This is a genomic window from Bacillus sp. SIMBA_031 (assembly GCF_046535225.1).
GTDB lineage: Bacteria > Bacillota > Bacilli > Bacillales > Bacillaceae > Bacillus > Bacillus velezensis.
The window spans coordinates 454,355-1,377,100 of the sequence record NZ_JAWRXC010000001.1 but is presented as its reverse complement, the minus strand read 5'-3'; the positions used below and the strand labels follow the sequence as shown (position 1 = coordinate 1,377,100).

Here is a 922,746-nt window from a genome sequence, read left to right as displayed (position 1 = left end):
TGAATCATTTTTTTTTATCTGAATGGCTGGCCGTTCCGGTCGGGCTTTTGGCCGGCATGTTTGTCGGCATGCTGGCCGCCGCGCTTACAGAAGTGCTGAATGTGCTTCCCATTCTTGCCAAACGGATCGGCTTCGGCAGCAAAATCATCATATTGCTGATGGCCATTGTGTTCGGCAAAATAGCCGGCTCTTTATTTCATTGGCTGTATTTTATCCATCATTCATAAGGAGGAAACGACGTGACAAACTTAAAAGAAAATTACAAAACAAAAGTGAAAGACTATCAGCCGAAACCGCCATATGTTTGGAATTGCGTCAAAGCCTTTCTGATCGGCGGTTTGATCTGTCTGATCGGGCAGGCTCTTCAAGACTTTTACATCCACTTTTTTAATTTCAATGAAAAAACAGCGGGCAACCCGACGTCCGCCACTCTTATTTTAATTTCCGCCCTTTTGACCGGATTCGGTATTTATGACAGACTCGGGCAGTTTGCCGGAGCGGGTTCAGCCGTGCCGGTGACGGGTTTTGCAAACAGTATGACAAGCGCCGCTCTGGAACACAGAAGTGAAGGACTCGTGCTCGGGGTAGCGACAAACATGTTTAAATTGGCGGGAAACGTCATTGTATTCGGCGTCGTGGCAGCCTATATCGTAGGTCTGATACGGTTTGCTTGTGAAAAACTGTTTTCGTAGGAGGAGAAAAAATGAAATTGACCGGAAAGCAAACCTGGGTATTTGAAAACCCGTTATTTGTAAATTCGGCGGGGACGGCCGCCGGACCGAAAGAAAAAGACGGCCCGCTCGGTTCGCTGTTTGATAAGACATACGATGAAATGCACTGCAATCAGAAAAACTGGGAAATGGCGGAACGTCAGTTAATGGAAGATGCCATCAACTCCGCTTTGCAAAAACAGAATTTGAAAAAGAGCGATATTGATTTGTTACTCGCGGGGGATCTTTTAAATCAAAATGTGACCGCCAACTACGTCGCCAGACATCTGAAAATTCCGTTCCTCTGTCTGTTCGGCGCCTGTTCGACTTCAATGGAAACGATTGCCGTCGCATCCGCGCTCATTGACGGCGGTTTTGCGAACCGGGCGATCGCAGCCACGAGCAGCCATAACGCGACGGCAGAACGGCAATTCCGCAATCCGACGGAGTATGGCGGGCAAAAACCGGATACCGCCACTTCAACGGTCACGGGGGGCGGGGCGGTCATCATCAGCCAAAACCCTTCTGATATCAAGATTACAAGCGCAACAGTGGGAAAAGTAAGCGACCTCGGAATAACAGATCCGTTCGATATGGGATCCGCCATGGCGCCCGCTGCCGCCGACACAATCAAACAGCACCTGCAGGACTTGAACCGTACGGCGGATGATTATGATCTGATTTTAACGGGTGACCTTTCAGGCGTCGGCTCGCCGATCGTGAAAGATTTGCTCAAAGAAGAAGGCTATCCTGTGGGAACGAAACACGATGACTGCGGTCTTCTCATCTATACGCCGGACCAGCAGGTGTTTGCGGGCGGAAGCGGCTGCGCCTGCTCTGCGCTTGTTACGTACACACATATTTTTAATCAATTAAAAGCAGGGACCCTAAACAGGGTACTCGTTGTCGCGACAGGAGCGCTTTTAAGTCCGACAATGATCCAGCAGAAGGAAACCATTCCGACCATCGCGCACGGTGTGGTATTTGAGCGGGCGGGAGGTGCATCATAAATGGAATATCTGTTGGCTTTTGTTTGCGGGGGAATCATCTGCATTATCGGTCAGCTGCTGCTTGACATTTTTAAACTGACACCCGCCCATGTGATGACAACTTTTGTCGTCATCGGCGCCTTGTTAGATGGGTTCGGAATATATGACAAATTTATCGAATTCGCGGGTGCGGGCGCGACGGTTCCCATCGTCAGCTTCGGTCACAGCTTATTGCACGGCGCCATGCATCAAGCTCACGAGCATGGATTTATCGGGATCGCCATGGGGATTTTTGAACTTACTTCCGCCGGTATATCTTCAGCGATTTTATTCGCATTTCTTGTAGCCGTTATTTTTAAACCGAAAGGATAATGCCTGATGACGAAACGGAAGGTCATTCTTGTGACAGACGGGGACGTATACGCCGCCAAAACAATTGAATATGCCGCGGAAAAAGCAGGCGGACGGTGTATTTCCCAATCAAAGGGCAATCCGTCAACGAGAAGCGGGCCCGAACTTGTTCAGCTGATTAAAGCCGCGCCGAATGACCCGGTGTTTGTCATGTTTGACGATTCAGGCCTGCAAGGGGAAGGGCCGGGCGAAACGGCGCTGAAATATGTTGCCTCACATCAGGACGTTGAAGTGCTGGGGGTGATTGCGGTCGCTTCTAAGACCCATCAGGCTGAATGGACGAAAGTCGATGTCTCCATTGACCGTGATGGAGAAGTGACGGAGTTTGGCGTCGATAAAACCGGAATGAGAGAAATGGACGAGCACAGAATGAACGGAGATACGGTGTATTGTCTGGATAAATTGGACGTTCCCCTCATTGTGGGCATCGGCGACATAGGAAAGATGGGGAGAAAAGATGACATATCTAAAGGCTCGCCGATCACGATGAAGGCGGTCGAATTCATTTTAGAAAGGAGCGAAAGCCATGCCGGAAAAACCGGAAAACATGATCAAGGTGTACCGGGATCCTAGAAAAAATGAACAATTTTTTAAAGACCGCGTCGGTATGGGAACGAGCTATGATGTCGGCGTCCGCAAAGTTCGAGTATTAGACCGGGAAGTCCAGATTTACTTTGTCAACGGATTAACCGATACTTTGTTTATCGTTCATTTAATGGAACAGCTCGTCGACATCAATAATTATGACGAGAATGCGGATGAAGCGATTGACGTTGTTGAAAACAGGCTTGTCAATCAGCAGGTCCAAAAAGTCAAAACGCTCGACGAAGCAACGGATCAGGTGCTTTCCGGACTTGTCGCCGTTATCGTTGAAGACGCGGGCTTCGCCTTTATCGTTGACGTCAGAAGTTACCCCGGACGCACACCAGAAGAACCGGATACGGAAAAGGTCGTCCGCGGAGCAAGAGACGGTTTTATCGAAAATATCGTCATTAATACAGCATTGATCAGAAGACGAATCAGGGACGAAAGGCTCCGCGTCAAAATTACGAAAGTCGGCGAGCGCTCTAAGACCGATCTTGCGATTGTGTATATAGAGGACATCGCGGATCCGGACCTTGTCAGCATCGTCGAAAACGAAGTGAATGCGATTGACATTGACGGATTGACGATGGCTGATAAAACGGTGGAAGAATTCATCGTCAAACAGGGCTACAACCCGTTTCCGATGGTCAGATACACAGAGCGGCCGGATGTGGCCGCCAATCACATTTTGGAAGGGCACGTCATCATCGTCGTTGATACGTCACCGAGCGTGATCATAACGCCGACAACGATTTTTCACCATGTTCAGCATGCGGAAGAATACAGGCAGGCGCCTTCAGTGGGAACATTTTTAAGATGGATCAGGTTCTTTGGTATTATCGCTTCAACGGTCCTGCTTCCGATCTGGTTCCTCTTTGTTCTTGAACCGTCTCTTCTGCCTGAAAGATTGGATTTTATCGGTTTAAATAAAAATACGCACATCCCGATCATTCTGCAAATCTTTTTGGCCGATTTGGGGATTGAGTTTCTCAGGATGGCCGCGATCCATACGCCGACCGCTTTATCCACCGCCATGGGTCTGATTGCGGCGGTGCTGATCGGTCAAATCGCCATAGCGGTGGGGCTGTTTTCAGCAGAAGTGATTCTGTACGTATCGATCGCTGCCATCGGATCATTTACCACGCCGAGCTATGAGCTCAGCCTCGCCAATAAAATGATACGCCTCATCTTAATGGTGCTCGTGGCCATTTTCCAAGTGAAAGGCTTTGTGATAGGCTTTACATTGCTGCTGATCATAATGGCGAATATCCGCTCGTTTCACACGCCGTATTTATGGCCGTTTTTACCGTTTAACGGCAAGGCGCTGTGGCAGGTGCTCGTCCGGACGACAGTGCCGGGAGCCAAAGTCAGGCCGAGCATTGTTCACCCGAAAGACCGTCAAAGACAGCCAAGCGGTTCATAATCGCATTGAAACCGACAGAAGATTATGATATTGTATGTCTTAACTTATACGGGACTTGTATAAGGACAGCTCAAAAGAAGCTGTCCTTTTCACCCATATGCGGATCAGAAAGAGGGAATGAGCATTGTTCTTACATGGCACAAGCAGACAAAACAAACTAGGTCATTTGGAAATCGGAGGTGTGGACGCGCTGTATTTAGCGGAGCATTACGGCACGCCTCTTTATGTTTACGATGTGGCTTTAATACGTGAGCGCGCTAAAAGCTTTAAACAGGCATTCATTGACGCGGAATTAAAGGCACAGGTCGCGTACGCGAGCAAGGCGTTTTCTTCCGTTGCGATGATACAGCTCGCTGAGCAGGAGGGGCTCTCATTGGACGTTGTATCCGGCGGAGAGCTGTTTACGGCGGTTGCGGCTGGTTTTCCGGCTGACAGGATTCACTTTCACGGCAATAACAAAAGCAAAGAAGAGTTGAAAATGGCGCTCGATCATCAAATCGGCTGCATCGTCGTTGATAATTTTCATGAAATATCCTTACTTGCGGAACTGTGCCGCAAATCAGGGCGCACAATGGATGTGCTTCTGCGCATCACTCCGGGGGTAGAGGCGCATACGCATGATTATATTACGACGGGACAGGAAGATTCCAAATTCGGTTTTGATCTGCATAACGGGCAAATAGAAAAGGCGATTGAACAAGTATTACAGTCAGACCATATCCGCCTCCTCGGCGTTCACTGCCACATCGGATCACAAATTTTTGATACGGCGGGCTTTGTGCTGGCCGCAGAAAAAATCTTCACAAAACTGAATGAATGGAGAGAATCATTCGGCTTTGTCTCTGAAGTGCTGAATTTAGGGGGCGGCTTTGGCATCCGCTACACGGAGGAAGATGAACCCCTGCATCCCGCCGTTTATGTGGAAAAAATTATCGAAGCGGTAAAAGAAAACGCAGCGCTGCACGCTTTTGACATTCCGGAGATCTGGATTGAACCGGGACGCTCGCTTGTCGGAGACGCCGGAACGACGCTTTATACCATCGGTTCGCAAAAAGAAGTGCCCGGCACCCGTAAATATGCAGCGGTTGACGGGGGCATGAGCGATAATATCCGTCCTGCGCTATATCAGGCGAAATATGAAGCCGTATCGGCAAACAGAATCGGAGAACACCACGACAAAACGGTATCCATCGCGGGTAAGTGCTGTGAAAGCGGTGATATGCTCATTTGGGATATAGATCTTCCGGAAGTGAAAGAAGGCGATCTTCTCGCCGTTTTCTGCACGGGAGCGTACGGATACAGCATGGCTAACAACTACAACCGCATTCCGCGTCCCGCCGTCGTTTTTGTGGAAGACGGCGAAGCGCATCTTGTCATTAGAAGGGAAACTTATGAAGACATTGTAAAACTGGATCTGCCGTTTAAGGCGGGGGTCAAACAATAAATAAAAAAGAGACCGGAACAATGGCGTCCGGTCTCTTTTTGCATTCAGCTGTTAGAACTTGATCCGCTGTCTCCTGTGAATACAGACACGATCGCATTCCAAATCGAAGCGAAGAAATCAATGACTTTTTGAACAAAGCTTTTGCCTTCATCGGATTGAATGAACTTCGTGATTTTGTCTTTTGCCTTATCGAGCTGGCTGCCGACTTGGCCCCAATCAATCTTGGCATTTTTCATTTTATTAAACAATGAAACGAGCTGGTCTTTTTGAGCGTCAGTCAGTGTAATGTTAAGGGTTGAAGCCGCATCATCGACCTTTTTCTCGATTCCTTCTTTTGTATCGGGCACACCGTTTTTCGCGAAATCATCTTTAATGTTTGCGATGAGCGCGGAGGCGTTTTTATCCCCGATTTTATCCCCGAGATCTGATGTCGTAACAAGCTCTTGGTTGGCGACCTGTTTTACATCTTCTGAAATCGCTTTGTCTGATGAGACTTCATATGCCTTGATGATTCCCGTTAATGCTGCGGTGCCTGATACCTCAAACGGCGCCGTCACGTATACTTTCGCATCTTTCACTCCTGCTGTCATCAGGGCGTTTAAGTACATTTCATCCGTGATGGAATCGATATTATGGGTCTTAACGTCAAGACCGGACCCTTTCTTTGCCACCGTGATGGATGATGAAGAGATGGCTCTTGTGCCGATTTGGGCATTCGATATATATTTTCCCAGATATTCATGTTCTTCTTTATTCGTGACCGTCACTTTTGTCGCGTTATCAGGGACATTTAATTCGTCAAGCACTTTCTGACGGTTTTCGTTTGACAGATCCGCCCCCAGTGTGACGATGACATCTCCGACTGCGGCATCGGCCAGGCTGATTTTCGGTATTGTGCACAATACAACGGCCGCCGCCAGCAATCCAATCCACATTTTTTTCAAAGCGGTTAACCTCCTTCTTTTCACAAATGCCGTTTTGAAGCGGTTTGTGAGGGCCTGCGTGAAGCAGTTCCGATACATAGACGGCTGTGAAGCTGTTCTGGTTTCATTTTCTTTCTGCGGAAGCGGGGAGATTCGTTTTCCGGCTGAAGGTGTGGTATAATAGCCGCGAAAAGAAGAGCAGAGGCCTCTTCCTTCAAAAGAATATCAAAAAGAAAGCCGGCTTACAATTGAAATTCATATTGAAGAAGGCTTTGACAAAAAACAATACGGAAGTAGGAATGAGAATGAAAACTGGTTACATCGAAATGGAAAACGGCAGCAGAATCGAATTTGAACTTTATCCGAATGAAGCGCCTAATACAGTCGCTAACTTTGAAAACCTGGCGAATACGGGCTTTTATGACGGCGTTATTTTTCACCGCGTGATTCCGGGCTTTGTCAGCCAAGGCGGAGATCCGACTGGGACAGGCATGGGCGGAAGCGGAAAAACGATCAAATGTGAAACAGAAGGCAATCCGCATAAGCACGAAGCCGGTTCTTTATCAATGGCGCATGCCGGTAAAGACACGGGTTCAAGCCAATTCTTCATCGTACATGAGCCGCAGCCGCATTTAAACGGCGTTCATACTGTATTCGGAAAAGTGACAAGCGGTTTAGAGCATGCGAAAAACATGTCTAACGGAGACAAAATGAAAGAAATCCGTGTAGAAGGATAATGACGGAAAACCCGCCTTTTTCAGGCGGGTTTTTTTATGTATATGAAAATTCTCATGTGTAAATCATGAAAAAATACATATATGAACGATAGCAGTTCCTCTGGTATAGTGATAAAGACCGATTACAACAATGAAAAGAGGTAGAAACGTTGGTTCAATTGGCAACCGTTTTATTTGTCATTAGTATTCTCGCACTTATTATTTGGTTCAGGGTGAAAAAGGGGAACAGGCCGATTAAAGGCGGCGGCTTCGGCATCATTCTCCCGCTTTTAATTATCGCCGTCATTTTTACATTCAGCATCAGCCAGCTCATGAATATCCCGGGAAAGCCGTTTCATTTTCCCGCTCTTTGGGAGCTCGCCATCGCCGGACTGTTAGGCGCGGTATTCGGCGTCATCATGCTGTCGCAAACCGCCTATGAAATCCGGGAAGACGGCTTTGTCTACTCCAAGCGGAATAAAAACTTTAAATATGTCATTATCGCGATTATTGCGATCCGTATCGTGCTCAGCCAATATTTCAAAAACATTGACGCTGCGGAATTCGCCGTTTTAACGATGGAACTTGCTTTTGTGTATTTGTGCATTTGGCGGATCGGAAGCTTTGTGAAATACCGTAAAATCAGCAGATCCGGCTTATAAAATGAAAAAAAATGGGATGAGGTGCGGGGCTTATTTGCCCTCTGTGCAGGGATTCATGGTAAAATAAAAACGACCATGGCTAATGGGAGGAAATCACTTGAAATCAGAAAAAGAAAAAACTTCTAAAAAAAGCGCCGTACTTGATTGGGCGAAAGCCATTATCATCGCTGTCGTTCTGGCACTGCTCATCCGAAACTTTTTATTTGCCCCTTATCTCGTTGATGGAAGATCAATGGATCCGACGCTGCATGACCGCGAGAGAATCTTTGTCAATATGACGGTCAAATACATAAGCGACTTCAAACGCGGCCAGATCGTCGTTCTGAACGGAGAAAACGAGCACTATGTCAAACGGATTATCGGACTCCCAGGCGACACGGTGCAAATGAAAAACGATCAGCTGTACATCAACGGCAAAAAAGTGTCCGAACCGTATTTAGCGGCAAACAAGCACAAGGCGAAGCAAGACGGCTATGACCGGCTGACAGAAGACTTCGGCCCGGTGAAGGTGCCGGACGACAAATATTTCGTCATGGGTGATAACCGCAGAGAATCTATGGACAGCCGCAACGGCCTCGGTCTTTTTACGAAAAAACAAATAGCGGGTACTTCAAAATTCGTCTTCTTCCCGTTTAACGAAATTCGCAAGACGAAATAAACCGTACAGGCAGTTTTCTTATAAGAAAACTGCTTTTTTATATAAATTTATCTTTCCACCCTCAAAAACAGAACATAAATTCGTATATCTATTTAATAGATAGAAAGTTTTACAGATACATGAAACATCTTCCCTTTATGAAACGTTATATGAATAACTCACGCAGGGAAGAACGGTTTTCTATTCATGAAAAAAAGGAATATGACATAGTAATGAATAGATTGATACGGGCTGGAGGTAGAAAAAATGGGAAGAATTAAAACAAAAGCAGCCATTTTACTTGTACTGCTGCTGTTATTGGCGGGCGGTTATATGGTCATAAATGATATTGAACTGAAAGACGTGCCGACTGCAATCGGACAAACCCTGTCCCAGGAAAAAGAAGAATATACAGTCAAAACATATAAAATTACGAAAATCGAAGGAACTGAGTACCACGGTACGGCAGATAACGGCACAAAAATTATTTTTAACGGCGATAAGCTGAAGCAGGATCTCTCCGATATGAAAAAGGGAGATAAGATTAAAGCGTATTTCAGCAAATCAAACCGGATTGACGGCTTATTGAAGGTCGTCAAAGTGAACGAATAAATAAAGGCGCCCTTTTATGAGAAAAGGGCGCTTTTTATTTTTCTGAATAATTAGGTGCAAATTCATTGCGCCTGCCGCAAAGGATGTTATAATAGCGGATAAGGACAAAAAAATATTGATTGTATCCTTCGGGGCTGGGTGAAAATCCCGACCGGCGGTAATAAGGCGTTTTGCGCTTTACAGCCCGTGACCCGTATGCATCTGTATACGGTGGATTCAGTGAAAAGCTGAAGCCGACAGTGAAAGTCTGGATGGGAGAAGGATGAGAGAAGCTATGCAAAAAATAAACTTACTGTATAGTCTTATTTCCTATGGATTAAAACTGGCAAAGCCCCGAATTGTGTAAACATTCGGGGCTTTTTTGACGCCAAATTGCGTGGAAGAAGGGAGGGATAACGATGGAAGAATATTATATGAATACGGCAATAGAACTTGCCAGACGCGGTGAAGGACAGACACAGTCCAATCCTCTTGTCGGCGCTGTCGTCGTCAAAAACGGACAGATCGTCGGAATGGGCGCCCATTTGCAATACGGAGAAGCGCATGCCGAGGTTCACGCGATTAATATGGCCGGCAGACACGCAAAAGGCGCCGATTTGTATGTGACGCTGGAGCCTTGCAGCCATTACGGAAAAACACCGCCATGCGCCGAACTGATAATAAAGTCGGGGATAAAAAGGGTGTTCATCGCGGTGAAAGATCCGAATCCGCTTGTAGCCGGAAAAGGCATCGGAATGCTGGAAGCAGCGGGCATCGAAGTGAAAACCGGACTTCTCAGGCAGCAGGCAGAAGAGCTGAATAAAATGTTTCTTCACTTCATGCGGACCGGACTTCCGTATGTCACCTTGAAAGCGGCCGCGAGCCTTGACGGGAAAACAGCGACTGAAACCGGTGACAGCAAATGGATTACATCAGAGGCGGCAAGGCTTGATGCCCAGCAATACAGGAAATCGCATCAAAGCATTCTTGTCGGAGCAGGCACAGTCAAAGCCGATAATCCGAGCCTGACCTGCAGGCTTCCTGATGCGGTGAAGCAGCCGGTCAGAGTGATTCTCGATACAAAGCTGACCATTCCTGAAACGGCAAATGTGCTCACTGACGGCGCTGCGCCGACATGGATATTTACGGCCAAAGGTGCAGACGTGCAAAAGAAAGACCGGCTGACCGCACTCGGAATAAAAGTTATTCCGCTGGAAACAGACCGCATTCACGTCCCTGAGGTGCTCAGCATTCTTGCTGAAAAGGGCATAATGTCCGTTTATGTGGAAGGCGGAGCATCCGTACACGGAAGTTTTGTCAAGGAAGGCTGTTTCCAAGAGCTTCATTTCTATTTCGCCCCTAAATTAATCGGAGGAACGCTTGCTCCCAGCTTGATCTCCGGTGAAGGTTTTCAATCAATGAAAGATGTCTCCCATTTACAATTCACACAAATCACCCAAATCGGGCCGGATATAAAACTGACGGCCATACCTAAAGATGGAAAGGATGGTGACGATGTTTACAGGAATCGTTGAAGAAACAGGCACGATCCAAGCAATCAAAAAGACAGGCCTTTCCATGGCATTAACCATCGCCGCTTCAAAAGTGACAAGTGATGTGAAGCTTGGCGACAGCATTGCGGTAAACGGCATCTGCCTGACCGTAACCGGATTTTCTGACAATCAATTTACGGTTGATGTCATGCCGGAAACAGTGAAAGCCACTTCGCTGAACGGCTTGTCAAAAGGCAGTAAAGTAAACCTGGAAAGAGCGATGTCCGCCAACGGACGGTTCGGCGGCCACTTTGTATCAGGGCATGTGGACGGAACGGCGGAAATTACGCGGATCGAGAAAAAAAGCAACGCGGTCTATTACGATTTAAAACTTTCGCCGGAATTGACAAAAACGCTCGTATTGAAAGGTTCAATTACGGTAGACGGCGTGAGCCTGACGATTTTCGGTTTATCAGACGAAAGCGTAACGGTATCCATCATTCCGCATACCATCTCAGAAACGATTTTTCAGACGAAAACAGTCGGATCGACCGTAAATATTGAGTGTGACATGATCGGCAAATACTTATACCGCTTTTTGCACAAAACAGAACAAACGAAAAGTAATCAAACTATCACGGAAGCCTTTTTAAGCGAGAACGGCTTTTAGAAAGGAAGATCGATATGTTTCATCCGATAGAAGAGGCGTTAGAGGCGCTGAAAAAAGGTGAAGTCATCATTGTTGTCGATGATGAAGACAGAGAAAACGAAGGAGATTTCGTAGCGCTGGCTGAGCATGCCACGCCGGAAGTGGTTAATTTTATGGCGACCCATGGGAGAGGCCTGATCTGCACGCCGCTGTCTGAAGACATCGCCGGCCGGCTGGATCTTCACCCGATGGTCGATCATAATACGGACTCACATGAGACCGCGTTTACGGTCAGTATTGACCACAGGCTGACAAAAACGGGCATCAGCGCGCAGGAACGATCCTTTACCATTCAGGCGCTGTTGAACGAAGAATCTGTGTCTGACGATTTTCAGCGTCCGGGCCACATTTTCCCCTTAATCGCAAAAAAAGGAGGCGTCCTGAAGCGGGCCGGCCATACGGAAGCAGCCGTTGATCTTGCAAAAGCCTGCGGATTTCAGGGGGCGGGCGTCATTTGTGAAATTATGAATGAAGACGGCACAATGGCCAGAGTGCCGGAGTTAGCCGAAATCGCCGAACGCCACCAGCTGAAAATGATTACGATAAAAGACTTAATAGAGTACCGTTACAACATTACGACACTTGTGAACAGAGAAGTTGATATTACGCTGCCGACTGACTTCGGCACGTTTAGGGTTTACGGATATACAAACGAGGTTGACGGAAAAGAACATCTCGCCTTTGTCATGGGGGATGTCCCGTTTAACAGCGAACCCGTTCTTGTCAGAGTGCACTCAGAATGCCTGACGGGCGATGTGTTTGCATCCCATCGCTGTGATTGCGGACCTCAGCTTCATGCCGCGCTTGCGCAAATTGCTGAAGAAGGCCGCGGCGTTCTATTGTATTTGCGCCAGGAAGGCAGAGGAATCGGTTTAATCAATAAGCTGAAGGCGTACCGATTGCAGGAACAAGGGTATGACACGGTTGAAGCGAACGAAGCGCTCGGCTTTCTGCCTGATCTGCGCAACTACGGCATCGGCGCCCAGATTCTCCGCGACTTAGGGGTTCAGCATATGAAACTTTTAACCAATAACCCCCGGAAAATCGCCGGCCTCGAAGGATACGGTCTCAGCATTTCAGAACGGGTGCCGCTTCAAATGGAAGCGAGTGAGCATAACAAGCAATATTTACAGACCAAAATGAAAAAACTTGGACATCTGCTTCATTTCTAAAAACAAATCTCACAAAAAAGGATGGATAACATATGAATATCATACAAGGAAACCTAGTAGGAACAGGTCTTAAAATCGGAATCGTCGTCGGCAGATTTAATGAATTTATAACGAGCAAGCTGTTAAGCGGAGCGGAAGACACGTTGCTTCGCCACGGTGTAGAATCAAACGACATTGACGTCGCTTGGGTGCCGGGAGCGTTTGAAATCCCGTTTGCGGCAAAGAAAATGGCGGAAACGAAAAAATACGATGCCGTCATTACGCTCGGCACGGTTATCAGAGGAGCGACAACGCATTATGACTATGTCTGCAATGAAGCGGCAAAAGGCATTGCCCAGGCGGGAACGGCGACGGGCGTCCCGGTTATCTTCGGCATCGTGACGACTGAAACCATTGAGCAGGCCATCGAACGAGCCGGAACAAAAGCCGGAAATAAGGGAGCGGATTGCGCAGTATCTGCCATTGAAATGGCAAACTTAAACGTTCATTTGAATAATTTGTTGAAAAGCGTTTAAAACAGCGGCGAAAATGATATAATGTGAGGAAACGGATCGCCTTTATGTATCCGTTTGATAGGACATGAATGGACATTTTGGATATAGAGGGGTTTTTATGTTAATTCGTTATAAAAAATCGTTTGAAAAGATTGCGATGGGTCTTCTGTCATTTATGCCGAATGAAAAAGATCTCAAGCAGCTTCAGCAGACAATAAAGGACTATGAAACGGATACTGGCCGCCAGCTCTTTCTTTGGAAAGAGGATGAAGATATCGTCGGAGCGATCGGAGTCGAAAAAAAGGACTCAGAAGTTGAAATCCGGCATATCAGCGTGAATCCTTCTCACCGCCATCAAGGAATCGGAAAGCAAATGATGGACGCCTTAAAACGTCTGTTCAAAACGGAGGCACTCGTTCCGAATGAATTAACGCAAAGCTTTTTTGAACGCTGTCAACATCAAAAAGATCAGGATATCTCATATAATAACTGACAAATGCTCCCGGAATCTTCACGGTTTCGGGAGCTGTTTTGATATAGAAAAAGCAGGGCTGACCGTCAGCCTCTGCTTTTTTTTCTTCTCTCAATTTCCCGTTCGCGTTCCTTAATGACATCCGTCCTGTCCCGCAGGCGGTGTTTATGAATAAGAAAGGTATCTGATACGCCGTCTTGCCCCCATGTATAGCCCTTTCGGCGGCATTCGGCAAGACATGCTTCTTTCAGGGCTTCATCTGTAATCGGCAGCATAACACTTTTATAAGGCAGGCCCGCTTCTATATCGTCTGCCAGCGTTTCTATCAGCTCAATCAGCTTCGGATGGCTGAGACCGAGAGAACAGACCGCCTGCTTTTCAGACCGGAGAATACGTAAGCTGTTGGCAATCAGCCGTTTCGCCCCGGCTTCATTTCCCCTGCGCTGGTGATACAGAGCGACGGCAAGCTGAATCAGGCCGACCCAATGAATGCTCCGCTTTTCAGCCGGGCTTTCTTTCCAATATTCCTCTAACAGTTCATGACACTCAAAATAATCTCTTGATGCGTGAAATTCGGCCAAAAAGCCGATATAAGCTTTAGGATACAAGCCGCTTCCTCCTTTTATGCTAAAACCAGTGTACCACAGCGCTATGAAAAGGAAAAAAGAGCGGCTTGGTGCCTGAAGCCTGATGAACTAGCAGATGTAAGATGCTCCTACGACAACGAGCAAAATAAACAGAACGACAATTAATGCAAAACCTCCGCCGAAACAAGCTCCGCTCATGTGAAATCAGCCTCCCTTTGTTTCAAGTTTACACGGCTATCATATGTGCATCCGCCTTTAAAGGTATAGGCGTATATCTTCTTTTTCAGTATTTTCTAAATAACGGAGGACGTGTATAAAAGTATTGGACGAGAGCATTTCGGTGGATTATACTAAAGGGTAGCCAGTTTTTCCGGCAATGAGAGTGATATTGAAAATGGTGAGATAATGGTAGAATATCAAGTGAAAATTGATACGTTTGAAGGCCCATTGGACCTGCTGCTTCATCTGATTAACCGTCTTGAAATCGACATATACGACATACCCGTGGCAACCATTACTGAACAATATTTATTATATGTACATACAATGCAAGAGCTTGAACTTGATGTCGCCAGTGAATATCTGGTCATGGCGGCGACGCTTCTCAGCATTAAAAGCAGAATGCTGCTTCCGAAACAAGAGGAAGAGCTGTTTGAAGACGAAATGCTTGAAGAAGAAGACCCTCGGGACGAGCTGATTGAAAAGCTGATTGAGTATAGAAAGTATAAAACCGCTGCGAAGGATTTAAAAGAGCGGGAAGAAGAAAGACAAAAGTCATTTACAAAGCCGCCGAGTGATTTAAGTGAGTATGCAAAAGAAATCAAACAGACCGAGCAGAAACTGTCGGTGACCGTTTATGACATGATCGGCGCGTTTCAAAAGGTGCTTCAGCGTAAAAAAATCACGCGGCCGAAAGAAACGACCATTACAAGACAGGAAATACCGATTGAAGACAGAATGAACGAAATCGTAAAAAGCTTAAAAACGGCGGGGAGAAGAATAAACTTCACGGAGCTTTTTCCTTCTCGGCAAAAGGACCATCTCGTCGTGACGTTTTTAGCAGTCCTGGAACTGATGAAAAATCAGCAGATTATCATTGAACAGGAAGAAAACTTTTCAGATATATACATTACGGGGAGTGAATCCATTCATGGCGCTTGATATCGTGAATTGGAAAGCGATTGTGGAAGCCTTGCTGTATGCGGCGGGTGATGAAGGGCTGACCAAAAAGCAATTGGTGACGGTGCTTGAAATAGAAGAAGCGGAACTGGCCGGAATCATGGAAGAAGTGGCCGCTCAGTACAAGGAAGACGACAGAGGCATCGAGCTTACCGAATATGCGGATACGTATATGCTTGGAACGAAAAAAGAATTCGTGCCTTATTTGAAAAAACTAATCGAAGTGCCGTCAAAAGGGCTGTCACAGGCTTCTTTGGAAGTGCTGGCGATCGTCTCGTACAAGCAGCCGATCACACGGGCGGAAATTGAAGATATCCGGGGCGTGAAGTCTGAACGGATTCTGCACAGCCTCGTGTCAAAAGCGCTGCTGTGTGAGGTGGGCCGCGCCGACGGTCCCGGCCGGGCGATTTTATACGGCACGACACCGGTATTTCTTGAACAATTCGGCTTAAAAACATTGGAGGAGCTCCCGCCGCTTCCTGAAAATGCGGAGGAAGACGTTCTCCAGGAGGAAGCCGATTTATTCTTTGAAAACTTCAACCAAACTTTTGAGGATATTAAATAATAATCGTTTTTCATCATACGATAGTAGGGAAAGGCCATTGATGAATGACGCAAATGACGACGTACAAGAGAGGAAGGAAACGGACGGAAATGGGAAATTCGATTGTGAGGGCCCATACTGAAGAAACTGGTGAATTTTTAGCCGAGGTTGTCACGATGGTCAGCAGCTATTTAAATCATACAACATTGCCGGAGATGCGGGCTCAAGGAGAGGCGGATGAGGCATACTGCCGCGACGTGCTCAGTGTGCTGAGGAGGATGACCGTCTTTTGCGAAGGCGCCCAGGAAGCCTGCAGGCGGCTTTTAATGCAGGAGCCGTTTCATGAGGTGAGAGCGGAAAAAACGCTGTATAAAGTGTATCATCAGTGCGTGGAAGAGTTTTTCATGCCGAAAAAGGATACATGGTACGAAAACAGCCGCGCCGCTTATACAGGCCAAAGCGCGATTGAATTCTACCAGCAAGTGCCGGATTCGCTGCGGAGCCTTCTGCTTTCGCTCAGCAGTGAATTTCTGCGCATGCGGGAAGAATTGGCGCAATATGAAGCATCAGGCTCAAATATGGCATCAGTCAGATAAAAACTCTTCCTTTTGGGAGAGTTTTTTTATGTGAAAGTGATGCAATTGGTATTCATAAGTCATGGACATGCGCATAAACTTGTACAAACCCACAACAAGGACGTGAGCATTCATGCGCTTTCTCAAAAAAGCTGCCGTATTTCTTTTGACTTTTGTTATTCTTTTTTTCATTACAGACGGCAATACGGCACATGCCCAAATACATGTCAGCGCAAAAAGCGCGATTATAATCGACGGAGCATCTGGCAGGGTGTTATTCGCCAAGGATGAACATCATAAGCGGCGGATTGCAAGCATTACGAAAATCATGACGGCGGTGCTGGCGATTGAATCAGGGAAGATGGAAGAGACCGTGACGGTTTCCCCGAATGCCGTAAAAACGGAAGGCTCAGCCATTTATCTTCAGCCGGGACAAAAAGTGAAGCTGAAAGATCTCGTATACGGGCTTATGCTGAGATCAGGAAATGACGCCGCTGCAGCAATAGCTGAATATGTCGGCGGAAGCCTTGACGGTTTTGTATTTATGATGAACAAAAAAGCCGAGCAAATCGGGATGGAAAATACAAAATTTCAAAATCCGCACGGACTGGACGACCATGAAAATTTATATTCAACGGCGTATGACATGGCGCTTTTGACTAAATACGCGATGAAAATCAAGGAATACCGGACCGTTTCAGGCACAAAAGTGTATAAGGCGGAAACGATGGACCGGGTATGGAAAAATAAAAACAAGCTTCTCACAGGGCTCTACCGTTACAGCACAGGCGGAAAAACAGGTTACACAAAAATCGCGAAACGGACGCTCGTCTCGACGGCCTCAAAAGACGGTACGGATCTCATCGCGGTCACTATAAATGATCCGGATGATTGGGATGATCATATGAATATGTTTAATTATGTCTTTGATCACTATAAAACCTATGTCGTCGCCAAAAAAGGCGGCATCCCGAAGCTGAAAAAGACGTTTTACGGAAAGCGCGCTTTTATTGCCCGGGATGTCAAATATTTGTTAAAAGAGGATGAAATCGACGATGTGAAAATCCGCACAACCTTAATAAAACCGAAAAAAACCTGGAAAAAGGACGCCTCTCTCATTCCTGATGTCGTCGGCCGAATGACTGTTATGCATGATGGGAAAGTGATCGCCAAGATCCCCGTCTATTATGAAAACGAGCGCCATAAAAAACCGAAAAAGCATTTCATTGAGACGTTTACGAGCCTGTTTATGAGCGCGGCGGGCGGTTCGTCATGGTCAATTTAATCTGGGTATGTCTGACGGTAATCGGACTTGTCTTTGCGATGTTTAACGGTACCTTGCAGGATGTGAATGAAGCCGTTTTTAAAGGAGCGAAAGAAGCGGTTACGATCTCGTTCGGATTAATGAGCGTTCTCGTGTTCTGGCTCGGCCTGATGAAAATAGCCGAGCAGTCCGGCCTTTTGGATATATTCAGCAGAATGTGCCGCCCGTTTATTTCTAAGCTGTTTCCCGATATTCCCCCTGATCATCCGGCGATGGGATACATCTTATCAAATCTCATGGCAAACTTTTTCGGACTGGGAAATGCGGCGACACCGCTCGGCATTAAAGCCATGGAGCAGATGAAAAAGCTGAATGGAGGTAAGTCTGAGGCCAGCCGTTCCATGATTACCTTTTTGGCGGTAAATACTTCGAGTATTACATTGATACCGACAACCGTCATTGCCGTGCGCATGGCTTACTCGGCGAAATCACCGACCGATATCGTCGGGCCGACCATCTTAGCGACTTTAATTTCGGGAATCGGCGCGATTTTCATTGACCGCTACTTCTGGTACCGCCGCAAAAGAAAAGGGAGGTAAGCGAATGGAAATGGTGAATTGGCTGTCTTTAGCCATGATTCCGATTATTATCGCCGGTATATTGATATACGGCACGATCAAAAAAGTGCCGACGTATGAATCATTCGTTGAAGGCGGAAAAGAAGGAATTGAGATTGCGTTTTCCATCATTCCCTATTTGGTTGGGATGCTGGTGGCGATTACCGTATTCCGGGCCTCGGGCGCGCTGGATTTTGTCATGGGGCTGTGCAAGCCTTTCTTTACAGCGCTCGGCATTCCCGCAGAAGTCGTGCCGCTTGCTCTGATCCGCCCGATTTCGGGGACGGCGGCGCTCGGCATGACGACAGATCTGATCGCCGTGTACGGGCCTGATTCATTTATCGGCAGGCTGGCTTCGGTCATGCAGGGATCGACTGACACGACGCTGTATGTCCTGACGGTGTATTTCGGGGCGGTCGGCATCAAAAAAATGGGGGATGCTTTAAAGGTTGGTCTTCTTGCTGATTTGATCGGGGTGGTTGCATCAATCATCATAGTTACGTTATTATTTGGAAGCGCCTGAAATCAGGCGCTTTTTATATATCAGAATAACTCGTCCTTGAAAAAGCTTGTTTGTTCAGGGGGAAAAAAGTAAGATTATACTTGAGGTGAACGACATGGAAAGACTGCAAAAAGTTATTGCTCATGCCGGCGTGGCATCACGCAGAAAGGCGGAAGAGCTGATAAAAGAAGGAAAAGTAAAGGTGAATGGAAAAGTAATAACAGAGCTCGGCGTAAAAGTGACCGGTTCTGATCAGATTGAAGTAAACGGATTAAAGGTGGAGCGGGAAGAACCCGTGTACTTTCTGCTTTATAAACCGAGAGGAGTGATCTCAGCAGCTGATGACGACAAAGGGCGGAAAGTGGTGACCGACTTCTTCAAAGAAGTGCCGCAGCGCATTTATCCGATCGGCAGGCTTGATTATGATACGAGCGGACTTTTATTGCTGACAAATGACGGCGAGTTTGCCAACAAACTCATGCATCCGAAATACGAAATTGATAAGACGTACGTCGCCAAAGTGAAGGGGATTCCTTCCAAGGAACTTCTGAGAAAGCTTGAGCGCGGCATTCAGCTTGAAGAAGGCAAGACGGCGCCGGCCAGAGCGAAAATGCTTTCCCTGGACAAAAGAAAGCAGACGAGCATCATTCAGCTGACGATTCATGAAGGACGGAACAGACAGGTCCGCCGCATGTTCGAGGCGATCGGTCATGACGTGCTGAAACTAAAACGTGAAGAATACGCATTTTTAGATTTAAGAGGCCTGCGCACAGGAGACGCAAGAGAATTGTCGCCGCATGAGGTGAAAAGGCTGCGGGCTTTAGCTGAACACGGTAAAAACGCTTTCTAATTTTCACATAACCTTCAAAAATTACAAAACGTGTTGATGATATAATTGAATGGATTTGCAGGCAGGGGAGGGGAGCAGTGTACAATGAACAAAAAACGGCGGCGTTTATTCATTCGGACCGGCATCCTTCTCATCTTACTCTGCGCGCTCGGATATACCATCTATAATGCCGTATACACAAACGGCGAGCGTATATCTGAGGGGTCCAAAGCCCCGAATTTCGCGCTGAAAGATACAGAGGGCAGACTCATAGAACTGAGTCAGTTAAAAGGAAAAGGCGTTTTTCTGAATTTCTGGGGAACGTGGTGTGAGCCGTGCAAGCAGGAATTTCCCTACATGGAGAATCAATACAAGCATTTTAAAGACCTCGGTGTCGAGGTGGTTGCGGTAAATGTCGGCGAATCAAAGATTGCAGTACATAATTTTATGAAAACATACGGCGTCAATTTCCCGGTTGCGCTCGATACTGACCGGCAAGTGCTGGACGCGTACGGCGTATCACCTATTCCGACGACATTTTTGATCAATCCCGACGGAAAAGTCGTGAAAGTGGTGACCGGCACGATGACAGAACGCATGGTTCATGACTATATGAATTTAATTAAGCCGGAGGCGTCTTCATGAAAAAGGTCAAATGTGAATGCGGGCACGTGAATCCAGCCGGGACGGTTTTATGCGAGTCGTGCGGGAAGCCGCTTGATGATCAAAAATCGCTGCTTGCGGATATGCGGTACGACGGCAGCGCAAGGCGTTCGCAAACATATAACAAAACAATCGTAGATAAGGTATGGAACTTCTTTTCTTCCGTAAAAGTCGGAATATGGCTGATCGTCATTACTCTGGCGGCGTCTGCTTTCGGCACGGTTTTTCCGCAGGAAGCTTATCTGCCGCCGGGCGCCCAGCCGGATACATATTATGAACAGCAGTATGGCATAATCGGTCAACTGTACTATCTGCTGGGATTTCATCACCTGTACGGCTCATGGTGGTATATGCTCCTGATCGCATCCATTGGCATATCACTGGTCATCTGCAGCCTGGATCGGGTGATTCCTTTGTACAGAGCGCTGAAAAATCAAGGAGTTCGGCGGAATCCGATCTTTTTGAAGAGGCAGCGTCTATACAGCCGGACAGAAACCGAGCTGAACGGGGATGCGGCTGATGGCATCAGAACACGATTGAAAAAAAAGCATTATAGAGTGCGAGAACAAGAGGGAAGCATTCTGGCGGAAAAAGGCCGTTTTTCAAGGTGGGGGCCCTACGTCAATCATATCGGTCTGATCATTTTTCTGATCGGAGCCATGCTGAGATTTGTACCCGGTATGTATGTCGATGAAACGCTCTGGGTCCGTGAAGGCGAAACCGCTCAGATCCCCGGCACTGATGGCAAGTATTACTTAAAAAACAACCGGTTCACGATGCAGACATATAACAAAGACACTGAGAAAAAAGTATTCGCCGACGCCATTGACAGAGCCGGAAACGGCAAAGTCGCCAAATCCTTCACAACGGACGCGGTTTTGTACAAGAGGGAAGGCGACATTGTATTCGGCGAAAAGCCGAAGCTTAAAAGAGTCAAAGAAAACAATATCCGCGTCAATGAACCGCTGCGTTTTGACTCCTATTCTGTGTATCAGGTGGACTATAAAGAAAACCAGCTCGATCAGATGGTATTTCAGCTGATCGACCAAAAAACAAAACAGTCATTCGGCAAACTGAAGATCAATCTTCTTGATCCCGACACGGACTATGATCTTGGTAACGGTTACAAAGTGCAGATCGCCAGTTATCTTCCTGATTTTTATTTTAAAAGGGACGGAGAACCGAGCACGAAAACGAAGGTTCCTAACAATCCGGCTTTTGTCTTTAAAATCACGGCTCCTGACAAGCCGAAAGGGGAGAAAAGTTTTGTTGCGATTCAGCAGACTGTTGAAGGTTCCGAAAGTAACAAGTACAAATTAAAATTCGACCATGTGGAAACGAAAAACATTACAGGACTCACCGTCAGAAAAGACTTAACCTTGTGGGTGCTTGCCGTCGGCGGCGCGATCTTTATGATCGGCGTCATTCAAGGAATGTACTGGCAGCACAGAAGGATCTGGATCAAAACAGGTGATCATGAAGTGCTTGTGGCGGGACATACGAACAAAAACTGGTTCGGTCTGAAAAAGGATATCGAATTTGTTCTTAGCGGGACCGGGATTCAAGAGCCGGCCGATCAAAAAGAATTGGCCAAAAATCAGGCCTAGTGAAAAAGGAGTGGTGTCATGGCGGAGCTGAGCGCAAATTTTCTTTATGCTGCCTTTTTGATTTATTTAATTGCCGTCCCGGTTTTCGGCGGCGCCATCCGGGGAACAAAAGGTGCTAAGGACGGTAAGGGCCGCTGGTCGGCTATCGGAATCACGTTAACCATTTTCGGATTTCTTTGTCATCTCGGCTACTTCATTGCGAGATGGTCGGCAAGCGGACATGCGCCTGTCAGCAATATGTTTGAATTTACGACGTCATTCGGCATGATGCTTGTTCTCGCTTTTATTATTATTTACTTTATTTACAGACTGCCTTCATTAGGCATGTTCACATTGTCTATCGCGCTTTTGCTTATCGCATATGCAAGCATGTTTCCGACAGACATCACGCCGCTTATTCCGTCACTGCAGAGCAATTGGCTGTACATTCACGTCACGACGGCGGCGCTCGGGCAGGCGATTCTTGCGATCAGTTTTGTAGCCGGCGTCATTTTCCTGTTAAAGCATGTCGACCAATCCAGACCGGGCAAAAAAACGTTCTGGCTTGAAGTCATCATGTTTATACTCGTGACGACCGTGGCATTTATCGCCGTCACGTCGGCATTCCGGCTGGCGGACTACAAAGCTGAATTTAATTGGGTGGATAAAAAAGAAGCCAAAAGCGTCATGATATATGATATGCCTGCGCTTGTCGGCCCGCATGAGGGAGAACTGCTTACGGAAGGCGCAATGAAGCCGCTTATTGAGCTTCCGGCCATTTTTTCAGGCAGAAAGGTCAATACGGTGATCTGGTCGTTTGGCGCAGGTCTCGTTTTATACGGTGCGCTCAGGCTGATATTCAGAAAGAGAATCAGCGCTCTTATCAGCCCGCTCGTCAAAAATGTGAATCTGGACTTGGTCGATGAAGTCGGCTACCGCGCTGTTTCCATCGGTTTTCCGGTATTCACACTCGGCGCGCTTGTGTTTGCGATGATTTGGGCGCAGCTTGCATGGACGCGTTTTTGGGGCTGGGACCCGAAGGAAGTATGGGCGCTGATCACCTTTTTATTTTACGCAGCGTATTTGCACTTGCGGCTGTCAAGAGGCTGGCATGGCGAAAAGTCCGCGTGGCTTGCCGTCATCGGCTTCGCCATTATTATGTTTAACTTGATTTTTGTGAATCTCGTGCTTGCCGGACTTCATTCGTACGCATAGATGCAAAAAGCCGATACAGTTCTCAAGCTGCCGCACAGTTTGTTAAAATGAAAGTAACAGAAGGAAAGCAGGGGGAAAACGATGGATCAAACAAATGAAACTAAAATATTAGTAGTAGATGATGAAGCCAGAATTCGACGCCTTTTAAGAATGTACCTTGAACGGGAAAACTATGTGATTGAAGAGGCGGAAAACGGCGACGAGGCCATTAAAATGGGGCTGGCATCAGATTATGATCTGGTGCTCTTGGATTTAATGATGCCGGGAACGGACGGAATCGAAGTATGCCGGCAGCTCAGAGAAAAAAAAGCGACGCCGATTATCATGCTGACGGCAAAAGGGGAAGAAGCCAACCGCGTCCAGGGGTTTGAAGCGGGTACGGACGATTATATCGTCAAGCCTTTCAGCCCGAGAGAAGTGGTGCTTCGGGTAAAGGCGCTTTTAAGAAGGGCTTCCCAAACATCTTATCTGACAGCCAATACCCCGACAAAAAATGTGCTCGTCTTTTCGCATCTATCCATTGATCACGATGCTCACAGGGTGACTGCGGACGGCACGGAGGTGAGCCTGACGCCGAAGGAATATGAACTGCTGTACTTCCTGGCGAAAACACCGGACAAAGTGTACGACAGGGAAAAGCTTTTAAAAGAAGTGTGGCAGTATGAATTTTTCGGAGACCTCAGAACGGTGGACACCCATGTCAAACGGCTCCGTGAAAAATTAAATAAAGTATCCCCGGGAGCGGCGAAAAAAATCGTCACCGTATGGGGAGTCGGATACAAATTTGAGGTAGGCGCTGAATGAAGTTTTGGAAAAGCGTAGTAGGAAAGCTTTGGTTTACCATTCTTTCACTCGTGTTAATTGTTTTATTTATTTTAACGGTGCTGCTTCTGGAATTTATAGAAAATTACCACGTTGAAGAAGCGGAAAAAGATTTAACGCAGCTTGCCGATAAAATTGCGGTCATAATAGAAAATCATGAAGACCAGCCGCTTGCCAGATCCATCACGTGGGAACTGGCGGACAATTTAACGAGCATCGCGATCATTCAGGATGATAAACATGTCTGGTATTCGCCCAATGACGATAATCATTTATCCTCTATTACATTAGAGCAGATCAAACATGACCGGGATCTGCACAAGGCGCTGACAGACCGCAAAAAAGTAAGCAAACGCGCGGTGCCCAACAATGCCGGTTCGGATAACGAACGGCTGATCGTCGGAGTGCCGTATGAAAAAGACGGCAAAAAAGGCATGGTCTTTTTATCCCAATCGCTGCTTGCCGTCAAAGATACGACGAAACATACAACACGCTATATTTTTCTTGCGGCGGGCATTGCCATCGTCTTGACAACGTTTTTCGCGTTCTTTTTATCCAGCAGGGTGACATATCCCCTTCGGAAAATGCGGGAAGGCGCCCAAGACTTGGCGAAAGGAAAGTTTGATACAAAAATTCCGATTCTGACCCAAGATGAAATCGGGGAACTGGCCATTGCCTTTAATCAGATGGGACGGCAGCTCAATTTTCATATTAACGCGCTGAATCAGGAAAAAGAACAGCTGTCCAATATTTTAAGCAGTATGGCAGACGGAGTCATCACCATAAATATTGACGGCACCATTTTGGTGACCAACCCGCCGGCCGAACGTTTTCTGCAGGCATGGTATTATGAGCAGAACATGAACATTAAAGAAGGAGACAACCTTCCCCCTGAAGCAAAAGAGCTATTTCAAAATGCAGTGAACACAGAAAAAGAGCAAATGATTGAAATGACGCTTCAAGGAAGGTCATGGGTTTTATTGATGTCGCCTCTTTATGCGGAATCACACGTCCGCGGCGCCGTGGCCGTGCTCCGTGATATGACCGAAGAGCGCAGGCTCGATAAATTGCGTGAAGACTTCATTGCCAATGTCAGTCATGAGCTCAGAACCCCGATTTCTATGCTGCAGGGATACAGTGAAGCAATAGTGGACGACATTGCAAGCACCGAAGAGGAGAAAAAAGAAATCGCGCAGATCATTTATGATGAATCTCTTCGCATGGGCCGGCTCGTCAATGATTTGCTGGATTTGGCCAGAATGGAATCCGGACATACGGGCCTGCACTATGAAACGGTAAACCTGCATGAATTTCTGGAGAAGATCTCCCGCAAATTTTCCGGGGTAGCGAAGGAAAAAGGCGTTTCGCTCACAGAAGACATCTCGGTGTCTCAGCCGGAGTGTGTCTTTGACGAAGATAAAATGGAACAGGTGTTTACCAACCTTATAGATAATGCGCTGCGCCACACGGAGTCAGGCGGAAGCGTTCATATCGCGGCTCAGACCGTAAAAGACGGACTGAAAATCGATATCAAAGATTCCGGCTCTGGAATACCGGAAGAAGACCTGCCTTTTATTTTTGAACGTTTTTATAAAGCGGACAAAGCAAGAACAAGAGGCAGGGCGGGGACCGGACTCGGACTCGCCATCGTAAAAAATATCGTGGAAGCCCACGGCGGCTCAATTGCGGTTCACAGCAGCATCGACAAAGGGACGACGTTTACATTTTATATTCCGACAAAAGTGCAGGATGCCGTCTGAAATTGACGAACAATCTTGTTCCATACGAAACACCCGCATGTTCTGCGGGTGTTTTTTATTTGTTTCTCCTTTAAAAATTTAAGAATATGTTAATATAAATTCCCTTCCAAATTCCAGTTTCTCGTAATATAGTTGTAATGTAACTTTTCAACGCATTTTTACGACAAAAAAGTGAACGGAGGGGTTTCCCATGGAAGAAACCTTTCAGATATTATATGATGCATACCATCAAGATTTATATCAATTTTTATTTTATATGGTAAAAGATAAGTCGCAGGCTGAAGATTTGACGCAGGAAGTGTATATCCGCGTCTTGAATTCCTATCATACATTTGAAGGAAGAAGCAGTGAAAAAACATGGCTGTTATCCATCGCACGCCATGTGGCGATTGACTGGTTCCGCAAGCAGCAGACGATCAGACAGCGTATTATGGGTACGTTTGATTGGGATACACAAGATGTCAGAGATCAGCATTTGCTTCCGGACGAACTCGCCGTACAGCATGAAAACGTCCGGGAAATTTATACCGCGCTTGATCATTGCACCATTGATCAAAGAGCTGTTATTATCTTGAGATTTATTCAGGGATATTCCATTCAGGAAACAGCCGCCGCTCTCCGCTTCTCGGAAAGCAAAGTCAAAACGACCCAACACAGAGGGCTCAAAATACTTCGGAAACAGATGGAGCTTTTGAGGGAGGAGCTAATGGATGATGAAGTCATATTGGAACGAAGAAAGAGTAGAGGAGTTGTTAAGACAACTTCCGGCGGTTAGAGATCATCGTTCACCCGAGGCCATTTACCGGAATATTGAAACAGGTAAACCGTACAGGAAAAAACCGGCCCGAAGCTGGATCGGCCCCGCCGCAGCCGGCGTCTGCGCATTGTGCATCGCTCTGATTATATCTCCTCACCTGATGACAAACAAATCTTCCGGTGATCTTACCGCTGACAGCCGCCAGACTGAAAAAGCCAGTCAGTCAGCTTCTGTCAAGCCGCCGGATCAGAAGACGTTCGTCGTCTCAAACCAAAACAAAAACAATTACATTACCTTGGCATTTGCCGATTCAGAAACATCTGCCGTCATTCCGGTCAGTTTTGAAAAAAAGAAGCCGGATGAATCGGTTTCAGAGGCTTTATCCGAAGCGGAAAACCTAGAAGTGCCCGAATCCTTCCTGTCTGTGCCGAACCTTTTGGACGGTGTGCAGGTAACGGCGGATAAGAAGGACTTGCTTGTGCAGGTAAACGGACGGTTCTCTATCGAATCAGTTGCCGATGCTGACTTATTGAAAAAGATGCTGAAAGAGACTTTGACATGGAGTCCTTACGAGCGGATTAAATTGAAAAAGGTTCAAAACGGAGCCGGACAGGATTTTTATAAATCTTACGGCATTTCCGCTGAGATGTCCGTACATAAACAGACAAACCGGGCGTATTTTTCTTACAGCGACAGTCTGGGACAAGAGTATCTCATCCCGTCTGAACAAACCTATTATTCAGTATATCAGGCTATTGACGGGATGAAGACAACAGACGGAGGCTCACAGACCGCGAGCATTATAGAAGCAGATGCGATTGCATCGGTATCGGAAAGGGAAGACGGTGAGCAGCTGCGGATTCAATTGTCCGAAAAACATACGGTTGAAGATTCGCTGGAAGGGATTTTAATGATCGAAGGGCTTCTGTTAACTGCGAAGGAATTCGGTTATTCTGAGGTGCTGTTCACACATGCGCATACAAAGAAAATCGGTAATTATGATGTGACAAAACCTATCGCTGTGCCTGCCGCGCCTAATCCGCTTCCAAGCCATTAAACGTAAAAAAACCCAAAACATATGAATGTTTTGGGTTTTTTGTTGGTTACGGAAGGTCAATCAGTTTAACGGAAACAATATCCTGAATTGAAGTCAGCTCATTGACGACTTTATCATCTAAATGTTTATCAAAAGAAAGCATCATAATGGCTTCTCCGCCTTTTTCTTTACGGCCTACCTGCATGGTAGCGATATTGATATCGTTATCGCCGAGGATGCGTCCGACGCGTCCGATTACACCAGTCGTATCCTGGTGCTGGATATAAACGAGGTGGCCGGCAGGATTTAAGTCAATATTAAAGCCGTTCAGTTCAACGATTCGTTCACCGAAGTGAGGGATATACGTAGCCGTTAACGTAAATGTGCTCCGGTCTCCGGTTACTTTTACGCTGATGCAGTTATCATATCCTGATTCATTGGAGGAAATCTTCTCGCTGAAGCTGATTCCGCGTTCTTTTGCTACACCGCCGGCGTTCACTTCATTGACCGTTGAGTCTACACGCGGTTTTAAGAAACCGGACAGCAGGCTTTTTGTAATAAATGATGTTTCAAGTTTGGCGATGGTGCCTTCATATTGAATCGCAACATCTTTGACGGGTTCCTTCATACATTGTGATACGAGACTTCCGATTTTATCAGCAATTTGGTGATAAGGCTGGATTTTTTTGAATTCATCTTTTGTCATCGCAGGGAGGTTGATCGCTGACATGACAGGCAGACCTTTTGCAAACTGCAGCACTTCTTCAGAAACCTGTGCCGCGACATTCAGCTGTGCTTCTTTCGTTGAAGCGCCTAAGTGAGGTGTGGCGATCACCAGCGGATGGTCGGGAAGCTTTGATTCAACTGGCGGTTCCACTTCAAACACGTCAAGGGCAGCGCCTGCGACATGGCCGCTTTCCAGCGCTTCCAAAAGCGCCGCTTCATCAATAATACCGCCTCTTGCGCAGTTGATAAGACGGACGCCTTTTTTCGTTTTGGCAATGGTTTCTCTGTTAAGCAGTCCTTTTGTTTCCTTTGTTAAAGGCGTGTGGACGGTAATGATATCCGCGCTTTCAAGCACTTCTTCGAATGTCCGGCTGTTTACGCCGATTTTGCCGGCTCTCTCTTCGGTTAAGAAAGGATCGAATACATGAACCGTCATACCGAACGCTCTGGCGCGCTGGGCAATCTCGCTTCCGATCCGGCCCAGACCGACAATGCCTAAAGTCTTTCCGTAGAGCTCCGCCCCGACAAAAGCCGTCCGGTTCCATTCTCTAGATTTTACTGAGATATTGGCTTGCGGAATGTGTCTCATTAATGAAGAAATCATCGCGAATGTATGCTCTGCCGTTGAAATGGTGTTTCCATTCGGCGCGTTTATCACGATAACCCCATGTTTTGTGGCCTCATCAATGTCGATGTTGTCTACGCCGACACCGGCTCTGCCGACGATTTTTAAAGAGGTCATTTTTTTAAACAATTCTTCGGTTACTTTCGTGGCACTGCGGACTAACAGGGCATCAAAAGTATGTAATTCATCTTCTGCATCCGCGACGTTTTTTTGAACAATTTCTATAAAGTCTGATTCCATCAGCGGCTTTAAGCCGTCATTGCTCATCTTATCTGAGACCAAAACTCGAAACATTGTTAGATTTCCTCCTAGTTTAGCTGACTAAATATCTGATAATTTATCATATTCTCAATAGAGTGTCAATGTGTATTGACGCAGTAAAGGAGAAAAGGAAACCGTTGAATCAGCTTAAATTGGGCTTCCCCAATATTTTATTTAAATTTGAGCAGTTCTCTATACAATTGCAATTTGATCATATATAATGTGAATAAATTCATAAGATCAATCTTCGGGGCAGGGTGAAATTCCCTACCGGCGGTGATGAGCATCATGCTCTAAGCCCGCGAGCTGCTTCGGCGGCAGGATCCGGTGAGATTCCGGAGCCGACAGTATAGTCTGGATGGGAGAAGATGGAGGTTCAGCAGACGTTTTGATGCTTATATCAAACGCTTCTTTGCCAAGCCTTAGTAAGCTCCCGCTTTTTAACAAAAGCGGTTTTTTTATTGGGGCGCAAAAGAACCTTTCCTCTTTTCGAGAGATTTGATCGAAAAGGAGAGAGCATTGTGAAAGTAAAAAAATTAGTTGTCATCAGTATGCTTAGCAGTATTGCTTTTGTGCTTATGCTGTTAAATTTCCCGTTTCCGGGTCTGCCGGATTATTTGAAAATTGATTTCAGTGACGTTCCTGCAATTATCGCCATTTTGGTTTACGGGCCTGCGGCGGGGATTGCGGTTGAAGCGATTAAAAATATTCTGCAGTATATCATTCAAGGAAGCATGGCAGGCGTACCTGTCGGGCAGGCAGCCAATTTTATCGCGGGAACGCTGTTTATTCTGCCGACGGCGTTTATGTTTAAAAAGCTCAATTCTGCAAAAGGTCTTGCGGTGAGCCTGCTGGCCGGAACCGCGGCGATGACCGTGTTGATGAGTATTTTGAACTATATTCTTATCCTGCCCGCGTATACTTGGTTTTTACATTCACCGGCACTGTCAAACAGCCAGTTAAAAACGGCGGTTGTCGCAGGAATTCTGCCGTTTAACATTGTAAAAGGCATTATCATCACCATCGTCTTTACGTTCATCTTTACGAAGCTGAAACCTTGGATTGAACAAAAACGCAGCATCCAAACACAATAAAGATTGAAAGCGTCCGCTCTGTGAAAACAGCCGGACGCTTTTTTGTTTGTGCTGATCGGCAAAAAATAAGACTCCGGCCGATAACAGCCGGAGTCTTATTCAGGACGAAAAAGCTCCTCTCACGGGGAGGGCTTTTTTATTCGTATTTCAGCGGGTCGCCTTCGAACGGTTCATCCGCAACTTTGATTGAATCAGTAGGGCATCCTTCAAATGCGTCAATCATATCTTCTTCCAGAACTTCCGGAACTTCGACGACGCCTTTATTTTCGTCAAGCGTAACGAACGCAATGCCTTCATCATCATAATCATAAATGTCTGGTGCCGCAGCTCCGCAGGCGCCGCATGCAATACACGTATCTTTATCTACAATTGTGTACTTTGCCATGAATAAAACCTCCCAGATTGTTCGTGTTGGAACAAATGGTTTACCTTATATATTTTTAAATATAACACCTATTCCTCTTACTTATTGTAATGATGTTAGTGTCAAATTTCAACAGAAAAATGATTGAGAATGCTTATCACATAAGGGATTCTCTTTAGCACTTCCCCCTAAAAGATGACTTTAAACGTCAAATTCATATGAAAATCTGTTAAAATAAAAAGAACCAAAAAACGAAACTTGTCACAGAAGAAATGTAGGTGTGTTTAGATTGGCGATAAACTACTTTGATACCGTGGTTCTCGACTGTCTGGACAAAATAGACGGCGAACGGACTCCGAGTGCTGTGTTTCATTTATTAAAAGGAAAAAAGTCGTCTCAAACCATTCAGGATGCCGGCTTATTTCAGATCGCTAAATTTTTCGGCATGGCTTCACAGTGTGAACGCGGCGATATTGCGGCTTCTTTGCATAAACTCACCGAGAGCTCATACATCACAGCCGGAAAAGAAGAGGGAACGTGGAAAGTGACTGCGCGCGGCGTTCAAAGGCTTGAACGGGCGTTTGCCGAGCGACCTTGGCCGAAGCACTGCCACGGCGCGAATTATCAAACGCCTGCCGTCACCCTGTGGAGGCGGCTTTCCCTGCTCATTCAAGTCCTGTCAAACAAAGAGCATCAATGCAGTCAATATATCCCGGTTACCAACGATGTACAGACGCTGAGATGGGTCAAACGGTTCATGCGGAAAAACAGAGATGCTAAAGAGCTTTCCGTCCAAATGCATGACGCGCTGTTTCAGCTTCTGCAAGGCGTAAGTGAACGGCAGGCGCTTATTTTTGTCTATTCTTTAACTTCATTCAACAGAATCGGCAAAACGAATAAGCAGCTCGCTCTCCAGCTGAACGAAGATGAATGGTATGTGTCCGTCCAGTTTTGGGGAGCGGTACATTATGTTATTCAATCGCTTCCGCAATGTGCATATCCCGCTCTGCGCGAGCTGTTGTCCGATCTGCAGGCGGAAAGTGCGCTGACACAGTCTGCCAGAAAAACCTTTGAGCTGTTGGAAAAAGGGTTTCCGATTGAACGGATCGCCGCGGTCAGAAATTTAAAAACCGCCACAATCGAAGATCATATCGTAGAAATATCATTGCATCAGCCTGCATTTTTTATAGAACAGTATCTTTCTGAAGAGGAACAGCGTATGATAACGGCATTTGCAAAACAGCATCAAACGAATAAAATTAAACGGATTCGCGAAGGAATGCAGATGCGCTTCAGCTATTTTCAGATCAGGCTGGCGCTGGCAAAGACGGTGAATCAGCATGACTGAGCTGCATAAAGCTTTATCCAGGTATTTTGGTTTGCATTCCTTTAAAAAGGGGCAGGAAGAGATTATGACTAGCGTGCTCCAAAAAAAAGATACGATCGCCATGCTTCCGACCGGCGGGGGAAAATCATTATGCTATCAGCTCCCGGGTTACATGATGGACGGGCTGGTGCTGATTATTTCGCCGCTTCTATCATTAATGGAAGATCAGGTGCAGCAGCTGAAAGCGAAAGGAGAAAAGCGGGTTGCTGCATTAAACAGCATGCTGAATTCCGCAGAGCGGCATTTTATTCTCAGCAACATCAGCAGGTATAAATTTCTCTATATGTCTCCTGAAGCCCTTTCTTCACCTTATGTACTGAACCGTTTGAAAAACGTTCCGGTCAGTTTATTTGTTATTGATGAGGCTCATTGCATATCAGAATGGGGACATGATTTCAGGCCTGATTACTCGAAGCTTGGGCCTTTCAGGCAGGCACTCGGAAAGCCGCCTGTATTGGCGCTGACCGCGACAGCGACAAAAGAAACACTCAGAGACGTGACGGATGTGCTCGGACTTGAGCATGCGGTGCGTCATCTTTATTCAGTCAACCGGCCGAATATTCTCCTGGCGGCAGAACATTTGGCGGATAATGCCGAGAAAATAAGCAGGCTCACGGAGCTTGCCGAAAAGCTTGAAGGCCCGGGTATCATATATTGTCCGACCAGGAAATGGGCGGAAGAGCTTGCGGCTGAGCTGAATGAAAAAACGGGAAAGCGGACGGATTATTATCACGGCGGAATGGATACAGGGGACAGAATCTTGATCCAGCAGCAATTTATCCATAACCAGCTTGATTGCATCTGCTGTACCAATGCGTTCGGCATGGGTGTGGATAAGTCAGATATCCGCTTTGTCATTCACTTTTATCCTCCCCAAACGGCTGAGGCCTTTATGCAGGAAATCGGCAGAGCGGGACGCGACGGCAGCCCGAGTGTCAGTATTTTGCTGAGGACGCCCGGCGATACCGAGCTTCAGCAGCAGATTATTCAGACAGAAAGCCTGTCTGATTATGACCTGGAAGGCATTCTGGCCGTCATACGGGATGCCGGTACGGGTGATGAGCGAAAGCTTCGGGACGTTCTGATCAACAAGGGCGTCCAGGAAACACAGGCGAGAACGGCCGTCCATCTGTATCTGCAAGGAAAAACAACAAAAGAGCAGCTGCAGGAAGAACTGACATACCGCGTGGAAAAGAAGCTGCGTAAAATGAATCGTTTTTCGGCGTTATTAGAGCGGAAAGAATGTATAAGAGAAGCGCTGCTGTCTTATTTTGATGAATCGTATGAGCCTGAAGGTCAAACCGGACAATGCTGCAGCAGCTGCGGACTTGATCTGGCTCCGTACGAGCAAAAAGGAGAACGTAAAAACATGGAACGGTTTGAAGATTGGAAGTTGGAATTAGGCCGGATTTTCGGTTCAGAGTCTGCGGGTGAGTTCAGCTGAGACGGCAAAGCGAATTGATCCGGCAGCTCTCAGACCGGGAGATTGTGATGCAGCTGTATGCCACCCAATTGCTCATATTGGCGGTTTCAGCTGTTATCGGCTTTTTCTTTTTTACCGACATTCACGATTTTTTAAAGCTGTGGCATATACGTGACGATAATATCATATGGTACGGTGTAACTCTTGCTGTCCTTGTCATTATTGCCGATCTTGCGGTGATGAAATGGTGTCCTTCGCATTTATATGATGACGGCGGCATTAATGTATTGCTTTTTAAGAACAGGCCGGTTTTACACATTTTGTTTTTGACGCTTCTCATTTCGTTCAGCGAAGAGATTTTGTTCAGAGGCGTTCTGCAGACACATATCGGCTTATGGGCCGCCAGCTTCATTTTTACCGTGCTTCATTTCAGATACTTGGCGAAGTGGCTTCTGTTTATGATGGTTGCGGGCATCAGTCTTTTGCTGGGGCTTATCTATGAATGGACCGGCAATTTATTCGTTCCGGTTACAGCGCATTTTATTATTGATGCGGTATTTGCCTGTCAGATCCGTTTTCAATATGTTAGGAGGGGTTTGCATGACGGAAATGTCAAGAGTTGAAAGAAGAAAAGCTCAGCTGCGTGCCGAGCAGCAGGTTGACGCGGCCGCGGATGAACAAATTGAATATCTTGAAGACAGCCTCCCGACAAGACAATCTGTAAAAGAGGAGCGTAAAAAAAAGGAAGAGCAGGTGAAGGAAAAAACCAAAACAAAAACGCCGCTGTTCACTTTTCTGACCGTCCTGTTCATTATCGTAACAATCGGTGTCTTTTTCGGTCTTCTTTATATGACGAACAGCAGCAGATTTGACCCGAAGGACTATGAAGATGTCTTCATAGACCACAGTGAAAGCGCGCCTGCCGTTATTCCGAAAGGCGCTCAGAAAGAAACGTCAGAAACCGCTCTTTTAGAACAACCGAAAAAAAAGTCTGACGACAAAGATAAGAAAGAAGCGGCTGCACCTGAAAAAACGAAAGAAAAACCAAGTGAAAAAACACCTGAAAAAACGGAAACGCCCTCAGAAAAACAAGTAAAGCCGACAGACACCGAATACGCGGAGACAAAACAGCAGTCTCCGCCGGCTGTCCGTGAAAAAGCGGCTCCGGCTGCCGCGAGTGATCAAGCCGGGACTGTCCCGAAAAATGTGCGGACCGTACAGCATACTGTACAGCCGAAAGAAACACTTTACCGCATTTCAATGAAATATTATAAAAGCCGGGCGGGCGAAGAAAAAATCCGCAGCTACAACGGATTAAACGGAAACGACGTGTACACCGGCCAGGTTCTGAACATTCCGCTGTCTGATTAAAATAAATGCATGTTTTCACCGCGTTTTTCATATAGTGTACCAATGAAAACGGACAAGGTGTGAAGCGCATGGATTCTTTATGGAAGCAATTAGACCGATTTGCTGACGGACCGACGAAACAAATGCTTCAGGCGCTGGTGAAACGGAAATTAAAATACGAAAATTATGCCGCACAATGCCGAAGATGGCAGTGGGCGTCCCTCGTTTGTTTTTCCCTGATGTGCATACTGCTGATGTTTAAAAGCTTTAATGCCCCCCAAGCCTCTCCGCAGCTGATTCTGCAGGAAATATTAGGCCATACGGTTTACTTGTGCTGGATTATGGCTTCCGCTTTTGCGTATTGCACTTCTTATTATTTTAAAAAAAAGGAAGAAAAAGCTGAGGGTGAATTTCATAAACTGAGATGTGAAATTATCCAAAAAAGCACGGATTTATGGCCCCAGCCTGAAAAATGGAGGGCGAGAGAATCTGTTTTTCACTTGATGAAACATCGATATGATATCAATCTTTATTTTGAAAGCAAATAAAATGAGGCGTTTTCCGGAAAGGATAGAAACGTCTTTTTTTGTTTGTCCGTCTAATGTAAGACAATGACAGAATGGAGAGTGCGTTTATGAAGCTTACAGCGGGAATTCTCGGCTCATTGGTGGGAGCGGCTGCGGTTATGGCGGCCGTTATGTACAAAACGGCAAACGGCAGCCATCTGAAAACACATACATTTACGCTTGATAAAATGAAGGGGATGAAGCCGCTCACCATCTTTTTTATATCTGACGTGCACCGCCGTTTAATTGATGAAAAGCTTCTCCGCGAAGCGGCAGGTTATAAGCCGGATGCCGTTTTGCTCGGCGGTGATTTGGCGGAGGGCGGAGTTCCTTACGCCAGAATTGAAGAAAACATCAAACGTCTGACGGCTCTCGCGCCTGTCATGTATGTGTGGGGAAATAATGATTACGAGGTCAGCCAGCAAAAACTGCTCTCACTTTTACGGGCATATAAAATGATCCCGCTGAGAAATGAATCGGTTCAGTTTGCTTATAAAGGGGAAACCGTTACGATCTGCGGCGTGGATGATATCAGGATGATGATGGATGATTACGATTCTGCAATCAGATATACGGATGCTGACAAAGTAAACCTCCTGCTTTGCCATAACCCCGACATCCATGAGCAGATGAGGGAGTCAGACGGGATTGACGCTGTGTTCAGCGGCCATACGCATGGCGGCCAAATCCGTTTCGGCCGGTTCGGGCCGTACGAATTGGGCGGGACGGGAACGGTAAAAAAAGCGCATTACCTGATCAGCAACGGCTACGGGACGACAAAAGTTCCGCTGAGGCTCGGGGCGAAACCGGAGACGCATATGATTACGCTGTGCGGACCGGATGAGCCGTCTTCCTGAAACAAACCCGGCCGCGGTGATAAAAAACGGCATTCTGCTTGTCTTCCCGCTGTACACGGTGTAAACTGATAACAAATTAAGAACCTATGACTCATTTATTCATATACTGTGTTATATGATTTGTGTGCAAGAAGAGGCAGGAGGGAACATTATGCGGCTTGAGCGTCTGAACTATAATAAGATTAAAATCTTTTTAACCCTCGACGATCTGACTGATCGGGGACTGACAAAAGAAGACCTCTGGAAGGACTCGTTTAAAGTCCACCAGTTATTTAAAGATATGATGAATGAAGCAAATACAGAGCTCGGCTTTGAAGCGAATGGTCCGATCGCGGTGGAAGTATATTCTCTTCAGGCACAAGGCATGGTTGTGATTGTAACGAAAAATCATGACGCGGACGCAGAAGATGACGAATATGACGATGATTATATCGAGATGCAGGTCAAACTTGACGAAAGCCCGGATATTATTTATCAGTTTCATTCGTTTGAAGATATCATTCAGCTTGCCGGAAGCCTTCACCGAATCGGGATTACCGGCGGCACCGTCTACCACTATGAGAACCAATACTATGTAAGCCTTGAAGACCTCGGCTCCCGTTCCGCCGAAGGCGTCATCGCGGTGCTGGCTGAATACGGACACCCGGCGACGATTACGATTTACAGGCTCCATGAGTACGGAAAACTCATCATGGACGGCAATGCTGTGGAGACCATCCAGAAACATTTTTCATAAAAAAGATTTGAAACGGCAGCTGTTTTCAGCGGCCGTCTTTTTTTAAGCGAAATAATGGAAAAATCATTGTCTTTCTTCTATGCACGGAGATATTGAAGGTGTATACTAGTCACTGAAAGGGAGCATGAGAGAAACAGAAGATTTTAGGAGGTTAACTCAAATGGCAGCCGATCGATTCACCGGTCATAATGAAGAAGACAAACATGATGTATTAAAATCAACCCAAACCGTAATACATAAAGCTCTGGAAAAATTGGGGTATCCAGAAGAAGTGTATGAACTGCTGAAAGAGCCGCTCAGATTATTAACGGTTAAAATTCCTGTTCGGATGGATGACGGGTCTGTGAAAATATTTACAGGCTATCGTGCGCAGCACAATGATTCCGTAGGTCCGACAAAAGGCGGTATTCGTTTTCACCCGAATGTAACTGAAAAAGAGGTGAAAGCACTTTCCATCTGGATGAGTTTAAAATGCGGAATTATTGATCTTCCTTATGGCGGTGGTAAAGGCGGAATTGTTTGTGATCCGAGAAATATGTCATTCAGAGAGCTTGAAAGGCTGAGCAGGGGATATGTCAGAGCAATCAGTCAGATTGTCGGACCGACTAAAGACGTCCCGGCACCTGACGTATTTACAAACTCACAGATTATGGCTTGGATGATGGATGAATATTCAAGAATTGATGAATTTAACTCACCCGGCTTTATTACGGGAAAACCGCTTGTACTCGGCGGGTCCCACGGCAGGGAATCAGCGACGGCAAAAGGCGTCACCATCTGCATAAAAGAAGCGGCCAAGAAAAAAGGTCTCGATATTCAGAACGCGCGCGTCGTCGTACAAGGTTTCGGAAATGCGGGCAGCTATCTGGCCAAGTTTATGCATGACGCCGGCGCGAAAGTTGTCGGAATTTCTGACGCGTACGGAGGCCTTTACGATCCGGACGGTCTTGATATTGATTATCTGCTTGACCGCAGAGACAGCTTTGGAACGGTGACGAAACTTTTCAATGACACCATTACGAATCAGGAGCTGCTTGAGCTGGACTGTGATATACTTGTCCCGGCGGCGATCGAAAACCAAATTACAGAAGAAAACGCTGACCGCATCAAAGCGAAAATCGTTGTAGAAGCGGCAAACGGACCGACGACACTGGAAGGAACGAAAATCCTGACAGACAAAGGAACGCTGCTGGTTCCCGATGTTCTGGCGAGCGCCGGCGGTGTAACGGTTTCTTATTTCGAATGGGTTCAAAACAACCAGGGCTTCTACTGGAGTGAAGAAGAAGTCGAGGAAAAACTGGAAAATATGATGATAAAATCGTTTAATAATATTTATGAAATGTCCCAAAACCGCCGGATTGACATGAGGCTTGCGGCTTACATGGTCGGCGTGCGGAAAATGGCTGAGGCTTCGCGTTTCAGAGGCTGGATATAAACCAATCGTTTGCATAAACAAAAAAAATCTCCTATGATAATATAGGAGATTTTTTATATGAGTGGAAACTTATGATGGAAATGCCAATCGCAGGAGTTGAAGGACATGACAGAAGAAAAAGCAATTATAATAGGCGGAGGTCCTTGCGGATTATCGGCGGCTATACATCTGAAGCAAATTGGCGTGAACGCGCTTGTGATCGAAAAAGGGAATGTCGTAAACAGCATTTATAACTATCCGACCCATCAAACTTTTTTCAGTTCAAGTGAAAAATTGGAGATCGGCGATGTCGCCTTTATTACGGAAAACAGAAAACCGGTCCGAATACAGGCTCTCTCTTACTACAGAGAGGTTGTCAGAAGAAAAGAGCTGCGCGTAAACGCCTTTGAAACAGTGGAGCGCGTAACGAAACAGGAAGACGGCCGTTTTCTTGTAGAAACATCAAAAGACCGCTACCTCACTCCGTTTTGTATCATTGCGACAGGATATTATGATCATCCGAATTATATGAACATACCGGGTGAAGGGCTTCCTAAGGTATTTCATTACTTTAAAGAAGGCCATCCTTATTTTGATAAAGATGTTGCTGTGATCGGCGGGAAAAACTCAAGTGTGGACGCGGCTTTGGAACTCGTGAAGTCCGGGGCGCGCGTCACGGTGCTCTACAGAGGACATGAGTACTCCCCGAGCATCAAGCCGTGGATTCTGCCTGAGTTTGAGGCCCTCGTCAGAAACGGCACAATCCGGATGGAATTCGGCGCTTGTCTTGAAGAAGTGACGGAAGATGAAATCATTTTCCGCTCCGGCCGAAATGAGACGGTCCGGCTGAAAAACGATTTCGTATTTGCCATGACGGGATACCATCCCGATCACGGTTTCCTCGAAAAAATCGGTGTGCGGATTGATGCGGAATCAGGCCGGCCGTTTTTCCGGGAAGAAACGATGGAAACAAATGTTGACGGTGTTTTTATCGCCGGAGTCATTGCGGCTGGAAATAACGCCAACGAAATTTTTATCGAGAACGGCCGTTTTCACGGCGGCTTGATTGCAAACGAAATATCAAAACGGCTGGGTAGAGAGAGCATATGATCATTCATATGCTCTTTTTTTAAAAAATTGAAAGATGTAAAAATATGAACAACATGGTACGATAGATATAGGAATATAAAGGAAAGAGGTTGCCTGATGTTTGCAATCATCTCTGCAGGAATTGCTCCCGGCATTGCGCTGTTAAGCTATTTTTATTTAAAAGATCAGTATGACAATGAACCCGTACATATGGTGCTGAGGTCTTTTTTTCTCGGGGTTGTCCTTGTGTTTCCGACCATGTTTATCCAATATGTTCTTGAAAAAGAGCATGTGGGGGGAGGAAGCTTTTTCGTTTCGTTTTTGTCTTCGGGATTTTTGGAAGAATCGGTGAAATGGTTCGTTCTGATGATCAGTGTGTATCCGCATGCTCATTTTGATGAGCATTATGATGGAATCGTTTACGGGGCCAGTGTGTCTTTAGGATTTGCCACGCTTGAAAATATTCTGTATCTATTCGGTCACGGCGTTGAGCATGCTTTCATAAGGGCGCTTCTGCCGGTCTCCTGCCACGCGCTGATCGGAGTGATTATGGGATTTTATCTCGGAAAAGCCCGCTTTTCGCAGAAAAAAGCCCGTGTCAAATGGCTTGTGATTTCGCTGGCTGTGCCTTCATGTCTGCACGGTTCTTACGATTTTATTCTTACCGCCCTCAATCATTGGGTATATTATATGCTGCCGTTTATGCTGTTTTTATGGTGGTTCGGGCTGCGAAAGGCAAAAAAAGCACGCTCCGTCAATATGATCCAAGTGTGAAGAAACCGCGCGTCGCGTGCGGTTTCTTTTTTATGCCTTGACAGGGGATAAGAAGGAAACGTGCATAAAAATAACCTCGTGACAGACAATACGGGTACACTTTAAATTTTGCAGTAGGAGGCTTGAAGAGATGAAGTGCAAAGGAGCCTTTATGGCATGTCTCATTCTATTTTCTTTCGCCGCCGCTTTATTCGATCATCATGAAACGGTTCATGCGTTTTCAAATCAAGTGATTCAAAGAGGCGCGACGGGTGATGATGTTATAGAATTGCAGGCCCGTCTTCAATATAACGGATTTTATAACGGGAAAATCGATGGTGTTTACGGCTGGACCACATACTGGGCCGTGAGGAATTTTCAGGAGAAATTCGGCATGAAGCCGGTTGACGGCCTCGTCGGCGCGAAAACCAAACAGGTGCTGATTTCTAAATCAAAATATTATCGTGAATATGTAATGGAGCAGATCCAAAAAGGGAATACGTTCACTCATTATGGCAACGTCCCATTGGAAAACCAAACAAAACCGAGAGCCGGAAAGCAGAAACCGGCGGGAACGAATAAGCCTGCTCAAAAGCCGCAAAACAATACAGGCGGTCAGTCAAATCAAAAGCAAAATACGACAGCGGCCAATATGCCTGGCGGTTTTTCAAACAACGACATCAATCTTTTGGCGCAGGCTGTGTACGGGGAAGCACGCGGTGAGCCGTTTGAAGGACAGGTTGCCATCGCCGCGGTTATTTTAAACCGTATTAAAAGCCCGTTATTTCCGAATACGGTGGCCGGCGTCATTTTCGAACCGCTCGCGTTTACCGCCGTTGCTGACGGCCAAATATACATGCAGCCGAATGAAAGAGCAAAAGAAGCGGTTCTTGATGCGATCAACGGCTGGGATCCTTCTGAAAACGCGATTTATTATTTCAATCCTGATACGGCGACAAGCAAATGGATTTGGGGACGTCCGCAGATAAAAAGAATCGGAAAACACATTTTCTGTGAGTAAAAGTACGCAAAATGAGGTGTTAACATGATTAGAGGAATTATTATCGCTGTTCTCGGTGTCGTGATCGCCGCAACCGGATATTGGGGATATAAAGAGCATCAGGAAAAAGATGCGGTCCTTCTGCATGCGGAAAATAATTATCAGAGGGCTTTTCATGAATTGACGTACCATGTAGATCAGCTTCACGACAAAATCGGGACGACGCTTGCGATGAACAGTAAAAAATCTCTGTCTCCGGCGCTCATTGATGTATGGAGAATAACATCTGAAGCTCATAACAATGTGAGCCAGCTGCCGCTGACTCTCATGCCTTTTAATAAGACGGAGGAGTTTTTATCCAACATAGGAGATTTCAGCTATAAAACATCCGTCCGGGATTTAGATCAAAAACCGCTTGATAAGAAAGAATATACAACACTGAACAGCCTGTACAAACAGGCGGAGAACATTCAAAACCAGCTCCGCAGCGTTCAGCATCTCGTCATGAGCAAAAATTTACGGTGGATGGATGTTGAGATGGCGCTCGCCTCTGACAAAAAACAAAGCGATAATACGATCGTCGACAGCTTTAAAACAGTCGAAAAAAATGTAGGCGCTTTTTCTGAAGACAGTACCAGCCCTACGTTTACAAGCGCAAATACAGAACGAAAAGGTTTTACGCATCTGAAAGGAAAACAAATTACGGAAAAAGAAGCGGTCAAAATCGCGCAACGGTTTGCGCCTGATCATAATTATTCAATTAAAGTGGTCAAAAGCGGCAGGAAGACGAATCGGGACGTATACAGCATCCGCATGAAAGACGCCGACAACAAGTCTTTTATCTATATGGATATTACCCAAAAAGGCGGACATCCGGTTTATTTGATTCAAAAACGGGCCGTGAAGAAACAAAAGATCAGCCTCAATGAAGCATCTAACCGGGCCGTCGCGTTTTTAAAGAAAAATGGATATGAAACAAAAGGCCTCGAAATTGATGAAAGCGCGCAATATAATAACATCGGCGTCTTTTCTTTTATCCCCGTGGAGAAAAATGTCCGCATTTATCCGGAAGCCATCCGAATGAAAGTGGCGCTGGATGATGGTGAAGTCGTCGGTTTTTCCGCGCGTGATTACCTGGCGGCGCACCGCACGAGAACGATTCCGGCTCCCGCTTTGTCAGCTGATGAAGCGAAAGCGAAGCTGAATAAAAATGTTGAAGTCCGGGAGACGCGGCAGGCGCTGATCACGAATGAGCTCGGTCAGGAAGTGCTTTGCTACGAAATGCTCGGGACGATCGGGAAAGACACGTATCAAATGTTCATTAATGCGGACGACGGAAAAGAGGAAAAAATAGAAAAGTTAAAAAGTGCAGAACCTATATATAAAGACCTATAAAAATAAAGGAGGAAAGGACTAAAAGTCTTTTCCTTTTTTTCGTTACATGCTTTAATAAAAACATAAATAATGAAAGAGTGAAGGCCCATGATAGCTGTCGGAGATTATATTTGGATTGAATACATAGAGAACAATGAACCCAAAAAAGCGAGGAGCAAAGCAGTAAGCGTTGAAAACGGCGAACTGCACATCTCATATCCCGTCGATCTGGATTCGGGACGGACGGTCTTTTTGCATAAAGGATTGGAAATAACAGCGGAATTTATGGGGAATGGCCAAGTGCCGTATCAATTTAAAAGCATAATCAAAGGAAAGAAAAAAGACCCCATCCCGATGATCGGATTGGACATCCCCCCTCAGGAAGAAATGAAGCGGATTCAAAGACGCCGATACGTCCGTGCAGACGCAGTATTGGGTGTATCCGTCAAAATGGAAGCGAAAAAAACCGCTTTCCAAACGGTTTCCTCTAATATCAGCGCCGGCGGAATCGCTGTTGTGATGCCTGAGCATATTTCCGCGGAACCAGGTGAAAAGCTGTATGTCTCATTTTCTCTTCCCGGCAAGGAAAATACGGCGGATATTACTGCTGAGGCTCTTACCCAGCGGATTTTTTATGATGAAAAGGCGGATAAACAAAAAATGACGCTTGAATTTACAGAAATCGGCCCCGCAGCGCAGCAGCTTTTACTCCAATATTGCATGCGCGCGCAGCTGCAGCAGAGAAGAAACAGTCTGTCGGAATAAACAGCAGCGCACTTTTCCATACTAATCCTAATGGAGGTGCGCGTGTATGAAAACGTTTGAACGTCTGCTGGTCAAATTGGTCTGCATTCAGCTTATCATTTTGGGCGCGGTGCAATTTTTGCTTCATTATCAGCCTATTGAACCTTATATTTCGAAAGCTGTGAAATATGAGGGAGTTGATAAAATGGAGAAAAAAGAATGGATTGAAACGGTAAAGCGGTAAATCAGCTCAATTTTTTCGCCCCTTTTCCGGCAGTTCATGATACAATCCATAGAGGAGTAAAGAGCAAGGAGAGAGATTATGGACAAGAAATTATCAATTGCGATCGACGGGCCGGCCGCTGCCGGAAAAAGCACCGTTGCTAAAATAGTGGCTGAGAGAAAATCATATGTGTACATTGATACAGGAGCGATGTATCGTGCCATTACATATACGGCGCTCAAGCAGAATGCCGATTTAACTGATGAAGCCGCGCTTACAGAGCTGCTGAAGCGTACGGAAATTGAGCTTGTATCCGCTCCGGAAGGACAAATCGTTCTGGTAAACGGAGAAGATGTGACAGAAGAAATCCGAAAAGACGAAGTCAGCAACCAAGTATCAATCGCCGCCAAGCATAAAGGCGTCAGAGAAGAAATGGTCAAAAGACAGCAGCAGCTCGGACAAAAAGGCGGTGTCGTCATGGACGGCCGTGATATCGGTACTCACGTGCTGCCTGATGCCGAAGTGAAAATTTTTCTGCTCGCGTCCGTAGAGGAAAGAGCGAAGCGCCGATATGAAGAGAATAAGAAAAAAGGCTATGACGTGAATTACGAGACGCTCATTGAAGAAATTGCCAGACGCGACAAACTCGATTCAGAGAGGGAAGTTTCCCCGCTGCGCAAAGCGGAAGACGCGATTGAAATCGATACGACGTCACTCAGCATTGCCGAAGTCGCAGGAAAAATTCTGGAGATCGTCGAACAGAAATCACGTTAACTTCGGGCGGAGCGCTTTATAATTTTTTTCGAAAGACAAGATGTTATTGCTTGACAAACCAGTCCATTTATTAGAAGTTAATACTAATAAAACTTTTTATTGATCATTCAAAATCTTTTTTGGATGATTCTTTAATACATATTCGGCTGAAAAGCGGACATTCACATGTTCAGCTTTCAAACCGTATTAATTAAGCTGTGTAGGTTTGGACCAAGGAGGTTATTCAAATGACAGAGGAAATGAATCAAATTGATGTTCAAGTGCCAGAGGTTGGAGATGTAGTAAAAGGGATTGTGACAAAGGTAGAGGACAAGCATGTAGATGTCGAAATTGTCAATGTCAAACAGTCCGGAATCATTCCAATCAGTGAATTATCAAGTCTTCATGTAGAGAAAGCATCGGATGTCGTAAAAGTTGACGACGAGCTTGACCTGAAAGTAACAAAAGTGGAAGACGATGCTTTGATTTTATCTAAACGTGCCGTTGATGCTGACCGCGCTTGGGAAGACCTTGAAAAAAAATTCGACACAAAAGATGTGTTTGAAGCTGAAGTGAAAGATGTGGTGAAAGGCGGTCTCGTCGTTGATATCGGCGTTCGCGGCTTCATTCCCGCATCACTTGTCGAAGCTCATTTCGTCGAGGATTTCACTGACTATAAAGGGAAAAACCTCTCTCTTATCGTCGTTGAACTCGACCGTGATAAAAACCGGGTGATTCTGTCACACCGGGCTGTAGTGGAAAAAGAACAGACAGCCAAAAAGCATGATTTTCTCCAAACGCTTGAGGTTGGAAGCGTGCTTGAAGGAAAAGTGCAGCGTCTGACTGATTTCGGCGCATTTGTCGACATCGGCGGAATTGACGGGCTTGTTCATATTTCTCAGCTGTCTCATTCACACGTCGAAAAACCGTCTGACGTGGTGGAAGAAGGTCAGGACGTAAAAGTGAAAGTACTGTCCGTAGACCGCGATAACGAGCGTATTTCTTTATCTATTAAAGAAACGCTGCCGGGACCTTGGAGCCAGGTCGGCGAAAAGGTAAAGCAGGGAGATGTGCTTGAAGGAAAAGTGCAGCGCCTTGTAAGCTTCGGCGCCTTCGTTGAAATTCTTCCGGGCGTGGAAGGACTTGTGCACATTTCGCAAATTTCCAATAAACATATCGGAACGCCGCATGAAGTGCTTGAAGAAGGACAGACTGTTAAAGTGAAAGTGCTTGACGTGAACGAAAGCGAAGAGCGCATTTCCTTAAGCATGCGTGAGCTTGAAGAAGCGCCGAAAGCCGATCAGGAGGACTTCCGCCAATACCAGGCGAAAGAAGAGCCGAGCACTGGCTTCCAGCTTGGCGATTTAATCGGAGACAAGCTTAATAAATTAAAATAAATTGGTGATAAAACGTGACACGAGCAGAACGAAAAAGAGAACATATAAATCATGCGCTGTCTACCGGCCAAAACCGGGAAACGGGGCTTGATGATATTACGTTTGTTCATGTCAGCCTACCGAACCTAGCATTGGAAAAAGTGGATATATCAACGAAAATCGGCGGACTCACAAGCAGTTCGCCGATTTTTATCAATGCGATGACAGGCGGCGGCGGACAGCTTACATACGAAATTAACAGATCGCTGGCAAGAGCCGCGCGCAAAGCCGGCATGCCGCTGGCTGTCGGTTCGCAAATGTCAGCTTTAAAAGCTCCCTCCGAACGGTGTTCTTACGAGATCGTCAGAAAAGAGAATCCGGACGGGCTGATATTTGCCAATTTAGGCAGCGAGGCGGATGCCGAGCAGGCGAAAAGGGCAGTTGATATGATTCAAGCAGATGCCCTCCAGATTCATTTAAATGTGATTCAGGAGATCGTCATGCCAGAGGGTGACAGAAGCTTTACTGGCGCTCTCGGCCGTATTGAGCGGATTGCGGCGGAAGCGGGAGTGCCCGTTTTTGTCAAAGAAGTCGGCTTCGGAATGAGCAAGGAATCGGCACGGCAGTTATTTGATGCTGGCGCAGCAGCAGTTGATGCCGGCGGATACGGCGGTACAAATTTCTCTAAGATCGAAAATATGCGCAGAGAGAAGGCGCTTCAATTTTTTAATACGTGGGGAATTTCCACTGCCGCAAGCTTAGCGGAAATCCACTCGCTCTCCGCTGATCAATCAATTATCGCATCCGGCGGGCTGCAAAGCGCCCTGGATGTCGCCAAATCGATTGCCCTCGGCGCTTCCAGCGCGGGAATGGCGGGCACTTTCCTGAAAGCTCTCACCTCTAAAGGAGAAGAGGGCCTGTTTGACGAGATGATGGCGCTTTTGCAAGAGCTGAAAATGATTATGACCGTCCTCGGATGCCAATCGGTTGCCCAATTGCAAAAGGCGCCTTTGGTCATAAAAGGTGACACACATCACTGGCTTTCTGAACGGGGGATTGACACGTCCCGTTTCAGCAGACGTTAAAAGGCATGCGGACCCGCATGCCTTTTTCTGTTTTTTAAGATTTTCTTTTTCGGAATTCCCCGTTTTGCTCAAGGCTTGTCGCTCCTTTATGGTGAATCGAATCATCACGATCAGATTCCACCCGGCGGGAGGCTTTCAGTTTTTTCTCCTGTCTGTCTTTTCCCATCCTTATCCGCTCCTTTCAGGTATAATTGGTTTAAAAAATGCGTTCCCGCTCCATACTGATCAGAGGAGGAGCGATTATGGAACCGTTTTATTATTACTGGTCAATGTGGTTTTTATGGATACTTGCGACTTTTATTTTTGCTAAAACAAAAAGCCGTTTTTACGTATCAGTCTTTATTTTGACTAATATGATGGCAAGCATACATCAGATTACGGCTTATTTTACGCTGAACGCGGCATATGTCATGTTTTTTGCTGCGGCATTTGTTTATGCGGGAAGCCTCGGCATGCATAAACGGCTCCGTAATATTGTGATTCATCTGACGGCGGCTGCGGCGTACAGCTTTATTTTTCTTTTTGCATTATATGATCCTGTTTGGTTTATCATAAAACCTGAATGGGCGGCGGTTATACTGCTTACCGTTATTACGCTTTCCGTTGAGGGGCGGTTCCCTGAGAGGCTTTGTCTTTTTGTTCTCGGCATGTGCCAGGGGGAGCTATTGTATGCTGCGGTCATCCGCAATATTGCGGGTGCGGCAGCCGTCGGGGATTATAAATGGCTTTCAGGCTGTTCGGCGGGAGTGATTCTTCTCGTCGGGCTGACTACATATGAACAGCTTGCGGCGCACATCAGCCAAAAAAGCAAAAAGCAGGGCAAAGGAGCGACAAAAATGTCTTGAAAACAGACGGAGACTGTTACATGAATGCGAAACATTTTGAAGAATACATTGTGATCTCAGTGAAAACTGATATAATAAATGAGTTAAGCCCTTCTGTTTGAAGGGTTCTTTTCATAGCGAAGATGATTTTTAATAACCGGTTGAACAATTTTTTGTGAAAATGTAAGCGGCTGGATTGAAAGGAAGGGTACTATGGGTAAACCTGTCGTAGCCATTGTCGGAAGACCGAATGTGGGAAAATCCACAATCTTTAACCGGATTGCGGGTGAAAGAATTTCAATAGTAGAAGATACCCCCGGAGTGACGCGGGACCGGATATACAGTTCGGCGGAATGGCTGAATTATGATTTTAACCTGATTGATACGGGCGGAATTGATATCGGAGACGAACCGTTTCTGACACAGATCCGCCAGCAGGCTGAAATCGCCATGGACGAGGCTGATGTGATCATCTTTATGGTGAACGGCCGCGAAGGTGTGACGTCTGCGGATGAAGAAGTGGCAAAAATACTGTACCGGACGAAAAAACCGGTCGTATTAGCCGTTAATAAATTAGATAATACCGAAATGAGAGCGAACATCTATGACTTTTATGCGCTCGGCTTTGGAGAACCGTATCCGATTTCGGGCACACACGGTTTAGGATTGGGAGATTTGCTCGATGCTTGTGCCGAGCATTTTAAAAACATTCCGGAGACGAAGTACAGTGATGATGTCGTTCAATTCTGCCTGATCGGCCGCCCGAATGTCGGAAAATCATCCCTTGTCAATGCGATGCTCGGCGAAGAGCGGGTTATCGTGAGCAACGTAGCCGGAACGACTAGAGACGCTGTGGATACGGCGTTCACCTACAATCAGCAGGAATTTGTAATCGTTGACACGGCGGGAATGAGAAAAAAGGGTAAAGTATATGAAACAACAGAAAAATACAGTGTGCTGCGGGCGTTAAAAGCCATTGACCGCTCAGACGTCGTCGGCGTTGTGCTGAATGCAGAAGAAGGCATCCTTGAGCAGGACAAGCGGATCGCCGGATACGCCCATGAAGCCGGGAAAGCCGTCGTCATTATCGTAAACAAATGGGATGCTGTTGATAAAGACGAGCGCACGATGAAAGAATTTGAACAGAATATTCGGGAACATTTCCAATTTCTCGATTATGCGCCGGTGCTGTTTATGTCGGCACTGACGACAAAGCGGATTCATACACTCATGCCTGCGATTATTAAAGCAAGTGAAAACCACTCTCTCCGCGTGCAGACAAATGTCTTAAATGATGTCATCATGGATGCGGTCGCCATGAATCCGACTCCGACGCACAACGGCTCCCGTCTGAAAATTTACTATGCGACTCAAGTCGCTGTTAAGCCGCCGAGCTTCGTTGTTTTTGTCAACGATCCGGAACTGATGCATTTTTCTTATGAACGCTTTTTAGAAAACCGAATCCGGGACGCTTTCGGATTTGAAGGTACGCCAATTAAAATATTTGCAAGAGCAAGAAAATAAAAAGGTGTGATACAGAGATGAAAAAAGTGGCAATGCTTGGAGCGGGAAGCTGGGGCACTGCACTTTCTTTAGTGCTGGCTGATAACGGACATCAAGTCATGATGTGGGGACACCGTGCCGAATTGATCGATCAAATCAACGAACTGCATGAAAACAAAGATTATCTGCCGGGGGTGGAGCTATCAAGTTCTATCATCGGTACAGCTGATTTAAGCGAGGCTTTAAAAGGAGCTGACTTCATCATTGTGGCAGTCCCGACAAAAGCCATTCGGGAAGTGCTGAAAAAGGCTCTGCCGTACATCCCGAAACAATCGATTTTTGTTCATGTCAGCAAGGGAATTGAGCCGGATTCGCTTCTCCGCATTTCAGAATTAATGGAAGAGGAGCTGCCTGAGGAGTACAGAAAAGACATCGTCGTGCTTTCAGGGCCGAGCCACGCTGAGGAAGTCGGATTAAGACACCCGACGACTGTTACATCATCTTCAAAAAATATCAAGGCTGCAGAAGCGGTTCAGGATTTATTCATGAACCAGCATTTCCGCGTCTATACCAATCCGGATATGATCGGTGTTGAAATAGGGGGAGCGTTAAAGAATATCATCGCTCTTGCAGCGGGGATTACAGACGGATTGGGATACGGAGATAATGCAAAAGCGGCCTTAATCACCCGAGGTCTTGCTGAAATCGCCAGACTCGGCACAAAGATGGGCGGAAATCCGCTCACCTTTTCCGGCCTGACCGGCGTAGGCGATTTAATCGTGACGTGTACAAGCGTTCATTCCCGAAACTGGCGCGCCGGCAACCTGCTCGGCAAAGGATACAAGCTGGAAGCTGTCCTGGATAAGATGGGGATGGTTGTTGAAGGCGTGCGGACGACGAAAGCTGCGTATCAGCTTTCTCAAAAATACCAAGTGAAAATGCCGATTACAGAGGCGCTTCACCAAGTATTATTTAACGGGCAGAAGGTAGAAACAGCCGTAGAATCCTTAATGGCCAGAGTGAAAACCCATGAGATGGAAGACTTGGTCAACACATTCGAAAACCGGGTGAAGTGACAATACCATGCCGTCAGCATATTCTGAAGTGACGAAAGTCCAAAACGCAGAACTCTCCGGCTGAAATCGCTTAAAACATTTGCTGATTTAGGCAGAAGAGGATGCAGACGTACGCATCTACGCATACTATAGCATCGAAGTCCAAGAGAGTGTATCTCAGACGTACAGGTGAATATAGTCAACTTGACTGAAGCAAAGTCCCCCTCTTTGCTTCAGTTTTTTTTGTTTTTTTCAATAGATGGAAAACCTGTTGATCTTTTCAACATTTGTATATTAAAATGAAATATAACGCTTACAATGATGGGACGGGGGGCACGTACATGAGTGTGGCATTGATGAAAATGTGGTTTGCGCTTGGTGCTATGGGATTAATGTTTGTTGCGGTGGCCTCTATTTATGTCAGCAGGTACAAAGTGAAAAACAAACTGATAAAAGCAGCGGTTTCTTCACTCGCTTATGCCTGCATGGTCATCTCGGGATTGATCGTGTTAATGGTCGTTTTCAGCGGGCCTGTCAATGAATAAAGCCGAAAGGGGGCGCGGAATGCATAAGTTAAAAATGGCCGTCATAACGGCAATGGCGGTGCTTCTGCTGTCCGGCTGTCTGTACCCTGAAGCGGAAAAAACTGAAAATAAAGTATCTTACAAACATCAGCTTCAGCAGGTGCAAGCGGCAGTGGATGAATTTAAAAAGGCGAACGGCGGACTTCTGCCGATTCAGACAAAAGATATGAAAACACCGCTCTATCAAAAATATCCGATAGATTTTAAGCGGCTCGCGCCCAGATACATAGAGGAGCCGCCGGCCTCAGCTTATGAAAGCGGAGGAATGTACCAATACGTGCTTGTTGATGTGGAACATAAGCCGACCGTCAAGCTGGTCGATCTCCAAATGGCGGAAGCAATCCGCGACATGAAGCTGCGTGTCAAAATGTATCAGGAAAAGCATACATATCCTCCCTATGAGGACGCCGTTTCAAAAGGGCTGTTCACTTTAAATAAAAAAAAGCTCGGCATGAAAGACTCTCCTTCAGTCAAAAGTCCGGTTTCAGGCACGTCTCTGCCGCTTTTAATCGGCGCTGACGGAGAAATCTATGCCGACTATCGCGTCGATCTCGCCCGCTGCCTGAAGGAAAACAAAAAGAAAATCAAATCGGGCGCGGAAATTCAGGATATTTTATGGAAAGAGACTCCTTTCGTCCCGGCCTTTTCAGTCACATACACCGTAAATGAAAAACAGGAACCCGTTTTTTTAGAAAGTCAAACGAAACAGGAATGAACCTTTTTCCCGCGCATACAAATAGGGAGAAAGGTTTTTTTGATTTTGATAGAAAAGACTGCCTGAAAATTTTCTAAAGATGTCATATTGAAATAGGACAACGTCATACACATATAGTGTCCTGTATTTGATTGGAGAATGGTGAATGAAAAATGATAAGGATAGGAAGTCCGGGAGGGGATCACTTGGAAAAGGTCGATATTTTCAAGGATATCGCTGAACGAACAGGGGGCGATATATACTTAGGAGTCGTTGGCGCTGTCCGTACAGGGAAATCTACATTCATTAAAAAATTTATGGAGCTCGTGGTGCTCCCGAATATCAGCAATGAGGCCGATCGAGCGCGGGCGCAGGATGAGCTTCCGCAAAGCGCAGCAGGAAAAACGATAATGACCACAGAACCAAAATTTGTCCCGAATCAAGCCATGTCCGTTCATGTCGCGGAAGGACTTGATGTCAACATCCGTCTTGTGGATTGTGTGGGATATACGGTTCCCGGGGCGAAGGGATATGAGGATGAAAACGGCCCGAGAATGATCAATACACCTTGGTACGAAGAACCGATTCCCTTTCATGAGGCAGCGGAAATCGGTACGAGAAAAGTCATCCAGGAACACTCCACAATCGGGGTCGTCATTACGACAGACGGCTCAATCGGCGATATTGCGCGGGGCGATTACGTGGAAGCGGAAGAAAGAGTCATCGACGAGCTGAAGGAAGTCGGCAAACCGTTTATTATGGTCATCAACTCGGTAAAACCGTACCACCCGGAAACAGAAGCGCTCAGAGCTGAATTAAGCGCGAAATATGATATTCCCGTCCTCGCCATGAGTGTTGAAAGCATGCGGGAAACAGATGTGTTAAGCGTCCTCAGAGAAGCGCTTTACGAGTTCCCTGTGCTGGAAGTCAATGTCAACCTTCCGAGCTGGGTCATGGTGCTGAAAGAAAATCACTGGCTCAGAGAGAGCTACCAGGAATCAGTGAAAGAAACCGTAAAAGATATTAAACGCCTGCGCGATGTCGACCGGGTTGTCGGCCACTTCAGTGAATTTGAGTTTATTGAAAGCGCCGGTCTGGCCGGAATCGAACTTGGCCAGGGTGTCGCAGAAATTGATTTGTATGCGCCGGATCATTTATATGACCAGATTTTAAAAGAAGTAGTCGGTGTTGAAATCCGCGGGAAAGACCACCTGCTTGAATTAATGCAGGACTTCGCCCACGCGAAAAAAGAATATGATCAGGTATCAGATGCGCTGAAAATGGTGAAACAGACCGGCTACGGCATTGCCGCCCCGGCCTTAGCCGATATGAGCCTTGATGAACCGGAAATCATCAGACAGGGATCAAGGTTCGGAGTAAGGCTCAAAGCGGTCGCTCCGTCCATTCATATGATCAAAGTGGATGTGGAAAGTGAATTCGCGCCGATCATCGGGACGGAAAAACAAAGTGAAGAGCTTGTCCGCTACTTAATGCAGGATTTTGAAGATGATCCGCTTTCTATCTGGAACTCCGATATTTTCGGCAGATCATTGAGCTCTATCGTAAGAGAAGGAATCTCCGCAAAACTGTCACTCATGCCGGAAAATGCGAGATATAAACTGAAAGAAACGCTGGAGAGAATTATTAACGAAGGCTCAGGCGGCCTGATCGCCATTATTTTGTAAGCTGAAGGACCTCTTCCTGAAACGGGGGGTCTTTTTTTATTCTTTTTAGATACTGGAAATCAATCAAGGATTAGGAGGAAAAAAGCAAAAAAAGGAATATTTGTTCGGTAAAACACGTGAAAACCTTGACGAGCAAGGGATTGAGGCTTTAAAATGCTTGATATGGCTTTTTATATGTGTTACTCTACATACAGAAAATCTTCACTTTGTTGGACAAACATTCCTCAAAGTGTCTGTTTTCTTTTGAAAAGCCGTTTACTTGTCTGTTCTTCCCTGCTTTGATTTTTTATCAGACAGGTTTAGAATCAGGCTGAACTGTGAAGAAATGATAATAAACTGCTGATTTGATACCCTTTTGGGAGGAGGTGAAAGGCATGAACAAGACAGAACTAATCAATGCGGTTGCTGAAGCAAGCGAATTGTCTAAAAAAGACGCTACAAAAGCAGTTGATTCTGTTTTTGATACGATTTTAGATGCACTTAAAAACGGTGATAAAATCCAACTGATCGGTTTCGGTAACTTTGAGGTGCGCGAGCGCTCTGCACGTAAAGGACGTAACCCGCAAACAGGTGAAGAAATCGAAATCCCTGCAAGCAAGGTACCTGCTTTCAAACCAGGTAAAGCTCTTAAAGACGCTGTTGCAGGAAAATAATTGTGAATATAGATCGTGTATGCATCTGATACATACACTTTGTTTCTTCACAGAAAAGCCCCTTGATAAAGGGGCTTTTCATATTTAAGCAGCCTCGGTCACCGGGCAGGACTTTCGTTTTGCTTTTGGCGCGGCAAATGTGCTAGAATCGAAATTAAATGTATTCAATGGTGGAGGACACAGACAATGAAAGAAGTTAATAAAGAACAGATTGAACAGGCGGTTCGCCAGATTTTAGAGGCGATTGGAGAAGACCCGGACCGGGAAGGGCTTTTAGATACGCCGAAACGCGTGGCAAAAATGTACGCGGAAGTATTCTCGGGATTAAATGAAGACCCGAAAGAACACTTTAAAACCGTTTTCGGAGAAGACCATGAGGAGCTTGTTCTTGTAAAAGATATCGCGTTTCATTCCATGTGTGAACATCACCTTGTTCCTTTTTACGGAAAAGCGCATATTGCCTACATTCCGCGGGGCGGCAAAGTGACGGGCCTGAGTAAATTGGCGCGGGCGGTGGAAGCCGTCTCAAAACGCCCGCAGCTGCAGGAGCGCATCACTTCAACGATTGCAGAAAGCATCGTAGAGACCTTAGATCCCCACGGCGTCATGGTTGTCGTCGAAGCTGAGCATATGTGCATGACGATGAGGGGCGTAAGAAAGCCGGGTGCAAAAACAGTGACTTCCGCTGTAAGAGGTATTTTTAAAGATGACGCAGCGGCGCGTTCCGAAGTGTTAGAACATATTAAACGTGCGGATTAATAATGATAGAGGGTGCAGATATGAATTCAAAGCATTCAAGTGATTTTGTCGTCATTAAAGCGGTCGAGGACGGCGTGAACGTCATCGGTTTAACGAGAGGAACGGATACGAAATTTCACCATTCCGAAAAACTGGACAAAGGCGAAGTGATTATCGCTCAGTTTACTGAGCATACCTCTGCCATCAAAGTGAGAGGCAACGCCCTCATCCAGACCGCTTACGGAGAAATGAACAGCGAAAAAAAATAAGCCGGCTGTTTCCCGCTTTTGCCAAATGCCCGCAAACGGCGGGAGAATACAGCCAATTTCTTTTTTTTATGCTATAATGATACCTGCGTATAATAATGACGAGTAAATCTCATACATATTAGAATAAATGTGAATTTGGGGACAAGGGTGATATTTTTGCAAGACATCTACGGAACTTTAGCGAATCTAAATACGAAATTAAAACAAAAGCTGTCTCATCCTTATTTAGCGAAACATATTTCTGCGCCTAAAATCGATGAGGATAAGCTTCTTCTTTTTCACGCTTTGTTTGAAGAGGCGGACATTAAGAACAACGACAGAGAAAATTACATAGTAACTGCGATGCTTGTCCAAAGCGCCCTTGATACCCACGATGAAGTGACAACAGCCAGAGCGTTAAAGCGAGACGAAAATAAAAACCGGCAGCTCACCGTGCTTGCCGGCGACTATTTCAGCGGACTGTATTATTCGCTTTTGTCTGAAATGAAGGATATCTATATGATTCGGACGCTCGCTACGGCAATTAAAGAAATCAATGAGCATAAAATCCGTCTGTACGATCGGTCTGTCAATGACTTGAATCAATTGATCGAAAGCATGGCGATTGTGGAAGCGGCCCTGTTTCACAGAGTGTCAGACCACTTTAATCTTCCGCGCTGGAAAGAGCTGGCGAGTGATTTTTTTGTATATAAGCGGCTGATGAACGGCAATGCTATATTTCTCGATGTCATCGGCAATATTGTAAAGTCAGGGAAATCAAAGGCTGACATAATGGAAGATAGCTTCCGAAAGGCAAAGCAAAGCATTGAAACGCTGCTGCCGCTCAATTCACCAATCCAAAACCTCATGCTGAACCGGCTTAAAGCGATCAGCCAGGACAAAACATATCATCAGAAAGTGGAAGAAGGGTAATCAACATGCAGGAGTCAAAAGAACAGCGCGTACACGGCGTGTTTGAAAAAATCTATAAAAATTATGACCAAATGAACTCTGTTATCAGTTTTCAGCAGCATAAAAAGTGGCGCGATAAAACGATGCAGATCATGAATGTAAAAGAAGGCGCAAAAGCGCTTGATGTCTGCTGCGGAACGGCTGACTGGACGATTGCCCTCGCAGAAGCGGCCGGAAAAAGCGGCGAAATCAAAGGACTGGATTTCAGCAAAAATATGCTGAGCATCGGTGAGAAAAAAGTGAAAGAGGGCGGTTACAGCCAAATTGAGCTTTTGCACGGAAATGCGATGGAGCTTCCTTTCGCTGATGATTCTTTTGATTTTGTCACCATCGGCTTCGGGCTGCGAAACGTTCCCGACTATCTGACCGTGCTGAAAGAAATGCGGCGGGTCGTCAAACCGGGCGGGCAGGTCGTATGTCTGGAAACATCCCAGCCGGAAATGTTCGGATTCAGACAGGCATATTTTCTTTATTTTAAATACATCATGCCTTTCTTCGGAAAAATGTTTGCGAAGAGCTATAAAGAATATTCTTGGCTTCAAGAATCGGCAAGAGAATTTCCCGGTATGAAAGAACTTGCGCGTCTGTTTGAAGAAGCGGGCCTGACGAATGTCAAATACCATTCGTTTACCGGCGGAGTGGCCGCTACGCATATCGGTTGGAAATGATGAATATACAGATGTTTGGGTGAATGATATGAAATTTAAAATGGCCTATTCTTTTTTAAATGACGATATTGATGTGATCGAAAGGGAGCTTGAGCAAACGGTGCGGTCAGACTATCCCTTGCTGAGTGAAGCCGGGCTCCACCTGCTCCAGGCGGGCGGCAAGCGGATCCGCCCTGTTTTCGTATTGCTATCCGGCATGTTCGGCGACTATGACATTAATAAAATAAAATATGTTGCGGTGACGCTGGAAATGATTCATATGGCGTCCCTCGTGCATGACGACGTCATTGATGACGCCGAGCTGCGGAGGGGAAAACCGACCATCAAAGCCAAGTGGGACAACCGCATCGCCATGTATACCGGTGATTATATGCTTGCGGGCTCACTTGAGATGATGACGAGATTGGATGAGCCGAAAGCCCACCGGATCCTGTCCAAAACCATCGTAGAAGTATGCCTCGGAGAAATTGAACAGATCAGAGATAAATACAATATGGAGCAAAACCTCAGAACCTATTTGCGCCGCATCAAACGGAAAACGGCTCTTCTCATTGCCGTCAGCTGTCAGCTCGGCGCCATCGCTTCGGGAGCTGATGAGAAGATTCACAAAGCATTATATTGGTTCGGTTATTACGTGGGCATGTCCTATCAGATTATTGACGACATTCTTGATTTCACTTCAACGGAAGAGGAACTGGGAAAACCGGTCGGAGGGGATCTGCTGCAAGGAAATGTCACTCTGCCCGTTTTGTACGCGCTACGTCAGCCTGAATTGAAAAATCAGCTGAAATTAATTAACAGTGAAACAACACAGGAGCAGCTCGCCCCCATTATTGAAAATATTAAACGCACAGACGCGATTGAAAAATCAATGGCCGTCAGTGACAGGTACTTAAAAAAAGCGTTTGAAAAACTGAACACACTGCCGAGAGGACGTGCGCGCTCATCATTGGCCGCCATCGCCAAATATATCGGCAAACGGAAATTTTAAATTCCTTTTACGAACAAGATGTGAACATTCTCCGCCCTGGATTGATTAATTGTCAGAAAGATGTTACGATTTCGGTGTGCAACTTGAAAGCCTATACATAATGATGGGGTGGAGAATCTTATGGAAAAAACTTTTATCATGGTAAAACCGGACGGCGTACAGCGCCAGCTGATCGGAGAGATTTTATCCAGATTTGAGCGTAAGGGCTTACAATTGGCAGGAGCCAAGCTAATGCAAGTTTCAGAACAGATGGCTGAAAACCATTATGCTGAACATAAAGGGAAGCCGTTTTTCGGCGAGCTTGTGGAATTCATTACATCAGGACCCGTATTTGCAATGGTATGGGAAGGGGAAAATGTAGTAGAGATCACAAGACAGCTGATCGGAAAAACGAACCCGAAAGATGCACTGCCGGGCACAATCCGCGGTGACTACGGCATGTTTGTCGGCAAAAATATCATTCACGGTTCAGACTCCTTAGAAAGCGCTGAGAGGGAAATTCACATTTTCTTTAAACAGGAAGAGCTTGTACCGTATCAAAAATTAATGGCCGACTGGGTGTACTAAACCGTCAGCCTTTCTTTTTCTCGTATTATGAAAAGGTTTACATCATTTAAAAAAGACAGAGGCTGCGTTGCCCTGTCTTTTCGTTTCTCACAAATCAGCCCGCGGGCTGATTTTTTTATTGAAATCGTACAATTTCGACAGAAAACAGGCTATACTAGGACAAAAGACAGCGAGATTGGGAGAGAAGCAATGGAGCCTTACGAAATTTTTATCACCAAGTGGAAACAAATAACCGGCGTTGATTTATCTTTATACAAAGAAGCACAGATGAAAAGGCGGCTGACGTCCCTTTATGAAAAGAAGGGGTTCAGAGATTTTCAGGAATTTGCCGCCGCTTTGGAAAAGGACAAGCTTTTATTAAACGAAACATTGGACAGAATGACGATCAATGTTTCTGAATTTTACCGAAATTATAAACGGTGGGAAGTTCTTGAAACCTCAATTCTTCCGTTAATAAAGCATAACAAACCGTTAAAAATATGGAGTGCGGCCTGTTCAACGGGAGAGGAGCCCTATACTTTGGCTATGATTCTCAATCAGCAGACGGGACTGGCCGGATTTGATATATTGGCGACAGATATTGATGAAAAGGCGCTAAGCAAAGCCAAGCGGGGCATCTATCAGGAACGCTCGCTGCAAGAGGTGCCGGCTTCCGTGAAAAGCCGTTATTTCACCAAGCAGGCTGACAACAGTTATCAAGTAAAACAAGAGATTCAGAACAACATCCGGTTTAAGCGGCACAACCTGCTTGCCGACAGCTATGAACAGGATTTTGATCTGATCGTCTGCCGCAACGTCTTTATTTATTTTACTGAAAAAGCAAAAGAAGAGCTGTATGTGAAAATGGCGGGCAGTCTGAAAAAGAACGGAATTCTGTTTGTCGGCAGTACAGAACAAATTTTCAGCCCGGAAAAATTCGGCCTTGAGAGCACTGATACATTTTTTTATCAAAAAAGATAGAAGACATTTAATGAAAACTTGTGGTATAGTTTTACTTAAAAGCGTTAATGCGATGAAGGGAGAAGAAAGAAATGAGATACTTAACAGCCGGAGAATCACACGGTCCGCAGCTGACGACAATTATAGAAGGTGTGCCTGCGGGGCTTTATATAACTGAAGAAGACATTAATTTTGAGCTTGCCAGACGTCAAAAAGGGCACGGCCGCGGACGCCGCATGCAGATTGAAACGGACAGAGCGAAGATCACAAGCGGCGTGCGGCATGCCCGGACACTCGGTTCGCCCATCGCGCTCGTTGTAGAAAATAAAGATTGGACTCACTGGACAAAAATCATGGGCGCCGCACCGATTACAGAAGAAGAAGAAAGTGAAATGAAACGCCAGATTTCAAGACCGAGACCCGGACACGCAGATTTGAACGGTGCTATTAAGTATAATCACCGTGATATGAGAAATGTGTTAGAACGATCTTCCGCGCGTGAGACAACGGTTCGCGTGGCTGCCGGAGCCGTCGCTAAAAAGATTTTAGCGGAGCTTGGCATTAAAGTCGCCGGGCATGTCCTGCAAATCGGCAGCGTAAAAGCAGAGAAAACCGATTACACATCCATTGAGGATCTCAAACGGGTAACGGAAGAATCACCGGTCAGATGCTACGATGAAGAAGCAGGCCGTCAAATGATGGCAGCCATTGATGAAGCGAAGGCAAACGGCGACTCGATCGGCGGAATCGTTGAAGTGATCGTCGAAGGTATGCCGGTCGGTGTCGGAAGCTATGTCCACTATGACCGTAAGCTGGACAGCAAGCTCGCTGCTGCCGTTCTGTCGATTAACGCGTTTAAAGGCGTAGAGTTCGGCATCGGTTTTGAAGCGGCCGGCAAAAACGGCAGTGAAGTTCATGATGAAATCGTATGGGATGAAGAGAAAGGCTATACACGCGCCACAAACAGGCTCGGAGGATTAGAAGGCGGTATGACGACGGGAATGCCGATTGTCGTCCGCGGCGTTATGAAACCGATCCCTACTTTGTACAAGCCGCTGAAAAGCGTCGACATTGAAACGAAAGAACCGTTTACAGCGAGCATTGAACGTTCAGACAGCTGCGCGGTTCCGGCAGCAAGTGTAGTGGCTGAAGCAGCAGTGGCCTGGGAAATCGCAAATGCCGTCGTAGAACAATTCGGGCTTGACCAGATCGACCGCATTAAAGAAAATGTTGAAAACATGAAAAAACTATCGAGGGAATTCTGATGAAAGAGCTTGAGGTTCGGACAGCTTCCTCCGCATATCCCGTGTATATCGGTGAAGGCATAAGGAAACAGGCCGCTGCCCTTTTGTCTTCACTGAACAGGCCGCTGACAAAGATCCTTCTCATCATCGATGCTGAAGTTGACCGGCTTTACGGTGATGAGATGTTCCGGCTTTTAAACGAAACATGGCCCGTGAAAAAAGTGATCGTTCCAAGCGGAGAAGAAGCGAAGTCTCTAAAAGAGTATGAACGGATTCAAACGGAAGCGATCGCTTTCCATATGGACCGCTCCTCATGTATGATCGCCTTCGGAGGCGGCGTGACGGGTGATTTGGCCGGCTTTTGCGCAGCAACTTTTATGCGCGGAATTGATTTCATTCAAATGCCGACGACACTGCTTGCCCATGACAGCGCGGTCGGCGGCAAGGTGGCCGTCAACCATAAACTCGGAAAGAACTTAATCGGCGCGTTTTATCAGCCGAAAGCGGTGATTTACGATACGGAGCTTCTGAAAACCCTGCCGGAACAAGAGCTGAGATCGGGCATGGCTGAAGTGATCAAACACGCGTTTATCGCCGATCATGCTTTTTTAGAAAAACTTCTCACGTTTGACACGTTGCAAGGACTGACAAGCGCTGAGCTGAATGAAATGATTTATAAAGGAATTTCAATCAAATCGGCCGTCGTGCGTGAGGACGAAAAGGAAGAGGGGATAAGAGCTTTTCTGAATTTCGGCCATACGCTCGGCCATGCCGTTGAGGCGGAATATGGCTACGGCCGGATTACACATGGAGATGCGGTCGCCCTCGGCATGCAGTTTGCCCTTTACGTGAGTGAACAGGTTGCGGGTTGCATGATGAACAGGAAAGAACTCACACAATGGCTGATTGGGCTCGGCTACCCGGGAAGCATCAGACAAGATATTGAAACGCCGGTTCTCTCCGCTCGGATGATGAATGATAAAAAAACGCGCGGAGGCATGACACAGTTCATCGTGTTAAAAGAATTAGGCGAAGCGCGGGACTGCATGCTTTCAAAAGATGAGCTCGAAAATTTGCTGAACAAATGGCGAATGGAGGAAACAGCATGATGATACGCGGCATTCGCGGAGCAACAACGGTGGAACAAGACACCGAACAAGAAATTTTAGAAAAAACACAGCAGCTGCTTGAAAAAATCATTGAACAAAATGGATGCAAGCCGGAAGACGTTGTACAGATCCTGTTATCCGCCACGCCTGATATCCATTCCGTATTTCCGGCAAAAGCGGTCCGCCGCCTTTCCGGGTGGCAGTACGTCCCGGTGACGTGCATGCAGGAAATGGATGTCACCGGCGCTCTGCAAAAGTGTATCCGTGTCCTGATGACGGTTCAGACGGATACGCCTCAGGATGAAATCAAGCATGTCTATTTAGAAAAAGCCGTTGTGTTAAGGCCGGATTTATCATTGACAAAAAATACTGACATGTAATACGATAAACAAAGCTTAGAAATACACAAGAGTGTGTATAGAGCTGGTAAGTAAGATATTGAACAGTTGAGTTTAGAATAGGGTAGCAGAGAATGAGTTTAGCTGAGCTGAGATAAACACGTTTTTATTCTGCCCAAAAGAAGCCTTTCTTTTGGGTTTATTTCTTATACGCAAGACTCCTCTCACTCTTCATCTCATTCTCCTTACCGTAAGGAGGAGAATCATGAATTTACAATCGGATGTTTCTTTATTTTTAAAGGACAGTCTGACACACCGCACCATTCCAATCGCAGAGACTTTTACGGTCGACACGATCACACCCATTCAGATGGTTGAAAAACTGGACAGAAACATTACGTATCTTTTAGAAAGCAAGGATGAGTCGTCAAGCTGGTCGAGATACTCTTTTATCGGCCTCGATCCTTTTATCACGATTAAAGAGAGTCATAACACATTCACTGCCGCTGATCCAAACGGGCATACGCTGTTTGAAGCCGGAGAATTAAAAGCCGTGCTTGACTGGATGAATGAGAGCTTCCGCATTAAAACACCAGAGCTTGATATCCCATTTGCGGGAGGAGCGGTCGGTTATCTGAGCTATGACATGATTCCTTTGATTGAGCCTTCCGTGCCAAGCCACGCGAAAGTAACAGATTTCGAAAAATGCATGCTGTTTGTCTGCCGGAAAATCATCGCGTACGACCACGAAACGAAACAAGTGCATTTCATTCAATATGCGGAGCTTAACGGCCGGGAGACGGAGGAAGAAAAGCGGGCCGTTTTCAAAGAGAATTGCGCGGAGCTTCGTAAGCTTATCGGTATTTTGACAGAATCGAAAGATATGAAAGAGCCGTTTTTTTCCAAAGAAACGTTTGACACGCCAAGTTTTGCCGATGTGACATCCAATTATACGAAAGAAGAGTTTATGGCCGGTGTTAATAAACTGAAAGAATATATAAAAGCGGGAGACATTTTTCAAGGGGTGCTTTCGCAAAAGTTTGACATTCCGGTATCCAGACATTCATTTGAGCTGTACAGGGTGCTCCGCATCGTCAATCCTTCACCCTATATGTACTATATCAAACTGCCTGACAGAGACATTGTCGGGAGTTCGCCTGAACGTCTGATCCGCGTGCATGACAGGCACCTGGAAATTCATCCGATTGCCGGAACGAGAAGAAGGGGCGCCGGAAAAGAAGAGGACGAACGCCTGAAAAAAGAGCTGATGAATGACGAAAAAGAAAAAGCTGAACATTACATGCTCGTCGATCTTGCGCGCAATGACATCGGCAGAGTTGCGGAGTACGGTTCCGTAGCCGTTCCGGAATTCACAAAGGTCGTTTCTTTTTCACATGTGATGCACATCATCTCTGTTGTAACCGGCCGTTTAAAGCAGGGCGTCCATCCCGTTGACGCGCTGATGTCGGCATTCCCGGCAGGAACACTCACGGGCGCTCCGAAAATCCGCGCGATGCAGCTTTTAAATGAATTAGAACCGACTTCCAGAGAAACCTACGGCGGATGTATCGCTTATATCGGATTTGACGGGTCAATTGATTCGTGTATTACCATCCGCACCATGAGTGTCAAAAACGGTACGGCATCGGTGCAGGCGGGCGCGGGAATAGTCGCCGATTCCGTCCCGGAAGCCGAATATGAAGAGAGCTGTAACAAAGCGGGGGCGCTTTTAAAAACGATTCAAATCGCAGAAGACATCTTTTCTGGCGGGGAGGAGAAGACGGATGAACAAATTTCTGCAATCGTGCGTTAATGGCCGTACGCTGAAAACCGGAGAAGCCGAAAAGCTGATGGAGATGATGATAAACGGGGACATGTCGCAGTCTGAGATCGGCGGGATTTTATCGGTATTAGCCCACCGAGGTGAAACGGCGGAGGAGCTTGCCGGATTTGTAAAAGTGATGCGGGCGCGGGCACAGACATCAGGTGGCTTGACGGATGTCGTTGATACGTGCGGAACAGGCGGAGACGGGGTTTCTACGTTTAACATATCCACGGCAGCGGCAATTACAGCTTCTGCCGCCGGAGCTAAAGTTGCCAAGCACGGAAATCGCTCCGTTTCGTCTAAAAGCGGCAGTGCGGATGTGCTGGAAAAGCTGGGGGTTTCTATTCAAGCCACTCCAGACAGCGTTAAACGCAGCATTGAAATGAAACAAATGGGGTTTTTGTTTGCGCCGCTGTTTCATTCGTCAATGAAGCACGTCGCCGCCGCAAGAAAAGAGCTTGGCTTCCGAACCGTATTTAATCTGCTGGGCCCGCTCAGCAACCCGCTGCAGGTGAAGCGGCAGGTGATCGGCGTCTATTCATTTGATAAAGCGCGCCTGATGGCAAGCGCTCTGGAACAATTTGATGTCAGACACGTCATGCTTGTGTCGGCCCGTGACGGATTAGATGAACTGTCCATCTCAGCACCGACCGATATCGTTGAACTGAAAAACGGTGAACGTCTGGAATATTCCGTTTCACCTGAACAATTCGGTTTTACAGAAGGTTCACTAAAGGATATTCAAGTGAGTTCATCGGAAGAAAGCGCGCTCCTCATTCAGAATATTTTTGCAAATAGAGCTCCGTCATCCGCTCTGCATATTACCGCCTTAAATGCGGGCGCGGCCATTTATACGGCAGGCCTTGCAAGCGATCTGAAAGAAGGAACGAAAACCGCCTTAGAAGCGATTCAAAACGGAGATGCCAAAAGGCAGCTCGAACGTCTGAAACAGAAAGAGGAAGAAATGTATGCTTGATCAAATCATTCAGCAGAAAAAAGAAGAAATCAAATCCATCGTGCTGCCGGAAACCTGTCAAATTGAACGGAGATCTTTTAAAAAAGCGCTCCTGGACCCGAACCGTTTTATCGGGCTGATTGCCGAAGTGAAAAAAGCTTCGCCGTCTAAAGGATTGATTAAAGAGCATTTTGTTCCGGAAACGATTGCGGCGGATTATGAAGCGGCTAAAGCCGACGCCCTTTCGGTTCTCACGGATACCCGTTTTTTTCAGGGGAGAAATCAATTTCTGACAGATGTTAAACAAACCGTGTCTCTTCCCGTGCTGAGAAAAGATTTTATTATTGATTCCCTTCAGGTGGAGGAATCGTTCAGGATCGGCGCCGATGCCATTTTGCTGATCGGGGAAGCGCTGGAACCTTCAGAGCTTCATGAGCTTTATCTGGAAGCCCGCGAGAAGGGCATGGACGTTCTCGTTGAAGTCCATGATGAAACTGTGCTTGAACGGATTTTACAAGTGTTTCAGCCGGACATTCTCGGCATAAACAACCGGGACTTAAAAACGTTCCGTACTTCTGTTTCGCAAACGGAAAAAATAGCGCAGCTTGTACCGGATGGCTGCTTGCTGGTCAGCGAAAGCGGCATCGGTTCTTTGGCTGACCTGCAATTCGTCAACAAGCACGGGGCGCAGGCTGTATTGGTCGGAGAATCCTTAATAAGAGAGGATTCGCAGAAAAAGGCGATCCGCGGACTGTTCGGGGAGTGACGATATGAAAAAGCCTGAGTTAAAGTACTGCGGAATACGATCGAAGCGTGATTACGAACTTGCGGCAGCTTCAGAAGCGGACTATCTGGGATTTATTTTTGCCGCAAGCAAACGGAGAGTAACGCCGGATGAGGTCCGGAAATGGAAAGAGCAGGTTCGGACAGACAAGAAACATGTCGGAGTATTTGTAAATGAAACGATAGAAAACATTGCGCAAATCGCCTCTGATCTGGCACTTGACGCCATCCAGCTTCACGGTGATGAATCGCCTGAGGATGCCCGCCGCCTCCGCCCGCTTGTGCGCTCGGAGATATGGAAAGCGCTCCATCACGGGGAAGGGACGCTTCGTCAGATGACTCAATTTGCACCTGCTGTCGACGGCTATGTCATTGATTCTTCAGTAAAAGGAATGAGAGGCGGCACGGGAATCGCGTTTTCATGGGCCCGTGTCCCCTTGTACCGAAAGCAGGCTCAAAATGCAAACAAGCGCTGTTTTATCGCGGGCGGCGTTAATCCTGGAACGATTACAGGCTTACTGAGATCGCGACCGTGCGGTATAGATCTTGCCAGCGGAATTGAAAAAAACGGACAAAAGGATCAAACACTGATCCGGCTTTTAGAAGAAAGGATGAACCACTATGTATCCATATCCAAATGAAATCGGAAGATACGGCGAATTCGGCGGCAAATTTGTCCCTGAAACATTGATGCGGCCCCTTGAGGAAATCGAAACGGCTTTCACAGAATTAAAGAATGATCCCGTTTTTCATGCCGAATATAAAAAACTATTGTTTGATTACTCCGGAAGACCGACCGCATTAACGTTCGCAGACAGGGTGTCAGAGTATTTGGGAGGGGCGAAAATCTATCTGAAAAGAGAAGATTTAAACCATACCGGCTCCCATAAAATTAACAACGCGTTAGGCCAGATTCTGCTTGCCAAAAAGATGGGCAAAACGAAAATCATCGCCGAAACCGGTGCGGGACAGCACGGTGTGGCTGCCGCGACAGCCGCCGCAAAATTCGGTTTTAAGTGTACAGTTTTTATGGGTGAAGAAGACGTTGCGCGCCAGTCGCTGAACGTATTCCGGATGAAACTGCTCGGCGCGGAAGTGGTGCCGGTCACAAGCGGAAACGGCACGCTGAAAGATGCGACGAATGAGGCAATCAGGTATTGGGTCCAGCATTGTGAAGATCATTTCTATCTTATCGGTTCTGTAGTGGGTCCGCACCCATATCCGTATATCGTTCGCGAATTTCAGAAAATCATCGGCGAGGAAGCGAAAGAACAGCTTCGCCGGGTTGAAGGAACGCTCCCGGATAAGGTTGTTGCATGTGTCGGCGGCGGAAGCAATGCGATGGGCATTTTTCAGGCCTTTTTAGACGAAGATACTGAGCTGATCGGCGCCGAGGCTGCCGGAAAAGGAATTGATACACCGCTGCATGCGGCAACGATCGCAAAAGGGACGCTCGGGGTGATTCACGGTTCAATGACCTATTTAATACAAGATGAATACGGGCAGATTATCGAACCGTATTCCATTTCAGCAGGCCTTGATTACCCGGGGATCGGCCCTGAGCACGCCTATCTGCATAAAAGCGGCCGTGTAACGTACGAAAGCGTGACAGACGATGAAGCGATTGCCGCGTTACGTCTGCTTTCTGAAACAGAAGGTATTCTTCCGGCTATTGAATCTGCCCACGCTCTGGCAAAAGCGTTTGAAATGGCAAAAGACATGGATAAAGACAAAATCATTCTCGTCAGTTTGTCGGGAAGAGGAGATAAAGATGTTCATACGCTGATGAATGTTTTGGAAAACGGGGTGGAGACACATGTTTAATCTGCGAGATTCTGAAAAATTATTTATCCCTTTTATTACAGCTGGCGATCCGCTTCCTGACATTTCTGTTGAGCTGGCAATATCATTGCAGAATGCAGGCGCTTCTGCCCTTGAAATCGGCGTTCCTTACACAGATCCGCTTGCGGACGGACCCGTCATACAACGGGCTTCAAAACGGGCTCTGGAAAACGGAATGAATATCGTAAAAGCAATTGAACTTGGCGGCAAAATGAAAAAAAACGGCGTTCATATTCCAATTATCCTCTTTACGTATTATAATCCTGTGTTACAATTAGAAAAAGAATACTTTTTCGCTTTACTGCGGGAAAACGACATAGACGGTCTGCTTGTACCCGACCTTCCATTAGAGGAAAGCGCCCTTTTGCAAATGACATGCAAAAAGGAGAACATCGCTTATATCTCACTGGTTGCGCCGACAAGTGAAGACCGTTTGAAAATAATTACTGAACAGGCCTGCGGCTTTGTGTATTGTGTATCCTCTTTAGGAGTGACGGGCGTACGCAGCGAATTCGATCCGTCTGTATACTCTTTCATACGTAAGGTGAAAGAATTCAGCTCTGTTCCGGTGGCGGTCGGTTTTGGCATTTCAAACCGCAAACAGGTTGACGGGATGAATGAAATATCTGACGGTGTCGTTGTCGGCAGCGCGCTTGTCAAAAAAGTTGAAGAGCTTAAAACAAAGCTTGTGAATCCCGGAACAAGAGCTGATGCGCTTCTTGAATTTGAAGAATACGCAAAGACGTTCGGACGACTGTACAGTGTAAAATGAGGTGACTGGATTTGCAGATTAATGAACAGCTGCGGCAGCTGAAACCGTATCAGCCGGGCAAACCAATAGAAGAAGTGAAAATGGAATACGGGCTTGAGAAAGTAGTAAAACTCGCTTCTAACGAAAATCCGTTCGGCTGTTCACAGGCCGCTAAAGATGCGCTGCATCAGGAGATTGAGCAGCTTGCGCTGTATCCCGACGGTTACAGTGCCGCTTTGAGAACGCGGCTCAGCGAGCATCTGCAGGTCAGTGAATCTTCTATCATTTTCGGCAACGGCTCTGATGAGCTTGTGCAGATTATCTGCCGTTCTTTATTAAATGATCAGGCAAACACGATTACCGCCGCCCTGACTTTCCCGCAATACAGACACAATGCGGTGATTGAAGGCGCTGAGGTGCGCGAGGTACCGCTCCGCAGTGACGGCGCTCATGATTTGGACCGGATGCTGGAAGCAATTGACGGCAAGACGAAAGTCATATGGGTATGCAACCCCAATAATCCGACGGGGACATATACTTCTGAGCAAGAGCTAATCGCCTTTTTAAACAGAGTTCCCGAGCATATACTCGTTGTACTTGATGAAGCGTACTACGAGTATGTCACGGCGGAAGATTACCCAGAAAGCATTCCGCTTTTAAAGCAATATGCGAATGTCATGATCCTCCGCACCTTCTCTAAAGCGTACGGACTTGCCGCGCTGCGCGTCGGATACGGCATTGCGGACGAAGCGCTGATCCGCCAGATTGAACCGGCGAGAGAGCCGTTCAATACGAGCAGAATCGGTCAGGCTTCGGCACTGGCAGCGCTTGATGACCAGACATTTATTCAGGAATGTGTCGAGAAAAATCAAGCAGGCCTTAAGCAGTATTATGATTTTGCAGAAACTCACGGATTAACTTGTTATCCTTCACAAACCAACTTTGTGCTCATTGATTTTAACCGCCCGGCGGATGAACTGTTCCAAGCCCTGTTGGAAAAAGGATATATCGTCCGCTCAGGACAGGCGCTCGGATTTCCGACAGCGTTAAGGATTACGGTCGGTACGAAAGAGCAGAATGAGGAAATTCTCACAATTTTAGCTGAAATATTATAAGAGGTGATCAAGCATCACCTCTTTGCTCTATTAAAATAGTTGAAAAAGGAAATGAGTGAAATGAAGGATACTATATTGCTTGCGGGGATCGGGCTGATCGGCGGATCGATCGCATTGGCCATCAAAAAGGAGCATCCGCATAAACGGATTATCGGTGTGGATATTTCGGAAGAACAGCTCACTGCCGCGCTGAAGCTCGGAATTATTGACGAGCGGGCCGGTTCATTTACGGAAGGGGCGCAGCAAGCGTCTGTTGTCATTATCGCCACGCCTGTCGCCCAAACGCTGAAAATGCTCGATGTGCTGGCCGCATCAGACATCACCCATGAACTCCTGATTACGGATGTGGGCAGCACGAAACAGAAAGTCGTCAGCTACGCCGACAAAGTGCTTCCGGCTCACTATCAATTTGTCGGCGGCCATCCGATGGCGGGATCTCATAAATCCGGGGCCGCTGCCGCGAAAGAATTTTTATTCGAAAATGCGTTTTACATTTTAACACCCGGAAAATCAACTTCTAAAGAGTCAGTAATGCATCTGAAGGAACTCTTGAAAGCGGCAAACGCCCACTTTGTGGAGATGACCCCCGAGGAGCATGACGGCGTAACGAGCGTCATCAGCCATTTCCCTCATATCGTTGCTGCAAGCCTCGTACATCAGGCTCATCATGCTGAAGAAGATTATCCGTATTTGAAACGTTTCGCAGCCGGCGGTTTTCGGGACATCACCAGGATCGCCTCAAGCAGTCCGGCGATGTGGAGGGACATACTTCTTCATAACAAAGATAAACTGCTTGACCGCTTCAAAGAATGGAAACGGGAGATTGACACGATCGAATCTTATGTAGAAAATGAAGATGCGGACAGCCTGTTCGGATATTTTAAAAAAGCGAAAGATTATCGCGACGGTCTGCCGCTCCGTCAAAAAGGAGCGATCCCGTCCTTTTATGACCTTTATGTCGATGTTCCCGATCATCCGGGGGTCATTTCGGAAATTACGGCGATATTGGCAGAAGAAAAAATCAGTATCACCAACATCCGCATTATCGAAACAAGAGAAGATATTAACGGAATTCTCAGAATCAGTTTCCAGACTGATGATGACCGGAAGCGCGCGGAAACCTGCATTCAATCCCGCGCCAAATATGACACATTTTACGCTGACTGAGGTGGAAAACATTGAAAAGAGAAAAAGTGACGTCTTTAAACGGTGAAATTCATATTCCGGGGGATAAATCCATCTCCCACCGTTCTGTTATGTTCGGAGCGCTTGCGGAAGGAACGACAACAGTAAAAAACTTTTTGCCCGGAGCCGATTGTCTGAGCACCATTGCCTGCTTCAGAAAAATGGGTGTCTCCATTGAACAAAACGGAAGTGATGTAACGATATACGGGAAGGGCATTGACGCACTTTGTGAGCCTGACAGCCTTCTTGATGTCGGGAATTCCGGCACGACCATCCGCCTGATGCTCGGCATTTTAGCCGGACGCCCATTTCACAGTACGGTAGCGGGCGACGAAAGTATTGCAAAGCGCCCGATGAAGAGGGTGACGGAGCCTTTAAAACAGATGGGAGCCGCGATTGACGGAAGAGCGGACGGAGGATTTACGCCTTTATCCGTAAGAGGCGGACAATTGAAAGGCATTGATTACGTCTCCCCTGTTGCAAGCGCGCAGATCAAATCCGCCGTGCTGCTTGCCGGATTGCAGGCTGAAGGGACGACGACCGTCACTGAGCCTCATAAATCAAGAGACCATACGGAACGGATGCTGAACGCTTTTGGCGCCGAGCTTGCGGAAACGGAGACGAGCGCTTCCGTAACGGGCGGTCAGAAGCTTCGGGGAGCTGATATTTTCGTGCCCGGCGATATTTCTTCAGCGGCCTTTTTCCTCGCCGCGGGCGCTGTCGTTCCCGGAAGCCGGATTGTGCTGAAAAATGTCGGCCTGAATCCGACACGCACGGGAATGATTGATGTCTTAAAGCAAATGGGGGCTTCACTTGAAGTGATTCCTTCAGAAGCGGACAGCGCGGAGCCTTACGGAGACCTGGTTATTGAGTCTTCAGATCTGAAAGCGGCAGAAATCGGCGGAGAAATCATTCCCCGTTTAATTGACGAGATCCCGATTATCGCCCTTTTGGCAACGCAGGCTGAAGGTACAACTGTCATTAAAGACGCTGCGGAGCTGAAGGTGAAGGAAACGAACCGGATCGACACCGTCGTATCAGAGCTCCGGAAAATCGGTGCAGACATTGAACCGACTGAAGACGGCATGAAAATACACGGCAAAAAAACGCTTGCGGGCGGAGCCGATGTGTCAAGCCACGGCGACCACCGCATCGGCATGATGCTCGGTATCGCTTCATGCCTGACAGAAGAGCCGATTGACATCCGTGATACTGAGGCGATCCATGTCTCATATCCGTCATTTTTTGAGCATTTAGATCAATTAGCCAAAAAAGCCTGAAGACGATTCTTCGGGCTTTTTTCTTCATGTGTCATAAAATCTTGGGCTTTGACATAGCTTGTCTTAAACAGAAAAATAAAAGAAAGGGGGAATGCGTTTTCGTTACAGATACAGCCGGAACAAATTGTGCTGTCTGCGTATAAAGATGCCGTCCCCTTTTTTGCCGTTTTCCTCTTAACTATTTTCTGATAAACTATAATGCCGGGTGAAGCATCTTATTTGCGGGCAGGCTCTGTCTGAATTATGATAAGAATAACCCGAAAAAAACCCTTTTCATTGGTTGATGAGGTATAGGAAAAGAAAGGACCGGTCTGATTTGAATACATTGATTCAAGAAGCCATAAAATTAGTTGAAGCAGGTGAAACCGAAAAGGGACTCAAAGCGCTTTCAAAAGCTGAAACAGAGCTTCAAGACGAAGACAAAGCCATTGCAGCCCAGCTCTACTATGAATGGGGAAACGCCGAAAAAGCGTTAGCGCTGATCAGTGATCTGCATGACCTTTATCCGGATGAGTCTGAGCTGACGAATTTTTACGCCGAATTGTTAATAGATATTGATGAAGAAGAAAAAGCTCTTGAGGTGCTGGAGACGATTTCTCCGGAAGACCCGTCTTACGCGGAAAGCCTTCTTTTAATGGCTGATCTGTATCAGATGCAGGGCTTATTTGAAGTAAGTGAGCAAAAGCTGTTACAGGCGAAAGCGATGTTACAAGATGAACCTGTTATTGATTTCGCTCTGGGGGAATTATACTTCACTCAGGGGTCATACGCAAAAGCCGTTCCTTACTATGAAGAGACGGCAAAAGAACGGCACGAAATCGGCGGCGTAAATGTTCATCAGAGGCTGGCTGAGTCATTGAGCGCGGCGGGTGAATTTGAGGAAGCGATTTCATGGTATGAAAAAGCGGCGGCAGAACATACAGAACCGAATACGATTTTCGGGTACGGGTTCACAGCCTATCAGGCGGGAATGGTCAAAACAGCCATCAAGCAGCTGTCTGATTTAAAAGGGCTTGATCCTTCCTATTCATCGCTTTATATGCCGCTTGCAAAAAGCTACGAGGCAGAAGGCATGTATGAAGATGCATTAAAAACCGCTAAAGAAGGCATTACTTACGATGAATACAATAAAGAGCTCTTTCTCTATGCGGCGAAAATGGCGTTAAAGCTCGGCAACGCAGAAGAAGGCAAAAAGCTTCTTCAGGAAGCGCTGGCGCTCGATCCGGGTTACGTGGAAGCGCTCCATACGCTTTTAGCCGTCTATCATAAAGAAGAAAGCTTTGAAGAGATTATTGATCTGATTCAGGAAGTCCGCGGCTACGGAGAAGAAGATCCGAAATACAATTGGTATTTGGCGGGTGCTTATACAGGCCTTGAGCAATACGCTGAAGCGAAAAAAAGCTTCGAAGCTGCGTATCTCCATTATCAGGATGATCGGGATTTCTTATATGAATACGCTCACTTCTTATTGGAAGAGGGTCTCCAGAAAGAAGCGCTGCCGCTTTTAAAACAAGTGCTTTCAATGGATGGAACAAACGAAGAGCTTGAAGAAACAATCTTACGGATAGAGGATGAATTTTTAAGATAAGCAGGATTTTGGACCATGCTTGCTGAATGTATAAGTGATGTCAGATTATACGATCGATAGAGGAGGGAATTACATGCAGACCCCTGTTTCTGTCAATGAAAAAAAGGATTTTATCCGTTGGTTTTTAAATCATTATCAGCTTAAACGCCGGGAGTGCGTCTGGATTTTAAATTATTTAATGAGTCATGATTCATTAATGGAAAAAGTCCATTTTGTAGAACAAGCCGAATTTTGCCCGAGAGGCATTATCATGTCTACTCATTGCGTTGATGAGGTGCCGTTTAGGTTTTACAAAGAAAATGTCATGACCACGGACGCGGAAAAATCTTTTCACGACATCCGGTTAAATAAACAGCAGGATTTATTTATCCAGCTGAATTTCCGTTCGGCCTACAGCTCGCCGGAATATGCCGCTGTTCTTGAATCAAATCCGCATCTGCCGAAAGACCTGTTTGAAAATAAACAGGATCAGGGGATGGCCGAAAAAATATTAGAACATGCCATTTCCACTTTCCAGCGGGAAAAGCTGCTTAAAGATATCGACGAGGCGCTGGACCGCCACGACAAAGAAACATTTGAAAAGCTTTCCCGCCAATTGAATCAGCTCACATAAATGACAGCCTTGCAGAATATGCAAGGCTTGTTGCGTAAAGAGGAGGAACGAGACATGAGATGGAGGGCCGCTGATGCCGATGCCTATTTACAATCTGCGGATTACATTGATACCGCTGTCATTCCGTTAATTTCCATAACATCTTCAGGAGGCTTAAAAGAGGCCGTTGAACAGGGGGAAAGCACCCAATTGCTTTCTGAAGAGCTTGAGCGCCAATTGAAGGGACGGGTATATTTATTCCCCTCTTATACATATGTTGATATAGATCAATCACAAATCGCCCTGCTTCAAAAACTCAAAGAAGAGGTGATGACCAACTTCCGGCACGCCTTGTTCCTGACGGCAGACGAAAAATGGAAGGATTCTGAAATAGGGTCTGATGTCATATACATTCCTGCCGTTCCGTTTGAACATATGAAAGACTCTTTAAAGAGAAAAATAGCGGATGACAAGTGCGGAGAAATTTTGAACGTTTTGTTACAGAAGTGGAACAATTCTTAAAAACTCCATACATCCCGCAAAACACCCGTTTTGCCTCTGTTGACCTTGCTGAAAGATTCATATATTATGAGGGTGTCAAATCTCTGAATTATTTTCTATTTTAGTTAATTTTTGGTCAATCTTTAGGGGGGGGGAAGAGATGGGCGGAAAACAAGATATATCAAGAAGACAATTTTTAAACTATGCGCTCACCGGCGTGGGGGGATTTATGGCCGCCAGTGCGCTTATGCCCATGGTCCGTTTTGCGCTGGACCCGGTATTAAAACCGACGGGAGATCAAAAAATGGTGCAGGTTGTCAGTGTGGATGAGCTAACGAAGGAGCCGAAGCGGTTTGACTTTAAAATTCATCAAGTCGACGCCTGGTACGAATCGGAAGAATCCAGGTCAGCCTGGGTTTACAAGCATGGGGATGAAATTATAGCGCTTTCTCCGATCTGTAAACATTTGGGCTGCACCGTAAACTGGAACAATGATCCTAAAAATCCGAACAAATTCTTTTGTCCCTGCCATTACGGGCTGTATGAAAAAGACGGCACGAACGTTCCGGGCACGCCGCCGCTCGCGCCTCTTGACCGTTATGAGCAAAAAGTAAAGGACGGCTTTTTGTATCTTGGAAAAGCAAAGCCTAGGGGGGAAGGGTGACATGCTGAATAAAATTTATGACTGGGTGGATGAACGTCTCGATATTACGCCGATGTGGCGGGATATCGCCGACCATGAAGTGCCGGAACATGTAAATCCCGCTCACCATTTCTCGGCTTTTGTCTATTGTTTCGGCGGTTTGACGTTTTTTGTAACCGTTATCCAAGTACTGTCCGGGATGTTTTTAACGATGTATTATGTGCCGGATATAAAAAACGCGTGGGAATCTGTGTATTATTTGCAGAATGAAGTCGCTTTCGGGCAGATTGTAAGGGGTATGCACCATTGGGGCGCAAGTTTAGTCATTGTGATGATGTTTTTACATACGCTGCGGGTTTTCTTTCAGGGAGCTTATAAAAAGCCTCGGGAATTGAACTGGATCGTCGGTGTTCTGATCTTTTTTGTGATGCTCGGTCTCGGTTTTACAGGGTATCTGCTTCCATGGGATATGAAGGCGCTGTTTGCGACAAAGGTAGGTCTTCAGATTGCGGAGGCGACGCCATTGATCGGAGCGCAGGTGAAAACTCTTCTTGCCGGCCACCACGATATTGTCGGCGCCCAAACGCTGACGAGATTTTTTGCGATTCACGTATTTTTTCTCCCTGCCGCTTTGTTTGCGCTCATGGGCGCCCACTTTGTCATGATCCGCAAGCAGGGAATTTCAGGACCGCTTTAATACAAATCTGATATAAAAGGGAGGGGATGACATGCACCGGGGGAAAGGAATGAAGTTTGTAGGAGATTCAAGGATACCGGCTGAAAAAAAACCGAATATACCGAAAGACTATTCAGAGTATCCTGGAAAGACAGAGGCGTTTTGGCCGAACTTCCTGCTGAAAGAATGGATGGTCGGGGCCGTTTTCCTCGTCGGATTTCTCGTTTTAACGATTGTGCACGAGCCGCCTTTGGAACGGGTGGCGGACCCGACGGATACAGGGTATATTCCGCTGCCGGATTGGTATTTTCTATTTTTATACCAGCTATTAAAATATGAATATGCCGCAGGGAGCTACACCGTTATCGGCGCGATGATTATACCGGGTCTTGCCTTCGGGTCGCTGCTTTTGGCTCCGTTTCTCGACAGGGGGTCTGAAAGAAGGCCGTGGAAGCGTCCGGTCGCGGTCGGGATGATGCTTTTGGCGCTTTGCGCTACGGTCTTTTTAACGTGGCAGTCAGTCGCGACGCATGACTGGGCGAAGGCGGAGGAGCAAGGGAAAATCAAAAAAGAAGCCGCCATTGATACTGAATCAGACGGTTATAAGGTATTTAAAGAACAAGGCTGTATTTCCTGTCACGGGGATAATCTTCAAGGCGGAAGCGCCGGACCGTCCCTGGTCGATAACGGGCTGAGCCCGGAAGAAATTAAAAAAATCGCCGTCAAAGGGAAAGGGCAGATGCCAGCCGGTATTTTTAAAGGAAATGACAAACAGCTTGATCAGCTGGCGAAGTTCATTTCTGAAACGACAGCGAAATAACGTATTGTGAAGTAGACAATAGCAGGATATACTTTTATGAAAAGAGCTGACCGGATGTCAGCTTTTTTTGCATGATACATACTTTTTACGGACTGAGAGTTGATGGTATGAGGTGGATTTCTTATCTTTTAGGGTTGCGCGGCATGCTTCTGCTTGTTCTTGCCGTTAATTTTATCGGTACGGTGTACGGCTATTATTGGTATGTGCCGCAGCTTGCGGACACGCCGTTCCGATTTCTGATATTTGTGCCTGACAGCCCGACGGCGACGTTTTTTTTCCTGTTCGTGCTTCTGGCATTTCTCATGGGAAGAAACGCGCCGCTGTTTGAAGCGCTGGCTCTTGTAACCCTTGTAAAATACGGGCTGTGGGCGGTCGGAATGAATGTCTTTGTGCTGGTCAAAATGGGGCAGATGCCTTGGGAAGGGTACATGCTGATTGCTTCACATTTTGCCATGGCCGTTCAAGGCGTTTTATACAGCCCGTATTTTCGGTTCCGGTTATGGCATCTTGCCGTTGCCGCTGTTTGGACGCTTCATAATGATGTCATTGATTATCTTTTCGGCATGATGCCCCGCTACTCAATGCTCAATGACTATATGCAAGTAATCGGCTATGCTACATTCTGGCTGAGCATATTTTCACTCGGCCTTGCATACTATTTGGTGATTTCCAAAAGACGGATAAAGCTTGACTTACACTGATAGAATCTTGGTCTAACCTTGTCCCGCTCCTCATATTCTGTAAAGAGAAGGAGTGGGAGGGACCTCTATGAAACGAAAGCTGACGATCTGTCTTTTACTTGCTCTTATGTGTTTCATCACAACTGCCAAAGCTGAAGATGAGGGCGGTCTCAAGGAACTGAACGACCTTTCGGATACCGTTTTCCAAATGACGCGGCATTCGCAGTATGATGAGGCTCTGCAAGTGCTTGGCTACTTTAAGAAAAAAATGACACACGTAAACTCACTGAGCGGCGCCGAAGTCAGGCAGGTGACTCTGGGTTTCAATGATTTAGTGCGCGTTCTGAAACAGGCAGACGCCTCAGATACCGAAAAAATCCGGGCAGCCGCCCAGTTCAGGTTGGTAATGGATGCGATGGAAGACCACTCCGATCCGCTGTGGGGTTCGCTTGAAAGACCGATTATGGCGACATTCAGCGCCTTAAAAGAAGATGTCAGCGGAAACGGAAGTGAAAATTTCAATGAAAAGTGGAATGAATTTATATCATTATATGATTTAATTTATCCCAGCCTGACAATGGATGTGTCGGCCGGCCAGCTTGATACGGTGGCGAAACATATCGAGGTGATTGAGCAGGACGGGTTTCAGCAGATGACAAAAGGAACAAAGCTTGAGCGTCTGACGCTCCTGCAGCAGGATTTAAAGCGGGTTTTTGACAAGGTGGAGCGGGATGACGCTGACCCTTCGCTGCTCTGGGTCATTCTGACAACAGGCGGTATCATTATTACTGCGCTGACATATGTCGGCTACCGAAAATACAGAGCGGAAAAAAAGAAAGAGAAAAAGCGTGAGTATCCTAAGTCTAAATAAACAGAAATTGCTGTAAAGGAGCTAAGTCAGTGAAAAAACTCATCCAGCAATTGGCTTCAAAACACCTCCCGCAGCCGATCAGAGGCAGAAAAGGGGCGACTGACGAAGGACCGCGAAACCTCGCACGTGACTTTCAGAATCCTGACATGCTCGTTCCGCCCTCAACGGATGCAGGAACGGTTCAAAACTTGAAATTCTCATTTTCTGATACGCATATGAGGCTTGAAGACGGCGGATGGTCCAGAGAGGTGACGGTCAGGGAACTGCCGGTATCAAAAAACATCGCGGCGGTGAACATGAGACTGAAACCGGGAGCTGTGCGGGAGCTTCATTGGCATAAAGAAGCCGAATGGGGATATGTGATTAACGGAGAAGTCCGTTTAACTGCGGTTGATCAAAATGGGCGGAATTTTATTGATAACGTAAGTGAAGGGGATCTGTGGTATTTTCCTTCCGGCATTCCTCATTCCATTCAAGGGATGGAACGGGGAAGTGAGTTTTTGCTTGTCTTTGATGACGGCTCTTTTTCAGAAAACAGCACCTTTTCAGTAACGGACTGGTTTGCCCACACCCCGCGCAGCGTGCTGGAGGCGAACTTCGGTGTTCCCGGATATGACTTGGCCTACATTCACAAGAAAGAGCGTTACATGTTCCAGCTGGAACCGCCTCCCCCGATTGAACAGGCAGCAGTTTCTTCCCCGGAAGGCACCGTTTTGGAGCCGTTCAGCTACAAGCTTTCCCGGCAGGAGCCTCTTGTTACCAGCGGGGGAAGAGTAAAGATTGTCGATTCAAAAACGTTTAAGGTGTCAAAAACGATTGCCGCAGCTCTTGTGGAGGTCGAACCCGGAGGCATGAGAGAATTGCATTGGCATCCGAATACGGACGAGTGGCAGTATTATCTTTCAGGAGAAGCGAAAATGACGGTGTTTGCGGCGGAGGGAAGAGCGCGGACATTTAACTATCAAGCGGGTGACGTAGGATATGTTCCTTTTGCAATGGGACATTATGTTCAGAATACCGGTGACACCGTGCTTCGCTTTCTGGAAATCTTCAAAAGCGACCGTTTCGAAGACGTCTCTTTAAACCAATGGCTGGCACTGACACCGCAGCGCTTCGTCGAGCAGACGCTCAATGTCAGTCCGGCATTCGTCCGCCGATTGAAAAAGAAAAAATCACCGGTTGTCAAATGGAAACACGAACAGTAAAGGCGGCAAAAGCCGCCTTTTTATTATCGTCTGATCGGATTTTTATTTTCATCAAGCGTAAATCCTTCGCCGAGCACATCATGGACGTCGCTTACTGCAACAAAGGCGTGCGGGTCAACGGAAGTGATGACGCTTTTCAAAAGCACAATTTCGTTTTTCGGAACGACGCAGTAAAGAACGTCCCTGTCTTCTTTTGTATATGATCCCTGTCCTTTTAAAACGGTGACGCCGCGCTCCATCTCTTCAATGATTTTTTGCTGGATCAAATCGTTTTTCGAAGAAATAATCGTTGCCCCTTTTGCGGCATAGCCGCCTTCCTGGATAAAATCAATCAATCTCGCAGCGACAAAAACGGCTACAAGCGTGTACATCGCTTCCTTGTAAGAAAGATACGTAAACAAAGAAAGCAAAATGACACAGGCGTCAAAGGCAAACATCGTCCGGCCCATCGGGATTCCGAAAAATTTGTTGATCAGCCTGGCGATGATATCGACCCCGCCCGTCGTGCCGCCGTATTTAAAAATAATGCCGAGACCCGCGCCGATAAATACACCGGCGAATAAGGCAGCCAGCGCTAAATCATGGGACAGCGGCATATGAATTTCGTAGCGCTGAAAAACACTCAGAAAAACAGAAAGAGAGACGGTGCCGATCAGGGTATAGACAAACATCGTCCGGCCGAGCATACGCCAGCCGATGAAAAAGATAGGAATGTTCAATACCAGGTTGGAAATAGAAGGGCTGATGTGGAATAACGCATATAAAAGCAGCGTAATGCCGGTAAATCCGCCTTCCGCCAAATTGTTCTGCATATTAAAGTGAACCAGTCCGAATGAAAAAACAGCGGCGCCGATTAAAATAAAGCAAATGTTTTTGATTCTGATTTCTCCAAGCATTGCATCAAACCCCTTTTCCTTCCATAAGATTGCGTAAATATTATAGTGGATACAAAAGAAAACAGCAAACTGCCGTTTTTAACATTTGTCAAATGTACTTGAATTAGCTAACATGGAAGAGATGACAGGAGGTATTCGCACAGTGAGTGACAAAACGATGAAAGACTTACAAGCTGAGGTCGATGAATATATCGGCCAATTCAAAGAAGGCTATTTCAGCCCGCTTGCCATGATGGCCCGTCTCACGGAAGAACTGGGCGAACTTGCAAGAGAAGTCAACCATTATTATGGGGAAAAGCCGAAGAAAACGACGGAAAATGAGAAAAGCATGGAAGAGGAAATGGGCGATGTGCTGTTCGTCCTGATTTGCCTCGCCAACTCCCTTGATATTTCATTGGAGGAAGCTCATAACCGCGTCATGCATAAATTTAATACACGTGATAAAGACCGCTGGACTAGAAAAGAAGAAGGAAAGTAGGAGAAACCATGTCAAATGAAACCATTAAAGTCGTCATCGCCGGACCGAGAGGCAGAATGGGCCAGGAGGCCGTAAAACTTGCCGTCCGCACGCCTCATTTTGAGCTTGTCGGCGCTATTGACCATACATACGATCAGCAAACATTGCGGGAAGTGATGTCAGCTGATTCAGACGCTCTTATTTATACGGATATCCGCGCATGTTTCCAAGAAACAAAACCGGATGTGCTGATCGATTTGACAACGCCTGAAATCGGCAAAAAACATACGAAAGCCGCTCTTGAACACGGCGTCCGCCCCGTTGTGGGAACGACCGGATTTTCTGAAGCCGATTTAGAGGAACTTCAAGGCTTGACTGAAGAGAAAGGAATCGGCGCCATCATCGCTCCGAACTTTGCATTGGGCGCGGTGCTGATGATGAAGTTCTCACAAATGGCCGCCAACTATTTTGAAGATGTAGAAATCATTGAGCTTCATCATGATCAAAAGCTGGATGCCCCGAGCGGAACGGCGCTGAAAACAGCGGAAATGATCTCAAGCGTCCGTACAGAAAAGCAGCAGGGCCATCCTGATGAAAAAGAAATTCTGCCGGGCGCCCGCGGTGCTGAATTAAACGGCATCCGCCTTCACAGCGTGCGTCTTCCGGGTCTTATCGCCCACCAGGAAGTCATGTTCGGCATGGACGGCCAGACGCTGAAACTGCGCCATGACTCCTATAACCGGGCTTCCTTTATGTCAGGAGTGAAGCTGTCAGTGGAGCAAGTGATGAAAATCGACCAGCTTGTATACGGACTCGAAAATATTATCGACTGAATCGGCAAGGGGGAGAACATCAAATGAAAATCGCTTTGATTGCTCACGATAAAAAAAAGCAGGATATGGTTCAGTTTACGACCGCATATAAAGATATACTGAGCCATCATGAGTTATACGCGACAGGTACGACAGGCCTGAAAATCCAGGAAGCGACCGGATTGTCCGTTGAACGTTTTCAATCCGGCCCGCTCGGCGGAGATCAGCAAATCGGCGCATTGATTGCAGCAAATGCCCTGGATCTCGTCATTTTTCTGCGCGATCCATTAACTGCGCAGCCTCACGAACCGGATGTCTCGGCGCTGATCCGGCTGTGTGACGTATACGCGATCCCGCTTGCCACAAATATGGGAACAGCGGAAATCCTCGTCCGGACACTGGACGGCGGGGCATTTGATTTCCGCAATCTTGTGCGCGGAGGAGAGCCGAATGTCTGAACACGTTGATATTCTGGCGTTCGGCGCCCATAGTGATGATGTCGAGATCGGTATGGGCGGCACGATCGCAAAATTTACGGCTCAAGGAAAAACCGCGGTGATATGCGATTTGACCGAGGCCGAACTATCATCCAACGGAACGGTAGGGATAAGAAAAGAAGAAGCGGCAGAGGCGGCACGAATTCTCGGCGTAAAAGAGAGAATCCAGCTTACGCTTCCCGACCGCGGGCTTTTGAAAAGTGAGGACGGCATCCGCCGGATTGTCAGTGTCATCAGAGCCTGCCGGCCGAAAACCGTTTTCATGCCTTATCCGAAAGACCGCCATCCTGACCACGGCAATGCGGCGGCTTTGGTCGAAGAGGCGGTGTTCTCGGCGGGAATTCATAAATACAGAGATCATCAGGAACTGCCGGCTCATAAGGCTCAGCGCGTATACTATTATATGATCAACGGGTTTCACCGTCCGGACTTTGTAATCGACATAACGGAAACCATCGATCTGAAAAAAGAAAGTCTGCACGCCTATCAAAGCCAGTTTATTCCTACGGCGCAGTCAGTGAACACACCGCTGACCAACGGTTATATCGAAATGGTGGAAGCGCGGGAAAGACTGTATGGCAAAGAAGCCGGGACGGGGTATGCTGAAGGCTTCTTTTCAAAACAGCTTCCCGTTTTGAATGATGATGTTTTTGGGGGCGGACAATGAGACCATTAAAAATAGGGATTACATGCTACCCGAGTGTCGGAGGCTCGGGTATTATTGCGACGGAACTCGGCAAGCTGCTTGCGGAAAAAGGGCACCAGGTTCATTTCATCACATCAAGCATCCCGTTCAGATTAAATACATATCATCCGAATATTCATTTTCATGAGGTGGAAGTCAACCAATACGCGGTATTTAAATATCCGCCTTATGACCTTACGCTGGCGAGCAAAATCGCCGAGGTTGCCGCAAGGGAAAATCTTGATATCATCCACGCGCATTATGCGCTGCCGCATGCGGTATGCGCTTATCTTGCCAAGCAGATGCTCAAGCGCGACATCGGCATCGTGACGACGCTTCACGGTACGGACATCACCGTTTTAGGATATGATCCGTCATTAAAAGATTTAATCCGTTTTGCCATCGAAGCGTCCGACAGAGTGACGGCGGTATCAACCGCGCTTGCCGGAGAAACATATGACTTAATCAAGCCGGATAAAAAAATTGAGACCATCTACAACTTTATTGATGAACGTGTTTATCTTAAGAAAAATACAGAGAGTATAAAAGAGAAACATGGCATTTTGCCGGATGAAAAAGTCGTCATCCATGTTTCGAACTTCAGAAAAGTAAAACGTGTTAAAGATGTCATCCGCGTTTTCCGTAATATCGCAGCCAAAACAAAGGCGAAGCTCCTGCTTGTCGGCGACGGGCCGGAAAAGTGCGTCGCTTGGCAGCTTGTCGAAAAATACGGACTGCAGGATCAAGTGCTGCTCCTCGGAAATCAGGACAGGGTGGAAGAGCTGTATTCCATCAGCGACCTTAAGCTTCTTCTGTCTGAAAAAGAAAGTTTCGGACTCGTCCTCCTTGAGGCGATGGCCTGCGGCGTGCCGTGCATCGGAACAAATATCGGCGGAATCCCGGAAGTGATTAAAGATCAAGTAAGCGGTTTTCTGGTGGAAGTCGGCGATATTCAGGCGGCATCTGAAAAAGCGCTTGCCGTTTTAGAAGATAAACAGCTCAGCAAACGATTGACTGATCATGCGCTGAAAATGGCGGAGACCGCCTTTTCTTCGCAAAGAATCGTCAGTCAGTATGAACGGATTTATGACGAATTGGCAGGACCGGAGTGATCTTATGGAACAGGAATTTGTCAAAGCCCTCCCCATCCTTCATCATCTGATGAAGGCGGGCCATCAGGCGTACTTTGTCGGGGGAGCCGTCAGAGACAGCTATATGAAACGAAAAATAGGTGATGTGGACATCGCAACCAGCGCTTCGCCGAATGAGGTGGAGCGTCTCTTTAAGCGGACTGTCGATGTAGGAAAAGAGCACGGCACCGTCATCGTCCTGTGGGAAGATGAAACCTATGAAGTCACCACTTTTCGTGCCGAATCAGAATATAAGGATTACCGGCGCCCTGAAGCTGTGCGGTTCATTACTTCTTTATCAGAAGACTTAAAGCGGAGAGACTTAACGATTAATGCGATGGCGATGTCTGCCGAAGGAGAGCTGCTTGATTATTTCGGAGGCGCACATGATATCGGACAAAAGCTGATCCGTACGGTGGGTAACCCTGAAGACCGCTTTCGGGAAGACGCTCTGCGGATGATGAGAGCCGTCCGCTTTATGAGTCAGCTCGGCTTTCTGTTAGAAAAAGAAACAAGAGAGGCCATCATGAAAGACAGGGAGCTTTTGGCACATGTATCAGTAGAACGAAAGACCGTCGAGTTTGAAAAGCTGCTGCAGGGCGTTTCCTCACAAGAAGCGATTCAAACGATGGTGCAAACAGGTCTGATACAAGAGCTGCCCGGCCTTTCCGGTTATGAGCAGCAAATGCTTGAAGCAAGCGGCTTTCCGTTTTCTTCTTTAGATGCACGCGAAGAACGCTGGGCAGCGCTGTTATTGCTTCTCGGTCTTTGCCCGAAAATCGCCGAGGCGTTTTTAAAACAATGGAAACTGCCGGGAAAAGTCATAAAAAAAGCGGTGCAAATCATAAGCGTTTATCCGGTGCAGCTGGAAGCGGAAGCGATGTACCGGGCGGGAGAGGCGCTGTTTTCAGCCGTTAAAATCGGGATGCTGAAAAAGCATAAGACGATTGATGAACAAAAGCTGAAAGAGGTTCAGAGCCTGTATGAGCAGCTGCCGATCAAAAGCCTTCGAGACCTCGACATTTCAGGCGCTGATCTGATGGAGCTCAGAAACCGCCGCGCGGGTAAATGGGTGGCCGAAGAACTTCGCCGGATCGAAGAAGCGGTATTGGCAGGGAAGCTCCCTAACCGAAAACATGACATAAAGGAGTGGCTCGCATCATGGGATCAACATTAAGAACCCGATTAATTGATTTATTTTCTGAGGCGGGTGACGGCTTTATCTCCGGGCAGAAAATAAGTGACGCGCTCGGCTGCTCGAGAACCGCCGTTTGGAAACATATAGAGGAGCTCCGCAAAGAGGGCTATGAGGTTGAGGCGGTCAGAAGAAAAGGGTACAGGCTCATTAAAAAACCGGGGAAACTCAGTGAATCCGAAATCCGTTTCGGGCTGAAAACAGAGGTTTTGGGCAAACAGCTTCATTACCGGGACGTCCTGCCGTCCACCCAAAAAACCGCTCATGAACTTGCCAATGACGGCGCGCCGGAAGGAACGCTCGTAGTCGCCGATAAACAAACGGCTGGCAGAGGAAGAATGGCCAGAGTATGGCATTCACAGGAGGGAAACGGGATTTGGATGAGCCTCATTCTGAGACCCGACGTTCCTTTGCAAAAAACGCCGCAGCTCACCCTGTTATCCGCCGTTGCGGTCGTACAGGCCATCGAGGCTTTTACAGGCGTACAGCCCGCCATTAAATGGCCGAATGATTTAATGATTCACGGCAAAAAAGCCGTCGGGATTTTAACTGAGCTGCAGGCGGAAGAAGACCGTGTCCGTTCGGTTATTCTCGGGATCGGCATCAACGTGAACCAGCAGGAAACCGATTTTCCCGGCGAGCTTCAGGACATTGCGACGAGCCTGAGCATGGAAGCCGGCGAAAAAATTGACAGAGCGGGTCTGATACAAGAGATTCTGCTGACTTTTGAAAAACGCTATCAGGATTACTTGAACCACGGCTTTACACCGATCAAGCTGCTATGGGAAAGCTATGCGGTCGGACTGGGGAATGAGCTCAGAGCGAGAACGCTGCAAGGGACGTTTTACGGGAAATCGCTCGGCATTGATGATGAGGGAGTTCTTCTCTTGGAAACGAAAGACGGCATAAAGAAGATATATTCTGCCGATATTGAGCTCAATTAATCTTAGTTGGTACAAGCCTCGTGAATTTGGTATACTTCCTATGGGCAGTATCATAATGAACTGCACCTGATCAGCAGAACAGAGATTACGAAAAGTCTGCCTTGATCCAAAAAAGGACTGGGACAGAGGGATGACATTCGCCGAACGTTAAACAAGTGGGATCCTTCTTATTTTACAGAAGGCTTTTTTGCTTGCGAAGAATTGGCGGCTCATCTCCTCACCGTTTAGAGGAGGAGAAACAGAATGAAAACAAAACTGGATTTCATGAAAATGAAGGAAAACGGAGAGCCGATCGTGATGCTGACCGCTTACGATTATCCGCAGGCAAAGCTTGCGGAACAGGCGGGAGTCGACATGATTTTAGTCGGGGATTCGCTCGGAATGGTCGTGCTCGGACTCGATTCAACAGTCGGCGTAACGGTCAGTGACATGATTCACCATACAAAAGCGGTAAAACGCGGTGCGAAAAATACGTTTATCGTAACTGACATGCCGTTTATGTCTTACCACCTTTCAAAAGAAGATACAATGAAAAACGCCGCGGCCATTATTCAGGAAAGCGGCGCGGACGCGTTAAAGCTGGAAGGCGGAGACGGCGTTTTCGAATCCATCCGCGCGCTGACTCTCGGCGGAATTCCCGTCGTCAGCCATTTAGGCCTCACACCGCAGTCTGTCGGCGTATTAGGCGGATATAAAGTGCAGGGAAAAGATGAGCAAAGCGCGAAAAAGCTCATTGAAGACAGCATCAAATGCGAGCAGGCGGGAGCGATGATGCTCGTGCTTGAATGCGTGCCTGCTGAACTGACTGCTAAAATAAAAGAAGAAGTATCCATTCCTGTCATCGGAATCGGAGCCGGTTCAAAAGCGGACGGCCAAGTCCTTGTCTATCATGACGTCGTCGGCCACGGCGTGGACAGAACACCGAAGTTCGTGAAGCAATACGCCAAAATCGACGGCACGATTGAGTCGGCCCTCAGCGATTACGTCCGTGATGTGAAAGAACGGGTTTTCCCGGAAGAAAAGCATTCCTTTCAGATAAACCAAACTGTGCTGCAAGGCTTGTACGGAGGAAAGTAAGCGATGAAACAACTGACAGAAACTCAACAGCTGAAAGAATTGATTGCACAATACCGCTCAGAAGGCCGGACGATCGGATTCGTCCCGACAATGGGTTTTCTTCATGAAGGACATCTGACGCTGGTTGAAAAAGCAAGCAAAGAAAACGATATTGTCGTGATGAGCATCTTTGTCAATCCGACTCAATTCGGACCGGGCGAGGATTACGAGGCATATCCGCGGGATTTAAAGCGCGATGCCCGGCTTGCAGAACAGGCGGGGGCAGATGTTTTGTTTACGCCGTCTCCAAGTGATATGTATAAAGGCGAGCAAAATGTTGCCGTGCAAGTGAAAAGGAGAACTGACGTGTTGTGCGGCGCCTCCCGCGTCGGCCATTTTGACGGAGTGGCCACTGTGCTGACGAAGTTTTTCAATCTCGTTAAACCGACCCGCGCCTACTTCGGCCTGAAAGATGCCCAGCAGGCAGCGGTTGTGGACGGATTGATTGAGGATTTCTTTATGGATATCGAATTGGTTGCAGTGGACACGGTCAGAGAAGAAGACGGACTTGCCAAAAGCTCTCGCAACGTCTATCTGACAGAGCAGGAACGCAAAGAAGCGCCGATGATCTATAAAGCATTGCAGCAAGGTGCCGAACTGATCAGAGACGGTGAAAGAAATCCGGAAACCGTTATAAAAACCGTCACCGATATCATCGAAAACACAAGCGGCGTCATTGATTATGCCGAACTGTACGCTTATCCGGAGCTGACTCCGCTTAAAACATTAAACGGCAAGGTCATTCTGGCCTGCGCCGTCCAATTTTCTAAAGCCAGACTGATTGATAATATCATTATTGATATTGATGAATGGGAGAGATCATAATATGTACCGCACTATGATGGCCGGAAAACTGCACCGCGCTACCGTGACGGAAGCCAATTTAAACTATGTCGGCAGCATTACGATTGATGAAGATCTTTTAGATGCCGTCGGAATGCTCGCTAATGAAAAAGTTCAGATTGTGAATAATAATAACGGAGCGAGACTTGAAACGTATATTATTCCCGGTAAGCGGGGGAGCGGCGTCATCTGTTTAAACGGAGCAGCCGCCCGTCTCGTCCAAGAAGGAGATAAAGTCATTATTATTTCTTATCAAATGATGTCTGATCAGGAAGCAAAAAGCCATCAGCCGAAGGTGGCCGTTCTGGATGATCAGAATAAAATCGAGCAGATGCTGGGCCAGGAGCCGGCACACACGATTTTGTAAAAGAGCCCCCTTCATGGGGGTTTTCTTTTAAGATTTAGGGGCAAAAGCTGTTTTTTGGCTCCATTTCTCAACAAAACGTGTTACACTTTTCTCGTATGCAAGAATTGAGGTGTCCATTTTAATGAACAAACAACGGTTCGTTGTCATAGATGTCGAAACAACAGGAAATTCGCCGAAAAAGGGCGATAAAATCATTCAAATCGCAGCGGTTGTCATTGAAAATGGACAAATAACTGAGCGGTTTTCAAAATATATCAATCCGAATCAGGTCATCCCGCCGTTTATTGAACAGCTGACGGGAATTTCGTCCGGAATGGTTGAAAATGAACTGCCGTTTGAAGCGGTCGCAGAGGAGATTTTTCATCTGCTTGACGGCGCGTATTTTGTTGCCCACAATATTCATTTCGACCTCGGATTTGTCCGGCATGAACTGAGCGAAGTGGGCTATGAGCTGCCGGATTGTGAAGTGCTTGATACGGTTGAGCTTTCGCGTATTGTTTTCCCGGAGTTTGAAGGATATAAGCTCGGTGAGTTGTGCGCGGAGCTGAATATTGTTCATGACCGCCCTCACCGCGCAGACAGCGATGCGGAGGTTACGGGACTGGTCTTTTTAGACATTTTACATAAACTGAAACATTTGCCTTTACCGACGTTAAAGCAGCTTAGAAGGCTTTCACAGCATTTTATCAGCGATTTGACGCTGCTTTTGGATTCTTTTATACATGAAAGCAGGCCGGCGGAAGAAAAGAGCTGCATTCCATACGCCTCTTTTTCAATTAAAGAGCCCGATCATATTCCGGTTTCCCGTCCGGTGAATGCGGCCATTGACCTTGAAAAGTGGAACGAAGAAAAAGAACAGATCTTATCCGATATCATCCCCCGCTATGAAAAGCGGAAAGGGCAGCTTTCGATGATGGATGAAGTGCTTGGCGCCTTCCGCAATCGGGAGCATGCGCTGATTGAAGCGGCGCCCGGCATCGGAAAAACGATCGGTTATCTCGTTCCGGCTGTTTTATTTGCCAAAGCGGAGCAGACTCCCGTGATTATCAGCACGTACTCTACTCTTTTGCAGCAGCAGATCATGTCTAAAGATCTCCCGCTTTTGGAGCGTATGTTTCCTTGGCCGGTCAAAGCTGCTATTTTAAAAGGGAAATCACATTATCTGTGCCTGCCTAAGTTTGAACATATTCTGCATGAGGAAGATGACAACTATGATGCGGTTTTGACGAAAGCGCAGCTTCTCGTCTGGCTGACGGAGACTGAAACGGGCGACGCCGCTGAGCTGAATCTTCCATCAGGCGGCAGATTGCTGTGGGAGCGCATGGCTTACGATGAGAATTCTTTTTTTAAAAAAGGGAAGGACTCGGCTGCCGGGTTTTATGAACGGGCTAAAGAAAAAGCGCAGGCCGCAGATCTGATTATCACAAACCATGCTTTGCTGTTTTCAGATCAAAGCAGTGAAACGAAAAAACTGCCTGCAAGCGGAACAATCATCATTGATGAAGCGCATCATTTCGAACGCGCTGCCAGCGAGCACCTGGGGAAGAGAGCTTCATACATCGGACTGCACACAAAGCTCAGCCGAATCGGCACCTTAAAGGAACACGGACTGTTAAAGCGGATGAGAAAACTGTTTTATACGTATGAACTGCCGGCGGAAAGTTTTTTTGACGCCGATGAGTGGATGAAGCATATTCAATCGGAAAGCAACGCATTTTTCAGTTCAGTGCATTCTTTTGTCAAACGAAGAAAACCTAAAGACGATCTGAACCGTCTCGTCTATAGTCTCAATCATAAAAGCCAGGATAAAGGGTTTCACATGATAACGGACGGAGCGGAGCGGCTTTGCGCGATGCTGGATCAGCTGCTTGACATGTTTTCAGTACAGGAGAAACTGTTACATCAAAAGCTTGAACAGATGAAAAGCGGAGCGGCTTTTTTAGCGGCCGAATATGTAAAGTGTATCAGGGGGCTGAAAGAATATCGTGATACGTTCAGCAGGCTGCTGTTTGAAAATGATGAGAAAGAAGCCGTTTGGGTTGAAATTGATGCGAAGGGCGCAAAAAATGCCGTCAGCATCTATGCGCAGCCTTTGGAGCCCGGTGAAATGCTGGCAGACCAGTTTTTCGCCCGCAAAAAAAGCGTTGTGCTCACATCAGCGACCTTAATGGTGGAGCAGTCTTTTCAATTTATGATTGAAAGGCTCGGACTTGCGGATTTTTATCCGCGCACCAAAAGCATCCCGTCTCCTTTTTCTTACGATGATCAGATGAACGTCATCATTCCGAAAGAGATGAAATCCGTTAAATATGACGGAGAGCGGGAAGTCATTGAGCATATTGCCAAGTATGCAGAAATCATGTCAAAGGGAAAACAGCCGAAGATCCTTGTCCTGTTTACGTCTCATGATATGCTGAAAAAAGTGTATCAGGAACTGAAACTCAGTATGGAGATATCAGGCATTCAGCTTCTCGCCCAAGGTATTTCGGGCGGGAGTCCCGGTAAATTAATGAAAACCTTTAAAACGGCAAGCCGGGCGATTTTGCTTGGGACGAATCATTTCTGGGAAGGCGTTGATTTTCCGGGGGATGAATTGTCAACCGTCATGATCGCAAGACTTCCTTTCAGGGCGCCTGACAATCCGCTTCATGCCGCAAAATGCGAATTTGCCAAGAAACAGGGGAAAAATCCGTTTCAGACGATTTCCCTGCCTGAGGCCGTGTTAACGTTCAGACAGGGGATCGGGCGCCTGCTCCGTACGGCGGGAGACAAGGGAACAATCGTTCTTTTAGATCAGCGTGTAAAAACGGCGGGATACGGACAGCTGTTTCTTGAAGCGCTCCCGACTTCATCTCTTTTGGAACTGACGGATGCCGAAATGGCGGCTTATGTCAGCCAAACGGAATAAAAGCCGCATAAACGCGGCTTTCGTGGTGTGGGATGAGGAATTGTTTTTATAGTAAAAGCGGGTTCATGCCGCCTTGTGATTTTATTATGCCGCGGGCGCATCCCGTTATGACTAACAAAATTTGTTCGACCGATGGAGGGTATAAAAATGGAAAGCAAAATTGAAATTCTGTCAACGATTAATGTGGAGCATTCAGATGATTTATATAAAATCGTCGATACATTAAACCGGACTTTGAAACGGGACAATCTGATGTTCGGCCTTGCGCTAGACGAAGAAAATCAAAATGAAGCGGTCTTCACCATTTATCGCACATAGGTGAAAAAGATGAGAAAAAAAGCATTAATATTTACAGCCGTATTTGGTATTATTTTTTTAGCAGTTCTTTTATTTTCGGCCAGCATTTTTAAATCTGCAATGGCTCAAAAAGAAGAAGGCCACGAAACAGCTGCCGCAGCCGCTAAAGAAAAAACGCAGCTGACAGATGCTGAGAAAGTGGAGACCTTTGTCGGCAAACAGAAATATTATGTTGTTACCGGAACGGATAAACATGGAAAAGATATGTATGTATGGGTTCCGGCCGACAAAAAAGCAAAAATTCTCTCAAAAAAAGCCAGTGACGGCATTTCAAGCGGCAAGGCTGCCAAGATCGTTCGGGACGAAGGGCTTGTTTCCAAGCTGAATGGCGTTCACCCGGCGAGAGAAAACAATGTTCCGTTATGGGAAGTGACCTATATCAACAAAAGCGGGCAATATAGCTTCAGCTATGTGGACTTTACAAGCGGCAAGATTCTCAAAAACATCACACCGTGAGACGTATTAGGGGGAGTTCAAGTTGAAATTGGCAAAAAGAGTATCCGCATTAACACCGTCTGCAACACTAGCAATTACTGCAAAAGCGAAAGAGCTGAAAGCAGAAGGCCATGATGTCATCGGCCTCGGAGCAGGAGAACCGGATTTTAATACGCCTCAGCACATTATAGATGCCGCGGTGCGTTCCATGAATGAAGGCCATACGAAATATACGCCTTCAGGCGGTCTGCCGGCGCTGAAAGACAGTATCGCAAAAAAATTCAAAAACGACCAGGGGATTGAATATAAGCCGTCAGAAATCATTGTCTGCACCGGAGCGAAACACGCTCTGTATACATTATTTCAGGTCATTCTCGATGAAGGGGACGAAGTGATTATACCGACTCCTTACTGGGTCAGCTACCCTGAGCAGGTGAAACTGGCAGGGGGGTGTCCCGTCTATGCAGAAGGGCTGGAATCCAATCAGTTTAAAATTTCACCGGAGCAGCTGAAGCAGGCTATCACCGAGAAAACAAAAGCGCTCATTATCAATTCACCGAGCAACCCGACAGGTGTTATGTATACGAAAGAAGAGCTTGCGGAACTCGGAAAAGTGTGTCTGGAGCACGGCATTCTGATCGTTTCTGACGAGATTTATGAGAAGCTTACATACGGAGGAAAAAAACACGTCTCAATCGCACAGCTTTCAGATGAATTGAAAGAGCAGACGATCATCATTAACGGCGTGTCGAAATCTCACAGCATGACGGGCTGGAGGATCGGCTATGCGGCGGGTTCGGAGACGATTATTAAAGCGATGACGAGCCTTGCGAGCCACAGCACATCAAATCCGACGTCTATCGCTCAATACGGCGCCATTGCGGCCTATAACGGTCCGGCTGAGCCGCTGGAAGAGATGAGACAGGCATTTGAGCACAGACTGAACACCATTTACGCTCAGCTCAGTGAGATTCCCGGATTCACCTGTGTCAAGCCTGAAGGGGCGTTTTACTTGTTCCCTAACGCCAAAGCGGCCGCAGAAAACTGCGGATTCAAAGATGTCGATGAATACGTCAAGGCGCTTCTGGAAGAAGAAAAAGTCGCCATCGTGCCGGGCTCGGGTTTCGGTTCACCGGACAACGTCCGCTTATCTTACGCAACGTCACTCGATCTTTTAGAAGAAGCGGTCGAAAGAATCCGCCGCTTCACGGAAAAACACAGCTGATTCTGAAAAAGCGGCTTTTAAAGCCGCTTTTCACTTGCATTGACCCCGTTAGAGTAGAACGGGTATAATAAAGTGATGAAAAAAGAGATTCAGGCAGATTCCTGAATGTCTTTCTTGTTCTGGAGGGAAAGAGTTTGAAAACAACAATCAACCAAGTGTATAAACACACAGGCGAGGAAGTAACGATTGGAGCTTGGGTCGCTAATAAACGCTCAAGCGGTAAAATCGCATTTTTACAGCTGAGAGACGGTACAGGCTTCATTCAGGGAGTTGTCGTTAAAGCTGAAGTAGAAGAAGACATCTTCCAAATCGCGAAATCAGTGACGCAGGAAACGTCACTTTATGTAAAAGGAATTGTGAAAGAGGACGAGCGTTCACCGCTCGGCTATGAGCTTGCTGTTACATCCATTGAAGTCATTCATGAAGCGACTGATTATCCGATTACGCCTAAAGAGCACGGTACGGAATTCTTAATGGATCACAGACATTTATGGCTCCGTTCGAAACGCCAGCACGCAATTATGAAAATCCGCAACGAAATCATTCGTGCGACTTATGAATTTTTCAACAAAGAAGGCTTCGTGAAAGTTGATCCGCCGATTTTGACGGGAAGCGCTCCCGAAGGCACGACTGAGCTGTTCGCGACGAAATATTTTGATGAAGACGCCTTCTTGTCTCAAAGCGGCCAGCTGTATATGGAAGCAGCTGCAATGGCGCTCGGAAAAGTATTCTCTTTCGGACCGACGTTCAGAGCGGAAAAATCGAAAACGAAACGCCATCTCATCGAATTCTGGATGATTGAGCCTGAAATGGCATTTGTTGAATTTGAAGAAAACCTTGAAGTTCAGGAGAATTATGTTGCATACATTGTACAAAGTGTGCTGGAACATTGTAAGATCGAGCTGAACACATTAGGAAGAGACACATCGAAGCTTGAACAAATCAAAGCGCCATTCCCGCGCATTACGTACGATAAAGCGATTGAATTCCTGAAAGAAAAAGGCTTTGACGATATTGAGTGGGGAGATGACTTCGGTGCGCCGCATGAAACAGCGATCGCAGAAAGCTATGACAAACCGGTGTTTATCACTCATTACCCGACGTCATTAAAACCGTTTTATATGCAGCCTGCCAAAGATCGTGACGATGTCGTGTTATGTGCCGACTTAATTGCTCCGGAAGGCTACGGGGAAATCATCGGCGGTTCAGAACGCGTTCATGATATGGATTTATTGGAAGAAAGATTAAAAGAACACGGTCTGGATTCAGATGCTTACAAATGGTATGCTGAACTCAGACAATACGGTTCTGTTCCGCACTCCGGCTTCGGCCTTGGACTTGAGCGGACAGTGGCTTGGATCAGCGGAGCGCCTCACGTGCGTGAAACGATTCCGTTCCCGAGACTTCTGAACCGTCTGTATCCGTAATAGTTTTAAAAAACGAAGTCTCCTGCAAGGGAGACTTTTTCTAAGTAAAGGGGAAAGCTCCCGGAGATAACCTTTTACAGTAAGAGGTGTAAGGATGAAAAAACAGCAATTTATAGATATGCAGGAACTCGGCATTTCAAGCATTCCCAACCTGCTGCTGACACATTACCGGCAGCTCGGGCTGAATGAAACCGAATTGATTCTGCTTTTGAAGATTAAAATGCATTTGGAAAAGGGCTCTTATTTTCCGACGCCGTTTGAACTTCAATCAGGCATGTCCATCTCTGCTGAAGAATGTACAAGCTGTCTGAGAATGTTTATTCAAAAAGGTTTTCTGTTTATTGAAGAATGTGAAGACCATAACGGCATAAAGTTTGAAAAATATTCTCTGCAGCCGTTATGGGCGAAGCTGTATGATTACATGCAGCATTCTCAAAATGAAACGCAGGAAAGAACGTCAGAAAGAGAACAAAAAAGCCTGTATACCATCTTTGAAGAAGAGTTCGGAAGACCGCTGTCGCCCCTTGAATGCGAGACGCTGGCCATATGGCAGGATCAGGATCAGCATGATGCGATTCTGATTAAACACGCCTTAAAAGAAGCTGTTTTATCGGGGAAACTCAGTTTTCGCTATATTGACCGGATTTTATTTGAATGGAAAAAGAACGGCTTCAAAACGGTTGAGCAGGCGAAGGCGCACAGCCAAAAATTCCGGCGTGTTCAAACGAAACAAAATGATCCGCAAAAAGAGTATACGAGGCAGGTGCCTTTTTACAATTGGCTGGAACAATAACATGAGAAGGGGAGAAACGTGTTAAATTTAAAGCAGATTGAATATTGTCTTGAAAAAATCGGCGATATGTTTCCGCACGCAGAATGTGAACTTGTCCATTCAAATCCTTTCGAATTGGTTGTGGCAGTCGCATTATCCGCGCAATGTACGGATGCTCTCGTCAACAGAGTGACAAAAACGCTATTTCAAAAATATAAACGGCCCGAAGATTATCTTGCCGTATCGCTGGAAGAACTCCAGCAGGATATTAAATCAATCGGCCTGTACCGTAATAAAGCCAAAAATATTCAAAAGCTGAGCAAAATGATCATCGAAGAGTACGGCGGAGAAGTGCCGAAAGACCGGGATGAGCTTGTGAATCTGCCGGGTGTCGGACGGAAAACGGCAAATGTAGTCGTGTCTGTTGCTTTCGGCGTACCTGCGATTGCAGTAGACACTCATGTGGAGCGGGTCTCTAAACGGCTCGGTATCTGCCGCTGGAAGGACTCTGTTTTGGAGGTAGAGAAAACATTAATGAAAAAAGTGCCGAAAGAGGATTGGTCTGTTACGCATCACAGATTAATATTTTTCGGCAGGTATCATTGTAAAGCGCAATCTCCCCGCTGTGCGGAATGTCCTTTGCTTCCGCTATGCAGAGAAGGGCAGAAGCGTGACAAAAAAGGGCTGGTGAAACGGTGACGGCGATTGACATTCTGGCAGGCTATGAAACATACCTGCGCAGCCTTACGGATTTGGAAAGCCTTGAGATCAAAACGGCGCTGCGCCGCCATCCGCTGTATATGGATTTCAGCGGTCAGCCAACCGTGCAGCCCTGGAGGGAAAGGGGCGAATATGTCCCGTTTCTATTTCAGATTTGGAACGAAACGAAAGAAACGCTGCTTCCCGTTTTTCAAACAAGAAAATCGAGATGTGATCAAAATGACATGCTGAAGGGAATTACCTGTCTGATTGCCGCTTTTCACTGGACGGCAGGGGAGCGGGTCACATCACTCGATTGGTCTGTGCTTGAAACAAAGCATTTTCCCGCCGAACCGATCAATTGGGCGGAGCGAATGGCGTTTATTTTAACAAAACCAACTCAATATCACTCGTTTATTCAGCTTGATGGATTGATGACGGAGATGAAGAAACAATATCATAAATATGAAGCCATGAACAAATGTTAAAAACCTCCTTTTCTCATAAGGAGGTTTTTTTGTATGAAAAAAATCCTTCACCTGTTTGAGGTGAAGGATTTCTTCCGCTAATGAGCGGGGTTTGACTGGATGGTTGACGAATTGGACTGCCCATTGATATTTGAAGATGAGTCTTTGTTTTTGTCCGTTTGACCGCTGTCAGGTTTATTTGAGCCTTCTGAACCGGAATCGGAATCATTATCAGAGCCGTTATCTTGCTGTCCGTTGTTATCCGTCCCGTTACCGGGCTGATTCTGATTGTTGTTATCTGTTTGATCCTTATCGGATTGATCCTGATTTTTATCCGGGTCATCAGTTGGTGTTTGATCCGATCCGTCAGGCGTATCTGTCTGATTGTCATCTGTGTTTGAATCATCAGTTTGCGTCTTGTCTTTGTCTTTATCTTCATCAGACTTCTGTTCATCGTCAGTCGCTTTATCTTTATCTGCATCGTCTTCTTCATCTTTCGGGACTTTGAAAGAAGCTGATGCCGTATCGCTTTTTCCGTCATCGTTTTCCGCTGTCACCTGGAAGCTGTATGTGGAGCCTGGTGTGACATCTGAGACGACGGCTTCTTTTGCCGAACTGTTTTGAATGTCACTGTAGCTTCCGCCGTCAACGGATTGTTTGACATTGAATGTTGCATCACCGTCATAATTCCAGCTTAAAGTTAATGATTTTTTATCTTTGTCGTATTTCATTTGCAATCCTGTCGGTTTATCGGCTTTTTCTTTCGTGTACGTTTTAGAAACGGCAGTTGGCTGCGTTCCTTTCACGAAGTACTCCGTCACTTTTTTATCATCCGGTGTATTTGGTCCGGCTAAAGCGGCAGGATTCGAGCCTTTCTCAACTGTTTCTTTTACGACGCTGTCAGGCTGCTTAAAGCTTCCTTTACCGTCATCAACGTATGAGATCAGCTTTTGAAAAATCCGTTTTGCGACTTGCTGGTCAGCAGAAGACAGTGATTTCTTACCTGCTTTGTTGCCAGACTCAACTCCGGTCCAAACCGCCGCTGTATATTGAGGGGTATAGCCGACAAACCATGAGTCTGGGACTCCGCCTTGAGCAATATTATATTTTTGAATATCCTCTTTAGTAAAGTTGGTCGTACCCGTTTTACCGGCCACTTCCACGTTCGGTACTTGGGCCAGTTTACCTGTTCCAGATTCGACAGCTGATTTGAGCATATCTGTAACCATGAACGCCGTGTAGTCGCTCATAGCACTTTTCGGTTTCGGTGTTAAATCAAGCTTAGTACCGTCATTAAATTCAATCGATGTGACCGCGTGCGGTTCGTTGTACGTTCCATTATTTCCGAAAGCACTGTAGGCGCCTGCCATGGTCATAGTAGATACACCGCGGTTACCCTCACCAAATCCCCCGATAGAATAGGGTTCATATACTTGATCTTTGTTTAATCCCAATCCTAAGTCGTTTGCGAAGTCGACGGCATTATCTTTTCCTGCTGCTTGGTATGCTTTTAAAGCAGGAATATTACGTGAGTCTGCGAGGGCCTCTCGCATAGATATCTGACCTCTGTATTTATTGTCCCAATCATGAATCGGTGTGCCGTCAGAGTACGTATAAGCCGAATCGTCAATCTGCTCGTAAGTCGACCATTTTTTATTTTCAATGACTGGCCCGTAATCAAGAATCGGTTTTATCGTTGAACCGGGCTGGGTTTTACCTTGCGTTGCATAATTGAATCCCCCGACAGTTCTGTTGCGTCCCGGTCCGATGGCGCGGATTTCCCCGTTTGTCGTATCAAGGAGGGTGACGCCGCCCTGCATGCCTTCCGAAAAGCCGACCGTGTCTCCGTTCATCAATTGATCAAGATAATCTTGTGCTTTCGTATCAAGAGTCGTATAAATTTTTAGACCGTCAGTTGAAATATCGACGTCTTTCTTTTCTTTTGTCTCGATTTCTTTCATAACTTCTTCGACAAAAGCGCTGTATTTATTTGTGTCCTTTTTATCGTATTCTTTTTGGCTGACGACGCCTTCATCTTTCATGGACACTTTCTTCGCTTTTTGGTATTCAGAATTTGAAATGAATCCTTGTTTTTCCATTAAGCTGAGAACAATGTTCCGGCGTTTTTCTGAAGCCTTCGGGTTTTTAACCGGGTTATATCCGGTCGGGCTTTGCGGCATTCCGGCAAGCGTCGCCGCCTGTTCAACCGTAAGCTTGCTCAAGTCTTTTACACCGAAGAATTCTTCAGCCGCTTTACCGACGCCATAGGCGCGCGGTGAGAAATAAATTCTGTTTAAATACATTTCTAAGATTTCATCTTTAGAATAATGGCGCTCCAGCTGCAGTGAAAGCCACACTTCCTGTGCTTTCCGTTTAATCGTTTTCTGATGGGTCAAAAGCGAGTTTTTCACAACCTGCTGGGTGATTGTGCTTCCTCCCTCTGAACCGAATCCATCCGTAAAGTTGGCGACCAAGGCGCCTCCGATCCGGATCGGGTCTATACCGTGGTGCTTATAAAAACGGGCGTCTTCAGTTGCGATAAATGCTTCTTTCACAACATCGGGTATATCCTTAATCGGGACGTAGGTTCGTTTTTCACCGCCCACTTCCGCGATTTCTTTGCCGTTTTTATCGTAAATCGTTGAAGAGTAAGGCGTTTTCAGCTTGGCTTCGTCCAAAGACGGCGCGCCGGAAACCAAAACGGCAAATGCCGCCGCTCCGCCGACTATGCCAAGGACAAACAGAATAACCAAGGACAGCACAATCTTTTTGAATAAACCGCCTTTACGCTGTTTCTTGCCTTTTTTCGGTGAAGAGGGCTTAGTGCTTTTCGTCTGCCTTGCCTTACGGCGTTCTTCACGACTCGTAAATTGATCTGACATAACATCTCAACCTTTCGTTTATCAACCTTTCGCTCAGTCTACTGTTCCTGCGAAAAATAAAGCTGTTCAATAATACTAATATAATCAATTCTCGGTGAGTATCCAAGGGAAATCGGAAAGGAAGCATCTTCTAATTCGTCTTTGCGAATTGATTTTCTGCCATTGTTCTCCTTTCTGTCCCAAAAGACAAACAGCTTGTCGGCTTCGAGGAAATAAACCTTTCCGAAAGCGGATATAATAACAAAACAAATGCCGTCTTGCCTGACCACCTGCTTCATATGCTCAATCTGATGATCATGAAAATTCTGCAGGGGAAATGCCGTTTTGTTTTTTGTTTCTTTTGCCTCAAAATCAATGTAGCGTCCTTTATAAATGCCGTTGTAGTCGGTTGTGGAAGACTGTTTAAAATAAGCTTCCTTAATGACTGCGGCGCTTCTTTTCGGATAGTGGACGTTTACAATCTGGACGGGTGTCGGCTTTTTGTGAATGACAGCAATTTGGTTAGCCAGATAATACTTATTCGTTTCATTCAGGTCGTCTTCGAGGGTCATGCCGCGATTACTGTATGAATGAGACCGTTTCTGGCTGTTTTGGGATGAAACCGTTTTGTTCGGCTGAAAAGTTTTTCCATTCGGGTACCGAATCACTTTTTCCATCCTCCTTATCAAACTAATAGTGACGGAAGTGAATGAACGTGCATAAACGACAGACCGTAACCGCCATTCTTCGCCTGATCGAAAAAGAGACGAAAATAAAAAATGCCGATAATATTTCCCGGACGAATGCCTATAAAGCATATTATGACCGCCATCCTGAGATCAAGTGGCCGCTTTTGGCATCCTTTGTGTCCCGTAATGCGGGCTGGTCGATGACTGATTTAAGAGGCGTCCTTTATCAGGAGGGCCTTGACAGCAGTCAGAAAAACTGGTTTTTCCTTTCGTATGAAAGGGCAAATTGGCTGATTTTTTCTGATGCCTATCCTCAGCTTCTGGTCTACCAGTGGTCAAAACAAATCGGCGAACCTCTATTCCGTCATCTTCCTTATTTCCGCGTCTCGGCTTTTATGCAGGAAGAATGGTTCCGCTTTTGGCGTGACGGAGATACGGAACGGCTCATGTATGCTCTTATTATAAATGAACAAAACACTATCCAAGCACCTATTATACAAAATCCTTCGTTTAAAAAGAATGTTTTTGGCACGATTCCTTTTTATTTAAGTGATTGGTTTCACTTTAATACGGTGATATTCCCTTCATTTGACGGACATTTATACGGAATTTCCGTCAAACGGTTTTCGAAAACCGAAGAGAGAATTACGCTCGGAAAACAGCTGGCCCGCCTTCTGTTCAGCCCTGACCTTCACGCTTCTTTTTACCGTTTTCTTGATACCGTTCCTCATACCGGTTCGCGCTTTGATATGGAGAAAATGATCGGCATCAAAAAAAGAACATCACCGATGCTGAGGACAACCTATCCCATTGTTGCCCACCCATTAGACGGCGAAAGGGAGGATTGGTTTCAAAAAAGGTTAAGAAAAGGGGCTTTCTTACAGGAGAAAATGCCGAAACAGCTTGAACTGACGGACTGGTACTTCCAGAAAAGACGGGAACTCCATGCGCTCTTCGCAGTTAAAGAGTGGCTGAAGAAATGAAAAAGCCCGAAACCGTTCGCTGGGGTTTCGGGCTGCTGATGTGTTACGTGGAAGGGCGGTTTGGGCCGCCTAATTTTTTATCAAGCGTATCAGTCGTTTTTGCTTCGGTTTTTTGCTGTTTACCTGCATTTTTCGGTCTCGTTTTCATACGGCACCTCCTCAACTGTATCGTTTGCATTAACGTGCCGGTTCATACAAAGTTTGCGGCACTTTTTTGTCGAAAGGCACGCCTTTTAGGATAATCTCTGTTTGTTTGCCGAACTGCTTCTAGTTTTGTCATGTGCAGAGGAGAGCGGTATGAAAACGAGAATTATATTCTAAAGAGACGCAAGTGATAAAAGGGAGGAACATGAATGTCTGTTTACACGAGCAAGGCTGATATTCTCCGTCTGCTTTCTGATATCGAAATCCGGATTTCTGCTGCTGAAAAAACGCTTACCCAAGCAGTCAGATCCTGTCAGGCGGAAGCTGAAGAAATCAGGCAGGAGAAACTTTCCCGCCTTGAGGAAGAGGCGCGGGAGCTTCATGTTTGTATTGATGACCTGTTTTTGGCTGACCGGCGTAAAAAGGATTTGCCGAGAGCCTGCCGGATCAGCTGATTTTATGCAAAAACTTTGGTACCATATGTACTGAGGTGAGTCCGTTTGCAGACACAGTCGTTATTGGAGCTGACAGAACAAATGATAGATGCGGTTCTGGAAGCCGAAAAAAGGTATCAGGATGGAAAAGAGTCAGGCCGTTCATATGATTTTTTTGAGATTATTAAACCCGATGTTGAAAAAAGAGACCGGCTTTGCGCGCTTTGGACAGAAGCAGCGCTTGCGTTTATTCAGGAAAACCGTCCGAAATACGTTCATCACGCACAAATTCAGGCCGTTACAGAAAATTTCGGAGAACTGATGCTCCAATCATATGTTCATCATATTCATAAAAAAAGATACAGGGATTTAACTGAATCTGTTTTATATACGCTTCGTATATTAAGGGATGAAATTGAAAAAGAAGGCAGCTGAAAACGGCTGCCTTCTTTTATATAAAGGGGTCGGGTATGTTATTCATACGCCGGGTTTTCTGCTCCACTTGCTTCGAGAACCTTCATACTGTTTCGAAATTCGGTTGCGGTGAGATGGCCTTGAATATAGAGGAATTTTGCAAAGTCCATCAGTTTATCTGCACAATCTGTTTCATATTTTTTCACTTCAGCAAAACGCTTTCTTAAGTATGATACGTTCATAATGGTGCATCCCCTCTCATGTATGTTGAGATTATGGTAACATAACGATTCGACTTTTTTCTGTTTTTAAAAAATTAAGACTTTCGACAGCATTTGACAAAGATCAGAATCTCCGAAAGCACATAACCAAGGCGGAATTCATACATATATAGCAGAAACTTAGTGAGAGACAAGGGGGAATGTCATATGCAATGGAGAGCGCAGCCATATCAAAATATGTACCAGCAGCCGGCGGGATATTTCTACCCGCAGCAGATACAGCCATTACAGCAGCCGAGTCCGCAGCAGATACAGTCATTACAGCAGCCGTATCCGCAGCAGATACAGCCATTGCAGCCGCCGCCATATCAACAGCAAGGGCAGTACCCGCAGCAATTTTATCCGAATCAGGAATACGGTCATATGCAGCAGCCGTTTGCTCCCCCTCCTCCTCAGGCAGGCATGCCCGGGGGACAGCCGGGGTTTGTGAATCCTTACCCCGTTCCCAGACCGAATCAGCAGCAGTCTTCCCAATTCTCAGGCATACTCTCCCAGTTTAAAAAAACGAACGGACAGTTTGACTTTAATAAAATGATGGATACAACGGGGCAGATGGTAAGCGCCGTAAATCAGGTCGGATCGCTGGTGAAAGGCCTCACCAGTATCTTCAAATAAAAAGCATGAATGATATCCATCATTCATGCTTATTTTTTAGGGAAAAAGAGGGTAAGCGTTTGTTCATTCCAGGATGTTTCCATATCTTCTTCACTCACCTTATACGGGAGGACAACGGTTCTTGTCATGCTTGAAGACACATGGGATGAATGAGCCTGTTTATGATCGTAGCGGATTGTAACGTGAAGGTAGCACCCTTTCGTTTCCACCAGCATATCCCCGTCACGGAACGTCTCGGGAACGCCGATATCAACCGCGAGGCCCGTCGGCTCTTCTCTGACGTCAATCGTCACTTGCGCTTCAGTAAAAGCCGAATTGACAAGGTGCTGAAAACCCTGCATCAATTCTGCGAAGGGACCTGAGTGAAAAAATTGGTCCATCGCATGGCTGATGATGTCCTCATTTCTTTGCGGATCAAGTTTATCGTTTTGTGATTGATCCATATGACCACCGCCTTTTTACAAACAGACTATGCGATGTTATGCCGTATGGTTAAGAATTGAAGGAAAAAAGAAAGTATGGTTAAATAGTGGAGAATAAACTGGTAACGGATTCACATTTAGGAAGGGGAGCACAACACATTGCTGAAAAAATTATTCGGATTGGGAGACAGCCGGAAAAAGCCGGCCGAGGAAGTGATTTTTTCTCCGGCTGACGGAGCGGTGATGGATTTGGCTTCAGTGCCGGATCCCGTATTTTCACAAAAAATGATGGGGGACGGGATCGCCGTCGAGCCTGCAAACGGAGACATTGTTTCACCGGTTGAGGGAGAAGTGATTCAGCTGTTCCATACAAAACATGCTGTCGGCATCCGCACCCTTTCCGGAGCGGAACTTTTGATACATGTCGGTTTGGATACCGTCAATATGAACGGTGAAGGCTTTGAGGCGCATGTAAAAGAAGGAGACAAAGTGAAAACAGGCGATCTGCTTTTAACGTGCCGGCTGGATTTAATAAAAGAAAAAGCAAGCAGCACCGTCATCCCTATGGTGATTATGAATGGCGATGCCGCAGAACCTTTGCAATTTGCAGGCGCAATTGAAGCGAAAAAAGGACAAACAGAGCTTTTTACGATAAAAATGAAGTAGGCAGGGGCTGATTCCCTGCTTTTTTTCTTGTGCAGGATTTTCATCTAGCCAGGCAAACAAATATTCGGTAAACTGTACCTCATAAAGAGGTGTGAACGATGAAGAAAAAATCACTGAGCGAACTGATTCAGGAATTAAAAAATCATGAAAATATTGTGCATTGGCATGAAGAGGAACCGCGGGAGGCGAAAACCATGCCGATGCCGGAGCAAGTAGATCCGAACATTCGGACGGCTCTCGAAAAAAGGGGGATCGAGCGGCTCTTTACACATCAATACTCCGCTTTTCAGACGGTTCAAAACGGAGAAAGCATTGTGGCCGTCACACCGACGGCCTCCGGAAAAACACTGTGCTATAATCTTCCGGTTCTTCAGTCTATCGCGGAAGATGCCTCAAGCCGCGCGCTTTATTTATTTCCGACAAAGGCGCTCGCGCAGGATCAAAAAAGCGAGCTGAACGAAATCATAGACGAGACGGGCATGGACATTAAAAGCTTCACCTATGACGGAGATACGTCTCCGGCCATCAGGCAGAAAGTCAGAAAGGCCGGGCATATTGTGATCACAAACCCTGATATGCTTCATTCAGCCATTCTTCCCCACCATACAAAATGGGTGAGTCTGTTTGAAAACCTGAAATATATCGTCATTGATGAATTACATACGTACCGCGGCGTATTCGGCAGCCATGTGGCGAACGTCATCCGCCGTTTAATGAGAATCTGCGCTTTTTACGGAAGCGAGCCGTCATTTATCTGCACATCCGCCACAATCGCCAATCCAAGGGAATTGGCGGAGCAGCTGACGGGAAAATCTGTGCGCCTGATTGACGACAACGGCGCCCCGGCCGGAAGAAAGCACTTTGCTTTTTACAATCCTCCGATTGTAAATAAACCGCTGCATATTCGAAAAAGCGCCACCGTGGAAGTGAACGAACTTGCCAAAACTTTTTTAAAAAATAAGATTCAGACGATTGTTTTTGCCAGAAGCCGTGTCCGGGTTGAAATTATTTTAAGCCACATTCAGGAGATCGTAAAAAAAGAAATCGGGTCGAAGTCTGTCAGAGGCTATCGCGGCGGATATCTTCCGAAAGAACGAAGAGAAATAGAGCGGGGGTTAAGAGACGGCAGCATTCTCGGCGTTGTCAGCACAAACGCGCTGGAGCTCGGCGTTGATATCGGCCAGCTTCAGGTCTGCGTGATGACGGGGTACCCGGGCAGTGTCGCGAGCGCATGGCAGCAGGCGGGCCGGGCCGGACGGCGGCAGGGAGAGGCGCTTATCGTGATGGTGGCGAACTCTGATCCGATTGACCAATATATTGTGCGCCATCCTGATTATTTCTTTAAACGCTCGCCTGAATCTGCAAGGATTAATCCCGATAATCTCATTATACTGGTCGATCACCTGAAATGCGCCGCGTATGAGCTGCCTTTCAGAGCCGATGAAACATTCGGAGAAAATGATGCAAGAGACATTCTTGAGTATTTAGAGGAAGAAGGGGTGCTTCACGAAAATCGCGAACGCTACCACTGGGCGAGCGAATCTTTTCCCGCCTCCAACATCAGTCTCCGTTCGGCGTCACAGGAAAACGTGGTCATCGTTGACCGGTCAGAGACGGCTGATGTAAAAATCATCGGAGAAATGGACCGCTTCAGCGCGATGACGCTTCTTCATGATGAAGCGATTTATCTTCATGAAGGGGTGCAGTATCAGGTTGAAAAGCTTGATTGGGATCATAAAAAAGCCTACGTGCGAAAGGTCGATGTCGAATATTATACAGATGCCAATTTAGCGGTGCAGCTGAAAGTGCTGGACATTGACAGAACGGACAGCAGAAAGAAAACGGCCTTACATTTCGGCGATGTAACCGTGAACGCACTTCCGACAATATTTAAAAAAATTAAAATGACGACATTTGAAAATATAGGATCAGGGCCGATTCACCTTCCAGAAGAAGAACTGCATACCAGTGCTGCCTGGCTTGAATTGAAAGAGACGGATTCAGAGATCGGCGAAAAAACGCTTGAACAGCTGCTTTTAGGCATTGCCCACGTCCTGCAGCATATCGTGCCTGTATACGTCATGTGCGACCGAAATGACGTGCATGTCGTGCCGCAAATCAAAGCCGCACATACCGGACTTCCGACAATCTTTCTGTATGATCATTATCCGGGCGGAATCGGACTTGCTGATGAAGTATATAAGCGATTTGATGAAATCAATGAAGGGGCTGAGCGCCTGATCAGACAATGTCCATGTCAAGACGGATGTCCTTCCTGCATCGGTTCCGAAATAGAAGGAATAGATGCAAAGAAAGCGATACTCCGGCTCTTGAATTACGTGTAAAAGAAAAGGGGGACGAAAGATGTCCTTGAAAAATAAATTAAAGCGGATGAAAAACCACCTGAATGTGCCGGAAGCTGAAAAAAAGCCGGCAGCTTCACAACTTTCGGTCCCGGATATTCAAGTCCCATTTAGAGAAGAATGGGAGGCATTCGGAGTGAAGCCTTTCTTTTTTGAGGATGAATACTGTCTTATCCGCGAAACCGTCTATCCGCTTTCGCACCGTCACGGACGGTACAGCTTCAGTGAACTTGATGACGTCATGGCATTATGGAATAAAGGCGGTTTGACACATACTTTATCAGCAGAAGGATACGAAAAAAGCCAGCTGTTCTTCTTTGATACTGAAACGACCGGCCTCGGCGGCGGGGCCGGCAATATGATCTTTTTGCTCGGTCATGCAAGAGTGTATGAAGACCGTGTCGCGGTTAAACAGCATCTGCTTCCTAAACCGGGAAACGAGACGGCTCTTTACAAAAGCTTTTTAAGTGAGGTTGACATTACGTCCCTTGTTACGTATAACGGAAAAGCCTTTGACTGGCCTCAGGTAAAAACTAGGCATACATTGCTGCGGGACAGGCTTCCGAAACTTCCTGACTTCGGTCACTTTGATCTTCTGCACGGGGCGAGACGGCTTTGGAAACATAAATTAGAGCGTGTATCGCTTTCAGCGGTTGAAAATGAAGAGCTTGCTTTTAAAAGGGACGAAGACACACCTGGTTATTTGGCGCCGATGCTGTATTTTCAATTTTTAAAGGCGGAGGACCCGGCTCTTTTAAAGGGAGTGCTCTCACATAATGAACAAGATGTGCTTTCCCTCATCGCTCTTTACATCCATATGTCAAAAAAGATTTTTGCATCTTCTGATCAAACGTCAGAACGTCAGGAAGCATACGCCATGGCGAAATGGTTTATCGCTCATAAAGAAACCGATCGGGCTGTTTCACAGCTGGAAGCGCTGCAAGGCAAAGCCTTTGAAGATTCGGATCGGGCCCTTTTTGACTTAGCAATGCTTTATAAAAAACAAAACCGCAGGCAAGACGCCGTGCCCCTTTGGGAGAAACTGACGGGCTCTGCTCTTCACATATGCAGACACCAATCAGCGGTAGAGCTGGCGATCTATTTTGAGCATCACGCAAAAGATTACAAAAAAGCGCTGCAGGTCGTGCAGCAGGCGGCAGAAGACGGGGAAATATCGGAAAAAGAAGCCGAGAAGCTCCATGTGAGAATTGCCCGGCTCAAGAGGAAATACTCCTCTTGAAATATTGCCCGGGAAAGCGCAAAAGCCGAGCTGTTTCGCCAAAAATATTTTTTTCTGAATCCGCATCGATTTTGTTGTAGAATGGTGCCGCATCTTGTAAAATAGCGTTAGTTATTTATAGGGGAGAGTTGGTATGTATAAAGGTGTTTTTTACTTGTTCTTTGTCGTGGTTTTTTTGATTGCGTTTGTATTTTCGAATTTTAAAGACAGTTTGCTGACGCACTTTTAAATTGGGTGATTGAATTAGAACATGTACCCTCTTTTCTTCATAACCTAACAGTGTAATAAAAGTTAATGGAGAGGGGATTTAGCATGTTTCATCATCATTGTTGCAGACCAAACGTGATGCCGCCGATTGTCCATCCGACTCATTGCTGTGAACACCATTGCTTTTCTAACACGGTTGTGCCGCATATTCATCCGCAACATACAACTAACGTAAATCACCACAACTTTGAGCACGTTCATTACTATCCGCACACTTTTTCAAATGTTGACCCGACAACTCACCAGCATTTTCAGTGCGGAAGCCCTTGCTGCGATCATTAGTATTGAACGCTTAAGCAAGATCGGTTAGGATATCAGCAAATCAAAATGGGGCCCGATGGGGAGCCCCATTTTTTAAGCAGGTGATCAATTGAAAGTATTAGCCGTAACAGGATACAAGCCGTTTGAACTCGGGATTTTTAAACAGGATGACCGGGCGCTTGTTTATATAAAAAAGGCGATAGAAACGAGACTCAGAAGCTTTATTGACGAAGGCTTGGAATGGATTCTCATATCCGGACAGCTGGGGACTGAGCTTTGGGCGGCAGAAACGGCGTACGATCTCAGAGAAGAGTATCCGGAATTAAAGGTTGCCGTTATCACGCCTTTCTACGGCCAGGAGGAAAAGTGGAAGGATCCGAATAAAGAAATGTATGAAGCGGTGCTTGCTCAGGCAGATTATGAGGAGAGCCTGACGCATCGGCCGTACGAAAGTCCGCTCCAATTCCGGCAGAAAAACGCGTTCTTTATTGAAAAGTCAGATGCGCTTTTGCTTTTATATGATCCTGAAATGGAAGGATCGCCGAAATATATGCTGCAGCAGGCAGAAAAACGCCGTGAAACAGACGGATATCCGATTTATTCGATTACGATGGATGATCTCCGTGCCGCCGTTGAAGAAGAAGATTTCTTTACATAACACGTCAGAGAATATTTGACAACGGGACGTGTTTCTGAATAAAATATAACATGATGATTCACGATATGAGGTGAAAAAGATGCTTGCTGATAAAGTAAAGCTTTCTGCGAAAGACATTTTGGAAAAAGAATTTAAAACAGGCGTTAGAGGTTACAGACAAGAAGACGTTGACAAATTTTTAGATATGATTATTAAGGATTATGAAACCTTTCATCAAGAAATTGAAGAACTGCAGCAAGAAAATCTGCAGCTGAAAAAACAGCTTGAAGAAGCAAGCAAAAAACAGCCGGTGCAGTCCAATACAACCAACTTTGACATTCTGAAAAGGCTGTCCAACCTTGAGAAACATGTATTCGGCAGCAAACTTTATGACGAATAAGGCAGAAGCACTTGTCAAATGAGACAAGTTGCTTTATAATGAACAAGTGTTCTTAACGTTCGGGTAATCGCTGCAGATCTTTGAATCTGTAGAGGAAAGTCCATGCTCGCACGGTGCTGAGATGCCCGTAGTGTTCGTGCCTAGCGAAGAAATAAGCTAGGGCAGCCTTGATAGGCTGACGGCAGGAAAAAAGCCTACGTCTCCGGATATGGCTGAGTATCCTTGAAAGTGCCACAGTGACGAAGTCTCATCAGAAATGGTGAGAGTGGAACGCGGTAAACCCCTCGAGCGAGAAACCCAAATTTTGGTAGGGGAACCTTCTTGAAGGAATTGAACAGATAGAAGGACAGAATGCTTTCTGTAGATAGATGATTGCCGCCTGAGTACGAGGTGATGAGCCGATTGCAGTACGACGGAACAAAACATGGCTTACAGAACGTTAAACATTATTGATATGACAAATTAGAGCTCTCCTTTAAAGGGGAGCTTTTATCTTGAATGAAACGAAAGCTTAAAAAGAGACAGGGTGATACGATGAAGAAGTACACACTAATAGCGACGGCGCCGATGGGAATCGAAGCGATCGTCGCCAAAGAAGTGCGTGATTTAGGTTATGAATGCAAAGTAGACAACGGAAAAGTCATTTTTGAAGGAGATGCGCTTGCGATCTGCCGGGCTAACTTATGGCTGCGGACGGCTGACCGCATTAAAGTACAGGTCGCCGAGTTTCAGGCGAAAACGTTTGATGAGCTGTTTGAAAAAACAAAAGCGATTGACTGGCGCGCGTACATTCCGGAAAACGCCAAGTTCCCCGTTATCGGAAAGTCTGTGAAATCAGTGCTTGCCAGTGTTCCTGACTGCCAGCGGATCGTCAAAAAGGCGATAGCGGAAAAGCTGAAACTTCAATCAGGAAAACAAAATGAATGGATTGAAGAAACGGGACCCGAGTACAAGGTGGAGATTTCCTTTTTAAAAGATAAAGCCGTACTTACACTGGATTCATCAGGAACAGGCCTTCACAAAAGAGGATACAGGGTTGATCAGGGAGGAGCTCCGATTAAAGAGACGCTCGCTGCCGCGTTAATTCAGTTAACCAACTGGACGCCCGACCGTCCGTTCGTCGATCCGTTCTGCGGTTCCGGCACGATCGCCATTGAAGCCGCTTTAATCGGACAAAACATTGCTCCCGGTTTTAACCGTGATTTTGTTTCAGAAGACTGGGAATGGATCGGAAAAGAACTGTGGGACAAGGCGCGTCTTGAAGTGGAAGAAAAGGCGAACTATGATCAGCCGCTGCAGATCTTTGCCAGTGACGTGGATCACCGGATGGTAAACATCGCCAAAGAAAACGCAGAAGAAGCGGGACTTGGTGACCTGATCGAATGCAAGCAAATGCGGGTGCAGGATTTTACGACAAAACTCGAATTCGGCGTAATCGTCGGAAACCCTCCGTACGGCGAACGTCTCGGCGAAAAAAGAGAAGTCGAGCAGATGTATAAAGAAATGGGCCGGGCATTTGAATCTCTTGATACATGGTCTGTCTACATGTTAACGTCAAATGAACAATTTGAAGAGGCCTACGGGAGAAAAGCAACCAAAAAACGGAAGCTCTTTAACGGTTTTATCAAAACGGATTATTATCAGTACTGGGCTAAAGTGCGGCCGCAGCGGAAAAAGCCGCAACAAAGAGAAGACGCCTGAAACAGCGTCTTCTCCGGCATCTTTACGTTTTATTCTGCCATTACCAGCGGTGCGCTTTTGCGTTGCTCCGTAAAATAATGTTGGTCTGGGACATTTCGGTGTGGCCGTTCACTTGCGATTTAGAGCGTTTCGGCCGCGTCCAATTGTGATGAAACAATTCAGAATGCTGATCTAATCGATCTTTATAACTCATGTAACCATCACTCCCGGATAGAATAATTTTGTGAAGATGGATATTCGATCGAATATCTGTTGTAGTTTGTGCAGGTCAGGTGCGGATCATTCAGAATGGCATGTATAGAAAGTGAAGCATCGGCATAGAATGATGATTATTTCTATTTGAGAGGTGATCTATTTTATGCTGAACAGCGAGCACTTCAGTAAAATACAAAAGGCGTTAGACGCAACTGCTTTCCGGCTGGAGGAAGCCGGAGCGGAGTTCGGTCCTTCCGCCATGACACACGCACAGGAAGAACTTGAAAATGCGGTAAAACATACACATTCAACAGACCATCCGTTCCTATGTACACATATCATTAACCGGAAATGATAATGGCAAAAACTTGGCGAGGCCAAGTTTTTTTGTTGTATTGAAAAGGGTTAAATGATATTATAGATGGTCTGAATGCCGAATAGTTAGGGGTTGGAGTTGGGTGACAACATCACGTTTGCCGTTTGCTTTAACAAAAGAAAAGAATTTTTACGAAGAATTGAACAATTGGATTGGTGACGTGTTTTACGATATCCTTCCCGAGAAAGGCTTTGACCTTCGGGATGAGCAGGTATTTATGGCGTTTCAGCTTGAACGGGCATTTAAAGAAAAAAAGGTCATGTTCGCTGAGGCAGGAGTCGGTACGGGGAAAACGCTGGTGTATCTGCTGTTTGCCATCAGCTATGCCAGATATACGGGTAAACCGGCCATTATCGCATGCGCCGATGAAACGTTAATTGAACAGCTTGTCAAAAAAGAAGGCGACATTTCCAAGCTGACAGAACATTTGGATCTGCAGATTGATACACGGCTGTCCAAATCCCATGAGCAGTATCTGTGTCTGAAAAAGCTGGAGAAAACGATGCAGCGTTCTGATGATGAGAAGTGGCTGGATCTTTATGAGTCGCTGCCTTCATTCGTACACGAATCACAAGCGATGCAGCGCTTTTATCCGTACGGCGACCGCAAACAGTACGCTGATTTGACGAATGAAGAGTGGGCAGGCGTCAGCTATGATTCCTTCCAAGATTGTTTAACATGTGATATGAGACATAGATGCGGTTTAACACTTTCAAGAGATCATTACAGAAAATCAACGGATCTGATTGTTTGCTCCCATGATTTCTACATGGAACATGTATGGACGGAAGAATCACGCAAAAGGGAAGGACAGCTGCCGCTTTTGCCGGATCACAGCGCCGTCGTGTTTGATGAAGGACATTTGCTGGAATTCGCCGCGCAAAAAGCGTTAACCTATCGCGTGAAGCAGTCGACGCTCGAGCTGTTTTTAGAGCGCCTGCTTCAAAATGACATCAGAGAGGAATTCGCCGAACTGATTGAAGATGCCCTTGCCGCAAACGATGAGTTTTTCTATGTGCTGTCAGAGGAATCGAAGGAAATCGCCGGCTCTCACCGATTGGACATCCAAAACGATCAGCGTGTTAAGCTTGCGGCTGACGAATTGTGCCGTCTGCTCGATAAAATCGGCGAGGCGCTCGTATTTGAATCGGAAATGTATACGATCGATAAGTACGAGCTGTCAGTCGTAGAAGAATACGTCGAACAAATGGCATATTCGCTGTCGCTGTATCAAAAGGATGCCATCAGCTGGCTTGAAACGCGGGATACAGACTCAACGTTTGTCGTTATGCCGAGAACAGTAGCCGAAGTGCTGGGAGAAAAGGTCTTTTCTAAAAGGATCCCTTATATTTTCTCATCGGCCACTCTTTCTGAGGGCGGTTCATTTGATTATATCGCTGACAGCCTCGGAATCCGTGATCCTTTATCATTCACCGTTGAATCTCCGTACGATTACGAGGAGCAAATGTCTGTTGCGCTTCACGGTGACATGACGTCTGAGCAGAAAACAGCCGAAACGATTGAAACCATTAAGAAGAATGAAGGACGCACCCTCGTTCTTTTCCCTTCCTTTGAAGACATGAAGGAATTTAAAGAACAGGCTGCCGCGTGGGAGCTGCCGTATCCGATATACTACGAAGGTGATGAAGAGATCAGCAGTCTGGTCGAAAAATTCCAGCGGGATGAAGAATCCGTGCTTTGTTCCGTCCACTTATGGGAAGGTCTTGACATTCCCGGTGACTCACTCCGGAATGTGACCATTTGGGCGTTGCCGTATCCGCCTCATGATCCCGTGTTTACCGCAAAGCGGAACGGATCGAAAAAAGATCCGTTTGAGGAAGTTGATCTGCCGTACATGCTCTTGAGAGTCCGGCAGGGAATCGGCCGCCTCATCCGTTCTAATCAGGACAGCGGAACCATATCCATTTATGCGGGCGGAGAAAGTGAACGGGTATTGGCCGAAGTCAAAAAGATATTGCCTGTTACACCGAAAATCGTATAAAAACAAAAGCTGCAGGATTCTCTCCTGCGGCTTTTTTAAGTCCGGGAAGTTGACTTTGTCACGGCGTTCCATTAGCCTGTAATTGATAGTGAAAAGGGAGGGGAATGGATATGGATTTACATACATATGAAAAAGAGTTTTTTGATCTGTTAAAAAGAGTGTCCCACTATGAAGAAGCCATTGCGCTTATGCACTGGGACTTAAGAACGGGAGCCCCGAAAAAAGGCTCTGATGACCGGGCGGAAAGCATCGGACAGCTGTCGGCTGACGTTTTTCAAATCCAGACATCCGACCGGATGAAAGAACTGATCGACATCCTTCTCGCGCATGCCGAAGAGCTCTCTGAAGATACAGTGAAAGCGGCGGAACTTGCGAAAAAAGATTATGATCATAATAAAAAAATTCCTGAAGATGAGTATAAAGAATATGTCATTTTAACATCGAAAGCTGAAACGGCTTGGGAGGATGCAAAGGCGGCCTCTGATTTCTCTATGTTTGCTCCGTACCTTGAGAAGCTGATTAATTTTAATAAGCGGTTTATTTCGTATTGGGGCTATGAAGATCATCCATACAATGCATTGCTCGATATTTTCGAACCGGGTGTTACGGTAAAGGTGCTGGATCAGCTGTTTTCTGAATTGAAGGAAGCGATCATTCCGCTTATCAAAAAAGTGACGGCATCCGGCAATAAACCGGACACAGCCTTTATCACAAAAACATTTCCGAAAGAACAACAAAGAGACCTCTCCTTGTATTTCTTAAAAGAGTTCGGGTATGATTTTGACGGCGGCCGCCTGGACGAGACGGTGCATCCGTTTGCGACGACAATCAACCGGGGCGATGTACGGGTGACGACCAGATATGACGAAAACGATTTCCGCACGGCAATTTTCGGAACGATTCATGAATGCGGGCATGCGATCTACGAGCAGAATATTGACGAAGCGCTGAGCGGAACGAACTTATCTGACGGTGCATCAATGGGAATTCATGAATCCCAATCGTTATTTTATGAAAACTTTATCGCCAGAAATCAACATTTCTGGACCGCCTATTATGAAAAAATGGTTGAGGCTTCACCTGATCAATTTCAAGATGTGAAAAGAGAGGACTTTGTACGCGCCGTAAATGAGGCGAAACCGACCTTTATCCGAATTGAAGCCGATGAGCTGACATATCCGCTTCACATTATTATCCGTTATGAAATTGAAAAAGCGATTTTCAGCAATGAAGTGACAGTGGAAGAACTGCCTGCATTGTGGAATCAAAAATATCATGATTATTTAGGCATTACGCCGCCATCTGACGCAAAAGGCATTTTGCAGGACGTACATTGGGCGGGCGGCGATTTCGGCTATTTCCCTTCCTATGCGCTCGGATATATGTATGCGGCACAGCTGAAGCATACCATGCTTGACGATCTGCCTGAATTTGACCAATTAATAGAACGGGGCGATTTTGAGCCGATTAAACAATGGCTGACAGAAAAGGTTCATCAGCACGGAAGACGCAAAATGCCGCTTGACATCATAAAAGATGCAACGGGAGAAGAGCTGAACGTTCAATATCTCATTGAGTATCTCGTCGGCAAATATTCAAATTTATATTTATAAACGAAACGCCCGGCATACACCGGGCGTTTTTCTAAAAATTCCAAAAACACGAATAATCGAAACCGATTCTTTGTAAAAGTTCGGAAATATTCAAATTTCACTATGCAAAAGAAGTGTATCTTGTTATAATTTGATTAATATCATACGAACACTCATATAATCGCGTGGATATGGCACGCAAGTTTCTACCGGTCACCGTAAATGTCCGACTATGAGTGAGCAATGGAACGGCTTTATTCGGCCGTTGCGTGTAGATCATTCGGCATTGCTTGCTCTTTTTTTGGAGAGCGGGCAATGCTTTTTTTTTATTTTTTATAAGCGGGGGTAATCATTGTGGAAGCATTAAAACGAAAAATAGCAGAAGACGGAATCGTTCTTTCTGATCAAGTGCTGAAAGTGGATTCTTTTTTAAACCATCAAATTGATCCGGTTCTCATGCAGCAGATCGGCCGGGAATTTGCGCGCCGTTTTGAAAAAGACGAGATAACCAAAATCGTCACAATTGAATCTTCGGGTATTGCCCCTGCGGTGATGGCTGGCCTTGAACTCGGCGTTCCCGTCATCTTTGCGAGAAAAAGGAAGTCTCTCACATTAACGGATGATCTGCTGACGGCATCCGTCTATTCTTTCACGAAAAAAACAGAAAGTCAGATTGCCGTCTCCGGAAATCATCTGTCGAAAGATGACCGCGTGTTAATCATTGACGACTTTTTAGCGAACGGACAGGCGGCAGAAGGACTTTTATCCATCGTAAAACAAGCAGGCGCAGCGGTTTGCGGGATCGGAATCGTCATTGAAAAGTCATTTCAGCCGGGAAGAGATGAGCTGGTGAAAAAAGGATGCCGGGTCGAATCACTGGCGAGAATTCAATCGCTTGAAGATGGAAAAGTGACATTTGTACAGGAGGTCCGTTCATGAAAAACGGCTATGCCAAAACACTTTCCCTCGGTATCCAGCACGTGCTTGCCATGTATGCCGGCGCCGTCGTTGTTCCTTTAATTGTAGGAGCGGCATTGGGACTGAACGCAGAACAGCTGACATATCTCGTATCAATTGATATTTTTATGTGCGGGGCGGCTACGCTGCTTCAAGTATGGAGGAATAAATTTTTCGGCATCGGCTTGCCCGTTGTGCTCGGCTGTACGTTCACCGCGGTAGCGCCGATTATTTCGATCGGTAAGGAGTATGGGATTTCAGCCATTTACGGAAGCATTTTGGCATCGGGTCTGCTTGTCATTCTGCTGTCGTTTTTCTTTGGTAAGCTCGTATCCTTTTTCCCGCCTGTCGTAACCGGATCTGTCGTGACGATTATCGGGATGACCTTAATGCCGGTCGCGATGAATCATATTGCCGGCGGGGAAGGCAGCAAGGATTTCGGTGATCCGGCTAACCTTGCTCTCGGATTTACGGTGCTCGTCATCATCGTGCTGCTTTATCGGTTTACAAAAGGATTTTTGAAATCCATTTCGATTTTAATCGGCATTGTCATCGGGACGGCCATCGCATATTTTATGGGAAAAGTGCAATTTGACAATGTGGCGAATGCTGATGCCATTCAAATGATTAAACCGTTTTACTTCGGGACGCCGACATTTCATGCGGCACCGATTATTACGATGTCCATCGTTGCCATTGTCAGCCTTGTTGAGTCAACCGGCGTCTATTTCGCTCTCGGTGACCTGACAAACCGGCGCCTGTCTGAACGTGATTTAGCAAAAGGCTACCGCGCGGAGGGCCTGGCGGTATTCATCAGCGGCATTTTCAATGCTTTTCCGTATACGGCCTATTCCCAAAACGTCGGCCTCGTGCAGCTGACAGGAATTAAGAAAAACGCGGTTATCGGTGTCACGGGCGCACTTTTAATGCTCTTCGGCCTTTTTCCGAAAATCGCAGCCTTCACGACCATCATCCCGTCTTCGGTACTGGGAGGCGCGATGGTGGCCATGTTCGGCATGGTCATTTCCTACGGCATTAAAATGCTCAGTCAAATTGACTTTAAAAAGCAGGAAAACCTTCTGATCGTCGCGTGTTCGGTCGGATTGGGACTCGGTGTAACCGTCGTTCCCGATATGTTTAAGCACCTGCCGTCTTACTTAAATCTGCTGACCACAAACGGAATCGTCGCCGGAAGCTTTACCGCCGTCCTTTTGAATATTATTTATAATATGATTCCTAAAACGAAAAAAACCCTTGATGTGACAAGGGTTCAACAGGGTTAGATATCTGTTTTCTTTAAAATAACATCTTATTTTATCCAGATCGAGGATGCTTCCGAAAGTTTGCTGAACTTTTTGTGAGGCATCTTCTTTTTTTATTAGTTTCATTGTTTGAAAAGAAACAAATTGAGTGATGCGGCATCCGTCTTATTTCGCCGAAAAACCGTCCCGGACTATATGTACGTGCACGAGTATCTTGTGCACGAATTCTTACAAAAAAGAGTAAAAGAAGGGAAAGCCCCTTCTTTTAATTAATCCATCCTTCAAAAGTTGCGCGATAGAACCCTTCGATTATCTCTACTTTCTTAAGGTAATATGTAACACCATTCTTAACAGTTGTATTTGGAATATCCCATCTATGAAGGTAATCCATTGTAAAAGAATCTTTGGTCGCTTGTGTCGAAATTTTTGTTTGAGTTGAGTCGATATTTGTATTACCAGGGCTAGATGCAAAAGCAGGGGCAGCGGAAACGAGTAAAGTGAGAGACAAGGCAGAACCAGTTAAAACTTTTTTCAATTTCATTTTAAACACTCCTTTGTTTTTTTGATACATTTGTATTATTACATGCAATACAAAAATAACCAAGGATTTTATTGTTAATATTTTGTGAGCGTGAATTTAGTTAGGGGCAATCCTTTCATTCACTGTTGTGGCTTATGTCAGGATATTGATAAGTATATAGAGAAAAAGAGTTGAATATTGCTGGCCTCTGGTGAACTTTAGATATTTCAATGCTTTTCCAACGGGGAAGATGTGATAGTAATTTAATCAATTGTACAAAAGTAAAAACTTTATTTAAAATGTTATAAATACGAAATTTAATATAGGAGGTTATCTGATGGCAGAAAAGAAAAAAGCTTTAATCATTGTGGATGTACAAAAAGCCTTTGATGATAAAAAGTGGGGAGAACGAAATAACGTAAAGGCGGAAGAAAATATCAGCAAAATACTGAAATTATGGAGAGAAAAAGGATGGACAGTCATATACATACAACATACTTCTGATAAACCTGGTTCTTTATTTTATCCAAAAAATGAGGGGGTTGCTATAAAGGAAATCGTTAAACCTATGGAAAAAGAAGTCATTATAACCAAAAAAGTAAACAGCAGCTTTATTGGGACTAATCTAGAAGAGCTTTTAAAAGCAAATGATATAACAACTGTCGTAATCACTGGCTTGACTACGCCGCACTGTGTTTCAACAACCACAAGGATGAGCGGTAATTTAGGATTTGATACATACCTGATTTCAGATGCAACAGCAGCCTTCGGAATGAGAGATCAAAATGATACATATTATGATGCAGAGACTATTCACAATATATCTCTGGCCACGTTGCATGATGAATTTGCCACAATATTAACGACTGATCAATTAATCAATGATTTTATAAAAACAAACTGACTAACATTATGGCTAAGGGCGGCGGTGGATATAGGCGGCTGAAAAGCATATTCAGGCGCATACAAGGACCTCTCGAAAAATACGGGGATTACCGACTCTTTTCATCGTCGCAATATCGATTGAAAAAGGCATCTGCTTCAGATGCTTTTTTTGTTTCTTGTAAACCGGTTTTGATCGGCGGTTAACGGTCTGATTCGGCATCGGTTTTGAATAACAAAAGGCTTTACTAATCGAATTATTCAAGATTTGGCTTGTGCTGAGTCTGGTGTTTTTTGATTTCCTCGAATATATTGGCTTGATCATCTTTTTGAGGCTGAGGCTCTTTGTTAAGACATTTTGGATCGATCACATTTTTAAGATCCTTGATGGTTAAAGGCTTACAGTCATCTATTAATTCGTAGCCTAATTGTCCATTAGCTTCTAAAGTGGCATATTTAATTGTGTTTATATTTGAAATGCCAAGAAGTCTTAAACGCATTTCGAGTTGATCTGCTGTCAGTCTCAGCTTCTTTAAGTTTCTATATTGAGTTGGCCGTCTTCTATAACGAATTTAGATTTTCCGGTTAAAAAAGATTCAATCCAGTTTACTTTTACTTGAAACCACTCCATCAAAATCAAAGCGCTAAAAAGGATAGACGCAGCGATTAATGTTTTCAATAAACTGGTTTCTAAAATGGGGTGAACGATAATCGTACCGATTGAAATCATCACCATTGTCTGTGCGATGGTCATTTGTGCAATGGATTTTCTCCCTGAAATTCTCAGTAAAATCATTCCGAATGCAATTATAATTAATTCTTCCCAAGCAAATCTCATGTTATCACCCTGGATTGTGTTTTATCAAAAATAAAAGAGCAAGTAAGAGGTTTTATGGGGTACTTGCTCACGAAGAATTATTGCCCTTACATTTAATTTTATTCATTTTAGGTGTTTTCCTAACTGGAGAAACTATTCTGCGAGAGTGAATTCATTTCGGAATCTCCAATACAAGAGGCGGCGGTGAATATTGGTGGCTGAAAAGCACACCAAGGAGTATAAGGAGTGCGTAAGGCATGAAATAGAAGAACCTTGCCCAGAAATACGAGTGAGTTGTCAATTAATACAATTAAGTCATAGGAAAAGCGGCATGGTTGGGAACAAAAAAGGATGCATACTGAGACACCCTGCTAAAATGCATTGAGGAACAACGGTCTGCTGCTGAGACAGAGCTTGAAATACGGTTGCTTGGGATCGCCGCACAACGCTCTTCGTTGATCATGGTTTTTAGGAGGTTAGTAGGGAAAACAACTATGAAAAAAGGGATGAGAGAAAAATCTCTTATCCCTTAGATAATCTTAAAACCAACCTTGGTATTCACCAGTCCATGTGCCATCACTGTTCTGCTTGGCATCTTTTAAATAGTATTTAACTCCAGCAAATACTGTTACATTAAGAAGTTCTCCACGTGTATTAGCATTGATGTATATAGTTTTTAACACTGCCTGAGGAGCTGCAGTTTTATGACTCCCGCCATCTGCAGTCGGGCTTGCTGCAAAAGCAGGAGCAGCAGAAACAAGTAAAGCAAGTGATAGAGCTGAACCGGTTAAAACTTTTTTAATTTTCATTTAAAACACTCCCTTTTTTTATTTGATACAACTGTATTATATAACTGTATGTAAAATTTGTCCATATAAACTTATGTTAACTTTTTGTGAATATAAGAAAGTATTTTCCCCCATGAGTTTTATTAACTCGTACCATCTTATTTTAAGCCTCCAGAGTAAGGCATCATCATATGACCTCAAAACTGTTGTATGATACTAGGGAAATCATTTTTAGTCGAAATGAGGAGTTGCATGACATTTACGGAACGGGTGGTAGCCATTATCAAACAGATTCCTGAAGGAAAAGTGATGACGTATGGTCAAATTGCCGATCTTGCGGGAAGTCCGCGGGGAGCGAGGCAGGTTGTGAGGATTCTTCACTCCATGAGTAAAAAGCATCGTCTTCCTTGGCACAGGGTCATCAATGCAAAGGGCGAAATCGGATTGAGAGACGAAGAGATGTTTTCTGTACAGAAGCTGTCTCTTGAAGCTGAGGGGGTAGCGGTCACGTCAGACGGACGGATCGATCTCAATTTATACGTCCATGATCCGAATATGTAAAAAAACCTGCCGTATATCGGCAGGTTTTTCAGTTATATGCTGCGAGCCGGCCAGAAAGGTTTTGCCGGATATAAGGCCATTCCTCCCGAAGGATGGAGTAGTAGGCGGTATCTCTGAGGCCGCCGTCGACAGCCGGAATGTGTGCGCGGCGGATTCCTTCAAATTGGGCTCCGATCCGCAAAATCGCAGTACGTGAGCGCTGGTTGCGAACGTCGGTTTTCAGCGTCACTCTGACAGTTTGCCACACGTCAAACGCATGAGTCAGCATCAGAAGTTTACATTCCGTATTGACACCGGTCCGCTGCACGGCAGAGGCATACCATGTGCTGCCGATCTCACACACTTCCGGAGCTGCGTCTGTCGGCCGCGTAAACACTTCCGCCTCCATAAACCGCGTGCTTCCGACGATTCGGTCTGTTTCAAGACTCCGTACTGCAAATGGCAATGCAAGTCCTTTTTCATAATCGGAAAGCGCGCGCTCAATATAACGCTTTGTTTCTTCGATTCCGTCAGGAACATGGGTGTAAGCGTAAGTCGTCCTATTTTCTGAAGCAGCTTCACAAAGTGCCTGAGTGTGATCAATCGTCATCGGCTCTAACTGAACGAGTGACCCTTTAAGAAGGACGGGCTTCAGCATTCTTATCACAACCTTTTTTTATGAATGGATCAAGTATAGTCGAACGGTTTATCATTCAAAAGAGCCAATTTCCTATTAAAATGGCATGTCAGTGAAATCCTCGATTCACACTTATGCATACATTCAGGAAAAAGCGGAAACCTTTATGTGAAGAGGTGATGGGCATGGCATATGTGTTATCGGTCGGAACCAGCATTCCGGAATATCATGTCTCGCAAGAAACGGCGGCAGATTTTGCGAGAGGGATGTTTGCCGATTCATTTAAGGATATTGACCGGCTGTTAAAAGCCTTTCAAAACGGCGAAATTGAATCAAGGCAGTTTGTCCGGCCGATTGAATGGTATAAAACGGCACGGGGTTTTTCAGAAAAAAACCGGCTGTATACGGAAGAAACCGTAAAGCATAGCGCGCATGCGGCACTTGATTGTTTAACAAACCCGGATTGTTTAACAAATCCCTTTCCATATGAAAAAGTGGATGCGATCTTTTTTATTTCCAGCACCGGGCTTTCGACACCCAGCATTGAAGCGAAAGTGATGAATCAGCTTCCGTTTTCTGCGAAAACAAAACGGATACCGATCTGGGGCTTAGGATGCGCGGGCGGAGCGGCCGGCCTGTCCAGGGCGTACGAATACTGCCGCGCGTATCCTGAAGCATACGTGCTTGTCATCGCGGCTGAACTCTGCAGTTTAACGTTTCAGCCGAACGACAAGTCAAAAAGCAACTTAATCGGAACTTCCCTGTTTGCGGACGGAATTGCCGCAGTACTAATCGGAGGAGAAAAGGCGAACCGAAACGACGTCAAACAGCCGCTTCTTCCGCGGATATTCGCCACTCAATCGGTGATGATGCCGGATGCGGAAGATGTGATGGGCTGGGAATTCACCGACAGCGGTTTTCAAGTCATTTTTTCAAGAGACATTCCCACCCTGGTTTCACAGTGGCTGAAGGACAATGTTGATGAATTTTTATTTGAATATGGCGTCAGTCCTCACGACATTAAAACCTTTCTTGCCCATCCCGGCGGGAAAAAGGTCATTGACGCCTATTTAACGAGTCTTTCAATGGGCACCGGGCAGCTTGCGGCATCTCGGAAGGTGCTGCAAAAACACGGGAACATGTCTTCCGCAACTATTTTTCATGTGATAAAAGAACAGTTGCTCCACGGACGGCAGAAAGAAAACGAAAAAGGACTGATCGGCGCTCTCGGGCCGGGATTTTCGTCTGAGCTTTTGCTGTTCAGCTGGGAAAAGGGGGCTTCTTAATGTTTTGGCTGTTTATCATGCTGCTTGCGGCCCAGCGGATTGCGGAGATGATTGTGGCCCGGCGCAATGAGCAAAAGGTGAAAAAGCAAGGCGCAGTCGAATACGGAGAAGGACATTATCCCTTTCTCGTCCTGATGCACGTGCTCTTTTTTGTCTCTCTTACAGCTGAGGTGGCGGCGTTTCAAAAAACGCCTTCTCCAAGGTGGGCCGCCATTATATGTATTATTTTATTTGTACAGGGGATCAGGTATTGGGCGCTATTATCATTAGGGCGGTATTGGAATACGAAAATCCTTGTCGTGCCTGATGCGGAGCTTGTCAGAAAGGGGCCGTACAAGTGGATGAAGCACCCGAACTACGCGGTCGTCATCTTAGAATTTATTTTTCTGCCGCTGGTATACGGAGCGTATTGGACACTGTTTCTCTTTTCGATTCTCAATGCCTGCATGCTCACTGTGAGGATTCGTGCCGAAGAGAAAGCGCTAGAAGAAAACACCGCAAAATAGAGATTGAAAATCATTCTCACTCATGATAAGATGTAAATATGAAAATGATTCTCATTCAAGGTGGTGCCGAAAATGACAATGTTATTTTTATTTGCAGCCGTTTGTACATACAGTGTTTTAATTGGTTTCGTATTGAAAAAAGTTTCGAATAAATCGATGTCTTCTTAAACATCTGCGGTTTTTCCTGCCGCGGGTGTTTTTTCTTTATCAGCTGCCGATATCGGCGGCTTTTTTGCGTTTCCTGAAGAAAAGTGAGCCATTCTTGTGTAAAATGGGGGAGAGGTTTTTTTCAGAGCTTTCTAAAAATGAAAAACGTCATTTGATGCGACAGACACAAAGGGGTAAAGACACATGACAGAAGAAGAACGCCATAACAGGGAGATTTTCAGCAGAACGGGTGCCTTATACGCACAATTTTTGGATCATCAGGATAAAAAACGGGCCGATCAGCTCGCGGCCATTATGAAAAAAGCGGCTGATGAAGAGGTTTATATCGCGTTTACCGGGCATTATTCGGCCGGAAAGTCCTCTTTATTAAACACATTGCTCGGTGAAGACATACTGCCGACAAGCCCGATTCCTACAAGCGCCAACCTCGTTGTCATCCGGCACGGTGAAGATAAAGTCGTGCTTCATACGACGGACGGGGCTTATGCAGAAATTAAAGGAAGTTACGATAAAGAACAAGTGCAGCAATTCTGTAAAGATGGTGAGCAAATTGAGACGGTGGAAGTCTATGCCGGCTTTAAGGAGTCAGAGCCTTATGCGGCCTACATCGACACACCGGGAATTGATTCGACGGACGAAGCGCATTTTTTATCTGCGGCTTCGGTTCTCCATCAGGCTGACGCTTTATTTTACGTCGTTCATTATAATCACGTTCATTCAGAAGAAAATATGCTGTTTCTCAGCTCCATCAAAGACCGTATTCCGAATTTGTTTCTGATCGTCAACCAAATTGACAGACATGATGAAACTGAAACGAAGTTTGAAGAGTACCGCAGGCAGGTGGAAGATATGCTTGAAGGCGCGGGAATACCGAAAGAATCGCTTTTCTTTACGTCTGTCACTGAGCCTGACCATCCTTTAAACGGCTTGGAACAGCTGAAAAAACATCTGCAGAAGCTGAAACAGCAGGCAAAAACAAATTTATGGTCCTTAACGGAGAGAAAAGTTGCACACTTAGTCAAAGAGCATACAGAGATGCTCGTAAAAGATGATAAAAACGGCAGCGGAGAGCAGTTTGACAAACAAGAAGCACTTGTCCGTTCTGTTGAAGATGAGCTTAAAAAAGCCGTTCAACAGGCTGAAACAGCAGAGAAAGACATCAGAAAAGACGTGCAGAACATATTGCAAAACGCTAATCTGACACCCTTTGAGATGAGGGAGCTTGCATCTGCTTATATTGAATCACAGCAGCCCTCATTTAAAACCGGATTATTCTTTTCAAAAGCGAAAACTGCTTCGGAAAAAGAAAGAAGGCGTGCTGAATTTTTTGCCGATATTAAAAAAAGAACGGAAGGGGAAGCGGATTGGCATATTATCGACACATTTACGAAAGCGGCCAAGCGGTATGAAGCGGATTCGGACGAACTGATCAAGAAAATCCAGGCGTACCGCACACCGCTTTCTGACGATATCACCGCTCAGGCCCTTAAGCAGGGAGCGGCTTTTTCATCTGAATACGTATTAACTTATACGAAAGACCTTGCTGAAATGATCAGAAGGGAAGCCAAAAGACAGACAGCGGAACTCATTGAAGAGCTGACCGCTTATGTTCAGACAAAAAACGGACCGCTCATTGAGAACTTGAAAAACCGGCTCGAAAAAGAAAAGAAAATAAGGGATGAGCTCGCGCAATCGGCAAAAGAAGAACGCAATGCCTTGGAAAAAGCAGCCCGAGTCCGCGCTTTGTGGGAAGAAGAATTGACCTGTGATACGGGAAGCGGCGACTGGTATACGCGAAAAAAACGCCTTGCAAAAGCGCCCGTCCAAAAGAAACCAAAAGAGGCTGTACAGCATAAAGTAAGCAAGTCCGAAAAAAATGCGATGAAGGAACTTCCTATAAAAGAGCAGACTGATCGGTTCTATGAGCTTGCCGGGATTCTTGAATCCTCGAGCATATTAGGAAAACAGGCAGAAGCCTTTCGAAGCAGGATTGAGCGGCTTGAAAACCGCCAGTTTACCTTGGCGTTATTCGGCGGATTCAGTTCCGGTAAATCATCATTTGCAAATGCGCTTGTCGGTGAATACGTGCTTCCGTCATCACCGACGCCCACAACGGCTACGATCAACAAAATAACGAAACCGCAAGACGGCAAACCGCATAAATCTGCGGAGATCGTTTTTAAAACGGAGGAGGAGCTGGACGCTGAAATGCTTCAGCTGACTGAGCTGAAAGATGCTGAAGTAAAAGGGCGTTCACTGAAAGAGAGATGGAATTATGCCATTAAAAAGGGAAAAGTACCGGATGAACTTATCCCGGTGATTCAAACGATGCTGCAGGCGTTTGATACGTACGAAGAACAGATCCGTCAAAGGCTGACACTGACGGTGCCGGTTGAAGATTTAAAACCGTACGCAGCCGAAGAAAAAACGGCCTGCTGCGTAAAAGAAGTCACCGTGTATTATGATTCGCCTCTCACGCAAAAAGGCATCACCATTGTTGATACGCCGGGAGCAAGCAGTATAAACAAGCGCCATACGGAGCTTGCCTTTCAATATATAAAAGATGCTGACGCGTTCTTTTATATGACGTACTATCAGCATTCTTTTTCAAAAGGAGACAGGTCTTTTCTGAAGAAACTCGGCCTCGTCAAAGAATCATTCGGCATGGATAAAATGTTTTTTGTCATTAACGCCGCCGATCTGGCCAAAACCGAAAGCGAGCTGGAAACCGTCAAAGACTATGTCCGCTCAGAACTCTCAAAAGAGGGAATTAACCGGCCGAAATTATATCATGTCTCAAGTAAAGAAGAGCTTGCGGGTAAAAAAGAAGCTTTTTATAACAGGTTCTCTGATGTAAGAACCGGGCTTGAGCACTTTATTGAGGAAGATGTAATGAGGGCCAGCTGCGCCCAGCTGAAAACAGAGGCGGACAAATTGTGCGATATGGTGGAACAGCTTCACGTATCTCTTCACCAGTCGGCAGAAGAAAAAGAGAAAAAGAAACAGCGTCTGGAGTCTTCCTATGAAAAAGCTCTCGCTGACATTTCAAAGCGCCGTACGTCTGAGGTCATCATTCGAAAAGTGATGAAAGATACGGAAGAACAGCTCTATCACATTAAACATCGCCTGACGTTTTATGCGAATGATATGCTGAAAACCGCCTTCCATCCAGGCCTTCAAAACGGCGATTGGAAACAAAATATATCAGCGGCGCTGAATGAAGCGCTCAAGGAATTCCGTTTTGAATATATTCAAGAGCTGAAAACGCTCGATATCCGGATGACCGGTTTTATTGAGCACCATATGACTGAGGAATGGATGGAAAACTGTCAGAAGAAGCTTATGGAAGACGGAGATTTCTCCATTTATGTCAGCGGTGAAAACGAATTTGCCGTTCAGCTGAAAGAGGTCGCTCCGGTCATTGACGTCTCGGCATTCTCACATCACGTAAAGGAAATTAAATCACCGAAGCAGTTTTTTGAACAGAACGGAAAAGCAGCGTTTGTAGAAGGGCTCAGGCTCAGCCTGCAAAAAGTGACAGAAAAGTGGCTTGAACAGGAGAAAGAAAGCCTTTCAGAGCGATATGCTGAGCAGGTGCGCCGTCTGCAAGAAGACATGGCGGATAAAAGCCTGTCCCAGATCCGCGAGCAGCGGGACACTTATTTACAAGGTCTTGCGGAAAATACGAGTGCAAGGGAAATTGAACACCTTTACGAAGCCGAAAAAGCATGGAAAAAGAAAGATGAAATGCTGAAAATTTAAAAATCCGGTTGGCGGGCAGATAACAGTCGTGGTAGACTAAAATGAAAAAAAGCGAGATGAAACCTTTTATGTCAGAAGTCCATAAAGCAATTTCAGCACATTCCGCAAAACAGCATCAGCATGTCAAAACATTTGTACAGCTTGATTATGAGCGTGAACAGGCCATTGAAGAAGCCATTGTAAAATGCAGACAGAATCAACCGTTCACGACAGATGCCATCAATGGCATCACCGCAAAAATGAACCAGCTGGCGAAAAAGGGCATCGTGCCGCAAAGACGATTCGTAAGTGAAGAGATGGTGAAAGAATTCGTCAGCAGACAGTAATGGATGAACCTGCCGCGTGTGTCATCAGCGCTTGCTGTACATACTATCCGTATCTTCTCTAAAGGGGGATATGACCATGGGCAGAACAAAACTGGGAAACAGAAATGCTCAGCAGAATAACAATGCCAAAAAGAAAAACGGCTTCGGACAGAAATTTGATTCTTATGCCGGCCGTGAAGCTGAAAAGCTGATGGCAAGCAATAAAAGACACGGTGAGTAAACGTGACGGCAGCATCTTCCAAATGGGGGGATGCTGTTTTTTTACCGCCTTCTTTGGTAAAATAGGAACATTGAATAAAAAGGAGTATCGATATATGAATAATAAATTACTGCTCGTTGACGGTATGGCGCTTTTGTTCCGCTCATTTTTCGCGACGGCCGTTCATCGCAATTTTATGATAAATGAAAACGGAATTCCCACAAACGGAGTCAACGGTTTTTTAAAGCATCTTATTACAGCGGTTGATACGTTTCAGCCCACACATGTCGTCTGCTGCTGGGATATGGGAAGCAAAACGTACCGTAATGATTTGTTTCAAGATTATAAAGCCAACAGAAGCGAACCGCCGCTAGAGCTGATTCCGCAATTTGATCTAGCGAAAGAAGCAGCGCGAGAGCTCGGTTTTTTAAACATCGGCATAAAAGGCTATGAGGCGGATGACTGTATCGGTACGCTTTCTGCTCTATTTTCCGGGGAAGCGGAAATTACGATTGTAACGGGTGATAAAGATCTGCTTCAATTGCTGAATCATCAAGTTCAAGTAGCGCTGCTGCAAAAGGGTATCGGCAATTATAAGGTATATACAGATGAGATATTCAGAGAAGAAACGGGAGTTCCGCCAAAAGCGCTGATTGACATTAAGGCGCTGATGGGAGACACGAGCGATAACTATCCCGGCGTTAAAGGGATCGGGGAAAAAACGGCGTACAAGCTGATCCGTGAATATCAAAACATAGACCGCTTATTAGAAAGCCTTGCTCTCTTGCCGAAGGGCCAGCAAACGAAAATTCAGCAAAGCTTGAAAGAATTGGAGCTGTCAAGGCAGCTTGCTGAAATACATTGCGAGGTGCCGTTAGTCTGTACGCTTGAAGAAGCGCTTTTTTCATTGAAGATGGAAGAGGCGGCATTCATGCTCAGACGTCATCAGATAAAAGGAATTGAAAGGATGCTCGAAAAGCTGAACGCCAGAGAGATCAGCTGATCCCTCTAGCGTTTTGTATTGCTTTTTTTTGCGTTGTTTTCAAGGGCTGATTTCGGGTCTTTATGCGCATTTCCTTCCAAATTTCCCTGAGGATTCACGCCCCCGGTCAGCCTGCCTTTATTTTCTTTTCTCATAGCTGTTCACCTCATTTGTAGGATGAACAGAGAGACGCAATTTCATTCCGGTTATTTATTCAGCCGAATCGCTTTTTTTGCGAGCTGATCGGCTGTTTGGTTTTGTCTGCCGGGAATCCACTTAATGAAAAACAATGGAAACCCGGCCTTTAAGCGGGTGATTTCGTCAACAAACGGCTGGAAAGCCTTGTTTTTAACCGCTTCAAGATCTGCGGCCCGCTCCACGATATCCGAATCCGTCCGGAATGACACGGACTCAAATCCGCGGGCGGCACACAGCTTCATTCCTTCAATTAAAGCGAGAAATTCAGCTTCCTGATTTGAATGGTCGCCGATCGGAATTGAGAAAGATTCTGTTTTCCCGTCATGTTTAATAAAAATACCGATACCGGACGGGCCCGGGTTTCCGGCGCTTGCACCGTCTACATAAATTTCAGCGGGCATCATCCGTCACTCTCCATTCGGTGTCATTCGTTTTGCCGCATACGCATAAGGGACAGAAATGAGTGATACCGCAAATTTAATCAGGTAAGTTGAAATGAAGATGCTGAACCATACGCCCGCGGAATAAACGCCGATAAAGGCCACGGCAGTGAAGATAAATGTATCCAGCAGCTGGCTGAGCGCCGTGCTTCCGCTGTTTCTGAGCCAGAGAAGCCTGTCTGAAGGAAAGATTCTCCGAATGGCTGAATATACATAAACATCTATCGTTTGGCTGAAAATAAAAGCCAAGAGGCTTCCGAGCGCAACACGCGGCAGAAAACCGAAAATCGTCTCAAGGGCAGGCTGTGCGATATCTGACGCAGCCGGTTTATATAAAAGAGCCCCCTGCATGGCGCATGTCAAAGCGAGCAGAGTGGAAAACCCGAGCCACACGGCTTTGCGCGCTTCCCTGGGACCGTATTTTTCATTCAGCACATCCGTTGCGAAGAAAACGGTGCCGTACATGATATTTCCCAGTGTCGCCGTAAGCCCGAACAGCTCGACTGTTTTGACAACCTGCAAGTTGGCGCACACCGTGGCGAAACCGATCCATACGAATAGGCCCGTTTTGCCAAATCCTTTATAAAACAGAAGAACAATGATAAAATGAATGACCGCAAATAAGATCCATAACACATCGTTAAACAAAACCTGCTGACTTCCTTTCAATTTGAGAATGGTTTGATTATAGCACACGCCCGTCAACTAATGAATGGTAAGGTGATTTCAATGAATCTTAAGCCGTATATCGAAATAGAAGCAAAAGGAACAGGCCCTGTCGCGTTTTTTTCCGAAGATTGGCTGACCGTTCCGAAAGCGCGCATGCTTGCAAGAGAAGTCAGCCGCTTTCCTTATATAAAAGACATTTATTTTGAGGATGAAAAAGGCGCGAGCTGGACGCTTAAAGAATTAGAAAAGCTTACTGAAGAGCTTGCGCACGAACCTGACGACATTACAGTGTATTTCGACGGCGGCTTTGACAAAACAAGCGGACGCGCCGGACTGGGAATTGTCGTGTATTATTCTCTCGGCGGCAAGCGGCACCGCATACGGAAAAACAAAAGCTTAACGCTTCAGACGAACAATGAGGCGGAATATGCCGCTTTGTACGAAGCCCTTAAGGAAGTGCAGGAACTTGGCGCAAGCAGAAATTCAATCACGATAAGAGGGGATTCCCTCGTCGTTTTGCATCAGCTTGACGGCAGCTGGCCGTGTTATGATGAAACGCAAAACGAATGGCTGGATAAAATTGAAGCGCTGCTCGAATCCTTAAAGCTGACACCGACATATGAAGCCGTAAACCGAAAGGAAAATCAAGAAGCGGATGACCTTGCCAGAAAAATTCTCTCGGACCGGCAGATTGAAAGCCGCATAACATTAGAAGGTAACGGAGATGACTGATATTGGATAAAAAAAGCATTTATAAAGAATTGACTGAGCTTCAGGATGAATATTGCAAAGACTGTTTCGTAAAAAAGCATTTCCGCAAAGAGTTTGGAAAAACGCACGCTCATTCTTTCTGCATCAACCAATGCACGGTGGGGGAGAAGCTGAAAGCCTACGGCAAGGTGCTGACAAATCAATAAAAAATAAAACCGCAGTTTCTGCGGTTTTATTTTTCGAATTCATCGAGCTGATGCTGGCAATCGTCGAGAAGCATTCGCTGCTTTTGCAGAAAATCCTGGTCGAGAGCTTGCAGTTCACTGGATTGTGACATCGTTCTGGCATCCTGAATCGCCTGGTAAGCAGATTCCACCAAAGTTGAATTTTGGCCCCGGGTAGCCGCTCCCGTTGTTTTCTGGGCCGTTTCTACCGCTAATTCAAGCTGGCGTTTATCCGTCAGTCCGTTTGGAAAAAATTCAGAGTCCATTAAAAAACACCTCCGCAAATAGTTTGGAGATTTTTTTTTAGAAATATGTACGGAAAATAGAAAAAATATATAAAATGAGCCGATATAACTATTGAACCTGATTAATTAGGGCTTAATCACTATTATTCAGGGTATCTTGGGAGAGAAGGGAAAAACCAGCCGTGAATGATAATGATTTAAAAACAATCCTTCAGCAGACATTTAAAGAAATATACGGTGATTTGGGAAGTTTAGCGGAAATGGCGAAAAAAGGAATGCCGTCAATGGAGAAACAAATTGAAGAAATCGAGCAGCGCTGCAAGCAGAATCTTGTCGCAATTGAGATTCAGACGGCAATCAAATAGGAGAGGCATACGCCTCTCCTCTATTTGTGTCATCTGATCAACATGTATTGAGTTTAGAGTTTTACAACATTAGAAGCTTGAGGTCCACGATTACCTTCGACAATTTCAAAAGAAACTTCTTGTCCTTCTTCTAATGATTTGTATCCGTCTCCTTCGATAGCAGTGAAGTGAACAAATACGTCGTCTCCGCCTTCAACTTCGATGAAGCCGAATCCTTTTTCGTTATTGAACCATTTTACTTTACCGTTTTGCATATTGCTTAATTCCTCCTAGTACTGTAGCACCTTCGTGCTAAAAAAAATTTTGTCATCATTCAACCGTACGTATGTTTACGTTGTTAAATGATGGTTCAACTATACACCATATGGGAGCGGGCGTCAAGCGGCCGCTCTCTATTTTTCATCTTTATTTTTCCAGTGACAAAGCTTATCCGGAAAAAAACAAAAAGCACACGAATCGTCCGTGTGCTTTTCTCTTACGATAATGCCATATCCGCCTTTTCGGCCATCAGTTCAGATTCTTTTATAATGTCCTGCAAAATGACTTCAGAGGAGTTAGGGAGGTGAAGGCTTTTAATATTGTCCTTCATCCGGTTCAGCTTCTCCTCATCCGCAAGAAGGGAGGTGACAGACTCTAAAATTTCTTCGTGGCGGTTGACCACGACAGCCGCACCGCGATCTTCAAAGAAAATGGCGTTTTCCTTTTCCTGTCCGGGAACCGGTTTGTACAAAATAACGGGTACTCCGATCGCCGTCGCTTCCGTCAGTGTGATGCCGCCCGGTTTCGTAATCATGCAGTCCGTAATACGGAACAGCTCGTCAATTCTTTCTACATAGCCCAGCACTTTCAGCCGGTCGGCATTGTCACCTTCCAAGCTGCTGAGGGATTCTTTCAGCGAGCTGTTTTTGCCGCATACCACCACAACCTGCACCTGATCGTCATGAACGAGATTTTCGCACAGTTCTTTTACGTTTTTCAGCACACCATGCGCTCCCGCCATAATAAGAAGAACTTTTTTGTCGGGAGAGAGATTGTATTTTTTATAAATCGGCTCTTTCGGCATCGATTCCTCGAATTGAGGCCTGATGGGAATGCCCGTGATCTTTACGTTGTTCGGGTGAGTGCCGATTTCAATCAGTTTTTCCTTCACGTAATCTGTGGCGACATAATATTTATCAACATTTTCATGAACCCAGATTTTGTGAAGGCAGAAATCGGTCATAACGTTGAACGTCGGGATCACTTTTCCGGTTCTCCGTCTGTATTCCGGTACGACAATCATCGGAAATGTATTGATAATAATGTCCGGCTTATGCTCTTCGACGAGCTGGCCTAAACGTTTATTTCCCATTTTAAAATAAATATTGAATTTGCGTTTATTATAGATTTTGTCAACTCCGTAATAAAACAAACGATAAAACTGTTTCCCGATTGAGAAGCTTTTTAAATAAAGGTATTGAGTAACCTCTGAAACAATCGGATTTGACTCTTGATACAAATTGGAAACCGTCACATCTAAGCCGAGACGCAGACACTGTTCGTAGAGCGTTTTGGCCACTTGAACATGCCCGTTTCCGTAATTTGCAGTCAAAATTAATACTTTTTTATTGGTATTCAAGTAAATTCACCTCAATGTAATCAACAACAAGCAAGCTTCATGCATCGTAAGGAGTTATTGTCTATAGATAAACATAACACAAGTGCATCATTTTATAATAAGCGCGGCAACATATTTAAACTAAATTTAATTGATATGTTCCATTATTTTAAAGTTTTGTTATACGCATACTGAATCAAGAGTATTTTATCATATTTTTGTCACCGTATCACTCAAAACAAAAATTAATCCCATTCATACGGGGTTTCCTGATATACGTAATAATTCAGCCAATTCATAAACAATAACGTTGCATGAGCTTTCCAGCGGTTAACAGGTTCTTTCCCGCCGGGTGCAAAATAGTGCCTAGGAGCTTCTACGTTTGAAAGATTTCTCTCTATGTCTCTCTCATACTCCTGAAGTAGCGTATCGGTATCATATTCCGGATGACCCGTTAAGAAAATCTGTTTTTCGTCTTTTGAAACGATTAAACAGACCCCCGCTTCCTCTGAAACGCTGAGCACATCCAGATCCGAAGCCGATTGCAGCTGCTCCGTATTAATATCTGTATGCCGTGAGTGGGGCACATAGTATAGCTCGTCAAATCCTCTTACCAATCTCTCATGTTTTTTAAGAACGGTATGCTCAAACACACCGAAGATTTTTTTCGGCAGCTCCACTTTCTCAATGCCGTAATGATAGTATAAACCGGCTTGAGCGCCCCAGCAGATATGGAGGGTTGAAGTGACATTCGTTTTGCTCCATTCCATGATTTCCTTCAATTCTTCCCAGTAAGAAACATCTTCAAACGGCAGGTGCTCAATCGGAGCTCCGGTAATAATCATTCCGTCAAACCGTTTGTGGCGGATGCTGGAAAAATCCGTATAAAATTCATCCAGATGCTGCCTTGCCGTATTTTTTGGAGTATGTGTGCTCGGAATTAAGAACGTAAAGTGAACTTGTAAAGGTGAATTCCCAAGCATCCTGAGGAGCTGGGTTTCCGTTTGGATTTTTTTCGGCATCAGATTTAAAATCACGATCTTCTGCGGCCGGATATCCTGATGAAAAGCCCGGCTTTCATCCATTACAAAGATGTGTTCACTTTCAAGCACCTGCTTAGCAGGCAGGTGATTTGGTATATTAATAGGCAACATGCCACCTCCGTTATTCCCCGTTAATTTTCTTCATTATAGAAATTTTTAAGCCATTTTTCAATCCATCCCGGCGTAATAAACCGCATTTAACGCATAATGACAGGGATAAAAGCGGCAAATGGGCATAAATTCGGAGCGGCTCTTTATTATGACGGGTAAAGAGCCGTTTGGTTCCTCGTAAAAAACGTTTTCCGTTAAATGGAAGGAAAAAGCGGTTTCCGTTTGTTTTGCAGTGTAAAACAGGTAAAATAAATGAAGAATGTAAAAAGGAGGGCCGCAGATGACAATTTACGATATAAACGTACGGACCATAACAGGCGAAGACATGACACTATCGGCTTACAGAGGTAAGGTGATGATCATTGTGAATACAGCAAGCAAATGCGGGTTCACATCCCAGCTCAAGCAGCTTCAGGAGCTCTATGATACATATCGGGAGGAAGGTCTTGAAATATTGGGATTTCCCTGCAACCAATTCATGAACCAAGAACCTGGAAACGAAGCGGAAATTCAAGAGTTCTGTGTGAAAAACTACGGAGTCACATTCCCGATGTTTGCGAAAGTTGATGTCAATGGAGCAGACGCTCATCCTCTCTTCACATATCTGACGGAAAAGGCGAAGGGGATGCTCGGCACAAAAGCGGTCAAATGGAATTTCACTAAGTTTATCGTGGACCGAAACGGTGAAGTCACCGGGCGTTTTTCACCGAACGTCAACCCAAAAGAGCTTGAAGATACGGTGCAGAGGCTTTTGGCCCAATAAGAGGTGATACGGTGAACGAAAAAGAGCAGCTGGAAAGCGTCAGGAATTGGGTCAGAGAAAAGCTTATCAATGAACGAACGGGCCATGACTGGCTTCATATTTCCCGGGTCGCAACACTTTCTGTTTATATGGCAAAAGAAGAAGGCGCCGACTTATTTATCACTGAGACGGCCGCGCTGGTTCATGATCTGATTGACGCCAAGCTCGAAAAAAGCGAAAGGCTGACGGCAGGCGAAGTGACAGAACGGCTGGCTGCTTTCAACATCGCGGATGGCTCCATTCAGGAGATCGCGGATATTATCACGAGAATGTCATTCAGACACAGGGAACTGCTGAAAAAGCGGCCGCTTTCATTGGAGGGGAAAGTTGTTCAGGATGCAGACATGCTTGATGCGATCGGCGCAGCGGGCATCGGCAGGGCTTTTATGTTTGCCGGCGCGAAGGGTCATCCGATGTACGGAACTCAAACAAGTGTGCTGGCCCATATAGAGGATAAATTAATCAAGCTTAAAGGCTTAATGAATACAAAAGCGGGGGCCGGTTTAGCAGAGGAGCGGCATCAATTTCTTTTGCAGTTCGCCGCCCGTATCCAAAAAGAGGCCGGCATTTGCAAAAGCTGAGCGGCGCAATAGAACGCTTGTGCCGACTATGTTAGAATAAGTGTCAGATTGCGCATAGGAGGACCAATATGAAGATTAAATCAATAGAACCGACGCCGAGTCCGAACACGATGAAAGTGATTTTGACTGAAGAGCTTCCGGCAGGGAAAAGCAACAATTACAAGCCCGATCAGGCAGATGATGCTCCGGCTGTCGTACGTGATATTTTAAACATTGAAGGAGTAAAGGGCGTTTATCACGTTGCCGATTTCCTGGCTGTGGAGAGAAACGCCCGTTTTGACTGGAAGGAAATTCTGCCTCAGGTCCGTTCCGCCTTCGGAATGGAACATACGGAGCAGTCTGAGAGCCGTTCTGAACAGGAATCGTTCGGTGAAGTGAAGGTTTTCGTACAAATGTTCAGCGGAATCCCGATGCAGGTCAAATTGACGGACGGCGAACGTGAAGAGCGCTTCGGCCTTCCGGAACGTTTCCAAGAAGCCATTTTAAAGCTGCGTTCCGAAGCTTCAAATGTTGTATTTGAGCGGGCTTGGAAAGAACAAGGCGTGCGCTTCGGGGATTTTACCGAAATCGGACACGATGTCACAGAAGAGCTTCAGGCCGCCTACAGTGATGAGCGGCTCAAACGTCTGACAGAAGCAGCCGCACAGCAAAAGGGTGAGGCCAAACCGGCAGTGCAGCGGAAAGCTTATAAAGTGACATTGGAGATGCTTGATGATGAAGACTGGAAACAGCGCTATGCCCATCTTGAGCAAATGGATCCGGATGAAGACGATTTACCAGTATTGGAAAAGGCGCTGCATGATCCGAAGACTTCGATCAGAAGACAAGCCGTCGTTTATTTGGGAATGATCGAAAAACCGTCTGTGCTTCCGCTGTTATACAAAGCGCTTGAAGACAAAACGGTGACGGTCAGAAGGACGGCGGGTGACTGTCTGTCGGATCTCGGCGATGCGAGCGCCATCCCGGCCATGATGAAATCGCTCAGTGACTCAAGTAAGCTTGTGCGCTGGCGCGCGGCCATGTTTTTATATGAAGTCGGCGATGAAAGCGCGCTGGAAGCATTAAAAGCGGCGGAAGACGATCCTGAATTCGAAGTAAGCCTGCAAGTCAAAATGGCGATTGAACGGATTGAGCACGGAGAAGAGGCGAAAGGTTCAGTCTGGAAACAGATGACTGAAAGCAGAAAAAAAGAACAGTTATAACAAAAAGGTGCGCCATGCACCTTTTTTATTTGAATTCACTTTTTATAAAAATTATTTAGAATATTGTTGAAAAATGATTCAAAACTCTATATAGTAAGTACAATATTAATTGTTGGAGGGTTTTTATCGAAATACAGAAAGAATAGAAAAGCGAGACAGGGCAAAGACACTGTAAAATTTGCAGAACACGCCCTAGAATAAACTGAAAATTTTAAAAATAATGTACAGTCTAAAAACAGTAGGGGGATCACCATGGCAGAATTACGCAGCAACATGATCACACAGGGAATTGACAGAGCGCCGCACCGCAGCCTTCTTCGCGCTGCCGGCGTAAAAGAAGAAGACTTCGGCAAACCGTTTATCGCGGTCTGTAATTCATACATCGATATCGTTCCCGGGCATGTTCACCTGCAGGAATTTGGAAAAATCGTAAAAGAAGCAATCAGGGAAGCGGGCGGTGTGCCTTTTGAATTTAACACGATCGGAGTAGATGACGGAATCGCGATGGGGCATATCGGCATGAGATATTCGCTGCCGAGCCGCGAAATCATTGCCGATTCAGTTGAAACGGTTGTCTCGGCTCACTGGTTTGACGGAATGGTCTGCATTCCGAACTGCGACAAAATTACGCCGGGAATGCTGATGGCGGCTATGCGGATTAATATTCCGACCATTTTTGTCAGCGGGGGGCCGATGGCAGCCGGCCGCACAAGCGACGGCCGCAAAATTTCGCTTTCTTCAGTATTTGAAGGCGTCGGCGCATATCAAGCCGGGAAAATCGGTGAAAGCGACCTGCAGGAGCTGGAACAGTTCGGCTGCCCGACGTGCGGATCTTGTTCGGGCATGTTTACGGCAAACTCCATGAACTGTCTGTCTGAAGCGCTCGGTCTGGCGCTTCCGGGCAACGGAACAATTCTAGCAACTTCACCGGAAAGAAGAGAGTTTGTGAGAAAATCAGCGGCCCAATTGATGGAGACCATCAAAAAAGACATTAAGCCGCGCGATATCGTCACCGAAAAAGCGATTGACAACGCATTTGCGTTAGACATGGCTCTCGGCGGCTCAACCAACACAGTGCTACATACGCTTGCGCTTGCCAATGAAGCTGGGGTTGAGTACTCTTTAGAACGCATTAACGAAGTGGCTGAACGAGTGCCTCACTTATCGAAATTGGCGCCGGCCTCGGACGTCTTCATTGAGGATCTGCACGAAGCGGGCGGAGTCTCGGCGGCCCTTAATGAATTGGCGAAAAAAGAAGGAGCGCTTCATCTTGACGCGCTGACTGTAACAGGCCGCACACTCGGAGAAACAATTGCGGGTCATGAAGTAAAGGATTATGACGTGATTCATCCGATTGACAATCCGTTTACCGAAAAAGGCGGTTTGGCCGTCCTATTTGGGAATCTGGCTCCGGACGGCGCCATTATCAAAACAGGCGGCGTACAGGACGGGATTACAAGACATGAAGGGCCCGCTGTCGTCTTTGATTCCCAGGAAGCCGCGCTTGAAGGCATTATAAACCGCAAAGTAAAAGAAGGAGATGTTGTCATTATCCGTTATGAAGGGCCAAAGGGCGGCCCGGGCATGCCGGAGATGCTTGCTCCGACGTCTCAGATTGTCGGAATGGGGCTTGGACCGAAAGTGGCGCTTATTACAGACGGGCGTTTTTCAGGAGCGTCCCGGGGCCTTTCAATCGGGCACGTATCGCCTGAAGCGGCTGAAGGCGGCCCGCTCGCATTCGTAGAAAACGGCGACCATGTCATCGTTGACATAGAAAAACGGATTTTGGACATACAAGTGGCTGAAGAAGAATGGGAAAAACGCAAGGCCGAATGGAAAGGCTTCGAGCCGAAAGTAAAAACAGGATATCTAGCCCGGTATTCCAAACTCGTAACAAGCGCCAATACAGGCGGAATCATGAAAATATAAAACAGAGGCCTGAACAATTGAATTCCGGCCCCCTCTATAGTATCCTTGACTTCATATAAGGATTTTAGAGGGGGCTTTTTTATGTCAATGGCTTATGAAGAATATATGCGCCAGCTGGTCGTGCCGATGCGCCGTGAGCTGACGGGTGCGGGTTTTCAGGAATTAACGACTGCTGAAGAAGTAGAAAGCTTTATGGAACAGGCAGAGGGCACGACATTGGTCGTTGTCAACTCCGTGTGCGGCTGTGCAGCCGGTCTTGCCCGTCCGGCTGCGACTCAGGCTGTTTTACAGCATGAAAAAGCGCCTGATCATACGGTTACCGTATTTGCCGGTCAAGATAAAGACGCAACTGCAAAAATGCGTGAATATTTTACGGGGCAGGAACCTTCCTCGCCTTCAATGGCGCTGTTAAAAGGGAAAGAGGTCGTTCATTTTATTCCCCGCCACGAAATCGAAGGGCATGACATGGAGGAAATTATGAAAAATCTGACGGATGCCTTCGATGCGCACTGCTGAAATGCCCGAATTCCGGGCATTTTCTTTTTGGAGAAAAGATGATCACAACGAGTTACAGACCAAGCGAATATACGATACACACAGCGCAGTCGCTCAGTGTCAAGCTGGGTGACACTTACTGCAGCCGCAATAAACAGCCCATTGAAAAAATGCTGGAACGAGCGGCTGGCGATCTTTTAGTCATCGGAAAGGAACGGTTCGAACTTTACACGAAGCAAGGGGAGAAGTTCTTTTTTCACCCGAATACAGCGATGTTCCGCGCAAAGCGGTTTTTGAGAGGTGAAGCCGAGCCGTTGTTAAAAGCAGCCGGATTACGCGAAGGGGATTCCTTTTTAGATTGTACGCTCGGCCTGGCATCCGATGCGATTTTGGCAAGCCTGGCAGTCGGAAAAAGCGGACAAGTCATCGGCCTGGAGAAAAACAAGCTTGTCTCATTGCTTGTAGAAACAGGGCTTCAAACGTGGGAAACCGGAATGGAGCAGCTCCAAACCGCCATGAAACGCATTCAGGTCAAACATGCCGACTGCGCCGATTATTTGCGGGAGCTTCCTGATTCATCGGTAGATGTCATTTATTTTGACCCGATGTTTCACGAACCTGTTGAAACGTCAGACGGCATTGCACCGCTCCGCGCGTTGGCAGAAGAGGGTTTTAACGAAGAGTGCATCACGCAAGCCGTCCGGGCGGCGAAAAAATGCGTAGTGCTTAAAGACCATTGGAAAAGCCCGCGGTTTGAACGATACGGCTTCAAGGTGCTGAAAAGAAAGACGGCGCTTTTCCACTTTGGTGTCATCCATGTGAGCTCATGATATCATGGGCTTCTTTTTCGTTAATCAGTGATTTCCATAACGACAAAATAAAGCAGCGTGAGAAGTGATACAGTCGCAAATAAAGCGTTAATCATCTCATCCCCTCCTTTTTCTCCTTCTTATTGTAAGCGGTTTATCCGCTCGGTCACAGTTACCAATTTCCCATATTGCATGATAATACGCTGCCGGACATGACGCCGCGCTTTCATCTATGCTAAAATAAAGGAAAAGAGGACAATAAAACAGAGGGGAACAATCTGTCATGAAATTGTGGATGAAAAAGACCCTTGTGGTTCTGTTTACCATTGTAACGTTCGGACTCGTGTCTCCTCCGGCTGCTTTGATGACAGACAAGCCTTCAGGACAGTCGAGCAGTCTTGAGCAGAATGATTACACCGCTTTTTATGATGAACACGCCCTGCCGGGAGAAGAGAAGGCAGGGCGGGAGCCTGAATTACTGTTTCAATCGTATCAGCAGCAGCTTCTCGGTGATGCTGAAAATCAATCATTTTTAAAATTCGGCAGCAAAATCTCTCCGGTCATTGAAGATGATTACAGAAGTGAAATTCTGCCGAAAATCGAAGATGTGATCACAGGACATTTGGCCAAGTTTCAAGATGATGAAGCGTATCAGGATGTGGTTATTTCCAGCAAACCGTCGGCCGGAAAAACTGAAAAAATTTTTCATGTGTATAACAGGCTGACGGGTGAAGATCTTTTAAGGTTCCACGTCCGCCGGGATCATCCTCCGCAAGACGGCTACTGGTTTAATTTTCATTACCATACCGCTGAAGACGGATTTCAATCACATCATGAGCTCGGCAGCATTTACTGGGACCGCAATACGCCGCCTGACTGGATGAGCGTGTAATAGCGAGAAGAAATAAAAAAATCATTTCTGAGAAATTTTGCAGAAATGATTTTTTATTGTGTTACACTACTAAAAGACTACTTTAAAAGGATGAAAAAAATGAAACAATATAAAGATTTGTGCCGTCATGTGTTAGAAAACGGAGAAAAAAAAGGAGACCGTACGGGAACGGGTACGATCAGCACGTTCGGCTACCAAATGCGGTTTAACCTTCAGGAAGGTTTCCCGATGCTTACGACGAAAAAGCTCCATTTTAAGTCCATCGCGCATGAGCTGCTTTGGTTTTTAAAAGGAGATACGAATGTCCGCTACCTTCAGGAAAACGGAGTCCGCATCTGGAACGAATGGGCGGATGAAAACGGAGAACTCGGACCGGTTTACGGTTCTCAATGGCGTTCATGGCGCGGAGCGGACGGCGAGACCATTGATCAAATCTCCCGGCTGATTCACGACATCAAGACAAACCCGAATTCCAGACGTTTAATCGTCAGCGCCTGGAATGTCGGCGAAATTGATCATATGGCGCTTCCGCCTTGCCACTGCCTGTTTCAGTTTTATGTCGCGGACGGAAAACTGTCGTGCCAGCTTTATCAGCGCTCAGCGGATGTCTTTCTCGGCGTGCCGTTTAATATTGCGTCTTATGCGCTTTTAACAATGATGATCGCGCATGTGACGGGGCTTGAACCGGGTGAGTTTGTTCATACATTCGGAGACGTCCACATTTACCAAAACCATATGGAGCAGGTGAATTTGCAGCTGACAAGGGATGTCCGTCCGCTACCGAAACTGCGGTTTGCGCGAAATGTTGATTCTATTTTTGATTTTACGTTTGAAGACTTTATCATTGAGGATTATGACCCGCATCCGCACATAAAAGGAGCTGTCAGCGTATGATTTCGTTTATTTTTGCGATGGATGAAAACCGGCTGATCGGAAAAGATAACGATCTGCCTTGGCACCTTCCCGATGATCTCGCATATTTCAAAAAAGTGACGACGGGTCACACCATTGTAATGGGGCGGAAAACGTTTGAATCAATCGGACGCCCGCTTCCGAACCGGCGTAACATCGTTGTAACCTCACGGGACGAATCTTTATTCCCGGGCTGTATTACTGCCGACTCGGCTGAGGAAGTGCTCAAGCTGATCCCGGCGGATGAAGAATGCTTTGTGATCGGCGGCGCCCAGCTGTACAGTGCGCTCTTTCCTTATGCGGACAGACTCTACATGACAAAAATTCACCATGTCTTTCAAGGAGACCGTTTTTTTCCGGAATTTAATGAAGCTGAATGGGAATTGACATCCCGCAAACAGGGAGTAAAAGATGAAAAAAACCCTTACGATTATGAGTACCTTGTATACGAGAAAAAGAATTGATTTAAGCAGGGGGACAAGAATTGATTCGTTACGGCTGCCTTGTGATGTACGTTGTATTTATGTTCATGAAAAATATTCAGGAATATATCAATCAAAAAGAGCTTGACCCGCGGCTTTCTTTTCAAAAACAGATGAGGCTGGTGTATGAGAGGCCGAAAGCCTTTATGAGAGGCTGCATTGACGTATCGGGATCGGCAATCGGCATTCATCATGATCAGCCGATACCGGACGGCCCCGTATTGTATGTGCATCCCAGATTGCGCCCGGCTGATCTTCTTCTGCTTGCGGGACATCTTGAAGAGCCGGCTGGTTTTATCGCTGGCGAGAAAGCTTTCCGGATGCCGTTTCTCGGAAATTGGCTGCGGCTGATGGGTGTGATTTGTGACGGAGACAGCCGGGACGCCGTGTTTCAGGAGGTGGAAGTCCGTCTGCAAAAAGGGCAAAGTCTGATTCTGTCTGAAGACGGCAAAATCAATCCGGAGGAAATGGCACTTCGTTTCGATCTCCCGATTGTGCCCGTCAGCACTTCGGGAACAGACCGGCTGCTGCGGGGCAGATTACTGAAACGGCTGAAACCGGCTGACATTGAATTACATATAAAGCCCGCTTATTATCCGGCCGGTCAGAAACGGCTCCGTGCATAAAAAAAGCACAGTCTCTATAGAGAGGCTGTGCTTTTTTATTTCAGATAAAGGGAACTTTGACGCAATAAAACAAAATACAGAAAAACATCGAGGCGCTGCCGCCTAAAACAAAACTGTGCCAAATGGCGTGATGATACGGAACCTTTCTCCAAATATAAAATATTGTGCCGGCGGAATACAATAAGCCGCCGAAAAGAAGAAGGCCGAAACCGGGGCCTGACAGCGAAGCGTACAACGGTTTAATGGCGACGATGATCAGCCAGCCCATCAATAAATAGACAAGCGTTGAAAAAATGATAAACCGCTTCACGAAAAAGATTTTAAACACGATGCCTCCGATGGCAAGCGACCAAACAATAATTAAAAGGGTCAGACCGAGCGCCCCTTTAAGGGGTCCTAATAAAAATGGCGTATATGTTCCGGCTATTAATACGTATATCGCGGAATGATCCACAATTTCAAGAATGTCTTTCGTTTTTTTATGCTGAATGCTGTGCAAAAGAGTCGAGCTGAGATACAGCAGCAGCATTGAAGCGCCGAAGATTGAAAAGCTGACGATGTCTGTCGGCGAGCCGTATTTCACCGCGAAGATAATGAGAAAAATAAGCGCCGGAATCGACAGCAATACACCGATTCCGTGTGTGACGGCATTTGCGATTTCTTCTTTTATTGTGAACAATCAAATGTCCTCCTTTTTAAAGGATTTGTTTTTGCAGTGACTGCAAAAAGCTCAACCCTTCTAATGTAATTTTTGTTCCTGCGCGTCCTCGGCCTTTTGTCACATAGTTCATCTTTTCTAAGTAATCAAGCCTGTTTCTGACCTGCTGGGGCGATAATGTCATTGTGCTGTTTTCGCTTAATTCGGATATGCTCCGTCTGCTGGCGGGTTCGCCTTTTGTATTTAAGTCTTTAATTGATTCCAAAATAAACAAAAACTCTTCTTTCTCCATCAATGTCAGCCGTTTTTCTTTTTTCTTAGCTGTTTTCGCTTTCTGGCTGTTTTTGATATACAGCGGGACATCATCGGGATAAATCGTGCTGCCGGATGCTGCCGCGGCCATATAGCACGCCGCATTTTGAAGTTCTCTGATGTTGCCGTTAAAGGTGTGCCGCACAAACAGCGGATAAACGGACGGATCGATATGAACATGCTGTCCCGTGGCTGTCAGCATATGCTGCAAAAGAAGCGGTATATCGCTTTTTCGTTCAGATAAAGCAGGGAGCGGAAGGCATAACACGTGAAGCCTGTAAAATAAATCTTGGCTGAACGTATTTTCTGCGCCGGTATCGCCAAGATCCGCCGTGCTGCTTGCAATGATGCGGGCGGAAATTCCGGCGTCCAGCTCGGAAAGAAGGCGGGTCTGTACCGAGAGCGGCATGTCTCCGATTTCATATAAGAATAATGTTCCGCGGCGGGCCCTGTTTAATGCACCTTCAGCGCTGAACAGTTCATATTCGAGCCGCTCTTCGTTTTGGCTGCAGTGAACGGTAATAAATAGTTCGCTGTTTCTGCAGGATTTATGATGGATCGCTCTGGCCATTTGTTTTTTTCCGGTTCCGACTTCACCTGTTATGAAGACCGGCAAATCAGATAAGGCAAATTGCGAGGCCAACCGTTTCGCTTCTAAAAAGGTTTGATGTTCGCCGGCCAGCTGATAAAAAGGATCAGTTTGTTCAATTACACTCATAAATTGGCTCCTTTTGGTTCTAATTGGTTTAAGTATAACACGTTTGTGCGATCGAAAATATCTTTTTCTCTTGTATCGGTTCATTTATTTTTATTTACAAAATTAAAATAATTATCTTATTATTTGAATATTCATGTTATAATGGCATATTAAATAGGGATTTAAATAAGAAAGGACTCTGTAAATGAAACCGTTGCTTAAAGAAGACTCTCTCATCCAGGTAAAAGACATTTTAAAAGCGCACCAAAATGTAAAGGACGTTGTGATACATACGCCTTTGCAGAGGAATGACAGACTTTCTGAGAGGTATGGCTGCAATATCTATTTGAAAAGGGAAGACCTGCAGGTGGTCAGATCATTTAAGCTCAGAGGGGCTTATAATAAAATGAGGCAGCTCTCAAAAGAGCAGACTGAAAACGGAATTGTATGCGCAAGTGCGGGAAACCATGCGCAGGGGGTTGCGTTTTCATGCAAACACCTCGGCATTCACGGCAAGATTTTTATGCCGTCAACCACACCGAGACAGAAAGTATCCCAAGTGGAACTGTTCGGAAAAGAATTTGTTGAAATCATATTGACGGGTGACACTTTCGATGATGCGTATAAGAGTTCTGCGGAATGCTGTGAAAAAGAAAACCGCACGTTTATTCATCCGTTTGACGATCCCGATGTCATGGCCGGACAGGGAACGGCTGCCATCGAAATTTTAAATGACATTGACGTTGAACCGCATTTTCTTTTTGCAAGCGTAGGGGGAGGAGGACTCCTGTCCGGGCTCGGCATGTACATGAAAAACATCTCGCCGGATACAAAAATCATAGCGGTAGAGCCGAAGGGCGCAGCCTCCTATTTTGAATCGAAAAAAGCCGGACAAGTGGTTGAACTTGAGAAAATTGATAAATTTGTCGATGGGGCTGCCGTAAAAAAAATCGGCGCCGAAACCTTTCAAACGCTCGAAACCGTCGTCGATGACGTTGTGCTTGTCCCGGAAGGAAAAGTGTGCAGCACGATTCTCGAATTATATAATCAATGCGCCATCGTAGCGGAGCCGGCGGGTGCATTGTCCGTGTCAGCACTTGATCTGTACAAGGAAGAGATTAAAGGGAAAAACGTCATCTGCATGGTCAGCGGAGGGAATAATGACATCGGCAGAATGCAGGAGATGAAGGAACGCTCCATGATTTACGAGGGGCTGCAGCATTATTTTATCGTTAATTTCCCGCAAAGGGCGGGAGCGCTTCGCGAATACCTTGATGAAGTGCTCGGGCCTGATGATGACATCACCCGGTTTGAATACACGAAAAAAAATAACAAAAGCAGCGGCCCCGCATTGGTCGGCATTGAGCTCAAGCATCGGGAAGATTACGGCGCACTCATTGCCCGGATGAATCAAAAAGGATTTCATTACGTAGAGGTGAATAAAGATCAGGATCTGTTCCACCTGTTAATCTGACTTTTTTTAGAACGGCCGCGCAAAATGACAGACACGCTTTCTCAGATTGTATATAATAAAAAGAAAACAATCGAAAAAGAAGGATTGATATCTTGTTACTCAAAAGCCTAGAGTTCAAACGACAGGACGGGATTCAGGTAAAAGTGACAGAAATACCGGTTGTCACGGAAGGTGAACATTATTTTTTTCAAATTCATCAGCACCTTGAGCTTTATTTGAGAGAGGTTTTTGCTTCACAAAGTGTGAGAACAGTGTATTCATTCCGACAATATGTCAAGCGCCGTATGAAGTGGAAAGATTACGAGGCCGTTTTCAACCAAGAGATTTTAAAACATAACGCATAACGGTGCATATTCCTTAGCGCCTTCCTTTTGATAAGGGAGGGTGCGGGAATTTTTTTATGATGAATGCTGTAAGCGTTTTATCCATGGGGGGAATGGAAATGAAAAAAATGAAAATCTTCGCTGCCGTCTTTTGTTTGCTGCTCTTGTGCGCCTGCGGGGGGAAAACGATAAAAGACCCGCTGAACTATCAGATTGAACCGTTTTCATATCAAAACCAAGACGGAAAAACAGTGTCACTGAAAAGCCTGAAGGGGCATGTCTGGATTGCCGACTTTATGTTTACAAATTGTAATACGGTCTGTCCGCCGATGACGGCTCACATGACCGAACTGCAAAAAAAACTGAAGGCTGAGAACCTGGACGTGCGGATTGTGTCGTTCAGTGTAGATCCTGAAAATGATAAGCCGAAACAGCTGAAAGCATTTGCTTCCAAATATCCGCTTTCGCTTCGCAACTGGGATTTTCTGACCGGTTACAGCCAAAAGGACATTGAAGATTTTGCGCTGAACAGCTTTAAAGCAATCGTCAAAAAGCCGGAGGGAGAGGACCAGGTCATACATCAAACTTCTTTTTATTTAGTCGGACCTGACGGCAAGGTGCTTAAAGATTATGACGGTGTGCAGAAGGTTCCGTATGATGATATCTTCTCAGATGTCAAAGCGGCTGAGGAGCTCAAGTAAACTGGCAGATTAGACATTTTCAAAACTGAAAAAACATGTTACACTTTCCACTAGTAGACGGGGAAGGAGCAACCAGATTGAAGCTGCGAATGTTCTCATTGATCGCCGGACTGGCTTTGCTTTTATCAGCATGTTCTGTCCAGCGCACCGGTTCTGACGCTGAAGAACCGAAAACGAAAGATCATATTGTCATAGCTGCGGTCGGTGATTCATTGACTGAAGGAGTAGGAGATCCTGACGGTTCAGGATACGTCGGCAGGGCAGCGGAGTCTCTTAAGAAAAAGGGACATGTGAAAACGGTAGATATTAAAAATTATGCGGTGCAGGGCGACAAAACGTCGGACCTGCTGGAAAAGCTTGATAATAAAAAAGTGCAGAAATCATTAAAGAGCGCCGACTATATCTTTTTTACCATCGGCGGCAATGACTTAATGAAGGTGCTCCGCCAGAATATGATGCAGCTGACGGTTCAGCCGTTCCAAAAGGAAGAGAAACCTTTTGAAAAACGATTCAAGGCGATCGTTTCAAAAATCCGCAAATATAATGAAAACGCAGAGCTGGTGTATGTCAGCATGTATAATCCATTCACGTTTACGCTGCCTGAATTAAAAGAAATTAATGGGGTTGTGACGGATTGGAACAAGATCGCCGCAAAAGAGCTGAAAAAAGATCCCCACGCCGCTGCGGTGAATGTTGAAGACTTGTTCAGTCAAAAAAGCGGCAGCAGACGGATTTCTAAGGATGATGATTTTCATCCGAACGCAAAAGGGTATGCACTCATCGCCGATCGATTATACGGCATCATTGAAAAACAAGGGTTACCAGCAGAATAGGGTGAAATGATGAAAAAGTGGAAATCGCTGTTTTTTGTTCTTCTCGCACTCAATGTGATTGCCGCCGCGGTAATTGTGACATTATTGGTTATGCCGGGAGAGCAGGCGAAAATACAAGATCAGACAAAAAGTGAGTACGGCTTTCATATCACAAGCTCTAAAGAATCTCTTGCCAGGTTTGTGAATGCGTACTTAAAAGAGAAGGCATCGAATCAGCTTGACTACAAAGTGGACATCAATAACGATGTGCACGTGGCAGGTAAAATCAAAGCATTCTCAACCTCCATTAACGCGGTCGTCACATTTGAACCGTCCGTACAGGAGAACGGAGATGTGATTTTGAAAGTGACGAAGTTTTCATTAGGCGAATTAAGCCTGCCGATCAGCTTTGTGCTGAATTATATGGACAGCTTTTATGAACTCCCGTCATTTGTGCACGTTCATTCCGGGGATAAAAGCATCGAGATTCGTCTGTCAGAAATGCCTTTAGACAACGGCATGTATGTAAAAGCGGATAAAATCAATCTTGACACGGATGAAATTGAATTTTCCTATTATCATCCGAAACAATAAGTTTTCATAAAAAAAAACACAGATCCTTTCAGGGATTTGTGTTTTTTCGCGTCAGCGTTTTTTGTCTAGCTTGCTGAACAGTTTGATTAACGTTGCAAGCTCTTCATCAGAGTAGCAGTCAAACCGTTTAAAAAAGTATTCTGTTTTTTTTTGGTTGAAATGATCGACAATTTTCTCCCCGGCTTCCGTAATATGGATTCTGATAATTCGCCTGTCCTCTTTAGAACGGATGCGGGTGATCCATTCCTTTTCTACTAAAGCGTCGGTCACTGCGGTAATGTGGCTTGCGGAGACCTCAAGAATAGGGGCGAATTCCGTTACTTTTTTAGGCCCTTGTTCACTGAGAATCCGCAAAATGGTGAATTCGTTCCTGGACAGCTCTTTATCTAGAATTTCATTAACTTCATTTCTGATTTGTTTAAACACTTTTCGAAGCAAAGCTTCCATATCATACATCATTTGTGTCCTTACTTTCAAATCATGAACCTCCAATATGTAGTCAGCGTGGCATTCGTTTAGCTTCCCCTGAAAGCAGAATTATTTTTATTCTGTTTATACATGCTATAATATAATAATACCACGTATGAACAAAGGAGGGCACCCGTATGTCAGAAAAAAAAGAAATCGCCACATTTGCAGGCGGCTGTTTTTGGTGCATGGTGAAGCCGTTTGACGAACAGCCCGGAATTGAAAAGGTGGTGTCCGGCTATACAGGAGGCCATACTGAGAATCCGACTTACGAAGAAGTGTGCAGTGAAACGACCGGACACAGAGAAGCCGTTCAAATCACATTTCAACCTGACATTTATCCGTATGAAAAGCTTGTCGAGCTGTTTTGGCAGCAGATCGACCCGACTGATGCAGGCGGCCAGTTTGCAGACCGCGGAAGTTCATATCGGGCGGCGATATATTACCATAATGATGAACAAAAACATATCGCTGAAGCCTCAAAAAAACAGCTTGAAGAAAGCGGCATATTTAAAAAGCCGATCGTGACAGACATTTTAAAGGCTGAGCCTTTTTATGAAGCGGAAGGCTATCATCAGCACTTTTATAAGAAAAATCCTGATCACTACGGGCGCTACCGTGTAGGTTCCGGACGTCAAGGCTTTCTGGATGAGCATTGGAGGGACAGATAAGATGGCTTTTAATAAAGAAGAAAAAATCAAATCATTAAACCGCATGCAATATGAAGTCACACAAAATAACGGAACGGAGCCGCCGTTTCAAAATGAATTCTGGGATCACAAAGAAGAGGGGCTGTATGTTGATATCGTATCGGGAAAGCCCTTGTTTACTTCTCTGGATAAATTCGATTCTCATTGCGGCTGGCCCAGTTTTACAAAACCGATTGAGGAAGAAGAGGTTGACGAAAAACTGGACACAAGCCACGGGATGATCCGGACGGAAGTGAGAAGCAAAACAGCGGATTCCCACTTAGGCCACGTATTTAATGACGGCCCGGGGCCAAGCGGTCTCCGTTATTGCATTAACTCTGCGGCACTCCGGTTTATTCCGAAAGACAAGCTGAAGGAAGAGGGCTATGAAGCCTGCCTGCATTTATTTGAAAAATAGAGCTCAGCAATGAGGCCTGCCTATCAGACAGGCCTTTTTTCTATGTTTTTTTTTCTTCATGTAATCGTTCAATAATCTTTACGATTGTGTCTTTTGTGATGAGCGGCGCCTGATCGGATTGATATCTGGGGAGATTGACCTTCCGAAATTCCGGATGTTTGGCGGGGTCGGGCAATATCGCGTAAAGATTGCCCCATTCATATAAAGATTCCGTCTCATGAGGAGAGGTCAGTTCTTCATGAAGCTTCTCACCGGGACGTTTTCCCACTTCAACAGCGGCTGGCCGTGGCAGTCCATGCCGGAACGCATATTCCTCAAACCCGTGAAGCAGTTCTTCAAGCCTTAGGGACTCCATTTTAAAAATAAACGTTTCTCCGCCCTTTGTAATCGCCGCAGATTGCAGGGTGAGCGTTGCGGCATCATCAATCGACATAAAAAACCTTGTCATGTTTTTATCCGTAATGGTGAGCGGACCGCCTGCCATCAATTGCTCAAATAAAATAGGAATAACGGAACCGCGTGAACCTAGCACATTGCCGAAGCGGACCGAACAAAATACCGTACCGCGGTTTTGAACATGATGATTCGCCTGATGAAACAGCTTCTCGGACAACAGCTTCGTAGCTCCCATTGTGTTTACCGGGGAAACGGCTTTATCGGTTTTTTAAGATATTTACTGCATTTTGAGGGACTATCAGTGACGGTGAGGTCGAAAACGAAAAATTAAACCTCAGGATAGGGGTGATTTCAAACTGAGCCGGAATTGGCCCTTTTCTTTTTTGTGTCATCGTAACGATAACTTCTTTGAAGACCATTCTTAATAGCGCGTTCTTTTTCTCTGTGCTTGTTTCAATGTGATATTGATCAATTATCTTATTTATGTTGTTTATGACTGTATTACTGTCTATTTCTGATTGCGCTTCTTGGGTTCCATTGAGCTCATGCTTGGCAATTTGGAGTTCTTTAAATGCTTCATCTAAAACAGCTTTTCTTTTCAAAAAAAGTTCATCAGTGTAAATGCCGCTCTCATATTTCTCAAAGATAAAATTCTCTTTGTTTTTTAACTCTTGTTCTTTTTGTGAAAGATGTTCAGACATTTGCTTTTTTGTTTTCACATTACTATTTACGTCTTCGTATTTAGAAATCATTGAAATGATATGTTTTGTTAAAGTCTTATTATCTAAGTTGCTTAAAGAAGAGAGGTAATCCAGAATGGCATTTTCAACATCGTTATATCTCACATAAGTGCATTTATTCTTTTTGCAAGTGAGTGATTTAACGTGATACACACTTTTCGTGCCGTTTTTGTTTTCTCGCGTTCGCCTAGTTTCGTATTTAGATAATGGTTCACCGCACTTAGAACAAGTGCATACGCCTGCCAATTCACTTAATTCCAATGCATTTTTATTAGGCAGCAGGGGGACTTTGTTTGCAATTTTCTCTTGTGATTGTTGAAATTGTTCTTGATCTATTATAGGGGCATGTGCATCCGATACTACAATTTGTTCCTTTTCAGGTCTAATTGTTCGTTTACCGTCTTTTGTTTTTTCTCTAACCTTATATTTAACAGTTCCGATATACGCTTCGTTTTGCAGAATTGCTTTAATTGTGTATTGATTCCAGCGCTTTTTTCCTGATGGAGTCGGTATTTGTAATTTTGTTAAGTGAGAAGCAATCGCTGTATAACTATAATCTTTTCCATTCAACCCATTTAAAAAGATGTTAAAGATGAATTGAACGACTTTTGCTTTTTCTTCGACTGGGACTAGTTTGGATGTTTTTTTGTTTAACCGGTATCCATAAGGCGCTAGCCCGGAAATCCATTTCCCTTGTGCCGCATATGTGTATTTAGCGCCTGTCATACGCTCTCTGGTCATTTCAAATTCTTCTCTGGCCATAAACAATTCAAAACGAATCTGACGCATGTCTGCAGGATTTCGAGGGTCATAAACTTTATATGGTGTAATGATAATCAATCGCTTGCTTTGAAGAAGTGTAACAATTTGTCCCGCATCACTGTAGCTCCCGCGGCTGAGTCTTGTTATTTCTTTAACAGCAATTGCCTGGTACTTGCCTTTCTCGAGGTCTTTAAGACATTCTTTAAAAACAGGGCGACCCTCAATGCTTTCTCCTGACCCGATTTCCATTTTTAATTCATAGGGGATTTCAATCGACTTCAGTATTTTATTCATGAGTTCATTTTGTTCTGTTAGCGTATCTTCGCCTGTTCTTTTTTCCCGCTCCATATCCTGACGAGAGCGTCTAAGATAACCCAAAATATTTGTAATGTTGTAAGAATGAACGATGTTTTTTAACTCCAAAAAATCAGCACCTCCTCTTTATTGTATTTACTGTAAAAAGAGAAGTATTCGTACAATATTCTGTCTGACATTGAATACGAAAACAACCTAATATATTGTAAGGATTGTATTGTTTGAATATTGATCTATTCTAATCGGATTCATTTTTTAATTAAACGCCGATTGTAATTAACAGGGTTTTTATTTTGTTCATTTAATCCTCATATGGCAGCGCTTATGAGCAACTATAACTTGAACACTAAATAAAATAATGGTTTTATCCATAAACAAAGAACTTAAAACGGTGGGGGAAATACCAAAGGAACTTAATATCCCAGACTGGGGTATTCTGAATCTATTTAAGGCAAAAAAAGTGGACAAGCTTTCTTACTCTGAATTGTCAAAGAGGAGGAGAGCAAAAGACTTTGATCTGCTATACGATCTGCATTTCAACAAAATAATGAGCCTAAAAGAAATTGGCCGGAAATATAATTATTCGCCTCCCTACATCCGTCAAGTTTTTAAGGATCAAGGAATTGAGCACTTGGCGTTTAAAAATCAGAATAAGAATTAAAGAAATTAACGGATACGTTAATTCTAAAAACATCTAAGACTGTTTTTGAGAACAGTCTTTTTTATGTAGTAAAAATATCTTAAATTGTGAATGAATATTTGATCACCGTAGCGATTTCTGAACAGTTTCAAATGTAGGACTGCCTTACCTTTTTTTAACTAATTTAATGAAAACAGGAAAAATATTAGTATTTTATGGTATTTTGGTCAATGTGTTGAACAATAAAATTAGGGATAAAGGAGAGTTCAAATTGAAAAGTCTATCTGCTAAAATTCTTTTGATGTTGCTTGCAGCCGTTATAGCCATCCCTACTGTTGGAGCTTCGGCCTCAGAAGTGCAAAAAGCAAGTGTTTCTAAACAGGACGTGCAATTTACTTATAATCCTACCGAGCTTCAAAAACTAGCTAAAGAATACTCAGTCCCACCAGTTAAAGAAAAAGGCATTTTAAATGCTGCTGAAGAATTAAAAGGTCTCGAAAATGGTAACTCACAAGATCAAATGAGTACTATGGGAGCTAAAAGCGCCGCAGCTAAAGAAGCGATTAAGGTTATTAGAGGACTAGCGAATAATGCTTGGGCAAAAGACATTTTAGGTACAATGTTTGGAAAGTCCACGGTAAACAAGATTATTAAAAACACAAACAAAATTTGTAAGGTTCTCGAAGATATAACCGGGGCTCCTAAAGAGGTTGCTGCTATGGCAAGAAAACAAATTCCACCAGCTATTAAAGGTGCAGTTGGCGCAGGAGTTGCTGAAACAATTGGCATGGCAGTAGAATATATCATCCTTGCTGCAGATTATCTTGTTCTTTAAATACTAAAATTAAAGGTGATAACATGACTGGAAATCGTTTTGTAGACTGGTGTAACGAAAATAACCTAAATTCTGAAGACGAAACTTTTCTCGTCCAGTTGTCAGGTGCATTTTGTAATTATGAAAATGATAAAGCGAAAGAAATGAATAAACAACTATTCATTAACCGATACGGTGAAGAGCTTGGAATTAGCTCCATTAAAGGAGATAATCGATCAGAATATGAAGAAATTATTCGTACTTATGAAAAGAATAATTACAAGCAGAACGAAATTAATATAGATGAACTGCTGCAGGCATTATTTGAGACAGAGATGATGTTATCTTTAAAAGAAAAGTTTTGATAAAATCCTAATTGATGTATCATAGGGGTTTAATCAGCCACTATAGGCCACAGAGTCCCTCACACGCTCTGTGGTTTTTTTGTTTAGATTGAATGTATCCAAATAAAAAAAGAAGCCCCAGAGGACTTCAAAATAATTAATTCTTCTCACATGCAAAGTTGTCATTATCCCGATCCATTTTAGATGTATAAGCAGGGTGAGTGCTTGGTACACCATGCGGATATTTCTTTCTCAGCTCTGTGCAGTTTGCAAAGTGTTCTGTTTCTCCAGCAGAAGGGGAGGCTTGTGCAGAGTTAGAAGAGCTGCTTGATGCTGAACTGCTTGAGTTCGATTTATGTGTCTCGGATTGGTGTGTTGTAACTGACTTTTGAGCCGGCTTAGATACACTTACTGATTTCTTCGGTTTCGTTACGCAGCCATTAAATCCTTTATCAGTCGCATATCCATTCTTACTCCAAATCTTCAAGTCTTTATCTTTCGCAGCTTGCTCATCTTTCTTATACGTGTCTAAATACTTCGTGTTTGGCTCATATACATAAGCTACTCGTGCTAATCCTTCTTTAAGCAGTGTTTCTTGTACTGATTTGCCATCTGCATAAACGTAAGCCAGCATTCTGCCATACTTGTCTGTACGATCTCCTTTATCAAACTCCAGTTGAAGTTTTCCCTTGTTAACCAGCTGTTTGTTTCTTGCTGAAGCATCCTCACCATATGGTTGTACGCAAGAGTTTGGGCTCTTAGTTTTAGGCGTGTCAACAAGTAAATAACGAACAGTTTTGACTTCGCCTTTATAGTTAACTTTAATCGTATTCCCATCAACTGTTCTGTTAAGTGTTACATCGACCAGCTTTTTCTTTTTGTCAGAAGCCTTTTTATCCGACGAATCCTTCTTTGAAGCATTTTCGGCTTTTTCATTTTTGTCATTTGATTGAGTGTCTGCCTTTGTCTCTTTTGCATCCTTTTCTTCTTGCTGCGTTGTTTTAGCTTTATCTGAATCTGTTTTATCTGTAGAAGCAGAATCAGATCCACACGCAGCCAAAGAAAAGCTTAGAGATAATGCGCCAATACCTAACAGCCATTTCTTCAATGTAATTCCCCCAATTTGTTTGTTCTGTCTCTATATCGGACAAACCTTCCTAATTATAAATATAAAACCAAAGATTGTAAATTCTGTTTTGGCATTTTAGGACACTCAAATATAGTTATGTGGTAAAATTTAGTGACCTAAACACCTTAGAGGAGGGAAATTTAAATGGAAGAAGGAAAGTTAATTCGCATGACTCTTGACGGGATAAAGGAAGCTGTTTCTAAATACGGAACTTTTCCTATGCTCCAACATGGAGGGCATGTCATGGAAGATGCTGCTTTTCAATTCAGAGACCCAGCAAGTCCTCAAGAAGTTAGCAGTTTAGAAAAAAAGCTTGGGATAACTTTGCCTAATGATTATAAAGAGTTCCTATTCAATCACAATGGTTTGGAAATGTTTAATGGTATTGAGCTTCTTAGTATAGAAGGGATAATTGAATTTAATGAAGTTCAAGACTTCCCTAAGGGATATGTCCTAATTGGGTACCATTATGATGGCAGGTATGTTATTGATGTAAACAAATCAAATAAAGGGTTGGGATATATGTTGCATCTGGATTCAATTGATAATATTGAAGATGCGGTATATTTAGACTCTAACTTTGAGATATGGTTTGACATGTTGGTGTCATCAAACGGAACTAAATACTGGGAAGTAAAGCCTAAAATTAAAGAATATTATAAATATGTTTCAGAATAAAAAGTTTAGATAAGATCAAGTGGAAAGGAGACGTAAATGAAGGTATTTGAAGCAAGTACGTTAATCTCAGCCGCGGAAAAGCGGGTAAAACAATACGATCAGATTAGAGAACAATTTATCAATCTCAGAAAAGCGTTTCAGGGAATGGCTGACTTAGACGACAGTGAGTTTTCAGGCAAAGGCGCAGACAACATTAAAGCATTCTTTCAAGATCACGCTGGTGTCACAGACAGTTGGCTTGATCTGATGGATATGAAGATTGCGTTTCTTAACAGTATTTCAGGAAAAGTAGCTGATGCCGGATTAGCCGATTCGTTTGTGGAGAGTCATTTTTAGAACACGAGCTGATTCATGCGAATAATAAATCAAAAGCCATCATGCAGGAGCAACGGAATGAAATGAGGGATATCCTTAATGAGATAAGCGATATCATTCATCTTGATGTTTTCTCTACAGAAGATGTCGATCAAAAGCTGGATTCAGCAGACAAAAAACGGGATAAGACCATACATAAACTCGGAAAGCTTGATCACGATCTAACGAAAGAATACGCAGAAACCGAGGCAAATGAACATTTCATCCAAGCTGACTTTCAACAGCTTCAAAATGCCACGGGTAAGGGAAAAAATGCAACACCACTTCACTATAACGCCAAGGCGTACAGAGAAAGTGACATACATAAGAAAAAAGGCGAGATTGCAAGACATTCGGATGCTTATTTGACGATTAAAAAGGAAGAAGCGAAAGAGCGGGAAATCAAGGATCTGAAAAAAAAGCTCGCTGATGGAGTAACTGATCCTGATGAATACTTGGAGATTGCCAAGAAGATCGGTTACGAGAATCTTGAACCTTCCCAGCAGCAATATGTGATCCAGCTTGAACAAGCAAAACAGCTGGAAGAAGCCGGAGAGGTGACTTGGGATATTTTAAAAGGAGCCGGCGTTGGTTTATATGATGTCGGGAAAGACACGGTAACCGGTTTATGGGACTTCATAACCGATCCGGGAGAAACGCTGTCAGCACTGGGGAATGCAGTACTTCATCCTGTTAAAACATATGATGCTGTTTCAGCAGCAATCGAGGAATCGTATCAAAAAGATATGGTAAATGGAGATGCGTATTCCCGATCAAGATGGGTGACATATGCGGTCGGTTCAGTGGCTATGGCTGTCGTCGGAACGAAAGGCGCAGGAGCCGTTAACAAAGCTGATGCGGCGGGGAAGGTCATAAACAAGGCAGGACAGGCAGGGAAGAAAATTAAAGACGTTAAACTTCCAGAACTGCTTCCTTATAACTCTAAATATGATCTTGCTCTGGCGGGTGACGTACCATACAATGTGGTTGACAGCCAAAACCTTAAGAAAGAACTTTTGACTAATGCAAAGAAATTGGATGAAAGCAGAAAGTCATTTACTGGTCAGAAAGTAAATGTCCCTTGGTTAAATAAAGAGAAGTATGAGGCCTATGAAATAGACGGCAAGGTAAAAGTTAAAGGAGAGCCTAGAGATGTAAGCCGTAGAGTATACACAATGAAAGATATTGACCTTAAACAAAAAAATCGTAAAGGCTTTACGAATCTTCAACTGATGAAAAATGGTAATGCTCCGTTTGCTAAAGATGGCACGCAAATAAATTTACATCACTTAATTCAAGAAGAACCTGGTAGTATGCTGGAGATACCTGAAAGCTGGCATAATAAGTACAGTGATGTTTTGCATGGATTAAAAGGGAATGGACAGAGTTTTAGAAATGACCCAGTACTTGATAAACAATATAAAAGTTTCAGAAGAAGGTATTGGAGATGGAGAGCTCAGCAATTTGAGAACCAAGAATAAGAGGTGAAAGTTCAATGGATTATTTGAAAATAAAAACTTTCTTTGATGAAAATAAAGAAAATTCTATTCTCACGGGAGGAGTCACTGAGGAGCGGATTAGAGAAATAGAAGAGGATCTCAATGTAACCCTTCCAGACAGCTATAAGTGGTTTTTAACTGAGTATGGTTCAGGGGGAGCATACGGGACTATGATACTCGGTTATGACTCTCACGGTGCTGAAGTTGTCGAACAGACCAATGAATATAAAAAGTATTATAACCTTTCTGATGGTCTCGTAGTTATCGAATATGTAGATGAATTTTCTTATTGTCTTGATACTAACAAGATGAAAAATGGTGAATGCCCCGTCATTCTTTGGGATAACCAAGAGGGATATGGTAAACAAGTTAGTAGCACATTTCTAGAGTTTTTAATAGAGGAACTAGAAGAAGCGAAAGACGACTGGATTGAGGATGAAGACTGGGACGCTTAAGCAAAAGTATTACACTTGTGTGATCTATAAAAAATGGTTTTATCCAATAAATAAATTTTTGTAAATAATTCAATGGTTTCATTTAATCTGTTATAATCAAACTGTAAAATATAAACTGGTTATAGTGTATTTCTTTAATAAGAAATGCATAAAATAAAAAGAGTATGGTGTTGATCACACCCCGTCAAAAGGCTTACTCGATGCGTTTTCTTAGTAGACCTATCCCTTCAGGTTTTGAGGCTTAAGGGAGGTCTATTTTTTATTTATATATGTCAACAGGGCGATTATAAACGACCCGAATGCAAGCATTAACATTAATGCCTGAAATGGTGACATAAGCATCACCCCCCTTTCTATAGGGAGTGAGCAAGACTCCCTTAAGTGAGCATACTTAATGTACAGGAATCATTTATATGTGGTTAAAAACCCATTCAGTTACTAAAATGAAAAGAACCATGTTAGAATCAGGTTCTTTTTTTGTATTTAAGTTAAATACCTCGCTGGAATTACCGATAAATAACATGTGAAATAATACCAAACAGAAGAAATTTGTTATACAAAGGTGAAGCAAACATATACAAATATGATGCTATACTTGGGCAAAACAGGATAGTGATAGGATGGGACAAATATATTGAAATTCCACTGAATGAACTTCCTTCAAATGAGATTCAAGTTGAAGGACTTGGGAAAAACATGAAAATCATTTACAGCAACGTTGTAAAATTTGAGAGAGGGTGAATGTTATGGAAGGCCTTAATAACTCTTACAACATTACGAAAGACCCTAAGTTTTTAGCATTTTGCAGTTTAGCGACAGAAGGCGCAGGAAGTAATTCGAATCAGCAATGTTCAATTAATTTTGATGAATTTAAAGATGCGCTCGAGAACGGAAAAGTGGTTGATAATCAAAACCTTAAAAGCACTTCAGAATTAAATCACCAGTTCGATTACTGGAAATCCAGAATAACGGGTGGACGAGCTGTAACTGAAACAGATAATCAAGTGCTGGATATCATCAAACAAGCATACAATCTTGGAATGGTGACGAAAGATAATATGCTTTTGAGAAATCAAGCCATTAACGCGTATAAAACATCTATTTAATTTAAAATTAAAGCCCCTTATTCAGGAAGGGGCTTTTGCTTTGCAACTTATTCTTTATGTTTAATCTAAAACCATAAAGTCCTGCACTTTTGTTTCTTCTTCAGGCAAATCAAATTCATTAAGTTTCTTTTTAGTACGGATATCAAAAATCCCCATATAGCCACCAATGCCTTTTTTGTTTTCCTCTTGTGAAATCACATAAAGTTTTTGATCTTTAAACTTTGCATTCATATACGGAAATTTTAAATCGAATTTTTCAAAAGAAAAATCTTTATCGTACTCAAGTAAGCAGGCGTATCCGGATTTATTAATATATGTAACGTAAAATTTACCGCTTTTTTTGTCGTAATACACAGCGTCCGCTTGTTCGAGATCATCAGGATATTTTATGAATTTTGATTTCCATGATCCTTTTTCGATTACAGTTAGTTCATGTTCTGAGCTAGCCACAACATATTTTTCAGAGTGATCAAATACATCTCCATAGGAAGCTAATCCAATCGTTTTAATAATCTCTTCTGTTTTTCTATCAATGACGTACAAAGACATTCCTTGAATGACTTAAATATACTTATCATCGCTTTCTCCCATGGTACTAGGGAGGGCAAAGTCAGGCTATATTTTTTATTGAACTTTTTATCATTTACTTTCAGTTCATTTCCATTGGTGTCGACATTATAGGCTTTTACAGAAATATCTTCTCCTTGATACCAAAAAGCAAATGGATTGGATAATTTATGTTCTTTAATGGTGTTGTTTTTTAATGTGTAATAATATGGTTCATGTTCAGCTAACAAGACGATATCGTCTGAAGAGGGGGTTTTTTTCTGGATATATGGTATATCCGGTACCTTAAAGTATCGTTTATTGAATTTTTCTCCTTGTGATGTGGATATGAGTACGCTTTTCTTGATGAGTGGATTTGAATAGATAAAAAAGATTTTATCCTCGGTTGGATTAATTTTAGAAGTACTTACAGAGTGTTCACCTTTATTTATAAAGAATGCATTGATCTACAATATAACTATTGCACCAATTAGAACTCCTGAAATCCCATATAAAACATAAGACTTTTTCATATAACGCTCCTTATCTTTTACATAAAATAAAAAGACACTTGCAGAATAAATCTGCAAAGCAAATGATTAGTAGCAGACAGTTTTTAATGAGCGGTCAATATCTGCAGGTGTGACCCATTACTGTCTAGGTCGGTTCCTATTGTATTTTTGTATGATTGCCACACAAGTTTAGAGCAATAATATTTTTTTGTATTTTTTTGGTTGCAGCTACTGAATAAGGCTTACCTGTTTTACTACTAGCATATCTCTGAGCCTTTACCTTATCATAGATATCTGCGCCCTTAACATACTGTTTCTTTTTGCTTTTGAATCGCTTACTCCAGTTGTTCTGATAATTCCTTACCCCTTTTCCGGCCCATGCTTCCAAAATTTTGTTATGGACGGGATAAGAAATAAATACGGCGGATCTAAAGCGATCTTACGAGCTGTTTCTTATACATCTGAGAGGCACAGCATTACATAGAGCAGGTTTGACGGGTGGTCACAAATCATAAAATAAAAAGCCCACTCATATGAGTAAGGCTAAATTAATTAATTTTTTAACCTCCGACGGGCCTTTCAGCTATCTGGATGTTAGATGGTGAATCTGTACTCAATTGCGTTAAAGCTACCCCACTTAAAATTACAGTTAAAATAGATACGCAAAGCACAATTTTTTTCATAAGATTCCCTCCACCTGATTCATTTTCTGTTCAGCCCAAATTTTTTCATTGAAAAAGCTTGTTGCTTCTTCAAAAGCACCTATTGATTCAAACCTTTTTGCAGCTATGTAGGACAATTCATCTACACTTTCAAGGTCATTTTGTTGTTTTAAAAACTCAATGTAACGGATGCAATTATTGAAGTTGTTTTTTAATTCACCACAATATAGGTTGTATAGGATGCTAATTTTGGCTTCGTATACCTTATTCTCCATTAATATGAGTCTTTCCTGTGCTTTATTGTAAAAATTAATGGCTTTCATTTTTTCGTCAATTTTAAATAGCTCCTTAATCATCATGAATAAAGAATTTATATAATAATTTGAATTCATCCAAGATTCATTTCCAATAGCTTTTTCGAGAGATTTAATGCACTTATCAGGTTTGTCCCAATCAGAATACACGATACTAAGGTTGTGATATAACTGAGCTTCCAAATATTCATCCTTTGTTTCTTGCGCAATGTCTATTGCTTCTAAATAATATGTTTCTGACTCTTCAAACCGTTTCATATCGGAATAGTTTGCAGCCGCAATCATTGTTGAAGTTGCCAGTTTGCATTTATAGTCAGGGTGTCGCTTATATATTGCAATTGCATTCTTGATATAGTGTTGTGCCACAATGCTTTGTTTAACAAGAGTGTATAAGTAGGAGACCTTGGAGTAGAATTCAGCTGCTTCAATTTCATCCGGAATTTCTGCAAGCTTTTTCTCAGCTAATCCATATAAGTTAATTGCTCGATCATAATTTTTGTTGTATGCCTCGTACATTGCTTCGAATAAATAAAAGTTATATTCCAATTTATCGTTCGTTCTTTTTATGAAATTTTCATTCTCTTCAGTGAAATAAGTGTGCTTTTGTAAAGGCTCTCCGCGTGAAGAGTGCAACAACATTTTGTGTCTTTCTTCTAATAAACTGTAATATGCAAGAACTTCTTGATCCTCTTCCATATCATCGAACAGGCTTTTAATCTCTGAGTAATATTTTATTGACTCATGTACCTTTTGTTTCTTTATAGCAATGTACCAATCATTCAGTGTAGTAGCAACAACTTCTGAAGCGATCTTGCTCATCCAAACCCCTCTTTCTGAAAATTTCAAAAATCCTTTGGGGATAATCATAACATAGTCATTGAAAAAATTGTAAAAGGATGTAGAGATTTTGGGATTTTCTAATTTGAAAAAACGAAAAAAATACCCTCCTCGTTAGAGAAGGATACGTGTTCAGTTTGCTGTTGCTTTTAGTAAGGCAAGCCATTCAAAAGTGATGAATATTCAAGGCGGGAGTAAGGGAAATTAACAAAAAAATGTGAGGGAATGTAGATGAAACGATTTATCTTGGTTATACCTTTATTGGCTGCTGTTATTGTCTCTCCAACTCAAATGAAAGCAAGTCCAATGCCTTGTAGTGCAGTACTCGAACCGGTAAATCAAAAACTGAAAAATGCGAAGGGTGCGGCACTAATCTATAAAGTGCAGTTATACCCGCCAAGTGCTGCGAGAACGAATATGAGTATTCTTGCTGTCCACCTTCCTCAACCATCTTCTTATGGAAGCTACGACGGTTATGAAGGATTTGCCTCCAAAACAGGGAAGATCAGTTGGCGATTTAAACTATATCCGACTCCCGAGGGAGAGAGTCCTAATTGGGCTGGAAGGATTGATTCTATATCAGCTGAAATGACAAATGTTAAAGTGCAAGTACGCCTTTCAAATTCTAAGACACAAAAGTTGGGGCCGAGTGTATTAACAAACAATATCCAATCTTGCTATTAGAAATGTAGAGCTCTTATCAAAGAGAGTAGTGCGCTGGATCTTTTGTAAATTGTCAAAAAGGTAATTGATCGAGAAATTCTGGTAAAAAATGATGAAGAGTCCATTAAGGTGGAATGTCTGAAGTCAATTCATCATTTGACAGAAGAGAGCCGGCAAAAGTCGATATTGCGTTTGATTTTGTACATAGAAAGACGGCATAAAAAGAAATGGTTAGCTAAAAAAAGGCAAAGAGTCAACGCTCTTTACCATCAGGTGTTTTCCTTAAGCGGTCTGCAATATGCTTAATTAAATTCAGCGCAGCAGTCACTAATCCAATAACTAAAACAATTTCAAGTAAGAGGATAAATCCAAAATTTAAACCGCGGCTTTCAAAGTAATCATCGGTAAAAAAGAGCAATTGATAAATCCCAAGCATTAGCACAATAAAGGAAGCGCCTATAATCGCCAGAGACTTTTTAGAGAACTCCTTAGTATGGTTAAAATTATAAACCAATAAGAACAAAAATAGACAAGCCATGGCGATCTTATGAGTCAATGAATCACTTGCTGAGAACCCTTGCACAAGTAAGGAGATAATTAATCCGGTCATTCCGATTATTTTATTCATGATTTCACCTTCATTAGATAAGTATGATCTGGTGTCAGCTTACCAATTAAGGTGATATTCTCAACATAATGCAGTTTAAAGTTAACTTAAAATCGTAATTTTAAGAACAAATTTAGAGTGGATCATGACATGCTGTTTATTATGCTGTAAACAAACGCAACAATAAATAATGGATAAGAGATAACAGCAATTAGTTTTGAAGATTTGCTCTTTTTTTCAAATGTGTATATTAGTGCAAATCCTAAAAAGAATATTGTGACAAACCAAGAAGAATAGGATGGGTACAATGCAATAAGTAAGACAATAAGAGTGGATAACGCAAAAGAAGAGTCAAGTGTTATTTTCTGATCGTTTTTCAAATAAACCGCCTTCTTACACATATTCCCCCATATAAAAACACTTAAACATTATATTAAGTCAGCATGATTAAATGATAAACATTTTAAGTAAAGAACAAGATAAAGCAATCCGGCATTTCAAGGACAAGCTGAACATATCCTTAGTTAATTTAAACTGCTTAGAGATAAGCAAAATGATTTTGCGGAAAGGCTGTATAGACTTAGAAGTCAGACCTTACCTAAACATTAGATCGCTTAAAGAAGGTGATGTGGTTGATCAGCCAATTGAATATTTCATGATGCATTGTGCGGTTCTATAATGGTGAAGACCTCGCCGTGTTCCATTTGTCTAGGGGGAATTTGTTTAAATTCATAAACATGAGGCGTTTTAGTCTGTCATTTCCTAAAACAGTGTTTTACTCTTGTCACAAATATGCAAGAAGGGCGGTTTGAACTTGTATAGAGTGTTTATAATGCTGTTAGTTTTGTTATGTATAACATTAGGGTGTCAAAACCAACATAGCAAAAATTTTATGGAAAATGAGCAAACCATGATCGGCTATGTCATTTTAAAAAGAGAGAATCAAGCAATTCTCATACCTAATGAAAAAGTGATGTTAAAGACTATGAAAATCTTAGTGAAAAAGAGATTATTGAAAAGTATAGATCGGATATAGTTTTACTGGGACTTAGTCAACTTAACAATAAAGATGACTTGAGCAAAGGACAAAAAATTCGTATTTGGTATAAAAAATTAAATGAATCTTCACCTCCAAAAACAAACATCTCAAAGTTTGAAAGTATTTAGTACATCTCTTTAATTCCTAGGAATACCGCTGCAAAACTGAAGCGGCATTTTAAACAGAAATAATGTCTTCAAACCTCATCTCATTCTTCATTCGCGGTGGCTTATTCCTGCCCCGAGATTTATTTGACGATTGTTGACTCAGGTGCAGAGAAGGCATATGTCAAGAACACATTTTGAATTACTGGGCACCTTGAATAAAGCCAGCATTCCCATATTTATATGCGAAGAGATCGGTACTGAACGCTGGATAAAGAAAAAAGTTAACCGTACATTTGAACAAGCTTGCGAGGCTTTGATAAAGAAAGAACAGTCAAGAGACGAACCATTACATACATATAATACTCCTGTGAAAGCGGGGGTGTAGTTTTGGAACCTTACCAACGTTATGAGGAATTAAAGAAGAAAACAATAAAGGTTGTCCATAAAGATAATTACAGTATCCGCTATATAGATCAGGATGAAGCGAGTAATGACTTAGATGAATTTTATAAACAATTTGCTCAGTATTTATTGGAGGCTGCTTTGGAAAGGAGTGCAGAGTAAGCTTCTTTTTTTGATTTATTTGTGGTAAGTATCTTAATAAACGGCTTTATCGGTACTGATGTTAATCACATGCGTTACTTCTTGCAGCAAAGCGGCTTCTGCGACATTTTGTCCGCCGATAAGGTTGGTTTGAATGGCTTCAAAGGGATTATCCTCACATGTCGGAACCTGCTTCAGCGCAGCTGTGTGAAAGACAATATCAACACCTTTCATCACTTGGTTGACTCTTCTGTAGTCACGAACATCGCCGAGCACAAACGACAGTCTTTGTTCATCCGCGTATTTTTGTTTCATCACATATTGTTTGCTGTCATCTTTGCTGAACACAATGATTTCTTTAGGGGTTAAGAGCAAAAGGCGTTTTACAATTTGACTTCCGATTGATCCTGTTCCGCCTGTGACGAGAACAGTTTTATCGTGAAAAAACGGTTGTAGCTCTACTGCTTGCTGTTTAGGCATGGCTTATCCTCCAACTCTCGTTTCTCTACCATGCATCATATGTTGAACAATTTCAGCGAGTTAATGAAAGAAACCAATAAATCAAAAATTAGAGAAAAACATTAATCTGATGCGCTTTCATATCGCTTTACCCGATTAATAGAATAGAAATAACAAATAAAACATTGTACTAAATATTCATTTTGAATATTTGTCCACGTCAATTTTTTCTCTCCATAAATCCTCACATGCGGACAATCTTCACAAAAACTTAACACTGAACTTCCTGTATGTATTTTACAATTAAAGTACATTTTCATAAAAGGAGGAAGGAAAATGAATCATTCAAAAACACTTTTGTTAACCGCGGCAGCCGGATTAATGCTCACGTGCGGTGCGGTTTCTTCCCAGGCCAAGCATAAGCTGTCTGATCCTTATCACTTTACCGTGAATGCGGCGGCGGAAACGGAGCCGGTTGATACAGCCGGTGATGCAGCTGATGATCCTGCGATTTGGCTGGACTCCAAGAATCCTCAGAACAGCAAATTGATCACAACCAATAAAAAATCAGGCTTAGTCGTGTACAGCCTAGAGGGAAAGATGCTTCATTCCTATCCTACCGGGAAGCTGAACAATGTTGATATCCGCTATGATTTTCCGTTGAACGGAAAAAAAGTCGATATTGCGGCGGCATCCAATCGGTCTGAAGGAAAGAATACCATTGAGATTTATGCCATTGACGGGAAAAACGGCACATTACAAAGCATTACGGACCCAGACCGCCCGATTGCCTCAGCAATTGATGAAGTATACGGTTTCAGCTTGTACCACAGTCAAAAAACAGGAAAATATTACGCGATGGTGACAGGGAAAGAAGGCGAATTTGAACAATACGAATTAAATGCGGATAAAAATGGATACATATCCGGCAAAAAGGTAAGGGCGTTTAAAATGAATTCTCAGACAGAAGGGATGGCAGCAGATGACGAATACGGCAGTCTTTATATCGCAGAAGAAGATGAGGCCATCTGGAAGTTCAGCGCTGAGCCGGACGGCGGCAGTAACGGAACGGTGATCGATCGTGCCGACGGCAGGCATTTAACCCCTGATATTGAAGGACTGACGATTTACTACGCTGCTGACGGGAAAGGTTATCTGTTTGCATCAAGCCAGGGTAACAGCAGCTACGCGATTTATGAAAGACAGGGACAGAACAAATATGTTGCGGACTTTCAGATAACAGACGGGCCTGAAACAGACGGCACAAGCGATACAGACGGAATTGACGTTCTGGGTTTCGGGCTGGGGCCTGAATATCCGTTCGGCCTTTTTATCGCACAGGACGGAGAAAATATAGATCACGGCCAAAAGGCCAATCAAAATTTTAAAATGGTGCCATGGGAAAGAATCGCTGATAAAATCGGCTTTCACCCGCAGGTCAATAAACAGGTTGACCCGAGAAAACTGACTGACAGAAGCGGAAAATAAACATAAAAAAAGCAGCTTATCCAAGCTGCTTTTTGATGTGAAGAGCGTTTCATGAGAAAGTCTTGGAACGGATAGCCGAAAGCACAGCCGGCAGCCGGTCATACGTGTACGCTGGTACTGTCTCTTGGTAATTAAGCGCCGCGATTTGTTTACGTTCACCCGGGTTTGTCATATAAAATTGGATCTTATCCGCAAAATCTGCAAACCCGCTGTAAGAAACAAATGATGAAAACGGGGGCGCGGGAGAAAGGTCTGTCAGCTGAAAGGCCTGACAAGCCGCAATGTCTAAGCTTCTTGTATTTAAACTGATATTTTCGATGCCGCGTCCGTTCTGATTGAGCGCAAACCGATAAGAACGGTGAGGGTTTAAGACCACGTCTGCGCTGTTGTAATATAATGCGGCACGTTCGGGTGCAATCCATTCATCCATTACGAGCACATTTTGCTGCCTGGCGATTTTTTTAGGCAGATGTCTGCGCCATCCCTTCCCGATAATACGAAGCGTATACGGAAGCTTCGCCGCTGCTTTCACCAGTTCAACGCGATTCGGATACGGGTATCCGATCAGAAGGAGATTTGTGTGAAGAGAAGCTTCAGCAGGTTGTTTCTTAAAAAGCCGCTGATTAACGGGGATCGGGACATAATATACGTGCTGTAAGCTCATTTGCCGGTAAGCATCAAGCGCGTTTTGTTCTATCGTCAAAACGGCATCGGCGAAAGGGGCGATTGTCATGCTCACATCGAAATAAAAAGGATCCTCCGTCATCCATAGATAAACGGGAATCTGTTCTGTCTTCAGCCATTGAAGCCATTCAGACGGAATACGGTCTCCCGTCATCATCAGACTGATGTCTGGTTTGAATGCCCGTATACTGCGGATGGTATCTTCCTCAAACTCAGAAACAGAAAAAAAGCGGACGGAAGACTGTAAAAAGCCTTCCTCGATCCAGCGGTCAAAATACGTGTATATGCCTTTATATCCTGAACGGATATATAAAACGTTCATATGCTGTTACGAAGTGAACGTGACACTTTCAACTTTGTCGACGTCAAGCAATGTTGTAGCAGAGCCTGCCGGTGTAACGGAATTTTCCTGCGTAACAAAAACGATTCCGTGAATTTCGTCAAAGGCAACAAATTGAACCGGGCCGATCATGTCTCCTGAATCCATCACAATGCTGATGACAGTGCCGGGCTGAATTCTTGCAAAAATCCATCTCGCTGCTAATGAAATACCGCTTCCCAATACAGATTGTGCGCTGAGACTGTCTTTCGCCGCTGCTTCATCTATTTTTGCATCAATTGCCGATTCCAATAAATCTTTTACTTTGTTTTCCACATTATCTCCTCCATCTGTGCCGCCAGATAAAGCGCTGTTGTCAAATACAGGGGCTAAAAGAGTTTTCAATAACTCCTTTTTAAGCTCCAAACGATCCTCGCTCATGCGGACATACACCTCCTTTAACAATTTTAACCTCACGTTTATTCATATTCCTGATTGAAGAGATTGGTATAAGTCGAATGCCGTTTTGCTTGTGTTTTTTTCAATATTTAATCAAACAGCTGAATTTTCGAATCAGGCTTTGTTTGCCTATGCGGATTGTAAGAGTATGACATACGTTGTATAGATTAAAAAATGAAGGAGAGGAATACTTTGGATTCAGAAGAAACTGTAAAACACGGGGGTTTTGAGGAGGAATTTCAGCTCGTACTGCTTCTTCTTCTTTTGTTATCCCGTCAGCCGTCCGGAGATCATTCAGATTTGCGGCGTCAGCTTGTAATGGCAAAAGAGCTTGGAATTCCTGTATCACGCGTCAATCTGATTAACGGCAGCACACTGCAAAACGTAATTGTCAAAGAAGTACTGTCAGATTTGGCCGTTTTTCAAAATCCGCTCAATAATACGAGATCAAACGTCGCGATTTCAAGCATCGTCAGCTGGGGTGCTTTTTAATAACGGATATCAGGCTCTGTCTCTTTCGGAGCCGTTTTTTACGTTTTACAGAAGGGGTGATGGGATGGAAAAGAAGATCTCAATTATCTTAACGAGTTACAACAAACCGGATCTTGTGAAACAGGCGATTGAAAGTGTTTTGCATCAGACCTACAGCAATTGGGAGCTGTTTGTGATGGATGATCATTCAAATGAAGAAACCTCGGCTGCCATCAGTACGTATATAAAAGATCCTCGCATATATTATGACAACAGTTTTATCAATCCTGCCGAACGGCTGAAGTCGACCCGGTATGCCGTTTTGATTAATGATGCGCTTTCACGGGCTAAAGGCGAATACATCACTTATTTGACAGACGACACCGTATTTCATCCGGATAGGCTCAGCCGCATGGCGGAAGCGCTTAATCAATACAGCGATTTTGATGCCGTCTATTCCAGCCAGAAGGTGATACATGTAAACGGGCGCGGAACAGAACAATTCCACTTCTATCGTTTTGCTGAAGAGGTGCTTGATCAGGCCGCTTTTCTCGTTGATCACTGTTCAGTGATGCACCGGAGATCATTGCTTGAGCGTGTGAAAGAGAAGTTCGGCAGCTTTTGGGACGAAGATGTTATGCATTGGAATCACGGAGACTCTGTTTTTTGGAGCAGGCTCAACACATTTACATCATTTCTGCCGATAAAAGAAGTGTTGGATACGACCTATAAAACACCTCACTCATTTCAGAACACGTATCAATCGCTTCCGTCTGTCCTGATCGATGGGTCTTTTGTAAAAGGGACGGACCAGAAAGTATATCAGCTTGACCGAAATAAAAGGAAGCCTGTAAACGAGCGCTGGCATACGTTATATGAAGGGCGAACTGTCGTCATTCCGGATCCGTTTTTATTTCAATATGAGGAAGAGAACTCCGTCAGTATTCCGAATTTTCAGCTCGTCAGGGATCAGTTTCATGTTTATTTTATAGAAGACGGGGAGAAAAGGCTGGTTGATCATAGCGCATTTCGCTTTTACCGATTTAAACGGCATGACATCCCGGCTTTAGAACGGGGCGAAATACAAGCGCTTCCGGACGGTCCGCCGATCAGCAGGGGGACATCGGGCTGTATTCAACATCTGCCCGGGAGAATGCTGTTTCGCATTGAACGGGAATTTTATGTTTATTTGAGAGGGGTTCTCCATCCGATCAGTCATGACGTAGCGAAACGCTTTTTTGCGAATCAGAAGGCGATACCCATTTCCTTTCAGCAAATTAAACAATTACCAATTGGAATGCCGTTCTATCCGGTGTACGATGAAATTATGAGAAATCTCAATATAACAAAAGGTTGAGAGATGCAGTTGGATGTGTAAGGAAAAGGAGAGCTTTTATGACCGATCAATTTGATAAAACCGAGAAGCAGTATATAGAGCTTACTTCCGGCATTCAGAGGTTCGAGCATTTCAGTGTATATACGGACCCTTTTTTGCCGCAGATTTTTTCGCATAACTTTGTTCAGCTGCACCGGACATTTCCGTTAGACAAACTCCTGCCGTTTTTTTCGTCCGTTCCGGGCATGCTTCAAGCCAATTATATTCATGTGAAAGCGGCTCCGGAGCACGCGTTTCCGCTTCTTCTGAAACAAACTCTGGTAAAGCAGGGCTGCGTAGTGGAAGATGAGCTGTTTTTTGCAAGGAAACTGGAAAATGGGGACCTGCAGCCTGGACACCCGCTCACTGCTTGGGGAACGGAAAAAAGCCTCGCCGACGGGTCGTCTATTATGAACATCTATGATGCCCTTTACATTGGCGAGGCGGCGGCCGAACAAAAGCTTGAGCGGAAATATCCTTTGTATAAGGACGGAACGGTTATGCTTGTCGTGTGCTACAGCGACGCCTCGCAAACGATTCCGATCGGCTGCGGAGAGCTTTTCATCAACAAAGCAGATAAAACCGCAAAAATAGAAGAAGTCGCAATTCTGGATCAATTCCAACGAAAAGGCTACGGATCGATATTGATGAATGAGCTGATGGCGGCGGCAAAGCTGAACGGCATGGAAACTGTATACCTTGTGACGTCCGGGATGGACGGTGTAAACCGCTTTTATGAAAAACTCGGCTTCAAAAGATTTCGGCGTGTGCATACAATTTTTCATTATTTTCTTACATAGTTGGGCATTCGCATAAACCAATTGGGAGTTGGCCCGCATACAATGCCGTATATCGTAAGAAGAAAGGATGATTTGCGCATGTACGGATACGGATATGGCTACGGTTGCGGCAGTTTTGGCTATGGTTACGGGCACGGCGGCTGCGGAGGCGGAACCAGCACTTTTGTGCTGATTGTGGTATTGTTTATTTTATTAATCATCGTCGGTGCGGCTTTTATTTGTTAGACTGAAAAAAATCCTATAATGAAAATCAGCCTGCAGAGAACATCACTTTCTGCAGGCTTTTTGTTATTTCCATGCTGAAAAATCAGCTTGAAAAAACATTTTAATACATATTACCTTCTGGAGAAGGGGGCGAAAATGTGACATAACGATTGAAGAATTACCTGAATCAAGAATTGCTTATTTCCGAAACATCGGAGAGTACGGCGGAAAGCAAAACAAAGAACTGATGGAGTCATTTAAAAACTGGGCGCAATTGAATGTTCTGCTTGATCATTCTGTCATTTTAGGAATTCCGCAAGACCATCCGAATCGTACTCCTAAAGAGAAATGCCGTTATGATGTTTGTCTTGTTATCAATCAAGACCATGTGCCTGAACCAGCCCGGATCGGTACATTTTCCGGAGGGAAGTACGCTGTCTTCTTGCTTGATCACACAAAAGAGGCAGTCAGTGGATTTTGGAATACTGTTTTTTCTGAGATCGAAAAAAATAATTTATCAATCAGAGAACAGCCCATTATCGAAAGGTATACTTTACAAAAGGTGAATCATCATTTGTGTGAAATAATGATTCCCATACAGTAAAGAAGACGGGAATTTTCCGCCTTCTGCTTATACTGATTCAGATCAAAAATGATGTGATGATGAGCTGAGCAAAGAATAAAATCAACAATAGGAATAGAATTTCCAGAACGCTCTTCAGGCTGTCGGGACATCTCCGGCAGCCTGTTTTACAGAAAGGTATTTTCTGCAAAAAACTTTCTGAAGGATAAGAATGCGGTTATTCATCTGTTCATACAATGAAGCAAATGGGTTTTCGAGGTGGAAAGATATGGGGAGCTATTTAATCAAACCGGAGCTTGACGCAAATTATCCGTCAGTCAGTCATGGAAAGGGATCATATGTGTATGATCAGGAGGGGAACAAGTATCTTGACGGAGCATCGGGGGCGGTCACTTGCAATATCGGCCACGGCACGGAGGATATTATACAAGCTTTAAAAGAGCAGCTTGATTCCGTTTCGTTTGTGTACCGCTCGCAATTCACCAGTACTCCGGCAGAAGAACTGGCTTTATTTCTGGCCGATCATCTGCCGGGCGGGCTGAATTGGTCATTTTTTGTAAACAGCGGCTCAGAGGCAGTCGAAACAGCGATGAAAATGGCCGTTCAATATTGGCAGGAAAAAGGGCAATACCAAAAATCCGTCTTCCTATCAAGATGGGGCAGTTACCACGGCATTACTTTGGGAGCGCTTTCATTATCGGGGTTCTACGAACGGAGATATCGCTTCACCCAGCTGCTCGAACGGTTTCCGGCCGTTTCAGCACCTAATATGTATCGTTCTGAGCTGCAGGGAGAGGAATTTGTGAAAGCTGCGGCGGCTGAACTGGAAACGGCTGTTCAACGGATCGGTTCCTCATTTATCGCGGGATTTGTTGCAGAGCCGATTGTCGGAGCAGCCGGGGCGGCCATCACTCCGCCGGCAGGTTATTATGAAGCGCTTGAGGAGGTCTGCCGCCGGCACGGTATTTTGTTTATCGCGGATGAAGTCATGACGGGGCTCGGGAGAACAGGGCGGATGCTTGCTTCTGAGCATTGGGGGATCGCACCTGATATCGCGGTGCTCGGAAAAGGGTTAGGCGCCGGTTACGCTCCGATAGCGGCAGCCGTTGCGTCTGATGACATCATTGAAACGATCAAGCGGGGCTCCGGGGTCATTATGAGTGGACATACGTACAGTGCCAACCCATACTGTGCAAGAGCGGCGCTTGAAGTGCTTCGCTATGTTAAGAAACACGAGCTGCTCCGGCAGTCAGAGGAAAAAGGCGTAATGCTGAAGCGGAAATTAGAAGAAATCAAAGAGCGCAGCGGGGTGATCGGGGATGTCCGCGGTAAAGGCCTCCTGATCGGGGTTGAATTCGTTAAGGATAAAACGACGAAGGACATTTTTTCGAAAAAACAGGGCTTCACCGAAAAAATCATTAAAGCGGCAAAAAAACGGGGCCTGCTTATCTACCCTGCAAAGCCCGGCATTGACAGCGGAGAAGGAGACGCCGTCATCATTGCCCCGCCGTTCACGATTTCATATGCCGAGCTGGATGAGCTGTCAGATCTATTTTCCCAGGCCGCAGAAGAAGTTGAAAAAATGATGAAGAAGGATTGAGCTGATATGTCTATTTTTCATAAAAAAATCGATATTCATGAAGCAATTGCCGATGTCAAGGACGAATCTGTCATTATGTTCGGCGGTTTTGGGGGAGTGGGTTCACCTCCGTCATTAATCGAAGCGATTTTGGAAAGCGGCGTTAAAGAGCTGACTGTCATCTGCAATGATGCCGGATTTCCGGAAATCGGCATCGGCCCGCTTATCGTTCATAAGCGGGTGAAAAGGCTGATTGCTTCCCATATCGGCTCAAATCCTGTCGCGGGCAGACAAATGACTGACGGAGCGCTTGAGGTGGAATTTTCGCCGCAAGGGACGCTTGCTGAACGGATTCGCGCAGGCGGAGCGGGGCTAGGCGGTATTTTAACTGATATCGGCATTGATAACGCAACCGTTTGTGAAAACAAAGAAACCGTAACGATTGACCGAAAGTCCTATTTAGTTGAAAAAGCGCTGACGGCTGATTTCGCTTTTGTGTCCGCACATACTGCTGATGAATTCGGGAATCTGACGTTTGACAAAACGGCGCGCAACATGAACCCTCTGATGGCTGCGGCGGCCGAAAGAACATTTGCTGAGGCGGCAGAGATTGTGCCTGCCGGCGAACTTGACAGCGAGCATATTGTAACGCCGGGCGTTTTCGTGGAGGGTGTCGTGCAAAGTGAAGGAGTGAAGTGGAGATGGGCTTGGGAATAGCGGAAAGAGAGAGTATCGCGAGGCGGGCCGCCAGTGAAATTACCTCAGGTATGATTGTCAACCTGGGGATCGGCATTCCTTCTTTAGTGCCGAACTTTCTGCCGGCCGGCATGGAGGTAATGCTGCAGGCGGAAAACGGCGTCCTTGGGATCGGCGGCAGTCCGGAGCGCGGAGAGGAGGATGAGCTTTTATGCAATGCGGCCGGGTTTCCTGTCAGTACAGTTAAGGGTGCTTCCTATTTTGATTCAGCTCTGTCTTTTGCCATGATCAGAAAAGGGCTGATAGATATTACCATTTTAGGCGCGCTCCAAGTCAGCAGGACAGGTGATCTCGCCAATTGGCTCGTGCCGGGAAAAAAAGTGCCCGGAATGGGCGGGGCGATGGAGCTTGCCCAAGGCGCGAAAAAAGTGGTTGTCGTCATGAGCCACACCGATCAGAAAGGCCGGCCGAAGCTGGTCGAAAGCTGTTCATTGCCGCTTACAGCAGCGGGCTGTGCAGATCTCATCATTACAGAGAAAGCCGTCATCAGCATAGATGATGGGGCTTTTGTTCTTGAGGAACTGCTGAATGGCACGACCATAGACGATGTCATTCAAACAACGGATGCCGAAATCAGATTGGGAGAATGTTTTCTTAAAAGGGGGCCTGTCCATGGATCAATTAGAAAAGAAAGTCACTGAGTGGGCGGAAGAAAACACAGAAAAAGCGGTAAGCCTGCTGAAACGGCTGATCGGGGAAAAAAGCACGTTCGGCCATGAATTTAACGCACAGGCAGTCGTTTTAGAAAAACTGAGACAGTTTGACATGGATATTGATGTGTGGGAGCCGAGTGTCAAACATTTGAAAGAGCATGCTTATTTTGTATCGGAACGTGAAGACTTCCATGAAAGCCCGAATATCACAGCCGTAAAGAAAGGGGCCGGGGGCGGAAGATCACTGATACTGAACGGACATATCGATGTTGTCCCGGAAGGAAATCCCGCCGCATGGACGTATGAACCGTTTAACGCTGTTGAAAAGGACGGCAAAGTTTACGGCCGCGGTTCAACGGATATGAAAGGCGGCAATACAGCCCTCTTGTTTGCGTTAGAAGCGCTTGAAGCCTGCGGGATTACATTAAAAGGAGATGTTCTGTTTCAAAGTGTCGTAGATGAAGAGTGCGGCGGCGCGGGAACACTGGCGGCTGTTATGAGGGGCTACAAGGCTGACGGGGCGCTTATTCCCGAACCGACTAATTTAAAGCTGTTTGTTAAGCAGCAAGGGTCTATGTGGTTCCGCATTACGGTAAGGGGATTGTCCGCACACGGCGGCACCCGCTATGAAGGGGTGAGCGCCATTGAAAAAAGCCTGCATGTCATCACAGCCCTTAAAGAGCTTGAACACGTCCGCAACGCCCGTATCACAGACCCGCTTTATCGGGACGTTCCGATTCCGGTTCCCATTAATATCGGCATCGTCCAAGGGGGAACGTGGCCATCATCGGTAGCTGACCGTGTGGTGATAGAAGGCAGGTGCGGAATAGCTCCGGATGAAACGCCCGAAGCAGTAAAAGAAGAGCTGGCAAGCTGGCTGAAAGATTTGGAGTACCGGGATGAATGGTTTAAACACCACCCGGCGGAAATAGAATGGTTTGGGGCTCAGTGGCTTCCGAATGATCTCCCGGATGAGCATCCGCTGATTTCCGCTCTGGAATCTTCTTTTGAGAAAATGAAAGGGGCAAAACCGGTTCGAGAAGCGTCCCCGTGGGGAACGGACGGAGGGCTTTTGCAGCACGCGGGACAGACGCCGGTCATCGTCTTCGGCCCGGGAGAAGTCAAGGCGGCGCATCAGGCGAATGAATACATTGAAATCCGGGCGTTAATCGATGCCGTCAAAATCATTTCTCTTTTTATCATGGAATGGTGCGGGGTGGCAGATGGGGGTGACGGAGCTGATAAAGGAACTGAGGGCTGAAAAGGGAGCGGCCGAGATTGATGCAGACCGTTTCAATGAGCGGCTCAGAGTCATTCGTTATGACGGACAGATCACGGCGCTTATTCCTGCCGTTTTGGCAGAAGCAAAGCAAAAAGGAGCTCAAAAGGTAATTTTCTTTGCCAAGCGCGGCGATGAGCCGGAATTTGTCAAGCATCTTTTTATTGTTGAGGGTGTCATAGACGGGTATTACAACGGGGATGAGGCTGTTGTGATGGTGCGATATTTAGCAGAGGAACGGAGACGGTCAGATTCATATGTATCAGAAGATTCGACTGTTGACCGTTTATATGAGACACCGCGGCGGGGACTGACTCAGACAGAAAGCACGCTGATGTTCAGAAAAGCGGACGAAGATGATGCAGACCGTTTAACGCACTTATATAAACATGTTTTTCTTACCTATCCGACTCCTGTCTTTAATCCCCTATATATTAAAAAAACAATGAGAGAAAACACCATCTATTATGCCGCATTCGATCAGGATCGTCTCATTGGGGCGGCAAGCGCAGATATCAATCCGGTATTGGGGCACGCTGAAATGACCGATTGTGCGGTTCTGTCAGATTACAGGGGGAACTCCGTAACGGCACACTTGTTTAAAGCGTTGGAGCAGGAACTCGCGGGCCGGGGAATCATCCATCTTTTTTCCTTGGCCCGTGCAGCGTCTTACGGGATGAATGCCGTTTTGTACCATGCGGGATACGGCTACAGAGGCAGGCTTGTGAACAACTGCCGCATTTCAGAAGGGCTCGAAAATATGAATATATGGTGTAAGACTTTACGTTTGGCCATTCATAAGGAGGAATTCGTTTGACAAACAAATGGTTTCAGCCGAAGCGTCATTGGAAGGAGATTGAATTGTGGAAAGATGTGCCGGAAGACAAGTGGAATGATTGGCTGTGGCAGCTCACCCATACTGTAAGAACCGTCGATGACCTGAAAAAAGTCATTCATTTGACCGAAGAGGAAGAAGAAGGCGTCAGGATGTCTGTAAAGACCATTCCCCTGAACATTACGCCTTATTATGCTTCTTTAATGGATCCCGATAACCCGAGATGTCCGATCCGCATGCAGTCCGTGCCGCTGTCAGAAGAAATGCACAAAACGAAATATGACCTTGAAGATCCGTTGTTTGAAGATGAAGATTCACCGGTTCCCGGTCTTACGCACCGCTATCCCGACCGCGTTCTTTTTCTGGTGACAAATCAATGCTCGATGTATTGCCGATATTGCACCAGAAGGCGTTTTTCCGGACAGATCGGAATGGGGGTGCCGAAAAAACAGCTTGATGCGGCCATCGCTTACATCCGGGAAACGCCGGAAATCCGTGACTGCCTGATTTCCGGCGGAGACGGGCTTTTAATTAACGATCAGATTCTGGAATATATTTTGAAAAACTTGCGTGACATTCCCCACCTTGAAATTATCCGGATCGGAACGAGAGCGCCCGTCGTATTTCCGCAGCGGATAACGGATAACCTTTGTGAGATTTTGAAAAAATATCATCCGGTCTGGCTGAACACTCATTTTAATACGAGCATCGAACTGACGGAAGAATCGGTTGTGGCGTGTGAAAAGCTCGTTAACGCAGGTGTTCCGGTCGGTAACCAGGCCGTTATTTTAGCAGGCATTAACGATTCGGTGCCGATTATGAAAAAACTCATGCATGATTTAGTGAAAATCCGCGTGCGTCCGTATTATATTTATCAATGTGATTTGTCAGAGGGAATCGGTCATTTCAGAGCGCCTGTGTCAAAAGGGCTGGAAATCATTGAAGGACTGAGGGGCCACACAACGGGCTTTGCCGTGCCGACCTTTGTCGTCGACGCCCCGGGCGGAGGCGGTAAAATCGCCCTGCAGCCGAACTACTTGCTCTCCCAAAGTCCGGAGAAAGTTGTGATCAGAAACTTCGAAGGGGTGATTACATCTTATCCCGAGCCGGAAAACTATATTCCGAATCAAGCCGACGACTATTTTGAATCTGTTTTTCCGGGAACGATGGCCAAACACGAGCCGGTCGGACTGAGCGCCATTTTCGCGGACAAAGAGGTTTCGTTCACACCGGAAAATGTATCGAGGATCGACAGGAGGAAAACGTTTACATCGAACCCTGATCATGAAACGCTGAAAGACCGCAGGGAAAAGAGAGATGAATTGAAAGAAAAGAAATTTATTGCACAGCAAAAGAAAGAGCAAAAAGCAGGATCGGAAGTCGGAGGTGAGTCGCCGTGAAGCCATGCGAGTGGTGCGGCAATCAGAAGGCGTCAGCTAGTCAGGCGGCTGTGTACTGGGAGCTTCCTGACGGTACGAGGGCCATAGAAATTACAGAAACACCCGCATTCGCCTGTTCCTCCTGCGGCATGACTTATCAGGAGGAAGCGGTCATAGCGGAAATCGAAAATCAGCTTTTTTTAGTCGATGCAAAAAAATTACCGGAAACACTCACATATCAAGAGCTGATGGAGACAGAACGGATCTTGAAACGAAATTATTTTGACTTCTCCTAGTCTTCTTTTGTTGTAATTTCACACTTGAATTGTATAATAGTACAACAAAAGACAGTCATCAGGAGGGGAAACCCATGAAATCCTTTTATCACTATTTGATGAAATACAGGCATCCCAAGCCGCAGGACGCAATCAGCCAGTTTGCGAATCAGGCATACGAAGATCACGGCTTTCCGAAAACGTCAAGCGATTATCACGAGCTCAGTTCTTATTTAGAACTGAGCGCCGACTATTTAGAAACGATGGCGACATTTGATGAAGCTTGGGAAAAATATGAGACCGAGGTGCATCACGCCTGACGAAAAACCGCACATTGTGCGGTTTTTTTCTGTTGATATCACTCGCTTATGAGGTGCCGTATGATCAAATCCCGCAACGCCGTCCGTTTTGATCAGCACGTAAACAAATCTTCCTGACGGCACGTATCATAAGGCAGTAGAATGTATAGCTGCAGAGTTCACCGGATCAGCCTGCTGCCGGCGGGTCCCGGGTAAGGAGCCTCTTTTCACGGAGAAATAATCAAACATTTAAATGAAGTGAGGGGAATCAAATGATCCATTAGGTAAGACTGATGAGGCAATGACGTTTGGAAAAGGGGATTTTATGTGACAAGGTTGAAGCGGATTGAAGTTGTGCCTTCATTGAAAGCCGAAGCAAATCTTGAACATTACGGCGGTGATATTGTCAACATGCCTTCGGGCCGGGTATTTACCTTTGCGTCATACAAAAACTCATAAAAATAGAAGCTTTTTGTCTCAGCATTGTTACTGCTCAGTCGATCGAGAGCGGAATGTCATCAGACGCTTCTGTTACAGTAAGTGAAAAAACGCATAAGCATATTGCGGTTTTTGACATTTTGAACAGGTGCAGAAATAGATATTTCCTGTGGTTTTCATGCCCATGCGAAATTATGGCGGCCGGCATACGATAGCGTATGACAGTCCGCGGCAAGGGGGAGACAGCATGAAGCCAGATAAACCGAAATTTCAAGTGGGAGACATCGTGGTCGTCGTGATGTACGGAACCGTCGGCACCATTACGAAGGTTCATCAAATTGATAAACATTATCTTTACGAAGTCAATCATAATGAAGTGCTTTATTTTGAATCGTCCATCCAGCTTTATAAAGATTATGAGGGCGTGATCGTCGATATGGAGAAATTGGATATTGAATATGAATTTCTGATCGGCGACGTCGTATATGTAAAGGACTACGGAAAGGAATTATTCCGTGTCATCGGTCACAGAACTGAAATATGGAGATATTTAGAGGATGGCTGGGAGGATATTATTTATGAGCTGACTCGGCTGAAAGACGGAGAGTGGCTTGAAACGGAGGAAGAGGATCTCACGCTGGTTCTGAGAAAATATGAAATGGATCAGTTTGTGCATCAGCTGCTGTTTGTCCACTATGTTGGGGAAGCATCTCATGAGATCGGCGAGGATACCGTCGCGTCTGCTCTTCTTCAGTTTGAAGGCGATGCTGATGATCCCGATGCCCTGCATGTGCTGGCGGTATCGATTGTAGATGAGCTGCTTGATATTTATAACGATTATAAGATTCTTTATCATTTGTTCGGTGACGAAGAATATAAAGATATGATGAATTTTGTGCTGGAAAGCCTGCGGGAGCATTTCAGCTAGCCGGCAAAAAAACGGACGGTGACATATAAAAACCAGGGCAGACAGCCGGCAAAGATTACAAACGACATTCCTTTCAGCACTTTTTCCAATACGATATCAAATCCATCTCCGTCCAATAAAGCCATCATTTTCGTCACCATCTTTTCTCCCTCCGGGGCTTGTTTTTTAAAAGTATATGAGCGGACAAAACGTTTAGAACTTTCGGGTATAATTTGAACGGTTTTTTCATAAAACATAAAAAAGGAGGCGGTGTTTGCATGAAAGAAATAGATCTTGTGATTGACACAGAAGAAATAGCTGATTATTTTTACAGTCAGCTTGCTATGCGCGGGTACATACCGAGTGAAGAGGAAATCTTCGAAATAGCCGACATCACCTTTGATTATTTATTAGAAAAATGTATGATAGACGAAGAGCTTGATGAAGACTGAAACTGCGGAACCGAAGTGAAAAAGCTTCGGTTTTTTCAATCAGCTCGGGAGAATGAAACATGGGGGGAAAACGTTGTACAAGCCAGCAAGTCTTTTCGCATTGTTTATTCTGCTCGCAGCAGCGATCCGGATAGAAGCCGTCCGGGTTTTTGATGAGCGTGTGATAGAAGCGGCTGTCAGGATCAGGGCTGCCTGGCTGAATGAATTGATGTTATGGATAACGGAGCTCGGCACGACCGCGGTGCTTTTGCCGCTTCTTCTTTTGACAGGCGCGGCTCTGTATATGTACAAAAAAACGCCGGATGTTGTTTTTTTGCCGCTTCTCTTTCTCATTGAACGGATTGTAAACATAAAAATAAAAGAATTGATTGAAAGAGCCAGACCCGCTTTTGAACCGCTCGTCCATGAAACCTCATACAGTTTTCCGAGCGGCCACTCCATGAATTCGGCAGTGGTGTATCCCGTCATCGCTTACTTTTTGATCAAGCATGTTCCGTTTTTTACGAAAAGAAAGCGGGCTGTCACCGTCTTTACCGGAGTTCTCGTCATTCTGATCGGACTCAGCAGAATTTATTTGGGCGCGCATTTTCCGACGGATGTCCTTGCCGGATTCAGTCTCGGACTTTGCCTCGTTTCGATTTTTGCGCTCTTTGACGAAAAGTATCATCCGTTTCGACAAAAATAGAGACAGGAGAAATGAGAAAAAACGCTAATACTATTAAGAAATAAGAGGGAGGGATCTTGATGCTGTTATCGCTGCCCGTGTTTAAAAAAAAGACTTGTGCCTATGATGTGACGATTTTTCAAACACCCCGCTACGGCGAGAAAAAGGGATACAGGGTCGTCTATCGGACAGAGTTGGCCGCTGACAATCATCAAGACGCACTGGAAAGGGCATTTTCTGTTTTTAATGTGCCTGATACGGTCCCAAACGACTATCAAGCCAGATTCATAGCGACCGGAGATGTCATACTCATAGACGAAGGAAGAAAAGGAAAGACCTATTACAGGCTTAACCCTGCGGGATGGAGCAAAATTAACCGGCTGCTCGTCCAGCCGAGGTAAGACGGGGCCGGCTGAATCTTCAGCCGGCTTCCGTATTGTCTGGGAAAGACAGTGTTAAGGCTTCCGTTTAGCGGCGGAATGCTCTTTTCCATGCGCTTCATCAGCTGCAATGACGTCTGAAACGGGCACGTGATTGTTCTTTTTCTGGCCGGTCACCCGGTTGCGCTGTTTTTTGCCCATTATGTTCACTCCTTTTTCTTTAGGCTTGTCATCCCGCATATTCTGCCCAAGATCGCCCTGATCATGCTGATGATTGTCTCTTACCGTTATTCAGTGTACAATGGGTGGGAGTTTGAATAGGCAGGAGGAAAAGGAAATGAGTGTACATATAAACGCAGAAAAAGGCCAAATTGCGGATACAGTGCTTTTGCCGGGAGATCCGCTCCGAGCGAAATTTATTGCGGAAACTTATCTTGAAAATGTGGAATGCTATAATGAAGTCAGAGGAATGTACGGATTTACGGGTACATATAACGGCAAAAAAGTATCAGTCCAAGGCACAGGCATGGGTGTTCCGTCTATCTCTATTTATGTGAATGAACTGATTCAAAGCTATGATGTTCAAAACTTAATCAGAGTCGGCTCATGCGGAGCCATCCGTAATGACGTGAAGGTGCGTGACGTGATTTTGGCTATGACGTCTTCAACGGATTCACAGATGAACCGTGTCGCCTTCGGCAGTGTAGATTATGCTCCTTGCGCAGACTTCGAACTGCTTCATAAAGCGTACCAGGAAGCGCAAAAAAACAATCTTCCCGTAGCGGTCGGAAGCGTATTCACCGCCGATCAGTTTTACAATGAAGACTCCCAAATCGAAAAGCTTGCCAGATACGGCGTTCTCGGCGTAGAGATGGAAACGACTGCTTTATATACGCTTGCCGCTAAATACGGAAAAAAAGCGCTGTCTATCCTGACTGTAAGCGATCACGTATTAACGGGAGAAGAAACAACGGCAGAAGAGCGTCAAACGACTTTTCATGATATGATTAAACTGGCGCTGCATACTGTATCGTAAACTTGAGATGAGGGTTATGCTGATTAAAGCAGCCCTCTTCTTTATGCATCGCCCTGATTCAAAAAAAGAAAGGTAAGTGTAAAATGAAGAAATCCACTAAATGGTTTTCGCTCGCTGCCGCTCTCAGCGTAACCGCAATCGTGGGAACCGGCTGCAGCATTTCAGGCGGCGACAGCCACAAGGACACAAAAACAGCAGCTGAAACAAAACAATCAGATGACACATCAAGCAAAAAAACAACGAAGGCAGAAAACAGCGATTTTGTATTGGAGAGCAAATATTTTAATGATATTAAAGAAGTGAACGGGCTTGAGACCATTCAAAACCCGACAAATACACTTGCGCTCGTGAATAAGACATACACGCTGCCGGGAGATTATAAACCGAATGATCTCGTGATCCCGAAAGTCGAATTTTCTTTTACTGAGAAAATCGAGAAACGATATATCCGCAAACCTGCAGCCGATGCTTTGGCGGAACTATTCAGCGCCGGGAAAAAAGAAGGTTATGACCTGGTTGCCGTTTCAGGATACCGCTCTTATGACAGACAGAAAGTTATTTTCGATAATGAAGTCAGTCTGAAAGGTGAAAAAAAGGCGAAAGAAGCCGTCGCATATCCAGGACAAAGCGAACACCAGACGGGGCTGGCCATGGACATTTCCAGCAAAAGCAACGGATATGAGCTGAATGAAGCGTTCGGAAACACGGCAGACGGCAAATGGGTGAAAGACCATGCGTATGAATACGGCTTTATCATCCGCTATCCTAAAGGCAAAGAAAATGTCACCAAGTATGAGTATGAACCATGGCATTTACGCTATGTAGGCAAAAAAGCGGCAAAAGCCATCCATGACCATCAATTAACGCTTGAAGAATATTTTAATGAAGTAAAGAAAGTGTAATAAGAAGAAGCCCGCTTGAAAAATAGAAAGCGGGCTTTCTTTATTACCAGAAGAGTAAACCTCCAAGCGCAAATCCGGTAATGAAACCAAGGCCGATACCGTAGGCTGCTCCCCAGCCTCCCCAGCCTCCCCAATAGCCGAACCCGTATCCTCTGTGACGGCCGCCGACAGGGGCGATATACACTTTGCTGTTAGTCACCCGTACGATTCTTCCGACGTGGACTCTGCCGTTTCGTTCTGTAATTCTTGCTACTTTTCCCTGGTGCTGCCGGCAAAGATGATAATAGTTTTGCATCTTTTCTCCTCCTATCCAACCTATCTTTCTATGTCAGCTTATGATAGAGTGCGGTAAAAAGGTTGGACGAAAACAGGAGGACAATCGCCGTTTTACTTGTAAGCGACAAAAGCGCAGTGTCCCATATATTCACGGTACGTCTGCATAAGCTCGTAATGAGCCGTCAGCGTATCGTAGTGAACCGGCTGAATAACGGGCGATAAATCCATTTCTGTAGTCGGCTCCTGCGCATTGTTTTCATAGACAGCGGGAATGAAATCCGCTTTCTGAAAGCCTTGCTGAAGCAATCTCTGTTTCCATGCCGTTTCATCCTGCAATACGGTAAAACCGTAGAAGTCTTTTATCTGCGTGATGGCGTTTTCCGGCATGGGCTTTTGTAAAGCAGCTTCAATGCCGATCAGCATACCCCCGGGTTTAAGGACCCGCAGGATTTCAGACAGCGATGAATCAAGATTTGAAAAGGTGAGAACTGATTCGGAAAGAACGGCGGAAAATTGATTTTCAGCAAACGGAAGCCGCTCAAGCTCCGCCAAATAGCCCGGAATGGTTAAGCCTTCAGCGGCAAATCGTTTTGCTGCTTTTTCAAGCATAAGGGGATCCTTATCAACACAGGTGACGGGGTACAGAAGGTGGCCGAGATAAGCGGCCGTCTGTCCCGTTCCGCAGCCGGCGTCAAGAATCGGTTCGCCAGGAGGAGGAGCCGCTTTTGTGAGAACGGCTTTGGAAAAAGCGAGCCCGCCGGGGTGAGCCCCTCCGACTCCGAATAAGGACAGCATTTCTAAATATTTGCTCAAAGGCCGAATCCTCCTTTTTTCCTCAGCATATGTTGAGAGAAAAGCATAGGTTTGGGTAAACGGGAAAGAAGGGCGCCTCACGTTTGAAGTTGACGAATGAGCGTTCGTCTATGATAATAATGTAAGAATAAAAAGGTGGTGTTTTCTTGAAGCGGCAATTTAAACTGTTTTTTATTATATTGATCACTGCGGTCGCAGCCTCGGCGCTTACGCTGTTTATCACGGGCAATACGACCATTTTCGGACAAGGCTCGGCTGCTTTGACGAACAGCAAATTTGAGAAATTCAATAAAGCCTACGAGCAGATTAAAAGTGATTACTATCAAAAAACAGATGACAGCAAATTAGTAGACGGAGCGATAAAAGGCATGATCAGTTCCCTGGATGATCCATATTCTTCTTATATGGACCCGCAGGAAGGAAAGTCTTTTGAAGAAACAATTTCCGCTTCGTTTGAAGGCATCGGCGCACAAGTGGAAGAAAAGGACGGAAGCATCCTGATCGTATCGCCGATTAAAGGGTCACCCGCAGAAAAAGCGGGGGTTAAACCGAATGACCAGATCTTGAAGGTCAACGGCAAAAGCGTTAAAGGCCTTAATGTAAACGAAGCCGTCGCATTAATCCGCGGCAAAAAGGGAACAAACGTCAAGCTTGTGCTGCACAGAGCGGGTGTCGGCGATCTGAACCTGTCGATCAAACGTGACACCATCCCGGTTGAAACGGTGTACTCTGAAATGAAAAAAGGAGACATCGGCGAAATCCAAATCACATCCTTCTCCGAATCGACGGCAAAAGAGCTGAATTCAGCCATTGACAGCCTCGAAAAACAAGGAGCGAAAGGATACATTCTCGATTTAAGGGGCAACCCGGGCGGACTGATGGATGAAGCCATCAAAATGAGCAACATGTTTATCGATAAAGGGAAAAATATCATGCAGGTCGAATACAAAGACGGCACGAAAGAGGTCATGAAAGCGACGAAAGAGCGCAAAGTGACAAAACCGACAGTCGTCCTCGTCAATGACGGCACCGCGAGCGCCGCGGAAATCATGTCGGCTGCGCTGCATGAATCATCGGGCATTCCGCTGATCGGCGAGAAAACGTTCGGAAAAGGAACCGTGCAGACGGCAAAAGATTACAGCGACGGTTCTACCGTTAAACTGACAATCGCTAAATGGCTGACAGCGGACGGAGAGTGGATTCATAAAAAAGGCATCAAACCGCAATATCAGGTTAAGCTTCCTGAATATGCGAACCTGCCATATTTAGATGCGAAAAAAACATACAAATACGGGGATTCCGGAACCACCGTCACCAATGCGCAAAAAATGCTGAAAGCGCTGGGATACAGCGTGAAAGTAAACGGCACGTATGATAAAGCATTTGAACAAGCCGTTAAACAATTCCAAGCAAAAGAGAAACTGAAACAAACAGGCATTGTAACGGGAGACACAACGGCAAAATTGATGACGGATCTGCAAAAACAGCTTGCGGACAACGATACACAAATGAAAAAAGCCGTTGAAACATTAAATAAGAATATGAAATAGTAAAAAACACCCGATGCGCCGCTCACGCATTGGGTGTTTTCTGTTTGCGAAAAGCCCGTCTTATGTCGTTTCCTGTTCAAAAAGGTGGCTGTTCGCCTGAATGAAAAACTGTGATTGCTCATAGTGATAGGTGACTTTAGAGTAGTCAAACGGCTGGCCGTTGGTTAAATGAAAAATCGTTTCAACGCAAAGCTTAGGCGCTCCTGTAAACAGACCTAAGTACTCCGCTTCTTCCTCATTTAACATCCCCGCGTACAGATATAAATCTGAAAAACCGCGCTTTAACCCGAGACCTTCTCGAATATAATCAAATATTGATTCTGCCACGATCTCTTTATTCAAATACGTAATAATCGATTTGTTATAAAATGACTCTTCGATACACAATGTCAGCCCGTCAATATATCGGATTCGCTTGACATAATACACGTCGCCGTCAGGCGGCATATTCAGATTTTGGGCAGCCTCAGGCGTGGGTTTTCTCACTTCCAGCGCTAATAATTTGGAAGTGACATTAAAATCTTCAAGTGATTCTTTAAATCCCTGATTAGAAAGCAGACTGATATACCCTTTTCTTTTATTCCGTCTGACAAAAATGCCGCTTCCCCTCACTTGAAACACAATCCCCTTTTTTTCTAATAAATCTAAGGACTTGGTGATCGTGCTTTTGCTCACGTTAAACCGGGTCATTAAGGTTTGCAGCACAGGCAGTTTATCCCCTTGCTGCAGCTGATGTTCTTCTATGTATTTTTCAATATCTATCGCGATTTGCTGGTATTTTAACATATACATTCCTCATTCATTTATTGTCCCGCTTCTTTCAGAATTATAGCATAATCGTTTTTAAAAGCCATTTCGTAAATTAACTATAATTGTTTATGTATTGATAAATTATACCGGTACAATTATAATATAAACGTATAATATGAAAATAAAGGCAGGATTTCTTCTACACTTGCGAAGCGGATGCTTGAAGCGGCTGCAGTGCATTTATTCGGCATGCAAGCGGCAATCAAATAAAGGAGGATATAAACGATGGGGACATTGCCAAAAGACTTTTTATGGGGAGGCGCTCTGGCCGCCCACCAATTTGAAGGGGGATGGAATAAAGGCGGCAAGGGGCCGAGTGTAGTGGACGTCATGACGGCAGGGGCGCATGGTGTGCCCCGGAAAATAACAGATACAATTGAAGAGCGGGAATTTTATCCGAATCATGAAGCGATCGATTTTTATCATCGTTATAAAGAAGACATCGCGTTATTCAGCGAACTGGGCCTGAAATGTTTAAGAACGTCCATCGGCTGGAGCAGAATTTTTCCTAAAGGTGATGAAGCCGAGCCCAATGAGGAAGGATTGGCTTTTTACGACCGGGTGTTTGATGAATTGCTGAAACATGGGATTGAACCGGTAATCACGCTGTCACATTTTGAGATGCCGCTGCATTTGGCGAGGGAATACGGCGGTTTCAGAAACAGAAAAACAGTCGGATTTTTTGTGAAATTCGCTGAAGTGTGTTTTGAACGCTATAAACATAAGGTGAAGTATTGGATGACGTTTAACGAAATTAATAATAAGATGGATGTGAAAAATCCGATCTTTTTATGGACGAACTCAGGCGTCGCCGTCAAAGAAAACGAAAACGCAAAAGAAGTCATGTATCAGGCCGGCCATCACGAACTGCTGGCAAGCGCATTGGCTGTTTCGAAGGGAAGGAAAATCAATCCCGAGTTCAGGATCGGCGCGATGGTATCACATGTTCCGATTTACCCGTACTCATCTCACCCCGATGATGTGATGCTGGCTGAAGAAACGATGAGACAGCGTTTTTTCTTCCCGGACGTGCAGGTTCGCGGATATTATCCAAGCTATGCGTTAAAAGAGTTTGAAAGAGAAGGCTATCAGATACACTTTGAAGACGGTGATGAAGAGATTTTGAAAAACGGCCGAGTGGACTACCTCGGATTCAGCTATTACATGTCTACAACCGTAAAAAGTGATGTATCAAACGATAATACCGGAGATGTCGTGAACGGAGGATTGCCAAACGGCGTGGACAATCCTTATATTACAGCGAGTGATTGGGGCTGGGCGATTGACCCGACCGGTTTACGGTACACATTAAACCGCTTATACGACCGCTATCAGATTCCATTATTTATCGTGGAAAACGGATTCGGCGCCATCGACACATTAGAAGAGGACGGTTCAATTCATGACACTTCAAGAATTGAATATTTATCGTCACATATAAAAGCTTTGAAAAAAGCAATCACATATGATGGTGTGGATGTAATGGGCTATACACCATGGGGAATTATTGATATCGTGTCATTTACAACCGGAGAAATGAAAAAACGCTACGGCATGATTTATGTTGATCGGGATAATGAAGGCAACGGTTCAATGAGGCGGCTTAAGAAAGACTCATTTGAATGGTATAAAAAAGTGATTGAAACAAACGGTTCATATGTATCCTAAAGGTGTAAAAAGGGAAGGCTTCACCGTCGTGTGAAGCCTGCTTTTTATCAGTAATTTTGAAAGCGTATTCATTCAAGCGGGAAGGAGGTGACTGTCCGGCTTTTCATTTAGAATCGCTTATAAAAATAAGGAAAGGGATGGTGGTTCATGTTTTTTAAAAAAGGTCTGCACATGACGCTGGTTTTTCTTATGTTTTTCTTTTTCATATCAAGCAGCATGGAAACCGAAGTGTATGCGGCTGATCGGAAGGCTTCAGACAAAAACAAAGTAAGGGTGTGGTTCAGTTCTGAAAAAGATCCGGCTTCCCGTACGTGGTATGACGGGCCGCTGGAAGTGAAATACGCCTTAGACGAACAAACACCGCTTACATTGACAAAAAAGAAGGCTTCTGACTCCGCCGCTGTGTATATTGATCCGTCGCGCCGCTATCAAAGTGTGTTAGGCGTAGGATCGTCTCTGGAAGAATCCACAATCCATAATTTATCAAAAATGACACCCGCAAAAAGAAAGGAAGTGCTGAAAAAACTGGTTGATCCCAAAGATGGTATCGGCATGGACGTTATGCGCATAACGATCGGGACATCTGATTTTACGGCACAGGAATTTTATACGTATGACGATATGCCTGAAGGCCAAACAGATCCTAAGCTCCGTCATTTCTCGATCCAAAAGGATATTGATTTACACATTACAGCAACCATCAAGGAAGCGCTGGCGATAAATCCGGAACTGAAAATCATTGCCTCGCCGTGGAGCCCGCCGGCTTGGATGAAAACGAATGAAAACCTCAAGCGGGGAAAGCTGAAAGATAAATATATCGGCGCACTGGCCGTTTACTTCCGCAAATTTATTGAGGCGTACGAAAAGCAAGGAATTCCGATTTATGCCATGACCCTTCAAAATGAACCTTTGCTGGAAATCGACTATCCGAGCATGTATATGCCGCCGTCTCAGCAGCGCAAACTGGCACTGGCCTTAAAAAAAGAAATGAAAAAACACGTAATTGACACGAAAATTTGGATTTATGATCACAATGCGAGCGGGGCGTGGAACTATATTCCGCCGATTTTAGATGATAAAAAAGGAAACCGGGCGGCAGACGGCATCGCTTTTCACGATTATGACGGTGACCTTTCCGTCATGTCGGAAATCGGAAAGAGATATCCTGATCAATCTATTCACTTAACGGAGCGGTCTGTCTGGGGGACGGCAGGGGCGGACCGGATCGCGCAGTATTTCCGCAACGGCGCGTCGAGCTACAATGCGTGGGTGACGATGCTCGACAGTCAAATCAAGACGCATCATTGGATAGGCACCCCAGACCCGACGCTGTTTATTCAGGATGCTAAAAACCCTGACCGCTATTGGAATATCCCGATCTTTCATATGACAGGCAACTTTTCAAAATTTATCGACCGGGGAGCAAAGCGGATAGAAAGTAATTACGGCTCCAAAAACACAGTCTCGAATGTATCGTTCCTTAATCCTGATCAATCCATTGTGACAGTCGTAATCAACCAGACATCCGCCGATCAAAAATTCCATGTCGTTTCAGAAAATCGGCAGTTTGAAGCTGTCACCCCGGCTAAAACTGTGGCTACCTACAAATGGAAGTGAAAAAAGTAAAAAACCGGCACATTTACGTGCCGGCTTCTTTCTGTTAAGCGCCTTTTTGGTTCAGTTGATCAGAAGGCGCTTTATTGAATAAACCGTCTTTGACGGCGTTTGAAGCCGCATTTTTTACAAAAAACGGGTTAAGGATAATAACGGCTGCCATGTTAGCGGTCAAACCCCAAAAGCCTTCATATATACCGTGGGCGGATTGGGTGATATTTACCGTGAATGTCACGATAAGACCGACGAGAAGACCGATAATTGTCGCTTCTTTCGTTTGATTCTTCCAAAACAGACTGACGGCGATAGCCGGAAAGATCTGAACCATGCCGGAAACACCGAGAAGCTGAAGGGTAACGAGCGCAGTCGGGAACAGCATGCCGAATAAAAGCGCGAGTCCGATGACGACAAATACCATTGAACGGGTGATCATCGTCAGCTTGCTTGGTGACACATTCGGGTGAATCAAATCCCGATATAAGTTATTCGCAAATAAGTTTGATGCCCCGATGGCCATGATAGAGCAGGGAATCAATGACGCAAGGGCAATCGTGGAGTAAGCAAAGCCCTGCGCGACTCCGCCGTAAGACGTTTGAATCAGCTTCAATAAAGCGAGCCGCGGATTGGTATCTTCCGGCAGGACAAGAAACGCGATAAAGCCGAGAAAAATAACAAGAATCAAAACAATATTATAAAGCGGCAGAAACATGCTGTTTTTGCGGACGGCATCTGCGCTTTTTGCCGTAAATACGCCGGTTGCCGCATGCGCCCACATAAAGAGCGCCAGCGCAGATACGATGGAAGCTGTGATAAACCAAGGAATTCCTTTCGGCCCCGAATCCGGGATCGTCAGCATTTGCGGCGCTTTTTCAGCCAGAGTGTGAATCATCGGCGTCCAGCCGTGAAAATGGATCAGCGGGAGTGAGACGACCATAAACAGCATAATCACCCACACCAGAATGTCTTTAATAATCGCCGTAAAGGTCGGCCCTTTAATTCCGCTGAAAAAAGTATACAGCGCTACAAGAATAAAAGAGATGATGACGACCATATTGACATTAATGACACCCGTTCCGGCCACCTGAAGCGTATCTTGAATTCCGCTCAGCTGGAGACAAATATAAGGAATGAGCATAAGAACGCCGACAATGGCGACAAGACTGGCCAAAAGTTTACTGTCAAAACGCTCACGGGCATAATCGGCAAGCGTCGTTAATTTGTGTATTTTTGCCACTTTCCATAGCTTCGGCAGAAAGAAATAAGCGATAAAATACGCCAAAACAGAATACGGGATTGCAAAAAAAGCAACGCTTCCCCCTGTGTAGGCTGTGCTTGTTAAGCCTAAAAACGTATAAGCCGTATAAAGATCCGCGCCGACTAAAAACCAGACGAGGAGCCCCCCGAACCGTCTGCCGCCGACAGACCATTCCTCAACAGAAGTGCGAGATGATTTGTCTCTCCCGGCTATAAAGCCGATGCAGACAACGGTTAAAACGATGATGGCTGTAATGATCAATGCTGTTATATTTGCGGGCATCAGTCCAGTCCTCCTTGTTTCTTCTGCAGCCTATAAATAAGAAACGAACATAATGGAGTGACTGCGATCCATAAAAGCAGCCAGAAATGAAAAAAAGGCAGCCCGATAATGATCGGATGAACCCGATTAGCGGCTGACAGCAGGGCCAGCTGGCTGAAAGGGATTAAGATGAGAACGAAAATTAGTGCTTTTCTGACCATTTACTTTCCTCCTGAAACTTGATAATGCTCCTTATCATAGCAGGTGTCAGATAAGATCACAAGATATTTTTCAGAAAAAAAAGAATTCTATTACTTTTTTAACTGAAACACTTTAGTTGCATCTTCATTCATATTAAATTAGAATGATTAATATCTCGAAATCAAGATATTTAGGAGTGAATACGTTGGATACACAAGGATTGCACCATGTTACCGCATTTGCAAAAGATCCTGCTGAAAATCTTCGGTTTTATACTGAAGTGCTGGGTTTGCGGCTCGTTAAAAAAACCGTTAATTTTGACGACCCGGCCACTTATCACTTTTATTTCGGCAACCAAAACGGAGAGCCGGGCACGATTATTACATTTTTTCCTTTTCAGGGAAGCCGCCCGGGAACCGTGGGAAAAGGGCAGGCCGGAAGAATTTATTTCTCCGTGCCGAAAGGAGCACTCGCGTTTTGGAAGCGCCGGCTTGAAGAAAACGGCTTGTCTGTAAAAAAACAGATCATGCTGTCTGAACAAGTGCTTCTCTTTAATGATACAGAAGACCTGCCGCTTGCCATAATGGAAGATGAAAGAAGCGGACAGAGTGAATGGACTCCTCCGGGCATTACTGAAAAAGAAGCGATCACAGGCATGAGAGGTGTTCTTCTGTACTCGTACCGTCCTGAAGCAACCATTCAATTTCTCATAGAACGCTTCGGTTATTCAAAGACAGGAGAAGAACATCAGATTGTCAGGCTGCAATCGGAGGCGCGGATCGGACATATTATAGATGTTGACCTTGCGCCGAAAGAAACAGGTACCGGCGGTTACGGGACAGTTCATCATGTCGCTTTCCGCACTAGCGAAAAAGAGCAGGCGGAATGGAAGGATATTCTTGCTAATTCTCATCTTGCTTCATCTGACATTCTTGACAGGTCTTACTTCACATCAATTTATTTCAGGGAAAGCGGCGGCATTTTATTTGAAATGGCAACCGATGAACCGGGCTTTATGACGGATGAATCCTTTGAAAATCTCGGAACAGAGCTGAAGCTTCCGGAATGGCTGGAAGAGCATCGCAGCCAGATTACAGCTGTTCTGCCCAAAATGGAGAAAGGAGAATGATGATGAAACATGTGTTTGAACAGGGAACGTCAGAAAATGTTCTGCTGCTTTTGCACGGAACGGGAGGAAATGAACATGATCTTCTGTCGCTCGGACGTTTTATCGATCCGAAAGCAAGTCTGCTCGGGGTCAGAGGATCAGTGTCGGAAAACGGCATGCCCCGTTTTTTTAAGCGGCTGAAAGAAGGCGTATTTGACGAGAAAGATTTAATTGAACGGACGGAAGAATTAAAGAATTTTATTGATGAAGCGGCGCAAATGTACGGATTCAGCAGAGAAAACGTGATTGCTGCCGGCTATTCAAACGGCGCCAATATTGCAGCAAGTCTTTTGTTTCATTATAAAGATGTACTGAAAGGAGCGGTTCTGCATCATCCGATGGTGCCGATACGCGGAGTGAAGCTGCCTGATATGGAAGGTCTGCCTGTGTTTATCGGTGCGGGAAAACGCGATCCCCTATGTACAAAAGAAGAATCGGAGGAGCTTTATCAGTATCTGACAGCTGCTCATGCATCCGTTGCTCTTGAATGGCAGGAGGGCGGTCACCAGCTCACACAGCAGGAAGCAGAGCAGGCACGAACCTGGTACAGTGAGCGATTCCTATAAAAAACCCTTAGTCTGCTTAAGCGGACTAAGGGTTTCTTTCATCTTACAGCCAAGTTGACACTTTAGATACAGGCAGCCGGTTGCTTTTATGCGCTGGCTTAACGGCTTTACCGATTGAAATCAGCATGACGGGCACGAAACGCTCGCTCACGTCGAATTCTTTAACGAATTGCCCTTTATTGAATCCGCCGATCGCGCAAGTGTCGTAGCCTTTTGCTTTAGCGGCAAGCATCAGCTGCATCGCTGCTAAAGAAGCGTTTAAAAATGCTGAATCACGGGCAAACTGATCATTTTGGTATGCACCGTTAATCTGGCCTAAAAGCGTTTGTTTAATCTCTTCTGTGATATTGCCTTGCTCAGCCAGTTCAGCATAAACGTCTTCACCATTTTCATTTGCTTTTAAGTCGCCTAATACGGCAATAACTGCTGATGAATCAATAATCTGTTTTTGATTAAAAGCAACCGGAAGCAGGGCAGCTTTTGCTTCATCACTGTGAAAGACTTGAAAATGCCAATGCTGAAGGTTCCAGGCGGAAGGCGCTTGCGTTGTGATTTCAAGGAGTTCTGTTAACTCCTCTTTTGTAATGACCGCGTCTTTATCGTATTCTTTAACAGATGCGCGTTCTTTTAAAACGTCTAATACGGATGTCATCATGTTTCCTCCTTCGGATAAACGTGTTATCATAATAGAAAAGTTAGAAGCTTACTAAATGTAACTCGGAAACTAATTTTAATGGATCACAAAAAACTTGTCAATTCATAGATGAAGGGATGAACTCACGTGGGATATACAATGTGTCCTAAAATGGAATCCGCTTTTTCCCTTTTGGGAAAGCGCTGGAACGGCCTCATTATCCATGTACTGATGGACGGGCCGAAACGATTTAAAGATATGACCGAAACGATACCGACAATCAGCCAAAAAATGCTCGCGGAGCGGCTCAAAGAGCTGGAACAAAATGAAATCGTCGAGCGTCAGGTGCTGCCTGAAACACCTGTCAAAGTCATTTATAAACTGACTGATAAAGGCTTGGCCCTGCAAGCCGTTTTTCAGGAAATGCAAAAATGGGCAGACAGTTTTTGCGAGCCCGGAGGATCTGCCAACGACACATGTGATGAATAACATAGGCTGCCCAAGGCAGCCTTTTCTTAATGATGATGTTTACTCGTCATAAAAACCATTAATATCAAAATTGTTCAGATTGAGATTCAAGCCTTTTAATTGCTTTAATAAAGCATCAAATGTAAGGAAATAATCATTTTTACATTCCGCCGGGACATCATTTGGAGAAAATAGTTTCATTCCTCCCTCAATCCACTGTTTCCGGTATAACTGAAATGCTGCTTCAATTAAATGATCAGGCGTTACAATAAACCCTAGGCTTACGTCATGGTCTTCGCTGTAACCGAATTCAAACCCGCAGCAGGGGCAAATATCAAATGTTTTTTGATATTCGCCGTTATAAACGGGTCTTGTCTCTAATCCTTTAAATCCGCATATCAAACAAGGGTACAACTCACTAACCAACATACATCCCTCTTTTATTCAGTTTGCGATCATTCAGAACAAGCGGGGAGGCCTTTTACAGTTTCCCGGTTAAAAACTGAGCCTCACCAAGCCCGAAGCTCCAATCGGCGTTCCCGTTTTCTGTAATGGAAATCATGACGTCCTCGGGTGATATGCCGCATTCTGTTTTAAGCTGATCAGCCATCAGTTGATATAATGTTTCTTTTTGATGTTCGGTGCGCGCTTTGCTGACAATGCTGATGATGACAAGATCTTTGCTTCTTTTGAAACCGAGCCCGGTATCTTCAATGATAAGCTCATGAGGCCGATGCTGGTGAACGATCTGATAACGGTCCGTTACAGGGACATCAAAAGCTTTAACAATGGCGTAATGGGCGGTATCCAGTAATTTTTTTAATGCTGCGTCATCCCGGCCTTCAATAACGTCAAAACGAAGTAATGGCATATTTTATTCCCCCTGATGGTTTTATATAATGTCGCAACTTGTAAAAAAGTATAACAGTTAATCAAAATGTAATCAAATTATAACCAAAATATTTATACATTAATGCAATATCAGAGAGAGACACATGTTGTTACAATCGCCCAATCAATTTCCTCATTTTATGAATACGCTTAAGAATAGGCAGACATAAAGGAGGAAAAACATGTACCCTCGTCATGCATTGTATCGCGGGAATTTCGGTCCTGCCGGATTTCCGGCGAGAAGTCCTTTTTTGTTCGGCGCTCCTTTATTCGGCGGATTTTTAGGCGGTCTTCTCGGAGGCGTGATTGCCACAGGTTTTACAAGACCCCGCTATCCGTACGGGTTCGCCGGTTACGGATACGGAGGCGTCCCATACGGCGGTTTCGGGCCGGGAGCCGGCGGTTATCCGCCATTTTATTAAAGAAAAAACGGCCTGCATCGCGCGGGCCGTTTTTTTATCTTAAAATCTCCACTTCCGATAGATTGTAGTCTTCCTGTTTTGAAAACATAACTTCAATCATCCCGTCTTTATAGACTGCTTTTGTTCCTTTTCGTTTGACGAGGCTCGGAAGGACGATTTCTTTTTTTCCTTCTCCCAGACTGCTGTTCTCTACAACGAGGCTGTGTGACGTATGCTTAATCCTGATACGGTCGAGTTCTTCTTGTTCGGCGGGAATTTTCGCAAAAACATGATCGGATGTTTCAAAAAGGTCAATTTCCGGCTTGGGCGGTTCCGCTTCGACCGGCTCGGCATTTTTGGACATGGGATCGCGAAAAGGGAACTGTCCGGCATAACCGGCGCCGAATACGCTTTCCATCACTCGGTTGACATATGTCTCGACATCTTTCGGATCAGCATTTTTAAACGTTTCTTTAGAGAACTGATTTTGGAAGGGAAAATATTTGTTCCAATCAAACACGGCATCTCACCCTTTCTTAACGGACAACATAGTATATGCCCGCCGGAAGCTTCCCGTGATATAATATAATCTGTTTACAGAAAGGAAGGGGAAGGCCGTGCAAGGGAATAACGCAAGAAAAGGAATCATTTATACCGCTTGTTCTTTCGCCATGTGGGGGCTGTTTCCGGTCTATTGGAAACTTCTTGAACAAATACCCGCATTGGACATTTTAGCTCACCGGATTTTATGGTCATTTGTTTTCATGTGTGTGCTTTTAACTGTGCTTAAGAAGTGGAAAACCGGATGGCGTGAACTGCGTCTTTTGAAATCGGAAGGGGGCCTGCTGGCGCTTTTTTTCGCTTCCGTTTTAATTTCCGTTAATTGGTTTGTGTACATATGGGCCGTTAATCACGGCTTTTTGCTTGAAGCAAGTCTCGGGTATTACATTAATCCGCTCGTTTCCGTTCTTTTGGGCATCCTATTCTTAAAAGAAAAGCTTAACAAGGTGCAAACAGCAGCCGTTTCTATTGCCGGGGCGGCCGTGATCATATCTGCGTTTCAATATGGCGCGGTTCCTTATATCGCATTGCTGCTTGCATTCAGCTTCGGCCTGTACGGCTTATGCAAAAAAAGAACCCGCATGTCCAGCACGATGGGACTGACGCTGGAGACGCTTTTGATTACCCCGGCTGCACTTATTTATTTAGGATATACAGCTGACGGGAGCACTTCCGGGTCCTTGGGGGCAGGAACATGGGCGCTCCTATTTTTCGCAGGCGTATTTACGGCCCTGCCGCTGTTGCTGTTTGCAGAGGGGGCAAAGCGTCTGCCGCTGTATCAAGTCGGCATTTTGCAATATATAGCGCCGACTATTACCCTTATGCTCGGCGTATTTGTGTATCATGAACCGTTTTCCGGGCAAAAAGCGTTTACCTTCATTTGTATATGGGCAGCATTGCTTTTGTTTACCTTTTCACAGATAAAATGGAAGCGGCCGATAAAAAGCCGCTAAGCCTTTCGCTTTCCAGCGATAGCTTAAATTATGTATAATCATTACGAGTATGTAAAGGAGCTGTACAATGGGCACTGATAAAGACATAGCAAAAGCCTATCAGGCACTGTGGAATAACCGCACTCTCCCGGCTTCAACCCTTGAAGAAGCGGAGAAGGCAATTGATCTTGAACTGCTTGATCAAAGAACACATCCGAGGCTCCGGAAGACACCCGAGGAAAAGTTTGCTCTGGCGGTGCAGCGAATTGTAGATTCCCGGCTGCGGCCGATTGAGAAATATGAATTGGTTGAACTACATACGAAGCGTTTGCAATTTTTAAAAGAAGAAAGAGGGGAGCAGCTATGAAAGCGATCATAAAAGAAGATGTGCAAACTTCTTTAGAGCGATATGCCGATCGTCCTGTATATATCCATTTGGAAACAACGACCGGTTCTTATTCAGCGCATCTGAATGAGAAAAACATGACGGTTGTAGCCTATATACGCAATGCAAAAGTGACGTACCATCAGGCGAAAATCAAAGGAAACGGCCCGTACCGCGTCGGTTTGAAAACAGAAGAGGGCTGGATTTACGCAGAAGGTTTAACTGAGTATACAGTAGATGACGAAGACCGCTTGTTAATGGCAGGGCATCTGCCGGGCGGAAAATTGGCGATTTCGCTTCAAATCAGCGAAAAGCCGTTTACAGTTTAAAGAAAAGGGTGAAAATCATGAAAGAACATGTACTCGTCATCCTGCCTCACCCTGATGATGAATCATACGGAGTGGCAGGGCTGATTGCTTTACACAGACAAAAAGATATTCCCGTTACGTATGCATGCGCAACGCTTGGCGAAATGGGCCGGAACATGGGAGATCCTTTTTTCGCGAACCGTGAAACACTGCCGCTGTTAAGAAAACAAGAGCTGATCGACGCATGCAAAGCAATGGACGTTACTGACCTGAGAATGCTCGGGCTTCGTGATAAAACACTTGAATTTGAAGATGACGAGTGGCTCGCGGATATGATGGAAGAGATTATCGACGATGTAAAACCGAGTCTGATTGTTACATTCTATCCGGAGCACGGCGTCCATCCGGATCATGATGCATGCGGCGAAGCGGTTATCAGAGCGCTTTACAGAAAGAAAAAAGAGGACCGCCCGCGCACGCTTTGCATGGCAATCACCCGCAACAGGGAGGAAGCCGTCGGCAAGCCTGATGTCATTCTTGATATTAAAGAGGTTGCCGATATTAAAATGAATGCATTAAAAGCGCACCGCACCCAAACGGAAGGCATGCTGAGAGAGCTGGAAGAAAAAATAAAAAATAACGAGCCGGTTCTTCAGACATGGTTTGAAGAAGAAGTGTATTGGACATATCCGTGGAAAGACTGATAAAAAAAGGGATAAGGCTGAAATGCCTTATCCCTTTTTTTGTGTCAGATCGGAGGCGATCGCTTCCGCAAGCGAAGACCGTATTGATAAATTTGAAAAACTCAGTCCGAGCTGCACCGCGGTTTGGGCGATTTCAGGACGAATTCCGGATAATGTCGCTTTCACGCCGAGCATTCCGAGTGATTCAATTAAGGTGAAAAGCTGTTGGGCAACCATCGTATCAATCATGGCTACGCCCGATAAATCAATGTACAGCTGCGTGATGCGCTTCTCTGAACACTGATGCAGCGTATTCTCCAAAATCATTTTGGCTCTTGCCGTGTCAATATCCCCGATCAGCGGCAGCAGTCCGACATTATCAAAAAGCACAATTACCGGCGAGCTCAGCTCGGTGATCAATTCTTTTTGCGCTTCAAGCTGAATGTTTGTGTTTTTATACATTTCCTCTATGAAAATATGAATCACCACATCAAACGATTTAATCAGCGTATGGAATATATCTTCGGCATCTTCTTCTGTCAAGGTGTCTGAATGAAGTCTGGTAAACTGCTTGACATGGCCGACATACAAATCACGAACTCTGATAAACTCGCGAATAATATAATGGATGGGAGTTTTTAAATGTTCTTCATCCCGTGCGGCTTCAAACGCCCACTTTTCCAATGCCGCTGTATATACTTCCTTCTCTTCAGAAAAAATCCGATTGAGCTGATAATTAAACGCCAGATTTTGTTTTTTCAGATTCGTGAGTACAGCCGGGTCAGTAGAAGCATAAACAGAATCAGGATCCGTATCATGAAGGGTATCAAACCATGTCTGACTGATGTCCTCCGCCCGTTCAGTTAAATAATCGTACAGCAGTTTATGTTTTGGCATTGCTGCTCCTCCTTTATGAAATCATCATTTTTTTCACATAATGCTTTTGCAGTTTCATCAGTCTGAAGAATAAACCGACAGCTCCTGCAGCAAGTCCTGCAATTAACCCGATCCAATAGCCGTATGCCCCGAGGCCCGTATAAGTGCCGACTGCGTAACCGACCGGAAGCCCGATAATCCAATACGACACAAAAGCCGCGCCGAGTGTATAGTTGACATCCTTATATCCTCTCAGAGCGCCTTGTATCGGAGCTGCTACGGCATCAGAAAGCTGGAAAAACAGCGCATAGATTAAAAAGTGCTGCGTCAACATGAGCACCGCCGGATCTGATGTATACATTCCGGCGATTTGCGGTCTGAACAGTAAAATGAAAGCCGCCGTGCATAAAGAAAAACTAAGCGCCATCACGATCCCGATATAGCTGTATGAGCGGGCATCTCTATAGCGATTTGCGCCTGCTTCAAAGCCGACCAAAATGGTCATGGCCATGGATACGCTGAGCGGCAGCATATACAAGAGAGAAGCAAAATTCATTGCCGCCTGGTGAGCTGCAATCGTCACCGTCTGAAAATGGCTCATAAGCAGTGTGACAGCCGCAAAAATGCTCGTTTCAAAAAAAACGGCAAAACCGATAGGCAAACCGATTTTCAAAAGCTTTCTGCATTCAGACGGAGAAAAACGGTACAGTTTCCGAAATACAGAGTACCCGGCAAACGGCCCAAATCTGCAGACGATAAAAAAGCTGATGGCGCAAATACACCAATAAGTCAGGGCGGAAGCGAGCCCCGCACCGACTCCGCCCAATGCCGGCATGTTGAATTTCCCGAAAATAAATACATAATTTAAAACAAAATTAATAGGCAATGAGCAAAGCGTAATAAGCATTGTGACTCGCGTTTTGCCGAGTGCATCAATAAACGAGCGCAAAACGGTGTACACAAACAAAGGAAAAATACCGAGGGATAAAAAGCCTGAAAAGTGTTTGGCGATCGTCCGGACACGAGGTTCCAGCCCCAAATGTCCCAAGATCATATCAACGGTGAAAAAGCCGATCAGGATAACCGCCGCACTGAGAACGGCCGCTACATAAACGGCCTGGATGACGGAAAACGGCACTTCCTTTTGTCTGCCGGCTCCAAACAGCTGCGAAACAACGGGCGTAACGGCCATTAATATTCCTGCAAGGCCCGTATAAACCGGCGTCCACAGGCTTGAACCGATTGCAACCCCGGCTAAATCGGCAGCGCTCACTTTCCCTGACATCACCGTATCCAAAAAGGTGATCAGGGAAAGGCCCGCCTGTGTGATTAAAATCGGAATGAAGATATGTAACAGCTGTCTGACCTTTTGGCCGATCGTGTTCGTTTCTCTCAAGTTAGGTTCCCCGTTTCTTTATTTTAACGAGAGAAATTATAACATTTTATGTATAAAAAGCAATGAAAGCCGGCCTACTCTTTTTTATCCGGTTTCGGCTTTTTAAACATCTTGGCATAAATGAATGAAAGTGAAATGACCCCTAAAAAGGTGCAGATATATTGCATCAGCCGTGCGAATTCCATATGATGTGCGCCTCCTTTCATGATTATGGTGCACACAGCGGCGCATATCCATGCGCGCGATGCAGAAAATAAGGGAAAGGAGCTGATGTGACATGCGCCACACTCAAATGACGGAAAGCGCGTTTACCGCTGCCGTTCAAACGTATTTGAAACAAATTACAGAGGATGCCGGAATGATACTGCGGACATTGGATGAAAAAGACCAATGCCTTCTTTGTGAATTAGATGAACTGGGACATACGTTTCAGGAAATGCAGGCTGTCGCTTCGTCGTTTTACCTGCAGACATATATCGAACATTTTACGCCTTCCTATACAGAGCTGGCGAGGGCCGTGCAGCATCTGGCGGAAGAAAAGCACGGAGCGCTGATTGTGATTGAACGTGCAGATCCGCTGGACGGAATAATACAAAAAGGGACCAGCCTGCATGCCGAGATCAGTGCGGCTTTAATTGAGAGTATTTTTTATCCCGGCAATCCGCTTCACGACGGAGCCGTATTGGTCAGAGAAAACCGGGTTGTATCAGCAGCCAATGTGCTTCCGCTCACAACAAAACATGTCGATCTCAAATACGGGACGCGCCACAGGGCCGCGATGGGACTTTCGGCCGTGACTGATGCACTCGTGCTCGTTGTTTCAGAAGAAACGGGAAAAATGTCCTTTGCTAAAGACGGCGGACTGTATCCGCTTGTTTCTCCGCGGGCGCTTCATGCGAAATAATAAGAAAATGGGAATATTGTACCCATTTAATATTAATAAGGTGAACATCTTTACCTTTTTCTGTATTGATGTTATCGTTTAAATATACATAAAATTTAAAAGAATAGGGAGTGGAAAGATGGCAAATGTATTGATGATCGGCTTTCCGGGAGAAGGCCATATCAATCCGTCTTTAGGCGTCGTAAAAGAACTGAAGGCAAAAGGGGAACATGTCGTATATTACGGCGTGAAGGAATATGAGAACAAAATCGCGTCAAGCGGAGCGGAATTCCGTGAATATGAAGATTTCCGAAAAGATGAATTCGGAAAAAACGCAACGGGTGATGAACAGCGGGACGCTACCGAGTTTTTGCTATTAATGATTGAGACTTCCAAAAAAGCCGCACTCCGTATTCTTGAGGAAGTAAAAGATGAATCCTACGACTACATCCTGTATGATCATCATTTTCTGGCAGGAAGGCTCGTGAGAAACCAGCTGAAATTGCCGGCATATTCACTTTGTACGACATTTGCAATGAATGAAGCATTTATTAAAGAAGTGTTTTCAAATACAAACCTTGTATCAGAGGAATCATCTCATTATCCGGCTTATACCGAAGCGGTCAGCCGGCTCAATGAAGAATTCAGCGCAGACATTAAAACGCCGTATGATATTTTCTCAAATGACGGCAGAAAAACCATCGTGTTTACTTCAAGAGCGTTTCAGCCGAAAGAAGAAGAGTTTGGCGATTCTTATCTCTTTGTCGGCCCGTCCATTACCGAAAGGGCGGCGGCTCAAGATTTCCCGTTTGAACAGCTTGAAGGAGAAAACGTCCTGTTTATTTCCATGGGCACGATTTTTAACAATCAGAAGGAATTGTTTAATAAATGCTTAAAAGCGGTCAGAAACTTTAACGGAAAAGCCGTCATGTCAATCGGCAAACATCTTGATCCGGCGGAGCTTGATGAAATTCCTGAGAATGTCATTGTAAAGCCTTATGTTCCGCAGCTTGAGATCCTGAAGAGAGCGGACTTATTTATCACTCACGGCGGAATGAACAGTACGAGCGAAGGGCTTTACTACAAAACCCCGATGATCGTCATTCCGATGGGCGCAGATCAGTTCGCCGTCGGAAGCCAAGTGGAAAACACGGGCGCGGGCAAGATGTTTAAAAAAGAAGATGTAACAGCGGAACTGCTCACTGAAGCAATAAAAGAATTGAGCGAAAATCCTGAATATCAGACAAAAGCTTCTGAAATCGGAGAATCCCTGAAAGCGGCCGGCGGAGCACAGCGTGCAGCGGAATTGATAGCAGAAGACGTGAAAACAGCCGAGACCCGGGTTCTGTAATCAGCCGTCACCCGCTTCCTAAAGGAAGCGGGCTTTTTTTGATTGTTTTTCGGGAGGATTTTTCACGCCGTAAAGAGAATTGTATGAAAAACAGACAAGAAAGGTGGAATGTCGCGGAAAAAAGCCATGTTATGAAAATGATTCCAAAGTCTTTTGTGAAATTTTCTCAATTTATGTAAAATGTGTGGCATTGGTGATGATCTAAGGCCAAATGAATCGGAATTAATGTCGACTTCTGAATGAATCCTGCATAACAGGCGGCGTCCAAAGAAAAGGAACGTCCCTTTCAGCAATGATAAATAGGAGGTTTTTCGTTATATGAAGAAAAAAATCGCAGCCGGTCTGGCTGTATCTGCAGTAATGACTTCAACCTTTGCCGTGCATCCCGCTGAAGCAAAAACCATTCAAGTAAAAAGCGGCGACTCTCTTTGGAAGCTTTCCCGGCAATATCATACAAGTATTTCAGCCCTGCAGGCGGAAAATAAACTCAAATCAACGATACTCCACCCAGGACAGCGGCTGCACATTCCTGACGGCAGCGGCAAAACCGGACAAAAGGGAAAACGAAGCACGGGTGCTTACACAGTTACATACGGAGACTCATTATGGGTGATCGCAAAAAAATACAAAATGAGCGTTTCTGAGCTGAGAAGCCTCAACCGTTTGAGTTCAGATGTCATCTACCCGGGCCAAAAACTGAAAATTAAAGGGTCTGCCGGCGGCACGGACGGAGGCGGCAGACAGACAAAGCCTGATAAAGGCGCATCAGGGACTTACACTGTGAAGCCGGGTGACTCGCTGTGGAAAATTGCCAATCAAACCGGCATCACCATCGCCGAACTGAAAAAGCTGAATCAATTAACATCAGACATGCTGTATCCGAATCAAGTGTTAAAGATTAAAGGTTCTTCACATAACGGAAACAGCGGCAAAACACCGCCATCTCATTCAAACCCTTCTGAGAAGCCATCCACTTACAAAGTAAAAGCAGGCGATTCCCTCTGGAAAATTGCTAATCGGTTCGGCATCACCGCTCAGCTCATCAGAGAAAAAAATAAATTGACAACTGATGTGCTTCAAATCGGACAGGTTCTGGTGATTAACGGAACGGGAAAAACAGAAGATCCTGTGCGGCAGCCGGATAACAAACCGGCAAAGCCAAACAAGCCGAATACTCCCGAACCTCCGGTGACAGGGTCAAAGATTGACAGAATGATAGGCGAGGCGAAAAAACATGTCGGCGTTCCTTACCGCTGGGGAGGCAATACGCCTGCGGGCTTCGATTGCAGCGGTTACATCTATTACCTTTTAAATAAGGTAAGCTCTGTTTCCCGTCTGAGCACGGCCGGATATTGGAATACGATGAAACATATCAGCCAGCCGTCAGCAGGCGACTTTGTCTTCTTTACGACATATAAAGCGGGTCCTTCTCATATGGGAATGTATTTGGGCGGAGGAAATTTTATTCACGCAAGCTCCTCCGGGGTTGAAATTTCAAACTTAAGCAATCCATATTGGAAAAAAGCGTATTTAGGAGCGCGCAGTTATTTTTAAAAAAAGCCTTTCGGGGCTTTTTTTGTTTACCATTTTCACGTTTTGACAAGACTGATAGGTAAAAAATAAGGGGGAGGAAGCATGAATCGTCTCTTGCTTTTTCTCATGCTCGCATCAATTACGCTTTGCGGCTGCGGGGAGAGACCCGTTCCTGTTCCGCCCAAAAAACATGGGGAAAGCCGCGCATTGGAAGCATCTGCATACCGTGAGCATGCCGTACTCATCAATCAAAACGGAAAAACGATCGGATATATTGAAGTGAGGGAATCTGATGATGAAGGGTCAGACATTCATATATCAGCGGGGCATCTGCCGCCCGGCACTTCTCTCGGATTTCATATTTATGAAAAAGGGACTTGTCAGGCACCTGATTTCGAATCAGCCGGGGGACCGTTCAACCCTTTGAACAAAGAACACGGCTTCAACAATCCGATGGGTCATCACGCCGGGGATCTCCCCAATCTTGAAGTGGGGGCCGACGGTAAAGTGGATGTCATTATGAACGCGCCGCAAACTTCATTAAAAGAAGGGAGCAGACTCAGCCTGCTCGACCGGGACGGAAGCGCGTTCGTCATTCATGAACATACGGACGATTATTTAACAAACCCGAGCGGAAATTCCGGAGCCAGACTCGCCTGCGCTCCCCTGACAAAAAGCGCCCGCAGGGAATGAGCCCTTTTGTATTGAGTATACAAGGGCTTTTTTAGTATACTCGGTTATGGAATACAAATGGAAAGGAAACATCACCTATGACTTCAGAATTACAGCACCTATCACTTCCGGAAGATATACAAAACAAACTGCAGGCTTATCAAAATCATCCCGTTTCCCAAGAATTTCAGGATTTAATCGGATCATCAGGCTATGAAGCCGAAGATAAAGCGATTGTATTCGATGCCGTCATCGCTTTGACAATGGGAAAAAATATCTTATTAAAAGGACCGACGGGTTCAGGAAAAACAAAATTGGCGGAAACGCTTTCGAACTATTTTCATAAACCGATGCACAGCGTCAACTGCTCCGTAGACCTCGATGCAGAAGCGCTTGTCGGCTATAAAACGATTGAAAATGAACAGGGACAGGCGACAATTGAATTCGTTCCCGGACCTGTAACAACCGCAATGAACGAAGGACATTTTTTATACATTGACGAAATCAATATGGCAAAGCCTGAAACCCTTCCGATTCTAAACGGCGTGCTTGATTACAGAAAAATGATGACAAATCCCTTTACAGGAGAAGTGATTAAGGCAAGCGAAGGATTCGGTGTTATCGCCGCGATTAATGAAGGCTACGTCGGCACCGTTCCGCTGAACGAAGCCCTTAAAAACCGTTTTGTCATCATTGATGTTCCGTATATTAAAGGAAGCCTCCTGAAACAGGTGCTGACCTCTCAGTCTGTCTTAAAAGATGAGAAATTAATTGAACGCTTTATGACGCTGTCTTCTGATTTAATCGCACAAGCGCATAACGGACAAGTGTCAGAAGAAGCGGCGTCCATCAGGGCTCTCATTGATACGTGCGACTTGGCTGCGTACATCCCGCCGAAACGGGCGATTGAAAGAGGCATCGTGGAAAAACTTGACGACGACAGGGAAAAAGCCGCTGTCAGAAATATTGCAGAAACGCTGTTCGAATGAGGGACATACAATGAAGTTTATCAAATTTAATGACAGCACGATTGATTCGTTTTTGTTCATGATGCTGACTGACCTGGCCAAAACACTGACCAGAAGCAGTGAAGTTGAAGTGGAATATGGCGTGCAGTCTTACTACAATCCCTTTGAAAAGAAGATTTACATGAGCCACTTTTGGAAAGACCGATCAGCCGGGGATATGGAAGCCGGCCTGAAAAGCGATGTCTATTTGCGCGCTGTCGGAACACGCAGCAGCTCATTTCGGGAATTTGCGGGGTTTTTAAATGACGTTCACCGGCACTTCACCCGCCAAAGCTTTGCCAAGCAGCTGTTTATGCTGCTCGAGGATATCAGAATTGAAGAGCTGATCAAAAAAGAACGGCCGGGAACGAAACGTGTTTTTCAGAAGCGGAGGGAGATGTACAGGAAATATTTCACGACGCAGCTGACATTGAATTTAGAACGGAGCATTTTCACCGACGCTTTGTATTGCGCGATGTTTGTCAAGCTGACGGCTGAGTCTCCGCTTGAAGGCATTCCTTCCATGCATGAACATATTGACATGATGATACCGTATATTGAACGTCAGCTCATCCGGATGTATGAGGCGGATTCTACGGAACAAATTGCAAGAATAACGGAAGACCTCATGGAAGGCCTTGATGAAGTGCTTGAGAAAGATATGCTGAACACGTACTTTTTTCTGCCGGAACTTGATTACGAAAAAGCGGCTGAAGAGCCTTTATTCGAAAGCGTAAAAAAAGCGCCTTCGTTAAGTGACGATCTCACGCTCCCTGAGTCTTCCGACGGAGATGAAGAAATCCTTGAAGAGAAAATGAATACGTGGCACCGGGAAACCGAAGCGCCGGCAAAAAGTTTCCTTCAATTTGATATTGAGCACGGCGCGAAATCAGATCTTGGGAAAGACGCGGCCAGAGAAGGCGATGACGGTGACCAGGCGCTCGGCTCCGTTCAAGGTTCCGCACGTCAGACGAAAAGAGAGGATTACTCCAAACTGGAAGCGCTTGAATCCATTCAGGATGAACATGAGGGCGCGGGGCTGGCTGACGGAAAAGAAAACAAATTTGCCTTCCCGGTTTATCAAACGCCTCATAAAGCGTCTCCTGAAGAGGAGCAGTCTTATAAAGAACAGGCAAAAACGATAGAATCATATCAAAAACGCCTGAAGCAGATGATACAAAAAACACTTGAGCACAAAAAAACGCTCCCGCGGACCGACCTTCACGCAGGCCGGCTGAATCGCAAACTGATCCGCTATTTTACGGAGCGGAACCCGCGCCTTTTCTATAAAAAGCAGGATCCGTCCTCAGACATTGACGCCGTTTTTACATTGCTTGTCGATTGTTCGGCCAGCATGTTCGACAAAATGGATGAAACAAAAAGAGGGATCGTTCTTTTTCATGAAGCCTTGAAATCAGTGTCCGTACCGCACCAGATCGTCGGGTTTTGGGAGGATACGAACGAAGCGACTGAAACGAGCCAGCCGAATTTCTTCAATACCGTCATTCCGTTTGAAGAGTCGCTGCTGCAGGCGGCGGGTCCGCTGATCATGCAGCTTGCGCCTGAAGAAGATAACAGAGACGGATACGCCATCAGACAAATGACGAAACAGCTGATGCGGCGGAGTGAGGCGCAAAAATTTTTAATCGTGTTTTCAGACGGAGAGCCGGCAGCATTCGGATACGAACAAAACGGCATCGTCGATACGAGCGAGGCTGTCATCGAAGCGAGAAAAAAAGGGATAGAAGTCATAAATGTTTTTCTGTCCAATACTGCGATAGAAGAATCACAGATGAAAACCATTCAGGATATGTACGGAAAGTACAGTATTTTTGTTCCGGATGTCGATCAGCTGCCCGATGTGCTGTATCCGCTCTTGAAAAAACTGCTTCATAAAAGCATAGGATAGGCTTTTTCCTATGCTTTTTCGCTTTTTATTTTAAAATGATTTAATTTTTTCGGTATTGATCTGTTTTTTTTACTATTTTGTGAACAATCAAGGTAGAATCCAAACGCAATCAGTGGTAAAATATCCTTGGAAGCGTTTTTATTACATAATTTTGGGCACAGCGTTCAAAAGTTATTTCAAGATAGTGAATTGATCACTTGATTATCTAGGTTGGGGGTAATATTCAAATGTTTCAAAATAATATGAAACAAAGAATGAATTGGGAAGATTTTTACGGACCGAACCTCGGCTATGCACTGGAGCTGTACGACCAATATGCTGAAGATCCAGACAGCATTGATCCGGATCTGAAAGACATGTTTGACGAACTCGGCGCTCCGCCAAGCCAAATAAAAGAGGCATCGGGAACAAAGGAACAGGGACGCGTCACCGCAGATCTGATTCAAAAGATCGCAGCAGCAGTTAAACTTGCAGAAGATATTCGAACCTATGGCCATCTGAACGCTTCCGTCAATCCGCTCAGAAAGGATCCGAAAAAGAGCGAGCTCTTTCCGTTATCCGAGTATGGGCTTACAGAAGAAGAAATGAAAGCAATACCCGCGTCTGTCATCTGTAAAGACGCACCTGCCAATATAACAAACGGCTTAGAAGCCATCCAGCATTTACGCAATACCTATAAAAGAACCATCTCCTTCGAGTTTGACCATGTGCATGATTTCGAAGAGCGCGCATGGATTACAAAAATGGTCGAATCCGGAGAACTGTTCCGGAAAAATTCACCGGAAAAACTGTCAGCCGTTTTAGAAAGACTGACGGAAGTAGAAGGATTTGAACAATTTTTACACCGGACATTCGTCGGTCAGAAGCGTTTCTCAATTGAGGGGTTAGACGCGCTTGTGCCGGTTCTTGACGACATTATCGCCCAGTCTGTGAAAGCGGGCACAACCAATGTCAATATCGGGATGGCGCACAGAGGCCGTTTAAATGTGCTTGCGCATGTGCTCGGCAAACCGTATGAGATTATTTTCTCAGAATTCCAGCACGCGCCGAATAAAGACCTTGTGCCGTCTGAAGGATCGACCGGCATCAGCTACGGCTGGACGGGCGATGTAAAATACCACCTCGGTGCAGACAGACAGCTTCAGGATGCTGAAACCAAAAGTGCGCGGATTACGCTTGCAAATAACCCGAGCCATTTGGAATTCATCAATCCGATTGTTGAAGGAAGCACGCGGGCGGCACAGGAAACAAGAACGCAAAAGGGGTACCCGGTTCAAGACGAAACAAAATCGCTCGCCATTTTAATTCACGGTGACGCAGCGTTTCCGGGAGAAGGCATTGTCGCCGAGACGCTGAACTTAAGCTCTCTGAAAGGCTATCAGGTCGGCGGGGCCATTCATATCATCGCCAATAATATGATCGGCTTTACAACTGAAAGCGATGAATCACGATCCACGAAATATGCCAGTGATTTGGCGAAGGGCTATGAAATTCCGATCGTTCACGTCAACGCGGATGATCCGGAAGCATGCCTGTCAGCCGTTAAATTTGCGGTTGAATACCGGAAGCGGTTCAATAAAGATTTCTTAATCGATTTAATCGGGTACAGACGGTACGGCCACAATGAAATGGATGAGCCGTCAACGACACAGCCGATGCTGTATGACGCCGTCAGAAAACACCCGACTGTCAAGCGGATCTTTGCGGAAAAACTCGTAAGTGAAGGTCTGATCAGCGAGGAAAAAGCGCAAAACATCGAAACGGCAGTGACAAAACGAATTGAAGACGCCTATAAAAAGGTGCCCGCCAAAAAAGAAGACGCTGTACGGGAAATTGAATTGCCGGAACCGGTGTCCAACGGTTTTCCAGACGTTGACACAGCCATCGACTTTGATGTTCTCCGCAAGCTGAACGGCGAACTTATCAACTGGCCGGAATCTTTTAACGTGTTCGGCAAGCTGAAAAGAATCCTGGAAAGACGTGCAAAAGCGTTTGATGATGATCGTAAAGTTGAATGGTCATTGGCTGAATCGCTTGCGTTTGCTTCCATTTTGAAAGACGGCACGCCGATCCGGCTGACCGGACAGGATTCAGAGCGCGGAACGTTCGCTCAAAGAAACCTTGTGCTGCATGACAGCGAAACAGGAGAAGAATTTGTTGCCCTCCATCACTTAGACGACTGCGCTGCTTCATTTACGGTGCATAACAGCCCGCTCTCTGAAGGATCGGTTCTCGGCTTTGAATATGGATACAACGTGTATTCGCCTGAAACGCTTGTGATGTGGGAGGCGCAGTACGGGGACTTTGCCAATGCGGCTCAAGTCTATTTTGATCAATTCATATCTGCAGGACGGGCAAAATGGGGACAAAAATCAGGACTGGTCATGCTGCTGCCTCACGGTTACGAAGGGCAGGGCCCTGAACACTCCAGCGGCCGCGTCGAGCGGTTCCTGCAGCTGGCGGCGGAAAACAACTGGACGGTGGCCAACCTGACAAGTGCGGCTCAGTATTTCCACATTTTAAGAAGACAAGCGAAAATGCTGCTTCGTGAGGAAATCCGCCCGCTTGTGATCATGACGCCGAAGAGCCTGCTGCGCAACCCGAATACGGTATCTGAAGTGCAGGAACTGAGCGAAAGCCGATTCAAGCCTGTCTATGAGCAGTCCGGTCTTTCCCATGCTTACGAAAAAGTGACTCGCGTCGTATTATCAAGCGGAAAAGTGTCAATTGATATCAGCGATCACTTCAACAAAATGGAAGGCGATAAGGATTGGCTTCATATTGCCAGAATCGAACAGCTGTATCCGTTCCCGGCAAAAGATACGAAGGAGCTTTTCGCCAAACTGCCGAACCTGCAAGAGATCGTTTGGGTTCAGGAAGAGCCGCAGAACATGGGGGCATGGAGTTATATCAGCCCGTATCTGACGGAAATCGCGCCAAAAGGAGTAAATGTCCAATACATCGGCCGAAGAAGACGATCCAGTCCTGCAGAAGGAGATCCGACAGTCCACAAAAAAGAACAGGAACGCATTGTATCTGATAGCTTGACTCGCAAAAACTAAGGGGGAAATGAAAAAATGGCGGAAATTAAGGTACCTGAATTAGCAGAATCAATCTCAGAAGGAACGATAGCCCAATGGTTAAAGCAGCCCGGTGATTATGTAGAACAGGGTGAGTACTTGCTTGAACTGGAGACGGACAAAGTAAATGTTGAATTGACAGCAGAAGAATCGGGTGTTCTAAAAGAGGTATTGAAAGATTCGGGTGATACCGTCCAAGTAGGAGAAATTATCGGTACCATTACAGAAGGCGCTGGCGAAAGTTCTGCACCCGCCCCTTCAGAAAGTGCTCCAGCCAATGAACAAACGAAAGAGGAAGCAAAAGCTGAACCTGCTGCACAAGAAGTCAGCCAGGAAGCACAATCAGAAGCGAAATCCAGAACGGTAGCGTCTCCGGCTGCACGCAAGCTGGCAAGGGAAAAAGGGATTGATCTATCACAAATTCCGACGGGAGACCCGCTCGGCCGCGTGCGCAAACAAGATGTGGAAGCTTATGAAAAACCGGCTTCAAAACCTGCGGCACAGCCGAAACAGCAGGCTCAAAAAACACAGCAAAGCTTTGACAAACCTGTCGAAGTGCAAAAAATGTCCCGCCGCAGACAGACGATCGCGAAACGATTGGTTGAAGTGCAGCAGACTTCTGCGATGCTGACTACATTTAACGAAGTTGACATGACGGCTGTTATGAATCTAAGAAAACGCCGCAAAGACCAATTCCTTGAGCAAAACGATGTAAAACTCGGTTTCATGTCGTTCTTTACAAAAGCCGTCGTGGCTGCATTGAAAAAATTCCCGCTCCTTAACGCTGAAATTCAAGGCGATGAGCTGATCGTGAAAAAATTCTATGACATCGGTATCGCTGTCGCGGCTGAAGAAGGGCTTGTCGTCCCAGTCGTGCGTGACGCTGACCGCCTGACGTTTGCCGGCATTGAAAGAGAGATCGGCGAACTTGCGAAAAAAGCGCGAAACAATAAATTAACCTTAGGTGAGCTGCAAGGAGGCTCCTTCACGATTACAAACGGAGGTACATTCGGATCGCTTATGTCAACACCGATCCTAAACAGCCCTCAGGTTGGGATCTTAGGTATGCACAAAATTCAGCTGCGCCCAGTAGCGATTGATGCGGAGCGCTCTGAAAACCGTCCGATGATGTACATCGCTTTATCATACGATCACAGAATCGTAGATGGTAAAGAAGCGGTCGGATTCCTTGTCACCATTAAAAACCTGCTTGAAGATCCGGAACAGCTGTTGCTGGAAGGATAATTTGAGACAGACAAAAAGTACACTGCCCTTACAAGCAGTGTACTTTTTTTATTGAGAGAAGGGGAGAATTTATATGAAAAGCTGTTATCCGCTTGAGATCGAATTTGAATATAATGAAGAATTGCATTCTATCACTCCGGTTCTTCTGCAAGACGAACATGACACGATATTAATAGACTGCGGATATCCCGGTTTTACAAACCATCTTCAACATGCTGCTGCCCGGCATGGAATGTCGCTTCATTCATTGACAAAAATCATTGTAACGCATCACGACATAGACCATATCGGCTCACTCGCTGCATTATACCGTTTGCATCCGGATGTCAGCGTGACAGTACATGAGCGTGAAGCGCCGTATATTGACGGCTCTAAAAAATCTTTACGGCTTGAGCAGGCTGAATCAACGTTTTGTTCATTGCCGGAGGATGCAAAGCCTTATGCAAAACAGTTCATCCGCTCGCTTCAATCAGTCGAATCGGCTCCAGTTCACCGGACAGTTACTGACGGCGAGCTGCTGCCTTGGTGCGGAGGCATTCGCGTTGTAGCCACGCCGGGTCATACACCCGGCCATATCAGTCTTTATCTGCCTGCTGAAAAAACAATGGTCACAGGTGATGCGGTCGTCATTGAAGACGGAAAGCTGAACCTTGCTAATCCCGGCTATACGTTACATATGGATGATGCGGTCCGTTCTGTGCAGCGGCTGCTCGATTACGATATCCGTCAATTGATTTGTTATCATGGAGGTTTATTTCAGGGGGATGTAAAAAAAGCGCTTTTGCGTCTGTTTCGTGATCTGCAGAATAAACAAGGATAGGAGCGGCAGCATCCTATCCTATCCTTGTTCAGTTATGAAAACGGAATCTTTGCCGTTTCTTCTTCTTTTTCGGCGCTGTTTTTCTCTTTTTTCTTAGACCAGTAGGTGGCAAGAACAGACCCCGACAGATTGTGCCATATGCTGAAAATTGCGCTCGGCACGGCTGACAAAGGGGAGAAATGCGCTGACGCAAGCGCTGCGCCCAGTCCGGAGTTTTGCATTCCGACTTCGATCGCAATCGCTTTTTGTGAAGCATAATCCATTTTGAACAGCTTTGCAGTCAGGAATCCTAACAAATATCCGATTCCGTTATGTAAGATGACGACAGACACAATCAGCAGTCCTGATTGAAGCAAATGCTCACGATTTACGCTGACGACAGAGGATACAATCGCTACGATGCCGATTACCGACACGAGAGGAAGCGCGTGCACGGCTTGTCCGACCTGTTTTTTGAAGAACAGCTTCACAATCACCCCGAGAACGATCGGCAAAAGCACGGCTTGCATTATGGAAACAAACAGTGAACCGAAAGAAACGGGGAGCCACTCTTTCGCAAACAGCATAATAAGTGCCGGCGTTACAATAGGAGCAAGCAATGTTGAGATCGTGGTGACCGCAACAGAAAGCGCCGTATTGCCTTTCGCCAAAAACGTCATGACGTTTGATGCTGTACCGCCCGGACAGCATCCGACCAGAATGACGCCCGCGGCGATTTCTGCGGGGAGGCGGAGCCCGATTGATAAACAGAAAGCCGTAAGCGGCATAATCGTAAACTGGCAAGCGACTCCGATCACGACATGCCAAGGCTTTCTGATTAATTCTTTAAAATCGTCTGCTTGAAGAGTTAGCCCCATCCCAAACATAATAATACCAAGGAAAATCGTCATATAAGAACTGATCCAAGAAAACAAATCAGGGTAGGCGAATCCTAAACCGGCAAAGACGATAACCCACAAGCCAAAGGTTTGGCCCGCAAACCCGCTTATTTTTTTCAGCCATTCCATAAACACAGCTCCTTTTACATTCAATCAATCAGTCAGAAAATATGACTGACTTTTCTGTATTCCATTATAAATAATTTTCTGAATAATTCAATATTAAATATAAGTTTTCAATAAAATTATTATGTAAACTAACATCTTCTTGACTATTCAGACATATATTCTTACAATTGATTTTTATACTGAAATGAATTGGGAGTGCTGAAGTGAAAGAAGCTAATCAATGGTCATCTAAGCTGGGATTTATTTTAGCTACGGCCGGCTCTGCAATCGGGCTCGGCGCAATATGGAAGTTCCCTTACGTAGCGGGAACCAGCGGAGGCGGCGCTTTTCTGCTTGTTTTTATTTTATTTACTGTTTTAATCGGACTGCCGCTTTTGCTTGCTGAATTTATTATCGGCAGAAAAACACAAAAAAACGCCGTTGAATCCTATAAGGCGCTCGCGCCGGGGAAAAAGTGGCACTGGATCGGATATCTCGGAATCATTACGTGTTTTATTCTATTATCCTTCTACAGCGTAGTGGGGGGATGGATATTAATCTACATTATAAAAGGCTTTACAGGCGGCTTATCGCTTTCTTCGGGATTTGATACGTTATTTATCGATACCATTTCAAATCCTTATGCAGCCGTTTTCGGCCAGCTGCTGTTTATCGTGCTGACGATTTTAGTTGTGGCAAAAGGGGTGAGCAGCGGAATCGAAAAGGTAAGCCAGGTGCTGATGCCGGCTCTGTTTATTCTGTTTATTCTTTTAATGATCCGCTCCGTTACGCTGCATGATGCAGCAAAAGGATTAAAATTCTTTTTTATGCCTGATTTTGGCGCGATGGATGCCAATACCATTTTATATGCGATGGGACAATCATTTTTCTCGTTAAGCGTCGGAGTGTCCGTAATGGTTACATACAGCGCATATTTAGAAAAAGAAGAAAATATTGTTCAATCCGCCGTATCGGTGACGGTATTAAATGTCCTTGTTGCTGTGATGGCGGGAGTGGCGATTTTTCCGGCGGTGTTTGCATTCGGCCTCAAGCCGGATCAAGGCCCGCAGCTGTTATTTAACGTGCTGCCGACCGTCTTTAACCAAATGCCGTTGGGCATCGTGTTTTTACTCGCCTTTTTGCTGCTGTTTTTATTTGCGACGCTGACATCGGCTTTTTCAATGCTTGAAATTTTAGTTGCTGTTTTGTCAAAAGGCGATTCAGCAAAACGGAAGCGGTATGCATGGATCGGGGGACTTGCTATATTTATTGTCGGGGTCCCTTCGGCGCTGTCGTACGGAATTTTGAGTGATGTTTCTATTTTTCACCGCAGTATTTTTGACGCTGCGGATTTTCTGGTCAGCAATGTCTTAATGCCGCTGGGCGCGCTTTTAATTGCCGTTTTCGTACCGCTGAAAATTCCGAAACAGATGCTGTTTGACGAACTGAAAAGCGGTTCCGGTATAAAACGAAAATGGTTTGCAGTCTGGCTCCTATTAATCCGTTATGTGGCTCCTGTAGCCATTATTATCGTTTTTCTGCACGTGCTTGGTATTTTTTAAACCAAAAGAAGCAGGCCCCCGTTCAAGACGGGGGCTTTTTTAATAAAGCGGCCATATCACGCGGTGCGCTTGTTCGAACCGTTTCTCCGCCTCCCGCCAATCAACGACATTCCACCATTGATCCACGTAAGCCGCGCGGTCGTTTTTATATTGTAAATAATAAGCGTGTTCCCACACATCCAGCGGAAGCAAAGGAATGACGTCCCACTGGCTGTAGAGCTGATGCTTCTCAGCGGCCAAAATCTCCAGCCGCCCGGCGCGCGGCGCCCAGACTAGGATAGCCCAGCCGACTCCTTCGACTTTTTTCGCCGCTTGAGAAAATTGCTCTTTAAAAGCGGAATAGCTTCCGAATGACACATCAATCATTTGAAAGAGCGCACCCGTCGGCCGTCTTTTTCCGTTTGGATTCATCGAAAACCAGAAAATACTGTGCAAATAATGGCCCGCGCCGTGAAACGCCAATTGCCGCTCCCAATGCGCCACTAAGTCGTACTGTTTCGTCTGTCTCGCTTTTTTGAGCTCCAGTTCTGCTTTATTCAGACCGTCAACATAGCTCTGATGGTGTTTGGTATGGTGGAGTTTCATAATCTCTCTTGAAATATACGGTTCCAGTGCGGAATAACTGTAAGGCAGTTTAGGGAGGACATGCTTGCCGATCGGCACATAAGCTCTGCGCTCATCCGGCTCTTCGGGTTCAGTAATGTCCCGGTAAAGTGCCGATGCCTGTTCATACCATTCCGCCTCCGTTAATCCATCATCCTGAAGGGTGTGAAAAATCCGGTCGATTTGTGCCGCGAAGCGATCGAACCGACCTTGCTGAATGACTTGTTCCTTCAAGGTTTCACACCAATTCAGCATCTCGGTTTGATAAGCGTGCCGTTTCATTTTTCTTCCTCCTTTTCACTCACTTTCATAAAAGTGCTGAGCGCAAGCAAAGAAAACACATACGGGTAGCTGTGATACCTGATGTAAAACTGCTTCGGCAGGCCGATTCCGGTCGGATAGCTGAAAGCGGCGCCTTCGTAATGCCGGTTTTCAATAAGAAAAGATATGCCTTTTGTGACGGCTTGATGATGAGTTTTTTCGTATTGCAGCAAAGCTTCGGCCGCCCAAGCCGTCTGTACAAGCGTCCCGTAAGAAAGCGGAACATAAGTTTTGACTTCTGCGCTTTTACAGGATTCCCCCCAGCTTCCGTCCTCGTTTTGAATGGATTTCAGCCAGCGGATCGCTTTTTTCACGGCCGGGTGGTTTTGGCTCACCCCGCAAGCCTTCATCCCTGTCAGCGCCGCCCATGTGCCGTAAATATAGCAGACACCCCATCTGCCGTACCACGATCCGTCCTCTTCTTGATGGCGGATCAGCCATTGGACGGCTTTTTCAATCTGAGGGTGATCAGAAGAAAGCCCCGCTTCTCCTAAACAGTGCAGCACCCGTCCGGTTAAGTCGCTTGTTGAAGGGTCGATGGCAGCTTCCTCAGCCGATTCCAGCGGCAGCAGGCGGACCAGCGGATGATTGACATTTTTCTCAAAAGCAGAGAAGCCGCCGTCACTGTTTTGCATGGACAAAAGCCAGCTCAGTCCGCGTTCCCATGAGGCGGGATAAAGTTTTCGCGGAATGGCTTTGAGCACTGCGGCTGTGTCATCACAATCAGGATTATTCGTATTAATGTTTGAAAAACCCCATCCTCCCGGTTCAGCATGCGGGTTGTGAACGGCCCAATCAGCGACTTTCGTCTGCTGCCGTTCACGCAGAAACCGGGCGGCGCAGGTTATCATCTGATCGTTATCTGAGATGCCGCTTTTCATAAGCGCATAGTTGAGAAGCGCCGTATCCCAAACGGTCGACGTTGAATTTTCCAGATACGGTATATTGCTGCACGACGTGAGCAAAGCTTTCGTGCCGGCAAGCGCTTTTCTGATAACGGGGGAGTGGCGCGATACACCGAGAGCGAGCAGGCCGTACACCATAAAAATAGTGGCACTCGCATAGCTGTATAATGTGCCGTCTTCTTCAATCCGGTCAAGCATATACGTTTTGGCCGTACGCAGACCGAGCTGGTGAAAAGCGGCAGGAATCTGCAAAAGCCGCTTCCAGTGCGCGAAAAGAGAAGAGAGGTCTCTGTTCTCATCCTGATCGGAACGAAGCCATGTAAACGGATTTTTAGTCATATGCCGATCTAAATGCGCGAGAGACGGAACATTGGGATTTTTCAGCGAAAATCTTTTGTTAAGCGTCACGGCCATCGGTACAAAATGAATACGGGCGTATGTACTGAACTGGTAAAAATGCAGCGGAAAGGATGGGGGAATGACTAAGAAAGATAATGGCAGATGCAGCGCGGGCCATGGATAAAGGCCGTTTGCCGCAAGCATCCACTTTGTCATGAAGTGTACGTTGCGCAAGCCGCCATTTGAGATGATAAAGCGTTCGGCCTGAATCATATGCGCCTCAGAACGGCTATATAAACCGGAAGCCAGCAAGCCGGCATAGCCCTGTACAGTAGCGGTCACATTTCCTTTCAGGTCATCAGGATAGTTGGCAAAAGTTCCGTCCGGGCGCTGTTTAGCGCGAATGCCTTCTGCAAGCTCAGCGATCAGTTCTTTATCATTGTCTCCAAGAGAAGTGAGGAGGAGGATCAGAAAGGCGTTTGTCAAAATCGGTCCTTCAAAACAAAATGACCATGAGCCGTCCGCATTTTGCGTTTCTCTTAATAGGGAGATGGTTTTCTTTTGGCGGCTTCTGACGTTTTCATGAATTGTGCTCACACTCGCTCAACTCCTTCAGAAGCATATATATTCATATGTAAAAGGCGGCATGACAAAAGAAAGAAACTGCTGACAGGCAGCAGTTTCTTGTTTGATTTAGTCTTCCAGATTGATCCAGACGCTTTTCACTTCTGTATAATTATTCAGCGCGTAAGAGCCCATTTCCCGCCCGAGGCCGGATTGCTTATAGCCGCCGAAAGGAGATGCAGCATCGAAAACATTGTAGCAGTTGACCCAAATGGTGCCGGCTTGGAGACGGTCAGCAATGTAATGGGCGTTTTTCACATTCTCAGTCCAAAGTCCGGCTGCAAGGCCGTATTCCGAGCGGTTCGCCCGCTCAATGACTTCATCTACCGTATCATACGGAATGGCTGCTAAAACAGGGCCGAAAATTTCTTCTTTTGCGATGGTCATGCTGTCATCCACATCCGCAAATACAGTCGGGGAGACAAAATACCCTTCTTCAAACGGGCAGCTGCCGCCCGCGACAGCTTTGGCTCCTTCCGCTTTTCCTTTTTCAATATATGAAAGCACGCGCTCATGCTGTTCCTGACTAACGAGCGGGCCGATTTGTGTATCTTGGTGAAGGCCGGCGCCTTGCTGAAGCGATTTCGCATATGAAACCATTTCACTGACGACCTCATCATATTTGTCTTTGTGAATGAAGACACGGGAGCCTGCGCAGCATACCTGCCCCTGATTAAACATGACCCCGTTTAAAGCGCCGGGAATCGCTTTCTTCAAATTGGCGTCAGGCAAAATGATGTTAGGTGACTTTCCGCCAAGTTCCAGTGTCACGCGTTTAATTTTTTTTGCGGCTTTTTCCATGATTTTTTTGCCGATTTCTGTAGAACCGGTAAAAGCGAGTTTATCGACATCGTCATGGTTGGTCAGCGCTTCTCCGGCCGTCTCGCCGAACCCTGGGACAATATTGATGACGCCGTCAGGGAAGCCCGCCTGATCTATTAATTCCGCTAAATAGAGGGCGGTCAGCGGTGTCTGTTCCGCCGGTTTCAAAACGATTGTGCAGCCTGTAGCAAGGGCGGCGCCCATTTTCCACATCGCCATAAGGAGCGGGAAGTTCCAAGGGATGATCTGTCCCACGACGCCGACAGGCTCATGGCGGGTGTAATTAAAATATGAGCCGGCGACCGGAATTGTTTGTCCGGTTATCTTTGTAGACCACCCGGCATAATAACGCATATGCTCAATTGCGAGCGGGATATCCCCATTTGTTGTTTCATTAATCGGTTTTCCGTTATCAAGTGTTTCAAGCTGCGCGAGTTCCGTTTTGTGCTCTTCCATTAAATCGGCAAGCTTATACATCAGCCTGCTTCTGGAAGCGGCCGGCATAGTGCGCCATTCGCCGTGATCAAAGGCTTTGCGTGCCGCTTTCACTGCACTGTCAATGTCTTCTGACTGTGCCTCGTAAAGCGTCATCAGCGTTTCTCCGGTTGCCGGATTCGGTGTGACAAATGTTGATCCTGAAGCGCTCGGAACAAATTTTCCGTCAATATAAAGTTTCTTCGTACCCTGTAAAAATGTTTCCAGCCTTTTTGTGATCTGCATCGTTAAAGAACTCATTCGTAACAAACCTCCCGAAATTTTTTTATGGTCTGTTTTGAGCATCTTGATGTCCGCGCGAAGTAAGCGCATACAGTCATTTTATAATAACATCTCCGGTAAAATCAATCGATAACCGTTATTGCAATTCACAAGAAAAAACGGCTACAATAAGTTTATCGATTAAGAAAAGGAGTTTTATAAATGATTCATAATAATTGGCAGACAAAAGAAAGCGCCAAAAAGGTCAAATGCGTACATACAGATGCGAAAAAATACATTGTCAAAAATGTGCTGACGCCGGGTAAAGAGTATGAAGTCAAAAATGAAACAGAAGAATTCATTTTTGTTGTAGACAATACAAACAAAGTCGGAGGCTTCTACAAAGAGTATTTTGAAGAAGTTTAAAGCTGAATGAATTTATTTTGCCTGAGCCATACTAAAAAAGACTACATATAAAGGGTGGCTGCAAAATGAAAAAAACAGAGCAAGACAAACAAAATAAAACATCAGATCAGCTTCAGCAAGTGCAACCTGAAGAAGGCACCGACACGACGATGGAACAAATTTCTGATACCTATAAAGAAGGAACAATTGAAGATACGGATCGTTGATGTTTTTGTTAAAACCGCGGCATTGGAGAAGCCGCGGTTTTTTATGGCGAAAATAAAAAACTGACTTTTCGAAAAAAATACCGTTTTCTTGAAACCTTTTCTTTCGCTGAACCGTACTACTTCATAACAGCGGCACCTTTCGCGAAGGGCTTTTTTGATGAACGTTCTAAAAATGTAATCTGTTCGTAATGGTTTAAATGCCGTCTATGTCGTATTCTTATATAGGGATAAAGAACTTATTTTTTTATGATTGTAATAAAACAATAGTATAGAAGCAGAAAGTGGGGTTCTTCATTGGGAATTTTTTCTGTCAGCAGATCAACCGACACAAAAAAGCTGGAGGCTTTGCTCGTTGAGGGAGAACGGATCGAAACGATTTATAAACTGCGGGTTGACCAAATATGCTTTACGAATAAACGAGTGATTTTCTTTGATAATAAAATGTTCTCCAAAAAGAAAGTGCGCGTATTTCTTCCATATAAAACAATTGAAAGCTTCGCCATTCAAGAAGCGGGGATGTTTGATCCCGATACCGGGCTTGTATTAATGACAAGGGGAAAAACTTTCGAATTGGAATTTGCAAAAGAAACGGACTTGACTGAGGTTCAAGCCATCTTAACAAAATACTTATGCAGTTAAATATCACATAAAAGCCATCCGAATGCATGCGGATGGCCTTTTTATTATATAATGCTTGTTTTTCCGGAGTTCGAATCAATGAGATCCGGATCAGCAATAGAACTGATGGGGATATAAATCGGCGCCAAATCACCATTTTCTTCACCGAATCCGTAGTTGATCTTATTGGATAAAAAATAATCGATTTGCTGATACGGGCCGATCGTAATGGAAGAACCGCGGTCGACTGCATTTACTTTAAAGCCTCCTACATTTACCAAAACCGGCGAAAACATCATAATGGGCCTCCTTTTCCGGCAGGGATTTTATCGCATGCAGACTCAAAGGTAGATGGAGAATCAATTTGATCCCGGTCATCCACTTTGCCGTTCGTGCCGATGAAGCCGCTTGCATCTCCGAAGTTCTGTCCGTATCCCTGATTCTTTTTATCAGAATTCTGCCATTCCGCCAGTAAATTTTGTCCGACATTAACCGCTGAAGCATTTTCAAAGGAATTAATTTTCAACATGAAAATATTAATATTGATATATGGAGTTGGTTGAACCACAGGCAAACCTCCTTTAATACAGGTGTATGCCGGCTGTTATGACCGTATGCTTAGATAGGGGGCGATAAAAATGGATTTCGATAAGATGAAGCAGTGGATGGAAATGGCGCAAAACATGTCCGGCGGCGACTTTTGGAAAAACGTTTTTGATGATGAACAACTGAAATCATTTCAAAACGGCCATTCTCATTTTCCCTTTCAACAGGGAGATGGGCAAATGAGAAGAAATGAGGATGCTTTTCCTCTTATAGATATTGTGGAAACCCATGATGAGCTCCAATTTTTACTGTATCTGCCCGGCTACCGGAAACAAGATGTTCAGCTGCTGTCCTACGGAGAATATATCGTCGTAAAAGGCACGAGAAAATCCTTTTTTAATGAACAGGATTTTAAACAGAAGACCGGAAAATACGGCGATTTTGAAAAAAAACTCGACCTACCGCATTCCGCTCAGGGGACGAAGGGAATGCAGGCGGTATTCAAAGACGGGATTTTATATATATCGATTGCTAAACATCTGGGGGATGCAAGCCAGATCATTATCGAAGGCTGATCTTGTTCGCGGTGCCATCTATCAGATCTGAATCATCGATACTCATGATAGGGATGACGACAACGGTGCAATCACCGTTTTGTTCACCGTACCCTTCATTTCTTTTATTGGCTGCTGTGTTTCTCACCATAACGGAAGAGCCGGCGTTAAAAGCTGCTCCGCCGCTGATTCCGTTCATTTTTATATACTCAAAGTTGATAACGGATGGAAAAAACATCATGATTCGCCTCCTTTTTGTATATCATGTTTATATATTCGCAATGCGGGACGCATAGAACTTTCCAAGAGTGACGGGGAAAGAAGTGATTTTCTTTGAAAAAAATAATGAAAGAGATTTTCAAAAAAGTGTGTGAAGAAGAATTAGACCGGCTTAAGAAAGTGGAACAACAGCTTGATGAGCTTCAGGATAAGTGTCATTTTGAGCCGCAAACGGTTGAAGGGGAAAAAACATATGTCCATATTGAGCACGTCAAAGTGGACAAGGTTGAATACAATATTGATTTTGAACAGCTGAGTATAGAAGAGCTGAGCGGTATGCTGAATATCGGCGCCACTTACCATACACCGGAGCACAGGCTCAAACAAGCCTGCGCTGAAGAATTTCGGGACAACCGGCAAAATGATGCTGCGAAAGAAAAAAGACAGACAAAGCAGCAGACACCCAATGTCACCATCAGGGGGAGAAAGCATTGACCTCCATTGTTTCATCCTCCTTTTTCGAGGGTATGTATTAACAGATGCAGCGAAGAATACAGACGAAAAAGGAGATGATGAATATGTCATTATCAAAAGAACAGCAGGACAGCCTTTACCATAAATTAATCGATTTAAAGGAAAGTCTTCAGGGAGAATCAAAAGAAAATCATTCAATGAGCGAAGACACAGGAGAACTATCGAACGGAGTAGATAATCACTTAGCTGATCACGGAAGCATTTATTTGGACAGGGTCACGAATCAGACGCTGGACGGTGTCGATCAGAATCTTTTAGATGAGGTGAACGCCGCGCTTGAACGAATGGAAAAAGGAACATACGGGATTTGCGAGAAAACGGGAAAAGAAATTCCTTATGAAAGACTTGAAGCCGTACCGTATGCAAGAATGACCGTCGAAGCGCAGCGAGAAACAGAAGGGGATGTGAAAACAGACGCTCCGTCATATGAAAGGGAATTTCACGAGCAGGTGAAAGACCTCTCAAATAAAGAAACCGTTGATCAAAAAAGCTCACAAACTTACGAAATCCTGGATCGCGAGCAGGATTCACAATAATAGCAGCAGGTACATTCATATGTACCTGTTTTTTTATTCCATAAAAAATCTCAGAATCGAAATAAAATCATTGACTTTATATAAAAAAGAAAGTAACATACTATTTGTAAGTAAATATTAAAAGATTACCGGGAGGAATTTAGAATGTCTCAAGTATTATTTGTAAAATCAAGTGATCGTACGGCTGAAGAAGGCGTATCCGTAAAATTATACGAAGCGTTTCTGGCTGCTTATAAAGAAAACAATCCGAATGATGAAGTGATCGAACTTGATCTTCATAAAGAAAACCTTCCTTACCTCGGAAGAGATATGATTAACGGAACATTCAAAGCTTCAAAAGGAATTGAAATGACAGACGAAGAGAAAAAACAAGCGTCAACTGCTGACATTTACTTAAATCAATTTGTCAAAGCTGACAAAGTCGTGTTTGCATTCCCGCTTTGGAACTTCACAGTGCCTGCTGTGCTTCATACTTATGTTGATTACCTGTCTCGCGCAGGAGTTACTTTCACATACACGCCTGAAGGACCAAAAGGTCTGATGGGAGATAAAAAAGTAGCGCTCTTAAACGCACGCGGCGGCGTATATTCTGAAGGACCGATGGCATCTCTTGAAATGTCATTAAACTTCATGAAAACCGTTCTCGGTTTCTGGGGTGTCCAAGATCTTCACACTGTTGTCGTTGAAGGCCATAATGCTGCACCGGATAACGCTCAAGCGATCATTGAAAAAGGACTGCAAGAAGCGAAAGATCTGGCTGCAAAATTCTAATTTCCATTAACTCTTGCGCCCCTATAGGGTGTGAGAGTTTTTTCTATTATAGAAGAAACTGGCGGCAGCTTTCGATCTGATCTTATATTGATATATTGATATTTTGTCGAAAAAACAATTTTTATGTAGAATAAAGCATTTTTCACAAAGAAAAAAGGTTTTCTGTAAAAGAATTAACCCTCTTGCCAAAATACGACTGATGGTGTAGGATATAAGAGAAGCTACATTGTTCGTATTGTTAATTAAGTTTTAACCTTTAAGCTGTAATAGGGAGTTTTATATCGAAGCCGGAATGTCATGCCTCCATTGCAGAGGACGACAGGAACGCTTCTGCAAACACCCACTTTGAGGAGTGGTGGTTTAAAACTTTCTTACTTGCGTACGGCATACGTAGCGAAAGCCATTTCCCTTGTGGAGATGGCTTTTTATTTTGCATTGCCCTTGAGCAGCGTACTTTATCAGTATGATAAAATAAAAGAATCAAAGACAAAGTGAGGTTTTACAACATATGCTGGATAAAGCCCAATCCCTTCTGGCGCATTATTTTGGCTACGACAGTCTTCGCGCGGGCCAAAAGCAGGCGATACAATCAGTTGCAGAGGAGAGAAAAAACACGGTCTGCATTATGCCGACGGGGGGCGGAAAATCAATCTGCTATCAGATTCCCGCACTGCTGTTTGAAGGAACCACAATCGTTATTTCCCCTCTTATTTCCTTAATGAAAGATCAAGTCGACGCGCTTGAAGAAGCGGGTATCGCGGCAGCTTATATTAACAGCACCCAGACAAGCCGTGACATTCATGAGCGCCTGACCGGTTTGAAACAAGGGGCTTACCGGCTCTTTTACATCACACCGGAGCGTTTGACTTCTTCTGAATTCATTCACATCCTGCAGAATATTACGGTTCCTCTTGTCGCCATTGACGAAGCTCACTGTATATCGCAATGGGGACATGATTTCAGGCCGAGTTACCGGAATATCGAAATCCTTTTTAATGAATTAAAAGAACCGCCCGTCATCATCGCATTAACGGCGACGGCTACGCCTGAGGTTCATGATGACATCTGCAAGCAGCTTCATATTAAGAAAGAACAAACTGTATATACCGGTTTTGCCAGAGAGAATTTAACGTTTAAAGTAGTAAAGGGCGAAAACAAAGACCGGTTTATCGAGCGGTATCTGGAAAAAAATAAACACGAAGCCGGCATTATATATACAGCGACAAGAAAAGAAACCGACCGTTTATATGAGAAATTAAAACGCAGCGGCATCAATGCCGGCCGTTATCACGGCGGATTGGCGGATGATGACAGAAAAGATCAGCAGGAGCGGTTTCTTAACGATCAGATACAAGTGATGGTAGCTACGTCCGCTTTCGGAATGGGAATCGATAAGAGCAACATCAGATTCGTTTTACACGCGCAGATTCCGAAAGATATGGAGAGCTATTACCAGGAAGCCGGACGGGCCGGGCGCGATGGTCTTAACAGCGAGTGTGTGCTCTTGTTTTCGCCGCAGGATATTATGGTGCAGCGTTTTTTAATAGACCAATCGGCCGCCGGAGAAGAAAAACAAAAGCAGGATCTCAAAAAACTGAGACAGATGGTGGATTACTGTCATACGGAAGATTGCCTGCAGCGGTTTATTCTGAAGTATTTCGGCGAGAATGAGGCGGCAGCTTGCGGAGCATGCGGCAATTGCACTGATACAAGGACCGCCCATGACGTCACAAAAGAAGCGCAGATGGTATTTTCATGCATTATCAGAATGAATGAGCGCTTCGGAAAAACGATGGTGGCGCAGGTGCTTAGCGGGTCTAAAAATAAAAAAGTGCTGGAAAACGGCTTCAGCAGCCTGTCCACTTACGGCATTATGAAGCATCAATCCGCAGCGGAAATCAGTGATTTTATCGAATTTCTTATTTCAGATGAATATATCAGAATGGCGGACGGCACATTTCCGACGCTTATGGTCACCCAAAAAGGCAGGGACGTTTTGCTTGGAAAAAGCGCAGTCGCGAGAAAAGAAGCCTTACAGGCCGCCGCCGTTACTGAAAATGATGAATTATTTGAGCTTCTCCGGCGTCTCCGCAAAGAGATTGCAGCTGAACAGGGTGTGCCTCCATTTGTCGTGTTCTCAGATCAGACGTTAAAAGAAATGTCGGCGAAACTTCCGAAAACGGATCAGGATCTTCTTTCCGTAAAAGGGGTCGGGGAACAAAAAAGATTGAAATACGGAGCGGTTTTTTTAGAAGAAATCCGAAATTATGTAAGAGAAACAGAGTGAAAAAAAGTTTTTTTAGAAATTTGCACATTGTGTTTTTCATTGGCGCCGGAAAAATCAGAAGCTTGAAAACCCTTGCTGTATCAAGGTTTCAGCAAGACTTACCAAGCGAGAGAAATGTTTCATGTAAAGGAACTGTAATCTAATTCAAATCGTTTTGTTATTGAACTGACATTTTCATATGTTACGATATCACCTGTTAGCCGCCAATAAAAAGCTAACAAGGGAGGATTTACTTATGAAGAAGACGATTATGTCCTTTGTCGCAGTTGCAGCAATTTCAACAACTGCATTTGGAGCTCACGCTTCTGCTAAAGAAATCACGGTGCAAAAGGGTGACACGCTCTGGGGGATCTCGCAAAAAAACGGAGTGAACCTAAAGGACTTAAAAGAATGGAATCAGTTATCTTCTGATTTAATCATTGAAGGAGAGAAACTGACTATTTCTTCAGTAGAAACAACCACATCTGGGCAGTACACAGTGAAGCAGGGCGACAGCCTCTGGAAAATTGCTCAGAAATTCGGAACATCAGTCGGCAATCTGAAAAGCTTGAATAACTTGCAATCAGATATAATTTACGCAGGCACAACGTTAAATGTGAAAGGTCAGGCTCAGGCTGCACAGTCGGCTCAAGAAGCCAGCCAGCCGCAAACTGAACAAAAACCAGCTGCCGAGACAGAACAGCCGAAACAAGAAGCTGTCAAAAACGAGCAGCCGAAACAAGAACCTGTTCAAGAACAACAACCTAAACAAGAAGCGAAGGCTGTCGAAGCAAAACAGCAGCCTGTTCAATCAAATACAAACCAACAAGAGCCTAAAAAGCAGCTGACAATGACTGCAACTGCTTACTCTGCTAACGACGGCGGCATTTCCGGTGTAACGGCAACCGGTGTTGACTTAAACAAAAACCCTGATGCAAAAGTCATCGCGGTAGACCCTAGTGTCATTCCGCTTGGCTCTAAGGTTTATGTTGAAGGTTACGGAGTGGCAACAGCAGCAGATACAGGCGGCGCAATTAAAGGAAATAAAATTGACGTATTTGTTGCAAAGAAAAGTGACGCTAACAACTGGGGCGTCAGAACAGTAAATGTTAAAGTATTAGACTAGTTTCATATAGAGATGAAGAACACAAGGCGAAATGCTTTGTGTTCTTTTTTTCTTCCCTTTTTTGACTGTATATAATCGTTATATGCGGAAAAAGAAAAAGCGTTTCTCTAATATAATAAGGAATGGATGTGAAAACGGAATCTGAAGGGGTGTATGAAACTGATGGAGCCGGAATTTATATGTTTATGGAATGCCTTCACAGAATCACCGGTGTTTCAAGCAGGTATATGCACCGCTTTCGCCATTGTGCTCGTTATCGGACTGTCTATGCCTGCTGTCAGGCTGTTTCAGGCGCTTGACAGAGGAAGAGGAAGGCCAGCCGTTATTGAAAAGGTGAGACGTACTGGCGTGATGAAGAATGGCAGGCACGAGCTTGTGCTTATTTTAAACGTAAAAAACCAAGACGGAACGCATGATAAACGTGAACTGACACACGCCGTATATAATGAAGAGATCAGCCGTTTTTATGAAGGAGCTTCCGTATGGGTGACGGCAGCGGCTGGCGGACGAATGATGATCGCTCCGCGCACGCCGCGGCATAAGGCGTCAAAATAAAAAGACGGGGCGGTTTTCCCGTCTTTATGTATTAATGCCGATCGATCCATATCCGTCCGCCTTCTGAGCCGGCTTCTATCCTGCATGTTCCTCCGATCGGGAATGTCATCAAAGGGGAGGTATGGCCGAAATCAGCATTTGCGATAACAGGCATGGATGACAGTTCTTCTTTTGTACGGATGACGGCACGCAGAGCCTCCTCAGACACATTTGAAGCATGCTGGAAACGTCCGATGACAATTCCCTTCACGGCTGAAAAAGCGGGTAGATGGATGAGTGACTGCAAATCCCGGTCAAACATATGAATGTCCGACATATGATCATCTTCTATAAACAGAATCACTTGTTCCATCTCCGGAAAGTATTCGGTGCCCTGCAGAAGATTCAGCGTGCATAGATTTCCTCCGATCAGTGTTCCTTCCGCATATCCGGGTTGAATAACGAGCGGTCCCGGATTCCGATAAAAACGTCTGTCCTCCTGGTTCAAATACCATTTATCATCACTCCACTCGGATGAAGGCTTTACCTCATACGGGTTGTCAGAAGCACAGCAGGCCAGGAAAGAGTTAATTGTATAGTCCAGCCCTTTTTTCATGGCAAATGAAGAAAAATGGGGACCGGAATATGTAATAAGGCCGGTTTTTTGATATATGGCATGGCCGAGAGCGGTAATATCTGAATAGCCGCAAAGGATTTTCGGATGCCGCTTGATGTTTTCATAATCAAGATAGCGGAGCAGCTGATTTGATTGGAACCCGCCGAGTGTCGTCAAAATCGCTTTGATGTCAGGATCAGCGAAAGCCTCGTGCAGATCCCGTACACGCGATTCAATGGATGATGAATCAAATTCATTTATTTCTTTCGCATTCTCTGAAAAAGAGACACAAAAGCCCAGCTCCTCCAATTTTGTCTTCGCGGCATTTATATTTTCATCTGACATAACGGACATGCTTGTGGCCGGAGACACAATACGAATGCCGTCACCTTTTTTCAATTTTTCCGGATACAAAAAAAACCCTCCTTAAATGGTTTAATCTATTACACCATATTAACGAGGGTTTATCTATCATTTTTTACAGGTCGACCCATTTAATGCCGCCTGATTGCGTATCATTGTCAATCCAGACATCAAAGTGATGCTTTTCATAAAAATGAATGAGTCTGTCGACATGATCCCAATCACGCTTAGCGATGTCGCCCGTCACTTTCGGGATATTCTGCTCTCTGGCGATATGTTTTAAAAATTTCATGCAGATCGAGCCGTAGCCGTGGTTCGGCGGGCCTTTAATGTCCCCGATATGAATGGCATTGTCATAATAAGAGGCGATCAGTGAAAAACAGCCTCTTCCCCGGTAGGCTGACTCACAGTCAGTCAGCATAATCTTACATGTTTGGCCATCATCAATCGAGGAAACAATGATCCAATCGTCATTGTTCGATTGATCAATACCAAGCACTCGCGCGTCTTTTGATACATCTATCAGATTTTCCCGCATTCTGAAAATCTGAAATTCAAGTTTATGAAGCTCTTTTTCCAGCTCTTTCTGATCTCTTTCTTCTGCAGTAAACAAAATCATACTCCTTTCACAGCGTAAAAGTCTTAGTCAAACACAAGTATCCATTGTAGTAAATGATGTCTTGGTTTGTAAATAGGTTTTGCAAAAACTTTTTTAGAAAAGTCTGCCGTTTATATGTGGATTAACGTTTTTAAGGCGGTGCGGATAGGGAAAGGAACAGTGAGCAGCGGAAAAAGGAGGAATCTATAATGGCAATTGACTCACTCATCGGCAAATTGAAGTACGTAATGACGGAATCTCCTGATAAAATGCTTTCCTTATATGTAAATACGGATATGAGAAATCCGGATCAGCAGGGGGGAGAGTGGAAAATCGCCTTGAAAACCGGTTTTCGGAGATTAAAAGAGTATCTGTCTGTAAGTGATCCGGAAGAAGAAAAATCTCTCGTCCACATCATGGAACGTGTCTATCAATATATCGATGGGCTTGGTAAAGAGATGCCGCGCAGTCTCGTATTTTTTGCATCGGGAGAAGGCGGTATCTGGGAGACGATTGAATTGCAGGTGCCTGTCGAAACACGATTTTATTGGGAAGAAACGGCTGTCCTTGATCAATTAGAACTTCTCCGTGAACAATTTCCGAGCACGGCTTTTATTCTCACCCAGCAGAATGAAGTGAAGATCATAGAAACCGTACTCGGAAAAATTGAAGGGGTGGAGCATTATCAATACGACGTCATCAATGAATCGTGGAAACCGCAGGATGTAAGCGGAAACTCCGCATCGATGGACGAGGACGCGGCCAAAGCCCACGTCGAAGAAAACCAAAACAGGCTGTATAAACGATTGGCTTCGAACCTTGATCAGAAGGCCGCTTCACACCAATGGGAGCGTCTCGTAATCGCAGGGGACAAAGAAACAGCCGATATTCTCGATCAGCACATGAATAAACCGATTGATCGGATCATTCCAAAAAATCTGTTGAATGAAAACGAACATAAGGTGATAGAAGAACTGTTGAAGGAAGCATGATATGACGAAAGGCCGGGTCTCAAACACCCGGTCTTTTTAGGGCTTAAGTTTGTCTAATTTCTGACGAAGCGGGCGAAACCGTTGACATCAAAGCTGAATTCTCATACCATTTGGATAGTCAGTAAAATTGAGAGAGGTCATAAGATGAATCAGACAGAAAACAAACCTAAAAGTTATACCGGTATCGTGCTGACATTGACCGTTCTGATCAACGGGTTAATTGCGGTGCTGTTTTTTATGCCGAAGTCGGGACAGGTCAGCATTGCCAATATTCATATTCTGCCGATGTTAAATGCCATTTTTAACAGCTTTACTTTTATCTTTTTGCTGGCAGCGCTCTTTATGATTAAGCAAAAAAATATTCAAGCGCATAAACGCTTTATTTTGGCGGCGTTTACGACGACTTTGCTGTTTTTGATCTGCTATGTCGTGTACCACTCGATAGCTGAGAATACTTTATTCGGCGGTCACGGCATCATGCGCGGGATTTACTTCTTTATTTTAATTACGCATATTTGCCTTTCCTTCATCATCGTGCCGCTTGCGCTGTTTACGCTGATCAGAGGATTCAGTATGCAGGTGGAGCGCCACAAAAAAATCGCGAGATGGACGATGCCTCTCTGGCTGTATGTCAGTCTGACGGGTGTCATTGTATACTTAATGATCTCGCCGTATTATTAAAAAAAGCCGTGCTCTGCGCGGCTTTTTTTCTGTTGATTGAAAAAAGGCGCCTCATACAGGGCGCCTTTTACTCTTCAAGCGTTTCAAGTGTTGTTACATTTAAGGATTGTTCAACGGTTTTTGTTTTTGCTTTTACTTTTTCTGCGTACGTGTAATCACCATAGCAGTAGGGATAACGGAAATTGTCTTTGTTCCCTCCGCAAGTGTAAAGTTTCGGATTCTTTTTGACCTGCTGCTCGGAGTATTGTTTTGCCAGTTCCTCAGTATGTGATCCTCCATGTTCAGCCACAAAATCAATATAGCCGGCTCCCATGTTGTAGCTTTGTATAATCGTATCCAAGTCTACGCCTTTTTTCTTGCCTGTTTGGTACATGAGAGTGAATTGTTTGATTCCCTGTTTGATACTGGTTTGAGGGCTTTTAATCTCATTTCGCTTTAAACCCAGAGATTCTGAAGACTGCATGGGATCATTTCCTCTTCCTTTTGACTCTTGATATATCATGCCGAGTACAAGCGATGTATATTTGGTGAGTCCTTTTTCATCCAGCTCGTCTTCAACAAGCGGTTTGTAATCTGTCAGCCGTTCAAGCACGATCGGCTTGACATCAAACGGAAGACTTTTGAGCCATTCATTATTTGAAAATAACAGAATGAGGAAGAAGGAAACCATGACAAAAACACATATCATCATAAGACCCGCGGCAGCGAAACAGCCTTTTTTCTTTTTCTCCACTGTGTTTCACCCTCAATTTCAGGAGCATTATGACTTTTTCATTATGACACAGATGAATGGGCGAAACCAAGCGGAAACCCGTATTTGAAACATAAATTTAAAATAACGGTTCTTTTGTCAGGCGCAGGATGTATCTGCATCAATTGACATTTGGTATAATTGGGCTACTTGAGAAAAGAAGGGTGAGGTATATGACTGAATTTCACGAATCCGGAAACACAAATGACCCCGCTGTCGATTTAGATGAGGAAACTTTATTTTTGGTTGCCCAGACTTTTAAGGCGCTGTCTGATCCGACCAGAATCAGAATTCTCCACTTGCTGTCACAGGGTGAGCACGCGGTAAATGATATCGCAGAAAAGCTGAATTTGCTGCAGTCTACTGTTTCTCATCAGCTGCGTTTTCTTAAAAATCTGCGCCTCGTCAAATCACGCAGAGAAGGAACATCCATCTATTATTCTCCTGAGGATGAACATGTGTTAGATGTGCTTCAGCAAATGATTCACCATACGCGGCACGATTAAAAAACATCCCTGCTTTTGAGACAGGGATGTCAGCCGTACTGACTGTTATTGGTTTGGTCTCTGCTCGTTTTTAAAACATAAAAAGAGAAGCCGCTGTAATAAACTGCGATGAAATAAAAAATACTGATGGTCAGCGGATCGGCCCCGACCGTTTGGCTGTATGCCTCCGGATGGGTAAAGTCCGCTGTGACCCGGTAAATTTCAATAACGCGATAAACAAATCTCGATAGGAATAACGTTAATAGAATAAGTTCAATCCACAGGTGAGTGCGAAAATACATTTTTCCGCGGCGTTCTTCAAAAGAAATGTTCCGTTTAGCAAACACGACCAGGAGCCAGCCGCAAAAAGTGCCGAATATAAGATGGCCGTATAAAGCCGGGTGTGTGATGCTGAAAAACGCCAGAGCTGCGGCCAGCAATGAAAACAAAATCATTCTTGTATAAAGCCAGCGGGGTTTCAAAGGCTGAAAGCCGACGGACCGTTTCACCTTTTTATACAGAAAAAAGGCAATCATTAAGACAGGGCAGATGCTTTGAAGTGTGATATGCATGGTGTGGAACTCCCCCTCCGTTGAGTAGTGTATGCTTATCCGGCTGGTTTTAGTAGTGTGATTTATTCGCAGGCTGAAAGCATCTTTTATCACATTATGCACGTTTCTTTTTTTGGCATAAGAGAATCGCCCGCGCCTTTTTTAGGATTTAAACATAAAACTCTTGAAAAACTAACGGTATTAGTTATAATAAAACTAATGATATTAGTTTTAGGGGGATGTTGATGAGAATCTTACAATACGGAACCGTTTGGCAGCTGACTTTTTTTCCCGCGCTTTTCCCGGTGAATTGTTATTTGGTTGAAGAAGAAGAAGGAGTAACCCTGATTGACGCCGGACTGCCTAACAGTCATAAAGGAATCAAACAAGCATTGCGGCAGCTTGGGAAGCCGCTGAATGACATATTACTCACCCACGCGCACGGGGATCACATCGGTTCGCTTGACTCATTAGCTGCGGAATTTCCGGATGCTTCCGTCTGTATTTCTGAGCGGGATTCTTTCTTGCTGAAAGGTGACACTTCATTATTTGAGCATGAAGCACAAACGCCGATAAAGGGGGGAGTGCCGAAAAATGTTCAGACCGAACCTGATCGCCTGCTGAAAGGCGGCGAGCAGATCGGATCTTTACTTGTAATTCCCGCTCCCGGTCATACGCCGGGAAGCCTTGCTTTTAAAGATATGAGAAATGATATGCTGATCGTCGGAGATGCCTTTCAAGTACGGGGCGGCCTTGCTGTTTCAGGGAAGCTGAAATGGAAATTTCCGTTTCCGGCTTTTGCTACGTGGAATAAAGAAGAAGCTGTAAAAACAGCAAGAACGCTTATCGCTCATCAACCAAGCAGTCTGGCCGCCGGACATGGAAATGTTCTCTGCAATCCCGTTGAAATGATGGCTGAGGCTGCTGAGGAAGCCGAACGAAGCCTGCCGGGAGGCCGATCATAATGTCACCGAGAGTCGGAATGAGTCTTGACATGATATTGAGAGCCGCAGCAGGCATCGCTGACGAAAAAGGGCTGAACGAAGTGACGCTTGCGGCTGTTGCAAAGTCCTTAAACGTAAAACCGCCTTCCCTTTACAATTTTGTCAATGGCCTTCAAGGAATTAAAACAGAGCTGGCTGTCTCCGGTTTAACTATGTTATATGAAAAAATGGCGGCCTCTGCAGAAGGACTGACGGGTGAAACGGCTTTGCTCAGTCTTGCCGATGCCTATATCACTTTCGCCGAAGCCAATCCCGGATTATATGACGCAACATTTCAAAAGATAAAAGACGGCCGGATTGAGAATCTGTCAAGCCTGCTTGTAGAGCTTGTTGTCAGGCAGCTGACAGCTAACGGTTATGCACAGTCTGACACTGCGATTCATGCTGCGAGAGGACTGAGGAGCCTTCTTCACGGATTTGCCGTGTTGAGAAAACAGAGTGCATTTGAATTAACCGAATCAATTAAGGAAAGCCGGAAGTTTGCAGTTGTTGCTTTCCTAAGAGGTTTGCAGATTAGGGGTCAATAATATTATTATGTAAACTAAATAAAAGACGCATCATGTAAAAAGGAGGGACAAATGGATTCATTACAACATATCATTTGTGAGCGGCGCACCTATTCACATATTTTTGATTCTCATGCACACACATACTGCCAAATGCTCTTTCCGCTCGAAGGACAGCTGGACTTGGAGACAGAAAGACGTAAAATCAGATTAAAACCTGATCAAATGCTGTATATTCCGCCCGGGCATGAACATCGGTTCCGTTCTTTGGAGCGAAATGAATGTCTCGTTCTCGACATACCGGCATATTTTTTCAAAAGTTCCTTTGACCCCGGCGTTCTGAATAAGCTTGATCCTTTTTGGACATCGATTCGGTTTCTGCTGACAGAAGAGACAAAGCAGCAGTCGGCTCATTCATTGAGTCTGCTTGCAGAATATATTGCTGAAAAGATACAAGAAAACCGTACGAATGATTCAATTGCGTATATCCGCCGAAATCTATCAAAGACTTTTACAATTAAAGAGCTTGCCGCAATGGAACATTACCACCCGGCGTATTATTCCGACTGGTTTAAAAAGCAGACGGGGAAAAGCCCGCAAGCTTATATTGCTGAGCTCCGTATGAAGAAAGCGGAACAAATGCTTATTGAAACAAAATGCCGGCTGACAGACATCAGCCAGGAGGTCGGCTTTCAAAATTTGTCTTCCTTTACCAGATGGTTTGTCAGACATAAGGGAATAACGCCGCGCGTCTTCCGAAACACCTTTCAATCTGATAAATAATTCTGAAAATCGGTTAAATAAACTGCTTCTTTTTTTGGTATGATGAGTGTAAAAAAGGAGTTTTTGATATGGCAGTCATCGAAGATTTTATTAAGCTTGATCTCAGAATAGGAACGGTCGTAAAAGCGGAAGTATTCCCGGAAGCAAAGGTGCCGGCTATTAAGATGACAATAGATTTCGGCGAAGAGATCGGCATAAAACAATCAAGCGCCCAGATTACAAAACGGTACGAACCGGGTGATCTGACGGGCAGACAGGTTACCGCTATTGTCAACTTTCCGCCGCGGCGGATCGCCGGATTTAAGTCAGAAGTTCTCGTTCTCGGCGGCATCCCGGAAAAAGGAGACGTTGTCCTGCTTACGCCAGAGCAGACAGTACCGAACGGAACGAAAATCGGATAATAAAAAAAGACGTTTGCAGAAGCAAACGTCTTTTGCGTATTGAGGCGATACACCACACGCCACATTCGTGTGTGCCGCAAGGGCATGTGCATCGACTTACACAATTCAGCTCATCGCTATATCAATATAGCATGGTGGGTGCGGAAATGCAAGAGATTTTTTAATATATGTTATATCTGGCTTTGTTTTGCCGATCCCCGATCTTTCGTGTAAGGTTTTGTTTGAAATTTTATGATCTTGAATAAAGCAGTTCGACAAATGCAAAGAAAATCCCGGATGGAACGAGAAAGCCGTTTACTGGTCAAGAAATAAACCTTCCTTGGTTAAATAAAGAAAAGTATGGTGCCTTTGAGGTTAAGGGCAAGGTAAAAACAAAGTGAAAAGTTAAAGACATAAGCCGCAGAGTGTATACTATGAAAGATATTGATATGAACCAAAAAACAGAATTTGGCGTAACAAATCTTCAGCTTATGAAAAACGGTAATGCTCCTTATGCAAAAGATGGCACACAGATTAATTTACATCACTTGATTCAAGAAGAACCTGGCCCAATGCTTGAAATCCCAAACAGTTTACATACAAAATATAGTGATGTTATTCATAAGCTTAAGACTGATGGTGAAAGTTTTAGAAATGATAAGGTTTTAAAAGCACAATATGAAAGCTTTCGAAAGAGATATTGGGAGTGGAGAGCGAAACAATTTGAGAATGAGAATTGAGGTGTTTAAATTAAATGATTTATTCAAAGGTTGAAAACTTTATTAATGAAAACAAGCAAAATGCTATATTCACAGAGGGTGCAAGCCATGAAAACATAACTCGCATTGAAGAAATCCTCCAATGCGAACTTCCTATTAGCTATAAATGGTTCTTAGAAAAATACGGTGCTGGTGGTTTATTCGGGGTTTTGGTTTTAGGCTATAACTTCGATCATGCGTCAGTTGCAGATAAAACTAAAGAATATAAACAACATTATGGACTTGCTGATGGTTTTGTTGTCATAGAAGATGTTGATTTCTTTGCTTACTGTCTAGATACTAATAAAATGATAGACGGAGAATGCCCTGTAGTGGAATGGGATAGGATAATTGGCTATCAAGATATCGTTGCAGAAAGCTTTATCGAATTTTTTTATAATAAGATTCAGGAAGCGAAAGATGACTGGGAAGAAGATGAAGACTGGGACGATTAATAAAAGAAAGCTCTCTTTTAGAGAGCTTTTTTCAGATTTTCAATTTTTAACAGGCTTTATAATGAGCAAACAGGCATTACTCAAAATACTCGCCGCGCCTATCCAAAGCAGCCATTGTGTTGCGGTCAGCCATGAGGCAGTTAGGATAAAGAGTCCAATGGCAATTGATATATAATTGCCGGCTTGGTCCAATTTACGTTTGCGATGAATTTTATATTTGGCATGAGAAATAAATTGATCAATTTTATCTTTCAGCTCATAGCATTTTTCCTTCATTTTATCCTCTGTTTCTTTTACTTTTCGATAAAGCATATTATTCATCGTCTGCACTCCCATATCGCCGTTTTGAAAATTCAGCCATGATTTTTTCTTCATAGTCATCTAAGATGAATTGTGCCTGATCTTCAACTTTCAAATGTGCTTTTTCTTCAAAACCATCCTGTTCTTCACCATCAAAACGATAAAGTTTTTGCAATAGCCTCCAGAATGTTTCAATTTCATCAGTTGTGAAGTCATGAAACATATCCGCTAAAAAATAGGTGGATTTTTCTGAACAGGAAATTAACGCTTTTTTTCCTTCAGCGGTAATCTCAATATTGATTGCACGTTTATCCAGTTTGCTTGGCACGGTGTGAACATATCCTTTTTTCGCGAGGCTTGAAATTAATTTGTTAGCGGTTTGTTTTGTTGTGCCCAGCTTTTTAGCGATATTCATAAGTGTGGTATCTTCCGTCGGTAAATGGGCAATAGCAATAAGAGTCATGTGCTGTCGGGAAGTTAGAATTTCTAAGTATTCATCCCCCCGAGTCTGCACTTTATTGACAACCGAAAATAATGATGCGTAACTTTGCTGCATAACATGCAGTTCCTTCATTAATAATTTAATATCCATAAGTTATCTCCCATCTGAATTGTCACCATGTTGACAGTTACAATATACATCAGAAAGGGAAATAAGTCAACATGGTGACTAATAGGGACGGGTACAGGCAGTCGGAGTGTTTACAGAAGGGGAAATAAGTATAATAAATGCGAAAAGGGCATTAATCTAAAGTGGGAAGGTGTTTGACATGCAGAAAGTGAACTGGTCAGAACAGTATGAATGGTTCAATAAACAAGATGAAAAAGACGGGCGTTTAATGGCGCTCCTTCGTCATGAGCTTACATATGAGGAAGTCATACGGTTATATATGAAAGGGTTTTATTTGCAATCTAAAGAAGGGGATGTTTCGTTACGTAAGAACGATATCTGTCGTATGTTTGGGGTTGAAGAGAGGCAGGGCGGCAAATCTTAATGAACGGGAAGAGAAAAACTCTTCCCGCTTTTCATGGCAGCTGTTATTGTTTTTCCAGCATAGAAGTCAACATTCTCTTAATGCCGTCTTCTGCACATACCGCTTTCCGTTTCTCGTGATATGCGGAATGTCAGAGGTGTCAGGCACGATTTGTTTCGCTTCTTCCTTGGTTACTCCTAAATAATAACCAATATAATAGTGTAAATCTTTTTCTTTAATGTGAATGTGGTCAGTGTGTTCATGAGGATCAGGTGAGTTAAAGTTTTCAATCCGTCTCCGATGAAATATCCGGCTAAAGCGATTCCAATGCCGGTAATATATCCAAACCTCCAATAAACGTTATCATTTTTTATATGGTGAAGCCGGCCGAAGGATTCAGCCTTCAGCAAAACCGCCGGGCGTTTATTGCGGACGGTTTTGATTGCTGAGCTTTTCCACCTGCACCTTTCCGGAGAAGAAAACAGCGCCTCCGCCCATATCCGCCAGCCGATCGGGCGTGAGCGAATTGACGAGCTGTTTTTTATCATCCATATCGGCCCAAAGACCTTGGCTGACTGCAACGCCGGGAAGCACCTGTTCGCCGACCGAAGCTGTTAATTCACACTCGCCGCGGTGATTCCAAACTCTAACGGTTTCCCCGTCTTCGATGTTCCGGCGTACAGCATCCTCTGTATGAATAAAAAGCTTTGGCGCTTTTTCCAGTTTTACGTGTTTTTCATTATTCGAAAATGTTGAATTTAAAAAATTATGATTCGGTCCCGGGACAAATAAAAGAGGAAAATCGTCATCGCTCTCAAGAGGGATATGTGTCGGCAGCGCGGGATAACCGTCCTGTTTCATCTTTTCCGAATATAATTCAATTCTTCCGCTCGGTGTCTTGAGCTTTCCCGGAAAAAGCGGTTTTTTCCGTTTGGCTTTCATGAAGGAATGGCGTGAGAGCGCTTCGTAATCAATATCCTCGATATACGGATTGTCGGGAAAGTCCAGCGCCTGTCTGATCAATTCTTCATCGGAATCCTGAAGCTCCTGCTCGGTAAATCCCATTGCCCCGGCAAGCAAACGGAACACTTCCGTATTCGATTTGCTGTCCCCGTAGGGCTCGATCACCGGTTTTTGCAGCTGAATAAAATGATGCCAGTAAGACGTGTAAAAATCCGTGTTTTCAAAAGCGGATGCAGCAGGGAGCACGATATCCGCATATTTGGCAGTTTCAGTTAAAAACAGATCGTGAACGACTGTAAATAAATCCTCCCGCAGCAGGCCTTTTCTGACTTTATTCGCTTCCGGCGCAACCACTGCGGGATTCGTACCGTAAATAAACAGGGAGCGCACGGGCGGTTTTGTTTCTAAAAGAACGCTTCCGAGCCTGTTCATATTAAATGATCGTGGCTTCCTGCCGTAAAGCAGATCAGGCCGCTGGAGCGCTTGTCTGTTATAGTTTAATACCGCGCTGTTGTGCTTGATTGCGCCTCCTCCGGTGTTGAGCCACTGTCCTGTAACAGCCGGAAGGCAGGCGACGGTGCGGACGATCATTCCGCCATTGTCATGGTGCTGAATGCCGTTTCCGATCCTGATAAGGGAAGGGGAGGTTTCCCCGTACATTCTCGCAAGGCGTCTGATATCGTCGGCTTTAACGCCTGTAATAGCAGAAACTGTTTCCGGATCATAGTGTTTAACATGCGCTTTTAATTCGTCACTGCCTTCGGTGTATTCTGTGAGAAATGCTTCATCGTGAAGGTTTTCGTCGAATAAGACATGCATGATACCGAGAGCGAGTGCGGCATCTGTGCCGGGGCGAATGGGAATAAACCAATCGGCAAGGCGGCCGGTTTGGTTCTTATGTACATCGATAACGACAATTTTAGCTCCTTTTTTCCGGGCTTTTTGAGCAATCATGACTTGGTGCATATTCGTGCTGACGGCATTGATTCCCCAAAAAATAAAGAGCTTTGCATGTATGGTCTCCTCCGGATCAGTACCCGCTCCTTCACCCATTGTATAGTTATAGCCTTCAGAACCGGCTTTGCTGCAAATCGTCCGTTCGAGATGACTCGCTCCGAGACGATGGAAAAAACGGCGGTCCATTCCCTCTGCCGCCAGTTTTCCCATATTGCCGTAAAAGCTGTACGGAAGAATGCTTTCCGCTCCTTCTTCGGCAATAAGCTCTTTCCAGCGCGCACTGATCGTATTGATCGCTTCCTCCCAGGAAATAGGCGCAAACGCGGCTTCACCTTTTTTACCGATCCGTTTTAACGGAACGGTTACGCGCTTCTCATCATAAATACGCTCAGCCATGTGTCTGACTTTGTTGCAAATATTCCCTGATGTGACCGGGTGATCGGGGTCTCCCTGAATGTTAACGATTTTTCCGTCTTTTTTTGTCACAAGCAAGCCGCATTGATCGGGACAGTCTAGTGAGCATACCGACTTAAAGACCCCGTTCGGCTGTGTTGCAGCAGAATTCATAGCCCATTTCTCCTCTTTGTTTATATTGTAAGCATTATAACATTTCAAAATCGAACGTCAATTCAGAAAAAAGTGTTGACATCACGGAAAGACTTTTCTATGATGAGTTTATTCTTTTAAACAGCCTGACAATTTCATCATTTTATTTTCTATCCAGAGAGGTGGAGGGACTGGCCCTACGAAACCTCGGCAACATTTATTGTGCCAATTCCAGCAAGCGTATGCTTGAAAGATAGGAAAGAATGATCTATACATATTTGTGCGCTTCAAGCGGATAAAGACGGTATATGAATCTCTTTCCTTCTTTGGGGAAAGAGATTTTTTTTATGAAAAAATAAATGTGAAAAGGATGTTTTGCACCATGACGGTTTTAATTACCGCGCCATATCACGACGAGGGGCTGAAGGAGCTGACTGAGCTGTTCGGCCGAACTGTGCACCGGCCGTGGAAGAAGCACGGCCGGGCCTATCGGGAAGATGAATTAATCCGAATGATTCAAGAGACAAACGCGTCGGGGCTTATTACTGAACTTGATGAGGTGTCTGAGCGTGTTATTGACATATTGCCGGATTCCGCTTTTATCGGTGTCTGCAGAGGAATGCCGTCTAATGTGGATATTGCGGCGGCGACTAAGAGAAAAATCCCCGTTTTCTTTACACCGGCCCGCAATGCCCAGGCCGTTGCTGAAATGTTTATCGGAAATGTGATTTCATTTTTGCGTCATATGTATTCTTCCCATCAGTGGCTGAAGGACGGGAAGTGGAATGGTGATTATTTGCAGGCTTACGTCAAATTCAGAGGAAATGAGCTGACGGGGAAAACAGTCGGCCTTATCGGTTTCGGAGCTGTCGGACAGAGAATCGCCCGGCTATTGGCCGCTTTTGACTGCAAGGTGCTTTACTATGACCCATTTGTCCGTCATGAAAACCAGGAGTATGAAAAAACGACGATTGAACGGGTATTTTCTGAAAGTGATATTGTTTCCGTTCACTTGCCGCGCACAGAAGAAACCATCGGCCTTATCGGCGCCCGGCACTTTCAATTGATGAAACAGGAAGCTGTTTTTGTCAATACGTCAAGAGCGGCGGTTACAGACAGGGAAGAGCTGCTGCGGGTGCTGAAAGAACGGCGGATTAAGGGAGCGATCATTGACGTGTTTTATCACGAACCGCCTGAATCTTCTGATTATGAATTGATCTCTTTGCCGAATGTGTTAGCGACTCCCCATTTAGCGGGCGCAACATTTGAAGTGGAAGATCATCATGTGAAGATTTTAAATGAAGCGCTTTTCAAATGGAAACAAGATCAAACCTGTTCAATACGTGAACTTTATAACAAAAGAGAACTTGAAACGGAAGGAGGAGGCTGTAATGGCTGAACAAAAAGGCTACCTTGTATTTGACATCGGAACGGGGAATGCGCGAGTCGCGGTCGTGACTGCCGGCGGCGAAGTGACCGCGCTTGAAAGGGAAGACATTGAATATGTGACGGATCCGCTTTATCCGGACGGACGATATTTCTCACCGGAAGGGTTATGGAAGCAAATCAGCGCTATGGCAAGGAAGGTTATTGGCAAAAGCCCTCATATTACATTAATCGGAATCACCTCAACAAGCCAGAGGCAGGGAATTGTTCTGATCAATAAAGATAAAAAGGCATTTCTCGGTCTGCCCAACATTGATAACAGAGGGCGTGAATGGGAAGACGGGATTGAGGCAAAAGAAGAAGTGCATCAGCAAACCGGACGTCTTCCGAGCGCTTTATTTTCCGCCATGAAACTTGTCGGATTAAAAGCTAGACAGCCGTCTTTATGGAAAGAAGTGAAGTACATCACAAGCATCAGTGACTGGGTGACATTTGAGCTGAGCGGTATTTTAAGCTATGAACCGTCACAGGCTGCTGAAACACTGCTGTTTGACGTAAGGAAAAAGGCGTGGTCAGAGACATTATGCAACATCTTCGGTGTGCCTTCTGCCATTCTTCCTTCACTCGTCCGATCTGGGACGGTTGTCGGAATGTTAACGTTTAAGAAAACGGCGGTTCTCGGTCTTTCTGAAAGAGTGCCTGTGATTGCAGGCGGGGGAGACACACAGCTTGCCATCAAAAGTGCAGATGCAAAGCCGGGAGATATCGTCATCGTATCCGGCACGACGACGCCGATTATAAAGATAACAGCTGAGACCGGAACCGAAAGTTTAAAGAATGCATGGCTGAATTGCCATACAGAAGAAGGTCAATGGCTCCTTGAAACGAATCCGGGTGTAACAGGACTCAATTATCAAAAATTAAAATCCATTTTTTATCCGAATGAATCCTACGGCGTCATGGAACGGGAAATCGCAAGTCTGCCGAAACATGATCATGCTTGTATTTCTGCGTTAGGCTCCTATTTATCGCCAGAGAAAAACGCACTGGCAAAAGGCGGATTTATTTTTGACGCCCCGCTGTCCCAAAACTTAAGCAGAGCCCATTTTGTCAAAGCCGCACTGCTGGAAATCGCTTTTTCAATCAAATGGAACTATGAGGCGTTAACAGAGGTGGCTTCCTTTTCACAAGATTATGTGAAGGTGTGCGGCGGCGGTTTCCAAAGTGATGCTTTGACGCAGTTTCTTGCTAACCTTCTCCAAAAGAAAATCTATAAGAGAGAGGGGTTCAGCCAGGCATCCGCAATGGGAGCGGCGATGATTTGCAACGAAGCTCTCGGTGTGAAAGCAGAGCTTTCGAGCCGCACAAAGGTAATTGAGCCGGAAGCGGATCAGACGGATCTCTTCCTATATGAAGAATGGAAATATACGCAAAAATTATTTACTCATTTTCAGCCGGCGGTGAAAGCCTGACTTGGGGATGAGATGACAACATGAAAGATTGCTGAGGAGGAACAAAAATGCTTAATAAGATAGGGATTCCGAAACAGCTCGCCTGGGGATTTTTAGGGGTCGTGCTGTTTATGATGGGGGACGGCCTTGAACAAGGCTGGCTCAGCCCGTTTTTAGTTGAAAACGGCTTGACGGTACAGCAATCAGCATCCCTGTTTACGGTTTACGGTATTTCTCTCGCTGTGGCGTCTTGGTTTTCAGGGGTCTGCCTCGAAGCCTTCGGCGCAAAGCGGACGATGTTTATGGGGCTGTTGTTTTACGTTATCGGAACAGCCGCGTTTATCGCATACGGATTTGAAAATCTTAATTTGCCGGTGATGTATGTCACGTATTTTATTAAAGGGCTGGGTTATCCGCTGTTTGCCTATTCATTTTTGACATGGGTGATTTACCGGTCGCCGAAAAACAGGCTCAGTACGGCGGTCGGCTGGTTCTGGATTGCATATTGCTGCGGGATGTTTGTATTCGGTGCTTGGTATTCAAGCTGGGCCATCAAATCCTTCGGCTATTTGAATACACTGTGGAGTTCAATTTTCTGGGTCTGCCTCGGCGCGTTTTTTGCTTTGATTTTAAATAGGGACCGCTTTGAAAAGAAAAAGGCAGATAAGCGGGAAAAGGCGCAGGAATTAATGAAGGGAATCACCATCCTTGCTGAAAATCCGCGCGTGCTCTCTGGGGGGATCATTCGGATCATTAACAGCATTGGTACATACGGATTTCCGGTATTTCTTCCGATGCATATGGCGCAGCACGGCATTTCTACAAATGTATGGCTTCAAATTTGGGGAACGATCTTTCTCGGAAATATCGTTTTTAACTTAATCTTCGGCGCAGTCGGTGATGCCTTCGGCTGGAAAAAGACTGTCATGTGGTTCGGAGGAGTAGGCTGCGGCATTTTTACTCTTTTATTATATTATGCTCCTGTTGTATCACATGGGAACTTGCTTTTCGTCAGCATTGTCGGTTTTATATGGGGAGGGCTCCTCGCCGGGTTCGTTCCGATCGGGGCTATCGTGCCGACGGCGGCCGGCAGCGATAAAGGTGCTGCCATGTCTGTGTTAAATCTGGCTGCGGGCCTGTCGGCATTTGTCGGCCCCGCGCTTGCCTGGGCGTTCATCGGGCTTGTCGGCGCACAAGGCGTTGTATGGATTTTCGCAGCGCTCTATTTCGTAAGTGCAATCTTGACAAATCAAATCAAAATACCTGAAGAGAAAACGGCAAAACACAATAAAGCATTGCCTGAATACGCTTCTTAACAGCAGCGCCCCGAAAATTCGGGGCGTTTTTTTACAGCTGCTGAAGAAACCCGGCAAAGCGCTGAATTTGTTCACGGAACGATTGTTTGTTTTCGTGAAATTGTTTGAAACGATGTCCGTTTGCTCCGGACGGATGCGGGAAACCTTCCAGAATGACCGCATGACTCATTCTGCCGTTCTTCTTCAGCATGCGGCAGGCTGATTCTGCTGCTTTGCCGAGAGGGATAAGCAGAATGTCCTTTTCCATCATTTCTATTTCATCCGGAAAGCATTTCAGCGCGTAACGGCTGAGAAGAGCTGACCTGCTGATTGCCGGCCGATGTCCCGTATAGTTTTTCTGTTTATAAAAAACAGGGTGTTTGATAACGGACGTTGTATGAAGAAGCTCTCGTTTTGAATCAAATAACCGGGATGAATCCTCAACGTGAAGCGCGGCCGGCAGACCGCATTCATTAAGCATTTCGATGATGTTCTGTCTCATTGAACCGGAAAGTCCGGCCGCTTTTTTTGTTTCATACGCTATCGTTTCAAGCGTTTCGCCATCTTTTAAAAGCTGTGCCGCTTTTTTGTAAGCCAGCTGCATTTGAAAAAAACCGGGTGTGATTCCGGAAATGGCAACGACTGCATAAGGGTTAATATATTCATTATGAGGTGAATAATACAAATCCAGATCTCCGTCCTTGGCTAAATGGAAAGCCGGAGTCAGCAAATCCGATTTTGTAAACCCTCCCGAATATGATAGTGCTTTAAGCTGCTGCAAAAAATGCGCAAGCCGCTCACGATCGCAAATCATGTTATGCCTCCTTGAATCCGCCAGTTTCTCTTAGTGTCATCAAAAACGTCGGATGACATGCAGGCTCATACATCACTTTTACCGGCGTTCCAGAGCATCTTCAGGACGTGAGGCGTTCCTTTAACTTCAGCCGCCGTCGTTTGCACGGCTGTTTTTTTGGTGAGAAAATCTTCCTGCAGTTCTTTCTGCTTTTGCGATAACAGAACGGTTTCTGTTTTGATTTCATCAACGGCTGTCTGCATGGACGCTGTCGCGGCGTTAATCTTCTTTATATCAGGCGCTGTGTTTCTTTTAAAACGCACGGCGGATACGGCTGCATAAATTAATGCGGCAGCCGCAACGGCAGCACTGATATACAAAATGATGATCATCTGCTTTTCACTCCTTTTTTTCAGTTGATACCCTTTACGGATCGTGTTGAATCATTTTATTTGCTAATTGTTTTTTTTCTGCTTATAATGTGAAATCGTACATAAGGACATTCAGAAAGGGTGAAAGACGTGGAAAGCTTACAAAACAAAACGGCTCTTATCACGGGTGCGGGCAGAGGAATCGGCCGCGCCGCCGCTATCGCTTTAGCCAAAGAAGGAGTCAATATCGGTTTAATCGGCCGCACAGAAGCAAATGTCGAAAAGGTTGCGGAAGAAGTGAAAGCCCTTGGTGTAAAGGCATCATTCGCTGCTGCCGATGTAAAAAACCAAAAAGAGGTTGAGCAAGCCGTCTCCTCTATTAAAGAAGAACTCGGTGAGATTGACATCTTGATTAACAATGCCGGAATCAGCAAATTCGGCGGATTTTTGGATCTTACGCCTGAAGAGTGGGAAGACATCATTCAAGTGAATGTAATGGGTGTATACCACGTGACACGCGCCGTTCTTCCTGAAATGATTGAGAGAAAATCAGGAGATATCATTAATATTTCTTCTACGGCGGGCCAAAGAGGCGCCGCGACGACAAGTGCGTACAGCGCTTCTAAATTTGCCGTTCTCGGTCTGACTGAATCTCTCATGCAGGAAGTCAGAAAACACAACATCCGTGTCAGCGCAATGACTCCGAGCACGGTTGCCAGCGACATGTCTATTGAATTAAATCTGACAGACGGCAATCCGGAAAAAGTCATGCAGCCTGAGGATCTTGCAGAATATATGGTTGCTCAATTGAAATTACATCCGCGCATTTTCATCAAAACTGCCGGTTTGTGGTCAACGAATCCTTAAACAAGAGGGGACCTGTCTTCACGACGGGTCTTTTTTGTTTCCGCAAACCCGAATAAATAGGCATAAAAATCCGTTTTTACAGAAAAAAGAGTGAAAAAGAAACCGATATCAGCTATAATTAAACTAAATAAACTATGTACCAAATGTTCATTAAAATTATTTTTCCCCGCCTCCCAAAAAACAAATCTATACAAACCAAACTGTCCGAACGATAAAAGGGAAAACGGAATATAAAGAGAATATCTAGTGCATGGAATAATTTGTTAGAAGGAAGGGTGTGCACATAATGAAAGAAGAAAAAAGAAGTTCAACCGGTTTTTTAGTGAAACAAAGAGCTTTTTTAAAGCTTTACATGATTACAATGACAGAGCAGGAACGGCTTTACGGACTGAAGCTTCTCGAGGTGCTGCGTTCGGAATTTAAACCCATCGGTTTTAAGCCGAACCATACCGAGGTGTACCGTTCGCTTCACGAACTTTTGGATGACGGGATTTTAAAGCAAGTAAAAGTGAAAAAAGAGGGAGCCAAACTCCAGGAAGTCGTTCTCTATCAATTTAAAGACTATGAAGCTGCGAAGCTTTACAAAAAACAGCTGAAGACAGAGCTTGACCGCTGCAAAAAGCTGGTTGAAAAAGCCATTTCAGATAATTTTTAAATCCGGCCGGAACGCACCCGGCCTCCCGGCCTCAAAAGGTTTGTAAGGTATGTTCTGTGATTCATTATACATAATAGCAGGCTCGGAACAATACATATCAATAGAACCTTCAAACTTGACATCGACTCTTGAAGTGGTAACATAAAAAACGTGTGAAAAATACGAACAAAATACGAACAAGGGAGATGTTACCGATCTTAGATCAAAAGAAAGTTGCTTTTATCGGAGCAGGATCAATGGCTGAAGGAATGATATCAGGCATGGTCCGCGCAAAAAAAATTCCCAACCAAAACATCTGCGTGACAAACCGCCGCAATACAGAGCGACTCGCTGAATTGGAACATCAATACGGAATTCAGGGCATTGCTTTTGACAGCATGAAAACCGAAGATATTGATGTCTTTATTTTAGCCATGAAGCCGAAGGATGCCGAAATCGCTCTGGCTACGCTGAAACGGCGTATTCAACCTCATCAAATTATCCTGTCTGTTCTGGCAGGCATAACAACCTCATTTATACAACAATCATTACATGATCGTCAGCCTGTTGTAAGAGTGATGCCGAACACATCCAGCATGATCGGCGAATCGGCAACAGCTGCGGCTTTCGGAGACCATGTCTCTTACGGTTCAGCAAAAACCGCGGTATCCCTTTTGGAATGCCTCGGGGAAGTGTACGTGATCAAGGAAGATCAGATGGACATTTTCACCGGCATCGCAGGCAGCGGACCGGCGTACTTTTATTATTTAATGGAGTTTATTGAAAAAGCAGGTGAAGAAGCCGGCTTAGACAAACGGCTGTCCCGCAAAATCGGCGCGCAAACGTTATTGGGCGCAGCTAAAATGCTGATGGAAACGGGTGAAAAACCGGATGTGCTTCGGGAAAACATCACCTCTCCAAACGGCACGACGGAAGCCGGCCTCGATGCGCTCAGGTCAGAAGGCGGCGGAGAAGCCATTGCCAAAGCCATTAAACACGCGACCGAACGTTCTATTGAGATCAGCAAAACAATTGAAAAAACGGCAGCACTATAATCGTTAAAAAACAGGAGTGATACAGTGACGTCTCGGACGAAGATCAAAAGAGTCGCGGTGAAAATCGGCAGCAGCTCACTGACGAGCCTGCACGGGGAAATCAGCAGAAGAAAGCTGGAAGCATTGGTGGATCAAATCGCACAGCTGAAAGACAGCGGCTATGAAGTGATTTTAGTATCTTCCGGCGCAGTGGCGGCAGGTTATCGGAAGCTCGGATTTATTCAGAAACCGGAAAGCCTCCCTGAAAAACAGGCTTCCGCTTCCATCGGGCAGGGATTATTAATGGAGGCTTATTCAAAGCTGTTTTTAGCGCACGGTTATGTCGCATCACAAATTTTAATTACAAGAAGCGACTTTTCCGATGAATACCGCTACCATAATGTGCGCAATACGATGAACGTCCTTTTGGAACGGGGCATTATTCCGATTATTAATGAAAATGACACGGTCACAGTCAATCGGCTGAAATTCGGAGATAATGATACACTCGCAGCGAAGGTGGCAGGTTTAATTGATGCCGACATGCTTGTGATTTTATCAGACATTGACGGTTTATATGATGATAATCCGCGCAGCAACCCGAAAGCGAAAAGAATCAGACATGTAAGTGACATCACTCCGGAAATAGAAGCAAGCGCGGGAGATGCCGGGAGTGAAATGGGAACCGGCGGAATGCGTTCGAAACTGGATGCTTTTAAAATTGTGATGGCCTCCGGTATTAAAGGCTTTCTCGGGCAGGCTAACATTCCGGACATTCTGCTTCAAGCGGTAGATGAGGCGGCTGAAGGAACTTATTTTGAAGCGGAAGGAACCCTGCCGTTAAACCACAAAGAACAATGGCTTGCATTTAATTCCGGCCCCGAAGGCGAAATTGTGATGGAAAAAGAAAGCAGCCGCGAGGTCGCGAACGGAAATATGGAGCTGTCACCGCAGGACATCGAGCAGATTAAGGGCAGATTTAGCAGCGGAGCGGTTGTCAGGCTGCTTGATCAGCAGGGAGAAGAGCTCGGACTCGGCATCGTCAACTATTCCTCAGCCCAGCTGAAGACTTTTAAAGAAACGCCGCCCAAACAGACCGATCAATCAGTCATTGATCCGGAAGCGTTTGTCTGCCACGTTGAACTATCCATTCCGATCGGCTGAGAAAGATCTATAAAAATATGAAAAAGCCCGAGGCTTCGTTTTGAAGCTCGGGTTTGTTTTTTATTGATATTGTTCAAGTTTGGAGAAAAATTGAATGACAAAATGATAGAAATCATTTGCAGACGGAGCCAGTTCCCTTCCTTTTGGTTTAATAATGCCTACGGTACGCTTCACTTGAGGAAATTCAATCGGAATTTTGACCGTGAACCGGGGTGTGGTTTCTGCAAAGGTGCTTTCAGGTAATAAAGTAACTCCCATCCCCGCAGAGACTAGTCCTTTAATGGCATCTAAATCCTCGCCTTCCGTCGATACAAGCGGCGCAAAGCCGGCCTGTCTGCAAGCGTCAATCGCCATGTTACGGAGAATAAACCCTTCAGGAAATAAAACAAATTGGTCGCCGCGCAGATCAATTAAATGAATATTTTTCTGTTTGGCAAGCGGATGGTGCAATGGAACAAGCGCGTAAATCTTTTCCGTGAATAAGATATTGCCTGTTATGTCGGGGAATTCCGTCGGGACGGGGCCGAGCAGCGCCGCATCTATATCCCTGTTTCTTACCGCTTCGATTAAAAACTTATAAGACCCCTGGCGGAGCAAAAACTCAACGTTCGGGTATTCCTCTTTAAATGCCGAAATCACCGTCGGCAAAAGCTGGCTTGCAAGGCTCGTCGGAAATCCTATTTTGACGGTTCCGCGATTCGGATCAAGATATTCATCAATTTGTTCCTTCGCGTAATCAATTGCTTTCATCGCCGTTTTAACATGTTCTAAAAATTGTTTGCCGATCGGCGTTAATTTAATATTTCTGCCTTCCCGTTCAAATAAAGTGACTTTCAGCTCTTCTTCAAGATTTGCAATCTGCCTGCTGATAGCGGATTGTGCGACATGCAGATGATCAGCCGCTTCTGACACATGTTCCCGTTCTGCTACCTCCATAAAATACCGAAGCTGGCGTAATTCCATTGCGTTCACACCTATCTATCTCATTTTGAGATGTATTTGATCTAAATTATATATTGTTTATATTGTTTTGAAAACTTACAATTAATTTAAAGTTGTCAGATTTTATGACCGATAATTAACGGAAACTGATCGGGGGAGAGGAATTATGACTTACAATCAAATGCCGAAAGCACAAGGTCTCTACCGTCCGGAATTTGAGCACGATGCATGCGGAATCGGCTTGTATGCCCATTTAAAAGGGAAACCTTCACATGACATTGTCAAAAAAGGACTGAAGATGCTTTGCCAGCTGGATCACAGAGGAGGACAGGGCAGTGATCCGAATACGGGTGACGGCGCCGGCCTGATGGTTCAGATCCCTGATGCTTTTTTTAAGAAAGAGTGCGGAGAAATGAGACTGCCGGAAAAAGGCCGTTACGGGGTAGGAATGGTCTTTTTCTCGCAAAATGAAGAGGAAAGAAAAAAGATCGAAAAACAGGTGAATGCATTCATTGAGCAGGAAGGACAGATCGTTCTCGGCTGGAGAACCGTCCCTGTAAATGTCGGAAAAATCGGAACAGTGGCACAAAGCACTTGCCCGTATGTGCGTCAAGTATTCATCGGCGCCGCAAACGATTTGAAAGACAGCCTTGCTTTTGAACGCAAACTGTATGTCATCCGGAAGCAGGCGGAAAATTGGGGCGTTCAAGAACAGCTTGATTTTTACTTCGCAAGCTTGTCAAGCCAGACTATTGTTTATAAAGGGTTGTTAACGCCTGAGCAGGTTGACGCTTTTTATTTGGATTTGCAGGATGAAACCTTCGTATCTGCATTTTCACTCGTGCATTCAAGATTCAGCACAAATACCTTTCCTACTTGGGAACGTGCCCATCCGAACCGCTATCTGATTCATAACGGAGAAATCAATACGCTCCGGGGCAACATCAATTGGATGAGAGCGAGGGAGCAGCAGTTTGTTTCAGAAAGCTTCGGAGACGATCTTCACAAAGTGCTGCCGATTTTAAATGCTGAGGGCAGTGACTCATCCATTCTTGATAATGCGTTTGAATTTTTCGTGATGGCAGGACGGAAACCGGCACATACGGCAATGATGCTGATTCCGGAACCATGGACAGAAAACACTCACATGTCTAAAGCGAAACGGGCTTTTTATGAATATCACAGCTCTTTAATGGAGCCGTGGGACGGGCCGACCGCCATTTCGTTTACGGACGGAAAACAAATCGGCGCCATCCTTGACCGTAACGGTCTGCGTCCGGCACGTTACTATGTGACAAAAGATGACCATATTATTTTCTCATCTGAGGTCGGCGTTATTGAAGTAGAGCAGGAGAACATTCTTCATAAAAAACGTCTGGAGCCCGGAAAAATGCTGCTCATTGACTTAGAGGAAGGCCGGATTATTTCAGATGAAGAAGTAAAAACAGAAATCGCCAATGAATTCCCGTATCAAAAATGGCTTGAAGAAGAATTGGTTCAAGTGAATCCTGACCCGGAAATCCGGGAAGAGGAACAATTCGATGATCTTCTCGTCCGTCAAAAAGCGTTTGGCTATACGTATGAAGATATCCAGAAGTATTTAATTCCTGTTATTAAAGAAGGCAAGGACCCGCTCGGCTCTATGGGAAATGATTCGCCGCTCGCCGTTTTATCCGATCGCGCCCAATCACTGTTTCATTACTTTAAACAGCTGTTTGCGCAAGTTACAAACCCGCCGATTGACGCGATCCGCGAGCAGCTTGTGACCTCCACGGTGACATGGCTCGGAGCTGAAGGCGATCTGCTGCATCCGAGTGAAAGAAATGCCCGCCGCATTAAACTGTATACTCCTGTATTATCAAACGAACAGTTTTATGCGCTGAAAACACTTGTGCACCCTGACATTAAGAGCCAGAACATCCGCGCGCTGTTTTCCGATGACCTAGAAAAAGGCCTGAAGGATTTGTTTCAGCAGGCGGAAAAAGCGATCAAGGAAGGCGTATCTCTGTTAATTTTATCTGACAGGGCAATGAGTAAGGAATTGACGCCGATTTCGCCGCTCTTGGCCGTCAGTGCGCTGCATCAGCATTTGATCCGCCAAGGCCTGCGAACAAAAGCAAGCATTATCGTTGAATCCGGGGAAGCGCGTGAAGTTCATCACTTTGCGGCTCTCATCGGGTATGGTGCCGATGCTGTCAATCCGTATTTGACTTACGCTACGTATAAGCAGGAAATCGATGAAGGCCGGCTTGATATTCCGTATGAAGAAGCTGTCAGCAAATACGGAAAGAGCGTAACAGAAGGCGTCGTGAAAGTGATGTCAAAAATGGGGATTTCAACTGTGCAAAGTTACAGGGGCGCCCAAATTTTTGAAGCGGTCGGCATCGGTGAAGACGTTATCGCCAAATACTTTACCGGTACTGCATCTCAGCTTGGCGGAATCGATATCGAAACGATTGCGCAAGAAGCGAAACAGCGCCATCAAGCTGCGTACAAGGATGATTACAGCCAAACTCTTGATCCGGGAAGTGATTTCCAATGGCGGAACGGGGGAGAGCACCACGCTTTCAATCCGAAAACCATCCATACCCTGCAATGGGCGTGCCGCAAGAATGATTACAGCCTGTTTAAGCAGTATTCTCATGCAGCGGATGAAGAACGAATCGGATTTTTACGCAATCTGTTCGCCTTCAAAGAAGACCGCAAGCCTTTAAAATTAGAGGAAGTTGAATCAGCTGCGTCCATCGTGAAACGTTTTAAAACAGGAGCGATGTCATTCGGTTCATTAAGCAAGGAAGCCCATGAGGCTTTAGCGATAGCGATGAACAGGCTTGGCGGAAAAAGCAACAGCGGAGAAGGCGGCGAGGACCCGAAACGTTTCGTTCCGGATGAAAATGGCGACGACAGAAGAAGTGCGATTAAACAGATCGCTTCCGGCCGTTTCGGCGTAAAGAGCCATTATCTCGTCAATGCGGATGAATTGCAGATCAAAATGGCGCAAGGGGCGAAGCCGGGAGAAGGCGGTCAGCTTCCGGGCAACAAAGTATATCCTTGGGTCGCGGATGTCCGCGGTTCTACACCAGGTGTAGGGCTGATCTCACCGCCTCCTCACCATGATATTTATTCCATTGAAGACTTGGCGCAGCTGATTCATGATTTGAAAAATGCAAATCGAAGCGCGCGAATCAGCGTCAAGCTCGTGTCAAAAGCCGGTGTCGGCACGATTGCGGCCGGTGTGGCAAAAGGCACTGCAGATGTCATCGTCATCAGCGGCTACGATGGCGGAACGGGCGCGTCGCCGAAAACAAGTATTAAACATACGGGTCTTCCGTGGGAGCTTGGTCTTGCAGAAGCTCACCAAACGCTGATGCTGAACGGTTTACGGGATCGCGTGGTATTGGAAACGGACGGTAAGCTGATGACAGGCCGAGATGTCGTAATGGCCGCCTTGCTCGGTGCGGAGGAATTCGGCTTTGCTACAGCGCCGCTTGTCGTTCTCGGCTGCGTCATGATGCGCGCCTGCCATTTAGATACATGTCCTGTAGGTGTCGCGACGCAAAACCCGGAGCTCCGCAAAAAATTCATGGGCGACCCTGACCATATCGTAAATTACATGCTGTTTGTCGCAGAAGAAGTGCGTGAATATATGGCGCAGTTAGGCTTTAAGACGCTTGATGAAATGATCGGACGGACAGACGTTCTTCATGTCAGTGAACGTGCGAAAGCGCATTGGAAAGCGGGCCAGCTTGATTTATCCACACTGCTGTACCAGCCTGAAGGCGTACGCACTTTCCGTACGGCGCAAAACCATAAAATCGACGAGTCGCTTGATATGACGGTAATTCTTCCGGCGGTGCAGGCTGCAATTGAAGCCGGTCAGGAAGCGGAAGCTGAAATCAAGATCAATAATACAAATCGCGTAGCCGGAACCGTGACGGGAAGTGAAATTTCTAAACGCTACGGAGCGGAAGGCCTGCCGGATGATACGATCAGACTTCATTTTACCGGATCAGCCGGACAGAGTTTCGGAGCATTTGTTCCTAAGGGGATGACGCTTCATTTGAACGGGGATTCAAATGACTACGTAGGCAAAGGGCTTTCAGGCGGAAAAATCATCGTGAAAGCGCCTGATGACTTCAATTGTGAAACTCACGATAACGTTATTATCGGGAACGTCGCATTTTACGGAGCAACAAGCGGGGAAGCGTACATTAATGGGCGCGCCGGTGAACGTTTTGCAGTCCGTAACAGCGGAGTCAATGTCGTTGTAGAAGGTATCGGAGACCACGGCTGTGAATATATGACAGGAGGCCGGGTTGTCGTCCTCGGCGAAGTCGGCAAAAACTTCGGGGCGGGAATGTCAGGCGGTATCGCATACGTCCTGAGTGATGATGCTAAAGCATTTAAACGCAAATGCAACATGGAAATGATTTTATTTGAAAAGCTGACGGATGAGGCGGAGATCAAAGAAGTGCAAGAAATGGTCAAACGGCATGCGGCGCTGACAAACAGCAAAAAAGCCGCAGCTCTCCTGGACAATTGGGAAAAAGCCGCAGAAACCTTTATCAAAGTCATTCCGAAAAACTATAAACAAATGCTCCTCAGCATCGAAGAACAAAAAGCGGCGGGTTTATCAGAAGAAGACGCAATTATGTATGCTTTTGAAGCCAATACAAAGGTCCTCCAAACGCCTGCCAAAGATCAAAAACAAGCGGTAGTACAGTAAGAAAGGGGAGAGGAACATGGGGAAACCAACTGGATTCATGGAAGAAAAACGAGAAAAACCGGCTGAGCGGGACCCTCTCACTCGCTTAAAGGATTGGAAAGAGTATTCGGCTCCATTTTCAGATGAAGCGTCAAAGCGGCAGGGGGCGCGGTGTATGGATTGCGGCACACCGTTTTGCCAAATCGGCGCTGATATCAACGGTTTTACGTCCGGCTGCCCGATTTATAATCTGATACCGGAGTGGAATGACCTCGTCTATCGGGGGCGCTGGAAAGAAGCCTTGGAGCGTCTTCTGAAAACGAATAACTTTCCTGAATTCACAGGGCGGGTCTGTCCCGCTCCTTGTGAAGGGTCTTGTACGCTGGCCATTTCAGATCCGGCTGTTTCAATTAAAAACATCGAGCGGACGATCATTGATAAAGGGTTTGAAAACGGATGGATTCAGCCGAGAATTCCAGCGAAACGCACAGGTAAAAAAGTCGCTGTCGTCGGTTCAGGCCCGGCAGGTTTGGCAAGCGCTGATCAGCTGAATCAAGCCGGTCATTCCGTAACAGTCTATGAACGTGCCGACAGAGCCGGCGGCCTGCTGATGTACGGCATTCCGAGCATGAAGCTTGAGAAAAATGTCGTCGAACGCCGTATAAAGCTTTTGACGCAGGAAGGTATAGATTTTGTGACAAATACCGAAATCGGCGTTGACATAACAGCAGATGAGCTGAAAGAACAATTTGATGCCGTCATTTTGTGCACAGGCGCCCAAAAGCAGCGCAATCTGCTGATTGAAGGCCGGGAAGCAAAAGGCGTCCATTATGCGATGGACTATTTAACACTGGCGACGAAAAGCTATTTAGATTCCAACTTCAAAGACAAACAATTTATAGACGCTAAAGGGAAAGACGTCATCGTAATCGGCGGAGGAGACACAGGAGCTGATTGCGTGGCAACCGCGCTGCGTCAAAAAGCGCGCAGCGTGCATCAGTTCGGGAAACATCCTAAACTTCCTCAGACGCGCACGAACGACAATATGTGGCCTGAACAGCCGCACGTCTTTACCCTTGAATACGCCTATGAAGAAGCGCAGGCAAAGTTCGGCAAAGACCCGAGAGAATATTCAATTCAGACAACAAAAATGGTGGCCGATAAGCAGGGCCGCTTACAAGAGATTCACACCATTCAAATGGAAAAAGTCAGAAACGAATTCGGAAAGTATGAATTTCATGAACTGCCCGGTACAGAAAAAGTATGGCCTGCTCAGCTGGTGTTCATCGCCATCGGTTTTGAAGGGACAGAACAGCCATTATTGAAACAGTTCGGTGTCGATTCGGCAAATCATAAAATTCAGGCGGCATATGGGGATTATAAAACGAATGTTGACGGTGTTTTCGCCGCAGGGGATGCGAGAAGGGGCCAAAGCCTGATTGTATGGGCGATTAATGAAGGCCGGGAAGCAGCGCGCGAAGTCGACAGTTATTTAATGGGGAGCACTGTTTTACCGTAAATAAAGGGGTTTATTTATAAAACCGGCTGGGATCAGCCGGTTTTTCGTATTGAAATGAAACCTCCTTCTTCCTTTATTGGTCATATAAGGGTAACGTGGAGATAACATATGGATTTTTGTTTTACAGAGTGGAGAGATTGTTTTCTTCCGCAAACTGAGACGATTTGCAAGCCTTGAGCCGTTTATTAAGACGCCTTCAAAAACGTGACGGGCTCTGTGTGTCTGCAGTCGATTTGCGGGCAGATTTTAATTGATGAAGAAAAACATATTGAATTTCAAGCGGAAACGCTTATAAACAAATAAGGAAACGGACGGGTCCGCTCCTCCTTTTTTAGACATCTATACGAAAGCCGATATTGCCGAACTGCCGTCCTTCCCGCATTCTGTTAAAAGCGGCAGCTGCTTCACTGAGAGGGTACATGCGGTCGATAATGGGACGGATGCCGCAGCGGTTTATCAATTCCAGCATATCCGCAAATTCCTCATTGCTTCCCATTGATGTACCGAGAATATGAATCTGCGGAAAAAACAGCGAGCGAATAGGAAATCCGAGCTGATCGCCTGAACTGGCGCCGAATGTTACGATCCGGCCATTCGGTTTAATAATGTCAAGATAGTGTTGAAACAAGGCGGGGCCTACACCGTCAAGTATGATATCTGCTTTTTCGCCATTCAGTGACTCATTCCAATCACCGTAGCTGTCAATCGCCCGGTCTGCACCGTATGACAGTGCGGTTTGTTTTTTATTTTCACTGCGGGAGGTGACGCTGACTGTCGCTCCGATAGCTTTTGCCATTAATAAGGCGTAAGTTGCCACGCCGCTTCCGATGCCCGGAAGGATAAGGTGTTCGCCTTTTTTTAATTGTCCTTTTGTAAATAAGGCGCGATAAGCGGTTAATGCTGATAACGGCAGCACGCCCGCTTCCTCCCAAGTCAGGTGTTCGGGTTTTAAAACGGCGTTTTCCGCAGGAACGATGACATAAGGTGAAAATGTTCCGTCGCTCGGACCGCCTAAAATATCAGGGACGGCTGGTACGTCCTCAACAGTCTTCCAATTCAGCACCGGGTTGATGATGACTTCTGCATGCAGTAAATGAGACCGGACGCCGTGTCCTATTTCGGTTACGATCCCCGCGCCGTCTGAACCGAGAGTAAATTCATGGTTTCCGGTTTCGTGGTTTTTCATTAAAAACAAATCACGATGGTTTAATCCGGCTGTTTTCAGCTTTATTTTTACTTCGCCGTTTCCCGGCCTTTTGTCAGGTGCCTGCCTGAAATCAAAGCCATTTTCGTGTATGATAAGTGCATTCATCATTCTTCTCTCCTTTATGATTGATGAGAAAGATTTTACAGGCTGTGTCAGCTGCAGTAAATAAATGAAAATTGATAGCCGGCTATCAATAAAAATCATAGCAAGAAGGTGCCCTTACATGGAAAGCGGAGACTTAAAGATTTTTCAGGCTGTCGCCCGCAAAGGAAGTATTTCAAAGGCGGCAGAAAGCCTGCATTATGTTCAATCAAATGTGACAAACCGGATTCAGCAGCTGGAACGGCAATTGCAAACACAGCTTTTTTACCGCACAAATCGGGGGATGACGCTGACGCCCGCAGGTGAAAACTTATTGAAAGACGCTGACAGAATCCTTCAATTGCTGCATGAGGCGCAAAAAACGGCGCAAGAGGCAGGCGATCCGAACGGCCCGCTTCGAATCGGTTCTCTTGAAACGGCGGCAGCCGTCCATCTCCCTCAATTTTTCACAGAGTATTACAGCCGTTACCCGAAAGTACAGCTGTCTCTGTCAACGGGTGATACACATACCTTAGTGCAGCGCGTCTTACACTATGAGCTGGACGGCGCTTTTGTTTATGGTCCGGTCGAATACGAAGATCTTGAGCAAGTCGCTGTATTTCAAGAAGAATTGGTCTTGGTTTCAAATAAGCGGGAAGGCAGTTTGCAAGACTTGTTGCGAGATCCGATTCTGTATTTTGCCGCGGGCTGTTCGCACCGCCGCAAAATAAAAAACATACTGAAAGAAGAGGCAGTGCCCGCACATAAAATCATTGAATTCGGTACGTTGGAAGCCATTATTGGGGCGGTGCAGGCGGGGATGGGGGTTTCCTTTCTGCCTGCATCAGCCGTCCGTTATTTTCAAAACAGGAAAAATCTTTTTCTTCATGAGCTTCCTGAACAGTTTCGGGGTATGAATATATCATTCATCTACCGGAGTGATTTATTTTTGACATCGGCGTTTGAAGAACTGCTGAATGGATTAAAAGCATTACCGAACGGATGATGAGAAAACAGGACAGCTGTGTACGCCAATTTTTTTCGTTCTGGTTTTTCTTAAAAAAACTTTCTTTTTCGGAAAATTTATGTATAATAAAAGAAAGTTTTTCAGATAAAGTATCTGCAATGATAAGGACATGAGACATTTTAACCGGCCATACAGAGAGGGAAGGCACGGCTGAGACCTTCCCGGCACGAAGAATGAGCTTACCGCCTTTTGAGCTGTATTGGTGAACGAAAGCAGCCGATACCGTATAGCCGCGTTACGGCAAAAATGAGCCGTCACTTGAAGTGGCGGGAATTTGGGTGGAACCGCGGGTCTGACACACACTCGTCCCTTCTTTTGGGATGAGTGTGTTTTTATGTTTATATAAGAAAAATGGCAATGATAAGGACATGAGACATTTTAACCGGCCATACAGAGAGGGAGGGCGCGGCTGAGACCTTCCCGGCACGAAGAATGAGCTTACCGCCTTTTGAGCTGTATCGGTGAACGAAAGCAGCCGATACCGTATAGCCGCGTTACGGCAAAAATGAGCCGTCACTTGAAGTGGCGGGAATTTGGGTGGAACCGCGGGTCTGACACACACTCGTCCCTTGCTTTGGGATGAGTGTGTTTTTTATTTTATTAAAAATAAAGGAGAGATCAGACCGTGAAGAAGCCACACATTGTGATTACTTTTCCTGATGGAAAACAAAAAAAATACCGGAAAGGCGTTACGTTAGAAGAGATCGCTCAATCAATCAGTCCGAGTCTGAAAAAGACGTCTGCCGCCGGAAAGGTAAACGGATCGTTATATGCCCTTAGAAGAAGCATTCATAAGGATGCGGCGATTGAACTGTGCAGTTTTCAGTCTGAAGCGGGACTGGAAGTGATGAGACACACAGCAGCACACGTATTGGCGCAAGCGGTAAAACGTCTGTATCCGAAGGTTTGTTTAGGGCTCGGACCCGTTATTGACAATGGCTTTTATTATGATTTTGATATGGATGAAACAATTACTGAAAAAGACCTGGCCGTCATTGAAAAAGAGATGAACCGAATCATTTCGGAAAATCCGGAAATTATCAGAGAAGAAATCTCCAGAGAAGAGGCAGAGCAGCTGTTTGCTCATGAACCGCTGAAGCTTGAGCTCTTAGCGGGTATTTCGCAGACTGATACAATCAGTATATACCGCCAGAGCGAATTCATTGATTTATGCCGGGGTCCGCACTTGGCGTCTGCCGGACAGATAAAAGCTTTTTCGCTCACTCATGTATCAGGGTCTTATTGGCGCGGCGACAGCAACCAAAAAATGCTCCAGCGCATCTATGGAAAAGCATTTTCCTCAGAAAAGGAGCTGAACAGACATTTTCAGGTGTTGAAAGAGGCGGAGATGAGAAATCATCGGAAATTGGGAGCGGAGTTACAACTTTTTATGTTTTCGGAAGAAGCGCCGGGTATGCCTTTTTATCTGCCGAACGGTCAGTTTATCCGAAACACGCTTGAATCATTTCTGCGTTCAAAGCAGGATGACTATCATTATCAGGAAGTGCGCACCCCTATGATGATGAACCAGCGTCTTTGGGAGCAATCCGGCCACTGGGATCATTATAAAGCGAATATGTATTTCTCAGAAGCTGATCATCAGCGCTTCGCGTTAAAGCCGATGAACTGCCCCGGCCACATGCTCATATTTAAAGAAAAGCTTCGTTCTTATCGTGATCTTCCGATTCGGATGGCTGAGTTCGGTCAGGTGCACCGTCACGAATTCAGCGGGGCGCTTAATGGCCTGCTCCGCGTCAGATCTTTTTGCCAGGATGACGCACACATTTTTGTAACGCAGGATCAGATCGAGAGTGAGATCGCTTCGGCGCTGCAGCTGATTCACGAGGTGTACACCGCATTTGGTTTTTCCTATGATATTGAGCTGTCAACAAGACCGGAAGATTACATGGGAAGCGAACACTTGTGGGACAGGGCTGAGAGCGCATTAGAAAAAGTATTAAAAGAACAGGGATATCGTTTTCGGTTTAATCGGGGAGATGGTGCATTTTATGGACCGAAAATTGATATTCATATAAAAGATGCGCTGAACCGGAGCCATCAATGCGCCACTGTCCAACTGGATTTTCAAATGCCGGAGAAATTTGATTTAACATATATTGATGAAAAAAACCAAAAAGTCCGTCCTGTTGTCATTCACCGGGCGGTATTCGGATCTCTCGATAGATTTCTCGGAATCATTACAGAACATTTCGGGGGAGCGTTCCCTTTATGGCTTGCACCGGTACAGGCAAAAATCATCCCAGTATCAAACACTGCACACCGGGACTGCGCAGAACAGGTGCACCTGCAAATGAAGAAAGCGGGTATCCGGGCTGAGCTCGATCAGCGCGATGAAAAACTCGGCTATAAAATCAGAGAAGCACAAATGAAAAAAATACCGTATATTGCGGTTGTGGGGGATCAAGAGTGCCGCCATCAATCTGTACATGTACGGCAATACGGGCGGGAAGACACATTTGAAGAGAATGTGAGTGATTTTATTTCCCGGATCATAAGAGAGGCAAAACAAAAAATAGAGATTTAATAAAAACAACATTGACATATCGTAAAATCACGATATAATAAAGCGTATGAAACCTATTGATGTTTTTAAAGCGTTGTCTAATGAGTCACGGCTTGAGATTTTACAATGGCTGAAAGAGCCGGACCGTCACTTCGCACCGCATGATGGCATTGATATGAATGAGATCGGAGTGTGTGTCAGCCAGATCACCGATAAGCTTCAGATGACACAGTCAACGGCGTCTCAATATCTTTCCATCCTTCAGCGGGCGGGCCTTATCCAAACAAAACGGATTGGCAAATACACCTATTATAAAAGAGATGAAGACGCGATAAAGGCGATGGCCGATTATTTTCAGCGCGAAATGTAGGGCTGAATCCTTTAGAAGAGGGATTCAGTTTCTTTTTCCGACTACACATCGACATATTGCGATTTGTTTCTGTTTTTTTAACTCTTTATATCGATATATCACAATATATCTTTATATAAATCATCAATGAAGGAGTGTGTCAGGTGCAAAATACCTGGAAGATTTACATTTTGGCAATTATCAGTTTTTTAGTGGGGACGTCTGAATATGTGATATCAGGGATGCTTGATAAAATTGCAGGTTCCTTGGGAGTTACTGTGGCAGCGGCAGGGCAGCTGATTACGATTTTTTCGCTTGTTTATGCAATCGGAACGCCTGTCATGATGGCCCTTACAGCAAAACTGGACAGAAGGAAGCTCATGATCTATGCTCTGGGGCTGTTTGTTATCGGGAATATCATTTCTTTCCTTGTGCAGGGATTCGGCTTATTTGCGGGAGCGCGGGTGATCATGGCGCTTGGAGCAGGAACCGTGGTGGTCACCGCGCTTACGATCGCAGCAAAAATCGCTCCCCCGGGAAAACAGGCAAGTTCTCTCGCAACCGTCATTATGGGGTTTACGGCGGCGCTCATTATCGGTGTTCCGATCGGAAGAACCGTGTCTGAAGCTTTCGGCTGGAAAGTGGTTTTCGCCGGAATTGCGGCAATTGGAATCATTGCTATGCTTATTATACGTTTCGCGTTGCCTGAGATAAAAGGAGATAAACCGGTGCCGCTCATTCAGCAATTTTCTCTTTTGAAGAAACGAAAGGTGGCTGTCGGGCTGGCCATTACGTTTTTTTGGCTCGGAGGCTATTCGGTTGCGTATACGTACCTTTCTCCGTATTTACTGAACGTCACTCATATCGGCAGCGGAATACTGAGTACATTGCTGCTTATTTTCGGTGTTGCAAGTCTTGCCGGTTCTAAAGCAGGCGGTTTCAGCGCAGACAAATGGGGGGCGCGTATGACATTAACCGGCGGAATGGCGCTTCATGCTATCATGCTCATGTTATTGCCGTTTGTGACACATTCTGCTTTCGGAGCGGCGGCAGTGCTTATTTTTTGGTCCTTCGCCGCCTGGTCATCTGGGCCTGCTCAGCAGTATCATTTGGCAACGATGGAGCCTGAATCATCGGGTGTATTACTTGGCCTCAACCAGTCTGTGATGCAGCTGGCTATGGCGGCCGGGGCGGGCATCGGGGGCATTGTTGTCACTCATCTGTCTCTTGCGTCAGTGACATGGATCGGATCAGCGGGTGTTGTCATCGCGATGTGCGGCGTGCTTTCGCTTGCGTCATTAACGTCTGAAAAAACCTCAACTGAATACAGTGCAGAATAAACAAAAGCCTCATTTCTCAGCTTGAGAAACGAGGCTTTTTGTCTTGTTATTTTTTATAATTTTTCAAGTTTACGCCGATTGCGGCTCCGTTTCGGCTTGAGTCGGCGACTCCGGTGAAGGTGCCGTTTTCACGGTCGATCAGGATGCTTTGCACATTCCCGATATCAACCGGGCTGCTGCCGAATTTATGCCCCATTTCGTTCAGTTTTGTGCGGGCTTCTTCCGGCACTCCTTTTTCATATCGATAGGATGTCATGCTGTTTGTGTAAATTCTCGGCTCTTCGACCGCCGCTTTCAGATCCATGCCGTACTCAACTTTGTTCAGGATCGTTTGCAGGACGGAAGAAATAATCGTTGCTCCGCCGGGGGAGCCGACAGTCAGGACGGGTTCGTTATTTTTGAATAAAATAGTCGGAGTCATGCTGCTGAGCGGACGTTTATTCGGCTGCACTTCATTTGCGCCGCCAGGCACCGCATCGAAGTCTGTTAACTCATTATTCAACACAACGCCGTATCCGGGAACCATAATGCCGGAACCGAACAGCTGTTCAATTGTTGTCGTATAAGATACGACATTGCCGAAGCGATCAGTTACCGTGAAGTGAGTCGTTTGGCCTTCTTGTTTGTCAGTCGGCTGCTCCACTTGTTTATAGTTTGCAGAACCTTCCTGATAGGCCCAAGGATCGCCGGCTTTCGGTTTTTTATTGACTTTATCAATATCTATCAGCTGTCTGCGGGCATTGATATAATCTGGATTCAAGAGACCTTTGAGAGGGACGTTGACGAATTCTGGGTCCCCGGCAAATGCGGCGCGGTCAGCATAAGCCAAATGCATCGTTTCTGCGAGAAGCTGATATTTTTGCCAAGAACGGATATCATATTGAGAAAGCTTAAAATCATCCAAGAGGTTCAGCATTTGCAACAGGAAAACACCGCCCGAGCTTGGAGGAGGAGCAGTTGCGATATGATAGCCCTGGTAATCTCCCCAGATCGGTTCGTCAATCGTCACATTGAAGTTTTTAATGTCTTTTTCTGTCATTGAGCCGCCGAATTTCTGCACTGTTTCCGCTAGCTTTTTGGAGAATGCACCGTCATAGAATGCTTTTGTGCCTTTGTACTTAATAGCTGTAAATGTTTTGGCTAAGTCTTTTTGGACGAGTGTGTCTCCTTCTTTCAGAGGTTCTCCGTCCGGAAGAAACACGTCTTTTGCAGCAGTGTGTGATAATTTGTCTTTATAATCTGAGATGGCATCAGCTAAAACCGAATCGATCGGAAAGCCTTTTGAGGCAAGTTTAATGGAAGGGGTGATGAGTTGTTTCATGGAGCGTGTGCCCCATTTGTCGAGCGCTTTTTCAAGTCCTTTTAATGTTCCCGGAACACCGACTGCAGTCCCTTTAGTAACACGTTCGGAGAAAGGGATGGCTTTGCCGTTTTCGTCAAGGAACATATCCGGTGTTGCGCCTGCCGGTGCGCGTTCCCGGCTGTCGATAATGGTGGTGTCTTTCGTCTTCGCGTCATAAACCATCATAAATCCGCCGCCGCCGATTCCCGACATCATAGGTTCAGTTACGTTTAATGCGAATTGAATGGCAACCGCGGCGTCAACTGCATTGCCGCCTTTTTTCAGCACGTCGGCACCGATTTGTGAAGCGAGAGGATGGGCGGTGGCAACCATGCCGTCTTTGCCGACATCTACCTGTTTGTAGTCGTCATAGGAAAACGGGTGTTTCTTAGCCTGAGCGTGATAAGGGATGCTTCCGGCCGCGAGCAAAGTACTGAGCAGAACGATAAAACAGAGATTCATAAACTTTTTCTTTTTCATAGTCTGCCTCCTTTGTTTTCCGCTTACAATTATAGAGTAAGTAAAATGTGCTGTTTTCACAAGTGACAAACGGAATAGTCCGGTGTGCAAAAAGTTGGGGTTTCTGTGTGAATGTAATCAGTCGCAAATAGGCTAAATGGGAAACCGGACTGAAAAAGCTGTGAAACAAGCATAAAGACAAAAAATAAGCTACAATAAACAAAACAGAATTCACTCACATGACATATGAAAGGAACGTGAGCCATGTATTTAACGATCAAAGAGACAGCTGAGTTTACCAGTCTTCCTGAAGAATATGTGCACAATCTTGTTTTGACGAATAAAATAAGGGCCGTCCATGACGGACAGCAATATTTAATCAACAAGGAACAATTTCAAACCCATCTCGAGCAGCTGGAAAAATATAAGGAAATGATTCAAGAATTTTTACATGAGCCGCTTCCTGAAGACATTGATGTAAAAGATGAAGACTAGGACACAATTTCATATTGTGTCTTTTTTTTTCATTTTTTTCGGTTGCTCACAAAAAAACGGATGCTCAGATTTCATTTTAAGGCCGTTGTTTTCATTTTTTAATACCTTAAGTATCAATTTGTTTAAAAGCTTGTCATCGGGCTGAAAATGATGTTTTTGAGGAATTTGTTGAAACTGCGTATCTGATTCCCCTTATGTAACACTATGTATATTATGTTACATAAGACCCTTTACCCTTTATCATTCAACAGGTTTCGGCTATAATAGTAACATAATACTCAATATGTTACTTTACCAATTATAAGGGGTTTTTTGATGCATATCGTACAGCCGATCCGAAGTTTGGAGAAGATCCAGGAAGTCAAACAGTATTTAATGAAAAAAAGTGATCGTGATTATTTTTTATTTATTTTCGGCATGAACAGCGCACTGCGGATTTCTGATGTTCTGCCGCTTCGCGTGAGGGATGTAAGGAACAAAGACCATGTGTGGGCAACCGAAAGCAAAACGAGAAAGAAAAGAAAAATTCTGATACTGGAGTCTTTAAAGGCCGACATATACGCTTATACAAAAGACATGAAAGAAGATGACTATTTGTTTAAATCGAAACGGACGAATAAGCCTATATCCCGGATTCAGGCATACAGAATATTAAAGGAAGCGGCTGCCGCTTGCGGGTTGGAGGAAATCGGGACGCATACGCTTAGAAAGACGTTCGGTTATCATTTTTATCAGAGGACAAAAGACATTGCTGAACTGCAGAGGATTTTGAATCATTCTTCTCCGTCTATTACAATGCGTTATATCGGAATAGATGAAGATACGACGAGAGCCGCCTATAAAGTGTTCGGAGGGCTGTAGACTTGAAAAAAACGGCCGCCAGCGTTACTATAATAGAAGCAGGCTCTAGTAGCACAGCGGATAGTGCAGCAGTTTCCTAAACTGCAGGTCGGGAGTTCGAATCTCTCCTAGAGCGTTTTTTGTATGAGATAGGCGCAGATTAATAATGTCGGCAAACAAAAAACCCCTTGTTATACAAGGGGTTTTTGAGTTGAATATTTTGTGAGAACCTGGTGGAAATGGTGTGAAAAAAGCCCGCTGTAAGCAAGCGGGCTTTTTCTTATATGACAGCATCAAATTGATTGACCTTCCAAATGTTGTTTTCTTTTACGAATGTTACATCACGTTTTGCTGACGGAGAACCGTCAAGAGTCGGTACAGTGAAGCGGTATGTTTGGATGCTTCCTTTTTTAGAAAGAAGAGTCATTTTTGCTTTTTTCCAATTCAGGAGGTTATCTCCGTCGCCGACCGGAACAGCCAATTTGCCGTCTTTTACAGTGAAGTGGTAATCTTTGAACCCTTTGTCAATCGCTTGCTTTGTAAAAGCGGGTGTCAGATATTTTACGGCTTTCGCTTTTGTTCCGAGGTCTTTGCACATAAATACATATTGCAGATTTTGATATTCAAACGGTTCAGATGTGCAATTTGCGTTTGATTTAAGCGCACCGCCGCTCATTGTGTTCCAGAAATGTTCTCTCGCTGACAGAGCCAGCTGAAGTGCTTGTTTTTGTGTAAGGTCATTAGGTGCATTTTTTGCGGTCGCCGCAGTGCCCAATGACAGAATCAATGTAATAGTAGTGAGGAATAATAGCCATTTTTTCATGATATAATCTCTCCTTCAATCAATCTCTTTCTCTTATGTTACAAATGTTACAATAATTACGGTAAGATTACAATACCTTTTCAGAAATATTTTCCGGACTTTTTATTTTTATGGTTTATTTCCATGTAAGACGTGAGAAAAAGATAAAGAGTTTCATTGAACAAAAGGTTTTTACAAGCTGTCTGCTGAATAATAAAATGGAAGAAAATCAAAAAAGGAGTCCTACATATGGAAGTACAAGATCATTTAGAAACAGCGGAAGGCCGCGGCCAGTCTGTCTGGCGATCGATGTCACTGTTTTTAGTGCCGCTGCTTTTAAGCAATGTATTGCAATCTGTCGGCCAATTGGTCGGAATGGTATTTGTCGGAAGGTGGCTCGGAGTCGATGCGCTTGCCGCCGTATCGTCTTTTTTTCCGCTGTTTTTTCTGCTGATCTCCTTTACGATCGGAATCGGTTCGGGAAGTTCCATTCTGATCGGGCAGGCTTACGGCGCGAAAAACGAAGAGAGGATGAAGGCGATTGTCGGCACTACACTGACTTTTACCTTTATGATCGGTGTTGTTCTGGCAGTTGTCGGCAGTGTGTTTACGCTTGATATTCTGCGGCTGATGGGAACGCCGGAAAACGTAATAGATGTCAGTGTCCGATATGCGCGCATTTTGTTTTGCGCAATGCCGCTGATGTTTTTATATTTTGCGTATACGACATTTTTACGTGGAACGGGAGATTCAAAGACTCCGTTTTATACGTTAATCGTCAGTACAGTCATAAACATCGGGCTTTTGCCCTTATTGATTCTCGGGCTTTTCGGACTTCCGAAGTTCGGCATTTACGGTTCGGCGTATGCAACCGTGATTTCAAACATCGTGACATTTATCGTACTCATGGTTTATTTGCGGAAAAGGAAACATCCATTGGCATTTGACCGGACTGCGCTCCGTTCTCTTAAAATGGACAAAAAGCTGCTCGCGCTTTTACTCCGTCTCGGTATTCCGTCGAGCATCAATATGATTCTCGTGTCACTTTCTGAAATTGCGGTCATTTCATTTGTCAATCAATACGGATCTAACGCGACGGCTGCTTACGGGGTCGTCAACCAAGTGGCGAGTTATGTGCAGATGCCGGCGGTAAGCCTCGGTATCGCCGTTTCAATTTTTGCCGCCCAATCCATTGGCGCCAATCAATTCGGCCGGCTGAAGCAGGTCATCAAAGTCGGCATCGGCCTGAATTATTTGATCGGCGGGGTTTTGATTGTGCTGATTTATACCTTCTCCCGGCAGATACTGGCTTTGTTTTTAACCGATCAGGATACACTCCACATTGCCCGCAATCTGATTATGATTACTCTTTGGAGCTATCTGATTTTCGGTCACGCTCAGATTGTTTCAGCAACAATGCGGGCGAGCGGTACGGTGTTATGGCCGACGATTATCAGTATATTTGCGATTTGGGGAATTGAAGTGCCTGTGGCCTTTATTCTTTCTCATTATACGAATCTCGGCATTCTCGGCATTTGGGTCGGTTATCCGGCGGCTTTTGTCGTCAGCCTGCTGCTGCAATACGGATATTACCGGTTTGTATGGAAGAAAAAACAGATTACCCGGCTGATTCAATAAGGTTTTACCGCACATCGCTCAGTTCATACGGGCGATGTTTTTTTTAGAGAAGGAAAATGAGTTTAGAAAATGGAATTCCTATACATGCTAGAAAACAAGGAAAGGGCAGGTGCTTATGACGATTGAACATACGACTTATTTAGGGGTTTCAGCCATTAAAGCGGAGACTGATCAGGCTGAATGCATCATTGTGCCGGAGTGGGGATCAAATGTCATATCGCTTCGGGATAAAAGAACCGGTATGCGGCTTCTTAGAGAACCGGAAACTGCGGAGCAATTCCGCAAAAAACCGATGCTGTACGGCATTCCCGTTTTATTCCCGCCGAACCGGATTACGGACGGGACGTTTCGTTTTGACGGCCGCGCGTATCAATTTGAGATAAACGAAGAGGATAAACATAATCATATTCACGGCTTTCTTCACAATCAGCATTGGAAAGCGGCGGCAGCGAAAGAAGAGGGGGATGGAATGACAGTCGAAACAGAAATTGATCTTTCAAAGATTCCCCGTGTTCATAAACAATTTCCGCACGATGTCATTGTCCGGATGACCTATACATTAAAAGACAATGTGTTTACGCAGCGGGCGCTGATTATCAACAAGGGAACGGAGGCTTTTCCTTGGGGGCTCGGCTATCATTCAACTTTTGTTTTCAATGAAGAGCGTTCCCGTCTATTTTTGACGGCTGACCGCATGTGGGAATTAAATGAACGTTTCGTGCCGACGGGCCGTTTATTGGATGTGCCTGATAAAGAAGCGTTCCGTCAGGGGATGTCTTTGAAAAATAAACAGTTTGACGATGTTTTTCTTTCTTCCGGACGGAATGGCGGCAATAACGAAGCTGTTATTTATCATCCGGATGAGAAATTATCCGTTTTGTATCAAGCAGACACGTCTTTCAAGCATTGGGTGGTGTATAACGGTGACGGAAAGCAGGGGTTTGTCAGTCTTGAGCCTTATACTTCCGTTACAGATGCATTTAATCTGAATCAGCCTGCATCACTGACAGGGCTTCAGATTCTGAAACCGGGCGAAGAAGCGGCTGCCTCATCCAGGATCACCATTTTGCATGACGAAGAATAGGAAAGAGGCGGGATAACATTGAAAACATATGTGAAACGCTTGAGCGCGGTGATTCTGCTTTTGATCATTGCCGCAGTTCCTTATATTGATGATGCGGCTAAGGCGGCTGAACAAAAAAATACTTTGCAAAAAGAGCTGGAACACATTCTGGATGAAGAACCTGCTTTAAAGGGAGCTTCAGCGAGCGTCAGTGTCCGGTCAGCAAAAACAGGGGAGGTGCTGTTCGGCAGCCGGGAAGATATGCGGCTGAGGCCTGCATCACTGATGAAGCTGCTGACGGCATCTACTGCGCTTTCCGTTCTCGGAGAAGATTACACCTTTAAGACAGAAGTACGGGCAGACGGCGCCGCAAAAGGAAAACAGCTGCGTGGAAACCTTTATCTTAGGGGAAAAGGCGATCCGACCCTATTGGCTTCTGATTTTGAGAAGATGGCTAAACAGGTCAAAGCCAGAGGCATCCATGTCATTAAAGGAGATCTGGTCGGGGACGACTCGTGGTATGACGCTACCAGGTATTCAGTTGATCTTCCGTGGAGCGATGAAGGCCAATATTATGGCGCGCAAGTATCAGCTCTTACCGCTTCACCAAATGAGGATTATGATACCGGAACGGTGATTGCGGAAATCAGCCCGGCGAAACAGCCCGGTAAAAAGCCGCGCATTTCGATTTCTCCCCATACGGACGTCGTTCGTGTGAAAAATGAAGTGAAAACCGTCGCTTCTGATGAAAAGAAAGAATTGACGGTTGAACGGGAGCACGGTGGCAATGTGATTACGATAAAGGGAACCATACCTGCCGGCTCGTCAAAGGCTAGAGAATGGGCGGCAGTATGGGATCCGTCGTCCTATGCTTTAGATTTATGGAAACAAGCGCTTACTAAACAGGGTATAACTGTAAAAGGGAAAATCAGAACAGGGCGAATGCCGCACCGCACCCAGCTTGTCACATCACGGACATCCATGCCTCTTTCAGAATTATTGATCCCGTTTATGAAACTGAGCAACAACGGGCACGCCGAAATTCTGATCAAGGAAATGGGAAAAGTGAAAAAAGGGGAGGGCAGCTGGGAAAAGGGCTTGGACGTGATGAAATCGGAGCTCAAATCGTTCGGGCTGAATCCGGATGAATTGATTGCAAGAGACGGATCCGGCGTTTCTCATATTAACGGCGTATCCGCCGGCCAAATCGGAGAGCTTTTGTATGCGGTTCAGAAAGAAAAGTGGTACCCGGCTTTCCTTCGTTCGCTCCCTGTCGCCGGCGCAAGCGACAGAATGACGGGAGGAACCCTTCGGAACCGGCTGAAGAATACTCCAGCAGAAGGCAAAATTAAAGCGAAAACCGGGTCACTAACATCAGTCAGTTCGATTGCCGGCTATGTAGACACAAAAACAGGAGATACGCTTATTTTTTCCGTACTTCAAAACGGGCTGCTTGACGAAGATGACGGAAAAGACATTGAAGACAAAATCGCAGTCGTTCTGGCAAATCAATAAGAAGAGCCGAATCCTTAGAGGATTCGGCTTTTTTTGATGTCTGTAAAACATTATATTGCGATTATGAATCAATCTTTTCAAAAAGTAATATCGGCAATATACTTCCTTTTTTTACATTATACTTTCTTACTCGTTCACCAATTTTTCCATTTTCTAACGTAAAACTTCTTTTCAGGAGGCAAAACCTTTTTAAAAGCGCAATTAATTATACATTTTATTCCTTATTATAGTATTTAAGAACCAGTTTACAGTGTGCATACATACCGTTTTACATGGTATAAAGATTATAGAAATGAAGAAATGAAGTGAGGAATATATACTATATTCTAAAAAATGTTAGAGAAAATTTAATTTTTTATTGTGATTTCTAAAATATGTTTTAAAATAATGCTTATATGGATGATTTAGTCATATGCTGTCGAAATTTAATTGTAATTATTTCACTTTCTTATCCTCTTAAATTGAAATGGAGGGATTCCATTGAAGAACACTGTTTATTCTTTAACTCACGCCCAAAGAAGAGTCTGGTTTACGGAGCTGCTCGAACCGGGCACAAGTATCTGCAATCTCGCGGCATGCGTCAAATTCAGGGGGGACATCGATTTTGACGTACTGCGCCATGCTTTAGATTTTTCTATCTCGCAAAATGATTCGCTCAGGTTTCAACTGACAGAAGGGGACGGATCAGAACCCCAGCTGTATCTGGCGGGGCATCGGCCGATTTCTCTAGAGACTGTTGATTTTACTCATACTGATCAGGCAGAGCGGGACGCATGGATTGACACGCAGACTCGTGTTCCGTTCAAGCTGTTTCATTCACCTCTGTATCACTTTACTCTGCTTGTCATGTCAGACGAAGAAGTTTGGCTTTATTCAAAATTTCACCATATTATCATGGACGGCATCTCGCTCAACCTGCTCGGCAACCAGCTCATTGATATCTACCAAAAGATCATGCGGGGCGAGGATTTAGCTGAACATCACAGGCCTTCCTATCTCAGCTACATGGAAAAAGAACAGCAATACTTACAGTCTTCCCGTTTTCAAAAAGACCGTTCATTTTGGACTGAAACATACCGAACCGTTCCGGAACACCTTTCACTGGCGGAACGAACCTCTCATCTTAGACAAAGCACTGCGGCTTCCAGAGATACTATCACTCTTTCTCACTCCTTAGAACAATCTATCCGGCGTTTTTGCAAAGATCATAATATCAGCATCATCTCTCTGTTTATGGCTTCGTTATACATATGCATCAGCCGTCTGACGGCTAAAAAGGATATTGCCATCGGTACTTATTACGGAAACCGCGGTTCCAAGCTCGAAAAGGATATGCTCGGCATGTTTGTCAGCACGCTGCCGATCAGAATGACGGCAGATCCGGATGCGGAGTTCCTTTCTTTTGTCCGCAGTGTAGGAAAACAGCAGCTGTCTGTTATGCGGCACCAGAAATATCCTTACAATCTTTTTGTCAATGAATTAAGGCAGATTCATCACGACCTGCAAAATATCATCGGGATTTCGATGCAATACCAGCCTCTCGCGTGGCGTCAGGCAGAAGGTTTCGATTATGAAACGGCGATGTTTTTCAGCGGGCATACGGCAAATGAGCTGTCCATTTTAATTAAGGAGCGGACAGATACGGGATTGATTGAGCTGAATTTTGATTACCAATCCGCTTTATTTACTAAAACATCGATTAAACGAATTCAAACTCATTTGCTGACGATCGTTGAAAATGCCGTTAGAAATCCAAACCAGCTGATTCGGCATATTGATATGGCGGATGAAAAAGAAAAGAAACGGGTGTTAACTGCGTTTAACCGTACAGAAACGGCTGAACCGCCGGCCCCGACGCTTCACGGGCTGTTTACCCGACGTGCCGCGCTTTCGCCGCATCGTCCGGCGCTCCGTTTTCCGGGCGGCATGCTGACGTACGCTGAGCTCGACCAGTACACAGACAGGCTCGCTGTTCGGCTCCGCCAAAAAGGCATCCGCAAAGAAAGCATGGTCGGCGTACTCGCCGAACGCTCGCCGGAGATGGTGGTTTCTGTGCTTGCCGTGTTAAAAGCGGGCGGCGCCTATGTGCCGCTTGACCCGGAGTATCCTGAGGACAGGCTGCGCTATATGCTCGACGACTGCGGCGCCTGTCTCCTGCTTGCACAGCCGGGATTATCCGTTCCCGGTTTTTCCGGAGAAACGCTAGAAGCGTCTCTTTCTTCTCTGACAAGTGAGGCGGAGACAGGGGCTGTCTCTGAAGAAGCGGATGCTGATTCGCTCGCTTATATCATTTATACGTCCGGTTCGACGGGAACACCGAAGGGAGTGGCTGTTGAACACCGTCAGGTCGCCGCCTTTTTATCAGGGATGCAAGGGCAGTTTCCGTTGACGGAAGAGGATGTTATCGTGCTGAAATCATCCTTTTCTTTCGACGCTTCCATCTGGCAATTGTTTTGGTGGACGATGTCAGGCGCCTCCGTGTATCTGCTTCCTGCCGGATGGGAGAAAGATCCTGTGCGGATGATTGAAGCGTTTGCCTCAGAAAAGGTGACGACCGCGCATTTTATTCCGGCAATGGTCAACAGCTTTTTAGACGCGCTGGAAACGGAGCCTGAGGAAACAAGAACACGCCTCGGCAGAACACTGACACGCGTGTTTGCCGGAGGTGAAGCTCTTTCACCGCTTACGGCTGCCCGGTTTGCCGATCTGTTGCCGGAGACGATGCTTATTCACGGCTATGGACCGACGGAAGCGACGGTTGATGCGGCGTTTTACGTCTGTGACCGAAAACGGGACAGCGGACGGACAAGGCTTCCGATCGGAAAACCCGTTCCGGGTGCCCGTCTCTATGTATTAGATAGCGGAGGAACCATCCAGCCTGCGGGCGTGGCAGGAGAGCTGTACATCGCGGGGACAGGGGTGGCCCGGGGCTATCTGAACCGGCCTGAGCTGACGGAGGAGCGCTTTCTCAATGATCCGTTTTATCCGGGAGAACGCATGTATCAGACGGGTGATATCGCACGCTGGACAGAAGACGGCCTAGTCGAATGGCTCGGCCGTTCAGACGGACAGGTGAAAGTCCGCGGCTACCGGATTGAACCGGGAGAAATCGAAGCGGCGATCCGGCGCATCGACGGCATTCGTGAGGCGGCGGTCACCGCCCGGAACGAACACGGCGAAACCGCGCTTTACGCCTATATCGAAGGACGGGAAAGCGATGACGTGCGGGCGGAGCTTGCGACACGCCTTCCGGCTTACATGATGCCGGCTCAGTTTATAGAGATGACCGAGTGGCCGGTCACGCCGAGCGGAAAGCTTGACCGCCGCGCGCTGCCGGCTCCCGGCGGAGCGGCAGACAGACGGGCGTACACCGCCCCGCGGAACGTCACGGAAATGAAGCTTTGCGCCCTTTGGGAAGAGGTGCTGAAAAACGGCCCCGTCGGCATCCGGGATCACTTTTTTGAGCGGGGCGGCCATTCGTTAAAAGCGACGGCTCTCGTCTCTCGCATTGCCAAAGAGTTCGGTGTTCAAGTGCCGTTACAGGACATCTTCGCCCGGCCGACGGTGGAAGAGCTCGCTTCGGTCATTCAGGACTTGGAAGAGAGCCCGTATGAAGCGATTCAGCCTGCGCAAAAACAGGACACCTACCCGGTGTCTTCGGCGCAGAAACGGATGTATGTGCTCCAACAGCTTGAAGACGGCGGTGTCGGCTACAATATGCCGGCTGTGCTGGAACTGACGGGCCCGCTTGACCGCAGCCGGCTGGAGGAGACGTTCCGGCAGCTTGTGGAGCGGCATGAGTCGCTCAGAACGTCCTTTGAAACGGGGTCTGACGGCGAACCGGTGCAGCGCATCCATGACAGCGTACCGTTTCAACTCGATGAGGCCGAGTCAGCTGACGCATTCGTCCGGCCGTTTTGTCTGGAGGAAGCGCCGCTCTTCCGTGCGGCCCTCGTAAAAGAATCAGACGAACACCATCTTTTATTAACGGATATGCATCATATTATTTCTGACGGTGTGTCCGTCAACACCTTGATAAAAGAATTCGGCGAGCTGTACGCAGGCCGTTCGCTTGCGCCGATGCGCCTTCAATATAAAGACTATGCCGTCTGGCAGCGGACGTTTCAGGAGAAAGAAGGGTACCAGAAGCAGGAAGCGTATTGGCTGAAGCGGCTTGAAGGAGAGCTTCCGGTGCTTGAGCTTCCGGCTGACAAGCCCCGTCCGGCGGTCAGAAGCTTTGCGGGCGGCAGCGTATCGTGCACGCTTGACGCTGAAACGTCATCCGGCCTTCACCGCATCGCCCGGGATCACGGCTCCACTTTGTATATGGTGCTTCTCGCCGCATACAATACGTTACTCGCGCGATTGAGCGGGCAGGAAGACATCATCGTCGGCTCGCCGATTGCCGGGCGTCCGCACAAAGACCTTGAACCGATTCTCGGCATGTTCGTCAACACGCTGGCCATCAGAACGGAGCCGAAAGGGGGCAAACGGTTTACCGATTACTTGGCGGAAGTCCGACAGGCGGCGCTTGAGGCGTATGAGCATCAGGACTATCCGTTTGAGGAGCTTGTGGAACGGCTCGGTGTGCAGCGGGACATGAGCCGCAATCCGCTGTTTGACGCGATGTTTATTCTTCAGAATATGGAGCGAGAAGAGATAAATCTGGCCGGTCTGAAGGCGTCACGAACAGAACATACCGAACATGATGTATCAAGTTTTGACCTGACCTTATCAGCGGCTGAATCCGATGGAAACATCCGCTTTGAAATGGAATTCAGCACCGAGCTTTTTATGAAAGAAACGATTGAACGCTGGATGGGCCACTTACTGAATCTCTTGCGCCATGTTGCCGCCGAACCGGAAGTCACACTATCAAAAGCTGACATTTTGGATAAAGAAGAAAAACAAAAGTTACTGATTGAGTTTAATAACACACAAACCGAATTCATGGAAAAACACAAACTGTTTCACCAGCTGTTTGAAGAGAAAGCAGAAGAAACGCCTCATCAGACCGCTGTTATTGAAGGAGCACAACAGATCAGCTATTCGCAGCTTAATGAGCGGGCAAATCGGCTTGCGCGAACATTACACAAAAATGGATTCGGTCCGGGAAAAAGAGCAGCTATATTGGCAAACCGTTCGATTGAAGCGATCGTCAGTGTTCTTGCGGTCATGAAATCGGGAGGGGCGTATATACCGGTTGACTCCCATTATCCTGAGGAACGGATTCGCTATTTATTAAAAGACAGCGCGGCATCCGTCTTGATGGTGCAGTCAGAATACAAAGAACTTGCTTCACAGCTGACGGATCACAATTTATTTCTCATTCAGCTCGATCATGAAGATCAATACGATATTTGTGCAAAGAATATTCAGCCGGCAGCGTCTCCGGATGATACTGCATATATCATATATACTTCGGGAACAACGGGAACGCCGAAGGGAGTCGAAGTCAGAAATCTCAGCTTTACGCATGCAGCACTTGCATGGCGGAAAATTTATGAGCTTGATCGTAAACCAGTCCGAGTGCTGCAGATGGCGAGTTTCTCATTTGATGTATTTTCAGGGGATCTTGCACGCGCCCTGCTAAACGGGGGAACGCTTGTCATTTGTCCGGATGACGTCCGGCTTGAGCCACAACAGCTTTATCAGCTCATTGATCAGCACCGTATCACGTTTATGGAGTCGACACCCGCGCTGATTGTTCCGTTTATGGAATATATATATCGCCGGAAGCTCGCGCTGCAAAGTGTAAAAATACTTGTACTGGGTTCGGATATGATCAAGTCGCAGGATTTTTATACGCTTCAAGAACGCTTCGGAAAAGAAATGCGGATCATTAACAGCTACGGTGTAACAGAAGCGACAATTGATTCTTCGTATTATGAAGCTAAAATGAGCGAAGAGCCGCGGGAAGATGATGTGCCGATCGGTGTTCCGCTTCCGAATGTGCAAATGTACGTCTTAAACAAAGACAAACAGGTCCAGCCGATCGGCGTTTTCGGAGAGCTGTATATCGGGGGCGCCGGCGTCGCCAAAGGATATTGGGGACAGCCTGAGCTGACAGAGGGCGCATTCAGTGACCCGTTACAAACTGGAGAAACGCTTTACAGAACTGGAGATCAGGCTTGCTGGCTACCGGATGGAACTCTTCGTTTTAAAGGGCGGATCGATAAGCAGGTGAAGATCAGAGGCTACAGAATTGAGACGGGAGAAATAGAAAGTGTGCTTTTGAAACACGATCAAGTCAAAGAAGCGGCTGTTACCGTGATGAAAGATGCCGAAGGACAAGCCCGATTAGCGGCATACATCGTTCCTAAAGAGGCTGATATCTCATCACTCCGCCAGTCTCTTATGCAGGAGCTCCCGGCTTATATGATGCCGTCTCATATTATCGGTTTAGACAGCATGCCCCTGACACTGAACGGCAAACTTGATAAATCGGCATTACCGGCAGAAGAGATACATTCAACACAGGCATTTGTCGCGCCCAGCGATGAAAAACAGGCGATGTTATGCCGGATTTGGGAAGATGTGCTTCATATTCAGAAAGCGGGAATTCATCACTCTTTCTTTGAGCTTGGGGGAGATTCCATTAAGGCGCTTCAAGTGTCAGCCCGACTCGCCGGAGAAGGCTGGAACATGTCGATCCGCGATTTGTTTCAGTTCCCGACGATTGCAGAACTCGCGAAGCACCTCACGCCGGCTGTTGCAACGGCTGATCAGGGGCCGATAGAAGGAAGCGCTCCGCTGACACCGATCCAGCAGAGATTTTTTGAGGAGCCGGGTGCGTTTGAGCTTCATTATAACCAATCAGTCATGCTGTGCACTGAAGACAGCCTCGAAATAGATGCGCTGTACCAGGCGGTTTGCGCGCTGACAGAACATCATGATGCGCTGCGAATGACTTTCACTGAAAATGAGCATGGGGAAGCCGTTCAATATAATCGCGGAATCACAAAGCAGCATGAAGAAATATTTACGCTTAACGTCATAGATATTTCAGAAGAAACGCAGCCCGAAAAACGGATAGCCGCTGAGGAAAAAGAAATACAGCAGGCTATGCGTCTTGATCAAGGGCCTCTGCTTCATCTCGGAGTGTTCCGGCAGAAGGAAGCCGACCATCTTCTTATAACGATTCATCATCTTATCGTGGACGGCGTGTCATGGAGGATATTGCTTGAAGATCTGCAGACAGCTTATCAGCAGGCATTGGACGGCAAACAAATCGAACTGCCGCCGAAAAGCGATTCTTATATAAAGTATGCCGAAGAGCTTTTTGACATTTCCAAGAGCAAAGCATTGCTGGAGGAAGCCGCATACTGGGACAGCGTGATGTCTAGTGAAACAGCGCCGCTGCCGAAAATAACTGATGAAAACGCCGGACGATTGCAGGAAAACGCCCGCACTGCATCGTGGATATTAAGCAGCGAAGTCACGAAACAGCTGCTGTTGGAAACACAGCAGGCATACGGAACGGATGTTCATGAATTGCTTTTAACGGCGCTTGGAATGGCGCTTCATGAGTGGACGGGTTCTGAACAGATGCTTATCAGCACTGAGGGGCACGGGCGCCAGGGGCATATTCCTGACATTGATATGTCAAGAACGGCAGGATGGTTTACATCTGTTTACCCGGTGCTTTTGGATATGAGAGTGCCGGGCGGCTCAGGCGAAAAAACCGCTCACCGCATAAAGACGGTAAAAGACATGATGCGACGGGTTCCTCACCACGGAACCGGCTACGGGCTGCTGAGATATTCGCGAAACATTCTTTATAAAGACCCAGAAATAAGCTTTAACTATCTCGGTGCGTTTGACGGTCTTGAAGGAACGCTGAAGATGTCACCGTTCAAGCCGCAGCATGATATAGCGACCGGGCGCATCCGCGAGTTTGATCTGGATATTAACGCGATGGTGGCGTCCGGGCAACTGGAGGTAAAAGCCGTTTATACAGATGTATTTGCACCGGGGGCGATCGAGTTCTTCATGAATCTTTTCCATACTCACCTCGAGGACATCATCGCCCACTGTTCCGGCAAGAAAGAGCGGGAAAAAACATTAACGGATTACAGCCATACAGAATTGACCGATCAAGCACTATCGAGCATTGAAGATCTCGTAAAAGGACTTTAATTTCATAAAAAGGTGTGTGGCATTCGTGACACAAGCGACAGAAATTCAAGATATTTACCCTTTATCATATATGCAGGAAGGCATGCTGTTTCATTCGCTTCTGGATTCCGGATCAAACGCATATGTCGAGCAGATTTCGTTTACAGTCAGCGGGGATTTATGCATTGATACATTCCAAAAAAGTCTGGATACGCTTGTCAGCCGCTATGATATTTTCAGAACGATTTTCATAAAAGAAGTGCCTGACCTTGAAGGTCCGCAGCAGGTTGTCCTTTCACGCCGTGACACAGCCGTACAGACTGAGAACATTTCAGACTATTCGGAAGAACGGCAGCAAAGCATCATTGACAAATTCAAGGAAACCGACCGGCATAAGGGGTTCGATCTGCAAAAAGGCCCCTTAATGCGCCTGACTCTTTTTCAAACGGGAGAAAACCGCCATACATGCGTTTGGACTCATCATCACATTATGATGGACGGCTGGAGCTTGGGTATTGTACTGAAAGATTTCTTCAGCATGTATTATGCGATCCGAAACGGGCGGCCTGTAAACCTCGGCAGTCCGGCTCCTTACAGCTCTTATATCAAATGGCTCCGAAGCCGGAATAAAGAAGAAACGTCAGCGTTCTGGTCGCGCTGTTTGGAAGATTACGGAGAAGTCGTTTCCGTTCCGCAAACGAAGAATAAGCCGGCGCAAAACGGTTATGCATCTGAGCATTTTCAATTTTCCCTTGAGTCTGAAACCGTGCAAAAACTGACAGACATTGCCCGAAGCACCGGGGTCACGCTGAATACTTTATTTACGGGCATTTGGGGGCTGCTTCTCCATCGTTACAACGGCACTGAAGATGCGGTCTTCGGTTCGGTTGTTTCCGGCAGGCCGTCTGCTATCAGCGGCATTGAATCCATGGCCGGACTGTTTATCAATACCGTGCCGGTAAGGGTGCGCGCGGCTGGGAATATGACTTTTTCTTCTCTTCTCAAAAAGGTGCAAAAAGAGTCACTCGCTGCGGAAGAGCACAGCTATTATCCGCTTTATGACATTCAAAACGAGAGCGGTCTGCAAAAAGATCTCTTGAACCACATCCTGGTTTTTGAGAATTATCCGGTTCAGATGCAGGCTGCGGTAAACGGCTGGCAGCAAATGGAAAGCAGTGCGCTCTCACTTGAAAACTTTTCGATGGCGGAGGAAACCAATTACGATCTTAACGTCGTCATCGTTCCGGGAGAAGAGTTTTATGTGAAATTCAGCTACAATGCGGGCATCTACGATCGGGAAGACATGAAACGGATCAAAGGGCATATTCTGGAGGTCATCTCCTGTGTAACGGAAGATCCGGACAGGCTTTTATCAAGCATCAGTCTCGTGCCTCCGGAGGAAGAAGCCTTGATTCATTCGTTTAACGAAACGAACCGTCCGTACCATGAGACAACCGTTCATGGGCTGTTTGAAGAACAGGCGGCAAAAACGCCTGACCAAGAGGCGTTGAGATATAACGGGGTAAGCTGGAGCTACAAGAAATTAAATCAGCGGGCGAATCAGCTTGCACATGCGTTAAGGGAAAAAGGCGCACGCCCCGATCAGATCACCGCTGTTATGCTGCGCCGATCAATGAGTACGGTTGCCGCTCTGCTCGGAATTTGGAAGTCGGGCAGCGCCTATATGCCGATTGATGCGGAATTTCCGCCTGAACGGATTTCATTTTTACTGAGAGACAGTGAAGCCTCACTGCTCGTGACTGAAAAAGACCTGCTCCCCCTCATTCCGCCGCATTTCAAGGGCAGCGTCGTCATCATGGAGGAAACGGTTTCCCAGCAGACCGCACCGCTTCCGCCGGTATCTGACAGCGGAAATTGGGCGTATGTCATTTACACCTCCGGAACGACAGGCCGGCCGAAAGGGGTGCTTGTACAACACAAAGCGATCAGCAATACATTGCAATGGCGGCGTGAAGAATACGGGATGACAGAAGGGGACATAGCGCTTCATCTTTTTTCATACGTATTTGACGGGTCATTAACGAGTCTTTTCACTCCGCTTCTGTCGGGCGCCTGTGTATTGTTAACTGATGAAGATGATGCGAAAGACGTCCTTTCAATAAAACAGAAAATCACCCGCCACGGAGTGAGCCATCTTCTGATCGTTCCGTCTCTGTATCGCGTTCTGCTTGATTCGCTGACGAAAAAGGATGCGCAGACGCTTCGGGCGGTGACATTTGCCGGGGAAGCGGCCACTCCTGATATCGTGGAAGCGAGCCGCAACATATGCCCGAATGCCGAGCTGCTGAATGAATACGGCCCGACGGAAAACAGTGTGGCCACGACAATTCTGCGCAACCTGCAAAAAAGCAGCCGGATTACGATCGGGCGCCCGATTGCCAACACTTCTGTCTATATGATGCACGGAGATCGGCTGCAGCCGGTCGGAGCCGTCGGTGAACTGTGTATTTCCGGAAAAGGTCTGGCGGACGGATATTTTCAGCAAAAAGAGCTGACGGACAAAGTCTTTACCGCTCATCCGTTTTGTGAAGGTGAACGGCTGTACAGAACGGGAGATGCAGCCCGATTTTTACCGGACGGAACGATTGAATATATGGGACGCTTTGACGATCAGGTGAAGATTAGAGGTTACAGAATTGAATTGGGAGAAATCGAAACGGCACTCAGAAGTCTGTCCGGGGTAAAAGAGGCGGCAGTCACCGTGCGCAAAATGGCGGACGGGGAACAGGAGCTTGCAGCTTATGTCGTACTGCAAAACGCGGGTGTGACATTTGACCCTCATGCCGAATTGGCCGGGAGATTACCTGCTTATATGATACCGGGAAGCTTTACGAAATTGACGGAAATGCCGCTGTCTGTGAGCGGAAAACTTGATCGGGCCGCACTTCCTGAGCCGAAAGAAGCTGAGAGAACCGGTGATTATCAAGCTCCGCGCACAATGCTTGAGACCGAGCTGCTGTCTATTTGGCAAGAAGTGCTGAAACGGGAACACATCAGTATGAGAGATGATTTCTTCCAAATCGGCGGACAGTCGCTGAAAGCCGCGTCGCTTGTTTCAAACATACATAAACGGCTCCAAATTGAACTTGCCGTCCGCCATGTTTTTGAACATCCGACCATCGAGAGCATGGCCCGCTTCCTCGAACAGAGGAAAAGAGGAGAATATGCAGAAATCACGCCTGCTGTGGCAAAGGACTTGTACCCGCTATCTTTTGCGCAAAAAAGGCTCTATGCCCTTCATCAGCTTGCAGCGGACAGTACAGGCTATCATATGCCCGCTTGTCTGGAACTGAGCGGCAGACTCAACCGGGATCGGCTGCACGAAGCCTTTTCAGCGCTGTTACAAAGGCATGAAGCGTTACGCACTTCATTTGTTTTACGAAACGGGGAGCCGATGCAGCACATACATTCATATGTCGATCTTGACCTCACAGAGATTCACATGCCATCCGGGAACCTTCTTCAAGAGGTGATGGAAACTTTCGTCAAACCGTTTGACGTGGAAAAAGCGCCGCTTTTGAGAGTGACTTTAGCCAAAGTCACTGAAGAACGTCATTTTCTGCTGCTTGATATGCATCATCTTATCGCAGACGGTGTGTCAATGAGCGTTCTGATTCAAGAATTGACGGATTTATACAGAGGAAAGGAGTTGCAGCCGTTAAAACTCCAGTACAAAGATTTTTCCGTCTGGCAGCATGAGCGGTTTGCCGCTGAAGAATTCAAAAGACATGAGCGTTATTGGCTGGAGACGATCGGGGAAAACATTCCCGTACTTGATCTGCCGCTCGATAAAAAGCGCCCGCAGCTTCCTGATTTCAGCGGGTCCGTTGTTCGAACGCGCCTTCAAAAGGAATCGGCGGAGAATTTGCGCCGGCTCATGGATGAGACAGGTTCGACGCTGTATATGATTCTTTTGGCAAGCTACTCCTTGTTCCTTTCTAAATTGAGCGGGCAGGAAGACATTGTCGTCGGTTCACCTGCGGCCGGCAGAAGCCGCGCTGAGCTTGACGGGGTCATCGGCATGTTTGTAAATACCGTGGCAATGAGAAGCAGGCCGAAAGGGGATAAGACATTCCGCGCTTATTTAGAAGAGGTGAAAATGCTCGCCCTCGGCGCGGCCGAACATCAGGACTTCCCGTTTGAAGAACTTGCCCAAAAGCTTGATACACACCGGGAAGTCAATCGCAATCCGCTGTTTGATGCCATGCTCGTTTTGCAAAACAGTGATGATTTCGAAGTGAACCTTCCGGGCTTATCCGTTTCTTCACATGCAGTGAAGCATGACATTTCAAAATTCGACTTGACGCTTCATGCCGAGGAACGGCCGGATGGCTCACTGGATTTTCATTTTGAATACAGTACCGCCTTGTTTGAAAAGGATACGATCGAACGGTGGGCCGGTCATTTTAAAGAGCTTTTAGGACAAATCGCATCGGATGATGAGCGGAAGCTGTCTGACATTCATTTGCTGGACACAAACGAGCGGCAGATGCTTCTTCAAGCGGGAAATCAAACGGCGGAGTATCCGAGGCATGAAACGATCGTCAGTTTATTTGAAGCACAGGCGGAAAAAATGCCGGATCAAATTGCAGCCGTCATGTCTGATGAGCGTCTCACCTACCGCGAGCTCAATGAAAAGGCGGATCGAATCGCCGATATGCTGTCGGAAAACGGCATCCGCTCCGGACAGATTGTCGGAATTATGACCGAACGATCTCCGGATATGCTGATTGGGATTCTCGGTATTTTAAAAGCGGGAGGAGCTTATCTGCCGATTGATCCTGACTATCCTGACGAGCGGATTTCATTTATGCTGACTGACAGCGGCGCGCGTGTTCTGTTGACGCAATCGGGCCTTGGGATATCCGGAATGGACGGGCTGCCGGTTTTATACATCGATAAGCCTGAATCCGTTTCAGCAGACAGAACGAAAGAAATGATAACGCCTGAACAGCCGGCTTACGTGATTTACACATCGGGCACAACCGGAAAACCGAAAGGCGTTATGACGGAACACCGCAATGTCATCAGCCTTATCACACATAAAGGACTGCCGTTTGATTTCGGCTCTGGAGACGTCTGGACGCTGTTCCACTCCTATTGCTTTGATTTTTCTGTATGGGAAATATTCGGCGCGCTCTTATACGGCGCAAAGGTAGTTATCGTGCCGAAAGAAACTGCCCGTGATCCGCATTTGTACCGGCAGCTGCTGCAAAGTGAAGGCGTAACGGTGCTGAACCAAACACCGACGGCTTTTTCCGGACTCATTCATGAAGAGGCCGGGCATACGGACAGGCTACAGCTTCGATATGTCATTTTCGGCGGAGAGGCGCTTCAGCCCGGCATGCTGAAAAGCTGGAAAGAGAAGTACCCGGAGACGGAGCTTGTTAATATGTACGGTATTACGGAAACCACGGTTCACGTCACATGCAAAAAACTGAATATGGATGATATTGAGAGAAACAAAAGCAATATCGGCAGACCGCTGGAAACCCTCCATGCTTTTGTCATGGATATCTATATGAATCCGCAGCCGATCGGAGTTCCCGGTGAGCTTTATATCGGCGGGGAAGGTGTCGCGAGGGGATATGTAAACAGGGATGATTTAACCGCCTCCCGTTTCATCACGAATCCGCATGTTTCCGGCATGCGGCTCTACCGGACGGGCGATATCGCCAAAAGGCTCTCAAATGGCGAGCTGGAATATGTCGGGCGTAAAGATGCGCAAGTAAAAGTCAGAGGCCACAGAATTGAGCTGGGAGAAATTAAATCAGCGCTGCAAGAGCTTTCCTCTGTGAAAGAGGCCGCCGTGATCACACGTGCTGATCAGCATGGTCAGCACTCCATTTACGCATACGCGGTCTTACACGGAAACGAAAAGATAAAAGAAGCAGAGATTCAGGCCTCTCTCAGAGCTTTTCTGCCGGAATATATGATTCCCGCCCGCTTGATAGAGCTTGATGAACTGCCTTTGACGGCGAATGGGAAGCTGGACGAGAAGGCGCTCCCGCAGCCTGAATTAAATGATAGCCTTGGAGATGATATCAGCCTGAGAAATGAAACTGAAGAAATGATGGCTGACATCTGGGAAGAACTCTTAGGTGTTGAAGGACTCGGCCCCAATGCTCATTTCTTCCATCTCGGCGGGGATTCGATTAAAGCGCTGCAAGTATGTGCGAGGCTGAAACAGCAGGGCTATGAAACGACCGTTCGCGAGCTGTTCGAGCATCAGACACTGGGAGAAGTATCGATGCGGCTCCGGAAAGTCCGCCGCGTGATTGATCAGGCTCCCGTCACGGGAGACGTGCCGCTGACGCCGATCCAGCATTGGTTCTTGTCGCAATCATTGCCGCATGATCATTTTAATCAGTCCGTAATGCTCCGCAGTGCGGACAGAATCAATGAATCTGCTATGAGAAAAGCGCTGGCACAGCTCGCGGTTCATCATGACGCATTACGGATCGTATGCGGCACGCAAAACGGATCGGTGACTCAATACAACAGAGCGGAAAACCTTCCTGAAGAAGAACTCTTTACGTTTGAAACGCATGACGTGAGAGGGAAAGGGTCATTACAAGAGGAGCACGCCGCAATTGAACAGGCGGCCGCCCGTATTCAAACTTCTATTCGGCTGGAGACGGGTCCGCTCGTAGCTGTCGGATTATTTCACACTAATGATGGCGATCATCTGCTGCTTTCCATTCATCACCTTGTCATTGATGGGGTGTCATGGCGGATTTTATTTGAAGATCTCACCGCATGCTACAGGCAGGCGCTCGAAGGAAAAGAAACCGCGCTTCCGGCAAAAACCGATTCCTATCAGACCTACGCGAAGCAAATCTCTGATTATGCAAAAAGCCGCCGGCTGTTACAGGAAGCAGACTACTGGTCCGAAAGAGAAAAAGCGGCGGTCAAACCGCTTCCGAAAGATGCCCGCATCTCTTCCAATCTTCTGAAAGATACAGATGTGATGACCGTTACATTGACAAAACAGGAGACTGAGCAGCTGTTAACGGAAGCGAACAGAGCATACACAACAGAGACGGCTGAATTATTGCTTGCCGCGTTAAGCCTTGCGCTGAACAGATGGACCGGAAACGAGACATTCAAAATCAGCATGGAAGGCCACGGAAGGGAAGAGCATCTGGAGCATCTTGATATCAGCAGAACCATCGGCTGGTTTACGTCAATTTATCCGGTATTGGTTGACGCAAGTTTTCAAGATCAGACTGATGACGGCGAGCGGCTCGGCTATCACATTAAGCGGACAAAAGACATGATGCGCCGCATTCCGCATAAAGGAGCGGGATACGGGGTGCTGAAATATATAAGCAAACTCTGGGAAGAGACTGAATCTGATGCTCCTGAAATCAGTTTTAACTATCTGGGGCAGTTCGACAGGGAGATCCGTTCCAGCGGCTTCGGTGTTTCTCCCGTAAAAGCGGGAAATGAAGTCAGCCCGGACTGGGAACGTCCGTACACACTTGATATCAGCGGCTCCGTATCGTCGGAATGTCTCAACATGCATGTCGTGTACAACCGTTTTCAGTATCAAAAAGAAACGATTGAAGTTTTGACGGGACATTTTCATGCCTTTCTCAAGCAGATCATCACGCATTGCACAGGCAAAGAGGAGCGTGAATGGAGCGCCGCTGATTTCAGTGACGAGGAGTTAACGCTGGAAGATCTGAGTGACATTATGGGAGCCGTCAACAAACTATAGAAAAGGAGTGGCGCAATGGGGCAGCAACCGGAAATACAAGATATATATCCTTTATCTTTTATGCAGGAGGGCATGCTTTTTCATTCTCTGTTGGATCATGACTCAAGAGCCTACTTCGAACAAGCGGTGTTTACGATCAGCGGACAGCTTGACCGGGAACGATTCCAAAAAAGTATAGATGCTGTTTTTGAACGATACGATATTTTCCGTACGACATTTATTCATAAGAATGTGGCGAAGCCCCGCCAAGTCGTGTTGAAAAACAGGCCGAGCCGCGTTCAGTTCCATGATATTTCTCATTTGGACGAGAAGGCACAAGACAAATATGCCGACCGGTTCAGAAAAGAAGATAAAGATAAAGGCTTTGATTTGCAATCAGACCCTCTCATGAGAGTCTCCATTTTGAAAAAAGCGTCCGAACGCTATGTTTGTATCTGGAGCCATCATCATATCGTCATGGACGGCTGGTGCTTCGGAATTGTCATGAAGGAATTTCTGATGATCTATCAATCTCTCGGAGACGGACGGCTCCCGTCTCTCGAGCCTGTTCAGCCATATGGAAAGTATATTAAATGGCTCATGAAGCAGGATCGTAATGAAGCCGAGATTTTTTGGAAAACGAGACTTGCCGACCTTGAGCAATCGGCGTCTCTTCCGAAAAAATCTGCAGAACCAAATGGCGAACTTGAGCAGGCGGTTTTCACCATTTCGGAAGAGCAGACAAATGAGCTGAAGAACATTGCGGCAAGGGCGGGAGCAACGCTGAATACAGTGTTCCAGGCACTGTGGGGCATGTTGCTGCAGCGTGTCAGCCGCTGTGATGACGCCGTTTTCGGTTCTGTCGTTTCCGGCCGGCCGTCGGATCTCGCAGGCGTGGAAAAAATGGTGGGACTGTTTATCAATACGATTCCCGTGCGGGTGAAAAGCGGTTCATTTTCTTTTCTGGAGCTCGTCAGGCATTTGCAGCAGGAGACGCTGCAAGCAGAAGCGTACAGCTATTATCCGCTGTATGACATTCAGGCGCAAAGCCCTCTGAAGCAAGCGCTGTTTGACCACATTATCGTGTTTGAAAATGTGCCGGCCCAGCGTGAAATTGAAAATGTGAGTCAGGCCGGTTCATTTGATTTTGCGGTAGAGGATTTCACGATGGAGGAAGTCACAAACTACGGATGCAGCATAAAGGTGATTCCGGGAAATTCTCTTTATATCCGCTTAAACTTTGATACCGGTATATACGATCGTGTTTTTATGAAGAATATTGAAACATTTTTACGGCATATGATGAAGTCAGTCATTTCCGACCCTGAAATGAGCGCCTCCGAGATCGCATTGCTGGATGCGTGTGAAGCCAGAAATATGCTGGATGCGTTTAACCGTACAGAAACGGTTGAACCGCCGGCTCCGACGCTTCACGGACTGTTTGCCCGCCGTGCCGCGCTTTCGCCGCATCGTCCGGCGCTCCGTTTTCCGGGCGGCATGCTGACGTACGCCGAGCTCGATCAGTACACGGACAGGCTCGCCTTTCGGCTCCGCCAAAAAGGCATCCGCAAAGAAAGCATGGTCGGCATACTCGCTGAACGCTCGCCGGAGATGGTGGTTTCTGTGCTTGCCGTGTTAAAAGCGGGCGGCGCCTACGTGCCGCTTGACCCGGAGTATCCTGAGGACAGGCTGCGCTATATGCTCGATGACTGCGGCGCTTGTCTTCTGCTCGCACAGCCGGGATTATCCGTTTCCGGTTTTTCCGGAGAAACGCTAGAAGTGTCTCTTTCTGCTCTGACAGGCGAGGCGGAGACAGGGGCTGTCTCTGAAGAAGCGGATGCTGATTCGCTCGCTTATATCATTTATACGTCCGGTTCGACGGGAACACCGAAGGGAGTGGCTGTTGAACACCGTCAGGCCGCCGCCTTTTTATCAGGGATGCAAGGGCAGTTTCCGTTAACGGAAGAGGATATTATCGTGCTGAAATCATCCTTTTCTTTCGATGCTTCCATCTGGCAATTGTTTTGGTGGACGATGTCAGGCGCCTCCGTGTATCTGCTTCCTGCCGGATGGGAGAAAGATCCTGTGCGGATGATTGAAGCGTTTGCCTCAGAAAAGGTGACGACCGCGCATTTTATTCCGGCAATGGTCAACAGCTTTTTAGACGCGCTGGAAACAGAGCCTGAGGAAACAAGAACACGCCTCGGCAGAACACTGACACGCGTGTTTGCCGGAGGCGAAGCTCTTTCCCCGCTTACGGCTGCCCGGTTTGCAGATCTGTTGCCGGAGACCATGCTTATTCACGGCTATGGACCGACAGAAGCGACGGTTGATGCGGCGTTTTACGTCTGTGACCGAAAACGGGACAGCGGACGGACAAGGCTTCCGATCGGAAAACCCGTTCCGGGTGCCCGTCTGTATGTATTAGATAGCGGAGGAACCATCCAGCCTGCGGGCGTGGCAGGAGAGCTGTACATCGCGGGGACCGGCGTGGCCCGGGGCTATCTGAACCGGCCTGAGCTGACGGAGGAGCGCTTTCTCAATGATCCGTTTTATCCGGGAGAACGCATGTATCAGACAGGCGATATCGCACGCTGGACAGAAGACGGCCTTGTTGAATGGCTCGGCCGTTCAGACGGACAAGTGAAAGTCCGCGGCTACCGGATTGAACCGGGGGAAATCGAAGCGGCGATCCGGCGCATCGACGGCATTCGTGAGGCGGCGGTCACCGCCCGGACCGAACACGGCGAAACCGCGCTTTACGCCTATATCGAAGGACGGGAAAGCGATGACGTGCGGGCGGAGCTTGCGACACGCCTTCCGGCTTACATGATGCCGGCTCAGTTCATAAAGATGACCGAATGGCCGGTCACGCCGAGCGGAAAGCTTGACCGCCGCGCGCTGCCGGCTCCCGGCGGAGCGGCAGACAGACAGGCGTACACCGCTCCGCGGAACGTCACGGAAATGAAGCTTTGCGCCCTTTGGGAAGAGGTGCTGAAAAACGGCCCCGTCGGCATCCGGGATCACTTTTTTGAGCGGGGCGGCCATTCGTTAAAAGCGACGGCTCTCGTCTCCCGCATCGCCAAAGAGTTCGGTGTTCAGGTGCCGTTACAGGACATCTTTGCCCGGCCGACGGTGGAAGAGCTCGCTTCGGTTATTCAGGACTTGGAAGAGAGCCCGTATGAAGCGATTCAGCCTGCGAAAAAACAGGACACCTATCCGGTGTCTTCGGCGCAGAAACGGATGTATGTGCTCCAACAGCTTGAAGACGGCGGTGTCGGCTACAATATGCCGGCTGTGCTGGAACTGACGGGCCCGCTTGACCGCGGCCGACTGGAGGAGACGTTCCGGCAGCTTGTGGAGCGGCATGAGTCGCTCAGAACGTCCTTTGAAACGGGGCCTGACGGCGAACCGGTGCAGCGCATCCATGACAGCGTACCGTTTCAGCTGGATGAGGCCGAGTCAGCTGACGCATTCGTCCGGCCGTTTTGTCTGGAGGAAGCGCCGCTCTTCCGTGCGGCTCTCGTGAAAGAATCCGACGAACGTCATCTTTTATTAACGGATATGCATCATATTATTTCTGACGGTGTGTCCGTCAACACCTTGATAAAAGAATTCGGCGAGCTGTACGCAGGCCGTTCGCTTGCGCCGATGCGCCTTCAATATAAAGACTATGCCGTCTGGCAGCGGTCATTTCAGGAGAAAGAAGGATATCAGAAGCAGGAAGCGTATTGGCTGAAGCGGCTAGAAGGAGAGCTCCCGGTGCTTGAGCTCCCGGCTGACAAGCCCCGTCCGGCTGTCAGAAGCTTTGCGGGCGGCAGCGTATCGTGCACGCTTGACGCTGAAACGGCATCCGGCCTTCACCGCATCGCCCGGGATCACGGCTCCACTTTGTATATGGTGCTTCTCGCCGCGTACAATACGTTACTCGCGAGATTGAGCGGGCAGGAAGACATCATCGTCGGATCGCCGATTGCCGGGCGTCCGCACAAAGACCTTGAACCGATTCTCGGCATGTTCGTCAACACGCTGGCCATCAGAACGGAGCCGAAAGGAGACAAACGGTTTACCGATTACTTGGCGGAAGTCCGCCAGGCGGCGCTTGAGGCATATGAGCATCAGGACTATCCGTTTGAAGAGCTGGTGGAACGGCTCGGGGTGCAGCGGGACATGAGCCGAAATCCGCTGTTTGACGTTATGTTTGTGCTCCAAAATATGGAGCGTGAATCCCTGGTGTTAAATAAGCTGCATTTGGCTCAAGCTGCGGATACAAGTCATAAAACCGCAAAGTTTGATGCCACGCTTTACGCGTCAGAAGGGTCTGACGGTTCCATCCGCTTTGATTTTGAATTCAATACAGATATCTATCAAAAACAGACAATTGAAAAATGGCTATCTTATTTTACCCGTATTCTTACAAAAGTAATTGAAAACCAAGCGATACCGCTTGGTGACATTCACGTACTGGATAATGCTGAAACAAATCGCGTCATTTATCAGTTTAATCAGACGAAAAGCGATTACCCAAGATACGAAACCATCAGCCGTTTATTTGAGCGGCAGGCAAAAGAAACTCCCGATGCCCGGGCAGTTGTTTATGATGGACAAATTTTGACATACCGTGAGCTGAACGAACGGGCTAACAGAATAGCGGCGGCTCTCCGATCAAATGGCGTCGGTCCGGAAAGTGTTGTCGCCTTATTAACCGGCCGCACAACAGAGCTTGCTTCCGGAATCCTCGGAATATTAAAAGCGGGGGGCGCCTACTTGCCTATCGGTGACGATGTGCCGCGGGAACGGGCTGAATGGATGCTTAAAGACTGTAAAGCTGATATTCTTCTCCAATCTGATAAACTTGACGGTCTGCCGCTTTCAGGAAAACGTTTATTCATAGAGGATATTCAAACAAAGGCCGGATTGAGTTCGGAAAATCCCGAACCGCTCGGCGGACCTGAATCGTTGGCCTACATGATTTATACGTCCGGGTCAACAGGTGCGCCAAAAGGCGTCATGATTGAACAGCGAAGCGTGATCCGCCTTGTGAAAAACAGCAATTATATTGATTTTACGCCGGAAGATAGACTGTTGTTTACTTCATCATTAGGATTTGACGTTACGACATTTGAAATATTCGGTCCGCTTTTAAACGGCGCTTCTTTATATGTAAGTGACCAGGAAACCTATCTCGATTCTGATGTTCTGGAAACATTTATACAGCAAAACGGCATTACGACACTGTGGCTGACATCGTCTCTGTTCAACCATTTATCAGAACAAAATGAACACGTGTTTTCCGGATTATCCCGATTGATTATCGGCGGGGAAGCACTGTCCCCGAGCCATGTAAACCGGGTTCGGAATGCGCTGCCGCATCTCTCAGTATGGAATGGATACGGACCGACTGAAAACACGACGTTCTCGACTTGCTTTTTGATTGAACAATCATACGATCATTCAATCCCGATCGGGCGCCCAGTCGGAAATTCAACCGCATATATCATAAACAGCAGGGGAACACCGCAGCCGATCGGCGTCATCGGCGAATTATGCACTGGAGGAGACGGTGTGGCAAGAGGATACTTCGGCCGCCCTGAGCTGACGGAAGAAAAATTTGTCCCTAATCCTTTTGTTCCCGGAGAACGGATGTACCGCACCGGAGATTTAGCCCGCTGGCTGCCGGACGGAACGATCGAATATGCCGGGCGGATGGATGATCAAGTGAAAATCCGCGGTTATCGGGTCGAGCTGGGAGAGATTGAAGCCGCACTGAGGAGCCTGGACGGCGTGAAAGAAGCTGCCGTGTCAGTCAGAACCGGGCAGTCCGGCAATAAAGAACTGATCGCATATATGAGTCTGCAGGCGGGCATGGATACAGAAAAAGTGCGTTCTTCACTGTCTAAGCAACTGCCGAATTACATGGTTCCGGCCTATATGATGGAACTTGAGAAGCTGCCGCTTACGCCGAACGGTAAATTGGATCGGAAAAATCTGCCCGAACCGGAGCTCGCGCTTCAAACCGCGTATACAGCTCCCCGCAATGAGCTTGAAGAACAGCTTTCCGTGATCTGGCAGGAAGTGCTCGGCGCAAAACAAGTCGGGATTGAGGACTCATTTTTTGAGTTGGGCGGCGATTCAATCAAAGCGCTGCAAGTTTCCGCACGGCTCGGACGCTATGGGTGGAAAATGACGGCAAGCGACTTATTCCGGCACCCGTCCATTAAGGAACTCGCGCCTCTTATCCGGAAAGCGGAAAGAGTCATCGATCAGCGGCCGGTGGAAGGAGACATACCTTGGACACCCGTTCAGCACTGGTTTTTATCACAGCGGATGAAAAACAGAAATCATTTCAATCAGTCCGTCATGATGTTCAGCTCTGACGCATTGCATAAACAGCCGCTCAAAGAAGCCTTGGAGCATCTTGTCATTCATCATGATGCACTCCGGATCACCGTCAGTGCAGAAAACGAAAGTTTCAGACAAATCAATCACGGTATTCAAAAAGCTGAACTGTACAGCTTGGACATTTGGGATCTGTCTGAGACAGATACTTGGGAAAGAGAAATAGAAACTGAAGTGGCTGCGCTCCAACAGCGGATGGATATTGAAAAAGGGCCGTTATTAAAAGCCGGCTGGTTCAAAACCCGGTCCGGGGATTATTTATTCATCACCGTACATCACCTGGCGGTTGACGGAGTGTCATGGCGTATTCTGCTGGAGGATTTATCTGCCGCTTACACTCAAGCCGTAAAAGGTCAGCCGGTCCAGCTTCCGCCAAAGACCGATTCGTTTAAGCAATACGCCGTAAGGCTTTCAGAATACGCAAAAAGCAGCAAGCTGATGCGTGAAGAAGAATATTGGCGTTTTATTGAAGAAGAAACAGCCGCCGAACTTCCTTATGAAAAACCGCAGCATCAGACGGGAGCCGACAGCATTCGGCGAACGGTAAGCTTTACGCTTACAAAAGAAGAAACGTCCGTTTTGCTTCAGCAGGTCAACCGGGCCTACCATACCGATACGCAAGATATTCTTCTGACTGCCGCAGCTTTGGCTTTACGGGACTGGACAGGGGGCGGCAGACTGCGCATCGCGATGGAAGGGCACGGGAGAGAGCACATCATGCCGGAGCTCGACATCAGCCGCACCGTAGGCTGGTTTACCTCCATGTACCCGGTGCTCATTGACTTGAACACAGCAGGCGCTGAGCTTGGAACGGCTGTAAAAACGGTCAAAGACACACTCGGAAGAATACCGGATAAAGGAATAGGCTACGGCATTTTAAAATACATGACACCGCCTGAACAAAAAACAATCCGCTTCAGACAAGCGCCTGAAATCAGCTTTAACTATTTAGGGCAATTCAATGATACAGAAGATCAGCACACGTTCAGTCTGTCCGGTCTTGCAAGCGGGCACGACATCACGCCGACATGGCAGCGGGAACAAGCGGTGGAAATGAGCGCGATGGCCGCACAAAACAAACTTCACTTCAGTTTGAGCTATCCGCCGAGCCGCTTCCGCAAAGAAACGATGGAACAGCTGCTGCAAACCTTACAGCAATATTTGCGTGATATTATGGCGCACTGCACAGGGAAAGAGGAAGCAGAAAAAACCGTTAGTGATTTTAGCAGCAAAACGTTAACATCTGATGATTTGGACAGCATAGCGAGTTTTGTCGAGGAACTGTAGAAAAAGGCGACGGGGAGATTATAACATGACAAAAAAGAATGCAATTCAGGATATTTATCCGCTGTCTTATATGCAGGAAGGAATGCTTTTTCATTCCCTCCTGCAAAAGGAATCACAGGCTTACGCCGAGCAGGCCTCCTTTTCAATAACGGGGAAGGTTGACACCCGCGTGTTTGAAGAGAGCGTTCATGCCCTTTTCGAAAGACATGATATTTTCAGAACGATCTTTATCAGCCAGAACGTGTCAGTGCCGCAGCAGGTCGTATTAAAAGAGCGGAACGTCAGCATCATTGAGGAAAATCTCACTAATTTAAACAAGGCTGATCAAATCAAGCATATTGAAGAAGCCAAACGAAGAGACCGTAAGAAAGGATTTCATCTGCAAAAAGACATGCTGATGCGGGTGACGCTGCTTCAAACCGGTGAATGTGATTATACGTGTATATGGAGTTTCCATCACATCATTATGGATGGCTGGTGTCTCGGAATCGTGCTGAAAGAGTTCTTCCAGATATACGCCTCGCGGCTCCGCCGGACACCGTTAACGCTTGAGCCCGCTGTGCCGTACGGGACCTACATCAAGTGGCTGATGGAGCAAGATAAAGAAAAAGCCGCTTCGTACTGGGAGCGATACCTTGAAGGCTTTGAGCAGCAGACTGTTCTGCCGAAGCAGAAAAAAGCCGGCGAAAGCAGACAAGAGGAAGTGACGTTTTCCTTTTCAAAAGAGGACACAGCTAAGCTGAAAGAGCTGGCCGTAAAAGAAGAGGTCACGCTGAGCACCATTTTCCACACGCTCTGGGGCATTTTGCTTCAGGCGTATAACCAGACAGAAGATGCGGTTTTTGGTTCTGTTATTTCCGGAAGGCCGTCTGAAATCGAAGGCATCGAGCGAATGATCGGCCTGTTCATTAATACCGTGCCTGTCCGGATCAGCGGGGCGGACATCCCGTTTCAAAAGCTGATCAAAAACGTGCAAAAGGACGCTTTGAAAGGACAGGCTTACAGCTATCATCCGCTTTATGACATACAGGCGAATTCACAGGTAAAACAAGGCTTAATTGACCACATTCTTGTCTTTGAGAATTATCCGGTTGAACAGGAGCTTGATGTGCTGAACAGCAAGGGGGACACGAAAGACCTTTTTCACATCCATGATTTCAGCATGGAAGACGAAACCAACTACAGTTTTTACCTGATGGTGGCGCCGGGTGACGAGATTCATTTGAAAATGAGATACGATTCAAGCGTGTATGACCGCCAATTTATCGAAAATATCAAAGGCCATTTGGCACACATCGTCTCCCAGGTTCTCGACAAACCGGACATCACGCCGGACAAGCTTGAAATCATCACTCCAGGGGAAAAAGCGCAGCTGCTTGCGCCGATTTCTGAAGAGACCGAAAAACCTGAATACGACACGGTTCATGCGATGTTTGAACGGCAGGCCGCAAAAACGCCGAATCAAATCGCGATTCGGTATGAAGGTGAGTCAGTGACGTACAAAGAGCTGAACGAATCGGCTAATAAGCTGGCCCGCCTGCTGCAAAAGCGCGGATTAAAGCGGGAGGAACCGGTAGGCGTCATGCTCGGCCGTTCCCCTTCTTTAGCGGCGGCCGTTCTCGGTATTTTAAAAGCGGGCGGCGCCTTTGTCCCGATAGATCCGGGCAGTCCGAAGGAGCGTATCCGATATGTTATTGAAAACAGCGGCTGCGTCCATGTTGTAACAGAGCGGCATCAGTCAGTCCCCGCGGAACAAGCGCTGCAAGTTACATACATAGAAGAGGCCGGGACGGAAGCGGACGGAAGCAATGTGCAATCCATTAATACGGCGGACGACCTTCTTTATATGATTTATACATCCGGTACGACAGGGAAACCGAAGGGTGTGCTGCTCGAACATAAAAATATGGCCAACCTGCTTTCTGACCAATTGACGAACACAGACATTGATTTTTGCACAAATGTGCTGCAGTACGCATCTTTGGCGTTTGACGTCTGCTATCAGGAGTTATTTTCAGTACTCTTGAGCGGCGGCACCCTCTGTATCGTGCCCGAATCAATCAAACGGGATGTGTCTCAGCTGTTTTCGTTTATTGATCAGCACAACACGGAAGTTGTGTTTTTCCCGACTGCGTTTGTCAAAATGCTTTTCAATGAAGAAGGTTATGCACAGTCTTTTCCCCGCTGTGTGAAGCATGTCATTACGGCCGGGGAGCAGCTGACCGTTTCGCGTTTGTTCAGGCAGACGCTCCGTTCACACGGTATGCATCTGCATAATCATTACGGCCCGTCAGAAACCCATGTGGTTTCAACGTATACGATTTCTGCGGGAGATGACATACCTGAACATCCGCCGATCGGGAAACCGATCCATCATAACAAGATGTATATTCTCAGCAAAAATAGGCAGCTTCAGCCTCTCGGAATTGCGGGAGAATTGTATATTTCCGGGGCGAATACAGGAAGAGGCTATGTGAACAATCCGGCGCTGACCAAAGAGAAATTTTTGCCCGATCCGTTCAGAACGGACGCCGTCATGTACCGGACCGGAGATTTGGCAAGACTGCGTGCGGACGGCCAAATTGAATACATCGGCCGGACAGATGATCAAGTGAAGATCAGAGGGTACCGGATTGAACCGAAGGAAATTGAAACCGTCCTGGCAAATCATCATGCCGTGAAGGAAGCTGCCGTTCTGATTCAAACGAATGAGTCGGGCGAAAATGAATTATGCGCTTACTGCAGCGTCTCACAAGCGACTGATCCTTCTCAGCTGCGGAGAGATTTGGCTAAAGAGCTGCCTGAGTATATGATTCCGGTCAAATGGGCTTTTGTTGACTCAATTCCGCTCACTGCGAACGGAAAAGTCGATCAGCAGGCCCTTCCGGAAGCTTCGGCGTACGCAGCGGGCCGTCGGTATACAGCTCCCCGGAATGTGACCGAGCTGAAGCTTACCCGCATATGGGAAGAAGTGCTTCAAACCGGCCCGATCGGCGTTCACGATCACTTTTTCGAGCTTGGCGGCCATTCATTAAAGGCGACGGCACTCGTTGCAAAAATAGCTAAAGAGTGCAGTGTGCAAATCCCGCTGAGCGATGTCTTCAGCCATCCGACTGTAGAAGAACTCGCCAAAATCATCAGTGAAGCAGAAGAGAACCCGTTCGCATCCATAGAAAAGACAGAAATGAAAGAAACATATCCTGTCTCATCCGCCCAAAAACGGATGTACGTCCTTCACCAGCTTGAAAATGGCGGTGTCAGCTATAACATTCCAGCCGTTTTAGAGGTGAGGGGGCCGTTTGACCGAGATAGGATGGAAGCCGTGTTCAAGGAACTGATCCGGCGGCATGAACCGCTCAGAACGTCCTTTGAAGAAAAAAACGGCCTGCCCGTGCAGAGGATTCATGACGACGTGCCGTTTGCATTTACAAAAGAACAATCAGCCGAAGCGTTTATCCGGCCGTTCGATCTCGGCAAAGCGCCCCTTTTCCGGGCGGGATTTGTCCAAATAGAAAAAGACCGGCATCTGCTTTTAGCTGACATGCATCATATTATTTCAGACGGCGTATCCGTCAATCTTTTGATACGTGAATTCAGTGAGCTGTATGCTGAGAGAAGTCTGCCGCCGTTACGGATTCAATACAAAGATTATGCCGTCTGGCAGCAATCATTTATGGCGGGCGCCGCATATCGGAAACAAGAGGAGTACTGGCTGAACCGGCTTGCCGGTGAGATTCCCGTGCTTGAATTGCCGGCTGATAAGCCGCGTCCCCCGGTGCGGAGCTTTTCCGGTGACCGGGTGTCATTTGTCATCAATGAAAAACATACAGCTCAGTTGAAAAAGCTGGCGAAAGAAAACAAATGCACACTGTATATGACGCTGCTTGGTGTGTACACAGTTCTGTTAGCCCGTTTAAGCGGACAGGAAGATATGATTGTCGGGTCTCCGATTGCAGGAAGGCCTCATGCCGACCTTGACGCCGTTCTGGGCATGTTTGTCAATACGCTTGCTTTCAGGACGCGTCCCGACGGAAGCATGACATTCAAAGAATATTTAAAGGAAATTCGCCAAACAGCGCTTGAGGCTTACGAACATCAGGATCACCCGTTAGAAGAGCTCGTCGATAAGCTCGGTGTGCCGCGGGACATGTCCCGAAATCCGCTGTTTGACACAACATTTGCGCTGCAAAATATGGAACAGCAGAAGCTTAGAGCGGCCGGACTTGAACTGCAGCCGGCAGACGTCAGCCTGCCGATTTCTAAATTTGACTTATCGCTGTACATCTCTGAAAACGCCGGTGAATTGTACTGCCAGTTTGAATTCAGCACCGATTTGTTTAAGAGAGAAACGATTCAAAAATGGGCGGGATTTTTTACGACACTTGCCGAAAACGCCGCGGCTGATCCGGGCTTGGAATTAGACGATATTTCTGTTTTGACAGAAAAAGAAGAAGTGTCTCTGCTTCAAGATTTCAGCCCCTTTCAGAAAACAGCGTTTCCGCTTCATCAGTCTCTTCATGATCTGCTGGAACAGCAGGCGGAAAAAACGCCGGACCGTCCTGCGATTTTAACTGATGACATTTCGATTACGTATCAGGAACTGAACGAAAGGGCAAACGAGCTTGCGCATCAGCTAATCAAGCGGGGGATAAGGCTGGAGGATAAAACTGCCATTATGGGCCGGCGTTCTCCTGACATGCTGATCGGCATTTACGCTGTCTTAAAAGCAGGCGGTGCATATCTGCCGATTGATCCGGATTACCCGGAAGAGCGGATTCGCTTTTTACTGAAAGACAGCGGCGTGAAATTCTTACTGGCAGAACCAGAACTTTTCGCACCAGATCTTTTTGAGGGAGAAATGATCTCTCTGAAAAGCGGACAAACAGGAAACCCTGAAGCTGCGGCCAACCCTAACGTTCGGGTAAAACCTGATTCATTGGCTTATATCATCTATACATCCGGTTCTACGGGACGCCCAAAAGGCGTGCAGGTTGAACATCGGTCAGCCGTAAACTTTTTATACTCACTGCAAACGCGTTATGGATTAAGTGATTCTGACATCATTTTGCATAAAACATCATACTCTTTCGACGCTTCGATTTGGGAGCTGTTTTGGTGGCCGATCGCGGGAGCTTCTGTTTTCCTCCTTCCGCAAAGCGGCGAGAAAGACCCTGAAATGATACTGAACGCATTGGAGAATAACCGCATAACGGCGGCTCATTTTGTGCCATCCATGCTTCATGCTTTCTTGGAATATATAAATTCCAGAAAACAGCCGATCAAAAAGACCTGCTTAAAAAGGGTTTTTGCCGGCGGTGAACAATTGGGCCCGCACCTGGTTTCCCGTTTTTATGACCTTCTGCCGGGAACGGAATTGACAAATTCCTACGGTCCGACGGAAGCGACGGTAGAAGCGGCGTACTTTGATTTACCGCAAGGACAAGAATTTCACAATGTTCCGATCGGCATTTCCGGGCATAACATGCGGCTGTATATTTTAAATCAAAAGAAACAGCTTCTGCCGCCGGGCTGTATCGGAGAGCTGTACATCGCTGGGACAGGGGTGGCCCGCGGCTATCTGAACCGGCCTGAGCTGACAGAGGAGCGTTTTCTCGATGATCCGTTTTATCCGGGAGAACGCATGTATCAGACGGGTGATATCGCACGCTGGACAGAAGACGGCCTAGTTGAATGGCTCGGCCGTTCAGACGGACAAGTGAAAGTCCGCGGCTACCGGATTGAACCGGGGGAAATCGAAGCGGCGATCCGGCGCATCGACGGCATTCGTGAGGCGGCGGTCACCGCCCGGACCGAACACGGCGAAACCGCGCTTTACGCCTATATTGAAGGACGGGAAAGCGATGACGTGCGGGCGGAGCTTGCGGCACGCCTTCCGGCCTACATGATGCCGGCTCAGTTCATAAAGATGACCGAATGGCCGGTCACGCCGAGCGGAAAGCTTGACCGCCGCGCGCTGCCGGCTCCCGGCGGAGCGGCAGACAGACAGGCGTACACCGCCCCGCGGAACGTCACGGAAATGAAGCTTTGCGCCCTTTGGGAAGAGGTGTTGAAAAACGGCCCCGTCGGCATCCGGGATCACTTTTTTGAGCGGGGCGGCCATTCGTTAAAAGCGACGGCTCTCGTCTCCCGCATCGCCAAAGAGTTCGGTGTTCAGGTGCCGTTACAGGACATCTTCACCCGGCCGACGGTGGAAGAGCTCGCTTCGGTTATTCAGGACTTGGAAGAGAGCCCGTATGAAGCGATTCAGTCTGCGAAAACACAAGATACCTATCCGGTGTCTTCGGCGCAGAAACGGATGTATGTGCTCCAACAGCTTGAAGACGGCGGTGTCGGCTACAATATGCCGGCTGTGCTGGAACTGACGGGCCCGCTTGACCGCGACCGGCTGGAGAAGACGTTCCGGCAGCTTGTGGAGCGGCATGAGTCGCTCAGAACGTCCTTTGAAACGGGGCCTGACGGCGAACCGGTACAGCGCATCCATGACAGCGTACCGTTTCAGCTGGATGAGGCCGAGTCAGCTGACGCATTCGTCCGGCCGTTTTGTCTGGAGGAAGCGCCGCTCTTCCGTGCGGCCCTCGTGAAAGAATCAGACGAACGCCATCTTTTATTAACGGATATGCATCATATTATTTCTGACGGTGTGTCCGTCAACACCTTGATAAAAGAATTCAGCGAGCTGTACGCAGGCCGTTCGCTTGCGCCGATGCGCCTTCAATATAAAGACTATGCTGTCTGGCAGCGGTCATTTCAGGAGAAAGAAGGGTACCAGAAGCAGGAAGCGTATTGGCTGAAGCGGCTTGAAGGAGAGCTTCCGGTGCTTGAGCTTCCGGCTGACAAGCCCCGTCCGGCGGTCAGAAGCTTTGCGGGCGGCAGCGTATCGTGCACGCTTGACGCTGAAACGGCATCCGGCCTTCACCGCATCGCCCGGGATCACGGCTCCACTTTGTATATGGTGCTTCTCGCCGCGTACAATACGTTACTCGCGCGATTGAGCGGGCAGGAAGACATCATCGTCGGATCGCCGATTGCCGGGCGTCCGCACAAAGACCTTGAACCGATTCTCGGCATGTTCGTCAACACGCTGGCCATCAGAACGGAGCCGAAAGGGGGCAAACGGTTCACCGATTATTTGGCGGAAGTCCGCCAGGCGGCGCTTGAGGCGTATGAGCATCAGGACTACCCGTTTGAAGAGCTGGTGGAACGGCTCGGCGTACAGCGGGACACAAGCCGCAATCCGCTGTTTGACGCCATGCTTGTCGTCCAGAATATAGAGCATGAGGAACTGCTGTTGGACGGTTTGCATATTCAGCCTGCGGATGTGTCCCGTCCGGTTTCCAAATTTGATGTCACTTTACAGGCTTCTGAAGGCGGGGGACAGATTCATTTTCTGTTTGAATATGCGGCGTCTTTATTCCGGAGAGAAACAATGCAGCGCTGGGCTTCCCACTTTATGACGATGCTTGAACACATTGTCCGTGAACCGGAAACTTCTTTACAAGCGATCAGCATGCTGACTGCTCCGGAACGGAACCGGATTCTTTCGGACTTTAACGGCTTGATGGATCAACAGCTGCCTGAAAAAACAGTTCATGAACTGTTCATCACCCAGGCGCGAAAAACACCTGATGCCGCGGCCCTTATCAGCGGGGAAACATTGATCACATACAAAGAATTAGATGACTGGTCGAATAAAATCGCCAGAGCTCTGCAAAAACGGCAGATCGCACCTGATGCAGCCGTCGGCATTGTGATACCAAGATCGCCGGAACAAGTAGCGGCAGTCTTCGGGGTTTGGAAAGCCGGAGGAGCCTACGTCCCGATAGATCCTGAATATCCGGAGGAACGCAAGCAATATATCATCTCAGACAGCGGCACAGCGCTTCTCCTTACCGCACACGGTGCGATAGAACAAGTGCCTGATCGTTTTAACGGTGAAGTGCTCGCACTGGAGGATATCCAAGAACAGGATGCTTCGCCGGTCCAGTCATTATCAGCACCGGAAAATTTGGCTTACATCATTTATACATCGGGAACGACAGGCAGGCCGAAAGGGGTTATGGTCGAACATCGATCCGTCAGCCAAACCCTTCAATGGCGGAGCGGATTTTATGATCTGAATGAGAAAGATACGGTTCTTCAGCTCTTTTCATTTTCCTTTGACGGTTTTGTAACAAGTATGTTCACACCGCTGATTTCAGGTGCGAAGGCGGCCGTTTTAGCCGAAGATGAAGCAAGAGATATTCTTGCTATTAAACACTATCTTGCATCTTACCGCATCACTCACATGATCATTGTTCCCGTACTGTACCGTACACTGCTTGACGTACTGGAGCCGGAGGATGCAGAGTCTCTCAGAATTGTCACATTAGCCGGAGAAGCTGTCGACCAAAACATTATCAGCCGCAGTTTATCAGTTTGTCCACACACTGAGCTTGCCAATGAGTACGGACCGACGGAAAACAGCGTCGCCACTACCGCGGCAAGACATATAGAACAAAGTGAGAACATCACGATCGGCCGTCCGATTGAGCATTCACACGTTTATATTTTAAACGGGGATCACCCGCAGCCGATCGGTGTAACGGGAGAACTTTGCATCTCGGGTTCCGGCCTTGCAAGAGGGTACCGCAATCTTCCTCAGCAAACGGCCCAAGCCTTTGTCCAAGACCCGTTCCGGAAGAACCGGCGCATGTACCGCACGGGCGACCTGGCAAAATGGCTGCCGGACGGCACGCTGCAATATATCGGCCGAATGGACGAGCAAGTCAAAATCAGAGGCTACCGGGTGGAACTGAAAGAAATTGAATCCGCCTTAACAGGCATAAAAGGTGTCAAAGAAGCAGCTGTCACCGCTCATACCGCATCAGCAGGCCAAACGGAACTATGCGCTTATATCGTGACAGAAGAAGGAACAGAAAGTGAAACCGTGCAGCAGGCACTCAGAAATGAAATGCCCGCTTATATGGTGCCGGCGTTCTTTGAAACACTTGAAGCCCTGCCTGTCACACCGAACGGGAAGCTTGACCGCCGCGCGCTTCCTGAGCCGCGGAAAAAAGCGCACACCGGACGGGCATTTACCGAGCCTGAAAGCGACATGGAAAAAGAGCTGTCCGCGATTTGGAGCGAAGTCCTCGGAACTGAAAACATTGCCGCGGATCAATCATTTTTTGAACTGGGCGGCGATTCCATCAAAGCCCTGCAAGTATCAGCCCGATTACATCAGGCTGGAAAACAGATCGCCGTAAAAGATATTTTCAGCCGGCCGACAATTAGGGAGCTGGCGCCTTATGTCCGTACAGAGCGGCAGCCGGTCAGCCAAGCTCCTGAAGAAGGAGAAGTGAAGTGGTCGCCGGTTCACAAATGGTTCTTCACACAAGACATGAAGGAAGCAAATCATTTTAACCAGTCCGTCATGCTGACGAGAACAAATTCAATAGATGAAGAGATCCTGAGGAAAACGTTAAAAGCCATTACCGTTCATCATGATGCCTTGCGCCTTGTCTGCAAAAAAGACGAAGAGAAAGGTCTTCTCCTTTTCAACAGACCGGCTGACCTCCTAGATGAGCAGCTTTACAGCCTGACCATTTTAGAAACGGAAGGCGATGAGCATGAGAAGGAACGTTTTGTAAAACGCCGCGTCGCAGAGCTTCAGAGAAACATGGATTTGGAGAACGGGCCGCTGGTACAGGCAGGGCTGTTCCGCTCTGAAGCAGAAGATTACTTGTTTCTGACGGTCCATCATCTCGCTGTCGACGGGATATCATGGCGGATTTTATTGGAAGACTTGGCTTCTGCTTATGAGCAGGCCGTCTCTGGACAGGAAATCAAACTCCCTCCGAAAACCATGTCATTCAAAACATATACGGAGCAGCTGGCCGATTATGCCGAAAGTAAACAGCTGCTTCAGCAGGCGGAGTATTGGCGGGAGATTGAACACTATCAAACAGAAAGTCTTCCTTACGAGCAGGCAGATTTATCTCAAACTTCTGCAAAAAACCGGAACACGGTATCCTTCACTCTGACAGAAAGTGAAACGGACGCCCTGTTGAAAGATGTGCACAGCGCCTACAATACGGATACGCAAGATGTGCTTTTGGCTTCCGCCGTGCTCGCTGTTCAGAAATGGTCGCCGCGGCACGCTTTGAAAATCGCCCTTGAAGGACACGGACGCCAATCGGAGCAGGCAGGTGCGGACATCAGCAGGACGGTCGGGTGGTTCACTTCCATTTACCCGGTGCTTTTCCGGAGCGGAGTTTATGAACCTCATGAAGAATATGAAATTCGCACATTGAAAACCGTCAAAGACACATTGCGGCGCATTCCGGATAAAGGGAACGGATACGGCGTCCTCAAATATTTAACACCGCCGAAGCTTGCCGGGATGACTTTCGGGAAAGCACCGGAGATCAGCTTTAACTATCTCGGACAATTCGATGCGCCCGGCGGGAATCCGGCAGAAACGGAACAGCCAGACGCGTTTCAGTTTTCTCCTTTGGGAGGCGGAGATGATGTGACAGATACATGGAAACGGGAGCAGTCACTTGAAATCAGCGCGATTGCGGCAAAAGGCCGGATGACCGTCAGCATTTCCTATGAAACGGAGCGCTTCCGGCAAGATACGATCGAACGGCTGTCCGAAAGCTGCCGGTATTATCTCCTGAAACTGTCGGAACACTGCCTCAGCAAAACCGATACGGAGAAGACCGTCAGTGACTTTGATGATCGGGAGCTGACTGAGGAAGCCTTGCAGGATATTGCCGACTTACTCAGCTTCCACTAAAATCGAGCGGGAGGAACACATGGACAAAACGAAAAATATCCAAAACATTTATCCCCTCAGCCGAATGCAGGAAGGAATGCTTTTTCATTCCTTTCTGCAAAAGGAGGGGGCTGCATATATCGAGCAATCCGTCTTCACCATAAAAGGCCGGCTTCGTCCGGAATTGTTTGAGCAAAGCGTACAGTCTGTCATCAGCCGCCACGATATTTTCAGAACGGTTTTTTTACCTCATGTCGCTCAGCTGAACGGCCCCCGCCAAGTTGTGCTGCGTGAGCGGGAATTCCGGCTGCACCGCGAAGATCTTACACATTTGGACGAAGAGGAACAGAGCATCTATTTACAGCGATTTAAGGAACGTGACCGCTTAAAAGGCTTTGACTTGCAAAAGGATATGCTGATGCGTGTTTCTTTGTTTAAAACGGGTGACGAAAAATATGTATGCGTCTGGAGCCACCATCACATTCTTATGGACGGCTGGTGCCTCGGCATCGTCCTCCAGGAATTCATGCATATGTACCGGGCGCTTGCATCAGGCTCACCCGTCACACTGGCACCCGCAAAGCCTTACAGCACTTATATTACATGGCTGACTGATCAGGACAAAGATGCGGCTTCTGAATATTGGAAAGGATATTTAGCAGGCTGCGAGACACCCACAGGACTCCCGAAAATATCGGCCCGTCCCCAGGAAAAAGGATACCGCAAGGAAGAGCTGCTGTTTTCTTTAGATCAAAACCTGACGGACAGGCTGAAAACCATCGCCAAAGAAGAGGGCGCTACGCTCGCGGTTCTTATGCAGACTGTATGGGGCCTGATGCTGCAGCGCTACAACCGGACGGACGATGCCGTATTCGGCGCCGTCGTATCAGGGCGGCCTTCCGTCATTGACGGCGTGGAAAGCATGATCGGGCTGTTTATCAATACCGTGCCGGTACGCATTAAAACGGGTGACGAAAGCTTTAGAGAACTGCTGGGGCGCTTGCAGAAAGAAATGCTTGATTCAGAGGCGTTCAGCTATCATCCGCTTGCTGACATCCAATCGCAGACTGAGCTGAAACAGGATTTAATCGACCATATCATCGTGTTTGAAAATTATCCGATTCAGCAGCAGATGAAAGACGCGGAAAAGGAATCGGATGCACCATTCCGGATCGGGAATGTCAACGTGTCGGAACAATCGGGCTACGATTTTAACCTCATCATAGCGCCCGGCGATGAGCTGCTCATCAAATTCAGCTACAATGCGAACGTTTATGACGAAGTATGGATAGAGAGCGTAAAAGGACACTTGGAAGAAGCTCTGCGCGGCGCCGCCTTCAATCCCGATGTTCCCGCTGATCGGCTTCCGATGCTCGGACAAAAGGAAAAATCAAGAATAATCGGCGAATTTAATGACACGAAAACAACTTATGAAAGAGATAAAAGCATCATCAGCCTGTTCAGCCGACAGGTGAAGAAAACCCCGGATCATCAGGCGCTTCACGCCGGCGGGCTGACGATGACGTACCGGGAGCTCGATGAACGGTCAACTGCATTCGCCCGCACCCTGCTGGAAAACGGTCTGCCGCCAAAGGGAATTGCCGGGATTCTGGCCGAACGCTCACCGGAATTTATCATCGCTGTTCTCGCTGTATTGAAAGCGGGAGGGACGTACCTTCCCCTTGATGCAGAACTGCCATCCGACAGGATCGCCGATATGCTCACTGAGAGCGGAGCACAGCTGTTAACGGTGCAAAAAGGGATTGAGACTGACTTTGACTTTTCTCACATCATCTCTATCCCGGCTGCAGCTGAAAAACAAACAGCTGATGCGGGAAAGCTGAATACCGATACAGCACCTGATGACCTTGCCTATATTATGTATACATCCGGTTCAACAGGAAAACCGAAGGGCGTGATGATTTCCAACCGAAACGTCGTATCGCTCGTGTCAAACAGCAATTACACGTCGGCCGGTGTGACGGATCGTCTCATTCTGACAGGGTCCATCGGTTTTGATGCAGTGACGTTTGAAATCTTCGGAGCGCTTTTGAACGGAGCATGTCTTCATGTGGTTGACCGCTCGACAATGCTTGCCCCTGAGAGGTTCGGCAATTATCTTTCTTCCAACCGGATTACGATTCTGTTTTTGACGACGGCGCTCTTTAACCAGTTTGCTCAGGCAGATCCGGAGATGTTTTCTGGGTTGCACACCTTATATGTCGGCGGAGAAGCATTGTCCCCGGCGCTCATCAATAAGGTCAGACACCGCTGTCCGAATCTCAGCCTTTATAACATATACGGACCGACGGAAAATACGACATTTTCCACCTTTTACGAAATCAGGCATGACTTTTCTCAGCCGATCCCAATCGGAAAACCGATCAGCAATTCAACCGCGTATATCATTGATAAAAATGGCGGACTTGCGCCGATCGGCGTGCCCGGTGAGCTTTGTGTCGGCGGTGACGGGGTTGCCAAAGGCTATTTAAACAGGCCTGACTTAACAAGTGAAGCATTTGTCAGCCATCCGGTTCATCCTGAAGAAAAGATCTACAAAACAGGCGACTTGGCACACTGGATGCCTGATGGAAGCATCGGTTACATCAGCCGTATCGACCGCCAATTCAAGATTCGCGGGAAGCGGATTGAGCCGGCCGAAATTGAAGCACGCTTGACTGAAATAGATGGAATCAGGGAATCGGCAGTCATCGCAGCAAAAGAAGGACAAGAAGCAATCCTTTGTGCGTATTATACAGGCGCACATGCTGAAGAAAGAGCCATTCGATCCCTGTTGGCCAGGTCGCTTCCCGACTATATGATTCCGCAGTATGTGATTAAGCTTGACCGTATGCCGCTTACCGCAAACGGCAAAGTGGACCGCCGCGGGCTGCCTGCGCCGGAACGGAAAAAAACGTCATCAAAAGCCGTTCCGCCACGAAACTGGGTGGAGCATGAGCTGATCGACATTTGGACGCCGATCCTCGGCTGCGGGGAGCTGGGCATACAGGATGACTTCTTTGAGCTGGGCGGCCATTCTTTGAAAGCATTGCAAGTGATTCATCAGCTGAAGACCAGGCAGCAGATGGATGTGCCGATTGAAATGATATTTGAATATCCGACAATTGAACAATTGGCTGAAAAGCTGTATTCCAGCACACTGTCGGAAGCTGCCGAACAGCATATCAGCAGACTGAATCAGCCGAAAGGCCGCAACCTATTCTGTTTTCCGCCTATCTCAGGTTTCGGGATTTTCTTTAAAGATCTGGCGGCGGCATTAAACGGACGGGCTGCTGTGTACGGTTTTAACTTTATTGAAGAAGACAGCAGAATGGAACAATACATTGATAAAATGCTGGAAATCCAGCCGGAAGGCCCTTATATCCTCTTCGGATATTCAGCGGGCGGCAATACGGCATTCGAGGCGGCAAAAGCGATGGAAAAGCGCGGCTTAGAAATCAGCGACGTCATTATCGCAGACGCGTACAGAAAGCTTGACGCACTGCCGCCGCAGCCAACAAACGCAACAGCCGAAAATGTCCCGGAAGCCGTCAGGGAAGCGGTCATCAGAAAAACAGAGCGCTATCAAACGTACTGGGCGGAACTGATAAATGACGGCCAAATTGCGGCAAACCTCCATTTTATCGAAGCCGGCATAAAGGAAGAGCACAGTGATAAGACCGAGCCGATGAAGTGGGAAGGCGCCACAACGGGACTCTATCAGGAATATCAAGGCGGGGGCGCCCATAAAGATATGTTTGAACCCGCCTTTGCACAGCAAAATGCTGAGGTCATACTGGACATCATTGCAAACAGCGGAAGACGCTTGGCGCGGAATCTGTAACATCCGGCAGAATGGCTGAAGAAGACAAAGGGCAAGATAGGGGAATCAAACTCAGTTTTTTTGGAGGCTTTGACATGACGAACCTATCTTGGCTTACGTATGTAATGATCATTCTTGCCAGCTACCGGCTGACCCATTTGATCGTATTTGATAAGATTACGGAATTCATAAGAAAACCCTTTATAAAGCAAGAAAAAACCGTCGATCAAAACGGGCGCGCCGTCCAAAAAAAAGTCCCTTCCTCCGCATTCGGTTATATGCTGCAATGTTATTGGTGTGCGGGCGTCTGGTGCGCCATATTGATCGGTATCTGCTACTTGGTCTGGCCCCGCTATGCACATCCGGTTATTTTCATTTTATCCATCGCCGGAGCGCAGGCCATTCTTGAAACATGTGTCGGCGTCGGAACGAAGGTCATTGACGTGCTCGCCGCCATAAAACATAAAAAGTCCTAAAGCGTTTTATTCGCTTTAGGACTTTTTTCTTTCCCTTTTAGGCTGAGAGGAGCAAAGCAGGCTTTCTGATTCACCGCCCGGAATGCTTCGGAATACCGTAAAGCAGAGAGGGGGAAAAACATGAAAAGCTGCCGTTTTAGCATGATATGGTTTTTGGCCGTTGTACTGACAGCCGGTATCTTTACATTCTCAGCATCCGCACAAGCAAGCGGCACTCAGCCGGAGAGAGAAATGAGAGCCGTATGGATCGCGTCTGTCACCAATATCGACTGGCCCTCTAAAAAAGGGCTGTCACCGGAAGAGCAAAAAAGAGAATACAGCAAGCTGCTGGATGACGTTCAGGAGATGGGAATGAACGCCGTTATCGTCCAAATTAAGCCTGCGGCTGATGCTTTTTATCCATCAGATTACGGGCCTTGGTCAGAGTATCTGACAGGAACACAAGGCAAAAATCCCGGCTACGATCCGCTTGCTTTTTTAGTTGAAGAGACACATAAACGGAATCTTGAATTTCACGCTTGGTTCAATCCTTACCGGATCACGATGAATCACACAAATTTGAATGCGCTTTCAGATGATCATCCCGCGCGTTCCCATCCGGACTGGGTCGCTGCATACGGAAAACAGCTGTACTATAATCCGGGCATTCCGGAAGTAAGACAATTTATAACGGATGGAATCAAAGAAGTGGTCAGCCGTTATGACATTGATGCGGTTCATATGGATGATTATTTTTATCCTTATAAAATTGCCGGACAGGAGTTCCCCGATCAGGCGGAATACGAACGGTACGGAAAAGCTCACTTTGCATCAGTTGATGACTGGCGCAGGGATAACGTCAACCGGCTTGTAAAAGAAATCAACCAAACCATCAAACGAGAAAAACCTTATGTCAAATTCGGAATCAGCCCGTTCGGCGTATGGAGAAATGCCGCAGATGACCCGACAGGCTCCGAAACGGCCGCAGGGGTACGGAACTACGATGATTTATACGCTGATACGAGAGAATGGATCCAAAAAGGATACATTGATTACATCGCACCGCAAATTTACTGGAGCATCGGATTTAAAGCGGCGGCATATGACGTCTTAGCGGATTGGTGGGGAAAAGAAGTGAACAATCGGCCGGTGCATTTATATATCGGGCAGGCAGCTTATAAAATCAACAACAATGCTGACCCGGCCTGGGCCGACCCGGGGGAATACGGAAGACAGATTACTCTAAACAGGGGATCAGCTTGGATTAAAGGAAGCATGCATTTCAGTTTAAAGGATTTAAACCGTAATCCGCTCGATGTGAAAAACCGTTTGATCAAAGACATGTACAGCCGGCCCGCATTAATTCCCGAGATGCCTTGGCTCGGACATTCCGCTTTAAAAAAACCGGCTGTCAAACGGGCGGAGAAGAATGCTTCAGGCCATACACTCTATATTGAAGATGCGAAATCCAACGGTAAAAAAACGGCTTATTACGCCATTTACCGCGCAGAAAAGGGAAAGCAGCCTTATTTAGTGGATACAGTCAGAAAAACATCGTCACGGACGCAGACATTTTCAGATACTGATACTCGGGCGAAAGGAGTCTGCACCTATATCGTTACTTCCGTTGACAGGCTTCACCATGAGAGCCATCCCTCCGCAAAACGGACGGTTAAATAGCATTATTAATAAAACTGACAGTTGCGGCGCTGTCAGTTTTTTTGTAGCGGATGAGTCCGAATGTTCAGACTTCATTTGGATGGAATGAATAAAGACCCCCATTAATAAAATGTAGAAAGCAGCAGAAGGAGGAAGGTTAATGAATTTTCAACTGACAAAAGAACAGCAGATGGTGCGCGAAATGGTCAGAGATTTCGCCAAAAATGAAATTGCCCCGAAAGCCCATGAGGTTGATCAATCAGCCGTCTTCCCGATAGACACATTTAAAAAAATAGGCGAACTCGGGCTGCTCGGAATTCCGTTTCCGGAAGAATACGGCGGGGCGGGCGGTGACACCATTTCATATGCAGCAGCGGTCGAAGAAATCGGAAAAGCCTGCGGCAGCACGGGGCTGAGCTACGCGGCAGCCGTGTCACTCGGCGCAAGCCCATTATACTATTTCGGTACTGAACAGCAAAAGCAAGAACATCTTATTCCGCTTGCTTCGGGAAAAGCGCTCGGATCTTTCGGACTGACAGAGCCGAATGCCGGTTCAGATGCCGGCGGAACCCAGACAAAAGCCGAGAAAAAGGGCGATGACTATGTGATAAACGGAGAGAAATGCTGGATCACAAACGCAAATTACGCCCGCACTGTCATTGTCACCGCCGTTACGGGAAAGAACTCCGCCGGAAAACCGATCATTTCAGCTCTCATCGTCCCGACAGACACACCGGGATTTACGATTACAAATCCGTACGACAAGATGGGTGTGAGAGGGTCGGATACGGCCGAGCTTGTGCTGGAGGATGTCAGGGTGCCTGCCGATAACCTGCTCGGTGATCCTGAAAAGGGTTTTAAACAATTTTTATATACATTAGACGGCGGGCGGATCTCGATTGCGGCACTGGCTGTCGGTATCGCTCAAGGCGCACTGGAGGCGTCGCTGTCATATGCGAAGGAACGCAAGCAGTTCGGCAGTCCGATATCGTCATTTCAAGCCATTCAATTTAAGCTGGCCGATATGGCGATGGAAATTGACCTTGCCAGACAGATGGTGCTTAAAGCGGCATGGCTGAAGGATCAAAACCTGCCATTTACGAAAGAAGCGGCATTCGCCAAGCTTTATGCTTCAGAAATGGCCGTCAGAGCATGCCTTCAGGCCATCCAAATTCATGGCGGTTCCGGTTATATGAAGGAATGCGGTGTCGAACGTATGCTTCGTGACGCAAAGCTGATGGAGATTGGCGAAGGAACGTCAGAAATTCAAAGAATGGTCATCGCAAGACAGCTTTTGAAGTGAAATGAAAACGTTTACTAAGACAGGGATGGAAAGGGGCAGGTCATATGGCTGAACTTATCCATTTAACAGCCGGAAAGCTGCTTGAGCAGACCGCGGAGCTTTTTCCGGATCGTGAAGCGGTTGTTTACCCTGAGCGCGGCCTTCGTTATACGTATGCCGAGTTTGACCGGTTATGCCGGCAAACCGCAAAAGGGCTGATGAAGCTGGGAGTTGAAAAAGGAGATCATGTGGCCATATGGGCATCCAACATTCCGGAATGGCTCGCGGCGCAATTTGCAACGGCGAAAATCGGCGCCGTTCTGGTCACCATTAATACCAATTTTCAAATCGCAGAGCTCGATTACCTGCTGGCACATTCAGACGTCTCGGCCCTGATAATCATGGATTCCTACCGGCAGACATCTTATGTTGAGATAGTGAATAAGCTGATTCCGGAGCTGAAAACGTGTGAGCGCGGCAGGCTGCGTTCGAAACGTTATCCCTTTTTACGGACGGTGTTATTTATCGGTGATAAAAGCCCGCCCGGGATGCACCGTTGGGATTCTTTGCTGAAGGATGCTGAGTCTGTAACGGATGCAGAGCTTGACGGAAGGATGGACAGCCTGAAAAAGGATGATTGCATTCATATGCAATATACATCAGGTACGACCGGATTTCCGAAAGGCGTCATGCTCTCACATTTTAATATCGTAAATAACGCGGCCAATATCGCAGAATGCATGAAGCTTACTTCAAGTGACCGTTTATGTATTCCCGTGCCGTTTTTCCACTGCTTTGGGTGTGTGCTCGGCGTGCTGGCATGTGTTTCCGCGGGTGCGGCGATGATTCCGATCGAACAGTTTTCTCCGCCGGCCGTTCTGAAAACGGTGGAGCAAGAAGCCTGCACGGCTCTGCACGGTGTACCGACGATGTTTATCGCCCTCCTTCATGACAGCCGTTTTTCTGAATATGATCTTTCTCACGTCCGAACCGGTATTATGGCAGGCTCGCCATGCCCGGCGGAAGTCATGAGAGAAGTGATCGGCAAAATGGGGATGACTGACATTACAATTGCCTACGGACAGACCGAAGCATCACCTGTCATTACGCAGACAAGAACGGATGATTCATTTGAAAGAAGAGTGGAAACAGCGGGGCGCGCGCTTCCCCATATCGAAGTCAGAATCGTTCGGCCCGGAACATCCCAAGAAGCCGACCGGGGCGAACAAGGAGAGCTCTGCACCCGCGGATATCATGTCATGAAAGGCTATTATAAAAATCAAGAAGCGACCGAAGAAGCGATAGACAAAGACGGCTGGCTGCATACCGGTGATTTGGCGGTCATGGACGAGGACGGATACTGCAAAATCACGGGCCGTCTGAAAGACATGCTGATCAGGGGCGGCGAAAATATCTATCCGCGCGAGATTGAGGAAATGTTATATCGGCATCCCGCGGTAGCAGACGTTCAGGTCGTCGGCGTGCCTGATCCGAAATACGGAGAAGAGGCCGCGGCATGGGTCAGGCTCAAAGACGGACAAACCGCTTCCGCAGAAGACATCAGAACCTTTTGCAAAGAACATATCGCCCGCTATAAAGTCCCCAGGTACGTTTTGTTTACAGATGAATATCCAATGACAGCCTCAGGAAAAATTCAGAAATTCAAGCTGCGGGAAAAAACGATTGAAGAGCTCAAGTTAACTTAATGAAAAAGGAGTGCTTCACATTTGTTTAAAAAAGTCCTGATTGCCAACAGAGGAGAAATCGCCTTAAGAATTATCCGCACCTGCAAACGTCTCGGCATCCCCTCGTCAGCTGTCTATTCAGAAGCCGACCGGGACGCGCTGCACGTAAAAGCGGCTGATGAGGCCTATCCGATCGGAAAATCGAGAGTAAATGAAAGCTATTTACATATCGACAGAATCATAGAAGCCGCCAAATCCGCCGGAGCGGACGCCATTCATCCGGGCTACGGGCTTCTGTCAGAAAACAGCCTGTTCGCTGAACGCTGCCGGAAGGAACAAATCACATTTATCGGTCCGCCCGGTGATATCATAGCCAAGATGGGCAGCAAGATAGAAGCCCGAAAAACGATGCAAATAGCAAAGGTCCCGATCGTTCCCGGTGTTTCAGAGCCATTGCCCGATGTTCACTCCGCCTTAGCCGAAGCCCGTGCCATCGGTTTTCCGGTCATGCTGAAAGCGTCCGCAGGAGGAGGCGGAATCGGCATGCAGATCGTACATTCAGAAGAAGAGCTGGCCAAAGCGTTTGAAGGAAATCAAAAGCGGGCCGCGTCCTTTTTTGGAGACGGCGCAATGTACATGGAAAAGGTCATTGAAAATGCCCGTCATATTGAAATTCAGATACTCGCAGATTCTTTCGGCAACACCGTTCATCTGTTTGAACGTGACTGTTCAGTACAAAGGCGCCACCAAAAAGTGATAGAAGAAGCGCCGTCGCCGTTTGTTGACGATGAATTAAGACAAAGACTCGGTGAAACCGCCGTTAAAGCCGCTAAATCGATCGGCTACCAAAATGCAGGCACAATAGAATTTCTCGTCGACCAAAAGAAACAAATCTATTTTTTAGAGATGAACACAAGACTGCAGGTGGAGCATCCGGTGACAGAAGAAATTACAGGACTGGATCTTGTGGAAGAACAGCTGAAAATTGCCGCTGGGCAGGCGCTGACTTTCTCGCAGAAAGATATCAACCACCGCGGTCATGCGATTGAAGTGCGGATCTATGCGGAAGATCCGGTCACCTTTTACCCGTCACCCGGTACCATCTCGTCTTTTTCCGTTTTACAACATCCGTCAGTGCGACACGAATGCGCCGTCGAAAAGGGAAGCGTCATTTCTCCGTTTTACGATCCGATGATTGCCAAAATGATCGTCACGGCGAATACGAGAAAACAAGCCATTGAACAACTGAAAACCGCCCTTGGCGAATATCATGTAGAAGGGATTAAAACCAACATTCCGCTGCTGACAAAAATTGCTCATTCAGAAGTGTTTGAAAAGGGCGAGGCAACAACCGGTTTTTTACAAACAATGAACGAGGGGGCGTCATAATGCGCGTCATAAAAATTCAGATGGCGGGAAACCTGTGGAAAATTCATGTGAAGCCGGGTGATGTCATTGAAGAAGGACAGGAAGTGGCCATCTTGGAATCTATGAAAATGGAAATTCCGATTATCGCTGATGCAGCGGGTACGGTGAAAGAAGTGAAAAAATCAGAAGGTGATTTCACTGATGAAGGAGAGGTCCTGATTGAACTTCAATAAAACGGGAGGTGCAGCATGAACTGTCCGAAACATGTCCGCATCAATGAAGTAGGACCGCGTGACGGCTTGCAGAATGAATCGGCGTGGGTGGATACAGAAGATAAGATTGAGTGGATCAATATGCTGTCAAAAACAGGCCTTCCCTATATCGAAGTGACATCATTCGTGCATCCGAAATGGATTCCGGCTCTTCGTGACAGCCTGGACGTCGCAAAAGGCATTGCCAGATCTGAACATACGGTCTACGCGGCTCTCGTTCCGAACCTCATCGGACTGGAGCATGCGGCAGAAGGCGGAATCGATCAGGCATGTGTATTTTTATCTGCAAGCGAAACCCATAACCAAAAAAACGTAAACAAACCGATTGACCGGACCGTTCAAGAGCTCAGGCGGGTTATTACTGAAGCAAAAGCTGAAAAAATGGCGACGAGAGCTTATCTGTCCACTGTGTTCGGCTGTCCGTACGAACAGAACGTGCCGGTCGAACAAGTCATCCGCCTGTCAGACACCCTGCTCGAAATGGGTGTTGATGAAATATCGCTCGGCGACACGATCGGCGCGGCAAACCCCTTGCAGGTCATAGCCGTGCTTGAAGCCCTTTTGCCGAGAATTCCCGCCTCAAAAATCGCACTCCATTTCCATGATACAAGAGGAACGGCTCTAGCGAATATCATTCCCGCTCTTGATATGGGCATCACATCCTTTGATACTTCCTCAGGCGGGCTTGGCGGCTGCCCGTACGCCCCTGGATCAGCAGGCAACGCTGCCACAGAAGACGTCATTTATATGCTCGAACAAATGGGGATTGATACCGGGACGGACATGAATAAACTTCTTTATGCCGCCGGTTGGATCGCGGATAAAATAGGCAAAAACCTGCCAAGCAGAAACCTGCAGGCATTCAGAACGAAATGAGAAAGGAGAAGCCATGGAAGATTGCGTCTTGTATTCCGTCTGTCAAGAAACGATCGGTCTGATCACGCTGAACCGCCCGCATGCGGCCAACTCGCTGTCTTCAGAAATGATTGATCATTTACAGCGTGTGATTGAAGACATCAAAAACTCGCCATCCATTCGTTGTGTCATTCTCACCGGCAACGGGAACACATTTTGCGCCGGTGCTGATTTAAAAGAAAGAGCGGGGATGAATCATGAACAAGTCAGACAAAGCGTCAGGCGTATCGGTGAAACGGCCGCATCCATTGAAGCTCTCCCGCAGCCAGTCATTGCAGCGCTGAACGGAACCGCTGTCGGAGGAGGCCTTGAACTCGCCCTCGCCTGCGATATCAGAACAGCCGTCAGCCGGGCGGGCCTCAGCCTTCCTGAAACAGGGCTTGCGATTATTCCCGGGGCGGGCGGAACACAGAGACTGCCCCGGCTTATCGGCCCTGGCGCGGCAAAAGAATTGATCTATACCGGCCGAAGACTTTCTGCAGAAGAGGGAAAAGACATGAAGCTGATCGAGCATGTTTATGAAGCCGATGAACTTATGGAAAAAGCAAAAGCACTGGCCGGCCGAATCGCCGCTAATGGGCCGATCGCCGTCAGACAAGCAAAATCCGCGATAAACAAGGGTCTGGAGACAGATCTCAATACAGGACTCGAAATCGAACGAAAAGCATATGAACAAGTCATCCCCACACTTGACAGAGAAGAGGGCCTGCGCGCTTTTAAAGAAAAAAGACCCCCTGAATACAAAGGAAAATAAAACATGGAGGGACTCGGATGGATTACGAAAAAGAACGGCAGACACGCAGCAAAACGATTGAAAAGGGAGGAGCCGCGAAATATCACGCAAGCAACGAAAAGAAGGGAAAACTTTTTGTAAGAGACAGGCTGAAGCTTTTATTCGATGACGGCATATCCGTTGAAGACGCTTTTTTCGCCGAGTGCATGTCAGACGGACTTCCGGCAGACGGGGTCGTTACCGGGATCGGCACCATCGGCGGCAGAACCGTTTGTGTGATGGCAAACGACTCAACCGTAAAGGCGGGCTCGTGGGGCGCGAAAACGGTGGAAAAAATCATCCGCATTCAGGAGACGGCGGAAAAGCTTCAGTGTCCGCTCTTGTACTTAGTCGATTCCGCAGGTGCGAGAATTACGGATCAGGTCGACATGTTCCCGGGCAGAAGGGGAGCCGGCCGCATCTTTTATAATCAAGTAAAGCTGTCGGGCCGCATTCCGCAAATCTGTTTATTGTTCGGCCCTTCCGCTGCGGGCGGCGCTTACATTCCGGCCTTTTGCGACATTGTCATTATGGTCGAAGGCAATGCATCCATGTACTTAGGTTCCCCGCGTATGGCAGAAATGGTGATTGGCGAGAAAGTATCGCTTGAAGAAATGGGCGGCGCCCGTATGCATTGTTCCGTATCAGGCTGCGGTGATCTCCTCGCCCAGACGGAACAGGAAGCAATCATGATGGCGCAGACATACCTCAGCTATTTTCCGTCAAATTATACTGACAAAGCGCCCGTCAATAAATCTAAGAACCCGAAAGCTTTTGAAAAACCGCTCTCAGATGTCATCCCGGCACATCAAAACGCACCGTTCAACATGATGGATTTAATTGAACGTGTCATCGATGAAGACTCATTTTTTGAGATTAAACCGTTATTTGCGCAGGAATTAATAACGGGGCTTGCGCGGATTCACGGACAGCCGGTCGGCATTATCGCCAATCAGCCGCGTGTCAAAGGGGGGGTTTTATTTCTCGATTCGGCGGATAAAGCCGCAAAATTTATCGCTTTGTGCGACGCATTCCATATTCCGCTTCTGTTTTTAGCAGACATTCCCGGATTCATGATCGGAACGAAGGTTGAGCAGGCGGGCATCATCAGGCATGGCGCAAAAATGATCTCCGCAATGGCGGAAGCGACTGTTCCGAAGCTTTCCGTTATCGTCAGAAAAGCCTACGGTGCCGGATTATACGCGATGGCGGGGCCTGCTTTTGAACCGGACTGCTGTTTAGCGCTTCCGACTGCGCAAATTGCCGTAATGGGTCCTGAAGCAGCGGTGAATGCGGTCTACGCAAACAAAATCAGCGAGCTCACACCTGAAGAAAGGCCAGCTTTTATTCAAGAAAAGCGTGATGAATATAAGGAAGACATTAACCTTTACCGGCTTGCCTCTGAAATGGTGATTGACGGCATTGTTCCTGCTGATTCCTTGCGGGAAGAACTCAATAAACGCCTCACTGCTTACATGTCCAAACAACTGACATTCACACACCGGAAACACCCCGTATACCCGGTATAAATAAAAAAAAGACTGCATAGATCCGGCTCGCAGCCGTTCTTATGCAGTCTTTTTTCACAGTCTTGATCTCATTTTCTTCACAACAAAATAAACAACAATAAATACGAGAGCCAATATAATGATCGGAGTTGTATACATTCCGGCATAGCTGTCTACGTCTTTCCACTGTCCCCCGAGCTGATACCCGAGATAAACGAAAATGACAGACCACGGAATAATGGCGAGTGTCGTCAATATGACAAACTTGGAAAGAGGCATTTTCGCAAGGCCGGCCGGGATGGAGATCGCATGTCTGACGACCGGGATAAACCGCGCCGAGAACACAACGCCGGCGCCGTAACGGCGAAACCAGTTTTCCGCAACATCAACATGATGCTTTTTCAGAAGTAAGTACTTGCCGTACTTGTCCAAAAACGGCCGTCCCCCATAACGGGCGATCCAGTAAATAAAGCACTGCGCGATCGTTCCCCCGATCACACCGGCGACAATGGCGCCGATAAAGCTGATCGTGCCTTCTGACACCATATAGCCTCCGTAAGCCAGAACGATTTCACTCGGAATGATTTCGATCATTAATCCGAGCGCAATCCCTAAATAGCCCATACTTGTCAGCCAGGATAATATTTCACTAATAAAATTGCCCACACTGTTCACAACCTCTTTATCTTTTTACCCAATTATATGACTGATTGACAAGCAAAATGGTTACAAATTATTTTTTAACGCACGATTTCTTCAGATTCTCTTTTTAACACCTCTTCTAAATAAGCTAAAAGTTTCGGTCTCATTTCTTCCCGCAGAAGCCCTATCTCCGTGCCGGCCTTAAAACAGCCGAACTTATCTCCTATATCAAACCGGCTTCCTTCAAGCTCCCGCGCGTAAATGCTTCGGGTGCGGCACACTTCGCGCAGCGCGTCTGTCAATTGGATTTCGTTGCCCGCGCCTCTTCCGATCGTCTTCAGCGCTTTAAAAATGGCAGGGGTTAATATGTAGCGGCCCATCACGGCAATATGAGAGGGCGCCTTTTCAACAGCCGGTTTCTCAATCAGATCCTCAACCTGGTACACATGACCGCTCTGCCGCCCCGTCTGTATAATACCATATTTGCTGACATCAGCAGGATCGACGGGCTGTACGCCGATCGTTTCTGTGCCGTGTTGGTTATAGACGTCTATGAGCTGTGAAAGAGCAGGAGTATCAGATACCATAATATCATCACCTAATAGAACGGCAAAAGGCTCATCTCCGATAAAATGCTCCGCACACAGCACCGCATGTCCTAATCCGAGCGGTTCTTTCTGACGGATGTAATGAATATTGGCCAAATCGGCAATCCGCTGCATTTCCTTCAGCGCCTCCGTCTTGCCTTTTTCCTCAAGATTGAATTCCAATTCCGCCGACCGGTCAAAATGATCTTCAATCGAGCGTTTGTTTCTCCCTGTAATAATCAATATATCTTCAATTCCTGCCGCTGCGGCCTCTTCGACAATATATTGGATGGCCGGTTTGTCGACAATCGGCAGCATTTCTTTAGGCTGCGCCTTTGTCGCCGGCAGAAATCTCGTTCCTAAACCTGCTGCGGGAATGACCGCTTTTCTCACTTTTTTTCTCATTCATCTTCACTCCTGATCCTGTATGTTTTTCAGCGAATCTCCAAATACCCAGATTCGGTTTCCGATAAAATTCATCATCATTCCGCCGATAGTGGCGGCGAACTTACTCACCAATAGCGAACAGCCGCCTTTTTGAAACGCGTAAAGCAGCAAAAAGGTGATTCCCGACGCGGCAAGATTAATCATGACAAATCGCATGATCTCTTTCTCGTCAGCCTTGCGTTTTACACGAAACGTCCACTTCCGGTTCCATACATAGCTGTTGATGATCCCTGCCGAATAGGAGCAGATCTGCGCCGGAAGATAGGGGACATGACAAGCGGCGAGAAGAAAGAAGACACCAAAATCGATCAGCGTATTGCCGACGCCTACAGTGCAAAAACGGCCTGCTGTCTTTACTTTTTCTTTCAGCATAACGGTGACCTCCCCTCATAATAAGATGCGGTTCGCTGTCCTATTTGTTGATATGGATTACTTTAGCGGACAGTGTTGAATAAACAATTACTAAAATATGAACAAAACATGAAAACGTAGTGGGGCTTTGCAAAACTCATTAATTTAACAGTTTGATAGTTTAGGTTGACATATTCCGTGGAGGGCACTAATATTCTGTATAAGTGTTAACCTTTTATTATTTTGGTTAACATTAAATTTCAAAGTGAAAGAAAGGAGGGAGATTTAATGCAGGAAGAGACCTATTACAGCGTCAGAATGAGAGCTTCCCGAAACGCCACCCATGAGCAGGGCGGAAAACACATTTCCGGCGGAGAACGGCTCATCACTTACGGCGGTTTACAGGAAGCGGTAGATGGCTTATTACATAAAGGCTTCTCGCACTCAAGAGGGATACCTGATTTTATGCAGATTCAGCTTGAAAGCATTAATGAACCGATCGAAACGATCCGCCCTTTGCCGGTTGCTTTCCATCAAACAGACACGCCGGAAAAAGGACAAGCAATCGCCCGCAAGCTTCTGCAAAAGACGGGGATTCCCCCGCACATGATAGAGAAAGCGTACGAAAACATTGCGGAATATGCAGAAGCAAGAGGAGCGGTTCTGTTTGATATCCGGGCAGGAGAACGCATTGACGGCAGAGGAAATAGAGGTGTGCGGGTATCCCGAGTGGATTGGCCGTCACATGATTTTCAAAAATGGGCTTTTACGCACAACCTGCCGGAAAATTCACGAATAAAAGAAGCACATGCCATCGCGGCAAAAGTTTGCGCATATCCAAGGATTATTGCTGAATTGTGCTGGTCGGATGACCCTGATTACATAACAGGCTACGTTGCCGCAAAAAAGCTGGGATATCAGCGGATTGCCAAGATGAAAAATGCCGGAGATGAAAGCGGCTGCCGGATTTTCTTTACAGATGGCTTCATAGATACGGAGAGCTGTATCCATTTTTTAGAGAAGCAGCCTGTATTCATTCAGCGGGAGGAGAAATGATGAAACAATCAATGATTGAAAAAAGCAAAAAGCATCTTTGGCTGCCTTTCACACAAATGAAAGATTACGATGAAGATCCGTTAATCATTGAAAGCGGAAACGGGATCATGCTGAAAGACATCAGCGGCAAAGAATATTATGACGGCTTCTCTTCAGTATGGCTCAATGTACACGGCCACCGAAAAAAAGAAATGGATGAAGCGATTCAAAAACAGCTTAAAAAAATCGCTCATTCGACCTTGCTGGGTATGACGAACGTTCCCGCAACAGAACTTGCCGAGATGCTGACAGGCATCGCACCGGAAAAGCTGACACGCGTTTTTTACTCCGACAGCGGAGCGGAAGCAATGGAAATCGCTCTGAAAATGGCCTTTCAATACTGGAAAAACATAGGGAGACCCGAGAAACAGACATTTATTTCTATGCAGAACGGCTATCACGGCGATACGATCGGAGCCGTCAGCGTCGGCTCCATTGAACTCTTCCACCATGTGTACGGCCCGCTGATGTTTGAAAGCTACAAAGCCCCGATTCCGTATGTATACAGATCTGAAAGCGGCGACCCCGTACAGTGCCGGGATGAATGCCTTCACGCGCTCGAACAGCTGCTTGCAAAGCATCACGAAGAGATTGCCGCACTTACGATTGAATCGATGGTGCAAGGCGCATCCGGGATGATCGTCATGCCTGAAGGCTTTCTGGCAGGCGTACGAAAGCTGTGTACGGCATATGATGTGTTAATGATCATTGACGAAGTGGCAACGGGGTTCGGCCGCACCGGAAAAATGTTTGCCTGTGAGCATGAAAATGTCCAGCCGGACTTGATGGCGGCAGGGAAAGGCATTACGGGAGGCTATTTGCCGATCGCTGTGACGTTTGCCACAGAAGCCATTTATGAAGCCTTCTACGATGACTACGACAAAATGAAAACATTTTTCCACGGCCATTCCTATACAGGGAATCAGCTTGGCTGTGCCGCGGCAATTGAAAATCTGCGTTTATTCGAATCAGAGCGCATCGTTGAACAAGTCGCCGAAAAATCAAAAACGGCAGCGAAATTTCTTCATAATCTGAAGCAGCTTCCCCATGTCGGCGATGTCCGCCAGCTCGGTTTCATGTGCGGCATAGAGCTTGTGCAGGATAAGGGGACAAAACAGCCTTATCCGCCTGAAAAGCGGATGGGATACAAGGTGTCCTTGAAAATGAGAGAGCTTGGTATGCTGACACGGCCGCTCGGAGACGTCATCGCCTTTCTGCCGCCGCTTGCCAGCACAACCGATCAGTTACAAGCCATGATCTCCATTATGAAAGAAGCGATAGCCGAGGTGACCGGCCGTGGATTTTGACGGATGGCTCCTCGGAAGGCTCGCTGCGGTGAAAAGAGACGGGCTGTATCGGACGCTGCGAACACAGGAAACCGCTCTCAAAACCAAAGGGCAAAAGCGGCAGACCTGGGCGTCCAATGACTATTTAGGCCTGTCAAAAGATGAGCGGCTGATCACAGCCGCGCAAACGGCGCTGAGCCGGTTCGGAGCGGGAAGCGGCGGCTCACGGTTAACGACAGGAAATACTGTGTGGCACGAAAAACTTGAACAAACAATCGCGGACTTTAAACAGACGGAAGCGGCTTTATTGTTTTCAAACGGTTACTTGGCAAATATCGGCGTGCTTGCCTCACTGCCTCAAAAAGGCGATGTCATTTTAAGCGATCAACTGAACCATGCGAGCATTGTTGACGGCTGCCGTTTATCAAAAGCGGAAACCATCGTGTACCGCCATATTGATATGGCTGATCTTGAGAAAAAACTTGCCTCCGTCCAGGCTCGGAACCGCCGCTTTATCGTCACAGACGGCGTCTTCAGCATGGACGGCACCATCGCGCCTCTTGACCGCATAATGGCGCTTGCAAAGCAGTACCAGGCATTTGTGATAGCAGATGACGCGCATGCGACCGGTGTACTTGGGGAAAACGGCGGGGGAACCAGTGACTATTTCGGTGTTTGTCCGGATGTTGTCATCGGCACATTAAGCAAAGCTGTAGGAACGGAAGGCGGTTTTGCCGCGGGATCAAACATTTTCATTGATTTTTTGCTAAATCAGGCGCGGACGTTTATTTTTCAGACGGCCCTCCCGCCGTCAATTTGTGCGGCTTCACATACGGCATTTGACATCATATCAGATATGCACGATACGCGCCGTGAGCTGCAATCATCTGTCAAAACGATAAAAACGCGGCTGACCGATATGGGCTTTACCGTAAGAGGCGGAGATACACCGATTATCCCCGTTATCATCGGTGATGCAAAAACAGCGGTTTCAGCCGCTGCGCTGCTGGAGAAAAAGGGAATCTGCGCCCCGGCCATCCGCCCGCCCGCCGTTCCGGAAGGCGAAAGCAGAATCAGGCTGACCGTTACGGCGGATCGCAGCTTACAGGACATAGACGAACTGACAGAAGCATTTGATTCCATCAGAAAAGAGCTGAATATAAACAAATGAGAAGTTTTTTTGTTACAGGAACAGATACCGGCGTCGGAAAAACCATCGTTTCTTGCGGACTTGCTGCGGCATTCCGGCAGAAACAGGCGGATATCGGAGTGTTTAAGCCGTTTTTAAGCGGTGTGCCGCGGACTCATCCGGAAAGTGACACCTCGCTCTTGAAAGACATGTCACAAACCGCACTGTCTCATGAAGAAATTACGCCATTTGAATGGAAAGAGCCGCTTGCGCCATACACGGCCGCCATGCTTGAGGGGAAATCCGTGAGCATGGCGGATGTCATGGCCCACTGGAGTAAGATCAAAAATCGTCATGAGTGTTTCATCGTCGAGGGGGCAGGCGGCATTTCCGTCCCGCTTGGTGAAAATTACTTAGTCAGTGATCTGATAAAAGCCATGGAATTGCCGGCAGTGATTGTCACCAGGCCTGATCTCGGAACCATCAACCACACATATTTAACCGTTGAATATGCGAAAAACATGGGAATTGAGGTTCTCGGCATTATTATCAACGGCGTAAAGAGCAACCCGGGGCTGGACGAAAAGACAAACCCGAGTATGATTGAAACATTATGCAAAGTTCCGATTTTGGGAATCACACCGAAGCTGGATCACGTTTCACCGGAAAACATTCAACACATGATTGAGAAACATATAGATGTTACCTCTTTCATGAATCTGACACAAATGGGGAGATAAACATGAATCAATGGATGGATCTTGCAGAGAGAGTGCTGAACGGGGCGGAAGTAACGAATCAAGAAGCGCTGGCCATTTTAAATTGTCCTGATGAGGATCTTTTATTGCTGATGCATGCCGCTTTTCATATCAGAAAACGATTTTACGGAAAAAAAGTAAAGCTGAATATGATTATGAATGCAAAATCAGGCCTGTGTCCGGAAAATTGCGGGTACTGTTCACAATCTTCAATATCAAAAGCGCCGATCGAGTCTTATCGGATGGTGGATAAGCATATATTGCTAAAGGGGGCAAAACGCGCCCACGACCTGAATATAGGGACATACTGTATCGTCGCCAGCGGGCGGGGACCGTCAAACAGAGAAGTAGATCAAGTTGTTGATGCTGTCAAAGAAATTAAAGAAACGTACGGTTTAAAAATCTGCGCATGCCTCGGTCTGCTGAAGCCGGAACAGGCAGAGCGGCTGAAACAGGCAGGAGTAGACCGGTACAATCATAACATCAATACATCACAAAGGAATCACTCAAACATTACGACCTCCCACACGTATGACGACAGGGTCAATACAGTGGAAACGGCGAAACAATCGGGGATGTCACCTTGTTCTGGTGTCATCGTCGGCATGAAAGAGACGAAACAGGACGTCATTGATATGGCGAACAGCTTAAAAGCGCTTGACGCCGACAGCATCCCGGTTAATTTTCTGCATGCGATTGACGGAACTCCGTTAGAAGGGGTAAGCGAATTACATCCGGTGTATTGCCTGAAAGTGCTCGCCTTGTTCCGTTTTATCAATCCGTCAAAAGAAATCCGTATCTCAGGAGGCCGGGAAGTCAACCTTCGTTCGCTGCAGCCGCTGGGACTTTATGCCGCAAATTCGATTTTCGTCGGAGATTACTTAACGACAGCAGGGCAGCATGAAACAGAGGATCATCAAATGCTCCATGATTTAGGTTTTGAAGTCGAATCCGTTGAAGAAATGAAAGCCGGCCTGCAATCCGCCTGCAATACGGAGGTATAAGATGACGGCAGGCCAATTGATTGCACATCCATCTCTCCATGCGGATTCGGATTTTTGGAATGACCCTTACCCGTTTTATGACAAACTGCGATCCATTGATCCTGTTTATAAAGGAACATTATTAAAATATCCGGGCTGGTATGTCACCGGGTACAAAGAAGCGGCAGCGATTCTGAAAGACACCCGATTTAAAAACCGCATTCCTCTTCCGGAAGCTTCAACGAAATATCAAAATCTATCGCATATCCAGCACGATATGCTGTTATTTAAAAATCAATCAGACCATAAGCGGATGCGGATGCTTATCGGTAAAGAATTTACCGCAAAGACGGCGGAATCTCTTCGCCCTTGTATAAAAGAAACGGTTCATGACTTGTTGGATCAAGTCCAAATCAAAAAAACCGCGGACCTTGTTTCAGAGTTTGCCTTTCCATTGGCAAGCCTTATCATTGCGGAAATACTCGGAGTGCCGAAAGAGGAGAGATATCAATTCAGACAATGGACGGCAGACGTCATTCAGGCCATTGATCTTACCCGATCAAGAAAGACGTTAGTCAGAGCAAGCGACACCGCAGGCAGGCTCACGTCATATTTCAGAGATTTGATTCACAAGCGGAAAGCTCACCCTCAGCAAGACTTGATCAGCAGGTTTATTATGGAGGAACAGCTTTCAAAAGAGGAAGTGCTCGCGACATGTATCTTACTTGTCATAGCCGGACACGAGACGACGGTAAACCTCATGAGCAACGGTGTGTTTACTTTATTGAAACACCCTGAACAGCTTAGCGCACTGAGAGAAAACCCCTCGCTTATTGAAACTGCAGTTGAGGAGTGTCTGCGCTACGACAGCCCCGCGCAGCTGACGGCACGCACCGCCTCAGAAGACTGCGAAATAAATGGGAAGACCATAAAAAAAGGAGAGCAGGTATATATCCTTTTAGGGGCAGCCAATCGCGATCCAAGCATATTCGATCAGCCTCACAAAATGGATATCCAAAGAAAACCGAATCCGCATCTTGCATTCGGAAAGAACGCCCATTTTTGCATAGGCTCCTCATTAGCGCGAATCGAAGCACAAATTGCAATTCTCACACTGTTTGAGCGGATGCCTAAACTTTGGCTGGCCGCACACCGCCTTGAATACCGCAAGCTCATTGGTTTTAGGTCGCTCAAAGAGCTTCCGGTTGTCATTGGCTGAATGACCATGCAGGAGGGCCGGATTTTATCGGTTCCTCTTGCAGGAAATAAATGAAAGAAAAAAGAATACATATTTATAAAGCAAAAATCCTCTCTGGTCCATCTCACTATCCCTAAAAAAACTCACTGCTCAGCCAATCAATATAATGCAGCAAGGGTCTCCTTTTCTTTTGCCAAAACGGAGAATTCACCATGATGCACATTTTTTCAGCCTCAAAAACTGTGCAAAACCGGCATGTTTTTTGCTTTATTTTCTCGATTTTTGTAAGCGCTTACTAACATTGAGCAGAAAAGAGGGGGATTTGTGGACATTGTTATTATTTTATTGGCATTAGGCATGCTGATGTTTGCGGCTTACCGGGGCTTTTCAGTCATTTTATTCGCTCCGATTTGCGCGCTGTTTGCTGTGCTCCTGACAGATCCAAGCTTCGTACTTCCTTTCTTCTCGAATATATTTATGGAGAAGATGGTAGGATTTATTAAGCTGTATTTTCCCGTATTTCTTTTAGGAGCCGTTTTTGGCAAGGTTGTTGAAATATCAGGGCTCGCTGAGTCGATTGCAAAAACAATCGTCAAGCTTGTAGGAGCAAAAAGAGCCATTCTCGCCATCGTCTTAATGGGTGCGATTTTAACGTACAGCGGCGTCAGTCTCTTCGTAGCGGTGTTTGCCATTTATCCGTTTGCTAAAAACCTATTTATTAAAGCTGATATTCCCAAGCGTCTGATACCCGGTACGATTGCATTGGGCGCCTTTACATTTACAATGGATGCGCTTCCCGGCACACCGCAAATTCAAAATGTCATTCCGACAGCATTTTTTAAAACAAACATTTATGCCGCTCCCTGGCTCGGACTGATTGGTGCAGCATTTGTGCTTACGGCCGGAATGATTTATTTAGAATCCCGGCGCAAAAAAGCGGCCAATGCCGGAGAAGGCTATGCTGGATTTCAATCTGAAGTTTCCGCTGCAGAGGAATCCTCAGGTCTGGCTAATGAAAAACATACGCCTGTTTTACCGCAGGAGGCAGAACCCAGCCCCGCGCGGCAAGTGCTCGCCTTTGTTCCGCTTATCCTTGTGGGAGTCATGAACAAATGCTTCACGATGTGGCTCCCGCATTGGTACCCTGACGGATTTGATTTTGCGCCGCTCGGTTTAGAAGCGTTCGGGAAGGTTGACCTTTCCTCCGTCACTGCGATCTGGTCAGTAGAACTCGCACTGTTCATCGGAATCATGACAACGATTTTGTTCGATTGGAAAAAAGTCCTCTTCAATTTGAAAGAAGGACTGAATGAGGGCATCGGGGGCGCCTTGCTGGCGTCGATGAATACAGGAGCCGAATACGGATTTGGCGGCATCATTGCGGCGCTTCCCGGCTTTAAATTGGTCAGCAGCGGCATATCGCAGACGTTTACTGATCCGCTCGTCAACGGAGCGGTGACGACCACTGCGCTTGCCGGGATTACAGGATCGGCATCAGGAGGAATGGGCATCGCTTTAAGCACGATGTCAGCAGCGTATACAGAAGCAATCAATACATTCCACATCCCGCCGGAGGTCATGCACCGGGTAATTTCGATGGCCTCCGGCGGGATGGACACTCTTCCGCATAATGGCGCCGTCATTACGCTGCTCGCGGTCACCGGGTTGACCCACCGCCAATCTTACAGGGATATCTTTGCCATTACCGTCATTAAAACAGCCGCTGTGTTTGTCATCATCGCCATTTTCAGTCTGACGGGCCTTGTGTAGCCAAAACAGAAAGGGGAAACGAATATGGGAAAAGGAAAAGTGATGGACTCTTATCAAGATACTGCTGCACTGATCAAGGACGGAGACACCCTCATCGCAGGAGGCTTCGGCCTGTGCGGCATTCCGGAACAATTAATTCTCGCGATCAGGGACAGCGGCGTAAAAAACTTGACCGTTGTCAGTAATAACTGCGGTGTTGATGATTGGGGGTTAGGCCTCTTGCTTGCAAACCGGCAGATCAAAAAAATGGTCGCATCCTATGTGGGAGAAAACAAAACCTTTGAACGGCAGTTTTTAAGCGGAGAGCTGGAAGTCGAATTGGTGCCCCAAGGAACGCTCGCAGAAAGAATTCGCGCGGGAGGGGCGGGCATTCCGGCGTTTTATACACCTGCAGGCGTCGGAACATCAGTAGCCGAGGGAAAAGAACATAAGACATTTGACGGACGCACCTATCTTCTGGAGAAAGGGATTACAGGGAACGCCGCCATCGTAAAGGCCTGGAAAGCCGATCCTCTGGGCAACCTGATGTTCAGAAAGACGGCGAGAAATTTCAATCCGCTCGCTGCAATGGCAGGCAAAGTGACGATTGCAGAGGCTGAAGAAATCGTCGATGCCGGAGAGCTTGATCCGGATCAAATTCATACGCCGGGTATTTTTGTGCAGCACGTGCTGCCCGGCGGGATTCATGAAAAACGGATTGAACGCCGCACCGTCCGGCAAGCATGATAAAGGAGGCTGACAGAATGAGAGATAGCAGAAAACGAATGATCAAACGGGCTGTAAAGGAAATAAAGGACGGAATGAATGTGAACTTGGGGATAGGGATGCCGACGCTTGTAGCCAATGAGATACCGAATGATTATAACGTCCTGCTTCAGTCTGAAAACGGCTTGCTCGGGATCGGGCCTTATCCGGCGGAAGGAACGGAGGACCCCGATCTGATCAATGCGGGAAAAGAAACCATTACTGAGGTAAAGGGAGCCTCGTATTTTGACAGTGCCGAATCCTTTGCCATGATTCGCGGCGGCCACATTGATGTAGCGATCCTCGGCGGGATGGAAGTTTCCGAACGGGGAGATTTGGCGAACTGGATGATCCCCGGCAAAATGATCAAAGGAATGGGCGGCGCCATGGACTTGGTCCACGGAGCAAAACGGATTATTGTCATCATGGAGCACGTTAATAAATATGGGGAATCTAAAGTGAGAACAGAATGTACGCTTCCTTTAACCGGCAGGCAGGTGGTCGATCGGCTGATCACAGATTTGGCTGTATTCGATTTTCATGATGGCCGTATGACGCTCACCGAACTGCAGGAAGGTGTAACAATGGAGGAGGTCTTTGAGAAAACAGAAGGTCATTTTACTGTCAGCCAGTCGTTAAAAAACGGGGTCAGACCAAAATGAGGAGGTGCCGTCATGCATTCATTGCTTATTGAAAAAACAGCCGTTGTAACAGGAGCAGCCGGAGGAATCGGGCTTGAAATCGCAAAAGAATTCGCCCGTGAAGGAGCAGCCGTCATCATCTCTGATGTAAACGAACAAGCGGGGAAAGAAGCGGCGGCAAGACTGACAGATGAAGGCTGTGAAGCAGTCAGCATCACATGCGATGTAACAAATGAAAAGCAAGTGGCCGACATGCTGCAGACGGTCGAGAAACAATTCGGACGTCTCGATATCCTTGTGAATAATGCCGGCATTCAGCATGTCGCGCCCATCGAGGAATTTCCCACCGAACAGTTTGAACGGCTCATTCGTCTCATGCTGACCGCGCCATTTATCGCAATGAAGCATGCATTTCCCATTATGAAAAAACAGCAATTCGGTCGAATCATTAATATGGCGTCTGTCAACGGACTGATCGGTTTTCACGGGAAAGCGGCATATAACAGCGCCAAGCACGGCGTCATCGGTTTAACGAAAGTCGGCGCACTTGAAGGCGCGGCTGACGGTATTACCGTCAATGCGCTTTGTCCGGGATATGTGGACACTCAGCTTGTCCGCAATCAGTTAAAGGACATTTCCGCAACAAGGAATGTACCGTACGAGCGGGTGCTTGAGGACGTCATCTTTCCGCTCGTTCCCCAAAAACGGCTGCTGTCAGTGAAGGAAATCGCTGATTATGCCGTATTTTTGGCCAGCGACAAAGCAAAAGGGGTCACAGGTCAGGCCGTAGTCATGGATGGCGGGTATACCGCTCAATAGTTCTTATACTTTTTAAAAAACAGCCGCTCTGAACGGCTGTTTTTTTATGCCTGAAAACCTTGTTCACTCAATAGGCCGATTACTGCGTCAATCGGTATCCAGTCTGGGTCATTCACATGTTCTGCGGCGTATTTCGCCCTTGCGGATTTTCCCCATCCAGATCCATCTCTTGCGCCGCATTTATAATCAAGCGCAATCAGTTTACAATCCTTCACAGATATACAAATGAATTTTTACAATAAACAAAAAATATGTAATTTCTGACACAATAATGCCAATAGCCCTAAAACATATGAAACATGAAGAGCGCGTTCTAAGTGAAGAAGAGCCGGTAACAGGCTCCACGCCGGCTTTCATCATCTCTCTTTAAGACTGATTTTCGGTGAACCCCCCATGTTTTATTTTATGAATAAATATATCTAATTCGTTTGTGAAAACGAACAATAACTCCTCCGAAAGTATTCTATACACATTTGTTATAATCATGCTAGGATGTTAGATAAAGGGATATTTTGTAGGATATTGTATCCCCTGTTCAATATGATCGGAGGAATCTCATGAACAATCTTGCCTTTTTATTTCCTGGACAAGGGTCTCAATTTGTAGGAATGGGCAAACAATTTTGGAATGATTTTGTGCTCGCAAAGAGATTGTTTGAAGAAGCGAGCGATGCGATCTCCTTGGATGTAAAAAAACTGTGTTTTAACGGAGATATGAATGAATTGACAAAGACAATGAACGCGCAGCCCGCTATTTTAACGGTCAGTGTTATTGCTTTTCAAGTGTATATGCAGGAAATAGGGGTGAAGCCCCGCTTCCTGGCAGGCCATAGCTTAGGCGAATATTCAGCGCTTGTCTGTGCCGGCGCCCTTTCTTTTCAGGATGCCGTTACACTTGTAAGGGAGCGGGGAATTCTTATGCAAAATGCGGATCCTCAGCAGCAGGGGGCGATGGCCGCCGTGACTCACCTCTCTCTTCAAACCTTGCAAGAAATATGTTCGAAAGTGTCGACGGAGGACTTTCCGGCAGGTGTAGCCTGCATGAATTCAGAACAGCAGCATGTGATTTCCGGACACCGGCAAGCTGTGGAACGTGTCATCAAGATGGCGGAGAAAAAGGGTGCGGCATACACTTATTTGAATGTCAGTGCGCCTTTTCACAGTTCGATGATACGATCAGCCTCCGAACAATTCCAGACTGTATTACACCAGTATTCCTTCAGGGATGCCGCGTGGCCGATCATTTCAAATGTCACCGCACGCCCTTACAGCAGCGGAAATTCGATCAGCGAACATCTCAAGCAGCACATGACGATGCCGGTTAGATGGACAGAATCGATGCATTACTTGCTTTTACATGGAGTCACAGAAGTCATCGAAATGGGTCCGAACAATGTCTTAGCCGGTCTGCTGAGAAAAACAACGAATCACATTGTACCTTATCCCTTAGGACAGACATCTGATGTTCCCCCGCTTTCCAATTCAGCGGAAAGAAAGAAACATATTGTCCATTTACACAAAAAACAACTGAATAAATTGATGATTCAATCCGTCATTGCGCGAAATTACAACAAGGATTCAGCGGCTTATTCCAATATGACGACGCCATTATTTACGCAAATCCAAGAGCTGAAAGAGAGAATGAAAAGGCATGAAGACGTGCTTTCAGAACAAGAACTCGAACATTCGATCCATTTATGCAAATTAATTTGTGAAGCTAAACAGCTTCCGGCTTGGGAAGAATTGCGGATTTTAAAATAAAGCGCCCAGGAGGGGACCTATGTATACCAGTCAATTCCAAACCTTAGTAGAAGTCATTCGGGAAAGAAGCAATATCTCTGATCGCGGGATCCGTTTTATCGAATCCGATAAAAACGAGACGGTTGTCTCTTATCGCCAATTGTTTGAAGAGGCGCAAGGGTATCTTGGCTATTTACAGCATCTCGGCATTAAGCCGAAGCAGGAAATTGTATTTCAAATCCAAGAAAACAAATCATTTGTCGTTGCTTTTTGGGCTTGTATATTAGGAGGAATGATCCCGGTGCCGGTCAGTATCGGAGAAGATGATGACCATAAGCTGAAGGTCTGGCGCATTTGGAATATATTAAATCATCCGTTTCTGATTGCCTCTGAAAAAGTATTGGACAAAATAAAGAAATACGCTGCAGAACACGATTTACAGGATTTTCATCATCAATTAAACGAAAAATCTGACATCATTCAAGATCAAACCTACGATTACCCCGCTTCATTTTATGAACCTGATGCGGCTGAACTCGCCTTTATCCAATTTTCTTCCGGATCGACAGGAGATCCAAAAGGAGTCATGTTAACGCATCACAACTTAATACATAACACGTGCGCCATTGGGACTGCCCTACACGTTCATTCGAAAGACTCTTTCTTATCATGGATGCCTTTAACGCATGATATGGGGCTCATCGCCTGCCACCTTGTTCCCTTCATAACCGGAATCAATCAAAATCTAATGCCTACAGAGTTATTTATTCGCAGACCTATTCTTTGGATGAAAAAAGCTCATGAACATAAAGCCAGTATTCTATCATCTCCTAATTTCGGGTACAACTACTTCCTTAAATTTCTGAAAAACGAACCAGACTGGGATTTATCCCACATCAAGGTCATCGCAAACGGTGCAGAACCGATATTGCCGGAGCTGTGTGACGAATTTTTGAAAAGATGCGCAGCATTCAATCTGAAAAGATCCGCTATTTTGAATGTTTACGGTTTAGCGGAAGCTTCGGTTGGCGCAGCGTTTTCTAAAATAGGTAAAGAATTCGTTCCCGTTTATTTGCATCGTGACTATTTAAATCTTGGTGAAAGAGCTGTAAAAGTCAGCAAAGAGGATCAAAATTGCGCTTCATTCGTCGAGGTGGGACAACCTATTGACTATTGTCAGCTTCGGATCTCCGATGAAACAAATGAAAGAGTAGAAGACGGAATCATCGGCCATATCCACATCAAAGGAGACAATGTGACGCAAGGGTATTATAACAACCCAGAGAGTACGGAAAAAGCGCTGACTTCTGACGGCTGGGTAAAAACGGGAGACCTCGGATTCATTAGTGAAAGTGGTAACTTAGTCGTAACCGGAAGAGAAAAGGACATCATTTTCGTGAACGGAAAAAATATCTATCCGCACGATATTGAACGGGTCGCGATTGAAATGGAAGAGGTTGACTTAGGAAGGGTTGCCGCCTGCGGTGTATATGATCAAAAGACGCAAAGCGGAGAAATTGTGCTCTTTGTTGTTTACAAAAAATCACCTGAAAAATTCGCACCGCTTGTCAAAGAGATAAAAAAACATTTGTACAAGCGGGGCGGCTGGAGCATAAAAGAAGTCCTTCCGATCCGAAAACTCCCTAAAACAACCAGCGGAAAGGTTAAACGCTACGAACTTGCCAGACAGTATGAGGCAGGGAATTTTTCAACAGAGTCTGCCGCTATCAATGAATGTTTGGAGAGCAGCCCGGAAACATCCGGACAGACACCCATTCATGAGATAGAAACGGAATTGCTGTCTATCTTTTCCGAAGTACTCGATGGGAAAAAGGTTCACCTTGCTGACAGTTATTTTGATATGGGAGCAAATTCATTACAGTTATCGCAGATTGCCGAGCGCATAGAACAGAAATTCGGACGCGAGCTTGCCGTTTCAGATCTCTTTACGTATCCTTCTATCACTGATTTAGCGGTATATCTGTCTGAAAGCCGGGCTGAAATCAAGCAGGACGCAGCAGCGAAACCAAGCCATGTGACACCGAAAGATATCGCCATTATCGGGATGTCGCTCAATGTTCCGGGAGCGTCAACAAAAAGTGATTTTTGGAATCTGCTTAAAAAAGGTGAGCACAGCATTCGAGAATACCCCGAATCCCGGCTGAAAGATGCGGCGGATTATTTAAAGTCCATCCAAAGCGAGTTCAATGAGAGTCAGTTTGTGAAGGGCGGCTATTTAGATGAAATCGACCGCTTTGATTATTCGTTCTTCGGTTTAGCTCCTAAAGCGGCTCAGTTTATGGACCCTAACCAAAGACTGTTTTTGCAGTCTGCATGGCATGCGATTGAAGATGCGGGCTATGCCGGCGGCAGCATGAACGGGAGCCGTGTCGGGGTATATGCGGGGTACTCGAAGGTGGGCTACGATTATGAACGTCTTCTTTCTGCGAATTATCCGGAGGAACTTCATCAATATATCGTGGGCAATCTCCCTTCCGTACTAGCCAGCCGAATCGCTTATTTCTTAAATTTAAAAGGGCCGGCGGTCACAGTGGATACGGCATGCTCCTCATCGCTTGCCGCCGTTCATATGGCATGTAAATCTTTAATGTCCGGCGATTGTGAAATGGCTCTTGCCGGCGGTATCCGGACATCGCTCTTGCCGATCTGTATCGGACTTGATATGGAATCTTCGGACGGGTACACGAAAACGTTCAGCAAAGATTCAGACGGCACGGGCACAGGTGAAGGCGCGGCCGCAGTCCTGCTAAAACCTTTGCAGGATGCTGTTCGCGACGGAGACCATATTTACGGCGTAATCAAGGGAAGCGCGCTGAATCAAGACGGAACAACCGCCGGGATTACAGCACCGAATCCGACAGCTCAGACTGAGGTCATTGAGACGGCTTGGAAAGACGCGGGCATTGCTCCTGAAACACTGTCTTTCATCGAAGCGCATGGCACCGGAACGAAGCTCGGCGATCCGGTTGAATTTAACGGGCTTTGTAAAGCGTTTGAAAAGTATACGGCAAAAAAACAATTTTGTGCGATTGGTTCTGTTAAATCGAACATCGGCCATTTGTTTGAAGCGGCAGGCATCGTCGGGCTGATCAAATCTGTCCTCATGCTGAATCACAAGAAAAATCCGCCGTTAGCGCACTTTAATGAACCTAATCCGCTCATTCATTTTCACTCTTCACCATTTTATGTGAATCAGGAAGTTTCGGAGTTCACATCCGGTGATGAGCCGCTGCGAGGCGGAGTCAGCTCATTTGGCTTTAGCGGAACAAACGCTCATGTGGTATTGGAAGAATATATTTCTAAAAGTGAGTATGCGCCCGAGGATGAACATGGGCCGCACCTATTTGTTTTATCCGCTCATACTGAAAAATCACTCTATGAACTCGCACAGCAGTACCGGCAATATGTATCGGATGACAGCCAAGCTTCATTAAAGTCCATTTGCTATACAACCAGTACGGGCAGGGCTCATTTGGATCATGGCATTGCCATGATTGTATCCGGTAAGCAAGAATTATCGGATAAGCTGACCCGCCTGATTCAGGGAGACAGAAACCTTCCCGGTGTATACATCGGTTACAAGAATATGAAGGAAATGCTGCCTGCTCATAAAGAAGAGCTGAATCAACAAGCAGCCGCTCTGATTAAGCAGCGTTTACGTACGCAAGATGAACGGATCACATGGCTGCATCGCGCAGCCGAATTATTTGTGCAAGGAGCCGTTATCGATTGGCACGCGCTTTATTCCGGTGAAACTGTACAAAAGACGCCATTGCCCCTGTATCCGTTTGAACGGAGCCGATGCTGGGCTGAAGCTGACCAATTGCGCTTAAACGAGGACGAAAAGAGAGGAGAAGCGGCATTGAATATCAATCAATCGAAGGCGCATATTGAATCCTTCCTGAAAACTGTAATCAGCAATGCTTCGGGGATCAGGGGAGAGGAACTCGATCTGAATGCTCATTTTATCGGGCTCGGAATGGATTCTATCATGCTGTCACAGGTCAAAAAAGCCATCGCGGACGAATTTGGGGTAGATATCCCGATGGATCGTTTTTTTGATACGTTGACCAACCTTCAAAGTGTCATAGATTACTTGGCTGATACCGTTCCATCGTCCTTTGCATCCGCTCCGCCTCAAGAGAATGTTCCGGCGCAGGAAAAACAGGTCATTTCAGAAGCGCAGCCTGAATCGGATCGCAGAGATGGTCATCAAGAGCATACGCTCGAAAAAATAATCACATCTCAAAATCAATTAATTCAGGATGCCTTGCAAGCTCAATTAAATAGCTTTAATTTGCTGAGAAACAGCGGACATCATTCCGACGAGAAAGAATACGCTAAAGCGCAAGAGAAATCAATTCCTTCTGTCAAGCAGGGGCCTCCGACCGTCACTGCAGAACAGAAAGCGGCTCAAGAAGCGAAACCCTATGTTCCTTTCCAGCCTCAGAACCTGAATGATCAGGGACACTATACCGCACGGCAAAACCAATACTTAGAAGACTTCATCAAGAAATACGCAGATAAAACGAAAGGTTCCAAACAATATACGGACAACACCCGATTTGCTCATGCAAACAACCGCAATTTGTCCAGCTTCCGTTCGTATTGGAAGGAAATCGTATACCCGATTATCGCCGAACGTTCTGACGGTTCTAAAATGTGGGATATTGACGGAAATGAATATATCGATATCACCATGGGATTCGGGGTTAACCTTTTCGGGCATCATCCTTCCTTTATTACACAGGTTATCGATGATTCAACCCGTTCATCATTGCCTCCGCTCGGCCCGATGTCAGATGTCGCCGGTGAAGTTGCCGACCGGATCCGCACATGTACCGGAGTGGAAAGGGTCGCTTTCTATAATTCCGGAACAGAGGCCGTCATGGTTGCCCTGCGTTTGGCGCGGGCGGCAACAGGAAGAAAGAAAGTCGTGGCGTTCTCAGGATCTTATCACGGGACGTTTGACGGCGTATTAGGGGTTGCCGGCACAAAAGGCGGGGCTGCGTCTGCGAATCCGCTGGCTCCGGGCATATTGCAGAGCTTTATGGATGATTTGATTATTTTACATTACAACAATCCCGATTCGCTGGATGTGATCCGCAGTCTTGGTGATGAATTGGCAGCCGTACTGGTGGAACCGGTACAAAGCCGCAGACCGGATTTGCAGCCGCAGGCATTTTTGAAAGAATTACGGGCAATCACGCAGCAATCCGGAACAGCTCTGATTATGGATGAAATTATTACCGGATTTCGGATCGGTCTTGGCGGCGCACAGGAATGGTTCGGCATTCAGGCTGATTTAGTGACCTACGGAAAAATCATCGGCGGCGGACAGCCATTAGGGGTAGTTGCCGGAAAAGCTGAGTTCATGAATGCGATCGACGGGGGTACCTGGCAGTATGGGGACGATTCCTACCCGCAAGACGAGGCGAAACGCACGTTTGTGGCCGGCACCTTCAATACTCACCCGCTTACCATGAGGATGTCATTAGCCGTCCTTCGCCATTTACAAACCGAAGGAGAACATCTGTATGAGCAGCTTAATCAAAAAACAGCCTACCTGGTCGATGAGCTGAATCGCTGCTTCGAACAAGCGCAAGTGCCTATCCGCATGGTTCGATTCGGTTCTTTATTCCGGTTTGTCTCATCGCTTGATAATGACTTGTTCTTTTACCATCTCAACTATAAAGGGGTCTATGTATGGGAGGGACGCAACTGCTTCTTGTCTGCGGCGCATACCGCGGATGATATCGAAAATATTATTCAAGCGGTGAAAGACACGGTGGAGGATCTTCGCCGAGGCGGATTTATTCCGGAAGGCCCGGATTCCCCTGATGGCGGAGGCCGTAAAAAGTCCGGGACGCGCGAGCTTTCACCTGAACAAAAGCAGTTGGTTATGGCATCCCATTACGGGAATGAAGCTTCCTCCGCTTTAAACCAGTCCATTATGCTGAAAGTGAAGGGCGAACTGCAACATACACCATTAAAACAAGCCGTACGGCATATCGTTGACCGTCATGAAGCTTTACGTACGGTGATTCATCCCGATGACGAGGTACAGCAAGTGCAGGAACGGATGAATATAGAAATACCTGTCATTGATTTTACCGGTCTCCCGCATGAACATCGGGAGCCGGAAATCCAAAAATGGCTGACAGAAGATGCCAAGCGGCCGTTTCATTTCCATGAACAAAAGCCTTTGTTTAGAATCCATGTACTTACATCGGCTCACAATGAACATCTGATTGTGCTCACGTTCCATCATATCATTGCCGATGGATGGTCAATCGCCGTTTTTGTTCAAGAACTGGAGAGCAACTACGCGGCTATAGTACAAGGAAAACCGATTTCACCGAAAGAGGCAGATGTTTCGTTTCGCCAATACTTAGACTGGCAGCAGGCACAGATTGACAGCGGCCATTATGAAGAAGGGGTCCGTTATTGGCGGCGTCATTTCTCTGAACCGATACAGCAGCCAATTCTGCCAAGCACAGCTTCTGTCCGTTATCCGAACGGGTATGAGGGAGACCGGTGTACCGTCAGGCTTGGACGGCCATTGAGCGAGGCTTTAAGGTCATTAAGCATTCAGATGAAAAATAGCGTATTTGTGACGATGCTGGGCGCACTTCATCTTTTTCTGCACCGGCTTACCAAACAGTCAGGCCTTGTGATCGGGATCCCCGCAGCAGGTCAATCGCATATGAAACAGCATGCTCTGATTGGAAATTGCGTCAATATGATTCCGGTGAAGAACACGTCTTCTTCAGAAAGCACTTTATCCGGTTATCTTGGCAGTATGAAAGAAAGCGTGAATCTTGCAATGCGGCACCAAGCCGTCCCGATGACATTGGTGGCCAGAGAGCTTCCGCACGATCAAGTGCCGGATATGCGTATTATCTTTAATTTAGACAGACCTTTTCGAAAGCTGCATTTCGGAAAGGCGGAAGCGGAGCCCGTTGCATACCCGGTAAAATGCACCCTGTACGATTTATTTCTGAACATAACAGATGCGCATCAAGAATATGTTCTTGATTTCGACTTTAATACGAACGTCATCAGTCCGGAAATCATGAAAAAGTGGGGAGCGGGTTTTACAAAATTGCTGCAAAAAATGGTTGAGGGAGATTCAATCCCTCTTGACGCCATGATGATGTTTTCCGATGAAGAACAGCATGATTTACAAGCACTTTACGCCGAACACCAGAAGCGGGTCTCTTCAATAGGAAGCAATACGGCAAATTTTACTGAAGCCTACGAGGCGCCGGTAAATGAAACGGAGCGGCAGCTGGCGCGGATTTGGGAGGAACTTTTCGGCCTTGAACGGGTCGGCAGATCAGACCGCTTCCTGGCTCTGGGGGGAAACTCACTCCAGGCGACGCTTATGCTTTCCAAAGTTCAGAAGACATTTCATCAAAAGGTTTCCATCGGACAATTTTTCAATCACCAGACTGTTAAGGAATTAGCACGTTTCATTCAGAACGAAACGAAAGTCGTACACCTCCCGATGAAGACTGCTGAGAAAAAAGCGTATTACCCGACATCGCCGGCGCAGCAAAGAGTATATTTCCTGCACCAGCTGGAACCGGATCAGCTGGCGCAAAATATGTTCGGCCACATATCAATAACAGGGAAGTACGATGAGCAAGCCCTGATCTCATCTCTTCAACAAGTGATGCAGCGGCACGAAGCGTTTCGCACGTATTTCGACATTATAGATGGCGATATCGTTCAGAAACTTGAAAACGAAGTTGATTTTAACATTCATGTCCGGACAATGAGCCGGGATGAATTTGATGCCTATTCAGACCGGTTTGTAAAACCGTTCCGCCTGGACCAAGCTCCGTTAGTTCGTGCGGAGCTGATCAAGATTGAAAACGAGCAGGCCGAACTGCTCATCGATATGCATCATATCATTTCGGACGGTTATTCCGTCAACATCCTTACAAATGAATTGCTGGCTTTATATCATCAGAAACCATTACCGGACATTGAATTTGAATATAAAGATTTCGCAGAATGGCAAAACCAACGGATGAATGACGATGCCATGAAGCGGCAGGAGACATATTGGCTGGAACAATTTCAAGACGAAATTCCCATCCTTGACCTGCCGACAGACGGTTCAAAAGCGGCAGAACGGTCTTCTGAGGGACAGCGTGTGACATGCTCCTTACAGCCGGATGTCATCCGTTCGCTTCAAGACTTGGCACAAAAGGCGGAAACCACTCTCTATACGGTGCTTCTGGCCGCCTATAATGTGCTGCTTCATAAATATACGGGACAAGAAGACATTGTCGTTGGCACGCCTGCATCAGGAAGAAATCATCCGGATATCGAAAAGATCATCGGTATTTTCATACAAACCATTGGAATCCGGACGAAGCCGCACGCCAATAGAACGTTTACGGATTATCTGGAAGAAGTAAAGCGGCAGACGCTTGACGCTTTCGAAAACCAAGACTATCCATTCGACCGGCTTGTGGAGAAATTAAATGTACAGCGGGAAACAACCGGAAAGTCTCTGTTTAACACGATGTTTGTGTTTCAAAACATTGAATTTCATGAAATCCGGCACAATGAATGTACATTTAAAGTGAAAGAACGAAATCCAGGGGTCTCTTTATATGATTTGATGCTCACGATCGAAGATGCCGGTCAACAGATAGAGATGCATTTTGATTATAGACCGGGACGATTCACAAAAGACACCATTGAACAGATCACCAGACACTATACCGCCATTTTAAACAGCCTTGCTGAGCAGCCGGAGATGACATTGTCTTCTGTTCCTATGCTGTCTGAAACCGAACGTCATCAACTGCTGACGGAGTGTAATGGCACAAAGACGCCGTATCCGCATAAGGAAACGGTATATCGGTGGTTTGAAATGCAGGCGGAACAGAGTCCCGATCATGAAGCCGTTATTTTTGGCAATGAGCGTTATACGTACAGACAGCTCAATGAACGGGCGAACCGATTGGCGCGGACGTTACGGACAAAAGGCGTACTAGCGGATCAATTCGTTGCCATCATCAGCCCGCATCGGATCGAGCTGATTGTCGGAATTTTGGCTGTTCTGAAAGCCGGCGGCGCATACGTGCCCATTGATCCTGAATATCCGGAAGATCGGATCCAATATATGCTGAGAGATTCAAGAGCGGAGGTTGTGTTGACACAGCGCAGCCTGCTGGATCAATTACCGTATGATGGTGACATTGTGCTTTTGGATGAGGAAAACTCATACCATGAGGATCACTCGAATCTTGAATCGGAGAGCGATGCGCATGATTTGGCCTACATGATCTATACGTCAGGTTCCACGGGAAATCCAAAAGGTGTACTCATTGAGCATCAGGGGCTGGCCAATTATATTTGGTGGGCGAAAGAGGTTTATGTAAGAGGTGAGAAAACCAACTTCCCATTATACTCTTCCATCTCTTTCGATCTGACTGTGACCTCGATATTTACACCGCTGGTTACGGGAAATACCATCATTGTCTTTGCCGGCGAAGATAAAAGCGCTGTGCTTTCTGAGATTATGCGGGACTCAAGAATAGACATAATCAAATTGACCCCGGCACATCTGCACGTTATCAAGGAGATGAACATCGCTGGCGGCACCGCAATACGGAAAATGATTGTCGGCGGAGAAAATTTAAGCACCAGTCTGGCCAAAAGTGTCAGCGAGCAGTTTAAAGGCCGGCTGGACATTTTCAATGAATACGGACCGACGGAAGCTGTCGTCGGATGTATGATTTATCACTTCGACGCAGAACGGGACAAGCGGGAATTTGTACCGATCGGCACTCCGGCTGCCAACACGGATATTTATGTGGCCGATGCAAGCAGAAACCTGGTTCCGATCGGGGTAATCGGCGAAATATATATCAGCGGACCGGGTGTTGCCAGAGGGTATTGGAACCGCCCGGATTTAACGGCAGAGAAATTTGTTGAAAACCCGTATGTCCCGGGAGCGAAGATGTACAAATCAGGGGATTTGGCTAAGCGATTGAAGGACGGAAATCTTGTATATATTGGGCGCGTTGATGAACAAGTCAAAATCAGGGGACACCGAATCGAGCTTGGTGAAATTGAAGCAGCAATGCATAACGCGGAAGCGGTGCAAAAAGCCGCGGTTACAGTGAAAGAAGAAGAAGACGGCTTAAAACAATTATGCGCGTATTACGTAAGCGACAAGCCTATAGCGGCTGCGCAGCTTAGGGAACAATTGTCATCGCAGCTTCCGGACTACATGGTTCCGTCCTATTTTGTCCATCTGGAGCATATGCCGTTAACATCCAACGGGAAAATAAACCGTAAGGCACTGCCTGCACCGAAAGCGAGTCTGCAGCAGACAGCTGAATATGTTCCGCCGGGTAATGAGACGGAGTCCAAACTGACAGATTTATGGAAGGAAGTGCTCGGAATAAGCCATGCGGGGATCAAACATAATTTCTTTGATCTCGGAGGCAACTCCATCCGAGCGGCTGCCTTAGCCGCCAGAATTCACAAAGAGCTGGATGTGAATCTGTCTCTCAAAGACATATTCAAGTTTCCTACCATTGAACAATTGGCTGACAAGGCGTTACACATGGACAAAAATCGATATGTACCGATTCCGGTTGCAAAGGAAATGCCATATTATCCGGTTTCTTCAGCTCAGAGGCGGATGTATTTGTTAAGTCACACAGAAGGCGGCGAGCTGACTTACAATATGACGGGTGCCATGAATGTGGAGGGGACGATCGATCCCGAACGGTTAAACGCCGCTTTCCGAAAATTAATCGCGCGTCATGAAGCGTTGCGGACCAGCTTTGATTTATATGAAGGCGAGCCGGCACAGCGTATTCATCAGAACGTCGACTTTACGATAGAACGAATTCAAGCAAGCGAAGAAGAAGCGGAAGACCGTGTGCTTGATTTCATCAAAGCGTTTGACTTAGCCAAACCGCCGCTGATGCGGGCCGGACTGATTGAAATTGAACCTGCGCGGCACGTGCTTGTGGTTGATATGCATCATATCATTTCTGACGGCGTGTCCGTCAATATTCTGATGAAAGATTTAAGCCGAATCTACGAGGGGAACGAACCGGACCCGCTCTCTATTCAATATAAAGACTTTGCAGTTTGGCAGCAATCGGACATTCAGAAACGGAACATCAAGAGCCAGGAAGCGTATTGGCTGGATCAGTTTCACGGTGATATTCCTGTACTGGATATGCCTGCGGATTATGAGAGACCTGCCATACGCGATTACGAAGGCGAATCATTTGAATTTCTTATACCCGAACACTTGAAACAGCGTTTAAGCCAAATGGAAGAAGACACAGGAGCAACACTGTATATGATTTTATTGGCAGCCTATACGATTCTTTTATCCAAATACAGCGGACAAGAAGATATTATCGTAGGAACGCCATCTGCCGGGCGGACTCATTTGGATGTAGAGCCGGTCGTGGGAATGTTCGTCAATACGTTAGTCATTCGCAATCACCCGGCGGGCCGTAAAACATTTGATGCCTACTTAAACGAAGTAAAAGAAAACATGCTGAACGCCTATAAAAATCAAGACTATCCATTGGAAGAATTAATTCAGCATCTGCATCTTCCAAAAGATTCAAGCCGTAATCCTTTATTCGATACGATGTTTGTGCTGCAAAATCTTGATCATGCTGAATTGACTTTCGATTCCCTTCAAATCAAGCCGTATCCATTTCATCATCCGGTTGCCAAATTCGATTTGACCTTGTCGATTCAGGCGGACCGCGACAACTATCACGGACTGTTTGAATATTCGAAAAAACTGTTTAAGAAAAGCAGAATCGAGGTTTTATCAAACGACTACTTACACATCCTATCGGCGATTTTGGAACAGCCAAGCATTCTAATCGAACATATCGGATTGAGCGGCAGCAATGAGGAAGAAGAGAACGCGCTTGATTCTATTCAATTGAACTTTTAGGGAAAAGCATTATTTCTTTAAAATATATAAAATGAGGTGCTCCAATGTCGGTATTTAAAACTCAAGAAACGTACTGGGAAAACCTGTTTGATGAAGAAGACGGCCTAAGCGCATTCCCTTACTTTAAAGCAGCGGATAAAGCATCGTTGGCCCGTACCGGCTACCAGGAAAAATGCATCTGCCGCTCCTTATCTCCAGAAGTATCTCAAAGAATCATGACAATAGCGAATCATTCCGATATGGCGGCCTATCTGATTTTATTGGCGGGTATTGAATGCTTGTTATATAAATATACGGATCGAACGAGCCTGATTCTTGGCATTCCAACGGTATCGAAGCAAAAAGCCGGCCAGTCAGCCGTTAACAACATTGTCCTCTTAAAAAATACGCTTTCAAATGAGAGCACATTTAAAACCGTATTCGGGCAGCTGAAAGAAGCCGTTAATGATTCTCTGAAAAATCAAAACCTGCCGTTTAGAAAAATGGTCCGGCATCTGAGCGTGCAATACAATGACGAGCATATGCCTTTGATTCATACCGTCGTTTCGCTTAACGAAATTCATTCCTTGCAATTTAAAGAAGATACTGCAACCGATACGCTGTTTCACTTTGACTTGGAGAACAACGGGATTCATTTGAAGCTTTTTTATAACGGCAATCTGTACGATGAGCGCTATATTAATCAAATTGTATCCCATTTGGATCAGCTGCTGTCTGTGATCCTGTTTCAGCCTCAAGCCGCGATCCATACGGCAGAGATCTTACCGGAAGCGGAAAAACAGAAGCTATTGTTTGATTTTAACGACACCGTCAGAGATTTCTCCGGGAGCAGAACAGTCTATCAATTATTTGAAGAGCAGGCAGAAAGAACGCCTGAGCATGCGGCCGTCAAGTTTAAAAACGACCATTTGACGTACAGGGAACTGAATGAGAAGGCGAACCGTTTGGCAAGAACATTGCGTAATTGCGGGGTTCAACCCGATACGTTAGTCGCCATTCTCGCTGATCGTTCATTAGAGATGATCGTATCCATTATAGCCGTTTGGAAGGCAGGGGGCGCTTATGTGCCCCTGGATCCTGAATATCCAAAAGAGCGGCTTCAATATTTGCTTCATGATGCGGATGCAGACGTTCTCCTTGTTCAGCGTCATTTAAAAAACAGTCTCGCATTTGACGGCCCGGTGATTGATTTGAATGATGAAACATCATACCATGCCGATAGCTCATTGTTATCACCAGTAGCGGGACACAGCCATTTAGCCTATGTCATTTATACGTCGGGTACAACAGGAAAACCGAAAGGAGTCATGGTTGAACACGGCGGCATTGTGAACTCGCTTCAGTGGAAGAAGTCGTTTTTCAAGCATTCTCCGGCGGATCGCGTGCTTGTCTTGTACCCGTATGTTTTTGATGCGTTCATTTTAAACTTCTTCGGCCCGCTCATCTCGGGGGCAACTTTGCACCTTTTGCCTAATGAAGAGAATAAAGAAACATTCGCCATTCAAAATGCCATAAAACAAGAAAGAATTACCCATTTCTCAACATCTCCCCGTCTTCTGAAAACGATGATCGAACAGATGAACAGAGAGGATTTCATCCATGTTCAGCATGTTGTTGTAGGCGGTGAGCAGCTGGAAACAGCTACAGTTGAGAAGCTGCATTCTCTGCAGCCTCGCATTCGGATCAATAATGAATACGGACCGACAGAAAACAGCGTGGTATCTACATTTCACCCTGTTCAGTCCGCTGATGAACAGATCACAATCGGCAGCCCGGTGGCCAACCATCAAGCTTATATTTTAGGAGCGCACCATCAAATCCAGCCGATCGGCGTACCGGGAGAGCTGTATGTCGGAGGAGCGGGAGTGGCCCGCGGCTACCTCAATCGGCCTGAATTGACGGAGGAAAAATTTGTGGAGCATCTGCATGTCCCTGGTCAAAAGATGTATAAGACGGGGGATCTCGCCAGATGGATGCCAGATGGACGGATTGAATATTTAGGGCGGATTGATCATCAAGTAAAAATTCGCGGCTACCGGATTGAGATCGGCGAGGTAGAGGCAGCCATGTTCAATCTGGAAAACGTTCGTGAAGCCGCAGTCGTCGCGCAGGAAGACGCAGACGGGGCCAAACAATTGTATGCCTATTATGTCGGCGAGCCTTCTTTGACCGCTGCGCAGTTCAGAGAAGACTTATCCCGGGAACTGCCGAATTATATGATTCCCTCCCGCTTTATCCCTTTGGAACGCATTCCGCTCACTTCCAATGGGAAGATTGATCTGAAAGCTTTGCCTGCTGCTGACGAAAATACGCGGGCGGAATACGAATACATAGCCCCGCGGAACACAATAGAAGAACTGCTGGCGTCCATCTGGCAAGACGTATTAGGAGCAGAACGTATAGGAATTCTGGATAATTTCTTTGATTTTGGCGGAGATTCGATTAAATCAATTCAGGTGTCATCCAGATTGTATCAAGCCGGATACAAGGTTGATATGAAGCATTTGTTTAAACACCCCTCGATTGCTGAACTTAGTCAGTTTGTAGCGCCGGTCAGCAGGGTGGCTGATCAAGGAGAAGTGAATGGCGGAACCAAGCTGACCCCGATACAGCATTGGTTTTTTGAGCAAAAAATGCCGCATGCACACCATTACAATCAGGCCGTCATGTTATATTCGGCGGAAGGCTTTAAAGAGGGCCCGCTTCGCCGGACGATGGAACGGATCGCGTCGCATCACGATGCCTTGAGGATGATTTTTGAAAAAACGCCGGATGGATATGCTCCGCGAATTACAGGAACAGATGAAAGTGAACTATACCATCTGGAAGTGATGAATTATAAAAGGGAAACCGATCCGGCTCAAGCGATTGCCGATAAAGCGAATGAGATTCAAAGCAGCATGGTATTAGACAAAGGGCCATTGATGAAGCTCGGTTTGTTCCAATGTCCGGACGGAGATCATTTGCTGATTGCAATTCATCATTTGCTGATTGACGGAGTATCCTGGCGTATTTTACTCGAAGATTTTGCAAGCGGATATGAGCAGGCAGAACGCGGACAAACGATCCAGCTCCCGCAAAAAACAGACTCGTTTCCATTCTGGGCCGATCAATTGTCCAAATATGCGGCGGAAACCGATATGGAAGAGGAGATTGAGTATTGGACTGAGCTTTCAAGTATAAAGCCTCAGCCATTGCCTAAGGACACTATCAGCGAAGGATCGTTATTAAGAGACAGCGAAGAAGTGACGATTCAATGGACAAAAAAGGAAACGGAGCAATTATTAAAACATGCGAACCGCGCCTACAACACGGATATCAACGATCTGCTGCTGACTTCGTTAGGGCTGGCTGTTCACAAGTGGACAGGCACGGAAGACATTGTCGTGAATTTGGAAGGCCATGGGAGAGAACCGATTATTCCGGATGCTGACATTTCCCGCACGATAGGATGGTTCACAAGCCAGTACCCTGTCGTCCTGAGGATGGAAGCCGGAAAAAACCTGTCGCAGCGGATCAAGATCGTGAAAGAAGGGCTGCGCCGCATCCCTGAAAAAGGAATGAATTACAGCATCATCAAATATATATCCGGACATCCGGAAGCCGACAGCCTGCAGCTGAATCCGGAGATATCGTTTAACTATTTGGGACAATTTGACCAAGACCTGAAGCACCAGGCTTTGCGCATCTCGCCTTTTTCCACAGGGTTATCAATGAACGAAAACCAAGAGAGAACGGCCGTGCTTGATTTGAACGGTATGATTGCCGAAGGGACATTATCACTGACACTGAGCTACAGCAGCAAACAATACGAAAAATCTACTATGACGCAATTTGCCCGGGGGTTGAAAGAAAGTCTGCAAGAAGTCATTGCGCATTGCGTGAGCCGGCAGCAGACTTCTCTCACACCAAGTGACATCCTGTTAAAAGACATCTCAATCGACGAACTGGAACAGCTTTTGGAGCAGACGCGTGAATTAGGCGAAGCGGAAAATATTTATCCATTAACGCCGATGCAGAAGGGCATGCTGTTTCACAGCTTATTTGATCCGAATTCAGGTGCTTATTTTCAGCAAACGATGTTTGATCTGCATGGAGACCTGGAGATTGATTCATTTTCAAAAATCTTGGACGGCTTATCGCAAAAATATGATATTTTCCGCACGAATTTTTACAGAGGCTGGAAGGATCAGCCGCTCCAAATCATATTCAAAACCAAAAAAATCGGTTTTCAATTCAATGACATACGAGAGATGAAGGAATCACAAAAAGAAGCGATGATTCAGGAATATGCCAGAGAAGATAAGATGCGGGGGTTCGACTTAGAAAAAGGCGCGTTAATGCGGTTATTCATCCTTCGTACGGATGAAAAGACATACCGTTTTATCTGGAGTTTCCACCATATTTTGATGGACGGCTGGTGCCTGCCGCTTATTACAAAAGAAATATTCGAGAATTACTTTGCCTTGCTTCAGCAAAAGCAGCCTGAACAATCATCAATTACTCCATACAGTCAATATATTGAATGGCTCGGCCGGCAAGATGCGAAAGAGGCCGCGGCTTATTGGGATCAGTACTTGGAGGGATATGAGGAGCAAACCGGCCTTCCTAAAGATCACCATGCAGCGGAAGACGGACGATACGTTCCTGAAAAAGTGACGTGTGACATAAGCTCCGATCTCACTTCGAAAATGAAGCGGACGGCAGGCAAGCATCATGTCACGCTGAACACGCTGCTGCAGACGGCATGGGCGGTTTTGCTGCAGAAATATAACCGTAGCCGGGACGTTGTGTTTGGAAGTGTTGTATCCGGAAGACCTGCTGGAATTCCAAACGTGGAAACCATGATCGGCTTATTCATTAACACCATTCCCGTCCGGTTCCGATGTGAAGCCGGGACAACGTTTGCTGAGCTTATGAAAGAGGCGCAGGAAAGGGCTGTAGCGTCTCAACAATTTGAGACGCACCCGCTGTACGATATTCAAGCGCGTACAACGCAAAAGCAAGATTTAATTACACATTTAATGATATTCGAAAATTATCCGGTTGATCAGTATATGGAAAGTATTGGCCGTCAGAACGGAACATCCATCAAAATTTCCAACGTACAAATGGAAGAACAGACCAACTACGATTTTAATTTGACCGTTATACCGGGCGACGAGATGAACATCTCTTTTGAATACAATGCAAATGTGTATGATCGGGCAAGCATAGAGCGGGTTCGGGAACATTTCATGCAAATCCTGCATCAAGTCGTGACAAATGCGGATATCCGGGTGGATCAAGCGGAATTGTTAACGGAAGGCGAAAGAAGAACCCTTCTGCAGACGCTGAATGACACGGCCGCGCCGTTCCCGCAGACGCCGGTTCATCAATTATTTGAAGAGCAATCGCAGCGTACGCCCGATCAAGCAGCCGTCATTGATAAGGACAGGCAGCTCACGTACGGAGAGCTCAATAAGCGGGCCAACCGACTGGCGCGAACGTTAAGAGCGAAAGGAGTGCAGACGGATCAGCCTGTAGCCATCATCACAAGAAACAGCATCGAATCGGTGGTCGGAATCCTTGCCGTTTTAAAATCAGGCGGAGCCTATGTCCCTATAGATCCGGAATATCCGCAAGACCGCATCCGGTATATGCTGGATGACTCCCAAGCCGGAATCGTTTTAATGCAGCGGGATGTCAGGAAACAGCTTGCCTATGAAGGCGCCACGGTTTTACTGGATGATGAAAGTTCTTATCACCAAGATGACTCTGACCTTGCTCCGATAAATGATGTGAGCCATTTGGCATATGTCATTTATACGTCAGGTTCCACAGGCCGACCAAAAGGCGTACTAATCGAGCACGGAGGCTTGACCAATTATATTTGGTGGGCGAAAGAAGTTTATGTAAAAGGCGAGAAAGCCAACTTCCCATTGTATTCGTCCATTTCTTTTGATCTGACGGTGACTTCTATTTTCACGCCGCTTGTCACAGGCAATGCAATCATCGTCTATGACGGAGAGGATAAAACAGCTCTGCTTGAATCGATTGTGCGGGACCCGAGGGTGGATATCATTAAATTGACCCCGGCCCATTTGCAGGTTTTGAAAGAAATGAACATTGCCGATCAAACGGCTGTCCGAAGAATGATTGTGGGCGGGGAAAACTTAAGCACCCGGTTAGCCCGCAGCATTCATGAACAGTTCGAAGGCCGGATTGAAATATGCAATGAGTACGGACCGACGGAAACCGTTGTCGGCTGCATGATTTACCGTTACGATGCCGCAAAGGACAGACGGGAATCGGTACCGATCGGAACCGCTGCGGCAAACACGAGCATTTACGTTCTTGATGAGAATATGAAACCCGCACCGATCGGTGTCCCGGGAGAAATCTATATCAGCGGCGCCGGTGTGGCAAGAGGATATTTGAACCGTCCCGAATTAACGGCAGAGAAATTTGTCGATGACCCGTTTGAGCCCGGAGCCAAGATGTATAAGACCGGAGATTTGGCGAAGTGGCTGGCGGACGGAAACATTGAATATGCGGGCAGAATAGATGAACAAGTGAAAATCAGAGGCTATCGTATCGAATTAGGCGAGATCGAGGCGGCACTGCTTCAAGAAGAAGCGATCAAGGAAGCTGTCGTTACAGCCAGAGAGGATGTCCACGGATTTAAACAATTGTGTGCATATTACGTGAGCGGCGGACAAACAACGGCAGCCCGGCTCCGGAAACAATTGTCTCAAACCCTTGCAAGTTATATGGTTCCGGCTTATTTTATCGAGCTTGATGAAATGCCTTTAACTTCTAACGGAAAAATAAACAAAAAAGGGCTGCCGGCTCCGGATTACGAACTGCAGGACAGAGCAGAGTTTAAAGCTCCCCGAACAAAAGCTGAAGAAATATTAGTTTCTGCCTGGGAATCGGTATTAGGCGCTGAAAACGTCAGTATTCTTGATAATTTCTTTGACCTTGGCGGAGATTCTATTAAATCCATTCAAGTATCCTCCAGATTAAATCAGCAAGGATACAAAATGGAAATCAAAGACTTGTTTCAATATGCAACAGTTGCTGAATTGAGTCCGCATATCAAGCAGAATCTGCGTATAGCCGATCAAGGTGAGGTCAAAGGAAAAGTCAGCCTGACTCCTATTCAGCATTGGTTTTTCGAACAAACAACAACAGATCAGCATTATTATAATCAAGCCGTCATGCTGCATGCGCCGGAAGGTTTTCAGGAAACGCAGCTTCGTCAAACCCTGCAAAAGCTTGCTGAACATCACGATGCGCTCCGCATGACGTTCCGGACTACGGAAAATGGCTGCGAGGCACAGAATGAAGAAATCGCCCAAAGCGGACTGTACCGCTTAGAAGTCCTGAATCTGAAAGAAGATCCCGATCCGGGGCGTACAATTGAAGCCAAGGCTGATGAGATACAAAGCAGTATGCGTTTAAGTGATGGGCCGTTAATGAAAGCCGGGTTGTTTCAATGCGCAAATGGAGATCATCTGCTCATTGCCATCCATCATTTGATTATAGACGGGATTTCATGGCGCATTTTACTGGAAGATATCGTTAGCGGCTACAAGCAAGCCGAGAACGGGCGAGTGATTCAACTGCCGCAAAAAACAGACTCTTTCCAATTATGGGCTAAGAGACTGTCAGAATACGCGCAAAGTGAAACCATAAAACAAGAACAGGAATATTGGACAAAGATCGAACAAACCGAAGTCAAACCGCTGCCTAAAGATTTTCATGAAACCCATACAACTGCAAAAGACAGTGAAACAGCAACTGTGGAATGGACGAAAGAGGAAACGGATCTGCTATTAAAACAAGCGAATCGCGCTTATAACACGGAAATAAACGATTTGCTTTTAACTTCTCTCGGTCTTTCCATATCGCATTGGTCAGGACTGGAACAAATTCCGATTCATTTAGAGGGACACGGCAGAGAACAGATTATACAAGATATAGATATCTCCCGCACGGTCGGGTGGTTTACAAGTCTGTATCCGGTTGTGCTGCACGCGCAGCCGGGCAAAGAAATCTCTGATTATATCAAGACGACCAAAGAAGGATTGCGCCAAATTCCGCATAAAGGGATCGGATATGGAATAGCAAGGTACTTAAGCGGCGGAATGCCATCGAAACTCAATCCTGAGATCAGCTTTAACTACCTGGGACAGTTTGACCAAGATTTACAGCAGCATGGGGTTCAATTATCTTCTTATTCTTGCGGTTCAGACTCAAGCGGAAATCAAGAAAGACCGTATGTATTGAATATAAACGGAATGATCACCGAGGGCCGGCTGAAGCTTACGATCAGCTTCAGCAGCAAACAGTACGCAAAAGAAACGATCATGCGGTTATCGGAAACGATTCAAAGCCGCCTGCGGACCATCATTACGCATTGCGTTCATAAAGAACAATCGGAACTGACGCCAAGCGATATTTTGTTAAAGGGCATGTCCATTGACGAATTGGATCAGCTCCTCATTCAACTGCCGCATGCAGGTGAGGTTGAAAACGTGTATCCGCTCACTCCGATGCAGAAAGGAATGCTCTTCCACAGCCTGCTGGACGAGGCCTCAAGTTCTTATTTTGAACAAGCATCGTTTGATTTGCAGGGAGAGTTAAAGATTGATTGGTTTAAAGCAAGCCTTGAACGATTATTTGAAACATACGCCGTGCTCAGAACCCGTTTTTACAGCGGCTGGAACGATACTCCTTTACAAATTGTCTATAAAACGCAAACACCGCAAATTCATTTTACAGATTTGCGTGACATAGAGGAGCACCTGCGAGAGGATGTAACCGCAGCCTATCAAAGAGAAGACAAGGCAAAAGGATTTGACTTGGCTCGGGATCCGTTGATGCGCATAGCGATTTTCCGGATGGAAGACCGCAAATATCATTTGATTTGGAGCTTCCATCATATTGTGATGGATGGCTGGTGCCTGTCTCTTATCACGAAGGAAGTGTTTGATCATTATCGCGCCTTACAGGAAGGCAGGGAACCAGAACCGCCATCGGCAGCTCCTTACAGCGACTATATCGAATGGCTTGACCGCCAAGATCAGGGAGCGGCAAAGGGGTACTGGAGCGGGTATCTTGAAGGATATAAAGGTGAAACCACGCTTCTTCATAAAATAGCGCAGCATGAACAAAAAGAATACGCTTATGCCAATGTGATCTGCCAATTTAATCACGAACAGACAAAACAATTACAGCAGATCGCAAATCAGCATCAGGTTACATTAAATACGTTGATCCAAACGTTATGGGGAGTATTATTACAGAAATACAGCGGGTCCGCAGACGTTGTCTTCGGTAGTGTCGTGTCGGGAAGGCCGGCGGAAATTCCTGATGTGGAACAGATGATCGGCCTGTTCATCAATACGATTCCGGTTCGCATCCGCTGCGATGAGGACAGCACTTTTGCTGATACGATGCAAATGGTTCAACAAAACGCGCTGGCTTCCCAATCGTACGATACCTATCCTTTATACGAAATTCAGGCCCAAACGGAACAAAAGCAAAACTTAATTGATCATATCATGATCTTTGAAAATTATCCGATAGAGCAGCAAGTCGAAGAGGGCCATGATGCTGCGGATTTAAATATCGTGAATTTCCATATAGAAGAACATACCCATTACGATTTTAATGTAGTTGTCATCCCTGGCGAACAACTCACCGTTCATTTTAGTTTTAACCGAAATGAATATGAACAATCAGAGGCAGAGCGGATTCGCGGACATTTTGAACAGCTTATGCAGCAAGTACTGCAGCTGCCGTCTGTCAAAATAGAAGAAATGGAACTTCTGACGCAGCAAGAAAAAGAACAGCTGCACAGCCGTTTTCAGTCTAACGAAATGCATTACCCACGTGAACAAACGATTCATCAGCTGTTCGAGGAACAAGCACTCCGGACGCCGGACCATGAGGCGGTTATATTCGAGGAGCAGCGTATGACATACCTTGAGTTAAATGAACGGGCCAATCAACTAGCACGCACTTTACGAGCTGAAGGCCTACAGGCCGACCAGCTTGTTGCGATCATGGCTGAGCGTTCTCTAGAAATGATGGTCGGGATTTATGCAATTCTGAAAGCGGGAGGCGCTTATGTGCCTATCGACCCGGATTACCCGGAGGAACGCATCCGCTACATCCTTGAAGATTCAGGAGCGACCCTGTTGCTGTCACAGCGTCACGTGAAAGAACGGGTTGCTTTTGCAGGAACGGTCATCGATCTCGATGATACTTCCGTTTACGATGATGATGTTTCTAACTTGGAGCCGCTGTCCGGTGCGGGCGATAGGGCATATGTAATCTACACGTCCGGATCGACCGGCAAGCCCAAGGGGGTTATGGTTGAACATCGTCCGGTTATAAACCGGTTGATGTGGATGCAAAAGGCTTATCCGATCGGCAGCGGCGATACGATTTTACAAAAGACAGCGATCACCTTCGACGTCTCGGTATGGGAGCTGTTCTGGTGGGCTTTGACCGGTGCGAAGGTGTGCCTGCTTCCGCTCGGCGGAGAGAAAGACCCTGAAGTGATTTGGAACACAATAGAAGAGCAAAGTATCACGACAATGCATTTCGTCCCGGCGATGCTGCACGCCTTCCTGAAGTTTGCGGAAACACAGACGGCGAGCGGACAGACAAGCAAGCTGCGTACATTGCGGCAAGTGTTTGCAAGCGGCGAGGCATTAATGCCGGCACATACGTCAAGATTTCATCGGCTTATTACGCCTGTGAACGGCGCCCAACTGATCAACCTGTACGGCCCGACGGAAGCAACGGTCGATGTGTCGTACTTCAACTGCGAAGCGAACCAAGCGTATGCATCAGTACCGATCGGCAAGCCGATCTCGAATATACAGCTGTATATGATGGCACCGGGATCAATGCGTCTACAGCCAGTCGGAGTACCGGGAGAGCTTTGTATCGCAGGCGACGGACTGGCGAGGGGGTACCTGAACCGTCCTGAGCTGACTGCGGAGAAGTTCGCGGATCATCCGTTCGAACCCGGCAAACGGATGTACCGGACGGGCGATCTGGCGAGATGGCTGCCGGACGGTAACATCGAATATTTGGGCCGGATCGATCATCAGGTGAAAATTCGAGGATACAGGATCGAACTCGGCGAGGTGGAAGCTCAGCTCTTAAAGATAGAGTCGGTACAGGAAGCAGTAGTCACCGCTCTTGAAGACGGAGACGGAGAAAAGCAGCTATGCGCATACTTTTCAGCGAACACCGAGCTGATGGTGAGCGAGCTGCGAATAGCGCTGTCGCAGGAACTGCCGGGGTATATGATCCCGTCGTACTTTATCCAACTGGAGCGTTTGCCGTTAACGGCAAACGGAAAAGTCGACCGCAAAGCATTGCCAGCACCAGAAGGAGGCGTGCAAACAGGGATCGAATACGCTGCTCCCCGTACAGCGGCGGAAGCGCAGCTGGCGCATATCTGGCAAGAGGTGCTCGGACTTCCGCGTATCGGCGTGAAAGACAATTTCTTCGACATCGGCGGTCACTCGCTGCGGGCAACGACTCTGACGGCGAAGCTGCACAAAGAGATGGGGGTCAGCCTGCCGCTGCGGGAAGTGTTCCGGTCGCCAACAATTGAAGAAATGGCAGAAACGATTACCGGAATGAAACACACGGCATATACATCTATCCCGACCGTTGAAGCAAAAGAATACTATGCCGTCTCCTCGGCGCAGAAACGGCTGTACATTTTGAATCAGCTGAAAGGCGGAGAGCTGAGCTACAACATGCCGAGTGTCATGAGAGCCGATGGAGCTCTGGATCGGGAACTTGTCGAGAAGGCGATCCGCAAGCTGATTCAGCGCCATGAAACGCTGCGTACCGGCTTTGAACTAATAGATGGAGAACCGGTGCAGCGGATTTATGACGACGTCCAATTTGCAGTGGAATTCACTCAGGCGAAAGAAGAACAGGCGGAAGCCCTCGTTCATGGATTTGTGCGGGCATTTGACTTGGAGAAAGCGCCGCTGCTGCGGGTAGGACTGATCGAGCTTGCAAAAGACCGCCATTTGCTGCTGTTTGACATGCATCATATCATTTCAGACGGCGTATCTATCAAGAATTTGATTGAAGAGTTCGTTTCATTATATGAAGGAAAAGAATTGCCGCCATTAAGAGTTCAGTATAAAGATTATGCGGCGTGGCAGCTGTCGGATATGCAAAGCGAACGGATGAAGAAACAGGAAGCGTACTGGCTGGATGTGTTCAGCGGAGAGGTTCCGGTGCTGGATATGCCAACCGACTACGGAAGACCGGCTGCGCGGAGCTTTGAAGGAGGACAAATCGAGTTTGTCATCGGGCCGGAGTTGACGGAACAGCTGAAAGGCTTGGCGGTGAAGAGCGAAAGCACGCTGTACATGGTGCTGCTGGCTGCTTATACGACCATGCTTGCCAAATACAGCGGGCAAGAAGACATCGTAGTAGGCAGTCCGATTGCCGGAAGAACCCATTCGGATTTGGAAAACTTAATCGGCATGTTCGTGGGCACGCTGGCGATACGAACGAATCCGGTCGGGGAAAAAACATTCCGGGAATACGTGCAGGAAGTCAAAGAGCATACATTAAAAGCGTATGAAAACCAGGAGTATCCATTCGACGAACTGGTGGACAAGCTGAATGTGTCCCGGGATTTCAGCCGCCATCCGCTGTTTGACACGATGTTCATATGGCAAAACACAGAACGGGGAGAATTGAGCCTCGATGATGTGCGTTTTACCCCTTATCCGGACAACCATGCGATGGCGAAGTTCGACCTGACGTTCCAAGCGGCAGAAAACGAAGACGGAATTACAGGTATGATCAGTTACGCGTCAGCGCTGTACAAGCAGGAAACTGCGGAACGCATGGCAAAGCACTTCATCCAATTGATCGAGGAGATTGCGAATGACCCGCAGGCGCCGCTTTCATCGCTGGAGATGATCACCGCGAAGGAGAAAGAGCAGATTGTGGAGAGATGGGGCCAACCGGCGATAGACTGCCCAAGGGACAAAACAATTCACCAATTGTTCGAGGAGCAGGCGGAGCGCACGCCGGAACATACGGCCGCAGTTTACGAGAAAAGCCGATTCACATACCGTGAGCTGAATGAGCGGGCCAACCGCCTGGCGCGGATTTTAAGAAGCGAAGGCGTGCAGCCTGACCAGCCTGTGGGTATTCTGACAGAACGTTCTCTGGAAATGATCGTGGGGATTATGGCGATCCTGAAAGCCGGGGGCGCGTATGTGCCGATGGATCCGGACAGCCCGCAGGAACGCATCCGCTATATTCTGGAGGATTCAGGAGCAAAGGTTCTGCTGGCACAGCCCCATTTACAAGATCGTGTATCGTTTGCCGGAGAGATTTTACTGCTGAATGACGAACGAATGAACAGCGGGGACGGCTCGAATCTGGTGACGGCAGCCGGACCGGATCACTTGGCGTATGTGATTTACACATCAGGCACAACCGGCAAGCCAAAAGGCACGCTGATTGAGCATCGCCAGGTCCTTCATTTGATGGAGGGGCTCCGCGGACAAGTGTACGGTGCTTATGATTTGGGATTGCGTGTGTCTCTGTTGGCACCGTACTATTTCGACGCATCGGTCAAGCAAATTTTCGCGGCACTGTTAGGGGGACATGCACTGTATATCGTCCCTAAAGCATCAGTATCAGACGGTTATGCCTTGTCAAACTATTATCGCACCCACCGCATTGACGTAACAGACGGAACACCTTCACATTTGCAATTGCTTATCGCTGCAGACAGCCTTCATGGGGTAACGATCCGGCACATGCTTATTGGAGGAGAGGCGCTCCCGCAGGCGACGGTGGCGCAATTGCTTGAATTGTTCGCATCGAACGGGTCATCAATGCCGCTCATAACCAATGTATACGGTCCGACGGAAACCTGTGTGGATGCATCGGTCTTTCATATCATACCGGGGACATTGGCATCCGCTGACGACGGCGGTTACGTGCCGATCGGCAAACCGCTGGGCAACAACCGTGTGTATATTGTTGATTCCCATGATCGGATGCTGCCTATAGGTGTAAAGGGTGAGCTGTGCATCGCCGGAGACGGAGTAGGACGAGGGTATCTGAACTTGCCTGAATTAACGGGTGAAAAGTTTGTGGCCGATCCGTTTGTAATCGGAGAGCGGATGTATAAAACAGGCGACCTTGCCCGTTACCTGCCGGATGGAAACATTGAATATGCCGGAAGAAAGGATCATCAGGTTAAAATTCGCGGTTACCGGATCGAACTTGGCGAGGTGGAAGCCGCTCTTCTCAACATCGATCATGTACAAGAAGCGGTGATCCTGGCCAGAGAAAATGCAGAGGGGCAAAGCGATTTGTATGCCTATTTTACAGGGGAGAAGTCACTGCCGATCAATCAGCTTAAAGAAAAACTCTCCGATCAAATACCAGGCTACATGGTTCCTCCATACCTGATGCAACTGGAGCAAATGCCGTTAACCTCCAATGGAAAAGTGAATCGCAGCGCGTTACCGCTGCCTGAAGCAGGCTTGCAGACCGGGATTGACTATGTTGCTCCAAGGACAAAGCCGGAAGAGCAGCTGGTTCACATCTGGAAAGAAGTATTGAAGGTAGAACAAGTCAGCGTCAAAGATAACTTTTTCGATCTCGGCGGGCATTCGTTACGGGGGATGACGCTCGTTACCAAGATCCATAAGCAATTCGACAAAAGCATTTCATTGAGAGAAGTGTTTCAATACCCGACGATTGAAGAAATGGCGAGGGTCATTGCAGGTGCGGAAACCAGCGGACCGGATGAAATCCCTGTTGCAGAAGCCAAAGATGTTTATCCTGTATCTTCTGTGCAAAAGATGGTTTACCTGTCTACACAAATTGAAGGCGGAGAACTAAGTTACAACATGCCGGGGATTTTGACATTGGAAGGCAGGATGGACATGAATCGTTTACAATCTGCGTTCCAAAGTCTGATCCAGCGCCATGAATCGCTACGAACCGGATTTGAAATGATCCGCGGAGAGCTGGTGCAGGTAATCAAGCCGCAGACGGATTTCTCTATAGAAAGGTACAAAGCAGCTGATGAAGAGGTCGAGGAGCTGTTCCGCAATTTCGTGCGGCCTTTCGATCTCAGTCAGGCTCCATTGCTTCGGGCCGGACTCATCGAATTAGAACAGGACAGATATGTTTTCATGTTTGACATGCATCATATCGTTTCAGACGGCGCTTCTATGAATATTTTTGTTGAAGAACTGATTCAATTGTATGACGGCAAAGAATTAACCCCGCTCCGGATTCAATACAAAGATTACACTGTATGGCAGCAGCAGGCGGAGCAGAGGGAACGCATCAAGAGGCAGGAGAACTATTGGCTGAACGTATTTCATGAGGAACTCCCGCCATTTGAGCTGCCGAAAGATTTTGCCAGACCGCGAATTCGAAGCTTTGAAGGCAAGCGATACAATTTCGCTCTCGATGAGAACGTGGTCCAGGGTATAAAACAGATGGAAGAATTGACCGGATCGACCGCTTACATGATCTTGCTGTCAGCCTATAACATACTGCTGGCCAAATACAGCGGTCAGGAAGATATCGTCGTCGGTACGCCTATTGCGGGAAGAATGCATGAAGATTTACAGCATATTATCGGGATGTTTGTGAATACGCTGGCCATCCGTACGGCCCCGGCTGGAGAAAAGACCTTTATGGACTATGTAACGGAAACAAAAGAAACGATGCTGAAAGCTTATGAAAATCAAGAATATCCTTTTGAAGAATTAGTTGAGAAATTGGGAGTGAAACGGGACTTAAGCCGTAATCCGTTATTCGATACGATGTTTGTTCTGCAAAATACGGAACAAACGGATATCGAATTGGACTCTCTCGCGGTCAGACCATATGAACAAACAAATACGGCGGCCAAATTTGATTTACAGCTGACCTTCGTGATGAATCCGTACGAGATACAAGGAAGCTTTGAGTACTGCACGAAGCTGTTCAAACAGAAAACCATCGCTACGCTGAGCAAGGATTACGCCATGATTCTGTCGGCGATCATAAAAGACCCATCGATTCCTTTAAAAGAAATTCAATTAAGTGAGAAAGTAAACAAAAGTGAACACTTTGCAAGCGAAATCGAATTGAATTTCTAAAAACGGCCGGTACCGGCTGTCCCCGGCATGGTGTTTTTACGGGGACAGCGGTCAGCCGGCTAAAACTTACTGGAGGGATATTAATGTCAGAATTTAAGCAACAGGAGTTGTTCTGGAGCAGCATGTTCGATGCGGAAGATCGTCCCAGTGCAATCCCTTCGTTTCAAATGTCGGACTCAGCAATAGAGCATGATGCGCCGAGTGCACCCAACCGTATTCACAGTTCATTGAGCCCCGATGTATCCCTGCGCATCATGAAGATGACGAATAAATCGCCAATGGCCGTTTATATGGTTCTCCTGGTTGGAATCGAGTGTCTTTTGTACAAATATACGGGGGAAGAGGGCGTTATTGTAGGTGTACCGACCTTTGAAGACGAAACCGATGAAGACCTTCGTTTAGACCAAGTCATGTTAATCAAACAAAACGTAAATGCGGACAGCACGTTTAAATCCATATTTAATGAATTCAAACATAAGCTGAACGGAGCCATCTTACATCAGCACGTTCCTTTCGATAAAATGGCCGGTCCATTAAATCTGAACTACGATTCAAATCATTTGCCAATGATCCATACGATCGTATCACTAGATCAGCTGCACCCCATTCGTTTTATAGAAACGGCTGCTGCTGATACATTATTTCAGTTTTCCATAGAAAATGATTCGATTCATTTAAAGTTAACTTATAATGAACAAGCTTATGATCGCCAGTATATGATGCAAGTGATCGAACATGTAAACCGGATTTTTTCGATTTTGTTATTCCAACCCGACCTTATGATCCGCCAGCTTAATATTCTGTCAGACTCAGAGACAAATCAATTCATCGCCTATAATCAAACGGCTGCAGAGTATCCAAGAGAAAAAACGATTCATCAATTTTTGGAGGAACAAGCGGAACGTACCCCTGATCAAACGGCTGTTGTCTACGAGGATAGCCGTCTGACGTACCGTGAATTGAATGAAAGGGCGAATCAACTCGCTCGGACACTGCAATCTGAAGGCGTGCAGCCGGATCAGCCGGTCGGGATTATGGCCGAACGCTCCCTGGATATGATTGTAGGGATCTTCGGGATCTTGAAAGCCGGCGGGGCGTATGTACCGATTGACCCGGGCTATCCCGAGGAACGGGTTCGATACATATTGGAGGATTCGGATACGAAGTTGTTACTCGTGCAGAATCAATCGCAAGAGAGAGTACCTTTTACGGGAAAAGTGCTGGATATGAAAGATCCGCAAAACTTTTGTGAAGACGGGTCGAATGTAGAGCCGGCTGCTGGTCCGGATCATCTGGCCTATGTTATTTATACATCGGGTTCAACGGGCAAGCCGAAAGGGGTTATGGTTGAGCACCGGTCGGTCATCAATCGGCTGGTGTGGATGCAGGAAAAATACCCTCTCGATGAGCGGGATGCGATTCTGCAAAAAACTGCGATCACCTTTGATGTATCAGTGTGGGAACTGTTCTGGTGGACGATATCAGGTTCCAGATTGGTTCTGCTGCCAAACGGAGGAGAAAAGAATCCCGAGCTGATTTTAGATACAATTGCACAAAAAGGCGTCAGCACAATGCATTTTGTACCGGCGATGCTGCATGCCTTCCTGGAATCCATGGATCAGAAGCCAAGCGGGATGTTGAAACAAAAATTAGCGTCATTAAGACATGTGTTTGCAAGCGGGGAGGCTTTGAAGCCTGTACATGTCGCAGGCTTCAAACGCATCATCACGTCGGTGAGCCAGGCTCGAATCATCAACTTGTACGGACCGACTGAGGCAACAATTGATGTATCATACTTTGATTGCCAGACGGAAGAAACATATGCATCGATTCCGATAGGCAAACCGATTTCCAACATTCAATTGTATATATTACATGCTGATTTGGAACATATGCAGCCGATCGGTGTGGCGGGAGAACTGTGCATAGCGGGCGATGGGCTTGCAAGGGGCTACTTGAATCGTCCCGAACTGACGGCCGAGAAGTTTATAAACCATCCGATTGCATCAGGAGAACGGATATACCGGACGGGAGACTTGGCAAGATGGCTGCCGGACGGCAATATCGAGTATTTGGGCCGGATTGATCACCAGGTGAAAATCCGCGGTTACCGCATTGAAATCGGCGAAGTCGAAGGCGCTTTTTTTCAGCTGCCGGGGATCAAAGAAGCCATCGTTATCGCCCGGGAAATCGATGGGGAAACATCTTTGTGCGCCTATTATACCGCACAACATGCTTTAACTGCAGGCGAGCTCCGTGAAGAGCTGTCCCGGCAGCTTCCATCCTATATGATACCTGCGTATTTCGTTCAGCTGGAAGAGATGCCGCTTACTTTCAACGGGAAAATAGACCGTAAATCCCTTCCTTCTCCAAGAGAGAATCTTACAGGCATGAACTATGAAGCTCCTCAAACAGAACTGGAAAAAATACTGGCCGCGGTGTGGGAGTCGGTCTTAGGCTTAGAACGGGTCGGAATCTCAGATCATTTCTTCGAATTGGGGGGCGATTCCATTAAGTCGATTCAAGTGTCCTCAAGATTATACCAAGCCGGGTATAAGTTTGAAATCAAACACTTGTTTAAATACCCAACGATCTCCGAGCTTGTTCCATACGTAGAGCCGGTAACCCGAATCGCAGAACAAGGAGAAATTAAAGGCCGGGCGCTGCTGACACCGATTCAGCATTGGTTTTTTGACCAGGAATACCCGGAATTACACCATTACAATCAAGCGGTTATGCTTTATTGGAAAGAGGGACTGAATGAATCAAAGCTTCGGGACGTCATGAAGAAGATCACAGAGCATCACGATGCTTTGCGCATGGTCTATGTTCCGACAGAAGATGGATATGAAGCCCGAAATCGGGGGATCGATGAAGGTGATCTGTTCAGCCTTGAAGTGATCTCATTACGCGAAGAAAAAAATGTGTCCAAAACGATAGAAACCATTTCCAATGAGATTCAGCAATCCATTCATTTAGCTGAAGGACCGCTCATCAAACTGGGATTGTTCCGGTGTCAAGAGGGAGATCATTTGCTGATTGCAGTTCATCATCTGGTCATCGACGGCGTATCGTGGAGGATTTTACTTGAGGATATAGCGGCAGCTTATGAGCAGCTTCAAAACGGCGAAGCGATCCGGCTTCCGATGAAAACGGACTCTTACCTGTTATGGGCTGAACAGTTGAATCGTTATGCAGAAAGTCAGGAATTCGAAGCGGAAAATCAATACTGGTTCAGACAGAAACATAATCCGCAGCATACATTGCCAAAGGACAATGAACAGGAGACCGGTCTGGCCAAAGACCGGGAAACGGTCATCGTTCAATGGACCGTTGAGGAAACCGAACGTTTATTAAAAAACGCTCACCGGGCTTATTCGACCGATATGAACGATTTATTACTGACCGGTCTGGGAATTGCTATTCATCGTTGGACCGGATATGAAGACATTCTCATTGATCTTGAAGGACACGGCAGAGAGTCTATCATTCCGGATCTCGATATTTCGCGTACAGTGGGATGGTTCACAGGCCTATATCCGGTTTCGCTTCAAATCAAAGCTGATCAGGATATCACCGGGCGGATTAAAACAGTGAAAGAAATTTTGCGTCAGATCCCCCAAAAAGGAATAAGTTACGGCCTGATCAAATATTTATCCGATCACCCGAAGGCACATGAATGGACCGGACATCCGGAAATACGTTTCAATTATTTGGGTCAATTTGATCAAGATGTCCGGAACGGCAAGATAGAGGTATCCCCTTACTCAAGCGGGAAAACAGCCAGTGACAATCGTCCCTTGACCTATACACTTGATATCAACGGCATGATTTCAGACGGCCGATTGTCGCTGGCCATCAGCTATTGCGGTAAACAATATCAAAGAGAAACAATGGAAGCCTGTGCCGATCTCTTAAAAAGCAGCCTGCAGCAAGTCATCGCACATTGTGATGCTCAAGATCAAATTCACCTGACGCCAAGCGATATTTCGTTAAAAGATATAACGATCGGTGAACTGGATCAATTTGTGCAGCAAACGAGTCATCTCGGTGACATTGAAAATATATACCCATTAACCCCGATGCAGAAAGGAATGTTGTTCCACAGCTTGATCGATTCGGCTTCCGAAGCTTACTTTGAACAAGCCGCTTTTGATCTGAAAGGTTTCTTGGATATCGATGCATTCAGGATGAGTTTGGCGCATCTGGCCGAAAAATATGACATTCTTCGGACTCTTTTTTATACAGAATGGAAAGATCAGCCTTTGCAGATTGTATTCCGGCAAAAGCCGATTGAAACGGCCGTTGAAGATATTCGCAGCATGAACAGTCATCAGCGCAGCGAGTTTATTGCCGATTTTGCAAGAAGAGATAAGGCGCGGGGATTCAATCTCACCCGGGATGCTTTAATGCGCGTATCGATCCTGCGGACAGAGGAAGACCAAGCGCGGTTGATATGGAGCTTTCATCATATTTTAATGGATGGCTGGTGTTTGCCTCTTGTTACGAAAGAAGTGTTTGAAACCTATTATGCGATACTTGAGCAAAGGCAGCCGAAGCGGGGAGCCGTCACCCCATACAGCCGATATATCGAATGGCTGGATCAACAAGATCACAAGCAGGCGTCAGCCTATTGGCGCAACTATTTAGAAGGTTATGAAGGGCAGACTGTTTTGTTACAAGAACAACCTTCCGGCCAGGCGAAAGGATACGAAAAAGGTGAGCATGAGTTTCGTTTAGGAAAGCGGCTCACAGACGAAATCAAACGGGCCGCAAGCCGCCAGCAAGTCACCGTCAATACATGGATACAAACCGCATGGGGCTTATTGCTGCAAAGATACAACGGGAGTCAGGATGTCGTCTTCGGCACGGTCGTATCCGGCAGACCGGCAGAAATTCCGGGAATTGAAACCATGGTCGGTTTATTTATCAATACCATTCCCGTACGTATTCATACGCAGTCTGAAATGACAGCTGCACAAGTATTGAAAATGAACCAGGAGCGAGCACTGGCTTCTCAAAAATATGATACATTTCCGTTGTATGACATTCAGGCTCAAACTGAGCAAAAGCAGCAGTTGATCAATCATATTATGGTATTTGAGAATTACCCGGTTGAGAAACAAATAGAACATATGAAGCAGGATGACAACGCATTAGACATTCTCGATTTTCATATGGAAGAACATACTCATTACGATTTTACTTTTATCGTGATGCCGGATGGAGAAATTGACATTCGTTTTGTATACAATCGCGATGTTTATGACCAAGCAAGTGTCGAACGGATGCAGACGCATTTCATGCAAATCATGAAGCAAATGGCGGACGATCAGGAAATTCGCGTTCAAGACCTCGATATCGTAACAGCGGATGAGCGATCGCTCCTGATAGATAAGTTCAACGATACGGCGGCTGAGTATCCAAAGGAAAAGACGATTCATCAATTGTTTGAAGAACAAGCGGAGCGAACGCCGGAGCAAGCGGCGATTGTTTTTGGAGATAAGAAGCTGACGTATCGGGTAGTAAATGAACGCGCCAATCAGCTGGCCCGAACCTTGGTTGCCAAGGGACTTCAGGCCGAGGAGCTTGTCGGCATTATGGCGGAACGTTCACCGGAGATGGTGATAGGCATCCTTGCTATTTTGAAAGCCGGGGGCGTTTACGTACCGATCGATCCGGATTATCCGAAAGAACGCATCCATTATATGCTTGAGGATTCTAACGTCTCTATCTTATTATTGCAGCATCATCTTCTGGAAGGTACCGATTATCAAAGTCATACTGTCTTCCTTGACGATCCGTCATCATACGGCGCCGAAGCATCTAATCTCAATCTGAACGTGATGCCAAATCAATTAGCCTACGTTATTTATACATCAGGAACAACGGGGAATCCGAAAGGCACGCTCATTGAACATAAAAACGTGGTTCGTCTGTTATTTAACAACAAAAATGTTTTTGATTTTAATGCATCGGACACTTGGACTTTGTTTCATTCCTTCTGCTTTGATTTTTCAGTATGGGAAATGTACGGAGCGCTGCTGTATGGGGGCAAATTAGTGATTGTTCCGAAACAAATAGCAAAAAATCCGGAAAGGTATTTGCAATTGTTAAAATCGGAAGCTGTGACCATTTTAAATCAAACGCCAAGTTATTTCTACCAACTGATGCAGGAGGAGAGAGCAGATCCCGAATCCAATTTAAACATCCGAAAAATCATATTTGGCGGAGAGGCGTTAAATCCATCCTTCTTGAAAGACTGGAAGCTTAAATATCCTTTAACCCAATTAATCAATATGTACGGCATCACCGAAACCACCGTTCATGTCACATATAAAGAAATCACGGAACGGGAAATCGACGAGGGCAGAAGCAACATCGGACAACCTATTCCTACTCTGCAAGCGTATATTTTGGACGGATATCAGCACATTCAGGTAATGGGCATACCGGGCGAACTCTATGTGGCAGGAGAGGGACTGGCCAGAGGATATTTGAACCGCCCGGAATTAACGGCTGAGAAATTTGTTGAACACCCGTTTGCCGCAGGCGAAAAAATGTACAAAACGGGAGATGTCGCCCGGTGGCTGCCTGACGGCAATATCGAGTATTTGGGAAGAATTGATCATCAGGTGAAAATCCGGGGCTACCGGATTGAAATTGGCGAGGTCGAAGCGGCTTTATTGCAATCGGAATCTGTCAAAGAAGCGGTCGTCATCGCAATTGAAGAAGAGGGCTCAAAGCAGCTGTGCGCCTACTTGTCAGGAGACGATTCATTAAATACGGCGCAGCTGAAGAGCCATTTGCTGAACAAACTGCCCGCTTATATGATACCGGCTTACTTTGTCCAAATGGAGAAGATGCCGATAACCGCAAATGGAAAAATCGATCGAAAAGCTTTGCCGGCTCCTGAGGGAAATAGGCTCACCGGAACCGAATACGAAGCGCCCGGAACGTTAATTGAAAAGCAGCTGGCCGAGATATGGAAGAACATTTTAGCTCTCAGCGACCCGGGAATTAAAGATAACTTCTTTGATGTTGGCGGTCATTCGCTCAAAGTATTGCAAGTTATTCATCAAATCAACGACCGTATGGGAATCAAAATGCATTATCAAGCCGTATACGATTTTCCTACCATCGAAACAATGGCACGCGCCATTCAAGCGGCAGTTTTCGAGTCCAAGACGGATAACGTATTCGTCAAGATGAATCAGAACGGTTCAATCCCTGTGTTCTGTTTCCCGCCTTTAATCGGATACGGGCTGGTCTATAATGAAATGGCGAAAAGACTTGACGGCCGCTGCACCGTCTATGCCGCTGATTTCCTAGAAGAGCCGTCTTACGAGCAAGAGATCGTTGACCGGTATGCAGAAAGCATGATAGGCATTCAGGAACAAGAGCCCTTTGTTTTACTTGGTTACTCCTCGGGGTCGAATTTGGCTTTTGAGGTTGCCAAAGCCTTGGAGAAGCGCGGACGCATCGTATCGGACATTATGATGCTTGATTCTAAAAGAGCCGTTTCGGTGAATTATTTTTCGGAAGAGGAAACCGAAGAGATCATTCATCGGAATCTGGATATCATTCCGGATTATTATAGAGAATTATTAACCATTCCTTCCATTAAGGATAAAATCAGAAGCTATCTCACATATCACAATAAACTGATCAATTCCGGCGCGGTGAACGCCAACATTCATCATTTTCTATGCGGCGAGTTGACCGATAGAGGATGGAAGCAATCAACCGCACAGCATTACCTTGAGTACAAATTAAAAGGAGACCATGTGACGATCTTTGACCCTCACAATATTGAAGAAAATACGGATACAATTCGATCTATTATCAAAAGGATTGAAGAACGGCATCATCACGGACTTGTTCTTGAAGAACAACTGTCAATGGGATCGTTTGCGGGAGACGCAAAGTTTGACAAAATGTAAATGATCAAGTGTAAAACGCCGCTGGCCTGGTACTCAGCGGCGTTTTTATTAAAAAGGCGAGAGTCATACTCCTGTGTTCGCAAGGCTTACTCCAGAGCCGTTCTCCATGCCCAGTTGTCATCAAATGGTAAAAAAAATCATCATACATTTTAAGGAAAAAGGAGGATGTCAAGTTATTAGAAAAAAGTGTAGCGTATGTTTATAGGTACTAGCTCTATTATTGAGTTGCTTAACTGCGGAGTCTGCTTTTTACTGCCGGTACTGCAATTTGTTCTCAGGTGGTAAAAGCTCCCTAAATTTAAAGAAAAAGGAGGATCGTTAAGTTATGTGTAAAAAATGTTGGGTATGCCTATGGGTCCTTGCTTTATTATTGAGTTGCTTCACTGGGAAGTCTGCGTATGCTGCCAGCACTCCAATTGCAAAACATGTTGGGAATTCAAATCCGCTTATAGACCATCATTTGGGAGCAGATCCGTTTGCGCTGACCTATAACGGAAGAGTCTACATCTATATGTCAAGCGATGACTATGAATATAACAGCGACGGAACGATTAAGGATAATTCATTTGCCAATTTGAATAAAATATCCGTCATATCTTCAGCGGATATGGTGAACTGGACAGATCACGGAGCGATTCCCGCAGCGGGTGCCAATGGGGCGAATGGCGGCCGGGGGATTGCCAAATGGGCAGGAGCATCATGGGCCCCGTCAGCCGCGGTGAAAAAGATCAATGGTAAGGATAAATTTTTCCTTTATTTCGCAAACGGCGGCGGAGGTATCGGGGTTCTCACTGCAGACAGCCCGACCGGCCCATGGACAGATCCGATCGGAAAAGCGCTGGTAACGCCAAATACGCCAGGAATGTCCGGTGTTGTATGGCTTTTTGATCCGGCAGTATTCATAGATGATGACGGTACCGGTTACCTATATGCCGGCGGAGGCGTTCCGGGCGGTTCAAATCCAACGCAGGGGCAATGGGCCAATCCTAAAACAGCAAGAGTCATGAAATTAGGTCCTGATATGACCAGTGTTGCTGGAAGTGCATCGACCATTGATGCGCCATTTATGTTTGAAGACTCAGGGATGCATAAGTATAACGGAAAATATTACTATTCCTATTGTATCAATTTCGGGGGCGCGCACCCCGCCGATAAACCTCCAGGTGAGATTGGCTATATGACCAGCTCAAGTCCTATGGATTCTTTTTCGTATAGAGGGCACTTTCTGAAAAATCCGGGAGCATTTTTCGGAGGCGGCGGGAACAATCACCATGCTGTTTTCAATTTTAAAAACGAGTGGTATGTGGTGTATCATACTCAAACTGTCAGCTCCGCTCTTTACGGGGCCGGCAAAGGATACCGTTCTCCCCATATTAATAAGCTTGTGCATAATCCAGATGGCTCCCTGCAAGAGGTAGCGGCAAATTTTGCAGGTGTCAAACAGCTATCCAACTTGAATCCATATCACCGGGTAGAAGCGGAAACGTTTGCCTGGAACGGACGGATTTTGACAGAGGCATCCTCAGCACCCGGCGGGCCGGTCAATAATCAACATGTCACAAACATTCATAACGGAGACTGGATTGCTGTTGGAAATGCAGACTTCGGCTCAGGCGGCGCCAAGACGTTTAAAGCAAATGTAGCGTCCGCTCTTGGCGGGAAAATAGAAGTGCGGCTAGACAGTGCAAACGGTAAGCTTGTCGGAACCTTGAATGTCCCTTCGACAGGCGGAACGCAATCCTGGAGAGAAATAGAAACTGCGGTAAGCGGCGCATCCGGTGTTCACAACGTATTCTTTGTATTTACGGGAACTGGTACAGGAAACTTGTTTAATGTTGATTACTGGCAGTTTACACAAAGATAAGCAAAGGGTGACAAAGGTACGTTTTCTTTGTCCATAAACGACATATGAAGGAGAGGGAAAAATGATGTCGAGCGTAAAAAAAACAATTTGTGCATTATTGGTATGTTTCACAATGCTGTCCGTCATGCTCTTAGGACCGGGAGTTACTGAAGTTTCAGCAGCGAGTGATGCAACAGTTAATATATCTGCAGATAGACAAGTGATTCGCGGTTTTGGAGGAATGAACCACCCGGCTTGGATTGGAGACTTGACTGCAGCCCAACGGGAGACCGCTTTTGGCAATGGACAGAATCAGTTAGGTTTTTCGGTCTTAAGAATTCATGTAGATGAAAATAGAAACAATTGGTACAAGGAAGTGGAGACTGCAAAGAGTGCGATCAAACATGGAGCAATCGTTTTTGCTTCCCCTTGGAATCCGCCAAACGATATGGTTGAGACTTTCAATCATAATGGTGACACATCAGCTAAGCGGCTGAGATACGATAAGTACGCCGCATACGCGCAGCATCTTAACGATTTCGTTAATTTCATGAAGAGTAATGGTGTGAATCTGTATGCGATTTCTATGCAAAACGAGCCTGATTACGCTCACGAATGGACATGGTGGACGCCCCAAGAAATCCTGCGTTTCATGAGAGAGAATGCCGGTTCCATTAATGCCCGCGTGATTGCGCCGGAATCATTTCAATACCTGAAAAATATATCGGACCCCATTTTGAACGATCCGCAGGCGCTTAGGAATATGGATATCCTCGGAACCCACCTGTACGGCACTCAGGTCAGTCAGTTTCCTTATCCTCTTTTCAAACAAAAAGGAGGAGGGAAAGAGCTATGGATGACGGAGGTATACTATCCGAATAGTGACAACAATTCAGCGGATCGCTGGCCTGAGGCTTTAGGTGTTTCAGAGCATATTCACCATTCAATGGTAGAGGGAGATTTTCAAGCTTATGTGTGGTGGTACATCCGCAGATCATACGGCCCTATGAAAGAAGATGGAATGATCAGCAAACGCGGATACAATATGGCTCATTTCTCAAAATTTGTGCGCCCTGGCTATGTAAGGATTGATGCAACGAAAAATCCTGAACCGAATGTGTACGTGTCAGCCTATAAAGGAGACAATAAAGTCGTGATTGTTGCCATTAATAAAAATAACACAGGGGTCAACCAAAACTTTGTGTTGCAGAATGGAACTGCTTCGCAAGTATCCAGATGGGTCACGAGCAGCAGCAGCAATCTTCAGCCTGGAACCGATCTCAAAGTAACGGACAATCATTTTTGGGCCCATCTTCCGGCTCAAAGCGTGACAACATTTGTTGTAAAGCGTTAAAAACATCAGCATCGCAATAAGCCAATTTTCTTACTTGAAAAAGAAAATTGGCTTATTTTCTGTGGGATAGAAGTGTTGATTTTTTTAACGATACACAGACATTGGGTATAATAATGACAATGACTTCAAGGAGTGATCAATATATGTCACGGCTTCACAGCAAAGTATTAATCATAGACGACGAAAAAGAAATTTTGGAACTGATCAAAACCGTATTAATAAGAGAAGGCATTGATCGCGTGATCACCGCTTCGACTGCCAGTGACGGATTGGCTCAATTTCATCAAGAAAATCCCGATCTTGTGATATTGGATATCATGCTGCCAGACGGTGAAGGCTATGATATCTGCAAGCAAATAAGAGACATTTCACACGTTCCTATTATCTTTTTGTCTGCAAAGGGGGAGGAAACGGATAAAATTGTAGGACTTGCCATCGGCGGGGACGACTACATTACAAAACCCTTCAGCCCTAAGGAAGTTGCATACCGGGTCAAAGCGCAGCTGAGACGGGTCTCTTACTTACAGCCTTCTCAAACCGGAACCGTGATAAAAAAAGGGCCATTTGAATTAAACCAACAACAAGCCGAGCTCACCAAAAATGAAGCGGCTATTGAGTTAACACCTAAAGAACTTATGCTTATGACCTATTTTCTGCAGCATCCCAATCGGGTGATCAGTAAAGAAACACTCTATCAAGCTGTATGGGGAGAAGATTTCTTCGGTTCTGACAACACGGTGATGGTTCATATACGCAGGCTCCGTGAGAAAATAGAAAACACCCCATCAAAACCAGACTTTCTCGTCACTGTGAAAGGGTTAGGCTACAAATTTGTTGTAAAGGATGCGTAAGGATGAATTGGCGATTAACAGGCAGGTATATGGTCTCTGTCATTATCGTGACCATCATTACAGTCTTCATTAATTTATTTATTTTTATGTTTTGGCTCGTTTTCCAGGCGAACAGCCAACATGACGAAGAAAGTACACCGGAAACTTTCACAAGATCATTCCGACAATATGTCACGTTATCGAACAATGGTATCACAGTAAACAAAGAGGGCCAAAAAGCTTTAAAAGAGCAGAATGCATGGATTCAAATATTAGATGAAAACGGACAGGATGTTTATCATGATAGAGAACCTAAAGGACTGAAGAAAAAATATACGCCTATTGAAATTGTAAATTTACATAAATATAAGGATGAACGATTATTATCAACCATTTACGCCGGCGGAAAAAAAGTAAACGGCAAGGAGTACAGTTACTTTATAGGGTTTAAAAATCCCTCTCTCGGAAAGTATGTCCTCTCATATGATACCAAGGAATTTGTGACGAAGTTCAATGCAGGGACCATCATATTATTATCAATAGATGCATTGATCGCGTTACTCATTGGCTATCTATTCAGCCGGCAGCTCACAAAACCGCTCGGCCGTGTCATTCAAGGAATCCAGCGGTTAGCTAATGGAGATTATACGATCAAAATGAAATCCAAAGGCATTTATAAAGATGTCTTCTATAATGTCAATCACTTATCGGAACAACTATCTTCAAGCAAAAAAGAAAAAGATAAATTAGAGCAAATGCGTGAAGAGTGGATCAGTCATATTTCTCATGACATTAAAACACCATTAGCATCTATTCAGGGCTATGCAGAAATCATCCAAGATCCAAATTACCATCTCACAGTCGAACAGATCAGAGAGTACGCCCAGATCATTGAGAGTAAATCCCTCTATATGAAAGATGTGATGGAAGATTTAAATTTAACGACAAGGCTGAAAAACAACGATGTGATGTTACATACAGAGCAGGTAAACCTTGTATCGCTGCTGCGGGAAACGTTAATTGATATGTTAAACGATTCTAGATATGCGGATAAGTCCATTGAACTTCAAACGAACCTGGAAAAGCTGATGCTGAACCTTGATGCGATATTGATTCGGAGAGCGGTCACGAATCTCATTTTAAATGCCCTCGTTCACAATGATCCTGATGTGAAGATCGTTGTACAGCTTGAACAAAAAGAACGGACTCATGTGACAATTAAGGACAACGGCAAAGGGATAGAAGAAGAGGAGCTGGAAAAAGTGTTTGATCGCTATTACAGGGGCACAAATACAGGAACGACGCATGCAGGCTCTGGTCTTGGAATGGCCATAGCAAAGGATATTATCCAAAAGCACGGAGGGGACATCACCATTCAAAGCACCGCGGGAGAAGGGACAACGATAGATATACAATTATCATAATGGCTATACAAAAAAACGGTTCTGTTGATTAATTACAGAACCGTTTTTTCCTATTGTTCCGAAAACACTTTGATTCCTTTGACAATGTTCCAAATGAAAAAGTAGATCGCCACAAGGAATGTAACAGCATACGTCGCAAGCAGGAAAGGCCCGGCGTGCCTGATGTCATTCATACCAAGTAAACCTGAAGCGATGATGCCAATTACAAAAATCAAATAAGGAATCAGATGCGTCCATAAAGATTTTTTCGCATGATATTTCACATCGTCCTGACCTAAGAAATAGACGATAATCGGAAACAGAAACGGCGCAAAAAATATACTGAAGTAACATAATGAAGACAAAATTTTATTTTCTCTCAAACCTTTTCACCTCTATGATTTATTGAAGGGGGAATTCTTCTGGCTGAATCCCTCACTGAAGTACAATCTTATTGTACAACTCCAACCTTAACCCGTATTAATCCGAACCTTACATCAACCTTACATTAACAAGGACGGGCAAGGGCTCGTCTTCTTACAGCAATCATAAGATTCAATGCCATATTGAGACTCATCACATTCAGCGTGTCTACGTTGGAAATACATTTAATTTTTCGATTCGATTGAAAAATGACGTGTAAAGTCCCGATTCAGTCCGATTTTCTTTGTACTATATGTGTCAAGTGTGTCTTATTCAATAGAGATAGAGCAAATTGACAGGCTTTTACACCTCCTAAAAACAAGAAATTAGGTTGATAGACAATCATGAGAAAGATTTTTACAATGAGTTCGAGCTCATAAGAAAGAGCCAAAATGATGCGAAGGAGGAAAAGATCAGATATGAAACGGTCAATTTCTATTTTTATTACGTGTTTATTGATTACGGTATTGACAATGAGCGGCTTGCCAGCTTCACCGGCATCAGCAGCAGGGACAAAAACGCCAGTAGCCAAGAATGGTCAGCTTAGCATAAAAGGTACACAGCTCGTAAACCGAGACGGCAAAGCGGTACAGCTGAAAGGGATCAGCTCACACGGATTGCAATGGTATGGCGATTTCGTCAATAAAGACAGCTTAAAATGGCTGAGAGACGATTGGGGCATCACCGTTTTCCGCGCGGCAATGTATACGGCAGACGGCGGTTATATTGACAACCCGTCTGTGAAAAACAAAGTGAAAGAAGCAGTTGAAACAGCAAAAGAACTTGGGATATATGTCATCATTGACTGGCATATCTTAAATGACGGCAATCCAAACCAAAATAAAGAGAAGGCAAAAGAATTTTTCAAGGAGATGTCAAGTCTTTACGGAAACACGCCAAACGTCATTTATGAAATTGCAAATGAACCAAACGGTGACGTGAACTGGAAGCGTGATATTAAACCGTATGCGGAAGAAGTGATTTCCGTTATCCGCAAAAATGACCCCGACAATCCCATCATTGTCGGAACCGGTACATGGAGCCAGGATGTGAATGATGCTGCCGATGACCAGCTAAAAGATGCAAACGTCATGTACGCGCTTCATTTTTATGCCGGCACACACGGCCAATCTTTACGGGATAAAGCAAACTATGCACTCAGTAAAGGAGCGCCTATTTTCGTGACGGAATGGGGAACAAGCGACGCGTCTGGAAATGGCGGTGTATTCCTTGACCAGTCGCGGGAATGGCTGAATTATCTCGACAGCAAGAAAATCAGCTGGGTGAACTGGAATCTTTCTGATAAGCAGGAATCATCCTCAGCGTTAAAGCCTGGAGCATCTAAAACAGGCGGCTGGCCGCTGTCAGATTTAACTGCTTCAGGAACCTTCGTAAGAGAAAACATTCGCGGCAACAAAGATTCAACGAAGGACGGCCCTGAAACGCCAGCACAAGATAATCCCACACAGGAAAAAGGCGTTCCTGTACAATACAAAGCAGGGGATGGGAGTGTGAACAGCAATCAAATCCGCATGCAGCTTCACATAAAAAATAACGGGAATACCAAGGTTGATTTAAAAGGTGTCACTGCCCGTTACTGGTATAACGCGAAAAACAAAGGCCAAAACTTTGACTGTGACTACGCGCAGATTGGATGCGGTAATCTGACCCACAAATTTGTGACGCTGCATAAACCTAAGCAAGGTGCAGATACCTATCTGGAACTGGGGTTTAAAACAGGAACACTGTCACCGGGAGCAAGCACAGGGAATATTCAGCTTCGTCTTCACAATGATGACTGGAGCAATTATGCACAAAGCGGCGATTATTCCTTTTTCCAATCAAATACATTTAAAACAACGAAAAAAATCACATTATATCATCAAGGAAAACTGATTTGGGGTACAGAACCCAATTAGTTAAGCTTTAGGCGGACATCATAACGATGTCCGCTTTTATCATCTTAAACAGCAATACAAGGAGGTTTACGTGGCGGATGAAACTCTGAAACAGTATATGAGCCTGTACAAATGTTGTTAGCAATCTCAAGAAAGCCAAGGAGTAGATATGATTCACTGAACATATGATGTAATGAAAAGCGTTTGTAGCGCAATGTGTGTATTTCACATCCGCCACTTTTATTACTTAAGGGGGAACAAGAGAATGAAAAAGTATGACGCATTTCCAGAGCCAATTGGCGGCTATACTGTCGGCCGAACCCAGATGGATTTTGAGTACACGGCATCAGATCATGCAAAAAGAGAACTGACGGCGTTTGTGTACTATCCGTCCGACAGCAGCGAAGGGAAGACTACATCAGCGTACATGTTTCCTGAAGTCTGCGAAATGCTTGATGAGCAGACGCTTCTCACTGCGTTGAAGGATGCTTACTCTATAGATATCAAGACCCAATGTTACGACGGCCTTGCTCTCTCCGGGATGGAAAAACGCTATCCAGTGTTATTTTATGTTTGCGGCGGGGGCGGTTCTCCAGAATGGGGTACAGTGATCTGTACAGACTTGGCAAGCATGGGATATGTTGTGGTAAGCATCGGCCATCAGAATAGCACGATGTATAAGCGTAAAGATGGGCGCCTGTTTAATATATCAAAGGATTTTTCGGATGTTATTATGGCGTTTTCTGAAGATCCGGAGATGATGGCGTTGGCTGGTAAGATGGAGATGCGTCCTGACGACGAAACTGCCATTGAGATGTGCCAAAACGTGCTTACACTGCCGATACTTTACAAGTTAACAAAGTATAGTGAATTACAGGCAGAAGATGTAAGGTATGCAGCCGATTATCTTGTCAAATTGGACTCTGGAGAGCTGAATTCCATCTTTAAGGGCAGATTGTTGCTTGACATCGGTATTGGCATAGTCGGACATTCTTATGGAGGGGCTACGACGGCGATTGTTTGCCGGGACGACGACCGGTTCGCCTGCGGGATTGGCTTGGACAGCGGTGCGTTCGGCCTTCAGGGCAGCGACATCAAGAAACCCTTCTTGCTGCTGTTTTCTGAACCGAACTATAACATGAATGCGATCATTGGCGCTAACAATAGCATGGATACCTATTATTTCTCTGTTGATCGTGCTGCGCATTTAGATTACTGCGACATCGTGTTTACCAGTGTGAATGAGGAACTTAGAGGCGAACGGGATGCCATGGAGATGCGAAATCTTGTTACAGACTATACGAAGAACTTTTTTGATCATTACATACTGCAGAAGGCTGCAAGTGTGGAAAGTCTGGCATACGATGGCGTGGACTTGATCAAGAAGACCAGCAACAAGTGACATAACCGATTAAAATACTCAAACTAAAACCTTTATGACCAATTTAATTTATTAAGGACGTAGAGGTTTTTTAATATTACACTACAATAAGGGAATGCTGTTAGAATAGATCTACTTTTATATTCTCTTCACAATTCCTAGTTTACATAATATATATTCTAGGAAGTTAAATCTTTAATGAAAATTCTGTCTCGTTATCTTAAGTATACTTAGTTGATGAGACAGAATTAAAAAATAGGATGTATTACGATTTGTATTTATTTCTCACTGCTTTACATAGACCCAGATCAATCCCGGAAGAGTTTCTGCTTTTGCTGGCGACACAGAAACCAATAATGCTCCAGCAATTACAGCCGCACCGGCTATTTTTTTAATTTTACTTTTAAACATTAATATTGCCCCCTTATGATTTTTATAATGAATTTTATCCGAATAAGATCTCTTCTTTTTTGAAAGCGTACACAAAAATAAAATCATGTCTAGTAATACTCCGACGATTTTTTCGCATCGGCTCCCCACATATGAGCTGAGCAAGTATGACAGCCGCCAGCCCGAGCACTGCCGCGAAATAAAATCCGGCTCTGAGCCCCAGCCAATCATTAAAAAATCCCTCGGCCAAAGGTCCTCCGAAAATACCGAGTGCATAAAGCGCCTGGTATGCCCCCATCGATGTTGCTCTCATGTCTTCCGGAACAGACTCAATCGACATTCCAAGCAGCAAAGCCAAAATAATGCCGAGTGAAAAACCTATTAAAACCTGAACCACATAAAGCGCCAGCGGGCTGACGGTAAAAGGAATGATAAAAATAAAAAGGCTGCGAGTAAATAAAACAGCTTTAATGTTACCCGTTTCCGCACCTGCGAACTAATGTTCCTATCACTAGCGGAGTCAGTGCGTGCAGAGTCATAAACGAAAAGACAACAAGCTGATTTCTTTCTCACTGACACCTATACGCAGCGCATATGCCGTTGTGAAGCCAAACATTTTCGTAAAAATCATGTCATGGGCTAAAATGGATAAAAACGAGATTTTCAGCAAGGACATATGCCCGGCTGCCTTCACCATACCGCTCAATGTAACAGGTATCTTTGCGGTCGTTTTCATTTCGCGAATCATGAAAGACAGGCAAAGACTGGCAAGACCGAGGCTGCGTCCCATCCTCATTCACTGACAACATAACCGCTCATGCCCCTCCCTGACAGCTGGGCTAACACGAGAATAAATGAGATCCAGCGCATGAATCCTTTCGTGTCATCCGCCGCAAAATAGCTCGCAAATAAAATGGTGAATATAACCCATGTAGATGAGAAAAAGCCGCCTGATGAACAGACGGCTCTGCAGCTTGTTATTTGCTTCGGTTACCTGCGGAAGCATGAGTGATCCGATAATGCACAGTTAAAAATTTCAGTCCGAACAGCCACATATGATGAACGGCCTTCAGGCTGGTTTCGCTCTGGGCTGAAATAAGAAATGTCTCTGCCAGCGGAAGATGACACGCCCCCCATTTCGTCTGCAGATAAATCCCTTCATCACCCGCTCCGCTTTTTCGCCGTCTGCTTGTCAAAACAAGATTCTGCTTACGCGCATAAGGTTTTAAAATGCCCGTCATTTGGCCGTACGGCAGCGGGAGAGAGATATTCATGTATCCTTCCCCTTTTGCCCTGTACGCTGAATACAGCGCAGTAAAAACGGTTTTCTGCTTTTCATTTGTTCTGATCCACGCACGGACATTTTTTCTGCCGTCTTTGTCAGAGTCAACGCCTATGATATCACTGTGCATAATATACCAATCCGGATTCATGGACAGGTGAATCTGCCCCGCTCTTCTGCTGAACGGCTCGTACACGCGCGCGAACGGACGAAACCATCTGCTCCACGTCACTTTTGCCATGATGTCATAATCAATTGTCTCTTCATAAAAGGAAATAACGGCCGGCGCCAGTTTTTCAATTGAAAAGTCTTCAGAATGCAGTTCTCTCATCTGATTCAGAAGGCCGGTATAATGGATGTCATTTGCTGCATGAATATCAGTCAAAAATTCTTTGCCTATCGTTCTCTTCCCGTAAATACGGCTGAACGTTCTATCACTGCCCTCATCAAACGGTCTCGGATTTTCCAACCTCCACCCCGCCAAAGCCGGCAGGATAACGCCGAATGCATTGACGGCCCCGTGAATCCAAATCATCTGGCTGATCGTGAGCGTTGCCTCCTCGCGGTAGACACCGTACGAATATATCAAAGAAAAAGCAATTGTGATCATTAACACAGCCGAAGAACTCCTGATCAAGATCCTGCCTGTTTTCGTAACAAACGGCGCCTTAAAGACGAGATATGCATTTACATACAGACCCGCCAGATACAGAGCGACAGCAATCACATCAAGTGTCTTTGAAAATGTAATCCCCAAGGCAATAAGGATCGGCGAAATCAAAATAATGACCGTGCTCCACTGGTAAAGTTCGCGTTTCTCCCGTATGATCCTGCCAAGCAATCCGTTAAAGATCGGAATGAGGAAAGCGGAATAGTGAAAGTGCACCGCCGTCAGCAGAACGATAAGCGGGCCGAAATTCATGACGGGAATCTCAAGGACATATGCGAAGAACCAGAATCCGCCCCCGGCCAAATAAATGAAACCCGCCATAACAGACATCTCTTCTGTTCTGTGAATATTTGTTTTCATCAGCCGCCGGACAGCATACAGTGCCAGCCCAAGCGTATAAATGAGCCACACAAAGGCAAAAAAACTGAAGTCTGTGACAAGCGCAAGCACCGCACATAAAGCGGCAACAGGATAACTCCGTAATAACACATTCTCTAAGGTCTTTGACGGCCGAAAAGCAAAATCGAATACAGCGGGAACGAAAAAAAGTACAGAAAATAAAACAAACGTCTCAGCAGCTGATATATGCGGAGCTTCAGCCGCCGCAAATCCCAAAAAGCAAATCACGCTTACCATGAGATAACGCTTCAGCATGTTTCTCCCTCTGTTTCCCGGAAAGTCCCCCGGTAAGAGAAAAGCGTGCCGAGTATCCGGTTTTTCACATGAACCTTTATGCTGAAGCAATTCATTTCCTCATCATAAGCCTCATAAACGGTTGAACTGCCGCACAGCCATGCCGGAAGCGGGATTTTCTTTCCGCCTATCAGGAGCCACTGCCTTCCGGATGTAATAACAAGCCCTCCGTCTGAAGACGCTTCTAAATGCAGTTCAGACAGTAGGATGTGAGGTTTGCCGAAGTAATCAAGAATTCTGTTTTCCCGCTCATCATATTCCATGACCGCATCAAAAAAACGCGTTTTGCCTTTAAAGAAAAAGGTACGATTCCATTCTACGCCATTTTGCCTGTTTTTGTTTTCGATAGTGAAAGGGATATCGTTTCCCCTCTCTGAGAAAAAACATCTGAAAAAAACACCTGTCTTTAAAAGCATTCTGACAAGAAAAGAACCTCCCTTTATTTCTGACATAACGCCTTCTCCGCAAAACGTGCGTGATCCGTCAAATCTGTACCGTTTCTGCAGCATCGGGTGCAGTGATTGATAATGAGTAATCGCTTTTTCATACATTGAATCCGTCATTTCACTTCTCTCTTTCGTTTTGTATGCCAGGCGCTCGGCAGCTTGAGCTTAAGAATCATGCCGGCTATTGTAAGTACTCCTAATGAGATCACGAATCCGCCGTCGGAATATAGCAGTGCCGTTACACAAAAGAAGACTGACTGCCCGGTGTGAATCAGCCACTTTCTCCGCATGGGAAGCAGCCATAATACCCCTAACCCTGTCTCCAGCGCTCCCCTCACGATCTCTGCATCGGCACAGCCATCATGAAAGCCTTGAAAAAACCAATACAGACTGAATACGAGACACATAAAGACATAGACAAATCCGAAACGGACTGATATCTTCGGATGTCTGTTTTGTTCTATCCAAAGCCGCAACGCATCAAAGCTCCATGCGGTAGCCCAGCTTAGCAGAGGACGAAATAAAAAACGGTCTATCCAACTTCCCGGCAGACCGCGGGCCGTTTCATATTGATATTGAGTCAAAAATGCGGTTTGTCCGTCATCCCGCTCTATATACTTCCAGTAGCCCCTGCCTTCTTTTATAAGTGACAGCGGATGAGCAGAGGCAAAAGCGAGTGAAGACACTCTTTCTGACGAGCGAGACCTTATGTCACCTATTGATTCGCCCGTGCCGGATACCTTCAGCCCAAAACCGATTCGTGTTTCATATAGAAATCTCTGCGGTTCATCTGGCAGCCTATGAAGATATGTAATGTCAGAAAAACGCAGATCCCATTCCTTATGAAGATGCGGGTTTTGCGTATATTCCCAAAGCGTTTCTATATCAGATGCAATATTGATTTCGACATATATCGGCTTCTGTTTCATGCCCCCTCCTCTTCCCTTCTTTTGTAAACAATTCCTATATTATCATAGGAACAGATCAAGCGGCAGAACGAAAAGGCCATCCCGTTATCGGCAGGACAGCCTCAGTGGCTTTGATGACTTATGAATAAGGTATCGTGTCTTTTTTATCTTCAGAAGCGGGTTGAATGATAATCGGACGCACGAAACGGATTACCGCAGCCGAGGCCAAAACGGCTAATCCGCCTGCAAGCAAAAACGCCCCCGAGAATGATCCGCTTTTATCCGCGATAAAGCCGGTTAAAGCAGGCCCGATAATACCGGCCGTGTTTGCAAGAAAATGCATAAAGCCGCCGACTGACCCGACATTCCTTTGATCAACCACATCATGAATGACCGCCCAATAGATAGAGCCCGTTATATATAAAAAGAAGACTGATAAAGCAACGAGAATAACGGCACTTACGGTAGTGGTAACAAGTCCGGCAAATCCGATCAGTACAGCGGAGGCGAACAGACAAGTGACAAGAATGACTTTCCGTGAGAACAAAACCCCTTTTCCGGCGGTTTTTTTGAATACATAATCAGAAATCATTCCGCCTGCCGCCAAACCGATAAATCCAAGAATCCAGGGAATAACAGTCACCACGCTCATAAATTCAACACTTAAACCGCGTTCCTTCACCAGATAGCTCGGAAACCATGTTAAGAAGAAAAATAAAATGTAATTGTAGGCGAAAAAGGCAAAAGCCGTGAAGAGAACCGTTTTTTGTTTCAAATAAAAGGTCATCGGGATATGCTGCTCATGCGACTGAATCTTCGCTTTCATTGCCGGGGCGTCTTCCGTCGGCGCCGGCCGTTCTTTTACAAATTTAAACCAGATGACCACCCAGACTAAACCGATGATCATGATCAGGACAAAGGAAACCTTCCAGCTGAACGCCACAGCAATCATCCCGACAATCGGGCCGGAGATCGCTCCGCCGAGCGGCGTGCCGCTGTTTGTCAGGCCGATGACCGTGGCGCGCTGAGACGGAGGAAACCAATTGTTGACCATTTTGCTTATGGCAGCCGACAGCGGCCCCTCCCCCATACCGAATAAAACACGGATAATCAAAAGACTTACAAATCCGAAAGCAAGCGCAACCGCTCCGCTGAAAAGAGACCAAACGATCATCGCCGTACACAATGTCAATTTAGCCCCGTACCGGTCAGATGCAACACCGCCTAGAAAGTTAAACACAGCGTATCCGACAGAAAAACTGCTGAAAATCAGCCCCATTTGGGTTGCCGACAATGTGAGATCCTGCTGTATGAACGGCGCTGCAATAGACAGCGCTGAGCGGTCTAAATAGTTAATCACCCCGGCTGAAAATAAAAGAAGAATAATAGGGAATCTATCCTTTGAGAACATAAAATCCCCCTCTCATCATTTCATAATATTCAGACATTTGAATTGCCGGAGTAAAACGGTTTATGCAATGAAACCGGTTATCCGGATTGTCTTGCGAGCAGCGCCGGTTTATAGCGGTGAATCCGTTTTTCACCGCCATCTTTTTCTTGTACCTGGCGAAGAAGAAGGCTTCCCGCTTTTCGCGCCATTTCTGCCGCAGGCTGAACGATCGTCGTAATCGGAGGAGTAAAAAAACCCGCAAAAGGAACTTCATCAATCCCGATGACGGCAGCCTTATCCGGAATTGTCATATCATGCTCCTTCATATACTTCAGCACCTCAACAAGAACGATATCGTTTGCCGCCAATATCGCTTTCGGAGGCTCCTCAAGTGAGAACAGCTCTGACAAAACATTGGAAATATCAGCCGCATCGGCTGTTTTGATATATTCGTTCCGCACCATCATTCCGTGGCGGTCAAGCGCCTTCTTATACCCTTCAATCCTTTCTACCCTCGGACTGATTTCCCGAATAATGGACGTCGTAATAATCGCGATTCTCTTAATGCCGCTTTCGATAAACCGGTCAACGGCAAGACCGGCTGCATGATGGTTATCAAGCATCACTGTCGGAATCCCGAGTTCTTCAATGGTTCTGTCCATAAACACGACCGGAAACGTATCGCGTTTCATCTTTTCATATAAAGAGAGATTTTCGCCCGTCGGAAAAATAATAATTCCGTCCACCTGCTTGGCCCTGAGCATTTCAATATATTTCTTTTCTTTTTCCGGTTCATCATCCGCATTGCAGACAATAATATGAAATCCTTGTTCATGAAAATAGTCTTCAACCGCCCTGATGACCTGAGTGGAAAAAGTGTGAAGAATATTAGCCACCACCACACCTACTGTAAATGTTGATTTCTGTTTTAAGCTGCGGGCGACGAAATTCGGCTGATAGTTCAGCTCTTGTATGGCCGCTTCTATTTTTTGTTTCGTTTTCTCGCTCATATAGTCATAGCGCTGATTTAAAAATTGAGATACGGTGCTTTTAGATACGTTTGCATATTTCGCCACATCAGAAATTGTAATGGTTTTCATAGACTCATCCCCGTCTGTCTTCATTTTTCACTAGTATAAGTCAGAAGTAAATGGTTTACAATCTGACAGGGACATGGATTCTGTCACACTCCGGAATAAGCCATAAAACCTCCGTCGACGGGAACGGTGACCCCGGTGACAAAGCCTGAGCATGAATCATCCGAAAGCCACAGAAGCGTTCCCAGAAGGTCTTCCGGTTTCCCGAAACGTTTCATCGGTGTATGTGCCATAATCTTATTGGATCGGTCTGTCAGACTTTCATCTTCCTGTAATAACAACTCACGGTTTTGCGCTGTCAAAAAGAAACCCGGAGCGATGGCATTCACCCGCAGCCCTTTTTTTGCGAAATGAACAGCCATCCACATCGTAAAATTCTGAACCGCCGCCTTGGCCGCGCTGTAGGCGGGCACCTTTGTCATCGGTGTATACGCACTCATAGAAGAAATATTAATAATCGCGGGACATTCCGCCTTCAAAAGGTCTTTTCCAAACACTTGCGATGCCAGAAATGCACCGGTAAAGTTGGTTGAAAATACGCTGGAAAACCCCGTTTCGTCCATATCAAAAAAGGATGTGCCCTGCTCATCCTCTTCATACGTCTCGCTGGCAGTGATCGCATCAGGGTGGTTTCCCCCGGCTCCGTTAATTAAAAGATTGACAGAACCGAACCGGCTGATAATCTCGTCTTTTGCCTTTTCGAGCGAATCACGGGCTGAAACATCAGCCGGTACAGAAACCGCGGTTCCTCCAGCGTCAGCAATCTCGCCCGCCGCACGCTCTGCTTTATCAGCATTCCGGCTGACGATCGCAATTTTCATCCCCTGCCGTGAAAGCTCCTTTGCCATTGCTGAACAGAGAACACCGCTCCCGCCTGTTATGACAGCGGTTCTTCCTGATAAACGTTCATGAATCGGTCTCATCTCTTCACCCCTTTCTCATGAAACGAGAACGCATCCCACAGTCCGTTCAAGTACATAATTCCTAAGGCACGATCATATAAACCATAACCCGGCCGGCATTGTTCGCCCCAGATATGACGGCCGTGATCAGGCCGTATATATCCTTTATAGCCTTGGCCGTGCAATTCTTTTACCACACCGGTAATATCAATGGACCCATCACTGGTAAGATGCGAAGTTTCCTTAAAATCACCGTTATCGCAGATTTTCACATTTCGTATATGGGCAAACGGCGCAGCTCCCGCATAGTGTTTGGCGATCTTAACCATATCATTGGCGGGATCCGCTCCCATCGAACCCGTGCATAACGTAATACAGTTGGCGGGTGAATCCGAAATCTCTCGCAGCTTTTCATAACTTTTCTCACCGGTGATAATACGGGGCAGGCCAAAAATTGACCAGGGCGGATCATCCGGATGAATGGCCATTTGAATGCCGTGTTCCTCTGCTACAGGAAGGATTTCATGTAAAAAGAACTCAAGATTGGCCCAAAGCTGTTTTTCACCGACCGTTTGATAGGCCTCAAACAGTTCCTTGATCCGGGCCATTTTCTCCGACTCCCACCCGGGAAGCGTCAAATCAGAAGATTCTTCAACCGTGCGGATCAGTTCCTCCGGAGGGAGACTTTCCACTTTCGATTTTTCAAAAAACAAAGCGGTTGACCCATCCTCCAGGGCGCGGAACATATCGGTACGCGTCCAGTCAAATATCGGCATGAAATTGTAACAGATGACTTTCACGCCGAATTCGGACAGATTGCGAATGGTCTGTTTATAGTGCTCAATATATTGTCCGCGTTCTTCATGACCGAGTTTAATGGCTTCATGAACATTCACGCTTTCCACGACCTCTGCATGAAACCCATAGGATTGAATGAATCTGACTTCCGCTTCAATGTCCTCCTTTTCCCATACATCGCCCGCGGGCTTCTGGTGAAGAGCCCAGACGATGCCTTTGACCCCGGGAATTTGTCTGACATGTTCAAGAGTCACCGTATCATTACCTTGGCCGTACCAGCGAAACGTGATATTCATGTTACACCCCTGTATATTCGTTTTTTCGGCAGACGTATTCTTTGCTGAGGGATACGGCAGCTTCATAGCCGCCCTTTTGATATGCTTTTGTCAAGTCGCTTCCCACACCGACCGCGACCGCTCCGGCAGAGAGCCAGTCATTCATGCTGTTTAATGAGATACCCCCGGTCGGCATAATGCGGACATTCGGCAGAGGGCCGTTGACCGACTTGATAAATGAAGGGTCAAACGAATTAGCGGGGAACAGCTTTACCACATCACATCCGGCTTCGAGCGCCAAAGCCATATCAGACACGCTCATGCATCCCGGAAGATACGGTACGCTGTACTGGTTGCATAGAGATGCTATCTCTTTTACAAAATGAGAGCTGACGATAAATGAGGCGCCTGATAAAATGGCGTGTCTCGCCGTTTCTGTATCCATTACAGAACCGGCTCCAAGAAGAATATCTTGATGCCGGAGTTCCTTAAAGACATCTTCCACTTCAGGAGTTGTGTATGTAAGCTCAATGGCGCTGATACCTCCTGAAATGGCCGCTTTTGAAACTTCAAGCGCCTCTTGACTGTTTTGTCCCCTTATGACAGCCACCACTTGTGCATGTAGAAGTTTTTCGTAAATGGCGTACTTAGGCAGCATTCTCGCTCCTCCTTTAATCAAACGTAATGATTGCTTTTCCCACCTTGCCCGGGTGCTGTTCGATCAACTGAAATGCTTGATGGACGTCATCTGCTGAAAATGTATGTGTAATAAGACCGCCGTGCGTTAACAGGCCTTTATTCAGTAAGTCTGTAATGTACGGAAACTGATTCGTCTGCAATCTTGAACCGGTTATCGTGACTTCCTTTTTTGTGATCGGAAGCTGAGAAATGCCGGCAGTCCTCTCATCAAAACCAAGCACAACCACATGACCGGCCGGAGACACCGCGTCAATGGACGTTTCAAACGTTGAGGGGAGACAGACGGCATCAATGACAACATTGGCGCCTTCATTTTCTGTCCATTCGTTCACTCGCAAAACGGGATCTTCTTTTTGCGCGTTGACGGTAACGTCCGCACCGTTTTTTTCAGCGAATGCCAAGCGTTCATCATTCAAGTCGGTTATCATGACTGAAGCGCCTTTGAACTTTGCCATTTTTAATATGCAGATTCCGATCGGTCCCGCTCCCTGAATCAAAACGGTATCTTCCTTCTCGACACGGCCTCTCCAAACGGCCTGGGCGCCGATCGTATATGGTTCTGCCATGACCGCTTCCTCCCAGGGCAGATCGGGGGAAACGGCATGCAGCTGCTTTTCCGGAACCACGATATATTCCCGCATCCCGCCATCTTCATGAACGCCGAACACCGAAAGCGCTTTGCAGACGTTCGGACGTCCTTTCCGGCAGGCATAGCATGTTCCGCAATAAGATATCGGTTCAACTACTACGCGGTCACCCGGCTTGAAACGCCGGACATGAGAACCGATCTTTGCGACTTCCCCTGTGACTTCATGTCCGATTACTCTCGGCAGGGACGCTAACGGATTTGTCCCATGATAAATATGCAAATCTGATCCGCAAATTCCGACCCGCTTCACCTTGACAAGAACATCATCCGCGCGGACAACAGACGGTTTCTCACATTCCGTCACCACCAGATCAAATGCTTTCCGTACTAGAACCGCTTTCATTTTCTCACCCGCTTTTTAAGTTGTGCTTGCTACCGTTCAATCACAGTCTCTTTGTTTACAAATGACAGAACCTCTTCAAGATAGGGGAGCCCTTCATTGTCACCGGAAACTGTGGTGACGAGCGCACCGACCGCATTGGCAAACTCCAGACGCTTTTCCGGTTCAAAACCATGCAGATAACTGTACAGGTAGCCGGCATTAAAGCCGTCACCCGCTCCTACCGTGTCAACAGGCGCAACCGGGAAAGCCTCTTTGTGAACCCACTTATGATCATGATACAGCGCAGAACCTGCTTCACCGTCTTTTATGACAAGCTGACTGATTGAATAGGTCTCTGCAAACCGGGCTAATGCTTCATTTTCCCCTGTGCCTGTCAGCAGTTTCATTTCCTCCCGGCCTGCCAGAAGAATATCAGTATGCGGAAAGATTTGATGAAATGCCGCACGCGCCTCCTCAATCGTCCACAGCTTCAGCCTGATATTCGGATCAAAAGATACGGGAATCTTTCTTGCTTTGGCGATGGAAAGCACCCTTTCAGCAATTTCAAGATTTTTCTTATCAAGCGCGAGGAACACACCGGTAAGATGAACGATGTGAATACCGTCAAACATATTCTCTGTTATATCTTCCGGTGCAAGAGTCAGAATTGGTGAATTGAAACGGTAATAAAACGTCTTGCCTGAACCGTCATTTCTGATCTCTTTGACATTTAAAGATGTAGGAAAGCCTTCAACATAGGAGACGTCAGTCACATCAATTCCTTCTCCTCTGGCAAACTGATAAATCACTCTGCCGAACTCATCCTTCCCCAGTCTGCTGACCCACTTTGAGTGCAGATTCAACCTGGCGCATGCAATCGCAAAATTCAGTTCAGCTCCTCCTGCTTTTCGTTCAAAATGGGTAACAAAACGCAAAGGCCCTGTGCTTGCGGGATTTAAGGTGATCATCGCATCACCGATCGTAAAAATGCCATAATCAGAAGCCACATCAATACTCCTTTCTTTTAAGACTAAATCGGTTTGGTAAACCGGTTTAGTAAAACTTTATATGAAAACCCTTACATATACAAGAGTAAAATACAATAAATTCAAAAAAATCTGTTTTCAGTAAAAATAACCTGGTTTTTCACATAAAAAAACCCCTCACAGCAAAATGTAAGGGGTTTTTGAAAATTATATGCATGTTTCCTTAGTTAGCAGTCTTATGTTCGGGGCTTGTACCTTCTTCTTCCGCCCATGTTTCAATATGCTTGAGCTCCGGGGTATTCTCCGCTTTGAATACAGGATCAAGACCTTTTTTGCGCTGAGCGGCATAATCCTTATAGATCTTGTAGGCTACATTACTCAGCAGTAAGATTGCCACTAAGTTAATGAGAGCCAAGAGTCCCATAAACAAGTTTGCCATGTCCCAGACGATCTGGAAGTCAGCCAAACATCCGTATACCACCATTACGACAACGAATACGCGATAAATATTAAGCCATGTTTTGCTTGTTTTAATAAATTCAATATTCGTTTCACCATAGTAATAGTTGCCGACAACTGAACTGAATGCGAATAAAAACATCGCAATCGCAATAAATGTCGATGCCCAGCCGCCGAGGTGGTGCTGCAGTGCGGCTTGCGTCACTTGGATGCCGTCGCCTTTAGGCGTAAAGCTGTACAATAAAATGATAAAGGCAGTCGATGTACAAACGATAAATGTATCAAAAAACACGCCGAGCGTCTGAATTAATCCCTGCTTAGCCGGATGCGTCACATGTGCAGCCGCTGCGGCATTCGGCGCGCTCCCCATACCCGCTTCGTTTGAAAACAGGCCGCGCTGCGCTCCGATAATAATGATGCTTCCTAAGCTTCCGCCGACGATCTGCTCAAGACCGAACGCATTTTTCACAATCGCAGCAAACAGCTCAGGTACCGCCGTAATATTTACAATCACGACATACAGCGCAAGCAGAATATACAGTCCCGCCATAACCGGAACGATTAATTGCGAGACGGAAACAACACGTTTCAGACCGCCGAATATAATGAAAGCCGTTAATACAGCTAAAATGATTGCGATAACTGTTTTATTCACATGGAATGCTTCGTCAAACGCGACAGAAATCGTATTTGACTGCACAGCGTTAAAGATAAGTCCGAAAGAAACGGTAATCAATACGGCGAATAAAATACCGAGCCAGCGGGCGCCCAGTCCCTTTGCCATGTAATATGCCGGACCGCCGCGGAATTCGTCACCGGAACGCACTTTATACAGCTGCGCCAAGGTGCTTTCCACAAAGCTGGAAGCCATACCGACAATCGCTACGATCCACATCCAAAATACTGCGCCGGGACCGCCTGTTGCAATCGCCAGCGCGACGCCGGTCAAGTTTCCGGTTCCGACACGAGAAGCGGCCGAGATAAAGAATGCCTGCATTGAAGACACTCCTTTATTTCCTTGCGGCTTCTCCCCGACAATTCTGAACATTTCAATAAAGTATTGGAATTGAATAAAGCGAAAACGGAACGTAAAGTACAATCCGATCCCGACTAAAATATAAACAAGATACTTCCAAATAAAATCATTTGGAACATTTATGATTTCACTGATGAAAGCCTCCATGTTTAACCTCCCTTTTACATATCTTTTACTGTCATTTTTGCTGCATATGTTAGATCTTTTAACATAACGAGTATTATTATATCACAACAACAGTGGTTGAGAAGTTTTTTTAAGAAAATGTTTCGGTTTCTTCATCACGTCTTTTGCTGTCATGCCCCGTTTTTTATCTTACAGCCCGAAAAATGTTGTCACGTCATAAGGAATGCGTGCATATCATAACAAATAGGTCTTTAAGAAAAAAGAGATGAAAAGATGGATGGAATGGTATATACTTAACCAGGATAATAATTTTTTAAATTTAATAAATATGTTTACTTTACATTTAAATTAGGGTATTATAATAAAAATATTCAGACTTATGAAGGGGGGAGAACATTTGAAAAAAATCTTGTTTTTAAAAGCTTCTATTTTATTTTTAGCGATTGCAAGCTTTCATTTGCTCTCCATTCCCCATGCGTTTGATACTGCTCATCATTTTAAAGCGGTAGCCGACCAGCAGGAAATGCACGAAATGAAGGCCGGCCAAAATGCTGATGATGAGAAAAAATCGCTGACGGGCTCATATATCTTGACGGCGCTTTTTGCCGCTTCTGTCTCACTGATCGTGATATCAGACAGGAGACGCCCCGCTTCCCGGAGAAGACAGCGAAAGAAAAGCTTTTTAATCGCTAAATTTTATCAGTCCTCGTATTTCGATGAGCTTCATGTTCAACATCGCCTATCTATGTAACATAAAATGAGGAGGTTGTTAAACATGTTGTTTATCTTACGAATGGTGATTTTAGGGTTGTTTTCATTCACCGCATTGAATTTATTTGTATGGCAGGGAATCGAAGTCATTCACGCTATCACTGACTTATTCGGCAACCATGAAAGCTAAATAGTAAAACCTCCGCTCAATGAGCGGAGGTTTTTTTTATTTTATTTTTACTCTTAAACATCAGACGCGGGGATACGCCATACATCTGTTACCGGCCCTGTCTCATCTTCATCGGTAAAGAAGGAACCGTTGCTGTATCGGTCATTCGCCCGCAAGGACTTCACGGCGATTTCGATTCTCTCGCCTTTTTCTGTTTCCGCAGCGATCATGTCGGCCAAAGCGCATGCGAATACGCCGACAACACGATGCGGGTTCTTTTTAAGCTCACGCAGCATGATGACACCGCGCTTCGCTCTGGATGTTTTTTCGAATTCAGATAGGTTCATCCGCTTGATTGCTCCCCGCTGTGTGACAAGGACAAGCGAATCTGTCTCATGCAGGATTTGTCCTGATACGACGGTATCACCGTCTTTTAAATTTATGCCCTTTACGCCGGCCGCACGGGCACCGACTACATTTACTTCATCTTCACCGAACCATAAACCGTACCCGAGGCGGGTGGCGATAAACAGCTGGCTGCCGCCGTCTGTGACATGAACATCAATCATCTCGTCGTCCCCTTTAAGGTTAAGGGCAACAAGCGCTTTCGAGTAACGCTGCGCTTTGTAATGCGTCATTTCAGTTCTTTTCACCATGCCGTTTTTCGTCATAAACAATAAATATGAAGATGGATCAAATTCTTTTACCGGTATAGCTTTCACGATGGTTTCATCACGGTCAATCGTGATGATGTTCGTTACGTGCTGCCCCATGTCTTTCCACCTGATATCAGGAAGCTGGTGAACCGGACAATAAACATAGCTTCCCTTATTGGTAAAGAGCAGGAGAACATCCGTTGTATTCATTTCAAATTGGTGAATCAGCCTGTCAGTATCCTTCATACCGAAATCCTGGCCGTTAGAAGCGGCAAATGACCGCTGGCTTGTTCGTTTTACATAGCCGTCTTTTGTGACTGTCACATATACGTCCTCAGAGGCAACCATGACTTCAAGATTGATTTTAATTTCCTCAATCTTTTCTTCAATGACAGACCGTCTGCTGTCAGCATAGGTCTTTTTCAATTTTTTCAGGCTGCTTGTAATGACTTTTAACAGCTTTTTATCATGACTTAAAATGGCTTCGAGCTCCTGAATTTTCTTACTGAGCTCTTCCGCTTCCTCTTTTAACGCCGTAATATCCGTGTTTGTCAGACGATACAGCTGCAAGGATACGATCGCTTCGGCCTGCGGCTCCGTAAATGCGAATTTAGACATTAAGTTTTGTTTCGCATCTTTCTTGTCGCTGCTTGCCCGGATGACGGCTATGACCTCATCTAACACAGACAGTGCCTTCATCAGTCCTTCAACGATATGGTGCCGCTCTTTTGCTTTTTGCAATTCAAAGACGGAGCGGTTTGTCACCACTTCCTTCTGATGGGAAATATACGCATCCAGGATGGCCGTAAGACTCATCAGCATCGGCCGGCGGTTATGTATGGCGACCATATTAAAGTTATATGTTGTCTGCAGATCAGTGTTTTTATATAAGAAATTCAGGATGCCTTTTGCATCGGCTTCTTTCTTTAACTCAACGACCACCCGAAGCCCCGTGCGGTCAGTTTCATCCCGGACTTCAGAAATACCTTCGACTTTTTTGTCTATGCGGTATTCGTCCATTTTCTTTACGAGATTGGCTTTGTTTACTTCAAACGGAATTTCTGTAATGACGATCTGCTCCCGTCCGCCTCTTACGGATTCCACTTCAGCCTTGCCGCGGATAATAATTTTGCCTTTACCGGTTTCATAAGCCTTCCGAATGCCGTCGACTCCTTGAATAATGCCTCCTGTCGGAAAGTCAGGCCCTTTAATCACCTGCATCAAGTCATCGACGGTGCAATCCGGAGATTCAATCCGTTTAATGACGGCATCAATGACCTCACCCAGATGATGAGGGGGAATATCAGTCGCATAGCCTGCCGAAATCCCGGTTGATCCGTTGACAAGCAAGTTAGGGAACATGGCGGGCAAAACAACCGGTTCTTTACTAGTGTCATCAAAGTTCGGAACGAATTCAACCGTATTTTTATCAATATCACGCAAAAGCTCTGACGCGATAGAAGATAATCTCGCTTCCGTATAACGCATGGCAGCCGGCGGATCACCGTCAATGCTTCCATTGTTGCCGTGCATCTCAATCAGCACATTCCGCACTTTCCAATCCTGGCTCATCCGCACCATCGCTTCGTAAACGGAACTGTCACCGTGCGGATGATAATTACCGATAACGTTTCCGACCGTTTTCGCCGCTTTACGGAAATTTTTATCGAATGTATTTCCGTCTGCGTGCATGGCGTATAAAATTCTCCGCTGCACCGGCTTTAAACCGTCACGAGCGTCGGGCAGCGCCCTGTCTTGAATAATGTATTTACTGTAGCGTCCGAAACGGTCGCCGATTACTTCTTCTAACGGTAAATCATGAAATAATTCTGGCTGTGCCACTATTAAACCTCCTCAGCGACCGACAAGTTTTCATTTTCTAAAATATTGCTTTCCTCATCTAATCCGAAGGCAACATTCTTTTCAATCCATTTTCTTCTCGGTTCTACTTTGTCTCCCATTAATGTCGTTACGCGGCGCTCTACCCGTGCCGCATCGTCGATCTTGACTCTGACGAGCGTTCGCGATTCGGGATTCATCGTCGTTTCCCAGAGCTGGTCTGCGTTCATTTCTCCCAGACCTTTATAGCGCTGGATGGTATACCCTTTGCCGACTTTCTTTAAAACGCCGTCCATTTCTTCGTCGGACCAAGCATATTCAATAATCTCTTTCTTACCGCTTCCTTTGCTCACTTTGTAAAGAGGCGGAAGGGCGATGAAGACTTTTCCGTGCTCGATTAAAGGTTTCATATAGCGGTAGAAAAACGTTAACAGCAAGACTTGAATGTGTGCGCCGTCGGTATCCGCGTCCGTCATGATGATGATCTTGTCATAGTTGATGTCGTCTATCTCAAAATCTGCGCCGACACCGCCGCCGATCGCATGAATAATCGTATTGATTTCTTCATTTTTGAAGATGTCTGCAAGCTTTGCTTTCTCTGTGTTGATGACCTTTCCGCGAAGGGGCAGCACGGCTTGGAATTTCCGGTCTCTTCCCTGTTTTGCAGAACCTCCCGCAGAGTCTCCCTCCACCAGATACAATTCATTCTTCGCCGGATTTCTGGAACCGGCCGGTGTGAGTTTTCCGCTCAGCGTCGCTTCTGATTTTTTGCGCTTTTTGCCGCTTCTCGCTTCTTCTCTCGCTTTACGGGCCGCTTCACGGGCCTGGCTTGCTTTAATCGCTTTTTTGACAAGCAGGGTCGCCGTATCGCGGTTTTCTTCCAAGAAATAAGCAAGATTCTCGGAAATGACGGCATCCGCGGCGGATCTCGCCTCACTTGTGCCAAGCTTCCCTTTCGTCTGGCCTTCAAATTGCAGCAGTTCCTCCGGGATACGCACGGAAATGATTGCGGACAAACCTTCCCTGATATCGGTGCCTTCAAGGTTCTTGTCTTTCTCTTTTAAAAGGGCGACCTTTCGCGCATACTCGTTAAACGCTCTTGTCATTGCCGTTTTGGCTCCTGATTCGTGGGTGCCGCCGTCCTTTGTTCTGACGTTATTAACGAATGACAGCATATTTTCTGAATACCCGTCATTAAACTGAAACGCGAAATCGACTTCAATGTCATGATGCTCGCCTTCAAAGGAAACCACTTCGCATAAAGCGTCTTTTTCCTCGTTTAAATAAGCGACAAATGCTTCAATTCCGTTCTCATAATAAAATACTTCTTGTACGCCGTTCCGTTCATCAATTAATTCTATTTTCAAACCTTTTAACAAGAAAGCCGATTCGCGCAGACGTTCTGACAGCGTGTCAAAATTATAAACCGTTGCGCTGAACATTGACGGATCAGGTTTAAAATGGGTAAGCGTTCCCGTTTTTTTGGTCGTTCCGATTTTTTCAAGTGAAGTCACGGGCTTGCCGCCGTTTTCAAACCGCTGTTTATAAACATATCCGTCACGCTCAATAGTAACTGTCAGCCACTCCGATAATGCGTTTACGACAGATGCGCCGACACCATGCAGACCGCCGCTTGTTTTATAGCCGCCCTGTCCGAATTTCCCCCCGGCATGCAGCACGGTGAAAATAACTTCCGGCGTCGGCTTTCCGAGCTTATGCATCCCGGTCGGCATTCCGCGTCCTCTGTCCTGTACAGAGATGCTGTTGTCCTTATGTATCGTTACGATAATATGATCTCCGTAGCCGGCAAGAACTTCATCGACGGAATTGTCGACGATCTCATATACCAGATGGTGCAGGCCGCGTGCGTCCGTCGAACCGATGTACATTCCCGGTCGTTTTCTGACGGCTTCCAGGCCTTCAAGCACCTGTATGGCATCTTCGTTGTAATCAAATTGCTGTTTTCTAGCCAAACGTACAAACCCCTTTCAAAAAACCTGCTCTTAATCATTCTCTTTTTTAAATGTTTTCATGTCTTTGTTTTTCAGTATGCGCAAGCTTCGGTCCAATTCTCCTCGGACTCACAATTATAACCAATATGCTTGATTTCGCAACATATTTAAGCGAATGGCTCGTTTTTTAGGCCGCAAGACATACATTCGAACGGCTTTTCATCTTTTTGGTGCCCTTTTCGGCGGATAGGAACATGAGTTCGCTTTCTATTATATAGCTTTATGCGGGCCATCGCAAACAGACTGTAAACCCCTGTATAAAGGGGTTTCTAAAAAAGCTGTTCATGCTTTATTGTATCTGTTTCATCATCATACGCAAAGAGTATTCTTTCAATAAAAAAGCAAAAACCCCTGATTCGCCAAGGATTTTTGCCTTTTTTGTTCCTATTTTATAACAGCGCGGGCGACTTTTATACATAAATCCATAACAGCCGTCCGTCCTTTGTCTGTAATCATGCGATACGCTTCTTCATTTGCAAGACCCTGCTGCGCCCAAAAAACGGGAGCGTCCGTCTGTAAAAATTCTTCAGCGACGCCGGGAAGCTGCTCAGAGCGTCTGAACACATTCACGATATCAATCGGTCCTTCCACGTCTTTTAATGAAGCGACGGCTTTAACGCCAAGCGCCTCATCAATCGTTGGATTGACGGGAATAATTTCATACCCTTCATCCTGCATCGCTTTGGAAACCATGTAAGAAGTCCGGTCGGGACGGTCTGACAGCCCGACGACTGCGATCCGTTTGCTCCGGTCCAGAATTTCTTTAATCTCTGACTTTGAAGGATTTTGCATCTTTACCATCTCCTTTTGATATATTGTACATGACCGCTTCGCCGGAATCAAAAAAAGCGCTTTGTCAGCTTAATTCTCAAAAAACTTGTCATCAGACGGTAACAACTCGTGTTAAAATAGAGTGAAGGGACATTGAAAAGGAGAAATGTAGATGTTGATTGCTTTATTGATTATTTTGGCCTATGTAATAGGCAGCATCCCGTCAGGTTTAATCGTAGGCAAACTTGCGAAAGGGATCGATATTAGAGAACACGGAAGCGGCAATTTGGGCGCTACAAATGCTTTTCGCACGCTTGGCGTTAAAGCGGGATCTGTCGTCGTCGCAGCCGATATTTTAAAAGGCACCCTGGCCGCGGCGCTCCCATATTTACTGCACGTCCCCATTCATCCTCTTCTCGCAGGGGTGGCAGCAGTAATCGGCCATGTATTCCCCGTGTTCGCAAAGTTTAAGGGAGGCAAAGCCGTAGCCACATCAGGGGGCGTCCTGCTGTTTTATGCTCCGCTGTTATTCGTTACGATGGTTGCAGTATTTTTCGTATTTTTATTCCTTACGAAATTTGTTTCTCTGTCTTCAATGTTAACAGGGATTTATACGATTATTTACTGTCTGTTTGTAAAAGACCCTTATTTATTAATCGTAGTGACGCTTTTGACCGCGTTTGTTATCTACAGACACAGGGCAAACATCAAACGGATTATAAACAAAACAGAACCGAAGATCAAATGGTTTTGATGAAACTTCAATTTTGACATCAAAATGCCATATGCGTTTATAATAGAGATAATTTCTTTATATGAGAAACAAAAAGGGAGTGTTCCGGATGAACATGAAAGTAACGAAAGGCGCGCTGGATTGGTACAAAGAAGAGCTCGATCTGGAAACAGGCGACCATGTCCGTTTCTTTGTCCGTTACGGGGGATGCAGCAACGTTCAGAAAGGCTTTTCTCTCGGCATTTTAAAAGACCGGCCGATGAACATCGGCACCAGCACGGAAGTTGAAGGCATTACCTTTTTTATTGAAGAAAGCGACTTATGGTACTTTGATAATCACGATTTGTCAGTCACATATTCAGATCAGGCGGAAGAGCCGGTATTTGATTATGTGTAAAAAAAGAACGCAGCGGATGCGTTCTTTTTTTTACAGCCTGAACCTTTTGAGATGATCAGTCAGATGTTCTTTTTCTAATATGCTTCTTTGCGTATCACCGAGCAGGTCAAAGTGGGGAAATTCATTTTTATGGTGAATCCACTCCGGCTTCAGCCCGTACTCCGCTCCCCATCTGATCAGTTTATTGAGATCGCTTGAACCGGCCTTCGTCACGGTCTTAGCCTCCGGAAAGCGGTCGTCCAGCCAGTAATGCGTTAAAAAAGCGATTTTCCCTTCCGATACATCCCGCTTCCACCTTTCCAGTTCCTTACGCGTAATTCCAAATGCCATAACTGCAGCCGCTCCTTATTTTTTTGCCTTTTCGTAAGCGGCATGCCAATCAGGAAAAGCCTTGCGAAACTGAATCGGTTTGAAGCTCTCTTTATCAACGCATATATGAGAGGATGTCGCTTTGATGGCAAGTTCTTGATCCGGATTATAGATGTGGTAGCCGTAAACGGTTTTAAATCCGTTATATTCTTCAATCCAAGTATGTACGACAGCCGTTTCTCCGTAGCGGAGCGGCTTTTTATAAGAAATGCTGATATCCAATACAGGGGACAGCACTCCTCTATCTTCCATATCCTTGTAAAGGAATCCGAGTTCCTTAATCAGCGCCGTTCTGCCGACCTCCATCCAGACTAAGTAATTGGCATGATAGACGATGCCCATTTGATCTGTTTCCGCATAACGCACTTCTATTTCTTTTTTTGACACATGCAACGTTCTCTGCTCCCTTATTATCAGATTAGCCCCATTTTATCATAACGAGCCGGAAAGAGAAAAAAACCAGGTTTCCCTGGTTTTTATTATGATTGATAGCCGTTTTCTCTTGCAGCCGATTCATCCTGGATTTCACTGCGGAAAGATTCAATGCTTTCATTGCGTCTGGCATTCTTCTCTTGAATGCGCTGTTTTTCCTCATCTGTCGCAAATTCCATTGATTCTTTGGCTTCTTCTATATTTTCAATTGTATTCTGCACCATATCCTGCAGCTTTTCAACGTTATCGGAGCGGTCATCCGGATTCGGTTTTTGATAATTGTTTGTCATAATGTCTGCTCTCCTTTGATGGTGTTATTCGCCTTTCGTCTGCATGACAATCGGATGTCCGTTTGACTTGTCATGAAACTTTTCCCCTTTGTTGCGTTTATATTTAACGGGTTTTGTCCCTAAGTGGCTCGGAGCGTATTGCGGCTGGCCGTCTTTCTTGTTTATGCCCATGTTCATCCCTCCTTAAGAGTATATTTTGCAAAAGGAGGTGCAAACATGACTGCAAATTAAAGGTTATTTTTGTTTGAACCGCTGCTCCAGCTTTTCTTCAAGCTGATTCAAATATTCCGTATTGGTCATCAGCTCACGTTTATTTTCCATAACCAATTCATGAAAAGAACGTTTTCGCATTTTTTTCAATCTTCTCACCTCCGTGTTTTCATTCATTTTTTCCAATTTTTCAAAACCTAAGCCCTTCACAATAAAAAAACTGAACCTCTATTTGAGATCCAGTTTTTCTTTCATTTCTTTTTTTGTCATCGTGCCTACGCGAATGTGCTGAATGGTTCCTTTTTCGTCTAATACGTATGTTGTCGGATAAGAAAGCACGTTGAAATCTCCGTTAATTCCGCTTTTGTCAATCAGAATAGGAAATGTCAGCTGATAATGATCAGCAAATGATTTCACAGCCTGTATATTTTTTTCAGAGGACGTAAAATTAACGGCTGCTACCGCAATATCAGGATATTCTTTCTGCAGCTCCTGCATATCGGGCATTTCCATTCGGCACGGCTTGCACCACGTCGCCCAGAAATTGAGGAGCACTTTTTTTCCTTTATAATCAGAAAGGGAGATACTTTTTCCTGACAATGTATCAAGTGTAAAGTCAGGGGCTTTCATCCCTTCTTCTGTCCCTTCTTTCGGACTTTTTTGTACAGAATAAATGTTCCAGCCCGCATACACTAACAACCCGATAAGTAACATTCCGCCCAGCCATTTCGCAAGCATCTCAAGGCCTCCCGCATAAAAAGAGAGAAAGCAGACTGCTTTCTCTCCTTTGTTCACTCTGCTACTGTTTCATTTTATCGCGAAGCACCATTTGTAAAATGCCGCCGTGGCGATAGTAATCAATTTCCACTTCACTGTCAAAACGGACAACAACTTCAAATGTTTTTACCGTACCGTCTTCACTGATTGCTCTGACAGTCAGCAAGTCACGCGGACGTACAGATTCATCAACATCCACCTCGATGACTTCCTTACCGGTTAAGCCGAGTGTATCCGCGTTTTCACCCTGTTTGAACTGGAGCGGCAGCACACCCATAAAGACGAGGTTGCTTCTGTGAATTCTTTCAAAGCTTTCGGCAATGACTGTTCTAATGCCGAGCAGGTTTGTTCCTTTTGCAGCCCAGTCACGTGAAGAGCCCATTCCGTAATCTTTTCCGGCCAGGACGACAAGGCCCGTTTTATCTTCTTTATACCGCATGCAGGCATCATAAATAGATGTCACTTTCCCGGTAGGCCAATGTGTTGTGTATCCGCCTTCTGTACCCGGTGCGATTTGGTTTTTAATGCGGATATTGGCGAATGTTCCTCTCATCATGACTTCATGGTTTCCGCGGCGTGAGCCGTAAGAGTTAAAGTCACGAGGAGAAACGCCTTTTTCCTGCAGGTATTTGCCCGCCGGTGTGTCTTTTCCGATCGCTCCGGCCGGAGAAATGTGGTCAGTCGTCACGGAATCGCCGAATTTGCCGACAACGCGAAGTCCTCTTAAAGGCTCAACTTTTCCCGGCTCTACAGACATTTCCTCAAAGAACGGCGGGTTTTGAATGTAAGTGGAATCCTGATCCCACTTGTACAGCGCTTCATCCGTCGTTTCGATTTCGTTCCAGCGTTGGTTGTCGTCAAATACCGTTTCATACTCTTTGCGGAATAATTCCGGCGTAACAGTCTGTTTGACGAGAGAATTGATTTCATCCATGGACGGCCAGATGTCATCGAAATAAACATTTTGTCCGTCATTTCCGACACCGATCGGATCCGTTTTCAGGTTGATATTCACAGTGCCTGCTAATGCGTATGCGACAACAAGCGGAGGTGACGCAAGGTAGTTTCCTTTGACAAGCGGATGGATCCGTCCTTCAAAGTTTCTGTTACCCGACAAGACAGAAGTGATCAAGAGATCATTTTTAGCAACCGCTTCTTCAATCTCTGGAGAAAGCGGGCCGGAGTTCCCGATACATGTTGTACAGCCATACCCTACGAGGTTAAAGCCGAGCTCCTTCATGTAAGGAAGCAGTCCTGAGTTGACTAAGTATCCAGTAACAACCTTAGACCCCGGTGCAAGTGATGTTTTAACATAATTCGGCACTTTCAAGCCTAATTCTACCGCTTTTTTGGCTACCAATCCGGCGCCGATTAATACATAAGGGTTTGATGTATTCGTACAGCTTGTAATAGCGGCGATTGCAATCGCCCCTGTTTTCATAACCGCATCTTCGCCGCTGTTAAGTTTAAATGAAATTTCTTTGTTCTCTTCTGCAGCATCCGCTCCGAATCCTTGGTTGCCGGCCGGGCTGACAAGATGTTTTTTAAACGTTTCCTGCATAACGGAAAGCGGGATTAAATCCTGCGGACGTTTCGGTCCTGAAAGGTTCGCTTCGATTTTTGACAGATCAATTTCCACAACGTCTGTAAAAATCGGCTCTTCCGCGTCAGGCGTATAGAATAAACCGTTGTTGCGGCAGTATGCTTCCACAATATCGATCTGCTCTTCTTCACGGCCGGTCAGACGCAGGTAAGAAAGTGCTTCCTCGTCAACCGGGAAGAATCCGCAAGTCGCTCCGTATTCCGGCGCCATATTGGCAATAGTCGCACGATCCGCAAGCGGAAGCTCAGCAACACCAGGACCGAAGAATTCAACAAATTTATTGACTACGCCTTTTTCGCGCAGCACTTGAGTGACTTTGAGCGCCAAGTCAGTCGCCGTCGTTCCGTTAGGCAATTTTCCGACAAGTTTCGCGCCGATGACCTCAGGAACAGGGAAATATGAAGGCTGGCCGAGCATTCCCGCTTCCGCCTCAATGCCGCCGACACCCCAGCCGAGGACGCCGATTCCGTTAATCATTGTTGTATGGGAATCTGTTCCCACCAGAGTATCAGGATATGTCACAAGTTCTCCGTCTTCCTCTTTCGTATGAACGACACTTGCCAAAAACTCAAGGTTCACCTGGTGAACGATACCTGTTGCAGGCGGAACGGCCTGATAATTGTTAAACGCTTTCTTTGCCCAGCTTAAAAATTTATAACGTTCTGCATTTCTTTCGAATTCTAAGTCCATATTAATGGCTAACGCGTCTTCCGTACCGGCTTTGTCGACTTGTACGGAGTGGTCAATGACCAGGTCAACCGGAATTTCAGGATTGATTTTATCAGGGTCTCCGCCGACAGAGGCCATGGCTTTTCTTAAAGATGCCAGGTCAACTACGGCCGGAACGCCGGTAAAGTCCTGTAGAATAACCCGTGACGGTTTAAACGGCACATCGATATCTTTTAATTCAGCAGTACCCCATCTTGCTAAATTTTCAACATGTTCTTTTGTAATGACACGTCCGTCTACCTGACGCAAAACAGATTCCAAAAGAACCTTAATAGAATAAGGAAGTTTTGAAACATTGCCGACCCCTGCGTCTTCCAATGCTTTTAATGAATAGTAGTTGTATGTTTTCCCATTTGAAGAAAATGTTTTTCTAGCTTGGAAAACGTCTTGTGTTGCGACTTTTTGCTGATTTGTCATTCTCCAAAATCCCCCTTCAATGATCAAGATCGTTCTTTAGATGAATGTTCACATTCCATCACAATTTTCTCACAATTTCATCTTAGTATAAAATCATACATAAGTAAATAACAATGTTTTTATTAAATACAATAAGATCGTCTTATCAGCATGATTTTCGGTAAATTTTGTCCGATTTTCCGCCTCATACAACGGGCTGTAAAGAGCCATATTAATGTTGAGGTGATGATCATGGTAAAACGGAAAGCCAATCATGTAATGAACGGCATGAATGATGCGAAAAGCCAAGGCAAAGGCGCGGGCTATATAGAAAATGACCAGCTCGTCCTGACGGAAGAAGAACGGCAGAACAATAAAAAAAGAAAAACAAACCAATAGCCGGAACACCTTAAAAAAGGAGGCTTTAACATGACAAATAAAAATACGAGTAAAGATATGCATAAAAATGCTCCGAAGGGCCATAACCCCGGCCAGCCGGAACCGCTGAGCGGAAGCAAAAAAGTAAAAAACCGCAACCATACAAGACAAAAACATAATACAAGCCACGATATGTAAAACAGACCCCGGTGTCTGTTTTTTTTGTGCCATTCACCCATTCAAAGCTTCTGCATACGTTATAGCAAGGCTTTTTAATATGGAGGGATGCTTCCATGAATCACTCAAAAAACGCTGAAGAATTTGATGATACGGAAGAATGGCTGCGGCAGTTTTACGAGGACCCGTATGCTTGGTATGACGAGACGCTGCCGATCGATCTATATGAAACAAGCCGTCAATATATCATTGAAGCCGACCTAACGGCGCTGAAGCAGGTGCAAGCGATAACCGTCACTCTTTCGGGAAATGAGTTTATGCTCTCTGTTAAAACGCTTGAACGGACGTTAAACAAACAAATGATGCTTCCTTTTTATCTGAATGACAAACATATTTTCACTGATTTCACCAACCATATTCTGACCGTCTCCATGAACAAGGAGCCAAATGAGACTCCTGCCTCTTTTTCCTTTCAATTTCCTCTATAACATAAAAAAGCCGCTTTCATCCCTCAATGGAAGCGGCTTTTTTGTCCGGTCATATCAGTCATATACCCTCAAAGTGAATCTCCCATGGCCAAATAGCAGAATCACTATACGATAGAATATGTTCTAGCAACCGGAATGACTGGACATCTATCATTTTTTCTATTCTTTTTTTCATGTGTTCTTCTATTCTGTCTTCGTTTACAATATGGTTAAAGTAAGGAGGAGATAGAACAATGCTGGAAGGCTGGTTTATGTGGTTTATTTTATTTTGGGTCATCGTGATGATCGGATTGCTGTCTATCGGCGGGTTTTTTATGTTTCGAAAATTTTTAAAACGCTTACCGAAAGAAGACGGCCGGTCAGAACTGGATTGGCAGGACTATTATATTGAAAAAAGCAGGCACTTATGGAATGAGGGTGACAAGGCGTTTTTGGATGAATTGGTCGCCCCCGTGCCGGAGCTCTTTCGGGATGTAGCCAAAGCGAAAATTGCCGGAAAAATCGGTGAACTTTCCTTAGCGGAGGAAGCTGAACAAATAAACCGTGATTTAATCATCAGGGGTTACATACTGGCCACTCCTAAGCGTGATCATCAATTTTTAAAAAAGCATCTCCGTGAAAAACAGATTGATCTTACTCCTTATCAAGCCCTGCTCAAATAAAAAACCTTTCCGGCGGACGGAAAGGTTTTAATTCATCTGAATATCAGCGGTCTTCAGTTCATTCGAAAGTTTGCGGTAAGACAAAAACATCGCGATGCGCCACGGGACAATCATTCCGAAAGCAAGAATCCAAAACATTCCGCTTAAAGCTCCGTAATCAATCGTCGTGCTCAAAATGGATTTCATAGCGATTCTGATAACCAGCAAACCAATCAGGATAAACACAAACGCTTTTGACCGTTTTAAGTAGATTTCATTATTTTTAATCTCAAATTTAGATGTTTTAATCAGAAAAATAGAGAAGATCACGCCCAGCGTAATGGCCTCCAAAAATTCTTCGCCCGTAACTCTGAAAATCGGAAAAAGGAACATAAGCGCTCCCGTACTCATGAAAATCGGCGGGAGAATTATTTTTTTAGGTGAAGCGGGCTTGTCGGAGGATTTAATCCTGACGATCATCACGGAAATTGCCATGGCCGCTGCAATAACGGATGAAATTATAATCATCATCTTTATCATTCCTTTGCTTGCACGGAGTTTGATACTATATACTATACTCCAAAAACATAAAAAAAACCAATTTGAAAAGAGAACACGTTTACGTTCCCGTTACCCGGCCTACGGCCTCCAGCACTTTAGATGCTTCAAACGGTTTAACGATAAAGTCTTTAGCGCCTAATTCAATCGCTTCCAGAACAATCCGCTGCTGCCGCATGGCGGTGCACATGATGATCCGGGCTTTCGGGTCAAAAGCTAAAATATCCTGCAGCGCCTGTATACCGTTTTTGACCGGCATGGTAATATCCATAGTCACCAGGTCGGGACGGATTTTTTGATATACTGCCAGAGCTTCCTCACCGTCAGCCGCTTCCCCGGCCACTGTGTAATTCGCCGATTCCAGAATCTCTCTGATTTTCACCCTCATGAACTTGGCGTCATCTACAACTAAAACTCGTGTCATATTCCCCTCCACATATTTAACATTAACTAGTCTTATTGTACCAAAAACAAAAGGGTATATAATAGTTCAAAAGTTATTAATCCGTTACAGACCCGTAAATCCTCCGAAAAGATTTGACAGAACGATCAGAATGTAGCTCATCCAGTTAAAAAACAGCATAACTCCGATCAGAATCATAAGAATGCCGCCGATTTTCATGATAAGCAGCTGATGCTTGCGAATCCAATTCATTCTGGTAATAAAAAATGAAAGAACAAGAAAAGGAATCGCAAATCCGAGAACATATAAAAACATATACGGCACTGCTGAAGAAGGATTTGTATTGGCCAGCGAAAACACGGCTCCTAAAATGGGCCCGCTGCACGGCGACCAGCCGGCTGCAAACGCAAGACCGATCAGAACCGAACCGATAAACCCCTCCGGACGGCGCTTAAAGTGAATGCGCCGCTCTTTCATCATGAATTTCGGCTGAAACACACCGGCAGTAACCAGCCCGAAAAGAATCAGCATGATAGCGCCAAACTGGCGGATCGCTTCATGATATTGGGTAAAAAAACTGCCGATAAACGAAGTTCCATATCCCAATGCGATAAAAATCACGGAGAAACCTAGCAAAAAACAAAGTGTATGCACGAGGCCGCGCTTTTGCAGCATCACCTTTTCTGTTTTCACCTCGTCCATACTGACACCAGTTATGTAAGACAAAAAAGCGGGATACAACGGCAGACAGCATGGGGAAATGAAAGACAGAAATCCGGCCCCAAACGTCAGAAAGTAATTAAAACTCACGATGACACACTCCCTTCGAGTTATGACAAAATCATTTCATTTTTTTAACACTTTCCCGAGAAGGATTACTTTTTATAGAAAAAGCTTATATAATTTAATTTGACATCGAGATATTATACTCCTTCTTATTTGAAAAACAGTATAAATGTGGATATAATAATAGCGACTCAGGTGAAAGATTTATGTATGAAAGGATATATCCCTGTGATTAGAGAGCATCTATTAAATGAAATTGAAAAAAAACGGGCAGAGCTGCTTAAAATCGTCATGACAAACGGAATGACATCAAACATTACGATAGAACTCAGCCAGGAGCTTGACCACCTTCTCATACAATACCAAAAAGAACTGCACACCGGCAGTTGGGGTGAAACATGACGCCAAAATAAAAAACCCTCTCCGGGTTTTTTATTTTTATAACCATGTATCTCTATATCATAATCTGTACGTATTATTTCGCTTGATTATTCATGGCTTTCATCATTTGATTAATTTTCTTTTGAGAAGGTTTCATTCCCATTTGCATCATCATCATGCGTAACATTTGTTCATTAATAGGCGGATTCTTTTTCAAATAGCTCATCATATATTTACGAGCAATAAAAAACCCGAGTGCAACACCTATGAGCAATGCGACAACGCCCACTAGGATGCCAACCCATAAAGTCATTTTATTTCCTCCTTCATGTTGTCTAGTTTAAAGTGTACTAAACCAAAGGCTATTATACAACATTTACATCTCTTTTTCCTCGTTTTTAGACAAAATTTCTTTCTCTGACCGGATTTAACCACCCGTAGCGCCGTGTCTTGAAATCCATTGCAAGAAAACAGGGGCTGATTTTACGCAGAATCTCAAAGAAAATCGTTTCCGCCTCATAATCTCCCGAAGCTGCAATCTCAATTAAACTGTCTTTCATCATGAAGGTGGCGCGGCCCTTTTCTCCGGGCAGTGTAAGCCGGTAAATGGAATCTAAACGGCTGTAACTCATTCGGTTTAAATGCAGCTGGAGACGCTGATGCATATGTATCACCGGAATCGGTTCCGTTATATATTGAACTTGCTTTTCTGTCATTTGATATTCCTGGGGTGTCAGGTCTGTCCAATGATAGTCTCGAAACAACTCAAACATAGCCGTTTCCCGCCCGAAGTAGTGGTTCGCAAACTCATCCTTTATCAGGTGCGTATAGTAATGACGTTCCATTTCCTCATCCCCTTTTACAGCGCTTCGTTATTGCTTTCTATTATACAAAAGGAGAAAAGAAAGAATTGTCTATTACTGTTACGCCGCCCCTTCTATTTTTGTCGCATAAACAGGAAAAAGAGGATGATTTGACTCATCCTCTTTTGTCTCGTTATTTGTTTAAAAGTTTTTTCACACGGTCAACCACGTTTTCTGCAGTAAACCCGTATTCTTTCATAATTGTTTCTCCCGGAGCTGAAGCACCGAAACGGTCAATTGCGAGAACGTCTCCTTCAAGACCGGTAAATTTACCCCATCCGAAGCTTGAACCCATTTCGATCGCAAGACGTTTCGTCACATTCGGAGGAAGCACGCTGTTTTTGTACTCGGCCGATTGTTTTTCAAAGCGGTCCCAGCTCGGCATGCTGACTACAGATACGTGAATGTTTTCTTCAGCCAGTTTCGCTTGAGCTTCGATCGCAAGTCCGACTTCAGAACCTGTCGCTAAAAGAAGAGCGGCCGGTGATTCCGTTTGGGCTTTGGAAACGATATAAGCCCCTTTTTCCACGCCCGCATACGCTTCTTCAGCCTGCTGATCAATCGTCGGCAGGTTTTGGCGTGTCAATACAAGAGCTGTCGGATGATCTTGGCTTTGAACGGCAACCTTCCATGCAGCTGCGGTTTCATTTCCGTCAGCAGGTCTGATCACAGAAAGGTTAGGAAGTGCGCGTAAAGAAGCAAGCTGCTCAATCGGTTCGTGAGTCGGCCCGTCCTCTCCTACGGCAATACTGTCATGTGTGAATACATAAGTGACGGGAAGACCCATCAATGACGCCAGACGAATGGCAGGTCTTAAATAATCAGAGAACACAAAGAATGTGCCGCCGAATACGCGAAGGCCGCCGTGAAGCGCCATTCCGTTTAATGCAGCGCCCATCGCAAATTCACGGACACCGAACCAGAAGTTTTTCCCGGCGTAGTCTTTGGCCGTGAAGTCTCCTCCATTTTTGATTGTCGTTTTATTTGAACCCGCAAGGTCAGCAGATCCCCCGACAAAGAAAGGAATTTTCTTAGCGATCCCGTTCAGCACCTCACCTGAAGATGTGCGGGAAGCAAGGCTGCTGCCTTTTTCATAAACGGGAACTTCCTGATCCCAGTCTTTAGGAAGCTCGCCTTTCATGCCGAGTGACAGCTGTTCAGCAAGCTCAGGATATTTTTCTTTATAAGCCGCGAACAGTTCATTCCATTCCTGTTCTTTTTTCGAGCCGGCTTCTTTTACCGCTTTATTGAAATGCCCGTATACTTCTTCCGGAACATAAAAATCTTCTTCAAACGTCCAAGCATACGCTTCTTTTGTCAGCTTGCTCTCTTCTAGTCCTAACGGAGCGCCGTGAACGCCGGATGTGCCCGCACGGTTTGGAGAACCGAAACCGATCGTGGTTTTCACTTCAATCAAAGTCGGTTTTTTATCATTCTGGCGCGCTTTTTCAATTGCAGCCGTCAATTCAGCGATGTTGTTTCCGTCCTCAACATAAAGAACTTCCCAGTTCATTGCTTCAAAACGCTGCTTTACATTTTCAGAGAAAGAACGGTCTAAATCGCCGTCTAAAGAAATGTCATTAGAATCGTATAATACGATCAGGCGGCCTAATTCAAGATGGCCTGCAAGAGAAGCGGCTTCGGAAGAAATGCCTTCCATTAAATCGCCGTCTCCGCAAATACTGTATGTATAATGATCAACTACGTTGAAAGAATCACGGTTATATGTCTCAGCCAGATGGCGTTCTGCAATTGCCATTCCCACTGCCATTGCAATACCCTGTCCAAGCGGCCCGGTCGTTGCGTCTACTCCGGCTGTGTGCCCGAACTCCGGATGTCCCGGTGTTTTGCTTCCCCATTGACGGAACTGTTTCAAGTCTTCAATGCTGAGGTCATATCCGCTTAAATGCAGCATGCTGTATAAAAGCATTGAACCGTGGCCTGCTGATAAAACAAAGCGGTCGCGGTTAAACCAGCCCGGATTCTGCGGATTTACATTCATAAATTTCGTCCACAGCGTGTATGCCATCGGAGCAGCTCCCATCGGCATGCCCGGATGTCCGGAATTTGCTTTTTCAATTGCGTCTATAGATAGTGTACGAATGGTGGCAACTGATTTCTTTTCAATTGTATCCATTATAATCCCCTTCCATATTGTTGTACCTTTTCATCATAAAGCGATGCTGACTTTTTCTCAACTCTTTCAGCTTAAATTTGAGATAAACTTGTTGAAAATTGTCGTAAAGCACATCCTGATATTAGTATATACGAAAAAAGAATACGTATTGCCGTATTCTTTCTGTTTAATGAAGATTATTTTTCTGTTGTTCTCTTTTTAATTTTTCAGGGGTGACATCGTTGCCTTCCGGATCAATCACTTTTACGCTCTTTAACGTATTTTTCATTGAGGAGCGGAATCCTTTCAAATACTCCTGGCGAAGCTTTTGCTGTTCAGCTTTTTCCTCATCCGTTATCGTGTTTGATTTAGCTTTTTGAGCCAATTCGTTAATTCTTGCGATTTTTTCTTTAGAAATCATAATAAGCTCCTTTGGTGCGTGTTGATTATATACTACTAAAACGCAGTCTTTTTTACAACTGATGCGCGTCAGCTGCCTTCTGTGTCTGCGATATATTCCTGAAACCGCCGGTGAACCGTGGCTTTGGACACATCGTAGCCGAAGCCCCTTAAGGTCGCTGCGATTTCTGCAAAGGTAAGCTTGTTGGCTCTCAGCCTGATAATTTCCGAAACCGGAACCTCTTTTTTTTCTTTTCCGCTGTTTTCATGCCTGTTTTTCAGATTCCGTTCAGGTTTGTAGCCGTTTTTCACGGCTCTTTTCATTCCCCGCCGGATTTTCATATTGTGAATTTTCCTTTGATATTCCTCAACAATACTGACGATTTCGAGTACCATCGAATCAGCTTCAGAAAGCTCCAGTTCACCTTTATGAGCCGTCGTATATATTTTCACATTCTCCCTGTAAATACAATGCAAAAGCGCAATCTTGGCGTTTCCTCTTCCCAATCTCGTTTCGTCCTGCACCAATATCGCGTCAATATGTGATTTTTTAATTTCATCAAGCATTTCAAATACTCCGTCGCGGTCCATTTCGTAACCGCTGGCTTTCTCAGAAATGACTTTCACGACTTCCATGCCGTTTGCAGCAGCGATCTCACTGAGCTCCTCTTCCTGTCTTTTTAATGATGTTTGCTGCTGTTCTTTGTTTGTGCTTACGCGGGCATAAATGAGCGCCTTCATTTCTCTCTTTCCTCTCTAATTGACAATGGCCAGCTGATATACGGCCGGATGCTTTTTCTTAACCGGAAGAATAAGCTCGTCTCCGGGCTTTATATCAGCAGTTTGGAGATGATTATTCTCCGTCACCCACTCAATGAAATCTTCTTTATTAATGTGTTTCTTTTCTGCTACATGATCCGCAAGTGACCAGAGTGTATCGCCGTCCTGAACCTTTATTTTAACATATTGGCTGAGGGACTGATCATTTCCCGCACATGAGACAAGTAAAATAGCGGCACTTAAAATTGCAGTAAACAGCCCGACAAATATAATAGATTCTTTCGCCATGTAAACAACCTCCGATAAGAATGTTTGTTCGCTTTTTATACCTTTCAGTATATACGAACAAATGTTTCTGTCAATCGTTTTTTTCGAACCTATGTTTGTACTGTCAGGAAAATCATGCTATAATCTACTTAAAATCGACGTTTTGAGGTGCGAAATATGACGAAGCTATCAAAAAGGCAGCTTGATATCCTGCGTTTTATTAAAGAAGAGGTAAAAACGAAAGGATATCCGCCTTCTGTAAGAGAGATAGGAGAAGCAGTAGGACTGGCTTCCAGTTCAACCGTGCACGGCCATTTGGCGCGGCTGGAGACAAAAGGCCTGATCAGACGGGACCCTACTAAACCGAGGGCGATTGAGGTATTGGATGAAGAAGAAGTCCAAATTCCGAAAAGCCAGGTCGTAAACGTTCCGGTCATCGGGAAAGTGACGGCGGGTATTCCGATTACGGCTGTTGAAAATATCGACGAGTATTTTCCGCTTCCTGACCGGATGGTTCCTCCGGGCGAACATGTCTTTATGTTAGAAATCATGGGAGAAAGTATGATCGACGCCGGCATTTTTGACAAAGATTACGTCATTGTCAAACAGCAGAACACGGCCAATAACGGAGAAATCGTCGTAGCTATGACCGAAGATGATGAAGCGACGGTCAAGCGCTTCTATAAAGAAGACAATTATGTGCGGCTGCAGCCGGAAAATCCGACGATGGAGCCGATTATCCTGCAAAACGTAAGCATTTTGGGAAAAGTTATCGGCGTATTCAGAGCCGTACATTAATTCTATTAAACTTCATTTATCGTAAAAAACCCCTCTGTAAGGGGTTTTTTTGCATAAAAAAAGCAGATTCGCCCTGGCTTAAGAAACGAATCTGCTAAGGAGGAAAAACTTACATTCTTATTATCCGACATCACACTTTTGGAGTCAACTAATAATGTTTCCCTCAAGAAACTTTTCATCCATTTTTCAACTTTGTATATTTGTGCGTGATGAAATTGCTTTTGTTTATCTTTTCTTTGGGCGGGTGCATTAAAATTTACATATGAATATTTAGTACATAGTACGATAAGTTATATCTGGATATAAAAAAACCCGCTGCCTTTAGCGAGTATCTATTTTCAATCAAAATGATAATATTCTACACCGTATAACCCTTTAATATAGACGGGGCCACAGACGTTTGAAGAACTTTCAACCAGAATCCTGTATTTGTGATACGGATCAATTGATTTTTTATCCTGGGCACTGAGGTTTAACCAGCTGCCGCTGTAGGTTTTAGAACTTAATGTATAAAAATTTCCGTTCAGCGCCATCCGTTGGAGTTTCATGCTTAAACCGCACGAAGAGTTGTTCATTATGGTGAACTTATATCCTAAAAAGTAATCGTCGGCAGCTACAGCCCCCGGATTTTCAATATGAAACTCTTTTGCATTTCCCTCCAAAGTGAAGCTTGTTTTTGATCCGAATTCAGTGGTAGCCGCTTTAGCTGAGTGTATTCCGCTAAAACATAATAAAAAAACAGCAATACATATCCAGTATTTTTTCATTTGCATCCCCCTTTTTACATATTTTAACTTGTGAATCCTGTGATGTCTATTCACATTTTATTAAAACGTATCCTTTATAACCACTATATACCAGTTTAAAAATTTGCGGATTGCTTACAATGAAGACTAAACGAAATAACGAAGGTGGTTCAAATGAAACACGTAATTGCTTTCGCTTCTAAAACGGCGCTCACACTTGCTTTACTGTACATTGTTCTGGATCTTATGTACCAAGTAACCTTTTTAAACGTTCTGTTTATTACAGTGATCTTAAGTTTAATCACTTATTTTGCGGGTGATTGCATGATTCTGCCGAGAACAAGCAATTTCACAGCCGTTGCAGCTGATTTCGGAATTTCATTCATTATATTATGGATATTCCTTATGAACATTGGCGGATTTAATGTCTCGCCTGCCGCGGCATCGGTTATCTCTGCACTTTGCATTTCTGTTTTTGAGGCATTTTTTCACCGGTATTTGCAGCAATATGTACTTCCCGAAGATTATCAGGACACAACAGAGACGGATAGCACGCTATGGAGCTATCAAACCGAGGCGTCTGAAGAATTAGTGCCGGAAAAAGACCCACAGGAAAAAACATAAAAAGGAGGCAATCGCCTCCTTCTCTTTTTATTTTTGCTTCTGATCGTCCAGCGGCAGCTGCAGCAGTGAGTCTGTGCCTGTCGCTTTCGGCGTTTTTCCGTCCCATTTTTCAATCCATTTATATTTGATCATTTCATCTGACATTGATTTCTTTATGATTTGGTTGTAATCAGCGATCCCTTCCGCTTCAATTTTTTTCTTTTTCGCTTCGGCTTCGGCTATTTTAATTTCAGTTTGTGTCCGTTCAAGTTCCTGTGAAGACTTCACCCTTGCATCGATAGCTTCCTGTGTGGCTTTATCCGGCTTCGGTACGCCAAGCGTCAGATCATCAATTAAAAATCCAAGACTCTTCATATCATCAGCAAATCGCTTTTGAACATCGGCAGCGGCTTCTGCAGATTTTTGCCCGTATGTGTCAATAACCGAGTATTTGCTGATTGATTTTCGCGCCGCATCCCACAGCCTTGTTTTTAAATATGTATTTTCAATCGTTTCAACGTCTACCGCGCCGAATTTGTTAAACAGATCGACTACTTTATCAGGCTGCACGACATAGTTGTAAGCGATATCCATTTCTATATTTTTACCGTCTGAGGTTGCCACTTTTATATTTTCATTATTCACTGTCTGCATACGCACCGGATATTCCGTTACTTTATTAAATAATCCGACTAAGTGCCAGCCTTGGTCCAATGTGTCGGATTTTACCCCGCCATTCGGTGAGTATACAACCCCGACATAACCGTTCGGTATTTTTTCAATGAATAGTGACGCTGTAACGCCCGCAATTAAAAGGGCTGCACCTATAATCACACCGCCGATAATTTTTTTTGTGTTTCCGCGCTTATTTTCGCTCATGCTGATCTTCTTCCTCCCATGACTTTTTGAATTTTTTGGCTCCGCTTCCCACTTGTTTAAAGATTGGACTAAGCATCAGCCATAAACCGAATCCGATGATGACAAGAAGAACGATAGACCCGATCATCACTTTCATTTGCCCACCTCTTTTCTTTCATCCTGTCAATTATGTATACGATCTTAAGAACTTAAAGTTTCATAAATTTCAAAAGAAAAAGCCCCGCCGGCAAAATAGGCGTGCTTATTAATAATTGTCACTGATAAAATCAGAAATCGTTTTTGTAAATTGATAAAAGGTCCCATTTTGTGTGGATGCTCTGCTTTTCAGCGTAAAAGTGTCAAATAGTGATTTTCTGAAGCCGGTGCTCATTTCGATTTGAATACTCAATCCGGATGAAGATTGATTGGCAAGGTTGTTCGGACTGACGCCTGCATATTTATCATTTATGCCAAGAAGAACGGCAGGATACCCGTGTCGTTTCAGCACATCGGTCAAAAGTTCGGCCCGTTCTCTGTCTGTACCGCCGATTTTTATCTTTTTATCGTCACTGCCGTAACCGTGCAATGAAATGACATTAGAGTGCTCTTTCACCATTTGCATGGCCTTCGGTTCATCGAAATGCGAACTTGTCAAATGCAGAGCCGCATTACCGGCTGGTTTTAACCCTTCAAATAAATATAAACTCCGGTTTTCGGCAATTTCTCTAGATAACTCACTGGTCCCCGGCTCTATGCCTCCGCCGTGTATAGCTAATATGAGGACAGAAGGGTCATGCTCTCGCGTTGAAATGGAAAAATCAGAAGGATCTTCATTCAGCTTTAATTCCTCGAAACCGCCGTAAATATCTGAAGCGGCATTAGCCTGAAAGAACGGCAGGAGCAAAAACGGTAAAATTAAAACTGAAATTCCTTTTTTGGTTATTGATGGCATTTGTGTGTTTATGTTACAATACAAATGCTTCAGCCTTTGAAGCGAACGGCAGAACAGGGTGACTTTGGACGGTTTCTTCTGCTCTGCCTCTTTGCCAGCTGCTTTACGCTCTACTCTTCTAACCCTTTTTGCCATAACATCATCCTTTCTTTTGTTTACACTTTTGTCACAATATTATATACGTTGGACAAAACCTCCGTTCATCTTGGAGAATAAAAACATCAAAACAACCTCTATCCTTTAACTTAAAAAAGTCTTTCTGTCAAAGAGACGGAAAGCTTAAATGATAAAAATGAAACCCTTCTCCTTAGTTTTGGAGGAGAGTGAAGACTGCTGGGAAATCATTTTATCAATATGCTGAGCTGTGCTGGCGTCCGGCTCAAATATTTGCTCCCGGCATAAACGGTTACGGAGTGGCCGAATTTCGAAGTCAATTTTGAACATGACGTATGATTTCCCAATTCAAGAATCACCGAAACAAATTGAATGTAACTGCTGTTTCCATAAAAAAAAGACTGCTGTTAAGCAGTCTTTTTTCGTTTTATTTCGTGCCTGTTGATCCCAGTCCGCCGCGGTCATTGTTCCCGAGCTTGTCTACTTCGATCAGCTCCACTTCAGGCATTTTCTTCATGATTCTGAATTGGCAGATCCGCTCCCCCTTGGAAATGTCGGTATCCCGAAGCGCGAATGCAGGAAAAAACCAGAAGTCATTGTCGCCTTTATAAGATTCATCAATGACTCCCATTGAATTTGTCTGAATGATACCGAAATGCTTATATGTACTTGAACGCGGAACGACATGGGCCTCATATCCTTCCGGCAGTTCCATCGCAACTCCAAGCGGGATAAGTTTGAATTCACCTTTTTTGATTGTTATATCTTCAGCTGCCCGCAGATCAATCCAATCGCCCTGTTCAATTTTACTGATTCTCGTTTGCGTATCATCTGAATATTTAATTTTGATTTGTAAAGTCATTTTCGCTGCTCCTTTTGGTTCCCTATTTCAGTCGTATTGATGACCAATCCGTGCCCCATTATACCATTTAACTGATAAGAATGTTGATTTTGGTGTATATGCAGCCGAAGGAGAAGCACTGCGAAGTCAATGAGAATAAACCTAAAATGAGGACCCCTCCTATCAGTTTTTTCCTCCATTTTCACATGACAGCTTTAATTACAATAATGCAAAGCTTTATATCCGTTGTTTCAACAGAGCTTTTTTTAAATTTCACCTTGGTTTCAAAAGGAATTTCGTTCTGAATAAAGAATTTGAAGAATAAGCGCTTAAAGGGCACGCGACTCTTTTCTGTCCCCTGCCTCAGGCGCTTATATCAAAAGAAAGAGGTGTCTTTAGAATGGTTCAATTTAAAAACTTTCCTGATCCGTCTTTAAACGCCCCATTGCAGTCTCGCCCTGCACAGCCCTCTGAATTGGAGCATCTCAAAGCAAGGATGCAGAATTTTATTAAGCATTCCGCAACGGATGATAATCTTGAGATCGCAGATGCCCGGGTGACGGCGGAAGGAATGGTCACCTCACTTTTAAAAGAACGGCTTGATACAGAATACGAAATGCTTAAGAATAAAATCACCCGGGAAGTGAATGTGGAGGACTACGGAGCGATCCCTGACGGCCGGGACAATACGGAAGCCTTTCGGAGAGCGATCGGGAACGGCCGGGTCAAAGTAAATGTTCCCGCAGGAGAATTTTTGGTTCAAGGGATAAAACTCCCCTCATGGACCACCATTTCCGGTGAGGGACAAGGGATTACCGTGCTAAAGCTTCATGAGGACACTCCCGCATACGAATGGGTCATTACTAACGATGATTACGAAAATGGAAACCGTAATATTTTTGTCCAGAACATGACTTTAGACTGGAATCCTGATCGTCAATGCGGGGTCAGGAACCCCGGAGGACAGTTTTCCAGCTGTTTAACGTTTGCTAATGTGCAATACGGCTGGATTAAGAATGTTGAAACGGTTAACGCGGGTCTCCATGGTATTGATATTACATCTCCGACTTACGATCATTTGCCTGAAACAGAATGGACGAAAGACGGCTGCCGATATATATGGATTGATAACTGTGTGGCATACGGTGCCGGAGACGACGGCATTACCACCCATTACAGCGAGTATATTTTCATTTCCAACTGCCATTCCGGAAACCCCCGCGGCACAGAGCATGCTGAGGGCAGCGCAAACTCGAACGGCATTGAAATTGACGACGGCTCTAAACATGTATGGCTTTTAAATAACTATACGAGCGGAAATATCCGTGGGATTGAGGTAAAGGCGCACAGCCTGTGGCCGGCTTCTCAAAATGTTCATATTATCGGTCATGTTTCGTATCGTGATGTACGTTCATTTGATATTCGTCATATCGGCCATCATCAGGCCTCAGACCCCGAAAGCAAGACGGCTTATGATGTTACTTTAACCGATTGCACCGCGATTGAACCGGTATTCAATGCTCTCTATGACGGTGTGACCCCGAGGGCGCTGGTCATCTCTGCCTATAAAAACGTTAATGTAAACGGATTCACAGCTATTGGTGATCCCTCATACGACTATGGCGGGAATCCAGTCGTGGCTCTTCAATACCGCAGTCAAAATATTACGATTAACGGCATTAAAATACGCGGCTTTACACAAGCCGGTGTTGACATCAATATATCCGGCGGATCAAATAAAACCGATTATGTTAAAATTTTAAATTTTGATATATACAAGTCTTCTCCTAAAGGCATCTCCATCGGCGGAGGCCAATATAACGTAAATATTATGAACGGTACGATGATCGGAGACGGCGGTTCCGTCGGAATTACGTCCCCTAACAGTCAGGCCGTCATTCTCGGGGTGCAAGCGGAAGGTTACAGCGCGGCTGCATCTATAAAAGGACAGACTTATGAGCAGATCCCCGTCAATTTAAAGGGAGGCGCACAGCTCGCGACCAGCTCCGGTTTTGCATTCAACCCGACAAGCGCTGTTATTGCGGGAACAGGCGATATTACGGCCAGAGGTGACAGAAATGCGATCATCAGCTCTTCCGGAGGTTCAAGTTCTGAAGGTTCAAGGGCATTTATCGCCGCTTCAAACAATGTCCATATTACGGGCAGCAAAGTCTCCAGAACGATTCTGTCATCAGAAAGCATTACATTGGAAGAACCATACACGGTTGCCGGAGGGCATCAGTCCATCAAATGGAAACTGGATTCAGCGGGCGGCCACGGTACGTTCGCCGGAGCTGTCACCTCTTCCCTGTCAGGGTACGGAGAATATTTTGAAAGTGTAACCGGCCAGACAATTCCCGCCGGGACGATCGTCACAGTGAAAGGCGAAAAAATTCAACCGGCTCACGTCGGTGATTACATGCTCGGCGTCATTTCAGAAACAGCCGCTTTTATCTCAGGAGCCGCAAGCTTCGGATGGCAAAGCCGCTTTTTGACAAATGAGTTCGGCGGTTTCATATACGAAAATGTGACTGACGAAGAAACAGGAGAAACGGTACGCGTGCCGAAACAAAATCCGGACTGCAGTCCGGCTCTTGAAGCTGACTATGAAGCACGCGCGGCCAGAGACGAATGGCACATTGTCGGACTCAACGGCCGGCATTACGTACGGGTCGACAGTACGGTCAGCCCGGGAGATTATATCACAGCCCATAACGGAATCGGGACTAAAGCCGCGGAAGGCTGGAAGGTATTGAAACTGACAGCCTTATACAGTTCTGAAAAAGGGTACGGCATTGCAATTGCGGTTATCAAATAGGGTCTCAATATCAGGATCATCTTCTCTCTTTTCTATCGGGCGGGTATGATCCTGTTTTTTATACCGAATGAGTTGCCTCTTTTTCAGCATACCGTTTCATTTGTCCAAGCCATCCATGCTTTCTGTCATAGAATACTACCGTCAGATGAAAAAAGGAGGAATATGAGTATGGATATGGGTATGGAAATGGATATGGACATGGACATGGATATGAACGGACATTATGATCACCACCCAAAGCAGCCTAAACAAAAAAAGAAGAAACAAGATAAAAAGCATCTTGATTATGATTACATCGTTGTTTATAAAAGAAAATGCAAAAAATGTAAAAAATGCTGCTAACTTGACATATCAACACTTTTTACACCCGGTAAACTCCGGGTGTTTTTCTTATTATGGCGTTTCTCCGGGCTATTTTCACCCAAAATCCGGTCATCCTATCACAATACATAAAAAGACTCTATTATTTTCTTCCCTTTTCGCCTAATTAAAAGTATTTCATTTACAGAAAACAACACAAATAGAATGACATGACTTTTGAGAAAATCTACTCTTTGCTTGGTCAATTTTTCTGCGATACCATGAATTTGCAACAATTTTTAAAAATTTCCTCAGGAGGTCATAGCCATGAAAATCGCCAGAACGGTAGTCGGATCATGCTTAGCTTTATCTCTAACAATTCCTTTCACAGCCAGTGCCTCAGCAGCCAGTCAGTCTGAACATGCAAACGCGCCTCACGTTTCACCCGTTGCAAATCCGTTAGAAAGTAAATTATCCCAAACAGCAGACCAAAAAGTAAAAGCAGCAGGTGTTGATGCCGGGCTGAACGTAAACGTAGATGTTCTCGGAATCTCAGATCGCATTGCTGAAGCGGTTAAGTCAGATCAAAACCGAACCGGCTGGGTAAAAAATGTTATGGAAACAACATTTTACGCATCAGGACAGAAGTACAACGTCATGGTGTTCAATTTAAATCAAGAATATGAAGACCACTTTAACGGCGTTCAGTTTTACGGATCAGCCGTTTATGACGGTATTACTTACGGAATCTGGGTCTTCGAAGACGGGTCCTTCGATAACAAAGGAGACGGGGGCTGGATCAATTGGGCTTTCAGAGGGTGGTTCGATCGTGATAATCAGCATATTGAATTTCACAGACCTTAATACGGAGAAAACTTGCGGGAGCGCCCGCAAGTTTTTTTTAACTGGACTGCACATTTTTCACCGTTATAACGACTATACTTGAAGTGCGGGCTCCGAACGCAGCCCCGGTAAAGTCTTTCAAAGTGAGGGTATGCCATGTCAAAGTCTTTAAAAATAATGTTGTGGAGCATATTGGTGTTCATCATCTTGTTAGTGATTATCGGAATCGTTTCTTACAATCAAACTCCGTCTGCAGAAAGCGCAGCAAAAAAATGCTTTATGGCTTCTAATCAATTTTAAAGTTCTGCAATAAGTCTTCACCGGCTTTTTAAACCACAGAACACCTGACAAAACGACGAATTTTTAATTTATTCGTTAACGATCTCATTCAGTATAGAATATACACGTGTATCATGGGGCAGTCCGTTTTGATACATATATCTTCTCAAAATTCCTTCAGATTGAAACCCCGCCTTTATCAGTAATTGATGAGACGCTGCATTCTCAATGAAAACAACAGCGCCTATACGATGCAGCCCAAGCTTTTCAAACCCAAAAGAAAGAACATTCTCCAACGCTTCAAAAGCATAGCCATTCCTCCAATAATTCGGATGAATCTCATAACCGACCTCCGCCCGCTTATGCTTGGGCACCCAAGAGTTAAAACCAATAGTTCCGATTATTCCCTTCGCATCTTTCCTCTCGATTCCCCATCGCATTCCCTTTTTATCATGATATTGATCTTTAAACCAGCCAATCATTTTTTCAGCCTGTTCCATTGAATCAAAAGGTTCCAAACCATAATAGCGTGTTACATTTGCATTTGAAAAACAAGCAAATATTTGCTTTGCATCTTCCTTTTCAACTTCTCTAAGAATAAGTCTGTCCGTTTCTATTACAGGAAGCATTTACGGTCCCCCTTTAAAAGAAATGTGAGAAGAAAATATATGCAGACTAAAAACCTTTTTTCAAAAAGTAAACTAGCATCCCTATCAAACTTTACATTTCGGCATAATATGTATTAATCCTCTTTAGGAGGTGAGATTATATGGGATTCTCAGGTGGTTATGGTAGCTCCTTTGCGTTAATCGTGGTGCTATTCATTTTATTAATCATCGTTGGGGCTTCTTTCCTCGGCGGTTATTAAGAATCCTCTTACCTCCGCATCCATGTCAGCAGCACCTCCATGATCGTACGGCGCCATAAATGAAATGTTTATGGCGCTCTGCTGTTTTTCCCCTTTTCATGCACTCATTAAAACTAAAAAGATCGGCCGATGTATCAACATGCAGCCGATCAGTAATTCATAGATTATTGTGTAAGGTTTACATCGATGACGTTATAGAAGGCATTGGAAGTATCCGCAACGTCCCATACCCCTAAAATGACATGATACCCGCTTCGATCAGTCGGCACAAAAATCTTATGAGTCAGATTCGTATCTGCCTTGGAACCGTCGTGGTTTACCGTTCCGATTAATTCGAATTCATCTCTTGACAAAGGTTTATTCGGGTTCCAGTTTTTCTTGGTGATATAATAGTGCCACTTTGATGTCGCATGAGGGGCCGTGTAGTACCAAGTAAAGGTGTTAAAACCGCCGCGGATGTTTTGTTTTACCCAATAATCTGCAGTCTGCTTGTCTAAACCGAAGTCAATTTGTCCCGATCCTCCATTTGCAGACGCAATTCTTCCATCCGGCGGACCTGCAGCCGGAAATCCTTTCGGCCCTTCTACAGACTGAGGATTATCAATGACGGAGCCATATTTCTGCGCAGCGGCCGTCCAGCCCAATGTTTGTTTCTCTAATGCTCCCATGTACGCTCTGCTGACGGGCTCTTTTATATACCCGTGCGCAGATGCATCACTTGAATAGAATGCGCCTCCAATACCAAGAGTAACAGTTAAAACTGCAGCTTTGACTAAACCCTTCATTACTGCATCATCCTCCCTCTTTTGTTAATAAAAACCTTTCAGTGTATACACTTCACGATGGAGGATGAAATGACCTTCCTTTTCTTGATAGGAAAAAGCAATGAGGTTCGCGCTTTCCCCTTTGTTTTTTATAATCATAAAGAAAAAGCCGGGCCGATTCTGTTGTCGAATCCGCGATTGACCGGCCCGCCCCTTTTGCTCAGAACTTCATTCGCTGGATTTGCCGGTTTCTTTTCGGATAACCGGTGCTACTTCCGCTGCTAATCGTTCGATGTTTTCCGCGGCTTTTTTAAACGGCATACCTCCTATATCGATTTGCGCGAGAAATCGCTGATGTCCGAATAACTCGTATTGATGCATGATTTTTTCAATGATCTGCTGTGAGCTTCCCACAAATAAAGCTGTTTCTTTTCCGGACGCCCGCTCAAAATCTTCCTTCGTTAAAGGCTCATCGATCCCGTGATATGAATGAACGTGAGACCAGTAATTTGAATGATACGGATAAAATTCTTGTATTGCCTGTTCATTCGTTTTTGAAATGAACATATGTCCGGTTACGGCAACCTTCACATTTTCCGGAGGATGACCGGCTTTAGAAGCCGCTTCCCGGTATTTGTCAACAAGCGGCTTAGATGACATCGGATCACCGCTCAGTACAGCTAATGCCAAACCCGCGCCTGCACGCCCGGCCCGTTCTGCGCTTTCCGAAGTCCCCGAAACACCTAACCATAGCGGAATGCTTCCGCGAAAAGGCCGAGGAGAAATTTCTGCCTCGCGCAGCGGCGGCCGGTAACGTCCTTTCCAGGTAACCGATTCTTCCCCGGAATTTAATTTTAAAAAGAGGTCAATGTGTTCTTCAAACAGTTCTTTATAATGGCCTACGTCATAACCGAAAAGAGGAAACGAGTCTAAAAACGCGCCCCGTCCCGCAATAATTTCCGCCCGGCCGTCTGAAATCAGATCAAGCGTTGCAAAATCCTCAAATAAACGGACGGGATCTGCGGTGGATAATACAGTCGTGGCACTGGTCAGCTTAATATTTTCAGTGATCTGTGAAATCGCTGATAAGATGGCCGGCGGCGAAGATACCGCATAATCAAGACGATGATGCTCGCCTACACCGAATACATCAAGCCCTGCGTCGTCAGCCAGTTTCGCCAGCTTCATCAATTCATCTATCCGCTGCTTTGCGCTGACTGTTTTCCCTGTCAGAGGATCGGGATATAATTCTGCAAATGAATAAATTCCAATTTCCATACAATCACGGTGTTCAGCCCTCACATTTCTCTCCTCCTGCACTGTGTAAAAAAGCTTTTATGTTATTCTATTCAGCCATTTTACAAATAGGAATTCGTTCAAAATAAATACAGAAGCTTAACATGCAGAAGGTCGGTATGAGAGGAAAAAAAGTTTCTGGCGCCCTTCAATTCTGCCCATTACACTCATGCAGCCCGACTAAGCAAGAAAAAAGCCGGCACAAGCGGATTCGAATTCATGTGTGCATTTTCAGTCCAATTCAATCCAATCATGATATTGATCATAAAGCTTTCGTATTCTTCCGGCATCAAGAGCAATGACTTCACCCCCTCTGTCATCATACAGAAAGAAAATAATATCTTTTGTCATATTCACAAAAAAAACATCAGGATACCCAACGGAACAGCCCCCGAACCTTGGCTTCAGCGGAAAATCTTCGTGGACGGCTGCCTTAAGTAATTGGGGGATACGCAGATGTTTCCGTTTACATAATAAAGAAAACTGCTGCATTTCATATTCTTCTTCGACCGGGCATGGACAGGTCTTCACTTGAATCCGATATAAATCATCCTTACACTTCAGAAACGGCTGATAAACCTTTAATTTTCTCGCGTGATTACCTTGAGATTTGTGCTTATACACGTTGGCAACAAGGAACATGTCATCGCTATGTTCAAACAGCTCATTGAAAAGTGCGGCAGTTTGATGATGAACAAGCTGAAAATACTCAAGATTCAAAGCACCGCTTTCATTAAATTGATACATATTGCCGCCGAGAGAAAAATGAATTCCCACGTCCCATTGATGATAAATGCCGGGCACTAATTTTAAAGTCGGGAACCTTTCCTTCAGATAATCATTTATTTTCATTCAAACATCTCACTTTCCTTTTCCCGCTCCAGAAGCAGAAGAAGCCGAAAACATTCCGCTTATTTCTTTTTCACCCTTGTAATATTATTCCGATTGGAATACAATGAAATGGAACACTGTGAACCCCATTGATCAGGGTGGATGCTGGTCACATTCATCCTGATCCTTTCTTTTACACAAGATCGCCCCAACTTTGAACCCCCCCGTTTCCAACCTTATTCATTGATATTACATATATTTCAATGGTATTATTTTTTTATACATAAGCATCAAGAGGTGTCAGCTTTGAACAAGATCAGAAGATTAAGAGAATATTTCCGCTCTCACCGAAAAATAAGTCTGGTTGCAGACTTGCTTACGGCTGTATTGCTTATCTCATTATCCATTCTTTTTTACGGACGCCAGCCGGGAGCTTTTTATGGTTTCTTTATGTATATTTTAGTAAGTAATTTTATCGGCTCCAATGCCTCTTTTATCGACTTCAGCACATCGAGGAAAAACAGACAAAAATAAAGGCTTTGCGTCAAAAAGAGGATTATACCGCCCTCTTTTTATTCTTTCAGTCATACCAATGCGTTCTTTTCAGGTTGAATTTTTCTGAATAGGACTCATGATCGGTTTTCCATTCTGCTTCAACAGTGATTTCATGACCGATCACTTCATTTTCCGGCATATATTCAAACGTTTGAATATGGTCTTCTCCCGTTCCGCCGCCTTCTAATTTCTCTCCGGTGTATTCTGAAAGATGATAGTCTTTATCTTCACCATATTTCCGGCCGTCAACAAATAATGTTAATCTCTTAATCACCGTGTTCTTTTCATTCACTTTATTACCTCTGTAATACAAATTCAAGAAATAGTTAGGGCCGATAGAGGTCTTGCCTGATTTTTCGATTGACGCTTCCCACGTCTTGCTTTGGCTATAGCCGATATATTTAACTTTTTCTCCTGAAATTAAAGAAAACAGTGCAAATCCGGCTGCTATTATGAGAACAGTGATAATAACCAGCAATGTTTTAATGACTTTACGTTTTTTCATGACATCCCGCCTTTATCATTTAGAACGTATGAATATTAGAATTGTTACATTTAATTTGAAAGAATAATAAAAAGGGATTCTAATCCAAGGAATAAAAAAATACTAAGAAGATCATATTCCCCTTAGCTTCACATCCCAGATTGCCATGCAATAATGATAAAAGTCGTCCAAAAAGTTGTGACTAAAATAAGCATAACGGTTACAATCATTAAAATGAGACAACTTATTGTTAGAATTGAGTCTTTGTTTTTGTTAAGAATCAGAGTAACCATTGATCCTGCAGCAAATAGATACGACAAAACCGCACCGACCCAATACCACAGCATAGAGTCATTGCTCCAGTAAGCCATTGACTGCATATAAATACTGAATATAAATCCTGACAATGCTAATAGAAACGAAACTAAATTTGATTTCAAGTTAGCGTTCCTTTCTTCATAAGCTTTATTTTCAGGAACGGTCATACATCTGATAACACCTTTTATGCGATATGCTTCGCCGCTTTGTCTGCATATTTTAATTCCTATTTCGTTTTTAAATATGTTTACTAAAACAGAAATGATATAAAGTTTACCTGAAACGCCGATTTAAAATTAAGATGTTTTATAAGCGTTAATTGCTTGATTTCTCAAAAGCGCTAAAAACTTCGGACTTTCGTGATATTGTAAGAGTTATTTAGGATTTTCATCGCATTCACCCTCTCTCGAATTTTACAACGTTATAAATGATTTTCACTGCTTTGCCAAAGCTGAATCTCATTTGATCGTTCTAAACTAAGCATTTTTTCAATTCCACAATCCACTGGTAATATCGGTAATTTTATTGAAGAATTCAACTCAAATGCAAAAAACCCGCCCCCGGCCAGGTTTTTTCCGTGTTTAAGCAACTTTATATGGTTTTGAACGAAACATAAGAAGTGTGAAAACAGCCTCCTGGACAAAAAGTTGCTGTCTCGTTATTCAGCTAAAGATTTTTTCATACTCTTAGGAGAAAACGAAAGATTATCTCCCCACAAATTCTATTAACTATGTTTTTGTTTTAACCATTCTTTCTTTAGCAATGCGTATTGGTAAGTGTTTTCATATTTAGGTGTTCCATCCTCGTGTGCAGTAAATGAAATAAATTCAAGAAAATAACCTTCTTTACGCATTCCTAATCTTTCACATAGTTTTTGTGACCTGTAGTTATCATCTTCAACATATGCATAAAGCCTTCTTGCTTCTTTTTGCATAAAGAGATACTCAAAGAAAGCCTTCGCACTTTCACTTGCGTATCCCTTCCCTTCAAAACGGGCATTGAAATTCCAACAAACGGAATAGGTATCTGGCTCTTCTTTTAAATAGAATAGTTCTCCGACTAGATCATTACTGTCTTTTAAACAAACTGCAATATAAGAGTCATCTCGGCTTCTTTTTTGAACGTTTACGGCAGCTTCTTCTAACGTAGACATTCTGTCATCAAGAAAGCAATTCACTCTCGGATGTGCCGAATATTCCAACAGACCTTGCGAATCTCTCTCGGTGAAATTTCTTAAAATTAAGCGATGGGTTTCAATTTTTTGCATTTGCAGTCTCCTGTTTCATTGTTATCGATCATTGAAAAGATCTTCTTCGTTTGTTGAAGAACTTATCTCAATCTATTTTTACTATAATGATAGACGTTATCATCTTTGTCAAAAACAGTAATCATTCATTTGCCGCCCGCGATGTAAAGTACTGAACAATTTTCGTGAAAAACCCTCAGTATCGAATATAGAAACGAGCAATAGTAATTAAAACAAAGTTAAGCCATTAAAAGCTTATTGAGTATTTTTTCAAACTTATTCACTTTCATCATCTCATGAGTGAGAAATGTCCCGTTATAAAACACGCTGAAAGTCGTCCAAACTGCCGGGGTTTTTTGCGCCATATCTTTTGACGTTATTCGCCGGGCCTGAAAATGAAGTCCTTTCTTTTCAATCAGTTCCTTAAAATCCTTTAACAATCCGACTGCAAACGGGCATTGAGCTGTATAAAATATTGTGATTCCCTCATCATTAACGGAATTACTTTTCACCTGTTTTTTAAATACAGGAGGATGTGCATGTTCATTCCACGTCAGTGACACCAACTGAAAATAGGGTTCTGCTTCATCTTGCACAGCAAATCCCATATGTTCAAAGAAATGCTTATCACTTAAATAAGGGAGTTTTTTCTTCCCCACTATATGAACTATCCCATCCATACCGCGGGATTTTGCATCTGACACACATTTTTCTAACAAGTGTTTCGCATGCCCGTTATTCTTATATTTACCTGAGACCCAAAGACAATTAATAAACATAAAATGAGGTGCGCTTACCGGAACCCACGCTTCTTCTGCAGGTAAATATTCAATAAAAACTTTTGCCCGTTCATTTAGGCGATAGAACACCAAGCCATCAATCATTCGATCTTTGAGCCAGCTCTTCTTTTCATTTACCGCATCCTCATATTGTTTCGTACCTAATGCACAGCAAATATGATTGTCATCAATATTGTCCCTAGTCAACTCAATGTATTCCATTTTTCCCTCACCCGCTTTCTTTTGGAAACATCAGCTTTACTTGCAGTGAACATTGTAATTTCTCAGAAATATAGAGTCCCAGAACCAATATATGAACGCAGCAACAAAGCTCATTATGTAATAAATGAAACTTCTGAAAACTGTGAAATCAATTGACGGATTGCCTATGTGCCAGAACAAGAACACGGCTAAAAAAGCGACTGCTGTATAAATGAAAAGATGAACCAAACTAAACTTTTTAGGCTTCTTTCTTAGCCATAGTTGCACAGGAACAGCAAACAAAAAGTAAGTAATAAATGCATAAAAAGCAATGATAACCACAGTAACCAATGCAAATGGCACAAAACCCGAGTATACAAACATATATAGCCCGAAGATCAAACCATACGACAAACTTGAAAAAGCCAATGTGTAAGTATAGCTTTGACTTTTGCTCCAAGTCGCCGCTCCCATATATTTCACCTGCTTTTTATAAAAATACATTTCTCATTTTTTTCCTATTGTTTAAAATCAGTATATATCCATCACTTTAAAAGATCTATGTTTTTTTGGCAGATCATCAATTCACTATCTTAATATCCAGAAATTTTAATTACCATTAAAAAAGGTCAAGGAAATACCTTGACTGTGTACGGCTCACCAATCTACATCCGGCTCATCGTGTTCGAATCCGTAAAAGCCTTTAATCCACACATCTCCGCAGCCGGCTCCTTTTGTGATCAATAAGTAATGATTTCTGTTTGCATCACCATTCACCTTATCAGCCGCTCTCAAGTTCAAATGATTACCCCTGAAATTCTTTTCACTAAGGGTAAAATCATATCCTGCCAGTGTAATTCTCTGCAGTGCAAGTCAAATATCGACAGAATGATTACGACCACAAATTCAAAGCAAGAAACGACAGCCCCCATGCAGATAGGCCGAACATTACAAAGAACCTAAGCAAAGCTTCGAATTTTGTAAGTCTTCGCTCCCTTTTCGTTTTACCCAATTTCCAATAAACGGCGTAGCAGGAAAACACCAAAATGAGTTGTCCAAATCGCGACACAGATTCTAAGAATTCTATACCATTCATTGATTTTCACCTCGTTTATTTAAACAGAGAGTCTTTCTTACAGCGTTTATCCAAAGCACTAATTTCTTCGGTTATAAAAACCGCTTGAGGAATTTGTTTGTAAAATGGTTTGCGTGCCGCTTGATAAAAACAGCCCATCCTTACTCCCCCATGTATCAATCAAGATGAATTTTATTATCTCAGATGGAAAGACCATTTCCAACAGTTATGTAAAAATAAGTAACTTCACTATGCTAATTGTATAAGAAAAGTTGTCTTATCCAGCAGAACCATGAGCGCTGAACTTCTACGTTAAAGCGTTAAAGACGGATTATAAAAGAGCCGCTTTTAGGCTCATTCGCGAAGCATCATCATTTTATTTTTATGATTGTATCCTCCTGTCAATCCTATTGGGATAAAATTTGAGGGAAGGTCAGTTTTAATCCGCCGCCCTGCTCACCTTCGACCCTTCTTGCAGCTTCCCCACAAATATCCGATGAACAGCTTTTAACTCTTCCCTTTGCGAATCCCTGACCGAAATCTGACTCTCAAAACTTATCTGACCTTGCATCGTGGGGCGCCAATTCTCATGCATTAATTTAATTTAGGATATTCGCATTTTGCTTTTCGTTAGCTGAATAACGCTTTATAAGAAGGGGGAAATTCTTGATTTACGCGCTGCACTTCCCGTGCAAATTCACGTTCCTCTTCTGTCACTCTTCTGAGTCTGTCAGCTTTTTCTTGTGTGTCTATGTCGGCACCGGGAGGAACGAACCGATTTGGTGCAATTTGTACACCATTTGTGATAACAGCATTGTATGAAACAAATGATCCTTTTCCTATAATTGCATTGTACACGATTGCCTTAAAACCGATGAACGTGTGATTTCCAAGATAACAAGGGCCATGAATGAGAGCGTCATGCCCGACACTTACATTATTTCCGATATAAATGGAATATGCCTTATCTTTGACTGTGACAAATTGCTTTAACAAACCATGTAAAATGACTCCGTCTTGAAGATTTGTATTTGAACCAATATAAAAGGGTGTTCCTTCATCTGCACGAATAGCAGCATTTGGCGCTACATAAACATTGTCCTTTATTCTCACGTCTCCTATCACGCTGGAAAACGGACTTATGAACGACGTTTTATCGATTTTAGGATATCTTTGAACCGGATTAAATGATGTAACAGGGTTAGGGCTGATAAAGGGCGCAAACTTAGTGAGCCGATTATCGAATTTATCTTCCGTCAGCTTTCTATCGCTCAAAAAAAGACCTCCTTTGAAAACGTGTCTATTTATGTATACTATGTAAATTCTGTGCATTTGGAGACGACAATCCCCCATTTAAACACCATTCGGATGACAAATCATCCAAAGGATCTTTCCTGCATAGCTCCCTCAATTTTTGCAGAAACACTTGTCCGCAAGAAAATGTAAGGGTTTTCAAAATAAGATCAGTGTGCTAAATTGTAAGATAAGTAAAAATTTTCTGCTAATATCTGAAAGGGGTGTATGATTTGAAAGCAGTAGTAGCAACAAAAGACAAAAGTATAGCGATTGTACAAAAAGAATTACGTCCTTTGCGACATGGTGAAGCTAAAGTTAAGATGGAATTCTGCGGTGTATGTCATACTGACTTGCATGTTAAAAATGCTGATTTCGGGGATGTTACAGGCATCACATTAGGTCATGAGGGAATAGGCATTGTAACTGAGATTGGTGAAGGCGTAACAAGTCTGAAAAAGGGAGACCGCGTCTCTATTGCCTGGATGTTTGAAAGCTGCGGCTGCTGTGAATATTGCTTAACTGGCCGTGAAACCTTGTGCCGGGATGTAAAAAATGCCGGCTATACAGTTGACGGCGCAATGGCTGAAGAAGCAATCGTAGCGGTTGATTATGCAATAAAGGTGCCGGAAAATTTAGACCCTGCAGCAGCAAGCAGCATTACTTGTGCAGGTGTAACAACTTATAAAGCCGTTAAAGTCAGTGAAATTAAGCCAGGTCAATGGATCGGTGTATTTGGAGTCGGCGGTTTAGGCAACTTGGCTGTTCAATATGCAAAAAATGTCTTTAACGCTAAAGTAATTGCTTTCGACATTAGCGATGAAAAATTGAATTTTGCTAAGAGCTTAGGCGCTGATGCGGTTGTAAACAGTTTAAACGAAGACCCCGTCGCTAAAGCAAAAGAAGTGACTAACGATTTAGGGCTTGATGCTGTGGTCATCACGGCTGTCTCTAAAACCCCTTTCAATCAAGCGATTGATGTTGTAAAAGCAGGAGCTCGCGTAGTCGCCGTCGGTTTACCGGTGGACAAAATGGATTTAGATATTCCCCGTCTCGTGTTAGATGGAATTCAGGTAGTAGGTTCATTAGTAGGTACCAGAGAAGACCTGAAGGAAGCTTTTCAATTTGCTGCAGACGGTAAAGTTGTACCTAAAGTGACAAAACGCCCGATTGAAGATGTGAATGATATTTTTGAAGAAATGGAGCAAGGCAAAGTGACCGGCCGTATGGTTATCGATTTTACTTCCTAATCATTAAGGCTGCCGGGAATGATACGGCAGCCTTTGAGCTCTATTCTTGCACAGCGCCCTCACCTTTGTCATTTTAGTTCTGACCAATCGGCGGGCATTTTGCAAGTACTGAACTAATCCTGATACCAATATAATACAAGGTCATTCATTGCTGAAGCGTAACCCTGCTGTCTTAACATAGTTGTTATGCTGCCCCGATGATAAGTGCCATGATTGGCAATATGGAATAAAATTTCTGAGTAAGCAGTTTCTCTGGAACCTAACCAAGGATTAGGTAAGTTCATTTTTTGTTCTACATCTGTTGGCTATTCATCCATTCTTCAAACTGTGAAGCCAGTTCATCATAAGACGCCGCAAATTCATCTGCAGAATATAAATGAGCCCTTTCTGCATAAGCCGCAGAACCTTCCACTGCTTCCTGCATGTCTATCCCTTTAAGCACTTGCAACCACATAACATCCACCGCGCAGATGTGACTGAACGTAATTTGAGGCCTTTTTCGAACTTCTCTAATTTAATCTACATAATAGTTCACTGAATCTCTCAACAATTTTAGATAAAAATCTTCTTTTTATGGAGATGTTCGTTCTATCGACATTCTTGTGATAAATATGGTAAAATTCATAAAAACAAGGGAGTGTTGTTACATATGAGTCTTATCATTTTAGCATCCATGCTTTTATGGGGTGCAGTGATCCACGAGCTAAACAAACCTTCAAAAAAGCAAAGTAAACGAAAAATGATCCCTTTGGTATCCCTCAGTTCTTTATCTACTTTAATCATCACAATTTCGCTTTTTTCTAATTTAATTGGTTGATATTTGTTATGAGGAAACCCGCCAGAGGTTCCTCATAACACTAAAAACCTACTCACTGCACTTTTTACAGCAGACCTTATCAGAGTGTTTGCTTAACACTTTGTCCATTCTCCCCACAGGCATCTTCTTCTCACTCGGAAGTGTAAGATAAGCTGTTATCTCATCCCCTGATTTTAATGTTTTTCCGCAGATAGAGCATTTTAACTCAGTATTAAAGAAATTTTTTAATCCCATTCAGAAGCCTCCTTATTTACCTTTATAAAGTAATACGTTAATGCTTTATAAAAGTTTCACGTAAAAGAAATACTCTTGCCTGGGAATATACTTCGTTTCAGTTGATCCGCAGCCGCCCCGGTCATCGTTGTCTACAAATATACCCCACCCAATAGGCCGCTTTTTCATTTTAAGTGAAATCATCTTCATGCTTTGACCAGTTTACTGCAGTGTATAGATTGTAAATTTGTGACATTTATTTGTCCTCTTTTAATTTTTTCTCCTTCTCTCAATTTGAAAAAGAAGGAATTATTTTATAAATATTGTAAATTTATAACTGTATCACATTCACTATTAAGAGGAGGAATACGAATGAAAAAGAAAATTATTGCCGGCGCTCTTGCTTTTGGGTTAATTCCACTAATGGGGACTGCAGATGTTTCTGCAAAACCTTTGCCAAATCCAGATAAAGTTATGAAACCTGCTGGTTGGTCATGTGACGCTCCGTATATCGCGTGTCAGCCTTTTTCTGGCGGTACCGGTAAGGTTTCATTCAACTATCAAGGCAGCTCTCCAGGAAAAATCAGAGTTTTTGTTGCGAATGACGGCAGCAAATCTTTCAAATTCACCATTAATTATCCTAATGGGAATACACTCTTATCCTCTACGACATTAAATGCGGGGAAAACGTTCATTCAAGAATTCAGCGTTAACCAAAAAGGAGAATACATCCTGAAATATGATAGCGGCACCGGTGATAGTGTCGATGGTTTCTTTAGATCTGTTGAGATTTAAATTCCGTTAGGAAAGTCGGCAGTTTTGCCGACTTTCTTTTACAAGCCTTCTGCAGGAATAAACGTAAAATTTCGAATAAACATATGACCTTTTTGAAACGGAAACTTTATCGGCATCACAAACCCGCAAGCAGCCTCCTTGTATCGTACCTTCCGTCCCTTTGTGATTTGTTTTGATTTGTCGTATACTGCGCTTGCCCGGGAAATGATGAATATTTTCGTTAACTATAATTTCCCTGTACCTCTTCGTATGTGGCTCTGCATGATGAAGTAACTTCATGGCTCACCACTTTCATACACAGTTTTATTGCATGTTTAGCCATATCCCTCCTCTTTAAACAGCAAACCGTCCAATCCATTTCTCTCTTTCAGTTAACTTTCCATTATTTTATATTCTTAGAAGCTCTTCATTTTAGACATAACATCCATTTTTTCTTATTTAGACTTAAATCTATGTCGAAATTTATCGTCCGGCATATTATGTACTATCCTAACAACAGGAGGTGGCAATAATATGGGGAACTACGGTGGAAATTACGGTGGAAGCTCTTTCGTATTGATCGTTGTGCTGTTCATTTTGTTAATCATTGTAGGTGCTGCATTCCTTTTCTAGCACATTGACGATTTATATTCGTCTCCCAAACATTGCATCCCTTAGTTCGGACAGACGCCATAAGAAGTTTTATGGCGTTTTTACTTTTTAAAAAAATCCATCTAAGATAACCATTTTTTATTTTCACTCTGGTAAGCGGGAGCGTTTCCTCCCCTGCCTGCGCCAATATTGCCGCTATGAAGAATAAGGCGAACAATCCAATTCGGAATAAAAACTTGTTCATGAACAAAACTCCTAAATAGTTGTTAAAAAACTAAGGCGTTTTTAATTCATCAGGATTACAGATGTTGTGAACTTAAAAAGGATATTACTCACCCTTATAAAATTGTCATTCGTTAGATTTAGTCACTGAATCTTATTTGTTTGGTATCTTAGCGGCCTTCCACACTCATTTAAAAAGGGTCCGCCCACAAAATACGGTGTTCACACATTAAGTCATTTTCACATAAAAAAAACCAGATTCCTCCTTTATGAGGTTCCGGTCTTTTTTAGTTAAAATGCGGGAATTATCTGGTGACATGCTGCACACCCCCGCTATTATAATATTTCAATAGAGCCTTCTGTTCCATGTACGCGTATTCGCTGCCCATCTTTTATCAATTGGGTTGCATTTTCAACTCCGACAACTGCAGGTAAGCCGTATTCACGCGCGATAACCGCTCCATGGGTCATCAGTCCGCCAACTTCAGTGACCAGGCCTTTTATGGATACAAACAATGGTGTCCAGCTGGGATCAGTATAAGGGGTAACTAATATATCCCCATCTTCCAAATCGGCATCTTCCATGTTTAAAATAACCCGTGCCCGCCCCTCTATGACTCCCGAGGAAACGGGGAGCCCTGCAATCGCTCGGGCCGGGAGATTTTCTCGTTTGTACTCGCCTGTAACGATTTCACCGTCAGATGTGATAACACGCGGCGGAGATAGTTTTTCATATACTTTATACTCGCCTTTTCGTGTGCTGATGATTTGGTAATCCAATTTATTTGTGCGTACGACTTCCTGAAGTTCTTCAAAAGTGAGATAGTATATGTCTTCTTTTTCATGAATAACGCCCGCTTCTGCGAGTTGTTCGGCTTCTTTCAGTAAAGCCTGCTTATAAACGAAGTAGCGGCTGATCATGCCGTATTTTGGATATTCTCTGAACCCGCTGAAGTTCCGGATGATGCGGATCATTCGTTTGGTTTCTTTGGCTTTTTGTTCACCATCCGGTAATTGCTTCAATCGGTCTAATAACTCTTGTTCTTTCTTCAACGCCTCCTGCCGCCCTTGCTCAAATTTCCGCTGGCTGGCATTTGGCTCAAAGTTTTTGAGATTATTAAGAATCATAGGGACAAGTGCAGTTGGTTTTTCGCTCCATCGAGTTCTTGTCATATCAATTTCTCCGGCACATCGCATTCCGTACTTGCTGAGATAAGCATAGATAGCGTCACGGGTTTCCCGCCCGCCTTCAAACGTCACCAGCCCATCCAAAAAGTGATCATCTTTTACATTCTCTAAATAGGCAATTACTTCTGGATAAGGGCGGATCACATCAGCGACGTCTAATAGCGCAAGCCCCATTTCTGAGGTAATATTATGGGATACAGATTGAGAAAGCGTGTCTGCTGCGTTTTTTTCACCTAACCACTCGTTCATTTTTTCGTTAATCCATGATGAAGCATCCATTGCAGTTCGAATCAACACCGAACTTTTTGGGTTAAATAAAATCTTCTTTAATTCCTGGATATCTTCCAAAATAAAACGAAATAAATCAGATCCTGATTTCGCCTGGATGTTTTGTTTTAACTCTTCTATCGATGCTTGACTGCTCTTAATCAAATCAGAAACAATTGCCGGATCGTTTTCAGCTTGTTCCGGCATATCTGCATTGCCTTTGCCGGGAATCGGTGCCGTTTTATCAGGTATCGGCTTAATGAAATCATCTCGCTCTATTATGGTCATAAGTGCGTCTTTTAAGAGCGGATCGTGCTGCCCCATGCCTTTTAAGAAAACTTCTCTGACATTAGGAGATGCCAGCTGATGTGTGACATCAACGAATAGCCTTCCGCCGGCTTTACGCATGGGTGCAGCAGTCGTCAACAGAAAAAAAGACAATCCAAGGGGTTTTATGGGATCCGTCATCATTTGCTGATGACCAACAGAGATATAGACGTGATTTTCTTGATCGTTCGCTTCAGGAACGGGGTATAACGTTGTGATCGGACGACTTTGGACAATATAAAAAGTATCGCGGTCCAAACACCATTCGATATCTTGCGGCTGGCCGAAATGAGCTTCGATCTGTCTCCCGATACGTGCCAGCTGTAAAATTTGTTCATCAGTCAGTGTTTGAAGCTTTTGCTGATCAAGAGCGATCTCCTGTGTTTCTGTTCCGCCTTCTTTTCGTCCATAGATAGCCAATTTTTTAGTTTCTATTCTCTTATCGACGATTTGCCCGTCCTGTACTTTATAACAATCGGCAGAGACTAAGCCGGAGACAAGTGCTTCACCAAGTCCAAAACCGGCATCGATGGACAGCAGCTTTCGGTTTCCGGTCATCGGATCAGCGGTAAATAAAATTCCCGAAGCCTGAGGGAACACCATCCTTTGGATGATAACGGATAAATAAACTTGGCTGTGATCAAACCCATTTTGCATACGGTAAATGACCGCGCGATCCGTAAATAGGGACGCCCAACATTTACTGATATGCTGCAAGATCGCATCGACGCCGGTAATATTTAAATAGGTGTCTTGTTGACCGGCAAAAGAAGCATGCGGTAAATCCTCAGCTGTCGCACTGGAACGTACGGCATAGGCATGTTCTTCGCCGAACCGGGAGAGATGGCAAGCAACTGCTTTGACTACATCTGAAGGAATTTCTGCTTCCATAATGGTTTGCCGGATCTTTTTGCTGACTTCACCAATTTGATCGCGATTCTCCGCTTTCAGCATGGTCAGTTGATCCAACAGCGCTTGTAACGTTTCGTTTTGTTCAATGGCTTTTTGATATCCTGCGGTTGTGACACAAAATCCTTCCGGTACTTGTATTCCTTGAATTTTTGATAATTCCCCTAAATGTAACCCTTTTCCTCCAACGAGCAAAGGCTGTGTTTTTTCAATTTCGTGAATGCCGAGAACCAAAGAACTCATTCTATATCTCCCCTTCAAAAAAATTTGACAAGAGCTTTTCAGCATGATATAATCATAATATAAGATGGATAACTATGAATTTTCACACAGAAAGCGCGCGTGTTCTGATTATATCACCGTGTCTGTTTTTGTGCAATATAAAAAGAACCTCGCCAAATTGGCGAGGTTCTTTCTTCATTTTTGTCGAAAGCTCTTTAAAGCTGTATTGAGATCTTTTGTGTGAACGTAAATGTTCTTATACAACTCGAATAGTGTTTTATATTTTTGAACATTTTGTTCTTTTGGATAAAATGCAGCTGCTTCATGAATGAACTGCTCTGCGCATTCTTCAAGAGAGTCAAACCACCCGCTTCCGAAGGCAGCTAACATCGCAGCCCCCATGGCGGGACCTTGTTCATTTTCTAACTTAACCACCCTCGTATTGAAAATATCAGCCTGCATTTGAAGCCACGTTTCATTTTTAGCTCCCCCGCCAATAGAGACAACCGTATCAACTGATTTTCCCGCTTCACGGAATAGTTCAATTGATTCATATAAAGAGAATGTGATGCCTTCCATTATCGCCCTCAAAAAGTGCTCTCTTTTATGGGCTCCGTCCATTCCGATCAAGCTTCCCCGAATAGATGAATCAGCATGCGGCGTTCTTTCACCGACCAAGTAAGGAGTGTACAGTAGTCCATTTGCTCCTATCGGAACAGATTCCACCCCCCGTAATAATTGTTCAAACGATTCGTTTGGCGCAAACGTTCTTTTAAACCAGTCCAAGCTGTACCCTGCAGCGAGCGTGACCCCCATCGTATAAAAAGAATCCTTTTTTCCATGATTAAAAAAGTGCACTTTCCCTTTAAAATCTCTTTCTTTGTCTTCTTCACAGGAAAGTATGACTCCTGACGTCCCAATGCTGCATAACGTTTTTCCGGAAGAAAGAATACCGGCTCCGACAGCACCACAAGCATTATCTGCTCCCCCAGCGTACACTTTTGTTTTTTCCATCAGCCCTGTCTTCGCCGCAACGCTCGGAAGCAGCGATCCTACACAGTCATGGGATTCAACAAGCGGAGGACAAATTTCCGCTGAAATACCAAATTGATTGCAAATCTCATCGCTCCACTCTTTGCGGGTCATATGTAAAAGTAACGTTCCCGCCGCATCGGAGTATTCCGTGTGAATGGCGCCAGTCATGCGGAATCTCACATAGTCTTTCGGAAGCAAAAAAACAGCGGTTTTGTTAAAAAGTTCAGGCTCATGTTCCTTCACCCATAACATTTTAGGTAATGTAAACCCTTCAAGAACACGGTTTTTTGTGATATCAAGCAGATGATCGCCAAATGTCTCGGTTATCCTGCTACATTGAGGCGTCGTTCTGGTATCATTCCAAAGAATCGCATGACGCAGCACCCGCCGATCTTGGTCAAGCAGTACTAACCCATGCATTTGTCCTGAATAGCTAATCCCGTCAATATCCCCGGCTTGAACGTTGGATATCGAAATCAATTCAGCCAATGCTTCAATTGTTTGCTGCACCCAGTCTTCAGGATTTTGCTCACTATATCCCGCCTTCTCTTGGATGAGCGGGTAACTTTTGGACGTTTCTGCACAAACCTTGCCGTTTTGATTGACTAAAATGGTTTTAACGGCACTCGTTCCAAGATCTATTCCAATGACATACTTCATTTTTTCACTCCTTCCTCTCTAAATAGATCCCCATTGAAATGACCCGCCATAACAGTAACTTCATGACGGGCCATTCCGGGAACTTGGCTGCCTGCATCTTTTTACAGCGGGATCTGGAGCTTCTTTTTTCATTATACCTGTAAAATGTATTGGTTTAATACCGCTTTTAACCGCTCCTGTCTCCCTGATTCGTTTTTAATTGGCTGATTGTTCAGCGCATATTGCTCAAGTGTCTTAAAATCAGCTCTTCCTTCTGCAATTTCAAGACCAATCCCTTCAGTAAAACTGCGGTAACGGTGTTGAATCACATCTTCAAACACACGATCTTCGATTAATTTGTGGGCGGCTTTCAACCCTCTTGCAAATGTATCCATCCCTGCAACATGGGCATATAGTAAATCATCAGGCTCAAAAGAAGATCTTCTGACCTTTGCGTCAAAGTTTAATCCGCCGCTTCCAAGACCGCCATTTTGCAGGATTTCGTACATTGCTAATGTCGCAGAATATAAATCTGTCGGAAATTCATCTGTGTCCCAGCCTAAAAGGGGATCACCCTGATTCGCGTCAACAGAGCCAAGCAGACCATGCACTCTCGCCATGCGTAATTCATGTTCGAATGTATGCCCGGCTAATGTGGCATGATTGGCTTCGAGATTTAATTTAAAATGATTGTCTAAGCCATATTGCTTTAAAAAGGCAATGGTTGTTGCTGCGTCCGTATCATATTGATGGGTGGTCGGCTCTTTTGGTTTTGGTTCAATCAAAAACTGCCCTGTATACCCGATTTCCTTCGCATAATCCACTGCCATATGCATAAATCTGGCCATATTATCAAGCTCAAATTTTAAATCGGTATTTAACAAAGTTTCGTACCCTTCACGTCCGCCCCAAAATACATAGTTCTCGGCGCCAAGCTCTTTTGCGGTTTCTAATCCTTTTTTTACTTGGGCTGCGGCATACGCAAATACATCTGCATTACAAGAAGTCGCCGCACCATGGACGAAACGGGGATTCGTAAACATGTTTGCAGTATTCCATAATAACTTAACGCCGCTGGTTCTCATGTAGTCTTTTATCATGTCCACGATTATATCCAGATTTTGATTTGTCTCTTTTAACGTACTTCCTTCCGGTGCGATATCCCGGTCATGAAAAGCAAAAAATGGCGCATCCAGTTTTTCAAACAGCTCAAACGCTGCATCTACCCTCGCTCTCGCCAGATCCATGCCTTTATAGTGATCCCACGGTCTCTGCATCGTAGCTGCGCCAAAAATGTCTGTGCCGTCAGCGGTAAATGTATGCCAATAGGCAATAGAAAATCGCAAATGCTCTTTCATCGTTCTTCCGCCAATCACTTCTTGAGAATTATAGTATTTAAATGCTAAAGGATTCGTGGATTCTTTCCCTTCGTAAATCACTTTGTTTACGCTTTCAAAATAGTTGACTGAACCGGAATGAGAGTGAGCCATGTGTGATTTCCCCCTTAAAAATAAATTCTAAACATGATCATTCAAATACAAATGCTTTTATGACATGTTATATATTAGTTTGTTGCCTAAACAAACTAACTTATTTTCATCTTATATAACCTCATCAGTATTTTCAATATTTTTTTTAGTTTTTTACGAACACATTAGATATAATAAAGGTTGGATTCGCTATGTACTGCGTTTCGCACGATAACACAGAACGTTCAACTTAATTTAAAGATTATACAAATGGAGTGGATGAAGTGGATATCGCTGATCAAGCCTTTGTCAAAAAAGTTAACCAAAAGTTATTACTAAACGAAATACTTAAGAATTCTCCTATTTCAAGAGCAAAATTATCTGAAATGACCGGATTAAATAAATCAACTGTTTCGTCACAGGTAAACACTTTAATGAAAGAAAACCTCGTATTTGAAATAGGTCAGGGACAATCCAGCGGCGGCAGAAGACCTGTCATGCTTGTTTTTAATAAAAAAGCAGGATACTCCGTAGGAATAGATGTTGGCGTGGATTATGTTAATGGCATTTTAACAGATCTTGAAGGGACGATCGTCCTTGATCAACACCATCATTTGGAATGCAATTCTCCAGAAATCACTAAAGATATTTTAATTGAGATGATTCATCACTTTATTGCAAATATGCCGCAATCTCCATACGGTCTTATTGGTATAGGGATATGCGCGCCCGGGCTGATTGACAAAAATCAAAAAATTGTTTTTGCTCCGAACTCCAACTGGAGAGATATTGACTTAAAATCTTTCATCCGAGAGAAGTTCAATGTGCCCGTTTTTATTGAAAATGAGGCAAATGCCGGCGCATATGGAGAAAAAGTATTTGGTGCGGCAAAAAATCACGATAACATGATTTATGCAAGTATCGGTACAGGAATAGGAATCGGCGTTATAATCAACAATCATTTATATAGAGGGGTTGGCGGATTTTCTGGAGAAATGGGACATATGACAATAGACTTTAAGGGTCCTAAATGCAGCTGCGGAAACCGAGGCTGCTGGGAATTGTATGCTTCAGAGAAGGCTTTATTAACATCTCTTCAGACGAAAGAGAAAAAAGTGTCCAGCCAAGATATCATAGACCTCGCCCATCTGAATGATGTTGGAACTTTACAGGCATTACAAAATTTTGGTTTCTATTTAGGAATAGGCCTGACCAATATTTTAAATACATTTAATCCGCAAGCCGTCATTTTAAGAAACAGCATCATTGAATCGCATCCTATGGTTTTACATTCAATTAAAGGTGAAGTGTCATCCAGGGTTTATTCCCAACTAGACAATAGCTATGAATTATTACCATCTATCTTAGGAAAAAATGCCCCTGCTCTAGGAATGTCCTCAATTGTGATTGATCATTTTCTCGACATGGTTCATAACTGAAATGTACATACTTCTATGTTTACGCTCATCTTTAAAGATGGGTTTTTTTATTCTATGAGTATTTCTGAATCAATACTGACATAGGACACTTTCTTATATGAAAAAGGAGTTCTAAAATAGAAATCTCCTTTTTCATGTGCTAATTATTTTTCTTTATAACGAAAATATCTGAAGTCGGCCGGAATATGATGACCGCTCGTATCTTGGCATTGCATCCCTACAAAAGCTCCTGTAAAGAATCCCCCTCCGCGGATGTAATCATCTGATAATTTTTTCGATTCCAATGCAATGTCAATTTTGTGCCAATCTTCTTTGTTAAATGAATACAAATAATAATATTTTTCGTTTTCAATATTCACTTTTAAATAGACATACTTGACTTCACGAGGAATCACAATTTTATTTTTTAATGGCTGTGAAAAAGAAAAGTTATCACATATCGTTAATTCAAGAATACGGCCAAGTTCTTCATCATACGTGACTTGAAGAGCCGTCCAATTCTCTGTATTGTAATAGTTCACCAAACCAGCGGCTTGCTGAAAATTTTCCGGATAAAACGCAACAGCCGTTTCCGCTTCAAAATGGAGACTTTGCCAGCGTCTGGCTGCAAATGCCTGAGTAAATGTCGAAGTTAAGGATTCATGGCCGTATAATCGTAAATGATTTGGCACTTGAGTTAATGATCCTAATTTCTCCGTAAACGGAATTCTTAACGTTTGAAAATTAATATTTAATGTTGCATCCTCAAATTCATCAACTTCCGGATACGTGTCTTCAAACATTGTTTCTGGTATAGAAGGTGCATCCACTTCCAAGCTCCCTTCTTTTCCGCCTTCTACATAAGGCCAGCCATCTTTCCAATAGAGCTTTTGAATAGCTGTTTCTCTGCCTAGAGGACAATATCCTCTCTGTTGAAAAATTGAATCATCGTCCGGATGAATGGGACGTCCCGTTAAATGGGCTAAATACCACTCATCTGTATGTGTTTGTACAATGGATGCATGTCCGCATTTTTGCAGCGGATTTTCCGGCGCATGCCATGACGTTAAGATAGGATTATCAGGATGAACTTCATATGGACCCTCAATATTTGCAGAACGGGCAATTGTAGCAGCGTGTTCGAACCGCGTTCCTCCTTCTGCGGTTAATAAATAATAATAGTTCCCGATACGGTAAAGGTGCGGCGCTTCTGTCAGCTTTCTTTCAGTTCCTTTAAAAATCACTTTCGGTTTGCCGATTAGTTTTTGCTCCTTATCAGAATATTCCTGCATGACAATGCCTCCAAAGGAGTGCCGATCAATACGCTGATCCCATAACATATTTAATAAATATTTTTTCCCATCCATATCATGGAACAAAGAAGCATCAAATCCCGAGCTGTTTAATGTGATCGGCTCCCTCCAATCACCATTAATCGTGTCACAAGTCACTAAATAATTGTGACAATCTTTCCAGGCGCCATCTACGACCTTAACATCCGTATAGATCAGCCAAAACTTTCCGTCGCTGTAACTTAAACATGGCGCCCAGACCCCGCCTGAATTAGGATTTCCTTTCATGTCTAATTGCGAAACTCTCTGTAATGGATGTGCAACTAAGTGCCAATTGACTAAATCTTTTGAGTGGTGTATCTGGACTCCCGGAAACCACTCAAATGTAGATACAGCGATATAATAATCCTCTCCAACCCTGCAAATACTCGGATCGGGGTTGAATCCTTTAAGTACTGGATTGATAATCTTCATTTTGAACTCCTCCTCAGCTATTTTCTGTTGACTCATCATGTTTTAAGCTTTGAAATCGTCAATATGATCCAAATAAACTTTGTCTCTATTCTCTAATTCTCGAACCATGCTTTTATATTTTTTCTCATCTAAGTTATAGAAATTAATATCAATCATGGCCAGAACCAGTAAGAACACGGGAATAATGGTTGTTGTAATTAAAATTCCCGTCAATGCCTCCGGCGTTTGCACCTGATTTGCCACATATCCAAACTGATCTAGAACCAAACCCGGTACAACCCCTCCCAAGGCCATGCCGAATTTAAAGAAAAATCCGATAATAGCGTATATGAGACCGCCCATTCTTTTCCCGGTCTTATACTCTCCATATTCTATTGTTTCAGGAATAAGCGCCCACATATATCCCCCGGCAGTGAGACTTCCTGCAGCGGCCAGCAATCGAAAGAAAAGTATGAGGAATACATTACTTGACGGAACGAACAGTAAAGCTAAGAGGCCGATCATATTTAGTAATAATGCATAGTTTAGTAATTTCTTCTTCCCTAATAATTGATGAAGCTTTGGAATAAACGGTAAAATGACTAAAGCAGGCAAACTTCCCAACAAACCGTACCACTTCACTAAATCTGCTCTTTCTAAATTATACGTTACGTAATAGATGCCAACCGAATTACTGATTGAATTCACTCCAAAAATAATAATAAAGAAAATACTTAATACAACTAGAGGCCGATTAACACGAAATTGCTCAAATATATCCGAAAATTTAATTTTTTCTTCAGATTTTTGAAGCGTGACACGCTCTTTTGTGCTTTTAAAACAAAAGATTAAAAGGCACCCGCCTATAACTCCCATAATACCCATGGTTAGCTGCCAGCCAAGAGATTCGCTGCCGGAATTATCGCTTAAATAAGCAGCCAGTAAGGGAACAAAAAATGCAACGACAAGTCCTCCAAGATTCGCAAATAACATACGGACAGACGTTATACTAACAACTTCTTGATTATTTCTGGTCATTGCAGATGTTAACGCGCCATATGGCACGTTTATCATGGTGTATGTAAGCGATAAGCCGACATAGGTGATATAGGCATATATTAATTTCCCCATATCCGAAAAATCCGGGGTTGTAAAACAGAGTATTGCCAATATGACAAAGGGAAAAGCTCCGAATAAAAGATACGGTCTGAAGCGGCCAAACCTGCTATTTGTTCTGTCAACTATTGTTCCGATAAAAGGATCAGCGAGAGCGTCGATGATTCTAACCACTAAAAACATCGTACCGGCTGTTGCTGCCGATAAACCAAAAACATCTGTATAGAAGAACAAAAGATACGTAGACACTGTTGCATAAATTAAATTACAAGCAAAATCTCCAGACGCATATCCAACTTTTTCAACCATGCTGATCTTCTTTACATTTTCACTGAGCATGATTTCTCCCCTTTTCGATCCTTTACATAAGGAACATGATGAATGGTATAACATTTCTTTAAAATTATCAGCCAGTGAGCGGTATATAAAAGCGCTTTCAAAAAACGACAGCGGTTCACTTTCACAGAGTATTTTCATCATCCAAATGGTGATCAGATAGCAGTGAACAGGATAAAAGCTTGGCTTTCGCTTTTTATACACCTCCAATTAAATCGAGCCTCTTATCCCCCTCCCATTTAAGACCTTTACATGATGGACAATTAAAGTGGTTTTATTAGTTTGTTGATCGAACAAACTAACTTGATTTCATATTATAAAATCTTTTCTGCTTTTTCAACTCTTTTTTCAGAGAATTTAAAACCGACCAAAGGACATACCATGTTGTAATTGCCGACTGCTTCGACAGACGTTAAGTAAAAACCCCCTGTGTCACCTGACTGACTTATTAAATGATAAGCACTTCCATCATCTTTTGTTTAGAAAAAACTTATTAAGAAACATGCACTAGAAAAAATGCGAATCATATATAAGTGATATCCCGTTTAATTGGTTGAGGAGGATATGATGAAACCTATGCTGCCTTTTGAAAAATATTTTGGGGATTTAGAACTGGTTTATGCATTTTATGGAGCTATGCCTACCGGTGTTACTGTTTCAGAAACTGGTCGTATTTTCATTTGTTTTCCGAAATGGGGAGACGATGTTAAATTTACGGTGGCGGAGATAATTGGGGATAAATTGCAGCCTTATCCTGATTTACAAACTAATTTGGTTAACCCTAAGAATATCAAAATGACTTTCATCAGTGTCCAAAGTGTAGTTACTGATGGAAGAGGAACGCTTTGGGTACTAGATACGGCGGCACCCAATTTTTCTGAACCAATTAAAGGCGGGGCAAAATTAGTCGCTGTTGATTTAAAAACGAATACAATCAGAAGAGTTTATACCTTTACAGAAGATGTTGTCCTTCCAACAACATACCTGAATGATGTCCGATTTGATTTTCGTGTTGGAACTGCAGGTTATGCCTATATAACGGATTCTTCTGCCAAAGGACCAGGAGCTATTATCGTCGTTGATTTAGAAACCGGAAACGCATTTAGACGGTTAAATGGAGCAAATCCAACTTCACCGGATTCCTATTTTATACCGAAAATAGAAGGCGAAATTTTGATGAATCGTAACAGGGATGGTTCAACTTCCCCGTTTAGGCTGGCATCCGACGGTATTGCGATTTCTCCTGACGGAAAGGTATTATTTTTTTGTCCACTGACCAGCCGTCATCTGTACTCGATCTCAACAGAACCCCTGAGAGATAGAGATATACCGGACATGGATTTACTTTATCATGTGGCGTATTGGGGAGAAAAAGGCGCGTCTGATGGAATGATTACAGATGCAAAAGGAGCCATATATGCCGGAGATTACGAGAACAATAGTATTCGAAAAATACTGCCGAATGGCACAATGCAAACCATCGCACATGATCCGAGAATTTTATGGCCGGATACTTTTTCGATTGGTCCGGATGAATACTTATATGTCATCGTGAACCAATTACATCGGCAGGCTAGATTTCATTATGGAAAGGACTTACGACTGAAACCTTATAGTTTACTTCGTATCAAAATTGATGAATTTCCTGCTCCTGCTTTTTGAAAATAAAAATGGCCGGTTCAATTTTAGAGCATAATTGGCTTCATTTAGCCTTCATCCTAAAAGAAATCAAATTTCAAATAAAAATGAAGGAAATCATATAATATCCTCATTTAAATATAAAGGGTTTATTCGAGCCGTTTATAACGCACTGTTGACGTATATAAGAAAAAAACAGACCTCCCTTGAACCTCAGAACCTGAAGGAATAGGTCTATCATGAATATCAGATGAGCAAGCCCTTTGATGGGCAGCTTTTATTACAGAGCCAGGGTGATACCCCGGTCTTTTTATTAAGGGAAAAACACTGTAACCCGTCTGTATTTTACAGTTTGTCACGCTTTTCTTCTTTTTGAATCTGGGACAACAATGAAATTTACCCAGGGAATACTTGGACATAAAAAAATAACCATCACCTCCGACATGTACTCCCATATCTCAGAGAAACTTGAAAATTCGTCAGTTGATTGTTATGAAGAATATATAGTCCCCTGTTTTGTCGGGAATTTGTCGCTTATTTTTCGTTTTAACCCAAATAAAATAAACAAAAAAGAGCAGACCGAAGTCTGCTCCCTTCAAAAGTTTATGATTTGTCATTATCAGATAGCCTTAGAACCGTAATACTCAATAATATTAAGCCTATAAACGTGCCGTATTTTCCGGTATCTATATCTGTGAGTGGAGCTACAATATATTCAATCAGGAATATAATAATAGCTATTGAGACTAATATACGATTCATTTGACATTACCACCTTAATAATTAACCATTTCTCCAAGGTACAACAACAGGGGTACCAATTATCCAATTATAAGAAATTCCGTACTTTCCATTATCGGATACTTTTTTTATGGCATACTTACCAGCAAACATTGCCCCTGCAATTGCTCCAGCATATACTGAAATCCCAGGTATTTTTTTTATCAATGCTGCTATCCCGGCGATAGCCCCTGCTATACCGTCAGCATCCTCAACAATATCTAAGAATTTTTTAATTACACACGAATTCATGCTCACCTTGACTATAGGAATTGCTACCGAAACACCTTGTTTCCCTCTACATTTTGCTAGAGTTGACATCTCACTTGATTCATCAGAAATATTAACTGTAGCAGAATCGACTAGTGTTCGATGGCCATCAGTTAACAAATATTGATCAACTTTAATCGACTCTTTAGAGGTTCCTTTATCTAGAGTTTTTTGATCAATAAAATACTGTTTTCCGCCATATTCGATTGTATAAGATGCTTCACCTTCAGACTGACTTATAACATTCATTCCAGAAACATTGGTTTTTACCTTTTCATTCATCGATGTCTTAGCATAAGAAGGAAGTGCAAATCCGCAGACTAAACTCAATACTAGAAGCAAGCTTACTATTTTTGTTTTCAAATTATTATCCCTCCTTTAAGGAGACTAACATAGTCATAATGAAAAATACACCATATAACGTTAAAATAGGAAATCTCACCTACACAACTGCTTACTACAAAAAAGCACTCAGATTATTCCGAGTGCTGTAGCAATGCGTAAAATGGCACGCTGTTTCATAATAGGTGTCCTTCTTCATGCCGAGTTCCATATAAATATGAATGTCTTTCGTTTGGCTGGCTGCTAAGTATTTTTTCTCAAGGATCATGCGTTCTTCATCGTCCAGGCTGTTTTCTAACGCCCTTTCCATCTGCTTAACCTTCAGTTCATTTAATATGAAAGAATCTCTGATTGAAGGAAACGGGCTGATACCAGCGTCAACCGATTCCTTCAAAAATTTAAAGAAAAGTCTAAGCGTGGTTTTTCCACAAAAAAGAGGTTCAATTGGCTGTAGCTGAAAAAGAAAAACGAATGGATCATCAAAACAAATAAAAAACGAGAATACAATATGGAGTTTATCAATAGCGATGACATACCTTTTTTTACGTGTAGCATATGAATGAGGATTATATCTCCACAATTATGGAGTAATTTTTTATTGTTTTTTTGTGGGTGTTTTGTGGGTGATACTTGATTTATATTAAGTTATTAAACTTGTTAAGAAACCAAAAAATCCCCTGACACCAAGAGTGCCAAGGGATTGAGAGATTAATACTGAGACATGTATTGTTCGCGCTCCCACGGATGAACCTGTGTGCGGAACATATCCCATTCGATTTCTTTTGCTTCGATGAAGTGTTCGAACAGGTGCTCGCCGAGCGCTGCAACCATGACTTCGTTTGATTTGAATTCGTCGAGAGCTTCCGCCAGTGTCGCCGGAAGATCTACGATGCCGTTTTCCATGCGCTCTTCTTTGCTCATGACGTAGATGTTGCGGTCAATCGGAGCCGGTGCTTCAAGTTTGTTTTTGATTCCGTCAAGGCCTGCTGCAAGCAATACGCTTAACGCCAGGTACGGGTTTGCCGCCGGGTCTACGCTGCGGACTTCAACACGCGTGCTGATGCCGCGGGAAGCCGGGATACGGATCAGCGGGCTTCTGTTTTGCGCGCTCCATGCCACGTAGCAAGGTGCTTCATAGCCCGGAACAAGGCGTTTGTAAGAGTTCACTGTCGGGTTTGTGACAGCCGTAAAGCTTGTCGCGTGTTTTACGATACCGGCAATGAAATGTTTTGCTGTTTCACTCAGCTGAAGGTCAGCGTCTTTATCAAAGAATGCGTTAACGCTATCTTTAAAGAGTGATAGGTTGCAGTGCATACCGGAACCGTTTACGCCGAACAGCGGTTTTGGCATGAATGTCGCATGCAGACCGTGTTTGCGGGCGATCGTTTTGACAACCAGTTTGAAAGTTTGGATGTCGTCACAAGAACGGATGGCACCGGCATATTTAAAATCGATTTCGTGCTGACCCGGAGCAACTTCATGGTGAGATGCTTCGATTTCAAAGCCCATTTCTTCAAGCTCAAGCACGATATCGCGGCGGCAGTTTTCTCCCAAGTCAGTCGGAGCCAGGTCGAAGTATCCGCCTTTATCGTTCAATTCAAGCGTCGGTTCGCCTTTTTCATCTAATTTAAACAGGAAGAATTCAGGCTCAGGTCCAAGATTGAAATCGCTGAAACCGAGTTCTTTCATTTCTTTCAGAATCCGTTTGAGGTTGTTACGCGGGTCACCTTCGAACGGCGTGCCGTCCGGATTGTAAATGTCACAGATGAAGCGTGCTACTTTACCTTTTTCAGCCGTCCATGGGAAGATTACAAATGTGTTCAGATCAGGATATAAGTACATATCAGACTCTTCGATACGGACGAAACCTTCGATGGAAGAACCGTCAAACATGCATTTATTATCAAGTGCTTTTTCAAGCTGGCTCACAGGAATTTCCACGTTTTTAATCGTTCCGAGAATGTCTGTGAATTGAAGGCGGATATACTTTACGTTTTCCTCATTTACTAATTTTACGATGTCTTCTCTTGTGTACTTTGCCATTTCGTAAAACTCCTCCTCTAAAAGGTAAATGTATATAGCAAAACAGTTGCTAACGGATTAATGAAAGAATCGGGACATGTCACCTTGGCGGAAAGTATTTCCCCGCTGAAAACGGCCTGCCTGCATCAGTTCGTTTTTCAGAAGCTTTCTGAGTTCGTCATCAGACAGATCGTGCTTCATCGGTTTGGCGGTTTTTTCGGATTTTTCTTCCGGTTCGGCAGATGCCTTATCCAGAATTTGTTTGATCCCCGCCATATTAACGCCTTGTTCAATCAGATTTTTGATTTCTAACAGTTTATCTACATCATGGAATGAAAATAATCGTCTATTTCCTTCGCTTCTCGCTGGAAATATCAATCCATTTTCCTCATAATATCGAATTTGCCGGGCAGAAAGTTCTGTTAACTGCATGACAATCCCAATTGGAAATAAAGGCATTGAGCGGCGAATGTTATCACTCATCTCAATTTCCTCCTTTTCTTATCTTAGTCTCATTATAGGTGATGTTATATTTTGTGTCAACACAATGTAAGGAATCTTAACATCGAATTCTTTGAAAATTGCAAACGGCCTAGATCAGCTCTTTTTCCATTAAAGCATTTACGGCGCTGCAAATCGCATTTTTCACGTGCGCGTAGGTTAATCCTCCTTGGACATACGCGACATAAGGCGGTCTGATAGGTCCATCTGCTGATAATTCAATGCTTGCCCCCTGTACGAAAGTGCCCGCTGCCATAATGACATCGTCTTCATATCCCGGCATATAGCTCGGATAAGGCGTCACATGCGCATTAATCGGTGAAGCATATTGTATCGCCTGGCAAAAAGCGATCATCTTATCAGGGTCCTGAAACTCAACTGATTGAATCAGATCCGTTCTCGGCGCATTCCATGCAGGGTTTGACGTAAAGCCGAGCTTTTCAAGAAAACGGGCGGTAAATACCGCTCCCTTCAAGCTTTGCGCCACTACATGCGGAGCGAGAAAGAAACCTTGATACATTTCCTGCAGTGAATAAAGCGAAGCCCCGGCTTCACTTCCGATTCCCGGGGAGGTCATCCGGTAAGAGCAGGCCTCAATCCACTTGGCTTTCCCTACAAGATAGCCGCCCGTTTTAGCAAGGCCGCCGCCCGGGTTTTTAATCAGGGAGCCGGCCATAAGATCCGCTCCGACGTGGCAGGGTTCCCGCTCTTCTACAAATTCTCCGTAGCAATTGTCCACAAAAACAATGACATCTTCTTTGATTTCCTTTACGAAACGAATCATCTCTTCAATTTCATTTATTCTGAAAGACGGACGATTCGCATATCCTTTTGAACGCTGGATGCCGATCACTTTTGTATTCGGCCGGATTGCAGCCCGGACCGCTTCAAAGTCCACTCTGCCTTCTGATGTTAAATCGACTGCATTGTATCCGATTTGAAATTCCTTAAGCGAGCCTGAATACTCCCCGCCTCTTACTCCGACGATTTCCTCGAGTGTATCGTAAGGCTTGCCTGTTATATAAAGCAATTCGTCCCCGGGTCTCAGCACACCGAAGAGCGCGATTGAAATCGCATGCGTTCCGGAAATGATTTGCGGCCGCACGAGTCCCGCCTCTCCTCCGAACACATCAGCATAGATCTTCTCCAGTGTATCTCGTCCGATATCGTCATAACCGTATCCGGTTGAAGGCGTAAAATGCGTATCGCTTACTTTATGTTTTCTGTAGCTTTGCAGGACTCTCCATTCATTCCGTTCACTGATTTCTTCTATTCTTTTATGAACGGCGGAGATTTCCGCTTCTGTTTCTTCGGCGGTTTTTTGTAAAAGAGCGCCATGGGTCAGTGTGTCAAACATGTTGTGTATACCTTCCTTACATGAATTTCTTCAGTTCTCCGAGTATGCTTTGTTCTTCCTGTACATAACCTGAGACTTCGTAGCGTTCATTTTCTTCATTAAAATAAAGGCTGTCGATCATGGTCTCTGATTTGATGCGCGACATCAATTTGCCTTCGGCGGCAGGCACATGAACTTCATACGGCGTCATCAGCTCCCGTCGCAAATAAGCTTCGATTTCCGCTTTTAGTTTTGCTTCATCCCCGGCGATTCTGGCGCTGATCATGATGTGGCCTTCTCCCGCTGTCGGGATGAAGTCAGGAAGTGTCTCATCACGTTTGTTATAAGCGGTCAGCACCGGAATATCATCTGCCTCAAGCTCTTTTAACAGACCGAGGACAGTCTGTTCATGTCCGGCATAATCTTCATTGGATGAATCAATGACATGAATGATCAAGTCTGCTTCCTTCACTTCCTCAAGCGTTGAGCGGAAAGCGGCAATCAGCGTCGTCGGCAGATCCTGAATAAAGCCGACCGTATCAGACAAAAGGACGCTGTAGCCGCTTGGGAGCGCCATCTTTCTCGTCATCGGATCAAGTGTTGCAAACAGCAGATCTTCTTCATAGCTGTCTGAGCTCGTTAATTGATTGAACCATGTTGATTTTCCGGCATTGGTATACCCGACGAGTGCAGCCTGAAGCACGCCGTTCTTTTTTCGTCTCTCCCGATAACGGCTTCTGTGGCGGATAACCGTTGAAAGCTGCACGTTAATTTCGTGTATGCGGTTTCTAATGTGGCGCCGGTCTGTTTCAAGCTTTGTCTCACCGGGCCCTCTCGTCCCGATTCCGCCGCCTTGTCTTGAGAGATTGATTCCTTGTCCGCTCAGACGCGGCAGCGCGTATTGAAGCTGGGCCAATTCGATCTGAAGCTTTCCTTCTCTCGTCTTCGCCCTTTTTGCGAAAATATCCAAAATAAGCTGCGTGCGGTCGATGATCTTCGCTTCAATTGCAGTGGCGAGTGATTTAAGCTGGCTCGGTGACAGTTCATCATTAAAAATGACCAGATCCGCTTCAAGCTCTTCACACAGCGCCTTCAGCTCGTCTACTTTCCCCTTGCCTATATATGTAGCGGCATCCGCTCTGTTCCGTTTTTGCGTAATCCGGGTCAGCACCGTTCCGTCAGCCGTTTTTGTCAATGAAGCAAGCTCTTCCATGGAATGTTCAAAGTGCTCATCTGTCATGTGCGGAAGCTGGCAGCCGACCAAAATGACCGTTTCTTTTTTTCCTTCCTGTTCGTTCAAATGGATGTTCCTTTCTGTGTCGTATTGGGCAGTAGTACTATCATACCAAACCCGCAGGGCGTATACCACACATCCGGCGGGTTTTAAAGAGAGAAATAAAAAAGAGACCCCTCAGACCGGCTGAGAGGTCTATTCGTGAGCTGCCGCCTCATCTTTTATAAGTAAATCCTGGCTCTTGATCGTCATTAAATCGTTTTTTAAGTATTGGTCTCCCATTAAAAGTCTCATAGCCTGAGCGCGGATCGATTTTTCAATCACGTTTCTGACAAAGCGCCCGTTGCTGAATTTAATGGGGCTTGTCGTGCTTTTCACTGTCATTAAATAATCTTTTAACTTCCACTCGGCTTCCTGGCTTAATTGATACTCCCGCTCTGCTATCATGCGTTTTGCGATGTCCATCAGCTGAGTGACAGAGTAATCCGGAAAGTCGATGCTGATAGGGAAACGCGATTGCAGACCGGGATTTAATGACAGGAAATGTGTCATTTCTCTGGAGTACCCTGCCAGGATCAGAATAAATTCATGCTGTTTGTCTTCCATATGCTTGACAAGCGTATCAATCGCCTCTTTACCGAAATCCTTTTCTCCGCCCCTTGCAAGTGAGTATGCTTCATCAATGAATAAAATGCCCCCGAGCGATTTTTTAATCAGATCTCTCGTTTTTTGCGCCGTGTGTCCGATGTATTCACCGACCAGATCGGCACGTTCCGCTTCGATCAGATGTCCTTTGGAAAGCACGTTCATTTCGAAGAAAAGTTTGCCGATCAGTCTCGCGACGGTGGTTTTCCCGGTGCCGGGGTTCCCTTTGAACATCATATGAAGAGCTTGTTTTCCGACTTTCAGCCCTTGTTCGGCCCGTTTTTGGTTGACGAATATCCACGCGTAAATTTCTTTAATATTGCGTTTCATTTCTTCCATACCCACTAATGTGTTCATTTCTTTTTCAATTTCTTTCAGAATGCTGTGTTTGGCTTCATTTTTTTGCAGGGCGGCCTGATATTCCGCCTCAGCTTCTGCATTTGTCAGCACTTGCTTTTGGCCATTAAGAATGATGTTAATTTGTCCGTTATTTTTATAGGTTACAGCGCGCTCCAACATGCTCACCTCTCTGTTCTCTCTTTATCTTACTCATGATGAAGCGGTTCCGTGACATCCGCCTATCATCATGAGACCCGTTTTCCTCTTTATCTGTCACTTTTTCCGTTCTCTTCGGGAATAATGTTGAATCCTGCGCTTTCCCAAGAAATATTTTTCATTTCTTATTGTATTCAACAGAAACGGGAGGACAAACCATTTATTTTTATTTTCCGGGAAATGTTGGGTGTATTTCTCATTTTTTTCATGAATGACAGCCGTACAAGCACCTTTTGAATATCATCATATGCTGTAATGAGGTGATGGAGAATGGTTAAAATTTTTATAGACCCCGGTCATGGCGGAACTGATTCTGGTGCAACCGGAAACGGACTTCAGGAAAAAGCGGTCACGCTGGAGATCGCGCTGGCTTTGCGCACGATTCTGACGAATGAGTATGAAGGAGTTTCTGTCACGATGAGCAGGACAAGCGATAAGACGGTCAGCCTGACGGAAAGAACGGATGCCGCCAACAGCTGGGGCGCAGATTATTTTTTATCCATTCATATTAACTCAGGAGGCGGAACCGGATTCGAAAGCTATATTTACCCCGGTGTCGGAGCGCCGACCTCGACTTACCAATCAGCCGTCCACACGCAAGTGATTCAAGCATCAGGTTTTAATGACCGAGGAAAAAAAACAGCCAACTTCCATGTGCTGCGGGAGACAAGTATGCCGGCGATTTTGACGGAGAATGGTTTTGTTGATACGTCAGCTGATGCAAACAAACTGAAAACAGCCAGTTTTATTGAAAGCCTTGCAAGAGGACATGCCAAGGGCTTGGAGCAAGCTTTCGGTCTAAAAAAAAAGGCTGACTTATATAAAGTGCAAATCGGTGCATTCAAAGTGAAAGCAAATGCTGATGCGCTTGCCGCCGATGCGGAGTCTAAAGGTTTTGACGCGATTGTGCTTCCAAAAGGCGGCTTATTTAAAGTGCAGATCGGTGCATTCTCTTCCAGAGATTATGCTGAAGCGTTGGCAGCGCGGGCCGAAAAAGCCGGATTTGATGCCTTCATTGTGCAAGACTAAATGAAAAAACCCCTGCTTTCCCTTTTTTGGGACGAACAGGGGTTTTTTGTTATTGAAGTATATCGGCGACAAACTTAGACCAAGCTTCAAGACGCTGATACACATTTTCCTCTTTCAGTTCGCTCAGTTTCATCCAGCGCCCGGCGATTTGATCTTTTTCTTTCACTTCGACTTGTGCCGCAGACGCTAACTGGAGCGCAGAAAGGATGCCGATATGCACCTTCCCTACATCGTTTTCATCATCATTGATCAGGCCGAGTGTGACAATGTTTTGTTTGTCCTCCTCGCGAATGTACAGTTCTTCCGCCAGCTCCCGGTCGGTATTCTGTTTCAGCACTTCCGAAAATGAAGCCGCCCCTTCCATAGGGTTCATGTGTCCGCCGAAGCCGAGAGAAAGCTTATTATGGAGGCGCGATTCCCCTCCGCCCGCAAGCCGTTCATACACAAACACCTCATCATCGCGGCGGATGACGACATACGGAATCGGCTGTTTAAATCGCGGGTCCTCTTCCGCGTCGCCTCTTCTGATTTCAAAAAAATGTGCCTCAATTTGAGCCATAATTTTTACGATATGTTCATCCTCGCTGTTGACTCCCTGAAATGTCAGCATTTCGTTTTGAAAAACGTCACTCCGCGGTGCAGCCAAGATGATTTCATCCATTTTATTCATGCCCGTTCCTCCTGTCTTACCTCTCCATTCAAGCCAAAAGAGCAGATATTATATCTGCTCTTCTTCTTGGCCAAAGTAAAAATCTTCGTCCTTAATCGGTTCTACCGTCGCCTTTTTGTAGCCGTTCCCTTTCATGGAGAAGAAATCATGTGATTTTGTTTTGGTGTTTAATCCGTTTAATACGATCGGATTAATATCCTCTTCTTCAAAGTAAGGATCGAACCCTAAGTTCATCAAAGCTTTATTGGCGTTATAGCGGATGAATTTCTTTACATCGTGTGAGAGTCCGACTTGATCGTACAAGTCCTCTGTATATTCAAGCTCATTTTCATATAACTGATTCAGAAGGTCAATCGCAAATTCGCGAAGCTCTGCTTTTTTCTCTTCTGTCTGTTTATTATAAATTTCCTGAGCAAGGAGACCGACATACACGCCGTGAATCGCTTCGTCACGAAGGATCAGGTTAATGATCTCACCGCTTTGCATCAGTTTTCCTTGTCCGTAGAAATATAACGGATAATAGAAACCGCTGTAGAAAAGGAAGCTTTCCAGATAGACGGAAGCAACCATCGCTTTGAACAGTGAAATTTCATCATCTTTTTGAATGGCTTTGTAAAGCCCGACAATCATTTGCGCTTTTTTCTGCAAATATTTATTTTGTTTAACCCATTCAAATACTTCATTAATCGTTTCAGTCGGAGCAAGCGTCATAAAAATATTTGAATATGATTTTGCATGCACCGCGTTTTCCATCATCGCCATGAAATTAAGAACCGCTTTTCGCTGATGGCCCTCGACGTGCTCGGCCACAATCGGCATGCCCGTGTTCCCCTGCTCTGTATCAAGCAGTGTCAGGCCGGCGAGCACCTTCATGTACGTATCCTGCTCATTTTTACCCAAATACTTCCAAGTAAGAAGATCGCCGTTTAATGCGATCTCTTCCGGAAGCCAAAACTGCTTTACATTTTGGTTGTAAAACATTTGGGTGAAATCATCTTCATGCTTTGACCAGTTTGCTGCGTCATAAATTTTTGTCACTGTAAACTCTCCTTTAATCAAACGACACAAGAAAGACAGCTGTCCTGCCCTGTATCTTTCGTTCTTGCATAGTAAATGGTTTTGATGCCTCTATGGTGGGCATACAGATCAATACGGTTCAGATCACGAGTTGTCATCGTATCTTTCAAAAACAGGGTAAAGCTGATTCCCTGATCGATATGCTGCTGGATTGTCGCGATCATATCCACCACTTTGAACATGTCCATATCATAAGCTTCTTTGTAGAAGAACCAGTTATTAGACGCTAACCCCGGCATCGGGTAATACGTTTTTGAATTTCCGTATGTTCTTTCTTCGATCCGTTCCATGATCGGCATAACGGACGCCGTGCTGGATTGGACGTAAGAAATGGAGCCTGTCGGCGCGATGCACAGTCTGTAGCTGTGGTACATGCCGTTTTCAGCGACAAACGCCTTCAGCTCTTTCCAGTCTTCGATTGTCGGAATGTGCATGCCTTCAAAGAGCGCAGCGATTTTTTCGTATGCCGGTGAGAACTCTTTTTCGATGTATTTATTGAAATATTCTCCCGTTGCATAAGTGGAGCCTTCATAATGCTCAAACGTTTCGCCTTTTTCTTTCGCAAGCTCAGCTGAACGCTGGATGGAATAAAAGTTCACCATCATAAAGAACGTATTCGCGAAATCTCTTGCTTCCGGGCTTTCATACGCGATGCCGTTTTGGGCCAGGTAACCGTGAAGGTTCATGGCGCCTAAACCGATGGACTTCATCGCTTTGTTCGCGCGTCTGACTGCCGGCGCGTTGCGGATATCCGTCGTCTCAGATACATGAGTCAGGGAATCCGTCGCGAGTTTCACCGTGCGCTCAATCGATTTATGTTTCATGACATTCAAAATATTTAATGAACCAAGGTTGCAGGAAATGTCCAAGCCGATTTCGTCTTCCTCGTCATAATCTGTGTAAGCCGAAACCTGTGAGGCCTGAAGCACTTCAGAGCAAAGGTTCGAGAATTTCACTTTTGATACGTGGTTATTCGCGTGCTCTTTGTTTACGTTATCCTGGAACATAATGTACGGATAACCTGACTCAGAACGGAGAACGGCAAGCTTTTCAAGCAGTTTGCGCGCATTCACTTTTTCTTTTTTGACACGCGGGTTGTCGACAAGCTCCTCATACATCGCCGTCATGTCCATTTCGTCCATATGCTGGCCGTATTCTTTATAAATCGTATGCGGATAGAATACATAAGCCGCTTTATCCTCACGTGCAAGCTCAACGAACTTATCCGGAATGACGACACCGATAGAAAGCGTTTTGACGCGCACATCTTCATCCGCAGAAATCTTTTTCGTATCGAGAAAATCATTGATATCGCGGTGGAAAATATTTAAATACGCCGCGCCTGAGCCTTGTCTTTGGCCCATTTGGTCAGCGTAACGGAACGCATTATCAAGAAGCTTCATGACGCCTACAACACCTTTTGTGGCGTTTTCAACATCTTTAATCGCTTCACCTTTCGCGCGAAGCTTGGACAGATTAAGAGAAACCCCGCCGCCCAATTTAGACAGCTGCATGGAAATATCGATCGCCCGTGAAATATCGTTTAAGGAATCGTTGACTTCGAGCAAGAAGCAGCTCACCAGTTCTCCGCGGCGTTTTCTGCCGGCATTCAAAAATGTCGGTGTACTCGGCTGATATTCCTGATTGATCATCAGGTTTACATATTCTTTTGCTTTCTCAGTGTCGCCGTTTGCGAAGAACAGCGCAACGATTGAGATTCGGTCCTCATAACGCTCGAGGATTCTTTTCTTGTCATTCGTTTTCAAAGCATAGTCATTATAAAATTTAAACGCACTCATGAAGGAAGGAAAACGAAACTTCTTTGCGTAAGCTGTCTTAAACACTTCTTTAATGTCTTCAAAAGAGTAAAGGCTTAAGAATTCCTCTTCGTAGTATTGGTTTTCAATCAAATAATCCAGCTTCTCTTTTAAATCGTGAAAGTAAACTGTGTTTTGATTGATATAGTCAACAAAATAGCTATGTACAGCCTCTTTATCTTTATCAAACTGGAATTTTCCATCTTGTTGGATCATGATTTCGTTATTTAACTGGATCCATTTTGGCACTTGATTTTGTGACAACTCTTTCTACCTCCTGAGTAAACAATTCAACGTCTTTAGATGTGCCGCTGAGTTCAAATTTGTGCAAGATCGGCACCTGATATTGTCTTGAAATGGTATCGGCGCTTTTTGCAAAGTTATCGCCCCATACTTTGTTGCCGCTCGCAGCGACTCCTAATAAGAGATGGGCGTATTTTTCGAGAAATGATTGTGTTGATGCCGGTACCTGGCCGAAGTTTGTCGTGTAGGTGACCAAAACAAACGGAGTGTCCACGTGGTCCGTTTCGTCCACCTTGCGGATCAGCTGGAAGTCTGTTTTATTCACAAAACGCTGAACATTCCCTGTCTTTGAATCAAATATGATTTGAACCATCCTTATCACGACCTATCAAAAATAATGAATCTCTTAACACTATATATAGTATACTAACCTCTCAGAAAAACACAACATATTGAGATCGATTTATAAAAAATTCATATTTTTGAAAGAGCGGACTTTGGCTCTGGCCCGATTAACGCCCAAAAAAGAGAGCAGAACGAGAATCATCTCTCATCCTACTCAAGGTGTCATGTGTAAGCCGATGTCTATCATAACATGAAAAAAAACTGCTTAGTAGTCTAGACTTTTATTCTTATTTTTTGTAAGAATCACATTTTTTTTCGCTTTCAACGGTTTCTTCAATCTCCACATCAGCACCGATTTCTTTCAGTACGGCTTTCAGAGCGCTTGTGATGGAAGCCTCTCTGATCAGTTCTTTGCCGTCAACGATGATGCTGGTTCCATATTCATAGCAGGAATCATCTTCACAAGTTTCTTCCCAATGGTTGATTATCACCTTGTGTTTCAATCGTCTCACCCTCTGCATGATCAATGTCAGTACTTAGTGTAGCTTGTGCGGCCCGCTTTGTAAATTCGAACGCTTGTGAAATTTATTCAAGCTCATCCAGCGCCGTTTCTTTTTTCAGTTCGATTTTATTCGTTTTTTCATCATAGCGGTATATTTTTAAGTAACCGTCCTCAACGATGCCGAAACGATTATGTTCCAGCTGCACCATGCCTTCTGTCTGCGGTTCGGTATCCGTTGAACCGCCGTCATCATCCGTCACCACCGTCTCATGATTGCTGCAAGCTCCAAACAGCAAAAAAACAGCGATCCAAACGAGCGTAATCCTGATTCTTCTCAGTTCATTTTCACTTTCGAACACGATTTTCCGAACCCCCTTTTATGTTTCCGATATACAGCCTGCAATATACAGATGCGCATAGAAAAAGACCATTGTTCATGGTCTTTTTCAAAAAGTCTATTCAAGCTCAAGCTGGACGTTTTTTTGCGGGGCGAACGTGGAGATGGCATGTTTATAAATAAGCTGCTGCTTCCCCTCCGTTTCGAGCAAAACGGTAAAGTTGTCAAAGCCTTTTACCTGGCCGCGAAGCTGGAAGCCGTTGAGTAAAAACACCGTGACGAACGTATTGTCTTTTCGGATTTGATTCAAAAACTGATCTTGAATATTAATCGGTTTCATGTTTCGTCCTCCTTGGTTCTCAATACAATACTGTTTCGATTAAATTTCCAGTTTTCCTGCTATGCACTCGAAAATTTCCTTTTTTTTCTGCTCAATATCAACAGGCGGCGTCATATCTGTCCATGAAACGGGCATTTTATTGCGAAACCAGGTCAGCTGGCGTTTCGCATATCGCCTAGAATTTTGTTTTAATTGCTCCACAGCCTGAGGGAGCGGCACTTTTCCATCAAGATATTCATACAGCTCTTTATAACCGATCGCCTGAATCGATTGGCTGTCCCGGATATTCATATCATACAGCCGCTTTACTTCGTCAAGAAGGCCGGTTTCCAGCATCAGGTCAACGCGCTCATTAATCCGGCCGTACAGCACTTCTCTGTCCATTGTAAGACCGATAAGAACCGCATTGTAAAGCAGCTCCCGTTTTTGAGTTTTAAGATGCTCTGACATTGTTTTTCCCGATACATGCAGAATTTCGAGCGCGCGGATGACTCTTCGCGTATTGTTTTGATGAATGGCTGCCGCCGCTTCCGGGTCGGCTGCCGCAAGCTTGGCATGAAGCGCTTCCGCTCCTTCTTCAGCCGCCAGTTTCTCCATGCGCTCCCGGAATACAGGGTCGCCGGAGTTTTCCGTGAACGTATAGTCATACAGCACGGACTGAATGTACAGACCCGTCCCCCCGACAATCATCGGCAGCTTTCCTCTATCGGCAATCTCGGTGATTTTTCCCCTTACCATTTTCTGATAATCCGCCGTTGAAAAAGTGTCGGACGGCTCCAAAATATCAATCAGGTGATGCGGCACGCCTTCTGTCTCTTCTTCGGTGACTTTGGCCGTTCCGATGTCCATCCCTTTATATACCTGCATGGAATCTCCGCTGATGATTTCCGCATTCAGCATTTTCGCGAGTCCGATGCTTAGTTTTGTTTTTCCGACTGCCGTCGGTCCGACGAGTATGACGACAGGCTGTTTTTTATTTTTCAATATGTATCACTCTCTTTTATAAATCTCCCCCTAATTATAGCATTCATTTCTTCAGGCACCTATCCATTTTGCCCTTTTTCCTGAGCGCTAAACGTCCACTACCACCCGATCGGCTCGTTTCCGACAACCTCTCTCGTTTTTCCTTTGAGTGTATGGCGGTGCGTTTTCCGTCCTTCCTCCCGCGGATCGTAAACGACGCCTCCGTGCTGGATCTGAATCGGCTCATTGTAGGCGGCAAAGGTGGTCTCTGAAAGCTCATGGTAATGTGTTCCGTCAACCCTCGGGATGGCAGGGCCGGAAATGCCGTAATACCTATGAAAATGGCCGTTTTCAAACGAGGTGATGCCCGTATAGAAATGTGTATGCTCATCTGTATTGCTGCCATTCTCCGGCTGCGAAAAGCCTTCAATCAAATGGTAATGCCCCTGCACTACATCCGTAACCGCCCGGTATGCGTGTGTGTGCGGAGGTTTTTTTGACCAATCGGACTGATACAGGCCCACAAAAGCTCACTCCTTTATTTTTTTGATAAACGCCCAATCAAAAATTGGTGGGCTGAATACTCTGTTATCATCTCAAATTTATTCTTGGAGGTACCTTAATTATGAATGAAGAATACACATACGCAGTAGATAGTGAAATGAGACAGTTTGGGCGTCCTGGATTTGGGTTCGGACGTCCCGGATTTGGGTTTGGACGGCCGGGATTCGGCTTCGGGCGGCCCGGATTCGGATTTGGATTCGGACGGCCGGGTTTTGGATTTGGCCGGCCTTGGTTTGGTTATGGATTCGGACGGCCGTTTGGTTTTTACGGCGGACCGTTTTTCGGAGGGCTTGTCGGGGGGCTTGTCGGAAGCGCTTTATTCAATCCGTACTTGTACGGGGGTTACGGCTACGGCTATCCGTATTACTATTGAAGAATCAAAAAGGCTCCTCCCCGGGGGCCTTTTTGTATAGGCCTAATGTCTTGACTTAGCGGGCAAAGTTCGGATATTATTTTATTTTACTGCCTTAAACAAAAGGCATAAGGATTATGATGAGAGGGGGATTTGATATGATTCTGGGTTATATCTTCCTCACAATTGCTATTTTATCAGAGTCAATCGGCGCGGCCATGCTGAAGGTCTCCCGCGGATTTACGCGGTTTTTGCCGAGCGCGCTTGTAGTGGCAGGCTATTCATTGGCCTTTTATATGCTTTCACTGACACTGAATCTCATTCCGCTCAGCTTATCCTATGCAACATGGAGCGGAGCCGGAACGGTGCTCGCATCCATTATCGGAGCGAAATGGTTTCATGAAAAACTGGACAAGCATGCCGTCATCGGGCTCTTTTTCTTATTGGCCGGTGTCATTTTGATGAATTGTTAGAAAGGAGAGGCATGCTGATGAAAGGATTACTTTGCTTGGCATTAGCCATTGTATCAGAAGTGTTCGGGAGCACGATGCTGAAGCTGTCGGACGGTTTTACGCACTTATGGCCCGCTCTCGGCGTCATTGCCGGAATCGGAGCCTCTTTTATGTTTTTGAGCTTCTCATTGAAAAGCCTTGATTTATCCGCCGCATACGCGACATGGTCAGGTGTCGGCACCGCTTTAACGGCAATTGTCGGCTTTTTTGTTTTTAAGGAGGCCATGACAGTCAAAATGATGATCGGGCTTGTTTTGGTCATCACGGGCGTCATCCTGCTGAACCGTTCCAAGTCTCAAAAAGCTAAAAAAAATCAAACGGCCCGGAGCTGACCGTTTGAACTCGTCAAGCGCGGACAGCTTTTACTTCAACCTCAAGCTCCATCTCCACGTTTCCTTGGACCGCTCGTGAAATCATACACGAGGACTCCGCTTTCTGCGCTAACTTCCTGGCGAGCGTAAAGTCCGTTTCGGCTGCATCCGGCTTTAATAATATAAACGGACGGTGAATGATTTTCTGGTACGTGAACACACCGTTCGTGACGTCTACAATTCCTTCAGATTCCATATGTAGATCTTCTTTATCCAGGCCGCTTCTTTCCATCATCGCCGCAAGCGTTATAATATAACAGGTCGCGGCCGCTCCAAGCAGCATTTCATCAGGATTTGTGCCTTCTCCGGGTCCGTCCATTTCCTTAGGAATGGACACAGCCGTTTCCAGCCGGCCGCTTTTAATATCGCCGACGTCATTGCGATTTCCGGGCCAATTTGCTTTTAAATAAAAGTGATGTTTTGCCAAGGGACAAACCTCCTTTTTTTCAGTTTACTCATCTTTCACTCGTTTGTCTTTTTTTAAGCTCACGAATACTCTTGATTGATCACTCTTTTTATCGTACGGACAAACCGGTAAAATTCCTCCGTTTTTGTGAATTCCCTTTCGCGATAATCAAAATTATCAAAAAACGCTTCCCGCTGTTCTCTGCTGATCTCAAGCTGTATGCTCAGCCCGGTTTGCGCCTGGTTATTGATATTTTCGGTGTTAACCCCGGCCAGACCGGTTTTTGAGGTTGCCAATTCTGCAGAAAATCCGTTTCGTTCGAGAGCTCTCACCAATTTTTTCGCCCGCTTCCGATCGCTTCCTCCGACAAGAGTATTTTTCTCGTCGCCTTTATAACCGTGCACTGCGATAACATAATGGTGCTGCTTAATGCTTTCGACTGCTGAAGGCTCATCGAACTTGGTGCTCGTAATATGAAGAGTCTGGTTATCATGCGTTTTTAATCCCTCAAACAGGTAGGTTGAATAATCATCGCTGAAAGAGCGGACGATCTCGCTCACCCCGCCCTCAATTCTCCCTCCGTGCGGCGACATGATCAATACGGGGCTCCCCTTTCGCTTATTGTACGATATATGATAATCATCGGGGTCTTCATGTTCAGCCAAATCTTTAAAATCTGTGTATGTATCAGAAGAATTCGAGGGATCAGGATCTGACGCATAATGAGCACATCTTATTAGTAAGACCATTGCTACGATAATGATGACATTAAGTAAAATTCTTTTCATCAGCTCTCCTTCTTTGCTCCTTTCTGAAAAATGACATGTTCATTATATGGATTTTTGTCAATAGGTCTTATCTTAACATTCTATTAACATTATCATCAGTGAAAAACTTCCCGGTTTCGAAAAATCAATGGATTGTCACGGTTCAAGCGCTCAAATGCCGGGCATCAGTGAAAAAAGGTTGAGAGAGGGCAAAAAAAAAGGGAGGAACGCCCGAATTTTCAGGGGCGGGAGATTCACAGCCGGAAACGGACGGCATCAAGAATACGCTTTTAAAAATGAATATCCGCCTCCCGAAGCAAATGCACAGGACAGAATGGAGCCCGTCAAAAAAGTTCTCACCTGCCTTTTTGTACAGCAAAATGCCGTTACAGCCCGCTCATCCCCTTTTTTTATAATAATGGTCCGTTTTGAAATGGAGCCGTCTTTTTTCATATATATAATATCAATCGGAAGCTGTTTTTCCAAGGAATGTCTCAATATTATGTTCATGTATATACCTCCTTCCGCCGGCTTCATCATAAACGAACGAACGTTCTCTCTCAACTCGATTTCTTCTCCTGAAAAAGCCGCAAGTAACCAGCGCTCCTGAAGGACAAACAAACTGACCGAACATACGGCCTGTTCATATGGTATAGAGAGAATCGCCAGAATGGGAGGAAAAGTATATATGTTTGGTTACTCAATGGTACAAATGGTGCGGTCAAATGCTCATAAGCTGGACTGGCCGCTCAGAGAAAACGTATTACAGTTATATAAACCTTTCAAATGGACACCTTGCTTTTTGCACAAGTTTTTCGAAAAAAAGGTGAAAAACAGAAAGAAAATGTCAGTCATCATTGAATTTGAAGAGGGCTGCCATGAATCCGGTTTTCACAGCACAGGACAGGTCTTATCAAAAGAAAAACGCTGCACCATAAAAAAGCAGTTTCAAACAATCAATTGCTGCAGCGCCGAAGTCACTCCGTCCGCCCTTCACATGCTTCTTTCGCAATGCCGGGATATCCGTAAAATCTATTTAAACCGTGAAGTAAAAGCGCTCCTTGATACGGCAGCTGAATCGTCTCATGCAAAAGAAGTGACCCGTAACGGCACCCTATTAACAGGAAAAGGCGTAACCGTTGCCGTTATTGATACCGGAATCTATCAGCATCCCGATTTAGAAGGCAGAGTTATCGGATTTGCGGACTTTGTCAACCAAAAGACAGAACCGTATGACGACAACGGGCACGGCACCCATTGCGCCGGTGACATCGCAAGCAGCGGCGCTTCATCTTCCGGTAAATATCAGGGGCCGGCGCCGGAAGCCGATCTGATCGGAGTCAAGGTTTTAAACAAATCAGGATCAGGAACCTTGGCTGATATCATTGAAGGTGTGGAATGGTGTATACAATATAATAAAGAACACACAAAGAATCCGATCAGAATCATCAGCATGTCACTGGGCGGAGATGCGCTCAGATATGATAAAGAAACGGACGACCCGCTCGTCAAGGCCGTTGAAGAGGCATGGAATAAAGGAATCGTCGTCTGCGTCGCCGCGGGCAACTCCGGTCCGGAAGCTCAAACGATTTCAAGCCCCGGTGTCAGCGAGAAGGTCATCACGGTAGGCGCCTATGATGACAATAATACAGCCGGCAATGAGGACGATACGGTCGCTTCATTCTCAAGCCGCGGCCCGACGGTGTACGGAAAAGAGAAGCCTGACATTCTTGCACCCGGGGTCGATATCGTATCTCTCCGTTCTCCGCGTTCATACCTTGACAAATTACAGAAATCAAATCGTGTAGGCTCCTTGTATTTCAGTCTGTCGGGCACGTCCATGGCCACTCCGATCTGTGCTGGCATTGCCGCCTTAATCCTTCAGCAAAACCCGCAGCTTTCGCCTGACGAAGTGAAAACATTGATCAAACAAAGTCCGGATCAATGGACAAATGAAAATCCGAACATTTACGGAGCGGGCGCAGTGAACGCTGAAAACGCCGTGCCGAAAGAGTAACCTTTTTATCATGAGAACGGGGTCGTCTGCACCTGCAGATGACTCCGTTTTTCAGGTGAACAGATGAAACATTTATAATGAAGGAACTCGGAATGCTTCAGAACCGGCTGTCAGAAAAAAAGATCAATGCAAGGCAGTGTATTTCTAAAAAAATAGGGAATAAGTATGGTGTAGATAAAAGGAGGAATCACAATGGCACTTACAAACACCGAATTGTCTGAATGGCTGCAAAAACAGATCGGACAAACGCTTGATATCAGAAAAGGAGAGCTGACAGACAGCCGAAACGAGATTTCTGATATGGACCAGATCATGCTTCACCTTGATGATGTTCTCGTCCGCCGGACAAACCATCCCGATGACTATGTAGCAGACGAAGAGCTCGTCTTAAAAGGGCACGGCACAACCTATACGGAGGAAGGAAATGTCCCGCTTCCTCAAGATGCGTATGAAATCCCTCTGCTCGGCGATATTACCATCCAAAAGGAGCAAGACGGATTAAAGGTACATACAGATCGGGCCGTTTATACAATCGGGACCCGGAAAGAGCAACAAAAAGAAAAAACGCCCTGAACCAGCGGCGTTTTTTTATTGGTTTTTTTCTTCAGAATATCCGTGGAACATCGTGAATGCGCAAAGCATAATGCCTAAAATAATGATAATCGGAAGCCAGATCACGGCAAACTTATAATCCGGTTCGGCAAAAGCGCCGATGACCGCCCCAAAGCAATACAGCACCAAGGCAAGCGCGCGCAAAACAGCATCTCTCGTAAACTGCTTCCGCTTGTCCGCTTTGTAAAACCTTGCGGTGAGATCTTCAAAAAAATTAGCGAGCGTTCCCGTTAATACGGTCGTGGAAATCCCCGCTACACCAAGTTTTCTCGCGGCTGTCGTCTGCATTCCCATTGCGAAGCTGAGCAGCATAATCAGCACATAAACAGAAATGGCATCTGCAAAAAAGCAGGAGAACAAAGCAAACAGCAGCAAAACAGCTCCTTCAATAGCAAAAGCGGCAGTTACCGCAGAGGGCCAGAATGATTTCTTTTTATTGCCCACAAGCAGGGCCGCGGCAATAACGCCGGCAATAAATCCGATTAACGAGGTTAACGATTTGAGTACGGCAAGGTGCCATGAGTTGCCGATCGCCAGGCCGAACAGAACGATGTTCCCCGTCATATTGGCGGTAAAGATATGTCCCAGGCTTAAATAACCGATCACATCCACAATTCCCGCTGTTAAACAAAGAAGTAAAAGTGCAATATTTCGGTATGTAGTCACTGTCAATGTGATCCAATCCTTTCTCATGCTGATTCCAACATATAAGTTTACTCTTTGCCATTTCATATGTCCAGCCGGCGTGCCGCTTTTTCAGAGCATAAAAAAACTCCGGCGAACCGGAGAAGCTACTGAACGATAAATAGTACTCTCGTGCCGTCGGAGTATCCGCTCATTTGATTTCCAACCCATGAACCGGCCCCGCGGTTATCCGACGGGGTTACATATCTGATATCAGCCCCCGCCCCGCCTTCTGTGCAGACTGCCATGGGCCATTCATCACGGTCAAACCCGGGCTTTGTCGGAATTCCTTTCAATGATTCTTTCCTTCTATTCTCCGCTCCGCCCCGATCAATTGTACAAATCTCAGAATGACCTGCCGAAATGGCGTCTTTTATATGATTTCCCGTCTCCGGATATTTTGACAGCGGGAAATACAGCACCTGATCGTATCGGGATGCGGCACGAGCAGCACTGTCCGAATGGATGCCGGCGCCCGTAAGACCGAACTGAAGAGAGATCACCAAAAGCAGACTTGCCGCCCATTTCATAAACGCATTCATTCACATCCTCCTTAAGAAGTTGATATGAAGCGTAAATATGTATATTAGCCGGATTTAACACACATGATGAAATGGAAAAAAAAGTTTGCTGTTTTGTTGATAATCAACGAAAATGGCGGCTTTACGATTTGTCTATTGAACCGGCTTCTGTTTCCTTATATATTTTAGACATACTTATGAGCCGTTGTGATCAGTGTCTTCGGCAGATAAAAGGAGGAATGCCGTCCGGTCGGCAGGCACCGGCTGTTTGTTATGTCTTTTCAAAAACATGAAGGCGGGGAAATCCAGATGGAAAAAACAATGTTTCACCCACACTCACCCGAGTTTCACGAAAACCCTTTTGCGGTTTTAAGCAGATTCAGAGAGCAGGACCCCATACATAAATTCGAACTGCAGCGTTTCGGAGGCACCTTTCCGGCTTGGCTCATCACGCGTTATGATGATTGTATGGCGTTTTTAAAAGACGGCAGAATTACGAGAGATGTAAAACGGGTCATGCCGAAGGAGCTGATCGCGAAGCTGAATGTCAGTGAAGATATCGATTTTGTCTCAGAGCATATGCTGGCAAAAGACCCCCCGGATCATTCACGTCTTCGATCTTTGGTGCATCAGGGGTTCACTCCCCGGATGATTGAGCAGCTTCGCACCGGGATAGAGCAGATCACAGAAGAGCTGCTGGATGAAATGGAAACAAAAGCAGACCCTGATATCATGAGAGATTTCGCCGCACCGCTTCCGTTTATCGTCATTTCCGAGCTGCTCGGAATTCCGAAAGAGGACCGCGCCAAATTTCAAGTGTGGACAAACGCAATGGTCGACACGTCAGAAAGCGGACAAGATGCGACCAACCAGGCTCTCAAAGAATTTAAACAATATATGAAAACACTGATCGAAGAAAAAAGAAAACATCCGGGTGAAGACTTGACGAGCAAGCTTATTTACGCTGAAGAGGACGGCCAAAAGCTGAGTGAATCAGAGCTGTATTCCATGCTGTTTTTGTTAGTCGTTGCCGGGCTTGAAACAACGGTTAACCTTCTTGGCTCCGGCACCCTGGCGCTTCTTCTGCACAAAGACCAGATGGAGAAGATAAAGCGGCAGCCCGAAGATATCCAGACGGCGGTCGAAGAGCTTTTGCGTTATACCTCTCCCGTCATCATGATGGCGAATCGATGGGCGATTGAAGATTTCACTTATAAAGATGTTTCTATTAAAAAAGGTGATATGATATTTATCGGCATCGGTTCAGCCAATCGGGACCCGGAATATTTTGATGATCCTGATACATTAAATATAGCGAGAACACCGAACCGTCATATTTCTTTTGGATTCGGCATTCATTTTTGTCTCGGGGCTCCGCTCGCCCGGATGGAAGCATCCATTGCCTTTACCGCGCTTTTAAAACGGTTTCCGAATATAGAGCTGAAAGGCGCGCCCGAGGATGTAACATGGAGAAAAAATGTGTTTTTGAGAGGGCTTGAAACATTGCCTGTCAGATTTTAATATCGCCCCCCCTTGTTTATCGGGGGTTTTTTTAATGTCTTATAAACGGAAATCAATATGACATTGAAGATTTAGTACATAGTTAATTTAGTTCTATATAGATAAAAAAGCGGCCGGATTGCTCCGGCCGTTCTCTATTACCGTTTTACCAACTCATTTGTTTCGTCCAGCTTTTTTCTGAAAGATTTAAGGAAATTTGCGCTTATCGTTCCTTTGTTTGCGTACAGTTTTTCGCAGAATGCTTTAATGGCGTTTTGCGGCTTTGGTTCCGACAGCATTGTGACATGATTGGAAGAGTGAACGTCCAGCAGGTGAAACTGTTTCATCTGGCGTTCCCATTCTTTCCAATACGCATCTTGGTCTAACGGAATTTGTTCTTCCTCTGCTGTCAGATAACGTTCAAGATCTCCGAGGAACAAACCGCTTTTATTACGGAAGTAGTAGCATTGCAGCGCTTCCGGATGAGGCAGCGGCTTCATGTCATACTCTTCCATTCCGTAAGCGAGCTGCGTCTTCATCATTTGCTCCAGCTGCATCCGGATCGCTTCTTCGGATTTTGGCAGACCGCGCTTTTTGGCAAGGCCGATCAATTCTTTCAATACCTCTTCTTCCTCAGCCTGGACGGTAATGTCTTCTCTGCTGATTAATGCCTCTTCAAGGTTTTCAGGCTTAAGATATGCTGTAAGCATCGTATTGATCGTTTGCAGCATGACTGACTTAACAGATGGTTTTCTTTCTTTCCATTTATCACTGTACGGGGTGTCGATCATGACGGCGCTTTTTACCGTATGACCTTCCTCCTGCAAGAGGCGCACGGTTTCGTATGCAAGCATTCCGCCCAAGGAATATCCGCCGAGGTCATAAGGGCCTTTCGGCTGTACCGCTTGGATGATTCTCATATAAGAAGCGGCCGTCTCTTCGATTCCTTGCAGCGGCTCTTTCCCTGTCAAACCTCTTGCCTGGATGCCGTAAAAAGGTCGCTGACTCTTTTTCGCGAATGGCTGGTATGCTTCAACGCCTCCCGTTCCGCCGTGAAACCAAAAAACAGGACGGCCTTTTTCTCTATCATTCAGCTTGACGAGTTCGGGAAAATTTCGGCCCGCCTCCTGCGATTGGTTCGTTTTTAACAGCATGCTAATCTCCTGAACAGTGCTGCATTTCTGAAAAGCCTCCAGACTGATGCGGCTGTCTCCGCCCTCAAGTTTTTTCAGCAGCTGAATAGAGGAGATTGAATCGAAGCCGTATTCAGTCAGCGGCTTATTTTGATCCATTTCCGCTGGCTCCATCCCCAAAATGTCTGCCACAATGTCAGCTGCGCTCTCTCGGCGGATCTGAGGATTCTGTGAAACCGGTGCAAGGCTGATGTCTTCTGGCTGACCGCCATTCCAATACTTATGGTTTTCAAAAGGATATGTCGGAAGCGGCACTCTTTGAACAGATTTGCCTTGGTGGAGTCTGCCCCACGGTATATCCGCACCTTTCACCCAGCAAAATGCAAGCTTTTCCAGATTGTTTTCAGCCAATAGCGTCTCTGTGACGACTGTACCGAGAGTCCCTTCCAGTAAAACGCCGATATCTCCTGATCCAGTCTGCTGACTGCCTGTAAAGAAGCTTTTCATTCCATTGCTTTCTTCGGAAAATGCTCTGTACTCTTTCAGTTTTTCCAGCAATTCATCTTGATTGCGGGCAACGAGTGCCAGGCGGCAGTTCATCGCCTCACGGCCGGTCTGAAGCGTATAAGCAATATCCCGCAATGACGGAGTATCTCCAGTTTGCACAAAATCAGCCAGCTGACCTGCGGCCGCCTTTAGGCGCCCTTCGCTCTTAGCAGAAAGCACGATAAGCTGCGGTTCACACGCAGATTCTGTGTCTTTATGGCTCAGGCTGTACTGTTCCAAGACGACATGCGCATTCATGCCGCCGAAGCCATAGCTGTTAATTGCGGCCCGGCGCGGAATCGGTCTGCCCGTATGGTCGGTGAGCTGTGTCCATTCCTGATTGTCTTCGGTGAAACGGAAGCGGCTTTTCTGAATGGCCATTTGCTCATTTGCAGCTGTAAATCCGGGAATGCCCGGGATGGTATGATGCTTCATGGCCATCGCCACTTTTATAAGGGCGGCCAGTCCGGAAGCGAGTTCGCCGTGCCCGATGCAAGGTTTCACGGTGCTGATATAACAAGGCGCGCTTTCCTCTTGATTTGCAGACTCGCCGTAACCCGCTTTGATTGCATTAAACTCCAGCGCATCTGCCATTTCGGAGGCAATGCCGTGCGCTTCAATATAAGTGACGGTTTGCGGATCAACATCGGTGTCTTCGTACGCTTTTTTCATCGCGGCCTTCATTCCCGCCGGATTCGGTGCGTGAAGCGACATGCCTTTACCGCCGTGAGACACTCCTGTTCCTTTAATGACCATGTGAATATGATCGCCGTCTTCAATTGCCGCCTCAAGCGGTTTGATGATGATCACGCCCGCCCCTTCGCTTCTGACAAAGCCATCGGCATCTTTTTGGAACGATTTCGCCCGGCCGTTTTTGCTTAAATATCCCATTGAGTCAAAACCGATAAAGCCCTTCGGCGATTGCAGAATATTGGCGGCCCCCACGACAGCCTGCTCACATTCGTTATGACGGATTGATTGAACCGCCCTGTGCAATGCCACCAGCGTTGACGTGCAGGCAGCCTCGTAATATTCACTCGGTCCTTGTAAATTCAAGGCATATGATATTCTGTTCGGAATGATGGACGGGATGGCTGTTCCATTGTTCGGATCGCTGTTGCCCGCGGCAACGAAAACGCCTGTCGGTCTGCTTGATAATTCCTTATTTGTCAGGCCCGCATCCTCCATTGCCTTCCATGTATGCATCAAAAGCAGAAATTGCTCCGGCCCCATTTGTGATGCCTCTTTAGGGGAAATTCCGAAAAAGAGCGGGTCAAATTCGCCGACACCGTCAATAAAACCGCCCCATCTGAGACTCGTGTCATTCTCATCACCGGCGTAACGGCGCCAGTCCCAGCGGTCCGCCGGAATTTCGGTAATACAGTGATCCCCGTTTACGATGTGCTCCCAAAAAGACTGGATATCCGGGGATTGCGGAAACTGAGCTGACATACCGATAATCGCGATTCCTTGCTTGATATCGGCGTTATCACAAGGCGGATGCTGTTTCTTCGGTAAAGTGCGCTCTTCTGTTTCCGTGACCCTGGCCTCTTCTGAATGCTTATGATCGGCAAGCAGTTGAGAAAACTTGCTCTCATATGCTGACGCGAAGTGGCGGGTCAGCTCCTCCGCGGTCGGATACTCGAAAAACAATGTTGGATTCACATCGATGTCCGCCTCTTGGCCGATCTCTTTTGTCAGCCCGATCAGGCTCGCTGAATCAAGTCCCAATTCCATGATATTTGCGTCAGAACGAAGAGATGGCGCGGGTTCATCCATCATCTTGGCGAGCTTGCCAAGGACGTAGCTGCGGATATCATCTGTCAGACTGCCGGCAAAAATCGGTGCTCCCGCATTCTTCACAGCCGTTCGGGCCGGCTGATTTATCTGTTCGGTTTTCGGGCGGAACCGTTTCAGGGCATAGCCTTCAAAACGCATCACCACTTCCGATCGCCTGCTGATGACATCTGCGTTAATCAGAATCATTTCCCCCGTTTGTTTGGCCAGCTTGATGTGCAGCCAGCAATCGGTAAGATCTTCCGGGCTGCTGAAGGTGACGGAATTAATGCCGAACGGCAGATAGCTTTCCGCCTCCGTTTGGTCCAATAAAGAAAGCGAGGCCAAGTAAGCAGTGTTGGCGATTAATGGATTTACGGCATAATGATGCGCTTGTTGTGAGTCGCTATTGTTCAGGTTCACTTTCGCTAAAACGGCATCAGAGCCTTTGTACAGGCGGGTGATCGTTTTAAATTCTTCTCCCCACACGACAGTTCCCGTTCCGTCTCCGTATAACTCATCTATCCGGCCCACTTCCCGGTAAGAGCGCTGAATGGCCGCCAGATCCGCGTGCTGCTTTTGAAACGGATACGGGCTGCACTCGGCATACGCCGCTATGCTCCAATCAGGGGACGTGCGGCTGCGGTGCATTATGCTCAGTTCAAATCCATCCCCGTTTTGTTTCGATTCTGTTTTCAGCTCGATGCGATCGCCTTTTTTTACGGTAATGGGGCTCGCGTAATTCAGTTTTTTAATTTGTCCTCCTTCCGCTTCAGGAAAAAGATCACAAAAATGATCGACTGCCAGACTGTTATATGTAGCGCCGACGAGTACCGGTTCTCCGCTGAATTGATGCCCTTTCACGTATGGGTCGTCATCACTGTATACCGCCTGAACGCCGGCAGCGTTTTCTGATTCACCGAATTGAAAAGAAGTCCCGTGGTCAAAAGCGTAGGCCGGCAGATGAACGGCGTGCTCTTGCTGCAACTGATCAAACGCGATATTCTCTCCTTTTTCCCATTGCCGCGCACGCCGGCCAATATCAGGATCGGAGAAATTGAGATTCCGCTGATCCATGCGGTAAGCGGCCAGCTTTTCCAACAGTTCCTGAACGGAAGCAGCCGTAAATGCCGCCCGATACTCCGAATGATGCGTTCTTTTTTGCAGCGCAGATGCGATGGCGGCCGGATGAAGAGATGGCGTCTTTTCTAAGAAGGCCGCCAGTCTCTCAAGATAGGCTTCAAAACTCCATTTTGTTTTCGCTGACACAGGGAAAATATATTCCTCATCGCCGTGACGGGCCTGATCGGAATTCGGGCTGATATATTCTTCTACGATGAGATTTGCATATGCCCCGCCTGCCCCGAAGGAATTGATCATGCTTCTCCGCGGTATGTTGTCCCCCGTTTCGGCATCCCTCATACGCTCCCAATACTCGGTTTTTTCCTGCAGGTAAAAAGCCGTTTGTTCAAGCGCGATATTCGGGTTTTGCGGTTTTGCATTAATGGTTGGAACTAATGTTTCCCGCTCCATTTGCAGCAGCACTTTCGCGAGCTGGGACATGCCGGAGGCCGCCTCTAAATGGCCGAGATTTGACTTGACGGATCCAAGCGCGCAAAATCGTTTTTTATCGGTATATTGCGCGAACGCATTTGTCAGGGCAATGACCTCAATCGGATCTCCCAATACAGAGCCGTTTGCCGCTGATTCAACATAACTGATTGTTTCCGGATTGATTCCCGCCTTGTCAATGGAAGCCGCCATGAGCTTCGCCTGCTGTTTCGGATCCGGAGCCGTGTACATCTGCCTTCCGCCGCTATGGCACAACGCGCTGCTTTTAATGACCCCGTAAATATGGTCTTTGTCAGCAACCGCTTTGGCGAGCGGCTTCAAGAGCACCGCCCCGACTCCTTCTCCCGGCATCAGGCCCGTGCCGGTTCCGAAGCTTTTGCTCTCACTTCCCTGTTCAAGCAAATTCGCCCGTTCGAGCGCATCATATTTAGACGGTTCAAGCGTGAGATTGACCCCTCCGGCAATCGCCATGGAACAGCTGTTAAGCTTCAGGCTTTCACAGGCGAGATGAATGGCGCTCAGTGAGCTGGAGCATGCGGTCGTAACGCCCATGCTCGGACCCGTTAAATTGAAAAAGTGGGAAATGCGGTTGGCGATATGCCAATCCCCTCCGTTAGAGCTGAGCGCGGCTTTTTCCAATGACGGGATATTCCAGAAATATTGATTGTACATACTGCCCATAAATACACCGATGCCGCTGTCTGATTCCTGCCATTCGTTTACTCTTTCTAACGAGTAACCGCCGTTTTCAAATGTTTCCCATACGGTTTCTAAGCTTAGACGGAGCTCAGGCGTCATCTCCATCACATGGTCTTCCCGCATGTCAAACAAGTGATGGTCAAAAGCGTCAATATGCTGCAGAAATCCGCCGTACCGTGTTTTGCGTTCTTCTTTTCGTGTTTCTTTTGCCATTGTTTTCAGAAGACCGGACTTCCATCTGTTTTCCGGGGCTTCCGTAATACAGCTGTCTCCGGCTTTTAAATGTTCCCACAGCTCATCGAGCGTTTCAGACTCGGGATAGCGGCCGCTGATGCCGATAATGGCAATATCGTCACGATCAGAACGATTATTGGTGACGGTTTCTGTTTCCGGCATTAGCTCTTTCGGTTCTTTTGGTTCAGTGATAAATCGCCGCGTTTCCGTGACAAGCGGTACGGGTTCATTCATTGCGGGTTCCGGATTCTTTGTTTCAGTAGGCGCTTGTTCGGCTCCGAATGCCTGCTGCAGCTTATCTGGGTAAGTTTCAAGCAAATATTCGGCAAGTTCTTTCGTATTCGTGTGTTCAAATAAGATCGTTTTCGGCAGCTCGCCCGTCAATGTTTCCAGTTCGCGGATAAAATTCACCTGCAAAATGGAGTCGACGCCGTATTTTTCAAAGCTGGTTTCCGGCTGAATGCGCTCGGGAGCAAGCTTTATGGATTTGGCTAACGTTTCTTTTATAAATTGCACGGTCCTGTCTGTGACTGAGAAAGCCGGTGCTGTGAAATCAGCCGGCTCTTTGGAAGCCGCAGTTTCTTCAACCGCCTGCGCGTCCGGCTGCTTTTGCCTGATGACGCCGTCGCTTTCTGCCGCCACGATCTGCTGGCCGAGGTGATGTGACGATTCCGCCATAAATGTAACGTACCGATATCCCTCGCTTTCCAGCGCAGACTGCCACGCTTCAGGATACAGCCCCGGGCATCCGGGAATGCGCAGTTTGGCGTCTTCATACAGCCACCAGCCTTCCAAAAGGCCGAATGTCAGATGAGAATAAACCGAATGGCTGCTGATCTCATTTAATAGCAAAATCCCATTCTTCTTAAGCACCGCTTTGGCATTGCGAAGTGTCCGCCGAATATTTTTTGTCGCGTGAAGCACATTTGCCGCAATTACCGCGTCATATGCGCCCGCCTCTATACCCTGCAAAGCCGGGGGCTCTTCCACATTAAACCGCTTATAAGTCAAATACGGATTCTCGGGACCGTATTCTTTTTCAGCATGCATGAAAAAGGCCTTTGACAGATCGGTGTAGCAATATTCTTTCACATGATGTTTGTACTCTTTTAATCTTTTGAAAACGGCCGCGCTCGTCCCGCCCGTCCCCGCTCCGATCTCTAATATCCGGATTTCCGCGTTCGGGTCTTCTTTCAGGCGTTCTTCAATGAAAGCCGTCAATGTGTCAGCGAGCACCTCATTAAAGTAGTCTGCCGTTTCATTGTTTTTATAGATTCCTTCAACCAATTCCATTGAGGAATCAGGAAACAGAACATCAGTGGCAGAAACTCTGCCGGATAAAATATCCGGCAAAGCTCTGAGAGCGGTCTCCACTAAGGTGATCATCGCCTGTTTGCTGCTGTCCTTGAGTAAAGGAGCTTTCTTTTCATCCCATTCTTGCCACAGCACGTCCGCACGCTCTATCGGACCCGTTAACACATACGTACTGCCTGACTGTTTCAAAAAGCCTTTTTGCACCAAGATGGTGATGCTTTCTTCCAGCCACCTGCCGTAAAACCCCTGCATGACAGGCTGCGTTTCGTTTTCCGTAAAAAATCCGACAGATTTCAGCTGGCCTGCCAATAGTTTGTAAAGAAGATCTTCAGTGTTTTGCAAAGCCGTCCCCTCCTTAACTCAATTGTTGTACATGTCTTGTTACTTTAGGCTGATAGCTTCGCAGTTTTTGCATCGCCGAGCGGTGATGTTCAGGGTATACTTCTATTATTTCTTCCGGTTTTTCCTCCGGCTCTTCCGCCTGTTTCATCATGACGAACTGATTCAACGGGCCGCCGAGCAATCGTTCAAGCGCCGCCATTGCTTCCGGCGCTTCAATTGATCCGACTCCCGCCTGTTTCATCCGTTCTTGATATTCGGCAGATGATACGATTCCGACACTGCCCCAGTAGCTCCAATTCATCACTGCCGCCGAATACGGCCGCGTTTTAGCCAAATGAGCGGCAAAGGCATCTTTGAAACTGCATCCGGCAGCATAATTGCTTTGTCCGGCCGCTCGTGCAAATGATTGAACAGATGAGAAGAACAAAGCAAAGTCCAGCGGCTCATTTCGGAACACGCGGGCCATATTCACACTGACATTGACTTTTGCAGCGAGCACGCTTTTAAAACGGCTTTCCGGCATATTTGCCAGGCTCTGATCCTCTAAAACAATTGCGGAATGGATGATTCCGTTAATTTGCGGGTGCGTGCGTTTGATCGTTTCATACGCCCGTGTGAGCTCATTCGGATTTGCCGCGTCAGCTTCAATATAAATCGGCGCCGGGCCGAATTGGCTGAGTCTGTCGATTTTTTCCTGGATGGCGCTGTTATGTTTTCGTCTGCCGATCCAAACGACTCGCGCCTGATATGTTTTCACGGCATATTCGCTCCATGCCTCGCCGATGCCCCCCGCGCCGCCGATGACGACATAAACGCCGCCTTTTTGGTAAGCGGGCCGGCTTGACACCGGCTGCTGTACAGGAATAAGGCGCTGTTTGTACCAGTGATTGTTCCGGTACGCCCATGTATTGCCTTGCTCATCAAACGGCGCTGAGAACAGCTCCGCCTTTGAAACATCTTCCGGACATCCGGCATCAATCAGCCTTGTTTGCCAGTTCGGATACTCTTTTGCGAGCGAGCCGACCAAACCGTGAATGCCTGCATGAGCCGGATCAATAATGTCCGCCGGCTGTACGGACTGTGTTTTTATTGTGACTGCAGTCAAGCTGATTCGCTTGCCTCCATATCCTAAAGCAAGCATTGCCTTAATCACTCTGTACATCTGGATGACGCCCGCATCCTGAGCTTTCACCATGTCATCAGCGCTGTGAAAAGGAGCGATCCATACGATATGCCCGAAAGACCCTGTTGCTTTCAGTTCAGCTGCAACAGCCTCTATTTCATCCTCCGGGTTGATATGGAGCCGTTTCGCAGAAGGATGATGCAATTGAAAAGCCGCGCTTTCCTCATCCCCCGCGATAAAGACAACCTCTTCCGTCTTATATGCCGGGCTTTGATCACGGAAGTCCGCGAGATCCCACACCGGAGCCAGAAGGTTTGCTCCATTTAATGATGTTTCCGGCGCGGAGCCTTCCATCATTCTGGAAGAAATCCCTTTAATTCTGACACAGACCCGGCCGGTCTCATCGCATAAGTCAATGTCCATACGCTGTATTTTTTCATCCGTTCCCCGGGAGCTGACGTACGCCCACATGCTTGTCGTGCACGGACTGAAAATGTCCAGTTCTTCAAGGGCGAACGGCAGTGACAGCTGGTTATCATCTGCGTGAAGCTTCAGACCGATTGTCGCTTGCAAAGCTGAATCAAGCATACACGGGTGAAGAACGTATTGATCTGCCGTTTCTTCGAGGAAGGAAGGCAGCCGGAGCTCAGCTAATGCTTGATTGCTTCCGATATGAATCTGCTGAATTCCTTGTTGTCCTGGACCGTATTCAATGCCGATTTTGCTGAATAAGCCGTAACACTGTTCAGAAGTCAGTATACTGAGGCCGCATTGAGCTTTCAGTGCGCCTATATCACGGTGCGGAGCCTCCCCGGCGCTGAGAATGCCGGCAGCCCCCTGACAGTGTATCTGCCTGCCGCTTGCTTCTGTTTGTGAGTCCGTGTAAATGTCATACACGATTTCACCGTCTTCCCTCGGAATCAGGCTGATTTGCGCTTCAATCGGGCGGGTTCCCGCTTCGATCGGCCGAACCCAAACGATGTTTTTCAGGCGGGTGACAGACGGAACTTCCTTTTGCCCTTTGACTGCCTGAGCAACCGCCGCCCTAGCCATTTCCAAGTAGGCAACGCCCGGCATAACCGGCTTGCCTTTAATAAGATGATCGGTGAAAATCGTCTCTTGTCCCGTAAATTCGGATCGGTACCGCTGCTCTGTTAAATCTGATACATTTTCGTGAAGCAGCGGGTGCAGTACCCGCGACGTCGGCACAGCTTGCGGTTTCTCTGCTTTCGGCCGGTTGTCCGTGATCCAGTACCGCTCTTTCGCAAACGGGTAAGCAGGAAGACTCATCCGTTGGGGCTTGATATCAGAATATAAGCCGTCCCACTTGATATCCGCGCCCTGCACCCATAATTCCGCAAGCTTGTCATTCTCTCGGCGGCTTATCAGCTCTTCGATATCCGCTTCGCCGTTTGCGCCTGCCAGAATGGACTTCAGGGAGGTTTTACCCACTTTTCCTTTATAAATGCCCGCTATATCATAACGTCCTTTCGCACAGCTCTTTAGCTTGTCCCGAAGTTCTTCGGCCGAGGAAGCGATAATGGCCGCTCTTTCTTCCATCGCATCACGTCCCTGCTGAAGCGTGTAAGCAACATCGGCAAGATCCGCATCCGTAAAAGAAGCTTGCGCCAGCTGCTGCGCCTGTTCCTGCAGACGCTCTTCTTCTTTGGCCGACAGCACAAAGATTTGAGGGTGTGTGAAAACAGCTGTTTTTCTTTCTACCTTCGGGATATATTCTTCAATGACGACATGGGCGTTTACGCCGCCGATGCCGAAAGAACTGATTCCCGCACGGCGCGGCAGATGATTGCCGTTTTCGTCTTTCAATGCCGTCCATTCTCTTTTTTCCTGTAAGATGTAAAACGGACTGTCTTTCAGCTTGATATACGGGTTGATGACCTCGCTGTGGAGGCTTTTTGCAAGTGTTTTATGCTTCATCTGCATCAGCACTTTGATCACACCCGCGACACCGGCTGCCAGTGACAGGTGGCCGATATTGGTTTTGGCCGAACCCAGACCGCAGTGACTCGCATAAACGGCGGAATCGCCTGTTTTTTCGTACAGCTTTTGAAAGGCGGATTTCAGGCCGTTGATTTCGACCGGATCGCCAAGCTCCGTTCCGGTTCCGTGCGCTTCTATATAAGTGACGGTTCTCGGATCAATGCCGGCTTTGTCATAAGCCGTTCTGACGACTTCCGCCTGGGCTTTCGGGTTCGGTGTCGTCAAGGAGTTCGCGCGTCCGCCGTGGTTGACCGCGCTGCCTTTAATGACGCCGTAAATATGATCGCCCGCTTTTTCCGCTTCTGACAGCTTTTTCAAAAACAGAATTCCGGCACCTTCACTGACGGCAAATCCGTCCGCCCTGTCGGAGAATGTTTTACATTTCCCTTCTTTGCTCAGCGCTCCCGCTTTGTCATAAGCGATGTGGCCTTGCGGAGTGACGACGGTATTCACGCCGCCGGCGATCGCCATATCGCAGTTCCCGTTTTCAATGGCGCATACGGCGTGATGAATCGCGACCAGCGAGCTGGAACAAGCCGTGTCGATCGGTTCACTCGGCCCGTGCAGATTAAGCATATAGCTGACGCGGTTCGGCCCCGCTGACGGACTCATATTTGCGGCTGACGCACCGCCGATATCCAGGTCGGAAAACAGTGAGCCGTATCCGGTATTCCCCGTGCCGATATACAGGCCTGTTTTCGTGCCGGAAAGGCTTTTAGCGGAATATCCCGCATCTTCTATCGCCTTCCACGCATACATCATTAACAAGCGCTGCTGGGGATCCATCTGTTCGGCTTCCAGCGGTGAAATTCCGAAGAACAGCGGATCAAAATCCGCAACTCCGTCAATAAATCCGCCCCACTTTACATTTGTTTTGTTGGCTTCATTAAGCGGGTCACCGTAATACTCCCGCCAGTCCCAGCGATCCGCCGGCACCTCTGTTATACAGTCTTTTCCCTCTTCTAAGTTGCGCCAATACTCATCAATATTTGCGGCCTTCGGAAACACCCCGCTCATGCCGACAATGGCGATCGGTTCCGGTTTATGTTCAGCCGCCGTCTGAACAGGCTGTACGGCAGTTTTTGCAAATCGTTTGTTCCCTGCCAGTCTGATACCGCCATCATCAGTTACGCCGCTTTGTTTTTCTTCTTTCGGCTGTGTGCTGCCGGCAAATTGTGTTTGATAGTCTTCTGCTAAATGATGCGCCAAGGCTTGAATCGTCGCATATTCAAAAAATACGGTCGGTGTCAGATCAAGCTGATAAGTGTCATTCAGCTTGTTGGCGAATTCCGTCAGCGTAATGGAATCAAATCCGTATTGATTGAACTCCAATTCGATATCGATTTCTTCAATGTTGATTTTCAGAAGCCCGGAAACCTCTTTTGCCAGCAATTCCTGAAGTTTTGCCGTCAGGTCTTTCGGCGCAGGCGTTTCCTCCGTTTTCTTAACCGGTGCAAAAGCGGCTGCGGGAGTCTTTTGAAGCAGCTTTTCCCGCATTACGGCGCCGTTTCCTTCCATGACGAGCACGCTTGTTTTCCCCGTGCTCCATGCTTTGTAAAGAGCTTCTATTCCGGTTTCAGTGCGCATCGGCGTTACGCCGGTTCTTTTTTCGGTGTGCTTCGCCATTTCTTCATCGACTTGCATTCCGCCGTCTTTCCAAAGCGGCCAATTGACCGACAATGTATGTCCGTGGCGGTACATTGCCGTAACCAGTGCGTTGCGGTATGCCGCATAGCTGTCCATAAATGCGTTTGCCGCCGCATAATCCGCCTGTCCCGCATTCCCGGTGACGCCGGAAATGGATGAGAAAACGATGAAAAAGTCCAGCGCTAAATGCTCGGTTGCTTCATCAAGGTTGACAAATCCGTCCGTTTTAGGAGCCAATACACTGTAAAACTCTTCGGTTGTTTTCTTTGCGATATACTGATCTTTCATCACACCCGCGCTATGAATGATGCCGTGAAGGCCGCCATATTCCGTCTCAATTGTTTTGACCAGGTCTGCCGCAGTTTGAGCGTTTGTTACGTCAGCCTGCTTGTATTCCGCTTTTGCTCCGAGTGATTCAAGCGATTGCAGCTGCATCCGCTGATTCTCGCTTAAAGCGGAACGGCCTGTCAAAACCAGTGTCGGCTCTTTGACTTTGCGGGCGATTTCTTTCGCGAAAATAAAGCCTAAGCCCCCGGCTCCTCCGGTAATGAGATAAATGCCTCCGTCGTTCCACGGAATGCGTATTTTGCCGCCGGACACGGCCGTTTCTTTGACATCTGCGCTGTATCGGATGCCGTTTTCATATTTGATATGGCTGTCATCAGCCCGTGTTTTATTTTCTCTGATGATGTCTGTGATTTTTCCGTTTTCCGCCGGTTCTATTTCAATCAGCTGGGTTTTCAGTTTTTTATGTTCCAGGCCGGCTGTTTTTAACAGAGCTGAAATGCCTGAGAGCAGCTGATGCTTATCTGTTTTAGAGAGAACCGTCTGGATGAGGACGTCTCCATCCGTCTCTTCCTTCAGCAGTTTTTGCAGCGTCTCCAATATCCGTCCTGTATAATCACGGAAGCGCGCCGCCGCTTTCCCGTGCGGGGAGGTCATTTCAATACATTCAGCTCCCGCGGCTTCAACGGCTTGTTTCAATCCGGCGTCTGTGTCACAAAGCAACACGATATGCCGGGCAAAAACCGGTTCCGTTTGAACGGCGGTTTCATCGCTTCGGCTCCATACCGGCTCAAGCATGAGCGTTCCCGGAGCTTTTTCTTTTTTCTCAGGTTCTTTTTCAGCCGTTCTGAATGACAAACCTTTCAGCCTTACGCACACCTTGCCGTTTTCATCACAAATATCAAGATCACGTTTTTCAATCTGGCCGGCTTTGTGGTCTTCAGAAAGTCTGGCGTAAACCCACATCTCGGCAGCGCAGGCGCTGAATACTTCAAGCTCCTGAACCGCAAACGGAAGCATCAGTTTTTCATCATTTGTTCCGGTTAATATGCTTGATGCCTGCAATGCAGAGTCCATTAAGCCCGGATGCATGACATACTCCTGTACCGTGTCCGCACAAGCCGCATCAAGAGACAGTCTGCCCAATACGAAATCATCACCTGTATAAATCGCTTTGACACCCCGGAAAGCCGGGCCGTAATCAAAACCGATTTTGCGGTACATATCGTACACTTCATCTGCAGAAAACGGTGTCTCGGCGGATTGTGATCTCAGCTTTTGGAGATCAATGACCGGAGCCTCGGCGTCAGGGCGGACTGATACTGCCCCTTGGCTGTAAACGGACGGCTGATCTGTTTCCCGGCCGCTGTAAATGTCGAATTGAACGTCATTTGCCGTTTCAGGAATGAGACGGATGTTGACATGAACCGGCTCGTCTTCAATGGTGATCGGCCGCACCCAAACCGTATTCTTAAGCTTGACGCTTCCTTGTCCGGCCGGAACTTCAGATGCCTGTTCCATTGCTGCGCGCGCCATTTCAAGATGTGCCACCCCCGGTAAAATCGGCACGCCTTTTACAACATGGTCCGCAAGGTAAAATTCTTCTCCTGTATAGGTTGAGCTGAACCGCTGTTCTGCAAGGTTTGAAGTATTTCTGTGCAGAAGCGGATGAAGCGCGTCTTGTTTTCCGGCAGACACAGTGCTTATTTTTTCGTGTTTTCCGGTATGTTTCGCCGCCCAATAGCGGTCTTTTGCAAAAGGATACGACGGCAGGCTCATACGTTTAGGCGGCCGGTCTCCATACAGCTTCGCCCAATCGACGTTCAGCCCTTTGACCCATAATTCAAGCAGCTTCGCGTATTTGCCGCGTGCCATCCATTTTTCAACGGCTTCTTGAATTTCTTCATCTTCCGTCAGCATTTGCAGGGTGCCTTTGTCTATTCTTCCTCTGTACAAATCCGCGTGCTTATCTCCAGTGATAAACTGTGACAGTTTTTCCTGCAGTTCTTCCGCGGATCCGGCAATAACCGCCAGGCGTTCTTCCATGGCGTCCCTTCCGATTTGGAGGGTATATGCCATAGAAACGAGGGAGGATTGATCGTACCGTTTTTCAGTAAGCGCACGTTTCAGCTGTTTTGCCTGCTCTTTCAGGCGTTTTTCATTTTTGGCGGACAGAACGAAAAGACATGGATCGATATGAGAATCATCTGCTTCCTCTCTGTCTTCTGGGATGTATTCTTCGATGACGACGTGGGCATTTACGCCTCCGATGCCGAATGAGCTGATGCCCGCGCGGCGAGGCTGTTCGTTTCCACGTTCGTCCGTCCGCGTCTTCCATTCCATCGTCTCCCGCACCAGATAAAACGGGCTGTCTTCAAGCTGAATGTACGGATTTACCGTCTCACAGTGGAGACTTTTTACTAATGTCCGATGCTTCATCTGCAGCAAAATTTTAATAATGCCCGCTGCTCCCGCGGCAAGGGATAAATGGCCGATATTCGTTTTGACTGACCCTAAACCGCAATAGCCGGCCGCTTTCTCTTTTCCGTCTGCAAACGAGCTGAACGCTTGTTTCAGGCCGTTAATTTCAACGGGATCCCCCAGTTCTGTTCCGGTGCCGTGCGCTTCGATATAAGAGACTGTTTTCGGATCAATGCCCGCTTTTTTGTACGCGGCTTTAATGACTTCCGCCTGTTGTTTCGGATTAGGCGTTGTTAAAGATGCCGCACGGCCGCCGTGATTCACCGCGCTTCCTTTAATGACGCCGTAAATATGGTCCCCATCCGCCTCAGCGGCTTTCAGCTTTTTGAGGAAAAAGAGCCCTGCCCCTTCACCATGGGCAAAACCGTCAGCCTGATCAGAGAACGTTTTACATCTTCCTTCTTTACTCAGCGCGCCCGCTTTGTCAAAACTGATATACACATCCGGAAGAACAATCGTATTGATTCCTCCCGCCAAAGCCATGTCGCACGTTCCTTCTTCAATTGAAGAAACGGCATGGTGTATGGCAACGAGCGAGCTTGAGCAGGCGGTATCAATCGGCTCGCTCGGCCCGTGCAGATTGAGCGTATAGCTGACACGGTTCGGTCCGACAGACGGACTTGTATTCGCCGCGGATGACCCTTCAATCTCCGCATCGGCATTGGCTAAAAGAGAACCGTAGCCGGTATTTCCGGTCCCGATAAACACACCTGTTTTTGTGCCTGAGAGACTCTTTGACGCATATCCGGCATCTTCAATCGCTTTCCACGCGTGCGTCAGCAAGAGGCGCTGCTGAGGGTCCATTTGCTCCGCTTCCCGGGGTGAAATCCCGAAAAATAACGGATCGAATTCAGCAATTCCGTCAATAAACCCGCCTTGGTTGACGTTTGTTTTATTGGCTTCTTTTGCGGGATCCCCGTAATAGTCCCGCCAGTCCCAGCGGCCTTTCGGAATCTCGGTCATGCAGTCTTTGCCTTCTTTCAGGTTCTGCCAGAAAGCTTCAATGTCTTCTGCCATCGGGAAAATCCCGCTGATGCCTACGATTGCGATCGGTTCCGGCCCTTGGTCCCGCTGCACTGTCTGCGGAAGTGTCTCAGGCAGAGTGCGGCGTCGCTTAACGGCCGGGCGCGTGATTTGAGTCTCTTTTACCGGTCTTGCCGATTGAACCGTTTTTGTATTTACCGCAAACCGTCCGGCAAATTCCTCTTCGTATTCACTGATTAAATGAACGGCAAATTCATGGATTGTCGGATGATCAAAGAAAATCGTCGGCGTTAACGTAAGCCGGTACGTTTTGTTTAACTGGTTCGTAAACTCAGTCATCGAGATAGAATCCAGCCCGTATTTTGTCATTTCTTCATGAGGATCAATTTTGTCAATGTTTACTTTTAACAGTGAGGCCGTCTGCTGTTTTAACAGATGCTTCACTTTTTCAAGCAGGCTGTCAGTATCAATGTCATGACGTACGCCGGTCTCTGCTTCCGGATGATCATTCTCTTTGCGGAACAGTTTTGCTTTCATGTGTTTCACATCTCCTTCAAGAACCGTCATCCGGGCTGTCCCGCTCATCAAGCCTTGATACAAGGCCTTGATGCCGGCATCTGTGCCGAGCGGTGCGATTCCCGCCTCCTGCATCAGCATATCTTCCGTCTGCTTTCCTGTCTGCATTCCGCCTTCTTTCCATAACGGCCAGCTGACAGAAAGCGTCTTTCCGTATCTTTGTCCTGCGGCTTGTAAAGAACGGCGGTACTCTGCATACATCTCCATAAAGACATTTGCAGACGCATAATCAGCCTGGCCGACGCTTCCAAGCACACCTGATAAGGATGAAAAGACAATAAAGACATCTAATTTCTCATGTTGTGACGCTTCATCAAGATACACAAGGCCCTTCACTTTCGGAGCGAGAACGTGTTGGTATTCCTCTGCCGTCTTCTTCACCATGTAGTTGTCTTTTATAATGCCGGCACTGTGAACAATCCCGTCCAGCCTGCCGTGCCGTTTGCGTATATTGCGGATCAATCGGTATACTTCTGCTTCGTCCGTGACATCGGTCTGCTCGTAGAAAACAGAAGCGCCGGCAGCACGTACTGTTTCCAGCATGTCTTTCTGCTTTTCTCTGAGAGCGGACCGGCCGGTTAGTATGATGACGGCGTCTTTTGTACGGTTTGCGATCTCTTTTGCAAAGATCAGACCTAAACCTCCGGCACCTCCTGTAATGAGATAAACGCCTTCGTCTTTCCACGGAATGTCCGGCTCCGCTTGAGAAATATCCATCTCTCCCCAATCAGCGGCAAAGCGCTTGCCGTTTTCATATTTCACATGGACGCTTTCGGCATGCATACGGTTTTCGGACGCTTTTTCCGCTATGCCTTCAGCACTTTCTTTCTCTTCGGCTTCGATCATTTGACAGATCAGCTTGGAATGTTCAAGGCATGCGGTTTTGAAGAGGCCGGTAATGCCTGAGAACACCTGCTGTAAGCCTGCTGACCGCGTAACAGCCTGAAATAGAACGCGGCCCTTCGGCTTGCTTTTCATTATGGTTTTGATATGGTCAAACAGCTGGCCCGCATAAGAATGATACCGCTCTGCAATAGATGCGGGACGATCGTCCAAGATAATGACGCTTCCATGTTCAAGCTTTGCTTCGACAGCTTGTTTTACGGCTTCATCGTACTCACAAAGGAAAATGATATGCTCTTCATACGTTGGCTCGTGGTCCGCCGGTTCCGGCTGCTCTTTCCAGACCGGTTCAGCGAGCAATGTGTCCGTACGGCTGACCGAAACGCCGGCATCCGCGTTTTCTTCCATGATCCGCGTTGAGAAACCTCTCATCCGCACACAAAGCCCGCCGTTATTGTCATATAGATCAATATCGGCTTTTTGGATAGGATCGCCGGCTTTATTGTTCGCACTGAATGTGACTTGCACCCACATATCATCAGCGCACGGATTCAGAACGTCCAGCTCCTCTAAAGCAAACGGCAATGCGGCTTTGAATGGTTCCCCGCTGTCTGCAAGCAGCGCTCTCGTCACGTTTTGCAAATATTCGGCGGCCTGAAGCGCACCGTCCATCATACTCGGATGAAGGATATAATCAGCTTTTGTATGAGAGACGGATTCAGGAAGCTTCAATTTAGCAAGCAGCCGGTCTTCGCCTTTGTATACAAGCTGCACCCCTTTGTATCCGGGCCCGTAATCAGCACCGATCATTCCTTTGTAAAACGCTTGAGATTCGATTGTTCCCTGTGTGCACCGGCGCTTCAGCTGCTCAATATCCGCCGCTTCCTCCGATTCCTTCCGGATGATTTCAGCAATGCCCTGATTATAAAGAGGAGCTTCTTCACCGATAGAATCGTTACCCCCGTACATTCTGTATTGAATCTGTCCGTCCTCTTCTTCATAAAGTCCGATATGGACACGGACAGCCTCCTGATCGACTATCACCGGGCGGACCCATACAATATTCTTTAAGCGCAAGCCCAGAGAATCCTCTGTTGCCCCGCCGATGCTTTTCTCCGCCGCGGCCCGTGCCATCTCAAGGGTAACGGCAGCCGGCACGATTGCCATTCCTTTAATGATATGCTCGGCAATAAAATACTCTTTTCCCGTGAATTCCGAACTGAACCGCTGCTCTTGCAAGACGGATGTATTCTGATGTACCAGCGGATGCAAAAGCTTGGTATCCGTTTGCTTCACCGTTTCTTCCGGCCAGAAGCGCTCCTCTGCGAACGGGTAGGTCGGCGCACTGATTCTTTGCGGCGCGGAATCCTGATACAATAAGCGCCAATCGACACGCGCTCCTTCACCCCAGAGCGCTGCGAGTGCTTTCAGCTTTTCATCCCGTGTCTGACATGCCGCAAGCTCTTCCATCTCCTGAGCTGACACTTCTCTGCTTCTCACTTTTTCGCCCCGTAAGATGTTTTGGTCATTGCCGTTGATGAAATCCTGCAGCTGACGCTTCAAATCGTGACGATCATGACTGATAAAAACGGCTCTCTCTTCCATCGCTTCACGTCCGGTCTGATACGTAAATGCCAGATCATGCAAGGAAACATCGTTTTCGGCTTCATCCAGAAAGCCGGATAAACAGGATGCATAGGCAGTAAGACGCTGCTTATTTCTCGCTGACAGCGGAACGATATAAGGCGGCTGTCCGTCATTTGATCCGCTGATCGTTTTGTTTTCATACTGTTCAAAAATGGCGTGTGCGTTTGTTCCTCCGAGTCCGAATGAGCTTAACGCTGCGCGGTGCGGCGTTTCTCTCTCCGGAAGCGGTTTTCTCTTATCCGCCACATAAAACGGCGAACCGCTGAATTTGATATTCGGATTCGGTGACGTGTAATTAATGGTAGGCGCCAGCTCCCGATGATATAAACTCATGGCGACTTTGATGCACCCGGCCAGACCTGCTGCTGTATCCAAATGTCCGATATTCGTTTTTACGGAGCCGATCCCGCAATACTGCTCCCGGTCCGTGTAACGTTTATACACTTGCTGCAGCGCGGACATTTCAATCGGATCACCCAATGTCGTTCCAGTGCCGTGCGCTTCGATATAGGAAATCGTCTCCGGGTGAATATTCGTGCTGTCTAAAACATGCTGGATGACGTCAGTCTGACCTTTTACACTCGGTGCGTAAAAACCGACTTTATCCGCTCCGTCATTGTTCAGACCGATGCCTCTGAGCATGGCGTATATGTGATCTCCGTCCTGAACGGCTTGTGACGCCTTTTTCAGCAGAATGACGGCCGCTCCTTCTCCGCCCGCCATACCGTCGGCTGAAGCGTCAAATGCCTTGACATGCCCGTCGCTTGAAAAATTCAATCCGTTTTGGTGCACATAGCCGATGCCGGTCGCTGCATGCAGAGTTGCTCCGCCGACGAGCGCGTATTCCGATTCTCCGCTCGTTATGCTTTTGTAGGCTGAATAAAGACCGACTAATGATGATGAGCAATTGGAATGAACGAAATAGCTTGGCCCTTTTAATCCGAGCTTATGGGAAACCATCGTCGGAATCGTGCCGCTCTGCGCTAACACCCATGACACATAGCCGTCGGGAGATTCATGGCCTTCTGTCGTTTTTTCCGGCAAAAGCGACCGATACGAATTATTGATTGCCGACATATATACGCTTGTCTTCGGAATCTCTTTCGATACATATCCCGCGTCCTCGACGGCTTTCCAAGAATGAAGCAGCAGAAGCCGAAGCTGAGGATCCATAAATTCTGCGTCTTTCGGAGAAATGTGAAAGAACTCAGGGTCAAAGAGATCTTTTCCTTCTATCGTCGATAATGCCGGCACATAGTCGGGATTTTCGATCAAATCTTCAGGCACGCCGGCTTCCCGAAGTTCTTCTTCCGAATAGAACCGGACGCTTTCCTTTCCTTCTCTTAACTGCTTCCAAAACTCATGATGATTTTTCGCGCCGGGGAACTGGCAGGAAATCCCCACTATCGCCACACTGTCTTCAAAGTAAGACGGCATCCCGTTTTGCGGTGTATGTTCTTTTTCTCTTTCATCTTGGCCGGACACCTCTGATTCAGCCGCCTGTTTTGTTTCAACAATAAATCGGCTGATCGCCTGAATGGTAGAGTGTTCGAATAAATCCGTGACGGTAAAATCGCATTCCAGCTCCTGTTTAATGCGTTCTGCCGCCGCAACAGCCAGAAGCGAGTCGCCTCCCACATCGAAAAAGCCGTCTTCGATTTTGATGCCCGCCGTATTCAGCAGGTCTTCCCATATTGCGGTCACTTTCGCTTCCGCTTCTGATAACGGCAGTCTGCCCGTCTTTTCAGACCGGTGAACGATTACCTTGCGCTGTTTTAGGTCTTTGCGGTTCACTTTTCCGCTCGGTGTTAACGGCAGCGCATCCAGGCGGATAAAATGGGCAGGCGCCATATAATCCGGCAGGCTTGATAAAAGATGGTTGCGGAGCGCTTTTTCGTCTGCCGTATGACCGGAGCGGGCCGTATAATAAGCAATCAGCTTTTTATGTCCGTTCTTTTCCTGAACCACAACCGCCTGGTCAAGGATATCCGGATGTTCGCTCAATTTCGTTTCAATCGCTCCCAATTCGATGCGGAAGCCGCGAATTTTCACCTGACTGTCAATCCGGCCGGCATATTCTATATTTCCATCAGGCAGCCATCTGGCCAAATCACCTGTCTTGTAAAGTTTTTCTCCTTCACTAAACGGATTATCAATAAATGATGCCGCCGTCAGCTCAGGCTGATTGTAATAGCCTCTGGCCAGGCCGGCGCCGGCCACGCAAAGCTCCCCGGCCACACCGTCAGGGACGGGGCTGAGCTTTTCATCGACGATATAAAGCCGCGTATTGTGAATCGGTTTCCCGATCGGCGTATTCCTGCTTGTGATTTCCTTTTGGCCGCAGCTGTAGTAAGCGGCATAAATGGATGTTTCCGTCGGGCCGTATATATTTTCAATTCTGGCATGTTTGAAGATGGAAACTGACTTTTTGACTAAATCTTTCGGAAACGCCTCACCGGCCACCATCACATACTTCACAGGGCCGGCTTCTGTAAATGCCGTATGCCGCTTTACCGTTTCCAGAAATACATTAAACACGGCGGGCGCAAAATTCAGATGCGTGACCTGGTGGGTTTGGATGTATTCCATGCAAAGCTGCGGATTTTTTTCTGCACCAGGCGGCAAAATGACAAGCCGTCCGTTTCCGATAAACCAGCCGAATAATTCAGAAATCGAAACGTCAAATACGTAATTCGTTTTTAACAGATAGGCATCCTCTTGAGCGACCGGATACTCAGCTTCCAAAAACTGCAGCGTATTCATGATGGCCCTGTGCTCAACCATGACGCCTTTCGGTTTTCCCGTGCTTCCGGACGTATATAGAATATAAGCGAGATGATGCGGTTTTGAACGCGGCGTCAGTTTTGCCCCGCTGACAGAACGTCCGCTGTTTTCAATTTCCACCGTGCTCACACCGCCGATGGCCAACTGTTCAATCATGCCGCGCGTCTTTTCCTGCGTTAATACGATTGACACGCCGCTGTCAGTCAACACGTGGGCCATCCGTTCGTTTGGAAAAGCCGGGTCCAGCGGCACATACGCGCCTCCCGCTTTTAAAATGGCGAGGATGCCGATGACCATCTCAAAAGAACGCTCCGTACAAATGCCGACCGGGCATTCCGGTGTGACGCCCTTTTCTTGCAGGTACACAGCGAGCGCCGTGCTTCGTTCATCTAATTCGCGATATGTAAGACTGTTTTCACCGAATGTGACGGCTTCTCTGTCAGGGTGGCGTCCGGCTTTTTCCGCAAACACTTCATGAATGCAGCGCTCATTCGGCTGATGGGATGAACGGCTTTCATCCCGTTTTTGATTGAGCAGGCCGGAACAGGCTTCAAAAGCGATCTCCGGATCAGAAAGCACCTTTTCCGCCAGTTTCATATAATGCTCCGCCAGCCGTTCGATGAAAGAAGGGCTGTAGACATCCGGGTTGTACAGAAATTGCAGGACGGTTCCCGTTTCTTTTTTATAGACTTCAAGCGCAAGCTCAAATTCGCCTTCCTGATGAATGTCTTCTATCATTTCAATGCCGAGTGATTGATATAGTTCCGCCAGCTTTTCCGCTCCTTCAGTCCGGAAGAAGTTTTGATAGAAAAACGCGGTTTGAAAAACAGGCGACACCGCAGGCGAGCGTTCCGTCTTCAATTCTTTTACAAGCGCGGGAAACGGATATGCGGCATGGTCCAGCCCTTCTGCCAGTGTCAGCTGCAGCTCCTTCAAAAACGACGTAAAAGATTTGGCGCCCGTCTCCCTGCTTCTGACCGCGATCATATTAATGAAGTATCCGATGACAGACTCAAATTGAGCCTCAGAACGCCCCATCGTCGGCATGCCTACGATGACATCTTCCTGATTCGTATATTGATAGAGCAGTCCTTTGAAAATAGCGAGATACACAACGGATTCATTGACATTATGTTTTTGGGCGCAAACTTTAATCTGCCGGTTCAGTTCATCAGGAAGCAAGCGCTGATACGCCTGCCCCCTGCACGTTTGGACCGATGATCTCGGGTAATCCGACGGAAGCTCAAGCACCGGCAGCGGTCCTTCCAGCTGCTTTTTCCAATAAGAGAGATGCTTTTTTCCCGCTTCGCTTTCCAGCAGCTCTTTTTCCCATTTCACAAAGTCATGATAATCCGCGGCTTGCTGAAGCATGACAGGTTCTTTGCCTTCACTTGCTTTTGCATAAGCGTCCAGCAGCGCCGACATAAACGTCATAAGAGAGACGCCGTCAAAAATGATATGGTGAATGGTGATTAACACAATCGACTCCCGCTTCGCCCGCCGGAATACTTGAACACGCAGGAGCGGCCCGGTTTCAAGCGAGAACGGTTCTTTTGCTTTTTCTTTAATAAACGTAAGCGCATCACGCCCGCTTAAGTCAGAAAGATCCATTTCTTCAATCGGAAAATGCCGATCCGTATCTTCTATCTGATACGGAAGGCCGTTTTCCTCTTTTATCACACTGGTCAAAATAGGGTGCTGGCGCTGCACGGACAAAAGAGCGTTTTTGAATGTCTCGATATCCAGATTTTGAAAACGAAAGCATAACGGAATGTTATATGCGCTCATCTCCGGAAACATTTTCTGAAGCATCCACAAACCTTTCTGGCCTTCTGAAAGCGGACGTTTTGCAGTTGTCCGCTTAGAAGCCTGAAGCTTTTGTTCTACTTCAGCGATGGTGAGCGTTCCTGATCTGTAGGCATCGAGAAGTTCTTTATGATTCATAGGTCTTACTCCCTTCTATGATGTCTTGCACTCTTTTAAAATCTAATGTCCCCTCAGAGACCTGTTTCATCATGGCGATGATCTCCTGATCCGTATACTCCTTGTTATCCGGAGCGGCGGCTTCTGTTTCGGTTTCTTCCGTTCGGTAAAACGTTTCGATCGTTTCTTTATGTTCTGTCAGGTAATAGCTCATGACGTCTCCGAGCGTGGCATAGCTGTAAAATAACGCCGGAGTGACTTCAATGCCGTAATGACTCGTCAAAAGAGCGGCAAATTTGGCTAAATAGATGGAATCAAATCCGAATTCCGCCCAGTTTTTATGCAGGACGAGTTTATCTTTGGATATTTTCAGCAGACTGTGTATCTGCTCTTTCAAATCCGCTTCGAGCCGTTTTTCCGCGCTTTCTTCCGGGATGCGGCGGCTCACGGTTTCCAAAAGCGCATCCGGTTTTGATGAATCGTCCCGCCGTATGCCTAAAAATCGTTCGGCACGGCTTCTTTCGCCGGCAATGACAAGGCACTGGGTGTTGTCTTGAGAAATGATGCGCTCAAAAAGCTCAATGCCTTCATCTGTTTCTAACAGGCGCTGGCCGCTTGATTTCAGGTACATGCCCGTCGTCTCTTCACCGCCGACAGCCATTCCGCCGTTTTTCCAGACCGGCCAGTTTATGACAAAAGCGTTTCCGCTTTCTGATTGTTCGTTTTTATAGTGGGCATACGCCATTTGGAACCTGTTCGCGACCGCGTAATCACAGCAGCCGAAATCCCCTAAAACAGCCGATGTAGATGAAAAGTAGCAGATGAAATCCGGCGTTTCGTTTTTCAGCCACTCGTCAAGAAGCAGGCTTCCGTTTATTTTCGGTTCAAGCGTACTGCGGAAATTCCCGATTTCATTTTCAAAGACGGATGTTCTGCTTTCGATGCCCGCCGCATGAATGACGCCGTGAATGGCTCCGAATCGTTCTTTCGCGCGCTTGATGCAGTCGCCCATTCCGATCGGATCACAAACATCGGCTTCGGCGTAAAGAACACCCGCACCGAGATTTTCCAGGTCTTTCATTTTTTCTTTCTTTTCTTCATTGATCGGCGACCGCCCCGTGAGAATGACATTTGCCTGGTAGTTCCGGGCCAGATGGCGGGCAAATAAGTAGCCGAGCCCTCCTAATCCGCCTGTAATGAGATATGTTCCGCCGGTTCTGATCCTGCTGTTTTCTTTCGTTAGTCCGGTTGGTTCGGTGTGATAGACATATCGTTTTCCCTCTTCCAAGAAAACAGTATGGTCTGTTTCAGCTTTCAGCTCGTCCCAAATGGTTCTCACCCAGTCCGTTATGGCCGCACCGGCTTTTCTGAAGTGGCCGGTAACACTTGTTTTCGGGAGAACAATGCCGAGCGAACGCTCAAAGCCGATCCATGATTCCAAGTAGCACCTTTCCAGACCGGATGCATATTCCCCCGCCAATAACAGCCTTTCCGGCTGCAGACCGGTCTCAGCCATTGCTTTGAGAATATGGACGATACATGAATAATCTTCGATGCAGCTTTTATCTTCAAGCGCCCATAAATACAAAATGGCAGAAGCTTCACCGTACTCTTTTTGAATATCCGCAAAAGCGTTCACATATGATTGCGGATCTTCCCGCACCACTTGGCAGCGGCCGGCGGACAGAGCCTCATATCGGTCTCCCTGAGCGATAAAAATAACGTCAATGTCATTGTCATACGATTTGATCACAGAGACGGCTTCCTGCTGCTTCTTCTGATCAGATAAGAAAGAAATCACCGTTTTGACCTGCTTTTCTCCGGCAGCCGGCAGAGCCTGTTCTTTAAGAACTTCTCTAAAAGCCATTACTTCAAATTGTTCCGCCGGATCACTTTCATCAGACGGCGCGTTAACGGGCGCGGCCTTGCTTTGTACAGGCTGCTGATGCCAGAAGCGTTCTTTCGCAAACGGATAAGCGGGCAGGCTGATGCGGGCCGGAGGACGGTCTCCGTATAATTTCGCCCAATCGATGTCCAATCCTTTTACCCAAAGCTCAAGCAGCTTAGAATATTTCCGTTTGCTGATCCAAGCGTCTATGATTGTTTCCATATCATCATCCGCCGAAAATACGGCAAGCATCCGTTTGTTTTCTTCCGTGCCGTCACGGTGCAGTCCGGCGCTGTTTTGTCCGGCGATAAATCCATTCAGTTTTTCCTCAAGTTCATGAAGTGAATGGACGATAAAACCGAGACGCTCTTCCATCGGCACCCGGCCAGTCTGAAGAGTAAAGGCTATGCTCATAAGGTCGCGGCCGCTGTATCTTTTTTCACGGATGGCGTCTCTGAGCTGTTTTGCTTTTTCAGTGAGCCGTTCGCTGTTTTTCGCAGACAGGACGATGATGGCGGGCTGATCTGCCGGCGTCTCATCAGGCTCTTTGTCTGCCGTATATTCTTCTATGACGAGGTGGGCGTTTGCTCCTCCCGCGCCGAAGCTGCTTAACCCCGCCCTTCTCGGAAGCTCTCTGCCGCCGATGACGGGACGTTTCCACTCACCGAGCTCCTGCTGAACGGCAAACGGCGTATACGCGAAATCAATATTCGGATTCAGCTGTTCCGCGTGCAGGGACGGCGCAATTTGGCGGTCTTTGAGCTGGAATAATATTTTTGTCAGACCCGCAATGCCCGCGGCGCTTTCACAATGACCGATATTTGATTTTGCGGAGCCGATGGCGCAAAACTGTTTGTCTGTTGTATCCTCTTCAAATGCTTTCGTTAATCCAGCGATTTCAATCGGATCTCCTAATGCGGTGCCCGTACCGTGGGCTTCAATATAACTGACGGTGCGCGCCGGGACGTTTGCTCTTTGGAAAGCTTCTTTTATTAAGGCGGCCTGCGCATTCGGATTCGGAACGGTGTATCCGTTCGTTTTGCCTCCGCTGTTAATGGTGCTTCCTTTAATCACACCGTAAATGTGATCGTTATCGGCAATCGCTCGGTCTAACGGCTTTAACACGACCGCTCCTACCCCTTCTCCGTCGACAAAACCATCCGCGCGGTCTCCGAACGATTTGCACGTGTCGCCTGCGGAAAGCATGTTCATGACTGACAGATTCATATAATGGATCGGGTCGGTCACTATGTTTACGCCCCCGGCAATCGCGCATTCGCTTGAACCGCTGTATATGCTCTCAAGCGCCAGATGAATGGCCGTCAAAGAAGAGGAGCAGGCTGTATCAACGGCAATGCTCGGCCCTTGGAAATCAAAAAGGTAAGATACCCTGTTGGCAATGGACCAATAGCCGTAGCCTGTCGGGTAGTTTTTGTTCATCGCACCGGCAAAAACACCGATTTTTCTGCTTTGGCACAGGTTGTCAGGCGTATAGCCGGCATCCTCGATACTCGCATACGCCGTTTCTAAAAATAATCGCTCCTGCGGGTCCATTCGCTCTGCTTCCAAAGGAGAAATCTGAAAGAACAGCGGATCAAACTTGTCCATATCCTCAATGAAGCCGCCCCATTTCGTATAAATAGAGCCTTCTTTACCTTTCTCTTCATCGTAGTAATCCCGCCAGTTCCAGCGTTCCCGCGGGATTTCTTCTATGCAGTTTTTTCCTTTTTTAATATTAGCCCAAAGCTCAGCCGCTGTTTTTGCCTGCGGGTAGCGTCCTGAAACACCGATGATGGCCACGTCGCGAACCGAACTTTGCCGGACGGTCTCTTTGGCTGCCCGTTTTTCCCTCCGCCGCCAGTCAGTGCGAAGCGGCTTAGCCGGCTGTACAGCCTGCGGTTCTGGTGATGCCTTCCGTTCTTCCTGAACAGGCGTTTGTCCCGTCAGTTTGATCATCACGTCTTTTTTCGTTTTGATTAAGTGAGCGACGAGCGCCTCAATCGTCTGATATTCAAAAAATAAAGTGCTGCTGACTTGGTCCAATACATTTCGTAACGCGTTTGTCAGCTGTACGACGACGATAGAATCAATTCCGTATTTTTCAAGCGGCGCTTTCGGATCAATTTGAGCCGGCGGAATTTTTAATGTTTCTCCGATTAACGTTTTCAAGTACTCGGTGCTTTTTTCTGTTAAAGACGTGTCGCCTTTTTGCACCGTTGTTTGCGCCTGAAGTTCCGGCGCATGTACTGCTTTTGGCGGAGCGGTCCGTTTTCCGGCCTTTGCTTGAAGCGTTTTTTGGCGAACAATGCCGTTGCTTTTTGCCGCTATAATCTGATGGCTTAATTCATGTGCCGCTTCCGCCGGGAAGAAGACAGAATGCCAGCCTTCACTTTCTAACACGCGCTTCCAGCTTTCCGGATACAAGCCCGGGCACCCCGGAATACGAAGGGCGGAATCTTCATGCAGCCACCAGCCTTCAAGCAGTCCGAAAGTAATATGCGGGAACAGGCTGTTTCCCGCCATTTCATTTAAGAGCAGCAAACCGTTGTCTTTTAAAACGGCTTTTGCGTTTCTCAGCGTCTGGCGGATGTCTTTCGTCGCGTGGAGCACATTGGCCGCAACGACGATGTCGTATGCGCCCGGCTCTATATCCTGGCCGGCAAGCGGCGCTTCTGCGTTAAAAAGCTTATACGTCAGATAAGGATTCCGTTTGCCGTATTCCGTCTCCGCATGCACGAGAAAAGCTTTCGATACATCGGTGTAACAGTATTCTTTTATATGATTTTGATACGGCCTAAGCTTTTCAAATATGCCTGCGCTTGTGCCGCCTGTGCCCGCTCCGATTTCCAGTATGCGGATCTCGGCTTTTGAATGTTTGCTGGTGTTTTCTTTCACATAAGCCGTTAATGTATCTGACAGGGCGCTGTTAAAGTAATCCGCGACTTGATTGTGCTTATAAATTCCTTCAACAAGTTCCATTGAAGAATGCGGGAACATGATATCTGTCGCCGGCACGTCTTCGCGCAGAATGTCCGGCAGTGCTTTAAGCATCGTCTCGGCTAAAACAGTCATCGCTTTTGTATCGGCGTTGTTGAGCCATTCCTCTTTTTCCTGCTCCCATTTTTGCCATAGCGCGGCGGTTGTGTTTTCGGCCCGCGCCGACAGTTTATATGAATCCGCATTCCCTTCCAGATAGCCATGTTCCAGAAGGAAGGCGATCGTTTGCTTGAGCCATTTTTTAAAGTATTCATGCTCGGGCTCATACACTTTATGGCTTTGCGGCGTCAGCAAGTCCGCTTCTTTAAGCTGGGCGATCAACAGCTGATACAGAAAATCATCGAGCTCCTGATGTTCAGCCTCTCTTACAAGACGTGCGCCGGGCGGAGCGACCTTCGGCTGTTGTGAAAAGACAATCGGCTGAGACGGATAAACAGAAATCTTTTCTCTTTCACTCATCCCTTCGACTGCGACCGGTTTGGTCGTATGAATGAAGGCTGCTTGATTAACCGGCAGCGTCATAAGGGTTTCAAGCGCCTCCATCGCAGCGTCCGGTTCGATCAATCCCAATCCGATTTGATCCATCAGCTGAATAAAATCGCCGTCTTCAGCCGCTTCGCTGTTGCCCCAATAGCCCCAATTCATCACTTTGACCGGACAATTCCATGTCTGATCAAGTTCTTTCGCAAATGCGTCACTGAAAGCGCATCCTGCGGCATAATGGCTTTGTTTCACGTTATGAATAAATGCCACAAGCGAGGAGAAGAAGAGCGCAAAATCAAGCGGCTCCCGTCCGAATACCTCCGCCATGGACACACTTACATCGGCTTTTGCCCGCAGCACCGATTTGAACTCTTCTGTCTTCATATTATTTAAGCTTTGCTCAGACAGATCCATTGCCGAGTGGATGATTCCGTTCATTTTTGTGTGGCGCTCTTTTATGAACTGATAACCCCTCTCTAAGGAAGCACTGTCAGCGGCATCGGCGGAAACATATTCAGGCGCCGGGCCGAATGCGCTGAGCCGGTCGAGTTTCGCCTGTATGGAATCATTCAGTGTGCTTCTTCCGATCCAAATGATGCGTGCTTTGTAGCGGCGGATCATGTATTCACTCCATGCCTCGCCAAGATATCCGGCGCCTCCGATCACGGCATAAACCCCGCCTGTTTGGTACAGCGTGCCGTTTTTCGGCATATTGTCAAGCGGTATCAGCTGCCGCTCAAACAGCTGCTGGTTGCGGTACGCCCAAATTTGACCGTTTTTCCCGGCAGAAAGACTGAGCGCTTCTTCGATCGGCCAGCTGCCGTCCGTTTCTGTGTCAAGCATGCGGATATGCCAATGCGGATATTCTTTCGCCATTGTTCCGGCAAGTCCGCTGACTGCGGCCTGTGACGGGTCGGCGCTGTCCTGATCGGAAAACGGCTGGGCATTTGCCGTGACGATGAACCAGTCCAAATGTTTTTCTCCGTATCCTAAGGCAAGTAAAGCTTTCATCAGCTTAAACACATGAAGGACGTTCCTTTCCTGTTCCTTGAGGCTGTCCGCACTCTCAGCCTGCGGAGCAAGCCAAATGATTTGCTCCAGTTCTTTTTGTCCTTCAAGCATGTGCGTAAGAGATGTGATATCATCCGTACCTCTGATCGGATAATAGGAAGCGTTCGGCAGATGTTCTTTTATGCGCGTATGTCTCGAATCCGTTCCGCCGAATACTGCCGTCTGCTTATCCACCGCTGCTTCCCCGGCTTTTTCAAGCGCAACAGGCTCCCAAGCCGGAATCAGCATCGTATGGCCGACAGGCGCCTCCGTGGTTTCTCCGCCCGCTGTTTGGCTTGTGTCAAGCGCCCGGACGGACGCGCCTTTCATCCTGACATAAACCGTACCGGCATCATCGCACATATCAATGTCAAATTTTCTTACGTTGTCATCTGCTTTGCTGCCTTCTGTGTACCGGATATATGACCAGATATGTTCAGGGCACGGCCCAAAGACTTCCACTTCCTGCATCGCAAACGGCAAAGAAAGCTCGTGGCTGTCTGCATCGTCATGTATCGAGCGGACAAGCAGCCCGACGGAGGCGTGAAAAGCGGCGTCCATCATACTCGGGTGAAGCGTATACTGTTCTTTTTTGTCATGTACGGCTGCTGGGAGTGAAATACGGGCCAATAATCGGTCTTCTCCGATCAGCAATTGCTGTACGCCCCTGTATGCCTCTCCGTAATCCAGACCGATCTTTTCAAAAGCTCCGTAACATTCTTCTGCAGTTACGGTTCCTAAATTGCAGGAAGCTTTGACAGACTCGATATCTATCTGGGCGCTTCCCGGTTCGGTAATGACCGCTTCACCCTGGCTGTGAATGACGGGATCTTCGCCGTTTTCTGCCTCACTGTATATTTCATAGGTAATCTCACCATCATCTTCCGGATAAAGGGCAATATGTATTTCCTTCGGTTTGTCTTCAATTATGACCGGCCGGACCCAAACGACCTGTCTGAGTGTGACGCTATGGTCTTTTTCCGTCACGGCAGCGGCCTTTTTGACCGCCTCTGCGGCCATTTCCAAATAGGCGACGCCCGGCAGAATTTTTTGTCCGTTAACGACATGGTCAGATAGGAAAAATTCATCTCCTGTAAAAAGAGACGTGAAGCGCTGCTGCGAAAAATCTGACGTATTTTCCTGTAAAAGCGGGTGCAGCACTGTGCCTGAAAGGCTTTTCTCCTGTTTTTTCTGCTGCGGAATCCAATAGCGTTCTTTTGCAAACGGATACGTCGGAACGCTTGTTTTACGCGGTTTACCCGAAGCGTACAGCCTATTCCAATCTATTATTTTCCCTTCTGCCCATAACTCGGCAAGCCGTATCGGATCATCCGTCTCGGGAGCGGCTTCGCTCAGTTCCGGCAGCTCGGCTTGTCCGCGCCAAAGACCGGGGATGTTTTCGTTTCCTTTCACAAAATCATTCAGCTTTTCTTTCAAGTCGCGGGTGTCATTTACAAGGAAGACAGCTCTCTCCTCCATTGCTTCACGTCCTGTCTGAAGTGTATAAGCCAGTTCAGACAGCACCGTCTTTTCTGAAAGCGACCGGGCTAATTTTTCCGCATAGGCCAGAAGCCTGTCTTTATTTCTTGCTGACAGCGGGATGAGTTTTGCTGCATCGCTCTCAGGCGCAGCCGCTTTTTGTTCAGGCTGAATGTATTCTTCTAAAATGATGTGGGCGTTCGAACCTGATGCACCGAAGGAACTGAGTCCGGCCCGGCGCGGATAATGTGTGACTTTTCCGTTTTCTTCGGCTGCCGGCTGCTTCCACGGAGCAGTCTGCTGCTGTACGTAAAAAGGAGATCCTTCAAATTTCAGGTAAGGATTTAATTCCGCAGAATGCAGTGATTTGACGAGCGTTTTGTGATGAAGCTGCAGCGCTGCTTTTGTTAACCCGCTGATCCCCGCCGCTGATTCTGCGTGACCGATATTTGATTTGACCGAACCGATGGAACAAAATTGCTGATCCTGCGTCCCTTGGCTGAACGCTTTTGACAGACCTTCAATTTCAATCGGGTCTCCTAACGAAGTACCCGTTCCATGAGCTTCCACATAACTGACGGTCCGCGGGCTGATACCTGCTTTTTTCAGACAGGCCTTAATGACTTCTGCCTGTGCAGCAGGACTCGGGACGGTAATTCCGCTTACTTTCCCGACGTGGTTAACGGCGCTTCCTTTAATGACCGCGTAAATGCGGTCGCCGTCTTGTTCGGCTTTTTCCAGCGGCTTGAGCAAGACCGCACCGACTCCTTCTCCGGAAACGTAGCCGTCCCCGCCCTCGCCGAATGTACGGCAGCGGCCGTCACTTGAGTGCATGCCCACGCTTCCGTAGCTGAGATATTTCGCCGGGTGCAGCGACAAGTTCACCCCTCCCGCAAGCGCGGCTTCACATTCGCCGCGGCGGATGCTTTCAATGGCCAGATGAACGGCGGTCAATGATGAGGAACAAACGGTATCCACCGCGATGCTCGGCCCGTGGAAGTCACAATAATAGGACACTCTGTTGGCGATCTGCGCATAATTCAGTGAAACCGGAAAAGGATCAGTTTCAGATAATTGTTCTGCGCCGATTAAGGAATAATCTTTATGCATCACCCCTGCAAATACGCCGATCGGATGCTGTTTCTTCCCTTTATTCCCCAGTGTTTCAGGTATATACCCCGCATCTTCAATCGTTTCCCAGCATGTTTCTAAAAACAGGCGCTCCTGCGGGTCCATCATTTCCGCCTCACGCGGTGAGATTCTGAAAAACTGCGGATCGAAACAGTCGGCATCGTCAATGAAACCGCCCCATTTTGATACTGTTTTTCCAGACGGGGACGTTACGTTTTGATATGTTTTCCAATCCCATCGGGACTTCGGAACTTCAGTGATGCAATCCGTGCCTGCCTTAAGGTTTTCCCAAAACTCCGCCACACTTTTCGCTTTCGGATAGCGGCCGGCCATTCCGATAATCGCGATGTCTCCGGTGTTTTTATGATGTTCTGGCGCGTCCGGTGCTTCAGCTTCAGACCGTGATGGTTCGGCTGCACGTTCCGCACATTGAAATGAACCAGTCTTTTTCAGAAAGGCTGCGAGTTCTTTTATATTTGTATATTCAAAGAGAAGAGTGGGCGCGAGGTCCGCACCCGTCTTTTTATTGATATCTTGTACAATCTCAAGCAAAGAAGATGAATCCAGCCCAAGCTCGTAGTAGCCTCCAAGAACGTCCAGCGTCTCCCAAGGCTGCCCAAGCTTATCAGCCAAAAGCTTCTTTAAAAACAGAATGATGTCTTTTTCATCTGCGCTTTCCGGCTCAGCTGCAGCCTGTTGATTCTGTTCGGCTGTATTCGCGTCTTCTTCAAGCCGAACCGCTTTTCCCGTAATGTTTTTAAGCTCCGCCACCTTTTGTCCGGATCGGCTGAAGTACTCGATTGTCATCGTTGTGAGTTCTTTTTCCTGACGGACGCCGGAAGCGGCGATACGCGCCGTGCACTCTGATTGGAGCCTGTCGGCGGCCGTGAACGATTCATAATATAAAGGCAGATGAAGCCGGTTTGTTTCAGAAAGCAAACCGCTCGCCCCGATTCCGCTCGCATCCAAAAGAGCCGGATGGAATAAAAAGAAATCTTTTCCTTCTTCGCAAGAAAGCTCAGCCAGCATGCCGCCTTCTGTTTCGTACAATCGTCCGTTCGATTTCATCATGCCGGAATGAACCAAGTCATGATCCAGGCAGCGGTTATACATGTCATCAAGATTCAGAGATCTGCCTGATTGCTTTACATCGCCGAAATCAATGGTTTCGTCAAATGTCACAGCGTCTCTTTTCACCATTTCAGCCGTCGCATATTGTATATTGTCTGACAGCTTGTCACCTTGCTGTTTCTGCCCCGAAAGGGAGATGAGCCACTTTCCATCTCCGCTATCAGAACATTGAATGGTCAGAATGATTGCAGCCGTTTCACTGACGGTTAAAGGCTGATAAATCGTAACGTGCTTCAATTCGAGCTCATTGTATACATAACCGTGTTCCTGAAAAACCTGATAAATCAAATCGATATAAGCAAGACCGGGCAATACCGCTTCACCAAAGACCCTATGGCCCTTCATGATGGGATGGTCCAGTGAGATATTGATTTTTTCGGATATCATTCCTTCCCACTCCTCTCTCATTTAAATGCTTTCCAGAACATTTTTTTCGCAGGAAGCTCTTGTTTCTCCGCTAGTACGTCAGGTTCTTTTACCAGAGCCTTACGTCTTAATGACGGTACCGGCAGCGGCTTTCTTTTCATTCGGGTATCTTTTTCTTCCCAAGCTTCCAGAATGACGTGGGCGTTTGTTCCGCCGTCGGCAAAGCAGTTGATGGCTGCTGACGGTCTGGCTGCATCCCATTCGCCGGCTGTTTTATGAAAATGAAAATCTGTCTTTGTTATATCAAAATGCGGCATCGGTTCGTCTCCTGAGAGAAACGGAACCGTTTGTTTATGCTTCAGCATTAATACGACTTTAATGAAGCTTGCGATGCCTTCTGCGCAAAGCGGATGCCCGATGTTCGGCTTGATTGAGCCGATGCCTAGCGGAACATACTGGCCTGAGCGGTATACGGATTGAATCGCCTTCAGCTCAAGCAAATCAGTCACCGCGGAACCCGATCCGTTTGCTTCGATATAAGTGATGTCTTCCGGCTTTTTGCCGCTTTTGAAAAGCGCGCTTTGCATGACATCTTTTTGCGCCTGCATATTAGGAGCTGACGGGCCTGCCGTTCTGCCGTCATTGTTCATGGCGGCGGCCTTAATGACCGCGTGTATCGTGTCGCCGTCTTTTTGCGCCTGGCTTACTGTTTTTAACAGCACCATGCCGACGCCTTCACCGAGGACAACTCCGCCTGAACGCTTGTCAAATACGTGAAATGCCGGTTTTTCGTTTAACAGTCTGCGCTCTTGGAACATCCGGTGCGCCGCATCCGTGTTCAGCAGGCTGACGCCGCCAACTACCGCCGCTTTGATATCGCCGCTTCTCAGTGCCTGAACGGCCATGTTCATTCCTGTCAAAGCCGATGAACAAGCCGTATCAAGCACGATGCTCGGCCCGCGCAGATCAAAAAATTGCGAAACGTTTGCCGCTAAATAATTCTGCCCGCCCGCAACGATCGGGTTGCGGGTATTCGCAAGACTTTCAGGATCAGGCTGATGCTGGCTGCGGCCTCCGATATACACACCGGCTTCTATGCCCTTGATTTCTTCACGGGTATAGCCGGCATGGCACCAAAGTTTCAAGCTCTCTTCCAACACCGCCAACGCCTGAGGGTCCATCGCTTTCGCGTCGTTTTCCGGAATGAAAAAGAATTCGGAATCAAAGTGATCCATATTGTCAATCAATCCCGCAACGTATTGATTTGCATATCCGAAACGTTCCGCCGGGACGGAGCCGATTGCGGACCTGCCGCTTCTCAGCAAGTCCCAATATTGGTCTAACGATTCCGCTCCCGGAAAACGGCAGCTCATTCCGACGACGGCAATGTCTTCAGTTACGGCATCACGCTTTTGTTCAGTGTGAACCGTTTGTACGGCAGCCGGAACCAACATTTCTGTATCAGGTTCCTCCCTTTCTGCAAGCAGCGGCTGCCCATTGGATACAAGCCATTCGGCAAACGCGTCAATCGTCGGATGTTCATATAAAACAGATGGGTCTAAGTCCTCTTTGAGCGCTTGATTCATTTGCTGTAAAAGCTGCGCTAAAATGATCGAATCAACCCCGTAATCCTGAAACGGTTCGTCTGTTTCCAGTTCTTCCGGAGCGATTTTCAGCTCATCGGAAAACAGTTTCACAAGCCACGCCTTCGTATCAAGAAGCAGGTCTCTGTCTGAATGTTTTTCCGCGGCTTTTCCATTTATTACGGCTTTTTGTGTTTTCTCTTGACAGAGCAGCCTGTCAGGATGCCATTCGCTCCGATCAACGATAGCCGGCAGAACGGACGGGCGGATGTTTTCAGATAAAATGCGGTCCAGCAAGTCAAGTCCTTCCGCGTTGGACAGTCCCAGCAGCCCGGTCTGCTTCAGGCTTTCTGTGCGGACTTCACCTAATCCGGTTTCCTTCCAGTTCGGCCATTGAATGCTGACCAGCGGATATTGATGCTGATGAGCCGCCGCGAAATAATCCATGTATGCATTTGCCATCGCATAATCCGACTGTCCCGCCGCGAGCGCCGGAACGACTGCAGATACTGAAGAAAATAAGACAAAAAATTGCAAAGGATCATTTGTGAAAAGGCTGCTTAATGTTTGAAGCCCGGCGACTTTCGGTTCCAGCACTTCTTGTATGTCGTCGGCAGTCTTTCTGATAAACGCCGGATTTACTGAATTAACCGATCCCGCACAGTGAATGACGCCGCCGATCGGTCCCATCGTGCGCCGGATCGTTTCAATTTCCGCTGCCGCCGCATCATGATCAGACAATTTCAGACTGATCACCGCCACTTGCACTCCTTTTGCTTCAAGCTCTTCAATCGCCTGTATCTTCTCTTTCAGCCTCGTATTAACAGCTGACCGTTCATGACGGGGAGGAATCGGCTCCCTGCCTGTCAGCACTACTTTTTTCACGCCGTGTTTTTCTGTGAAATGGCGGGCGCATAAGAGACCCAGTCCCCTCGTGCCTCCGGTAATGAAAAGCACATGGTCTTCAGGAAACGGTGCGGGCTTATGTTCTGCTCGCTTCCCGCTTGGAATCTCCGTGAATAAAGCACGGTATCTCTGTCCGTTTCGGCGGCAGATTTCCGGTTCTGTGCTGTCCGCCGAAAATTCATCTGCAATCTGTTTGGCAAGCGTCTGCTGATCCGTATCTGTATCGGCATCCATGTGTCTGGACGTCACGTTTTGATACTCATTTTGAAGCATTCTGTACAGGCCGCTTTTTGCCGCTCCTGCAAGGTGAATCGTTTTCTGCTGAAATGGCTCCAAGCCTTTTGTTACATATAGCAGCGTCAGCGGCCGCGCTTGCCGGCGGCTTGTATCAATCAGAGTCTGGAGCCGGCTGATCCCTTCCAGTGAAGGATCTTCGTCTCCGCATCCCGTCAGATCGATTGCGCCATCTATGTGATTCCAATCGCTAGCTGCAGTGTCAGCGGAATCGACCGGGAGAATGAACGAGTCAGCGAAATGCTTCGCAGTCTCTTCGGCTAGCTCCGCTGTTCTTGCATCAGCCAGAATCATGACCGTCTTGCCGCTTTTCTCACCGGCCGAATCGATCTCACACGGAACCCATTGCTTTTCTAAAAGCACAGCCTCGCGCCGGTCTTCTGTTTCCTGCGGTACGGCTTTCGGCTCAGGCAGCCAGTACGGCTCCGTCGCAAATGGGTAAGCCGGCAGACTGATTCTGCGGGGTTTTTCGCCTTGATAGAGTCTGTCCCAGTCCATCTGAAGCCCTTTGGCCCACAATTCCGCTATTTTGGCGTATTTTTTCTTATCGAACCATGACCTCACAAGCTGCTTCAGGTCATCGTCCGTTTCAAATGATTTGATTTCTTTTTTAGCCGTTTTGATATGGGCTTCATATATCCCTTCACCCGTATTTCCGTTTACAAAATCGGTTAAACGGCTGATCAGTTCTTCTCTCGAACCGGCTGTAACCGCAAGACGGTAATCCATCGCATCACGCCCGGTTTGAAGCGTGTACGCCATATCTGAAAGATTGATATTCTGATTGGCTTTTGCAAATTCGATCACAGACTCGGCATAGGTTTTTACCTGGGGCGCTTTTTTCGCCGACAGCACAAAAATGTTTGTCTCATCAGGCTTACGGCTTCCCCGGTCTTTCGGCTGATACTCTTCGATAACGAGATGAGCGTTTGTGCCGCTGTAGCCGAATGAGCTGACACAGGCCCGCCGCGGTACTCCGCCTGTTTCCCAAGGTTTGAGTTCGGTATTGACAAATAAAGGCGAGTCATCGAAATCAAAATGTTCATTCGGCGTGCTGAAATGAAGGGTCGGCACAAGCTGCTGATGCTTCATCGACAGCAGAACCTTCTGGACGCTTGCTACACCTGCCGCCGCCGACGTATGCCCAATATTCGATTTAACCGAACCGATGGCGCAAAATTGTTTTCGGTCCGTTTTTTCCTTAAATACAGAAGACAAGGCTTCTAATTCAATCGGATCCCCCTGCTTTGTGCCGGTGCCGTGCATTTCCGCATAGGTGATGCTCTCAGGGTGGATGTTGTGCGCTTCATACACTTGGCGCTCTAAATCCATTTGGCTTTTCGCGCTTGGTGCGGTAATGCCGTTGGTTTTTCCGTCCTGGTTAATTCCAGATCCGATAATGACTCCGTAAATATGGTCTTGATCGGCTTCCGCATCTTTCAGCCTCTTCAAAACGAGCGCCCCCGCGCCTTCGCCGGGCACAAATCCGTTCGCACTGTTATCAAATGCTTTACATTGGCCGTCAGGAGACAGCATTCCGGCTTCACACATGCTGATGTATGATTCAGGCGTTAAATACAAAGTCACGCCGCCGACAAGCGCCATGTCAATTTCATGATTCAACAGCGCCTGACGCGCCAAATGAGTCCCGACGAGAGATGAAGAACATGCCGTATCAATCGGAATGGCCGGCCCTTTCAAATTGAGATAATAAGGCAGGCGGGCCGCCGCGATGCTGAAACTGTTGCCCGTCGCGCTTCCTCCTGTCTGATGTTTGTTTAACATCATGCCGTATTCATTGTTCATAATCCCCAAATAAACGCCGCAATTTTTCCCGTTTAATTCTTTTGAGCTGTAACCCGCATCTTCAAAGGCTTTAAAACCTTCCTGTAAAAATATCCGGTGCTGCGGGTCCATAAGTTCCGCTTCAGACGGAGATATATTAAAGAACAGCGGATCAAACTCTTCAATGCCGTCAAGCATACCGATTGATCTGCAGTATACTTTGCCCTTCTTGTTTAAGGCCGGATCATAGTATTTGTTTACATCCCAGCGGGAAAGCGGGATGTCGCGAATGGCGTTTTTCGCACGGGCTAAGTTGTCCCAATACGTCTTTAGGTCCGGCGCATCCGGGTACTTGCCCGACATGCCGACGATGGCTATCGCGTCCGCTATCTCATCTTTAGGCTCCCGTTTGGCCTGCACCGGTTCAGGTTCCTTTTGAACCGTTAATCTCTCAGGCTCGTCAGGTGTTTTCTCCTGCAGGGCATGTTGCTGCGTAAGCGGCTTTGGACGTACGGGAACCGCCTGTTTTTTTCCGCCGCGGACGGACGGCTGCGTACGCAGAAAATCGGCAAATTGGCGGATTGTCGGATAATCATACACTTTCGTTACGTTACAGTCCGTGCCATACCGTTTATTGACGGCCTTTATCCATTCAAGACCGGTAATCGAATCCATACCCAAGTCAATAAAGGCCTCATCAATATCTACTTCATGCCGCTCCATGTACAATACATCAGCCAGTGCTTTTGATAACTCGTCATGCACCGCTTCAATCGGTTCTTCCGGTTCGGCGGAAGCTGCCGTTTCAGACATCGCCTCCAGAATATCCGCTTCTGCTTGTGTCACATGCTGCTTATGAGCGTTTAAAGGCTGCAGCATGATGTTTGACGGTTTTTTCACGGCCTCTGTTTTCTGCGGTTCAGTTGCTTCCTCAAGGATCGGTTCTGTCCCGAGCTCTTTTTGCAAGAAGGCCGCAAACTGGCGGATTGTCGGATAATCATATACTTTCGTCACCGTAAGGGACGTGCCGTATGCTTTATTAACAGCCTTTATCCATTCAAGACCGGTAATTGAATCCATGCCGATATCAATAAATGTGTCGTCTGCGTCGATATCGTCGGCATCCATATATAAAACGTCTGCCAAACTTTCGGTCAATACGGCACTTACTTTTTCAGCGGAAACCGCCGGGCGGGAAACAGACTGTACGGTTCTTTTCGGTTTCGCGCCGCTCAAAGGCTGCAATGAAATGTTTGACGGTTTTTCTTTGGCAGTCTCCTCGTGAAGAGTTGTTACTTCAATGACCGGTTCCGGGGCGGCCGCCGGTGCGATCGGCGCAGACTGTGTGTCGGCCGGTCTTTTGACAGCTGTATCTGCTGATATGTCGATCCAATAACGGTCTTTTGCAAACGGGTAGGCCGGGAGACTGATTTTTTGCGGTCTGCCCATTTGATACAGCTTATCCCAATTCAGCGGAAGACCCTTCACCCAAAGCTCTAATATCTTTGCGGCTTTGCCTTTTTCAAGCCATGCCTCAATGGTTTTTTCCATGTCCTCATCAGCCGCAAACAGCGCCATCGTGTCTTTATTCTGTTTGACTTGTCCGCGGTAGAGCTGGTCAATTGACTCCTTGCCGCCCGTAAATTCGTCAAGCTTTTCTTCAAGCTCGCGCAAATTGCTGACAATCATTCCGAGACGCTCTTCCATCGGTTCACGGCCGATTTGAAGTGTATATGCGATCCGGCTCAGATCCGCTTCCCGGTAACGCTCGCTCCGCAGCGCATCAAGAAGACGTTCCGCCCGTTTTTGAAGCCGTTGCTCATTTTTCGCGGAAAGGACGATTATCGACAGATGAGGCACGGCAAAAGCCGTCTCCTTATCCTCATCAGCGGAATATTCTTCGATGACGATATGAGCGTTGACGCCGCCGGCTCCGAATGAGGAAAGTCCCGCGGTTCTCGGCAATTCCTTATCATTTATGACTGGTCTTTTCCACTCTTCAAGCGTCTGCTGCACTTTAAACGGTGTACTCGGAAAATCAATATTCGGGTTAAGCGTCCGGGAATGCAGTGACGGCGCAAGCTTCTTGTTTTTCATTTGCAGCAGCACCTTCGTCAGCCCCGCGATACCCGCCGCGCTTTCACAGTGCCCGATATTGGATTTCGCTGAGCCGATAGAGCAAAACTGTTTATCTTGTGTTTGTTCTGAGAAGACTTTTGTCAGACCCGTGATTTCAATCGGATCGCCGAGTGAAGTCCCGGTGCCGTGGGCTTCGATGTAGCTGACCGCCCTCGGATCGGTTCCTGCGTCTTTTAACGCCTGTTTGATCACCGCGGCTTGTGCGTTCGGATTCGGTACGGAATACCCGTTTGTTTTTCCATCATGGTTCACGGCCGTTCCTTTGATCAGGCCGTAAATATGATCACCGTCCGCTTTCGCTTTAGAAAGCGGCTTAAGGAGTACGGCGCCCACTCCTTCACCGGGCACATAACCGTCCCCGCCTTCTCCGAAACTTTCACATCTGCCTTTGCTTGATAAAAATCTGTTCTGGCCGAGCATCAAATATTTATTCGGATGAACGGATACATTGACGCCCCCGGCAAATGCTGCTTCGCATTCCCCGTTCCGCAAGCTTTGGCATGCCAGATGAATGGCTGTTAAAGAAGAAGAGCACATCGTATCCAGAGCCATGCTCGGGCCGTTAAAACCGAATACATAGGAAGCCCTGTTCGCAATTGATGACGGATTTCCGGTCAGCGCAAGCGATTTTCCGCGCGCCTGTTCTTCGGCTCCGTAAAGCTGATATTCCTCATACATGACGCCGACGTAAACACCGACATTGGCGCCAAGCAAATCACCCGATTTTTCCGTGAGCTTTTTGCGCGTGTAACCGGCATCTTCCATCGTTTCGTAGACACATTGCAGGAATAACCGCTCCTGCGGGTCCATCAATTTTGCATCCCGGGGCGAAATAGAGAAGAATTGCGGATCAAATTTGTCCACGTCTTTCAAAAATCCTCCCCATTTTCCGTACGTCTTGCCTTCTTTATCTTTATCAGCGTCGTAATAAAGACTGTGATCCCAGCGATCGTTTGGAATTTCGGTTATGCAGTCAGTGCCTTCACTCAAGTTCTTCCAAAATTCCTGAAGATTTTCGGCCTGCGGATATCGTCCTGACATACCGATAATCGCGATATCTTCACGCTCCGTCAGCTGCTGATTTTTCCGCGTGTCTGGACGGACTTGCGCAAAGCCTTTTTTGCCTTCATTCCGTTTGGAAACGGGCTTTACTTTCGCTTTCTCAGACAGCGCCGGTTTGGCTGCAGGGGTTTCTTCTGTTTTCATCCCGGTCACTTCCAACAGCGTGTCCCGGTGTGCTTTCATAAAATACTGCGACAGCGATTCGATATTCTGGTACTCGAAAAACAATGTTTTTGACAATGAACCGAAGCTCTTTTCCAGCCGGCCAGTCAAATGCATAATCATAATCGAATCAATACCGTAATCTTCCATAGGCGCCTTGGCGTCAATTTTGCCGACAGGAAGTTTGGTCACTTCCGAAAGCACTTGTTTCAAGAAATGCTTCGTTTTTTCTGCAAGCATATTCTCTCCGCCTGCTGTAAGACCTGCCGTTTCTTCCGTTTCGCTGCTCTTATTCGGCTGATCATCCGCTGATTTTTTCAGAAACGCCCGGATTTTTGCGGCGTAGCCTTCCGTCACCATGACTTGGGATGTGTTTGCCGCCCACCCGCGGTACAAAGCCTGAATGCCGTTTTCTGTTTGCATAGGGACCATGCCGCTTTCTTTTGTCAGCATGGCTTCCGTTTCAGCATCAACCGTCATGCCGCCGTCTTTCCAAAGCGGCCAGCAGATTGAAAGGGTGTGTCCATAGCGTTCATTTCGGGCTTTTTTACGGTTTCTTTTTTCACTGAAGGCGTTCATAAACGCATTGGCCATCGCATAATCAGCCTGGCCCGCGCTTCCGGCGCTTCCTGCTCCGGAAGAGAAAAGAATCAGAAAATCAAGCTCAATGTCCTTTGCCGCTTCATCAAGATGAACCAGTCCGGAGACTTTCGGCGCCAGTACATCACGGATTTCATCTTTGTGCTTTTTCAGAATATAGTTGTCTTTTATCGTTCCGGCGCTGTGTATGATACCGTTTAATCCGCCGTACTGCCGGCAGATGTCCGCTGTGAGCGATTGAACTTCTTGTTTTTCCGTCATGTCCGTTTGTTTGTACACGGCTTGCGCGCCGAGATCGGACAGTTCTTGAAGCTGGGCTTTTTTACGGTTATCCAACAGAGAACGCCCCGTTAAAATAAGAACGGCGTCTTTTGCATGCCGGGCGATTTCTTTGGCGAACAAAAATCCGAGACCGCCTGCACCGCCTGTGATCAGATAAACACCTTTATCCTTCCACGGCTTTTTGGCGCCGAACTGTTCAAGCCCTGTTTCCTGCCATTGTGCCGTATAGCGCCTGCCGTTTTCATAGCGAATATGCTTATCATCAGGATGAGCGCTGCATTCTTTTACATATCGTGACAGCGTGTCTGCCTTGACGTCCGGCTCCAATTCAATCAGCTGGCCGGTCAGGTTCGGGTTTTCAAGCGCCGCTGTTTTCAAAAGCCCCGTTAAGCCGCAAAGGAGCTGCGTATCCGCTTCTTGAGGCACGACAATCTGAATGAGCTCGCGCCCGCCGGAATTTGAAGCGAGGATTTTCTTCACTTCTTCGAACGCCTGAAACGCACAAGCTTCAAACCGTTCGTCTTCACTCTTATGCTGATCACGGAGCACATGACAGCTGAAGTCTGTCTGTATGCTGTTCATTTGATCCGTAAACCGGTCAGATATCATCACGTGACGGGCTTTGAAATGGATCGGCGCTTTTTCATGTACAGCGGCCTTCTCTTCCCATACGTGTTCAAAATATAGTGTATCTGTTTTATCCGTTTCAATTTCCCGTGCGGAATAACCAGTCATTTTCACACATACATTGCCTTGTTCGTCACATACATCAATATCCAGCTTCTGCACGGCATCTTCAGGCTTGCTTTCGCCGCTGTACGCAATGGATACCCACATATTGCTTTTACAGCTTTTCAACACATCAATCTGTTCGAGAGCAAACGGCAGCATCGGCCGTATGTCAGTCCCGTCTCTGTCAAGCATTAACCCGATTGTCGCGTGGAAGGCTGCATCCAAAAGGCTCGGATGGAGGACAAACTGATCTTTTGTATGAGAAATAGATGACGGGAGTGAGAGCTTCGCGAGCACTTTGCTGTCTTTTGCATAGATTTCCGTGACCGCTTTGTGAGCATCCCCGTATTCAATCCCCATTTGTTTGTATGCCTGATAGCAAGCGTCAGGTGTGATCAGACGGCGTGACTCTCTTAATTTGTCAATCTCGATTTTGGCCGGTTCGCCCGCTCGGACAAACGCCGCGCTTCCTTGCGCATAGAGAACGGGCTCTAGTTCCGAGGAAGCCGATTCACTGTAAACCGTAAATCCCATCTCCCCATTTTCTTCGTCATAAAGACGGAGATACAGTTCTGCGGACTCATCCGCCGCTGTAAACGGACGTATCCATACGACATGTTTCAGACGGACTGTTCCTTCTTCCTTCGTTTCTGCCGCGTGTTCAACGGCCGCCCGAACCATTTCCAGATAAGCCGCACCCGGTAACGTCCGCTCGTTTTTGACGACGTGATCTTTCAGGAAAAATTCTCCGCCGCTAAAAAAGGACCGAAAACGGACGCCTGACATGTTTGATACATTTTCATGCAGGAGCGGGTGCAGCATGCCTGCATTTTTTTGCGGCAGTGATTCTCTATTCTCCGCCTTCGGCACCCAATACCGTGTTTTTTCAAACGGATATGTCGGCAGGCTGACCCGATTCGGTTTGTTTTCTCCGTATAAGAGCTTCCAATCCATCGTTCCTCCGCCGGCCCACTTCTCAGCAATCATCTCCAGACTTCCGGAAGAAAGCCATTTATGTATCAAGTCTGGAGCAAGCTCTGCCTGTTTCGTTTTATCAGCTCGGTTCCGCCAGCACCCGCTGACCGTTTTACCTGCCAGAAAGCCTTCCAGCCGCTCTTTGAGCTGTGTCATATTCTGAGCGGTGAACGCAACCCGCTCCTCCATCTGTTCACGGCCGATCTGAAGTGTATACGCCGCATCCTCAAGCGGCAGGCCGGGATGAATAAATGCAGACAGCTTCGCAACGTACTCTTTTAGCCGTTCTTCATTCCGGGCTGAAACTGGAAAAATGAATGTCTGTTCTCCTGCCGGTTCATACGCTGTTCCGTGTGATTCTTCAGGGATAAATTCCTCCAGAATGAGATGCACATTTGAACCTGTCGCCCCGAAAGAACTGATGCCTGCACGCCGGGGATATACGGTTTCGTTTCCGTTTTCCTTCACTGAAGGCTGCTGCCACTCTTCGGTATGATGCTGGACGTAAAACGGTGATTGTTCAAAATCTAAATACGGATTCAGCTCCTCGGAATGAAGAGACGGCACCAAAGTTTTATGGTGAAGCTGCAGGGCAACCTTGCTTAAGCCGCTGATGCCCGCCGCCGATTCCGCATGGCCGATATTGGACTTCACTGATCCGATCGAACAGAACTGTTTGTCCTGTGTGTACTGGCGGAACGCCTTGACAAGGCCTTGAACCTCAATCGGATCGCCGAGAGAAGTTCCCGTCCCGTGCGCCTCAATATAACTGACCGCGCGCGGATCGATGCCCGCTTTGTCCAGGCATTCTTCAATCAAATCGGCCTGCGCGACAGGGCTCGGCACGGAAATTCCGCTCACTGTCCCCACATGGTTGACGGCACTGCCCTTTATCACCGCATAAATCCGGTCTCCGTCTTTTACCGCCTCCCGCAGCGGTTTTAATAAAACGGCACCGATTCCTTCAGCCGGTACATAGCCGTCTCCGTCTTTCCCGAATGTATGACAAACCCCGTCTGTTGAAAACATGTCCCATAAACCGTATGTCAGATATTTATTCGGATGCAGCGACAAGTTGACCCCTCCGGCAACCGCCGATTCACATTCCCCGCGCCGAATGCTTTCCGCAGCAAGGTGAACCGCAGTCAGCGAAGATGAACAGACCGTATCGACCGCCATGCTCGGCCCGTGAAAATTGCAAAAATATGAAACTCTGTTTGCGATTTGCGCATAATTAAGAGAAAGCGGGAATACATGATCTTCAGAAGAAGCTTCAGCCCCGACCAACGTATAATCCTTATGCATCACCCCTGCGAAGACGCCGACGCGCTGTCTCTTATTCCGTCCGCGCGCCTCTGCGAGCGACTTCGGCGTATATCCGGCATCCTCAATCGTTTCCCAGCATGTTTGTAAAAACAGCCGTTCCTGAGGGTCCATTGTTTCAGCTTCCCGCGGCGTAATCCGGAAAAATTGGGGATCAAAGCAATCCGGATCATCGATAAATCCGCCCCATTTTGAAATGCTCTTTCCGGAAGGCGACTTTACATTTTCAAACCGGCGCCAGTCCCAGCGAGACTCCGGAATTTCGGTGACACAGTTTTTTCCTTCTTTCAGGTTTTCCCAGAATTCATGAATATTTTCGGCCTGCGGATAGCGGCCGGCCATGCCGATAATGGCGATATCTTCATCTTGCGGAACACTGCTTTTCCGCCTTTTTTCTGTTTGCGTCTCAACCGGCTTCTCCATTTTTGCCGGAGACGCGCTGAAATGGCTCCCGTACTGCTCAGTCAGGAAAGCCGCCAGCTCTGCTGCCGTCGTATATTCAAACAGCAAAGTCGGAGAAAGGGTTTCGCCGATTTTTTCGCTGATCGTTTCGACGACGTCAAGCAGTCCGGACGATGTCAGCCCCATTTCATAGTAGCCGACTTGAGAATCAATCTGTTCAAGCGGCTTGCCGATTTTTTCCGCCATCAGATTCATGACATACCGTTCTGCTTCCTCATGCGGGTGTCCGCCTTCAAGCGATGCCGCAACTTCCGGTAAACCGGCTTTTTCAGGAGACTTCTCAGCAGTCTTTCGTTCTGTATTGATCAGCTCGGCATCCCGCACGAGCTTGCTTGTGAAATCTTTCAGCTCGGCTACTTTCCGGCCGGATGCGTTAAAAAACTCCAGTGTAATGTAAATGAGCTCCTTTTCCTGCCGAAGCGACGAACGTTTGATTCTCGTGATGCAGCCGGCCTGCAAAGGTTCAGAAGCTGTAAAAGATTCGTAGAAAAGAGGCAGAAACAGCCTCTTTTCCCCATTTAACAACGATGAGATCAATAGGTTTGCGCCGACGCCGCTTCCGTCAAGAAGAGTCGGATGGAACAAAAACCCTCCGGCCTGTCCCATCGCGTCTTTTCCGAGCGATACATCAAAGGTGACGCCGTCCCGCTCCTCAAAAACTTCTCCTTCTGCTTTCATATATCCGCTGTGAACCAATTCCTGTCTTCTGCATTGTGCATACAGCTCATTTAAATTGATGGTGCGTTCCGCCTCGCGTTTGACAGAGTCAAGATCAAGCGTGTCACTGAAAACTGCGGGTGCCGTCTCGTGCATTTCCGCTTTGACGTAAATGCGTTCTTCCGGCTGGACTCGTCCGCCGCTGACCTCAGCCCCTTTTGCGGTAAGTTTCCAGCGCCCTGCTTTTACCTTTGTACATTCAACCGTAAGCTTGACGGCGCTGTCTTCTTTCGCAATAAGCGGCTGATATATGGATAAATGGCGCAGCTGAAGCCCGTCGTATGAATAGCCGCGCTCTTTGAAAATCTGATAAAACATATCAATATAAGCCAATCCCGGAAGGACTTTTTGTCCGTAAACGTCATGATGTAAAATAAACGGATTTTTCAGCGATAAAGTGATTTGCTTATTGAAGTTCTTCACGTTAAACCTCCACTTCATAGGTATCCCAGATGTTTGCCGCAGCTTTTTCGTTCGTTTCTTCTTTGCTGTCCGGCGAAATCAGCCGCTTATTTAATGCAGGCGGTGTTAAAGGATGGCGCTTGATTCGGCGCCCTTCGTCTTCCTGCCACGCTTCCACAATGACGTGGGCGTTTGTTCCGCCGTCGGCAAAGCAGTTAATTCCTGCCGCCGGCATTGGTGACGGCCAGTCTGCCAGAGTGCGGCTGAACTGAATATTGGCCTTTTCTCTATCAAAATGTGTGTTTTCATGCTCGCCTGATAAAAACGGGATAAAGCTCTTTTCTTTCAGCATGAGAACAACTTTTATGAAACTTGCAATTCCTTCCGCGCAAAGCGGGTGCCCGATGTTCGGTTTCACAGATCCGATTCCGAGCGGGCCGGCGTCTTTTGAACGGTAGACGGATTGAATGGCCTTCAGTTCTAACAGATCCGTCACGACCGTGCCTGAACCGTTCGCTTCAATATGAGTGATGTCTTCCGGCTGTTTTCCGCTTTTTTCAAGAGCCGTCTTCATGACGGATTTTTGCGCTTCCAGACTCGGCGTAGCCGGGCCTGCCGTTCTTCCGTCATTATTGACGGATGCCGCCTTCACTACGGCATAAATAGAATCTCCGTCTTCAATCGCCTGCGACACGGTTTTTAAAAGAACCATTCCGACACCCTCGCCCAGCACGACTCCATCGGCGCGTTCGTCAAATACATGGAACGACTGCGCTTTACTTAATATGCCGCGCTGTTCAAATAATTTATGGGTTTCTTCTGATTCAAACAGGCTCACCCCGCCGACGACGGCCGCTTTTATTTCTCCTGTTACAAGAGCCTGCACGGCCATATTCATTCCGACTAAAGCAGAAGAACAAGCTGTATCGAGGACAACGCTCGGGCCGCGCATATCAAAATATTGAGAGAGATTTGCGGCCAAATAATTCTGACCCAGCGCGACGATCGGGTTTTTCGCATCCAGCAGTTTCTCTTCACCCGGTCTGTGACGGCTGCGTCCGCCGAGATACACACCTATTGCTTCTCCCTTTATCTCATCCGGCGTATAGCCAGCGTGATACCACAGGTTAAGGCATTCTTCCAGAGCGGCCAAAGCTTGAGGGTCCATTGCCTTTACATCTTCTTCTGCCAGTAAAAAGAAGTCCGGATCAAATTGATGAATTCCATTAAGCATTCCCGCGTAATAAGGCGTCTTCAACCCCCATCGCTCAGCCGGAACAGGACCGATAGCCGAACGGCCTTCAGCCAAAAGCGACCAGTACGCCTCTAAGGAAGCCGCCCCCGGAAACCGGCAGGACATGCCGACGACCGCGATATCTTCCCGGTGAATCTGTTTTCCGGCCGCCTCTTCTTGTAACTTAACGGCTTGTGTTTCAATCACCGGCTCAGCCGGCTTTTTCTTAACAGGCTCCGCCGCCAAATCAAACCGTTCTGACAAAACTTCTGTATATCCTTCGAGAAGCCAATTTGCGAAAGATTGAATCGTCGGATATTCATACAGAATTGACGGGTCAAGCGATGCCGAGAGATTCCGATTGATCCGCTGCAGAAGCTGAGCAAGAATAATGGAATCCACTCCGTAATCCTGGAATAATACGTCTGTCTCAAGCTGGTCCTGGTCAATCCGCAGCTCTTCAGAAAATAATTCTTTCAGCCATTCTTCTGTTTTCCTTGTTAATTGAGCGTTGTCTGCGGCAGCATAAGCGGTTTTTTCCGCCGGTTTTACCATAGCCGGACTCATTGGCTGATCCTGCCTGCTCCGCCGCAGGAATCGCTCCGGCTTCCACAGCTTAGGATTCAGAACGGCCGGCAGCACCGGGCCCCTTGCTGATTCAAGAAGTATGCCGTCAAGGAGCTGTAATCCTTCTGCATTCGTGATGCTGTATAGCCCGCTCTCTTTATAAGCTTTGTTCGTTACTTCGCCCATTCCGGTTTCTTTCCAGTTCGGCCACTGAATGCTTACGATCGGCAGCTGCTCTTTGTATGAGTTTGCAAAATAGTCCATATACGCATTAGCCATGGCATAGTCGGCCTGTCCTGCCGAAAGCGCCGGTATCGCAGCTGACACGGAAGAGAACAAGACGAAAAACTTCAGCGGCTCTTCGCTGAGCACACTGTATAACGCCTGAAGCCCGTCTACTTTCGGCTCGAGCACGCGCTGTATGTCTTCATCGGTTTTTCTGATGAATGCGAGCGTCTCTTTATCGGTCACACCCGCGCAGTGAATCACGCCGCCGATAGGTCCGAGCGTCTGTTTTATCTGACTCAGTTCCTGTCTCAGCCCGGCTTCATCAGCTAACGGGACTGACAAAACCTTCACTTGTACACCTTTGGATTCCAAGTCGAGAACAGCTTCAATTTTCGCTTTTACAGAAGCCGGCACCCCATTCAGTCCGCCCGTCCACTCACTTCGCGGCGGAAGGGTCTCACGGCCTGTAAGCACCAGTTTTTTCACTCCGTAATGTTCGGCAAAATGGCGTGCGCATAAAAGACCGATCCCCCTCGTCCCTCCGGTGATCAGAAGCACATGGTTGTCCGGAAAATCAATTCTCTCGCCTTGCATATTCATATTTTCTGATCCGCTCAATACGGCGCGGTAGCGCAAGCCGTCCCTCCGGCAAACTTCCGCGTCATCAGTGCGGGCATGAAACTCATCGGCAATCTGCTTCGCCAGTTTGTCATCCGAAAGCGCTCCTTCAAGGTCGAGATGCCTTGAAGACAGGTGACCGTACTCGCATGCCAGCATTCTGTACAGACCGGCCCGTTTTGCTCCTGTTGTTTGATTGGCCTCTTTATTTAATGACTCAAGGTCTTTCGTGACACAAAGCAGTGTCATCCCTTCTTTATGCCCATGCTCAATCAATTGCTGAAGCCATTTGATTCCGGCCATGTCTTGAGAATCTTCTTTCGCTGCGCCTAGGAGGTCGATGACTCCGCCAAACGCCTGCCAGTCATATTCACCGGTAAGGTCTGATGCTGTGATGATACGGTGATTCGGCATATGCGCTGCGATCTCTTCTGCGAGATTGATCGTGTCCCCGCCTGTCAAAATCGCAACGGAACGTGCGCACGGTTCACGCAGTTCGAGCGGGCTCGGTTCCCATTGTTTCGTCAAAATACGTTTCATCCGTTCCTCTGTATGGACCTTATTTTTGTCAGGATTCTCAGGCACCCAATACGTGTCTTTTGCGAACGGATAAGACGGAAGACTGAGTAAACGCGGCGTACCCTTTTCATACAGCCGGTTCCAATTCAATACGCCGCCTTTCACCCATACCTCTGCCAGCTTGGCGAATTTGCCTTTTTTAATCCAGGCGTCAATGACGATGTCCATATCTTCATCTGCCGTGAACAAGGCAAACGTATCTTTATTGCGGTGAGACTGGCCGGTATACAGCCCGGCGATGTTTTTCTCATTTTTCGTAAATGCTTCGAGCTTTGTTTCCAATTCCGCCATCGTCGCTGCAAGAATGGCCAAGCGCTCTTCCATTTCGTCCCTTCCGGTTTGCAGCGTATAAGCGACGCCCGCCAAGTCTTGATCTGTATACGGCGTTTGACGGATCGCTTTTTGCAGCTGCTGCGCCTGTTCAAACAGTTTTTCTTTTGATTTGGCGGACAAAAGGATGATTGCCGGATTTTCCGGGCTGTGCTCAGGCTGAGCGGCTGCTTTCGGGACATACTCTTCAATGATGATATGGGCGTTGACCCCGCCGATGCCAAATGAGCTGACCCCGGCCCGGCGCGGAATGGCATTTCCGTTTCTATCTTTTGCTGCCGTCCATTCCTGATTTTCCCGCACGATGTAGAAAGGACTGTCATCAAGCTGAATGTACGGATTGATCGTCTCGCAATGCAGGCTTTTCACCAGCGTTTTGTGTTTCATTTGCAAAAGCACTTTCATCACGCCTGATACTCCCGCGGCAAGCTCTAAATGGCCGATATTGCTTTTGACAGAACCGATGCCGCAGCGGTGATCGGAGACTTCGGGCTCTTGATTTGTTTTTGCCAGCTCGTGAAACGCCGCTTTCAAACCGTTTATTTCAATCGGGTCGCCCAATTCCGTTCCTGTACCGTGCGCTTCAATATACGTAACGGTGCTCGGGTCCACTCCCGCTTTCCGGTATGCTTTCACCAATAAATCAGCCTGCAGTTTCGGATTCGGCGAGGTTAACGTATTCGCCCGGCCGCCGTGGTTTTCAGCCGTACCGCGGATTACGCCGTAAATCGGATTGCCGTCACGTTCTGCATCTGTCAGTTTCTTCAGCATCAGAATTCCCGCGCCTTCTCCTCTGACATACCCGTTGGCATCTTTGGAGAAGGTTTTGCATTTTCCGTCTTTGCTGAGCATGCCTGCTTTGCTGTAGCTGATATGCGCTTCTTCCGTCAGAATCGTATTGATTCCCCCGGCAATCGCCATGTCGCATTCTCCGTTTTCTATAGCGGATACCGCCCGGTGAATCGCCACAAGCGAGCTTGAACATGCCGTTTCAATCGGCTCGCTCGGCCCGTGGAGATTTAACAAATAGCTCAAACGGTTCGGACCTATGGAAGGAATCATGCTGCCTGTCGCCGCATGTCCTTCCGGCGCAAGACCTGCCCTTGTGAACAAATCTTTATAACCGGTATTTCCGGTGCCGATAAAGACGCCCGTATTTGTGCCGGAAAGGCTTTCCGGCTTACAGCCCGCATCTTCTATCGCCCGCCATGCATAAGTCAATAACAGCCGCTGCTGCGGATCTAAATATTGGGCTTCCCGCGGTGAAATCCCAAAGAACAGCGGATCAAATTCAGCTATTCCGTCGATAAAGCCGCCCCACTTGATATTCGTTTTGTTCTCTTCAAGATTCGGGCCGCCATCAAACGCTTGCCAATCCCAGCGTTCTTTCGGAATGGTTGTGATCGAATCCTTTCCTTCTTTCAAATTGCGCCAAAATTCCTCTATATCCTTCGCGCCCGGGAATCGGCCGCTGATTCCGACAATGGCAACCGGGTCCAAGCGGCGCGGCTCTTGTGTCGCTGCCGCGGCGTTCATTACCGTTGCGAAGCGCTTTTTCCGCTGCATTTTCGGTTTTTGGGCTTTTGGCTGCTCTTTTTTCGGAGACTCTTTCTTCTTTTCGCCGAAACGGCCCGGATGCTCTTTTGCCAAATATCCGGCGAGATTGCTGATCGTTCCGTACTCAAAGAAAATCGTCGGCGCCAGCTCCAGCTGATACGCTTCATTTAATTGATTCGTAAAGACGGTAAACGATACGGAATCAAAACCGTATTCACTCAATTCCGTATCTGTCTCAATGTCCTCACGGTCTACTTTTAAAATGCCGCTTACCATGGCTGTCAAAGCGGTGTGAAGCGTTTGAAGAGATTCTTCTGCATCGTGTTTTTCTTCCGGCTGAGAAGGAAGGCCGGCTTCTGCCTCATCCGTCAAATACTCTGCTAAACTGCGGATCGTCCCGTGTTCGAAGAAGATCGTCGGCGCCAGCTCCAGCTGATACGCTTCATTTAATTGATTCGTAAAGACGGTAAACGATACGGAATCAAAACCGTATTCACTCAGTTCCGTATCAATATCAATCTCGTCTTGGCCGACTTTTAAAATTGAACTGACCAATCGGATAAGCGCACCGTGCCATTTGTCTCCCGAAACGGCGGATACAGGCTCTATATTCTGCACCTGCGGCTTTTCAGTTTCAGAAACGGATAGGAACGACTGTTTTAATTTTGCAGCGTGTCCTTCGGCTGCTAAAAGCTGCGGCTTTTCCTGAGCCATTCCTTCATAAAATGCAGCCAGGCCTGACGCCTTTTGAAGCGGAACCATGCCGAAAGCTTTTTTCATCATTCTCTCCGTCTCGTCTCCCGCCTGCATACCGCCATCTTTCCACAGCGTCCAGTTAAAGGCGACCGTTTTTCCGTGCCGAAGGCCATTCTCCGTAAGGGATTGCCTGTAAGCGGCGTATGCATCCATAAACGCGTTGCCGGCGGCATAATCAGCCTGCCCGACATTGCCGAGAACGCCGGAAACACTGGAGAACAATACGAAAAAGTCAAGATTGCAGTCTTTGCTGGCTTCATCTAAATAAGCGGTTCCGATGACTTTCGGATCAAGCACTTCCCTGAACTCTTCCTTCGTTTTTTGCAGCAGGAAGCGGTCTTGTATCACTCCCGCAGCGTGAATAATTCCGTTAAGCTTTCCGAATTCCGCCGTAATCTCTTTTATCAGCGCTTCATTTTCCCGCCGGTCTGCCGCATTCAGCTTTTTGTAGACGACATTTGCGCCTGAGTGCTGAAGCATAGCAAGCTCACGCTGTTTGGCTTCTGCCAGATTTGAGCGGCCGGTCAGAATGATTTTCGGGTGTTTTACGCGACCTGCGATTTCTTTTGCGAACATCAACCCCAGGCTTCCTGCGCCTCCGGTAATCAGATATACGCCATCGTCCTTCCAGACGATGCCGCCCCCTGCGGGATGCATTTCTTCCCAAGCCTTCACATACCGTTTTTCTCCTTTATAACGGATATGTTTATCATGCGGCCGATGACTGTCATTTTTCAGTTTTTGAGCGACAGCCGGCATTTCGCCGATTGATTCCATTTCGATAAGCTGACAGTCAAGTTTTCCGTATTCCAGCTCGGCTGTTTTTAACAAACCTGTTAACCCCGCAAACAATTGCTGGCTGCCGTCTGCTGAAATAACAGTCTGAATCAGAATGCGGCCCTGCCTTTTTTCGCTGATGATCCGCCGGATGTGTTCAGCGATTGTCTGCGCAAAGCTTTGGAAGCGTTCAGCGGCTGTTTCACCCTCACCTTCTGCAATCAGCAGTTCGGCGTCTTTCAGGCCGGATGCCGCTTCATCTTTTATACGGCAGGCATCTTCACAAAGTATGATCAAATGCTCATCAGCATGGACAGAGGCTTTCTCGGATGCGGCGGCTTCTTTCCAGACCGGTGCAAACAAGACCTTTTCCGAGCCTGATAGCCGCTGAGCCGATTCTGCATCGCCTTCTAGCACTCTCGTAGAGAATCCTCTTACCTTCACGCAAAGCGCTCCTGTTTCGTCGAACAGGTCAATGTCGGCTTTCTGCACGGAATCACCGGTTTGATATCCTTCACTGAAGCGTGCATGCGCCCGCATAGTCGGCGTGCATGCTTTGACGACTTCAAGATATTCCAGTGCAAACGGCAGAATCAGCTTTTGTCCGGAAAACTCCTGCATAATGCAGATCGTCGCCGTCTGAATAGCTGAATCAATGATGCTCGGATGAAGCGTAAATTGTCCGTTCGTGTGAGAAACAGAATCCGGAAGCTGTATGTCCGAGAGCACTTCTTTATCACCGATAAAGGCGGACTTAATGCCTTGGAAAGCTTTTCCGTGGAACATCCCCCTGCTCCGGCCTTCCCGATAAAAGGCCGCCGGATCAAGAATGTCCGCTGTGCATCTGTTTTGTATGGCAGAAAGGTCTGTCTCAGGATCTTGTTCAGCCTTTATGATTTCCGCGCGCCCTTGGCTGTGCAGCACTTCTTCATCGTCAGCGTTTACGCTGTAAATGTCATATGAGATGATGCCGTCTTCTTCAGGGAACAGTGCAATATGGACCTGGCGCTCTTGTTCGTGAACGACGATCGGTTTCATCCAGATGGTATGATGGAGCGTTATTCTGTCTTGGTCTTTTAATAAGCCGCCAAGCGCCCGTTTTACCGCTTCATAAGACATTTCCAAATATGCCGCTCCCGGCAGCACGGCTTTTTCCCTGACCACATGATCCTTCAGGAAAAATTCTGAGCCTGTAAACCGTGAGCTGAACTTCTGAAGGGTTAAATCTGACGTATTTTGCTGCACGAGCGGGTGTAAAACTGAGACTCCGTTGTGTGCAGCAGATGTGTTCTTTTCTGCTTTTTTCGGCCAGTACGGCTCCTTTGCAAACGGGTAGACCGGCACGCTGATTCGTTTCGGATGCTTGTCTTTGTAAAGCTTGTGCCAATTGATGGCGACACCTTTACTCCACATTTCACAGAGCTTCGATCCTTTTCCTTTCGCAAGCCATTTCTCAATGAGTTCAGCGCTGTCATCATCATCAGAAAGCCAGGCAATATCTTTCGCCTGCTGTTTTTCTCCTCTGAAGCAGCCTGTTACAGCCGGCTTATCATTGATAAAATCGGCAAGCTGCCGCTTCAGCTCCGCAGTGCCGCTTGTGATAAAGGCAGCGCGCTCTTCCATCGCTTCCCTTCCGACTTGGAACGTGTAGGCAAGATCAGCGAGGTCGGCGTCCGTTTTTCTTTCCAGAAAAGCCAGCAGCTGCTTTGCGTACTCCTTCAGACGATCTTTTTTTCTGGCAGACAACGGAATGATGAACGGACCCGCAGCGTCTGCTGCTTCGGATGCATCCGGGTATTGTTCAAAAATCGCGTGTGTGTTTGTTCCGCCAAGACCGAAAGAGCTTAAAGCCATGCGGTGCGCTCTGTTCTCACGGGTTAACTCTTTCTTTTCTTCCGCTACGTAAAACGGAGAGTCTTCTAAATGAAGATTCGGGTTCGGCTCTTTGTAATTGATGCTCGGCGCGATCTCCTGATGATATAAGCTCATGACAACCTTGATGCAGCCCGCCATTCCGGCCGCTGTATCCAAATGCCCGAGATTTGTTTTGACTGAACCGATGCCGCAGTATTGTTTTTTATCTGTATATCGGCCGTACACCGATTGAAGTGCGGACAGTTCGATCGGATCGCCGAGTTTTGTTCCTGTGCCGTGAGCTTCGACGTACGCGATCGTTTCAGGATGGATGCCCGTCTGATCAATGACCTTCTGAATGACCTCAGCCTGTCCTTTGACGCTCGGCGCATAAAATCCGACCTTATCCGCTCCGTCGTTATTGACGCCGATTCCGCGCAGCAGCGCATAAATATGGTCGCCGTCCTTAACGGCATCAGACGCTTTTTTCAAGAGCACGGCGCCGGCCCCTTCACCGCCGATCATTCCGTCAGCATCCGCGTCAAACGCTTTAATATGCCCGTCGCTTGAAAAGTTCAGCCCCGGCTGATGAACATATCCGGCGCTTGATTCCGTATGAAGGGTCGCACCGCCGACGAGGGCGTACTTGGCTTCGCCGGACTGCAGGCTTTGAAAAGCCGAATGCAGGCCGATTAACGAAGATGAGCAGTTGGCATGGACAAAATAGCTCGGCCCTTTCAACCCGAGTTTATGAGAAATCATCGTCGGAATCGTACCGCTTTGGGCAAGCACCCATGACACGTAGCCATCCGGCGTTTCCAGCTGTGCTGTCGTCTCCTCCGGCAGCAGGCTGCGGTAAGAGTTCGTGCTGGCAGACATATACACGCTTGTTTCCGGAATTTCTTTGGAGATATATCCCGCATCCTCGATTGCCTTCCATGAATGGAGCAAAAGCATTCTCAGCTGAGGATCCATATATTCCGCATCTTTCGGTGAAAAGCCGAAGAAACCGGGATCAAACATTTCTTTCCCTTCTAAAACTGATTTAGCCGGAACGAAGCCGGGATGATCAGCCAGTTCTTCAGAAATACCGAATCGGCGGAGCTCCTCTTTTGAAAAGAAGGTGATGCTTTCTTTGCCTTCTTTGATGTTATTCCAAAATTCATAATGATCTTTCGCTCCCGGAAACTCACAGGATATACCGATAACCGCAAGGCTGTCCTCGTAATAATCGGGAAATTCTCCCGCCGGATGTTCCCGGTCTTCTGCATTCACTTTCTTTTGCGGTACAGGAGCCCAAACGGCTTCTTTCGGTTTTTGTTCAGCGATATACCGGCTGATGTCTTTTACCGTCGCGTATTCAAACAGCTCCGTTACACTGAATTCACAATCCAGTTCCTGCGTCATCCGGTCAGTGACAGTCACGGCAAGAAGCGAATCTCCCCCCGCATCAAAAAAGCGGTCATCAAGCTCTATATCTTTGCTTTTCAATACATCCTGCCAAATCGCCAGTACCGCCTGCTGGATATGAGATGATGAAAATGTTTGTGTGTCCGGCTGCTTTTTCGTCAGATCGCGCGCAGCAAGAAGCTTGCGGTCCACTTTTCCGTTCGGCGTGAGCGGCAGCTCTTCAAGACGGATAAACGAAGCTGGCGTCATATAGGCCGGCAGCGCTTGTTTCAAATGATTGCGCAATTCCTTTGCAGACGGAAGCGGCTCTCCGTTTTTCAGAATATAAAACGCGCAAAGCTTTTCATTTCCGGAGTGATTGTTCACAACCACTACGCTTTCCTGTACGGCCGGATGGGCATTCAGCCGGCTCTCAATATCTCCGGGTTCAATCCGGTATCCGCGGATTTTGACTTGGGTATCCATCCGTCCCATGTATTCAATGCGGCCGCCGGGAAGAAAACGCGCCATATCGCCTGTTTTATAAAGCTTTGATCCCAGTTCGAGCCGGTGGCTGACGAAAGCTTTATCTGTCAGCTCAGGCTTGTTGAAATACCCTCTTGCCAATCCGTCTCCCGCAATACAAAGTTCTCCCGGCACCCCTTCTAAAACAGGGTTGAGACCGGAATCCATAATATACACGCGGGTATTGGCGATCGGGCGCCCGATCGTAAGCGCGCTCTCATTTTCCGTAATCCGCTGCACCGCGGACCAGATTGTCGTCTCTGTCGGCCCGAACATATTCCAAGCCTCGCTTTTCGTATCGAGAAACTGCTGCTTCAATTGTTCGCTAAGCGCCTCTCCGCCGCAAAGGATTTTCACATGTTCTTCATTTGACCATCCGGAATGAAAGAGCATTTTCCATGTAAACGGCGTCGCCTGCATGATCGTCGGTTTGTACTCTTGAATCAGCTCTTTCAGCTTCCGTGCGTCTTTTGTGACTTCTGTCTTACAGATGTTGCACTCCGCTCCTTTGATTAAAGGAAGGTAAAGCTCCAGTGCCGCGATGTCAAAGCAATATGTCGTGACGGCAAGCAGTTTGTCTTCAGACGAAAGCCCCGGTTCATTCGCCATCGAGAGTAAGAAATTGGTCAGCGCCCGGTGCGGAATCATCACGCCTTTCGGTTTGCCCGTGCTGCCCGACGTGTAAATGACATACGCCAGATCGTCAGGTGTCACTAACCGCTTCAGCGACGGTCTTTCCGCGGCTGTACTTTCAATATGAGACCAATCGCGGTCAATGGCAGTGGTCTGCACGCCTCCCCAGTTCAAAGAGTGCTCTAAATCAGCTGTCGTCAGGCACATTGAAATCCTGCTGTCGGCGATCATATATTCCAATCTGTCAGCGGGATAAGAAGGATCAAGCGGCACATACGCTCCCCCGGCTTTTAAAATGCCGAGAAGGCCGACAGCCATATGCAATGATCGGTCTGTATAAATGCCGATGAGATCATCAGGGCCTGCACCGTGCGCCTGCAAATAGAGCGCCAGCTTCGTGCTTTTTTCATCAAGCTCACGGTACGTCAGCTGTTGCTGTTCATACACGACCGCACAAGCGTCCGGCGTTTCTGCCGCCTGACGTTCGAATAATTCATGGAAGCAGGCATCCGGATATTCACGGCTTGTTTCATTCCAAGTCTTAAGAATCATGTGCTCCTCTCTTTTTGTCATGAGAGAAACGTTCTCAAGCGGCATATCCGGATTCGCCGTCAAAGCTTCAGCAGCCTGTACAAATTGGCTGAAAAGTCTGGCCGCCCCTGCTTCGTCGAATAATTCGGTGCTGTATTTAATCGTAAGATCCATGCCCGATGCTTCTTCCCACATTTCAAATACAAGGTCATATTCCCCCTCCTGATGAATGTCTTTTACAAACTCACAGGAGAATCCCTTGTATTCATCAAGCATCGATTGATAGCTTGAATGCTGCAGAAAGTTCTGATAGAAAAAGGCATTGCTGAAAACAGGCGAACCGTTCTGCCGGGGGTTCGCATGCACATCACGCACCATTTTCGGAAACGGATAAAAGGAGTGATCCAGTCCGTCCAGAACGGCATCCTGCACCTTTTGAACAAAGTCAGCAAATGTTTCTTTTCGTCCGGCTCTGCTCCGTATGGGAAGCATGTTGAGGAAATGGCCGACCACTCCGTCAAAGCGTTCTTCGGGTCTGACCATTGCAGGCATGCCTGTCACAATATCTTCCTTATCCGTATATTTGCTTAAAAGCACCATGTAACAGCTCAGCATGACGGTAGACAAATGAATCGAACGGGATGCGGCAAACGCCGTTATATTATTCAGCAGCCGTTCGGGAAGACGGCGTGTCAGCGTATCTTCTGTAAACTCCGGAACACTGCTGTCCGTGCGCGTCGGCGGAAGCTGAAGGTCAGGCAGATCGCCCCCGAGCTGTTTCATCCAGTAAGCGCGGGCAGCTTTGCTTTCTTCACCCGCCAAATACCGCTTTTCCCAAGCCGCGAAATCGGGATGAATGCCGGGAGCGGCGGCCATAAACTCTTCTTTTCCCTCCAGCAGCGCCTGATAATGATCCAGCAGACTGTGAATAAATGTAATGGATGAAATGCCGTCAAACACGATGTGGTGAATGACCGTCAAAAGATAATGTTCCTCGGCGGATTTTGAAAGCAGCTGCACGCGCAGCAAAGGTCCGCCTTCTTTGACAAACGGCTCTTTCACTTTTTTCCGTATCAGAGCGGATATTTGTGATTCATTGACGTCAGAAATATCTTCTTCCGAGAATACAAAAGGATCTGCCGCTTCTATGAAATAAAACCCGCCGTCTGTTACATTCACGGCGCTTTTGAGCATCGGATGCTGCTTTAATACGAGCTGAAACGCCTGTTTCAGTTTCTCTTTGTCGATTCCGGATGTGAATCGGAAACAGAGCGGGACATGATATGCAGTCGTTACAGGCGACATTTTCTGCAATGTCCACAGCCCTTTTTGGACTTCTGAAAGCGCTGGCGCCGTTTGCCGTCTCTCCCGTTCTGCCGGCGGTTCGGCTTTTTGGGAATGATGCTCCGCTGACATGTTTGCCGCTTTTTCAGCAGTATAAGCCGCTAAAGCGCCAATCGTCGGGTTTTTGTGCAGCTCTCTTGCCGTCAGCCGGAGGTGATACGTTTTTTCAATTGATCTGGCGAGTTTCATCATCTTGATGGAATTGACGCCAAGACTTTGAAACGGCGTATTTGGATCAACGAGCTCATCCGCGATGGAAAGTTCCTCTTTCAGAAAACGGATAAAATCCCGTTCAATTTCTTTCTCTGCAGAAGCCGTGTCTGAATTGACGCCTTCTTGTCTGTTATTATGTAAAGAATCAAATTCCCCTTGTTCGAATGAATGTTTCAGCTGAGTGCGCTGGATTTTCCCGATCGCCGTCTTAGGAATGTCTTCTTTTGCGACCGGAAGCAGATAATCAGGGGTAACGCCGATTCTCTGTGTCACGTGCTGGTGAATGTGATGAAGAAGCTTCGTCATGCGGTTCTCATCCAACGGAACAGATGTCACAAAGAAAATCGCCAGCTCATCTGTCGTGCTTTGATTCGGCCGGACGGCGCATGCCGCTGTATAAGACGTTTCAATTTCCGGCAATTCCTCAACGGCTGATTCAATGGCATGGCTGTAATAATTCACACCGTTAATAATGATGGCATCTTTCGTGCGCCCCGTTATTGTCAGGCGGCCTTCACGCAAAAATCCGAGATCTCCCGTTTCAAACCAGCCGTCTTCTGTAAAGACACTCTCATTTAAGTCCGGGCGCTCATAATATCCGCTCGTTACAGTCAGACCCGACACTTGGAAGCGGCCGATTTCTCCTTCTTCCACCACTTGATTGCGGTCATCCGTAATTCTCATATTAAATCCCGGGATCGGCAGACCGATCTCGACGAAACGATCGTCGTCACTCGTGTTTTCCAGTGTAAACTCATCTGAGAAAATAACGCCCGAAGACGTTTCGGACATTCCCCATGCGGGACGGATGGCATTAGCCGGCAGACCGTGCGGCTCTAAAAGCTCCATAATTCTGCGTCCGACTTTCGCAACCGCGGCCTCCCCGCCGTTCAGCATGTAACGCATGGAAGATAAGTCCCATTTCCGCGTTTGAATCTCTTCTGCAAAATCGGCAAGCAGTCCAAAGGCAAAATTGGGGGCCCACGTAACCGAAGCGCGGTAATGATCAATCAGGTCGAGCCATTTTAAAGGGTCCATCAAAATGGATTCGCTCGGTATGTTGATTTCCTCACATCCGAGATAAACATCACGCAGATGAAGCATTCCGATGCCGCCGACATGGTCAAAAGGCATCCAGTTAAACGTGACATCCCCACTTGTATAGCCTTGCATCTGAATATTTCCTTTGACCATGCAGACGATGTTTTCATGGCTGAGCATCACGGCTTTCGGCGTGCCCGTGCTTCCCGAGGTCAAAAGCAGCATCGCCAAATCTTCCGGACGGGGATGATGACAGTCCGTATCCATTTCGTGCGCACTGAGATCTTCTGCCGCCAAAGCGCAAAACCCGGAAAGCTCCTGCTCCTCCGCCCATTCAGTCATCTCCCGCAGCACGTCACGGCTTGTGATGACATACGGCCGATTCAACAGCATCCAGGCGTCTTTTAGTTTTTGCGTCCCGCTGTTCATTTCTGTATAAGCCGGAGCGGCCGCAAGCGGAACCGGGATCGCTCCTAAAAAAACACAGCCCCAAAAAGCAGGAATCAGCTGGGAATTGTCACTGAGCTGTAATATGACTTCATCCTGAGCCTTCACTCCTGATTGGCGGAGCCCTTTCACAATCGAAAGAGCGATCTTTTTCAGGCCGCTGTAAGTCTGGTACACTTTGGTGCCGTCAGGCTGTATATATGTGATGCCCTTTTGATCTCCCGCTGCCGCGGCGGTTTTGTGCAGGACTTCAGGAATCGTCATCGGCTGATCCGCTGAAAGCCGCAATGATTTTCCATAGCTGACAGATGGCTTGAGTAACCCGCTTGCCTTCATATCACTTTTCATAGAGCTGCCTCCATTTCATCTGTATGTAAGATGTATGTCTTATACTCCGTACATCGTCGTGATTCGTTTTTTCACTTCATCATCATGAAACGTCTCATCGTGCATGATTAACTCCTTCTCAATGACGGCCGGAAGCTGCTCGCGAAACGGCGTCACCAAGTGCCTTTTCAATGTAATTAAAGAGTTTCTCGGTTTTTCCGCAAGCTCACGGGCCAATTCCTGCGCATAGTCTAGTACTTCCTGCCGCGGAAGCACCGGAAAAGGCACCCCTCTTTTCTCCAGGTCACCGCCGCGGTAGTGGCCGCCGTTTAACAGCATTTCATGGCCGAGGCTTGCCCCAAGCTTCTCCGGAACGATAAAGGTAGCGCCCATTCCGGGGGTGAAACCGTATTTCATAAAGTTTGCGGTATACACGCTTTCTTTGCTTAATATGACAAAATCACTGAAAAGCCCCATGACAAACCCGCCTCCGATTCCGTGGCCCTGCATGGCGGAAATGACAGGGATATCACATTCCAGCGCCAAAGAGTACATGCGGTCTTCCGTAAACTTCGTGATGCCCTGCTGAATCCTGAGCAGGCCTTCCTGTGTGCCTCCGGAAGCAAAGTAATGGCCGTATCCTGTTAAAATCACAGCTTTATAGACTGACGATTTTTTTATACGGGTGAATGCTTCCATCAATCCATCCGTCAGTTCTTTGGAGAAGGCGTTTTTATGGGCTTTATCCTGCATTGTCACTTGGATAATATCCGGTTCAATTTCGAGCAGTTCAACTGCGGCGTTCGGCATGATATCCTCCTAACTGTTCTCCGTTTCCCAAGGAAGCCGCCCCGTTTCTGCATAACGGAAGATGGCTGATTGGTTATCCGGATCTGAAAACATCGCTTGATTTTCGGCTAAAGCAATGGATTTCGAACGATGAACAAGGTCGTTTAAGGAATCCATGTATTTTTTATAGCGGACGACTGCTTTTTTCGACAGCGGGCGGAGGCGCAGCAAATGCTTTCTCAGCTCTGTTGCTGAGTCCGGGACGCATACGTCACAAAGTCCCCATTCAAGCGCCTGGCGTGCCGGCACGGGCTTTGTCATGATCGTCATATAATGCGCCTTTTGAAATCCGATTCTTTGAATTAAAAACGGCAGAACGCAGGCTGGATAAAGTCCGAATAACAGTTCAGATAAACTGAACGAAGCACTCTCCTCTGCAATGACGATATCGCAGGCGGCGGCAAAACCGACACCTCCCGCATTTACTTTTCCGCGGACGCGGGCGATTGTGATGTACGGCCCGGATTTTAATGCCAGCCACAAACGGTAAAGCGGCTCCTGCGATTCCGCATGCTGTATACCCTGCCTCATTTTCCGGTACATCTCATCAAAATCCGCCCCGAAACAAAATACCTCCGGCTGCCCTTCAAGCACTACGGAGGTCACGGAGTCTTCACATTCAGAAAGAACGTGCAGGCATTCCTCCACTAAACGCTCATTAATCGTATTGTTGGCTTCAGGCCGATCAAAGGTGATGAAGCAGACATTTTGCTGAAAACGGACGTTTATCGTCTCATAGGTCACGGGATCCACCTGTATTTCCGATGAAATTCCGTGATTTCTTCCAAATACAAACGAGGGCTTCCGGTATGATGGTCTAAAATGTTCGGAATCATATTCACATCCAATTTGACATTCCGGGTTCCAAACTTCACCAAACCGCTGCCTTTAAACAGTTCTTCATATTCTTCCATGGACAGCCTGTACCTGTTGTTCAGGTGCTCTTCTATTTTGAAAGAATGCTGCCGCGTTTGTCCTTCAGGCGTCACAACGCCGCTGTAAAATTCTGAACAGCACCCGGAGCCGTACGAAAAACAGCCGATCCGCTTAGAAGTGTCGAATGCCCCTTGGTCAATCGTGCTTGCAAGAGCCAGTAAAGAGGCTGCTCCCATAATGTTTCCGACTCTTTGGCAGTAGCGGAGCCCCGGCTCTACTCTGGTTTGAAAATCCTGTTCGATTTCAGCGTTTTTCGCTTTTGCAAGCTTGCGCATCATCGTCCGGTGGGCCCCTTTGACCATGCCGCCAAACGGTGTATGGAAGGCTAGATAGTGAAACGTCTCTTTGTAGTCAGCGCCCGGCACACGGTTTTTGTACTCGCGAAATGTCTGTTCACAGCAATCGAGGTATGACATCAATGACAAGTCGGCGTCACCGGCTTCACTGTCCGGGATCGGACGGCATGTATCCATCACCTCATAGCCGTAATAGCCGTTGGCGCCCGCATCCGCCTGAAATACAATTGGATTTTCACCGATCAATAAGGCGACGGCACCCGCTCCGGCGCTCGGTTCTGCGTAAGACCAATCCTCGCTTAACGCATCACCGCCTTCGGCAATTAAAAACCGGGAAATATCCGTCGCGACGACAAGCGCCTTCGCTCCGGGGGATGTCTGCGACAAAATAAAATTAAGCGCCATCTGCAAACCCGCCGTTCCTGAATAACAGGCTTGCTTCAGTTCAAATAAACGGCAGTTCCGGTTGAGGCCTAAGTAATCATGAATATATGTACTGAGTGATTTTCCGAAGTCGATGCCGGACTCCGAGCAGGTAATCAGCAGCTCGATTCTGTCTTTTTCAGCCTCTGTCAATCGGTCGATAATCGGCTTTGCCGCGTTAACGCCGAATGTAACGGGGTCTTCGTACGGAAGCGCCACCGCTTTTTCTTTCATCAGTAAATTCTCAAATCTGGCAGGGTCTAAGTTTCTGTACTCCGCCAGCTGCATGACATCAAGGTATGCCGTCCCGCCAAACACATTTATCGCTTCTATTCCGGCAGCCGCCATGAACTTCGCCTCCAATATGAATTTTGAGTTTCCGATTGTTTCACCGCTTTATCAGACAGCCTGTACCTTTTCATAAAGCTTTGCCGCCAATTCGCCGATGTTTGACACTCCCGTCAGCTCAACACGCGGGATCTGCAGTGATAATTCTTCAAGCATCATCGTGATAATTTCAGCGCGGTCCACTGAGTCCGCCCCCAGATCAACTAACCGGTCTTCCTGCGAAAGCTGTTCGCCTTCTAAATCAGGCAAAACCTCGTAGATTGTGTTCTGCAGCAATTCAAAGATTCTTTCTTTACTCATTGTCAGTTCCTCCCTGTTTCATCTTTTATGAATATTCCATGTTTTCAATCTATCATTTCGTCTTGTCAACACGTTTGCAAAAATGAACCTAACTTCTGATTCAAAAGCGAGGCCGTCTCTTCCATAAGCCGCAGGCCGATACCATCGGCATGGCGGTTTTTCCAGGACTCCAGCTCCGTACCTTTCACCCATTGATTGAAGGCGCCTAATGCCGGGCCGCAATGAATCTGGAAGTCTACCTTGGCATCCGGGTCTCCTTTAATCGCCGAAGCAGAACTTTGCCTGAAATACCATTTGAATATGAGCGCCATTTTTTGTTTCGGATTCCGTTCGACTTTTGAAATGTCTTCATTCGAATAATGAGCCTTCACTTTGTCATAAATACTGCTTACACTTGCCTTAAAATACTTCTCTTCTATTTGTCTGAGTGTCTTTTCATCAATTTCTTCAATTGAGCGGTGACGCTGATACAGTTCATGCAGCTTAGAGGCGCGAGTCGGAAAGAACAGCCCTTTCTTTAATACCTGCACCTTGCTGCCTGATTCAAACATATCGCCGGCCGGCGCGTAGGCCGTGTCCTGTACATTCATCTGCTGCAGGAGGTCCTTTACGAGGCCGCTCGTCGCTGCTTCAACGGTGCATTGGTTAATAGATCCGGTCACAATAAAATCAGCGCCGAGCATAAATGCGGCCATGGCAGCCTCGGGCGTTCCGATTCCCCCTGCGGCTCCGATGCGGACGGTTTTGCCGTATCGGTATTTTTTCATCATGTCATCTCGTAAACGGATGATCGCCGGCATGAGACTGTAAGCAACTCCGCCGTCAGTGTGGCCGCCTGAGTCAGCCTCTACGCAGATGTCATGCGCAACGGGTATTTCTCTCATCAGACTTGCTTCTTCAGCGGTAATTTTGTTTTCGGCTGCAAGTTTCTGCAGAATGTGATCAGGCGCCGGGCTGAGAAACGCTTCCGCTACTTCCGGACGGGAAAGCTTGGCGATAATCCGCTGACGCGCTATTATTTGTCCGCCGGCACCGCGTTTTAACCCCTTAGCGCGAAACCTTACTAAAGCGGGAGTAACCGTTAAAAACGCTGATGCTTCCAAGTTCTGAATCCCATGCTTCAATAAAAGATCAATCATTTTTTCTTCTGAATCTGTATGCTTCATATTATGTACAACATTTATGCCGAAGGAACCGCCGTCACGAAGCTCATGCTGAATTGACAAAATGGCGTCCTCGACGTGCGCGATGTTCAAACCGCCCGTTCCGAAAAAGCCCATCATTCCTTTTTCGGCCAGTTTGACGACCATTTCCTTCGAAGAAATTCCGCGGTACATGCCGCCGGCCAAGTAGGCGTATTTCAATTGATAATCGCGCTTAAACTCTTCATTTCCTAAAGACGCCGCCGTAATTGAGCTTTTTCCAGCCTCGGCCGGGACTTTGATTTCATCTGTTATCGGCTCCGCTTCAGCCGTAATTCTTTGAATCAGCCCCGTCAGCACTTTTCCGGGACCGATTTCCTCAAAGCTCATGTTCTTTCTTCCCATTAAGAAACGGATGCTGTCTGTCCAGTTCACAGATCCCGTTATTTGTCCGGTGAGTGTCTCTTTCAGCTCTCTCTGCTCATAGGGTCTTGCCGTCACATTTGAAATGACCGGGATGGACAGCGGCTTAAAACGGAAAGATTCAATAAAGCGTGAAAACTCTTCCTTCGCTTCCAGCATGTATCTGGAATGAAAGGCGCCGCTGACATTTAAGCGGTGAACCATTTTTACGCCGTTTACGGCTTCAAAAACGGATGCGGCTTTTTCAATATCTTCTTTATATCCGGAAATGACAATTTGCTGCGGTGTGTTCATGTTGGCGATATCAATCATATCCAAGTGATTTTCTCTTAAAACATCCGTCACCTGCTCATGAGTCAGGCCGATCACCGCTGCCATGCCGCCTCCTTTTGCGCGGCTCATCAGTTCGCCCCTTTTTTTGACCAGCTGTAAGCCTTCTTCAAAATCAAAGGCGCCCGAAGCGTATAACGCGTTATATTCGCCCAAACTGTGTCCGGCGGTAAAATCCGGTTTCAAGCCGGTCTCTTCTGTTTTTTTCAAATAACTGAGGGCATTGACGACATAGAGCGCCGGCTGAGTGAATTGAGTCTGATTGAGACGTTCTCCGTCCCGGCACAGCTCCTGAATGGAATATCCGAGAATGTGATCGGCCTTTGCGGTTAATTCAGGATAGCGGCCGAACAGGTTCTCCCCCATCCCTACTTTTTGCGAGCCTTGGCCTGGAAAAACAAAGCTGATCATCTTACAGTCTCCTTCCGGGCGGTGATAAAATGCTGTCTTCTATTTGCTGCAAATGTGTTTGTTCTTTATGAAACGGCGTCATAATGGCACGGATGCGTTCAGCCGATCCTGCAGGAAGAATCTGTTTGGCAAATGCGGCCAATGTTCCGGAAGGCCCGGCATCAATATACAATCCTTTTTGGCGGCTGTCTGCGAATTGAAGCGCTTCGCGGAATCGAATCGGCTTTCTTACGATATCCCAGAAAAAGTCCGCTTGTATATCGGTCTCAACCTCTCCGGTCGCACTGGAGATGTACGGTATAAACGGAGTCCGGATTGATTTCTGAGCTAAAAAGCGCTTGTACGGCTGTTCCGCCTGATCAACCAGCGCTGAGTGAAACCCGTAAGATACCGGCAATAGCTGATGAGGAATCTGCTTTTCTCTCAGATCGTCCATGATCTTTTTGATATGTTCCCGCTCTCCCGAGATGACAAAGTGAGAATGATAGTTTACAGATGCCAATTCACTATGTTCGCCGAGCAGCGGATCATCTTGATATAAAGCCGGATCACCCAGTATCGCAAGCATGCTGCCGTTACGGCAAGTTTCCGTAACGATTCGGGCCTGTTCCAGCACGCAATCTAAAGCATCCTCGGCGCTCAGCACGCCCGACACAGCGGCCGCTGCATACTCTCCGAGGCTTGCTCCGATCACATAATCGGGACGTATGCCTCTTTGCTCCAAAGCATATGCAAGTGCGTACTCAGCCATAAAAATGGCAGGATGGCTGAAAAGAAGGCGGTCAAATGGATCAGACAGACGATTGCCTGTATGATACATCTCTTTTAGGACAGAGAAACCGAAACGGCTGACTGCAAAATCGTCCAAGTCAAGCATTTTCTGCCGAAAAGCGGCGTTATGTGCAAATAGCTCTTTCCCCATTTGATAGTATTGGGAACCCTGTCCAGAAAACATGAAAACAATTGGCTGGTTCATTTGTTCTCCTTTTTGCTGCTTATTTTTTTAAAATATTGATTTGTGAGTTTTTCGTGATGTCGTGTGCAGGTGAAGTGGTCGTGATGTTGTATGGCTGGCACTATTGTGTGAGATAAGAATTTTGACTTGCGTTCCGCTACATGGCGGGTGAAGCTTCAGTTTCTTTTTTGATGCGGTGAATAAGCCCTGTCAGCACATGGCCCGGGCCGACTTCTTCAAATTCCATCCGCCCTTTGTCCAGCAGATAGCGGATGCTGTCGTTCCATCGCACTGAATGGTCGATCTGATCGGCCAGAACGGAGTGGATTCCGTCTTGCTCGTAAGGTCTGGCATGCACATTAGAAATGACGGGAATTGATATAGCAGAAAAATGAAATGACTGTAAAAATTTTTCGAACTCTTGTTTTGCTTCGCTCATATATCTCGAGTGAAAAGCGCCGCTTACGTTTAACGGATGAAACATCGTAACGTCTTTTAATCCTTCGAATACGCTTTTGGCTCTTTCAATGTCTTCTTTGCGTCCGGATATGACAACTTGGTGAGGAGAATTCATATTGGCAATATCAATCGTATGTAATCCGTGCGTTTGAAGGGTGTCTGACACTTGAGCTGCAGTTAACCCCATAACAGCGGCCATTTTTCCGTCAGTGGCCATACTCATTAATTCGCCTCTTTTACGGACAAGCTGCAGGCCGGTAATAAAATCAAAAGCACCTGCTGCAAACAGCGCATTATATTCTCCCAAACTGTGCCCGGCCACATAATCCGGCTTTATGTCATTGTCTTGGATTTTTTTCAAATAGCTTAACGCGTTTACAACATATAAAGCAGGCTGGGTGAACTGCGTCTTATGAAGATTGGAATACGGATTCTCAAGACAAAGCCGTTTCATGGAATATCCGAGTGTTTCATCAGCCTGCTCCGTTAAGTCTTTAAATTCATCAAACAATGAGCTCCCCATTCCCTGCTTTTGAGAACCTTGTCCGGGGAATAAGTATGTGATCATTTTCTCAGCCATCCTTTCTCGGATTCAGATAAGAAGCATGTTCAAGTTGATAGTAACTGCACAAAAATACCATGTCAAGTTAATTTATCCTATGCGAACTCCTGAATAATGCCTATTTTTCCCTGCCGGAAGTCGGGCTCAGGGCTTTCGGAACAGGCGTAAGCAGAATGTCCCATCCGGCCTGCCCGGCGTTCTCTTCCGCAAACTCCCGTTACTCAGCCATTCATCACCAGAAATCTAGTAATAACTACCATTCCATTTCAGAAGTTCCTTGCTTCAAAAGAAAAGCTAGTTAGATAGAACTAAATTACACATTACTTAAAATGAAACAGCCCTTTTTGATTTTTTCTGTTGCGGAAATTCACGAAATGTTCTTTTTTTTCAATCTGAAAGTAAATATTGTTTTTCAAAAGACTCTCCATTTTTTGACCCGGCTTCTCCCCGAAGGAGTGCCCCGGATACACGCGCACATGCGGCGGAATGGAGGCTTTGATCCTCTGTATACTGTGAAACATGTCTTCAGCTGAGCTGCCCCTGTCCTCACATATCCCGCACCCTTCTGTAAACACGGTGTCACCGGTAAAAAGATGATCAGATAGCAAATAGCACATTCCCCCGGCCGTATGTCCCGGGGTCAGTATACTTCTGATGATAAACCCTCCGGCCGCAAAGGTTTGGCCGTCTTCAAGCGCTATTAAGTTTCTGCACCGGAATTGATAGAAATCGATTTCCGCCGACGACATGTATATATCAGAATGATAGATTTGCTGAAGCGGCTCCGCCAAGTTTACATGGTCATAATGCGAATGTGTTAATAAAATAGCTGATAAATCAACATCCAATTCATGCAGTTTATCGGTTATTTTATCGATTTCCCAGGACGGGTCCACCGCTATCGCAGATTTTTTTGAGCGGTCTGCGATAATATAACAATAGTTGGACCACATCTGGTGATAAGTTTTGATTTGATGCACTTCATATGTATGATCCATTGTCACCATTCCCATTTAAAAGATCCGGGCAGACTGCTGCCGCCGCCCAGCCGACTGTAACCACTTTACCAGATGACACCACGTTTTTCCATGGATTTTCCGGTAAAGTTAAAAAAACTTTCTGCTCCCGCCAAAAGCACCAGTCTGGACCTTTTTTACAAATTGCTATGCTGATATATAAGGAAATTAGAATATTAATTTAGATGAATTCTTTAGGGAATTTTATTCAGAAAATGAAGGATGAATATGAGTTTCGGATAATAAGAAAACAAATTTAGCTTTTGTTTTGAAAAGCAATTGCCGAAGCGGCCGAAGGGGATAATCAGTTTTTAGAAATGATCCGCAATCAAGATTATTATTTTAATCCTTTTCTTCAAGATAATACCGAATTGCAACATTATGTTGACATTAACATAATTGAACTTAGAAAAGTACGGCGTGATTTACACTCTTTTCAAATCAGCCCTAGCTGCAACAATTCACGAAAGCGCCGCTCAGCTTTTTACTGTGCAAAAACAAAACTAACATAAAATCATTAAGTGTAAAAAGTAAATATTAAACATTAGACAAATAGACTATGTTATATGGGTCGGAGTTTACCGCTCAAGGTAAATTGCCCTGGGATGCAAAAGCACTAAGAGCAGATTGGGATGCAATACCTGCTAAAGTTAAAGCTGCTATGGGTGGAATTGGCGTTTTGAAATAATTCTTAATACGATCGACAATTTTACTGGTACAGTTGAAGATGCGTGCTATGCGATGCTCTAAAAGAACTGGCAACCCAACAGCCGCTTGGTGGATTACTAAAACTCTTAGGCTTTTCATTTAAACGGGGCTATTGTTGGTGTTTAACAAATTTATCCTGTGTTAAGCTTTAAAGTGATTATTTTCTAACGTGTTAAGATCGGAGGTAACTATGGAAGATAAAAGTAACGCTGAACCGAGCCCAAAAGCTATAAGAATTCTAACTTACATCATTCCTATAGTTTTAATAGGACTTATCCTTGTTCTTAAGAATATTAATACCGCAACAGCAGAAATTTCATTTTATATCGTTGCTGTCGGTGTGGTTCTCTTAGTGGTTTTCAGTTTGATCAAAAATAGAAAAAACCGCAGGAAGAACTAAATGTAAGGGGGGCTAATTACTAGTCCCCCTTGACTAACTTGCGGATAGTATAACCCGCCAAATTCCAATTTTATTTAAATTCTTCACAAATAACATGAGATTTTTCAGGAACCGTTTTCTCCAATTATTTCACTATTAATGCAGTCAATGGACGATATAGACGGTTACACCAATCACAGGATACTACATCGCCAACCCCAAATACTCTCCAAAAACAATTTTTATATGACAGAAAAGCAGCTGGATGTTAAACAAATCATTTTCATGATTGACGGCATACCAATGCACCAATTATGCCAGAAATTAAAAAACTCAAAAGTTATCTCTGAAAGGCTGGGTCATTCAAACTAGTAAGGCTGCTTGTGGGCAAATAACGGTTTAGTCTCACATAAACGTTGTTATTACATCACACGCTTAAACATCTTCTCCATCTCATACGTACTGTGGTGGATAATGATCGGCCGGCCGTGCGGGCATGTGAACGGGTCTGTCGTTCGGCGCAGGTCGTCCAAGAGCGCTTTGATTTCGTCGTTTCGCAAATGGCGGTTCGCTTTGATTGAGCCTTTGCAGCTCATCATAATGGCCGCTTCCTCCCGCAGTTTTTTAATATCGATCTGTTTGGCGTCAAGCACCTGCTGAATGATTTCTTCAATCAGTTCAGCTTCTTCCCCTTTTGGAAACCAGGCAGGATGGCAGCGGACGATGTAGCTGTTCGTGCCGAATGCTTCTAAAAATACTCCGACGCTTTCAAGCTCATGCTGATGCTGGTCAATGATCAGCGCTTCATTTGCCGCGTAATGAAAGGTGAGCGGCACGATCATATCCTGCACTTCAGGCTCGACCTGCCCGACTTTCTCCCGGAAATATTCGTATTTAATCCGTTCTTGTGCCGCATGCTGGTCAATGATATACAAGCCGTTTTCGTTTTGGGCTAAAATATATGTCCCGTGCATTTGGCCGATCGGATACATCACCGGAACTCTTTCTTCCCGTATTTCTTCAGAGACAGCTTCCGGTTCCGGAATATCTGAAACAGGCGCTGCCGTTTCGGGCATACCGAGCTCCGGTGGCACTCCGTGATCCGCTTCATTCGGGAGGATCTCTTCTTCTATTATTACCGGCTCAGGCTCTTTTACGACCGAACTCAGCTTCATTGGTGAGTAAGACGGCTCCGGCGTTTTTTCAGGAAGTTTCCGCTCAGGCGCGCTTTCCTCGAATGTCATAAATTGCTGTTCGTTTTTGGCCGGTGCCGGCGCTGATTTTTTCGGGAGCTGGGCGCTCGGAATAAGCCGCTGCTTTTGAAACACTTCCTTTATCCCGTCACGGATCAGCTCATGCAGCTCCGTCTCTTTGCTGAGGCGGACTTCAAGCTTCGACGGATGGACATTGACATCAACCAAAATCGGGTCCATCGTAATTTCGATAAACGTAATCGGATGGCGGCCGATCGGCAGAAGTGTGTGATAGCCCTCATGCACCGCTTTTACAAGCGGGAAATTCTTAATGTATCTTCCGTTAATGACAGATGACATGTAGTTTCTGGATGCACGCGTGATTTCCGGAAGCGCAATGTAGCCCTTGACTTCAAAATCAAGCGAGCTGACATGGAGCGGTATCATTTTTTTCGCAACCGCCGTCCCGTAAATTGCGGCCAGCACATGGCGCACGTCCCCGTTACCGTTTGTCTGCAGCAGATTTTTCCCCTGATGGCGGAGACGGATGGATACTTCCGGATGCGCAAGAGCGATCCGGTTGACAACATCCGTAATATTGCCGAGCTCCGTATGCACGGTTTTCATATATTTCAATCTGGCGGGTGTATTGAAAAACAGGTTGGTAACGATAATCTCCGTTCCTTTTCTGCTGGAGGATTTCTGTTCAGAAATGATATTCCCGCCCTGAAGAATGAGATGGGTTCCCGCTCCCTCGCCGATGCTCGTTTTAATTTCCAGATGAGAAACAGACGCGATACTTGGCAAAGCTTCTCCACGGAAACCGAGTGTTCTCACCCGGAACAGGTCGTTTTCATCTTTGATTTTACTGGTCGCGTGGCGGCGGAAAGCCCGCTTGCAATCATCGGTTTCCATCCCTTCGCCGTTATCGAGCACCCGAATCGACGAAAGCCCCGCTTCCTCTATGTCGATTTCAATGACTGTGCTGTTTGCGTCGATGGCGTTTTCCACCAATTCTTTAACGACTGAGGCAGGCCGTTCGACCACCTCGCCGGCCGCTATTTTATTTGAAAGTTCATCTGACAGCTGGATGACTTTTGCCAAGTCCGTCACCTCTTTCTATTTTAATTTTTTTTGCAGCTTGTACATTTCATTCATCGCTTCAAGCGGCGTCATATCGAGAATATTGATTGACTTAAAGGCTTCAAGCACTTGTTTTTCTTTATTAGAAACAGCCGGTGCCTTCTGTTCTTTTTCACCGTCAGCAAAAAAGGACAGCTGTGCCGGTTCTTCTCTGACGGCGGACTTTTTCTCAGATACCGCCGGAAGCTCCGGTTTATCTCCCGTCTGCTCAAGCTGTTTCAAAATCTCCTGCGCGCGGCTGATCAGATCGTCCGGGAGCTCGGCAAGCTGGGCGACATGAATGCCGTAACTTTTATCTGCGGCTCCTTCTTTGATTTGATGGAGAAACACGACCGTTCCGTTATATTCCTCTGCGCGCACATGAACATTTTTCAGCTGAGGAAGCTTATCTTCAAGCACCGTCAGCTCATGATAATGCGTGCTGAACAGTGTTTTAGCGCCGATATGATCATGGACATATTCAATAATCGCCTGTGCCAGCGCCATTCCGTCGTACGTTGATGTCCCGCGGCCGATTTCATCAAACAGGATCAGGCTGTCTTTTGTGGCGTTCACAATCGCGTTTTTCGCTTCCAGCATTTCCACCATAAAGGTGCTTTGTCCGGAAATCAAATCATCCGCTGCCCCGATTCTCGTGAAGATTTGATCAAAAATCGGCAGAACCGCTTCTTTTGCGGGCACAAAACAGCCGATCTGGGCCATGATCGATAGAAGTGCAATCTGTCTCATATACGTGCTTTTACCTGACATATTCGGACCCGTAATCAGGAGCATTTCCCGCGAATCGCCCATCAGGCAGTTGTTCGGCACGTATTCTTGACTGTCCATCACCTTTTCAACGACGGGGTGTCTCCCTTCAATGACTTTTACTTCATTATCAGAAAAGACGGGCTTTGTGTAATGCCTGTTTTCACTGATCGTAGCAAAGCATTGCAGTGCGTCCAGCTCACTCATTTGTTTGGCAAGACGCTGCAAGCGCGGAATAAATTGTTTCACCTTTTCACGCAGCCCGGCAAAAAGCTCATATTCCAGCTCGCAGATGTTGTTTTCCGCTTCTAAAATAAGCGCTTCTTTTTCCTTCAATTCCGGCGTAATGTACCGTTCGGCGTTTGTGAGGGTCTGCTTCCGCTCATACCGTCCGTCTTCAAGCAGATGAAGGTTTGCTTTTGTGACTTCAATATAATAGCCGAACACTTTATTGAAACCGACCTTTAATGAACGGATGCCCGTATAAGCGCGTTCCTGCTGCTCCAGTCTGGCAATCCAGTCTTTACCGTTTTTGCTGGCGTCACGGTACTCATCGAGCTTCTGATGATAGCCGTCTTTAATTAAATTGCCTTCTTTTAATGATAACGGCGGGTTTTCATGAAGGGCTTCTTCTAACAGGTCAAGCAAATCTCCGCACGGATCAATCAAGCCGGCGCGTTCTTTTGCTTTTTTATGGTTAAGAGACCCTACAAGCTCTTTGATGCTCGGCACTTGTTTTAAAGATTCTTTCAGCTGGATTAAATCTCTTGCGTTGACGTTTCCGAATGCGACCCGGCCCGCCAGACGTTCTAAATCGTATACTTCCTTCAGGCGCTCTCGCAGATCTTCACGCTCAAACAGATGATTGATCAGCGTCTCGACCATTTCCTGGCGTTCTTCGATTTGGGATGCCCTGATCAGCGGGCGGTCAATCCATTGTTTGAGAAGCCGGCCGCCCATCGCTGTTTTCGTCTCGTCTAAAAGCCAAAGCAATGACCCTTTTTTGCTTTTCGAACGGATCGTTTCCGTCAGCTCAAGATTCCGTTTTGAATACAGGTCAATTTTCATCGCTTCTTCCAATTCATATACTTGAACCGGCTGCAGGTGATCCAGGCTCCGTTTTTGCGTTTTCTGCAAATACGTATATAAACGCATAAACGTCTCTGTCAGCTCTTCGCCCGGCAAGTGCTTTGCGATTTCAATGCGTTCTGTTATTTCCCCGTCTTCGATGGAAATCGTTGCGCCGCACCGTTCTTTCAGCTGAGCAGCTGTATGTTCGTTAAACTTGCTTGATACGACAATTTCCTTTGCGCCGACTGAGTAAATTTCTGACATGACATCTTCAATCCGCTCAATAAATACGGCCAGGTTTTCTCCGGTCGTTAAGTCCGATAAAGCGAGACCGTATCCGTCACGGAATTCGGAAACGGAAGCGATAAAGTTGTTTTCCGACTCGTGGATGCCTTTTCCATCCATCACGGTTCCCGGTGTGATCAACTGGACGACTTCTCTTTTCACAACGCCTTTAGCCGCCTTCGGATCTTCCGTCTGCTCACAGATCGCCACTTTATAGCCCTTTTTAATCAGCTGTTCAATATAAGCCGCCGCGGAATGATACGGCACGCCGCACATCGGAATTTTATCAGCCGAACCTCCGTCTCTGCTTGTCAGTGTAATTTCAAGCTCTTGTGACGCTTTTTTTGCATCTTCAAAAAACATTTCATAAAAGTCACCAAGCCGAAAAAATAAAAAGGCATCTTGGTGCTCTGCCTTTATCTTCAAGTATTGCTGTATCATAGGCGTATAACTAGCCATCATTTAATCCCTCACTATGTATCTTCTCTTATCCGAATCCCATTATAACATAAACAAAAGAGTGATATCTTTATATATAAAAAAGAGACTTGGGGTGTTAAACTCCCCTAGCCTCAACTTATTCTTCAGGATCTCCGACTAAAAATTCAGGGTTAATGTCCTCTAATTCTTCATCAAGATCGTCTTCCCAATCATCATCATCGTCTTCTTCCCAGTCAGGATTGACTTCGACGACGACTTTCGTTTCACCGACCACTTCTGCTAAAAATTCTCTCTCTGCCTGAACCACGATTTTATTTCCGTTAGGAGAAATGGTGACTTCAAGACAATTCGGCTGCTGCAGCACTTTGGCAATGACTTCGTGTTCGTCATCTAAGTAATTTGTGTCTCTGTATCTGAGTTTAATCACATCGACATACTTTACTCTCTCGGTTACAACTTCCGTTTTTGTATTATCGGCGTAAGAGTACCAGACGTTTATATCATAATACCCTTCAATTTCTACAGTCTTCCCGATCTTTTCGGCATCGTACTTGTGGTTGATAATCCAGCCGCCCAATATACTTGACGGTTTTTCTCCAGGTGAGATCGTGTTGGTGCATTGGGTGAATTTTCTTCCTTTCGCAACTACCGCTTTCGTAATAATTTCCCTGTATTCAGACATTCCGGCAGGCCTCCTTGTTCTTCTTCGTGTTATCTTATGCTGGGCATTTGTCTCATGTGCATTTTTATAATAAAAATATAAAAATACAAAGTTTCTGTTTCATTGTATGCAGCCCTGCCCAGAAACTTTACTTTTAAGTATGATAAAACTTTCCAGTAAAATGGGACAAAACGGTGAATCGATGAAAATTTAGTACATATTACAATTAGTTCTAAAACAGCAAAAAAACACGGGCCGAAGAAGGCCCCGTGTTTAAATAGAACAGCTGTTATTCGAATGTTTTACTTTTGAACCGGTTTCTCCCGTCAGCAGGTTGCCTCCGGTAGATGTAATGATTTCGTTTGTCACCTGATTTGAGATCGTATGTGCGACAAGCTGAAGAAGGTCATTGACCTCAATCTGGGAATCTCTGAATTCCTGAATGATCGGAATCCCTTCAAGCTCTTCCTGCAGGGCGTCAATTTTACTTTCCACTTGTTTCAGCGCTTCAAGCTTTTCGTAGTGCTTCAGGTTAACGGCTTGCTTTTGCAGGGTTTTAATCTGATTAATAATCGCAGAGACTTTTTCATTTTCGTTAATCTGCGCCTCAGCGCGTTTGAAAAAATCGACTTCTTCTGTTTCAGAAATCATTTTCGCAAGGTTCCTAGCCTGCTGTACAATGTCTTTCTTAGAGTAAAGCGTCATTATTATTTCACCTCGATTGCTTCTCCTGCCATCACACCGTCAAGCGACCATGTTTTCGCCTGTTCGATTTTGACGCGTACAATCTTGCCGATGGCGTCTTTCGGCCCTTTGAAGTTGACGAGCTTGCTTTTTTCCGTATAGCCGGCAAGAATGTCAGGGTTATTTTTGCTTTCTCCCTCAACTAATACTTCGACAGTCCTGCCTTCATATTCCTTCATTTTTTTGGCTGAAATTTCTTTCACCAAATCATTGAGGCGCTGAAGACGTTCTTTCTTGACCCTCATCGGAACATTGTCTTTCATCTTCGCTGCCGGCGTGCCTTCACGAGGAGAGTAAATAAACGTATATGCGCTGTCAAATTCCACTTCGCGATATAACGAAAGCGTTTCTTCAAATTGTTCATCGGTTTCATTCGGAAAACCGACAATAATATCGGTCGTCAGTGAAGCGTTCGGCATCGCCGCTTTAATTTTTCCGACAAGCTCCAGATAGCGTTCTCTGTCATATTTGCGCGCCATCATTTTTAACATCGCTGAGCTTCCTGATTGAACCGGAAGATGGATATGGTCAAGAAGGTTGCCGCCTTTGGCGAGCACCTCGATCAGATGATCATCAAAGTCACGCGGATGACTCGTCGTGAATCGGATTCTCGGAATATCAATTTTACGCAGTTCGTCCATTAAATCACCGAGACCGTACGTCATATCCTCAAAATCTTTTCCGTACGCATTCACGTTTTGACCGAGCAGCGTGATTTCTTTATAGCCTTCGCTTGCAAGTCTTCTGACTTCCTGAATAATTTCCTCAGGACGGCGGCTTCGTTCTTTTCCGCGGGTATACGGTACGATGCAGTATGTGCAGAACTTGTCACAGCCGTACATAATGTTGACCCAGCCTTTAATTTTTCCGTTGCGGACTTTCGGAAGGTTTTCAATGACATCCCCTTCCTTCGACCACACTTCAATAACCATCTCTTTTGATAAATATGCCTCTGATAACAGTTCCGGCAGACGGTGAATGTTGTGCGTGCCGAAAATCATATCGACAAACGGGTGCTTCTTAAGGATGCGGTTTACGACTGATTCTTCCTGTGACATGCAGCCGCAGACGCCGAGAATCAGGTCCGGGTTATTTTTTTTGAGCGCCTTTAAATGGCCGAGCTCTCCGAACACTTTGTTTTCAGCATTTTCCCGGATAGCGCAAGTGTTTAATAAAATAACGTTCGCGTCATCAACCGAATTTGTCGCTTCATAACCGAGCGCCATAAAAATACCCGCCATGACTTCCGTATCATGCTCGTTCATTTGGCATCCGTACGTGCGGATATAAAATTTCCTGCCTTCACCGAGGCCTTTAAATTCTTCTGAGATTTTAAAATCGTTATGATATTGAACGGATTCTTTGCCCCGTTTTTTCGCATCTTTTAAAGAAGGCGGAATATATACGGCTTCAAAATACTTGCTGTAATCCTTTTCGGATTTTTTGTCCGCCGGATTCACTTGTCCGCTTTCCTGCTTTTGCTTTTCATTCATGTTCGAATGTCTCCTTTCAACCGAAACTTCCACCCTCAAGTATACTGGTTAAAAGCGTTTGGCACAACCGCCAGCCTATTATTGTACACCTTATTGAGAATAAGAATCAATAAGAAATAAAAAAGAGGGAATCATTTCCCCCTTACACAAGCTGCAGCTCTTTTGCGGCTGAATGGATTACTTCCAGCGCCCGGTCAAGCTCCTCTTTTGTATGCTCCGCCGTAATAATGGTGCGGATTCTCGCTTTTCCTTGGGCGACCGTCGGATACACGATGCTTTGTGCAAAGACGCCGCGGGTCAATAAAAGGTCTGATAATGCTTGGGCTTTTTCTTCCTCCCCTATTAATATCGGCACGATCGGTGTTTCGCTTTTTGTGAGGGTCAGCCCCATTTGAACCAGTTTGTCTTTGAAATACGCCGTGTTCTCCCATAGCTTTTCCATATGCTCAGGCTCTTCCAGCAGGACGTCAATGGCTTCTATGCATGCGGCCGTTACCGCAGGCGGATGAGAAGTGCTGAATAAGAAAGGACGCCCTTTATGGCGCAGGTAATCGATCAGAACCTGCGATCCCGCGGCGTAACCGCCAAGCACTCCGATGGCTTTGCTTAATGTGCCCACCTGTATGTGGACTCTTCCGTCAAGCCCGAAGTGATTAACCGTTCCCCTTCCGTTTTTTCCGAGTACGCCGGAAGCATGCGCGTCGTCGACCATCACAAAGGCATCGTACGCCTCTGCAAGTTTGACGATGTCAGGCAAAGGAGCGATGTTGCCGTCCATTGAGAATACGCCGTCAGTGACGATCAGGCGCATGCGGTAATTCATTGATTTTTTCAGCACCCTTTCCAAATCGTCCATATCAACATGGCGGTACACCTTTTTATCTGCTTTCGTCAGCCTGATCCCGTCAATGATGGAAGCATGGTTCAGTTCGTCAGAGATCACGATATCTTCTTTTGTAAGAATGCTTGATAAGACGCCCTGATTCGTTGTGAACCCCGATTGAAAAACAAGTGCCGCTTCTGTTTTTTTAAAGTTTGCCAATTTCTTCTCCAGCTCATTGTGCATTGTGAATGTTCCGGCAATTGTCCGGACGGACCCGGTACCCGCTCCGAATTCTTCCGCGGCGCGTTTGGCCGCTTCGACAAGTTTTGGATGCGACGTCAAACCGAGATAATTGTTCGATGAAAGCTGTATCACGTTTTCCCCTTTGACTTCCACCGACGGACCCTGCTTCGTTTCAATTTGTTTCATTTGCTGCCACGTTTTATTTTCTTTCATTTTATCAAGCTCGGCTTTTAGAAATTCAAATTCTTTCATTATAGAACCCTCCCCTTATGGAATCAAAATGACTTTGCCGCACTGGCCCTTTCTCATCAGGTCAAATCCTTTTTCAAAGTCTTCAAGCGGAAACTGATGCGTGATCACCGGCGTCAGATCAACAAGGCCGGATTCAAGCAGGTGCGATACCTGCCGCCATGTTTCAAACATTTTTCTGCCTGTGATGCCTTGGACGGTAAGTCCTTTAAACACCACGTCATTTGTCAGGTCAACCGTCACCGGACGTTCCGGCAGACTCAGCATATGGAACCTTCCCCCGTTGGCCGCCATCTTTAATCCTTGTGCTATAGCTGCCGGGTGGCCTGACATTTCGCAGACAAGGTCGATCCCTTCTCCGCCTGTTAAGGTGTCGATCACCTCAAGCGGATCTTCCTTATCAGCTGAAATGGTGATCGTAGCTCCCAATTTCTTCGCAAGTGCCAGCCTGTAATCATTTTTATCAATGGCCGCAATACGGGATGCACCGGCCGCTTTAGCCACTGCCACCGCCATCAGCCCGATCGGTCCGCAGCCGATAATTGCAGCGGAACCGCCCGCAAGCCGGCTGCTTTCCAGCACCGTATGCACCGCGTTGCCAAGCGGCTCTTGAACAGAAGCGACGGCGGGGTCCATATCAGCGGGATTTTTCCAAACATTTCGAGCCGGCACTTTGACATATTCAGCGAAGGAACCGGCTGTGTCTACGCCGAGGATCTTTGTATGGGTGCACACATGATGTTTTCCTGTTAAACAAGGGACACAAGTACCGCAGACGAAGTGGGTTTCAGCCGAAACGTAATCACCTATTTTGACATTTGTGACGTGCTTGCCCGTTTCCGCTACGATACCGCTGAATTCATGTCCGAATACTTGAGGTGTTTTGATTCGTTTCTGCGCCCATTGATCCCAATTATAAATATGCACATCTGTACCGCATATAGATGCGGCCTGTACTTTAATGAGAACTTCATTCTCATTAATGGAAGGTATGGGAATTTCTTTCAGAGTTGCTCCGAAAGCGTTTTCATTTTTGACGATAGCTTTCATCTTTCCTCCCAACATGTACACTCCTCCTCGAAAAAACACTGTAATAACTGGATTGTAACATGAGATAAAAAGGAGGTAAATACCAGTGTCCACTCCAAGAAAACAACTGCTTCCGTCCGGAAAAATGGGCGGGATTTTTTTTGAATATTATATGAATAAAGCCATTTATCATCTCTTCGTACTATCAATATAATATTGTGAGAAAATATGACAACAATAAAAACAACCCGCTCGCCTTACGCAAGCAGGTTGAGAATGTCATGTTTTTGTTTTTAACGGGGTTCGACGATTAACTTAATCGCCGTTCTTTCTTCTCCGTCAATCTGTATATCTGTAAAAGCCGGAATACAAATCAAATCTACGCCGCTTGGCGCGACAAAGCCTCTGGCAATCGCAACCGCTTTAACAGCCTGGTTTAAGGCACCCGCCCCAATTGCTTGAATTTCGGCGGCTCCGCGTTCCCTCAATACACCGGCAAGCGCGCCTGCTACTGAATTTGGACTTGATTTTGCTGAAACTTTTAAGATTTCCATTTCTGCTCCCCCTTAGTTTTACAATGGATAAGTGAGTGTTCATTAGAACAATCATTATTAGATGTTGCTATCCAAAAAGCCATCCCCACAATGCTTTTCAAAAATAGCGGGCTACCTTCCATTTCTACTATATTCACTAAGAAGTTGCTATATTCCTGCTTTTCCTTTTAATATTTTTATAAAATAAACACATGATCACCTATTCAAAGAACATATGGTCATCATTGATTAATATCCGTTCGATATTTACGGCCTTTTTCGTTTGATCGTCGATGTCAATGAGCACTCCGCTCAGCGTAGTTTTACCTTCCGCCACCGTAAACCGGACGGGAAGATTGGTTTTAAACCGCTTGATGACCGTTTCTCTGTCCATACCGAGAATTCCGTCGTACGGACCCGTCATGCCTACATCAGTAATATATGCCGTTCCTTTCGGTAAAATGCGGTTATCTGCCGTTTGCACGTGTGTATGGGTGCCTACCACGGCAGAGGCTCTTCCGTCTGTGTACCAGCCGATCGCAATTTTTTCGCTTGTCGCTTCGGCGTGAAAATCAATAAAAATGTACGGCGTGCGCTTTTTCGCTTCTTCTATTAATTCATCCGCTTTAGCAAACGGATCATCAAGCGGCGGAAGAAACGTCCGCCCCTGTAAGTTAATGACGGCAAGCTCTTTTCCGTTCGATTTAATATAGGTAATGCCTTTGCCCGGCGTACCTTCCGGGAAATTCGCCGGCCGGACAAGATGCGGCACATCATCAATAAAGTCGAAGATCTCTCTTTTATCCCACGTATGGTTTCCCATTGTAATGGCATCTGCTCCCGCTTCCATCAGGCTGTGGTAGATCTTTTCCGTCAGGCCTTTTCCGTGTGCTGCATTTTCTCCGTTAATAATTGTAAAATGCGGTTTATGTTTCGCTTTCAGTTTCGGGACATATTCTTTTACCATGTCGCGGCCCGGGGAACCGACAACATCTCCGATAAATAAAATTCTCATACATTCCATTCCTTCCTTTTCAGGGACTCAAAAAAATAAAGTGATGCGCTAAGCATCACTTTATTTTGCATACTCTACGGCTCGAGTTTCTCTGATTACGGTCACTTTAATGTGGCCCGGATAATCAAGCTCGTCCTCAATTCGTTTACGGATATCACGTGCCAAACGATGGGCTTCTAAATCATTAATGGAGTCCGGTTTTACCATGATGCGAACTTCACGGCCGGCCTGAATCGCAAATGATTTTTCAACACCTTCGTAAGACTCGGAGATTTCTTCAAGCTTTTCAAGTCTGCGGATATAGTTTTCGAGCGTTTCACTTCTCGCGCCCGGTCTTGCGGCTGACAATGCATCAGCGGCAGCGACCAGAACGGCGATAATGGAAGTCGGCTCTTCGTCTCCGTGGTGTGACGCAATACTGTTAATGACGACTGGATGCTCTTTATATTTGGTCGCAAGCTCCACTCCGATTTCCACGTGGCTTCCTTCCACTTCATGGTCAATTGCTTTTCCGATGTCATGCAGAAGACCGGCCCGCTTGGCAAGCTTTGCATCTTCTCCAAGCTCGGAAGCCATTAAACCGGCTAAAAATGCAACTTCCATAGAATGTTTCAGTACGTTCTGCCCGTAGCTTGTACGGAATTTCAACCGGCCGAGGATCTTGATCAGATCCGGGTGGAGTCCGTGAACGCCGACTTCAAACGTCGTCTGCTCACCCATTTCCCGGATATAGTCATCAACCTCACGGCGGGATTTTTCAACCATTTCTTCAATGCGCGCCGGGTGAATACGGCCATCCTGAACGAGTTTATCAAGAGCGATTCTTGCCGTCTCCCGTCTGATCGGATCAAATCCGGAAAGAATGACTGCTTCAGGTGTGTCATCAATAATCAGGTCAATACCTGTAAGCGTTTCAAGCGTACGAATGTTACGCCCTTCACGGCCGATGATACGTCCTTTCATCTCATCATTCGGAAGATTGACGACCGATACCGTCGTTTCGGCAACATGATCTGCTGCACAGCGCTGCAAAGCAAGCGACAGAATGTTTTTCGCCTTTTTATCTGCCTCTTCTTTCGCACGGTTTTCGGTTTCTTTTGTCATGATGGCGATGTCATGTGAAAGCTCATTTTCAACCCGGTCAAGAATGATTTGTTTCGCTTCATCCCGTGTCAGGCTCGAAATGCGTTCGAGTTCTGACTGCTGCATACGAATCATCTCATCCACTTTGCTTTCCATCTCTTCAATATGTTGTTGTCGTTCATTCAGAGAATGATCTTTCTTCTCCAACATCGCTTCCCGTTTATCAATTCCTTCATGTTTACGGTCAAGATTTTCTTCTTTTTGAAGTAAACGGTTTTCTTGTTTTTGAAGCTCATTTCGTCTTTCACGAACTTCCTGTTCAGCATCTATTCGAAGTGTATGGATTTCGTCCTTTGCTTCAAGCAGAGCTTCTTTTTTCAGTGCTTCAGCATCACGCTTTGCATCTTCAAGGATTTGCTCGGCAGCACCGCGTGCGCCCGCAATCTTTGCTTCGGCAATGGTTTTACGAACATAGTAGCCAACAACTAAACCGAGCAGAGTCAGCAAAATGGAGATGAGAACCGTCATTGGGGTCATACTTTCACCTCCTCTTGCTATGAACTTGGTTTTTGCTTAAATAAGTGCCGGCATGTACATTGTCTGATTTTCTCAACATACAGAACCTTCACAGGGAATGAGTCTCTCATGCCCTTGTCAAGTTTAAATGGTTTAACAATCATGTTAAAAAAACAAATGTTACAACTTCATTGTAATTGTGTCGGAAATACTTGTCAAGCTTGCCAGCTTAACGATTCGCCTCCAGCTTTGAATCTTCGCCATGTATATATCATACCATATCTTCATCCGCTTTTCGTGAATGACGGCTCTGTCAGTCCGCCTGGTTAAGCAATTGGTAAATTCTATTGTTCACCTGTCCTAATTTGGCGTTATTCTGAATGTTTGACAGTAATATGACATATTTGCTTGCCGAATGGCTGAAGCTGTTCAAAATGTTGTAACCGGGCATAACACCGTGATTGGAATAGCTTCCCGGATCAATGTAAAACCCCATGCCGTAAGCGGCACTGCTTCCTGCTGTAAACATTTTTGTGAAGCTTTCTTTTGAAAGGAGCGTGCCGTTTACGATCGCTTTATCAAATTTATAGAGATCTTCAGCGCTCATATACATGTCGCCCGCCCCGTACAGCTGCGATAAGTCCAAAAGGTGCGGCGTTACAAGACTGCCGCTCTCATCGACTTTGTAGCCGACGGCAGGATATTTGGCTTTGGCAAATGTTTTGTAAAATCCGGCATGCTTCATTCCGGCCGGTTTGAACACGTGTTCTTTTATATATTGTTCATAAGACTCCCCGCTGACCTGAGATACGATATAAGCAAGCACTGTATAGTTGGAATCCCTGTAATCCCAAACCCCGGGCTGCCGTTTAATTCCGCGGTATTCTATATCCTTGATTAAATCAATTGGAGAAATCGGTCCCTGCCCCTCAATATGCCCGTTTATGCCGGACGTATGATTGAGCAGGTTTTTCAGTGTAATGCGCGTGCCGTTAGGAAAATTCGGCAAGTATGTACTGACGGGGTCACTCGTCTGCAGCATCCCTTTTTCTTCAAGCTGCAGGACAGCCGTCGCGATTAACGCTTTTTGTGAAGAACCGATATAATATGATGTCTCCGGATTGTTTTTCATTTTTTGTTTTCGGTCCGCATAACCAAAGCCTTTTTTCAGCACAACTTTTCCATCTTTTACGATCATTGCTGTGCCGCTGAACCCGATCTGTTGCAAGTAATTGCTGATCTGTTTATTGTGATCGATTGATTTAGGTGTTTTCTCTTTTTGCGTCTTTTCTTTTTTCTGTTGAGTCTGGTCTTTTGAAGTATCAGATTGAGCGGCGGGAGCGTTTTTAACGGATTCCTTCTCCCGATGATGCGCCGTGACGGTCCAGATCATAATAAAAACAGTAACAAGCAGCAGAAAAAGAAACAGCCCTCCCGTTTTCATCAGCTTTTTCTTTCTTTTTTTATTTATTCTTGTGCGGCGGGGGCTCGTCATCTTTTTTCCTCCTCAGATATAATTTCAACTTTCGCCATGATGTTAGACGAGTGAAGGGTGAAAAAAGTTGTAACATTCCAGATAAAATTTTCCGAAACAGCCAGTGTTTTTTTGAAACACACAAAAAAAAGAGCGGAAATTGCTTATTCCGCTCTTTTGATCGTGTTTTATTCTTCTAATTCCATCTCTTCCTGAACTTCTTCCGCTTTGTCCGTTACACCGTTATTGTCTAAACCGTAATATTCACGGATTTGTTCCTGAATCATCAGCATGATGTCTTTATTTTCTTTTAAGAACTGCTTGGCGTTTTCACGGCCCTGACCGAGGCGTTCTTCTTCATAAGAATACCACGAACCGCTTTTTTGCACGATATCCAGTTCAGTTCCAAGGTCGATGATTTCCCCTTCTTTGGAGATTCCTTCACCGTACATAATGTCCACTTCAGCCGTACGGAACGGAGGAGCGACTTTGTTTTTTACGACTTTAATTCTCGTTTTATTCCCCATCACGTCGTTGCCCTGCTTTAATTGCTCGGCACGGCGCACTTCAAGGCGCACGGAAGAATAGAATTTCAGCGCGCGGCCGCCCGGTGTCGTCTCCGGATTTCCGAACATAACGCCGACTTTTTCACGAATCTGGTTAATAAAGATTGCGATTGTTTTAGATTTATTGATGGCGCCGGAAAGCTTACGGAGCGCCTGAGACATGAGACGCGCCTGTAAACCGACGTGTGAATCACCCATGTCACCTTCAATTTCAGCTTTTGGAACAAGCGCCGCAACAGAGTCAACGACTACGATATCAACAGCTCCGCTTCGCACCAGCGCTTCAGCAATCTCTAGCGCCTGCTCTCCCGTATCCGGCTGAGAAAGCAGAAGCTCTTCGATATTGACACCGAGCTTTTGCGCGTAAACAGGATCAAGAGCATGCTCAGCATCAATAAATGCTGCCTGTCCGCCTTTTTCCTGAACCTCAGCGATTGCGTGAAGCGCTACAGTCGTTTTACCTGAGCTTTCAGGTCCGTATACTTCAATAATCCGTCCGCGCGGGTATCCGCCTATTCCGAGAGCGGTATCAAGTGCAAGGGAACCGCTTGGCACCGTTGAAATTCTTGTATCTGTTTTTTCTCCGAGCTTCATGATGGAACCTTTGCCGAATTGTTTTTCTATTTGCTTAAGAGCCATATCTAAGGCTGCCTGACGATCACTCATTTATTTTTTCCTCCTTTATCTTGCCACTACATATACTATACCTTGTTTACTGGCATTTGCCAAGAAAAAAGCGAACGCATATTCGGATTTTTTCCGCGTTCGCTTTTCTGCAAAAGAGCATAATTTCCCTTGTAAAACTTAAAAATCAGAGAAAACGCCTCTTTAAAACTTTATTTTTGATCCAGCATTTTCAAAATGAGATGGCAGCCGTATTTAGCTGCGCGCTTTCTGATTCCGGTTCTTGAGCCGGCAAAGTTAAATTCGTGCACCTCTTCTTTTCCTTCCGCCGAAATGCCGATAAAGACGCGGCCCGGCGCATGCCCTTCCTGCGGGTCGGGACCCGCAACCCCGGTAAAGCTGATGCCGATATCGCTTCCGGTCAGCTTTCTCACACCGGCTGCAAGCTCTTTCGCACACTCTTTGCTGACCGCTCCGCTTTCTGCGAGTGTCTCAGCTTTCACGCCGAGCACATGCTGTTTCACGCTGTCGGAATAGCAGACAACGCCTCCTGCAAATAGTTGAGACGCACCGCTTAAATCAGTCACCCACTCTGAAAACAGGCCGCCTGTAAAGCTTTCGGCAGAAGAAATCGTGATTTTGTTTTGTCTGCATGCTTTTGAAAGCTCCTTCACCAGAGACGTATCATCATATCCGTAGAAAAATTCACCGACACGTTCTAAAATGGCGGCTTCCGTTTCTTTTAAAAGCCGTTCTGTTTCTTTTTCGTCAGCATGTTTCGCCGTTAAACGCAGCGTGACCTCGCCGTCAGCAGCGAGCGGCGCAATCGTCGGGTTCGTCTGCGCATCAATGATATCTTCTAAATCAGCTTCAAGCTGGGATTCACCGATTCCGAAAAACCGTAGCACGGTTGAAACGATTTTCTCATTAGAACCGAGCTTTTTAAGAAGCAGCGGCTTCGCTTCATTTTCAAACATCGGACGCAGCTCGCTCGGCGGCCCGGGAAGCAGCATATAAAGCCTTGAGCCGTGCTCCGCAAGCATTCCCGGCGCCATGCCGAAATGATTCGCCAAAACGTCTGAGCCCTCAATGACGAGCGCCTGTTTGCGGTTATTCGGCGACATGGTCCGTTTTGTTTTCGCGAAATATTCTTCGATCGACCGGAACGCTTCGTCATTCAGAACGAGCGGGCGCCCCAGTGTGTTTGCAATGGTTTCTTTCGTCAAATCGTCCTTGGTCGGTCCGAGGCCGCCTGAAAAAATAATCAGGTCTGAGCGCTCTTCGGCAATGCGGATGACTTGCTTAAGCCGCTCCGGATTGTCACCGACAGCGGTATGATAAAACACGTTTACACCGATTTCCGCCAGCTCTTTACTGATAAACTGCGCGTTCGTATTGGCGATCTGGCCTAGCAGAAGCTCCGAGCCGACTGCAATGATTTCTGCTTTTTTTGCTATTTCCATCTTTAAGTCCTTCTTTCTTAGTTAGATGTTTTTAACGCATCCCAGTTCTTCGCAAAATAATCCCAGCCGGAAATGACTGTGAACAGCACGGCCACCCATAAAGCGATATCGCCGAACGGGAAAGAAACGAGCTCAAACGGAAGATTATGCAGCAATAGCGCGGCAACAGCGATGATCTGAGCCCATGTTTTAATTTTCCCCAGCATATTGGCGGCTACAACTTCCCCCGTTCCCGCCAGCACAAGTCTTAATCCCGTTACGGCAAATTCGCGGCTGATGATGATGATGACCATCCACGCCGGCGCAAGGTCAAACTGCACAAGCGTAATTAATGCCGCGGATACCAGCAGTTTGTCAGCCAGCGGATCTAAAAATTTCCCGAAGTTTGTCACGAGGTTCAGTTTTCTGGCGTAGTAGCCATCCACCCAGTCAGTCGTTGATGCGATAATGAATAAAACAGCTCCCGTAAGATGCGCGACCGGAATCGATTCATCCCCTATATGAACGCTGCCCCACTGAAAAGGAACAAGCATGATAATCATAAATACAGGAATTAAAGCGATTCTTGCCAGTGTGATTTTATTCGGTAAGTTAAACATAAAGCCCCTCCAATAATATGTACTCGGACGTGAAGAAAAAGTCATCTTAATCGTTCAGATGACTTTTTCCCCTTTTATTTTTTCATCTTGATTGTGATGGTCTGCGCCATCACATCATGCGGATTGAGTTCATAGGACAGAACCTCTCCGTTGATTTTAATTTTCAGGTTAGGGGCATAGCCCGTGCGGATTTCAATCTGCTTTTGATCCGTGACGTCTTTTTTAAAGGTTTCGCCTTTTTGCAGCGTTCCTTCTTTTAAAGAACCGCCGCTGTCATCACGGACGCGGATCCATGCGCTGTCAGAAGCAATCAGTTCAAGCTTATACTTATCTGCCCCGGAGACGTTGTATGAAGAAGCCGAGCCTTCCGTTCCGGCCGCTTTGATCTCCGTCTTTTCACTGCTTTTTTCTTTCTTTTTCTGCTCTGACGCTTTTGTGTCCTTTTTGTCTTTTTTGCTGTCAGATTGCGCTTCGTCATTTGTATTGCCGTCGTTTTTCAGCGCAGAATCCTTAGGAATCTCATACTTGCTCTCACTTTGGGTGACGGCTTTATCTCCGTCTGTCTGCCCGGATTTGCTCATTCCGAGCTGAATAATCGCATAAATGATCGCAATGACGATAATGACACCGATGACGACAAGGACGGTCGGAAGCCATTCCGCCGCCTTTGAAGCGGACTTAGGAAGCTCCCTTTGCATGGCGAGACCGGAGATTTTTTCCGACACATCGTCATGGTACGTGTTAGGGATGTCTTTTTTATATTCTTCAAATAACTGATCTGAATCAAGCCCGACAGCTTCAGCGTATTGCTTGATAAACGCCCGCACATAAAAATTGCCGGGAATGACGTCATAATTGCCTTCTTCCAGAGCGGTTAAGTATCTTTTCTGAATTTTCGTCGCCGCCTGAAGTTCATCCAACGACATCCCTTTTTCCTCTCTGGCTTCTTTAAGCCGGATTGCTAATTCTGTCACAACAAACACCTTCCAATATTAAAAATCAAAGCTTGAAAAACCGGTCTGATCAAACATTTGCGGTTCTTCTGCATGTTCATATGTAATGACTTCGTCAGGATCATTTCTGAGTTCGATAATATAATCGAAATCATCGAGCGTATACTCCGAATTTTGAACAAAAATATCGGGGTGCTCCACGACCTTTGTCGCCGGAAGCCGCATAATTTCACTGACGAGCTGAAGATGGCGCTCAGATCCCCGTCTTGTCGAAACGATGCCGTCGAGGATAAACACGTTTTCCGTGCTGTATTCATCGGCAACCAGCTGGCTCCGGATCGTTTGTTTTAGCAGCGTTGATGATACGAAAAGCCATCTTTTGCTGGCACAAACGCTTGACGCGACGATGGACTCCGTTTTCCCGACCCTCGGCATTCCCCGGATTCCGATCAGTTTGTGCCCTTCTTTTTTAAACAGCTCGGCCATAAAGTCAACCAAAAGACCGAGCTCGTCCCTTTCAAAACGGAAGGTTTTTTTGTCATCGGCATCACGCTGAATGTATCTTCCGTGGCGGACTGCGAGACGGTCGCGAAGCCTCGGTTCTCTCAGCTTCGTTACTTTAATGGTCTCCATTGTTTTTAAAATTGATTCCAATCGTTTAATTTGATCTATATGCCGGCATCTGAGCAGCATTCCCCTTCTGGAAAGGTCGACACCGTTAATTGTGACAATATTAATTGACAGCATCCCGAGAAGAGATGAAATATCCCCGAGCAGGCCGGGGCGGTTCACTTGAATTTCATATTCAAAATACCATTCGAGCTTTGCCAAATGATATACCCCCTCCATTGTGGCAAATTTTTACCTTCCTTTATCATAAAACATTTTTCTCTAATTAGAAAGAAGAATGTTGCTCTATAGAGGAAAACATAAAAAAAGAGAGGAGAAATCCCCCCTCTTAATGAGTGCTGTTATTTTCAACAAGCTTCACCATCATATTTGCGATGGCGCGCTGTTCATCTTCAGAAGCAACGCTCCAAAGATCAGCAAGCACTTTTTCCTGATGGTTTTTCGAGTCGACTTCGTTCGCAAGGTAACCGCCGATTTCTGTAGCGAGGTCAGTGATCGTTTCATCACTCATCCCTTTTTCCTGCGCATAGTTCAATCTGTCTCCAAGGAAATTCTTCCAATTATCCCAGTTTTCTAATACTGACATGTTGGGTTCCTCCATTTCATCTGTTGTTACAAAATTATTTTGTCCGTACAGATGCAAACTATACACACATTTTTTTCAGCAGTGCCAGCCGCCGTTTACCGATAATATATGCCCCGTAATATAGGAAGCCTTGTCCGATAATAAAAAGGCCGCCGCTTCGGCGATTTCCTCCGGCTTTGCCAGCCGGCCCGCGGGAATTTCCTCTGCCAACGCTTCTTTTTCATCAGACGTGAACTGATCAAGCATATTTGTATCAACGGCACCCGGCGAGACTGCATTCACCCGGACGCCGCTCGGAGCAAGCTCTTTGGCAAGCGCTTTGACGAACGAATGCTGCGCTCCCTTGACCATGCTGTATAATACCTCGCACGATGCGCCTGTTTCTCCCCAGACGGAACCGATCGCGACGATGCCCCCGCTTTTTTTCCGGATCATGCCGGGCACCAGATTACGCGCCAAAAGAAACGGACTCGTCACATGCAGCTGCACCATCTCCAGCGCCGTGTCATCCGTAACGTCCGTAATCAGGCCGAAATGACTTTTGCCGCTGTTTAATATCAGAGCGTCCACAGGCTGCTTAACGGAACGGCTGAGTGTCTCCGCGCCATCCGGTGAGGACAGATCCGCCTGAATAACGGAGGCTTTTATGCCGAATGATGCGCCCAGCCTTTCCGCAAGCCTGTGTGCGGCTTCCTTATTAGAATGATAATGCAAAAGGACGTCATACCCGTTTTTTGCGAGGACTTCACTTATACTTTGTCCGATTCCGCCGCTTGCTCCGGTTACGAGCGCTGTCTGTTTCATCAATCAATACTCCTTCTTTCCCCAGAAAAACATCCCTCAGGGCGTGAGGGATGTTTTTGTTATGATTTTGGCACGACTTTGCAGACTGTCAGCCTTTCTTCTGATATTTCTTCTTTAATAACCCGCTTTACGTCTTCCAGCGTAATCTGCTCCAGTACGGTTACGACATCAAACAGACTCATATCTAAAAAGGCGTAGCGTGTGAATTGGTTGGCGATATATTCAGGCGAATTGAGCGCTTTTAAGAATGACCCGATCTTCTTTTTTCTCGCAAGGTCAAGTTTTTCCGCAGTCACGGCTGATTCCGCATCAAGCAACATGTGTTTTAATTCGTCAGCGAGCTTATCCGCCTCCGGTGTATCTCCTCCGACAGAGGCAAAACCGAATCCGTATTCAGCCGTGTAATCAAAGCTGAAAGTTTCATCAATGTAGCCTTTGTCGTACAAGTCGCCGTAATGCGGTGAGCTTTTTCCGAAAAGACATTCAAGCATGAGGTTCATGCTGAGCTCGTGCTTCAACAGCTCCTGCCCCGTTTTATAAGGGTCTTTCGCCTTTAAGCCGACAAGACATTTTGAGCCTTGCACGTTCATTTTTAACTCCTGCTCCCGGCGGAAAACCGCTTCCTGCTCCTGAACTTCTTCACGTTTGATTTCAGGCTGGTCTGTAAACGGCTTTTTCTCCTGGTTTTTCCGCACCTGGCTGATGACCGCTTCAGGATCTACGGGGCCGACGATAAAGAGCAGCATATTGCTCGGGTGATAAAACGTTTCGTAGCACTCATACAGCAGATCTTTCGTAATATGTGAGATGCTCTCCACCGTTCCGGCAATGTCAATTTTCACGGGGTGGTCTTTATACATATTTTCGATAAGGCCGAAAAACAGCCGCCAATCCGGATTATCATCATACATATTGATTTCCTGGCCGATGATGCCTTTTTCTTTTTCAACTGATTTTTCCGTGAAATACGGGTCCTGAACAAAATCCACGAGTGTTTCCAGGTTTTTCTCCACATTAGAAGTGCTGGAGAACAGATAAGCGGTTCGTGTAAATGATGTAAAGGCATTTGCCGACGCCCCCTGCTTACTGAAGTCCTGAAACACGTCGCCGTCCGCTTTTTCAAACAGTTTATGCTCCAGAAAATGCGCGATTCCGTCAGGGACGTGTACCATTTCTTCCTTATTTAAAGGAACGAATTGATTGTCAATGGAACCGTACTTTGTCGTAAACACGGCGTATGTTTTATTAAAGCCCTGTTTCGGCAGCACATAGACATCAAGGCCGTTTGCCATTTTTTCATGATACAGCGTTTCCTGAAGCTGTTCGAAGTTTATCGGTTTAGTCAAGATGCTCCCCCCGTCCCTTTTAAGAAATAAGTCGTATCCAGCTTAATGTTCTTTCCGACATTGATAATGTCCTCTTTTGTCACTTTCTCGATATTGTCAAGGAATCTTTCGATCGGTATCTCTACTTGGGCTGAGGCCTGCTGATACAGAAATTCCGCTAAACCGTATGCCGTATCAATGGTTTCTAATACTTGATTTTTAATAACGGCTTTCGTTTGGGCGATATCATCTTCTGAAAAGTCACCGTTTTGCATAGCCTGAAACTGTTCTTCAATGATGGTGACGGCCTGCTTGTAATTTTTCACCTCAATGCCCGACATGACCATCAAAAGCCCTTTGAAGCTTTCCACCCTTGAGGCTGCATAATAGGCGAGGCTCGCTTTTTCACGGACATTTATAAACAGCTTTGAATGAGAGAAACCTCCGAACAGCCCGTTAAACACCTGCAATGCAGGATAATCCGGATCTGTATATGTCGTATTGGTCCGGAATCCGATATTCAGCTTGCCCTGCTTGACGTCCTCTTCATCAATGACTTCCTTCGGATCGGGCTGTTCATTCGCCGCGCTTCTTTCAAAAGGCTGCAGCTCCCGTTCTTCCGTTTTAAAATACGTATCAACGGCCGTTTTCACCTGATCTGTATCAACATCGCCGATGACGTACAGGTCCAGCTGATCTTCGCGTATGGCTTTTTGATAGGCTTCATACAAATCTTGCGGTGTAATGTGTTCAACATCATCGAATTCGCCGTTGACGTGAAGGGCATACGGTTCGCTTTTGCACATTTCCTGAACGAGACGCAGATTAGAATATCTCATCTTATCATCATATACGGCTTGAATCCGCTGTTTCAGCGTCCGTTTTTCCTGCGTGACATAAAGGGGCAGGAAGGCGCCGTTTTCCAAAGCGGGCGAAAAGACAAGCTCTGATAAAAGCTGAAGGCCTTTTTCCAATAACGGTGTGCGGTCCTTCAGATACTTTTCATTAGGAATCTCAAGCCTGAACGTAATGACATGACGTTCTCCCTTTTTTGTCAGATCAGCTGAAACGGATGTGCCGTACAGCTCATCAAAATAAGACCGCAGATCAGCGGTTTTCGGGCGGCTTTCTGTTCCGCGCAGAAGCACATGCGGAAACAGCGCTCTTTTTGTTACGAGCTCTTTCGTTAAAGGAGCCAGCATTTTAAACGTCAGCGAAACGGTTTTAAATTTCTCGGTCTTTACGATGTGGGTGGTGATCCCGCCGTGCTTTGACTTCATTTCATTTACGTAAGTCATGTGAAACCTCCTTCGTTCATTCTTTCATAGTATGTATTATGACCAAATTTCAGCATTCGCAAAAAAGAGTACGCAGATGTAATTATATCAACTGGAGGATTTATAAGGAAACAAAAAACCTCTGCCCGAAAACAGGCAGAGGTATTGAACGTTATTTTTTCAAATTGAAAGGCCACCAGTTGGCTCTTCCGAATATTTTCACCATGACAGGTACAAAAAACGGAAGGACGACAATTGCGTACATGAGAAGGCCTGTTAATACCACGGTTGCAATCTGTAATAAGGAAAGAACGCCTGACGGCAGCATGGCCGCAAAGGTTCCCGCTAAAATAATCGCCGCAGAAATGATGACGGAACCCATATTTTTCATACTGCGGATCATTGCGGGTTCCGTTCCTTCTTTTTTAAGCTCATTAAAACGGTCCATTAAAAAGATGGAATAATCCACGCCAAGAGCCATCAAAATGACAAAGCCGAAGAACGGCACGGCCCAGTTTACGCCCGGATACCCGAAGAAGTGTGTAAAGATGTATTCCGTCACGCCGATGGATGCGAAATACGTCAGTACGAGCGACGCCACTAAATAAACAGGCATAATGAGGGAGCGCAGCATCACGATGAGAATCAGAAAAATTCCCGCCAGCATAAACATTGCCGTCCGTTTGAAGTCTGAATCCGATACTTCCTTCAGATCGGCATTCATGCTGGAGACTCCCGAAACGCCGAAGGAAGCATTCTTCAGATCCGTGTTCGGAATGGCCCTTTTTACGCTCGCTTTGATCGCTTGAATATCTTGAATGGCCGTATTTGAGTAAGGATTGTTATCAAGAACGACGGTCAATTCTGTCGTTTTTCTGTCATCTGACATGTACGTATTAAACACGCTTGTAAAATCACTGTTTGTCAACGCGTCTTTCGGCACAAACCAGCCTGTCATTTCTTTGTCTGACGCCTTGTGAAGCTCACCCAGGTAATCATTCGCCCCCATCATGCCGCTTGATACTTTCTTAAGCCCTTTTACACTGTCGTTAAGGCCTGAAGAAAGATCGCTGAGCCGGGAAGAAAAATCACCGAGACCGCTCTTCATTTTTTTCTGGCCCTCCGCGAGCTGTCCTGCCGCCGATTCAAGGCGCGGCATTTGTCCTGCGAGAGCCCCCTGTCCGTCTGACACTTGCTGCAGACCGTTTTCAATACTGGTCAGACCGTTGATCATTGCGTTAATTTGAGTGTCAATCTTCTTCTGAGCGGCTGCCAGCCGGGCAAATTGTTTTTCCGCTTGCTGCAGATGAGCCTTTTGACTGTCGACCTGTTCAGAAAAAGCTTCTGCATCCGCGTTTGCCTTGGAAACGGCTGACTGTACACCTGTAAAGGCCGATTTGATTTCTTGGTAAGAGGGATCGGTTTTGACTGACGGTATTGACGCTTCCAATTTTGCAAACGGCAGCCGGGCAAGCTGCTTGTTCAAATCGGCAAGCTGTCTGCTGGCTTCATCTTTCATCGGCAGGACGGTTTTTACCAATTTTAAAGCGTTTTGCGTTTCTGAAGCGAGACCGCTGTTTTGTTTGAGCTGTGAAGTCAGCATTTGTTTTTGCTCTTCAATCTGCTTTCTCATCTGGGCGACGCCGGCTTTATTCTCGTTCACGCCAGCCTGCAGTTTATTCAGGTTTTCTCCTATATCAGAAAGCCCGGATTTCAGAGACAATGTTCCGTCAATAAGCTGATTGACGCTTTTCCCCGACTCTTCGATCTGCGGCTGTGAATCAGCTAACGACTTTGCGGCATGCCCTAATCCGTCCGTGATTTTTTCAAGTCCCGTATTGCCCTTATCAAGTCCTTCTTGAAGCTGCTTTGCCTGATTTGTGACAAATAATTGATTCAATCCGTTTCCAGCAGGGCGCGTGGCGCTTCTGACCGTTTTTACACCCTCTGTTTTTTCAAGTTCTCTGCTGATTTTTTCGATATCAATCAGGTGTTTTTCGGTATTTAATGTCTCATCATTTTTGATGACGACTGTGGCCGGAAGAAGTTCTCCCGGGCCGAATGCGTCTGAAATCGTATTAAACGCGCGGACGGATTCATATTTATCCCCGATTTCGTCAAGACTGTTGTAAGATAGCGACCCTTTGTAAAGAAGGATAGGCGGGACGGTGAATACCGCAACGATTGCAAGACTGATGAGCGGCCTTTTAAATGAAAACCGTCCTGACGTTTCCCATGCTTTGCTTTGAGGATGGGAAATATCGCCCTTAACAGGCCAAAACAATCTTTTTCCTAAAACAGCCATAAAAAACGGCACGATCGTCATGAGCGCAAGCAGCAGCACCGCGACACCGACCGCAACGGCCGCTGCCGACTGATACAGCTTAAATGTCGCAAATCCGATGCAGGCAAATCCGATCAGCACCGCACCGCCGCTGTACAAAACCGTCTTTCCGGCCGTTTTGTAGGTGACGACGATCGCTTCTCTTATATCAGCGCCATGCGACAGTTCTTCTTTAAATCTGCTGAGAAGCAGGATGCAGTAGTCTGTGCCGATCCCGAACATAATCGCAACCATAAAAATCTGAGTAAAAGTTGAGAGCGGAAAATTCAGCTGATCGACTAAAAATGCGACAATCGACTGGCTGACTAAATAAGATATCAATACTGATAAAAGCGGTACAAACGGAGCGACCACTGACCGGAATACAAGAATCAGCACGATCAGGATAAAGGCAACCGTTATATATTCAGTCTTTTTTAAGCCGTCCTGCGAGCTTTTCAGCACATCTTCGTCGATCAGCGACTGGCCTGTAATGCCGTATGATACGCCGTACGGTTTCAGCTCTTTATCAATTTTATTTTTTATTTCGAGGATATCGTTTTTGGATGTATCAAGCTGCAGCTGAACGAGCATCGTTTGTCTGTCTTTTGACAGCAGCTGTTTTTTGATGTCGTCATTTTTCTCCCCGAAGTATGAAGTCACCGTTTTAATCTGAAGCGCTTTTTTCTGTTCAGACAAAGTGCTGACGGCTTCTTCCAGACGATCTTTTTTGTCTGTCATTAAGCCTTTTTCGTGAAATACGATGACGGCAGAAGAAGACGGTGCATCTGAATCAGACATTTCATCAAGCAATTCATGGGCGTAAGAAGAGGAATACCCGTCCGGTACGGAAATCTGCCCTTTCTCCCGTGTCAATTCAGCCATATCAGGCGCTGTAAGCATAAATATCACCGTTGCGGCGACCCATACCGCGGCGATGATCCAGCGAGCTCGGATAATGTTTTTCATTATGTCTGCTGATCCTCCTCTGTCATCATCAATCGATATAATTTTTCATATGTATTAACAAACATCTCCGCCTCGTCTTCATCAAAATACATAATATATGAACGGACGAGTTCCTCAATCCGCCGCTCCACACGGTGAAATACTTCCGTCCCCTTTTCCGTGACATTTAAAAGTATGCTCCGGCGGTCGCTTTGGCTGCGTTCTCTATTGATGTAGCCTTTTTCATACAGGCGGTTCGTCATCGATGTAATGGCGCTTTTATTGACGTGGCACACCGCGGCCAGTTCAATTGATTTGCAATCCGGATTGAGCATAATATAGCGGAGGATGTAATATTGATCCAATGTCAGCTCTTTGTTCACTTTTTCAGCGATAATGCTGTCAATTTTTTTTAAGACGTGCAGGTATACATCGGAATAACGCTGAATCAGCTGCTTTACTTTTTCTTCATGCACCTTTTCCCCCTCCTTCCGATAGTTAAAATGTTTAACTATTAAAAAGGATAACGACTTGACGGTATCATGTCAATCTTCATAATAAAATAAAAAAAGACAGTGCAGATTACACCGTCTTTAATGATTCCTTTTTTTCTTTTGCTTGTGATGAGATATTTAACAGCGCTAAAAATACAGACACAATGCCGCAAAAAGCGGATAAAATAAAAATCAGCCAGCCTGCATTTGACATCAGCGCAGCAAAGATCGGCGGTCCCGCCGCTACTCCGATAAACCGCATGCTGTTATAAAATGAGGTGATGGTTCCCGATTCCTCGTTGTCTACGCCTTCTGTGATGACAGCGTCTAAAGCCGGCAATGCCATTCCGATACCGATACCGCTGACACACAAAAAGATAAATAATAAATAAAAACTGTGATTCCACCATAGGCCGATAAACGACAGTGTCACGGCACTCATTCCGAAAACGATGCAAAACTTCATTTTGCCTTGGTCTTTTCCGATTTTTCTGCCTGATATATATGAACTGACGGATAGAAATAAAAGCGGGATTGCCAAAAGCGCTCCTTTAGCCACACCGTCAATTCCGTATTTCTTCTCGAGTGAGTCTGATAAATAAAAAAGAACCCCGAACAGCAAAAACATAATCACGCAGCCGATGATAAAAACCGTAAAGAGCCAGCGTCCGTCACGCTTAAATATGCGGCCGACATTTTTCACAAATTCGGAAATAGAAGGCGCTTCTTTTTGTTCCTCCGGCTTTGCCACCAAAAACAATACGAGAAAAAAACTGATGAGCGAAAAAAACGGAATGAACCAAAACGGCATAAACCAAAACCATGCAGCCAAGAGCGACCCGAGAATCGGGCTTATTACTTTCCCGGCAGTGTTAGACGTCTCAATGTCGCCGAGCCCCGCGGTAATCCGCTCATCATCCCCTTTGAATAAATCACCGATAAACGGCATCACTACAGGAGCCGCCCCTGCCGAACCGATTCCCTGCAGCACCCGTCCCGCCAAGATAATGGGATAAGGATGCTTGAACGCGGTGGAAGCTATCGCAGCAAGCGCTCCGCCCGCACCGGCTATGAGAAGACAAGGCAGAAGAACCTTTTTTCTTCCGAATTTATCGGACAAATATCCGGCAATCGGAATACAAATAATCGCCACAATCGAATAGACCGTTATAATTAACGACACTTGAAAAGACGATATGGACAGCTTCTTTTCAATCATCGGAAGCACAGGAATCAGCATGGAATTCCCGAGTGTCATCACGAGCGGTACAGAAGCCAGAGCAATGATATTTTTCGTTCCATTTTTCTTCTTACTCAACTTATTCACCCATTCACTATACTTGGTTGTTTCCTGTTTTATTGTGCCTTGCAGAAAACAAAGTATGTACTGAAACGGCAAATAAAAAAACAGACACATGACGCGTCTGTCTTAAAAACGTTTTCTTACAACATGAAAACTGAACTTATCAGCCCGGAAATAATTTAATGAATACAGCACAGGTTCATCATTCTGATTATAGTGGGTTTGCTTCAGCAATAAAAGCGCCGTCTCCGGCTCGCATTCCAAAACCGGTGAAATCGTATCGTGATATCCGATCGGTTCGATATCAGCAACGGCATAGCTGATCACAGACCCGGAGTTTTTTTCCAAAAGATCAAAAATAGACTCCTGTTCATGACAGAAAGAATTCGGCAGAATGTGCATCGGAATCGTATCTAAACAGTAAACGACCGGAGTGCCGCTTGCCGTTCTCACGCGTTCCAAATAAAAAAGCTCCTGCTCAGGCTCAAGCCGGAATCTAGCGATATCTTCATCAGACGGCGTGATGACCTGAGACGACAAAAAAATTGTACCCGGCACCATGTTCGCCTGCTGAATCGTTTTCGTCACGCTGTTGAGCTGTTCAATACCTGAAAGAAACAGCGGTTTTGTATGGACGAAAGTGCCCACACCGTGCCTTCTGATAATCACATGCTCCTCTTCAAGGATACGCAAAGCTTCACGCAGAGTTGCCCGGCTGACACCCATTGATTTTGAAAGCTCAAATTCAGAAGGAAGCTTTTCCTTTTCGGTGTAAATTCCGTTTTGTATATCCTCTTTGATTCGCTCAATCACTTTTAGATACAAGTGACGATTGTCAGCTTTTGTAGACATGTTTCCCCTCCGTAAACCACTTTCATAAATTATTGAACAATTGGGACAACTATATCATGTTTTAATAAAAAAATAAATAGGAATGATTTTGGTGATATCATTTTCAGTGAAAACTCTCTCCTTTTTAAGAAGAGAGCTCATCATATTGTTCCTTAGATAATAGTACTTCCCTCGGTTTGCTTCCTTCATACGGCCCGACGACGCCCCGTTCCTCCATTGCGTCAATCAGACGGGCAGCTCTCGTATATCCGATTCTGAACCGCCTTTGAAGCATGGAGACTGATGCCGTCTGCATGCCGATAATCAAATCGACCGCTTCGTCATAGAGATCATCCGTTACTTCACTGTGTGTTTCCGAAACTTCTTCCGGAATCATCTCTTCTTGATACTGCGCTTTTTGCTGCGTAATGACATGATCGACGACATGCTCAACCTCTTCATCGGATAAGAATGCCCCTTGCACACGCACCGGCTTATTTGCGCCTACAGGCAGAAACAGCATGTCTCCGCGCCCCAGAAGCTTTTCAGCGCCGCCCATGTCTAAAATTGTCCGTGAATCGGTCTGAGATGAGACACTGAAGGCAATTCTTGATGGAATGTTGGCTTTAATAACACCGGTAATAACGTCAACTGAAGGCCTCTGTGTCGCGATAATCAAATGAATTCCCGCCGCCCGCGCCATCTGTGAAAGTCTCGTAATTGAATCTTCCACGTCGGAAGAAGCGACCATCATCAGATCGGCAAGCTCGTCAACGATGACGACGATGTACGGCAGCTCAGGCTGCTTGACTTCTTCTTCGGCATTTGACCGCTTAATATGATCGTTATAGCCTTCTATATTTCTCGTACCCGTATGGGAGAACAGCTCATAGCGGCGCTCCATCTCATTGACGACCTTTTTCAAAGCCTGCGAGGCCTTTTTCGGATCTGTCACGACCGGCGCAAGCAGATGAGGAATGCCGTTATACACATTCAGTTCAACCATTTTCGGGTCAATCATCATCATCTTCACTTCATGCGGTTTGGCCCTCATCAGAATGCTCGTAATAATACCGTTGACACAGACGCTTTTTCCGCTTCCCGTTGCCCCCGCTACGAGCAGGTGGGGCATTTTGTTCAGTTCGGCAAGCACGGCTTCCCCGGAAATATTTCGTCCCAAGCCGATCAGAAGCTTCGCGTCCGGCTTGTCATTGAGCTTGGATTCAAGCACCTCTTTTAACGAAACCATCGCAACTTCAGCATTGGGCACCTCGATGCCGATTGCCGATTTACCCGGAATCGGCGCTTCGATCCGGATATCCTTCGCGGCAAGCGCGAGCGCGAGGTCATCGCTCAGATTCACGATTTTACTGACTTTGACCCCGACGTCCGGATACACTTCATATTTTGTGACCGCCGGACCGAGATGAACCTGCGTCACTTTCGCCTTTACGCCGAAACTTTGAAAAGTCCGTTCGAGTTTTCTTGCATTCTCGTAAATGTTTTTCTTATCGGTCTGCTGGCCGGTATGTTTCGGGTCAGCCAGTATGTCCAATGAAGGCATTTGATAATCTTTATTTTCAAGCTCTGTAAACGTCATCGGCGGAGCCGCAGCCGTTTCGGCACTGTCTTGAGCGCCGCCGGAAGGCTCATCTTTTGGCGCTTGTGCCGTCTCCTGCGTTTTTTCCGGAATCAGCGGTTCGGCGGGCTCTTCCTGACGGTCTGAAAAGCTTGAAATAATCGGCTCTGAATGGATGATCGGCGAAATAATTTCCTCATCCTCTTCCTCCGGTTCAGGCTCTTCTTTTTTCTTTTGAACCCGTTTTTGTTTTTTGCCCGATTTTGTTTTTGTTTTCGGCGAAGACATATTCGTTCTGACCGTCTTCATATCCTCAAGAAATGCCTGCCACTGGCCGCGGATAAACCGGCCGACGGGGCTCGTCCACTTTTTGAGCGTTTCCTGCAGTGAACGCCCTGTTACAAGAATCAGCCCCATTAAGATCAGCACGATCGCCATGATTTGTGAACCCGTTGATGCAAATAGAAAGTGGGAAGCGGCAAACAGTACCGCGCCGATCATGCCGCCGCCCAAATCAGGGGAAGCAGCCTGCTGTTTCATGTCAATCATAAACAGCTCCCACGTGTTGCCGATGACACTTGCCGACCGAATCGACCCGTGATGAGACAGATTTTTAAAGAGCTGCACGTGAGACAGCAGCAATATACTGGCGATAATACAGTACAACCCTGCCTTTCTTCTCGTTAAAAGGCTTGGACTCTTCTTTTTCCAAAACAGCGAAATTCCGAGAAGGAAGAGCGCAATTAAGCATAAAATAAACCACTCTCCGGCAAAAAAACGGAACAAGTACACAAATGTCTGTCCCACAACGCCGAGCTGCAAAACAGCAATAATTGAGATTGCAACACAGAGCAGTCCGCTTAGTTCGTATTTTAGATTGAGCTTACTCTCTTGTTTCTTTTTAGATTTCCGTTTTTTCTTTGCCACACTCATCACCTTACTGCGTTAAAAAATGTAAAATCATACATCATGAAGAAAAGCAGCCTTTTACCGGCTGCATTTTTCTGTAGGATTCCCCTATTATAGCATATTTTGCCCCCGAGAAACGGACTGAATGCCGGTTAGATTTTCAGCTTGATTTTTTGTCCCGGAGCGATGTCCGGATTCAGAAAATCCATCGGGTTCGTACTTAAAATCTGTACGACTTCGGCTTCATTTCCCTTCATCTCAACTAGCAGCGGCACACCGGCGTAATCTACCTGTTCATGCACGCTTTGCTCTATATCCTGACCGTAAACGACTTCTTGGGGCATGACGGTATAAAGGATCATTGAATCATCCTTCCTTCCTCGCCCTTTCGTTCCTCAATCAGCTGATTCAGCTTTTTTATCGCCTGTCCGACGCCGCCCACGGCATCAATTAATCCGTAATCAGCCGCATCTTTGCCGACTACGTTCGTTCCGATGTCCCTGGTTAAGTTTCCTTTTGAAAACATCAGCTCTTTGAATTTTTCTTCGGAAATATTTGAATGATGGGTCACAAAGTTGACGACCCGCTCCTGCATTTTATCCAGGTATTCAAATGTTTGCGGAACGCCGATAACCAGACCTGTAAGCCGAACGGGGTGTATGGTCATAGTCGCTGTTTCCGCGATAAAACTATGATCACATGACACGGCGATCGGCACACCTATCGAGTGTCCCCCGCCGAGTACGATTGAGACGGTCGGTTTTGATAAGGATGCGAGCATTTCCGCAATCGCAAGCCCCGCTTCCACATCGCCTCCGACGGTGTTTAAGATGATCAGAAGTCCTTCGATTTTCGGATTTTGCTCAATCGCGACGATTTGCGGAATGACGTGTTCATATTTGGTTGTTTTATTTTGCGGCGGGAGCTGGACGTGCCCCTCAATTTGGCCGATGATCGTCAGGCAGTGAATATTAGTATCTTGGGACATTTGCGGCAGAGATGTCTCTCCCAGCTGCTGAATTTTGCTCATAATGCTGTCTTTCGCATCTGATTTTTCGGGCTGCTGTTCTTCGGTGTTTTCCATACGATGATCCATTTTATCTTTCACCCTTTCCGAATGTCTCTTTGTATTATGAACAAAGATGATGATTTCCATCCGGGACATGAACAAAAACACAGCCGGAGCATCATGCGCTCCGGCTGTGTATACATTATACTTCCATAATGATCGGAATGATCATCGGCTTGCGTTTTGTTTTTTCATAAAGGAATTGATTCAGCGCATCACGCATTGCCTGTTTCAGCGTGGACCATTCTACGGCAGATGTTTCCGTCGCTTCAGTCACGATAGAGCGGACGAGCTCAGTAGCTTGTACAATTAAACCTTCTGATTCTCTGACATATACGAAACCGCGCGTAATGATCTCAGGACCTGATACGAGGTTCTTTTTCTGCTTATCGAGTGAAATTACGACGATGAGAATGCCGTCTTGTGATAATAAGCGGCGGTCTCTCAGCACGATGTTGCCGATGTCGCCGACACCGAGGCCGTCAATCAGAACGTTTCCGTACGTGACTTTATCCCCGATTTTTACATTCTGTCCGCGGAATTCAACGACGTCACCTTTTTCAATCAAGAAAATGTCGCTGCGTTTCATGCCGATCTCTTCTGCGATTTTGGAATGCGCTTTTTGCATTCTGAATTCACCGTTAACCGGAATTAAATATTTCGGTTTCAGCAAATTAAGCATGAGTTTCAATTCTTCCTGCGAACCGTGACCGGACACATGCACGCGTTTTTGGGCGAAAATGACTTGAGCGCCGGCGCGGGCAAGCAGGTTGACGGTTTTGGAATATATCAATTCATGCCCCGGAATCGGTGTTGATGCAATGACAACGGTGTCTCCTTCTTCAATGTTAAGCTGCTTGTGCGCCTGCTTGGCCATCCGCGTAAGAGCGGCCAGCGGCTCACCATGGCTTCCGGCTGTAACAATTGCCACTTCCCGCTTCGGATATTTTTTCACATCCTGCACAGGAATAAACATTTCATCTTCGGCTTCAATATAGCCGAGCTTGCGCCCCAGCTGAAGCACGTTTTGCAGATTTTTTCCGGCGATTGCAAGTTTGCGGCCGTTCTGGACGGCAGCCTGTATCACTTGCTGGATCCGATTGATATTAGACGCGAATACAGCAATGATGACCCGGTTTTCTGAATTGTTCATCGCATCGGCAATTTCACCGCTTACATATGCTTCTGACGGAGTATATCCCGGGCGCTCCGCATTGGCGCTGTCAGAAAGCAGGGCGAGCACGCCGCTGTTTCCGATTTTGGCAATTTCGCCAATATCACATGATTGGTGATAAGCAGGCGTCTGGTCAAATTTGAAGTCTCCCGTGCATACAATAGAGCCAAGTGATGTTTTGAAGCTGACTCCCACTGAATCCGGAATACTGTGAATCGTTTTAAAGAACGATACTTTCGTTGTTTCAAATGTAATGACTGATTTAGAGTGAACTTCACGCAAATCAGCTTTTCGATTATGCCCGTACTGCTTGAGTTTTTCTCTCAGTAATGCAAGCGTAAGCTTCGTTCCGTATACCGGCACCGACAGCTTGTTCAATAAATAAAAGACGCCCCCGATGTTTTCATCGTGCCCGTGTGTCAGAAAGATGGCCTTCACGCGGTCAGCCCGTTCTACTAAGTAGGAAATATCCGGAATGACGACATCAATACCGAGCATTTCATTTTCAGGGTGCATCAGCCCTGCATCCACTACAAATATGTCTGAGTCAATTTCAATGACATATAGGTTCTTCCCAATTTCTCCAACGCCGCCAAGGGCGATAATTCTGACGTTTTCTGTATTTTTCTTTTTCAAAATCTGTATCCTCCTAGTCTCATACCCGTCCATCATCACTTGTTCCTATTATAACTGATATCAATTTTAGAAAACAAGAAGAAGCGGAAGGTTTAGGGAAAACCAATATGTATACAAAACGGTCAAACTCACGATAAAAATGAGAATGACCGCGTATTTTAACTGTATAAATTTTTTCTTACAGTTCGCTGATGACGCTGCTCAGGCTCAGACGTTCATCTTCATTCAGCGGGATAAGAGGAAGACGCACAGATCCGACATCAAGGCCTTTCAGCTGTAGCGCCGTTTTGACCGGAGCCGGATTAGGCGCTTTAAAGAGCTCCTTCATGATCGGCAGAAGCTTCTGATGAATCAGCGCTGCGGTTGCCGTCTGCCCGTTTGTATAGTTTTTAATCATCTGCTGCATGTCAGAACCTACGATATGGCTGGCCACTGACACGACTCCTCTTCCGCCGACTGCGAGAATAGGAAGCGTTAACCCGTCATCACCTGAATAGACGTAAAAATCTTCCGGTGTTTCGGCAATGATTTTCGTAATGGCATCAAGATCGCCGCTCGCTTCTTTAATCGCAGAGATATTCGGAATCTCCGCAAGTCTGATGGCCGTTTCCGGCGCAAGCGAAGCGACCGTTCTGCCCGGCACGTTGTAAAGCATCACAGGAAGAGACGTTTCTTCCGCAATGGCTTTAAAATGACGGTACATACCCTCTTGGGAAGGCTTATTATAATACGGCGTGACAAGCATAACGCAATCGACACCGGCTTCTTCAGCTTTTTTTGTCAGTTTAATGGAGTCTTTCGTATTGTTGCTTCCCGTACCCGCAATAACAGGCACGCGTCCGTTCACTTCTTTGACTGTAAATTCAAAGAGTGCAATTTTTTCTTCCGTTGAAAGTGTCGGAGATTCGCCGGTCGTGCCTGCGACGACTAAAGAATCCGTACCGTTTTTCAACAAATAGTCGATTAATGTAGACAGTTTTTGAAAGTCTACATTCCCTTTACTGTCAAAGGGGGTAATCATCGCTGTAGATATATTTCCGACATTCATTTTTTTCACCTCATCATGATTCAATCACATTTACTTTGAAAGTTCAAACACTTCATGCAGCGCATTTACGGCCGTTACCATATCTTTTTCATGAACGAGCACCCAGATCGTCGTATGGCTGTCCGCAGATTGCAGAATCGGAATGCCTTTATCAGAAAGTGCGGAGACGATTTTTGACGTGACACCCGGAACACCCATTATCCCGGCGCCGACCGCTGACACTTTCGCACAGCTCTCCGTCACTGTCGGCTCATATCCTAATTCAGCCAAAATGCTGCGCGCGGCTTCCGTTTTACTGCCGGCCACGGTATATACGATTTCACTCGGCGTAATGTTAAAGAAATCTACGCTGATTCCGGCATTTGCCATTGCTTTAAAGACTTCAGTCTGAACGTTGTATTGCCCCATTTTGGCGGGAACCTTAAATTGCGTCACATCTTTCACATGGGCGATCCCTGTAATCAGCCGTTCGAATACATCGCTGCCGATGTTAGACGAATGATGGGACGTCACCAAAGTGCCTTTGTCTTTTGAATAAGTGGAGCGCACGCGAATGGGCACCTTTGCCTGCATGGCGATTTCCACCGCGCGCGGATGAATGACTTTCGCGCCTTGATAGGCAAGGTTGCAGATTTCCGTATATGTGACGTTCGGAAGCGGCTTAGCATTTTCCACGATTCTCGGATCGGCTGTCATAACGCCTTCCACGTCCGTAAAAATGTCGATAAACTCAGCATCTACCGCCGCGCCGAGCGCCGCTGCTGAAGTATCGCTTCCTCCTCTGCCGATCGTCGTCGTGTCGCCTTTTTCAGTCGCTCCCTGAAATCCTGCGACAACGACAGCGTCATGGCTGGCGAGTGCAGCGAAAAGCCGCTCTGTTCTCATTTCTATAATTTTGGCGTCAGTATGCTGGGCATTGGTTAAAAAGCCGGCCTGGGCTCCTGTTAAAGCTGCGGCTTTTATGCCGTTTTCCTTCAGCATGCTGGAAAAAACAACGGACGAAATCGTTTCTCCGCAAGACAGAAGCATATCCTGCTCTCTCGGAGAAATGTCGGACTGGCTGCCGTAAAGGAGCCCGATTAAAGAATCTGTCGCGTACGGGTCTCCTTTTCTTCCCATCGCCGATACGACAACGACAACTTTATAACCTTCACTGATGGCATCTTTAATGTGTGCTAGCGCAAGCTTGCGGCCTTTGTCATCTTTTACGGATGTTCCGCCGAATTTTTGAACAATGATCTTCACTATTTTCACTCCAAATTAGTCTGACGTAACAGAAGAGAGCAGGCAGAGCCTTACTCTCTTCTGTTCGCCTATAGAAAATACGTTTGTTTTATACGAGGTTCAGTTTTTGCAGGCTTTCCGCGATTTGGACTGAGTTCCAAGCGGCGCCTTTTAACAGGTTATCAGAAACAACCCACAAATGAAAACCGTTTGCTCTGTCCAAATCTTTACGGATTCTTCCTACAAATACATCGCGTTTGCCGACGCAATCAGCAGGCATCGGGTAAAGCTGCTCCGCCGGATCATCCTGAAGCGTAACACCCGGAGCTTCTTTTAAAAGCTGTTTAATATCTTCAACGGTTGCGTCATCACGGTCAAGCTCAATGTAAACAGATTCTGAGTGCCCTGTTTCAATCGGCAGTCTGACACATGTCGCAGCCACTTCCAGCTTCGGCATATGCATGATTTTTTTCGTTTCATTAATCATTTTCATTTCCTCAAACGTATAGCCGTTGTCTTGGAATTTATCAATTTGCGGAATGGCGTTAAATGCGATTTGATAATGCTTTTTGTCGCCTTTAACCGGCATAATGGACGGTTCTGCGGGTTCATTGTTTAAAATCGCCTTTGTCTGGCTGTACAATTCCTTCGCCGCTTCATTGCCGGCCCCGGACACAGCTTGGTAAGTAGATACAATGACTTTATTCAAACCGTACGCTTTGCGGATCGGTTCAAGCGCAGCCACCATCTGAATCGTTGAACAGTTAGGGTTGGCGATAATGCCGTTATGTTTGTGCAGATCACCTTCGTTCACCTCAGGCACCACGAGCGGTGTATTTTCGTCCATCCGGAATGCGCTGGTATTGTCAATCACGATGGCTCCCCGTTTTACAGCCTCCGGCGCCAAGCTTTGTGATACGCTTCCGCCGGCGCTGAATAACGCGATATGAACGCCTTCGAAGCTTTCCGGAACAGCTTCCTGCACTGTATATTCTTCGCCTTTAAACGTTACTTTCGTACCAGCAGAACGCTTTGAGGATAGTAGTGTGAGTGTTTCGATTTCAAAGTTTCTGTCTTCCAGTGTTTTCAGCATTTGCTGTCCTACGGCTCCCGTCGCTCCGACAACTGCTACGTGTAATCCTCTTCCCATCTGTAAAACTCCTTCCGCCAATTAAGCATCATTTGTTGAATTGACTTTGCATTTTACGTTTTATTTTACCATAGAATAGTCACGGATTGACCGAATTTTTTTATTCCGGAATGATTTTCTGTCATCTTGATATTTTATTCATGATGGTGTACGAGCACCGGCTGAACCTGCTGGTGCAAAAGAGCTTTTTCTACCGTAATCGGAAGGAGATCCATTCTGGCGACGAGCGATGTCGGTTTTTTCACGTGGTCGTCCTGGCCGAACGGGATGAAATATATGTTTTTTGCGGACATCAGCCTCATTAAATTCGTTCCGTTTAAACCGAGTCCGTCGTTTGTCGAAATTCCGAGCACGACCGGGCGGCCGTTGCGGATCGTGGCTTTCGCAGCCATAAGGACAGGGCTGTCAGTCATCGCATTTGCGAGTTTGCTCATTGAATTTCCGGTTAAGGGGGCGATGACCATGCAGTCGAGCGGAAGTTTCGGCCCGAGAGGCTCCGCTTTTACGATGGAATCAATCACCTCAAAGCCTGTTGCTTCTTCAATTTTTCTGACCCAATCTCCCCCCTCCCCAAAGCGGGTATCGGTCGATTGAACGGTTGACGTCACGACCGGCCGGACTTCAGCTCCTTGACTGATAAGCGCCTCTATTTGCGGAAAAACTTCCTCATATGTGCAATGCGAGCCGGTTAATCCGAATCCGATTCTTTTCCCTTTCAGAGACATGGTTATTTCCCCTCTTTCTTTAAGTCTGCCAAAAGCTTGCTCAATACGTTCGCAATAATCTGTCCGGCTGTTTTCGGGGCCACAATTCCCGGAAGACCCGGAGCAAGCAGCGCTTTAATGCCTTGTTTTTCAGCATATTTGAAATCCGTTCCGCCCGGACGGGATGCTAAATCCAAAATCAAGGTCTTCGGCGTCATGCGCGATAAAACGCTTTGATTCAGAATCAAGCTCGGTACGGTGTTAATGCAGATATCAATATCATTTACATGTTCAGTAAGCTCTTCAAGTTGAAAAGGAGAAAGCCCCATTTCCATTATACGGGCCAAATGAGCCGAACTCCGCGCGCCCACTTTCACCTTCGCCCCTAACGCCGCAAACGTCCGGGCGATCGTCATACCGGTGCGCCCCATGCCGAGAACGGCGACATTTGATCCGTGAATGGTATAATCCGTATGCTGAATCGCCATCATGATTGTTCCTTCAACAGTGGGAATCGAGTTGAATATCGCGATGTCGTCCCGCTCAAATAATTTCACAAGCTTGCGGCCGGCTTCGCTGGCGATCCCCTCAAGATACGCGTTGGAGATGCCTGAATAAATGACGCAATGCTCCGGTGTCCGCTCAAGATAGCTCTGCTTTAATACCACTTCTTCATTTGAAAAAACCGTGGAAACAACGCCTTCTCCGGTCGTTGCCGATACGGGCAGGATGATACTGTCTATTTTTTGAAAGGGAATCTCATCGATTTTGCATTTGACGGTACCTGTAAAACCGTCATCCAATTGGTCAAACCCTGCAAGATAAATATCGGCATGCTGTTCTGTCAGCTTTCTTATAATCTCAAGCTGTCTTGCGTCACCGCCAATGATCGCAATTGTCAATCCGGTTAACATCTGAAACGTTCACCTTCTTTACAGTTACTGGATCTTTTAAGTGTCATCCTCATCTTCATCGTATGTGCAAAGAGAAAGGGCGGTGAATGTACAGCGTCTTTTTCATGAAAAAAGCACCGGCTGTATGAGCCGGTGCTTGCAAAAAATGAATAAGATCTACTCTTCGGGAGGCGTGATCTCCCCCGGAACGTCTAAAATGATCATGTCTGACCCGATTTTTTGGATATGGTTCCAGGGGACGCGGATGTCGTGGCCTTGTTTTCGCAATCCGAACCATTTTACCGTCGGAATCAACAGCGCGGTAATTTGTCCGTCCTGTTCATTAATTTCCAAATCGGTCTGGCCGAGCACGCCGAGCCGCTCTGCCCGTTTAATGTCCACAATTTCTTTACCTGACAGTTCACTGAGCCTCATGATAGCCACCCCCTTGTACTATATGACCCGGAGCAAAAAAAAATGCCTGCCCCGTATAGAGGCAGACTGCTTTGCCGATTAAGACGAGGCCGGCATATTGCCGGTCGGGCTGATGAGCGATAGTGCGTAATCATCCGTAAATAAGCGGCGGCTGAGGCCGTTGACGCTTTCCAGGCTGACCGCATTTAATTCAGTGATAATTTCATCCATGGTCTTATGCTTTCCGAGCAGGAGTTCGTTTTTTCCGTTCCGGCTCATTTTGCTGTTTGTGCTCTCTAAGCTGAGCATTAAGCTCCCCTTCATTTGCTCTTTGCTGTTTTCCAGCTCTTTCGGGGTGATACCGTCACGTTTTAGAACCGATAACGTTTCCTGAATGGTTTCAGACAGAAGTCCGAGCTGATTCGCGCCGGTGCCTCCGTAAATCGTCAGCATACCGCTGTCTTCATAGGAACTGTGATAGCTGTATACAGAATAGGCCAGTCCTTTATCTTCGCGCACATCCTGGAAAAGACGGCTGCTCATGCTTCCGCCCAGCACGTTGTTTAAGACGATCAAATCGTAAATGTCCGGATCTCCGACTTTCAGGCCTTTGAAACCGAGACAGAGATGCGCCTGTTCGGTGTCTTTTTTTCTGGTCAGCTTTTCATAATGAAACTCAGGCTCGCTGATGCCGCTTGCTTTGCCCTTCGCTTCGTATGTACCGAACCATTTCTCCACGTCTTTAATGAATTGTTCCGTTACATTTCCGGCGACAGAAATGACGACGCGGTCCGGCGTGTAAAAGTCATCCATATGCTGTCTGAGAGAATCGCCGTTAAAGGACGAAAGCGTTTCCTCCGTCCCGAGAATCGGGTAGCCGAGCGAATGATTGCCGTATGTCGCTTTGCTCAGCAGATCGTGGACAATGTCATCCGGCGCGTCTTCATACATTTTGATTTCTTCATATACGACATTCTTTTCTTTTTTGAGCTCATCTTCGTCAAAAGCAGAATGAAAGAACATATCAGCCAGCACATCAAGTGCGTAGTTTGCATGCTCATCCAGCACTTTGGCGTAATAGCACGTATATTCTTTTGAAGTGAAGGCATTCACTTGGCCGCCTATCCGATCGAAGGATTCTGCGATTTCCCGTGCGGACCTGGTATTTGTTCCTTTAAAAAACATATGCTCAAGAAAGTGCGAAATACCGTTTGTCTCCGGCGTTTCATGGCGTGATCCCGTCCCGATCCAGACGCCGATTGCCACAGACCGCACCGTTGGATTATTCTCAAGCACAACTCTTACACCGTTTTGGCATGTATAGCGTTTTATCAAGTCTGTTCCTCCTATTCAAAGACAGGCAAACTACCGCCTGCTACTTCATCAGCCTGTTTTCATCCATTAAGTCAGACACTGAGCCGAGCGCGTAGCCTTTTTCTTTGATTTTTGCAATCAGTGTATCCAGGCTTTTCGCAGTCGGATCAGTCGGATGCATTAAAATCATGGCTCCGTTATGTATTTTGCTCAACACCCTTGTTTGTAAAACAGCCGGAGACGGTTTTTGCCAGTCAATGGTGTCAACGGTCCACATGATGGTGCCCATTCCTTTTTCCGCCGCAAGGTCGACCACAGCTTTTCTGAAGCTGCCGCTTGGCGGCGCAAACCATTTTGGCTTTATGCCGAGCGTCTCGCTGATTTGTGCATTGGTTTTGTCAAGCTGTTCGGAAATGCTTCCTGAAGTCAGTTTGCTCATATCAGGGTGATTGTATGAATGATTTCCGATTTCATGTCCGTCTGCCGCTATTTTTTTCCCCAGCTCCTGATTGTTTTTCAGCCATTTCCCTTCAAGGAAGAAAGTTGCTTTGACCTGGTGCTGCTTCAGAATAGGCAGCATTTGCTCCACGTATTCATTTCCCCAGGCGACATTTATCAGGAAAGCGACCATCGGTTTGTCGGGATTTCCTTTATAAATGGGTTCGGGCGCGAGAGAATCAAGATGGACTTTCGGTTTTACCTGCTCATAGACAAGGCCGTCTTCGTGAAATTCTCCGTCCTTTTTCATTTGCTTATAGGATTTTTCCACATTGACTTTTAAACCGTTATATCCCGGTATACTCTTCCATATTTTATCAATCCGCGCGTCTTGCGGCTTCACTTCATACTCTGACGCTTTTTGCAGTAATTCTTCATAGAGCGGATCTTTTGATGCTGACACAGTTACCGCGTCTTTTTTCATTGCGTCTATGTAATCAACTGTATACGGGTTTTTTAACATTTCAAACGAAACAAAAAAAAGAAATAAAAAAACGGCAAACGGCACGAATTTTTTCAACATGTCCTTCCCCCCTCATCACACATTATGTATGAGGAGGACAAGGTAGAACCCGTCTGTTGTCTTTCTCAAAATAAAGAAGCCGGGTCTCCCAGGCTCCTTGTTAGGTTTTCATTTAAGATTGTTGTTGTTCCTGTTCTTTTTCTTTCTCTTCGCGCAGCACTGCTTTACGCGACAGATTCACTCGTCCCTGTTTGTCAATTTCAGTTACCTTCACAAGGATTTCGTCACCGATTTTCACAACATCCTCAACCTTGCCGACCCGTTCGAGCGCTAGTTCAGAGATGTGAACGAGACCGTCTTTTCCGCTGAAGATTTCAACGAAAGCGCCGAATTTCTCAATCCGTTTGACTTTACCGAGGTAAAGCTGGCCGACTTCGACTTCTCTGACAAGATCTTCGATGATTTTTTTCGCTTTTTGGTTGCTGCTTTCATCAGTAGAAGAAATAAAGATGGTGCCGTCTTGTTCAATGTCAATTTTAACACCGGTATCTTCAATGATTTTGTTGATTTGTTTACCGCTCGGTCCGATAACGTCACGGATTTTATCCGGATTAATGTTCATCGTTAAAATTTTCGGCGCATATTGAGAAAGTTCTTTTCTTGATTCACCAAGCGTGCTGAGCATGCTGTTCAAGATTTCCATTCTTCCTTTTTTCGCCTGCTGAAGCGCTTCTTCAAGAATTTCTCTTGAAAGGCCTTCAATTTTAATGTCCATTTGCAGCGCTGTCACGCCTTTTTCCGTGCCGGCTACTTTAAAGTCCATGTCACCGAGGGCGTCTTCCATCCCTTGAATATCCGTTAATACCGTATAGTACTCGCCTGATTTCACAAGTCCCATCGCAATACCCGCAACAGGGGCTTTAATCGGAACACCTGCGTCCATCATGGCAAGCGTGCTCGCGCAAATGCTGGCCTGTGAAGTGGAACCGTTTGATTCAAGCACTTCGGATACGAGGCGGACCGTATACGGGAAGTCTTTTTCATTCGGAATGACCGGCTCAAGCGCACGCTCTCCAAGAGCACCGTGACCGATCTCACGGCGTCCCGGTCCGCGCATCGGGCCTGTCTCCCCTACGCTGAACTGCGGGAAGTTATAATGATGCATAAAGCGTTTTGATTCTTCCACGCCTAAACCGTCAAGAATCTGAACGTCCCCAAGGGCGCCTAATGTACATACGCTGAGCGCCTGCGTCTGTCCTCTCGTAAACAGCCCGGAGCCGTGTGTTCTCGGCAGAAGGCCGACTTCTGAAGAAAGCGGGCGGATCTGATCAACGCCGCGGCCGTCCGGACGGACTTTTTCTTCTGTGATCAAACGGCGCACTTCGTTTTTCACGAGTTTAGACAGTGTCTGTTTCACTTTTTTAATCGTATCTTCATCATGCTCTTCTTCTTCGAATTTCGCGACAACTGCATTTTTCACTTCATTGATCGCGGCTTCGCGAGCATGTTTTTCGTGAACCTGAATGGCGCTGAGAAGATCCGGCTCCGCAAGGCTTTTTACTTTTTCGCTGAGCTCTTCGTCAATTTCATACAGTTCGATTTCTGTTTTTTCTTTGCCGACTGCTGCGACGATTTCTTCTTGGAATGCGATCAGGCGCTTAATTTCTTCGTGACCGAACATAATCGCCTCAAGCATGATTTCTTCAGGAACTTCATCCGCTCCGGCTTCCACCATGTTGATGGCGTCTTTTGTGCCTGCAACGATGAGGTTGATATCACTTTTTTCAAGCTGGTCAACCGTCGGATTGATGACGAATTTTCCATCAATGCGGCCTACCGTCACACCCGCGATCGGGCCTTCAAACGGAATATCGGAAACGCAAAGAGCGAGTGATGAACCAAACATTGCAGCCATTTCAGATGAGCAGTCCTGATCAACACTCATGACAATGCTGATGACCTGTACTTCGTTACGGAATCCGTCTGCGAAAAGCGGGCGGATCGGACGGTCGATCAGACGGCTGGCTAAAACGGCCTTTTCACTTGGACGGCCTTCTCTTTTAATAAAACCGCCCGGAATTTTACCTACTGCGTATAATCTTTCTTCATAGTTAACGGTAAGCGGGAAAAAATCTAGCGGTTTCGGTTCTTTTGATGCGGTTGCTGTGCTGAGCACTGCAGTATCGCCGTAGCGGACCATGACAGCGCCGTTTGCCTGTTTGGCAAGCTGGCCGGCTTCTACTGTAAGCTGTCTGCCGGCCCAATCTATGGTAAAGACATGTTTCTCTTGTCCCATTCGATTACGAGCTCCTCTCTTAATGTGTGAAATAATCAATTACTCCTATTATGAACGAAATGAATTGAACATATCAATGTCAAAGTAGTATGTAAAAGGATTTCATTGTTTTTTTATCATTATTTTTTTCGCTTTAATACGATAAAAAAGCGGGAATCCTCCCGCTTTTTACGATTATCGACGTAAGCCTAGTTTGTTAATTAACTCACGGTAACGAGTTACGTCTTTATTACGCAGATACGTAAGAAGATTACGACGTTTACCTACCATTTTAAGAAGACCGCGACGTGAGTGGTGATCTTTCTTGTGAGTACGCAAATGCTCGTTCAAGTTGTTAATTGAGTCTGTTAGGATAGCGATCTGAACTTCTGGAGATCCAGTATCAGATTCGTGTGTTTTGAACTCGCTGATGAGTTGATTTTTACGCTCTTGAGTAATTGCCATCCTGTTTCACCTCCATATCATAATTAGCCCCAGTTACCTAGCAACCGTCGGTGACTTCGGATTGCCAAGCAATGGTTTTAAGACTACGAAACATATGATACTAAAAATCGCGCCCATATGCAAATCTTTTAGAAGAAAATTTGTGTACTTTTGATGTTTTTTCCGTTATTTGCTGAAAAAACGGATCGCTTCTTGTTTGTCTTTCCCGATCTGAGCCGTCAGTTCATCTATGCCGTTAAACTTCCGTTCGCTTCGGATTCGTTTGTACCACTCGATTTTAACGTCTTCTCCGTATACATCCTGTTGAAAATTAAACAAATGTACTTCAATTGACGGCTGATCGGGACGCTTTTCATAAAAGGTCGGTTTGTAGCCGATGTTGCAGACGCCTTCATACACCTCGCCTTTTATTTCGGCTTTCACTGCATACACGCCTGTCGGCGGCACGATATAACTGTTGTGCAGGCCGACATTCGCGGTCGGAAAACCGATGGTGCGGCCTCTTTTGTCTCCGTGAATCACAGTGCCCCGGATAAAATACGGCTGACCGAGAAGAGTGTGCGCAAGTTCAACGTCACCATCCTGCAGCGCTGACCGGATATAAGTAGAGCTGATCTTTCTGTCCTGCTCGGTCTGTTTCTCGACAGTCGTGCATCCGGCCTTGCCGTTTAAATCGTCCGGCAGCGTCTCCATCGTGCCTTTTCCGTATTTTCCGTACGTAAAATCGAAGCCTCCCACAGCGTGCCGCGCGTTTAATCCTATAATATACTCCTCGGCAAACTGTTTTGGAGACAGAGACGCAAACGCTTCATCAAACTTTACGACATACAGCACATCAGCGCCTAAACGCCCGATCTGGCTGATTTTATCTTCAAGCGGCGTAATCAGATCCTTTGGCTCTTTGTCCCTGCCCAACACATGGGAAGGGTGGGGATGAAATGTCATAACGGCCAGCGACAGGCCTTTTTCTTCGGCAATTTGTCTGGCTGTTCCGATTACTTTCCGGTGTCCCAAATGAACGCCGTCAAAGTAGCCGAGCGCCATGACAGACGCCGGCTGCTCTTCTTTTTGTAAATGATGCGGATGAGAAATATGTATCGTCTTCACAGAACGGTCACCTTTTTTCTTATTGTTCGCTTTTTTGCATGAGCACTTTAGCCGGTTTCAGCAGTCCTTTTTTTGAAGGATGCGGCATATAAATGGCCACACATTCTCCGTCTTCAGTACAGACCGCTATACGGGCGTCAGCTGTCATTGCAGAAAATTCCGCCGGGATGTCAAACACCGACCCGTTTTCAGCTTTCTTAGCTAATGTATCACTTATGACCCATTTCGGCAAATGATTGAGCGCTCTTTCAATCGGCACGGCATGCTCTGCAACCATGCCGTCTGAAACCTGCTGTTCAAGTTCCTCAAACGTGAAACACTCATCAAGGCTGAAATCGCCGGAAGCGGTGCGGATGAGATGCGACATATGCGCGGGATAGCCGAGTTTTTCACCGATTGTCACCGCCAATGTTCTCACGTAAGTGCCCTTTGAGCACGTGACTGTAAAGCGGAATGATGCTGTGTCTTCGTTATAAGTGACAGGGGAAGTGAGCGCGATATCTTCAATCGTAATATTCCGCTTCGGCCGCTCCACTTCAATACCCGCCCTGGCGTATTCATAGAGCTTTTTTCCGTTGACCTTTACAGCGGAATACATCGGCGGCACTTGCTCCTGCGGTCCCTTCAGTTCGTCTAAAACGGCTTTGATATCCGCTTCTTTCAGCGGCTCCTTGACAGGTTTTACGCTGACCGTTTCTCCAGTCTGGTCTTCGGTCGATGTGGAGAAGCCGAGAGTGATCTCAGCATCGTACGTTTTTGACTTGTCGGTGACGTACTCAACAATCTTTGTGGCCCGTCCGACACAGATCGGCAGTACGCCTGACACTTCCGGATCAAGCGTTCCCGTATGTCCGACTTTCTTTGTTTTTAACAGTTTTCTTATTTTCATTACACAGTCGTGAGAAGTCATGCCGACCGGCTTATGTAAAAGGAGAACTCCGTTAACCATCTGTCTTTCGCTCCTTTGTTATCAATTTTATCCCGTAAAACGCAGAAAAGAGGACAGACGACACTCGCCCATCCTCTTTCCTTGTTATTCAGACGGTTTATCTGAATGCAGTTCGTGAATCAATGTTTCAATACGATTGCCGTACTCAATTGATTCATCAAATTCAAATTCAAGCTCAGGCGTTTTGCGGAGTCTGATTCGGCTGCCGATTTCGGAACGGATAAATCCTTTCGCTTTCTCAAGCCCTTTCAGCGCCTCCTCTTTCTTTTTCTCTCCGCCGAGAACGGAGATATACACCTTCGCTATTTGTAAATCACCTGAAACACGTACGTCTGTTACAGTGAGAAATCCGATTCTCGGGTCTTTCAGCTTTCGGCTGATAATATCCCCGAGCTCTTTTTTCATCTGCTCGCCGACACGGTTTGCTCTCATACTCAATTCAATCACCTCTAAGTTAAAACCACTCTGTTCTAGTGATCGTCCGTTCTATTTCGGGAAAGGAGTCAATAAACGCGAGTACACGCTGGATCTCCTTTTCCGCCTGAACGTGAGAGGAGGAGACGACGGCGATTCCGAAGCTGGTCCGCTGCCAAGTGTCCTGATAGCCGATTTCTGCGGCCGACACGTTGAACTTATTCTGAACCCTCGTTATAATCCGCTTCAGAACGGCTCGTTTCTCCTTTAATGATCCCGCATCATAAATGATGCATTCACATTCCGCAAATCCGATCACTTTCTTTCGATTTCCTGCATGACATACGCTTCAATGATGTCACCTTCGCGAATGTCATTGTATTTCTTAATTGTAATACCACATTCATATCCTTGTGAAACTTCTTTCACATCATCTTTGAAGCGTTTCAGAACGTCTACTTCCCCTTCGAAGATGACCACGCCGTCACGGATCAGGCGGAGTCCGCTGTCACGTGTAATGTGGCCGTCTGTTACATATCCGCCGGCAATCGTGCCGATTTTCGACACTTTGAATGTTTGGCGCACTTCAACCTGACCGATGACTTTTTCTTCGTATTCAGGATCAAGCATTCCTTTCATCGCCGCTTCAATTTCTTCGATGACTTTGTAAATGATACGGTGAAGACGGATATCTACATTTTCAGCTTCAGCCGTGCTCTTAGCATTTCCGTCTGGGCGTACATTAAACCCGATAACGATTGCATTTGAAGCAGATGCGAGAATGATGTCTGATTCCGTAATCGCACCGACACCTGTGTGAATGATTTTCACTTTTACGCCTTCTACTTCAATTTTTTGAAGAGCGGCTGTTAACGCTTCGGCTGAACCTTGAACGTCAGCTTTTACGATTAAATTGATGTCTTTAACATCGCCTTGTTTAATTTGTTCAAACAGATCATCGAGGCTCAGCTTCGCTTTGTCGCTGCGCTGTTCTTCCAGTTGCTTGGAAGCACGTGCTTCACCGACAGAACGGGCTGTTTTTTCGTCTTTAAAGACGAGGAATTGATCGCCAGCCTGCGGTACGTCGTTTAAGCCCGTAATTTCTACAGGTGTGGACGGTCCGGCTGTTTTCACGCGGCGGCCGAGATCATTGACCATGGCCCGCACGCGGCCGAATGTATTTCCGACAACGATCGGATCTCCGACATTCAATGTTCCCGTTTGAACGAGAAGTGTCGCGACAGATCCTCTTCCTTTATCGAGCTCAGCTTCAATAACCGTTCCTTTTGCCTGACGGTTCGGATTGGCTTTCAGCTCTTCCACTTCACTGACAAGCAGAATCATTTCGACAAGCTCGTCAATTCCCTTGCCTGTAAGAGCGGACAGAGGAACGAAAATCGTTTCTCCTCCCCATGCTTCAGGAACGAGTCCGTATTCAGTCAGCTCCTGCATGACACGGTCAGGGTTCGCGCTTTCTTTATCCACTTTATTCACGGCAACGATAATCGGAACCTCAGCCGCTTTCGCATGGTTGATGGCTTCGACTGTCTGCGGCATAACGCCGTCATCAGCCGCTACGACTAAAATGGTAATATCAGTTACTTCCGCACCGCGCGCGCGCATTGTTGTGAACGCCGCGTGTCCCGGAGTATCTAAGAACGTGATTTTTTTGCCGTTTTCTTCGATCTGGTAAGCCCCGATATGCTGGGTGATTCCGCCGGCTTCACCTTCAACAACTTTTGTCTTTCTGATGCTGTCAAGGAGGGTCGTTTTCCCGTGGTCAACGTGGCCCATGATCGTCACGACAGGCGGACGGATTTGAAGATCTTCTTCTTTGTCAGCCTCTTCATATTTTTCAAGCTCAGTTTCTTCAAGCACAATCACTTCTTCTGTTTCTACACCGTATTCAGATGCGATCAGTTCGATTGTGTCTTTGTCAAGCTCCTGGTTAATCGTAGCCATTACGCCCAGAAGCATCAGTTTTTTAATGAGTTCAGACGGCTCTTTGCCCAGTTCCTCGGCTAAAGCTCCGACTGTTAAAGAGCCGGAAAACGTAATTTTCTCAGGAAGCTCTTTTTTCGGCTTCATCGGTTTTTGCTGATACTGATTTTTGTTGTTATGATTGCGTTTGTTTTTGTTTTTGTTGTTGTTGTTATTCTTCTTGTTTTTGTTAAATTGATTATTCTGCACGTCATTCTTCTTTCCGTCTCGAATTTTGTTTGGTTGATTCCCAGCAGGCTGCTGATTAATCCCTTGCGGCTTGTTTTTGTTCGTTTCCGCAGGCTTCTGAGATGTAACGCCGGCGCCGCCTTTTTTAAATTTCGCATCAAGCTGCTTAATGGTCTTTTCTTCAAGCATTGCCATATGGTTATTTACTACTATATCCATGTTTTTCAGCGCAGTCAAAATTTCCTTGCTTGAAACATTGATGGCTTTTGCATATTCGTAAACTCTCATTTTAGCCATTCGTTCACCCCCAAAAATATTAATCGAGCAAGCTGATCAGCTTATTCGCAAAACCTTGGTCAGTGACGGCGACAACGACACGTGATTCCTTGCCGATAGAGCGGCCGAGATCCGCGCGGCTTTCGACTTTTTTATAAGGCACTTTATAATAATTGCATTTATCGGATACTTTTTTTGCAGTATTCGCAGATGCATCTTCTGTCAGCAGAACAAGTTTTGCACGCGCATTTCTAATTTCTTTTATAACCAAGTCCTCGCCCGACACGACCTTACGAGCTCGATTGGCCAGACCCAGCAAGGGAAACCATTCCATTCCAGACATGTTATTTTTTCACCTTTTCCGCCAGTTCCAGCAATTCTTCGAAAATCTGGTCATCGATTTGTGATTGAAATTGATTTTGCAATGTGTTTTTCTTTTTCGCAGCTAAGATGCATTCTTTCTCAAGGGTGATATAGGCACCCCGTCCGTTCTTCTTTCCGGTCGAATCGACTGAAATCTCTCCTTCTTTAGAACGGACAATTCGGATCAGTTCCTTTTTAGGCTTCATTTCCCCCGTTACCACGCATTTGCGCAGAGGAATTTTTTTTCGCTTATTCACCTAAAGTCACCTCTTATTCATCCGATTCGGCTGTTTCAGGCTCCATAAAGAGCGGCTCTAAATCGTCATCTTCTTCATGCTCTCTCGGATAGATGCCAAGGTCTCTTGCATCCGTTTCACTTTTGATATCGATTTTCCAGCCTGTCAGTTTCGCGGCTAAGCGGGCGTTTTGCCCTCTTTTTCCGATTGCCAGAGAAAGCTGGTAATCAGGAACGATGACAGTCGTGGCTTTTTCTTCTTCGCTGACGATGACATCCAGCACTTTAGACGGGCTGAGCGCATTGGCAACAAATTCAACCGGATCATCAGACCAGTTAACGATATCAATTTTTTCGCCTTTCAGTTCATTGACGATCGCCTGCACGCGCTGGCCTTTAGGACCGACGCATGAACCGACCGGATCAACGTCAGGGTCATCAGTGCGGACGGAGATTTTAGAGCGGTCGCCCGCTTCTCTGGCAACGGATTTCAGTTCGACCGTTCCGTCATAAATTTCCGGCACTTCGATTTCAAAAAGACGCTTCAACAGACCAGGATGCGTTCTTGATACATAGATCTGCGGCCCTTTTGTCGTTTTTTCGACTTTTGTGATAAATACTTTAATCCGATCGTGCGGTTTATAGCTCTCATTCGGCATTTGTTCATTGACGGGCAGCAGCGCTTCAATCTTGCCGAGAGACACGTAAATAAACTTGCTGTCTAAGCGCTGTACAATTCCCGTCATGATGTCTTCTTCACGATCGATAAATTCTGAGTAAATCACGCCGCGCTCAGCTTCACGGACACGCTGCGTCACCACTTGTTTCGCCGTCTGCGCAGCAATGCGGCCGAAGTCTTTCGGCGTTACTTCTATTTCAACGACATCTCCGACAAGGTAGTTCGGATGGATGTGCTGGGCGTCGTCAAGCGAGATTTCAAGTCTTGAATCGTATACCTCGTCTACGACATCCTTTCTTGCGAACACGCGGATCGTGCCCGTCTCACGGTTCAGATCGACCCGTACGTTTTGCGCCTGGTTAAAATTTCGCTTGTACGCGGAAATTAAGGCAGCTTCAATTGCTTCGATGATAATGTCTTTACTGATGCCTTTTTCTTTTTCAAGAATAGTGAGAGCATCTAATAGTTCACTGCTCATGTTAGCGGTCTCCCCCCTTAAACACTAATACTTCATTCATTAAAATGTTACAGCTAATCTTGCGTTAGCTATTTTTTCATACGGAATATTGACCCGTTTCTTTCTTGTTTTGACCGTCATCTCTATTGTAACAGTTTGTCCATCGAATTCAGCCAATTTGCCTTCAAACACTTTTAAACCGTCAATCGGTTCGTACGTTTTCATGTACACATTTTTGCCCAGTGATTTTTCGAAGTCGGCTTTTTTCTTTAATGGACGCTCGGCTCCAGGAGAAGATACTTCAAGAAAGTAGTTCTGGGTGATCGGATCGGCCTCATCCAGCTTTTCGCTTAACGCTTCGCTGACTTTGGCGCACTCCTCAATATCAACACCGTTCTCGGAATCAATAAACACGCGAAGGAACCAGTTTTGACCCTCTTTGACAAATTCAATGTCTACGAGTTCAAGCTGAAGGTCATCCAGTATGGGCTGAGCCATTACTTGAACGGTATCAGTCACTTTTTTGCTCATGTTTTTCCTCCTTGTGCTGTCGATATCATATCAGCCGTTCCTCTGCATAAAAACCCTGCTTCTAAAGAGCAGGGGCATTGAGAAAACGATGGACATGTCGAGGCAAAATTGCCTGTTCAATACAAAAGAGCGGGTTTCCCCACTCTTTGCCTCAGTAATCGTTAGCATTTCCAATAAAACTATACCATAACCATATATTTAATGCAAATCAAACTCCGCTCGGAGGCTGTGCACAAAGCTTAAAACAGAGACAGCTGATTTTGGTCCGGAAGCGACTCAAGACAGCCGTGACGGTCTAAATACTCTAAAATGGTTTTTGACACTTTTCCGCGTTTTTGAAGATCCTCTTTTGAAAGGAACTCCCCTTCTTTCCGCGCTTTCACAATATTGAGAGCGGCGTTGGTTCCGAGTCCCGGAATTGAGTTGAACGGCGGGATGAGACTGTTGCCGTCAATGATAAATTCCGAAGCGCTCGAACGGTATAGATCGACCTTCTGGAAGGAATAGCCGCGCTCACACATTTCAAGCGCAAGCTCTAACACGGTAAGAAGGTTTTTCTCCTTCGGCGAAGCATCAAGCCCTTTAGAGCTGATATCATCCATCACCGCTCTGATGGCGGTCGAGCCTTTAATCATTGTATCAATGTCAAAGTCATCTGCGCGGACGGTAAAATACGCAGCATAATATAAAAGCGCGTGATGCACTTTAAAATAGGCAATCCGCACCGCCATCAGCACGTATGCGGCGGCGTGGGCTTTCGGGAACATGTATTTGATTTTTTTGCATGAATCAATATACCAGTTCGGCACATTGTTCTTTTTCATTTCTTCTTCCCATTCCGGCGTCAGGCCTTTGCCTTTACGGACGAATTCCATGATTTTAAAGGCCAGTGAAGGCTCAAGGCCCTGATAGATCAAGTAAACCATAATGTCATCACGGCAGCCGATCACTTCGCTCAGTTCACACGTATTGTTGTGTATCAGTTCCTGCGCATTGCCGAGCCATACGTCCGTTCCGTGAGAAAGCCCGGAAATCTGGACAAGCTCGGAGAACGTCGTCGGCTTCGTATCCTCAAGCATCTGCCGCACAAATCGCGTCCCGAATTCAGGAATGCCGAGCGTCCCCGTTTTACAGCCAATCTGCTCTTCAGTAACGCCGAGCGATTCTGTGCCTTGGAAAATCTTCATAACTTCCGGATCATCTGTCGGAATCGTCTTCGGATCAATTCCGCTTAAATCCTGGAGCATCCGGATGACGGTCGGATCATCGTGCCCTAATATATCAAGCTTCAGCAGGTTGTCATGAATGGAGTGGAAGTCAAAATGAGTCGTTTTCCATTCAGACCCCGTCGCATCTGCCGGGAATTGTATCGGTGAAAAATCGTAAATATCCATGTAATCCGGGACAACGATAATCCCCCCCGGATGCTGGCCGGTCGTTCTCTTAACGCCGGTACAGCCTTGCACCAGACGGTCGATCTCCGCGCCGCGCATGTGTAGGTTGTGATCACCCGCATAGCCTTTCACATATCCGTAAGCCGTCTTTTCCGCGACGGTGCCGATCGTTCCCGCGCGATACACGTTATCTTCACCGAACAATACTTTCGTGTAGTTATGGGCATGGGGCTGATACTCACCTGAGAAGTTCAAGTCGATATCGGGTACTTTGTCACCTTTAAAGCCTAAGAACGTTTCAAACGGGATATCATGTCCGTCCTTTTTCAAAGGGGTGCCGCAAGACGGGCAGCTTTTATCCGGAAGGTCAAAACCGGAACCGACTGATCCGTCATTAAAGAATTCGGAATATCGGCAGCTCGGGCACACGTAGTGCGGAGCGAGCGGGTTCACTTCAGTAATTTCCGTTAAGGTCGCCACAAGCGATGAACCGACGGACCCCCGGGAGCCGACGAGATAACCGTCATCCAGAGACCGTTTTACAAGCTTATGAGAGATGAGATAAATAACGGCGAATCCATGACCGATGATACTTTTTAATTCTTTTTCTATTCTCGCTTCCACAATTTCGGGAAGCTCTTCACCGTAAATGCTTCTGGCGCGCTGATAGCTCATTTCACGGATCTCTTCATCGGCTCCGTCAATTTTCGGCGTGTACAGATCGTCTTTGATCGGTTTGATCTCATCGATCATCGAAGCGACTTTCTGCGTATTGTCAACCACGATTTCTTTCGCTTTTTCCGCACCGAGGAAGGAGAAAGCCTCCAGCATTTCATCTGTCGTTCTGAAGTGCACTTTAGGCAGTTCGTGTCTGTTTAACGGGTTGGCGCCGCCTTGGGAAGATATTAAGATCTTCCGGTAAATTTTATCCTCATCGTTTAAATAGTGGACATTTCCCGTAGCCACGACCGGCTTATTCAATTTTTCTCCGAGCTTTGTAATGTTGGCGATGATTTCTTTCAGCGCTTTTTCATCCCGGACGAGCTCAAGCTGCAGAAGGTGTCTGTATACTTCCGGCGGCTGCACTTCAAGATAATCATAGAAGGATGCGATATCTTCAACCTCTTCAGGAGATTTTTGCATCATGCCTTCAAAGACCTCTCCCCTGTCACAGGCAGAACCGATTAACAGACCTTCTCTGTATTTATTAAGCTGCGACCTCGGAATGCGCGGCACTCTGTAGAAATATTGAATATGAGAAATGGACACGAGCTTAAACAGATTTTTAAGGCCGGTCTCATTCACGGCAAGCAATGTAGCGTGATAAGGCCTTGATCTCTGATAAGCATTGGATTGTCCCATATTCTCATTCAGCTGATCATGATAAAAAATGTCTTTTTCAGCGGCATCTTTGAGCATTTTCAACAGCAGGTAGCCCGTTGCTTCAGCGTCAAAGACCGCTCGGTGATGCTGGGTTAATTCGATATCAAACTTCTTACATAACGTATTTAAGCGGTGATTTTTAAACTCAGGATACAGGAAACGCGCGAGTTCCAGCGTATCAATGACCGGATTTTTCGCTTTTTCCGTTTTCAAAAGACGCTTGTACGCCACATTTAAAAATCCCATATCAAAGCTGGCGTTATGAGCCACAAGCACGTCATCGCCGATCCATTCTTTAAAATCCCGTACGACGTCAACGACATCGGGAGCGTCGCGGACCATGTCATCCGTAATCCCGGTAAGCTCGATCGTCGTTGCTGACAGCGGATGGTGCGGATTGGCGAACGCTTCGAATTTATCGATGATTTCTCCGCCTCTTATTTTGACTGCGGCAAGCTCAATGATGGTGTCATACACTGCGGACAGACCTGTCGTTTCAACGTCAAAGACGACGTATGTGTCTTCTTCCAGTAGACGGTGAGCTGGATTGTATGCGATCGGAACGCCGTCATCTACGATATTGGCTTCCATTCCGTAAATCATTTTAATGCCGTGTTTTTTCGCGGCGGAATAGGCATCCGGGAAAGACTGCACAACGGCATGATCAGTTAACGCAATCGCTTCATGTCCCCATTTTTTCGCCTGTTCGACAAGCTTTCCGATGCCCGTTACAGCATCCATTTGGCTCATCGGAGAATGCAGATGAAGCTCAACCCGTTTTTCGCCTTCAGGAGCGGTGTCTTCACGGGTTTTGGCTTTTATTTCATTCACGTCATTTGCAATCATGACGAGGTCTCTGACGAATGTATCGTTTTGAATGCTTCCCCGCGCCTTCACCCACATGCCTTTTTTCAGCGTTTTCATCAAAGCGGCGTCTTCTTTTTCTCTGGCGAACATTTTTACTAAAATGCTGTTTGTATAGTCCGTGATTTTGAAAATGCAGAGCGTGCGTCCGCTTTTCAGCTCGCGTGTTTCAGCATCAAACACAAACCCCTGCACCGTAATTCTTCTTTCTTCATCCATGATGCTGTCAAGCGTCCGGATTTCTTCGTTCTCTTTAATTTGATAGCCGATGACAAGCGGTCCGGACGGTGCCTGATCCTCATCGCCCTCTTTTTCCTTCTTCTCCATCTCGATAAGCGCCTGCATCGCCCGCTCCTGATCTTCAGCAAGCTTTTGCTCGCGGAATTTCTGGACTTCTTGGTCAGATACGAAAATTTCGGTATCCAGCTGCAGTTCCGGAAAGCCGAATTGGCGGTAGCTGTGCTGAATCAGCGCGCTGTATTTATTTTTGAGCGCAGATGCTTCTGTATCTGTTTTTGTTTTCACGATCAGTTTGTTTCCCTTGAGCTTCGGCTTCTGCTGATTCAAAAGAGCCACCATCGGCGGCGAGGTTCCTTCAAGCTCTTCAATACAGCGTGTCCAATAATCCTGTACAAGCTCCTCTGTCACTGTAGGGTCGATGACCTGAACAGACGATGTGACACGGGCGATGTGAGCAAACGATTGTGTTAACCTCATCATGAATGAATCATATATTTGATACGGCAGAAGAGCCTTAAAGCGAAATTGGAAATGCCAGGCCTTTTCTGCTTTATGGATTGTCAGTTTATCAATCTCTCCGTCTTCAAAGTATGTCATGAAGGTATCATCTGTCATATTAAGCTGCTGCAGAAGAATCTGAAACTGTCTTCTGTTTACTGATAACTGTTCCATTCAGACAGTATCCCTCCCTTAAAACATCATAAGTGAAGGTACCTCCGCAGGTGATGAGGTACCTTCTTTTTTCTCTATTTTAACATGATTTTGTATGATTCGTTATGGTGATTACTTCGTCTTGATAAATTCAGAAAGCTCATCCACTGAAACTTCGGCAGATTCACCGGTTTTGCGGATTTTCACTTCTACGATGCCTTCATCGGCACGTTTTCCGACAGTGATACGGATCGGAAGGCCGATCAGATCAGAATCAGCAAACTTCACGCCTGCGCGTTCAGCACGGTCATCGTATAATACCTCATAACCTTCCGCCTGGAATTTGCCGTAAAGCTGTTCAGCAAGCTCTTTTTGCGCTTCGTTTTTCATATTCAGCGCCAAAATATGAAGGTCATACGGAGCAACGCTTTTCGGCCAGATCAAGCCTTTTTCGTCGTGATGCTGTTCAGCGATGGCTGAAAGCGTTCTGGACACGCCGATTCCGTAACATCCCATCAGCATCGGCTGCGCACGCCCGTTTTCATCAAGGTATGTCGCATTCATCGCTTCAGAGTAACGCGTGCCGAGTTTAAAGACTTGTCCGACCTCAATCCCTTCAGCGAAACGGATCGTGCCTTTTCCGTCAGGTGACGGATCGCCTTCCTGAATGATTCGAAGATCGGCATATGCTTTTACTGACGCGTCACGTTCGATGTTTACGTTTCGGTAATGACGGTCTTTTTCATTCGCACCGCTAACGGCGTTTACCATTACTTTTACGGCTTGGTCGGCATAAATCTCAATGTCGCCGGCAGCGCCGATCGGCCCCGCAAATCCCGGCTCCGTGCCAAGTTTCTCGGCTACTTCTTCATGAGACGCAAGCTCAACCACTTCCGCGTTCAGAAGGTTTTTCACTTTCACGTCATTGACCTCATGATCGCCTCTTACTAACACGAGAACAAATCGGTCATCCGCTTTAAACAGCATTGATTTGATGCAGGCGCTCGGCTCGATCTGCAAGAACGAAGCGAGCTCTTCAATGCTTTTGACATTCGGCGTATCAATTTTCTCCAATGCCTCGGGTGTTTCATCTGACGGCTCGCTGTTCATGACAACTTCCGCCATTTCCGTATTGGCTGCGTAAGAGGATCCATCGGAATAAGCGATGGTATCTTCCCCTATTTCAGAAAGAGCCATAAATTCATGCGTGTCTTTTCCGCCCATCGCGCCCGAGTCGGCAATAACGGGACGGACGTTTAATTCACAGCGTGCGAAAATGCTGCTGTATGCGCCGTACATGTTTTGGTATGTTTCCTCCAGACTTTCTTCAGAAGCATGGAAAGAATACGCATCTTTCATGATGAATTCGCGTCCGCGCAATAACCCGAAACGCGGGCGTTTTTCATCTCTGAATTTAGACTGGATCTGGTAAAGAGTGAGCGGCAGACGCTTATAAGATTTCACCTCATCGCGCACGAGAGAAGTAATGACTTCTTCATGTGTCGCGCCTAAAGCAAATTCACGGCCGTGGCGGTCTTTCAGACGCATTAATTCAGGCCCGTACGTATACCACCTGCCTGATTCCTGCCATGTTTCAGCCTGCTGAAGGGCCGGCATCAGCATTTCCACCGCGTTGATTTTTTCCATTTCTTCACGCACGATCTTCTGAATGTTTTGAATGACCCTGTAAGCCAGGGGCATGTAGCTGTAAACCCCGCTCGTATTTTGTCTGATAAATCCCGCTCTCAGCAGAAGCTTATGGCTTTTTGCTTCAGCATCAGCCGGCACTTCTCTCAGGGTCGGAATAAGCGTCAAACTTTGTCTCATGTCTTCGCACCTCTGATTTTTTACTAGTCAATTATAAGAATAAACGCTGGATATCGTTCCATGTGACAACCAGCATAAGAAGCATTAAGAAAGCTACGCCGATAAATACGACAAATGCTTCCTTGTCACGGTTTATCGGCTTGCCGCGTATTGCTTCAATGAATAAAAACAGCAGCCGCCCGCCGTCAAGCGCCGGTATCGGCAGCAGGTTGACAATTCCCAGGTTGATGCTTAAAAACGCCGCAAACTGGAATAGGTTGATAATACCAGTTTTTGCAACTTGATCCGTCATATCATAAATGCCGACAGGACCCGAAAGCATATCAAGCTTAAACTGGCCTGTCACAAGTTTGCTCAGATTGGTCAGGATCGCTTTTGTGACATCAACGGTAGAGGTCGCGCCGTAGGCAATCGCTGCAAGCGCGCCTTTTTCAGTCGGCGCATAAGAGCCGAAGCGGCCGATTGTTTTTTTATTTTCATCTTTTACAGCTTCAGGTGTAACCGAGATATGAAACGATTTGCCATCCCGTTTGACGGCGACATCGATTTTTTTTCCGGGATTTTCTTTTACCGCTGTCACGATGTCTGTCCATGACCTCATTTTTTCACCGTTAATGCTCTGGATATAGTCGCCTTCTTTTAAACCGGCAGCCGCTGCGCGTCCATTGTCTGTCAGCTTCCCGAGCTCAGGCTGATTCGAAGGCACGCCTTGAATGAATCCAAGCATGACGAGAATGACATACGCTAAGATGAAGTTCATTATCGGACCGGCAGCAATCGCTTTAATCCGCTTCCATACGGGTTTAGACCCGAATTGTCGATTGTAAGGCGCAATCTGCACTTCTTCTCCGTCTACGATAAAAAAGGAGGTCTGACTGACAGTAAAGCCCGCCAGTTCATCTTCTTTCCCCTGCTCGTACCCGGTAATCTTCATTTCGTGCTCAAGATCAGCCGTCTCCACCTCGATAATTAAAGCGTCGGGATATTTTTCCTTTTGATTAATGATGACTTTTTCCACTTCGTCATCTTTATTAAAAAGAAGCCCGACAGTATAACCGGGTTTGACTTCGATCATCTCCGGGTCTTCACCGGCCATGCGGACGAACCCGCCGACCGGAAGGAGTCTGATCGTATACACGGTTTCATTCTTTTTAAATGAAAAGATTTTAGGGCCAAAGCCGATCGCAAATTCACGGCAAAGGATTCCCGCTCTTTGGGCGAGCAATAAATGCCCCAGCTCATGGAAAAAAACGAGCGTTCCGAAAATAATAATAAACGCGATAACTGTATTCACGAACATACCACCTTATGTGAGTATTGAATTAACGTATCCCCGGGTGTCTTTGTCCACTTCTTGGATATCCGCAAGACTCGGATCCTGAATTACGCTGTGGCGGTCCAATGCTTTTTCAATCAGGTCCTCAATCGATAAGAAGGAAATCCGTCCGGCAAGAAAAGCGGCAACGGCTTCTTCGTTGGCCGCATTTAAAACCGTCGGCATCGTTCCCCCTATTTTACCTGATTCAAAGGCAAATTGTAAGCAGCGGAACCTTTCAAAGTCAGCTTTCGCAAAATGGAGGCTTCCGATCTCCCATAATTCAAGCCTTTTTGTTTCAGGCAGAGGCAGCCGGTCCGGATATGTCAGCGCATATTGAATCGGCACCCTCATGTCCGGATTTCCGAGCTGGGCGATGACGCTTCTGTCGTGAAATTCAACCATCGAATGAATGATGCTCTCCTTATGTAATACAACGTCAATCTGTTCATACGGAATGTCAAACAGCCAATGCGCCTCAATGACTTCAAGTCCTTTATTCATCATTGTAGCTGAGTCAATCGTAATTTTTGCGCCCATCGACCAGTTCGGGTGGTTAAGGGCGTCGGCAATCGTTACAGACTCAAGCTCCTGCCGCGTTTTATCTCTGAAACTGCCGCCGGATGCCGTAATGATCAGGCGCTCGATATTTTTGCTCTGTTCGCCTTGCAGCGCCTGAAAAATAGCGGAATGTTCGCTGTCGACCGGAAGAAGAGGAACGCCGTATCGTTTTGCGTGTCCTTTCACTATATGCCCGGCAGTGACGAGAGTTTCCTTATTTGCAAGCGCAATTGTTTTTTTCTGTTCAATCGCTTTCAAAGTCGGGATTAAACCGACGCTTCCAAGCAGCGCATTGACCACGATATCCACTTCGTCCATGACTGCCGCTTCAATCAGGCCTTCTTCTCCGATGCCGATTTGACATTCATGAGAAAAAGACGCTTCTTTCACTTTTTGGTATGTATCGATGTCGCCGACTGCTACATATTTCGGCTGAAACGTTCTGATCAACGGGATCGCTTTCTCGGCGTTTTTACCGAAAGTCATCGAGACGAGACGGAACTGATCTTGATGCATGCGCAATACGTCTAACGTCTGCTCCCCTATTGATCCTGTTGCTCCTAAAAGACAAATATTCTTCAAAATGCCACTCCCATTCTATGCGTCCAGATCGGTCTTATTTTCATATTAGCCTTTCTCATGAAAAAAGCGCAAGCAGAAAGTATAGAAACGGCATGACAAACAAAAAGCTGTCAAATCGATCTAAAATGCCGCCGTGCCCGGGAAGGATTTTTCCCGAATCCTTCACATCATAGTGCCGCTTAAGCGCTGATTCAACCAAATCCCCGATCTGTCCGAACACAGACAGAACAAGCGTGATGACCAAAAGAACCGGGTATGAAATCGGAAGGTGCGCAAACAGCTGAAAAACAGCCGTAAAAATAAGGGCGATGACAATACCGCCGAGAAACCCTTCCACTGTTTTGTTGGGACTGATTTCGGGCCACAGCTTCCGCTTCCCGAGCGACTTTCCGACGAAATATGCGCCTGAGTCCGTTGACCATATGACAACGCAGGCATAAAAGATATACAAAAGCCCGTTTGTTTCAATGTTTCTGATTTCAATAAAATAATGAAAACACAGTCCGATATATACCGTCGCGAGAACGATAAACCCGACTTCGTCAAACGTAAAGGTGTTTTTCACGAGCACCGTATAGCTGAGCAGAATCAATACGGCGAAAATCGTTACTTCCATTTTCGCATCGAAAAAATGATACTTGTCCGGCATCATATACAGCCATAACAACAAGAGGCTGATCAGACCCGGAAAAGAAAAAAATCTGAGCTTTTTCATCCGCAAAAGCTCAAAAAGCGCTATACTTCCCATCACGTAAACAAATACGGTGAACGGCAATCCTCCGAAAATAACCAAAAATAAAAATAGTGCCGCTGCCAGAACACCTGTTAACAATCTTTGTTTCATTTCCACCATCCTCTAAATTCCGCCAAACCTCCGGCCCCGCTGCTGAAATTCTCCCACTGCCTGCAGAAAGTGATCTTCTTTAAAATCGGGCCACAGGACATCTGTAAAAACAAATTCACTGTAAGCCACCTGCCAAAGCATAAAGTTGCTCAATCTGATTTCTCCGCTCGTTCTGATGAGCAGCTCCGGGTCCTGGAGTGATTCTGTCATTAAATGCCCGGAAAAGAGCGCTTCATCAATGTCTTCGATATTCAGCGTGCCGCTTTTCACCTGTTCAGCCAGGGCTTTTGCCGCATTGACGATTTCCGTGCGTCCGCCGTAGTTCAAAGCGAAATTGAGAATCAGCCCGTCATTTTGTTCTGTATCTTTTACGGCCTTCTCAATCGCCCTGTACGTATGAGAAGGGAGCGCGGATTCATCTCCGATAATTTTCACCTGTACATTTTCCTCTATTAATTCAGGAAGATACGTATTCAGGAACTCTTCCGGAAGCTTCATCAAAAAGTCGACTTCCATCTTCGGGCGCTTCCAGTTCTCCGTTGAAAACGCATAAAGAGTCAGAACTTTAACGCCGAGCTGACTTGCGAGCTTTGTCACCCTTTTTACCACTTTCATTCCTTCATGATGTCCTGCAATCCGAGGGAGTGAGCGCTTCTTCGCCCAGCGTCCGTTTCCGTCCATAATAATGGCAATGTGTGCGGGAATTTCACCCTTCAGTATGTCTTCTTTTGTATACCGTTCTAAGTTGGAAGCCGCATTCTGCTGATTCTTCCAATTTTTGAGTATGTTGAGCATGAGATTCCTCCGTCACCCAAAAAGGTTGCGTTGCTGATGATCAATGTAATCAACAGTATTAACAAAAAAACCCCCTGTAAACATGAGAGGGTCTTTTCACATTATCTATTGTACATAGTTTTTCATTAAACTTCCATGATTTCTTTTTCTTTGTCCTTTGTGACGCTGTCAATTTTTGACACATATTCATCTGTCAGCTTTTGAACGTCTTCACTGGAAGCACGAAGCTCGTCTTCTGTAATGTCTCCGTTTTTCTCAAGTTTTTTGAGGTCATCGTTGCTGTCACGGCGGACATTACGGACTGCTACTTTCGCTTCTTCCGCGTATTTTTTCACGACTTTGACAAGTTCTTTACGTCTTTCTTCCGTCAGAGCCGGGATCGCGATGCGGATAATTGTGCCGTCACTTGTCGGCGTTACCCCAAGATCAGCTTTCAGAATCGCTTTTTCAATATCGCCGATTGCCGTTTTGTCATACGGTGTGACAACAAGCATACGCGCTTCAGGCACATTGATGGAAGACAGCTGGTTTAAAGGTGTTTGGGCACCATAGTATTCTACTGTCACTTTATCCAATAGAGATGGGTTGGCACGTCCTGCGCGGACTGACGCCAATTCACGTGAATAAGCGGCAACCGCTTTTTCCATGCGTTCTTTTGTTTGTGTTAATACTTCGTTTGACAACGTTATTTCCCCCTTACGATCGTTCCGATTGATTCGCCGATTACGGCACGCTTAATATTTCCTTCTTCCATAATAGAAAAGACGATCAGCGGAATATCATTATCCATACATAGTGAAGAAGCCGTAGAATCCATGACTTCCAGCCCGTCTTTTAACACATCGAGATAAGATAATTTTTCGTATTTAACGGCTGACTCATCTTTTCTCGGATCAGCATTATACACACCGTCGACATTATTTTTCGCCATTAAGATCACGTCCGCTTCGATTTCAGCGGCACGCAGCGCTGCGGTTGTGTCCGTAGAGAAATAAGGGTTTCCTGTTCCCGCGGCAAAAATAACAACGCGTTTTTTCTCCAGGTGGCGGATGGCTTTTCTTCTGATGTAAGGCTCAGCGACCTGACGCATTTCAATTGATGTCTGCACTCTGGACTGAATTCCGAGCGTTTCCAGGCTGTCCTGCAGGGCAAGTGAGTTCATGACAGTAGCAAGCATACCCATATAATCGGCCGTCGCACGGTCCATTCCTAAGTCACTGCCCGTTTTTCCGCGCCATAAGTTGCCGCCGCCTACGACTACGGCCACTTCGACGTCAAGCTCAGCGATTTCTTTTACCTGTTTAGCGATGGATTGGATGACAGTCGGATTAATGCCGTTTCCCTGCTCTCCTGCCAATGCTTCTCCGCTAAGCTTTAAAACGATACGATTGTATTTTGGTTTTTCCATAATAACCTCCAAGTGTAAACATTGCCGTTTCCTATTATGCAAGAGAAAAAAAGGTTTGTAAATATAGTTTTAAAAATAGGGAACACAAGTAGTGTCCCCTATACTGCCTGAAAAGCCGCGAAAGATTCGCCAAGGCTTTCCGCCATTATTTTTTCACTTGGTTCATAACTTCTTCAGCAAAGTTTTCTTGGCGTTTTTCAATACCTTCTCCAACTTCGTAGCGGACGTAAGTTTTAACAGATGCGTTTTTCGCAGCCACAACTTGTTTCACTTTTTCGTCTGGGTTTTTAACGAAAGCTTGGTCTAATAAGCAAATTTCTTCGAAGAATTTGTTCAGACGGCCTTCAACCATTTTAGCTACGATGTTTTCCGGTTTGCCTTCTTGAAGAGCTTGCTGAGTCAGGATCTGACGCTCATGGTTTGCTTCTTCTTCAGACACTTGGTCGCGGGAAATGTAACGAGGATTTACCGCTGCAACATGCATCGCGATGTCTTTTGCAAGATCTTCGTCAGTTGTTCCGCTAAGAACGGATAATACGCCGATGCGGCCTCCCATGTGAAGGTAAGCACCGAACGCTTCGCTGTCTTCTTTTGAAATAACAGCAAAACGGCGAAGAGTGATTTTCTCTCCGATTTTAGCAACGTTGCTTGTGATGTATTCTTCAACAGTAGAACCGTTTTCCATCTTTTGACCCATTGCTTCTTCAAGATCAGCAGGAGCATTTGCAAGAAGGTGGTCAGCAAGCGTGTTCAGAAGCTCTTTGAAGCCTTCGTTTTTCGCAACGAAATCAGTTTCAGAGTTCACTTCTAAGATAACGCCTTTGTTGCCGTCAGTTTTAATAAGAGTAGAACCTTCAGCAGCGATACGGTCAGCTTTTTTAGCCGCTTTCGCAATTCCTTTTTCTCTCAGAAGGTCGATTGCTTTGTCCATATCTCCGTCAGTTTCAGTCAATGCTTTTTTACAGTCCATCATACCAGCGCCTGTTTTTTGACGCAGTTCTTTTACCTGCTGTGCAGTAATAGCCATTTGAATTCCTCCTTATATGTGTAAACAAGATATGTATAGATACATTTTTCTTGAAAAAAGGTGATAAAAGGCAGTCCCTCTTATCACCTTTTGATTAGGTTACGCAGTTGTCGTTTCTGTTTCAGGTGCAGTCTCTTCAGCAGCTTCCGCTTCTTCTTCGCCTTGCTTCGCTTCAAGAATAGCATCTGCCATTTTAGAAGTAAGAAGTTTGACAGCGCGGATTGCGTCATCGTTTGCAGGGATTACGACATCAATTTCATCAGGATCACAGTTTGTATCTACGATTCCGATGATAGGAATGTTCAATTTGTGAGCTTCCGCAACAGCGATGCGCTCTTTGCGAGGATCGATGATGAATAATGCATCAGGAAGATCCTTCATGTCTTTAATTCCGCCGAGGAATTTTTCAAGACGCTCTAATTCTTTTTTCAATTGAACAACTTCTTTTTTCGGAAGTACTTCAAATGTACCGTTTTCTTGCATTTTCTCGATGTCTTTCAGACGCTTAATGCGTTTTTGGATTGTTTCGAAGTTTGTCAGTGTACCGCCCAACCAGCGTTGGTTGACATAGTACATGCCAGAGCGTACAGCTTCTTCTTTAACAGAATCCTGAGCTTGTTTTTTTGTGCCGACGAAAAGGATTTTTCCGCCTTCAGCAGCAAGGTTTTTCGTGAAGTTGTAAGCTTCCTCTACTTTTTTCACTGTTTTTTGAAGGTCAATGATGTAGATTCCGTTACGCTCCGTGAAAATGTAACGCTTCATTTTTGGGTTCCAGCGGCGTGTTTGGTGGCCGAAGTGAACACCAGCTTCAAGCAATTGTTTCATAGAAATAACTGACATGTGATTTCCTCCTAATAAAATGGTTTTTTTCCTCCGCTTAGGTCATTTTTGTGCAGAACTGCCGTTTGCAGCACCCTCTGCATAAATCGTTAAGCGTGTGTATTTAACACCAAGACATAATATAACACAGCTTTATGCGACAATCAAGAATCCTTTACAGCTTTGCCGCGAAATTTTAAAAACAGCTCGATTTCTGTCTTTCCGCTCTGCATCCGTTTGGCGATTTCCGCGGGGGTGAGCCCTTGTTCATATAATTCTGAAACACGTTCTTCAAACGAATGCGCACCGCTGTTTTCGTCACTTTCAGCCCGTTCCGTTGCACTGATAAGCTTTTCCATGTGGTCCGGAATATCAGGCTCTTCTTTCGGTTCCGGCCGGGGTTCGGCGTCTTCTGCGGCCGGCGCTTGACGGCTTTTTGCGTCTTCGAGTCTTTCATTTTCTTCTTTCAGCTCAAGCAGAAACGCTGCAAGGGTGTTTTCCGTCTCTTCAAGAATCTTCTTCTGCTGGCGCTCCGTCTCCTTGAGGGCTGAAAACCTCGTGTACAGAATAATGACGGCATAAAGCAGTACGCCGTGAAGAACAAAGCTTAAAAGCCATAATAGTGTTGACATGTTTTTCACTCGCTAACCATGAGTTCATTATTGAATTACTTTTTCAAGCAGATGCTTTAATTTAAACAGCGCCTTTGAATGAATCTGTGAAATCCGCGACGTCGAAAGGTTCAGGACTTGTCCGATTTCGGTCAAAGTCAGTTCTTCTTTATAGAATAAACTGACGACAAGCTGCTCTTTTTCAGAGAGCTCGTGAATTTTGCCCGCAAGCTGAGCGATCAGCTCGTCCTTCATGATTTTTTCTTCCGGCGGCACATTTTTGTCATCTCTGATCATCACTTGAATATTCTCACCGTCATCCTGGTCGTGAAGCTTTTCATCAATGGATAAGAGATTGGCAAAAAACCCTTCATTCATCGTTGATACTACGTCCTGCTCCGTCATCCCCAGCTCTTCTGCGATCTCTGAAGGCGTCACATTCCGAAGGTAGCGCTGTTCAAGTTTTTCGATCGCCGCTTCGACTTTTTTTGTCTTCTCCCGTGAAGTTCTGGGCAGCCAATCTTCTTTACGCAGCCCGTCGATGATTGCACCGCGAATTCTAAACGAGGCATAGGTATCAAATTTTAAATCCCGGCCGGGGTCAAATTTTTCCAGGGCATCATATAAACCAAGCATACCAAGGCTCATTAGATCGTCTTTATGCACCGATTTCGGCAGTCCGACGGAAATTCTGCCGACATGATATGTGACCAGCGGCATGTAACGGCGCATTAAATCATCACCGGCTTTAGGATCTTTCCACTCTTTCCAGCGCGACCAAAGCACCTGATCTTCATAATTCAAGGATTGCATTGTTATCCCCCTACCTCATACCTTTATTAAATCGTTGTTTCACCTTGTTTAACAGTTCGAATGTGCAGCATGCAGGACTTTGGCTCAAATTCAATCGTCCGGCCGCTTGAGCCGCCCGTATCTTCACTGATGACCGGAATGTTATACAATGAAAGCTGCTCTTTGATGGCCGCTACATTCCTCGGACCGATTTTCATCAGGTCATTTGTCATTTTAAACTTAAACATCTCCGCTCCCCCGGCGAGTTTTGCCTTCAGGGCAAACTTGCGGCAGCCGGCTTTCAAAAGCATATCAATCGTCGTCTTTACGGCGGTGTCCGCGTATTTTGCGCGGTTCAGTTCCGCTGTTTTCGATAAACCGGAATCCGGCAGCATGACGTGAACGAGTCCCGCCGTTTGTTTGTCTTTATCGTATAAAACCAGTCCCACGCATGAACCGAGTCCCGAAGTCCGGATTTTATCCGGATAACGCGCGATTTGAACATCAGCAATCCCCACTTTAACAACTGCGGCTTCCGCACGGCTCATAAAGCCGCACCCAATGAGACGAAGAGCTTTTCAAAAGAATCATAGTCCGGGAGCATAAACATATGGGCTTTGAGCTCCTGCCTGCTGCCTTGGTCAAAAATAGAAGTATCCACGACAATGGCATGCTCTCCGACTTGGCTGAGCTCCATCAGCCCTTCACTGATAACCGCGCCGAACATATCAAGCGAGATTTCCGGCACGCTCGGGTAAATCTCAAGCTTTGTCAAATCAGCCAATGCCGTTAAATAGGAACCTGCTAAAATATTGCCGAACTCATGTAAAGCAGAAGAACTCAAATGATCTTCGCCCAACTGGTCAATATCAAAATCCGGATTTCCGATCAGCTCTCTGATAAACTGTTCCGCCTGATCAAAAGGCATGATGAGAAAGATAGAGCCGGTCATGTCGCCTTCCATTCTTAAAAAGATACTGGCGACCGGCGTTTCAGCCCCGCCGAAAAAATCAGCGAGCTCATCAAATGTCAATAAAGTCGCAAACGGCACTTCCATGTCTATCTTTCTGTTCAGCAGCTGAGCCATTGCAGAAGCCGAGTGACCCGCCCCGATATTTCCGACTTCCCGCAAAATATCCATCTGCTCTTCTTTGATCGCTTCAAACTTACTCATGTTGTCTTTTCCCCTTTAAGCATTAGGCTCTCCGGACGCAGATGCCGAAGCACCTTTATCCAGCACCGCATGCGCATCGATAATATTGAGGAGCCTGTTATCTTGCTTGACGATCTGTTTAATCCACACATCCGTTTCCTTTGTCTGGCTTTCAGGCGCGGATTCGATTTCATTTTCATGCACGGTGATGACGTCATTGGCCTCATCCACGACCCATCCGACATCAGCGTCACGGTAAGAAATGATGATAATCCGAGTCTCTTCTGTGATGTCCTGTTCAGGCTGATTCAGACGTTTTCTTAAATCAAGAACCGGGGTAATCACTCCGCGCAGATTGATAACGCCGCGGATATAAGATTCCACACCCGGGACCCTCGTCGGTTTTTGCCACTTTTCAATTGATTTCACCTGGGAAACTGAGATAGCGTATTCTTTCCCGTTTATCATAAACACAATCATTTTTTCACCTGTTTTGATTTCAGCAGTCATGCGGGCACCTCCTCGTGTCGTTTTAGTAGATCAGCGCATTGCAATCAATAATCAGCGCCACTTCTCCGTTTCCGAGAATCGTAGCGCCGGAAATCGCAAAGACGTTCGTTAAATAGTCGCCGAGTGATTTCAGTACGACTTCCTGCTGTCCGATAAAAGAGTCCACGACAAAAGCAGTGGATTTATCGCCCTTTTTCACAACGATTACATGGAACTGATCGGCATCCTGTTTTGAATCCGTAATGCCGAATTCTTTTTTCAGATAGACGATCGGAACGATTTGGCCTCTGAAATCAATCACTTCTCTGTCATGCGTCTGCAGGATATCTTTCTTATCAATAACAGCCGTCTCTATAATAGAAGAAATCGGTATCGCAAACGTCTCTTCTTCCAGTTTAATGAGAAGAACGGATATAATTGAAAGTGTCAGCGGAAGCTGGATACTGAAAAGAGAACCTTGACCTTCCGCGGATTTGACACTGACAGAGCCGCCGAGTGATTCGAGTTTATTTTTTACGACATCCAGGCCGACGCCCCGCCCTGAAATGTCAGAAATTTGATCGGCAGTCGAGAAGCCCGGAGCAAAAATAAGCTCGTAAATCTCATTATCTTCAAGCGTTTCAGCATCACGTTCGGTGATTACACTCCGCTCGAGCGCTTTTTCAAGAATTTTCTTTCTGTTCAGGCCGGCCCCGTCATCTTCAACCTCAATAAAGACGTGGTTGCCGCTGTGATATGCCTTAAGCACGACATGGCCAGATTCCGGTTTTCCTTTATTCACCCGCACTTCAGGCGATTCAATGCCGTGATCGATGCTGTTTCTGATTAAATGGACAAGCGGATCGCCGATTTCATCAATCACCGTGCGGTCCAGCTCCGTTTCAGCTCCGATGATGGACAATTCGATCTTCTTGTTTAATTCCTTTTGAAGCTGGCGGATCATTCTCGGGAAACGATTAAAGACGGTTTCTACCGGCACCATCCGCATATTAAGAATAATAGACTGAAGGTCGCCCGAGATTCTGGTCAGGCGTTCAACGGTTTCAGTCAGCTCATTGTGGTCAAGCTCCTTGGCGATCTGCTCAAGACGTCCGCGGTCAATGACAAGTTCTTCAAAAAGGTTCATTGAAGAATCCAGTCTTTCAATGTTGACGCGAATCGTTTTCGAGCCGCTGTGATGCTTCGGCTGTTCTTCCGTTTTCGCTTGCGGCTTAGGCTGTTTTTCAGCCTTTTTAACCGGATCTTCCTTCACCGGTTCAGCAGCTTGCGGTTTTTCGGCCGTTTTTAACGGCGCACCGGCAGAAATTTCGACATTCTCCACTTCTGAAATGCCGCTGATGAGTTCTTTAATTTCTTCAGCAGGCTGCTTTGTCAAGAAACACACATGAAAATCCGTTCCGAAATCTTCCGTCTCAAGCACTTCCGCGGCGGGTATCGTTTTTGCGACTTCCCCGGCTTCATTCAGCTTTTCAAATATCATGTACACGCGCACGGCTTTGAGCATACAGCTTTCATTCAGGGAAACCGTTATTTCATAGCGGCTGAATCCTTGCTCTTCCGCCTCTTCAATAACAGTCCGTTCGAACTCATCATAATTCCATTCAGTTGAAGCCTGTTGTTTTGAAGCCGGCGGTTCTGCTGTTTCGGCTGAAGCCGCAGTCTCATGCACCACCGCATTTACGTCGAGCTTCGCACTCACTTCAGAAATATCACGTTTGCCGTCTCCTCCGTCAATAATGGACTGCACCATCTCTTCAAGATGATCAAGCGCTTCAAACAGCACGTCCAGCCAATCCGATGTAACGGGCATTTCTCCATTGCGGATAGCGTCCAGCACATTTTCCATCAGGTGGGTTAAATGCGCCAGATCTGTATATCCCATCGTTGCGCTCATGCCTTTCAGCGTATGGGCAGCTCTGAAGATGTCATGCACAAGCTGAAGGTCTGCCGGATCTTTTTCCAACAGCAGCAGCTTTTCGTTACATGTCTGTAAGTGCTCTTTACTTTCATCAATAAAGACATCTAAATATTGATTCATATCCAATTGATTCACACCCTCTCTTTTTTCACACATCCGGTGATGGATGCCGCGATATCTTCCACATGTTTAATCTCATGAATGAGGCCCGCCTTTATCGCTGACTTCGGCATTCCGAACACAACACAGGATTCGTCCGATTCCGCAATCGTTTTAACGCCGCCTGTTCTGAGCATTTCTTTTAAGCCCTCGGTTCCGTCGCTGCCCATGCCTGTCATAATGACGGCCACCTTTTCGTAATCGGATAAGCGGCTTGCCGACCGAAACAAATAATCGGCTGACGGTTTATGCCGGCTTTCCGTATCATGAACGTCAAGAATGATGCGGAGCCTTCCGCCTTCCTCTGCAACCGTCATATTTTTTCCGCCGGGCGCGATGTACACCCATCCGTCTTTCGCTTCTTCACCGTTTTCCGCTTCTTTGACCTGAATATCTGACAAATGGTTGAGTCTGTCTGCAAGTGAAGCGGTGAAGCCTTCAGGCATGTGCTGAACGACAAATACAGGCGCCTTTAAATCCTTCGGCAGTTTCGGAATCACCTTTTGCAGAGCCCGCGGTCCGCCAGTAGAGGTCGCGATGAATACGGCCTGCTTGGCGGATTTTGCTTTCGGTCTTTCAAATCCCGCCAAAGCCGGACGTTCCGGGATAGAAGACTCTTTCACTGCCGCCTCAGGTTTTTGTGCGCGGGACAGCCCGGCTGCAATCACCCTCTCAATCAGCTGCTCTTTAATTTTATAAAGATCAAGTGAAATCGCTCCGGAAGGCTTGGTGATAAAATCAAAAGCGCCCATTTCCAGACAGTTGATCGTTCGGTCCTTCCCTTGCTGTGTCTGGCTCGATACCATGATTACGGGAAGTTTATATATGCTGATGATCTTCCGCAATGTATCCGTTCCGTTCATGACCGGCATTTCAATATCAAGCGTGACAACATCCGGTTTAAGGAGCTCTATTTTCTTCAGCGCCTCTTCCCCGTTTCTGGCTGTCCCGATGACTTCTATCTGCACTTCCGCAGCCAGAAAATCGGTAATCATCTTTCTCATAAAAGCTGAGTCATCAACGACAAGCACACGAATCACTGTAAAGTCCTCCTCAATAAAAAAGAAGATAATCTCTCAATAAATGCCGGTTTCTCTTCTCTTGGTTTGTTTTCTTCCGTTTGAAACAAGACATCCGTCAGAAGACGGACGGACCTGCTGGCTTTTGCTTGAGGACTTTTTATTAAAAAAGGCACCTGGTCAATGACGGCTTGACTTACTAGCGGGTCATCGGGTATGGAGCCGGCGAAACGCACCCCTGCGCCTAAAAACGTGTGAATCGCATGAGAAAGGCGGTTGTACGTGTCCAGCGCCTGTTTTTGGGCGCGGGCGCGATTGACGGCAATGTTTACGGTCAGCCGTTCATCCGCGAGCAAAAGATGTTTGATCGCGCTGTAGGCATCCATAATGGCCGTCGGCTCAGGCGTTGTCACGGCGAGAATGTCTTCCGCCGATAAAATAAACGGCAGCTGTTCTTTTGAAAGTCCCGCTCCCATATCAAACAGAACGTAATCAAAATCGTTTAATACAGCGGAAAGACCATTCATAAAAGCCGTCCACTTCTCTCCGTCTGCTTGATAGATCGCCTCAAGCCCCGTTCCGCCGGATATGTAGCGAAGGCCTTTCGGACCGGAGGAAAGTGATTGAGCCAACGCGTGCCGATTCTCCATCACATCAATAATGGTGCGGGAAGAAGCAGCGCCGATCAGCACACCAATGTTGCCCATTCCGATGTCAAGATCAATGATGAGTGCTTTTTTTCCTTTTTCCTGCAGGGCAACTGCCATGTTTAATGTTAAATTAGATTTTCCGACGCCGCCTTTACCGCTGATGACGGCTAATGTCTTCGCTTTTTTCTCATAAAGCTCCGGCTTGATCATTTGCCGCTCTCTCATTTTCTTTCTTAATGACTCTGCCTGATCGGGTTTCATGTCAAAAGCATCCTTACAAACTCTTTTGGTGAAGCCGATAGGATGTCTTCAGGCACATCCTGTCCATTTGTCAAATAGGCGGCGCCGATTCTTGATTCCGACAGCACTTGAAACACGGAGCCGAGTGAGGCGGTTTCATCCGTTTTCGTGAAAATGAATTGATTGACCGGCACACCTGAAAACTGTTTCAGCACCTGTTTCATATCTTCATATTTTGCAGATGCCGATAATACGAGAAAGGATTGTAAGCCTGATTCAAACGGAATCATCTCTTGTAATTCCGTAATATACTGCTCTTCTTTAAAGTTTCTACCGGCTGTATCAATGAAAACGTGGTCATATTCAGCGAATTTTTCCAGTGCCTTCAGACATTCTTCCTTTGAATAGCATACTTCAAGAGGAGCCTGCAGCAGCTCCGCATATGTCTTCAGCTGCTCGACCGCGGCAATCCGGTAAGTATCCGTCGTCATAAAGGCAATTTTTTTATGCTCTGTCAGCATTGATGAGGCCGCGAGTTTCGCAAGTGTAGTCGTTTTGCCGGCCCCGGTTGAACCGAAAAGCACGACGTATTTTGATTGAATCCCTTCCTGCCACCTGTCTGCCGAAGGGAGTTTTTTCACTAACAAATCCTGCAGTTTTGAGCTGACATTATCTTCAGTTAAATCTCCGGAAACAATTGAAGAACGGAGCAATTCACTGAGTACGGCGTTTTGCGTATGATCAGGAAGCCCGGCTTGCTTCAATAGTCTCTCGGCTTTTTTTAATGGTTCAGGGAGCACTTCTTTAAAATGCGCCAGTTCGCCGGAAATGCTTTGATCCGGAAGACGCGGCGGCTGAACAGGCTCAGCTTTCTCCGCCGTTTCCGTCTTTTTCATTTCTTCAGCGGCAGCCGGCGGCGTTTTTCTCGCTTTCCTGACGTCACGATCTAAAACCGCTATCACTTCGACGGCCTGCTGCGACCGCAGCCCCAGCCATTTTCGTTTCTTTACTTGTTTGGAATGTAAAATAACGGCATCATTGCCGAGTTCCTTTTTGATTTGCTTCGCGGCATCCTGCATTGAAGCGGCTGTAAATTTTTTTATTTTCATTAAATATCCACCACTCCAATGCTCTGTACTTCAACATTTGCTTCCAGCTCATTATAAGAAAGAACCGGAAGATCAGGGAAATACCGTTCTAACAGCTGTTTTACATACATTCTGACAGCAGGCGAGCAAAGAAGAATCGCCGACTCCTGTCGGATGGAAAGCTGCTCGGCTTCTTTAGCGACAGAACGGATGATGCTGTCTGAAACCTCAGGGTCGAGTGACAGGTAATTGCCCTGTTCAGTCTGCTGAACCCCGTCTGCAATCGCTTTTTCCACCCGGCCTGAGCATGTGATGACCTTCAGCGTTTCATGCTCTCTCGCATATTGTGCCGTGATTTGTTTGGCAAGCGACTGTCTCGCGTATTCTGTCAAAAGATCTGAATCTGTCGTTAATCTTCCGTAATCGGCAAGAGTTTCAAAAATGGTCACCAAGTTTCTGATTGAAACTTTTTCTCTCAGCAATTTGGCAAGCACTTTTTGAATATCGCCGACAGAAAGAGGGTTTGGCGTGACTTCCTCAACAAGCACAGGATAATTTTCCTTCAGATGATCGATCAGCTGCTTTGTTTCCTGTCTGCCGACCAGTTCATGGGCATGCTGCTTAATTTTTTCTGTAATATGCGTAGATACGACTGACGCCGGATCAACAACTGTATACCCCAGCATGTCCGCTTCATCTTTTGCAGCTTCGCTGATCCATTTTGCGGGAAGTCCGAACGACGGCTCTATCGTTTCAATTCCTTCAATGACGTCATCTTCAGGCGTCGGTGACATCGCTAAGTAATGATCCAGCAGGAGCTCTCCTTTAGCGACTTCATTGCCTTTAATTTTCAATCTGTATTCATTCGGCTGGAGCGCGATGTTATCCCTGATGCGCACAACCGGAATGACAAGTCCCAATTCAAGCGCAAGCTGACGTCTGATCATGACGATGCGGTCAAGAAGATCACCGCCCTGCCCCGCGTCTGCAAGCGGCACGAGTCCGTATCCGAACTCAAATTCAATCGGATCAATATGTAAAAGCTGCACGACGCTTTCCGGGCTTTTCAGTTCATCCGCCTGAGCCTCTTCTTCAAGAATTTCTTCCTCTTCTTCGCTCGGCTTATCCGTTTTGGACAGCGTATAAGCGCCGAATGCAAGCAGACCGGCGATCGGCCCCGTCAGCAGAATGCCGATCGGTGTAAGAAGACCGAGCAAAAGTACAGTTCCCGCGGCTACATATAAGAGCTTCGGATAAGCAAACAGCTGGCCTGTAATATCATGACCGAGGTTTCCTTCAGATGCCGCTCTCGTCACGACAATCCCCGTAGCCGTTGAAATGAGCAAGGCCGGCATTTGAGAAACGATACCGTCACCGACCGTCAGCATTGTAAAGTGAGACGCAGCTTCTTGTATGCTCATCCCCTGCTGCAGCATGCCGATTACAATTCCGAAAATAATATTGATCATCACGATGATGATACCCGCGATGGCATCCCCTTTGACGAATTTGCTCGCACCGTCCATGGCGCCGTAAAAATCCGCTTCCCGGGCGACTTTTTCACGTCTGTGCTTTGCATCCTGCTCCGTAATCATGCCGGCATTTAAATCCGCGTCAATACTCATTTGCTTTCCGGGCATCGCATCGAGCGTAAATCTCGCCGCCACTTCCGATACCCGCTCGGCGCCTTTTGTAATGACGATAAACTGAATAATAATCAAGATAATGAAGACAACAAGCCCTACCAGCACATTTCCGCCAACAACGAAATTCCCGAATGTCTCAACAACCTTTCCCCCTTCTCCGTGAGAAAGAATCGAACGTGTCGTCGACACATTGAGCGAAAGCCGAAACAGCGTCAATAACAGCAGCAATGACGGGAATATCGAGAATTGCAGCGGTTCTTGCATATTCATTGTGGTGAGAAGCACGATCAACGCAAGAGAGATATTAATGATGATCAAAATACTTAACAACCATGGAGGGAATGGAATCACCAGCATTGCCACAATGAGGACAACACTTATTAAAACCGATAAATCTCTTGTTGACATGCTGTTTTTCTCTCCTTTTGAATCTGAAATTCACTATACTTTTTGTTTCGTTTTATATACATAAGCCAAAATTTCCGCAATGACTTTAAAAAACTCTTCCGGCACAGCCTGATCAATGTCAACCTGATCATATAACGCACGCGCGAGCGGTCTGTTTTCAATCGTCATGACATCGTGTTCTTTGGCGATCTGCCTGATTTTTAATGCGAGATGGTCGACCCCTTTTGCAACAATGTAAGGAGCGTCCATTTTCTTTTCATCATATTTTAAAGCTATCGCATAATGGGTCGGGTTGGTAATGATGACATCCGCTTTCGGCACTTCCTGCATCATCCGCCTCATCGCCATTTCCCGCTGCTTCTGCTTAATTTTGGACTTGATAATCGGATCACCCTCCGATTTTTTGTATTCATCTTTTATATCCTGCTTTGACATTCTGATATTTTTCTCATAGTCAAAACGCTGATATAAATAATCAAGCCCGGCCAGGAGCATTAAAGCCCCTGATCCCGCAAGCCCCATCCAAAGCGTGAGCTTAGAAACGAAAGTGAGCACTTCCGCAGGCGTTAAAAGCGGAAGGCGGAGAATATCGCCATAATGAAGCCAGAGCACCATAAAGGCGGCAAAACCGACCACGGTAATCTTCAAAATGGATTTGACCAGTTCAACAATCGCCCTCATGCTGTAAATCCGCTTAAATCCTTTCAGCGGGCTGAGCTTATTCAAGTCAGGCTTGAGGACTTCCGCAGAAAACAGAAAACCCACCTGCATGTAATTGCTCACGACACCTGCCACAAGTGCGACCAGCATAACCGGCGCGAGGATAAGGCTGATATCTTTCACCGTATCCACGAACAGTTCATGCACGGCAGATGCTGACAGATGTAATGTTATCGATTTCGTATAAAACGTTTTAATAAAGGACAGCAGCCTGTCCCGCATATAAGGACCGAGCGCGATCAGCGATAGAAAGATAATCAGTAAGGAAACGGCTGTATTCACATCCGTACTTTTCGCGACCTGTCCTTTCTTTCTTGTATCCTTCCGTTTTTTCGGAGTGGCTTTCTCCGTTTTTTCACCGGCAAAGAATTGCAGATTCAGTCTGAGTCTCATCATGTCACACCGACCAATGCCAATAGATTCCGCATGGTTTCAACGGTAAGGCTGAAGATGTTGCGGACGACGACAAACATCACCGACATACAAACGATCAGCATAATAAAGCTCACGGCTATTTTCAGAGGAAGCCCGACAACGAAAACATTCAGCTGCGGCACCGTTCTCGCCACAATGCCGAGCGCCAAATCAACTAAAAACAGACTGGCCACAACCGGCGCAGACATTTGAAAAGCGATAATAAACATGGCATTGAAGCTTTTTGCGATAAAAAGTCCAAAGTGATCATTTCCAAACGACGGAAATGCCTGATCAAGCGGGATATACTGAAAGCTGTAATAAATCCCGTCCAATAAAAGATAATGGGCGTTTACGCTGAGCATAAATAACAGCGCCAGCGTATAAACGAATTGTCCGATCAGCGGGCTTTGCGTTCCTGATTGCGGATCAATGACATTGGCGATGGAAAAGCCCATCTGAAAATCAATAAAGGAACCCGCTATCTGAATGGCTGTCATCATCATGAAAGCAATCAGCCCGAGGCTCAAGCCCACAACGGCCTCTTTTATGACAAGCAGCATATACTGTTCCCCTATTTCTATTTCCGGCGCATGTTTCAGCGTGCTGAAGCAGATCACCGAAAGAAAAAAAGCAAAGCCGATTCGGTGAACCGCCGGCAGATTCCGATGCCCGAACACCGGCACCGTTACAAAAAAAGCAGAGATTCTGATAAAGACCAATAAAAAAGCGGGAAATAAATCAATGATGGAATTCATTTGATTCTACCCTGCAAATCGGTTCAGATGAGAGAACAGATCAGTTGTGAACGAAAGAATCGTCGACAGCATCCAAGGACCGAAAAAGATCAGTCCAAGCATCACCGCCACGATTTTCGGAATGAACGCAAGCGTCTGTTCCTGGATTTGAGTTGTCGCTTGAAAGATACTGACGAGCAAACCGACGATCAGCGCGATCGCAAGCAGCGGCCCGCTGATCATTAGTGTTACATATACGGCTTTTTCCGCCATGGAAATTACAAATTCTGAACTCACAATTAGCACCTACCCTAAAAGCTGTCAAGCAAAGATTTCACGATTAAATACCATCCATCGACCAAAACGAAAAGCAATATTTTAAAGGGCAGAGAGATCATAACCGGCGGTAGCATCATCATTCCCATTGACATTAAGACGCTCGCCACGACCATATCGATAATTAAAAACGGAATAAAAATCATAAAGCCCATTTGAAAAGCGGTTTTGAGTTCTGATATCGCATAAGCGGGCACCATCGTCGTCAAAGGAATATCCTGAATCGATTCAGGTTTTTTCATTTTGGCATAGTTCATAAACAGCGCCAGATCCTTCTGCCTTGTATGCTTGCTCATATACTCTTTAATCGGCTTCTCGGCTTTTGTATATGCTTCATCGAGACTGATTTTGTTGTCCATCAGCGGCGTTAAGGCTTCCTTATTAATCTCTGAAAAAGTCGGCGCCATAATAAAAAACGTCAAGAACAGCGCAAGGCCGATTAAAACCTGATTGGGAGGCATGTTCTGCGTCGCCAGTGAGGTTCTTACAAAAGACAGGACGATGACGATTCTCGTAAAGCAGGTCATCAAAATCAGAATCCCCGGCGCCACTGAAAAGACAGTCAAAAGCAGCAGTAATTTAACAGTGGAGCTGACTTCGGTCGGACTGTTTGAATTAAAAAGATTAATAAATTCATTCATGATGATAAGGGCCTTTCTTCTTTCCTTCAGAACGGCTTTGTTTCAGCTCGTTCAGCTGTTCTTTCAGCGCTTTCGAAAACGACGGAAGCATCGTTTGCGGCTTTTTTTCTCCATCCTTACGCGGATTTACGAGCTTGGTCCATTCCACTTTTGAAGACATCGACTCTTCGTATTGGCTCAGAATCGCCTCGCGCTCTTTTTCATCTTCAATTTCTTTTAAAAGCTGTATCGTTTCGCCCACACCGACTACGAGAACGCTGTTTCCCACTTTAATCAGCTGCACGGAACGGTTTTGGCCGACTGACGTTCCGCCGATATTTTCTACATATTGAAACGGCTTCAGCAGACGGTTTCTTCTATTCATCAGTTTGACAAATCCATAGATCAGCAGAATGACGAATAATAACGCCCCAATCATCTTTACAAAATCAAAAGCGGAGACAGAAGATGCAGAAGCATCCCCTATCTCTTGATCAGCCGTTTGTTTCGATGTATCGCTTTTTTTCTCTGTTTTGTTTGTTGATTGTTTGTCAAACCATTCGTTGACGGTGGAATTGTCAGACTCCGCCGCAAAAGCAGGGAACGGATGTACATTGAGTAAAACGAAACAACAAATCAAAGCTAGTAAACCATGACTCTTTTTCAACAGTCGTACACCCTTTAGCTTAATGTTTTATTAATGGCTTCAAGCACGCGGTCCGCTTGGAACGGTTTCACGATAAAGTCTTTTGCGCCGGCTTGAATCGCGTCAATAACCATTGACTGCTGGCCCATAGCCGAACACATGATGATTTTCGCCTGCGGATCGATTTGTTTAATTTCCTTTAAAGCTGTAATCCCATCCATTTCAGGCATTGTAATATCCATTGTCACAAGGTCGGGGGAATGCTCTTTGAATTTTTCGACTGCCTGCGCTCCGTCTGAAGCTTCAGCTACAACGTCAAAACCGTTCTTCACTAAAATATCTTTGATCATCATTCTCATAAATGCTGCATCGTCTACAATTAAAATTCTGTGTGCCATAATCTGTTTCTCTCCTCTATGTTCGCTTATTTTAAATTGTTAAGGCGGTCTGCCTGACTTAAAATATCAGTGACTCTCACGCCGAAGTTTTCTTCTATGACAACGACCTCGCCCTTTGCCACGATCCGCTGGTTGACCAGGATGTCAACAGGTTCACCAGCCAGCTTGTCAAGCTCAATAATGCTTCCCGCAGAAAGTTCAAGGATTTCTTTGACGCTTCTCTTCGTTCTGCCGAGCTCAACCGTAACGGAAAGCGGAATATCCATCAGCATATCAAGGTTATTCCTTGATCCTTGCGCCGCTTCGTTATGATCAAACGCCTGGAATTCTACCGGAGCGACTTGAACAGGAGCAGCTTTTTTGGCGGTTCCCTGTCTCTTCGGAAGCTCAGGTTTTGCCTGCGGCTCCGGCTGCATGGCAGGTTCCAGCTGCGGCGTTTCGTATGTTTGCTGAGGTTCTGATACGGTTTCTGCGGCCTCTGACTCATGCTGGTCTGCAGTCATCAGGTCTGCGATCAGATCTTTCGCAAACGTAATCGGATAAAGCTGCATGATGCTCGAATCGATTAATTCGCCGACTTTCAGACGGAATGACACTTTTACGAGCAGGTCATCCTCAGGTATTCTGTCGGTCCCTTTTTCTTCCGTCACATCCAGAAGTTCAACCCTTGGCGGAGAAATGTCAATCTTTTTACTGAATACGGTCGACATTGACGTAGCAGCCGAGCCCATCATTTGATTCATTGCTTCCTGCACGGCGCTCAGGTGGATTTCACCGAGTGACGGATCGGCGCCCCGGCCGTCCCCGCCGATCATCAAATCCGCGATGATGGCCGCGTCGCTTTGTTCGACGACGAGCAAATTGCTGCCGTCAAAGCCTTCTGTGTAGTTCACTTCAATGGCAACATACGGATGAGGAAATTCATCACTGATTTTGCTTTTTGAAATGACGGTCACACTCGGCGTCGTAATGTCCACTTTTTGATTTAAAAGAGTGGACAGCGCCGTAGCCGAGCTGCCGAACGAAATATTCCCGATTTCTCCGATCGCATCGCGCTCAAGTTCAGACAAGTTCGCCCCTTGAGGCTGTTCTGTATCCTCTGATTGACTGTTTGTGCCGTTAAGAAGAGCATCGATTTCATCTTGAGATAATCTATTGTTCATCTTGTTCACCTCTTATGTCGTGATCTAAAATTTGCACTGCCTGTCTTCGATTCACCCGGCCGGCCTGCCCTAAAAACTTCGGTTTGTTTCCGACCAATACAGTAAGAGGATCAGTCACTGATTTGTCCAGAGTTATACAGTCCCCGACTTCCAAACTTAAAAATTCTTCTATTGTCAGTTCAGAAGCGCCCAAGAGAGCCACAACGGGAATTTGAGCCGTCATGATGCGCTTTTCAAGCAACTTCGTTTCTTCGGGCTTCGCTTCATTCCGGTCTGATTGCATCCAATAATGTACGGAAAGCTTAGGGATAATCGGCTCAAGTACGACATGGGGAATACAAAGATTAATGACACCGCTGATTTCACCTATCTGTGTATTGAGAGAAATGACAACGACTGTTTCATTTGGGGAAACCATCTGTACAAACTGAGGATTCACTTCAAATTCAGTCATTTCAGGGTCAATATCAGCAATCGATTGCCAAGCTTCTTTGTAGTTGCCCAGTGCATTTTCAAATAAGTTAGAAATAATATTCGTTTCAATTTCCGTAAGGCTGTCAGCTTTGTTATGAGTGATGCCGATGCCTCCCATGACGCGGTCAAGCATTGCGTATGCGATGGTGGGATTAACCTCCATCATGATTCTGCCTTCCATCGGATGAACATCGAATAAATTTAAAATCGTCATGTTCGGTATGGAACGGATAAATTCTTCATACGGCACCTGGTCAACTGAGCTGACGGATATATGAATATACGTTCTGAGCTTGGCGGAAAAGTGTGTTGTGAGAAGCCTCGCAAAGTTATCATGTATCCGGGTTAAACTGCGTATCTGATCTTTCGAGAATCTGAGAGCCCGTTTAAAATCATATACCTTTACTTTTTTCTCTTTAACTTCCTTTTTCAGCTCTTCCGCATCCGCCTCACCCGTGGAAATGGCGGAAAGCAGTGCGTCTATTTCATTTTGGGAGAGAACTTCTCCTGACATTTTCTTCACCTCCGTATTCTGTCAAATTTGTTTTTATTGCAGATTAAAGGAGGTAATGTACACTTTCTGAACTTTTCCTTCTTGGAGATAGCTGTTTACTTTCTCTTTTAATGATTGTTTAAACGCTTCTCTTCCTTTATCTCCCTCAATCTCTCCGGCGCTTGTGTCAGCTAAAATGGAAATGATGTTGTCTTTCACCTGAAAATCGCGTTTTTCAAGTTCTTCCTTCGCTTTAGCCGAGTCGGTTTCAAGCTTGATGCCGATACGGATGATGCTGTCAGACTTTAAGTTTGTCGTGATATCGTCGACAGACACAGTGGCTGCAACGACTTCGTCAATTGTCGGCTTTTTATCTTTGTCGGAATTTCCGCTGACGACAAAATATGCTGCCGTTCCGAGGCCGGCGATGACAATTAAAATAATCAGCAAAATGATGACTAATTTTTTCTTCATTCTTCTTCCTCTATTCCCTGATCCAGTGAAAATATTTGTATGCTATGGTAAAACGATATGACTTTTTTGAGAACTGCTTCTTCCGGTTCTTTCACTACGAACTTTTTGCCGTTGGACAGTGTAATCGTCGTGTCGGGGAAGCACTCAATCTGTTCGATAAACAGCGCGTTCAGCGTAAAAGGCTGGCCGTTTAAACGGGTGACTTGAATCATGCAATCCGGAGAAGCGGCCTAACCGCCTCTCCTCCCTCCTTACCGTTTCAGATTAACCAGCTCCTGAAGGATTTCATCTGAAGTCGTAATGATTTTTGAGTTTGATTGGAAACCGCGCTGAGCAACGATCATTTCGGTAAATTCATCTGTCAGATCTACGTTTGACATTTCAAGATAGCCTGCCAAAAGCTTACCCGTTCCGTTTTCGCCCGGAGTGGTGACTGCGCTCGCAGCTCCTGAACTTAATGATTCTCTGTAAAGGTTGCCTCCGATTTTTTCCAGACCGGCGCTGTTAGGGAACGTGACCAGACCGATTTGTCCGGCATCATGAACCTCATCCCCTGCATCAGTGTATGTAACCGTTCCGTCTGCACCGATGCTGTAATCTTTCGCATCAGTCGGAATATTGATTTTGCCGCCGCCGATTTTTTCAAGGTAGTACCCGTCAGTCGTAACAAGGTTCCCTTGATTGTCCTTTCCGAAATTCCCCGCACGTGTGTAAACAATTCCCGCGCCTGTATTAATCTGAAAGTATCCGTCTCCGTCAATGGCTAGGTCGGTTTTATTCTGTGTAGCCTGCGGGGCGCCGGTTGAATGAACGACATCAATGGAAGAAGTCGCGGCACCTAAGCCGATTTGTTTTGAATTGGTCACGTTTGAACCGCCGGCGACTGTCTGGCTGATCATATCTTTAAATGTAACGCGGCTTTTCTTAAATCCCACTGTGTTGACGTTGGCGATGTTATTGCCGATTACATCTAGTTTTGTCTGAAAGTTTTTCATGCCGCTGATACCGGAATATAATGAACGTAACATGTTAAATTCCCCCTGGGTTTCTTTTTATTTAGATGTTTCGCTGACGGCCGTGACATTCCACGGACTGACCTCTTTGCCATTTTCAAGCACGAGCACGTAATTGCCGTTTGAATGCTTGACTGAATTGACCGGGCTTGTCTGATCCTTCCCGTCGCTGTCGCTGAATGTGACATTTTTACCGATCCAGTTCACATACATCGTAAACGGATCTTGATTTTCTACAAATTTAGTCATCGTCGTATTCATATTCATCATTTGCTCCAATGAAGAAAATGTCGCCATCTGGCTGATGAATTCTTTGTCATCAACCGGATTGAGCGGGTCCTGGTTTTGAACCTGTGTCATTAAGATCTTAAGAAATTCGTCTTTTCCTAAATTCGTGCTGCTGTTTACTGCGGAGGTGCTCTTCGCGCTTGAAGTGGTTGAAGCGCCCGCCGCGGCATAATCCGAGTTTACTGATGTCAACTATTCTTCCTCCATTTCATTGAGAGAAAGCTCCTCCAGCATATCTCCGAAATCGCCTGACTGCTGCTGGTTCTTCTGCTCTCTCTGTCCCTGATGCTGCTGTTTATTGTGATCGGCCGTCTGCCCGTAAACAGGCTGCTGATCCCCGCTTTGAAGCGGGACTGTAAAACGGTCGACCTGGACCGACATATTCGGAAGCGACTGTTTCAGCTGAGGAAGATGCTGTTCCAGCAGCTCTTTCGCGGACTGGCTGGATGCGATTATTTTGCTTTGAAACATCCCGTTTTCGTTTGTCACCTTAATTGTGACAAATCCGAGGTTCTCGGGATTAAGACGAATCGTAAAGCTTCCGGTTGTTTTCCCGAAAGGCGTGTATTTCATCTGTTTCCAGCCGCTGATGACCTGATCCGTTAACGGTTTATTTTCTGCCGGCTGCTGTTCAGCTCCTGCGGACGTTTGCTGAATGCCGGCAAGGCTTCTCGTTCCCGAAAACAGGATATGTGCAGACAATTTGCTGTCAGGCGCCTTTGCGTGAGAAACCGTGCCGCCGTTTTGCTGTTCTGTTTTTCCGGCTGACTCTTGGGATGATTCAGATGATTGAGATAACACAAAAGCTTTCAGCTCAGTTTCAGCCATATCCCATTCCTTTGTTCCCTTTTGAGAAAGGCCCGCAAGCTGCTCCGCGACGCTTTGAAAGCTCTTCAGCTCAGCGGCTGTCATGGAGTAAAGTTTAGATGCAGATTCGTTTTTCGGAAAAAATGTCTGCCGCAGGTCTTGAATCACGCGGTCCGGAACGCCTTGTTTTTTCAATGCCTCTAATAAACGGGCGCCTTCCTGGTAAACCGCCTTTGCCTGCGCGCTGTCAGGCAGTTCCTGCTGAGATGTGAAGAGCTGGGATACGGCTTCATGAATGAAAAGCAGACCCTTCTCAAGCGCATCCTTGACGGAATCCCCGTCTTTTGCGGAAGAATCCGGCTCATCCGTTTCGGGCTTCGCCCCATGCTGTTTTCCCGCTAACATGTCTTCAACAGATTCGGCAAGCTGTTTCAATAAAGGAAGAGCTGTTTCAGCCGTCTGCTTTCCTTCAAGAGCTTTTACCGCCTCAAGCAGCTGTTTTAGCTGCAATTCTTTATCTTCCGGGCCGGCTTTCAGCCAATCACCGATTTTCGATAGAGCATCATTCAGCTCTGCGTCACTTGTTTTTGTTTCATCTCCGGGCTGCCGGGGAGAAGTGATTTCCGACAGGAGCCAGTTATGAAATAGACCTAAGCTGTTTACATTCATCTTCACATTGCTGTTTTGCGCAGCCTGCGTACGATTACCCGTTAATTCAAGCAGCCTCAACTTACATCACTCCTTATTTCCGTCAGCGGATAGTTTTTCTGTATATTTAGCCGCTTGTTCAGGAGTCATTTTCGTCAAGATTTCAGCAAGCTGCTTTTTACTTAATCCGTTTAAAATATCGAGGGCTTCTTTTTCTTTCAGCTTTACGATAATGCTTGCCGCTTTACCGCTGTCCATACTTTTATAGATGTTGATCATCTTATCTTTTCCGGCTGAATCCGAAGCGTCTTTTTTCGTTTCATCCGTCTTCGTTTTCTGCTGCTGTTCAGCTTCCTGTTTCAGTGAACGGATTTTCTGATTCAGATTATCGATTTCGGACTTGCTTGTGTCTAAATCTTTATTCAAAATGTTAATTTCACTTTTTTGTTCCTTTATGGTCTTTTCAAGAGAAGCCGTTCTGTCTTCCTTCTGCTTTTCCGCCGCGCTTTTCATTTCTTTCGTTTCGGGAACCAATTCTTTTAAAACAGGCGTTTTAGCGGCTGTTTCCTGAATCGGCTTCATCACATCAACGCCGGCAGCCCAAAGGATGATGCTTGCGACGATGATCAGAAAAATCAGCGGGATCATGATAAAAAGCAGGATTGAACCGAACTTTCCAGATCTCTTTTCTTTATCGGCCATTTCATTCGCTCCTAATGCCCCTGAATCATAAACTGCTTGATTGAAATGTCGTCCATTTCCCTCATCTCTGCAGCTTTGTCTTCAAGTGCGAACATATTAAATTGTTTTTCCCGCATTTTTTCAAATTTCTTTACTTCAATGTTTTTTTCGGTGAGCTGTTCCTGCTTCTCATTCATTTCATTTCGTTTCATGATGACAAGCTTTTGATAATGATAGATGGTGTTCTCAAGATTGGAAACGAAGTGCTGATAATGTCTCATTTCCTGAACGCTCATCCCGCATTTCAGCTTTGATTCTTTGTCTTTTTCGAGCAATTCTTTTTTGCTCATATTTTCATATAGTTTTTCAGCCACTGTCTCAAATTCAGAAACCGATTGTCTGTATTCAGTCAATGTTTGGTCTTTTTCATTTTCTTTTAATTCCAGCAGCTTTTGAAATCTGAATTGGTATGCCACGATGTTTATTCCTCTTTTCCTGTCAGACTCGTCAATGCCGCAATGCTGTCTTCCAATTGAGCGGGTTCTTCCGTTCCTTGTTTTAAAAATTGAATAAGCTGCGGATAAAACTGAATCGCTTCATCAATTTCTCTTGATGATCCTCTTTTGTAAGCTCCGATATTAATGAGATCTTCAGAGTTTTGATAAGTTGACAGAAGATCGCGGAATTTGTTGGCCGCCTCTATATGCGATGTGTCTGAAATATTAGACATGACCCTGCTGATGCTTTTCAGGATGTTCACGGCCGGGAACTGCCCTTTGTTGGCAAGCGCCCGATCGAGAACGATATGCCCGTCTAATATTCCGCGCACCGTATCGGCAATCGGTTCGTTCATGTCATCTCCGTCTACGAGAACCGTATAAAAAGCGGTTATCGTTCCTTGTTCATTCGCGCCCGTTCTTTCCAGCAAACGGGGCAAAATAGCGAACACAGAAGGTGTATATCCTTTTGTTGTCGGCGGTTCTCCCGCTGCCAGGCCGATTTCCCGCTGAGCCATCGCGACCCTCGTGACAGAGTCCATCATGAACATCACATTCCGGCCTTTATCGCGGAAGTACTCTGCAATGGCGGTGGCCGTATACGCCGCTTTCAAACGCATTAAGGCAGGCTGATCAGAGGTCGCGACTACGACTATCGAGCGTTTCAGTCCTTCTTCGCCTAAATCCTTCTCGATGAATTCACGCACCTCGCGCCCCCGTTCACCGACGAGTGCGATAATGTTTAAATCAGCTTCAGTCTGCTTCGCGATCATTCCCATCAGGGTGCTTTTTCCGACTCCGCTTCCGGCAAAAATCCCGATTCTCTGCCCTTTTCCTACCGTCAGCAGACTGTCAATCGATCTGACGCCGACACCCATCTTTTCCCGTATCGGCGGGCGTTTCATCGGGTTTGGCGGCGGCTGTTCCGTCGAAACGGGGGACAAACCTTTCGGAAGCGCCCGGCCGTCAAGAGGTTCGCCGAACGCGTCGACAACCTGTCCGATTAAACCCGCGCCTACTTTGATGCGGAGCGACTCGCCAGTGGCCTCCACAATGCTGCCCGGCGCGATGCTGGCCGCTTCCAGATAAGGCATTAGCAGAATGTTTTCATCCTGGAAGCCTACAACCTCAGCTTTAATTGCTTTTTTCGTATGGCCTTTCGGATAAATGAGACAAACATCTCCGATTGAGCTTTCGGGCCCTTTTGATTCAATCATCAGCCCGATGACCCGTTTAACCTTGCCGTAGCGTTTGTACGGATCCGCTGTTTCAATTGAGTCTATTAAATACTGTGTCTTCATTGCTCCGCTCCCGCCTCAAGCGCCGTTAAAAGTTTTTGCTTTAATTGCATCAGCTGGGTGTCTACGCCTGCATCAACACGTCCGAACGGAGTTTCTATCGAGCACGTTCCCTTCGCGGCTTTTTCATCGGCATATAAGCTTAATCTGCATTCTTTGTATAACAGCTGCTGAATTTCGTCCATATGCTGATGAACCGTCTCATAATATTCAGGGTCCACATAGATGGAGATGTCATCATAATCTTTTACTTCGGCTACTACCTGTTTGACCAGCAGAAGGAAAGCCTCTTTATCATCACTTTTTTGCCGCCATACTTTTTTAGCGAGCGCAACGGAAAGCTCAATAATTTCTTCCTCAGCGCTTTCCAGTTTTTCCTCGACTGACTGTCTCGCCATTTCCATAACGGCATTGGCCCGGCTGATGAGATTAGCGTATTCAGCTTGAGCCTCGGCTTTTCCCAATGCCATGCCTTCTTCATATCCTTCTGCCTTTGCTTCTTCTATCAATCTTTGTTTTTCTTCCGCCCAGCGGTTTTTCTCTTCTTCAATCTGCCGAAGAGTGTGCTCAAATTGATTTTTCGCTTCTTCAGACACCCTGTCGGCTTCTGCTTTGGCAAAAGCCATGAGAGCCTCTGGATTTTCGGGTTCCTCCCGGTCTGGCTGGGAATGTGTTTTCCTGACTTCCTGCAAGGAAAGCTTGCGCCGTTTTTGTTCAGGAGAAAATGATGATTGCTGTTTAATGATATTAGACAATAATATCGTCTCCTCCGCCTCGCGCGATTACAATTTCACCGGCTTCTTCCAGCTTGCGGACGACGCCCACGATTCTTGATTGCGCCTCTTCCACATCACGCAAACGCACAGGCCCCATAATTTCCATTTCCTCTTTAAACGTTTCAACCATACGCTGTGACATATTGCTGAAGACGATTTCTTTGACTTCCTCGCTCGCAACCTTCAATGAAAGCAGGAGGTCGTCGTTTTCAACGTCTCTGATCACGCGCTGAATCGCACGGTTATCAAGGGTGACAATATCTTCAAAGACAAACATCCGTTTTTTGATTTCATCCGCCAACTCAGGATCTTGGATTTCTAATGAATCAAGGATCGTTTTTTCCGTTCCTCTGTCTACGCCGTTTAACACTTCAACAACGGCTTCTATGCCGCCGGTCTGCGTATAATCCTGCGTAAAGGAGGAGGACAGCTTTTGTTCAAGGACCCGCTCCACTTCATTTATGATTTCAGGAGACGTTCTGTCCATAACCGCAATCCTTCTTGCCACCTCAGCCTGAACGTCCGGGTTCAGCTCAGACAAAATCTGTCCGGCCTGCACCGGGTCAAGGTAGGATAAAATCAGCGCCATCGTTTGCGGATGTTCCTGCTGAATGAAATTTAAAATCTGTTCGGGTTCCGCTTTTCTCGCAAAATCAAACGGCTTTACCTGCAAAGAAGAGGTGAGCCTGTTTAAAATGCTTACCGCTTTGTCTTCTCCGAGCGCTTTTTCAAGCACTTGGCGGGCGTAATTTAAACCGCCTTGTGAAATATAGTCCTGAGCGATTGCGATATTATGAAACTCTTCAATGATTTCATCTTTTCTTTGATGATCGACGCTTCTGACTCCCGAAATCTCGAGTGTCAATCTTTCAATTTCTTCTTCAGACAAATGCTTGTATACAGAAGCTGATACATCAAGGCCTAAGGAAATCATGAGGATGGCTGCTTTTTGTTTTCCTGTAAGCTTGTTCTGATCACGTTTCGCCATTTTCCATTCCCCCTAATCCTCGTCCAGCCAGCTTCGAAGCAATTTAGCAAAGTCTTCCGGTTTTTCTTTAGCCATTTTTTCAAGCTGTTTTCGTCTGACTGTTTCTTCCGTTTCAATTTTCTCTTCGTTGATATCAGGCAATCGAACCGGCTCCGGCGGTGTTTCATATTCATATTCTTCGTATTCATCCTCTTGTGAGCGTTTCTTTCTGATGAGGAGAATAATAAGCAGAATAATGGCCGCAAGCAGTACGCCGCCTGTAATGTATACCCAGATCGGAAGACCTGAAGATTGTGCCGAATCTGTGTTCAAGCTTGTTTTTCCGTCAAACGGCTGAACGGATACAACGATTTTATTGTTGATATCATTGTCTGTCAGGTTTTGATTTTGCGTTTCGTTTTTATCAAGAGACGTTCTGACGACCGTTCCTAAAATCTTCTGTATATCAGCCTGTCTCTGTGCTGATAAGGAAGCGGCATTTTTCGGATTAGGCGGCTCCACCATGACCTGAATGCCTAAATCACGCACTTTATACGGGCTTTCAGCGATTTCTTTATGAATGCGGTTGACTTCATAGTTGATTTTATTGCTGCTTTTTTCGTAGTCCCCGCTGTTTGAACCGCCGTTTGTCTCGGCATAGTTCGCGGTGTCATTGCTTCCCGTTCCGGCCGTGCCGCCGTTGGCCGCGCCGTCGCCTTTGTACGTTTCCGCAACTTTTTCGGCGCTTACCGCTATGCCTTCCATGTTATCTTTATCGACAGGTTCGACAGTGTCTTCAGTGCGTTTTTCCTTCGTGAAGTCAATATCCGCCGTTACGGAAACAACGACCTTATCTTGCCCCATCATTGTGCCGAGCAGTGACTGAACATGTTTTTGAACGTCCTTTTCGACCTGCGACTTAATACCTTGCTGAGAAGCATAACTGTCAGAAACGGCCCCTGCACCGCCGTCACTTTTGTCATAATATGTAGAATTTTGATCCATTATGACGATATTATCTTCTTTTAAGTTCGGAACACTTTTAGAAACGAGATGGTACAGCCCGTTGATCTGGTTTTGATCAAGCGAGTAGCCCGGTTTAATCTGCAAAACGATTGAAGCGGATGCTGCCGGCTGATCTTCACCGACGAACACGGCTTCTTTCGGCATATTGATCATGACCTTCGAGCTTTTAATACCGTCCATTTCATTTATCAGGTTTGACAATTCGGTCTGAGTCGCCTCAACCTTTAAAACGTCAAACTCATTATCTGTCAGGCCGAAGCCCGCATTTTGTCCGAAGAACGAATAATCAATTGATCCCGTTTTCGGCAGGCCTTCTGCGGCAAGCTGGACTTTAAGCGAATCCACTTGGCTCTCAGGAACCTTAATGACCGTGCCGCCGTCAGCAAGTTCAGAAGACACCTTTTTCGTATCGAGCTCTTCTTTAATCTTCCCCGCTTCTTCCGCGGACAAATCTTTATAAAGAGGCACCATCTTTTCAGACGAAGTAAAAATAATAACGACGATGAGTAAAATAATGAATGCGGCCAAGCCGCTTACCATGAGTATCTTCTGTGTTTTTGATCTGTTGTTCCAAAACGCTGCCGTTTTGGTTTTCATTTGCATTAGAGTACGATTCATGTTAACCCCCGGTCATTCCAGTCATTCTCTTCAATCTGACCACTACATCTGCATTCTCATGATTTCCTGATAGGCTTCCACGGCTTTATTGCGGAATTCGGTAGCGGCCGTCAGAGAAATATTTGCTTTTTGGGCAGCGATCATGACCTCGTCAAGGTTTACATCCTTTCCTGCAGCCAGTTCGTTCGTTATTTGGTCAGATTTTACTTGTGACTCATTTAACGAATCAATAGAGTTTTTTAAAAGCTCCGAAAAGCTTGTTTGGTTTGAAGAATCAGTTTTTTGAGTTTGGTTTAATTGATTCGTTACGTTTTGAGTGTTTTGGGTTTGTTGAAGCTGAAAAGGAGTAATAGCGTTAACCACTTACATCACCTTACTTTCCGATTTCTAAAGCCTTCAAAAGCATGCCTTTGGAGGCGTTTAATGCAGTTACGTTTGCTTCATATGATCTCGAGCTGCTGACAAGATCCACCATTTCCTTTAATGGATCTACATTTGGTTTTTGTACATATCCGTCTTTATTCGCATCAGGATTCTCCGGATCATAAACGAGATTAAAAGCGGACGGGTCTTCCGTAACACCAGATACCTTTACGCCACTTCCCGCGCTTCCTGTTCCGTTCATCTTGGAATGTAAAAGGGACGAAAATGATTCGCCTCCGGATTGGAGAGATACCAGCTTTCTTCTGTAAGGCACCCATTCGCCATTTACCTGCTTCGCTCTCGTTGTATCCATATTGGCCAGGTTGGACGATACGACGTCCATCCGGACACGCTGTGCAGTTAAAGCGGAACCCGAAATATTTAAGCTTTGAAAGCCACTCATTATTTTCCTCCTGTCAAGACGGTTTTCAGAGAATTGAATTTGCCGCTCATTCTTTCAACCAAAGCCTGATAATTAATTTGGTTTTCGGCTAAATCTGTCATTTCTTTGTCGATATCGACATTGTTTCCGTTTTGCTGGTACGATGTATCACTGCTGGACACGATAGAATAATCGTCCCCCGAACCCGTAAAGTCAACGTGCCGATAGTCGGTTTTTACAGCCTCAAGATTGGATGTTTCCTGATCTAACAAATTTCGGAAAGAGACTTTTTTTGCCTTGTAGTTCGGTGTATCTATATTGGCGATATTATTAGTTAAGACTTTTTGCTTAATGTCCGCTCTCCCCAAGGCATTCTCAAGATTTTGTATAGTTCCAGAAAATAAGTCCAAATCCACTTACCTCCATTTCAGATATTTTTCTCCTAAAAATCCTTGTCGAGAATTGTAAAACCATATGCTTATTGTAAGAAATAACAGGCTTAAAGTCTATGAAGTTAGGCTAAAAAAAAGTGCTCAATTGTATCTATTTTGCATGTGGGTATTAAGTCCTAGAATATTTGTACTACAAGGGTTTGTTTAATATTAGACTGAAAATAGCGGAATTTCTGTATCTTCCTCCTTTTTTCACACAGCAAGATGGATTATCTCAGATCAGATTCCAATAAGCAACTTTAAACTGCAACTTTTCACCTATTGTTCATAAAAAAAGCAGGACCCCCATTTTCAGGGATCCTGCTTTTGTCTTAATGAGATTTAAGGTTTTCCAATTCAATAAGGAATTTGTTGTTCAGAACTTTAATGTACGTCCCCTTCATTCCCAGTGATCTGGATTCAATGACGCCTGCGCTTTCCAGTTTTCTCAGCGCGTTAACGATTACTGAACGCGTAATGCCGACACGGTCCGCAATCTTACTTGCCACAAGCAAGCCTTCGTTTCCGTCAAGCTCTTCAAAGATATGCTCAATCGCTTCAAGTTCACTGTAAGACAGAGAACTGATCGCCATTTGAACAACCGCTTTGCTTCGCGCCTCTTCTTCGATTTCTTCCGCTTTTTCTCTTAAAATCTCCATTCCTACAACGGTTGCTCCGTATTCAGCAAGAATGAGATCATCATCTTCAAATTGATCCTGCAGACGGGACAGAATCAGCGTGCCCAGTCTCTCTCCTCCGCCGATGATCGGCACGATCGTTGTTAAGCCCGCTTGGAACAGGTCTCTGTTTTCTACAGGAAACGCCGTGTATTCGCTGTTGATATCAAGGTTTGAAGACGTCTCCGGAACATTGAACAGATTTCTCGTGTACTCTTCCGGGAACTGGCGGTCTTCAAGCATTTTTTTCATGCGGTCATTTTCAATCTGCTGATTAATAGAGTAGCCCAAAAGCTTTCCTCTGCGGCTGACGACGAAAATATTAGAATCAATGACGTCACGAAGCGTTTCAGCCATTTCTTTAAAGTTTACGGGTTTGCCTGCCGCAGCCTGCAGCATGCTGTTAATAATTCGTGTTTTTTGTAGTAAAGCCATGATAAATAATCCTCCTAGAATTCCTCTTATTAAATTTTCACAATATAAATTGACTTAGATCTTTGTTGTTTGCAATCGTTCCGAGCTTTTCTTCAACGTATTGCGGCGTGATAGCGACTTTTTCCATCGTCACGTCCGGCGCTTCAAACGACAGGTCTTCCAAGAGACGTTCCAATATCGTGTGAAGCCTTCTCGCTCCGATGTTGTCCGTATCCTGATTCACATGATAAGCTACTTCGGCGATCTTACGAATAGCTTCGTCAGAAAATTCAAGAGATATACCTTCTGTCTGCAATAAAGCCTGATATTGTTTTAACAGCGCGTTATCGGGTTCGACGAGAATCTTCACAAAATCATCTACTGTCAGCTTGCTCAATTCTACACGAATCGGAAAGCGGCCCTGCAGCTCCGGAATCAGATCAGACGGTTTGGCCATATGGAATGCCCCGGCTGCGATAAACAGCACGTGATCTGTTTTGACGGAGCCGTATTTCGTGACGACGGTAGATCCTTCGACAATCGGAAGGATATCTCTTTGAACGCCTTCTCTCGATACATCTGCTGAGGAAGAAGCCCCTCCGTTTTTTGCGATTTTATCTATTTCGTCAATAAAGATAATGCCGCCCTCTTCAGCTCTTAACACGGCCTCTTGGCCGACTTCATCCATATCGATTAATTTGCCTGCCTCTTCATTGGTCAGAACCTTCCTTGCTTCTCTGACCGTCATTTTGCGGCGTTTTTTCTTTTTTGGCACCAGATTGCTCAGCGCATCCTGCATATTCATGCCCATCTGCTCCATCCCGGAGCCTTGCAGCATGTCAAACATCGACGGCTGCTGCTCTTCCACCTCTACGGAGACGTAATGGTCTTCGAGCTCTCCCAATGCGAGCTGATGCGCCATGCGCTTTCTTTTCTCTTCAAGGCTTGCTTCTTCCTGCTGGTCGGCTTCATCATCATTTGCCGCCTGGCTTCCTCCGAAAAGCATTTCAAACGGATTTTTCACACCCGCTTGTTTTTTCTTGCCCGGAACGAGAAGCCGCACTATACGTTTGTTTGCATTTTCTTCAGCCTGTTCTTTCACTTCGCTGATTTTTTCTTCTTTAATGAGCCGAACGGATGTCTCAACGAGGTCTCTGACCATTGATTCGACATCTCTGCCTACATAGCCGACTTCTGTAAATTTTGTCGCTTCAATTTTTATAAATGGCGCACCGGTAAGCTTGGCGATCCGTCTGGCGATCTCTGTTTTCCCCACCCCGGTCGGGCCCATCATCAGGATGTTTTTGGGAACGATCTCGTCTCTCAGTTTTTCATCAAGAAGACTTCTGCGATAGCGGTTTCTTAATGCCACGGCGACAGCTTTTTTCGCATCCTGCTGTCCTACAATGTATTGATCCAACCGATCTACGATTTGTCTCGGTGTTAACGGTTTGTTTTCCATGCGCCTCAAGTCCTTTCTATTCAAGTTCTTCCAAAATGATCTGATCGTTTGTGTACACACAAATCTCGCCCGCGATTTTCAAAGCGGCTTTTGCAATATCTTTGGCGGACAGATTCTCTCCGGCATAGGTTTTCAGCGCTCTTCCTGCTGACAGGGCGTAGTTTCCGCCGGAGCCGATTGCCAAAATGCCGTCATCCGGCTCAATCACTTCACCTGTTCCCGATACGAGAAGCAAGGTATCCTGGTTCATGACAATCAGCATGGCTTCCAGCTTGCGCAGCACTTTATCGCTGCGCCATTCTTTCGCAAGCTCAACCGACGCACGTTTTAAATTGCCGTTGTATTCTTCAAGCTTCGCCTCAAACATTTCAAAAAGTGTGAAAGCGTCTGCAACAGATCCCGCAAATCCGGCCAGAACCTTTCCGTTAAACAGCTTTCTCACTTTTCTCGCGGTATGTTTCATGACTACAGCCTGACCGAATGTGACCTGGCCGTCTCCTGACATAGCGCTTTTCCCGTTATGCCGGACGGCAAAAATCGTTGTCGCATGAAAAGATGACATGAGAAGGGCCTCCTTTTAATTTTCTTTAAAAGCTCTCGGGTGGTGGGACATATATGTGTTTCTCAGCATTTCCTTCGATACATGCGTGTATATCTGCGTAGAAGACAGATTGGAATGGCCCAAAAGCTCCTGGACGCTTCTTAAATCAGCCCCTTCATTCAGCAGATGAGTCGCAAACGTGTGCCGAAGCATATGCGGGTGTATATGTAAAGTGCCGGATGCTTTTTTTACAAGCCCGCTTAAAATATACCGGATTCCTCTGGCGGTCAGCGGGCCGCCTCTTTGATTGACAAACAGCACATCATGAGGCTCTTTTGCTTTTTCAAGCAGGCACTGCCTTCCGCTGTTGATATACAGCTCCAGCGCATCACGGGCATATGAGCCGAACGGGATATAGCGCTGCTTCTTGCCTTTCCCGTGAACGAGCACCGTATCCATGAACAGGTCAAGATCGCCGACAGTGAGCGTACAGCACTCACTGACCCTCATTCCGGTCGCATAAAGAAGCTCAAGCAGGGCCTGATCGCGCATCCCTGACGGCTGACTTCTGTCTGAAACAGCGAATAGTTCCTCAAGTTCTTTTTCATAAAGAAACTTCGGAATCCGTTTCTCTTGTTTCGGCAGATGAACAAGCTGAAACGGATTCTCTTCAACAAGCTTTTCCCTCATTAAAAATTTATAGAAGCTTCTCAAAGCTGAAATTTTCTTGCTGATTGTTTTTCTTGACAGGCCTTTTTCATAAGCCTCTGTCAAAAATATTCTCACATCATGATATGCAGCTTCTTTCATTCCATTTATATTTTGAGCATGCAGAAACATCCCAAATTCTTCAATCGAATTAACATAATTCACAATAGTATATTGTGAATAATTTTTTTCAATTTGTAAATATTCAACGAATAACTTTAAAAAAAAGTTAACATTCTCAGTCATTATGAAGACCTCCCTCTCCGAAGGGCTTTTAAATGGTATCATATAATGCATCGAAGTTGCAATGAAAAGCTATATCGTTTTCGAAATAGTTTGAATAGTTCCAATTGCGCGTTTAGCGTATTCTTCATTTCGTTCTTTTTTGTTTTTAATTTTTACAGGCAATTCTTTTAAGAGGCCGAAGTTTGCATTCATCGGCTGGAAGTTCTTCTGATTTGTCGTCGTAATGTAGTGAGCCATGCTTCCGATCGCCGTCTCCTGCGGGAATGTCACAAGATCCTGACCGAGCACAAGTTTGGCGGCATTGATTCCCGCTACAAGACCTGAAGCGGCAGATTCAACATAACCCTCTACGCCGGTCATTTGGCCCGCGAAAAACAGATCGTTCCGCTGTTTAAATTGATATGTCGGGTTCAAAAGGCTCGGCGAGTTGATAAATGTGTTTCTGTGCATGACGCCGTATCTGACGATATCAACATTTTCAAGGCCGGGGATCAGTTTAAGCACTTCTTTTTGGTCTCCCCATTTTAAATGTGTCTGAAAACCTACAATATTATAAAGCGTTCCCGCCGCATCATCCTGTCTGAGCTGAACGACTGCATAAGGGCGCTTGCCTGTTTTCGGATCTTCCAGTCCGACCGGTTTCATCGGTCCGAACAGCATCGTTTTCTTGCCTCTTTTCGCCATGACTTCAATCGGCATGCAGCCTTCAAAGAAGATTTCTTTTTCGAATTCTTTTAAAGGTACCGTCTCAGCCGTCGTCAATGCTTCATAGAAACGGTCGAACTCTTCCTCTGTCATCGGGCAGTTTAAGTACGCCGCTTCTCCCTTGTCATAACGGGATTTTAAGTACACTTTCTCCATATCAAGGCTGTCTTTTTCGACAATCGGCGCCGCCGCGTCATAAAAATACAGATACTCTTCTCCCGTGAGCTCTTTCAGCTGCTGTGAAAGCGATTCTGACGTAAGCGGTCCGGTCGCGATAACAGTCGGGCCTTCCGGAATCTCTGTTACTTCCTCAGTAAGAACCGTTACGTTCGGATGGTTTTTCACGAGATCCGTCACGCTTTGCGCAAATTCATGACGGTCAACGGCAAGCGCTCCTCCGGCCGGAACCGAGCATTTATCAGCAGATTGAATGATTGCCGAGTCAAGCGCCCGCATTTCTTCCTTTAATACGCCTACCGCATTGGCGAGTGTATTTGAACGGAGGGAGTTGCTGCATACCAGTTCGGCGAATTTATCAGTATGATGGGCTGCCGTCTGCCTGACAGGCCGCATTTCATATAGTTTCACTTGAATTCCTCGTTTTGCAAGCTGCCATGCCGCTTCACTTCCGGCAAGGCCTGCTCCGATTACATTAACTGTTTGCTGGTTCATTTCTTTTCATCTCCTGTTGTTTGTCCCTTCCACACAAAGAAGGTGAGCAAGGCTCTGCTCACCGCTACTTCTGTGGTTCTTCCTTATAATCGCATTCGACGCATTGGACTTGTATCCCTTTTTTAAGCTTTTTCTCTACGAGCATATTTTCACATTTCGGGCATTTTCGTTCAATCGGTTTGTCCCAAGATACGAAGTCGCATTCAGGATAACGGTCACAGCCGTAAAAGACGCGTTTCTTTTTTGATTTTCGTTCGACAATGTTTCCTTCATGGCACTTAGGGCATTTTACGCCGATTTGTTTGACAATCGGTTTTGTATTCCGGCAGTCAGGGAAGTTGGAGCACGCCATAAATTTGCCGTATCGGCCCATTTTATAAACCATCCGGGAGCCGCATAACTCACAATCTTCATCGGCGTATTCAGGTTCAATTTCCACTTCTTTCATTTCGGCTTCCGCTTTTTTCACGCGTTTTTCGAAATCAGTATAGAAGCTGTCAATGATTTGAACCCATTCTGTCTGGCCATCTTCAACATGGTCAAGGTCTCTTTCCATCTTAGCCGTGAATTCAACGTTAATGATTTCCGGGAAAAACTCCATGATAAGATCCAGCACGATCTGCCCAAGCTCAGTCGGCACAAACCGTTTATTGTCTAATCCCACGTAACCGCGGCGCTGGATGGTGTCAAGAGTCGGCGCATATGTCGAAGGACGGCCGATCCCCAGTTCTTCAAGCGTTTTAACCAGGCGCGCCTCTGTATAACGCGGAGGCGGCTGAGTAAAGTGCTGCTCAGGCTCAATATCTTTCGATAAAACCGTGTCTCCCTCTTTAAGGTCCGGAAGCATGCGGTCTTTTTCTTCCAGCTGATCGTCTTTACCCTCTACATAGACTTTCATGAAGCCGGCGAATTTGACTTTACTTCCGTTTGCCCGGAATGTCAATCCGTTATTGCTGAGATCGACGCTCATCGTATCAAGGACGGCAGGCGCCATCTGGCTTGCAACAAAGCGCTCCCAAATCAGCTTATATAATCTGAGCTGGTCTCTTCCAAGCACCGCTTTTAAGTCGGCAGGTTTTCTGAGCACCGAAGTCGGGCGGATCGCTTCGTGGGCATCTTGAGCGTTTTCATTTTTCTTTGCCGGTTTCCGTTTTCCCGCTAAGTACTCTTTTCCGTACGCCTGATCAATAAAAGCTGACGCTTCTTCAACGGCTGTATTGGAAATCCGCGTTGAGTCCGTTCTCATATACGTGATGAGCCCGACTGTCCCTTCTTTGCCGAGATCAATTCCTTCATATAATTGCTGCGCGATCATCATCGTTTTCTTCGCCCTGAAATTCAGCTTTCTTGCAGCCTCCTGCTGCAGAGTGGACGTTGTAAACGGCAGAGCGGGATTTCGTTTGCGCTCTTTTTTCGTAACCTTGTCAACTGTATACTTATTGCCTTTCAGCTGAGCAAGGATGGCTTTTACGTCTTCTTCGCTTTTTAAAGGAAGCTTTTTGCCGTTTTTTCCGAAAAATCCGGCTTCAAACGTCTCTTTTCCTTTTAAAAATGAGCCGGTAATCGTCCAGTACTCTTCAGGTTTAAAGTCATTGATTTCCTTTTCCCGGTCGATGATCAGCCGGAGCGCAACGGATTGCACACGGCCCGCACTGAGGCCTTTTTTTACTTTTTTCCAAAGAATCGGGCTGATTTTGTATCCGACAAGTCTGTCTAATATGCGGCGCGCCTGCTGCGCATCGACAAGATCCATATTAATCATGCGCGGATGTTTAAATGATTCTTTAATGGCGTCTTTCGTTATTTCATTAAAGACGACCCGGCAGTCCGAGCTGAGATCCAGATCAAGGCTGTGTGCGAGATGCCATGCAATCGCTTCCCCTTCTCTGTCGGGGTCGGCCGCGAGATAGACTTTTTTTGCTTTCTTTGCCGCTGTTTTTAATTCTTTTAAAACAGGGCCTTTTCCGCGGATCGTAATATATTTCGGTTCAAAGTTCTGTTCGATGTCAACTCCCATTTGACTTTTCGGAAGATCCCGGACATGTCCCATTGAAGCTTTGACTTTATATTTCTTCCCTAAATAACGTTCAATCGTTTTCGCCTTTGCCGGCGATTCCACGATGACTAGATAATCAGACATTTTCATCCCCCTCAAGAGGTGTTCTCTCTCTTTTCAAGTATCAATTTATTTTAGAGCTGCCTTTTTATGGCTTTCAACATTCCATTCTTTATGATGAACGTCATTTTATACATGAAAATAATGTGCAACTTTAAATCCTCACTATTATTAAATATTACAATACCGTTTGTCAAACGATATTTCAAAAGGGTTCCGTATACTGAACGCATCGGGCGGTCAGCTCTCCGTCAATATCCTCTGCGCATAATACAGCTTTCGCCCCTTCTTGAATGAGTTTTATAGGTCCTCCGGAATATGGATTAAATATGGAACCCGGAACGGCAAATACCTCTCTGCCTTGATCGAGAGCCTGGTAAGCTGTGATTAATGAACCGCTTTTTTCTTTTCCCTGCACGACCACAATCCCTTCACTTAGTCCGCTGATTATGCGGTTTCTCATCGGAAAGTGCCATTTTTTCGGCTTTGTTTCAGGAGGATGTTCTGAGAGTAGGAGATGGTGTTCAGCCATGTATTCTGCTAACAGGAGATTTTCCCGGGGATAGATGTGATGGAATCCGCCGGCTATCACGCCGATCGTAAGCCCTTTTGCCCTGATGCTCGCCTTATGAGACAATCCGTCTATACCGGATGCAAGCCCGCTTACAATGACCCAGCCTTTTTTTGAGAGTTCGGCGGAAAGATGCCCAACCGCTTTTATTCCGTCTTCCGTCGGTTTCCGCGTTCCTACAATCCCGATTTTTCTGCCTTTTTCAAGAAGCAGCGTGTTCCCTTTTGCATACAAGACAGCCGGCGGATCATAAATCGCTTTAAGCCATGTTGGATAGCGGCTTGATGAAATCGGAATGACAGTAATGCCTTCGCGGCGGTAATCGGACAGAACTTCATCAAGTTCCGAATTCTTGCGCTTTATTTCCCGAAAAATTGCTTCCGGGGCTGTTTTCCCTTCTGATAAAACAGTTAATGGATGCGGATCCGGTAAAAAAGACAGAGAGTGATCAGCTTTCCACCATTTTAATAGAAGAGACGGGGAAATGATTTGATTAATACTGCAGACCATTAAACAGCGCGATGCTTGATCCAAATCTGGAAACCTCCTCTTTTTTTCAGCAAAAACAGGAACAGCCGTTACGGCTGCCCCTGCTTCGATCAGTGCGTTTTGCACGTTTCAAATAAGCCTTTTTCTTTTAACACCTTAATCAGCGTTTCACCCATTACAGAAGGGGTTTCCGCGACTTCAATTCCGCAGGCGTTCATCGTTTTGACTTTTTCTTCTGCCGTGCCTTTTCCTCCGGAGATGATGGCGCCCGCATGGCCCATGCGTTTTCCCGGAGGCGCGGTTTTACCGCCGATAAAGCCGACAACAGGCTTCGTCATGTTCGCTTTCACCCACTCAGCCGCTTCTTCTTCAGCTGTGCCGCCGATTTCTCCGATCATGATGACGGCATGTGTTTCTGGATCTTCATTGAACGCTTTTAACACGTCAATAAAGTTCGTGCCGTTGACCGGATCGCCGCCGATCCCTACAGCGGTAGATTGGCCTACGCCGGCTTCTGAAAGCTGATGGACGGCCTCGTATGTTAATGTTCCTGAACGGGATACAACGCCTACATGACCCTTTTTATGAATGTATCCCGGCATAATGCCGATCTTGCATTCTTCAGGTGTAATAACACCCGGGCAGTTCGGCCCTATTAATCTCGTTTTCTTGCCTTCCATAAAGCGCTTCACTTTCACCATGTCCAAAACCGGAATGTGCTCAGTGATACAAATGACAAGATCAATTTCCGCGTCAACCGCTTCCATAATTGCGTCCGCCGCAAACGGAGCCGGAACGTAAATAACTGACGCATCAGCGCCCGTTGTATGAACCGCTTCTGCGACCGTATTGAATACCGGTACGCCTTCCGCTTCCGTTCCGCCTTTTCCAGGTGTTACACCGCCAACGATATTCGTGCCGTATTCCAGCATCTGCTTTGTATGAAATAAAGCGGTAGAACCTGTAATCCCCTGTACAATAACTCTTGTATCTTTATTGATAAAAACACTCATTATCTGGTCCCCTGCCTTTCATTCTTTCCTAAACTAAGGATACGATTTTCTGTGCGCCGTCTGCCATTGATTCCGCAGATGTGATGTTTAAGCCTGATTCATTCAGGATTTTCTTTCCTAAATCTACGTTTGTCCCTTCAAGGCGCACGACCAGCGGCAATGTCAATCCGACTTGTCTCGTCGCTTCAACAACGCCCTCGGCGATGACATCACACTTCATGATGCCTCCGAAAATATTAACGAAAATTCCTTTTACGTTTTGATCGGAAAGAATGATTTTAAAAGCTTCCGTAACTTTTTCTGCGGTTGCGCCGCCCCCGACATCAAGGAAGTTTGCAGGTTCTCCGCCGTAGTGTTTAATGATATCCATTGTAGACATTGCAAGACCCGCGCCGTTTACCATACAGCCGATATTTCCATCAAGGGAAATGTAGCTTAAATCGTATTTTGACGCTTCGATTTCTTTCGGATCTTCTTCATCTAAATCTCTGTATTCCATAATGTCTTTTTGTCTGTATAACGCATTGCTGTCGAAGTTCAGCTTAGCATCCAGCGCCATGACGTTTCCATCCCCCGTAACGACGAGAGGGTTGATCTCGGCGATGGAGCAGTCCTTCTCAACAAATGCTTTATATAAACCGAGCATAAATTTAGCGGCTTTGCCGACAAGCTCTTTCGGGATGTTAATTGCGAATGCAATTTCCCTGGCCTGATAGCCCTGAAGGCCGACAGCCGGATCAATTACCGCTTTTTTGATTTTTTCAGGTGTTTTTTCCGCTACTTCTTCAATCTCCGTTCCGCCTTCTTCAGACGCCATTAAAACGATTCTTGAAGTAGCGCGGTCAAGTACAAGCCCGACATAGTATTCCTTTTTAATATCGCAGCCTTCTTCAATAAGTAAGCGTTTTATTACTTGTCCGTCCGGACCCGTTTGATGTGTGACGAGCGTCTTGCCTAACAGTTCTTCGGCATACTCTTTCACTTCATCTTTTGTTTTTGCAATCTTTACCCCACCAGCTTTGCCGCGGCCGCCAGCATGGATTTGCGCCTTTACGACATAAACCGAGCTTGACAGGCTCTCTGCTTTTTCAACTGCTTCCTCTGCTGTAAAAGCCACTTTACCTTCAGGAACAGACACCCCGTATTTTCTGAGGACTTCTTTTCCCTGGTACTCATGGATATTCATTTCCCATCCTCCTAACTTATGTAGCAAAACTAAAAATAGACTGCGCTTTCATTCTATATAATACTGGAAGAATTGTCTAGGGTTCAAAACAAAATCTTTATATCCTTCCAAACATTCTAACTTTTATTTTATTGAAAATATAAATTTAAACGGAGTCCGGGAAATGAATGGTCCTTATTTTTCGTTTTTCAGGGTTTCGTCCAGTCTGTAAACAAATGAAAAAATTTCGGCAACGGTTTCATAAAGCGCCTCCGGTATCTGATCGTCAACCGTCAAATGGCGCATTAATTCGACAAGGGTTCTGTCTTCCTGAATGGGGACCCCAGCCTTCTCAGCTTCTTTTATAATATTTTCCGCCACGTGCCCCCTGCCTGTTGCGACAACCTTCGGGACTTGGTCTTTCTGCCGGTCGTAATGCAGGGCGACAGCTCTTCTTAACGGCGTTTGCTCTTTCATATTTTCACATCCACTTTTCTTCCGCCGTCTTTTTCTATAAACTCTTCCACAAGAGCGCTCTGGTCTTTCGGGCGCCGTTTTTTAGACGTGACGCCTGACAGGCTGAAGCCTGTTTCTTTTACGGCTTCTTTTAAAGCCGGTACGAGAGGGTCGATGGCCGCCTGAAGCTCAAAATCAGTCTCAACCGTAATGGTCATTACATTTTGCTGAATCATGCAGTCCACAACGGTTTCTTGCAGTGTTTCAAGATGCAGCAAAAACAGGAGCCTGCAATGTGACGGATCGAGTTTTCCGTCCGGCTTCTTCCGTCCTTTAAAGAGAACTGTGATATCATTCTCATACGCGGACGCTCCCAGCGGAAATGACAGCACCATCTGCGTAAAAGAAGGGTTATGCTGCTCAATAAACAGCTGGCCGTTTAATTTATGAATAAGCGGTTCCGCCTCTTGTTTAACGGATTGGGGCGCTTCTTGAAGCGTCCGGACGGCTTGGAGGGCTGTTTTCAGCGCTTGTTTCTCCGGCTGCGGAGACACGCCTTTTTCAAGCGCTGTAATGAATGATAATTCATCACGGGTGCCCAGTCCTTTTTTGATTTTCTGCAAAAGGCTTAATACATCATGTTTTTCCGCATATTTCAATTCGGTGAGCTGAACGGCTTTTTCGAAAACAGCCGCCTCCTGTTCTGTCAGATGTGCGTTTTGAAGAACAGGTGTTGTTTTCAATGTTCTTTCTTGAGAAATGAAAGCCTTAATGATCTCCGCCGTTACTTTTACGGGACGGTTTTCAGTTTCTTCTGCCGATGTCATTAATTTCTCTATAATCTGTTTTGCCGTTTTTTCAGGCAGTTCCGGATTTGTCCGTGCACTCGGAGGAGAAGGTTGGCTTGAGACTGCCTTTTCGTTTTCACGAGTCTCTCGGACAAATGGTGATTGTTTTGATTCCGTCCGTTCTCCTTCATCCATCAGCCCTGTTTCTGAGATCGGCATGCGTGCAGCCTCGGCAAGCTTCTTCAAGAGACGTTCTGCATGTAGATCCGTTTCCGCGTTTAACACGTCAGAAACCGCCTCTTTGAGCACAGACAGCTCTTTTGCCGATTGCGGAGCCTGATTGATTGCCTGAAGCAGTCCTGAGAGGAGGCGCCGGGTCGGAACCGGATATTTAACGGCATGAATGGCTGACAAGACTTCCGGATGTGCGGGCAGTTCCCGTTTCAGCGCAAATACGATTGTTTCCGCCGCTTTTTTCAATTCGGCGGCCGGAAGCGATTCAGCCCAGCGGATACAGGCTTTGAGGCTGTTTTCCGTCATGGGCAGCTTCTGCTGCATAAATGTTTCGGCAATCTTCAGAGACACAGGGCCTGGTTTGACGGAAAGAGCGTTTAACAGTCTTCCCGCCGCTTCCTGAACGGTTTTCGGGCTTCCTTCGAATTGGTCGATGACATGAAGCCGGCCCGTTTTTTCCGCCGGCTGTTTGTCATAAGAAAACCAGTAATACGCCTGCGGACGAAGGGCGGTTTCAAGTTTTCCCTGCATCGTCCGGCCGCCGATTTGGATAAGAGCGCTTTGATCGTCCAGCAAACGGAGAACCTTCCCTAACAGCAGCCTTTGAGCGCCGCTGTCTTTACCGCCGTCTTGCCGGTCCTGAGGGATTTCCGCCGTCAGCTGTCTGAAAGCCGCTTGGATTTCGCCGCTTATGTTCATGTCTTAAGCCTCTTTTCTAACAATAAGATTGAACGGGAGCGAACGTTTTTCGGTGAATAGTTGTCGGTCCGTATGCCTGAAGAGCTTCAAGATGTTCTTTCGTTCCGTAGCCTTTATTTTTTTCAAAGCCGTACATGGGATAGGTTTTGGCGTACTCAGCCATGAGACGGTCCCGCGTTACTTTTGCTATGCAGGCTCCGGCGGCAATTGACACGCTTTTGGCATCCCCTTTTATAACTGATGACTGCGGAATGTCAAGCGGAAGGGTCATGGCATCAACAAGCAGATAATCAGGTGTTTCCGTTAAAGCATTGACGGCTTTTACCATCGCCAGTCTCGCAGCCTCATAAATGTTGATCCGGTCAATGACGTCCGCATGGACAATGCCGACTCCTACAGCCGCCGCTTCTTCCGTGATCCGGCTGTAATACTCCTCGAGCTTCTTTTCCGACAATTTCTTCGAGTCCGTGAGACCGAGAATCTCGCATTCTGCCGGCAAAATGACGGCGCCGGCGACAACCGGTCCGGCAAGCGGCCCTCTTCCGGCTTCGTCAACACCCGCAATCAGGCGGAAGCCCTTTTTGGATGACAGTCTTTCGTATGCCGTCATGTTCAGCCATTGCTCTTTAAGAGCTTTTTCCTTCGCGTGCTTTTTCAGCCATTGCTCTAAAAGCGTCTGTACGCTTTTTCTCGGGTCTTTCTCACATTGGGCAAGGAAGGGGTCGCTTTCGTCCCTGACCTCTTGCAGGCGTTCTTTTACGCTTTTTACGGTTAATGTATTCACGTTCTCTTCTCCCTTACATTATGTATATCGGTATTCTGCGGAAAAAATAAAGACCCGCATCGCTGCGCGTCTTTATTCTGATGGTGTTTCAAATGAAAGCCTGCCGAATTTTTCCGTCCGGATGTCCCGAATGATGACTTCCGTTGTTTTATCATAGTCAACCATTCCGCCGCCCATCAAACAGCCGCGTTTTTCACCGATCGCGTCGAAAAGAGCGGCGATATCCTCAGGGATTTCCTGAAGTCCGTAGCGCTCCTTCAAGCGGTCGGGATAATGCTCTTCCAGAAAGCGCAGCCCGAAGACGGCCACATCCTGCAGGTTGATAATCGTATCTTTAATCGCCCCGGTGATCGCCAGGCGCAAGCCGACAAGCTCATCTTCAAATTTAGGCCATAAAATTCCCGGTGTATCGAGCAGCTCTAATTCCTTGCCTACCTTTACCCACTGCTGTGAAGTGGTAATGCCGGGCCTGTCTCCCGTCTTGGCAATGTTTTTCTTGGCCAGCCGGTTAATGAGAGTAGACTTGCCGACATTCGGAATGCCGATGATTAATGCGCGGATTGCTCTTGGCCTAATGCCTTTTGCTTTCATTTTATCGAACTTATCTTTCAGCAGCTCTTTTGAGGACGGCACGATTTGATGCAGTCCCTGCCCGTTAACGGAGTTTATTGAAAGAGAGGGAATGCCCTGTTCCTGAAAGTGGTCCTTCCACTGGGCAGTCACAGCCGCATCCGCCTTATCGGCTTTATTTAAAAGCATAATGCGCGGCTTATTTTTTAAAATCTCCTCAATCATCGGATTTCTCGATGACATCGGGATTCTCGCATCCACCAATTCGTATACGATATCAATTAATTTCAGTTTTTCTGTTACTTCCCGTCTCGCTTTAGCCATATGGCCTGGGAACCATTGAATGGTCATGTGACTTCGACACCTGCCTTATTTACCGGAACCGGATGTTCCGATGATCTCTTATGTATTTTACGTTGCTTGTTCTGCTTTTACAAATTTCATATAAAAAAAGAGCCTGTTACGGGTAACAAGCTCTTTTCGTTCGTTATCATTATCGTCTGATTTCTTTAATACGAGCCGCTTTTCCGCGAAGTTCACGCAGGTAGTAAAGCTTAGCGCGACGTACTTTACCGTAACGTACAACTTCGATTTTCGCGATTTTTGGTGTGTGTACAGGGAATGTACGTTCAACGCCAACACCGTAAGAAATCTTACGAACTGTGAACGTTTCGCTGATTCCACCACCACGACGCTTGATCACAACACCTTCGAAGATCTGGATACGCTCACGGTTACCCTCAACAACTTTTACGTGTACACGTAAAGTGTCACCAGGACGGAACGCAGGAAGATCAGTGCGAAGCTGTTCTTTTGTGATATCTTGAATTAGTTTTTGCATCGTTTTCAACTCCTTCCAACAGATGCTCTTGGCCACAACTGCAAGGCACAGCGGAACATCGTTTTCAAGCTTCTGAAGGATAAGCCTCCTTAAGCCACAAGTAGTATCTTATCATATCTTCATCGCCTGCGCAATAGAATCTATTCGTTTTCCCACTCGGAAATCCATTTTCTTTGCTCATCAGTGAGAGGATAGTTTTCAAGAAGATCCGGACGTCTTAAAAAGGTTCTTCTGATTGATTCTTTATTGCGCCATTCTTGTATTTTGGCATGGTTGCCGGACAGAAGGGTCTCAGGCACTTTTAAGCCTTTATAATCTGCTGGCCTCGTATAGTGCGGATGCTCTAAAAGCCCCGTGCTGAAGGAATCCTCCACGTGGGATGCTTCTTTTCCGAGGACGCCCGGCAAAAGCCTGACAACGCTGTCAGCGATCATCATGGCAGGGAGCTCTCCCCCGGTCAGCACAAAATCCCCGATGGAGATTTCATCAGTGACAAGATGTTCCCGAATCCGTTCATCATACCCTTCATAATGTCCGCAAATAAACATGAGATGCTCCTCTTCCGCCAGCTCCTCGGCTTTCTTCTGCGTATAACGCTCACCTTGCGGGCAGACGAGGATAATGCGCGGCTTGGCGTCCGTACCGGCTGTCAGCTTTTCAACCGCATCAAATACAGGCTGCGGCTTTAACACCATCCCGGCTCCCCCGCCGTACGGGTAATCATCAACCGTTTGGTGTTTATTATCCGAAAAAGTGCGGAAATTGATGACGTCAAAACGGACAGCCTCTTTTTCCTGTGCTTTTTGCAGAATGGATGAGCCGAGCACCCCTTGAAACATTTCGGGAAACAGTGTTAAAAAGTCGATTTTCATTCGTCTATTAACCCTTCCATTACATGAATCTTAATTTTCTTCTCATTTATATTAATATCCTTTACCACAGAAGCAATATACGGAATGAGCGCATCTTTTTTGCCTTTTCTTGCAACCACCCATACGTCATTAGCCCCGGGCGTCAAGATTTCCTTCACTGTGCCGATCAGTTCCCCGTCTTCTGACACAACCTCGCAGCCGATGATTTCATGAAAATAAAACTCATCTTCTTCAAGCTCTCCCAAGTCTTCTTCAGGGACTTTGATCACCATGTTTCTTAGGTGTTCGACTTCATTGAGACTCGGCATTTCTTTGAATTGCAGCAGGTGAAACTGCTTGTGAAGCCTGTGGGCGCTGACCGTTACTTTGATTGGCTCCGCAGCCCCTTCCGCAAACAAATAAAGCGTATTGCCGGGCTTGTACCGTTCTTCGGCAAAGTCCGTTTTAGAAATGACCCGCACTTCGCCTTTAATGCCGTGGGTATTTACAATTTTGCCTACATTAAACCATCTGTTTGTCATATTATCACCTCGGGCGGATTTCAATTACTACCCCGTCTTTTATGACGATGGTATTTGCCGCTGTTTTTTCATGCCAGTTATCACCGACGTTGATTGAAAGCAGCGCATCGATCTCCTTTTCCTTCACTTCGCTTCCAAGCGGGAGCGACTCTGTCTGGCTTATTTGGAAATCGATCATTTTGATTTTGTCTTGTCTTTTTTCAATGGCTTTTTTAAAAGATTCCGCTACATCGGGATTCTGCTGATCTTTTTCATGTTTTCTAAGCTGAAAATAGAGCTGGCTGCATTCTCGTTCAAGCGTTTGCTTTTTTTCTGCAAAAGAGGCCAAAAGCTTTTCCTTGCTTTGCTCGGTCAGAACCTGCATAACGGTTACCCTGTGAATAATCTGCATAGGACCAGACTCCCCACTCTTCCAACATATTTCTGTTCATTTGCCTTTTTTACGTGTAAAAAAAGGGGAGGTGCCGGCCCTCTCCCTTTTTCAGTCAAATATTTCAAATTGAACTTTCTTAGAAGACTGTGCGCCAGCTGCAAAAACGACGGTTCGAATCGCTCTTGCAGTCCGGCCTTGCTTTCCGATAATCTTACCGGTATCTGACTTATTGACAGATAAGCGCAGCGCAATCTTTTGATCAGTCTCTTCCTTTGTGACCGTTATGTCTTCCGGATGGTCGACAAGCGGAGCCACAATGCTGACAATCAAATCTTCCAAGTTCTGATCAGTCATTACTTGCTTTGTTTAGCGTTGTGGAATTTTTCCATAATTCCTTGGCTTGAGAACAAGTTGCGGACTGTATCAGAAGGTTTAGCTCCTGTTTGAAGCCATTTAAGAGCAAGCTCTTCGTTGATTTTCACTTCAGCCGGCTTTGCAACCGGGTTGTATGTGCCGACTGTTTCGATGAAACGGCCGTCACGCGGTGAACGAGAATCTGCTACAACAATACGATAGAAAGGAGATTTTTTTGCTCCCATACGTTTTAAACGAATTTTTACTGCCATTTTACTAGCACCTCCGAAAATATTTCAACAAGATAGTATATTAACAATGATAAAAGTGTTTGTAAAGTGTTTTTTCTTAACAACGGTTTTATCATGTATAACCGATTACATAAAAGGTAATTTAAAGCCTTTTTTCTTCCCTTTTGTCATGTTGGTCATCTGCTTCATCATTTTTTTCATTTCCTCAAACTGCTTTAAAAGACGGTTGACTTCCTGAACGGATGTTCCGCTTCCTTTGGCAATCCGCTTCCGCCGGCTGGCGTTAATGATATCCGGCTGTTCTTTTTCAAGAACAGTCATTGATTTAATGATCGCTTCCACATGATTCAGCTGTTTTTCATCGACTTGGATGTTTTTTAAGCCTTTCATTTTGCCTGCGCCGGGCATCATTTGCAGCAGTTCGTCAAGAGGCCCCATGTTTCGGACCTGGCCGAGCTGCTCCAGAAAATCATCCAATGTGAAGCTCATCGTTCTCATTTTCTGCTCAAGCTCTTTGGCTTTGTCTTCATCAACGGTCGCCTGAGCTTTTTCAATCAGCGTCAGCACGTCACCCATTCCGAGAATCCGGGATGCCATCCGTTCAGGATGGAATGCTTCAAGAGCATCGAGCTTTTCTCCCATTCCGGCGAATTTAATCGGCGTTTCGGTGACCGCGCGGATAGAAAGCGCCGCACCTCCGCGGGTATCCCCGTCAAGCTTTGTTAAAATGACGCCCGTTAAACCGAGCTGGTCATTAAAGCTTTTGGCGACGTTTACCGCATCCTGGCCGGTCATTGAGTCGACGACAAGGAAAATTTCCTCAGGATTTGCGACTTCCTTTACGCCGGAGAGCTCATCCATCAGTTCATGATCGATGTGCAGCCGTCCGGCGGTATCTAAAATCACATAATCATGATGCTCTTCCTTCGCTTTTTCAATCGCCTGTCTGGCAATTTCCACCGGGCTGACCTGATCGCCAAGCGAAAAGACCGGCATATCAAGCTGTTTCCCCAGTGTTTCCAGCTGTTTAATCGCGGCGGGGCGGTAAATATCCGCAGCCACGAGCAGCGGTTTGCGGTTATGTTTTTTGCGCAGCAGGTTGGCAAGCTTCCCCGTGGTTGTCGTTTTACCGGCACCTTGGAGCCCGACCATCATAATAACGGTCGGCGGGCGTTTGGCGACGGCAATTTTGCTTTCTTCGCCGCCCATCAGCTCGGTAAGCTCTTCTTTTACGACTTTAATAACCTGCTGACCGGGTGTCAGACTCTGCATAACGTCCTGTCCGACAGCCCGTTCACTTACTTTTTTCACAAAATCCTTTACGACTTTAAAGTTAACGTCAGCCTCAAGAAGCGCAAGACGAACTTCACGCATCATCTCTTTTACGTCTTGTTCGCTGACTTTTCCTTTTCCGCGGATTTTTGAAATCGTCTTTTGCAGTCGGTCGGCTAATCCTTCAAATGCCATTGTTTGCCGCCTCCTAATCTAATTTCTCAAGCGCTTCAATCAGAGCCGTCATTTTTTCCTCTTCCTGCAACCCGGAAGCAAGCTCTTTCAGCTTTGTAAACATTTCTTTACGCTCCTGAAACTTTTTAAAAAGGAGCAGTTTTTCTTCATATTGTTCAAGCATCGCTTCAGTCCGTTTGATGTTATCGTAAACGGCTTGCCTTGAAACGTCATACTCTTCGGCTATTTCACCAAGGGAGAAATCGTCCAGATAATAAAGCGACATATAGCTCTTTTGTTTTGACGTCAGCAACGACTGATAGAAGTCAAATAAATAGTTCATTCTCGTCGTTTTTTCGAGCGACATTTGAGCTCTCCCCTTTGTTAAGTCAAATCCCTTTACAAAAACTTAGTTTACATGGTTTCAGAGCATGTGTCAAGTTTTTATCTTGTCAAAGCATGATGCTCTTTTTACATCATAAGTTTTTTAAAAAAAATTCATATAGACCGTCGTTAAAATACTCGAATTCTTGTTTTGATACACGATAGCGGCAATAGCCTTCGTAAAAAGCATTGAGGCATGCTTCATTTGTGACAAAATGACTGATCGCTAATGATTCATCATATCGCGGATCTCCCGCCGATATTCCCGCAGCATCGATAAACAGATAGACCTCTCCGTCTTTCACCAGCACATTATCAGTCGTGCAGTCACCGTGAATCATTGTCTGCTGAACAGGAACAGGCCTGTACCTGTCCAATTCCTTCAAAAGCTCTGCACTTCCTTCAGCCTGTCCTTTTTTGACATATTCTCCGGCTCGTTTGATTTGCAGATCGAGCCAGTCTGTTTCCGGCTGTAAACCAGAGACCATTTCGGTTTCATGCAGCCGCTGCAGAAACTGGCCGAAACTTTTGATCAGCTTTTTCTTTTCAGTATCCCCTTTTGCTTTTCTTAAAGCCGAAGTCAGGGTGATTCCATCCTCAAATGACATTAGGATATGGCTGGCATGCTGTTCCTGTATCATCCCATAATAAATAGGAACAGGCAGACGACGAGTTTCCGTCAGTTTTTGTAAAATGAAGGCTTCTCTCATTAACCATTCCCGATACTTCTGTTGAAAAGAACTTTTCAGCAGAAATGCGTCTTGGCCGGTCACTATTTTTCGAACGGTTGAAGTGCCTCCCTGTTCATCCAACAGCGACATATGGTTTATCGAGCCAATCTTACTTTCCAATTCAGCTTTCAGCCATTTGTCCAACAATTGCCCCCTCCATTCCGATCTATCAATGCGTATAAAAAAACGAGTATAAAACCGTCCATTTTATACTCGTTTTTTATTCATTAATCCTCGGCTTTTTCAACTAAATCAGAAAAGAGACCGTATACGTAAGATTCTGCATCAAACCGCTGGAGATCGTCAACCTTTTCTCCGAGGCCGACCAGTTTCACGGGGATGTGAAGCTCATTGCGGATCGCCAGGACGATACCGCCTTTTGCGGTGCCGTCAAGCTTCGTTAACGCGATACCCGTCACATTCGTCGCTTTGGAGAATTCTTTCGCCTGCGCCATCGCATTTTGGCCTGTCGTCGCGTCCAGCGCAAGGAGAACCTCATGCGGAGCCTCAGGCACTTCGCGTTCGATGACGCGTTTGACTTTTTCAAGCTCTTTCATTAAGTTTACTTTATTCTGAAGGCGGCCGGCCGTATCACAAATCAGCACATCCGCTCCTCTTGCTTTAGCCGCGTGTACGGCATCATAAATAACCGCAGCAGGGTCGCTTCCGGCAGCCTGTTTAATGACAGGCACGCCTGTACGCTCCCCCCACACTTCAAGCTGTTCAATCGCCCCGGCTCTGAAGGTGTCTCCGGCAGCGAGCACAACGGATTTGCCTTCATTTTTCAGCTTATGGGCAAGTTTTCCGATCGTTGTCGTTTTTCCGACGCCGTTTACCCCGACAAGCAGAATAACGTTCAGGCGCCCGTCCTGAATATTTAATTCAGAAATCTGTTCGTCGCCGCTGTTATAAATGTCGACAAGCTTTTCAGAAATGACGGACTGCACTTCCTGAGGATCCTGGATGTTTTTCAGCTTCACTTCATTTTTGAGCTCATCAATCAGCTCCATAACGGTTGTAAAACCGACGTCAGCGCCAATCAGCACTTCCTCAAGCTCCTCGAAGAAATCCTCGTCGACCTTCCGGTAGCGGGAGACGAGTTCGTTCACTTTATTTGAGAAGGAATTTCTTGTTTTTTCAAGACCATCTTTAAATTTTTCAGAGACGGAGTCTGTCTGTTTCGTGATTTTCTCTTTTAATTTTTTAAAAAAGCTCATCTTTCAACCTCTTTCCTCGTTACTGAACGAATTCTTTTGTTTCTTCCAGTTTGACCGAAACCATTCGGGAAACGCCGGATTCCTGCATCGTAACACCGTAGAGGACATCCGCTTCTTCCATGGTGCCTTTTCTGTGGGTGATAACGATAAACTGGCTGTCGCCGCTGTATTTTTTTAAATATTGCGCAAACCTGAATACATTGGCTTCATCAAGCGCAGCTTCCACCTCATCAAGGACGCAGAACGGCACGGGCCTTACTTTCAGAATGGAGAATAAAAGGGCAATGGCAGTCAGCGCCCGTTCTCCCCCTGACAAAAGATTTAAGTTTTGCAGTTTTTTGCCCGGAGGCTGCGCGATAATGTCCACCCCGGAATTAAGAAGATCATTCGGATCAGTCAGCTTCAGTTCAGCCCGTCCTCCTCCGAATAAAGAACGGAACACGTCATTGAATTGAGAACGGATCTGGACAAACGTTTCATGGAATCGCTTCGTCATTTCAGAATCCATTTCTTCAATGACTTGAAACAGTGTGTTTTTCGCTTCCGTCAGGTCATTTTTCTGCTCTGTTAAAAACTGATACCGTTCGTTTACTCTTTCAAATTCATCGATGCTGCCGAGATTGACCGTTCCGAGCTCTTCAATTGAAAGCTTGATCAGTTTGACCCGTTTTCTCGCCTCTTCAGGCTCGAGTTCGAGCTGATATTGTTCTTTTGCCCCTTCAAAGGATAGGCTGTACTCCTCGCGTAAATACTGCAAGAGATTATCAAGCTCGACTTCCATCCGGCCGAGTTTTACCTCTTCATCTTTCAGAATGTCCGTTTTTTGCTTGTACAGACGCTTCATCTCTTTCAGCTCAAGCTCGTTCGTATCAAGCGCCCTCTGAAGCTTCACCCGCTGGTCGCGCCGGCTGGCGATCAATTCGATCGTTCTCGTTTTATCGTGAAGCTTATGATGGGCTGCTTCTTCAAGCTGCTCCTCACCGCTTGTGCTGGACGTCATCTCTGAGGTCAGGAGGCTTAAATCTTCCCGTGTTTCTTTCAGAGCGAGCTGCGTTTCTTCAAGCTCTTTTTTCAGCCTTTTGAGGTTGTCTTCCTCACTCGAGCACGCCTGTTCTTTTTTCGCAGCGGCCACTTTACATTCCGTCAGTTCATGAGAGAGCGTTTCTTTTGTTGAGGATAGGGTCTGCTTTTGTTTTGTCAGCCTTTCCATCTCTTCCTCAAGCTCTTTCAGCTGGCCGGATGCCTCACTCAGCTGTTCTTCCAGAGCTGATTTGCGCGTCTCTTTTTCCCGGCTGCTTTCCGTCAGCGATGCTTTCTCCTGATCGTAAAGCTCCAGATGGGTATTGATGTTCTTTTCAGCGACTTCGAGTTCATACAGCCTGCCTTTTACATCCTGCTGCTTTGTTCTGAAAGCTTCACCGTCTTCACGGAGACCGCTCAGCGTATGTTCATGCTCTTGAATGGCCTGCTTCAGCGTTTTGACCTCTTTTTCGAGCAGAGCTGTTTTTTCTTCCATTTCGGCAAGCCGCGCAGTCACCGTCTCAAGCTCACGGCTTCTGCCGAGCAGCGAATTGTTTTTCTTTTTGACCGCGCCGCCTGTCATTGATCCGCCTGGATTGACGACATCGCCCTCAAGCGTCACGATGCGGTAGCGGTGCCCGAGAAGCTTGGCCAGTTCATTTGCGCCTTTTAAATCTTCAGTGATCAGCACGGTGCCGAGAAGGTTTTGAATGACATTCCGATACGCGGCATCATATGTGACAAGCCCGCTCGCTGTGCCGAGGAAAGATGGATGCTTCTGAGCCGTCTGTTCATCACGGGTTTGGAGCTGGCGCGGTTTCATAACCGTAAGCGGCAGGAACGTCGCGCGGCCGAATGAATTCTGTTTTAAATATTGAATCGCTTTCCGCGCCGCCTGCTCGTCGTCTGTGACAACGTGCTGCGCCGCTGCGCCGAGTGCAATCTCGATCGCCGTTTCATACTTTTGTTCGGTAGCAATCAGTTCGAGAACGGCGCCGCGGATGCCGCCAAGCTGCTCTTTCTGCTTCAGCACTTCTTTTACGCCTTGGTAAAATCCTGAAAAATCGCCTTGCATCGTTTCAAGCATATCTTTTTTGGATCTGGCCTGCTGGACGAATTGATATGCCTGATACAGCGCAGATTCTTTCTTTTCATATTGTCGTTTTTTCTGTTCATATGCTGTCTGGACTTCGCGAAAGCGGACGACCTGATTGTGAATATCCTCTTCAACGGCGGCCAATTCTTCTTCGCACGCCGCTTTGCGGACTGCAATATCGTTTCGTTCTTCAAGGTATTTTTCATTGTTTGCGGTCAGTCTCGCCTGCTGGATCGCAGATTGGGACATCTGGTCATCTAAAAGCTGCAGCTCGTTGCGAATCGACGCCTGGCTGTTTAACAATTCAAAGTAATCGCTTTTTAATTGTTCGATTTTGTCTTCTACATTTTCATTATGCAGACTGAGTGCCTGCTGCTTTTCTTTCACCTGGGCGTTTAACTGCTTCACTTCCGCACGCAGCTTATCATAGACGGCAGACTGTTTTTCAATGTCCGCTTTCAGTTCGGCTTCTTTGTTCGTGTAATGTGTAACGGATTCCTCAAGCTGTTCCCGGTTTTGCGCGGCGTTTTTTTTGCGCTCTTTCAGCACTTCTTTCCGGCCTTCCAGCTTTTCCAGCTCTTCACTTGTCACGAGCAGAACCTGCTGCAGTTCGTTGACGGATTCATCAAGCGCGTGGATTTTATCTCTCGTCTCTTCTATCACTGCTTCTTTTGCGGACAGAGCCGATGATTCCGCCAATTCTTCTTCTTTAGCAGCCTGCACCTTGTCTTTTAAACCCGACCATCTGCCATGCAGTTCTTCGATGTCAAAGGCGGTAAGGGCGATTTCGACATGCTCAAGCTCTTTCTTTTTTTCTAAGTAGTCTTTGGCGATTGATGCCTGGATTTTCAGCGGTTCGACCTGATCTTCAAGCTCGTGGAGAATATCTTCCACCCTGTTTAAGTTATCCTGCGTCTCAAACAGTTTGTTTTCCGCTTTTTTCTTTCTTGTTTTGTATTTCAGCACGCCGGCCGCTTCTTCAAAAATACTGCGGCGGTCTTCCGCTTTGCTGCTGAGAATCTCTTCGACTTTCCCCTGGCTGATAATAGAGAATGCTTCTTTTCCGAGCCCGGAGTCCATAAATAAGTCAATGATGTCTTTCAGGCGGCACTGCTGATTGTTGATGAGAAATTCACTTTCTCCGGAACGGTACACCCGTCTCGTCACGCTGACTTCGTGGTAATCGATCGGGAGAAAATGATCTTCATTATCAAGCGTTAACGTGACTTCGGCAAGGTTCAGCCGCTTGCGCGAATCACTTCCCGCAAAAATGATATCTTCCATTTTTCCGCCCCGAAGCGAGCGGGCTGATTGTTCGCCGAGCACCCAGCGGATGGCTTCGGTAATGTTGCTCTTTCCGCTGCCGTTCGGACCGACAACGGCCGTGACGCCTTTTACAAAGTCAACGGATATCCGTTCTGCAAATGATTTAAATCCTATAACGTCTAAACGTTTGAGGAACATCCCAGATCCTCCTTATCGTATAAGTATCTCAATATTATCATAATCACCCGCTTATATCAGGCGCAGACATACTGAAATCCCCCTAGGGAAACAGGGGGATTTTATTGTTTCGTATGATGTTTTTGCATTTTTGCAAGAGCTTCCTGTGCCGCATGCTGCTCGGCTTCTTTTTTGGAACGTCCGTTCCCGATACCGAGCGCCTCACCTTTAAGAGAGACAAGCGCCTCGAATTCCCGGTTGTGGGCAGGCCCTTTTTCATTGAGAATTTTGTACTCAAGCGATCCTTTTCCGTCCCGCTGTACAAATTCTTGAAGCTGGCTTTTGAAATCCATCACATGAGAAAAAGCACCATCGTTTATTTTAGGGAACACGTACACTTTCAGGAATTGCTGAACCGGCTCAAGGCCCTGATCCAGATACAGTGCGCCGATAAACGCTTCAAACACATCCGCTAAAAGCGCAGGACGCTTTCTGCCGCCCGTCATTTCTTCTCCTTTTCCCAAGAGAACAAGATCGCCGAATGACAATTCATGGGCAAGTGAGACGAGTGACGGCTCGCATACGATAGCGGCTCTCAGCTTCGTCAAATCTCCTTCACTCATGGCCGGATATTTGGCAAATAAGAATTGGGAGATCGTCAGTTCCAAAACAGCGTCACCTAAAAATTCAAGCCTTTCATTGTCTTCATACGGCTTTTTCCGATGCTCATTCACATAAGATGAATGTGTAAATGCTTGATACAAAAGTTTCTCGTTTTGAAAATGAACCGAAATCCGTTCTTGGAACTCTTTAAATTGCTCTATTTTTTTATAGAACTTTTTTTTATCTTTAAAATGTGAGTGTTTTGACATAGTAACCTCCATAGGCACATCAGGTTCACTGCGCTCCCCGCCGTAAACGGAATCGGCAGCGCGTACAGCGTCAGACGCCGGTAACCGAACGATTAAAGGGCTAAAGCCCCGCTGTCAGGCGGGACTTTTAGCATCAGCTTATTGCTGGTTTTGTATGTAGTTCACAGCGTCGCCGACTGTTGCAATCTTTTCAGCATCTTCGTCAGAAATCTCCATATCAAACTCGTCTTCAAGTTCCATAACAAGCTCAACTACATCTAGGGAATCAGCACCTAAGTCTTCCTTGAAAGAAGCTTCAAGTTTGACGTCAGCTTCATCAACGCCAAGGCGGTCTACGATGATTTTCGTTACACGCTCTAATGTATCTGCCATAGCAATTCACCTCCCCTCAAGTATTATAGAGGATTCGTTTTTAAAAAACTAGAGAAACTAGGATGAAATTTTAAAAACAAATCTTTACATCACCATTCCGCCGTCAATATGAAGGGTTTGGCCCGTCATATAACGCGATCCTTCAGACGCAAGGAACGTAACAACGCTGCTGATATCGGAAGGATCACCGAAACGCGCGAGCGGAATCTGCTTCAGCATTTCATCTTGGACTTCTTTAGAAAGCTTGTCCGTCATATCTGTAGAAATAAAGCCCGGAGCAATGGCATTGACCGTAATATTTCGGCTCGCAAGCTCTTTGGCTGATGACTTCGTTAAGCCGATTACACCGGCTTTTGCCGCCACATAGTTCGCCTGCCCAGGGTTTCCGCTGACGCCGACGATTGATGATACGTTGATAATCCGGCCGGAGCGCTGTTTCATCATCTGTCTTGTCACGGCTTTCGTGCAGTTGAATACACCTTTCAGGTTAATGTTAATGACATCATCCCATTCATTTTCTTTCATTCTCATCAGAAGATTGTCTTTTGTGATCCCCGCATTGTTCACGAGAATGTCGATTGAAGAAAATGCAGCGACAGCCTCTTTCATCATGTTTTGTACTTCTTCGGAATTTGATACATCGGCTTTTACCGCGATCGCGTTTCGGCCCAAAGATTTGATTTCATCTACGACTTCGTTCGCTTTCGCTTCATTCCCGGAGTAGTTGACTACTACGTTACAGCCGTTTTTCGCAAGATCAAGCGCGATCGCCCGCCCGATTCCGCGGGACGCTCCCGTTACCACTGCTGTTTTTTCATTAAGCATCCTGATTCTCCTCCTTCAGCGTTTGAATCGCCAGTTCGATGGTTTCATGGTCAGAAACCGAGATTGTTTTAAGGCGGCGGTTCACTTTTTTCACAAGGCCTGAAAGCACTTTTCCGGGCCCGATTTCAACAAACGTCGTGACGCCTTCGTCAATCAGTTTGTTAATGGTTTCTTCAAAGCGAACAGGTGAATACAGCTGTTCGATCAGTTTTTTCTTGATATCGTCTTTTTCTGTCATAACGTCAGCCGAAACGTTTGAAATCACGGGAACAGCCGCATTTTTTAACTCACAGGCGCTGAGCACCTCCTCGAGTTTTTGCGCTGCCGGCTTCATTAATTCAGAATGGAACGGTCCGCTTACTTCTAATGGGATTGCCCGTTTGGCTCCGTTGTTTTTCGCTTCTTCTGAAGCCAGCTCCACGCCTTTTGCCGTTCCGGAAATGACGATCTGGCCGGGGCAGTTCAGGTTTGCAAGCTGTACGAGATGACCGTTTTCCGTCACTTGATCCGTCACCTTTTTCAAGGACTCCGCATCCATTCCGAGAATCGCTGCCATGGCGCCTTCTCCGGCCGGCACGGCTTCATTCATGAATTCTCCCCGTTTTCTTACCGTGTAAACGGCATCTTTAAATGTCATCGCTCCCGCCGCAACAAGCGCCGAATATTCTCCGAGGCTGTGGCCGGCGGTGAAATCAGGGGTGATGCCGGATTCTTTAAACTTTTCCAATACGGCGATGCTTGTTGTCAACAGCGCGGGCTGCGCATTGTATGTAAGGGTCAATTCTTCGGCGTCACCTTCAAAAATGAGCGAGCTCAGCTTTGTTTCAAGCGTTTCATCCGCTTCATCAAAAATACGTTTTGACGCTTCTTCGCGTTCGTACAGGTCTTTTCCCATACCGATATATTGTGATCCCTGTCCGGGAAATAAAAATGCAATCTTACTCATGATGCGGTAACCTCCAGACTACTCATCTGTTTTTTCTTCTTTTACTTCTTCTTCTATAAATGCGGCCACGTTTTGGCTGACCATTTCTCTCGCCTGGCGCAGCGCATGGTAAACAGCGCGTGCGTCAGAAGAGCCGTGCGCTTTAACGACGGGCGCTTTCAAACCGAAAAGACTCGCCCCGCCGTACTCAGAATAGTCCATTTTCAGTTTCATTTCCATCAGCTTCGGCTTCAGCACTCCCGCTGCGAGCTTAGAAACAAAACTTGAAGTCAGTGTATCTTTCAGCATTTTAAAAATCGATAACGCTGAACCTTCCAATGTTTTCAACGTGACGTTGCCCGTAAAGCCGTCTGTGACGATGACGTCAGCAGCGCCTTCGAGCAAGTCTCTCGCCTCTACGTTTCCGACAAAATTCACGTTTGTTTCTTTTAATAATTCAAACGTCTTTTTTGTCAGGTCGTTTCCTTTCTTTTCTTCCGTGCCGACATTTAACAAGCCGACGCGGGGCGAGCTGATTCCGAGAACCTGCCGGGCATATACAGATCCCATAATTCCGTACTGGACGAGATGCTCCGGTTTGGCATCGACATTGGCTCCCACGTCCAAAAGAAGGAAACCGTCGCCTGAAACGGTCGGAAGCGTCGGCGCAAGCGCAGGCCGGTCGATTCCTTTAATTCTGCCGACGATAAACAGTCCCGCTGTCATGAGTGCGCCTGTATTCCCCGCTGAGATGCAGGCGTCCGCTCTGTTTTCAGCCACTTCCTGCGCCATCAGCACCATAGAAGAGTTTTTCTTTCTGCGTACGGCGCGGACCGGTTCATCCGTCGGTTCAATCACTTCATCGGCGTGCAACACAGTGATGCGGTCTGATGTTGTTGGCAAGTGTGATTCTATCGTTGTCTTGTCACCGACCAGCGTAATATGAAGATCGTCAAATGCCTCAATACTCTTCATTACTCCGTCAATAACAGCTTTGGGTGCGTTGTCGCCTCCCATTGCATCTACAGCTATTCTCATGCATGCTCCACCTTTATGATTGTTTTGAACGGTACATGTCAAAGCTGCCGGAGAACACGACTTCTTCTCCCACATAGCTGTTGACTTCAACTACCGTTCTGCCTTTTTCTTTTTCGACTGCCGTCACTTTGGCTTTCGCAACGACGCGCTCGCCTTCTTTCACCTGTCTTGTAAAGCGGATATTTGCGCTTGCGGTCAGCGCCAGCTCATCATCAATGACGGCTACGGCGAGTGAGTTCGCCTGCGCAAACAAATGATGCCCCCGCGCAATTTGATTGCGGCTGAAGACATGTTCGCGTCTTACTTCTAATATGGAAATGGCCTGGCCGTCAAGCTCCAGATCAATAATTTCACCGATCACTTCGTCTAAAGACAGTGATTTCACTTCATCATCAAGCGTTTGTTCTGCCACGTTTTTAATTCTTTCCCTCAGCTCCGGTATTGAGAGCTCTAAGCGGTCTAAACGGATCGTCTGAATGCTGACGCCGAACTTCCCCGCTAATTCTTCATCTGTGATGAAGGGTGTCGATTTGATCGTCTGCTGCAATAGTTTTTGGCGTTCTTTTTTGCTTCTTCTCATCTGTAAACACCATCCGGACAATTAAGACTAGGTACTAATAGTAGTATATAATCTCATAGATTGGAATGCAATGATTGTTTTTTGAAAGCCGCCGAATTTTACAGAATCAGCTTAATTTCTCCCCTTCCAGGACGCCGCTTGAAAGTAATTGACCGCGCAGCATGCGGTATTCGTCATCTTTCCAAAAAGCCTCTGAAGACACCAGATTGGCCGCATCCTGGCGGGCCGTCTCCAAAGCTCTGTAGTCATGAACCATATCCGCCACCTTGAACTCGGGCATACCGCTCTGTTTTTTCCCGAAGAAATCCCCGGGACCGCGCAGTTCAAGGTCCTTTTCAGACAGCTCGAAGCCGTCGTTTGTCTCCGACATGATTCTCATCCGTTCCTTCCCGGTTTCGGATTTCGGATCTGCCATCAAGATGCAGAAAGATTGGTGGTCTCCCCGCCCGACCCGGCCGCGGAGCTGGTGGAGCTGAGATAATCCGAAACGGTCGGCGTCATAGATGACCATAATCGTCGCATTCGGCACGTTCACCCCGACTTCTACGACGGTTGTTGACACAAGTACCTGACATTGATTGGCACTGAATTCTCTCATCACCTGATCTTTTTCATCAGAATGGAGCTTCCCGTGCATCAGGCCGACATTCCATTTCCCGCGGTAAACGTCAGACAGCATGTTATATACGTCAATCGCATTCTGTACATCCAGTTTATCCGACTCTTCAATGAGCGGGCAGATAATATAGGCTTGCCTTCCCTGTTTCAGCTCTTTTTCTATAAAAGCCAAAATCCGCTCCAGCATGTCGTGTTTCACCCAATACGTTTCGATTTGTTTTCGCCCCGCGGGCATTTCATCTATCACGGAAACATCCATTTCTCCGAAGACGGTAATGGCCAACGTTCTCGGAATCGGGGTGGCTGTCATAAACAGCACATCCGGATCCTGGCCTTTATTCTTGAGTTTTTTGCGCTGTTCGACTCCGAACCTGTGCTGCTCGTCCGTAATAACAAGGCTCAGCGCTTTAAATTCCACTTCGTCCTGGATTAAAGCATGGGTCCCTACTAAAATATCAATCTCTCCGAGAGCAAGCCGCTCCAAAAGCTCCCTGCGCCGCTTTCCTTTAACAGAACTCGTCAAGAGCGCGATATTCACATCTTCATTTGCAAACAACGATACGAGAGAATCTGCATGCTGTTCGGCCAGAATTTCAGTCGGCACCATTAATGCCCCCTGATACCCCGACAGAATCGCAGCGTACAAAGCGATGGCGGCGACGGCCGTTTTCCCTGAACCGACATCACCTTGCAGCAGACGGTTCATTCGGTAAGGGGATGTCATATCAGCGGTAATTTCCCGAAGCACGCGCGTCTGTGCGGTTGTGAGCGAAAACGGCAGGCTGTCTGTGAAAGCGGCGAGCTTTTCAGCAGGAAACACATGGCTGATGCCTTTTGACTGTTCCCTTTCCGCTTTACGGAACGCCTGCATTTTCAGCTGAAATAATAAGAATTCCTCGTAAACAAACCGGCGTCTTGCCTGCTGTAACGATTCCCTCGTTTCAGGCTGATGCATCGTCTGCAGGGCATGTTTGTAATCAGGCAGCTTGTAGCGGATTCTCAATTTTTCAGGAAGCGGATCGGCCGCACTGTCCAAATGATGCTCCAGCGCTTCCTTAATAAACCGTCTCATCATTTTTACGGTGACGTTTTCTTTAACGGAATAAACAGGCTCAATGCTTTTATCTTCTTGATGAGGACCGTTTTTTAATTCCTGCACGGAAACGGTCTGTCTGTGTTTATCCCATTTCCCGGATATTGTGACGACAGAACCTAACGTCAGTTTCTTTTTTAAGTAGGGACGGTTAAAGCAGACCGCGGTAATTAAATAATTGCCGACAAGCACCCTGAATGTCAGCCTGTTTCGTTTTTTGCCGTAATAGGTAAGAGAAGGTTCTGAATGAACCTTCCCTTCTACCGTCACTCTTTCTTCATGTTTTACTTCTTCTAAGTCCCTCAGCTCATAGTCGTCATAACGGTAAGGGAAATAATTCAGAAGATCAGAAATGTCATAGATACCAAGTTCGTGCAATGTTTTTTCTGTTTCCGGCCCAATGCCCTTAATTTCCGCTATACTAGTTTGCTGATGGTGTGTCACTTGATTTCAGCGCTCCTCCGAAAATTTTTTTCTCTAATTCTCTTCCCGTCGGTGTCGCGGCTAAACCGCCTTGTCCCGTTTCACGCAGTGCTGTCGGCATTGTCTGGCCGATTTTGTACATCGCGTCAATCACCTCATCGCAAGGAATGCGGCTTGTAATCCCGGCCAGCGCCATATCCGCCGCGATCATTGCGTTGGATGCTCCCATTGCGTTTCGTTTGACACACGGCACTTCTACCAATCCGGCGACCGGGTCACATACGAGACCGAGCATATTTTTCAGTGTAATCGCCATTGCTTCCGCTGATTGCTGAGGCGTTCCGCCCGCCATTTCCACAATCGCAGCCGCTGCCATGCCTGATGCTGACCCGACTTCCGCCTGACAGCCTCCTGCCGCTCCTGAAATACTCGCATTATTTGCTACGACAAAACCGAACGCGCCGGCTGTAAACAGAAAACGGATCATTTGTTCTGTCGTAGGGTTCAGCTTATGCTTTACGGCGAATAACGTTCCCGGCACAACCCCGGCAGAACCGGCGGTCGGTGTAGCGCAGATCGTTCCCATGGCCGCATTGACTTCATTTGTCGCGACAGCTTTAGAAACGGCGTCTAAAATCAGATTGCCCGACAGGCTTCTTCCCGATTGGATGTATGCCTGAAGTTTCACGGCATCTCCGCCTGTTAAACCGGTCTGACTCGTGACGCCCTTCAGCCCTTTTTCAACAGCTGCTTCCATGACGGAGAGATTGCGCTCCATTCCTTGAAAGATTTCTTCCCGCGTTTTTTGCGTTACTTCCATCTCTTGGGTGATCATCACTTCCGAAATCGGAATTTGTTTTTCTTGAGTGATTTCTATTAATTCTTTTACATTACGAAACATGTCATTTTCCTCCTGACTTTTTAGTCAGCTATCTTAGTAACCTGTATAATATTAGGAAGTGTTGAAAGCTCGTCAAGCACTTCTTCTTCAATATTCTGATCGACCTCAATCGTCATCAGCGCAAGCTGGCCGACGTCCTTACGCGCCACTTCCATATGTCCGACGTTGATAGAGAATTTCGCAAGCACATTGGCAACGCCTGCAATCGTGCCGAATTTATCATTGTGAACGACTAAAATAGCCGGATGGTTTCCGGAAAGACGCAGCTCAAAGCCGTTGAGCTCCGTGATTTCTATTTTTCCGCCGCCGATGGAAATACCGGTAAGGGCAAGCTCTCCCTCATCATCAGAAATGACGATACGCGCTGTATTCGGATGAACAGGCACGGCATCCTCTGTACGGAACTCTACATATATGCCCTTCTCTTCCGCAATTTGAATCGCTGTTTTAATCCGTTCATCAAATGTATCAAAATCAAGCAGGCCGCCGATAATCGCGACATCAGTGCCGTGACCCTTATATGTCTCCGCAAATGATCCGTAAAAAGACACAACGATCCGGCGGGGCTCCCGCCTGAATAGGCTTCTGGCCACTCTGCCGATCCGGGCGGCGCCTGCGGTATGTGAACTGGACGGACCGATCATTACCGGGCCGATAATATCAAAAACGCTTCTATACTTCATGCTGGTTTGTTCCTCCTTAACATCACTCTATTCAGCGCTTTTCTTTAGACTAATTGAACATTTCTCAATTGGCAAGCAGGCACACTGCCGCACTGCCGCAGGTAAATAAAGGCATAAGAATAGAAGGGCCTGATAAGCCCTTCTACTCTGCCGCAAATATATATGGATACAGAGGCTGTCTGCCGTTATGGATTTCAACCTCGATATCTTCACAGACGCTTGCAATATACTCAGCAAGTTTCTCAGCTTCTTCTTCCGGCGCGTCCTCTCCGTACAGGATGGTGACGATTTCATCTTCTTCCCCGATCATTTCATCCAGCAGCAATTTCGCCGCACTCATCCGATCTTCGGCGCTGCCGATAATTGAACTGTTTAAAATGCCGATAAAATCACCTTTTTTAATATCTTTGCCGTCAATATGGGTGTCTCTGACTGAATATGTCACCTGTCCGCTTTTCACATTCCGGATGGCCTCAAGCATATTGGCTTCATTTACGTCAGCCGGCTGGTCAGGGTTAAACGCAAGCAGGGCGGTCATGCCTTGAGGGACCGTTTTTGCCGGAATGACAATGACATTTTCTTCAGCCACGCTCGCCGCCTGATTGGCAGCCATCACAATATTGGAATTGTTCGGAAGAATGAAAACCGTCTCCGCATTGACAGACTGAACGGCTTCAACAATATCTTCCGTGCTCGGATTCATTGTCTGGCCGCCTTCGATTACGTGTGAAGCGCCGATGCTCGTAAACAATTCAGAAATGCCCTCTCCCATTGCCACAGTCACGATGCCAAAAGGCTTGCGGGCTTCTTTCATAACGCCGGCCGGCTTTTTTTCATCATGTTCTTGGCTGATGATTGAAGTATGCTGTTCCCTCATGTTTTCAATTTTAATTTTAATCAAATCGCCGTAACGCTGTGCGAGATTGAGTACGTTCCCTGGTTCTTCGGCATGAATATGGACTTTCGCCAGCGTATCATCAGCCACGACCAGCAATGAATCGCCGAAACGGCTCAGTTCATTTCTAAACGTCTCTTCCTTGAACGTCCGTTTATCTTGATCCAGCCTTACCATCACTTCCGTACAAAATCCGAATTCAATATCTTCTGTACTCAGCATGCTCTGCGCGCTTTTATGATGCTCGGCATTCACCATATCATCGAGTGCCGGAAGAACCGCTTTTTTCGGTACGGCCTCTCCTTTTAAAGCAGACAAAAAGCCTTCATATACACAAAGCAGACCTTTTCCGCCGCTGTCAACGACACCGACGTCCTTTAAAACAGGAAGCAGATCCGGCGTGCGGTTCAGCGACGCTTCCGCTTCTTCAATAACGGCCTCCATGAGAGCAATGATATCGGTTTCTTCTTTAGCCGAGGCGACCGCTTTTTTAGCCGCATCCTTGGCCACGGTTAAAATCGTTCCTTCAACCGGTTTCATGACCGCCTTATATGCCATATCCACTCCCGCTTGGAGTGCTGCGGCAAATTCTTGGGCGTCTATTTGGTTTTTGTTTTCAATGCTCTTTGTGAAACCTCTGAACAATTGGGACAAGATCACCCCTGAGTTTCCTCTCGCCCCCATAAGCAGGCCTTTTGACAGGGCGATGCCGACTTTGCCGATGTCGGGTGAGTCAATGTGCTCTACCTCTCTTGCACCGGATGACATCGATAAATTCATATTTGTTCCGGTATCGCCGTCAGGCACGGGAAACACGTTCAGCGCATCCACCGCGGATGCGTTTTGAGACAATGTCTCAGCCCCCGCCAGAATCATTGCCGCAAAAGCTCTCCCATCTAAGTTTCGTCTAGACAATACTCATCCTCCTCACTACGGGTTCGTTACTCGTACGCCTTGGACATAAATATTTACAGAATCAACTGCAAGTCCGATTGTTTGATTTACTGTGTATTTTACCTTCGTCTGAACATTGTGGGCTACTTCGGATATTTTAGTGCCGTAGCTGACAATAATGTACATGTCGATATGTATTTGTTCGGCTTCCTGACGGACATGTACGCCTTTTGCGAAGTTCTCTCTCCGGAGGATTTCAGACAAACCGTCTTTAATCTGGTTTTTTGAGGCCATCCCCACTATTCCGTAACAGTCAATGGCAGCGCCTCCGGCAACCATTGCGATGACTTCGTTGGATATATCAATCTGTCCGTATTTTGTCTTCATTTCAATGGACACACAGGTTCCTCCTTCAGGTGCATAGAGTTATCATTATTCTACTATATGTATCCCATTATGAAAAGAAAAGATACAGACAGCGGCCTTCAGCGCGGAAATGTGATTGGTTTTACATGTCAAGTGATTTTTCTTGAAAGTAAGGGAAACAATAGTTGCAAACGGTTTTTAGCTGTGGTAAATTATTTAAAGTATTGTATAACGAAAGCATCTGAGAAACTATGTTTGAAAAGATGTTTCGCGCAGTTAGGAGGGAAACAAATGGCACGTAAATGTTTTATTACAGGTAAAAAAACAAAAGCCGGAAACAACCGTTCTCACGCAATGAACGCTTCTAAGCGTACTTGGGGCGCCAACCTTCAAAAGGTCCGCATCCTTGTTGACGGCAAACCTAAAAAAGTGTATGTATCTGCCCGGGCTTTAAAATCCGGTAAAGTTGAGCGTGTATAAGCAAAAATGAACGCCTGCCCTTTTATGCGGCAGGCGTTTTTTATGCGTTCAAAGAGGGCAATTTCAGCTTCTTGGGCTTACTCTTTTCTAAATGAGCCCAGCATCGCCCGGACAATTCCTCCTAAAAACTTCGGCAATTTAATGGTATAAAATTTCATTTTGTCCCCTCCTATAAGTCCCGTATCCGCTGCGTTCATCACTTTAGGATTCATGGTTTTTTCCGCATATGGCAGAAGCCGCTTTTCTAATCCGCGCTCCTTACCATTATTAATATGCCTTTTGCAAACGAAAAAGTACCTCGTGAATGAATGAGTTCGTTACTAATACATAGTGTGGAACCCAGAGGAATATGACAATTATCAAGGGGATATTTAAAACCGTCGAGCGTCAGGCCGTCTGCCGCTTCCGTAAACGGAATGAAAGAAATATAGCGTCTGCTTGCTTTTTCTTCAATTGTATAACGGCCGGGCCCGAACATCTGAATGTCATTCTGCCGGTCGATCAGCTCGACATCGGTATTCTTATGTAAGGCTTTATACAGCAGCTGGATGTTCCCTAAAAAGTGATCGGCTCTTCCGCCCGTCACACCGAATATCCGAATGGTCTTCGGTTCTAGTTGTAAAGCCCAGTCAAGGGCGAGTTCAAGATCGGTATAATCTTTTTCCGCCTGATATACATGGAGGGCCGGCGCCGCTTTTTGAATCTGCATGAGCTCCTCTTCCGTAATGCTGTCAAAATCACCGAAAGCTTCCTGCGGAATGATTCCGGCCTCCAAAAGAGCAATCGTCCCTTTATCGACTCCGACCCACGTCGTATCTCCGCCTGTGTATTCGGATAGATCGGGAATAAGCTCCCGCGGGCCGCCCGCAACGATATTGATTGTCTTCATATGTTTTCCTCTCTCTTAGACGCGAAAAGAGCCGGCGGCTTTCTACCGGGCTCTTTTTCAGCATGTTTATTACGCGTTTCGGATGTCAGCGATGGCTTTTTTCCGATCCGGCTGATTATATACGGCAGACCCGGCAACAAGCAGATTGGCGCCCGCTTCAGCGCATAAAGGGGCTGTTTCTTTATTAACGCCTCCGTCCACCTCGATTAAAAGCTCAGACAGGCCTTTCTCCTCAGCCAGCTGTTTGACCTGACGGATTTTCGGCAGAACCGAATGAATGAAGCACTGTCCGCCAAAACCGGGGTTAACCGTCATTAACAGCACAAGGTCAAGCTCCTCGATCACATGTTCAATCATGTGGACGGGCGTATGCGGATTGAGCACAACTCCCGCTTTTACCCCCTGCTCTTTTATCAATTGAATGGTCCTGTGAAGATGCGGACACGCTTCAGCATGAACAGAAAGGATGTCCGCACCGGCTTTTGCGAATGCCGGGATGTAGCGGTCCGGGTTTTCAATCATAAGATGGACATCCAGCGGCAGATCAGTCACCGGACGGACGGCTTCAACGATAAGCGGCCCGATTGTAATGTTAGGGACGAAATGGCCATCCATGACATCAATATGGATATAGTCCGCCCCTCCTTTTTCCACGTCTTTAATTTCCTCGCCCAGTGAAGCAAAATCGGCGGAAAGAATTGATGGCGCAACCTTAATCATATTAATACCTCGGCTTTCTCTCTTTTATTTCCTGCATAAATTCTTTGTAATGCTCATAGCGGTACGGCTGAATCTCTCCTTCTTCCACCGCTTGCTTTACCGCGCATTTCGGCTCCTTAAGATGCAGACAGCCTCTGAATTTGCAAGAGGCGCTTATTTCTCTGATCTCAGGGAACGTGCTGCCCAGCTCTTCTTCCTCAATGCCGGTAAATTCAAGCGAACTGAATCCCGGAGTATCCGCCACAAGACCGCCTGATGTATGAATGAGCTCCACATGGCGCGTCGTATGTTTTCCGCGTCCCAAATGCGCGGAAATCTCGTTTGTTTTCAGCTCAAGCTCCGGGCTGATCGCATTTAAAAGCGAAGATTTTCCGACTCCCGACTGACCGGCAAACACCGTTGTTTTGTTCTCGAAGTGTTTCACAATGCCTGTTAAACCGCTGTTTTCTTTTGATGACGTCACATATACGTCATAACCGATCGCCTGATAGTCTTTCACATAAGAAAGTATCGCCTCTTTCGATTCCCCGTCTGCAGCTAAGTCCATTTTGGTTATGCAGATGATCGGGTGAATGCCGTTGGCTTCCACAAGGACGAGAAAACGGTCCAATAAGGACGTGCTGAACGCCGGCTGAACGGCAGAAAAGACAAGAACGGCCTGATCGACATTTGAAATCGGCGGCCTGATCAGCTCGTTTGTTCGTTCTTTGATTTCCAGCAGGTAGCCTTCTTTATCATTTTCAGCCTGATAAACGGCATAATCGCCGACCAGGGGCGTTATTTTATTTTTTCTGAAAATGCCCCGGCCCCTGCATTGAATGATCTTGTCCTGTGATTCATCCAAGACATAATAGAATCCGCTTAACGCTTTTATAATTTTGCCCTCAGGCATAGGGTCCCTCCTTGTCAGTCATTATCTTTCGGGTATTCAATCGTTTTGTAGCTGACAACTTTATGATCGACCATCACTTGATAATACCCCTTCTGTCCCTGATCAATCTTCAGTTCAATTGTTTTTTCAGTCGGCTCTTTTATTTTAAATGAGTCATACGTATCAGAGATGCTGTGGTCTTTATCATCGATGGCGATTTGCACTTCAAGCTCGTCCCCTTCATGTTCGGGTTCGTAAGGAATGCTGATTTTTTCTTTTACCGTTTTCGCCGGTTTTTCTTCAGGTCCGAGCGAGAACGTCACTTCAACATTACTTCCCGGCTTAACCGCAGTACCGGCTGACGGCTCTTGTTTCATGACTTGTCCTTCCGGCACGTCATCTGAATGGGCTTGTTTTTCAACAAGCTGCAGGCCGTTATCTTCAAGATACCCTGAAGCCGCTTCTTTGCTGTAAGTCTTTAAGTCCCTCAGCGTAACGTCCGCCGGGCCGAGGCTGACCGTTAGATTGACTTCATCGTCGCTTGCGACCATGTCGGTGCCGGCTGACGGGTTCTGATCAATTACGGTGCCGGCCTCGCTGTCATCGTTCTCTTCTTTGACATTGACATGTTTGAAGCCTTTTTCCTTCAGCGCTTTTTTTGCGTCGCCGATCTGCCGCCCTTTCACGTCGATCAGCTGGGTTTTCGGTTTTCCGATGCTTTTATACAGTTTTACAGAAGAGCCTTCTTTAACGGTAGACCCCGCTTTTGGGTCCGTTTTGACCATTAATTCCTCTTCTATTTTTTCATCTTCAATGTCCGTTATATCAGGATCCGCCCGGAGTCCGTTCTTTTCAAGCAGGGCTTCCGCTTTTTCGTACTTCATGCCCCGTACGTCGGGGACGCTTACATCTTTAGGCATAAATAAAGACGGAAACACGGTGACCGCAAGAACAGCCGCCATAATGAAAATGAAACAGACGGCCAGCAAAACCCACGGCCATTTCCGTTTTTTCTTTTTGGCGGGCTGCTGTTCCTTATCATCCGTCTCCCCCGGCGTTTCCGCCTGAGGCACGGCTTTTGCGCCGTCAGTAATAACGGGAATGGCTTTTGTCATTTCCTCATCATCCTGCACGGAAAACTTTTGTTCATTCAGCCTGCCGGCGTCAAAAGCCGTTCTGATGTCCGCTTCCATGTCCTCGGCGCTTTCATAGCGGTGAAACGGGTCTTTAGCGGTTGCCTTTAAAATAATGTTTTCAACGCTCTGCGGAATGGAAGGGTTCCACTTTCTGACGGAAGGCGTTTCTGTTTGCAGATGCTTTAGCGCTATGCTGACGGCTGATTCTCCGTCAAAAGGAATTTTACCTGTTAAAAGCTCAAACAGCACGATGCCGAGCGCGTAAATATCTGATTTTTTCGTTGCCAGACCGCCTCTCGCCTGCTCCGGAGACAAATAATGAACCGAGCCCAGCACAGAATTCGTATGTGTGATTGTTGTAGACGTAAGCGCTGTGGCGATGCCGAAATCCGTCACCTTGATATGCCCTAAATGATCTATCAATATATTGTGCGGTTTAATATCCCGGTGCACGATATGGTTTTGATGGGCATGAGCGATGGCCGAGACGATCTGCTCCATAACGGACAGCGCTTCTTTCGGATGGAGCGGCCCGTGTGCGTTTATGTATTCCTTTAATGTCATGCCTTCCACATATTCCATGACAATGTAATAAATATCGCCTTCCTCCCCGATATCGTAAATACTGACGATATTCGGATGATCGAGGCTTGATGCCGACTGTGCTTCTCTTCTGAAACGCCTGATAAAATCAATGTCATTCACAAAGTCAAACCGCAGAATTTTAATTGCGACTTCACGTTCGAGAATGATGTCCTCAGCTAAAAAAACGTTTGCCATTCCGCCGCCGCCAATGGGCCGGAGGATATGATAACGCCCGCTGATCCGCTTGCCGGTTAGCACTTGTCTTCACCCTCTTTTGCATCTGCGGAAAACTCAATCAACACAGCCGTGATGTTATCTTCGCCGCCGTTTTGATTCGCTTTGCTGATGAGAAGGTCTACTTTTTCCTGAGGATCAGATTCGGCTTGAAGCATTTGTTTGATCTCGTGATCTTCTATTTTATTTGACAGCCCGTCAGAGCATAAAAGCAGCTGATCGCCGTCAGACAGTTCAAAAGAACGGGCGTCGGGACTGATGGTTTCATCTGTCCCCAGCGCTCTCGTCAATACATTTTTCCGCGGATGGTGCTCGGCGTCCTCTTTCGAAATTTCCCCCGTCTTGACCAGCTCATTCACAAGCGAATGGTCCTCAGTCAGCTGAGTGAATTCCCCCTCTTGAAGCAGGTAGCACCGGCTGTCACCGATATGAGCCACAGTGACAAACTTCCCGGTGAATAAGGCGCAAACAACAGTGGTGCCCATTCCCCGGCATTCTTCATTCGCTTTAGCGTGGTCATGTACTTTGAGATTCGCCTCATGAATCCGGTCTTTCAGCCAATCCTCGCAAGCAGACGGCAGAGAAGGAACCGTTTCGGTCCGGTTCCACTGCTCTTCCATCGCCGCAATCGCCATCCTGCTCGCTACATCTCCGGCAAGATGACCGCCCATGCCGTCGGCGACAACCGCAAGCACCGCGTCTTCTTTTTTGAAAATGCCCGCCGCATCTTCATTATGCCGGCGGACTTTACCTGTATCTGTTTTCAAGGCTGTAATCAACCTCTTCACCTCGTCTCGTCTTGACGCTCCTTCGCGCGAAGCTGACCGCAGGCCGCGTCAATGTCATGGCCTTGCTCTCTTCTGATCGTGACATTTACACCGCGGGATTTTAACGTTTTTTCAAATGCGAAAATCTGATCTCTCGGTGTGCGGACGTAATCCCGTTCAGGCACATAGTTTACCGGAATTAAATTGACATGGCATTTCACGTCTTTTAACAGTTCTGCAAGCTCTTCTGCATGTTCGACCTGGTCATTTACGCCGCCGAACAGCCCGTATTCAAAGCTGATCCGTCTGCCTGTTTTCTCGATGTAATATTTGACGGCCTCCATAAGGTCAGGAAGCTTATAGGCTTTGTTAATCGGCATCAGACGGCTTCTGATTTCTGTATTCGGAGCATGCAGAGAAATCGCGAAATTGATCTGCATTTTTTGATCCGCGAAATCGTAAATCTTCGGAATGATTCCGCTGGTGGAAACTGTGATATGACGCGCTCCGATGTTCAGCCCTTTATCGTGGTTAATGATTTTTAAGAAAGCGAGCATTTCATTGAAATTATCAAACGGCTCTCCGATTCCCATGATGACGACTGAGCTGACGCGTTCATCCGTTTCATCAAGCGCCTTTTGCACTTTCACGACTTGAGCGACGATTTCTCCCGCTTCAAGATTCCGTTTCAGTCCGCCGAGCGTTGACGCGCAAAATGTGCAGCCGATCCGGCAGCCGACCTGTGTCGTTACACATACAGAATTACCATACTCGTGTCTCATTAAAACCGTTTCGATCGTATAACCGTCATGAAGCTCAAATAAAAATTTCATCGTGCCGTCTTGAGATGTCTGTTTTACAGCCGTTTTCAGCGTTGTCAGCACAAAATTGCTCTCGAGTTTTTCACGCAGGCTTTTTGAGAGGTTTGTCATTTCATCAAATGAAGAAACCCGCTTTTCATAGAGCCATTCAAAAATCTGTGCTGCGCGGAACGGCTTTTCGCCATTCTCGGTCAGCCATTGTTTGATTTCATCTAATTCAAAAGAGTAAATGGACGGCTGCTCAGTCCGCAGCTCTTTCCGTACGCTTGTCTTTTTTAATTGTGTCATTTTTTATCCCTTCTTTCTCATGCTGCTAATAAAGAAACCGTCTGTTCCGAAATAATGCGGAAGAATTTGAAGGCTTCCATCCTGAACAAAGGGTCTCGCCTTTTCAGGCAGCCGCTTTTCAAGAGACAAATCGGGTTCAAACTCAGGGTGTTCTTGTATAAACGCATGCATAACTTCTTCATTTTCTGTCCGGTCCATTGTACACGTACTGTATACGAGTGTGCCACCTTTTTTTACTAATGGGGCGATTTCCCTTAAAATGCCGAGCTGGATTTCTGACAGCCGCCTGCTGTCCTCCGGCGTCTTCGTATATTTCATATCGGGTTTTCTTCTGATGACGCCAAAACCTGAGCAAGGGGCATCAACGAGAATACGGTCAAACCGTTCTGCGCCAAAGGCCTCTCCCGCTTTTCGCGCATCCATCGTTTGTGCGTCGATGATCGTAAGTCCGAGCCGTTCTGCGCCCTCTTTAATCAGCTTCACTTTATGGCGGTGAAGATCAAGCGATGTGAGGCTCCCCTCGTTCTCCATCAGTTCCGCAATGTGAGCCGACTTTCCGCCCGGTGCGGCGCATGCGTCTAAAACGGTTTCGCCCGGCTTCGGGTCCAGCGCCCGCGCGACAAGCATTGAGCTTTCATCCTGTATGGATACCCGGCCGTTTTGGAAAAATGCCGTGTTCGCGATGCTTCCTTTTAAAAGCTTAATCGCATCAGGAGAAAGGTCTCCGGCTTCCGCTTCCAGACCGGCTTTCTCCATCTCATTCAGCACCGTTTCCCTGTCGCTCTTTATGTGATTGACACGGAGCGTCTGCTTCGGCGGAATGAGATGAATCCGGCAGATCTTTTCAGCTGCCTCAAAGCCGTACGCCTCGACCCACTCTTTTACGAGCCATTCGGGATGGCTTGTCTCTGTGGAAAGACGGAGAACCGGGTCTTCAATTTCAGCGAATGACGGCGCCCCTTCACGCTGCAGGGAGCGGAGGATGCCGTTGACAAAGGACGCAATGCCCTTATGCCCGCGTTTTTTGGCGATCTCAACCGCTTCATGAATGGCGGCGCGATCCGGTATTTTTTCTAAATACTCCATTTGATACGCGGACAGACGAAGCAGCTGAATCACCCACGGCTTCACCTTATTCGGCTTGCGGATAAAAGGCTTCAGCATATAGTCTAAGGCGATTTTATTTTGCAGCGTTCCGTAGACAAGCTCTGTCAGGAGTCCTCTGTCCTGATCGCTGAGCGTGTTCGTTTTGATAACCGATGTAAGAAGCAGGTTGCTGTATGCCTGATTTTGCTCAAGCTTCTCAAGCGCTTCAAGAGCGAGCTCCCGGACATTAATTTTCTTCATTTGCTTCTCCTAACACGTCACCGGGCTGCACATTTTTGCCCCTTACAAAATCTTCGCCCTTCATCCGTTTTTTTCCCGCCGGCTGCAGCTCTGTGATTAAAAGGGCGGTGCTGTTTCCTGCTGCGACGACAATGCCGTTGTGCTCCGTGCGGATGACTGTTCCGGGCGTAGCTTCAGTTTTTGCCGCAACTTTTTCAGAAGCCCATACTTTAATATTTTGACCGTTCAAAGTTGTATAGGCGACAGGCCAAGGGTTTAAACCTCTGATCTGGTTGTAAATCTCTTCTCCGGGCTTTGCCCAATCAATCCGCTCCTGCTCACGCTTAATGTTAGGCGCGTAAGTCGCTTTTGATTCGTCCTGTTTGATCGGTTTTATATTTCCGGAAATGACGTTCGGAACGGTCTCTGACAAAAGCTTTGCCCCCGCTATGCTTAATTTGTCGTGTAGCGTGCCGACGTTATCCGTTTCATCAATTTCCACTTCGATTTTAGAAATCATATCGCCCGCATCAAGTTTTTCAACCATATACATGATCGTTACGCCCGTTTTCTTCTTTCCTTGGAGAATCGAATAATGTATCGGCGCTCCGCCTCTTAATTCAGGCAATAGTGACGCGTGTACGTTGATACAGCCGTATTTCGGGCCGTCCAGCAGCTGCTTGGGCAGGATCTGTCCGAATGCCGCCGTAACAATCAGGTCCGGCTTCAGGCTGAGCACTTTTTCTATTTCTTCTTCGAGCCTTACTTTTTCGGGCTGAAGCACGGGAATGCCGTAACGTTCAGCTTCAGCCTTTACAGGAGGGGGCGTCATGATTTTTTTTCTGCCTTTCGGGCGGTCAGGCTGCGTAACGACGCCAACTACTTCATACCCGTCTTCAATAAGCGTGCGCAGGACGGGAACTGAAAAGTCGGGCGTTCCCATAAAAACGATCCTTGTCATCCAATCATCCTTCCATTTCTGCCAGTTCTTCTTCAGTGTAGTAAGCCGTAATTTTTGATGTGAATAAAATGCCGTCTAAATGATCCATTTCATGCTGAACGGCTCTGGCCAAAAAACCCTCCGCTTCTAAAATAAACGGTTTTCCTTTACGGTCGTGGGCTTTTACCTTTACGTAATCCGGGCGGGTGACATCGCCGTAAACCCCGGGAAAGCTTAAGCAGCCCTCGACTCCGGTCTGTTCACCGCTCTTTTCAAGAATAACCGGATTTACAAGGTCGATCCGGCCGCTTTCTTCACCGATGTCCACGACGGCCGCTCTTTTTAAAATGCCGATTTGCGGCGCGGCGAGGCCGACGCCATCCATTTCAAGCATCGTATCGTACATATCGTCAAGCAGTTTTTTTAATTTTTTATCAAACACTGTCACTTCATCGGCAGGTGTTTCCAGGACCTCCGCCGGGTGTGTGACGATTTTTTTCACAGCCAAAATTTTGCCCTCCAAAAACTAATGTTACATCAGCATGTACGGATTCATATCGATTGAAATCATTACATGCTTTTGCGCAATGTCGCGTTTATAGTGCTCCAGTATCTTTTTCAACTGAATCTGCAACTCGTTTTCCTGTCTGTATTTTATCACGCATTGATAGCGATATCTATCTTTGATCCTGGCGATCGGGGAAGCCGCCGGCCCGAGAATTTTCGTATCAGGCCCGCATCCCGCTCTTAAATAGTTTGTAATCTTTTCTGCGGTGACCGCGGCTTTTGGCGCTTCTTCATGAGAAACAGTCACCAGCGCCACGTAATAATAAGGCGGGTATGACTGGGCCCGTCTGTGCGCCATTTCCTGCTGAAAAAAAGTTTCATAGTCGTGCGTTTTCGTCAGCTGAATGCTGTAATGAGACGGTGTATACGTTTGAATGACCACCGTTCCCGGCTTTTCATGCCGCCCGGCCCGTCCGCTTACCTGCGTCAGCAGCTGGAATGTCTTCTCCGCGGCCCTGAAATCAGGGATGTGAAGCGTCGTATCTGCGCTTAATACTCCGACGAGCGTCACGTTCGGAAAATCAAGCCCTTTTGCGATCATTTGCGTACCGAGCAGGATATCCGCCTTCCCTTCACCGAACGCTGACAACAGTTTTTCATGGGCGCCTTTTCTTGAAGTGGTGTCCACATCCATCCTGATCACGCGCGCCTGAGGCAGCACTTTGGTAAGCTCCTCCTCCACACGCTGCGTTCCCGTGCCGAAAAAGCGGATATGTTCGCTGCCGCATTCCGGGCATGTTCCCGGTACAGGTTCCTCATGGCCGCAGTAATGGCATTTCAGCCTTTGTCCGTAGCGGTGATAAGTCATTGAAATGTCGCAATGCGGACATTGCGGCACATAACCGCAGTCCCGGCACATCACAAACGAGGAATACCCCCGTTTATTCAGAAAAAGGACGGCCTGCTCTTTTTTTGCAAGCTTCTCTTCCAGCTGTTCCATCAGCTCTCTTGAAAACATTGATCTGTTGCCGTTTCTCAGTTCTTCTCTCATATCAACAAGAGAAACGTCAGGCATGAGCTGGCGATTTACGCGATGTTTTAACGGAAGCAGCTCATAAACGCCTTTTTTCGCCCGCGCAAATGATTCCAATGTCGGCGTGGCGCTCCCGAGGACGACTGGACAGCTGTGATGCTCGGCCCGGCGGATGGCTACGTCCTTTGCATGATACCGCGGCATTTCCTCCTGCTTATAGGAAGATTCGTGCTCTTCATCAATAATGATCATGCCGAGATTTTCAAACGGGGCAAAGATGGCCGATCTGGCTCCGACGACAAGCCGGACTTCCTTGCGCTGAATCTTCCGCCATTCATCGTATTTTTCACCTGTGGATAATCCGCTATGCATAACCGCAACCTGTGAGCCGAAGCGGCCTTTAAAACGGTTGACCATTTGCGGTGTCAACGAGATTTCCGGAACGAGCACGATGGCTTCTTGTCCTTTTGCCAGCACTTTTTCAATGGATTGCAGGTAAATTTCCGTCTTGCCGCTTCCCGTGACGCCGTGAAGCAGAAAGACGTGATGGACATGGTCGGCTACAGCTTGTTTAATCGGCTCAAAAGCGGCCCGCTGCTCTTCTGTAAGAGAGAGCGGCTCTGTTTTTTTGAACATTCTGTCCTGATAAGGATCGCGGTAAACCTCCTCAAAGCTTTCCGTAAGAAGCCCCTTTTTAAGAAGCGTTTTCAGCGTCGCTGAACTGGAATCGGTCTTTTTGCAAAGTTCGGCCGCGGAAATCTTTGCTCCCCCGCCGATAAAATAAGTAAGCACGGCGAGCTGTTTAGAAGCCTGCTTTGTCAATGAATCTGCGTGCCGGGCGAGTTCTTCTTTGTCTGCCCCCGCTTCGATCATGCGGATCATTTTTTTATTCGTTTTTTGGGCGACTTTATATGTGACATCAATGCTTCCTTTGCGCACGAATTTTTGAAGTGACGAAAGAATGCTTTCATCGGTAATATCCGAGTACAGAAGACTTTTTTGATTCCTGAAAAGCTGTTTGATGTCCGGTGTCAGCGCTTCTTCGTCAACGACTTTCAGCTCTTTCTCGTACTTCGCCTTCAGTGCGGCGGGCAGCATTGCCTGAAGCGCCGTGATTTTAAACGACAGCGTTTTGTCAGAAAGCCATGAAGACAGCTGCATCAGTTCCTCAGTCAGAACGGGCGTCAAATCAAGAAGCTTCTCGACTTCCTTCATTGAGCCGCCGTTTAATTCAGACGAATCTTTCAAACCGGTCACAAATCCTTGAAGCTTGCGCGGGCCAAACGGGACAATCACCCGCATGCCGACTTCGATCATCCCTTTTAAATGATCGGGAATTTTGTAATCAAAGGGTCTGTCAATGTTTTTGGAGCTTACATCGACAATGACTTCTGCTACATTCATACGGGTTTTCGGTCCTCGGTTTTCAAAGCGGTCATTTCCTTCAGCATTTCAAAGGAAACGTCAAGTTTAGACATAAGCGCAAGCTCCCGTTTTCTTCCGTCCCGGAAATAGAAGGTGACGACATTCGTATCCGTGCCAAATCCGGCCCCTTCTGCTTTCACATCATTCGCAACGATCATATCAAGGTTTTTCTGTTCGAGTTTTCTGCGCGCATAGCGTTCGACGTCTTGCGTTTCAGCCGCAAATCCGACCAGCAGCTGGTGTGTTTTCCGTTCGCCGAGTTCTTTCAGTATGTCTGCCGTACGGTTGAATTCGATCACGAGCGAACCGTCTTTCTTCTTCATTTTGTGATCAGAAACAGCCGCCGGCGTAAAATCGGCCACGGCCGCCGTCTTAATCACCATGTCGCATGAATCAAACACAGAAAGCACGGCTTCTCTCATATCGGCTGCCGATTGCACAGGAAGAAACTGATACAGCCCGACTGGCGGCTCTATTGACACCGGGCCGGAAATCAGCGTCACCCGCGCCCCGAGACGGACGGCGGCTTCAGCAGCGGCGTAGCCCATTTTGCCGGTGGATTTATTTGTGAAGAAGCGGACAGGGTCCACGGCTTCGCGCGTCGGACCGGACGTAATGACAATATGTTTTCCTTTCAGCGGCGCATCGTCTTCAGGCTCCTTAAAATGCTCTCTGACACGCTCAACAATAAGCTCCGGCTCCTCCAGCCTTCCTTTGCCGACATATCCGCATGCCAAATAGCCTTCACTCGGTTCGATAAAGCGGACCCCGTCCTGATAAAGCACAGAGATGTTCCGTTTCACCGCCGGATGATCATACATATGGACATTCATCGCAGGCGCCACCCAGACCGGGGCCTCAGCCGCCAGCACCGTCGTTGTGAGCATATCGTCAGCAATTCCGTTGGCAAGCTTGCCGATGATATTTGCCGTAGCGGGCGCGACAATAATTAAATCCGCCCAGTCAGCGGCATCAATATGAGAAATCACCTTCGGATTTTGTTCATTAAATGTATCTGTATACACTTCATTCCGGCTCAGCGCCTGAAATGTCAGCGGAGAAACAAACTCACGCGCAGACTCAGTCATAATTACTTTGACGTTTGCGCCGGCCTGAACCAGCTTGCTCGTGAGTGCGGAAGCTTTATAAACGGCAATTCCTCCGCTTACGCATAGCAAAATGTTTCGGTTTTTCATGAAGTCTTCTCCCCTTTATGAAAGCATTGGACAAATCCCAAACGGAAAAAAATAACAACCTATGTAGAGATAGGTTGCTACGTGTGCTTGTTATTCGCTGTCTTCTCTTTCAAACGAAAGCAGGCCCGCGTCAATTTCTTCTAAAGCTTTGCCTACATATTTGTGAGAAATGGTATGTTCAATCTGCTGGTCTTTTTTGATCTGCATTTCACGCGCGCGTCTTGCAGACACGGTCACCAGCGTATATTTAGAATCTAATTTATTCATTAAAGAGTCAATTGACGGATCTAACATAAGTTATTCTACCTCCAGCATTTTCTTATATCTCGGAGCGACGCGTTCACGTTTTAAGTGCTCGGCGAGAACGATTGCGTTAATCTTATCACAAGCCGTTTGGATATCGTCGTTTTCAACGACATAATCATACGCGTCCATCATTTCGATTTCAGCTTTTGCGGCATTCATTCTGTTTTCGATTAAATCGTCGGTTTCAGTCCCTCTTGTTACGATTCTGTTTTTCAGCTCAGAAAGACTCGGCGGCGCTAAGAAGATAAACAGGCCTTCCGGAAATGCATTCCGCACTTGGAGCGCGCCCTGCACTTCAATCTCTAAGAAGACGTCTTTTCCTTCTTGAAGCGTCTGTTCGACATAATCAACGGGCGTTCCGTAATAGTTGCCGACATATTCCGCCCACTCAAGCAGTTTGTTGTTTTCAATCATGCGTTCGAATTCATCTCTAGATTTAAAGAAATAATCGACGCCGTCGACCTCGCCCTCTCTCGGGTTTCTCGTCGTGACTGAAATTGAGTATTCAAATTTCGTGTCCTGTTGTGAAAATATTGCTTGCCGAACCGTTCCTTTTCCAACTCCGGAGGGACCTGAGAGAACGATTAATAACCCTCTTTCTTTCATGCGGCAATTACCCCTGCCCTTCATCCATAATTTCTTCTTTCACAGAAAGTCTGTGTGCAACTGTCTCAGGCTGGACGGCAGATAAGATAATGTGATCACTATCCATGACGACAACTGCACGGGTTCTTCGTCCGTATGTAGCGTCTATTAGCATTCCGCGGTCTCTTGCATCCTGGATCATTCGCTTTATTGGCGCAGACTCCGGGCTGACAATCGAAATCATCCGATTGGCGGAGATGATATTGCCAAATCCGATATTAATCAGTTTAATCGTCATCTTCTACGTTCCCCCTGTAAAATAGACGTCTCTAGTGTAACCTGAAGAGACCGTCTGTAAACAATACGCACAGTCGCTATTCTATATTTTGCACTTGTTCCTTCAATTTTTCAATAGAACTTTTCATTTCAACGACAAGCTTTGTGATTTGATGATCATTGGCTTTTGAGCCGATCGTGTTCGCTTCCCGGTTAAGCTCCTGAACAAGGAAATCAAGTTTGCGGCCGACTGCCCCGCCTTCTTTTAATATATCACGGAATTGAACAAAATGGCTCTTCAATCTGGTAATTTCTTCCGTGATATCAGAACGGTCGGCGAAAATGGCGCATTCCGTGATCAGCCTGCTTTCGTCGAGCGCGTCCTCCGTCCATTCCTTCATTCGGGCGTAAAGACGCTCGCGGTATTGAATAACAACGGCCGAAGCGCGCTCTTTCACCTGTTCGGACAGCGTCTCAAGCCGCTCAATGTGCAGAAAGCAGTCTGCCGCCAAAAGCCGTCCTTCTTTTTCCCTCATGTCACAAAGTTCCTTTACAGCCAGCTCAGCGGCTTCCCTGATGACTTCTTCAAGCTTGTCATCACGCATCTGTTCTTCGTGTATCTGCGCAATATGTTCAAATTTAAAGAAATCCATTGCATCGGGTTCTGCGGCCAGGCTGTAGCGCTCTTTCATGACGCGTGCGGCGCTCACATATTCATCAAGGAGCTCCCAATCGATGTTCAGGCTTCTTTTTATGAGCGCGTCACTGTTTACAGTGAGAAACAGCTCTACTCTTCCGCGCTGTATATGCTGCAATATCGTTTGTTTCAGCTTATCCTCTACATATAGCAAAGGCCGTGGCAGGCGGGCGTTCACTTCTTTGAACCGGTAATTGACGGATTTCAATTCAACGGTTGCCGAGAGATCGCCTTTTGTGCTGCTTGCGTTGCCGAAGCCTGTCATACTCCGTATCATATGAAACACCCAATTCTTTCCCGTTATCAAAATAAAAGGGCAATAGACATGCTATTACCCCTAAGATTATATCATATGGAATTATTTTTTTCTTGTCAAAAGTGAACCCGCCAGCAAAAAAGTAGGTATGCCCGACATACCGATAATCAGCATCCAATCGCCCGGCGTAATCGGCACTGTTTTGAAAATCGGCTGCAGCGGCGGATAATAGATGACGATCACCATCAGGAAGATAGAAGAAATGATGGCGCCGAGCAGATAGATATTTTCAAACGGATTCCGGGAGAAAACAGACGTTTCGCTCCGGCAGTCAAACACGTGTATAAGCTGAGCCAGGACAAGAGTCGCGAATGCAACGGTCTGTGCGTAGGGCAGATTTTCAGGATTGCGGTGATAGACGATGATAAACGCTAAAATGGTTGCAGCTCCGATTAAAAACCCTCTTGATACGACTTTCCAGCCGAGTTTTCTCGCAAACACTCCTTCTTTCGGATGCCGCGGCTTCCGCCTCATCAGATCTCCTTCCGGCTGATCCATACCGAGGGCCATCGCCGGCAGCCCGTCAGTGACTAAGTTCACCCACAATATCTGAATCGGAACGAGCGGCAGCGGCAGAGCGAGAAGCATCGCAAACAGCATCACTAAAATTTCACCGACGTTGGAGGCGAGCAAATACCGGACGAATTTTCTTATATTTTCATAGATATTCCGTCCCTCTTTTATGGCTGATTTAATCGTAGCAAAGTTATCATCTACCAGAATGAGAGAAGAGGCTTCCTTTGCCACATCCGTTCCCGTCACGCCCATGGCAACACCGATATCTGCCTGCTTTATGGCCGGCGCGTCATTAACCCCGTCTCCCGTCATGGCGACGACGTGTCCGTTTTCCTGGAACGCTTTGACGATTTTCAATTTATGTTCAGGCGACACGCGTGCGAAGACGTAGACATCATCGACCGTTTCGATAAGTTCTTTCTCCGTAAGCTCATTCAGCGTCTTGCCGTCCATCACACGCCCCTTTTTCGGAAGAAGACGCAAATCTTTCGCAATGGCCTTTGCCGTTTCAACGTGATCCCCTGTGATCATAACCGTTTTAATGCCGGCTTCACGGCATTCTTTAATCGCCTGTCTGACCTCCGGACGGGGCGGATCAATTATGCCTGACAAGCCGAGCATCGTCAGATTTTTTTCCGCCTGCTCCATTGTCGGCTTTTCTCCGGGCTTAAGCGGTTTATAAGCAATCGCGATCGTACGCAAAGCTTGCGACGCCAGCTCTTTCAGAACCGCTTCCGTTTCTGCTTTCTTTTCTCCTGAAAATGGCGCGCTTCTTGCGTCGTACATCAGATGTGACGAGCGGTCAATCAGCACATCGGGCGCTCCTTTAGTGATGACGAACTGCTTTTTTTCCTTATCCTCTACAATGACGGTCATCATTTTGCGGACGGAGTCAAACGGAAACTCGGCAACCACGCGGTATTGCGCGCTGAGCCAATCGTTTGAATAGCCGCCCTTTCTTGCAGCCGTCAGCAGCGCTCCTTCTGTCGGATCGCCGTCGAGTACATAATGGCCGTCTTTCAGTGCGATTTCGGATGTGTTGCACAACGCGCCGAAAACCAGCATCTGTTCAAGAATCTTTTCATCTTTCGGCTTGATTTCCCGCTCATCTCGGGTGAAAACGCCCTCCGGCTCATAGCCGATGCCTGACACTTTAAATGTTTTTCCCCCTGACCACATATGGGTGACGGTCATTTTGTTTTGTGTCAGCGTGCCGGTTTTATCAGAACAAATGACAGAGGCGCAGCCCAATGTTTCAACCGCCGGGAGCTTTCTGACAATTGATTTTTGTTTGATCATGCGCTGGACGCCGATTGATAATGCCACCGTAACAATGGCGGGAAGCCCTTCCGGAATCGCGGCGACGGCCAATGACACCCCGGCCAAAAACATGCTGTAAAGCTCATGTCCCTGTAAGACGCCGACTGCAACGACCAATACCGTTAAAAGGAGCGCGACGATAATTAAAATTTTGCCGAGCTCTTCAAGTCTTCGCTGCAGCGGTGTTGAAAGGCTGCCGGCGGATTCCAGCATATCGGCGATTTTCCCCATTGCCGTATTCATTCCTGTACCGACGACGACGCCGACACCGCTGCCGCGCGTTACGATCGTACCCATAAACGCCATATTGCTGATGTCGCCTAACGAAACATCCGGCTTTCTCAGTTTATCAGCTTGTTTAACCACCGGAATTGATTCCCCGGTCAGCGCCGATTCCTCAATTTCAAGGCTTTTCGCTTCAACGATCCGCACATCCGCACCAATCCGGTCGCCGCTTGAAAATTTCATAATATCGCCGGGAACGAGCTCCTTGGACTGAATTTTCTTCCAGCTCCCGTCCCGCAACGCTGACACATACGGCGTTGACAGCTCTTTTAATGCATGTAAAGACTTTTCCGCACGCCGCTCTTGAAAAAAACCGAGAACCCCATTGACAAACACAATCGCCATAATCGCTACGGCATCTACATATTCGCCTAAAAACCCGGATATTAAGGTTGCTGCCAGCAGCACGAGCACCATAAAATCTTTAAATTGGGCGAAAAACACGGCGATCGCCGGTGTCCTCTTGCCCTCCTGAAGCTCGTTCGGTCCGTGCTTTTCAAGGCGTTTTTTCACCTCTTTTTCGGTCAACCCCTGTTTAATGGACGTATTTGTTGCTTTCAGCAAATCGGTTTGTCCCATTTCATGAAACTTCATTCTTCTCGTCCACTCCCCTGCCTCGCTTTAGAGATGTCACTCTGTAAACAAGCTTATTCTGACTCGTCCCTTTTCATGCTATAATTATCGAATGCAGGAAGAAGGAAAGGGTGTTTTATATGTCTTTTGATGGCATGTTTACATACGGAATGACACATGAATTAAACAGCCGGATCACCGGAGGCCGGATTACGAGAGTCCATCAGCCTTTTAAGCACGATGTGATATTCCATATCCGCGCTAACGGAAAAAACCATAAATTATTATTATCGGCGCATCCGAGCTATTCACGGATGCACATGACAAACCAGGCCTATGAAAATCCGAGCGAGCCGCCGATGTTTTGTACGCTGCTCAGAAAGCATATAGAAGGCGGATTTATTGAAAAAATAGAACAGGCCGGATTAGACCGGATTATGATATTCCGCATAAAAAGCAGAAATGAAATCGGCGACGAAACCGTCAGAACGCTGTATGTTGAAATTATGGGGCGGCACAGCAATATTATTCTGACTGACGGAGAAGGAGCCATCATCGACGGACTGAAGCATTTATCTCCGTCGATGAACAGCTACCGGACCGTTCTGCCGGGCTATGATTACAAGCTTCCCCCCGCTCAGGAAAAAATTTCGCCGCTGGCCGCGGATGAAGAAGACATTTTGCGTTATCTCAGTTTCCAGGAAGGACGGCTTGACCAGCAAATCGTCAGACATTTCTCCGGTGTTTCTCCGCTGTTTGCAAAAGAAGCCGTGCACAGAGCGGGTCTCGCTAACAAAATAACGCTGCCGAAGACGCTGATTGAAATGTTCCATGCTGTGAAAGATTGCAGGTTTACACCGAACATTACAACAGCCGGCGGAAAGGAATACTTTTATCTCCTGTCTCTCACACATGTAAACGGAGAGGAGCGCACCTTTCACTCACTGAGTGAGCTGTTGGACCGGTTTTATTTCGGCAAGGCGGAACGCGACCGCGTCAAACAGCAGGCTCAGGATCTCGAGCGGTTTGTCGCAAATGAACGGAAAAAGAACGCCAATAAGATAAAAAAGCTGGGAAAGACGCTCGACTACTCAGAGAATGCGAAGGAATTCCAGCTATACGGCGAACTGCTGACGGCAAATTTGTATATGCTGAAAAAAGGTGACAAAGAAGCGGAAGTCATCAATTATTATGATGAAGAAAGTAAGACAGTGACCATCCCTTTAAATCCGAACAAAACACCGTCAGAAAACGCGCAGATGTATTTTACAAAGTATCAAAAGGCGAAGAATTCCGTCGAGGTGGTAAAAGAACAGATCCGTCTGGCCGAGGAGGAAATCGCTTATTTCGATCAGCTGATCCAGCAGCTCTCCTCCGCCTCCACAAAGGATATTCACGAAATAAGGGAAGAGCTTGTCGAAGGCAAATATCTGCGACCGAAACAGCAGCGAGGACAGAAAAAACAGAAGCAGCACGTTCCTGTTTTGGAGCAATATGAATCTTCACGGGGATTGACGATTCTTGTCGGCAAAAACAATAAACAAAATGAGTACTTAACGACAAAAGCTGCCGCAAGGGATGATTTATGGTTCCACACGAAAGACATTCCGGGTTCCCACGTTGTGATTAAAAGCAGCGATCCGGATGAACAATCCATACTGGAGGCGGCTGCGATCGCCGCTTATTTTTCCAAAGCGAAAGATTCCGGCTCCGTTCCGGTTGATTATACAAAAATCAGACACGTGAAAAAGCCAAACGGCGCAAAGCCCGGATTTGTCACCTATGACAGCCAGCACACCGTATTTGTCACACCTGATGCCGACCTTGTCATACGGCTGAAAAAATAAACGCACCTCCAAGCTGAAATCCACACTCAGCTTGGAGGTGTTTTTTATTACGTATAAACGGAGACGAAACTCTACCAGCCGTCAGAACCGATCTTTACAATATCTGATCAGTTCCCGTCATGTCTGCCTGATCCGCCGGGGCCGTCTCTGATTAAAGCGGTCACACCTTGATTTGGCGGCGGATACTGTCAACTTCCCTCGCCGCACCTGAGCACATCCGGGCGGGTCTCTGATCTTTCCTTGAATGCGGGCGGAATCCAGGCGGCATTGGGATCAGATACATATTCCGCATCACTTCGCAATCCTGACCGCTTGTCGGCATATACCGTTCAAACTGCCCGCTTTCGTTTTGAATTGTTCACATTCGACGGACTGTCAGGACAGTATAAAAAACACCCTGCCTGATGACAGACAAGGTGTTTTTATGGTCTTCTTCTTTTCTCAAATAATCGATCCACTTCTTCAGCCAAATCAGCAGTAATGAGAGGCTCTATGTCCTCAGCCAGTCTTTTCGTATGTACCGGGCTTGCGCCGCTTGTTGATACGGATACTTGAATGCGCCCTTTGCGGATGATCTTCGGCATATACACGCTGCCCTGTTCAGCATCGCTTACACAATTGACCAGCTGCGTTTCAGAAGCGCTCGCGGCTATCTCCTGATTCACGCTGCGGTCATTTGTCGCGGCAATGATGAAAAAAGCGGGCGCGAGATCCTTCATTTCAATTTTACGGGAAACCCAGCGGATACGTCCTTCATCCGCCAGCTGTTTAATTTCAGGCAGGGCATCGGGACTGATTACAGTTATATCCGCGCCTTCCAGAAGCACCGTTTTGAGCCTTCTTAAGGCAACATTGCCTCCGCCCGCGATGATAATTCTTTTTCCGCTTAAATTAATGTGCAGAGGCAGCATACTGTCCCCCCTTAAAATCAAACTGACCGCCGGGGTTTCGAACAGCTTCTGACACACGGTTCAAAAACGCCTGCTTAATATGCGGGTGAAAACCTAAGTATGAAGCGAGATGAACATATTGATTGATCGTTTGAAGCTTTTGAACTTCCCGTTCAATCTCAGTCATTAAAAGCCCGGTAAACAGAAGATATGGAACGATAAAAACGGGTGCTCCGTCATCCTCTTCAAGGCCGGCAAACACTTCTTTATAGTGCGGGTCACATGCTGTTAAAAAACAAGGGATGACTTCTTTAACAGGTGTAATCGCCTCAAGTTTTCCGGCAATCTCACTGACTGCGTTTTTAACTGCCGGATCTGTGCTTCCTCTTCCGATCAGCACCACTTTCGCCTGCTCAATGGGCACTCCGGTATCTTCAATGCGATGATGCACCGCTTTTACGACTTCATCGTTCACTCCGATCGGAACACCATATGTCACTTTTATATCGGGATGCAGGGCCGCCGCACGGGCGATTTCAGCCGGAATGTCATGTTTTGCGTGGGCAGCGGTCAACAGCAGTAAAGGCACGGCCGCAATATGAGTGGCGCCTTGTCTGACACATGCTTCAAATCCCGCTTCAATAGACGGTTCCTGCAGTTCTAAAAAACAGATTTCTTGAATGGGAGCGTCAGCGTGCGGCATGCACCCTTTTAAAAACGCCGCCGACTCTGTCTGCGCTTTTTTCAGCCTGCTTCCGTGCCCGATGTATAAAATCGCCTGCTTCATTTACAACGCCTCGCTCAAATCCAGATTTTTCTGATCAGATGCATACCAGTCCAGTTTGCAGTGATAATTGACGACATCACCGATAACAATTAAGCTCGGGTTTTTGATTTCTTCTTTTATCACGGTGTCTGAAAGCGTGCCGACGGTGCAGACGACTGTTTTTTGCCTGGCCGTCGTTCCCCAATGAATAAAGGCTGCCGGAGTGCCGGCGTCTCTGCCGTTTTCCAGCAGCATTCTTTCAATCTGCCGGATATTTTTAATTCCCATATAAATCACCAGCGTATCAATGCCCGTCGCCAGCGCTTTCCATTTTTCTTCAAAGTCGTCTTCTTGTTTATAATGCCCCGTAACGAATGCGACATTGGAGCTCGCCTCTCTGTGCGTCACGGGAATGCCGGCATAAGCAGCAGCCGCGATTCCTGATGTAATGCCGGGAACGATCTCAAACGGAATGGCGTTTTGCGCGAGAGCCTCCGCTTCTTCGCCTCCGCGGCCGAAAACAAACGGGTCGCCTCCCTTGAGCCTTACAACGGTTTTCCCCTTTTTCGCATACTTCACAAGGAAACGGTTGATCGTATCCTGTTTCATAATGTGAAAATCCGGGAGCTTGCCGCAGTAAATCAGATCCGCCTCTTCTCCGGCATACTGTAAAATCTCTTTGCTTACCAATCTGTCATATAATATAACGTCCGCTTTCTGTATGGCTTTCATTGCCTTCACCGTTAATAAGTCCGGATCTCCCGGACCGGCTCCAACGATAAATACTTTCCCCATAGCATGTCTCCCCGATCCGTTTTGAAATCTTCCCAGAACAGCCGCGAGGCCGCACTTCAGCTATTTTACCATATCCCGCCATTGCGGGGGATATCCGGCTGATTGCGCGGCCTTTTTGGACCTATTATGCTAAGCTGTTTTTCACAAAGTCAACCAGTCTTCCGGTGCATTCTTCGCGTTCACATTTGCCTGAATCAAGTACGAGCTCAGGCGCTTTCGGCTCTTCATACGGTGAGTCGATCCCCGTAAAGAACGGAATTTCACCATTTCTTGCTTTTTTATATAAACCTTTCGGATCGCGCTTTTCACATATATCGAGGTCGCATTTAACATAGATTTCATTAAATTCGCCCTCTGCCACAAGCTCTCTCACCTGATCTCTGTCCTCACGGAACGGAGAAATAAAAGCCGTGATGACGATGGTTCCCTGCTGAACGAAAAGCTTCGCCACTTCCCCGATGCGGCGTATATTTTCCTTGCGGTCATCATCGGAAAAACCTAAGTCCTTGTTTAAGCCGTGGCGGATGTTATCACCATCAAGCACGATGACTTGATAGCCTTGTTCAAACAGCTCGCGCGCTGCGGCGTTTGCAATCGTGGATTTCCCTGAACCGCTTAACCCCGTCAGCCAGAGGATAGAGCTTTTATGCTTGTTTTTCTGCTGGTATTCTTCTTTCGTTATTGAGGCTTCATGCCACACGATATCACGATTTGTCACTCTATTTTCCTCCTTAAGAAACGCCTGCTTCTTCTTTCGTTTTCAGCCCTTTAATCAACACCTCGACAACTTCAGGACGGCTGAATTCCGCCGGCGGCATGACGCCGCTTCGCAGCATTTCTCTGACCTTTGTTCCTGACAGAATGACGTGGTCTTCTCTGTCATGCGGGCATGTTTTGGCCGTTCCCATGTTGCCGCATTTCTGACAGAAAAAGCTGTGCTCGAATTTCATCGGTGTAATCCCGAGTTCATCCGCTGTAAATTGATCAAACAGCTCTTGCGCTTCATATGTGCCGTAGTAATCACCGACGCCGGCATGATCGCGGCCGACGATGAAATGCGTGCAGCCGTAGTTTTTGCGGACAAGCGCGTGGAAAATGGCTTCTCTCGGCCCCGCATACCGCATAGCCGCCAAAAATACGCCGAGGAAAACGCGGTCTTTCGGATAATAATGATCGAGCAGCACCTGGTAGCTTTCCATTCTGACATCCGCCGGAATATCATCTGATTTTGTTTCACCGACGAGCGGGTTCAAAAACAGGCCGTCTACCGTCTCAAGCGCGGTTTTTTGGATATATTCGTGGGCGCGGTGGACCGGATTTCTCGTTTGGAAACCGACAATGGTTTTCCAGCCCTTTTCTTCGAAGCTTCGTCTTGTATCGGCAGGTTCAAATGTAAACTCGGGAAACTGCTTTGACGCTTTTTTAACTAATGTGATCGGCCCGCCGACATACGTATCGCCGCGTGAAAATAATTTTTTCACGCCCGGATGCGCGGCATCATCGGTTTTATATACGTGAACAGCTTCTTTTTGTTTATCCGGCGTATAAATATCTTCGATGTCGACTACGCCGTATGTTTCTCCGCCGTAAGTCAGTTTCACCGTGTCGCCGACGGCAAGCTCAGCCGCTTTTTCTGAATCGACCGGAAGCGTGATCGGCAGGGACCAGACAACCCCGGATGCCAAACGCATATTTTCAACGACTGACACGTAATCTTTTTCTGTGAAAAATCCTTCAATCGGGCTGTACCCCCCGATCCCGATCAGCTCTAAATCAGCGAACGAAATCAAATCAAGCTCAATTTCTTTTTGGACGGATGTAAGATCATACTGCTCATTCACCCGATTAATTAATGTTCCTCCGTGCGGTGCTAAACTCATAATACATAATTCCTCCCAGTTAACAGATAAATAAACTCAGATTAATAGTTAAATGCCTCCGCCTTGTTCATGGACAGAGCGTTTCTCTTTTCTGATGGCTTTCATCAGACTGGCGGCTCCGCCAGCTGCCAAAAGCACGCTGGCCATCATGAAGATGGAATAGTAATCTCCTTTTAACAGCAGGGAGACAAGCAGATACGAAATCGATAGTGACAAAAACGGCGAAACGACCCATACTTTGAGCATCGTTTTCACGACTTCTTTATGAAAAACGTTCGGCCCGTTTTTGGCCATTCCGATGCCGATAATTGATGATGATGTGACTTGCGCCAATGGGACCGGCAGACCGAAGACGGAACTGATAATGACAAGCCCCGCACCGGTTCCTGAAAGCAGTATACCTTCTCCGGCTGAAAAGCTCGTAATCTTTTTCCCGTTGGTTTCAAGCACTTTACGTCCTAAAAGCAGAGCGCCGAGAGCGACAAAGATGCCTCCGTACAGCGTTCCTTTGGACACGCTGAGCACGCCCGCAGCAACCAAAGGGCCCACCGCATTTGCGACATTGTTCATTCCGGCTGAAAAAGCTTCCCAAAACCCCGCAATCAGCAGCACAATCCCTAAAATCTTCTGTTTCCGATTCGAAATGACTCGAATATTCAGAGAACTGAATACCTTCGAGACGAGAAACGTGAAACAGAACGCAACGAACGGTACGAGCACCCAAAAACTCACGATGACCAAAAGATGCTGTAAAAACAATACTTTGTACGCGACGCCGACACCGACAATCGCCCCGACAGTGACCTCACTCGTCGACAGCGGAATGCCGAGCACATTCGCCGTGAATAACGATAGCGCCGCCGATCCGATAATAATGCAGACAATGGTGAGCGTAATAGTTTGTTCGGGAATGATTCCGCCGCTGATCGTCTTAACGACTTCACCGCCGCCGATAACCGCCCCTGACAGGACTCCGGCCGCGCAGATGATCAGCGCATACGTTTTCTTTTTGACGGCACCGGACCCGTAAGCGACTCCCATTGATGCCGCGGCCCCGCTGGCTCCGATATTCATGGCAAAAAACAGGCAGAATAAAATAGCGGCTAATTCCATCGTGGAGCTCCTTTATTCATGCAGTCCGCATTCTGTTTTCGCCATGCCGTTCCATCTGCCGCTCCGCAAATCTTCCGCGGTAAACGCAGGTGAAGTGCACGGTTCACAGCCGATGCTCGGATACCCCTGATCGTGGAGGATATTGTAATCCAGCTCATGCTTGGAAGTATATCTCCAGATGTCTTTCCATGTCCAATGGATCAGCGGGCATACTTTAATCGATTGAAACTTGTCGTCTTTATTCAGGAAATTCGTGTTCTCCCGGCTCGGCCCTTGATCCCGGCGAAGACCGGACAGCCATGCCGGATGCCCTGCGAGCGCTTCTCTTAACGGCAGAATTTTTCTGATGTAGCAGCACTGGTTCGGTTCTCTTTCCCACAGTTTATCTCCGTGAGCCTCGGCCTGTTCTTCAAGAGTAAGGCTTGGCTTTTTCAGGATAATGTTCAGTCCCGGGTAACGCTCTTTCACTTTTTCGATCGTTTCATATGTTTCTTTAAAGTGAAGACCCGTATCGAGAAACACGATTTCCGCGTCTTTCTTTACTTTAGAAATTAAATCGATCAGGACGATGCCTTCAATCCCGAAGCTGCACGCGTAAACAAGCTGGTCTCCGTAGTGGCCGTATGCCCATTTTAAAACGGACAGCGCCCCTTTATAGGAATCGTCTTCCGGAAATGTAATCGCCGGCTCTTCCCATGTGTCATACGTTAGCATTTTTCCTTTCCTCCTCCCGGAGACAATCAAACAGCTGTTGTTTTCTGCCGGTTGTCTTATCCCTCAATCTTTTTTCATATAAAAAACTTTCAATCCAGCGGAATGAAAGACAGTGACCCGGTATAGCCCTTATCTTCAAAATGCTGTGCATTTTTCTGGATGCGGCACCTTGCATGACACGCAGGTTGCCGGGCGTCATCGGTCCAGTCCCTCAGCCGCTCTTGATAAGCTTTTTAGATTTGTACTAAATTTTAGCACAATTCTAACAGAAGTCAACCCGAGTTTTTTGATAGGAATAATAAAACAGGCCCTGAGGCCTGTTTTTATTGTCATTATTTTTTAAACCAATCTTTTGACTCGGGATTCAATTTCCATGATTTCAGTTTTTCAATGTCAGCTGAATGAATCGTTCCGTTTTCAAGCGCGACTTCAATCAGCGTGTCATAATCCGTTAACGAGTAATAAGGAAGACCCGCTTTTTTAAAGGCTTCTTTTGCTTTCGGCAGTCCGTATGTAAAAATGGAAATGACGCCGAGGACTTCCGCGCCCTCTCTTTGAAGGGCCGCCGCAGCTTCAAGCACGCTGCCCCCGGTAGAAATCAAGTCTTCAATCACGACTGTTTTTTGTCCTTTCTTAATGGCGCCTTCTATTTGATTTCCTTTGCCGTGCGCTTTCGGTTTGCTTCTGACGTAGCACATCGGCGCGCCTGTACGGTCTGCGAGAAGCGCAGCATGCGGAATGCCCGCCGTTGCAGTGCCCGCGATCATCTCTGCCTCGGGAAAATGCTCTTTCAGCAGTTTGCCGAGCCCGTCCGCCACATCATTTCTCACTTTTGGATACGACAATGTCAGACGGTTGTCACAATAGATCGGTGATAAAATGCCGCTCGCCCACGTAAACGGCTCATTCGGGCGTAAAAAGACAGCTTCAATGTGTAATAGATGTTTTGCGATAGCCTGTTTCATCGGCGAACGCCCTCCCATTCCAGTTTAATTGCTTCATATGCTTCAACGGGGTTTTCCGCTTTTGTAATTGAGCGGCCCACGACGATGGCTGACGAACCGTTTTCTTTCGCAAATGACGGAGTCGCCGTCCGGACTTGATCGTCAGCTGCGTCACTGGCCGTGCGGATGCCCGGCGTGACTGTCAGAAATGAAGGCCGGACCGCTTCATAAATGGCTTTTGTTTCATGCACCGAACATACCACTCCGTCCAGCCCGCACTCTTCCGCCATTTTGCCGTAATGCACAACCGTTTCTAACAGCGGCTTATGCAGCAGAAGCTCTTCCTTCGCCACCTGCTCTGAAGTGCTGGTCAGCTGAGTCACCGCGATTAAAGACGGGCGTTTTCTGCCTGCCGGCGTGCCTTCTTCAAGCCCCTCAAGGGCCGCGCGCATCATGCGTGCGCCCCCTGCTGCATGCACATTGACGAGATCAACGCCGAGGCCGGCCAGCCGCTTCATCGCTTTATTGACCGTAGTCGGGATATCATGAAGCTTTAAATCTAAAAATATATCACAGTTCCGTTCTTTTAATTGGTGAATGATGGCGGGGCCTTCCTGATAAAAAAGCTCCATCCCCGTTTTGACAAAAAGCCTTTCCTTTTCAAACAAGTCTAAAAACGTTAAAGTCTCTTCCCCTGATGCAAAATCAAGCGCGATGATGGGCAGGTTGTTTTTCATGTTTCCAGCTCCTTCCGATGCATTCACTTACAGATTGAAAGCCGTGTTGGCGCAGCACACGGGGGAGCTGTTCTATGATTTCCGGGCAGACGAACGGATTGACGAAGTTTGCCGTGCCGACGGCAACCGCACTCGCTCCCGCAAGAAGAAATTCTAATGCATCCTCTGCGGTCTGAACGCCTCCCATCCCGATAATCGGAATTTGAACGGCCTGGCTGACTTCGTATACCATCCTGATGGCGACCGGTTTGATCGCCGGGCCTGACAGTCCGCCCGTTTTATTTGCTAAGATCGGCCGTCCCGTCTTGAGATCGAGCCTCATCCCGATGAGTGTATTAATCATCGTCAGACCGTCAGCACCGGCCGCTTCAATCGCTTTGGCAATTTCGGTTATGTTTGCGACATTAGGCGAAAGCTTCACATACACAGGCACTGCGGAAACTTCTTTCACCGCTTTTGTCAGTTCGGCCGCCATGACGGGATCAGTACCAAAAGCAATCCCCCCCGTTTTGACATTCGGACATGAAATGTTAAGCTCAAGCGCATGCACATTCGGCGCTTGGCTGATGTGCTCGGCCACTTCTTTATAGTCGTCCACCTGAGAACCGGCGACATTTGCGATAATCGGCGTGTCAAATTGTTCGAGCCAAGGCAGCTCATGATTGAGCACATGCTCAAGGCCGGGATTTTGCAGTCCGATGGCATTCAGCATTCCCGCGCTTGTCTCCGCCACTCTCGGTGTCGGATTTCCGAAGCGGGCTTCGTTCGTCGTGGCTTTAATCATAATGCCTCCGAGGCATGATAAATCGTAAAACCCGGCATATTCTTTCCCGAAACCGAAACATCCGGAAGCGGGGATGATCGGATTTTTCAATTGGAGACCCGGCAGATTCACTTCTAACATTACAGCGCCACCTCCTCAGCTTTAAATACCGGCCCGTCAAGGCAGACCTTTACATAGGATGTATCGCTTTCACCCGTGCGGCACACGCAGGCGAAGCAGGCCCCGATGCCGCAGCCCATCCGCTCTTCCATCGAAAGATAAACCTCTTTATGGCTGTACTGCTGCTTCAGAGCTTTCAGCATCGGTGTCGGTCCGCAGCTTAGCAGGACATCGAATTCGAGCTGCTTTTCACGGATGACATCGGTGACAAACCCTTTCTCTCCATATGTTCCGTCAGCCGTCGCCACATAGGTGTCTCCGTACGCACGACATTCCTGTTCGTAAAAAACATCCTTTGCTGATTGAAATCCAAGCACATGAATGACGTTTATGCCTTTTTCCGTCAGGCGCTTTGACAGTTCCTGCAAGGGCGGAACCCCGACTCCGCCTCCGACTAACAGCGCGGTTTTGCCGGGTTCAATCCGCCGGACGGGGAACCCGTTCCCGAGAGGGCCGAGAACGTCTATCCTGCCGCCCTCTTTTTTCTCGGCCAAAAGACGCGTTCCCTCACCGTCAGCTCTGTAGATAACGGATACTTCATTCGCAGCGAAATTGACGTCCGCAATGCTGAGCGGTCTTCTTAATAGCGGCGTGACCGCGTCACTCACCTTCAGATGAAGAAATTGACCCGGCTCGGTAAGGTGCCGGACAAGCTCTCCTTTCAGCACCATCTTATAAATCCGGTCGGCAATCTCTAAGTTGGATTGAACAGTCAAATGCGCTTTTTTCATATCGTGACTGCCGCCTTTTGATTGGTTTCGGATGCAGGCATATGATCCGCCCGGAATGTCATGCTTTCCAGTACCCGCAAAATGGCTTCGGCCGTATCTAAAGATGTCAGGCAGGCGACTCCGTTCTCAACGGATTCGCGGCGGATTCTGAAGCCGTCTCTGGCCGGCTGTTTGCCCTTTGTCAGCGTATTGATGACAAATTGCGCTTCGCCGTTTCTGATAACATCGAGCAGATTTTTCCCTTCTTCGCCGATTTTTCCGACGACTTGAGCCGGAATCTGAGCGTCTTTCAAATAAGCCGCCGTTCCTTCCGTTGCCAAGATTTTATAGCCGATGGCGTGGAACCGCTTGGCGATCAGCAATCCTTCTTCTTTATCTTTATCGGCAACAGTCAACAGCACTGAGCCGTAGTTCGGGATTTGAATGCCAGAAGCAATCAGCGCTTTATAGAGCGCTTTTTCCAGGGTTGAATCTTTGCCCATGACCTCTCCCGTCGACTTCATTTCAGGGCCTAACGTAATATCCACTCTTCTCAGCTTCGCGAATGAGAAGACAGGCGCTTTCACGAATACCCCCTGCTGTTCAGGCTGCAGCCCCTCTTGATAGCCGAAATCAGCAAGCTTTTGACCGAGGATGACCTTTGTCGCCAGGTTCGCCATCGGGATTTTTGTGATTTTGCTTAAGAACGGCACGGTTCTGCTTGACCGCGGATTTACCTCAAGCACATACACCTCACCTTTCGACAGGACGAACTGGATGTTCAGCAACCCGATGATGTTAAGGCCTTTTGCCAAGGCTACAGTGTATTGTTCGATTTTTTTCTTTATGTCTTCGCTTAAAGACTGAGGCGGATAGACGGCGATTGAATCCCCTGAATGGACGCCGGCCCGCTCAATATGCTCCATAATTCCCGGAATAACGACTGTTTCGCCGTCAGATACGGCATCGACTTCGATTTCTTTCCCCGTCAGATAACGGTCGATTAACACCGGATGCTGCGGGTTGATTTTGACCGCATTTTTCATATAGTGAAGCAGCTCTTCTTCGTGATAGACGATTTCCATCGCCCGGCCGCCGAGCACATACGAAGGGCGGACAAGTACCGGATAGCCGATGGATGCGGCGATTTTGACCGCTTCGTTCACCGATACGGCGGTTTTTCCAAGCGGCTGCGGCACATTCAGCGCCTCAAGCGCCTGCTCGAACTTATCCCGGTCTTCCGCACGGTCTAAATCTTCAAGTGATGTACCGAGAATTTTGACGCCGCGGGCGCTCAATTCTTCCGCAAGGTTGATCGCCGTCTGGCCGCCGAATTGGACAACAACGCCTTCCGGCTGTTCCAAATCGATGATGTGCATGACATCTTCAACCGTCAGCGGTTCAAAATACAGTTTGTCTGATATGCTGAAATCAGTGGAGACCGTCTCAGGATTGTTGTTGATAATAATCGCTTCATAGCCTGCCTGCTTGATCGCCCAGACAGAATGAACGGTCGCATAGTCAAATTCCACGCCCTGTCCGATGCGGATCGGACCGGAACCGAGGACGACGACGCTTTTTCTTGATGTAACCTCAGACTCGTTCTCTTCCTCATATGTGCTGTAAAAGTACGGGGTTTCTGATTCGAATTCCGCCGCGCATGTATCCACCATTTTATATACAGGCTTGATGTCGGCTTCTTTACGCATTTGTACCAGCTCTTGTTCCGGCATATTCCATTCCCGGCTGATATATTTGTCGGAGAAACCGAGTTCCTTCGCTGTTTGAAGGACGGCGAGGCTGCCTTTTTCCGCTTTCAGCTCTGTTTCAAAAGCGACCAGCTTCCAGAGCTTGTGCAAAAAGAATACGTCAATTGCGGAAAACTCATGAAGCTGCTCCACTGTATAGCCTCTTCTGAACGCTTCAGCAAGATAAAACAGGCGTTCATCCCCGGCTTTTCTGATCCGTTTTTCCAAAAGTCCGTCCGAAATCTCTTCCGCATCCTTCAGTTCCAGGTGATAGACATCGGCTTCCAGTGAGCGGACCGCCTTTAACAGCGATTCTTCAAGGGTGCGTCCGATGGCCATGACCTCTCCGGTGGCTTTCATCTGCGTCCCGAGCCTGCGGTTTGCCGACTCAAATTTGTCGAACGGCCAGCGCGGGATTTTAGAAACAACATAGTCCAGCGCGGGCTCAAAAGCCGCATATGTTTTTCCCGTTACGGGATTCATCATTTCATCAAGAGAAAGCCCGACTGCGATTTTCGCCGCAAGCTTTGCGATCGGGTAACCCGTCGCTTTTGAGGCGAGGGCAGATGAGCGGCTCACCCGCGGATTCACTTCGATAATGTAATATTGGAAGCTGTCGGGATCGAGCGCGAGCTGAACATTACAGCCGCCTTCAATGCCGAGCGCGCGGATCAGCTTTAATGAAACATTGCGCAAAAGCTGGTATTCCCGGTCGCTCAAAGTCTGGCTCGGGGCAACGACGATGCTGTCACCCGTATGGATGCCGACCGGATCGATATTTTCCATGTTGCAGACGACGATCGCGTGATCTCTGCTGTCTCTCATGACTTCATATTCGATCTCTTTGTAACCGGCAATGCTTTTTTCCAGAAGGCACTGATGGACGGGGCTGAGTTTTAATCCGTTTTCGACGATCTCTTTCAGTTCCGCTTCATTCGAGCAGATGCCGCCGCCCGTTCCGCCTAATGTGTAAGCAGGGCGCACGATAACCGGAAACCCGATCCGGCCGACAAATTCCTCGGCTTCCTGTAAAGTGCGGATGATCTCACTTTCCGGCACCGGTTCATTCAGCTCATTCATCAGCGTACGGAATAAGTCGCGATCTTCCGCCTGCTGGATGGCGGACAGCTTTGTGCCGAGCACTTCCACTCCGCATTCCTCAAGAACCCCAAGTTCAGACAGCTCGACGGCAAGATTCAGTCCGGTCTGTCCTCCCAGAGTCGGCAGGATGGCGTCCGGCCGTTCTTTTCTGATAATACGCGTGAGAAACTCCGGCGTCAGCGGTTCTATGTATACCCGATCAGCCATTTCCGTATCCGTCATAATCGTTGCCGGATTCGAGTTGACGAGAATGACTTCATAGCCTTCTTCCTTTAAAGCGAGACACGCCTGTGTGCCCGCATAATCAAATTCCGCCGCCTGTCCGATAATAATCGGGCCAGATCCGATCACTAAAATCTTTTTAATATCTACGCGTTTTGGCATACCGCTTCCCCTTCTTTCTCAGTTGTTTCGATCAAGTCAATGAATCTGTCAAATAAATGATTGGCGTCTTCCGGCCCCGGTGAAGCTTCAGGGTGGTACTGAACCGTAAATGCCGGCAATGTTTTATGCTTGAGTCCTTCGATCGTTTGATCATTGATCGCAATGTGCGTCACTTCAAGCTCTGTCTCATCTATTGAAGAAACTGTATACCCGTGGTTTTGGGCGGTTAAAGCGACTTTCCCTGTCGCAAGCTCTTTAACCGGATGATTGGAACCCCTGTGTCCGAATTTCATTTTTTCCGTTTCCGCTCCGGATGCCAGCGCAAATAATTGGTGGCCGAGGCAGATTCCGAATAACGGCACCTTCCCGAGTATGCCTTTTATCATTTCAATGGCTTCCGGCACATCTTTCGGATCTCCGGGTCCGTTAGAAAGCATGATGCCGTCCGGCTTGAGCTGAAGCACTTCTTCCGCCGTTACATTGTACGGCACAACGATGACATCGCATTTTCTTTTGTTTAACTCTCTTAAAATGCCGTGCTTCATACCGAAATCGACGAGTACGATGCGTTTGCCGCGGCCCGGACTCGGATATGCCGTTTTCGCAGATACTTGAGCGACTTGATTTCTCGGCAGTTCCGTTTCTTTCAGCCTTGCAAGAACCTCTCCGACATTCTCCTCACTTGAAGCAAACGTTCCTTTTAATGCGCCGGCCGTGCGGATCATTCTTGTGAGCTTTCTCGTGTCAATCCCTTGTAAGCCGGGGATATTTTTCATTTTCAAATACTCGTCAAGCGTGTAAGCCGAACGCCAGTTGGAAGGCAGCTCGCACAGTTCTTTTACGATCAGCCCTTTTACAAAAGGAGTGATGGATTCAAAGTCATCTCTGTTAATTCCGTAGTTGCCGATCAGTGGATACGTCAGCGTCACGATCTGCCCGCAGTAAGAAGGGTCTGATAAAATTTCCTGATAACCGGTCATTCCCGTGTTGAATACGACTTCACCTGCTGTATGTTCCAGGCTCCCGAATGCTTCACCCTCAAATACCGCTCCATTTTCCAGCACTAGTCTTCTTTTCATTTGACGAGTCTCCCTTCTTCGTATGCAAGCTTACCGGCAGCCATCGTTGCAACAGGCCAGCCGAAGCACTTCATCTTGTTGAATGGCGTATTTTTTCCTTTAGATAAAAATGTATCTTTGTCAATGGCCGCTTCTTTTTCCAGATCAATCAGGGTGATGTCAGCCGGCGCGCCCGGTGCAAGCGTTCCGTACGGAAGACCGAATGCCTCGCAAGGTTTTGCCGTCATGAAATCAACCAGCTGCTTCAGCGTCCACGCCCCGTTTTTCACAAAATGTGTGTACAGAAGCGGAAAGGCTGTTTCTAAACCGACGATACCGAAAGGCGCAAGCTTCATGTCCGTGTTTTTCTCTTCTTCTGTATGCGGCGCATGGTCAGTGGCGATGAAATCAATCGTGCCGTCTAAAAGCCCTTCAATCAGCGCCTCTCTGTCCTCTTTGCTGCGAAGGGGCGGATTCATTTTAAAATTGGTATCAAGTCCCGGGATATCTTCGTCACAAAGCAGCAGGTGGTGCGGCGACACTTCCGCCGTCACGCGGATTCCCGCTTTTTTTGCGTCTCTTACGGCTCTGACGGATTCTTTCGTGCTGATATGACACACATGGTAATGGCAGCCCGCCGCTTCCGCCAGCAGCACGTCACGGGCGATATGTACCGCTTCACAAATGGAAGGTATGCCGTTCAGGCCGTTCGCTTTTGAAAAAGAACCTTCATGCACGCTCCCTCCGTAAATAAGCGAGTTATCCTCACAATGAGCGACAATCGCTTTATTTATTGAAGCCGCCCGTTTCATGGCTTCATACATCATTCCGGCAGTCTGAACGCCGACGCCGTCATCGGTGAAGGCGAATGCGCCGGCTTCATGAAGCGCTTCAAAATCTGTCATTTCTTCGCCGGTTTGTCTGATCGTAATCGATGCGTAAGGAAGAACTCTGACAGATGAGGTTTCTTTGATCCGGTTTTGCAGCCATTCCATCTGCTCTTTCGTATCCGGCACCGGTCTTGTATTCGGCATAGCTGCGACTGTGGTAAAGCCGCCCCGCGCCGCGGCTTTAGAGCCCGTCTCAATGGTTTCTTTTTTCTCGCCGCCCGGTTCTCTGAAGTGGACATGAAGGTCTACGAGTCCCGGTGAAACGAACAGTCCCCCAGCGTCGATCACCGTTTCTCCGTCTTTCGCTGTCAGAAGCCCGGTTTCCGAAATGAATTCACCCGTTACCCGGATATCCTGTGCCACTTTTTCTCCTTGTTCATTTAACATCCAGCCGTTTTTAATGAGATAAGACATAAGCCGCTTCTCCCCTTTTCACATTGGTTTGCAGTGCTCTTTTTAAGACTGCCATTCTGATATACACACCATTTTCCATTTGTTTAAAGATTCTTGATTTTCCGCATTCCACTAATGTTGTGTCAATTTCGACTCCTCTGTTCACCGGTGCGGGATGCATGATGATGGCATGCCGCTTCATGCTCTCCGCCCGCTTTGCGGTCAGCCCGTATGCTTCCAGGTAGCCTTTTTGGTCGGCTTCTGTCTGATGCCTTTCATTTTGGATGCGGAGCAGCATGACGACATCTGAAGCTTGTATGGCTTCATCCGTCTGAACACAGGTGCCGAAGGCGTTTTTCTCATCCTGCCATTGCGGCGGACCAGAAAACAGCACACGTGCGCCGAGCCTTGTCAGCACTTCGGCATTCGACCTTGCCACCCTGCTGTGTTTGATATCGCCATGAATGGAAACCGTCAGGCCCTGAAAGGTCTCAAATTCCTCTTGAATCGTCATTAAATCAAGCAACGACTGGGTCGGGTGCTGGCCGCAGCCGTCGCCGGCGTTTAAGATCGGAATATTGACTCTGCCGGTCAGATCTTTGTAATATTCATCCGTGCTGTGCCTGATGACGCAGGCGTCCGCTCCGATTGATTCCAGTGTTTTGACCGTGTCGTATAAGGACTCGCCTTTTTGAACGCTTGTGCTCGTGCCGTCTAAGCTGAGCACGTTCATCCCGAGTTTCTTTTCCGCCACTTCAAAGCTGAACCGCGTCCTCGTGCTCGGTTCAAAAAACAGATTCGCAACGAATTTTCCCGCGAGATCGGGACGGACTGTACCCTCTTTTATCGCTTTTGCCTCACGCAGCAGTTCTGTAATTTCAGCAGTGCTCAGTTCAGACATCGCCGTTAAATGATTCATGTTTTTCTCCTCCGTTTCCGCTTGAAGGCCGTAAAAAAACACCCCGGTCTATAGACTCGGGGTGCGGTTAAAGAGAGAAGCAGCGTACAGCTTCTTCCCGTTATAACCCTTCCAAGCCTCTCTGGACTTTCTTTAAAAGGTTTTACATATGATTTTGTTTTTCTGATGCCATCGCGTCTTCTTCATTTGCATGCGGCAGGATAAGGTTTAGGATGACTCCGACAATTGCCGCAAGCGCCATGCCGGATATTTGGAACCCGCCTTTTGATACTTGAATAAAAGCCCCTCCGACGCCGATCACGAGGATGACGGATGTGATAATTAAATTTCGCTTGTTTTCATAATCAATGTTGTTGTCAATCAGCATTCTTAAACCGCTGGAGGCGATAATTCCGAAGAGCAGGAAGGAAACGCCTCCCATAACTGCGGACGGAACAGAGCTGATCAGCGCTGATACTTTTCCGATAAATCCGAAGCACAGCGCAATCACTCCCGCGCCGCCGATGACAAAGACGCTGAAAACTCTCGTAATTGCCAGTACACCGATGTTTTCGCCATATGTTGTCGTGGGCGGGCCGCCGATTAACGAAGCAATGATCGTCGCTACGCTGTCCCCCATTATGGAGCGGTGCAGTCCCGGCTTTTTAATGAAATCCTGTCCGACGACTTTACTCAGCACCATTTGGTGGCCGATATGTTCTGACATCGTCACGAAAGCGACCGGCACCATCGCAGCCGCAATGCCCAATGTCACTGACGGCGTATAGTCTTTGAAAGGGATGATAAATTCAGGAACGGCGAACCACTTTGCATCAATGACCGGCTGAAAATTGACGATGCCCTGTGTCAGCGCAAACAGATATCCGCCTATAATGCCGATCAATACCGGAATCAGGCTTAAAAATCCCCGTAAAAAGATGGCGCAGATAATGGTGATTGCCAAAGTGACGCCGGCTACACTGAAATGTTTCAAGCTGTAGACGAGTTCCTTCGCATTCGGATCAGCATACATTGCCATATTGACGGCTGTGCTTGCCAGTCCGAGGCCGATGACGATGATGACCGGCCCGACGACCACCGGGGGCAGCAGCTTCATCAGCCACCCCGTTCCAAGCTGCCTGATGAGAAGTGCGATCAGGCCGTACACAATTCCCGCCAGGAAAGCGCCGACCATGGCAGCCCCCGGCCCTCCCGTCGCCTTCACCAAGATAATCGGTGATATAAAGGCGAATGATGAGCCGAGATAAGCGGGAATCTGGCCTTTTGTCACCAAGAGATAGGCGAGTGTCCCGATTCCGCTCGTGACAAGCGCCACTGCCGGGCTCATTCCGACCAGTTTCGGCACGAGTATGGTTGAACCGAACATGGCGAATAAATGCTGCAGGCTGAATGACAGCCAGGACAATGGATTGGGGACGTCCCTGACTCCCAGGTTTACTTTTTTCTTACTCATGGCGTTTTCCTCCCGGTTGACTTTCAAATGGTATAAAAAAACCTCTTTGCTTTTTGCGCAAAGAGGCATACAAAACCCGGCCGCGTCGATCCGCCCGGCTCTGTGTTTTAAAATCCTCTTTGCAAACTCTCTGGAATGCATTTAAAAAGGGTGATTATTCATTTTCGTAAATGGCGACCATATCAGTCTGATCAACTTCGCTCAGCTGAACCATCACTTTTTCAGCTTTTGAGGTCGGAATGTTTTTCCCGATATAGTCCGCTCTGATCGGCAGCTCCCGGTGCCCTCTGTCGACAAGCACGGCAAGCTGTATCGATGACGGCCGCCCGACATCAACGAGGGCATCCATCGCAGCTCTCACCGTCCGGCCGGTATAAAGCACATCATCAACCACAATGACCTTTTGGTCTGTGATATCGGCCGGAATGTCCGCGCCTTTTACAAGCGGCTCTTCATTGCTCGTTTTTTTCGTGAGATCGTCACGGTAAAGGGTGATATCAATTTCCCCGACGGTGACCGGATTTCCTTCAATCTGTTCGATCCGCTCGGCCAGCCGCTTCGCTAAATAAATGCCTCTTGTTTTAATCCCTACAAGAATGCAGTCATTCATTCCTTTATTCCGTTCGATCATTTCATGGGCTATCCTTGTCAGCGCCCGCCTGATCGCCTGTTCGTCGAGAATAACAGCTTTTTGATTCACTCGTGACACCTCTCCATTCGTATATAAGAAGAAAAAACCCCTCCTGCCAGAGCATAGAGGGGTTCCTTTCCAGGACGAAGACACACGTGTATCTCTTCTGTCCTATCCGTTATCCTTCTCAGCCTCTCTGGACTGTGTTAAAGAATCTATTCAGCTTGTTTTTATTATTTCAGAAAAGAAACTCGCTGTCAATGGCTATTTCTTAAATCTTCAATGAGTTTTTTCATATCTTCAGGAAGGGGCGCTTCAAACTCCATGTATTCGCCCGTGCGCGGATGATCAAAACCTAATATTCCGGCATGAAGCGCCTGACCATTGAAATCAATGGTTTTTCTCGGTCCGTATTTCGGATCGCCTGCCAAAGGAAACCCGATATATTTCATATGAACACGGATCTGATGCGTTCTTCCGGTCTCAAGACGGCACTCTACGAGCGTGAAATCTTGAAAACGCTCAAGCACGTGGAAATGCGTGACGGCGTTTTTGCTGCTTTCTCTTGTTACGGTCATGCTTTGACGGTCTTTTTTATCTCTCCCGATCGGAGCGTCAATCGTTCCGTCATCATGTGAAATCACCCCGTGGACAACCGCTGTGTACTTTCTGGTCACGGTTTTATTGACGAGCTGATTAACGAGTGATTCATGCGCCATATCGTTTTTAGCGACCATTAACAGACCGGAAGTATCTTTATCAATCCGGTGGACGATTCCCGGACGCATGACGCCGTTAATGCCGGAAAGGTCGTTGCAGTGAGCCATCAGTCCGTTTACAAGGGTCCCTGTCACATGGCCGGGCGCCGGGTGTACAACCATGCCCCGCGGTTTGTTCACAACCAAAACATCCTGGTCTTCATAGTAAATGTCCAAATCCATCGGTTCTGCAAGCACGTCCAGTTCTTCCGGTTCAGGAATGGTGACGTTTACCTGATCGCCGGGCTGCATTTTATAATTCGCTTTTACGGATTTGCCGTTAACGGATACCAGTCCCTCTTTTACCCACTGCTGCACTTGAGTGCGTGACCAGTTTTCTCCCGTTGAAGCCAAAAATTTATCAATCCGTTCGCTCTTTTGTTCAGGCTGAACGGTTATCTCAAATTGATTCATGTTATTGCTCCTTCTTTTTCCCGCTGTCAAACAGCATATGAATAAATAAAAGTATTACACCGACGCACAGTGAGGAGTCCGCGATATTAAAAATAGGATAGTGATAATTCACGATGATGACATGAATAAAATCCACCACTTCCTGGCGCGCCGCCCTGTCAATAAAGTTTCCGGCCGCACCGCCCAGCATTAAGCCGAGAGAAATTCCGAGTAACATCTGCCCTTTTGCATAACGCTGTATGTAATAAACGATTCCGATAATCACGGCGATGGTAATGACGTAGAAAAACCACATTTGGCCGGCTAAAATACCCCACGCCGCCCCCGTGTTGCGATGAGATGTGATATAAAGCACCTGATCGATGACAGGTATGCTTTGTCCCAATTCCATATGGCTGACGACAAGCCATTTGGTCAATTGGTCGGCAATAATAATAAAAAGAGCGATAAGATAATAAAGCACACACGTTCCTCCAGTATACAGTTACTTTTATCCTTTATGAATTTTATCAGTAAAAGATGCCAGAGTAAAGGCAGATCATAAGCGCATGCAAACAGACGCTGTCACTCATACAGCGCCTGATCATATGCATAATCTCCGGGTTCCCAATATGGAAGGGTTTTCTTTTCAAATTGAGCGGGATAATAAAAATCATCAGCGGTTCTGGCCGTAGGCAACACCGCAAGTTTTGCAATCGGAATGGGGTCGCCTGTTTTTTCACAATAACCGTACGTATTGTTTTCAAACTTAGACAGGGCAAGAAGAACGTCCTGAAGTTCTTCTTTTATATGATAGATCAGAGTTGCTTCTTGGTCGTTCATTGAAGGTTCAACAGATGCTGACATTTGAAAGCAAGAATATTCGAATAATCTTGATTGAAGTTCTTCTTTCATCATGAGAAGCTCCGTGTGGATTGCGGTCAGTTGATCATTCATTCATCACAACTCCTGCTCTTGATGTTATAGCTTTATTGTTGCCCCCAGAGCGCCATTTGAAGCCCATAAGATTTTTCCTGTCGTTCTAATCGATGACATTGCTGGCATGTAAAAAAGCGCCCGGCTGGCACCGGGCGCTTTCTCATTTATTATTTTTGATAATATTTTTCAACGATTTCCGCATTGCGCAGTGATAATGTCGGATATTTCGGATTGGCTCCGACATCTTTAGAAATTACGCGGGAACGTTCACACATCTGGCCTTCCGCTTTTTCTACGGTCATTTTTCCTGTTGTGAAGCTTTGCGCGTTTTCCGGCGCTTCACTTTCGTCTTTTACTGTCAGTTCTGAGACGATAAACAGCTGCGCGATGTTTTCTTTAATGGATGACAAGAGGTCGCGGTTTTCTTTGTTCGGATACAAAGTCAGGCTCGCTTCCAATGATCTTCCGATAATTTTTTCGTTACGGGCTGTTTCCAAAGCTTTCAGCACGTCGTTTCGAAGCTCCATGAAGCGGTCGAACTTTTCTTCTGTCGCTTGACTGTCCGGAACAGCAATGGTTTCCGGCATATCTGTCAGCTGCACGCTCGCTTCTTCAACAAATGATAAGTGAGACCACATTTCATCCGCCGTGTGCGGGAGAATCGGCGCCGTCAGCTTCACTAACGCCAGCAGCGTTTCATAAAAGACGGTCTGCATGCTGCGGCGGTCCGGATGATCCGCATGCTCGATGTACACAACATCTTTTGCAAAATCAAGATAGAAGGAGCTGAGCTCGATCGTACAGAAATTGTGAATGCTGTGATAAACAACCGCAAATTCGTATTCATCGTACGCTTTTTTCACCTTATCGATCAGCTTATTCAGCTTGATCAGCATATATTGATCCACTTCGCGGAGATCTTTTACATCCACGGCATTGACGCTTGGATTGAAATCGAACAGGTTGCCGTGAAGGAAGCGGAACGTGTTGCGGACTTTCCGGTATACTTCCGCGACCTGCTTCAGAATATCTTCAGAAACCGGGTGATCGGCCTGATAGTTTACGGAAGATACCCATAAACGCAGAATTTCAGCTCCAAGCTGTTTTGCGATTTTTGTCGGGTCAATCGTATTGCCGAGTGATTTACTCATTTTACGGCCGTTTGCATCAAGTGTAAATCCGTGGCTTAATACGCCTTTATACGGCGCTTTGCCGGTGACTGCAACAGCGGTGGAAAGAGATGAGTTAAACCAGCCGCGGTATTGGTCAGAGCCTTCAAGGTATAAATCAGCCGGACGGACAAGATCATCACGTTCTTCAAGAACAGCCTGATGGGAAGAACCTGAATCAAACCATACATCCATAATGTCTTGCTCTTTCGTGAAGATTCCATTCGGGCTTCCCGGATGTGTAAATCCTTCCGGCAGAAGGTCTTTTGCCTCTCTTTCAAACCAGACGTTTGAGCCGTGCTGTTTGAACAGCTCAGACACGTGTTCAATCGTTTCGTCAGTGATGACCGGCTCACCGTTTTCTGCATAAAATACCGGGATCGGAACGCCCCAGACGCGCTGCCTTGAGATACACCAGTCACCGCGGTCGCGCACCATGTTGTAAAGGCGCTGTTCGCCCCACTCCGGCACCCACTTCGTTTGTTTGATGGCATCAAGCAGATCAGATCTGAAATCTTTAATTGACGCAAACCATTGCGCCGTCGCTCTGAAGATGGTCGGTTTTTTCGTTCTCCAGTCATGCGGATAGGAGTGTGTAATAAAATCGAGTTTCAAGAGCGCGCCGTTTTCTTCAAGCTTCTCCGTGATCGGTTTATTGGCTTTATCGTAAAACATTCCTTCAAAGCCCGGCGCTTCGTCGGTCATGTTTCCTTTTTCATCAACAGGGCACAGTACTTCTAAGCCGTACTTTTGGCCGACGATAAAGTCATCTTCCCCGTGGCCCGGAGCAGTATGAACACAGCCTGTTCCGGCATCGGTTGTGACGTGGTCACCGAGCATGACGAGTGAATCTCTGCCGTACAGCGGATGTTCTGCAGTGATATATTCTAATTCTCTGCCTTTATATGATGCGACAACTTCAGGATTTTCAAAGCCGCATGCCTCCGCTACGTTTTCGATCAGTTCAGCCGCCACTACATAACGCTTGTCTCCAACCTTGATGACATTGTACTCAAGATCAGGATGAACGGAAATTCCGAGGTTGGCAGGCATCGTCCACGGCGTCGTCGTCCAGATGATGAAGCTTTCTCCGTTTTCCAGAACGCCTTTCCCGTCTTTCACCTTAAACGCAACATAAATAGACGCGGAACGTTTGTCCTGATATTCAATTTCCGCTTCTGCTAAGGCAGATTCACTTGAAGGCGACCAGTTGACCGGCTTCAGACCTTTATAAATATAGCCTCTTTTCGCCATCTCGCCGAAAACGCGGATCTGCTGCGCTTCAAATTCAGGCTGAAGCGTAACATACGGGTTTTCCCAATCGCCTCTGACGCCGAGACGCTTGAATTGTTCGCGCTGTCTTTCGATCTGCTGCCATGCATAATCTTCGCAAAGCTTGCGGAAATCAGCGACGGACATTTCTTTCCGGTTTACTTTTTTGTTTTTCGTCAGCGCCGTTTCAATCGGCAGTCCGTGCGTATCCCAGCCCGGCACGTACGGTGCGTTGTAGCCGCTCATTGATTTATAGCGGACGATGAAGTCTTTCAGGATTTTGTTCAGGGCATGGCCCATGTGGATGTCTCCGTTTGCATAAGGAGGTCCGTCATGCAGCACGAATTTCGGGCGGTCTTTCGTCCGTTCTTGAACAAGACGGTAAATGTCCTGCTCCTCCCAGTCTTTTTGCATGTCCGGCTCACGATTCGGCAGATTTCCCCGCATCGGAAAATCTGTTTTCGGCATTAACAGCGTATCTTTGTAATCCATTTTCATTCCTCCACAACATTTTTCAGAAAATAAAAAAAGCCCTCTCATCCCATAAGGGACGAGAAAGCTTATCTCGCGGTACCACCCTTTTAGAAAAAACGGATCATCCGTCTTTTCCTCTCGAACATCGTAACGTGATGGAACGTCCTATCCTACTCTCGGTTCAGAAAGGAAACTAAAGGGCTGATCTGCATGATTCCGGCCATCCCGGGCTTTCACCTTCCCCGGGTCGCTTTATAGCCTGTTTTGAGTCATGCCGGTCCCTTTCAATCGTCTTTTCATCTGAATTTATGAACGTATTATATTCGAACGGGCCGGAGAATGTCAAGAAAATCAGAAAATTATTCTTTTTCCTCAAAAACCGCGTCGACTTCATATTCCAGCAGATGATCCCAATCATCGTTCTTCAGCAGGTCGAGCTGCGCCTCAATCAGCATTTGGAAACGTGTTCTGAAGACTTTAGACTGTTTTTTCAGCTCTTCAATTTCCATTGCGATTTTTCTTGATTTGGAAAGCGACTCATTGATGATGCGATCGGCATTTTTTTCTGCTTCACGGACGATCAGCTTCGCTTCCTTCTGCGAGTTACGCTTTACGTCTTCTGCGGCTTCCTGGGCTACGAGAATTGATTTATTCAGCGTTTCTTCGATATTGGCAAAGTGGCCGATTTTTTCGTCCAGCTCGTTCACTTTCGCCTCAAGCTCCGTTTTTTTACGGAGTGCGATTTCGTAATCTTTTCTGACCTGCATTAAAAATTCATTTACTTCATCTTCATCATATCCGCGAAAACCTTTTGTAAACGTTTTGTTATGGATATCATTCGGCGTTAATGGCATATTGCCACCTCCATTTTTACATTTCAGTACGGTTATCTAGTTCACATTATAAAACAAATACGGCACAGATGGAGAAAAAAACTGAAAAAACGACTCATTTTTGCCGTTCAAATGTAACTTTCCATTTGTCTTTTTTCGTTTTTCCGTCAACTTTTGCCAAACTGCATCGTCCGAAGCCGCGAATCGAGAGCATGTCCCCTTCAGCAACCTGATAAGACGGATCTTCAATGGCTTTCCAATTCACCTTAACGAGCCCGTTTTTCACAAGCGCCTGCGCTTTCTGACGGGATTGCCTGCTCATTGAAGCGCAGACGGCGTCGAGACGCAATGAAGAAACCGTGTCATCCCTTATTTCGACATCTGAAGCGGGAATGTGAAGAGCGGAAAGCTCGATTTTCTCAAGCTTTACCGGCGCTTTGCCCGCCTTGGTCAGCTGAGTGCTGACAAAATCGGCGATTTCACCGGAGACGATCAGCTGCACGGCTTCCTCTGAGAAAATCAGATCGCCGTATTTCTGCCGCTTTAAGCCGATCCCCATTAATGATCCGAGAAGAGAGCGGTGGTCAATGCTGACGAATTTTTCAGCGTATTGAACGTCAAAAGCCCGAAGCTCAAAATCATCCTGTTCAGGTTCCATATATTCAGGGTATAAAATCGCGCGCTTGCGCTCAGCTCTGTCATATCCTCCGAAAAACGCAAGACCGCAGGCGTCGCCGATAACGGCCTTTACAATGACCTGTTCTCTGGGATCTAAGAAATCAGTCAGCTTCATCCGATACTGGTCCAGGACAATCTGTTTCCATTCAAGCGCCTGATCAATAAAAGGCCGCTCGTCTTGTCTGAAGTGCTGGTAAATATCGCTCATGTTCTTTCCTTTCTATGTAAAGAGGCTTGGCTGGTGCCAAGCCCGTATCAAACTGTCGCATTCAAGTATACATTGCGATCATGCGGTATAGGCCCCAAAGTCCCGTCGTGGCAAACCGAAGCACGATAATCGCTACAATCGGGGATATATCCAGCATGGCAATGGGCGGAATGATCCTTCTGAACGGCTCTAAATACGGTTCGCAAATCGCTGCGAGAAACCGTCCGACCGCCGTTTCTCTCGTACTCGGCACCCATGACATAAAGATATAGATGATCAGGGCAAACGAGTAGATGTAAATTAAATAACTCAGAACGGAAAAAATTTGATAAAGAATCATCCTGCTTTACCACCTCTGATGTTCGTCTTCATTTATAAGCTCCGAAATCGTGCCGGAAACGTCGACATTATCAGGCGTGCACAGAAAAATATCTGAACCGATTCTCTGAATGTCGCCGCCGATGGCGTAGACGGTACCGCTTAAAAAGTCGACGATTCTTTTCGCCTGATCATGCTGGATGCGCTGCAGATTGACGACAACCGCCCGCCTGTTCTTTAAATGATCGGCGATTTCCTGCGCTTCCGCATATACACGCGGTTCACTCAAGACCACTTTAGAGGATTTCTGAACACTTTGCAAGCTTACTACGTTCTGCTTGCCCTGCGGCTTCTGAGCGTAAGCAGGCTGTTTATCTTTCTGCTGTTCATGCTCTTCCTGATGATCCTGCTCTGTTTCAATGTATTCGTACTCGTACTCCTCCTCATCCATTGAGAAAAAGTTTTTCAGTTTATTTTTCATGCTCATTTGTTTACACCCCCCGGTTCATTTCCGACTAATGAAGAGCCGATTCTGATAAAAGTTGCGCCCTCTTCAACAGCGATTTCATAATCATTTGACATGCCCATTGACAGTTCCCGGCACGGTGCGTTTGTCTGATTCAGTTTTTGCACCTGATCCCTCAGATCACGCAATTGCCGGAAGCAGGCTCTGATCGTTTCTGTATCGTCTGTCAGGGGAGCCATCGTCATCAGGCCCTCTACAGAAATGTTTCTAAACTCAGAAAGCTCTCTGATAAAGGGGATGACCTCCTCTGTTTTCAAACCGTGCTTAGACGGCTCAAGCGAAGTATTCACCTGCACAAAACAGCGAACCGTATGCTGCGCCCGTTTTTCAATCTCTTTTGCCAATGACAGTCTGTCTAAGGAATGAATATAAGATACACGGTCAACGACGGCCTTCACCTTTCTGGACTGAAGACTGCCGATAAAGTGCCACTCCGGGCTGCCTTTGATGACTTCCTGCTTATGGATAAGCTCGGCATCCCGGTTTTCTCCCAGACTTGTAATACCGGCATCAACGGCCTCTTGAGCCCTTTCGGCTGATACGTATTTTGTAACCGCGATGACGGTAACATCTTCGGGGCTTCGGCCCGATCTGTTACATGCTTCGTTTATTCTTTCGTTTATATGTCGTAATTGATCAGCAACACGCAAGATCTTACGCCTCCTTCATTCCGATAAAGGACATCATGCGTCCCGTTTTCCCTTTGTCGCGGCGGTGTGAAAAGAATAGTTCACGCTCTCGTTCAGTGCATAAACCGCTGACTGAAATGTTTTCTTCCGGAATGCCGCAATGTATCAGAAGAAGACGGTTGACCTCTTTTAAATCAAGCTGATACTGGCCTTTTTCCGTTTCGCATATGGCGGATTCAGCCGTAAAAGGCAGCGCCCGCACTTCATTGATGACGCGATCGTCGACTTTATAGCTTCCCGCGCTGATGGACGGACCGATGACAGCCTGAATATCTGTTAAACGGGAGCCTTCTTCGTTTACCCAGCGTTCCGTCATGATGCGTCCGATTTGTTTGACCGTCCCCTTCCATCCGGCATGGGCAGCACCGATAATGGATTTTACCGGGTCATAAAAATACAAGGGCACACAGTCCGCAAAACAAAGGGCCAAAAAAAGATTCGCATCTTTCGTGTAGAGCCCGTCCGTCCCGCGGAATGCGGAAGAATAGTCTCTCGCTCCTTTTCCTTTATCCCCGGCTGTCACGCGCCGGACGCGGTTTTCATGTGTCTGGTCGGCGAACACCCAGGAATCCAGATCAGTACCGCATAAGGACGCTATGACTTCACGGTTTGTCACAACATCATGAGCTTCGTCCCGGACGTGCAAACCGGTATTTAATGACTCATACGGAGGATTGCTGACCCCGCCGTTTTTCGTTGTGAATCCGGCGATGACCTTTGTGTTAAGCTGATTCACACAGTTCCAGTCTTCTATCATGAGTGCCGAGGGGGTGGTAAGACTAAACGGGTGATATGTATTCATGGAGATCCAACCTTTCGACAAACATTAAAAAAGCGTAATTTCCCAATCATTTTAACACAATTTTGAGCATACGTTTAGCGGCTGATTGAAAAATGAGATAAATAAATGTGCCGGAAACATTGAGATTTCCGGCATTTTACAAGTAAAGGGAGGATTACGCTCCCCCCTTTGGTTCGTTTACACGCACTAAGATGACATCTTCCCCAATTTTAACTATATTTCGCCAAGGAATGATCATTTCCTCTTCTTTTCCGAAAAAACCGAGAACTTTTCCGCTGCCGCCTAAAATAATCGCCTGAATTTTTCCCGTTGTCACGTTAATATCAATATCACCGATGCTTCCGAGTTTTTTTCCGTTCGACACGTTTACCACATCTTTTATTTGAAATTCAGATATGCTGATCATCCGTATCACGCCCTTTGCCCATTCTTTTTCCTATTATATGAACGGCCGGGCTGAACCTTGTCACATCGGGCAATCTTTTTTGCGGCTGCACCAGCCGAGGATAAATCTCAGCATGATTTTCGTATAGTCCATAAGCTCATCAACAGACACTTCCTCGTTTACGGAGTGGGCGTTTTTTAAATCGCCGGGACCGTATATGACGCTCGGAATCCCGGCATGATAAAGCCACCCTCCGTCAGTTACGGTTTGGGAAACATCAATGACGGGCTCCTGTTTTTTGACGGCTGAGTGTGATGCAGCCAAGACAGAAACTGCCGGATGGTCCGGGTCGATTTCCAGCGCCGGGAATACCTCTCCTCTGTCTTCAATCATCGAAGATCCGCCCCATTTGAACACCGGCCTGTTTTCTTTGAGCCACAGATCACTGTCAGCGACACGATTAATATAGTCTTCGATTTCTGCGGCTGCTTGTTCGTGCGTTTCGTTCGGATAAAAGTGGACGGTGATCCATAAACGGCATTCATCGGCGACAAACGCTGCGTGTCTTCCGCCTTCAATGACGGCGGGGTTGATCGTATTGGTGCCGGGCGCAAAGCCGGGATAGCTTTTCGTTACCGCCCAGTGGCGCTCCAGCTCTCCCAAGGCAGCGATGATTTTCGCCATTTTTTCAATGGCGCTCGCTCCGAATGTGCCTCCGCCCGCATGAATCATATTGCGCCTCATGCCGTCATGAAATGTTTGTTTGCTTTTCAATTCTATCCAGCCGGTGATGACTCCGCCCTGCCCTTGAATATGCAGGCTGCTCGTATCCGCGACAACCGCAAAATCCGCGTGATAGCCGCGTTTGCAGCATTCCAGCGTCCCCGCCTCACCGACTTCTTCTCCGATTACAGACTGTACAATGAGGTCGCCCGGAAGCTTAATGCCGGCATCATGAATCAGCTTCAGAGAGAAAAGAACACACGCCAACCCCCCTTTCATATCAGCGGCGCCCCTTCCGATCAGCATGCCGTCTTTTACGAGCGGCTGAAACGGGTCAGAGTGCCAGTCTTCGCCCCCGGCTTCTGCCACATCAATGTGTCCGTTTAAAATCAGGCTTTGATGCCTGCTTGAATCTGTCCCTTTTAAAACACCGACTACATTCGGGTCTTCCGGATACACATCCCACATATCGACCGAGCAGCCGGTTTCTTTTAAAAAGCCGGCCACCCACTTTTGGGCTTCTGCCGTATTTCTTGCCGGCGGGGCCGGAGTGGGAAAGGCTATCAGTCTTTCAGCAATATGTATGAAGTCGTGCCGCCGTTTCTCCGCCTGATGTAAAAGCATATCAATCTGATGCATTGGAAATCTCCCCTTTGGCTGTATCAAAAAACCCGTTCATTCATGAAATGAAACGGGTAAAAAACGGATCTTCCTCCGCTTTTTTCACCGCTTCCCTCCGCCGGCATGATCCGGATCAGGTCCGTTAAGGGTTGAGACAAACGTCTCTCTCAGCCGCATGGCAGCACCCCCAGGGTGAATTTATGTTATTTTACGGATGATGCCTCTTTTGCACGCGTTAAAAACGGACGGCCATTGTTCCACAAGACATTGACAGGCATATCGAAAAACGCTGTAAGCCGCTCGTCAGAAAGCATGTCCCTGATTTTCCCGGAGGCGAACACCTCGCCCTGTTTTAAAAGCAGCGCCTGATCAAACACCGGCAGAATTTCTTCAGCGTGATGGGTGACATAAAGGATGGACGGCGCATTTTCTTTTTCGGCGATCGACGTAATCGTGTCCAGCAGCTGCTCCCTTGCCATAAAATCAAGACCCGTCACGGGTTCGTCCAAAATCAGCAGTTCCGGATCAGCCATAAGCGCCCGCGCAATCAGCGCTCTTTGTCTTTCCCCTTGTGATAATGTTTCATACCGTCTGTCGGCGTAACCGATGGCGCCCAAATCCTTCAGAAGACCGATCGCTTTTTCCCTTACCTGCTCACTCGGAGTTTCGTACAGCCCGATTGAGGCGTACGCGCCGCTGAGGGCGATTTCAAAAGCGGAGTCCGCGGCATATAATTTGTGCTGAAGACCTGCCGAAACAAGACCGATTTTCCTTCTGAGCCTGTCACCGAGCTCTGTTTTGCCGAATTGATGGCCGAGCACCTGCATCTCTCCTGAAGTGGGGAAATAATAAGAGCATAACATATTCAGCAAAGCCGTTTTTCCGGCTCCGTTTAATCCGTACAGCACCCAATTTTCGTTTTTCTCGACGTGCCAGTTAATATCTTTCAAAATCCATTTCCCGTTTCTTTTTAATGACACACTGTCCAGCTGTAAAATCATTGCCGTTTCCCCCGTTTGCTTTGTTTAAATTTTCTAAAAACTTTTACACATTAGAATACATTACTTTTTTGCAAACGTAAACCATCGATTGAAAAAAGCCTTTAAACAAGGTTTAAAGGCTTTTTTCGTTATTGATGGATATTCTTATTCATTTGTTTAATGGCTGCCTTTTCAAGCCTTGAGACCTGAGCTTGGGATATGCCGATTTCTTCAGCGACTTCCATTTGGGTTTTCCCTTGGAAAAAGCGCTTTCGCAAAATCATTTTTTCCCGTTCGTTCAGTCTTCTCATGCCTTCTTTCAGAGCCAGCTCCTCAATCCATTGTGTATCCTTGTTGCGCTCATCGCTGATCTGGTCCATCACGTAAATCGGATCGCCGCCGTCATTATAAATCGGCTCAAACAGTGAAACCGGATCCTGGATGGCGTCAAGGGCAAACACAATTTCTTCATGGGGCACTTCAAGAACTTTGGCGATTTCCTCTGCTGTCGGCTCCCTGCTTGTCTCACTGATTAACCGCTCTCTTACTTGAAGCGCTTTATATGCGATATCGCGAAGCGACCTCGAGACGCGGATCGGATTGTTATCCCGCAAATATCTGCGGATTTCTCCGATGATCATCGGTACAGCGTATGTTGAAAACTTAACATTATGGCTTAGGTCAAAATTATCAATGGATTTCATTAGTCCGATGCAGCCGACCTGAAATAAGTCATCAACATACTCTCCTCTGTTGTTAAACCTCTGAATGACGCTTAAGACAAGGCGCAGATTGCCGTTTACAAGCTTTTCCCTCGCTGAATCATCGCCCTCATCCTGTAATTGCCTAAACAGCTTTCTCATCTCTTCATTCTTGAGCACCGGTAATTTGGAGGTGTCCACCCCGCAAATTTCGACTTTATTTCTTGACACGTTTTTCCCTCCCACTAGGAGCTGCTGTACAACGTTAAGTATCTCCTCGGGTGGGAAAAATATGCACCGTCATTTTACAGAAATAAACATCCGGCGGCGGCAATCCTTGCAGCAGTAAGGGCTGTAAGATGGAAAAAAATTTACACCATTTTGTTAAACTCTTTTCTCAGTCTTTTGATAATCCGCTTTTCGAGCCGGGAGATATAAGATTGTGAAATCCCCATCATGTCGGCTACATCTTTTTGTGTTTTTTCTTCTTCTCCGACAAGCCCGAAACGCAGTTCCATAATCTGCTTTTCTCTTTCGTTTAATTGCTCAAGCGCTTTTTTCAAAAGTTTTTTATCCACATTGGCTTCAATGTCTTTTGTAATAATATCATCATCTGTGCCGAGCACATCCGAAAGCAGCAGCTCGTTTCCGTCCCAATCAATATTCAGCGGTTCATCAAAGGACACCTCTGAACGGATTTTGTTGTTTCGGCGCAAGTACATTAAAATTTCGTTTTCGATACATCGCGACGCGTAGGTGGCGAGTTTGATTTTCTTTTCCGGATTAAAAGTGTTTACCGCTTTGATCAAACCGATGGTGCCGATGCTGATTAAGTCCTCGATATTGATGCCGGTATTTTCGAATTTGCGGGCAATGTAAACGACAAGACGTAAGTTTCTCTCAATCAGAATGGCCCGCGCCGCCTGATCCCCGCTCGGCAGCTTTAATAAGAGCACCTGCTCCTCTTCTTTAGACAAAGGCGGCGGCAGCGCCTCGCTTCCTCCTATGTAATACACTTCATCGCTTTTCAGTCCGAGTTTCATCAGCCATTTATACCACAAATATGTCAGACGCAGCTTAAGTTTTTTCATCTTCCTCCCCCTTCTAAATACAACGCGTTTTGAGTATGATGAATAACAGACTTTTCGTCAGGAAACATGTTTTACAGCCTTCCCTGTCAGCATCTTCGGATGAACGATTCCGTCAAATTCACCGTCCGCGGATAATGGTTTCGTGCTGATGCCGATCAGGCATTTTTCACAAGCGATCATTTCGTCTTTTGTTAAAATCGTGACGTAATCCGGCTTTAAACAGAGTAAAAATTGATTGTCCTGGCCGACGCCCCTGTATGGAATCAGCCTCAGCTTATCCGCATGGCGGAACGAATCATCAAGCCGCTCTATCACTTCAAGCGGACTGGCGGATTTGATGAGGTCCGTTTCCTTTTCGCTGAGAATCGGAGCGAATTTGTCAATGTGAAGAATCATGACCGGCGTTTTCGTCAGCGGATCATACAGCTGATTCCCGGAATCCACCAATCCTTTCGTGCGGATTGTCTGTCCGCTGAATTCCGCCTGCACCATGACAAGTTCATCGTACTGAATGGACTTCGTCTCGATGTCTTCAATTCTCTTTTTCGAAAAAAACCATATGGCCGGAAATCCGATAACTACAAACATCCAGCTGATCGGGTCGCCGAATCCGGTCTGGCTTGTGACCATTACGCCTTGCTGCACAATTGATTCTGTCTGCAGCAGGGAATGTACGCCGATCATTCCCCCGCCGACGAGAAAAGTCGCGAAATAAAAGGCGAACAAATTTTGAAAAAAGTATCGGAACCGTTTAAAGCCAAAAGCCGCAAGCACGATGACTACTGAAAACGCCATTTTTCCCGCCGGATGCTCCACAAAGGGAGAAACAGGCGTAAACATCAGAAGCACAATGGCTGACCCGATGAAACCGCCGGCGGCCACTCTTCTTTTTTTCACCTGGCGTTTTAAAATAAAGGCGGTCAATAAAAGCAAAAGAGAATCAAAACAAAAGTTCAACAGCCAAATGACATCCAGATAGATTTTCACATCTGACCCCTTTCCTCTTTTGTCTTACTTATCTGTTTCTCTCTCTTGTTTCATAAGTATAAAGCAAGCTCTGTGGGAAAGTCTGTCAATTAATGTTGAGGGTAAAGTACAATTTTTAAGGGATAACCGTTTTATTTGTCGAGGGCCGAAAGGGTTGCTTTCCTATTGTCCGCTTCAACTAAAAAAGCGCTGCCGTGATCTGGCAGCGCTCTGTTTTTACTCATTGATATAAAGTTTTCCTTTAGCCGTCTGTCTCGTTTCATTTCCGTAGTCATCTCTAGCGATAACGTCAATTTTTGCTCCGCTTGCTTTGATGGAAGAAGTCGCCGTCCAGTAACCCTCATATCGTCCCGGAGAAATTTCTCTCAGCGGAAGCTCTGTTGCGTTTTGGCTCCCTGCCCGGGCGTTTGTCAGAGGCAGACGGATAACGAAGGAAGCGTCTAATTTCTTTCCGCTTGAAAAAGCGATTTTCACTGATTCTCCGGCTTTTAATCCCTTATCCGCTCCGGGAACCAATCCGGAAATGATGGGAGCATTGTAATTGACATCGATCACCGTCTTTTTCGTTGTTTTGTTACCCGCTTCATCTGAGGCCGTGACCTTGATCTCATTGCTGCCGTTTTCCAGGAGGGTTCTCGCTTGATAAGAACCGTTATTTACTTCAGCTTTTTTTCCGTTCACCTTTACCCATTTTAAATGGGCGTCGTGCACTTTTCCTTTTACGGTCACTGTTTCTTTATTTGTTTTATCACCGTTTGCCGGACTGTCAATCGTCACATCCGGCTTATCCTCATCCAGTATGACCGTGACAGGGCGTGACTCATCGGTTGACCCGCTGTCTGTCACAGATGCTGCCGTCAGCCGATTGGCATCTTTAGTGAGTGTGACGCCGGCCTGGAAATTGCCGTCTGCATCTGCTTTCGTTTCTGCGGCGGTTTTACCGTTATTGGTAAGACGGACAGCGGTTTTTGGTGAAGCCGTTCCTTTCACCGTGATTGACTTCTTGTTTGTAAATGACCGGTCTTCAGGCGACGTTATGTCAGGCACAGAAGCTTCGTAGTCGACCAAAGCCCTGATCATAAAGTTTCCGTCTGATTTATCGGTTTTAGACCAGCGGCCGTCGAGGTATTGCCAGTTTCTGTTCGAGTACGGACTGCCGTCATCAGATGACAGGGCAGGTGTATAAGGGTCAGGTTTCGTCTGGCGGAACACAAGATAAAAATCCTTTCCGACCGCGATTCCTTTTGAGCTGAGATCCACTTTGGTCCATTCTCCGTTTCGAAGCGCTTCAGCTTGGAACGGGCCGGCAATTTTGCTGCCCGGAGCTCCATCAGGGCCGGATGCATCATATACTTCTGCTTGAAATTCGGTACCTCCCGGATCAGGCCAGTCTGCACCCCAAAATTTAAAAAGGCCTCCCGTCAGCATACCGTGTTCTTTTCCGTCTTTAAGCGTCATCTTAACGGCAGATTTGCTGCCGGCTTTAAAATATGACAGCGCGGCTTCTTCCATCCCGTTATCATAGGCAATTTCCCCTTCATAACCGATATACGGCTTAAGCTTGACGTTTTTTTCAGCATCCCCTTTGATGTCAACAGAAAATTCGCTATTGTAATAGCCTTTTGCCGCTACTTTGATTGTGTAGGAGCCTTCGTACGCCTTAAGCGAATATTCCCCTTTATCGTTTGTCACCGCCGGTTCAATTGCGGCATCCTCGGCCACATAAAGCGCAGCCCCTTTTACCGGTTTGCCTGTTGACTGATTGGTGATGGTTCCTTTTAGCGTGCCGGACGGCATTTGCTCCAGTGTAAAGTCTGCCTGTGCGGTTTTGTCTGATTGAATAGAAACTTGTTTCGAAGCGGACTTAAATCCGTAAGCCTCGGCTTTCAGCGTATAGCTTCCCGCCTTATGCGACAGGCTGTAGCTTCCGCTTGCAGGGTCAGAATATACGGATTTCCCCGTCTCGGCGACACTGATTTGCGCTCTGAGCGGCAGGAGGTTTGTTTCACGTTTTACTCTTTTTCCGGGTGATTTCACTGCCGGTTTGGCCTGCTTTGGACTGATGGCTTTTTTCTTCAGGTGGCCGGGAGGTGTTTGTCTATTGTGTTTACTTTTTTTAGCCGCCTTGCCGAGAGAGCTGCTTGAAAGCCGGACATCATCGATATACCATCCGTCTTCATTCAGTACTTCGTCTGACTGCATATTAAACATGAGCTTTATGTTTTGGCCTTTATACGCAGATAAATCTGCCTCTTCATCGTTCCATCCTGCGGAGTCACCATTGTAAACGGCCGCCTGCTCCCAATTTGATTTTCCTTCCGGAAGAACGAACACATACCCGTAATCAAAAAATTCTTCGAGCTTGTGCCAGCTTTTAAATTGTAAAAACAGCCGTCCTGTTTCCGGAACTTGAATCGGAGGCATCACCAAATTCATGTTGGCTGAATCTGCATAAGGGCCGGACAGATTCGTCGCATACACTTTATCTCCGGAAAATGCGGCGCCGGGCCCTGAACCCGGGACCCCCCATTCCCATTGGTCATGTGTCCCGTAACTGGACCAGCCCGCCGGCTGTGATTCAAAATCCTCTTTGTATCCCGCCGTAATGCTCGGTTTCACGTCAGCCCGGTACGTATCAGATTCTACAGAGTGATCTCCGAAATCTTTTATGGTCCATTTATAACTTATCTTGCTTCCCGTTACATCCGGAATTTCCGCCTGGTATGTTCCCTTTTTTTCATCACCGCTTTTTTGAACGGCGGCTGTCGTTTTCCACTCTCCTTCATCAAACTGATAGGAAAGGGTGACTTCAGTTACGCTTACATCGTCTTCTGCTGTGACCGTCAACGGAAGGTTTGCCCCTTTGTAAGCCACTGAGACCGGTTCATGGTGAAAGCTGGGCGGATTGTGATCTTCGCCCGCAGAAGAGACCTTGCCTTCTACGCTCCCGATTCCGTCCGTTACGGCAGAAACGGCATCAAAAGCGTTAACGAGACCGTGGCCGTAACCGTTATTCGGTGATTCCGGAAAAACGGAATCTGTCAGCTTTTCCGCGGTGCGCGTCAAAACGTCTTCCATTTCATCGACCGTAATAGAGGCGTTCGCCTGCCTTAACAAAGCCGCCGTCGCTGCCACATGCGGCCCGGCCATTGAAGTTCCATCCCAGCCGCCTTCGTATGTTCCTCCAGGAATCGAAGAACGGATATTCACTCCCGGAGCCGAAATGTCCGGTTTTGTTTCATGATACGGTGAGGGGCCTTGAAGTGAGAAATCAGCGAGTTTCTTGTCGATGTCAGTCGCACCTGTCGCAAATGCTTCAGGATAATTGGCCGGATTTGCGATTGAACCCGGTCCTCCCGGTGTAAATAAGTCTTCATTTCCCGCAGAGAATTCCGGAAAAATCCCAGCCGCTCTCCACGCATTCACCATATCGCGGTACCACTCGTCCATTCCCGAACCGCCTGCCCAGGAATTATTAACAACATCCGGCGCCATCTCGGGATGGGGCGTGCCGTTTTTATCTTTAGGCGCGAGCACCCATTCACCAGCATCCAAAATATCGGCATCAGTTCCTCCGTCATCTGAAAATGCTTTTACTGCGATCCATTTCGCCCCCGGAGCCACACCGATTTGATTTGAGCCGTCAGGTTCTGAACCCGTCATGGTCCCTGTTACATGAGTGCCGTGTTCAAGATCATCGTAGGGAGCGTCTTTATGGGACACGGCATCATACCAGTTCATTTCATGATTCGGCGCTGCGGGATTTTCAGGATCGTAACCCCGGTATTTTTCTTTAAGCGCCGGATGATCCCACTGAACTCCCGTATCAATGGAGGCGACAACCGTGCCGGTTCCGTCGTATCCTGAGGCCCAGGCCTGCGGCGCATCAATTTGGCTGATATTCCATTCGATGCCTTCCTTTGCTTTGATCTCTTTTTGTTTTTTCTTCATTTGAAAAGGAGCTTTTGATTGTCGTTGAGTAAGCTGACGTTTTTCATTCGGAAGAACTTTTTCTACTTCAGGAAATGAGGCGGCTTTTTCCATTACCTCTTTCGAAGCAGTGACTGCCATTCCGTTGACAATATAATAGGAATGGATGTGATCAGCCTTGCCTTTCTTTTTTTGTTTTTCCAAATATGTTTTCAGATTCTGCTGCGCTTCATGAGCCGCCAGTTTTAAAGAAGAAACGACGGCTGACCGCTTTTGATATTCGGTTTTTGCTGCGGAAAGCGATTGAGACTTGGCGTTTTTTTCTGCTTCTTTGACCGCTTTTTTCGTATTGGCTTTCTCTTTAAATTTGATAAGAAACGTGACTTTATCATTTTTTTCAAAACGCTTCTTGACTGAATCGGAAATCTTATGCTGAATGCTCTTAGAGGAAGAAAGATCTTTGGTGAAAGAAACTGCCCCCGGTGTGCTGTTCGCTCCGGCTGCACCCGGAAAAAACAGGGAACTGACGACAATCGCGCTTAAAACGGAGCCTGTCCATCTGTTTCTCGTTTTTTTCTTCAATCGTATCCCCCCTTATTTGGTAACGCCCTATAAAATGTGTATCCCTCCTTCATAATTGGAATCGTTTGTCATTTTCGATGCTGTACGTTAAATGTAGACAATCTTCCATCCAGATATTGTCACATTCTGTAGAAAACCGTATGAAACTAAAAAACAATCAATTCGTCATAGGTATAAAGTTTCTTTTTTCACTGTATAGATTACGGGGATAGGAAGGAAGACTGTGCACAAAAGAAAAAGGACAAAACCATGTGGTCTTGTCCTTTTTTACATCAGCCGCGTTTGTTGCGGTTTCTTAAAAATGTAGGAATGTCGAGGGCATCATCCGCCGGCTGTGATGTATGGCGGTTCACCGTGTTTTGATGCTGTGTTTCTTCTCGTTTCGGCTCACGTTTCGCAGCGTTTTGGCCTTGAGATTTCAATCCTTGGTTTAAAGTCGGACGCTGCGGTTTTGAGTCATCTTTTTCCTGTTCGATAAAACCGGTCGCAATAACGGTGACGACGATTTCATCTTTCAGATTTTCATTGATAACTGAACCGAAAATCATGTTGACATCAGGGTCAGATGCAGAAGCGACGATGTCGGCTGCTTCCTGCACTTCGTAGAGGCTCAGGTTTGTACCTCCCGTGATGTTCATCAAAACACCTTGTGCTCCGTCGATTGCCGCTTCCAGTAACGGACTGGAGATCGCCTTTTTGGCGGCTTCAGCAGCACGGCTTTCGCCCGTAGCGATCCCGATACCCATCAATGCTGAACCTTTGTTGGACATGATGGTTTTGACATCGGCAAAGTCCAAGTTGATTAAACCAGGCGTCGCGATGAGGTCAGAGATACCTTGCACCCCTTGGCGAAGCACGTTATCAGCTTCACGGAATGCTTCAAGCATCGGTGTGTTTTTATCGACAATTTCAAGAATGCGGTCATTCGGAATAACGATCAGTGTGTCAACGGCTTCTTTCATTGCCGTGATACCGCCTGCAGCCTGCAGCTGGCGTTTTCTTCCTTCAAATGTAAACGGTCTTGTTACGACACCGACAGTCAAAGCGCCTAAGTCCTTTGCGATTTGCGCGATAACCGGTGCGGCTCCCGTTCCGGTACCGCCTCCCATTCCGGCTGTAACGAACACCATGTCAGCGCCTTTCAGCGCTTCTTCGATTTGTTCCTTACTTTCTTCAGCGGCTTTTTTGCCGACTTCCGGATTCGCTCCCGCTCCGAGACCGCGGGTCAGCTTTTCCCCGATCTGCATTTTCACTTCCGCTTTTGACAGGTTAAGAGCTTGCGCGTCCGTGTTTACCGCAATGTACTCTACACCCTGTACTTCATTTTCAATCATTCGGTTGACCGCGTTATTACCGCCGCCTCCTACTCCGATTACTTTAATTGATGCTAAGCCGTCTATGTTTGTTTCGAAATCCAACATGCTAAATCCTCCTAATCTGCCGAATGACTATCAATCTATTCCCAAAACATGCTTAATAGTTTTTTCATTTTGCTCGGTTTGTTGTGTTCGGCTTGTGTTTTTTGTTTTGCTTTTGGACGCTGCTGCGCCTCTGGCCGCTGATGATGTTCTTCTTCGTGAGAGACCGCGATTTCCTGCACGGCTTCTTCCGGCATATGAAAGCCTATTTTTCTTCCCTGAATTCTGGCATTTCGGCAGGCAAATTGTATCAAGCCGACACCCGTCATATACTGAGGGTCTCTTACACCGATATAATTCGGGCTTGCGACCCTTACATTGTGCCTCAGCACTTCCTGTGCCAATGAAAGCACTCCGGGCATTGCGGCCTGTCCGCCGGTCAGCACAAAGCCGCCGGGCAGATCTGTAATTCCCATATGCTCAATTTCGGCTGCGGCAATCTCAAGAATCTCTTCCACTCTTGCTTCAATAATATTGGCAATTTCCTGCTGTGTAAAAGATTGCTTTTGATTCGTTCCTATGACGGTGACTTCAAATACTTCATCTTCTGAAGCCTCATCGTAGAATGCATGTCCGAATTGTTTTTTTACTCTTTCAGCCTCTTCGGTGGAAGTGCGCAATCCGATCGATACATCTTTCGTGATGTTTTCGCCTCCGAGCGGAATGACGGCTGTCTCCTTCAGGTGCCCCTGTTCAAATACCGCCACCGTCGTCGAGCCGCCGCCGATATCAATCATGGCGACTCCGAGGTTTTTTTCGTCTTTTGACAAAGCCGCCGAACCGGCCGCAAGCGGCTGCAGGCAGATATCAGTAATTTCAACGCCCGCTCTCTCCACACAGCGAAGTAAATTATGTAAGATCGTTTTGGAGCCGGTAATCAGCGTGCCTTCTACTTCCAGGCGCACGCCGAGCATTTTTTTCGGATCGGTAATTTCGTCTCTTCCGTCAACGATAAACTGTTTCGGAACGACGTCAACGATCAGCTGCTCATGCGGAACTGACACGACCTGTGCCGCTTCCATTACCCTGCGGACGTCTTCAACGTGAATTTCTTTGTTTTCACTGGAAACAGCGACAACGCCGTTCGTATCTTGAATATGAATATAATTTCCATTAACGCCGACAATGGCTTTTTTCAGCGGAAAACCTACCATTCTTTCAGCTTGGTCAAACGCTTTTCTTATAGAATGAACGGTTTCATCTATATCAACGATTGAGCCTTTTTTCAACCCTTCAGACGGTACATTTCCCACTCCGATAATGTTAAGGGAATCATCTGTCATTTCTCCGACGATCACTTTTGTATTGGACGTACCGATGTCAAGACTGACGTAAAGTTCATTGTTGTTCATTCTATGGCACCTCCTCACATTTCGATCAAATTCTATTCTATTATTTGCGGAACAACAATACAATGAATGTGGCTTTACAAGTGTGTAACAAAAACAACAGCATCAACAAATTCTTATCTGATTTCTCACAATTTATGTTTAATGAAACTATTCGTTATATTCTATGTATATCCTCTTTTATATCGCATTTTTTTTATTTTTTTTAGAGACGGCCCACCTTACCGTAAGATTTCTTGTCACGGTGTCATACTGTGCAATCCAGATGCAAATATATCCGCTTTCCCTTAGTCTACACTAAGATGAACCTCCAGAAAAGCTATAGATATTGCCAGAAACATCCGAAAAAAGAAGAAACAGGAGGAAAATTCCAAATGCAGTGCTCACTGCAGAAGACACGCCCATTGCATTGAGAATTTTCCGCTTGTCCGGCAGCCATATCCCGGGCAAAAACAAACATAGTCATAATGATTCCGCTATCGGTTATATCGGCTGCCCCGCTGATTGTAATAGATTCTTTTGAACCGCCTTTAAATTAGTTCTTTAGAACTATTAATCATTTTCTTTTTTCTTGCCGGATTTACCTTTGTTAAATTCTTCAAAATACGTAGCGACTTCTAAGTGGATAATCCCCTTTTTCCCGCCTTCCAGCTGGGAAACGATAGAAGGATAGGTCTTCATCCGGCCGGCAAACGTTTTAATAGAAGCGGTAACTACATACCCGTCGTTCATATACAGCTTGATCCGGTCCTGATCCATTTTTACCGGTGTATAATAGATTTCAGAAATCGACTGCTTAAGCGAACCGGAAAGCTTATCAAGCTGCTCCGCCATTTTGACCCGCTTTTTCGCGTTTGTCCAGTCAACCAAAATCGGGCCCGCGTCATCCGGCGTGACTTCGTTCGGCAGCACAGTGCCGTTTTCGAGCACTTCATAATACACATCATGTCGCTGCAGATACGCGATCGTCTTGTATTCTTCAATGTGAATGCTGACTTTGTTAGGAAATACTTTTGAAAGTTCCGCCTTTTTCACCAGCTTATTCTGCTCAATCTTTTCTTCTGTTTGTTTCTTGTTCAGACTCCAGAACTCGGTTTGTCCGTTATGTATATCAGAAAGCGCGTTGATCTCTTTTACAGACACGTTTTCATTTCCGGAAACGGTGACAGAAGACACTTTGCTGATCGGCATCTGCAAGTACACGATGATCAGCACCATCATAAAAAAGAGCACAATGAATGAAATCAGCCGGCGGTTTGCTTTTTGTTTCCGCTGCTCTTTGATTTTCGGAATCCGCTCTTCAATATTTACGATTTTTTCTCTTTCATGATTTGGGTTCACTGCCTGTCCACCTCACTAAGAATGAAACAGCTTGACATTCGTCTGATTGAAAAACAAACGGCATGCTGTGATGCCGTTTGACATTTGTTAAAAGTATATCACATGAGCTCATGTAATCAGAGAACCTTTTAACGATTCCCTCCGATGATTTCAACTTCTGTATGCATGTCAACATCATACTGCTCACGGATTGTCTTTTTCACATATTCAATCAGGTCGAGAACGTCCTTGGCAGTCGCTCCGCCGGAATTGACGATAAAATTCCCGTGCATTTCGGACACTTTTGCTCCGCCGATCTGATGTCCTTTTAATCCCGCTTTTTCAACGAGGTTTCCGGCATGATTCGGCAGCGGATTTCTGAATATGCTTCCGGCGCATGGGCTTGAATACGGCTGCGTATTTTTTCTGTAATCTTTGTTCTGCTGCATTTGTGCCGTAATGGCTTCCCGTTCCTTTTGCTCAAGCTGAAGAACTGCCTCGAGACAGACGCCGGGACGTTTTTTCTGCAAAACAGACGTTCTGTAGCTGAAATCCATCTCTTCGTTCGTCAGCCATTCGATTGTGCCGTCTTCAAATAAGATACGGGCTTTCACAAGAATCTCACTCATATCAGATCCGTGCGCCCCGGCATTCATATAGACGGCTCCGCCGATTGATCCGGGAATGCCCGCTGCAAATTCGAGACCGGACATTCCTTTTTTACTCATGGAAGTCGCAAGCCGGACGACCGAATAGCCGCCTCCGACCGTCACCTGATCGCCGTCAATCTCCAAATGATCCAGACCCGCGCCCAGTTTGATGACAACTCCTCTTATGCCTTCATCAAGCACGAGCAGATTTGAACCGCGGCCGATAACCGTCCATGGCAGATCATGTTTTTTCACAATATCCATAATATCTTTGACCGCTTCCACACGGTTGGGGATGATCAAAATGTCCGCCGGACCGCCGATTTTCATCGTTGTATGGTTCGCGAGCGGTTCTTGTTCCAGCACTTTGCCGACTTCGCGGTCTCTTAATTCCTGAATTACGTTCTCCATCATAAACCTCCGCATTCCATTTGCTCTATTTTTTTATGTCTTCCATGATACTGTACAGTCTGGCTGCCGCATCCGGAACACCGAGTGATTTTGTCCGCTCACTCATGTCTTTTAAGGTTTCTTCATTCATGACGATTTTGTCCAGCGCAGCGATCAGTTTTTCTCCGCTGAGCTCGGTTTCCTTCAGTACGATTGCAGCGTCATGCTGGCTGAGCGCCTTCGCATTGACTTCCTGGTGATTGGCTGTCACATACGGGCTCGGAATAAGCACACTCGGAATGCCAAGAGCGGTGATTTCCGCAATCGTCGTCGCTCCGGCTCTGGCCACAATGACATCAATGGATTGTAAGTACTCCGGCATTTGGTGCAAAAACGGTTTTGTCACCATATTATCAGCGGCTTTTCCGCCTTTCAGCTCAGCCGTTACCTTCTCGTAATGCACTTCCCCGGTAATATAAAGCACTTGGTAAGGTCTCGTTTTCAATTCTTCCTGCATATCTATAACGGCACGGTTAATGGGAGCCGCGCCTCTGCTTCCGCCGAAAATGAGCACCGTTTTTTGATTGTCTTTCAGCCCGAACTCAGTTAATGAGCGGCCTGTCTTAATTGAGACGACTTCAGAGGCTCTCGGGTTTCCCGTAAACACAACTTTTTCAGCAGGAAAATGCGATTTTGCCTCTTCAAAGCAAATTGCCACCTTATTAACATATTTCGAGAGAAACTTATTTGTGATGCCGGGCAGGCTGTTTTGCTCATGAATGATTGTCGGAATTCCCATTTTTGCCGCCGCGTATACGACCGGACCGCATACATAGCCGCCTGTACCGATAACGGCATCTGGTTTAAACTCTTTTAAATATGATTTGCTTTTCTTCACGCCTTTTAAGAAGCGCATGACGGTTTTTACATTTTCAAAAGAAAGTTTTCGTTTGAAACCTGTAATTTCAATGGCGCGGAACGGGATATTTTCCCGTTCAACAATTTTTTTCTCAAGACCGTTCTCTGTTCCGATATACAAAAATTCCACATCCGGATGCCGGCGCTGAACTTCTTTAATAAAGGCCAGGGCCGGATAAATATGTCCTCCGGTTCCGCCTCCGCTTACTGCAATACGCATTCGTATGTCCCCCTTAATCACATAGCGATAACCCTGTTTTTTAGGACAGGGTTATTGATGTTGTCTGTTTTTTTATAGATAACGAATAAATCATGAGTGATGAGGCAAGATACAGATCAATACCTCGAGTACCGGCTGACATTTAAAAGCACGCCGACCGCTGCGAGCATCAGCGTCAGTGATGAGCCTCCGTAGCTTAAAAACGGCAGCGTAATTCCTGTTACCGGGATCAGCCCCGTCACAACGCCGATATTAATCATGACTTGAATAGCTATCATAGAAATAATACCGATGGCGACAAAGCTTCCGTATAAATCCGGCGCGCCGAGGGCAATCCTGACGCCCCGCCATAATAAAATACTGAACAGCAGCAATATGAGCGAACCGCCGATAAAGCCGAGTTCCTCAGATAAAATAGCAAAAATGAAATCGGTTTGCGGCTCCGGCAGGTAAAAAAACTTTTGCCGGCTTTGGCCGAGCCCCATCCCGAACAGTCCGCCCGGACCTACGGCATAGAGCGACTGAATGATCTGAAATCCGCTTCCAAGCGGATCCTCCCACGGATTTAAGTAAGAGGTAATCCGTTTAATCCGATAAGGAGCGGACAGAACAAGCGCCGCAAATCCGCTTAAACCGATGAGTCCGAGAAACGCAAAATGAGCGATTCGCGCACCGGAAACAAAAATCATCACGATGCACGTGCCCACCATTACCGTCCCTGTTCCCAGGTCCGGCTGGCACATAATAATAATAAATGCAGAAAACACGATTCCGAGCGCGGGAACGAATCCGCGTCTGAATGACGTAATATTCTTCTGTTTTTCAGAAAGAAATTTAGCCAGAAACGCAATCATCGCGAGTTTCATAAACTCCGAAGGCTGAATGCTGAACGCTCCCACTCCGATCCAGCTTCTTGAACCGTTCCGCACCATTCCGACTCCCGGAATCAGCACAAGCACAAGCAGAAAAAAACAAATGATCAGAAGCAGCTTCGACCATGTGCGCCATGTCCAATAATCCACATTCATAATGAAAAACATGGCAATGACGCCGATCCCCGCAAACAGCAGCTGCCGTTTCGCGAAGAAAAACGAGTCGTCAAATTTATAATCCGCCCATACCGCACTTGCACTGTAGACCATAATTAATCCTATTGTTAAAAGCAATAACGTAATGATAACTAATAACAAATCAGGCGCTGTTTTTTTAGTAGTCAAAGCAATCGACACCCCAAGCATAAGTCATTTAGGGCTGCCGATGAACAGAGACAAGCCCTTACTTAAGCATATGCACGGCATCTATAAACATGTCACCGCGTTCTTCAAATGTTTTGAACTGATCCCAGCTTGCACACGCGGGTGACAAGAGGATGACGTCTCCTTCATTTGAGAGCGCAAACGCCGCAGATACTGCTTGTTCAACATTATCGACACGTTTGACATGTTGTATTCCCAGCTCATTGCCCAGTTTTTCTATCTTCGGCGCTGTCTGTCCGAACGTCAGGACCGCTTTGACATTGTCCATATACGGTTTCAGGTCGTCAAAACCGTTGCCGCGGTCCAGTCCGCCTGCAAGCAGAATAACCGGAGCTTTGAACGCGGAGAGCGCTTTGCTTGTGGCCAAAATATTCGTCGCTTTGCTGTCATTATAAAATTTACGATTCTGGATCGCTGTTACATACTGCAGACGGTGTTTGACACCGGTAAAGCTTGTCAGCACCTTCTGAATCGCTTTATTAGATGCGCCCGCCGTTTTGGCTGCGGCTACAGCGGCCAATATATTTTCTAGATTGTGCGCGCCCGGCAGTACGATGTCATCAACAGGCAGAATCGCTTCATCGCCGAACATCAGCATTCCGTCTTTAATGAATGCGCCGCTTGACAGTTCCTGATGAACTGAAAACGGAACGATGCCGGCTTTTCCGCTTTCGGCAAGCCGCACGACTGTTTCATCGCTTTGATTCACGATGGCCGTATCACTCTCAAGCTGATGAAGATACACGTTCTGCTTGGCTTTTTCATAGTTTTCACGGCTGTGATGGTAATCCAAATGAGCGTCGAACACATTTAAAATCAGGCCGATTTCAGGTCTGAACGCATGAGTCCCCATAAGCTGGAACGAAGAAAGCTCTGTGACGATCCATTCATCACCGTCAGCATGATAAGCCACTTCACTGGCGACAGTGCCGATATTCCCTGCGATCAGCGTCTTTATCGAATCAGCTTTCAGCATTTCATAAATCAGGGTCGTCGTTGTTGTTTTCCCGTTTGAACCTGTAATGCCGATGAATTTTGCATTGGTGATATAATACGCAAGCTCGATTTCCGTCCAGACCGGGATGCCTCTTCTTTGCGCTTCCTCCACCATGATATTTTCATACGGGATTCCGGGATTTTTGATCAGAATGGTAATGTGATGCTGATCAAAAAGTGACGTCGGATGCTCACCGCAGATGACTTCAATTCCTCTTTCTGAAAGCCTTTGGGCAGGTTCGTTCTCTTCAAAGGCTTTTTGATCATTCACGACGACGTTAATGCCTTTTTCATGAAGAATCGACGCAGCCGCATATCCGCTTTTCGCCAGTCCGAGGACCAGAAAGTTTTGTTTTTGCAAAAAAAGTTCGTTTTCCACTTATAACCACACCTCGATGTAAATTCCTAAAACGGCAAGCAGCAGTCCCGCAGTCCAGAATGTGACGACAACTCTCCATTCAGACCATCCGACCAATTCGTAATGGTGGTGAAGCGGACTCATCTTAAAGATTCGTTTTCCTGTCGTTTTAAAGCTGATGACTTGTAAGATAACAGATAAGGTCTCAATAACAAATACTCCGCCGATAATGACGAGCAGAATTTCAAGCTTCGTCAAAATGGCAACGGTCACGATCGCTCCTCCGAGCGCAAGCGAACCGGTATCCCCCATAAATACCTTGGCGGGATGGGCGTTGAATACAAGAAAACCGAGAACGGCGCCGACAACGGCAACCGAGAAAATCGCAACGTCATATTGTGACTGGTTCCACGCAAGGATGGCGAAAGCGCCGAATGCGATAGCCGCGGTACCGGACAAGAGACCGTCCAGACCGTCTGTCAGGTTGACGGCATTTGAACCTCCGACAAGCATAAAGAGAACGAGGATAAAGTATCCCCAGCCGAGATCGATTGACAGATGTGTGCCCGGCACCCTGATGCCGGTTGAAAAATGGCAATAATGATATACTCCGTAAAATACAATGGCTATAATGATCTGGCCGATCAATTTCTGCTTCGACGTCAATCCGAGATTCCGTTTCATTACTACTTTAATATAGTCATCCAGAAAGCCGAGCAGGCCGTATCCGATCGTGACAAACAGCAGAAGAAACATTTCCGCGCTCAGATGCGAAAATTTCTGCGTCATGACAATCGCCGTAATGGCGATGGATACAATAATCATGACCCCGCCCATCGTCGGCGTCCCTGATTTTTTCATATGTGATTTCGGCCCCTCTTCCCTGATACTTTGGCCGAATTTTAAACGTCTTAAAAACGGGATAAGAATCGGAGATATCAGAACACTGATTAAAAATCCCATTATTATTGTAAATAAAATCACTTGCTCAAGCATTGCTCTTTTCTCCTCCCGTTTCGTTCAAACGACATACGTATTTATCATATTCACATTGTGTCCCCGTAATTCTTTTCATTTCCCTCATTCTAACACTCTTTCCTGTTTTACTTTTTATTCAGCTCAACAATAGCTCTTCCTGCTACTTCGGCGTCATCAAAGTCGAATGTTTCATTGCCGATCTGCTGATAGGTTTCATGCCCTTTCCCGGCAATCAGAACCACATCTCCCTTTTTCGCGTTGGCAATGGCAAAAAAGATAGCCTGCTCGCGGTTTGCGATACTGTGATAGTAGGTGCCTTCTACCCCTCTTTCCATATCTCTTAATATGGCCAGCGGGTCCTCGCTTCTCGGGTTATCTGAAGTGAAAATCGGTTCGTCGGCAATCCGCACCGCAATTTCCGCCATTTTCGGGCGTTTCGTTTTGTCCCGGTCTCCGCCGCATCCGACGACGACGAAAAGCTTGCCCTCTGTCATGTCTTTGCATGTATTCAGAACGTTTTCCAGACTGTCAGGCGTGTGCGCGTAATCGACGACCACAGGAAACGGCTGATTGTGATTCACCAGTTCAAACCGGCCTCTGACACCTTGCAGCTCTTCAAGAGCGCTTGTGATCGTATCAAACGGCAGACCCGCTGCGATCGCTGTCGCCGCTGCAGCCAGTACGTTATACACGTTGAAGCGGCCGACGAGTGAAACTGTGACCTGCTTTGTTCCTTTTGGCGTAACAAGTTCAAAGCTTGTGCCTTGCGCAGAGATCGCGATTTGTTTCGCCATGACATCGGCATCATTCTCGATTCCGTATGTAAGGATGTGCGCCGCCGTCATTTTTTCAAAATAAGCACTGGCTTTGTCATCTGCGTTTAAAACGGCCCGCTTCGGCTTTTCATGGTTAAAGGAGCCGCCCAGCTGGGAAAACAGGAGGCTTTTAGCCTGTCTGTAGTCTTCCATCGTCTTGTGATAGTCTAAATGGTCCTGCGTCAGGTTCGTGAATACGGCGATATCATAATCGCAGCCGTGAACCCTGCCGAGTGACAGAGCGTGAGAAGACACTTCCATAATAGCTGTGTCAACATGCTCATCATTCATTTTCTTGAACGTTTTTTGCAGTGTGACGCTTTCGGGCGTTGTATTTTTGACCGGGAATGTCTCATCCCCGATTTTAATGTACATCGTTCCGATTAAACCGGTCTGTCTTCCCGCTTTTTTGAAAATCTCATCAACCATGTGCGTCGTTGATGTTTTGCCGTTTGTTCCGGTGATGCCGATAAGCTGAAGCTGCTTTGTCGGCTGCCCGTAAAACGCGTCAGAAAGAACGCTGAGCGCCCGCTGTGACCGGCGGACGATAATGACAGGAACATCGACGTCAAGCTCTTTCTCGGCAACGATGGCCGCTGCGCCGTTTTCTGCGGCTTTTTGGGCGAAATCATGTCCGTCTACCGTATACCCTTTTATACACACAAAAAGACTCCCTTTTCTCACTTCCCTGGAGTCCATCTCAATTGAAGTTATGTCAGGGTCATGAAAGTCATTTTGAACAGGTTCGGCCATTAAATATGTAAGCAGCTTTGTAAGTTTCATTGTATCAAACCTCTCAGAAATTCTATTCATTCTTTTATCATGATAACCGTTTATAAAAGTCAGAATGGCTTTTAAACATACAGTTCATATTTTAGCGTAAATAAAAGGATACATCCAGTTAATCTTAAAAGTTATCTTCTTTTTTTCTCTTTACGATAAGAGGCAGCCGAAAACAATCGGCTGCCTCAAAAAGACTCATTCTTCACTCAAGTAAACACGGATCTTTGAGCCTTCTTTTACTTTCGTTCCGGCTGCAGGTGATTGTTTCACAATTTTGCTTCCTTTTCCTGAGGAGTCAATATTCAAATTGACAAGCAGCGACTCAAGATCAGAGACAGACATCCCTACAACATTCGGAACCTCTATTGTTTTTGTGTCGTTCCATTGATATTTTTTCTCGATTTGATTTTTTCGCGGTTTCACGCCGAGCTCAGGCAGACTGTCTCTCATCATATTTCCGACAATCGGCGCGGCGACGGTTCCCCCGAATTGAATCGTGCCTTTCGGATTATCAACCGCGACATACACGACAAGGCTCGGGTCATCAGCCGGCGCAAAGCCGATAAAGGAGACGATATGGTTGTTTTCGAGATATTTGCCGTCTTTGACCTTTTGTGCGGTACCTGTTTTTCCGCCGACGCGATATCCTTCCACAAAAGCATTCCGCCCCGTTCCCTGAGCGACGACGCTTTCTAAAGCATATCTGATCTGCTTTGACGTTTCCTGGGAAATAACTTGCCTTTTCGCAATCGGCGATTGTTTCTTAACAGTTTTTTTCGTAACGGGATCAACCCACTCTTTGGCGATAAACGGAGTATAAAGCGTTCCGCCGTTTATTGCTGCGGAAACGGCTGCCACCTGCTGAATCGGCGTGACGGAAACCCCTTGTCCGAAAGCGGTTGTCGCCTGTTCGACCGGGCCGACTCTGTCAAGCGGAAATAAGATCCCCGTTCCTTCCCCTTGCAGATCAATGCCCGTTTTCTTTCCAAAGCCGAAGTCCTTAATATATTGAAACAGCTTTTGTTTTCCGAGTCGTTCCCCGAGCTGTACAAACCCGGGGTTGCAGGAATTTTGAACGACTTCAAGATAAGATTGCGAACCGTGGCCGCCCTTTTTCCAGCATCGGAGGCGGGCGCCGTCGACCTCGGCAAATCCTTTGTCATAAAAGTGGTCTCTTTGCAAGTTTACTTTTTGCTCTTGGAGCGCCGCCGCAAGCGTAATAATCTTAAAGGTCGAACCCGGTTCATATGTGCTCCATACCGGCAGGTTTCGGTTGTAAACGGACGGATCCACCGATTGATAGTCAGCCGGATCAAAATCAGGACGGCTTGACATGCCGAGCACTTCCCCGTTTTTCGGATTCATTGCGACCGCAATCATTCCGTCCGGGTTATATTTCGCCGCTGCATTGTCGAGCTCCCTTTCTATAATCGTCTGAACCTTGGCGTCAATCGTCAATTTCATATCAAGTCCGTCTTTCGGAGGGGTGTAATCATCCGCTTCATCAGGCATTTTCTTCCCCTTGGCATCCGTATAAAATTTCACGGATCCCTTTACACCTTTTAAGTCATCATCATAATAAGCCTCCAATCCGAGAAGGCCCTGGTTATCAATACCGGCAAAACCGAGAACATGGGACAAAAAGCTTCCGTACGGATAATGGCGGATGCTGTCTTCAGCCACATAAACCCCTTTTAAGTCGAGCGCTTTGATTTCTTTCGCTTTTTTATTGGAAATTTTCCGCCCCTCGGGTGAGATTTTTTCTATGGAGGTTTTCTTAGTAATGTGTTTGTAGACCTTCTCTTCCGACATATTTAAAACTGACGCGAGAAGTTTGCCCGTTTTTATGGGATTTTGGATCTGGCGCGGTACGACAAAGACGGTCGGCGCGCTTTTATTAGTAGCCAGCTTCACGCCGTTTCGGTCAAGGATCTCTCCCCGCTCAGGCTCAAACGGCAAATTCCGGCTCCAGGAATCCTTAGCCAGTGAAGTCAGCTTTTCTCCCATCACAAATTGGACATAGCCTAATCTGCTGTCAATGATCAAAAAAATGATTACGCCAAAAAGCAAAACCAGTAATAAACGTTTTCGAACCGTTACATTTGAAACGCGCAAGGGACCGTCCACTCCTTATTTAGGCTTGTTTCAATTTATGCCTCAGCTTGGACACATAGAACGGCGGCGCATAAAAAAGAAGCCCGCGGGCATCCGCGGACTTCTCTGTCCCGTTAATCAGGATTTTTAAATTTCACCTTGATCACGGTATTTTCTTTCAGTTCTTTGCCTTTTTTCACACTTTGGCTTGAAGCGTAACCTTCACCGCTCACATCAATGTGAATGCCTGATACTTTGCTGAATTGAAGCACTTCCCGTCTCGACCATCCGGACATATCCGGCATCGTCATCTTTCCGTCTGTTTTTAAGAAGATTTTCTGATTGGTGATTACATCTTCTCCGGCTGTCGGATACTGCTCTTTTACGGCAACATCGCTGCCGATGACAATCGGTGTGAGATGTTCATTTTTTGCTTCCTTCTCAGCGCTCTTGACCGTCTTATCTGTCAGGTCAGGCATCTTTTGGCTTTTCGTTTCTTCCTGACCGGAATCTGTTTTTTCCGTCGGTTCGATATTCATGTAGTGGAGGCTGTTTTTCATCGTCGGGTTAAAGATTTCCGCGACAGGATCAGAGCTGCTTTGCCCCGCTTTTAATTGCGGCTGCTGCACGGCTACATAGATGACGAGCTTAGGATCATTTTTCGGCGCCATGCCCATGAATGAAAACACATAGTTGCTCGTTCCCTTTAAATATCCGCCCGTCCCGGCGATTTGTGCGGTTCCCGTTTTACCCGCGACGTCAAATCCTTCAATTTTATAAGGTTTTCCCGTTCCGATGTCTGACGTCACGACTTCTCCGAGCAGATTCCGGACTTTTTTCGCCGTATCGGCCGAAATCGGCGTGCCTACTTGCTCTGGTTTTGTCTGCTTGACGACTTTTTTCGTATCGGGGTCGACAATATGATCAATGACGTAAGGTTTCATCATTTTGCCGTTATTGGCAATCGCCGTGACCGCCTGCAGCTGCTGGATCGGCGTTATCGCCGATGCTTGGCCGTAAGCCGTAGACGCTTTGTCAAAATCATATTTGTAGTTAATTTTACTTGATACTTCACCGGGCAGATCAACCCCTGTTTTTTGATAGAGCCCGAATTTGTGCAGGTACTCATTAAACCGGTCAAACCCCAGTTTTTCGTTGGCCAGTTTGGCAAAAGCAACATTTGAAGACCTCATAAGGCCGTCATGGAAGCTTGTCATGCCCCAGCCGGCGCCATCGTTCCAATCTTTAACAGGTCCGCCTCCCACTTTATATGTTCCTGATTTATATTTCTCGTTTGCAGAAAACACATTTTCCTGAATCGCCGCGGCAAGCGTAAAGATCTTCATCGTCGATCCCGGTTCATATGCGTACGACACTAAGTCGTTGTAATAATTGGTGACGTTTCTGATATTCGGGTCAAAACTCGGACGCTGCCCCATCGCAAGCACTTTGCCTGTTTTCGGTTCTACGACAGCCGCCATAATTTTTTTCGGTTTATATTTTTCCGCTACTTTCGTCATGCTGTCTTCTAAAAAGGTTTGAATTTTCTGATCAATGGTTAAATATACATTGTCACCGTTTTTAGGTGCGGTGATTTTTTCGTTGCTGTTCGGAAGTTTCCAGCCGGATTTATCACTTTCGTAAGTGACGGATCCGTCGCGTTCCGTCAGATAGTTGTTCAGTATTTTTTCAAGCCCTAAAGAGCCTTGTATCTCGTTTGTTTTTTCATTCACATCGGCATAGCCGAGAACATTTGACAAAAATATGCCGTTCGGATAGTAGCGCTTCGTATCTCTTAAGAAAGAGATACCCGGAAGATTCATTTTTTCGATCTTTTGTTTTTTCGCATAAGAGATATCGCGGCCGGCTGAACCGAATTCCACCTGCTTCGCGCCATCCCTGTTTAAGATGTCCAGAATCTTGCTTTTATCAAGATTAATAACGGTCGCCAGTTTTTCCGCCGTTTTCTCTTTGTCTTTGACATGCTGAGGATGCTTCGGATCACTCGTCATTTTTTTATCAAGCACGGCAATGAGCTTATATGTCGCCGTGTCCTCTGCAAGCACTTTGCCGTTCCGGTCAAGAATAGAGCCGCGGCTCGCTTCTATCGTCCGCTTTTTTTCGTGCTGCTCGGTCGCTTTTGTTGCAAGTTCTACACCGTTTGCTTTACCGGTTAATTGAATGTACGCCATTCTCCCGAGAATGACAAAGAAAAAGAGAGCGAAACAAATACTGAGTATCGCTGCTCCTCTGTTCATAAACTTATTTTTTTTCGGCATGGGTTATCATTCCTGTATGTTTTTCACTTTTTTATCTTTCAGATTCAAACCGTGCTTTTTAGCGATATCCATCAGGCGCTGCGGCTGGCTTAAGTCAGCAGCCGTCTTTTCGAGATCACCGATCTGCTTATTCTTCTCAGATACTTTCTCCTCCAGTTTTTGCACCTCAATATTGGATTGGTACGCCGCGTATGCCTTTGATACGATAAACATTGATGTGGAGAGAACGGCAATGGCAAACAGGACGAGCAGCACCTTTTCCCCGAGTGTAATGGAAGCCCTCTTTTTGACAATCACCTTTTTTTCGGGACTTATCACTGGCCGTTGTTGTTTTTCCTGCTGGTAAGCTAAGTTGCTCATAGGCTGATGACCTCCTTTAATGTTGTCATTTGCTGCCCGTTATTTTCGTTTCTCCGCAATGCGGAGCTTCGCTGACCGGGCGCGGTTATTTTCTTCAAGCTCCTCTTTTGATGCCGTAATGGGCTTTCTCGTAATCAGTTTTAATTCCGGTTCAAATTCTTCCGGTATCACGGGAAGACCCGGAGGCAGTTCGGGAAGTGATGATTTTTCCTTGAATGTCGTCTTGCACATTCTGTCTTCCAGCGAGTGAAAAGTGATCACAGACACCCTTCCGCCCGGCTTCAGCACCTCTATCGCTTGCAAGAGGGCCTCTTCAAATACTTGAAGCTCGTCGTTTACGGCGATTCGAATGGCTTGGAATACACGTTTGGCCGGATGACCTCCGCTTCTTCTCGCCGGAGCCGGTATCGCGTCCTTTATTAGATCGACCAGTTGGCCGGTTGTTTGAATAGGCGATTTTTCTCTTGCCTCTTCAATTTTTCGGGCGATCTGCTTGCTGAATTTTTCTTCTCCGTATTTAAAGAAAATCCTCACAAGGTCTTCATACCGCCATTCATTTACGACTTCTTTCGCCGTAAGGGCGGCCGACTGGTCCATCCTCATGTCCAGCGGTGCGTCATGATGATAGCTGAATCCCCGTTCCGGTGTATCAAGCTGCGGAGAGGATACTCCTAAATCAAATAAAATTCCGTCGACACTCGTAATGCCGTGTTCATGTAAACACTCTTTTAAATAACGAAAGTTGCTTTTTACCAGAATAAGCTGTCCTTTGTATTCGGACAATGTTTTCTTTGCGTTTTCAAGTGCTGTGTCATCTTGGTCAAAGGCGATCAAGCGTCCTTTTTCCGATAATTGCTGCAATAAATATGTACTGTGCCCGGCGCCGCCAAGGGTGCAGTCCACATAGGTTCCGTCCGGTTTGATATTCAAACCGTCGACGGTTTCACGAAGAAGTACTGTCTTATGCTGAAACATTTGTGTCGGTCCCACCTTTATAAGGAATGAATTGAATTGTCAGTTGTTGTTGTGATGCACGAAGATCCATTATATATCAAATCCAATCATGTTTTCAGCAATTTCAGCGAATGAATCTTCTTGCTCTTCTGTGTATTGTTCCCATATTACCTTACTCCACAATTCAATTCGATTGGAAACCCCGATGACAACACATTCTTTTTCCAGTTTTGCGTAATTCAGAAGAGATGACGCAATATTAACCCTTCCCTGCTTGTCCAGTTCGCATTCGGTCGCACCGGAAAAAAAGAATCGGGTAAATGCGCGGGCGTCTTTTTTGGTGAGCGGCAGAGCCTTCAGCTTTTCTTCAATCAGCTTCCATTCATTCATCGGATAGCCGAAAAGGCATTGGTCCAGTCCTCTGGTCAGCACAAACTGCTCACCGAGGCCATCTCTGAATTTTGCGGGTACGATCATGCGGCCCTTTGCATCAACAGTATGCCGGTATTCACCCATAAACATGATAAGGACCCCCACTTTCTCCCCTAAACTCACCACTATCCGCCACTTCTCTCCACAACCTCATTTTACACTGTTTACACATAAAAAAAAACCCTGAACTATTCAGGGTTCTTTAAAACTTTATTTCAAAGTTTGACAATCTGATGTTGGTTTTGAAAAGAAAATGGCAGATGTTTGAAGGTTGTGAAGAATTTTGGACCGTAGCGGTTCAAATAATACATCACATTCCAAATCCGTTCCTGCGGAGCGCCGAGCGGTCTGATGCTGTTTTGGATTCTTTCATAGTCACGCAGCACAAAGCCTTCTTTTTCTTCAATTCTTTTCGTTACCGTCCGTTCTAAAAACAAGAGCTGATCTTGAATGAAGGCGGCATTCTTCTGTAAGAGCGGCTCAAGGCTTGAATCGACTTTCAGCGCTTCGTCCCTTGCGCGTTTATGGACAGCTTCAATCTGCGACTTCGCCTGTTCCATTACAGAAGAAAACTCTTCCGGAATCTGCTCTTCAAAATAAGTGTCTTTCAGGTGTCCGGTGCCGTGTTCGATCGCTTCCTGAAGCGGGATATTCCGTTCTGAAAGCTTCTTTTCAATATGGCGCTCAAGAATCGTAATGTTCAGTCTCGGCACTACCGGCGTCATGCGAAAGCCCATTAATGAGAAAGCCTGCTTCAGCTCACCCCAATAATTGATCTCCCCCGGCCCCGCGATAAACGCCAGAGTCGGAATGAGAAACTCCTGCATAAGCGGCCTTGTCACAACGTTATTGCTGAAACATTCCGGTTTTTCTTCCATATGGGTATGAAGCTCGTCGTTCGTCCACTTCAGGTCAAGCTCCTTAATGACAAAAACGCCGTTTTCTTTTTCAATTAAGAAACGCTCTCCCTCGTGTTCGTAAAACAGATTGGCCTGATCTTTGTCCGATTCAATAATCGGGTGATAACCGGCTTCCCGCATAAGACTCTGCTGGTCTGACACGGCTTTGGCAAGCTCATGATTGTGTTTTAAAATCTGCTGAAACATACTCGTTTCCAGCTTTTTAATCCCCGGATCTCCCGAATTCATCAGAATAAGGCCTTCTTCTTGAAACAAGTCGGCGATCAACAGCTCAAAAAAGTCCGTGAATGTCTCTGATGAGCGTAAACATCGCTTCACGTTTTGAAGGAGTGTGTTTGTGTGATCCGTTTCCTCAAAAGCAGCGAACACTTCATCAATCCAAGCCGCGCATTTTTCCTGATCAAGCTCGGTTTTAGCCGCCGATGTTTTTTTCCAGTACGACTGCGGCAGTTTCTGTTTCACCGGACCTTTATTCTCTGCTGACGTATGCACAAAATTGATTTCTTCCAGATCGTGATCTTCACCCGCCACCCAGAAAATCGGAACGACAGGAATCTGTAACACCTCTTCCTGCTGTCTGGCAAGTACGATAATGGAGATAATTTTATGTATGGTGTAAAGAGGCCCCGTTAAAAGACCGGCCTGCTGGCCGCCTACAACCGCTGCGCTTTTTGGATCTCTCAGTTTTTCGATGGAGGCCTGCATGGCGGCGGAGTGAAATTTTTCGTGATAGGAGGATAAATAATCCGCTAATTCTTCTCTGGCAAACGGCCGCGATGACAGGTCATGAAGCCGCTTTTGCCATACGCCCTCTGAATGAATATCATAATCAAAAAATGAAGACATGTTTTCTCCATCTATATAGTGCTGCACAAACTTATTTTGACTTTTGATGGAAAGTTCAGTTAGCTGCATCTGTCTGGAACTTCCTTTCTCCAATAAATAGTTAGGTTTCCGAAATGAGTATAGCATGTTACCGGAAAACCTCAAAAGACTTTGTTTCAGTTTCTTTCTAACGCTTTTATGCTGCGGTGTAAAAACGTGAGATGAACGGCCGGCAATCCGCGGCTTTCCGCTTCTTTTACAAGGTAGCCGATAATCGCATCGGCCTCTGTCCGCCTGCCTGCCATGATATCAACGAGCATGGAAGAATGATTTTTTTCCGTCAGTCTGCAAACTTCGCAAACCTTGTTCCACGCTTCTTCTCTATCTGCAAGGCCAAGTATTGTCTCCGCTTCTTCAAACACGTTTCTCATATATTTTTTGTAAGCGTCATTTGTTACCAGCTCTCCGTTTTTCACGCGCAGCAATGCAGTTAACGGGTTGATGCATACATTTATGATCAGTTTTCCCGTTAATAGCCGATACCAGTCGTTCTCATCATATACGGGAAAATCCCGGTGCATGCCGGAAAAGATGCTTTTGAGCGTTTCCGGCCGGGAAGCGCTGAATACACTCCATCTTACGGCTCCCGCTCCCGTATGTTCAACGGCATGATCTGAAATCTTTTTTGCTCCGTGCTCAACAGTGCCGACATAAAGCGAATGATCCGTATGCCAATCTTTAATGTCGTGTATGTGTCCCATGCCGTTTTGCAAAAACAGCACATTCGTCCCTTTTATCGTCTCAAGATCCCGCAACACAGCACTTAGCTGGTGCTGTTTAACGGCTGCGATTAAGAGGTCGAATCCGGAAGTGATGCCTGTTTGCGCTCTGCATGCCGCCGTACATTCTATTCCGTCTTTCAAAAGCCGTATACCGCCTGAGTTAATCGCATCAGCCTGCTCCGTCCGCCGCGTAATGACCGTTACCTGATGGCGGGACGATAAGTAGTAAGCACATAAAAGGCCTACCGCTCCGCCGCCGATAATTCCGATTTTCACACTGTCACACCCTATATCTGCATTTTTCCATATTATCATAGCAGAAGCCGCCGCAAATTACTTCAATTTCGTTTTGAGCAAAAAGACTGGCAAGCATATTATAGTTGGAATTTTCAATTAAAGCGTTTACAATAATGGTAGAACACAACAAAGGGGGAGTTTGTGTTGAAAATAGAGCGACTGCTCATCAACTTTAAGACACTCGAAGAATTTAAAAGGTTTAAGGAATACGGGATGCAGGAGCTGTCGATGCTTGAAGATCTTCAGGATAATATCATTGAAAATGACAGCACCTCGCCTTTTTACGGGATTTACTTCGGGGATAAACTAGTGGCGAGAATGAGTTTATATCAGGTAAACGGAGGCGCGAATCCGTATTTTGATCAGCGTCAGGACTTTTTGGAACTTTGGAAGCTTGAGGTTCTTCCGGGCTATCAAAACAACGGATACGGAAAAGCGCTTGTTGATTTTGCAAAATCCTTCAGAATGCCGATCAGGACAAATTCACGCATGAAATCAGCAGATTTCTGGGATAAGATGAATTTTGAGCCCGTTAAATATGATATGGCGCGTGATAAAGGAGAAAATCCTTATATCTGGCATCCCGATATGGACGGTGAAATGACATCCGGAGAAACGGCATAATAAAAAACCGGCCGGGCGCCGCCCCCAGGCCGGTTCATTTACAGGCTCTGCGCCGATTTTCTGTCGTCTTCTTTTGAATTGACCATCCTTCTCGCTCTGTCCATAATGTCAATTAGCGCTTTATAATCTTCTTCCGTCATCTCCAGCTTGTTTCTCAAGCTTTCATTTTCCTCACGCAGATCCTCGACTTCTTTTTGCAGCGCGGTCAGCTGTTCTGTGAGTTTTTCTTTTTCATGACGCACATCCGCTGCGGCCGGCGACTCTTTAAATTGCTGCAGAAACAAAATGACATCATCAATGGACAGCTCTTTTTCTCCTTCCGCCCTGCGGATCGGAGGCTGTTTGACGGTTCCCGGCAGATTGGCGGAATGCACCCCGATCTGCTTTCTTAATTCCTTCCGCTGTTTTTTCGCCAGTTCTATCCCTGACTGATATTGTTTTCTGACATAAGAATTCCATCTGAACCCGCAGGCGGCAGCCGTTCTCGTCAGCGCTCTGCCGACTTCTTCAAAAGCGGAAAGCTGGGTCCCGCCTTCCCGAATATGCCTGAGCACCACTTCGGCCAGCAGCAAATCTTCATCTTGCGTCCACGCGTCTTGTCTCGTTATCGTCAATCGTATCTCCCTCCATATTTGCTCATTTACCTCATACATATGCCGCTGATAGATTAGATAGACTACTGGGGCTCACAATTTTTTCGGCGGAAGCAGACCGGAGGGGCAAAAAAAAGAAAAGCGCAGGAACCGAGATTCCCGCGCTTTTCTTCATACATTAATTGCTTTTAACATTTATGTCTTTGCCGTTGTATGATCCGCATGCTTTACATACACGGTGAGACAATTTCATCTCTCCGCATGACGGGCATTCTGTCATACCAGGTACATTTAGTTTGAAATGTGTACGGCGCAATCTTTTTTTCATTTTAGAAGTTCTTCTAAAAGGTACAGCCATTATTCCCACCTCCTTAAAGAGTTAAGATTCATCATCTTGTGTTAAGAGCTTTTTCAGATCCGCAAGTCTGGGGTCGATTTGATTTTTCTTGTCTTCCTCAGAAATCACTTGCCAATCCTTCCCCACTTGGGGAGCGGCTCCTTCTTTTTGTTCAGTTTCACAAAAGACTTGCATAGGAATTTCTAAAAGAATCTCTTCTTTTATGATCGGAGTTAAGTCGACGATATCGTCTTCAGCAATATGAACGTCCTCATCTTCTATATCATCCGACTTATGAAATCTAAACAGTTCTTTTGTCGCGATTGTAAATGGATACGGCACATCAACTAAAGTTCTTGAGCACGGCAAAACCATTTCGCCTGAAATCGTAAAGTCAAACGAAACTTGCTTGGATTCAATCTCCGCGCGGCCCTTCACCCGGACAGGAGAAATGCGGCGGATGTCAGAATTCAATTTTGTCAGCTCATTTAACTCAACTGTTTCATCAAATTCAAAGCTCTTTTTCGCCATTTGATGAAGCTGATAAATCGTCCATTTCATTTGTATCACCTCAGGAAAGCAACAAACATGATTATAGCTTTTCAGAATGTTTTTGTCAATATTTTTTCTTTACAGCATAATGCCGCCGTCATGCAATCGTTGACAGCCGGATAGGCTATGCATACACTAAACGAAACGGACTAAAATATGCACTTCATTTGCAAATGTACCACACGAAGCAAAACATAGCAAGAAAGGCGGGACAAATATGAAAGCAGTCGGCCTGGTTGTTGAATATAATCCCTTTCATAACGGACACCGCTATCATGCGGAACAAGCAAAAATCAAAACGGACAGCAGCGTCGCGGCGGCGGTGATGAGCGGCCCTTTTTTGCAGCGCGGGGAACCGGCCGCCGTCTCAAAGTGGGCCCGGACAAAAATGGCGCTGGAAAACGGCGTGGATATTGTCATTGAGCTCCCTTATATATATGCCGTACAAAAAGCGGAATTATTCGCGCGCGGCAGCGTTTCGCTTCTTCATCATTTAGGATGCAGCAGCTTGTTTTTCGGCAGCGAAAACGGGCGGATCGAACCCTTTATTGAAGCGTCTGAAGCGTTCAGCCGAGAGGAAGATGACTGCAGCCTGATTCTGAAAGAGGAGCTGAAAAAGGGTCTCAGCTATCCGGCCGCCGCCTCAAAAGCTTTTTCACACATATTCAAAGGGCGGGACATGCTCGATTTGTCCAAGCCGAACAATATTCTCGGTTTTCACTACGTTAGAGCGATACACACCTCCGGTTCCGCTATGAAGCCTTATACGACAGCCAGAATCGCTTCCCAGTATCATGACGCCGAGCTTCCCGGAGATAACAGCCGGATAGCCAGCGCAACAAGCATCCGGAAAGCGCTGATAGAAAAAGGAACGGCGGCCGCAAGGAGCTTTCTCCCGGAAGCGTCTGCGCGTGAGCTGGAGGCATACAGAAATTCATACGGAATATGGCACAGCACGGAAGACTATTTTTCATATGTAAAATACAGCCTCAGCACTCTTTCCGCTGAAGAATTGAGCCGAATCTATGAAGTGGAAGAAGGCCTTGAGCACAGAATTCTGCGCACCATCAGACAAGCCCGATCCTATCGCGAAATGATGGAACGATTGAAAACAAAACGATACACGTGGACGAGGCTGCAGCGGATGAACACGCACATTCTGACACGGACGAAAAAGGAAGACATGCATCGGCTCTTACAGCCTTCAAGCGCTCCTTATATCCGTCTTCTCGGAATGACGAAAAAAGGACAGGCGTACCTGTCGGCAAAGAAAAAAGAGCTTACCGCACCTCTCGTCAGCAAGCTCTCTTCTTTCTCTCATCCCGCTCTGGATCTGGACATACTGGCGGGACGGGTTTACAGCCTGCCGATAAACGAACCTGAACGCACATTGTTTGAGAAACAGGAATTTTCACAAGCCCCGATCCGCTATGATGAAGACAAAAAGCGTTTTTTGAATGCGTAAAAAAAGCACCTGACTGTATCAGGTGCTTTTTACTTTCAGCTGATCCAAATAGTCAAGTGCGTCCTGCATGGTGTCGACAGGGACGATCTTCATATCGGACTTGATTGCTTTCGCCGTTTTTACCGCATTTTTGTAATCAGAATTTTCAGCTCCGTTTTGATTCGGCGCAAAGAAAATATCTTTTCCCGCTTTGTCTGCGGCGACGACTTTCTGATCGATTCCGCCGATCGGTCCGACTTTGCCGTCCACGTCGATTGTCCCCGTTCCGGCTATATTATAGCCTTTTGTTTCGTCAGGTTTTGTCAGCTGGTTGTAAATTTCTAAAGACATCATGAGACCCGCAGAAGGCCCGCCGATGTTTTCAATGCTGAAATGAAGATCCGGCTTCACTTTCACGTTCCGGTCCGTATATAATGCGACGCCGATTCCCGCTCTTTTCGGGTCGTCCGGGAATGATTTCAGCACAATGTCAACGGTCTTTTCTTTCGTGTCCCGTTCAATGTGAAACGTTACTTTTTCCCCCGCTTTTTTGTTGCTGATATAATCAATCAGCTTTTCAGCGGATTCGTATGTTTTCCCGTCCGCGCTGATGATTTTATCACCGACCTCTATTTTTCCTTTTGCCGGCATGTCAGAGACGACTGAGCTGGCGAAAATCCCGTTAAATGAGTATTTCACCTGTTTCCCGGCTTTTTGATAAGCGGCAATGACCGCGTTTTCTTGGGAGCTTTTCATCATTTGCAGCTGGCGCTTCATATAATCCGAGTCCGATTCGCCCTCTTCTTTTATGCTTTCATCAGAGACGATTTCATCGTAAGGATGCACTTTCGCCCAAAGATATGTATACGGATTGGCGGGGCCTACTTTGACAGTCATCAAGGAAAGGCTTCCTTTTTCAGGATAGCCTCCGTCCACCTTAATCAGCGGTCTCAGCTCTGATGCTTCTCCCGGCTGTGTGATGTAATACGGAAGCTTAATAAATGTAACAGCGATTAATAAGATCAGGATGATAAACACCCAGCGAAAATGTTTTGCTTTCATATGAGCTAGCCCTCCCAGTTCTCTATTTCTTGTTTAATCCGGCCGATCATCCGGTCTGCGGCTTCTTCGCCCGCTGTGATCATATGATCAATGTTGGCAAAAGAACTTGAGCTGAATGATTCAAGAGAAGGGCGGATCATGACGTCTGCGGCAATGGTCTGGTGACGGACCAATTCATTTTGCAGTATATCCATACTTTGCATGATTACATCAAAAATATGTGCCGCCTTTTCCGTTTTTTTCACCCGGGATACGTCAGAGGCGATGACGATATCAGCACCCATATCTTTTACGGCGGAAACCGGTATTCTGTCGACCACCGCGCCGTCGACTAACATACGTCCGTTCATTTTTTGCGGGACGAAAACGCCCGGTATGCTGATGCTCGCTCGGACGGCTTCGGATACTGAACCTTTCGTAAAAACAAGCTTTTCGCCGGTCTGAAGGTCGCAGGCCACGATGCCGAGCGGGATCCGCAGTTCTTCTATCGGCTTGCCGTACGTATAGGCATGAACGAGCTGCCTGATGCGGTCCCCTTTTAAAAATCCGAGCCTCGGCATCGTATAATCCGCGTACAGCCGCCGCTTAAATGCTTTGGCGACTTTTTTCATCTTGGCCACGTCATGCCCGGCCGCATAAAAGCTTCCGACTAATGCTCCCATGCTGCTGCCGGCAATCATATCAATTGGAATCTGATGCTTATGTAAACTGGATAACACTCCGAGATGAGCGATGCCTCTTGCCCCTCCCGAACCTAACGCTAACCCGATTGTAGGTTTGGCCAACGCGACGAACCCCCTATTAGACATCCTATACATGAATTCTATGGTCTAAATTGAACCCCTATGCTCGTATATTAGTACAGGATGACAAATAGGTACTTGCCCGGCCGCCTTTAAGGTCTGTTCTATATTTTATCATGATATAAATGTCAGTGTGCAATTTTAGCATCGGGGAGGTAAGAATGAATTTGTCTAAGTTTCATACATTTTTGATTTCATTGTTTTTCATTTTTTTGACGGCGACGGTTATTTCACACCCTCAGGCCTCATTCGAAGCCTCCAAAACCGGTCTTTCCATGTGGTGGGAGGTAGTTTTTCCTTCATTGCTTCCGTTTTTTATTCTATCTGAGCTTTTAATCGGATTCGGCATTGTCAAGTTTGTCGGCCTTTTACTCGAACCCTTTATGCGTCCCATTTTCAGAGTGCCGGGGGTCGGCGGATTTGTACTGGCTATGGGCATGGCTTCAGGCAATCCGGCCGGCGCGAAGCTGACTGCACGGCTGCGCCAGGATAAACAAATCTCCAGAGTAGAGGCTGAACGCCTCGTCTCTTTTACCAATTCATCCAATCCGTTATTTATATTCGCTGCTGTGGCAGTCGGCTTTTTTCATAACGCGTCTCTCGGCATTCTGCTGGCATCGGCTCACTATCTCGGAAACATCGCCGTCGGCCTGACGATGCGTTCATACGGACGGAAAGAAGAAGCGGCGTATACCGGTAAAAAGACGATCGCTCTTCCTTCTCTGAAGGAAGCATTTCTGGCCCTCCACAAGGCGCGGCTTTCGGAAAAGCGGCCGCTCGGAAAAATTTTGGGCGACGCCGTCACCTCTTCTGTACAAACCTTGCTGATGGTGGGCGGTTTTATTATATTGTTTTCGGTTTTCAGCCGGTTATTATCAATCGTACAAGTCATGGATGTGCTTTCTGTATTTACAAATGCGCTGCTTTCGCTTTTTCATCTTCCGGCAAATCTGGACATCCCTCTTATCAGCGGAATGTTTGAAATTACACTTGGGAGCAAGCTGGTCAGTGAAGCTGATGCCGCCTTGCTGCCGAAAGCCATGATTGTGAGTTTTATTCTCGGGTTCAGCGGCCTTTCCGTACAGGCCCAGGTAGCCGGCATTTTATCGGAAACAGATATCCGCTTTAAACCGTTTTTCGCGGCGCGTATCCTTCAGGGCATTTATGCCGCACTCTTTATTCTCTTACTGTGGAAGCCGCTTTACCTTGCGTTGGACGAACCTTACCAGTCCGTATTCCTCCCTTTCCGCGATCAGGAAGCGGTATCTGCTGCCGTCAGCGGTTGGAATACGCTTGTTGAAACCGGGCCCGCTATCACGCTGACAGCTCTCGCCGTATACGCATTGATTTATTGTTACAGGCTGTCAGCACGGACAAAAAAAGGATGAGACGCCAATCAGCGCTTCTCATCCTTTAAATTTCTGCTTCAGCGCCTGTTCAACTTCCGGAGGAACAAACTCTGAAACAGGCCCGTTATATTTTGCGACTTCTTTTACGATGCTTGAACTTAAAAAAGAGTACTGATTGTTCGTCATCATAAAAAAAGTTTCTATTGATTCGTCGAGCACGCGGTTGACGGAAGTCCCCTGCATCTCATATTCGAAGTCAGAAACGGCTCTGAGCCCCCTGATAATCGCCTTCGCCTGCTTTTTTTTCGCATAGTCGATTAACAGTCCCTGTGACGTCTCGACCGTAACATTCGGTATGTCTTTTGTCACTTCTCTTAACAGCTCACATCGTTCCTCAACTGTAAACAGCGGCTGCTTAGAAGAATTATTGAGCACGCATACGTACACCTGCTCAAACACGTTTGCCCCCCGTCTGATAATGTCCAGATGTCCGTAGGTAACGGGATCAAAACTTCCGGGACATACAGCTATACTTGCCACATCATTACCCCCTATTTCGGTATATCGTCACTCCTGTAAGCCCGTAAATTTCCCTTCTTGTTACAGAAAGCGCGCCGATGGCTTCAGGAAGCGCAACGGCTTTATCATGCTCGGCTACGACAAAACCGTCTTCATTCAGCATGTTCTGCTCATCAATCATTTCGATAAGCGCTTTCAGCTTTTGTTCCTTATACGGAGGATCTAAGAAAATTCCGTCAAAACCTTTTTCCCGTTTCGCCGCGGCATAGAGGGCCCGCTCTGCATCATTGCGGTATACTTCCGCTGAAGACAGCAGATCAAGCGCTTTGATATTCGCTTTTACCGTTTGGATGGCTTTGAAGTCACGATCCACAAAGATACAGCGGTCAAATCCGCGCGACAGCGCTTCAATCCCGAGACCGCCGCTCCCCGCAAATAAATCCAGCCCCGTTCCTCCGTCAAAATACGGGCCGATCATATTAAAAATAGACTCTTTTACTTTATCCGTCGTCGGCCTTGTTGATGTGCCCGGCACAGCCTTTAAGGCTCGTCCTTTTCTTGAACCGGAAATTACTCTCATTATTCACACCACTTTTTCTGAAAACTTTGATGTTTCTCATCGGCTGAGCCGTTATGTATAAAAACAATCCCTATCTTATCATAAAGCATTCTTTCAAACAATGAACGTGAAAAACGTGTATACATATTCACATTCCTGTCAAGACTACGTGTAACAGCATCAATGAATGATGTTGTTGCCAACCGCGGAGAAGACTTACGTTTCCCCATAAGTTCTTCCTCCGGTTTCTCCTCTCCCTTTTCCTTCTCCTTAACTTGTTAAGGAATAGAAGGACCCCGCAGGTATCTGCGGGGATTTTTTTATATACCGATTTTATAATCGTACTCTTTCGCTTTATCAAGCTTTGATTCAAATTCCAGCTTTAAAAAAGGTTTATAAGAAGGCTCTACCTTCTTCACATAAGAATAAGAAGAAATCTTTTCCATTGTTTTTTCGATTAGATCCATATCGCAATACAGCACAACGTATTTCAGCCGCTTTGAAACATAATGAACGTTGCCGAATTTTCTCAGCATTTTGCTTTGTTTTAAGGAATGCAGATATACGATTATGCCTTGGCGCTTATTTTCCATCATGATCACCCGCCTGACTTTCTGTTCATTTTATGTAAAAGACGAGACGGCCGTCTCGTCAGGAAACTTTGCATCCGCAGCCGCCGCCGGAACCGCAGCCGCCGCCGCAGGATGACAGGCCGTCAAAATAAGGATTCCCCGTCGGCACTTTTACATGCTCCGAGACGGCCGTTCCGAGTTCAATGCTGATCTCGTCAAGCAGCGACTGAAGCTCAGTCTCCGCTTTTTTAAATTCGGCCACCTTATCGTTTAAATCCAGTTCCCGCTTCATTTCTCTCATTTTGCGGGAAATCTCTCTATAATCAGGATGGTATTTGCCAAAGCGCTGCACATCCTCATACTGCTCTTTAACGCTCATAAAAGAACGAATGATCCGCCCTGCCTCTTCATCTTCACGGAGACGCTTGTAACAATCGCGGTAATTTTCAGCCGCCTCAGACTGCAGAATCATGCCGGCAAGCTGCTCCGCTTCACTTTGAAGCTTGACGGACTCAATTGTTGCATACATAAATACGCACCTCCAGTTGCTAGTTTACCATGAAACCACCCAATTGGAAAATGCGGCGTTTAAACGCTTTTTAATCCTGTGAACGCATGGCGTGAACCATCTGCATCATCATCTGCGCCATTTGAATCCCGTTTGAGAATTGGCTTACCCGATGCGGTATCGTCTTTTCATAAAAATTCATCATGTCAAGCTGAAAGGAATTGAGATCGTCCGGTTTTCTCGCAAGTCTGCGGTACCAGACGGGACGCTGCCGTATAAACCGTTTCCGTTCCTCATCTGCGGATATGAATTCCTGAACCTCTTTTCGCATACACGATCCCCTTCTTTAATCCTTCCTGAACGAAAAAGGATGTTGTCCGGAGCCTTGCCGGGGCTGCTTCGTGCTGCTCCCCGAAAATTGGCTTAAAAGGCTTTGCAATGATGAAATGGATTGGCTCATTTTATTGATCTGCTCATTCATTTGGTTGATATCCATCTTTTTGACGGCAGTGACCATTTTTGAAACGAAATCGTTTTTTTCAGCTGGTTCCTGTTTGGTTTCCGCGTCGGAAGAAGGCTGAACGGCCTCGTCTTTAAAAGGGTTCCATATCGGATCATCCTCGCCCAGAAGCACCCAATTTTCATAGACTTCCTGCCAGCTTCTTTGTTCCTTGCGAACATTTTGGATCAGTTTGGGATGCTTTTTTACGAATTGTTTAAAATCATCGATTGATTGCCGTGATTGCTGATTCGCCACAATTCTCACCCCCTCCGAAAAGTTTTGCCTGCTATAATGTATCGGTTCATGCGCCTTAATGTTCGCCTAAATTGCGAAAAAAAGCAGGTATATTTTTTTCAGCAGGAGCGCCGCTCGCGAAAAAACATAAAAAAACCGCGGGGGACGCGCCCCTCTGCGGTTTTTTACTGCCAAGGCTTAATGAAGTTTTGCGTATAATACTTCCGGTCCACGCCGACACCGAGGTGCGTATAATCCGGGCTTAACAGCGCCTTTCTGTGGCCTTCGCTGTTCAGCCAGCCCTCCACGGCTGCAGGACCGTCCACATAGTTGTAGGCAATATTTTCACCGGCCTCCCGGTATTTCACATCGCCTTTTTCCAAGCGATCCTTCAGAGTCCCGTATTTTTTTGAGACGTGAGAGAAATACTTGTTATCCTTCATGTCCTTGCTGTGGCCGAATGCCACTTTTGCGGCGCCTTCGTCCCATTTCAGCCTTGCAAGGCCATGTTTCACGCGGATGACATTTGTAATATCGAGAATCTGCTGCTCACTCGCTCGCTCAATGTCGTTCCATTTTTCATCAGAAACAGGTTCGGGTTCTGTCAGCTTTCCTCTGTACATGACTTCATACGGCCTTTGTTTCACAAGTGTTTCCGCATCAAATGCCCTGATGCTTGACAGATTCCCGTCAAATTTGTCCATGTACAGCTGAACATACATTCCGCCTATCTTGACGGTGGGACGGGTATTGATATCTTCTTCAGAAAACTCGAACCGATACGTGTTTCCCTTGTCAGTCACATTGACAAAAGGAGAAACCTGCGTCGTTTTAAAAACTTCGCCCGTCGATTCGCCGATCTTAAACGGTTTTGCGTTGATGCCGCTTCCCGAAGCGTATAAAGTCACGGCTTTATCATTCAAAATACCGACTTGTACGTATTGGTCTTTCCCCTGGTTGTACACCCACCACTCGTAATCGTAGGCAGAAGGATCTTTCCGAGACGGTTCCCCAAGTTTCTTTTTCACATCGGCGGCAGATTTCCCCATGAGAGAAAGCAGTCCGGATGACGGCATTTTCAGCCGTTTTCCGCTCTCTTCTTCATTGGAAACCTGAGGCTCCTCCTGATCCGTCTTTTTCTGAGGAGCCGATCCATATTGTATAAACAGAACATACGCTCCGTAAATAAGCAAAAGGATAACGAGAGCCCTTGCGATATTTTTCAACCTCTCACCCCCATATGTTCAAACCGTTCTGTTTTTGTTTACTCTTATACAGTACAGCCTATTTGCATCGTCCGTGATTTATGTTTAATGGATAAACCCCTCCGGACCGCCGTCTTCAGAAATGTCAGACAGCGCCCGGCCTGCTTGCTCATTTGATTGCTCGGCCAACGAAAGATCGCCGAGCGTAACAATGCCGACCAGTTTTTTATCCTTTGTGATGGGAATTCTTCTGAGCTGATGTTCAGCCATCAAATGGAGCACCTCCTCCACAGAGGCGTCTTCTTCTGCACTGATAACCCGCTCTGTCATTGCGTCGGTTATTTTTTGAGAGTTCGGCTTTTTTGAAGCAATTCCCCGTAATACGAGATCTCTGTCTGTCACGATCCCGACAAGGGTGGCGCCGTCTTCATCCACTATCGGAATAGCGCCGACATCCGCGTCTTTCATCTTCACCGCAGCTTCATATACATTATCTAATACTGTACAATATTGCAAGTCTGACGTCATGAGCTTATTGATCTTTGTCATTGCGGAATTCCTCCTTTTTTCTGCTACTATTGTCGTCAAATTTTTCTTTTTGCATACTTTCACCGTATGAATCATTGAAAGTGTAACGCTTTCATACTATGATTGTCAGGAAAGGGCATTTTTAAAAGGAGGGGGAAGGTTTGAAGTTTGAAAACAGCGGTCTTGAAGGGGTAACAGCGGAGCTCAGCCGCTTGAATGATCTGATGGAAGGTAAAGGGCTCATTCTGGCTGGACAATGGGATTATGAAAGAGTGACTTACGACAAAAAGTTTTCAGTACCTGAGGGGACATTTTATCTGCGGATTCAAGGAACGGCAAAAGAGGGCGATGTCGGCGGCAGCCGGGCCGTGATTCAGCTGAAGGCCCCTCTTTTAGGAAAGCATTATTATCCGCACGGCGTAGAATACGGCAGCGCTGAAGAATTTCCGGAACATGTCGTCGCTGAAAGCAAAGCTTTACTGCTTGAATTGGAAGAGTCATTAAAAACAGTGCAAATGTAATAAAAAAGTACAGCATATTCTGCTGTACTTTTTTTCATGAGACGGTATGCTCGATATACGGCGGCTCTGACAGCGTATCTTTTTCCCGTTCCGTTCTGACCCACTGAAAAAAGATGACAGCCAAATATGTTCCGTAGACCGCCTCTTGAATGATTTTCATCAGTACTGCCCCAAGCTGCTGATCTTCCAGAGGAGGCAGCGTGTTGAACATCTCCGGTCCGGATAAAGGGATCTCCTCCAGCAAATCTAAAGGAACGCAAAGCTTCATTGCTTCGGCCCAAGCCGCCGGATCTGTATACGCGGCATACATGGGCGCCCCACTGAACATAATGAGCGCGCAGGCCGGCGTTAACAGAATCCCGTCTGCCATAATATACCCCAGCTTCATTAAACCGCTGAGACGGGGCAGACCGTCCACCTTATGCACAAGCGGCCACCACATAAAAAACGCCGTTACAAAGATGAGTCCGTTCATCAGCGTGTGATACAGCGAATCCGTTTTGACGAAATCAAATATAAACGGGATGTGATACAGTGAAAAAATACCGTTAAACAGCACTAATGCGATAAGCGGCATTGAAAAGAACGAAAACAGCGGCTTTACGACAGGACGGAAGATCAGTTTCTTCCATGCCCAGCCGGGAATTCCGGAAATCAACAGCGGCGGTACGACTAAAAACAGAACCGCCATCTGCGTCATATGAGCACTGAACATCACATGGCCCAATAAATCAACCGGACTTCCCGCAGCCGTGTAAAAAAATAGCGCGGAAAGCACAAACAGCACCTTCTCCTTAGCGGCCACACGTCCTTTATGCCGGCTGCACCAGTAAAAGTAAACACCTGTTATCACGGCAGTTATACAAAACAGATACGGGCTCCACATTGCGCGAAACCCGAACATTTCCAAATTAATCAAATCTCTCACTCCCCGCCGCCCCGATTACCACCAAATAATCGTGACAAATGCAAGCACGGTGATAAACGCGACAAATATTCCCGAATACAGAAATAATGACGGCGCTTCATGCCCCTTCTGGCTCATATGCATAAAGTAAAACAGCTGAAAGATGACCTGGATGACCGCAAGCAGGATCAGAAACGGCATCGTAAACCATCCGGCAATGCCGTCAGCAGCCACTGTCAAAAACGCGACAAGCGTAAGGCCGATCATCAAACCGAAGGATATGACCTGATATTTCATCTCCTCGGCATTTTTCTTTTTCCGATATTCGAGATCCGTACTGACAGTCCCTCTGTTTTTGTTATCGTCCATCGTTATCCCACCATCCCCATCAAATATACAACGGTAAAGATAAAGACCCACACGACATCGATAAAATGCCAATATAAGCTGGCCACATAATATTTCGGCGCATTATAAAGGCTGAGCCCTCTTTTCGCATTCCGGATCATCAGCGCGCTGATCCACAACAGCCCGAACGCCACGTGTGCTCCGTGTGTGCCGACGAGCGTGTAAAACGCTGAGCCGAGCGCAGAGCTTGTAATGGTAAAGCCGAATTCGTGAGTGTAATGCATAAATTCATAGATTTCCACCCCTAAAAATCCTGCTCCCAATAAAACGGTAACCAAAAGCCACACCTGCATTTTTTTAAAGGAGAAATTCTTCATATGATACATCGCATACACACTCGTTAAGCTGCTCGTTAAAAGAAGCATCGTCGCGATAAATACGATCGGCAGCTCAAACATCTCAGCCGTTGACGGCCCTCCGGCTTTAGATTCCCGTAAAGCAAGAAATGTTGCAAATAGCGAGGCGAACAGAACCGTTTCCCCGCCGAGAAACAGCCAAAATCCCAAAAACTTATTTTTCCCTTCCAGCGTTGCTTTTTCAGGAGAAGCCGGAAAGGTTTCAGCCGTCATTTTTTCCTGCAGCTGCATTACGCCTTCACCCCTTTATCATCATTCGGCAGATCTTCTTTGTGAATATGATAGCCGTAATCATCGACCACAGAGCGAAGCAGCATGGTAAAGAATGTGATGCCGAGCCCTATGAAGATAACCGGAAGCCCCCATGAATAATCGGAGTGGTATAGAAACCCGAACGCTGCGACAAACAGCCCGAAAGATATGATAAACGGCATGATGGAGCCGTTCGGCATATGAATGTCCTCTACAGGCTCTGCAGGCGCCATCCCTTCATTTCCGGCCTGCTTTTCAATCCACAGCGGGTCAAGTCCCCGGACAAACGGAAGCTGTTTAAAATTATATTCCGGCGGCGGCGAAGAGACCGCCCATTCAAGCGTACGACCGTCCAGCCACGGGTCGTTCCCGACGTATTTCCCCTTTATTGAGGTATAAATAATATTGACGACGAGTAAAGCAGCCGCGCCCGCCATGAAAAACGCGCCGATTGAACTGATCAGGTTGCCGGTATCAAGCCCCTGGCCGGGCAGATATGTGTAAACGCGCCGCGGCATTCCCATCAAACCGAGGAAATGCTGAATGAAGAAGGTAAGATGAAACCCGATAAAAAATAAGACGAACGAAATTTTCCCCATCGTTTCATGAAGCACCTTCCCGAACATTTTCGGCCACCAGAAATGCACGCCCGCCAGGATGCCGAACACAACGCCGCCGATAATGACGTAGTGGAAATGCGCTACGACAAAATACGTATCATGGAACTGATAATCTGCCGCTGCGGCCGCCAGCATGACACCCGTGACTCCTCCGAGTACGAAAGAAGGAATAAAGGCGACGGCATACAGCATAGGCGTCGTGAATTTGACGTTTCCTCCCCAGATGGTCAAAAGCCAGTTGAAAATTTTAATGCCGGTAGGCACCGCGATCGCCATCGTCGCAACCGCAAATATCGCATTAGCGATCGGTCCGAGTCCCGTCGTAAACATGTGGTGAACCCAAACCATGAACCCGAGAAAGCCGATCAGCACGATCGCAAAGACCATAGACGAATAACCGAACAGACGTTTCCTCGCAAATACGGGAATGATTTCTGAAAAAATCCCAAAGGCGGGAAGAATTAAAATGTATACTTCCGGATGCCCGAAAATCCAAAACAGATGCTCCCAGATTATCGTATTGCCTCCCAATTCAGGATTAAAGAAATTGGTTCCGAACAAACGATCCAGCATCATCAGCGCCAAACCGACGGTGAGCGGAGGAAATGCGAATAAAATGAGTGCCGACGCCACAAATGTCGTCCACGTAAACAGCGGCAGTCTCATATACGTCAAACCCGGCGCCCTCATATTAATAATCGTGGCGAGAAAATTGATCCCCGCAATGAGCGTACCTAAGCCTGATATTTGCAGGCCGAGCACGAAAAAGTCTATGCCGTGCCCTTTCGAATTAAGCGCAAGCGACGCGTACGACGTCCAGCCTGCATCAGGAGCGCCTCCTAAAAACCAGCTCAGATTCAAAAAGATGCCTCCGAAGAAAAACAGCCAAAATCCGAGCGCATTCAAAAATGGGAATGATACGTCACGCGCCCCGATCTGCAGCGGCACAACCGCGTTCATCAGCCCGAATAACAGCGGCATCGCCGCCAGGAAGATCATTGTCGTGCCGTGCATCGTCATAATTTCATTAAATTGCTGCGCACCCATAAAATCGTTCCCCGGCCTCAAGAGCTGAATCCTGATAAGCATGGCCTCAAGTCCACCGACGACGAAGAAAAATCCCCCGGCGATCATATATAAAATCGCGATTTTCTTATGGTCAACCGTCGTCAAATAATCCCAAAGCAAAGAGCTTTTTCTTTGCTGTCCTGTAAGCGTATTCATCATTTACGACCTCCCCCCTGATATCTCCCTGTCCTCACTTGTTCTCCGCTTTCAGCCCTTTTAAATATTCATACAGCGCATCCGTTTCAGCGTCCGAGAGCTTCGGATAAGTGCCTGTCATTTTATTGCCCGGTTTAATGCTGTCCGGATTTTTCAGCCAGGCTTTTATATTCTCTTTATTCGCATCCTTAATACCGGCCACTTTGACCCGTTCACCGAAGGTAGCGAGGTTCGGAGCCGTTCTTGCCGCTTCAGCCCGTTTATCATTGGGCTCAACCGCATGACAGCTTAGGCAGTTTTTTTCCTTAAACAGCTCTTCTCCTTGCGCGGCTAAACCGGAATCTGTTGTATGCTTATAATTTTTCATCGCTTTCGTCCATTGTTTAAATTCTTTTGACGGCAGCGGTTTCACTTTGAAATCCATCAGCGCATGTGAAGGTCCGCACAGCTCTGCGCATTTCCCGAAGAAATATTCTCCCGCTTCTTTGCTTCGTTTAGAATCGAAGGTCAGAAAGAAAGTATTGTCATTATCCGTATTCGTATCGATTTTTCCCCCGGCTGACGGAATCCAGAAAGAGTGTTTCACATCTGAGGACTTCAGCTTGAAATAAACGCGTTCATCTGTGGGAACGATCAGCTCCTGACTTGTCACAAACCCGTAATCAGGATACTCGAATTCCCACCAGTATAAATTCGCCCTTACATTAATCACGAGCGCATCCTCTGCTTTACGGTTTTTCTTATCCATCGGCGACGTATCCGCCAGCGCCAATGTATCGATGACAACCGGAATGACAAGAATAATCAGAAGCAGGATCGGAATAACGGTCCAAGTGATTTCTAAAAAACGGTTCCCCTCCACCTGTTTCGGTATCGTGTCTTCCCCTATACGCGACCGTCTGAATCTCACAATGACGTAAAAGAAAATAACTGCTACGACCGCAACGACGACAACCATGATAAGTGTGCTGAGCACCGTCAGATCATATTGTTTATCAGCCACTTCGCCGGCAGGCTTGAGTGTGGACAGAAACGGTTTTCCACAGCCGCTCAATAAAAGCGGCACTAAGGCTAATAATGATAAAAGACGCCAACGCTTTAACATTTCACCCAACCCCTTTTTTGAATCAGTACGAGATGCACAAGCAGTAAAACTGCTTCCAGCCGAAATACTTCATTTCCTCATTTCTTAAAATATGAGATTTTTTACTTAAAATTCCATCTATGTATAAAAGCAAAGCCGCCTGATTAAACAAAAGGTCAAGGCGGCGTTTACTAGTTGTCATTGTTTGTTTTGGCGATCAAACAAGCTCATTATTCAATTAAAACAGCGTGAAGACCACCATCGCTACAAAATAAATGGTCATGTAATTAAGCGAATAGACAAACATAAGAGTTGCCCACTTCATGATGTTTTTCATGCGGAATCCCATCAGTCCGAGAACAAGCCATCCGACATTCAGCAAAGTGCCAAGAATGACGATCGGAAGACCGAGACTGCCGAGGAAAAACGGCAGCGGCAGCAGGCATGCGACCCAGACGATAATCTGTCTTTTCGTCACTTCAAAGCCGTGCACTACCGGAAGCATCGGAATATTCGCTGCTCTGTAATCTTCCGTCTTTTTAATCGCAAGCGCTAAAAAGTGCGGAATCTGCCAGATGAATAAAATCATGAATAAAACCCACGCGACAACACCGATGTGCCCTTCAACCGCTGTCCAGCCGATTAACGGCGGCACGGCGCCTGATACACTTCCGACAACCGTATTAATCGTATAACGGCGTTTCGTCCACATTGTATAAAGAACAACGTACGTAAACACGCCGATAAAACCGATGACTGCTGCCATCACGGTGGTCATCAAAAGCATGATAAGTCCTAAAGCAATGAGTAAAATTCCTGACCACAGCGCTTGATTCGGCTGAATCTTTCCGGTTACCGTCGGTCTTACTTTCGTGCGTTCCATTAAATGATCAATATCACGGTCGTAATAGTTGTTAACCGCACAAGAACCGGCGATGATCAAAGAAGATCCTATTAATGTAAGAAGCACGGTGTTTAAATTGCCTAAAAAACTCAGACCGGATATATGTAACGCAAGCCACATGCCGGTAAAAGTCGTAATTAAATTCGAATTGACGATTCCTATTTTAATAAGCGAAAGGAAATCCTTCCATGCCGTCGTCTCTTCAATCTGTCCGTCTATAGCTGTATCGTTTAAAATTCTGGAATTAGCCATAACGTAAACCTCCCTTACAAACCTAAAGCAGGTTTTTTAAGACCTGCAACTCTATCATACAAGATAATGACCTGTAAAAAAACATCCTCTTAAATATTAAACGAGAAACAGGAATTTATTTGTGAACTTTTTATGAATTTTACCAAATCCGCCGGTTTCATAATAAAGCGGTTACTTTATTTCTATCAGACCCATCTGGAATAATCAACCCCATTATCTAAGAAGTCCTGATTCTATTATATTTTTGTGAACAAACAGAATTGAGAATTGCCACAAAACACATATTCGCTTACACTTGGTACGTATATCATTTTGTCCAGTTTGTTAAGAAGGTGAATGTAAAATGAATAAAGCTTTGAAAGCGCTCGGCGTGCTGACGACATTCGTTATGCTCGTCGTGCTGATCGGCGGCGCTCTTGTCACAAAGACAGGATCGGGTCTCGGATGCGGAAGGCAGTGGCCGCTTTGCCACGGCCGGTTTTTCCCGGAGCTTAACGCCGCTTCTATCATTGAATGGAGCCACAGACTCGCAAGCGGTGTCTCAATCGTTCTCGTGCTGAGTCTCGCTTTTTGGGCATGGAGAAAAGTCACGCCTGTTTTCCGTGAAACAACCTTTCTCGCCATTATGTCCATTATCTTTTTATTTTTACAGGCGCTTCTCGGCGCATTAGCGGTTGTTTTCGGATCAAATGCGCTCGTTATGGCGCTTCATTTCGGCATATCGCTGATTTCTTTCGCTTCTGTTCTGATTTTGACGCTGCTCATATTCGAAGCTGATAAATCAGACAAAAAGCTCGTCAAGCCGCTGAGAATCGGCAGGAAAATGCAGTTTCATATGATCGGCCTTTCGATTTACACGTATATCGTCGTTTATACGGGAGCTTATGTGCGCCATACGAAATCAAGCCTTGCCTGCCCTGACGTTCCGCTTTGCAGCAGGCTGAATCACGGGCTTCCGTCCCATTTTCAGGAATGGGTGCAGATGGGCCACAGAACGGCAGCGCTGCTTCTGTTCGTATGGATTCTTGTCGCTTTTGCACATGCGGTGCGCTCCTACAAAGACCAAAAACAGATTCTTGGAGGCTGGATAGCGGCTCTTGCCTTTGTTGTATTACAGGCGCTCTCCGGAATCATGGTTGTTTATTCAGAAATGGCCACCGGCTTTGCACTTGCCCATTCGCTCTTTATTGCCGGCCTGTTCGGCGTCTTATGCTATTTCTTATTATTAATCGCCCGCTTCCGCTATGAATCAAAACAGCGGAACATCTGAGGCACATGAAAAGGCCGAAGCATTAGAGCTTCGGCCTTTTTACATATAAAAACCTGATCGCACACGGGGGCGGATCAGGTTTTTTATGTTCATTTTTTACGCTTTTTCAATTTCGATCAGTAAATCGCCTGTCTGAATCGGTTCACCGTTTTTCACATGAATCTGCTGTATCGTCCCGGAGAACGGCGCCTGTACCGTCGTCTCCATTTTCATCGCTTCATTAATCATCAGATGATCGCCTTTATTCACCTTTGCCCCGGTTTCCGTTAACAATTTAATGACGGTTCCCGGCATGGATGCCGCAATGTGGCTTGGGTTTGTCCGATCTGCTTTTAATTTTTCCTGTACGGACGATTTAATGCTTTCATCTTTAATGACCACCTCGCGCGGCTGGCCGTTCAATTCGAAATAAACGACACGTGTTGCATCTGGCTGCGGTTCACCGATAGATACAAGCTTCACGATCAGCGTTTTTCCGCGCTCGATTTCCACTTCGATTTCTTCACCGAGTGTCATGCCATAGAAGAAAGTCGGTGTGTCTAATACGGAAATATCACCGAAGCGTTCTGCCGTTTTAACATATTCAGTAAACACCTTCGGATAAAGAGCATACGCGATTGCGTCCTGATCACTCAATTCCATCTGATGTGTTTCTTTCCATTCTTCTTTAATGCCTTCAAAAGATACCGGTTCAAGCAGCTCACCCGGTCTTACCGTGATCGGCGTCTGTCCTTTCAGAACGAGCTTTTGCAGTTTTTCCGGAAATCCGCCGTGCGGCTGGCCGATCTGCCCTTTAAAGAGCTCAACGACTGAATCCGGAAAATCAAGCGTTTCGCCTTTATCATAAACATCTTGTTCTGTTAAATTGTTTTGCACCATGTAAAGCGCCATATCTCCGACGACTTTGGAAGAAGGTGTTACTTTCACGACGTCGCCGAACATGCGGTTGACGACGCTGTACATGTCTTTCACCTCATTCCAGCGATCACCGAGGCCGACTCCTTTTGCCTGCTGCTGAAGATTGCTGTACTGGCCGCCCGGCATTTCATGATTATAAATCTCAGTATGCGGAGACTTCATCCCGCTTTCAAATTCACTGTAATACTGACGAACGGATTCCCAGTATTGCGACAGTCTTTCCACCTGCCGGACATCCATTTCAGGACGGCGGCTGTTTCCTTCAAGGGCATGATAAAATCCGCTTGCGCTCGGCTGTGAAGTCAGACCCGCCATTGAGCTGACGGCGACATCCACGATGTCCACACCCGCTTCAACAGCTTTGGCATAGAGAAAGACGCCATTGCCGCTCGTATCATGCGTGTGAAGATGAACGGGAATATCAATCGTTTCCTTCAGCGCTGAGATAAGTTCGTATGCGGCTTGAGGTTTCAAAAGACCGGCCATGTCTTTAATACCGAGAATGTGCGCACCAGACGCCTCAAGCTCTTTCGCCATAGAAAGATAATATTGCAAATCATATTTCGTCCGGGTCTTATCAAGAATATCTCCCGTGTAACAAATCGCGGCCTCCGCCACTTTTCCGGTTTTACGGACGGCATCGATGGCCAGCGTCATCCCTTTTACCCAGTTCAGGCTGTCAAAGATCCGGAATACGTCAATACCTGACTCCGCTGACTGCCGGACAAATTTTTGGATGACATTGTCCGGATAGTTTGTATAACCGACGGCATTTGATGAACGAAGCAGCATCTGGAACAATGTGTTCGGCACTTCTTTGCGAAGATCTTCAAGGCGTTTCCAAGGGTCTTCTTTTAAGAAACGGTACGCTACATCAAATGTCGCGCCTCCCCACATTTCAAGGCTGAACAGTTCAGGCCACAGGGCAGCCGTAGGATTCGCGATTTTTTTCAAATCATTGGATCTGATCCGGGTTGCAAGCAGAGACTGATGGGCATCCCTGAACGTTGTATCGGTCAGGAGCACGGATTTTTGCTCTTTCACCCAGTCTGCAAGCCCCTCAGCGCCTCTTTCGTCAAGGATCTGTTTCGTACCGCTTGCCGGCTTTTCTTCGATACCTAACGTAACGGTCTGAGGCTTATCAAATGCAGGTTTTTCTTTTTTCCCGATTCCCGGAAAACCGTTCACCGTGACATTGCCGATATAGGAAAGCATTTTTGTTCCGCGGTCCTTCTGTTTTGGGAAAACAAACAGCTCAGGCGTTGTGTCGATAAACGATGTGTCATATTGGCCCGTCAGGAATTTTTCATGCTTTGCCACGTTTTCAAGAAATGGAATATTGGTCTTAATGCCCCTGATCCTGAATTCCTGCAGGTTGCGGACCATTTTTGCTGATGCCTGTTCAAACGTCAGCGCCCATGTCGACAGCTTGACGAGCAGTGAATCATAGTAAGGCGTGATGACGGCGCCCTGGAAGCTGTTTCCCGTATCAAGGCGGACGCCGAAGCCGCCGCCTGAGCGGTAAGCCATAATTTTACCCGTGTCAGGCATAAAGTCATTCAGCGGATCTTCAGTGGTCACACGTGATTGTATCGCATACCCGTTTGTAAAAATGTCTTTCTGCTCAGGGATATTGACGGCACGGCTGTGCAGTCCGTGGCCCTGCGCCACGAGGATTTGCGTCTGAACGATATCAACCCCCGTTATCATTTCCGTAATCGTATGCTCCACTTGCACACGCGGGTTCACTTCAATAAAGTAAAATTCACCGCCCGCTACGAGAAATTCCACGGTCCCCGCGTTGATATAGCCGACATTTTTCGCAAGCGCCACAGCCGCTTCACAGATTTCGTCCCTTAATTCAGGCTGCAAAGATACACTCGGCGCCACCTCAATGACCTTTTGATGGCGTCTCTGAACGGAACAGTCCCGCTCATACAGATGGACGACATTGCCTTCTTTATCTCCGATCACCTGAACTTCAATATGCTTAGGATTTTCGATCAGTTTTTCAACATACACTTCATCGTTTCCGAATGCGGCTTTCGCTTCTGATTTGGCCCGTTCAAACGATTCTTTCAATTCGCTTTCGCTTCGGACGATTCTCATTCCGCGGCCTCCGCCTCCGAGCGATGCTTTAATAATAAACGGAAATCCGTGGACTTTTGCGAATTGTTCGACATCTTTTAATGTTTCAGCCGGTCCGTCACTCCCCGGAATAACGGGGATGCCGGCTTTTTCTGCCTGCTCCCTCGCCTTTACCTTATCTCCGAACATATCCAAATGCGCTGACGTCGGTCCGATAAATACGATGCCCTCTTCTTCACAGCGTCTCGCAAATTGGATATTTTCAGAGAGAAATCCGTAGCCCGGATGAATGGCATCAACACCGTTTCTTTTGGCGATCTCAATAATCCCTTCAATATCAAGATACGCATCAATCGGTTTTTTGCCTTCTCCCACAAGATAAGCTTCATCCGCTTTATAGCGATGATAGGAGCCCGAATCTTCTTTTGAATAAACGGCTACCGTTCTGATGTTCAATTCTGTGCACGCCCGGAAAATCCGAATCGCAATTTCTCCCCTGTTTGCTACTAACACTTTTTGGATGGATTGTTGTGACAAACTTTTCTCCCCCTTGGCCTAATAAATATGTAGTTTATAATAAAGGAATATCCGTCCTGTGTATACACTTGTTTTTTAGAGATACACAGATTTTTCCGTCTGCCGTCTTTTTACCCCCTTAGACGGAACGGGCTCCCTCTTTTTCTTCTTTTCTGAGTACTTGACATGCATGCTGACATTCACCAATATACCGGCGCTCATTAATAACAACAACATTGATGAGCCCCCGTAGCTGATAAACGGCAGCGGAACACCTGTAATCGGAATTAAGCCGCTGACACCGCCGAGATTGATAAAAGTCTGAATCGCAATCATGCTGGATATCCCGATTGCCAAAAGGCTCCCGAACGGATCTTCACATTTTCTCGCAATATAAAAACCTTTTAACACGACAAAAGCCAGCAGCACAATGACAAACAGGACGCCGAAAATGCCGAGCTCCTCTGAAATAACCGCCATAATAAAGTCTGTATGCGATTCAGGCAGATAACCGTATTTTTGAATGCCTTCTCCAAGACCGAGACCGAAAAAACCGCCTGAGCCGATCGCATAATACGAATTTATAATCTGCAGGCCTGATGTGCTGGCGTATTTAAATGGATTTTCAAGGCTTTCAAACCGGCTCATACGACCGGGTGTCAAAATATCGTCCCATTTCAGATAGATGATCGGGCTGACAAGGAGCAATACGATTCCCGCCATGAGAACCAGCCTGAGCAGGGTCCTTCCGCTGAATCCCGAACACATAATGACACAAAACGCGATCAGACCGATAATCATCGCCGTTCCGAAGTCGGGCTGAATGGCGATAAGCGCACAAATAACTACGGTGACGATCACCGGCGGAGCAACCCCCGTCAAAAGCTGATCGATGTAGCTTTGTTTCTTTGCGTATACCGCGGCAAGGTACAGTATCAGGGTCAGCTTGACAAATTCCCCCGGCTGAATGGCCATTCCGCCGATTTTAAACCAGCTTTGCGCGTTTCCGGCAACATGTCCGAAAACAAACAGCGCGCAAAGCGCAGCCACTGACGCAAGCAGTATGAATTTCTGAATCTTTTGATGGGCGAACACTTTGTACGGAAAAACGGCCGCGATGATAAACAGCACAAACCCCGCGATGACGGCGAACAGCTGCCGTTTAAAGAAATAGTCGCTGCTCACGCCGTAACGCATAACGGCGGTAATCATGCTTGAGCTGTATACCATTACCAATCCGAAACAGCACAGCAGAATGATAGCGCATATCAATGAATAATCGTAAGATTTTAACATTCTTTTAAACATAACATCCTCTTTCCTGCTTAAAGCTTACGTTTAATACCTATAGCGTATTATATTTTACTATAATTCATAAACAATTTACGCAGTTTCTTTATAGTTTTTCGGATGAAATGCAGATTAAGAGACCGTCTTACGAAAAGAAGATGCAAAAAAACGGTTTACGGTTATAAAAAAACCCAAACCGTTGAATAGTTTGAGTTTGATCATTTATTTTCCTGTAAACGCGTCATGCAAAGCAGACAGTTCTCTTTCAAGTCTGTCCAGCAGCTCTTTGCCGTCGTTTTCGTCAACTAATCCCAGGCGGACAGCAAAATCGATTTCCCTCGACAGTCCGAACATCTGAGTATCCAAGACCTCTTCATACAGAGGACATTGAGGCATCGTTAAGTTATCCATTTGTACTCGGATCAGCTTCAAAATCTTCTCAGCATCTAACTTCAACAGCTCGAATGCTTTCTGCTGATGGTCAACTATAATCTCTGAAGCCAAAAGTATCCCTCCGTTCCCCAGGCGAGTACCTAATTCTTCTATTTATCATAAAGGGTATCAGGTGAAATTGCAAGAGGATTTAAGCAGATGTTATGATAAAAAATGTTTCAAAAAATACTCAGCCTGTATTTCTCAGACATGATTTCCAAAAGCTTCACACCCGCGATGCTGTTGCCTTTTTCATCAAGCGCCGGGCCGAATATACCGATTCCGAAGTTGTACGGCGAAATGCCCATGATTCCTCCCGAAACGCCGCTTTTAGCGGGAATGCCAACCTTGATTGCGAATTCCCCGCTCGCATTGTACATGCCGCATGTCACCATAAACGTCTTGCAGATTCTCGCCACATCTTTTTTAATGACCTGCTCCCCGGTTTCCGGGTGCTTGCCGTCAAGGGCGAATACACAGCCGATTTTGGCTAAATCCAGACTGCTCATCTTAATCGCGCACTGTTTTGTATACAAATCCATGACCTCTTCAACATCGCCTTTAAAAATGTCATACTGCTTCATGTAATAACACATGGCCCGATTAATCATGGATGAACTGAATTCCGATTCCGCGACATGGCTGCAATATGTAATGTCCTGATTATTCGCAAGTCTTCTGATGAATCCGAGCAGGTAATCCAGGCGGTCTTTCGGCGAATGCCCTTTAATTAAGCCCGTAACGACGAGAGCCCCTGCATTAATCATCGGATTTAAAGGCTTGCCCGGATTCACTGTTTCAAGCTTAATCATGGAATTAAACGGGTCGCCGGTCGGCTCCTGACCCACGCAGCTGAACACCTTTTCCTTTCCGTAATCCATCAGTACGAGCGCCAGAGAAAGCACTTTCGAAATGCTCTGCAGCGTAAATGTCCGGTCGGCGTCTCCTGCCGTCAGACATGTATTTTCCGCATGATAAATCGTGACCGAAAGGCTGTCTTGTTCAGATTCAGCCAGAGCCGGAATATAGTCTGCCACTTTGCCTTCTTCGGTTCTTTTTTTCGCTTCCTGAACTAATGCGTCCAGCTCTTGGTAATGCCGGCATACCATGTCGATCACCCTCACTTCGCTGCCGTTGTATACATCTAATTTGCGACGCAAAGTGACAATTCATGCGAAAACTTTTATACTTTAAGTAAAGGGGGGCTTCACCATGTGCGTTATTCAAGTAAAAGGCAATGTTACATACCCGATTACAATTGATCCGAGTGTCTGGATTTTCGATGACCGCAAGTTTCCGTTTGAAAAAAATCAGCCCGTTCATCCGGACGGCTCTGCAGAAACCCAGGAGCATACGCTTGATCCGGAACGGGTGATCAGAGAAGGGCGCATTTCGCCGCCGACTTTAAAAAGCGAAAAACGTTATGAAAAAGAAAGACTGATGAACGGCAGCTTCGCCATGAAGCTCGGCGCTGTTTTAGCAAATGCCGAGCCGAAAGAAAGCGCTGTCCTGTGCGCATTTATTTCAAAATCAGAAAGAACCGAAGTGCCGCTCGAAAAGGCGATGGACGCAATCGCGCATTTCAGCGATGCGGGGAAACCCCTTCAAGACGGCGGCCCGGTCCATTTTTACGTGGACGGAGACTTTGAAAAACCGATAACGGGCGTCACAGAAATCGAAGTTTTATAACAAATCGGCGGCAAGCTGTGCAAGGCCGGATCTCTCACCTTTCACAAGCTTCACGCTGCCGGAGACGGTTTGTTCTTTAAACCGTTCTACAACATAAGCAAGTCCGTTGTTTAAACTGTCTAAGTATGGGTGATCTATTTGCTCCGGATCGCCCATCAAGACAATTTTGCTGCCCTCTCCCACCCGTGTCAAAAGCGTTTTGACCTCGTGCCTCGTCAAATTCTGAGCCTCATCAATAATAATAAACTGATCCGGAATGCTTCTTCCCCGAATGTATGTCAGCGCCTCCACCTGAATCGATCCGATTCCTGCCAAAATCGCTTCAAGTTCACCCGGCTTTTTCGCATTGAATAAAAATTCAAGATTATCAAAGATCGGCTGCATCCACGGCTTGAGCTTTTCCTCTTTTTCGCCCGGCAAATATCCGATATCCTTTCCCACCGGGACGATGGGACGCGCGACGATCAGTTTTTTATAAATCCCGAGATCCTCCGTCTGCAGAAGCCCTGCCGCGAGAGCAAGCAAGGTTTTTCCCGTTCCCGCTTTTCCGATCAGGGTGACAAGCGGGATATCTTCCCTCAGCAGGAGTTCAAGCGCCATTGTCTGCTGAACGTTCTTCGGCCTGATACCCCATACGTGCTCATCATCGAAAACGAGTCTTTTTACGGTCTCGCCTTTCTTATCTGTCATGCCGACCGCAGACGAAGATCCTCCTAATTCATCTTTCATCAGCACAAATTGATTCGGATAAACCTGATGCTGCTGGAGCTCCTTGACTGAAATTTGTTTATTTTTATAAAACGAGGCAAACCGCTCTTTATTCATAAATATATCTTTGTACCCGCTATATATTTCATCATGGTCAACGACTCTGTCGTTTAAAAAGTCCTCCGCCAAAAGCCCGATGGCATCCGCCTTTACCCTGACAAGCACATCTTTGCTGACCAGGATGACGAGGCGGCCGTTTTCTTTCGTTTCCTCCTCAAGGCTTAAATTTTTTGCCACCGCCAAAATGCGGTTATCATTCGTTTTTTCGATAAAAATTTCTTGGAGCTGGTGAAATGACCGGTGGTTCAGTTCAATTCTGAGCGTTCCTCCGCTTTCAAGCGGAACTTTCTCGTGCAGCCTTCCTTTCTCCCTGAGCCCGTCTATCAGCTTAGATACGTGCCTCGCATTTCTCCCGACCTCGTCCATATACCGCTTTTTTGAATCGACCTCTTCCAGCACGACGGCGGGGATGACAACTTCGTTTTCTTCAAAGGAAAAAATGGCGTTAGGATCCTGCAAAAGTACATTCGTATCTAACACATAAATTTTACTCAAGTCTCAGCCTCCTGAAATAAGGATCAAAGCCCATCGTGTGCTTCTCTTTCCGCGAATAACGGGGATGCCTGCTAAAATATATGATTTTGTGAATAAAGATAGAAGGTTAATTCAACAATAAAATAAATGAAAGCATTCAAGGAGGAAATCTGACGTGCGAATTCTTTTCATTATCATACAAGCCTTGTTTATCCTTACCGGCTGCACTGCTGTACAGGACGGCCGCGGCCGTAATATTCAGAACGAATCAGCCGATCAGCGCGATGCAAAACCGATCCATGTGAAAAATACGGCTCCTGAGACAGCTGAAAATCCCGGCCGGACAGACATCGCTAAGCATCTCGTCGAGGTAACCGAAAAAATCCCCGGCATTTCAGATGCCACCGCGGTTGTACTCGGAAGATACTCCGTTGTCGGTATCGATGTGGATGACAATTTAGAAAGAAGCAAAGTGGAGAGCATTAAATACACGGTTGCCCAGGCGTTAAAAAACGATCCTTACGGCGCCAATGCCGTTGTCGTGGCTGATCCTGATACGGTTTCCCGTCTGAGAGGCATGGGCAGCGACATTAAGGCCGGCCGCCCCGTTTCAGGCATTTTGGACGAACTTGCCGCCATCGTCGGTCGTGTCATGCCGGAAGTCCCGAATGATGTGACCGACAATGAAAAAGAATCACCGACTCAATCGAATGATGATCAGCTGAACCAAAGAGACCAGAACAAGCTGCAGAACGAACAGAACGATCAATCGGATCATCATATGAAAAACCGCCGGTAAAAAGCAGCGCCCGCTCCAAAGGAAGGGCGCTGCTTTCTTTCCCTTTGGCAGGAGGGGCATCCATGATATAATGCTTGTCATAGTGAAAGAGGTGAAAAATCAATGAGAGTAAAATGTTCCATTTGCGACAAAATCGAACAAATTGATGATGAAACACTGACAGCCAAACGCCTCCGCAATCGTCCGATTCATACATATATGTGCCGGGAATGCCATGACCGAATCAAAGTCAAAACGGAGGCACGGCTGAATACCGGCCACTTTTCCTTTCATCCCGGACAAAAAGCGAAAAAAGATAAACTAAAAAAATAAACCGAATAAAAAATGACCCGCCGGAAGGCAAGGTCATTTTTTTATTGCGGTTTAGCTGACTGGCTTTTTTTGGACTGGTGCAGACGGATTTTGTAAATGATCAAAATCAAGGCGGCGACAACAAGCCCTTCTCCGACCGGCAGAAACACACCGAAAAAAGTCAGTACGGTGCAGCCGAGCACGAGAAAGAGATAAACTGCCGCAGCCTTCAACATCGGCAGCCGTTTGGCAAAGCCGAGTTTAAATACAATCACCGAAAGCACGACGATCGTTCCGTATAACAGCCACATTCCCGTCAGCGGATGCTCATCCACTTGGTAAAGAGCCGCAAAGAACGACAGCCGTTCACTTACTTCATTCAAAAGGATCCCCCTCCCCTTTTCCGTTCGGGTTCTACCTCTTCAAATTCTGCAAGTGATTAAGACATTCCTGCTGTTTTTTTCTTTTTCGCCGCTTTTTCACGTTCGTTTTTATTCAGGATTTTCTTTCTTAAACGGATGGATTCCGGCGTTACTTCACAGTATTCATCTTCGTTTAAGTACTCGAGTGATTCTTCAAGCGACATAATGCGCGCTTTCTTAATCGTAGTCGTTTGATCCTTCGTAGCGGAACGGACGTTTGTCTGCTGTTTCATTTTGCTGACATTGACGACAAGGTCATTGTCACGGTTATGTTCGCCGACAATCATGCCTTCATATACTTCTGTTCCAGGCTCAACGAAGATGACGCCGCGGTCTTCAATACCTTGAATTCCGTAAGATGTCGCTTTTCCGTTTTCCATGGAAACGAGCACACCCTGACGTCGGCCTCCGACTTGGCCTTTTTGCATCGGCTGATAGCTGTCAAACGTGTGGTTCAGGATACCGAACCCGCGTGTCAGTGACAGAAACTCAGTAGAATAGCCGATGAGTCCGCGTGAAGGTACGGTAAAGATCAGGCGGACCTGGCCGTTTCCGTTATTAATCATATCAAGCATTTCGCCTTTTCTCGCACCCATTGATTCCATAACAGAACCGGTATGCTCTTCAGGCACGTCAATCTGTACGCGCTCAACAGGCTCACAGCTTACGCCGTCGATTTCCTTAATGATAACTTCAGGTTTAGACACTTGAAGCTCATAGCCTTCACGGCGCATGTTTTCAATTAAAATGGACAGGTGAAGCTCACCGCGTCCTGAAACAACCCATGCGTCAGGTGATGCAGTCGGTTCGACACGAAGACTGACGTCTGTTTGAAGCTGGGCGTTCAGACGCTCTTCAATTTTGCGGGCTGTGACATATTTGCCTTCACGGCCTGCAAACGGGCTGTTGTTTACAACAAATGTCATTTGGAGCGTAGGCTCATCAATGCGCAGAACCGGCAGCGGCTCATGGTGGTCAGCCGGACAAACCGTTTCACCGACGTTGATGTCTTCCATGCCCGAAACGGCAACGAGGTCTCCCGCTCTCGCTTCTTCAATTTCCACGCGTTTCAATCCTTGGAAACCGAAGATTTTCGTTACGCGGAATGATTTTACCGTTCCATCAAGTTTCATCAATGAAACCTGCTGACCCACTTTCATCGTGCCGCGGAAAACGCGTCCGATACCGATACGGCCGACATAATCATTGTAATCAAGCAGCGCCACTTGGAATTGAAGAGGCTCTTCGGCGTTATCTACCGGGGCAGGGACATGTTCAAGAATCGTTTCATACAGTGATTCCATATTTTCGTCCTGCTTTTTCGGATCCAGACTTGCCGTTCCGTTAATCGCAGAAGCGTAGACGACAGGGAACTCAAGCTGTTGTTCGTTTGCGTCAAGCTCGATGAACAAATCAAGCACTTCATCAATGACTTCTTCCGGGCGGGCGAAATCACGGTCGATTTTGTTTACGACGACAACCGGATTTAAGTTCTGCTCAAGGGCTTTTTTCAGTACAAAACGGGTTTGCGGCATGCAGCCTTCATATGCGTCAACGACTAACAGAACGCCGTCAACCATTTTCATAATCCGTTCTACCTCTCCGCCGAAGTCGGCGTGTCCCGGAGTGTCCAAAATATTAATGCGTGTATCTTTATAGTTAATCGCAGTATTTTTCGCAAGAATTGTAATACCGCGTTCACGTTCAAGATCGTTTGAATCCATTGCGCGTTCGGCAATATTTTCGTTGGCACGGAATGTTCCGGCTTGGTGAAGCAATTGGTCTACCAAAGTCGTTTTCCCATGGTCAACGTGGGCAATAATCGCGATGTTGCGAAGATCGTTTCGAAGTTTCACATTTTCATCTCCTAAAAAAATTAGATAACTTTCATATTATACCACACATCCTCTTTAAAAGCGTTACGTTTTTCTGTAAACTGAAAGTATGACGTTAAAGGGGATGGAAATATGAAAAAATTGAATTGGCTCTTATTATTATTTGCATTCGCAGCAGTCTTCAGCATGATGCTGATCGGCGTATCAATCGCTGAGAAAAGCGCATGGGGCATCATCGGAAGCATTGTTCTCGTTATTGCCATGATGGGAAGCGGTTTCACCGTAAAGAAAAAAATGCGCGAACAGGGACTGCTTGATTAAAAGCATGACCCTTTGCAAAATTCCGTAAACATGGAAAGCACAATATCTTATGAAGCCTGAATCAAAGATTCAGGCTTTTTTACATCCTCAAAACAGGCTTTAGATGTAAGGCTTATCTCCCCCGCCGCCTAGTCAGGAAGCCGGAAATGACGGCCCCCACTCTAGTTACATCAGCAGATTCCCTCAGAAAATGAAGTCTGAAATAGTCCGGCATCGTTATGCAGAAAATACCATACCTCCTATATCAATTCCATCATTGTCTTTTTATACTTGTGGCTGTAAGCAAATACACATGACAAGGAGAGAATGAAATGAAAACATCTTTTTTGAAGAAAACCGCTGTAACTGCCGCCGCAACCGCCTCAGCCGCCTTGCTTGCATTCAGTCCGCTTGATTCTGCCGGTGCAAAAACGATCCAGGCAAATGAACCGCATGTCCTGCAGACTTCCGCAGAGAAAACACCGAAAAACGCGGCAAAACTCATTGACATCATCAGCCAATCGATTTACGAAAAAGACGGTGTCTATTATTTTGACGGTGAAAAAGCGGTTGAATTGGGATTAGATCAAGAACAAGCCCAGATCATTCAAAAGCTGTGGGACAGTTCAACCGAATTTTTAACCGTTCTTTCCCAATGTATTGAGAAAACGGACGGCGAATATACATTTAATAAAGAAAAAGCGGTGGAGCTCGGCTTTACGGAAAAAGAGGCCCTTATCGTTGATCAGCTGTTCACCGCTTTTTCCCAAAGTCTTCATATCCTTCAATCTGCACTGATTGAAGAAGACGGTGTGTATACGTTTGATCAGGACCTTGCTGAAAAAGCAGGAGCAGGAAAAAAAGAAGCAAAGCTGTGTGCCGGATTCTTTAATTCACTGCCCCAGGAATTACTTGAAGGCATTTATACAGCCTTTCATCCGGCTGAGTAAACGGATAAAACGCCCGGTCATTCAGCCGGGCGTTTTTTTAAATCAGCAGTTTAAGGATCAGCATGATAAAGAAAACAGCGCCGAACATACAGGCTGCTTTTATCAGCAGTTTCCCGTAATACCGTTCCTTAAACCGCCTTTCTTCTTCTGCATAACAAGCTGGCGCCTTCATCTCAGGGCTGCCGAGGTCAAGCGGCTCCTTCATCATATGATATAAACTCCCGCACTTACCGCATGATTCAAGATGGCGGGAAATAAACCGCTCCGTTTCTGTTTCACAATCGCCTTCAATATATAAAGGGAGTAAATCTCTCACTAAACAGCAAGTCATATCTGTCCGTCCTTCCTTTTTTCCGCCAAGTGCTGTTTCAGCTGCATTCTTGCCCTGTACAGGGTGCTCTTCACCTTCGAAAGACTCCAGTCCAAAACATCAGCAATCTCTTCGTAAGACAGCTCTTGAAATATTTGTCGAAATGCTGAATAAAATGACTGAAAATCTCTGACATCTGAAACAATCCTTTTCGTTTATTAAGGCCTCACCCGTTTAGACAAACGGCTATAAAAAAAGTTTTACAGATCGGAACATTTTTCCCCTATCATTTTTCCCGACTTCATTTGTCATTTTTTTCAGAATAAATCGCATCATTCGACTCATGTCTGATTCAACACGTGCCTCTCGGCTTATCCCTCGATGCTGGCCGCCGGAAGCCTTTCCGGGACGATTCTATCAATTCATCAGCGGAGTCTAGTTTTATATTGCAGAATGAGAGAATGCTGGTTTATTATAACAATATAAGTTTTCATTATTTTCAAAAAGGGGGATTTATTGTGGGTTTAGGTAAGAAATTGTCTGTTGCTGTCGCCGCTTCCTTTATGAGTTTAACCATCAGTCTTCCGGGTGTTCAGGCCGCTGAGAATCCTCAGCTTAAAGAAAACCTGACGAACTTTGTGCCGAAGCATTCTTTGGTGCAATCTGAATTGCCTTCAGTCAGTGACAAAGCAATTAAGCAATACTTGAAACAAAACGGCAAAGTCTTCAAAGGCAACCCTTCTGAGAGACTGAAGCTGATTGACCACACGACTGATGATCTCGGCTACAAGCACTTCCGTTATGTGCCTGTCGTTAACGGTGTGCCTGTGAAAGACTCGCAAGTCATTATTCACGTCGATAAATCCAACAATGTCTATGCGATTAACGGTGAATTAAACAACGATGCTTCTGCCAAAACGGCAAACAGCAAAAAATTATCTGCAAATCAGGCGCTGGATCATGCTTTTAAAGCAATCGGCAAATCACCTGAAGCCGTCTCTAACGGCAACGTTGCAAACAAAAACAAAGCCGAGCTGAAAGCAGCGGCCACAAAAGACGGTAAATACCGCCTCGCCTATGATGTAACCATCCGCTACATCGAACCGGAACCAGCTAACTGGGAAGTAACCGTTGATGCGGAAACAGGGAAAGTCCTGAAAAAGCAAAACAAAGTGGAGCATGCCGCTGCAACCGGAACAGGTACGACTCTTAAAGGAAAAACGGTCTCATTAAATATTTCTTCTGAAAGCGGCAAATATGTAATGCGTGATCTTTCTAAACCTACCGGAACGCAAATTATTACGTACGATCTGCAAAACCGACAATATAACCTGCCGGGCACGCTCGTATCAAGCACTACAAACCAGTTCACAACTTCTTCTCAGCGCGCTGCCGTTGATGCGCATTACAATCTCGGCAAAGTATACGATTATTTCTATCAGACGTTTAAACGCAACAGCTACGACAATAAAGGCGGCAAAATCGTATCTTCCGTTCATTACGGCAGCAAATACAATAACGCGGCCTGGATCGGCGACCAAATGATTTACGGTGACGGTGACGGCTCATTCTTCTCGCCTCTTTCCGGTTCAATGGACGTAACGGCCCATGAAATGACACACGGTGTTACACAGGAAACAGCCAACCTGAACTATGAAAATCAGCCGGGCGCTTTAAACGAATCCTTCTCTGATGTATTCGGATACTTCAACGATACTGAGGACTGGGATATCGGTGAAGATATTACGGTCAGCCAGCCGGCTCTCCGCAGTTTATCCACTCCGACAAAATACGGACAGCCCGACCATTACAAAAATTATCGAAACCTTCCGAACACTGATGCCGGCGACTACGGCGGCGTGCATACAAACAGCGGAATTCCGAACAAAGCCGCTTACAACACGATTACAAAAATCGGCGTGAAAAAAGCGGAGCAGATTTACTATCGCGCACTAACGGTATATCTCACTCCGTCATCAAACTTTAAAGATGCAAAAGCAGCTTTGATTCAATCAGCGCGGGACCTTTACGGCTCTCAAGACGCTGCAAGCGTAGAAGCGGCCTGGAATGCGGTCGGTTTGTAAACAAGAAAAGAGACCGGAGAAATCCGGTCTCTTTTTTATATCTGAAACATTTCACAATGGCTTCACCATGATCATATATGTCTTTTCCCGATCGTCTTTTTCAAGCTTGAGCTGTTCAAAGCCGCATTGGCTTAAAAACAAAACCCATCCCTGCCTGTCCAGAGGAACGGCTGAAAACATTGCTTTATGCTCCCCTCTCAGCCGGCCCGCAATCTCTTCAATGACCGCGCGTCCGATTCCTTTCTCTTTTGTCTCCGGAGCGACGGCCACGGTTCCGAGCCACGGTTTTCCGTTTGAAGGGGCCCATTCCAAATGAAAACTGACGGCGGCAGGAGCGCCGTCAATCTCCCATACGAGCCACGTTCCATTGTACATAGAGTATGAAAGCATAAACTCCGCCGCATTTTTTGTTCCGAACTCTTCGTTTTTCCACACCGGGTGTGATGCCGCCAGCTGCTCCAGAAACCCGAGATCTTCTTCTTCAAAATCTCTACCTGTCAGCATGTAAATAGTCGTCAAAAATAATTTTATGTATTGCCGGGTTGCCCGCAAGCACGCTGTGGTTGTCTAAAAACGTAAACGGTTCGCCGTCTGTGGTCGTGTAAATGCCCCCGACTTCGTTCAGCAGCACGCAGCCGGCAGCGTAATCCCACGGCGCGAGCCTCATCGTAATGTATGCGTCAATGCGGCCGGCCGCAACACTGGCCAGCTCAAGTGCCGCCGAACCGTAGGAACGCGTTCCTCTGACCCGTTTTACGAGCGGCGCTAAAATACTCGGGTCAATCCTTCTGTTTTCCGTCACCCATGTGGCATTGATTGCAATAATGGCTTCTTCAATGGAAGCTTCTTTTAAAGGAGCAAGCGGCGTATTGTTCAGATAAGCTCCTTTTCCGCTGAATGCGTGATACAGCTCGTCCTGCATCACATCATAAATTAAGCCGATTTTGCCTTTTCCGTCTTCAAAGATGCCGATGGAGATCGCGAAATGCCGCTTTTGATGGACAAAATTCATCGTTCCGTCGATCGGATCAATAATCCAGACGATTCCGTCAAGGGAGCGGAGTTTATCTCCCTGCCCTTCTTCTCCGAGAATCCGGTGTCCGGGAAAAGTTCCCTGTATACGGTCAATGAAAAAGCGCTCCGTCTCTTTATCAATATTTGTGACTAAATCATTCGGATTTGATTTTGTTTCAATCGTCAAGCTTTCCTGCATGGATTGTCTGATTCTCGTTCCGGCTTCTTTTACCCACTTTTTTGCGATATCATCAATTTCCGTCCAATTTGTCATACCGTGTACCTCTTTTCTATGTATAGCTTATTCTATAGCATACTGATAAAGGCGATGAAAAAGCAAGGAAAATGAAAAAAATGCCTTCTCACGTAAAAACGAACCATTTCCTGCGGTTCGTTTTTACTATTCTTTATCCGTTAAGCCGAATCCATTCTTTTCTGAGACGTTCCAGTTTTCTTTTGCTGAGATCGATTTGATCTGCATTCTCTTTTTGCATGGCCTCATACAGGGTTGCCAATTCATAATCAACCTCTAGTCTCCAGACAGCTACACGGTTATTTTTTTCCTCCCTGAATCCTTCCTTCACCACTTGCCTCATTGTCTTTCGCCCCTTCCAGAGATCATTTGTTAAAAAAGCATCCCATTTTTCCAATTTATTAATGATACTTCTTATATCGTATGGAAACTTATATTCGGCTGTAACAACATTCTTAAAATTGTGTGTTTACCTATTCGTTTTTTACCACCAATCCTCCCAGCTCAAACGTTCTCAATGTTTTTGCGGCCGGCGGCGGCTGTGGTAAAATATGAATACTTACGATAAGGAGGAAAAAGATGACTCAGATGCGTTTTACAAAAGAAGACTTCGATACATTTACAATAGAAGGTTTAGATCCGCGCATGGAGGTGTTAAAAGAACAAGTCCGTCCAAAGCTGACCTTGTTAGGAGAGCATTTCGCACCGACATTGTCAGCATTGACAGGAGATGAAATGTTCCCGCATGTCGCCAAGCACGCGAGAAGATCTGTCAACCCGCCGGCTGACAGCTGGGTTGCCTTTGCCAACAGCAAACGCGGGTATAAGAAACTCCCTCACTTTCAGATCGGTTTATGGGACACCCATATGTTTGTATGGTTTGCCATCATTTATGAATCTCCGATAAAAGAGGAATACGGCAGATTGCTGGAAGCGAAGCAGGAGGACATCACAAAACAGATTCCCGGTCATTTTGTATGGTCGCCGGATCATACGAAGCCAGGTGCGTACAAGCAGTCCGACATGGATCAGGAGCAGCTGAAAACATTATTTGAACGCCTGCAGACAGTGAAAAAAGCAGAGCTTTTGTGCGGCATTCAGCTGCAAAAAGAAGACGTGATCAACATGAACAACAATGAGTTCCTGCAAACCATTGAAGATGCTTTTAGGAAGCTTTCCTTTTTATACACACTGACTCAGAAAGTCTCATAACATAAAAAGCGGGCCGATTGCCGGCTCGCTTTGTCTACATTTTGATAATCGCTTGATCTGATTGTTTCGCCTGTTTCACAGTCCGATACGGGGAATAGGTGCTGTCAGCTTCAAATTGGCTGCAGATTTTCTTTTCTTCCGCCTTCCCGGGAACGATTTCTTTAAAGCGGCGGTACGTATTCAGAAGTCTGTCCCGGTCAGCTCCTTTTTCATAGGCGTTTTCCACCTGCTGAAAAAAAGCAATGACATCCACGGCCTCCTCTGTCGTCCAGTCCTCATTCATCGGATATTGATATTCCAAATGTCTTCACTCCTTTATAATCATGCTCAAAATAAGCATCTTCCATAGATCATAAATTGTTCTTTACTTTCTTTCAAGTTCATAATATAATTCATTTGTTTTACGTTTAAAAAACGGGTAATAAAACTGAATGTAATACAAACTAATCCGTAGGTATTATGATAAAGGTGGGAAAACAATTGCCGCAACATGAAACACCCCTGTACAGCGGACTGAAAAAGCACGCGGACAGACAGCCTGTCCAATTCCACATTCCGGGCCATAAAAAAGGCGCGGGAATGGATCCGGAATTCAGACAATTTATCGGAGAAAACGCGTTAAGTATAGATTTAATTAATATCGAACCCCTGGATGATTTACATGCGCCAAAAGGCATCATTAAAGAAGCCCAGGATCTGGCCGCGGAAGCATTCGGCGCAGACCATACCTTCTTTTCCGTTCAAGGGACGAGCGGCGCCATTATGACGATGGTCATGGCCGTATGCGGACCCGGAGATAAAATCATCATCCCGAGAAACGTTCATAAATCCATTATGTCGGCCATTGTATTTTCCGGAGCGGTGCCGATTTTTATACACCCGGAAATTGACGATGAGCTCGGAATTTCTCACGGCATTACGCTTGAGTCCGCCGAGCGGGCTTTGAAGGAGCACCCTGACGCAAAAGGCCTGCTTGTCATAAATCCGACGTACTTCGGTGTGGCAGCGGACTTGAGCAGCATTGTAAAGCTCGCGCATTCTTTCGATGTGCCTGTGCTTGTCGATGAAGCGCACGGCGTGCATATTCATTTTCATGATAAGCTTCCTCTGTCCGCCATGCAGGCGGGCGCTGATATGGCAGCCACAAGCGTGCACAAATTGGGAGGCTCCCTGACGCAGAGCTCCATTTTAAATGTGAGAGAAGGTCTTGTTTCCAAAGAAAGAGTACAGTCGATTTTAAGCATGCTGACGACAACGTCAACATCCTATCTGCTTCTCGCTTCACTTGATGTCGCAAGAAAACGCCTCGCTACAGAAGGCCGCGATCTTCTTGAAGATACGATTCTGCTGGCGGATCAGACGCGGGAACGTCTCAATCAAATTGAAGGCATCCGCTGTGTCGGCGAAGAAATCACAGGGTCTAAAGCTGCATTCAGTTATGATCCGACTAAATTAATCATTTCGGTCAAAAACCTCGGCCTGACGGGTCATGACGTTGAAAAATGGCTCCGCGAATCATATAATATCGAAGTCGAGCTGTCCGATTTGTATAATATTTTATGTATTTTCACCCCCGGCGACAGAGCGGGAGATGCCGACCGTCTTGTAAGCGCGCTTACAGACATTTCAAAGCAGGCTTCCGACAATGACTATGCTCATCAGCAAACCGAAGTTCTGCTTCCTGAAATTCCTCTGTTAGCGATGACGCCAAGAGACGCGTTTTACGCAAATACAGAAGTCATTCCGTTAAAAGAATCCGCGGGACGGATCATCGCAGAGTTTGTCATGGTGTACCCGCCGGGAATTCCGATCTTTATTCCGGGTGAGATCATTACTGAAGAAAATATCAGCTACATTTTTAAAAACTTGGACGCCGGCCTTCCTGTGCAGGGTCCCGAAGATGCAACGCTTGAAATGATCAGAGTCATCAAAGAGCAAAAAGCCATCCAATAAACATAAAGAAGCCCGAAACGAAATCGTTTCGGGCCTTTTTACGCTTTTTACTCTTCTTCAAGATGACACTGGCATTGTCCGCAGCATGTTCCGTATAACGTCGTGACCTTCTCATCCTCAAAGTAATGAATCGCTTCGTTACAGTCTTGGCAAACAATTGTACCCATCTGTCATTCCCCATTTCTCAGAATTTGAAAACGCTTAATTTTCACTTGTTGTTATTATATTATTATGTCACATTTAATATGTCAACCGATAAATTGTATAACACATTTATTTTTTACGGTCTTTTTATAGCTCGAGGGTCAATTACAGTATATCCTTTATGACGCAATCCTTTTACAATGTCCGGCATGGCTTCCGCCGTCCATTTCCGGTCATGCATCAATATGTTGGCCCCGTCCCGCAGATAAGGACTGTTCAGTGTGATATCGGTAAGCGCTTTTTTGGATTGATATTTCTGATCCCAATCATACCCGAAGGTCCAGTTCATTTTCACCATACCTTCTTTTTTTATAAGTCTGTCACTGTAGTCTGTATTGCTTCCGAAAGGCGCCCTGAAAAATGCGGGCTTCTCTCCTATTACCTTTTCAACCGCTTTATTGACGCCAATGATTTCTTCCCGTTGTTTTTGTTCGGAAAGATCTTTTAAGTTTTGATGAGTCATTGTATGATTTCCGATCATAAAACCTAACTCATGAATATGCTTAAGCGCTTTCTTATTTTCATCTTTTTTCAAAAAATGTCCGTTTACAAAAAAGATCGCTGATGCATTGAGATCGTGCAGTTTGTCCGCAATCTCAGCGGCATGCTGATCAGGCGCGTCATCGATCGTTACCAATGCGATCGGTTTTTTCTCTTTCTGTTCATCCATTTTTTCCACAGAAAAACTTTTCGGATTGATATAGTAACGGGGCTCCGCCTTTTGTTTTTTCTGTTTTTCCTCTTTTGTATGGTGGTTTTCCCGTTTGGCGTGATTGGCCGCGGCTTGAGAATGGGGTTTGTTTGTTTGCATCTTTTCATTTGATTGGCAGCCGGCGAGTAAGCACATACATATGACGGCTGCAGCGGCTTTATACATGACAATCCCTCCTGATATGGTTTTGCCCTCAGTATAACGAAAAAACAGCGCTCTCACGAAAAACAATGTGCCTTTTTTACACATCGGCTGCGCAAGTTGTCACACGTATTATTTCTTCATTAAAAACGGTTTCAATTATATAACAATTCAGTAACAAGCCTTAGGTTTTTCACCTCTCGTGATACACTTGATATAGTCCTTATAAATGGATGAACCAATATATTATATAAAACAGAGGAGTAAGATAGATGCGCTACCGTACGGTGATTCCCTTTTTTTTGATGCTGTTCGTTCTGTCAAGCTGTTCGGTTTCTACTGTCAGTCCATTCACAAAAAACCGGATCGACAGCATTCATCACACTCAAATCTTGTTTTTTTCCGATGAAAATCATATAGATAAAGAAGTGCCTTATTACGATGCGATCCTTGATTTAGAAAAGAAATATCCCCATCATGTCGATCAAATGAAGGTTTATGACAACAGAAAGGGATGGGAAGAGGAAATCAACACGTTCCCTGCGCTGATGGTGATCAATCATCGGCATGTGGTCATGAAGATTGAGGGATCCGTAAAGAAAAAAGAGGATATCATCAAACCTATGCAGCATGTGCTTGCACAATAAAAACAGCCCCCGCTTTTACAAACGGGGGCTGTTTCTTTGTTACATTATTATTTGACGATATGGATCGGGCTTCCGATTGCTACTTCGGCAGCTTCCATAGTGATTTCGCCCAATGTCGGGTGAGCGTGAATTGTCATTGCGATATCTTCAGCAGTCATTCCGCCTTCGATCGCCAGACTCAATTCAGAAATCATGTCAGAAGCGCTTGCGCCGGCAATTTGCGCACCGATTACAAGACCGTCTTCTTTACGAGTGATCAGCTTCATGAAGCCGTCAGTTTCGTTAAGAGACAGCGCACGTCCGTTGGCTGCAAACGGGAACTTAGCTGCAACGACTTCAATGCCTTCTTCTTTCGCCTGTGCTTCAGTGTAACCGACAGAAGCCAGTTCAGGCTCAGAGAATACAACCGCCGGAATACCGAGGTAATCGATTTCAGCCGGCTCTCCTGAAATAGCTTCCGCAGCGATTTTACCTTCGTAAGACGCTTTGTGAGCCAATGGAGGTCCGTCAATGATGTCACCGATTGCGTAGATGTTCGGTACGTTTGTGCGGCACTGCTTGTCTGTTTTAATGACACCGCGGTCAGTCATTTCGATACCGACTTGCTCAAGGCCGAGCTCATCAGTGTTCGGACGGCGTCCGACAGTGATTAATACGTAATCAGCATCAACCGTTTTTTCTTCGCCTTTTACTTCGAATGTAACTGTTACGCCGTCAGGTCTTTCCTCAACGCCTTTAGCCATGGCGCTTGTATGGATTTCAACGTTGCCTTTTTTCTTCAGTCTGCGGGTAACGAGAGAACTCATTTGTTTTTCGAAGCCAGGAAGAATTTCATCTCCGCCTTCTAAAATAACCAATTCAGTTCCGAAGTTCGCATACGCTGTTCCAAGCTCAGTTCCGATATATCCGCCGCCGATAACAACGAGCTTTTTCGGAATTTCTTTAAGCGCAAGTGCGCCTGTAGAGTTCAGAACGCGTTCGCTATATTTGAAGTTTGGCAATTCGATAGGGCGAGAACCGGTAGCAATGATTGCGTTTTTAAATGTGTATGTTTGCGCAGAGTTCTCATCCATTACACGGACAGAGTTGCTGTCTACGAAATAAGCTTCCCCTTTTATAACGTCCACTTTATTTCCTTTTAAAAGACCTGCAACACCGCCGGTAAGCTTATTTACAACAGAAGCTTTCCATTCTTGGACTTTTGTAAAGTCAACCGTTACGTTCTCAGCAGTGATTCCGATGTCATCTGAATGTTTTGCATTCTCGTAACGATGGCCTGCATTGATGAGCGCTTTTGAAGGAATACAGCCGACGTTCAGACAAACGCCTCCAAGAGTTGCTTTTTCAACGACTGTTACTTTTTGTCCAAGCTGAGCAGCGCGGATGGCAGCTACATAGCCGCCGGGTCCCGCACCAATCACAAGAGTATCTGTTTCAATAGGGAAATCTCCTACTACCATAACATTACGCCTCCATTAAAATAAGTTGTGGATCGTTCAGTAAACGCTTGATGTGGTTTAACGCATTTTGTGCAGTTGCTCCGTCAATCATACGGTGGTCAAAGCTGAGAGAAAGAGCTAAGACAGGAGCAGCTACAATTTCACCGTCACGGACGATCGCTTTTTCAGCAATACGGCCGATGCCGAGAATCGCAACCTCTGGGTGGTTGATAACCGGTGTGAACCATTGGCCTCCGGCAGAACCGATATTTGTGATCGTGCAAGAAGCGCCTTTCATTTCCGCAGGTGCAAGCTTGCCTTCACGCGCTTTTGTAGCAAGGCTGTTGATTTCATCAGAGATTTCGAAAACGGCTTTACGGTCGGCATTTTTCACTACCGGCACAAGCAGGCCTTTTTCGGTATCCGCTGCAATTCCGATGTTGAAGTAATGTTTTTGGATCACTTCATCTGTTTTATCATCAATAGATGTGTTTAAAACAGGGAATTTTTTCAAAGCGGATGTTAATGCTTTGACGACGTAAGGCAGATAAGTCAGCTTGATGCCTTGATCAGCAGCAACTTGTTTGAACTGTTTGCGGTGAGCAACAAGATTTGTTACGTCAACTTCATCCATAAGAGTTACGTGCGGTGCAGTATGCTTAGAGTTCACCATTGCTTTCGCGATCGCTTTACGGATACCGCTCATTTTTTCGCGTGTTTCAGGGAATTCGCCTTCAGGAGCCTGAGCCGCTGCAGGTTTAGCTGTTTCCTGAGGTGCAGCTGTTTCTTGCGGTGCCGCTTCTTGAGCCGCTCCTCCATTTGCAAAGCTGTCGATATCTTCTTTTACAACACGTCCGTTATTGCCTGAACCTGTTACTTTACGGATATCCACGCCTTTTTCACGGGCATATTTGCGTACGGAAGGCATCGCGATCACGCGTTTGTTCGGATCAGCTTCCGCTTGGTCCTGCTGTCCTGCGCCGGTTTCTTTTGCAGGCTCTTTAGGAGTCTCTTCTTTAGAGATATCCTGCCCTGCTTCAGCAGACGACTGAACTTGAGCTTCAGTTTTCGCATCTCCTGAATCATGGCTTCCTTTAAATTGAAGATCTTCGTAACCAGGTGCGTCAAACGTAATAATCGTTTGTCCAACAGTTGCAACTGTTCCCTCTTCAACTTTTAATTCTAATACTTTTCCTTTAACAGGTGAAGGAATTTCTACCACTGCTTTATCATTTTGCACTTCAGCCAGAACATCGTCTTCTTCTACCTCGTCGTTCGGCTTAACAAACCATTTTACGATTTCGCCTTCGTGGATACCTTCCCCGATATCCGGAAGTTTAAATTCAAATGCCACAGTTTTCGACCTCCTAGTTGATTAAGCAAATTTTAGTTATGCATTCGCAAGCATTGAACCTAGTAAACAGACTCCTTCATATAGAGAAAAGGACTCTCTTTACCGTCTTTTATGATGCCTGATTAAAATTCAAGAACTTTTTTCGCAGTTTCAAGAACGTCTTTATGGTTTGGAAGCCATACGCTCTCAGCAAGCGAGAAAGGAAATACTGTATCAGGCGCCGCAACACGCAGAACCGGAGCTTCCAGGCTCAGAATCGCGCGGTCATTGATTTCAGCTACAACGTTGGCAGCGATGCCGGCTTGTTTTTGAGCTTCTTGCACGACAATTGCGCGGCCTGTTTTTTCAACAGAAGCAATAATCGTATCAATATCAAGCGGACTTACAGTGCGAAGGTCGATAACTTCAGCAGAAACGCCTTCTTTTTCAAGCTCTTCAGCAGCCTTAAGCGACTCATGAACCATCGCGCCGTATGTGATGATAGAAAGGTCAGTACCTTCGCGTTTCACATCAGCTTTGCCAAGCTCGATTGTGTATTCCTCCTCAGGAACTTCCTGACGGAAAGAACGGTAAAGTTTCATATGCTCTAAGAAAACAACCGGATCATTGTCTCTGATAGAGGCAATCAGCAGTCCTTTTGCATCGTAAGGAGTGGAAGGGATAACAACTTTAATACCCGGCTGCTGAGCGATAAGGCCTTCCAAACTGTCAGCGTGAAGTTCAGGTGTATGAACCCCTCCGCCGAATGGAGAACGGATTGTCACCGGAGAAGTCCAGCGTCCGCCGGAACGGTAGCGGAGACGAGCCATTTGTCCTGAGATTGAATCCATTACTTCATATACGAATCCGAAGAATTGGATTTCCATAACAGGACGGTAATCTTGCAGGCCTAAACCGAGAGCGAGACCGCCGATACCGGATTCAGCAAGTGGCGTGTCAAATACGCGGTCCTCACCGAATTCTTTTTGAAGGCCTTCAGTTGCACGGAATACGCCTCCGGCAACGCCTACATCTTCCCCGAAAAGCAGAACGTTTTCATTGTTTTTCAGTTCTGTGCGTAACGCATCAGTGATTGCTTGAATCATTGTCATTTGCGCCATGGCTTACTTCGACTCCTTCGCTTTGTAAATTTCAAGTTGTTCTTTCAAGTTGAACGTCGGCTCTTCAAACATATTCTCAATCAGCTCTGTTACTTTCGGTTTTGATTCGCCGTCAGCCTTTTTGATAGCTTGTTTGATTTCTTCTTTGGCCTGTTCAATCACTTTGTTCTCTTCTTCTTCAGACCATAGTCCTTTGTTTTCCAAGAACTTGCGGAAACGTACGAGCGGGTCTTTTTGCTCCCATTCATTTTCTATTTCTTTCGTACGGTATTTAGTCGGATCGTCACCGGACATTGTATGAGGTCCGTAACGGAATGTAAGAGTTTCGATCAGAGTCGGACCTTCACCGTTAATTGCGCGCTGGCGTGCTTCTGCGGTTGCAGCATAAACGGCTAGTGCATCCATTCCGTCTACTTGAACACCTGTAATACCGACGGCAACTGCTTTTTGGGCAATTGTCTGTGCGGATGATTGCTTTTCTACAGGAGTTGAAATCGCATAGCGGTTATTCTGAACAACGAAGATCGCTGGCGCTTTAAATGCTCCGGCAAAGTTCATTCCTTCATAGAAGTCACCTTGAGAAGCTCCGCCGTCACCAGTGTAAGTAATAGCTACCGCTTTTTTACCGCGCTTTTTAAGACCTAAAGCTACACCTGCGGTTTGAATAATTTGAGCACCAATAATAATTTGAGGTGATAAAGCATTTACTCCCTCAGGCATCTGATTACCTTTAAAATGGCCTCTTGAGAACAGGAATGCCTGGTGTAAAGGAAGCCCGTGCCAAATCAGCTGAGGAACGTCACGATAACCCGGAAGGATAAAGTCGTCCTGTTCAAGCGCGAAGTGTGATGCAATTTGAGAAGCTTCCTGGCCCGCTGTCGGTGCATAGAAACCTAAACGTCCTTGACGGGAAAGAGAAATTGAACGCTGGTCTAAAATGCGGATATACACCATTCTTCTCATTAATTCCTTTAACTGATCATCTGAAAGATCAGGCATTGCGTCTTTATTTACGACTTCTCCTTCAGCATTTAAAATTTGGAACGTTTCAAACTGCTTATGAATAGCATCAAATTGTTTTTTGCTATCAACAATTGAAGTTTTTGTCTTTGCAGCCATTTTTTAAACCACCTCTTCTTTTGATTTAACAGGGTTAGGATACCGTTTAGCCATCCGTATTAAAAACAGTCTTATCATGCTCTGCAATTCTAAAATTAATCATTCAGAAATTCACATAGCGCTTAAGCAAAGATAATGACGTTTAAACTGTACTAATAAAAAAAGATTTTTTATTAGTACAATATGATCAACAACCATAGTTTACAGTAATTAAACAAAGCCGTCAATCATTTATAACCTCATTTTGAAACCGCTTATAAAACTTAAGATCATATTGCGCCAAACTGTACTATAAAAGACTTTAAACTGTATTATAAAAATGCTCTACTGTACTATAATTAAAAAAAATTACAAAGAGTAAATTAAGTTATTTAACTTAGGGGCGGGCTTTGAAAAGATGCCGCGGAATAAAAACGGGCAGTTAGCAATCGTCCCGCCTGCCGAACAGACGGGACGATGCTTTTGTCTAATTATTCAATACCCGCCCACACGATATTCAGCGGCGTCAGCACGGCATGAGGATGAAACTCGGAAATCGGAGTGAAAAATACATACGTAAAATCTTCGGCTGGATCAGAAAACATGCCGCACCAACCCATTCCAAGATGTGAAAAGGTGCCTTCTGTCATGAAATAATGGTCACCGGCCGGCCACAAATTAACGCCTAAACCAAAGCCGCCTTCCTCCCTGGGCGCTCCGAAGAAGTAAAAAGGAAGACCCGGCTTTATTTGATTTCTCAGCATAGCTTCGACTGTTTTTCTTCCAAGCAGCTTCTTATCTTTCAATCTGCCTTTATTTCTAAACATTTCAGCCAACTTCCAAATATCTCGCAACGAAGAGTACAGACCGCTTGTCGCTTTATTCGGAAAATACGGGTGATGACTTTTTTCCAGCTGTACGCACTCGTGCTCATTGATCACACAAACTTCTTCTTTTAAAGCATCAGGCACATAAAAATACGTTCTTTCTAATCCTAGCGCTTCAATAATATGCTTTGTTACATACTGTTCGTAGGATACGCCTGTTACTTTTGAAATAATGATGCCAAGTATAACAAAACCGGTTCTGGAATAGTTCCATGCTTCATCCGCTCCGTACTCCAAAGGCGTACTGACGAGATAGTTTATCCATTCTTCCTCATTCGTTAAGTCAATGCCTTCAGCCTTTTGAATATCCAGCTCAAAACTTAATCCCGCCGTATGAGTCAAAAGGTGCAAAATTTTAATTTCTCCGAAACCCGGTTTATCAAACGCAGGCAAAATGAGCTTGACCGGCATTTTCAGATCAAGCAAACCTTTTTCGACGAGCTGCATGACGGCTACAGCGGTAAACACTTTTGTCAAAGAACCGATTTCTCTGATTGTATCAAGCTGAAATGTTTGCTTTTCGTTTTGTCCGCCGGTAAATTCCCCTAACGACTCAGCTGCAAAAACCTCACCTCCTCTTGACATCATATAACTCGCACATTGCAGAACTCCATTGTCTATCATCGTCTGATAATGGCTGTTAAGAGCGTTAATTTGTTTCATATCAAATGCCGGATTGCTTATTGTTTGTTTCATTGTTTTCTCCCCCTGTACTGTATGTATCGTTTTCATCCTTTACTTACCGATTTCTTGATGAATTCTGAGACCGCTTTATTAAATTCTTCCGGATGTGTGATGTTCGGAAGATGCCCCGCTCCCTTAATTTTCTTTAATTCTGCATTGCTCAGCAGTTTCCGCAGCCTTTTTGTTTCTTTCTGATCAACTACGCTTTCCTTCTCACCCGTAAGGATAAGCGTTCTTGTATGAATGTCTTTTAAAAAGCCGATTGTAGAATAGCCTTCTTGTTGATGTATCTTCATAAAACGTTCAATAGAAGCATTTAAGAATTGATTACTGTATAAACTTTCATATTCATGCGACTTTCCTATAGCTATAAAATCATTTTTCAGTTTTTCCTCGACACTGCTTTCAGGGTCTTCTTCGTATTCGGTGTAACTTCCGGAAAGAATGAGTGTTTTTACTTTTTCGGGGTATTCATAGGCTATCCTCTGCCCTATCATGCCTCCCCAAGAAGCTGCCGCAATGTGGATCGGCCAAGCAACCCCTAACTCGTTCAGCACTTCGATAAAAGTCTGAGCCAGCCCGCTCAGTGTAAAATCGGCGCTCCCCTCACTCAGCCCGTAACCCGGTGTGTGTATGACAATTACATTAAATTGATCTGCCCATTCCTTCATTTGTTCTTTCCACATGTAAGCAGTGGTAGCAAAACCGCAAATCAGTAAAATTGTTTCGCCCTTACCGCTCATCAATATTTCCATATGCCGGGCATTTTCTGTGTTTGCCAGAAAATGAACGGTTTCCGTTTCTTCTGTCTGGTAAAAAGCGATGAGTTTTTTTGCGGCATCGCTTTGATCGTGCTGAAGGGCTCCTTTCTTCAGTCTGCTCCAATAATGCAAATAATCGTCGAGATGACGATTGGAAGCCGTGCCGAGTATTCGGAAAGGACTTTCAGCTTCTCCCGTAACGATTGACGAAGCATCAAAATCGGCTGCAATCGCTGAATCTCTTACTAGAGGCGGTGCTGAACGGGCGGATAACGGCTTGAAATCGTTTTGTATTTTTTCTTTTTCTCCGTATAACACGATCAGCTGGTGGCCTTGGCCGAGAAGCGAGTGTTCAAATGCTTTGATTCCGGCAGTATTTTCTAATGGGTGAAGTCCGTACTCCATTTTCATAATATCTTGAATGCCGGGATCAACTGACATGCCTCCGTCTTTCCAGAAAGGCCAATTTACAGCGATGGTTTTTCCTGATCTCCCCCCCGCCTTTCTCATACATTCCCTCCACTCGGCAAAATGCTCCAGAAAACGATTGGCGTAGGCGTAATCGGCTTGACCCAGACTTCCGATTTCTGAGGAGATGGAAGAAAACAAAACAAAAAAGTCTAAAGGCATATCTCTGAGCGCTTCATCCAAATGAATCACACCATTGACCTTTGATTGCAGCACCGCTTGAGCTTCCGCGTCTGTTTTATTCATAATGAGAGAGTCTTTTAACACGCCTGCACTGTAAATGACCCCGTTGATTTCGGAATAATCAGCATGAATTTTTTCCGCTAACTTGATGACCTGCTGCTTATCTGACATGTCAGCCTGAATGTAAGAAATGCTTGCCCCGTCATAGCGGATGCTGTCTAATTTTTCTTCCATGTCTGCTGTCATTTTCGATCGCCCGGCAATGATAACGCTGGCTTCGTGATTTGCATAAAGAAACGCTGAAATAATCCAGCCGATGCCGCTTAACCCTCCGATGATGAGATACACCCCGTTTTTTGCAAACTTTGCGGCCTTTTGTCCTGTTTGCAGCGAAGCGTCTTTATATGCTGTCACCCACCTTTTTTGATCGCCGTCATATTTCACAGCCTGATGATGTCCGGCACTTAATTCATTGAGAAGCAAAGGTGCTTTTTCAATGGTTTGTCTTGAAGAAATCTCAACCGTTTTACACTTTATATTCGGCTGCTCCGCATTCAGCGTTTTAAAAAAGCCTCCAATCGCGGCGTAAACCGGATTTGTATATTGACCCTTGTCATGTACGTACAGAATGTTGATGTTTTCTTTTACTTTTTGATGGATCAAAGCTTTGCTCAAATAAAGAATTGAATAAAAGCTGTGAGTCAGATCTAACGCTGCTTCAGTATAAGCTTTTTTTGACAGGTAATGAATGATTGACGCCGGAAACGCTCCGGACTTTTTCATATCTTCTAACAGTCTGGTGTAATGAGCAGACTGCTCCGGATTAAATTTATAATGCTTTTCATTTACCATTTCATATTCATCGGCGGCTTCCGCATAAATAACATTTTCACTGCCGATGTACTTTCGGATTTCATCACTCAATGAACTGTCGAAATCGAAAATCAATGTATTTTCCTTAGGTACTTCTCCGGACTTTAATGGCGATTCTATCCATTCTTTTTGTAAATACAAAGATTCAAGCATCGGCTTTTCAGACGGCTCTTTCGTTTGCGTTTTTTCTTTAAAAGCTGCGGCCGGCGTATTACGCACATCATATTTTTCTTCTAAATAAGCCGCTAAATCATGAATATTGTTATAATCAAAAAGCAATGTCGGATACAATTGTGTATCCAATCTTTCCTCGAGAATTTTCGATATATGCAGCAGCTGTTTTGAGTCAAGACCCAGTTCGTAAAAAGATTGGTGTTTGTCCGCTTTATTTGGCGGTGTGTTTGTAACCTCTCCAATAATGGATGACAGCTCATCTGTTAATGTTTTATGACTGTCTTGGTGCTGAACTGTAACAGAGATAGAGTCTGTAATGTCGGCTCCGTATTTCTCCTGCAGATATTCCGTCAATTCACCGATTGTGGAGTAATCAAATAATAAAGTCGGGTACAGCTTTGTATCTAACATCAGTTCTAATTTTTTGGATAAGTCTAATAATTGTTTAGAATCCAAGCCCATCTCGTAAAAGGAAATATCATTCTTCACTGTTTCTGCAGGTTTTTCAATCATGCCGGCTATCTCTTGGATCAAATTATTTCTGATCATTTCTTTATTGTTCGTTGCGCTGCCGATCTCTTTAGCTTTTTGGGAATGCTCCAGCCTTTGTATTGATTTTTCATTTCTGACTCTTTTCACACCGAATCGCTCATAATAAAAAGCAAGCTCTCCATCAGGCCTGTATACTTCTATGTCCGCATATAAAATGTCTTTAGAAGGCGGCTGCGTTATACTGTTTTTATCAATATACACAAAACAAGACCCAGTTGTTTTATGCAGTGCCCGGAACGTCTCAATATATATAGGGATAAACGCATTTGTTCCTTCATCCGGCAAGTCTGATGTAAGGATTCCCAACAAGCTGAGAGACCCATCCAAAAATGCGGGATGCATGTAAAAGTCATCCGTATATTCTTTTGAAAGTCCGCTTAAACTGACCTCTCCCAGAATATAATTTTCACCTTCATATACTGTACCTTCCAATTTCATAAAATCTTTATGAATCAGGCCGCCTCTGCGCAAATTACGATAGGCGGATTCAGCATCCGTAGTCCGGACGGCCCCTTTCTTTAATTCTTCGATTGAAATTGTCTTTTCGTTTATCGCATTTTTTCTTATGATTTCCGCCTGCAAGTTGACTGACGCTTCACCTTCCGCCTTTTCAGCGACCCATTTCCTGCTTGTTGTTTCAACAAGCCAGCCGTTTTCTTGTTGCGTAAACTGGAAGCTGACTTTTTTATCAAAATGGACTGACGTCGCAACAGGTTCACGGAATAAAACATGTTTGATTTCAAAACTTCGGGGGGATATCCCTTTCTCAGCTAAAAATCGGGTTATTAAATCCAGATACGTTACGCCGGGTATCGTACGCACTTGATGAAGGACATGGTCTGAAACAATATAATCGTCATGTTTGACTAATACGCTGAACCTCATGCAACTCGACAACCTTTCTTCTTTTACAAAGTAAAGAAACAGAGCAGGTGCTACTCTGTTTCATCAATAATTTCAAGAAGCCGTTTTTTATTTTGTTTGATTTGTTTTTTCCGATTTGAATCCGGCCAGTACTCTTTTCTGACAAACTCGGCAGGCGGCAGCGGATTTCTGACGGAATGATATGAATCATCCAGGCCGCTTACCAAAAGGTGGGCGTTTGTTCCGCCAAAACCGAAAGCGCTGATGCCCGCCCTCCGTTTTCCATCCTTCCAGCTTCTCAGTTCTGTATTCGGATAAAAAGGCGACTTTTCAAATTCAAAGCGGGGATTTGGCGTTTCACAATTCAATGTAGGCGGAATTTCCTTATGCCATATTGATAAAATCACTTTAATGAAACTTGCCGCTCCGGCAGCGCTTAATAAGTGTCCGATATTGGTTTTTACACTTCCTACTCCGCAAAATTGCGTTTTGTTTGTGTCTCTTCGGAATACTTTTGTCAGAGCCTGAAGCTCAATCGGATCTCCAATCATCGTGCCTGTGCCGTGAGTTTCGACGTAGCTGACTGATCCGGGAGTGATATCGGCTTTTTCAAATGCATCTTGAATAACCTGCTCTTGAAGCTTAGGATTCGGGGTCGTGATTCCCATTGTCGCACCGTCGTTATTAATAGCTGATGCTTCAATGATACCGTATATCCGATCTCCGTCTGCTTTTGCTTTCTCCAGCGGTTTTAACAGAACAGCGCCAAAACCCTCTCCGGGTACAAAGCCGTTTGCCCTTTCATCAAAAGTAAAACACTGACCGTCCGGCGAAAGAGCTCCTCCTTCTGTTAACATCAGGTAAGGAATTTCATCCAAAAGCAGATCCGCCCCTCCTGCCAGCGCCATCTCTGAATCACCGTTTTTTATGCTTTGGCAGGCTAAATGAATGCTGACTAATGAAGAAGAACAAGCGGTATCAGAAACCATGCTTGGACCGTGAAAATTAAAGAAATGCGACACATGTGAAGCAATAAAGTTTTGACTAAGCCCGACGATGTGGCTGCTGCTTTCTTTCGGCAGTTTGTGACCGTAGCCGCCCATTCTGGAACCGACAAATACGCCGACTTTTTTTCCCGATAATTCCGTTTCTTCATAACCGGCATCCCGTACAGTCTGTACACTCGTTTCTAAGAAATGTCTTATCAGCGGGTCCGTTTGGATGGCTTTCTCCTCTTCCATGCGGAAATACTCCGGATCGAAGCTGCCGATTCCATTGATAAACCCTCCCCATTTGCTGATGCTTTTTCCCTTTTGCTGCACCGGAGAGTAATTTTCTTCTATATTCCACCGGGAATCAGGTACTTCTTTAATATGATTCTTCCCTTTTCTCAGATTGTCCCAAAATTCCTCTTTATCAGCCGCTCCAGGGAACTTACATCCGATTCCGATAACAGCTATCTTTGCAGAGGAAGCCGTCTGAAGTTCTGTATTTCGGCTCGTCACAGACTGCATATCTTGCTGATTGCTGCTTTGAGAATCAGTCTGTTCGATTTGTTTTTTCAACGGCGGCGCCGTCTTACCGATATATTCCGCAAGACCATGAATCGTGTTGTGTTCAAGAAGCACAGTAGGGTCAATTTTTTTCTGAATCATTGCTTCTATACGATGTATTATGCTGACAAGAAGTATAGAATCCACACCGTATTCCTGAAAATCCGTATTTGGGTTAAGCTTTTCAAGGGGAATGCTCAATTCCTCGGCAAATACGGCAGAAAGTTCACTGACAAGCCCTTCTGAACGCTCAAAAGTGTCGGGAGTCTCCTGTCTTCGGACTGGAACCGAAGCTCCGCCGGTTTTATTGATGTTCAGGAGACTGTCTGCATGAAACACTGTTCCTTTTTTCGCGATAGGAATGATATTGGCCGATTTTCTCTCCAGTGCATGATACAAAATCGCCAGTCCTTCCCGTGTGGAAAGAGAGTCCAATCCCAATTCATCATATAAAGGACTCGTCACAGTACCCATTCCGACTTCTTTCCAGCTCGGCCAATTGATGGACGTGAAATACGTTCTCCCCTTTTGAAAATGATAAGCCGCGAAATAGTCCATATATGCGTTTGCCGACGCGTAATCAGTCATTCCTTTCGACAGTTTGGGTGACTGTGCAGCAATTGATGAAAATAGAATAAAGAAATCCAGCGGCCTATTATTAAAAATCCGCTCCAAATTCTGAAGTCCAGTGACTTTCGGCCCGTACACCGTCTTAAATTCACTCATTCTTTTATGAATAAAGGCCGGATTTCCGCCGCTGTGCAGTCCGGCACAGTGTATGACACCGCTTATATCTTTAAATTCAAGGCTTACTTGGTGAAAGAATGAACGCAGCTTCTCTTCATTTGTGAGAGAACCGCTGTAATACAGATAGTTGACACCTTTCTCTTCAAAACTTTGAAACAGTTTGATATTGCTGACTGTCTTTTCGTCCTGTCTGCCCTCTTTCAGCAAATGATCCCATTCACTTCGCAAAGGTAATGGACGCGTACCCGTCAGTACGAGTTTTTTCACTCCCCGTTTCACCAAATCTTCAGCTATTGCTCTGCCAATGCCCCCTGTCCCGCCGGTAATCACGATGGCTTTATCCGCAGGAAATGAAACAGGCTCGCCAGTATGGATTCTTTCTTCTTCAAAATACGGAACATATCTGACGCCGCTGCGGTAGCATACTTCATTCTCTCCGGTACATTGCGCCCTTTCATTCTCAAAGATTTGTTTCAGCTCATACGTTTCTTTCATGCTGTCTATATCTATTGTTTTCACATGAACAAAGCCGTATTCCGCAGAAAGGGCTTTCAGAAAAGCCGCTGATTCTGCCCCCGTCAGCTTTGGTTTTTCCGCTTTAAATACCTGCAAGCCATTGGTGATTTGTAAAATGGATAATGGTGTTTCCTTTTTACTCCTCTTAATTATTTCTTGTATAAATAAGAATTTACCATATGGGATGCCGTTCTGATTTTCACTCTGGTTTCCGATATCTGAGAAATCAAATATATTTTCGACCTGCCGCTCACCGCCCGAGAAGATCTCACGGATAACGTCGTATGCGTGGTTTTCATCTAATAAAGAACACTCAAACATTTGATCAGAGTGTTTTATAAATGAAGAGTGATGTTTTATGACAATCAGATTCTCCTGATCTATATCCGAACAAATGGTGCGGGCAATTGATTCTGTGTCTTGATTTACAAATACTACTGTCAGTCCGTACTCTTTTGTTTCGGATGGATTTACAAACGGATTCTCCCTCCATTTTTTTTGCAAGTGATGTTGAAAAGAATGCTGAGGGATCTCTGTCTTCTCAGTCCTGGACGGAACCCAATAACGTTCTTTCGCAAACGGATAAGTCGGAATTGAGATCCGTTTACCCGGCTGCTGTAAATGTTGATGAACGGTTTTCCAATCGATATCCGCCCCCCAAACCCATAATTGAGCCAGCTTTTCCGCTTCACCGTTCTCAATAATGGTCTTTACAAACAATTCACCTGCTCTGCCTTCCGTTAACGCCTTCATTTTTTCAGCAAATGCATCTGCTGATTGCTGATTAACATATACGCCTGGAACTTGCTTGTCACCGCGGCAAAACTCAAATAATTTATCCTTAATTTCTTTAAGAGAGGTACCGGTGATCGCCGCTCTGGCCTCCATCGCTTCTCTGCCCGATTGTGTAGTGTATGCCAGATCCCGTAAAACGACGCTTTCCGATTGGCCGGCTTCCATCACTTCATTCGGGAACATGTTTCTTATCGCTCCGGCATATTCCTTCAATAAGTATTCAGTAACCGCTTGAATGGAGGGGCAATCAGTTAATTCATACATCGTGAGTTCAATATGAAACATTTCGTTAATAAAATCCGCCATCCGGCTTAATTCCAAAGGACCTACGCCAAATTCACTCAGGTGATCAGCAATATTAATTTCTTCCGGATGGATATGAAGCAATTCCGAAACAAACGGTTTGAGTACTTCATTCACCTTTTCTTCCATATCAGGCTGTTTATCCTTTACTTCAGGACTTAGTGAACGTTGGATAAAATCTCTCATGTTTTCGGCATACTCAAGAAGACGTTCATTGTCTTTGGCAGATAACAGGACAATATGCGGTTCGTTCTCAACATGTTCTGTTGAGGCGTTTGTTTCTTCATATTCTTCTATAATGATATGAACATTCGTTCCTCCCGCTCCGAATGAGCTGATCCCCGCTCTTCTCGGAACAGTTACTGTTTTTCCGTTTTCCTGCAGTTTCGGTTTCTTCCAGTCTTGCAATGACCGCTGTACATAAAAAGGAGATGCTTTAAAATCAATATTTGGATTCAGCGTCTCCGCATGTATGGAAGGAAACAGTTTTTTCAGTTTCATTTGCAAAAGAACCTTTGTCAAACCGGCAATTCCCGCTGCGGCCTCAAGATGGCCGATATTTGATTTGACAGAACCGATGGAACAATATTGAGTGTGCTCCGTAAATTCCCGAAACGCTTTTGTTAACCCGGTGATCTCAATCGGGTCTCCCAGAGCAGTTCCCGTTCCGTGAGCTTCAATATAACTAATTGTACGAGGGTCAATACAAGCTTTCTGAAGCGCGTCCTGTATCAGTTCAGACTGACCATTCGGATTAGGAACCGTAAAACCGTTTGTTCTCCCTCCGTGATTGACCGCTGTCGCTTTAATCAGCGCATAAATATGATCTCCGTCCCTTACCGCTTCCGCCGCCGGCTTTAAAAGTACGGATCCCACTCCTTCTCCCGGTACATAACCGTCACCGCCCTCGCCGAATGTACGGCATCGGCCATCACTTGCAAAGAAGCGGCTTTGATTTAATAATGTATATTTATTCGGATGAAGCGTAAGATTGACCCCGCCCGCAACAGCAAGTGTGCTTTCTCCTCTTCGTATACTTTCACAGGCTAAGTGAATGGCGTTAAGAGAGGATGAACACATTGTATCAACCGCCATACTCGGCCCCTTAAAGTTAAAGAAATACGATATTCTGTTTGCTATTGCAGAAAATGGAGACCCGACGGCCAGTTCATTTCCTTTAAGTGATTCTTCAACGCCGAAAAATTGATAGCTTCCATATGTGACGCCTGCAAAAACTCCGACCTTTTTGCGGGTCAGATCTGAAGGTTTATAACCCGCATCCTCTATGGTATTGTACACTGTCTCTAAAAAGAGACGTTCCTGAGGATCAAGAAAAGCCGCTTCTTTCGGTGATATCCGGAAAAATAAAGGATCAAACCGATCTGGATTTTTCAGAAAACCTCCCCACTTATAGCAGCTTCCCTCGAGCATTTCCTTCCGGTCATCAGGAATTTCGCTTACGCAATCCCGTCCATTCATCAGCACATTTTGGAACTCCCTGATGTTTTCCGCACCCGGGTATCTGCCGCTGACACCGATAATCGCTATATCAGCAGAAAGGGGATCGGCCGCAATGTGCTCTTTTGAATCTTCTTCAGAGCGTACCGGCGCTTTTGTTTCCACTGGTTTTCTTTTTTGCTTTTTTTGATATGAAACAAGTTCAGATGTGCCGGCCGGGTTCAGCAGTTTCATCATTCGTTCGCTGTGATGACTCAGGAAATATTCGGCTAACTGCGATATTGAATGATATTCAAAAAACAATGTTTTCGACAATCTGCCGATACTTTGCTCCAGCTTTTTGGTCAGACGCATGATCATCACTGAATCAATGCCGTATTTCTCCAGGTATTGTTTTTCATCTATGAGTGAGGCAGGTAATTTCAATTCTTCGGACATTATATTTTTCAGATAACTGATGATATTTTGTCTTAATTCATCGTTTTTCAAATCGGCATCTTCCTGCTGGTCTGAATGTAAGCTGATTGTACCGGCACGCTTCAGCACATCCTCAATCTTTTCTTTTCGGCCTTTCAGGGCAATCAGCTGTTCAGATGATTGACACAAGCTGTTCTCCAGGGCCTGTATTCCGTCACCGTCATCTAACGGGTCAAGACCGAGTTCCTGTTTCATGTAGGATATTCCTTCATCGTCAATATTCATCCCGCCGGAAGTCCATAGCGGCCAATTGACTGACACTACCCTTCCGGCAGACTCTTTTGCGGTCATAACTGCTGCATACTGATCCAAACAGGCATTGGCGAAAGCATAGTCACATTGGCCGGCTGAGCCGAAGACTGCCGATGTGGATGAAAACAAGACAAGTAATTCAACTTTCATTTTTTTGATTTCTTCCGCCAGCCACAACGTGCCAAAAACTTTCGAACCTGTGACTTGATCAATTTCTTCTTTTGTCTTTCTTAAGATAAAAGAGTCACGGAGTACGCCGGCACTGTGAAATACTCCATGTAAGGTGCCGAACTGCTCTTTTGCAAAAGCAAACATCCGTTCAGCATCACTTTGTTTTGAAACATCAGATCGGATATATTCAACTGTTGAACCTGAACTTCTTAAATATTCGATCTTTTTCTCCTGCTCTTCAGTTAAATCAGAGCGCCCCGTCAATATGAGATTCGCTTTCCATTTTTCCGACAGATGTTTTGCCAATATATAACCGAGACCGCCCAGGCCTCCTGTAATCAGATAATTCCCATGATGTTTCAGCGGCTGGGTTAAATCGAATGAGCCGGCTTTATTATAGCTTTTCGTAAAACGTCTGCCGTTTTCATAGCGCACTTCAAAATGGATATCCCGTTTTTCGTCACACTCTCTCTGATATATATCCGCTATTGCTGGAAGAGCGGCTCCCGTACCCTCTGATTGCGTGATATTGATAATCTGATAGTGAAAATTGGGGTGTTCCTGGTGAACGGTTTTCACCAATCCGCCGAGAGCATGATGCAGCGGCAGTTGTTCTTTATTCTCAGTTTGAAAAATATGCGTCAGTTTTATTATCTTTTTCCATTTTAGTTCAATCAGCGCCTGTGTAATAAACAGAAGAGAAAACAATCCGTTTTCCAATTGTTTCTGTATACCTCCCTTACTCATGTCAGCCTGAGAATCAGACCACAAGTGAAGAATCTTTTCGGGCAGCTGATAATGATCATGAATGTACCGGAACAGCTTTAGATAATCGTCTTTTTTCACGTGGTTCATACAAATCGTATCATCATGTAAAACAGCAAATTCTTTTCCGCGGATAACAAACAAGAGAGTACAGTCCTTAAACAAACCGCTCAATTCTTGTATTTGCCGTTCATTTTCTGCAAAAATCAGGAGCAATCCCGTCAAGGGTGCGCTCTTCTTATTCGGAATGAACGATTCTGTCCATTCCGGCTTGTAATAAAAAAGCGGATGGTTCGATGCCCGTGATTTTTGATTCTGAATGGATGTCACACGGGCATAGCCTTCGTCAGCCGATATCTGTCCTGATTGAATCAGATCAAGAATATCGCTGATTTGTTCACGTTTTCCGTTCATCATTCTTCCCCCATTAATTGTTTCAATACAGCCTTCTGATCAATATCATTGGTTTCTAATTGACGCAGGAGACGAATGAGTTCGTCGTCCGTCTGAACAGTGCCTTTTTTATGACCATATCTGAATCTCACATCTCTGCACTCTGCCAGAATGCTTCCGTTTTCATCTGTAAATGTCATATGACACGTTACATCACGGCTGTTCTGCCGGTTCTCTTTTTGAGTATAGACATAAAAATTTTGAGCGAGAGGCTGATAGACATCCGCCGCTCCCATTCCGATCAATTCCGGGAAGGTTTCTCCGCTGACAAAAAACGCACTGGCTTGAATTGCGGACTCAAGCGCTTCAGGAGAGATCGTAAAATTCTCTCTTTTTGCATAAAGCTCATCCGGCAATGAATGAAACGACAGCATTCCGTCACTGTTTTTCGCTGATTCAATGACAAAAGGCGATTCAGCAGGATGTTCAGTCATTTCTGATTTGACTTCAGCAATATCAAGCGCTTCAGGAAGCATACCGCTTTCAGGCTTAACAATATGCGCATTTCCCCTGGCAAGACGTACTTTATTCTCATTTTTTGTGTTTGCATATATGTCAAACCGCGCAAAGCCGCGCTCAGGCGTCAGCGTAATCATCAGTTCCCGTATATCAGTCATTCCGTTCATGCTTTCGGTCCACAATAAATCAGTTAATGTATGAACTGGTTGTCCAAATGCCGCCGCTGCATTGACGATAGCCATTTCAGCCAAAGATGCATAAGGGAAAAAGGACACATTTCCTTCAGACAGACTTAGTGCGAACGGATGATTACGGCTGATTTTTTTCGTGAAACTGAACTGATTAAAATCGGACGTGTTACTCCCCAAGAAAGGGTGAGTCGGCTTACTCACATCTGTTGAAACAAGCGTTTCCCCTTTTTCCGCTATCCAATACCGCTGTTTGATCAGCGGTTGTCCCGGAATAGAAATCCTGCGAGCATTCCGATTCACCTCAAAAGTCTCCCAATCTATCTTTCTTCCATTTACCCATTTGGATGCTGCTTCGGCGTAATCTGAACAAACGTGAGGCATTTCATTGTGAACTTCTGATTCGAATGTATTACCGGTATAGCTCAAGCTGCTTTTTTCACCCCTGATATAAGCTGAGAGCTCTTCAGCAATGACCTGCCCGGAATCTGCCACTATCGCCAGCCGTTCTTCCATATGATCGCGTCCCGTCTGAAGTGTATAGGCAATATCCTGAAGACGCAGTTTATGATTGTTATCTTTCGATTCATTTTCTGATAGAAAATCAGCCATAACCTTCGCATACTTTATCAGCCGTTGTTTGTCTTGAGCCGATAAAACAAAGATCACTCGGCCGCTTTGATGATCAAAAGCTTTTGGCGGCTCATACGCTTCCAATATAAGATGCGCGTTTGTCCCTCCTGCCCCAAAAGCGCTTACCCCGGCTCTCAAAGGATGAACAGCATTGCTGTTTTGCGGAATATTCCATTCAGCCGCTTTCCGCTGCACTTGAAAAGGAACCTGCTCAAAATCTATAAACGGATTAACAATATCGGAATGCAGAGAAGGAACAAGCTGCTTATTCTTCATTTGGAGAAGCACTTTCGTTACCGCAGCGATTCCTGCCGCAGATTCTAAATGTCCGATATTTGATTTCACCGAACCGATGGCGCAAGGATGATTCAGTTGATAGGAATCTTTCAGTCCTTGAATTTCAATCGGATCGCCTAATGACGTACCCGTTCCATGCGCTTCAATATAATTGACGGTATTCGGATCAATGTCAGCTTTACGAAGCGCTTCTGAAATGACCTCCGCCTGCGCATCCGGATTCGGTATGGAATATCCGCTCGTCTTTCCTCCGTGATTAACGGCGCTTCCCTTAATCACACCGTATATTTGATCTTGATCTTCTATTGCTTTTTTCAATGGTTTTAACAATACGGCTCCGACTCCCTCACCGGGAACATAACCGCTTCCGTCTTTTCCAAAACTCCGGCATCTGCCGTCACTTGATAGAAACTGTCCCATGCTGAGGAACTTATATTTATTCGGATGTATTGACAAATTCACTCCGCCGGCTAATGCCATATCGCTCTCTCCGCAATGTATGCTTTGGCATGCGTAATGAATAGAGGTCAGTGATGAAGAGCACATTGTATCCAGAGCCAAACTCGGACCTTTTAAATGAAAATAATAAGACACCCGATTGGCAATTGAAGAATAGACGGAAGCCGGCGAGAAAGCCACTCCATTTTCTTCTCCTTCAAATAGTTGATATTGGCCCCACATTGCACCGACAAATACACCGACTTTCATCTTTTCCAGCATGTTTCTCGGGTATCCTGAGTCTTCAAAACAATTTTTGGCCGTTTCTAAAAAGAGCCTTTCCTGGGGATCCATAAGTTCTGCTTCCCTTGGGGAAATATGAAAGAAAAGCGGATCAAATTGATCGGCTCCGCTGATAAAACCTCCCCACTTGCTGTAAGACTTCCCTTTCATATCTCTGTCTTCGCTGAAGAAATCATCCATATTCCAGCGGTCAGGCGGGATTTCTGTAATACAATCTTTTCCGCTCTTTAAATTCTCCCAAAATTCAGGTAAGTCTTCAGCCATCGGATACTTCCCGCTTAATCCGATAATGGCAATGTCTTGATGCCTTGTATCAGCTGTTTCATTTATTTGGATCTCACGGCTTTCATCCTCCATGAAGGTATCTTGAAGTGCAGATTTCAATTTTTCTTTGTCACCTTCAAACACGATCAGCTGTGATGCGTTCAGAGAGAGTGAATCTTGAAAAGCTTTGATCCCATTGGTTTTACTAAGAGGAACCATACCGATTTTTTGTTTCATCCATTTTTCAGTTTGTTTATCCACTTTCATGCCGCCGTCTTCCCATAGCGGCCAGCCGATGGCTACTGAGACGCCGGAGCGTTCTTTTTTCCGCCTCATTCCTTCACGCCACTCAGCGAAAAGATCGATGAACCGGTTGGCCAATGCGTAGTCCGTCTGACCGATATTCCCGTACATCGAGCTGCTTGATGAAAACATCACAAAGAAGTCCAAAGGTTCGGTTTGCAGCAAGCTGTCCAATAAGACCGTCCCATTTATTTTCGGAGCGATCACTTCCTGGATTTCATCTTTTGATTTTTGAATCAATAAAGCGTCGTGCGTCACACCGGCACTGTGTATCACACCGTTGATTTCTCCGAATTGCCTTTTAATGGTTTTTATGATTCGCTCTGCATCGCGGCTATCTGAAAAATCACCTCTTATATATTGAACCGAAGAACCGCCTGCTTTCATTCGGCTGATTTTGTTCTTTTTGTCTTCCGTAAGTTCAGAACGGCCCGCTAAAATAATATTGGCTTTCGTTTGGGCTGCGATATGTTCTGCAAATATAAGGCCTAAGCCGCCGGCCCCTCCTGTAATCATGTATACTCCGTTTTCTTTAAAGGAGAAACCTGAGTTTTGAGCCGGTTCCGCTTCCCGTAAGGCACGGACCCAGCGCACATTTCCTTCATAATAAAGATCGGTTTCTCCCGGATGCGCTTCAGTTGATTCGCATCTGATGATTTCAGCTGTGAGATCCGGCAACGATGACTTGTCTGAAACTGATATCCCGATTGTCTTAAGGGCCAGTTTCGGGTTCTCAAGCAAAATAGACTGCCCTGCGCCATGGACTGAAGCGTAAAGCGGCTGATCATTTTTATGGTCCGACGGATAAAGGAAAAGCGATACAACCTTTTTTTCCGCCTTGCTGCGCATCAATGCCCGGCTGAAAAAGAATAGCGGGTAAGCCCCTTTAGAAAGCTGTTCATTTATTTTTTCCGGGCCGGCAAATGACCCTTCCGGCCACCCGTAAACCACGGTGTCGGGCATTTGCCCCCTTTTTTTCAGATCAGCTGCAAGCCTGTCAAAGTGAGCTTCCTCCCTGTGATCTATCTCATAAACACCGTCTCCGTGATAGGAGAAACGATTCCCTGATAAAACGAGAATGATCTGTGTATTTTCGAATCCATTTTCAGCATTTTCCCGCATAAAATGAAAAAGCTCTCTGTCATATTGAAACAGCAGGCATGTTCTTTTCTTTTTATTTCCGCAATTCGGGTCCCAAGCGGCAGCCTTTTGTCTCCAATGCGGCGTTAAATAGGCCAGAGCCGTATGATTCTCTCCATGATGAAGAGGGAGGTCTTTTTCAACGGACGTCTTTTCGCCGCTCTCTGCAAAATAGTTTGCAAGTTTTTGAATCGTCGGATACTCAAACAATAAAGTAGGGTACAGTTCCCTGCCTGTTTTCTCTTCCAATGCCTTTACGGCTTGCATAAGTGTTACGGAATCGAGGCCTTGTTCATAAAAACCTTTTACCACAGAGAGTGTTTCAGGGGCAGTCCCTTTGACATCTGCGATCAGCTGCTGAATGTCTCCTTCTGTTATAAGAGCGAAAAGATTTTCGTTCTTACTTTCTTTCATGTCAGGCTTTTCAGCCGGTTGATTTTGCGTTAAGAAATAACTGGACATTTTTTGATTTTCTTTAATATACGCGGCGAGTTCCCGGATCGTTTTCTGCTCAAACAGGAGTGTAGGATACAGCTGTTCCCCTGTTTTGTTTTCAAGTTCTTTGACAATGGCAAGCAAAGAAGCTGAATCCAGGCCCTGTTCATAAAAACCAATGTCTGTCCTTATGTCACGCAGATCTATATTTGAAACCCCGGATATTAATTCTTTAAGGTGTGTCTCGATGCTTTCGCTTCGATTTATGATTGAATCTTTTCTGATCAGGCTGTCTTTTGGCTGAGAAGCCGCTTCAGTTTCCAAACGAGTCTGCTTCAGGTTTTCAATTAAATCTTTTGAGCGAATATGTTTCACAGACAGCCGCGTAAAATAAGCGATCATCTCCCCGTGTGCATCGTACAAACCGTAACTTACTTGGATGACATCCCCTGAATCATGATTTTGGTCTTGCTTCTTTATGTACACATAACACCTGTCTTCCAGGCGCTTCGTCATACGGAAAGATTCAATATGAATGGGAATATACGTTTTCATCCGGCTTGCCGGAGATCCTTGTGTAAAATATTCGGGACATGCCTGATAAAGGATCGATATGATGGTAGACGCATCAAGAAAAGTGGGATGCAATTGAAAATAGCCGTTATATTGATTGGCAATTTGGCTGAGCGTCAACTCTGCAAGTACAGAATGGTCAGACGCATAAACCTTCCCCAGACTCTTCATAAATTCAAAATGCTCTATATCAACCTTTTTTAAATAGTCATAACATATCTCCATATCAGCTTCACGGGCGGAGGCATGTTTAATTTCATCAATATTGATTGAACTCATGCTTTCCGGGATTTTCGGCATGAGCCTGCAGTTCATATTCTCATCCCAGCTTTCATCCAGAATGCGGTCATCTTTTACCTTTCTGCTCTTCGCCTGAATTTCCCATCCCTGTTCCAATCCCTGAAAACGGATGCGGATTTCTCTGTCAAAGGTATCCGATGTTGCTACAGGTTCCAAATACAAAATATTCTGACACTCGAGTTCTTCAATAGGCAAACCTTTGCTCAGCGCCATACGGTATATCATATCTAAAAATGTGACACCGGGTATAATCCGGGTGCCATGCACCCGGTGATCCCTGACAATATAGTCCGTATGTTTAATTGTTAATGTGAACTGATAGTTTTGATTACTGGCCACCTGTCTCATTCCTTTTCTTTTCTTTATAATTCTTTGAAATCAAGTAAAGGAATCAGCAATTCTGACTCTTCCTTTTCTGGAGTTTCTCCATTGTCGATCCAGCATTGTTCCTTATTGAATATAATCGGAGAAAGCGGGTGTCTTTTTGTCTCTCCATATCCTAATGTGAGATGGCTGTCGCTCAATATCATATGTGCGTTCGTGCCCCCGAATCCAAAAGAACTGATTCCGGCTCTCAAAACCCCTTTTCTGGGACGCCATTCTTTTAAAGACGTGTTCGGAAAGAATGGCGACTGATCAAATTTAAAACGCGGATTTGGCGTTTTACAATGTAATGTCGGCGGGAGCATCTGATTTTTTATGGATAAGGCAACCTTTATAATACTCGCTATCCCCGCTGCGCTCATTAAATGTCCGAAATTCGTTTTTACGCTGCCCACTCCGCAAAATTGCGTTTCTTCCGTAACCTCCCGGAACACTTCTGTCAGCGCTTTTAATTCAATCGGATCTCCTATCATCGTACCGGTGCCATGCGTCTCGACATAACTGAGAGTATCTGCATCAATTCCGCCTTTTTTCAGAGCTTTTTTTATCACTGCGCTTTGCGCTTTCGGATTAGGTGTTGTCATTCCCATTGTCTGTCCGTCATTATTAACCGCGGATGAGTCAATTACCGCGTAAATTCTGTCACCTTCGGCAAGGGCGTCATCAAGTCTTTTCAAAAGGACTGCGCCGCATCCCTCTCCCGGTACAAATCCATCTGCCTTCTCATCAAATGTATGACACTTTCCTTCAGGTGAAAGCGCCCGAGCCTCACTCAGCATGACGTAAGGTTTTTGATCCAGCAAAATGTCAACTCCGCCCGCAATCGCCATATCTGACTCTTTTGACATCAGGCTTTGACAAGCGAGATGGACGCTGACCAATGAAGAAGAACAAGCCGTGTCTACAACCAGATTCGGTCCTTTCAGATTAAAAAAGTGTGAGATATGCGCACCTATGAAATTTTGTCCTATACCCACGATCGTATTTTTTGAAGGAGAACCTATTTTGGACATAAACGTCCCGGTCCGCGAACCGATGAAGACGCCGACTTCTTTGTTTGATACTTCTTCTTTTGTATAGCCGCCGTCTCTCAATGTCTGGACGCTGACCTCAAGGCATTTTTTGATTAACGGATCAAGCTCTGATGCCTCACTTTTGTTCATATTAAAAAACGCGGGATCGAAAGACTCAATATCTTGAAGAAATCCGCCCCACTTACTGATACTTTTTCCCTTTTCATAGGTGTCAGAGTAGTATGAAGAAATATCCCATCGCGACGCCGGGACTTCGCGGACACTATTTTGTCCTTTCTTCAAATTTCTCCAGAACGTTTCTGTGTCCGGAGCATCCGGAAACTCACAGCCCATTCCGATAATAGCGATTTGGTTCAGACTGGTTTGTTGTATTTGAGATCCGCTGTCCCGTACTTCGGAAGCATTTTGATTTATATGTTGCTCTTTTTTCCGAATCTCAATGTTTTCTGAATCAATTTGAGGACTGATCCCTTCACTTGCAAATAATTCGTTTAAATAGACGCCCAGTTGTGAAAAACTCGGATACTCCAGAAAAGCTGATGGTTCAATTTTTATTTGAAATGCATCTTCCGCTTTTTTGACAAGCTGAACCAGTAAGATTGAATCAACTCCGTAATCCGCAAAAGACGTATCCTGATCTAAATTCTCGTAAGGTATTTTCAGCTCCGCGGAAAAAATCTCCATTAACTTCCTGATCATAGCTTCATTGTCTCCCTGACCAGAGATCTCTTTTTCTTCAGCATCCGGGTTATTTTTAGCAGCTTGAATTCTTGTCTGAAGCAGCTGCTCCAGCTTGAATTTCTCCGGATGTGTCTTTGCCGGTATAAGGCAGGGGTATCCGTTTATCGTCATCATTTCATCCAGCATGGCAATACCTGTTTCTGTTGAGTGTGAAAGTAAACCAAGTGCCTGATATGATGGACTTGTTACCTCGCCCATCCCAATGTCCTTCCAGCTCGGCCAGTTAATTGATTGATAATACGTTCTGCCGGCTGCATGCTGATACGCCGCAAAGTAATCCATAAAAGCGTTCGCTGCGGCATAGTCACTTGTTCCGGCGCCTAATAAAGGAAAGGCGCTCGCAACAGATGAAAACAAAATGAAGAAATCAAGTTTGTCATCAATAAAAATGTCATGAAGTACCTGCATCCCCTGTACCTTTGGCTCAAATACTTCTCTTATTTCTTGATCAGATTTATGAATAAAAGCCGGATTCGAATGATTGGCTGCACCAGCGCAATGAATGACCCCGCCGATTTTGCCGAACTTCAGTCTCACCTTTGAAAAGAAGCGTTGTATTTTTTCTTTTTCCGTGAGCGGCCCGGAATACACTTCCACCTGAACTCCCTTTTGATCCAACTCATGCAGCAGTTGTAATTTCGAATAAAGAGGTGACTTTTCATCGGTGTCTTTTAACATGCCGGCTATTTTATCAGATTCCGGAAGGTCGGTTACTCCCATCAACACAAGTTTTTTGACTCCCTTGCCGGCATAATGTCTGGCAAGTTCTGCTCCGATCCCTCTTGTTCCCCCTGTAATAACCAGGGTTTGATCCGTACGGCATACCGGCAGGCCGGATAGTTTCCGGTTTATTTCCGCTGCATGTAATTTCTCGACGTATGGAATATAACGTTCACCGTTCCGGTAGCAGATTTCACTATACAGCCCGTCAGCGCAAGCTTCATCTGTGATTACCTGTCTCAATTCCGCCGCAGTCCCGACATGCCCGTCTACATCTATTGTTTTTGATTTTATCTTTTGATACTCCGCACTCAGTATTTTATATAGTCCGGCTGTTTCGGCTCCGGCTAACGACGGCTTGTCATTCAGAAATGTCTGCAGCCCTCTGGTCACATGTAAAACGAAAAGCTGTTTACGTGTGTTTATGATTTCCTGCAGCAGTGTCAGCTTCCCGATTGTGCCGGTGTGTGCCCCGTTTTGATCACTCCGCAAATCTGACAGGTCAATCATGCCGATGATTTCCGGATTTTCTTCTATGACTGCTAGAGCCGTTTTTTTGGCTTCCCCATTTGAATGATCCCAGTTATCTGCGCAAATGACAGCGGGTTCAATCAGAGGATCTGAATCAAACAATTCGAATGCAAGCCGCTCACTTTCACTATTAGCCAGGATCATCACCTGTCCTTTCGTAAAAGCGGAAGGCGCAGCCTTTTGTTTTTTCCACGATTTTTTTAATACATCAAATGATAAGTCAATCGGTGTATGGGGCTGCGGTACACCTGTTTTTTTCTGTTTCTGTGCTGCTTTTGCGGCAGGAACCCAATATCTGTTCCGTTCAAAAGGATATACAGGAAGAGAGATAAGCTTCGGTAATTCCGCAGTGTACATCTCTTCCCATTCAACGTCTCCTCCGTTCACCCAGTGAATGGCCATATCTCTTGCATTTTCACAGTGAGCGGCTGACAGAGCACCCTTTTGACCAGCGCCTCGGCGGGCCTTTCCCCTATATAAACCGTTTACCTTCTGATCTGACCGCAAATACATCGTCAGCTTATTGCGAAGATCGTCAATGCTGCTAACCTCAACAGCGAGCCGCTCTTCCATAGCGTTTCTCCCGGTCTGCGAAGTGTACGCAGCATCAGCTAGTGACGTTTTTGCCTCCAGTTCTTTTATATATGCATCAATCAAGAGTCTGAGCCGTTCTTCATTTTTGGCAGAAAGCAGAATAATTTGCGTCTTGTTGCTCTGTACCGTTTCCATCTTTTCTTCATTCTTATACTCTTCGATGATAATGTGGGCATTAGATCCTCCAGCGCCGAAAGAACTGATGCCTGACCTTCTGGCTTGATTTTGCGGCGTCTCCCAATCGGTCAGTTCAGACTGCACGTAAAACGGTGTTTCCCCAAAATCAATATTAGGATTTAAGTTATCGGAATGAAGGGAAGGAGCAAGCTGTTTATATTTCATTTGCATCAGCACTTTTGTGATAGAAGCAATTCCCGCCGCAGCCTCTAGGTGTCCGATATTTGACTTAACCGAACCAATTGCACAACGATAATCGCTTTTCGAGCTGTGCAAAGCTTTGGTTAAACCTGAAATTTCAATCGGGTCTCCCAAAGATGTTCCGGTGCCATGCGCTTCAATATAACTTATGCTGTCTGCATCAATCCCCGCCTTATCAAGAGTTTCACTGATGACGTTTGCCTGCTCGCCCGGATTTGGCACAGTGTATCCGTTTGTTTTTCCGCCGTGATTTACAGATGTTCCCTTAATCACACCGTAAATCCTGTCCCCGTCAGCCTTTGCGGCAGAAAGCGATTTCAAAAGAACGGCCCCGACTCCTTCTCCCGGCACATATCCGTCTCCTCCCGCTCCAAAGCTTCTGCAGCGCCCATCGCTTGAAACAAAATGATTTTGTGAAAGTAAAGTATATTTATCCGGGTGTAAGGATAAATTCACTCCTCCGGCTATAGCGAGGGTGGATTCTCCCCTTTTTAAACTTTCACATGCAAAATGAACAGCAGAAAGTGAAGAAGAGCACATTGTATCAATTGCAAGGCTGGGTCCGTGCAGGTCAAAGAAATATGACACCCGGTTTGCGATAGACGAATAAGAAGACAAGAGCGCCTGACGTTCCTCATCATCTGAAGCACCGGCTGCAAATAACTGATAGTGGCTGTAGGTGACACCGACAAATACACCTGTCTTATGCCGTTTCAACTTTTTCTTTGTGTAACCCGCATCTTCAAACGTGTGCCACGCTGTCTCTAAAAATAACCGTTCCTGAGGATCAATTAACTCGGCATCACGGGGCGAAATTGAGAAGAACAGCGGATCGAATTTATCAGCGTCTTTTATAAACCCCCCCCATTTGCTGTCATGACGGGCATTGTCACCTGTGTGATAATATTTCCGAAAATCCCAACGCTCTTTCGGTATTTCCGTTATACAATCTTTTCCGGAAGAAATATTTTCCCAAAACTGTTCCACATCCTTCGCCATCGGGTAGCGGCCGGCTATACCGATAATTGCAATATCTTCCTCGGAAGGTGCGGATGGTATGCGAGAAACGGAAAGCTTCTCTCGTTTCGCCGGCGCCGAATGATCAATTCGCTGTTCGGCTGCCGGTAAAAACGCCTTCTTCAACTCATGATGATAGTGTTCAAGAAAATACTCTGACAGCTCTTCAACACTGCTGTATTCAAAGAAAAGAGTCTTAGACACTCTTCCAAAATATTTTTCCAGACGGGAGTTAAGACCTAAAATCGTTAGAGAGTCAATTCCGTAACGGTCAAACGTATCCTCGGGTAAAATACTGTCCGCCGGTCTTCCCGTTTCCGCACCGACGATCTCTGTCAAAAGACGAACCGTTTGCTTTTTCAGATCTTTTTCATTTAATTGCGGCAGATTACTGTTGTTTTCAGGCACAGTCTCTATTTCTTTATGATCCGTTGAGAGTAATTCACTTATTCTATCTTTGTCTCCGCTGATAACAGCCAGCTGAGAAGCAGAGCGGCTCATACTGTCCTGAAAAGCGGCAAGTCCTGCTTGGGCGGATAAAAGTTCCAGCCCTGCATGTCTTAAAGCCTGCAGCTCTCCCGGCCCGACTGTCATATTGCCCGCATCCCATAACGGCCAATTAATAGAAAGTGTTTTCCCGGGACGTCCCTTAATGCTTCGATACTGGGTGAATCCGTCCATACATCCGTTAGCGAAGGCGTAGTCGCTTTGACCCGCATTAGGCAGAACGGCCGAAAGGGACGAAAACATAACGAAGAAATCAAGAGGCTCTTCTTCAGCTGCTTTATCCAGCCAAACGGTTCCGAATACTTTAGGCGCTATAACTTCTTCTATGCTTTCTTTCGTTTTTTTTATGATAAATGCATCCTTAACAAGTCCGGCGCTGTGCAAAATTCCGTTTAATTCTCCGAATGTCTGCTTAATGTGCTTAATCAAAGCGTCCGTCTCTTTTTCCTTTGAAATATCTGCCGGGACATATAAGGCTTCAGCGCCAAGATTTTCAAGAGCGCTCAATTTTTGCGCCGTTTCACGGGAGGCCGGGGAACGGCCGGTTAATACCAGCTTGACTTCTGCCTGTTTCGCCAGATATTCCGCAAACAGATACCCGAGACCGCCGGTTCCTCCCGTAATTAAATACACACCGTTCTTTTTTACACTGAAACTATGTTTCTCCCCATCTTCTTTTTTTACTCTTTGAAGCTGCCTTTTATAATAATGCCTCGGCTCATAACAGGTAAAGTGGTCCGTCTTACATTGATTGTTCCATTCAAAAGAGATGACATCTGCAATATGCTGCTTTGTAAACGGCTCGTCAAACATTGATTTCAGCTCTGCAGCCTTACATGTGAAATTCGGATTTTCGGTCTGTACGGTCTTAAGAAAACTTTCAACCGCGTTATAAATCGGCTGAACCTCGCCCTCGGTATTTTCATACAGGTACAAAATTTCTGCTTTCGGACAAAGTTTGTTCGCCATGAAGGCCTGAAACATGTGAAACAAGGAAAAAAGACTTTTATTGAGCTGCTTTCTCATTGCATCTTCTGTATTTTTGAAGAGCCCGGCAGCCAAAAAATGAATAATATGACGGGGTCTTATATTTTGAGAACGCAGAACCCCGCATAACGCATCATAATCCTCATCTTTTGCAAAGTTCATTCTAAAACGACCGTTCCGGCAATCTTCGAAACGCTCGCCGGAAGTCACGTAAATGAAAGGTGCCTCATAGCCTTCAAGCTGCCTCTTCATTACGGTATACATGCTGTCGTCTTCGCAAAAAAATAAAATTGGCTCTTTCGTATGCGGGAATTTTCCACTGCCTTTAAATTCATGTCTATCCCATACCATTTCATATAGATGGGTTTTCCCCAAGCTCTTAATTAATTCCAGCCCTTCTTCAGGCGTCAGGCTGCATTCTTTCACCTTTTTCACGATTTGCTCAATTTGCATCGTTTTTTCATTCATGGAAAAGCAACTCCTCTATCAGCTCTGACGTCTCTTTCGTATTCATCTCACCTGTTTGTGCTTTTTCAAGAAGCGACATGATTGTTCCATCTGCTGTATCTTTATTTGAGTTGTGAAGCTCAGTACCCGAGAAAGCCTCAGCCTTCTGCGCTTCATCTTTATTTAAATGAATCCAATGTCTGTTCTTGCTGAAAGGATAGAGAGGAAGAGACAGTTTAACCGGTTTGAGTTCCTCCTCATACAAGTCTTCCCAGCTGATTTCACAACCGATCGTCCACAACTGAGCCAGTTTGGCCGGCTTGTTTTGCTGAATCAGTGATTGAACATATGCATGACCTTCGGGGCCGCCGAATATAGGAGCGTACAGACTATCAAAATCCGTTACATTTCCTTCATAAACACCTTGCAGCCTGCTCCCCTGGATGTAACCGTTTAATTTTTCAAGAAGATCTCCGGTATTCGAGCAAGTGATCGCAAGGCGGCATTCAAATGGTTCCCTTCCGGTTTGCAGCGTATATGCTATTTCTTCAAGACTGATTCCGGACTTTTCTCTAAAATTGCCGTTATGCGGTTTATCAGCTGATCGATTCCGGACGCTGCTGATATAGCGGCACAGCTCGCTCAGGGTCATTAATTCCTGAAATATATCTAGTGATATTTCTGTGCCGTACATTTGGTTTATATAAGAGATTAATTCGGAATAAGCCAACGGATCAAATCCGAATTCAGAAAGAGGTGTCTTTGCATCTATATCTGCGGTATCTAAACGCAGGATACCCGCTGCCGCTTCCCGAACCGCCTCTTGCAAATCACGTTCCTGCACCTCTTGCTGACTGAATTGAACTGATAGTTCTTCATGTAAAAACGTTGTTAACTCTTTGGCTTTAACCATCAGCCTTTCCTTTGTTTTGGCCGATAGAACAATGATTTGATCCCGCTCGGCAGTTACTGCTTTATCTTGTCCATATTCAAATTCTTCCACGATGACATGAGCATTTGCCCCGCCGAATCCAAAGGAACTGACTCCGGCACGGCGCGGAACTTCATTTCCTTGTCCATCTTTTAATCTGGCCCACTTCATTGTTTTATTGACAATATGAAACGGTGTTCCGCTTAATTGAATGTAAGGGTTCAGCTCCTTGACATGAAGTGTGGCAGGCAGTGTTTTATACTTCATGGATAGTAATACTTTAATCAGCCCCGGCATTCCAGATGCGGGCTCTAAATGACCGATATTCGTTTTTACTGAACCGATGCCGCAAAATTGATCATGATTCTTTCCTGAATGCGGTTCAAAAGATCCAAACGCTTTTTTCAAGCCTTCAATCTCAATCGGATCTCCCAGTTCTGTCCCGGTTCCGTGTGCTTCAATATAAGATATCGTATCAACAGGAATATCGGCATTTTTGTAAACAGACGTTAACAGTTCTGCCTGAGCTTCCGGGTTCGGCGCGGTCAATGAAGCAGATCTTCCTCCGTGATTTTCTCCGGTTCCTCTCAGAACTCCGTAAATATTGTCTCTGTCATTCATTGCCGCTTGCAATGGTTTCAATAACAGAACAGCTGCACCTTCACCGCGGACATAACCGTCAGCAAGTTTATCAAACGTCTTACACCGGCCGTCCCTAGACAAAATACCGAGTTTATCAGTATACATATGCGTGACTGGATCTAAGAGCAGCGAAACCCCGCCTGCTACCGCCAGCTCACTTTCGCCATTTTGAATCGAGCGCACAGCTCTGTGGATTGCTACAAGACTGCTTGAGCAGGCTGTATCAATGGACTCACTCGGACCTCTGAAATTAAAATAGTGGGATACACGATTGCTGATGAGCGCCTGGCTGTTTCCGGTTCCCGCAAACGCATGCGCCCCGTCCGAATGCCTCATCAGCAGCTGGCGGTAATCATTAAATTGAATGCCCGTAAACACCCCGATATTTTTGCCAGACAGCTTTGAAGCTTTGTAACCCGCATCTTCTATCGCTTTCCAGGTTTCCTGCAAATAAATTCTGTGCTGAGGATCCATGAGTTCTGCTTCCCGCGGATTAATATTGAAAAACGCCTCATCGAATTTATCGGCATCTGTGATAAAGCCGCCCCATTTCGAATGTACTTCGCTGCTTCCTTTGCCTTCGGCGTATTTTTTCCAATCCCAGCGATCCGGGGGAATTTCCTGAATCAAATCTTTTTCATTGATTAAATTGATCCAAAACTCATCTGCATTTTTTGCTCCCGGAAAAACACAACTCATCCCGATAATGGCAACTGGCTGCTTCTCTGGATGATGGTCAGCCTGTCTTGTTGTCTTTTTTTCAAACGGAAAACTTCGCGGCGGCTTCACGTTTTTCCCGGTGGTTTTCCCAGCGTGCACTACTTTCCTTTTTTCAGAAATGTTTTTTTCTGCATCTGTATTCCCTTTTGCAACAGTACGCAGTTCACTGTTTAGAAATTCTGAAAGAGACTTAATATGGCTGTAAGTAAAGAAAACGGCAGGTGTCAGCTTAAGCTTGTATTTTTTATTCAGTCGGACAGCTAATGTTTTCAAACTGATAGAATCAAAGCCGAGATTGCCGAAATTCTCTGCCGTATCCAGCTGTTCAATGTTAATTTTCAATAATTCCGATACCATTTGCTTCAGTTCTTCCAGGACATTGTCTGTATAAGCCGGTGCTGTATAAGAAATTTCCTCTTGACGAACCGGAAGCGTATTTACTTTTTGATGCGGCAGATCTTTTTTTGCTGGTGTTGTTCCGGCATCCCCGGTAACAACCGAAATTTGCGGACAGTCATTTGCCAAAATCGTCTCAAAAGCCGCTATCCCTTCTTCCGTTTCCAAATAATCAAACCCGGATGCGGAAAGATAAGCTTCTTCCGCTTCTTTGTTTAAATGCATTCCGCCTTTACGCCACAACGGCCAGTTAATCGAAATGCTCTTGCCTTGTCTCTCTTGCCGGCGGCTCTGTTCGGATCTCCAATTTATATATTGATCTTGAAAATAATTGCCCAACGCATAATTAACCTGTCCAAAATCTCCGAAGATCGAAGAAATAGAAGAAAATACGATAAAGAAATCAAGCGGCTCATCTTTCGTTAATTCATCTAAGCATACCGTTCCTTCAATTTTAGCAGTCATGCCCTCTGAAAAATCAGTCAGATTCATCTCTGTAAATAACCGATCATCGGCATGACCAGCTGAATGAATAACACCTTGAATGGAGCCCCAAGTCCGTTTCGTTTCTTCTATGACCCGTCCCATCGTCTTTTGATCTGCGGCATCAGCTTGATAATATACAGCATCTCCTCCAAGCGCCTGCAGCCGGTCAATGTTATGGCGTTTATCAGCTGTTAACGGTGACCTTCCCGTCAATACTAATTTTGCTTGATACTGAGAGGCTAAATATTTTGCGAAAATCAGGCCCAGACCGCCCAAACCTCCCGTTATGAGGTAAACCCCTTTCTGTTTCAGCTGATGAGAGTGCTCTGTATGATTGAACACATACTCCTTTAATGTCTTAATATACCTCTTGTTCTTTATATATTTAACTTCTTCCGCCTGCCGTTCCATGCCTGAAACCATTTCGTTAAGACAAAATTCAGCCATTTTTTCAATTGATATACGTTCTGAAAAACCGATTGACTTCACATTCTCTGCGGATGGCACCAACATATTTGCCGTTTTTAAACAGCCTGCAAGAGCGTACGGATCATTCACGCCTTCTTTAAAAGAGTGAACAAGAAGCAAAGAATGAAGATAAAGAAAGGAGTCACTGCGGGCGCTCAGGGCTTTTAATAAATAAAAAATTGATTCCAGGCCGCTGAGAAGGTGGTCACCCGCGTAAAATGTTTCTCCCGTGTGCAAGATGACATCAGGAGAACATCCCTTTTTCTCTAATTCTTCGAATAAACGAATGTAATCTGACGTCACTTCCGGGTTTACACAGAATGTCAGCAGATTTTGATCGGTCTGCCGCTGATCCGGCGTGACGAGAATGACACGGCTGTCTGATTGAATTTTCAGAGCTCCAGCCAGTGCTTCATCTTTTGCAAAGACCAGAATTGTTTTTGGCTCCCTATCTTCGATTTCAATCAGAGGGTTTTTTTGATCCCACTTATGCTCATAAAAACGCACATTTTTATTAGGCTTTTCGCCCAAAACCAGCCCGCTCAGTTCCATCAAAATCCCGCCGGCATTGTCTAATACATACACATCATAAGCCGAATCGCTTTCTTCAGTTTGTTCTGCATATACATAAACGGGTTCAGTCTCATGATCAAAAATCGTACATTCTTTAATGTTTTCCGGGAGCTCTCCGGCATTTTCCCCCGCAAGGTATATGACGGCTTGATATACGCTCTCAATAACTTCCGGTTTGATTATGCACCCTTTCGGCCCGGCCTTTGCTTTTATCTTTAAAAGCATCTGTCCGTTCCTGCCGACGCAGTGCTCTGCCGCTTTCAGACTGTCACTGCAGCTGTATCCGAATTCGGCAAGCCGCTGATAAAACGCTTCGTACGGTATGCGGTCTGCATGCTGAGACAGGAACGGCTCAAGATGAATATTTCCGTTCTCGTACGCTCCGCCTTCTAATTCGAGCCGCCCTGAGGAATAAATGGATGAGTCGCTCTGTTTTTCTATAGAATACGATGCACCCTGATTATCCGGGGTTAATACAATCCGGATCTGCTCATTGCTTCCGCTTTGTAACATCGGTTCTCTAAAGGAGAGCTCTGTTAATTTAATAATCGGATTCCCTGAAGCCATCGCTCCGGCAGCTCTCGCCATTTCAATCTGGCTGAGAAACGGAAACATTTCCTTGTCTTGATACTTTGTTTTTATATACAAATCGGTATCGCTTACATTGATAAGAAACTTCTGTGCTTTAAAATCAGATATATTGCATGAAATGTAAGGATGCAGATCGTTATTTACGTTCATCCGGCGGCTTCCCGTATTTTGCACATCTATTCTGCATAGCTCTTTGGCAAATGGATATCCGGGTGCTGAAATCCGTCTCAAAGTGACATCTTTATAAAGTGACGGCCAATCTACTCCGTTACCGCCAACCCAGTATTCAGCAATCTTCACAAGATCCCTGTTTGCGGCTGCTTCTTCAATCTCAGCTTTGTTCATCCTTTGAGCTTCTGTTGTGTCTTTGCCGCTTGTAAAAATATGATCCATCGCGTTTCCGAGAGTATAATCTGTCAGTCCTTTAAGCAATTCATCTTTTGTAGAGGCGATAACAGCCAATCTGTGCGGCATTTCTTCTCTGCCGGTTTGTAAAGTAAATGCTGTATTTCTAAGTGTTTCTAATGGATAATCTCTGGCTGCTATATGTTCTTTTGCGCGTTTTGCATATTCTGCCAGCCTGTCGGCATTTTTTGCAGAAAAAACAAATAAAAGCTGTTCAGGTTCTTCAGCCGCGAGAGGAGAGATAGCTTCATCCGCAAATTCTTCTAAAATAACATGGGCATTAGCTCCTCCTGCCCCGAAAGAACTGATTCCGGCACGCCTGGGAACGGATGACTCCCATTTTTCGGCACTGTCCGGTACATAAAAAGGTGTTTTTTGAAACGGTATATTTTCATTCAATTCAGCAGAATGAGTCAGTGACGGAACAATCGTTTTATGTTTCATTTGAAGAATAACTTTCGTAATGCCCGCTATGCCTGCAGCAGCCTCAAGATGTCCGATATTTGATTTAATCGACCCGATCGCGCATGTTTTCTTATCGCGTTCGGCATCTGAAAATGCTCTGGTCAGACCGGTGATTTCAATCGGATCTCCTAACGCGGTGCCTGTTCCGTGAGCTTCTATATAGCTGATGCTTTTTGGATCAATAAACCCTTTTTTTAAGGCTCTCGTAATGACCTCACTTTGAGCTTTGGGATTCGGCACGGTATATCCATTCGTCTTAGCACCGTGGTTGATGGCTGTTGCCTTAATAACTGAATAAATCTGATCACCGTCCGCAATAGCCTTTTTTACAGGTTTCAGCAGCACGGCACCTGTCCCTTCTCCCGGCACATAGCCGTCTCCTCCGGAACCGAAGCTTCTGCACCGGCCATCACTGGATAAAAATCCGCCTTGAGTCAGGAGTTCATATTTATGAGGATGAATGGATAAATTGACGCCTCCTGCAATTGCAATTTCACATTCATTCCTGATTAAACTTTCACAGGCAAAATGAACAGCCGTTAATGATGAGGAACACATCGTGTCCAAAGCAATACTTGGCCCGCTGAAATTAAAGAAGTAGGATACCCGGTTTGCGATTGATGCATACGAGGAAGAAACGGCCGCTTCGTGACCAACGCTGTACAGCTGATAGTGGCCGTACATAACCCCTGCAAAAACACCGACGTTTTTTCTTTCAAGCGTTTTCTTTGCGTACCCCGCATCTTCTATGGTGTGCCAAACCGTCTCTAAAAACAGTCTCTCCTGCGGATCAATTAATTCAGCTTCGGCAGGAGAAATATTAAAGAACAACGGATCAAAATGATACACATCGTCAATAAATCCCCCCCATTTGCTTTGGTTTTTTACTTCATCGCCCGCTGCGGGCTGATAGTGCAGCCCCGAATCCCACCGATCCTTAGGTATCTCAGTTATACAGTCTTTACCGTTCAATAAGTTTTCCCACAGAGTATCAAGATCATTTGCCATCGGGTAACGTCCGCTGATACCGATAATCGCGATATCATTGTCATGATACTTCTCCTGCTGCACCTGATTTTTCATCTGGATTTTCTGTTTCCCGTTAACATCGGCTGTCTGTTTATGATCTTTTTTCTTCTGAGATGGGGCGCTGCTCCCGTTTTCTCCTAACCGGAGTTTATGAAGAAGAGTATCCCTGTGCTCCTCAACGAAATACTGTGACAATTCTGCCGCAGTCTGATATTCGAATAACAGCGTTTTTGAGAGCGCGCCGAAATGTTTTTCAAGCTCATTCGTCATATTGATAATCATAACGGAATCAAGTCCGTATTTTTCCAATGCCTCTTCTGCATCTATTTTGTCCGCAGGCATCCTGAATTCTGCAGCAATCATTTTTATGATGAAATCAGATGTTTCAGCTGTCAGTTTCTCTGAATCAAATGATTCGATATTTCTCCCTGTTCCTTCATCTGCCTGAATGCTGTCTTTTCGTTCATATAATTGATGAACATGATTGTCAATTTGCTCATCTCCGTAAAATACAGTAAATTGCGAAAAACCGGAGGACAATGCGACTGCAAACGCTTCTTTACCTTCTTCTTTTTCTAAAGGATAAAAACCCGCCTTTTTCATTGTCTCTACCGTTCGCTCATCCACTTGCATGCCGACTTCTTTCCACAGCGGCCAGTTCAGAGAGAGAGAAATCGTATCAGAATGCTGGGCAGAACGCATATTCATGAAATGATCCATATAACTGTTTCCAAACGCGTAATCAGATTGCCCGACATTTCCCAACACTGCGGAAGTAGAGGAGAAGCAAATGAAAAAGTCAGGATTTTCTTTCTCAACAGCATCATTCAGCCACATCGTACCCAATACTTTCGGTCTGATTACCTGATCGAATTCCTCTCGTGACTTGTTAAGAAGGAAAGAGTCACGGATGATTCCCGCGCCCTGAATGACCCCGTTTACTTTTCCATAAGAAGTTTTGGCTTTTTTGACTACATATTCGGCTTCTTCCTTATTGGTAATATCAGCCTGAACATAAACAGCTGAAGAACCGGCATCCTCTAATCGTCTCAGCTGTTTTCTTATATGATCTGAAAGCGGAGATCTCCCCGTTAAAACAAGGCAGCATTTTGTTTGAAAAGCCAAATATTCTGCAAAGGTAAATCCTAATCCGCCCGCGCCTCCTGCGATAATATATACTCCATTTTCTCTCAGCGGCACATCTCCGCTTCCGGAATTTTTTTCGGGTTCATACGTTTTGAGCTGTTTGACATAACGCTGCATGTCTTTATAACGGATCTCTACATCTGAAGGCTGGAAATCACTCAGCTCATTGCGTATGATATCAGCTGCGTGAACGGCTGCTATTGACTGCTCCATTTCAATGCTTTTTGCTGAGATTAACGGATTTTCCAGCTGCAATGTCCGCAAAAATCCGCTTGCCGCCGCGTAAAGAGGCTGTTCTCCAGAAAGATGCGAAAAATATCCATATAACAGCTTGATCGGTTTGCGGCAGTTATTTTTGAAGAGCGCCTGTTGTAGTAAAAACAAAGAATAGACTCCGCTGTCGCATTGTTCACGAATTGCTCTCTCTGTCTTTTCAAACGGCATGTCTGACCACAAATGCACCGCTTCCCGTATATCTGACTTCTCTTCTTCTATAAGCCATCCTAACAGGTTTATGTAATCTCTTTCAGAGCGGGGGTCGATTTCAAATACACCGTCCCCGGTTTTTCGAAACTCTTTCCCCGGCTTAACCAAAATAACCCTTGTATCATGCAATGCAGCAAGTTCTTTACTCACATCTTCATTTTTATCAAATAATAAAAGGCTGCCCTCATGTCGGCCGCCTTTTACATGAATATTGAGATCTGTCCGCTGCCAGACCGTCTGATAATATATCGACTGTCCGTTAACCCCTGCGGAATGAGAACCAAGCTGCTGTATCCGCTTTACTCCTTCTTCCAAAGAAATGATGCCGCTTTCTATGTCAGAAAGTACTTTTTTTCTAATATGACGGGCTTCTTTCATAAAAATCTTCATCCCCTTTACAAATGGCACTGCCGCAAAATGATAAACTAATCCTGCATACGCTCCAGCGCATAATCTGCTTCCTCCGCAGTCAGTTCGCCCGCTTTTAATTGTCTGAGAAGCTCTTTTACTCTCTCGTTCTTTCCATTGGAATCCGCTGTTGCACGATTCTGTGCCTCCGCGGAAAACGTTTCTTTTTTACGAATGGTTACATCCTTTAAACCTGCAAGTCTCTCTCCGTGTTCATTAAGCAGCTGAATATCGTAAATAAGCTCGGATTGACCTTTTTGGCCTGTTTTACGCGCATAAGCCCAGCATTCTGCTGAAACTTTTTTCCGAATCGTAATCTCTCCTATTGAAAAAGGAACATAAACAGTTGCCTCTTCTCTTCCGTCCGTAATGCCGAACAAAGATTGCAGAGCCCCATCAATTAAAGACGGATGCAATGTATAATTTTCAAGAGCATATGAGGCTTCTTTTGGCAGCAATAAGTGTGCAACCGCTTCCGTTTCGCCGCCCCATAAACGTTGAATCGGCTGAAAAGCGCGCCCATACAGGAACCCGTTTTCCCGAAAATACTCGTAACATTCATCTTGTTCACGGACAAAAGCACTTCTGTTTATCATCTCTTCTCTGTCGATGTTCTCTATATCATCATCACTGTAATGATGATCATAATCTAATTCCCCCGTCACAAATCCAGTCCTTACAGCAGCATCCTCGTCAGGTGACATGTTAAATAATATGCTGCCGTCTTTTACGGAAATATGAGTGTAAATGGTCAGGCTCTCTTGCAAAAGCATGGCCGGTCTGGCAAATATCACGTTTTTTAAACGAGTGACCTTTTTCTTTCGATATGACCGCGTTCCCGCTGCGCATGCCATTTCAAGAAAAGCAGCTGCCGGGAGAATGCTCTTGTTTTTTACAATGTGGTCTTTTAACCAAATCTCTTTGTCTCTTAATGTCGTTTTAAAAAACTGCTGTTCCAGAGTAGATTCATTCGAATCCAGAAGCGGGTGCAGTGAAGACTGCTGCGGCAATATTTCCGGAAATACTGCACTTTGGCTTCCAGGCACCCAGTAAGACTCCTCAGCAAATGGATATAAAGGAAGCTTGACCTTTTGCGGGGTATATTCTTCATATAACTCTCTCCATTGAATATCAGCCCCGAAAGACCATAATTTTGCAAGAAGATTCAAGTCCTTTGTCTCCATCATCGCCTCGAGGAATTTATCTTTCACCTTTTGATCATGAAAGATAAAGACTTTATCAAAATCTTTCGTAACATTGCCTTTGTATACGCCCTCTCCAATTGTTCCTTCAGTACAGAAAGTTCTCAGCTTCTCCTTAAGTTCCGGCAAATCAGAAGCTACAACAGCAAGTCTGTCTTCCATCGGTTCCCTGCATGTCTGCAATGTAAAAGCGATATCAGCTGCCGAGGCCTTTGTCTCCCGCTCTGTGAATTGCAGAAGGCGCCGAGCGTATTCTTTCAGTCTGTCTTCATTTTTGGCAGAGAGAACTGCGGCAAACGGACCGCTTATTGTTTGTGTGTCCGCATGGTTTTGATATTCTTCCACAATGACATGGGCATTTGCTCCTCCCGCTCCGAACGAACTGATTGCTGCTCTCTTGTTGGAGGCGCCTGATTCTTTCCGCCACTCTTCTTCTTTCTGCTGAACGTAAAAAGGCGTCTTTTCAAATCGGATATTTTGGTTCAGCTGTTCCGAGTGAATGGATGGCGCCAATTTCTGGTGCTTAAATTGTAAAAGAACTTTTGTAAGGGCTGCTATACCTGCAGCAGACTCCAAATGTCCGATATTAGACTTCACTGAACCTATGGCACAAAATTGTTTATCGTCCGTAAATTTCTCAAAAGCTTTTGTCAATCCTGCGATCTCAATCGGATCTCCGAGCGAAGTACCCGTTCCGTGTGCTTCCAAGTAGCTGACGGATCGCGGACTGATGCCCGATTTCTTGAAATTTTCAGCAATCAGCTCAGCTTGTGCATTCGGATTCGGAACCGTAAATCCATTGGTTTTTCCGCCATGATTTACAGATGTTCCTTTAATTACTCCGTATATATGATCCTGATCAGCAATTGCTTTTTCCAGAGGTTTCAACAGGACGGCTCCCGAACCTTCTCCCGGGACATAGCCGTCTCCGCCCTCTCCGAAACTTCTGCACAATCCTTCGGTGGAAACAAAATTACCTTGACTCAGCCAAAGGTATTTGCTGGGGTGTATGGACACATTAACGCCGCCCGCAAGCGCAATTTCACTTTCCCCTCTTTTAATGCTCTCACATGCCAAGTGAATGGCCGTCAGCGATGATGAACACATCGTATCCAGTGCAATGCTCGGGCCGGAGAGATTAAAAAAGTATGAAACCCTGTTCGCAATAGATGAAAAGAAGGAACTGAGCGCAATCGGATTGCCCCGCGCAGTTTCTTCTGCGCCGAATAATTGATATTGTCCGTACATGGCTCCGACAAACACACCGGCTTTCATACCGTTAAGCTTCTCTTTTGTATATCCTGAATCTTCAAACGTATGCCAGGAGGTTTCGAGAAAAATTCGCTCCTGAGGGTCCATCAGCTCAGCTTCTTTATGAGAAATATGGAAAAACAGCGGATCGAATTGATCAACACCGCTGATAAAACCGCCCCACTTACTGTTGATTTTCCCCTTCTCCATTCTGTCGGGGCTGTAAATCGATCTGAAATCCCAACGTTCCTCGGGGATTTCAATAATACAGTTTTTCCCTCCGGCAATGTTTTCCCAGAACTCCTCAAGAGTATCGGAATTCGGATATCTTCCGCTCACACCGATAATGGCAATATCCTCACCCGGCTGAACCATGCTCGGTGCAGGTGTATCCTTCTGCTGCCGGTGCTGTTTTTTACTCGGATTTTCTCCTTTCTTCTGCACTCTTGTTACCGGAGCTGCCCCTGCGGCCTTAAGCACTTTTTCTTTAAAAGATGTTAGGAAGAAGTTTGAAAGCTCTTCAATGTTCTGATATTCAAAAAAGATTGTTTTTGGAAGATCCCCGAAAGTATCTTCAAGCTTTGAAATAAGTGACATGATCATAAGTGAGTTGATTCCGAATTTCTCAAAAGAGTCTTTCGCATTTATTTTATGAGCTTGGATTTTCAAGACACCGCTGATGATCTTGATTAAATAGTCATTGACTTTTTCTTTCGCAGCATATTCCTCTTCTTCATCGTGTTCCGCCGTGAGTGTATCTTGATCTGCTGCAGCTGTGTTTCTTTGAATCGAAAGCGCTTTTATCATTTTATCCCGCTCTCCTTCTGCAGGCATTAAGCTGGTAAATGAAGACCGCAGCATTTTCAGAAACGCTTCCAAAACAGAGGAAGTTCGCATCGGCGTCATTCCGTATTTTTCTTTTATTTGGTTGATTCCATTGCTGTCGAGATTCATCCCGCCATCTTTCAATAACGGCCAATTGATTGAAAGGGTTTTTCCGTTTCGGGAGAGCTGAGATCGAAGCACTGCAAAACTGTCCATAAAATGATTTGCGTACGCATAGTCACTTTGGCCGGCATTTCCGTAAGCGGAAAAAGAAGAAAAGAGAACAAAAAAATCAAGATCTTCGTCTTTTGTCAGCTCATCCAGCCAGATTGTTCCGTAAACTTTCGGTTTCAGTACGTCCGTAAAATCACTGAGACTTTTATTTACAAGAAATGAGTCACGAAGGATTCCGGCAGCATGAATGATCCCGTTTATGCTGCCGTACCGCTGTTTAACGCCGAAAATGAATCGCTCTGCCTCTGTTCGATCTGTTATGTCCGTCCGCTGATATTCAACAATAGAGCCGCTCTCATTAAGCTTACTGATCCGTTCTTTTTGATCAGCTGTTAAAAAAGAACGGCCTGTAAGTATAATCACGGCTTGGTTTTCTTTAGCGATGTGTTCCGCAAACAGCAGCCCGAGTTTTCCGGCTCCTCCGGTAATGATATATATGCCGCCTTTTTGATACGTTACAGATCCGTTATCGTGTTCCGGATTATCAATAGGCCGCAGCCCTTTCACAAAACGGGTATGTGAGTCTATTAAAATCTCACATTCATCCGTTTGAATGCGCTGCATTTCACTAATTGCAGCATCCCATATCTCGGAAACCGGAGGATTTAAGTCAGAATGCTCATGGCGAACCTGTATGGTTTTCGCTTTAAGCTTGGAGCTTTCCATGTTTACCGTTTTCATGAAACCTCCGACAGCTTCATGAAACGGCTGATTCAGGCCGCTTGTCCAATAAATATGCAATAACGTAACAGGTTCGTTTCTCCGCATTAAAGCTTTTGATAATAAAAAGAGCGAGTTTATCCCTCTGCAAAGAGTTTCATTAACGGATTCTTCAGTGAATTCTCTGATTTCTCCGTTCCATAAATAAAGCACGACATCAGGTGTAAATCCGTTTTCAGCCAAATCAGACAGCAGCATTTCGACATGACTTTCATCAGAAGGATTGATTGTGCATCTATTCCGTTCAATTCTATAATCAGAATCGGGCGTTACGAGAATGACACGGTTATGATCTCCATTCATCATCTCGGCATGCTGAAAAAGACGGTTATCCTGATCAAAAATCAGCATATTCCCCGGTGCCTGCTGATTCGACATATCTATCTTATTTGTTCTTACCCAATCGTTCTTAAAAAAAATGGTTGGGGACGGAGCTTGCTCCGCCTTTTTTTCCATTTGTTCTTTTCTGTAAGTGCGAATTAGCTCCAGTCCTGCATCAGGAGACATTTGCTGTTCTTCAATTAAGGAAAGTATTTGTTTGATCTGCACTATTTTCCCTCCAGCAGCTGATAAACTTGGTCAGCAGAAAGTTCACCGTTTTTCAATCGTTCTAATAAGAAGAGAATTTCCTGATCTTCATTTTTACGTCCTGCGGTTAATTCTCCCCCGGTCACTTTTCTGACAGAAAAGTCTTTCATGCTCACGGCTATTTCGCCGCTCTCGTTAATAAAATCAATGTTATACGTATAAAAACCGGTTTCTTTCACCGAAACATGGCATCGGGCAGTAAGCGCCCTCTTAATGTGAAGCTCTCTAAGTGAATATGGAACAAATAAGCCCTCTTTCTCATTATCTCTTAACAAAAATGCCGCCGCTTGAAAACCGCCGTCAATTAATGAAGGATGAAGTGTAAAATGTGAAAACCCGTTCGCTAAATGAGCAGGAAGCTCCAATTCTGCCATTAACTCCATATCACCGCGATATACGGCTTTCAATGTTTGAAAACTGCTATGATATGTCAGGCCCATACGGCTGAAGCGGTGATAACACTCTTCCCGGCTTATGACCTGCTCACTGCTGCGTATGAACTGATCAATATCGACATACTCAGGATTGCTGTTTATGTCTCCGAATACTGTTTCACTTTGTGTGCAGATTTGCTGCACGCCATCCGGACCCTCTTTACATATCGTTACGTTCAACTTATCTTGTTTCATTTCCAAGTCGGTATAAATGTGCAGCGTTTTTCCTTTATATAATATAGGTCTGTTCCACATCACGTCTTTTATTTTATATACTTTACTTTCTCCGCTTATTTCCGCACAAACAAGAGCCATTTCAAGCGAAGCGGCTCCTGGCAGCACATAGTCTCCTGAAACAAGATGATCAGTGACGAAAAATTCAGTTCCGGAAATAACAGTTTTAAATGCTTGTTTCTTTAATGTTGAGACATTCTCGCTGATTAATGGGTGAAGACTTTTGCTATTAACCTCGCTTTTGTTCTTTTTCGGGGTGAACCAATAACTCTCTTTTGCAAACGGATAAGTTGGCAGCGGCACTCTATTCAATTTCTTATTGCCGATTGTCTTCCATTCAAACTCGGCTCCATTGGCCCACCATTGTGCGAGCAGCTCCTCTTTTCCGCTTTGAAGAGCCTCCTGAATCATATATTCAGAAACAGCTGTGCGCTCTTCAGTGTTTTCGCTTATAAATACGCCTTTTTGCACCTTGCTGTCATCAAGAAAGCTGACGTATTTATCTCTCAGCTCAGTCAGACTCGCTGCACATACGGCAATTCTTTCGTTCATTGCTTCCCGACCGTTTTGCAATGTAAATTCCATGTCACTGGCATTAACGGTCATGTCACCTGCAATCACGCGATCCAAGTACTGAACCATAAGCCGGATATACTCAAGTAATTGATCCTTGGTTTTCGCAGATAAAACAAAAATATGTGTGTTACCGTTGTTTTCCGGCACTTCTTTTTGAGGTTCCCTATATTCCTCTAAAACAATATGCGCGTTCACACCGCCGAATCCGAATGAGCTGACACCTGCTCTCCTCGGCAGATCGTTGTTCTCTTCATCTTTTATCGGATTCCACTTTTGAGCGGTTTCTGTGATATAAAATGGCGTATTTTCCAGTTTGATGTATGGATTGAGTTCTGAAAAATGGGCGAGTCCCGGAAGTTTGCGATATTTAAAAGCCAGTAACACTATCATCACTCCGGCTATTCCGGCAGCGGTTTCGAGATGTCCGATGTTTGTTTTCACAGACCCGATTCCGCAGCATTTCTGTTTCGCAAAAGGAATGTCCCATTCTTGATATAACGTTTTAAATGCCTTTATGATGCTGTTTACTTCAATCGGATCGCCAAGACTTGTCCCTGTGCCATGCGCTTCTATATATCCCGCAGTGGCAGGGCTGACCCCCGCCTTCCGCCAAGCTTCGGTTAATAAGTCCGCCTGTGCGTTCGGATTCGGAGCTGTCAAAGAATTGGCGCGGCCGCCGTGATTTACAGCTGACCCTTTAATCAAACCATATATATGATCACCGTCTGCCTGTGCTTTGCTGAGCGGCTTAAGCAATACTGCAGCCGCCCCTTCACTCCTTACATAGCCGTCAGCGCTTTTATCAAACGTTTTGCACTTTCCGTCTTTGGAAAGCATACCTGCTTTATCAAAAGCTATAAACAGAGTAGGGCTTGTCATAATATGCACACCGCCTGCAATCGCCATTTCAAAATCGCCTCTTTGAATCCCCTCAGCCGCACGATGAAGCGCAACTAACGAACTTGAACAGGCAGTGTCAATCGGTTCGCTCGGACCCGTCAGATTCAGCTGGTAAGAAATACGATTTGCCAATATACAATGATTTAAACCGGTTGCGGTCTGCGCCTGAACAGAGACGCCATTTTCATTCAGACGTTCAGCATAATCCGTTGTGGCGACCCCTGCAAACACCGCGGTTTTCGTCCCTGCCAAATCAGATGGCTTATAGCCCGCATCTTCTATTGTTTTCCATACAGTCTCCATAAAAATTCTTTGCTGGGGATCCATTAATTCTGCTTCGGCGGGAGAAATCCCGAAAAACAACGGATCAAAACTGTCCGCGTCTTTGATAAATCCGCCTTTTTTTATTTTTGTTCTATTGACGTCCCTGATCGGATCGCCGTCAAACTCTTTCCAGTCCCAACGGTCTTCAGGAATGTCTGTAATCATATCCCGCCCTTTTTCAATTCCTTCCCAAAAGTCATCCAGCGTATCTGTTTGGGGGAAACGGCCGCTTATTCCCACTATTGCAACCGGCTCATTCATATGTCTTTCCTCTTGCCTGGTTTTGTTTTCAGGCTCAGGGGAATGTTCATAGGATTCCGGCGGAGGCGTGCTGTACAATGTTTTTTCGTCAGCTGCAGAAAAAGATTCTGTCTCAGCAAAAAGGATTTCTCCGTATTGCTCGATTACATAATCAGTCAGTTCAGCCAGTGAATTGCATTCAAAGAAAATGGACGGCAATAATTCCGTACCATATTGTTGATTGATTTCATTTCCGAGTCTGGTAAACGTAATAGAATCAAATCCGTACTCGCCGAATGAAGTCTCTTCTTCTATTTCCTTTCTGTCAATCTTCAAAATACTTGACATCATCTTTGCGATGCCCTCAATCAGATTTTCTCTCCGGTCTTTCGCCGCAGATTCATCTGAAGAAAAAGAACCGCAGAGATGAAGCTCCTCGGAATACTCACTCTTTAAAAACTCAAGAAGTTCATTAAAATCAGTAAGACCGAAAAAATCTGACGGCATCATTGATATTCCTAATGACTCGTTTAATTCGTTGCCCAGCATTGTAAACATAATTGAATCAAATCCGTATTCACTTATCGGCAGTTCAAAATCAAATTCCCGTTCTTCAATTTTTAATACGCCGGTGATGATGCGCGTCAAAGTGCTTTTTAAAGATTCAGTTATTGACAGCTCTTTCAGTTCTTGATTTTCGTCGGCGATTGCCGGGTCACTTTTTCCGCTGTCAATCGTTATCATTCGTTCCAGCTTTAATTCATTACCGCTAAATACCATTATTTGATGTTCACACCCTGTCATTGCTTGATCAAATGCTGCAAGGCCTTCCCGTTTTTCCAGAGGCAGCATTCCGAAACGGTCATAAAGGAACTTCTCTGAATGAATGTCAATTTGCATACCGCCTTCTTTCCATAAAGGCCAATTAATCGAGACTGTTTTTCCAGGTTTATTTTCCGCCGCTCTTATTTCCGCAAAATAATCCATAAACCGGTTTGCATAAGCATAATCTGTTTGTCCCGCGTTCCCCATTATTGCGCTGATAGATGAAAACATTACAAAAAAGTCCAGAGGTTCTCTGTCTGTATACCGGTCAAGCCATATCGTTCCGTAAACCTTGCTGGCCAAGACTGAATCGAGATCCTCTTCACGCTTATTGATGAGTAATGAATCTTTTATCACACCGGCGCTGTGAATAATTCCTTTAACAGGACCTAATTTGTTTTTGACGAGTTTTATCAGGTTATTGACATTTTCCTTATCAGAAATATCGGTTCTTACATAAAAAACTTCTGATCCGTTTTTTTCGAGCTCTTTCACATTGCTTATGGCTTCCTCAGAAAGCTCTGACCTGCCGATAAGGACAAGTTTTATTCTCCCTTTTCGCACAAGATGTCTGGCGAAAATCAGTCCCAGACCGCCCGTTCCTCCTGTAATGAGGTAAACTCCCCCTTCTTTTACTTCCATCTTTTTGGGGGGCTCGGCACTTTCAATTTCTGCAGAGTGTTTGACCTGCCTGATTCCATCTCTGTATCTGATTTCTGAAGTATCATCGCTGATGATTGTTTCTTTCACAAGGTTTTTTAATTCAGGCAGACCGCCGTTCAGCTGTAACTGAATTTCATCGCTTTGTATTTCAATATTTTTACCGGACAACATTGGATGTTCTAAATGAAGCGACCTAAAAAAGCCGCTGATTGCCATTTGATAAGGTAAGATTTGATTTTCCCTTGTGAAAAATACATGTGATATCAGGATTTTATGTCTTGGGATTGTTGCTAGCAGAGCTTTCGTTACATTGAAAACCGGCAAAACAGCCTCTTCCAGCTTTTCATGAATGTTCTGCTCAATTCCCGTTTCAGGGCTCATCCCGATTAAAATGACACGGTCAATTGTCACTTGTTTTTCTTTAAGAATCGCCAGCAATTTCTGATAGCTGTCAAGTTTGACGCTGTTCAATTCAAAGGAATCAGCTCTTTTTTCTTGAAAACTGCCGCCATGGCGGACAAAGATCATGTTCAGGCCGATATCTTTATATGCCTGGCGGATCAGCGGTTCTGATATATCCCGACGGAGTGAAATCACAAGGCAGCTGTTTAAACCGCTGGCTTCAGGCTGATGAAGCATAGGGGCCCGCTTCCACATATCAGTGTAATACTTAACTGAATGCCGCTCATCTTGAGTCTGCGGTGCAGCCCTTAATGCCTTCAACGCTAAGTTTTTTATTTTAAGACTTACAGATCCGTTTTCATCCATAAATAGTATATGAAACCTTTTGACATCCTCATGTTGTCTTTCATCGGCAGCTGTAATGTAAGCATAGCCGTTTGCCAAAGGTGCGTGAAGAATCTCCAGCTCACCTAATTCAAAAGGCAAATATGCGGTGTGATCCCCTTCTTGACCGGACATAAACCCGGTTGTGGATTGAAAAATGCCATCCAATAAACACGGTTCCAGCAGCGTGCCGGATTTTTTATGAATGCTCTCAGGAAGTGATATTCGTGCAAGAACAGCATTTTCATGGATAAACAGCTGTTTTATTACCTGAAAACTGGCTCCATAGTCCAAACCGCTCTGCCGGAAGGTCCTATAACACTCAGCGCCGCTGATTAATCTTTTCTGTCCGGTTAACCAGCTGTCCAATTGAAAACGCTCTGTTTGAGAGGCATCTTGATCTCCGCATGTGATAATGTTTCCTTGGCAATGAACTGCCGCTTCAGTTTGCATATCGGTTTTCACCACAAATCTGCCGTCTTTTTGATTCGGCAGCAGATCTATCATTATCGTCTTTTCTTTTTCAACGGTTATTGGAACCGGCCATACAACCTGACTCAGTTTTATGACTGATTTTCCGTACAGCCTCTCTCCCGCTTCTCTGGCCGCTTCGATGATTGCCGCTCCGGGCAAAACCATATTCCCATGCACAACATGATCTTTTAAATAATATTCAGAATCAGAAAGCGTTTTATAAAATCGGCACTCACCTGCAGAAAAATCAAATAAAGGAGCTGTACCGGCTGCTGATTTTGTTTGCGCCTTATTTGACACCCACAGTCTGTTTTTTAAGAAAGGGTAAGTCGGCAGCGCAATTTTCGCCGGTTTTCTGCCGGTGCGGAAATCTTCCCAGCTTAAATTCCCTCCTGATACCCAGAATTCAGCCATTTCGGCTAATGTGGTTCTGCCGGATTTGAGCGGAGAATCCGATTGCTGCTGTCTGCGTTTATGATTCGGTTTTTTCCCTCTAAATATTTCGTGATCGTCAATTCCATTATAAAAGTGATTTAATTTCAACATCAGATCATCGATATTATTTGAAATGACAGCAAGCCTTTCCGGCATGGCTTCGCGCCCTTCAAGAAGGGTATACGCAATATCAGAAAGGTGAAGCGGCTTGTTTGTTCCCGCTTGCTGCAAAAACTCGTCCTGCTTATGACGGGCCTTTTGAAGATATTCCTCCAGCTGTTTTGCCGATTCCCGTAAACTCAGTGAATGCTTGGCTGAGAGTACGATAAGTTCCTCACTTTCCTCACAATCCGTATGACAGTCAGCAGCAGACTCATACTCTTCCACAAGGATATGAGCATTTGCCCCGCCCGCTCCGAAAGAACTTAATCCCGCGCGCCGCGGATATTTGCTGTCAGAATGTTTTTCATTCGCGGGTTTTATCCAGTCGGCGGTTTCCTGCTGAAGACAAAAAGGTGTCTCTTCCAGATAAAGATCCGGATGCACCCGTTCAGCATGCAGTGTTGCGGCTATTTTTTTATACTTCATTTGTAAGATAATCTTTGTCAGGCCGGCAATACCCGCAGCCGCTTCGAGATGACCGATGTTAGATTTAATCGATCCGAGAGAGCAATATGAAACATCTTCGGTATAAGCTCTAAACGCCTTGGTCAGGCCTCGGACTTCAATCGGGTCACCCAGCGGCGTTCCCGTCCCGTGGGCTTCAATAAAGCTGACACTTCTGGCGCTCCAACCGGCCGCTTTAAGAGCTCCTTGAATTAAATCCGCCTGTGCGGCAGGATTAGGCACCGTATAGCCATTCGTCTTTCCGCCGTGATTAATTGCCGTTCCTTTAATGACGGCGTACACAGTATCATTATCACGTATGGCATCTTTAAGCGGTTTAAGAATAACGGCCCCGACACCTTCCCCGGGTACGAAACCGTCGCCGCCTTCTCCAAAACTTCTGCATTTTCCCGATTTTGAAAGCATCCCCATCTGACATCGGTATAAATAGTCAGAAGGATGAAGATACAAATTTACTCCTCCCGCAACCGCAACCGAGCACTCACCCTTTGTTAAACTTTGGCAAGCCATGTGAATTGCCGTTAAGGATGAAGAGCAAGCCGTATCTACAGGGACACTGGGACCTGTAAAGTCAAATGTGTAAGACACTCTGTTCGCGAGAGACCATGGGAACGAATTTGGAAGTACATCGTTTTTGTCCGTCGGTATTCTTTCGCCGAGCAGCTTGTAAGAATTGGTCGTCACTCCCGCAAATACACCGACATGTTTTTCGGTCTGCTTTCTCAACCCTTCAATGGTATATCCCGAATCTTCAAATGCTTTCCACACGGTTTCAAGAAATATTCGTTCTTGTGGATCCATCGCTTCTGCTTCTCTCGGCGATATTTGGAAAAACAAAGAATCAAATGATTCAGCATTCTTTAAAAATCCGCCCCATTTGCAATAAATTTTCCCCTCATGCGCTTTAGCGGGATCTGGATCATAGTAGGTCTCATAATTCCATCGTTCTTTCGGAATTTCTGTGATTGCGGTTCTCTCTTTTGATAGAAGCTCCCACAATTCTTCGATATTTTCAGCCCCGGGATAACGGCCGCTGATACCGATTACCGCTATCCCGTCAAGATGTTCTTTTTCCTCCGCCGCAGGTGCAGTGATATTTTGTTCCGGCCTGGCGGGGGTAATGCTCTGAATCTGTTTTCCTTTTTCCTCCCGTGAAAATAAACGCCCCAGCCGATCCGGATATTCCTTTACAAGATGATCTGCTAAATCTCTGATTGTATGAAATTCAAATAAAAGCGTTTTCGAAATTGCTCCCAGTGACTGCTCCAGCTTTGTGTTGCATTGATGAATCATAACCGAATCCATTCCATATTCAGCCAGATGCACATCTTGATCAATCTCTTCCCGTTCTGCACCGATCTCAGAGGAGATGATATTGGTTAAAAACAAAACTGTCTGATCCAAAATATCGCCTTGAGCCAAAGGAATGACACTGACTGTCTCTGTTTCGTCCGTCAAAAATCTCTGCCGCATAAATTGTTCAAAGCGCTCATGATCACCGCAGACTGCAATATTATGCAGCTGACCCGAAGTCACAATCCGCGAAAACCATTGCGTTCCGTCTTCAGCAGGAAGTTCTTCGAGCCCGGAACCATGAAAAAGAGACGTCCGCCCTTGACCTGACAGGTTCGCCCCCATTCCGATGTCTTGCCATAAAGGCCAATTGATTGTCAGCGTGCGGCCGCTGCGCAGAGAATTTTGCCGTTTCTGTTCCCGATATTCGGCAAAATGATCTAAAAAGCCGTTTGCATATGCATAATCACATTGGCCTTCGTTCCCTGCAATAGAGACGACTGAAGAAAAAACGGCGAAAAAATCCAATTCCAGCGACTTCGTTGCATGATCAAGATTCAATGCGCCATGAACTTTTGGAGCAATCACCTCTGAAAGTTCCTGCTTTGTTTTTCGAAAAAGCAGCGAGTCTTTGATAACTCCTGCGCAATGAATGACGCCATGAAGACCTGCATGCTGATCGGTAATACCGTCAATCATTTTTTTTACCGCTTCTTTATCGGATATATTCGCCTGTATATAATAAACCTTGGCTTTAAAGCTGTTCAGATATTCTAAATGTTTCTGCTTATCTCCGGTTAAAGCAGATCGCCCCGATAGAATAATGGTGGATCTTTCAGTTATCGCGCAATATTCAGCGACTTTACTGCCAATCCCCCCAAATCCCCCTGTAATTAAATATACTTTATCTTTTTCAGGGTATTGAATGGTCTTTGTGTATGTTTCTCTCTGCTTCTCTAACATCCGTGCATATCTTACGCAGCCTCTGTAAGTGATATGAATATGCCGATCAGGTGCTGTGTTTATTTCTTTATAAAGAATGGCAGCCTTCTCTGAAAATGAAACGGTTGCAGAATCATGTTCAAAGCAAACCGTCTTACAATGCAGCTGCGGATATTCTTGTTTTACCGATTTAAAAAAACCGTTCACACCTTCAAAATACGGCAATTTTTCTTTTTGATCTGCGCTGAATGTATAAATGAACGTTACTTTGTTTATAAGGTTCTCGCTGATTAAAGCCTTAGTCAGATAAAACACGGAATAAATTCCTGATTCGAGTGTTTCTTCCAGTTCAGGCCGTTTTTCAGACCACGTATGCAAAATTGCATCAGGCGCTGCGCCTTTTTCTTTTAACAGACGAATGACACTTTGATAATCATCGGGACGCTGCCTGTTGATCGTGAAAACACTGTCGCTTATCTGCTCTAAACGGTCACCGGGCATAATAAGATATGCGGACGTATTCTCTCTTTTTTTCAGCTCTTCAAAATAGTCTTTGTTACCGGAGAACAACAAAATAGTACAGGCTTTGCCGCTTCCCGCCTCATTCTCAAGTGCGGTTTCTTTCCATACCGGCGTATAAAGTGCCTGATTCTTCTTTTCTGAAAAAGCCGCGTCTGATTTTACCTGCTGAGGGTTTAAAGAAAATTGACAGCGTTCAAACGGATAAGGCGGAAGCGGAGCTTTTCTTTTATGATAGTCACCTAGTTTCGCCCATTCAATCTCTTCTCCTGAAAGCCACATTTGCATAAATGAATGATAAAGAGCCTCATCAGCTGCTTTGTCCGTTTCAAAAGCAGCCGCTTTGTTTAGTTTTGCTGATGGAGGGAGCGATCCAAATTGAAAAACTGAAAAATCAGAAATATCCACATCCGGCTCCGTTCCCTTTTCTTCCGTGTGATGCGGCATATGATCAGCTATCTCCTGAGACACGGCATCCATTTGATTGTATTCTGTCATCAACGGAAAACGAGTTTTATCATAAAAACCTGCCGGCTGCTCATTAATACAAGCAACAGCCTGTTTAATTCCGTCTTGCTTTTTCAATAACATGCTCAGAAAAAGTTCTTTAGACAAGATTCCTTCATCAAGTAAATTTAATATTTCCAGAACATAATCATTATTAAAGAATCCATCATGATCTGTTAAATCCCATCTCTTATACAGTCTTCTCATAGAGGCAAGGATAGCCATGACCGCCGCTTCCTCATCAGCCGGCAATGCATTTCTTTTATCCGCCGCGCGATTCACAATATAAGATAAAATCTCGATTTCCTGAGTCTTCCCCGCTTTATCCCACTCTTCTAAAAACCCTTTAAACGTATATTGGTGCTCAAGAAGCAGCCGTGTTTTCCCGTACAGGCGGTCTGTAAAATCAGCCGGGAAGCTCAGACCGTTCAGCAGCATCCTTACATAATCTTCATTTAATCGAACCGGCGGGTACGTTTTTGAAGTGTACGGATTGACAAATGGAATGGACGGCGGCTCACAGGATATGTGCGAAGGTTTTTCAGCGCCTGTGATTACAGAAATGGCCTTTTCAATTTTGATGATATCCGCTGCTGCAAGAGCGACGTAATATCCGTCTCCGGCGCCTGTAATGAGGCTTGGCTTAAAACCGGATGCCAGGATACTTTTTATGATTTCCGTATTGATAACTAAAGAATACAAGCGGATTTTCTCAGGTGTCCATTTTCTTTTAAATGAACTGTGCAATGTTGGTATATCTTTCAGCACCGACCTTACGTTCTTTTCTAAATCAGGGAATACCCGTTTCAAAACGGCAAATTGTTTATAACTTTCCCATTTGAAGTCACCGATGGCAAGCGCCCATTCAGAATCTTGTTTCCTCCGAAAACTTAATCCCTCTTTAAGCTGATTTTTAAATTCCTCCTTGCTGCCTGCCAATAAACCAGCCCTGTAATCAAACGATGTCCTCCCCGTTAAAAGGGTGCTGCTGATCACTTCATTTGATATTTTGCAAAATTCCTCAGAATCGTCAGCAAAGGTTCTCCAATGATGTATCATTTGTTTCATGCTTTCTTCACTTTTAGCGGAAAAAAGGAAGGGTACCCTTCCTTTTCTGTCAGATTCGTCTTTTGTATGTATAAATTCTTCGATGATGACGTGAGAGTTAACACCCCCAAAACCGAAGGAGCTGATTCCCGCCCTGAGCGGAGCCCCGTCTGCCGCCTTCCAATCACTTGAATCAAGCGCCGGCCTAAACGGTGTTTTTTCAAACTGTATAATTGGATTTACCGTATGTACATTCAGGCTTTTCGGCACCCTCCGGTGTTTCATCATCATTAGAACTTTTATCAATCCGGCCATTCCCGCCGCTGCTTCTGTATGACCGATATTTGTTTTCACACTTCCGATCCTGCAATATTGAGTATCCTCAGTATATTGCCGATACGCTTTTGTCAATGCTTCTATTTCTATCGGATCGCCCAGAGATGTTCCTGTGCCATGTGCTTCTACATAAGAAACCGTCGCAGCATCGACAGCAGCGTTGTGTAAAGCTTCTGAGATGACCCGGCACTGCGCTTCTGCTCTGGGAGCGGTTATGGAACGGGATTTACCGCCATGATTAACAGCTGTCCCTTTTATGATCCCGTATATATGGTGACCGGCTTTTACTGCATCACCAAGGCGCTGCAGCAATACAACGCCTGCCCCTTCTCCGGGAACGTACCCATTCGCCGCTGCGTCAAAGGTTTTACATTTGCCGTCAGGACTCAGCATTCTGGCTTTAGAAAAAGAAATATATTTTCCGGGTTGGAAATTCAAGTTTACTCCCGATGCGATTGCATAATCGCTTTCTTTTGTCCGCAGTGACTTAACCGCTTCATGTAAAGCAACAAGCGACGATGCACAAGCGGCGTTTACAGACATGCTTTTTCCGGTCAAACCGAATGTGTATGAAAGCCGGTTGGAAAGCATTGCTTCGAAACTTCCTAAACAGGCATAACTGTCGATTTCCGATTCAGCTTTACCTGTCTGCCGGTAGTCAGAATTCATAATACCCGCAAAAACAGAAGTGGTTTTACGCTGGAGATCCTGCAAAGAAACCCCGGAATCTTCGATGCACCGCCAGGTTTCTTCTAAAAGGATTCTTTGCTCAGGATCCATGTTTTTCGCTTCCCGGGGAGAGATATTAAAAAACTTATGGTCGAAATGGTCAGCTTTATGAATAAAACCTCCCCACTTGCTGATTGTTTTATTCGGTATACTGATATCAGCTGAATAATAAAGTTCGGGATCCCACCGTTCAATCGGCACTTCCCGGATGGAATCTTTGCCGCTATTTATGTTTTCCCAGAATTCATGATAATGATCTGCATCGGGGAATCTGCAAGCAACCCCGATTATCGCGATATCCGCATTCTGTTTATTCAAATGAACCATTGGCCTCCACCCGCTCCTTCTTTAGTGTAGAAATAACGTATCCAATCTGCGCCTTAGCAGACTTTCGGTCTCATTCATCAATTTTTCACCAATGTCATCGACATGTCTGTTTCTCCATGATTCCAAATCCGTGCCCTTTACCCAATGATTAAAAGCGCCTAAAGACGGGCCGCAATGAACTTGGAAATTCACCTTTTGTTCTTCCTGCCCTTCCAAAGCAAGCAGACATCCTCTTTGCAAATACCACTTAAATAGTAACAGCATCTTATATTTTTGATTGCGCTCAGCTTTTTGGGCCAGGTTCGGCTGTTTATCTATTATGCTTTCGTAGATTTCATCAAAAGTCTTGTTAAAATAATCATTTTCGAGCTGAATCTTTGTCTTTTCATCTATCTCACTCAAAGACTCGTATTGTTGGTAGATTTGAAATAATTTATTTGCCCTGACCGGAAACAGCGTGCCCTTTTTCAGCACCTGAACCTTTGTTCCGAACTCAAACAGAGTCTCCGAAGGCGCATAAGCAGTATCGCATATTCCTGTCTCACTCAGCATTTCTTTAACAAAACCGCTTGTTTCGGCTTCAACTGTACATTGATTAATGGATCCCGTCATAATAAAATCAGCGCCCATTAAAAAAGCAGACGCCGCAGACTCGGGAGTCCCGATTCCTCCCGCAGCCCCGATCCTTATCTTCCTTGCGTATTTGTGTGTTACCATCATCTCATCCCGCAGGTTAACAAAAAACGGCAGCATCGCCGTCAATGAGCCCTGTTCAGTATTACTACCGCAATCTGCTTCAATAATGATATCGTCTGCTGCCGGAATACGGCTGAGCCACTCCGCCTGCTCTTCCGTCAGCATACCGTGCTGACACATTCTCTTTAAGATACTTTGAGGAGGCGGACTCAGAAATGCGGCCGCAACTTCCGGCCGTGAAACTTTGGCAATGATCCGATTATGAGGTATAACCCTGCCGCTTTTGTCTATCTTCAACTGATGCGCTTTGTAATAAATTAATGGCGCGCTGACGGAAAGATACGAAGACGCTTCTATTACTCGTACGTCATGCTTGATATATAAATCTATCAATTCCTTTTCTCTATCTTGATGATCCGGCTCAAATCGCAGATTCATTCCGTAGGGCTGACCATTTTTGAGTGTCTTCTTAATAGCAATAAGGGCCTGTTCAATTTCCCTTATAGGTAAACCCGCTGTGCCAAAGAACCCCAGCATTCCTTTCTTCCCGAGGCGGATCAGCATTTCAGCAGAAGAGATCCCTCTAAGCATCGCACCTGCCAAATACGCGTATGTCAAACCGTAATCTTCTTTGAAAGATTGATCACCCAATCGGGACACCGGTGAAGCTGCACCGCTCTCTATATTTTCGGCCAAGAGGCTATGCTCTTTCCCGCTTTCCGAATTGTCCTTGTTCCCTTCAGAAAAAAAGAGACTGTCTTCCGGCGCACTGATAGTAAGCGGTTCCTCATCTCTTTGTATGGTGTGAATTAATTTAGTCAGAATGTTGCCGGGACCGATCTCTTCAAACACAGTTACGCCTTGTCCCATTAGATACCTGATGCTTTCAGTCCATTTCACCGAGTTTGTTATTTGTTCAATTAAATTCCGTTTGATATCTTCTTGTTTATAAGGTCTTGCCGTATAGTTAGAGATGACCGGGAAATTCAATTCAGAAAAATGAAACTCCTCGATAAATTCCGCAAATTCACGCTGTGCACTTTCCATGAAACGAGAATGAAAAGCTCCGCCGACTTGCAATACGATATAAGCTTTCGCCCCTTCTTTTTCAAAAAAAGAGGCTGCCCGCTTTATCTCATCTGCAGCCCCTGCTATCACAATTTGTGAAGATGTATTGTAATTGGCGATATCTATTTGGCCGAATTCATACTTTTGAAGTATTTTATTTATGTGGTGCTCATCCAGTCCGATCACGGCAGCCATTCCGCCCTCGGAAGCCTCACTCATTAACTCGCCTCTTTTAGCAACCAGCCGGAGACCTGTTTCAAAATTAAAAACCCCGGCCGCAAAAAGCGCAGTATATTCACCCAGACTATGTCCTGCAACAGCATCAGGGCGTGTATGACCTTCTTTTAAACCCTTTAAATATTGCAGTGCGCTCACTGTATAAATTGCAGGTTGTGTATACTTCGTATCAGTCAGCCTCTCTTTTTCATCTGAAAGGCATAAATCCTTTATGGAGTATCCTAAAATATGATCTGCCTTTTTAATGAGCTCACTGAATTCATCGAATAAGTCTCTGCCCATTCCTTTAAACTGCGCTCCCTGTCCGGGAAAGACGTAAGCAAGCATTTGTTTTCCTCCTGTTCCGAATTTCTGCCGTTTCTTTTCGTTACGATTTTGATTAACTTTTTCACTTCAATTTTAAAATTGTCGTTTACTCTCAGCACCCTTACTTAATAAGCATTACTAAGCAAAATAAAAAAACCTTTATGCCGGATAAAGGTTTAAAAGCAAAAAGCATGTACAAATATCATATTGCCGTAAATATAAATAGATAGAATTTTCTGATAATTAAAATCACATTTTCATTCTGTTTTATATATATCAATATAATAAAAACATTCCAACGTGCCGAAACAACGATTGGTTTTATGTGAATATTTCCCTAAATAAATACTATACCATGATTTACTTGTTGTCAATGGGAAACACACGTATATACCAATTCTTCAGCCGCCTTTTTACAGGCGGCTGAACTCGGTTGTTATCAGTTCATCAGCCCATGCCGATATGCCTTCACTATACTATTTACGGAATAATAGTTCTTTCTCTTTGTTGTAGTCTTTAGTAAATTGATTGAACTCATCTGCTTGTTTATGCACCTTTTCGTAAACTGAGTTTACTTTGCTGATTTGCTCTTCCAGCTGCGCTAATGTGAGCTTTTTATCTTTAATCAGTTTATAAAGATCCTTATCAAGTGAAATGGCTTTTTCATACTTTTTGTACAAAAGATCATAAGATGCATACCTTTTCCCCATTAAAGCGACAGCATGCCCGGCTTTTTCTTTTACTTTCTTATCCTTTATTTCTTGAGAAGTTTTTTTTGCGGATTCAAACGCTTGTTTTGAATCATCAATACTGTCTTTTTCTGCTTTCAGATGTTTTTTTCGCTGATTTGCATTGCTCAGAGCCTGATCAGACAGTGTGACAATTTTCTGGTAATCATCCATATTCAATTTAACCGCGCTGTCGTATAGCTGATGCTCTTTTTTCTCCAATTTTTCTAATGTTTTCTGCTCTTTTTGAAAAGGTTTTTCCGCTTGAACGGCTTTTTCCATCGAGTCATGAAGCGATTCAACCGGATCTTTTCCCCCGCAGCCGGCAAGCAGCATACTTGCGGCGCCGAGCGCTCCGATTCCTGCTAATACCTTTTTTTGAATCATATTCACTTAAAATCCCCCAATCTTGACAATTTCCACTATAGAAGCCCGAAGGCTTTTTGACAATAGCTGAGCTGTAATTGGCATGACCGGGTAAAAAGACGCTTACGGTGCTGTCAAAGATTACTTGCATAAAAAATTGAGAAAACAGGGCGGATGACCATACATCTTTTTGGCTTTTACATAGTTTATAGTAGACGCCGGCCCTGCTGACAGAGGGTCAGCGTAATTAAAAGAGGAGGTTTTTTTATGTACGGATATGGATTTGGCGGCGGATTTGGCGGCGGTTGCTGCGGCGGCGGATATGGTTATGGCGGCGGTTATGGCGGCGGTTACGGTTACGGATGCGGCGGCGGATACGGCCGCACATTCGCATTAATCGTCGTATTGTTTATCTTATTAATCATCGTCGGTGCCGCTTATTTAGGCTGCGGCTGCTGACCTTATACACCATGAACATCGGCCGGCCTGCTATGGCCGGCCAATTGTTTCGTTGCGCCGCGATAAAGAAATTCGCTATAATTTACATATTAAGCTTTAGGAGTGAAGTTTCTTGATTACTATGGAAAATATTGTACGCGACGGACATCCCGCGCTCAGAGAGATCGCTGAAGAAGTTCAGCTTCCCGCTTCTGACGAAGAAAAACAGCATCTTGCTGATATGATTGAGTTTGTGAAAAACAGCCAAAATCCTGAATTAGCCGAGAAATACAAGCTTCGTCCGGGCGTCGGTCTTGCCGCTCCCCAAACAGACGTAAAAAAACGGATGATCGCCGTCCATGCAGAAGATGCGAAAGGCACTTTATACAGCTATGCTCTTTTTAACCCTAAGATCGTCAGCCACTCAGTGGAAAAAAGCTACTTGACGAGCGGAGAAGGCTGCCTGTCGGTAGACGAACCCATTCCCGGCTATGTGCCGCGCTACGCCCGCATCCGCGTAAAGGCGGTGACGCTTGAAGGAGAACAGATTGACATCCGCCTCAAAGGTTTTCCGGCCATCGTGTTTCAGCACGAAATCGATCATCTGAACGGCGTGATGTTTTACGACCATATCGATAAAGAAAATCCGTTCAAAGAACCTGAAAACGCCATTGCCATTGACCGTTAAAAATAACCGGCACTTCCCAAAGTGCCGGTTTTCTTTATTTCAAAAGGCCCAATTCTTTGACGGCCCAGCTGATTCCCTCTTCATCCACCGGCTTTGTGACGAAATCGGCGGCACCTTTTAATTCCGGAACCGCATTTCCCATCGCCACCCCGGTGCCGACAAAACGGATCATCTCAAGATCATTTAGTCCGTCGCCGAATGCATAAGTGTCACTTACGCCGTACGGAAGCCGCTCAAGCACTCTTTTAATGCCTTCCGCTTTTGAACCGCCTTTCGGAAGCACATCCGTTGACAATTCGTGCCAGCGGACATAATCAAACTCCGGAAAAGCGGCATATGCTTTTTCTTCATGTCCGCGGCAGAATAAAAGCAGCTGATAAATTTCTTTTCCTTTATAAAAAGTTTCATCAACTTCGGGATACGGCGCTTTCAGACTGCCGATACCTTCCGAGACGTGCGGATGTCCGGGGACGGTCGTTTTCATCGTGTCTTCCGACATAAATACGACGGGGTGCTCCCCTTCTGCCGCCTGCTTTAATAAACGCGCAACCGCATCTTCAGGAAGCGGATTTTTATAAATGACCTCACCTTCAAATACGACATACTGGCCGTTGTATGAAATAAATGATTCAATCTCAAGCTCTTCCAGAATCGGTTTTACCATAAACGGGGACCTTCCGCTGGCGATAAAAACGTGATGGCCAGCCTCTTTAAGCGCCTTCACGGCGTTTCTTGCGCTATCGGGAATATGTTTATCATGGTCATAGATCGTGCCGTCAATATCAAAAAAGATCAGTTTTGGATTCATGTCAATTTCTCCTTTTTCCCGTTTATCAGTCGTGTCTTTTTCAATATCATCATACAGAAAGTTTTTCTTCCGGAAAACCGCCTTGATGAAATTCCAGTTTTACCCACGAAAACAAATTCATTTTTTCCGCATACTACTTCTATAAAGGGCTTTAAAGGAGGTATACGATGCTGCGCCGATTACGGAAGAAACTCAGAAGACAGTGGGGCGGAATGCTCCGGAAAAAAGTCATCGCGTAGAAGGGATCTTTCGTTTTTTGAAAGTCCCTTTTTTGCTCGAGACTTTCCTTATAATCCGTTTTCGAATATAATAGAATAAGCGAGTCTAACATACGGCATTTAAGGAGAGATTTGGATGATTTATAAGGTATTTTATCAAGAGAAGGCTGACGAAGTACCTGTTCGGGAAAAAACAGATTCACTTTACATTGAGGGCGTTTCAGAACGGGACGTCAGAACGAAACTGAAAGATCAGAAATACAACATTGAATTTGTTCAGCCTGTGGACGGTGCTTTTTTAGAATATGAGAAGCAGAGCGAAAATTTTAAAGTATTGGAGTTATGAGCGGAATGAAATTTGTAAAAAATGACCAGACTGCCGTTTTCGCCCTCGGCGGATTGGGCGAGATCGGAAAAAATACGTACGGGGTGCAGTTTCAGGATGAAATTGTACTGATTGATGCGGGAATCAAGTTCCCGGAAGATGAACTTCTCGGCATTGATTACGTAATCCCCGATTACACGTATTTAGTAAAAAATGAAGATAAAATTAAAGGTCTGTTTATCACCCACGGTCACGAAGACCATATCGGCGGTATTCCGTACCTGCTCAGACAAGTAAATATTCCCGTTTACGGCGGTAAACTCGCGATCGGCTTACTTCGGAATAAACTTGAAGAGCACGGGCTGTTAAGACAGACCAAATTAAACATCATCGGTGAAGACGACATCGTGAAGTTCCGCAAGACGTCTGTATCCTTCTTCAGAACGACACACAGCATTCCGGATTCATACGGAATCGTCGTCAAAACACCGCCGGGCAATATCGTACATACCGGGGACTTTAAGTTCGATTTCACACCGGTAGGCGAACCGGCAAACTTAACAAAAATGGCTGAAATCGGGAAAGAAGGCGTTTTGTGCCTGCTTTCTGACAGTACAAACAGTGAGGTTCCTGATTTCACCATGTCAGAACGCCGCGTAGGCGAAAGCATTCACGATATTTTCCGAAAAGTGGACGGCAGAATTATATTTGCGACATTTGCTTCGAATATACACCGTCTTCAGCAGGTGATTGAAGCAGCCGTTTTAAAAGGCAGAAAAGTTGCCGTATTCGGACGCAGTATGGAATCGGCTATTGAAATCGGACAAAATCTCGGCTACATTACCTGTCCTAAAAATACGTTTATTGAGCATAACGAAATCAATCGTTTGCCTGCCAATAAAGTAACAATTTTATGTACGGGAAGCCAAGGTGAACCGATGGCGGCGTTATCACGCATCGCTAACGGGACGCACCGGCAGATTTCCATTAATCCCGGAGATACGGTCGTCTTTTCTTCCTCTCCGATTCCCGGAAACACAATCAGCGTAAGCCGCACCATCAACCAGCTGTACCGTGCGGGCGCAGAAGTCATTCACGGTTCATTGAATGACATTCATACATCCGGACACGGCGGACAGGAAGAGCAGAAGTTAATGCTCCGCCTGATCAAACCGAAGTTCTTTATGCCGATTCACGGTGAGTACAGAATGCAGAAAATGCACGTCAAACTCGCGACTGATTGCGGTATACCTGAAGAAAACTGCTTTATCATGGATAATGGCGAAGTGCTGGCCCTCAAAGGCGAAGAAGCCGCTGTGGCAGGCAAAATTCCGTCCGGCTCCGTTTACATTGACGGAAGCGGAATCGGTGATATCGGCAATATCGTGCTCCGCGACCGCCGCATTCTTTCAGAAGAAGGCCTTGTTATCGTTGTTGTCAGCATCAATATGGACGACTTTAAGGTTTCGGCGGGGCCTGATTTAATCTCAAGAGGTTTTGTATACATGAGAGAATCCGGTGATTTGATCAATGACGCGCAGCAGCTCATTTCGAACCATTTGGAGAAAGTAATGGATCGGAAAACAACGCAGTGGTCCGAAATTAAAAACGAAATTACCGATACACTTGCTCCGTTCCTATACGAAAAAACAAAACGCCGCCCGATGATCCTTCCGATCATTATGGAGGTCTAAAAAAAAACTGCACTCATTACGAGTGCAGTTTTTTTATTGCAGCGGAATATGCTGAAAGGCTTTGACATCAAACAGACCGGCCGCTGTCATTTTAATATCCGGAATCACCGGAAGCGCTAAAAACGATAATGTGAGAAACGGATTGAAATCACCGGTGAATCCGAGCAGAGGAAGCTTTTCATGAAGCACGCCCAAGCTGTCATTGACCCATTCCGCCGACTTATCAGACAAAAGCCCGGCGATCGGAAGCGGAACGGAGTGAAGCAATTCTCCGTTTTTCACGGCTGTTAATCCTCCTCCGGTGTCACGGAGCCTGTTGATTGCTTTTGCCAAATCGGCATCGTTTGTACCGACGGCGATGATATTATGGGAATCGTGAGAAATGGTTGTGGCGATGGCGCCTTCTTTTAACCCGAACCCTTGTACAATCCCGAGTCCTATCATTTTTTCGCCGCTGTGCCGTTCTGCGACGGCGATTTTTAATAAATCATTTTCTGTATCAGGACGAAACGCGTCAGCAGACGGTGCAGGCACTTCTTTTTTTCTCGTCTCCAAATGATTCGGTATCATTTCGATTACATTCATTTTCTTGCCCTCTTGAATCGGTATATGAAAATCCGATTCAGTCAGCGGCGCTTTCAGCCGCACTGTATCCAACAGCGCCTGGTCCGGCGAATAGGAACCGGCAGACTGTTCATAAACCGTGCGTCCGTTCTCGGCAACGGTCCGGCCGGCGACCATGGTCTTCGTGACGGCAGCCTCCCGCACATCTGAAATGAACAGCAGATCTGCGTCAAAACCCGGTGCTACTGCCCCTTTTGTTTCAAGGCCGTAGCACTCAGCCGCATTTAAGCTGGCGAGCTGATACGCAAGGAATGGATCAAGTCCCGCCTTTATCGCCATTTTGACTTGGTGGTTCACACTTCCTTCTGAAAGCAGATCATCTACATGCTTATCATCCGTGCAAAAGAAAAAGCGCCGCGCGTTTTTTTCATTCACCGCCGGCAGCACATTGAGCGTATTTTTTGCCACCGATCCTTCGCGCAGCATGACATACATTCCCCGTCTGATTCTGTCCAGCGCTTCTTCTTTTGTCGTCACTTCATGATCATTTGACACCATTGCGGTTCTGTATATATTGATGATATCTGAAGACAGTCCGGCTAAATGCCCGTCGATCCGTTTTCCGTGACGCTTGGCATCAAGCAGTTTCTGAAGCATATCCTCTTCACCTTCCGCAACAGACACATAATCCATTACTTCCGCAAGTCCGAGCACCTCTTTCTCCTGATAAAAAGGCTTTAAATCCTCGGCTTTTAATACGGCTCCTGAGCGTTCAAAGCTAGCGGCGGGGACACAGGAAGGAAGCATGAAACGGATGTTCAGCGGCGCCTTTTTCGCCTGCTCTATCATAAAAGAAATGCCTTTTGCTCCGGAAACGTTCGCAATTTCGTGAGGATCAGTAATGACAGTAGTCACCCCATGTGGGAGGACGGCTTTAGCAAATTCAATCGGAGTAACCATAGAGGACTCGATATGAACATGTCCGTCAATAAAGCCCGGAACGATCATTTGACCTTCTGCATCAATGACTTCTTCCCCTTCATATTCGCCCAGCCCGACGATCACTCCGCCCGTAATGGCGATATCTGCAGAAATCCATTCCTGGTTAAATACATCCATGATTTTTCCGTTTTTAATGACGGTATCGGCTTTTTGTCTGCCGGCTGATGCATTCAGCCGTTCAGCCAGTGTTTCTTTGTTCAAAATGAGGCCTCCTCTTTTTCTTTATATGGTACAATATGCTATCGGATCGCCTGATCATAGTCAATAAAAATTGCAGAAAATACCGCTTACATGATAAATGTCTTTCTATTCTGACATAATAAAAGACCGTCCTTTTACGGACGGCTTTTCACTTTGTGTGAAGCACTCTTTTTTCAAATCGGGAAATGTCCGTAAGAGAGCCGATAACGATGAGAATATCTTCTTTTTGGATCATTTCAGTCGCCAGGGGAGATACGATCACTTCTTTTTCTCTCTTGATGGCCACGATGTTAATGCCGTACTTCGCCCGGATGTCCAGGTCAAGCAGTGTGTTGCCCGCAAGCCTGCTGTTGGCCACGATCTCCACAATGCTGTGTTCGTCGGACAGCTCCAAATAATCTAGCACATTATTTGATACGATGTTGTGGGCGATGCGTTTTGCCATGTCACGTTCAGGGTGGACGATGTGGTCGGCCCCGATTTTCGCAAGCACTTTCTCATGATAATCGTTCTGCGCTTTAACCGTGATCGTGTTCACGCCGAGTTCCTTTAAGATCAGCGTCGTTAAAATGCTCGCCTGTATATTTTCGCCGATTGCCACAATGACGTGGTCAAAGTTGCGCAGCCCTAAGTTTTTCAGCACTGATTCATCGGTTGAATCGCCGATGACCGCGTGTGATGCGATTTTGGCGTATTCATTTACTTTATCTTCATCAATATCCATCGCCATGACCTCAAGGCCTTCTTCACTTAATGCTTTGCAAATACTTCCGCCGAAGCGTCCGAGACCGATAACGGCAAACTCTTTTCTCATAACAGTACTCCTTTAAACAATATCTCTAATAGGAATAGTATCACATTTTCGGCAATGAGTTCATATAGCGTTTAAGCTTTTCTGAAAAGGCGGGCGATAAATACAGATCCGCTCCGCGTTCGATTTCTTCCTGATAGTGACCCGGAGGCGCAATTTCCTCAGCTTTATCAAGAACGAGAAATGTCAGAACGCCTCTGTATACACGGCCGCCGGCACACACTTCTATGAACGCGGGACGGTATGTGTGGTTATCAACACCTTCTCTTTTGTACAGATAGGTTGCCGCTTCAAACGGGAGCTTGTACAGCACGCCTTCAGTTCGTCCCCCGTCTTCAACAAGATCGGCTCTGGAACCGTCAGGACGCCTTAACGTGAATCTCGTCGAATACCCTTCAACAACCGCCCCTCCGACCGGCTCGGCAAAAAAGTGATCGACCCCCGCCTGTTTAAACCGGGCATTATCCATACAGGAACCGTAAGCGAAATAATAAACCGGGCTGTCATCCTCCCGTTTCATAAAACGATATTCTTTCCAGTCTCCGCTTTTGATCCGGCTGAATGAGGCACACTGGTCGGGCTTTACGACATATGCGAAGGCGGTTTTATTCCCGGCATCCGTCGTCACGGCAACCTCTTTCCGATCAAAATCAGCATAATACGCATCCAGCTTACGGATCATCTGATGATCTGTTTCATACAATTCCCCGTACACAAAAGCTGTTTCTGCTAAAGACGCAGCAGGCTGACCTTTATCCGTTTCGTACAGCACGCCGTTTATCGCGGCCTGCTCGCACACACACGGAGCGCCTTTCAGCAGTTCATGGTTTTCTTCACGCTTCCGTAACAAACCGTATACAAAAAGAAGCAAGTTATTTTTCCTCCTTTTGGACAGCAGCCGCTTCTAACGGCAGAATCACCTGAAACGTACTGCCTTCTCCATTTTTGCTCTTAATGTTAAGTTTACCATTATGCTCCTTCAGAATTCGTAAACAAATCGGAAGACCGAGACCCGTTCCCTGATCTTTTGTTGAGAAAAACGGTTTCCCGATGTTTTCAAGCTTTTCTTTCGACATGCCGTTTCCTTCATCCTGTATGCTGATCACCGCGTATTCTTCATCCCGTTTTGTATAAATATGAATATTCCCGCCGTCAGGCATCGCTTCAATCGCATTTTTAATAATATTGATAAATACCTGTTTCAGCTGGTTTTCGTCACCGTTGACCATACAGGACTCAGTCTGCCTGAAATCCTTCTCAATCACAGTGTTCGACAGCACCGCGTTCGTGTCAAGAAGCGTCGCCACCTGCCGCAAAATATGGTTGAGATGATGAGCGGTAAACGTCACGGTCTGCGGCTTGGCGAGCAGAAGCAGCTCCCCCAGCACGAGGTCAATTCTTTTAATCTCCGAAAAAATAATATCAAAATAATCCGTTCTTTCCGGATACTGGGCTTTCATCAGCTGGAGAAAGCCGCTGACTGACGTTAAAGGATTTCTTACTTCATGGGCGATTCCTGCCGCAAGCTCCCCGGCAATGGCCAGCTTTTGAGATTGCATGGCGAGGCGTTCGTTCGTTTCCAGAAGCTCGTCGACCGCTTTTTTCCGTTCACTGATATCAGACATCGTCCCCAGGCTTCCGACAAATTTCTGTCTGCGGTCATAATACAGCTTATAATGGACTTCTCCCCAAAAGATCGTGCCGTCTCTTTTAATATATTTGGCCGTAAACATTCCTGACGGGGACTGCTGCTTGATTTGGGAGATAATATAATCAATGATGTGTTTTTCTTTTATAAAATAATCATTATACATCGTGCCCATACATTCGCTGATGGAGTGGCCCGTAATCGCCGTCCAGGCCTGATTCAAATATGTAATATTCCCTTGTGCATCCGTCTGAAAAACGATTTCCTGCAGATTGTCCATGATCCGGTTTTTCTCATCTGAAAGCGCCTTTGCTTTCTGCTCGCTGTCCTTCAGCTCCGCCAGCAGCTGCTTTTTATTATCCACATAATAAGCCAGCAGCCAGACGCTGATTAATGTGACGGCGGTAAAGGTGATGTCAACGGGCCAGTTAATCGGATTCCGTTCAATCATATAAAATAAATAATCCCAAAACATAATAAAAATCATTGCCAAGATTAAGGAAATGATACGCGCTTGATATTTTCCCATAGTCCCACCTGCCGCTAGCATTTCTACATATATTGTAACATTGTTGACTGCATTATTGACTAAAAAATGATAACTATTCCCAATTAATTGAGCAGGTTCGCTTACTTTTCCCGTGAGTTTTTGCACAAGTTCATAATAAAAGGACGGAATGATGCTCCGCCCTTTTTGCTGATTATGATCTATCTTTTAATGCTTCCTCGATTTCCTCAAGCAGCATTTTCGCTCCTTCAGGACTTAAAATAATTTTGCCGTTGCCGTACTCCTGATTTTCGGGAGTAATTTCCCCCGTCATTAAGCAAATGCCGTGCGGCTTGTATTTTTTTAAGACAATTTTGTCTCCGTCAACGAAAAATTCAATACTATCTTTAATAGCGATATCCAATGCTCTTCTCAATTCAATCGGCATGACAATACGCCCGAGTTCGTCTACTTTTCTTACTACACCAATTGATTTCATAGAAATCCCCTACTTCCTTTAATGTCTCTTCTTTATGTCCAAGGAAAATCCTTCATAAACGTAGACGAAAGGAACGGAGCAAAAGTTTCTCAGCATCCGGAACTGAATGTTTTTTTACAGAAGAAAATCCTTTTGAAATATGGGATACAGACTTTCCCTCCTTTTTTACAAAAACATTTCATTCCCGGCGGAAACCCCCAAAAATCGTGGTTTTTCTCAGAAACTTTAAATGTAGAATCAATTAAATCAGGATAGGGATTGGGTGAAAACATGTTTCAATCAACTGAGATCGGAATCGACTTAGGAACCGCTAATATACTTGTTTACAGTAAAAATAAAGGAATTATTTTAAACGAGCCTTCCGTTGTCGCTGTAGATACAACAACGAAAGCGGTGCTTGCCATCGGAACGGATGCCAAAAGCATGATCGGAAAGACGCCGGGGAAAATCGTCGCCGTACGGCCGATGAAAGACGGTGTCATTGCTGATTATGATATGACAACTGACTTATTAAAACACATTATGAAAAAAGCCGGAAAAAAAATCGGAATGACCTTCCGCAAACCGAATGTCGTCGTCTGCACGCCTTCAGGCTCAACAGCCGTTGAACGCCGCGCCATCAGTGACGCTGTCAAAAACTGCGGAGCGAAAAACGTTCACTTGATTGAAGAACCCGTAGCCGCTGCAATCGGAGCCGACCTCCCTGTTGACGAGCCGGTCGCAAACGTCGTCGTAGATATCGGCGGCGGTACGACTGAAGTCGCCATCATCTCATTCGGTGGCGTCGTATCCTGCCATTCGATCAGAATCGGCGGCGACCAGCTTGATGAAGATATCGCCTCGTTCGTCAGAAAAAAATACAACCTGCTGATCGGGGAACGTACGGCAGAACAAGTGAAAATGGAAATCGGTTTTGCATTGATCGAACATGTGCCGGAAACGATGGAAATCCGCGGGCGTGACCTTGTAACCGGTCTGCCGAAGACAATCAGACTGCAGTCTAATGAAATTCAGCACGCGATGCGTGAGTCGCTCCTGCATATTCTTGAAGCGATCAGAGCGACACTTGAAGATTGTCCGCCGGAGCTCAGCGGTGATATCGTTGACCGCGGCGTCGTGTTAACCGGCGGAGGCTCCCTTTTAAACGGGATGAAAGAATGGCTGACAGATGAAATCGTCGTTCCCGTTCATTTGGCGGCAAATCCGCTTGAATCAGTGGCTATCGGCACGGGACGTTCATTAGACGTCATCGATAAGCTGCAAAAAGCAATTAAATAATAAGATTGTGCTTCTTTTTTCTCCAGCCGGCTCATATTGTGAGAACTGGAGAAACATTAAGGAGGAAGCATATGCTTAGAGATGTGGGAAGACGCGTAGCAGTAGCCGTCATTTTAAGCGGAATTATTTTGGGGGGTATGAGCATTTCACTGGCCAATATGCCCCATTCTCCGGCCGGCGGCGCCGTAAAACTGAATCACCCGTAAAGACGCAGCAAAAGCTGTGTCTTTTTCGTTTGTGCTCCTTTCTTTCCTTTATGAGGCGATATTTGATATGATGAGAAAAACCGATGAGGAGGAATGAACGATGAGTTCGTTTACTGAAAAGTTACATACATATGCTCAGCTGGCGGTAGAAGTCGGCGTCAATGTCCAAAAAGGACAGCATGTCGTAATCAATGCCTCAACTGATGTCCGGGAACTTGTCAGACTGCTTGCCAAACATTCTTATGAAAAAGGCGCAAAAAACGTCACCGTAAATTGGCAGGACGATGAACTGTCCAGATTAAAATACGAGATGGCACCTTTTGAAGCGTTTGAAGAGTATCCTGAATGGGAAGCAAAAGGCAAAGAAGAGCTCGCGAAAAAAGGGGCTGCGTTTATTTCTGTCGTCTCATCCGATCCCGACCTGTTAAAAGGCACTGACGGCAAACGGATTGCAGCGTTCCAAAAAGCCGCCGGAAAAGCATTGCATACATACAGACAATATATTCAATCAGATAAGGTCAGCTGGACGGTGATCGGAGCCGCTTCAACAGGCTGGGCGAAAAAAGTGTTCCCGGATCAGCCGGAAGAAACAGCCGTTCAGCTTTTATGGGAAGAAATTTTCAAAACGACCCGCGTAAATGAAGAAAACCCTGTGGAAGCATGGAAAAAACATGATCAAAACCTTCATGAAAAAGTGGAACACTTAAACAGAAAACATTACAGCGCCCTGCATTATCAGGCTGAAGGAACAGACTTAACCATTGAACTGCCGAAAAAACATGTATGGGCAGGCGCGGGAAGCGTGAATGAGAGCGGGCACGAATTCATGGCCAACATGCCGACAGAAGAGGTTTTCACCCTTCCGCAGCGTGACGGGGTGAACGGCACGGTTTCCAGCACGAAACCGCTGAGCTACGGCGGCAACATTATTGATAACTTCACTCTTACCTTTGAAAACGGCCGCATTGTCGATGTGAAAGCTGAAAAAGGCGAGGAGATTTTAAAAGGCATCGTCGAAACCGATGAAGGCTCACACTATCTCGGAGAAGTGGCCTTAGTGCCGTACGATTCACCGATTTCACAATCAAATATTTTATTTTACAACACACTGTACGATGAAAACGCCTCTAACCACTTGGCGATCGGCAGTGCGTACGCCTTTAATATTGAGGGCGGCAAACAAATGACACGGGAAGAGCTTGTCAAAGAGGGCTTAAATGAAAGCATTACACACGTAGATTTTATGGTCGGTTCCAAAGATATGAATATCGACGGCATTACGGCGGACGGCAAAAGAGAACCGATCTTCAGAAACGGAAACTGGGCATTTTAATAAAAAAGGAGGCGCTTAGGCCTCCTTTTTTTATTTCGCTTCATACATTTGCAAGTTGGCGCAGACGGTTTCCAAAACAGGTGTATCAACTGACAAGCCTTTCGCTTTCTCAAGCAAAAATCCGTGTAAATGATCACCTTCCGTCACCCTGCCCTTTTCCATATCTCTCAGCATCGACGATTTCATATGGTAAGACATGCTTGTCAATGTGCGATAACTCTCTTCTTCCAGACCAGGATCTTTCGGGATGCCGGCAGCCTTGAAAATGGCTCCGATTTCAGCAAAGAGGCGCTTTGCCGTTTTGCGGCCGCCTTCTGTTTCTAAAATCGGTCCGACCGGCTGTTGAAACAGAGTGGTCACTCCCGCCTGCGCGGCAATAAACATATATTTTTTCCAAATGTCCTTTTCAATATCCTGGCTGATGATGACATCCGCTTTCACACCTGCAAAGGCGTTTTCCAGCTCATTCATACGTGCCGTGCGTTCCCCGTTCCATTCACCGAAAACAAAGCGGTGGGCAGCGCTCGTATGAAGAATTTCCCCTTTATCGTTAAGGGCGCTCTCAATAAAGCAGAGGCCGCCCAGCACCTGCCGTTTTGAAAAAGTTTCAAACAGCTGGTTATAGTGCCTGTATCCGTTTAAAAAAGGAATAATGACCGACGAAGGTTTGACAAACGGTTTGACATCCCGAATGACGTCCTGCAAAGAATACGCTTTTGAAGCGATGATAACCGCGTCAAATGCTCCTTCTTCGCCCGCCATCATTAATTTCGGCTTAATTGAAACATCACCTTTTGCACTTTTGACGGTCAAACCCGTTTCTTGTAATTGTTCCGCCCGTTTCTTGCGGACGAGAAACGTAACGTCATTTCCCTTCTCTGCAAGACGTGCGCCGATATAACCGCCCACTCCTCCAGCTCCGACAACTAAAAACTTCATGATGCATTCCTCCGTCTCTTTTCAAGTTATGTATTCATTTATTGTAACGGGAAGTCAGAAGATTGAAAACTTTTTTCATAAATAAAAAAGCAGAGTCTCCCCTGCTTCTTTATTACGCGTATAGCTCTTCAAGCTTTTTCTGTACATCCGCGTTTTCAAGAAATTCGTCATAAGACATTTGTTTGTCAACAATGCCTTTAGGCGTTAATTCAATGATGCGGTTGGCAATTGTCTGTACAAACTGATGGTCATGAGATGAAAACAGCATAGCGCCTTTAAAGCTGATTAAGCCGTTGTTAAGCGCCGTAATGGATTCCAAATCTAAGTGGTTGGTCGGTTCATCCAGAATTAAGATATTCGCACCGGAAAGCATCGCTTTTGAAAGCATGCAGCGCACTTTTTCTCCTCCGGAAAGGACGTTTGATTTTTTGTTGACTTCTTCTCCTGAGAACAGCATGCGTCCTAAGAAACCGCGCAGAAAGCTTTCGCTTTGGTCATGCGGCGAGTATTGGCGTAGCCAGTCAACAAGGTTCGCATCGCTGCCGTCAAAGTATTCGCTGTTGTCTTTAGGGAAGTACGCCTGAGAAGTGGTCACGCCCCATTTAAATGTGCCGCTGTCTGCTTCCATTTCCCCGGAAATGATTTTAAACAATGTTGTAACGGCAAGTTCGTTGCGGCCCGTAAAAGCGATTTTATCTTCTCTGTTCATAATAAAGCTGACGTTATCAAGCACCTTAACCCCGTCAATCGTTTTTGTTAAGCCTTCAACCCGCAGAACGTCATTTCCGATCTCGCGTTCCGGCGTGAAATTGACATAAGGATAACGGCGTGATGACGGTTTGATATCATCAAGCGTGATTTTATCAAGGAGTTTCTTTCTTGATGTCGCCTGCTTTGATTTAGAGGCGTTGGCGCTGAATCTGGCCACGAACTCCTGAAGCTGTTTAATCTGCTCTTCTTTTTTCTTATTGGCTTCCTGAGAAAGCTTTAAAGCAAGCTGGCTAGATTCATACCAGAAATCATAGTTGCCGACGTACACTTGAATTTTATTAAAATCAAGATCCGCGATGTGCGTGCACACTTTATTTAAAAAGTGACGGTCATGGGATACGACGATGACTGTGTTCTCAAAGTTGATTAAAAACTCTTCCAGCCACTGAATCGCTTTCAGATCCAAGTGGTTGGTCGGTTCATCAAGCAGCAGAACGTCCGGCTTGCCGAACAGCGCCTGTGCCAAAAGCACTTTCACCTTTTCTGAACCGCCTAAGTCCGCCATTTTCTTCGTATGCAGGTCTTCAGAGATGCCGAGACCCTTTAACAAAATAGCGGCTTCACTTTCAGCTTCCCATCCGTTTAATTCCGCAAACTCTCCTTCAAGCTCAGCGGCGCGGATACCGTCTTCATCTGAAAAATCAGGCTTCATATAAATCGCGTCTTTTTCCTGCATGACTTCGTATAAACGTTTATGTCCCATAATGACGACTTTCAGCACTTCGAACTCTTCATATTCAAAGTGGTTCTGCTTCAGAATGGCAAGACGTTCGCCCGGGCTCATATGGACATCGCCGGTCTGCGGCTCCAGCTCACCGGATAAAATTTTCAAAAATGTTGATTTTCCGGCACCGTTTGCGCCTATTAATCCGTAGCAGTTGCCCGGCGTAAATTTAATATTGACATCTTCAAATAACTTGCGATCCGCAAAACGCAAGCTCACATTATTTACAGCAATCATTTAGAATCCTCCATCGTGTCTATCATCATTAAAAGTATACCATGAATAAAGGGGAAGAGAAATGTTTCCCTGCGAATATACGGGTTTGAAAGATGCAGGCGTCAAACCCGGAGCGCTGTGATACAATAGATATATATACATATTCATCACGGAGGAACAAGTTGAAGCTTTTAACACTCACAGAATACTGTCTTATGATTTTCTTCACCGGGGTTTTTCTGGCCGTCACAGGCTTTACGGCACGTGACATCGGCTTGTACGTCGGAATCGCCCTCATTTATACGTTTTCGCATCTCTTCTCAAAACGGATGCTTGAAAAACGCGGCAAAGAGAAGAAGCAGGTGAATCTTTTTTTCAGCGTTCTGGCCATTGTCGGATCAGTGCTGGCCACGGTATTGTTCATCGCCGTCGCCGCCTCGTTTGCCAAATAAAAAACGCCTGCTGTCCAAATCGGGCAGCGCGGCGTTTTTATTTTGTCTGACGCATATCATGAAACGGGAAGAACACAAACTTCGAGGTGCCGACGATCCGGTTTTCGGCAATTAAACCGAGTCCGTTCCGGCTGTCCATTGAGTTCAGCCGATTGTCGCCCATGACGAAGTATTTGCCTTTCGGAACCTTTACGGGGCCGAAATCTCCCGTCAGGTTGACTCCCAGTTTTTTCGCTTCTTTTTTATTGCTCGCGAGGTACGGTTCTGCGATTTTTTTGCCGTTTATATAAAGCGTGTCATTTTTCATTTCCACCGTTTCTCCCGGTTTTCCGATGAGCCGCTTTACATAATGGACTTTCGACGTATCGCCGTTAATAATGACGATGTCCCCCCGCTCGATTTCTCCGATATAATTGACGCTTTTGTTGACAAACAGCCTTTCACCGTCATGTAATGTCGGGTACATTGATGATCCTTCCACTAAGTACGGTTCAAATAGGAAATGGCGGATTAAAAGCGCAAGAGCGACCGCTATAATGATGGCCTTTCCCCATTCCCAATACGTGTTGGATTTTCTTTTTACCGATTTTTCAGAAGTAGGTTTTTGTTCTTCAGTCAACGTGGTTCCTCCTAGACGATCACTGTTACGGTTTCATGTACTATCTTTACTTTATCACAACTCATCACAAAATACATAACGCTTCTATGCGCATATGATTGAAAAAAGCGCCCGTAAAGGACGCTTTTTGCTTATTTCTCTACAACCGGTTTTTTGACGATTCCCAAGATAACCGCCGTTACAACCGCTCCGATCACGATGCTCATTAAGTAAAGCAGCGGATGGTTCGTAATGAATGCAACGAATATTCCTCCGTGCGGTGCAGGAAGCGTTACCCGGAAAAACTCTGTCAGTCCGCCCGCTACCGCAGAACCGACAACGGCTGCAGGGATGACGCGAAGCGGATCAGCCGCTGCAAACGGGATGGCGCCTTCTGTAACGAAAGCTGCTCCCATGAAGTAGCACGTAATACCGGCTTCACGGTCACGTTTAGAGAATTTGTGTTTAAAGAATGTTGTCGCCAGTGCGATTCCAAGCGGCGGAGCCATTCCGCCCGCCATGATGGCCGCATGCGGCGCATAGTTTCCGGCCCCGATCATCGCGATACCGAAAGTGAACGCCGCTTTATTGAGCGGGCCGCCCATGTCGATAGCCATCATACCGCCTAAAATAATACCCATTAAGACAAGGTTTCCAGTTCCAAGGCTTTCAAGCCAATTTGTTAAGAAATTCATAAACGCTGCTACAGGTGTGTTAATGACAAACTGCATCAGAACCCCTGTGATAAAAATACCGAGCAGCGGATAAATCAATACAGGTTTTAATCCGTCAAGAGTCTGAGGAATAAAGACAAACAGCTTTTTCAAAAGGACTACGACATAACCGGCTAAGAATCCGGCAATCAGTCCGCCCAAGAATCCGGCATTCGCCTGCGTAGCCATAAATCCGCCGACCATACCCGGCGCAAATCCCGGACGGTCCGCAATACTCATTGCGATGAATCCGGCAAGAACGGCAACAATCAGTTTTAACGCATTATCGCCGCCGATAAAGTTCAGCGCTGCGGCAAACGTGTTGTATGTCGGGTCTTTCGGATCAGCTGAATGAATTCCCCAGAAGAATGAAATCGCAACGAGAATTCCGCCGCCGACGACAAATGGCAGCATGTTGCTGACACCGCTCATTAAGTGTTTATAGAAAGTACTTCCGATACTTGTGCCTGATTTCTGTTTCGGGCCGTCTTCATCTGAAGCGGAAGATCCTCCGCCGCTGCCCTCGTAAATCGGCGCATCTTGGTTAACGGCTTTTTCAATCAGTTCCTGAGGACGTCTGATACCGGCCGTCACAGGCACTTGAAGAACATGTTTGCCTTTAAAGCGTTCCATTTCAACCTGTTTATCAGCCGCCACGATGATCGCAGGCGCGTCTTCAATTTCTTGAGCCGTCAGCTTATGTTTGATACCGCTTGAGCCGTTTGTCTCTACTTTAATGTCAACGCCGAGCTCTTTCGCTTTTTCCTTCAGTGCGTCAGCTGCCATGAACGTATGGGCGATACCTGTCGGACATGCCGTAACGGCAAGGATTTTGCCTTTTCCTGACGGCGCTGCCTGTTCTTCCTGCTCTTCTTCTTCCTCATCGTCATCTTTGTCATGCTGATTGATGATGTCAATGATCGCATCTTCTGATTCAGCTTCAAGAAGCTGTTTGCGGATCTCCTCACGCATGAGAAGCGTTGAAAGTCTTGATAATGCTTCAAGGTGCGTATTATTCGCTCCTTCGGTTGCCGCAATCATAAAGACCAGGTGTGCCGGCTGACCGTCTAATGATTCATAATCCACACCATCTTTTGAACGTCCGAATGCGATGGCCGGGTTAATGACGCTCGCCGTCTTCGCATGAGGAATGGCAATGCCTTCGCCGATTCCCGTTGAGCTTTGGCTTTCACGATTTAAAATGGCTGCTTTGTAAGCCTCTCTGTCGTTTAATCTGCCGGCTTTGTCAAGCACTGTCACCATTTCATCGATAACGTTTTCTTTCTCTTTGCTTTCTATATTGAGATGAATTGTATCTCTTGTTAACAGCTCAGTTATCTTCACTTTTCTTTCCTCCTCTATAGACGTGTGACTTTAACTTCAGGAAGAAGCTGCTGTACAAACTCTTCAGTTCCGAGTTCTTCAGAAAATGCCGTCGCGCTTCCGGAAGCAACTCCTAAACGGAACGCATCTTCCAAAGGCAGCTGTTTTGAAATTCCCGCAAGGAATCCCGCGACGACGGAATCACCCGCGCCTACCGAATTGACAAGCTTTCCTTTAGGAACATTGGCGAGGAAAACCGCCTCTTTCGTAAATAAAAGCGCACCGTCGCCAGCCATCGAAACAATCGCGTGTTCAGCGCCTTGTTCAATCAATTTTTTACCGTAAGGAACGGCAGCTTCGGCTGAATCAATGACCGTATTGAACATTTCCCCAAGCTCATGATGATTCGGCTTCATCAAAAACGGTTTCATTTCTGTCGCTTTCATCAGCGCTTCACCGGAGATGTCCACGACTACCCGGGCATTCTGCTTTCTGCATGCCTCAGCAATTTTTTCATACGTGTTATGCGGCAGGGAAGAAGGAATGCTTCCCGCTAAAACGACGATGTCTCCCTCTTCCAGAGCGGAGAACTGTTCTAAAAAGGTATTGAACACTTCGTCTGAAATCGTCGGGCCCTGTCCGTTAATTTCCGTTTCATCGCCCGTTTTCAGTTTTACATTTATACGCGTGTCTTCATCTACCTCAGAAAAAGCCGTTTCCAGACCTTCCTGCTGCAAAAATGACGTGATATAATTTCCGGTAAATCCGCCGACAAACCCCAATGCTTTTGACGGCACATGGTGTCTTTTCAGTAATCTTGAAACGTTGATGCCTTTTCCGCCGGGATACTTCGTGTCATAGCTGGAACGGTTTAAACCGCCTACGGCAAAATCTTCAACGTGAACGATATAGTCAACAGACGGATTGAGGGTTACAGTGTAAATCATGGTTTCACTACCTTTACGACAGTTTTTTCTTGGTAATTATCGAATGCAAGTTCTTCAGCTTCAGTGGTAATGATAGCTGCATCGCCCAAGGCGGCGAACGCTGCGAAAGAAATCTCGCCGAATTTAGAAGGATCGGCTAAAACATACGCGTTTTTCGCCTGTCTCACAGCCTTTGTCTTCAGAAGAGCCTCATCCGGATCGGGTGTTGTAAAGCCGGCTTCAATGTGCACGCCGTTCACCCCGAGAAAGCTTTTGTCAAACCGGTACTGGCTGACCGCCGTTAATGAGGCGCCGCCGATCATCGCACCTGTTCTATGCTTCACATATCCTCCGAGAAGATAAAAAGGAATCCCTTTCCTTATTAAAGCGTCGATATGCATAACTCCGTTTGTGACAACCACAATGTCCTTTGTATGATCTATAAAATCAATCATGTGCAATGTAGTTGTTCCCGCATCAAGGTAAATACAGTCACCTTCTTCTAATAAAGATGCCGCTTCTTCTGCGATCTTCAGTTTATCTTGAAGGTTTTTGGAGGATTTTTCAAGCATATCGGGTTCTTGCCTGCTGTTGGAAAGTTTAGACGCCCCGCCGTGAACGCGCTTTAAAAATCCGCGCTCTTCGAGTGTTGATAAATCTCTTCTGATCGTTGATTCAGAAGCATTTGTCATGCTTATCAGCTCTTGAATCTTCACCACATCACGCTTTTCAATCTGATCAATAATCAGCTGATACCTTTCAGGAGTGAGCATATTCCGCCTCCTTTGGAAACGTATTCATTTCGGCTGCAAGATAATTGTAAACGCTTTTTTTACTTCTAGCAACTAAAATCACTCAAATTCATTCAATAACTATCAAAATCTTTCACATTTGTTCATATTAACGTATGTACATAGGGTTTGTAAACTGTAAATTCGACAAAAAGGGGGACAATTGTATGACATTTTCTTTTTATCATAAATGAAAGAAGTCTATTATATTCATTCAATCATTAAAACACACAAAAAACCCCATGCAGACTGCATGGGGTGCCGGTTATTCATACCTTAACGCTTCAATCGGATCTAAGCGTGATGCTTTGTTGGCGGGCAGCATGCCGAAAATGACACCGATCAGCATACTGAACAGTACGCCGATACAAACCACCTGCCAAGAAACGAGCGACGGCCAGCCTGCGATAAGGGAAACGAGTGATGCTCCCCCGTAGCCGAGACCGATTCCGATTAAGCCGCCGATTAATGTAAGCACAACAGATTCAATTAAGAATTGTGTCAGAATCTGTCCTCTCGTGGCACCGAGCGATTTGCGGATGCCGATTTCTCTTGTCCGTTCCGTCACTGATACGAGCATAATATTCATGACCCCAATCCCGCCGACAATGAGAGAAATACCGGCGATCGAACCGATGATCGTCGTCATGACGGTCGTAACCTGGCCGATTCCCGCCGCGATTTCTTCCATATTCATAACTTGATAGGCCTCTTTTGTACCGTGATTATCATTTAAGAGACGGGCCGCTTCTTTTCCTGTTGATTTGATTTGATCAGCGGACTCCGTCTGAACGGAAACGTTGCTGTAGTCGTTAGTACCGAAAGACGTTTTCAGCATGTTGAACGGCACATACATTTCACTGAGTCCTAACGATAAAAAACCGCTCTCTTCTTTCAGTACGCCGATTACTTCAACGGGCTGTCCGCCGGCCCAGACGATTTTTCCGAGCGGAGACGTTTTCCCGAACAGCTTTTCAGCCATTTTTTTCGAGATGATTCCCGCTCTTTTCCCAGAAAGAAAATCATTGTCCGTAAATGTCCGTCCATCTTGAACGTCCAGCTTTTTTACGTCCATGTAGCCGCTGTTAATGCCGTTCAGCGTAATATCCGTGTCTTCTTCATGGTAACGGGCCGTCATGGATTTTACAGCGGAAGCGACAACCTGCTTTACGCCGTCCACTCCTTTTAATCCATTAATATCTTCTTCTGTAAAACTCGCTTCCTGTAAGGCGTTCGGATTGGCTGTTAATTCTTCATCACTCGGAAGGTAAAACAATTCAATCGTATTGCCCGGCCCGCTGATGGATTGCTTCAGCATTTGCTCTCCGCCCTGGCCGACAGCCACAACAACGATTACTGAACCGACGCCGATAATGATTCCGAGCATTGTCAGAATCGATCTCAGCTTGTGAGCTCTTACGGAACTGAGGGCCATCCGGAGATTTTCTGACAGGCTCATTCCCCCACCCTCCTCTGCTCAGCATCGCGGGAAACGATCATGCCGTCACGGACGAAAATCACTCTGTTTGTACAGTCCGCCACTTCAGGCTCATGAGTGACAAGCACCACGGTCACGCCCTCTGCATTAAGCTCTGTGAACTGCTCCATAATGGAAATGCTTGTTTTCGTATCCAGCGCGCCGGTCGGCTCATCAGCCAAAATGAGCTTCGGTTCGTTCACGATGGCTCTTGCAATCGCGACACGCTGCTTCTGGCCGCCTGACAGCTCATTCGGCATGTGACGCATCCGATCCGCCAAACCGACTTTTTCCAGTGCATACTCAGCCCGTTCCTCACGCTCTTTTTTGCCGATACCGGCGTAGATCATGGGGAGTTCGACATTTTTTCTTGCATTCAATCGCGGCAGCAGCTGAAACTGCTGAAAGACAAATCCGATTGATTTGTTTCGGACCGCCGCAAGCTCTTTTTCGGTGCATGAAGAAACATCTTCGCCCGCAAGCCTGTAACTGCCGGACGTCGGTCTGTCCAGACAGCCGATGATATTCATGATCGTAGATTTTCCCGATCCCGACGGTCCCATAATTGACACATATTCTCCTTCTTCAATCGTCAAGTCGATTGAACGGAGAACATCAAACGTCTCCTTGCCGATCTGATAGCTTTTTTTCACCTTTGAAAGCTGAATCATCTATGCTTTCACATCCGTTCCGTCAGTCAAATCGTCAGCCGGATTCAGAATGACTTTATCATCCTTTGAAAGCCCCTCTTTTATCTCCGTAAGCTGATTTGCGGTATCGCCGACTTTAACTTTCACGCGTTTGGCCTTCCCGTCTTTTACCGTAAAGACCCAGTGCTCATCTCCGTCTTTTTTGACTGCGGAGGACGGCAGTGTATCGGCTTTCCGTTTGTCGGTTTCAATGTTCATAATTAATTTAAACCCCGGCTTGCCCTCCGGAAGGTTTCCGATCAGCTTAACCTGGAACGGATACTGCACGGCCTGTTCCGTACTTTCCCCGGAAGCAGCGCTTGACTTTTGATCAGGGACGAGGCCGACAGCCGCCACTCTCCCTTTCCACGTTTTACCTGGAATGGCGTCTGAAGTAATTGTAACGCTTTGTCCCTTTTTCACTTTCAGCGTGTCGTATTCGGACAAATTGCCGGCAACGATCAGGTGTTCCGGGTCTCCTATATGTATAACCGGTTCTTGAATATCCGATTTTTTAGAAGCCGCTTCTTGATTTACCGAGATAACCGTCCCGTCCATCTCACTCTTAACATTGAGATTCGCCACTTGATTTTCAAGAGACTGCTTTTGCAAATCAGATTGCTTTAATTCGATTTCCGCCGTTTTTTGCTGAAGCTGCAGATCAGTCCGTTCGGATTCAATTTGTTTTTTGGCTTCCGCTTCTCCCACTTGTTTTTCCAGATCTTGTTCCTTGCTGTTTAATGCTCTGAGTTTTTCTTCAACTTGTTCGATTTGCATACGTTTTGATTGTTCTGTCAACTCATTTTGTTCTTTATCAAGATTGAGCTGCTCATTTGTATACGTGACTAACGACGACCCTTTTTTTACTTTGTCGCCTTCTTTTACTTTCACTTTATCAAGAGTTCCTTTATCCGCTTCATAAAAAACATACTGTTCTTTAGAGAATTTAAGTGTTCCCGGAACCATAACCGTAGATGAGATTTCTCTGTTTTCCATGGTTCCGGTTTCGATTTTTTTCCCGGCGCTGCCGCCCGCGGGAGCGGCAGACTTATAAATATTGATACCGATGAATACTGCAACAATTACGGCGATGCCGATTCCGATCCAAATTTTTTTCATGTTATACACCTGCTGTCACTGAACTTAACAGTCCTCCGACTGCCGAAACCAAAAGCATAATAACAAACAGGACAATCGCGGAAGTCCAGGCCGCTTTTTTCGAAATGCCGCCTGTATAGCGAAGTCCCAAAGCGAGCAGAATATAGCTCCAGATGCTGAAAATGTCAAACGCGCTTAAAAAGACCGCGACGCCGTCTCCGGCCGGTATGACACTCGCCAAAGATGTAACGGCGTACAGTGAGCCCGCACCGGTAAAATAAGTAACAAGACCGTTAATAACTAAGCCGATATTGGTAATAAATGCCGTAAACAGGCTGAGTGAGAGCATTTTTTTGTAAGTTGTCACGCCGCCTGAAATTTTGACGCACAGCCAGTAAATGAGCGGAACGATAAACAGAGCGATAATGCCCCCGAAGATTCCTCCGAACATCGAGCCGAATTTAGCAATGGTTTTGGTCATTTCAATCTGATCATCCGACAATCCGTCAAGAGATGAGCTGTTCAGCACTTCTTCATAATTCATCCCCAATCCGCGCAAAATACTGCCAGCCGCGATGAGAATGATGACAATCAGGAGAGGAATGCCGATGACCGGCTTTTCTTTTAATCTTTTAAACTGCACAACAGGACTTGTAATGACGCCGAAAATTGACGGCTTTTCCGTTACTGCCGTATTGCTTTTTTCCAGGTTTGGTTCCATATTGCTGATGCCTCCTATGTATTATTCTGTTTATACGTACGCTTTAGGCTGAGAGAAGTTTCAATTTTTTTGCCGTTTGCGTATTTATGCTAAATTGTAACACAAATTCTCAGCTTTACGTTCCATAATTATGTAAAAAAAAGCATTGTCAGACCGGTATGACGGGAGGTTCAAAGCCTTGTGAAGGCACTGTCTTCAGCCTATTCATGTAATCAAAACCGCCTCAATCACAAATCCCTTTAAATCCCATTTGGATATTCTCCGGAATTCAGCTTCTATATACAAAAAGCCGGATGGCAATGATGCACATCCGGCTCTTTTTTCACCCTCCGCTTACAGGAGGGATAAAGGCAATGGTATCACCTTCTGTTACGATGCTGTTGTCTTTTACATATGTTTCATTGATTGCGATCATGGCATTGTCAATCGTCTGAAGGCCGTACCGTTCCTTTAACAGCGTTTTTACAGCAGACGCCGCCGTCTCTTTTTCGTCAAGTTCAATGACCGGTGTTCCCGCCTGCTCCGCAAGCCCGGCAAACAATAGTACTTTAATCATCGCGATTCCCCTTTATCCAAATCCGGTTCTCCGTTCGGATAGGGCGTTGTTTCCAGCTGATCGCCTATCCATTCTTCTCCGTCTTCCCAGATTTCTTTTTTCCATATCGGCACAATCTGTTTTATCCGTTCAATTGCATATTCATTCGCCTCATATGCCGCCTTTCTGTGCGGTGAAGACACGGCGATTACGACCGCAGCTTCTCCGATATCAAGGACGCCGACACGGTGTGTGATTGCAGCTTCGGCTCCTTCCCATTTCGCGCTGATTTCATCGCCGATTTGAGAAAGCATTTGAACAGCCATCGGTTCATACGCTTCATATTCGAGACGCACCGTCCGCCGTCCTGCAGTCCACTCTCTGACCGTGCCGATAAACGTTGTGATGGCACCGGCTTCACGCTTTTCAACTTTTTTTACGATATTTTCCGCAATGATAGGTTCCCTTGTAATTTGAAAACGTTCCATTTATGCAGATTCCCCTTTCAGCTGCGAAAGCACAAACATCATGGCAGCCGGATCGTCCGCATGGAATACGGGCATGCCTGCATCTGCCGGCATATGCTTCGTATTTCTGCTGACAACCGCGATCACGCGCTCCAAATGCTTCAGCTTTTGCCAATCTTCGCTGTCTTTGATCATAATGATTTTCGGATGCGGCGCATGTTTAAATCCCTCTATGAGAAGACCGTCAATTCCCAGACATTCATACAGACTGATCAAACCCGCCAGATCCCATTTTTTTCGCGCCGTAAGCTGCAGGACGCCGTCCCCTTCTACTGCCGTAACCGCGGCTCCGGCTTTTGAAAAACGCTCCGAGTCTTTTCCGTCAGAAAAAGGTTCCGGTTCTCCGCCATGTCCGTGATGTTTTAAACATCCAATATCGCACTCTTTCGGCGCCGCTTTCAGCACACTTTCAATAAACGTTGTTTTACCGCTGTTTTGAAAACCTACGATCTGGACGATCGGGAAAGAATTGACCACGGCCATTCACTTCCATTCTCATCACGGATGAGGAGCGCGTGAACCGTCCGGCCCGCTTCATACCCCCTCGTTCCTCCCGGCAGAAGGATAAACGCGTTTGCTTCGGCTAGAGATGTGACTGAGCTTGATTTATCGAGACCGACCGGTGACGCCATCATCTTTCCGTCCTTATGATAAACAAATGCCCTCACAAATCTCGTAAACGGATTCGGTTTCGGAAAGTCGTTTGTTAACACGGCTTCCGCCCATCCGGAATGAGGTTTTTCATTCAGAAGCCATGTCTGAATCATCGGTTTGACGAACAGGGTGAATCCGACATAACATGCGGACGGATTGCCTGAAAGGCCGAACAGCAGCATGTCATCGGCCCGGGCGACAGTTGTCACGCTCCCCGGGCGCATTGCCACTTTGTTAAAAAGAACTTCCGCTCCGAGCTTATTATAAATGTCTGGAAGAAAATCAAAATCGCCGACTGACACGCCGCCGGTTGTGATCAGAAAATCAACTTTTTTCATAGCTTCCTTCACCGCATCATAGCTGTCATCAAAATCATCGGAAATTTTCCCTAAGTTCAGCGGTACCGCGCCCGCTTCAATGACCTGGGCATACACCATGGCAGCGTTGCTGTTGCGGATTTTCCCCGGCTCAAGCGGATCGCTGACATGAAGAAGCTCGGTTCCCGTTGCGATAATGCCGACAACCGGCTTTCTGACCACGGGAACGGAAGCATAGCCGAAGGTTGCTAAAAGAGCGGTTACGCCCGGCGTGATTTTCGTCCCTTTTTTTAATAGCGAGCTGCCTTTTTTCGCATCTTCTCCTTGATATGAAATATTATCACCCGCATGAAAAGGGCGTTTCACTGACATGTAATTCGTCCCGTTTTCAGAAAACGTTTTTGTCAGCTCAAGCATCACTACGGCATCCGCACCTTTTGGAATCTGCGCCCCCGTCATAATGCGGACCGCTTCATAAGGCCCGAGTTCTTTTTCTGACACGGCGCCTGCTCCGATATGGTCAATGACTTCAAAGGTGACGGCATTGTCACGGGAAGCCGTTTTTGAATCGCTCGCCCTGATGGCAAACCCGTCATACGGGGAACGGTTAAAGGCCGGCACATCATGATCCGCCTTAACATCCTCCGCCAAATAGCGGTGGAGACTGTCCTCAAGCGCCACCCATTCGGTATCCCCCTGTTTTTTATACCGGCTCACCCGGCGGACTGCTTCGTCCACCTGAATCGGCGTTCTTTTTTCAAGCATAGCAATATCTCCCCTTCCTACAGTCCGATCACCCTGGCCAGAACTGAATTTGCTTCTTTTATATCGTTTGTACCGTGAATCAGAGCCCGTCCGTCCTGAAAAATAACGATTCTGAAGCGCTCATACGCCATGTGCAGCAGAAATTCATTTGCTTCCACTTTACCGATCTGCTTCAGACGTTTGACAAGCTCTTCTTTATCCAGCCTCTTTAAGGCTTCCGATCTGATTTGAACGGTGTCTCTTCCGCACAGCACGCTTGCTTTCGGCCTGTTTTCAGGCTGCAGATACGGATATACGGGCTCCGCGCCGCAGGAAGGGCAATGATCCCGTTTGATCTGATCCACATTTATGCTCATATTGGTGTTATTCCACACGTCAAACGTGAAAAAGCGCCGATTTACCGCCGCATGATTTCCTGTCAGCAATTTCAGCGCCTCAGCCTGCTGATAAGCGGAGACGATATGAACCGTCGGAGGTATGATGCCTGCTGTATCACATGTCGCTCCGCCCACGGGCATTTGCTCAAACAGGCAGGATAAACACGGCGTAACCCCCGGAATAATCGTCATGCACATTCCCTGACTGCTGACACAGGCACCGTAAATCCAAGGTGTTTTCGTTTTCAGCGCCAGATCATTGATAACCATTCTCGTTTCAAAATTATCTGTCGCATCCACGATGCAATCCGCTTGTTCGATCAGCGGTTCGAGCGTTTCCGCCGTACCTTCCGCCGCGTAAGCATCGATATGTATATGACTGTTTACCGCCAAAAGACGCGCCTTGGCCGCCATTGCTTTCGGCAGGCGCTGTCTCGCGTCTTCTTCTGTATACAGCTGCTGTCTTTGTAAATTGCTCCATTCCACATAATCCCGGTCAATAATCGTCATACGGCCCGCTCCGGCTCTTGCCAGGCCCTCTGCCGCGGCTGTTCCGAGGGCTCCGGCTCCGACAATCAGGACACTGCTGTCAGCCAGCGACTGCTGCCCTTTTTCCCCTATCGGCTTAAATCTTGTCTGCCGCGAATAGCGCTCTTCCATCTGTGTTGTCCCCTTGCATTTTTATTTCCATCATACCATGTTTCTTCCCGATCAGTCCTGATTTGAAGACTCGACATGCGCCAAAAGTCTGGTGTAATCGTCCTGTGTGTTGATATTAGCGAACTCCTCCGGCCCGGCGCTGATGTCTTCAGCCTGCAAATAACAGACAGACAGCCGTTTCAGCGTGTCTGTCATTTTCAGTTTGTTTTGTGTCAGCTGATCAAAAAGCACATCCTGCACCCGTTTATGGTAAACCGCCAAGAGGGGCTGCTCTCTGTTTTCACAAACCGGTATGACAGCGTCCAGATTTCCGGTCAGCTTCATTTCAAGCGCCGCCATCGTTTTTCTTGTCACGAGCGGCGTGTCACAGGATATGACCGTATATATTTCGCCTTCCGTTTGTTTCATTGCCGTATAGATGCCGGCAAGCGGGCCCATTCCCCGAAACCGCGGCTCATCGGCCAAAACATGCCGCTCCCTGTTTGATAAGAACTTTTTTATATGCTCAGGGCGGCTGATAATTACCGTTTCTCCGCCGCCGAAGGCTTTTTTCGCCTGTTCATAAAACATGCCGCCCTTCCACTTTGCAAAAGCTTTCGGTTCTCCGAATCTTCGGGAAGCTCCCCCCGCTAATATTACATTCACCCGTTTCATGTCATCTCTCTCCCATTCTATATAAAAGCATAGCAAACGCCTCAGCCGAAATACAATATTACGGTGCTTGTCTGTTTAAATAAGAGGAATAGCCGTTGTTCCTTTCCCATATTGTAGTGTTAACATCATGAGGGAGATGGTTCTTATGAAAATATCCGGTCCGTTTTTCCACGACACTTCTCAAGAGAACCTTTACTTGAAATCTGAACTTTCCAGATGCAGAAAATTAATTTCAGAATTTGAAGCAAGCTACTTCCATCAAAAAAATAATAAGCTTCAGGAGGAAAACGCCAATATTAAAGAGCGGCTTCACAAGCTTTCTGACGAATTGGAAGCCATGGCTCAAAAACACAAACAGACAAGTGACACGGAACGTTCTTTGCATGAAATCAGAGCCGGGCTGCTCGATAAAATCGTCATTCTGCAAGAACTGCTTCAGCAGGAAACGTTTCGGCGGAAAAATGAGATGGAAGAAAAGCACCGTCTGCATCTTACAAATGTAAAATTTGAAGAAGAAAATAAAAACTTACATACCCGCATCCGCTCACTTGAGACCGCCATTCAGACTGAACGGACTTCTCACGAAGATATGAAACAGCGTTATCATGCCGCTGCAGACGAAAATACCCGGCTCCAAACACAAATGATAGAAAAAGAATACCAGCTTAAACATATTAAAATAGAAATTAATCATATGAGAGATCGAATACTAGAAACAAAAGAACGGCTTGTAGAAATAGAAAAAACGAAAGAAAAGTTATTTCAAGAAACCATTCTTTCGTATAAACGGCAGCTGGACGAAAGTGATGCTTGGATTGCCGGCCATTTTGCTGATATTGACATCCGCACGGCGGAACCGGCGGAACAAGCTCTGGAAATCCCTTCTGTTTCCAAAGAGACTGTTCAGGCAGAAGACTTGCTTAAAGCCGTTACCGAACAAGTCATCTCCCTGCAAAAACAATTTGTACAATCAGAGTCCCGCGATCAGTCGTTTGATGAAAAACTGGATGCGTTGAAAGAACGTGCTGACGGCGAAAAGCCTTTCCAAAAATATGTCGTCAAGCTTGAAAAAAAGCCGGGAAAAGATGCGTCACTTCCGCAGAATAAGCGGGAAAACGCAAAAAAACTGCTTGAGTAACGCAAGCAGTTTTTACTGTTTTATTATTCAGCAGCCGTATCATTTGCCGTTTCTGCTGTTTCCTGAGAAATTTCTCCCTCAAGAATATATTGGCCGCGGTATGGTTTTTTCACTTCCGGATACATTTTAATTAAGCTTTGCATAAATGTTGTCATATTAGGGATTTCAAGGCCGCTTTCCTTTTCAATTTCCTTTTGCAGTTCGGAACTTTTGATCGCTGCATTGTGGCGTTTCAATGTTTTAATCGCTGCTTCGCGCAGTTTTGCCGCTTTTGATCCCGGTCTCGCCGTCCCTCTTCTTCTTCTTGTAGAACCGTCTGGAATGCCGGCGGGAAGAGACGTAATAGACTGCATCTGCGGCTGGGAGGATTGAGGCTGTGTCTGCGGCTTTTGATAGCTTCTCATTTCCTGTGCTGCAAGCTCTGCAAGCACCGGGAGAGAGTCACTTTTTTTCTCCGGACGAAACTCTTTTTTTGTATCGGACAGGCTGCCTGTATTGTCTAATTCTCTCAGTTTTGCATATATTTTATCACGTTCTATTTGATATTCACGAATGACTTTTACCTCTGCTTCGTTCAATTGTTCTAAACGTAAGCGCAGCGCTTCTCTTTCATTAAACATGTGTAAAACCCCCTGTCAAAAATTTAAACGCTTTTATTAAGATATTAGATTACAAAAGTAATTTTATCAACTATTATTTTATCATTTTACTATTTTATTTACTCTATGAAAAATTGCTTATTTTCTGAAAATGGTACTTTATATACAAAAATCCCTTATCATATAGGGGATTCTGGACAAAGTTCCAATTTATTCAACCATTTCAAAATATAACTTAAAATTACTTGTTTAGAGAAAATTAGCGTGATATCTACAATTTTCGACTATAATATGTAAAAGATAATGATATGGATAAAACAAGCGGTACAGCGTGTTTACGGCTGTTTCTCTTATTTTTTAAGCCACATATGTCATATTGGAATTTTTTATCCAACAGACACAAAAAAACCCTGTTACCTAACGGCAAAGGGTTTGCGGAACCGAGACAATAGTCCGAAGGAGATTGTCCCGATTACTCAGAAGCCTGCTCCGATTCTGAAAGTACTCGGCTGACGCGTTTTTCAAGCATTTTCATCCCGCTTCCTCCCGCTTGAAAATGGCGGAGCTGTCCGCTTTTATCAAAAACGTAATAAGCCGGCACATATTCATTTTCAAATGCTTCAGTCAGCGTATGATCGCTGTCGACGTAAATCGGCTGAGAGATATCGTGTTCAGCCGCTGTTTCTTTGATTTTCTCAAGGTCAAGATCATCTTCGGAACGGGGCATGTGAACGGCCACCACATTCAGCTGATCTTTATATTTATCGCGAAATTCGTTCATCTCAGGCATCGCTTCTTTACACATGCGGCAGCTGGCGGACCAGAAGTGAATCAGTGCCGGCTTTCCGCCGACCAGCTGTTCCTTCGTGACTTCTCTGTTAATCCATGCTTTAGCGCCTGTCAATTCAGGCATTTGCTGACGTAATTTCATCTTATTTCCCTCCTTATGAAAAAGGTTTTTTGCCGGGGCTTTCAGTTTCGCCGGGCAACGTACTCCTGTTTTCCCTCCAAAGGATATGATTTGGCTGAATCACCATGTTAAAATGAGTGTGGCGATTCCTTAGTTCATACCTTCACAAAAATGATGATATTGAAACCGGGCAATATGAACAAATCATAAATGAAATAACTGATTTCTATTAAAAGGTTTATTTTATTTTAAAAACGGGTATATCACTTTTAGCTTTTTCTGCAATAGACTTGAAAGGAAGACATCACTATGATTGATTTAAAACACTTTGATTGGGCCGGGCTTCTCACATCTGCCGGGATTTTCATCATAAAGCTCGCTCTCATTATTTTAGCGTACTTTATTTTCCGGACGGCAGGAAAAAAGCTGATCAAGCATCTGTTTCAGAAATTCGAGCAACAAAACAACCTCTCCAAAGGCCGCGCTTATACTTTGCGAAGCCTCGCGCTTAATGTATATGGATACATCCTGATTTTCGTTTTTATCGTAATGATTTTGGATTTATTTCACTACAATCCGAGCGCTCTCATTGCCGGCGCCGGCGTGGTCGGTCTCGCAGTCGGCTTCGGGGCTCAGGGGCTCGTCAGTGACATCGTCACCGGATTTTTTATCCTTTTGGAAAAACAGATCGACGTCGGCGATTATATTACGGTTGCCGGCTACAGCGGCATTGTCGAGCAGGTCGGTCTCCGTACGACGCAAATCCGGAGCTTTGACGGCACGCTTCACTATCTTCCCAACCGGGGCATTACGAATGTGAGCAATCATTCCCGCGGAACGATGCAGGCGCTTGTCGATATCAAAGTGCCGCTTGAAAGAAATCTTGATGAAACCATTCAAATCCTGCAAACCGCGTGTGACAAAGCAGCCGCTGAGCTCCCGCAGATTAAGGAAGGGCCGGACGTCATCGGGGTTCAGGATTTAAGCTCGTCAGAAATGGTGATCAGAATCATTGCCAAAACTGAAAATATGGAGCAATGGCGGGTTGAACGCGTACTGCGGAGAGAAATGAAAATCGCGCTCGACCGTTTTAAAAACGCCGCTTCCGCCGAATAGAAAAACCGAAGCGTAAGCTTCGGTTTTTTCTTTTTAATGAAATTTTTTTTCCACTTCGCTGCAGATTTCGTCGGCGGTCATTCCGGAAGCCGTAATGACGGGAGCCTGAGTTGACGTATCGGCAATTCCTTGGACATTGCTGTCAAGTCCGGTTACGACACAGCAGTCACAATTCTTCGCATCCTCAGGAGTCTTCATCATCACTACGTCATATCCTTTTTGTTTTAACGCCTGTTCTACATCCGATAAAGATTGTTCAATTCCAATTTTTTTCGTCATATTGAACACCTCCGTTATGTAGAATGCTCAATTTTTGTTAGATTATTCTTCTTTTCGGATTTAATTGGCATACTTCGAAAAATATCCGACCATGACATTTACCGCGGTTTCCATCGCATCTTCATCCGGGTTCAGCTTTGCGTGATGAAGCCCGTGGGATGAATCGGCCCCCAGCCAGAACATAAAGCCGGGATATTTTTTCAGCATATACCCGAAATCTTCTCCGGTCATCGCTTCTTTCGCCGTTCTCACGTCAGCAAGCTGCTGATCGCTGACAAATTGCATAAATTCTTCGGTCAGGCCGCTTGTATTATAAACTTGATGATAAACGGACGGATATGTAACTTTTCCTTTGCATCGGAAGCCGATTTCAATTCCTTTGACAAGCTCTTCAACCCGCTTTTTCACCATACGCATTGATTCCTCGGAAAGCGTCCGGATGGTTCCCTCCAGATGAGCATGCTCTGCGATGATATTTTGCGCCGTGCCCCCGGTAATCGTTCCGACAGTGATCACAGCGCTGTCAAGCGGATCCGTATTTCTGGATATGACCGTCTGCAGCTGCGTGACAAGCGTGCTCGCGGCGACGACCATGTCGTCTGCTGTATGCGGATATGCCGCATGCCCGCCTTTCCCCTCGAGATCGATGACGAGTTCGCTCGTATTGGCAAACAGCAATCCGCTTTTGGTGGAGATTGTGCCTACAGGAAGCTCAGGTGCTATATGGAGAGCGGTAATCAAATCCGGTGTCCATTTTTTCAGCACATCGCTTTCAAGCATCGGTTCCGCTCCGCCCGGTCCTTCTTCAGCCGGCTGGAATAAAAAGAGCAGATCATGTTTGACGGGATGATGGACAAAATGATCAATAATGCCGAGCGCGATGGTCATGTGCATATCGTGGCCGCATGCGTGCATAAAACCGGGGTGTTCAGATGCAAACGGAAGCCCCGTCTGCTCTTCAATCGACAGAGCGTCTATATCCGCTCTGTAGGCGAGCATTTTTTCCGGAGCCGTGCCGTTGACTTTGACAAAGATGCCGGTTCTCCAAGTTTCGATTTCAATTCTTTCCTCTGGATATTGGTTCAATAGATTCAGCAGGTACTGTTGGGTTTTATATTCCTGAAAGCCGATCTCCGGAATGCGGTGCAGATCTCTTCGGATGGCAATGAGCCGCTCTTTTTCCATATGTATTCCTCCTTGAGATAAGAATAAGGCGTGGATTTTATCATCCACGCCCATTCTATCAAACCATTCCTTACAGCTGGCGTAATTCCTGTTTGATTTCTGTTTTGCCTTTTGTTTTTTCATCGATATCTTTGATTTTTTTCGCAGGTGTTCCCGCTACAACGGTATATGGCTCGACGTCATTTACAACGATGGCTCCGGCAGCGACAACCGCGCCTTTACCGATTGTTACGCCTTCAAGCACAACCGCATTTGCGCCGATCACAACGTCGTCTTCCACGACAACAGGCTTAGCGCTAGGCGGCTCAATAACGCCCGCTAATACAGAACCCGCTCCGATGTGGCAGTTTTTGCCGACAGTCGCGCGTCCACCGAGCACAACGTTCATATCAATCATCGTACCTTCGCCGATGACTGAACCGATATTAATAGATGCACCCATCATGATAACGGCATTGTCGCCGATTTCGACTTGGTCGCGGATAATAGCGCCGGGCTCGATTCTCGCTTTAACATCTTTTAAATCAAGCATCGGGATCGCAGAGTTGCGGCGGTCATTTTCAATGACATAATCCTCAATTTTGTCTTTGTTGTCTTCGATTGCGCTTTTAATTTCAGCCCACTCGCCAAAAACGACGCCGGATTGGCCGTTCAGGAATGTTTTAGCGGAATCGCCAAAGCTGATTCCTTCAAGATCGCCTTTTACATACACTTTTACAGGCGTTGATTTTGTACTATTTTGAATAAATGAAATAATTTCATTTGCATCCATCATTTTCATATGTATTGTCCTCCTCTGATTTTCTACCTCATTACTGTAACAAAGGAAGGATACAAAGACAAGAAAAAAAGGAACAAGCCTTTATTCTGCCGGCTGGCTGCACAGCGCGGCAAACTGTCTTCCGAATTCCCGGAGCTCTTCTTCCTCACTGCCCTCAGGGTTGTTTTCAATTTTGACCGACGGCAGCACTACCCGCCCGCCGCGGGCCGTGATTACTTTTTCCAATTCGTCAAGCGCTCCGCAAAAAAACTCATAGGACGTATCTCCGGAACCGAACAAAGCAAATGTTTTTCCCGTAAACTCCAGGTTTTCCATATCTTCAGCAATATCGAGCATTTCATCAGGAAGATCCCCGTCTCCCCACGTATATGTGCCTAATAAAATATACTCGTAATCATTAAAAAGTTCGGCATGAATATCCATCGCTTCATATCTGTCTACGGATGCTTGTGCTTCGATCAGCCCTTTTTCAATTAAATCCGCCATCGCCTCGGTGTTTCCTGACATTGTAGCGTAAACAAGCAATACATTCCCCATCTTCGTCTCTCCTTTATGCATAAAAACTAATGTGCGAGCCGAACCGCCTCATACGGTCTGACAAACTTACTTTCGTAAAGGCCCGCGCAAAAAAAGTTTTCTTCCCGGTTGGCCACCCGCCATCCGTGACCGCGGATCGTATCAAACCACTTTAATTCACCGGCGGCGAGATCAGCTTGATAAATACGCGAAAATCCGTTTTCGCCCTGTGACGATGTGACATAAATAATCCCGTTATCCTCAGAAACGTCGAGAAATGATTTTTCCCGTACGGCGGGCCCGGCTGTAATGGCAAACTCCTCTTGCATCCGCACGTTTCGGACGGCAACCTCCCCCCGTTCTCCCTTTGCCGCGCCCTTTGCTGCAATGAGCCAGTCATTCTGATACATCATCATTGAAGCCGTCATGCGCTGCCTTTCGCGGCTTATACGCCAGATGCGTTCTTCCGTAAGATCATACGCCCAAATGCCGCCATGATTCATATGAATCCGGGTGCCGATATAAATCGTCTGACCGTGTAAACAAAGCGAACGGATGACAGGCGGCTCCTTTAATTGTGAAAAGGGCTTAGCCACATGCCAAGTGACGCCGAAATCATCAGATAAGTAGAGGCAGTATGTGCCGTGCGCACAGACAAACCCGTCATTCCGCCCGGCAACGGCCCATACGGAGGCGCTGGTCGGAAACCGAGAGGCCGTCCAGGTCTTTCCCTGATCGGCTGATCTGAGGACGGCGCCTTTTTCTCCAGCCGCGAATATGTAAGGCCCTATGTAAGTCAGCACATGGATTCTGCTTTTCACCCGGAACAGTCTTTTCCAGCCTTCTTCCGCGGAAAAATGAAAAATACCTTCGTCTTTCACTGCGACAATATATCCTGAGGTCACTGATGCCATGACAGCCGTCGCGCCTTTATGAAACATGGCACCGGTCTCCGTGGTGTGCGGCCCATGCAAGAAAACCGCGGACAAATTCTTTGCAGCATTCTTGATCTTCAGCCGTCTCGGGCGCCAGCTCGATTTTCAGCGTTTCCGGATATAAATTGGCTCCGGCCTGTTCAAACGCATCGCAAAACAGCGTGACCGCTTCGCAAAACTTCGGGTAGGCGTGATCGCCTGAACCGAAACAGACCGTTTTCAGGCCATTGAGCTGGCTGTGCAGAATATCTTCGTAAAAATCTTCCGCTTCGTAAGGAAGATCACCGTCCCCCCATGTGTACGTGCCGACAAAAACATAATCATATGCTTCGAGAGAATCTGCATCTGCTTCGTCCATGGCGAGACAGTCAACTGCTATCTGATGCCCGCTCAGTGTTTCTTTTATAATGCCGGCAATATCCTCTGTATTCCCCGACATGCTTGCATATATCATTAATGCTTTCTGCATATGATCACCCCTTAATTGATAATGATTTTCATTAACATATATAACACTTTAAATGATAATGATTTTCATTGTCAATAAAAAATAAAAAAAGACAGCATGATTGCTGTCTTTCTAAAATGGGCGTTCCTGCTTCAGCATATCTTTAATGACAGAAACAAAAGCCTGCACCTGTTTTAATTCAAATGCCGGCTCATATCCGAGCAGCCATGTGTCACGGCCGATCGGATGGTCCTTTGTATCAAGCAGGGGCATTTTATTTACTTTATCTTCCTCTTCTAAGGTGACTGACGGCAGAATGGCATAACCGATCCCGTGCAGCGCCATCTGCTTGCACGTTTCAATCTGATCGACGAGGATGGTCTGTTTCGGCGAAGTTTTGAATTTTTGATGCCACCAATGCTGAATTTCCTGAAAATATGTACTGTCACTTTTGAATTGGATAAACGGCCGATCGGTATGGGCTATATCATCAATACAGGAAATTTCCGTATCAACCAAATATAAATGATCGGTCATTAAATAATCTTTCCGGCCTTTCCATTCCGGATTTCCCCGGATAATGCCGATATGTACCTGATCTTCATACAGACTTTTCAGCATTTCGCTGCTCCACCCTGTAATGAGAGAGACCTTTGCATTCGGATATCGTTCCACATATGTTTTTAACACTTTCGGAAGCCAGTGCTGCCCGATAATGGAGGCGACGGCAAGCTTTAATGTGCCGTGAATCTCACCCTCAAGTTCATCAATGTTTTCTCTGATTCTTTCTTGCCGATCCGTGACGTCATTTGCAAATTGTATGATTTTTTCTCCTGCCGGCGTTACCGTAAGTCCTTTTTGAGATCTTAGAAAGATCTTTGTTCCCCAGGCTTTTTCAATGGTCTGCAATCGCTGGGACAGAGCCGGCTGTGACACGAATAACCGTTCGGCAGCCTTCCTCATGTTTAATTCCTCAGCTAAAACTACGAGCATATGAAGCTCTTGAAGCTGCATGTCGTCCTCCTTTTCAATGCCTTTTCGTATTTCTTATCTACCATTCTAATAAAATAAAGGCTGCCGAGGCAAGCGTCACTCATATGTATGCGTTTTCTTTTTCCGGCATGCGAAAGAACAAATAGGCTGATCGTGCGAGCCTACTTATTCAATGATCTGATATGGCTGCTCAACTGTTTTAACACGACTCTTCTCGTGAAAATGCCTTCAAAGACGCCTTCATCATTTTCAACGCAGACAAAGCCGTTATTAATGACCATGCTGAACCCTTTGATAATCGGATCATTGATGTGGAGACGGGGAATGTCTTTCAGCATGACTTCCTCAACCGTAATTTGATCCAGCTTCTCAAACTCGATCCGTTCAAGTCCGAAAATGCTGTTCATAATCATATTTGTCCCGATCAAACCGTGCAGACGGTACGAAGCGTCAAGGACGGGAATGGCGGTATAGCCGGTTTTCGTCAGCACTAATAGAGCATGCTCAAGGTTGTTTCCGACTTGAACGTGCGCCACTTTATCCGCCTCGATCATAAATTGTCCGACTGTTGCATCAAGAAGCTGATCTGATTGTAAGCTAATCATGTCACTTCGACCCCTTTACATTTTTCATCAAAGCATGTATTCCCTATATTGCAATAATATAAACATTATCATTTTTTGTCGAAAAGTTTCCGTCAATAAAAAAGATACTCTTTGCAATCGAGTATCAATTTATAGGCCGCTGATTAATTTTCGTTCCGAAAACGGTCATAGAGCGTTACGAGTTTTTTATAAGTGGTTCCATCAACGCTTTTTGACCCTGCTTCTATATCGTTGATTTCGCTGGTCAAAAGCTCAATGGCATATTCTTGATTGATCAGGATATTCAGCAGAAGTTTCTGTTCTTCTTCCGTAAATCGTTCACTGATAAGACTCATACGTAATCAGGCCCCCTATTTTTAACTGAATACCTCTGAAAGCAATGTGAAATTTGCTTTCAGCTCTACCGCTAGAATAAGTAAACAGAAAAAAATCGTCAACCGCATAATTCGACATTTTGCGGATTCTGTATGAAATATTATTTTGTGTAACGATTGGCATAACTGAATGCTGTGCAGGAATCAGGCTTGATTTTCGCTTCAATGCCCATCGAGGTAATGCGGCCGGTCATTTCTTGTATCAATTCTTTTGTCAGCCCTTTTTGACCGATATCCAGATGCACTTCAAATGAAAGATCCGCCCCTTCATCCGTAAAAGGCAAGAGCAAATCTGTCAGTTCCATAAGACGGCCGTCGAGGATATGCGCAGCCATCTCCTGGCTGAACGCGGTTTCCAGCGAAATTTTTTCGCGAAGGCTATGTATCGGTCTTGCAAGATCATGATTTTTCAAACAGCCCCAAGCTCCCTTGCCTGTACGGTGCAAGTGTATAGCCGTAATAAACTTTGTGAAGTCGCGGTAAACTTGTGAATCAGTCCCTACAGACAGCACGTATGCTGAACGGGGGTCTTTATTGACAAAGCGTTTCAGCCGCTCCGTCACGTCTTGAAAGGTCATCTGTGCCTCAGAAAGATTATAAAACAGAAAAGAATCAGCCATGTACGGACACTCCTCTTTCCAGAGTCTACAACCAAACGAACAAGCACGTTCCTTTGCATAATTTAATAAAGCTCCGCTTGCGGAAGACCGGAAGCTTGGTCAGCCTGAAAAATCAAATCAAATTACTGAAGGAGCTCAAAAATTTCAATAGAAATCATGTCAATGTTATCAAACGGATATGTGTTAGGTTTTTCACCTTTTTGGAAAACCGTCAGTTCAAACGTTTGATTTTTTTCGAAATATTTAACACTGCAAATTTTTTCGCCGTTAACTTCAAAATAACGCTGCATCGGCTCGTTAGCCGCTTCCGCTGTTTCTTGCAGACTTTGCAGCCGCGTGATGATACCCATTAATTGTGACATTCTAAAAAAAGACTCCTTTCAAAAAACAACTTCAAATCAACAAGTATTTATTATAATACAAGTTCTACAGAGCATCATACCATAAAGTAGACCGGGATGGCATTTTCCCGCTGGATTTTCAAAAAGAAATAAACGGGAAAACCGTGTTTTCGAATAGTTTGAAGCTTTTTTCGGAATGTCATACACCTTTCAAAAATAATTTTTCGCTTTTTGAGCCGCCATTGTCAGATGTATGTGAGGAGAAGCCCTTTTATGAGGAAACAGCATAAAAAAACTTGGCGGGGGTAGCGCCAAGTTTTTTCGGATCTTGATCTGATAGAGGGGTTGGGGAACAGAGAGTAACTTCTCTCTATAACTAAATGATAATGATTATCAGTATCATTGTCAAACGTTTTTTAAAACTTTTTTCAAATGAACAAAAAAAGCGGCATACAGCAGCCGCTTTAAAGTAATCCGTCCTGTTCATATAAATAAGAGTAAGGCAGATCGATAAATAAATACATATTGTCATCCATCGGGTATGAAAAGGTTCTGATCATCTCACCTGTCTCAATATCACTGTACAGGTCACTGAAAAAGCCTTTTCTTGAATTCCGCATCTTCATGATATTTTCTAAAAAGTACGGACGCCAGCTCCAGTTTTTCTCCATGTATTCAGGCTGATAAAGCCATTCGCCGGACTGCTTGAACACATTTCCCGTCAGCTGATAGCCTTCTTCATCACACATATAAATTCTGAAGCAGCAGTCGGTCAGGTTTTCCGCCAGTTTTTTAATAAACTCATCGTCCGCCTGATGGGTTTTCTTCAGCTCGGAAACTGCCTGATTGACCCGCTTATAAAAATTCTCAGAGTGTTCATAGACCGTTTCCAGCTTCTTTTTTTCTCTCGTGATAAATTGCTGAAACTCCGTTTTCAAGCGTGCTTTTAACAGGCTCCGGTCTATAAAATCGCCGCTCGGCGCCTGCAGATAATAGCCTTGAAAAAATCGGCCTCCGTTTCTCCATGCGTACTGGAGCTGGAAATCAGCTTCTATATCTTCATACAGCAGCGCGGCGCCGATTTTTCTCGCCAGCAATGAAATGCTGTACAGCACATGCTCATATGATAGTGACGGCTGAGATACCTTCAGCGCCTGCAAATCTATTTTCAGAAGGTCCGGTGAAAGGAGCGCGATTCTGTCCAGGTTGCTGCTCTCCTTACCTATATTGTCCACCGCGATTTTAATGCCGTATGTACGATAGTAGGCAAGCATATGGTACAGCTGTTCAATGTCGCCTTCGAAATTGTGCTCGGTGATCTCAAGCACAATACGGTTCAATTCAATGCCCTGCTCTTCGTATTCTTTTAAAAGCTCAAGAAAGCTTTCGCCGTGGTCAAGCATCAATACATTCGCATCCTGATTGATAAAAATCAACAGATCACGATCAGCTTCTTTAAACCGCTCCAGCGCCTGCCTGATGACTCTGTCATCGACCTCAAGCTTATATTCTTCCGGAATGCCGGAATCTAAGAAAAACGGCCCGAGGCTCTCAATCTCCGCATCTGCCAAAATCCGGCCAAGCACTTCGTAGCCTACGACTCTTTGTTCCTCAGCGTTAAAAATCGCTTGGTAATACGGAATGACATCATCAATATTCGTCAGTATATCAAGTGGGTCCAACATGTTATCACCTGCTTCTCTATCTTTGTCTGATTATACACAATTATATCAGCACCACAAATGTTTAGATTAGGGGAAAAGGAGGCAGTATGGCGGCAGCTTAAAATAAAAGGGGAACATTTTTAAGATCACTCTTTAGACCGGTTAATTAAGGACGTTGTTCTTTTGTTTCACAATCACAAATAAAAGGATAAATATAAGAGCATTATAACCGGCAGCTGTCCAAAAGTAATGGCTCCAATCAGTTCTGTTATATATCCAATCATCCTCATGTTCCAACTGAAAGAAAGTTCCTTTTTTATCTAAAGTGCCAAATGTAAGAGTTGTTAACCCGCCAACACTCTTGGAAACGTCAACTCCATACATTGAACCGGCATGATCAGTATGATTTATTGGCATATACGTATAATCAGATAAAATTGTTTCCGCCAGCTTGGTTGGCAGAGACACATATAATACAGCCGATGTATCGCCTCCGAGCCCACTCAAATACTCCCTGGCTTTAATAAATTTCGTTTCATCAGAAAAATCTATGTGATATAGCTTTTCAAATCTGATTATTTCATCAGATGTAAGATTGGTATTTTGATAATACTCCGGAGTAAAAGCACAAATAATAAAGTACCAAATATTAAAGATGATAACGAAACTGCTTAAAAATAGTACAAAGAACCATTTTAATAATTTCTTCAATTAACTGCCCCTTAATCTTTCAAAATTATATCATAATTTTGAATAGAAAATAAAACAAGCGAACGGCGGCTTTAACGTTCGCTTGTTTTGCAAAATAATCAATATATGAAAAATTAAAACGGATAAGGATTCAGCCATTGCCCTCCGTCCATTGTGATACAATCCCCGTTTATGTAGGACGCTTCATCAGAAAGCAAAAACGCTGCCAACGCGGCGATTTCTTCCGGTGTGCCCAGCCGGCCGAGCGGCACACTGTTCATAGTGCGGGACACCGCTTTTTCCGATTCAAACAGCTTCTCCGCACCGCCTGTCCGTTCAATCGGGCCTGGGGCTATCGCGTTTGTGCGGATGCCGTATTTGCTCCCCCATTCAACGGCCAGCGTTCTTGTCAGTGACAATACCCCCGCTTTGGCTGCAGCGGAATGAACGACACCCGCTCCCGCTCCCCATGCGTATGTAGCGGCCATATTTAAGATGACGCCCTTCTGCTCCTGCTCGATCCAATGCCTTGCCGCGGCTTGGCTGCAGAAAAATGTGCCGTTTAAAACAATCTCAATAACAGCTTTCCATCCATTAGGCGTCAGCTTCTCTGCCGGGCAAATAAAGTTACCGGCCGCATTGTTAATCAGCGCATCGAGCCGGCCAAAGACTTTTTTCGCTTCTGTAATCATGTCTGAAGCGGCGGAATCAGAACGGACATCCATTTGAAAACAGGCGACCTGCCCCTCAAAGGTCTCAATTTCTTTTTTTGTTTCCTCAAGTGCTTCATGGTTCCTCCCTGTCACCATGACGTGCCATCCTAATTCAGCCTGTTTTTTCGCCATTGCTTTTCCCATGCCGCTTGAACCGCCTGTAATAATTACCGCTTTCTTATCCATAACAAACCCACCCCTTTTATTGAATGAATAATCATTCATAATTTTATCACAGATGTCTTTCCGCGTCATTACATGCTGAGAAGGGATTTTTCAGCCAAGCTGATGATATAATAGAACAACTCTGACAAAGGTTGGTTTTACATATGGAGAAAATGACCAGAAGAACATTTTTAAAAAGAGGATTCGGCATTTTGGGTGCAACTCTCGCAATGGCTTGCGGAGGTTACGGCTATGCCCGGTATATTGAACCGCGCATGATTGAGATCACCCGGCATACAATCACCAACCGCCTGATCCCCCGCGGCTTTGACAATTTTAAAATCGTTCAATTCAGCGATACGCATCTCAGTGATGTGTTTACATCCGGTGACTTGAATAAAGCAGCGGAAAAGATCAATCAGCTGAAACCCGATCTGCTCATCTTTACGGGAGATTTAATTGATAAGCCGCATTTATTTAATGATCACCAGCATGCACTCGCCGTGCTGCAAAATCTTGAAGCTCCCTTCGGCAAACTTTGTGTTTACGGAAACCATGACCACGGAGGCTACGGTACGAACACGTACAAGGCTCTGATGGAAGCGGCTGATTTTCAAGTGTTTCGAAACGGCTATCGTCAGGTGCAGCTGACAGACGGAAGCCGGATTGAACTCGCGTTTTTGGATGATGTAATGCTCGGAAAACCCGATTATGAAGCCACCCTGTCCCGCCTTTCCGAAGATGTATTTTCCATTTTAATCGTCCACGAGCCTGATGCCGCTCTCAAGATAGGCGGATATCCCGTAAACCTCCAGCTGTCGGGACATACTCACGGCGGTCAGGTCCAGCTCCCGTTTTTCGGCCCTCTCATTACGCCTCCTTACGGAAAAACGTATACCGACGGCATGTATACGCTGCATGACACAGCCGTTTACGTCAATCGCGGGCTCGGTACGACAAGACTGCCGTATCGATTTTTATCCAGACCGGAAATCACGCTGTTCACATTGAAAACCGAGCAAAAATAAGACTTTTATCCTGATGCACAGACACCCCCTCCGTAATATGTATATGGAAAAGAGCAAAAAGGAGGGTGATGAAACTGCTGACATATCAAGTGAAACAAGGAGAAACCATCTCAAGCATTGCGCAAGACTTCAGAATAAGCACTGCTGCTCTCCTTCAGGCAAATCCCTCAATCCAATCGGTCATATACGCGGGACAGCACATTATCATACCGAATCTTCCCGATCCATCCACCATTCCCTACTCCATCATCGTGTATATCGGAGCGAAGAAACTGGAGTTATACCGCCTTGGCAGGCTCATCCGTACGTACCCCATCGCAGTCGGAAAAATATTGACGACCACGCCGACCGGAGAATTTTACATCGTGAACCGCCAGCCTAAGCCCGGCGGCCCGTTCGGCGCTTATTGGCTCAGCCTCTCTAAAATTCATTACGGCATTCACGGAACAAATAATCCTTCCTCCATCGGCAAAGCGGTATCAAAAGGATGCATCCGGATGTATAATCAGGACGTCACTGAACTTGCCGCTACCGTTCCTAATGGAACAAGGGTGACTATTATAAGATAGAAAGATCTTATTTGTTAATGGAACGAGCTGATGATAATATATTACAGTGGGACCTTTAGGGTAAGGAGCGTGTTTATGGATATATTTAAAAATCGCAATTTTGTCCGTCTCTTTTTCGCAGCACTCGCTTCTCAAATGGGAACGACTGTAGGTAATATGGCTTTTGCTTTTTACTTGCTGGACCATTTTTCAAACCAGCCGGCATACACGACTTTGGCTGAGCTGATGTATTCACTGCCGACAGTTTTCGTATTTCTGATTGTCGGTGTCGCAGCTGACAGGCTTGACAGGAAAAAGGTCGCAGAGAATTGTGACTGGATCAGAGCCGGACTGACGATCGTATTGTTTGCCGCATTATACACCGGGAGCATCCCTCTCGTGTTCTGTATTTTGTTCATCAGAAGCGCCGTGACCAAGTTCTTTTTCCCGGCGGAAGCCAGCCTTGTACAAGCTATTCTGCCTAAGGAGCATTACGCGAAAGCGGCGGGACTTAACCAGATCCTGTTCAGCATCTTCATGGTATTCGGCGTCGGTATAGGCGCGTTTATGTATAAAACGATCGGTATTCACGGAGCCATTATCCTTGATTTTGTCAGCTTTATTGTATCAGGCTTTCTGATCCGCGCCTGCCGCATTCCGAAAGAAGCCCGTCAGCCGAATGGCCCTTTTAAATGGGGAGATTCGTTTCTGAAAGACTCGGTCGCTGATTTTAAGGAAGGGATCGTATATATTGTTAAAAACAAATTGCTTGCTTCCCTTATTTTCGGCTTTTTTATCTTTGGTTTTGTCAACGGCGGCTTTGCCGTACTGCCGATGTTTACGATGAAATACGGACTTGCGCCTGATCATTACGAATCACATACTTCCATCTTCACCGTCGCACTCGGCTTCGGCCTGCTTGCAGGAAGTGTAATCGGAACGATGATCGCAAAAAAAGTCAAACCGCATCATTTGATGTCGATTCCTATTTTGGCAGCCGGACTGCTCATTTTTGTCCTCGGCTATACGGATAAGCTGTGGATTTATTATGCGGCGGCTTTCGTCCTCGGCATGTGCATCGGCCCTGTCAATATCGCCATCGGCGGCTGGATGCCGAAAATCGTTCATCCGAAAATAATGGGCCGGGTCAGCGGCTGGCAGGATCCTTTTATGATGTTTGCCCAATCGATTACACTCGGACTGGTCGCCCTGTTATTTCCGAAATTCGTTACCAATATTGATTACCTTTATTACGGCATGGGAATCGTGATTTTAGCGGTATTTGTGTTCTATTTTATCGCTCTTCCGAAATACAGCGCCGAGGCAGCAGAGGTCGATGTGCAGCAATCATTAAAGGCTGATTCCGAAAAACATGCGAATCCTGTCTAATAAAGGAAAAAGATGCGCCCTTTTCATCAGAAAAAGGCGTATTTTTATAATCAATATTTGCATTTCAACGCTAAAAAAGTATAATCTATATATGAACTTGATCAATGCAAAGGAGAGAAATAATGGACGACCACGCTTATTCGAAAGAGCTGCAGCCAACCATCGAGAATCTTTCAAAAGCTGTTTATACTGTGAACCGCCATGCAAAAACCGCCCCCAACCCTAAATACCTTTATCTGCTGAAAAAACGGGCATTACAAAAGCTTGTGAAAGAAGGCAAAGGGAAAAAAATAGGGCTTCACTTTTCAAATAATCCCAGGTTTAGCCAACAGCAGTCAGACGTACTTATCTCTATCGGAGACTACTATTTTCACATGCCTCCAACAAAAGAAGACTTCCAGCATCTTCCGCATTTAGGTACGTTAAATCAATCGTACCGCAATCCTAAAGCACAAATGTCTTTGACAAAAGCGAAAAACGTATTGCAAAAATATGTGGGCTTAAAGGAAAAACCGCTTGCCGCCAACAGGCAGCAGCCCGTTTATCATAAACCCGTATTTAAAAAACTTGGTGAGAGTTATTTTTAATTCCGCCGCAAAAAAGCCGATGCGTCATGCATCGGCTTTTTTCTATTCAATCACGTACGTATCCACTTTTTTAATGAGCTCGCTGATTTCAGGCTTGCTGATCTGTTCATCCGCTCCGACTACTTCGCCCCGGTGGCGCAGGTCGTCCGTAATCAGAGACGAGAAAATCATAATCGGCACATCAGAGCTTTGCGGGTTATCCTTAAGGAGCTTCGTCAAACGGTGCCCGTCCATTTTCGGCATCTCAATGTCACTGATAATCATGTCAATATGGTCTGACAGGTTTGCTCCGTTATCCGTCAATTCCACGACGTAATCATACGCTTCTTTTCCGTTTTCAAACGTAACGATTTCACTGTACCCCGCCTCAGTCAGCTCATCCGTCAAAAGACGCATCAGAAGCGGCGAATCTTCAACGATGATCAGTTTTTTACCCGCCCGTCTTTCATCAAATCCTTCCTGATGGACATGATAAGTCTCAACTCCGGATGCCGATTCAATATCGTAAATGATCTTTTCATAATCAGGCAGAAAGATCATCGTGTCTTCCAGTTTGATGATTCCCGTTAAATGCCGCTCCATGCCCTGGTTCAGGGAAGTCGGCTTTTCAATCGCCTCCCAGGACACCCTGTGGATTTGTGAAACGGAACCGACGTGAAAGACGATTTTCCGTTTGTTGAATTCCGTTACGATATATTTATCGTCTTTTGCTCCTTCGGCATCAACGCCGAAAAAGGAATACAGACTGATGACGGGAAGAATTTCGCCTCTCAGCTTAATCATCCCTTCTACGTCTTTATGAGACTGAGGCACAGATGTGACATCTACCGGCTGAATGATTTCCCGGACTTTCATCACATTTATGCCAAATGTATTGACGCCTACTTCAAATTTGACGATTTCTAATTCGTTTGTGCCTGAATCCAATAAAATATCGTATTGTTGTAAAGACAATTCAATCCCTCGCTATCCGCATTCAGTATTGTACTGTATATATCGGCTGGAAACGGAAAAAGTGAATGTATTCGGTCCAACTGGCCATGAACTCTTTATAAAAAAATGCTTTTTTCTGATATCCCATTGACTTTTTGACATCGAGTGGTAAAATAGTCAAGGATTTTTCAGGAAGAAGGGTGTAATAAATGGGTACAGTAGTCATATTCGACCAAGATCAAATGACGGTGTTAGAAGATATCAGCAAAACGGCTTACCTGCAAATGAAAAAAGAGGCGAAAGAGCGTCCCGACAAGCCCGCTCCATACATCTTATGGCGGGAAGACGTCAGCTTTGAATACGGGTATTAATGACATTCGCCACATATCACAATAGATAGATCATGATACAATGAAGACAATCATTTCAGCTGGTTGTCTTATTTTTTTCTGAAAGAAGGTATGTTTTCACATATCGGACATATACTCGGGATAGTTCAATAAAAAGATGACAAATGCTCAGCTAGTGGTAAAATAGGATAAACTCAATATATAGTATAAGGTGATGAATTATGGAACATTTGCTTAATCCGAATGTAAAAGAAATTGAAATTTCAGGAATTCGCAAATTCTCAAATCTTGTAGCTCAGCACGACAATGTCATTTCGCTTACGATCGGTCAGCCGGATTTCTTCACGCCGCACCATGTCAAAGCGGCTGCCAAAAAGGCAATCGACGAGAACGCAACGGCATATACTCCGAATGCGGGCGGCCTTGAGCTGAGACAGGCCGTACAGCTTTATATGAAGAAAAAAGCTGATTTGAATTATGAAGCTGAAACTGAAATCATCGTCACAACCGGGGCAAGCCAAGCGATTGACGCGTCTTTGCGGACGATTTTATCTCCGGGCGATGAAGTTATTCTCCCCGGACCGATATATCCGGGCTACGAACCGATCATCCGCATGTCGGGCGCCGTTCCGGTTCATGTGGATACGACGACACACGGATTTAAGCTGACGGCGCGGCTCATTGAAGAATCGCTGACACCAAAAACAAAATGCGTCATTCTTCCTTATCCGTCAAATCCGACCGGAGTGACATTGTCTGAGGAAGAGCTGCAAAACATCGCGGCCGTCCTGAAGGGCAGAAATGTTTTTGTCCTGTCTGATGAGATTTACAGCGAATTAACCTATGACAGACCGCATTATTCGATCGCGTCTTATTTGAGAGACCAGACGATCGTCATCAACGGCCTGTCAAAATCACACAGCATGACGGGCTGGAGAATCGGTTTCATTTTCGCACCGAAAGAAATTGCCAAGCACATCTTAAAAGTTCACCAATACAGTGTGACATGCGCGTCTTCAATCTCTCAGAAAGCGGCTCTTGAAGCGGTGACAAACGGTGTTGATGATGCGCTTATTATGAGAGAACAGTATAAAAAGCGGCTTGACTATGTATATGACCGTCTAGTTTCAATGGGGCTTGACGTCGTAAAGCCGTCAGGCGCATTTTATATCTTCCCTTCCATTAAGTCATTCGGAATGTCATCGTTTGATTTTAGTATGGCTCTTTTAGAGGATGCAGGTGTGGCTCTTGTGCCCGGCAGCTCGTTTTCAAAGTTGGGTGAAGGGTATGTGAGGCTGTCATTCGCATATTCACTGGATACATTGAGAGAAGGCTTGGACCGGCTGGAAGCATTTATTTTAAAAACGAGAGAATCCATGCAGACTATTTAAACAACGGCATAACGCCGTTGTTTTTTATTGTTTCGGGAATGTAATATGAAAGGCGGTGCCTCTATCCGGTTTGCTGTCTACTTGGATAGCTCCCTGGTGGTTTTTAATAAGGTTGAATGTGACCATCAGCCCTAGGCCGGTTCCTTTTTCTTTCGTTGTCAAAAACGGTTCGCCTATTCGTTTCAGCACGTCTTCCGGTATCCCGTCACCCTCGTCTTTCACCGTCACATTAACGGAATACTCATCTTCTGTCATGATGATGTGAACCGTTCCCCCATCCGGCATCGACTCAACGGCATTTTTAATCAGATTGATAAACACCTGTTTCAGCTGATTTTGATCACCGTTAATATACATGCTGTCATGTTCGTAATCCGTTTTGATAAAAATCCCTTTAAGATTTGCCTGCGTCTCTAAAAGAGCGGTCACTTCACTTATAATTTTCTTTAAGTTTACACGCTCTTTCACGGCGTTTTGCTGAGGTTTGGCAAGCATTAAAAGCTCACTTAAAATTAATTCAATTCTGCTCAGTTCAGAAAACACAATTTCAAAGTAATGTTCGTTTTCCTCCATCGTCGGCTTCATGAGCTGTAAAAATCCTTTGATCGCCGTCAGCGGATTGCGGATTTCGTGAGCGATTCCCGCCGCCAGCTGCCCTGCGATAGACAGCTTTTCCGACTTCAGCATTAATTCCTCCGTCTGCTTCCGCTCAGAAATATCACGCAGAATGACCTGCACGGCAGTTTCTCCGAAAAACGTCGTCGGAATGCAGACCATTTCCGTGTAGATCAGCCGGTTTTTAAAGGTAAACCATGATTGCTTAATAATTTCTGACTCGGTCTTTCGGTTGATAATATTTTGGATCCGCTGTTTCACGCCGTCATGATCACAGGGATGAAGCTGATCATAGACGTTTTTCCCGATTAAATCTTCATATGTTTCAGCCTCAAACAGCGAAATGCCCGACTCATTCATGAATACCCATTTATCATTGTGAATCACGGCGATCGTATCAATTGAATTCTGAATGAGGAGCTGATAACGCTCTCTGCTTTTTTGCAGAATCGTTTGGAATTTTTTCCGTGAAGAAATATCAATCAGAAGCAGCAATTCCGCCCGCTGATTTTTATATGTCGTCGGTGCCGCCTTTACTTCTAAATGAACGGGCGTGCCGTCGAGCCTTCTCCACGTCTGTTCGATCATTCCGACTTCCATTCCTTTTTGCATCCGCACAATTCGGTTTTTCACAATGTCGTGATACTCTTCTTCAATAAATTCATAAGAGCGCCTGCCGATTACCTCGTCTTTGCTTTCAGCTCCCAGCATGGCAAGCATCGCGTTGTTGGCGTAGGCGATTGTGCCGTTGATGCTGACATATAAAGGATTCGGCAGCATTTCAACAAGACGCTCGAATTCGCCGTTTCCTACCGCATCTTCCGACTGTTGTTCTGCCTTTTGCTTCTTTTGTTCATACATATAAGGCCGGCGGGGCGTCTTCTCCTCAAGCACCTTGATTTTGAGGATGATTTCCCGATCCGTCCCCTCCATTTGCGGTGTGACAATTTCCACACCCGCTTCAAGCCATACGATGGTATGATCTTTTTTAATAAGACGAAAGGTGCAAGGCATTAAATGATGCTCATTGTAGAAGTAACTTTCAACCAAAAATTGATCTTCTTCATGCAGGAACGTTTTGAGAAATGATCCGATCATCTCTTCCTGAGAATAACTGAAGTACGATTTGCAGTTTGCAGAAATATACATAATACGCCCGTTAGACGTCAAAACGGCATGAAGATCGGTTTTCGATTGAAACTGTTTGACATGCTGAGTATCCTGTTCCACAGAATCCCTCCTTTGCATTATACTCGCACTGCAGGCTGGACACGGACTGATATAAAAAGAAATTCCACTAGATTGATTCGCTAAAAAATGAGCATTCTCCTTCTATTCTTATTGTGAACGTCAATTTTCCTGAATGAAAGAAAGGGCGCACGAGATGTTCGGCCGCCCTTTCATTTGTTATTTTTTATTGTATTTCTTTTCAAGTTCTTTGTAAGCGTCAATTGCTCCTTTGGCAATGTTTTTGCTGACATGATCGTGATCATCCTGAACAGTCGGTACGACGACGCTGAATGCCACTCGTGGATGTTCTGACGGATAGTAACCGACAAAGGTCAGGTTATACGTCTCTTTCCCCCACCAATTTTTGTTCGTGCCGTAATAGCGCGTCTGCGCGGTTCCCGTTTTACCGGAAACATCGGCGCCTGAACCTTGGAATGTTGAATAAGCCGTTCCTTGAGGTGAGCTTGTGACCAACTTCATTCCTTTATGAACTTGGTCAAAATCGCTCGGGCTGTTATTTACTTTGTTCAAAATTTTACTATCTCGCTGTTCAATCGCTTTTCCAATCTTGTTTTTGCTGTCCGGTTCATGAATGCTTGTGACGATCCGCGGCTGGACGCGATACCCGCCGTTTGCGATGGCTGAAATATATTGAGCCATTTGAAGCGGCGTATACGTATCAAACTGTCCGATCGCAAAGTCAAGCAGCAATCCCCCGACCATTTGCGGATTTGACTGCATGCCCGCTGATTCCTGCGGAAGATCAATCCCGGTTTTCACACCCAGGCCGAATTGGGCGTAGTAGTTGCGCATTTTTTTAATATCGTCTAATCCGGCAGGCAGCGTGCCGTGCGGGACGTAAGTAATGCCCGCAATATGCATGGCCACATGAAACATATATACGTTTGAACTTCTTTGCAGCGCGGTCAGCTCAGTAATAGCTCCCATTTGTGTCCACGATTGTTTTTTCGTGTCGCCTTTAAATACAAGCGGTGCATCGACAAACGTTTTATAATGCGGGAGGCCGCTTTGGTAACCTGCGAGAACAGTCGCTCCTTTAACAGAAGAGCCCATCTCATATTGGGTCGTAAATGCTCCGATCGCAAAATCCTGTGTTTTATTCGTTTCGAGCTCAATGCGTTTCCCCGCCATTGAGAGAATATCCCCGTTGTTCGGATCCATCATGACGGCAAATCCTCTGTCAACCATATAGTTGCCTGCAGCGCGGCTTCTTCTCAGCTCTTTTTCAATGACTTTTTCGACTTTCGACTGTAATTCCATATCGAGCGAGAGCTGCAGATCGTAGCCTCTGCTGCCTTCATCGACGGGCTTTTGACTGACGACTTCACCTTTGCTGTTTTCCACATACTCTACTTTTTCTTTATGTGCGTTTAAATAGTCTTCATACTGATATTCAATGTAGCTTTTTCCCACCCGGTCATTCAGTGAGTAGCCTCTTGTGACATAGTAATCTTTCCGTTCGCCTAACAATCCCTGTTCCGGTGTCGTTACACCGCCGAACAGAGAGTACAGCGTTTTGTCATACGGATATTTACGCGTCCAGTCATTGATCACGTCAATGCCGGGGAGCTCTTTCAGGTGCTCGGATACGACGGAAACTTCTTCATATGTCAGGTCGCTTTTTGGTTTTTGCTTATTGTTGTCATGCTCGTCAAGCAGTGAACCGCTGTTTCCGTTTCCGTTCAGCTTATTCGGGTCCATTGATTTGACGACTTGCGGCTGATAGGCGTTGCCGCTTGAAAAACGCGTATAAATCGCCGCGACTTCCAGCTCTTTTTTATTTTTTTTGATCGCGTCAATCTCCTGCTTTGGGACGCGTTCAATCTGGCGTTTGTATACTTCTTGCGGTTTCAGGCTGTTTTCTGAATCCTTCATAAGCTTTTCCGCCTTCTTCGGATGTGCGGCAAGCCAGTAATCAATGATATTTCGATCCTTCATAAATTCAGTATCAATATGAATCAGTGCGGCGAGATTTTTTGCCGTTTTCAATTTGTCCTTTGCCGAGGTTTTTGAGGTGGATACATATACAATTTCAGGCACAGCCTGGTTATCAACCGCCACCCTATTCCGCTTGTCATACATCTTTCCCCGCGGTGTCGGATAATAGGCGGTTTTTGCATTTGCCTTCTCCGCATCCTGGCGGTGTTTATCCCCTTCGACAATCTGGACGATGCCGAGTTTAAAAATCAGTGCCGTAAAGAGAAGAAAAACAATCAAAAAATAGAGATTCATTCTCAGCGCTTTGTAACGTTTCGTTTTTTTCTTTGGTTCGCGCGCAACTTCAGCCACTTTCTGTTACACCTCTCAAATCATTGAATATATTTACATAAACAGATTTTAATTGTAACATTTTTGTAAAAGTTGTTACAGCGAAAACGGGTAAAAAAAACTGTCAAGATCAAATTATCTTAAAATATATCTAACACTTCAAATAATTTGAAGAGATGTAACGGGTTTTAAAAAATAAATACAGATCGTTTTTCCCGGTATAGAGCCATTTTTCTGCGCTCAATTACAATTATGACAAGAGTTTGTTGTCAAAGGAAATGGCTGCCTGCAATATGACAAAAAAGCTGTGATAAGATTTTTCATGTAGAAAAAAACTTCTCTGGGAGGCTATTAACTATGAAAAAAGCATTTCTCTTATCTGCCGCCGCGGCAGTCAGTTTGATTACATTCGGAGGCATTCAGCAGGCATCTGCCAAAGAGCTGTCATGCCAGCACGTCGTTACCGTGAAAAAAGGAAACACTGTACAGCATCTGACTCTTCAAGAGGCTGTTGAAAAACTACATATGAAAACGAGCGTGAAAAAGCTGAACGTTAAAAATGAGAAAGAGCTGACTCAGCTGCTGCAAAAACACGCAAAGCATTCTGACATGACAGTTAAAGACGTTCAAAAAGAAACACCGGCAAAAACGGCTCCGGCAGCTGCCGAAAAACCGAAAGCCGATCAAAACCAGACGGCTGACAATGCAAAGCAGACAGATAACACAAACAACAGCAGCGAGAAAACTCCTTCATCTGTCAGTGCGTATGAAAAGAAAGTCGTTGAATTGACAAATGCAGAGAGACAAAAGCAAGGCTTAAAACCTCTGCAGATTGATGAAAAATTAAGCAAATCAGCTCACGCAAAATCACAAGATATGAAAGACAAAAACTATTTCGATCACCAAAGCCCTACTTACGGCTCACCTTTCGATATGATGAAGTCTTTCGGAATCACTTATAAAACTGCCGGTGAAAATATCGCCAAAGGACAGCCGACTCCTGAAGCTGTCGTTAAAGCTTGGATGAACAGTGAAGGCCACAGAAAGAACATCATGAATCCTGAGTTCACTCAAATCGGTGTCGGTTACGTAGAATCAGGAAACATCTGGACACAGCAATTCATCGGAAAATAAATAATAAAAAAGATTGCCCCTGCGGGCAATCTTTTGTCTGTCGAAAAAGTGGCTGAGACGGCGCAAAAAGTGCTCAAAACCCGTGAACGCGGTGACGGCAAAATCTTAATTTTCGAAGTTCCCAATACAATCAACATCCGTACGGGCGAAGAAGGGCCTGACACTTTATAAATTTATAAATTTTAAAGCTCCCGGCACATAAGTGCTGGGAGCTTTTTTGTAAAATCTTAAACGTGATGATTAAATTGGTTTTGTTAGCCTTTGCTTCTTTAGTAATACTTTATTTAATAAAAAGTAGAATTTACCTATTTTCTGTTGAATAATTTTTCAAAATTTAGTAATATATTGAATGGGTTTCTAAATGAATGGAGAGAGGAAGTTTAAATTGAAAAAAATTGTAATGACACTATTCACAGTTGCTCTATTGACATTCGGGATTTTCTCAAACAGTTCAGAAGCGTTAGCCATGACTTCAAAAGGAGCAATTAAATTCCAAACAGATGCTAATACTTACTCAAAACACGCTACTTCTATTGTCGTAACAGGTACTGTGTCTACAAGATATGCTGAGGTAAACAAGGGTGTTAATGTTCTTCTTGTCAATAAAAAAAGAGATGTAGTCAAAGACATATATGTTAATGGCCGTAATATTCGCAGTTTTAAAGTGAGCTTCTTGACAAAAAATATTCCAGCAGGCAAGTATGATGTGGTGGTAGCATTGACTTGGGGAAATCAAACCCATAGAGGAGAACTGAAACACTATATTACTGTACAACATTAAAATTCATATTATTAACAAATGGGTTTAACGTTGATTTCATCTGGAATTCTCAAAAAACAACATGTAATGATGAAGTCTCTGAATCGAGGATGTTTTCGTAAATCTCTTGAATTTTTTACGATACATCCTCTTTTATTTTTCAGTTTTGCTAGAAGGCTAATCTGTAGAGTTTCAATTTCGGATGCCCAATTATTAGGTTTGAATTGCGGGAATACGAACTCGATTTATTGCTATGTACATTTGGGTTACTCGAATTCATAGTTGAATCAAACATGATACATCCTACTGTTGGAAAGTTGTATTAATCCTAATCATTATTCGGAAATCCCCCTTTTGATTTATAATAGACAGTCTGCGTCAAACAAACGAGGGGGATTTTCCAAATTATTCACAGTAGAGCATTATAAACGGATACACGTTAATACATTATCCTGCTAAGTTCCTGTCTTCATTAAAGGCTCTAAGAATACAAGGTTTGCAGATCATTGTTTACAAAACACCATCAACAATACCGTAAGCCTTCTCTTCCTCGGCATCCATAAAATAGTCCGTTCGGGCAATCTTTTTTATTTCACCCAAAGCTTATAAATACTTTGAGTCCCGCTGTTTTCTTCTCCTTGCGCGGAAAGCTTGTCGTATAATGATTTGGCAAGCGCTAATCCGGGCATTTCTTCTCCCATGAGCTCCGCTTCTTCAAGGGCGATGCCCATGTCTTTAATAAAGTGTTTCACGTAGAATCCCGGCGCAAAATCGCCTTTCAGCATACGGGGAGCGAGGTTGGACAATGACCAGCTGCCAGCCGCTCCGGTTGTAATGCTTTTCAGCACTTGTTCCGGGTTCAGACCGGATTTTTCAGCGTAAGCCATCGCTTCAGCCACTCCGACCATTCCCGCTGCAATCGCGATCTGATTGCACATTTTCGTATGCTGGCCGCTCCCAGCCGGCCCTTGATACTGAATGTTTTCCCCCATAACGGAGAAAAGCGGCAGGCATGCTTCAAACGCTTCTTTTTCTCCTCCGGCCATAATGGCAAGCGTTCCGTTCCTCGCGCCGATGTCTCCGCCGGAAACGGGTGCATCCAGGGCGTGAATGGATTTTTCTTTGGCTTTCTCCGCTATCTTCTTCGCCAGAGACGGTTTTGATGTCGTCATGTCAATGACAAACGCCCCTTCTTTTGCATGACGAAGAATGCCGTTTTCGCCGAGATAGATTTCCTCGACATCACTCGGATAGCCGACCATGGTAATAATGATGTCTGCTTTCTCTGAAAGGTCTTTGACCGTCTCCTGCCAGACCGCTCCCTTATTCAGAATCTCTTCCGCTTTTTGTTTCGTCCGCGTGTAGACTAAAACCGGATAGCCCGCTTCTAAAATGTGCGATGCCATACTGTTTCCCATGACGCCCAAACCGATAAATCCGACCGTTTTGTTCACTGCGCTTTCCTCCCCTGATGCGATTCATAATATCATTCTTTCATGTCTATATTACCTTATTATAGGCTGATAGAGACCGCGTTACAAGGTGAATTTAGAAATGGCGCTGATCAGATCTTTGCTCGCGCTCTTTAACATGTCAGTCGATTGCTTTACTTTTTCAAGCGTAACGAGCTGTTCATCAGTAGAAGCATTCACTTCTTCCGCCGCTGCCGCAGATTCTTGAGAAATGGCGGAGATGCTTTGAATCGCTTCTTGAATCGCGGCTTGTTCTTCACTCATTTTTTGAATGTCATTGTAAATATGATCTATACCTTGAACGAGAGACTGCATTTCCGTCGTAATCAGATTGAGGACCTCACCCGTTTCATGAATGGCGCTGTTTTGTTCATCATTCATTCTGCTTGCCTCAATCATCGCGTGTGACGCTTCTTTTGTCTCAGATTGAATCAGACGGACCGTCTCACTGATATGGCCGGAAGAAAGAGCTGATTGTTCAGCAAGCTTGCGGACTTCTTCAGCGACGACGGCAAAGCCCCGGCCGCTTTCTCCCGCTCTTGCGGCTTCAATGCTCGCATTCAGCGCCAAGAGGTTCGTCTGGTCTGAAATGGCGGATATTGCCGTCACGACTTCTTCTATGTTTTTCGTTTGTTCTTCCAGGTCATTCAGCATTGCCTCTACTTTTTTCGTTTCTGAATTGGCTTCGTTTGACTTCATCAGCAGCTGCCCGAGCGCGTCCAATCCTTTGTAGCTGGCATCCTCTGAAGATTTTGAGAGTTGTTTTATGCTGCCCGCGCGATCTGCGATTCCTTTTATTTTGACCGAGAGATTTTCTGATTTTTCGTTGATCGTCTCAACCTCTGACGCTTGCTCTGTCGCTCCGGCGGCGACTTCCTCTATCGCTTTTGCGATTTGTCCGCTCGTTTCATTTGTTTCTTGTGAAATGACGGTTAGTTGGTCAGATGTATCGGATACATTTTCCGAGGAGGCCTTGACCTGTTCGACCATCTCTTTCATATTTTCAACCATTTGGTTAAAGTCTTTTGTTAACTCGCCTACTTCATCTTTTGATTTCGTCTGGGCGCGGACGGTTAAATCTCCCGCTGAGACTGAATTTGTTTTGGCGATCAGCTGCTGAATCGGCCCGGTTATCGTTTTTGCGAGGAAATAGCTGAGTCCGATCGTAATCACAAGGGCGATCAGTGACATAAAAATGCTCACCGTGTTCATTTTGTCGGCTACTCCCATCAGCTGATCTTTTTCAAACTGCGTTCCGACTTTCCACCCTGTTTCTTTTACCGTTTGGTAGACGACCATGTTCCCCTGCAGCTCTTTGACACCTTCTTTATCCGCAGTGATGTCTTTTAACGTCTGATCTTCCGAAATATTTTTTCCCTGTTTTTCCGGATGCGCCAGAAGAGAGCCATTTTCATCCGCTAAAAAGGCAAATCCTTTATACGGGACCTTTTGCTCGTTGACCATGCTCTGAATGGAGGACAGCTTCAGATCTAAGCTCGCCACTCCGACGACGGTTCCGCTGTTTTGAATGGCTTTTGACGCCGTCACGATCATGTCTCCCGTCACTGCATCTTTATAAGGGTCAGTCCAGACAACCTTATCGGGTTTTTCAGCCGCCATCTTATACCACGTTCTATTTGTCGGATCATAGTCTTTGGCAAAATCGGCCTTTGGATATGTAAACATTTGTTTGTTTGCGGTTCCGACGTACGCAAGCGCGACATATTTGTCATTCTGTCCGATCTGCTTTAACTCATCGTTAAAAAGCCGCGCGGTTTCTTTCTTCCCATCTGATAGAAAAGACCGGGACAATTCACCGCCTGCTAATCTCATTAATACGGTCTCATCATTTTTCAGCTGAAGCTCAATGTTCTGACCGAGTGAATTGGTGACATCCTCTGTCGTACGTTTTGCTTCCTCCGTCATCATCGGCTTTAATGTCAAATATGAAGAAACCGTTAAAAAAACAACCGTTACAATAAGCATTGCCGATACAAACACAGCAATTTTGATATGCATTTTTTTAAACATAACCATCCCCTCCTGAGAGTTATATCGGTCTTTCGGCCAAGAAAATGAATAAACCTTGAAATAAATATCAAACATTTCCGCCATTTGAAGCGGCAAAAAAAGAGCCGTCGTATTGACAGCTCCCCTTACGTAAAATATTCGATTTTCGCTTTCGGAAAATAGGTTTCGATATAAGATTCGAGTGTTTCCCTTAAGTCATGTTCTTCGTCTTTTTGGTATATATACTTGCCGATTCCGTAGCGTCCCCATTTGTATCTGCGCTTTTCTTCATCAAGCTCAAGCTTTGTTTTCGGATAGTTCTTCTCAATCACCCGTTTGGCCGGTTTTGTAAAACGGTGCTGGATCAGTTCAAATGTGATGTCATGCCGAACGTCTTCATCAAGCGCCGCATCAAGTTTCTCAAACAGTTCCTTATAGCCTTCCTCCCAGCCATCGTGAATATAAATCGGCGCCACGATGAAACCGAGCGGATAGCCCGCTTTAGCGACTTTGACGGCGGCTTCTACCCGTTTGTCGAGCGGAGAAGTTCCCGGTTCAAAGTTTTTAATGACATAGTCCGCATTGATGCTGAATCTGAACCTTGTCTTTCCGTTATGCTTTGCATCAAGCAAATGATCGACGTGGTGAAATTTAGTCACGAATCTGAGCTGTCCCAATTCGCTTTGTCCGAAATGTTCAATGGCTCTTTTTAATGTATGTGTCAGATGATCGATTCCTACGATATCAGACGTACAAGAGGCTTCAAATCTTGTAAATTCCGGCGCCCGTTCTTTCATATACTCATCAGCCTGATCCAGAATCTCTTCCACATTGACATATGTCCGGATGTAAGGCTTTGACCCCATCGTCGTCTGCAGGTAGCAATAGTGGCAATGCCCCATACAGCCCGTCGCAAACGGAATGGCATATTCGGCGGACGGCTTTGAAGAATCGAATTTCAGTGTTTTCCGGACGCCGATTACCAATGTTGATTTCGCGTTCCGGTATTGCTGCAAGTGATTTTTCCCCGGAATATTCCGGACTTGATTATGCGATGTCGTTTCTCTGATCTCAAGCCCCATGTTTTCAAACTTATTCTTCAGCTCTTGTCCTAACGGGTATTCGAGCGCTCTCGGTTCAATATAAACAAGCTGGGGCACAAACGGCTTCAGCATAGACAGACACTCCCTTTACATATTCTCATGTTGTTACTTTCCGTTCAAAAGAGAGTGAATATGCGTTGTAAACATTTCCTTTGATCAATGATATCGGTCTTCTTCAAAAAGCTCGCTGTAAAGCGCTTCCGCTTCCTCATATGTCGAAAAGACCGCGTCATCTTCGGCCAGCGGATGATAGGTTTCGTATAAAAACAGAGACAGTTCTCCCTCATGATACGGGTGATGGACGATCTCCGCCTCTTTAATATGGGCAACATTGGCGGCATGCGGATTGCGGTAAATCACATAGACCGTATCCCCCGCCGCAAATGATTTTGTCATGATAATCCCTCCTGTTGAAAGTTATTGTTCCCCCCTTTTTTCCGAATATGAAAAAAACCAGACGGCTTACACCGTCTGGCTGTTGTATTACTTATTGAATGTTTCTTTAACGAATGCGACAACCTCTTCTGTCGTGCTCATAGACAAGATTGTTTCTTTGAATGATTCAGCTTCTTTTTTAGAAAGCTTGCTGATCTGCGTTCTTGCCGGAAGGATGGATGTAGCGCTCATCGAGAACTCATCTAAGCCTAAGCCGAGAAGAATCGGAATCGCAATTTCGTCTCCCGCCATTTCTCCGCACATGCCGACCCATTTGCCCTCTTTGTGAGCGGCTTCAATAACAAGGGTGACCAGACGGAGAATCGCCGGATTGTATGGCTGATACAGATAAGCTACGCGCTCGTTCATGCGGTCAGCAGCCATCGTGTATTGGATCAAGTCATTTGTTCCGATACTGAAGAAGTCTACTTCTGCGGCAAACTGATCTGCGATAACGGCTGTAGACGGAATCTCTACCATCATACCGACTTCAATATCGTCAGAAACCGCTACGCCGGCTTCGACGAGTTTTTCTTTTTCTTCGAGAAGAATCGCTTTCGCCTGTTTAAACTCGTTTACTGTCGCAATCATCGGGAACATGATTTTTAAGTTTCCGTATGTACTTGCACGAAGCAGCGCACGAAGCTGAGTTCTGAAGATTTCTTGCTCTTCAAGGCAAAGGCGGATGGCTCTGTAGCCTAAGAACGGGTTCATTTCTTTAGGGAGCTGCAGGTAAGGAAGCTCTTTGTCGCCGCCGATATCCAATGTCCGAACGACAACTGATTTTCCTTCCATACGCTCAAGAACCGTTTTATAAGCGTCAAACTGCTCGTCTTCCGTCGGAAGCTGGTCGCGTCCCATGTAAAGGAATTCCGTACGGTAAAGCCCTACAGCTTCTCCTCCGTTTTCAAGAACGCCTTTTACATCATCCGGGGTGCCGATGTTTGCGGCAAGCTCTACATGATGGCCGTCTTTTGAAACAGTCGGTTCATTGACGAGCTTCGCCCACTCAGCTTTTTGCGCCAGGTAAGCACTGTGCTTTTCTTCATATTTCTTTAACGTTTCACTGGAAGGATCGATGATTACATCACCATCGATGCCGTCTACGATTACCGTAACACCGTTTTCAATTGTCCCTGTAGCCGCTTTTGTGCCGACGACAGCCGGAATTTCAAGCGAACGGGCCATGATCGCGGAGTGTGAAGTGCGTCCGCCGATATCAGTTGTAAAACCTTTTACAAACTGGCGATTTAATTGCGCCGTATCAGACGGTGTTAAATCTTCAGCCACGATAACAACCTCTTCTGAGATCATGCTCGGGTTCGGAATTTCCACGCCCAGCAGGTGCCCCGTCACACGTTTTGTTACGTCACGGATATCCGCCGCACGCTCTTTCATGTACTCGTTATCCATTGATTCAAACATAGTAACGAACATGGAAGCTGTTTCTTTCAAAGCGAATTCAGCATTGACTGAATCTGTGCTGATTTTCTCCTTTACCGGGTTCAACAGCTCAGGATCACTCAGAACTAAAAGGTGCGCGGAGAAAATGTCAGCTTTGTCTTGTCCCAGTTCTTTTAAAGCATGCTCTTTAATTTTTTCAAGCTCTTCTTTAGAACGTACAATCGCTTCATCAAAACGGCTTACTTCAGCCGCAGCATCAGCAATGTTTTTCTTTTCAACCGTTAAGTCCGGCTCTTCAAGCCGGTATGCTTTCGCAATCGCAATTCCGGCTGAAGCGCCTATTCCTTTTAATTCTTGCATTACTCGCCGAGTCCTTCGCTTTTCATTGTTTCTTCTAAAGCGTTAAGAGCATCGTTTTCGTCAGCGCCTGAAGCGGAAATTGTGATTTCAGCGCCTTTAGCGATACCTAGAGACATAACGCCCATGATTGACTTAAGGTTTACTGTTTTGCCGTTATATTCTAAGTTTACGTCAGCATCGTATTTGCTTGCAGTCTGTACAAGAACTGTCGCAGGACGAGCGTGGATTCCGGAATCTGCTGTTACTTTAAATGTTTTTTGTGCCATGATTATCATTCTCCTTTAAATTAAAGCTATTTTACTACACAATATTATATCATACAGCCGTACTTGTCATCTGACAAGCACGGCGTATTTATATGCTTATTTTCCGATTTTCACAATATCTTTTTGTTCCCGTTTTACGGTACCTTCGGCCGAAAGGGAAATCGCTTCACCCTCGGCAAGATTTGTAAAGACAATCGGTGTCATTAATGAAGGAACATGAGCTTTAACCGCTTCAAGATCAACTTCAAGCAGCTTTTGTCCCGGTTCAACCCGGTCACCCTCAGAAACAAAAGAAGTGAATCCTTCGCCTTTCAGGCTGACTGTGTCGATTCCGAAATGAATGAGGATCTCTCTTCCGCCGTCAGACTGAAGGCCGATCGCATGTTTTGTCGGGAAAACATTCAGCACTTTTCCGCGGACAGGCGATACCACGATTCCTTCTTCAGGAAGAATCGCAAAACCGTCACCCATCATTTTTCCTGAGAACACCTGGTCAGGCACATCGGTAATCGGATGGATTTCGCCGGTGATCGGAGAAGCGAACACTTCTTCACCCTGCTCGTTTCGGAGCGGATCTGCGATAACCTCTTCAACCTGCTGGCTGACTTCTTCTTGCGCGGATACTTTCGGTTCAGGGCGCGGCGTGCGTCCGGCGATAATATCCTGCATCTGTGTTTTTAAACCGTCAGAACGCGGGCCGAAAATGGCCTGAATGTTGTTTCCGACTTCAAGAACGCCTGAGGCGCCAAGCTGTTTCAAACGAGTCTTATCCACTTTCTTCTGGTCGTTGACCGTAACGCGGAGTCTCGTGATACAAGCGTCAAGGTGCTTAATGTTTTCCTGATCACCCATTGCCTGCAGGATTTCATAAGGAAGGTCGCCGGCTTCGCCTGAGGCGCCCGCACCTTCATCCGCAGCCTCTTCTTCACGGCCCGGCGTTTTCAGATTGAACTTTCTGATCGCAAACCGGAAACCGAAGTAGTAAATGACGGCTAATCCTAAGCCGACCGGAATGACAAGCCACCAAGCCGTCCGGTTAGGCAGAATTCCGAACAGGAAGTAGTCAATCAGACCGCCTGAGAAGGTCATACCGATTTTTACATGCAGCAGCTGCATGACCATAAAGGAAAGTCCCGCGAATACGCAGTGAATCGCAAACAGGATAGGAGCCACAAACAAGAATGAGAATTCAAGCGGCTCGGTAATTCCCGTTAAGAAACTTGTCAGAGCGGCAGAACCCATGATTCCGGCTACAAGTTTTTTCTTTTCAGGCTTCGCTTCATGATAGATTGCAAGCGCTGCCGCCGGAAGACCGAACATCATAAACGGATATTTCCCCGTCATAAATGTTCCCGCCGTCAGCTGTACGCCGTCTTTGATCTGAGCCATGAAAATCCGCTGATCTCCGCGGATGATGTCTCCTGCGGCATCTTTATAACTGAAAAATTCATACCAGAACGGCGAGTAGAAAATGTGATGAAGACCGAACGGAATCAATGACCGCTCAATCATCCCGAAAATAAAGGCCGCCAAGGTTGGATTCGCTTCCACAAGACCCGTGGAGAAGGAATTCAGACCGTGCTGGATCGGAGGCCAGATCACTAACATAATAAGACCGAGAATTAATGCGGAAATTGATGTGATAATCGGGACGAACCGCTTACCCGCAAAGAATCCGAGGTACTGCGGAAGTTCAATTTTATAAAACTTGTTGAACAATAACGCGGCCAGAACCCCGACGATAATACCGCCGAACACGCCCGTCGCCAAAGTGGGTATCCCCAGCATGTTAATATAGGCCGGATGGTTTTCCGCAAAAAACTTTGCCCGTTCAATTTTGTCAGACGGAATACTGCCGTTTGCCATAAGCACGGCGCTCATGGATACGTTCATGACCAAGTATCCGATAATAGCCGCGATTCCGGCAACACCGTCTCCGTTGGCAAGGCCGATCGCAACTCCTACTGCAAAAAGAAGCGGCAGGTTGTCAAATACGATTTGGCCGGCGCTTTCCATGACGTTCGCCACAAGCTGAACGTTATCATTGCTTAAGAAATGCATGACTTGAATCATATCTTTGTTCTGCATGGCATTCCCTAACGCAAGCAAGATCCCCGCAGCCGGTAAAATCGCAACCGGAAGCATAAGAGCACGGCCGATTTTCTGGAGAACGCCGAATAATGCTTTAAACATAAAAGATGTACCTCCTCTGTTAGCTAGTGTGACCTTACAGCGAAAATTCATGACAACGAATTCACTGGCGCAAGTCTTCAGTTTAACCGTTTACATTTGCCCTTTTACACAACAAAAAAGGCATGAGTAAAAAGGGTGTGCAAAATAACGGGATCGTTCTTCCCGTTTTTTACCCTCAATCACTCATGCCTGATCGAATCAGTGACACGTTTTTAAGGTTTCAACTGAAATTATGAAATTTTATTGGTTAATCGGTACAAATGAAGCGTGAGATAAACCGCTTCCGCCTCATGAACTGGTTTTTTCAGTATTTGCTGCAAGATTTTTATCAGTTTCCAAGCAGTATTGTAGCATAGCGGGTATTCATTTTTCAATAATAACATTAACTTTTCTGGTTCTTTTGTCTGCTCTTCCCGATTAATCCTGTCTATGGTAAATCTGATATGCCGGATCAGCCGCAAATAGTGGACGCTTTCTTTATTCACTTTCATCTGGAAAGATTCCTCAATCACCTGAACGAGCCGGGACATCAGCTGTGAATGCTGATTGACCTCTGAAAGGGGCCGATTACTCAGGGCGGAGTGGATATGCAGAGCGATAAAGCCGATCTCTCCTTCCGGAAGGCAGATTCCCGTCTTTTCATTAATCATGCCGACGACTTCACGGGCAATTTGGAATTCTTCCGGATAAAGCGTTTCGGTTTCCATGAGAAACGGGTTTTTAATGTCAAAACCCTGCTTCAGCCGCTTTACCGCAAAGGCGATATGGTCAGTCAGCGCAATATGGATGTGCTCATTTAACGGTTGGCTTGTCCGCTTCTTGATATGATAAATGACGTCATTGGAGATGTCGACAAGTGTCTCGTCCACATAACCGAGGAGCTTTTTAAATTGTTTTTGTTCTTTTTCATCCTTTAAGATGAACATCTTGTCATACCCTTTATCTTCAATGACATCCGCTTGTTTTTTTCCAAAGCCGATCCCTTTTCCGATTAAGACGACCTCATTGTATCTATCATGTGTTGCGATGAGCACATTGTTATTTAATACCTTTTCAACTGTAAAGGACCCCTTCATGATCCTCAGCTCCTTTGTCATTCAATACATCATATCGTACAAAACGAACGGAAAGCGCGTCAATTCTTTTTTTAGACGGTTGATCGTTCAATAAGGCGGTAATCAAGAACTTTCCTTGCCGGAGGCCCGCCGCTGATCCGGTTCTCAAGCATGTGAAAAGCCCGCTTTCCCATTTCTCTTGTTTGTATATCTATTGTGGAAATACCTAACATCTTGCTGATATCATGATTGTCGATGCTCAAAATCGCAAGCTCTTCCGGGATGCGCGTCCCATTTGCCTTGGCTTCAAGGTAAAGACCTGCGGATACTTGATCATTCGCCACAAACAGCGCAGTCGGTTTGTCATCCCAGCTCTTCCATCTATGAAAAAGGGCTTTCCCGTCAAGCAGCGTCAGCGCCTTTTCCACAACCAGCTCTTCTCTGTAAGGCTGCCCGGTCTTATTCAGCGCCTCTTTGTATGCGGCGATGCGGACTTGACTGTTTTTTCCCTTTTTTCTGGCCAGGCTGATCGCTATTTTCCGGTGTCCCTTTTCTATCAGATAATCCAGACCGTGCCGAAATGCTTCCCGATGCGGATTACTGATGGAGGAAAGCCCTGCCGCATCAGTGTACTGGCAGAGGATGAGCGGTTCTTTCAAGGTAAGCAGATGCCCATCAGGAATTGCTTTGGAGCAGATAATCAGGCCGTCCACTTGGCGCTCCTGTAATTGTGATAAGGCAAAACATTCTTTTTGCTGCTGATAATCTGTCTGGTATAAAGAAAGATGCACGCCTGACGCTTCGGCAGCCTCGGCAATACCTGCAACAAGGTCTGCAAAATACGGAAGATTCACCGACGGAAGCACAACGCCGATCATATCGGAAAAACCTTTGGATAAATGCACAGCATGAATGTTGCGCGTATATCCGAGCGATTGCATCGCTTTTTTCACTCTTTCTCTTTTGTCCTTACTTACATAAGGATGATCGTTTAAAACTCTTGATACCGTTGTAACAGAAACCCCGGCAGCGCCGGCAATGTCTCTGATCGTAGCCATTGCGTCCCCCCTTTCTTTTTTTCCCTTGATCTGGAATGCGTTTCATACAGTAAGCTAGAAACAGATACATCCTATTCGTTTGAAAGGAGAAGAACAGCGATGGGGATTCTTTGCTTAATCGGTTTGTGTCTGGCCATAGTCGGCGGCAGTTACCTTGCCCTGCGGCCCCTGAATGAAAAGCATGACATCAAACCATTTCAGCATTTTGATGATTTTTTCATTTAAAAGGTGATAAAAAAGGACGCTGCGTTCCAGAACCGTCCTTTTTTATCACAAAGCTTTTTATTTCAGAATCGTTAATTCTTTCGGATACTGCGTTAATGCTTCGGCGCCGTCTTTTGTGACGAACACATCGTCTTCAATGCGCACGCCGCCGACATCCGGCACGTAAATCCCCGGTTCTATCGTGTAGACCATGCCTTCTTTGAGGAGTGTGTCGTTCGCGCTGCTCATTGATGGATATTCGTGAACCGAAATCCCGAGTCCGTGGCCGAGGCGGTGCGGGAAATAGTCTCCGTATCCGGCTTTTTCAATAATGCCGCGGGCTTTTAAATCAAGATCGCCGATTCTGACACCTGGTTTGCTTAATTGAAGCGCCGCCTGTTCAGCTTTAAGCACCGTTTCGTAAATCTCTTCCTGCTTCGGGCTGATTGATTGGTATGCGAATGTTCTCGTAATGTCTGAACAGTAGCCGTCAAGAATAACGCCCAGATCAAACAGAACGAAATCGCCTTTTTTCAACCGGTCTGCACCCGGATTCCCATGGGGCTGGCCTGATTTTTCCCCGAACAGCACCATCGTTGAAAATGACATGCCCTGCACACCTTTTTTCTTCAGCTCAAACTCAATCTGCGCGAGTACTTCCGTTTCACTCACACCCTCTTTAAGCGCCGCGACACCGACTTCAACTCCGTAATCCGCGAGTTTTGCCGCTTCCCTGAGAATGCTGATTTCCTTCTCATCTTTCACGAGACGGAATTGGTTTAGCGTTTCTTCTGCCGAAACAAATGCCGCGCCCCCTGAAGCTTGTTTGAGCTGTTCTGAGCGGGAAAGAGAGATCGAATCCTTTTCAACCGCGATGGAATCAAGCCGCACATTTCGTTTTGTGAGCTCGGCTTTGATCAGCTCCCACGGATCTTCGTGATCGCTGTAGCCGATAATACCATGCTCCCACCCGGTGCTGCGGGCTTGTCCGGCTTCCATTCCCGGACAAACGAAAAACGGCTCCTGTTCCTGAAACAGGAACAATCCCATTAACCGCTCATGCGGATCTGTGTAAAAATCAGTTAAATAAAATACGTTTTCCTTTGTATGTATAAATGCCGCATCATGTCCTTCTTTTTTCAGCCAAGATGAAACACGTTCTAATCTGTTCATTTTTTGCTTTTCCTCCTTACCAAAGTGACTCTTTATTCATTCTATCAGTTTTCCGGCGTTTATGCTGTGAACGAACATTAAAAAAACAGCCGCCCGATGTGCGGCTGTCATGTTTATTTTAATAATCTCAGTCCGTTCAGTATGACCAGAATCGTGCTCCCCTCATGCCCGATCACACCAAACGGCAGTTCCATCACCTGCAGAAAGTTAGCGCAGATCAAAAGGCAGATGACCGAGAGCGAGAAAACAATATTCTGCTTAATAATCCGGTTCATTTTCCTTGAGAGTCTGCACATTTTCACAAGCTTGTGAAGATCATTTTTCATAAGGACTAAGTCAGCCGTTTCAAGGGCCACGTCCGTTCCCCCGCCCATCGCAATACCGACGTCAGCGGTTTTCAGAGCGGGCGCGTCATTAATGCCGTCCCCCACCATGGCGATTGTGCCGTACGTTTCTTTCAGCTTCTTCACTTCTTTTGCCTTTTGGTCCGGCAGACAATCGGCAACAACCGTCGTCATGCCCGCCTCTTTTGCAATGGCAGCCGCAGTTTCAGGCTGATCGCCGGTGAGCATGGCTGTTTGAATGCCCAGTGATTCAAGCTCAGCCATCACGGCTTTGGCTTCAGGTCGGATTTGATCCTTTAAGGCGAAGCAGCCCGCAATCCGGTCATTTTTTTTAACAAAGACCAGTGTAAAACCTTTATCCTTTAATTCTTTTCCCGATGTTTGCAAAAAAGCATCTGCCGCATCTTCACCTGCAAACCCCGCTTTTCCGACCATCCATTTGACGCCTTCTATTTCAGCCTGAACACCGAATCCGGACGTCTCGTCAATCGATAGATGTCCTGCGGGCGCGGCGCCCCGGCTTTCGGCAAATTCAGCTATCGCTTTTGCAAGCGGGTGGCTTGATTGCTTTTCCATCGCATACACCGCCTGCATGATCTCATCTTCACTCACATGTTCCGCAGCTTGAAACGCCGCGACTGCCGGCTGTCCCTTTGTGACCGTGCCGGTTTTGTCAAAAGCGATCATCCGAACGCTTCCCAGCTGCTCTAAAAACACACTTCCTTTAACCAATAATCCGTTGCGGGCCCCATTTGAGATAAGGGAAAGCGCAGCGGGCATAATAGAAGCGACAAGCGCGCACGGGGAGGCGACCACCATAAACACCATCGCCCTGTAAAAGGTTTCACTCCAGCTCCAGCCTAAAGCGAAATGAGGAATGAATAAAAGCAAAGCCACGGCTAACAGCACGCCTTTTACATAGACACTTTCGAATCGTTCAATAAATGCCTGAGCCGGTGACACGCTGTTTTGGGCTGATTCCACCAGCCGGATGATTTTTCTGAATAAAGACTGTTCATTTGTTTTCGTCACACGGACCGTTAAGGAGCCGTTTCCGTTTACCGTTCCTGTAAACACAGAATCTCCTGCTGTTTTTTCCGCCGGCATCGCTTCACCCGTCAGCGCCGATTCATCGAGGCTCGTCACGCCAGACTCAATGATCCCGTCTGCTGCTACGCGTTCGCCCGGCTTAATGACGATCATGTCACCGATCTTAAGTTCAGCAGCCGGCACCCGCTTTTCCCGTCCGTCCGCAAGCAGTGTCGCTTCCTCCGGTTCCAGTTTCATTAAAGATGTTAAATCACGGCTGCTTTTATTCATCGTATATGTTTCGAGCGCGCCGCTTAACGAAAAAATAAAGATAAGAACAGCGCCTTCAGCCCAATAACCGATCAGGGCGGAGCCGACAGCCGCAAAAATCATCAGCAGTTCCACATTTAACGCCTTCGTCTCAATGGTATCCTCAATTCCCTCTTTCGCTTTTGCAAATCCCCCGATCAGGAAGGCAAGGATATACAAAGTGACGGACAGGCCTTTTGTTTCGGTAAAAAACCAGGCCGCAAGAATAAGGACGCCGGATACGAGCGCCGCAATGAGTTCTGCATGCTGGAGCCACTTTTTTCCGGCCCGCTCTTCTTGTATGTGCTGTTGTGAATGGGTTTGTGTCATCACTTGTTCATTCATTATGAATTCTCCTCTCTAATTGAGAACGCAAATCATCTTCAATTCCCCGATAAAAGCAAAACAGCCGCCTGACAGGCAGCATTTTCACAGTGTTATCGCAGTGTTTTCTTTATTATAGCATGCCGGCGGAAGATTTCAATTGTAATTGTTTTAATTTCTTTTTGATAATAATTATCATTAGTGTTTCTTCAGCTGTTCATTATATGCAAAAAAGGTGCGGGAGGAATTCCTCCCGCACCTTTTTATTTCTCTGACCATTCTTTTAATTGTGAGGCGGTCATCGGACCGACGATCTTTTTTTCGATTTCTCCTTTTTCATTCAGCAGAAATGACGTGGGAATCGTCATGACATCGTATTCCTTCATAAGCTCGCCTTTCGTGTCAAGAACAATCGGGAATGTGAGATGGTGCTGACTGACAAAGTTTTGAACGGTATTTTTATTTCGCTCGGCATTCATCAAATTTACCGTTACAAGGCTTACATCATCGGACTGATGCTGTTCAAAATACGTTTGGAACTGCGGCAGTTCTTTTTTGCACGGCGGACACCACGATGTCCAAAAATGCAATATCGTTTTCCGCCCTTTATTCGGAATCGATATCTCGTCTCCTTCAATCGTCTTCATCAGAAACACGGCGGGAACTGCCTGTTTTTCTGATGAGGCTTTTGCTTCAGGCATCCAGACGGCGGCAGCTATCAAAAGGACTGCACATACAATTAGGCGGTTTTTATGCATATGATCTTCCTTTCACGCGTTTCGGATAGCTTGCCCTTCCTTATTGAAATGTATCAGCCTTTTCAGCTTTCGATCCGGGGCGCTGTTCTTCCGCCGCCCGTCAAAAACACGGAGACACCGAGGTCTTTGCAGATCGTCGCGTAATGTAAACTTGTCAGAAGAATCATGCCGGTATTCATGCCGAGTATAATGCCGAGCATTTGCAATTCCGGCATAGAACCGAGCACATACATCATCGAAAGCCCCACAATGCTGCTCCATACGTTATGATAAAACGCCGTTTTCACGTGGCCGATACCGATCAGACAGGCCTGAAGCGGCATCACAAACAGATGAAAAAGAAAAAACGGCCACAAAAGCTGCAAATAATACTGCGCTTCCGGAGACTGAAAAAACAAATGGGTCAGCGGGCCCGCGAACTGAAACATGACCCAGACTGCCGGAATGCCGTAGCCGAATGTAATAAAAATCGCTTGTCTCAGCCGTTTCAGCACAATATCATATTGGGACAGCGCATACGCTTCTGAAATGCTGGGAATCATGACGACCATCAGTGAATGGGCGATAAATGCGGGAAACGAACCGATTGTCATCGCTACACCGGCAAGCATGCCGTATTGATCAATCGCGGCTGTCCCGGCTGCCCCGGATGCCAGCAGCGCTCCTTTAACCAAGAAGGGTTCAATTGCGTTTGTCACCGCATGAAATATACGAAGTCCCGTTGTCGGGATGGATACGGCCAGGAGGCGTTTCCGCACGTCTTTCCCGCGAAGATGAATGTGCTGATGGCCGGAAAGCGCCCTCCGCGCCAAAATAAACTGCGTATACAAGTAAACGAACACCACGACATCGCTTGCGACCAGCACAAATAATGAAATGAGCACGGCCATATCAATTTCAAAAGAGTACCATTGAAAAAAGATAAACAGACAAAGCACTTGAATGATTTTTTTCATGACATTCGCAACCGCGATTTTTCCCATTTGCTGCACACCCATAAAATAACCTCTGGCGATGGATGTAAAAGCGACGACTGGAATCAGCCCGATGACAATCCCTTTAATAAACGGGTGATACGTATCGAATACAGGAATGAACGGCAGCGCGATGCTTGCGGCCGCGGTTGAAAACGCGGTAAAAACGGCGGTCATTCTGAAGGCATGCCGGAGCATGCTTTCATGCAGCTTCTGATTGGATTCCGCGATGAATTTTGAAATGGAGATCGGAAGCTCCAGACTGGCGATGACGATAATTAAAAAAATGGTGGGCAGAATGCTCATGTAAAGTCCCATCCCATGCTCGCCAAGCTCCCGCGCCAGTATCATATTCACGACAAATTCCAGACATTCCGCGAAAAAGGCGGCGATGGATAAAAGAATGATCCCTTTCACAAATCGATTCATGGTGTCTCTCCTTGTCTCTCGTTCTTCCATCATCATATGAGACAAGTTCTGAAAATATTTTCGATTTCTCAAAATTGAAAAAAGCATAGCCGGGATATTTTTGATCCCGCTATGCTTACATCGCAAATACGTGTCTGCCGATCCGTTCGATAATTTTTCGGGAACGAATCCAGTGGTCAGATGCCGTTTTCGGATTGTAGAAAAACAACGCGTTCGTTTCTCTGCCCGGATGGTCAAGCGCCTCATTTGCGGCGGCGATGGAATCCTTATCCGGCTTTTGATTAATGCTTCCGTTTGCTACCGGTTCAAATGCATTCCTTTGATAGATCACACCCCGAATGGTATCCGGGAAGCCGTTTTTTTCAGTCCGGTTCAGCACTACGCTGGCTACCGCAACCTTCCCTTTATAAGACTCACCCTTCGCTTCTGCGTGAACGAGACGCGACAGAAGTTGTCTGTCAGCGCGGGAATACGTTTTTTTCGGCGGCTGATAAGCCGTCTCCTCCGGTTTGGCTTCCTTCTCTTGGTGAGATGACAGCTTTATCGGTTGGATAGAATGCTTATGATCCGTTTTTGAAAGCTTCGGAACCGAGCTTTTTTTATTTAAATCAGCAACCAGTGTGCTGGGTTCTTGCTTTGGCTTCTTCGCAAAAGTAAACAGAGCTTCTGTATGTTCAATTTTTGATGCAGGCATAAAACATAGAAAAAAGACAGCCAAGGCAGCAAATTTTGTCGTCATACGATTTCCTCCTTAAATACTTCACTACCTTAACAAGAGCTGTGCGCAAATTCACGGTTAAAGATTTTCCAGTGCTCCCAATCAGCTTTTATGATGGAAAAAGTTCGTTAACAGCCTTGTTATTGGCAGGAAAACAGCCATCATTTTCACAACATTAACCAAATAGCAGTAAAAGTATCCATCGGAGGGATTTTACATTTTGTTTACATCTGTTACAGCAAGATGAAATGAGAAACCAAAAAACAAAAAAAGACTCCTCAAGTGCGAGGAGCCGTCAGCTTCTTGGCTGTTCTAAATACTGGAAGATAACATCTCCGCCCTGCTGTGCAATACCACGGAAATGCTTAAAATCTTCCTGCTTCGATAAAACTGCTCGAAATGCAAGAAAATGTTCTTTCTGCACCCTGAATTCTTTGATTTCACCGGTGCGCATTTGGTTGATAGATTCTGAAATTTCCTCAGGCAGCAACGAACACAGCCTCCTTTTCTCGGCTTTTTCCCGAAAATCAATATACCATCTTTCCCCCGCCGGGACAATGATTGAGCGGGCTGATACCCATATCGCTTTACTTCTTAAAGAAAATACTGCAAAATATTTTCAAACAGGATTTATGATAAAGGAGAGGAAGCTCGTGAAAATTGCTAAGGTTGGAAACGTCATTGAATTTAAAAACGGATTAACCGGTATTGTTGAAAAAGTAAATGAAAACTCCGTCATCGTTGATGTAACCATCATGGATAATTATCGTGACCTTGAATTAGATTCCCTCACTGTCGTCAACCATAAGAATTATAAAATCATCAGAGACTCCTATTAAACCCCCCGAACATCCGAACCATTTACATATCCCGCACAAAAGCTGCCGCCCGGCAGCTTTTTCAAATGAATTCAGATCTCGGTCATTTCTACAAAAAAATCACCGGTCTCGCCTTTATT

General features: G+C 46.0%; 788 protein-coding genes, 1 tRNA gene, 2 other RNA genes, 17 pseudogenes, 6 riboswitches and 1 other annotated feature (2 of these 815 only partly in view). Of the genes and pseudogenes, 342 read left to right on the top strand and 466 right to left on the bottom strand.

What is annotated here, in order from left to right; translation table 11 throughout:
• The 7 genes from SB724_RS06495 to lysA form a co-directional block, all read left to right on the top strand.
• Positions 1 to 227: the 3' portion of a stage V sporulation protein AB gene (locus SB724_RS06495; protein ID WP_029326122.1), read on the top strand. Its footprint begins 199 nt before the window's first position; only the last 227 of its 426 coding nucleotides appear in the window; its start codon lies beyond the left edge, outside the window; its stop codon occupies positions 225 to 227.
• A gap of 12 nt (positions 228 to 239) precedes the next feature.
• Positions 240 to 692 carry a stage V sporulation protein AC gene (spoVAC, locus tag SB724_RS06490; protein ID WP_007612334.1) on the top strand — a complete coding sequence of 151 codons (453 nt, stop codon included), beginning with the start codon at positions 240 to 242 and terminating at the stop codon, positions 690 to 692.
• Positions 693 to 703: 11 nt separating this feature from the next.
• Entirely contained in the window at positions 704 to 1,720 is a 1,017-nt protein-coding gene (spoVAD, locus tag SB724_RS06485; RefSeq protein ID WP_044802121.1) for a stage V sporulation protein AD, read from the top strand.
• Positions 1,721 to 2,071 carry a stage V sporulation protein AE gene (spoVAE, locus tag SB724_RS06480; RefSeq protein WP_007409415.1) on the top strand — a complete coding sequence of 117 codons (351 nt, stop codon included), beginning with the start codon at positions 1,721 to 1,723 and terminating at the stop codon, positions 2,069 to 2,071.
• A gap of 3 nt (positions 2,072 to 2,074) precedes the next feature.
• Positions 2,075 to 2,683, top strand: a complete 609-nt coding sequence (spoVAEA, locus tag SB724_RS06475; protein ID WP_029326123.1) for a stage V sporulation protein SpoVABEA — start codon at positions 2,075 to 2,077, stop codon at positions 2,681 to 2,683.
• Entirely contained in the window at positions 2,637 to 4,118 is a 1,482-nt protein-coding gene (locus tag SB724_RS06470) for a spore germination protein (protein ID WP_410570489.1), read from the top strand. Before spoVAEA ends, SB724_RS06470 begins: the two co-directional genes overlap by 47 nt.
• Before the next feature lie 124 nt (positions 4,119 to 4,242).
• Positions 4,243 to 5,562: a diaminopimelate decarboxylase gene (lysA, locus tag SB724_RS06465; RefSeq protein ID WP_410570487.1), complete on the top strand. Its 1,320-nt coding sequence runs from the start codon at positions 4,243 to 4,245 to the stop codon at positions 5,560 to 5,562.
• A gap of 44 nt (positions 5,563 to 5,606) precedes the next feature.
• On the opposite strand, the gene SB724_RS06460 is transcribed toward lysA, so the two are convergent.
• Positions 5,607 to 6,506, bottom strand: a complete 900-nt coding sequence (locus SB724_RS06460; protein ID WP_082998695.1) for a DUF1002 domain-containing protein — start codon at positions 6,504 to 6,506, stop codon at positions 5,607 to 5,609.
• Between the two features lie 284 nt (positions 6,507 to 6,790).
• Here SB724_RS06460 and SB724_RS06455 point away from each other — a divergent pair, with 284 nt between their 5' ends.
• From SB724_RS06455 to ribT, 9 genes are all read left to right on the top strand, one after another.
• Positions 6,791 to 7,222, top strand: a complete 432-nt coding sequence (locus tag SB724_RS06455) for a peptidylprolyl isomerase (RefSeq protein ID WP_003153363.1) — start codon at positions 6,791 to 6,793, stop codon at positions 7,220 to 7,222.
• 149 nt (positions 7,223 to 7,371) lie between these two features.
• Complete coding sequence (locus SB724_RS06450; protein WP_410570485.1) at positions 7,372 to 7,863, top strand: CcdC protein domain-containing protein; 492 nt, start codon at positions 7,372 to 7,374, stop codon at positions 7,861 to 7,863.
• 82 nt (positions 7,864 to 7,945) lie between these two features.
• Positions 7,946 to 8,521, top strand: a complete 576-nt coding sequence (gene lepB, locus SB724_RS06445) for a signal peptidase I (protein WP_032861567.1) — start codon at positions 7,946 to 7,948, stop codon at positions 8,519 to 8,521.
• 246 nt (positions 8,522 to 8,767) lie between these two features.
• Entirely contained in the window at positions 8,768 to 9,112 is a 345-nt protein-coding gene (locus SB724_RS06440; protein ID WP_410570482.1) for a hypothetical protein, read from the top strand.
• Positions 9,113 to 9,232: 120 nt separating this feature from the next.
• Positions 9,233 to 9,379, top strand: a riboswitch (FMN riboswitch).
• A 131-nt stretch (positions 9,380 to 9,510) separates the two neighbouring features.
• Entirely contained in the window at positions 9,511 to 10,626 is a 1,116-nt protein-coding gene (gene ribD / locus SB724_RS06435) for a bifunctional diaminohydroxyphosphoribosylaminopyrimidine deaminase/5-amino-6-(5-phosphoribosylamino)uracil reductase RibD (RefSeq protein WP_410570480.1), read from the top strand.
• On the top strand, positions 10,607 to 11,254 hold the full coding sequence (gene ribE, locus SB724_RS06430) for a riboflavin synthase (RefSeq protein WP_007409425.1): 648 nt from the start codon (positions 10,607 to 10,609) through the stop codon (positions 11,252 to 11,254). Before ribD ends, ribE begins: the two co-directional genes overlap by 20 nt.
• 14 nt (positions 11,255 to 11,268) lie before the next feature.
• A complete protein-coding gene (locus SB724_RS06425; protein WP_410570478.1) occupies positions 11,269 to 12,465 on the top strand; it encodes a bifunctional 3,4-dihydroxy-2-butanone-4-phosphate synthase/GTP cyclohydrolase II in 1,197 nt (398 codons plus the stop codon).
• Positions 12,466 to 12,497: 32 nt separating this feature from the next.
• A complete protein-coding gene (gene ribH / locus SB724_RS06420) occupies positions 12,498 to 12,980 on the top strand; it encodes a 6,7-dimethyl-8-ribityllumazine synthase (RefSeq protein WP_410570476.1) in 483 nt (160 codons plus the stop codon).
• A gap of 97 nt (positions 12,981 to 13,077) precedes the next feature.
• On the top strand, positions 13,078 to 13,452 hold the full coding sequence (gene ribT / locus SB724_RS06415) for a GNAT family N-acetyltransferase RibT (protein ID WP_003153373.1): 375 nt from the start codon (positions 13,078 to 13,080) through the stop codon (positions 13,450 to 13,452).
• Positions 13,453 to 13,517: 65 nt separating this feature from the next.
• On the opposite strand, the gene SB724_RS06410 is transcribed toward ribT, so the two are convergent.
• Together SB724_RS06410 and SB724_RS06405 are read right to left on the bottom strand one after the other, a co-directional pair.
• The gene (locus tag SB724_RS06410; protein WP_007612304.1) at positions 13,518 to 14,039 is read right to left on the bottom strand and encodes a DUF309 domain-containing protein; all 522 of its coding nucleotides are present in this window, start codon (positions 14,037 to 14,039) and stop codon (positions 13,518 to 13,520) included.
• Positions 14,040 to 14,126: 87 nt separating this feature from the next.
• A complete protein-coding gene (locus SB724_RS06405; protein ID WP_003153376.1) occupies positions 14,127 to 14,216 on the bottom strand; it encodes a YjcZ family sporulation protein in 90 nt (29 codons plus the stop codon).
• A 207-nt stretch (positions 14,217 to 14,423) separates the two neighbouring features.
• Here SB724_RS06405 and SB724_RS06400 point away from each other — a divergent pair, with 207 nt between their 5' ends.
• The 14 genes from SB724_RS06400 (at position 14,424) to SB724_RS06335 (ending at position 27,388) form a co-directional block, all read left to right on the top strand.
• A complete protein-coding gene (locus tag SB724_RS06400) occupies positions 14,424 to 15,179 on the top strand; it encodes a segregation/condensation protein A (RefSeq protein ID WP_007409427.1) in 756 nt (251 codons plus the stop codon).
• Positions 15,169 to 15,762, top strand: coding sequence for an SMC-Scp complex subunit ScpB (gene scpB / locus SB724_RS06395; protein WP_007409428.1), 594 nt, complete (start codon positions 15,169 to 15,171; stop codon positions 15,760 to 15,762). The genes SB724_RS06400 and scpB overlap by 11 nt, the downstream gene beginning before the upstream one ends.
• A gap of 89 nt (positions 15,763 to 15,851) precedes the next feature.
• Positions 15,852 to 16,337, top strand: a complete 486-nt coding sequence (locus SB724_RS06390; RefSeq protein WP_003153380.1) for a DUF3907 family protein — start codon at positions 15,852 to 15,854, stop codon at positions 16,335 to 16,337.
• Between the two features lie 112 nt (positions 16,338 to 16,449).
• The gene (locus SB724_RS06385; RefSeq protein ID WP_410570473.1) at positions 16,450 to 17,601 is read left to right on the top strand and encodes a D-alanyl-D-alanine carboxypeptidase family protein; all 1,152 of its coding nucleotides are present in this window, start codon (positions 16,450 to 16,452) and stop codon (positions 17,599 to 17,601) included.
• Entirely contained in the window at positions 17,589 to 18,179 is a 591-nt protein-coding gene (locus tag SB724_RS06380; RefSeq protein WP_003153385.1) for a nucleoside recognition domain-containing protein, read from the top strand. Before SB724_RS06385 ends, SB724_RS06380 begins: the two co-directional genes overlap by 13 nt.
• A gap of 4 nt (positions 18,180 to 18,183) precedes the next feature.
• The gene (gene spmB / locus SB724_RS06375) at positions 18,184 to 18,720 is read left to right on the top strand and encodes a spore maturation protein SpmB (RefSeq protein WP_003153387.1); all 537 of its coding nucleotides are present in this window, start codon (positions 18,184 to 18,186) and stop codon (positions 18,718 to 18,720) included.
• Positions 18,721 to 18,814: 94 nt separating this feature from the next.
• Positions 18,815 to 19,549 (top strand): 23S rRNA pseudouridine(2605) synthase RluB, encoded by a 735-nt coding sequence (gene rluB, locus SB724_RS06370; RefSeq protein WP_007612296.1) that lies wholly within the window; start codon positions 18,815 to 18,817, stop codon positions 19,547 to 19,549.
• 84 nt (positions 19,550 to 19,633) lie between these two features.
• Complete coding sequence (gene resA / locus SB724_RS06365; RefSeq protein WP_003153391.1) at positions 19,634 to 20,173, top strand: thiol-disulfide oxidoreductase ResA; 540 nt, start codon at positions 19,634 to 19,636, stop codon at positions 20,171 to 20,173.
• Positions 20,170 to 21,798, top strand: a complete 1,629-nt coding sequence (resB, locus tag SB724_RS06360) for a cytochrome c biogenesis protein ResB (RefSeq protein WP_410570471.1) — start codon at positions 20,170 to 20,172, stop codon at positions 21,796 to 21,798. Before resA ends, resB begins: the two co-directional genes overlap by 4 nt.
• An 18-nt stretch (positions 21,799 to 21,816) precedes the next feature.
• Positions 21,817 to 22,992 (top strand): c-type cytochrome biogenesis protein CcsB, encoded by a 1,176-nt coding sequence (gene ccsB, locus SB724_RS06355; RefSeq protein WP_007409434.1) that lies wholly within the window; start codon positions 21,817 to 21,819, stop codon positions 22,990 to 22,992.
• 81 nt (positions 22,993 to 23,073) lie between these two features.
• Positions 23,074 to 23,796 (top strand): DNA-binding response regulator ResD, encoded by a 723-nt coding sequence (gene resD, locus SB724_RS06350; RefSeq protein ID WP_003153397.1) that lies wholly within the window; start codon positions 23,074 to 23,076, stop codon positions 23,794 to 23,796.
• Positions 23,793 to 25,574, top strand: a complete 1,782-nt coding sequence (locus SB724_RS06345) for an ATP-binding protein (RefSeq protein WP_410570469.1) — start codon at positions 23,793 to 23,795, stop codon at positions 25,572 to 25,574. Before resD ends, SB724_RS06345 begins: the two co-directional genes overlap by 4 nt.
• 190 nt (positions 25,575 to 25,764) lie before the next feature.
• On the top strand, positions 25,765 to 26,349 hold the full coding sequence (sigX, locus tag SB724_RS06340) for an RNA polymerase sigma factor SigX (protein WP_003153399.1): 585 nt from the start codon (positions 25,765 to 25,767) through the stop codon (positions 26,347 to 26,349).
• Positions 26,288 to 27,388 carry a sugar dehydratase gene (locus tag SB724_RS06335; protein ID WP_459253377.1) on the top strand — a complete coding sequence of 367 codons (1,101 nt, stop codon included), beginning with the start codon at positions 26,288 to 26,290 and terminating at the stop codon, positions 27,386 to 27,388. The genes sigX and SB724_RS06335 overlap by 62 nt, the downstream gene beginning before the upstream one ends.
• Before the next feature lie 46 nt (positions 27,389 to 27,434).
• Here SB724_RS06335 and serA read toward each other — a convergent pair whose 3' ends face one another.
• Positions 27,435 to 29,012, bottom strand: coding sequence for a phosphoglycerate dehydrogenase (gene serA / locus SB724_RS06330; protein ID WP_007409437.1), 1,578 nt, complete (start codon positions 29,010 to 29,012; stop codon positions 27,435 to 27,437).
• A gap of 206 nt (positions 29,013 to 29,218) precedes the next feature.
• A riboswitch (FMN riboswitch) is annotated at positions 29,219 to 29,353 on the top strand.
• A 147-nt stretch (positions 29,354 to 29,500) separates the two neighbouring features.
• Between serA and fmnP the strand changes: the two genes are divergently transcribed.
• Complete coding sequence (gene fmnP, locus SB724_RS06325; RefSeq protein WP_003153402.1) at positions 29,501 to 30,073, top strand: riboflavin transporter FmnP; 573 nt, start codon at positions 29,501 to 29,503, stop codon at positions 30,071 to 30,073.
• Positions 30,074 to 30,209: 136 nt separating this feature from the next.
• Here the strand turns inward: fmnP and SB724_RS06320 are convergent, their stop codons facing one another.
• Positions 30,210 to 30,458, bottom strand: a complete 249-nt coding sequence (locus tag SB724_RS06320) for a ferredoxin (protein WP_003153403.1) — start codon at positions 30,456 to 30,458, stop codon at positions 30,210 to 30,212.
• A 268-nt stretch (positions 30,459 to 30,726) separates the two neighbouring features.
• Here SB724_RS06320 and SB724_RS06315 point away from each other — a divergent pair, with 268 nt between their 5' ends.
• The 17 genes from SB724_RS06315 (at position 30,727) to fni (ending at position 46,567) form a co-directional block, all read left to right on the top strand.
• On the top strand, positions 30,727 to 31,785 hold the full coding sequence (locus SB724_RS06315) for a YpbB family protein (protein WP_410570467.1): 1,059 nt from the start codon (positions 30,727 to 30,729) through the stop codon (positions 31,783 to 31,785).
• The gene (locus SB724_RS06310) at positions 31,778 to 33,268 is read left to right on the top strand and encodes a RecQ family ATP-dependent DNA helicase (RefSeq protein ID WP_410570465.1); all 1,491 of its coding nucleotides are present in this window, start codon (positions 31,778 to 31,780) and stop codon (positions 33,266 to 33,268) included. Before SB724_RS06315 ends, SB724_RS06310 begins: the two co-directional genes overlap by 8 nt.
• Positions 33,269 to 33,282: 14 nt before the next feature.
• Entirely contained in the window at positions 33,283 to 33,870 is a 588-nt protein-coding gene (locus tag SB724_RS06305) for a CPBP family intramembrane glutamic endopeptidase (protein WP_079891835.1), read from the top strand.
• Positions 33,848 to 34,618 (top strand): LysM peptidoglycan-binding domain-containing protein, encoded by a 771-nt coding sequence (locus tag SB724_RS06300; RefSeq protein ID WP_410570462.1) that lies wholly within the window; start codon positions 33,848 to 33,850, stop codon positions 34,616 to 34,618. Before SB724_RS06305 ends, SB724_RS06300 begins: the two co-directional genes overlap by 23 nt.
• Positions 34,619 to 34,686: 68 nt before the next feature.
• Entirely contained in the window at positions 34,687 to 35,145 is a 459-nt protein-coding gene (locus SB724_RS06295; RefSeq protein ID WP_007409443.1) for a YpbF family protein, read from the top strand.
• An 86-nt stretch (positions 35,146 to 35,231) separates the two neighbouring features.
• Positions 35,232 to 36,020, top strand: coding sequence for a metallophosphoesterase (locus SB724_RS06290; protein WP_410570460.1), 789 nt, complete (start codon positions 35,232 to 35,234; stop codon positions 36,018 to 36,020).
• Between the two features lie 151 nt (positions 36,021 to 36,171).
• Complete coding sequence (locus SB724_RS06285) at positions 36,172 to 36,756, top strand: genetic competence negative regulator (protein WP_003153412.1); 585 nt, start codon at positions 36,172 to 36,174, stop codon at positions 36,754 to 36,756.
• 160 nt (positions 36,757 to 36,916) lie between these two features.
• Complete coding sequence (gudB, locus tag SB724_RS06280) at positions 36,917 to 38,191, top strand: NAD-specific glutamate dehydrogenase (protein ID WP_003153413.1); 1,275 nt, start codon at positions 36,917 to 36,919, stop codon at positions 38,189 to 38,191.
• A 105-nt stretch (positions 38,192 to 38,296) separates the two neighbouring features.
• Positions 38,297 to 39,280 (top strand): YpdA family putative bacillithiol disulfide reductase, encoded by a 984-nt coding sequence (locus SB724_RS06275; protein WP_014418270.1) that lies wholly within the window; start codon positions 38,297 to 38,299, stop codon positions 39,278 to 39,280.
• Between the two features lie 96 nt (positions 39,281 to 39,376).
• Positions 39,377 to 40,033 carry a glutamic-type intramembrane protease PrsW gene (gene prsW, locus SB724_RS06270; RefSeq protein ID WP_003153415.1) on the top strand — a complete coding sequence of 219 codons (657 nt, stop codon included), beginning with the start codon at positions 39,377 to 39,379 and terminating at the stop codon, positions 40,031 to 40,033.
• A 130-nt stretch (positions 40,034 to 40,163) separates the two neighbouring features.
• On the top strand, positions 40,164 to 41,033 hold the full coding sequence (gene sleB / locus SB724_RS06265) for a spore cortex-lytic enzyme (RefSeq protein ID WP_265971417.1): 870 nt from the start codon (positions 40,164 to 40,166) through the stop codon (positions 41,031 to 41,033).
• A 24-nt stretch (positions 41,034 to 41,057) separates the two neighbouring features.
• A complete protein-coding gene (ypeB, locus tag SB724_RS06260) occupies positions 41,058 to 42,407 on the top strand; it encodes a germination protein YpeB (RefSeq protein WP_285979295.1) in 1,350 nt (449 codons plus the stop codon).
• Positions 42,408 to 42,494: 87 nt separating this feature from the next.
• The gene (locus SB724_RS06255) at positions 42,495 to 43,151 is read left to right on the top strand and encodes a flagellar brake protein (protein ID WP_265971419.1); all 657 of its coding nucleotides are present in this window, start codon (positions 42,495 to 42,497) and stop codon (positions 43,149 to 43,151) included.
• 46 nt (positions 43,152 to 43,197) lie between these two features.
• Positions 43,198 to 43,374: a YpfB family protein gene (locus SB724_RS06250; RefSeq protein ID WP_003153420.1), complete on the top strand. Its 177-nt coding sequence runs from the start codon at positions 43,198 to 43,200 to the stop codon at positions 43,372 to 43,374.
• Between the two features lie 78 nt (positions 43,375 to 43,452).
• On the top strand, positions 43,453 to 44,127 hold the full coding sequence (gene cmk / locus SB724_RS06245) for a (d)CMP kinase (RefSeq protein ID WP_038458993.1): 675 nt from the start codon (positions 43,453 to 43,455) through the stop codon (positions 44,125 to 44,127).
• Between the two features lie 227 nt (positions 44,128 to 44,354).
• A complete protein-coding gene (gene rpsA / locus SB724_RS06240; protein ID WP_265971423.1) occupies positions 44,355 to 45,503 on the top strand; it encodes a 30S ribosomal protein S1 in 1,149 nt (382 codons plus the stop codon).
• 14 nt (positions 45,504 to 45,517) lie between these two features.
• Entirely contained in the window at positions 45,518 to 46,567 is a 1,050-nt protein-coding gene (gene fni, locus SB724_RS06235; RefSeq protein ID WP_410570457.1) for a type 2 isopentenyl-diphosphate Delta-isomerase, read from the top strand.
• Between the two features lie 34 nt (positions 46,568 to 46,601).
• On the opposite strand, the gene SB724_RS06230 is transcribed toward fni, so the two are convergent.
• Positions 46,602 to 46,733 (bottom strand): YpzI family protein, encoded by a 132-nt coding sequence (locus SB724_RS06230; protein WP_003153429.1) that lies wholly within the window; start codon positions 46,731 to 46,733, stop codon positions 46,602 to 46,604.
• A gap of 76 nt (positions 46,734 to 46,809) precedes the next feature.
• Between SB724_RS06230 and SB724_RS06225 the strand changes: the two genes are divergently transcribed.
• The 35 genes from SB724_RS06225 to SB724_RS06055 all read left to right on the top strand — a co-directional run bounded on the left by SB724_RS06225 (position 46,810) and on the right by SB724_RS06055 (position 78,691).
• Positions 46,810 to 47,412, top strand: a complete 603-nt coding sequence (locus tag SB724_RS06225; RefSeq protein ID WP_410570455.1) for a YphA family membrane protein — start codon at positions 46,810 to 46,812, stop codon at positions 47,410 to 47,412.
• A gap of 192 nt (positions 47,413 to 47,604) precedes the next feature.
• The gene (der, locus tag SB724_RS06220; RefSeq protein WP_003153433.1) at positions 47,605 to 48,915 is read left to right on the top strand and encodes a ribosome biogenesis GTPase Der; all 1,311 of its coding nucleotides are present in this window, start codon (positions 47,605 to 47,607) and stop codon (positions 48,913 to 48,915) included.
• 17 nt (positions 48,916 to 48,932) lie between these two features.
• The gene (locus tag SB724_RS06215; RefSeq protein ID WP_003153434.1) at positions 48,933 to 49,970 is read left to right on the top strand and encodes an NAD(P)H-dependent glycerol-3-phosphate dehydrogenase; all 1,038 of its coding nucleotides are present in this window, start codon (positions 48,933 to 48,935) and stop codon (positions 49,968 to 49,970) included.
• A 320-nt stretch (positions 49,971 to 50,290) separates the two neighbouring features.
• Entirely contained in the window at positions 50,291 to 50,494 is a 204-nt protein-coding gene (locus SB724_RS06210) for a DUF2768 domain-containing protein (protein WP_003153435.1), read from the top strand.
• A gap of 19 nt (positions 50,495 to 50,513) precedes the next feature.
• A complete protein-coding gene (locus tag SB724_RS06205) occupies positions 50,514 to 51,248 on the top strand; it encodes a hypothetical protein (RefSeq protein WP_410570453.1) in 735 nt (244 codons plus the stop codon).
• 185 nt (positions 51,249 to 51,433) lie between these two features.
• Positions 51,434 to 52,912 (top strand): stage IV sporulation protein A, encoded by a 1,479-nt coding sequence (gene spoIVA, locus SB724_RS06200; protein WP_007409454.1) that lies wholly within the window; start codon positions 51,434 to 51,436, stop codon positions 52,910 to 52,912.
• A 374-nt stretch (positions 52,913 to 53,286) separates the two neighbouring features.
• Positions 53,287 to 53,565, top strand: coding sequence for a non-specific DNA-binding protein Hbs (gene hbs, locus SB724_RS06195; RefSeq protein ID WP_003153447.1), 279 nt, complete (start codon positions 53,287 to 53,289; stop codon positions 53,563 to 53,565).
• Between the two features lie 186 nt (positions 53,566 to 53,751).
• Positions 53,752 to 54,324, top strand: a complete 573-nt coding sequence (folE, locus tag SB724_RS06190; protein WP_003153448.1) for a GTP cyclohydrolase I FolE — start codon at positions 53,752 to 53,754, stop codon at positions 54,322 to 54,324.
• A gap of 20 nt (positions 54,325 to 54,344) precedes the next feature.
• A complete protein-coding gene (mtrB, locus tag SB724_RS06185; protein ID WP_003153449.1) occupies positions 54,345 to 54,572 on the top strand; it encodes a trp RNA-binding attenuation protein MtrB in 228 nt (75 codons plus the stop codon).
• A 156-nt stretch (positions 54,573 to 54,728) separates the two neighbouring features.
• Positions 54,729 to 55,484: a heptaprenyl diphosphate synthase component 1 gene (gene hepS, locus SB724_RS06180; protein WP_007409455.1), complete on the top strand. Its 756-nt coding sequence runs from the start codon at positions 54,729 to 54,731 to the stop codon at positions 55,482 to 55,484.
• Between the two features lie 5 nt (positions 55,485 to 55,489).
• On the top strand, positions 55,490 to 56,191 hold the full coding sequence (menG, locus tag SB724_RS06175; protein WP_003153453.1) for a demethylmenaquinone methyltransferase: 702 nt from the start codon (positions 55,490 to 55,492) through the stop codon (positions 56,189 to 56,191).
• Positions 56,192 to 56,219: 28 nt separating this feature from the next.
• Positions 56,220 to 57,182 carry a heptaprenyl diphosphate synthase component II gene (hepT, locus tag SB724_RS06170; protein WP_003153454.1) on the top strand — a complete coding sequence of 321 codons (963 nt, stop codon included), beginning with the start codon at positions 56,220 to 56,222 and terminating at the stop codon, positions 57,180 to 57,182.
• 120 nt (positions 57,183 to 57,302) lie between these two features.
• Positions 57,303 to 57,749, top strand: coding sequence for a nucleoside-diphosphate kinase (gene ndk / locus SB724_RS06165; RefSeq protein WP_007409456.1), 447 nt, complete (start codon positions 57,303 to 57,305; stop codon positions 57,747 to 57,749).
• Positions 57,750 to 57,938: 189 nt separating this feature from the next.
• The gene (locus tag SB724_RS06160; RefSeq protein WP_105937573.1) at positions 57,939 to 58,709 is read left to right on the top strand and encodes a protein-glutamate O-methyltransferase; all 771 of its coding nucleotides are present in this window, start codon (positions 57,939 to 57,941) and stop codon (positions 58,707 to 58,709) included.
• A 71-nt stretch (positions 58,710 to 58,780) separates the two neighbouring features.
• Positions 58,781 to 59,953 (top strand): chorismate synthase, encoded by a 1,173-nt coding sequence (gene aroC / locus SB724_RS06155; protein ID WP_003153459.1) that lies wholly within the window; start codon positions 58,781 to 58,783, stop codon positions 59,951 to 59,953.
• Positions 59,953 to 61,041 (top strand): 3-dehydroquinate synthase, encoded by a 1,089-nt coding sequence (aroB, locus tag SB724_RS06150; protein WP_265971432.1) that lies wholly within the window; start codon positions 59,953 to 59,955, stop codon positions 61,039 to 61,041. The genes aroC and aroB overlap by 1 nt, the downstream gene beginning before the upstream one ends.
• On the top strand, positions 61,038 to 61,421 hold the full coding sequence (gene aroH, locus SB724_RS06145; RefSeq protein ID WP_003153463.1) for a chorismate mutase: 384 nt from the start codon (positions 61,038 to 61,040) through the stop codon (positions 61,419 to 61,421). The genes aroB and aroH overlap by 4 nt, the downstream gene beginning before the upstream one ends.
• Before the next feature lie 223 nt (positions 61,422 to 61,644).
• On the top strand, positions 61,645 to 63,192 hold the full coding sequence (gene trpE, locus SB724_RS06140; RefSeq protein ID WP_410570451.1) for an anthranilate synthase component I: 1,548 nt from the start codon (positions 61,645 to 61,647) through the stop codon (positions 63,190 to 63,192).
• The gene (gene trpD, locus SB724_RS06135) at positions 63,164 to 64,180 is read left to right on the top strand and encodes an anthranilate phosphoribosyltransferase (RefSeq protein ID WP_410570449.1); all 1,017 of its coding nucleotides are present in this window, start codon (positions 63,164 to 63,166) and stop codon (positions 64,178 to 64,180) included. The genes trpE and trpD overlap by 29 nt, the downstream gene beginning before the upstream one ends.
• A complete protein-coding gene (trpC, locus tag SB724_RS06130; RefSeq protein ID WP_410570447.1) occupies positions 64,173 to 64,925 on the top strand; it encodes an indole-3-glycerol phosphate synthase TrpC in 753 nt (250 codons plus the stop codon). The genes trpD and trpC overlap by 8 nt, the downstream gene beginning before the upstream one ends.
• Before the next feature lie 4 nt (positions 64,926 to 64,929).
• Entirely contained in the window at positions 64,930 to 65,583 is a 654-nt protein-coding gene (locus SB724_RS06125; protein ID WP_105937575.1) for a phosphoribosylanthranilate isomerase, read from the top strand.
• Positions 65,564 to 66,766, top strand: coding sequence for a tryptophan synthase subunit beta (trpB, locus tag SB724_RS06120; RefSeq protein WP_014418255.1), 1,203 nt, complete (start codon positions 65,564 to 65,566; stop codon positions 66,764 to 66,766). The genes SB724_RS06125 and trpB overlap by 20 nt, the downstream gene beginning before the upstream one ends.
• Positions 66,759 to 67,556 (top strand): tryptophan synthase subunit alpha, encoded by a 798-nt coding sequence (gene trpA / locus SB724_RS06115; RefSeq protein ID WP_007612229.1) that lies wholly within the window; start codon positions 66,759 to 66,761, stop codon positions 67,554 to 67,556. The genes trpB and trpA overlap by 8 nt, the downstream gene beginning before the upstream one ends.
• Before the next feature lie 11 nt (positions 67,557 to 67,567).
• Entirely contained in the window at positions 67,568 to 68,650 is a 1,083-nt protein-coding gene (hisC, locus tag SB724_RS06110) for a histidinol-phosphate transaminase (RefSeq protein ID WP_410570444.1), read from the top strand.
• Positions 68,651 to 68,701: 51 nt separating this feature from the next.
• Positions 68,702 to 69,817 carry a prephenate dehydrogenase gene (locus SB724_RS06105; protein ID WP_007612226.1) on the top strand — a complete coding sequence of 372 codons (1,116 nt, stop codon included), beginning with the start codon at positions 68,702 to 68,704 and terminating at the stop codon, positions 69,815 to 69,817.
• 11 nt (positions 69,818 to 69,828) lie between these two features.
• Complete coding sequence (aroA, locus tag SB724_RS06100; RefSeq protein WP_029973648.1) at positions 69,829 to 71,115, top strand: 3-phosphoshikimate 1-carboxyvinyltransferase; 1,287 nt, start codon at positions 69,829 to 69,831, stop codon at positions 71,113 to 71,115.
• Positions 71,116 to 71,431: 316 nt separating this feature from the next.
• Positions 71,432 to 72,703, top strand: coding sequence for a tetratricopeptide repeat protein (locus tag SB724_RS06095; RefSeq protein ID WP_410570441.1), 1,272 nt, complete (start codon positions 71,432 to 71,434; stop codon positions 72,701 to 72,703).
• Positions 72,704 to 72,776: 73 nt separating this feature from the next.
• Positions 72,777 to 73,316 carry a ReoY family proteolytic degradation factor gene (locus SB724_RS06090; RefSeq protein ID WP_003153482.1) on the top strand — a complete coding sequence of 180 codons (540 nt, stop codon included), beginning with the start codon at positions 72,777 to 72,779 and terminating at the stop codon, positions 73,314 to 73,316.
• 54 nt (positions 73,317 to 73,370) lie between these two features.
• Positions 73,371 to 73,817: a YpiF family protein gene (locus SB724_RS06085; protein WP_003153483.1), complete on the top strand. Its 447-nt coding sequence runs from the start codon at positions 73,371 to 73,373 to the stop codon at positions 73,815 to 73,817.
• A 139-nt stretch (positions 73,818 to 73,956) separates the two neighbouring features.
• Entirely contained in the window at positions 73,957 to 74,460 is a 504-nt protein-coding gene (locus SB724_RS06080) for a Rieske (2Fe-2S) protein (protein ID WP_003153484.1), read from the top strand.
• Position 74,461: 1 nt separating this feature from the next.
• Entirely contained in the window at positions 74,462 to 75,136 is a 675-nt protein-coding gene (qcrB, locus tag SB724_RS06075) for a menaquinol-cytochrome c reductase cytochrome b subunit (protein WP_003153485.1), read from the top strand.
• A 31-nt stretch (positions 75,137 to 75,167) separates the two neighbouring features.
• Positions 75,168 to 75,935, top strand: a complete 768-nt coding sequence (locus tag SB724_RS06070; RefSeq protein ID WP_007409471.1) for a menaquinol-cytochrome c reductase cytochrome b/c subunit — start codon at positions 75,168 to 75,170, stop codon at positions 75,933 to 75,935.
• Between the two features lie 107 nt (positions 75,936 to 76,042).
• The gene (gene lhaT, locus SB724_RS06065) at positions 76,043 to 76,636 is read left to right on the top strand and encodes a lipoprotein heptaprenylglyceryl N-acetyltransferase LhaT (RefSeq protein ID WP_007612218.1); all 594 of its coding nucleotides are present in this window, start codon (positions 76,043 to 76,045) and stop codon (positions 76,634 to 76,636) included.
• A 67-nt stretch (positions 76,637 to 76,703) separates the two neighbouring features.
• Positions 76,704 to 77,486 carry a sporulation protein YpjB gene (gene ypjB / locus SB724_RS06060; RefSeq protein ID WP_007612217.1) on the top strand — a complete coding sequence of 261 codons (783 nt, stop codon included), beginning with the start codon at positions 76,704 to 76,706 and terminating at the stop codon, positions 77,484 to 77,486.
• Positions 77,487 to 77,515: 29 nt separating this feature from the next.
• Positions 77,516 to 78,691: an oxalate decarboxylase family bicupin gene (locus SB724_RS06055; RefSeq protein ID WP_007612216.1), complete on the top strand. Its 1,176-nt coding sequence runs from the start codon at positions 77,516 to 77,518 to the stop codon at positions 78,689 to 78,691.
• Between the two features lie 23 nt (positions 78,692 to 78,714).
• Here SB724_RS06055 and SB724_RS06050 read toward each other — a convergent pair whose 3' ends face one another.
• A complete protein-coding gene (locus SB724_RS06050) occupies positions 78,715 to 79,587 on the bottom strand; it encodes a YitT family protein (protein ID WP_003153493.1) in 873 nt (290 codons plus the stop codon).
• Between the two features lie 142 nt (positions 79,588 to 79,729).
• Here SB724_RS06050 and SB724_RS06045 point away from each other — a divergent pair, with 142 nt between their 5' ends.
• From SB724_RS06045 to SB724_RS05960, 18 genes are all read left to right on the top strand, one after another.
• Positions 79,730 to 80,065, top strand: a complete 336-nt coding sequence (locus SB724_RS06045; protein WP_003153495.1) for a nucleotide pyrophosphohydrolase — start codon at positions 79,730 to 79,732, stop codon at positions 80,063 to 80,065.
• 8 nt (positions 80,066 to 80,073) lie between these two features.
• Positions 80,074 to 80,877 (top strand): 4-hydroxy-tetrahydrodipicolinate reductase, encoded by an 804-nt coding sequence (gene dapB / locus SB724_RS06040; RefSeq protein ID WP_071391699.1) that lies wholly within the window; start codon positions 80,074 to 80,076, stop codon positions 80,875 to 80,877.
• Between the two features lie 23 nt (positions 80,878 to 80,900).
• Positions 80,901 to 81,314, top strand: a complete 414-nt coding sequence (gene mgsA / locus SB724_RS06035) for a methylglyoxal synthase (RefSeq protein ID WP_003153499.1) — start codon at positions 80,901 to 80,903, stop codon at positions 81,312 to 81,314.
• Positions 81,307 to 82,020, top strand: a complete 714-nt coding sequence (gene bshB1 / locus SB724_RS06030) for a bacillithiol biosynthesis deacetylase BshB1 (protein ID WP_003153501.1) — start codon at positions 81,307 to 81,309, stop codon at positions 82,018 to 82,020. The genes mgsA and bshB1 overlap by 8 nt, the downstream gene beginning before the upstream one ends.
• Positions 82,017 to 83,150: an N-acetyl-alpha-D-glucosaminyl L-malate synthase BshA gene (gene bshA, locus SB724_RS06025; protein WP_007612214.1), complete on the top strand. Its 1,134-nt coding sequence runs from the start codon at positions 82,017 to 82,019 to the stop codon at positions 83,148 to 83,150. The genes bshB1 and bshA overlap by 4 nt, the downstream gene beginning before the upstream one ends.
• 4 nt (positions 83,151 to 83,154) lie before the next feature.
• Complete coding sequence (locus tag SB724_RS06020; protein WP_410570438.1) at positions 83,155 to 84,345, top strand: CCA tRNA nucleotidyltransferase; 1,191 nt, start codon at positions 83,155 to 83,157, stop codon at positions 84,343 to 84,345.
• Positions 84,330 to 85,307: a bifunctional biotin--[acetyl-CoA-carboxylase] synthetase/biotin operon repressor gene (locus SB724_RS06015; protein WP_044802159.1), complete on the top strand. Its 978-nt coding sequence runs from the start codon at positions 84,330 to 84,332 to the stop codon at positions 85,305 to 85,307. The genes SB724_RS06020 and SB724_RS06015 overlap by 16 nt, the downstream gene beginning before the upstream one ends.
• A 243-nt stretch (positions 85,308 to 85,550) precedes the next feature.
• A complete protein-coding gene (gene panB, locus SB724_RS06010) occupies positions 85,551 to 86,384 on the top strand; it encodes a 3-methyl-2-oxobutanoate hydroxymethyltransferase (protein ID WP_007612211.1) in 834 nt (277 codons plus the stop codon).
• A 3-nt stretch (positions 86,385 to 86,387) separates the two neighbouring features.
• Positions 86,388 to 87,248 (top strand): pantoate--beta-alanine ligase, encoded by an 861-nt coding sequence (panC, locus tag SB724_RS06005; protein ID WP_012117844.1) that lies wholly within the window; start codon positions 86,388 to 86,390, stop codon positions 87,246 to 87,248.
• A gap of 1 nt (position 87,249) precedes the next feature.
• On the top strand, positions 87,250 to 87,633 hold the full coding sequence (panD, locus tag SB724_RS06000) for an aspartate 1-decarboxylase (protein ID WP_003153510.1): 384 nt from the start codon (positions 87,250 to 87,252) through the stop codon (positions 87,631 to 87,633).
• 121 nt (positions 87,634 to 87,754) lie between these two features.
• The gene (gene dinG, locus SB724_RS05995) at positions 87,755 to 90,541 is read left to right on the top strand and encodes an ATP-dependent DNA helicase DinG (protein ID WP_410570434.1); all 2,787 of its coding nucleotides are present in this window, start codon (positions 87,755 to 87,757) and stop codon (positions 90,539 to 90,541) included.
• A 147-nt stretch (positions 90,542 to 90,688) separates the two neighbouring features.
• Positions 90,689 to 90,859 (top strand): YpmA family protein, encoded by a 171-nt coding sequence (locus tag SB724_RS05990; RefSeq protein WP_003153512.1) that lies wholly within the window; start codon positions 90,689 to 90,691, stop codon positions 90,857 to 90,859.
• 9 nt (positions 90,860 to 90,868) lie between these two features.
• Positions 90,869 to 91,354, top strand: a complete 486-nt coding sequence (gene tseB, locus SB724_RS05985; RefSeq protein ID WP_007612191.1) for a cell wall elongation/penicillin-binding protein regulator TseB — start codon at positions 90,869 to 90,871, stop codon at positions 91,352 to 91,354.
• Between the two features lie 22 nt (positions 91,355 to 91,376).
• Complete coding sequence (locus SB724_RS05980) at positions 91,377 to 92,558, top strand: pyridoxal phosphate-dependent aminotransferase (RefSeq protein WP_265971457.1); 1,182 nt, start codon at positions 91,377 to 91,379, stop codon at positions 92,556 to 92,558.
• Positions 92,559 to 92,692: 134 nt separating this feature from the next.
• Positions 92,693 to 93,985, top strand: a complete 1,293-nt coding sequence (gene asnS, locus SB724_RS05975) for an asparagine--tRNA ligase (protein WP_003153515.1) — start codon at positions 92,693 to 92,695, stop codon at positions 93,983 to 93,985.
• A 94-nt stretch (positions 93,986 to 94,079) separates the two neighbouring features.
• Complete coding sequence (gene dnaD / locus SB724_RS05970) at positions 94,080 to 94,778, top strand: DNA replication protein DnaD (protein WP_003153516.1); 699 nt, start codon at positions 94,080 to 94,082, stop codon at positions 94,776 to 94,778.
• 18 nt (positions 94,779 to 94,796) lie between these two features.
• Positions 94,797 to 95,456 (top strand): endonuclease III, encoded by a 660-nt coding sequence (nth, locus tag SB724_RS05965; protein ID WP_007612187.1) that lies wholly within the window; start codon positions 94,797 to 94,799, stop codon positions 95,454 to 95,456.
• Complete coding sequence (locus SB724_RS05960; RefSeq protein WP_265971461.1) at positions 95,453 to 95,944, top strand: YpoC family protein; 492 nt, start codon at positions 95,453 to 95,455, stop codon at positions 95,942 to 95,944. The genes nth and SB724_RS05960 overlap by 4 nt, the downstream gene beginning before the upstream one ends.
• Positions 95,945 to 96,021: 77 nt before the next feature.
• Here SB724_RS05960 and SB724_RS05955 read toward each other — a convergent pair whose 3' ends face one another.
• A complete protein-coding gene (locus SB724_RS05955) occupies positions 96,022 to 98,805 on the bottom strand; it encodes a PBP1A family penicillin-binding protein (RefSeq protein ID WP_265971463.1) in 2,784 nt (927 codons plus the stop codon).
• A 38-nt stretch (positions 98,806 to 98,843) separates the two neighbouring features.
• Positions 98,844 to 99,452 carry a Holliday junction resolvase RecU gene (recU, locus tag SB724_RS05950; protein ID WP_031304205.1) on the bottom strand — a complete coding sequence of 203 codons (609 nt, stop codon included), beginning with the start codon at positions 99,450 to 99,452 and terminating at the stop codon, positions 98,844 to 98,846.
• A 41-nt stretch (positions 99,453 to 99,493) separates the two neighbouring features.
• Here recU and SB724_RS05945 point away from each other — a divergent pair, with 41 nt between their 5' ends.
• Positions 99,494 to 100,456 carry a DUF2515 domain-containing protein gene (locus SB724_RS05945; RefSeq protein WP_265971464.1) on the top strand — a complete coding sequence of 321 codons (963 nt, stop codon included), beginning with the start codon at positions 99,494 to 99,496 and terminating at the stop codon, positions 100,454 to 100,456.
• A 43-nt stretch (positions 100,457 to 100,499) separates the two neighbouring features.
• Here SB724_RS05945 and sspM read toward each other — a convergent pair whose 3' ends face one another.
• Complete coding sequence (gene sspM / locus SB724_RS05940) at positions 100,500 to 100,604, bottom strand: acid-soluble spore protein SspM (protein ID WP_003153525.1); 105 nt, start codon at positions 100,602 to 100,604, stop codon at positions 100,500 to 100,502.
• 205 nt (positions 100,605 to 100,809) lie between these two features.
• Between sspM and SB724_RS05935 the strand changes: the two genes are divergently transcribed.
• Both SB724_RS05935 and SB724_RS05930 read left to right on the top strand, forming a co-directional pair.
• A complete protein-coding gene (locus SB724_RS05935; RefSeq protein ID WP_014418233.1) occupies positions 100,810 to 101,055 on the top strand; it encodes a DUF5446 family protein in 246 nt (81 codons plus the stop codon).
• A 45-nt stretch (positions 101,056 to 101,100) separates the two neighbouring features.
• Positions 101,101 to 101,469: a YppE family protein gene (locus SB724_RS05930; RefSeq protein WP_265971467.1), complete on the top strand. Its 369-nt coding sequence runs from the start codon at positions 101,101 to 101,103 to the stop codon at positions 101,467 to 101,469.
• Between the two features lie 38 nt (positions 101,470 to 101,507).
• Here the strand turns inward: SB724_RS05930 and SB724_RS05925 are convergent, their stop codons facing one another.
• Complete coding sequence (locus SB724_RS05925; RefSeq protein WP_003153532.1) at positions 101,508 to 101,690, bottom strand: YppF family protein; 183 nt, start codon at positions 101,688 to 101,690, stop codon at positions 101,508 to 101,510.
• A 186-nt stretch (positions 101,691 to 101,876) separates the two neighbouring features.
• Here SB724_RS05925 and SB724_RS05920 point away from each other — a divergent pair, with 186 nt between their 5' ends.
• Complete coding sequence (locus SB724_RS05920; RefSeq protein WP_410570429.1) at positions 101,877 to 102,344, top strand: YppG family protein; 468 nt, start codon at positions 101,877 to 101,879, stop codon at positions 102,342 to 102,344.
• A 29-nt stretch (positions 102,345 to 102,373) separates the two neighbouring features.
• Here the strand turns inward: SB724_RS05920 and SB724_RS05915 are convergent, their stop codons facing one another.
• Positions 102,374 to 102,787: an Hsp20/alpha crystallin family protein gene (locus SB724_RS05915; protein WP_007612169.1), complete on the bottom strand. Its 414-nt coding sequence runs from the start codon at positions 102,785 to 102,787 to the stop codon at positions 102,374 to 102,376.
• 138 nt (positions 102,788 to 102,925) lie between these two features.
• Here SB724_RS05915 and SB724_RS05910 point away from each other — a divergent pair, with 138 nt between their 5' ends.
• The 9 genes and pseudogenes from SB724_RS05910 to SB724_RS05870 all read left to right on the top strand — a co-directional run bounded on the left by SB724_RS05910 (position 102,926) and on the right by SB724_RS05870 (position 110,301).
• Positions 102,926 to 103,432 (top strand): PTS sugar transporter subunit IIA, encoded by a 507-nt coding sequence (locus SB724_RS05910; protein WP_007612167.1) that lies wholly within the window; start codon positions 102,926 to 102,928, stop codon positions 103,430 to 103,432.
• Positions 103,433 to 103,530: 98 nt separating this feature from the next.
• A complete protein-coding gene (locus SB724_RS05905) occupies positions 103,531 to 105,777 on the top strand; it encodes a DEAD/DEAH box helicase (protein WP_410570426.1) in 2,247 nt (748 codons plus the stop codon).
• A 19-nt stretch (positions 105,778 to 105,796) separates the two neighbouring features.
• Positions 105,797 to 107,035, top strand: coding sequence for a ribonuclease H-like domain-containing protein (locus SB724_RS05900; RefSeq protein WP_410570424.1), 1,239 nt, complete (start codon positions 105,797 to 105,799; stop codon positions 107,033 to 107,035).
• Positions 107,036 to 107,156: 121 nt separating this feature from the next.
• Positions 107,157 to 107,264, top strand: a pseudogene (locus SB724_RS05895) (hypothetical protein); the annotation flags it as partial.
• 83 nt (positions 107,265 to 107,347) lie between these two features.
• Positions 107,348 to 107,584, top strand: a complete 237-nt coding sequence (gene cotD / locus SB724_RS05890) for a spore coat protein CotD (RefSeq protein ID WP_003153539.1) — start codon at positions 107,348 to 107,350, stop codon at positions 107,582 to 107,584.
• A gap of 88 nt (positions 107,585 to 107,672) precedes the next feature.
• Positions 107,673 to 108,221, top strand: coding sequence for an SLOG family protein (locus SB724_RS05885; RefSeq protein WP_038458945.1), 549 nt, complete (start codon positions 107,673 to 107,675; stop codon positions 108,219 to 108,221).
• Positions 108,222 to 108,300: 79 nt separating this feature from the next.
• Positions 108,301 to 108,600 carry a cell division regulator GpsB gene (gene gpsB / locus SB724_RS05880; protein ID WP_003153541.1) on the top strand — a complete coding sequence of 100 codons (300 nt, stop codon included), beginning with the start codon at positions 108,301 to 108,303 and terminating at the stop codon, positions 108,598 to 108,600.
• Between the two features lie 55 nt (positions 108,601 to 108,655).
• An RNA gene (rnpB, locus tag SB724_RS05875) (RNase P RNA component class B) lies at positions 108,656 to 109,037 on the top strand.
• Positions 109,038 to 109,134: 97 nt separating this feature from the next.
• Positions 109,135 to 110,301, top strand: coding sequence for a THUMP domain-containing class I SAM-dependent RNA methyltransferase (locus tag SB724_RS05870; RefSeq protein ID WP_410570547.1), 1,167 nt, complete (start codon positions 109,135 to 109,137; stop codon positions 110,299 to 110,301).
• 40 nt (positions 110,302 to 110,341) lie between these two features.
• On the opposite strand, the gene SB724_RS05865 is transcribed toward SB724_RS05870, so the two are convergent.
• Complete coding sequence (locus SB724_RS05865) at positions 110,342 to 110,494, bottom strand: YpzG family protein (protein ID WP_003153548.1); 153 nt, start codon at positions 110,492 to 110,494, stop codon at positions 110,342 to 110,344.
• Positions 110,495 to 110,659: 165 nt separating this feature from the next.
• Between SB724_RS05865 and SB724_RS05860 the strand changes: the two genes are divergently transcribed.
• The 5 genes from SB724_RS05860 to pbuX all read left to right on the top strand — a co-directional run bounded on the left by SB724_RS05860 (position 110,660) and on the right by pbuX (position 116,706).
• Positions 110,660 to 110,851, top strand: a complete 192-nt coding sequence (locus tag SB724_RS05860) for a hypothetical protein (protein ID WP_003153550.1) — start codon at positions 110,660 to 110,662, stop codon at positions 110,849 to 110,851.
• Between the two features lie 103 nt (positions 110,852 to 110,954).
• Positions 110,955 to 112,874 (top strand): ATP-dependent DNA helicase, encoded by a 1,920-nt coding sequence (locus SB724_RS05855; RefSeq protein WP_265971477.1) that lies wholly within the window; start codon positions 110,955 to 110,957, stop codon positions 112,872 to 112,874.
• A 110-nt stretch (positions 112,875 to 112,984) separates the two neighbouring features.
• On the top strand, positions 112,985 to 114,487 hold the full coding sequence (locus SB724_RS05850; RefSeq protein WP_326151127.1) for a carboxypeptidase M32: 1,503 nt from the start codon (positions 112,985 to 112,987) through the stop codon (positions 114,485 to 114,487).
• A gap of 132 nt (positions 114,488 to 114,619) precedes the next feature.
• Positions 114,620 to 114,719: riboswitch (purine riboswitch) on the top strand.
• A 101-nt stretch (positions 114,720 to 114,820) separates the two neighbouring features.
• Complete coding sequence (xpt, locus tag SB724_RS05845) at positions 114,821 to 115,405, top strand: xanthine phosphoribosyltransferase (protein ID WP_015240076.1); 585 nt, start codon at positions 114,821 to 114,823, stop codon at positions 115,403 to 115,405.
• The gene (pbuX, locus tag SB724_RS05840; RefSeq protein ID WP_410570420.1) at positions 115,402 to 116,706 is read left to right on the top strand and encodes a xanthine permease PbuX; all 1,305 of its coding nucleotides are present in this window, start codon (positions 115,402 to 115,404) and stop codon (positions 116,704 to 116,706) included. The genes xpt and pbuX overlap by 4 nt, the downstream gene beginning before the upstream one ends.
• Before the next feature lie 244 nt (positions 116,707 to 116,950).
• On the opposite strand, the gene SB724_RS05835 is transcribed toward pbuX, so the two are convergent.
• Complete coding sequence (locus SB724_RS05835; protein ID WP_044802172.1) at positions 116,951 to 117,226, bottom strand: hypothetical protein; 276 nt, start codon at positions 117,224 to 117,226, stop codon at positions 116,951 to 116,953.
• Between the two features lie 316 nt (positions 117,227 to 117,542).
• Here SB724_RS05835 and SB724_RS05830 point away from each other — a divergent pair, with 316 nt between their 5' ends.
• Positions 117,543 to 118,109 carry a cysteine hydrolase family protein gene (locus SB724_RS05830; RefSeq protein WP_012117823.1) on the top strand — a complete coding sequence of 189 codons (567 nt, stop codon included), beginning with the start codon at positions 117,543 to 117,545 and terminating at the stop codon, positions 118,107 to 118,109.
• A 235-nt stretch (positions 118,110 to 118,344) separates the two neighbouring features.
• Here the strand turns inward: SB724_RS05830 and SB724_RS05825 are convergent.
• Positions 118,345 to 118,925, bottom strand: a pseudogene (locus tag SB724_RS05825) (DUF421 domain-containing protein).
• Positions 118,926 to 119,443: 518 nt separating this feature from the next.
• The gene (locus tag SB724_RS05820) at positions 119,444 to 119,713 is read right to left on the bottom strand and encodes an LCI family antimicrobial peptide (protein WP_410570417.1); all 270 of its coding nucleotides are present in this window, start codon (positions 119,711 to 119,713) and stop codon (positions 119,444 to 119,446) included.
• 231 nt (positions 119,714 to 119,944) lie between these two features.
• Here SB724_RS05820 and SB724_RS05815 point away from each other — a divergent pair, with 231 nt between their 5' ends.
• On the top strand, positions 119,945 to 120,253 hold the full coding sequence (locus SB724_RS05815; protein WP_410570415.1) for an MGMT family protein: 309 nt from the start codon (positions 119,945 to 119,947) through the stop codon (positions 120,251 to 120,253).
• A gap of 28 nt (positions 120,254 to 120,281) precedes the next feature.
• Here SB724_RS05815 and SB724_RS05810 read toward each other — a convergent pair whose 3' ends face one another.
• Positions 120,282 to 120,890 (bottom strand): GNAT family N-acetyltransferase, encoded by a 609-nt coding sequence (locus SB724_RS05810; RefSeq protein WP_265971486.1) that lies wholly within the window; start codon positions 120,888 to 120,890, stop codon positions 120,282 to 120,284.
• A 164-nt stretch (positions 120,891 to 121,054) separates the two neighbouring features.
• Here SB724_RS05810 and SB724_RS05805 point away from each other — a divergent pair, with 164 nt between their 5' ends.
• The 7 genes from SB724_RS05805 (at position 121,055) to SB724_RS05775 (ending at position 128,119) form a co-directional block, all read left to right on the top strand.
• Complete coding sequence (locus tag SB724_RS05805) at positions 121,055 to 122,155, top strand: type III polyketide synthase (RefSeq protein WP_265971487.1); 1,101 nt, start codon at positions 121,055 to 121,057, stop codon at positions 122,153 to 122,155.
• A complete protein-coding gene (locus SB724_RS05800; RefSeq protein WP_265971488.1) occupies positions 122,155 to 122,661 on the top strand; it encodes an isoprenylcysteine carboxyl methyltransferase family protein in 507 nt (168 codons plus the stop codon). Before SB724_RS05805 ends, SB724_RS05800 begins: the two co-directional genes overlap by 1 nt.
• Before the next feature lie 72 nt (positions 122,662 to 122,733).
• Positions 122,734 to 122,829, top strand: a complete 96-nt coding sequence (fbpC, locus tag SB724_RS05795; RefSeq protein ID WP_025284905.1) for a Fur-regulated basic protein FbpC — start codon at positions 122,734 to 122,736, stop codon at positions 122,827 to 122,829.
• 183 nt (positions 122,830 to 123,012) lie between these two features.
• Positions 123,013 to 126,591: a dynamin GTPase gene (dynA, locus tag SB724_RS05790; protein ID WP_410570411.1), complete on the top strand. Its 3,579-nt coding sequence runs from the start codon at positions 123,013 to 123,015 to the stop codon at positions 126,589 to 126,591.
• Between the two features lie 68 nt (positions 126,592 to 126,659).
• On the top strand, positions 126,660 to 126,917 hold the full coding sequence (locus tag SB724_RS05785; protein WP_044802257.1) for a YpbS family protein: 258 nt from the start codon (positions 126,660 to 126,662) through the stop codon (positions 126,915 to 126,917).
• 76 nt (positions 126,918 to 126,993) lie between these two features.
• Positions 126,994 to 127,137: a hypothetical protein gene (locus SB724_RS05780; protein WP_003153570.1), complete on the top strand. Its 144-nt coding sequence runs from the start codon at positions 126,994 to 126,996 to the stop codon at positions 127,135 to 127,137.
• Positions 127,138 to 127,231: 94 nt separating this feature from the next.
• Entirely contained in the window at positions 127,232 to 128,119 is an 888-nt protein-coding gene (locus SB724_RS05775; protein ID WP_029326135.1) for a 5'-3' exonuclease, read from the top strand.
• A 5-nt stretch (positions 128,120 to 128,124) separates the two neighbouring features.
• Here SB724_RS05775 and sspL read toward each other — a convergent pair whose 3' ends face one another.
• From sspL to SB724_RS05760, 3 genes are read right to left on the bottom strand one after another with little or no spacing between them, the layout of a single operon-like run.
• Positions 128,125 to 128,253, bottom strand: a complete 129-nt coding sequence (gene sspL, locus SB724_RS05770; RefSeq protein ID WP_410570408.1) for a small, acid-soluble spore protein L — start codon at positions 128,251 to 128,253, stop codon at positions 128,125 to 128,127.
• A 51-nt stretch (positions 128,254 to 128,304) separates the two neighbouring features.
• The gene (locus tag SB724_RS05765) at positions 128,305 to 128,697 is read right to left on the bottom strand and encodes a reverse transcriptase-like protein (RefSeq protein ID WP_174737814.1); all 393 of its coding nucleotides are present in this window, start codon (positions 128,695 to 128,697) and stop codon (positions 128,305 to 128,307) included.
• Between the two features lie 6 nt (positions 128,698 to 128,703).
• A complete protein-coding gene (locus tag SB724_RS05760) occupies positions 128,704 to 129,384 on the bottom strand; it encodes a queuosine precursor transporter (protein ID WP_012117815.1) in 681 nt (226 codons plus the stop codon).
• An 81-nt stretch (positions 129,385 to 129,465) separates the two neighbouring features.
• On the opposite strand from SB724_RS05760, the gene SB724_RS05755 reads away from it, so the two are divergent.
• Positions 129,466 to 130,137, top strand: coding sequence for a ribonuclease H family protein (locus SB724_RS05755; RefSeq protein WP_014418166.1), 672 nt, complete (start codon positions 129,466 to 129,468; stop codon positions 130,135 to 130,137).
• Positions 130,138 to 130,139: 2 nt separating this feature from the next.
• Positions 130,140 to 130,322 (top strand): zinc-finger domain-containing protein, encoded by a 183-nt coding sequence (locus SB724_RS05750; protein WP_003153581.1) that lies wholly within the window; start codon positions 130,140 to 130,142, stop codon positions 130,320 to 130,322.
• A gap of 26 nt (positions 130,323 to 130,348) precedes the next feature.
• On the opposite strand, the gene SB724_RS05745 is transcribed toward SB724_RS05750, so the two are convergent.
• A complete protein-coding gene (locus SB724_RS05745; RefSeq protein WP_007409519.1) occupies positions 130,349 to 130,606 on the bottom strand; it encodes a DUF2564 family protein in 258 nt (85 codons plus the stop codon).
• 161 nt (positions 130,607 to 130,767) lie between these two features.
• Here SB724_RS05745 and SB724_RS05740 point away from each other — a divergent pair, with 161 nt between their 5' ends.
• Positions 130,768 to 130,950 (top strand): hypothetical protein, encoded by a 183-nt coding sequence (locus SB724_RS05740; protein WP_003153585.1) that lies wholly within the window; start codon positions 130,768 to 130,770, stop codon positions 130,948 to 130,950.
• Positions 130,951 to 131,003: 53 nt separating this feature from the next.
• On the opposite strand, the gene cspD is transcribed toward SB724_RS05740, so the two are convergent.
• From cspD to metA, 4 genes and pseudogenes are all read right to left on the bottom strand, one after another.
• Positions 131,004 to 131,204 (bottom strand): cold-shock protein CspD, encoded by a 201-nt coding sequence (gene cspD, locus SB724_RS05735; protein ID WP_003230776.1) that lies wholly within the window; start codon positions 131,202 to 131,204, stop codon positions 131,004 to 131,006.
• A gap of 15 nt (positions 131,205 to 131,219) precedes the next feature.
• Positions 131,220 to 131,331: pseudogene (locus SB724_RS05730) on the bottom strand (hypothetical protein); the annotation flags it as partial.
• Between the two features lie 94 nt (positions 131,332 to 131,425).
• Positions 131,426 to 132,568 (bottom strand): diglucosyl diacylglycerol synthase, encoded by a 1,143-nt coding sequence (locus tag SB724_RS05725; RefSeq protein WP_032873307.1) that lies wholly within the window; start codon positions 132,566 to 132,568, stop codon positions 131,426 to 131,428.
• 224 nt (positions 132,569 to 132,792) lie between these two features.
• Positions 132,793 to 133,698 (bottom strand): homoserine O-acetyltransferase MetA, encoded by a 906-nt coding sequence (gene metA, locus SB724_RS05720; protein WP_265971516.1) that lies wholly within the window; start codon positions 133,696 to 133,698, stop codon positions 132,793 to 132,795.
• Between the two features lie 283 nt (positions 133,699 to 133,981).
• Here metA and SB724_RS05715 point away from each other — a divergent pair, with 283 nt between their 5' ends.
• The 10 genes from SB724_RS05715 (at position 133,982) to SB724_RS05670 (ending at position 142,431) form a co-directional block, all read left to right on the top strand.
• A complete protein-coding gene (locus tag SB724_RS05715) occupies positions 133,982 to 134,464 on the top strand; it encodes a glutathione peroxidase (protein WP_265971517.1) in 483 nt (160 codons plus the stop codon).
• An 11-nt stretch (positions 134,465 to 134,475) separates the two neighbouring features.
• The gene (locus tag SB724_RS05710) at positions 134,476 to 135,084 is read left to right on the top strand and encodes an HD domain-containing protein (RefSeq protein ID WP_265971518.1); all 609 of its coding nucleotides are present in this window, start codon (positions 134,476 to 134,478) and stop codon (positions 135,082 to 135,084) included.
• Positions 135,085 to 135,152: 68 nt separating this feature from the next.
• The gene (locus SB724_RS05705) at positions 135,153 to 136,286 is read left to right on the top strand and encodes a conserved virulence factor C family protein (RefSeq protein WP_032873313.1); all 1,134 of its coding nucleotides are present in this window, start codon (positions 135,153 to 135,155) and stop codon (positions 136,284 to 136,286) included.
• A gap of 252 nt (positions 136,287 to 136,538) precedes the next feature.
• A complete protein-coding gene (gene ilvD / locus SB724_RS05700) occupies positions 136,539 to 138,215 on the top strand; it encodes a dihydroxy-acid dehydratase (RefSeq protein ID WP_410570404.1) in 1,677 nt (558 codons plus the stop codon).
• A gap of 81 nt (positions 138,216 to 138,296) precedes the next feature.
• Entirely contained in the window at positions 138,297 to 138,731 is a 435-nt protein-coding gene (locus SB724_RS05695) for a BrxA/BrxB family bacilliredoxin (RefSeq protein ID WP_003153619.1), read from the top strand.
• 38 nt (positions 138,732 to 138,769) lie between these two features.
• Entirely contained in the window at positions 138,770 to 139,540 is a 771-nt protein-coding gene (locus tag SB724_RS05690) for a class I SAM-dependent methyltransferase (RefSeq protein ID WP_007612096.1), read from the top strand.
• Between the two features lie 262 nt (positions 139,541 to 139,802).
• The gene (locus SB724_RS05685) at positions 139,803 to 140,411 is read left to right on the top strand and encodes a YpjP family protein (RefSeq protein ID WP_007409526.1); all 609 of its coding nucleotides are present in this window, start codon (positions 139,803 to 139,805) and stop codon (positions 140,409 to 140,411) included.
• 99 nt (positions 140,412 to 140,510) lie between these two features.
• Entirely contained in the window at positions 140,511 to 141,305 is a 795-nt protein-coding gene (locus tag SB724_RS05680) for a thymidylate synthase (protein WP_239033990.1), read from the top strand.
• Positions 141,302 to 141,787, top strand: coding sequence for a dihydrofolate reductase (locus tag SB724_RS05675; protein ID WP_410570401.1), 486 nt, complete (start codon positions 141,302 to 141,304; stop codon positions 141,785 to 141,787). The genes SB724_RS05680 and SB724_RS05675 overlap by 4 nt, the downstream gene beginning before the upstream one ends.
• Positions 141,788 to 141,807: 20 nt before the next feature.
• On the top strand, positions 141,808 to 142,431 hold the full coding sequence (locus SB724_RS05670) for a lysophospholipid acyltransferase family protein (protein WP_410570399.1): 624 nt from the start codon (positions 141,808 to 141,810) through the stop codon (positions 142,429 to 142,431).
• Positions 142,432 to 142,471: 40 nt separating this feature from the next.
• On the opposite strand, the gene trhA is transcribed toward SB724_RS05670, so the two are convergent.
• Positions 142,472 to 143,110, bottom strand: a complete 639-nt coding sequence (gene trhA / locus SB724_RS05665; protein ID WP_007612091.1) for a PAQR family membrane homeostasis protein TrhA — start codon at positions 143,108 to 143,110, stop codon at positions 142,472 to 142,474.
• 16 nt (positions 143,111 to 143,126) lie between these two features.
• Positions 143,127 to 144,119, bottom strand: a complete 993-nt coding sequence (locus SB724_RS05660) for a sigma-54-dependent transcriptional regulator (protein ID WP_410570397.1) — start codon at positions 144,117 to 144,119, stop codon at positions 143,127 to 143,129.
• Positions 144,120 to 144,303: 184 nt separating this feature from the next.
• Here SB724_RS05660 and ilvA point away from each other — a divergent pair, with 184 nt between their 5' ends.
• From ilvA to SB724_RS05635, 5 genes are all read left to right on the top strand, one after another.
• Positions 144,304 to 145,572, top strand: a complete 1,269-nt coding sequence (gene ilvA, locus SB724_RS05655; RefSeq protein ID WP_265971524.1) for a threonine ammonia-lyase IlvA — start codon at positions 144,304 to 144,306, stop codon at positions 145,570 to 145,572.
• 92 nt (positions 145,573 to 145,664) lie between these two features.
• A complete protein-coding gene (locus SB724_RS05650) occupies positions 145,665 to 145,916 on the top strand; it encodes a DUF2535 family protein (protein ID WP_007409532.1) in 252 nt (83 codons plus the stop codon).
• A gap of 98 nt (positions 145,917 to 146,014) precedes the next feature.
• Complete coding sequence (locus SB724_RS05645; protein WP_265971527.1) at positions 146,015 to 146,596, top strand: SCO family protein; 582 nt, start codon at positions 146,015 to 146,017, stop codon at positions 146,594 to 146,596.
• A 77-nt stretch (positions 146,597 to 146,673) separates the two neighbouring features.
• Positions 146,674 to 147,429, top strand: coding sequence for an SGNH/GDSL hydrolase family protein (locus tag SB724_RS05640; RefSeq protein WP_265971529.1), 756 nt, complete (start codon positions 146,674 to 146,676; stop codon positions 147,427 to 147,429).
• Positions 147,430 to 147,438: 9 nt separating this feature from the next.
• Positions 147,439 to 148,002: a YpmS family protein gene (locus SB724_RS05635; RefSeq protein WP_017417998.1), complete on the top strand. Its 564-nt coding sequence runs from the start codon at positions 147,439 to 147,441 to the stop codon at positions 148,000 to 148,002.
• Between the two features lie 51 nt (positions 148,003 to 148,053).
• Here SB724_RS05635 and SB724_RS05630 read toward each other — a convergent pair whose 3' ends face one another.
• Entirely contained in the window at positions 148,054 to 148,479 is a 426-nt protein-coding gene (locus tag SB724_RS05630) for a MarR family transcriptional regulator (protein ID WP_003153639.1), read from the bottom strand.
• A gap of 128 nt (positions 148,480 to 148,607) precedes the next feature.
• Between SB724_RS05630 and msrA the strand changes: the two genes are divergently transcribed.
• Positions 148,608 to 149,141, top strand: a complete 534-nt coding sequence (gene msrA, locus SB724_RS05625; protein WP_088461024.1) for a peptide-methionine (S)-S-oxide reductase MsrA — start codon at positions 148,608 to 148,610, stop codon at positions 149,139 to 149,141.
• Between the two features lies 1 nt (position 149,142).
• Positions 149,143 to 149,577 carry a peptide-methionine (R)-S-oxide reductase MsrB gene (gene msrB / locus SB724_RS05620; protein WP_007409536.1) on the top strand — a complete coding sequence of 145 codons (435 nt, stop codon included), beginning with the start codon at positions 149,143 to 149,145 and terminating at the stop codon, positions 149,575 to 149,577.
• 40 nt (positions 149,578 to 149,617) lie between these two features.
• On the opposite strand, the pseudogene SB724_RS05615 reads toward msrB, so the two are convergent.
• Together SB724_RS05615 and SB724_RS05610 are read right to left on the bottom strand one after the other, a co-directional pair.
• Positions 149,618 to 150,238, bottom strand: a pseudogene (locus tag SB724_RS05615) (polysaccharide biosynthesis protein); the annotation flags it as partial.
• A pseudogene (locus tag SB724_RS05610) lies at positions 150,214 to 151,898 on the bottom strand (recombinase family protein). The pseudogenes SB724_RS05610 and SB724_RS05615, both read right to left, overlap by 25 nt.
• Before the next feature lie 803 nt (positions 151,899 to 152,701).
• Here SB724_RS05610 and SB724_RS05605 point away from each other — a divergent pair.
• Positions 152,702 to 153,265: a hypothetical protein gene (locus SB724_RS05605; RefSeq protein ID WP_265971533.1), complete on the top strand. Its 564-nt coding sequence runs from the start codon at positions 152,702 to 152,704 to the stop codon at positions 153,263 to 153,265.
• Positions 153,266 to 153,288: 23 nt separating this feature from the next.
• Complete coding sequence (locus tag SB724_RS05600; RefSeq protein WP_021493967.1) at positions 153,289 to 153,609, top strand: hypothetical protein; 321 nt, start codon at positions 153,289 to 153,291, stop codon at positions 153,607 to 153,609.
• Between the two features lie 136 nt (positions 153,610 to 153,745).
• Here SB724_RS05600 and SB724_RS05595 read toward each other — a convergent pair whose 3' ends face one another.
• Complete coding sequence (locus SB724_RS05595) at positions 153,746 to 154,696, bottom strand: thermonuclease family protein (protein ID WP_265971536.1); 951 nt, start codon at positions 154,694 to 154,696, stop codon at positions 153,746 to 153,748.
• Positions 154,697 to 154,960: 264 nt separating this feature from the next.
• On the opposite strand from SB724_RS05595, the gene SB724_RS05590 reads away from it, so the two are divergent.
• The 3 genes and pseudogenes from SB724_RS05590 to SB724_RS05580 all read left to right on the top strand — a co-directional run bounded on the left by SB724_RS05590 (position 154,961) and on the right by SB724_RS05580 (position 157,703).
• Positions 154,961 to 155,395, top strand: a complete 435-nt coding sequence (locus SB724_RS05590; protein WP_265972417.1) for an SMI1/KNR4 family protein — start codon at positions 154,961 to 154,963, stop codon at positions 155,393 to 155,395.
• 36 nt (positions 155,396 to 155,431) lie between these two features.
• A pseudogene (locus SB724_RS05585) lies at positions 155,432 to 157,230 on the top strand (T7SS effector LXG polymorphic toxin).
• A gap of 14 nt (positions 157,231 to 157,244) precedes the next feature.
• Entirely contained in the window at positions 157,245 to 157,703 is a 459-nt protein-coding gene (locus SB724_RS05580; RefSeq protein WP_265971538.1) for an SMI1/KNR4 family protein, read from the top strand.
• Positions 157,704 to 157,955: 252 nt separating this feature from the next.
• On the opposite strand, the gene SB724_RS05575 is transcribed toward SB724_RS05580, so the two are convergent.
• Positions 157,956 to 158,045, bottom strand: coding sequence for a putative holin-like toxin (locus SB724_RS05575; RefSeq protein WP_265972418.1), 90 nt, complete (start codon positions 158,043 to 158,045; stop codon positions 157,956 to 157,958).
• 404 nt (positions 158,046 to 158,449) lie between these two features.
• On the opposite strand from SB724_RS05575, the gene SB724_RS05570 reads away from it, so the two are divergent.
• Entirely contained in the window at positions 158,450 to 158,809 is a 360-nt protein-coding gene (locus SB724_RS05570; RefSeq protein WP_047935828.1) for a hypothetical protein, read from the top strand.
• A gap of 60 nt (positions 158,810 to 158,869) precedes the next feature.
• Here SB724_RS05570 and SB724_RS05565 read toward each other — a convergent pair.
• Positions 158,870 to 159,888 (bottom strand): annotated as a pseudogene (locus SB724_RS05565) (hypothetical protein).
• Positions 159,889 to 160,258: 370 nt separating this feature from the next.
• Here SB724_RS05565 and SB724_RS05560 point away from each other — a divergent pair.
• Positions 160,259 to 160,382 (top strand): annotated as a pseudogene (locus SB724_RS05560) (DNA polymerase); the annotation flags it as partial.
• 45 nt (positions 160,383 to 160,427) lie between these two features.
• Here the strand turns inward: SB724_RS05560 and SB724_RS05555 are convergent.
• On the bottom strand, positions 160,428 to 160,550 hold the full coding sequence (locus tag SB724_RS05555; RefSeq protein WP_021493942.1) for a PhrK family phosphatase-inhibitory pheromone: 123 nt from the start codon (positions 160,548 to 160,550) through the stop codon (positions 160,428 to 160,430).
• Positions 160,547 to 161,662 (bottom strand): Rap family tetratricopeptide repeat protein, encoded by a 1,116-nt coding sequence (locus tag SB724_RS05550; protein WP_265971541.1) that lies wholly within the window; start codon positions 161,660 to 161,662, stop codon positions 160,547 to 160,549. Before SB724_RS05550 ends, SB724_RS05555 begins: the two co-directional genes overlap by 4 nt.
• A 249-nt stretch (positions 161,663 to 161,911) precedes the next feature.
• Here SB724_RS05550 and SB724_RS05545 point away from each other — a divergent pair, with 249 nt between their 5' ends.
• A complete protein-coding gene (locus SB724_RS05545) occupies positions 161,912 to 162,364 on the top strand; it encodes a YoqH family protein (RefSeq protein ID WP_265971542.1) in 453 nt (150 codons plus the stop codon).
• 137 nt (positions 162,365 to 162,501) lie between these two features.
• Positions 162,502 to 162,580, top strand: a pseudogene (locus SB724_RS05540) (hypothetical protein); the annotation flags it as partial.
• Between the two features lie 16 nt (positions 162,581 to 162,596).
• Here the strand turns inward: SB724_RS05540 and SB724_RS05535 are convergent.
• On the bottom strand, positions 162,597 to 162,971 hold the full coding sequence (locus SB724_RS05535; protein ID WP_007407921.1) for a YoqO family protein: 375 nt from the start codon (positions 162,969 to 162,971) through the stop codon (positions 162,597 to 162,599).
• Between the two features lie 122 nt (positions 162,972 to 163,093).
• Positions 163,094 to 163,330, bottom strand: coding sequence for a hypothetical protein (locus SB724_RS05530; protein WP_007407922.1), 237 nt, complete (start codon positions 163,328 to 163,330; stop codon positions 163,094 to 163,096).
• Between the two features lie 628 nt (positions 163,331 to 163,958).
• Between SB724_RS05530 and SB724_RS05525 the strand changes: the two genes are divergently transcribed.
• From SB724_RS05525 to sprB, 3 genes and pseudogenes are all read left to right on the top strand, one after another.
• Positions 163,959 to 164,117, top strand: coding sequence for a DUF3221 domain-containing protein (locus SB724_RS05525; protein ID WP_346997585.1), 159 nt, complete (start codon positions 163,959 to 163,961; stop codon positions 164,115 to 164,117).
• Between the two features lie 190 nt (positions 164,118 to 164,307).
• Positions 164,308 to 164,481, top strand: a pseudogene (locus tag SB724_RS05520) (hypothetical protein); the annotation flags it as partial.
• Positions 164,482 to 164,483: 2 nt separating this feature from the next.
• Positions 164,484 to 164,660, top strand: a complete 177-nt coding sequence (gene sprB, locus SB724_RS05515; RefSeq protein ID WP_088461015.1) for a recombination directionality factor SprB — start codon at positions 164,484 to 164,486, stop codon at positions 164,658 to 164,660.
• Between the two features lie 33 nt (positions 164,661 to 164,693).
• On the opposite strand, the gene SB724_RS05510 is transcribed toward sprB, so the two are convergent.
• Complete coding sequence (locus SB724_RS05510; RefSeq protein ID WP_007612048.1) at positions 164,694 to 165,119, bottom strand: SDR family NAD(P)-dependent oxidoreductase; 426 nt, start codon at positions 165,117 to 165,119, stop codon at positions 164,694 to 164,696.
• A gap of 315 nt (positions 165,120 to 165,434) precedes the next feature.
• On the opposite strand from SB724_RS05510, the gene phyC reads away from it, so the two are divergent.
• Entirely contained in the window at positions 165,435 to 166,586 is a 1,152-nt protein-coding gene (phyC, locus tag SB724_RS05505; protein WP_410570388.1) for a 3-phytase, read from the top strand.
• Between the two features lie 49 nt (positions 166,587 to 166,635).
• Here phyC and SB724_RS05500 read toward each other — a convergent pair whose 3' ends face one another.
• Both SB724_RS05500 and SB724_RS05495 read right to left on the bottom strand, forming a co-directional pair.
• Positions 166,636 to 167,592: a CgeB family protein gene (locus tag SB724_RS05500; protein WP_410570386.1), complete on the bottom strand. Its 957-nt coding sequence runs from the start codon at positions 167,590 to 167,592 to the stop codon at positions 166,636 to 166,638.
• A gap of 6 nt (positions 167,593 to 167,598) precedes the next feature.
• A complete protein-coding gene (locus tag SB724_RS05495; RefSeq protein WP_044802191.1) occupies positions 167,599 to 168,030 on the bottom strand; it encodes a hypothetical protein in 432 nt (143 codons plus the stop codon).
• Positions 168,031 to 168,240: 210 nt separating this feature from the next.
• Between SB724_RS05495 and cgeC the strand changes: the two genes are divergently transcribed.
• The 15 genes from cgeC to SB724_RS05420 all read left to right on the top strand — a co-directional run bounded on the left by cgeC (position 168,241) and on the right by SB724_RS05420 (position 179,902).
• Complete coding sequence (cgeC, locus tag SB724_RS05490) at positions 168,241 to 168,540, top strand: spore maturation protein CgeC (RefSeq protein ID WP_032873363.1); 300 nt, start codon at positions 168,241 to 168,243, stop codon at positions 168,538 to 168,540.
• Between the two features lie 64 nt (positions 168,541 to 168,604).
• Positions 168,605 to 169,876: a glycosyltransferase family 2 protein gene (locus SB724_RS05485; protein ID WP_410570383.1), complete on the top strand. Its 1,272-nt coding sequence runs from the start codon at positions 168,605 to 168,607 to the stop codon at positions 169,874 to 169,876.
• Between the two features lie 38 nt (positions 169,877 to 169,914).
• Positions 169,915 to 170,694, top strand: coding sequence for a GNAT family N-acetyltransferase (locus tag SB724_RS05480; protein ID WP_110124204.1), 780 nt, complete (start codon positions 169,915 to 169,917; stop codon positions 170,692 to 170,694).
• A gap of 78 nt (positions 170,695 to 170,772) precedes the next feature.
• Positions 170,773 to 170,919, top strand: a complete 147-nt coding sequence (locus tag SB724_RS05475; protein WP_014418145.1) for a YjcZ family sporulation protein — start codon at positions 170,773 to 170,775, stop codon at positions 170,917 to 170,919.
• Positions 170,920 to 171,061: 142 nt separating this feature from the next.
• The gene (locus SB724_RS05470) at positions 171,062 to 171,502 is read left to right on the top strand and encodes an AraC family transcriptional regulator (protein WP_410570544.1); all 441 of its coding nucleotides are present in this window, start codon (positions 171,062 to 171,064) and stop codon (positions 171,500 to 171,502) included.
• Positions 171,503 to 171,749: 247 nt separating this feature from the next.
• On the top strand, positions 171,750 to 173,081 hold the full coding sequence (locus SB724_RS05465) for an aspartate aminotransferase family protein (RefSeq protein WP_101670567.1): 1,332 nt from the start codon (positions 171,750 to 171,752) through the stop codon (positions 173,079 to 173,081).
• A gap of 6 nt (positions 173,082 to 173,087) precedes the next feature.
• Complete coding sequence (locus SB724_RS05460) at positions 173,088 to 173,777, top strand: CoA transferase subunit A (RefSeq protein WP_410570380.1); 690 nt, start codon at positions 173,088 to 173,090, stop codon at positions 173,775 to 173,777.
• Positions 173,762 to 174,457, top strand: coding sequence for a 3-oxoacid CoA-transferase subunit B (locus tag SB724_RS05455; protein WP_007407936.1), 696 nt, complete (start codon positions 173,762 to 173,764; stop codon positions 174,455 to 174,457). The genes SB724_RS05460 and SB724_RS05455 overlap by 16 nt, the downstream gene beginning before the upstream one ends.
• On the top strand, positions 174,423 to 175,730 hold the full coding sequence (locus SB724_RS05450) for a peptidase (protein ID WP_410570542.1): 1,308 nt from the start codon (positions 174,423 to 174,425) through the stop codon (positions 175,728 to 175,730). Before SB724_RS05455 ends, SB724_RS05450 begins: the two co-directional genes overlap by 35 nt.
• Positions 175,693 to 176,565, top strand: coding sequence for a putative beta-lysine N-acetyltransferase (gene ablB, locus SB724_RS05445; protein ID WP_410570378.1), 873 nt, complete (start codon positions 175,693 to 175,695; stop codon positions 176,563 to 176,565). Before SB724_RS05450 ends, ablB begins: the two co-directional genes overlap by 38 nt.
• A complete protein-coding gene (gene kamA / locus SB724_RS05440; RefSeq protein WP_410570376.1) occupies positions 176,562 to 177,983 on the top strand; it encodes a lysine 2,3-aminomutase in 1,422 nt (473 codons plus the stop codon). The genes ablB and kamA overlap by 4 nt, the downstream gene beginning before the upstream one ends.
• Positions 177,980 to 178,258 carry a YokU family protein gene (locus tag SB724_RS05435; protein ID WP_029326147.1) on the top strand — a complete coding sequence of 93 codons (279 nt, stop codon included), beginning with the start codon at positions 177,980 to 177,982 and terminating at the stop codon, positions 178,256 to 178,258. Before kamA ends, SB724_RS05435 begins: the two co-directional genes overlap by 4 nt.
• A gap of 74 nt (positions 178,259 to 178,332) precedes the next feature.
• Positions 178,333 to 178,557 (top strand): YozE family protein, encoded by a 225-nt coding sequence (locus SB724_RS05430; RefSeq protein WP_007407941.1) that lies wholly within the window; start codon positions 178,333 to 178,335, stop codon positions 178,555 to 178,557.
• A 306-nt stretch (positions 178,558 to 178,863) separates the two neighbouring features.
• On the top strand, positions 178,864 to 178,995 hold the full coding sequence (locus tag SB724_RS05425; RefSeq protein ID WP_308825850.1) for a hypothetical protein: 132 nt from the start codon (positions 178,864 to 178,866) through the stop codon (positions 178,993 to 178,995).
• 226 nt (positions 178,996 to 179,221) lie between these two features.
• Positions 179,222 to 179,902 (top strand): hypothetical protein, encoded by a 681-nt coding sequence (locus SB724_RS05420; RefSeq protein WP_003153690.1) that lies wholly within the window; start codon positions 179,222 to 179,224, stop codon positions 179,900 to 179,902.
• On the opposite strand, the gene SB724_RS05415 is transcribed toward SB724_RS05420, so the two are convergent.
• A complete protein-coding gene (locus SB724_RS05415) occupies positions 179,899 to 180,042 on the bottom strand; it encodes a hypothetical protein (protein WP_410570373.1) in 144 nt (47 codons plus the stop codon). The two genes, SB724_RS05420 and SB724_RS05415, sit on opposite strands and share 4 nt — an antisense overlap.
• A 117-nt stretch (positions 180,043 to 180,159) precedes the next feature.
• On the opposite strand from SB724_RS05415, the gene SB724_RS05410 reads away from it, so the two are divergent.
• From SB724_RS05410 to SB724_RS05400, 3 genes are all read left to right on the top strand, one after another.
• On the top strand, positions 180,160 to 180,333 hold the full coding sequence (locus SB724_RS05410; protein ID WP_003153696.1) for a YozD family protein: 174 nt from the start codon (positions 180,160 to 180,162) through the stop codon (positions 180,331 to 180,333).
• A gap of 73 nt (positions 180,334 to 180,406) precedes the next feature.
• The gene (locus tag SB724_RS05405; RefSeq protein ID WP_265971556.1) at positions 180,407 to 181,018 is read left to right on the top strand and encodes a phosphatase PAP2 family protein; all 612 of its coding nucleotides are present in this window, start codon (positions 180,407 to 180,409) and stop codon (positions 181,016 to 181,018) included.
• Between the two features lie 59 nt (positions 181,019 to 181,077).
• Positions 181,078 to 181,398, top strand: coding sequence for a YodL domain-containing protein (locus SB724_RS05400; RefSeq protein ID WP_003153700.1), 321 nt, complete (start codon positions 181,078 to 181,080; stop codon positions 181,396 to 181,398).
• A gap of 54 nt (positions 181,399 to 181,452) precedes the next feature.
• Here the strand turns inward: SB724_RS05400 and SB724_RS05395 are convergent, their stop codons facing one another.
• On the bottom strand, positions 181,453 to 181,578 hold the full coding sequence (locus SB724_RS05395) for a hypothetical protein (RefSeq protein ID WP_003153701.1): 126 nt from the start codon (positions 181,576 to 181,578) through the stop codon (positions 181,453 to 181,455).
• A gap of 136 nt (positions 181,579 to 181,714) precedes the next feature.
• Between SB724_RS05395 and deoD the strand changes: the two genes are divergently transcribed.
• Both deoD and SB724_RS05385 read left to right on the top strand, forming a co-directional pair.
• Positions 181,715 to 182,413: a purine-nucleoside phosphorylase gene (gene deoD, locus SB724_RS05390; protein ID WP_003153702.1), complete on the top strand. Its 699-nt coding sequence runs from the start codon at positions 181,715 to 181,717 to the stop codon at positions 182,411 to 182,413.
• An 83-nt stretch (positions 182,414 to 182,496) separates the two neighbouring features.
• Positions 182,497 to 183,315: a M15 family metallopeptidase gene (locus SB724_RS05385; RefSeq protein ID WP_007407945.1), complete on the top strand. Its 819-nt coding sequence runs from the start codon at positions 182,497 to 182,499 to the stop codon at positions 183,313 to 183,315.
• A 43-nt stretch (positions 183,316 to 183,358) separates the two neighbouring features.
• On the opposite strand, the gene SB724_RS05380 is transcribed toward SB724_RS05385, so the two are convergent.
• Both SB724_RS05380 and SB724_RS05375 read right to left on the bottom strand, forming a co-directional pair.
• Positions 183,359 to 183,610 (bottom strand): hypothetical protein, encoded by a 252-nt coding sequence (locus SB724_RS05380; protein ID WP_007407946.1) that lies wholly within the window; start codon positions 183,608 to 183,610, stop codon positions 183,359 to 183,361.
• A 92-nt stretch (positions 183,611 to 183,702) separates the two neighbouring features.
• Positions 183,703 to 184,404, bottom strand: coding sequence for a class I SAM-dependent methyltransferase (locus tag SB724_RS05375; protein WP_007407947.1), 702 nt, complete (start codon positions 184,402 to 184,404; stop codon positions 183,703 to 183,705).
• Between the two features lie 146 nt (positions 184,405 to 184,550).
• Between SB724_RS05375 and ctpA the strand changes: the two genes are divergently transcribed.
• Positions 184,551 to 185,954, top strand: a complete 1,404-nt coding sequence (gene ctpA / locus SB724_RS05370; RefSeq protein ID WP_007612009.1) for a carboxy-terminal processing protease CtpA — start codon at positions 184,551 to 184,553, stop codon at positions 185,952 to 185,954.
• Between the two features lie 60 nt (positions 185,955 to 186,014).
• Here the strand turns inward: ctpA and SB724_RS05365 are convergent, their stop codons facing one another.
• Positions 186,015 to 186,740: a GntR family transcriptional regulator gene (locus SB724_RS05365; RefSeq protein WP_014418133.1), complete on the bottom strand. Its 726-nt coding sequence runs from the start codon at positions 186,738 to 186,740 to the stop codon at positions 186,015 to 186,017.
• 249 nt (positions 186,741 to 186,989) lie between these two features.
• Here SB724_RS05365 and bglA point away from each other — a divergent pair, with 249 nt between their 5' ends.
• Both bglA and SB724_RS05355 read left to right on the top strand, forming a co-directional pair.
• A complete protein-coding gene (gene bglA, locus SB724_RS05360) occupies positions 186,990 to 188,432 on the top strand; it encodes a 6-phospho-beta-glucosidase BglA (RefSeq protein WP_265971557.1) in 1,443 nt (480 codons plus the stop codon).
• A gap of 147 nt (positions 188,433 to 188,579) precedes the next feature.
• Positions 188,580 to 190,049 carry a glycoside hydrolase family 30 protein gene (locus SB724_RS05355; protein ID WP_265971558.1) on the top strand — a complete coding sequence of 490 codons (1,470 nt, stop codon included), beginning with the start codon at positions 188,580 to 188,582 and terminating at the stop codon, positions 190,047 to 190,049.
• 43 nt (positions 190,050 to 190,092) lie between these two features.
• Here SB724_RS05355 and SB724_RS05350 read toward each other — a convergent pair whose 3' ends face one another.
• On the bottom strand, positions 190,093 to 191,583 hold the full coding sequence (locus SB724_RS05350) for a sodium:solute symporter family protein (RefSeq protein WP_044802205.1): 1,491 nt from the start codon (positions 191,581 to 191,583) through the stop codon (positions 190,093 to 190,095).
• Entirely contained in the window at positions 191,583 to 191,783 is a 201-nt protein-coding gene (locus tag SB724_RS05345; RefSeq protein ID WP_007612000.1) for a DUF3311 domain-containing protein, read from the bottom strand. Before SB724_RS05345 ends, SB724_RS05350 begins: the two co-directional genes overlap by 1 nt.
• Before the next feature lie 185 nt (positions 191,784 to 191,968).
• Between SB724_RS05345 and SB724_RS05340 the strand changes: the two genes are divergently transcribed.
• Both SB724_RS05340 and SB724_RS05335 read left to right on the top strand, forming a co-directional pair.
• Positions 191,969 to 192,892 (top strand): ring-cleaving dioxygenase, encoded by a 924-nt coding sequence (locus tag SB724_RS05340; RefSeq protein WP_410570369.1) that lies wholly within the window; start codon positions 191,969 to 191,971, stop codon positions 192,890 to 192,892.
• Positions 192,893 to 192,894: 2 nt separating this feature from the next.
• Positions 192,895 to 193,497 carry an alpha/beta hydrolase gene (locus tag SB724_RS05335; RefSeq protein WP_410570367.1) on the top strand — a complete coding sequence of 201 codons (603 nt, stop codon included), beginning with the start codon at positions 192,895 to 192,897 and terminating at the stop codon, positions 193,495 to 193,497.
• Positions 193,498 to 193,540: 43 nt separating this feature from the next.
• Here the strand turns inward: SB724_RS05335 and SB724_RS05330 are convergent, their stop codons facing one another.
• Positions 193,541 to 194,149: a nitroreductase family protein gene (locus tag SB724_RS05330; RefSeq protein ID WP_410570365.1), complete on the bottom strand. Its 609-nt coding sequence runs from the start codon at positions 194,147 to 194,149 to the stop codon at positions 193,541 to 193,543.
• 129 nt (positions 194,150 to 194,278) lie between these two features.
• Between SB724_RS05330 and yodB the strand changes: the two genes are divergently transcribed.
• Positions 194,279 to 194,620, top strand: a complete 342-nt coding sequence (gene yodB / locus SB724_RS05325) for a transcriptional regulator YodB (protein ID WP_012117759.1) — start codon at positions 194,279 to 194,281, stop codon at positions 194,618 to 194,620.
• A 39-nt stretch (positions 194,621 to 194,659) separates the two neighbouring features.
• Here the strand turns inward: yodB and SB724_RS05320 are convergent, their stop codons facing one another.
• Positions 194,660 to 195,028 carry a hypothetical protein gene (locus SB724_RS05320; RefSeq protein ID WP_265971560.1) on the bottom strand — a complete coding sequence of 123 codons (369 nt, stop codon included), beginning with the start codon at positions 195,026 to 195,028 and terminating at the stop codon, positions 194,660 to 194,662.
• A 52-nt stretch (positions 195,029 to 195,080) separates the two neighbouring features.
• A complete protein-coding gene (locus SB724_RS05315; RefSeq protein WP_265971562.1) occupies positions 195,081 to 195,470 on the bottom strand; it encodes a tautomerase family protein in 390 nt (129 codons plus the stop codon).
• Positions 195,471 to 195,672: 202 nt separating this feature from the next.
• Here SB724_RS05315 and SB724_RS05310 point away from each other — a divergent pair, with 202 nt between their 5' ends.
• Positions 195,673 to 195,912, top strand: coding sequence for a hypothetical protein (locus SB724_RS05310; protein ID WP_003153736.1), 240 nt, complete (start codon positions 195,673 to 195,675; stop codon positions 195,910 to 195,912).
• Positions 195,913 to 195,946: 34 nt separating this feature from the next.
• On the opposite strand, the gene SB724_RS05305 is transcribed toward SB724_RS05310, so the two are convergent.
• Positions 195,947 to 196,411: a hypothetical protein gene (locus SB724_RS05305; protein WP_012117757.1), complete on the bottom strand. Its 465-nt coding sequence runs from the start codon at positions 196,409 to 196,411 to the stop codon at positions 195,947 to 195,949.
• 97 nt (positions 196,412 to 196,508) lie between these two features.
• On the opposite strand from SB724_RS05305, the gene rarD reads away from it, so the two are divergent.
• From rarD to bshB2, 4 genes are all read left to right on the top strand, one after another.
• Positions 196,509 to 197,405 (top strand): EamA family transporter RarD, encoded by an 897-nt coding sequence (rarD, locus tag SB724_RS05300; protein ID WP_265971563.1) that lies wholly within the window; start codon positions 196,509 to 196,511, stop codon positions 197,403 to 197,405.
• 67 nt (positions 197,406 to 197,472) lie between these two features.
• A complete protein-coding gene (locus tag SB724_RS05295) occupies positions 197,473 to 197,751 on the top strand; it encodes a hypothetical protein (RefSeq protein WP_007611981.1) in 279 nt (92 codons plus the stop codon).
• Entirely contained in the window at positions 197,748 to 198,098 is a 351-nt protein-coding gene (locus SB724_RS05290; protein WP_007611980.1) for a YojF family protein, read from the top strand. The genes SB724_RS05295 and SB724_RS05290 overlap by 4 nt, the downstream gene beginning before the upstream one ends.
• Positions 198,099 to 198,115: 17 nt before the next feature.
• Entirely contained in the window at positions 198,116 to 198,781 is a 666-nt protein-coding gene (gene bshB2 / locus SB724_RS05285) for a bacillithiol biosynthesis deacetylase BshB2 (protein WP_007407961.1), read from the top strand.
• 27 nt (positions 198,782 to 198,808) lie between these two features.
• Here bshB2 and SB724_RS05280 read toward each other — a convergent pair whose 3' ends face one another.
• Positions 198,809 to 199,657, bottom strand: a complete 849-nt coding sequence (locus SB724_RS05280) for an STAS domain-containing protein (RefSeq protein WP_007611979.1) — start codon at positions 199,655 to 199,657, stop codon at positions 198,809 to 198,811.
• A 13-nt stretch (positions 199,658 to 199,670) separates the two neighbouring features.
• Entirely contained in the window at positions 199,671 to 201,032 is a 1,362-nt protein-coding gene (locus SB724_RS05275) for an MATE family efflux transporter (RefSeq protein WP_410570362.1), read from the bottom strand.
• A gap of 277 nt (positions 201,033 to 201,309) precedes the next feature.
• Here SB724_RS05275 and cdaS point away from each other — a divergent pair, with 277 nt between their 5' ends.
• The 9 genes from cdaS (at position 201,310) to SB724_RS05230 (ending at position 213,532) form a co-directional block, all read left to right on the top strand.
• On the top strand, positions 201,310 to 201,936 hold the full coding sequence (gene cdaS, locus SB724_RS05270; RefSeq protein WP_007611976.1) for a sporulation-specific diadenylate cyclase CdaS: 627 nt from the start codon (positions 201,310 to 201,312) through the stop codon (positions 201,934 to 201,936).
• A 118-nt stretch (positions 201,937 to 202,054) separates the two neighbouring features.
• On the top strand, positions 202,055 to 203,266 hold the full coding sequence (locus tag SB724_RS05265) for a macrolide family glycosyltransferase (protein WP_007611974.1): 1,212 nt from the start codon (positions 202,055 to 202,057) through the stop codon (positions 203,264 to 203,266).
• A gap of 318 nt (positions 203,267 to 203,584) precedes the next feature.
• The gene (locus tag SB724_RS05260; protein ID WP_082998596.1) at positions 203,585 to 204,820 is read left to right on the top strand and encodes a C40 family peptidase; all 1,236 of its coding nucleotides are present in this window, start codon (positions 203,585 to 203,587) and stop codon (positions 204,818 to 204,820) included.
• An 81-nt stretch (positions 204,821 to 204,901) separates the two neighbouring features.
• Complete coding sequence (locus SB724_RS05255) at positions 204,902 to 205,492, top strand: superoxide dismutase family protein (RefSeq protein WP_265971570.1); 591 nt, start codon at positions 204,902 to 204,904, stop codon at positions 205,490 to 205,492.
• Between the two features lie 77 nt (positions 205,493 to 205,569).
• Positions 205,570 to 206,460, top strand: a complete 891-nt coding sequence (locus SB724_RS05250; protein WP_044802213.1) for an AAA family ATPase — start codon at positions 205,570 to 205,572, stop codon at positions 206,458 to 206,460.
• 10 nt (positions 206,461 to 206,470) lie between these two features.
• Positions 206,471 to 208,387 (top strand): vWA domain-containing protein, encoded by a 1,917-nt coding sequence (locus SB724_RS05245; RefSeq protein WP_410570358.1) that lies wholly within the window; start codon positions 206,471 to 206,473, stop codon positions 208,385 to 208,387.
• Between the two features lie 227 nt (positions 208,388 to 208,614).
• Entirely contained in the window at positions 208,615 to 211,449 is a 2,835-nt protein-coding gene (gene sucA, locus SB724_RS05240) for a 2-oxoglutarate dehydrogenase E1 component (protein WP_022553224.1), read from the top strand.
• 15 nt (positions 211,450 to 211,464) lie between these two features.
• Positions 211,465 to 212,712, top strand: coding sequence for a 2-oxoglutarate dehydrogenase complex dihydrolipoyllysine-residue succinyltransferase (odhB, locus tag SB724_RS05235; RefSeq protein ID WP_003153764.1), 1,248 nt, complete (start codon positions 211,465 to 211,467; stop codon positions 212,710 to 212,712).
• Positions 212,713 to 212,785: 73 nt separating this feature from the next.
• Positions 212,786 to 213,532 carry an MBL fold metallo-hydrolase gene (locus tag SB724_RS05230; protein WP_007407973.1) on the top strand — a complete coding sequence of 249 codons (747 nt, stop codon included), beginning with the start codon at positions 212,786 to 212,788 and terminating at the stop codon, positions 213,530 to 213,532.
• A 32-nt stretch (positions 213,533 to 213,564) separates the two neighbouring features.
• Here SB724_RS05230 and SB724_RS05225 read toward each other — a convergent pair whose 3' ends face one another.
• Positions 213,565 to 214,539: a bile acid:sodium symporter family transporter gene (locus SB724_RS05225; RefSeq protein ID WP_265971572.1), complete on the bottom strand. Its 975-nt coding sequence runs from the start codon at positions 214,537 to 214,539 to the stop codon at positions 213,565 to 213,567.
• 203 nt (positions 214,540 to 214,742) lie between these two features.
• Between SB724_RS05225 and SB724_RS05220 the strand changes: the two genes are divergently transcribed.
• Positions 214,743 to 216,080 (top strand): sodium-dependent transporter, encoded by a 1,338-nt coding sequence (locus SB724_RS05220; protein ID WP_007407975.1) that lies wholly within the window; start codon positions 214,743 to 214,745, stop codon positions 216,078 to 216,080.
• A gap of 39 nt (positions 216,081 to 216,119) precedes the next feature.
• Here SB724_RS05220 and SB724_RS05215 read toward each other — a convergent pair whose 3' ends face one another.
• From SB724_RS05215 to SB724_RS05205, 3 genes are all read right to left on the bottom strand, one after another.
• Positions 216,120 to 216,965, bottom strand: a complete 846-nt coding sequence (locus SB724_RS05215; RefSeq protein WP_007611962.1) for a superoxide dismutase — start codon at positions 216,963 to 216,965, stop codon at positions 216,120 to 216,122.
• On the bottom strand, positions 216,962 to 218,845 hold the full coding sequence (locus SB724_RS05210; protein ID WP_410570354.1) for a terpene cyclase/mutase family protein: 1,884 nt from the start codon (positions 218,843 to 218,845) through the stop codon (positions 216,962 to 216,964). The genes SB724_RS05215 and SB724_RS05210 overlap by 4 nt, the downstream gene beginning before the upstream one ends.
• Positions 218,846 to 218,941: 96 nt before the next feature.
• The gene (locus SB724_RS05205) at positions 218,942 to 220,429 is read right to left on the bottom strand and encodes an aldehyde dehydrogenase family protein (protein ID WP_007611960.1); all 1,488 of its coding nucleotides are present in this window, start codon (positions 220,427 to 220,429) and stop codon (positions 218,942 to 218,944) included.
• A gap of 183 nt (positions 220,430 to 220,612) precedes the next feature.
• Between SB724_RS05205 and SB724_RS05200 the strand changes: the two genes are divergently transcribed.
• The 3 genes from SB724_RS05200 (at position 220,613) to SB724_RS05190 (ending at position 221,661) form a co-directional block, all read left to right on the top strand.
• Complete coding sequence (locus tag SB724_RS05200) at positions 220,613 to 220,816, top strand: DUF6501 family protein (RefSeq protein WP_044802223.1); 204 nt, start codon at positions 220,613 to 220,615, stop codon at positions 220,814 to 220,816.
• A gap of 65 nt (positions 220,817 to 220,881) precedes the next feature.
• Positions 220,882 to 221,022, top strand: a complete 141-nt coding sequence (locus SB724_RS05195) for a DUF4025 domain-containing protein (RefSeq protein ID WP_003153781.1) — start codon at positions 220,882 to 220,884, stop codon at positions 221,020 to 221,022.
• A 294-nt stretch (positions 221,023 to 221,316) separates the two neighbouring features.
• Positions 221,317 to 221,661, top strand: coding sequence for a PH domain-containing protein (locus SB724_RS05190; protein WP_003153783.1), 345 nt, complete (start codon positions 221,317 to 221,319; stop codon positions 221,659 to 221,661).
• Between the two features lie 44 nt (positions 221,662 to 221,705).
• Here the strand turns inward: SB724_RS05190 and SB724_RS05185 are convergent, their stop codons facing one another.
• A complete protein-coding gene (locus SB724_RS05185; protein WP_003153785.1) occupies positions 221,706 to 221,939 on the bottom strand; it encodes a hypothetical protein in 234 nt (77 codons plus the stop codon).
• Positions 221,936 to 222,208 carry a hypothetical protein gene (locus SB724_RS05180; RefSeq protein ID WP_003153786.1) on the bottom strand — a complete coding sequence of 91 codons (273 nt, stop codon included), beginning with the start codon at positions 222,206 to 222,208 and terminating at the stop codon, positions 221,936 to 221,938. The genes SB724_RS05185 and SB724_RS05180 overlap by 4 nt, the downstream gene beginning before the upstream one ends.
• A gap of 70 nt (positions 222,209 to 222,278) precedes the next feature.
• Between SB724_RS05180 and SB724_RS05175 the strand changes: the two genes are divergently transcribed.
• The gene (locus SB724_RS05175) at positions 222,279 to 222,761 is read left to right on the top strand and encodes an Hsp20/alpha crystallin family protein (RefSeq protein ID WP_003153787.1); all 483 of its coding nucleotides are present in this window, start codon (positions 222,279 to 222,281) and stop codon (positions 222,759 to 222,761) included.
• Here SB724_RS05175 and SB724_RS05170 read toward each other — a convergent pair.
• Positions 222,748 to 222,981, bottom strand: a complete 234-nt coding sequence (locus SB724_RS05170) for a hypothetical protein (RefSeq protein ID WP_174737570.1) — start codon at positions 222,979 to 222,981, stop codon at positions 222,748 to 222,750. The two genes, SB724_RS05175 and SB724_RS05170, sit on opposite strands and share 14 nt — an antisense overlap.
• Before the next feature lie 92 nt (positions 222,982 to 223,073).
• On the opposite strand from SB724_RS05170, the gene gerPC reads away from it, so the two are divergent.
• The 7 genes from gerPC (at position 223,074) to SB724_RS05135 (ending at position 228,747) form a co-directional block, all read left to right on the top strand.
• Positions 223,074 to 223,454 (top strand): spore germination protein GerPC, encoded by a 381-nt coding sequence (gene gerPC / locus SB724_RS05165; protein WP_410570351.1) that lies wholly within the window; start codon positions 223,074 to 223,076, stop codon positions 223,452 to 223,454.
• 83 nt (positions 223,455 to 223,537) lie between these two features.
• Entirely contained in the window at positions 223,538 to 224,029 is a 492-nt protein-coding gene (locus SB724_RS05160) for a TraR/DksA family transcriptional regulator (protein WP_015417624.1), read from the top strand.
• A gap of 144 nt (positions 224,030 to 224,173) precedes the next feature.
• Entirely contained in the window at positions 224,174 to 224,800 is a 627-nt protein-coding gene (locus SB724_RS05155; RefSeq protein ID WP_003153791.1) for an FMN-dependent NADH-azoreductase, read from the top strand.
• A gap of 215 nt (positions 224,801 to 225,015) precedes the next feature.
• Positions 225,016 to 225,201: non-coding RNA, 6S RNA (gene ssrS / locus SB724_RS05150), on the top strand.
• Between the two features lie 107 nt (positions 225,202 to 225,308).
• Positions 225,309 to 227,087 (top strand): DNA helicase RecQ, encoded by a 1,779-nt coding sequence (gene recQ, locus SB724_RS05145; RefSeq protein WP_410570348.1) that lies wholly within the window; start codon positions 225,309 to 225,311, stop codon positions 227,085 to 227,087.
• Between the two features lie 235 nt (positions 227,088 to 227,322).
• Entirely contained in the window at positions 227,323 to 228,192 is an 870-nt protein-coding gene (locus SB724_RS05140) for a LysM peptidoglycan-binding domain-containing protein (protein ID WP_265971578.1), read from the top strand.
• Positions 228,193 to 228,354: 162 nt separating this feature from the next.
• Positions 228,355 to 228,747: a hypothetical protein gene (locus tag SB724_RS05135; RefSeq protein WP_053573311.1), complete on the top strand. Its 393-nt coding sequence runs from the start codon at positions 228,355 to 228,357 to the stop codon at positions 228,745 to 228,747.
• 31 nt (positions 228,748 to 228,778) lie between these two features.
• Here the strand turns inward: SB724_RS05135 and SB724_RS05130 are convergent, their stop codons facing one another.
• Together SB724_RS05130 and SB724_RS05125 are read right to left on the bottom strand one after the other, a co-directional pair.
• Entirely contained in the window at positions 228,779 to 229,756 is a 978-nt protein-coding gene (locus SB724_RS05130) for a S66 family peptidase (protein WP_044802229.1), read from the bottom strand.
• Between the two features lie 64 nt (positions 229,757 to 229,820).
• Positions 229,821 to 230,324, bottom strand: coding sequence for a GNAT family protein (locus tag SB724_RS05125; RefSeq protein WP_007611949.1), 504 nt, complete (start codon positions 230,322 to 230,324; stop codon positions 229,821 to 229,823).
• Positions 230,325 to 230,512: 188 nt separating this feature from the next.
• On the opposite strand from SB724_RS05125, the gene SB724_RS05120 reads away from it, so the two are divergent.
• Entirely contained in the window at positions 230,513 to 231,295 is a 783-nt protein-coding gene (locus tag SB724_RS05120; protein ID WP_410570345.1) for a VLRF1 family aeRF1-type release factor, read from the top strand.
• Positions 231,296 to 231,439: 144 nt separating this feature from the next.
• The gene (locus SB724_RS05115) at positions 231,440 to 231,976 is read left to right on the top strand and encodes a DUF420 domain-containing protein (protein ID WP_007611945.1); all 537 of its coding nucleotides are present in this window, start codon (positions 231,440 to 231,442) and stop codon (positions 231,974 to 231,976) included.
• 67 nt (positions 231,977 to 232,043) lie between these two features.
• Here the strand turns inward: SB724_RS05115 and SB724_RS05110 are convergent, their stop codons facing one another.
• Positions 232,044 to 232,709, bottom strand: a complete 666-nt coding sequence (locus SB724_RS05110) for a lysozyme family protein (protein ID WP_410570343.1) — start codon at positions 232,707 to 232,709, stop codon at positions 232,044 to 232,046.
• 191 nt (positions 232,710 to 232,900) lie between these two features.
• On the opposite strand from SB724_RS05110, the gene czrA reads away from it, so the two are divergent.
• On the top strand, positions 232,901 to 233,233 hold the full coding sequence (gene czrA, locus SB724_RS05105) for a Zn(II)-responsive metalloregulatory transcriptional repressor CzrA (protein WP_007407993.1): 333 nt from the start codon (positions 232,901 to 232,903) through the stop codon (positions 233,231 to 233,233).
• 29 nt (positions 233,234 to 233,262) lie between these two features.
• Here czrA and SB724_RS05100 read toward each other — a convergent pair whose 3' ends face one another.
• On the bottom strand, positions 233,263 to 233,784 hold the full coding sequence (locus SB724_RS05100; protein ID WP_410570341.1) for a CcdC protein domain-containing protein: 522 nt from the start codon (positions 233,782 to 233,784) through the stop codon (positions 233,263 to 233,265).
• A gap of 224 nt (positions 233,785 to 234,008) precedes the next feature.
• On the opposite strand from SB724_RS05100, the gene SB724_RS05095 reads away from it, so the two are divergent.
• The 6 genes and pseudogenes from SB724_RS05095 (at position 234,009) to SB724_RS05070 (ending at position 237,649) form a co-directional block, all read left to right on the top strand.
• Positions 234,009 to 234,728 carry an MBL fold metallo-hydrolase gene (locus tag SB724_RS05095; protein ID WP_410570339.1) on the top strand — a complete coding sequence of 240 codons (720 nt, stop codon included), beginning with the start codon at positions 234,009 to 234,011 and terminating at the stop codon, positions 234,726 to 234,728.
• On the top strand, positions 234,728 to 235,294 hold the full coding sequence (locus SB724_RS05090; protein ID WP_410570337.1) for a TetR/AcrR family transcriptional regulator: 567 nt from the start codon (positions 234,728 to 234,730) through the stop codon (positions 235,292 to 235,294). Before SB724_RS05095 ends, SB724_RS05090 begins: the two co-directional genes overlap by 1 nt.
• 51 nt (positions 235,295 to 235,345) lie before the next feature.
• Positions 235,346 to 236,056 carry an AraC family transcriptional regulator gene (locus SB724_RS05085; protein ID WP_045207696.1) on the top strand — a complete coding sequence of 237 codons (711 nt, stop codon included), beginning with the start codon at positions 235,346 to 235,348 and terminating at the stop codon, positions 236,054 to 236,056.
• A 68-nt stretch (positions 236,057 to 236,124) separates the two neighbouring features.
• Positions 236,125 to 236,457: a chaperone CsaA gene (csaA, locus tag SB724_RS05080; RefSeq protein ID WP_015417613.1), complete on the top strand. Its 333-nt coding sequence runs from the start codon at positions 236,125 to 236,127 to the stop codon at positions 236,455 to 236,457.
• 254 nt (positions 236,458 to 236,711) lie between these two features.
• Positions 236,712 to 237,176: pseudogene (locus SB724_RS05075) on the top strand (HNH/ENDO VII family nuclease); the annotation flags it as partial.
• Between the two features lie 14 nt (positions 237,177 to 237,190).
• Positions 237,191 to 237,649 carry an SMI1/KNR4 family protein gene (locus SB724_RS05070; RefSeq protein ID WP_410570334.1) on the top strand — a complete coding sequence of 153 codons (459 nt, stop codon included), beginning with the start codon at positions 237,191 to 237,193 and terminating at the stop codon, positions 237,647 to 237,649.
• Positions 237,650 to 237,688: 39 nt separating this feature from the next.
• Here the strand turns inward: SB724_RS05070 and SB724_RS05065 are convergent, their stop codons facing one another.
• Together SB724_RS05065 and SB724_RS05060 are read right to left on the bottom strand one after the other, a co-directional pair.
• On the bottom strand, positions 237,689 to 237,970 hold the full coding sequence (locus SB724_RS05065; RefSeq protein WP_410570332.1) for a hypothetical protein: 282 nt from the start codon (positions 237,968 to 237,970) through the stop codon (positions 237,689 to 237,691).
• Entirely contained in the window at positions 237,963 to 238,541 is a 579-nt protein-coding gene (locus tag SB724_RS05060) for a MarR family winged helix-turn-helix transcriptional regulator (RefSeq protein WP_410570330.1), read from the bottom strand. Before SB724_RS05060 ends, SB724_RS05065 begins: the two co-directional genes overlap by 8 nt.
• Positions 238,542 to 238,719: 178 nt before the next feature.
• On the opposite strand from SB724_RS05060, the gene SB724_RS05055 reads away from it, so the two are divergent.
• The gene (locus SB724_RS05055; RefSeq protein WP_045207689.1) at positions 238,720 to 238,944 is read left to right on the top strand and encodes a hypothetical protein; all 225 of its coding nucleotides are present in this window, start codon (positions 238,720 to 238,722) and stop codon (positions 238,942 to 238,944) included.
• Positions 238,945 to 238,987: 43 nt separating this feature from the next.
• Here the strand turns inward: SB724_RS05055 and SB724_RS05050 are convergent.
• Positions 238,988 to 239,261: pseudogene (locus tag SB724_RS05050) on the bottom strand (hypothetical protein).
• Between the two features lie 85 nt (positions 239,262 to 239,346).
• Positions 239,347 to 241,410 (bottom strand): molybdopterin oxidoreductase family protein, encoded by a 2,064-nt coding sequence (locus SB724_RS05045; protein WP_017417949.1) that lies wholly within the window; start codon positions 241,408 to 241,410, stop codon positions 239,347 to 239,349.
• A gap of 146 nt (positions 241,411 to 241,556) precedes the next feature.
• Positions 241,557 to 241,649, top strand: a riboswitch (SAM riboswitch).
• Between the two features lie 122 nt (positions 241,650 to 241,771).
• Here SB724_RS05045 and SB724_RS05040 point away from each other — a divergent pair.
• Genes SB724_RS05040 through SB724_RS05030 form a run of 3 tightly spaced genes read left to right on the top strand, consistent with a single transcriptional unit; the run spans position 241,772 to position 245,542 of the window.
• Positions 241,772 to 242,788 (top strand): 2-hydroxyacid dehydrogenase, encoded by a 1,017-nt coding sequence (locus SB724_RS05040; protein WP_410570327.1) that lies wholly within the window; start codon positions 241,772 to 241,774, stop codon positions 242,786 to 242,788.
• Positions 242,781 to 244,247, top strand: a complete 1,467-nt coding sequence (locus SB724_RS05035) for an FGGY-family carbohydrate kinase (protein WP_410570325.1) — start codon at positions 242,781 to 242,783, stop codon at positions 244,245 to 244,247. Before SB724_RS05040 ends, SB724_RS05035 begins: the two co-directional genes overlap by 8 nt.
• 47 nt (positions 244,248 to 244,294) lie before the next feature.
• The gene (locus SB724_RS05030) at positions 244,295 to 245,542 is read left to right on the top strand and encodes an RbtT/DalT/CsbX family MFS transporter (RefSeq protein ID WP_007407341.1); all 1,248 of its coding nucleotides are present in this window, start codon (positions 244,295 to 244,297) and stop codon (positions 245,540 to 245,542) included.
• A gap of 31 nt (positions 245,543 to 245,573) precedes the next feature.
• Here the strand turns inward: SB724_RS05030 and SB724_RS05025 are convergent, their stop codons facing one another.
• Together SB724_RS05025 and SB724_RS05020 are read right to left on the bottom strand one after the other, a co-directional pair.
• A complete protein-coding gene (locus tag SB724_RS05025) occupies positions 245,574 to 246,335 on the bottom strand; it encodes a hypothetical protein (protein WP_410570322.1) in 762 nt (253 codons plus the stop codon).
• A 65-nt stretch (positions 246,336 to 246,400) separates the two neighbouring features.
• Complete coding sequence (locus tag SB724_RS05020; RefSeq protein ID WP_410570320.1) at positions 246,401 to 246,706, bottom strand: hypothetical protein; 306 nt, start codon at positions 246,704 to 246,706, stop codon at positions 246,401 to 246,403.
• 129 nt (positions 246,707 to 246,835) lie between these two features.
• Here SB724_RS05020 and SB724_RS05015 point away from each other — a divergent pair, with 129 nt between their 5' ends.
• From SB724_RS05015 to proB, 4 genes are all read left to right on the top strand, one after another.
• Positions 246,836 to 247,552: a 3-ketoacyl-ACP reductase gene (locus SB724_RS05015; RefSeq protein WP_410570318.1), complete on the top strand. Its 717-nt coding sequence runs from the start codon at positions 246,836 to 246,838 to the stop codon at positions 247,550 to 247,552.
• 286 nt (positions 247,553 to 247,838) lie between these two features.
• Complete coding sequence (gene rtp, locus SB724_RS05010; protein ID WP_410570316.1) at positions 247,839 to 248,207, top strand: replication termination protein; 369 nt, start codon at positions 247,839 to 247,841, stop codon at positions 248,205 to 248,207.
• A gap of 185 nt (positions 248,208 to 248,392) precedes the next feature.
• Positions 248,393 to 249,241 (top strand): pyrroline-5-carboxylate reductase, encoded by an 849-nt coding sequence (gene proC, locus SB724_RS05005; RefSeq protein ID WP_014418088.1) that lies wholly within the window; start codon positions 248,393 to 248,395, stop codon positions 249,239 to 249,241.
• A gap of 24 nt (positions 249,242 to 249,265) precedes the next feature.
• Positions 249,266 to 250,384, top strand: a complete 1,119-nt coding sequence (gene proB, locus SB724_RS05000; protein ID WP_410570314.1) for a glutamate 5-kinase — start codon at positions 249,266 to 249,268, stop codon at positions 250,382 to 250,384.
• 60 nt (positions 250,385 to 250,444) lie between these two features.
• On the opposite strand, the gene gltC is transcribed toward proB, so the two are convergent.
• On the bottom strand, positions 250,445 to 251,347 hold the full coding sequence (gene gltC / locus SB724_RS04995; RefSeq protein ID WP_003153836.1) for a glutamate biosynthesis transcriptional regulator GltC: 903 nt from the start codon (positions 251,345 to 251,347) through the stop codon (positions 250,445 to 250,447).
• Positions 251,348 to 251,492: 145 nt separating this feature from the next.
• Between gltC and gltB the strand changes: the two genes are divergently transcribed.
• Together gltB and gltD are read left to right on the top strand one after the other, a co-directional pair.
• Positions 251,493 to 256,052, top strand: coding sequence for a glutamate synthase large subunit (gene gltB, locus SB724_RS04990; RefSeq protein ID WP_410570312.1), 4,560 nt, complete (start codon positions 251,493 to 251,495; stop codon positions 256,050 to 256,052).
• 16 nt (positions 256,053 to 256,068) lie between these two features.
• The gene (gene gltD / locus SB724_RS04985) at positions 256,069 to 257,550 is read left to right on the top strand and encodes a glutamate synthase small subunit (protein WP_003153838.1); all 1,482 of its coding nucleotides are present in this window, start codon (positions 256,069 to 256,071) and stop codon (positions 257,548 to 257,550) included.
• Positions 257,551 to 257,881: 331 nt separating this feature from the next.
• Here the strand turns inward: gltD and SB724_RS04980 are convergent, their stop codons facing one another.
• Positions 257,882 to 258,862 (bottom strand): zinc-binding dehydrogenase, encoded by a 981-nt coding sequence (locus SB724_RS04980; protein WP_105937639.1) that lies wholly within the window; start codon positions 258,860 to 258,862, stop codon positions 257,882 to 257,884.
• Between the two features lie 118 nt (positions 258,863 to 258,980).
• Here SB724_RS04980 and SB724_RS04975 point away from each other — a divergent pair, with 118 nt between their 5' ends.
• The 4 genes from SB724_RS04975 (at position 258,981) to SB724_RS04960 (ending at position 264,078) form a co-directional block, all read left to right on the top strand.
• Positions 258,981 to 259,844: a LysR family transcriptional regulator gene (locus SB724_RS04975; protein ID WP_410570309.1), complete on the top strand. Its 864-nt coding sequence runs from the start codon at positions 258,981 to 258,983 to the stop codon at positions 259,842 to 259,844.
• Positions 259,845 to 260,213: 369 nt separating this feature from the next.
• Positions 260,214 to 260,438, top strand: a binding site (T-box leader).
• Between the two features lie 52 nt (positions 260,439 to 260,490).
• Positions 260,491 to 262,410 carry a threonine--tRNA ligase gene (gene thrS / locus SB724_RS04970; protein ID WP_410570307.1) on the top strand — a complete coding sequence of 640 codons (1,920 nt, stop codon included), beginning with the start codon at positions 260,491 to 260,493 and terminating at the stop codon, positions 262,408 to 262,410.
• Positions 262,411 to 262,456: 46 nt separating this feature from the next.
• Positions 262,457 to 262,759: an ArsR/SmtB family transcription factor gene (locus SB724_RS04965; RefSeq protein WP_003153841.1), complete on the top strand. Its 303-nt coding sequence runs from the start codon at positions 262,457 to 262,459 to the stop codon at positions 262,757 to 262,759.
• 143 nt (positions 262,760 to 262,902) lie between these two features.
• Complete coding sequence (locus SB724_RS04960; protein ID WP_044802248.1) at positions 262,903 to 264,078, top strand: MFS transporter; 1,176 nt, start codon at positions 262,903 to 262,905, stop codon at positions 264,076 to 264,078.
• A gap of 46 nt (positions 264,079 to 264,124) precedes the next feature.
• On the opposite strand, the gene ggt is transcribed toward SB724_RS04960, so the two are convergent.
• A complete protein-coding gene (ggt, locus tag SB724_RS04955; RefSeq protein ID WP_410570304.1) occupies positions 264,125 to 265,900 on the bottom strand; it encodes a gamma-glutamyltransferase in 1,776 nt (591 codons plus the stop codon).
• Positions 265,901 to 266,143: 243 nt separating this feature from the next.
• Here ggt and SB724_RS04950 point away from each other — a divergent pair, with 243 nt between their 5' ends.
• From SB724_RS04950 to SB724_RS04940, 3 genes are all read left to right on the top strand, one after another.
• Positions 266,144 to 266,374: an excisionase family DNA-binding protein gene (locus tag SB724_RS04950; RefSeq protein ID WP_082998574.1), complete on the top strand. Its 231-nt coding sequence runs from the start codon at positions 266,144 to 266,146 to the stop codon at positions 266,372 to 266,374.
• A 315-nt stretch (positions 266,375 to 266,689) separates the two neighbouring features.
• Positions 266,690 to 267,235, top strand: coding sequence for a site-specific integrase (locus tag SB724_RS04945; RefSeq protein WP_003153850.1), 546 nt, complete (start codon positions 266,690 to 266,692; stop codon positions 267,233 to 267,235).
• A gap of 42 nt (positions 267,236 to 267,277) precedes the next feature.
• A tRNA-Arg gene (locus tag SB724_RS04940) sits at positions 267,278 to 267,350 on the top strand.
• A gap of 144 nt (positions 267,351 to 267,494) precedes the next feature.
• Here the strand turns inward: SB724_RS04940 and SB724_RS04935 are convergent.
• Positions 267,495 to 268,037 carry an IseA DL-endopeptidase inhibitor family protein gene (locus tag SB724_RS04935; RefSeq protein ID WP_265971604.1) on the bottom strand — a complete coding sequence of 181 codons (543 nt, stop codon included), beginning with the start codon at positions 268,035 to 268,037 and terminating at the stop codon, positions 267,495 to 267,497.
• Positions 268,038 to 268,265: 228 nt separating this feature from the next.
• Here SB724_RS04935 and SB724_RS04930 point away from each other — a divergent pair, with 228 nt between their 5' ends.
• The 17 genes from SB724_RS04930 (at position 268,266) to SB724_RS04850 (ending at position 320,299) form a co-directional block, all read left to right on the top strand.
• Entirely contained in the window at positions 268,266 to 269,654 is a 1,389-nt protein-coding gene (locus SB724_RS04930) for an MATE family efflux transporter (RefSeq protein WP_410570302.1), read from the top strand.
• Positions 269,655 to 269,769: 115 nt separating this feature from the next.
• Complete coding sequence (locus SB724_RS04925; protein WP_410570301.1) at positions 269,770 to 270,738, top strand: aldose 1-epimerase; 969 nt, start codon at positions 269,770 to 269,772, stop codon at positions 270,736 to 270,738.
• 18 nt (positions 270,739 to 270,756) lie between these two features.
• Positions 270,757 to 272,232: a D-alanyl-D-alanine carboxypeptidase/D-alanyl-D-alanine endopeptidase gene (gene dacB / locus SB724_RS04920; RefSeq protein WP_265971607.1), complete on the top strand. Its 1,476-nt coding sequence runs from the start codon at positions 270,757 to 270,759 to the stop codon at positions 272,230 to 272,232.
• A 480-nt stretch (positions 272,233 to 272,712) separates the two neighbouring features.
• A complete protein-coding gene (locus tag SB724_RS04915) occupies positions 272,713 to 280,371 on the top strand; it encodes an amino acid adenylation domain-containing protein (protein WP_410570298.1) in 7,659 nt (2,552 codons plus the stop codon).
• 25 nt (positions 280,372 to 280,396) lie between these two features.
• Complete coding sequence (locus SB724_RS04910) at positions 280,397 to 288,094, top strand: amino acid adenylation domain-containing protein (protein ID WP_410570297.1); 7,698 nt, start codon at positions 280,397 to 280,399, stop codon at positions 288,092 to 288,094.
• Between the two features lie 15 nt (positions 288,095 to 288,109).
• Positions 288,110 to 295,759 carry an amino acid adenylation domain-containing protein gene (locus SB724_RS04905; RefSeq protein ID WP_410570295.1) on the top strand — a complete coding sequence of 2,550 codons (7,650 nt, stop codon included), beginning with the start codon at positions 288,110 to 288,112 and terminating at the stop codon, positions 295,757 to 295,759.
• 25 nt (positions 295,760 to 295,784) lie between these two features.
• On the top strand, positions 295,785 to 306,560 hold the full coding sequence (locus tag SB724_RS04900) for a non-ribosomal peptide synthetase (RefSeq protein WP_410570293.1): 10,776 nt from the start codon (positions 295,785 to 295,787) through the stop codon (positions 306,558 to 306,560).
• 19 nt (positions 306,561 to 306,579) lie between these two features.
• Positions 306,580 to 310,383, top strand: a complete 3,804-nt coding sequence (locus tag SB724_RS04895) for a non-ribosomal peptide synthetase (RefSeq protein WP_410570291.1) — start codon at positions 306,580 to 306,582, stop codon at positions 310,381 to 310,383.
• 74 nt (positions 310,384 to 310,457) lie between these two features.
• Entirely contained in the window at positions 310,458 to 310,838 is a 381-nt protein-coding gene (locus tag SB724_RS04890; RefSeq protein WP_003153891.1) for a DUF1360 domain-containing protein, read from the top strand.
• 120 nt (positions 310,839 to 310,958) lie between these two features.
• Positions 310,959 to 312,497, top strand: coding sequence for a glycoside hydrolase family 10-like protein (locus SB724_RS04885; RefSeq protein WP_265971613.1), 1,539 nt, complete (start codon positions 310,959 to 310,961; stop codon positions 312,495 to 312,497).
• Between the two features lie 139 nt (positions 312,498 to 312,636).
• Positions 312,637 to 313,779, top strand: a complete 1,143-nt coding sequence (locus SB724_RS04880) for an acyl-CoA dehydrogenase family protein (protein WP_375005465.1) — start codon at positions 312,637 to 312,639, stop codon at positions 313,777 to 313,779.
• Positions 313,780 to 313,823: 44 nt separating this feature from the next.
• Complete coding sequence (locus tag SB724_RS04875; protein ID WP_410570288.1) at positions 313,824 to 315,464, top strand: AMP-binding protein; 1,641 nt, start codon at positions 313,824 to 313,826, stop codon at positions 315,462 to 315,464.
• 21 nt (positions 315,465 to 315,485) lie between these two features.
• Positions 315,486 to 316,832: an acetyl-CoA carboxylase biotin carboxylase subunit gene (locus SB724_RS04870; protein WP_410570286.1), complete on the top strand. Its 1,347-nt coding sequence runs from the start codon at positions 315,486 to 315,488 to the stop codon at positions 316,830 to 316,832.
• Positions 316,832 to 317,044 carry an acetyl-CoA carboxylase biotin carboxyl carrier protein subunit gene (locus SB724_RS04865; protein WP_265971616.1) on the top strand — a complete coding sequence of 71 codons (213 nt, stop codon included), beginning with the start codon at positions 316,832 to 316,834 and terminating at the stop codon, positions 317,042 to 317,044. Before SB724_RS04870 ends, SB724_RS04865 begins: the two co-directional genes overlap by 1 nt.
• Positions 317,045 to 317,059: 15 nt before the next feature.
• Positions 317,060 to 317,959 carry a hydroxymethylglutaryl-CoA lyase gene (locus SB724_RS04860; protein WP_410570284.1) on the top strand — a complete coding sequence of 300 codons (900 nt, stop codon included), beginning with the start codon at positions 317,060 to 317,062 and terminating at the stop codon, positions 317,957 to 317,959.
• 13 nt (positions 317,960 to 317,972) lie between these two features.
• Entirely contained in the window at positions 317,973 to 318,752 is a 780-nt protein-coding gene (locus SB724_RS04855; protein WP_410570282.1) for an enoyl-CoA hydratase, read from the top strand.
• A gap of 17 nt (positions 318,753 to 318,769) precedes the next feature.
• The gene (locus tag SB724_RS04850; protein ID WP_410570280.1) at positions 318,770 to 320,299 is read left to right on the top strand and encodes an acyl-CoA carboxylase subunit beta; all 1,530 of its coding nucleotides are present in this window, start codon (positions 318,770 to 318,772) and stop codon (positions 320,297 to 320,299) included.
• Between the two features lie 54 nt (positions 320,300 to 320,353).
• Here the strand turns inward: SB724_RS04850 and uptA are convergent, their stop codons facing one another.
• The 3 genes and pseudogenes from uptA to SB724_RS04835 all read right to left on the bottom strand — a co-directional run bounded on the left by uptA (position 320,354) and on the right by SB724_RS04835 (position 322,370).
• Positions 320,354 to 320,944 carry an undecaprenyl phosphate transporter UptA gene (gene uptA / locus SB724_RS04845; protein WP_007410125.1) on the bottom strand — a complete coding sequence of 197 codons (591 nt, stop codon included), beginning with the start codon at positions 320,942 to 320,944 and terminating at the stop codon, positions 320,354 to 320,356.
• 74 nt (positions 320,945 to 321,018) lie between these two features.
• Positions 321,019 to 321,912, bottom strand: coding sequence for a UTP--glucose-1-phosphate uridylyltransferase GalU (gene galU / locus SB724_RS04840; RefSeq protein ID WP_265971619.1), 894 nt, complete (start codon positions 321,910 to 321,912; stop codon positions 321,019 to 321,021).
• Between the two features lie 6 nt (positions 321,913 to 321,918).
• Positions 321,919 to 322,370, bottom strand: a pseudogene (locus SB724_RS04835) (GtrA family protein).
• Between the two features lie 223 nt (positions 322,371 to 322,593).
• Between SB724_RS04835 and SB724_RS04830 the strand changes: the two are divergent.
• From SB724_RS04830 to SB724_RS04745, 18 genes are all read left to right on the top strand, one after another.
• A complete protein-coding gene (locus tag SB724_RS04830) occupies positions 322,594 to 323,361 on the top strand; it encodes a 6-carboxyhexanoate--CoA ligase (protein ID WP_410570277.1) in 768 nt (255 codons plus the stop codon).
• A complete protein-coding gene (gene bioA, locus SB724_RS04825) occupies positions 323,361 to 324,707 on the top strand; it encodes an adenosylmethionine--8-amino-7-oxononanoate transaminase (RefSeq protein WP_410570275.1) in 1,347 nt (448 codons plus the stop codon). Before SB724_RS04830 ends, bioA begins: the two co-directional genes overlap by 1 nt.
• The gene (bioF, locus tag SB724_RS04820; protein WP_410570273.1) at positions 324,697 to 325,857 is read left to right on the top strand and encodes an 8-amino-7-oxononanoate synthase; all 1,161 of its coding nucleotides are present in this window, start codon (positions 324,697 to 324,699) and stop codon (positions 325,855 to 325,857) included. Before bioA ends, bioF begins: the two co-directional genes overlap by 11 nt.
• Entirely contained in the window at positions 325,854 to 326,555 is a 702-nt protein-coding gene (bioD, locus tag SB724_RS04815) for a dethiobiotin synthase (RefSeq protein WP_044802960.1), read from the top strand. Before bioF ends, bioD begins: the two co-directional genes overlap by 4 nt.
• Positions 326,556 to 326,557: 2 nt before the next feature.
• The gene (gene bioB / locus SB724_RS04810) at positions 326,558 to 327,577 is read left to right on the top strand and encodes a biotin synthase BioB (protein ID WP_410570271.1); all 1,020 of its coding nucleotides are present in this window, start codon (positions 326,558 to 326,560) and stop codon (positions 327,575 to 327,577) included.
• Between the two features lies 1 nt (position 327,578).
• Positions 327,579 to 328,775, top strand: coding sequence for a cytochrome P450 (locus SB724_RS04805; protein WP_410570269.1), 1,197 nt, complete (start codon positions 327,579 to 327,581; stop codon positions 328,773 to 328,775).
• 303 nt (positions 328,776 to 329,078) lie between these two features.
• Positions 329,079 to 330,524 carry a GntP family permease gene (locus SB724_RS04800; RefSeq protein WP_410570267.1) on the top strand — a complete coding sequence of 482 codons (1,446 nt, stop codon included), beginning with the start codon at positions 329,079 to 329,081 and terminating at the stop codon, positions 330,522 to 330,524.
• Positions 330,525 to 330,548: 24 nt separating this feature from the next.
• A complete protein-coding gene (locus tag SB724_RS04795; RefSeq protein ID WP_410570265.1) occupies positions 330,549 to 331,250 on the top strand; it encodes a CoA transferase subunit A in 702 nt (233 codons plus the stop codon).
• A gap of 17 nt (positions 331,251 to 331,267) precedes the next feature.
• Positions 331,268 to 331,930, top strand: coding sequence for a CoA transferase subunit B (locus tag SB724_RS04790; protein ID WP_007410136.1), 663 nt, complete (start codon positions 331,268 to 331,270; stop codon positions 331,928 to 331,930).
• A gap of 12 nt (positions 331,931 to 331,942) precedes the next feature.
• A complete protein-coding gene (locus SB724_RS04785) occupies positions 331,943 to 332,728 on the top strand; it encodes a 3-hydroxybutyrate dehydrogenase (RefSeq protein ID WP_007410137.1) in 786 nt (261 codons plus the stop codon).
• Between the two features lie 557 nt (positions 332,729 to 333,285).
• Positions 333,286 to 334,488: a bacillomycin D biosynthesis malonyl-CoA transacylase BamD gene (gene bamD, locus SB724_RS04780; protein ID WP_410570262.1), complete on the top strand. Its 1,203-nt coding sequence runs from the start codon at positions 333,286 to 333,288 to the stop codon at positions 334,486 to 334,488.
• Between the two features lie 19 nt (positions 334,489 to 334,507).
• Entirely contained in the window at positions 334,508 to 346,456 is an 11,949-nt protein-coding gene (bamA, locus tag SB724_RS04775; RefSeq protein WP_410570260.1) for a bacillomycin D hybrid PKS/NRPS BamA, read from the top strand.
• Between the two features lie 44 nt (positions 346,457 to 346,500).
• Positions 346,501 to 362,625 (top strand): non-ribosomal peptide synthase/polyketide synthase, encoded by a 16,125-nt coding sequence (locus SB724_RS04770; RefSeq protein WP_410570258.1) that lies wholly within the window; start codon positions 346,501 to 346,503, stop codon positions 362,623 to 362,625.
• Between the two features lie 83 nt (positions 362,626 to 362,708).
• Positions 362,709 to 370,568 carry a bacillomycin D non-ribosomal peptide synthetase BamC gene (gene bamC, locus SB724_RS04765; protein WP_410570256.1) on the top strand — a complete coding sequence of 2,620 codons (7,860 nt, stop codon included), beginning with the start codon at positions 362,709 to 362,711 and terminating at the stop codon, positions 370,566 to 370,568.
• Between the two features lie 325 nt (positions 370,569 to 370,893).
• Positions 370,894 to 372,432, top strand: a complete 1,539-nt coding sequence (locus SB724_RS04760; protein WP_410570254.1) for a glycoside hydrolase family 43 protein — start codon at positions 370,894 to 370,896, stop codon at positions 372,430 to 372,432.
• 61 nt (positions 372,433 to 372,493) lie between these two features.
• On the top strand, positions 372,494 to 373,765 hold the full coding sequence (gene xynC, locus SB724_RS04755) for a glucuronoarabinoxylan endo-1,4-beta-xylanase XynC (RefSeq protein WP_410570252.1): 1,272 nt from the start codon (positions 372,494 to 372,496) through the stop codon (positions 373,763 to 373,765).
• A gap of 143 nt (positions 373,766 to 373,908) precedes the next feature.
• Positions 373,909 to 374,616, top strand: a complete 708-nt coding sequence (locus SB724_RS04750; protein WP_410570250.1) for a response regulator transcription factor — start codon at positions 373,909 to 373,911, stop codon at positions 374,614 to 374,616.
• Positions 374,617 to 374,618: 2 nt separating this feature from the next.
• Entirely contained in the window at positions 374,619 to 376,019 is a 1,401-nt protein-coding gene (locus SB724_RS04745) for a sensor histidine kinase (protein WP_319464976.1), read from the top strand.
• A 50-nt stretch (positions 376,020 to 376,069) separates the two neighbouring features.
• Here the strand turns inward: SB724_RS04745 and SB724_RS04740 are convergent, their stop codons facing one another.
• Positions 376,070 to 376,381 (bottom strand): magnetosome magnetite crystal formation protein family, encoded by a 312-nt coding sequence (locus SB724_RS04740; protein WP_014418041.1) that lies wholly within the window; start codon positions 376,379 to 376,381, stop codon positions 376,070 to 376,072.
• 459 nt (positions 376,382 to 376,840) lie between these two features.
• Here SB724_RS04740 and SB724_RS04735 point away from each other — a divergent pair, with 459 nt between their 5' ends.
• Both SB724_RS04735 and SB724_RS04730 read left to right on the top strand, forming a co-directional pair.
• A complete protein-coding gene (locus SB724_RS04735) occupies positions 376,841 to 378,340 on the top strand; it encodes a cellulase family glycosylhydrolase (RefSeq protein ID WP_410570247.1) in 1,500 nt (499 codons plus the stop codon).
• 244 nt (positions 378,341 to 378,584) lie between these two features.
• Positions 378,585 to 379,721 (top strand): alpha/beta hydrolase, encoded by a 1,137-nt coding sequence (locus SB724_RS04730; RefSeq protein ID WP_410570245.1) that lies wholly within the window; start codon positions 378,585 to 378,587, stop codon positions 379,719 to 379,721.
• A gap of 264 nt (positions 379,722 to 379,985) precedes the next feature.
• Here SB724_RS04730 and SB724_RS04725 read toward each other — a convergent pair whose 3' ends face one another.
• A complete protein-coding gene (locus tag SB724_RS04725) occupies positions 379,986 to 380,111 on the bottom strand; it encodes a hypothetical protein (RefSeq protein WP_410570243.1) in 126 nt (41 codons plus the stop codon).
• Positions 380,112 to 380,145: 34 nt separating this feature from the next.
• Entirely contained in the window at positions 380,146 to 380,562 is a 417-nt protein-coding gene (locus tag SB724_RS04720; protein WP_410570540.1) for an MFS transporter, read from the bottom strand.
• Positions 380,563 to 380,617: 55 nt separating this feature from the next.
• On the opposite strand from SB724_RS04720, the gene SB724_RS04715 reads away from it, so the two are divergent.
• A complete protein-coding gene (locus tag SB724_RS04715; RefSeq protein WP_410570241.1) occupies positions 380,618 to 380,893 on the top strand; it encodes a hypothetical protein in 276 nt (91 codons plus the stop codon).
• A 174-nt stretch (positions 380,894 to 381,067) separates the two neighbouring features.
• Here the strand turns inward: SB724_RS04715 and SB724_RS04710 are convergent, their stop codons facing one another.
• From SB724_RS04710 to SB724_RS04660, 11 genes are all read right to left on the bottom strand, one after another.
• The gene (locus SB724_RS04710) at positions 381,068 to 382,696 is read right to left on the bottom strand and encodes a YndJ family protein (RefSeq protein ID WP_410570239.1); all 1,629 of its coding nucleotides are present in this window, start codon (positions 382,694 to 382,696) and stop codon (positions 381,068 to 381,070) included.
• Positions 382,690 to 383,298 (bottom strand): DUF4166 domain-containing protein, encoded by a 609-nt coding sequence (locus tag SB724_RS04705; protein WP_043867165.1) that lies wholly within the window; start codon positions 383,296 to 383,298, stop codon positions 382,690 to 382,692. Before SB724_RS04705 ends, SB724_RS04710 begins: the two co-directional genes overlap by 7 nt.
• A complete protein-coding gene (locus SB724_RS04700) occupies positions 383,295 to 384,110 on the bottom strand; it encodes a hypothetical protein (protein WP_410570237.1) in 816 nt (271 codons plus the stop codon). Before SB724_RS04700 ends, SB724_RS04705 begins: the two co-directional genes overlap by 4 nt.
• 118 nt (positions 384,111 to 384,228) lie before the next feature.
• Complete coding sequence (locus SB724_RS04695) at positions 384,229 to 385,500, bottom strand: MFS transporter (RefSeq protein ID WP_410570235.1); 1,272 nt, start codon at positions 385,498 to 385,500, stop codon at positions 384,229 to 384,231.
• Between the two features lie 77 nt (positions 385,501 to 385,577).
• Positions 385,578 to 386,579: a substrate-binding domain-containing protein gene (locus SB724_RS04690; protein WP_265971650.1), complete on the bottom strand. Its 1,002-nt coding sequence runs from the start codon at positions 386,577 to 386,579 to the stop codon at positions 385,578 to 385,580.
• Between the two features lie 83 nt (positions 386,580 to 386,662).
• The gene (locus tag SB724_RS04685; RefSeq protein ID WP_410570232.1) at positions 386,663 to 387,499 is read right to left on the bottom strand and encodes an SDR family oxidoreductase; all 837 of its coding nucleotides are present in this window, start codon (positions 387,497 to 387,499) and stop codon (positions 386,663 to 386,665) included.
• Positions 387,496 to 388,572 carry a mannonate dehydratase gene (gene uxuA / locus SB724_RS04680; protein WP_265971653.1) on the bottom strand — a complete coding sequence of 359 codons (1,077 nt, stop codon included), beginning with the start codon at positions 388,570 to 388,572 and terminating at the stop codon, positions 387,496 to 387,498. The genes SB724_RS04685 and uxuA overlap by 4 nt, the downstream gene beginning before the upstream one ends.
• 1 nt (position 388,573) lies before the next feature.
• Positions 388,574 to 389,209: a bifunctional 2-keto-4-hydroxyglutarate aldolase/2-keto-3-deoxy-6-phosphogluconate aldolase gene (locus tag SB724_RS04675; protein ID WP_012117658.1), complete on the bottom strand. Its 636-nt coding sequence runs from the start codon at positions 389,207 to 389,209 to the stop codon at positions 388,574 to 388,576.
• A gap of 13 nt (positions 389,210 to 389,222) precedes the next feature.
• A complete protein-coding gene (locus tag SB724_RS04670; protein ID WP_410562028.1) occupies positions 389,223 to 390,242 on the bottom strand; it encodes a zinc-binding alcohol dehydrogenase family protein in 1,020 nt (339 codons plus the stop codon).
• Between the two features lie 29 nt (positions 390,243 to 390,271).
• A complete protein-coding gene (locus tag SB724_RS04665; protein ID WP_410562031.1) occupies positions 390,272 to 391,228 on the bottom strand; it encodes a sugar kinase in 957 nt (318 codons plus the stop codon).
• A gap of 202 nt (positions 391,229 to 391,430) precedes the next feature.
• The gene (locus SB724_RS04660) at positions 391,431 to 392,849 is read right to left on the bottom strand and encodes an alanine/glycine:cation symporter family protein (protein WP_332275304.1); all 1,419 of its coding nucleotides are present in this window, start codon (positions 392,847 to 392,849) and stop codon (positions 391,431 to 391,433) included.
• Between the two features lie 376 nt (positions 392,850 to 393,225).
• Between SB724_RS04660 and SB724_RS04655 the strand changes: the two genes are divergently transcribed.
• Together SB724_RS04655 and SB724_RS04650 are read left to right on the top strand one after the other, a co-directional pair.
• Positions 393,226 to 393,579, top strand: a complete 354-nt coding sequence (locus SB724_RS04655; RefSeq protein ID WP_003153956.1) for a hypothetical protein — start codon at positions 393,226 to 393,228, stop codon at positions 393,577 to 393,579.
• Positions 393,580 to 393,603: 24 nt separating this feature from the next.
• The gene (locus tag SB724_RS04650) at positions 393,604 to 393,729 is read left to right on the top strand and encodes a hypothetical protein (protein WP_007410313.1); all 126 of its coding nucleotides are present in this window, start codon (positions 393,604 to 393,606) and stop codon (positions 393,727 to 393,729) included.
• Between the two features lie 53 nt (positions 393,730 to 393,782).
• Here the strand turns inward: SB724_RS04650 and parC are convergent, their stop codons facing one another.
• The 3 genes from parC to SB724_RS04635 form a co-directional block, all read right to left on the bottom strand.
• Positions 393,783 to 396,206 (bottom strand): DNA topoisomerase IV subunit A, encoded by a 2,424-nt coding sequence (parC, locus tag SB724_RS04645; protein ID WP_410570229.1) that lies wholly within the window; start codon positions 396,204 to 396,206, stop codon positions 393,783 to 393,785.
• 2 nt (positions 396,207 to 396,208) lie between these two features.
• Entirely contained in the window at positions 396,209 to 398,176 is a 1,968-nt protein-coding gene (gene parE / locus SB724_RS04640; RefSeq protein WP_410570227.1) for a DNA topoisomerase IV subunit B, read from the bottom strand.
• A 423-nt stretch (positions 398,177 to 398,599) separates the two neighbouring features.
• Positions 398,600 to 399,007, bottom strand: coding sequence for a CoA-binding protein (locus tag SB724_RS04635; protein WP_007410316.1), 408 nt, complete (start codon positions 399,005 to 399,007; stop codon positions 398,600 to 398,602).
• Positions 399,008 to 399,158: 151 nt separating this feature from the next.
• Here SB724_RS04635 and plsY point away from each other — a divergent pair, with 151 nt between their 5' ends.
• Both plsY and SB724_RS04625 read left to right on the top strand, forming a co-directional pair.
• Positions 399,159 to 399,740, top strand: coding sequence for a glycerol-3-phosphate 1-O-acyltransferase PlsY (gene plsY, locus SB724_RS04630; protein ID WP_007611761.1), 582 nt, complete (start codon positions 399,159 to 399,161; stop codon positions 399,738 to 399,740).
• A gap of 88 nt (positions 399,741 to 399,828) precedes the next feature.
• On the top strand, positions 399,829 to 400,116 hold the full coding sequence (locus SB724_RS04625) for a HesB/YadR/YfhF family protein (RefSeq protein WP_007410318.1): 288 nt from the start codon (positions 399,829 to 399,831) through the stop codon (positions 400,114 to 400,116).
• 30 nt (positions 400,117 to 400,146) lie between these two features.
• On the opposite strand, the gene SB724_RS04620 is transcribed toward SB724_RS04625, so the two are convergent.
• From SB724_RS04620 to acnA, 7 genes are all read right to left on the bottom strand, one after another.
• On the bottom strand, positions 400,147 to 400,446 hold the full coding sequence (locus tag SB724_RS04620; protein ID WP_007410319.1) for a hypothetical protein: 300 nt from the start codon (positions 400,444 to 400,446) through the stop codon (positions 400,147 to 400,149).
• Between the two features lie 15 nt (positions 400,447 to 400,461).
• A complete protein-coding gene (locus SB724_RS04615; protein WP_003153973.1) occupies positions 400,462 to 400,878 on the bottom strand; it encodes a YbgC/FadM family acyl-CoA thioesterase in 417 nt (138 codons plus the stop codon).
• Between the two features lie 86 nt (positions 400,879 to 400,964).
• The gene (tlp, locus tag SB724_RS04610; RefSeq protein ID WP_007410320.1) at positions 400,965 to 401,207 is read right to left on the bottom strand and encodes a small acid-soluble spore protein Tlp; all 243 of its coding nucleotides are present in this window, start codon (positions 401,205 to 401,207) and stop codon (positions 400,965 to 400,967) included.
• Positions 401,208 to 401,231: 24 nt separating this feature from the next.
• The gene (locus SB724_RS04605) at positions 401,232 to 401,378 is read right to left on the bottom strand and encodes an acid-soluble spore protein N (RefSeq protein ID WP_003153977.1); all 147 of its coding nucleotides are present in this window, start codon (positions 401,376 to 401,378) and stop codon (positions 401,232 to 401,234) included.
• A 63-nt stretch (positions 401,379 to 401,441) separates the two neighbouring features.
• Positions 401,442 to 401,567: an FbpB family small basic protein gene (locus SB724_RS04600; RefSeq protein WP_012117651.1), complete on the bottom strand. Its 126-nt coding sequence runs from the start codon at positions 401,565 to 401,567 to the stop codon at positions 401,442 to 401,444.
• A gap of 78 nt (positions 401,568 to 401,645) precedes the next feature.
• Positions 401,646 to 402,155, bottom strand: coding sequence for a TlpA family protein disulfide reductase (locus SB724_RS04595; protein ID WP_326157152.1), 510 nt, complete (start codon positions 402,153 to 402,155; stop codon positions 401,646 to 401,648).
• Positions 402,156 to 402,216: 61 nt separating this feature from the next.
• Complete coding sequence (gene acnA / locus SB724_RS04590; RefSeq protein ID WP_017417878.1) at positions 402,217 to 404,943, bottom strand: aconitate hydratase AcnA; 2,727 nt, start codon at positions 404,941 to 404,943, stop codon at positions 402,217 to 402,219.
• 231 nt (positions 404,944 to 405,174) lie between these two features.
• On the opposite strand from acnA, the gene sspO reads away from it, so the two are divergent.
• From sspO to SB724_RS04570, 4 genes are all read left to right on the top strand, one after another.
• Entirely contained in the window at positions 405,175 to 405,321 is a 147-nt protein-coding gene (sspO, locus tag SB724_RS04585; RefSeq protein WP_032875047.1) for a small acid-soluble spore protein SspO, read from the top strand.
• Between the two features lie 30 nt (positions 405,322 to 405,351).
• Positions 405,352 to 405,498 carry a small acid-soluble spore protein P gene (locus SB724_RS04580; protein ID WP_003153984.1) on the top strand — a complete coding sequence of 49 codons (147 nt, stop codon included), beginning with the start codon at positions 405,352 to 405,354 and terminating at the stop codon, positions 405,496 to 405,498.
• A 95-nt stretch (positions 405,499 to 405,593) separates the two neighbouring features.
• A complete protein-coding gene (locus SB724_RS04575) occupies positions 405,594 to 405,965 on the top strand; it encodes an Hsp20/alpha crystallin family protein (protein WP_007410324.1) in 372 nt (123 codons plus the stop codon).
• Between the two features lie 233 nt (positions 405,966 to 406,198).
• Positions 406,199 to 406,627, top strand: a complete 429-nt coding sequence (locus SB724_RS04570) for a DUF2621 domain-containing protein (protein ID WP_007410325.1) — start codon at positions 406,199 to 406,201, stop codon at positions 406,625 to 406,627.
• Between the two features lie 27 nt (positions 406,628 to 406,654).
• Here the strand turns inward: SB724_RS04570 and SB724_RS04565 are convergent, their stop codons facing one another.
• From SB724_RS04565 to SB724_RS04555, 3 genes are all read right to left on the bottom strand, one after another.
• Complete coding sequence (locus SB724_RS04565) at positions 406,655 to 407,146, bottom strand: CcdC family protein (RefSeq protein ID WP_007611735.1); 492 nt, start codon at positions 407,144 to 407,146, stop codon at positions 406,655 to 406,657.
• 79 nt (positions 407,147 to 407,225) lie between these two features.
• Positions 407,226 to 407,588, bottom strand: coding sequence for a response regulator (locus SB724_RS04560; RefSeq protein ID WP_007410327.1), 363 nt, complete (start codon positions 407,586 to 407,588; stop codon positions 407,226 to 407,228).
• Between the two features lie 84 nt (positions 407,589 to 407,672).
• Positions 407,673 to 408,380 (bottom strand): cytochrome c biogenesis protein CcdA, encoded by a 708-nt coding sequence (locus tag SB724_RS04555; protein ID WP_087920767.1) that lies wholly within the window; start codon positions 408,378 to 408,380, stop codon positions 407,673 to 407,675.
• A gap of 201 nt (positions 408,381 to 408,581) precedes the next feature.
• Between SB724_RS04555 and SB724_RS04550 the strand changes: the two genes are divergently transcribed.
• Positions 408,582 to 408,755, top strand: a complete 174-nt coding sequence (locus tag SB724_RS04550) for an aspartyl-phosphate phosphatase Spo0E family protein (RefSeq protein ID WP_012117647.1) — start codon at positions 408,582 to 408,584, stop codon at positions 408,753 to 408,755.
• Between the two features lie 73 nt (positions 408,756 to 408,828).
• On the opposite strand, the gene SB724_RS04545 is transcribed toward SB724_RS04550, so the two are convergent.
• The 6 genes from SB724_RS04545 to yneA form a co-directional block, all read right to left on the bottom strand.
• Entirely contained in the window at positions 408,829 to 409,047 is a 219-nt protein-coding gene (locus tag SB724_RS04545) for a YneF family protein (RefSeq protein WP_003153994.1), read from the bottom strand.
• Between the two features lie 85 nt (positions 409,048 to 409,132).
• Positions 409,133 to 409,579, bottom strand: coding sequence for a sporulation inhibitor of replication protein SirA (gene sirA / locus SB724_RS04540; protein ID WP_003153995.1), 447 nt, complete (start codon positions 409,577 to 409,579; stop codon positions 409,133 to 409,135).
• A gap of 151 nt (positions 409,580 to 409,730) precedes the next feature.
• Positions 409,731 to 411,734: a transketolase gene (tkt, locus tag SB724_RS04535; RefSeq protein ID WP_410570224.1), complete on the bottom strand. Its 2,004-nt coding sequence runs from the start codon at positions 411,732 to 411,734 to the stop codon at positions 409,731 to 409,733.
• A gap of 166 nt (positions 411,735 to 411,900) precedes the next feature.
• Entirely contained in the window at positions 411,901 to 412,134 is a 234-nt protein-coding gene (locus tag SB724_RS04530) for a DUF896 domain-containing protein (protein ID WP_003153997.1), read from the bottom strand.
• A gap of 68 nt (positions 412,135 to 412,202) precedes the next feature.
• The gene (locus SB724_RS04525; protein ID WP_007611724.1) at positions 412,203 to 412,853 is read right to left on the bottom strand and encodes a YneB family resolvase-like protein; all 651 of its coding nucleotides are present in this window, start codon (positions 412,851 to 412,853) and stop codon (positions 412,203 to 412,205) included.
• Between the two features lie 15 nt (positions 412,854 to 412,868).
• On the bottom strand, positions 412,869 to 413,180 hold the full coding sequence (yneA, locus tag SB724_RS04520) for a cell division suppressor protein YneA (protein ID WP_003154001.1): 312 nt from the start codon (positions 413,178 to 413,180) through the stop codon (positions 412,869 to 412,871).
• Between the two features lie 156 nt (positions 413,181 to 413,336).
• On the opposite strand from yneA, the gene lexA reads away from it, so the two are divergent.
• Positions 413,337 to 413,957, top strand: a complete 621-nt coding sequence (gene lexA, locus SB724_RS04515; RefSeq protein WP_007611720.1) for a transcriptional repressor LexA — start codon at positions 413,337 to 413,339, stop codon at positions 413,955 to 413,957.
• Positions 413,958 to 414,295: 338 nt separating this feature from the next.
• Here lexA and SB724_RS04510 read toward each other — a convergent pair whose 3' ends face one another.
• Positions 414,296 to 414,724 (bottom strand): hypothetical protein, encoded by a 429-nt coding sequence (locus SB724_RS04510; RefSeq protein ID WP_032875041.1) that lies wholly within the window; start codon positions 414,722 to 414,724, stop codon positions 414,296 to 414,298.
• A 153-nt stretch (positions 414,725 to 414,877) separates the two neighbouring features.
• On the opposite strand from SB724_RS04510, the gene SB724_RS04505 reads away from it, so the two are divergent.
• Positions 414,878 to 415,327, top strand: a complete 450-nt coding sequence (locus tag SB724_RS04505; protein ID WP_003154009.1) for a YndM family protein — start codon at positions 414,878 to 414,880, stop codon at positions 415,325 to 415,327.
• A 27-nt stretch (positions 415,328 to 415,354) separates the two neighbouring features.
• Here SB724_RS04505 and SB724_RS04500 read toward each other — a convergent pair whose 3' ends face one another.
• The 4 genes from SB724_RS04500 to SB724_RS04485 all read right to left on the bottom strand — a co-directional run bounded on the left by SB724_RS04500 (position 415,355) and on the right by SB724_RS04485 (position 418,092).
• A complete protein-coding gene (locus SB724_RS04500) occupies positions 415,355 to 416,185 on the bottom strand; it encodes a prohibitin family protein (RefSeq protein ID WP_069007440.1) in 831 nt (276 codons plus the stop codon).
• Positions 416,172 to 416,321 (bottom strand): hypothetical protein, encoded by a 150-nt coding sequence (locus SB724_RS04495; protein WP_265971664.1) that lies wholly within the window; start codon positions 416,319 to 416,321, stop codon positions 416,172 to 416,174. The genes SB724_RS04500 and SB724_RS04495 overlap by 14 nt, the downstream gene beginning before the upstream one ends.
• 108 nt (positions 416,322 to 416,429) lie before the next feature.
• A complete protein-coding gene (locus SB724_RS04490) occupies positions 416,430 to 417,251 on the bottom strand; it encodes a poly-gamma-glutamate hydrolase family protein (RefSeq protein ID WP_265971666.1) in 822 nt (273 codons plus the stop codon).
• Positions 417,252 to 417,657: 406 nt separating this feature from the next.
• Complete coding sequence (locus SB724_RS04485) at positions 417,658 to 418,092, bottom strand: dUTP diphosphatase (protein WP_003154017.1); 435 nt, start codon at positions 418,090 to 418,092, stop codon at positions 417,658 to 417,660.
• 379 nt (positions 418,093 to 418,471) lie between these two features.
• Here SB724_RS04485 and SB724_RS04480 point away from each other — a divergent pair, with 379 nt between their 5' ends.
• The 3 genes from SB724_RS04480 (at position 418,472) to SB724_RS04470 (ending at position 422,053) form a co-directional block, all read left to right on the top strand.
• Positions 418,472 to 420,889 carry a peptidase G2 autoproteolytic cleavage domain-containing protein gene (locus SB724_RS04480; RefSeq protein WP_410570221.1) on the top strand — a complete coding sequence of 806 codons (2,418 nt, stop codon included), beginning with the start codon at positions 418,472 to 418,474 and terminating at the stop codon, positions 420,887 to 420,889.
• Positions 420,890 to 421,051: 162 nt separating this feature from the next.
• Positions 421,052 to 421,231, top strand: coding sequence for a hypothetical protein (locus tag SB724_RS04475; protein WP_265971669.1), 180 nt, complete (start codon positions 421,052 to 421,054; stop codon positions 421,229 to 421,231).
• A 285-nt stretch (positions 421,232 to 421,516) separates the two neighbouring features.
• Positions 421,517 to 422,053 (top strand): stress protein, encoded by a 537-nt coding sequence (locus SB724_RS04470; RefSeq protein WP_410570219.1) that lies wholly within the window; start codon positions 421,517 to 421,519, stop codon positions 422,051 to 422,053.
• A 347-nt stretch (positions 422,054 to 422,400) separates the two neighbouring features.
• Here the strand turns inward: SB724_RS04470 and SB724_RS04465 are convergent, their stop codons facing one another.
• Positions 422,401 to 422,940: a GNAT family N-acetyltransferase gene (locus tag SB724_RS04465; RefSeq protein ID WP_410570217.1), complete on the bottom strand. Its 540-nt coding sequence runs from the start codon at positions 422,938 to 422,940 to the stop codon at positions 422,401 to 422,403.
• 140 nt (positions 422,941 to 423,080) lie between these two features.
• Here SB724_RS04465 and SB724_RS04460 point away from each other — a divergent pair, with 140 nt between their 5' ends.
• On the top strand, positions 423,081 to 423,179 hold the full coding sequence (locus tag SB724_RS04460; RefSeq protein WP_003154022.1) for a YjcZ family sporulation protein: 99 nt from the start codon (positions 423,081 to 423,083) through the stop codon (positions 423,177 to 423,179).
• Positions 423,180 to 423,343: 164 nt separating this feature from the next.
• Here the strand turns inward: SB724_RS04460 and SB724_RS04455 are convergent, their stop codons facing one another.
• The 11 genes from SB724_RS04455 to SB724_RS04405 all read right to left on the bottom strand — a co-directional run bounded on the left by SB724_RS04455 (position 423,344) and on the right by SB724_RS04405 (position 432,003).
• Positions 423,344 to 423,964 carry a lytic polysaccharide monooxygenase auxiliary activity family 9 protein gene (locus SB724_RS04455; RefSeq protein ID WP_003154023.1) on the bottom strand — a complete coding sequence of 207 codons (621 nt, stop codon included), beginning with the start codon at positions 423,962 to 423,964 and terminating at the stop codon, positions 423,344 to 423,346.
• 207 nt (positions 423,965 to 424,171) lie between these two features.
• Positions 424,172 to 425,245, bottom strand: coding sequence for an LLM class flavin-dependent oxidoreductase (locus tag SB724_RS04450; protein ID WP_410570214.1), 1,074 nt, complete (start codon positions 425,243 to 425,245; stop codon positions 424,172 to 424,174).
• A gap of 225 nt (positions 425,246 to 425,470) precedes the next feature.
• A complete protein-coding gene (locus SB724_RS04445; RefSeq protein ID WP_410570212.1) occupies positions 425,471 to 426,091 on the bottom strand; it encodes a DUF3885 domain-containing protein in 621 nt (206 codons plus the stop codon).
• A gap of 559 nt (positions 426,092 to 426,650) precedes the next feature.
• Entirely contained in the window at positions 426,651 to 427,130 is a 480-nt protein-coding gene (locus SB724_RS04440) for a DUF4944 domain-containing protein (RefSeq protein WP_410570210.1), read from the bottom strand.
• Between the two features lie 128 nt (positions 427,131 to 427,258).
• Positions 427,259 to 427,594, bottom strand: coding sequence for a DUF3902 family protein (locus tag SB724_RS04435; protein ID WP_410570208.1), 336 nt, complete (start codon positions 427,592 to 427,594; stop codon positions 427,259 to 427,261).
• Positions 427,595 to 428,151: 557 nt separating this feature from the next.
• On the bottom strand, positions 428,152 to 428,694 hold the full coding sequence (locus tag SB724_RS04430) for a GNAT family N-acetyltransferase (protein WP_105937684.1): 543 nt from the start codon (positions 428,692 to 428,694) through the stop codon (positions 428,152 to 428,154).
• Between the two features lie 218 nt (positions 428,695 to 428,912).
• Positions 428,913 to 429,674: a GNAT family N-acetyltransferase gene (locus SB724_RS04425; protein ID WP_410570205.1), complete on the bottom strand. Its 762-nt coding sequence runs from the start codon at positions 429,672 to 429,674 to the stop codon at positions 428,913 to 428,915.
• A 36-nt stretch (positions 429,675 to 429,710) separates the two neighbouring features.
• On the bottom strand, positions 429,711 to 430,127 hold the full coding sequence (locus SB724_RS04420) for a UPF0715 family protein (protein WP_061581383.1): 417 nt from the start codon (positions 430,125 to 430,127) through the stop codon (positions 429,711 to 429,713).
• A 183-nt stretch (positions 430,128 to 430,310) separates the two neighbouring features.
• Positions 430,311 to 430,454 carry a hypothetical protein gene (locus SB724_RS04415; protein ID WP_410570203.1) on the bottom strand — a complete coding sequence of 48 codons (144 nt, stop codon included), beginning with the start codon at positions 430,452 to 430,454 and terminating at the stop codon, positions 430,311 to 430,313.
• Positions 430,455 to 430,545: 91 nt separating this feature from the next.
• Positions 430,546 to 430,749: a hypothetical protein gene (locus tag SB724_RS04410; RefSeq protein WP_061581341.1), complete on the bottom strand. Its 204-nt coding sequence runs from the start codon at positions 430,747 to 430,749 to the stop codon at positions 430,546 to 430,548.
• A 609-nt stretch (positions 430,750 to 431,358) separates the two neighbouring features.
• On the bottom strand, positions 431,359 to 432,003 hold the full coding sequence (locus SB724_RS04405) for a gamma carbonic anhydrase family protein (RefSeq protein ID WP_265971680.1): 645 nt from the start codon (positions 432,001 to 432,003) through the stop codon (positions 431,359 to 431,361).
• 251 nt (positions 432,004 to 432,254) lie between these two features.
• Here SB724_RS04405 and adhP point away from each other — a divergent pair, with 251 nt between their 5' ends.
• On the top strand, positions 432,255 to 433,271 hold the full coding sequence (gene adhP / locus SB724_RS04400; protein ID WP_410570201.1) for an alcohol dehydrogenase AdhP: 1,017 nt from the start codon (positions 432,255 to 432,257) through the stop codon (positions 433,269 to 433,271).
• A gap of 113 nt (positions 433,272 to 433,384) precedes the next feature.
• Here adhP and SB724_RS04395 read toward each other — a convergent pair.
• Positions 433,385 to 433,755: pseudogene (locus SB724_RS04395) on the bottom strand (DinB family protein); the annotation flags it as partial.
• A 381-nt stretch (positions 433,756 to 434,136) separates the two neighbouring features.
• Positions 434,137 to 434,322, bottom strand: coding sequence for a hypothetical protein (locus SB724_RS04390; RefSeq protein WP_003154035.1), 186 nt, complete (start codon positions 434,320 to 434,322; stop codon positions 434,137 to 434,139).
• Between the two features lie 351 nt (positions 434,323 to 434,673).
• Here SB724_RS04390 and SB724_RS04385 point away from each other — a divergent pair, with 351 nt between their 5' ends.
• Complete coding sequence (locus SB724_RS04385) at positions 434,674 to 435,096, top strand: hypothetical protein (RefSeq protein ID WP_088462084.1); 423 nt, start codon at positions 434,674 to 434,676, stop codon at positions 435,094 to 435,096.
• A gap of 513 nt (positions 435,097 to 435,609) precedes the next feature.
• Entirely contained in the window at positions 435,610 to 435,708 is a 99-nt protein-coding gene (locus tag SB724_RS04380; RefSeq protein WP_003154037.1) for a YjcZ family sporulation protein, read from the top strand.
• On the opposite strand, the gene SB724_RS04375 is transcribed toward SB724_RS04380, so the two are convergent.
• From SB724_RS04375 to xylA, 4 genes are all read right to left on the bottom strand, one after another.
• The gene (locus tag SB724_RS04375; protein ID WP_265971684.1) at positions 435,680 to 435,931 is read right to left on the bottom strand and encodes a hypothetical protein; all 252 of its coding nucleotides are present in this window, start codon (positions 435,929 to 435,931) and stop codon (positions 435,680 to 435,682) included. The genes SB724_RS04380 and SB724_RS04375 overlap by 29 nt on opposite strands.
• 314 nt (positions 435,932 to 436,245) lie before the next feature.
• Positions 436,246 to 438,843, bottom strand: a complete 2,598-nt coding sequence (gene ppsA, locus SB724_RS04370) for a phosphoenolpyruvate synthase (RefSeq protein ID WP_410570198.1) — start codon at positions 438,841 to 438,843, stop codon at positions 436,246 to 436,248.
• Between the two features lie 174 nt (positions 438,844 to 439,017).
• The gene (gene xylB / locus SB724_RS04365; RefSeq protein WP_410570196.1) at positions 439,018 to 440,517 is read right to left on the bottom strand and encodes a xylulokinase; all 1,500 of its coding nucleotides are present in this window, start codon (positions 440,515 to 440,517) and stop codon (positions 439,018 to 439,020) included.
• Between the two features lie 131 nt (positions 440,518 to 440,648).
• On the bottom strand, positions 440,649 to 441,986 hold the full coding sequence (gene xylA, locus SB724_RS04360; protein ID WP_410570194.1) for a xylose isomerase: 1,338 nt from the start codon (positions 441,984 to 441,986) through the stop codon (positions 440,649 to 440,651).
• Positions 441,987 to 442,249: 263 nt separating this feature from the next.
• On the opposite strand from xylA, the gene xylR reads away from it, so the two are divergent.
• Positions 442,250 to 443,404 carry a transcriptional repressor XylR gene (xylR, locus tag SB724_RS04355; RefSeq protein ID WP_410570192.1) on the top strand — a complete coding sequence of 385 codons (1,155 nt, stop codon included), beginning with the start codon at positions 442,250 to 442,252 and terminating at the stop codon, positions 443,402 to 443,404.
• 143 nt (positions 443,405 to 443,547) lie between these two features.
• On the opposite strand, the gene xynB is transcribed toward xylR, so the two are convergent.
• Together xynB and SB724_RS04345 are read right to left on the bottom strand one after the other, a co-directional pair.
• Entirely contained in the window at positions 443,548 to 445,149 is a 1,602-nt protein-coding gene (gene xynB / locus SB724_RS04350) for a xylan 1,4-beta-xylosidase (RefSeq protein ID WP_410570190.1), read from the bottom strand.
• A 42-nt stretch (positions 445,150 to 445,191) separates the two neighbouring features.
• The gene (locus SB724_RS04345; protein WP_061581348.1) at positions 445,192 to 446,583 is read right to left on the bottom strand and encodes an MFS transporter; all 1,392 of its coding nucleotides are present in this window, start codon (positions 446,581 to 446,583) and stop codon (positions 445,192 to 445,194) included.
• A 564-nt stretch (positions 446,584 to 447,147) separates the two neighbouring features.
• Here SB724_RS04345 and SB724_RS04340 point away from each other — a divergent pair.
• Positions 447,148 to 448,242, top strand: a complete 1,095-nt coding sequence (locus SB724_RS04340) for an L-dopachrome tautomerase-related protein (protein ID WP_410570188.1) — start codon at positions 447,148 to 447,150, stop codon at positions 448,240 to 448,242.
• Between the two features lie 759 nt (positions 448,243 to 449,001).
• On the opposite strand, the gene SB724_RS04335 is transcribed toward SB724_RS04340, so the two are convergent.
• From SB724_RS04335 to spoVK, 7 genes are all read right to left on the bottom strand, one after another.
• A complete protein-coding gene (locus SB724_RS04335; protein WP_224181736.1) occupies positions 449,002 to 449,631 on the bottom strand; it encodes a hypothetical protein in 630 nt (209 codons plus the stop codon).
• 94 nt (positions 449,632 to 449,725) lie between these two features.
• Positions 449,726 to 450,004, bottom strand: coding sequence for an ArpU family phage packaging/lysis transcriptional regulator (locus tag SB724_RS04330; RefSeq protein WP_235600204.1), 279 nt, complete (start codon positions 450,002 to 450,004; stop codon positions 449,726 to 449,728).
• A gap of 314 nt (positions 450,005 to 450,318) precedes the next feature.
• On the bottom strand, positions 450,319 to 451,653 hold the full coding sequence (gene glnA / locus SB724_RS04325; protein ID WP_007410365.1) for a type I glutamate--ammonia ligase: 1,335 nt from the start codon (positions 451,651 to 451,653) through the stop codon (positions 450,319 to 450,321).
• Between the two features lie 57 nt (positions 451,654 to 451,710).
• Positions 451,711 to 452,115, bottom strand: a complete 405-nt coding sequence (gene glnR, locus SB724_RS04320) for a transcriptional repressor GlnR (protein ID WP_007611631.1) — start codon at positions 452,113 to 452,115, stop codon at positions 451,711 to 451,713.
• 109 nt (positions 452,116 to 452,224) lie between these two features.
• Positions 452,225 to 453,490: a methionine gamma-lyase family protein gene (locus SB724_RS04315; RefSeq protein WP_061581351.1), complete on the bottom strand. Its 1,266-nt coding sequence runs from the start codon at positions 453,488 to 453,490 to the stop codon at positions 452,225 to 452,227.
• Positions 453,491 to 453,506: 16 nt separating this feature from the next.
• Positions 453,507 to 454,769 carry a GTPase HflX gene (gene hflX / locus SB724_RS04310; RefSeq protein ID WP_015239904.1) on the bottom strand — a complete coding sequence of 421 codons (1,263 nt, stop codon included), beginning with the start codon at positions 454,767 to 454,769 and terminating at the stop codon, positions 453,507 to 453,509.
• A gap of 129 nt (positions 454,770 to 454,898) precedes the next feature.
• A complete protein-coding gene (spoVK, locus tag SB724_RS04305) occupies positions 454,899 to 455,867 on the bottom strand; it encodes a stage V sporulation protein K (protein ID WP_015417523.1) in 969 nt (322 codons plus the stop codon).
• 306 nt (positions 455,868 to 456,173) lie between these two features.
• Between spoVK and SB724_RS04300 the strand changes: the two genes are divergently transcribed.
• Positions 456,174 to 456,932 carry an N-acetylmuramoyl-L-alanine amidase gene (locus tag SB724_RS04300; protein WP_020955856.1) on the top strand — a complete coding sequence of 253 codons (759 nt, stop codon included), beginning with the start codon at positions 456,174 to 456,176 and terminating at the stop codon, positions 456,930 to 456,932.
• A 49-nt stretch (positions 456,933 to 456,981) separates the two neighbouring features.
• Here the strand turns inward: SB724_RS04300 and SB724_RS04295 are convergent, their stop codons facing one another.
• The 9 genes from SB724_RS04295 to SB724_RS04255 all read right to left on the bottom strand — a co-directional run bounded on the left by SB724_RS04295 (position 456,982) and on the right by SB724_RS04255 (position 463,750).
• Positions 456,982 to 457,602, bottom strand: a complete 621-nt coding sequence (locus tag SB724_RS04295; protein WP_265971691.1) for a hypothetical protein — start codon at positions 457,600 to 457,602, stop codon at positions 456,982 to 456,984.
• A 48-nt stretch (positions 457,603 to 457,650) separates the two neighbouring features.
• On the bottom strand, positions 457,651 to 458,640 hold the full coding sequence (gene nrdF, locus SB724_RS04290) for a class 1b ribonucleoside-diphosphate reductase subunit beta (RefSeq protein ID WP_130570972.1): 990 nt from the start codon (positions 458,638 to 458,640) through the stop codon (positions 457,651 to 457,653).
• Between the two features lie 17 nt (positions 458,641 to 458,657).
• Entirely contained in the window at positions 458,658 to 460,760 is a 2,103-nt protein-coding gene (nrdE, locus tag SB724_RS04285) for a class 1b ribonucleoside-diphosphate reductase subunit alpha (protein ID WP_007611605.1), read from the bottom strand.
• Positions 460,720 to 461,112, bottom strand: a complete 393-nt coding sequence (gene nrdI, locus SB724_RS04280; RefSeq protein ID WP_003154061.1) for a class Ib ribonucleoside-diphosphate reductase assembly flavoprotein NrdI — start codon at positions 461,110 to 461,112, stop codon at positions 460,720 to 460,722. Before nrdI ends, nrdE begins: the two co-directional genes overlap by 41 nt.
• A gap of 259 nt (positions 461,113 to 461,371) precedes the next feature.
• Entirely contained in the window at positions 461,372 to 461,587 is a 216-nt protein-coding gene (locus tag SB724_RS04275) for a hypothetical protein (protein WP_003154062.1), read from the bottom strand.
• Positions 461,588 to 461,669: 82 nt separating this feature from the next.
• Positions 461,670 to 461,945, bottom strand: coding sequence for a YmzC family protein (locus SB724_RS04270; protein WP_007611597.1), 276 nt, complete (start codon positions 461,943 to 461,945; stop codon positions 461,670 to 461,672).
• Between the two features lie 96 nt (positions 461,946 to 462,041).
• Entirely contained in the window at positions 462,042 to 462,263 is a 222-nt protein-coding gene (gene hfq / locus SB724_RS04265; protein ID WP_003154064.1) for an RNA chaperone Hfq, read from the bottom strand.
• A 39-nt stretch (positions 462,264 to 462,302) separates the two neighbouring features.
• On the bottom strand, positions 462,303 to 463,247 hold the full coding sequence (gene miaA, locus SB724_RS04260; RefSeq protein WP_007410375.1) for a tRNA (adenosine(37)-N6)-dimethylallyltransferase MiaA: 945 nt from the start codon (positions 463,245 to 463,247) through the stop codon (positions 462,303 to 462,305).
• A 98-nt stretch (positions 463,248 to 463,345) separates the two neighbouring features.
• Positions 463,346 to 463,750 carry a YmaF family protein gene (locus tag SB724_RS04255; protein ID WP_014417831.1) on the bottom strand — a complete coding sequence of 135 codons (405 nt, stop codon included), beginning with the start codon at positions 463,748 to 463,750 and terminating at the stop codon, positions 463,346 to 463,348.
• Positions 463,751 to 463,887: 137 nt separating this feature from the next.
• Between SB724_RS04255 and SB724_RS04250 the strand changes: the two genes are divergently transcribed.
• The 3 genes from SB724_RS04250 to erbB all read left to right on the top strand — a co-directional run bounded on the left by SB724_RS04250 (position 463,888) and on the right by erbB (position 464,986).
• On the top strand, positions 463,888 to 464,163 hold the full coding sequence (locus SB724_RS04250) for a hypothetical protein (RefSeq protein ID WP_373681458.1): 276 nt from the start codon (positions 463,888 to 463,890) through the stop codon (positions 464,161 to 464,163).
• A gap of 137 nt (positions 464,164 to 464,300) precedes the next feature.
• On the top strand, positions 464,301 to 464,615 hold the full coding sequence (gene erbA, locus SB724_RS04245) for an SMR family multidrug efflux transporter EbrA (RefSeq protein WP_410570184.1): 315 nt from the start codon (positions 464,301 to 464,303) through the stop codon (positions 464,613 to 464,615).
• A gap of 17 nt (positions 464,616 to 464,632) precedes the next feature.
• Positions 464,633 to 464,986 (top strand): SMR family multidrug efflux transporter EbrB, encoded by a 354-nt coding sequence (gene erbB / locus SB724_RS04240; protein WP_007410379.1) that lies wholly within the window; start codon positions 464,633 to 464,635, stop codon positions 464,984 to 464,986.
• 13 nt (positions 464,987 to 464,999) lie between these two features.
• On the opposite strand, the gene SB724_RS04235 is transcribed toward erbB, so the two are convergent.
• From SB724_RS04235 to SB724_RS04225, 3 genes are all read right to left on the bottom strand, one after another.
• Positions 465,000 to 465,452 carry an OsmC family protein gene (locus SB724_RS04235; RefSeq protein ID WP_061581357.1) on the bottom strand — a complete coding sequence of 151 codons (453 nt, stop codon included), beginning with the start codon at positions 465,450 to 465,452 and terminating at the stop codon, positions 465,000 to 465,002.
• 59 nt (positions 465,453 to 465,511) lie between these two features.
• Positions 465,512 to 466,219: a poly-gamma-glutamate hydrolase family protein gene (locus tag SB724_RS04230; protein ID WP_088462097.1), complete on the bottom strand. Its 708-nt coding sequence runs from the start codon at positions 466,217 to 466,219 to the stop codon at positions 465,512 to 465,514.
• 255 nt (positions 466,220 to 466,474) lie between these two features.
• Entirely contained in the window at positions 466,475 to 466,708 is a 234-nt protein-coding gene (locus tag SB724_RS04225) for a hypothetical protein (RefSeq protein ID WP_285979456.1), read from the bottom strand.
• Positions 466,709 to 466,886: 178 nt separating this feature from the next.
• On the opposite strand from SB724_RS04225, the gene aprX reads away from it, so the two are divergent.
• Together aprX and ymzB are read left to right on the top strand one after the other, a co-directional pair.
• The gene (gene aprX, locus SB724_RS04220) at positions 466,887 to 468,215 is read left to right on the top strand and encodes a serine protease AprX (RefSeq protein WP_410570181.1); all 1,329 of its coding nucleotides are present in this window, start codon (positions 466,887 to 466,889) and stop codon (positions 468,213 to 468,215) included.
• 192 nt (positions 468,216 to 468,407) lie between these two features.
• Positions 468,408 to 468,788: a protein YmzB gene (gene ymzB, locus SB724_RS04215; protein ID WP_410570179.1), complete on the top strand. Its 381-nt coding sequence runs from the start codon at positions 468,408 to 468,410 to the stop codon at positions 468,786 to 468,788.
• A 15-nt stretch (positions 468,789 to 468,803) separates the two neighbouring features.
• On the opposite strand, the gene SB724_RS04210 is transcribed toward ymzB, so the two are convergent.
• Together SB724_RS04210 and SB724_RS04205 are read right to left on the bottom strand one after the other, a co-directional pair.
• Positions 468,804 to 469,559 carry a YoaK family protein gene (locus tag SB724_RS04210; RefSeq protein ID WP_265971703.1) on the bottom strand — a complete coding sequence of 252 codons (756 nt, stop codon included), beginning with the start codon at positions 469,557 to 469,559 and terminating at the stop codon, positions 468,804 to 468,806.
• A gap of 59 nt (positions 469,560 to 469,618) precedes the next feature.
• Positions 469,619 to 470,053: a NucA/NucB deoxyribonuclease domain-containing protein gene (locus tag SB724_RS04205; RefSeq protein ID WP_007611576.1), complete on the bottom strand. Its 435-nt coding sequence runs from the start codon at positions 470,051 to 470,053 to the stop codon at positions 469,619 to 469,621.
• A gap of 288 nt (positions 470,054 to 470,341) precedes the next feature.
• Here SB724_RS04205 and SB724_RS04200 point away from each other — a divergent pair, with 288 nt between their 5' ends.
• Positions 470,342 to 471,553 (top strand): cytochrome P450 family protein, encoded by a 1,212-nt coding sequence (locus SB724_RS04200; protein WP_038460738.1) that lies wholly within the window; start codon positions 470,342 to 470,344, stop codon positions 471,551 to 471,553.
• Positions 471,554 to 471,690: 137 nt separating this feature from the next.
• Here the strand turns inward: SB724_RS04200 and SB724_RS04195 are convergent, their stop codons facing one another.
• From SB724_RS04195 to SB724_RS04135, 13 genes are all read right to left on the bottom strand, one after another.
• Complete coding sequence (locus tag SB724_RS04195) at positions 471,691 to 479,148, bottom strand: beta-ketoacyl synthase N-terminal-like domain-containing protein (RefSeq protein WP_410570177.1); 7,458 nt, start codon at positions 479,146 to 479,148, stop codon at positions 471,691 to 471,693.
• A gap of 13 nt (positions 479,149 to 479,161) precedes the next feature.
• Positions 479,162 to 495,463: a non-ribosomal peptide synthetase gene (locus SB724_RS04190; protein ID WP_410570175.1), complete on the bottom strand. Its 16,302-nt coding sequence runs from the start codon at positions 495,461 to 495,463 to the stop codon at positions 479,162 to 479,164.
• Complete coding sequence (locus tag SB724_RS04185) at positions 495,453 to 505,988, bottom strand: type I polyketide synthase (protein ID WP_410570173.1); 10,536 nt, start codon at positions 505,986 to 505,988, stop codon at positions 495,453 to 495,455. Before SB724_RS04185 ends, SB724_RS04190 begins: the two co-directional genes overlap by 11 nt.
• A gap of 17 nt (positions 505,989 to 506,005) precedes the next feature.
• Positions 506,006 to 519,412 carry a type I polyketide synthase gene (locus tag SB724_RS04180; RefSeq protein ID WP_410570171.1) on the bottom strand — a complete coding sequence of 4,469 codons (13,407 nt, stop codon included), beginning with the start codon at positions 519,410 to 519,412 and terminating at the stop codon, positions 506,006 to 506,008.
• A gap of 1 nt (position 519,413) precedes the next feature.
• Positions 519,414 to 534,362: an amino acid adenylation domain-containing protein gene (locus SB724_RS04175; RefSeq protein ID WP_410570169.1), complete on the bottom strand. Its 14,949-nt coding sequence runs from the start codon at positions 534,360 to 534,362 to the stop codon at positions 519,414 to 519,416.
• Positions 534,363 to 534,401: 39 nt separating this feature from the next.
• Complete coding sequence (locus SB724_RS04170; protein WP_003154094.1) at positions 534,402 to 535,151, bottom strand: polyketide synthase; 750 nt, start codon at positions 535,149 to 535,151, stop codon at positions 534,402 to 534,404.
• A 9-nt stretch (positions 535,152 to 535,160) separates the two neighbouring features.
• A complete protein-coding gene (locus SB724_RS04165) occupies positions 535,161 to 535,934 on the bottom strand; it encodes an enoyl-CoA hydratase/isomerase (RefSeq protein ID WP_265971711.1) in 774 nt (257 codons plus the stop codon).
• Complete coding sequence (locus SB724_RS04160) at positions 535,931 to 537,193, bottom strand: hydroxymethylglutaryl-CoA synthase family protein (RefSeq protein ID WP_265971712.1); 1,263 nt, start codon at positions 537,191 to 537,193, stop codon at positions 535,931 to 535,933. The genes SB724_RS04165 and SB724_RS04160 overlap by 4 nt, the downstream gene beginning before the upstream one ends.
• A 51-nt stretch (positions 537,194 to 537,244) precedes the next feature.
• Positions 537,245 to 537,493, bottom strand: a complete 249-nt coding sequence (locus SB724_RS04155) for an acyl carrier protein (RefSeq protein ID WP_007409841.1) — start codon at positions 537,491 to 537,493, stop codon at positions 537,245 to 537,247.
• A 65-nt stretch (positions 537,494 to 537,558) separates the two neighbouring features.
• A complete protein-coding gene (gene fabD, locus SB724_RS04150) occupies positions 537,559 to 539,799 on the bottom strand; it encodes an ACP S-malonyltransferase (RefSeq protein WP_265971713.1) in 2,241 nt (746 codons plus the stop codon).
• A gap of 1 nt (position 539,800) precedes the next feature.
• Positions 539,801 to 540,775, bottom strand: a complete 975-nt coding sequence (locus SB724_RS04145; protein ID WP_410570166.1) for an acyltransferase domain-containing protein — start codon at positions 540,773 to 540,775, stop codon at positions 539,801 to 539,803.
• A 136-nt stretch (positions 540,776 to 540,911) separates the two neighbouring features.
• A complete protein-coding gene (gene fabD, locus SB724_RS04140; protein ID WP_007409838.1) occupies positions 540,912 to 541,781 on the bottom strand; it encodes an ACP S-malonyltransferase in 870 nt (289 codons plus the stop codon).
• A 314-nt stretch (positions 541,782 to 542,095) separates the two neighbouring features.
• Positions 542,096 to 542,773, bottom strand: a complete 678-nt coding sequence (locus SB724_RS04135; protein WP_003154103.1) for an MBL fold metallo-hydrolase — start codon at positions 542,771 to 542,773, stop codon at positions 542,096 to 542,098.
• A gap of 916 nt (positions 542,774 to 543,689) precedes the next feature.
• Here SB724_RS04135 and SB724_RS04130 point away from each other — a divergent pair.
• Positions 543,690 to 543,899 (top strand): hypothetical protein, encoded by a 210-nt coding sequence (locus SB724_RS04130; protein ID WP_060561674.1) that lies wholly within the window; start codon positions 543,690 to 543,692, stop codon positions 543,897 to 543,899.
• Between the two features lie 401 nt (positions 543,900 to 544,300).
• Here SB724_RS04130 and mutL read toward each other — a convergent pair whose 3' ends face one another.
• The 124 genes from mutL to SB724_RS03510 form a co-directional block, all read right to left on the bottom strand.
• Positions 544,301 to 546,175, bottom strand: a complete 1,875-nt coding sequence (mutL, locus tag SB724_RS04125; RefSeq protein WP_082998028.1) for a DNA mismatch repair endonuclease MutL — start codon at positions 546,173 to 546,175, stop codon at positions 544,301 to 544,303.
• Positions 546,176 to 546,190: 15 nt separating this feature from the next.
• Entirely contained in the window at positions 546,191 to 548,776 is a 2,586-nt protein-coding gene (gene mutS, locus SB724_RS04120) for a DNA mismatch repair protein MutS (RefSeq protein ID WP_007409829.1), read from the bottom strand.
• A gap of 118 nt (positions 548,777 to 548,894) precedes the next feature.
• Positions 548,895 to 549,440: an outer spore coat protein CotE gene (gene cotE, locus SB724_RS04115; RefSeq protein WP_003154111.1), complete on the bottom strand. Its 546-nt coding sequence runs from the start codon at positions 549,438 to 549,440 to the stop codon at positions 548,895 to 548,897.
• A 252-nt stretch (positions 549,441 to 549,692) separates the two neighbouring features.
• Entirely contained in the window at positions 549,693 to 550,124 is a 432-nt protein-coding gene (gene ricA / locus SB724_RS04110) for a regulatory iron-sulfur-containing complex subunit RicA (protein WP_003154113.1), read from the bottom strand.
• Positions 550,125 to 550,126: 2 nt separating this feature from the next.
• Complete coding sequence (gene miaB / locus SB724_RS04105) at positions 550,127 to 551,656, bottom strand: tRNA (N6-isopentenyl adenosine(37)-C2)-methylthiotransferase MiaB (protein WP_003154116.1); 1,530 nt, start codon at positions 551,654 to 551,656, stop codon at positions 550,127 to 550,129.
• 142 nt (positions 551,657 to 551,798) lie between these two features.
• Positions 551,799 to 552,977 (bottom strand): glycine C-acetyltransferase, encoded by a 1,179-nt coding sequence (locus tag SB724_RS04100; protein WP_410570536.1) that lies wholly within the window; start codon positions 552,975 to 552,977, stop codon positions 551,799 to 551,801.
• A gap of 12 nt (positions 552,978 to 552,989) precedes the next feature.
• Positions 552,990 to 554,036: an L-threonine 3-dehydrogenase gene (gene tdh, locus SB724_RS04095; protein WP_007611527.1), complete on the bottom strand. Its 1,047-nt coding sequence runs from the start codon at positions 554,034 to 554,036 to the stop codon at positions 552,990 to 552,992.
• Positions 554,037 to 554,293: 257 nt separating this feature from the next.
• Complete coding sequence (spoVS, locus tag SB724_RS04090) at positions 554,294 to 554,554, bottom strand: stage V sporulation protein SpoVS (RefSeq protein ID WP_003154135.1); 261 nt, start codon at positions 554,552 to 554,554, stop codon at positions 554,294 to 554,296.
• A 199-nt stretch (positions 554,555 to 554,753) separates the two neighbouring features.
• A complete protein-coding gene (locus SB724_RS04085) occupies positions 554,754 to 555,548 on the bottom strand; it encodes a TIGR00282 family metallophosphoesterase (RefSeq protein ID WP_003154137.1) in 795 nt (264 codons plus the stop codon).
• 60 nt (positions 555,549 to 555,608) lie between these two features.
• Positions 555,609 to 557,168, bottom strand: a complete 1,560-nt coding sequence (gene rny / locus SB724_RS04080) for a ribonuclease Y (RefSeq protein WP_003154140.1) — start codon at positions 557,166 to 557,168, stop codon at positions 555,609 to 555,611.
• Positions 557,169 to 557,460: 292 nt separating this feature from the next.
• Positions 557,461 to 558,642, bottom strand: coding sequence for a serine hydrolase domain-containing protein (locus SB724_RS04075; protein ID WP_410570163.1), 1,182 nt, complete (start codon positions 558,640 to 558,642; stop codon positions 557,461 to 557,463).
• Between the two features lie 167 nt (positions 558,643 to 558,809).
• Complete coding sequence (gene recA, locus SB724_RS04070) at positions 558,810 to 559,853, bottom strand: recombinase RecA (protein WP_003154145.1); 1,044 nt, start codon at positions 559,851 to 559,853, stop codon at positions 558,810 to 558,812.
• Positions 559,854 to 560,023: 170 nt separating this feature from the next.
• Positions 560,024 to 561,274 (bottom strand): competence/damage-inducible protein A, encoded by a 1,251-nt coding sequence (locus SB724_RS04065; RefSeq protein WP_032874945.1) that lies wholly within the window; start codon positions 561,272 to 561,274, stop codon positions 560,024 to 560,026.
• A 17-nt stretch (positions 561,275 to 561,291) separates the two neighbouring features.
• Complete coding sequence (pgsA, locus tag SB724_RS04060) at positions 561,292 to 561,873, bottom strand: CDP-diacylglycerol--glycerol-3-phosphate 3-phosphatidyltransferase (protein ID WP_007409821.1); 582 nt, start codon at positions 561,871 to 561,873, stop codon at positions 561,292 to 561,294.
• A gap of 74 nt (positions 561,874 to 561,947) precedes the next feature.
• Positions 561,948 to 562,847: a helix-turn-helix domain-containing protein gene (locus SB724_RS04055; RefSeq protein ID WP_014417801.1), complete on the bottom strand. Its 900-nt coding sequence runs from the start codon at positions 562,845 to 562,847 to the stop codon at positions 561,948 to 561,950.
• A gap of 18 nt (positions 562,848 to 562,865) precedes the next feature.
• On the bottom strand, positions 562,866 to 563,657 hold the full coding sequence (locus SB724_RS04050; RefSeq protein WP_003154149.1) for a DUF3388 domain-containing protein: 792 nt from the start codon (positions 563,655 to 563,657) through the stop codon (positions 562,866 to 562,868).
• 127 nt (positions 563,658 to 563,784) lie between these two features.
• The gene (locus SB724_RS04045) at positions 563,785 to 564,042 is read right to left on the bottom strand and encodes a DUF3243 domain-containing protein (protein WP_003154150.1); all 258 of its coding nucleotides are present in this window, start codon (positions 564,040 to 564,042) and stop codon (positions 563,785 to 563,787) included.
• Between the two features lie 75 nt (positions 564,043 to 564,117).
• Positions 564,118 to 564,846: an elongation factor P 5-aminopentanone reductase gene (gene ymfI / locus SB724_RS04040; RefSeq protein WP_265971728.1), complete on the bottom strand. Its 729-nt coding sequence runs from the start codon at positions 564,844 to 564,846 to the stop codon at positions 564,118 to 564,120.
• A gap of 59 nt (positions 564,847 to 564,905) precedes the next feature.
• Positions 564,906 to 566,192 carry an EF-P 5-aminopentanol modification-associated protein YfmH gene (gene yfmH, locus SB724_RS04035; RefSeq protein WP_410570160.1) on the bottom strand — a complete coding sequence of 429 codons (1,287 nt, stop codon included), beginning with the start codon at positions 566,190 to 566,192 and terminating at the stop codon, positions 564,906 to 564,908.
• Positions 566,189 to 567,469, bottom strand: coding sequence for an EF-P 5-aminopentanol modification-associated protein YfmF (gene yfmF / locus SB724_RS04030; RefSeq protein WP_410570158.1), 1,281 nt, complete (start codon positions 567,467 to 567,469; stop codon positions 566,189 to 566,191). Before yfmF ends, yfmH begins: the two co-directional genes overlap by 4 nt.
• Before the next feature lie 151 nt (positions 567,470 to 567,620).
• Complete coding sequence (locus tag SB724_RS04025) at positions 567,621 to 570,740, bottom strand: MMPL family transporter (RefSeq protein ID WP_410570156.1); 3,120 nt, start codon at positions 570,738 to 570,740, stop codon at positions 567,621 to 567,623.
• A complete protein-coding gene (locus SB724_RS04020) occupies positions 570,740 to 571,195 on the bottom strand; it encodes a MarR family winged helix-turn-helix transcriptional regulator (RefSeq protein WP_003154157.1) in 456 nt (151 codons plus the stop codon). The genes SB724_RS04025 and SB724_RS04020 overlap by 1 nt, the downstream gene beginning before the upstream one ends.
• A 106-nt stretch (positions 571,196 to 571,301) precedes the next feature.
• Entirely contained in the window at positions 571,302 to 572,531 is a 1,230-nt protein-coding gene (bcbE, locus tag SB724_RS04015; RefSeq protein ID WP_017417794.1) for a bacillibactin exporter BcbE, read from the bottom strand.
• 111 nt (positions 572,532 to 572,642) lie between these two features.
• Positions 572,643 to 573,368 carry a GntR family transcriptional regulator gene (locus SB724_RS04010; protein WP_007409813.1) on the bottom strand — a complete coding sequence of 242 codons (726 nt, stop codon included), beginning with the start codon at positions 573,366 to 573,368 and terminating at the stop codon, positions 572,643 to 572,645.
• Between the two features lie 124 nt (positions 573,369 to 573,492).
• Complete coding sequence (locus SB724_RS04005; RefSeq protein WP_410570154.1) at positions 573,493 to 575,853, bottom strand: FtsK/SpoIIIE family DNA translocase; 2,361 nt, start codon at positions 575,851 to 575,853, stop codon at positions 573,493 to 573,495.
• A 134-nt stretch (positions 575,854 to 575,987) separates the two neighbouring features.
• Entirely contained in the window at positions 575,988 to 576,197 is a 210-nt protein-coding gene (locus SB724_RS04000) for a YlzJ-like family protein (RefSeq protein WP_003154161.1), read from the bottom strand.
• The gene (locus SB724_RS03995) at positions 576,194 to 576,931 is read right to left on the bottom strand and encodes a ClpP family protease (protein WP_003154162.1); all 738 of its coding nucleotides are present in this window, start codon (positions 576,929 to 576,931) and stop codon (positions 576,194 to 576,196) included. Before SB724_RS03995 ends, SB724_RS04000 begins: the two co-directional genes overlap by 4 nt.
• A gap of 115 nt (positions 576,932 to 577,046) precedes the next feature.
• Positions 577,047 to 578,714 (bottom strand): ribonuclease J2, encoded by a 1,668-nt coding sequence (gene rnjB / locus SB724_RS03990; protein WP_032874933.1) that lies wholly within the window; start codon positions 578,712 to 578,714, stop codon positions 577,047 to 577,049.
• A gap of 178 nt (positions 578,715 to 578,892) precedes the next feature.
• The gene (gene dapA, locus SB724_RS03985) at positions 578,893 to 579,762 is read right to left on the bottom strand and encodes a 4-hydroxy-tetrahydrodipicolinate synthase (RefSeq protein WP_003154166.1); all 870 of its coding nucleotides are present in this window, start codon (positions 579,760 to 579,762) and stop codon (positions 578,893 to 578,895) included.
• A 30-nt stretch (positions 579,763 to 579,792) separates the two neighbouring features.
• Entirely contained in the window at positions 579,793 to 581,007 is a 1,215-nt protein-coding gene (gene dapG / locus SB724_RS03980; protein ID WP_044801436.1) for an aspartate kinase, read from the bottom strand.
• Between the two features lie 88 nt (positions 581,008 to 581,095).
• Positions 581,096 to 582,136: an aspartate-semialdehyde dehydrogenase gene (gene asd / locus SB724_RS03975; protein ID WP_038458044.1), complete on the bottom strand. Its 1,041-nt coding sequence runs from the start codon at positions 582,134 to 582,136 to the stop codon at positions 581,096 to 581,098.
• Between the two features lie 134 nt (positions 582,137 to 582,270).
• A complete protein-coding gene (dpaB, locus tag SB724_RS03970; RefSeq protein WP_410570151.1) occupies positions 582,271 to 582,861 on the bottom strand; it encodes a dipicolinate synthase subunit B in 591 nt (196 codons plus the stop codon).
• Between the two features lie 2 nt (positions 582,862 to 582,863).
• A complete protein-coding gene (dpaA, locus tag SB724_RS03965) occupies positions 582,864 to 583,754 on the bottom strand; it encodes a dipicolinic acid synthetase subunit A (protein ID WP_044801435.1) in 891 nt (296 codons plus the stop codon).
• A 156-nt stretch (positions 583,755 to 583,910) separates the two neighbouring features.
• Positions 583,911 to 584,168, bottom strand: a complete 258-nt coding sequence (locus SB724_RS03960) for a YlmC/YmxH family sporulation protein (RefSeq protein ID WP_003154176.1) — start codon at positions 584,166 to 584,168, stop codon at positions 583,911 to 583,913.
• Between the two features lie 78 nt (positions 584,169 to 584,246).
• Positions 584,247 to 585,482: a M16 family metallopeptidase gene (locus SB724_RS03955; RefSeq protein WP_021493675.1), complete on the bottom strand. Its 1,236-nt coding sequence runs from the start codon at positions 585,480 to 585,482 to the stop codon at positions 584,247 to 584,249.
• Positions 585,483 to 585,522: 40 nt separating this feature from the next.
• Positions 585,523 to 586,482 (bottom strand): polysaccharide deacetylase family protein, encoded by a 960-nt coding sequence (locus SB724_RS03950; protein WP_012117569.1) that lies wholly within the window; start codon positions 586,480 to 586,482, stop codon positions 585,523 to 585,525.
• Positions 586,483 to 586,594: 112 nt separating this feature from the next.
• The gene (gene pnp, locus SB724_RS03945; protein WP_044801433.1) at positions 586,595 to 588,718 is read right to left on the bottom strand and encodes a polyribonucleotide nucleotidyltransferase; all 2,124 of its coding nucleotides are present in this window, start codon (positions 588,716 to 588,718) and stop codon (positions 586,595 to 586,597) included.
• A gap of 174 nt (positions 588,719 to 588,892) precedes the next feature.
• A complete protein-coding gene (rpsO, locus tag SB724_RS03940) occupies positions 588,893 to 589,162 on the bottom strand; it encodes a 30S ribosomal protein S15 (RefSeq protein ID WP_003154182.1) in 270 nt (89 codons plus the stop codon).
• 165 nt (positions 589,163 to 589,327) lie between these two features.
• Complete coding sequence (gene ribF, locus SB724_RS03935) at positions 589,328 to 590,269, bottom strand: bifunctional riboflavin kinase/FAD synthetase (RefSeq protein ID WP_265971929.1); 942 nt, start codon at positions 590,267 to 590,269, stop codon at positions 589,328 to 589,330.
• A 19-nt stretch (positions 590,270 to 590,288) separates the two neighbouring features.
• Positions 590,289 to 591,218 (bottom strand): tRNA pseudouridine(55) synthase TruB, encoded by a 930-nt coding sequence (truB, locus tag SB724_RS03930; protein ID WP_038458038.1) that lies wholly within the window; start codon positions 591,216 to 591,218, stop codon positions 590,289 to 590,291.
• An 84-nt stretch (positions 591,219 to 591,302) separates the two neighbouring features.
• The gene (gene rbfA / locus SB724_RS03925; protein WP_003154185.1) at positions 591,303 to 591,656 is read right to left on the bottom strand and encodes a 30S ribosome-binding factor RbfA; all 354 of its coding nucleotides are present in this window, start codon (positions 591,654 to 591,656) and stop codon (positions 591,303 to 591,305) included.
• A 16-nt stretch (positions 591,657 to 591,672) separates the two neighbouring features.
• Complete coding sequence (locus tag SB724_RS03920; protein WP_003154188.1) at positions 591,673 to 591,951, bottom strand: DUF503 domain-containing protein; 279 nt, start codon at positions 591,949 to 591,951, stop codon at positions 591,673 to 591,675.
• Positions 591,948 to 594,098, bottom strand: coding sequence for a translation initiation factor IF-2 (gene infB / locus SB724_RS03915; protein ID WP_410570146.1), 2,151 nt, complete (start codon positions 594,096 to 594,098; stop codon positions 591,948 to 591,950). The genes SB724_RS03920 and infB overlap by 4 nt, the downstream gene beginning before the upstream one ends.
• Before the next feature lie 19 nt (positions 594,099 to 594,117).
• A complete protein-coding gene (locus tag SB724_RS03910; protein WP_003154192.1) occupies positions 594,118 to 594,420 on the bottom strand; it encodes a YlxQ family RNA-binding protein in 303 nt (100 codons plus the stop codon).
• A 1-nt stretch (position 594,421) separates the two neighbouring features.
• A complete protein-coding gene (gene rnpM / locus SB724_RS03905) occupies positions 594,422 to 594,697 on the bottom strand; it encodes an RNase P modulator RnpM (protein ID WP_410570144.1) in 276 nt (91 codons plus the stop codon).
• Positions 594,698 to 594,710: 13 nt separating this feature from the next.
• Entirely contained in the window at positions 594,711 to 595,832 is a 1,122-nt protein-coding gene (gene nusA, locus SB724_RS03900; RefSeq protein WP_003154195.1) for a transcription termination factor NusA, read from the bottom strand.
• Between the two features lie 39 nt (positions 595,833 to 595,871).
• Entirely contained in the window at positions 595,872 to 596,342 is a 471-nt protein-coding gene (gene rimP / locus SB724_RS03895) for a ribosome maturation factor RimP (protein ID WP_032874923.1), read from the bottom strand.
• Between the two features lie 239 nt (positions 596,343 to 596,581).
• On the bottom strand, positions 596,582 to 600,895 hold the full coding sequence (locus SB724_RS03890) for a PolC-type DNA polymerase III (protein WP_012117566.1): 4,314 nt from the start codon (positions 600,893 to 600,895) through the stop codon (positions 596,582 to 596,584).
• Between the two features lie 111 nt (positions 600,896 to 601,006).
• Positions 601,007 to 602,701, bottom strand: a complete 1,695-nt coding sequence (gene proS / locus SB724_RS03885) for a proline--tRNA ligase (protein WP_007611460.1) — start codon at positions 602,699 to 602,701, stop codon at positions 601,007 to 601,009.
• 31 nt (positions 602,702 to 602,732) lie between these two features.
• Positions 602,733 to 604,001 (bottom strand): RIP metalloprotease RseP, encoded by a 1,269-nt coding sequence (rseP, locus tag SB724_RS03880; RefSeq protein WP_007611459.1) that lies wholly within the window; start codon positions 603,999 to 604,001, stop codon positions 602,733 to 602,735.
• 6 nt (positions 604,002 to 604,007) lie between these two features.
• A complete protein-coding gene (gene dxr, locus SB724_RS03875) occupies positions 604,008 to 605,159 on the bottom strand; it encodes a 1-deoxy-D-xylulose-5-phosphate reductoisomerase (RefSeq protein ID WP_105937718.1) in 1,152 nt (383 codons plus the stop codon).
• 55 nt (positions 605,160 to 605,214) lie between these two features.
• Positions 605,215 to 606,012 carry a phosphatidate cytidylyltransferase gene (locus SB724_RS03870; protein WP_007409796.1) on the bottom strand — a complete coding sequence of 266 codons (798 nt, stop codon included), beginning with the start codon at positions 606,010 to 606,012 and terminating at the stop codon, positions 605,215 to 605,217.
• Between the two features lie 3 nt (positions 606,013 to 606,015).
• The gene (gene uppS, locus SB724_RS03865) at positions 606,016 to 606,798 is read right to left on the bottom strand and encodes an undecaprenyl pyrophosphate synthase (protein ID WP_007409795.1); all 783 of its coding nucleotides are present in this window, start codon (positions 606,796 to 606,798) and stop codon (positions 606,016 to 606,018) included.
• 125 nt (positions 606,799 to 606,923) lie between these two features.
• Entirely contained in the window at positions 606,924 to 607,481 is a 558-nt protein-coding gene (gene frr / locus SB724_RS03860) for a ribosome recycling factor (protein WP_003154212.1), read from the bottom strand.
• Between the two features lie 2 nt (positions 607,482 to 607,483).
• Positions 607,484 to 608,206 carry a UMP kinase gene (gene pyrH / locus SB724_RS03855; protein ID WP_003154213.1) on the bottom strand — a complete coding sequence of 241 codons (723 nt, stop codon included), beginning with the start codon at positions 608,204 to 608,206 and terminating at the stop codon, positions 607,484 to 607,486.
• 145 nt (positions 608,207 to 608,351) lie between these two features.
• Positions 608,352 to 609,233, bottom strand: coding sequence for a translation elongation factor Ts (tsf, locus tag SB724_RS03850; RefSeq protein ID WP_007611455.1), 882 nt, complete (start codon positions 609,231 to 609,233; stop codon positions 608,352 to 608,354).
• 99 nt (positions 609,234 to 609,332) lie between these two features.
• Positions 609,333 to 610,073: a 30S ribosomal protein S2 gene (gene rpsB, locus SB724_RS03845; RefSeq protein ID WP_007611453.1), complete on the bottom strand. Its 741-nt coding sequence runs from the start codon at positions 610,071 to 610,073 to the stop codon at positions 609,333 to 609,335.
• Between the two features lie 143 nt (positions 610,074 to 610,216).
• A complete protein-coding gene (locus SB724_RS03840) occupies positions 610,217 to 610,684 on the bottom strand; it encodes a DUF6115 domain-containing protein (protein ID WP_105937720.1) in 468 nt (155 codons plus the stop codon).
• A gap of 27 nt (positions 610,685 to 610,711) precedes the next feature.
• The gene (sigD, locus tag SB724_RS03835; protein WP_003154217.1) at positions 610,712 to 611,476 is read right to left on the bottom strand and encodes an RNA polymerase sigma-28 factor SigD; all 765 of its coding nucleotides are present in this window, start codon (positions 611,474 to 611,476) and stop codon (positions 610,712 to 610,714) included.
• A 26-nt stretch (positions 611,477 to 611,502) separates the two neighbouring features.
• Complete coding sequence (gene cheD, locus SB724_RS03830) at positions 611,503 to 612,003, bottom strand: chemoreceptor glutamine deamidase CheD (RefSeq protein ID WP_016936101.1); 501 nt, start codon at positions 612,001 to 612,003, stop codon at positions 611,503 to 611,505.
• Positions 612,000 to 612,629, bottom strand: coding sequence for a CheY-P phosphatase CheC (gene cheC / locus SB724_RS03825; protein WP_014417781.1), 630 nt, complete (start codon positions 612,627 to 612,629; stop codon positions 612,000 to 612,002). The genes cheD and cheC overlap by 4 nt, the downstream gene beginning before the upstream one ends.
• Before the next feature lie 15 nt (positions 612,630 to 612,644).
• Positions 612,645 to 613,118: a chemotaxis protein CheW gene (cheW, locus tag SB724_RS03820; RefSeq protein ID WP_003154225.1), complete on the bottom strand. Its 474-nt coding sequence runs from the start codon at positions 613,116 to 613,118 to the stop codon at positions 612,645 to 612,647.
• A 22-nt stretch (positions 613,119 to 613,140) separates the two neighbouring features.
• On the bottom strand, positions 613,141 to 615,162 hold the full coding sequence (gene cheA / locus SB724_RS03815) for a chemotaxis protein CheA (protein ID WP_410570139.1): 2,022 nt from the start codon (positions 615,160 to 615,162) through the stop codon (positions 613,141 to 613,143).
• Between the two features lie 5 nt (positions 615,163 to 615,167).
• Positions 615,168 to 616,235 carry a protein-glutamate methylesterase/protein-glutamine glutaminase gene (locus SB724_RS03810; RefSeq protein WP_032874916.1) on the bottom strand — a complete coding sequence of 356 codons (1,068 nt, stop codon included), beginning with the start codon at positions 616,233 to 616,235 and terminating at the stop codon, positions 615,168 to 615,170.
• Positions 616,232 to 617,125, bottom strand: coding sequence for a MinD/ParA family protein (locus SB724_RS03805; RefSeq protein WP_410570137.1), 894 nt, complete (start codon positions 617,123 to 617,125; stop codon positions 616,232 to 616,234). Before SB724_RS03805 ends, SB724_RS03810 begins: the two co-directional genes overlap by 4 nt.
• The gene (gene flhF / locus SB724_RS03800) at positions 617,122 to 618,213 is read right to left on the bottom strand and encodes a flagellar biosynthesis GTPase FlhF (protein ID WP_410570135.1); all 1,092 of its coding nucleotides are present in this window, start codon (positions 618,211 to 618,213) and stop codon (positions 617,122 to 617,124) included. The genes SB724_RS03805 and flhF overlap by 4 nt, the downstream gene beginning before the upstream one ends.
• On the bottom strand, positions 618,213 to 620,246 hold the full coding sequence (flhA, locus tag SB724_RS03795; RefSeq protein WP_410570133.1) for a flagellar biosynthesis protein FlhA: 2,034 nt from the start codon (positions 620,244 to 620,246) through the stop codon (positions 618,213 to 618,215). Before flhA ends, flhF begins: the two co-directional genes overlap by 1 nt.
• 33 nt (positions 620,247 to 620,279) lie before the next feature.
• A complete protein-coding gene (flhB, locus tag SB724_RS03790; RefSeq protein WP_410570131.1) occupies positions 620,280 to 621,359 on the bottom strand; it encodes a flagellar biosynthesis protein FlhB in 1,080 nt (359 codons plus the stop codon).
• Positions 621,359 to 622,138 carry a flagellar biosynthetic protein FliR gene (gene fliR / locus SB724_RS03785; RefSeq protein WP_017417780.1) on the bottom strand — a complete coding sequence of 260 codons (780 nt, stop codon included), beginning with the start codon at positions 622,136 to 622,138 and terminating at the stop codon, positions 621,359 to 621,361. The genes flhB and fliR overlap by 1 nt, the downstream gene beginning before the upstream one ends.
• A 6-nt stretch (positions 622,139 to 622,144) precedes the next feature.
• Positions 622,145 to 622,414: a flagellar biosynthesis protein FliQ gene (fliQ, locus tag SB724_RS03780; protein ID WP_003154234.1), complete on the bottom strand. Its 270-nt coding sequence runs from the start codon at positions 622,412 to 622,414 to the stop codon at positions 622,145 to 622,147.
• 14 nt (positions 622,415 to 622,428) lie between these two features.
• A complete protein-coding gene (fliP, locus tag SB724_RS03775) occupies positions 622,429 to 623,094 on the bottom strand; it encodes a flagellar type III secretion system pore protein FliP (RefSeq protein WP_012117556.1) in 666 nt (221 codons plus the stop codon).
• Positions 623,087 to 623,740: a flagella biosynthesis regulatory protein FliZ gene (gene fliZ / locus SB724_RS03770; protein ID WP_003154237.1), complete on the bottom strand. Its 654-nt coding sequence runs from the start codon at positions 623,738 to 623,740 to the stop codon at positions 623,087 to 623,089. Before fliZ ends, fliP begins: the two co-directional genes overlap by 8 nt.
• A 14-nt stretch (positions 623,741 to 623,754) precedes the next feature.
• Positions 623,755 to 624,117 carry a chemotaxis protein CheY gene (gene cheY / locus SB724_RS03765; RefSeq protein WP_003154238.1) on the bottom strand — a complete coding sequence of 121 codons (363 nt, stop codon included), beginning with the start codon at positions 624,115 to 624,117 and terminating at the stop codon, positions 623,755 to 623,757.
• A gap of 26 nt (positions 624,118 to 624,143) precedes the next feature.
• On the bottom strand, positions 624,144 to 625,280 hold the full coding sequence (fliY, locus tag SB724_RS03760) for a flagellar motor switch phosphatase FliY (protein ID WP_265971949.1): 1,137 nt from the start codon (positions 625,278 to 625,280) through the stop codon (positions 624,144 to 624,146).
• Positions 625,270 to 626,268 carry a flagellar motor switch protein FliM gene (gene fliM / locus SB724_RS03755; protein ID WP_003154240.1) on the bottom strand — a complete coding sequence of 333 codons (999 nt, stop codon included), beginning with the start codon at positions 626,266 to 626,268 and terminating at the stop codon, positions 625,270 to 625,272. Before fliM ends, fliY begins: the two co-directional genes overlap by 11 nt.
• 33 nt (positions 626,269 to 626,301) lie before the next feature.
• Positions 626,302 to 626,721, bottom strand: coding sequence for a flagellar basal body-associated protein FliL (gene fliL, locus SB724_RS03750; RefSeq protein ID WP_007611437.1), 420 nt, complete (start codon positions 626,719 to 626,721; stop codon positions 626,302 to 626,304).
• Positions 626,718 to 626,933, bottom strand: coding sequence for a swarming motility protein SwrD (swrD, locus tag SB724_RS03745; RefSeq protein ID WP_003154243.1), 216 nt, complete (start codon positions 626,931 to 626,933; stop codon positions 626,718 to 626,720). The genes fliL and swrD overlap by 4 nt, the downstream gene beginning before the upstream one ends.
• A 39-nt stretch (positions 626,934 to 626,972) precedes the next feature.
• Complete coding sequence (flgG, locus tag SB724_RS03740) at positions 626,973 to 627,749, bottom strand: flagellar basal body rod protein FlgG (protein ID WP_007409783.1); 777 nt, start codon at positions 627,747 to 627,749, stop codon at positions 626,973 to 626,975.
• A gap of 24 nt (positions 627,750 to 627,773) precedes the next feature.
• Complete coding sequence (flgD, locus tag SB724_RS03735) at positions 627,774 to 628,214, bottom strand: flagellar hook assembly protein FlgD (RefSeq protein ID WP_007409782.1); 441 nt, start codon at positions 628,212 to 628,214, stop codon at positions 627,774 to 627,776.
• Positions 628,215 to 629,558, bottom strand: coding sequence for a flagellar hook-length control protein FliK (locus SB724_RS03730; protein WP_265971951.1), 1,344 nt, complete (start codon positions 629,556 to 629,558; stop codon positions 628,215 to 628,217).
• A gap of 6 nt (positions 629,559 to 629,564) precedes the next feature.
• Complete coding sequence (locus tag SB724_RS03725) at positions 629,565 to 630,179, bottom strand: MotE family protein (protein WP_015388236.1); 615 nt, start codon at positions 630,177 to 630,179, stop codon at positions 629,565 to 629,567.
• An 11-nt stretch (positions 630,180 to 630,190) separates the two neighbouring features.
• Positions 630,191 to 630,634 carry a flagellar export protein FliJ gene (gene fliJ / locus SB724_RS03720; protein ID WP_032874893.1) on the bottom strand — a complete coding sequence of 148 codons (444 nt, stop codon included), beginning with the start codon at positions 630,632 to 630,634 and terminating at the stop codon, positions 630,191 to 630,193.
• A 5-nt stretch (positions 630,635 to 630,639) separates the two neighbouring features.
• Positions 630,640 to 631,956 carry a flagellar protein export ATPase FliI gene (gene fliI / locus SB724_RS03715; protein ID WP_101669538.1) on the bottom strand — a complete coding sequence of 439 codons (1,317 nt, stop codon included), beginning with the start codon at positions 631,954 to 631,956 and terminating at the stop codon, positions 630,640 to 630,642.
• Entirely contained in the window at positions 631,953 to 632,708 is a 756-nt protein-coding gene (gene fliH / locus SB724_RS03710; protein ID WP_335494971.1) for a flagellar assembly protein FliH, read from the bottom strand. Before fliH ends, fliI begins: the two co-directional genes overlap by 4 nt.
• Complete coding sequence (gene fliG, locus SB724_RS03705) at positions 632,701 to 633,717, bottom strand: flagellar motor switch protein FliG (protein WP_003154256.1); 1,017 nt, start codon at positions 633,715 to 633,717, stop codon at positions 632,701 to 632,703. The genes fliH and fliG overlap by 8 nt, the downstream gene beginning before the upstream one ends.
• A 12-nt stretch (positions 633,718 to 633,729) precedes the next feature.
• Positions 633,730 to 635,340 carry a flagellar basal-body MS-ring/collar protein FliF gene (gene fliF, locus SB724_RS03700; RefSeq protein WP_038458010.1) on the bottom strand — a complete coding sequence of 537 codons (1,611 nt, stop codon included), beginning with the start codon at positions 635,338 to 635,340 and terminating at the stop codon, positions 633,730 to 633,732.
• 42 nt (positions 635,341 to 635,382) lie between these two features.
• Complete coding sequence (fliE, locus tag SB724_RS03695; protein WP_007409777.1) at positions 635,383 to 635,703, bottom strand: flagellar hook-basal body complex protein FliE; 321 nt, start codon at positions 635,701 to 635,703, stop codon at positions 635,383 to 635,385.
• 10 nt (positions 635,704 to 635,713) lie between these two features.
• Entirely contained in the window at positions 635,714 to 636,166 is a 453-nt protein-coding gene (flgC, locus tag SB724_RS03690; RefSeq protein WP_007409776.1) for a flagellar basal body rod protein FlgC, read from the bottom strand.
• Complete coding sequence (gene flgB / locus SB724_RS03685; protein WP_003154260.1) at positions 636,166 to 636,555, bottom strand: flagellar basal body rod protein FlgB; 390 nt, start codon at positions 636,553 to 636,555, stop codon at positions 636,166 to 636,168. Before flgB ends, flgC begins: the two co-directional genes overlap by 1 nt.
• A gap of 353 nt (positions 636,556 to 636,908) precedes the next feature.
• On the bottom strand, positions 636,909 to 637,688 hold the full coding sequence (gene codY / locus SB724_RS03680; protein WP_003154263.1) for a GTP-sensing pleiotropic transcriptional regulator CodY: 780 nt from the start codon (positions 637,686 to 637,688) through the stop codon (positions 636,909 to 636,911).
• Positions 637,689 to 637,725: 37 nt separating this feature from the next.
• Complete coding sequence (hslU, locus tag SB724_RS03675; protein ID WP_007611413.1) at positions 637,726 to 639,129, bottom strand: ATP-dependent protease ATPase subunit HslU; 1,404 nt, start codon at positions 639,127 to 639,129, stop codon at positions 637,726 to 637,728.
• A gap of 16 nt (positions 639,130 to 639,145) precedes the next feature.
• Positions 639,146 to 639,691: an ATP-dependent protease subunit HslV gene (gene hslV, locus SB724_RS03670; protein WP_014417767.1), complete on the bottom strand. Its 546-nt coding sequence runs from the start codon at positions 639,689 to 639,691 to the stop codon at positions 639,146 to 639,148.
• 15 nt (positions 639,692 to 639,706) lie between these two features.
• Positions 639,707 to 640,624, bottom strand: a complete 918-nt coding sequence (xerC, locus tag SB724_RS03665; protein ID WP_007409774.1) for a tyrosine recombinase XerC — start codon at positions 640,622 to 640,624, stop codon at positions 639,707 to 639,709.
• A 69-nt stretch (positions 640,625 to 640,693) separates the two neighbouring features.
• The gene (gene trmFO / locus SB724_RS03660) at positions 640,694 to 642,001 is read right to left on the bottom strand and encodes an FADH(2)-oxidizing methylenetetrahydrofolate--tRNA-(uracil(54)-C(5))-methyltransferase TrmFO (RefSeq protein ID WP_265971959.1); all 1,308 of its coding nucleotides are present in this window, start codon (positions 641,999 to 642,001) and stop codon (positions 640,694 to 640,696) included.
• A 64-nt stretch (positions 642,002 to 642,065) separates the two neighbouring features.
• Positions 642,066 to 644,141, bottom strand: coding sequence for a type I DNA topoisomerase (gene topA / locus SB724_RS03655; RefSeq protein WP_285001868.1), 2,076 nt, complete (start codon positions 644,139 to 644,141; stop codon positions 642,066 to 642,068).
• Between the two features lie 181 nt (positions 644,142 to 644,322).
• Positions 644,323 to 645,222 (bottom strand): DNA-processing protein DprA, encoded by a 900-nt coding sequence (dprA, locus tag SB724_RS03650; RefSeq protein ID WP_265971961.1) that lies wholly within the window; start codon positions 645,220 to 645,222, stop codon positions 644,323 to 644,325.
• A 65-nt stretch (positions 645,223 to 645,287) separates the two neighbouring features.
• On the bottom strand, positions 645,288 to 646,190 hold the full coding sequence (gene sucD, locus SB724_RS03645) for a succinate--CoA ligase subunit alpha (RefSeq protein WP_003154281.1): 903 nt from the start codon (positions 646,188 to 646,190) through the stop codon (positions 645,288 to 645,290).
• 28 nt (positions 646,191 to 646,218) lie between these two features.
• Entirely contained in the window at positions 646,219 to 647,376 is a 1,158-nt protein-coding gene (gene sucC / locus SB724_RS03640; protein WP_003154283.1) for an ADP-forming succinate--CoA ligase subunit beta, read from the bottom strand.
• Positions 647,377 to 647,550: 174 nt separating this feature from the next.
• Positions 647,551 to 647,832: a FlhB-like flagellar biosynthesis protein gene (locus SB724_RS03635; protein ID WP_014417762.1), complete on the bottom strand. Its 282-nt coding sequence runs from the start codon at positions 647,830 to 647,832 to the stop codon at positions 647,551 to 647,553.
• Positions 647,829 to 649,532, bottom strand: coding sequence for a glycosyl transferase (locus SB724_RS03630; RefSeq protein ID WP_410570122.1), 1,704 nt, complete (start codon positions 649,530 to 649,532; stop codon positions 647,829 to 647,831). The genes SB724_RS03635 and SB724_RS03630 overlap by 4 nt, the downstream gene beginning before the upstream one ends.
• 16 nt (positions 649,533 to 649,548) lie before the next feature.
• Positions 649,549 to 650,316 (bottom strand): ribonuclease HII, encoded by a 768-nt coding sequence (locus SB724_RS03625; protein WP_007611398.1) that lies wholly within the window; start codon positions 650,314 to 650,316, stop codon positions 649,549 to 649,551.
• Positions 650,317 to 650,388: 72 nt separating this feature from the next.
• Positions 650,389 to 651,237 carry a ribosome biogenesis GTPase YlqF gene (gene ylqF / locus SB724_RS03620; RefSeq protein ID WP_007611396.1) on the bottom strand — a complete coding sequence of 283 codons (849 nt, stop codon included), beginning with the start codon at positions 651,235 to 651,237 and terminating at the stop codon, positions 650,389 to 650,391.
• Positions 651,238 to 651,379: 142 nt separating this feature from the next.
• The gene (rplS, locus tag SB724_RS03615; protein ID WP_003154288.1) at positions 651,380 to 651,727 is read right to left on the bottom strand and encodes a 50S ribosomal protein L19; all 348 of its coding nucleotides are present in this window, start codon (positions 651,725 to 651,727) and stop codon (positions 651,380 to 651,382) included.
• A 140-nt stretch (positions 651,728 to 651,867) separates the two neighbouring features.
• Positions 651,868 to 652,599 carry a tRNA (guanosine(37)-N1)-methyltransferase TrmD gene (trmD, locus tag SB724_RS03610; protein WP_410570120.1) on the bottom strand — a complete coding sequence of 244 codons (732 nt, stop codon included), beginning with the start codon at positions 652,597 to 652,599 and terminating at the stop codon, positions 651,868 to 651,870.
• Positions 652,596 to 653,120 (bottom strand): ribosome maturation factor RimM, encoded by a 525-nt coding sequence (rimM, locus tag SB724_RS03605; protein ID WP_003154290.1) that lies wholly within the window; start codon positions 653,118 to 653,120, stop codon positions 652,596 to 652,598. Before rimM ends, trmD begins: the two co-directional genes overlap by 4 nt.
• 4 nt (positions 653,121 to 653,124) lie before the next feature.
• Positions 653,125 to 653,511, bottom strand: coding sequence for a YlqD family protein (locus SB724_RS03600; RefSeq protein WP_003154291.1), 387 nt, complete (start codon positions 653,509 to 653,511; stop codon positions 653,125 to 653,127).
• A 90-nt stretch (positions 653,512 to 653,601) separates the two neighbouring features.
• Positions 653,602 to 653,847 carry a KH domain-containing protein gene (locus SB724_RS03595; RefSeq protein WP_007611392.1) on the bottom strand — a complete coding sequence of 82 codons (246 nt, stop codon included), beginning with the start codon at positions 653,845 to 653,847 and terminating at the stop codon, positions 653,602 to 653,604.
• Complete coding sequence (gene rpsP, locus SB724_RS03590) at positions 653,847 to 654,119, bottom strand: 30S ribosomal protein S16 (protein ID WP_410570118.1); 273 nt, start codon at positions 654,117 to 654,119, stop codon at positions 653,847 to 653,849. The genes SB724_RS03595 and rpsP overlap by 1 nt, the downstream gene beginning before the upstream one ends.
• A 105-nt stretch (positions 654,120 to 654,224) precedes the next feature.
• The gene (gene ffh, locus SB724_RS03585) at positions 654,225 to 655,565 is read right to left on the bottom strand and encodes a signal recognition particle protein (RefSeq protein ID WP_007409763.1); all 1,341 of its coding nucleotides are present in this window, start codon (positions 655,563 to 655,565) and stop codon (positions 654,225 to 654,227) included.
• Positions 655,566 to 655,578: 13 nt separating this feature from the next.
• On the bottom strand, positions 655,579 to 655,911 hold the full coding sequence (locus SB724_RS03580; RefSeq protein ID WP_003154299.1) for a putative DNA-binding protein: 333 nt from the start codon (positions 655,909 to 655,911) through the stop codon (positions 655,579 to 655,581).
• Between the two features lie 109 nt (positions 655,912 to 656,020).
• Positions 656,021 to 656,803, bottom strand: a complete 783-nt coding sequence (locus tag SB724_RS03575; RefSeq protein WP_410570115.1) for a phosphotransferase family protein — start codon at positions 656,801 to 656,803, stop codon at positions 656,021 to 656,023.
• Positions 656,804 to 656,886: 83 nt separating this feature from the next.
• Positions 656,887 to 657,876: a signal recognition particle-docking protein FtsY gene (ftsY, locus tag SB724_RS03570; RefSeq protein WP_038457996.1), complete on the bottom strand. Its 990-nt coding sequence runs from the start codon at positions 657,874 to 657,876 to the stop codon at positions 656,887 to 656,889.
• A gap of 19 nt (positions 657,877 to 657,895) precedes the next feature.
• A complete protein-coding gene (smc, locus tag SB724_RS03565) occupies positions 657,896 to 661,456 on the bottom strand; it encodes a chromosome segregation protein SMC (protein ID WP_410570113.1) in 3,561 nt (1,186 codons plus the stop codon).
• 101 nt (positions 661,457 to 661,557) lie between these two features.
• Positions 661,558 to 662,307, bottom strand: coding sequence for a ribonuclease III (gene rncS, locus SB724_RS03560; protein WP_014417754.1), 750 nt, complete (start codon positions 662,305 to 662,307; stop codon positions 661,558 to 661,560).
• Between the two features lie 138 nt (positions 662,308 to 662,445).
• Entirely contained in the window at positions 662,446 to 662,679 is a 234-nt protein-coding gene (gene acpP / locus SB724_RS03555; RefSeq protein ID WP_003154310.1) for an acyl carrier protein, read from the bottom strand.
• Between the two features lie 84 nt (positions 662,680 to 662,763).
• Positions 662,764 to 663,504 (bottom strand): 3-oxoacyl-[acyl-carrier-protein] reductase, encoded by a 741-nt coding sequence (gene fabG, locus SB724_RS03550; RefSeq protein ID WP_003154312.1) that lies wholly within the window; start codon positions 663,502 to 663,504, stop codon positions 662,764 to 662,766.
• Positions 663,497 to 664,450: an ACP S-malonyltransferase gene (gene fabD, locus SB724_RS03545; RefSeq protein ID WP_003154316.1), complete on the bottom strand. Its 954-nt coding sequence runs from the start codon at positions 664,448 to 664,450 to the stop codon at positions 663,497 to 663,499. Before fabD (SB724_RS03545) ends, fabG begins: the two co-directional genes overlap by 8 nt.
• An 18-nt stretch (positions 664,451 to 664,468) precedes the next feature.
• Positions 664,469 to 665,467 (bottom strand): phosphate acyltransferase PlsX, encoded by a 999-nt coding sequence (gene plsX, locus SB724_RS03540; RefSeq protein ID WP_007409758.1) that lies wholly within the window; start codon positions 665,465 to 665,467, stop codon positions 664,469 to 664,471.
• A gap of 13 nt (positions 665,468 to 665,480) precedes the next feature.
• The gene (fapR, locus tag SB724_RS03535; RefSeq protein ID WP_003154320.1) at positions 665,481 to 666,047 is read right to left on the bottom strand and encodes a transcription factor FapR; all 567 of its coding nucleotides are present in this window, start codon (positions 666,045 to 666,047) and stop codon (positions 665,481 to 665,483) included.
• Positions 666,048 to 666,153: 106 nt separating this feature from the next.
• Positions 666,154 to 668,202, bottom strand: a complete 2,049-nt coding sequence (gene recG / locus SB724_RS03530) for an ATP-dependent DNA helicase RecG (RefSeq protein ID WP_032874873.1) — start codon at positions 668,200 to 668,202, stop codon at positions 666,154 to 666,156.
• On the bottom strand, positions 668,180 to 669,082 hold the full coding sequence (gene sdaAA, locus SB724_RS03525; protein ID WP_003154324.1) for an L-serine ammonia-lyase, iron-sulfur-dependent, subunit alpha: 903 nt from the start codon (positions 669,080 to 669,082) through the stop codon (positions 668,180 to 668,182). The genes recG and sdaAA overlap by 23 nt, the downstream gene beginning before the upstream one ends.
• A gap of 20 nt (positions 669,083 to 669,102) precedes the next feature.
• Entirely contained in the window at positions 669,103 to 669,765 is a 663-nt protein-coding gene (gene sdaAB, locus SB724_RS03520; protein ID WP_003154325.1) for an L-serine ammonia-lyase, iron-sulfur-dependent subunit beta, read from the bottom strand.
• Positions 669,766 to 669,907: 142 nt separating this feature from the next.
• Entirely contained in the window at positions 669,908 to 671,575 is a 1,668-nt protein-coding gene (locus tag SB724_RS03515; RefSeq protein WP_038457982.1) for a DAK2 domain-containing protein, read from the bottom strand.
• A 15-nt stretch (positions 671,576 to 671,590) separates the two neighbouring features.
• A complete protein-coding gene (locus SB724_RS03510; protein ID WP_003154327.1) occupies positions 671,591 to 671,953 on the bottom strand; it encodes an Asp23/Gls24 family envelope stress response protein in 363 nt (120 codons plus the stop codon).
• A gap of 258 nt (positions 671,954 to 672,211) precedes the next feature.
• Here SB724_RS03510 and rpmB point away from each other — a divergent pair, with 258 nt between their 5' ends.
• The gene (gene rpmB, locus SB724_RS03505) at positions 672,212 to 672,400 is read left to right on the top strand and encodes a 50S ribosomal protein L28 (RefSeq protein ID WP_003154328.1); all 189 of its coding nucleotides are present in this window, start codon (positions 672,212 to 672,214) and stop codon (positions 672,398 to 672,400) included.
• Between the two features lie 77 nt (positions 672,401 to 672,477).
• Here the strand turns inward: rpmB and spoVM are convergent, their stop codons facing one another.
• From spoVM to SB724_RS03420, 17 genes are all read right to left on the bottom strand, one after another.
• Positions 672,478 to 672,558 (bottom strand): stage V sporulation protein SpoVM, encoded by an 81-nt coding sequence (gene spoVM, locus SB724_RS03500; protein WP_003154329.1) that lies wholly within the window; start codon positions 672,556 to 672,558, stop codon positions 672,478 to 672,480.
• Positions 672,559 to 672,644: 86 nt separating this feature from the next.
• Positions 672,645 to 673,289: a thiamine diphosphokinase gene (locus SB724_RS03495; RefSeq protein ID WP_319465049.1), complete on the bottom strand. Its 645-nt coding sequence runs from the start codon at positions 673,287 to 673,289 to the stop codon at positions 672,645 to 672,647.
• Between the two features lie 69 nt (positions 673,290 to 673,358).
• Positions 673,359 to 674,009: a ribulose-phosphate 3-epimerase gene (gene rpe / locus SB724_RS03490; protein ID WP_410570108.1), complete on the bottom strand. Its 651-nt coding sequence runs from the start codon at positions 674,007 to 674,009 to the stop codon at positions 673,359 to 673,361.
• Between the two features lies 1 nt (position 674,010).
• A complete protein-coding gene (gene rsgA, locus SB724_RS03485) occupies positions 674,011 to 674,901 on the bottom strand; it encodes a ribosome small subunit-dependent GTPase A (protein WP_007409752.1) in 891 nt (296 codons plus the stop codon).
• A 14-nt stretch (positions 674,902 to 674,915) separates the two neighbouring features.
• Positions 674,916 to 676,859, bottom strand: coding sequence for a Stk1 family PASTA domain-containing Ser/Thr kinase (gene pknB / locus SB724_RS03480; RefSeq protein WP_410570105.1), 1,944 nt, complete (start codon positions 676,857 to 676,859; stop codon positions 674,916 to 674,918).
• Positions 676,853 to 677,614: a Stp1/IreP family PP2C-type Ser/Thr phosphatase gene (locus SB724_RS03475; RefSeq protein WP_265971971.1), complete on the bottom strand. Its 762-nt coding sequence runs from the start codon at positions 677,612 to 677,614 to the stop codon at positions 676,853 to 676,855. The genes pknB and SB724_RS03475 overlap by 7 nt, the downstream gene beginning before the upstream one ends.
• A 5-nt stretch (positions 677,615 to 677,619) precedes the next feature.
• Positions 677,620 to 678,711, bottom strand: coding sequence for a dual-specificity RNA methyltransferase RlmN (gene rlmN, locus SB724_RS03470; protein ID WP_003154339.1), 1,092 nt, complete (start codon positions 678,709 to 678,711; stop codon positions 677,620 to 677,622).
• A gap of 3 nt (positions 678,712 to 678,714) precedes the next feature.
• Complete coding sequence (gene rsmB, locus SB724_RS03465; RefSeq protein WP_349551649.1) at positions 678,715 to 680,058, bottom strand: 16S rRNA (cytosine(967)-C(5))-methyltransferase RsmB; 1,344 nt, start codon at positions 680,056 to 680,058, stop codon at positions 678,715 to 678,717.
• A complete protein-coding gene (gene fmt, locus SB724_RS03460) occupies positions 680,045 to 680,998 on the bottom strand; it encodes a methionyl-tRNA formyltransferase (RefSeq protein WP_410570103.1) in 954 nt (317 codons plus the stop codon). The genes rsmB and fmt overlap by 14 nt, the downstream gene beginning before the upstream one ends.
• Before the next feature lie 4 nt (positions 680,999 to 681,002).
• Complete coding sequence (gene def / locus SB724_RS03455; protein ID WP_029325903.1) at positions 681,003 to 681,485, bottom strand: peptide deformylase; 483 nt, start codon at positions 681,483 to 681,485, stop codon at positions 681,003 to 681,005.
• Between the two features lie 24 nt (positions 681,486 to 681,509).
• Entirely contained in the window at positions 681,510 to 683,921 is a 2,412-nt protein-coding gene (gene priA, locus SB724_RS03450; RefSeq protein ID WP_007611341.1) for a primosomal protein N', read from the bottom strand.
• Positions 683,918 to 685,138, bottom strand: coding sequence for a bifunctional phosphopantothenoylcysteine decarboxylase/phosphopantothenate--cysteine ligase CoaBC (gene coaBC, locus SB724_RS03445; protein WP_410570099.1), 1,221 nt, complete (start codon positions 685,136 to 685,138; stop codon positions 683,918 to 683,920). Before coaBC ends, priA begins: the two co-directional genes overlap by 4 nt.
• Before the next feature lie 90 nt (positions 685,139 to 685,228).
• On the bottom strand, positions 685,229 to 685,432 hold the full coding sequence (gene rpoZ / locus SB724_RS03440) for a DNA-directed RNA polymerase subunit omega (RefSeq protein ID WP_003154346.1): 204 nt from the start codon (positions 685,430 to 685,432) through the stop codon (positions 685,229 to 685,231).
• 3 nt (positions 685,433 to 685,435) lie between these two features.
• Positions 685,436 to 686,050 (bottom strand): guanylate kinase, encoded by a 615-nt coding sequence (gmk, locus tag SB724_RS03435; RefSeq protein ID WP_003154347.1) that lies wholly within the window; start codon positions 686,048 to 686,050, stop codon positions 685,436 to 685,438.
• Positions 686,051 to 686,057: 7 nt separating this feature from the next.
• Complete coding sequence (gene remA, locus SB724_RS03430; protein ID WP_003154355.1) at positions 686,058 to 686,327, bottom strand: extracellular matrix/biofilm regulator RemA; 270 nt, start codon at positions 686,325 to 686,327, stop codon at positions 686,058 to 686,060.
• Between the two features lie 76 nt (positions 686,328 to 686,403).
• The gene (locus tag SB724_RS03425; RefSeq protein ID WP_410570097.1) at positions 686,404 to 687,279 is read right to left on the bottom strand and encodes a YicC/YloC family endoribonuclease; all 876 of its coding nucleotides are present in this window, start codon (positions 687,277 to 687,279) and stop codon (positions 686,404 to 686,406) included.
• 81 nt (positions 687,280 to 687,360) lie between these two features.
• A complete protein-coding gene (locus SB724_RS03420; RefSeq protein WP_410570095.1) occupies positions 687,361 to 690,033 on the bottom strand; it encodes a calcium-translocating P-type ATPase, SERCA-type in 2,673 nt (890 codons plus the stop codon).
• A gap of 119 nt (positions 690,034 to 690,152) precedes the next feature.
• On the opposite strand from SB724_RS03420, the gene SB724_RS03415 reads away from it, so the two are divergent.
• Positions 690,153 to 691,859: an Rqc2 family fibronectin-binding protein gene (locus SB724_RS03415; RefSeq protein ID WP_410570093.1), complete on the top strand. Its 1,707-nt coding sequence runs from the start codon at positions 690,153 to 690,155 to the stop codon at positions 691,857 to 691,859.
• Between the two features lie 422 nt (positions 691,860 to 692,281).
• Here SB724_RS03415 and SB724_RS03410 read toward each other — a convergent pair whose 3' ends face one another.
• The 50 genes from SB724_RS03410 to SB724_RS03165 all read right to left on the bottom strand — a co-directional run bounded on the left by SB724_RS03410 (position 692,282) and on the right by SB724_RS03165 (position 749,360).
• Entirely contained in the window at positions 692,282 to 692,770 is a 489-nt protein-coding gene (locus SB724_RS03410; RefSeq protein ID WP_410570091.1) for a precorrin-2 dehydrogenase/sirohydrochlorin ferrochelatase family protein, read from the bottom strand.
• Positions 692,751 to 693,536 carry a sirohydrochlorin chelatase gene (locus SB724_RS03405; RefSeq protein ID WP_410570089.1) on the bottom strand — a complete coding sequence of 262 codons (786 nt, stop codon included), beginning with the start codon at positions 693,534 to 693,536 and terminating at the stop codon, positions 692,751 to 692,753. Before SB724_RS03405 ends, SB724_RS03410 begins: the two co-directional genes overlap by 20 nt.
• Positions 693,537 to 694,310, bottom strand: coding sequence for a uroporphyrinogen-III C-methyltransferase (cobA, locus tag SB724_RS03400; protein WP_105937740.1), 774 nt, complete (start codon positions 694,308 to 694,310; stop codon positions 693,537 to 693,539).
• A 124-nt stretch (positions 694,311 to 694,434) separates the two neighbouring features.
• Complete coding sequence (cysC, locus tag SB724_RS03395; RefSeq protein WP_007611313.1) at positions 694,435 to 695,028, bottom strand: adenylyl-sulfate kinase; 594 nt, start codon at positions 695,026 to 695,028, stop codon at positions 694,435 to 694,437.
• A gap of 13 nt (positions 695,029 to 695,041) precedes the next feature.
• Positions 695,042 to 696,190, bottom strand: a complete 1,149-nt coding sequence (sat, locus tag SB724_RS03390; protein ID WP_007409738.1) for a sulfate adenylyltransferase — start codon at positions 696,188 to 696,190, stop codon at positions 695,042 to 695,044.
• Positions 696,191 to 696,238: 48 nt separating this feature from the next.
• On the bottom strand, positions 696,239 to 697,303 hold the full coding sequence (gene cysP / locus SB724_RS03385) for a sulfate permease (RefSeq protein WP_265971980.1): 1,065 nt from the start codon (positions 697,301 to 697,303) through the stop codon (positions 696,239 to 696,241).
• Positions 697,304 to 697,315: 12 nt separating this feature from the next.
• Entirely contained in the window at positions 697,316 to 698,017 is a 702-nt protein-coding gene (locus tag SB724_RS03380; protein ID WP_410570086.1) for a phosphoadenylyl-sulfate reductase, read from the bottom strand.
• Positions 698,018 to 698,143: 126 nt separating this feature from the next.
• A riboswitch (SAM riboswitch) is annotated at positions 698,144 to 698,248 on the bottom strand.
• 101 nt (positions 698,249 to 698,349) lie between these two features.
• A complete protein-coding gene (pyrE, locus tag SB724_RS03375; protein WP_007611309.1) occupies positions 698,350 to 698,982 on the bottom strand; it encodes an orotate phosphoribosyltransferase in 633 nt (210 codons plus the stop codon).
• On the bottom strand, positions 698,979 to 699,698 hold the full coding sequence (gene pyrF / locus SB724_RS03370) for an orotidine-5'-phosphate decarboxylase (RefSeq protein WP_023356886.1): 720 nt from the start codon (positions 699,696 to 699,698) through the stop codon (positions 698,979 to 698,981). Before pyrF ends, pyrE begins: the two co-directional genes overlap by 4 nt.
• Complete coding sequence (locus SB724_RS03365; RefSeq protein ID WP_003154377.1) at positions 699,667 to 700,602, bottom strand: dihydroorotate dehydrogenase; 936 nt, start codon at positions 700,600 to 700,602, stop codon at positions 699,667 to 699,669. Before SB724_RS03365 ends, pyrF begins: the two co-directional genes overlap by 32 nt.
• Positions 700,602 to 701,372 carry a dihydroorotate dehydrogenase electron transfer subunit gene (locus SB724_RS03360; protein ID WP_265971981.1) on the bottom strand — a complete coding sequence of 257 codons (771 nt, stop codon included), beginning with the start codon at positions 701,370 to 701,372 and terminating at the stop codon, positions 700,602 to 700,604. The genes SB724_RS03365 and SB724_RS03360 overlap by 1 nt, the downstream gene beginning before the upstream one ends.
• Positions 701,369 to 704,584, bottom strand: a complete 3,216-nt coding sequence (gene carB / locus SB724_RS03355) for a carbamoyl-phosphate synthase (glutamine-hydrolyzing) large subunit (RefSeq protein WP_410570083.1) — start codon at positions 704,582 to 704,584, stop codon at positions 701,369 to 701,371. Before carB ends, SB724_RS03360 begins: the two co-directional genes overlap by 4 nt.
• Positions 704,569 to 705,663 carry a carbamoyl phosphate synthase small subunit gene (locus tag SB724_RS03350; protein WP_007409730.1) on the bottom strand — a complete coding sequence of 365 codons (1,095 nt, stop codon included), beginning with the start codon at positions 705,661 to 705,663 and terminating at the stop codon, positions 704,569 to 704,571. The genes carB and SB724_RS03350 overlap by 16 nt, the downstream gene beginning before the upstream one ends.
• Positions 705,660 to 706,946 carry a dihydroorotase gene (locus SB724_RS03345; protein ID WP_265971982.1) on the bottom strand — a complete coding sequence of 429 codons (1,287 nt, stop codon included), beginning with the start codon at positions 706,944 to 706,946 and terminating at the stop codon, positions 705,660 to 705,662. The genes SB724_RS03350 and SB724_RS03345 overlap by 4 nt, the downstream gene beginning before the upstream one ends.
• The gene (locus SB724_RS03340) at positions 706,930 to 707,844 is read right to left on the bottom strand and encodes an aspartate carbamoyltransferase catalytic subunit (RefSeq protein WP_029325902.1); all 915 of its coding nucleotides are present in this window, start codon (positions 707,842 to 707,844) and stop codon (positions 706,930 to 706,932) included. Before SB724_RS03340 ends, SB724_RS03345 begins: the two co-directional genes overlap by 17 nt.
• A gap of 142 nt (positions 707,845 to 707,986) precedes the next feature.
• On the bottom strand, positions 707,987 to 709,297 hold the full coding sequence (gene pyrP / locus SB724_RS03335; RefSeq protein WP_025284702.1) for a uracil permease PyrP: 1,311 nt from the start codon (positions 709,295 to 709,297) through the stop codon (positions 707,987 to 707,989).
• Between the two features lie 154 nt (positions 709,298 to 709,451).
• Complete coding sequence (gene pyrR, locus SB724_RS03330) at positions 709,452 to 709,997, bottom strand: bifunctional pyrimidine operon transcriptional regulator/uracil phosphoribosyltransferase (RefSeq protein ID WP_003154392.1); 546 nt, start codon at positions 709,995 to 709,997, stop codon at positions 709,452 to 709,454.
• A gap of 188 nt (positions 709,998 to 710,185) precedes the next feature.
• Positions 710,186 to 711,100 carry an RluA family pseudouridine synthase gene (locus SB724_RS03325; RefSeq protein WP_007409726.1) on the bottom strand — a complete coding sequence of 305 codons (915 nt, stop codon included), beginning with the start codon at positions 711,098 to 711,100 and terminating at the stop codon, positions 710,186 to 710,188.
• Position 711,101: 1 nt separating this feature from the next.
• Positions 711,102 to 711,563 (bottom strand): signal peptidase II, encoded by a 462-nt coding sequence (lspA, locus tag SB724_RS03320; RefSeq protein WP_016936189.1) that lies wholly within the window; start codon positions 711,561 to 711,563, stop codon positions 711,102 to 711,104.
• A 101-nt stretch (positions 711,564 to 711,664) separates the two neighbouring features.
• Complete coding sequence (locus tag SB724_RS03315) at positions 711,665 to 712,036, bottom strand: TraR/DksA family transcriptional regulator (RefSeq protein ID WP_088462158.1); 372 nt, start codon at positions 712,034 to 712,036, stop codon at positions 711,665 to 711,667.
• 149 nt (positions 712,037 to 712,185) lie between these two features.
• The gene (ileS, locus tag SB724_RS03310) at positions 712,186 to 714,951 is read right to left on the bottom strand and encodes an isoleucine--tRNA ligase (RefSeq protein WP_174737332.1); all 2,766 of its coding nucleotides are present in this window, start codon (positions 714,949 to 714,951) and stop codon (positions 712,186 to 712,188) included.
• A 341-nt stretch (positions 714,952 to 715,292) separates the two neighbouring features.
• Complete coding sequence (divIVA, locus tag SB724_RS03305) at positions 715,293 to 715,787, bottom strand: septum site-determining protein DivIVA (protein WP_003154406.1); 495 nt, start codon at positions 715,785 to 715,787, stop codon at positions 715,293 to 715,295.
• 94 nt (positions 715,788 to 715,881) lie between these two features.
• Positions 715,882 to 716,652, bottom strand: coding sequence for a YlmH family RNA-binding protein (locus SB724_RS03300; RefSeq protein ID WP_007409722.1), 771 nt, complete (start codon positions 716,650 to 716,652; stop codon positions 715,882 to 715,884).
• A 61-nt stretch (positions 716,653 to 716,713) separates the two neighbouring features.
• Positions 716,714 to 716,992, bottom strand: a complete 279-nt coding sequence (locus SB724_RS03295; RefSeq protein WP_003154408.1) for a YggT family protein — start codon at positions 716,990 to 716,992, stop codon at positions 716,714 to 716,716.
• Positions 716,993 to 716,998: 6 nt separating this feature from the next.
• Positions 716,999 to 717,457: a cell division protein SepF gene (gene sepF / locus SB724_RS03290; RefSeq protein WP_003154410.1), complete on the bottom strand. Its 459-nt coding sequence runs from the start codon at positions 717,455 to 717,457 to the stop codon at positions 716,999 to 717,001.
• Complete coding sequence (locus SB724_RS03285) at positions 717,454 to 718,146, bottom strand: YggS family pyridoxal phosphate-dependent enzyme (protein WP_014417725.1); 693 nt, start codon at positions 718,144 to 718,146, stop codon at positions 717,454 to 717,456. The genes sepF and SB724_RS03285 overlap by 4 nt, the downstream gene beginning before the upstream one ends.
• A gap of 4 nt (positions 718,147 to 718,150) precedes the next feature.
• Positions 718,151 to 718,987 carry a peptidoglycan editing factor PgeF gene (gene pgeF, locus SB724_RS03280; protein WP_029325899.1) on the bottom strand — a complete coding sequence of 279 codons (837 nt, stop codon included), beginning with the start codon at positions 718,985 to 718,987 and terminating at the stop codon, positions 718,151 to 718,153.
• Between the two features lie 154 nt (positions 718,988 to 719,141).
• On the bottom strand, positions 719,142 to 719,393 hold the full coding sequence (locus SB724_RS03275; protein ID WP_003154415.1) for a YlmC/YmxH family sporulation protein: 252 nt from the start codon (positions 719,391 to 719,393) through the stop codon (positions 719,142 to 719,144).
• A gap of 60 nt (positions 719,394 to 719,453) precedes the next feature.
• A complete protein-coding gene (locus SB724_RS03270) occupies positions 719,454 to 720,734 on the bottom strand; it encodes an acetylornithine deacetylase (RefSeq protein WP_174737334.1) in 1,281 nt (426 codons plus the stop codon).
• A 75-nt stretch (positions 720,735 to 720,809) separates the two neighbouring features.
• Positions 720,810 to 720,915, bottom strand: a riboswitch (TPP riboswitch).
• 4 nt (positions 720,916 to 720,919) lie between these two features.
• Positions 720,920 to 721,717 (bottom strand): ABC transporter ATP-binding protein, encoded by a 798-nt coding sequence (locus tag SB724_RS03265; RefSeq protein WP_163113620.1) that lies wholly within the window; start codon positions 721,715 to 721,717, stop codon positions 720,920 to 720,922.
• Between the two features lie 128 nt (positions 721,718 to 721,845).
• Entirely contained in the window at positions 721,846 to 722,628 is a 783-nt protein-coding gene (sigG, locus tag SB724_RS03260; RefSeq protein ID WP_003154420.1) for an RNA polymerase sporulation sigma factor SigG, read from the bottom strand.
• Positions 722,629 to 722,768: 140 nt separating this feature from the next.
• The gene (sigE, locus tag SB724_RS03255; protein WP_007409714.1) at positions 722,769 to 723,488 is read right to left on the bottom strand and encodes an RNA polymerase sporulation sigma factor SigE; all 720 of its coding nucleotides are present in this window, start codon (positions 723,486 to 723,488) and stop codon (positions 722,769 to 722,771) included.
• Between the two features lie 57 nt (positions 723,489 to 723,545).
• Entirely contained in the window at positions 723,546 to 724,475 is a 930-nt protein-coding gene (spoIIGA, locus tag SB724_RS03250; RefSeq protein WP_410570076.1) for a sigma-E processing peptidase SpoIIGA, read from the bottom strand.
• Positions 724,476 to 724,691: 216 nt separating this feature from the next.
• Positions 724,692 to 728,987, bottom strand: a complete 4,296-nt coding sequence (locus SB724_RS03245; RefSeq protein ID WP_410570074.1) for a S8 family serine peptidase — start codon at positions 728,985 to 728,987, stop codon at positions 724,692 to 724,694.
• Positions 728,988 to 729,259: 272 nt separating this feature from the next.
• Positions 729,260 to 730,408 (bottom strand): cell division protein FtsZ, encoded by a 1,149-nt coding sequence (gene ftsZ / locus SB724_RS03240; protein ID WP_044801395.1) that lies wholly within the window; start codon positions 730,406 to 730,408, stop codon positions 729,260 to 729,262.
• Positions 730,409 to 730,443: 35 nt separating this feature from the next.
• Entirely contained in the window at positions 730,444 to 731,757 is a 1,314-nt protein-coding gene (gene ftsA / locus SB724_RS03235; protein ID WP_003154425.1) for a cell division protein FtsA, read from the bottom strand.
• 549 nt (positions 731,758 to 732,306) lie between these two features.
• Positions 732,307 to 733,095, bottom strand: coding sequence for a cell division protein FtsQ/DivIB (locus SB724_RS03230; RefSeq protein WP_410570072.1), 789 nt, complete (start codon positions 733,093 to 733,095; stop codon positions 732,307 to 732,309).
• Positions 733,096 to 733,223: 128 nt separating this feature from the next.
• Positions 733,224 to 734,135 carry a UDP-N-acetylmuramate dehydrogenase gene (murB, locus tag SB724_RS03225; protein ID WP_410570070.1) on the bottom strand — a complete coding sequence of 304 codons (912 nt, stop codon included), beginning with the start codon at positions 734,133 to 734,135 and terminating at the stop codon, positions 733,224 to 733,226.
• A 25-nt stretch (positions 734,136 to 734,160) separates the two neighbouring features.
• Positions 734,161 to 735,252 carry an undecaprenyldiphospho-muramoylpentapeptide beta-N-acetylglucosaminyltransferase gene (murG, locus tag SB724_RS03220; RefSeq protein WP_003154428.1) on the bottom strand — a complete coding sequence of 364 codons (1,092 nt, stop codon included), beginning with the start codon at positions 735,250 to 735,252 and terminating at the stop codon, positions 734,161 to 734,163.
• Positions 735,253 to 735,368: 116 nt separating this feature from the next.
• Positions 735,369 to 736,469, bottom strand: coding sequence for a stage V sporulation protein E (spoVE, locus tag SB724_RS03215; protein ID WP_003154430.1), 1,101 nt, complete (start codon positions 736,467 to 736,469; stop codon positions 735,369 to 735,371).
• 58 nt (positions 736,470 to 736,527) lie between these two features.
• A complete protein-coding gene (murD, locus tag SB724_RS03210) occupies positions 736,528 to 737,883 on the bottom strand; it encodes a UDP-N-acetylmuramoyl-L-alanine--D-glutamate ligase (RefSeq protein WP_082997978.1) in 1,356 nt (451 codons plus the stop codon).
• A complete protein-coding gene (gene mraY / locus SB724_RS03205; RefSeq protein WP_007409707.1) occupies positions 737,884 to 738,858 on the bottom strand; it encodes a phospho-N-acetylmuramoyl-pentapeptide-transferase in 975 nt (324 codons plus the stop codon). It abuts the gene before it with no gap.
• A 107-nt stretch (positions 738,859 to 738,965) separates the two neighbouring features.
• On the bottom strand, positions 738,966 to 740,438 hold the full coding sequence (locus SB724_RS03200; protein WP_265971990.1) for a UDP-N-acetylmuramoyl-L-alanyl-D-glutamate--2,6-diaminopimelate ligase: 1,473 nt from the start codon (positions 740,436 to 740,438) through the stop codon (positions 738,966 to 738,968).
• 195 nt (positions 740,439 to 740,633) lie between these two features.
• Positions 740,634 to 742,553: a stage V sporulation protein D gene (locus SB724_RS03195; RefSeq protein ID WP_003154438.1), complete on the bottom strand. Its 1,920-nt coding sequence runs from the start codon at positions 742,551 to 742,553 to the stop codon at positions 740,634 to 740,636.
• A gap of 113 nt (positions 742,554 to 742,666) precedes the next feature.
• Positions 742,667 to 744,811: a penicillin-binding protein 2B gene (pbpB, locus tag SB724_RS03190; RefSeq protein ID WP_410570066.1), complete on the bottom strand. Its 2,145-nt coding sequence runs from the start codon at positions 744,809 to 744,811 to the stop codon at positions 742,667 to 742,669.
• 6 nt (positions 744,812 to 744,817) lie between these two features.
• Positions 744,818 to 745,171, bottom strand: coding sequence for a cell division protein FtsL (ftsL, locus tag SB724_RS03185; RefSeq protein WP_003154442.1), 354 nt, complete (start codon positions 745,169 to 745,171; stop codon positions 744,818 to 744,820).
• Positions 745,172 to 745,210: 39 nt separating this feature from the next.
• Positions 745,211 to 746,146 carry a 16S rRNA (cytosine(1402)-N(4))-methyltransferase RsmH gene (gene rsmH, locus SB724_RS03180; protein WP_007409704.1) on the bottom strand — a complete coding sequence of 312 codons (936 nt, stop codon included), beginning with the start codon at positions 746,144 to 746,146 and terminating at the stop codon, positions 745,211 to 745,213.
• A 69-nt stretch (positions 746,147 to 746,215) separates the two neighbouring features.
• On the bottom strand, positions 746,216 to 746,647 hold the full coding sequence (gene mraZ, locus SB724_RS03175; RefSeq protein WP_032874823.1) for a division/cell wall cluster transcriptional repressor MraZ: 432 nt from the start codon (positions 746,645 to 746,647) through the stop codon (positions 746,216 to 746,218).
• Positions 746,648 to 746,772: 125 nt separating this feature from the next.
• Positions 746,773 to 748,392: a bacillithiol biosynthesis cysteine-adding enzyme BshC gene (bshC, locus tag SB724_RS03170; protein ID WP_410570064.1), complete on the bottom strand. Its 1,620-nt coding sequence runs from the start codon at positions 748,390 to 748,392 to the stop codon at positions 746,773 to 746,775.
• 86 nt (positions 748,393 to 748,478) lie between these two features.
• On the bottom strand, positions 748,479 to 749,360 hold the full coding sequence (locus tag SB724_RS03165) for a 2-dehydropantoate 2-reductase (RefSeq protein ID WP_410570062.1): 882 nt from the start codon (positions 749,358 to 749,360) through the stop codon (positions 748,479 to 748,481).
• Positions 749,361 to 749,522: 162 nt separating this feature from the next.
• Here SB724_RS03165 and SB724_RS03160 point away from each other — a divergent pair, with 162 nt between their 5' ends.
• Positions 749,523 to 750,005: an N-acetyltransferase gene (locus tag SB724_RS03160; protein ID WP_007611262.1), complete on the top strand. Its 483-nt coding sequence runs from the start codon at positions 749,523 to 749,525 to the stop codon at positions 750,003 to 750,005.
• A gap of 38 nt (positions 750,006 to 750,043) precedes the next feature.
• Here the strand turns inward: SB724_RS03160 and gerR are convergent, their stop codons facing one another.
• The 3 genes from gerR to SB724_RS03145 form a co-directional block, all read right to left on the bottom strand.
• A complete protein-coding gene (gerR, locus tag SB724_RS03155) occupies positions 750,044 to 750,619 on the bottom strand; it encodes a sporulation-specific transcriptional regulator GerR (protein ID WP_003154450.1) in 576 nt (191 codons plus the stop codon).
• 157 nt (positions 750,620 to 750,776) lie between these two features.
• Positions 750,777 to 750,956 (bottom strand): 50S ribosomal protein L32, encoded by a 180-nt coding sequence (gene rpmF, locus SB724_RS03150; protein WP_003154457.1) that lies wholly within the window; start codon positions 750,954 to 750,956, stop codon positions 750,777 to 750,779.
• Positions 750,957 to 750,977: 21 nt separating this feature from the next.
• Positions 750,978 to 751,496, bottom strand: coding sequence for a YceD family protein (locus tag SB724_RS03145; RefSeq protein ID WP_007611260.1), 519 nt, complete (start codon positions 751,494 to 751,496; stop codon positions 750,978 to 750,980).
• 208 nt (positions 751,497 to 751,704) lie between these two features.
• Here SB724_RS03145 and SB724_RS03140 point away from each other — a divergent pair, with 208 nt between their 5' ends.
• Complete coding sequence (locus tag SB724_RS03140) at positions 751,705 to 752,952, top strand: nucleotidyltransferase (protein ID WP_410570058.1); 1,248 nt, start codon at positions 751,705 to 751,707, stop codon at positions 752,950 to 752,952.
• A gap of 18 nt (positions 752,953 to 752,970) precedes the next feature.
• Here SB724_RS03140 and SB724_RS03135 read toward each other — a convergent pair whose 3' ends face one another.
• Complete coding sequence (locus SB724_RS03135; RefSeq protein ID WP_410570056.1) at positions 752,971 to 753,993, bottom strand: SepM family pheromone-processing serine protease; 1,023 nt, start codon at positions 753,991 to 753,993, stop codon at positions 752,971 to 752,973.
• Between the two features lie 5 nt (positions 753,994 to 753,998).
• Positions 753,999 to 754,778 (bottom strand): patatin family protein, encoded by a 780-nt coding sequence (locus tag SB724_RS03130; RefSeq protein WP_410570054.1) that lies wholly within the window; start codon positions 754,776 to 754,778, stop codon positions 753,999 to 754,001.
• A 179-nt stretch (positions 754,779 to 754,957) separates the two neighbouring features.
• On the opposite strand from SB724_RS03130, the gene ylbJ reads away from it, so the two are divergent.
• The gene (ylbJ, locus tag SB724_RS03125) at positions 754,958 to 756,184 is read left to right on the top strand and encodes a sporulation integral membrane protein YlbJ (protein WP_012117492.1); all 1,227 of its coding nucleotides are present in this window, start codon (positions 754,958 to 754,960) and stop codon (positions 756,182 to 756,184) included.
• 18 nt (positions 756,185 to 756,202) lie between these two features.
• Here ylbJ and coaD read toward each other — a convergent pair whose 3' ends face one another.
• From coaD to SB724_RS03080, 9 genes are all read right to left on the bottom strand, one after another.
• Positions 756,203 to 756,685: a pantetheine-phosphate adenylyltransferase gene (gene coaD, locus SB724_RS03120; RefSeq protein WP_082997970.1), complete on the bottom strand. Its 483-nt coding sequence runs from the start codon at positions 756,683 to 756,685 to the stop codon at positions 756,203 to 756,205.
• A gap of 4 nt (positions 756,686 to 756,689) precedes the next feature.
• Positions 756,690 to 757,244, bottom strand: a complete 555-nt coding sequence (gene rsmD / locus SB724_RS03115) for a 16S rRNA (guanine(966)-N(2))-methyltransferase RsmD (RefSeq protein ID WP_038457914.1) — start codon at positions 757,242 to 757,244, stop codon at positions 756,690 to 756,692.
• Positions 757,244 to 757,453, bottom strand: coding sequence for a hypothetical protein (locus SB724_RS03110; RefSeq protein ID WP_015388275.1), 210 nt, complete (start codon positions 757,451 to 757,453; stop codon positions 757,244 to 757,246). The genes rsmD and SB724_RS03110 overlap by 1 nt, the downstream gene beginning before the upstream one ends.
• Before the next feature lie 90 nt (positions 757,454 to 757,543).
• Positions 757,544 to 757,816, bottom strand: coding sequence for a YlbG family protein (locus SB724_RS03105; RefSeq protein ID WP_410570534.1), 273 nt, complete (start codon positions 757,814 to 757,816; stop codon positions 757,544 to 757,546).
• Positions 757,817 to 757,874: 58 nt separating this feature from the next.
• Entirely contained in the window at positions 757,875 to 758,324 is a 450-nt protein-coding gene (ricF, locus tag SB724_RS03100) for a regulatory iron-sulfur-containing complex subunit RicF (RefSeq protein ID WP_410570050.1), read from the bottom strand.
• A 70-nt stretch (positions 758,325 to 758,394) separates the two neighbouring features.
• Positions 758,395 to 758,634 carry a YlbE-like family protein gene (locus SB724_RS03095; protein ID WP_003154475.1) on the bottom strand — a complete coding sequence of 80 codons (240 nt, stop codon included), beginning with the start codon at positions 758,632 to 758,634 and terminating at the stop codon, positions 758,395 to 758,397.
• A 15-nt stretch (positions 758,635 to 758,649) separates the two neighbouring features.
• Positions 758,650 to 759,060 (bottom strand): YlbD family protein, encoded by a 411-nt coding sequence (locus SB724_RS03090; protein WP_025284691.1) that lies wholly within the window; start codon positions 759,058 to 759,060, stop codon positions 758,650 to 758,652.
• Positions 759,061 to 759,224: 164 nt separating this feature from the next.
• On the bottom strand, positions 759,225 to 760,265 hold the full coding sequence (locus SB724_RS03085; RefSeq protein WP_014417703.1) for a CAP domain-containing protein: 1,041 nt from the start codon (positions 760,263 to 760,265) through the stop codon (positions 759,225 to 759,227).
• 84 nt (positions 760,266 to 760,349) lie between these two features.
• The gene (locus tag SB724_RS03080; protein WP_410570048.1) at positions 760,350 to 760,793 is read right to left on the bottom strand and encodes a CBS domain-containing protein; all 444 of its coding nucleotides are present in this window, start codon (positions 760,791 to 760,793) and stop codon (positions 760,350 to 760,352) included.
• Between the two features lie 140 nt (positions 760,794 to 760,933).
• On the opposite strand from SB724_RS03080, the gene SB724_RS03075 reads away from it, so the two are divergent.
• Positions 760,934 to 761,293, top strand: a complete 360-nt coding sequence (locus SB724_RS03075; protein WP_007409688.1) for a YugN family protein — start codon at positions 760,934 to 760,936, stop codon at positions 761,291 to 761,293.
• A 34-nt stretch (positions 761,294 to 761,327) separates the two neighbouring features.
• Here SB724_RS03075 and ctaG read toward each other — a convergent pair whose 3' ends face one another.
• The 6 genes from ctaG to cyoE all read right to left on the bottom strand — a co-directional run bounded on the left by ctaG (position 761,328) and on the right by cyoE (position 767,300).
• Positions 761,328 to 762,212: a cytochrome c oxidase assembly factor CtaG gene (gene ctaG / locus SB724_RS03070; protein ID WP_410570046.1), complete on the bottom strand. Its 885-nt coding sequence runs from the start codon at positions 762,210 to 762,212 to the stop codon at positions 761,328 to 761,330.
• Between the two features lie 24 nt (positions 762,213 to 762,236).
• The gene (gene ctaF, locus SB724_RS03065) at positions 762,237 to 762,569 is read right to left on the bottom strand and encodes a cytochrome c oxidase subunit IVB (protein WP_007409686.1); all 333 of its coding nucleotides are present in this window, start codon (positions 762,567 to 762,569) and stop codon (positions 762,237 to 762,239) included.
• Positions 762,570 to 762,571: 2 nt separating this feature from the next.
• On the bottom strand, positions 762,572 to 763,195 hold the full coding sequence (gene ctaE / locus SB724_RS03060; protein WP_003154482.1) for a cytochrome c oxidase subunit III: 624 nt from the start codon (positions 763,193 to 763,195) through the stop codon (positions 762,572 to 762,574).
• The gene (gene ctaD, locus SB724_RS03055) at positions 763,195 to 765,063 is read right to left on the bottom strand and encodes a cytochrome c oxidase subunit I (protein ID WP_007611227.1); all 1,869 of its coding nucleotides are present in this window, start codon (positions 765,061 to 765,063) and stop codon (positions 763,195 to 763,197) included. The genes ctaE and ctaD overlap by 1 nt, the downstream gene beginning before the upstream one ends.
• A 31-nt stretch (positions 765,064 to 765,094) precedes the next feature.
• A complete protein-coding gene (gene coxB / locus SB724_RS03050) occupies positions 765,095 to 766,165 on the bottom strand; it encodes a cytochrome c oxidase subunit II (protein ID WP_003154484.1) in 1,071 nt (356 codons plus the stop codon).
• A gap of 217 nt (positions 766,166 to 766,382) precedes the next feature.
• Entirely contained in the window at positions 766,383 to 767,300 is a 918-nt protein-coding gene (gene cyoE, locus SB724_RS03045; RefSeq protein ID WP_003154486.1) for a heme o synthase, read from the bottom strand.
• A 343-nt stretch (positions 767,301 to 767,643) separates the two neighbouring features.
• On the opposite strand from cyoE, the gene ctaA reads away from it, so the two are divergent.
• Positions 767,644 to 768,570 carry a heme A synthase CtaA gene (ctaA, locus tag SB724_RS03040; RefSeq protein ID WP_007611205.1) on the top strand — a complete coding sequence of 309 codons (927 nt, stop codon included), beginning with the start codon at positions 767,644 to 767,646 and terminating at the stop codon, positions 768,568 to 768,570.
• A gap of 96 nt (positions 768,571 to 768,666) precedes the next feature.
• Here ctaA and pyc read toward each other — a convergent pair whose 3' ends face one another.
• The 4 genes from pyc to glsA all read right to left on the bottom strand — a co-directional run bounded on the left by pyc (position 768,667) and on the right by glsA (position 774,923).
• Positions 768,667 to 772,113, bottom strand: coding sequence for a pyruvate carboxylase (pyc, locus tag SB724_RS03035; RefSeq protein ID WP_410570042.1), 3,447 nt, complete (start codon positions 772,111 to 772,113; stop codon positions 768,667 to 768,669).
• Positions 772,114 to 772,188: 75 nt separating this feature from the next.
• Positions 772,189 to 773,400 carry an FtsW/RodA/SpoVE family cell cycle protein gene (locus SB724_RS03030; RefSeq protein ID WP_015239798.1) on the bottom strand — a complete coding sequence of 404 codons (1,212 nt, stop codon included), beginning with the start codon at positions 773,398 to 773,400 and terminating at the stop codon, positions 772,189 to 772,191.
• 204 nt (positions 773,401 to 773,604) lie between these two features.
• A complete protein-coding gene (locus SB724_RS03025) occupies positions 773,605 to 773,886 on the bottom strand; it encodes an Fpa/YlaN family protein (protein ID WP_003154494.1) in 282 nt (93 codons plus the stop codon).
• 107 nt (positions 773,887 to 773,993) lie between these two features.
• A complete protein-coding gene (gene glsA / locus SB724_RS03020; protein ID WP_038457903.1) occupies positions 773,994 to 774,923 on the bottom strand; it encodes a glutaminase A in 930 nt (309 codons plus the stop codon).
• 103 nt (positions 774,924 to 775,026) lie between these two features.
• Here glsA and SB724_RS03015 point away from each other — a divergent pair, with 103 nt between their 5' ends.
• Positions 775,027 to 775,503 carry a peptidyl-prolyl cis-trans isomerase gene (locus SB724_RS03015; protein ID WP_326156994.1) on the top strand — a complete coding sequence of 159 codons (477 nt, stop codon included), beginning with the start codon at positions 775,027 to 775,029 and terminating at the stop codon, positions 775,501 to 775,503.
• Here SB724_RS03015 and SB724_RS03010 read toward each other — a convergent pair.
• Positions 775,498 to 776,826, bottom strand: coding sequence for a PhoH family protein (locus SB724_RS03010; RefSeq protein ID WP_007409679.1), 1,329 nt, complete (start codon positions 776,824 to 776,826; stop codon positions 775,498 to 775,500). The two genes, SB724_RS03015 and SB724_RS03010, sit on opposite strands and share 6 nt — an antisense overlap.
• A gap of 154 nt (positions 776,827 to 776,980) precedes the next feature.
• Here SB724_RS03010 and SB724_RS03005 point away from each other — a divergent pair, with 154 nt between their 5' ends.
• Positions 776,981 to 777,604, top strand: coding sequence for a YhcN/YlaJ family sporulation lipoprotein (locus SB724_RS03005; RefSeq protein WP_012117484.1), 624 nt, complete (start codon positions 776,981 to 776,983; stop codon positions 777,602 to 777,604).
• Positions 777,605 to 777,706: 102 nt separating this feature from the next.
• Complete coding sequence (locus SB724_RS03000) at positions 777,707 to 777,916, top strand: YlaI family protein (RefSeq protein ID WP_007409677.1); 210 nt, start codon at positions 777,707 to 777,709, stop codon at positions 777,914 to 777,916.
• 41 nt (positions 777,917 to 777,957) lie between these two features.
• On the opposite strand, the gene SB724_RS02995 is transcribed toward SB724_RS03000, so the two are convergent.
• Together SB724_RS02995 and typA are read right to left on the bottom strand one after the other, a co-directional pair.
• Positions 777,958 to 778,278, bottom strand: coding sequence for a YlaH-like family protein (locus tag SB724_RS02995; RefSeq protein WP_410570040.1), 321 nt, complete (start codon positions 778,276 to 778,278; stop codon positions 777,958 to 777,960).
• A 56-nt stretch (positions 778,279 to 778,334) separates the two neighbouring features.
• A complete protein-coding gene (gene typA / locus SB724_RS02990; RefSeq protein WP_007409675.1) occupies positions 778,335 to 780,173 on the bottom strand; it encodes a translational GTPase TypA in 1,839 nt (612 codons plus the stop codon).
• A 111-nt stretch (positions 780,174 to 780,284) separates the two neighbouring features.
• On the opposite strand from typA, the gene SB724_RS02985 reads away from it, so the two are divergent.
• A complete protein-coding gene (locus tag SB724_RS02985; protein ID WP_003154504.1) occupies positions 780,285 to 780,473 on the top strand; it encodes a YlaF family protein in 189 nt (62 codons plus the stop codon).
• Between the two features lie 311 nt (positions 780,474 to 780,784).
• Positions 780,785 to 781,402 carry a hypothetical protein gene (locus SB724_RS02980; RefSeq protein ID WP_082997967.1) on the top strand — a complete coding sequence of 206 codons (618 nt, stop codon included), beginning with the start codon at positions 780,785 to 780,787 and terminating at the stop codon, positions 781,400 to 781,402.
• Between the two features lie 37 nt (positions 781,403 to 781,439).
• Here the strand turns inward: SB724_RS02980 and SB724_RS02975 are convergent, their stop codons facing one another.
• Both SB724_RS02975 and SB724_RS02970 read right to left on the bottom strand, forming a co-directional pair.
• Positions 781,440 to 781,733: an anti-sigma factor family protein gene (locus SB724_RS02975; RefSeq protein ID WP_007611188.1), complete on the bottom strand. Its 294-nt coding sequence runs from the start codon at positions 781,731 to 781,733 to the stop codon at positions 781,440 to 781,442.
• Positions 781,730 to 781,864: pseudogene (locus SB724_RS02970) on the bottom strand (RNA polymerase sigma factor); the annotation flags it as partial. The pseudogene SB724_RS02970 and the gene SB724_RS02975, both read right to left, overlap by 4 nt.
• Before the next feature lie 366 nt (positions 781,865 to 782,230).
• On the opposite strand from SB724_RS02970, the gene SB724_RS02965 reads away from it, so the two are divergent.
• Positions 782,231 to 783,796: a M4 family metallopeptidase gene (locus SB724_RS02965; RefSeq protein ID WP_032874795.1), complete on the top strand. Its 1,566-nt coding sequence runs from the start codon at positions 782,231 to 782,233 to the stop codon at positions 783,794 to 783,796.
• Positions 783,797 to 783,847: 51 nt separating this feature from the next.
• Here the strand turns inward: SB724_RS02965 and SB724_RS02960 are convergent, their stop codons facing one another.
• From SB724_RS02960 to SB724_RS02950, 3 genes are all read right to left on the bottom strand, one after another.
• Complete coding sequence (locus SB724_RS02960) at positions 783,848 to 784,300, bottom strand: GNAT family N-acetyltransferase (protein ID WP_410570037.1); 453 nt, start codon at positions 784,298 to 784,300, stop codon at positions 783,848 to 783,850.
• Entirely contained in the window at positions 784,287 to 785,084 is a 798-nt protein-coding gene (gene suhB, locus SB724_RS02955; protein ID WP_017417710.1) for an inositol-1-monophosphatase, read from the bottom strand. Before suhB ends, SB724_RS02960 begins: the two co-directional genes overlap by 14 nt.
• A gap of 133 nt (positions 785,085 to 785,217) precedes the next feature.
• A complete protein-coding gene (locus SB724_RS02950) occupies positions 785,218 to 785,406 on the bottom strand; it encodes a hypothetical protein (protein WP_007409669.1) in 189 nt (62 codons plus the stop codon).
• A 236-nt stretch (positions 785,407 to 785,642) separates the two neighbouring features.
• Between SB724_RS02950 and SB724_RS02945 the strand changes: the two genes are divergently transcribed.
• Positions 785,643 to 786,275, top strand: coding sequence for a DUF1054 domain-containing protein (locus SB724_RS02945; RefSeq protein ID WP_007409668.1), 633 nt, complete (start codon positions 785,643 to 785,645; stop codon positions 786,273 to 786,275).
• 34 nt (positions 786,276 to 786,309) lie between these two features.
• Here SB724_RS02945 and SB724_RS02940 read toward each other — a convergent pair whose 3' ends face one another.
• Positions 786,310 to 786,576: a UPF0223 family protein gene (locus SB724_RS02940; RefSeq protein WP_032874789.1), complete on the bottom strand. Its 267-nt coding sequence runs from the start codon at positions 786,574 to 786,576 to the stop codon at positions 786,310 to 786,312.
• Positions 786,577 to 786,755: 179 nt separating this feature from the next.
• Between SB724_RS02940 and SB724_RS02935 the strand changes: the two genes are divergently transcribed.
• Positions 786,756 to 788,228 carry an aminotransferase class I/II-fold pyridoxal phosphate-dependent enzyme gene (locus SB724_RS02935; RefSeq protein WP_410570034.1) on the top strand — a complete coding sequence of 491 codons (1,473 nt, stop codon included), beginning with the start codon at positions 786,756 to 786,758 and terminating at the stop codon, positions 788,226 to 788,228.
• 47 nt (positions 788,229 to 788,275) lie between these two features.
• On the opposite strand, the gene SB724_RS02930 is transcribed toward SB724_RS02935, so the two are convergent.
• Positions 788,276 to 788,395: a GapA-binding peptide SR1P gene (locus SB724_RS02930; protein ID WP_003154518.1), complete on the bottom strand. Its 120-nt coding sequence runs from the start codon at positions 788,393 to 788,395 to the stop codon at positions 788,276 to 788,278.
• Between the two features lie 113 nt (positions 788,396 to 788,508).
• Positions 788,509 to 789,309, bottom strand: coding sequence for a polysaccharide deacetylase family protein (locus tag SB724_RS02925; protein WP_007409665.1), 801 nt, complete (start codon positions 789,307 to 789,309; stop codon positions 788,509 to 788,511).
• A 248-nt stretch (positions 789,310 to 789,557) separates the two neighbouring features.
• On the opposite strand from SB724_RS02925, the gene SB724_RS02920 reads away from it, so the two are divergent.
• Positions 789,558 to 789,932: a hypothetical protein gene (locus tag SB724_RS02920; RefSeq protein WP_007409664.1), complete on the top strand. Its 375-nt coding sequence runs from the start codon at positions 789,558 to 789,560 to the stop codon at positions 789,930 to 789,932.
• 47 nt (positions 789,933 to 789,979) lie between these two features.
• On the opposite strand, the gene lpdA is transcribed toward SB724_RS02920, so the two are convergent.
• The 14 genes from lpdA to SB724_RS02850 all read right to left on the bottom strand — a co-directional run bounded on the left by lpdA (position 789,980) and on the right by SB724_RS02850 (position 849,738).
• Positions 789,980 to 791,392: a dihydrolipoyl dehydrogenase gene (gene lpdA, locus SB724_RS02915; RefSeq protein WP_410570031.1), complete on the bottom strand. Its 1,413-nt coding sequence runs from the start codon at positions 791,390 to 791,392 to the stop codon at positions 789,980 to 789,982.
• A 4-nt stretch (positions 791,393 to 791,396) separates the two neighbouring features.
• A complete protein-coding gene (gene pdhC, locus SB724_RS02910; protein ID WP_007611173.1) occupies positions 791,397 to 792,725 on the bottom strand; it encodes a pyruvate dehydrogenase complex dihydrolipoyllysine-residue acetyltransferase in 1,329 nt (442 codons plus the stop codon).
• Between the two features lie 122 nt (positions 792,726 to 792,847).
• The gene (gene pdhB, locus SB724_RS02905; RefSeq protein WP_003154528.1) at positions 792,848 to 793,825 is read right to left on the bottom strand and encodes a pyruvate dehydrogenase complex E1 component subunit beta; all 978 of its coding nucleotides are present in this window, start codon (positions 793,823 to 793,825) and stop codon (positions 792,848 to 792,850) included.
• Between the two features lie 3 nt (positions 793,826 to 793,828).
• The gene (pdhA, locus tag SB724_RS02900; RefSeq protein ID WP_007611171.1) at positions 793,829 to 794,944 is read right to left on the bottom strand and encodes a pyruvate dehydrogenase (acetyl-transferring) E1 component subunit alpha; all 1,116 of its coding nucleotides are present in this window, start codon (positions 794,942 to 794,944) and stop codon (positions 793,829 to 793,831) included.
• Positions 794,945 to 795,414: 470 nt separating this feature from the next.
• Positions 795,415 to 796,506 (bottom strand): serine hydrolase domain-containing protein, encoded by a 1,092-nt coding sequence (locus SB724_RS02895; protein WP_410570029.1) that lies wholly within the window; start codon positions 796,504 to 796,506, stop codon positions 795,415 to 795,417.
• 32 nt (positions 796,507 to 796,538) lie between these two features.
• On the bottom strand, positions 796,539 to 800,390 hold the full coding sequence (locus tag SB724_RS02890; protein WP_410570028.1) for an alpha/beta fold hydrolase: 3,852 nt from the start codon (positions 800,388 to 800,390) through the stop codon (positions 796,539 to 796,541).
• Between the two features lie 50 nt (positions 800,391 to 800,440).
• On the bottom strand, positions 800,441 to 807,820 hold the full coding sequence (locus tag SB724_RS02885) for an SDR family NAD(P)-dependent oxidoreductase (RefSeq protein WP_410570026.1): 7,380 nt from the start codon (positions 807,818 to 807,820) through the stop codon (positions 800,441 to 800,443).
• Positions 807,820 to 813,531: a type I polyketide synthase gene (locus tag SB724_RS02880; protein WP_410570024.1), complete on the bottom strand. Its 5,712-nt coding sequence runs from the start codon at positions 813,529 to 813,531 to the stop codon at positions 807,820 to 807,822. Before SB724_RS02880 ends, SB724_RS02885 begins: the two co-directional genes overlap by 1 nt.
• 23 nt (positions 813,532 to 813,554) lie before the next feature.
• Positions 813,555 to 820,553, bottom strand: a complete 6,999-nt coding sequence (locus SB724_RS02875) for an SDR family NAD(P)-dependent oxidoreductase (RefSeq protein WP_410570022.1) — start codon at positions 820,551 to 820,553, stop codon at positions 813,555 to 813,557.
• Positions 820,546 to 829,248 carry a type I polyketide synthase gene (locus SB724_RS02870; RefSeq protein ID WP_410570020.1) on the bottom strand — a complete coding sequence of 2,901 codons (8,703 nt, stop codon included), beginning with the start codon at positions 829,246 to 829,248 and terminating at the stop codon, positions 820,546 to 820,548. Before SB724_RS02870 ends, SB724_RS02875 begins: the two co-directional genes overlap by 8 nt.
• A gap of 47 nt (positions 829,249 to 829,295) precedes the next feature.
• Positions 829,296 to 834,059 (bottom strand): type I polyketide synthase, encoded by a 4,764-nt coding sequence (locus SB724_RS02865; RefSeq protein WP_410570018.1) that lies wholly within the window; start codon positions 834,057 to 834,059, stop codon positions 829,296 to 829,298.
• Entirely contained in the window at positions 834,059 to 846,316 is a 12,258-nt protein-coding gene (locus tag SB724_RS02860) for an SDR family NAD(P)-dependent oxidoreductase (RefSeq protein WP_410570016.1), read from the bottom strand. Before SB724_RS02860 ends, SB724_RS02865 begins: the two co-directional genes overlap by 1 nt.
• A 21-nt stretch (positions 846,317 to 846,337) precedes the next feature.
• Positions 846,338 to 848,644 (bottom strand): ACP S-malonyltransferase, encoded by a 2,307-nt coding sequence (fabD, locus tag SB724_RS02855; protein WP_410570014.1) that lies wholly within the window; start codon positions 848,642 to 848,644, stop codon positions 846,338 to 846,340.
• Positions 848,645 to 849,099: 455 nt separating this feature from the next.
• Positions 849,100 to 849,738, bottom strand: a complete 639-nt coding sequence (locus SB724_RS02850; protein ID WP_265972428.1) for a YkyA family protein — start codon at positions 849,736 to 849,738, stop codon at positions 849,100 to 849,102.
• Positions 849,739 to 849,984: 246 nt separating this feature from the next.
• Between SB724_RS02850 and SB724_RS02845 the strand changes: the two genes are divergently transcribed.
• A complete protein-coding gene (locus tag SB724_RS02845) occupies positions 849,985 to 850,176 on the top strand; it encodes a YjcZ family sporulation protein (RefSeq protein ID WP_265972015.1) in 192 nt (63 codons plus the stop codon).
• A gap of 112 nt (positions 850,177 to 850,288) precedes the next feature.
• A complete protein-coding gene (gene def, locus SB724_RS02840) occupies positions 850,289 to 850,843 on the top strand; it encodes a peptide deformylase (RefSeq protein ID WP_003154544.1) in 555 nt (184 codons plus the stop codon).
• Positions 850,844 to 850,877: 34 nt separating this feature from the next.
• On the opposite strand, the gene SB724_RS02835 is transcribed toward def (SB724_RS02840), so the two are convergent.
• Positions 850,878 to 851,651: a Cof-type HAD-IIB family hydrolase gene (locus SB724_RS02835; protein WP_410570011.1), complete on the bottom strand. Its 774-nt coding sequence runs from the start codon at positions 851,649 to 851,651 to the stop codon at positions 850,878 to 850,880.
• Between the two features lie 354 nt (positions 851,652 to 852,005).
• Here SB724_RS02835 and SB724_RS02830 point away from each other — a divergent pair, with 354 nt between their 5' ends.
• Positions 852,006 to 852,215, top strand: coding sequence for a DNA-dependent RNA polymerase subunit epsilon (locus tag SB724_RS02830; protein WP_003154548.1), 210 nt, complete (start codon positions 852,006 to 852,008; stop codon positions 852,213 to 852,215).
• Positions 852,216 to 852,220: 5 nt separating this feature from the next.
• Positions 852,221 to 853,888 (top strand): ribonuclease J1, encoded by a 1,668-nt coding sequence (gene rnjA / locus SB724_RS02825; protein ID WP_007611151.1) that lies wholly within the window; start codon positions 852,221 to 852,223, stop codon positions 853,886 to 853,888.
• Between the two features lie 33 nt (positions 853,889 to 853,921).
• Here the strand turns inward: rnjA and ade are convergent, their stop codons facing one another.
• The 5 genes from ade to abhA form a co-directional block, all read right to left on the bottom strand.
• Positions 853,922 to 855,655, bottom strand: coding sequence for an adenine deaminase (gene ade, locus SB724_RS02820; RefSeq protein WP_038457873.1), 1,734 nt, complete (start codon positions 855,653 to 855,655; stop codon positions 853,922 to 853,924).
• Positions 855,656 to 855,803: 148 nt separating this feature from the next.
• The gene (ktrC, locus tag SB724_RS02815; RefSeq protein ID WP_003154554.1) at positions 855,804 to 856,469 is read right to left on the bottom strand and encodes a Ktr system potassium transporter KtrC; all 666 of its coding nucleotides are present in this window, start codon (positions 856,467 to 856,469) and stop codon (positions 855,804 to 855,806) included.
• A 40-nt stretch (positions 856,470 to 856,509) separates the two neighbouring features.
• Positions 856,510 to 857,337: a gamma-glutamylcyclotransferase family protein gene (locus SB724_RS02810; RefSeq protein WP_015239773.1), complete on the bottom strand. Its 828-nt coding sequence runs from the start codon at positions 857,335 to 857,337 to the stop codon at positions 856,510 to 856,512.
• A gap of 1 nt (position 857,338) precedes the next feature.
• On the bottom strand, positions 857,339 to 858,643 hold the full coding sequence (locus SB724_RS02805; protein WP_032874761.1) for an ATP-binding protein: 1,305 nt from the start codon (positions 858,641 to 858,643) through the stop codon (positions 857,339 to 857,341).
• Between the two features lie 172 nt (positions 858,644 to 858,815).
• Positions 858,816 to 859,100 carry a transcriptional regulator AbhA gene (abhA, locus tag SB724_RS02800; protein ID WP_003154557.1) on the bottom strand — a complete coding sequence of 95 codons (285 nt, stop codon included), beginning with the start codon at positions 859,098 to 859,100 and terminating at the stop codon, positions 858,816 to 858,818.
• Positions 859,101 to 859,370: 270 nt separating this feature from the next.
• Here abhA and mreBH point away from each other — a divergent pair, with 270 nt between their 5' ends.
• The 3 genes from mreBH to SB724_RS02785 all read left to right on the top strand — a co-directional run bounded on the left by mreBH (position 859,371) and on the right by SB724_RS02785 (position 861,917).
• Complete coding sequence (gene mreBH / locus SB724_RS02795; RefSeq protein ID WP_003154558.1) at positions 859,371 to 860,378, top strand: cell shape-determining protein MreBH; 1,008 nt, start codon at positions 859,371 to 859,373, stop codon at positions 860,376 to 860,378.
• A gap of 71 nt (positions 860,379 to 860,449) precedes the next feature.
• Positions 860,450 to 860,584 (top strand): protein YkpC, encoded by a 135-nt coding sequence (locus tag SB724_RS02790; RefSeq protein ID WP_003154559.1) that lies wholly within the window; start codon positions 860,450 to 860,452, stop codon positions 860,582 to 860,584.
• A gap of 100 nt (positions 860,585 to 860,684) precedes the next feature.
• Positions 860,685 to 861,917, top strand: a complete 1,233-nt coding sequence (locus tag SB724_RS02785; protein ID WP_095059983.1) for an aminopeptidase — start codon at positions 860,685 to 860,687, stop codon at positions 861,915 to 861,917.
• A 30-nt stretch (positions 861,918 to 861,947) separates the two neighbouring features.
• Here the strand turns inward: SB724_RS02785 and SB724_RS02780 are convergent, their stop codons facing one another.
• Positions 861,948 to 862,856 (bottom strand): ketopantoate reductase family protein, encoded by a 909-nt coding sequence (locus SB724_RS02780; RefSeq protein ID WP_410570007.1) that lies wholly within the window; start codon positions 862,854 to 862,856, stop codon positions 861,948 to 861,950.
• 112 nt (positions 862,857 to 862,968) lie between these two features.
• A complete protein-coding gene (locus SB724_RS02775) occupies positions 862,969 to 864,588 on the bottom strand; it encodes an ABC-F family ATP-binding cassette domain-containing protein (RefSeq protein WP_007611134.1) in 1,620 nt (539 codons plus the stop codon).
• Between the two features lie 161 nt (positions 864,589 to 864,749).
• On the opposite strand from SB724_RS02775, the gene SB724_RS02770 reads away from it, so the two are divergent.
• On the top strand, positions 864,750 to 865,019 hold the full coding sequence (locus tag SB724_RS02770) for a hypothetical protein (protein ID WP_021493749.1): 270 nt from the start codon (positions 864,750 to 864,752) through the stop codon (positions 865,017 to 865,019).
• A gap of 37 nt (positions 865,020 to 865,056) precedes the next feature.
• Here SB724_RS02770 and sipT read toward each other — a convergent pair whose 3' ends face one another.
• From sipT to SB724_RS02700, 14 genes are all read right to left on the bottom strand, one after another.
• Positions 865,057 to 865,638, bottom strand: coding sequence for a signal peptidase I sipT (gene sipT, locus SB724_RS02765; protein WP_003154568.1), 582 nt, complete (start codon positions 865,636 to 865,638; stop codon positions 865,057 to 865,059).
• Between the two features lie 131 nt (positions 865,639 to 865,769).
• The gene (locus SB724_RS02760; RefSeq protein WP_095271792.1) at positions 865,770 to 867,674 is read right to left on the bottom strand and encodes a PTS fructose transporter subunit IIABC; all 1,905 of its coding nucleotides are present in this window, start codon (positions 867,672 to 867,674) and stop codon (positions 865,770 to 865,772) included.
• A gap of 14 nt (positions 867,675 to 867,688) precedes the next feature.
• Positions 867,689 to 868,600: a 1-phosphofructokinase gene (gene pfkB, locus SB724_RS02755; protein ID WP_045207294.1), complete on the bottom strand. Its 912-nt coding sequence runs from the start codon at positions 868,598 to 868,600 to the stop codon at positions 867,689 to 867,691.
• Entirely contained in the window at positions 868,597 to 869,352 is a 756-nt protein-coding gene (locus SB724_RS02750) for a DeoR/GlpR family DNA-binding transcription regulator (protein ID WP_007611128.1), read from the bottom strand. The genes pfkB and SB724_RS02750 overlap by 4 nt, the downstream gene beginning before the upstream one ends.
• Positions 869,353 to 869,635: 283 nt before the next feature.
• Positions 869,636 to 870,829 carry an ABC transporter permease gene (locus SB724_RS02745; RefSeq protein WP_038457867.1) on the bottom strand — a complete coding sequence of 398 codons (1,194 nt, stop codon included), beginning with the start codon at positions 870,827 to 870,829 and terminating at the stop codon, positions 869,636 to 869,638.
• Positions 870,826 to 871,518 (bottom strand): ABC transporter ATP-binding protein, encoded by a 693-nt coding sequence (locus SB724_RS02740; protein WP_007611126.1) that lies wholly within the window; start codon positions 871,516 to 871,518, stop codon positions 870,826 to 870,828. Before SB724_RS02740 ends, SB724_RS02745 begins: the two co-directional genes overlap by 4 nt.
• Positions 871,519 to 872,655 (bottom strand): efflux RND transporter periplasmic adaptor subunit, encoded by a 1,137-nt coding sequence (locus SB724_RS02735; RefSeq protein WP_265972020.1) that lies wholly within the window; start codon positions 872,653 to 872,655, stop codon positions 871,519 to 871,521.
• Position 872,656: 1 nt separating this feature from the next.
• On the bottom strand, positions 872,657 to 873,355 hold the full coding sequence (yknW, locus tag SB724_RS02730; protein ID WP_042635154.1) for a YknW family membrane protein: 699 nt from the start codon (positions 873,353 to 873,355) through the stop codon (positions 872,657 to 872,659).
• 322 nt (positions 873,356 to 873,677) lie between these two features.
• On the bottom strand, positions 873,678 to 873,911 hold the full coding sequence (gene moaD / locus SB724_RS02725) for a molybdopterin converting factor subunit 1 (RefSeq protein ID WP_007409633.1): 234 nt from the start codon (positions 873,909 to 873,911) through the stop codon (positions 873,678 to 873,680).
• Positions 873,908 to 874,378 (bottom strand): molybdenum cofactor biosynthesis protein MoaE, encoded by a 471-nt coding sequence (locus SB724_RS02720; RefSeq protein ID WP_021493751.1) that lies wholly within the window; start codon positions 874,376 to 874,378, stop codon positions 873,908 to 873,910. Before SB724_RS02720 ends, moaD begins: the two co-directional genes overlap by 4 nt.
• Positions 874,379 to 874,900, bottom strand: a complete 522-nt coding sequence (mobB, locus tag SB724_RS02715; RefSeq protein ID WP_410570003.1) for a molybdopterin-guanine dinucleotide biosynthesis protein B — start codon at positions 874,898 to 874,900, stop codon at positions 874,379 to 874,381.
• Positions 874,861 to 876,153: a molybdopterin molybdotransferase MoeA gene (locus tag SB724_RS02710; RefSeq protein WP_007611114.1), complete on the bottom strand. Its 1,293-nt coding sequence runs from the start codon at positions 876,151 to 876,153 to the stop codon at positions 874,861 to 874,863. Before SB724_RS02710 ends, mobB begins: the two co-directional genes overlap by 40 nt.
• Before the next feature lie 17 nt (positions 876,154 to 876,170).
• Positions 876,171 to 877,190, bottom strand: a complete 1,020-nt coding sequence (locus tag SB724_RS02705; RefSeq protein ID WP_410570001.1) for a molybdopterin-synthase adenylyltransferase MoeB — start codon at positions 877,188 to 877,190, stop codon at positions 876,171 to 876,173.
• 51 nt (positions 877,191 to 877,241) lie between these two features.
• Entirely contained in the window at positions 877,242 to 877,844 is a 603-nt protein-coding gene (locus tag SB724_RS02700) for a molybdenum cofactor guanylyltransferase (RefSeq protein WP_410569999.1), read from the bottom strand.
• Positions 877,845 to 877,989: 145 nt separating this feature from the next.
• Here SB724_RS02700 and SB724_RS02695 point away from each other — a divergent pair, with 145 nt between their 5' ends.
• Positions 877,990 to 878,982 (top strand): coiled-coil domain-containing protein, encoded by a 993-nt coding sequence (locus SB724_RS02695; protein WP_410569997.1) that lies wholly within the window; start codon positions 877,990 to 877,992, stop codon positions 878,980 to 878,982.
• A gap of 23 nt (positions 878,983 to 879,005) precedes the next feature.
• Here the strand turns inward: SB724_RS02695 and rok are convergent, their stop codons facing one another.
• Together rok and SB724_RS02685 are read right to left on the bottom strand one after the other, a co-directional pair.
• Positions 879,006 to 879,602, bottom strand: a complete 597-nt coding sequence (gene rok, locus SB724_RS02690) for a transcriptional regulator Rok (RefSeq protein WP_003154591.1) — start codon at positions 879,600 to 879,602, stop codon at positions 879,006 to 879,008.
• A 451-nt stretch (positions 879,603 to 880,053) separates the two neighbouring features.
• Positions 880,054 to 880,512: a TlpA disulfide reductase family protein gene (locus SB724_RS02685; protein WP_032874741.1), complete on the bottom strand. Its 459-nt coding sequence runs from the start codon at positions 880,510 to 880,512 to the stop codon at positions 880,054 to 880,056.
• A gap of 288 nt (positions 880,513 to 880,800) precedes the next feature.
• Here SB724_RS02685 and SB724_RS02680 point away from each other — a divergent pair, with 288 nt between their 5' ends.
• Positions 880,801 to 881,607: a mechanosensitive ion channel family protein gene (locus SB724_RS02680; RefSeq protein WP_410569995.1), complete on the top strand. Its 807-nt coding sequence runs from the start codon at positions 880,801 to 880,803 to the stop codon at positions 881,605 to 881,607.
• 33 nt (positions 881,608 to 881,640) lie between these two features.
• Here SB724_RS02680 and SB724_RS02675 read toward each other — a convergent pair whose 3' ends face one another.
• The 14 genes from SB724_RS02675 to fadH all read right to left on the bottom strand — a co-directional run bounded on the left by SB724_RS02675 (position 881,641) and on the right by fadH (position 891,937).
• On the bottom strand, positions 881,641 to 881,886 hold the full coding sequence (locus SB724_RS02675; protein ID WP_003154596.1) for a YkuS family protein: 246 nt from the start codon (positions 881,884 to 881,886) through the stop codon (positions 881,641 to 881,643).
• Positions 881,887 to 881,946: 60 nt separating this feature from the next.
• Positions 881,947 to 883,071: an N-acetyldiaminopimelate deacetylase gene (locus SB724_RS02670; RefSeq protein ID WP_265972026.1), complete on the bottom strand. Its 1,125-nt coding sequence runs from the start codon at positions 883,069 to 883,071 to the stop codon at positions 881,947 to 881,949.
• A gap of 70 nt (positions 883,072 to 883,141) precedes the next feature.
• Complete coding sequence (gene dapD / locus SB724_RS02665; protein WP_265972028.1) at positions 883,142 to 883,852, bottom strand: 2,3,4,5-tetrahydropyridine-2,6-dicarboxylate N-acetyltransferase; 711 nt, start codon at positions 883,850 to 883,852, stop codon at positions 883,142 to 883,144.
• A gap of 81 nt (positions 883,853 to 883,933) precedes the next feature.
• The gene (locus tag SB724_RS02660; protein WP_032874735.1) at positions 883,934 to 884,389 is read right to left on the bottom strand and encodes a flavodoxin; all 456 of its coding nucleotides are present in this window, start codon (positions 884,387 to 884,389) and stop codon (positions 883,934 to 883,936) included.
• Between the two features lie 26 nt (positions 884,390 to 884,415).
• Positions 884,416 to 885,309: a WD40/YVTN/BNR-like repeat-containing protein gene (locus SB724_RS02655; protein WP_410569991.1), complete on the bottom strand. Its 894-nt coding sequence runs from the start codon at positions 885,307 to 885,309 to the stop codon at positions 884,416 to 884,418.
• The gene (locus SB724_RS02650; protein WP_410569989.1) at positions 885,299 to 885,772 is read right to left on the bottom strand and encodes a flavodoxin; all 474 of its coding nucleotides are present in this window, start codon (positions 885,770 to 885,772) and stop codon (positions 885,299 to 885,301) included. Before SB724_RS02650 ends, SB724_RS02655 begins: the two co-directional genes overlap by 11 nt.
• A gap of 111 nt (positions 885,773 to 885,883) precedes the next feature.
• On the bottom strand, positions 885,884 to 886,765 hold the full coding sequence (gene ccpC, locus SB724_RS02645; protein ID WP_007611101.1) for a transcriptional regulator CcpC: 882 nt from the start codon (positions 886,763 to 886,765) through the stop codon (positions 885,884 to 885,886).
• A 140-nt stretch (positions 886,766 to 886,905) separates the two neighbouring features.
• Positions 886,906 to 887,349, bottom strand: coding sequence for a cyclic-di-AMP-binding protein CbpB (gene cbpB / locus SB724_RS02640; protein WP_003154608.1), 444 nt, complete (start codon positions 887,347 to 887,349; stop codon positions 886,906 to 886,908).
• A gap of 143 nt (positions 887,350 to 887,492) precedes the next feature.
• Positions 887,493 to 887,684 (bottom strand): antirepressor AbbA, encoded by a 192-nt coding sequence (gene abbA / locus SB724_RS02635; RefSeq protein WP_003154609.1) that lies wholly within the window; start codon positions 887,682 to 887,684, stop codon positions 887,493 to 887,495.
• A gap of 140 nt (positions 887,685 to 887,824) precedes the next feature.
• The gene (locus tag SB724_RS02630) at positions 887,825 to 888,343 is read right to left on the bottom strand and encodes a ribonuclease H-like YkuK family protein (protein WP_007409617.1); all 519 of its coding nucleotides are present in this window, start codon (positions 888,341 to 888,343) and stop codon (positions 887,825 to 887,827) included.
• A gap of 122 nt (positions 888,344 to 888,465) precedes the next feature.
• Positions 888,466 to 888,705, bottom strand: coding sequence for a YkuJ family protein (locus SB724_RS02625; protein WP_003154613.1), 240 nt, complete (start codon positions 888,703 to 888,705; stop codon positions 888,466 to 888,468).
• Between the two features lie 443 nt (positions 888,706 to 889,148).
• Complete coding sequence (locus tag SB724_RS02620; RefSeq protein ID WP_410569986.1) at positions 889,149 to 890,369, bottom strand: EAL domain-containing protein; 1,221 nt, start codon at positions 890,367 to 890,369, stop codon at positions 889,149 to 889,151.
• 141 nt (positions 890,370 to 890,510) lie between these two features.
• The gene (locus tag SB724_RS02615; RefSeq protein ID WP_410569984.1) at positions 890,511 to 891,059 is read right to left on the bottom strand and encodes a hypothetical protein; all 549 of its coding nucleotides are present in this window, start codon (positions 891,057 to 891,059) and stop codon (positions 890,511 to 890,513) included.
• Positions 891,060 to 891,172: 113 nt separating this feature from the next.
• Positions 891,173 to 891,937 (bottom strand): 2,4-dienoyl-CoA reductase, encoded by a 765-nt coding sequence (gene fadH / locus SB724_RS02610; RefSeq protein ID WP_003154618.1) that lies wholly within the window; start codon positions 891,935 to 891,937, stop codon positions 891,173 to 891,175.
• Between the two features lie 143 nt (positions 891,938 to 892,080).
• Here fadH and SB724_RS02605 point away from each other — a divergent pair, with 143 nt between their 5' ends.
• The 4 genes from SB724_RS02605 (at position 892,081) to SB724_RS02590 (ending at position 895,468) form a co-directional block, all read left to right on the top strand.
• Positions 892,081 to 892,944, top strand: a complete 864-nt coding sequence (locus tag SB724_RS02605) for a metallophosphoesterase (protein WP_410569982.1) — start codon at positions 892,081 to 892,083, stop codon at positions 892,942 to 892,944.
• Between the two features lie 74 nt (positions 892,945 to 893,018).
• The gene (locus tag SB724_RS02600; protein ID WP_088462390.1) at positions 893,019 to 893,513 is read left to right on the top strand and encodes a L,D-transpeptidase family protein; all 495 of its coding nucleotides are present in this window, start codon (positions 893,019 to 893,021) and stop codon (positions 893,511 to 893,513) included.
• Positions 893,514 to 893,588: 75 nt separating this feature from the next.
• Positions 893,589 to 894,881, top strand: a complete 1,293-nt coding sequence (locus SB724_RS02595) for an MFS transporter (protein ID WP_007611093.1) — start codon at positions 893,589 to 893,591, stop codon at positions 894,879 to 894,881.
• Positions 894,882 to 895,003: 122 nt separating this feature from the next.
• Positions 895,004 to 895,468 carry a YkyB family protein gene (locus tag SB724_RS02590; RefSeq protein ID WP_265972033.1) on the top strand — a complete coding sequence of 155 codons (465 nt, stop codon included), beginning with the start codon at positions 895,004 to 895,006 and terminating at the stop codon, positions 895,466 to 895,468.
• A gap of 42 nt (positions 895,469 to 895,510) precedes the next feature.
• On the opposite strand, the gene cheV is transcribed toward SB724_RS02590, so the two are convergent.
• On the bottom strand, positions 895,511 to 896,422 hold the full coding sequence (gene cheV / locus SB724_RS02585) for a chemotaxis protein CheV (RefSeq protein WP_014304917.1): 912 nt from the start codon (positions 896,420 to 896,422) through the stop codon (positions 895,511 to 895,513).
• 188 nt (positions 896,423 to 896,610) lie between these two features.
• On the opposite strand from cheV, the gene SB724_RS02580 reads away from it, so the two are divergent.
• On the top strand, positions 896,611 to 896,772 hold the full coding sequence (locus SB724_RS02580; protein ID WP_007409608.1) for a hypothetical protein: 162 nt from the start codon (positions 896,611 to 896,613) through the stop codon (positions 896,770 to 896,772).
• 200 nt (positions 896,773 to 896,972) lie between these two features.
• A pseudogene (locus tag SB724_RS02575) lies at positions 896,973 to 898,186 on the top strand (aminotransferase A).
• On the opposite strand, the gene SB724_RS02570 reads toward SB724_RS02575, so the two are convergent.
• Positions 898,167 to 899,987, bottom strand: coding sequence for a PAS domain-containing protein (locus SB724_RS02570; RefSeq protein ID WP_265972035.1), 1,821 nt, complete (start codon positions 899,985 to 899,987; stop codon positions 898,167 to 898,169). The pseudogene SB724_RS02575 and the gene SB724_RS02570 sit on opposite strands and share 20 nt — an antisense overlap.
• 177 nt (positions 899,988 to 900,164) lie before the next feature.
• The gene (locus SB724_RS02565; protein ID WP_410569979.1) at positions 900,165 to 902,297 is read right to left on the bottom strand and encodes a peptidoglycan D,D-transpeptidase FtsI family protein; all 2,133 of its coding nucleotides are present in this window, start codon (positions 902,295 to 902,297) and stop codon (positions 900,165 to 900,167) included.
• 336 nt (positions 902,298 to 902,633) lie between these two features.
• Between SB724_RS02565 and SB724_RS02560 the strand changes: the two genes are divergently transcribed.
• The 3 genes and pseudogenes from SB724_RS02560 to SB724_RS02550 all read left to right on the top strand — a co-directional run bounded on the left by SB724_RS02560 (position 902,634) and on the right by SB724_RS02550 (position 904,191).
• Positions 902,634 to 903,410 (top strand): CAP domain-containing protein, encoded by a 777-nt coding sequence (locus SB724_RS02560; protein WP_014417601.1) that lies wholly within the window; start codon positions 902,634 to 902,636, stop codon positions 903,408 to 903,410.
• A gap of 45 nt (positions 903,411 to 903,455) precedes the next feature.
• A pseudogene (locus SB724_RS02555) lies at positions 903,456 to 903,581 on the top strand (P-II family nitrogen regulator); the annotation flags it as partial.
• A 214-nt stretch (positions 903,582 to 903,795) separates the two neighbouring features.
• Positions 903,796 to 904,191 (top strand): hypothetical protein, encoded by a 396-nt coding sequence (locus SB724_RS02550; protein ID WP_083061815.1) that lies wholly within the window; start codon positions 903,796 to 903,798, stop codon positions 904,189 to 904,191.
• A gap of 566 nt (positions 904,192 to 904,757) precedes the next feature.
• Here the strand turns inward: SB724_RS02550 and SB724_RS02545 are convergent.
• The 9 genes from SB724_RS02545 to SB724_RS02505 all read right to left on the bottom strand — a co-directional run bounded on the left by SB724_RS02545 (position 904,758) and on the right by SB724_RS02505 (position 915,526).
• Entirely contained in the window at positions 904,758 to 905,624 is an 867-nt protein-coding gene (locus SB724_RS02545) for an NAD(P)-dependent oxidoreductase (RefSeq protein WP_003154640.1), read from the bottom strand.
• A gap of 81 nt (positions 905,625 to 905,705) precedes the next feature.
• Positions 905,706 to 907,673, bottom strand: coding sequence for a methyl-accepting chemotaxis protein (locus SB724_RS02540; protein ID WP_410569976.1), 1,968 nt, complete (start codon positions 907,671 to 907,673; stop codon positions 905,706 to 905,708).
• Positions 907,674 to 907,798: 125 nt separating this feature from the next.
• Positions 907,799 to 908,827, bottom strand: coding sequence for a spore photoproduct lyase (splB, locus tag SB724_RS02535; protein ID WP_265972053.1), 1,029 nt, complete (start codon positions 908,825 to 908,827; stop codon positions 907,799 to 907,801).
• Between the two features lie 84 nt (positions 908,828 to 908,911).
• Positions 908,912 to 909,151, bottom strand: a complete 240-nt coding sequence (splA, locus tag SB724_RS02530) for a splAB operon transcriptional regulator SplA (protein ID WP_003154646.1) — start codon at positions 909,149 to 909,151, stop codon at positions 908,912 to 908,914.
• Between the two features lie 87 nt (positions 909,152 to 909,238).
• Positions 909,239 to 910,954, bottom strand: coding sequence for a phosphoenolpyruvate--protein phosphotransferase (gene ptsP, locus SB724_RS02525; RefSeq protein ID WP_159354085.1), 1,716 nt, complete (start codon positions 910,952 to 910,954; stop codon positions 909,239 to 909,241).
• Entirely contained in the window at positions 910,954 to 911,220 is a 267-nt protein-coding gene (locus tag SB724_RS02520) for a phosphocarrier protein HPr (RefSeq protein WP_003154654.1), read from the bottom strand. Before SB724_RS02520 ends, ptsP begins: the two co-directional genes overlap by 1 nt.
• 96 nt (positions 911,221 to 911,316) lie before the next feature.
• A complete protein-coding gene (gene ptsG / locus SB724_RS02515) occupies positions 911,317 to 913,413 on the bottom strand; it encodes a glucose-specific PTS transporter subunit IIBC (RefSeq protein WP_410569973.1) in 2,097 nt (698 codons plus the stop codon).
• A 230-nt stretch (positions 913,414 to 913,643) separates the two neighbouring features.
• Positions 913,644 to 914,510 carry a glucose PTS transporter transcription antiterminator GlcT gene (glcT, locus tag SB724_RS02510; protein ID WP_265972057.1) on the bottom strand — a complete coding sequence of 289 codons (867 nt, stop codon included), beginning with the start codon at positions 914,508 to 914,510 and terminating at the stop codon, positions 913,644 to 913,646.
• A 50-nt stretch (positions 914,511 to 914,560) separates the two neighbouring features.
• Positions 914,561 to 915,526, bottom strand: a complete 966-nt coding sequence (locus tag SB724_RS02505; protein WP_410569970.1) for a LacI family DNA-binding transcriptional regulator — start codon at positions 915,524 to 915,526, stop codon at positions 914,561 to 914,563.
• 99 nt (positions 915,527 to 915,625) lie between these two features.
• Here SB724_RS02505 and SB724_RS02500 point away from each other — a divergent pair, with 99 nt between their 5' ends.
• Entirely contained in the window at positions 915,626 to 915,751 is a 126-nt protein-coding gene (locus SB724_RS02500) for a hypothetical protein (protein ID WP_023356867.1), read from the top strand.
• A 57-nt stretch (positions 915,752 to 915,808) separates the two neighbouring features.
• On the opposite strand, the gene SB724_RS02495 is transcribed toward SB724_RS02500, so the two are convergent.
• From SB724_RS02495 to SB724_RS02470, 6 genes are all read right to left on the bottom strand, one after another.
• Entirely contained in the window at positions 915,809 to 916,903 is a 1,095-nt protein-coding gene (locus tag SB724_RS02495) for a M24 family metallopeptidase (protein WP_410569967.1), read from the bottom strand.
• A 113-nt stretch (positions 916,904 to 917,016) separates the two neighbouring features.
• Positions 917,017 to 918,930 (bottom strand): heavy metal translocating P-type ATPase, encoded by a 1,914-nt coding sequence (locus tag SB724_RS02490; protein WP_410569965.1) that lies wholly within the window; start codon positions 918,928 to 918,930, stop codon positions 917,017 to 917,019.
• Positions 918,931 to 919,172: 242 nt separating this feature from the next.
• Positions 919,173 to 919,667, bottom strand: coding sequence for an endospore biogenesis thiol-disulfide oxidoreductase StoA (stoA, locus tag SB724_RS02485; protein ID WP_088462217.1), 495 nt, complete (start codon positions 919,665 to 919,667; stop codon positions 919,173 to 919,175).
• Between the two features lie 62 nt (positions 919,668 to 919,729).
• Positions 919,730 to 921,070, bottom strand: coding sequence for a polysaccharide biosynthesis protein (locus tag SB724_RS02480; RefSeq protein WP_007409593.1), 1,341 nt, complete (start codon positions 921,068 to 921,070; stop codon positions 919,730 to 919,732).
• A 115-nt stretch (positions 921,071 to 921,185) separates the two neighbouring features.
• Positions 921,186 to 921,809: a cell wall hydrolase gene (locus SB724_RS02475; protein WP_007611030.1), complete on the bottom strand. Its 624-nt coding sequence runs from the start codon at positions 921,807 to 921,809 to the stop codon at positions 921,186 to 921,188.
• A 274-nt stretch (positions 921,810 to 922,083) separates the two neighbouring features.
• Entirely contained in the window at positions 922,084 to 922,278 is a 195-nt protein-coding gene (locus SB724_RS02470) for a hypothetical protein (protein ID WP_029325879.1), read from the bottom strand.
• Positions 922,279 to 922,441: 163 nt separating this feature from the next.
• Between SB724_RS02470 and SB724_RS02465 the strand changes: the two genes are divergently transcribed.
• The gene (locus tag SB724_RS02465) at positions 922,442 to 922,627 is read left to right on the top strand and encodes a YkvS family protein (protein ID WP_003154669.1); all 186 of its coding nucleotides are present in this window, start codon (positions 922,442 to 922,444) and stop codon (positions 922,625 to 922,627) included.
• A 71-nt stretch (positions 922,628 to 922,698) separates the two neighbouring features.
• Here the strand turns inward: SB724_RS02465 and SB724_RS02460 are convergent, their stop codons facing one another.
• Positions 922,699 to 922,746, bottom strand: partial view of a DUF3219 family protein gene (locus SB724_RS02460; protein WP_088462220.1) — the 3' end only. It continues 228 nt past the right edge of the window; 48 of the gene's 276 nt are visible here — the last part of the coding sequence; the start codon falls outside the window, past its right edge; the stop codon is at positions 922,699 to 922,701.

Coding starts and splice junctions, on each gene's coding strand:
- spoVAD (WP_044802121.1), top strand. CDS start 704: ATGAAATTGACCGGAAAGCAAACCTGGGTATTTGAAAACCCGTTATTT.
- spoVAE (WP_007409415.1), top strand. CDS start 1,721: ATGGAATATCTGTTGGCTTTTGTTTGCGGGGGAATCATCTGCATTATC.
- SB724_RS06470 (WP_410570489.1), top strand. CDS start 2,637: ATGCCGGAAAAACCGGAAAACATGATCAAGGTGTACCGGGATCCTAGA.
- SB724_RS06455 (WP_003153363.1), top strand. CDS start 6,791: ATGAAAACTGGTTACATCGAAATGGAAAACGGCAGCAGAATCGAATTT.
- lepB (WP_032861567.1), top strand. CDS start 7,946: ATGGGAGGAAATCACTTGAAATCAGAAAAAGAAAAAACTTCTAAAAAA.
- SB724_RS06440 (WP_410570482.1), top strand. CDS start 8,768: ATGGGAAGAATTAAAACAAAAGCAGCCATTTTACTTGTACTGCTGCTG.
- ribD (WP_410570480.1), top strand. CDS start 9,511: ATGGAAGAATATTATATGAATACGGCAATAGAACTTGCCAGACGCGGT.
- ribE (WP_007409425.1), top strand. CDS start 10,607: ATGTTTACAGGAATCGTTGAAGAAACAGGCACGATCCAAGCAATCAAA.
- SB724_RS06425 (WP_410570478.1), top strand. CDS start 11,269: ATGTTTCATCCGATAGAAGAGGCGTTAGAGGCGCTGAAAAAAGGTGAA.
- ribH (WP_410570476.1), top strand. CDS start 12,498: ATGAATATCATACAAGGAAACCTAGTAGGAACAGGTCTTAAAATCGGA.
- ribT (WP_003153373.1), top strand. CDS start 13,078: ATGTTAATTCGTTATAAAAAATCGTTTGAAAAGATTGCGATGGGTCTT.
- SB724_RS06405 (WP_003153376.1), bottom strand. CDS start 14,216: ATGAGCGGAGCTTGTTTCGGCGGAGGTTTTGCATTAATTGTCGTTCTG.
- SB724_RS06400 (WP_007409427.1), top strand. CDS start 14,424: ATGGTAGAATATCAAGTGAAAATTGATACGTTTGAAGGCCCATTGGAC.
- scpB (WP_007409428.1), top strand. CDS start 15,169: ATGGCGCTTGATATCGTGAATTGGAAAGCGATTGTGGAAGCCTTGCTG.
- SB724_RS06390 (WP_003153380.1), top strand. CDS start 15,852: ATGGGAAATTCGATTGTGAGGGCCCATACTGAAGAAACTGGTGAATTT.
- SB724_RS06385 (WP_410570473.1), top strand. CDS start 16,450: ATGCGCTTTCTCAAAAAAGCTGCCGTATTTCTTTTGACTTTTGTTATT.
- SB724_RS06380 (WP_003153385.1), top strand. CDS start 17,589: ATGGTCAATTTAATCTGGGTATGTCTGACGGTAATCGGACTTGTCTTT.
- spmB (WP_003153387.1), top strand. CDS start 18,184: ATGGAAATGGTGAATTGGCTGTCTTTAGCCATGATTCCGATTATTATC.
- rluB (WP_007612296.1), top strand. CDS start 18,815: ATGGAAAGACTGCAAAAAGTTATTGCTCATGCCGGCGTGGCATCACGC.
- resA (WP_003153391.1), top strand. CDS start 19,634: ATGAACAAAAAACGGCGGCGTTTATTCATTCGGACCGGCATCCTTCTC.
- resB (WP_410570471.1), top strand. CDS start 20,170: ATGAAAAAGGTCAAATGTGAATGCGGGCACGTGAATCCAGCCGGGACG.
- ccsB (WP_007409434.1), top strand. CDS start 21,817: ATGGCGGAGCTGAGCGCAAATTTTCTTTATGCTGCCTTTTTGATTTAT.
- resD (WP_003153397.1), top strand. CDS start 23,074: ATGGATCAAACAAATGAAACTAAAATATTAGTAGTAGATGATGAAGCC.
- SB724_RS06345 (WP_410570469.1), top strand. CDS start 23,793: ATGAAGTTTTGGAAAAGCGTAGTAGGAAAGCTTTGGTTTACCATTCTT.
- sigX (WP_003153399.1), top strand. CDS start 25,765: ATGGAAGAAACCTTTCAGATATTATATGATGCATACCATCAAGATTTA.
- SB724_RS06335 (WP_459253377.1), top strand. CDS start 26,288: ATGAAGTCATATTGGAACGAAGAAAGAGTAGAGGAGTTGTTAAGACAA.
- serA (WP_007409437.1), bottom strand. CDS start 29,012: ATGTTTCGAGTTTTGGTCTCAGATAAGATGAGCAATGACGGCTTAAAG.
- SB724_RS06320 (WP_003153403.1), bottom strand. CDS start 30,458: ATGGCAAAGTACACAATTGTAGATAAAGATACGTGTATTGCATGCGGC.
- SB724_RS06310 (WP_410570465.1), top strand. CDS start 31,778: ATGACTGAGCTGCATAAAGCTTTATCCAGGTATTTTGGTTTGCATTCC.
- SB724_RS06300 (WP_410570462.1), top strand. CDS start 33,848: ATGACGGAAATGTCAAGAGTTGAAAGAAGAAAAGCTCAGCTGCGTGCC.
- SB724_RS06295 (WP_007409443.1), top strand. CDS start 34,687: ATGGATTCTTTATGGAAGCAATTAGACCGATTTGCTGACGGACCGACG.
- SB724_RS06290 (WP_410570460.1), top strand. CDS start 35,232: ATGAAGCTTACAGCGGGAATTCTCGGCTCATTGGTGGGAGCGGCTGCG.
- SB724_RS06285 (WP_003153412.1), top strand. CDS start 36,172: ATGCGGCTTGAGCGTCTGAACTATAATAAGATTAAAATCTTTTTAACC.
- gudB (WP_003153413.1), top strand. CDS start 36,917: ATGGCAGCCGATCGATTCACCGGTCATAATGAAGAAGACAAACATGAT.
- SB724_RS06275 (WP_014418270.1), top strand. CDS start 38,297: ATGACAGAAGAAAAAGCAATTATAATAGGCGGAGGTCCTTGCGGATTA.
- prsW (WP_003153415.1), top strand. CDS start 39,377: ATGTTTGCAATCATCTCTGCAGGAATTGCTCCCGGCATTGCGCTGTTA.
- sleB (WP_265971417.1), top strand. CDS start 40,164: ATGAAGTGCAAAGGAGCCTTTATGGCATGTCTCATTCTATTTTCTTTC.
- ypeB (WP_285979295.1), top strand. CDS start 41,058: ATGATTAGAGGAATTATTATCGCTGTTCTCGGTGTCGTGATCGCCGCA.
- SB724_RS06255 (WP_265971419.1), top strand. CDS start 42,495: ATGATAGCTGTCGGAGATTATATTTGGATTGAATACATAGAGAACAAT.
- SB724_RS06250 (WP_003153420.1), top strand. CDS start 43,198: ATGAAAACGTTTGAACGTCTGCTGGTCAAATTGGTCTGCATTCAGCTT.
- cmk (WP_038458993.1), top strand. CDS start 43,453: ATGGACAAGAAATTATCAATTGCGATCGACGGGCCGGCCGCTGCCGGA.
- rpsA (WP_265971423.1), top strand. CDS start 44,355: ATGACAGAGGAAATGAATCAAATTGATGTTCAAGTGCCAGAGGTTGGA.
- SB724_RS06230 (WP_003153429.1), bottom strand. CDS start 46,733: ATGGGAAAAGACAGACAGGAGAAAAAACTGAAAGCCTCCCGCCGGGTG.
- SB724_RS06225 (WP_410570455.1), top strand. CDS start 46,810: ATGGAACCGTTTTATTATTACTGGTCAATGTGGTTTTTATGGATACTT.
- der (WP_003153433.1), top strand. CDS start 47,605: ATGGGTAAACCTGTCGTAGCCATTGTCGGAAGACCGAATGTGGGAAAA.
- SB724_RS06215 (WP_003153434.1), top strand. CDS start 48,933: ATGAAAAAAGTGGCAATGCTTGGAGCGGGAAGCTGGGGCACTGCACTT.
- SB724_RS06210 (WP_003153435.1), top strand. CDS start 50,291: ATGAGTGTGGCATTGATGAAAATGTGGTTTGCGCTTGGTGCTATGGGA.
- SB724_RS06205 (WP_410570453.1), top strand. CDS start 50,514: ATGCATAAGTTAAAAATGGCCGTCATAACGGCAATGGCGGTGCTTCTG.
- hbs (WP_003153447.1), top strand. CDS start 53,287: ATGAACAAGACAGAACTAATCAATGCGGTTGCTGAAGCAAGCGAATTG.
- folE (WP_003153448.1), top strand. CDS start 53,752: ATGAAAGAAGTTAATAAAGAACAGATTGAACAGGCGGTTCGCCAGATT.
- mtrB (WP_003153449.1), top strand. CDS start 54,345: ATGAATTCAAAGCATTCAAGTGATTTTGTCGTCATTAAAGCGGTCGAG.
- menG (WP_003153453.1), top strand. CDS start 55,490: ATGCAGGAGTCAAAAGAACAGCGCGTACACGGCGTGTTTGAAAAAATC.
- hepT (WP_003153454.1), top strand. CDS start 56,220: ATGAAATTTAAAATGGCCTATTCTTTTTTAAATGACGATATTGATGTG.
- ndk (WP_007409456.1), top strand. CDS start 57,303: ATGGAAAAAACTTTTATCATGGTAAAACCGGACGGCGTACAGCGCCAG.
- SB724_RS06160 (WP_105937573.1), top strand. CDS start 57,939: ATGGAGCCTTACGAAATTTTTATCACCAAGTGGAAACAAATAACCGGC.
- aroC (WP_003153459.1), top strand. CDS start 58,781: ATGAGATACTTAACAGCCGGAGAATCACACGGTCCGCAGCTGACGACA.
- aroB (WP_265971432.1), top strand. CDS start 59,953: ATGAAAGAGCTTGAGGTTCGGACAGCTTCCTCCGCATATCCCGTGTAT.
- aroH (WP_003153463.1), top strand. CDS start 61,038: ATGATGATACGCGGCATTCGCGGAGCAACAACGGTGGAACAAGACACC.
- trpE (WP_410570451.1), top strand. CDS start 61,645: ATGAATTTACAATCGGATGTTTCTTTATTTTTAAAGGACAGTCTGACA.
- trpD (WP_410570449.1), top strand. CDS start 63,164: ATGAACAAATTTCTGCAATCGTGCGTTAATGGCCGTACGCTGAAAACC.
- trpC (WP_410570447.1), top strand. CDS start 64,173: ATGCTTGATCAAATCATTCAGCAGAAAAAAGAAGAAATCAAATCCATC.
- SB724_RS06125 (WP_105937575.1), top strand. CDS start 64,930: ATGAAAAAGCCTGAGTTAAAGTACTGCGGAATACGATCGAAGCGTGAT.
- trpB (WP_014418255.1), top strand. CDS start 65,564: ATGTATCCATATCCAAATGAAATCGGAAGATACGGCGAATTCGGCGGC.
- trpA (WP_007612229.1), top strand. CDS start 66,759: ATGTTTAATCTGCGAGATTCTGAAAAATTATTTATCCCTTTTATTACA.
- SB724_RS06105 (WP_007612226.1), top strand. CDS start 68,702: ATGAGTGAAATGAAGGATACTATATTGCTTGCGGGGATCGGGCTGATC.
- SB724_RS06090 (WP_003153482.1), top strand. CDS start 72,777: ATGCAGACCCCTGTTTCTGTCAATGAAAAAAAGGATTTTATCCGTTGG.
- SB724_RS06085 (WP_003153483.1), top strand. CDS start 73,371: ATGAGATGGAGGGCCGCTGATGCCGATGCCTATTTACAATCTGCGGAT.
- SB724_RS06080 (WP_003153484.1), top strand. CDS start 73,957: ATGGGCGGAAAACAAGATATATCAAGAAGACAATTTTTAAACTATGCG.
- qcrB (WP_003153485.1), top strand. CDS start 74,462: ATGCTGAATAAAATTTATGACTGGGTGGATGAACGTCTCGATATTACG.
- SB724_RS06070 (WP_007409471.1), top strand. CDS start 75,168: ATGCACCGGGGGAAAGGAATGAAGTTTGTAGGAGATTCAAGGATACCG.
- lhaT (WP_007612218.1), top strand. CDS start 76,043: ATGAGGTGGATTTCTTATCTTTTAGGGTTGCGCGGCATGCTTCTGCTT.
- ypjB (WP_007612217.1), top strand. CDS start 76,704: ATGAAACGAAAGCTGACGATCTGTCTTTTACTTGCTCTTATGTGTTTC.
- SB724_RS06050 (WP_003153493.1), bottom strand. CDS start 79,587: ATGCTTGGAGAAATCAGAATCAAAAACATTTGCTTTATTTTAATCGGC.
- dapB (WP_071391699.1), top strand. CDS start 80,074: ATGTCAAATGAAACCATTAAAGTCGTCATCGCCGGACCGAGAGGCAGA.
- mgsA (WP_003153499.1), top strand. CDS start 80,901: ATGAAAATCGCTTTGATTGCTCACGATAAAAAAAAGCAGGATATGGTT.
- bshB1 (WP_003153501.1), top strand. CDS start 81,307: ATGTCTGAACACGTTGATATTCTGGCGTTCGGCGCCCATAGTGATGAT.
- bshA (WP_007612214.1), top strand. CDS start 82,017: ATGAGACCATTAAAAATAGGGATTACATGCTACCCGAGTGTCGGAGGC.
- SB724_RS06020 (WP_410570438.1), top strand. CDS start 83,155: ATGGAACAGGAATTTGTCAAAGCCCTCCCCATCCTTCATCATCTGATG.
- SB724_RS06015 (WP_044802159.1), top strand. CDS start 84,330: ATGGGATCAACATTAAGAACCCGATTAATTGATTTATTTTCTGAGGCG.
- panB (WP_007612211.1), top strand. CDS start 85,551: ATGAAAACAAAACTGGATTTCATGAAAATGAAGGAAAACGGAGAGCCG.
- panC (WP_012117844.1), top strand. CDS start 86,388: ATGAAACAACTGACAGAAACTCAACAGCTGAAAGAATTGATTGCACAA.
- panD (WP_003153510.1), top strand. CDS start 87,250: ATGTACCGCACTATGATGGCCGGAAAACTGCACCGCGCTACCGTGACG.
- dinG (WP_410570434.1), top strand. CDS start 87,755: ATGAACAAACAACGGTTCGTTGTCATAGATGTCGAAACAACAGGAAAT.
- SB724_RS05990 (WP_003153512.1), top strand. CDS start 90,689: ATGGAAAGCAAAATTGAAATTCTGTCAACGATTAATGTGGAGCATTCA.
- tseB (WP_007612191.1), top strand. CDS start 90,869: ATGAGAAAAAAAGCATTAATATTTACAGCCGTATTTGGTATTATTTTT.
- dnaD (WP_003153516.1), top strand. CDS start 94,080: ATGAAAAAACAGCAATTTATAGATATGCAGGAACTCGGCATTTCAAGC.
- SB724_RS05955 (WP_265971463.1), bottom strand. CDS start 98,805: ATGTCAGATCAATTTACGAGTCGTGAAGAACGCCGTAAGGCAAGGCAG.
- SB724_RS05945 (WP_265971464.1), top strand. CDS start 99,494: ATGAACGTGCATAAACGACAGACCGTAACCGCCATTCTTCGCCTGATC.
- sspM (WP_003153525.1), bottom strand. CDS start 100,604: ATGAAAACGAGACCGAAAAATGCAGGTAAACAGCAAAAAACCGAAGCA.
- SB724_RS05935 (WP_014418233.1), top strand. CDS start 100,810: ATGTCTGTTTACACGAGCAAGGCTGATATTCTCCGTCTGCTTTCTGAT.
- SB724_RS05925 (WP_003153532.1), bottom strand. CDS start 101,690: ATGAACGTATCATACTTAAGAAAGCGTTTTGCTGAAGTGAAAAAATAT.
- SB724_RS05920 (WP_410570429.1), top strand. CDS start 101,877: ATGCAATGGAGAGCGCAGCCATATCAAAATATGTACCAGCAGCCGGCG.
- SB724_RS05915 (WP_007612169.1), bottom strand. CDS start 102,787: ATGGATCAATCACAAAACGATAAACTTGATCCGCAAAGAAATGAGGAC.
- SB724_RS05905 (WP_410570426.1), top strand. CDS start 103,531: ATGAAGAAAAAATCACTGAGCGAACTGATTCAGGAATTAAAAAATCAT.
- SB724_RS05900 (WP_410570424.1), top strand. CDS start 105,797: ATGTCCTTGAAAAATAAATTAAAGCGGATGAAAAACCACCTGAATGTG.
- cotD (WP_003153539.1), top strand. CDS start 107,348: ATGTTTCATCATCATTGTTGCAGACCAAACGTGATGCCGCCGATTGTC.
- gpsB (WP_003153541.1), top strand. CDS start 108,301: ATGCTTGCTGATAAAGTAAAGCTTTCTGCGAAAGACATTTTGGAAAAA.
- SB724_RS05870 (WP_410570547.1), top strand. CDS start 109,135: ATGAAGAAGTACACACTAATAGCGACGGCGCCGATGGGAATCGAAGCG.
- SB724_RS05865 (WP_003153548.1), bottom strand. CDS start 110,494: ATGAGTTATAAAGATCGATTAGATCAGCATTCTGAATTGTTTCATCAC.
- SB724_RS05860 (WP_003153550.1), top strand. CDS start 110,660: ATGCTGAACAGCGAGCACTTCAGTAAAATACAAAAGGCGTTAGACGCA.
- SB724_RS05850 (WP_326151127.1), top strand. CDS start 112,985: ATGGATTTACATACATATGAAAAAGAGTTTTTTGATCTGTTAAAAAGA.
- pbuX (WP_410570420.1), top strand. CDS start 115,402: ATGAAAAACGGCTATGCCAAAACACTTTCCCTCGGTATCCAGCACGTG.
- SB724_RS05835 (WP_044802172.1), bottom strand. CDS start 117,226: ATGAAATTGAAAAAAGTTTTAACTGGTTCTGCCTTGTCTCTCACTTTA.
- SB724_RS05830 (WP_012117823.1), top strand. CDS start 117,543: ATGGCAGAAAAGAAAAAAGCTTTAATCATTGTGGATGTACAAAAAGCC.
- SB724_RS05820 (WP_410570417.1), bottom strand. CDS start 119,713: ATGAAAATTAAAAAAGTTTTAACCGGTTCAGCTCTATCACTTGCTTTA.
- SB724_RS05815 (WP_410570415.1), top strand. CDS start 119,945: ATGACATTTACGGAACGGGTGGTAGCCATTATCAAACAGATTCCTGAA.
- SB724_RS05810 (WP_265971486.1), bottom strand. CDS start 120,890: ATGCTGAAGCCCGTCCTTCTTAAAGGGTCACTCGTTCAGTTAGAGCCG.
- SB724_RS05805 (WP_265971487.1), top strand. CDS start 121,055: ATGGCATATGTGTTATCGGTCGGAACCAGCATTCCGGAATATCATGTC.
- SB724_RS05800 (WP_265971488.1), top strand. CDS start 122,155: ATGTTTTGGCTGTTTATCATGCTGCTTGCGGCCCAGCGGATTGCGGAG.
- fbpC (WP_025284905.1), top strand. CDS start 122,734: ATGACAATGTTATTTTTATTTGCAGCCGTTTGTACATACAGTGTTTTA.
- dynA (WP_410570411.1), top strand. CDS start 123,013: ATGACAGAAGAAGAACGCCATAACAGGGAGATTTTCAGCAGAACGGGT.
- SB724_RS05785 (WP_044802257.1), top strand. CDS start 126,660: ATGTCAGAAGTCCATAAAGCAATTTCAGCACATTCCGCAAAACAGCAT.
- SB724_RS05780 (WP_003153570.1), top strand. CDS start 126,994: ATGGGCAGAACAAAACTGGGAAACAGAAATGCTCAGCAGAATAACAAT.
- SB724_RS05775 (WP_029326135.1), top strand. CDS start 127,232: ATGAATAATAAATTACTGCTCGTTGACGGTATGGCGCTTTTGTTCCGC.
- sspL (WP_410570408.1), bottom strand. CDS start 128,253: ATGAGAAAAGAAAATAAAGGCAGGCTGACCGGGGGCGTGAATCCTCAG.
- SB724_RS05765 (WP_174737814.1), bottom strand. CDS start 128,697: ATGCCCGCTGAAATTTATGTAGACGGTGCAAGCGCCGGAAACCCGGGC.
- SB724_RS05755 (WP_014418166.1), top strand. CDS start 129,466: ATGAATCTTAAGCCGTATATCGAAATAGAAGCAAAAGGAACAGGCCCT.
- SB724_RS05745 (WP_007409519.1), bottom strand. CDS start 130,606: ATGGACTCTGAATTTTTTCCAAACGGACTGACGGATAAACGCCAGCTT.
- cspD (WP_003230776.1), bottom strand. CDS start 131,204: ATGCAAAACGGTAAAGTAAAATGGTTCAATAACGAAAAAGGATTCGGC.
- SB724_RS05715 (WP_265971517.1), top strand. CDS start 133,982: ATGACAATTTACGATATAAACGTACGGACCATAACAGGCGAAGACATG.
- SB724_RS05705 (WP_032873313.1), top strand. CDS start 135,153: ATGAAGATTAAATCAATAGAACCGACGCCGAGTCCGAACACGATGAAA.
- ilvD (WP_410570404.1), top strand. CDS start 136,539: ATGGCAGAATTACGCAGCAACATGATCACACAGGGAATTGACAGAGCG.
- SB724_RS05695 (WP_003153619.1), top strand. CDS start 138,297: ATGTCAATGGCTTATGAAGAATATATGCGCCAGCTGGTCGTGCCGATG.
- SB724_RS05690 (WP_007612096.1), top strand. CDS start 138,770: ATGATCACAACGAGTTACAGACCAAGCGAATATACGATACACACAGCG.
- SB724_RS05685 (WP_007409526.1), top strand. CDS start 139,803: ATGAAATTGTGGATGAAAAAGACCCTTGTGGTTCTGTTTACCATTGTA.
- SB724_RS05680 (WP_239033990.1), top strand. CDS start 140,511: ATGAAACAATATAAAGATTTGTGCCGTCATGTGTTAGAAAACGGAGAA.
- SB724_RS05675 (WP_410570401.1), top strand. CDS start 141,302: ATGATTTCGTTTATTTTTGCGATGGATGAAAACCGGCTGATCGGAAAA.
- SB724_RS05660 (WP_410570397.1), bottom strand. CDS start 144,119: ATGAGTGTAATTGAACAAACTGATCCTTTTTATCAGCTGGCCGGCGAA.
- ilvA (WP_265971524.1), top strand. CDS start 144,304: ATGAAACCGTTGCTTAAAGAAGACTCTCTCATCCAGGTAAAAGACATT.
- SB724_RS05645 (WP_265971527.1), top strand. CDS start 146,015: ATGAAAAAAATGAAAATCTTCGCTGCCGTCTTTTGTTTGCTGCTCTTG.
- SB724_RS05635 (WP_017417998.1), top strand. CDS start 147,439: ATGAAAAAGTGGAAATCGCTGTTTTTTGTTCTTCTCGCACTCAATGTG.
- msrA (WP_088461024.1), top strand. CDS start 148,608: ATGTCAGAAAAAAAAGAAATCGCCACATTTGCAGGCGGCTGTTTTTGG.
- msrB (WP_007409536.1), top strand. CDS start 149,143: ATGGCTTTTAATAAAGAAGAAAAAATCAAATCATTAAACCGCATGCAA.
- SB724_RS05600 (WP_021493967.1), top strand. CDS start 153,289: ATGACTGGAAATCGTTTTGTAGACTGGTGTAACGAAAATAACCTAAAT.
- SB724_RS05590 (WP_265972417.1), top strand. CDS start 154,961: ATGGAAGATGCTGCTTTTCAATTCAGAGACCCAGCAAGTCCTCAAGAA.
- SB724_RS05580 (WP_265971538.1), top strand. CDS start 157,245: ATGGATTATTTGAAAATAAAAACTTTCTTTGATGAAAATAAAGAAAAT.
- SB724_RS05575 (WP_265972418.1), bottom strand. CDS start 158,045: ATGCTTATGTCACCATTTCAGGCATTAATGTTAATGCTTGCATTCGGG.
- SB724_RS05570 (WP_047935828.1), top strand. CDS start 158,450: ATGGAAGGCCTTAATAACTCTTACAACATTACGAAAGACCCTAAGTTT.
- SB724_RS05555 (WP_021493942.1), bottom strand. CDS start 160,550: ATGAAAAAAATTGTGCTTTGCGTATCTATTTTAACTGTAATTTTAAGT.
- SB724_RS05550 (WP_265971541.1), bottom strand. CDS start 161,662: ATGAGCAAGATCGCTTCAGAAGTTGTTGCTACTACACTGAATGATTGG.
- SB724_RS05545 (WP_265971542.1), top strand. CDS start 161,912: ATGAAACGATTTATCTTGGTTATACCTTTATTGGCTGCTGTTATTGTC.
- SB724_RS05535 (WP_007407921.1), bottom strand. CDS start 162,971: ATGAATAAAATAATCGGAATGACCGGATTAATTATCTCCTTACTTGTG.
- SB724_RS05510 (WP_007612048.1), bottom strand. CDS start 165,119: ATGCCTAAACAGCAAGCAGTAGAGCTACAACCGTTTTTTCACGATAAA.
- phyC (WP_410570388.1), top strand. CDS start 165,435: ATGAATCATTCAAAAACACTTTTGTTAACCGCGGCAGCCGGATTAATG.
- SB724_RS05500 (WP_410570386.1), bottom strand. CDS start 167,592: ATGAACGTTTTATATATCCGTTCAGGATATAAAGGCATATACACGTAT.
- SB724_RS05495 (WP_044802191.1), bottom strand. CDS start 168,030: ATGAGCGAGGATCGTTTGGAGCTTAAAAAGGAGTTATTGAAAACTCTT.
- SB724_RS05485 (WP_410570383.1), top strand. CDS start 168,605: ATGGAAAAGAAGATCTCAATTATCTTAACGAGTTACAACAAACCGGAT.
- SB724_RS05480 (WP_110124204.1), top strand. CDS start 169,915: ATGACCGATCAATTTGATAAAACCGAGAAGCAGTATATAGAGCTTACT.
- SB724_RS05475 (WP_014418145.1), top strand. CDS start 170,773: ATGTACGGATACGGATATGGCTACGGTTGCGGCAGTTTTGGCTATGGT.
- SB724_RS05465 (WP_101670567.1), top strand. CDS start 171,750: ATGGGGAGCTATTTAATCAAACCGGAGCTTGACGCAAATTATCCGTCA.
- SB724_RS05460 (WP_410570380.1), top strand. CDS start 173,088: ATGTCTATTTTTCATAAAAAAATCGATATTCATGAAGCAATTGCCGAT.
- SB724_RS05455 (WP_007407936.1), top strand. CDS start 173,762: ATGGGCTTGGGAATAGCGGAAAGAGAGAGTATCGCGAGGCGGGCCGCC.
- ablB (WP_410570378.1), top strand. CDS start 175,693: ATGGGGGTGACGGAGCTGATAAAGGAACTGAGGGCTGAAAAGGGAGCG.
- SB724_RS05430 (WP_007407941.1), top strand. CDS start 178,333: ATGAAATCCTTTTATCACTATTTGATGAAATACAGGCATCCCAAGCCG.
- SB724_RS05420 (WP_003153690.1), top strand. CDS start 179,222: ATGAAGCCAGATAAACCGAAATTTCAAGTGGGAGACATCGTGGTCGTC.
- SB724_RS05415 (WP_410570373.1), bottom strand. CDS start 180,042: ATGGTGACGAAAATGATGGCTTTATTGGACGGAGATGGATTTGATATC.
- SB724_RS05410 (WP_003153696.1), top strand. CDS start 180,160: ATGAAAGAAATAGATCTTGTGATTGACACAGAAGAAATAGCTGATTAT.
- SB724_RS05400 (WP_003153700.1), top strand. CDS start 181,078: ATGCTGTTATCGCTGCCCGTGTTTAAAAAAAAGACTTGTGCCTATGAT.
- SB724_RS05395 (WP_003153701.1), bottom strand. CDS start 181,578: ATGGGCAAAAAACAGCGCAACCGGGTGACCGGCCAGAAAAAGAACAAT.
- deoD (WP_003153702.1), top strand. CDS start 181,715: ATGAGTGTACATATAAACGCAGAAAAAGGCCAAATTGCGGATACAGTG.
- SB724_RS05385 (WP_007407945.1), top strand. CDS start 182,497: ATGAAGAAATCCACTAAATGGTTTTCGCTCGCTGCCGCTCTCAGCGTA.
- SB724_RS05380 (WP_007407946.1), bottom strand. CDS start 183,610: ATGCAAAACTATTATCATCTTTGCCGGCAGCACCAGGGAAAAGTAGCA.
- SB724_RS05365 (WP_014418133.1), bottom strand. CDS start 186,740: ATGTTAAAATACCAGCAAATCGCGATAGATATTGAAAAATACATAGAA.
- bglA (WP_265971557.1), top strand. CDS start 186,990: ATGGGGACATTGCCAAAAGACTTTTTATGGGGAGGCGCTCTGGCCGCC.
- SB724_RS05355 (WP_265971558.1), top strand. CDS start 188,580: ATGTTTTTTAAAAAAGGTCTGCACATGACGCTGGTTTTTCTTATGTTT.
- SB724_RS05350 (WP_044802205.1), bottom strand. CDS start 191,583: ATGCCCGCAAATATAACAGCATTGATCATTACAGCCATCATCGTTTTA.
- SB724_RS05345 (WP_007612000.1), bottom strand. CDS start 191,783: ATGGTCAGAAAAGCACTAATTTTCGTTCTCATCTTAATCCCTTTCAGC.
- SB724_RS05335 (WP_410570367.1), top strand. CDS start 192,895: ATGAAACATGTGTTTGAACAGGGAACGTCAGAAAATGTTCTGCTGCTT.
- SB724_RS05330 (WP_410570365.1), bottom strand. CDS start 194,149: ATGACATCCGTATTAGACGTTTTAAAAGAACGCGCATCTGTTAAAGAA.
- SB724_RS05320 (WP_265971560.1), bottom strand. CDS start 195,028: ATGTTGGTTAGTGAGTTGTACCCTTGTTTGATATGCGGATTTAAAGGA.
- SB724_RS05315 (WP_265971562.1), bottom strand. CDS start 195,470: ATGCCATTACTTCGTTTTGACGTTATTGAAGGCCGGGATGACGCAGCA.
- SB724_RS05310 (WP_003153736.1), top strand. CDS start 195,673: ATGTACCCTCGTCATGCATTGTATCGCGGGAATTTCGGTCCTGCCGGA.
- SB724_RS05295 (WP_007611981.1), top strand. CDS start 197,473: ATGGGCACTGATAAAGACATAGCAAAAGCCTATCAGGCACTGTGGAAT.
- SB724_RS05290 (WP_007611980.1), top strand. CDS start 197,748: ATGAAAGCGATCATAAAAGAAGATGTGCAAACTTCTTTAGAGCGATAT.
- bshB2 (WP_007407961.1), top strand. CDS start 198,116: ATGAAAGAACATGTACTCGTCATCCTGCCTCACCCTGATGATGAATCA.
- SB724_RS05280 (WP_007611979.1), bottom strand. CDS start 199,657: ATGCCAAAACATAAACTGCTGTACGATTATTTAACTGAACGGGCGGAG.
- cdaS (WP_007611976.1), top strand. CDS start 201,310: ATGCGCCACACTCAAATGACGGAAAGCGCGTTTACCGCTGCCGTTCAA.
- SB724_RS05265 (WP_007611974.1), top strand. CDS start 202,055: ATGGCAAATGTATTGATGATCGGCTTTCCGGGAGAAGGCCATATCAAT.
- SB724_RS05260 (WP_082998596.1), top strand. CDS start 203,585: ATGAAGAAAAAAATCGCAGCCGGTCTGGCTGTATCTGCAGTAATGACT.
- SB724_RS05255 (WP_265971570.1), top strand. CDS start 204,902: ATGAATCGTCTCTTGCTTTTTCTCATGCTCGCATCAATTACGCTTTGC.
- SB724_RS05250 (WP_044802213.1), top strand. CDS start 205,570: ATGACTTCAGAATTACAGCACCTATCACTTCCGGAAGATATACAAAAC.
- SB724_RS05245 (WP_410570358.1), top strand. CDS start 206,471: ATGAAGTTTATCAAATTTAATGACAGCACGATTGATTCGTTTTTGTTC.
- sucA (WP_022553224.1), top strand. CDS start 208,615: ATGTTTCAAAATAATATGAAACAAAGAATGAATTGGGAAGATTTTTAC.
- odhB (WP_003153764.1), top strand. CDS start 211,465: ATGGCGGAAATTAAGGTACCTGAATTAGCAGAATCAATCTCAGAAGGA.
- SB724_RS05230 (WP_007407973.1), top strand. CDS start 212,786: ATGAAAAGCTGTTATCCGCTTGAGATCGAATTTGAATATAATGAAGAA.
- SB724_RS05225 (WP_265971572.1), bottom strand. CDS start 214,539: ATGGAATGGCTGAAAAAAATAAGCGGGTTTGCGGGCCAAACCTTTGGC.
- SB724_RS05215 (WP_007611962.1), bottom strand. CDS start 216,965: ATGAAACGGCACGCTTATCAAACCGAGATGCTGAATTGGTGTGAAACC.
- SB724_RS05205 (WP_007611960.1), bottom strand. CDS start 220,429: ATGAGTTCTTTAACGATGCAGATCACAAAAAGGCTGGAAACATTTTTA.
- SB724_RS05200 (WP_044802223.1), top strand. CDS start 220,613: ATGATTCATAATAATTGGCAGACAAAAGAAAGCGCCAAAAAGGTCAAA.
- SB724_RS05195 (WP_003153781.1), top strand. CDS start 220,882: ATGAAAAAAACAGAGCAAGACAAACAAAATAAAACATCAGATCAGCTT.
- SB724_RS05185 (WP_003153785.1), bottom strand. CDS start 221,939: ATGATGTTTTCGCCGGTTTTGGTAAATGTAGGAGGCTTTAAAGTAAAT.
- SB724_RS05175 (WP_003153787.1), top strand. CDS start 222,279: ATGGATTTCGATAAGATGAAGCAGTGGATGGAAATGGCGCAAAACATG.
- SB724_RS05170 (WP_174737570.1), bottom strand. CDS start 222,981: ATGATGTTTTTTCCATCCGTTATCAACTTTGAGTATATAAAAATGAAC.
- SB724_RS05160 (WP_015417624.1), top strand. CDS start 223,538: ATGTCATTATCAAAAGAACAGCAGGACAGCCTTTACCATAAATTAATC.
- SB724_RS05155 (WP_003153791.1), top strand. CDS start 224,174: ATGTCTCAAGTATTATTTGTAAAATCAAGTGATCGTACGGCTGAAGAA.
- recQ (WP_410570348.1), top strand. CDS start 225,309: ATGCTGGATAAAGCCCAATCCCTTCTGGCGCATTATTTTGGCTACGAC.
- SB724_RS05140 (WP_265971578.1), top strand. CDS start 227,323: ATGAAGAAGACGATTATGTCCTTTGTCGCAGTTGCAGCAATTTCAACA.
- SB724_RS05135 (WP_053573311.1), top strand. CDS start 228,355: ATGGAGCCGGAATTTATATGTTTATGGAATGCCTTCACAGAATCACCG.
- SB724_RS05125 (WP_007611949.1), bottom strand. CDS start 230,324: ATGATTTTGTTTACTGCAGAAGAAAGAGATCAGAAAGAGCTGGAAAAA.
- SB724_RS05120 (WP_410570345.1), top strand. CDS start 230,513: ATGGCAATTGACTCACTCATCGGCAAATTGAAGTACGTAATGACGGAA.
- SB724_RS05115 (WP_007611945.1), top strand. CDS start 231,440: ATGAATCAGACAGAAAACAAACCTAAAAGTTATACCGGTATCGTGCTG.
- czrA (WP_007407993.1), top strand. CDS start 232,901: ATGACTGAATTTCACGAATCCGGAAACACAAATGACCCCGCTGTCGAT.
- SB724_RS05100 (WP_410570341.1), bottom strand. CDS start 233,784: ATGCATATCACACTTCAAAGCATCTGCCCTGTCTTAATGATTGCCTTT.
- SB724_RS05095 (WP_410570339.1), top strand. CDS start 234,009: ATGAGAATCTTACAATACGGAACCGTTTGGCAGCTGACTTTTTTTCCC.
- SB724_RS05090 (WP_410570337.1), top strand. CDS start 234,728: ATGTCACCGAGAGTCGGAATGAGTCTTGACATGATATTGAGAGCCGCA.
- SB724_RS05085 (WP_045207696.1), top strand. CDS start 235,346: ATGGATTCATTACAACATATCATTTGTGAGCGGCGCACCTATTCACAT.
- csaA (WP_015417613.1), top strand. CDS start 236,125: ATGGCAGTCATCGAAGATTTTATTAAGCTTGATCTCAGAATAGGAACG.
- SB724_RS05070 (WP_410570334.1), top strand. CDS start 237,191: ATGATTTATTCAAAGGTTGAAAACTTTATTAATGAAAACAAGCAAAAT.
- SB724_RS05065 (WP_410570332.1), bottom strand. CDS start 237,970: ATGAATAATATGCTTTATCGAAAAGTAAAAGAAACAGAGGATAAAATG.
- SB724_RS05060 (WP_410570330.1), bottom strand. CDS start 238,541: ATGGATATTAAATTATTAATGAAGGAACTGCATGTTATGCAGCAAAGT.
- SB724_RS05055 (WP_045207689.1), top strand. CDS start 238,720: ATGCAGAAAGTGAACTGGTCAGAACAGTATGAATGGTTCAATAAACAA.
- SB724_RS05045 (WP_017417949.1), bottom strand. CDS start 241,410: ATGAATTCTGCTGCAACACAGCCGAACGGGGTCTTTAAGTCGGTATGC.
- SB724_RS05040 (WP_410570327.1), top strand. CDS start 241,772: ATGACGGTTTTAATTACCGCGCCATATCACGACGAGGGGCTGAAGGAG.
- SB724_RS05035 (WP_410570325.1), top strand. CDS start 242,781: ATGGCTGAACAAAAAGGCTACCTTGTATTTGACATCGGAACGGGGAAT.
- SB724_RS05030 (WP_007407341.1), top strand. CDS start 244,295: ATGCTTAATAAGATAGGGATTCCGAAACAGCTCGCCTGGGGATTTTTA.
- SB724_RS05025 (WP_410570322.1), bottom strand. CDS start 246,335: ATGATTTGCGATCGTGAGCGGCTTGCGCATTTTTTGCAGCAGCTTAAA.
- SB724_RS05020 (WP_410570320.1), bottom strand. CDS start 246,706: ATGATCATCATTTTGTATATCAGTGCTGCCGTTGCGGCTGCCGCATTA.
- rtp (WP_410570316.1), top strand. CDS start 247,839: ATGAAAGAAGAAAAAAGAAGTTCAACCGGTTTTTTAGTGAAACAAAGA.
- proC (WP_014418088.1), top strand. CDS start 248,393: ATGTTACCGATCTTAGATCAAAAGAAAGTTGCTTTTATCGGAGCAGGA.
- gltC (WP_003153836.1), bottom strand. CDS start 251,347: ATGGAATTACGCCAGCTTCGGTATTTTATGGAGGTAGCAGAACGGGAA.
- gltB (WP_410570312.1), top strand. CDS start 251,493: ATGACTTACAATCAAATGCCGAAAGCACAAGGTCTCTACCGTCCGGAA.
- gltD (WP_003153838.1), top strand. CDS start 256,069: ATGGGGAAACCAACTGGATTCATGGAAGAAAAACGAGAAAAACCGGCT.
- SB724_RS04980 (WP_105937639.1), bottom strand. CDS start 258,862: ATGAATGCACTTATCATACACGAAAATGGCTTTGATTTCAGGCAGGCA.
- SB724_RS04975 (WP_410570309.1), top strand. CDS start 258,981: ATGGAAAGCGGAGACTTAAAGATTTTTCAGGCTGTCGCCCGCAAAGGA.
- SB724_RS04965 (WP_003153841.1), top strand. CDS start 262,457: ATGAAACCTATTGATGTTTTTAAAGCGTTGTCTAATGAGTCACGGCTT.
- ggt (WP_410570304.1), bottom strand. CDS start 265,900: ATGAAAAAGAAAAAGTTTATGAATCTCTGTTTTATCGTTCTGCTCAGT.
- SB724_RS04950 (WP_082998574.1), top strand. CDS start 266,144: ATGTATTTAACGATCAAAGAGACAGCTGAGTTTACCAGTCTTCCTGAA.
- SB724_RS04945 (WP_003153850.1), top strand. CDS start 266,690: ATGCATATCGTACAGCCGATCCGAAGTTTGGAGAAGATCCAGGAAGTC.
- SB724_RS04935 (WP_265971604.1), bottom strand. CDS start 268,037: ATGAAAAAATGGCTATTATTCCTCACTACTATTACATTGATTCTGTCA.
- SB724_RS04930 (WP_410570302.1), top strand. CDS start 268,266: ATGGAAGTACAAGATCATTTAGAAACAGCGGAAGGCCGCGGCCAGTCT.
- SB724_RS04925 (WP_410570301.1), top strand. CDS start 269,770: ATGACGATTGAACATACGACTTATTTAGGGGTTTCAGCCATTAAAGCG.
- SB724_RS04905 (WP_410570295.1), top strand. CDS start 288,110: ATGGGGCAGCAACCGGAAATACAAGATATATATCCTTTATCTTTTATG.
- SB724_RS04900 (WP_410570293.1), top strand. CDS start 295,785: ATGACAAAAAAGAATGCAATTCAGGATATTTATCCGCTGTCTTATATG.
- SB724_RS04895 (WP_410570291.1), top strand. CDS start 306,580: ATGGACAAAACGAAAAATATCCAAAACATTTATCCCCTCAGCCGAATG.
- SB724_RS04890 (WP_003153891.1), top strand. CDS start 310,458: ATGACGAACCTATCTTGGCTTACGTATGTAATGATCATTCTTGCCAGC.
- SB724_RS04885 (WP_265971613.1), top strand. CDS start 310,959: ATGAAAAGCTGCCGTTTTAGCATGATATGGTTTTTGGCCGTTGTACTG.
- SB724_RS04880 (WP_375005465.1), top strand. CDS start 312,637: ATGAATTTTCAACTGACAAAAGAACAGCAGATGGTGCGCGAAATGGTC.
- SB724_RS04875 (WP_410570288.1), top strand. CDS start 313,824: ATGGCTGAACTTATCCATTTAACAGCCGGAAAGCTGCTTGAGCAGACC.
- SB724_RS04865 (WP_265971616.1), top strand. CDS start 316,832: ATGCGCGTCATAAAAATTCAGATGGCGGGAAACCTGTGGAAAATTCAT.
- SB724_RS04860 (WP_410570284.1), top strand. CDS start 317,060: ATGAACTGTCCGAAACATGTCCGCATCAATGAAGTAGGACCGCGTGAC.
- SB724_RS04855 (WP_410570282.1), top strand. CDS start 317,973: ATGGAAGATTGCGTCTTGTATTCCGTCTGTCAAGAAACGATCGGTCTG.
- SB724_RS04850 (WP_410570280.1), top strand. CDS start 318,770: ATGGATTACGAAAAAGAACGGCAGACACGCAGCAAAACGATTGAAAAG.
- galU (WP_265971619.1), bottom strand. CDS start 321,912: ATGAGAAAAAAAGTGAGAAAAGCGGTCATTCCCGCAGCAGGTTTAGGA.
- SB724_RS04830 (WP_410570277.1), top strand. CDS start 322,594: ATGCAGGAAGAGACCTATTACAGCGTCAGAATGAGAGCTTCCCGAAAC.
- bioA (WP_410570275.1), top strand. CDS start 323,361: ATGAAACAATCAATGATTGAAAAAAGCAAAAAGCATCTTTGGCTGCCT.
- bioD (WP_044802960.1), top strand. CDS start 325,854: ATGAGAAGTTTTTTTGTTACAGGAACAGATACCGGCGTCGGAAAAACC.
- bioB (WP_410570271.1), top strand. CDS start 326,558: ATGAATCAATGGATGGATCTTGCAGAGAGAGTGCTGAACGGGGCGGAA.
- SB724_RS04805 (WP_410570269.1), top strand. CDS start 327,579: ATGACGGCAGGCCAATTGATTGCACATCCATCTCTCCATGCGGATTCG.
- SB724_RS04795 (WP_410570265.1), top strand. CDS start 330,549: ATGGGAAAAGGAAAAGTGATGGACTCTTATCAAGATACTGCTGCACTG.
- SB724_RS04790 (WP_007410136.1), top strand. CDS start 331,268: ATGAGAGATAGCAGAAAACGAATGATCAAACGGGCTGTAAAGGAAATA.
- SB724_RS04785 (WP_007410137.1), top strand. CDS start 331,943: ATGCATTCATTGCTTATTGAAAAAACAGCCGTTGTAACAGGAGCAGCC.
- bamD (WP_410570262.1), top strand. CDS start 333,286: ATGAACAATCTTGCCTTTTTATTTCCTGGACAAGGGTCTCAATTTGTA.
- bamA (WP_410570260.1), top strand. CDS start 334,508: ATGTATACCAGTCAATTCCAAACCTTAGTAGAAGTCATTCGGGAAAGA.
- SB724_RS04770 (WP_410570258.1), top strand. CDS start 346,501: ATGTCGGTATTTAAAACTCAAGAAACGTACTGGGAAAACCTGTTTGAT.
- bamC (WP_410570256.1), top strand. CDS start 362,709: ATGTCAGAATTTAAGCAACAGGAGTTGTTCTGGAGCAGCATGTTCGAT.
- SB724_RS04760 (WP_410570254.1), top strand. CDS start 370,894: ATGTGTAAAAAATGTTGGGTATGCCTATGGGTCCTTGCTTTATTATTG.
- xynC (WP_410570252.1), top strand. CDS start 372,494: ATGATGTCGAGCGTAAAAAAAACAATTTGTGCATTATTGGTATGTTTC.
- SB724_RS04750 (WP_410570250.1), top strand. CDS start 373,909: ATGTCACGGCTTCACAGCAAAGTATTAATCATAGACGACGAAAAAGAA.
- SB724_RS04745 (WP_319464976.1), top strand. CDS start 374,619: ATGAATTGGCGATTAACAGGCAGGTATATGGTCTCTGTCATTATCGTG.
- SB724_RS04735 (WP_410570247.1), top strand. CDS start 376,841: ATGAAACGGTCAATTTCTATTTTTATTACGTGTTTATTGATTACGGTA.
- SB724_RS04730 (WP_410570245.1), top strand. CDS start 378,585: ATGAAAAAGTATGACGCATTTCCAGAGCCAATTGGCGGCTATACTGTC.
- SB724_RS04725 (WP_410570243.1), bottom strand. CDS start 380,111: ATGTTTAAAAGTAAAATTAAAAAAATAGCCGGTGCGGCTGTAATTGCT.
- SB724_RS04710 (WP_410570239.1), bottom strand. CDS start 382,696: ATGCTGAAGCGTTATCTCATGGTAAGCGTGATTTGCTTTTTGGGATTT.
- SB724_RS04705 (WP_043867165.1), bottom strand. CDS start 383,298: ATGACGGATTCAATGTATGAAAAAGCGATTACTCATTATCAATCACTG.
- SB724_RS04700 (WP_410570237.1), bottom strand. CDS start 384,110: ATGAAACAGAAGCCGATATATGTCGAAATCAATATTGCATCTGATATA.
- SB724_RS04695 (WP_410570235.1), bottom strand. CDS start 385,500: ATGTTCTCAAAGGATAGATTCCCTATTATTCTTCTTTTATTTTCAGCC.
- SB724_RS04690 (WP_265971650.1), bottom strand. CDS start 386,579: ATGAAAACCATTACAATTTCTGATGTGGCGAAATATGCAAACGTATCT.
- SB724_RS04685 (WP_410570232.1), bottom strand. CDS start 387,499: ATGAGACCGATTCATGAACGTTTATCAGGAAGAACCGCTGTCATAACA.
- uxuA (WP_265971653.1), bottom strand. CDS start 388,572: ATGAATATCACGTTTCGCTGGTACGGCCAAGGTAATGATACGGTGACT.
- SB724_RS04675 (WP_012117658.1), bottom strand. CDS start 389,209: ATGCTGCCTAAGTACGCCATTTACGAAAAACTTCTACATGCACAAGTG.
- SB724_RS04670 (WP_410562028.1), bottom strand. CDS start 390,242: ATGAAAGCGGTTCTAGTACGGAAAGCATTTGATCTGGTGGTGACGGAA.
- SB724_RS04660 (WP_332275304.1), bottom strand. CDS start 392,849: ATGGAGGCTTTCATCAGTGAAATCATAAATGTTCCAAATGATTTTATT.
- SB724_RS04650 (WP_007410313.1), top strand. CDS start 393,604: ATGTTGTTTATCTTACGAATGGTGATTTTAGGGTTGTTTTCATTCACC.
- SB724_RS04635 (WP_007410316.1), bottom strand. CDS start 399,007: ATGCAAAATCCTTCAAAGTCAGAGATTAAAGAAATTCTGGACCGGAGC.
- plsY (WP_007611761.1), top strand. CDS start 399,159: ATGTTGATTGCTTTATTGATTATTTTGGCCTATGTAATAGGCAGCATC.
- SB724_RS04625 (WP_007410318.1), top strand. CDS start 399,829: ATGAACATGAAAGTAACGAAAGGCGCGCTGGATTGGTACAAAGAAGAG.
- SB724_RS04620 (WP_007410319.1), bottom strand. CDS start 400,446: ATGGCATTTGGAATTACGCGTAAGGAACTGGAAAGGTGGAAGCGGGAT.
- tlp (WP_007410320.1), bottom strand. CDS start 401,207: ATGACAAACAATTATCAAAAACCGAATCCGGATGACCGCTCCGATAAC.
- SB724_RS04605 (WP_003153977.1), bottom strand. CDS start 401,378: ATGGGCATAAACAAGAAAGACGGCCAGCCGCAATACGCTCCGAGCCAC.
- SB724_RS04595 (WP_326157152.1), bottom strand. CDS start 402,155: ATGCTTGCGAAATGGCTGGGCGGAATGTTACTTATCGGGTTGTTAGTG.
- acnA (WP_017417878.1), bottom strand. CDS start 404,943: ATGACAAATCAGCAAAAAGTCGCAACACAAGACGTTTTCCAAGCTAGA.
- sspO (WP_032875047.1), top strand. CDS start 405,175: ATGGTAAAACGGAAAGCCAATCATGTAATGAACGGCATGAATGATGCG.
- SB724_RS04580 (WP_003153984.1), top strand. CDS start 405,352: ATGACAAATAAAAATACGAGTAAAGATATGCATAAAAATGCTCCGAAG.
- SB724_RS04575 (WP_007410324.1), top strand. CDS start 405,594: ATGAATCACTCAAAAAACGCTGAAGAATTTGATGATACGGAAGAATGG.
- SB724_RS04570 (WP_007410325.1), top strand. CDS start 406,199: ATGCTGGAAGGCTGGTTTATGTGGTTTATTTTATTTTGGGTCATCGTG.
- SB724_RS04565 (WP_007611735.1), bottom strand. CDS start 407,146: ATGATAAAGATGATGATTATAATTTCATCCGTTATTGCAGCGGCCATG.
- SB724_RS04560 (WP_007410327.1), bottom strand. CDS start 407,588: ATGACACGAGTTTTAGTTGTAGATGACGCCAAGTTCATGAGGGTGAAA.
- SB724_RS04545 (WP_003153994.1), bottom strand. CDS start 409,047: ATGACTTTATGGGTTGGCATCCTAGTGGGCGTTGTCGCATTGCTCATA.
- sirA (WP_003153995.1), bottom strand. CDS start 409,579: ATGGAACGTCATTACTATACGCACCTGATAAAGGATGAGTTTGCGAAC.
- tkt (WP_410570224.1), bottom strand. CDS start 411,734: ATGGATACAATTGAAAAGAAATCAGTTGCCACCATTCGTACACTATCT.
- SB724_RS04530 (WP_003153997.1), bottom strand. CDS start 412,134: ATGATTTCTAAAGAAAAAATCGCAAGAATTAACGAATTGGCTCAAAAA.
- SB724_RS04525 (WP_007611724.1), bottom strand. CDS start 412,853: ATGAAGGCGCTCATTTATGCCCGCGTAAGCACAAACAAAGAACAGCAG.
- yneA (WP_003154001.1), bottom strand. CDS start 413,180: ATGGCGAAAGAATCTATTATATTTGTCGGGCTGTTTACTGCAATTTTA.
- lexA (WP_007611720.1), top strand. CDS start 413,337: ATGACGAAGCTATCAAAAAGGCAGCTTGATATCCTGCGTTTTATTAAA.
- SB724_RS04510 (WP_032875041.1), bottom strand. CDS start 414,724: ATGAAAAAATACTGGATATGTATTGCTGTTTTTTTATTATGTTTTAGC.
- SB724_RS04505 (WP_003154009.1), top strand. CDS start 414,878: ATGAAACACGTAATTGCTTTCGCTTCTAAAACGGCGCTCACACTTGCT.
- SB724_RS04500 (WP_069007440.1), bottom strand. CDS start 416,185: ATGAGCGAAAATAAGCGCGGAAACACAAAAAAAATTATCGGCGGTGTG.
- SB724_RS04495 (WP_265971664.1), bottom strand. CDS start 416,321: ATGAAAGTGATGATCGGGTCTATCGTTCTTCTTGTCATCATCGGATTC.
- SB724_RS04490 (WP_265971666.1), bottom strand. CDS start 417,251: ATGGCAAAAAGGGTTAGAAGAGTAGAGCGTAAAGCAGCTGGCAAAGAG.
- SB724_RS04485 (WP_003154017.1), bottom strand. CDS start 418,092: ATGACTTTACAAATCAAAATTAAATATTCAGATGATACGCAAACGAGA.
- SB724_RS04480 (WP_410570221.1), top strand. CDS start 418,472: ATGGTTCAATTTAAAAACTTTCCTGATCCGTCTTTAAACGCCCCATTG.
- SB724_RS04475 (WP_265971669.1), top strand. CDS start 421,052: ATGAGTATGGATATGGGTATGGAAATGGATATGGACATGGACATGGAT.
- SB724_RS04470 (WP_410570219.1), top strand. CDS start 421,517: ATGAAAATCGCCAGAACGGTAGTCGGATCATGCTTAGCTTTATCTCTA.
- SB724_RS04465 (WP_410570217.1), bottom strand. CDS start 422,940: ATGCTTCCTGTAATAGAAACGGACAGACTTATTCTTAGAGAAGTTGAA.
- SB724_RS04460 (WP_003154022.1), top strand. CDS start 423,081: ATGGGATTCTCAGGTGGTTATGGTAGCTCCTTTGCGTTAATCGTGGTG.
- SB724_RS04455 (WP_003154023.1), bottom strand. CDS start 423,964: ATGAAGGGTTTAGTCAAAGCTGCAGTTTTAACTGTTACTCTTGGTATT.
- SB724_RS04445 (WP_410570212.1), bottom strand. CDS start 426,091: ATGAAAATAAATGATTATCTGAAGGAAAGGTTCCCGACTTTAAAATTA.
- SB724_RS04440 (WP_410570210.1), bottom strand. CDS start 427,130: ATGAAAAAACGTAAAGTCATTAAAACATTGCTGGTTATTATCACTGTT.
- SB724_RS04435 (WP_410570208.1), bottom strand. CDS start 427,594: ATGACCGTTCCTGAAAATAAAGCTTATGAAGAAAGGAACGCTAACTTG.
- SB724_RS04430 (WP_105937684.1), bottom strand. CDS start 428,694: ATGCAAAAAATTGAAACCCATCGCTTAATTTTAAGAAATTTCACCGAG.
- SB724_RS04425 (WP_410570205.1), bottom strand. CDS start 429,674: ATGGAATACATTGAGTTGACTAGGGACAATATTGATGACAATCATATT.
- SB724_RS04420 (WP_061581383.1), bottom strand. CDS start 430,127: ATGGGAGCGGCGACTTGGAGCAAAAGTCAAAGCTATACTTACACATTG.
- SB724_RS04410 (WP_061581341.1), bottom strand. CDS start 430,749: ATGAATGGTATAGAATTCTTAGAATCTGTGTCGCGATTTGGACAACTC.
- SB724_RS04390 (WP_003154035.1), bottom strand. CDS start 434,322: ATGGGATTAAAAAATTTCTTTAATACTGAGTTAAAATGCTCTATCTGC.
- SB724_RS04385 (WP_088462084.1), top strand. CDS start 434,674: ATGAAAAAGAAAATTATTGCCGGCGCTCTTGCTTTTGGGTTAATTCCA.
- SB724_RS04380 (WP_003154037.1), top strand. CDS start 435,610: ATGGGGAACTACGGTGGAAATTACGGTGGAAGCTCTTTCGTATTGATC.
- SB724_RS04375 (WP_265971684.1), bottom strand. CDS start 435,931: ATGAACAAGTTTTTATTCCGAATTGGATTGTTCGCCTTATTCTTCATA.
- ppsA (WP_410570198.1), bottom strand. CDS start 438,843: ATGAGTTCTTTGGTTCTCGGCATTCACGAAATTGAAAAAACACAGCCT.
- xylB (WP_410570196.1), bottom strand. CDS start 440,517: ATGAAGTATGTCATTGGAATAGATCTTGGAACGAGTGCCGTTAAAACC.
- xylA (WP_410570194.1), bottom strand. CDS start 441,986: ATGGCTCACTCTCATTCCGGTTCAGTCAACTATTTTGAAAGCGTAAAC.
- xynB (WP_410570190.1), bottom strand. CDS start 445,149: ATGAAGATTATCAATCCAGTACTTAAAGGATTCAACCCCGATCCGAGT.
- SB724_RS04345 (WP_061581348.1), bottom strand. CDS start 446,583: ATGCTCAGTGAAAATGTAAAGAAGATCAGCATGGTTGAAAAAGTTGGA.
- SB724_RS04340 (WP_410570188.1), top strand. CDS start 447,148: ATGAAACCTATGCTGCCTTTTGAAAAATATTTTGGGGATTTAGAACTG.
- glnA (WP_007410365.1), bottom strand. CDS start 451,653: ATGGCAAAGTACACAAGAGAAGACATCGTAAAATTAGTAAATGAGGAA.
- glnR (WP_007611631.1), bottom strand. CDS start 452,115: ATGAGTGATAACATTCGCCGCTCAATGCCTTTATTTCCAATTGGGATT.
- SB724_RS04315 (WP_061581351.1), bottom strand. CDS start 453,490: ATGTTTGACACACTGACCCATGGCGCTCTTTTACAAAAAACCGCCGAA.
- spoVK (WP_015417523.1), bottom strand. CDS start 455,867: ATGTTGGAGCGCGCTGTAACCTATAAAAATAACGGACAAATTAACATC.
- SB724_RS04300 (WP_020955856.1), top strand. CDS start 456,174: ATGGTTAAAATTTTTATAGACCCCGGTCATGGCGGAACTGATTCTGGT.
- SB724_RS04295 (WP_265971691.1), bottom strand. CDS start 457,602: ATGAATAAAATGGATGAAATCATCTTGGCTGCACCGCGGAGTGACGTT.
- nrdI (WP_003154061.1), bottom strand. CDS start 461,112: ATGGTTCAAATCATATTTGATTCAAAGACAGGGAATGTTCAGCGTTTT.
- hfq (WP_003154064.1), bottom strand. CDS start 462,263: ATGAAACCGATTAATATTCAAGATCAGTTTTTGAATCAAATCCGAAAA.
- SB724_RS04250 (WP_373681458.1), top strand. CDS start 463,888: ATGAGACAGTTTGGGCGTCCTGGATTTGGGTTCGGACGTCCCGGATTT.
- erbA (WP_410570184.1), top strand. CDS start 464,301: ATGATTCTGGGTTATATCTTCCTCACAATTGCTATTTTATCAGAGTCA.
- erbB (WP_007410379.1), top strand. CDS start 464,633: ATGAAAGGATTACTTTGCTTGGCATTAGCCATTGTATCAGAAGTGTTC.
- SB724_RS04230 (WP_088462097.1), bottom strand. CDS start 466,219: ATGAAAAGAATTTTACTTAATGTCATCATTATCGTAGCAATGGTCTTA.
- SB724_RS04225 (WP_285979456.1), bottom strand. CDS start 466,708: ATGAACATAATATTGAGACATTCCTTGGAAAAACAGCTTCCGATTGAT.
- aprX (WP_410570181.1), top strand. CDS start 466,887: ATGTTTGGTTACTCAATGGTACAAATGGTGCGGTCAAATGCTCATAAG.
- ymzB (WP_410570179.1), top strand. CDS start 468,408: ATGGCACTTACAAACACCGAATTGTCTGAATGGCTGCAAAAACAGATC.
- SB724_RS04210 (WP_265971703.1), bottom strand. CDS start 469,559: ATGAAATGGCAAAGAGTAAACTTATATGTTGGAATCAGCATGAGAAAG.
- SB724_RS04205 (WP_007611576.1), bottom strand. CDS start 470,053: ATGAATGCGTTTATGAAATGGGCGGCAAGTCTGCTTTTGGTGATCTCT.
- SB724_RS04200 (WP_038460738.1), top strand. CDS start 470,342: ATGGAAAAAACAATGTTTCACCCACACTCACCCGAGTTTCACGAAAAC.
- SB724_RS04190 (WP_410570175.1), bottom strand. CDS start 495,463: ATGAATCATAAAGAACTTCTCGATGCCTACAGATCAGGAACGCTCACC.
- SB724_RS04185 (WP_410570173.1), bottom strand. CDS start 505,988: ATGATATCCGAAAAAATCAATATCTCACTGGACCATCCCATCATGAAG.
- SB724_RS04175 (WP_410570169.1), bottom strand. CDS start 534,362: ATGAAAAGTGATATGAAGGCAAGCGGGTTACTCAAGCCATCTGTCAGC.
- SB724_RS04170 (WP_003154094.1), bottom strand. CDS start 535,151: ATGCCGAACGCCGCAGTTGAACTGCTCGAAATTGAACCGGATATTATC.
- SB724_RS04160 (WP_265971712.1), bottom strand. CDS start 537,193: ATGGCGGCTGCCGGAATAGAAGCGATAAATGTGTTTGGCGGGACGGCA.
- SB724_RS04155 (WP_007409841.1), bottom strand. CDS start 537,493: ATGAGTAAAGAAAGAATCTTTGAATTGCTGCAGAACACAATCTACGAG.
- fabD (WP_265971713.1), bottom strand. CDS start 539,799: ATGATCAGCTTTGTTTTTCCAGGCCAAGGCTCGCAAAAAGTAGGGATG.
- SB724_RS04145 (WP_410570166.1), bottom strand. CDS start 540,775: ATGAACCAGCCAATTGTTTTCATGTTTTCTGGACAGGGTTCCCAATAC.
- fabD (WP_007409838.1), bottom strand. CDS start 541,781: ATGATCACATACTTATTCCCCGGACAAGGTTCTCAAAAGCAGGGAATG.
- SB724_RS04135 (WP_003154103.1), bottom strand. CDS start 542,773: ATGGATCATACATATGAAGTGCATCAAATCAAAACTTATCACCAGATG.
- SB724_RS04130 (WP_060561674.1), top strand. CDS start 543,690: ATGGAAGATAAAAGTAACGCTGAACCGAGCCCAAAAGCTATAAGAATT.
- mutS (WP_007409829.1), bottom strand. CDS start 548,776: ATGGCTAGTTATACGCCTATGATACAGCAATACTTGAAGATAAAGGCA.
- cotE (WP_003154111.1), bottom strand. CDS start 549,440: ATGTCTGAATACAGGGAAATTATTACGAAAGCGGTAGTTGCGAAAGGA.
- ricA (WP_003154113.1), bottom strand. CDS start 550,124: ATGACGCTTTACTCTAAGAAAGACATTGTACAGCAGGCTAGGAACCTT.
- miaB (WP_003154116.1), bottom strand. CDS start 551,656: ATGAATGAAAAGCAAAAGCAGGAAAGCGGACAAGTGAATCCGGCGGAC.
- tdh (WP_007611527.1), bottom strand. CDS start 554,036: ATGTTGGGAGGAAAGATGAAAGCTATCGTCAAAAATGAAAACGCTTTC.
- spoVS (WP_003154135.1), bottom strand. CDS start 554,554: ATGGAAATCTTAAAAGTTTCAGCAAAATCAAGTCCAAATTCAGTAGCA.
- SB724_RS04085 (WP_003154137.1), bottom strand. CDS start 555,548: ATGAGAATTTTATTTATCGGAGATGTTGTCGGTTCCCCGGGCCGCGAC.
- rny (WP_003154140.1), bottom strand. CDS start 557,168: ATGACCCCAATGACGGTTCTCATCTCCATTTTGCTGACTCTGCTCGGT.
- SB724_RS04075 (WP_410570163.1), bottom strand. CDS start 558,642: ATGACGAGCCCCCGCCGCACAAGAATAAATAAAAAAAGAAAGAAAAAG.
- recA (WP_003154145.1), bottom strand. CDS start 559,853: ATGAGTGATCGTCAGGCAGCCTTAGATATGGCTCTTAAGCAAATAGAA.
- SB724_RS04065 (WP_032874945.1), bottom strand. CDS start 561,274: ATGGAAATAGCAAAAAAAGCAGAAATCATTGCAGTCGGCTCGGAGCTT.
- pgsA (WP_007409821.1), bottom strand. CDS start 561,873: ATGTTTAACTTACCGAATAAAATCACACTGGCAAGAATCGCTTTAATT.
- SB724_RS04045 (WP_003154150.1), bottom strand. CDS start 564,042: ATGTCAGTATTAGAAAACTGGGATAATTGGAAGAATTTCCTTGGAGAC.
- ymfI (WP_265971728.1), bottom strand. CDS start 564,846: ATGAAACAGACAGCGCTCGTAACCGGAGCAAGCGGCGGAATCGGACAA.
- yfmF (WP_410570158.1), bottom strand. CDS start 567,469: ATGACTTACGTAAATGAAATGAAGTCAAAGCACGGCGGGATCACCACC.
- SB724_RS04025 (WP_410570156.1), bottom strand. CDS start 570,740: ATGAAAAACATTATCCGAGCTCGCTGGATCATCGCCGCGGTATGGGTC.
- SB724_RS04010 (WP_007409813.1), bottom strand. CDS start 573,368: ATGTCTACAAAAGCTGACAATCGTCACTTGTATCTAAAAGTGATTGAG.
- SB724_RS04000 (WP_003154161.1), bottom strand. CDS start 576,197: ATGATCCTTTATACCGTCATGCCCCAAGAAGTCGTTTACGGTCAGGAT.
- SB724_RS03995 (WP_003154162.1), bottom strand. CDS start 576,931: ATGGATCATCGTATGGAAAACACCGAAGAACAGCAGCCCGAAAAATCA.
- dapA (WP_003154166.1), bottom strand. CDS start 579,762: ATGAATGTCGGAAATATATCTACAGCGATGATTACCCCCTTTGACAGT.
- asd (WP_038458044.1), bottom strand. CDS start 582,136: ATGGGAAGAGGATTACACGTAGCAGTTGTCGGAGCGACGGGAGCCGTA.
- dpaB (WP_410570151.1), bottom strand. CDS start 582,861: ATGTCTCTGAAAGGGAAAAGAATCGGATTCGGATTAACCGGCTCGCAT.
- dpaA (WP_044801435.1), bottom strand. CDS start 583,754: ATGTTAACCGGATTGACAATTGCGATCATTGGCGGTGACGCAAGACAG.
- SB724_RS03960 (WP_003154176.1), bottom strand. CDS start 584,168: ATGAGGCTCAGTGAACTGTCAGGTAAAGAAATTGTGGACATTAAACGG.
- SB724_RS03950 (WP_012117569.1), bottom strand. CDS start 586,482: ATGTTGAAAAAATTCGTGCCGTTTGCCGTTTTTTTATTTCTTTTTTTT.
- pnp (WP_044801433.1), bottom strand. CDS start 588,718: ATGGGACAAGAGAAACATGTCTTTACCATAGATTGGGCCGGCAGACAG.
- rpsO (WP_003154182.1), bottom strand. CDS start 589,162: ATGGCAATTACTCAAGAGCGTAAAAATCAACTCATCAGCGAGTTCAAA.
- truB (WP_038458038.1), bottom strand. CDS start 591,218: ATGGTTAACGGAGTTCTCCTTTTACATAAGCCGGTCGGCATGACTTCT.
- infB (WP_410570146.1), bottom strand. CDS start 594,098: ATGGCTAAAATGAGAGTTTACGAATATGCAAAAGCCATCAATGTTTCA.
- SB724_RS03910 (WP_003154192.1), bottom strand. CDS start 594,420: ATGTCTGGAATGGAATGGTTTCCCTTGCTGGGTCTGGCCAATCGAGCT.
- nusA (WP_003154195.1), bottom strand. CDS start 595,832: ATGAGCAGTGAACTATTAGATGCTCTCACTATTCTTGAAAAAGAAAAA.
- rimP (WP_032874923.1), bottom strand. CDS start 596,342: ATGAGCAAAAAAGTGACTGATACCGTTCAAGTAATGGCTCAGCCCATA.
- SB724_RS03890 (WP_012117566.1), bottom strand. CDS start 600,895: ATGGAACAGTTATCAGTAAACAGAAGACAGTTTCAGATTCTTCTGCAG.
- proS (WP_007611460.1), bottom strand. CDS start 602,701: ATGAGACAAAGTTTGACGCTTATTCCGACCCTGAGAGAAGTGCCGGCT.
- rseP (WP_007611459.1), bottom strand. CDS start 604,001: ATGTTCGTGAATACAGTTATCGCGTTTATTATTATTTTCGGAACGCTC.
- SB724_RS03870 (WP_007409796.1), bottom strand. CDS start 606,012: ATGGTGGAAATGAAACAAAGATTGTTAACAGGTGTTCTGGCAGCGGCA.
- uppS (WP_007409795.1), bottom strand. CDS start 606,798: ATGCTCAACATACTCAAAAATTGGAAGAATCAGCAGAATGCGGCTTCC.
- pyrH (WP_003154213.1), bottom strand. CDS start 608,206: ATGGAAAAACCAAAATACAATCGTATCGTTTTAAAGCTTAGCGGAGAA.
- tsf (WP_007611455.1), bottom strand. CDS start 609,233: ATGGCTATTACTGCACAGCAGGTAAAAGAACTGCGTCAAAAAACAGGC.
- rpsB (WP_007611453.1), bottom strand. CDS start 610,073: ATGTCAGTTATTTCTATGAAACAATTGCTTGAAGCTGGTGTTCACTTC.
- SB724_RS03840 (WP_105937720.1), bottom strand. CDS start 610,684: ATGTCAACACTATTATGGCTTTTAAGCTTTGTTCTTCACGGCGTACTG.
- sigD (WP_003154217.1), bottom strand. CDS start 611,476: ATGCAATCCTTGAATTATGAAGATCAGGTGCTTTGGTCGCGCTGGAAA.
- cheD (WP_016936101.1), bottom strand. CDS start 612,003: ATGAGCCGTGCGGAAGCCGCAGTTGTTAAAGTGGGGATTGCTGATGTT.
- cheC (WP_014417781.1), bottom strand. CDS start 612,629: ATGAGTAAGTTTGAAGCGATCAAAGAAGAGCAGATGGATATTTTGCGG.
- cheW (WP_003154225.1), bottom strand. CDS start 613,118: ATGACTGCTGAAATCAAAACAGGTGAAAAAATGATTGTGTTTATGATA.
- SB724_RS03805 (WP_410570137.1), bottom strand. CDS start 617,125: ATGAAACCCGATCAGGCAGAGTCATTAAGAAAGAAAATGAGAGAGCGG.
- flhF (WP_410570135.1), bottom strand. CDS start 618,213: ATGAAAATAAAAAAATTTACAGCCGCTTCAATGCAGGATGCCGCGAAG.
- flhA (WP_410570133.1), bottom strand. CDS start 620,246: ATGTCAACAAGAGATTTATCGGTTTTAATAAGTGTTGTCCTCATTGTG.
- flhB (WP_410570131.1), bottom strand. CDS start 621,359: ATGAGACTCAGACTGAATCTGCAATTCTTTGCCGGTGAAAAAACGGAG.
- fliR (WP_017417780.1), bottom strand. CDS start 622,138: ATGAATTCCATCATTGATTTATTTCCCGCTTTTTTATTGGTCTTTATC.
- fliP (WP_012117556.1), bottom strand. CDS start 623,094: ATGAATGAATTTATTAATCTTTTTAATTCAAACAGTCCGACCGAAGTC.
- cheY (WP_003154238.1), bottom strand. CDS start 624,117: ATGGCACACAGAATTTTAATTGTAGACGATGCAGCATTTATGAGAATG.
- fliY (WP_265971949.1), bottom strand. CDS start 625,280: ATGAACAATAGATTATCTCAAGATGAAATCGATGCTCTTCTTAACGGC.
- fliM (WP_003154240.1), bottom strand. CDS start 626,268: ATGTCAGGAGAAGTTCTCTCCCAAAATGAAATAGACGCACTGCTTTCC.
- fliL (WP_007611437.1), bottom strand. CDS start 626,721: ATGAAGAAAAAATTAGTCATCATTTTGCTGATTATTTTAATTGTCATC.
- swrD (WP_003154243.1), bottom strand. CDS start 626,933: ATGATTCAAGTCACCCGTTTAAACGGCCAGCCTTTTACGCTGAACGCG.
- flgG (WP_007409783.1), bottom strand. CDS start 627,749: ATGTTACGTTCATTATATTCCGGTATCAGCGGCATGAAAAACTTTCAG.
- SB724_RS03725 (WP_015388236.1), bottom strand. CDS start 630,179: ATGGCCGATAAAGAAAAGAGATCTGGAAAGTTCGGTTCAATCCTGCTT.
- fliI (WP_101669538.1), bottom strand. CDS start 631,956: ATGAAGACACAGTATTTAATAGACTCAATTGAAACAGCGGATCCGTAC.
- fliG (WP_003154256.1), bottom strand. CDS start 633,717: ATGGCGAAACGTGATCAGAACAAGCTTACAGGAAAACAAAAAGCAGCC.
- fliF (WP_038458010.1), bottom strand. CDS start 635,340: ATGAATCGTACTCTAATGCAAATGAAAACCAAAACGGCAGCGTTTTGG.
- flgC (WP_007409776.1), bottom strand. CDS start 636,166: ATGAGTGGCTTTCAAAGCTTAAATATTTCGGGTTCCGCTTTAACTGCA.
- codY (WP_003154263.1), bottom strand. CDS start 637,688: ATGGCTTTACTACAAAAAACACGAATTATTAACAGCATGCTGCAGGCT.
- hslU (WP_007611413.1), bottom strand. CDS start 639,129: ATGGAAAACAAACCGTTAACACCGAGACAAATCGTAGATCGGTTGGAT.
- hslV (WP_014417767.1), bottom strand. CDS start 639,691: ATGTCATCTTTTCATGCGACAACGATTTTTGCCGTCCGGCATAACGGG.
- xerC (WP_007409774.1), bottom strand. CDS start 640,624: ATGACTGAGAATGTTAACTTTTTTTTAAAGTTATTCGTTGAATATTTA.
- trmFO (WP_265971959.1), bottom strand. CDS start 642,001: ATGAACCAGCAAACAGTTAATGTAATCGGAGCAGGCCTTGCCGGAAGT.
- topA (WP_285001868.1), bottom strand. CDS start 644,141: ATGTCTGATTATCTAGTCATCGTGGAATCGCCGGCAAAGGCGAAAACG.
- sucD (WP_003154281.1), bottom strand. CDS start 646,190: ATGAGTGTTTTTATCAATAAAGATACAAGAGTTATTGTACAGGGGATT.
- sucC (WP_003154283.1), bottom strand. CDS start 647,376: ATGAATATCCATGAGTACCAGGGAAAAGAAGTCCTCAGAAAATACGGG.
- SB724_RS03635 (WP_014417762.1), bottom strand. CDS start 647,832: ATGAAAGAGCAAACGCCGTTAAGAAGAGCTGTCGCCCTGCATTACGAC.
- SB724_RS03630 (WP_410570122.1), bottom strand. CDS start 649,532: ATGAACATAAGCGGCGAAATCCAAGCGGCTTTCAGACAGCTGACGGCG.
- ylqF (WP_007611396.1), bottom strand. CDS start 651,237: ATGACCATTCAATGGTTCCCAGGCCATATGGCTAAAGCGAGACGGGAA.
- rplS (WP_003154288.1), bottom strand. CDS start 651,727: ATGCAAAAACTAATTCAAGATATCACAAAAGAACAGCTTCGCACTGAT.
- trmD (WP_410570120.1), bottom strand. CDS start 652,599: ATGAAAATCGACTTTTTAACACTGTTTCCCGAAATGTTTCAAGGGGTG.
- rimM (WP_003154290.1), bottom strand. CDS start 653,120: ATGACAAACAGATGGTTTAATGTAGGCAAAATTGTAAATACCCACGGC.
- SB724_RS03600 (WP_003154291.1), bottom strand. CDS start 653,511: ATGCAGATTATTCACAGGGTAACCGTTATGCAGGTTCTGACCGAGCAA.
- SB724_RS03595 (WP_007611392.1), bottom strand. CDS start 653,847: ATGACTGATCAGAACTTGGAAGATTTGATTGTCAGCATTGTGGCTCCG.
- rpsP (WP_410570118.1), bottom strand. CDS start 654,119: ATGGCAGTAAAAATTCGTTTAAAACGTATGGGAGCAAAAAAATCTCCT.
- ffh (WP_007409763.1), bottom strand. CDS start 655,565: ATGGCATTTGAAGGATTAGCCGACCGACTGCAAAAGACGATTTCAAAA.
- SB724_RS03580 (WP_003154299.1), bottom strand. CDS start 655,911: ATGTCGCTCGAAAAAACGACGAGAATGAACTATTTATTTGACTTCTAT.
- ftsY (WP_038457996.1), bottom strand. CDS start 657,876: ATGAGCTTTTTTAAAAAATTAAAAGAGAAAATCACGAAACAGACAGAC.
- smc (WP_410570113.1), bottom strand. CDS start 661,456: ATGTTCCTCAAACGTTTAGACGTTATAGGATTTAAATCATTTGCAGAA.
- rncS (WP_014417754.1), bottom strand. CDS start 662,307: ATGTCAAAACACTCACATTTTAAAGATAAAAAAAAGTTCTATAAAAAA.
- acpP (WP_003154310.1), bottom strand. CDS start 662,679: ATGGCAGATACATTAGAGCGTGTAACGAAAATCATCGTAGACCGCCTT.
- fabG (WP_003154312.1), bottom strand. CDS start 663,504: ATGCTTAATGAAAAAACAGCAGTGGTAACGGGAGCGTCCCGCGGAATC.
- fabD (WP_003154316.1), bottom strand. CDS start 664,450: ATGAGTAAGATTGCATTTTTATTTCCCGGACAGGGATCACAATATATC.
- plsX (WP_007409758.1), bottom strand. CDS start 665,467: ATGAGAATAGCTGTAGATGCAATGGGAGGCGACAACGCACCCAAAGCT.
- fapR (WP_003154320.1), bottom strand. CDS start 666,047: ATGAGAAGAAGCAAAAAAGAACGCCAAAAACTATTGCAGCAGACGATC.
- sdaAA (WP_003154324.1), bottom strand. CDS start 669,082: ATGTTTCGTAATGTAAAAGAATTAATAGAAATCACTCAAGAAAAACAA.
- sdaAB (WP_003154325.1), bottom strand. CDS start 669,765: ATGAAGTATAGAAGCGTTTTTGATATTATCGGCCCGGTAATGATCGGT.
- rpmB (WP_003154328.1), top strand. CDS start 672,212: ATGGCACGTAAATGTTTTATTACAGGTAAAAAAACAAAAGCCGGAAAC.
- spoVM (WP_003154329.1), bottom strand. CDS start 672,558: ATGAAATTTTATACCATTAAATTGCCGAAGTTTTTAGGAGGAATTGTC.
- SB724_RS03495 (WP_319465049.1), bottom strand. CDS start 673,289: ATGAAGACAATCAATATCGTTGCGGGCGGCCCGCGGGAGCTTATTCCC.
- rpe (WP_410570108.1), bottom strand. CDS start 674,009: ATGATTAAGGTTGCGCCATCAATTCTTTCCGCCGATTTTGCTTCACTG.
- rsgA (WP_007409752.1), bottom strand. CDS start 674,901: ATGCCTGAGGGCAAAATTATAAAAGCGTTAAGCGGATTCTATTATGTC.
- rlmN (WP_003154339.1), bottom strand. CDS start 678,711: ATGACACAATTAAAAAAGACAAGCGTACGGAAAGAGCTGCGGACTGAG.
- rsmB (WP_349551649.1), bottom strand. CDS start 680,058: ATGAAGAAAATTAATGTCCGGGAGCTCGCTCTTGAAGCGCTTGAGAAG.
- fmt (WP_410570103.1), bottom strand. CDS start 680,998: ATGACAAGGATCGTTTTTATGGGAACGCCCGACTTTTCAGTTCCCGTC.
- priA (WP_007611341.1), bottom strand. CDS start 683,921: ATGAATGTAGCAGAAGTCATTGTCGATGTAAGCTCCAAAAACATTGAC.
- coaBC (WP_410570099.1), bottom strand. CDS start 685,138: ATGAAAAACCGAAACATTTTGCTATGCGTAAGCGGAGGAATTGCCGTT.
- rpoZ (WP_003154346.1), bottom strand. CDS start 685,432: ATGTTAGATCCGTCAATTGACTCTTTAATGAATAAATTAGATTCTAAA.
- gmk (WP_003154347.1), bottom strand. CDS start 686,050: ATGAAAGAAAGAGGGTTATTAATCGTTCTCTCAGGTCCCTCCGGAGTT.
- remA (WP_003154355.1), bottom strand. CDS start 686,327: ATGACGATTAAACTGATTAATATCGGATTTGGCAATATCATCTCCGCC.
- SB724_RS03425 (WP_410570097.1), bottom strand. CDS start 687,279: ATGATACGGAGTATGACAGGCTTCGGCAACGCAAGCAGCACAAAAGGC.
- SB724_RS03420 (WP_410570095.1), bottom strand. CDS start 690,033: ATGAAGTTTCATGAAATGGGACAAACCGATTTGCTGAAAGCAACAAAT.
- SB724_RS03415 (WP_410570093.1), top strand. CDS start 690,153: ATGTCTTTTGATGGCATGTTTACATACGGAATGACACATGAATTAAAC.
- SB724_RS03410 (WP_410570091.1), bottom strand. CDS start 692,770: ATGCTGCCTCTGCACATTAATTTAAGCGGAAAAAGAATTATCATCGCG.
- SB724_RS03405 (WP_410570089.1), bottom strand. CDS start 693,536: ATGAAGCAGGCGATTTTATACATCGGGCACGGAAGCAGGCTGAAAAAA.
- cobA (WP_105937740.1), bottom strand. CDS start 694,310: ATGGGGAAAGTATTTATCGTTGGAGCCGGTCCGGGAGATCCGGACTTA.
- sat (WP_007409738.1), bottom strand. CDS start 696,190: ATGAGTTTAGCACCGCACGGAGGAACATTAATTAATCGGGTGAATGAG.
- cysP (WP_265971980.1), bottom strand. CDS start 697,303: ATGGAATTAGCCGCTATTTTATTCTGCCTGTTTTTTGCCATGAATATC.
- SB724_RS03380 (WP_410570086.1), bottom strand. CDS start 698,017: ATGCTAACGTATGACACATGGGAAGAGCCGGCGATTACATTTCCGGAA.
- pyrE (WP_007611309.1), bottom strand. CDS start 698,982: ATGAAACAGGCTATCGCAAAACATCTATTACACATTGAAGCTGTCTTT.
- pyrF (WP_023356886.1), bottom strand. CDS start 699,698: ATGAAAAACAACCTGCCCATCATCGCGCTTGATTTTGCATCAGGGGAA.
- SB724_RS03365 (WP_003154377.1), bottom strand. CDS start 700,602: ATGTTAGAAGTGAATCTGCCGGGTCTCCAATTGAAAAATCCGATCATC.
- SB724_RS03360 (WP_265971981.1), bottom strand. CDS start 701,372: ATGAAAAAAGCGCATTTGACTGTTCAATCCAACTTAGAGATTGCCGAC.
- carB (WP_410570083.1), bottom strand. CDS start 704,584: ATGCCAAAACGCGTAGATATTAAAAAGATTTTAGTGATCGGATCTGGC.
- SB724_RS03350 (WP_007409730.1), bottom strand. CDS start 705,663: ATGAAAAGAAGACTAGTGCTGGAAAATGGAGCGGTATTTGAGGGTGAA.
- SB724_RS03345 (WP_265971982.1), bottom strand. CDS start 706,946: ATGTCTTATCTCATTAAAAACGGCTGGATGTTAAATGAACAAGGAGAA.
- SB724_RS03340 (WP_029325902.1), bottom strand. CDS start 707,844: ATGAATCATTTAACGGCGATGTCTGAACTGAGCACTGCTGAAATTACA.
- pyrP (WP_025284702.1), bottom strand. CDS start 709,297: ATGAGTAAGAAAAAAGTAAACCTGGGAGTCAGGGACGTCCCCAATCCA.
- SB724_RS03325 (WP_007409726.1), bottom strand. CDS start 711,100: ATGAATCAATTTGAGATAACCGTTCAGCCTGAACAAAAGAGCGAACGG.
- SB724_RS03315 (WP_088462158.1), bottom strand. CDS start 712,036: ATGAATGATCAACTGACCGCAATCCACACGGAGCTTCTCATGATGAAA.
- ileS (WP_174737332.1), bottom strand. CDS start 714,951: ATGGATTACAAAGATACGCTGTTAATGCCGAAAACAGATTTTCCGATG.
- divIVA (WP_003154406.1), bottom strand. CDS start 715,787: ATGCCATTAACGCCGAATGATATCCATAACAAAACGTTTACAAAAGGT.
- SB724_RS03300 (WP_007409722.1), bottom strand. CDS start 716,652: ATGAGCGATATTTACCAGCACTTCAGACAAGACGAGCGGCCTTTTATT.
- SB724_RS03295 (WP_003154408.1), bottom strand. CDS start 716,992: ATGATTCTTTATCAAATTTTTTCCGTTCTGAGTTATTTAATTTACATC.
- sepF (WP_003154410.1), bottom strand. CDS start 717,457: ATGAGCATGAAAAATAAACTGAAAAACTTTTTCTCAATGGATGAGGAG.
- pgeF (WP_029325899.1), bottom strand. CDS start 718,987: ATGAATACATATCACCCGTTTAGTCTTACCACCCCCTCGGCACTCATG.
- SB724_RS03275 (WP_003154415.1), bottom strand. CDS start 719,393: ATGATCAGCATATCTGAATTTCAAATAAAAGATGTGGTAAACGTGTCG.
- SB724_RS03270 (WP_174737334.1), bottom strand. CDS start 720,734: ATGCATCAGATTGATATGCTTTTACATCAGGCGGAGAAACGGCGGCAC.
- SB724_RS03265 (WP_163113620.1), bottom strand. CDS start 721,717: ATGATTTTACAGCTGGACAGTGTGTCATTAAAAAGAAACGGGAAATGG.
- sigE (WP_007409714.1), bottom strand. CDS start 723,488: ATGAAAAAACTTAAGCTGCGTCTGACATATTTGTGGTATAAATGGCTG.
- ftsZ (WP_044801395.1), bottom strand. CDS start 730,408: ATGTTGGATTTCGAAACAAACATAGACGGCTTAGCATCAATTAAAGTA.
- ftsA (WP_003154425.1), bottom strand. CDS start 731,757: ATGAACAACAATGAACTTTACGTCAGTCTTGACATCGGTACGTCCAAT.
- murB (WP_410570070.1), bottom strand. CDS start 734,135: ATGGAGAACGTAATTCAGGAATTAAGAGACCGCGAAGTCGGCAAAGTG.
- murG (WP_003154428.1), bottom strand. CDS start 735,252: ATGCGTATTGCAGTAAGCGGAGGCGGAACCGGAGGACATATTTATCCG.
- mraY (WP_007409707.1), bottom strand. CDS start 738,858: ATGCTTGAGCAAGTGATTTTATTTACAATAATAATGGGATTTTTAATC.
- SB724_RS03200 (WP_265971990.1), bottom strand. CDS start 740,438: ATGAAACTTACAAAGCTGCTTACATATTTAATGGCCGAACCTGTTCAA.
- pbpB (WP_410570066.1), bottom strand. CDS start 744,811: ATGCCGAAAAAAAATAAGTTTATGAACAGAGGAGCAGCGATACTCAGT.
- ftsL (WP_003154442.1), bottom strand. CDS start 745,171: ATGAGCAACTTAGCTTACCAGCAGGAAAAACAACAACGGCCAGTGATA.
- rsmH (WP_007409704.1), bottom strand. CDS start 746,146: ATGTTTCAGCATAAGACAGTACTTCTTCGTGAAACCGTCGACGGTTTG.
- mraZ (WP_032874823.1), bottom strand. CDS start 746,647: ATGTTTATGGGTGAATACCGGCATACTGTTGATGCAAAGGGCCGCATG.
- bshC (WP_410570064.1), bottom strand. CDS start 748,392: ATGCAGCTAACTGAACTTTCCATCAAAAGTCAAAATAAGTTTGTGCAG.
- rpmF (WP_003154457.1), bottom strand. CDS start 750,956: ATGGCTGTACCTTTTAGAAGAACTTCTAAAATGAAAAAAAGATTGCGC.
- SB724_RS03145 (WP_007611260.1), bottom strand. CDS start 751,496: ATGAAATGGACGATTTATCAGCTTCATCAAATGGCGAAAAAGAGCTTT.
- SB724_RS03140 (WP_410570058.1), top strand. CDS start 751,705: ATGAAAGCAGTCGGCCTGGTTGTTGAATATAATCCCTTTCATAACGGA.
- SB724_RS03135 (WP_410570056.1), bottom strand. CDS start 753,993: ATGAAAGCAAAACATTTTCGCTGGGTGTTTATCATCCTGATCTTATTA.
- ylbJ (WP_012117492.1), top strand. CDS start 754,958: ATGAATTTGTCTAAGTTTCATACATTTTTGATTTCATTGTTTTTCATT.
- rsmD (WP_038457914.1), bottom strand. CDS start 757,244: ATGAGAGTAATTTCCGGTTCAAGAAAAGGACGAGCCTTAAAGGCTGTG.
- SB724_RS03110 (WP_015388275.1), bottom strand. CDS start 757,453: ATGGGGAAACGTAAGTCTTCTCCGCGGTTGGCAACAACATCATTCATT.
- SB724_RS03105 (WP_410570534.1), bottom strand. CDS start 757,816: ATGGAAAATAAGCGCCAAGGCATAATCGTATATCTGCATTCCTTAAAA.
- ricF (WP_410570050.1), bottom strand. CDS start 758,324: ATGTATGCAACAATTGAGTCCGTCAAGCTTCAAAGTGAAGCGGAGCAG.
- SB724_RS03095 (WP_003154475.1), bottom strand. CDS start 758,634: ATGCGAAAAGAGGTTCAGGAATTCATATCCGCAGATGAGGAACGGAAA.
- SB724_RS03080 (WP_410570048.1), bottom strand. CDS start 760,793: ATGACAAAGATCAATAAGCTCATGACGTCAGACTTGCAATATTGTACA.
- ctaF (WP_007409686.1), bottom strand. CDS start 762,569: ATGGACGATAACAAAAACAGAGGGACTGTCAGTACGGATCTCGAATAT.
- ctaE (WP_003154482.1), bottom strand. CDS start 763,195: ATGCAGCTGCAGGAAAAAATGACGGCTGAAACCTTTCCGGCTTCTCCT.
- ctaD (WP_007611227.1), bottom strand. CDS start 765,063: ATGATGAATACGCTTACAGGACAGCAAAGAAAAAGCTCTTTGCTTTGG.
- coxB (WP_003154484.1), bottom strand. CDS start 766,165: ATGTTAAAGCGTTGGCGTCTTTTATCATTATTAGCCTTAGTGCCGCTT.
- cyoE (WP_003154486.1), bottom strand. CDS start 767,300: ATGGCTAATTCCAGAATTTTAAACGATACAGCTATAGACGGACAGATT.
- ctaA (WP_007611205.1), top strand. CDS start 767,644: ATGAATAAAGCTTTGAAAGCGCTCGGCGTGCTGACGACATTCGTTATG.
- SB724_RS03030 (WP_015239798.1), bottom strand. CDS start 773,400: ATGTTTAAAAGAATGTTAAAATCTTACGATTATTCATTGATATGCGCT.
- glsA (WP_038457903.1), bottom strand. CDS start 774,923: ATGGTATGCCGGCATTACCAAGAGCTGGACGCATTAGTTCAGGAAGCG.
- SB724_RS03015 (WP_326156994.1), top strand. CDS start 775,027: ATGTGCGTTATTCAAGTAAAAGGCAATGTTACATACCCGATTACAATT.
- SB724_RS03000 (WP_007409677.1), top strand. CDS start 777,707: ATGAGAGTAAAATGTTCCATTTGCGACAAAATCGAACAAATTGATGAT.
- SB724_RS02985 (WP_003154504.1), top strand. CDS start 780,285: ATGAAAAAATTGAATTGGCTCTTATTATTATTTGCATTCGCAGCAGTC.
- SB724_RS02980 (WP_082997967.1), top strand. CDS start 780,785: ATGAAAACATCTTTTTTGAAGAAAACCGCTGTAACTGCCGCCGCAACC.
- SB724_RS02975 (WP_007611188.1), bottom strand. CDS start 781,733: ATGACTTGCTGTTTAGTGAGAGATTTACTCCCTTTATATATTGAAGGC.
- SB724_RS02960 (WP_410570037.1), bottom strand. CDS start 784,300: ATGCTGACAGGTAGAGATTTTGAAGAAGAAGATCTCGGGTTTCTGGAG.
- suhB (WP_017417710.1), bottom strand. CDS start 785,084: ATGACAAATTGGACGGAAATTGATGATATCGCAAAAAAGTGGGTAAAA.
- SB724_RS02950 (WP_007409669.1), bottom strand. CDS start 785,406: ATGAGGCAAGTGGTGAAGGAAGGATTCAGGGAGGAAAAAAATAACCGT.
- SB724_RS02945 (WP_007409668.1), top strand. CDS start 785,643: ATGACTCAGATGCGTTTTACAAAAGAAGACTTCGATACATTTACAATA.
- SB724_RS02930 (WP_003154518.1), bottom strand. CDS start 788,395: ATGGGTACAATTGTTTGCCAAGACTGTAACGAAGCGATTCATTACTTT.
- SB724_RS02925 (WP_007409665.1), bottom strand. CDS start 789,309: ATGTATAAAGCCGCTGCAGCCGTCATATGTATGTGCTTACTCGCCGGC.
- SB724_RS02920 (WP_007409664.1), top strand. CDS start 789,558: ATGCGCTACCGTACGGTGATTCCCTTTTTTTTGATGCTGTTCGTTCTG.
- lpdA (WP_410570031.1), bottom strand. CDS start 791,392: ATGGTAGTAGGAGATTTCCCTATTGAAACAGATACTCTTGTGATTGGT.
- pdhB (WP_003154528.1), bottom strand. CDS start 793,825: ATGGCGCAAATGACAATGATTCAAGCAATCACTGATGCGTTACGCACA.
- pdhA (WP_007611171.1), bottom strand. CDS start 794,944: ATGGCTGCAAAGACAAAAACTTCAATTGTTGATAGCAAAAAACAATTT.
- SB724_RS02895 (WP_410570029.1), bottom strand. CDS start 796,506: ATGAAACAAACAATAAGCAATCCGGCATTTGATATGAAACAAATTAAC.
- SB724_RS02890 (WP_410570028.1), bottom strand. CDS start 800,390: ATGAGGTTCAGCGTATTAGTCAAACATGACGATTATATTGTTTCAGAC.
- SB724_RS02885 (WP_410570026.1), bottom strand. CDS start 807,820: ATGAACGGAAAACGTGAACAAATCAGCGATATTCTTGATCTGATTCAA.
- SB724_RS02875 (WP_410570022.1), bottom strand. CDS start 820,553: ATGAATGAAAAAACGATGCAAATTGAGCAAATCGTGAAAAAGGTGAAA.
- SB724_RS02870 (WP_410570020.1), bottom strand. CDS start 829,248: ATGAAAGAAGCCCGTCATATTAGAAAAAAAGTACTTTCTGACATAGAA.
- SB724_RS02860 (WP_410570016.1), bottom strand. CDS start 846,316: ATGGTTCATTTGAATAAACAGAATGCGGATATCGCGATAATCGGGGTT.
- fabD (WP_410570014.1), bottom strand. CDS start 848,644: ATGCTTGCTTACGTCTTTCCCGGACAGGGAGCGCAGTTTAAAGGAATG.
- SB724_RS02850 (WP_265972428.1), bottom strand. CDS start 849,738: ATGATTCAAAAAAAGGTATTAGCAGGAATCGGAGCGCTCGGCGCCGCA.
- SB724_RS02845 (WP_265972015.1), top strand. CDS start 849,985: ATGTACGGATATGGATTTGGCGGCGGATTTGGCGGCGGTTGCTGCGGC.
- SB724_RS02835 (WP_410570011.1), bottom strand. CDS start 851,651: ATGAATCCAAAACTGATCTTTTTTGATATTGACGGCACGATCTATGAC.
- SB724_RS02830 (WP_003154548.1), top strand. CDS start 852,006: ATGATTTATAAGGTATTTTATCAAGAGAAGGCTGACGAAGTACCTGTT.
- rnjA (WP_007611151.1), top strand. CDS start 852,221: ATGAAATTTGTAAAAAATGACCAGACTGCCGTTTTCGCCCTCGGCGGA.
- ktrC (WP_003154554.1), bottom strand. CDS start 856,469: ATGAGAAAAGAGTTTGCCGTTATCGGTCTCGGACGCTTCGGCGGAAGT.
- SB724_RS02805 (WP_032874761.1), bottom strand. CDS start 858,643: ATGGGAAAATATCAAGCGCGTATCATTTCCTTAATCTTGGCAATGATT.
- abhA (WP_003154557.1), bottom strand. CDS start 859,100: ATGAAATCAATTGGTGTAGTAAGAAAAGTAGACGAACTCGGGCGTATT.
- mreBH (WP_003154558.1), top strand. CDS start 859,371: ATGTTTCAATCAACTGAGATCGGAATCGACTTAGGAACCGCTAATATA.
- SB724_RS02790 (WP_003154559.1), top strand. CDS start 860,450: ATGCTTAGAGATGTGGGAAGACGCGTAGCAGTAGCCGTCATTTTAAGC.
- SB724_RS02785 (WP_095059983.1), top strand. CDS start 860,685: ATGAGTTCGTTTACTGAAAAGTTACATACATATGCTCAGCTGGCGGTA.
- SB724_RS02780 (WP_410570007.1), bottom strand. CDS start 862,856: ATGAAGTTTTTAGTTGTCGGAGCTGGAGGAGTGGGCGGTTATATCGGC.
- SB724_RS02775 (WP_007611134.1), bottom strand. CDS start 864,588: ATGATTGCTGTAAATAATGTGAGCTTGCGTTTTGCGGATCGCAAGTTA.
- pfkB (WP_045207294.1), bottom strand. CDS start 868,600: ATGATTTACACTGTAACCCTCAATCCGTCTGTTGACTATATCGTTCAC.
- SB724_RS02750 (WP_007611128.1), bottom strand. CDS start 869,352: ATGCTCACTCCTGAAAGGTATCAGCTGATTATTGATCAGATTGAAAAG.
- SB724_RS02745 (WP_038457867.1), bottom strand. CDS start 870,829: ATGAGCCTGTCAGAAAATCTCCGGATGGCCCTCAGTTCCGTAAGAGCT.
- SB724_RS02740 (WP_007611126.1), bottom strand. CDS start 871,518: ATGATTCAGCTTTCAAAGGTGAAAAAAAGCTATCAGATCGGCAAGGAG.
- SB724_RS02735 (WP_265972020.1), bottom strand. CDS start 872,655: ATGAAAAAAATTTGGATCGGAATCGGCATCGCCGTAATTGTTGCAGTA.
- yknW (WP_042635154.1), bottom strand. CDS start 873,355: ATGGAACCAAACCTGGAAAAAAGCAATACGGCAGTAACGGAAAAGCCG.
- moaD (WP_007409633.1), bottom strand. CDS start 873,911: ATGATTAAAGTACTATTGTTTGCCGGGCTTGCGGAGCAGGCGGGAACA.
- SB724_RS02720 (WP_021493751.1), bottom strand. CDS start 874,378: ATGGAACGTTTTCAAATTACAAGGGAACCTATCATTGCGGAAAATATC.
- mobB (WP_410570003.1), bottom strand. CDS start 874,900: ATGGCCGTGGTCAATTCTTTCCCGATCGTCCAGATCGTAGGTTTTCAA.
- SB724_RS02710 (WP_007611114.1), bottom strand. CDS start 876,153: ATGCTTGAAAAAAGAACGCCGATTCAGGTGGACGAAGCAGTCCGCCGG.
- SB724_RS02705 (WP_410570001.1), bottom strand. CDS start 877,190: ATGGAAGAGCGCTATTCGCGGCAGACAAGATTTAAGCCGATAGGGGAA.
- SB724_RS02700 (WP_410569999.1), bottom strand. CDS start 877,844: ATGAAACGGGTGAATGTAATATTAGCGGGGGGAGCTTCCCGAAGATTC.
- SB724_RS02695 (WP_410569997.1), top strand. CDS start 877,990: ATGAAAATATCCGGTCCGTTTTTCCACGACACTTCTCAAGAGAACCTT.
- rok (WP_003154591.1), bottom strand. CDS start 879,602: ATGTTTAATGAAAGAGAAGCGCTGCGCTTACGTTTAGAACAATTGAAC.
- SB724_RS02685 (WP_032874741.1), bottom strand. CDS start 880,512: ATGAAATTACGTCAGCAAATGCCTGAATTGACAGGCGCTAAAGCATGG.
- SB724_RS02680 (WP_410569995.1), top strand. CDS start 880,801: ATGATTGATTTAAAACACTTTGATTGGGCCGGGCTTCTCACATCTGCC.
- SB724_RS02675 (WP_003154596.1), bottom strand. CDS start 881,886: ATGACGAAAAAAATTGGAATTGAACAATCTTTATCGGATGTAGAACAG.
- SB724_RS02670 (WP_265972026.1), bottom strand. CDS start 883,071: ATGGAAAAAGAGCGGCTCATTGCCATCCGAAGAGATCTGCACCGCATT.
- dapD (WP_265972028.1), bottom strand. CDS start 883,852: ATGAAAATGATGGATGCAAATGAAATTATTTCATTTATTCAAAATAGT.
- SB724_RS02660 (WP_032874735.1), bottom strand. CDS start 884,389: ATGGGGAATGTATTGCTTGTTTACGCTACAATGTCAGGAAACACCGAG.
- SB724_RS02655 (WP_410569991.1), bottom strand. CDS start 885,309: ATGTTTCATAAAGGCGCGACGGCTGTCATGGCATCAGTGACCTCAGGA.
- SB724_RS02650 (WP_410569989.1), bottom strand. CDS start 885,772: ATGCAGAAAGCATTAATGATATATGCAAGCATGTCGGGGAATACAGAG.
- ccpC (WP_007611101.1), bottom strand. CDS start 886,765: ATGCAGCTTCAAGAGCTTCATATGCTCGTAGTTTTAGCTGAGGAATTA.
- cbpB (WP_003154608.1), bottom strand. CDS start 887,349: ATGATTAGCTTACAATCAGATCAGCTTCTTGATGCAACAGTCGGACAA.
- abbA (WP_003154609.1), bottom strand. CDS start 887,684: ATGAGTCTTATCAGTGAACGATTTACGGAAGAAGAACAGAAACTTCTG.
- SB724_RS02630 (WP_007409617.1), bottom strand. CDS start 888,343: ATGGCTGATTCTTTTCTGTTTTATAATCTTTCTGAGGCACAGATGACC.
- SB724_RS02625 (WP_003154613.1), bottom strand. CDS start 888,705: ATGTCACAATTAATGGGTATCATCACGCGGCTGCAAAGTCTGCAAGAA.
- SB724_RS02620 (WP_410569986.1), bottom strand. CDS start 890,369: ATGTTGGACCCACTTGATATACTGACGAATATTGATGATGTCATTCCG.
- fadH (WP_003154618.1), bottom strand. CDS start 891,937: ATGGATAAGAAAGCGGTAATTATTACAGGCGGTTCAAGCGGCATGGGA.
- SB724_RS02605 (WP_410569982.1), top strand. CDS start 892,081: ATGGAGAAAATGACCAGAAGAACATTTTTAAAAAGAGGATTCGGCATT.
- SB724_RS02595 (WP_007611093.1), top strand. CDS start 893,589: ATGGATATATTTAAAAATCGCAATTTTGTCCGTCTCTTTTTCGCAGCA.
- SB724_RS02590 (WP_265972033.1), top strand. CDS start 895,004: ATGGACGACCACGCTTATTCGAAAGAGCTGCAGCCAACCATCGAGAAT.
- SB724_RS02580 (WP_007409608.1), top strand. CDS start 896,611: ATGGGTACAGTAGTCATATTCGACCAAGATCAAATGACGGTGTTAGAA.
- SB724_RS02560 (WP_014417601.1), top strand. CDS start 902,634: ATGAAAAAAGCATTTCTCTTATCTGCCGCCGCGGCAGTCAGTTTGATT.
- SB724_RS02540 (WP_410569976.1), bottom strand. CDS start 907,673: ATGTTTAAAAAAATGCATATCAAAATTGCTGTGTTTGTATCGGCAATG.
- splB (WP_265972053.1), bottom strand. CDS start 908,827: ATGCTGAAGCCGTTTGTGCCCCAGCTTGTTTATATTGAACCGAGAGCG.
- splA (WP_003154646.1), bottom strand. CDS start 909,151: ATGACAAAATCATTTGCGGCGGGGGATACGGTCTATGTGATTTACCGC.
- ptsP (WP_159354085.1), bottom strand. CDS start 910,954: ATGCAAGAATTAAAAGGAATAGGCGCTTCAGCCGGAATTGCGATTGCG.
- SB724_RS02520 (WP_003154654.1), bottom strand. CDS start 911,220: ATGGCACAAAAAACATTTAAAGTAACAGCAGATTCCGGAATCCACGCT.
- ptsG (WP_410569973.1), bottom strand. CDS start 913,413: ATGTTTAAAGCATTATTCGGCGTTCTCCAGAAAATCGGCCGTGCTCTT.
- glcT (WP_265972057.1), bottom strand. CDS start 914,510: ATGACAAAGGAGCTGAGGATCATGAAGGGGTCCTTTACAGTTGAAAAG.
- SB724_RS02505 (WP_410569970.1), bottom strand. CDS start 915,526: ATGGCTACGATCAGAGACATTGCCGGCGCTGCCGGGGTTTCTGTTACA.
- SB724_RS02500 (WP_023356867.1), top strand. CDS start 915,626: ATGGGGATTCTTTGCTTAATCGGTTTGTGTCTGGCCATAGTCGGCGGC.
- SB724_RS02495 (WP_410569967.1), bottom strand. CDS start 916,903: ATGAACAGATTAGAACGTGTTTCATCTTGGCTGAAAAAAGAAGGACAT.
- SB724_RS02490 (WP_410569965.1), bottom strand. CDS start 918,930: ATGAATGAACAAGTGATGACACAAACCCATTCACAACAGCACATACAA.
- stoA (WP_088462217.1), bottom strand. CDS start 919,667: ATGCATAAAAACCGCCTAATTGTATGTGCAGTCCTTTTGATAGCTGCC.
- SB724_RS02480 (WP_007409593.1), bottom strand. CDS start 921,070: ATGAATCGATTTGTGAAAGGGATCATTCTTTTATCCATCGCCGCCTTT.
- SB724_RS02475 (WP_007611030.1), bottom strand. CDS start 921,809: ATGACGACAAAATTTGCTGCCTTGGCTGTCTTTTTTCTATGTTTTATG.